Below are 902,981 nucleotides of genomic sequence, written 5' to 3' on the forward strand. Positions count from 1 at the left end.
TTGCACGCCAGCACATATTGAAAGGTGCCGACAGTAACGAGCGGGAACAGTAATCGGCGTGACTTACCCTTCAAGAGTCGAGGGTACTGCTGCCATTTCGTGATCGGCACCATCGCGTAGACATATCCGGACAGCAGCGTGAACAGCGGCATGCGAATATCGGCCAACGCCAAATAGGAATAGTGCCAAACCGAATGGTCTCCGACGCGTAGACCTTGATTGCCGACGCCGATGACGTGTCCGGCCACCATAAGGATCACGGCGATCCCGCGGAGCGCCTGAATTGACGTGTCCTGCTTGCGGGTCGGTGAGCGACCCGCTTCCGCCACGATGTGAGACATCAGGCTCCGATCGGGTAACGCCTCAACCAATAGAGCAAGCGACTGCGAGCAATCACTTTAGGCCGCGGTGGTAAGCCTTACGCTGTAATTGGTGAACCCTGCGTTACATTCACAGCCGATGCCCATGTGAGACCGTCACGGCGAAGATCGAAATCCCTGTGCGGCAACGGATCCGGTCGGTGGCGCATTACCGGGTCAGGGCTTGGGCGCGGATTCGTCGAGGCGGGCGTGCAGGCGGTCCCTGACCTGGTCTGGGGTGTAGGCCCGGCGCTTGCGTTCCGATCGCACGATGACGACACCGGTCGCCGCGACACCCGCCGCTCCGGCCAAGCCGAGTACTTTCCACCAGCGCATACGCCTAGGCTAGTCGCCGTGCCACGCGAAGTTGTCTCGAGTATCGGTCTTGACGAAGCGGTGGAGCTCACCCGGACCGGTGATCTCTGGCTGTTCCGTGGACATTCCGGCGCCGACCGCGCGATCCGGGGGCTGACCAACAGCCCGGTCAACCACGTCGGCATGGCCATCGTCGTCGACGATCTCCCGGCCTTGATCTGGCACGCCGAACTGGGCAAGGCCCTGCCCGACATCTGGTCGGGCACCCATCACCGCGGCGCCCAGCTGCACGATCTGCGCGCGGCCGTGCTGCGCTGGTCCGACGTCTACGGTCAGCAAGCCTGGCTGCGGCAACTGGACCGGCCGGTCACCCGCGAGATGGAGGACGCCGCCCTGCGCATGGTGGCGCGCCTGGACGGCATGCCGTTCCCTTCCACCAGCGCCCTGGCGGGTCGCTGGCTGCGCGGCCGCGTCCCGCTGCCGGCCGGACCGCGCACCCGCGCAGCCGACCCCAACCTGGAGAACGCGTACTGCGCGGAGATCGTCGCCATGACCTACCAGGCCATGGGCCTGCTGCCACACAAACGCCCGAACCGCTACGACCCCGGCAGCTTCTGGAGCGGCGACAAGCTGCACCTGGAAGGCGACCACCGCCTCGGCGGGGAGATCGCGGTCGACATCCCCGCCCATTAACACCTCGAAGATCCGGCCGCGCAAGCGCTTTCGAGCCCGTGACCGCAGCACTCGTTCGAATCGGCGGAGGCGTACCAGCCGGGAGTGCCCATCGGGTTCGCTGGCGCTGCAGCATTGTCGCCACCTGAGGTCGTCGGAGTCTCCGCCGTCGTGCACCGACGCCACATCCGGATGGTCGAGCCGGTTTCGCGGGCTTCCAACCCGGGGCGACCCGCACGTCAGCGTGTCGGCGCGGGACCGGACCGGGGAAGGAGAAGCGGTGTCGGCGGGCAGGGGCGAAATCGGCGGCGGCGGTAGGCCATACTTACGCGGTGCGGGAGAGAGTGTTGGTCAGGTGGAGTGCGCTGACCGGAGGCGGGAAGCAGGGCGGGGAATCGGGTGGGGAAACCGTTTACACGACATCCAGGCCGCGTGCGTTGCTGACCGCGGCGGCGTCGGGCTTGTTCGTCTTGATCGGGCTGCGGATGGCGCTGACGGGTGAGGCGAGCGCGATCTTCGTCGGCGCGCTGGCGGTGTTCTTCTTCGCGGCGGTAGGCGTGATCATGGTGAAGCAGCTGTTCCGGCGCACGCCGGAGTTGATCATCACCGATTCGGGTTTCACGCACCGCCGGCTGGGCGCGATCGACTGGAGCGAGGTCGAGGGCGTGGGCATCGCGCATATCGGCGGGCACCCGTTCGTCGACGTGCTGCTGCGGGATCCGGCCGCCTATCTGGCTCGCGCCTCGCGGCGGACCCGCCTGCTGGGGCGCACGAATCACGGCTTCGGGTACAGCCCGGCGGTGTTCTCGACGCAGACGCTGCCGGTCTCGGCGAACGAGGTGCTCGCCGCGATGCGCCGTCATTCCCCGACGCTCGAGCTGCGATCCGGCTCGACCGGGTAGCCGCGCGGTTCAGAGCCCGAGGTGTCGGGCGACGATCGCCAGCTGGTCGGCGAAGCGCTCGAGGAATTCGGGGGAGCGGGGGTCGGCGCCGCAGGTGGATTCGATGATGTGGGGCAGCGTGGTCGGCGCCATGGCCATGGCCATCAGCATGACCAGCAGGTAGGACGGATCCACCTCGGCCGGTAGCGCGCCGGATTTCTGCAGGGTTCGCAGTTCTTCGATCGTTTCGGCGAACTGGTTTGCGGGGGCAGGGGTTTCGGCGCCGGTGTATTCGAGGCCGCCCCAGGCGAGCAGCCGCACCCCGTCGGGGTTGTGCAGCGCTTCCAGCGCGTAGCGCCGCAATTGTTCATGCATGGGAGTGCCCGCGGGCGCGAGGTCGCCGCGGCGCTGCTGCCATTGTTCCGAGATGGCCTGGTAGAGGCCCTCTTTGCCGTCGAAGTAGTACGAGATCAGCTGGACGTTGACCCCGGCGCGGGCCGCGATCGCGCTGATCCGGGCGCCGGCGTAGCCGTGTGCGCCGAACTCCTTCATGGCCGCGTCCAGGATCAGCGCGCGCGTGCGTTCGGGGTCGCGCCGGCGCTCCTGCGGCTTGGGTGACCTGCGGGGGTTCTGGGCGGGCATGGGGCGATCATACAATCGCCTGGCAGTTTCAAATGTTTACTTGATAAGTTCAATCGGATGATTGACAAGGGTCGCGGGTGCGGCACATCATGGGGATACGTAGCTGCGAGTACTTGATCGAAATCGTCTAGGAGATCGAAATGTCCGACAGCACAAGGGTTCTCATTGCCGGAGGCGGCGTCGGCGGGCTGGCGCTCGCGCAGGCGCTGCATCGCGCGGGGGTGGAGGTCGCGGTCTACGAGCAGGACCCCACGCCGCGCACCCGCAACCAGGGCTACCGCATCCATATCGACCCGAACGGCAATGTCGCACTGGGTGAATGCGTCGGCCCGCAGGTGTTCGAGGTGCTGCGCCGCACCAGCAGCATCAGCGGGGATCGGGTGACCACGGTCGATACCGGGCTGCGGCGGGTGTCGGTGCAGGAATTCCCCGGCATACCGGACGAGATGATCACCGCCGTGGACCGGAACGCCTTCCGGCAGGGGCTGCTCACCGGCTTGGACGAGGTCGTACGGTTCGGGCAGACGGTGAGCGGGTATCGGATCACCGACTCGGGCCGGGTTCGAGTCGAGTTCGCCGAGGGCGGCGGCGACGAAGGCGATCTGCTGGTCGGTGCCGACGGTGTCGGATCGATCATTCGCCGTCGACTGCTGCCCGATGCGGTGGTGAACGACTTCGGGCTGCGCTGCATCTACGGGCGGATGACCCTCACCCGCGCCCTGGAACCCGAGGACTTCGAGCGCGGCCTGTGCTGGGTGGCCGGGGGCAGCAGCTGCGGGGCCGCGTTCGGTCCGGTCCGCTTCCGCACCCCGGTGGAGGGGCGGCCCGACTACCTGATGGTCACCCTCGTCGCCACCCCGCAACGCCTCGGGGTCCCTGACGACGTGTTGTTCCGCATGTCCTCGGAGGAGCTGTGGAAGTTGTCCTCCGACATTGTCTCCAACTGGCACAGCGGGATTCGCGATATCTACGCGAATTCCGATATCGACGCGTTCTTCCCGATCACGTTCCGGATCAGCGAACCGGTGCCGGCGTGGGAGGCGGGCCCGGTGACGCTGCTCGGCGACGCGATTCACGCGATGCCGCCCACCGCCGGTGCGGGCGCGAACACCGCGCTGGCCGACGCTGCCACCCTCGCCCGTGAAATCATCTCCGCCACAGCGGGATTGCAATCACTGACCGCGGCGGTAGGCGCCTACCAAGCGGTCATGCTCCCGCGCGGTGAGCAGGCCGTCGACAACTCGCGTCGCATGGCCGCCCAGATGCTCGCCGACTGATCGGAACGAGCGCGAGCACGCTGACCGGCCGCGCGTGAACGCTCGCAGGTGGCCGCCTCAGCCGAGCAGGCGGATGAGCCAGGCGGCGGTGATCACGGTGGTGACGCCACCCAGGCGGGTGGAGATCTGGGCGAAGGGCATGAGGTTCATGCGGTTGGCCGCGGACAGGATCGCGACGTCGCCGGTGCCGCCCAGGCCACTGTGGCAGACGGTGACCAGGGCGGCGTCGACCGGGTACATGGCGAGGGTGCGACCCACCAGGAAGCCGGTGGCGGCCATGGCGAGAACCACCGCGGCGCAGGCGATCACGTAGCCGGGAGACAGGACTCCCACGACATTGTTCAGCGGCAGGTAGACCATGCCGAGGCCGATCATGGTGGGGTAGATGAAATGCCGGGAGATGATCGCGTAGACCGCGCGGGCGTCGGACTCGACGGCGGGCGGGAAGACACCGGCCAGCTTGCACAGCACCGACAGGATGATGACCAGCACCGGCGCGGGCAGGTGGATCAGCTTCTCCAGCAGGGTGGCGAAGACGAACAGGCCGGTGATGGTCAGCACCCCGAGCGCGTAGTTCGGCTCCCGGCCGGGCACGGGGTCCGGATCGGGTTGCCGGACAACGGGATCGAACTGACCCACCACGGCATGGCGGGCCTCGCGGACCAGCTGACCGCCGCCGTCGAGATGCGGGCTGCGTTCGCCGAGGCGGCGCAGTGCGCCCGCGGTCACGATGGCGACGATATTGCCGATGATCGCGGCCGGAATCAGTTCCGCCACATAGCTTCCCGGCTCCCCGCCGAGGGCCGAGGCGTAGGCCGAGGAGAGCGGGATCACGCCCTCGCCGATACCACCGCCCAGGATGGGCACCACGATGTAGAACAGCGCGCGGTGGAAGTCGTAGCCGAAGGCCATCGCGGTGCCCAGGCCGACCGCGACCGCCGCCACCGTGCCGGCCAGCAGCGGCGGGAAGATCCGGATCAGGCCGCCCACCATGAGTTTGCGGCTCATGCCCAGAATGCTGCCGACCACCAGGGTGGCGATCACGAAGTAGAGGAAGTTCGCCTGCTTCATCAGCGAGGTGGCGGCCTTGACCGTGGTGGCGTCGAACGCCTTGGTGTACACCAGGATCGAGGGAACCATGAGGCACACCAGCGCCCCGCCGCCGATCCTGGAGACGATCGGCAGCCGATTACCCAGCGGGCCCAGCAGCATGCCCAGCCCGACGATCACCGCCAGGCCGCCGATCATGTTCTCCGGTATCGCCCGGAAGCGGCCCGCCACCAGGACCAGGGCGGTCAGCGCGACCGGCACCAGCAGGGGCACACCGTCGAGCACCGGCAGCGGGTACGCGCGCCGGATCTTGTCCGTGGAACTCATGGCGGCTCACCGGATTTCCAGTGCGGCGCGCACGGCCTTGCCCAGCGATTCGGTGGTGCCGGTACCGCCCATATCGGGGGTGAGCGTGTCGTGGCCGTCGGCCAGCACGGCCTCGATCGCGGCCAGCACCGCCGCGGCCGCCGCGGGCTCGCCCAGATGGTCCAGCATCATCGCGGCACTCCAGATCTGGCCGATGGGATTGGCGATGCCGCGGCCCGCGATATCGGGGGCCGAGCCGTGCACCGGCTCGAACAGACTGGGAAACCGGCGTTCCGGGTTGATGTTTCCGCTCGGCGCGATGCCGATGGTGCCGGTGCAGGCCGGGCCCAGGTCGCTGAGAATATCGCCGAACAGATTGCTGGCCACCACCACGTCGAACCGGTCGGGGTGCAGGACGAAATTCGCGGTCAGAATATCGATGTGGTATTTGTCCACGGTCACATCCGGATAGTGCGCCGCCATGGCGGTCACCCGCTCGTCCCAGTAGGGCATCGAGATGGAAATGCCATTGCTCTTGGTCGCCGAGGTGAGGCGTCCGCGCGGTCGGCGCTGCGCGAGTTCGAAGGCGTAGCGCAGAATTCGATCGACGCCGGTGCGCGTCATGACGGTCTCCTGCAGCACGGTTTCGCGGTCGGTGCCCTCGAAGATCCGGCCGCCGATGCTCGAGTATTCGCCCTCGGTGTTCTCGCGCACGACGTAGAAGTCGATCTCGCCGGGGGAGCGGCCCGCGAGCGGGCTGGAAACCCCGGGCAGCAGGCGCACCGGGCGCAGGCTCACATACTGGTCGAAGTGGCGGCGGAATTGCAGCAGGCTGCCCCACAGCGATACGTGATCGGGCACCGTCTCGGGCCAGCCGACCGCGCCGAAGAAGATGGCGTCGAAGGATTTCAATTCCTCGAACCAGCCGTCGGGCAGCATTTTCCCGTGGGCGCTGTAATAGTCGGCGCTCGCGTAATCGAAGTATTCGAGCTCGAGTGCGAAGCCGAATCCCGCGGCGGCCGCGCGCAATACGCGAATGCCCTCCGGAACCACTTCCTTCCCGATGCCGTCGCCGGGAATCACCGCGATTCGGTGTGTCGTCCCCATCTGTGCGGATCTCCTTACTGCCGAACCCGATTCATTGTTGTCGGCTGGATCACAACGGTAGGCTCGGACAACTCACCGGCGATAGCGCGAAAGACGCAAGAGACTCTTTCCGGCCGGGCAACAATGACGGGAGAAACGCGTGCGCGGCGGACTCGGCGACGACATCCTCTTCTTCGACATCGTCGCCCGCTCGCGCAGCCTCACCGAGGCCGCCCGCGAATTCGGGGTCTCGGTGTCGGCGGTCAGCAAGCGCCTGGCACAACTGGAGGCCCGGCTGGGCGTGCCCCTCGTCCAGCGCACCACCCGCCGCTTCACCCTCACCCCCGAGGGCGACCGCTACGCCGCGGGCGCGGCCCGCCTGGCCGCCGAACTCGAGGCGCTCGAGGACTCCATCGCCGAACAGCATGCCGACCTGCGCGGCCGCCTGCACGTGCGCTCCACCATCGGCCTGGGCCGCGCCCACATCGCCGACCTGGTCGCCGAATTCGCCGCCCGCCACCCCCTGGTCCAGATCGACCTCGAATTGTCTTCCGCCCCACTGAATATCGCGGGCACCGGCTTCGACCTCGACATCCACGTCGGCGCCCTCCCCGACTCCCGGCTCACCGCCACCAGACTGTGCCGCAACCAGCGAATCGTCTGTGCCACACCGGAATACATCCGCCGACACGGCACCCCCGCCACCCCGTCCGACCTGGAAGACCACAACTGCATCGTGCTGCGCGAGAACGAGAGCGACTACGCCCTCTGGCGATTCCTGGCCCCGGACGGCCGCGAGATCGCGACCCGCGTGGCAGGCGACCTGGTCAGCAATGACGGCGATGTGATCACCCGCTGGTGCCTGGAAAGCCGCGGCCTGATCATGCGCTCCCGCTGGCAGGTCGCGCCGCTGCTCGCCGACGGCTCCCTGATCCACATCCTCCCGGACCTGGCGACTCCCGCCGCCGACATCTACGCCGCCTACTCCGCGAGCCCCGCACTACCCCGCCGCACCCGCGCCCTGCTCGACCATCTCCGCCGCGGTCTGCAGGCTCGAATCCCCGACTGCTGACCGCGAATTCGGGTGTCTCGCGCTCGCGGCGAGGCGTCAACCGGCTCGGGCCGCCGACGCGTGATGCGTCGGCGGCCCGAGCGAAGCCGATCCGAGGTGAATCAGGATCCGAGCTGAATCAGGATCCGAGGTGGATCAGTAGGTGTAGAAGCCGCGGCCGGTCTTGCGGCCGAGGTAGCCCGCGTCGACCATGCGGCGCAGCAGTACCGGCGGGGCGTACTGCGGCTCGCCGAATTCGGCGTAGAGGGATTCGGCGACGGCGAGGGTGACGTCGAGGCCGACGGTGTCGGTCAGGCGCAGCGGGCCCATGGGGTGGGCGCAGCCGGAGACCATGCCCTCGTCGATGTCCTCGGCGGAGGCGAAACCGGTCTCGAACATGCGAATCGCGTTGCACAGGTAGGGGATCAGCAGGGCGTTGACGATGAAGCCGGCCTGGTCCTTGGACTCGATGGTGCGCTTGCCCAGGACCTCGCGGGCGTAGGCGGTCACCTGGTCGACGACCTTGCGGTCGGTCTTGAGGGTCACCACGATCTCGACCAGCGGCAGCACCGGGACGGGGTTGAAGAAGTGGACGCCCACCACGCGCTCCGGGCGGGCGGTGGCGTTGGCCAGCCGGATGACCGGAATCGAGGAGGTGTTGGTGGCCAGGATCGCGTCGGGGGAGACGATCGAGTCCAGCTTGGTGAAGAAGTCCGTCTTGAGCGACTCGATCTCCGGGGCGGCCTCGATGACCAGCTCACGGTCGGCGAAATCGTCGATCGACGTGGTGAGGGTGATCCGGGCACGGGCCTCGTCCGCGGCCGCCTGCTCGAGCCGGCCGGACTTCACCGCGCGGGCGAGGGACTTCTCGATCCGCTCGACCGCGGCGTCGGCGGCCTGCGCATCGCGCTCGAGCACCAGAACCGACCCGCCCGCCCGGGCGGCCACCTCGGCAATACCCGCACCCATGGTGCCGCCACCGATCACGCCGATGCGTTCCACTTCTTCTCCTTGCGTCGTCCAGCCGTTTTGTCCGGTCGGGGACATTACCGGGCTGCCCGGACCGCACCGCCACCCCGGTGGCCGGGGTGAGGACGATCACCTGTGATGGGGCGTGGCGACCTGCAGTAGACCACCCGGTCCAGGAGCAGCCCTACAACCGTTGAGCGTCAGGCGGATTCGGCGCGCAGGCCCGCGAGGGTGACGTCGATCATCCGCTCGGCGGCTTCGGGGACGGTCTCGCAGGCCACGCCGATCCCGTGGCCGAAACGCATCAGGTCGCTGGGTTCGATGTCGGGGCGGACCGCCCCGGCGTTCTGCGCGGCCGTCAGGAGCAGGGAGGTGGCGTCGGTGATCGAGGCGCGGCACAGGGCGAAGGTGGGGGAGTTGCGGTCCATGCCCGCCTTGAGTGTCGTGGCGAGGACCCGGTTCGCGATCACCCACGCCACGTAGTCACGCAGCCAGAATTCGTAGGCCGTTGCGGGAGTGTGGGTTTCGAGCAGTTCGCGGGCGTGCTCGCTGAGTTGCTCGATATTGGACCGGTAGACGGCCTCGATCAGCACCTCGCGATTGGGGAAGTGGCGGTAGAGGGTGCCGATGCCGACGCCCGCGCGCCGGGCGATCTCCTCGAGGGCCACATCGGGGCCCAGTTCGGCGAAGGCGGCCTGGGCGGTGGCCATGATCCGCTCGTAGTTGCGCCGCGCGTCGGCGCGCAGCGGTTTCCCCGTCGACGGTGCTTCCACGAACCCTCCACTAGAAAACGGATGGACCCTCCGGATAGTCTTGCGCAAATGGAGGAACCCTCCATATGATAACTCCATCGGAAACGGAGGCTTCCTCCGTTTGATTCCTTTCGATGGAGCATTCCTTGTCGACCTCTCTCACCGACGATGTGACCGCGGACGTCCGCGTCCCCGCATCGGCCAGAGCTCAACGACTTCGGTCGGGCATCGTGCTGGCCACGCTGCTGACCTGCCAGATGATGATCGTCCTGGATATCACCGTGATGAACGTGGCGCTGCCGCGCATCCAAACCGACCTGCACTTCAGCTCCACCGGGCTGTCCTGGGTGATGAACTCCTACAGCCTGGTCTTCGGCGGACTCCTGCTGCTCGGCGGCCGGGCCGGGGACCTGTTCGGCCGCCGCAACCTGTTCATCGCGGGCGCGGCCCTGTTCACCGTGGCCTCGCTCGCGGGCGGATTGGCCCAGTCGGCCGGGTGGCTGCTCGCCGCGCGCGTCGTGCAGGGCATCGGCGGGGCCATGGCCGCGCCCAATACCCTCGCCCTGCTGACCACCACCTTCCCCGAACCCAAGGCTCGCATGCGGGTGCTCGCCCTGTTCTCCGGCATGTCGAGCGCCGGTTTCGCCATCGGCCTGATCGTCGGCGGCCTGCTGACCGAATGGCTGGGCTGGCGCTCGGTCATGTTCATCAACGTGCCCTTCGGGCTGGTGGTCGTGGTGCTGGCGATCCTGAACCTGAGTGCCGCGCAACGGGAACCGGCGCACCTGGACCTGCCCGGCGCGCTCACCGCCACCAGCGGCGTCGCCGCCCTGGTCTACGGATTCATCAGCGCCGCCTCCGACGGCTGGGGCAGTGCCACCACCGATATCGCCCTCGCGGCCGGCGTCGGCCTGCTCGTGGCCTTCCTGGTCATCGAATCCCGTGCGTCGCAACCGTTGCTGCCGCTGCGGTTGTTCACCGACCGCAATCGCGCCACCGCGTACGCCAATATGTTCCTGGTGCCGATGGCGGGCATGTCGATGTTCTTCTTCCTCACCCAATTCCTGCAGAACGTGCTCGGATTGAGCGCGCTGGCAACAGGTTTCGCCTTCCTGCCGACCGCGCTGCTGATGTTCACCATGATCCGGCTGATCCCGCGGCTGCTCACCCGCTTCGGTCCGCGGCCGGTGACGGTGACCGGGGCGGCCTCGATGGTGGCCGGGCTGGTCCTGCTGACCCGGCTCACCCCCGACAGCGGCTACTTCCCGCTGCTGTTCATCGCCATGGTGCTGATGGGATGCGGTATCGGACTGTCGGTCTCGCCGCTGAGCGTGATCATCATGTCGAATGTCGAACCGCACGAGGCGGGTGCGGCCGGTGGTGCGCTGCAGACCCTGCAGCAGACCGGTGCCGCACTGGGATTGGCGGTCATGGTCACCATCTTCGGCACCGCGGCGCGCGGTGCGGGCGGGTCGGCGCAGCACGCCCTGGTCAGCGGCATGACCACCGCGTTCGCGGCGGGTGCGGGCATCGCCGCGTTGACACTGGCGGTCGCGCTCAGTTTCCGGGCGCTGTCCTCCGACTGATTTGCCCGTGCGGCGACTCACCCGCGCCGGCCGCGAATGTGGCAGCATTGCTATTCGGTTGCTGAGCCGGACATTCGGGACCGGCGACCGGAGGGAGCTGGTGCGGGTGACCGGACGATCCGATGCGGTGGGGGAGCCGCCGACCATCGAAGCGCCGAGTTTCGGGCGGACGCTGCGGCGGCTGCGCGACGATCGTGGCGTCTCGCGGGAACAGCTGGCGTACACGGCCGGGGTGAGCGCCAGCTACGTGACCCACCTGGAGAAGGGCGATCGCGTCAATCCGGCCGCGGCCGTGGTCGAAGCACTGGTGCGCGGCCTGGATCGGGTCCGGCCGCTGACGCTGGCCGATCGGCGGCAGGTGTTCGACCTGGCCGGGCTCGGACTGCCCGGGGATCCGACGGTGCCGAATCTGCGGGCGGCCATCACCGCCGAGCAACGCCACGCGCTGTTCCTGTTCCAGCCGCACCTGGCCGCCTACGTCGACTACCTCGGAAACCTGCTGGAGGCCAACGACGCCTGGGATGCCGCACTGCCCGGGCTGCGTCAGGACGGCAATATGTTCCGCTGGATGTTCGGCAACGAGCTCGCCCGCCGCTACCAGGTCGACTGGGAGACCGAAGCGCGCAAATACGTCCGGTGGCTGCGGACCACGGCCGGCCGGCTCGCCGAGGACCCCGGCATCCTCGGGCTGGTCGACGAGCTGAGCGGGCACCCGGACTTCCGCCGCCTCTGGGCCGAGGACGGCGTGGACTTCCCGTCCTCGGCCCGGACCCTGCGACTGCGCGATCCGCAATCCGGGCGCGTCCGCGAATTCCAGATGCAGACCGCCGGACTCAACTGCACGGCCTTCCCGCACCACATCGCCGTAATCCTCGGCTTGGAGCTGTGATCGCGGTGCGCGACAGCGCTTTCCGGCGGTCGAGTCCTACGGATCGAGGTTCGCCCGGCCCGCCAACGGCCGCCCGCCGATCGGCCGATGGCTCGGTCAGGCGTGAACGGGAGCGTCGATCGTCCTCTCCCGCAAGGAGTCCCGGCGGGCGGCCAGCAGCAACAGGACGACCGCGAGCACCATCAGCGGCCAGGGCGTGGGCAGCAGGATGATCGCGTCGAGCAGCGCCAGGACGCCCAGGATCCAGGCGATGAAGGTCGGCGGCGTGATGCCGCGCCGGTCCATCCACAGAATGATCAATCCGATCACCAGCATCGGCGGGCCGAAGATTTCGATGCTGAACCAGAATGCCGCGCCGGCCTGGCTCATCGGCGTGAAGTTGTGGGTCGCCTCGTGCCAGAGGCCGCCGCTGAACCAGGTCCCGGCGTGGCGGGCGGCCTTGTCGAATGTGAGTGCGGCGGTGGTGTGCGCGACACCGAAGAAGACCATGAGCCAGCCTGCGATCTTGACCATCTGAACGCGCCCCCTTCAAGGGTTGTGCAGTAATGTATAACCCGAGGATAAGCTGGTTATACAGCTCTGTACAACAGGCTCTGGACGAGACGGAGGACACATGGGCGCGCTGCGCACGCCACGGGAGAAATGGGTCGAAGCGGGGCTGGCGGCACTGGCGGAGGGCGGCGTCGACGCGGTGCGCGTCGACGTCCTGGCCAAGGCGCTCGGCGTGACCCGCGGCGGGTTCTACGGCTACTTCGCCGATCGCGGCGCGCTGCTCGAGGAGATGCTCGACACCTGGGAGCGCGAGGCCGTCGACGAGGTCCTCGAACGCGTCGAGCGGGAAGGCGGTGACGCGCTGGACAAAATGCGCCTCGCCGGGCGGCTCACCTTCGAGGACGAGCGGCTGTGGCCCATCGACCTGGCGGTGCGGGCCTGGGCGCGGCGCGATCCGGCCGTCGCCGAACGCCTTCGCCGCGTGGACAACCGGCGCATGCAGCTCTCGCGCGAGGCGATCGGCACCTTCTGCACCGACCCCGACGAGATCGAGGCGCGCAGCCTGCTCGCCTTCTGCATGGCCGTCGGCACCCATTTCCTGGCCGCCGACCACCCCGGCCGCACCCGCGAGCAGGTCATGGCCCGGGCCAGCGGGCTGATCTTCGATCGGGTCCACGAGGATCCCGCCGCTCGATAGCGTCCCGCTCGACGGGCGTGTCGCGTGCGTCCGGCGACCGCACCGGCCACCATCATGGAAGCCACTCAGCCACCGGAGGTTCCATGAGCGAACACGAAGTGAAGATGATCATCCTGTCCACCGACGACCTGGACGAATCCATCCGTTTCTACAGCGACACGCTGGGGATGCCGCTGAAGTTCCGCGACGGAACCCATTTCGCGGCGCTCGACGGCGGGCCGATCACCCTCGCACTGGCGACCGCGGTCGACCACCCCATCCACGGTCAGGTCGTGGTCGGCATCAAGACCGCCGATGTCGACGCCGCGGCCAAGGCCGTCGAGGCCAGCGGCGGCGGCATTGTGAAGGGCCCCTACGACGATGCCCACGAGCGTCGCGCCGTCGTCTACGACAACAAGGGCAACGGCCTGGTGTTCTACAGCCCGCTCGCGCGCTGAGCGGTCACCTGCGCAGGCCGATGAAGATCTGGATGCGGCCCGGGTAAGTGGTGCTCGGCACGCGGAACAGCTGACCCACGATGGCCATCGAGCGCCCGGCCCCGTCGCGCAATCGGATGATGGGCCGTTCGCGCTCGTAGCGGGCGGTGGTCGTGGACCACAGTTCCCGGAACAGCGGATAGCGGCCCAGTTCGGCGAGCAGTTCCTCGGCCCAGCTCGGGTTGGCGTGCTCGCCGGTGAAGCCGTGCAGCCACTGCACCGCGATGCGGACCTCGCGATCCCATTCGACCAGCGCGTCCTTGGCCGCGGGATCGGTGAGCATCCAGCGCAGCAGGTTGCCGTTCTCACGCAGGCCCGGAAAGCCCTGGGCGAAGCTCGAATTGCAGTACAGGATGTTCAGGCGGGTGTCGACGTAGGCGGCCAGGTGCGGCTCGTACAGTTCCAGCGCGCGCGGGATGTCGCGGCCGAGGTCGGCGCGCAGGTCCTCCATATCGGGGAGTTCGGTATCGGGCAGGCCCGCCAGGTCGAAGAGCAGGCGGCGTTCACCGGGCGCGAGTTCGGACAGCCGCTCGAGGCACCGGGCCAGGGCTTCGATGATCTCGCGGGTGGGGTGGGCGCGGTCGCCCTTCTCCAGGCTTGTCACATAGCTCGCGCTCACCCCGGCGTTGAAGGCCAGCCGCTCGCGCGAGACGCCGCGCTCCTCGCGTAGTCGCCGCAGCACCGACCCGAACGACGGGGGTTGTGGCAGGTCGTCTTTCGGCGATTTCCCTCCCGCGCCGAAGACCACGGCCGCCGCCTCTCGATGCCCCGGACCGGCCGGTCGCCGGTCCCTCCTCCAAGGCTCATCCCACCTTAGTGGCAATTCGGCCGCAACTTGCCTGTGTCAAGTCACAGCAAGGCACCGCAGGTGGGCCAGGCGCCGGGGCCCTGCGCGCGCAGCACGCGCTCGGCGACGCGGATCTGTTCTTCGCGGGAGGCGAGGTGCGGTAATCCGTTGCCGCCGTTGGCGCGCCAGGTCGAGGACGTGAATTGCAGTCCGCCGTAAAGGCCGTTGCCGGCGTCCAGGGACCAGTCGCCGCCGGATTCGCACTGCGCCACCGAATCCCAGTCGTGGCCGGGCAGGGCGTGGGCGGGTGCGCCGAGTACCGGGCCGGCCAGCGCGGCGGCCGCGAGAGAGATGACCATGCAGCGTCTTCGATCGGCCATTCGGATCCTCCGGATACGCGTGACTCGAACCGCATTCAGCTTGGGCAAATCTCTGGCTATGTTACGCGCGTGGTGTGGGCCGGGGCGTCAAGCCGAGGAAATTCGGGAGGTCAGCCCGGTGCGTCCCCGGCGTCGTCGAGTCCGCAGGGCGACGAGCAGACCTATTTGCAGCGCACGGGGATAGACCAGGAATTCGGTGGCCCGCCGATGGGCGGTGCGGATCGCTGTGGCCACGCGCGTCCTCCGTTCGGGTCGGAATGCCTGACTCGGGACGAAACGCTCTGATAGTAATCGTTCAGCAAATACGCATTCGCGCCGAGCCGCCCTCAGCGGCCCTCGGATCGGTCGCCCCGCAGCGTGGTGACGACACCGGTCACGGTCGCGACCGGCTTGCCGTCGGCGCGCGTGATGTCGCAGTGGTAGTGGGTGATGGTGCGTCCCGCATGCGTGGGATACGAGGTGGCGCGCAGCGTGTCGCGCCAGACCGGGCGTAGGAACACCGCACGCAGGTCGATGCTGGTGAACGATTCGCCGGGACCGACCACCGTGGAGTCGACTCGCCGCCGACCACGGCATCGCGGTGGCCACCGCGACCCGGCTGTTCGCCGAACTCAAACGGGCCGGGCTGGATCTCGTTGTGCGAGCGATGTTCTCGCCGGGCGACGTGATCGCCGTCGACGAGCTCACCTACCCGGGATTCAAACTTCTGGCCCGAGCCCACGACCTCGAACTCGCGCCCATCCCCGCCCGCGCGGACGGGCCCGACCTGGACCGGCTCGCGCGGATCTGCGCCGAACGCCCTGTGCGCGCGGTCTATACGATGCCGACCCTGCACAATCCGCTCGGCTGGGTTCTCGACGACGCCCGTCGGCGCGCGCTCGTTTCCCTTGCCCGCCGGCATGATCTGCGTCCCATCGCCCATCCGCGCTCGTTCTTCGCGTGGCTGCTCGTGGATCCGGATCAGCGCATGGACCGGGTCGCCGCGGAGCTGTCGCGGCGCGGCATCCGCGTGTGCACGGCGGCGGATTTCGCCACCACCGCGCACGTCCCGCACGGACTGCGGATCGCACTGGGATCGACTGCGCCGGAAGAACTTCCGGCCGTCCTCGCCGAGCTGCGGGCCGCCCTCGGCAGGGTGCCGCTGTGAAGGTCAGGGTCGGATGACGGTGACCAGGTTGATCAGGGACTGCTGCTGTACGCCCTCGGCCGGGATCTGCCCGAGTTCGCTCAGGTAGTCGGGCAGATAGACCCGCTCGCCGGTCCAGCCGCGGTCGCCGAACCAGACGGTGGCGTCGGTGCGCGGGTCGTTGTAGATCATTCGCACCCAGCCGGATCCGGAGTCGTCGCCCTGGCTCATGGCCGCGACCGCCTCGGCGGGCAGCGGATCCATCTGCTCGATGGCGACCCGGCTGCCGGGCGCGCTCAAGGTGTCGATGGCGTCGAAGAGCTGTTCCTGCGCGGCGGGCGTCAGGTAGATCAGCAGTCCCTCGACCAGCCACGCGGTCGGCGCGTCCGCGTCGAATCCGCTGTCGCGCAGGGCCTTCGGCCAATCCTCGCGCAGGTCGACCGCGACCTCGTGGCGCTCGGCGACGGGCTTGTGCCCGGCCGCGGCCAGGGTTTCGCGCTTGAACTCGAGCACCTGCGGGCGATCCAGTTCGTAGACCGCGGTGCCGTCGGGCCACGGCAGCCGGTAGGCGCGCGAGTCCAGCCCGGCGGCCAGGATGACGACCTGCCGGATACCCGCCTGCGCCGCCGCGGCCATGAAGTCGTCGAAGTAGCGGGTCCGCCCGATCTGATGCTGCTGAAACTGGGCCCCGAATTCGGGTGTCGCCAGCGGATGCTCGGGCGCGCGGCCCTCGAGCAGATCGACCCACTCCGGGCCGGCCGCCCGCACGAAGATCTCGGCGAACGGGTCCTGCGCGGGCGCGCCCGGCGCGCGCCCACCGAGCGTGCGGGCCGCCGCCACGAACAAGGCGGTGGATCCGACACTGGTGTTGATGTCCCAGGAATCTCCATCGGTACGCATGATCGCCAACGTACCGACGGCCTCGGCCGCGAGCATTCCCGCACGCTCCGAGGCCGAAAATCCTCCATGAATCACGCGAACGTCGGTGATTTGCTCCGTCTCATCGCGGGCGGTGGACCTGGAACAGGCTCCGGCGGCGCCGGATTCGGGAACGGTGCGGGCGGCTCGGGCACCGGCGGGCCCGGGGACGGGAAGGGCGTAGGCGGTTGCGGAGCGGGCACGGGCTCGGACGGACGCACCGGCGGGCTGGGCTCGGGCGGTTCCACCGGTGGAACCGTCGCTGTGAACGGTGACGGGAATTCCATGGCTTACCTCCTGGCGACGATCTACCCCCGTGGCCGTCTCTCTAACGGGGTGGGCGGGCCGCCGCCGGTCCGGCGAGCGGGACGGGGGTGAGGCAGGGAATCGCGGTGTGGCACGGTGGTTGCCGTGAACGCGGCATTCGACCTGCTCGGGGAGCATATTCTCTGGACCGACGCCATCGGCAACGTGCTGTCGCTGGCGGTGATGTGGCTGGCCATGCGGAAGACCATGTGGACCTGGCCTGTTCAGCTGGCGGGCGCGCTGCTGTTGCTGGCCGCCTCGATCCACGCCCATGTACCCGGCAATGCACTCAAGCAGGTGCTGTTCATCGGGCTCGCGGGGTATGGATGGGTGGCCTGGAGTCGCGGCACCCGCGATCACCACGAGCTGATGGTGCGGCCCGCGTCCCGGCGTGAACGTCTGATCCTGTTGTCGATCCTGGCGATCGGCACCGCGGCGGTGGCCGAGGCGTTCGCACACCTGCCCTGGCTGCACATCGCCTGGTCGCCGTGGGCCAACGCCTACGTCTTCGTCGGCAGCGCCATCGCGACCTTCGCCCAGAGCCGCGCGCTGACCGACTTCTGGATCATCTGGATGCTCGTCGATCTGGTCGGCGTTCCGCTGGCCGTGAAATCCGGGCTGTACGCCTCGGGCGCGGTCTACGGCGTGTTCTTCGTGCTGGTGCTGGTGGGCTTCCTGCGCTGGCGCGGCGAATACCGTGCGCGCCGAGCGCAACTGACCGGACTGCCCGCATAACACGGGCGGCGTGTCGGCAAACGAGCCGCGCCGGTGGCACGCCGAAGTCGGGGGGTTGGCGCGGGATATCCGCCAACTTGTGGCAACCTTTCCGGTGCTTTCAGCGAAGGTCGGTATTGCGGATCGAGGAGCGGTGTATGGCGAAGATGGGTAGGCGGAAGCGGTCTCGGCTGATCACGCAGGGGCTGATGACTTCCGGGAAGAAGCAGGGCGAGGCCGCGGCGGCGACCTCGGCGCCGGTGGCGAAGCCGGTCGAGGCGAAGGCAGCCCCGCCGAAGGTAGAGGCCCCGAAGGCAGAGGCCCCGAAGGTAGAGGCTCCGAAGGCGGCGGAGGTCGCCGCGCCGAAGTCGGCCGGGGAGCCCGATATCCAGGCTCTGGCGGACCGCGTCAAGGCGCGGCGCAAGGAGAACGGTTGGACGCAGGCCGATGTGGCCAAGAAGGGCGGCCCGTCCGCGGGCGCCATCAGCCAGATCGAGCGCTGCCTGATGGAGACCCCGGCCGAGGATGTGCTGGCCAAGCTGGACGCCGCGCTGGAATGGCCGTCGGGTACCGCCGACGGGATTCTGCGCGGAGCCGACCTGGTCGGCGCCGGCAAGTAGCGGCAACAGAAAGGCCCCGACCGTTCTCCGGTCGGGGCCTTCGCTGTGCGTGGCGCGTGGTTACGTGTGCGCCGCACCGTCGATGCGGATCTCGGTGCCGCTGATGAAGCGGCCGTCGTCGGAGACCAGCATGGCGATGACGCCCGCCACGTTCTCCGGTCCGGCCAGTTCCTCCGGATTGTCCTGGGGCAGAACAGCGATCAGCCGACCCAGGAACGACCAGTCGCAATCCTGCGGCAGGTAGCCGAGGGTGGCGTCGGTGATGCCCGACTTGATCCCGCCCGGGGCGACACTGACCGCGCGCAGGCCCTGCTTGCCGTATTCGAGTGCGAGCGTATGGGTCAGCGATTGGATGCCGCCCTTGCTCGCCGAGTACGCCGCCATGTACGGGTGCGCGAAGCTGGCCGAGGTGGAGCTGAAGTTCACCACGGTGCTGCGCGGATTGGCGAGCAGCGCGGGCAGTGCCTCCCGGATCACCAGGAAGGTGCCGGTGAGGTTGACATTGATGATCTGGTTCCACAGATCCAGCGACGTCTCGTGGGTGTGGCCCGCACGCAGGATGCCGGCCGCGTTGACCACCGCGTCCAGTCCGCCCAGCGATTCGACGGCGGTCTTCACTCCGGCGATCACGTCGGCCTCCATGCCGATGTTCATCTCCAAGGTGGTGAACCGGTCGCCGGTGCCCGCTTCGGCGGCCTGCTTGCGGGTCAGTTCCAGGCCCTCGACATTGACGTCGGCGCCGACGACGGTCGCGCCCTCGGACAGCAGTCGGAGAACGGTGGCCTGGCCGATGCCGGAACCGGCTCCGGTGACCAGAATGCGGCGCTGCTCGAGACGGTTCATGGATCACTTCCTGATCGGTGGAACTGCTTTCTGACACGATATGCCATAAATGGCACTCCGCGCCATAAATAGTTTCGGCCCCCGCTAGAGTGCCTCCATGACCAGCGACCACGCCCGCACCGGACGCCCCGCGCTCAGCGCGGCCCGCCGCGCGGCCACCCGCCGCGAGGTCGCGCTGGCCGCGGCCCACCTGTTCATCGAGAACGGTTACGGCACAACCACCGTCGAGGACATCGCGGCCGCCGCGGGCATGGGCCTGCGCACCTTCTACCGCTACTTCGCGGGCAAGGAGGACGTGCTCGCGCCCCTGCTGGCCATCGGCACCCAGGCGTGGGCCGACGAATTGGCCGCCTGCGCACCCGATCTCCCGCTGCGTGAGGCCCTGAGCGTCTCCTACCGCACCGCCACCACCCGCACGCTCACCGCCGAGGCCATCCCCGAATCCCGTCTGCGCCCGCTGGTCCGCGCCGCCACCCAGCTCCCCGCCCTGCGCGCCACCTGGCTGCGAGTCCAACAGGACTGCGAAGCCCAGCTCATCCCGATCATCGCCGCCCGCACGTCCCGCTCCGCCGACGATCTGGACGTGGCGCTCACCGCCGCCATGGCCAACGCCGCGGTCCGTCTCGCCACCGAACTCTGGGCGGCCACCGACGAACCGGGCTCCGCCGCGGATGTCGTCGACACCTGCCTGTCGCGGTTGTCCGCCCACACCCTGCTGTAGCCGATTCAGGCGCGGGCGGAACCGCGCTGCCAGTCGGGCCAGGGGATGGTCCAGTCGCCGTTCTGCCAGATGTCGAGGGGGTCGCCGCCGGTGTTGCGGACCTCGACCACATCGCCGGGGATGACGAAGTCGTAGAACCAGGCGGCGTCGGCGGGGGAGATGTTGAGGCAGCCGTGGGAGACGTCGGTATTGCCCTGCGCCCAGACCGATTCGGCCAGTTCGTGGACGTAGATGCCGTCGTGGCTGATGCGGACGGCCTTGTTGATGCTGGTGCGGTAGCCGAGGCGGGAATTGGTGGGCAGGCCGTAGCTGGCGGAGTCCATGATGACCGGGTCCTTGCGGTCGAGCACGGTGTAGACGCCGGGGCGGGTCCAGAACGACAGCACGCGGCCGCCGACGGTCGCGGTGCCGCCCATGCCCATGGAGGTGGGCATGGTGCGCACCAGGTTTCCGTTGTCGTAGACCTCGATCATCTTGGTGTCGTCGTCGGCGATGGCGACGTGGGCCGGACCGATGGTCACCGAGACCCGTTGGTCGCGTTGGCCGTACGCGCCGTCACCGAGCGGGATGCCGAAAAGGTTGGCGGCGACGGTGATCCGGGTGCCCGGCGCGTGGTAGCGCTCGGGCCGCCAGTGCGCGTTCTTGTCGTCGAGCCAGTACCACGAGCCTTTGGTTGCGGGTTCGGTGACGACTTGCAGGCAGGGTTCGGCCGCGGCCCGGTCGACGGGTTCGTCGAAGTGTGCGACGAGGACGAAACCGACTCCGTACGTGTCGTTTTCGGTCAGGTCCTCCAGGTTCGCCGAGCGCAGGGAGACGTCGACGAGGCGATCGGGCTGGACCGTGGTGCAGGTCGTGGTGGCGGTGACATCGCCGGTCTCGCCGTGCGCCACGGCTTTCGCGGTGTAGGTGTGGCCGTAGCCGAGGGGTTCGGAGCTGGTCCAGGTGTGCTGATCGGGTGTGGTCGCGCCGGGTAGCGCGCGGCCGGTCTCATCGATCCATTCGACCGAGGTCAGGGTGCCGTTCGCGACGGTGACGACGGCCGGGGCGCGGGCCCCGATCTCGGCCGGGCCGGGTGCGGGGTCGAATCGGATCACCGCGGGTCGGGGTGGTTTCGCCGGTTGCCCCGGGGTGCGGCTGCCGCATGCGGTTACGGCCAGCCCGCCCACTCCGGCGATTCCGAGCAGTAGCTCACGACGTCGCAATCCCATCGCGTGTCTCCCTTCGCCGGGCCGTGACCCTCAGCGTGGGTCGCGCCCCGGCTCGCGGCGCGCCGACGGGCCGCGTCTGAACCGATCCGTCGTCCAACCGACACCATTCCTCGACCAAGATCGGGACGCGGGTGTCAGTCGGAGTAGGTCGGCCAGTTCGACAGCGTCTGATGCAAGGCGTCGACAATGTGCGGCCAGGAATCTCCCGGCGCGCGCGAGTGCGCGAACCCGCCCGCACTCTCGAGCGTCGCGAACCCGTGAAACGTGCTGCGCAACAGCCGCGCCGCATCGAGCCCCTCGGGCTCGGCGAGCCCGTACCCGCGCAGAATCGCCGCGGTCAACTCGATGCTGCGCACCAGCGCCGGTTCCCCCGCCACCTCCGCGGGATCCATCCGTATCTGCGTGGCCGCATACCGCTCCGGAAACTCCAGCACATACTCGCGGTACGCCCCCGCGAACGCCACCAGCGCGTCCTTTCCCGCCCGTCCCGCCACCGCGGCCCCGATCCGATCGTTCAACTCCGCACTCGCCAGCAACGCCACCCGCACCCGCAGATCGTGCAAATTCCGCACGTGCACATACAAACTCGGATCCTTCACCCCGAACCGCCGCGCCACCGCCGACAAGGTCACCTTCTCGAACCCGATCTCATCGGCAAGCTCGGCCGCCCCCTGAACCACCCGCTCAGTGCTCAACCCGACCCGAGGCGACACCCCACCACTCCTTCCTCCATCGACCCAGCCAGAACCTAAGCATCATAGGTTCAAGATATGAGCCGACCCCTCAACCCTCAGCAGCGCTCAGCACACGGCGTTGCCAATCCAGTGCCGAGCCTGGGGATCGAGTGCCATCTGAATGATGGCGGAGACGGTGTTGACGACGGTTGAACTTGCGGTATGTGAAGTACGCCATGGCTACTGGGGCTGAACGTGCATCAAGGCAGCGGAATTGGTGGAAAACCGCGTTCCGGCGGCGAATTGTGCACGAATAGGCCCATCACGCCGAACTCTGGCGGATCGGTGCGCTGGCCGGAGTGGTCCGGCGCTGGCTACGGCCGGTTTCGGCGGGTGCGTACACTGGCGCGGTTGGTTGGGTGTGGAGAGTGGGTGGAGGAGTTGGGGTCGGCGCGACGGGAGCGGATTCTCGATGCGGCGCGGGAAGTTGTTGTGCGGGAGGGGTTTGCGGGGGCCAGTGTGCAGGCGATCGCGCTGGAGGCGGGGGTTACGCGGCCTACCCTTTATGGGGAGTTCGGGGATCGGGGGGTGATCTTCGCGGAGTTGCTCGATCGCGAGGAGGCGACGGTGATGGGGCTGGTGGCGGCGGGGATGCCCGAAATGCCGCTGGGCGTGGATCCGTTGGAGTTCGCGGGGGAGCTCGCCGATGTGTACCTGGAGATGGTGTCGTGTGCGCCGCGGAGTTGGCAGTTCGTGCTGATGCCGTCGGAGGGGGCGCCGCCGGGGACGTTCGAGCGGGTGCAGCGGGGGAAGGCCGCGATTCGGAAACGCAGTGCGGTGCTCATCGCGCAGGCGGCTCGGGCTCGGGGGCGGGAGGTGGATGCCGAGCTGTTGAGTCATGCGGCGTTGGCCGTCGGGGAGACGGCCGCGCGGCTGGTGCTCGAGGCGGGAGAGGCGGGGGAGCGGGCCGAGGTGGCGCGGACGCTGCGGTGGCTGGCGCGTCGGGTCATCGCCGGAACGAACGGTGAGACCGGGATTCAGAACACTCCGCCGCCCGCGCCGATGTTCTGACCGGTGATCCAGCGCGCGTCCGGGCTCGCCAGGAAGGCGGCGACATCGGCGATGTCGCCGGGCGTGCCGATACGGCCGAACGGGGACATGTCGGCGGCCACCTCCCGGTCGCGCGCCGGCAGCAGGTCGGTGTCGGTGAAGCCGGGCGAGAGCGCGTTGACGGTGATGCCGCGCGGGCCGAGCTCACGCGACAGCACGCGAACGAACTGTTCGATCGCACCCTTGCTGCCGAGGTAGAGCGATGTCTCGGTGAAGAACATCTTGGTGCCTCCGGTCGAGGTGACCACGATCCGGCCGCCGTCGCGCATGCGCAGCGCGGCTTCCTTCAAGGTGAAGAACACACTCTTGACGTTGGCGGCGAAGAGATGGTCGAAGTCGCCCTCGGTGCAGTCCACCAAGGGTTTGACGATGGCGTCCGCGGCATTGGCCACGACGATGTCGATCGATCCGAATTCGTGTTCCGCACGGTCGAACAGGTGGGTCACATTGGCCGGGACCGACAGATCGGCCCTGACCGCGATGGCCTTTCCGCCGCCCGCCTCGATCTGCTCGACGACCTCGCCCGCCGGTCCGTCGTTCTTCAGATAGCTCACCACGACCGCGGCTCCGCGCTCGGCCAGGCGCACCGCGACGGCGCGTCCGATACCGCGGGAACTGCCGGTGACGACCGCGACCCTGCCCGAGAGATTGCCCGTCATCCTTCGACGGTATCGCATCGAAAGCCCTGAGGAGACGGGCTTTTCGGGGCCACCGGCCCGCTTCATCCTGGGCCGCAAGTACACTCGCGTGGTGTACGCCGCACCGGCCAAACGACGCTACGCCAAACGACTCTCACCCGCGGACCGGCGCGAACAACTGCTCGACGCCGCCATGCGCATCGTCGCCGACGCCGGGTTCGGTGAGGTCAGCATTGCCGCGGTCGCCGAGCGGGCCGATGTCACGCGACCGGTCGTCTACGACTGCTTCGGCAGCCGGGACGAGTTGCTGGATCAGCTCATTCGGCGCGAGACCGGCCGGATGGGTGCGGCGGTGGCGCGGGCCATGGCGGAGCTGACCGATCCCGGCGGGCGTGACCGGGCGAGCATGCTGCGGGCCGCGCTGGAGCGTTTCCTCGCCGAGGTGCGGGCCGTGCCGGACAGCTGGCGGCTGGTCTATTTCCCGATCGACGGGGTGCCTCCGGCCTTGCGTGAACGGGTCGCGCGCTCCCGGGACGATCTGCGAATCCCCTTGCGGCAGGCCCTGAGCGAATGGCTGGCCGACCATCCCGCCGCCGCGGCGCAGGTGAATCTCGACGTGCTGGTGCGCCTGGTGCAGGGACTGATCCAGACCGGCGCGCGGCTGGTGCTCGACGACCCGGAGCGGTTCGACAGCGCCCGCGTGCTCACCCTGGTCGACTATCTCTTCACCGACCAGGCTGAGCGACACGAAAACGGCTGAGCGAGACGAAAACGGCTGAGCGAGACGAAAACGGCTGAGCGACAGGCCGAGTCTCAGGCGCCGGGGAATCCGGGCGGCAGCGGAGCGAAGGCGGCCATGAACTTCGGGCCGGGCGGCAGACCCCGCAGCACCGCGCTGGTCCAGGCCACCGCGGGCAGCCACCCGGTGACCGCGTTGGTGACGTGCTCGGGCACCGGCACCGTGTAGAAGCGCAGGTCCGCGCCCCGATCCCAGTAGGACTGGACGGTCGGCAGCACGACCTCGGCGGGCGGGATCAGCTCGTCCCACAAGCCGTGCCACCACAGGATCGGGGTGTCGGGGATGTAGTGGCCGAGGCTGTTGTCCTGCAACACCTTCACCACCTCCGGCGAGGACTGCAGCGACTTGCCCGGCTGGAAGTAGTCGCTGATCGGCCGCCACATGCCGGTGAGCGCGGCGGTGGCGTAGCAGCGGTGCTGCATGTCCGCGACGATCTGCTGCCCCTCGGGAGTGAGCAGGTCCGCGGCGTCGAACACGTCCGGGTATTCGCGTGAGAGCGAGACGAATCCGAGCCACATGGTGAAGTTGCTGATCCCGGTGATGCCCGGCTCGTGCTTGGTGGCGTAGTCGGCCTGCTCCAGCAGGTTGCCGGGCGTACCGCCGATGGTGGTGCCGAGCAGGCGCACATCGGGGGCGTAGGTGGCGCGCAGCTCGGCGGCGCGAATCGAGCCCGACCCGCCGCCGGAGTACCCGTAGAGCGCGATCCCGGAATCCGAAAGCCCCAGTCCCGGATCGTTCTTCATGGCCCGCAGGCTGTCGAGAACCATCTTGCCCTCGGCGTAGGTGTTGAACGTGTTGAACTTGCCGTCGAAGTCGGGCACGTTGATCGCGAAGCCCTGCATCAGCCAATAGATGGCCAGCGTCGACTCCTTCATGGTCCCGACCTGCAGCGTGTGCGACGGATTGCACGAGGAGTCGGTGGAGTCGATGGCCTCCTGGAACGACATCACCGGCCGCGCGCTGCCCTGCCACGGAATCCCCGGCACGATCACGGTGGTCGCGGTGACGATCGGATTGCCGTGCACATCCTCGGACCGGAACAGCAACTGCTTGGTGTACACCGGAATCGGCAGCCCCAGCAGCCGGGTCTGCACCTCACGGCTGCGCACGATCTGTCCCGGCGCATACGACTCCAGATCCGCCGGATCGTCGTACCAGGGATCCTGATCCGGCACCGGAATCGGCAACGCCTGATAAACCTGCGGCTCACTCGGCAACTGCGGCAACTGATTCTGATCCGGCGGAAACACCGGCGGGAACCCCGCATCCGCCTGCGCCACCCCGGTCCCCATCGCCACGCACGCGGCCGCCAACGCCAGCGTCATCCGCCTCCGGGACTTGCCCATGACTCCTCCGAATCACCGATGATCCGTGCGGCCGCCCTCACACGCGCACCGCATCCATGTTCCAGCTCACAGGAAACCGCTGCTCAGCACTACTGACAGGAGGCTGAGCCGCGGTGGTTCCATTTTGTGCAGGTGCACAGGGCGGTGGTGGTCAACTGCCGTGGCAGTACGGGTGATACGGCAGGCTGGGCAGATACTGCTTCCAGAGGTCCTCGGTCCAGAACGTGCCGGTGACCTCGCAGATGCGGTCGATGGCGTGCTGAGTGTCGAGGTCCCAGAGGGCGAAGGTGCCATCGGCTGTCAGGGCGGCCAAGAGGTTGTCGCCGGGGGCGAGGGTAGAGCCGTCGGCGTATCCGCTCGTGGGCGTGAGCGTCGCGAGCTCGGAGGGATGGTCGCGATCGGTGAAGTCCCACAGTCTCAGGACGTTGTCGAAGCCGAGGACGAACAGGGTACGGGAGTCCAGGGTGAAGAAGGCTCCCCCGGGTGCAGGCAGTTTCGTCGCGATCGGGTGGCCGAGCCGTCGTGGTGCGCGCGGATCGCTGATATCCCACGGCTGCATGGTTCCATTGGCGGACACCACCATGGTGCGCATGTCGGGTGCGAAGGTGATCGGGTTCTTGTCGGACGCGCGAGTACGCATCAGCTCGGCGACCTGGCTCGGGTGCGACCGATCTGCGAGGCTCCACAGTGTCGTCACCGATTCCGCATTGTCGCCCGTACCGGAGGTCACGGTCTCGATCATCGTCTTGCTGTCGGGGCCGAAGTCGAACTGCGCGTTGTCCGGCAACTGGATCGGGCCACCGAGGGCAGCCGGCCGAAGTGGGTCCGTGAGGTCCCACAACTGCACCGAATGGTGTTCGTCGACGGTGGAGACTGTGCGGAAATCATCGCTTATGGACCAGAGGCGCAAGGACTTCGGGCCGGGGAAGGTCCAGGCGCCCCGCGAATGCGGGGCGGCCGGATCGGACAGATCGACCGTGGTCATGGTGCTGTGCGCCATGTCCAACTCGAGCAACGTGCTGCCGTCGGGCGCCAGCAGGGTCGAGTCGGTACCCGGATCCGTGTTGTATTCGGTGATCAATTCGGGTGCCTGCGGATTTCGCACATTCCAGAGTGCGGTCGACCGTGGAGAAGCGGACCCGATCGCCAGCTCGGTGCCGTTCGCCTCGAACCTGGAGACATCCTTCGAGCCCGGCCTGGTCGGGGTGAGCGCGGGCGGCAGCGACCAGGTGTGGAGGTCGCCGGTGGACGCTCCGGCGATCAGGCCGCGGCCGTCGCCGGTAAAGGCCAGCGCGCGCGGGCTCGGGTAGCACGTGAATCGGTCTTCCGGGGCATCGCCGAGTTTGAAGCGGCAGGTTGCGGGGCTCACGGCCAGACCGTCGACCAGCACGGTCGGGTCGGCGGGATCGGTCACGTTCAAGACGGTCACCGCCTTGCCGACCGCGGCGGCGAGACTGTGTCCGTCGGGTGCGAAGTCCAGCGCGGACAGTCCGCCGTGGTCGATCTCCCGGCCCGAGGCGAGCCGCGGATGCGCTGGATCGGCGATGTCCCACAGCTGCACGATGGCGTGTGAGCCCGACTCCGGGGTCATGCCGACGGCCAGTAATGCGCTGTCCGGGCGGAACGAGAGGTCCTGAATACCGCCCGTCACAGCGGATTCCGCGGTCGTGGCGAATCCCGGTGCCAGCGGAGTGGGCGCGCCGGGATCCGCGACATTCCACAGCTCGACGGAGTCGAGCGGTGTCGTGCCCTTCCGTTCGAGCCGATCGATCCGGGCGAGCAGGCGCCCGTCGGGACTGAAATGCAGTGCGCCGAATCCCGCCGATCCGTGCAGCTCGCGGGTGGCTCGCTGGATCGGTGCGGTGGGATTGCTCACGTCCCACAGCGTCAGCCGGTCCCAGGTCATCGTCGCGAGGGTGCGGCCGTCCGGACCGAATGCCAATCCGAGCTGACCCGAATCGGTTGGTAGCTGTGCGATCTGGCGAGGGCTGGCGGCATTCGATGTGTCCCACAGCGTGACAATGGGTTTCGGGGGAGTCTGGACATGCGAGACGACGCTCGCGGCGGGTGCGGTGGCCAGCAGTCGGGCGGTGGGATCGACAGCCACCTCACCGATGTCGCTGAGCTGCTGGCCGAGCTGTCGCGGATGCTTCGGGTCGATGGTGTCCCATACTCGCAGGTCGCCGTCGAGATCCAGCGAGACAAGCGTCCGAGCGGCCGGCCGGTACGCGATCCGGGTGATCGACTCGGTATGGCCGGGAGTGACCGACAACAGTGGAGTTGCCTGGGACTGCAGCAATCTGGAGCGCACCGTCGGATCGCCGGGCCGGAGCCGCCACGCGATGAGGTTCAGCTGGGCGGCCAGTGACGGGTCCGAGCGTTGCGCGCGGTCGGCCGCGAGCAGTATTGCGGCGAACTCGTTGTCGGCGCGCCGCTGATCGGAGAGCCGGATCTGGGCGTACAGGCCGATACCGAGCACGAGCAGACCGACGCCGAGTAGGGCGAGAACCGCACGGAGGCGACGGGATCGGCGTCGGCTGGTGCCGGCGAGGCCCACGGAGCGGGCGAGGAACTCCTGGGCCAGCGGCCCGACCGGTGGCGGATCGGCGTGCTCGCGCGCGTTCTGTAGGCGGTTGCCCCGATAGAGCAGCGACGGATCCCGGTCCTGGGCCACCCATTCCGCGGCGTCGGTCTCGATGCGCTGGCGGATGAGATACCCGACGCGGTCCTCGTCGATCCAATCGCGCAGGCGGGGCCAGGCGGTGAGGACGATCTCGTGGGTGAGGGTGACCGCGTCGGCGTCGAGGGTGACCAGGCGGGTGCGGGAGAGCAGTTCCAGGGCGGCGGTGGCGTTCTCGTGGTCGCCGGTGCGGGCGAGGAGTTCGTCTCGGGGCACTGTCCGCCGGGTGTCGCGGGCATCCTGGCTGACCGTGACGAGCCCGAGCAGCATGGTCCGTGCCGCCGTCTGCTGGTCGGAAGAGAGTTCGTTCCAGGCGTATTCGGCGGTCTCGGCGACCGAGCCGACCACGCCGCCCGCTTGCCGGTAGCCCGCGATGGTGAGGCGGCGGCCCTCGCGGTGCTGCCAGGTGGCGGCCATGACGTGCGAGAGCATGGGCAGCGCACCGGGATCGTAGGTGCCGCGATCGTGATGGTCTCCGGCACCGCACAATTCGGTGGTGATCAGCTCTTCGAGTCCCGGCTCGAGATCCAGGCCGACGGCCCGGGCCGGGCCCGAAACAGCTTGCGACAGTTCGTCCATCCGCAAAGGGCCGAGCAGGTAGCCGCGGTGTTCCAGGGCGTCCTGCAGGATCAGGTAGTTCAGGCAGTGGGCGTAGAAGTCGGCGCGCAGCGCGATCACCACCGCGATCGGGTCGTCGGTGCGCCGGGCACAGGCGTCGAGAGCCTTCAGGAACAGTTCCCGCTCGTGTTCCTGGTCGCAGACGGTGAACAGTTCCTCGAACTGGTCCACGATCACCAAGCGTCGTGGACCGTCGGCGCGCGCGGCCAGTGCGTCCTCCGCGAGGGACGGGTGCGCGCCCGGCGTCAGCGTCGTGATCTCCCAGTCCGTCAGCTCGGGCCCTAATCCCGCTGCCAGCAGCGAGGATTTGCCCGCACCCGATGCGCCGACGAGGGCGATGATCCCCGCCGCCGAGCGCACCATGGCCGCGATCTCACCGACCGCGCGCGTCCGTCCGAAGAACAGCGTGCGATGCTCGGGCCCGTAGGCGCGCAGGCCCTGGTACGGGCAGGCGGCCTCGGTGTCCTCCTGCGGATTCCAGCTGGTCGCCTCTTGCCAGATCCGTTGCCACTCCGCGGGATCGGCGAGGGGACGTGGTGCCGGGGCGCCGGTCTTGCGGGCCAGCTCGGCCAGGGTCAGCACCACCGGCAGCAGGGATTCGAAGCGGGCCGGGACATTTCGTCCCGCCTTCCAGTCGCTGATGCGCTGCGCCGAGGCTCCGCCCGGCCGGGTGCCGCGGGCGGCCCGCATCCGCTCCTCGGCCGCGTTGGCGACCCGCCGCAGGGTCGGATTCCCGGCCGCGGCATACAGTTCGGTGAACCGCTGCGCGAAAGCGGCGCGCGGTGAGCGCGGTGGGTCGGCCCCGATGTCCCCAGCGACCACGACTTCCCCCGTACCCCGTTCGATCCGCGTCTGTTCGCGGTCAATCTAGTTGCCGCGGACCAAGATTGCCGAATCCAACTGGGCACCGGGCCGGTCGGGGCGGGTGCGAATCCTTGGTTATGGCCTGCCACATCGCGAAACGGCCTACTAAATCGGGGTGTATGTAACTGTTTCAACAGGAATGCGGAACGCCAGCTATTGCTGGGTACATCCAGCGCAAGCCGGGCGCGACCCGGAGGTTTGAAGTATAGAAAGTTACGACTATGCGTAGAGCAACGGCGCTCTTCGCCGCATTACTGTTGGCTATCCTCTTTTCCACCATGACACACCTGACGGCCCCGAAAGCCAATGCCGATGACTGCACCGGTGATTGGGCGATCGGCATCGGCGGGCTCGGCGACAACACCTCGTCGTCCTTCTCCGCCTTTGTGAATCAGCCTGTCGGTTACAACTCCGCCGACCCGATGTCGGGGTTGAACGAAGTCGACCGGCTGTTCTGGCAACACCGAAATGACTGCCCCGGCGACCACATTCGGATCATCGGGCACAGCGAGGGCGCGGGAATCGTGCACGCCTGGGTCACCGCACACCAGGATGTCGACAACGCGAACGCCATTCTGCTGTCCGATCCCAAGCGGGACGCGGGCCCCGGCGGCCCGGGCCTGGCGTCGACTCCCGGCAGCGGGATCATCGGCTACCCACTGGCGGGTGTCGACGACTGGTTCGGCGGCTTCCCGGTTCTGACGGTGTGCAATTCCGACGACCAGATCTGCGACACCAATGCCGGCTGGTGGGGTTACCTCTTCGGGGGAGCGCATACTCGTTACGATTTCAACGTCTGGGACTATGGCGACTGGGATTCCGGCGTCTGGTACCGGTAAACGAATGATTCGAAGGGGATCAGTAGCCGAAAGGCTCTGGTCCCCTTTGGCTGAACCCGTGCCCCAGCGACGTGCAGATCGCCGAACCATTCCAGGTGATCTGACACGTCGCACCGGCATGTGTGACGGAGAACTGCGGATCGTGTCCGCTCACCTGGGTCAGGGCGGCCAGACCCGGATTGCCACCCGGCAGCGTGTGGCTGCCGTTGGAATTCCACTCCGGATGCGCGGGCAGCGCGGTCGAATCGATGACTATGGCAGGAACATTCGGGAACGGCACCTGCACGCCCGTGTACAACACATTCATGGTCGCCGGGGCCGCGAGATCGCATCCCACCGCGCCGTTGTCTCCGATCGAGCAGTTCCATTCGCCGAGCGCGAAATACAGACTGTCACCGACCTGAACGGGACCGCCTGGGCCGTCGGCGTGCGCGCCGCCCGCTCCGACCAGACCGGCAACAATCCCGAGCATTCCCCCGCAAACCCATGCGGTAGCAGCTTTCAGAGTCTTGGACACGGCATCTCCCTGATGCGCAAAGTGAGTTATCGGGCCGAAGGCAGCCACAGAGAAAACGTTACGCTTTACGACGCAAAGAGGGCAGTTCTGTCGAGGGGGCTAACACAATTTTCGCTGCGTCAGACCTTCAGCCCGTTGCGGGTGACGTAAAAGATGTGGAAGGAAATCAGGAACGCCAGGACGACCAGCCATTGCAGGGTGGTGGCGAGCGGGACCGCGTCCAGCGGAAGGGAATAGGCGAGAGTAATCCGGATGACCGCGTCGAGGGTGAAGCCCGCACCCCAGACCGCGGTCATCACCCGCAAATGATGGCGGAACCGGGAATCGTTGTCCCAGCGCGCATCCCATTCCCGATAACCGGCCTCACCGATTTTCACGGTGACGATAGTGCGGGCGAGACTGCGCATCATCGGCCGCCGGGTGAACAGCGTCGCCAGGATCCACAGGCCGACCGCGCCGAAGAGCCAGCTGTCGCGCACGAGCAGTGTGCGCGGGTCGCCGGTGACCAGGGAGACCGCGGTGCCGACCACGATCATGGTGAGGGTGAACAGGGCGACGGCGTCCACGCGGCGGTGGCGGCGGGCGTCGTAGGCGAGGAACGGCAGGGTGATCAGGGCCGGAGCGATCAGGGCGGCCCAAGGATTGACACCGGCCGCGCGCAATGCGTAATACGCCGCGATCGGCAGGACCAGTTCCACGATCACCTGGCGCGCGGTGTGTCTGCGCAGTGCGGCGCGTTTCTGCGCCTCGGTGCGATCGGCCGGTGCGGGGGATTCGGAGGCGATCGGGTGCGCCATTGTCATGCGTCCTTCCGGGTGGCGCGGTCGAAAATCTCGGCCAGTTCGCGGGCGGTGGCGGCGGCGTCGAATTCGGGATCGACGGCCGCCCGGGCAATGGCGGCGTCGAGTGCGCCGCGAATGGCCATCACCATGACGGCCGGATCGAAATCGCGAAATACACCGTCGCGCTGTCCCGCTCGCAAGATGTCGGCCTGGGCGGCGGCGTTCGAGCCCAATTGGTCCAGCAGGCCGAACAGGTGCGGATCGTCGGTGCCGGCATTGGCGGCGATATTCGACAGCGCCCGCATGTGTTTCGGATATTCGTCGACCAGGGCCAGATTCGCGGCGAAGAACGCGAGCATCCGCCCTCGGTAACCGGATTCGGTGTCGAGCTTGCCGACGATGAATTCGGCGGCGGTGGCCATGATGCGGGTGACGACCTCGCGGATCAGATCGCCCTTGCCCTGGAAGTGGTAGGAGATCATGCCGGTGCTGGAGAGCCCGGCCTGCTTGGCGATCTTGGCGAAGGAGGCATTGGCGTAGCCCTGGTCGGCGATGACCTCGACGGCCGCGTCCACGATCTGCGCGCGGCGGGCGTTCTCGGTGAAGGTCCGCTCCGAAGCTTGCTTGCTTGAGTTGACTCTTGCTTGCATGAGCAAAACCGTACGCGGATTTGCTCAACCGAGCAAGAGTTTCGCGGCCCGCGGATAAGCCAAAAGTGTTAGCCGAGCGTGTGCCGTCGTCTGATGGCCGGGCCCGCCGAACACGGGAGGGTCGAAGCCGACACGGTGGCGCAGCGGGCGTCACCCACCGGCGAGAGGTGAACCCAATGATCCAGGCACGAGGGCTCGGCAAGCGCTACGGCGACGTCCCGGCGGTCGACAACCTGTCCTTCGATGTCCGGCCGGGCGTGGTGACCGGATTCCTGGGCCCCAACGGCGCGGGCAAGTCCACCACCATGCGGCTCATGCTCGGGCTCGACCACGGCAGCGGCCGCACCCTGTTCGACGGGCAGACCTACGCCGAACTGGCCGACCCGCTGCGCTCGGTGGGCGTCATGCTGGACGCTCGCGCGGTCCACCCCAAGCGCACCGCGATCGGGCACCTGCGAATGATCGCGGCCGGGGCCGGAATCCACGAGGACCGCGTCGACGCGGTCCTCGGCATGGTCGGGCTCGCCGATGTGGCCGGAAAGCGGGCGGGCGGATTCAGCCTCGGCATGCAGCAGCGGCTCGGGCTCGCGGCGGCACTGCTCGGCGACCCGGCCACGCTGATCCTGGACGAGCCCGCCAACGGGCTGGACCCGGAGGGCGTGCGCTGGCTGCGCGAACTGCTCAAGGGGCTCGCGCGCCAAGGCCGCACCGTCTTCGTGTCCTCGCATCTGCTCAACGAGATGGCGCACCTGGCGGATTCGCTCATCGTCATCGGCGCGGGCCGGCTGCTGGCGGCCGAATCGGTGGCCGAATTCGTGGGCCGCAATTCCGCCGCCCGCATCGTGGCCCGCACCGACCGGCCCGAGGCACTGGCGGAGATGCTGAGCCGCAATGGCTTCCAGGTCCGGGTCGAGGCCGATGGCGCGGTCGTCATCGAGGGCGACGACCGCCAGCGCGTCGCGGTACTCGCCATGCAGGCGGGCCTGCTGGTCACCGAACTGACCCGGGCCAGCACCAGCCTCGAAGACGCCTTCTTCCACGCCACCGCCGACGCCGCCCAGTACCGCGGCCACGCCGCCGCCTGAAACCACCCGACCTGGGCCACACCGCGCCGCCCGCCTGAAATCGGCTGATCTGGCTGTGCGGCTCCGCCTGAAATCGGCTGATCTGGCTGTGCGGCTCCGCCTGAAATCGGCTGATCTGGCTGTGCGGCTCCGCCTGAAATCGGCTGATCTGGCTGTGCGGCTCCGCCTGAAACCGGCCGATCTGGCTGTGCGGCTCCGCCTCGGATGGGTCTCTCGGCGTTGTGCTGGCCGGGACCATCCGCAGCTGCCTGAACGGGTCCGCGCTGCGCCACCCACTTGAAAGGAATTCCCTTCGTGTTCAACGCTATTCGCTATGAGTTGACCCGCCTGGTCACCGTGCGCTCCACGTGGGTGCTGCTGGCGGCCGGCCTCGTCCTGCAGGGCCTCATCGCCTATCTGTCCGCGAGTCGCGACTACGCCACGCCCGCCGAACAATTCGCGGCCTCTGTGCACGGCCTGCCGCTGATCCTGGCCGCCCTGTTCGGAACCGCGGTCGCCGTCAACGCCTTCGGCCACGAATACCGCTACGGCACCATCACGACCACCATGCTCACGCTGCGCCGTCCAGGCCGGGTGATGGCGGCCAAGGCACTGACCGTCGGCGCGCTCATGGCGGTCTACGGACTCGGTCTGGTCGGTGTCACGGTGCTCGTCCAGGGTGTGATCTCGCGGCTGCCCGGTGAACCCTCGCATCTCGCATACGCTTTCGTCGGTGTCCCGGTGTACGTGCTGCTGGCCGGGCTGGTGGGCCTCGGCGTCGCGGCGCTGACCCGCAATGCGACCGTGTCCATGGTGGCGGCCATCGGCTTCCCGACCGTGGTGGAGACCGGTGCGGTGCTTGCCGGTGCGAACGCGAAGCTGATGCCGTTCCTGTCGGCCGGTCAGTCGGTGCAGCCCGGGTCCGGCAATCCGGTGCTGCTGATGCTGCCGCTGCTCGCCCTCGCCGTCGGTTTGCTGTCCGCCGGTGTCGTGCTGCTCGCGCGCCGTGACGTGTGACGCCGACGCGGCGACTAGGGTTGCCGGAGTGAGCAGGACGCGACGGATCGCCAGGCTGGTCCTCGATGTCGTGCTCGCCGCGGTCTTCGGTCTGATCGCCTTCGACGAGGTGCGCACCTCGTCGATCGGCCTGCTGCCCGCTGCGGCGGGACCGGTCGTGGCGATCGCGGCCGGTGTCGCTCTGTTGGTGCGGCGATACCGGCCACTGCCGGTGCTGGCGGCGACGCTGCTCGCCATGATGCTGGTCGGTGCGGCGGCCCCGGTGCTGCCCGCGATGTACACCGTCGCCCGCCGCTACGGCAATCGCCGCACGACCTGGTTGTCGGTGCCGGCCGCGCTGATCGTGCTGGCGGTGCCGTGGGGCGCGGGCACCTATCCGGCCCTGTTCTTCAGCCGCGCCGGGCTGATGGCCCTGGTGCTCGCGGTGCCGCTGCTGCTGGGACTGTGGACCGCCCAGCGCGCGGAAACCCTGGCCGCCCTGCGGGAACGCGCCGAGCAGGCCGAACGGGAACGCGACCTGCGCGCCGCCGCGGCCGTGGAAGCCGAGCGCCTGCGCATCGCCGGGGAACTGCACGACATCGTGGCGCACCGGATTTCACAGATCACCGTGCTGGCCGGAGCCCTGGAGGTCTCCGCCGACGGCAAGCCCGCCGAGATCGCGGGCACCATCCGCACCACCGGCGCTCGCGCCCTGGCCGAGATGCGGGAACTGCTCGGCATCCTGCGGGAACCGGCGGACGCGCTGGCGCAACGGAATTCGACCGATCGCGAACTGCTGCGCCCCGCCCCCGACCTGGGGGCGATCCCCGAACTGGTCTCCGACGCCGTGGAGGCCGGACAACAGGTGGACCTGACGATGCCCGATCCGCTGCCCGAGGTGTCCGGCCCGGTCGGCCGCGCCGCGTACCGGATCGTGCAGGAGGCGTTGACCAATGCCGCCAAACACGCCGCCGGAGCCGAGGTGCGCGCGGCGCTGGCCGTGGTCGGCGGCGTCCTCGACATCGATGTGCGCAACGGCCACGGCGACCACACCCCGCTGGCCGCCCAGGGTTCGGGTTTCGGCCTGCTGGGCATGCGTAAGCGGGTCGAACTCGCCGGTGGCAGTCTGCATTCCGGGCCGCTGGCCGGCGGCGGCTATGTGGTGCACGCGACGTTCCCGCTCGCCGAGCCGGAACCGGTGGACGAATGAGACTGTGGTGAGGGAGGTTTCGTGATCCGGGTGGTGCTGCTCGACGACGAGGAGCTGGTGCGCTCCGGCATAGCCATGATCCTGGAGGCCGGTGGCGGCATCGAGGTCGTGGCGCAGGACGCCGACGGCCGTGGCGTTGTCGGGCTCGTGCACAAGCATCGCCCCGATGTGGTGGTCACCGACATCCGCATGCCACACGTGGACGGCCTCGAGGTGACCCGGCGGGTGCGCGCGCTGCCGGACCCGCCCGCCGTGGTGGTGCTGACCACCTTCGGACTCGACGAATATGTCTACGCCGCACTGGAATCCGGGGCGGCCGGGTTTCTGCTCAAGGACACTCCGCCCCGGGAGCTGGCCCGCGCCGTCGAGGTGGTGGCCGCGGGCGACGCGATCCTCGCGCCCGCCATCACCAAACGCATGCTCACCGCCTTCACCCAGGGGCCCGGCTCCCAGCAGCCCGACGCCCTGGCCCGCCTCGACCAGCTCACCGAGCGCGAACGCGAGGTGGCACTGGCCGTGGCGACCGGCGCGGGCAACGCCGAAATCGCCCGCACCCTCCACATGAGCGAGTCCACGGTGAAGGTCCACATCAGCCGCATCATCGCCAAGCTCGGTCTCGAGAACCGCACCCAGATAGCAATCCTGGTACTCCGCGCCGGCCTGGCCTGACCCCACCCCTCGAAAATTGTTGATGATCAATGCATTCGCGCAATGTTCGCCGGTCGTCTGGCGCATACTTGTGGCGATCCGGAGACGCCACACCGAGGAGTCAGCGATGTCCAAATCCGACTACCCCAGCTCAGTGCCGGTCGGGGTGGACACTTCTCGCGCCAGCATCGCACGGGTCTACGATGCATTCCTCAACGGAAAAGACAATTTCGAGGTCGATCGTGAGGTTCTCGCTCGGGTGCAGCAGGCCGCACCACAGGCCACCGACCTGGCGTGGGCCAATCGTGACTTCCTGATCCGAGTGTGCCGATTCTTGGCTCGTTCTGCGGGGATCGATCAGTTCCTGGATCTTGGATCGGGGTTGCCGACGGCGGAGAACACACATCAGGTGGTGCAGCGGATCAACTCCGATGCCCGGGTGATGTATCTGGACAACGATCCCATGGTCCTCGCGCACGGTCGGGCGCTCCTGGCCGAAAACGACAAGGCCCTGATCGGGACCGCCGATATCTTCCAGCCGCTGGAAGTGCTCGAGAACGAATCCGTGCTCGAGCATTTGGATTTCACCCGTCCGCTGGCGCTGCTGCAGGTCGGAACCCTGCACCACTACCTCGGCGATGACTCGGCCAAGTTGATGCAGACCTACATCGATGCCCTGCCCGCCGGATCATTCGTGGCCATCTCGCACTTCTTCGATCCTCAGGACCCACAAAAGCCCGAGCTCAGCGAATTGGCGGCGAAAATGGAGGAGAAGTTCATCCACAGCCCGATGGGCAGCGGTCGTTTCCGCACCCGCGACGAAATCCAGGCCATGTTCGGCGATCTGGAGATGGTCGAGCCCGGATTGGTGCTGTGTGACGACTGGTGGCAAGACGGGCCGCGCCTGCAGAATCTCAGCCCGGTCCGCGAGTGCATAGTCGGCGGCGTCGGTCACAAACGGTAGTTTCGTGAAACGCCCGCGGCGTCTCGTAATGCATGCCCGCCGGCGGGCCGATCGCGGTGGCCGGCCGTGCGCACCGGGAAGATGGCGAACAGTGTCGCCGCGACGATCGCGAAGAGCACCCAGCCGGTAACACCGCCGGCGCTGAGCAGGGAGTGCGGCTGCCGGCCGGAGGCTGCGAACACACTGATCGAACCCATGGTCGCGTTCGATGCCGCGTGGGCCACCGCGGACGGCCAGACACTGCCCGACCAGAGTCGAAGCCAGCCGAGGATGCAGCCGACGGTCACACAGAATCCGATGAAGGCGACGACCGCCCACGCCCCGAGCTCCGGATAGTTGTAGCCGAGCAATGTCAACGGGGCGTGCCACAGCGCCCAGATGACACCGGTGGTGATCACTCCCGCGAAGATCCCGAATCGGTTGACGAGTTGTGGCATCAGCCATCCGCGCCAGCCTATTTCCTCGCCGAGCGTCAGCGGAATGTTGACCAGGATCGCTGTGGTCAGGTCGGCGACGAGCAGGGCGGCCATCCACCCTGCGTTGTAGTAGCTGAAGTCGAACTCGAACAGCCCGAATGCCGCCGCCAGGCCGAATGCGCCCCACACTAATGCGATCATGCCCAGCCAGGCTCCGATGATCGACCACAGGACCCGGGCCGGTTTGTCTCCCAATCGGAGTCCGACCTGAGAGACCAGCTCCGACAATGAGATTCGGCGAGAGCCGGCGACCGCCAGTACCCCCAGCGTCGGCGTGAGCATCATCAACCCCGCGCCGGTCCTCAGCCAATGCGACCGCAGCCCCTGACCATCGAGCCACGGCCCCACCCCGAGCACCCATGCCAGTCCGAAGGCCGTCACGATGAAAACTATGAAATCACCACGCCGAGCGATCATTACGATTCCCCTCCCGTCTCGGCTCGTTGACCCCGCGGTCCGGCCGCACTGGCAGAGCCGATCCAGCAACAGTGACCGCCCACGATTCCCACCGCAACTGAAATACTGAAAACCTCCGCCGCTGTAGCGGTTGTCGAACGGGCGCGTGATGTCGGCAACCTTGTCGACGCGGTATGTGGCTCGCGGTCTTGATGTGATATCGGAGCCCGACTCGAACGCCCCGGTCGGCTCGAGCGCGTATACCCGCAAGCCCCGACCTGTGCCAGATCCTGAAGGTAGAGGCCGTGAGCGAGTAGCGAACCTCCACCCGCCGCGCGAAGCGTATGCGTGACGGGGAATCCGTATCCAGAGTCGCTTCGGCGACGCTATCCGGTTCGGAATTGGATGGGGTTCCACTCGATGGTGAGGGCGCCGCGGGCGAAGCGGGCGAGGTCGGCGGTGATGAGGTCGCGGAGGCGGTCCAGGGCGGTGGTGTCGGGTGCGTCGAGGCGAATGACGAGGGTGTTGGTCGTCGCGGTCAGGGTGCACGTTCCCCATGGGTCGAAGTGGGCGACGGTGCGGTCGTCGGTGCCTTCCACGCGCAGCTGAACAGTGTTGGGGGAGTGCTGGTTTCCGGCGTGTGCGCGGAGTCGGCGGCCGCGGGGGGAGGCCATGGCCTCGGCGTGGGTGCGGAACTGGCGCAGGTAGCGGGCGGGCCGGTCGGTGGGGATCCGGGCTTCGAGCGTGGGCATCGACGTCAGCTTCGGGTGAACACGGCGAGCCAGGCCGCGACCGCGGTGGGGCTCGGGTTGATGTCGAGGGTCGCCGGTTCGAGCGAATTCAGGTGCCAGTCGTCGGCCGGGAAGGCGGATTCGATCTCGGCGCGGGTGAGCCGGTGCGGACCCCAGGTGCCCGGCTGGCGATCGCTGAAGCCGAGCAGGAAATAGCGGCCACCCGGGCGAACGATCGTGGTGAGGCCGTCGACCAGCGCGACGCGGTCCTCACCGTCGAAGAGATGGAACAGGCCGCAGTCCAGCACCGTGTCGAAGTCCTCGCCGAGCGTGCCCAGCTCGAGGGCGTTGTGGCGGACGAAGGTCGCCTGCAATCCCCGCTCGGCGGCCTTCTCCCGGGCCGTCCCGAGGGCCTGCGCGGATTGGTCGATGCCGGTGGCGTCGAGCCCGAGGCCCGCGGCGAGCAGGGCGTGTTCGCCTGTGCCGCAACCGAGATCGAGGACCCGGCCGCGCAGCGCCCCGGCCGCGGCAAGGGCGGCGAAGGCGGGCTGCGGGCGGTCGATGTCCCACGGCGGTTTGGTCGCGTACAGGGTGTCGGGCGCGTTGGGATCGCGGTATCCGGGATGCGGGTTGTGGCCTGGTGTCGTCATACCTTCGAATTTATCGAGACATTGTGTCTATGGTCAAGCGTCAGTGTCTACAGGTCGGTCAGTATGTATGGTTGTCTGGTGCCGAAGCTGTGGAACGAAACGATCGACGCCCATCGCCGCGAGGTCCGCGACGCGATCCTGGACGCCACCGCCGCACTGGCTTTCGAGCAGGGACTGCGCGGGGTCACCATGTCCCAGGTCGCCGAGCGGGCCGGCATCGGGCGCGCGACGCTCTACAAGTACTTCTCCGACGTCGAGACCATCCTGCGCACCTGGCACGCCCGCCGCATCGACGCCCACCTCGGCGAACTCGTGCGGGCCCGCGACGGCGAGGGCAGCCCCGGTCGCCGACTCGACGCCGTGCTCACCGCCTACGCCCACATCGCCCAGCAGACCGGCGGCCACGACCGCGAATTGGTGACCTTCCTGCACCCCGACGAACACATCGTCAACGCGCAGAACCAACTTCGCGCCCTGATCCGCGACCTCATCGAAGAAGGCGCCGCCGCAGGCGAACTCCGCGCCGACGTCCCCCCGCAAGAGCTCGCCGCCTACTGCCTGCACGCCCTGTCCGCGGCCTCGGAGTCGACCTCCGAAGCCGCCGTCGACCGCCTGATCGCGCTCACCGCATCGGCCCTGCGCGCCTGACGTTTTCCTCGGGGCCGGTCGTCCGACCGCGGGCCCCGACCGACTGATCAGTTTCCGCGTTGCGCTGCGGGTCGGGGCGGGGGCGCGCACACTGGGCTCCTGGCAAACGCCGTGTGAGGGCGGCGTTTTCACTCGGGAGTTCTCATGACCGCAACCCAGCCCCGACCCGATGATGACGAACGGCGGCTCGCCGAACTCGGGTACAAACAGGAATTGGCGCGATCCTGGTCCGGATTCTCCAATTTCGCCATCAGTTTCACGATTGTGTCGATTCTGACCGGTGGATTGGCGAGTTATGGGATCGGCCTGCAGAACGGCGGACCCATCACCATGGCGTGGGGCTGGCCGCTGGTGTCGGTGATGGTGCTGTTCGTCGGATTGGCGATGGCCGAATTGGCCTCGGCCTATCCGACGTCGGGCGGGCTGTACTGGTGGGCGTCGGAGCTGGGCGGGCCGGTGTGGGGCTGGTTCACCGGCTGGTTCAATCTGATCGGGCAGATCGCGGTGACCGCGGCCATCGATTACGGCGCGGCGGTTTTCACCACCGTGGTGCTCGATGTCATCGGTGTCGGCATCGGCACCGACCGCAATGCCATCTTCCTGGTGTTCGCCGGAATCATCGTGCTGCACGCGGTATTGAATGTGATCGGGCCGCACCTGTCGGCGGTCATCAACAATGTGTCGGCGTGGTGGCACGTGGGTGGTGTCGCGGTCTTCGTGCTGGTGCTGGGATTCGGTGCGCACCATCATCAGAGCGTCGGATTCGTGTTCACCAAGACCGTGGACAATTCCGCGATCGGATTCGGCGGGGTGGCGGTGAGTTTCCTGCTCGGGTTGCTGCACGCGCAATACACCTTCACCGGATACGACGCGTCGGCGCACATGTCGGAGGAGACCCACGATGCCTCGCGAACGGCGGCCAAGGGGATCATCAACACCATCGTGGTCTCGGCGATCGCGGGTTACCTGCTGATCATGGCGGTGACCTTCGCGATTCCCAGTCTCGACGACTCGCTGGATCCGACGAAGAACAGCGGCTACCCGGTCATCTACATCCTGCAGAACTCGCTGAATTCGTTCTGGTCCGGTCTGCTGCTGATCATCGCCGCGATGGCCCAATTGTTCTGCGGCTACGCCTCGGTGACGGCGGCCTCCCGGATGCTGTTCGCCTTCGCGCGTGACCGCGCGGTGCCGGGATCGAAATTCTGGGCGCGGCTCTCGGCGCGCAAGGTGCCGGTGCACGCGGTGCTGTTCGTCTCGGTGTTCGCGTTCATCCTGCTGATCCCCTCGATGCTGGTGCCCGAGGCGAACGCGCCGACGGCGTACGCCGCGGCCACCTCGGTGGCGACCATCGGCCTGTACATCGCCTACGGCATCCCGATCCTGCTGCGGTTGCGGCACGGGGAGCGATTCCAGACCGGCCCTTGGCAATTGGGCCGCTGGTATCTGCCGGTCGGGGTGATCTCGCTGGTCTGGATCGTGATCATCAGCGTGCTGTTCATCCTGCCGACCGACGACCACGGGTACCCGTGGGTGGACGGATTCACCTGGAACGCGGTCAATTACGCGCCGCTCACCCTGGTCGGCGTGGTCGGGGCCATCGCCGTCTGGTGGTTCGTGTCGGCCCGCCGCTGGTTCACCGGGCCCAAGCGGACGGTCGAGGAACCGGCGGGCACCGAAGCCCCCGCCGGTTCCTGACGGCTACAGCGGGGTCACGTACGCCCCGGAGATGCCGCCGTCGACCAGGAACTGCGAGGCGGTGATGAAGGAGGAATCGTCGCTGGCGAGAAAGGCCACGGCGGCGGCGATCTCCTCCGGTTCGGCGAAGCGTCCGGTGGGGATGTGCACGAGCCGGCGCGCGGCGCGCTCGGGATCCTTGGCGAACAGTTCCTGCAGCAGGGGAGTGTTGACCGGTCCCGGGCACAGCGCGTTGACGCGAATGCCCTGGCGCGCGAACTGGACTCCGAGTTCGCGGCTCATCGACAGCACGCCGCCCTTGGAGGCGGTGTAGGAGATCTGCGAGGTGGCCGCGCCCATGACGGCGACGAAGGACGCGGTATTGATGACCGAGCCCTTGCCGCGCACCAGCATGTGCTCGATGGCGTACTTGCTGCACAGGTACACCGAGGTCAGGTTGACCTCCTGCACCCGCTTCCACGCCTCGAGGCCGGTGGTGAGGATCGAATCGTCCTCCGGCGGTGAGATTCCCGCGTTGTTGAAGGCGATGTCGAGGCCGCCGTAGGTGTCCACGGCGGTCTGGAACATCGACCGCACCTGGTCCTCGTCGGTGACGTCCACCTTCACGTACAGGCCGCCGACCTCGGCCGCGGCGGCCTGCCCGGAGGTCGCGTCGATATCGGCGACGACGACCTTCGCGCCCTCGGCGGCGAAGCGCCGGACGGTGGCCAGGCCGATGCCGCTGCCGCCGCCGGTGACCACCGCGACTCGATCCTGTAAGCGCTGCAACGTATCTCCTTCTGATCGGATTGAGGGTCTCATTCGGTGGCGAGGAAGACGTTCTTGGTCTCGGTGAAGGCGCGCGCCGCGTCGGGCCCGAGCTCGCGGCCCAGCCCGGACTGCTTGAAGCCGCCGAACGGGGTCCAATACCGCACCGAGGAATGCGAATTCACCGACAGGTTCCCGGCTTCGACGCCGCGCGCCACCCGCAGGGCGCGACCGACATCGGAGGTCCAGATGGACCCCGACAGCCCGTATTCGGTGTCGTTGGCCAGCCGCAGGGCCTCGGCCTCGTCGTCGAACGGCTGCACCGTCACGACCGGCCCGAACACCTCCTCGGTCAGCACCCGGTCCTCGGGGCCCGAGGGCAGCACAACCGTTGGCGGGAACCAGAATCCGGGGCCGTCGGGGCGGGCGCCGGTGAAGGCGACCTTGGTCGAGGGCTCCAGGAATCCGGCGACCCGGTCGCGGTGGGCCGCGGAGATGAGCGGGCCCATCTCGGTGGTGGCGTCGGACGGATCGCCCACCACGACGCCCTGCACGGCCGGTTCCAGCAGTTCCAGGAAACGGTCGAAAACACCGCGCTGCACCAGGATCCGGGACCGAGCGCAGCAGTCCTGCCCGGCATTGTCGAACACGCCGTAGGGTGCGGTGGCCGCGGCGCGCTCGATATCCGCGTCGGCGAACACGATATTGGCGCTCTTGCCGCCCAATTCGAGGGTCACCCGCTTCACCTGCTCGGCGCACCCGGCCATGATCTGCTTGCCGACCTCGGTGGAGCCGGTGAACACCACCTTGCGCACCGCCGGATGGGTGACGAAGCGCGCCCCGACCACCGAGCCCTTGCCCGGGACCACCTGGAAGACGTGCTCGGGCAGCCCGGCTTCCAGGGCGAGCTCGCCGAGCCGGATGGCGGTCAGCGGGGTCAGTTCCGCGGGCTTGAGCACCACGGTGTTCCCGGCGGCCAGCGCGGGCCCGAAGCCCCAGGCCGCGATGGGCATGGGGAAGTTCCACGGCACGATGAGCCCGACCACGCCCAGCGGTTCGCAGAAGGTGATGTCGACACCCCCGGCCACCGGAATCTGGCTGCCCAGCAGGCGTTCCGGCATCCCGGCGCTGAAGTGCAGGACATCGCGGACATTGCCCGCCTCCCAGCGGGCATTGCCGATGGTGTGCCCGGCATTGCTCACCTCGAGCCGGGCCAGCTGCTCGATCTCGGCGTCGACGGCCTCGGCGAAGCGCCGCAGCAGCCGCGCCCGATCACCGGGGGCGACCGCGCGCCAGCTCTCGAACGCCCGCTGCGCCCGCGCGATGGCGGCGTCGGTGGCGGCCGCGTCGGCCAGATCGATGGTGGCCACCGTCTGCTCGGTGGCGGGGTTGACGACCTCGGTGGTTGTCACCGGTTGCGCTCCTTTCCGTACTGTGCCGCGTGTTCGACGAGCGCCCGCATGAGGCGGGTGTCGGTCGTGTTCTCCTCCGGATGCCATTGCACGCCCAGCAGGAAAGGGCCGCTGCGGGTCTCGGCGGCCTCGATGATGCCGTCGGGGGCGTGCGCCGACGCGGTGAGCTCGGGGGCCAGGGCGTCGATGGCCTGATGGTGATGGCAGTGCGCCTTCACCTCCGGTCCCACGATCGCGGCCACCTGGCTGCCGGGGACCGTGGTGGCGGTCGTGACCGTGAAGACGCCGGGCTCGCGGGAGTGGTCGGTGTGCCCGACGGTGTCCGGAACATGCTGCAGCAGTGTGCCGCCCAGCGCTACGTTCACCAGTTGCAGTCCCCGGCAGATCGCCAGCACCGGTAGGCCCGCCTGCCGCGCCAGCGTGAAGAGCCCGAACTCGGATTCGTCGCGGTCGGGGCGCAGGCCGCGGGTGGCCGGATGGGCGGGCGCGCCGTAGCGGGCGGGGTCGAGGTCGGCCCCGCCGGTGAGCACCAGGCCGTCGAGCCGCTCGACGAGCTCGGGGCGCGGTGTTCCGATGGGCGGCAACAGGACCGGGATGCCGCCCGCCCGCTCGGTCAGCTCGACGTAGGTGCGCGAGAGCACCGCGGCATCGACGTCCCAATGGCCGAAGCGGGTGCGTTCGGAGTAGGTGGGCAGGCCGATGATCGGCCGCCCGGCGGAGCCGGAGTTGGACCGGGGTCCGGTGTCAGAGTCGTTCGAAGCCACGGACCCGCTCCCAGTCGGTGACGGCCGCGTCGTAGGCGTCGAGTTCGACCTGCGCGGCATTGCGGTAGTGCCGCACGACCTCCGGGCCCAGCGCCTTCTGCGCGACCTTGGACTCGCCGAAGAGCTGGGCGGCCTCGCGCAGGGTGTGGGGCACGCGCGGGCGGTGCGAACGGTAGGCGTTGCCGTGGAATTCGGGTTCCAGCGGGAGCTGCTGGTCGATGCCGTGCAGTCCGGCGGCGATCACCGCGGCGACGGCCAGGTAGGGGTTCACGTCCCCGCCCGGGATCCGGTTCTCCAATCGCAGCGACGGCCCGTGCCCGACGACGCGCAGCGAGCAGGTGCGGTTGTCGCGTCCCCAGGCCAGCGTGGTCGGCGCGAAGCTGCCCGCCTGAAAGCGTTTGTAGGAGTTGATGTTCGGGGCCAGCATGTAGGTCAGCTCGCGCAGGCTGTCCAGCTGTCCGGCGATGAAGTGCCGGAACACCGCCGAGGAGCCGTCCCCGTCGGCGAACACCGGCTCGCCCGCCGCATCGCGCAGGCTGAGATGGATGTGGCAGGAATTGCCTTCCCGCTCATTGTATTTCGCCATGAAGGTGATGCTGCGCCCCTCCTGCGCGGCGATCTCCTTGGCTCCGGTCTTGTAGATGCTGTGGTTGTCGCAGGTGACCAGCGCCTCGTCGTAGCGGAAGGCGATCTCATGCTGACCCGGATTGCATTCGCCCTTCGCGGACTCGACATACATTCCCGCGCCGGACATCTCGGTGCGGATGCGCCGCAGCAGCGGCTCGATCCGGCTGGTGCCCAGCATCGAATAGTCGACGTTGTACTGATTGGCCGGCGTCAGATCCCGATACCCGCTCCGGAACGCGGCCTCGTAGGTGTCGTCGAAGACCAGGAACTCGAGTTCGGTTCCCACGTAGGCGTAGAGCCCGTGCTCGGCGAGCCGATCCAGCTGCGCCCGCAACACCTGCCTGGGCGAGGCGGTGACCGGCACCCCCTGTTTCCCGTGCGGATCCACCTGCTCCACGTCGCACAGCACCATCGCGGTCCCCGGCCACCACGGCACCAGCCGCAGCGTCGCCAGATCCGGTCGCAGCACGAAATCCCCGTACCCGGTCTCCCACGACGACATCTCGTACCCGTCGACCGTGGTCATCTCCACGTCGACGGCCAGCAGATAGTTACAGGCCTCCGTCGCCTGATCCAGCACCTCCTCCACGAAATACCGTGCCGAACAACGCTTCCCCTGCAACCGCCCCTGCATATCGGTCATGGCCACCAAGACGGTGTCCACCGCCCCCGCCTCGACCTGCTCCACCAACTCCGCCACAGTCAGCATCCCGGCCCGCATCTCGACCCCTCTCGACGTCAACACGCCCACGCTATTCGACCCCGCCCCCCATCCGTGCCCGAATAGCCCAGGAGATCATCCGCGTGTTTCCGCGGCGCGGCCGATACGGTGGGGATGTATCGCCGACCCCTCGATCGAGATCGCGCACGGTTTCGGCGGATCACCCAGGAGGCTCTCGTGTCGCATGCTCCGGCTTCAGCGGTATATCTGGTCACCGGGATCCAGGCTGCCGGGAAATCGACTGTGGCGCAGGCGCTTGCGGAGCGGCTGCCGCGGTCCGCGCATGTGCGGGGAGATGTGTTCCGGCGGTTTGTGGTGGGTGGGCGCGAGGACATGTCGCCCGATCCCTCGGCGGAGGCGCTCGAGCAGTTGCGGTTGCGGCACCGGATGGCGGCGCGGGCGGCCGACGACTATGTGAGGGAGGGGTTCACCGCGGTGATTCAGGATGTGGTGTTGGGGGAGATGTTGCCGTACTTCGTCGGCCGGATTCGTACCGACCCGCTGTATGTCGTGGTGCTGGCGCCGCGGCCGGAGGTGGTGGAGCGGCGGGAGGCGGGGCGGGCCAAGAACGCCTACGGGATCTTCACCGTGGCGGACCTCGATACGGGATTACGCGAGAGCACGCCTCGGCTCGGGTTGTGGCTCGACAATTCGGATCTGACGGTCGAGGAGACCGTGGACGCGATCTTGGAGCGGGCCGAGCCGATCGTGCGGTGAGTGCCGGGAGGTGCACGCCGTGCCGGGCACGGCGTGCGCTTCCTCGGAGAGCCGGATCAGCTGCAGGCGGGGGAGGTCTGGTTGCCCAGGGAGAGCATCTGGCAGATCCAGTCCTTCTGGACCTTCCACTTGCCGTCTTCGGCGACGAAGGGGACGACGGCCTTCTGCGGCTGGCCGCCGCTGAGGGCGAATTCCGCGTCGGCGGTGAGGGTGCCGTTGCCCAGGTCGGTCACGTTGGTGACGGTGACCGTGGCGTTGGACTGCTTGTAGAAGTCGGTCAGGCGCTGCGGCAGGGTCGGGTCGGCGGAGACGCCCTGGAAGAACTCGAGCTTCTGCTCATTGGGGGTATTGGGGTCGACGCCGACCTGGAATTTCGCATTGAGGTCCGCCGCGGTCGGGACGGGCGGGTAGTTGTTGCTCTGTGCCGCGACGGTCTTGGAGGTGGTCGTCTTGGAAGGCTTGGCAGCTCCCGGCTTGTCCCCGCTGCCACACGCGGACAACCCCAGCGCGCTCACGACGGCCAGCGAGGCGATCGCGACGCGTCCGATCTTCTGATACTTGTTCACGACCGGGGACGCTACTGGTCCGTCGCCCGGAAGTCAGGTCCGGATGTCTGCCGCACGATCTTTCGGCGCGGTTCCTCACACTCGCCACAGCATGCTCTTAATGTTGCCGAACGTTGCCTGGTGATGCGATCTTGTCATAGCCCCTGGTATCGAATCCGCCTCGCCCGGCGCAATTTTGAACAGATTGCGCTTCACTCACATCGGGGTCGGGGCCGATGCGACAGGAAGGCCCGCCCCTACATCCTGGGTGCGCTGAACGCCTGAGCCGGACAAGCGGATTCGCGGTGTGGCATCGGTCATAGTCGGGCGGTGTCACAAACCGCGGCCCGGCGGCACCTCATGGTCGTCCCATTCGCAACGAAGGAGCACGACATCATGGAACCCCGTCTGGATCTGTTCGCCACCGAGTTCGGCGCGAAGCTCGTCAAGCGCTTCGGCAATCTCGGCGCGCTCATGAGCCAGTCCACCGTCCCGCACGCGACCCTGGAGCTGATGAGCCTGCGCGCCAGCCAGATCAACGGCTGCGGCTTCTGCGTCGACATGCACACCAAGGAACTGGTCGCCGCCGGCGAACCCGCCGTCCGCGTCAACCTGACGGCGACCTGGCGCGAATCGACCGTCTTCACCGAGGCCGAACAGGCCGCCCTCGCCTTCACCGAGGAGGGCACCCGCCTGGCCGACGCGTACCAGGGCGTCTCCGACGACACCTGGGCACTGGTGCGCAAGCACTTCGACGACGACCAGATCGCCGCCCTGGTCGCGGAGGTCGCCCTGATCAACGCCGCCAATCGGATGGCGGTGATCCTGCATCAGAAGGGCGGCTCCTACGAGGTCGGCGCGTTGGCCGCCGCCACCGACCCCGCCGCCGCGAACTGACCTCGGGCACAGGTCATTCGACCCAGGCCGGCAGCGCCTCTCGCGCTGCCAGCCAGGCTTCGGGCACGCCGCGCGCGCCGATCCCGGTGCGCGCGGCCACGATTCCGCCGACGATCGCGGCGGTGGTATCGGCGTCACCGCCCGCCTCGACGCAGGCGGTGATCGCGCCGGGATAGTCGTCGAGGAACGTCGCGGCCGCCCACAGCGTGAACGGCACCGTGTCCTGCGCGCTGACCTGTGCCCCGTTGCCGAGCTCGTACGCGGCTTCGGCCACCGGGCGACCCAGCAGCGCACGTGCCCGCCGGATCCCGGCCGCGGTCCGCCCATCGATCAGATACGGCTCGACCGCGTCCAGCAATTCCGCGGGCGCGCACCGTCTTCCACGGCTGCCCGCCGCGTGGCTCGCCGCCACCGCGACCGCCATGGCCCCGATGATCGCCTCCGGATGGCGGTGTGTCACCTCCGCGCTCGACGCCGCGTGCGCGGCGGCCCGGTCCGGCTCCCCGGCGAAATACGCCCCCAGGGGCGCGACCCGCATGGCCGCGCCGTTGCCCCACGAGCCGACCCCGCCGAATCCAGCGGCGGCGGCCTCGGCCCACGGCTGTCCGTCCCGAATCCGGTGCAGCACAACGACGGTGCCGCCGCCGTAACCGCGATAGGGTTCGCAGCGTCGCGCGAAGAGGTCCGCGAGCCGATCGCGGTCGATGTGGCCGTGGTCGCGGATCTCGGTGTAGACCGAGCAGGCCATCTCGGTGTCGTCGGTCCATTCCCACGGACCGGTGGGTGGTTTTCCGGCGAGCAGATCGGGGACGGATCTGCCCGGTACGAAGAATTGAGCTCCCAGCGCGTCCCCGACGGACAGGCCCTCGAGGCTGTCCCGCGCGATATCGATAGGTAGAGGCATACGGCCGTCATCCTGACAAGGTGACCCGATCGACGCAACCATGATCGCCCCGTCGTGGTCGTGGCTGCGCGAAGATGTCTGTACCTGCTGCAAGACTCGCTTCCATGAGATGGGCGGTGGCCGAGACGGGTGAGGGTGGTGCACGGCTGTGCCCGCTGGGGCCGGACGGGCAGCCCGCGGGACCAGTGCTCGAGGAGCCCTCGCTGGCTGCGGCGGTGCGGTCGCGGCCGGAGGTCGAGCGCTGGGTGTGGCGGTCGACCGCGGGGATCTACCGCCGCCTGCTCGCGGACGGTGTGCGAGTGGACCGCTGCTACGACGTGGAGGCGGCGGAGGCACTGCTCATCGGGCACGAGGAGGGGCAGTCCGGGCAGCCGCGGTCGCTGGCGGCCGCATGGGCGCGGCTGCACCGGTTGCCGGTTCCGCCGGACGCTCCGCTGCGGGCGGCCGATACCGAGCCGGTGCTGTTCGAATCGGGCCCGGTGCCGCTGCCGTCCGGTGCGGACGAATTCACCGCGCTGCTCGAGGTTTACCAAGGGCAGCTCGCCCGTACCGCCCGCGCCGAATTTCCCGACCGGATGCGGATGCTGCTGGCGGGGGAGTCCGCGGGCATGCTGGTGGCCGCGGAGATGTCGCGCGCGGGGATTCCCTGGCGGGCGGACCTGCACCGGGAATTGCTCGATTCGGTGCTGGGGGAACGCATGTCGGGTGGGGGCGAACCGCGGCGGATGGCCGAGCTCGCCGACGAGGTCTCGCGGGCGTTCGGGATGCGGGTGCGCCCGGATTTGCCCAACGACATTGTCAAAGCCTTCGCCCGGGTCGGAATCCTGTTGTCCTCCACCAGGAAATGGGAGTTGCAGGAGATCGATCATCCGGCGGTCGCGCCGTTGCTGGCGTACAAGTCCCTCTACCGCCTCTACACCGCCCACGGCTGGTCGTGGATCGAGCAGTGGGTCCACGAGGGCCGGTTCCGGCCCGAATATCTGCCCGGCGGCACCGTGAGCGGCCGGTGGACCACCAACGGCGGTGGCGCGCTGCAGATTCCGAAGCTCGTGCGCCGCGCCATCCGCGCCGACCCGGGCTGGCGGCTGGTGGTCGCCGACGCCGATCAGATGGAACCGCGGGTGCTGGCGGCGATCTCGCGCGATCCGGGCCTGATGGAGGTGGCCGGGCGGGGCGAGGATCTCTACGCCGACCTGGCGGCCCGCGCCTTCGGCGGCGACCGCGCCCAGGCGAAGATCGCCATGCTGGGCGCGATCTACGGCCAGACCTCCGGCGACGCCCTCACCCACATGGCCGAGCTGCGCCGCCGCTACCCGGCCGCGGTCGCCTACGTCGACGACGCGGCCAACGCGGGGGAGGAGGGCCGTCTGGTCCGCACCTGGTTCGGCCGCACCTGCCCACCGGCGGGCAGCTTCGACCAAATCGACGGCGAGGACGGATCTTCCGGCTACGGCAACACTCCCCGTGCGCGGGCTCGTGGTCGCTTCACCCGCAATTTCGTGGTCCAGGGCAGCGCCGCCGACTGGACGCTGCTGGTCCTCGCGGGCCTGCGCGCCGCCCTGCATCGCGGTGGCCTGCGCGCCGAACTGGTCTTCTTCCAGCACGACGAGGTGATCGTGCACTGCCCCGAGGAGGAAGCCGAAGCCGTCGCCGCGGCCATCGCGACCGCCGCGGACAACGCGGGCCGCCTGGCCTTCGGCCCGACCCCGGTCCGCTTCCCCCTCACGACCGCGATCGTCGAGTGCTACGCGGACGCGAAATAGCGGACTCGCGCGTCCCGGTACGGTGGCGGGAGTGAATTTCATCCAAGGGGGATCGGTGATCGATCAACGTCCACTGTCGGGCTGGGGCCGCACCGCATCATCGGTGGCGCAGGTCCTTTCGACACCCGATCTCGACACGGTCGCCAAGGCCGTCGGCACGGCGGGTGCGCGCGGGGTCATCGCCCGCGGCTTGGGCCGCAGCTACGGCGATCCCGCCCAGAACGGCGGCGGCCTGGTCATCGACATGACCGCCTTCCACCGCATCCACAGCGTGGATCCCGACTCCGGAATCGTCGACGCCGACGCCGGCGTCAGCCTCGACGCCCTGATGAAAGCCGTACTGCCCCAGGGCCTGTGGGTCCCGGTCCTGCCCGGCACCCGCCAGGTCACCGTCGGCGGGGCGATCGCCTCCGACATCCACGGCAAGAATCACCACTCGCACGGCAGCTTCGGCAATCACGTGGTCTCGCTGGATCTGCTCACCGCCGACGGCGCGGTGCGCACCCTCACCCCGGAAGGCGCGGAATCGGAGCTGTTCTGGGCCACCGTCGGCGGCATGGGCCTGACCGGCGTCATCGTGCGCGCCCGAGTCCGTATGAAGCACACCGAAACCGCGTATTTCATCGTCGACAACGACCGCACCGACAGCCTCGACGAAACCATGGAACTGCTCACCGGCGGCTCCGACGACGGCTACGAGTACTCCATGTCGGTCCCCGACACCGTCAGCACCGACGGCCGCCTCGGCCGTGCGGGCTTCAGCCGCGGCTCCCTCGCCACCCTGGACCAACTGCCCCCGAAGCTGCGCCGCGATCCGCTGAAATTCGATGCGCCACAACTGCTCACGGTGCCCGACATCTTCCCCAACGGCATGGTCAACGCCTTCACCATCCGGCTGGCCGCCGAGGCCACCCACCGCATCTACCCCAAGCGGGCCCGCGGCCGCATCCAGAACCTGACGCAGTTCTACCACCCGCTGGATCTGCTCGGAGAGTGGAACCGCGCCTACGGCCGCCGCGGCTTCCTGCAGTATCAGTTCTCCATGCCCTACGGCGCGGAACGCCAACTGGCCGCGACGGTCCGGCGGATCGCGCACTCCGGCCACCGCTCGTTCCTCAACGTCTTCAAGCGCATGGGCGCGAGCAACCCCGCGCCGCTGTCGTGGCCCCACCCCGGCTTCATGCTCAGCCTGGACTTCCCGCTCACCCCCGGCCTCGGCGACTTCTGCGCCGAACTGGACCAGCGAGTCCTCGACGCGGGCGGCCGCCTCTACTTCGCCAAGGACTCCCGCACCACTCCCGACATGATCCGAGCCATGTACCCCCGCCTCGACGAATGGCGCGCCATCCGCGACGCCGCCGACCCGGAGCGCGTCTTCGCCTCCGACCTCTCCCGCCGCCTCCGCCTCACGGCCTGAACAAGATCAGGGAGCTCCCGCCGTGGAATTCTGTCCGAATTCCGGCGGTGCGAGCTCCCTGATCTTGATCGTTGGAGGCTAGGCGGGCTGGAGGGCCGGAGTGGGGCGGCGGGTGCGGCGCCAGGCGTAGGTCAGGAAGATGATCAGGCCGATGAGGGGGATGCTGCTCACCGCCCAGCTGATGCCCAGCGGGGGACCGGGCTGCTTCAGGACGGTGAGGTTCGGGAGCTCGCCGACGCCGTGGCCCTGCGGGCCGTCGATGGCGAAGCGGAAGGTCCAGGCGCCCTGCTGATCCAGCGAGCGCACGTCCAGGCCCCAGTCCTCGCGTTTGCGGGGATGGCGGGACAGGGGCTCCTCGCGGCGGATCTTGCCGTTGGGCTGGACTTCGGTGAGGGTGCCGGACTTGTCGTCGATGCCGCCGTCGGGGATGAACGTGAAGTCCAGCGATTGCATTGCCCGCAAGGGCCATTCGCTGAAGCCGATGGTCAGCGAGTAGGGCCCGGCCTGCACGTGTTCGGTGTGGACGATATTGACCGGCTGGTAGGCCGAGGCGGTGCCCGCGGCCGTCATGGACAGCGCGAAGACCGTGAGAATCGTTGCGGCGGCGGCGAATAGTCGCTTGATCATGCGAGGGCCTCCTGGCCGGGCGCGGTCAGCCGGAGCATGCCGCCGAAGCGCCAGCCCAGGAATCCGCCGAGTGCGCCGAGTAGGGCGGCGGCGACGGTGGTGGCGATGATGACCGCCGCCCGGGAGATGTGGGCGTCGTAGATGATGATGTTCTGAATCGGGTTGAAGCCCGCGATGATCGCGCCACCCACCGCACCCGCGAGAGCGGGCAGCAGCCGGGCGACGCCGTCACGGCCGCTGCGGCGCAGCAGCAGATCGACCACGATCCCGACCGGGATCAGCACGAACGGGATCAGCGCCGGCGTGGACGGAATGCCCCGAATGTGTTCGCGCATGGGCAATCCCACGAAGTCGGCGTAGGCGCGGGCCGCCCACGGCGCGAACCACCAGAACACAGCCTGCGTCGCCGACCCGAACACGGCGGTGATGGTCGCGCCCCAGCGGGTGAATCCCGCACCCGCGATGAGCATCAGGATCACCATGAACGCGGTGACCACCACCGTCCAGCGCACGGTCCCGCCGCTGAGCCGCTGCACCGCGAGCGCGGTCACCGTGGAGTTGGTGACCAGGTGCGCCAGCGCGAACAGCGCGCCGATGCGGCCCCAGGTGTGCGCCCGCGCCGCCGCGAACACGATGACCGTGCCCACCGAGATCACGGTGCTGGACAGGAACAGGCCGATGTGCGGCGGCGAGTCGATGATGGCGTCGAATCCGTAGAGGCTGTGCCACCACAGATCCCACAGCCCGTACAGCAGGAACGAGGCCGCGCCGAGCGAGGCGACCATGTACCCGAGCGGCGCGGTGAAGGTCCGCCCGAACACATTGATGCCCGGCCCGCCCAGTTCACCGTTCACGCGCCGCCCGGCCCGTCCGGCCGCCGAGGTGACGAGAATGACTGTCAGACCGGTGAATCCGGCCACCGCCGCGCTGGCGTAGATGAACAGGTGCGGCAGGGTGAAGAAGGTGTCGGGCCCGACATCGGAGTGCCACTGGATATCCCAGGTGGATCCGATGGAGAAGGTGATGCTGGCCGCGAACAGGATCGCCGCGGGTAGCCAGGGTCGGATGGTGATGGGCGCGGACGCCTCGGCGGTGCCGACGCTCCCACCGGCGGTGAGGTCCATGTGCTGCTCCCGAATTCAGTTGGCCTGGACGGAGAAGGTGGCGCTGCCGGATCCCGGTGCGCCGGACAGTTTGACGGCGATCTCCCACTGCCCCGGCATGGGAAGGTTCACCGTCGCCCGGTAGTGCCCGGGCGTGACGGCCGTGGCGGTGCTCGGCGGCAACGCGTGACCCATCTGCGGCATGGCCGGTTCCACCGAAACCCGGTCCGGTGTCGCGGAATCGCCGCGCTGATCGGTGATGTCGAGATCGACGGTATTGTCGCCGGTCCGCGGCGAATCGACCTTCAACTGCACCAGGTAGGGCCCGGCGGCACTGCGCGCCACCGGCTTCGAACTGCTCGACGGCCACAGCCACCAGGTGAGCAGGGCGGCCGCCAGCAGCACCGCGGCCACGAGTATCCCTCGGCGCGCGGTCATTGCGGAGCCCCCGCTCGGACGTCCACGGTGGCGGGCACGGTCATGACGGAGTACCCCCGTTCGGCTTGCGCCCAGACCAGATACCGGCCGGGCTGCGGAAAAGTGAAGGTGAAGGCCACATTCGGCCCGTAGGCGGCGACGGTCTCGTCCGGCGGCTGCGCGCCCACCGCGGGCAGCGGCATCATGGCGTGCGCGTGCGCCCACACCGGGACGCCCGCCGCGGCCGCGCCGGTCGGCACCCCGTCGGGCAGCGGCCCGACCGCGATGAGGTGACCCAGCATTCCCAGCCACGGCTGCAGGTCCGCGGACCCGCCGAAGGCCGCGGTGAGCGTGGTCGGTTCGCCCGCGACCGCCTCGGTGGCGGTGAGCGTGCCCCCGCCGGTGCCGGGATCGGCCGCGCCCGAACCGGATCCGCCGTCGACCCGCACCGACGACCGCAGCAGCTGCACGCCACCGCCGCGCCGTGCGATCTCGGCGGCGACGGCGTAATCGCCGGACTCGTTCAGCCCCAGCTCGACTCGATATTCGCCCGGCGCGACCCGGATCGGATGCCGATGCCAGAACCGCCCGGACGGCCCGACCACCATCAGGTGCAGGAACGCGTCGTCGGTGACCAGCAGATCGTCCACCGGCCTGCCCGTGGCCGAATCGGTCAGCGCCAGCCGAAGTTCCGTGCTCTGCCCCGCCTGCGCCGTACGCACCGCCAGATTCACCGGCGGCCGCGAGTAGTTCGTCGTCAGCGGCAGATCCCGCTCCGGATACGGATTCCCGATATTGCCCGAGGTGGGGTCGAGCAGACTCCCCGCCGGGCGCGGCTGCGGCGCGCTACCCGACAGCACCGCCCCCGTGGTCCCCACGGTGAGCGCCGCGATCAACGCCCCCACCGGAATCAGCGTCGGCCATCCCCGCTTGGAGATCACCGCGGTCCCCAACGCGACCAGTAGCAGCACGCCCGCCGCGAAGAATCCCCCGTAAGCGGCCCGCTCCCAGGGCGTCACCACCCGGGCCGAGACCAGGAACGGAATCCGAGCCGTCCGCTGCCCGTCCGACACCGCCAGCTCCCACGGCCCCGCATGGTCGACATGCAATGTGGCCGAATACGGTCCGGGTTGGCTGCCGAGTTCCACGGTTCCCGAAGAGGTCTCCCCGCCCTGATCCGCCGGTGTCGCGGTCAACGTCAACGTTCCCGGAGCGGTCCCCACATGGGTGACCACATCCACCCGCAACGCTCCCGGCTCGGCCCGCCGCACGATCACGGTCAGCTCTCGAGCCCCCAGCGACTGCGCCACGGTGAGATCACCCCCGCTCGCCGCCCCATCGGCCCGGGCCTGCGGGGCGGTCATCGACAGAAGTCCCAGCAATGAAGCGCAGAGCATCCCCACCACCAGGCATGCGCCGCGCAGGCGAACGATCAACGGCGGCTGCACTGTTCCGAACCTACCGAAAACTCGTTCCCGACAAATCCCACCCACGGGGGATCCCTACTCGGGGTCCGGTCAGGGTAGGGTCCCCCACCTCCACCCCTGGGTCAGGGTGCCGACAGTTGCTCCCGCAGCCAGGTCGGGCCGACCGTCGTCGCGCCCAACGGCTCCACGCGGGAACGTAATCCGCGGTCGGCGGTCACCACCGTCACCGAGCCCGTGTTCGATGTCCTCGCCAGTTCGGCCGCGGTCACCTCGACGATCGTGTCGTCGCCGGACCCTTCGGCGAGCACCACCCGCACGCCCTCGTATTCGGTTCCGTCGGCAGCGCCCTTGGCCGCGCCTTCGAGCACCACGACCACCGAATCTCCCTCCGGAAGCCGCCCTTGTAGCCCGGCCAATTCCCCGAGCAACCGTCGCGCCGCCCCGGCCCGGTCCCGCCACCACCCATCCGGCCGCGACCCGACCACGTTCGCCGCGTCCACCACGATCACCCGATCGACCCCGTCCATGCCCCCAGTCTCCCCCTGCTACCGAGTGGCACAGTCCGGCGGGGTTACGCCCGTTTCATCCCGAAAAATGTGCCACTCGACTGCTTGGGTCAGAGGTCCAGTTCGACGTCGGTCAAGGGGTAGGCGACGCAGGAGTGGGTGTAGGCGGAGGCTCGGTCCGATAGGCGGAGTTTGGCTTCGGTGGCGGTGTGAACCTCGCCCTCGAGCACTCGGATGCGGCAGAGGCTGCATTCGCCTGAGCGGCAGGCGGCTTCGGGGCGGATGTCGTGGTCTTCGAGGGCGTCGAGGAGGGGTTTGTCTCGTCGGGTGCGGAAGACGGTGTCGCGGAAGGTGACCGTCACCTCCTCGGAGGGGTCGGCGGTGTTCGGCCAGTGCGGTTGGGCGGTGGGGTCGGTAGGTGCGCCGTTGGCCTCGAAGCGGATTCGCTTGCGGGGGTGCGCGAGCGAGGTCAGTTGGCCGAGGGCGTACGGGTACAGGGCCTGGGGGCCGCAGATGTAGACCATGCGGTTGTCCAGGGGGCCGAGGAGGTCGGTGAGGGTGTCGGCGTCGAGGAAGCCGGTGCGTCCGGTCCATGCGGGGGACGGGTCGGCGATGACGTGGTCGACGGTGATGCCCGGGTGGCGGGCCGCGAGGCTGTCGAGTTCGTCGCGGAAGAGGATGTCGGCATCGTCGCGAGAGCCGTAGACCAGATGGAATTCGCGGTCGAGTCCGTGGTCGGCGATGTCGCGCAGCATGCTCATCGCGGGTGCGACGCCCGAACCGCCTGCCAGGAAGACCACGCGATCGCCGTGGAAGAGCGGATTGTGGTGGAAGGTGCCCATCGGGCCGGTCGTGGTGAGCACCTGTCCGGCTTCCACGCTGTCGATGAGCAGATTGCTGATGCGCCCGTTGGGGACTCGGCGCACGGTCAGGTCGTAGTGATCGAGGGTGGCCGGACTCGAGGAGATGGCGAACGGGCGGCTGGTCCCGTCGACGAACAGATTCACGTACTGGCCCGCGAGAAACGGTGGCAGCCCGGCTCCGTCGCGGCGGCGCAGCCGGAACGTCCTGGCGGAAGGCGTTTCCTCGACCACGGCCTCGACACGTAGCGAGAGCCGCTTCGGGTGATAGGCATCGACGATGGCCCGGGTCTCGGCGGCGTGGTCGCGGGTCTCGGGAATCCGGGCGTCGATCTCGGCGAGAATGCCTGCCGCACCGTCGAATCGGGTGGCAAGGGGATGTCGTTTCACGATGTGCTCCGTTCAGGCGGCCGTGGTGCGCAGCAGGCGGCGCGCGACGCGGGCCCCCGCTTCGAGGGTGGGCTGGAATCCGCCCATGCCGGACCAGGAACCGGCGACATGCAGTCCGGGGACATGGGTTTCGCGCTCGCTGTTGCGGAACAGCCAGCCTTCGGTGGCGTCCTGGTCGTAGCCGTAGATGGAACCGCCGGGATGGCCCAGATACCGCATCATGGTCAAAGGCGTTGCGACATCGACCTCTTCGATGGCGTCGCGAATCCCGGGCGTGACCGTCTCGCACAGATCCAGCAGCGTCTGCGCGAAGGCGAACTTGGTGCGCGCGTACTCCGGCGGCGCGACATCGCGCCAGATGTCCGCGTACTGCAAGGTCATCAGGCTGACATGGGTCGTCCCCGCGGGCGCGAACCCGATCGGCGCGACATCATAGGAGCTGACGCAGATTCCACGGGCGGGCTCGAACGACTTCCACGCACGGTAGGTGCGATCGTCGTCGGTGTCGCGGTTGACGAAGGTGGTGCTGGCGGTGAACCCCAGCTCGGCGGGCGTGGCGTCCAAGCCCATGTGCAGGACGAACCCGGACACCCCGATTCGCCTGGTGGCCAGGTCATTTCGTACCGCGCCGGGAATCTCGATCCCCTCGAGCATGCCGTAGGTGGTCGGCAGCGACGCGTTCGACACCACATCGGGCGCGGTCACCTCGGACCCGTCCTCGAGCCGCACTCCGATCACCCGGCCGCTCTCGGTGAGAATCCGCTCGACGCCGGTATTGAATCGAACCTCTCCGCCCGCCCGCAGGAACGAGTCGAGCACCGCCCCCGACATGGCCTGCGATCCGCCGCGCACATGCCACGGCTTGAACTCGAGGTACGCGAACAGCGTCAACGCCAGGTCCTGGAACCGCAGCTCCGACGGCGGTTGTCCGAGATAGGTCCAGTACATCCCGAGCACGACCTTGATCCGCTCGTCCTCGAAGAACTCGTCCAGCACGTCGCGCGTCGGCCGCAGCCCGTAGCGGAACAGCAGCGGATCGATCTGCTCGCCCGGCATCCCGCGCATGGCCGCGATCTGCCAGAACGTCACCTGTTTGACCAGTTCGAAGAACCGCGCGACCCGATCCCGATTCCCCGGGAACTCGGTGTCGAACATCTCGACGGCCGCATCCCAGTCGGCCGGGACGGTCACGTCCACGACACCGGGCACCACGGCCCGGTACAGGTCGTGCTCCTGCACGAATTCCAGCTGATCCGCGATCCCCAGCTGCTGGAAGAGCCCCTCGCGCAACGAGATCGGCTGCCCCGTGACCCCGACCCCGGACAGCTGGTGCAGCGCCACCTCGAACTCGAATCGTCCACGCCGAAACGAGGTTCCGCACCCGCCGGGCACATTGTGCCGCTCCACCAGCAACGTCCGCGTACCGGCCCGCTGCAGGGTCGCGGCGGCGGTCAATCCGGCATTGCCCGCGCCGATGACGATGGCGTCGTAGTCGTACATGCCCACCTCAAATAGTCAATTAATTGAGTAGATAGTTCATACGGTAGACCGGCTGGAATCGTCAGTCCACTAGAAACTGGACAATAAATTTAATAATCATCAAAGGTGGTAGCCTGAGCGGATGGCGCTACGGAACGCGGTATTGGCGACCCTGCTCGAGGGTGAGGCCTCGGGCTATGACCTGGCCAAGGGCTTCGACGCCTCGGTCGCCAACTTCTGGCCCGCCACCCCGCAGCAGCTCTACAAGGAACTCGAGCGGCTGGCCGCCGAGGGCCTCATCGAGACGCGGGTGGTCGAGCAGGAGCGCCGCCCCAACAAGCGCCTGCACTCCATCACCCCCGCCGGCCGCGCCGCCCTGCACGCCTTCATCGCCGAACCCGCCAAACCGACCGCCATCCGCGACGAGCTGATGGTGAAGGTGCAAGCCATGGACACCTCCGACGCCCCCGCGATCCGCGCCGCCATCGAGGCGAAACTGGAGTGGTCGAAGGCGAAGCTGGCCCGCTACGAACGGCTGCGCACCCGCCTGCTCGACGGCCACAGCGAACACGCCTACCTCACCGAGTCCGACCGCATCGGCCCCTATCTGAGCCTGCTGCGCGGAATCGCCCTCGAACAAGAGAACATTCGCTGGGCCGAGTTCGCCCTCCCGGTCCTCGACCGGCGCATCGCGGCGAGTTGATACGGTTGCCGCCTGGCAAGTCCGCAGAACGATAGGCAGTGATCAGCGTTGGCGTCCGAACCGATGGCAGGGGAGAGCGAATCCCGTCGCGCCGCCCCGCGCACCAAACGGGGGGAGCGCACCCGTACCGCCCTGATCGCGGCCGCCCGGGAGGTGTTCGAGCGCGACGGTTACCTCGACGCGAAGATCGCTGATATCTCCAAGACCGCGGGGATGGCCTCGGGGTCGTTCTACACCTACTTCGACAGCAAGGACGAGATCTTCGCCGCGCTGGTCGAACAGGTCTCCGAGGAGATGCTGCACCCGCATGTGCGCGAACGCAGCGGCATCACCGATCCGCGCGCCCTCATCGAGGCCGCCCATCGCGATTATCTGTTGTCCTACAAGCGCAATGCCCGCCTGATGGCGCTGTTCGAGCAGGTCGCCCACATCGACGAGAACTTCCGCCGCCTGCGCGTGGAGCGCGGGAAAGCCTTCGCGCAGCGCAATGCCCGCATGATCCGCGACCTGCAGGCCACCGGCCGCGCCAGCGCCGAGCTGGACCCCATGATCACCGCGCACGCCCTGTCGGGCATGGTGAGCCGCATGGCGAACCTGGTTTTCGTTCAGAACCAGCGGATTCCGTTCGAGAAGCTGGTCACCACCCTGACCGAGCTGTGGGTCAACGCTTTGCAGCTCAAAGCCGAGTAGCGAAGTCGATCAGCGCGGCATTGACCTCGGCGGGCCGCTGCTGCTGAATCCAGTGCCCCGCGCCCTCGAGGATGATCGATCCGCGCAGGTCGCTGAGCAGCTCCGGCATCTTCTGCAGGGGCGTGAACCGGATGACGGGGTCGGTGGATCCGGCGATGAACAGTGACGGCTGCCCGATCTTCACGCCCTCGAGGTGGGCGGTCCGCTCCCAGGTGCGGTCGAGGTTGCGGTAGTAGTTGAGCCCGCCGGTGAACCCGGTCTCGGTGAAAGTCTCTACGTAGTAATCGAATTCGGGCTCGCTCAGCCATTCCGGCAGCGGTGGTTCGGGACTGCTGGTGTCGAGGAAGTTCTGCTTGCTGAGGATGTCGTCCTGCAGCAGCGTGCGGCGCACGTCGGCGTCGAGCACCCGATCCGCGACGCCCGGTTCCTGGAACCAGATCATGTAGAAGTCCTCGCCCAGCCGCGCCCGCATGATCTGCGTCGGCGGTCCCGACGAGCGCGGGGTGGCGGGCACGCTCAGCCCCGCGACCGCGCGCACCCGCTCCGGATACTCGCGGGCCAGATGCCACACCACCGACGCGCCCCAGTCGTGGCCGACGAAGATCGCGTCCTCGAGCCCGTAGGCGTCGAGCAGCCCGACCAGATCCGCGCACACCGTGAGCATGTCGTACCCGGCGGGTCCCGCGGGCCGCGAACTCCCGCCGTATCCGCGCATATCCGGTGTCAGCGTGCGGAATCCGGCGTCGGCCAGCGCGAAAACCTGATGCCGCCAGGAGAATCCGAGCTCGGGAAAACCGTGGCAGAACACCACCGGCGCACCGGTCCCGTGTTCGACCACCCGCAACTCGATTCCATTGGCCGCGACCCGGCGCTCGTCCAGCCGCCGCCATCGCCCCACCAGTTCCGCTGCCTGCATCGGTTTCTCACCTCGTGACCGGGTTGGTTGACGCCGGACGGACCGTCAACTTGAATCCGACGTAGGTTTCATATTCCATCAGCCGGTCCATCCGATCCAGCCCGAGGTGGCGAATTCGGTTGCCGGCCCGGGCTCGGAGGGAGCTCACGTGCAGGTCGCGGGTAAGAACGCCATCGTCACCGGCGGAGGGGGCGGCATCGGCGGCGCGATCGCCGCGCGACTGGTGCGCGCCGGCGCGCGGGTCGTGGTCGCCGACCTGGACGCGGACGCGGCCGCCATGGTGGTGGCGGGCCTGGAGTCCGACGCCCCGGGCGAGGCCGTCGCGGTCGGGGCCGACGTCTCGGACCCGGCCCGCATCGCCGAGCTCATCGCCCGCTGCGAGGGCGAATTCGGTCCCGTCGATCTGTATTTCGCCAATGCGGGCGTGATCGGCCCGGTCGGGCTCGGCGAGGAGCAGGACTGGGCGCTCACCCTCGACGTGAACCTCAATGCGCACATTCGCGCGGCCCGCCTGCTGGTTCCCGGCTGGCTGGAGCGCGGGGAGGGCTACTTCATCGGCACCGCCTCGGCGGCGGGCCTGCTCACCCAGATCGGTTCGGCCGCATACTCGGTCACCAAGCACGCGGCGGTCGGGTTCGCGGAATGGCTGTCGGTGACCTACGGCGACCGCGGCATTCGCGTCAGCTGCCTGTGCCCGATGGGTGTGGAGACCCCGCTGCTGCGCGCGGGCGAGAACTCCGGGGACGCACTGGGTATGGCCGCCACCCGCGCGGTCACCTCGGCGGGCGCGGTGCTGACCCCCGACGAGTGCGCCGAGCTGGTGATGGCGGCGGTCGACGACGAGCGATTCCTCATCCTGCCCCACCCGGAGGTGCTGGATATGTACCGTCGCAAGGGTGCCGACTACGACCGCTGGCTGGCGGGCATGCGGCACTACCAGGCGCGCCTGCTCGAGCAGGCCGACGGCCACTGAGCAGCGGGGAGACACATGAGCGACGACCAGCGGGCCGACCTACCCGGCCTGGACCTCGAGCGACTTGCCGTGTGGCTGGCCGAGACCCGGCCCGGCCTGGTGAACGGGCCTCTGGCAGGCAGGCTGATCGCGGGTGGAAAGTCGAATCTGACCTACGAGATCAGTGACGGCAGCCGGTCCTGGATCGTGCGGCGGCCGCCGCTGGGCCACGTGCTCGCCACCGCCCACGACATGGCCCGGGAGCACCGCGTCATCAGCGCCCTGGCCGCCACCGCCGTTCCCGTGCCCGCCACCTACGCGCTGTGCGAGGACCCCGAAATCATCGGCGCGCCTTTCTATGTCATGGAGCGCGTCCTCGGCACGCCGTATCGCACCTCGGCCGAACTGGTCGCGCTGGGCAGCGATCGCACCCGCGTCATCGCCACCGGCCTGATCGACACCCTCGCCGCCCTGCACACCGTCGACCCCGTCGCGGTCGGGCTGCAGGACTTCGGCCGCCCCGACGGCTTCCTCGAGCGTCAGGTTCGCCGCTGGAAGAAGCAGCTCGACGCCTCCTACAGCCGCGACCTGCCCGCCGCGGACGAACTGCACGAGCTGCTGACCAAACACCTTCCCGCGCAATCGCCCACCGGCATCGTGCACGGCGACTACCGCCTCGACAATGTCCTCGTCGACGACGCCGACCGGGTCGCGGCCGTCATCGACTGGGAGATGGCCACTCTCGGCGATCCGCTCACCGATATCGGCCTGCTGCTGGTCTATCAGCGGATGAGCGATTCCGGTCTGCTGGGTGTCAGCGATGTCGCGCTCGCCCCCGGCTATCCGAGCGAATCCGAAGTGCTGGAGCGATATTCGGTCAGCTCCGGCCGGGACCTGTCCGATGTCGGCTTCTATGTCGCGCTGGCGTCGTTCAAGCTGGCCGTGATCAGCGAGGGCATCTACTTCCGGTTCAGCCACGGCCAGACCGTCGGCTCGGGTTTCGAGCATTTCGGCGAGGGCGTCGACCCCTTGCTGCGGGCGGGTCTCGCCGCCCTCCAAAGTTGAATCCGGCGTCAAGTTCACGTACGGTCCGAACGGATCACCAGCCACCGTCAGGAGTTTCGATGTTCGAGCTGTCGGAGCGGGCCAGCCGCTACCGGGACGACCTGCTCGCCTTCATGGACGAGCACATCTACCCCGCCGAGGCGGTGTACGAGGCGCAGATGGCCGAGTCCGGCGACCCGCACTTCCAGCCGCCGGTCGTGGAGGAGCTCAAGACCGAGGCCAAGAAGCGGGGCCTGTGGAATCTCTTCCACCCGCATCCCGAATGGGGTCCGGGCCTGACCAACCTCGAATACGCGCCGCTGGCCGAGATCATGGGCCGCAGTGCGCATCTGGCTCCCGAGGCCACCAACTGCAGCGCCCCCGACACCGGGAACATGGAGGTGCTGACGCTGTTCGGCACCGAGGAGCACAAGCGGGAATGGCTGGCCCCGCTGCTGGCCGGTGACATCCGCTCGGCCTTCGCCATGACCGAGCCCGCGGTCGCCAGCTCCGACGCCACCAATATCCAGCTGCGCATGGAGCCCGACGGCGACGACTACGTGCTCAACGGCCGCAAATGGTGGACTTCCAATGCGCTGCACAAGAACTGCAAGGTGCTCATCGTCATGGGCAAGACCGATCCGACCGCTGCGGTGCACCGCCAGCAGTCCATGATGGTCGTCCCCATCGACGCCCCCGGCGTCACCGTCCAGCGCGGCCTGCCGGTCTTCGGCTACCAGGACCGCGAGGGCCACGCCGAGGTGACCTTCGAGAACGTGCGCGTCCCCAAGACCGCCCTGCTGGCGGGCGAGGGCGACGGTTTCATGATCAGCCAGGCCCGCCTCGGCCCCGGCCGCATCCACCACTGCATGCGCTCCATCGGCATGGCCGAACGCGCCCTGGACCTCATGATCGACCGCGCCCAATCCCGCCTGACCTTCGGTGAGCCCGTGGCGAATCGGGCCAACATCCAGGACTGGATCGCCGAGGCCCGCATCGAGATCGACATGGCCCGCCTGCTGACTTTGCGGGCCGCGTACCTGATGGACACGGTCGGCAACAAGGCCGCGCGCACCGAGATCGCCGCCATCAAGGTCGCGGCCCCGAACGTGGCGCTGAAGGTCGTCGACCGCGCCATCCAAGTCCACGGCGGCGCCGGCGTCTCCGACGACTTCCCCCTCGCCAGCATGTACGCCCACCTCCGCACCCTCCGCCTCGCCGACGGCCCCGACGAGGTCCACAAACGCTCCATCGCCCAATGGGAACTCCGCCGCCGAGACCCCAACTGGGGAAAGAAGAAGAGCTGAGCCACAACGCGCCTTGGTTGTCAGGGTTAGGTGGCTGTCAACGTGAGTTCGGCTAGGGCGTGGGTGAGCCAGGAGTGGCGGAGGGTGTAGGAGTTGCGGGGGCGGGGGGCGTTGAGGGTGGGGTATTTGTGGAGGACTGCTCTGGTGGCGTGGATGGTTTGTAGTTCGGCCAGTGTTGCGCCTAGGCAGCGGTGGCGGCCGTGGCCGAAGGTGAGGGCGGGGCGGGTTTTGCCTGCCGGGTCGAGGTGGGCTGAGCGGATGGAGGCGAAAACTGTGTGGCCGCGGGGGATTTGGACGCCGTTGATCTCGAGGTCGGTGAGGGGGAAGCGGCGGACGGCGTAGTTCATGGGGGAGTTGGCGCGGATTCGGGTGCGGATGAAGGCGGCGAATTCTGTTGGGCGGTCGAGTAATTCGCGGGCCTGGGGCTGGTGGTCGCGGACCACGTCGTCGAGGACCGCGGAGGTGAGGCTGATGGTGTTCTCGAAGCCGCCGACGATGGTGATGAACGCCAGGCTCATGAGCTCGTCCTCGGTGAGGCGGTCGTCGCCGTCGCGGGCGGCGATCCACGCCGAGAGCAGGTCCTGGCCGGGGTCGCGGCGCTTGGCGGCGATCGCGTTGCCGATCAGTCCCAGCAGGGTTCGCATCGAAGTGCGCAAGGCCTCGGGCTCGTGCGAATCGTCGGCGCGCAGCAGCGGCGCGGACGCGGCCCGGAAATCGCCGAGCTGATCGGGGGACAGACCCAGCAGTGTGCCGGTGACGCGCACCGGCAACGGCTCGCACAGCCCGTCCATGAAATCGACCTCGCCGGTGGCGGGCAGTTGCGCGACGAGTTCGGTCACGGTGTCCAGGATCACCTTCTCCTGGGCCGGATACTGCGGGGGCGCAAAGGCTTCGGCGGCGAGCTTGCGAATGCGGCGATGGTGCTCGCCGTCCATGTTGAGCAGGTTGGCGTCCAGGGCGGGCGGCAGGCTGTTGCCTTTGTATCCGGTGGTGCTGTCGGCCTTGGCGGCGGAGACGTTCGGGTCGGCGAGCAGCCGTCGTACCGCGTCGTAGCCGGTGATCACCCACGCCGGTGAGCCGTCGGGCAATTCGGCCTGATGCACGCCGTCCCCGCGGGTGCGCAGCTCCTCGTGCAAGGCGTCGACATCATGGATTCCTGTGGTGAACGGACAACGCTCCGGTGCCATACCGCCAGTCTGCCAAAGATCAGCGGCACGGCTCCGCCCATGCCGAGCGCGACGACAGCGCCGCGTCAGTCCGGCGTCAGCCCGGTGTCAGCGCGGCTGGCGACAGTACAACCATGAACAGCGCAGCACTCGCCACCGCCGGTCCGCGGAACGCCTTCGGGGACGAAATGATCCTCGCCGCCGCCGATCTGGCGTTCGACGGCTACTCGAGGCTGCGCGCTCAGGCATTCGGCCGCGTCACGGGATTCCTGCGCGGCGATCACGCACTCGCCCAGCTCATCCGCTTCGCCCTGGTCGGCGGCCTCAGCAATATCGCCTACGCCCTGCTGTTCGTCGCCATGATCGGAATCGGACCGCTGATCGCCAATATCGCGGGCTCGATCCTGAGCACGGTCATCGCGAACGAACTGCACCGGCGGCTCACCTTCCGCGCGGCCGGCCGGGTCGGCTGGTTCACCGCGCAGTGGGAGGGCGGCGGGCTGGCCGTGATCGGCCTGGGGGTCAGCACGGCCGCGCTGGCCGGACTCGACTTCTTCGCACCCGGCCTGGGCGCGATGGTCGAGGCGGGCGCTGTGATCGCCATCATGGCGGCCGTCGGCGGACTGCGCTTCCTGGCCTTGCGCGGCTTCGTCTTCTGAGCACCGGGCACCCGGGTTTCAGGGTCGGGTTCCGGGCATTCCCCGATGCGGGGCGCGGCCCCCGGCGGCAAGGATGAAAACAGACAGTGGTCGACATGAGGAGGAGCCATGACCACGGGTGAATACGGCTACGCCCCCTTCGCGGGACCGATCGTCGGGGTGACCCCGGCCGGGATCGGCGTTCGCGCCGCGGCCCGCTTCATCGACTGGATCGTCGCCGGAATCGTCGGCGGCATCCTGTTCTGGATCTTCGACCTGCCGGGCTGGGCCTCGATCCTGCCGGGCGCGGGATTCGCGTTCCTGTACTTCGTCTGCTTCGAGGTGCTGACCGGCGCGACACCGGGCAAGAAACTGCTCGGCTTGCACGTCAACGGTTCCGGGGGTGCGCCCAAGCCGAGTCTCGCCGATTCGGCCAAGCGCAATGCCTACATGCTGCTCAACCTGATTCCCTGGGTCGGCGGCCTGCTGTGGTTCTGCGCGGCCGTGGCGATCGCGGTCACCGTGAGCGCGAGCTCGACGAAGCAGGGCTGGCATGACGATTTCGCGGACGGCACGCAGGTAGTGAAGCTCTGAGGTCGGGAGGCGCGAGAGCGCCGAATGGGCCTGAACGTGCACTTCGACAGGACAATTGGCGGGAAGCCGCCGTCCGGCGAGGATTTGTGCACGATCAGGCCCATTCGCGGTTCGAGCCGAATCGCCCTGGAGAGCGGGTGATTCGGGCCACCGGCATACTGTGTCCATGCGAAGGCGATCGAGCTGGGGTCGGTCGATCAGCGGGCGGACGGGAATCGTGTGCGGGGCGGTGCTCGTCCTGTCCGGGTGCGGACACGGACCGGACGCGCCCGATGCGGGGGCGATCCTCCAGCGGAACGCGCCCGCCGGTGCGGAACTGTTGCTGGAGTCCAATGATCGGTACTACTCCGATCTGCGGGCCACCCTGCCGTCGGTGACCGAGCCGCGGGTGCGGGCCAACCTCGAACGGCTGCTGCGGACTCCGGTGGCGGAGTGGCTGACCCGGGACCTGGAGGTGACGGCGGGGACCGTTCAGCAGGACATCGCGCGGGCGCAATCCGCCGGATCGATTCCGATGTTCGTCGCGTACAACATCCCCGGGCGGGACCTGCACGGCGAATCCGGTGGGGGACAGGCCGGGGCGGACGCGTACCGGCAGTGGATCCAGGGTGTCAGCGACGCGATCGGGGCGAATCCGGCGATCGTGATCCTCGAGCCGGACGCCCTCGCCCACGCGACCGAGATGAACGATACCGACCGCGCGGCTCGGCTGGCGCTGCTGAGTTTCGCCTACGGTCAACTGCGGCAACACAATCCGGCGACGGCCGTCTACCTGGACGTGGGCAACAGCACCTGGGTGGACCCGGGCCGGGTCGCCGAGCTGCTGCACACCATCAGCCCGGATCAGCCGGTGGCGGGAATCTCCCTGAACGTGGCCAACCGGCGGCCCGAGGCCGAGATCCGTTCGTACGCCACACGAATCGAGCAGGCATACGGACATCAGCTGTTCGTCATGATCGACAGCTCGGTCAACGGCGCGCCCAACACCGCGCAGCTGGCCGACTGGTGTAATCCGCAGGGGCAGCGGGTCGGAACGCTGCCCAGCACCCGCTTCGACCCCGGCGCCATGATCGAGCACGCGTTCATCAAGACGCCGGGACAGTCCGACGGCCGCTGCGGCACCAGCGAACAGCCCGCCGGCGAATTCGACCGCCAGTTGCTGCTCGACCAGCTGTCCTAGCCCAGATGGACCCATTTCGCGACACCGGGCACCCCGGCCGCATCGACCGCGAACAGCATGTAATAGCCCGACGGCGCGATGGCCGAATTGTCCGGAACCGCTACGGACAGACCGGAATCCGTGCGCGTCACCGGTAGATCGATCACCTTCTCATTGGTGTCGGTCACATGCGTGATCGCCGCCGGAGCGATCAACCGCATGTATTTGATATCGGCCGCCGCCGGAACCTCGGCCAGCGTCGAGCCGACCGTGTACTCGAAATTCTCACCGCGCCGGATCTCGGTGGGCCCGCCGGTGATCACCGGCCGCGCCACCGTCCCGCCGTCCGGCTTGTACAGGTAAGGCGGCGTATAGATTTCGATGCGCCGCTCGAACTTGCCCGGCAGCGTGTTCTTCTTGTCCGCGAACAGCGGATTGGACCCCTCGGTCATGATCTGCCCGGACGGCAGCAGCACCGCCGTCGAGTGATAGTCGCGCCCGACGGTCGGATCGGCCATCGGATGCAGCCCGCCCTGCTGATCCAGCAGGAACGCGGCCAGAATGTCGCTGGACCCGCGCCCGCGATAGTCGTGGGCGCCATTGGTGATGAACACATCCCCGCTGGGCAGCGGCACCAGATTCGGGTAGCGCGTGCCCTGCGGCAGCACCGCCAGCGGCTCGAACCTCGGCTGCGCCGCTTTCAGATCCACGATATCGATGCGCCCGGTCGACAGGTCCGAATCACCCACGCCGCCACCGCCGACCACCAGCAGCCGCTGATCCTGCACCGGCCCCAGCCACGTCGAGGACCCGGTCTCGAGCATGTTCGGATCGCGTATCCCCGGCAACGGCTGGAAGGAATTGTCGGCCAGATTCCACAGGCCCGGATCCCGATGCTCCTCGGCCGGACCCCACCCGGTGGTCGGGCCGCTGAAGAACAGCAGATCCGGCGACGCGGTCTGGAACACCGCCGGATAGGTGGGCAGGATGCGCCGCAGATCGTCGCGCTCCACCCAGGCGCGAGTCGCCGGATCGTAGATCTCGGTCTGCCCGTCCAGGATTCGCCCCGAACCGTCCAGTCCCGAGGTGACCATCACCTTCCCGTCGGCCAGCCGGGTCAGCGTCGGATACCAGCGGGCGTAGTTCATATTGCCGACGGCCTCATAGGTTTCCGTCCACGGATTGAACAGATACGAGGCGTCGATGCCCTGATATTCCTTCTTCTTCAACGCCATCTCCGGCGCGAAACCGTACAGGTTCTGCTGCGCCGCGAAACTCAGCCCGCCGATCATGTAGTGGTCGTTGTGATCCCACACGCCGTCGGTCCCGGTGGCGTCGGCGGAGACGTACACATTCCGGTCGGTCGCCGACACCTTGTAGGTGACCGGATCCTTGGCGGCCGGCGGCACGGTGATATCGCGATCGGAGCGATACACCTTCCCGCTGTCCTTGCCCGTGAAGGTCGTTCCCTTGGGTACGACACCGGGATGATCGGGGTCCTCGTTGCGGATCGTCATGTATCCGCCCGCGTGCGTGAGATTCTCCGGCAGCACCTCGTAGCTGCCGGTCCCGCCCGCGATGAGAATCGTGCCGTCGGCCAGATAGGCGTGATCGGAACAGAACAGATCCACCGGCGTGTCGATGCGCTTGGCGGTCCGCGTCTCCGGATCGAAGATCAGCGAGTTGTAGATGCCCTTGTCGGAATTGTGGTGATCGTTGCCGCTGCCCGCGATGAGCAGCACCTTGCCGGTCGGCAGCACGATCGAATGAATGATGTTGGCGTCGATGTCCTTCGGCAGCGTCACGACTTCCCACTTGCCGTACTTCGCCTTGTAGTCATCGGAATTGATGAGCCGATTGTGCTGGAACCGGTGATACAGCGCGGCCACCGTCGCGGTGGTCGCGATGGCGAGGGTGCCGACCACCACGGCCGTCACCACCCAGCGCACGAAACGGGTCGGCGTCTGCTTCAGCACGCCCGCTCCTCCTCGGGCGCCTCGAGCATCTCGAATTCCGTTGCCGCACGGGATCTGCGGCGTCGGGTCCAGGCCACGAACAGCGGATTGAGCTGCCACACCAGCAGTGGCGCGGCCGAGATCAACGCCCCGAACAGCGGCCACATGAGAGTGGCCGGGGCCGCCCATCCGCGCAGCGTGGTGAGCACCGTGACGGCGATATAGAAGAGCAGCCACATCAGATTGAGCCGGAAGGTGAACCAGCCGTCACCGCGGCTCTTCGCGCCCTTGGGCGTCACGTCGAAACCGACCGGTCGCCGGAAGAGGCATTTGAGCAGCGAATTCGCATAGACCGGTGCGGTGATGACGCTCATGAACATGCCGTAGACGCCCCAGGAATTGGTCGTCTCGTACGGGCTCACATTGTGCCGCCGCGCCCAGGTGTAGAGCGTCATCTGGCTCACCGACGCCCAGCCGTAGAACAGGAACCAGCTGGCGGGCGACACCACCGCGCCGCTGACCCCGTACCAGCTGAAGATCGCCACATTGGCCGCGCCCAGCAGCCAGACCGTCCCCATCACCGGATAGAACGCCATCAACAGCAGGTAGTGCACGATCCGGGCCGGCGTGCGCCACATGCGCAGCAGCTGCACCACGAACGGACCGAACAGCATGTGCTCCATGGCCCCGCGGGACCAGCGATTCTGCTGCTTGTAGAAATCACCCCACGACGCGGGGCCCTCGCCGTGGGCCAGCAGATCCGGGGTGTACACGCCCTTCCAATGGCGGCCGGTGTCCGGATTGCGTTGCGGCAGAATGGCGAAACTGGTCGCCATGTCTTCGGTGATGGACGGCTGGATGCCGCCGATGGCGGCGAGCACGTCCCTGCGAATGGCGTAACTGGTGCCCACCAGCATGGGCGCGCCGTGCGCGTTGGCCGCGGTCTGGATCAGGCTGTGGAACACGAACTGCTGGCTCTCGGCCAGTTTCGCCACCACATTGTCCTCGGCGTTCGCATACGCCTGCGGCCCGGCCACATACGCCACGTCCGGATCGTTGAAGTAGCCGAGCATCCGTTCCCCGAATTCGGGCATCGGCTCGTGATCGGGATCCAGGCCCATGACCACGTCGTACTCCGGCAGGTCCGGGTCGGTGCGGATCATGTCCAGCCCGGCATTGATGTTGCCGAATTTGGTACGGGTCTCGAAAGGGCCCTTCTTCTGGTGGTATTCGTCCTTGCCGCCGCGGCTCAGATAACGCACCCGATTGCCCGGGCGGCGGTCGATGGCGGCCACCAGCTTGCGCACGGTGTCGGGCTGCTGCGGATCGCCCTCGTCGAGGACATACACGTCGAAGACGCCCGGATGCCGGTGCCGGATACCCTTGGCCGCGACCAGGGTTCGCTCCAGCACGGCGAGGTCCTCGCTGGTGGGTACGAAGGTGATCAGCAATGCGACCTTCAGTCCCGCGTGGGCGCGGATCGGAATCGGTTTGCGGGCCAGCGAAGTCGTCAGTGACATGGCCAGGACCAGCGCGAACCGGATCGCCTCGACGGTGACGACCAGCGTCACCATGATGATGGCGATGGTCCCGAACTGCTCGTACTTCTCTTGCGCCCCTAGGCCGTTGTCGATCAGCCACAGCACATACCCACCGCCCAGTCCGGTCGAGATGACCGAGAGCGCGATGGTCAGCAGCCGTCGTCGCCGACGTTCCAGATGCCGGAGCGACACGGCGTCGCCGACACCGTCGAGAATCTCACCCGTGACCGTCGCCCTGGCATGCCGCGCGGCGTCCAGAGTCTGTGCACTGTAAGATGTTTCGGTATCGTCCGGGTCGGGCCGACGTGAACCACCGGTCCACGGAAATGCCACGGACAGCACAGTATCCCCCCAGCTGAAGCGATCCCCACACGTACACTCGCTCAACGCCGAACGCTTCTGCCAGAGATTATCAGAGCACGGTCGGTCGTGCGGTTGTATCAGGTTGGGCTGCAACGCGTTACGAGTTACCGAACGGTTAATTTCCTGTAGCCGGCCACGCTGCCGACGCACACGCCCGGATATTCGCTGTCGCCCGTCATTCCGTTTCACTATCATCCCTGCCATCGAGCGCAGGGGGATGTGATGGGCGGCGAGGCGTCGCGCCGGTACGTGGTGAGCATGTTCTCCTATCCGTCCGGCGATCTGCACATGGGTCACGCCGAGGTCTTCGCGATCAGCGACGCCATGGCGCGATTCGCGCGCATGCGCGGGCACGACACGCTGTTCCCGGTCGGCTGGGACTCCTTCGGGCTGCCCGCCGAGAACGCCGCGCGCAAGCGCGGTCTGGATCCGCGCGAGTGGACCTACGCCAATATCGCGACCCAGGCCGATTCCTTCCGGCGGATGGGGATCTCGTTCGACTGGCACACCCGCTTGCACACCAGCGACCCCGAGTACTACCGCTGGAACCAATGGCTGTTCCTGCGGCTGTACGAGCGCGGGCTGGCCTATCGCGCCGACGCCGAGGTGAACTGGTGTCCGCAGGATCGGACCGTGCTGGCCAATGAACAGGTGGTGCACGGGCGCTGCGAACGGTGCGGCGCGGCGGTGGAGCGGCGGGACCTGACCCAGTGGTTCTTCCGGATTACCGACTACGCCGATCGGCTGCTGGACGACATGGCCGGGCTGCGCGACGGGTGGCCGTCGGAAGTGCTGGCCATGCAACGCAATTGGATCGGCCGCACCGAGAGCGTGGACGACGCGGGCCGGACCATGGTCGCCTACCGCCTGCACGACTGGCTGATCTCCCGTCAAAGATACTGGGGCACACCGATTCCCATCATCCACTGTGGAGGCTGCGGCGCGGTGCCGGTCCCCGACGACCAGCTGCCGGTCCGCCTGCCCGACTCCGGGTACCGGCTGAGTCCCGGCGACAGCGGATCCCCGCTGGCGAGCGCCGAGGACTGGGTCGCCGTGCCGTGCCCGCGCTGCGGCGCACCCGCGCGCCGCGACACCGACACCATGGACACCTTCGTCGACTCGTCCTGGTACTTCCTGCGCTACCCGAATCCGCACTACACCGACGGCCCCTTCGACCCGGAGGCGCTGGCCCGCTGGCTGCCGGTCGACGAGTACATCGGCGGGCGCGAGCACGCCACCGCCCACCTGCTGTACGCCCGCTTCATCACCAAGGCCCTGTACGACGCGGGGCTGGTCCCGTTCACCGAACCGTTCACCCGCCTGACCACGCAGGGGCAGGTGCTGATGGGCGGCAAGGCGATGAGCAAGAGCCTGGGCAACCTGGTCGACCTGCGCGACCAGATCGAGCGGCACGGGCCCGACGCCGTGCGGATCGCCATGCTGTTCGCCGGACCGGTCGAGGCCGACGTCGACTGGGCCGACGTCTCGGCGCGCGGCGCGGAGCGGTGGCTGGCGCGAGTCGCGCGCCTGGCCGCCGAAACGGGCTCCGGGGTCGCGAATTCCGACCCGGCGGGGGAGGCGGCGACCCGCCGCGAGGTGCACGACACCATCGCCCGCGCCACCGCGCTGATGGAGGCCAAACGCTTCAATGTCGTCATCGCCCAACTGATGCGACTGACGACCATCCTGCGCCGCGCCGCCGAATCCGAGTCCGGCGGAACGAGTCCGGCGGTCCGAGACGGCGTCGACGCGCTGGTGCGCATGATGTCCTGCGTTGCGCCGGAGACCGCCGCCGTCGCGTGGCACCACCTGGGCCACACCTCGCCGGTCGCCGACGCCGCATGGCCTGTCGACTCAGGGGAACGACAAGATATACCGGTCGTGTGATCCGGCGGTATTGGCCGGGACCCGCCGGGCTTGCCTAGGCTCGATGCCGTGACCACATCCAAGATCGTTCTCGTCACCGGAGCCGGAACCGGCCTGGGCCGTGCCATCACCCACGCGCTGACCGCCGCCGGGCATCGGGTCGTCGTTGTCGGACGCACCGTCGCCACGCTGGACGAAGCGGTCGCTTCGGCGCCGGGACCCGGTGGCGCGGAGCCGTTCCAGGCCGATGTCACCGATCCCGCGGCGGTGGACGCGCTCTTCGCGTGGATCGTCGAGCGCTTCGGCCGCCTGGACGTGCTGCTCAACAATGCCGGAATCTTCGGTCCCAGCAAGCCGATCGACGAGGTGGCGGTGGAGGACTGGAAGCAGGTCATCGATATCAACCTGACCGGTTCGTTCCTGTGCGCGCAGGCCGCGTTCCGGCAGATGCGGACCCAGGACCCGCAGGGCGGGCGGATCATCAACAACGGCTCCATCTCCGCGCACACGCCCCGCCCGCACACCGTCGCCTACGCGGCCAGCAAGCACGCCATCACCGGCCTCACCAAGGCGCTGTCCCTCGAGGGGCGCGCGCACAATATCGCCGCCGGTCAGATCGATATCGGCAATGCCGCAACCGAACTCACCGCCGGCATCGCGGCGGGGTCGCTGCAGGCCGACGGCAGCATCCGCCCCGAACCCACCATCGACGCCGCCGACGTGGCCCGCCTCATCGCCCAGCAGGTCGAGCTGCCGCTGAGCACCAACGTCCCGTTCCTGACGGTCATGGCCAACGCCATGCCCTACATCGGGCGCGGCTGACCGCCAGCGGCTTGTGATAGCCAAGGGCATGCGATCGGACGCGACGAAATGCTCATGCGGTGCGGTGAGTCCGTGCGAACCCGTCTGGCACCGGGCGCTCGCCGAGGAACAGGGCGATCCGGCGATGTACGCCTGGCACACGCCGCTGGTGCTGACCTATCTGCTGCAGCATCCCCAGCAGCCCGCCGCGCGCGAGCAGTACCTCGACAGCCAGTTCCGGCTGCTGCAGCTCTACGTCGAGCACGGGCTGGACGCGCTCAACCGGTTCGGCAGCGTCCAGCGCAGGAGAAACGCTCACCAGGGCAAGGACTTCGCCTACGACACCGAGGCGCTCGCCGATTACCACCCGCTACCCGGGCACACTCCGGCCCGCTTCGCGCGCTCGATCCACGACCTGTGCGACGCGGACGGCCGATTCGTCGGCGACGGCCACGCGGCCTACGGCGTCCGCGTGCACGAGTGGGCGCGGGCGACCGTCGCCGCCTACCTCACCGGGCTCAGCGACTGAGCACGGTCTCCTCGGTCATGTGCGAGAGCTTCTCCGGATTGCGCACCGAGTAGAGGCCGGTGATCAGGCCGTCGTCGATGCGGACCGCCATCACCGTGTCCACCTCGTCGCCGTCGCGGAAGGCGAGGGCCGGGTGGCCGTTGACGACGATCGGCTGCAGGGTCAGCTTCGAGCGGAAGACGTTCCAGCCCTTCGCGAGCAGACGCGCCACCTGCTTCGCGCCGGTGACCGGCCGCGGCAGCGCCTGCTTGATGCCGCCGCCGTCGCCCAGGGCCACCACGTCCGGTGCCATGAGATCCAGCAGCCCCTGCAGGTCGCCGGTCTCGAGCGCGCGCTGGAACGCCGCCAGCACGCCGCGGGTCTCGGCGGCCGACACGGTCCCGCGCGGGCGGCGCGCCGCGATATGCGAGCGCGCCCGATGCGCGATCTGCCGCACGGCCGCCGGCGTCTTCTCCACCGCCTCCGCGATCTCGTCATAGGGCAGATCGAAGACCTCCCGCAGCACGAACACCGCCCGCTCGGTCGGCGTCAGCGTCTCCATCACCAGCAGCATCGCCATCGAAACACTCTCCGCCAGCTCGACATCCTCGGCCACATCCGGCGTGGTCAACAACGGTTCGGGCAGCCACTGCCCCACATACGACTCCCGCCGCCGCCCGAGCGTCCGCAACCGCCCCAACGCCTGCCGCGTGGTCATCCGCACCAGATAGGCCCGCTGATCGATCACCGTCTCCAGATCCACCCCCACCCACCGCAGCCACGTCTCCTGCAACACATCCTCGGCGTCCGCCGCCGACCCCAGCATCTCGTAGGCGACGGTGAACAACAGATTCCGATGTGCGACGAACGCCTCGGTAGCGGCCGTGGTCATGAACGACTCCTGTCCTCATTCGAGCATGTACCCACAAGACACCGCCGCCGCCCATCCTGTGACACTCGAACAAACGTTCTACTCGAGGTAGGGTACCGCCCCATGCCGGAACTCTCACGCCGCGACTGGGCGACGATGAACCTCAAAGAGGTCCAACGCCAACTCCTCAAGGCTGCGTCCTTCGGCAAGTCCCTCTCCCCGGAACAATTGGAGAACGCCGCGGCCAAGATCGCCGAGGGTCTCCGCATCTTCCTCGAGGAAACCGACCACCTCGACTAGTCGGGGATCGGTTCGGCGGGTGCGATTTCCGGAGTGGGGCGGGGAGTGCGCAGGAAGGAACACGAGAGGCAGACCAGGCCGAAGAAGAGGTAGCCGAGGGCCACCTTCGGGGCGGCGGCCCAGGCTACTTCGGGGGCGTGGATGAGGCCGATCCAGGCGAGGGCGGCGCCGGCGGCGGAGGCCAGTGCGGCTGCGCGGAAACGCTTTTCGAGGACGAAGGTGACCATGGTGCCGAGGATCAGGCCCGCGAGGACCGCGCCGTCGCCGAGGGTTTTCAGGCCGTCGTAGACGACTCCGGCCTGACCGAGGGCGCCGACGCCGACCTTGTCGGCGGTGGTGCCGGCGGCGCTGAGGGCGTTGTCGATCTGGCCGGTGCCCCATTGGGCGAGGTTGGGGAGTAGGGCGGCTACTACGGCGACCGCGTGCAGGCGGGGGACGGCTTGGAAGGCTTGGGCGCCGATCAGCAGGCCGATGTAGAGCAGGATGGGGACGATGGCGGGGATCGGGAGCAGGGTGGCGAGGACGCCGAAAAGGCCCAGCAGGCACATCAATCCGATGATCGCGCCGCTGGCCAGGGAGTAGGCGGTGCGGCCGCCGGCGTCCTTCCAGCCGGGGTGGCCGATGTAGACCGCGGGCGGGAACGGGGAACCGAAACCGGAGCCGATGATCGCGCCGAATCCGTCGGCGAGCAGGACGCTGCGCAGGTTGTAGTTGTCGCCCGCCGCGGCGGCGCTCTCCACATTGCTCATCGCCTCGGTGAAGTTGTAGACGCCCAAGGGAATCGCGGTGGCCAGCAGCGGGCCCAGGTGCGAGAGGCCGTCGAAGAGCAGGTGCAGGCGCAGATTCGGCAATCCGAGGGCGATGTCGTGGGCGGCCTTGGAGACATCGGGCACCGACATGTAGCCGCCGATCCAGCCGATGGCCGTACCCACGAGCAGGGCGACCAGTCCGACGGGCACATTGCCCGGCAGCCGCACATCGGTGAAGAAGCCGATGAGGATGATGGCCAGCACCGGCAGCCCGATCCAGGCGGCCTCCCACATCTGGGCGGCGGGCCGCATGGCGATGAAGGTGATGGAGATGCCCGCGAGGGTGCCCAGCATGGCCGCGCGCGGGGTGATGCGGCGGATGTAGGGGCCCACGAACGCGCCGATCATGACGATCACGCCGATCATGAACGCCCAGGCCAGACCCGCCGACCAGGCTCGCATCGGGTCATTGGTCTTCAGGTAGATCGGCAGCATGACCACGAACACCACGATGAACATGTGCGGCACGCTCGGTCCGTACGGCAGCGCCGTCACCGTGGCCCGCCCCTCGCGCCAGGCCAGCCGCCGCGCCAGCGTCATGTAGTAGAGATTGCCCAGCACCAGCGCGACCCCCAGCGCGGGCAGCACGGTCCCCAGCACGTCATGGCTCGGGATCTTCACCACCGCGATCGAGAGCGTGGTGAGGGTCAGGACATTGACGAGAATATTGAACGCGAGGCCGAAGAAGGCATTGGTGTCGCCGCGGGTCCACCACGGCAGCGACAGCGGTGTGGCAGAACCGGTTTCACCGGGCTGCTTGGTTTCGACGGACATGGGTCTTCCTGTTCACTGGGCCGGGCTGGGGGAGACGGCGGAATCGAGGGCGGCGCGCACGGCGGCCGAATCGGCGACCCAGCCGAAGATGCCGCCCTGGGCGGCGATCATGGCCAGGCCGACGCGCTGGAACTCGGGGAAATACGAACCGACGCAATCGGAGACGACCAGGCACTCGTAGCCGCGGTCGTTGGCCTCGCGCACCGTGGTGTGCACGCACACCTCGGTGGTGACCCCGGTGACCAGCAGTGAGCGGATTCCCCTGTGCGTCAGCACGTCCGACAGTTCGGTGGCGTAGAACGCGCCCTTGCCGGGCTTGTCGATCACCACCTCCCCGTCGAGGGGCGCGAGCTCGTCGACGATGTCGTGGCCGTATTCGCCCCGCACCAGGATCCGGCCGAACCGGCCCGGGTCGCCGATGCGCTGGGAGGGGTTGCCGCGCAACAGTTTCGCGGGCGGGCAGTCCGAGAGATCGGGCAGGTGGCCCTCCCGGGTATGGATGACGGGGATCCCGGCCGCGCGGGCGGTGGCCAGCAGCCCGGCCAGCGGCTCGATGACGGTGCGCAGCAGGGCCACATCGTTGCCGAGGCTCTCGCCGAAACCGCCGGGTAGCAGGAAATCGCGCTGCATGTCGATGACCAGCAGCGCCAGGGTGCTCGGATCGAAGCTGAAATCACCCGGTAGCGCCGGGATATGGTGGACAGCCGTCATTGTCGTTCCTTCTGTGCGAGCCGGATTTCCGCGTGCGCCCCGGCCTGGCGCGGCTCGTCGAGGATGCGGGCGGCCGCCGCGAGCACGGTGTCGTCGGCAAGGGCAGGGCCCAACACCATGACTGCGAGCGGACGGCCGTCCGCGGCGGTGCCCATGGGCACCGAGATCGCCGTGAGGTCCAGCAGATTCCCGAAATGGGTGTAGTGGCCCAGCACGGTATTGGTCGCGATCGGGTCCGCGAGCACCTGGTCGACGGTGAAGGTGGTGCCGATGGTCGGCACCACGATCACGTCGATCTCGCTCCACAGCCGTGCCACCGTCGCGCGCAACTCCTGCAGGCGCTGCTGCGCCCGGAACACGTCGACCGCGGTGAAACGGAAACCGCCGGTGAGGATTTCCCGGATCACCGGCAGGATCGAGTCGGGATGCTCGGTCAGGAAGGTCTCGAACTCCACCAGCCGCTCGGCCACCCAGGGGCCCTGATAGAGCAGTTCGCCCGCGGCCAGGAAGGGTTCGAGGGTGGTGGGCACGCAGTCGAATCCGAGCCGCCCCAGCCGATCCCGCGCCGCCAGGTGGGCGGCACGGAACCCGTCGTCGCCGAAGAACTCCAGCTCGTGCACGCCGGGCAGGCCGACCCGCAGCCGGGTGCCGGGGCGGCGCGGCCCGCGCGCCCGGCTCCACGGATCGTCCGGGTCGACGCCGGCGACGACCTCGAACACCCGGTCCAGATCCTCGACCGTGGTGGCCATCAGGGTCACGCAGTCCAGCGACTTGCACGCCGGGACCAGCCCGACCGCGCTGATCAGCCCGCGCGAGGGCTTCCAGCCCAGAATCCCGTTGAGCGCGGCCGGAACCCGGCCCGACCCGGCGGTATCGGTGGCCACACAGAACGGCACCTCGCCCAGCGCCACCGCCCGCGCCGACCCGGAACTGGAGCCGCCGCAGATCAACTCACCGCCGAATACGCTGCGCGGAATCGGATACGGGGTGCGGGTGCCGTTCAGCCCGGTCGCGAACTGATCCAGATTCGTCTTGCCGACGAACAGCGCGCCCGCGTCCAGCAGGCGCTGCACGACGGGCGCGGTTTCGGTTGCGGTGTAGGCGAAGTCGGGACAGGCCAGGGTGGTCGGCCAGCCCGCGACATCGAGGGAATCCTTCACCCCGAACGGCACCCCGTACAGCGGTAAGGTGCGTGCCCCGGGCCGCCGCTCGATCTCGGCCGCGTCGGCCAGCAGTCGCTCGCGCGGCACCGGGGTGATCCAGGTGCCGTCCGCGCCGCGCGCCGCGATGGCGTCGGCCACGCGGGCGGCGGTCTGCGTGGGCGAACCGCTGCCGCTCTCGTGCGAGGCCAGAATCTCCGAGACCGTGGGACCGGGGTTTCGCATCTGTCGATTGTCGACAAAACGTGTGAAATCGGTGGTCTCGCAATGTATCCGCTGTGTTATCGGATCTCGGGCTACCGGAAGTCCAGATCCAGGTAGGCCAGCTCACCGTGCCGCGACAGCGCCTCGCACGCGACGGCGGCGTCCCCGGATTCCAGCGCGCTCAACAGTTCGGCATGCCGCCGGATACCGTTGCGCCGCTGCGTGATGCGCGCCTCGGCGCGCAGATTGCGGGCCATCGGCAACTGCAGTTTCAGCAGGATCGGCGCGTAGGCCAGGTTCAGCTGATGGTTGCCCGCCAGCCCCACGATCGCGGCATGGAAGCGTCGATGGGCATTGTCACGTTCGAAGAGGTCCCCGGCCGCATCGGCCGCCCGCATCTCCTCGAGCGCCGCCCGCACCTCGTGCAGCGGATCACCCTGCGCCGGAAGCGGGAACGCGCTCTCGATGGCGTGCCGCTCGAGCACTCGCCGCAATTCGAACAGCTGCAGAATGTCGGTCTCCGACCAGACCGTCACCCGGAACCCACGCCGCGGCAGGTGTTCGATCAACCCCTCCTGCGCCAGCAGCCGCAACGCCTCCCGCACCGGCGCGCGGCTGGTCCCCAGCCGCGCGCACAGCGCCTCCTCGCCGATCCGCTCCCCGGGCTCGAACTCCCCGCTCAACACCTCGGCCCGCACCTGCCGCGTCGCCATCTCCACCAGGCTCAACGGCAGCACCACCCCATCCGTCATCGGCTCCACCATGATTCGAGACTAGGCCGACCGCTCCGCGGCGGCCCGTCGCCGCGATCAGTCGCCGGTGGCGGCGGGTTCGTCGAGTCCGGCGACGAGGTCGAGGGCCTGGGCCAGATTGGCCAGTTTCGCGTCGAGGGTGTCGCCCGCCGGGTAGAGGCGGACGGTGTCCACGCCGACGTCGCTCCAGGTTCGGAGCCGGCGCTTCACCATGTCCGCGGTACCGATCAGGGTGGTGGCGAGCACCATGTCGTCGGTGACGAGGGCGGTCGCGCCCTCGCGGTCACCGGACTGCCAGCGTTCGCGGATCTCCTCGGTGACGTCGGCCCAGCCCTGGCGGGCGTAGGCGGCGTTGTAGAAGTTGGTCGAGGCGGTGCCCATGCCGCCGATGCTGAAGGCCAGCTCCAGTTTTCGGCCCGCGATGTGGCGGGTGACCGCTTCCTCGTCGTCGAAGATCGCGACCTCCGCGCCCTGGCAGACGTCGATGTCGGCGCGGGTGCGGCCCGCGGATTTCAGGCCCGCGTCGAGGTGGTCGAAGTAGGCGTCGGAACCCTCGGGGACGAAGCTGGTGCCGAGCCAGCCGTCGGCCAGTTGTCCGGTGAGCTCCAGCATCCTGGGGGACATGCTGGCGATGTAGATGGGGATGTCGGGGTTGGCGGGCATGGACAAGCGCATCGGTTTGCTGTTGCCGTCCAACGGGATTCGGATGGCGTCGCCCTGGAAGGAGATTTTCTCCCCGGACCAGGCCCGTCGGATCACGGTGATCGTCTCCCGCATGCGGGTCAGGGCGCGTGCGAACGGGACGCCGTGCAGGCCCTCCATCACCTGGGGACCCGAGGCGCCCAAACCGAGGAGGAATCGGCCCCCCGAGAGATCGGCCAGGGTGAGCGCCGCTTGTGCGATGGCGACCGGGGAGCGGGTGCCGAGCTGGATGATGCCGGAGCCCAACAGGATTCGCTCGGTGCGCGCGGCGAGGTAGCCCAGCGCCGAAGGGGCGTCGGACCCCCACGCCTCGGCGACCCAGCACAGATCCAGGCCCATGGTCTCGGCCTCGCGGACGAAGGCGACGACCTGCTGGGTGTCACGGGAGAACTCGACGGTGGTGGCGGTGCGCATCAGCGGACACCTGCCTCGGCGCGGCGCTTGATCTCGGCGACCACGTGCCGCATGGCCGACTCGAACTCGCGCATGCGCACGAAGACGATCTTCTCTTCCTTCTCGGGCATGGCGTCGATGGCCTTGCTGAGCCCGGACCGCCCGGGACCCATGCGAACCCACTGCCGCAGCGTGGTGCCGCCGTTCTCGGCTTCGAGAGTGAAACGCCAGGTGGCGGTGGGGGTTTCGGGATCGTTGACCGCCCAGGCGAAGACGGACGGCGGATTCCATTCCACGACATGGGAAGTCGTGGACCATTCACCGAGTGCCTCGTGTCGGCTGGTGCCGACGAACGTAGCGCCTACGCCGGGTGGCGTGTCGGGCGAAACCCAGTGCGCCGCTTGAAGTTCCTGGCTCAACTCGGGCATCAGGCCGATGTCGGAGACGAGCTCCCACACCGCCTCCGGGGCGGCGTCGATCCAGATCTCCGCCTGCGCCGTCGGCCCGTCGGCGTACTTCGCGCCGGTCCACTCCATGCGTCACCTCGCTGTGAATGTCGCTGCTCGCAAGGATGGTTACATAAATAGACTAAGCAGGTCAACGCCAAGTTTTACTTGGCTTCCTGCCGGGCGAACCGGGCCTGGATATCGGGCCGCGCGCGCAACCGCTCGGGATAGCCGGGACCCATGCGCAGCCGTGACTCCTCGATCGGCACCGGCTGATCGCAGTGCTCGCACACCACCTTGAGCTGGGTGTCGTGACCGCACGCGGTGTGGTTGAGCACCACCGGCGGCCCGTCCTCGTCGGCCAGCCAGCGGTCACCCCAGCGCGACATCACCAGCAGCACGTCCCAGAAGTCGCGCCCCTTCTCGGTGAGCACGTACTCGTACCAGACGGGTTCGGAGTGATACGGCCGCTTTTCGAGCAATCCCTCCTCCACCAGCCGCCGCAGCCGGTCGCTGAGGGTATTGCGCGCGATCCCCAGCTCCTGCTGGAACTCGTCGAATCGCCGCACCCCGTAGAACGCCTCGCGCAGCACCAGTGGAGTCCACCAGTCCCCGAGCAGATCCATGGTCCGGGCCACCGAACAGGGCCACCCGGCGAAGGACGTACGCTTCATCCCCCGAGAATACTGGTCGGCTCACCCGGCCCGGTGCTGCCGAATCAATTCGGCCGCCATGGCCTTCGCGCGCCGCGCCGCGTGCCGATCGCCCTCCGCGGCGGCCACGATCGAGCCTTTCATCAGGATGTGCCAGCTGCGCGCGAAATTGTCGATATCCGACAGCCCCGCGCGTTCGGCGCGGGCCGAGACGATATCGCGAATGGTCTGCAGATGTTCGATGCCCGCCCGCCCGAGCGGATGGTCCGCGCCCATTTCCAGCAGCACATTGATGAACAGGCAGGCGTTGAAATCGGCTGCGGCGAACCATTCGTCGAAGACATCGAAAATCGCCAGCAACTGTTCCTCGGGCGTGGTCCCGCGCAGCCGCGACTGTTCCTCGATGAGCCCGAAGGTCCACAGCCGCTCACGGCGGTCGAGCACCACCGCTACCAGCTCGTCCAATGTCGGAAAGTGCTCGTACAGAGTGGATTTCGAGACTCCCGCGCGGTCGGCGATCATGTCGGCGGTCACCGCGCGCACCCCTGTGCAGGTATAGAGCTCGTACGCGGCGCGAACGAGCCGGTCACGAATTCCGACAACCGTGTTCGGGGTGGTCGTCATCTCTGAATTCTAGTCGCCCGACCGCCCTTCAGAGCGAACATGCGAGTGCGGAAGTACCGGTGGAATGGACGAATTCGCGGTCGCCATAGACGACGGCATCGGAATTCCATGCCGCGCCCAGACCGGTCACGAAGTCGCGGACCAGTGTCATATCGCCGCGATCGGCCACCAGGATGAGCGAACCGTCCTGGGTGACCGATCCGCCACCGAGTTTGTCGCGCACCACGGGATCGGCGATGAGAGCGTCGTGGAAACGGGCGCGGTCGATACCCGGCACGGTGACGGTGAACCCATTGGCGCGCGAGTCCTCGCCCGGCAGGTATTCGAACGTCAGCACCGATTCCTGGTTGTCGCGCACCCGGATGTCGTCGGCCACCCAGCACAGATTCTTGAAATCGGTGCAGGCCAACTGGAATCGGCGGGAGCGCTCATAGGTGGTGGTGCCCGAGTCCGAAGACCAGAACACCCCGTCGAGCAGTTGCGACCCGACCGGCAACGCGAGTTCGGTGAGCGCGGTCGCGTTCACTTCCAGCTCGAACAGCGACAACTGATCCGACAGTCGCGGATCGGCGGGATCGGTGATGGTGGCGGTGTTGTTGGTGGCGAACATTTCCGCCGTGGGCTGGGTCGGATTCCCGGGAACGCACGACGCCGGGCCGTACGCCCGCGCGGGCGTGGCGGCCGGACCGATGGCGACGGCACCCGAGATCACGAGGGCAGCGGCCAGAGCAGCGGTGATGCGGACGGTGATCATCTCTCCAAGTCTGGACCTCGCGCGTGCGGACCGGAACCCCATCGCGTCCTGTGACCTGCGCCGCGATCCTTGACTGAAAATTCAGTCAGGATTATCGTCTGCGGTGCCCGCTTCGGGGTCGTCATGTGCGGACGGCCGCTCTACCTGCGGCTTTATCGGTTTCAGCGCGCCGCCGAGGGAAACGCCGCGCCGGGCCACCCACACGAGGAGACATCGAGATGGAACGACGCGGATTCGTGCGATCGGGGATATTGACCATGGGCGGGCTGCTGCTCGCGGGCTGCGACGGGCCGATCTCGTCGTGGTTCAGCGGCGACTCGAGCGCGTCCAAGCCCGCCGACGGCCGCGACTGGGTGATGCCCGATGAGGGCGCGCCGCACAAGCGCACCTGGATGGCCTTCGGTGCGAGCGAGGCCATCTGGGGCAAGCAGCTGCTGCCGCAGGTCCGTCAGAACCTGGCCCTGATCGCCGCCACCATCGCCCGCTTCGAGCCGGTGTCCATGCTGGTGCGCCAGGACGAGATCGACATGGCGCGCACTCTGCTCGGCGGCGCGAACGTCGAACTCATCGCCGCCGACCTCGACGATCTGTGGATGCGCGACACCGGTCCGGTCTTCGTGAAGGGCAACGGCACCAAGGCCGGCGTGGACTTCAACTTCAACGGCTGGGGCGGCAAGCAGCAGCACAAACGGGACGCCGAGGTCGCCACCTTCGTCGACGGCCGCGCCGGGGTCGAGACCGTGCACACCGATCTGGTGCTCGAGGGCGGCGGCATCGAGGTGGACGGTGAGGGCACCGCGATCATCACCGAATCCTGTGTGCTGAACAACAATCGGAACCGGGGCTGGAAGAAGCCCGACGTGGAGGCCGAACTGCGCCATCTGCTCGGCATCGAGAAGGTGATCTGGCTGCCGGGCATCGCCGGGCACGACATCACCGACGGCCACACCGACTTCTACGCCCGCTTCGCCGGACCGGGCGTGGTGGTCGCCGGGCTCGACAACAACGAGGAGTCCTTCGACTACGACGTGACCCGCCGCCATCTCGACCTCCTGCACAATGCCACCGACGCGAAGGGTCGGCCGCTGCGGATCGAAACCCTCGAAGCGCCTTCGGAATTGCGCTACAAGGGCGCGGGCGACGACTTCGCGGCCGGATACATCAACTTCTACGTTTGCAACGGCGGCGTCATCGCCCCCGAATTCGGCGACCCCGAAACCGATTCGGCCGCACAGGCCACCCTGCAGCGCCTGTTCCCCGGCCGCCAGGTCGTGCAGATCAATATCGACGCCATCGCGGCGGGTGGTGGCGGCATCCACTGCACCACGCAACAAGAACCTGTCGACTGACCCTTGTGCCGGACACCCCTAAAGTGAGGAATCGTGTCAGATCGTCGAATCCAGATCCTGGAAGCCGCCGTCCGAGTCATCGGACAGGACGGAGTCCGCGGGCTGCGGGTCGACAAGCTGGCCGCCGCCGCGGGGGTGTCCACCGCGCTCATCTACTACCACTTCAGGGATCGCGCGGGCATCCTGCGAGCTGCCTTGGAGCACATCAATCATCGGGCCGAGGCGTATACCGACCGGGCCTTCGCCGACCTCGACGATCCGCGCGCGCAGGTCGAGAAGATGCTGCTGCTGGAGATCCAGGACGCCGACGAGGTGCGTGAGAACAGCGTCGCCTGGGGAGAACTGCGCGCCAGCGCGGTGTTCGATTCCGCACTGCGCGAACCACTTCGGTCCAACACCGACTCGTGGAACTCGGATGTGGAGACGCTGATCCTGCACGGTCAGGAAACCGGTTCCATCCCAATGGATCTCGACGCCTCCGCGGTAGCCGAACGCCTCACGGCCCTGGTCGAGGGCTTGAGCGAACGCTGGCACAGCGGTTCGCTCACCCTGGACCGGGCCCGGCGGCTGCTCACCGGCGCGATCGCCGCCGAACTCGGTGCGCGCTAGCGGGTTTCGCTCAGATCTGCTCGCCCTGCTCGCGACGGCGGTCCACCTCGCGCTGGCGTTCGGCCTCCTGCCGCCGCGCCTCGGCCCGCTGCGATTCGGCGCGCTCGCGCAACCCGCGCAGGAACTCCTCGTCGGCCGCCGGATCCTGGGCGACATAGCGCCCGGGCCGGTCGTATTCGCCGTAGCGGGTGTTCGACTGCGGCCGACCCTCGTGGACCGGGCGGCCCAGGATCAGCCACAGCAGCCCGCCCAGCGTGGGCAGGAAGATGACGATCACCAGCCACAGACCCTTGGGCAGGTGGCGAATGCCGCCCTCGGGCGAGGTGATGATGTCGATCAGGCAGAACACCCACAGGCCCAGCGTGAGCAGTCCGACAGCCGCGTACGGCATCGCATTTCTCCTAGTACAGATCGGGTCGAGCATTCGACCCGGAATCCCCTCCACGGCCGGAAACGGCCTGCTCGGGGACTATACCGAAGAACCTGCGATCACCACTGCGCGCTCGGCCTCAGACCTTCTTCACCACGCTCGACTTCAGCTGCATCGCGCCGATCCCGTCCACCTTGCAATCGATATCGTGATCCCCGACACCCTGCACCAGGCGGATATTGCGAACCTTGGTGCCCGCCTTGATCCCGGTCGGGCTGCCCTTCACCTTGAGGGACTTGATCACGGTCACGGTGTCGCCGTCGGCGAGCACGTTGCCGACCGCGTCGCGGATCACGCCGTCGTCGGCGGCCGCGTCGGCGGCCTCGAGGGTCCACTCATGGGCGCACTCGGGGCAGGTCAGCAATCCGCCCACCTCGTAGGTGTATTCGCTGGCGCAGGCGGGGCACGGCGGCAGGGTGTCGGTCACGTCTGGTCCTTACTGCTTCAGGAAGTCGATGATGGTGCGGTTGACCTCATCGGGCTGTTCGAGATAGCCGTAGTGCCCGCACTTCTCGATCTCGACGAAGCGCGCACCCGGAATCGCGTCCGCCACCTCGCGGCCGAAAACCGGTGGCAGCATGCGATCGTCGGCGAATCCGACGACCAGGCTGGGCACGGTGATGCGGGCGTAGTCGGCAAGACGGTTGCGGGAGCGGTCCATTCGCATCTGGGCGAGCACACCCGGCGCGGGCTCCGCGCTCGCCGAGTACTCGAAGATGTCGAGCCACTGCTGGGCCTGATCGTCGGCCTCGAGGGTGGCGGGGGACAGGTTCAGCATGGCCTTGATGGCGGCCGCGTACTCCGGCGGCAGCTTGATGCCCTGCGTCGCCAGCGCCTGCTCACCCTTGCTCAGCGTGGCGGCGAGGGGATGCGGCCGCCCGGTGGTGGCCAGCATGACCGCCTTGCGCACCAGATCCGGCCGCGCCAGCGCGAGCTCCTGGGTGACCCGCGCGCCCAGCGAGGTGCCCACCACATAGGCCGGGCCGCCGAGCGATTCGATGAGCGCCGCGGTGTCGGCCACCAGGTCCTCGATGCGCATGCCGTGCGCGCTCTCCTCCGAGGGCGCGATGCCGCGATTGTCGAAGGTGGCGACCCGGAACCCGGCCTTCACCAGCGCCGGAACCTGATACGTCCGCCACACCCGCCCCGGGCTGCCGGTACCCATGACCAGCACGACCAGGGGTCCGTTGCCGGTGACGTCGTAGTTGAGGCGAATGCCGTTCAGCGTGGCGATGGGCACGTGGGGTCTCTCTGTCGCGCGGTTCGAGGAACGACCGAACGTACCATGTGTGCGAAATTTACTTGTTTCATTGTTTCGCAAACAGTGGAACAGGGCGCGCGTATCTGCTAAACCTTCAAGCCGTGGGTGACGTACTCGTGAGGGTTGCACTTCCCACCGTCCGAAGCGGGCGGTGACAGCCATGGGCTGGTTGCGCACCATGCTGCGGATCGGCCGGGTGGCCGAGGCCGCGCCGGAACCGCCGCCCGCGGCGAAAACCCCTGCGGCGCTGCGGGGTTCACTGCAGCTGCGGCATGTGGACGTGGGCTCGTGCAATGGGTGCGAGATCGAGATCTCCGGTGCGTTCGGGCCGGTGTACGACGCCGAGCGCTACGGCGCGCGGCTGGTCGCCTCGCCCCGGCACGCCGACGGGCTGCTGGTCACCGGCGTGGTGACCCGCAATATGGCCGAGGCGCTGCGGCGCACCCACACCGCGACGCCCACGCCGAACGTGGTGATCGCCTGTGGCGACTGCGCTTTGCACAAGGGCCTTTTCGCCGATGCGTACGGCGTGGTCGGGGCGGTGCGCGACCTGGTCGACGTGGACGTGGAGATCCCCGGCTGCCCGCCCCCGCCGGAAGCGATCGTGGCCGCGCTGCGCTCGGTGACCGGCCGATGACGGCCACCGTGGCGCGACACGCGAAACCCGCCGACACACCGTTGCGGGACAGCGCTTTCGGTCCCGTCCTGTCCGGGATCGCGACCACGCTGGTGGGTGTCGCCGGAGTGACCGCCGGGCTGATCGGGGTGTTCGGAGCACCGCGTTCACTGTCGGTGGGCTGGCTGCTGCCGTTGTCGGGGGTGTACCTGCATCTGGACCGGCTCGGCGGATTCTTCCTCGCGCTCACCGGCGCGGTCGCGATTCCGGTGGGCGCCTACGTGATCGGCTACGCCCGGCGCGAGCACCTGGGCCCGGTGCCGCTCGCCGTGCTGCCGATCTTCGTCGCCGCCATGCTGGTGGTGCCCGCGGCCGGATCGGTGACCACCTTCCTGCTGGCCTGGGAATCCATGGCGATCGCCTCGCTGGTGCTGGTCTTCGCCGAACACCACCGCCGCTCGGCCCGCACGGCCGGAGTCTTCTACGCGGTCATGACACAGCTGGGATTCGCCGCGATCCTGGCCGGGCTGCTGGTGGCGAGCGCCGCGGCGGGCGGCGCGGACGAGTTCGCGGGCCTGTCCGCGGTGCCGCAGGGCACCCGGGCGGCCGTATTCGTGCTCACCGTGGCCGGATTCGGGTCCAAGGCCGGTCTCGTGCCGCTGCACGCCTGGCTGCCGCGTGCCCATCCCGAAGCGCCCAGCCCGGTCTCGGCACTGATGAGCGCCGCCATGGTGAACCTCGGCGTCTACGGCATCGTGCGCTTCGATCTGCAACTGCTCGGCCCCGGCCCGCGCTGGTGGGGTCTGACCCTGCTGATCATCGGCGGCATCACGGCCGTCTACGGGGTGCTGCAGGCGTCGGTGGCCGCCGATCTCAAACGGCTGCTGGCCTTCTCGACCACCGAGAACATGGGCCTGGTGACGCTGGCATTGGGCGCGGCGACGCTGCTGGGCGCGGCCGGATCCACCGCCGCGGCCACCGTCGCCATGGCGGCCGCGCTGCTGCACCTGATGGCCCACGCCGCCTTCAAGAGCCTCGGATTCCTGTGCGCCGGCTCGGTCCTGGCCGCCACGGGACTGCGCGACCTGGATCGCCTCGGCGGCCTCGCCCGCCGCATGCCCGCCACCACGACACTGTTCGGCATCGCCGCGCTGGGTGCGTCGGGACTGCCGCTGGGCGCGGGATTCGTCAGCGAATGGCTGCTGGTGCAATCCCTGATCCACACCGGTGCGCAACGTGATCCGGTGGTGACGCTGGCCGCGCCGCTGGCGGTGGGCGCGGTCGCGCTGACCGCCGGGCTGGGCGTGGCGGCCATGGTGAAGGCGTTCGGGGTCGGCTTCCTGGCCCGCCCGCGTTCCGAGCACGCCGCCGAGGCACGCGAGGCGACGCCGTCGATGATCACCGGAATGGCCTTGTGCGCGTGTGTGTGCGCGGTGCTGGCGGTGGTCCCCATGGTGGCCGGACCGGCCCTGGAGCGAGTCCTCGGGGAGCTGCCGGTCTCGGCCGCCCGCGACTTCGCCGGTCTGGGCTGGATGGTCCGACTGCCTGGAATGTCGGGATCCATCTCGCCCGGAGTCCTCGCGCTCACGCTGGCCCTCGCGGTGGCCGCCGTCGCCACGGCGACCACCCTGCGCGCCCGCCGCAATCCCGCCACCGCGACCCTGCCGCTGTGGGCCTGCGGCGCGGACCAGCCCAGCGCCCGGATGCAATACACCGCAACCTCTTTCGCCGAGCCCCTGGAACGGGTCTTCGACGACGTGCTGCGCCCCGACACCGATATCGAGATCACCCCGCTGGCCGAATCCCGATACCTGGTCGAGAAGGTCGCCTACCGCGCCCGCCACACCGACACCGTCGAAACCCGGCTCTACCGGCCGGTCGTGCGCGCGGTGCGAACGGCCGCGGTCGCGGTGGCGCGCGCCCACAACGGCAGCGTCCACCTCTATCTCGCCTACGGCGCGCTGGGCGTGCTGATCGTGCTGGTGGTGTCGCGATGACCGCGCTGTCCTACCTCGCGGGCGCGGCCCAGATCGGCGGCGTCATGGCCGGAGCCCCGCTGGTGGCGGGCGTCATGCGGCAGGTGCGGGCCCGCGCCGAGGGCCGAGCGGGCGCGGGCGTCACCCAGCCGTGGCGCGACCTGCGCAAGCAGTTCGGCAAACAGTCCATCATCCCGACCGGCACCACCGTCGTCTTCGCCTGCGCCCCACTGGTTCTCGCGGGCACCACACTGGTGATCGCCGCCGTCGCACCGCTGGTCGCGACCGGGTCGCCGCTGGACGGGGCGGCCGATCTGTTCGCCGTGGTGGGCCTGCTGTTCCTCGGCACGGTCGCGCTGACCCTGGCCGGGCTCGACACCGGCACCGCCTTCGGCGGCATGGGGGCCAGCCGGGAGACCGTCATCGCCGCCCTGGTCGAGCCGACCATCCTGCTGTCGGTGTTCGCCCTCTCGATTCCGGGCGGATCCTCGAATCTCGGTGCGCTGGTGCGCAATACCATCGATCATCCCGGCCGGGTGGCGACCCTGAGCGCGGTGCTGGCCGCGGCCGCGCTGGTGATCGTCATCATCGCCGAGACCGGCCGGCTGCCGGTGGACAATCCGTCCACGCACCTGGAGCTGACCATGGTGCACGAGGCCATGATCCTCGAATACGCCGGTCCGCGACTGGCGCTCATCGAATGGGCCGCCGCCATGCGGCTGACCGTGCTGCTGGCCCTGCTGGCGAATCTGTTCCTGCCCTGGGGCATCGCGGGCGGCGCGCCCGGGGTCGCGGCGGTCGGCCTCGGCGTGCTGGCCATCGCCGCGAAGGTGGTGGTGCTCGCGGTGGCCCTGGCCTTCGCCGAGGTGTTCATCGCCAAGCTGCGGCTCTTCCGCGTCCCCGAACTGCTCGCCGGTTCGTTCCTGCTGGCGCTGCTGGCGGTGACCGCGGCCAACTTCTTCACCGCACGAGGGGGAGCATGACCGCCAACGGCTATGCCAGCCTGCTCGATTTCGCCGCCGGGGCCATGGTGCTGGCCGCGGTCTTCGTGGTCTGGCGGCGCGACCTGCGCGCCATCACCTGGCTGCTGGGGGTGCAAGGCGCGGCGTTGGCGGTGATCCCGCTCGCGGAGGGCGTCCAGCACCGCGACCTGCCGCTGCTGGTGGTCGGCGGCATCGTGCTCGGCCTGCGCGCGGGAGTCCTGCCGTGGCTGCTGGGCCGGGCCGTCGGCGCGGAACGCGGCGAATACCGTGAGGCCACACCGCTGGTGAACACCGCGGCCTCGCTGCTGATCGCGGCCGCGCTCACCGTGGTGGCATTCGCGGTGACCCGGCCGCTGGTCAACCTGCAACCCGGACCCGAGACCGCCGCCGTGCCCGCGGCCTTCGCCGTCATCCTCATCGCCCTGTTCGTCATGGCCACCCGCCGCCACGCCGTCTCCCAGGCGGCCGGATTCCTGATGCTGGACAACGGAATCGCCGCGACCGCCTTCCTGCTCACCGCGGGCGTTCCGCTCATCGTCGAACTCGGGGTGTCCCTGGACGTGTTCTTCGCGGTGATGGTGATCGGAATCCTCACCGGCCGCCTGCGCCGCACCTTCGGCGGGGCCGATCTCGACCAACTGCGGGAGTTGCACGAATGACCGCGACCATCGTGTCCGCCATGCTCGCGCCCGTCGCCGCCGCGATCGCCGGGGCCCTGGGCGGATGGCGGCGTGCCACAGCGCTTCTCACCGTCGCCGCCGCGCTGGCCGTCCTGGGGTGCGCGATCGCCCTCGGTATCGGGCTGCACGGCCGCGAGCTGGTCCTGGTCGACGGACTGCTGCGGGCCGACGCGCTGTCGGTGACCATGCTGAGCGTCATCGGCGTCGTCGGCACCCTCGCCACCTGGGCCGGAATCGGTTACATCGACGCCGAACTGGCCCACGGCCACACCGACGCGAAAGCGGCTCGCGCCTACGCGGCCCTGGTGCCCACATTCCTGGCGGCCATGGTGGTCGCGGTGTGCGCCAACAACATCGGCGTGATCTGGACCGCCGTCGAGGCCACCACCGTCGCCACCGCCTTCCTGGTCGGCCACCGCCGCACCAAGGCGGCGCTGGAGGCGACCTGGAAATACGTGGTGATCTGCTCGGTCGGCATCGTGGTCGCCTTCCTGGGCACCGTGCTGCTGTACTTCGCGGCCCGGCACGCGGGCGCGCCCACCGAGCATGCCCTGGACCTGGATGTATTACTCACCCGCGCAACGCATCTCGATCCGGCCGTCACCCGCCTGGCAGCCGGGCTGCTGCTCATCGGCTACTGCGCCAAGGTCGGGCTCGCGCCCTTCCACACCTGGCTCGCCGACGCCCACAGCCAGGCCCCGGCCCCGGTGTCGGCGCTCATGAGCGGGGTGCTGCTCGCGGTCGCGTTCTCGGTGGTGTTGCGGGTCAAGGCCGTTGCCGACCCGGCCATCGGAACCACCTACCTGCGCGCCGGTCTGCTCACCCTGGGCCTGCTCACCCTGGCCATCGCGGCGCTGCTGCTCACGGTCACCCGCGACGTCAAACGCATGCTCGCCTATTCGTCCATGGAGAACATGGGACTGGTCGCGGTCGCCGCGGCCGCCGGGACCCGCCTGGCCATCGCCGCGCTGCTGCTGCACGTGCTGGCCCACGGCGTCGGCAAGACCGTGCTGTTCCTGTCCACCGGTCCGCTGCAGGCCGCCCACGACTCCACCGCCATCTCCTCGATCACCGCGGTGGCGGCCCGATCCCGGGTGCTGGGAACGGCTTTCGCCCTCGGCATGGTGGCGCTGCTCGGACTGCCGCCCTTCGCCCTGTTCGCCAGCGAACTGGCCATCGCCCGCTCGCTCGCCGACGCCCGATTGGCGTGGGCGCTCGGTGCGGCGCTGCTGCTGATCGCCATCGCCTTCGCCGCCCTGGTCCGCAACAGCAGCCGAATCCTGTTGGGGCCCGCGCCCTCCGGCGCACCCGCCATCGCCGTGCCCGCGACCCTCGCCACCGCGCTCGCGGTCGGCGTCGCCGCGGCCCTGGCGCTCGGTGTCACCGCCGGACCGCTCACCGACCTGTTCACCACCGCCGCACAGCAGGTGGCCGCCCGATGAACCGGACCCGCCGCCTGGTCGCCGTCGACGACCTCACCGACGCCGCCGAGGAGCTGCTCGGCGCGGGCTACCGGCTGGCCCTGGTGGCCGCCCATGACGACGGCCGCCCGCCGCTGCGCGTGGTCCACCTGTTCCTGGCCGGACGCCCCGACCGCCGCGTCGAACTGGAATGCCTGCTGCCCGTGCACGATCCGGTGCTGCCGTCGCTGGCCTACATGTCCTTTCCCGCCGGACGGTTCGAACGCGAGATGCGCGACCTGTACGGGATCGGATTGCGCGGGCATCCCCGGCCGCGCCGCCTGGTGCGGCACGCGCACTGGCCCGAGGACTGGCACCCCATGCGCGCCGACGCGCCGACCACCCCACCCGAATTCGGCGGCTCCGGGGAGCTGCGCTTCCTCACCGTCGGCGGCGAGGGCGTCTACGAGATCCCCGTCGGCCCGGTGCACGCCGGGTTGATCGAGCCCGGGCACTTCCGGTTCTCGGTGGTGGGGGAGACCGTGGTGCGGCTCAAGGCCAGGCTCTGGTACGTCCACCGCGGCATCGAACGGCTCTTCCACGGCCGATCGGCCACCGGCGCAACCGAACTGGCCGAGCGGGTCAGCGGCGACAGCTCGGCCGCGCACGCGCTGGCCCACTGCCTGGCGGTCGAAGAGGCGTGCGGTGCAACCGTTCCCGAGGACGCACAGCGGCTGCGTGCCCTGCTGGTGGAGCTCGAGCGGCTCTACAACCATGCCGCCGACCTGGGCGCGCTGGCCAACGACGTGGGCTTCGGACTGGCCAACGCGCATGCGCTGCGGCTGCGCGAGGAACTCCTGCGGATCAATGCCGAGGTCACCGGACATCGATTGCTGCGCGGCGCGATCCGCCCCGGCGGAGTGACCCTGCGGCGACTGCCCGACCCCGCCCGGCTGGCGTCCCTCGCGGCCGACCTGGCCGAGCTGACCACCCTGACCCTCGGCAACGGCATCATCTACGACCGCTTCGCGGGCACCGGTGTGCTGGCCGCCGACGACGCCCGGGCGCTGGGCTGCCTGGGTTGTCCGGCGCGCGCGAGCGGTCTGGTCACCGACGCCCGCCTGGACCATCCCGTCGTCGAGCTGCCGATCGAGGAGATCCGCGCCGAGACCGGCGACGTGCTCGCCCGCTACACGGTCCGGCGCGACGAGTTCGCGGCCTCGGTCGCACTGGTCACCGAGATCGTCGTGAACCACCGTGGCCGAACGGAATTCACCGGCGACCTCGACACCGGTCCGCGCGTCGGCAGCGGTGTCGGCATCGTCGAGGGCTGGCGCGGCACCATCGTGCACCGCGTGGAGATCGACGACGCCGGCCGCCTCACCCGCGCCAAGATCGTCGACCCGTCGTGGTTCAACTGGCCTGCCCTCCCGGTGGCCATGAGCGAGACGATCGTGCCCGACTTCCCCTTGGTCAACAAGAGCTTCAACCTGTCCTACGCGGGAAATGATCTGTAACCCGGTCCGGCGATGATTGTCCTGCTTGCTAAACTCTGCAACTGTGCCAGGAATGCAACGGCCGCTGTATCAAATGAAGGCGGACTTCTTCAAGACGCTGGGTCATCCGGTCCGCATCCGCGTCCTCGAACTGCTCAGCCAGCGTGACCACGCCGTCTCCGAGATGCTCGTGGAGATCGGCGTCGAGGCCGCCAACCTGTCCCAGCAGTTGTCGATTCTGCGCCGCGCCGGACTGGTCACCGCCCGCCGCGAAGGGCTCTCGGTCACCTACGAACTGACCTCGCCGCAGGTCGCCGAACTGCTGGCGGTCGCCCGGGTCATCCTCACCGGTGTCGTCACCGGCCAGGCCGAGGCCCTCGAACAACCCGCCTAGCCGACCCCCGTTCGATTCGAACAGGGGGTCGCCGACCTCGCTGATTTCCTGTTTTCTAAACTACATACCTAGTTGTTTCGTGAAGAAAGGTTCGCCGTGCCCGAACGTATCTCCGCGGTCGCCACCGCACCGGCTCCGACCGACCATTCCGGCATCCTGACCTGGGTCGAGGAGATCGCCGAGTTGACCGCGCCCGAGCGCGTCGTCTTCTGCGACGGGTCTCGCGAGGAGTGGGATCGGCTCACCGGGGAACTGGTGGCCAAGGGGACCTTCGTGCCGCTGGCGGCCAAGCCCAACTCGTTCTGGTGCGTGTCGGATCCCGACGACGTGGCGCGCGTGGAGGACCGGACCTTCATCTGCTCGGAGCACGAGAGCGATGCCGGACCGACCAACAACTGGGTGGACCCGGTCGACATGCGCACGGTCATGACCGAGCACTACCGGGGCGCGATGGCCGGGCGGACCATGTACGTGATCGCCTACTGCATGGGACCGCTGGACGCCGGCGAGCCGAAATACGGTGTGCAGATCACCGATTCGGAATACGTCGCGGTGTCGATGCAGATCATGACCCGCTCCGGCGCGCAGGTGTGGGAGAAGCTCACGCAGGGAACGGAGTTCGTGAAATGCCTGCACTCGGTGGGGATGCCGCTGACCGATGGACACGCCGATGTGGCGTGGCCCTGCGACAAGACGAAGTACATCGCGCACTTTCCCGAGTCCCGCACGATCTGGAGCTACGGGTCCGGCTACGGCGGCAACGCCTTGCTCGGCAAGAAGTGCTTCGCGCTGCGCATCGCCTCGGTGCTGGGCCGCGACGAGGGCTGGCTGGCCGAGCACATGCTCATCCTGAAACTGACCTCGCCGCAGGGTAGGACGCACTACATCGCCGCGGCGTTCCCGTCCTCGTGCGGCAAGACCAACCTGGCCATGCTCGAGCCCACGCTGCCCGGCTGGAAGGCCGAGACCGTCGGCGACGACATCGCCTGGATGCGTTTCGGGGCCGACGGGCGGCTCTACGCGGTCAACCCGGAGGCCGGATTCTTCGGCGTCGCACCGGGAACCGGCGCGAAGACCAACCCCAATGCCATCGCCACCATCGAGGCGGGCAACTCCATCTTCACCAACACCGCCCGCACCGACAACGGCGACGCCTGGTGGGAGGGCCTGACCGAGCAGCCCCCGGCCCACCTCGTCGACTGGCACGGCGAAGACTGGACGCCTGCGTCCGGAACCGCTGCCGCGCACCCGAACTCGCGCTACTGCACCCCGATCGAGCAGTGCCCGTCGGTCGCACCCGAATGGAACGACCCGCGCGGCGTGCCGATCTCGGCGATCTTCTTCGGCGGGCGCCGGGCCACCACCATCCCGCTGGTCGCCGAGTCCTTCGACTGGGCGCACGGCGTGTTCACCGCGTCGGTGCTGTCCTCGGAGACCACCGCGGCCGCCGCGGGCAAGGTCGGCGTCGTGCGCCGCGACCCGATGGCCATGCTCCCGTTCCTGGGCTACCACGTGGGCGACTACTTCGCGCACTGGCTGGCCATGGGCGCGCGCGAGGGCGCGCAGCTGCCGAAGATCTTCCAGGTCAACTGGTTCCGCCGCAGCGCCGACGGCAAGTTCCTGTGGCCCGGCTTCGGCGACAACGTGCGCGTGCTGAAGTGGGCCCTCGAACGCCTCGAGGGGACCGCCGAGGCGGTCCGCACCCCGATCGGTTTCGTCCCGACCTCGGAGGCCCTCGATCTCGACGGACTGGGCGCGGGGTATCGCGGCCTCATCGACGCGGCCCTGGACGTGGACGTCGACGAATGGGTGCGCGAGCTCGAGTCGATCGACGAGTGGTACGCCACCATCGGTGGCAACCGCCTGCCCGACGCCCTGCGCGCCGAGCTCGCCGCCCTGAAAATGCGTCTGGCCGAGGCGCTCTGACCGTGGCATCACTACTACCGTCCAGATCCGACTGGGCGCCGGTGAAACGTGCCCCGGGCGCGGATCTGCTCGCCGGACTCGTCGTCGCGCTGGTGGCGCTGCCGCTGGCGCTGGGCTTCGGCATCAGCTCCGGTCTCGGCGCGGCGGCCGGACTGGCCACGGCCGTGGTCGCGGGCGCGATCGCCGCGGTGTTCGGCGGCTCCCGATTCCAGGTGACCGGGCCGACCGGGGCCATGACGGTGGTACTGGTGCCGATCTTCCATCAGCACGGAGCGAGCGGGGTGCTGGCCGTGGGGCTGCTGGCCGGGCTCGTGCTGGTGGTGCTCGCGGTCGCCGGGGTCGGGCGCGCGGTGCGCTACATGCCCGCCCCGGTGATCGAGGGTTTCACCGCGGGCATCGCGGTGGTCATCGCGCTGCAACAGTTTCCGTCCGCGCTGGGCGTCGCGCACGCGCACGGCGAGAAGGTGTGGCAGTCGGCGTTCGACGCGGTGCGGCAGTTCGCCGCGCACCCCGACTGGGTGTCCATCGCCACCGCGTTGGCGGTCGCGGCGGTCCTGCTGATCGGCGGCCGCTACCTGCCGAAGCTGCCGTTCGCGCTGCTGGCCGTCGTGCTCGCGACGCTGGCGGCCAAGCTGTTCCACCTCGACCTGGCGCTCATCGGGACCATCCCGTCCGGATTGCAGGCTCCCACACTGGATTTCCTGCACCTCGACCAGCTCGGCTCGCTGCTCGCCCCCGCGTTGGCGGTCGCTGCGCTGGCGGCCTTGGAATCACTGCTGTCGGCCACCGCGGCCGACTCCATGGCGGTGGGCACCCGCCACAACCCCGACCGCGAGCTGTTCGGTCAGGGCCTGGCCAATATCGCCGCGCCACTGTTCGGCGGCGTGCCCGCGACCGGGGCCATCGCGCGCACCGCGGTCAATGTGCGCTCCGGCGCGCGGACCCGGCTGGCCGCGCTGATCCACGCGGTGGTGCTGGCCGCCATCATCTACCTCGCCTCGAGCCTGGTCGCCTGGATTCCCTTGGCCGCCTTGGCCGGAGTGCTGCTGGCCACCACCGTGCGCATGGTGGAGACCGCCTCGCTGGCCGCCATCGCCCGCGCCTCGAAGGGGGACGCCGCGATCATGGCCATCACCTTCGTGGTGACCGTCGCCATGGATCTGGTGACCGCCGTCGCCGTCGGCGTCGGTATCGCGGTCGTGCTGGCCTTGCGTTCGGTGGCCAAAGAGGCGCGGCTGCACCAGATTCCGCTCGACGACGCCGACCATCTGGCCGAGGAGCACGATCTGCTGCACGACCACATCGTGGCCTACCGCCTCGACGGCCCGCTGTTCTTCGCCGCCGCGCACCGGTTCCTGCTGGAACTGGCCGAGCTGTCGGATGTGCGCGTGGTCATCCTGCGCATGTCGCATCTGACCGCCCTCGACACCACCGGCGCGCTCACTCTCAAGGACGCCATCGGCAAGCTCGAGCACCGCGGCATCACCGTGCTCATCTCGGGCCTGCGCGAGGACCACCGGCGTCGCCTGGCCGCGATCGGCGCGCTACCCGCCGACGGCGCGGGCCACCTGTTCGAGCACACCCCCGACGCGATCGCCGTCGCCCGCGAACTCGTCGCCAGCCCCGTCGAAAGCAGCCACCGATGAGCGAGCCCACCACCCCGAATCTCTTTCAGCGCCTGCGTTATATCGCCGGCGGCAAGCTCCCGGCGTCGATGTCGCAATGGGTGATCGACGACCTCACCGGCCCGGGCGCGGCGCGGCGCTACATGCTGCGCGTCCTGATCCCGATCATCCCGCCGCTGTGCCTGTTCCTGCTCATTCCCGGCCCGCTGTGGATGGGGCTGGCCATGATGGCACTGCTGTACCTGCCCCTGATCTACTTCACGGCCGCCCTCATGTACGTCTTCCGCCGCGCCCGCCTGGCCAAGCACGGCCTCGACCCGGCCCTGGCCGACCACCGCGAACGCGAGCGGGCCGCGTCCGCGCGCGAGGTCTACGAACGCGCGCACGGACGCGGGACACCGCCGGGCGGGGCGTAGCGTTCATTCCGGGTGCGCGCGGATCACCGCTTCGAGTCGAGCGTGCGATTGCCCTGGTAGAGGGTCGTTCTCGATTGCGCCCGGAGGTCGCCGGCGAATATACGGAGTTGCATGCGTTTGCCGATTGCGTGCAGGGCGCCGGGATCGACGCCGTTGTCGCCCAGTTGGTAGGCGGCTTGTTCGGCCTCGGGATCCTGCAATTCGCCGGCCTTGACCGCGTCGGCGAGATCCCCGGCGATGCCGTTGGCGAAGATGTTCGAAATCGACTCGATCCACTCGTCGGTGGGCCCTTCGTCGTAGTCTTTCAGGCTCTGCGGGTTAAGCAATAGCGAATCAAGCAGGGGCAGTGGGTATTGCGGCGTGAGGCGGGGGAGGGCGGCTCAGCTCAGGCGGGCCGGGATCATCTTGTGCGCGGCCGAGATTTGCTGGGCCTCGGGGGTGAACCTGTAGTCCACCAGCGCTTTCGCCGCCGCCGCGCACCGTCATGCCGTTGGCGAACAGCGCGTCGAACATGGCCCAGGTGCGGTCCTTGCCCCATGCGCTGACCATGGCGGCGAGCAGGTCACGCGCGGTTCCGGATTCGCGCGGATCGGGGGTTCAGTGGAAGAGCTTGAGCAGGTTCACGATCAACCGGTCCACGCCGTAGACGAACGGCGCGGCCACCCAGATCCAGGAGAAGACCAGCAGCGGAATGCGCCGCGACGCGGGAACGGGCTCGGTCATGGCAGTGTCTCCTCCTGCACGGTCTCCTCCTGCACGCGATGGTATTTCGCCGCGACCGGCCGGATCAGCTCATTGGCCAGGAATCCGACGCACAGCAGGGCGATCATGATGGCGAACGAGGTGCCGTAGAGCGCGGACCCGGACTTGCCGTGGCGCGCACCGGAATCGGCGATGGCGTTGACGATCAGCGGCCCGGCCACGCCCGCCACCGACCACGCGGTCAGCAGCCGACCGTGAATGGCCCCGACCTGATAGGTCCCGAACAGATCCTTCAAATAGGCCGGGATGGTGGCGAATCCGCCGCCGTAGAACGACAGGATGAGCATCGCGCCGAGGATGAACACCGGTTTGGAATCCCGCCCGACCGACCACACCAGCACATACGCCAGCGCCCCGGCCCCGAGATAGATCCGGTACATGTTCTTGCGGCCGATCACGTCCGAGAGCGAGGACCAGCCGATGCGCCCGCTCATGTTCGCCGCCGAGAGCACCGCCACGAAACCGGCCGCCGCGGTGGCGGTCACGGGCGTCGAGCTGTGCTTGAAGAAGTCCACCACCATGGGCGCGGCCTTCTCCAGAATCCCGATGCCCGCGGTCACGTTGAAGCACAACACGATCCACAGCAGCCAGAACTGCGGTGTGCGCAGGGCGTCCTTCGCCGCCACATCGTTGTCGCTGATCAGCCTGGCGCGGGTCGCCGGGGGAGTCCAGCCCGCGGGCCGCCAGCCCGGCGGCGGCACCCGCACCAGCAGCGGGCCCAGCGACATGAACACCGCGTACACCAGGCCCATCACCAGGAACGTCTCCGCGATGCCGGCCTTGTCCTTGCCGAAGTCCGCGAGCATCTCGGTGCTCCACGGCGACGCGATCAGCGCCCCGCCGCCGAACCCCATGATCGCGAAACCCGTTGCCATGCCGGGCCGGTCGGGGAACCACTTGATCAGGGTCGACACCGGCGAGATGTAGCCGATGCCGAGCCCGATCCCGCCGACGAACCCGTAGCCGAGCACGATCAGCCAGTACTGGCCCACGGCCGCGCCCAGCGCGGAGATGAGCAGCCCCGAGCAGAAACAGCTCAGCGCCACGCTCATCGCCCACCGTGGCCCCCGCAGCTCGACCTGCGTCCCGCCGAATGCGGCCGAGAGGCCGAGCATGACGATGGCCAGCTGGAACGGCAGCGCGCTGCCGGTTCCGGAGATGTGCATGGCCTTCTCGAGCGGCGGCTTGAACACGCTCCAGGCATAGGCCTGCCCGATGGCCAGGTGAATGGACAGGGCGGCGGGCGGATCCAGCCAGCGGCTCCAGCCGGGCGGGGCGACGACTTTCGAATATCCGAGTTTCGAATTGCCAGGAACGCCGGGGTCGGCAACTGCGGTCATGCGCATCTCCACGTCGAGCTTGTGGTGATCGTAGGGGCGATGTCCGGTTTGCGAGGGTGGTTCCGGCGCAATGCGATTGACCGGTCGGTTTTCTGAAGGTTTGCGCCCGGCGGTGAGCTGTGTCACAGTTTGGTAGCGGTTCGCCTCAATTGCCGCAAACGCTTTTCATTTCCTTTGCATCGTCTTTACGATTATCCGCGGTCTGCCAAGCGTCGTGGTTCTCCCTCGCCTCGCCCGCCGCTGCCTCTCGATGCCAGTACATGTTGACCGATGAACCGGGCGGCGCCGCCGTGCCGGCGAAGGAGAGATATGTCCACCGACACCGATCAGCCTCCACGGACGTCGCTTCCGGGCCTTTCGGCCCTGGTCCGCCACGATCTACCCGCCTCGTTCGTCGTCTTTCTCGTCTCCCTGCCGCTGTCCATCGGCATCGCCGTCGCCGTGGGCGCACCGGTGGCCGCCGGGCTCATCGCCGCCGTGGTGGGCGGCGTGGTCGCCGGACTCCTGGGCGGATCCACCCTGCAGGTCAGCGGGCCCACCGCCTCGCTGACCGTGGTGGTCGCCGAATCCATCAACCAATTCGGCTGGCCCGCCACCTGTTTCATCACCATCCTGGCCGGGCTGCTGCAGATTCTGTTCGGGCTCAGCCGGATAGCGCGCGGGGTGCTGGCCATCGCCCCGGTCGTGGTGCACGCCATGCTCGCCGGGATCGGCATCGTCATCGCGCTCCAGCAGGTGCACGTGATGATGGGCGGCGACACCCTCACCTCCTCCTGGGACGCGATCGTCGCCCTGCCGCACCAGCTGGCCTCCGTGCACGCCGGTGACCTGTGCATCGGACTGGTCGTCATCGCCATCCTGGTCGGCTGGCGGCGGCTGCCCGAACCCGCGCGCCGGGTGCCCGCGCCGCTGGTGGCCGTCGTGGCGGCGACCCTGCTGGCGCGGGTGCTGCCGGTGCGGGTCGAGCGCATCACCCTCAACGGCTCACTGCTGAACGAACTGCACCTGCCGCAAGTGCCGCACGGCGGCTGGGCCACGGTGGCGCTGATGGCGGTCACCATCGCGCTCATCGCCAGCGTGGAGACCCTACTATCGGCCGTCGCGGTGGACCGGATGCGCCAGAACTCCGCGCGCCGAACGGATCTGGATCGCGAACTGCTCGGGCAGGGCGCGGCCAACATGGTCTCGGGGCTGATCGGCGGGCTGCCGGTGGCGGCGGTCATCGTGCGCAGCATCACCAATGTCCAAGCGGGCGCGCGCACCAAGGCCGCGACCATGCTGCACGGGCTGTGGATCCTGCTGTTCTCGGTGGCGCTGGTCGATGTGGTGCGCTCGATTCCCAAGGCGGCGCTGGCCGGACTGCTCATCGTGATCGGCATCCAGCTGATCAAGCTCGCGCACATCCGCCGCGCCCAGCGCACCGGCGACCTGGCCGTCTACGCCGCGACGGTGTTCGTGGTGGTGTTCTGGAATCTGTTGCTGGGCATGCTGGTCGGGCTCGCGCTGGCCTTCGCGCTGCTGCTGTGGCGGGTGGTGCGGGTGGCCGTGACCGCGGGGGAGACCGAGGACGGGCGCTGGCGCATCACCGTCGACGGCAGCTTCACCTTCCTGGCCCTGCCCAAGCTCACCGCCCAGCTGCACCGGGTGCCCGCGGGCGCGGACGTGGTCGTCGAGATGACCGTCGACTTCATGGACCACGCCGCCTACGACGCCCTGCAGGACTGGGTGGAGCAGCACCGGAGTGAAGGCGGCACAGTCGAATTCATCGAGGTCGGCGCGGTGCGCATGGCCGACGCCGCCGACGGTCCGGCCGCGCGCGGGCATTCGCGTCATCTGCTCGACGAGGCGATCGGCCCGTGGCGGCGCACCGCCAACGACGGGGACCGCATCGTCGCCGGGGTGGCGGCGTATCACCGCAGTCACGCGCACTTCATGCGGCCCCACCTGGGTGTGCTGCGCGACGGTCAGGAACCCGACTCGCTTTTCGTCACGTGCGCCGACTCGCGCATCGTGCCCAACGTCATCACCAACAGCGGTCCCGGCGACCTGTTCACCGTCCGCAATGTGGGCAACCTGATTCCGCGGGACGCGCAGGACTCGTCGATGGAGGCGGCGCTGATCTACGCCCTCGACAAGCTGGATATCCGCTCGGTGGTGGTGTGCGGGCACTCCGGGTGCGGTGCGATGGGCGCGCTGCACAGTGAACTGGTCACCGGCTCCCAGCTCGACGACTGGCTCGCGCACGCCCGGCCCAGTCTCGAGCGGTTCCGGCTCGGGCATCCGGTCGCCGCGGCGGCCGCGGCGGCGGGCTTCGGCACGGTCGATCAGCTGGGCATGGTGAATGTCGCGGTGCAGCTCGAGACGCTGTACGCGCATCCGGTGGTCCGGCGCGGCGTCGAAGAGCGCGGAGTGGTGTTGTCGGGGCTGTTCTTCGATATCGCGACCGCCCGCGTGGTGGAGGTCACGGTGGACGGCATCGGTGAGATCGACGGCGTGGGGCGGGTGGCCCAACCCGCTTGACGACCGGGTCGGCAGGGGCTCGACAGGGGTGTGAATCCGAAAAGGTTCACACCCCTTTAACTTTGGAGAGCATATTTCTCAGGCTTTGCTAAGTCTTTACTCTTAGCCTTACCTGTGCTCGTCCGGTGAGTCTGCGGCCAAAGCCGTCCGCAGCCTTTATTTCGATGCCCCTGTACATGCTCGCTAGGAGCGATATGTCTCGCGACACCGATTCACCGCCAGGCAGAACCGCCGGCAGATTCGACAATCTGCTGCGTCACGATCTTCCTGCATCCCTTGTCGTCTTCCTCGTCGCCTTGCCGCTCTCGCTCGGCATCGCGGTCGCCTCCGGCGCACCCATCGCCGCCGGACTCATCGCCGCCGTCGTCGGCGGTGTGGTGGTCGGCCTGCTCGGCGGTTCGCCGCTGCAGGTCAGCGGTCCGGCCGCGGGCCTGACCGTGGTGGTGGCCACCACCATCAGCGAATTCGGCTGGAAAACAGCCTGTTTCATCACCGTCCTGGCCGGGCTGCTGCAGATCCTGTTCGGGCTCAGCCGCATTGCCCGGGCGGCCCTGGCCATCGCGCCGGTGGTGGTGCACGCCATGCTCGCGGGCATCGGCATCACCATCGCGCTGCAGCAGCTGCACGTGCTGCTGGGCGGGTCCAGCCACAGTTCGGCCTGGCAGAACCTCATCCAGCTGCCCGGTGAGCTGGGCAACCTGCACGGCGACGACTTCCTGGTCGGGCTCGTCGTCATCGCCATCATGCTGAGCTGGAAGTACGTGCCCGGAGCACTGAGGGTGCTCCCGGGCCCGCTGGTCGCGATCGTCGTCGCCACCGTGCTCTCGCTCGTACTGCCCGGCGAACCCGAGCGAATCGTGTTGAGCGGCTCGCTGTTCGACGCCATCGGACTGCCGTCGCTGCCGTCCGGCGACTGGGGCGCGGTCGTGCTCGCGGCACTGACCATCGCCCTGATCGCCAGCGTGGAGAGCCTGCTGTCGGCGGTTTCCGTCGACAAGATGCACACCGGGCCGCGCACCAACTTCGACCGTGAGCTGGTCGGGCAGGGTGCGGCCAATATGGTCTCCGGTGCGCTCGGCGGCCTGCCGGTCACCGGCGTCATCGTGCGCAGTGCGACCAATGTGCAGGCCGGAGCGCGCAGCCGCGCCTCGGCGCTGCTGCACGGCGTCTGGATCCTGGTGTTCTCGGTCGCGTTGGTCGGTGTGGTGCAGCAGATTCCGAAATCGGCGTTGGCCGGTCTGCTCATCGTGGTCGGCATCCAGCTGGTCAAGATCGCGCACATCACCTTGGCCCGGCGCACCGGTGACCTGATGGTGTACCTGGTGACCGTGCTCGGCGTGGTGTTCCTGAACCTGCTCGAGGGCGTGATCATCGGTCTGGCACTGGCTTTCGGGCTGCTGCTGTGGCGGGTCGTGCGGGTCACCGTGACCGCCTCGGAGGTGGTCGGCACCGATCGCTGGCTGGTCACCATCGACGGCACCTGCACCTTCCTGGCGCTGCCGAAGCTCTCGGCCGAACTGTCGAAGGTGCCCACCGGCACCGACGTGCTGGTCGAGATGAGCGTCGACTTCCTCGACCACGCCGGCTACGAGGCCATCCACGACTGGTCGCGCCAGCACGAGAGCACCGGCGGCACAGTCGAATTCGTGGAGCTGGGCACCGCGCACATGGCCCACGCCCTGACCGGCCCGCCGGTCCGGGGCCGCGCCCGCACGCTGCTCGACGACGCGCTGCGCCCGTGGCGGGAAGGGGAGGGCAACCCCATCAAGAACGGTGTGGCCGCCTTCCACCGCCGCAACGCCCACGTGGTGCGCCCGCACCTGGACGAGCTGCGCGACACCCAGAACCCGCACTCGCTCTTCCTGACCTGTGCGGACTCGCGGATCGTGCCGAACGTCATCACCCACAGCGGTCCCGGCGACCTGTTCACCATCCGCAATGTCGGCAACCTGGTGGTCCCCGGCGGCCGCGACAGCTCGATCGAGGCGGCGCTGGCCTTCGCCATCGACGAACTGCAGGTCGACAATGTCGTGGTCTGCGGCCACTCGGCCTGCGGTGCCATGAAGGCGCTGGTGGCGGGCGGTCCGACCGGGCCGGGTCTGGGCAACTGGCTGGTCCACGGCCGCCCCAGCCTGGACCGCTTCCACTCCGGCGATCCGGTCGCCGCCGCGGCGGCCCGAGCCGGATTCGGTGTGGCGGACCAGCTTTCGATCGTGAACGTGGCAGTCCAGGTGGAAACCCTGCGACAGCACCCGGTGGTGCGCCGCGCCATGATCGAACGCGGCCTGAAGGTGTCGGGCCTGTTCTTCGACATCGGCCCGGCCCGCGTCCTGGAGGTCACCGCCTCCGGCATCGCCGAGATCGATGCTCCCGAACTGGCGGCCCTGGCTCCGACCCACTAGGAAGATCGAACAGCACACCGGCGCGGGCATCCCGACAGGGACCCGCGCCGGTGTCATCGGCGATGGAGGGGCGGCCGGAGGTGGGCGGTCAGCACCCAGGCCACCCCCGCCCAGGCGAGTGAGAACGGCAGCACGGCAAGGAAATCCAGCGGTTGCCGCAGGACCGCCACCACCAGGAACACCGCCGACAGCGAGACCAGCCCGAGCGCGCCGCGCCGATGGATGCGCCCGGCCCGCGCGAACCGCCGCGAACCCCGCGCCATCGCATCCAGCCGCAACGCCGCACCCAGCTGAGCCACCGCGTACCCGCCCAGCAGCAGCGTCTCGACCGCCGGACTCATGCGGCAGCCCCGCGGACGCGACCGGCCGAAAACCGGCCGCGGACACAACGAATCACCCGAACCTCCGCGCTCACTGGGGATGCACACCGGCCGCAGGCCGCAGGCAGAACCGACCGGTTCGAGTGCAAGGCTAAGCCCGACAAGCCGCCCACACCCGCAACGACGCGCCTCTGACCTGGCGGTTTCCCGCGCGCACGACCGCTCGCCCCGGTCGGGCGACGAGCATGCGTCGACATATGCGGCGGTCGATGTCCGAGTCGGTGCGTCCTGGGGCTGTGCCGGTGTCTGCCCGCCGGAAGTGTCCGCCGGGTCCGAGAGTGGGCGCGGAATCCGGTTCGACCGCGCACGCTGTAGCCATCCGGTCAGTCGACCTCGGCGCGACACGGGTTCCTGACCAGGTGATTCGCGCGCGATTCGGGCGAACGGGCGCGCCTGCCCCGCCGAATCCCGGACCGGGCATACGCTTGGCCGGCTGCCCAGGGGAACGGCCCACCACTGCGCGAAAACGTGCCATTGTGGTGGAACCACGCATGACACCGCGGTGGAACCACGCATGACACCGCGGTGGAAGCACACCAAACCGTCGTGTAACCACGTTGGGTAGTAATCACCGATGAGTCGCCCCTGATCGGAGTCGGATGGAAATGGTTGCGCAGACCCCAATTTCGCAATCCCTGGTGCCGGGCACCGAGCTGCTGCGCCCGCAATGGCTCGCCGAACGGATCGCCGACATGGGGATCTCGTGGGGAACTGCCAACTCGCGGGTGTCGGGCACGCTGTGGTGGTGCATGGCGGCCTCGTCGCTGGTCGACCCGATCGTGGCGGCCGTGGCCAGCGGACGGCCCGCGTTCGATCCCGCCCTCGAACATCTCACCCTCGAGATCCGGCCGGACGGTGGCGTGGAACGCGTGGTCCCGGAACCGCACGGATACGCCGTGGCGCTGGATGTGGTGAACGTCGCGACCGCCGAGGGCGCGGATTCCACGGCGGCGGAGCCGAATTGCGCTCACCCGGAACCGCATTCCGCCGAATGCTGCGTCACGACGCCGATCGGCCACGCCCTGCGCCATATGCTGTCCCGGGTCATCCCCGTCGTCGCCGAGGTCTCCGGCGCGGGCGTGCCCTCGCTGTGGGCCATCGTCGCCGACGCCATCGGCAACCGCGCCCTCGACATCGGCGCGGCCGAGGCCGGCGCCCGCCTGGCCCGCGATGTCGCGGGCCGCCTGCCCGTCCCGCGCTTCCAGGACATCGGCGGCCGCACCTTCGTCCGCCGCATCTCCTGCTGCCTGGTCTTCGAGGTCCCCGGCTGCGACATGTGCACCAGCTGCCCCAAACGCCCGGCCCCCGAGCGCGAGACGCTGCTCGCCGAACTCGCCGCCCGCAGGTGACGGCCCGGCGGCCGGGCCGTCGGTCTCGCCACCGCCGCCGCGCGGTCGTCGACATCTGCGGCTCCGAGATGTGCACCAGGTGCCCGAAACGACCGGCACGCGACCGCGAAGCGTGTTGCGCCGAGCTCGCTGCCCGCGGCTGAGGGTTGATGCCGACGCTCTACCCGGCCCGAGATCGCTGTACCCGAGTGGCCGGGAGGTGGAAGCCGCGCCCAAACAGGCTGCACCGCAAGGGAAGCGTCGGCGATGGGCGTTTGCGGGTCGGTGCCGCCGTGGATGAGTGGTTCGAACGTCGCGTCGAGGTGGGGTGTGCGCTGGTCGGGCCAGATCCGGATCCGTTGGCGGGTGTGGCTGTCGGCGTGATCCGATACCGGCGACGGCGTGGATTCGTGCAGGTCAGACCGGTGGGACGGCAGGGTCCGGCAGGGTGGCGGCGCGGCGGGGTCGGTCCATCGGCGCGGGGTTGCGGGCGTGCCGATAGAGTGGTGCCCGCCGGGGCTTTGTGTTTCGTGACCGGCCACGATCGCGGGGAGAACCTTCCTCGCACCAGACCTGGCGGGACCTCTCGCCTATGACGATGCCAAGGAGTGCGCAGCCGTGACCACCTCAGCCCAGCAGACCCCAGTCGCCCGCGTCCGGGTTCCGGCTGGGACTACCGCCGGGGCCGCGGTGCGCGAGGCGGACCTGCCGAGCAAGGGGCCGGGCGCGGTCATCGTGGTGCGCGACGCCGCGGGTGACCTGAAGGATCTGTCGTGGATCCCCGAGCTGGACACCGAGGTCGAGGCCATCACCGCCGATTCCGCGGACGGGCGCAATGTGATCCGGCACTCGGCCGCGCACGTGCTCGCGCAGGCGGTGCAGCAGGAGTTCCCCGACGCCAAGCTCGGCATCGGCCCGTACATCAAGGACGGCTTCTACTACGACTTCCAGGTGGAGCGGCCGTTCACGCCGGAGGATCTGACCAAGCTCGAATCCCGGATGAAGAAGATCATCAAAGGCGCGCAGCGGTTTTCGCGCCGGGTGGTCGAGGTCGAGGAGGCCCGGGTCGAGCTGGCCAAGGAGCCGTTCAAGCTCGAGCTGATCTCCGACAAGTCGGGCATCGACGATCCGGAGGTCATGGAGGTCGGCGGCAAAGAGCTGACCATCTACGACAACCTGGACCCGCGCACCGGCGAGCTGATCTGGGCCGACCTGTGCCGTGGCCCGCACCTGCCGACCACCAAGTACATTCCGGCGTTCAAGCTGACCCGGTCGAGTGCCGCCTACTGGCGTGGTGATCAGTCGCGTGAGGATCTGCAGCGCATCTACGGCACCGCGTGGGAATCCACCGAGGCCCAGGACGAGTACCTGCACCTGCTCGAAGAGGCCGAGAAGCGCGACCACCGCAAGCTCGGCCTGGAACTGGACCTGTTCTCCTTCCCGGATGAGCTGGGCTCGGGCCTGCCGGTGTTCCACCCCAAGGGCGGCATCATCCGCAAGGAGCTCGAGGACTACTCGCGCCGCCGCCACATCGCCGCGGGCTACGAGTTCGTCAACACCCCGCACATCACCAAGGGGCACCTGTTCGAGGTCTCCGGCCACCTGGACTGGTACCGCGACGGCATGTTCCCGGCCATGCATCTGGACGCCGAACTCAACGAGGACGGCTCGGTGCGCAAGCCCGGCCAGGACTACTACGTCAAGCCGATGAACTGCCCGATGCACAACCTGATCTTCCGGTCGCGCGGGCGCTCCTACCGCGAACTGCCGTTGCGCATGTTCGAATTCGGCTCGGTCTACCGCTACGAGAAGTCCGGTGTCGTCCACGGCCTGACCCGCGTGCGCGGTATGACGCAGGACGACGCGCACATCTACTGCACCAAGGAGCAGATGCACGCGGAGCTCACCTCCACGCTGCAATTCGTGCTGAGCCTGCTGCGCGACTACGGCCTCGACGACTTCTACCTGGAGCTCTCCACCAAGGACCCGAAGAAGTTCGTGGGCTCCGACGAGCTGTGGGAGGAGGCCACCGAGACACTGCGCAAGGTGGCCACCGACTCCGGTCTGGAGCTGGTCCCGGATCCGGGCGGCGCGGCCTTCTACGGCCCGAAGATCTCGGTGCAGGCCAAGGACGCGCTGGGCCGCACCTGGCAGATGTCGACCATCCAGCTCGACTTCAACCTGCCGGAACGTTTCGAGCTCGAATACACCGGTTCCGACGGGCAGAAGCACCGCCCCGTCATGATCCACCGCGCGCTCTTCGGCTCGATCGAGCGCTTCTTCGGCGTGCTCACCGAGCACTACGCGGGCGCGTTCCCGGCCTGGCTCTCGCCGGTCCAGGTCGTCGGCATCCCGGTCGCCGAAGCCTTCGCCGAGCACCTCGACGTCGTCATCGAAGCCCTGCGCGACAACAACATTCGCGCCGAGGTCGACCGCAGCGACGACCGCATGCAGAAGAAGATCTTCAACCAGACCGCCCAGAAGATCCCCTTCCAGCTGCTCGCCGGTGCCCGCGATGTGGAGAACAACGCGGTCAGCTTCCGCTTCCGCGACGGCACCCAGGTCAACGGCGTGCCCGTGGCCGACGCGGTCGCCACCATCACCGACTGGATTCAGCGGCGCGAGAACGCATCTCCGACCGCGGAGGGCTTCGAAATCCGCAAAGGCGATCAATGAGTGAACCGACCGCGCCCCGGCCCGAACAGATCGTGGACACCGGGGCCGGGGATCCGGACCGCCTGCAGCGGCTGTGGACCCCGCACCGCATGTCCTATATCACCGGCGATGTCGAGGAACCCAAGACGCCCAAGAAGACCGGGCACCCCTTCACCGACATCCCCGAGATGTCGGACGAGGACGGCCTGATCATCGCGCGCGGGCAGTGGGTGTACGCGGTGCTGAACCTGTACCCGTACAACCCCGGCCACACCATGGTCGTGCCGTACCGCCGGGTCGCCAACCTGGAGGACCTCACGCCGGACGAGAGCGCCGAGTTGATGGCGTTCACCCAGCAGGCGATTCGCGTCATGAAGCAGGTGTCGCGGCCCGAAGGGTTCAACGTGGGCCTGAACCTCGGCGGCGTCGCCGGCGGTTCACTCGCCGATCACCTGCATCAACATATCGTGCCGCGCTGGAGTGGAGACGCTAATTTCATTACCGTCGTCGGCGGAGTGAAGGTGATGCCGCAGCTGCTGCGCGAAACGCGGGCGCTGCTGGCACGGGCGTGGAAGGAAGCCGACTAGGCATGTGCGAGTCAGGCCCGGAGGCGGTAGCGGAGCGTAACCACGGAGGGCCCTTGCACATGCCTCATGGTTACAGCAGGTGCGAGTCAGGCCCGGAGGCGGTAGCGGAGCGTAACCACGGAGGGCCCTTGCACATGCCTCATGGTTACAGCATGAGCCGGGGACACAGCACGAAAGGACAACGGGTAGCGTGCTGAGCTTCTTCGGTCGCGAGACGTTCGCCAAAGCGACTGCCCCGCTGGGCAAGGCGCTGGTGAGCACGGGGCTGACGCCGGACGCCATGACGCTGATCGGCACCACCGCCTCGATCGCCGCGGCGGTGACGCTGTTCCCCAGCGGTCACCTGTTCTGGGGCACCATGGTGATCTGGCTGTTCGTCATGTTCGACATGCTGGACGGGGCCATGGCGCGCGCCCGCGGCGGCGGCACGAAATACGGCGCGGTGCTGGACGCCAGCTGTGACCGGGTGGCCGACGGGGCCATCTTCGCGGGACTGGCCTGGTGGGCGGTGTACCACGAGAACTCCGAGCACCTGTTCGTGGCGACGCTGGTGGTGCTGGTGACCTCGCAGGTGATCAGCTATGTGAAGGCGCGGGCCGAGGCCAGCGGGCTGTCCGCCGACGGCGGCCTCATCGAGCGTCCGGATCGGCTGATCATCGTGCTGGTGGGCGCCGGATTCACCGGCATCGGCGGCTATTACGGCATCGAGTGGCTGTCGTACGCCGTGTACGCCGCCATGTACATCCTCGCGGTGCTGAGCATCATCACCGTCTTCCAACGGGTTCTGGCGGTACGCAATTCGCCGAGCGCCCGCGACATTCTCGCCCCCGCGGCGAAGGCCCCGGAGGAACCGCAGCGGTGACCACCGATTTCACGTCCGCGATGACCGACAAGGCGTACGCGGCCGGTTGGCGTGTCGTGCGCGCGCTGCCGGAAGGCTTGGTGCGCAAGGGATTCGACGCGGGCGGCACCTTCGCGGCCCGGCGCGCGAACAAGCAGGCGCACCGGGGGCAGCCGAACATGTTGCGGCGCAACCTCGCCCGCGTGCTCGGCACGACTCCCGACGCGGTGCCCGACAGCCTGACCGAGGCCGGCATGCGGTCCTACGCCCGCTACTGGCGCGAGGCGTTCCGGCTGCCGTCCATGGACCATGCGGCCCTGGGCCGGAACCTGCACGTGGACGGCACCGAGCACCTCGACGCGGCGCTGGCACAGGGCAAGGGCGTGCTGCTGGTGCTGCCGCACTCGGGCAACTGGGATATGGCCGGGGTCTGGCTGGTGCAGAACTACGGCCAGTTCGCCACGGTCGCCGAGCGTTTGAAGCCGGAGTCGCTGTTCGAGCGCTTCGTCGAATTCCGGGAGAGCCTCGGCTTCGAGGTGTTCCCGCTGACCGGCGGTGAGCAACCCCCGTTCCCGCAGCTCGCGGATCGCCTGCGCGACAACAAGGTCGTGTGCCTGATGGGCGAGCGCGACATCACCGGCAAGGGTGTGCCGGTCACCATGTTCGGCGAACGCACCTGGGTGCCCGCGGGCGCGGCCAAACTCGCCGCCGACACCGGTGCCGCGCTGCTGCCCGTGCACTGCTGGTTCACCGAGGATGCCGACGGTACCGAGGGCTGGGGTATGGCGGTCTTCCCGCCCATCGACGTCTCCCAGGGCATCGCCCCGGCAACCCAAGCGCTGGCAGACGTGTTCGCCGCCAACATCGCCGCCCATCCCGCCGACTGGCACATGTTGCAGCCCATGTGGAAAAGTGATCTGTCGCAGGCCCGATTGGAGCGGATCGCGGCCGCGCAACAGGCACTGGGGTATCGGGAGCCGGTGGGCGACACCGGAACCGAGGGGTCGGCACGGGGAACAGGTGCGCTATGAGGATCGGCATGGTCTGCCCGTACTCGTTCGACGTTCCGGGCGGGGTGCAGGCGCACGTCGTGGAGTTGGCGCAGGTGCTCATCGAACGCGGGCACAAGGTGAGCGTGCTCGCGCCCGCCGCCGACGACACGCCGCTGCCGGATTTCGTGGTGTCGGCCGGTAAGGCCGTCGCGATTCCCTACAACGGCTCGGTGGCGCGACTGTCCTTCGGGCCCACCGCCTATACCCGCATCCGCCGCTGGATCGCCGAGAACGACTTCGACGTCCTGCACATCCACGAGCCCAACGCGCCCAGCCTGTCCATGCTGGCGTTGAAGATCGCGGAGGGGCCGATCGTGGCCACCTTCCACACCTCGACCACGAAGTCGCTGGTGCTCAGCACTTTTCAGGGCGTGCTGCGGCCCTACCACGAGAAGATCAGCGGCCGGATCGCGGTGAGCGAGCTGGCGCGCCGCTGGCAGGTGGAGGCGCTCGGCGGGGATGCCGTCGAAATCCCCAACGGCGTCGACGTTCCGGCGTTCGCGCACGCGCCGCTGCTGGACGGCTATCCGCGCGCGGGCAAGTCGGTGCTGTTCCTGGGTCGCTTCGACGAGCCGCGCAAGGGTATGGAGGTGCTGCTCGGCGCGCTGCCGGAACTGGTGCGCCGCCACCCTGATCTCGAGGTGATGATCGTCGGCCGCGGTGACGAGGACCGGCTGCGCCGCGAGGCGGGGGAGAACGCGCGTCACCTGCGGTTCCTGGGGCAGGTCACCGATGCCGAGAAGGCGTCGGCCATGCGCAGCGCCGATGTCTATGTCGCCCCCAATCTGGGCGGCGAGAGCTTCGGCATCGTGCTGGTCGAGGCCATGGCCGCCGGAACCGCCGTGGTGGCCAGCGATCTCGACGCCTTCCGCCGCGTGCTGCGCGACGGCACGGCGGGCATGCTGGTTCCGGTCGGCGACTCCGACCGCCTGGCCGTGGCGATCTCCACCATGCTCACCGACGACGACGTCCGCGAGAACTTCGTCCGGACGGCGAATCAGGTTGTCGGCGAATACGACTGGCCGGTCGTGGCCGAGCAGATCCTGCGCGTGTACGAGACCGTCACCGTCGGCGACGTCCGCGTCAGGACCGCCGGATGATCACTTTCTCCGCGACCTCCATCCTGGTCCTCACCCTCATCGCGGCACTGCTCATCACCGCCGCGGTCTGGGCCTACACCACCGCGAATCGCCTGGACCGCCTGCACGTCCGCACCGACCAGGCCCGCCACGCCCTGGATGCGGCGCTGGCTCGCCGCGCGGTCGTGGCCCGCTCGGTCGCCACGACCCTGGCCGGTCTCTACGATCCCGCCCTGGTCGAACAGGCCCGCCGCCTCACCGCCCTGGCCGACCGCGCCGAACGCTCCAACTGGCGCGACCGCGAAACCGTCGAAAACCAGCTCGCCGCGGCCTTGTCCGCGGTCGACATCGCCCTGCTGCCCCCGCAGCTGGTGGCGGAACTGGCCGATGCCGAGGCCCGGGTGCTGATCGCCCGCCGCTTCCACAACGACGCCGTCCGCGACACCCTGGCGCTGCGCACCCGCCGCCTGGTCCGCTGGGTCCACCTGGCCGGTACCGCCCCCTTGCCGACCTACTTCGAGATCGCTGAACGCGTAACCGCCGCGGCTTCAACGGGTCTGGACGTCGACACCGTCCGCACCTCCGCGCGCGTGGTCCTCGTCGACGAGAACGACCGTGTCCTGCTCCTGCAGGGCGTCGACCCCAAGGGCCCCGACGTCCCCTTCTGGTTCACCATCGGTGGCGGCGTCAACCCCGGCGAAACCCTGCGCGAAGCCGCGATCCGCGAACTCTACGAGGAGACCGGCTACGCCGCCGACTCCTCCGCCCTGCGCGGCCCCCTCTGGCGCCGAGTGGCCGTCTTCCCCTTCAACGGCGAACTCATCCGCTCCGAAGAACTCTTCTTCGCCCTCCGCGCCAAGAACTTCGAAGTCAACCCCGCCAACCTCGACTACGTCGAACGCCGCGCCATCACCGCCAACAAATGGTGCACCCCCACCGACATAGCCCACCTCGACCACTCCGGCGAAACCGTCTACCCCTACCACCTCGACCAACTCCTCCCCGAAGCCATCTCGGCCGCCGACGCCCCCACCGACCCCGAAGTCCGCTCCATCCGCTGACCCGGGCCGTCGAACGCAGGTCCGGTGGGTGGGATGGGGTTGGGAAAGCTCGTATTTCGGACCGGGTGGGCGGTTACGGTGGGGTGATCAATGGTGATCTGTGGCAAGGATTTACGGCATGAAGTTGATGTATGCGTTGTGGGGGGACGGGCTGGGGGAGCGGCTGCGGGGGGAGGAGTTGCGCAAGGAGTTGGCGGGGGTGGGGGCCACGGCCCTGCAGGTCAATGTGCGGGATGCGGAGGTGGAGGCCGCGCAGGTCAGGCACAGCACGTATGAGACGCCGATCGCGGCGATCGTGAGTGTGTGGACCGAAGGGGGCCATGAGGCGGTCACGGCGGTTTTGCGAGGTGTCGCGGAGGACGTGAACGGGTGGATCGTCGACGAGCGTCGGCCGATCGTGCCGCCGGAGGTCGAGGACGGGGTGCGGACCGATGCGCTGGCGAATGTGGCCGTGCTGCGGATCCCCGAGGAATTGACGCGGGAGGAGTGGCTGCATCGGTGGCATGTGCTGCACACGCCGATCGCCATCGAGACGCAGGACACCTTCGGGTACGTGCAGAACACGGTCAGCGAGGCGATCACGCCGGGTAAGCGGGTGGACGCGTTCGTCGAGGAGCTGTTCCATATGGAGGCGATGACCAGTGCGCATGCCTTCTACGGCAGTGGCGGTGATGATGCCGAACTGCAGCGCCGGGTCACCGAGTTGATGGAGAGCGTGGTCCGGTTCGGAGCCCATCTGAATCTGGACTTGGTGCCGACGAGCCGGTACGTCTACACACTGGCCTGATCGATAGCTGCGCAAACTTTCCCGTGATCCTGCGCGCATTCTCCGCTAGGGTCCTGGGAAGGTTTGCCGCGCAACGGAATCGGCAGACCTAGTGTGGAAGGTGGAAGGTTTTTCGTGTCTTACCTGCTCTATGACTTTCTCGAGCCGTTGATGGGCCCGGCCGCAGCCGAGTATTGGGCGACGATTTTCGTCGTCGGGCCGCTGTAGGTAGCGAACCGGTAACCCCGGGGCTGTGACGCCCGTCATCCGGTGTGGGGGCGGGCAGTCCAGTCGTGTCGGACTGGCTATCAAGTGGCCTGAATGGGCGGCCTAGAATCGACTCTGTTCGATTGCCCAGTGCTGCGTTCGATTCAATGACTCGATTGGCCCACATGACCCAGGAGTTTGCCGTGACCACGCCCGACACCACCCCGACCATCGGTACCGCCCGCGTCAAGCGCGGCATGGCCGAGATGCTGAAGGGCGGTGTGATCATGGATGTCGTCACGCCGGAGCAGGCGAAGATCGCCGAGGATGCCGGTGCGGTCGCGGTCATGGCGCTCGAGCGGGTTCCGGCCGATATCCGCGCCCAGGGTGGCGTGTCCCGCATGTCGGATCCGGACATGATCGACGGCATCATCAACGCCGTCTCCATTCCGGTCATGGCCAAGGCCCGTATCGGTCACTTCGTCGAGGCGCAGATCCTGCAGTCGCTCGGTGTCGACTACATCGACGAGTCCGAGGTGCTGACCCCGGCCGACTACGCCAACCACATCGACAAGTTCGCCTTCACCGTGCCGTTCGTGTGTGGCGCGACCAACCTGGGCGAGGCGCTGCGCCGGATCACCGAGGGCGCGGCCATGATCCGCTCCAAGGGTGAGGCCGGCACCGGCGACGTCTCCAACGCCACCACCCACATGCGCACCATCCGCGCCGAGATCCGCCGCCTGACCTCGCTGTCCAAGGACGAGCTGTACGTGGCCGCCAAGGAACTGCAGGCTCCCTACGAGCTGGTGTGCGAGGTCGCCGAGACCGGCAAGCTGCCCGTGGTCATGTTCACCGCCGGTGGCATCGCCACCCCCGCCGACGCCGCCATGATGATGCAGCTCGGCGCCGAGGGCGTCTTCGTCGGCTCGGGCATCTTCAAGTCCGGCAACCCGGCCGAGCGCGCCGCCGCCATCGTCAAGGCCACCACCTTCCACGACGACCCCGACGTGCTGGCCAAGGTCTCCCGCGGCCTGGGTGAGGCCATGGTCGGCATCAACGTCGAGGAGATCCCGCAGCCCCACCGTCTCGCCGAGCGCGGCTGGTAATCAACTCCGGCACAGCCTGATTCGAGAGCCGCCGGGTGGTCCATCGGACCGCCCGGCGGTTTTTCATTGTGGGCGAGGGACTTTCGGCCCTATTGGGGTTGCCGGACGGGTGCTAGGCGTCAAGGAGTGCATACGCGGCGCGCGGGTGACGCGCGGGTGATCGACTAGGCGCCCATACCACCGGCTACCTGCGTGCATACCGTCCAGCAAACTCAGCTAATTATTTCTGACTGTACTGCGGCAAATTTACTACCTGGTGCTTTCTCGTTAGTGTTCGGCTCAGTCACCGGTGAGCAGTCATACATCGCCTTTCTGGCAAGGAGCCCGCATGCTGGAAATCGACCATTTCACCTATGGTTGGCTCACTCCCGTCCTGGCCTACGTCATGTCCGTCACCGGCTCGTTGCTGGCACTGCGGTGCATGGTGCGGGCGCGGAGTCAGCACGGGCACGGAGGCTGGATCGTGACCGGGGCCATCGCGCTGGGCGGCACCGGGATCTGGGTCATGCATTTCATCGCGATGCTCGGATTCTCGGTGCAGGACACCACGATTCGCTACAACGTGCCCATCACGCTGTTCAGCGCGGCCATCGCCATGGGGGTGGTGTGGCTGGGGTTGTACATCGTCGTGCACCAGCACGGTGAGGCGTTCGCGTTGATCACCGGCGGCACCATCACCGGACTCGGGGTGGGCGCCATGCACTACGCGGGCATGTACGCGATGAAGACCGACGCCAGCGTGCAATACGATCCGTGGATCGTGCTGCTGTCCATCGTGATCGCGGTCGTCGCCGCCATCGCGGCCCTGTGGTTCGCGCTGCACGTGAGCGGCATCATCGCCACCGTGAGCGCGGCTCTCATCATGGGAGTGGCGGTGTGCGGCATGCACTACACGGGCATGTTCGCCATGAGCGCCCACGTGTCCGGGCACATGCACGCGCCCTCGGGCGCGCAGGCCGGGCAGCTGCTGACCCCGTTGATCATCGCCGTCAGCATGGCCACCATGCTCATGCTCTTCCAGGTCGGCATCACCGAGATCGACGAGCCCGACCTCAGCCGCATCCGCGGCCAGTACGCCAGCCGCTTCTGGCCCGCCCGCCGCTCCGACGGCAAGCCCCGTGACGACGAATTCCCCACGGACTCCTACGATTCCCGTCACCGGCAATGGTGACCGGTTGCGCGGCTCACGACTCTTCTGTCACGGAATAGCCCCGGATCAGCGGCAGGTACACGGTGTCGATGATGTCCACCAGGACCTCGTCCGGGACGGTCGGTGCGCCACGCGTGACGAACTCGTTGCGCAACAGGTCGATCGGCGTGGTGGCGACCCGGGGGTGCACCGCGGCGGCCGGGGCCTCACCGCGCGCCACTCCGCGCTCGAGCAGGGTCACCCAGGGTCGTACGCCCGCATCGCCGGACTGTTCCCGCAGCTGAGCCAGCAGTTCCGGCTCGGTGGACAGTTGCGAGAGCAGGCTGCGCAGGATCTCGCCCAGCGGTGACGCGAGGTGGGAGTTGGCCCGGCGCAACAACTCCAGTGCGTCTTCGCGCAGACTGCCCGTCTCCGGCAGTTCGAGCGCGCCCGATGCCAGCTGCCGATACGCCGCGACGCCCAGTGCCGCCCGATTGGGCCACCGCCGGTAGATGGCGTTCTTGTTGGTTCCCGCGCGCTTGGCGACGGAGTCCATCGTCATCCCCGGATACCCGGACTCGAGCAGTTCGTCCACGGCCGCGCGCAGGATGGCCTGTTCCAGTGCCGGCCCGCGACGCCTGGTCTGGGGTGCTGTCGATTCGCTCATAACGGTACTGAGCGTACCTTGCGAGAACGTGGTGAGTGCCGCTATGGTCGCCAATAGGGTACGGAAAGTACCGTAAATCAAGGAGGTGGCCGATGAGAGCGATCGGCGTTTGCTACGACACCGGCTTCGTGAACCGCGGCAACAGCACGCACGAACCGTTCGAGACCGGCAGGGTCCGCGAGGACATGCGAGTCATCCGGGAGGTGCTGCACTGCGACGCTGTCCGCATCACCGGCGGCTATCCGGACCGGTTGAAACTGGCCGCATCCGAAGCCGCCGCAGCGGGATTGGAGGTTTGGCTCTGTCCATTCCTCAACGACGTGACCGAGGAGGAGGTGCTGGCCGTCGTCGCCGACTGCGCCGAACACGCTGAGCGACTGCGGAACAGCGGCGCGACGGTGGTGTTGGCCGTCGGCTCCGAGCTGACCATGTTCGTGCGTGGCTACCTTCCCGGCGACACCTTCGAGGACCGCGCCGCCGCCCTGCGCACACCGGCCGGTCAGGCCGCACTGGCGGTGGTCCCGGCCCGCGTCAACGATCTGCTCGCCCGCGCCGCGCGCACGGCCCGAGAACGCTTCGGCGGCAAGCTGACCTACTGCGGCCTGCCGTTCGAGCAGGTCGACTGGGAGCCCTTCGACATTCTCGCCACCGATGCCGGATACCGCGGCGCGGACCTCGCCCCCGGCTACCGCGACGCCATGCGCGCCTTCGTCGAACAGGGCGCACGTCTGGAAAAGCCCGTAGCCATAACCGAATTCGGCTGCCCGACCTTCCGGGGTGGCGCGGACGCGGGCCCGCACGGCTTCGACATCATCGACTGGGATCCCGACACCGCCCGCCCCGCAGGCTTGAACGGCTCCTATCAGCGCGACGAACCCGCCCAAGCGAAACTGGTCGCCGAGCTACTCGACATCCTCGACGCCGAGGGCGTGGACGCCGCCTTCTGCTACTGCTTCGCCCGCTATGACCTGCCACACGACGACGACCCGAGCGTCGATCTGGATCTGGCCAGCCCCGGTGTGGTGAAAGTCCTGACCGGCGAAGACGGTTCGCTGACCTGGGAGCCCAAACTGGCCTTCCGGGCGCTGGCCGACCGCGCGACGCGCTGAGCAGCGGTCAGCCGCGGACGGCGGGCCGGTCCGGGTGATCCCAGGCCACCAGCATGTCGGGTTCTTCGACCTGTTCACGCTGGTACTCCAGCACGCCCTCGGCAGTGAACAGCCGGGCCGCGTCCGTGCGGCGGCGCAGCGCGCCCGCCGACATGCGCAGGGCGACGGTCAGATCGAAGTCCAGGCCGCGTCCGAGCAGCATCGGACCGGCGATGAACAGGACCGTCCCGTCGGCGGCGTCCCGAATCCGGGCGCGGGCCGAACGGTCGGCGGATTCGTCCCACAGCGCCGGCAGGTATCGCCCGCTGTCCCGGAGTGGTTTGAGCACTTCGCGATTCAAGGCCGCGTAGTCGAACCACCCCGTGCGGTAGGTGAATTCGCTGTCGCGGTCGTATTCCAGCCGCACCGAGGCGGGCCGGACGAAATCGTGCAGCGAGATGACCTCGGCCGGTCGGCCCTGCGCGCGAAGTCGTTCGGCGACCCCGCGTGCGACCGCGACCGGATCGGCCGCGTCCGCGCCGTCGACGGCGATCACCGCGAATCCCGGTAACCGCCCGGCTCGCTCGGTGATCAGGTCGAGGAGGCCGTCCGGGGTGATCGCGGTGAAATCGGGCACGAGACCATCATGGTCGAGGTCTCGTGCCCGCCCGCGGACCGGGTCAGCGATATTCGGCCAGCCGCGGCCGCACACCCACCAGGATCAGCACCGCGAACAGCACGGCCGCGCCATAGGGCAGCCAGTTGGTCCAGCCGGACAAGTCGCTCTCGCCCTTGGTGATCGCGGCGTCGAAGGCGTGCTGGTTGATGTCGATCGTCTGCACCAGCGCCTTGTCGTAGGCATCGAAGTGATCGTTGGACGCCCCGGTGTCGAGGGTGATGGCCGCTCGCAGATCCGAGCCCGCCAGCCCGCGCAGGGAGTGGTCGTCTCGCTGGTAGACCTGGTAGGCGGTCAGGGTCTGCTGGGCGACCTGTCCCTCACCGGCGAAGGTGATGTTGCGCAGTTCCTGGCCGAGGAAGGAATCGGCGCTGATCGCCTGTCCGATGTCGGATTTGTGGGCTGCCATCGCTTGGTCGAGACTGGCGGAGTAATCGCCGACCCCGTGCGCTTGCACCCCGGCCAGCCGCTGCGACTTGTCGAGGTAACTCTTCTCGTACCCGGCCGCGTGCTCGGGGTCGAGCAGGTACCGGCTCTCGTCGGCATTGGCGTCGTAGCTGACGGCGCGCGCCTGCCGCAGCGCCAGCAGTGAGTCGAAGGCGTCCTGCTTGGCGACCGTGAGCTGCTGTGCCGCCGACGTATTCGCGACGAACCCGCCCAGCAGCAGACCCGCCGCCAGCACCGTCGTGACGGCCAGCGCCGGATTGACCCGCCGTCGCAACACCACGCGCAACATCACCTGCAGCCCGATGAGCACGGCGAGCAAGACCAGTCCGAGCACGACGATGCGCATCCGCGCCGCGACCGTGGTGTCCCTGCTGTCGCGGTAAGCCTGGCTCAGCACACCGCTGTTGGTGTCGGCGAGCTGCTGCGCCCGCGACAGCAGATCGGGCACCATCCCGGTGGCGGACCGATACGCCTCGAGCGTCCGCGCCGACGGCTGCCCGGCGGGTCGGGGGTCGAGGTCGCTGAGCTGGAAGGTGTCGGCGGCCAGCGCCTGGTACTGCCCGAACTTGTCGAGCAGCTCCCGGATCTGGCGTGACGCATCGTCATTGGTGGCGATCGTCATCGCCTGCTGCAGATCGGCGTCGGCCTGCACCCGGCGCTGCTCATAGGTGGTCTGCGCGGTCGTGCGCACCGCCGCCAGCGTCGAATCGTTCCCGGCCAGCAGCACATTCGACAGGTTGGCGTCCATATCGGCCAGCGCGAAGTACAGGTCCTCGGTGGCGGTCACGGTCGGTGCGGTGTGATGGCCGATGACGTCGATGCCGTGGCGCGCCGAGCGGGCGTCGGCGGCCATGACCAGCGCGGTGATCACCGTCAGCACCACCGCGAGGATCGCGAGGTAGCGAATCCAGGCAGGGGTGTCGGCGCGGCCGGGCAGCGCGGTCCGCACCTGGTGCAGCGTGGTTCGTGCCTGCTGGAGCGTCGTCGTCATGATGCGTTGTCCTGCTCGAGGGTGAGTGTGGTCCACGCGCCCAGGTGGATGCGGTCGCCGGCGTGCACCGGCACCGTCTCGCCTCGCGGGATGGGATCGACGGCGGCATTGAGCCGGGTGCCGTTGGTGGAGCCGAGATCGAGGACGGCCCAGCCGTTCCCGGGTTGCGCGAGCAGTAGTACGTGCAGGTGCGAGATGCCCGGATCCTGCGGCGGACCGGTGAGATCGATCTCGGGATCGATGCCCTTGGAGGCGCTGTGGCGGCCGACCCGGATCTGTGTCCCGCGCAAGGAGAAGACGCGCTCGGGACAATACGCCGGGAACTCGACGTCGTCGTCCTCGCTGCGCATGGTGTCGAAGTACTCGCGGTCCGCGAAAACGGTTGCGGTCCAAGCGGTCTTCACCGGCGTCGCGACCACCGTCGGGTCGGGCACCGCCGCCCGGGTCGGCGCGGACCCCGCCACGAAGTCGTAACTGCACCCCTCGCAGAACCGTCCGGTCTGCGGCTCCCCGCACACCGGGCAGGGCGTCCCCGCGGGTTCCGGTGTGGCCGCGGGCGCCGGGCTCGCCCCCATGAGCAGCCCGCACACATCGCAGTAGTCGTCGGCCGCCGATTCGTGTCCGGCCGGGCAGGTCAGCATGCCGCTCACCGCTTGTGCACGCGAGAAGTCTTGGTGGACCGCGTGTCCAGCGTCATCTCGTCGGCCTTGCGCACCGCCGACTTCAGACGCACCGTCCCGGTCCGGGCGTCGAGCACATCCACGACGCCTTCGAGCAGCTTGGCGGTGTCCTGGTTCCCCGACGCCGCCGCGATCTGCACCGCCCGCCCCAATTTCTTGGTGGCGGTATCGAGATCGCCGTCGCGCCGCGCGGCCAACCCCTCCTGGATGACCCCGGCGAGCTCGGCCTGCCCGGTGTAGTGCGCCACCTCCGGGCTGATCTTGCTGGACTGCGCCACGTCATCGGTCCACACGGCCTTGACCATGCCCTGCCCGAGCACCTCGCCGCCCAGCACCAGGCTGACCCGCCCGGCGAGCATCACATCGCCCACGCCACCGGCCGCGACCTCGATACAGATGTGATAGTCGCGGCTCTCCGCGCCACCCCACGAGCCCGTCGGGTATTCGCCCACCTGCGCACCGGTCTCGGTACGCCGCCCGCTCAGATCCAGCAGCTCGGGCGCGACCTGTTTGACGAACTTCACGTTCGCCCCGCGCGGCGTCCACAACCGCAGCGACACATCGGCGACCGACTTGCCCATGGCCGCGGTGGTCATGGCCTGGAAGTCGGCCACCAGATCCTTGGGATCGGCCACGATATCGCAGGTGCCGAGCAGCGCGGTGGACACCTTGCGCAGCTCCGCGATCTCCCAGTCGGTGCCCACCCCGCGGCAGTCACACAGGAAAACGCCCTGGCTGGAAAGGATTTCGGCATCCAGCTGCTGCGGCGTCTCGTGTTCGTCGCGCCCGTCGGTGAGCAGGATGGCGTGCCGCAGCCCGTCCCGGTTCCCGAACAGCTGCCGGGCCAGCCGCAGCCAGTTGCCGATGGCGGTGCCGCCGCCCGCGCGCAGATTCTGCACGGCGGCAATGGCATTGGCCTTGTTGCCAGGCGTCGCGGTGATCAGCGTCGGCGTGACCGGGTACACCATGCGCGCCACGTCGGTGCCCGCCACCACGGCGAACTCGACGCCGTCGCGCACCGCCGAAATGGCTGCCGCCGTGGCGTTCTTGGCCGCGGCCAGCTTGCCGTAGCTGTGATCCATGCTGCCCGAGCAGTCGACGATGATCACCTCGGCCGCCCCGCCGTGCGCGGGCATCGCGCCGCCGCCGGTGGCGGTCACCGTGACGACCGCGTTGACGCGGGTCGCGCCCGCGGGCAGGTACTCGTTCTGGAAGGTTTCGATCCGGAAACCCAAGGGGTCGTTCATGATCAGTTGTTCCTCGAGGTAGCAGGGAACGAAGTAGCAGGGAACGAGGTAGCGGGAAACGGCGCGACGGCGACAGTGATGTTGTCGCCGCCGCCCGCGGCGTTCGCCAGATCGGCCAGCTGGTGGGCGGTGGCGAGGGGAGCGGTCCGGGCCTGCGGCAGCGCGAGCTCGGTGAGAGCGTCGGCGCCGGGGAAGTAGTTCCACAGGCCGTCGCTGCACACCAGTACCGCGCCCGGCCCGTCCGGAACGAACGTGCGGACATGGGGTTCGATGCCGACCGCGTCCGCCCCCAGCCAGGCGGTGAGCGTGTGCGCGTCCGGCATGGACATGGCGGTGGCCTCGTCCACACCGAGCTCTACCAGGCCCGCGGCCACCGAATCGTCGGTGCTCAGCTTACGCGGCGGGGTCGCGTCCGGGGCATCGGTCAGCCAGTAGGCGCGACTGTCGCCGATCGACCCGACGGTGACCGAGCTCGCCGTCACGACCGCCGAGACGATGGTGCACGACGGCGTACGGTCACCGCTGTCGCCCAGTGCCGCAACGGCATCCGCCGCCGCCCCGATCGCCAGAATGGTCGCGGCTTCCGCACCCAGCCCCGCGCTCAGCTCGGCCGTCAGCCGCTCGGCCGCGGTCGAGGCGGCGCGCGCCGCGGCGTCGTCGGCATGATCGGAGCTCGAAACCCCGTCGCACACCACGACGATCCGGATCCCGGACCCCTCCAGCACGCGCACTGCCATCGCGTCCTCGTTGTGCGCGTGCCGTTTCCCGCGATCGGTCACCGCGGCGACCGTCCCCAGATCGATGTCACGCCGGTCCGGCGCCGGGCCGGGCGGCGGCGCCTCACCCGTCAGCGACGCACCGCAGTCCTCACAGAAGCGGTCGCCGTCGGCGAATTCCGCACCGCATACCGGGCACACGCCGGTCTCCTCCGTTATGGCCGTCATCGCGCTTCCCATACCCCTCATACCCAACTCACCGGCCGGATCGCATTGGCCCGGTTCACCAGATCCCGTCGCGCGAGCTTGTCCGAGGACAGCCGCGCCAGTTCTCGATACTGCGATTCCAGCGCCCGTCGCAGGTCGCGATCGGCGAAGGGATGCCCGAGCACGGTCGCGCCCGGCTCGCCCGGAGACACCGCGGTCAGGCCGCGCGCCGCGTCGAGCACCTCGATACTGCGCCACGCCTTGTGTTCCGGATCCAGCGCCAGCGCCTCGAGCCGGTTGCCCGCGGCCACCAGATACCGTCCCGAACCGCCCGCCAGCTGCGCGCCGAACGCGGCGAGCTGCGCGGCGGTGTGATGGCTGGAGCTGGCCGGGACCGAATCGGCGGCGCTGATCGCACCGTCGATATCCCGCTCCTGCAGGCGGGTGCGGGCCAATCCGAAAGCGGCGCTGGGATATCCGTGGTCGGTCCGCCACACCTGGAAGTAGAGCCGCGAGGCCGCGTCGTGGTCACCCGCGCACTCCCGCGCGGCCGCCAGCGCCAGTTTGGTCGCCGCCTCGCCGGGCAGCATGCCGTAGACGGTGTCGAACGCGTCCCGCGCGGCCGTGAAGTTCCCGCCCGCCAGCGCGGCGAGCCCCCGATACCAGGTGATCCGCCAGTCGGCGTCCTCGGATTCCTCCCATGCCGCCAATTCGCCCAGCGCCGTGGCGATGTCACCGGCCTCGATCCGGGCGCGGATCAATGCCAGGGTCACCTCCGGCGAGGAGACCGGCGCGGCCTGCAACGCGGCCACCAGTTGGCGGGGATCCCCGATCGAGGTGGTCGCCAGGAATCCGGCCGCCGGGTCGGTGGGGTCGACCATCGGCACCGGCAGCGCCGCGGCGATGACCCCCGGGGCCGGAATCGCCGGCCACTGTTCCGGGTCCGCCCCGAAAACCTTCCGCTCCCCGCTGAACACGCTCGACAGCGCCGGTCGCGGCTGCCCGTCCTGGGCGGCCACCACCTCGCGCAGTACGCCGATGATCTGCTCGGCCATCTCCGACGCGGATCCGAACCGCTCGTTCGGATCGGCGGCGGTCGCGCGCTCCAGCAGCCGCCGGAACGACGGGAACTGCGCCAGCAGCGGCACTTCCGTGGCGGGCGGCAGCGTGTAGCGGTAGGTGCCGCGGTAATCGAAGTTGAAGGTGAGCACCGCCAGCGTGCGCGCCACGGTGAACAGATCCGACTCCACCGACGCGCCTTGGTCTTCCAGCTCCGGCGCGCAGTAGCCGTCGGTCTTGAATCCGGCGCTCTCCTCGTCGTCCATGTGCCGGACCGCGCCCAGGTCGATGAGCTTGAGCTGCTCCTCGGTCTGAATCATGTTGTCGGGCTTGAAATCGCAGTACAGCAGGCTCTGACTGTGCAGGTAGCCCATGGCGGGCAGGATCTCGAGTATGTAGGCCAGACCCTGGGCCAGCGGCATCGGCTGCAGGCCGCCCATCGCATCTCGCTGGGAGCGTAGCTCTTTCAGCGACGCGCCGCCGACGTACTCCATGACGATGTAGCCGATGGGCTCGTTGGTGCGCGGGTCCGGGTGCTTGACGAAGTTGAAGATCTTGACGATGTTCGGGTGCTCCACCGTCGCCAGGAACTGGCGTTCGGCCACGGCCGCGGCCATGGCGTCGGCGTCACCGGTGTCCAGCAGGCCCTTGAGCACCACCCAGCGGTCGCTCACATTGCGGTCGCGCGCCAGATAGATCCAGCCCAGGCCGCCGTGCGCCAGACAGCCCAGCACCTCGTACTGGGCGGCCACCAGATCCCCGGCCGCCAGTTTGGGGGTGAAGGAATAGGCGGTGCCGCAGTTGCGGCAGAAGCCCTCGGTGCGGCCGGGCACGCCCTCGCGGCCGCGGCCCACCCGCTGGCCGCAGTTGCTGCAGAAACGCTCGTGCTCCGGCACCTGCGGATCGGCCATCACCGCGGTGGACGGATCCCGGTACGGCACTTGCGGAATCGACACCAGGCCCGCGCCCAACCGGCCACGACTGGATCGCGCCGTACGGGTCGACCGGGACGAGGAGCGACTCGATCCGCGCCGGCTCTGCCGCGCCGAGCCCGCGCGGGAGGAACCGGCGAGCGTCCCCGAATGCGCGACCGCAGCCGAGGCGCCGTTGGTCGTGGGAGGGGCCTGCGTCGTGGCCGGGGCCAGCCCGCATTCGTCGCAGAACCCGTCCAGGATGGTGCCGCCGCAATCGGGCCGCGTGCAAGTGCTCATCGTGATGCCGTCTTCTCGGTGATCGCCTGCTGATACTCGGTCACCGCGCGGGTGGCGGCGGCGAGATCGCAAGGGGAGGAATGTAAGAGGTCGTGGGCTCGGCGATAGTGCGCGTCGACCACAGGGTCCTCGCTCAGTCGCAGCCGCGCGGCCTTGACGCGGTAGGCGTCGACGCGGCCGCGTAGTTCGTCGCGGCGATCGAGCAGCGCCTGGGCGTTGTCGCGCGCGGTGTCGGCGCTCGCGCGGGCGCGCTCGACATCACGGGTGAACGCGACCACGTCGTCATTGATCCGCGTCCAGTGCCGGTCCGTGCCGGAGTGCAACCGGCCGAGCCGATCCCGCAGCGGCGCGAGCGGTTCCATGGGAGTGGGGGAGAAGCCCAGGATCTTCGCGCCGGTGATGGCGGCGGCGGTGTGCGCGGCCCGCTCGGCGGTCTCGGTCTCGGCCACCGCCGCGGCGAGACCGTTCAGCCGCTCCGTCACGGTGGCGCGCCGACCCGCCAGTTCCCGCAGTTTCAGATGCACGTCGTCGATATCGCGATTCAAGACCGCGGGGTCATCATTGTCGGTGTGTCGTTCGGCGAGGCTGAGTGGATCCGACATGGCCAGCGTCCGTTCGCTATTCAACCGGCCCTCGATCTCGTCCAGCCGCGCCAGCAGCGGATGCGCGATCGCGGCCAGGTCCAGCTCACCCGCGAGCCGCCGCGCCTCCGCCAGCCGCGCGCCGGCCCGATCCACCCCCGGCAACAGCGTCGAGGACACCGCGTCCGCCGCCGCCGCGACCTGCGCCACCTCGCGATAGGCCGCCGTCATCTCCGCCACCAGCTGCGCCAGCGTCATCGACCGCCGCACCGCCGCGGGACCCAGCAGATCGCGTTCACCCAGCGGAATCGCCTGCGGGGCAAGCACAACCGAGGGCCCGGCCAGCAACGCCGTCAGCTCGGTCAACTCCGTCTGCCCCGGCCGCGCCCGCCGCGTCCGCACCGCGTGCGCCCTCCCGACCACATCCTCGAACAGCCGGAACTGTGCCCACATGGCATCCAGCCGGGCCCGCGCCGACGCCCAGCGCGCCGCACTGATCCCCGTCAACGGCACCTTGTCGAGGAACCGCACACCCGGATGTTCCTCCAGCTCCGCGAGATTCGCGGAGATCTCACCATGGTCGGCGTCGAGCCGGGCCAAGGCCTGATCGACCTCGGCGATTGCCAACACTGGCATTCCCCCCGTTTGCGTATGGACAACCTCTTCGGGCGTGAGCCCGTCAGCACATGCTGCCACCGCAGAGCGTAAGCAAACCGTAAGGATTTCAGGTGTTCCAGGCCACAGCTCTGGCGGGTTCGCAGACGATGTGCTGTCGGTCTAGCGTCGTGCGCCGGTGATCTCGGCGAGTGCCCGCGCGTACCAGCGGAAGAGCCGAATGGGCGGCAGGGCGGCCGCATCCAGCTCTGTCCAGCATTCCGCGACCGCCGCGCGGGCCGTCGCACCGATCCACGGCCGGGGCAGCAACTCGGGCGGCAGCAGGGGATCCGGCTCGAGGGCGCGGTCGAATTCCGCGGCCAGAACCAGAGCGAGCGTGAGCCGCGCGGTCGCGTCGGCGGACGGCAGCGCCGAGAGCACGCGCTCGGCCGTGCCGAGCAGTCGTTCATGTCCGGCCGCGAGCCGATCCAGCGGCCACAGCCGGGCCGCCAGCTCCGAGCTCTCGGTGCTTCCACCGATCGACAACTCCGTACTGGCCAGCGTGGTGAGCTGCCCCCCGATCCCGAGTTCGCCCGCCGTTGCCCGAAGCTGGTCCTCCCAGCCGTGCGCCGACACGTACAGCCCGCCCTGAATCGCCACGCCCCCGAGCCCGACGATGGTGTCCCGCATGGCATCCCGCGCCGCCCGATTCGCCTCGGGCACCGCGAACGCCGCGAGATGCCACACCCCGTCCCACGGCGCGAGCCCCCGATCCTGCGCGTACATCAGTCGCAGGTACTCGATCTCGGGCGTGAGCACCGCCCGCGTCTCCGCCGTGGCGCGCAGCACCGCCCTGCGCCCGCGCCCCTCGTGCGTGAACTGCCCCTCGGCCACCAGCCTCTTGATACACAGCCGCACCTGCTGATCGCTCATGCCCAGCGCCGCCGCGACATCGTAGAGCTCCGCGGCGTCGATGGTGGCGTCCTCGCGGATCATGCTCTCCACCAGCGTCCGCGTCGGAATCTCCGTCCCGTCGTCCAGCACCGGCACTCCTCACTCGCGCTCTAGCCCATCGGTTCCCGTTCGAGCACCACCGGCGAACCGACACTGCCCAATTCGCGACCCAGGTCGGCGAAGAACCGCCGCGGATCGATGACCGCCTCCGGCGGATGCACCCCGGCCCGGCGGGCCGTGCCGTCGATGACCTGGGACATGCCCAGCGCCAGCGGGATCCCGGTGGCCCGCGCCATATCGCCGAAAAGCGTACCGGCCGGGCCACCGTCGATGACCGACCGGTTCAGATGCGCCAGCACCCGGCACTCCCGCCGCGCCCGTACCCCCGACAGCGCCGCGAAGAACGGCGGCAGCGTGCCCGGTCGATATCCCGGCGCAGCACTTCGAGATAGGCCAGCGTCCACGGCGTCACCACCATGAGATTGGCCGCATCCCCGACCGGTTTCAGGCTGCGCTGCAAGGTGCTCGGTTTCGGAGACATTGACATTGATGTCGTGCCCGCCCAGCGCGAGCATCGTCGGAATCCGCATCTGAGCAACGGTTTCGGAGCTGTCGGCGAGATAGTTCCGCATGGCGAACCCCCACCGATCCGCGCTCATGGGCGGGGAATCCGTGGTGGTTGTGCGATATCGGTCGTAACTCGCACCCTCGCGCAGCAGCGTGAGATCGTTCGCCCGCCGCTGCAATTCCGCGGTCACCTCGGCGTCGGGAGCATTGCGCTCCCGCAGCTCGATCCGCAGGTTGTACTCACCCTGCCGCAGCCAATTGATCGCCGGCCCCGCGAGAATCATGAACCGCAACTCCGGATGCCGGGCCGCCACCTCTGGCAGCACCCACCCGGCCTGGCTGATGCCCCACAGCCCGATGCGGCTCGCGTCGATCTCGGATCGCCCCCGCGCCCAGCTCAACGCCGCCTCGGTCTCGACCGCCCGATCGTGCATGCTCTGTGCGAGCCAATTGCCCTGTGCGCCATTGACTCCCGGCTTGTCCCAGGCCAGCGACGCGTAGCCGGCCCGAGCGAACGCTTCCCAGATCGGCTGGTAGAACCCGTCGCGGTCGGCGGTGGCCGGACCGTCGCCGTGCACGAAAACCACCAGCCCGAACGGCCCGTCACCCCGCTTGGGCAGAGCCAATGTCCCCTGCAACGGCTGCGCCGCACCGGTGATCGTGACCCGCTCCTCGCGAATCGCGAAGTCCTGCGCCACGATCACCCATCCGCCGATCGACAGCACAAGGGCGGCAACACAACTCGCGGCGATCACGGCCCGGCGCTTCCAACTCATGAAACTATCGTATCAAACACGTCCGTTGCGTAAACGATAGATTTGGTCCGGTTGTTAGCCTGAGCGCGACCAACGCGAAGGGACTGGTGCATGGCGACGATCGAAGAGGCGCTTGAAATAGAGCAACTCGAACGCGACATCTTCCGCGGTGCGTCCACCAAGACGCAGCTGCCGCGCACCTTCGGCGGGCAGGTGGCCGGGCAGGCGCTGGTGGCGGCGGTGCGGACGGTGGATCCGCACTATCAGGTGCATTCGCTGCACGGGTACTTCCTGCGGCCCGGGAATCCGGAGCAGCCGACGGTGTACCTGGTCGACCGCATTCGCGAGGGCCGGTCCTTCTGCACCCGGCGGGTGACCGGCGTGCAGAACGGTGAGGCCATCTTCACCATGTCGGCCTCCTTCCACGTCGGCGACGAAGGGCCCGTGCATCAGGACGTGATGCCCACGGTGCCGCCGCCGCTGGAGCTGCCCGACGCCAAGGAGTCCATGAGCCCGGAACGCCTGTGGGCCATGCGCGAATGGGAGCACTGGGACATCCGCACCATTCCGCAGGACGACGTGGACCGTCGCGAGGGCACCATCGCCCAGCAGCAGGTGTGGTTCCGCTACCGGCACGCGCTGCCCGACGATCCGCTGTTCCACGTGTGCACGCTCGCCTACATGAGCGATATGACGCTGCTCGGCTCGTCGAAGGTCATCCACCCCGACGAGCCCACCCAGAACGCCTCGCTCGATCACGCCATGTGGTTCCTGCGCCCGTTCCGCGCCGACGACTGGCTGCTCTACGACCAGCAGTCGCCCAGCGCCGGAGCCGGCCGCGCCCTGACCGGCGGCCGCATCTGGAACCAGGCGGGGGAACTGGTCGCGGTGGTCATGCAGGAGGGCCTGACGCGTACCTTCCGCGACCCGCAGGCGGCGTCCTACCCGCCCGGAACCGCCTGAGCCTCAAGCGATCTGCACCCGCAGGTGGCAGACCACCGTGTCGGGCATCTTGCGCAGCACCCGCTCCAGCTCGTCGCTGCGGTGGCTGGGCAGCACGTGATTCCATCCCGCGGGCGGCTCGACCTCGGCGATCACCACCACCTTGCGCCGCCCAGCGAAGTTGTCGCGCACGTAGCGCGCCACCGGCCCGCCGACGGTCGAATCGCCGTCCTCGAGCAGCAGCAGGCGCACGTCGGGATGCCACGCCTCCCATTCCTTGGTGAACACGGTGATGTTCTCCCCGGGCAGGCACACGTGCAGCGCGGTCACGTCGCGGCCCAGTGACATGGCCGCGCTGAGCGCCTCCCGGCTCAGCTCCGACACCTCCGAAACCGGCACCACGATGGCGGTTTCGGTGGCCTTCGGCTCGGCGGGCACGCACCCGATGCCCCGGCAGCCGTCGATACGGCCGTAGATCTTGCGAATGCGTTCCATCGCCAGCACCAGCAGCGGCAGGACCAGCACGATCAGCCACGCGCCCGCGGCGAACTTCATGGAGGTGGTGACGACCAGCGCCACGAAGGTCAGCACCGCGCCGACACCGTTGAGCGCGATCCGCCAGCGCCAGCCCGGCACCCGCTCGGCCAGCCAGTGCCGCACCATGCCGGCCTGCGCGATGGTGAAGCCCACGAACACCCCGATGGCGAACAGCGGCACCAGCGCGTTCATATTGCCCTCGGAGGCGATCAGCAGCACCGCCGCCGAAAGACCAAGGGCCAGAACGCCGAACCGATACACCTGCCGCGGAGAGGTCACCGCGAACCGGTGCGGCAGGCAGTTGTCGTCGGCGAGGATCTTCGTCAGCGTGGGCAGCCCGCCGTAGGAGGTGTTGGCCGCCAGCGCCAAGAGGATGACGGTCGCGAATTGCACGATGTAGTAACCGATTCCGTGTCCCAGCGCGGCCTCGGTGAGCTGGGAGAGCACGGTGGTCCCGTCGAGCGGCCGGATCGAGAACTTCTCGATGAGGGTGGCCAGCCCGATCAGCATGACGCCCAGCAGCACGCCCAGCGCCACCTCCGCCCGCTGCGCCCGGCGCACCTTGGGCGAACTGAAGCTGGGTACCGCGTTGGCGATCGCCTCGACACCGGTCAGCGCCGCGCAGCCGCTGGAGAAAGCCTTGAGCAGCAACAGGATTCCGATGGTGCGCGCGTTCTCGGATACGGCAGCGCCGGTGGCCACGGCGGCCGGTTCGCTGCGCAGCAGACCCGCGACGACGACCACCAGGATGCCCGCCACGAACACCACGGTCGGGGCCATGAACGCGCGGGCGCTCTCCCGGATGCCGTAGAGGTTCAACGCCGTGATCCCGACCAGCACGGCCAGGCAGATCCAGACGGTGTAGCCGAACAGCGCCGGGAACGCCGAGGTCAGCGCCGCCACGCCCGCGGCGATGGACACCGCCACATTGAGCACGTAATCCACGATGAGCGAGGCCGCGGCCACCAGGCTGGTCCGATGCCCGAGCCGTTCCTTGGCCACCGCGTACGCGCCGCCGCCATTGGGGAAGGCGGCGATGACCTGCCGGTAGGAGGCGATGAGCACCGCGAGCAGCACCACGATGGCCAGGGTGACCGGCAGGGTGAACCCGAGCCCGGCGGTGCCCGCCGCCGCCAGCACCAGCACGATGGCCTCGGGACCGTAGGCGACCGAGGCCATGGCATCGAGCGAGAGCCCGGCCAGCCCGGTCGCGACGGTCAGCCCGTGCCGGGGCGGCGGCGCGTCGACTCCGCCACGCGGCCCGGGCGAGGTTTGCGGAAGCAAATCAGTCACAAGCCGCAGTGTTCACCTCGTGCCCGAAATGGACACTAGTCCTAACGAAACCCTGACAGCCCGGGTGAGCAGGGCCACAACGACCCGCGAACGTATGCTCGACGGCGTGAAACCGACAATTGGCGTGCTGGCCCTGCAGGGAGACGTGCGCGAACATGTGCACGCGCTCGAAGCTTGCGGAGCGACCGCGGTGCCCGTGCGCCGCGAATCCGAGCTCTCGGCCATTGACGGTTTGGTGATTCCCGGCGGCGAATCCACCGCCATCAGCAAACTGCTGGAAGTCTTCGACCTGCTCGAACCGCTGAAGCAGAAGCTGCGCGACGGCCTGCCCGCCTACGGCTCCTGCGCGGGCATGATCCTGCTCGCGAGCGAGGTCCTCGACACGCGACCGGATATGAAGCCCCTGCACGGCATCGACATGACGGTGCGCCGCAACGCCTTCGGCCGGCAGGTCGATTCCTTCGAAGCCGACGTCGAATTCCAGGGCCTGAACGACGGCCCGGTCCGCGCCGTCTTCATCCGCGCCCCCTGGGTCGAGAAGGCGGGCGCGGGCGTCGAAGTCCTGGCCACCGTCCCCTCCGGCCCCGCCGCCGGACGCATCGTCGCCGTCCGCCAGGGCAACGTCATCGCCACCTCCTTCCATCCGGAGGTAACCGGCGATCTGCGCGTCCACAAGCTGTTCGTCGACACCGCGGTGCGTCCGCGCGCCGGTGTCTGACGTACTCTCGAATGTCGGACACCATTCAGCCCCCTGAAACGAGGAAGTAGGGAATGAGCGGCCACTCCAAATGGGCCACCACCAAGCACAAGAAGGCCGGGATCGACGCGAAGCGCGGCAAGCTCTTCGCCAAGTTGATCAAGAACATCGAGGTGGCGGCCCGCACCGGTGGTAGTGACCCGGACGGCAACCCGACTCTGTACGACGCCATCCAGAAGGCGAAGAAGTCGTCGGTGCCGAACGACAACATCGAGCGCGCCCGCAAGCGCGGCGGTGGCGAAGAGGCCGGCGGCGCCGAATACCAGACCATCATGTACGAGGGCTACGGCCCCAGTGGTGTCGCCCTGCTGATCGAGTGCCTCACCGACAACCGCAACCGCGCGGCCGGCGAGGTGCGCCTGGCGGTCACCCGCAACGGCGGCAATATGGCCGATGTCGGTTCGGTGTCGTACCTGTTCTCCCGCAAGGGCATCGTGACCCTGGACAAGGCCGGGCAGTCCGAGGACGACATCCTCATGGTCGTGCTCGACGCCGGCGCCGAAGAGGTCAACGATCTCGGCGAGGAGTGGGAGATCATCTCCGAGCCCGGCGACATGATCGCGGTCCGCACCGCGGTGCAGCAGGCCGGTCTGGACTACAACTCCGCCGAGTCCGGCTTCCAGCCGTCGATGACCGTCTCCGCCGACGCCGACCTGGCCCGCAAGGTGTTCAAGCTCGTCGACGCGCTCGAGGACAGCGACGACGTGCAGAACGTCTACACCAACCTCGACGTGAGCGACGAGGTGCTGGCCGAGCTGGACGCGTAGCAGGCCGACTTCGACGCGGGCCGCCTCCCGGAACGGGAGGCGGCCCGCGTCGTATCCTCTGCCCGCGTCGCGAATCATCCTTCCGGCACAGCGAATTCGGGGTTTTCCCCGATGCGCCCGAAACCTCCTGTGCGACAGGCTGTATCCCGGGTCGGGTCAGAACTAGCCAGGAGTTGATTCACGCATGGCAACCCGGTTGCTGATCGGCCTGAGCGCCGCCGCCCTGATCACCGCCGCGCTCGCCCCGGCCGCCTTCGCCCAGGATCTGGCCGAGGGAGTCTCGTGCAGCGACCACAGCTGCCGCAACGACACCGACGACATCTACCGCGTCCAGATCCGGGTGCAGTGCTCGGGTTTCGGCGGCACCTACGAGACGCCGGTCTGGGTGAACAGTCATACCACCCAAGAAGTGCAGGTCGGATGCAACGGCCGGACGGTGCCCGGTGCGACGCATCCCGGATCTCCCACGATGGGCCCGGACGGCAAATGGGATTACAACACTCCGATGGTGACCGACCCGCCCACCTATGAACCCAGCTACGTCACGGGCATCGACTATCTCAGCGCCGCGGTCGACAACAGCAGCCGCCGTCTCGCTGGGTAATATCCTGGGCTCATGCCCGAATTGATTGCCGTGCGAGGCGATATCACCGAGCAGCACGTGGATGCCGTGGTGAACGCGGCCAATTCCTCCCTGCTCGGTGGCGGGGGAGTGGACGGCGCGATCCACCGCAAGGGCGGCCCCGAGATCCTGGCCGCCTGCCGCGCCCTGCGCGCCTCGCAGTACGGTCGCGGCCTCCGTACGGGCCAGGCGGTCGCCACCACCGCCGGAAACCTCCCCGCGCAGTGGGTGATCCACACCGTCGGCCCGGTCTGGTCGGCCACCGAGGACCGCTCCGATCTGCTGGCCTCCTGCTTCCGCGAATCCCTGCGCGTGGCCGACGAACTCGGCGCACGCACCGTGGCCTTCCCCGCCATCTCCACCGGCGTCTACGGCTGGCCCATGGACGACGGCGCGCGCATCGCGGTCGACACCGTGCGCGACACCGAAACCCAGGTCGAGCAGGTGCGATTCGTCCTCTTCGCCGAGGACGCGCTCCGTATCTTCGCCGCCACGCTGGCCGCGCCTCATCCTTCCTGACACAGCGAATTCGGGGTTTGCCCTGATGTGCGCGAAACCTCCTGTGCGACAGGCTGTATCCCGGGTCGGGGCAGAACTAGCCAGGAGTTGATTCACGCATGGCAAATCGGTTGCTGATCGGCCTGAGCGCTGCCGCGCTGATCACCGCGGGTGCGGGCGCGCTGGCCCCGGCGGCATTCGCCAAGGACCTCGCCGACGGGGTGTCCTGCAGCGGCAGCACCTGCCGCAACGACAACGACGACGCCTACCGCGTGCGGATCCGGGTGTCCTGCATGAACTTCATCGACGGCTACGACTCGTCGGTCTGGGTCGCCGCGCACTCCACGGCGCGGGTACCGGCCGACTGCCCCGGCCATTGGAAGCAGGGACCGTCGCGACTCGGCACTCCCAAGATGGATTCCGACGGCAACTGGAGCAGCCCCACCTGGGAAAACGGTCCCGACGAATTCGAGCCCGGCTTCGTGACCGATATCGAATATCTCAGCGCCACAGTCGACAACAATCGCCCGGCCCCCGCGCCCAGCGGCAGCGGTTCCTGATTTCCCACCCGGCCCGCCCCGTGTCGATGGACAATGTCGCCGCGAGGTTCCGTTAGACTCTCGAACAGTTGTTCGTTCACGGTGAGAGGGGTTTCGGTGCGGGTGATGGGCGTCGACCCCGGGCTCACCCGGTGTGGCCTCAGCGTCGTCGACGGCAGCATGGGCCGCAAGGTCACCATGGTGCAGGTCGACGTGGTGCGCACCCCGCCGGAAATGGATCTGGCGCAACGACTCCTGCTCGTCGCCGACGGCGCGGAAGCGTGGATGGACACCCACGAGCCGGAAGTCGTGGCCATCGAACGGGTCTTCTCCCAGCACAATGTGCGCACCGCGATGGCCACCGCGCAGGCGGGCGGCGTGATCGCCCTCGCCGCCGCGCGCCGCGGCATCCCGGTCCACTTCCACACCCCCTCACAGGTGAAGGCGGCCGTCACCGGCAACGGTTCCGCCGACAAGGCGCAAGTGACCGCCATGGTGACCCGTATCCTCGGCCTGGCCGTCGCACCCAAACCCGCCGACGCCGCCGACGCGCTCGCCCTGGCCATCTGCCACTGCTGGCGCGCCCCCATGCTCGACCGCATGGCGAAGGCGGAGGCGATGGCCGCGGCGCAACAGCGTCTGTACGAGGAACGACTTGCCCAGCAACGGAAGGCGGTAATTCGGTGATCGCGTCGGTACGCGGCGAGGTGCTCGAGATCGGACTCGACCATGTGGTGATCGAGGCCGCCGGAGTCGGCTACCGCCTCAACGCCACCCCCGCCACGCTAGCCGGGTTGACCCGCGGCGAGGACGCCCGGCTCTACACGACGATGATCGTGCGCGAAGACTCGATGACCTTGTTCGGCTTCGCCGACACCGAGGCCCGCGAACTGTTCGTCCTGCTGCAGACGGTGTCGGGCGTCGGCCCCAAACTGGCGATGGCCGTCCTGGCGGTCCTCGAACCCGAGGCCCTGCGCAAGGCCCTCGCCGAATCGAACGTGGCCGCCCTGACCCGGGTCCCCGGCGTCGGCAAGCGCGGCGCCGAGCGCATGGTCGTCGAACTGCGCGACAAGGTGAATCTGGTTCCCGTGCAGTCCGGTCCGGCGGGCACCCCCGCCCCGATGGCGACCCCCGTGCGCGAGCAGGTGGTGGACGCCCTCATCGGTCTCGGCTTCCCCGCCCGCCAGGCCGAAGGCGCGGTCGACGCGGTCCTCGCCGACGACCCGGCCCTCGGCACCTCGCAAGCCCTGCGCACGGCCCTGGGTCTGCTCGGCAAGAATCGATAGGCCGCCATGACAGACGATTTCGACGATTTCACCGACAACACCGAATCCGCCGTCACCGCGAGCTACCTGCAATCCGACGGCGAGATCGAGGCCAGCCTGCGCCCGAAGTCCCTCGACGACTTCATCGGCCAGCCCCGGGTCCGCGAACAGCTGGCCCTGGTCCTGCGCGGCGCGAAACTGCGCGGCGGCACCCCCGACCACGTACTGCTCTCCGGCCCACCGGGATTGGGCAAGACGAGCATGGCCATGATCATCGCCGGTGAACTCGGCACCGCCCTGCGCCTGACGTCGGGCCCCGCCCTGGAACGCGCCGGAGACCTGGCCGCCATGCTCAGCAACCTGGTCGAAGGCGACGTCCTGTTCATCGACGAGATCCACCGCATGGCCCGCCCGGCGGAGGAAATGCTGTACCTGGCCATGGAGGATTTCCGAGTCGACGTGGTCGTCGGCAAAGGCCCCGGCGCAACCTCGATCCCGCTCGATATCGCCCCATTCACCCTGGTAGGAGCCACAACCCGGTCAGGCGCCCTGACCGGACCGCTGCGTGACCGCTTCGGCTTCACCGGCCACATGGACTTCTACGAGCCGGACGAGCTGAAACTCATCCTGGAACGCTCCGCCCGAATCCTGGGCGTCCGCCTGGAATCCGACGCCGCCGCCGAAATCGCGGGCCGCTCCCGGGGCACGCCCCGCATCGCCAACCGCCTGCTCCGCCGAGTCCGCGACTACGCCGAGGTGAAGGCCGACGGCATCGTCACCCCCGAGATCGCCCACGCCGCATTGGCCGTCTACGACGTGGACGTCCTCGGCCTGGACCGTCTCGACCGTGCGGTACTCGGCGCCCTGATCCGCAGCTTCAACGGCGGCCCGGTCGGCGTCTCCACCCTCGCCGTGGCCGTGGGTGAAGAAGCCGCCACCGTCGAGGAAGTCTGCGAACCCTTCCTGGTCCGAGCGGGTTTGGTGGCCCGCACTCCCCGCGGCCGCGTCGCGACCGCAGCCGCGTGGGAGCACCTGGGCCTGGTCCCGCCCCCCGACCTGGTCTTCGGATCCATCGAAGTCCGCCCGCGCGAACCACAATTGGACCTGTTCGAGCCGTAGACGTTCCTCAGTCGACGGTGAGCACCAGCTTGCCGACGGTACGGCCGGTGTCGCCCAGCGCATGCGCCTTGGCGGCATCGGCCAGCGGGAACGTTCCGGCGACGGTCGGCCGCAGCGTGCCGGACTCCGCCATTTCGCGCAACGCGTCCATCCCCGCGTGATCGGCCTCGACCAGCAGCGACACCCCGCGCACACCGAGTCCGTCTGCGGCGGCACGCAACTCGTCGCCCTTACCGCCGCGGATCGCGACCACGATGCCGCCGGGCCGCAGCGTGTTCAGCGAACGGATGGCGTGGGCTTCATCGATCGGGTCGAGCACCATGTCGATGTCGCGGATGGTTTCGGTGACGTCGACAGCGTGGTAGTCGACCGCTTCATCGACACCGATCGACCGCAGGAAATCATGATTCGGCGCGCTCGCCGTGCCGATGACATACGCGCCCCGCGCCTTCGCGATCTGCACCGCGAAGTGTCCGACCCCGCCCGCCGCCGCATGAATCAGTACCCGCTGTCCTGCTTGCACATTCGCGGTATCGACGATGGCCTGATAGGCGGTGAGCGCGGCCAGCGGGATGGCGGCCGCCTCGACATGCCCGAGGTTGGCGGGCTTACGAGCGAACGCCCGCGCGGTGACGGTGACATACTCCGCGGCCGCGCCATGCCCGTGCGGGTAGGGCAGCATGCCGAAGACCTCGTCACCCGGCTGGAACAGCGTGACACCGACACCGGTGGCGACCACCTCACCGGAGACGTCCCAGCCGAGCACGAACGGCGGCGCCGGCAGGAACAGTCCCCGCAACGCCCGATGCTTCCAATCGGTCGGGTTGAGTGCGGTGGCGTGCACGCGCACCAGAATCTCGCTCGGACCCGGCTGCGGCACCGGCAGTTCCACCGCGTGCAGCACCTCCGGCCCGCCGAGCACGTCCTGGCCGATGGCGTTCATGGTGGTGGGAATGGTGATGTCCTTCTCGCTCATGCCTCTCAGCTTGCCGCCCGCACCTCCACCGGAAAATGGCATGATCGCCATTATTCGATAGGATCGTGCCATGCAGTGCGAGGACAAGCCCGACTCGATGACAACCCCGCCCCACCGGGTGGTGGTGCTCGCCCTCGACGGCGTCTACCCCTTCGAACTGGGCATCCCGAACCGCGTCTTCGGCACCGCCGACGGCCGATACGAAGTGATCACCTGCTCCCTCGACGGCACCCCCGTCCGCAGCAACTCCGACTTCGACATCGCCGTCGCCCACGACGCAAGCGTGCTGAAAACCGCCGACACCGTGGTCATTCCGCCCTGCGATGTGCTCCCCATCCTCGAAAACGGCCTCCCGCAGGCCGTTTCGGAAGCCCTCGCCCTCATCCGCCCCGGCGTCCGCCTGGTCTCCATCTGCACGGGCGCGATCGTGGTGGCCGCCGCCGGTCTACTCGACGACCGCCCCGCCACCACCCACTGGAACTTCGCCGACCGCTTCCGCCGCACCTTCCCGAAGATCCACGTAGACCCGAACGTCCTCTACGTCGACGACGGCGACATCCTCACCTCCGCAGGCGCCACCGCCGGAGTAGACCTCTGCCTCCACCTCATCCGCACCGACCATGGCAGCGAAGTCGCCAACATGGTCGCCCGCCGCTGCGTGGTCCCGCCATGGCGAGAGGGCGGCCAAGCCCAATTCATCGAACAACCCGTGCCGCCGCCGACCGCCGCAGGCACCGCCGACGCCCGGCAATGGGCCCTGGAAAACCTCCACCAACCGCTGAGCATGTCCGACCTGGCAGACCAGGCCCGCATGAGCGGCCGCACCTTCGCCCGCCGATTCCGGGACGAGGTGGGAATGAGCCCCGGACGCTGGCTGATCCAGCAACGCGTCTTCCGCGCGCGTGAACTGCTGGAAACGACGGAGCTTTCGGTGGACCGGATCGCGGGTGAAGTCGGTTTCGCTACCGGCACATCGCTTCGGCAGCATCTCCAGGAAGCAATCGGGGTCGCACCGCTGGCCTATCGGCGAACCTTCCGGTCCGGATAAACAGACAAAGACAAAGGCGAAAATGCCTCGGTGTGTCGGGGGTTCGGGCCTGGTCGTGTCGGACGGGGAGGGTGTTTGGGGTTTTTATCTTTGGTTTTTGTCTCGAGAAGGTGATCCGTGCAGTCCGTGGGCCGGTAGGCGAGGTGACGGCTCCCAACCCGGCGTCAGCCCAAGTCCGGTAGGGCAGGCGAGGCGACCACACTTCAGGTACCTCCGATCGAGGCGCAATCCCATTGCTGGACCATGCACCCTGGCAGTCTTCCCCCGTGTTACCTGGCCTTGAGCGTGTGAATCACATGTTGTGCCGAGCCTGCCGAACCTCCCCGCGCCCGTCGTGCCGCCCGCCGTGCCCCGCGTCGCTGCGCGGGCGTGCTGTAGACGTGCAACATCTCGGTCATCTCGTTCTCCGCCTCCCCGGGATCCCACACCGATCCATGCGGTTCGGCATCCGGGACTCCGCCAGCGGTAACCGGTGCCACGAACCGAGTCGGGAACAAGAACGCCACACCTTCGGGCTGGGTGGTAACCGATTGCCCAGTCGGCGTGACCCATTCGACCTCCCGATTCGGGTGGTGCAGGACGCGCCATTGATTGCGGTGGTTTTCGGCGTGGGTCTTGAGCCGGTGATGGCGACGACACCGCGCCCCGAGGTTGTCCTCGGTGGTGTGCCCACCGGAGAGGGGGTCGTTGTGATCGAAGCGGTCCTGATGGTCGAGATCGGTGGCTGCGGCGGGGATCTGGCAGCCCGGGGCCCGGCACGTCCCGTCGAGCGCACGCACGCGCGCGGCGACGCGGGCTCCCGGCCGGTACCGCAATTCCGTTTCCGCAGATGGGGTGTCGGTTGAGCTGGTTTGGCCGGGTATTCTCCGGTCGGGGATGCCCTTCGCGCTCACCTGGTCTGGTGTGTGGTGTGCCGGGAAGCGCAGCGCGAGCCCGGCGTCGGCACAAGCAGCGTGCGGTTCCGTGGCGGGCACGGTCATCTGAGCGGTGGTGGTGTCGGTGATGAGGTCGAAGCGGGCGTAGCGCGCGAGTTGACGGGCCAGGTCGGCGTCGATCGCGCCGAATCCGGCCAGCAGGGCTGGGTTGTCACGCAGCCCGGCCAAGGTCTCGGCTGAGACACCCACCTGCACAAGTGCTTTGCGCGGGGCCGGGGTGGTCGCGTCGATCTCGGCCCGCGGGCAATCGGACCGACCGCACTGGCAGGTGAGGCGGCCGGTGCCGTCGGCGAGGGCGACCAGGGCGTCGGCGCGCCGTTGGGCAGTGGTGCGTGGATCCGAACCGCACACCTGCGTCGAGGCCATCTCCCGCAACCGCTCGTAGAGGGTCTGCCCACCGGCGGCGGGCAGCACCGCGTCCACGACCGCGGTCCCGTTGTCGGCAGCGGTCACACTCACGTACCGGTCGGCCTCAGCGCCCTTGCGGCGCACCGCTTCACCCTCCGGATCGGTCTCGAGCAGCCAACGGCGTGCGGTGCGCCTGATCCGCGCCGGATCGGCCTGCTCGGCATAGGCGGCGACCTTGGTCTCCAACCCCGCCAACACGTCTTCGGACACGTTGGTCAGGGTCTGGCTGATCGCACGCGCCTGAGCCAGGTCGATGCGCCCGGCCGCGAAGGCCTCGCGAGTGGCGGGGTAGCGATTGTCGAGCCCGAGTCCCAGATTGATCGCCAGATCGGCCGCACGCTGAGACATCTTCAACGCGATCCCGATCTCGGTGGCCGTGTCCTCGCCCGCGTAGAGGTACCCGACACCGAGATCGAGCTGCTGGGCACGGCGCAGCTGGTACAGCTGCGTCATCAACGCGATCTCTTCGGCCTGCAGCGCAGCTATCTGTGAGTGCACCACGCGAAGCTGTTCGACCACCGTGCGGTCGAAGAAGGCTTCAACAGGGATTTCACTCATGAAATCGATCATAGTTTCGAATCAAGCGACACGACAGCACGATCAACACAACATGCCGTGTAAATACTTGGCTACCAACTATTTTCGATCTGGGCGAGCGTTGGCAGCCGTGACGCCCCGACGGCCGCTTCTTCCGGTGTCGATGCCATTGGCCGCTCCCGATCGAATCGACTGGGTCGCTTCGACGATGAGCCGTCAGCGTCGCGAGCCGCTGATCTCGCGGACCTCGCGCAGGTGCTGTTCCATGGCCGCCGCCGCGCCCGCGCCGTCGTGAACCGCCACCGCCTCGTAGATCCGATGATGGCCCGCCAGCGAGAGACGGCGGCCGTGCCGGGAACGATGCGACAGGGTGCGGGTGCGCCGCGTCCACTCGGTGGTCATGGTGCACAGCGTCACCAGCAGCGGGTTCTGGGCGGCGTGCGCGAGCAGGGTGTGGAATTCGATGTCCAGACGCAGGGATTCGGCGGGGGAGAGGCTTTCGTTGCAGCGGGTCAGCACCTCGTCCAGCGACAGCAGATTCGACTCCACCGCCCGCAGCGCCGCCAACTGGGCGATCCGCGGTTCGACCAGATCGCGTAATTCGAGGGCGTAACCGAGCTCGGTCTCCACCCCGCCCAGTCCCTCGGCGAGGGACCCCGCGTGCCGTCCGGGTTCGGTGACCGTGCTGCCCCGCCCCTGCCGCCGTTCGATGAGCTTCTTGGACTCCAGCTCGAACATGGCCTGCCGCAACGAGGAGCGCGAGACGTTCATGTTCGCCGCCAGCTCGCGTTCCGGCGGCAGCCGATCCCCGGCGCGCAACTCGCCGCTGGTGATCAACCCCTCCAGGTGTGCCGCGACCTCCGAGCTGACGCTGTGTACGCGTCGGCGCAGCGGCGGAATCGATGCCGTCATCGCCCCAACTCTAAATCCATTCGTATGCAGGTCATTTCACGGAAGTAAAACGGCAGTTACGTTCGGTTTCACGCCCCGCCACCACCCGTTCGCCTGGCTTATGGTCGGCACATCGGATGGTCCGACCAATTGCGGTCGGGTAGGAGAGGTAGAGAGCGTGACGTCGATCGTGCGGGGATTCGCCCCGGCGTTTCCGGTGCTGCAACCGAGCGAGGGAATCGGCGGCGAGGCCGTCTACCTCCCCGCCGACCCCGCGGCGGTGCTGTGGGGACGCCTGCCCCGGGTGGGTGACCGCCCCATCGCGACCATCGAGCCCGGGCGCAGCGTCGTCGTCGACACCGTCAGCCACGAGGGCATTCTCGCCGACCAGGGCTCCGACCCCCGCGCCTATTTCGGCCGTCACGGCGTCGACGGCGACCAGGTGCTGGCGGACGCGATCGAGGTGGCGGCCACACGCCGCCGCGACTCACTGGCCGGACCGCACATCGTCACCGGCCCCATCGCGGTCACCGGTGCCGACCCCGGAGACCTGCTGGCCATCCGCATCGACGAACTGACGATGCGCGCGCCCTACGGTGTGATCTCCACCCGGCACGCGCGCGGCGTACTGGCCCACCGGAGCGGATTCGACGGCGACTACGGGCAGTTCTGTGCCGTGGAAGCCCGCGACGGCCGGTGGTTCGGGACCATGCCCATGCACTCGGATCCATTGCGGCAGGCCAGTTTTCCGCTGAATCCGTTCCTGGGCATCATCGGCGTCGCCACCGACACCGACACCCGCGTGTCCTCGGTCCCGCCCGGCCTGCACGGCGGCAATATCGACATCCGCCGCCTCACCGCGGGCGCGACCCTGTTCCTGCCGGTGCAAGTGCCCGAGGCACTCTTCTACGTCGGTGACCCGCATTTCGCACAGGGCAATGGCGAGGTGGCCCTGACCGCGCTGGAAGCACCCCTGCGTGCGCGGCTCACCGTGGACGTGATTCCGCGAGCCCAGGTGAGCGCCGGTTTGGGCCGCCCCGTCGGCCCGTTCGCCGCCTCGCACGGCCTCCTCATCCCGACCGGCCTGGACGAGGATTTGAACAAGGCCCTGGAAGTCTGTGTCCGCAATGCGGTCGAGCTGGTGGTCTCCCTGTTCGACGCCGATCCGCAGCAGGCATACCTCTACCTCAGCGCCGCAGCGGATTTCAATATCTCGCAGGCCGTGGACCAGGTGCGCGGCGTGCACGGTGAGGTCCGGGTCGCCGACTTCGCCCATCGAGCCGCCACCGAGCTGGCCAGGCGCGTCCTCGAGCGGGCCTGATGACGGCGGCGAGGGAGGTCCCGTGCGGTTCAGTGGAATTCGACGCGCGAGTATGGCGTGAGCACGGCACGCCGCTGGTTTCCCCCGCGGGGGAGGGGATCCTGTCCGGGCACACCGTCGCGGTGAAGGATCTCTACGCCGTCGCCGGATTCCCCCTCAGCGCGGGCGTTCCGGAGTTTCTGGGCTCGCCGCAGCCCAGCCACGCGGCCGTGGTGTCGCGGTTGCTCGCGGCAGGAGCCGAGATCACCGGAATCGCGCACACCGACGAGTTCGCCTACAGCATCACCGGAGGCAACGGGCGTTACGGCATGCCCGTGAACCCGGCCGCGCCGCAGCGGATTCCAGGCGGATCCTCCAGCGGTTCGGCGGTCGCGGTAGCGGGCGGCGAGGTCACCATCGGCCTGGGCACGGACACGGCGGGATCCATCCGGGTACCGGCCGCGTATCAAGGGCTGTGGGGCATCCGCACGACGCACGGATGTCTGTCGAAAGCCGGGGTCGTGCCGCTGGCCGAGTCGTTCGACACCGTGGGCTGGCTGACCCGTGATGCCCGGACCATGGCGGCGGTAGCCGAATGCCTGCTTCCGGCAACAAGATCGCAGGAACCACAACTGGTCGTCGATCCCGATATCTGCGCGGTCGCGGACGACGACCTGGCCGCCGCGACGCTCGCAGCCGCCCATCGGATGGGCGCGATCGACACGACAGTGAACGCCGATCTGGAATCCTGGTTCACCGCGTTCCGGACCGTGCAGGGCTTCGAAGCCTGGGCGAACCACGGCAAGTGGATCACCGAACACCCGAACGCGCTGGAACCCGAAGTGGCGCAGCGGTTTCAACTCGCTTCGACGGTCACCCGCGATCGAGTCGGGGAGGCTCGCGAGGTGCTTCGCCTGGCCGCTGAACAGCTCCACTCGATACTGGACGACCGAGTTCTCGTACTGCCGAGCACGGCCACGCTACCCCCGCCCAGAACCGCCCCACCCGAGACCCTGGAATCCGGGCGCACGCGGACATTGCACCTGACGTGTCTGGCCGCCATCGCAGGCGCGCCCGCGATCAGCATCCCGCAACCGTCGATCAATGGACTCCCGAACGGCATCTGCCTGATCGGTGCGCCGCGAACAGACCGTTCGCTAATCGATCTCGCGAACAGAATCGGGTAACTCGGGCTTCTACGCCGGGAGGTCGTCACGGTTCGAGCCTCGAGGAGGCTGGAACCGAGCGCGGGCTCAGTTCCTGAGTCCGGACCGTCCGGGCAACCAGCCGCCCACTCTTGAACACATAGTTCCGATCGGGTCGATCGAGAAGAACCCCACCGACGCTCAGCGTCGACAACACCACCAGATCCGCCACCGCCCCGACCCTCAGGCCATAGCGATCCGAGATCCCGATGGCCCGAGCCGCCTGCTCGGTCGCCATCCCGAGAACCCGCCGCAGATCCTCCGCACCGGACAGATGCGAAGTCTGGGCCAGGAACAACCCCACATCCAGCATGTCGGCATTCCCGAAGGGCGTGAACGCATTCCGCACATTGTTGGACGAGTAGGCAGTCGTGATCCCCGCCTCCCACAACTCGCGAATCGGCGCGATCCCCCGACGCACGTTCAAGGCGTCGCCCCGCCCACCCAAATGCATATCGGTCGCAGGCAACGGAACAACCGAAACGCCCGCAGCCGCCAGATGCTCCAGCGTCCGCGCTCGCTCAGCCGGTGTCTGCCCGGCAAGCGAGGTCATATGGCCGAGCGTCACCCGCCCACAACGCCCGGACCGCTCAGTGACCTTGGCGATGTAATCGGCCATCGCATAACGCGGATCCGCAGCATCATCAGCGAAATCGGCATGGATATCGAGCGGAACATCGAACTCGGCGGCCATCTCGAAAATGAGATCGACATGACGGTGGCAGTCCTCGACACTGCGCTCGTTATACGCGCACCCACCCAGCACATCCGCCCCCGCGTACAACGCCTCCCGCAGCAGATCGATCGTCCCGGGCGCCTGCAGAATCCCTTCCTGCGGAAAGGCCACGATCTGCAACTCCAGCCGATCCCGATACTCCTCACGCAGATCGAGCAGCGCCGTCACACCCCGCAGCCCCACGATCGGATCCACATCCGGATGCGCCCGAATCACGGTGGTGCCGTTGCCGATCGCCATATCGAGCACCCGCCGCGCGCGGTCCCGAATGGCGGCGACGGTGAATCCGCGCTTGAGTTCCGCGGTCACCGAGATGGCCCCGGCCAGCGTGCCGTCCGGATTCGATTTCTCGGCATCGAGCAGCGCCTTGTCCACGTGCAGGTGGGACTCGATCAGCCCGGGAATGACGACCCGTCCGGCACAGTCGATCTCGTCGAGACCCCGGCAGTTCAGTCCCGGCCCGATGGCGGTGATGACGCCGTCGTCGACCGCGATGTCGACCAGTTCCGCGTCATCGGCGATACGAGCCGCCCGCAACACCAGATCCACCGGATCCGTCATGGCTACCTCCCCGAAACGAAGTGACCCGCTTTGTATACGAGTCCCGTGTTTCGTCGCGGGGCGGCAATTGCTGCGCCGGTGTTACGAAGCGCGCGGGGCCGAACCCGCCTGTCCCGCATCGCTTCCGGCGCGCTGCCGGAACCGGTAGGCCGAGGCCGCCTGCGCGATGTGAGCGCTGACCAGCGCCGCGGCCCGCTCCGGATCTCCCGCCTCGAGCGCCGCGCAGATCAGCTCGTGCTCACGCCAGGAATCGCCCGCCCGGCGCGGCAGCTCGACCGAGTAGACCCAGGCGATCTTCCAGCTCAACTGCATGATCAGCTGCGAGAGCAGCGTGCTGCCCGAGGCTTCGGCGAGCACTTCGTGGAAGCGGCTGTTCAGCCGCGCCAGTTCGTCGAGTCGTCCCGCGCGCACCGCGTCCTGGCCGAGCGCGGTGAGTTCCTTGAGCCGCCCGAGCTGTTCGGGAGTCCGCCGCGCCGCGGCCCGCGACGCGCACAACGGTTCCAGCCGTGCCCGGATCTCGAGCAGGTCGGCGGCCTCCTCCTCGGTCAGCGCGGCCACGAACACTCCCGCATAGGGCCGTGACGAGGCGAAACCCTCGGCCTCGAGGGTGCGCAGCGCCTCGCGCACGGGCACCCGGGAGACCCCGTAGCTCTCCGCGAGCGCGTCCTCGGTCAACCGCTGTCCGGGGAGATACGCGCCGCGGATGATGTCGTCACGAATAGCGCGGCACAGCTGTTGCGGTGTCATGCGGCCGGCGGTGCTGGTCACGGCATCCTCATCTGACGATCGGTGAAACGGCGGTTTGCATACGATCCATCGTGGCCTCGCCCGACGGGATCCCGCAAATCGGCCGCACCGGCGGGTATGGCTGCGTCACAGTGTTTTCGGCTCGCTGGGCAGCGGATGTTTGTATACGATGCGCCGATCATGAACGATCTCTTGCTGACCGGCGGCCGCCCCTGGGCCCCGGGCAACCCGGTGCTCCCCGCCGACATCCTGGTCCGGGACGGCCGGATCGCGGCCATCGGACCGGACCTGCGCGCCGAGGGCGTGGAATCGGTGGATCTGGCCGGAGCTCTGGTGCTTCCGGGCCTGGTCGACGCGCACTGCCACCTCGACAAGACCATGTACGGCGGCCCGTGGGTGCCCAATACCGGCGGGCGCACCCTGGCCGGGCGCATCGCCAATGGCGAGGGCCGCCGCGACGAACTCGGCCTGCCCAGCGCCGACTACGCCTCGAACCTGCTGGCGGCCATGGTGTCCGGTGGCACCGCGCACGTGCGCAGCCATATCGACATCGACCCCGAGGTGGGTTTACGCGGCGTCGAGGCGGTGCGCGCGGCCGCCGCCCGGCACGCCGACCGGGTGGACGTGCAACTGGTGGCCTTCCCGCAGGGCGGGCTGCTGACCCGGCCGGGGACCGCCAAACTCCTCGAAGCCGCGCTGGCCGAAGGCGTGGAGAACATCGGCGGGCTGGATCCCGCGGGCTACGACGGGGATCCGGCCGGTCAGCTGGACCTGCTGTTCGGTCTCGCCGAGAAGTACGGCGCGGGAATCGACATCCATCTCCACGACCGCGGCGCGCTGGGGGCGTGGCAGTACGAGCTGATCGTGGCCCGCACCAAGGCCACCGGGCTCGCCGGTCGCGTGACCATCAGCCATGCCTACGCCATGGGTGAGCTGCCCGCCGACGATCAGCGACGGATCGCCGAAAGCCTGGCCGAGGCGGGCGTTTCCATGGTCACCTGCGCGGTCGGCGACGCGCCGGTGGTGCCGGTCCGGGTGATGGAGGCCGCGGGCGCGCGACTGGCGCTGGGCAACGACGGCATCCGCGACCTGTGGACGCCCTACGGCGATGGCGACATGCTGCGCCGGATCATGCAGGTGGCCTTCCGGGATCGGCTGGTGGCGGATCCGGAGATCGAACTGGCGCTGATCGCCGGAACCTACGGCGGCGCGGCGGTACTGGGAGTGAGCGACTACGGCCTCGCGGTCGGATCGGCCGCCGACCTGTTCGCGGTGCAGGCCGAAACCCCCGCTTCCGCAGTGGTTTCCGTGCCCGCGCGAGCGCTCGTGGTCAAACGCGGGCACGTGGTCGCCCGGGACGGCCGTCTACTCGCCGACTGATCGTATACGAAACAAGCGTGTAATCGCATGGACCGCAACCGGCAATGAGCCGCCGATACAACTGTGACCATGCGTACCACCCCCTTATCCACCGCCAAAGGTCAAGGCCCGGACGGTAATACGACCGCCGCCGAGCGCGGCAATGTATACACCGATCCGGCCCTGGGCTTTCACCAGGTCGGCCTCACCTTCCAGAACGGCACGCATGCGCTCGACGGCATCGACATCGCGATCGGCCCGGGAGAATTCGTCTCCCTGGTCGGACCGTCGGGTTGCGGCAAGTCCACCCTGCTGCGTTTGGCCGCCGGATTCGAAAAAGCCACCACCGGAACGATTTCCGTCGCCACCACCAAGCTCGGCTACGTCTTCCAGGAGGCGACCCTGCTGCCGTGGCGGTCGGTGCTGCGCAATGTCGAACTGCCCGCCGAACTCGCGGGCACCGACAAGGCGACCCGCCGCGCGGCCGCCCGGGCAGCCCTCGAGCTGGTCGGCCTGTCGGGCTTCGAGAACCACAAGCCCGCACAGCTTTCCGGCGGCATGCGCATGCGCGCCTCCATCGCCCGGGCACTGACCGGAGCGCCGGAGCTGTTCCTGTTCGACGAGCCGTTCGGCGCGCTCGACGAGATCACCCGGCAACGCCTGAACGAAGAGGTCAGCGGGCTGTATCGGCGAGAGGGCTTCACCGGGGTGTTCGTCACCCATTCGGTGGCCGAGGCGGTGTTCATGTCCACCCGGGTGATCGTGCTGACCGGCCGGCCCGGCCGGGTGGCCGCCGATATCGCGGTGCCGCTGGAGTTTCCGCGCCGTCCCGAGTCGCGCTACACCCCCGAGTTCGGTGCCATCGCCGCCGAGGTGTCGGCGGCCCTGCACGAGGCCGAACGCGGCCTGACGCAGCACCGGGGGAGGGCCGCATGACCGCCGCGACCGCCGGCACCGCCCCGGCAGCCCAGAACGTGGCCGCTGTGCCGGAAGCGGCCACTCCCTCACCCGGGCCGCGGAAATTCCGCTGGCCCTTCGCCATCGCGCCCATCCGGGTCATCGCCCCGGTGCTGGTATTCGTGCTGGTGATGGCCGCGTGGTCGCTCGCGAGCCACGTCCTGATCCCCGCGGAGTCGCGGTTCCTGCTGCCGCCGCCGGAATCGGTGGTGTCCAAGGGCCTGCTCAACGCCGCCACTCGCACCGAGATCCTCACGGCACTGTGGTCGACGGTGCAGATCGCGCTGGTCGGGCTGGCCATCGCCATCGTGGCGGGCGTCGGGTTCGCGGTCGTCATGAGCCAGGCGAAGTGGGCCGAGTACTCGCTCTACCCGTATGCGGTGATCCTGCAGACGATTCCGGTGCTGGCGGTGGTGCCGCTGTTCGGGTTCTGGTTCGGCTACGAGTTCTCCAGCCGCGTCATCGTCTGCGTCATGGTGTCGCTGTTCCCGGTCATCACCAATACGCTGTTCGGCCTGAAGTCCGTGCAGCCCGCCGAGCACGACCTGTTCACCCTGCACGGTGCGGGCCGCTGGCAGCGGCTGCTGAAACTGCAACTGCCCGCGGCCCTTCCGGCCATGATCTCCGGCTTCAAGATCTCGGCGGGCATGGCCGTGATCGGGTCCATCGTCGCGGACTTCTTCTTCCGCCAGGGCGATCCCGGCATCGGCCGCATGATCGACGTCTACCGGCAGCGGCTGGCCACCGAGGAACTGCTCACCGCACTGCTGCTGTCCTCACTGGTGGGTCTGATCCTGTTCTGGATCTTCGACTTCCTGGCCGGTCGCGTGGATCGCGCGCACGGCAAGCGCGCCGGCGAGTAACCGAATCTTCTTTTCCCGCTCTCTGTTTCAACCCATTTAGGAATGCTCGTGAACAAACGTGTCCTCGCCGCTGCCGCCGTCGTCGGCAGTGTCCTGCTCACCGCCGCCTGCGGTGGCGGCGCCACCGCGCCCAAGCCCACCGGGCAGGGCGCGCTGGCCGGGGTCTGTCCCGCCACCGTGGTCATCCAGACCGATTGGTACGCCACGCCGGAGCGTGCGGCGGCCTATCAGCTCGTCGGACCCAACGGCACCGTGGACGTCAAGAAGGGCGCCTACTCCGGCCCGCTCGGCGACACCGGCGTGAATGTCGAAGTGCGCCTGGGCGGTCCGTTCCTCGGCGGCCAGCCGGTACCCGCGCAGATGTACCAGGACAACTCCATCACCCTGGGCCTGGTGCCCACCGACGAGCAGGTCCGTGCCAAGGCCAAGTTCCCGCTCACCGGCGTGTTCGCCTCCTTGGACAAGAACCCGCAGATCGTCATGTGGGACCCGGCCACCTACACGGTGAACTCGTGGAAGGACATCCCGGCCACCAACGCCCCGATCCTGTACTCCGAGGGCAAGATCTACATGGACTACCTGATCGCCAACGGGTACGTGAAAAAGGAACAGGCCGACGCCTCCTACGACGGCACCCCGAGCCGATTCGTCGCCGAGCACGGGCGGGTCATGCAGCAGGCGTACGTGTCCAACGAGCCGTACCGCTGGGAACACGACGTCAAGGGCTGGCAGAAGCCCACCGGCCACCTGCTGGTCGCCGACGCCGGCTACGAGAGCTACCCGCACGCCTGGTCGGTCCGCAGCGGCGAGCTCGACAAGCTCCGCCCCTGCCTGCAGAAACTCGTGCCCATGCTGCAGCAGGCCGAGATCGACTACGTCACCGATCCCGACCCCACCAACCAGGCCCTGCTGCGCATCGCCCAGACCATCCCCGACGGCCCGCCCATCAGCGCCGCCGGCAACGCCGACTCGGTGAAGACGCAGCTGAAGGAGAAGATCGTCGCCAACGGTACCGGCAACACCCTCGGCGGTTTCGACACCGACCGCGTCAACCGCGCCATCGCCCAGGTGACCCCGCTGCTGCGCGCCAAGGGCCAGCAGGTCCCCGACAACCTGACCGCCGCGGACCTGGTCACCAACGAGTTCATCGACCCCTCAAAGGGTCTCAAGCAGCAGGGTTAGGCGGGGAGCCATGTCGAATCACGAGTACGAGCACGAACCGGTCCCGGCGCGGGACCGCCGCGGCCTGCTCTCGGTGGCCGCGGTCTGGGCCGGATTCCCGATGTGCCTGGGCAATGCGGTCTTCGGCGGGCTGATCGTCTACAGCCAGGGCATGGGCCGCGGGCTGGCGGCGATCGTGCTGGGCAATTTGCTGCTGTTCGGTTACATCGGCACGCTGAGCTGGATCGGCGGTCAGACCGGCCGCAACTTCTCGCTGCAGGCGCGGCGCGCGTTCGGCGACCGCGGGCGCGCCGCGGTGGTCGGCTTCCTGGCCACCGTCGTGATCGGCTGGTTCTCCTACCAGGTCGGCTTGACCGGCACCACGCTCGAGGGCATGTACGGATGGAATCCGCTGTGGGGCGGGCTGATCGGCGGAGCGTTCTTCGTCCTGCTCACCCTCGCGGGCATCCGGGCGCTGTCGGTGATCGGCCTCATCGGCACCCCGCTGTTCCTGATCATGGCCGGGCTCGCCCTGTATTACGGCCTGGGGCAAGGGCATTCGCTGTCGAGCGCCTTCGGCTACCAGGGCGGCGGCGGGCCGCTCGGGTTCTGGGCGTGCGTGAGCATCGTGGTCGGCGGCTTCGCCGACTCCGGCACCATGACCGCCGACTTCACCCGCTGGGCCCGCGACGGCCGCGCGGGCGTGCTCGCCGCGGCCTCGGCCTTCCCCTTCGCCAACTCCATCGCCTTCCTGATCGGCGGCCTGGTGGTGGCGATCGGCGGGGCGAGCGACCCGGCGGACAACGGCGGGGCGTTCCTGGGCCTGCTCGCCGGGCACGGGGCGCTCGTCACCGGACTGTCGGTGCTGTTCGTCTTCGCGAACCTGGGATCGGTTGCGGCGCACTGCCTCTACAACGGGGCCGTGGGCTGGGCCGGGATCACGCCGCTGCGCATGCGGCCGCTCGCGGTGGCGCTGGGCGCGATCGGCACCGTGGTGGCGCTCACCGGAGTGTGGGCACACATCACCAACTGGCTGGTGCTGCTGGGTGTGGTGGTGCCGCCCATCGGCGCGGTCCTCATCGTCGACTACGTCCTGACCCGCCGTGGCGCGGTGAGCGCGGCGGTGCGGCCGATCGCGTTCGCGGCGTGGGGAATCGGAGCGCTGGCCGCCGGGATCGCGCACTACCGGCTGCCGGGTTCGGTGGACGCGGTCATCGGGTTCGCCACCGCGGCCGCGGTGCAGACCGGAATCACGGTGGCGCTCCCGCGAAGGGTTTCCGAGCCCGCCGTCGCCGTGGCCACCGTGAGCGGGTGAGGGCACCGGGTGAATTCCGCTGAGCGCGACGAACTCTGCTTCCTTCCCGCCACCGAACTGACCGCGCGGATCCGATCCCGGGAGCTGTCACCGGTCGAGATCACCGACGCCGTGCTGGATCGGATGCGGGAGGTGGATCCGCTGCTGGGGGCCTTCTGCACGCCCACACCCGACCTGGCCCGGCGGCGGGCGCGCCGCCTCGCCGACGATCTGGTGCGCGGCATCGATCCGGGACCGCTCGGCGGCGTGCCGCTGGGGATCAAGGACCTGTTGTCCACCAAGGGGATTCGCACCACCTCCGGATCCTGGTTCTACCGCGACCATGTACCGGAAGAGGACGACATCGTCGTCGAGCGCGTCCTCGCGGCGGGCGCGATCTGCTTGGGCAAGACCAACACCTCCGAATTCGGTTACAGCGCGACCGGTCTGAACCCGCTGTTCCCCGCCACCCGCAATCCCTGGGACACCGCGCTGAGCCCCGGCGGGTCCAGCGCGGGCTCGGCGGCCGCCGTCGCGGCCGGGCTCGGGCCGATGGCGCTGGGCAGCGACGGCGGCTGCTCGGTGCGCGCGCCCGCCGCCCTGTGCGGACTGGTGGGCGTCAAACCCTCCATGGGCCGGGTGCCGGTCTATCCCGGCTGCCGTGACGAGCGGCTACCCGGAGTATCCGGCTGGGAGAGCATCGAACACATCGGCCCGATCACCCGCACCGTCGCCGACGCGGCCCTGCTGCTGTCGGTGCTGGCCGGTCCCGATCCCCGCGACCGGCACTCCATTCCCTCGGAGGTGGACTGGATCGGAGCCGCCCGCGAAGGAGCCGAGCGTCCCGGAACGGTGGCCGGACTCCGCGTGGGCCTGAGCCTGGATCTCGGTTATCTGCCCGTCGATCCACAAGTCCGCACGGTGGTGGAGCGGGCGGTGCGCGAGATCGTGGGGGAGCGGCTGGGCTGTCACGTCGAGCCGGTGGAACCCGGCTGGCCCGACCCGGCCGCCGCGTTCTCCGCGATCATCATGGCCGAAACCGATCTGACCGGCATGCGCGCCATGGCCGCCGCGCACGCCGATCGCATGTCCCCGCACCTGGTCGCCTGGCTGCATCAGCCTTGGAGCGCACAGGATTTCACCGACGCCAACATGACTCGCAAGGCCCTGGTCAACACCATGGCCCGGCTCATGCGCGACCACGACGTCCTCATCACACCCACCACCGCGGTCCCGGCCTTCCCCGCCGATCTGCACGGTCCCGACCGCATCGACGGCATACCGGTTTCCGACTCCGCCTGGATCGGCTTCAACTATCCGGCCAACCTCACCGGACAGCCCGCCATCAGCGTCCCGGCGGGCTGGACCGAGACCGGACTTCCGGTGGGGCTGCAGATCATCGGCCGCCATCTGGCCGACGAGACGGTCATCCGGCTGGCCGCCGCCATCGAGTGCGCCGCGCCCTGGGCGCATCGGAGACCGCCGCTGCGGCCGGTCAGCTCTGCGCAGGCGTCGCGGTGACCGCCGGCTCCTCCGCGGCGGCCGTCTCCGGCTGCGCCGCCGAATCGGTTGTGCCCCGGAAGAAGTCGAGGTAGACGCGGAAGGCCATGGCCAGGTAGGCGAGGGTCTTGGGGATCATGAGCAGGCCCAGGGCGGGAATTCGGCGGGCCCACAGGATGACCGGGAGATAGCAGGCGAAGGACGCGGCCATGGCGTCGGACAGGAAACGGAAGGTGCGGTCGCCGGTGCGGTCGGCCTCGCGGCGCATGAGGTACATCTCGCCCGCACCGACGGCCAGCAGCGGAACATTGCGGTCCACACCGTATCCGGCGGGGGTCTCGTCGCGATCCCAGTTGTTGAACGGTGTGGCCAGCAGGATCAGCCGGACGAACGACAGCCCGAGCAGCGTCCTGGTGAATCCGTCCCAGGAGCGCCGGAACCGCAACCGCCAGGCATCCAGGGACAGCACGTAGAACAGTGTGATCGTGATCGAGGTGGCCATCTCGCCGAGCCCGATCAGGCTCGCGCGCCGTCCCCGCCAGGTGAGATATCCCCGGCCCTCGCCCCGGGCCATCGACACCGCCCGCAGCGTCAGGTGCGCGGTGTCGCCGGTCGCCAGCAGGGTGAACGCCTCCTCGAAACGGGCGGCGGTCTGCCTCTGGTCCGCCGGGACACGGTCCCGGTTGCGTCGCATGGCGATCACCAGCGCCCAGATGATCGCCAGATAGGACAGGTTGAAGCCCAGTTCGAAACGTTTTCTCATGGCGATCAGTGTGTTGCCGGAGGGTGTCCGGAGGTCAGGGCCCAAGGTCCTCGCTCGCGGCCCATCGGATGGAAAATCCGCTCCGCCTTCGGGCGTCGGTCGCCGGGGCTAGTGCGGGGTCACTTCTGACTTCTCGAGCTGATGCGCGACGAGATCCAGAAACGCGTCGACCTCTTCGCGCTGATAGGCGGGTTCGCCGACGGGAGCCAGATGGAAGGTGATGTCCTGAATGTCCTTGGCGGTGAGCCCATTGGGCCCGTGGTGCGCGAGGGTCGCCGCCAGACGGTCGAGGAACGCCCCGACCTCCTCGGCCTGGTACCCCCGAAACCCGAAGGGCGGCGCGGAGAATCGGATCCGCAGCACATCGTCGTGGGTCAGGGTCTGGTCGGTCCGCCCGGCGGGCAGGCGGCCGCGCCCCCGGCGTAGGTATTCCAGCTCGATGCACACGTGGTCGAGGAAGTCGTCGACCTCCTCGATGTCGTACCCTCGCCGACCCGGCGGCGGCGCGTCGAATTCGACCAGCCGAATGTCGGCGATGCCGAGGTGATCCCGCCCGAGCATGGTCTCGGCGATGCGCGCGCAGAAGGAATCCACCTGCTCGGGGTGGTAGCCGAGATCTCCCGACGGCGCGTGGCCGAACCGGGTGCGGCGGACGTCGTCGGGGGTCACGACGGTCATTGTGCCAATGGCTTCATGTCCGAATTACCTCCGCCCCTTGCGGATCCGACCGCAACGGACAAACGGGTCCGTTTGTGAAGCCGGGCTCAGTGTTTGCGCACCCCGTCGATGAGCAGATGCCGGATGGCGTGACTGAGATCGTCCACCTGCTTCACATCCGGCGTGCGGATGCCGTGCAGGACGGCGGCCAGCAGCATCCCGGTCACCGCCCGCGCGGTATTGGCGGTGTCGAGATCCTCACGCAGATAACCCCGTTCGACCCCGTGCTCGAGATATCCGGCGGTCAGCGAGTCCGCGGTATCGAGCAGCCCGTACAACCGCATGGTCAGCTCGGCGTCGATGCCCGTCGCCTGGAACAGCAGCAACTGCGCCACCCGCTGATCCTCGAGGAAGATCCGGTTCAGCGCGTCGCCGATCCGATCCACCTGCGCCCGGTACTCCTCCAGGCTGTCCGCCGCGTCCGGCGCGTTGTCGGTCCCCAGCGACTCGATGATCCGCGCCGCCAGATCGTCGATGACGTGATCGATGATGTCGCGCTTGTTCTCGAAGTACCGGTAGAAGGTGCCGTGCCCGATGCCCAGCTCGCCGGCGATGTCCGCGATCCCGGTGCTGTGGTAGCCCTTCTCGGCGAAACACGCGAACGCGGTGTCGATGATCTCCTGCCGGAGCTCGGCCTTGCGCCGTTCGATTCTCGAGGATGGCTTCGTCACCAGGCCGATGATACTGTGATCACAAACGGAATGAGATGTCATTCCATGACATACGTATCACTTCTCGCAGGAGGTTCGGCGTGGCACCTCAGTACGACGCCATCGTGGTCGGTGCCGGATTCGGCGGAATGGGCGCGGGCATCGAGCTCGATCGGCTCGGCCTGAGCAACTTCGTCATCCTCGAACGCGAGGACGATCTGGGCGGCACCTGGCACGTGAACCACTACCCGGGCCTGGCCGTGGACATCGCCTCGGTCACCTACTCGTACTCCTTCGAGCCCAACCCGAACTGGTCGCGGCTGTTCGCGCCGGGCGCGGAACTGAAGAAGTACGCCGAGCACGTCGCCGACAAATACGACCTGCGCCGCCGCATGCGGTTCGACACCGTCGTCGGCGGGGCGCGCTGGGACGAGGAACAGCAGCACTGGGTCGTCTCCATCGAGAACGGCGAATCCCTCACCGCGCGGTATCTGATGGCCGCCACCGGCTTCCTGTCCCAGCCCTACACCCCGCCGTTCCCCGGCATCGACACCTTCGCGGGCAAGATCATCCACACCACCGCGTGGGAGAACGACTTCGACCTCACCGGCCGCAAGGCCGCCATCATCGGCACCGGCGCGACGGCCGTGCAGCTGATCCCCGAGGTCGCCAAGAAGGCCGCGGCGCTGACCGTCTTCCAGCGCACCCCGATCTGGGTGGTCCCGAAGGTCGACGCACCCATCCCGCCGGCCGTGCAGAGCCTGTTCGCACGAGTCCCCTTGACACAAAAGGCGGCCCGCATGGTGAACACCTCCATGCTGGAGGCGCTGATGGTCGTCGGCGTGCTGCACTTCAAGCAGGCCAAGCCGCTGAACAAGGCCGCGGGGCTGCTGGCGAAGGCGCATCTGCGGGCGTCGGTGCGCGACAAGGAGACTCGCAGGAAGCTCACCCCGCACTACGACTTCGGTTGCAAGCGGCCCACGTTCTCGAACCTGTACTTCAAGACGTTCAACGAGCCGCACGTGCGTCTCGAGACCAACTCCATCGACCACATCGAGGCCGACGGCATCGTCACCGCCGACGGCCACAAGACCGAGATCGACACCCTGATCCTGGCCACCGGCTTCAACCTGTGGGACGTCAACTTCCCGGCCATCGAGATCATCGGCCGCGACGGGCTCAACCTCGGAAAGTTCTGGCGCGACAACCGTTTCCAGGCCTACGAGGGCATCACCGTGCCGAAGTTCCCGAACTTCGTCTGCCTCAACAGCCCCTACTCCTACAGCGGCCTGTCCTACTTCACCACCATCGAGGCGCAGATGAAGCACATGGCGCGCCTGTTCGGTGAGATGTTCCGCCGCGGTGAGCAGGTCTTCGAGGTCACCGACAAGGCCAATGCCGAATTCCTGGACCGCGTCACCGACAAGCTGGGATCCTCGGTGTTCTACGGCGGTCAGTGCTCGACCGCGCGCAGCTACTACTTCAACCAGCACGGCGAGGCCGCGCTGCTGCGCCCGACCAGCACCCTGAACGCCCACCGGGAGGCGTCCAGCTTCCCGCTCGACGACTACACCTACGGGGTGCGGTCGGCCTGAGCGGGACTGCGCGGTCGACATGGTCGGCGGCCGACCGCGCAGCCGGAGCCACCCCGGACGGCGTCGATTGCAGGTCGGCGAGCGCTGTCTCAGGTAGAACTGGCAGACTGTGTGGGAAACGCACCCACCGACCACTTGACTAGGGACTGACTTCGACAATGGACCTTCTGCTGCCGCTGCTGCTGGTTGCTCTGCTCATCCCGATGTTCCTGGGCGTTCGTCGCCAGAAGCGCGAGATGGCCAAGGTGACGGACATGCAGAACGAACTGAAGGTCGGCGACCGGGTCGTCACCACGTCGGGTCTGTTCGGCACCATCGTCGAACTCGATGACGACTCCGTCGATCTGGAGATCGCCGAGGAGGTCGTCACCACCTGGCTGCGGCAGTCGATCCGCGAGGTGCGCAGCGACAAGGACGTCTCCGAGGACACCACCACCGAGGACACCACCACCGCGGAGACCCCGGCCGCGGAGGCCGTGTCCGACGACCATGTCGAGCCGGCCGCCGACGACGCGCCGAAGCTGACCAAGGACTGATCACCCATCCAGCGCCATCGGCCGCTCCGAGGAGCAGCGGCCCGGTGGCGCTGCGGTGTGTGTACCCACTCGATTTCGCCAACCCCGCCTAGGAGATAAGTACTGTGCCACCTTCTCAGGGAACGGCGCATCCGCTGCGCTTGCTCGGCGTCTACGCCGCGCTGGTGGCTTTGATGTTCGGCCTGATCTTCTTCACCGGCGACAAGAGCCACACCCCGAAGCTCGGCATCGATCTGCAGGGCGGTACCCGGGTCACCTTGACGGCCCGCACCCCGGACGGCAACAAGCCGAGCCAGGACAGCCTGAAGAAGGCCCAGGAAATCATCGACAAGCGCGTCAACGGTCTCGGCGTCGCCGGCTCGGAAGTCGTCATCGAGGGCGACAACCTGGTGATCACCGTGCCGGGCGACGATGGCGCGCAGGCCAAGTCGCTGGCGACCACCGCGAAGTTGTACGTGCGGCCCGTGGTGGGCCAGCAGGCGGCGGCGAAGGGCGGTCAGCAGCCCCCGGCCACGCCGCCGACCGACTCGGCCACTCCCGCGACGCCTCCGGCGACCACTCCCGCCGCGCCGACCAGTGAAGCGCCGACGACCACCGAGTCGCCCGCACCGCAGAACCGGGTGTTCCCGGCGCAGGCTCCGACCACGCCGACCCCGGCCCCCACGCCCGGCGGGCTGACCCCGCAGCAGCAGACCCAGCAGGAGATCAAGGCCGCGCAGGCGTTGCGCCAGAGCACCGATCCGACGGTGCAGCAGCAGGCCATGGCCACCCTCGACTGCTCGAAACCGGATCCGTTGCAGGGCAACGACGATCCGAACCTGCCGCTGGTCGCCTGCTCCTCCGACGGCAACTACGTGTACCTGCTGGACAAGAGCGCGCTCGACGGCCAGGAGATCAAGGACGCCAAGTCCGGATACGACCAGCGGGCCGGCTGGGTGGTCGACGTCGACTTCAAGTCCAGCGGCTCCGACACCTGGGGCAAGCTGACCACCCAGTACGTGAACAAGCAGCTCGCCTTCGTGCTCGACTCGAAGGTCGTCAGCGCTCCCCGCGTCGACGCCGGTGGACAGTACGGCGGCAACACCCAGATCTCGGGCAGCTTCAACTCCACGACCGCCAAGGAACTGGCCAACTCGCTGAAGTACGGCTCGCTGCCGCTGTCGTTCGCGACCTCCGAGGCCGAGACGGTGTCGGCGACCCTGGGCCTGTCCTCGCTGCACGCGGGCCTGATCGCGGGTGCGATCGGTCTGGTCGCGGTGCTGCTGTACTGCCTGCTCTACTACCGCATGCTCGGCTTCCTGGCCGGTTTCTCGCTGCTCGCGGCGGGTGTCGCGGTGTACACGCTGATCGTGTTGCTGGGCCGGTGGATCGGATTCACCCTCGACCTGGCCGGTATCGCCGGTCTGATCATCGGTATCGGTATGACGGCGGACTCGTTCGTGGTCTTCTTCGAACGCATCAAGGACCAGATGCGCGAGGGCCGCAGTTTCCGTTCGGCCGTGCCGCGCGGCTGGCAGCGCGCCCAGCGCACCAACCTCTCGGGTAAGACGGTGTCGCTCATCGCTTCCGCCGTCCTGTACATCCTGGCGGCCGGTCAGGTGAAGGGCTTCGCCTTCACCCTCGGTCTGACCACCGTGCTCGACGTCATCGTGCTGTACCTGGTGACCGCGCCGCTGATGATGCTGGTCTCGCGCTCGCCGTTCTGGGCGAAGCCGTCGGTGAACGGCCTCGGCGCTATTGCAGAGCTTGCCCAGGAACGCAAGGCCGCGGCCGGTGTCCTGGTGAAGGAGGCGTGATCATGGCCAAGTCCGCACCCATCGCGGTGGACCCCGACAACGAACTCGACTACGAGGACGGCGTTTCGGGCAAGAAGCACAGCCTGTTCGAGCGGTTGTACACCGGCACCGGCGGTTTCGAGATCGTCGGCAAGCGCAAGGTGTACTACGGCATCGCCGCGGTGCTCATCGCGATCGCCGCGCTGAGCATGGGGCTCAAGGGATTCACCCTCGGCATCGACTTCGCCGGCGGTTCCCGCATCCAGCTGCCCGCCGCCGCGGACGTCACCACCTCGAAGGTGGACGAGGTCTACCGGGCCACCCTGCACCACGACCCGGTGACCACCCAGAAGGCGGGTTCGGGTTCGTCGGCCACGATCCAGATCCGGTCGGACTCGCTGTCGACCGAGGACGCCGACAAACTGCAGACCGCGCTGTTCGACGCCTTCCACCCGAAGAATTCGAGCGGCCAAGCCGACCGCAATGCCATCAGCATCGCCCAGATCAGTGAGACCTGGGGCGGTCAGGTCACGCACAAGGCGCTGCTGGCGTTGGTGGTGTTCGTCGTCTTGACCATGATCTACATCGCGATCCGCTTCGAGCGCGACATGTCGATCGCGGCCATCGGCTCGCTGTTCTTCAACCTCGTCGTGACCGCGGGCATCTACTCGCTGGTCGGTTTCGAGGTGACGCCCGCCGCGGTCATCGGTCTGCTCACGATTCTGGGTTACGTGCTCTACGACAACGTGGTCGTCTTCGACAAGGTCGAGGAGAACACCCGCGGCGTGCTGCACCTGACCAAGCACACGTACGCGGAGAAGGCGAACCTGGCGGCCAACCAGACGCTGATGCGCTCGATCAACACCACCGTCATCGGCATCCTGCCGATCATCGGCATGCTGGTGATCGCGGTGTGGCTGCTGGGCGTGGGCACGCTCAAGGACCTGGCGCTGGTGCAGCTGGTCGGCATGATCGTGGGCGGCTACTCGTCGATCTTCTTCGCGGTGCCGGTGCTGGTGTCGATCAAGGAACGCTGGGGTCCGGTGGCCGCGCACACCAAGAAGGTGCTGGCCAAGCGGTCCGGCGCGGGCAAGGCGCGGGTCGGGGCCGCGGCCGCGGCGCGGGCGGGGTCGGCCAGCCGGCCCGTGGAACCGATGAGCTCCGGAGCGCCGCGACCCGGCGCTCGGCCGAGTGGGAAACGACAGAAGCGGCGGCACTGACGGCGGGGGGTTACGACGGTGAAGCAAGACCATAGGTTCGTGCGCCGGACCGCGGTAGCCCTGGTCTCGGGTGCGCTCGCCGCCGGCGCGCTGGCCGGTTGTTCGTCCAAGAACCAGGTGCCCTCCATCGGCTACGGCGTGGACGCGGTCATCGCCAGTTACAACGGCAGCAGCACCCTGGGCGCGAACAGCGGTGCGGCCGCGGTCTTCCCGCGGGTGCTGACCGGTTTCTTCTACACCGGCCCCGATGGGCAGCCGGTGGCCGACACCGATACCGGCACCGCCAAGGAGGTGCCGGGCGACGCCCAGACCATCCAGTACCGGCTCAGCGCGGAGGGGACCTACTCCGACGGAGTCGCCACCTCGTGTGACGATCTGGTGCTGACCTGGGCGGCGCGCAGCGGACGGTTCACCAAAGCCGGTCCGGGCGGGCCGGTTCCGCTGTTCGACGCGGCGAGCACCGACGGCTACCGCGATATCGAGCGGGTGGACTGCCAGCCCGGATCCAAGGACGCCACCGTGGTGTTCCGGCCGGGCAAGCACTATTCGGCGTGGAAGACGCTGTTCAACGCCGGTGATCTGATGCCCGCGCACGTGATCGCCACCCAGACCAAGATCCCGACCGTGGTGACGCCGGTGCAGACCGGCGACCAGCCGACGCTGGAGAAGATCGCCGACTTCTGGAACAACGGCTGGAAGCTCACCCCGGGCAAGCTGGACCTGACCGTGCTGCCCGCCTCGGGCCCGTACCGCATCGACTCCTTCAGCGACAAGGACGGTCTGGTGCTGGTGAAGAACGAGAAGTGGTGGGGCAATGCGCCCAGGACGCCGCGGATCGTGGTGTGGGACAGGCATTCCGACCTGAAGTCGAAGGTATCGGACTCCTCGGTCGGCGTGCTCGACGTCGGCGCGGGGTCGCTGGGCGATGTGAGCCTGGGCGGCTTCCACAAGCAGAACCTGCCGGGGCGCGGGGTAGAACAGCTGGTGCTGGGCACCGGCGGGGTGTTCGGGTCGGCGGACGCGCGGCGGGCCTTCGCGCTGTGCGTGCCGCGGCAGGCGCTGTTCGACAAGTTCGGGCACCCCGGTTACGACGTGAAGCTGGGGCTGGGCGCGGGCGTGCTGAATTCGCGTACCGTGCCGCAGGATTCGGTGTACTACCCGGCGATCGCGGGTGCCGGGGACAAGTACAAGGGCGGGGACGCCACGGCCTCGCAGGCCGCGGCGTCGTCCGGTCTGCAGAATCAGACGGTCCGCATCGGGTATGTGAAGCCCGATGAGCGGCGGTCGGCGATGGTCGCGGCCATCGCCGACGCGTGCAAGTCCGCGGGCATCACCGTGGTCGACGCGGGCGCACCGGATTTCGCCGCTTCGCAGCTCACCGAGGGCAAGGTCGACGCCGTGCTCGGTGGGACCGCGAGCATGCCGGGTCCCTCCGGCACGATCGCCGACACCGACGCCATCGCCTCGTTGCGTACCGGCGCGGGCCTGAATTTCGGCCGATTCGGCAACGGCCGCTACGATGCCATCGCGGATCAGCTTGCGGCCGAGGACAACTCGACCACCGTGCTGAACTTGCTGACCGAGCAGGAGAACCTGCTCTGGGGCGAGATGCCGTCGATTCCGCTGTTCGCCGGGCCCCGCACCATCGGGTTCGGCGACGGTATGGAGAACGGGATCGCCAATCCCTCGCGCGCGGGCGCGGGCTGGAACATGGATCGCTGGGTGCTGAAACGGTGAACGCCGTGGTGGCGTGGTGTATGAGGAGTGGGTGTAGATGAGCAAGCACGAGATGTTGGAGACAGCCGAAGTGGTGGGAGAACGGGCCGCCAAGGCCGAGGCCGCGGTTCAGCGGTTGACCCGCTGGCATGACGACTTCCCGACCCCGGGAGTGCGCTTCGCCGACCTCACGCCGGTGTTCGCCGACTCCGAGGGCTTCCGCTCGGTGCTGGACTGCTTCGCCGCCTGCGCCCCGGACGCCGATCTGGTGGCGGGCGTGGACGCGCGCGGCTTCCTGCTGGGCGCGGGCGTCGCGGCCATCCTCGGCACCGGCGTCATCGCGGTGCGCAAGGCCGGCAAGCTGCCGCCGCCGGTTCTTTCGCGGGAATACACCCTCGAATACGGTTCTGCCGCTTTGGAAATCCCCGCGGATGGTATCGATCTCGCCGGCCGCAGGGTGCTGCTGCTCGACGACGTGCTGGCCACCGGCGGCACGCTGGCCGCGGCCGCGGAGCTGTTCACCGCCGCCGGGGCCGAGGTGGCCGCGGCGGCGGTGGTGCTGGAACTGGGCTTCCTCGAAGGCCGTGAGCGCCAGGGGAATTACCCGGTGACCTCGATCGTGAAGCTCTGAGCTACTTGTTCGCGCCGATGGCCTGACCGATCAGGGCCTGCACGGCGGTCGGGAGGATCTCCCCGAGGGTCTGCCAGAAACGCGGTTCGGCCATGACGAAGGTCGGACTGCTGATGGTGCAGCCCTCGGGGGCGGTCACGCCGTCGAGACGATCGCGCAGCCAGTGGAAGGCGCCGGGCAGCTGCCCGGCGACCCCGGAGATGTGCTCGGCGAGCAGTTCCCGGTCGTAGACGACGCTGGGCGCGCCTTCGGCGCAGTACTTGTCGACCAGGCGGTCCACGCCCGCGTTCGGCAGGATCTCGTCGTATTGGGCGTGATAGATGTACACCGGCATGGACGGGGTGCGCCGGCCGAGGGAGTTCTCGGCGATGAAGCGCCGCACGGCGGGAGCGGCCAGCGGGTCGCCCTTGTAGCTGAGCGCTCCCAGGTAGTCGTAGAACGGCACCAGCGCCGTGCCCTCCGGATGGCACAGCAGTTGCTTGGAGGCGAGCAGCACCTGCGCTACCGGGTCGACGACGTTGTCCCGCAACATGTCCCGGACCTCGGGGTATTCGCCCGCGATCCCTGCGAAGACACCCATGATCAGGCCGGAGTAGAGGCCGCGGTTGTTGTGCCGCATGGCCTCGGGGTAGTCGGCGGCCGCGAGACCGCCCGCCGCGACGCCGACGATATTCAGTTCCGGCGCATAGTCTTTCGCGATCTCCGCGGCGAAGGACGAGGGCACGGTGCCGCCGGAGTAGCCCCACAGCGCTGCCGGGGTGCCCGCGCCGGAAAGCTGTGCGGGGGAGAAGCTTTCGGCGGCGCGGAGGCCGTCGAGGGTGGCCTGGGCATTGAGTTCGGAGGTGCCGTAGGAGGAATGCGGTCCCTCGTAGTCGGGTATCACCACCGTCCAGCCCTGGCCGACGCCCGCGGCGATGGGGATCATCGTCTCGGCGGCGTTGACGTAGTCGATGGGCAGTCCGCCGGACTGGATCACGTAGCTGGGCGCGCAGTACTGGGCGGCGCTGTCCTCGGCGATCTGATACGACAACAGTTTCCGGCCGCCCTCCGGTGCCGGGCCGCGCGGCACCAGGACCGTGGTGACCGTCGCGATGGCCTCGCCGAAGCTGTCGGTGGTGCGGTAGGACAGCTGCCAGGCATCGATGTTCAACTGCACCAGGCCGAAGAACGCCGGGTTGATGCGCCGCGCGCGCAGGATCTCGCCGGGCCGGGCCGCGGCGACCTGGCCCGCCGGGGGTGCGTAGAAGTTGTCGACCTCGGGCGGCAGGGTGATGGCCGCGGGCGGTTCCACGGCGATGTCTTCGCTCGGCTCGGCGTAGGCCGTGGCGTGGGTCGCCATCAGCAGTCCGGCGGCCGCGCCCGCGGCGAACAGTCGTCCCCATCCTTGACCGGTCATCGAATCTCTTTCGTAGCCACGACAATGTGGGCTAAACCGTCTCAGACATAGGGGGTCGCGGTCTGTGTGCGCGGACTCAGGGTTGAGCGGCCGAATTTGTTCGGATGACAGGATCCGCGACGGGTTCGCGGCTATTCGCCCTGTTGTAGTCATTCGCGGTGCGAACGGGTTCGGTCGTGGCCACAATGTGCCCGTGAGTACCGCACCCGATGATCCCGTCCCCGTGTCGGACTTCCTGGCCGCGCATCTGCCCGAGGCCGCCCGCGAGATGATGGCGGCGGTCGTGCGCAGCGTCCCCGACTATGAACAGCTGCCGCGCGAGCTGATCGAACAGGATCTGATCCATCGGGCCGAGGACAATCTGCGGCTGTTCGTGCGGCTGCTGGGCGAGGGTCGCGAACCGCGGCCCGCGGATCTGGACGGGATGATCGATGTCGCCGTGCGCCGGGCGCGCGAGGGCATTCCGCTCGACGCGGTGCTGTCGGTGTATCACCAGGGCGCGCTGGCGGCGTGGAATTTCATGGCGGCACAGGCGAATACGAGCGCCGAGCGGGAGGAGTTGTTGCGGGCGGTGCCGCAGTTGTTGCGGTATCTGGGCATCGTGATTCCCGGCGTGGCCGGGTCGTATCTGCACGAGCGGCAGGATCTGCACTGGGAACAGCGCGAGGCCAAACGCACGCTGGCGCAGGCGTTGTTGCAGGGCAAACCGGCCGAATTGCTGGCCGAGCGGTTCGGGATCGTGCTGGGCGGCTATCACGTGGTGGCGCTGCGCACCGCCGACGCGGCCGCCACGGTGGACGGGGTGCGGCCCGCCATGCGGGTGATCCACCGGGAGATCGACGCGCTCTCGCCCGCGGCGCTGACGGTGCTGGATCGAGCCGGAGGCTGGGTGCTGGTGCCGGTGGGCGAACCGGTCGCCCGGCTCGATGCCGCCGTGACCCGGATCGCGGCCGCCGCGGGTGGCCGGGTGATAGCTGGAACGGCCACCGCGGCAGCGGTTTCGGAGATACCGCTGCGGGCCGAGGAGGCGGGGGAGATCGCGCGCCTGGCACTCGGACTAGGTCGACCGACCGGTGTGTACCGCATGGCCGACCTCGCCCTGCAATACCAGTTCGCGCGTCCCGGACCCGCCCGCGCCTGGCTGCTCGGCCTGCTCGCCCCGCTGACCGAGCACCAGCACCTGATGGAAGCCCTGCGCGCCTATCTGGCCCACGACCACAATCGGGTCGCGGCCGCGGAGTCCCTGGTGGTGCACCGTAATACGCTGAACTATCGCCTGAACCGCATCGCCGCCCTGACCGGCTACGATCCCGGCCGCTCCGAGCACACGCCGCTGTTCGCCGCGGCGCTCACCGCGTTCGATCTGGCCGCCGCCGAGCTCTAGCGGGCAACGGCGCCCGCCCGCTAGCGGGCAACGACCCGGGCGATGAAGCCGGTCACGATCAGCCAGAACACCGCCGCCAGGCCGTAATTCAGAATGATGTCGAAATTCGGGCTGCCGGTGTGGAACAGCCCGGGGAAGAACAGAGCCAGTGGTTCGGCGAGCCCCTTGATGAAGAGGAAGAACTTGTTGGACTGATCCGCGTTGAGGATCAGCATCAGGATGTACACGCCCTCGATGAGGGCGAACAGCGCGCCGACGCCGCTGATGATGCGAGCGGCGTGGACTTCATTGCGGGCCACGTACGGCATAGGGGAGGGATGCCCGTTGTATGCCCTTTAAAACGGCTGGAACATTTGAAACGGCGTGTGCTGGTCCGTGAAACGGCGTGTCCGCCATGACATGATGTCCGGGTGATCACCGCGGCGGCCGGAAGCTTGCGGGCGTGAAGCCCAAACACATCGTCGGTGGGGTAGCCGGCCTCGTCCTCGCGCTGATGACCCTCGTACTGGTCGTCATTCTTCCCTCCACCGAGACCAGTTGCGGCCCGGGCACACCCAGCCTGCCGAACGCCACCTCGGCCCGCACCGAACCCAACTGCCCGTCCACCGGATCGCCGGTCGAGGCGGGGCTGCAGGAGGGCGCGCAGCGGGTGCTGCGCTGCACGGTGGCGCACTTCGGAATGATGGACATGCGCGGCGTCGTCGACGACGCGTCGCTGCCGGACCTGAAGGCCGGGCGCGCCGTGGAATTCATCGTCGGGTCGGACTCGGGCAAGGGCGATGCGATCGTGTCGTTCCTGCAGGAGAACGCCGCCGCCTTCCGCGTCGACTATCTGATCTGGAAGCAGCGCAGCTGGACTCCCGGTGCGGCGGGCGGCACCGAGTGGAAGCCCCTCGACGATCGCGGCGACGTGGCCAAGAACCATTTGGACCGCGTGCAGGTCACCATCAAGTCCGAGGCGACCGCCTCCGCTGTGCCCTCGGCGGTCGACGCCTCCATGGCGGCCATGCCGGGCACGGTGAACGAGGCGGGCAGTCTGACCGGAGCCGGACGGCATCAATATCCGCTGGCCGCAGGGGCGTTCACGGTGAGCGACGTGTTCGGGGCGCGCGGCGGTACGCACATGGGCGTCGACTTGGCGGCACCGGCGGGCACGCCCATCTACGCGGCCGCCGACGGTCTCGTGGTGGCCTCGGGCGCGGCTTCCGGCTTCGGCGACTGGGTGGTCATCGATTCCCTCGACGAGAGCGGCCATCGGTATTCGACGGTGTACGGCCACATGTACGAGAACGGCATCTTCGTGCACACCGGCGAAATCGTGCAGATGGGGCAGCACATCGCCGATGTGGGCAGCAATGGTGAATCCTCCGGGCCGCACCTGCATTTCGAGCTCGTACCGGGCGGACGGTTGACGGGCGGGCATCAGGTCGATCCCATGCCCTGGCTGGCGGGTGGATCGGTTCCCGCGCCGAGCGGCAGCGCACCGTACTGCGAGAACGGATTCGGTACCGCGGGCGGCAATCTCGCCTCCGGCAAGGTGCCGCCCGATCTCGAGATCTGGTATCGGCGGGCCGGGTCGCTGTGTCCCGAGATCAGCGCCTCGCTGCTGGCCGCGCAGGGTCAGGCGGAATCCGGCTTCCGGACCGATGCCGTCTCCCCGGACGGCGCGCAGGGCATCGCCCAGTTCATGCCCGGCACGGCCAAGGCCCTGGCCCCCGACGGGCAGCCCTACGTCATCGACGCGGACGGCAAAGGCTATGCCAGCGTGCTGGATCCGGCCGACGCGATCATCGGGCAGGGCCGCTACATGTGCGCCATCGCCAAGACCATCGAGGGCTGGATGAACGAGGGCAAGGTCTCCGGCGACCTGACCGCCCTCACCATCGCCGCCTACAACGCGGGTGAGGGCGCGGTGCTGGCCTCGGGCGGCATGCCCAATCAGATCGCGCGGCACTTCACCGAGACCCGGCCCTACGTCGCGCGGATCCTGGCCGCGGAACCGGGCTTCCGCAGCCTCGGCAGTGAGGGCCGATTCCAGGCCGACCAGAACTCCGACCTCGGACCGCAGATCGTGGCGGCCGGACAGCAGTGGCTCGGCACGCCTTACGTTTTCGGCGGCGGCGGTCCCGGTGGGCCGAGCGACGGCGGATTCGATGAGGCGGGCTTCACCGCGGCGGCGGTCTTCGCCGCCAGCGGGAGCACCATCAGCCTGCCGCGCACCGCGGAGCAGCAGTGGGAACAGGGCACCGATGTTCCGTTGATCAATGCCAAGGCCGGTGATCTGGTGTTCGGGTCCTTCGGTCCGCGCGGGCCCTCCGATGTCGGCATCTACACCGGCAGCGGTCGCATGCTGCACGCCGAATCCGGTGGCAAGGTCGCCGAGGTTCCGCTGTCGAACGGGATGAAGGCGCGCCGCATCAGCCGCTGAATCGGGGTTGGCCCGGGTATTCGGGACATGTACTATCCCTATTCATGTTGATGGGTGAAGGCGTCGAGTGGGGACTGCACTGCTGCCTGGTGTTGGCCTGGCTCGATGAGCACGCGCCCATCGCCACCGCTCGCCTGGCCGAGATGTACGAGCTGCCGCCGGAGTATCTGAAGAAGCGCCTGCAGCCGCTGGTGCGCGAGGGCATCCTCGAGTCCGTACCCGGCGCGCGCGGCGGCTATCGGCTCGGCCGCGCGCCCGAGCGCATCACGTTCATGGATGTGGTCGCCGCGATCGAGGGCCGCACCGGCGCGTTCCGCTGCACCGAGATCCGCAAACGCGGGGCCGGTGCGGCGGCGGCCGAGACCGAATTCGGCAAGGTGTGCGGTATCGCGAAGGTCATGGGTCGCGCGGATCTCGCCTGGCGGCGCGAGCTGGCGGGGGAGACCATCGCCGACCTGGTGGCCGACACCTCCGACAAGGCCGCCCAGCGCGCCCGGGACTTCTTCGAGCGTGTGAACGGCTGAACGACAGCGGTATTCGAGAAACCTACCCGGCCGTGCGGCCGGGTTTTTTGGAAGGAGATTCGGGATGGGAAATATCCCGATTGCTATCCGGTCGGCCGAGGCGTCGACCATCGACGCGCCGAACGGCTTGCGGCGCACACTGATTCTGGCGCTGGGGACCTTCGCCGTCGGCACCGATTCGTTCATCCTGGCCGGGTTCCTGCCCGATCTGGCCGAGTCGTCGAAGGTTTCGACCGCCACGGCCGGACTGGCGGTGACCGTGTTCGCCGGGGCGTACGCGCTCGGGTCGCCGGTGCTGGCGACGCTGACCGCGCGACTGCCGCGCCGGACCCTGCTGGTGACGGCGCTGCTGGTGCTGGCGCTCGCCAACCTGGGGTCGGCGCTGGCCCCGGCCTTCTGGGCGCTGCTGGCCGCGCGGATCGTGGCCGCGCTGGGCGCGGCGGCGTTCACGCCCAATGCGGGCGCGGCCGCCTCGGCGCTGGTCCGGCCCGAGGCGCGGGCGCGGGCGCTGGCGGTCGTGGTCGGCGGGCTGACCATCGCGACCGCGCTGGGCGTGCCGTTGGGTGATCTGCTGGGCCAGTGGCTGGGCTGGCGATCCGCGCTGACCGGCGTCGCGATCGTCTGCCTGCTGGCCGCGGCGGGCGTGGCGGCCTGGGTGCCCCCGCTGCCCGGCAATCCCTATGTGCCCCTGGGCACTCGGCTCGCGGTCCTGCGCAACCGCTCGGTCGCGACGGTGCTGCCGCTGACCGTGCTGGGAATGGGGGCCGCCTACACCGTCTACGCCTACGCCGTTCCGGCCTTGGGCGCGTTGGGAATCGGCGCGTCCTCGACCGCCTGGGTGCTGATGCTGTACGGAGTCGGGGCGGTCGCGGGCAACCTGTCGTCGGGCTTCGCGACCGATCGCTGGGGAGCCGCGCGGGTGCTGACCGCCGGATACATCGTCATGGCGGGCTCGCTGGGTGTGCTGGGCGCGCTGGCCGCCACCGACACGCGAGTGCCCGCCCTGGTCGGCGTGCTGGCCCTGGGCTGGGGCGCGGCCAGTTGGTGCCAGACCCCGCCGCAGCAGCATCGGCTCATCGCCGCCGCGCCGCAGGAATCGGGCCTGGTCGTCGCGCTGAACGCCTCGTGCATCTACTTCGGCATCGGGGCCGGATCGCTGCTGGGCGGCGCGACCATCGGCCACGGCGTCGCGGCCATGTACGCCTTGGCCGCGGTCCTGGCGGTGGTGGCGCTGTGCTACCTGCGGCTGACCTCCGCGTCCGCCCGCTGAGATCCGGCTCACGAAATATCTTCTTGCCCTGCGGGGTTGATCACGGTTACTGTAGTCGAGTTCTTTTCCCGTCCGATCGGAGACATGCACGTTGATCTTCTGAAGTGATCGCCGAGTGGCCCGCAACCGCGCGCCGCATTCGCTCACTTTCGGGAGGTACGCATGTCTATGCCTGTTATTTCCATTTCCGATCTCACCTTCGCGTGGCCCGATGGCACGCCGGTGTTCGACGGTCTCGACGCACAGCTCGGTCCGGGTCATATCGGCCTGGTCGGGAGCAACGGCGCCGGTAAATCGACCCTGTTTCGGCTGGTCACCGGGGAATTGCGCGCTTCGCGCGGCTCGGTGAGCGTGCCGGGGCGGTTCGGGTACCTGCGGCAGGATCTCGGGCTGGCCACCGGGCAGCGCGTGGATGAAGTGCTCGGGCTGGCCGGGATTCGGAAAGCCTTGCACCGCATCGAATCCGGGACGGGTAGTGAAGCCGACTTCGAGATCGTGGGCAGCGCCTGGGATATCGAGGAACGAGCGGTGGCGCTGCTGGGGCGGCTCGGATTGCATTACATCGCAAGCGATGTCGCGCAGTTGGATCGTCGGCTGGATACATTGTCCGGCGGCGAGACGGTGCTGCTCGGTCTGGTGGCCGAGCTGCTGCGTGAGCCCGACGTGCTGCTGCTCGACGAGCCGACCAACAATCTCGATCAGGTGGCGCGCGAGCGCCTCTATGAGGTTGTCGCGCAGTTCTCCGGCACCGTGCTGACCGTCAGCCACGACCGCGAGCTGCTCGATCGCGTGGACACCGTCGCCGAGTTGCGGCAGGGCGAGATCCGTTTGTTCGGCGGCAATTTCACCGAATACGAGCGGATCATCGAGGCCGAGCAGGAGGCCGCCCGGGCGGCGGTGCGCGACGCCCGCAGCGATATGCGCAAGCAGTCGCGGGAACTGGTCGAGGCGCGGATCAAACTCGATCGGCGGCTGCGCTACGGGCAGAAGATGTGGGATCAGAAACGTGAACCCAAGATCGTCATGGCCGAGCGCAAGCGGCAGGCGCAGGTGTCGGCGGGCAAGCTGCGCAACAACCACATCGGCAAGGTCGAGGAGGCCAGGGATCATCTCAGCGATATGCAGGAGCGGCTGCGCGACGATCGCGAGATCCGCGTCGACCTGCCCGCTACCCGGCTGTATCCGGGACAGGACGTGCTCGAGCTGAACGAGGTGCGGCTGGCCTGCGGGCCGACGGTGACGCTGAAAGTCAGCGGGCCCGAACGCATCGCGCTCACCGGGCGCAACGGCATCGGGAAAACGACGCTGCTGCACCGGATCCAGCAGGACGGCCCGCAGGTGCCGTGGCGCATGCTGCCGCAGCGGCTGGACGTTTTCGACGAGGAGAAGTCGGTCTTCGAGAATGTCGCGGCCACCGCGCCGCACGCCTCGGCCGAACGGATCCGGGCGCAGCTGGCCCGGTTCCTGTTCCGGGGTGGCGACGCGGACGTGCTCGCCGGGGCGCTCTCGGGCGGAGAGCGGTTGCGGGCGGCGCTGGCCATGCTGCTGCTGGCCGAGCCGGCGCCGAAGCTGCTGCTGCTCGACGAGCCGACCAACAACCTGGATCTGCCCAGCCTCGCGCATCTCACCGAGGCGCTGGCCGGCTTCCAGGGGGCGCTGATCGTGGTGAGCCACGACCCGCGTTTCCTCACCGATATCGGGGTGACCCGACGGCTGGAGCTGACCGGCGACGGGCTGGTGGAGTCTGCGGGTGAACAGTGAGCTGACCGGGTACAGTTCAACGCTCCGGGGCTGTTCCAACCGGCGGCGTGAGCTGTCCCGGTCGGTATCCGTTTCCAGGACTAAAGTGGATGATCTGGGTGGTTGAACGGTCCGATATGGTTTTCCGATCGAGGCCGCGAGCGGAGGTGGCATGACACAGCAAATGGAGCAGGCGAACTCGGGGCAAACGCCCGAGGGCGCTCGTGAATCGAACGTAGTCGCCACCCCGTCGGCCAATGGTCAGTCCGCCGCTCGCAGCACCACCGCCGTCCCCACCTCCGCCTCCCGTCGCGTCCGCGCGCGCCTGGCCCGCCGCATGACCGGGCAGCGCGGCATCGCCGCCGTCAAGCCGGTGCTCGAGCCCCTCGCCACCGTGCACCGCGAGCTGTACCCGAAGGCGAATCTCGCTCTGCTGCAACGGGCTTTCGACGTCGCCGACGAGAAGCACGCGCACCAGTTCCGCAAGTCCGGTGACCCCTACATCACCCATCCGCTCGCGGTCGCCAATATCCTGGCGGAGCTGGGCATGGACACCACCACGCTGGTGGCCGCGCTGCTGCACGACACCGTCGAGGACACCGGGTACTCCCTCGACGAGCTGACCGCCGAATTCGGCACCGAGGTCGCGCACCTGGTCGACGGCGTCACCAAGCTGGACAAGGTCAACCTGGGTGCGGCGGCCGAGGCCGAGACCATCCGCAAGATGATCATCGCCATGGCCCGCGACCCCCGCGTGCTGGTGATCAAGGTGGCCGACCGGCTGCACAACATGCGGACCATGCGCTTCCTGCCGCCGGAGAAGCAGGCCAAGAAGGCGCGCGAAACCCTCGAGGTGATCGCGCCGCTGGCCCACCGGCTCGGTATGGCGACCGTCAAGTGGGAGCTCGAGGACCTCGCGTTCGCGATCCTGCACCCCAAGAAGTACGACGAGATCGTGCGGCTGGTCGCCGACCGCGCGCCCTCGCGCGATACCTACCTGGCCAAGGTGCGCGCCGAGATCGTGAACACCCTGGCCGCCAGCCGGATCATCGCGGTCGTGGAAGGCCGTCCGAAGCACTACTGGTCGATCTATCAGAAGATGATCGTCAAGGGTAAGGACTTCGACGACATCCACGACCTGGTCGGCATCCGCATCCTCTGCGACGAGGTGCGCGACTGCTACGCGGCGGTCGGTGTCGTGCACTCGCTGTGGCAGCCCATGGCCGGGCGGTTCAAGGACTACATCGCCCAGCCGCGCTACGGCGTCTACCAGTCGCTGCACACCACCGTGGTCGGACCCGACGGCAAGCCCCTGGAAGTGCAGATCCGCACCCAGGACATGCACCGGACCGCCGAGTTCGGCATCGCCGCGCACTGGCGGTACAAGGAGACCAAGGGCAAGCACTCCCAGGACAACAACGAAGTCGACGACATGGCGTGGATGCGCCAGCTGCTCGACTGGCAGCGCGAGGCCGCGGACCCCGCGGAGTTCCTGGAGTCGTTGCGCTTCGACCTGAAGTCGCCGGAGATCTTCGTGTTCACCCCCAAGGGTGACGTGATCACGTTGCCGCAGAAGTCGACTCCCGTGGACTTCGCCTACGCGGTGCACACCGAGGTCGGGCACCGCTGCATCGGCGCGCGCGTCAACGGGCGACTGGTCGCGCTGGAACGGCAGCTGGAGAACGGTGAGGTCGTCGAGATCTTCACCTCCAAGGCGCAGAACGCCGGACCCTCGCGGGACTGGTCCAACTTCGTGGTGTCCCCGCGCGCCAAGGCCAAGATCCGGCAGTGGTTCGCCAAGGAACGCCGCGAGGAAGCGCTCGAGGCGGGCAAGGACGCGATCAGCAAGGAGGTCCGCCGCTCGGGCCTGCCGCTGCAGCGTCTGATGAGCGTCGACGCCATGAGCGCGCTCGCCCACGAGCTGCACTACACCGACATCTCCGCGCTGTACGCGGCCGTCGGCGAGAACCAGGTGTCGGCGCATCACGTGGTGCAGCGGCTCATGGCCCAGCTCGGCGGCGTCAGCGACGTCGAGAACGAACTGGCCGAGCGGTCCACGCCGTCCACGGTCCCGTCGCGGCAGCGCACGACCGGCGATGCGGGCGTGGAGATTCCGGGTGCGCCCGGCACGGTGTCCAAGCTCGCCAAGTGCTGCACCCCGGTGCCCGGCGACGAGATCATGGGCTTCGTGACCCGCGGCGGCGCGGTCAGCGTGCACCGCACCGACTGCACCAACGCGGATTCCCTGCGCGCCGAACCCGAACGCATCATCGAGGTCAAGTGGGCGCCGTCGCCGTCGTCGGTCTTCCTGGTCGCCATCCAGATCGAGGCGCTCGACCGGACGCGTCTGCTCTCGGACGTGACGAAGGTGCTCGCCGACGAGAAGGTCAACATCCTCTCGGCGGCGGTCACCACCTCCGGTGACCGGGTCGCCATCTCCAAGTTCACCTTCGAGATGGGCGACCCGAAGCACCTGGGTCACCTGCTCAACGTGGTCCGCAATGTGGAAGGCGTCTACGACGTCTACCGCGTGACCTCGGCGGCCTAGTCGGCGCGCAGCAGGGGCTGGGTCGAGCAGCGGAACGCGCCGCCGAAGAGGCGGGACACGGCGAAGTCGACATACTCGACGGCGATGCCGCGCGCTTCGAGTTCCTTGCCGACCCGGCCGAATTCCGGGTCGGTGACATAGGTTTCGGGGTTGATCGGCAGGCCGTTGGTGGCCATGGCGGCGGCCTCGTCCTCGGTGACCTCGATGCGGTCCCAGTCGCGCAGGCGGTGGGGGAGACCGTCGGCGTGTTCGCCAAGCACCCGGTCGTGGTCGAGCCGGCGTTCGACGAGTTCGAGCGCGGCTGCCAGCTGACCTTCGACGAGATGTCGCATCATGCTCATCGGCGGTGAACGACACGGCGGCGCGGCGGGGGAGGACGAGCACTAGCATTGGTTGCCGATGGATTGCTGAGTATCCGACGGTGACGGGAGGCCGACATGTCGGCGGGCAAGCGGGTCAGACTCGCCCTGGGCAGCGGCGGTGCCCGCGGGTACGCGCACATCGGGGTGATCGCCGAGCTCGAGGAGCGCGGCTACGAGATCGTCGGGGTAGCCGGATCGTCGATGGGGGCGCTGGTCGGCGGCCTGTTCGCGGCCGGGCGGCTGGACGAATTCACCTCCTGGGCAACCGCACTCGGGCAGTTCGAGGTGGCACGGCTGCTCGATCCGGCCTTCAGCGAGCCCGGGGTGATCCGGGCGGGCAAGGTACTAGACCGGATCCGGGAGATGCTCGGTGACCTGCGGATCGAGGATCTGCCGATCCCCTATGTGGCGGTCGCGACCGATATGACGGTCGGGCGCTCGGTCTGGTTCCGGTCGGGGGCGCTGGACGATGCGATCCGGGCGTCGATCTCGATCCCGGGCTTCATCACGCCGGTGCTCTCCGACGGCCACGTGCTGGTGGACGGGGGAGTCCTCGACCCGCTGCCGGTGGTGGCGACCATGACCTTCGGCCCCGCCGACCTGACCATCGGGGTGGACCTCTCGGGTGCGCCCGATCCGGCCTACGACCGGGCGCAGCCGCGGGCGAACTGGTTCACGCAGTGGTGGCGGGCGTCGGCGCAGCGGCGCGGACGGACACCGGTCGAGGAATCGGCGGAACCGCCCCTTCCGCTGAGCAGCGTGCGGGCCACCGACGTGGCGCAGCGGGCCATCGATCTCATGCTGGGGGCGATCACCCGTCAGCATCTGGCCGCCCACCCGCCGGACCTGGTGATCTCGGTGCCGCAGAACATGTGCGGCACCATGGATTTCCATCGCGCCGCCCCGATCATCGAACAGGGGCGGGCCCTGGCGAAGACCGCGCTGGACTCCCTGCCCGACTGACCGGTTCCCAGCGGCCCGAATGAATGGTTGCCAGCTGGTCGCAGGTAAGCTCGCCGCATGAAGTTCGAGAATGTCACCGTCACCAAGCGCGCCAACGTCTACTTCGATGGCAAGTGCGTCAGCCACAACATCGAACTGGCCGACGGCACCAGCAAGTCCGTCGGTGTCATCCTCCCCGCCACCCTGACCTTCAACACGGGCGCGCCGGAGATCATGGAGCTGCTCGAGGGCTCCTGCACTGTCACCCTCGCGGGCGAGTCCGAGGCCACCGCGTACAAGGGCGGCGAGTCCTTCTCCGTGCCGGGCGACTCCAGCTTCGTCATCGAGGTCATCGAGCCCGTCCACTACGTCTGCCACTTCGGCTGAGTTCCGATACCCTGCGGCCCGGTCCTCTCGAATGAGGCCGGGCCGCAGCCGTTTCCGCCACTCACGTGGTAGGCATGGGATATGACGACCCTGGGCGCGGTGTTCCGGCCGCAGAATCCACCGGAGCGGCTACGAGAGGTGGTGCGGGCCGCCGATGAGTCGGGGCTCGACGAATTGTGGCTGTGGGAGGACTGTTTCCTCGAAGGCGGGGTGTCCACGGCCGCCGCGGCGCTGGCCTGGAGCGAGCGGGTGCGGATCGGAGTCGGAGTGCTGCCGGTGCCGCTGCGCAATGTCGCGATCACCGCCATGGAAATCGCGACCCTGGAACGCATGTTCCCGGGGCGGGGGATCTGGGGTGTGGGGCACGGGGTTCAGGACTGGATGGGGCAGGTCGGGGCGCGAGCGGCCTCGCCGCTGACCTTGTTGCGCGAATACCTCGACGCGCTGCGCGGATTGCTGAACGGGCAGCGAATCACGGTGAAGGGCCGCTACATTCAGCTCGACGATGTCGCGCTGGACTGGCCGCCGGTGGCCGCGCCGCCGATCCTGGCCGCCGCGACCGGGCCGAAGACGCTGCGAGTGGTGGGGGAGTGTGCGGACGGGGTGATCCTCACCAATTCGACACCGGCCGACGGCATCCGCTCCGCCGCCGAGATCCTGCACGCCGCGCGGCCCGAAACGGTTGCGGCACAGCCCTTCCCGGTTGTGGTGTACCTGCTCGCCGCGACCGGTCCCGGTGCTGCCGAGCGGGTGGCGGCCGATCTGCGCGAGCAGGACCGCGACACCATTCCCGACCTGGGTGTCGCCGGTGACGCCCGCGTCATCGCCGACAAGGTGATGCACTGGGCGGAGGCCGGAGCGACCAGTGTGGTGCTCCAGCCCACTGCCGACGAGCCGGATCCGTCCGGCTTCGTGCGCTTCGTCGCCGAGCAGGTCCGGCCGTTGGTGCCCTGACCTAGCGCAGGTCGCGGAAGAACTCGCGGATGTCGCCGACCAGGATCTCGGGTTCCTCCATCGCCGCGAAGTGCCCGCCGCGATCCACGTCCACCCAGCGGGTGATGGTGTTGGACTGCTCGCAATAGCGGCGGATGCAGACGTCGTGGGCGAAGGCGATGACGGCGGTCGGGACACCGGAATTCACGCCCGGCACACCCCATTCCCCGGTGTGCGCGTAGCCGACGTAGGCCGCCGATCCGGCCGTGCCGGTCAGCCAGTAGAGCATGGCGGTGGTGAGCAGGCGATCGCGGTCGATGATCTTGTCGGGGACCACGTTTCGCGGGTGGGTCCACTCGCGGAACTTGTCCATGATCCAGGCCAGCTGTCCCACCGGGGAATCCACCAAGCCGTAGGCCAGCGTCTGCGGCCTGGTGGACTGGATCGCGATGTAGCCGAACTGTTCTCGCATGAAATCCGCGATCCGGCGCATGCGGTCGCGCTCCAGATCGGTCATCTCGTCGAGGTCGTCGACGGCCGACGGCGGCGGGAGGCTGGGGCCGCCGTTGACGTGGACGCCGATCACCCGCTCGGGTGCGTGGCGGGCGACCTCGGGACTCACCGCGCCGCCGATGTCACCGCCCTGCACGCCGTAACGCTCGTATCCCAGCCGGTTCATGAGTTCGGCCCAGACCCGGCCGATGCGCGCCCGGCTCCAGCCGGGTTCGCTCACCGGTCCGGAGAAGCCGAAACCCGGCAACGCGGGAATGACCAGATGGAAGGCGTCGGCCGGGTCGCCGCCGTGCGCGCCCGGATCGGTCAGCGGCCCGATGACATCCAGGAAGTCCGCGATCGAACCGGGCCAGCCGTGAGTCAGCAACAGCGGCACCGCATTCGGCTCGGCCGAGCGGATGTGCAGGAAGTGAATCCGCTGGCCCTCGATCTCGGTCAGGAACCCCGGGTAGCGGTTGAACTCGGCCTCGGCGGCCCGCCAGTCGTAGCCGGTGCGCCAGTACTCGACCAGCTCGCGCAGCCAGTGCACGGGGACGCCGGTGTCCCAGTCGTCGCCGGGCAGGGGTGCGGGCAGCCGGGCGGCGGTGAGGCGTGACCGCAGGTCATCGAGCTCGGCTTGCGGGATGTCGATGCGGAAGGGAGTGATCTGATCGCTCATGAGAACCACGGTATGAAGCGGCTAGGACAGCTACTGTCCTAGCTTGCGGGACAATCGAAGAATGTTGGAAACCTCGGCCCGGCTCCTGCGCCTGCTGTCGCTTTTGCAGACTCCCCGCGACTGGTCCGGCGCGGAGCTGGCCACACAGCTCGAGGTGGATGTGCGCACGGTGCGCCGCGATATCGACAAGCTGCGCACCCTCGGCTATCCCGTGCACGCCAGCGCGGGCGCGGCCGGGTACCGGCTGGGCGCGGGCGCGAAACTGCCGCCGCTGCTGCTCGACGACGAGGAGGCCATCGCGGTGGCCATGGGATTGCGGACCGCGGCCGGCGGCACCATCGCCGGGATCGAGGAGAGTTCGCTGCGCGCGCTGGGCAAGCTCGAGCAGGTGCTGCCCTCGCGGCTGCGGCATCGGGTGACCGCGTTGCAGGAGGCGACCGTGGCCGTGCCCGCGGGCGGTCCCCGGGTCGACCCGGACACCTTGACCGCCATCGCCGCCGCCATTCGCGACCGTCATCGGCTGCGCTTCGACTACCGCACTCACGAGGGCGAAACCTCCCGGCGCACAACCGAACCGCATCGCCTCGTGCACACCGGCCGCCGCTGGTATCTCACCGGCTGGGACGTCGACCGCGAGGATTGGCGCACCTACCGCGTGGATCGCCTCACCCCGCGCATCCCGACCGGCCCGCGCTTCACCCCGCGCGCGGCCCCCGACGCGGCCGAGTTCGTCTCGCACGGCGTGACCACCGCGCCCTACCGCTATCGGGCCCGGATCACCCTGCTGGCCTCCGCCGAGCGGGCCGCCGAGCGGATCGCGCCGACCGTGGGCGTGCTCGAGGCCGTCGACGCGGAAACCTGTGTGCTGCACACGGGTGCTGATTCTCTCGACGCGATCGCCTTCTACACGGCGGGTTTCGGTTTCGAGTTCCGTGTCATCGAGCCTGCGGAACTGGTTGCGCGCCTTCGGGAGCTGGCGGGGATGCTGGGGCGGGCGGCGGGCTGAGCGGCTCGTAGGCCGCCGGGTCGGTGCGGTACCTCTGCATCCCCGACCAGGATTCGGGAAGGTAGCGCAGGCGGCGCGGTGCGAGTTCCCAGGTGAGGCGCACCGCGCGGCGGAAGACCTCGAACGCGGCCTGATCCAGGCGCGTCCAGCGCCAGCCCAGCAGTTCCCGGGCCTCGGCGGGCATGGTGGCATTCGAGATCCAGACGCCGATCCCCATGACCGGGAACCGCGTCAGCCGCCACAGCGGTTCGGGAATGCCGGGCGGCGCGGGCACCTGCTGCCGATGTATGGCCGCGGCGAAGTCGGTGGTGGCATTGCGCCCCAGCACCTCTCGCCACATGTGCTCCCAATACCGCTCGTAGTTCTCGTGATCCCCGAACGCGGGCCGCTCGCTCATCCCGTACAGCCGCCACCAGCTCAACCCCTCGGCGATGAGCTGCCGCTTCTCGTCCTCGCCGAGCGGTGTCCCGAAGAATTCCTGGGTGGCGATGATGGATTCGTAGAACGTGACATGCGTCCACCAGAAGACTTCGGGATCGAGCGCGTGATACCGCTGCCCGTCGTCCGAGACCCCCTTGATCGGCTTGTGGAAGTCGCGCACGGTCGCCGCGTTCTCCACCGGCCGCGGCTCGTAGATCATGGCGTGAATCGGTTTGATGGACCGGTCGAACCGGTCCATGGGATCGCGGAAGAAGTTGGAATGCTCCTGCAGCGCGCGGTCCAGTACCGGATGCATGTTCTGCAGGGTCCCGGCCCTGCCCAGTATCAGCATCGACCGGATATCCCCGAAATGCTTCCAGGTCAACGACTTCGGTCCCAGCGGCGACGTGACGTCCCAACCGTCACCTTTGACGAATCGGCCCATTCCGCCGAACTCCCTCCCGTGCGAAACGATCTCACCCGAGGCTATCTGGCAAGACCTCCCGCCAGATCGACAATTGCGGACGACATGGGCCGTCCCGGATTTGGAATTCGAGGATGGCGGTGGCGCGGTGAGGGAGCGGCGATGACGATCGTTCTGGATCCGAGGCGATGGAACCGGATGAGCGGGCCGAGGCGCTGGCCAGGCCGATCTTCTTGCACATCTGGCCGACCCCGCACAACCTGGTCGGCCACGATCGTGTAGTCCACGCCCGGCACGGTGTCGCCGCCGTCGTTGAGACGGGTCAGCACGGGTGAACCGACCAATTGCTGAATTCCGGCGTGACCGAGGCTGGTGCCGTGATCGGTGGCACCGTAGGTGATCACATGGGCGACTTTGTGATCGGCTGGATTACTCGTATCGGCACCGCCGTTGAATTTCAGATATTGCCGGATGACGACACCGCCCTGGGAATGCCCGATCGTATCCACCTGTGCCGCGCCGGTGGTGGCCAGCACGCGATCCACGAGCGCCGCCAGTTGTGCGGCCGAGTCCTCGATGTAGCCGGTGGCCCCGGTGCCGGGTTGGACCAGCCCCGCGCCCGCGACATCCGCGCGTCCGTAATTGAAGGTGAAGACGCAGTAACCGGCCTTGGCCAGCTCGGGGCCCATATACGAATAGGCGCCGAAGGCGCCGGCCCAGGTGCCGTGGACGAGCACGACCGGACGGGGATGCGCCGCAACGGGTTTGCAGGACCAGTCGTTGTCTAACGGCCGGTATTGCCCGCCGGAATCTCGGGACCGGCTCAGCCCGCCAGGGCGGTGCGGGTGGCGGAACGGATTGCGGCGGTGACGGTTTCGGGCTCTTCCAGCATGACCAGGTGGCCGCACCCGCGCGCCTCGATGGCCAGGGTGGGGTTCAGGGTCGCGTTCAGGCGCGCGCCCGCGGCGGCGGACAGGACGCGATTCTCCAGCCCCCAGATGGTGGTGATGGGCGGGAAGTCCGCATCCGGCCGGAACTCGTCGAGCGCGGCCAGGGTCGACAGGTCGCGGGCGGTGGCGGCGGGCGCGAGCAGACGGCCGCGATCGCGCCAGCGGCGGTTCAGGTTGGCGAAGGCGGAGGCGTCCATATCGCGCCCGCGCGGGCCGAGCTGTTCGCGGACCACGTACTTCGCGACCAGGCCGGGCAGCCGGATCGCGCCCGCGACCGAATCGATCGGCAGGTGCGTGGCCAGGCGTGCGCCCAGGCCGGTGAGGGTGGGCCGCAGGGTGGCGGCGGTGAGGGGATTGCACAGCACCAGGGCACGCACCTGCTGCGGATTGCGGCGCGCGTAGAGCAGCGACGCGGCGCTGCCGAAGCAGTTGCCGACCATCGTCAGATTGGTGAGGGCGTGCGCGTCGATGAACTCCTCGACCATGCGCACATAGTTCTCGACCGTATACCCGCTGGTGGGGGAGTCGGAGTCGCCGTAACCGAACAGGTCCAGCGCGTACACGCTGTGGGTGGCCGCCAGCGAGCGGGTCTGATGCGCCCAGATGTGGCGATCGCCGCCGAGATTGTGCAGGAACAGAATCGGGTCACCCGACCCGGCGCGGTCGTACGTGACGGATACGCCGTGGTAGTCGAACTCCGGCATCGGGCGCTCTCCTCATTGAGTGCGATGTGTACTGCCCCATGCTAGCCGGTACCGCCAGTAACACAAGTTTGAGGAGAGTGCCCGAACGCTGGTCAGCGAGTGGATCCGGCGATCACCTCCCCGCTGCGGATCCAGGATTTCAGTTCGGTCATGCCGGTTTCGCGATCCATAACGGGCCGGTATCCGAAATCGCGGGTGGCGGCGGAGGTGTCATAGGTGCCCGAACGGGTCATGACCGCCACCGAGTAGCGCGACAGCGGGGGCGTCCAGTGCTCGGCGAGATACGGTACCCGCCTGAGGTTTTCGATGGCCGCGACCACCACCTCGACCAGCCGGGGATCGAGCTTGCGGCTCGGCCGGGCATAACCGAGGTCCTCGGCGACGTCGCCGAGGAAGCGCCAGACGTTCGTCTGCTCGGCATCGGCGACGAAATACGGCTTGCCGCCGACGTTCTCGCTGGTGGCGGCCAGGACCGCGGCTTCGACGATATTGTCGACGTGGCACAGCGAGGCATACACCTCGCGCCCGGACGACAGATCCGGCAGCGTGCCCGCGGCGGCCCGTTCCAGCAGCCGCACGATCGGCCCGGAGCGGTCGCCCGCTCCCCAGATGGCCCGCGGGCGCAGTGCGGTGGTGGTGAATTCGGCGGTATTCGCCTTCAGCACCAGCCGTTCCGCGGCGGCCTTGGTCTCGCAGTAGTAGTTGAGGTAGCGGCGCGGATACGGAACCGACTCGTCGATATCGATCTGGTCGCCGCCATCACGGTCCATGAGCGCGCTGGGACTCGAGATGAACACGAAACGCCGCGCTCCCGCGCCCCGGGCCGCGGCCAGCAGCCGGGCGGTGGCGGCGGTGTTCTCCGCCCAGAAGCGGGCGCGGGTGCCGCGCTCGTCCACGCGCGCGGCGCTGTGGAACACCACATCCACGCCGGCGGCGGCGCGGTCGAGGGATTCCGGATCACTCAGATCGCCGACGACCCGCTCGACCCGGTCGATGACCGGGTCGAGGTCGCGCAGATTGCTGGTGCGGCGCACCAGGATCGACACCTCGTAGTCGGTGTCCCGTACCAGGCGGCGCACCAGCGCTCCGCCCAGGAAGCCGGAGGCTCCCGTCACCATGGCCTTCACGATGCCCTTCCTGTCGCGGTGCCGCGGCGCCACCGGCTGGCCAGTTCGTCGGCGACCATGCGCACGACGACCTGGACCAGCGCGAGGGCTCTCATTTCTGTGCCGCCAGCTGCTTGTCCGCCCAGACCGTCAGCTTCTCGCGGCCGATCTTGGCGTTGTGGCGGATGTCCACCGGGAACCTCGGGTGGAACAGGAACTCGGTCACCGGCTTGGTGATCTCGAATTCGTCGCGGCGGCCGCGCAATTCGCGCTCCACCGCGTCCTTGTCGGCGCCCCGCTCGAGCTCCACGCACAGCACCGGCTGCTGTTCGCCCCGGGCGCCGACGCCCACCAGCGCGGTGCGGGCGACGCCCTCGACGGTATTGAAGACCTGCTCGACCTGCACGGTGAACATGGGCCCGTTGGCGGTGTCGAGGCGTTGACTCTTGCGGCCGCAGAACCGGATTCGCCCCGCGTCGTCGATCCAGGCGAGGTCGCCGGTGCGGTGCCAGGTCACCTCGCCGTCGGCGATCTTGCCGATCTTGTTGGCGGCCTTGGGCCAGAAGTACCGGGTACTGACGTTCGGGCCGGACACCACCAGCTCGCCGATGCCGCGCGAGGCCGCCAGGTCCGCGGCCCGGGCCTCGACATCCGACCATTCGGGCAGCGGATCATCGGTGACGGCGATGATGCGCGCCTGCACGTGCAGCGCCGGGCGGCCCACGCACACGCCCTGCCCGTGATGGGCCTGCTCCACGAGATCGCCCAGCAGTTCGCGGGATTCGATGGTGGCCATCGGCAGCGCCTCGGTGGCCCCGTAGCCGGAGTACACCTTGGCGTCCTCGGGCAGCGCCTGGCGCAGCGCGGCGATGCACCAGTCCGGGACCGGCGCGCCACCGGAATAGATGCTCTGAATGGTGTCGAGGTCCGCGCCGGATTCCTCGATGTGGTGCAGCAGCGGGATCAGCACCGCGGGCGAGGCGAACATGGTGCGCACCCCGAAGCGCCGCACCGCGTCCACCACGTGCGCGGGATCGGTCGCGCCGACCTTGGACGGGATCAACGGCGGTAGCACGCACCGGGATCCGAGCAGCAGCTCCAGAATGCCGGCCACCGGCGCGGTGATCAGCGAGGTGCCCGGGGCGACGTGCTCGCGCGCGTCGTCGACCTGATCGACCATGGCGCTGAGATTGCCGTGGGTGAGCACCACCGCCTTGGCGGGCCCGGTGCTGCCGGTGGTGTAGGCGATGAGCAGCGGCTCGTCGTCGGGCCCGGGCTCGCGCTCGGGCAGTGCGGAAGCCGGTGTGCGGCCCCAGCTTTCCAGGGTCGGGCCCTGCCACCAGGAGCGGCCGACGGTCACCGCCACCCGCACCTTGCGGAAGTAGGCGCGGAACACGATGCGCAGCGCCTGCGCCTCCGAGACGCCGACGAAGGCCTCCGCGTCGGCGGCCTGCAGGCAGCGCAGCATCTTGAACATGCCCATGCCGGGGTCGATCACGACCGGCACCGCGCCGATCTTGAACAGCCCGTACAGCACCGCGTAGAGCTCCGGTCCCGGCCGCACCAGCACGATGGTGCGCACGCCGCGGGCGACGCCGGCCTCGGTGAACCTCTCGGCGATGGTGTCCGACCACGCGTCGAGTTCGGCGTAGGTGAGCTGTCGATATTCGGGCACGCCGGCCCGATTCTTGCCGTCCGCATAGATCACCGCCTCCCGCTCGGGATGAGCGGCGACGATATCGCGGAAGCGATCGAGAGCGCGCCAATAAATGGTGGGCAAGGAATGCGACACACTTCCCCCAGAGAATTTGTCGAGGAATGCGAGGAATATCGGTGAGGTTACACGGGGTGCTGTCGAACCGCTAGCCGTGGCGATCCGTATTGACTTGATATACAACGTATTTAGTGTGTCCCGGGGTACCGACACGAGTTCCTCGTAACCCCCTACTCCACCCCTACGGGTGCGGGCCGGTGAACCGTTGCCTATCTGTGTCTTCCAGCGGATTCGAGGCCAAATACCGGTGGGCGCAGTGTGATTCGTGTGACCGGTGTGACTCTGGGCTACCGCTGGGTACGGTACCGTTTCACTCGGCATCGGGGCTACGGGATATCAGCGGGGCCGGCTCGGGGGACACCGAATTGCGGTCGCCGCAGCCAAATTCGACAGGACTCGTTCGGTCCAGAGAGTAGGGGGCCACATGCGTACACGTTTCGAATCGATCGGTGCGTACACACCCAGTACGATCCGCTCCACGGAAGACGTGATCGACGCCCTTTCCGTTCCCAGGGCATTGGACCTGGAACGAATTACCGGAATCAAGAATCGGCGCGTGCACGACAGCGATCCGGAGAATTACGAATCGTCGTTCGTGCTGGCGCGCAAGGCGATCGAGGACTGCCTCGAGCGCTCCGGCTACGAGGCCCGTGAGCTGGACGTGATCATCTCGGTGTCCATCACGCGCTTCACCGGACCCGGGCAGTTCTGCTACGCGCCGTCGTTCGCCGCACAGCTGGGCAATGTCATCGGCGCGACCAACGCGCTGCACTTCGACCTGTCCAACGCCTGCGCGGGCATGATCACCGGCGTGCTGGTGCTCGATCGGATGATCAAGGCCGGCGTGGTGCGCCGGGGCCTGGTGGTCAGCGGCGAGCAGATCACGCCCATCGCCGAGACCGCCACCCGCGAGATCTCCAAGCCCTACGACCCGCAGTTCGCGGCGCTCACCGTGGGCGACGCGGCGGTCGCGGTGGTCGTCGACGACCGCGGCAACGACGACGACGAGATCCACTACATCGAGCTCATGACCACCTCGGCCGGGGCCGAGCACTGCATCGGCCAGCCCTCGGACAAGACCACCGGCATCGCGATGTACACCGACAATCGCGCGCTGGCCAGCGAATCCCGCTTCCTGCAAGGGATTTCGCGGATGGCCGACTTCCTCCAGGAGAAGGGGCTGGCCTGGGAGAGTGAGAAGTACGACTACTGGATCCACCACCAGTTCAGTGGCCCGGCCATCGAATACATCAGCTCGCTCACCGAGCGGCACTTCGACACCCCGATGCCGCAGGCGCTCAATGTGTACGACGAGTACGGCAACACGGCGTCCACCTCGCACTTCCTGGTGCTGCGCGAACACCTCAAGCAGCAGAAGATCCCACGCGGCTCCAAGGTGCTGCTGATCCCCGAGGCGTCCGGCGTGGTGTCGGGGCATCTCGCCGCGACCATCACCCGGCTGGAGGCGTGAACATATGAGTACGGCAATCGTTTCGGCCGCGGTGTGCACCGACACCGATACCGGCAGCTACTTCGAGTTGGCGACGCGGGCCGGGCGGCAGGCGCTCGAGGCGGCCGAGGTGTCGCCCGAGCGGGTCGGCCTGGTGATCAACGCCGGTGTCTTCCGCGACAGCAATATCGCCGAACCCGCTGTGGCGGCGCTGATCCAGAAGCGTCTGGAAGTGGGCCTGGAGTACGAGACCGGGCGGGTGCCCGCGTTCTCGTTCGACCTGCTCAACGGTGCCACCGGGGTGGTGCACGCGCTCATGACCGCGCAGTGCTTCACCGGGCTCGGGGAAGTGGAGTACGCGCTGATCGTCGCCGGTGACACCCACCCGTCCACCGAGCGCGGGCGCGCGGACTTCCCCTACACCGCCGGCGGCGCGGCGATCCTGTTGCACGCCTCCGAGAGCGCGGGCGGATTCGGGCGCATCTACGCCGCCGAGACCCCGGGGGTGAAGGGGCCGACCGCCTGGGCCGACCTCGAGGCGGCGGGCACCGATGGTCGCAACGCGCTCACGGTGCGGCCGGAGATCGGTGATCCGCTGGCCCTGTCGGAATCGGTGCTGCGTGAATGCCTCGCCGGTGAGGGACTGCAAACCGGTGACTTCGCCACCGGCGCCGCGGTACTGCTCACGCCCGCCCCGGTCCCCGGATTCCGGGAACGGGTGGCGTACCACCTCGGCATTCCCTCTGCCGCCGTGGCGGGCATCGATCCCTTTGTCGGCGACCCGTATTCCGCCGGACCGGTGCACGCCTACCTGAGCGCGGCCTCCCAGGGCATGCTCGACGAGGCCCACACGGTGGTGTTCCTGGCCGCGGACGAGAATTCGGCGGCCTGCCTGGTGTACCGGCCGCGTGCTCTGGTCGCCGCTCAGGCCGCACCGTAGCCCAATCTGAAATACACTGTTCGGCAGTGAATTTCATCCGGTCAATGGTCGCCGGCGGGCAGTGTCGCGCCGCCGGTGACCACCGGAAATCGTTGTGCCCCGGCTGATCCTGGGCGTTCACGCGCCCTCGCTGCAATGATGCCGCTCCAGCACACTCGAGCTCGCCGTGCCACGCCTGTCAGTCGGGCGCATCCGATCGCTGAAAGGGATGTCAGATGGCGCGGTCGGTCGCTCGGGACCGAGAACACATGCCGGTGGGGGTCGGCGGGGGGATGGGATGTTCGGCGGCCACGCCGAGCCCGGCGGACGCGGCGCGGCTGCGGGTCGCGCAGGCGGTCGCGGTGCTCGACAGCACCGCCACGATCGCGCGGGTGGCGGCGCTGCTGGACGTGCGCGAGGAGGAAATCCGCACGCAGGTGGCGGAATTGGCCGACGCCGGACTGATCGTGGGGCAGTGCCGCGCGCATCCGGAGATGGCGGCGCGGGTGCTGGGCGAACTGCCCGCGGACCAGCGCCGGATACTGCACGCCGGGGCGGCCGAACTGCTGTGCCGCGAGGGTTTCGCGGCCGACGCGGTGGCCCGGCACCTGGTCGAGGCGGCGGAGGTGCGGGGCTCGTGGGCGGCGCAGGTCCTGCTCGAGGTCGCCGACGACGCCATCGACGCCGATGAACTCGACAGCGCGGGAACGCATTTGGAGCTGGCCTATCGAGCCAGCCGGCGCGCCGACGAGCGGGCCGCCATCGCGACCCGGCTGGTGGCGGTGGAATGGCGGATCAATCCGTCCAGCCGCACCCGCAATTTCGGTCGGCTCAAGGCGGCGCTGCGCACCGGGCGGGTGCCCTATCCCGACCTGCCGGCGACCGTGCTGCAGATGCTGTGGCACGGGTTCGTGCTGCACGTCGACCACGCGCTGGTCCGCTTGCGGCGCGGCGCGGACGGCGCGGGCGGGCTCGCGGACCGGCTCGAATTCCTCGGGGCCTGGCTGAAATACACGCACCCGGTGCAGGGGCAGCGGCACGAATGGCTCGCCACCGTGCGACCCGCTCTCGATTCCGTTCCGCTGGAACGGGATTCACCGCACCGCCAGGCCGCGGCGCTGCTCTCGGGACTGTGGGAGCAGCGCCCGCCCGCCGAGACCGCCGCGGCCGCGCAGCGGATCCTGGCCCAGCATCGGCTGACCCCGTCCACGGTCGAGGTGCTGGTCGCGGCCGTGGACTGCCTGCTGCACACCGATCGCCTGGACGCCGCCGACGCCTGGTGCACGTCCCTGCTGGCCGAGGCCACCGCGCGGCGCGCCCCGACCTGGCAGGCGCTGTTCGCCTCGGCGCGCGCGGAGACACTGCTGCGCAAGGGAAATCTGGTCGAGGCGGCCGGGCACGCCATGGTGGCGCTCAACCTGCTGCCCGCCGAACAGCTCGGGGTCTGGATCGGGCGGCCGGTCGCGGTACTGGTGCGGGCGCTCACCGCCCAGGGCCGCCACGCCGAGGCCGCCGCGCAACTGGAACGGCCGGTGCCGCGCGCCCTGTTCGAATCCCGTTTCGCGCTGGGCTATCTGCGCGCCTACGGCGAGCACTGCCGGGCCACCGGCCGGCCCGAGGAGGCGCTGCGGCACTTCCGCCGCTGCGGGCGGCTCATGGACGAGTGGGGCATGGACTTCGCCTGGCTCGCACCGTGGCGCAACGACCTGGCCGCGGCCAGCCTCGAGGCCGGACAGCAGTGGCAGGCCCAGACCTTCGCGACCCGCCACCTGGACGCGGTCGGCGGGGCCGAACAGCACTACACCGGGGCCGTGTCGCTGCGGCTGCTGGCCGCCACCAGCGATCCACTGCGGCGCGTGACCCTGCTGCGCCGGGCCGCGGCGCTGGCCCGCACCGGCGGCGACGAACTCGAATTGGCCACGGTGCTGGCCGATCTCGGCGACGCCTACCGGGCCTTGGGCGAGGCGGATCGGGCGCGGCCGCCGCTGCGGGAGGCGGCGCGGCTGGCCGAATCCTGCGGGTCGGAACCGTTGTTGGCGCGATTGCAGGTCGAGCCGGGGGCGGCCGCGGACGGCGGGACGCGCGACGGGGTCGGCGCCGGGGGCCATGAGCCGCTGAGCCCGGCCGAACGGCGGGTGGCCGAACTGGCCGCGGTGGGCAATCGCAACCGCGATATCGCCGAGGCGCTCAACATCACCACCAGCACCGTGGAGCAGCACCTGACCCGGGTGTATCGCAAGCTCGCGGTCGCGCGCCGCGGCGAATTGCGGTTCGCGCTGGCCAAGGTCGGGTAGCTCGGCGCGGCCGGACAACTCGAGATTGTCGGACAGGCTTTCGGTCGAAAGGGGATTGGCATGATCGCGCCTCGGTCCGGGGAACGACCGCCGCTGCCCGAGCAGGACCCGTTCTATCGGCGACCGCGCGGGCTCACCCGTGTCGCCCCCGGGACCGTCCTCCGGTCGCGGCCGGTGGAATTGGCGCTACTCGGGCGGATACCGCAGCGAATCACGGCCACCCAGTTGCTGTTTCGCAGCAACGACCTGCACGGGCGGGCCGAGGCCGCGGTCACCACGGTGCTGCTGCCCGCCGGGGCCGACCCCGCCGCCGCGCGACCGGTGGTGTCGTTCCAGTGCGCCATCGACGCCGTGGCCTCGAAATGCCTGCCCTCCTACGCGTTCCGGCGCGGCGCCCGGGCACTGGGGTCGATTCCGCAGTTCGAACTGGTGCTCATCGCGCAGGCGCTGACCCGCGGCTGGGCGGTGTCGGTGCCCGACCACGTCGGCACGGCCGGGCGGTTCGGCGCGCCCCGCGAGCCCGGCCACCGCACCCTCGACGGACTGCGCGCCACCCTGGGCTTCCTGGATCGCCCGATCGATTCGCCGGTGGCGCTGTGGGGCTACTCCGGCGGGGGACTGGCCACCACGTGGGCCGCCGAGCTCGCCGCCGCCTACGCTCCGGAGCTGAATATCCTCGCCGCCGTGCTGGGTTCGCCGGTCGGCGATCTGGAATCGACCTTCTTCCGGCTCAACGGCTCCACCTTCGGCGGGCTGGCCACCCTGTGCCTGGCGGGCCTGCGCCGCGCCTACCCGGCCCTGGACCGCAGCCTGCGCGAACACCTCGACACCGACTCCCTGGCCCTGCTCGACCGGGCCGAGACCAGCGCCACCATCCCATTGCTGTTGCGCAGCTTGCGTTTCCGCGTCGACGACCACGACGGTTCGGCCCTGGCCACCCTGCGCACCCGGCCCGAGGTGCGCGCGGTGCTGTCGGACCTCAACCCCGGCGAGTGCCCGCCGCGCTTCCCCGTCCTGGCCGTGCAGGGCGTGCACGATCTGATCATCCCGTGCGGCAATGTGGACCGCCTGGTCGACCGCTACCGCGCCGCCGGCGTCTCCGTCCACTACCGGCGCGACATCCTGGGCGGCCACGTCGGCCTCGGCCTGCTGGCCGCGCCGCTGTGTGGGGACTGGCTCGCCGACCGATTCGCCGAGCGCCCGCTGCCCGCGGGAACAACCCGGACCGTCCCGTCCGTGGCCTTCTCGCTCCCGGCGCTGCGCGGCTATCTCGGCCTGGCCGCCCTCCTGCTGCGCGCCGCCGCGGCGCGCCCCCTGCCCGCGCCCGCGACCCTCGATGAAGATCGAGCATCGATTCGCCCGAACCGTGCCGCCCTCGGCGACCTCGCTCCTACGGTGTAGTCCGTCGAAGGGATTGGCCATGACGGCAACCGACAAGATCCTCATCATCGGCGGCCTGCTGACGCTCACCTACGGGGCCCTCCTCGGCTACCCCATGACCGCCCTGCGCATGCGCACCGGCAACCCGCCCACCCCCCGCTACCTGACCGTCGCCCACGTCGGCGCGGTCATCCAGGGTGTCATCCTGCTGAGCCTGGTCTGGGCCGCCAACCTCTCCACCCTCTCCAGCGCCTGGAACATCACCGCCGCCTGGCTGCTGGTCCTCTCCGGCATCCTCATCGCCGCCAAGGACACCATCAACTGGCTCACCGGCATCAACGACGAATTCGCCGACAAGGCCCGCACCGCCCCCCTCGGCCTCGCCGGGGCCCTGACATTGGCGGTCGGCCTGGCCATCCTCATCGTCGGAGACCTGTCGGCCCTCTGAACCAGATGACTTCTTCGTCAGCGAGCTACAGGGTGTCGGCCTTGCTGAGCCAGCCGACGACGGCGCGGGTGACGAAGGGTGGGGCGAGGCGGTTGGCGAGGCTGGTCAGTTTGGTTTGGAGGCCCACCAGGACGTGGGGGCCGGTGAGGGGGCGGCGGGTGGTTGCGGTGTGCCACACGGATTCTGCGACGTCCTCGGGGGTGAGGTGGACGCCCAGGGTGGTGGCGGACTTCGAGCCGCGGCTGACCTCGGTCATCATGTCGGTGGCGACGAAGAGGGGGAGTAGGTCGCTGACGGTGATTCCGTAGTGGCGCCATTCGAGGTCGAGGGCCTCGGTGAGGCTGCGGACGGCGGCCTTGGTCGCGCCGTAGGTCGCCAGGCCGGGCTGGCCGTAAAGGGCTGAGGCGGAAGCCAGATTGATGACGCGGCTGCCCGGGGTGCGGCGCAGGTAGGGGAGGGCGGTGTGGCAGCCGTTGAGGACGCCTTTGATGTTGACGTCGATCAGGCGGTGCTGGCGGTCGAGGGGGATGTCGCCGAGTGCGCCCGAATAGAGGATGCCCGCGTTGTTGACCAGGAGGTCCAGGCGGCCGGTCGCGTCGAAGAACTCCTTCAGGGCCTGATCCCAGCCTGCGGGATCGGTGACATCGAAGGAACCGGTGACGGTGTGCCCGCCGATCGCGTCGGCGGTGGCGCGGACCGTATCGGCGTCGATGTCGTAGAGGCCGACCGTCCAGCCCTGCCGGGCGAAGCGGGTGGCGATGGCGCGGCCGATGCCGGCGGCGGCGCCGGTGACGAACACGGCCGGGCGGGAAGTGGTGGCGGGCTGGGACATCGGGGGCCTCTCGGATCGGGGCCGCCGCCGTCGGATCAGGCGGCGGTGCGGCCGGAACGTCCGGGTTCGATCATCGCACGGTGGAATTCGGCCGCGTCGCGAGCGGCGTCGCGGCCGTCGGCGAGCAGGCCCGCGCCCAGATGGATGAGGGTGTGCGGGGCGCTGGGACGGATCTGCAGGCGCAGCGGGACCCCCGCCGCGTCGGCGCGCCGGGCCACCGCGAGCGCGTCGGCGAGCAGCATCTCGCGGGAACCGACCTGCAGCAGAATCGGTGGCAGGCCGGTGAAGTCGTGGTTCACCACCGACCACGCCGGGTCGAGGACGCCGTCGACGGCGATGCCGCGGCGCACCACCATGTCCGGCCCGGCCGCGGGCAGCACCGCGTCGTCGCCCGCGTTCGGATGCGCCAGCCGCGCGGTGGAGTCGAAGTCGGCCCACGGCGAGGTGACCGAAAGGGCCACGGGCAGTGGCAGACCCAGCTCGCGCAGGGTCAGGGCCAGCCGCAGCGCGAGCCCGCCGCCCGCGGAATCGCCCGCGACGATGATCTGCCCGGGCGGGAAGCCCTCGGCCAGCAGATGCCGGTAGGCGGTCAGCGCGTCGTCGAGGCTCTCGTTGGGGTGGGCGTCGGGCAACTGCCGGTAGTCGACGGTCAGCACCGGCAGTTCGCTCAACGCGGCCATGCGCGCGGTGTGGCGGCGGTAGCTGTTGAGCCCGCCCGCGATGAACGCGCCGCCGTGGAAGTACAGGATCGCGGCCTCGCGGTCCACCCGGGGGTCCGGTGCCGGGGCGGTCCACAGCCATTCGGCGTCGAAGTGCTCGAATCGCTTCGGCTCGCGCCGCACCCCGCGCGGGGTGCCGAGCACGGCGGCGGGCTTCTCCGAGAGCCGGGTGGCGCGGAAGACCAGCTCGGCCGGGCGCGGACCCAGGTCGGCGACCCAGGCTCCGGCGCGCAGGAACGTCTGCAGCGTGGTGCGCAGAACCGGATGGGCGAGCCGGGTGCCGAGGCGCGCCGGGCGGATCGTCTCCACGATCACCGACGAGGCGGGTTCCGAGGTCAGCGGCGTCGATGCCACGGGCACTCCTGTCCGCGCCACGAAACCACGGGCGCTACGTCTGACAACGATGTCGATCGGCCCGAGGGCCGTTGATCATCTTGACCCGCATCGCGCGGATTGTCATGTCCGAGAACGAAATTCCCACGTCATTGACATATGCAGGTAAATACCTGCATAATTTGGGGCGTGCAATCCGAACCCGACATGGACGCGGTCTTCAAGGCGCTGGCCGACGGCACCCGCCGGCTGCTGCTGGACCGGCTGCGTGAGAACAACGGCCAGACCCTGCGCGAATTGTGCGAGCGGGTCGAGATGGCCCGGCAGTCGGTGACCCAGCACCTCGACATTCTCGAGAAGGCCGGACTCGTGACCGTGCTGCGCCGCGGTCGGGAGCGGGTGCACTACATCAATCCGACTCCGATTCACGACATCGAACAGCGCTGGATCTCCGTCTTCGACCGTCCCAGGCTCGACGTCCTGCGCGCCATCAAGAACCAGGCAGAGGAGTACGCCATGACCGCCACCGTCGCGAACTACGTCTACGTCACCTACATCCACGCCACCGCCGAGCAGGTCTGGAAGGCCCTCACCGACGCCGACCTGACCGCCCAGTACTGGGGCCACGAGAACATCTCGGACTGGAAGGAGGGTTCGGACTGGGAACACCGCCGCGCCGACGGCTCCGGCAAGGTCGACGTGGTCGGCAAGATCCTCGAGGTCGAGGAGCCGCGCCGGCTGGTCCTCACCTTCGAGGACTCCCCGCACGAGGACCGTTCCCCGTCGGTGGTGACCTTCTTGATCGAGCCCCACCAGGACATCGTCCGCCTCACCGTCACCCACGAGAATCTGCCGAACGAGGAAATGCTGCAGGGCATTTCGAGCGGCTGGCCCGCCGTGCTGGCCAATATGAAGTCCCTCCTCGAGACCGGCAAGGTGCTGCCGCAGGCGCCGTGGGAGATGTAGCGGACGGCCGCGGACGAGAAAGGCCCCGGAGCGAGGGGCACTCGCTCCGGGGCCATTTCGTTCTCCGTATTAATTACCGGGGCGCCATTTGATTACCGGGGCGCCATGCGGATCGCGCCGTCGAGGCGGATAACCTCACCGTTGAGCATCGGGTTCTCCACGATGTGGCGGACCAGAGCGGCGTACTCGGTCGGGTCGCCCAGGCGGGAGGGGTGGGGGACCTGGGCGCCGAGCGCGTCGATGGCCTGCTGCGGCAGGGTCGCGAACAGCGGGGTGTGGAACAGGCCCGGCGCGATGGTCATCACGCGGATCTTGTACGACGCCAGGTCGCGCGCGACCGGCAGGGTCAGGCCGACGATGCCGCCCTTGGAGGCCGAGTAGGCGGCCTGCCCGATCTGTCCGTCGAATGCCGCCACCGAAGCGGTGTTGACGATGACGCCGCGCTCGCCGTCGGCCTCCTCGGTCGCCGAGATGCGTTCGGCGGCCAGGCGGATGACGTTGAACGTTCCGATCAGATTAACGTTGATGATCTTCTTGAAGGCGTCCAGCGGGAACGCGCCCTGCTTGCCGACCGTCTTCACGGCATTGCCGATTCCCGCGCAGTTCACCGCGATTCGCAGCGTTCCCAGCGCCTGCGCGGCGTCCAGCGCGGCGGTCACATCCTCCTCGCTGGTCACGTCGCCGGGCGAGAACACCACGCGCTCACCGAGTTCCTCGGCGATGGCCTTGCCTTCGGACGAGGGAAGATCGAGGATAACGACCTTCGCGCCGGCCGAGTGCAGTTCACGCACGGTGGCCAGGCCGAGTCCCGAAGCGCCACCGGTCACTACCGCGGCGATGTCAGCAGTCTTCACAAAACCTCCAAAATTCTTGGTCTTGTTAATGTAGATTCTGCTCCATCGTCTGGGAAGACCGCCCCGTCGGCGTGGCGTTCACGTGATGGCGCGAACCCTGCTACTCGCACGCGCGCGCGGATTCAGAGGAGTGTCGTCCGGCGCGTCGAGTCGTTGGAATCCTGTTCATGCGAGAGAATTTCCGATCGGGACCGTTCTGCGGCCACCAGTGACAACAGACGACAACAGACCGTCCGCCACGACCGACCGCCGAGAGGGTCAGACGATGCCGAGCGACGTGCCCGTACCGGGAATGTTGAAGTCGTACAAAAAACAGTCGCGCTGGTACCCCGCTCTGGACCCTGATGACCGAACGTCCGCCCCCGAACAGCCCGAGAACGAACCGGCTTTCGACGACGAGGGGGGTCCGGCCCGCTTCCCGCACTACATCCAGGACGTCGAGCCCGAGCTCGACATCCCGCCCGTGCCCGAATCGGTGCTGCGGCGCAATCACTTCGACGGGGCCTGGTCGGATTGGGTGGGCGAGCGCGGCGAGACCGATTCCTACACACCGCCGGTGCGCTACCGCGGCAGCACAGTCGTCGAATTCCCCTCCGACAGTGACGAAACCGGCGCTGCCCGCTCCGATCGGGCCTCCGAACTGCTGGACGCTCTCGACGAGGAAAAACCGGCCCGGCCCGAGCCCAGCACGCGCCGACGCCTTTTCGCCTTCGGCTTCCTGATTGTTGCCATTGTTTTGCTAGCCATTGCCGGTGGGGTTGCTCTATATGTGCTGAATTCCCATGGCGGCACTGCGCAATCCACCGGCACACCTGAAGGCGGACCCGGTTCCGGCCCGATCGCCGTCGTGGCGGCGTACAACGAAATGACGGCCACCGCGATCATCGGCGACCATGGACCCGCCGTCAGCGTTCCGGCCGGATAACGAGGAGAGCGGAGACAATGGATCAGGACTGGAGCCGCTGGCTCGACGAGGTGCCCGAAGAGGGTGAATCGCCGGGCCGTGCCGCGCGTTCCAAGGCTCCGGTGGTGCGCTTGCGCAAGCGTCGCGGCGACGGCGGTGACGCCGGTCCCGCGCCGCGGCCGATCCTGGTGGTGGGTGGCTGCGGTGGCGCGGGCACCACCACCACGGCCCTCGGCATCGCGGGGGAGATGAGCGCCGCGGGCGCCCAAACCGTGGCCGTGGACGGCACTTTCGCGGGCAGCGATCTGGCGCTGCGCGGGGCCGACGAGCACCTGAGCCCGATCAGCCTGCAGGCCTGGCTCTACGGCCGCGGCGACGACGAGGCCGCGCCGCTCAAGGAATGCCTGTCCCGCGCGACCTCCGGAATCGGGCTGCTGTGGCGCGATCCCGCGCCCCTGCGCCGGCGCGCCACCTACCTCACCGTGGCCCGCGCGCTGGGCGAGACGAGCTACACCCCGGTGTACGACGGCGGCAACCCGATCGCCAGCCGTCACCTGCGCCCGCTGCTCGAGGACGCCGATATCGCACTGGTGCTGGCGATTCCGGCGCGCGTGGACGCGGCCAACCGGCTGCGCGTCACCCTCGAGTGGCTCGACGACCAGTTCGGCGGCCAGGGCGAGGGCCAGGGTGACGGGATTGTCGGCGATACCACGATTGTCGTGTCACATCAGTTGCCAGGCAGCGATTCTCGGATCGCTGAGCATTTGCGGGAGCATCTGGACGGCTGGGTCAACGAGATCGTCGAGATACCCTATGACCCACACCTCGCACGCGGAGAGTTGGTGCGGCACAGCAACCTGGCCGCCGAGACACGCCGCGCGTATCGCCGCCTGCTTGCTGGAGTGGCATCATGACCGCAGCCATGAAGGAACATCGACCCTCCGCCCGGAGCATCGATTCGGGGGCCGCCGGAGCGGCCGGTGTGGTGCCGCCGCCGGAATCACGACGCGCACCGATCTGGGACCGACCCGTACCCGGCGGCGGCCGCGCACCCCTGGTGTGGCTGCTCGGCGTGCACGGCGGCGCGGGCACGACGACCCTCGCGCATGTGCTTGCGCCCGCGGCGGATTCGTACCGCCGCTGGCCCGGCGTCTTCGACCGGGAATCCCCGTTCGTGGTGCTGGTGGCACGCGAGACGATTCCGGGCCTGACCCGCGCCCACGACCTGCTGCGCCAGCATCACGCCGGGCTCGCGGGCCCGAGCGAGGTGCTCGGCCTGATCACGGTGGCCGCGCGCCCGGGCCGGATTCCGGCCGAGATCCGCCGCTACCGCGATGTGGTCGGTTCGCTGGCCGGACAGGTGTGGCAGCTGCCCTGGCACGAGGAATGGACGCTCGTGGAGGCCGAGAAGCTGCCGGTGTGGTCACCGGGCGACCCGGTCCCGCAGCAACGTAAACGCAAATCCGATCCGCTGGAAGAGATTACGACGGAGGTGCGGGAGCTCGGTTCGAGCATCCTGGCCGCCGTACAGGACGCCATGGACGCCCCCCGCTCCACTGATCCGGAGGCGGACGAGTGATCATGAACGTCGAACCCGAAGTTGGTGCCGATATAGGCGAAAGTTTCGCTAGCAGTTCGCTTTTGGAGAAGGAAAGACAATGAGCATGCTATTGGCCGTACACGACGCGTACGGGCAGCTCCTCGCCCAGGTCGGGAACCCGACCCCGGAGGCGCCGCCCGCGTCGGACAAATTGCTGAAATTGGTTCGGTACTTCACCTGGTTCGTGCTGTTGTCGGGAGTCCTGGGCATCACCTACGCCGGTGGTCGCTTCGCCTGGGAGAAATGGACGGGAGGCGGTTTGGAGTCGCCGAAGATGGTGGCCGGGGCGATGATCGGAGGGATCATCGCCACGAGCGCGGGCACGATCATGAACGCTGTGATCACCTAATGTCCACGGCGGTGGCCATCCTGGCCTACAAGCAGATGCCGTCGGATGTGATCCGGCCGCTCATGCAGCTCATCGACTGGCTGCTGTGGTGCGTACTGCTGTTCTGCCTGGCCTGGATGATCCTGGCGGCGGGGCGGCTCTGGTACGCCTTCCGCGACGACCTGGCCGCCAACGACGCGACGCACGGGGTGGTGATGAGCCTGCTGGGCGCGATCATGGCGACCTCGGCCAGCGGAATCGCGCTGGCCCTGCTCCCGACCTGAGGGATACGGGCAGCTGAATTGTCCACTGTCACACACACTCTGGTAACCGACACCGTGGAGGCGAAGCGATGAGCGAGAAGGAGTCGCCCGAGCGCGACCGCGTCTCGTTCGGTGTCATCGCCTCGGCCGCCCTGGTCGCGGTGATCATCGTCGCCGGCCTGGTGGTCTACTTCGGCCACGGTTCGTCCAAGCCGAGCGCCAAGGACGACGGGACCGCCCCGGTGACCTCTTCGGAGACCGGCGTGACCGGATTCGCCTCGCCCGAGGTGGATCTGTTCGGCCGCCGCGTCGACATCCCCAACAACACCGACGGGCAACCGCTGCCGCAGGATCCGTCCAAGCAGCGCAAGACCACCGACACCGATTGGCTGACCGCCGCGCCCCAGGGTCTCGCCGACCCGCACGGCTGGCAGCGCGTCTACGGCGCGTCGGTGCCCTTCTCCACCTCCGACGGTCCCGCTCGCCTGGAAAACGGCCTGGCCGTCGGCTATTCGCACACCCCGCAGGGGGCCGCGCTGGCCTCCGCGCAGATCACCTACCGGCTCAATGCCCGCCCGGCCGACCGGGAGCTGTACGTGCGGCAGGTCCGCGTGCCCGCCGAGCAGCTCACCGCCTACGACCAGGCGCTGGCCGATCAGCGACTGCCGAAACAGCAGCCGGAGAAGGTGACCCGGTATCTGGTGGCGCCCGACGCCTTCCAGATCGAGAACTACGCCGACGACATGGCCATCGTGCGGCTGGCCGCGCGCGGGCCGGTGGTCGACAACCGGCAGCTGTGGGCGGCCGTGCGGCTGATCATGGTGTGGGACGCCGGCGACTGGCGGCTCAAGCCGTCCAGCTCGAAGACCGCACAAACCGAATACGTGGATTCGCTGGCGGGGTGGACCCGATGGTGACCACGGCGCACATATCGACAGACATGGCATCGCGACCCATCGAAAGGTGGACCACATGCTGAGGCGGCTCGTCACGATTCTCGCGGTCGTATTCACCGTCATGATCGCGACACCGACGGTGGCCTACGGCCAGACCTACGGGTACGACCAGGCCTGCAACGAATTACACGACTCCCTCGACGGTCTGGGCGTGCCGGGTCTGTCGCTGGGTGACGCCGCGTCGGCGGCCTGCAAGGCCAGCAATGTCGCGACCCATCCGGGCGATGCCGCCGCCACCGTGCGGGACAAGGCATGGGACTCCACCTTCGGCAAGGTGGTGGATTCACTGATGAACGGTCTGGGCGAGGCGTTGATCCTGGCGCTGACGTTCTGGATGAAGCTGCCCAACGACCGGGTCAGTGACGCGGGCACGTTGTTCACGAAGATCAACGACTATACGTATCAGGCGCAGATACTCCTCTTAATGGTGTCGGTGATCCTGACCGGTCTCAAACTCGCGCAGGCGAGACGGGGAGCCGCGGTCAGTGAGGCCACCGATTCGTTCTGGATGTTCGCGCGCGTGGTCTTCAGCTCCTGGATGCTCGGCGCGGTGATCGTGGCGGCCACCCAGGCCTCGGACAAGTTCTCCGAGTGGATCATCAACGACTCCACCGGCGGCAATGCCAAGGACATGGCCGAGCTGATGGTGAAAACCACCAAGCTGCAAGCCTTCTCGCCCGGTCTGGTGCTCATCATCGCCATCGTCGGCCTGCTCGGCGCGCTGGCCCAGATCGTGCTGGCCATCGTACGTCAGGGCATGCTCGTGGTGGCGGCGGGCGTGCTGCCGCTGGCGGCGGCCGGATCGGGCACCGGCATCGGCCGCTCCTCCTACAGCAAGCTGATCCGCTGGATTATCGCCTTCATGCTCTACAAGCCGGTCGCGGCGATCGTCTACATGATCGCCTTCACCACGGCCGGCGCGACCGATGCTCGTACCGGCACCACCACCCTGCCCGACGCCGACGAGGCCCAGCGCATGCTGGTCGCCATCGTGCTGCTGGGCAGCGTGGCGTTCGTGCTGCCCGCCCTCATGCGCCTGGCCACCGCCGGTGAGGTCGCCATCGTCGGTTCCGGCGGTTCGGGTCTGGCCGCCACCACCGGCACCCTGGTCGGTATCGCGGCGCTGGGCGCGGTCGGTTCGCGGGCGGTGGCCCCGCGCGCGGTCTCCGGTGCGCCCGGGTATGCCGGACGCGGCGGGCGGCCCGGCCGTCCGGGCGGACCGGGCGGACCCGGTGGCGGCGGGCTGCCCCGTCCGACACCGCAACCCAGGCCCGGCGGCGGTGGCGGCGCCGCCCCCAACGCCGCGAGTCCTGCCGCGCAAGGCGGCGGTGGCGCAGTACCGTCAGGCGCGTCCCGCGTGGCCAACCGTGTCGCCCAGGTCCGGGCCGCGACCGCCTCGCTCGGCAAGGCCGAGAACACCGCGGGTGACGTGGCCGGTGACCGCTGGGTCAACCGTTCACCCGACCTCGGCAGGAGCACCATTCCGCGATGACGATGACCGAGACCTACGAGCGCCGCTCGTACGGACTGTGGCAGAAGCCCCGCAGCGCCGGCCTTTTCGGCCTGCGCTGGGGCGAGACCGTGGTCGGCTTCGCCGTCGTGATCACCGCGCTGCTGACGGCGCTGGTGGCGGGCCCGAAACCCGCCGCCGTGGTGGCGGGCGTCGGCCTGGTCGTGATGGTTCCACTGGTATGGCGGACCGGGGGCCGCTCCGGCTACGAGAACGGATTGATGATGTTCCATTGGTTGCGTGGCCGTTCCAAGGGCGAGCACGTGTACCGGGGCGGGCGCTTCTCCCGGATTCCCGGCGGCGTCACCCGGCTGCCCGGGCTGATGGCCCCGTCGCGGCTCTACGAGGGCATCGACGCGGGCGGCTACAGCTTCGGCATGATCCACCTACCGCAATTCGCCCAGTACACAGTGGTTCTGCGGGCTTGGCCGCAGGGCCACGAGGCTGTCGACCAGCCGGTCATCGACCGCTGGGTCGGGGCGTGGGGCACCTTCCTGGCCTCGCTGGGCCAGACCTCCGACATCGTGGCGGTGGTGCCGGTCATCGACACCGTGCCCGAGACCGGAAACCGTTTGCTCACCGAGGTTTCCACCATCACCCGGCCCGAGGCCCCCGATCTGGCGCAGCAGGTCATGTACGAGCTGGCCACCGAACTGCCGCAGGAACGGGTGCAGCTGCTGCCGCGGGTGGCGATCACCTTCAAGGCGACAACCGCTGAGCGGCGCAAGAATCCGGCGGAGGAGGCGGTCGAGATCGGGCGTCGCCTGCCGGGTATCTGCGCGGCGCTGGCCGAGGCGGGCGTGCGCGCCCAGCCCATGGCCGCCGAGGAGATCATCTCCTTCATCCGCCGCAGCTACGACCCGGCCGCGCAGGCCGACCTCGAGGTGGCCGCGGGCGAACCCGGTGGGCACGGCCTGGATTGGGCCGACGCGGGCCCGGTCTCGCACGAGGAGCGCTGGGACCACTTCATCCACGACGGCGGCCGCTCGGTCACCTGGGAGATGGACACCGCCCCGGAGGGCGCGGTGGACGAGCGCGTGCTGCAGCGCCTGCTCGCCCCCAACCCGGAGGTGCCGCGCAAGCGCATCACCATCGTCTACCGCCCGCACTCGGCCGGCGACGCCGCCCAGATCGTGGACGACGACTACAAGAACGCCCTGGTGGCACAGCAATCCGAGCGCGGCGTCGTCTCCGCCGCCGCCACCCTGCGCGTGGGCGCCACCCAGCAGGCGCGCGAGGAACAGGCCCGCGGCCACGGCGTCACCCGCTTCGGCGCCCTGGTCACCATCACCGAACCCCTGCGCGGCGACCTGCCCCGCATCGAGGCGATCACCCGGGATCTCTCCACCCAGGCCCGCCTCAAGATCCGCCGCTGCTACCGCTACCAAGCGGCCGCGTTCGCGGCGTCCCTCGGCTGCGGGGTGATCCTCCCCGAACACGCCACCATTCCGAAAGCGCTTGCGGGGTAACCCATGCCACGTGACATCGATCCCTCGGTCCGCGACCGCGAAGCCGCCGCCCCCACCCGGCGCGGCTCCCGCCGCGACCCCGACCCCGACCGCCGCGACGACACGGAGTTCTACGCGCCGCCCCCCTCCCGGGTCATGCGCGACGAACACCGCCCGCGCCGCGGCACCCTCCCGGACCGCCGCATGCTCCGCCGCGACACCCCGATCGACTACTCCGCGGAGTTCGCCGAGCAGGCAGGTGAGACCGGGCAGCCGGGTGACGGCCGTGAGCAACGGCCCGAGATCGCGGCGTCCGCAGGGGAAACCGCACGCTCGGCGCGCGGCTCGGAGATGGGCAGGGAGTTCCCCCCGGGTGATGCGACCGAGGCCGCGCGCCGGGAGAACGCGACGTCCGATGAGCGATCCCTCTTCGCGTCGGCCGCGCCGGGAGAGCCGGTCGGCGGGCGCACGACACGCACCGCGCAGCAGTATGGTGCGGCATCCGGTGAACTCGAAGGCTATCGGTCCCAGGTCGATTCCGAGCGCACTGCTTCGGCTGAGCGCCAACAGGATTCGGCATCGTCGGGCGACGTGTCGCGCGCGGAGCGGGGTGCGCGTGCCGGCGGTCGGGAAACGGGTGCCGCGGCGACCGGGCAAAGTCCGGCCGCAGCCGCTGAACCGACCGGTCGGACTGGGAACGGGTCGGAGCGTGACGATTATGCCGTGCGGCAACGGAGTACGTCGGTCGCCGGGGCCGGTGTGCGGGAGGCGGACGGACACCAGGAACTGACCGATCGGGACTCGGCGCGGGAGGCCGCTGGTCACGCTGTGCGCCAGGGTGATTCACCATCGGGCCGACAGCGAGGAGAGCCTGGGGAGGCGGCGTCGAGTCGCGCGAGCTCGGAGGCCGCGCCGGCACCCGGCTCGGAGCGTGAAAAACCGACCGGTCGCGAATCGTCCGGGCAGACAAGCGCGGAGGCGGGAAGTTCACCGGTGCGCCGCAAGCGTCCGGCCCTGCCCGCGCTCGAACCGGCCGACGGCGCGGGCGAAGCGGGGACGCCGAGCTCTTTCACATCCGGATTGTCCGGCACGGCAGCCGGGTCGACCGGGCGTGAACTGGTTGTGCGCGAAGCCGATTCGGCCGCCGCGCTGCGTGCCTCGGCCGCGGGTCCGGTGGGTGAGCCGACCGCACGCGGTACCGAGCGGTCGGAACGTCCGCGGAACGGGCGATCCGGTCGCGACGGCGCGGTGGCGCGGTCGGGCGGAGTGCGGGAAGGGGAGGCGGACTCGCAGGAGCGCGGCCGCGCCCGTGGACCCGAACGAACCGAGGGGGATCGTATGGGGCGCAAGCGCAGTCGCGAGGCTACCGCTGACGAACCGGCCGAGCGGCGTGCGGACTCGTCCGAGCGTAGGCGCGAACGGGGTCGCCCGGACGGCGAACCCGGGCGCGCGGAGCGCGGCGCGGCAGAGCGGGAACCTCGGCGCGGCAAGGGATTCGAGGGACGGACCACGGACCCGGATCGGGTGCACCTGGGCGGGCGCTCCGGAGCGCCGGCGCGGACGCGTTCGGCGCGGCCCGAGGGCGAATCGGGGGAGCGGCCGGTGCGGAATCGGCCCGCGCGCGGGGAGCGGCCCGCCGGTACCGAGCGGGTGCGGGGGAGTGGGCGGAAGGGGAAGCGGGACAAGGTCGTCGAGCAGGCCGAGCGGGAGGCGGCGGCCAAACGGGCCGCGGCGCGCAAGGCGGCGGCCAAGCAGAAGCAGTCGGGGCCGAAGCTGCTCGACGATTCGACGCGGGCCAAGCTCGAGGTCACCGCGCGCGAGGGGAACGGGATCAAGGCGGCGTGGGCCACGTTCCGGCTGCACACCGATGATCTGCGGCGGCGGAATTTCGCGGCGCGCGCGGAGCGGATGGAGTACGGGAGCTTCGACGAATTCGACCGCACCACAGCGCAACTCACCGACCGCGGGTACATCGGCGCGGGCGGCGGGCGGATGAACGTGGTCGGGCGGCCGGTGGAGTACCGGGCCACCACCGCGCAGGTCGCGGGGTTGTGGCCGTGGTCGGTGGGCGCGGGCGCGCCGCTGATCGGCACGCCGCTGGGATCGCATCTGCACACGGGCGCGCCGGTGTGCTTCGACCCGATGAACTGGTTCATGCGGGGCAGCTTCATCACCGCGCCGAGCCTTTTCGTGCTGGGCCTCAACGGTTTCGGCAAGTCCTCGCTGGTGCGCCGCATCGTGCTCGGCGGTGTGGCGCAGGGCATCACGCCGCTGGTGCTGGCCGACGTCAAACCCGACTACCGCAAGCTGGTGGAACTGGTCGGCGGCCAGGTCATCGATCTGGGTTACGGGCACGGCAAACTCAATCCGCTGGCCGCCGGTGTGCTGGGCTCGATCGTGCCGATGCTGAGCGGGTTCCCCGAACTGCAGACCCAGGTGATGCAGGAAATGCGTGCTCGCCAGGTGACTCTGGTGGCCGGTCTGGTGGAGCTGGTGCGCGGGGCGCGGGTGCGCGACTTCGAGGAGACGCTCATCTCGACGGCACTGCGGATTCTCTACCGTGAGGGCAGCGCCTTCAGCCCGGAGCAGCCGCCCATCATCGAGGACCTCCTCGAAGTGGTGGTCGCGGGCGGCGACGAACTGCAACTCGATGCGGGAGCGGACAACCCGGACGAATACCACGAGGCCATCAAGGGGCTGCGCCGCTCGCTGCGCGCTCTGACCCAGGGCCCGTTCGGCGCGGTCTTCAACGGCCAGACCACGACGCCGATCGACACCAACGCCACCGCCGTCTGCATCGACGTCTCCCACATCCCCACCGGCGACAAGAAACTCAAGGCCGCCGTCATGCTGGCCTGCTGGGCCGACGGTTTCGCCTCCGTCGAGGCCGCGCACGTGCTCGCCGACGCGGATCTGGGCCCGCAGCGCTACTTCCAGGTGGTCATGGACGAGCTGTGGCAGGTGCTGGGCCTGGGCGACTTCATGGTCGACCGCGTCGACGAGCTCACCCGACTGCAGCGCGGCATCGCCACCTCGCTGATCATGATCAGCCACACCATCAAGGACCTGCAGGCGCTGGGCTCGGAGGCCGCCATCGCCAAGGCGCTCGGCTTCCTGGAACGCGCCCGCGCCAAGATCTTCGGCGCGCTCCCGGCCGAGGAGATCGCCCGCCTGGATTCCACCGTGCCCTTCACGTCCGCCGAGGAGGAGATGGTGACCAGTTGGTCCGCGCCGCAGGCGCTCACCGGCGAGGCGCTGAAACCGGGCCAGACCCGTCCGCCCGCGCCCGGCACCGGCAAGTTCCTGCTCAAGATCGGTGAGGACCGCCGGCCCGGAATCCCGTTCCACATGGAGTTCACGCCGTCCGAACGTGAGAGCGGAATCCACGACACCAACCAGCGTTTCAGCGAATTCACCGAGAGCACGGCGAGCCGCGGCTCGGATGAGGGGAGCGCCGCATGATGCCGCACCGGTCGTATCGAAGAGTCTCGCCGGAGGTCCGTCAGGCCGCCGTCGAACAGGTCATCGCCCTCACCGGCAAGCTGCGCTCGGAATCCGAGGCCTGCCGGGTGGTCGCCGACCAGATCGGCGTGCACACCAATTCGGTGCGCAACTGGGTGCGAGCCGCGGAGAGCCCCGGCCTGGAACGCATGGACGCTATCGCGTTGCGCCGCAAGGTCGCCCTGCTGCAGCAGCAGCTGGCGGCCGCGGCCGAGATGAACCGGTCGCTGGTGGAAACCCTCCACGACGCCAAGCGAGGCACATGAGCCGCGCGATCGTGCGCCACCGACTAGCCTGGAAGGGAGGCCCTTCGCAGGTGGTGATGGTTGTGCTGTCCGTGGCGATGCTGGCCACCGCGTGTGGCGGCGGCTCGACCAGTGGCGGATCGAAATCGACCGCCGCGCAACCACCCACGTCCACCACCCGGTTGCTCGAGGTTGCCCCGGCCCCCGACCCCACCACTCCCGACGGCGTGGCGGTCACGGCACTGCAGCAGATCTACACCTGGTACCCCGCCACCGAGTCCGAGGGAGACGCACTCCGCCGGGCCCGGAAGTACCTGGGTCCCAGCCTGATCCGTACACTGGATACCCCATCCACCAGCGTGGAAACGCCGAGACCGTCACTGCGCTGGACCGACTGGGCCAAGGCCGGCGCGCACGTCGAGGCATTCGCGTTCGCGTCCGGAGAGAAGGCCCCCGCGGGCACGGACCCGAACCGGCAGCAGTACAAGATCGGCATCGAGCAGACGGTCGTCTACCCGGACGGCAAGCGTGAGGCGCTACCCCCGGCCACGGTCGTCGCCACCGTCGTGCGCGGCGCTACCGGTGGCTGGTTGCTGGACGAGTTTCGTTGAGCGCTAACGACTTACAGGTCATCCCAGGAGGATAGAGATGGCGAAAGCACCGGTGAAGGACCCGGCGGACCCGGGCCCCGACACTCAACTGCACCTCATCTACGCGGGTTTCGCGATCTTCGGAACCCTGTGGGTGGCTGTCCAATTGGGCAACCTGCTCTCCAGCCCCCGCCAGCAGATGCCGATCAACCCGATCTCCATCGCGGTCAACATGGTCAAGGGCACACTGCGCTGGCCCGCCCCGGCGACCGTCATCGTGATCGCGATCGTGCTGGCCGCGCTCGCCTGGCAGCTGTGGAAGCGGCGGCAGAAGGCCAACGCGAGCAAGGGACGACTAGCGGTCGACGACAAGGCCGACCACATGGGCAGCGGCGACGCCATCAAGTCGCTCACCGCGGCCGGTGTGATGGAGAAGGCCGAGCAGATCGGCGTGCCGCTGGAGCGCGACGGATTCCGGGGCGCTCCCTACATTCCGGGTTCGCTGATGCGACCGGGTGACCCGATCGTGCCCGGCGTCCCGATCGGCGTCTCGGTGGCCGACGGTGTGACGCTCTACGGTTCCTACGAGGATCTGCACGTCGATATCTGGGGTCCTCGCCAGGGCAAGACCACCTCCCGGGTGATTCCCGCCATCCTCTCGGCGGTCGGGCCGGTCCTCGTGACCTCCAACAAGCGCGATGTCGTCGACGCCACCCGCGACGTGCGACAGCGAAAGGGCAGTCCCGTCTGGGTTTTCGACCCCCAGGGCGTCGCCGGTGAACCGCCGAGCTGGTTCTGGGATCCGCTGGCCTGGGTGAATCCGCGCCGGCCCGGCTACGACGCGCGCGCGGCGAGCCTGGCCGGGCACTTCGCCGACGGCGGCGATTACGTCCTGGGCTCGGACTCCAAGGGCGACACCTATTTCGATCAGGAGGCCGAGGAGCTGCTGGCCGCCCTGTTCCTGGCGGCGGCGGTGGCCGGGCGGTGGATCACCCAGGTCTGGGATTGGGTGACCAACCCGCTCGACACCGAACCGATCGAGATCCTGCGGCACACCGAAAGGTTCGACATCCCTTCGGAATTCCGGGGCGGATACCACTTCGTGGCCTCGGGTCTCGCCCAGCAGTACAACACCGACCCGCGCACCATCAGCGGCATCTTCGGCACCGCCAAGAAGATGATCAACAGCATCAAGCTGTCCAACATGCAGCCCTGGATCACCCCCGGCAGCGGTCCGCAGTTCGACGAAGAGGAATTCATCACCAGCAACGGCACCCTGTACTGCCTCTCGCTCGAAGGCCGCGGAACCGCCGGTCCGCTCGTGAGCGCCTTCATCGAGGCCGTGATCGATATCGCGATCCGCAAGGCGGCGCAGTCACCGCGCGGCAGGCTGCCCGTGCCACTGCTGGCGGTGCTGGACGAGGCCGCGAACGTGGTGCGCTGGAAGGATCTGCCCAGGCACTACAGCCACTTCGGGTCGCGGGGCATCGTGGTGATGACGGTGCTGCAGTCCTGGGCGCAGGGCGTGCGCTGCTGGGGCGCCGAGGGTATGGAGGCGCTGTGGGCCGCCTCGAACATCAAGGTGCTCGGCAGCGGCGTCGATGACGTCAGGTTCCTGCAGGAGCGCGTCGAGGCGATCGGCGAGTACGACAGCATCTCGTCGTCGGTCTCGGAATCCAAAGGCGGCAAGAGCTATTCGAGGTCGCTCGGCTCCTCGAAGACCTTCAATGTACACGGCCTGGCGACCCTGCCGCGCGGCCGCGCCATCGTGTTCTCCTCGGCCACACCGGCGGTGCTGGTCAAGTCCGTGCCCTGGTGGGAGGGCGACTTCTCCGATGCGGTCAGGGAATCGATCGAAGCCCACGAGCCGGCGCCGTACCGCAAGACCCGGATCGACGACCTGATCGGCGAGCGGGTGCCGTTCGAGAAGTCGACGCCGACATACGACGAATCCGGAACGATCGAGGAGGCTAAGCCGCTGTGACCGAACCGCAGCAACAACCCATGGTGTACGGCAGTGTGGTCGAGTTCGTGGAGAACTACCTCAGCCTCGTGTACCGGCGTCAGGTGACCGACATCAGCGATACCGTCTGGTGCCCGGAATGGTGGAAGCACGCCGAGGCGGTCGCGCGGCTGGACGCCATGTGGCGGGCCTGGGAACACTATCGCCACGACGGCAAGACCGGACTCAGCATCTGGTTCCTCGACCACGCCGACCCGCACATGGCGAAGCTGTTCGACCCCAAGGGTCCGTTCAAGTACTGCAGTGTGCGCAACGGGCACAAGGACATGCTGACACCGCTGCCGCTGAAGTCTCCCCAGCAGGGTCTGTTCAGCAATCCGTCACTGGGCGAATTCCCGCTCTGACGGAACGTGGCGGATCGGAATCCGATCCGCCACAGGCTGTTCCGGCGAACCGGAGTGACTAGCTGATGGTTCGTACAACGGGCTCGCGTTCGCGGGCCCGCGCATCCAACTCCCGTGCCCGTCGCTGCGCGACCGCCGCTTCCTGATCGCGCACCCGTGCCGCCTCGGCGGCCGACTGCGCCTGCCCGACCTCCAGAAGCATTCGCACGGAAGCCAACTCGGGCGAGATGCCCATGCGGTGCAGATGCTGTGCCAGAGCCTGGCGGCGTTCGACGGAATCGTGGCGGACCAGTCCCTTGCTCGCGGCGGCCTGGGTGGCAGCCATCCGGGTCGCCTCCGCCTGGGCCGCGAAGCGGTCTTTCTCCAGGGAGACACCCTTTTCGAGCGTGGGCTTCTCGATCATCCGAGCGAGTTCGAGATTGCGCGGGTCCTTCGCCTTGGCGTCCGCGGCCTCGCGCAGCACGAGTTGCCGTGCTTCCTTCTGCCGGGCCTCGGTCACCTTGACGCGGGCTTCCGCTTCCTTCTGGCCACGTTCCCGGGTTCGCAGCGCGACAAGTGTCGCCAGCTGCAACATTTGCCTCATCATCGCCGCTGTTTCGCGGCCGATGTCGTCGAGTTCCTCGGCCATTGCCTGCTCCCCGATGCTGCAGTGATCACTATGGATGGTGGTGCTTCGTCACGGACATCGCCCGAACGGTGGTTCGAAAGGCCATGTCCCGCCTGCAAACGTGGACACCGGGAGAACGTCTGGCGTCGCAGTGGCCCGGTGGGGGTTTCCCGGTGGGCTTTACTACGCCTTGGTACTCCGTTCTACGAGATTACCAGCGAAAACTCCGAAACCGCCGTACACGTGCGTCGCGATCCAGCATATATCGCACATTTCCGGCGTGGAGCGGAAAAATCAGGATTTTCTTTGGTTAGGGAACCCTTAGTCTGTAGGTTCGCCGGGACCGTTTCGAGACTTCAACCGGAAAAGGAACGGGCCCGGCGCGTCACGCGCCGGGCCCGAAAAACCATGCTGGTCAGTTGATTTGGACCGACTGGATGTTCACATCGGTGGCCGGCTTGCCGTCCTGACCGCCGCCCTGGACACCCGCCGCGGCGATCTTGTCGAGGGTGGCCAGGCCGTTGTCGTCGATCGTGCCGAAAATCGTGTACTGGGGCGGCAACTGGGAATCGCCGTAGACCAGGAAGAACTGGGAACCGTTGGTACCCGGTCCGGCATTGGCCATGGCCAGCACGCCGCGCTTGTAGGCGACCGGGAACTGGGCGGCCTGATCATTGGCGTCGTACTGGTCAGTCGGGTACTCGTTGTCGAACTCGTACCCGGGCCCGCCCATACCGCTGCCGGTCGGGTCGCCGCACTGCAGCACCTGCAGGCCCTTGCCGGTGGTGATGCGGTGGCAGGAGGTGTTGTCGAAGAACTTCTGCTTGGCCAGCGACTCGAAACTATTGACCGTACAGGGGGATTCACCCGGGTTCAGGGTCATGCTGATCGGACCCTGGCTGGTTGTCATCGTCGCCTTGACCTCACCGGCGGTGGAGATGTTGTCCGTACCGGGCGCGGACACCGGCTTGTCGGCCGGCTTCTGCGACGGGCGGTAGGTGCAGTTCACCTGTGCGGCCTTGGCCTTCGCGGCCGGCGGCGGCGCTCCGGTCAGCGAGGCGTCGGGCGTGGTCGACGCCGCGGCGCTGTTGCTGCTGTTGTCGTCGCCCTTGGTCAGGAAGTAGATGCCGACACCGGCCGCTACCGCGACCACGACGCCGAGAGCCGACGCGGCGATCGTGAGCTGCTTGCGCTTGCGCGCCCGCTGGGCCCGGTTCTCGAGTTGACGCTCCAGCTTCCGCTTCGCCGCAGCGCGTCGCTGTTCATTGCTCGGCACTAACTGTCCCTCCGTGAACGGTCGGTATCTGACTGTGTGTACAGATGGCGGCCGTCAGCCCAGCGGCCGCGGCAGACATTACCTGCATTCGCTGAGAAAAACCTACATATGCCAGTCGTCGATGGCGGCACCGGCGCCGACGCCGATGGCGCGGGGGAGGTAACCGGTTGGACTTGCCCAACGGCCGTGGTGAAAACTGAACAACGTGACCAAGACCAGCAGCTTCAGTGCCCCGAGGGGGGTCCCCGACTATCTGCCACCCACTTCCGCGGAGTTCGTCGCCGTCCGTGACGGCCTCGTAGCGGCCGCGCGACTGGCCGGATACGGGCATATCGAACTGCCGGTTTTCGAAGAGACCGCCCTGTTCGCGCGGGGTGTGGGCGAGTCCACCGACGTCGTCTCCAAGGAGATGTGGACCTTCGCCGACCGCAACGGTGAGAGCTTCACCCTGCGGCCCGAAGGCACCGCCGGTGTCATGCGCGCGGTCATCGAACACAACCTCGACCGGGGACAGCTGCCGGTCAAGCTCTGCTACGCGGGTCCGTTCTTCCGCTACGAGCGACCGCAGAAGGGTCGCTACCGGCAGCTGCAGCAGGTCGGCATCGAGGCCATCGGCATCGACGATCCGGCGCTGGACGCCGAGGTGATCGCCGTCGCCGACCGCGGCTTCCGCGGGCTCGGGCTCGACGGGTTCCGGCTCGAGATCACCTCGCTCGGTGACGAGACCTGCCGGCCGCAGTATCGGGAGCTGTTGCAGGAGTTCCTGTTCAAACTGCCCCTCGACGAGGAGACCAAGCGGCGGGCGCAGATCAACCCGCTGCGCGTGCTCGACGACAAGCGGCCCGAGGTCAAGGAGATGACCGCCGACGCGCCGCTCATGATCGACCACCTGTCCGAGTCCGCCAAGGCGCACTTCGAGCAGGTGCTCGGCCACCTCGACGCGCTGGGCGTGCCGTACGTGGTGAATCCGCGCATGGTGCGCGGGCTCGACTACTACACCAAGACCACCTTCGAATTCGTGCACGACGGGCTGGGCGCGCAGTCCGGCATCGGCGGCGGCGGGCGCTACGACGGGCTGATGGCCGAGCTGGGCGGGCAGCCGCTGTCGGGCATCGGCTTCGGTATCGGCGTGGACCGCACCGTGCTCGCGCTCGAGGCCGAGGGCAAGTCCGCGGTGGACGGTCCGCGTATCGAGGTGTTCGGGGTGCCGCTGGGCGATGTGGCCAAGCAGCGCCTGGTCGTCATCGCCGGTGAGCTGCGCAAGGCGGGGATCCGCACCGATCTGGCCTACGGCGGGCGCGGTATGAAGGGCGCGATGAAGGCGGCCGACAAGTCCGGGGCGCGGGTGGCCCTGGTGCTGGGCGACCGCGAGGTGGCCGAGGGGGAGATCGGCCTGAAGGATCTGAGCACCGGTGAACAGCGCCAGATTCCGCTCGACGAGGCGGTCGCTCAGGTCGCGGCCGTGCTTGCCGGAGAACGGGATTAACTGACCGGTCGGGTTCCGCCGGTGCGCCCGGCGGAACCCGACCGCGGCCCCTTTCCGGCCCGCACCGCGAATCCCTGCTTGGGTCGTGGCGATTCGGGGTATGGGGTAATGGCCTGCTGGTACCGTGCGGTGCGTCGCGCGGGGGTGGCGCGTGCCGCCGGTACGCGTGACTCATCGACTCCTGGACGAATGCGCTGCCTTGACTGAAGAATCCAAAGCCGGGCCCGCGGGCGAAGTCGGCCTCGACCTGATCGCGCCGGAACTGCTGGCTCCCGCGTTGCGCAAGCTCACCCTGGCCGCGCTCGGCGTGGGCATCGGTGTCGGGCTGCTGATGGCGCTGTTCGTGCACTGGCCCATCGCGCTGGCCGCCGGCCTCGTGCTCGGCGCGCCCACCGCGCTCTACGCCATGGCGGTGCGGCGGCGGCGGATCGCGGTGGCGGGCACCGTGATCCGGGCCCGCACCTGGCGCGGTGAACGCCGCATCGACCTGGCCGCCGCCACCGCCGTCGAGATCTTGATCTACCCCGGCCGGATCAGTCGCATCGTCTTGCGCGTCACCGCCGGCCCCGACACCCAGATCGTGCCCCTGGCCATCTACAGCGACTCCGGCAGCGGCCGCGAACTGCACATCCTGGGCCTGCGCAAACTCGCCGACGCCCTGGCGAGCTGCCCCCTGGCCGCCGCCCTGGCCATCTCCGATCTGCTGATCGGGCAGCTGCGCGCCGAGGCCCGCGACGCCAACGCCGAGGAGCGCCCGCTCTATCGCGCCGTCCGCATGGTCCGCATCCGCGACGAGGCCGCCCCGATCGTCCTGGCCGACTCCGATATCGCCGACCTGGCCCACTGACCGATTCGCCGGAAAGCGGCTGGAGCGGAGCCGATTCGGGTCCGGGCGGCGGTGTTGGCTTGCTCACCGGGCGCGGCGGGGCGGTGTGAGCCTGGTTAGGGTTGGGGCGAATACCGCCTTATCGCGAGGAGTTTCGCCGTGAGCAACACCGCGCCAGTGACCGTCACCGTGACCGGAGCCGCCGGGCAGATCGCCTACGGGTTGCTCTTCCGGATCGCCTCCGGGGCGATGCTGGGATCCCGGACGCCGGTGCGGTTGCGGCTGTTGGAGATTCCCGCCGCGGTCGGCTCGCTCGAGGGCGTGGCCATGGAGCTCGAGGACGGGGCGTTCCCGCTGCTGGCCGGGATCGATATCTCCGACGATCCGTGGGTGGGGTTCGACGGGGCGAACATCGCGATCCTGGTCGGGGCACGCCCGCGGACCGCGGGGATGGAACGGGCGGATCTGCTGGCCGCCAACGGGCCCATCTTCACCGATCAGGGGGCGGCCATCAATGCCAATGCGGCCGAGGACATTCGGGTGCTGGTGGTGGGGAATCCGGCCAATACCAACGCCTACATCACCATGAGCAACGCGCCCGACGTACCGGCCGGGCGGTTCACCGCGCTCACGCGGCTCGACCACAATCGCGCGATCGCGCAGGTGGCCAAGAAGACCGGGGCCGCGGCGGCCGACATCCACCGGATCGCGGTGTGGGGCAATCACTCCGCTTCGCAGTATCCGGATCTGGCGTACGCGACGGTCGCGGGTCGCGGGGCGCTCGAGGTGATCGGCGATCGTGCCTGGGTCACCGACGATTTCATTCCGACCGTGCAGCAGCGGGGGACCGCCATCATCAAGGCGCGCGGGGCGTCCTCGGCGGCGAGCGCGGCCAGCGCCGCCATCGACCACATTCACGACTGGGTGCTGGGCACCGCTCCGGGGGACTGGACCTCGATGGCGGTGCCGTCGGACGGGTCCTACGGTGTGCCCGAAGGGCTGATCAGCTCGTTCCCGGTGACCTGCGCCGACGGCGAGTACACCATCGTGCCGGATCTCGAGATCGACGACTTCGCCCGGGCCCGAATCGATCACAGCGTCGCGGAACTCGTGGCCGAGCGCGACGCCGTGATCGATCTGGGGTATGCCAAGCGGGCCTGACCTCGGCTGAGACGAGAAGTGTGCTCAGCTCAGCTTGCTGATCACGTTCTCGCCGTACCACTTGATCTTGACGATCTTCTCCTCGAGCGACTCCGTGTCGTGCTCCATGGCGTAGGAGTTGCGGAAGCCGACGATGAGGTCGGTGATGCCCTTCTCCTCGAGCCGCTTCACGCCGTCGGTGGTGTAACCGTCGCGGGAGACGGCATGGATCTCGAACTCGCCCGGATTGTCGCGCTCGCTGCGCAATTCGTTGATCCGGGCCAGGTACTTGTCGAGGTCCTCGCCCTTGCCGCCGGCGTGCATCCAGCCGTCGCACAGCCGCACCGCGCGTTTGAGAGCGGCGTCGCTGTGGCCGCCGAGCAGGATCGGCAGCGGCTCGGTCGGCGCAGGGGTGAGCTTGATCTTCGGGATGTCGTAGAACTCGCCGTGGTACTCGAAGTACTCGCCGGTGGACAGGCCGCGCACGATCTCGATGCATTCGTCGATGCGCTTGCCGCGCTTCTCGAAGGGGACGCCCATCATCTGGAAGTCCTCCGGCCACGGGCTGATGCCCACGCCCAGCGCGAAGCGGTTGTTGCTCAGGCGCGCAAGCGAACTGGCCTGCTTGGCCACCAGCACCGGCGGGCGGATGGGCAGCTTGAGCACGAACGGGGTCTGGCGCAGGGTGGTGGTGGCCGCGGCGATGGCGGCGGAGAGCACGAAGGTCTCGATGAACGGCTTGCCGTCCAGGAATTCGCGATTGCCGTCGGCGGTGTACGGGTACTTCGAGTCCGACTCGGCCGGGTAGGCGATGCTGTCGGCCACGGTGATGCTGTGGAACCCGGCGGCCTCGGCGGCCTGCGCGAGGGGGATGTAGTAATCCGGGTTGGTCATCGCCTCCGCGTAGGTGAAGCGCATCGATCGTCCTCTCGACAGTGAGCAGTGCGAAAACTAGAACAGATTCTAGTTCTGGAAGTGATGCTAGCCGCAGGCTCGCCGGAAAGCAGCCGGAACGCCGAACCGGCGCGGCCGGGAGTCGATTGCGCTGCGCGTGCTCAACAGTCGTATCCCGAGAACGGACCGCCCGGTCGTAGCCGTCCCGGTGGCTGAGATGCCGGTCCTGACGGGGTTGTCCGGATTCCTGGATCTTGTTCTAATCGCGGTATGACGATCGCCATCACCGGCTCCGGTTCCGGCATCGGCGCGGCCACCGCCGCCGCCCTGCGGGCCGCCGGGCACGACATCATCGGGATCGACCTGCGCAACGCCGACATCACCGTCGACCTGGCCGACGCGGCGGCGCGCGACGCGGCCGTCGGGGAGATCCTGCGGCGCTCCGGCGGTGCGCTGGACGCCGTGGTGCTGTGCGCGGGCGTCGGGCCGCAGGTGCCCGACCCGAACCTGGTGGTGGAGGTCAACTACCGGGCCACCGTCGCCCTGCTCGACGCACTGCTGCCGGCGCTGCAGAAAGGCGAAAACCCTGCGGCCGTGGTGGTTTCGTCGGTCGCCTCCACCCAGATCAAGTGGGAGGACAACCCGATCAACAAGGGCAACGAGGCCGAGGCCTTCGCCCAGGCCGGGGATTTCGCGGGCAGCTACGCCTACGCCTCGTCCAAGAACGCCGTCACCGTGGCCGTGCGCGAACGGGCCGCGGCCTGGGGCGCGGCGGGCGTGCGACTGAACACCGTCGCCCCGGGCAGCGTCGAAACCCCGCTGCTGCAGGCCGGTTTGGACGATCCGCGCTACGGTGAGGCCATCCGCAACTTCGTGGCCCCCATCGGCCGCAACGGCAAGCCCGAAGAGATCGCCTCACTCATCGTGTACCTGCTCGGCCCCCAGGCCGGTTTCATCCACGGCGCACAGTTCGTCATCGACGGCGGAATCGACGCGCAGACGCGGCCGACCGCGGTGTGATCCACCGCGGCGCAGCGATTTCGCGCCAGGAACGGTGGCCGAGCCCGCGGGGTGTACAGCCGCACATCGGCCTCCACTCGGCCGCGGTCGTCGGGGCAGCTACCCCGATGACCGCGGCCCTTCGCCTTCTTCCGGCGGCGCGGCCGACCGCGCGCGACACGACCGCATCCGATCTCGTGCCGATGGCCTCCGTGGCAATCGAAAGCGGCTGCGCCGCAAGGGGGCTGGGCCTGATCGGCCCAGGTTCGCCGTCGAGGTCCCGGTGCCCGCCGATGGCGCCGATCCGAAGGCGGCGAGTGGCGGGCGAGTTAGCTTTCGGCACCGGCGCTCTGGTTCCGGCGGGCCGTGCCTCGGTGTTCAGCGCCATCGTTGCACGTCCCTGACGCGGTGGAACCAGAGCCGGGTGGGAATCAGACCTGGTCGGAGTCGGTGTCTTCCTGAGTGTCCTCGGGCTGGCCGATGACTCCGGGGGCGAAGGTGCCCAGGTTGCCGGTGAGTTCGCTTTCCTGCAGCGGGCTTTGGTGCGGCTGGACCGTGCGGCCGTGCTGGCCGTCGGGTGCGCCGCCCTTGCCCGCGCCCGCCGCGGCGGGGGAGCCCATGAAGCCCGAACCGGCGGGACCGCCCATGGCGGCGATGCCGCCCGCACCGGCGCCGAACGGGTTGGCCGGAGTGGCCATCTTGCCGCCGGGGATCGAAGAGCCGGGGCCGCCGGGAGTCGAGGGCAGGCCGCCTCCGCCGCCGAGGCCGCCGCCTCCGGCGCCGCCACCACCGCCACCGCCACCACCGCCGACGCCGGCGGCCATGGTGTCCGGCGCGCCGCCCGCGGGATTGGTCTTGCTGGGATCGCCGGAGCCGGGAGTGCCTGCCTGCAAACCGCTTTCGAGCAGGCCCTTGGCCTGTTCGAGGATCGGCTGGCCGACGTTCTGGGCCAGTGACTGGGCGACCTCGGCGGGGTTCGGGCCGCCGCCCTGACCGAGTAGCTGGCCGATGACGCCCTGCACCTGGGCGGTATAGACGGACAGTTCGCCGTGGGTGGCGTTGACGACCGCGACGGCCTCGCCGAGGTGGCGGGTGGCCGAGGCGATCAGGGTGGTCTGGCCGACCGGGGTCAGGATGAGCGGGGCCATGGCGGTCGCCTCGGTGGCGAACGCCTGCGCGATGGCGGTGAGCTGGATATTGCCCTTCTGCACCACGGCCGCGGCCTGATTGGTGATCGCCGACAGGTCGAAGCCGCGCTGGGCGGTCTCCTGGCCGTGGTTCTCGGCCTGCTTGCCCGTCTCCTGGGCGCTCTGAGAAGCCTTGCCCTGCCACAGGGATTCGACGGTCTTGAGCGCGCCGCTGCCGACTTGGACCGCGGACTCGATGAACTTCGAACCCTGGCTCAGCAGGGTGGTCGGGTTGAAATTGCCCAGCACGCCGGTGCCGAAGCTCTGCAGCAGATCCAGGAACGGCTTGAACAGCGCGTCCAGTCCGGGGATGGCGGGCAGGGCCATGCCCTTCATGAGATCGCCGACCGGATCGGCGGGCAGGGGCGGCAGGATCGAGGCGGGGTTCGCGGCGGCGCGGGCCAGGGCGGCCTGGGCGGACACGAGCGCCGCGGGCACGCTGTCGAGTGCGGTCTGCGCGTTGGCCAGGACCGATTGAGCATCGCCGAGGGTGCCCTGCGCACCGGAGAGGACGCCGTGCGCGCCGTCGAGCGCGGGAGTCAGCGCGTCGGCGGGCTGGGGGCTGCCGCCTCCGGGAACTCCGCCGCTCAGGGGCGAACCGGTCTGCTCGAATTCCTTGCGCGAGAGCGCGAATTCCGGGGCCTGGAAGGGAGCGACATCCGCGGGCAGGGTGCCGAGTGCCAGGTCGGGGATCGGGCCGGGGGCGATCGTGGTCACGCTGTCCACTCCCATCGGGGCGGGGATCTGCTGGGGGAGCCCGATCACGCCGGAATCGAGGCTCATGCCTGCTCGTCGATCTGCCCGGAGAAATTGCCGAGGCCGCTCGCGAAGTCGGCATCGGTGGCGTCGTAGGTGGCCGCCGAGCCGAAGGCGGCCTGACCCAACTTGGCGAAGCGGCCCGAGAGGGCATTGATGTCGCGATCGTGCAGCAACTCCGCGACCGCGAAGCTGGCCAGGAAGTCCGCGCCGATGAGTCCGAACGCCGGCGTCATGGCCGCGACGTGAGACACCGTGTCGAGGCCGCCCTGGGCGGCGATGTCGGCGGAGACGCCGCTCTGGGCGGTCGCGAAGGCGCGGACCGCGCCGGTGTCGACCGAGAGATCGGCCATGTCAGTGCCCCCCAATCGTCGTGGACATGCGGATGCCGAATATATCCCATCGAGCGTCCAGCCCGGTGTGGCGTCGGTCCTATCGCCGCACTTCGCACCCTGGCCGGATCGCAATGCCACCGTTGTTGCAAATTAGAACAAGTTCTATATTCTCGTCTCCATGAAGGTCGCAGTCACCGGCGCTGCCGGGTTCCTTGGCACCAATTTGCTTCGCCTGCTTACGGATCGCGGTCACGAGGTGACGGCCATCGACCGCGTCGCCGGGACCGCTCAGTCCGGCGTCACCTGGGTCAACGGCGATGTGCTGGACCCGGCGTCCATGCGTTCGGCGCTCGACGGGGCCGAGGTGGTCTACCACCTGGTCGCGCTCATCACTCTCGCGCACAAGAACGATCTCGCCTGGCGGGTCAACACCGAGGGCGTGCGCGTGGTCGCCGACGCGGCGCGCGAGGTCGGCGTGCGGCGCATGGTGCACACCAGCTCGATTCACGCGTTCAACCAGTACAGCTGTGGCGGCACCATCAACGAGCGCTCGCCGCGGTCCATCGATCCGGACCTGCCGGTCTACGACCGCTCCAAGTGGCAGGGCGAGATCGAGCTGCGCAAGATCATCGACCAGGGTCTGGACGCGGTGATCTGCAACCCGACCGGTGTGTACGGACCGATCGACAACACCAACTCGCGCATCAACTGCACCCTGTGGGACGCCGCGCGCGGGCGGGTGCCGGTCATGATCAGCGGCGGCTTCGACCTGGTCGACGTGCGCGACGTGGCCCAGGGGCTGATCCTGGCGGGCGAGCGCGGCCGCACCGGTGAGAACTACCTGCTGGGCGGGCACTTCACCGACATGTTCCAGGCCACCCGCACCGCGGCCGAGGTCAACGGAAAGATGAAGCCCGCCTTCGCGATTCCGGCCAAGGTCATCAATGCCTGCATGCCGGTCATGGAGCCGGTCGCCAAGGCCTTCGGCAGCGACCGCATCTCCAAGGCGGCCATGGGTGCGCTGCTGGCCGCGCCGATCGTCGAGCACGCCAAGGCCACCGAGGAACTCGGCTACCGGCCGCGGCCCGCCGAGCAGACCATTCGGGATCTGGTCGCCTTCTACAACGGGCAGCCGATCGAGGTCGACACGCAGAAGATTGCTTGACAGTCGTTAGAACACATGTTCGACTGGGGTGGTGCGGTGGCAAAGGCAAACCCTGAACGCCGATGACGGCGCGCTCCCCGGGCTCGAACGTGCGGGCTTCGTACGCAGCGTACAGACGCCCGAGTTCGAGGGCATCACGTTTCACGAGGTGCTCTGCAAGAGCGCACTGAACCGGGTGCCCGACTCGAATCTGCCCTTCAGCTGGACCATCAACCCCATGCGCGGGTGCTCGCACGCGTGCCGCTACTGCTTCGCCCGCGGCTCGCACGAATACCTCGACCTCGACGCGGGAGCCGATTTCGACTCCCAGATCGTGGTCAAGACCAATGTGGTCCCGGTGCTGCGGCGCGAACTGCACAAGCGGTCGTGGCGCCGGGAATCGGTTGCGCTGGGCACGAATACCGATCCGTACCAGCGCGCCGAGGGGCGCTACCGGCTGATGCCGGGCATCATCAGCGCGCTCACCGAATCCGGCACCGGGTTCTCCATTCTCACCAAGGGCACACTGTTGCGGCGGGATCTGTCGCTGCTCACCTCCGCCGCCGGGCAGGTGCCGGTGCATCTCGCGGTGTCCATCGCGATTCTCGACGAGGACCTGCACAAGGGACTCGAACCCGGCACCCCCTCGCCGCGCGCGCGGCTGGAGTTGGTGCGGGCGCTGACCGAGGCCGGGTTCGCGGTGAATGTCATGGTGGCCCCGGTCATTCCGTACCTCACCGACTCGAACGCCCACCTGGACGAGCTCTTCGGCGCCATCGCCGAGGCGGGGGCCGCGGGCGTCACGGCGTTTCCCATGCACTTGCGCGGGTCCACGCGCGGATGGTTCCTCAACTGGCTGGCCGAAGCGCACCCGGCGCTGCTGCGGCGCTACCGGCAACTGTATGGTCGTGGAGCTTCGGTCACACCGGAGTATTCTGCGTGGCTACGCGGCCGAATCGAGCCGTTGCTGGAAAAACACCGTTTGAACCGCGAACGGCAGGCCGAACCCGAGGTCCGCGCCGCCGAATCGCACACGCCCGATACCCAGCTGGCGTTGTTCGCCTGACGCCGGTTCTTTGATCGAAACCATTGCGCTTCACGGGTGTGTCGCGAATATTGCGGAGTAGTTTGGCGTTGGTACCTCACACCTGACTAGGAAGTGATGCACGCGCATGGCTCAGTTCGAAGATTCCGTGCAGCATGACGACGGTCGGCCGGTTGCGCCCGAGAACGGTAGCGCCACCGGCAAATTGGCGGTCGAGAAACTGGAACGGGTCGTCATCCGATTCGCGGGCGACTCCGGGGACGGCATGCAGCTCACCGGTGACCGGTTCACCCACGAGGCGGCCGCATTCGGCAATGACCTTGCCACCCAACCGAACTTCCCCGCCGAGATCCGCGCACCTCAGGGCACCTTGCCCGGTGTGTCGTCGTTCCAGATCCAGATCGCGGACTACGACATCCTCACCGCGGGCGACCAGCCGGACGTACTGGTCGCCATGAATCCCGCTGCGCTGAAGGCGAATCTGGAGGATTTGGCCCGCGGGGCGACGGTGATCGTGAATACTGACGAATTCACCAAACGCAATCTGGCCAAGGTCGGCTATACCGCTGATCCGCTCACCGATGACACGCTGACCGATTTCGTGGTGCACCGGGTGCCCATGACTTCGCTGACCCTCGGTGCGACCGAACCGACCGGTGTGGGTAAAAAGGATGGGCAACGCGCGAAGAACATGTTCGCGCTCGGCTTGCTGTCGTGGATGTACGGGCGGCCCATCGGCGGCACCGAACAGTTCATGCGGGAGAAATTCGCCGCCACACCGGAAATCGCCGAAGCAAATATCCTCGCATTTCGGGCAGGCTGGAATTATGGCGAAACCACCGAGGCCTTCGCCAGCACCTACGAGATCGCTCCCGCGACGCTGCCGCCCGGCACCTACCGGCAGATCACCGGCAATACCGCGCTCGCCTACGGGATCGTCACCGCCGGGCAGCTGGCGGGACTGCCCGTGTTCCTGGGCACCTACCCGATCACCCCGGCCTCGGACATCCTGCACGAGCTGAGCAAGCACAAGAACTTCGGCGTCACCACCTTCCAGGCCGAGGACGAGATCGCGGGCATCGGCGCGGCGCTCGGCGCGTCCCTGGGCGGCGCGCTCGGGGTGACCAGTACGTCCGGTCCCGGCCTGGCGCTCAAGAGCGAGACCATCGGCCTCGCGGTCATGACCGAGCTGCCGCTGGTGATCATCGACGTGCAGCGCGGCGGGCCGTCCACCGGTCTGCCCACCAAGACCGAGCAGGCCGATCTGCTGCAGGCGCTCTACGGGCGCAACGGCGAATCGCCCGTGGCGGTCGTCGCGCCGCGCTCACCGGCCGACTGCTTCGACGCCGCGGTCGAGGCGGCGCGCATCGCGCTCACCTACCGCACACCGGTGCTGCTGCTGTCGGACGGCGCCATCGCCAACGGCTCGGAGCCGTGGGCGATTCCGCGGGTGTCCGAGCTGGCGCCGATCGATCCGGGCTTCGAACCCGCTGGGGCGGAGGGGGACTCGTTCCAGCCCTACGCCCGCGATCCGGAGACCCTGGCCCGGCCGCTGGCGCTGCCCGGCACCGTCGGCCGCGCCCACCGCATCGGCGGGCTCGAAAAGGCCGACGGCAGCGGCAATATCTCCTACGAACCGGCCAACCACGAACTGATGGTGCGGATCCGGCAGGCCAAGATCGACGGCATCGCGGTGCCCGACCTCGAGGTGGACGATCCCGGCGACCGCGCCGAACTGCTGCTCATCGGCTGGGGCAGCTCCTACGGGCCGATCGGCGAGGCGTGCCGGCGGGCGCGGCGGCGCGGGGTGCCGGTGGCGCAGGCGCACTTGCGGCATCTGAATCCGTTGCCCGCCAACCTCGGTGACGTGCTGGGCCGCTACCGCACCGTGGTGTGCCCGGAAATGAACGGCGGCCAGCTGGCCATGCTGCTGCGCGCCCGCTACCTGGTCGATGTGCAGCCGTGGACCAAGGTCGCCGGCACCGCTTTCCAGGCGCAGGAACTGGTCGGTGTCATCGACGCGGCCCTGGACGGTTCCATCGCGGAGATGGAGCAGGCCAAGGCCTTCGCCGCCCGCGCGCGGGCGACCTACCGCACTACAGGGGGTAAGTAATGACGATCCTCGAGAACCCGCTCGTGGGAACCGATCTCGGGCTCACCGGGCTGTCCGGCGTGCCCACCGCCGCCGGGCCGCAGAAGGCCAAGGACTACACCTCCGATCAGGAGGTGCGCTGGTGCCCGGGGTGCGGCGACTACGTCATCCTCGCCACCGTGCGCGGATTCCTCGCCGATCTCGGTCTCAAACGCGAGAACCTGATGTTCGTCTCGGGCATCGGCTGCTCGAGTCGTTTCCCGTATTACCTGGAGGCGTACGGGATTCACTCGATCCACGGTCGCGCCCCGGCGATCGCCACCGGCATGGCGGTGACCCGTCCCGACCTGTCGGTCTGGGTGGTGACCGGTGACGGCGACGCGCTGTCCATCGGCGGCAACCACCTGATCCACGCCCTGCGCCGCAATGTGAACATGACGATCCTGTTGTTCAACAACCGGATCTACGGTTTGACGAAGGGTCAATACTCACCGACCTCGGAGACCGGCAAGGTCACGAAGTCCACCCCGATGGGCTCGGTCGACCACCCGTTCAACACCTTGTCGGTGGCCCTCGGGGCCGAAGCCACCTTCGCCGCACGGGCCTTGGACTCCGACCGCGCCGGGCTGACCGAGGTGCTGCGCGCCGCCGCCGAGCACCGCGGCACCTCCTTCGTCGAGATCCTGCAGGACTGCCCGATCTTCAATGACGGCTCCTTCGACGCCCTGCGCCGCGAGAACGCCGAATCCCACCTCATCCGGCTGCGCCACGGCGAGCCGGTCCGCTTCGGTGCGGAAGGCGAATTCGCCGTGGTCCGTGACGGTTTCGGCCTGCGGGTGGCCCGCGCCGACAGCGTCGCCGAATCCGACATCGTCATCCACGACGCCTACACCGACCACCCCGAATACGCCTACGCCCTGTCACGCCTGTCCGACCAGGACCTGAGCCATGTGGTGACCGGCATCTTCCGCAGCGTCTCCCGCCCCACCTACGACGACGGCGTCCGAGCCCAGCTCGACACCGCCGCCGAACGCAAACCGGTGAGCGAGAATTCACTGCAGGACCTGCTCACCGGCCGTGAAACCTGGACGGTCGGCTGACTTTTCGCGGTTACGCCGGCACGAAGGCGTTCAGCAAGCGCTGGAACACATCGTCGAAGCGCTTGCGGGACGCCTTCTGCTCGTCGGAGAGCCCGTCGTTGATCTCCGGCCCGTACACGATCAGATGCACATCCTGATCGGGCGCCTGCGGCATGTAATCGATGATGGACGTGGCCTTGTCCGCGTCCTGCGGCAGGCCCATATCCACCGCCGCCAGCGCCTTGATATCCGCGATCGCCGCCCCCAGCACGTCGGCGGGCACCGTGCCGTTGACCGCCTGTGCCGAACTGTCGGCCCGCTTCACCGCGCGCCCATCCGACTGCACCTCCAACGCCGGACGCAGATCCGTCCGCGTCTGCCACCCCGCGGGAAACGCGGTCAGCGTGAGCAGCGCGATCGACGGCGCGGGCGCCGGATCCGCCGCCCCCAATCCGCCTGCGCCGCTGAGCATTGCCGCGACCATCCCGGTCGCCGCAGCCACCCGCCATCCCCGCCGCGCCAACTCCCGCCGACCGAAAAGTCCTGTCCCACCGGCTCTCTGCATCCCATTCCTCCGAATTCCCTTGCGGGCACCCACCCGCCGCCGCAGATTCTGCCGCCCACCCCCACCCCGCCCCGGGAGCCACGCCGCCGCCCAACCCCACCCCGCCGAGCATCACACCCACGAGGCAAGTCGCCCGCCTATCCACCGAGTGGCACAAATTCGAGGTGTTTCGCCCGTTTTGCCCGAAAGAATGTGCCACTCGACGACTGAAGGTGCGTGCCGGGCGTGAGTCGGGCAGTACGGCGGGAGGTCGTGGCTTTTCTCGCCTCGAGGGGGCTGGGACTGTAGGGCACGTGGCTGGGCCAGCCAGCCCCTCTCTGTGATCTATGCGTCTTTTGTCTTTTCTCTTTCGATCACGCGTCAGCGCAGGGCGGGCGGGTTGGACAGGTCGGCGGCGGAGAAGGTGTCGCAGGACTTGACCTGGCCGGTTTTGTAGCCGGTGAGGAACCACTTCTGGCGTTCGTCCGAGGAGCCGTGGGTCCAGGCTTCGGGGTTCACGCGGCCGGTGGCCGCCTTCTGGATGCGGTCGTCGCCGACCGCGGAGGCGGCGGACAGGGCGTCGCGGACGTCGTTGTCGGTCAACGGCTTCAGGAACGGGGTGCTCGAGCCGGGGGCGGGGAGCTTGTCGGCGTAGTAGGCCCAGACACCCGCGTAGCAGTCGGCCTGGAGTTCGGTGCGGACCGCCCCGGATTGGGGACCCTTGGGGTCGCGCTGGGCGCGGTTGATATCGCCGAGCAGGTTCTGGATGTGGTGACCGAACTCGTGGGCGACCACGTACTCCTGGGCGAGGGGACCGCCGCTGGAGCCGAAGCGGTCGACCAGCTCCTGGAAGAAGCTGGTGTCGATGTAGACGGTCTGGTCGGCGGGGCAGTAGAACGGGCCGACCGCGGAGGAGGCGCGACCGCAGCCGGTGTTCACCGCGCCGGAGAACAGGTTGAGCTTGGGGACCACGTATTTGCGGCTGGTCTGCTTGGGCAGCTCGGTGCCCCAGATGGCGTCGAGGCTCTGGGCGGTGAGGATGACCCGGCAGTCGACGTACTTGTTGGCGTCCGCGCCGGTCTTGCAGTGGGTCGGCAGCGTCGTGGCGTTCGAACCGGAGTTGGAGTCCGCGCCCGTGAACTGGCCGAGGATGCTGCCCGGATCTCCGCCGAAGATCAGCGCCGCGATCACCGCGATGATGCCGATCGCACCGCCGCCGAGAACCATTCCACCGCCCATGCCCGGTCCGCCACCACCGCCACTGGCCCGGTTGGGGTCGATTTGCAGGCCCTCGTTGAAGGTCATGGCTATCACTGTGACACGGGCGAGTCGATATCGGTTTCCACTCGCTGAACGTGTCTCTCTACGATGGGTCTGCACCCGGTCACATCTCACTGGTGCTACGAGTCCGTCGAAAGGAATCCCGTGCTGCGCACCCACTTGGCTGGTTCGCTGCGAAGCGAGCACGCCGGTCAGACCGTCACCCTCACCGGATGGGTGGCCCGGCGGCGAGACCACGGTGGCGTGATCTTCATCGATCTGCGCGATGCGTCGGGTGTTGCCCAGGCCGTCTTCCGTGAAGGCGAGCCGGCGGAGGCCGCCCACAAGCTGCGCAACGAGTTCGTCGTGAAGGTCACCGGAGTGGTCGAGAACCGACCGGCCGGCAGCGAGAACCCGAATCTGCCCACGGGCGCCATCGAGGTCAATGTGACCGAACTCGAGGTGCTCAACGAGGCCGCGCCGCTGCCCTTCCAGCTCGACGACGAGCCCGGCGAGGAAGCCCGCCTCAAGTACCGCTACCTGGACCTGCGCCGCGAGGGCCCGGCCCACGCGATCCGCCTGCGCTCCAAGGTGAACGCCGCGGCCCGCGACGTGCTCGCCAAGCATGCCTTCGTCGAGGTCGAGACCCCGACCATGACCCGCTCCACCCCCGAGGGCGCGCGCGACTTCCTGGTTCCGGCGCGTCTGCAGCCGGGCAAGTTCTACGCGCTGCCGCAGTCGCCGCAGCTGTTCAAGCAGCTGCTCATGGTCGGCGGCATCGAGCGCTACTACCAGATCGCGCGCTGCTACCGCGACGAGGACTTCCGCGCCGACCGCCAGCCCGAGTTCACCCAGCTCGACATCGAGATGAGCTTCGTCGAGCAGGAAGACGTCATCCTGCTGGCCGAGGACATCCTGGCCGCGCTGTGGAAGCTGGTCGGCTACGAGATCCCGACCCCGATCCCGCACATGACCTACGCGGAGTCGATGCGCCGCTACGGTTCCGACAAGCCGGACCTGCGGTTCGAGGTCGAGATCACCGAGATGATGGAGTACTTCAAGGACACGGAGTTCCGTGTCTTCCAGGCCCCCTACGTCGGTGCGGTCGTCATGCCGGGCGGGGCCTCGCAGCCGCGTCGCCAGTTCGACGCCTGGCAGGAGTGGGCCAAGCAGCGCGGCGCGAAGGGCCTGGCCTATATCACCTTCGGTGAGGACGGCACCCTCGGCGGCCCGGTCGCCAAGAACCTGACCGACGCCGAGCGCGAGGGCCTGGCCAAGCAGGTCGGCGCGAACCCGGGCGACTGCGTCTTCTTCGCCGCCGGCGAGCAGAAGTCCAGCCGCGCGCTGCTGGGCGCGGCCCGCGGTGAGATCGCCCGCCGCTGCGGCCTCATCGACGAGAACGCCTGGGCCTTCGTCTGGATCGTGGACGCCCCGATGTTCGAGCCCGCCGCCGACGCCACCGCCAGCGGTGATGTGGCGCTGGGTCATTCGGCCTGGACCGCGGTGCACCACGCGTTCACCTCGCCCAAGCCCGAGCACCTGGCCACCTTCGACACCGACCCGGGCGCGGCGCTGGCCTACGCCTACGACATCGTCTGCAACGGCAACGAGATCGGCGGCGGTTCGATCCGTATCCACCGCCGCGACGTGCAGGAGCGGGTGTTCAAGGTGATGGGCATCGGCGAGGAGGAGGCCCAGGACAAGTTCGGCTTCCTGCTCGACGCCTTCTCCTTCGGCGCCCCGCCCATGGGCGGCATCGCCTTCGGCTGGGACCGCATCACCGCGCTGCTGGCCGGCGTGGACTCGATCCGCGAGGTCATCGCCTTCCCGAAGTCGGGCGGCGGCGTCGACCCGCTGACCGACGCGCCGACCCCGATCACGCTGCAGCAGCGTCAGGAAGCCGGGCTCAACGCCAAGCTCGACGCGAACGGCAACCCGGTCAAGGAAGACGGCAAGTAGGGGATACGCCCGAAAAGCGCCGCGCCCCCGGTCTCGTGGAGACCGGGGGCGCAGCCGTTCGTCGTGGTATCAGACCGGAACGACCAGTCGGCCGGTCAGGGTGCGGTAGGCGTAGGTGGTCGCGATGGCGGTCACCGGACCGGCGATCAGCAGACCGAGTCCGCAGAACAGCACGCCGATCGTGGTGATGATGAGCACCGCCAGCGCCAGCAGCGTCACGTGCAGGGCGTTGGCGATCACCAGCCGGGCGCTGGAAACGATTGCGGCGACCGGATTCTGGTCCTGATCGATCACGAAGTGCAGCGCGAACATGCACAGCACGCCCACGATCACCGCCGGGAAGACGCACGCCATCGCGGCCACGAAGCAGGCCGCGAACACGATGAGCGCGGTGATGAGCACATTGCCGGCATTCACGAATCCGAAGAAGGCCGGGAAATCCGGCGGGGTGCCGTCGGTTTCGTAGAGCGCGCCGCGGATCATCGCCGCCTGCAGCAGCCACACCACCAGCGACACCACCGCGAACAGCAGGATGACCGCCGACAGTGACTGCACGTCAACGAGTCTCACCAGCAGTACGACCACCAGCCAGGCGATCAGGCCGATCAGCACCATGCCGACCCAGGGAATGGGATTGAGCCGGAAGCGATCCCAGCCGTAGGTCAGCGTGGCGCCGACATCGAGGCGTTCGCGCGGCGGGACGTACTGCTGTGTCGGGCCGGGTTGACCGGGCGGCGGACCCGAGGGCGGCGGCATCTGTCCCGGCGGGAAACCGCTGGGCGGAGGCGGATTGCCCGGCGGCATCGACCCGGGCGGCTGCTGCTGGGGCGGCAGGTTGCCGCCGTAGCCAGGAGGTGGCAGCGGCGCGCCCGACTGCGGGGTCAGTGGTGGCGGGGGCTCGACGGGTTCGCTGCCATACTGTGCGGCGCCGGGCCCTTCGAATTGCGGATATCCGGCCAGACCGGGCAACTGGTGCCGGCTGGGCGGCGGGCCGGACTCGGATGCGCCGGAATACGGTGCGGGCTCGGGGTTTTGATGCTGGCCGGTGTGCGGCGGATACTGTTCACCGCCCCCTGCGCCGGGACGGTCGCCGGAGGGGCCATACGGTGCTGAGGGCGGCGTGCCAGTCATGGTCGCAAGCCTTTCACATTTCCCGGTTTACGGTGTGGCGCACAGCAAGTGACCATGAGACAACTAGACCCTTCTGGTTGTGTCAAGCAACCAGCGCCGCGTGGGCAAACCCTTCACAAAGACACGCCGTCCGACGCGCGAAAGGTTGCGTAACCGCTCGCTGAAAGTGACCTGACGGGAGTAACTTGGGTTCCGATGACCGCACTATTGGCCGAACGCGCCGCCGAAGTCGTGTCCGCGGCACAACAGTTGCTCACAAAGCGAATGGGTGCTCCGGTAAAGCTGAGCGATCCGATGGAACTCAGCGGCAGTGGTAGGACGACGGTTCTCCGCGTCCGTGTTGCGGAGAACGCATTTTCACTACCGCGCACACTCATTGTGAAGCAGGTTGCGGGCGGGTCTGATCAGCGACGCACCGGTGGCATGGCCCCCGGTGTCGCCAGCATCGATTCCGCATTCCTGCGCGAGGCAGTGTCCTACCAATTCACCACCGCCCTCGGCCGTGACCATCGGCCCGGCGCCTACCTGCTCGGCTACAGCCTGCCCGAGCGCCTGCTCATTCTCAGCGACCTCGGCGAGAACACCTCGCTCACCGCGGTCCTGCAGTCGGGCGCCGAACCCGCCGGGCGCAATGCGCTCATGGCTTTCGCGCAGGCACTGGGCCGCATGCACGCCGCGACCGTGGGCCGCGAGGCCGACTTCGTCGCCCTGCTACGCCGGGTGGACGTGGTGCACCGGGTGGACGGCATCGCCCAGCAGGCCGAATCCGCGGTCGCCGAGGTGCCGATCATGCTGCAGCGGGAGATGGGCATCGAGGTGCCCGGCGAGATCGCCGAACGCATCGTGCGCGGCAACCGCCTGTTCTCGGCCGGCCGCTACCGCGCCTTCAGCCCCTCGGACCTGTGCCCCGACAACGTCATCCTCAATGACGAGGGCGCGCGCTTCCTCGACTACGAGTGGGGCGGGTTCCGCGACGCCACCCTCGACATCGCCTACGCCCTGGTCTCCTTCCCGGGCTGCCTGTGCGATTTCGAGCTGTCGCGCGAACGCGCCCGCCAGATGGTCGAAGCCTGGCGCTCCGAAGTGGTGGCCGTGTGGCCCGCCCTCGCCGACGACAACGTTCTCGCCGAACGCATCCTCGAGGCCCGCCTCATCTGGGTGTGGCTCTCGACCTACTGGTTCCTGCCCGCCGACCACGCCCGCATCGCCGCGGCCCGCGAGCACGGCCTGTCGATTCCGCGCTCGGCCGCGCTGATCAACCGCTGGGCCGCCCTCGCCGAGGACGCCCGCTGCACCGGCGACGACACCCTCGGCGACTTCGCCGAACACGTCTCGGCGACACTCGAAGAACACTGGGAGGAGTGATCCTCCGCGAGGTGCGGGCCGGAATCCGAGGGTGAGATTCCGGCCCGTGCCGCTGTGTGGCCGAATGTGTCGGGGCCGCTCGGTAGGGTCGTGGGCGTGAGTGATGGGCTGTTCGATGCGCCGGGCACGCAGGCCGTAGCCGACGAGTTCGAGGCGAGTGCTGCGCGCATCCCGAGTGGAGATGACCGGTTTGCGCCGCTGGCCGTGCGCATGCGTCCGCGCACCCTCGACGAGGTGATCGGGCAGCAGCATCTACTCGGGCCGGGGTCACCCCTACGCCGGTTGATCGAGGGGTCGGGGGCGGCGTCGGTGCTGCTGTACGGGCCGCCGGGAACCGGGAAGACCACGCTGGCCTCGCTGCTCTCGCGGGCGACCGGGCGGCGGTTCGAGGCGCTCTCGGCACTGTCGGCGGGCGTGAAGGAAGTCCGGGCGGTCATCGATCTGGCGCGGCGGCGACTCACCGCGGGTGAGCAGACCGTGCTGTTCATCGATGAGGTGCACCGGTTTTCGAAGACGCAGCAGGACGCGTTGCTGGCCGCGGTCGAGAACCGGATCGTGCTGCTGGTCGCGGCGACGACCGAGAATCCGTCGTTCTCGGTGGTCTCGCCGCTGCTGTCGCGATCGCTGGTGTTGCAGCTGCAATCGTTGTCCGAGGACGACATTCGCGCGGTGCTGAAGCGGGCCATCGAGGATCCACGGGGTTTGGCGGGGGAGTACAAGGTCACCGACGCGGCGCTCGATCACATCGTGCGGATCGCGGGCGGGGACGCGCGGCGCTCGCTGACTGCGCTGGAGGCGTCGGCGGAATCGTCGTTGGACGGCACCGTCGATGTGGAGCTGGTCGAGGCGAGTGTCGACAAGGCCGCGGTGCGCTACGACCGGGCCGGGGATCAGCACTACGACGTGATCAGCGCATTCATCAAGTCACTGCGCGGTTCCGACGTCGACGCCGCGCTCCACTATCTCGCGCGCATGATCAGTGCCGGTGAGGATCCGCGATTCATCGCCCGCCGCTTGATGATCCAGGCCAGCGAGGAAGTCGGCATGGCCGACCCGATGGCTTTGCAGACCGCGGTCGCCGCGGCCCAGGTGGTGCAGCTGGTCGGCATGCCCGAGGCGCAGCTGGCGTTGACACAGGCCACGATTCACATTGCCACCGCGCCGAAATCGGGTTCGGTGCCGAAGAGTCTGGGCGCCGCCATGGCGGATGTGCGCGCGGGCAAGGCGGGCGCGGTGCCCGCGCATCTGCGCGACGGCCACTACGCGGGCGCGGCGGCGCTGGGCAACGCGCAGGGCTACAAGTACCCGCACGATCATCCCGATGGTGTGCTGGCCCAGCAATATCCGCCGGACCAGCTGGTCGGCACCGACTACTACGTGCCGACCGACCACGGTTACGAACGCGAAGTCGGTCCCCGCGTCACCAAACTCCGCCGGATCGTCCGGGGCAAATAACGCCGCCTGCGCATTTGCGTCACGTGCCGAATTGCATTGCGTGCCAGAACGGGTTGTTCGGCGTAGCGCGAATGCGCCTGCAGCGCTGCTCAGTCCGCGAGCAGCCCGTTGTGGAAGGCGATCTTCTCGATCTCGCCGGGGGTGCCGCCCATGATGGCGCGCACGTTCTCAGTGATGAGTTCGACCGGCCAGTTCCACCAGGCGGCGCGCAGCAGCCGGGCCACATCGGCATCGGAGAAGCGCTGCTTCACCACCTGTGCCGGATTCCCGCCCACGATCGTGTACGGCGGCACGTCGGCGGTGACGACCGCGCCCGTGGCGATGATCGCCCCGTCGCCGATCCTCACGCCCGGCATGATCAGCGTGTTGTAGCCGAACCACACGTCGTTGCCGACCACGGTGTCGCCCTTGGACGGGATCGAGGTGATGATGTCCATCGTCTCCTCGGCCCAGGTGCCGCCGAAGATGGTGAAGGGGAACGTCGACACGCCCGAGGTGGCGTGGTTGGCGCCGGCCATGATGAAGCGGGTGCCGGTGGCGATGGCGCAGTATTTGCCGATGATGAGCTTCTCGGGCCCGAAGGCGTAGAGCACGTTCTCGGATTCGAAGGCCGTCGGCTTTTCCGGATCGTCGAAGTAGGTGTAGTCGCCGACCACGATGTTCGGCGAGGTCACATGCGGTTTCAGGAAGACCGTCCGAGGCGCGTGCGGCAGCGGGAATGGCTGGGATGGGTCCGGGATCACAGTCACCCCGGCGATGGTAGCTATCGCCCGGTGGTGGGTGGAAACGCCCTGGACCGCGACCGGTAGGCTGGATGGTTGTGCAGACCCACGAGATTCGACGGCGCTTCCTGGAGCATTTCGTAAAGGCCGGACATACCGAGGTGCCGAGCGCCTCACTGATCCTGGCCGACCCCAACCTGCTGTTCGTGAACGCGGGCATGGTCCAGTTCGTGCCGTATTTCCTCGGTCAGCAGACCCCGCCGTTCAACACCGCCACCAGCGTGCAGAAGTGCGTGCGCACCGGCGATATCGAGAATGTCGGCGTCACCACCCGCCACAACACCTTCTTCCAGATGGCGGGCAACTTCTCCTTCGGCGACTACTTCAAGCGCGGGGCCATGGAACTGGCCTGGTCGCTGCTCACCAATTCCGTCGAGGACGGCGGCTACGGCTTCGACCCGGAAAAGCTGTGGGTCACCGTCTATCTCGACGACGACGAGGCCGAGCAGATCTGGCGTGAGCTGGGCGTGCCGGACTCCCGCATCCAGCGCCGCGGCATGGCCGACAACTACTGGTCCATGGGCATCCCGGGCCCGTGCGGCCCGTGCTCGGAAATCTACTTCGACCGCGGACCCGAGTACGGCGTCGAGGGCGGCCCCGAGGCCGACGAGGACCGCTACCTCGAGATCTGGAACCTCGTGTTCATGCAGAACGAGCGGGGCGCCGGTCGCGGCAAGGACGACTTCGAGATCCTGGGCCCGCTGCCCAAGAAGAACATCGACACCGGCATGGGCGTCGAGCGTGTCGCGTTCCTGCTGCAGGGCGTCGACAACGTCTACGAGACCGACCTGCTGCGTCCGATCATCAACAAGGCCGAGGAGCTGACCGGCCGCTCCTACGGTGTCGAGCACGCCGACGATGTGCGCTTCCGCGTCATCGCCGACCATGCCCGCACCGCGGCCATGCTGATCGGCGACGGCGTGAACCCCGGCAACGACGGCCGTGGCTACGTGCTGCGTCGCCTGCTGCGCCGCATCGTGCGCTCGGCTCGCCTGCTGGGCGCGGAGAAGCCGGTGATGGGCGAGTTCATCAAGGTCGTCTCCGAGCTGATGGCCCCCTCCTACCCGGAGCTGGCCACCGACTTCAAGCGCATCGAGACCGTCGCGGTCGGTGAGGAAGCCGCGTTCCTCAAGACCCTCAACACCGGCACCAAGCTGTTCGACGAGACCGTCGACGAGGTGAAGGCCAAGGGCAGCAGCAAGATCAGCGGCTCGGACGCGTTCACCCTGCACGACACCTACGGCTTCCCGATCGACCTGACCCTGGAGATGGCCGCCGAGGCGGGCCTGCAGGTCGACGAGGACGGCTTCCGCTCGCTCATGGCCGAGCAGCGCAAGCGGGCCAAGGAGGACGCGCTCTCGCGCAAGCACGCGCACGCCGACCTCACCGTCTACAAGGAGTTCGTGGACCGCGGCGCGACCGAGTTCACCGGCTTCGACGAACTGTCCACCGAGGCAACGGTGCTGGCGCTGATCAAGGACGGCGTCCGGGTGCCGGTCGCGGAGGCCGGGCAGGACGTCGAGGTGATCCTGGACCGCAGCCCGCTCTACGCCGAGTCCGGTGGCCAGATCGCCGACCGCGGTTCGCTGATCTCCTCGCACGGCCTCAAGGTGAAGGTCAACGACGTGCAGAAGATCGCCAAGAAGGTGTGGGTGCACAAGTCCACCGTCGAGGCCGGTCAGCTCACCGAGGGCGACACCGTGCTCGCGCAGGTCGATCCGGCGTGGCGCAAGGGCGCGACCCAGGGCCACTCGGGCACCCACATGGTGCACGCCGCGCTGCGACAGGTGCTGGGCCCCAACGCCGTTCAGGCCGGTTCGCTCAACAAGCCGGGCTACCTGCGCTTCGACTTCAACTGGCAGGGCGCGCTGAGCGACCAGCAGAAGGCCGACATCGAGGCCGTCTCCAACGACGCGGTGGCCGACGACTTCCAGGTCAACACCTTCATCACCGATCTGCCCTCGGCCAAGAAGATGGGCGCGATGGCGCTGTTCGGCGAGAACTACGGCGACGAGGTGCGCGTCGTGGAGATCGGCGGACCGTTCTCCATGGAGCTCTGCGGTGGCACCCACGTGCAGTCCTCGGCGCAGATCGGCCCGATCACCGTGCTCGGCGAATCGTCGGTCGGTTCCGGCATCCGCCGCGTGGAAGCCTTCGTGGGCCTGGACTCCTACAAGTACCTGGCCAAGGAGCGCGCCCTGCTGGCCGGTGTCGCGTCCTCGCTGAAGGTGCCCTCCGAGGAGGTGCCGGGTCGTGTCGAGCAGCTGGTCGAGCGTCTGAAGGTCGCGGAGAAGGAACTCGAGAAGACCAAGATGGCGGCCGTGCTGTCTTCGGCCGGGACCTTCGCCGAGCAGGCTCAGCGTGTGGGCAAGGTGCTGCTGGTGGCGGCCGCGGCGCCGCAGGGCGTGGGCGCGGGTGATCTGCGCACGCTGGCCCAGGACATCAAGGGCCGCTTGGGTTCCGAGCCCGCCATCGTGGTGCTGCTCGGCAATGCCGACGGCAAGGTGCCCTTCGTGGCCGCGGTCACCAAGGCCGCGCAGGATCTGGGCATCAAGGCCGGGGATCTGGTGGCCTCGTTCGGTCCGTCCATCGCGGGTCGCGGCGGCGGTAAGCCGGAGCTGGCCCAGGGCGCGGGTACCGACCCGTCGGGCATCGAGGCGGGTCTGGCCGCGTTGCGTGCGCGGGTCGGCGAGCTCGCCGGATAAATGGGCTCCGACACATCCGACGCACCGGGTCCCGAACGCGGGACCCGGTCCACCACGGATGCCGGATTCGCCCGAATCCCGACCGAGGCCTCCGGGGTCTCGGCCGGGCGCGAATTCGCTTCCGAACGGCCCAGCGCCGAACGGGATCCGGGCCGGGGCCGCCGCCTCGGCATCGATGTGGGTTCGGTCCGCATCGGGGTCGCCTCGAGCGATCCCGACGGCCTGCTCGCCACCCCGGTCGAGACGGTGCCGCGTGCGAAGAAGGTCGCCCCCGGCACTCTCGCGTCCGATTTATCCAGAATTGCCGAACTTGTGCGGGAATACGAGGTCGTCGAGGTGATCGTCGGCCTGCCGCGCACATTGCGCGGGGAGAGCGGGTCTTCCGCTAAGCTGGCGGCCACCTTCGCGGGCCGTTTGCGGAGCCTGATCGCCCCGGTGCCGGTGCGACTTTCCGACGAACGTTTGACTACGGTGTCTGCTGCACGTGCGTTGCGAGACAGTGGAGTTCGCGCACGCGGGCAGCGGCAGGTGATCGATCAGGCCGCCGCCGTGTCGATCCTGCAAGGATGGTTGGACGAACGGAGTGCCCTATTGAAGCCGCGTGGTGAGGACGCATGACCGACCGCTGGACGCGGGCCGAGGAACGCTACCGGCAGAACGCCGAACGGCGTTACCGCCGCGACGATCTGGACTGGTCCGAAGCGGACGATTACGAGGACGACACCACCGTCATCCCCCGCTACGAGGATGAGGGCTACGACGACGCACACTACGAGGGCGACGAGTACGACGACGAGCCCCCGCTCGCGCCGGAACCGCCGCGCCGCAGCGCGCCGCAGCGTGCCGAGCGAGTCGGGCGCCGTGCGGCGGAGAAGCCGACGCGGGGCGGTTCCCGCTCCGGCGGTCGCGGCCAGCGGCCCAAGCGCTCCCGCATGGCCTCGCGAAAGGCGGCCGAGCGCAAGCGGCGTCGGCGCAATCTGTTCGTCATCGCGGGCGTGTTCGCCGTATTGTTCGTCGGCGCAGTCGGATTCGCGGGCTGGAAGTTTCTCGGCAAGCTGAACGGTCCCGAGGACTTCTCCGGTCCGCAGGGTCCGCTCGCGGTCATCCAGATCAAGTCGGGCGACACCTCGACCCAGATCGCGCAGACGATGGCCGACAAGGGCGTCGTCAAGAGCAGCGGAGCGTTCTACGAAGCGGCCGTGCGCAATACGAACATGAACTCCATCCAGCCCGGCTACTACGCCATCCCGAGCCACAGCAAGGGCTCCGAGGCGGTGACCGCGCTGTTCAGCAAGGATGCCCGGGTCGGCAATGTGGTCATCTCCGAGGGCCGCCAGCTGCACGACTCCAACGACGCCAGCACCAACGCGCGCAAGGACGGCATCTACCGCAAGATCGCCGACGCCAGCTGCGTCGGCACCGGCGCCGCCGCCAAATGCGTGACCTACGAACAGCTGGACCAGGCCGGGGCGGGTGACCCGGTCGCCCTGGGCGTCCCGGCGTGGGCGCTGGACCGCGTGAAGGCGGCGCCGGACCGCTCGCGCCAGCTCGAGGGTCTGATCGCCGGCGGCACCATGGATTTCGATCCCACCGCCAGCCCGCTGGACATCCTCAAGCAGCTGGTGTCCCTCAGCGCGCAGAGCTACGAGGCGAGCGGGCTGCTGCAGTCCGGGTCGGCCAACGGTCTCTCGCCCTACGACACGCTGATCGCGGCGTCGCTGGTGGAGCGGGAAGCGCTGCCGCAGGACATGTCCAAGGTGGCGCGGGTCATCGTGAACCGCCTGGCGGCCAAGCAGAAGCTGGAATTCGACTCGACGGTCAACTACACGCTGGCGCAGACCGAGGTCGCCACCACCGACTCCGACCGCAGCCGTCAGACCCCGTGGAACACCTACGCCATGGTCGGACTGCCCGCGACCCCGATCTCCGCGCCGTCGCTGGATGCCATGCGCGCGATGGAGAATCCCGCGCCGGGACCGTGGCTGTACTTCGTCACCGTCGACAAGCAGGGCACCACGTTGTTCACCGACGACTACAAGGAGCACCTGCGCAATATCGAAAAGGCCAGGCAGAGTGGAATCCTCGACAGTGGACGGTAAGCGCAGGGCGGCGGTGCTGGGTAGCCCGATCGCGCATTCGCGCTCACCGCAACTGCATCTGGCGGCCTACCGGGCGCTGGGCCTGGACTGGACCTACGAGCGCATCGAGTGCACCGGCGAGCAGCTGCCCGGGCTGGTGGACGGGCTCGGGCCGGAATGGGTCGGGCTGTCGGTGACCATGCCGGGCAAGGTCGCCGCGCTCGCCTACGCCGACGAGCGGACCGCACGCGCCGAGCTGGTCGGATCGGCGAACACCCTGGTGCGCACCGAGACCGGCTGGCGCGCCGACTGCACCGACGTGGACGGCGTGCGCGGCGCGCTGGAAGGCGCGGGCGTGAAAGAGATCGCGCGAGCCGTCGTGCTGGGCGCCGGCGGCACCGCCCGCCCGGCCCTGCTGGCGCTCGCGGATCTGGGCGCGCACACCGTCACCATCGTGGCCCGCGACCGCCGCCGCGCCGCCGACACCCTCGAATTGGCCGAGCAGCTGGGCATGTCGGCCGAGGTGCTCGATTTCGATCCCGAGGGGCTGCTGTTCGTCTGCTCCGATGTGGACGCCGTGGTCAGCACGGTGCCCGCCGAGGCCGCCGCGGCCGTGGCGGATTCGGTGGCGGTGGCCCCGGTCGTGCTGGACGCCATCTACAACCCCTGGCCGACCCCGCTCGCCGAAGCCGTTGCCCGCGCGGGCAATACCGTCGTGAGCGGTCTCGACATGCTGCTGAACCAGGCCTACGGTCAGGTCGAGCAGTTCACCGGCAAGCCCGCCCCGCGCGCGGAAATGGCCGCGGCGCTACAGGACTGATTCCGGGACCTCGGGCTCGAAGGACTGCCGGAAGGTGAAAGCGTAAGGCGTGGGACCGTTCTCGCGCAGATGGGCCAGGCGGCGCATGGCGTCGTCGAGGGTCGGCAGTTCGCCTTCCGGCAGCCACCACAGCACCGTGAACACCTCGCGCAGCGGGATGAACCATTCCCGGCGGCGGCGCACATAGTCCATGTGGCCGCTGCGATAGACGTAGTCGAACAAGGCTTCTCGCGATTCCCACACGCTCATGTTGACGAGCATGTCGGGGTCGCTGTCGTGTCGTAGCGAGGTGGCGTTGTTGGATTCGCCGTCGACCATGCGCCAGACGAAGCCGGGGGAGGAGTCGGCGACGGCGTTGATCTCGTCGAGGGCGGCGAAGAATTCGGCGACCCGGGGATCGCCTTCGGGGGCGACCATGCGCCCGATATTGAGCTGTGCGAGGTGCATGGCTCGACTATAACTAGTCGGTATTGGTTTTAGAAAAGGAAACGCAGCATCGACCGGGAGCCGGATCCATCCGCGCGGTCCAGCCCGCCGCCGCGGCCGGACCGGCCAGCAGGGCCAGATTCATGCCGCAGACCAGCGGCGGAAAGTCCACGGCGAGCTTGTGGAAGGGGCAATTGCGCAGCCGCAGGGTCTCGCCGTCCGGATACGGCTCGTAGCCCTGGTCGCGCAGCGCGTCGATGAGGTCGCGGCCCTCGAGCTGAGGTGCGTGCGCGGCCGCCGCCTGCTCGATCGCCTCCTCGAAGCCCTCGTGCTCGACCACCTCGGCGAGAATCGTTGCGACCGTGCGATAGTCGCGGGCCGGCAGGCTGACGGTGAACTCGGCCTCGGCGCGCCGATAGAACTTGGCGGGCCGTCCCGAACCCGGCCCGGTGCGTCCCTCCGGGCGGCGGAACACCGCGTCGAGCAGTCCGGCCTCGGTGAGCTTGTCCAGATGGAAGGCGGCCAGCGGTCGTTTGATCCCGACCGCCTCGGCCGCCTCGTCCCGGCTGACATCGTGATCGGCGGCCGCGACGTAGTCGTAGAGCCGCTTGCGAATCGGGTCCTGCAGTAGGGCGACGGCTTCGATGCTCACACCGCATTTCTAGCAGCGTGTCGGGCCCGGGTGTGTCCTGCGGCCCCGGTCCCGCTATGGTTCTGGAACAAGTTTCAATTCTTTGGGTTCGGCCGAACGGCCGCGCAGGTTAAGGTGATCGACATGAATGCGTGGGTGTTGCGCGCCGTGGGCTTGGGGGCGCTGACCGTTGTGCTGGAGACCCTGCTCGGCTTCGGCATGATGACCTGGCCGACCGCCGGTGCGTATATGCGGATCCTGTGCCTGATCGTGCTGGTCGGCGCGGTCATCGCCTGGGGCGTGCTGGACGGTCGCGCCGACCGCCGCGCCAATCCCGATCCCGAGCAGGGTGGCGATCTGACCATGCGCTGGCTCAAGGCCGCCCTCGCCGGTGGCGTCGGGGCCGGGCTGGTCGCCTGGATCCTCGACTTCATCCCCAAGTTCGACCTGGGCCACCAGGGACTGCTGTTCAACGTCACCTCGGGCGCGGCCTGGATCGTGCTGCTGATCTTCATTCCGGGCATGCTCGGGGTGGCCATCGGCCGCTTCCTGGTCGGGCGTGAGGGCAAGAAGAGCGCCCCCGCCGCCCCTTCGGCCCCCGCCCCCGCCAACGCCTGACACCCCGGATCTTCACCCCGCGCCGCACTGCTTGCGGCGCGGGGTTTTTCGTCTGCGGCCGTTCAGGTCCGAGTCGTCTCCTCGATCTCCTGAGCCCAGGCGCTGAGGCCCGCGATGAAGCCCTCCCGCTGGTCGGGGGTCAGTCGATTCATGGCGCGCAGGAGCACATCGCTACGGCGGTCGAGGAATTCGCCGAATTCGGCGTGCCGCTCGGGCGGCACCGACAGCAGGGTCCGGCGGTGATCGGCCGGATCGCTCTCGCGGCGTAGCCATCCCGCGCGGGTGAGTTCGCCGCTGAGCTGGCTGGTATTGGTCAGGCTCAGGTTCAACTGCCGCGCCACTTCGCCCACGCTCATCGGGCCGGACGACCACACGTGCGCCAGCACCGCGCCGTGTCGCGGACCCAGGCCCGCGGCCTCGAAGGCCTGCCGCATCCCCGCGGGCATGTCCTGTTTGGCGCGCCGCAGGAACGAGGAGATCAGCGGCACCACGGTCACCAATCGGTCCCGCAGCTCCGTATCGACCGGATGCGCTTGCGCCACTGTGCCTCCCATTCGTGCTTGACAGCTACCAGCATACAAGTTCAGACTTCTGAATTATTCAGATTCTAGAACTATTGAGAGGTGCCGATGAGCACTCGGACCTGGCAACTGGTGTTGCGCACGGCTACCACCCTGGTCACCCTCGACGTTTTCGCCCAGGCCATGTTCGCGGGCCGATTCATGGCGGGCAGCTACGACGCGCTCGACGCCCACGCGGTGAACGCGGCCGTGCTGTTCGTCGGAGTCGTGCTGCTGACACTGTGTTTCGCGGCCGCGTGGCGGTTCGCGGGCACGCCCGGACGGTTCGTCGGCATCGGTGCGGTGATCGCGGTGATCACGGGACTGCAGATCATGTTCGGCTACCGCATGGCGCTGGCCGTGCACATTCCGCTCGGGGTGGTGATAGTGGCCGGACTGCTGAACCTGACGGTGCGGAGCTGGAATCTCGTCGAGGCGTCGGTCGAGCCGACGGCCGCCGAGCAGATCGCGGCGGAGCCGACCGTGGAGGCGGGCCGATGAATTCGCGGATGTCGCGGCGCGCCATGCTGCGGACGGTGGCCGCGCTCGGCGTGGCCGGGGCGGCGGGCGCGTGGCAGCTGTCGGTGGATTCGCCCGCCGACCGGCTGCACCTGACCAGCGCGGCGCGGCTGCCGGAACCGTTCACCCTGCCATTGGCCGTGCCGCCCGTGCTCGCGCCCGAGCGGCGCGACGACGCCACCGACTACTACCGGATCGTGCAGCGGGTCGCGAATGCCAGTGTGCTGCCGGGCTATTCGACGCCGATCTGGGGTTACAACGGGATCTTCCCCGGGCCGACCGTGGTGTCGAATCGGGCCCGGCGCACGGTGGTCACGCATCGCAACGAGCTGCCGGTGCCCGCGGTCGTGCACCTGCACGGCGGGCACGTGCCCGAGGAATCGGACGGGTATCCGACGGATCTGCTGTATCCGGTGGGCGGCGGCATGGACGCCATGGGCGACACGATGGGACGTCCGGATCCCTCGGCGCACACCACGATCGGGGAACGCGACTACACCTATCCGGGCGGGCAGCCCGCGGCGACGCTCTGGTACCACGATCACCGGATGGATTTCACCGGGCCGTCGGTGTGGCGCGGACTGGCCGGATTCCATCTGGTGACCGACGATGCCGAGCAACGGCTGGGGCTGCCCTCGGGTGTGCGCGACATCCCGATCATGCTCGCCGACCGGGCATTCGACGCGCGCGGCGGGTTCGTGTACCCGGCGCTGGATCCGACCTCGACGCACACGCCCGGGGTGAGCGGGAAGTTCGGGCGCGGTGTGCTCGGTGACGTGGTGCTGGTCAACGGGGTGCCGTGGCCCGCGCATCGCGTCGACACGGCGCGCTACCGGCTGCGATTGCTCAATGCGTCCAATGCCCGGGTGTACCGCTTGCGCTTCGACCGCCGCGGCGGCTCACTGCCGATCGTGCAGATCGGATCCGACGGCGGATTGCTCGCGCGGCCACAGGAATTGACCGAGCTGACCATCGCACCCGGCGAACGCTACGACGTGGTCGCGGACTTCTCGGGGTGCGCGGTCGGCGAGCAGGTCACCGTCTACAACGACCTCGGTGCCGGAACCACCACGCGGGTCATGCGATTCGAGGTCGCCCAGCAGGTGACCGACACCGCGGTCGTCCCCGACCGGTTGACCGAATTCGAGACGCTCGAGCGCCGCACCGCGGTCGCCACGCGCCGCTTCGCCTTCCGGCAAGGCGATGCGGGCGGCATGCGCGGGTGGGTGATCAACGGCCACGCCTACGATCCGGTCACACCGATCGCGCGGCCCCGGTTGGGCGAGGTCGAGATCTGGCAGGTCTCCACCGATCTCGACCATCCGATTCACCTGCACCTCAACCAGTTCCAGGTGCTCTCGCGCAACGGCCGGGCGCCGCTGGCCGCCGACGGCGGGTGGAAGGACACCCTCTACCTCACCGCCACCGGCATGGCCGAGATCGCCGTCCGGTTCACCGACCACGCGGGGCGGTTCGTCATGCACTGCCACAACCTCGAACACGAGGACATGGCGATGATGGCGACCTTCACCACCACCGCCGGCATCGGCGCCTGACTAGAGCAGGATGGCTCCGCCGGTGGGGCCGTCCTCACGGGCGATGGCCGAGTACGCGGCCGCGAGCAGGCTCGGGTCCGGGCCCTCGAGGCGGCCCGGCTTGGCCAGACCGTCGAGCACCACGAAACGCAGGACGCCCGAACGGGTCTTCTTGTCGGTCTGCATGGAATCCATCAGCTGGCCCAGCGCGTCGGCGTCGTAGGTGGTGGGCAGGCCGATGCTCTCCAGAATGGCGCGGTGGCGTTCGGCGGTGGCGTCGTCGAGACGCCCTGCCAGCCGGCCCAACTCGGCCGCGAACACCAGGCCCACCGACACGGCCGCACCATGCCGCCAGCGGTAGCGCTCACGGCGCTCGATGGCATGGGCGAGAGTGTGGCCGTAGTTGAGGATCTCGCGCAGATCCGATTCCTTCAGATCCGCGGCCACCACATCGGCCTTGACCTGGATGGCGCGGCGGATGAGCTCGGGCAGCACGTCGCCGGTCGGGTCCAGCGCGGCCTGCGGGTCGCGCTCCACCAGCTCCAGGATCACCGGGTCGGCGATGAAACCGGCCTTGATGATCTCGGCCATGCCCGCCACGATCTCGTTGCGCGGCACCGTCTCCAGCGTGGCCAGGTCCACCATGACCGCCGCCGGCTCGTGGAAGCAGCCGACCAGGTTCTTGCCCGCCTCGGTGTTGATGCCGGTCTTGCCGCCGACCGCGGCATCCACCATCGCCAGCAGCGTCGTCGGCACGTGCACGATATCCACGCCGCGCATCCAGGTGGCCGCCACGAACCCGGCCAGATCGGTCGCCGCACCGCCGCCCAGGCTCACGATGACGTCCTTGCGCGTCAGCCCGATCCGCCCCAGCACCTCCCAGCAGAACCCCGCGACCTGCAGATCCTTACCGGCCTCCGCATCCGGAATCTCCACCCGATGCGCGTCGATCCCCTTGTCCACCAGCGCCTTCCGCACCACCTCGGCGGTCTCGGCCAGCGGCGGCTGATAGAAGATCGCAACGGTCCGCACCCCGGACCGCCCGGTCACCTGCTCGACCAGATCCCCCAACAGCCCGCGCCCGATGATCACCGGGTACGGGTCGGCCGTACGAACCTCGATGCGAGTCGGCTCGCTCATAGGACTCCTCCGTGAATGATCCCGCCCGACGGCGGAAAAGTAGCGAGTCCCCGGCGAGCGGGGACGCGATCGATCGAAAAGATGGTTGGTGACGCCGTGCCGATCACGAATCTCCTCCTGTCGCAGGGGGAGTGGCCGTTGGCGTGGAATCCGCGGTGCGGGTGGTCTCGTGCTCGCGGGCGCGTGCTCGGGCGCGGCGGGCCCGAGCACGACGGGAACGGCCGCTGCCGGGGGCCGCGACCGGTCCGGCGGGGCGGGCCGAGTCCGATTGCGCGGCCGCGCCGGTCCGCGGCTGCGGGGCTGCGGACCGGCCTGAATCCTGCTGTGCGGCAGCCGATCCCGACTCGAAACCGGTGCTGCCCGCGATGGCGTTCGCGGGCGCCCCGGCCGCACGGGACGCGCGACGGCGGCGTCCGCCTCCCGACAATGAACTGCCCGGGGCGTCGGAGCCGCTGGAGGCGGACCGGTCGCCTGGACCGGTCGTGGTGGTAGCCGTATCGCGGCCGGGGTCCGTCGACATCTCGACGGCCGATGTGGGCGAGCCCGTTTCGGTCGACCGGCCGCCTCTGCGGCGCGAGCGTCGGTTGCGGCGGGCGCGTTTGGGACCCTCGCCGGTATCGGCGGCCGGTGCGGGTGATTCCCGGTTCTCGGCGGGAGTGGCCGGATTCGGGTCGGCGGCAGTCGTGTTCGTGAGGGTGGCGGGCTGGGTCTCGGCCTTGCCGCGGCCGCCGCCGCGGCGGCGTTTGCGGCGGGCGCGGGAACGGGAGCTGCTGATGCCGGGTTCGACGGTGGTGGGTTCGGCGGTCGAATCCTCCGGGCGCGCAATGGGTTCGAGGCCGAGTTTGGCCAGGATCATGCGGACCACGCGGCCGGGGCTGCGGCCGTCGGTGCGGACGCGGACGGTCGCCACCTCGCGGTAGAGGGGGCGGCGGGTCTTCATCAGTTCGCGGTATTTGCGGGCGGGGTCGTCGCCGTTGAGGAGGGGACGGTTGGTGCTGGCACCCGTGCGGCGAAGCCCTTCGCCCACACTGATTTCCAGGTAGACGACGGTGCGGTCGCGCAGCAGGGCGCGGGTGGCGGCGGACAGCACGGAGCCGCCGCCGAGGGAGACCACGCCGTGGCCGGCCAGGACCGCGTCGCGGACGACCTCTTCCTCCATGCGGCGGAATTCCGGTTCGCCGTCTTCGGCGAAGATCTCCGGAATCGTGCGCCCGGCGCGTTCCTCGATACCGGCGTCGGTGTCGTAGAGGTCCACGCCGAGCTCGCGCGCCAGCTTGCGGCCGATGGTCGACTTGCCCGCGCCGGGCGGGCCGACCAGCACCAGATTCGGTGCGGGCCGGTCGTTCTCGTCGATATCGGGTTCGATGTCACCGGGCGCGGCCGTCGGCCCGGCCGCCGCTCCCGCCGCGGTCGGTTCCTGCTCGCCCGACACCGCGCCGTCGTCAGTGGTCACTGCCCGGCATTGCCCGGGATGTGCGGGCGAGCGTTGACGCGCTTCAGGTAGGCGTGGATGTTGTCGACGGTCTCGGGCAGCGAGTCGCCGCCGAACTTCTCCAGCACGGCCTGTGCCACGACCAGGGCCACCATGGCCTCGGCGACCACACCGGCGGCGGGGACCGCGCACACGTCCGAGCGCTGGTGGATGGCCACGGCCTCGTCACCGGAGGACATGTCGACCGTCGCCAGTGCCCGCGGCACCGTCGAAATCGGCTTCATGGCCGCCCGCACGCGCAACGCCTCGCCATTGGTCATGCCGCCCTCGAGCCCGCCGGCGCGGTTGGTCGAGCGCAGCACGCCGTCGGGGCCCGGCCGCATCTCGTCGTGGGCCTGGCTGCCGCGGCGGCGCGCGGTCTCGAAACCATCGCCGACCTCGACGCCCTTGATGGCCTGAATGCCCATGAGCGCGGCCGCCAGTCGCGAATCCAGGCGCGCCTCACCGGAAGTGAACGAGCCCAGCCCGACCGGCAGGCCCTCGATCACGACCTCGACCACACCGCCGAGGGTGTCGCCGTCCTTCTTGGCGGCCTCGATCTCGGCGATCATGGCGGCCTCGGCGTCCTTGTCGAACGCGCGCACCGGCGACTCGTCGATGGCGGCCAGATCCCCGGCGCTCGGCACGACTCCGGTGGTGTTGGCGGCGGTGCCGATGGAGACCACGTGCGAGATCACCTCGACACCGAGGGCCTGACGCAGGAAGTTCTTGGCGACCGTGCCCGCCGCGACGCGCGCCGCGGTCTCGCGGGCGCTGGCGCGCTCGAGCACATTGCGGGCGTCGTCGAAGCCGTACTTGAGCATGCCCGAGTAGTCGGCGTGCCCGGGCCGCGGGCGGGTCAGCGGCGCGTTGCGCGCCATATCCGCCAGCTCGGCCTCGTCCACCGGATCGGCGGACATGACCTGGGTCCACTTGGGCCACTCCGAGTTCGCCACCTCGATGGCGACCGGGCCGCCCATGGTGCGGCCGTGGCGCACGCCGCCGACCATGGTCACCACATCGGCCTCGAACTTCATCCGCGCGCCGCGCCCGTACCCGAGCCGCCGTCGGGCCAGCTCCGAGCCGACCTCGGCGGAGGTCACCTCGACACCGGCCACCATCCCCTCGAGGATGGTGACGAGAGCAGGACCATGGGATTCTCCGGCAGTTATCCAGCGCAACACGAGTTACATCTTTCCATGAGAGAAGGGGTGCTCGAACACACGGCCCACGCGCCGCCCGATGTCAGCGCCGCGCCAGCAACGCCACCACACTCGCCGCGCACATCGCGGGCCCGTGTGCGAGGGTCCCGATCCGGCTTTCCGCCCGCGTGTCTCGAATCCGCGGCGACCGCCTCAGAGAGTACCGATATCGCCCCAGGTCGTCCGGCTGTGAGCGCCGTGCGAGGTAGGTGCCGACCGCCGCGGCGGCGGTGAGCATCGGTGCGGCGAGAGCGGCCCAAGCCCAGGTCCGTGGCCCGGCGACGGCTGTCACCGCCCCTAGACCGAGCGCGAGTTTCACATCGCCCGCACCGAGACCGTGCGGGGCGCACAGGTGGACGGTGAGATAGGGCAGCGCCAGCAGCACTGCGCCGAGCAGCGCGAGTGTGGGCTTGCCGACGGCGAATCCGTAACCGAGGGCGGCGAGCGCACCGGGCACGGTCAAGGCGTTGGGCAGGCGTCGTGCGCGCAGATCGCAGGTGCTCAGGGCGAGACACCATGCGGTGAACAGGAGTACGGCCATCGGGTCCATGCCTCGAGGTTCCCGCGCTCGCGGGCGTCCCGGGGCGGCCGATCACGAAATGTGGACAACTACTTCGGTTGTGAACACCGTGGTTTCCGTAACCGGCCCTTTCACGTGTTGAGTGTCGGTGTTGCGGCGTGTCGGCGGTAACTTTGACCCATGTCTGCTGATCAGGATCCGGCCGAGCGACCGAACTACGCGCTGCGCAGGGCCAACCTGCGCAACCTGCTCGTAGAGAACCGCATTGATGCCCTGCTGGTCACGGACCTGATCAATATCCGGTACCTGACCGGCTTCACCGGTTCCAATGCCGCGCTGCTGGTGTACGCCTGGGATTCCAGCGAGGACCGCACCATCATCTGCACCGACGGCCGCTACATCACGCAGGTCGGGGTGCAGGTGCCGGATCTGCGAGCCGAGATCAACCGGGCCAGCGCCCGGCGCGTGGTGGAGATCGCGGGGGAATGGCAGACCGGCCGCGTCGGCTTCGAGAGCCACATCATGACCGTCGAACAGCATCGCGCCCTGTCGGCGCTGGCCACCGGCCTCGACCTGGTCGCGGTCTCGGGCCTGGTCGAACAGTTGCGCATGGTCAAGGACGCCTACGAGGTCGGCCGCCTGGCCGCGGCCTGCGATGCCGCCGACGCGGCGCTGGCCACCCTGCTCGAACGCGGCGGCATCCGCCCGGGCCGCACCGAGCGGCAGGTGGCCCGCGACCTGGAGTGGCTGATGTTCGAGAACGGCGCGGAGGCGGTCGCCTTCGAGACCATCGTGGCCGCGGGCGCGAATTCGGCTGTCCCGCATCACCGTCCGACCGAGGCGGTGCTGGCCACCGGCGATTTCGTGAAGCTCGACTTCGGCGCGGTGGTCGGCGGCTACCACTCGGACATGACCCGCACCTTCGTGCTCGGGCAGCCCTCGGACTGGCAGCGCGAGGTATACGACCTGGTCCACGCCGCACAGCAGGCGGGCCGCGAGGCACTGAAACCGGGCGTCTCCACCCGGGCGGTGGACGCGGCGTCGCGCTCGGTGATCGAGGCGGCCGGTCACGGCGAGCTGTTCGTCCACGGCCTCGGACACGGCGTCGGCCTGCAGATCCACGAAGCGCCCGGAATCGCCAAAACGGGCACGGGTACACTTCTCGATGGCGTGGCGGTGACCGTCGAGCCAGGTGTGTACTTCCCCGGCCGCGGTGGCGTCCGGATCGAGGACACGCTTGTGGTTCGCAAGGGGGGCCCGGAACTGCTCACCCGCACCAGCAAAGACCTGACCGTCGTCGACTGACGCGCGGTTGTATAACGACTAGTAGGAGATCCGAGGACAGTGGCGGACACCAGTGACTTCAAGAACGGCCTCGTGCTGAAGATCGACAATCAGCTGCAGCAGATCGTCGAGTTCCAGCATGTCAAGCCGGGCAAGGGTCCCGCCTTCGTGCGCACCAAGCTGAAGAACGTGGTCTCGGGCAAGGTCGTCGACAAGACCTTCAACGCCGGCGTCAAGGTCGAGACCGCGACCGTCGACCGCCGCGACATGACCTACCTCTACCACGACGGTGAGGACTTCATCTTCATGGACGGTGAGACCTACGACCAGGTCCACCTGAGCGAGGGCCTGCTGGGCCGCAACGCCGGCTTCCTGCTGGAGAACATGGCCGTCCAGATCGCCATGCACGAGGGTGAGGCGCTGTTCGTCGAACTCCCCGTCGCCATCGACGTCGTCGTCACCCACACCGAGCCGGGCCTGCAGGGCGACCGCTCCTCGGCCGGCACCAAGCCCGCCACCGTGGAGACCGGCGCCGAGGTGCAGGTGCCGCTGTTCATCAACCAGGGTGACAAGCTGCGCATCGACACCCGCGACGGCAGCTACATCAGCCGCGTCAACAACTGACGCGACGGATAATGTCTTCCGTGGCCGATCAATCGGACAAGAAGTCGTTCAAGAAGCTCGGCGCACGGCACAAGGCGCGCCGGCGTGCGGTGGATCTGCTGTTCGAGGCGGAGGCCCGCGATATCGATCCCGCGGATCTGCTCGCCGAGCGGGTCTCGCTGTCGGTGCGTGAGACCGACACCGTCGCGCCGGTGAACCCCTACACCCGGGTCCTGGTCGAAGGCGTCGCCGACGATCTGGACCGGGTGGACGGCACCATCGAGTCGTACCTCTCTCAGGACTGGACGCTGGGACGGCTGCCCGCCGTGGACCGCGCCATCCTGCGGGTCGCGGTGTGGGAGTTGTTCCACGCCAACGACGTTCCCCCGGTGGTGGCGGTGGACGAGGCGGTGGAGCTGGCCAAGGAGCTGTCCACCGACGATTCCCCGTCGTTCATCAACGGCGTGCTCGGCCAGGTGGTCCAGGTGGCCCCGCAGGTCCGTGCCGCAGCGGCCGCGACCCGCGCCACCGTCGTCCCCGCCGACGACGAGAAGTAGTTCGCGAGAAGTAGTTCAAAGGAGAGGCGCAGGGTGCGCAAATATCTGGTGATGGCCATGCGCACCCCGCGCTTCGACGACTCCGTCGTCATTCCGCACAAGGACTGGCTGGCGCAGGTCCGTGCGAACGGACAGCTGGTGGAGACCGGCAAATTCACCGACGGCAGCGGCGGCGCGTACGTGATCACCGCCGAGAACCTCGCCGCCGCACAGGATCTGGTCCACACCGATCCGATTCACACCACGGGCGCGTCGGAACTGACCGTCTACGAGTGGGAAATCACCGGCTGATCAACCGGTTTCGGTTCAGGCCGGGCCGGGCTGCAGCACGATCGCGCCCTTGGCGGCCCGATCGTCGAGCAATCGGTGTGCGTAGGCGGCCTTTTCGAGGGGCAGTACCCGGTCGATCAAAGGCGTGATCGAGCCCGACGCGGCCCGCTCCAGCGCCGCACCGCGCGCTTGCGCGACTCCGCCCAGCCAGGCGGGACCCGAGCAGCCGATGAACGTCAGACCCCGCATGATCAGATCCATCGGACCGATCTGCGCGGGCCCGGTCAGGAAGCCGTAGCCGAGCATCCGGCCGCGCAGCGGCGTCATGAGATCCAGCAGTGCGAGCGCGGATTCACCGCCGATCGAATCGAACACCACGTCCAGCGTTGCGCCGCCGAGGATTTCGCGCAGCTGATCGGTCCAGCCGGGGGAGTGGTGGTCCAGGACCGTGTCCGCCCCGAATTCACGGGCCTGCGCGGCCTTTTCGGGCCCGCCCGCGGTAGCGATGACCCGCGCCGCGCCGTACTCCTTGGCCAATTGCGTGAGATACGCCCCGACACCGGTCCCGGCGACCTCGATCAGCACGGTCTCGGTGCCGGTGAGCCCCGCGGTCCCGAGCAGCTGGATCGCCACCGAGGCGCTCATGGCCACGGCCGCCGCCTCGACCGTGCCCAGCGCGTCCGGAATCGGGGTCGCCGCGTCGGCCGGGACACAGATCTGTTCGGCGTAAGTGCCGAAACTATTGCTGCTCACCAACACTCGCTGCCCGATCAGCGAGCCGTCCACGCCGGCGCCGACTTCCGTGACGACGCCCGCGGCCTGGGTGCCGAACACGATCGGGAACTGCACCGGCAGCGGGAACGCGCCGGAACGCAGCATGGTCTCGGGGAAGATCGCCGGAATCGCCTCGGCTCGCAGCAGGATCTCACCGGCCTGCGGACGCGGCGCGGGCACCTCGCCCGCGACCAGGACGTCGGGTCCGCCGGTGGCGGTCAATAGGATTGCTTGCATTGAAACCTCATAAGTTGACTGACGGTCAAGTTGATATCCGCGAAGATATTGACCGCCGGTCAAGTTGTCAACGAAAGCGGTGATATGAACGCGCCCAAGGTCCGTGCCGACGCGGCCCGCAATCGCCAGGCAATCCTCGAGGCGGCCCGCAGGCTGTTCGCCGAGGAGGGGGCCGAGGCGGCCACCATGGACCGCATCGCCGCGGCGGCCGGAGTCGCCAAGGGCACGCTGTTCCACCGCTTCGGCAATCGGGCCGGCCTGCTCTACGAACTCGTCTCCGAAGGCGCGATCGCCCTGATGGAGGCGGTGAAGTCCGGCCCGCCCCCGCTCGGGCCCGGCGCTCCCGCCGCCGACCGCCTGCTCGCCTATTTCGACGCGATGGCCCGCCTGATCGCCGACGACATCGAACTCAACGTCGCCTACATGGCCCTGCCCCCGCACCCCCGCCGCGACGAATTCCACGCCTTCTGGGCCGCCCACATCGGCGCCCTGCTGCGCGAGGTCCGCCCCGACCTCGACGCGGATGTGGTCGGCGGCCTGCTACTGGCCCCCCTCGGCGGTGAACTGGTCCCCGCCATGGTCCGCGCCGGGCAGAAGGACCGCCTCCTCGAAGCCGTCCACCAACTCGTCGAGTCGGTCATCGGCTATCGGCCCGCGACGACCCACCCAGTGAGTGGCGACGGGTCCGCCGCGGCAGAATAGCCCGTCGAGAGCGCGCTCCCGCACGGATGAGTTTCGCCGTTCGCGCAACCGAAGCCGACCCTGCCCGCCGGCATCGGATGGTGGCGGGGCGGCCGGTAGTCAGAGGTTCTCGTCGTAGCCGGCCCGGGCGGCGAGCACGTCTTCGATATGGGTTTCCGCCCAGGATTTGATGGCCTGCATGACCGGCAGCAGGCTGCGGCCGAGTTCGGTGAGTTCGTAGTCGACTCGTACCGGCACCGAGGCGGTGACCGTGCGGCTGACCAGTCCGTCGCGTTCCATGCTGCGCAGGGTTTGGGTGAGCATCTTCTGGCTCACGCCGGTGACCTTGCGCGACAGGTCCGAGTAGCGGCGGGGGCCGTCGGCGAGGGCGTTGAGCAGCAGACTCACCCACTTGTCGCTGATGCGGTCGAGCAGATGGCGGGTGGGGCATTCCTGGATGTAGGCGTCGTATTCGCGGCGCGCGTCGGCTCGCTGCTGGGCCGCTGTCCTGGTCGCCATGGCTCTCCCTCGCGTGCGGTACGCACTCGAAGGTGCGTACTTCCCCGGGGAGAGTAACACTCCGTAGGTTTGCTGTGACAGCGGGAAGTGCTACAGCAGAGGAGATTTCACATGCGCGCCGTGGTTGTTCGGTCCTTCGGCGGTCCCGAGGTGCTGGAGGTGGCCGAGGTGCCCGTGCCGTCGGCGGGTCCGGGTCAGGTGCGGATCCGGGTCGCCGCGGCCGGGGTGAATCCGGTGGATCTGCACACCCGCTCGGGCGGGTTGGCGGCGGCGGGCCTCATGGTGGCCCGCGACGTGATCGGCCTCGGCTGGGACGTCGCCGGAACGATCGACGAGATAGGTTCCGGTGTCACGGAATTCGCGATCGGCGACGAGGTGTTCGGCCTGTCCGACCGCTTGGACGTGCCACTGGGTACGCACGCGGAGTACGTGGTCCTGGACGCGACGGCCGTAGCCCGCTCGCCGCGTGGGGTTTCCGCCGTCGAGGCGGCGTCCGTGCCGCTGAACGCGCTGACGGCCGCGCAGGCGATGGACGCGCTCGACCTGGCCCCGGGGCAGACGGTTCTGATCACGGGCGCGGCCGGAGCGGTGGGTGGTTTCGCGGTGGAACTGGCCGTGGCACAGGGACTTCGAGTGGTGGCGACGGCCGCGGCCGCCGACGAGCCCCTGGTCCGCAAGCTGGGTGCGGAGTTCTTCGTTCCGCGCGGCGCACGGCTGGGTGAGGCTGTCCGTGCCCTGGTGCCCGGCGGAGTGGACGGCGCGGTGGATGCCGCGTCCCTCGGAGCCGAGGCACTCGACGCGGTCCGTTCCGCGGGCGCGTTCGCCGCCGTCGTGGGCGGTGCCGAACCGGCGGGCCTGCGCGGAATCCGCGTCGCCAACACCTGGATTCGCGCCGACGGGCCCCGTCTGTCCGAACTCGCCGCCCTGATCGAGCAGGGCCGCCTGACCCCGCGTGTCGCCGAAACCCTCCCGTTGGCCGATGTCGCCGAAGCCCACGCCCGCCTGTCCGCCGGCGGCCTCCGCGGCCGGCTGATACTCCTCCCCTGATTCACCTCCGCCGAGTGGCACATCCCGGAGGTGAATTCGGGCAAATGCCCTCCAGCATGTGCCACTCGGCGAGTCAGGTGAAGGACCAGACGGCGGCGGGACGGCCGGTGGCCTTGACTCGGACGCGTTCGCCGGTGCGGTCGAGGCCGGGGATGGCGGCGAGGGTGCGGTTGAGATTGCCGGGGTCGGGCTTGGCGCCGTGGAGGGCGGTGGTCAGGCCGACCGCGCGGGTGGCGGTGAACTGGTCGCCGGTGAGGGCGCGGGTGAATGTGAGGTCTTTCCAGAGCATTTCGGCCAGGCGGGTGCGGGCGGCCGACACGATCTGGTTGTGGTCGAAGGCCAGGGGCGGGACGGTGTCGAAGGGGACCCAGGTGGCGGTGTCGCTGTCGTGGGGGCCGACGACGGCCCACATGGCGATGGACAGGGTCGGGCCGCGGGGGTCGCGGTTGGGCTCGTCGAAGGTGGCGACCTGGCCGACGGCGAGGATGGCGTCTTCGGGGACGCCGAGTTTGGTGTGGACGGCGCGGTGGGCGGCCTCGGCCAGGCGTTCGCCGAGGCCGAGCAGCACGCCAGGGAGGGCGAGCTCGCCCGCGAACGGGTCCCACCGCCGCGCGGCGATGCCGAGGGTGGCGGTGGGGTCGTCGGGCCCGTAGCGCAGGGCGATCACATCGATGGATACCGCGGATTGTTGCTCCACAAGTGGACAATCATGCCTGAGCGGGGATGCGGAGCGTGCGATCGGCTCGGTCGGGGCCGTGCGCGGTGAGCACGACGGGCACCCCGAGTTCGGCCTCCAGGTGCCCGGGCACGTCGGCGGGCAGATCGGCGAGCGCGGGCGTGGCGGCGGTGAGCAGGTCGGTGAGCCGCCGCTGGTGGTCGAGGTTCTGCCAGACTCCGGTCTCGACGCGATCCACGCAGCCGTCCGGCGTGAGATAGCCGGTGGCGGTGCGGATTTCGCCGACGGCGTCGAGGTGGTTGACCGCGAGCCCGTCGATGCCGTCGCACGCTTCGACCGCGTAGCGCAGCAGCAGCGGGTCGAGGTGCCCGAGCCGGAACGCGCCCTGGTATTCGCCGGTGCCGTTGTGCCGCTCCGGAATCGAGAGCGCGGGGTCCTCGGTGGGGAAGGGGCCCGCGCCGTGCCGGGTCATGTAGGCCCGGGTCACGCCGAGCACGTACCCGGGTGCTCCGATGCGGCCGAGCATGGCGCGCGCGTGGCGGGGTTCGACGGTCGACCAGGTCGTGTACGGGTGCAGTCCGCGCCATTCGTCGAGCAGCACGCCTTGCGCGCCTTCGAACACGAGCCGCCCGTGGCGGGCGAACCCGGCGAGCTGATCGCCGGGCAGGATCGCGACCGCCCGCGCGAACGCCGTGTACGCCTCGATCAGTTCGTCGATCGGTTCGTAACGGTGCCGCCCGCCCGCGAGCAGCGGTGCGTAGTGTTGCTCGAGCGCGATCAGCTTGCGCCGCAGCACATCCGGCCGCGCGCAGTCGGCGACGCGGGGTGCGTCGTGGTCGAGGGCGTAGCTCGCGGTCTCGCCGATGCCGATGCCGCACGAACCGTGCCGGGAAGTACCCCTCGTATCCTCCCGGCAGCGGTTGGCGGCCCCGTGGATCGGCGTGGTGAGCAGGGCCCGCTCGTCCACCCAGAGCAGGGACAGCGGATCGGCGACCCCGAGCGCGGCGAGGGCGCGCGCCTCGGCGGCCAGCGCCAGCGGTTCGACCAGCATGTGCCGCGACAGCAGGGTCGGCACCCGCGACAGAGTGCCGGACCCGAACTGCCGGAACGTGTGGTGGCGGCCGTGCGCGATCACATTGTGGGCGGCCTGCGCCCCGCCGTTGAACCGCACCACGGCGGCCACGTCGAGCCCGGCCGCCGGCGAGCACAGCCAGTCGACGGTGGCGCCCTTGCCGGCGTCGCCGAAGCCCAGGTCCACCACGATCAGGTGACGGTCGCCGAACATGAGGTGTCCCTTCGTCTCTCGGGATCTGTCAGAGATCCACGTCGTCCGTGCCGGTGGCGGCGGGCAGCGCGCCCACGCTGCGGCCGCGGCGGGCGCCGCCCAGCGGCGCGAGCGCCTTGCCGACCGCGTCGGCCTCGCCGGTCGACCCGATATCGCGCAGGTCGGCCAGCCCGGCCCCCAGATCGACCCGGTCCTCGTTGATTCCGATGGCCAGCGCGATGAGCTCGCACACCGCGGCCGGATCGTCGAGGCGCAGGAACCGCTCGCCCAGCAGCCCCTGCCAGTGCTCGGCGATCTCCGGATCCCGGTAGTAGCTGGACTGATTGGGCAGGATGTAGTGCACGTGCCAGCGGTCGGCCAGCTCGCGGTAGATCGAGTCGACCTTGATGTCGCTGCGCACGTCGTCGCCGATGACCTCGCGAATGTGCCTGGCGGTCAACCGCTTCTTGTTCAGCTCGTCGCCGACGACGAACAGGTACCCCTTGCGCCCGCGCTTCTCCCACGCGTCGGTGACGGTGTGCCGGGCGATGAAATACGCCGCCAGCTCATAGCTTTCGGACTTCTGCCCGCCTCCGCCGCCTTCGAGCAGGATCAGTCGCAGCTGCTCGTCCATCCGGTTGTCGGATTCGAACTGCCCGACCTGCAGGGGAACCCGGTCGCTGTCGGCGTCGCCGATGGCCCCGAACAGGATCTGCGGATCGTCGGCGTATCCCTTGCGCTGCAACAGCCCGTGCAGCTTGGCCAGCTTCTCCTGCATGATGCGCGGCACGCTGCCCATCGAGCCGGTCACGTCGAACAGCACCGCGATGGGCAGCGAGTTCCCGTGGTCGTCGGAGTCGCGCGACTCCCGCATGCCCACGCCCTTGGGATCCAGGGTGGGGTGCGCCTTCCACTGATCCCACGGCACCGACCGCATATCGGCGGTGTATCCGAAGTCGTCGAGTCCCTTCGCCGCGCGGAAGGTCCGCGCCGCGTCGTAGGCCCGATCGTCCCAGCTTCCGTAACCCATTGCTATCACTTACCTTTCGTGAGCTCGAAGGGCCGGAAGCGGCGCTTCCCGTAGAGCCGGTCGAGCAGGTCGTCGAATTCGCCGAGCAGGTCGGCGGCCTCGGGGCGCAGCCGGGGATCGGCTTGCAGGCACCCGGTGGCGTAGGTGCGCATCAGCGCGGGCGCGCGGTCGCCGAGCATGGTGAGCATGAGGCGATGCGCGAGATGGACGTCGGTGGCGGGGGAGACCGCGTCGCGGATCTCGGGCGGGTAGTCCAGCGACTTCAGTGTCGCCGCCGCCGGATTGCCCGGCCGGGTCGCGAAAGACCAGCCCGCCAGCACGATTCCGTGCTGACGCGGGTGCACCAGCACATTGGCCGGGCTGATGGCGGTGTGCACCCAGCCCGCGAGCCGGGCTCCGGCCAGGCAGCGCAGCAGGCGCCGATGCATCCAGGCGTAGTCGCGCGGGTCGAGGCCGCCGGGGTGGGCGGCCCGGATGTCGTCCATGGTCACGAACCCGTCGGTGAGGGCGGTGAGCACGTTCACGGTGCGGTGTTCGCCGGTCCCGGAGTCGAGATGGTCGACGGTGTCGACGAGTTCGGGAAAGTACGGTCGCAGCCATTCGTGTTCACCGGCCACGCTCGCGATGTCCCGCAAGGCATTTCGCTCCCCGGCCAGCAGCCGGTTGGCGGCCGCGCGGCGCGGGATCTTGACGACCCGGTCCGAGCCGCTGCGGTACACATCCGCGACCGACCCGGCGGCGTGCAGTGCGCCGACCGGGTAGCGCCCGTGCGCTCCGGTCACCTCGAAGGCGGCGTCGTCGAGCTCCAGCCAGCGCCGGTACAGCTCCGACAGGCGGGTGAACGCCGCCTCCGCGAGGCGCGCGTCGACGGCCTCGACCCGGTCGGGGTGAACGAGGGCGGCCATCCGGTGGTATCGGCGTCGCGCCGCCTGCCGGGTCGTGGAATCCGTTGCGGCGGAGCCGAAGAGGTCTTCGGGCCGCCGCGCCGCCCGGATGGTCTCCGCGGTCTCTCGCGCTGTGGTCATAGTTTTAGGCTAGACGACTAAAACGGGGGTCGCTAGTGGTTTATCGAACTTTTCGTTGATTAGACCAAAAGATGTCGTGTTCTGGCTGCGCTCGGCTGATATCGACATATTCGGCCATCTGGGCCGTCCTGTCGGGTCTGCTGTGCCCCTCTGATCCGAGGCTAGGGTGAGAGGGATTATCCAGCCGACTCTCATCGAGGAGATCATGATGGTTGCCGCAGATTCGGCGACGGATGGCACGGCGCGCCTGCGGGAGCTGATGGCTGCCGAGGTCACGGCCGCGCAGGCGTGGGAGCTGTTCGACAGCCTGCCCACGGTGCGGGTGGAGGAGATCACCACCGGCCGCTGGCGCGGTGCCGAGGTGGGGACCGGGCATCCGTGGGACGGCATGCTCGTCGAAACTGGCTGGTATGGAAAGCAATTCGACAGCGCCGACAGCGTGCAACCGCTGCTGTTCTCCGGGCCGGACGGGGACGTCTTCGCCGTCGACCCGCGCCGGGTGCCGCTGTTCCTCGCGGGCAAGGTGCCGGTCTCGGCCCTGCGCCCGGTGCGCCGCTCACTGGGCGTCCTGCGGCCGATGCTGCGCACGACCACGCCGCGCGCCCGGCTGCGGAATCTGGAGTTCCGGGGAAAGTCCAGTGCCGCAATGATCTACGACCATCTGCCCATCATCGACATCTTCCGGCGCGTCGACGCGGACACGCTGCTCGGTGTCATGGACATGCGCGGTCTGAACGAACCGTACTTCTTCGTGCTCTACCGCGACCGCTGACCCGTGCCGCGAAGCGTCTGTGCCCGAGCCGAACTCGGCCTACCATCGAAGGTGATGGTCTTCGGCTCGGGAGGTCCCGATGGAACGTACGACCTGTCTCATCGCCGGCGGCGGTCCGGCCGGAATGTTTCTGGGGCTCATGCTCGCCCGCGCGGGCATCGAGGTTACCGTGCTGGAGAAACACGGTGACTTCCTGCGCGACTTCCGCGGCGACACCGTGCACCCCACCACCCTGGACCTGATCGACGCGCTGGGGCTGCGCGAGGACTTCGCCAAGCTGCCGCAGCGGCGGCTCAACGATGTGCAGATCCCCATCGGCGGGCGGATGGTGCAGCTGGCGACCCTGGCCCGGATCCCGGGCCGGCACAAGTACATCGCCATGGTGCCGCAATGGGATCTGCTGGATCTGCTGGCCCGCGCCGGCGATGTCGAACCGAGCTTCCGGCTGCGCATGAACACCGAGGCGGTCGGCCTGGTCCACCAGGCCGGACGGGTCGTCGGGGTGCGCTACCGCGCGAAAGACGGTACCGAGGGCGAGATCCGCGCCGAGCTGACGGTGGCCTGCGACGGCCGCGCCTCGGTGCTGCGGGCGGCGGCGGGACTCGGGGTGCGGAACTGGCCGACTCCCTTCGACGCCTGGTGGTTCCGGATTCCGCGGCACGACACCGACCCGGCCGGTCTGATCCCGGTGGTCAGCGCCGATCGCGTGGTGGTCATGTTCGATCGCGGCGACTACTGGCAGAGCGCCACCCTCATCGCCAAGGGCAGCGACGCGGAACTGCGCGGGAGCCAGCCGGTGGGGGTCATCATGCGCGATCTGGCCGAGGTGGTGCCGTGGCTGGCCGACCGCACCGAGGCCCTGCGGAGCTGGGACGAGGTCAAACTCCTCGACGTCAAACTCGATCGCCTCGACCGCTGGTACACCGACGGCCTGCTGTGCATCGGCGACGCCGCGCACGCCATGTCCCCGGTCGGCGGTGTCGGCATCAACCTCGCCGTGCAGGACGCGGTCGCGGCCGCGCGCATTCTCGGCCCGAAGTTGCTGTCGCACAGCGTCACCACCGCCGACCTGGCCCGGGTCCAGCGTCAGCGCATCCTGCCCACCGCGGTGATCCAGGGCATGCAGCGCATCGCCCACGCCCGGGTCATCCGCCCGGCGGTGTCGGGGAAGCTGCCCGTCTCGAATGCCACGGAGACGCCGTTGGCCCTGCGAATCTTCCGGCGCATTCCGGTGATTCGCAGCCTGCCGGTCTTCCTGGTGGCGCGCGGCGTGATCCCCGAACGGGTACCCGATTTCGCGCGTCGCGCTTGAAAGCCATTGCGGGCGTGCCGCACCGGGGTGGGTGCGCGGCGCCCGGACCCCTCGTTACCGGACGCCGCGCGGACGGAACTGAATGCTGATCCGCGGCCCCACCGGCCGCTTGGTCTTGGGAATGGCGTGCTCCCAGGTCCGCTGGCACGACCCGCCCATGACGATGAGATCCCCGTGCCCGAGCGGATACCGCACGCTCGCCCCGCCCCCGCGCGGCCGCAACATCAGCGCCCGCGCCGCCCCCACGGACACGATGGCCACCATGGTGTCGTCGGTCGCGCCCCGCCCGAACGTATCCCCGTGCCAGGCGACGCTGTCGTTCCCATCGCGGTAGTAGCACAGCCCCGACGTCGTGAACGGCTCCCCGAGCTCCTCGGCGTAATGCGCGCTCAACGCGTCCCGCGCCTCGCCCAGCACCGGATCCGGCAGCTCCCGACCCTGCTCGTAAAAACAAAGCAGCCGAGGCACATCCACCATCCGGTCGTACATGGCCCGCCGATCCGCCCGCCACGGCACCCGCGCCACCAACCGCTCGAACACCTCGTCCGCCCCGCTCAACCACCCCGGCAGCACATCCACCCACGCCCCGTCCCCGAGCTCGGTGCGCCGAATCCCGTCCAGCCCACCGACCCCGACCTCCCCGAACCCATCGAGCAGCGATCCCTGCAGTGGTGTCGACATGCGCCCGAACCTACCACAAGATCGAACGTATGTTCGGTGGCGTCGATGGGTAATGATCTCCGTTGAAAGATGATCTTGGTTTGTTGAGCGTCTGTGTTGTGTGATCCCATTCCCGAGACCGGGCGGAGGCCGCTGACGATGACTGTTCCAGCCACTACGCAATACCGGGTGAACCTGTTCGACGAACTCGACGACGCGGTCCACGAGATCGCCGCCGGGCGAGCGGTGATCGTGGTCGATGACGAGCATCGCGAGAACGAGGGCGATCTGATCATGGCCGCCGAACACGCCACTCCCGAAATGCTGGGGTTCTTCATCCGCTACACCGGAGGCGTGGTGTGTGCGCCGATGCCGGCCGAACGCGCGGATGCGCTGGGGCTGCCGTTGATGACAGCGACGAACCAGGATTGCAAACAGACCGCGTTCACCGTCACCGTCGACGCGGTCGCGGACGTGGTATCCGGGATCAGCGCCGCAGATCGGGCCGCCACCCTGCGGGCGCTGGCGGACCCGGCCACCAACTCCGGTGATCTGCAACGGCCGGGCCATGTGTTCCCGCTGCGCGCGCACCCGCAGGGGCTGACCGCACGGCAGGGCCATACCGAGGCGGGCGTGGAGTTGATGCGGCTGGCCGGGCTGGCGCCGATCGCGGTGATCAGCGAGGTGTGTCACGACGACGGGTCGGTGATGCGAGTGCCCGCGCTGCGTGCCTTCGCCGATGCCCATGGGCTGAAACTGATTTCGATCGATCAACTCCTCGCCCGGCAGGGCGCGGCCCGGTCGACCGCGACCGTTCGGGCATGAGCGAACGCGTCGAGGCGGTCCTGTTCGATCTGGACGGCACCCTGGCCGCGACCATGAACCCGTGGGATCGCTGCTGGTCGGATTACGCGGCACGGCACGGCCATCGCTGGGGTGAAGCCGACCGTCACCGAACCCACGGTCACGGTGACTGGGCGGTCCACCTGGCCCGGGTATGCGGGATCGGACGGCCCGAGCAGGTGGTCGCCGACTGTGTCGATCTGATGCTCGAGCAGGTCGACACCGGGCAGATCGCCTTGTTGCCCGGTGCGGAGAAGCTGCTGGCCACCGCCGCCGAGCGGGTGCCGGCCGGTGTGGTGTCGGCGTCACCGCGCCGATTCGTGCATGCCGTCCTCGACCACTTCGACCTGCGCCGCTCGCTGCGGGTCGTGGTCACCCGCGAGGACCGGGCACAGACCAAACCGCATCCCGCGCCCTGGCTGCACGCGGCGAGCCTGTTGAGCGTAGACCCGCGATCGTGTGTCGCGGTGGAGGATTCGGCCGCGGGCATCCGTTCCGCGCACACCGCGGGAATGCGAGTGCTCGCGATCCCGAGCTGGGGTCCACCCCGGCATCCAGCCGAAGCCGACCTGGCCGCCCACCTGGCCGTCGACGCGCTCCAGGCCGACCGCTGGCTTCGCCGCACCCTGACCGAGATGAGCCCGGTCTAGAGCTCGACGACCGCCTGGCGAGTCCCGGTCCGGGCGATCTCGGCCCGCATTCGGAACCGGATTCGTGGAGTTCCCCTCGGCCGCGCGGATCGCTATCGGCCGGTAAGGGCTTCGACGACCGGGGCGAACCGGTCGGCGAAGTCGGCGCCGAAGATGAAGTAGGAGAAGCCCATTTCGTCGCGGCGGCGCTGAATCTCGTCGATCGCGGCCGCGGGGTCGTCCGGGAGGACGGTCATCGCGTCGGCGGCGTGGAGGGCGGCGGTGTCGGTGTCGGGGCGGGCCATGTGCGGGGCGACCGTGTCGCCGATGACCGGGACGGCGAGGGCGAGTTCGACGTCGGCTTTCGCGCGGAAATCGGTTGCCAGACGGGCGACTTCGGCACGGGGGTGCTCGCCCAGGACGAAGGTGACGATGTCGGCTGCTTCCGCGGCCAGGGCCTGGGCCTTCGGGCCGAGTACGGCCATTGCGACGGGGGTGTGGTGGTCGGGGCCGTCGAGTTCGCGCAGGGATCGGACGGTCTCGCGGATGTCGGCCAGGCGCTGGTGCGGTGGCGGGACAGCGGGCATGCGCTTGTCGCGGAGCTCGTCTTCGATTCCCGGTCTGCCGGTGCCGATTCCCATTTCGAAGCGGCCCTCGGTCAGCAGGGAGAGCGAGTGCGCCTCCCACGCGGTCAGCCAGGCCGGACGGAACGGGGACGCGTACACCCACGCGCCCACGCGCAGATCGGTGACGGCCGCGACGGTGGCCAGCATCGGTGCGGGAGCGGGCTGCGTCAGCGGGAAGTCCGGCACCAGCAGCGTCGAGTACCCGTGGTCGGCAATGCGGCGCGCCCGATCCCGCCACGTGGGCACATCGGTCATGAGCGGGGCAACGACCCCGAATCGAAACGGTCTCGTCATTCCTGGACTCCTTCTCCGTCGGTCTGTCCAGAGGTGTCGACGGAGAAGGAGTTCGAAAATCATCGGTCCTCAGGCCCGAACCTGATCATGCCGGTTCGCGAAGTCCAGGAACCGGGGGATCACCTGCTCCGGTATGGCCCACAGCATTTCATGGCCCACGCCGGGGTAGACGTCCACCACGGCTCCCCGGAGGTGATCGCGGGCCCGCTGCGCCCCGACCTGCGGATCATTGGCGACCGTGTCCGCGCCGAACAGCACCATCGTCGGCGCGGTGACGGCCGCCAGCTGCTCATCGGAGAGCGGTCGTTCCCACGGCATGGCGATGCGGAACTTGATCGCGCCGAGGATCATCGTCCAGATTTCCTCGCGGTGCCGCAGACCGGGGGTCAGCCACTCGGTGAACTTCTCCATGCGCTTGCGAGTCGGGATGATCCCGCCGACCAGGAACTTGAGCAGCACGCTCCACTTCGGTTTGGTGAACGTGGCCCCGCCGGGCTCGAGCATGGTCAGGCTCGCCAGCCGGTCCGAATGCCGCACCCCGACCAGCAGCGCCAGCCACGATCCCATCGAATACCCGGCCAGGTGCACACGTTCCGCGCCCAAGCCGTCGAACACCTCGATCAACCAGGCGACGATGTCGGCCTCGTCGCGAAGGGGCGCGGTCTGCTCGCTGCGTCCGGCCCAGCCCAGCGGGTCGATCGTGTACACCACCCGATCTCGCGACAGGTCCGCGATGACCGTCTCCCAGAACAATCCGTTGCCCGGCATGCCCGGCAACAGCACGATCGGTGTGCCGTACCCGGATCCGGATTCGCGCACCCGCGTGATCCCGTACGAGGTCTTGATATCGAGATCGGTCGACGGCACAGGCCATTGCGCGGCGACGACGTCATAGGCGCTCAGGTACTTCGCCTCGGCCTTGGCGCTGATGAAACGTCCGATCTTGTCGGCCATCCGGGCCTCCTCTTCCTCTTCGGTGCGGTGGTTCGGGTCGGTCTGTCAGTCGGCGCGCAGCAGTTCGGCCGGGTCGTGCATACGAGCGAAGCCCAGGATCCGGTCGAGTACGGCGTCCTTGTCGGGCCCTTGGAACAGCAGGCCGTGTGAGGCACCCGGGTAGATCTCCACCTCACAGGTCGGAATCTGTTGCAGCGCACGGGCGGGCCAGGCGCTCGGATCCGTTGACGCCCGCCATGAATGCCCGCCACGCGCCGTCGGAGTAGCCCATGACGTGGGCATGCGGCAGGTCGAGCGCCGCGAGCGTCTCGTCCAGCCATTTCCCGTAGTCGGCGCCGCCGGTGATGGGTGCGGTCTGCACGCTCAGCCCGGCCGCGCCGATGGTGTCGAGTGCGTAGACCGTCCGCTCGGCGGCGAGGCGCTCGATGATCGGGTGCCAGCACGCGCCATTGCCGTTCAAGGGGGGAATCAACACCAGCGGCGTTCCCTCGCCGCTGCCGCACTTGCGGACATGTGTTGTGCCATACGACGTTTCGACGTCGAACTCGGTGGACGGAATCGTCCACAGTGTCGACAGTGACGCGTAGGCCCTCATGTAGGCGTCCTCGGCCGTCTCGCTCTTCCATTGCCCGATCTGGGCCATCACGCCTCCCCGTCATCCTCGTTGATGGTATGAACGTATCATAAAAATGGTATCGGCGTACCATCAAAAACTTCCACCCCCAGGAGCCTCAGGAGAGCCGGTTCGCATGCCACGTTTGGTCGATCACGAGCAGCGGCGGCGGGAGATCACCACCGCCGCGCGCAAGGTCATTGCCACAGGCGGGCTGGACGCGGCCACGTTCCAGGCGGTGGCGGCGGAGGCCGGGATCTCGGTGCGGCTGATCCAGTACTACTTCGGCACCAAGCGGGATCTGATGCTGGCCACGCACAAGGCGGTCGTGGAGGACTGGGGGAAGGCGTTCGCGGCGGCGCTCGGCGGGCTGGCTCCGGACGCGACGCCGCGCGAGGTCGTCCGGGCCGTGTCGATCGGGCTGATCCCGCTCGATGATCAAGGGCACCAGGACAATCTGGTGTTCGCGGCGTTTCACGCGGCCAACCTGACCGGCAATACCGTCACCTCGGAGGAGATGATGGGAGCCCCGCGCTATCTGATCACCAGCTTCACCGAGCAGCTGCGGCGCGAACGCCCGGACGAATCAGACGCGCACGCAACCGAACTCGACGCCGAATTGATCGTGCTCACGGCCAGCGCCGTCAGTCAGGCGATCCTGGCCGGCGGGGCCACCCGGGAGCGGGCGGTCGAATTGCTCGACCACCTGCTCGACCGGGTGTTCACGCGAGAATGAGCTAGCGCTCCTGTTCGCCGACCTGGGCGCGGACGAAATCCACGACCGCGTCGGTGAATTCGTCATTGGCGTCGCTGGCCGCGGTGTGGGCGGCGGTGCCGATCTCGGCGTACTCGGCGTGCGGGACCAGAGCCCGGAAGGCGGCTACGCCCTCGTCGCTGACCACGTCGGAGAGCTTGCCGCGCACCAGCAGCACCGGGATGGTCAGCCCGCGGGCCGCGTTCTCGAGCAGTTCGGTCTGCACGTCGATCTCCTCGCCGCGGCCGTCGCCGCGCGGGGACAGCATGGCCGGATCCCAGTGCCAGTACCAGCGGCCGTCGGCCCGCTGCCGCAGATTGCGCTGCAGCCCTTCGGGATTGCGCGGGCGGCGGCGGTGGGGGAGGTATTCGGCGACCGCGTCGGCGGCCTCCTCGAGGCTGGCGAATCCCTCGGGGTTGCTGCCCAGGAAGTTGATGACGCGCTCGACGCCCTTGCGTTCGGGGCGCGGGACCACATCGACCAGCACCAGGCCCGTGATGAGCTCGCGGTCGGGGTGGGTGGTCGCGATGAGCCCGGTCAGGCCGCCCATGCTCGCGCCGACGATGAACGCCGGTTTGCCGAGTTGCCGCAGCACCGCCATCAGGTCCTCGACCATGGCGTCGCGGCGGTAGTTGCCCTCGGGATCCCAGGCGCTGTCGCCGTGCCCGCGCGCGTCGAGCAGGACCGCGTGCATTCCGGCCTTGGCCAGGGCCAGCCCGGAGTCCTTCCACGAGCCGCGGGTCTGCCCGCCGCCGTGCAGGAAGACGACCAGTGGCCCGTCCTCGGGTCCCCAGCTGTCCCCGGCGAGGACGATCCCGCCCTGGCCGCGAAAGCTCACCCGTGCGGGTTCGGTGAATTCAGCGTCATTGCTCACCCTCCGAGCATCGCACACGTCGGTTTACGGTGTATGAAGACTGGCCGGTAGCCAGGATCGGGGGTCCTCGTCGCGAGCGAAGGCCAGCGTCCGCACGGGGTAGGGGAAGGTGATGCCCTCCGCGCGGTAGCGCTTGTGCAGGGCCTTCATGAATTCGCTGATGAGCAGGTACTGATCCTCGTAGTGCCGGGTGCGCAGCACGACACGGAACTCGATGCCGGACTCGCCGAAGGTATGGAAACGCACGCGCGGATCCGCGCCCTTGAAACCCGCGTCGTGTTCCTTCATCACCTGGCGCGCGACCTCCATGGTCACGGCTTCGACGTGCTCGAGGTTGCTGTCGTAGCCGGTGGACACCTCGACCATGATCGCCATGTCCTGCTCGGGGCGGTGGAAGTTGGTGAGGATGCAGTCGGCGAACTTGCGGTTGGGCACGATGATGTAGTTGCCCGGGATGTCCTGGATGGTGGTGGTCCGCCAGTTCACGTCGCTGATCCAGCCCGCCTCACCGCTGTCGAGCTTCACGAAGTCGCCGGGCTGGACCGTCTTCGAGGCCAGAATATGCACGCCCGCAAAGAGATTCGCGAGCGTGCCCTCCAGCGCCAGGGCGATGGCCAGCGCGCCGATACCCAGGGCGCCCAGCAAGGGAGTGATCTGCACGCCCACCGAGTCGAGGGTGATGAGCACACCGAGCACGAAGACCACGATCCGGGTGACGGTGGAGAACAAGCTGACCGAACCGGACATGCCGGTAATGCGCCGGACCACCGTGGTCACCACTTCCGCCGCCAGCCGGGCCAGCGCGTAGGTGACGGCCAGCATGAACGCGGCCTCGAGGATCTGATGCACGGCCCGCGGTGAGAACGGCAGCCCGTTGGGCAGCGACAGCGCGATGAGCAGACCGGTCAGTGAGCACACCGGCATCGCGAGGTCGCGAGCCAGCCCGAAGCCCATCCGGTGCAGGGTGAGATTGCGTGCCGAGGTCTTGGCGGCGATCCGGTCCACCAGCCTGCGGGCGAGGATGCCGAGCAGCGGGCCGAGGACGGCGATGACCACGGTGAGCACCCAGATCAGCGGCTTGTTCATCCGAGCTCCTCCCAACGTCAGTGGTGGGGTGGAACAGCAGGCAGCCCTCGGATCATAGCGAGCGGTCGATGACCGACAGGAACAGGCACAACGAGGCCGCCACCAGCATGAACGCCGCCAGATGATGCAGTCCGGCCAGGCCCGAGCCGGGGGACAGGAACGCCCCGCCCGCGGCGGCCGCGGCGATCGCGCCGAAGTAGGAGAAGGTGCGCAGCAGTCCCGCCGACGAACCGATCCGGTCGGGCTCGGCCTGACGGTAGAGGGCGTTCTGATTGGCGAGATTGTTGAGCCCCTGCGGGATTCCGTTGAGGACGGCCGCCGCGATCAGCAGCCACAGCGCGGCCCCGGCGTGCAGGGTCAGCAGCAGGATCGTCATGATCACCTGGAAGGCGCCGCCGACCAGGAGTTTTCCGCGAATCGCCGCACGTCGTCCGGTGATCGCCGAGACGGTGATCGCGGTCAGCGACATGGGCAGCAGGATCAGGCCCGCGCCCGCGGCGCTCAGTCCCCGGCCCGCCTCCAGCCATTGGGTGAAACCGTAGAGGAAGCAGTAGCCGACCACGCAGGTCAGCAGATTGCGGGTGTAGGTGGCGATCAAGGGAAGGTTGCCGCCGAGCAGCCGGATGTCGAGAAATGGCCGCTCGGTACGCAATTCACGCCAGGCCAGGACGAGCCCGGCCGCGACCGCGAGCACCGGCAGATACCAGTGCGCCACTCGCGGATTCATCAGGAACAGCAGCGCGGTGATGAGCATCGCCGCGAACAGGCCGATGCCGGGCAGATCGAGGTCCGAGAGCCGACCGCGGTGGGGCGCGGCCGTTTTCGGGATCCGCCGCCATCCGATGATCAGGCACGCCGCGGCGAGCGGCAGGTTGACCGCGAAGGTCGCCCGCCATCCGCCCACGTGGATCAGCAGTCCGCCCAGGCTCGGACCGATCACCGCGATGGTCTGATTGGCGACGGCCAGCGCGGCGAGCACACCGGCCGGGCTGTCGCGTCCGGTGCGCTCGGATTCGCTGCGGATCAGGTACATCGACGCGGGATAGCCCGCGCAGGTGCCGAATCCGAGGATCACCCGGGCGAGGACGAGGACCCACAGCGCGGGGGCGAGCATGCCGAGCAGTCCCGCGAAGCCGGTGAGCGCGGCCCCGATCAGATACAGCGGTCGCGGACCGTGGAGGTCGATGAGCCTGCCCACCACCGGCTGCCCGATGGCGGTGGCCAGATACAGCGCCGACACCAGCCACGCGGTCTCGGCCGCGGGTGCGCCGAAGGCCACGCCGATCGGCACCAGCGAGACGGCGATGATGGACGAATTGATCGGGTTCAGAATCGAACTGGTGATCATCGGCACGAGCAGCCGGCGGTCGAATTCGTCGGGCCGCGCCGATCCGGTGCGCCGGTGCAGCGTGGAAATCATTGCGGCCCCAGTCTTTCCAGTAGATCCAGGGCTGCCAGCAGGGTTTGCCGCTCGCTCTCGGTGTATTGCCGTTCGAGGGCGGTGGTGAGCCATTCCTGTCCGGCCTGCGCCCGTCCGGCCATCAGTTCGCGGCCCGCGTCGCTGAGCGAGACGAGTTGCCGCCGACCGTCTTTCGGGTCGGGACGGCGGTCGATGAAGCCCCGCTCGGCGAGGATGCCGAGGTGGGTGGCGATGGCCTGTGGCCGGACCCGCTCGGCCGCGGCGATCTCGCTGGCGGTGGCGTCGCCCCGTTTCAACCGGCTCAGCACCGACAGCTGTGAGGGGGTCAGCTCCACATTGTCGGAGGCCTCCTGGAACCGGCGTCGCAACCGGCTGACCAGGACGCGGAGTTCGCGAGCGGCCTGGATCGAGGAGCCGGACAGGACCGTGGGTGCTTCGGGCATGGACTCCACAGTAGATGGACAATCCAGATTGCACAATTGAAATTGAACAACCTGGATTGTCTATTTGGACACCTCCGGCCGATCAGGCGGCCGGTGCGGGCTCGGCGTCGAGGTACTCCTCGCGGATCTGCTTCGGCCCGAACGGCCAGGTCCGCTCGACCCGCGCCCAGATCAGATAGGCCGCGATCCCCAGTACGGTCCAGGCCAGCGACCACTCGATCGGGTGCACGCCCGGATTCGCCTTGTCGGCGTATCCGTAGATGACCGCCCAGCCGATGGCCGCGACCACCGCGGGCAGCGGATACAGCAGCATCTTGTACGGCCGGGCCAGTCCCGGCTGGCGTCGCCGCAATACCGCCACGGCCGCGATCTGCGCGAACGCCTGGACGATGACCATCACCGTGGTGAGCAGTGAAATCAGCACCGCCAGTGGGGGATGCGTGGCCGAGGTGCCCACATGCCGGGCCAGCACGAACCCGGCCGCGGTGATCGCGCCCATCACGAGGAGTCCGAGCATCGGGAATTCGTGCTTGGGATGCAGCTTTCCGAACGACCGGAAGAACACGCCGTCACGAGCCGCGTCGAAGGGCACCCGCGAACCGCCGAGCAGTCCGGTGAACACCGAGGCGAAGGCGGTGATGAGGATCAGCACGGTCACGGTGTCGGCCGCGCCCTTGCCCATGGTCTTCTCCAGCACCGCGGACGCGACCGATTGCGAGGCGACGTTGTTGGAGTCGAGCATGTCGTGCCAGTCGATGACGCCCAGCACACCGATCTGCATGCCGAGGTAGATCACCATGACCGCGAGCACCGCGTAGATGATCGAGCGGGGGAGCACCCGGCCCGGATTCTTCAGCTCGGCACCGATGTACGCGGTGGTGTTGTAGCCGAGGTAGTCGTAGATGCCGATGGTGAGGCCCGAGGCGAAGCCCAGCCAGAAGCCGCCGCGCCCGAAATCGACCGCGTGATCGGGCCAGGTGAAGGCCATGCTCGGGTGGAAGTGGGTGAAGGCGGCCAGGATCACCGCCGCCACCGACACGATCATGACCGCCCACATGACGACGGTGATCCGGCCGACGGAATCGACGCGCCGCCACAGCAGCAGCACGACCAGCGCCACCACCGCGAGCCCGACGATGTCGCCCTGCGCCGTGGTCATCGACGGCCACAGGTAGGTCAGGTACTGCACCAGGCCCTGCACGCCGGTCGACATGATCAGCGGAATGAAAAGTATTGCGGTCCAGACGAACAGGAACGGCATGAGCCGCCCGGTCCGGTACTGGAACGCCTCGCGCAGGTACACGTAGGTGCCGCCCGCGCCGGGCATGGCCGCGCCGAGTTCGGCCCAGATGAGCCCGTCGGCCAGTGCCAGCACCGCGCCGGCGACGAAGCCGATGACGGCGTGCGGTCCGCCGAAGGCGGCGACCATGAGGGGGATGGTGACGAAGGGTCCGATGCCGACCATCTGGCTCATATTGATGGTCGTGGCCTGGAACAGGCCGATTCTTCGGGGAAGGGTGCGGGGGCCGGTCATGGCTGCCTCCGTGGCGCGTTCGGGAGGGCGTAAGGGTTTTGTAAAGTTAAATTCCTTTACTATCTGAGTCAAGAGGTCGGGCCGATTGTTTACAGTCGGACCGATGACACGCGAGGATCGGAGTGCGGTGGACGAACTCCCTTGGAACCGGCAGCGTTTGCGCAGCAACAACGAGTGGCTGCTGCTCGAGCAGTTGCGCACCGCCGGACCCAGCTCGCGCGCCCAGCTGGCCCGAGATACCGGGCTGTCGAAGCCGACCGTGTCGAGCGCCCTTGCCGCGCTGCAGCAGCACGGGCTGGTGCGTGAGGTCGGGACCGTCGCGCCCGAACGCGGCCGCACGGCCGTCGTGTACGAGCCCGACCCCACGGCGGGCTATGTGCTGGGCCTCGATGTCGGGCGCGCCTACCTGCGCACCGCCGTGGCGGACCTGTCCGGAAAGGTGTTGTCGCGCACCGACGTTCCCAACCGCGCCCGCACCGCCACCGCGCTCGCGCAGACCGCCGCGGAGGCGGTCCGCGAAACCCTCGGCGACGCGGGCGTTCCCGTCGACCGCGTGGTGCACACGGTGCTGGGCAGCCCCGGCGTCTTCGACCCGCAGGACGGCCGCATGCACTACGCCGTCAACCTGCCCGGCTGGGGCCGCGCGGGCCTGCTCGAGGAACTGCACGACGCTCTCGGCGTCTCGGAGCTGTCGGTGCACAATGACGCCAACCTCGCCGCCCTCGGCGAATACGCCCACGGCGGCGGGCGCGGCAGCCGCCTGTTCGTCTATGTCCTCATCGGCACCGGTCTCGGCGTCGGAATCGTCTCCCGCGGTGAGCTTTTCACCGGCGCGCACGGCGCGGCCGGTGAGGTCGGCTTCCTGCCTGCGGCTTTCGGCGACCCGGCCGCCGGGGCCTCCCGTCGCGGTGCGCTCGAGGAGGCCGTCACCGCCGACGCCGTCGTCCGCGCCGCCCGCGACCGCGGTATGACCGGGCGACTCACGGCCAAACGGGTTTTCGACGCCGCCCGCGCGGGCGATCCGGTGGCCGCCGATGTCGTTCGCCAGGAGGGCGAGCGCATCGCGCTGGTGGTGGCCGCCGTCACCGCCGTGCTCGACCCCGACGTCATCGTGGTCGGCGGTGGACTCGGCCGCAGCGCCGACCTGCTGCTCGAGCAGGTCCGCACCGCCCTGGCCCGCACCACCCCGCTGCGCCCCACCGTCCGCCCGAGCGAATTGGGTGATGACGCAGTGCTACTCGGTGCGATAGCCACCGCCTTGCGCACGGCCCGCCCCCAGGTCTTCGACCGGCGCACCCCGACCGCTCACTAGCCGACAACCCTGCGTCACGGCCGACGCGCGAACCGCCGCTATTGCGGATTCTGGGCGTGGATGGGTCCGATGCGGCTGGGTGGCCAGATCTTGAAGACCGCCTTGCCTCGGATGTCGGAGATCGGAACCGTTCCGGTGTACTGGTCTTCGACGTGGGCGCGGGAGTCGGCGGACCTGTTGCGGTTGTCGCCCATGACCCAGACATTGCCCGCGGGCACCGTGATCGGACCGAACTCGCGCCCCTGACCCGCACTGGTGGAATACGCGAGCCCCGGCTGATAGGCGATGGTGTATTGCGCGTAGGGCTCATCCAGGGGTTTGCCGTCGACCAGGACCCGCCCCTGCGCATCGCAGCACTGCACCGTCTGACCGCCGACAGCGATCACCCGCTTGACCAGATCGTTCTCGTCGGGCGGTTCGAGCCCGAAGAAGGCGAGGAAGTTCTCGACGCTCCGCAGCACCACGTTGTGCGATCGCTGCGAGGTCCAGTGCTGATCCCAGGACGAGCTGGGGCTCTTGAACACGATCACATCACCGGGCCGGGGATCGCCGAAGTCGTAGGTCAACTTCTCGACATAGATGCGGTCACCGGTGCACCCGGAGCAGCCGTGCAGCGTCGGTTCCATCGATTCCGAGGGAATGACATACGGGCGGCCCACGAACGTAACCAGCAGAGCCACAACAACTGCCGCGACCACGATGAGAATGGGCAGTTCCTGCCAGAGCGGCCGCTGCTTGCGCCGCGGCCGCGGCCGGCGACGCGTCTTCGCGGGCTTCCCGGCGGATTCGCCGGGTTCGTCCGCTGCCGCCGAGTTCGTGATGTCGTCCACGGTCCGAATCTAACGCCGATGCCTGTGAGTCTCGGGGCGACAGCCCTGTGGAAATGGCGTGTCCGGCAATCACTTCCTGTCAGGCCGGGATCGGGCCCTGCCGCAGTCCGGCGGCCGCGGCGATCAGGCGGGAGCGGGAGCGCTCCCGCGACTCGGCCTGCTGGGCCAGGCGATCCATCGCCTTGCGGTAGGTGTCGACTTCGTCCGGACGCCGTTCCAGGTGGGCCGCGCCGGTCGGCTGGGGCAGGTAGACGACATCGGGAAAGGTCCGCTCGGCGAATCGCAGCATGGTGAACGAGGTGCCCAGGGCCGCGCAACCGCCGGCGCGCAGCGGCAGGACCTGGATGATGACGTTCGGCCGGGCGGACAGTTCCAGCAGGTGTTCGAGTTGCCCGCGCAGCACGTGTGTCCCTCCGACGGGCCGGTACAGGACGGCTTCGTCGAGTACCGCCCACACGGTCGGTCCGCCGCACGGGTCGAGGAGTTCTCGTCGCTTGCGGCGCAGTTCGATTCGCCGCAGCTTCTCGGAACGACTCCAGTAGTCGAGCGCGATGATCGCCCGGGCGTAGTCGTCGGTTTGCAGCAGCTCCGGGACCAGATGACATTCGAAGGCTCTGACCAGCGTCGCCGTCTGCTCGAGCCCGAGATAGGCATCGGTGCGGGGCGGTGACGCCGAGCGGCGTCGGCAGGGCGGTCGCGTCGCGGCCGGGGTGAGTGAATCGGCCTCTGTCCGGGCGGCTTTCCACAATCGCCGCCACGCGCCGAGGTCGGACAACTCCCGCCGCGGCGTCGGGTCGGCCAATTCGACCAGGGTCAGGAGCACCGGCGCGAGGGATTCGAACCGCGCCGGCACGTTCCGCCCGGCCCGCCAGTCGCTGATCCGCTGGATCGACACGCTCTGGCAGGAGCCGCGGGCGCTGGTCGCCCGCATCCTGAGCGCTACCGCTCGGGCGACTCGATGCAAGGTCGGGTTACCGGCGACTTTCCACAATTCGCCCAGCTTGGCGACGAACAAGACCCTCGATCCGGTGTTGCCGGTGGCACCGGGCCGATTGTGTGAAAGGGCCTGTCCAGCAATCCTCCCCACGCGGAAATGGTATCGCCGATGCACTTGCAGATGCAAGGACACCAGCGTCAAAAATGTTGGTGCACTGCGTAATTGAGATCTTGATGAGTCATCCGAGAGCAACCGGTCCGGTTTCGTTGCGGGAGTGGTCGTTTCGGGTCCTACGATGGGTTATGCGGCTGACCGAGACGTTCGAATGGTCCGGACGGGCGATCGCCTGCGCGCGGGGCGGGACCGGGCCGGATGTGGTGTTCTGTCACGGCACGCCGTTCTCCTCTCGGGTCTGGTCGCGGTATGCCGACGCGTTCGCCGCGAAATACACCGTGCACCTGTGGGATATGCCGGGGTACGGGGAGTCGTCGAAACACGCCGGGCACCGGGTGGATTTCGGGACACAGGGCGCGGCGTTCGCGGCCTTGCTCGACCATTGGGGCCTGAGTCGACCCCATGTCATCGCACACGACTTCGGTGGAGCCGTGGCGCTGCGGGCCGCGCTCGGGCACGGGCGCGACTACGCCTCGCTCATGCTGGTGGATGTGGTGGCGATCCCACCCAGCGGTTCCCCGTTCTTCCGGTTCGTGCAACGGCATCCGGAGCTGCTCGGGGAGCTGCCCGGCTACATCCACGAGGCCGTCGTGCGCGCCTACATTCGAGGCGCGGCCCACGGTCGGCTCGAACCCGCGCAGCTCGACGAGCTCGTGGAGCCGTGGCTCGGCTCCGCAGGGCAATCGGCGTTCTATCGCCAGATCGCGCACTACGACGAGTCGTTCCTCGTCGACGACGAAGCCGAGCTGGGCTCGTTGCGGATGCCCACGCATGTCGTGTGGGGCGAGGACGACGCGTGGATCCCGATCGGCCTCGGCGAGCGGCTGGCGCGGCTGCTCCCGGATGCCGCGTTCACCTCCGTCGCCGACGCGGGCCACCTCATCCAGTACGACGCACCCGTGGCGCTGACCTCGATCCTCGCCGCCTGGCTCGAAACCCGAGCGGACCACCCGTCGTAATCCGGGACACCCTGGCGTGAACCGTGCCACAGCGGCCGACCAGGCGTATTGCTGCGGACTTGCTGGTGAATCGGGGTGCCGCGGGTTCGGGCCGGTCGGGGCGGGTGGCGGGCGGCGCGGCGCGGCGGGTTTCGGAGGGGGTGCGGGGTGAACGGCCCGTAAGCGCGCTGGTAGGGTGACCGCTCGAAAGACATCCTTTAACGGACCGTCCCGTGAGGCGGGGAAGGAGGTCGGCATGGCTGTGCCCGAAGACCGGGCGGCCAAGTCGGGCGCTGGTGAGTTCTCGCAGCGGCACGACCCGGAGCGGGTCCAGGCCGGACGCGAGCTGCTCTCCGATTCGGATGTCGGCCGGACCATCGCGCGCATGGCGCACCAGATCATCGAGAAGACGGCTCTGGACTCCGGCGACCCCAATGTTGCCCGCGTGGTGCTGATCGGAATCCCCACCCGCGGAACCACTCTCGCCCATCGCCTGGCGGGCCGGATCGAGGAATTCTCCGGCGTGCGCCCCGCGATCGGCTCCCTGGACATCACCCTCTACCGGGATGATCTGCGCTCCAAGCCGCACCGTCCGCTCGAGCGCACCTCGGTGCCCGAGGGCGGGATCGAGGACGCGCTGGTGGTGCTGGTCGACGACGTCCTGTTCTCCGGCCGCACCGTGCGCTCCGCCCTGGACGGGCTGCGCGATCTGGGTCGCCCGCGGGCGGTCCAGCTCGCGGTGCTCATCGATCGCGGCCATCGCGAACTCCCCATCCGTGCCGACTATGTCGGCAAGAACGTTCCCACCGCCCGCACCGAGGACATCTCGGTGCTGCTGCGCGAGCACGACGGCCGCGACGGTGTGTACCTGCGTCAGGAAGGCGACAACGAGTGAAGCACCTGCTGTCGGTCACCGACCTGGACCGGGACGCGGCCACGGGTTTGCTGGACGAGGCGGAGCGCTTCGAGCAGGCGCTGCTGGGCCGCGAGGTCAAGAAGCTGCCGACCCTGCGCGGCCGCACGGTCATGACAGTGTTCTTCGAGAACTCCACCCGCACCCGGGTCTCCTTCGAGGTCGCGGGCAAGTGGATGAGCGCCGACGTGATCAATGTGAGCGCGTCGAGTTCCTCTGTCTCCAAGGGCGAGTCACTGCGCGATACCGCGCTGACCCTGCACGCGGCGGGCGCGGACGCGCTCATCGTGCGCCACCCCGCCTCGGGCGCGGCGCATCAGATCGCGCGCTGGTTCGCCGAAATGGACGAGGCCGCAAGCGGTTACGCCGGTCCGGGCCCGTCGATCATCAATGCCGGTGACGGCATGCACGAGCACCCCACCCAGGCGCTGCTGGACGCGCTGACCCTGCGTCAGCGCCTCGGCGACCTCGAGGGCAAGCGGGTCGTGCTGGTCGGCGACATCCTGCACAGCCGGGTGGCGCGCTCGAATGCCTTCCTGCTCAGCACCCTCGGCGCCGAGGTGGTGCTGGTCGCGCCGCGCACCCTGCTGCCGATCGGCGTCGAGTCCTGGCCGGTGCGGATCTCGGATTCCCTGGACGCCGAGCTGCCGGGCGCGGACGCGATCATGATGCTGCGCGTGCAGGCCGAGCGCATGAACGGCGGGTTCTTCCCGTCGGCGCGCGAGTACTCGATCCGCTACGGGCTCAACGAGCGTCGGATGAAGATGCTCGACGAGAACGCGGTCGTGCTGCATCCGGGTCCGATGCTGCGCGGCATGGAGATCGGTTTCACCGTGGCCGACTCCCCGAAAGCGGCTGTGCTGCAACAGGTCAACAACGGTGTCCATATGCGCATGGCGGTGCTGTTCCGCCTGCTGGTCGGAACCGACGAGGTGGTCGCGTGATCGGGTCAGGCCCGGAGGCGGCCGCCTGCATAACCACGGAGGGCCCCCGATCGCGCGGAGAGGAGACAGCATGAGCGTCCTGATCAAGAATGTCCGTCTGTACGGCGAGGGTGAAGCGGTCGACGTGTTGCTCGCCGATGGCGAGATCCGCGAGATCGGGGCGGGCCTGACCGCCGACGACGCCGAGATCGTCGACGGCGCGGGTCAGTTCCTGCTGCCGGGCTTCATCGACATGCACACGCACCTGCGCGAGCCGGGCCGCGAGGACACCGAGACCATCGAATCCGGTTCCGCCGCAGCCGCTCTCGGTGGTTACACGGCGGTGTTCGCCATGGCCAACACCAGCCCGGTCGCCGACAACGCGGTCATCACCGACCACGTGTGGAAGCGCGGCCAGGAGGTCGGCCTGGTCGACGTGTACCCGGTGGGTGCGGTCACCGTGGGCCTCGAGGGCAAGCAGCTCGCCGAAATGGGCACCATGGCAGCCGGTCTCGGCGCGGTGCGCATGTTCTCCGACGACGGCATGTGCGTCTACGACCCGCTGATCATGCGCCGCGCACTGGAGTACGCGAACTCCCTCGGCGTGCTGATCGCCCAGCACGCGGAGGAGCCGCGCCTGACCAAGGGCGCTGTCGCGCACGAGGGTCCGACCGCGGCCCGCCTGGGCCTGGCCGGGTGGCCGCGCGCGGCCGAGGAGTCCATCGTGGCCCGTGACGCGCTGCTGGCCCGCGATGCCGGTGCGCGCGTGCACATCTGCCACGCCTCCACCGCGGGCACCGTCGAACTGCTGAAATGGGCCAAGGCGCAAGGTATTTCGATCACCGCCGAGGTCACCCCGCATCACCTGCTGCTCGACGACTCGCGTCTCGAGACCTACGACGCGGTGAACCGGGTGAACCCGCCGCTGCGCGAAGCCTCCGACGTGGCCGCCCTGCGGCAGGCCCTGGCCGAAGGCGTCATCGACTGCGTCGCCACCGACCATGCCCCGCACGCCGATCAGGACAAGTGCTGCGAGTTCGCGGCCGCCCGTCCCGGCATGCTGGGCCTGGAGACCGCGCTGTCGATCATCGTGAAGACGATGGTCGAGCCGGGACTGCTCGACTGGCGCGGCGTCGCCAAGGTGATGAGCGAGAACCCCGCACAGATCGTTGGCCTGGACGATCAGGGCCGCCCGCTCGCGGTCGGCGAGCCCGCGAACGTGGTGCTGATCGACCCGGCCGCCGAATGGACGGTGGAGGCGAAGGAACTCGCCTCGATCGCCCGCAACACGCCCTACCAGGCGATGACGCTGCCCGCGAAGGTGACCGCCACCTTCCTGCGCGGCAAGCTCACCGCCCGGGACGGCAAGATCGTCGCCGGTTAACGGCGGGTGGGGAACCGAGGAGGACCGTAATGGAACGCACGCTGCAGGTACTGGGATTTCTGGTGCTGTTCGTGCTGTGCCTGGGGCTCATGTACTGGGCCTGGACCGGGCGAGCCAAGAAGCAGGCGGGCGCGATCGGTGAACTGCCGGCGGTTCCCGCCGACTGCGGCGCGCAGCTGCTCGAGCCCACCACGGGGCTCTACCTCGGCAGCACCCTCGCCCCCAGCTGGATTCAGCGAATCACAGTGGGCGACCTGGGTTTCCGCGCCACGGCGGAACTCACTCGATTCGAGCGCGGCATTCTGCTGGAGCGGAATGGCGCGGCGACGATCTGGATTCCCCAGGAATCCATTACCGCGGTGCGCGCCGAGCGCGGGCACGCGGGCAAAGTGATGACCGAAGACGGTGTGCTGGTGATTCGCTGGACATTGCCGACCGGGACCGAGGTGGATACCGGTTTCCGCGGCGATGACAAGGCGGTTTACCCGGCATGGACCGGCGCTACGAAGACGGGAGACGAGGCATGAGCAGCAGTGATACTGCGGTGATGGTGCTCGAGGACGGCCGCGTGTTCCGCGGGACGACCTTCGGCGCTGTCGGACAGACCCTGGGCGAGGCGGTGTTCTGCACCGCGATGACCGGGTACCAGGAGACCCTGACCGACCCCAGCTACGACCGCCAGATCGTGGTGGCCACCGCGCCCCAGATCGGCAACACCGGCTGGAACGACGAGGACGACGAGTCCTCGAAGATCTGGGTCGCGGGCTACGCCGTGCGCGACCCCGCGCGCCGCGCCTCCAACTGGCGCGCGAACCGCACCCTGCAGGCCGAGCTGGAGAACCAGAACGTCGTCGGCATCGCGGGCATCGACACCCGGGCCCTGGTGCGGCACTTGCGCACTCGCGGCTCGATGAAGGCGGGCATCTTCTCGGGCGCGGAGCTCACCGAGTACGAGGACATGCTGGCCAAGGTCAACGGCCAGGAGTCCATGCTCGGCGCGGACCTCGCCGGTGAGGTCTCCACCAAGGAGATGTACACCGTCGACCCGGTCGGCGAGCACCGCTTCACCGTGGTCGCGGTCGACCTGGGCATCAAGTCCAACACCCCGCGCATGTTCGCCCAGCGCGGCATGCGGGTGCACGTGGTCCCGTCGAACGTCACCTTCGACCAGATCAAGGAACTGAACCCCAACGGTGTGTTCCTGTCCAACGGCCCGGGCGACCCGGCCACCCAGGACGCCATGGTGGCCCTGACCCAGCAGGTGCTGGGCGAGGACATTCCGCTGTTCGGCATCTGCTTCGGCAACCAGATCCTGGGCCGCGCCTTCGGGCGCAACACCTACAAGATGAAGTTCGGCCACCGCGGCATCAATGTGCCGGTCGTCGAACACCATTCGGGGCGCATCTCGATCACCGCGCAGAACCACGGCTTCGCCCTGGAGGGCGAGCGCGGCGAGGTCTTCGACACCCCGTTCGGCAAGGCCGAGGTCAGCCACGTGTGCGCCAACGACGGAGTCGTCGAGGGCGTGCAGCTGGTGAGCGGCCGCGCCTTCTCCGTGCAGTACCACCCCGAGGCCGCGGCCGGTCCCCACGACGCCGCCTACCTCTTCGATCGTTTCGCCATGCTGATGGAAGGTGCCTGATGCCACGCCGTACCGACCTCAACCACATCCTGGTGATCGGCTCGGGTCCGATCGTCATCGGCCAGGCTTGCGAGTTCGACTACTCGGGAACCCAGGCGTGTCGCGTCCTGCGGTCCGAGGGCCTGCGCGTGTCGCTGGTGAACTCCAACCCGGCGACCATCATGACCGACCCCGAGTTCGCGGACTCGACCTATGTCGAGCCGATCACCTGGGAATTCGTCGAGAAGGTCATCGCCAAGGAGCGCCCCGACGCCATCCTCGCCACCCTGGGCGGGCAGACCGCGCTCAATTGCGCTGTCGCCCTGCACGAGAACGGCATCCTGGAGAAGTACAACGTCGAGCTGATCGGCGCGGACTTCGAGGCCATCCAGCGTGGTGAGGACCGCCAGAAGTTCAAGGACATCGTCGCCAAGGTCGGCGGCGAATCCGCCCGCTCCAAGGTCTGCTACACCATGGCCGAGGTCCGCGAAACCGTTGCCGAACTGGGCTTCCCGGTCGTCGTGCGCCCCTCGTTCACCATGGGTGGCCTGGGCTCGGGCATGGCCTACAACGACGAGGACCTCGACCGCATCGCCGGCGGCGGCCTGGCCGCCTCGCCCACCGCGAACGTCCTCATCGAGGAATCCATCCTGGGCTGGAAGGAATTCGAGCTCGAGCTCATGCGTGACGGCAAGGACAATGTCGTCATCGTCTGCTCGATCGAGAACGTGGACCCGATGGGCGTGCACACCGGTGACTCGGTCACCGTCGCCCCGGCCATGACCCTCACCGACCGCGAATACCAGAAGATGCGCGATCTGGGCATCGCCATCCTGCGCGAGGTCGGCGTCGACACCGGCGGCTGCAACATCCAGTTCGCGGTGGACCCGCGCGACGGCCGCCTGATCGTCATCGAGATGAACCCGCGCGTCTCGCGTTCGTCCGCCTTGGCTTCCAAGGCAACGGGTTTCCCGATCGCCAAGATCGCCGCCAAGCTGGCCATCGGCTACACCCTCGACGAGATCCTCAACGACATCACCGGCGAGACCCCGGCCTGCTTCGAGCCGACCCTCGACTACGTGGTCGTGAAGGCTCCCCGCTTCGCGTTCGAGAAGTTCCCGGGTGCGGACCCGACGCTGACCACCACCATGAAGTCGGTCGGCGAGGCGATGTCGATGGGCCGCAACTTCTCCGAGGCGCTGGGCAAGGTGCTGCGCTCGCTCGAGACCAAGGCCGCGGGCTTCTGGACCCAGCCCGACGGCGACTGGACCGACGTGCAGGCCATCCTCGACGACCTGAAGGTCCCGACCGAGGGCCGCATCTACCAGGTGGAGCGCGCGCTGCGCCTGGGCGCGAGCATCGAGGACGTCGCCGCCGCTTCGGGTATCGATCCCTGGTTCGTCGCCGAGGTCGCCGGACTGGTGGAGCTGCGCCAGGAGATCCTGGACGCCCCCGTGCTGGACGAGGCGCTGCTGCGCAACGCCAAGCACTACGGCCTGTCCGATCGCCAGATCGCCGCGCTGCGACCGGAACTCGCCGGTGAGGGCGGAGTGCGCGAGCTGCGCCACCGCCTGGGCATCCGCCCGGTGTTCAAGACCGTCGACACCTGCGCCGCCGAGTTCGAGGCCAAGACCCCGTACCACTACTCGGCCTACGAGCTGGATCCCGCCGCGGAATCCGAAGTGGCGCCGCAGAAGGAACGCGAGAAGGTCATCATCCTGGGCTCGGGCCCGAACCGCATCGGCCAGGGCATCGAGTTCGACTACTCCTGTGTGCACGCCGCACAGACGTTGTCGGAGGCTGGGTTCGAGACCATCATGGTCAACTGCAACCCCGAGACCGTGTCGACCGACTACGACACCGCCGACCGCCTCTACTTCGAGCCGCTCACCTTCGAGGACGTGCTCGAGGTGTACCACGCCGAAACCGAGTCCGGCACCGTCGCGGGCGTCATCTGCCAGCTCGGCGGCCAGACCCCGCTGGGTCTCGCGCAACGCCTGACCGACGCGGGCGTGCCCGTGGTCGGCACCTCGGCGGCGGCCATCGACCTGGCCGAGGACCGTGGCGAGTTCGGCGATGTGCTTGTGGCGGCGGGTCTTCCGGCCCCCAAGTACGGCACCGCCACCACGTTCCCGCAGGCCAAGAAGATCGCCAACGAGATCGGCTACCCGGTGCTGGTGCGCCCGTCCTACGTGCTGGGCGGCCGCGGCATGGAGATCGTCTACGACGAGCAGTCCCTCGAGGACTACATCTCCCGCGCCACCGAGATCACCCCGGACCACCCGGTGCTGGTCGACCGGTTCCTGGAGGACGCCATCGAGATCGACGTCGACGCCCTGTGCGACGGCGAAGAGGTCTACCTGGGCGGCGTCATGGAGCACATCGAGGAAGCCGGTATCCACTCCGGTGACTCGGCGTGCGCCCTGCCCCCGATCACCCTGGGTCGCAGCGATATCGAAGCCGTGCGCCGCTCCACCGCCGCCCTGGCCAAGGGCATCGGCGTGAAGGGCCTGCTCAACGTGCAGTACGCGCTCAAGGACGACGTGCTCTACGTCCTCGAGGCCAACCCGCGCGCCAGCCGCACCGTGCCGTTCGTCTCCAAGGCCACCGCGGTGCCGCTCGCCAAGGCCGCGGCGCGAATCGCGTTGGGCGCCACCATCGCCGAGCTGCGCAAGGAAGGGCTGCTCCCGGCCGAGGGCGACGGCGGCTACGCGCCGATCGACGCGCCGGTCGCGGTCAAGGAAGCCGTCCTGCCCTTCCACCGCTTCCGCCGCCCCGACGGCAGCGGCATCGATTCGCTGCTCTCCCCGGAGATGAAGTCCACCGGCGAGGTCATGGGCATCGACGCCGACTTCGGCACCGCCTTCGCCAAGTCGCAGTCCGCCGCCTACGGTTCGCTGCCGACCGAGGGCACCGCCTTCGTCTCCATCGCCAACCGCGACAAGCGGGCCATGGTGTTCCCGGTCAAGCGCCTGCACGACCTGGGCTTCCGCATCCTCGCCACCGAGGGCACCGCGGAAATGCTGCGCCGCAACGGCATCCCGTGCGATCGGGTGCGCAAGCACTCCGACGACGCCACCGACCAGGCCAGCATCGTGGACATGATCAAGGACGGCGACGTCGACATCGTGTTCAACACCCCGTACGGCAACAACGGTCCCCGCGTGGACGGCTACGAGATCCGCACCGCCGCGGTGGGCGCGAACATCCCGTGCATCACCACCGTGCAGGGCGCGGCCGCGGCCGTGCAGGGCATCGAGGCCACCATTCGCGGCGGCATCGGCGTCCGGTCCCTGCAGGAACTGCACGCGGTGCTGCGCGGATGACCGCCCCCGGCGGGGCGCGAATGACCACCTTCGGTGTGCGGCTGCGGGACTCGATGCGCGAGCACGGCCCGCTGTGCGTCGGCATCGACCCGCATCCGCCGCTGCTGCGGGCCTGGGGCCTGAGCGAGGACGCGTCGGGCGTGGCGAAGTTCGCCGACGCCTGCGTGCGCGCCTTCGCGGGCCGGGTGGCGCTGGTCAAACCGCAGGTCGCGTTCTTCGAGACCTACGGTTCGGCCGGAATCCTGGTGCTGGAGGAGACGATCGCCGCGCTGCGCGAGGCGGGCACCCTGGTGCTGGCCGACGCCAAGCGCGGCGACATCGGCTCCACCATGGACGCCTACGCCCACGCCTGGCTCGGCAACGGACCCCTGGGCACCGACGCGGTCACGGTCTCCCCGTACCTCGGATTCGGCTCCCTCACACCGGCTCTGGACCTGGCCAAGGCCAATGACCGCGGCGTGTTCGTGCTGGCCGCCACCTCCAACCCGGAGGCGGTGGAACTGCAGAACATCACCGGCCCCGACGGCCGCACCATCGCCCAGCGCATGGTCGACAACGCGGCCGCCGCCAACGCCGGAGCCGAATTCGGTTCCGTCGGCGTGGTCATCGGCGCGACCCTGGACTCGGCCCCGGACCTGAGCAAGCTCAATGGCCCGATCCTCATGCCGGGCGTCGGCGCACAGGGCGGGGGAGCGGACTCCATCCGCAACCTGGTCCCCGCGAGCGACCTCGGCGCGGTGCTGCCGAACGTCTCCCGCGAGGTCCTCAAGGCCGGCCCCACGGTCTCCGCGCTGAAGGACAAGGTCGCCGAACTGGCCGCCGAATTCGCCTTCCTGCAAGGCTGATTTCCGTCACAGCGAACGCCTCGGGGCATCGGATCGGATCCGGTGCCCCGAGCCATTTCGGGACGCAGCCCTCGGACAAGAGATCCGACTCATCGAATCGCACATCCTGGAGGAGGCTGTCCGATTTCCCTTCCATGATGTGCGACTCGATGAATGGGGTGCGACAATTCCGGCCGACCAAGTAGTGAGGGGGCCGGAAACCGAGCTCGCGCACCCGAACCTGGCCACTGCTCGCTTGATCGAGGCCGTTCCCCAACCGGAGCGGGCTGGAACGTGCCGCCGGACGACTACAGTGGCGGCATGTCCAGCCCTGTGTCGCCCAATGGATTTCGCACTGCGCTCGTGCTCGGTGGCGGCGGTGCCGTCGGCATACTCTGGATGACCGGGCTAGCGGTCGGACTGCGCGAGTTGGGGATCGACCTGTCGCGGGCCGATCGATTCGTCGGCACCTCCGCCGGTGCGGTGGTCGCCGCCAACCTGGCCAACGAGGTCGACCTGGTGGCCCTGGTCGCGGCGCTGCCCACGGCCGATCCGGCCGCGCCGCCGGTCGACGGGTCGGGGCTGCAGCAGATCATCGCCACCGTGATGGCGGAGGGATCGAGCCTCACCGAGAGTCGCCGCCGCATCGGGGAGCTCGCGCTCGAGCGGAACGTCGGCGATCCCGCCGAGCACGTGGCACGGATGTCGCGCCAGCTCGGGTCCATCGGGTGGCCCGAGCGCGATCTCGTGATCACCTCGACCGACATCACCACCGGCGGCCTGCAGACCTGGTTCCCGGACGGAAAGGCCAGTCTCGGCGAGGCCGTCGCCGCGAGCACCGCGGTCCCGGGCATCTTCCCGCCCATCCCCATCGACGGCCGGTACTACATCGACGGCGGCATGATCTCGCCCATCAACGCCGGCCTCGCGGCGGGTGCGGAGCTGATCGTCGTGCTCGAGCCGCTGGCGGGGATGTTCCCGCACGCGCCGTCGGACAGCGAATTGGGCGAAGCCACGGTGATATTCGTGGCGCCCGACGACGAGGCGAGGGCGATCATCGGTCCCGATGTCTTCGACCGCGCCGCGCTGCGGCCCGCCTATGACGCCGGATGGCGCCAGGCCGTGCAGGTCGCCCCGCAGCTGCGCGAGATCTGGCCGGTCGCCTGAGTCGGAGGAATCCTCTCCGCTTCGCCGTTGTCGCGGATACAGTGGCAGCATGTCTGCCGCGGTGCCGCCCAATGGAATTCGTCACGCGCTCGTGCTCGGAGGGGGCGGCGCGGTCGGCCTGAGCTGGATGGCGGGTGTCGTCATCGGCCTGCGCGAGAACGGAGTCGATCCGGCCCGCGCCGAGCGGATCGTCGGGACCTCCGCCGGAGCCGTCGTCGGCGCGGCGCTGGCCGCCGAGGTCGACCTGAGCCTGCTGCTGCGGCGGCCCGCCACCGATACCGCCGACCTGCCGCCGATCGAGTTCGACCCCAACAGCTTCGGGGAGATCTTCGGGCTGCTGTCCACGCCCGGGCTGGATCCGGCCGAGGCCCGCCGACGGGCCGGGGCCCGGGCGCTCGAGCTGAACGTCGGCGATCCGGCCGCGCACATCGCCCGCATCGGCGCCTTCGTCGGCCACGCCGAATGGCCGCAACGCGATCTTCGGATCACGGCCATCGACCTCACCACCGGCGAACTCCAGGTCTGGACCCCCGATGGCAAGGCCACCCTGCCGGAAGCGCTGGCGTCGAGCACCTCGGTCCCGGGCGTCTTCCCGCCCATCCCGATCGAGGGCACCTACTACTTCGACGGCGGCATGCGCTCACCCATCAACGCCGACCTGGCCGCCGGGGCCGAACGCATGCTGATCATCGAACCCCTGGCCCACCTGTTCCCGCACAGCCCCTCCGACCGTGACCTCGGCGGCGCGGCAACGACTTTCATCGTCCCCGACGCCGGAGCCATCGCCGCCTACGGCCCCGATCTCTTCGCTGTCGCCGCTCTCGAACCCGCCTACGAGGCCGGTCTGCGGCAGGGCGCGGAGGCGGCCCCGGAGGTCAAGGACATCTGGCCGTCCGCCTGAGCTGTTGGCCGTCGGCTCGGAACCCGGTTGGTGGGCGCATGAATGGGCCTGAGCGTGCGGAACGGCAGTCGAGGTGTGCGAAACCTGCCATCGGACAGCGGTTTGTGCACGAACAGGCCCATTTCGCCGGCGAGCTGATCTCGGCACCAGCATTTGCCGGTCCGCGTAGGGTGGTCGGGTGCTGTCGCTCACCGAAATTCTCACCCTGGCCGGGGTGATCATCCTCGGCTCCATGTCGCCCGGCCCGGATTTCCTGATCGTGCTGCGGAATTCGGTGGTCTCGGGCCGCTACGCCGGAGTCGCCAGTGCGCTCGGCATCGCGGCCGGGGTGTTCGTCTGGGCGCTGGTCACCGCGATCGGTGTGGCCGGACTGCTGGCGGCCTCGGCCGAGGCGTACCTGGTGGTGAAGCTCATCGGCGCGATCTACCTGGCGTTCATCGGAATTCGCGCCCTGCTCGCCGCACGGCGCGGCGACTACCGGCCCGATCCGGACGCGGCCGCCAATCGTCGCAGCGGGTTCGTGGCGTTCCGGCAGGGCCTGTTCACCAACCTGCTGAATCCCAAGTGCGCGGTGTTTTTCATCGCCTTGGTGCCGCAGTTCCTGCCCGCGCATCCGTCCGTGTTCGGCACCCTGGAACTGGCGGCGGTGTGCACGGTCGCCAACCTGCTCTGGTTCGTCACCCTGGCCTTCGGTGTGGGGGCGCTGCGCCACGTGTTCACCCGCCGCCGGGTGCGCCGCGTGCTCGATGCCGCGATGGGCACCTTCATGGTCGGCCTGGGCCTGCGAATCGCCATGGAAAGCAGCTGATTCCACGTCGGAGCACCTGATCCGCCCCTTCCGCCGGGCACTACGCTGAACCGGACCGCTCGGTAGAAAGGTGGGATTTCTCATGTCCGACGCCGCCCTCGGCCTCGTCTCCTACGGCCAGACCCGCGTCCTGGTGGACGATTTCGCGCCCAGCTATCGCTTCTATCGCGATGTGCTCGGCCTGCCGCTCAAACACGAAACCCCCGGCGACGTCCCGGAATCCGACGACGGCCCCTACGCCTGCTTCAGCCTCGACGGCCGCGATCTGGCGCTGTTCACCCGCGCGTACCAGGACGCGGCCATCGGCGCCGAGCACCGCCCGCGTGACGGCGTCGACGGTGTCGTCGTGGTGCTGCGCGTCGCCGATGTCGACAAGGCCGTCGAGGTCGTGCGCGAGCGCGGCGCGCAGATCGTCGCCGAGCCCGTGGATCAGCCCGCGTGGGGCATGCGCGTCGCGCATCTGCGCGCCCCGGAGGGCACCCTGATCGAGTTCTGTCAGTACGACGACTGACCGCTCGTGTTCGCTCACCGCGAACGGATCGAACGCTTGTCCTGATTGCTTGTCTGGCAGCCGCCGCCCCTGCGTCGGTGAAACGTGTCGCGGGGCGGAGGTTTAAGCCGCGAGCGTGTCCGTCAGCCGCCCGAAACAGGCCGTCCCGTCGGCGATCCGGGGACGTCACAACCTTGCCTACCTGCGGCTGAACCATGCCGGAATTGTGTGTTTCATTACCGCCTCGACCGCCCTCGGTGATGCGCGACACGCGGTACCGATTCGAACGACACGCCGAGAAATCCAAGAAAAATCCAGGTCGCGAGATTACAGCTCGGTCACGGTTTCATCCGGGGCCAGTCCGGGCCTTCACACCCCCTGTCAAGTTTCCGAAAAAGCCCAGGCTGCAAGGATATTCGAGGCCGCCCCGAACCCGGCGCCGCAAGCGTTCCAAGACCATCCGCGAGGCCGCCCGTCCGCCCCGGTCGCGCGCCGAATCACGCGCTGACCTGGGGGGTGGGTTCGCAATCGGCAAGCGTCGTGGGTACGGTCGCTGAGACCACCGGGTTACCGGAGGTAGATCAAGCAATGAACGATGAGACGGAGGAACCGTGGCCCTTCCCCAGCTGACTGACGAGCAGCGCGCCGCTGCTTTGGAGAAGGCGGCTGCCGCTCGCCGCGCTCGGGCGGAGCTCAAGGAGCGCTTGAAGCGTGGTGGCACCGATCTGAAGACGGTCCTTGCGGACGCCGAGAAGGACGAAGTCCTCGGCAAGATGAAGGTTTCGGCGCTGCTCGAGGCCCTGCCGAAGGTTGGCAAGGTCAAGGCGGCCGAGATCATGAGCGAGCTCGAGATCGCTCCCACCCGCCGCCTGCGCGGACTGGGCGACCGGCAGCGTAAGGCGCTGCTGGCCCGGTTCGACTTCAGCGCCGAATAATCCGAGGGTGGTCGAACACACTCGGAAGGGTCGACTGGTAGTCCTGGTCGGCCCCTCGGCCGTCGGTAAGTCCACCGTCGTGCGCTGCGTGCGCGAACGACTGCCCGAATTGGTATTCAGTGTGTCGGCCACCACCCGGGCTCCGCGGCCCGGGGAGGTCGACGGCCAGGACTACCGATTCGTGACCCGAGAGAAGTTCGACGCCATGATCGAGGCGGGCGAACTACTCGAATGGGCCGACATCCATGGTGGACTGCAGCGGTCGGGCACCCCGGCCGCACCCGTGCGGGAAGCGCTCGCCACAGGACATCACGTCCTGATCGAGGTCGACCTCGAGGGCGCGCGCTCGATCCGCAAGACCATGCCGGAAGCCCTGCTGGTCTTCCTGGCCCCACCCAGCTGGGACGAGCTGGTGTCCCGGCTCACGAGTCGAGGGACGGAATCGCCCGAGGTCATCGAGCGTCGACTGCAGACCGCTCGCACCGAATTGGCCGCGTGTGACGAGTTCGACATCGTCATCGTGAACGACCACGTGACCAGCGCCTGTGAGCACTTGGTATCGTTGTTCGTTAGCACAAATTCGGGGTCCTAGACCGCGAAACGGCCGACCCGCTTCCTGTCTCGATCGATCAGACAGGCCGAAGGGTCGGCGTCCCCCTTTCCGAACAACCCCGCAGGAGCCTTCCTAGTGAGTACGGACATCAAGACCGTTCCCGCCTACGACACTCCGGTCGGCCTCACCAACCCGCCGATCGACGAACTGCTGGAGCGGACTTCGTCCAAGTACGCGCTGGTCATCTACGCGGCCAAGCGCGCCCGGCAGATCAACGATTACTACAACCAGCTCGGCGACGGCATCCTCGAATACGTCGGTCCGCTGGTCGAGCCGGGTCTGCAGGAGAAGCCGCTGTCGGTGGCCATGCGCGAGATCCACGCCGACCTGCTCGAGCACTCCGAAGGCGAGTAAAACCGCGGTGACCCGAGTCGTCGTCGGAGTCGGCGGCGGTATCGCTGCCTACAAGAGCTGCAACCTCGTGCGCCGGTTCACCGAGACCGGGCACGAGGTTCGTGTCATTCCCACCGAGTCGGCGCTGAACTTCGTCGGCAAGGCCACCTTCGAGGCGCTCTCCGGGCACCCCGTGCACACCGGCGTCTTCGCCGACGTGCCGGAGGTGCCGCACGTGCGTCTCGGCCAGGAGGCCGATCTGGTCGTCATCGCCCCCGCGACCGCGGACCTCATGGCCCGCGCCGCGCAGGGCCGCGCCGACGATCTGCTGACCGCGACGCTGCTGACCGCGCGCTGTCCGATCCTGTTCGCCCCGGCCATGCACACCGAGATGTGGGAGCACCCGGCCACCCGCGCGAACGTGGCGACGCTGCGCGCGCACGGCGCCGTGGTCATGGAACCCGCGTCGGGCCGGCTGACCGGAACCGACACCGGACCGGGCCGCCTGCCCGAGCCGGAGGAGATCTTCGGACTGGCCCGGCTGCTGCTCGAACGAGCCGACGCGCTGCCCCGCGACCTCGAGGGCCGCCGCATCGTCGTGTCCGCGGGCGGTACCCGCGAACTGCTGGATCCCGTTCGCTTCCTTGGCAATCGGAGCTCCGGCAAGCAGGGCTACGCACTCGCGCGCCTGGCCGCCCAGCGTGGCGCGCAGGTGACGCTGATCGCGGGCAATACCATCGGTCTGGACGCCCCGTCGGCTGTCGAGGTGGAGCACGTGACCACCGCCGAACAGCTCAAGGTGGCGGTCGACAAGCATGCGCTCGGCGCGGACGCGGTCATCATGGCCGCCGCGGTGGCGGACTTCCGTCCCGTGAACGTGGCGACCGCTAAGATCAAAAAGGGTGCGGGAGAACCGGATTCGATCGCGCTCACCAAGACACCGGATATCCTGGCCGGGTTGGTGCAATCGCGCCGCGACGGCCACCTACCGGGCACCGCGATCGTCGGCTTCGCCGCCGAGACCGGGGACGAGCACGCCGACGTGCTCACCCACGCCCGGGCCAAACTGGCCCGCAAGGGCTGCGACCTGCTGGTCGTGAATGCCGTCGGGGAGGGGAAGGCCTTCGAGGTCGACACCAACGACGGCTGGTTGCTCGGCGCCGACGGCACCGAGATCGCCTTGGACCACGGGTCCAAGGCCCTACTGGCTAGCCGGGTGCTGGACGCGCTCGGCCCCTTGCTCCGCTGAAGCCTCGGCACCGCAGGGTTCGGACGGTTCGCGGTCACTTGACCGCAACTGTCTGAGTCACAATGTGCTCGTCACGGTGGCGGCTCGCCCCTGTGACGAACATATTGGAATAACCTGAGACAAAGGGTTGTGCGATGCGGCGGAGACGCTACTGTCGCCACCCGATACGAGAAACCCGTTGAGGGAGAGGGAACAACTGTGCGCACGTCTGGCAGCCGCCTATTCACCAGTGAGTCGGTGACCGAAGGTCACCCCGACAAAATCTGTGATGCCATCAGCGATTCCATCCTCGACGCGTTGCTCGCGGCCGATCCGCGCAGCCGGGTCGCGGTGGAGACCCTGGTGACCACCGGTCAGGTGCACGTGGCCGGTGAGGTCACCACCTCGGCCTACGCCGACATCCCGACCATCGTTCGCGAGAAGGTCCTGGAGATCGGATACGACTCCTCCGCAAAGGGTTTCGACGGCGCCTCCTGTGGCGTCAACGTCGCCATCGGCGCGCAGTCGCCGGATATCGCCCAGGGCGTGGACACCTCGCACGAGGCCCGCGTCGGCGGCGAGGACGATGACATCGCGCGTCAGGGCGCGGGCGACCAGGGCCTGATGTTCGGCTACGCCACCGTCGAGACCCCCGAGCTCATGCCGCTGCCGATCTCGCTGGCGCACAAGCTGTCCCGGCGGCTGACCGAGGTCCGCAAGTCCGGCGTGCTGCCGTACCTGCGTCCCGACGGCAAGACCCAGGTCACCATCGAATACGACGGCTCGATCCCCAAGCGCCTCGACACCGTGGTCATCTCGACCCAGCACGCGGCCGACATCGACCTCGACAACCTGCTCACCCCGGACATCCGCGAGAAGGTCGTCGACTCGGTGCTGGCCGAGCTGCAGCTGCCGAACCCGTTGGACACCTCCAACGTTCGCCTGCTGGTCAACCCGACCGGCAAGTTCGTGCTCGGTGGCCCGATGGGTGACGCGGGCCTGACCGGCCGCAAGATCATCGTCGACACCTACGGCGGCATGGCCCGCCACGGCGGCGGCGCCTTCTCCGGCAAGGACCCGTCGAAGGTCGACCGCTCGGCCGCCTACGCCATGCGCTGGGTCGCCAAGAACGTCGTCGCCGCTGGCCTGGCCGAGCGCGTCGAGGTCCAGGTCGCCTACGCCATCGGCAAGGCCGCCCCCGTCGGCCTGTTCGTGGAGACCTTCGGCACCGAGCGGATCGACCCGCTCAAGATCTCCGACGCCATCGGTGAGGTCTTCGACCTGCGGCCCGGCGCGATCATCCGCGACCTGGACCTGCTGCGCCCGATCTACGCGCCGACCGCCGCCTACGGCCACTTCGGCCGCACGGACGTCGATCTGCCCTGGGAGCGCACCGACCGCGCGGAGAAGCTGCGCGCGGCCGCCGGGCTGTAATTGACCGGCACCCACCACAACTCGACGGGAGCGTCGGGCACGGAAAACCCTTCCGAGCCCGACGCTCCCGCCGTCGTTGGCATGGCAGGCTCCGGCGCTGTGGGCGCAACCCACCCCGCCGCCGTCATGACCCACCCCATCGCCCGGGTCCTTCCCCTGCTCGAACCCGCCCACCTGGACCGCGATTTCGACTACCTTGTCCCGCCCGAGCTGGACGAACTCGCCCAGCCCGGCGTCCGGGTCCGAGTCCGCTTCTCCGGCCGCCTCATCGACGGCTACCTCCTCGAACGCCTCGAAAAGTCCGACCACACCGGCAAACTCGTCCGCCTGGAACGAGTCGTCTCCGGGGAGCGCGTCCTCACCCCCGAAATCCTGAAACTCGTCGCCGCGGTAGCCTCCCGGTACGCAGGCACCCGCGCCGACGTCCTGCGCCTGGCAATCCCGCCGCGCCACGCCAAGGTCGAATCGGAGGACCTCGACAAGCCCGCCAAGCCGGTCAAGACCAAGCGCGCCGCCAAGAAGGCCACCCCGGATCCTGCCGCCGCCGACCCGGCCGAGTCGTCGTCCACGCCGGGATCGGCCGAAGGCGCTGCCGCGCGCATCGATCCGCACACCGACCATCCCGACCCGACCCGGGCACCCGCCGAGGCCGTGGAGGCACCGACTGAGAACGCGGAAGCCGAGAACCTGCCGACGGCGGACGCGCTCCCCGGGGCCGCAACCCTGCGCGCCGAAGCTGAGGACCTGACCGCAGACGACGACGTCCCGCCGCCGGACGCGACCCGCGATCCGGTGGATCCCGAAGCCGCGCAGCGGGGACCGGTCGGCAGCGTGATCGCTGCGGAGGTCGATCCGGTGGAGTCGGCGGAAGAGGCTGCCGCGCACCGTGACTCACGCAACGGTGAGCCGCAGGAGGCGCGGCTATCGAACGATTCCGCGAGCGGTGTTGCCGCTGAGGGGCGCGAACCGGGTGACCACAGCATCGACCGATTTTCGGCCTCCGACAGCGATAGCGCGCTCGATTGCGGGCTCTCGGCGGGGGACACTCGCACGGAGCCGAGTGTGGTGGCGAGCCGCGCCGAAACTGCTGCGGCGCAAACCGTCCACACGTCCGGCGGGGTGGAATCCACAAAGGCGGAGCGCACCGGTGCGGCGCGATCGGCGTCGTCACAGTCCATCGTGGAGGATTTTCCCGGGTGGGGGAGGTACGTGCACGGGCATTCGTTCCTGGGAGCACTCGAATCCGGGCGGGGGCCGCGGGCGGGGTGGCAGGCGTTGCCGGGGGAGGATTGGGCCAAGAGGCTGGCGGAGTTGGCCGCCGTGACCGTGCGGGGCGGGCGCGGTGCGGTGATCATGGTGCCGGATCAGCGGGATCTGGATCGGGTGCTGGCCGAATGTGTTGCGCTGGTGGGGGAGTCGGCGGTGGGGTTGGCGGCGGGGTTGGGGCCGTCGGCGCGGTATCGACGGTGGTTGTCGGTGTTGCGGGGGACGGCGCGGGTGGTGGTGGGGACTCGGAGTGCGGTGTTCTCGCCGGTGCAAGAGCTCGGGCTGATCGCTATCTGGGATGACGGGGACGATACGTTCGCCGAGCCGCGGTCGCCGTATCCGCATGCGCGGGAGGTGGCGATGTTGCGGGCGCACGAAACCGGGGCGGCGTTCGTGGCGGGCGGGTTCTCGCGGACGGCCGAAGTGCAGGCGATCGTGGAGTCGGGGTGGGCGCACGATCTGCTGGCGGATCGGAATGTGGTGCGCCACGCCATGCCTCGGATCACCGCGCCGGGGGATACCGACGCAGCGCTGGAGCGGGATCCCATCGCGCAGGCGATCCGCATTCCGGCGGTGGCCTTCGGGGAGGCGCGCAAGGCGCTCAAAGCCGGTGGGGCGGTGCTGGTTCAGGTGCCGCGGCGCGGATACATTCCGGCGCTGTCCTGCGCCAAGTGCCGGACCCCTGCCCGGTGCCGGCACTGCAACGGGCCCTTGGCGCTGCCGGACGGCTCGTCCGCGTCACGTGGCGTATTGCGCAGTGGGCGAGAAGGTGTCGCGGAGGCGCAGAGCCCGTCGTGCCGGTGGTGTGGAATCACCGAGGCCGCGTTCCGGTGTGGAGCCTGCGGATCGCGGGCCTTGCGGGCGGTCGTCATCGGCGCCGCGCGCACCGCGGAGGAGTTGGGGCGCGCGTTTCCCGGTGTGCCCGTGCGAGGTTCGGGCGGATCATCGATTCTCGACACGGTTCCCGAAGGCGCGCAGGTGGTCGTCTCGACCATCGGCGCCGAGCCCCGGGTGCCGGGCGGCTACGCGGTCGCCATGCTCCTCGACGGCTGGGCGCTCTTGGGCCGCGCCGACCTGCGGGCAGCCGAGGATGCCCTGCGGCGCTGGATGTCCGCGGCGGCGTTGGTGCGCCCCGACGGCCGGGTCATCGTCATGGCCGACGCCGGACTGCCGACAGTGCAGGCGCTGGTGCGCTGGGATCCGGTGTGGCACGCCGGTTTCGAACTCGACCAGCGCGCCGAAGTGCGGTTCCCGCCCGCCGTCCGCTTCGCCGCCATCGACGGCACGACGGACTCGATCGCCGAATTGCTCAGCGAGGCAAAGCTTCCCGACAGCGTCGAGATCCTGGGGCCGGTGCCCCTGCCGCCGGGCGCCCGAAAGCCCTTCTCCTCCGGTGATTCTCCCGCGGAGGTCGAGCGCATGATCCTGCGCGCCGACCGGGCCGCGGGCGCGGCGCTGTCCCGGGCCCTCGCCGCCGCCCAGGCGATCCGCAGCACCCACCGCTCCGATGCCCCGCTGCGCGTCCAGATCGACCCCGTCGACATCGGCTGAGCCGCGGGGTCCCCGGGCCTTCGCAGAGGGGACCTATGGCCCGTCGATCGGGGTCTTCGTCTTCGATACCAGGCGATCACGCCGGGGCATAGTCGCCGGTATGACCAAGAAATCCAAGGCCCTGTCCCGTGCCGACCAGATCGAGCGCAGGCTGCTCGGTGTGCCCTGCGATGTGTGGTGGTCCCGGCAGGACGCGGCCTACATCGCGTTCAGCCCCCAGTTCCCCGGCCTCCTCACCGCCGACCCCTGGTCCTCGCTGGGGGCGATCAACCGGCTCGAGGACGAGATCCGGCGGGTCCTGCAGACCGAGCCGGTCGCCGCCTGACCCGAGACCGCCTCGCCTGACCCGAGACCGCCTCAGTCGCCGACGATCTCGTCGCGCGGCAGCGCGGCCAAGGTGATCAGCGCGTTGAGGAATCCGCGGCGGTCGGCGGCCGGGAGCTTGCCCAGGAGCCGATCCTCCTGGGCCTGGATCTCGGCCTGTGCCGCGTCGCGGAGGCTGCGGCCCTCGGGTGTCAGGGCGAGCAGGCGGGCGCGGCGGTCGGCCGGGTCCGGCCGGCGTTCGATGAGCCCGCGCTCCTGCAGGTCGTCGAGCACGGCGATGATGCGGGTCTTGTCGGCCCCGATCTCCTGGGCCAGCACGCCCTGCCCGCGCGTCGTCGTCTCGTCCAGGCGCAGCAGCACGACATACGCCCACATGGTGAGCCCGTGTGCGGCGAGCACCGGTTGCTCCGCCGCCATGAGGGCGCGGCCCAGGGGGACGATCATCGCTGCCAAGTCCGGACGGTCTGTCATGCGGACAAGATTAGGCGGCGCGCCCGTGCGGCCTTTCGATCGTGTCGCCCGCGCGGGTCAGAATCGCGTCCGCCTCGAATTGTTCGGCGTGCCAGGAGTCGACGCCGATGCCGACCCGGCCGCGCCACGCCTTCACGATCTCGGTGTGCACGGGCCACCGCACGAACCGGCGCATGTCCCGCTCGGACTCCCACACCGAGATCGAGCCGCCCCGGAACTCCGACGGGCGACCCCACAGCCACAGCCCGACCGCACCCTGCATGACCGGCCAGGTTCGGCCCAGTTCCATTCCGGTCGTGTAGATCTCGCGCACGTCCTCCTCGGAGCCGGCGAGGAAGTCGGTGACGCTGACGAACACCGGGCCCGCATGACGATGGTGCGGGCCGGGATTCCAGGGCATCAGGACGGTGCCCTCGGAGAAAGAAGTAGTGTGCATAGGTAGACGATAAGCTAATGCATACTAAATCTTCAACGGTGATTTCACCGGAAGGCAGGCGCCACCCGGCTCGCCCACTGGGCGTAACCGGTTGCCGGACGGCCCAGTACGCGCTCGACATCCCCGCTGACCAGCTGCTCCTCGGGTGTCGGGGTGCCGAGGATGTCGAGGGTGTGATCGGCGACCGATTCCGGCATGAAGCGGAGCATGTTCTCGCGCGCCTGCTCCCGGGTGAGCTCCACGAACCGGATCGGCTCGCCGAGAACGGCTTCCAGTGCGGCTGCCTGCTGGCGCGGTGTCACCGATTCCGGGCCGGTGATCGTGTAGGTCTGCCGGTGGTGGCCGTCTCCGGTCAGGGCCGCGGCGGCCACGGCCGCGATATCGGCCGGATCCACCTGCGGCAGGCCGACATCCCCGAACGGCGCGGGAATCATGCGCTGGGCCTTCACCGGCTCGATCCAGGCGAAGGTATTGGTGAAGAACCCGCCCGGCCGCAGCACCGTCCACTCCAGATCCGAAGCCGCGAGGGCCTTCTCGAACTCCAGTGTGCGCGCGTACCCGTCACTGTCCGGCCGGGTCACCGCGCCCTGCGAGGACACGAACACCACGCGCCGAACGCCCGCCGCCGCAACGGTTTCCAGCTCCTCGGCGGGCGCGGGACCCTCGACCAGCTGCGGGCCGGTGATGAGCAGGAACAGCGCCGACGCGCCCGCCGCCGCCGCGCTGAGGCTCTCCGAGTTTCCGATATCGGCCCGGCGGTGCTCGACGCCCGCGGGCAGATCCACCGGCTTCTCGCCCCGCGACACCGCGACCACTTTCTCGCCCGCCGCCGCGAGCTCGCGCACCAGCGCACCGCCGACGTTTCCGGTCGCTCCGGTCACCACGATCATCTGTCTCACTCCTGAGTTAGTTGGCTGACTTAAAACGACCATAGAGGGCTCGACCGGGCGTTGTCTATAGTGAGTTGTATGACTAACTCAGTGTCTCGGGCATCGGGGAAGCGCGAGCGGCTCGCGGACGCGGCCGCCAAGGTCTTCCACGAGCAGGGCGTGGAGAAGACGACCATCGCCGATATCGCACGAGCCGCCGAGGTGCCGGTGGGCAATGTGTACTACTACTTCAAGACCAAGGACCAGCTGGTCCAGGCCGCGATCAGCGCGCACGCCCGCACCGCGCAGGAGATCATCGCCGCCCTCGAGCAGTTCGACGCCCCCGCCGAACGACTCAAGGCCCTGGTGCGCGGCTGGGTCGCCCAACGCGACCTGGCCGCCCGATTCGGCTGCCCCTCCGGCTCCCTCGCCACCGAACTCGACAAGCGCGCCGACGGCCTCGACCGCGAACTCGCCGACGTCATGCGCGGCCTGCTGGAGTGGATCGACGCCCAGTTCGCCGCCCTGGGCCGCGCCGACTCCCGCGAACTGGCCGTCGCCCTGCTCGCCGCCTACCAGGGAATCTCCCTGCTCACCAACACCTTCCGCGACCCGGCGATGATGGAGGCGGAAGGCGCCCGCCTGGAGCGCTGGATCGACTCACTCGTCCCGGCGACCTGAACCGCGGGTAAGTAGGCGGCGCGGGCTCATCCTTCGGCCCAGGCGGCATCGCGCTGTGGGCCGATTCGATTCCAGCAGGCCGTGGACCCGGTGCGGGATCGGATTCGGGCTCGGCCGGCTCGGCGGGGCCGAGCGCAATTCGGTTGGGGCGGTGGGGGTCCCGCTCCACCGCGCAGGCATTCGGGAAGCGGTCCCCTCGCTGTTCGCGTTTCCCGATGCCTGCTCATCGGGATGGGGTCAGGCGGGTTGGGACTGGGCGGGGCGGACGGTCCAGCGGCCCTCGTCGCGCAGGATGCGGACGGGGTGGTCGAAGCAGGCGGTGATGTGGGCGGTGGTGATGACCTCGTCGACGGGGCCGGCGGTGATGGCGTGGCCGTCGCGCAGGAGCATGGCGTGGGTGGTGCCGGGCGGGAGTTCCTCGAGATGGTGGGTGACCAGGACCGAGGCGAGGTCGGGGTGGGTGCGCTGGAGCAGGTCGAGGCGTTCCAGGAGTTGTTCGCGCCCGGCCAGATCCAGGCCGGTGGCCGGTTCGTCGAGCAGCAGCAGGCGGGGGCTCGGCATCAGGGCGCGGGCGATGAGGGCGCGGCCGCGCTGGCCCTGGGACAGGATCTGCCAGTCGGCGTCGCGGCGGTGCGACAGGCCCAGCAGGTCGATCAGGCGGTCGGCTTCGGCCAGTTCGGCCGCGGGCGGCTCGCGGCGGGGGACGAGGGCGGCGGTATTGGTCGCGCCGGTGAGGACCACCTCGTGCGCGGTCATCGGGCCGCTGGGGGTGTGGCGCGGATCGACGTGGCCGATGCCCGCGCGCAGGGCGCGCATGTCGACACGGCCCAGACGGCGGCCGAGCACCTCGACGCTGCCGCTGGTCGGATGCTCGAAGGCGCCGAGCATGCGCAGCAGGGTGGTCTTGCCCGCGCCGTTCGGGCCGAGCAGCGCCCAGTGCTCGCCGGCATGGACGGTGAGCGAAACCCCTTGGAGGATGGGGTTTCCGGCTCGCACCACCGTCACATCGTCCACGTTCAGCACCGGGTCCGTCATGCGCCCACCCTAGCAAATTCCTCAGACAAGTGGAGGAGTCGGGGTTCGCGGACCGGGTTGACCGTGCGCCGCCTGTGTAGGGTGGGCGGCATGGCGATCGACGCGGTGCTGTTCGACTTCTCCGGCACGGTTTTCCGATTCGAGGAGGCCGCATTCCACGACGCGCAACTCACCGACGGCGACGGGCGTCCACTCGACACCCATGAGATCGCCGAGATCATGCGGCGCTTGACCGCACCGGTCGGGCAGATCGTGCGATTCGACACCGAGGGTCAATACGCTTGGGAGAACCGGGATCTCGACCCGGCCCTGCACCGCCGCGCCTATCTCGAGGTGCTCGAGCAAACGGGTGTCCCGTCCGCGCAGGCGCTGCAGGTCTACGAACTGCTGCTCGATCCGGACGGGTGGACGCCCTACCCGGATACCGGCGAGGTGCTGCGCGCCCTGCACGAGTCGGGCGTGCGGGTCGGCATCGTCAGCAATATCGCCTTCGACATTCGCCCGGCGTTCGCCGACCGCGGGTGGCATCGATATATCGATGACTTCGCGCTGTCGTTCGAGGTCGGCGCGATCAAGCCCGATACGCGCATCTTCAAATCGGCTCTCGACAACCTCGGCGTGACTCCCGGGAACGCCCTCATGGTCGGTGACAGCGATGAAGCCGACGGGGGCGCTCGCGCTCTCGGTTGCGCGTTCGCCCTGGTGGATCCCCTGGCGACGGTCGATCGCCCGTCCGGGCTGCTGGAGGCCGTCCGCACGCACGGCCTGCTGACCATCTAAAGTCCAAACTGTTCGGTTTGTGTCACAGCTCACCCTTGTTGTGGATAGATTGTCGATATATCGTCGATAGCAACAAACACAACGACGAGCCTTGAAGGAGGCACGACCATGGAACACATGGACAACATCGAACGGGGCCGCGGCCCCTGGCGGCGACTGCGCGCCGAAGAGCAGCAGGGCCCCGAACATCCGCGGATGCGTCGCGGCGGACCTCGCGGTCCGCGTGGAGAATTCGGCGGGCGCGGCGACTTCGGTCCGCACCGTCACGGTCACGGCCACGGCCGGGGCTTCGGCCCGGACTTCGGTCCCGGTTTCGGACCCGGCGCTTTCGGTCCCGGCTTCGGTCGCGGACGCGGCCGGGGCGGACGCGGTCGGCGCGGTGACGTGCGGGCGGCCATCCTCCTGCTGCTGCAGGAGCGGCCCATGCACGGATACGAGCTGATCCAGCAGATCCGCGAGAAGAGCCAGGACGTCTGGCGGCCCAGCCCGGGCTCCATCTACCCCGCGCTCGCGCAGCTCGAGGACGAGGGCCTGGTCATCATCGAGAAGGTGTCGGGTCGAAAGACGGCCAAGCTCACCGAATCCGGCGTCGAGTACGTCGAGGCCAACAAGAGCGAGCTCGGCGATCCCTGGCAGGACGTCAAGGACGGCGTCGGCGATCAGGCGCTCGATCTGCGCGGCCTGGTCGGGCAGCTGATGGGCGCGGTCGCACAGGTCGCGGCGGTCGGCAATGCCGAGCAGGCGGCCAAGGCGGCCGAGGTGCTCACCGAAGCCCGCCGCTCGTTGTACCGCATCCTCGCCGAGGACGACACACCCGAAAAGTAATGGCCTCGAATCACCGCATGCCACCGGGACTTTCGGGCTGAAACCGGTCAAGATCGTGACATGGGACAACAGCGCCCCATGCGATCTTGTGACATGGGACAACAGAGGAACCGAACCCGCGGGCTCATCCGCCGCGTGGCACCGGTGGGGGTAATGGCGCTGGCGGCCGCCGTGATCGGCTCGGCCGCCACACCGACGGGGACATACGCGCAGGCCGAACCGCTGGCCGCCGTAGCGGTACTCAACGTACCGACGCAACAGGGGCCGCCCCAGACCGAACATCTGGCGGCGGCCCGCTATCTCAAGGAGCATCCGGACGCTGCGCCCCAGGGCGCCAACGACTTCGGATGCAAGCCGACCGCCCAACATCCGCGCCCGGTCGTGCTCGCCCACGGCACCGACTCCTCGGCCTACTCCGACTGGTCGGGCATCGCCCCGCTGCTGTCGCAGGCCGGGATCTGCGTGTTCGCGCTCAACTACGGCGGCAAGCCCGGCAAGGACAGCTACGGCACCGAGGACGTGTGGGAAAGCTCCGCGCAGATCGGGACTTTCGTCGATCAGGTGCTCGCCGCCACCGGAGCGACACAGGTCGATCTGGTCGGTTTCTCGCAGGGCGCGAGCGTGACCCGCTACTGGATCAACAAGCTGGGCGGCGCGCCCAAGGTCGGGCAGTGGATCGGGCTGGCCTCGCCCAGCTACGGCGGCGTCATGTACGGGCTGGTGCCGATCGCCGACGCGGTGCCCGGCATCTACACGCTCGTCGAGATGGGTTCGTCGCTCGCGGCGGTGCAGCAGGCGGCGGGCGCGCCGTTCATCCGGGATCTGAACGCGGGCGGTGACACCGTGCCGGGCGTGAAGTACACGACGGTCGGCAGCCGCGTCGACGAGATGATCCAGCCCAACACCAATATCGCGCTGCACGGCGCGGGCGCCACCAACATCGTCCTGCAGGACCTCTGCTCCGACGATCTGACCGGGCACTTCCACCTGGTCTACGACCCGTACGTGCAGCGGCTGGTGGTCAACCTGCTCGACCCCGAGCACGCGGTGACGCCGGCCTGCGTGCCGGTCGCGCTGGGCACCGGCATCAGCGACGTGATCCTCGCGGCGCACTCCTGACCGGTCGTGCGGAGTCCGGCCCGGTTGTGGGTTACGCCACGATTCGCGGCCGGACTCACCGCGCAGGTGCGGGATCGGGGCAGAAGCACGCTGCGGCGTCCGTAAAATGAGACGACCGTATTCGTTAGCCATCGGGAGCTGCCCGTGACCATCCAGCCTGTCCGCCTGTTCGGCGATCCGATCCTGCGCGCCCGCGCGGCGGAGGTCGAGACGTTCGATCGAGAGGTGCGCCAGCTGGTGACCGACCTCACCGACACCATGTACGAGAGCGGGGGCGTCGGTATGGCGGCGCCGCAGATCGGGGTCGGGCTACGGGTGTTCGTCTACGACACCGGCGACGCCAAGGGACATCTGATCAACCCTGTCTTCGAGGTGGAGGGCGCCGAGACCCAGACCGGGCCGGAGGGCTGCCTGTCGATTCCCGGTGTGCGCCACGACGTTACGCGGCCGATGACGGTGGTCGCGCGCGGCGTCGACGTGGACGGCAAGCCGGTCGAATTCCGGGCCGAGGGGCTGCTGGCGCGCTGCGTGCAGCACGAGACCGACCATCTCGACGGGGTGCTGTTCCTGCAGCGCCTCGACACCGATTCGCGCAAGGCCGCCATGCGGACCATTCGCGAATCCGGCTGGTTCACACAGGGAATCACGGTGCTGGCCGCCTCGGAAATCGGTGGCAGCCGCAGCCGGGAACGGAGCCGCTGATATGCGTCTGGTCTTCGCGGGAACCCCCGAACCGGCGGTGCCGTCGCTGCGGCGGCTCATCGAATCGAAGCGGCACGAGGTGGTCGGGGTGGTGACCCGGCCGGACGCGGTGGCCGGGCGCGGCCGCAAGGTCACCCGCTCGCCGATCGGACTGCTCGCCGATGAGCACGGGATTCCCGTGTTCACGCCCAAGCGGCCCTCCGAACCCGAATTCATCGAGCAGCTCACGGCATTGGCCCCCGACTGCTGCCCGGTGGTGGCCTACGGCGCGCTGCTGCCCGAGGCCGTTCTCGACATCCCCCGGTACGGGTGGATCAACCTGCACTTCTCGCTGCTGCCCGCCTGGCGTGGCGCGGCTCCCGTGCAGGCGGCGCTGCTCGCGGGTGACGAATACACCGGCGCGGCCACCTTCCGCATCGAGAAGGGCCTCGACACCGGCCCCGTGTTCGGCACCATGACCGAGAAGATCCAGATCACCGACACCGCGGGCACTCTGCTCGAGCGCCTCGCCGAGGCCGGTGCGCAGCTGCTGGAATCCACCCTCGACGGTGTGGAAGACGGCACGGTCCAGGCGGTTCCGCAGCCCCTCGACGGAATCTCCTACGCCCCCAAGGTTGATCCCGAGGCCGGCCACATCCGCTGGGATCAGCCCGCCCTCGCCATCGGCCGCCGCGTCCGCGCGGTCACCCCGGCCCCCGGCGCGTGGACCGAACTCGACGGCAAGCGCCTCAAACTCGGCCCCGTCGACCTGGTGGAGGAAACCCTCCCCGCCCGCACCGTCGACGTCCGCAAAACCGGCGTCTACGTGGGCACCGCCACCACCGCCGTCCGCCTCACCCAGGTCCAGCCCCCGGGCAAACGCATGATGCCCGCCCTGGACTGGGCCCGCGGCGCTCGCCTCGAGCCGGGCACGGTGTTCGAGTGACCCGCCCCGGCGACGACGCCACCCCTCCCCGCCGCCCCTTCCGCCGCTCCTCCGCCGCGGATTCGACCCCGCCCCAAGGTGATCAGGGCCGCGCGGGCGGCAAGCCCGGCGATGCACACGGCACCCGCGACGGAGACCAGCGCCGCGCAGGCTACGGCCGCGGCGATCGCCCTGCCGCCGACCGCAATTCCGGTTCGAACCGCTCCTCCGGCGGCCTCCGCGGCCGCGACGGATACGGATCCGGCGCGGACCGCGGACGAGACGACCGCAACTCGGGCGCGAAGCGCTCGTTCGGTGGCGGCCGCTCCTCCGGAGATCGCGACCGGTCGGCCGGTGACAACCGCAATGGCGGGTGGGACAACTCCCGCGGCGGCCGTAGCCGCGATGACCACACCTCCGGTGGACGCGATTCGGCGTCCGGCGGCAAACGCGGCTGGGACCGCGGCAGCGACGACAGGCGCGGCGGGTACGAGGGCGGCGGCCGTGATTCGGACGCGGGCCGTTCCACGAGCGGTGCCCGCGGGCGCGACGGGTACGGCTCGAGTGCCGGTGGTGGCCGCGGAACGGCGGCCGGGGGTGAGCGCAAGGGCTGGGACCGGCCGGGTGGCGGTCGTTCCGGCGATCGCCGCGAGGACGTGCGCGGTGGATCCTCCTTCGGCAAGCGTGATTCGGCCTCCGGTGCCGATCGCGGTGCTCGCCGGGACGAGGACCGGCGTGGCGGAGGCTCCGGCGCGGGCCGTGATGCGGACCGATCGGTCGATCGTGGTCGCTCGGGTGATCGGCCCGGTGCGGGAGGCCGGACCGCTTCGTTCGGCGGCTCGGCCGGGCGCGGCGGGAAATCCCAGGGCCGCCGCGGTGATTCATCTGCCGGTGGTCGAGACGATCAGCGGTCGGGTAGTGGCGAATCCGGGAGTGCCGCGGCTCGGCGGGCCGAGAAGGCCGGAGCCGATCCGGTGCGGATCGTGGCGCGGGATGTGTTGCGGGCCGTGCGGGAGCGGGATGCCTACGCGAATCTGGTGTTGCCGAAGTTGTTGCGGGAGCGGCAGATCAGTGGGCGGGACGCGGCGCTGGCGACCGAGTTGGCTTATGGCGCTTCGCGGTCGATGGGGTTGTTGGACGCCGTGATCGCCGATGGCGCGGGGCGGGCCGTGGACGAGATCGACGGGCCGTTGCTGGATGCGTTGCGGTTGGGGACGTATCAGTTGTTGCGGACTCGGATCGGGGCGCACGCGGCCGTCGATACGTCGGTGGCGTTGGTGCGGGCCGAATACGGGCAGGGGCGGGCCGGGTTCGTGAACGCGGTGCTGCGCCGGGTGGCCGAGCGGACGCCCGAGGAGTGGGTGGAGCGGCTGGCGCCGTCGGATCCGCTGGGGCACTTGGCGTTCGAGTACGCGCATCCGGTGTGGATCGCGCAGGCGTTCGCGGACGCGCTCGGAGCGAACGCCGGGGAGCTGCGCGACGTGCTCGAGGCCGATGACGCGCGGCCCGCCGTGCATCTGGTCGCGCGGCCGGGCGACATCACCGCCGAGGAACTGGCCTTGGTCACCGGTGGTGAGGAAGGCCGCTGGTCGCCCTACGCGGTGTATCTCGACGGCGGTGATCCGGCGAAGCTGGAACCGGTGCGCGAGGGCATGGCCGCGGTGCAGGACGAGGGCAGTCAGCTTGTCGCGCTGGCACTTACCCGGGCCCCGCTCGAGGGCGAGGACACCGGCCGCTGGCTCGACCTGTGCGCCGGGCCGGGCGGCAAGACCGCGCTGCTGGCCGCGCTCGCCGATATCGACGGCTTCCACGTCGACGCCGTCGAACCCGCCGAGCATCGCGCCGAACTGGTGCGCCAGGCCACCCGCGGCCTGCCGGTCGACATCCATGTGGCCGACGGCCGCGACAGCGGCTTGACCCCGGGCTTCGACCGGATCCTGGTCGACGCGCCCTGCACCGGTCTGGGCGCGCTGCGCCGCCGTCCGGAGGCCCGCTGGCGGCGTCAGCCCTCCGACGTCCGGGACCTGGTCATCCTGCAGCGTGAACTGCTCACCGCCGCATGGGATCTGGTCCGCCCCGGCGGCGTGGTGGTCTACTCGACCTGTTCCCCGCACCTGCCGGAAACGGTGTCCATCGTCGCCGACGTGGTCCGCCGCACCGGCGCCGAACAGCTCGACACCCGCGAATTGCTCCCGGGCGTCCCGGATCTCGGCGACGGCCCGGGCGCGCAGCTGTGGCCGCACCGCCACGGCACCGACGCCATGTTCCTGGCAGCTCTGCGTAAACCGCTTCAGCAGCAGTAGGACTCGGCGACGGCCCGGCGCGCCGCCATGGCACCGACGCGATTCTCTCGGCGGCGCCGTGCGAACTGCTTCAGCAGTAGGACCGGTGCGGCCCCGGCGATGCGTCGGGGCCGCACCGCGATCGGCCCGGCCCGGCGGCGAGAACCCGGAACGGGACCACGCTCGATCGTGGCGGCGGATAAGGTCGTCCGACTTTCCTCCGTGCTCGCCCCCCGGGTGTGCCGATGCCTCTCCTGGCGTCCGGTCGTGTCGATCACAAATGGCCGGGGACGTTGCGCTCGAGTTCGTCGAGCCAGGCGGCGGCCGAGGCGTCGCTGGGGGCGCGCCAGTCGCCGCGCGGGGAGAGCGAGCCGCCGGAGCCGACCTTCGGGGCGTTGGGGAGGGTCGAGCGTTTGAATTGGCTGGTTTGGATGAAGCGGCGCAGGAATTCGGCCAGCCAGTGCTTGATGGTCGGCAGGTCGTATTCATGGCGTTGGTCGGCGGGGACGAGGTCGGGCCAGCTGCCGCGGGTGGGGTCGGACCAGACATGGTGGGCCAGGTAGGCGATGCGGCTGGGGAGGTCGCCGAAGCGGAGCAGATGGTAGAGGTGGAAGTCCTGGAGCTCGTAGGGGCCGACGGTGGCTTCGGAGCTCTGGACGGGTTCGTCGCCGTCGCCGGGGACGAGTTCGGGGGAGATCTCGGTCGCCAGAATGGATTTCAGGACCTCGCCCGCCTCGGGGCCGAGGCCGTCGGTGTCGATGGTCCAGGCGACCAGGTATTTGATCAAGGTCTTGGGCACCGAGGCGTTCACGCTGTAGTGGGCCATGTGGTCGCCGACGCCGAAAGTGCACCAGCCCAGTGCCAGTTCGCTGAGGTCGCCGGTGCCGATGACCAGCGCGTTGTGCATGTTCGCGAGCCGGAACAGGTGTGAGGTGCGCTCGCCCGCCTGCACGTTCTCGTAGGTGACGTCGTACTGCGGAACCCCGTCGGCGGCGGGATGATTCAGATCCCGCAGCATCTGCATGGCCGAGGGCCGGATGTCGATCTCGTGCGCGGTCGCCCCGACCGCCCGCATGAGCCGGCGCGCATCCTCGAGGGTCCGGCTGCTGGTGGCGAATCCGGGCATGGTGTAGGCCAGCACATTCGAGCGCGGCAGCCCGAGCCGATCCATGGTCTCGGCCGCGACGATCAGCGCGACCGTGGAGTCCAGTCCGCCCGAGACGCCGATGACCACCCGCTGCGACCCGGTCGCCCGCAACCGCGTGCTGAGCCCCTCGACCTGGATGCGATGCACCTCGGCACAGCGCTCGTTGCGGCGGACCGGATCGGCGGGAACGTAAGGGAAGCGCGGGATCTCACGGCGCAGCGCCACCTTCCCGCCCGGTACCGGCAGCTCGACCTCGACGCGCCGGAACCGGGCCAGCCGCTCCCGATGGTCGTGCACGGTGTCGGCGAAACTGGTCGTGCGCAACCGGTCCGCGGCCAGCCGCCGCAGGTCGATGTCGGCGGTCACCACCTGCGGATGCTGGGCGAACCGTTCACCCTCGGCGAGCACATTGCCGTTCTCGCACACCAGCGCCTGCCCGTCCCAGGCCATATCGGTGGTCGACTCGCCGTGCCCGGCCGCGGAATACAGGTAGGCGGCCAGATACCGCGCCGAATGCGAGGTGCACAGCTCACGCCGATAATCGGCCTTGCCGATGACGATATTGCTGGCCGACAGGTTCACCAGCACGCTCGCCCCGGCCAGTGCGGCGAACCCGCTGGGCGGCAACGGCACCCAGCCGTCCTCGCAGATCTCGAGGTGAAAGGTGAACTCGGCCAGGTTCGTGGCGGTGAACAGCAGATCCGCCCCGAACGGCACCCGCTGCCCGGCGATCTCGATGTGGTCGTCGAGGGCTTCGCGCGCGGCCGCGAACTGCCGCTTCTCGTAGAACTCGCGATAGTTCGGCAGATAGCTCTTGGGCGCGGCCCCCAGCACCCGTCCCCGATGGATCGCGATGCCGCAGTTGAACAACCGCCCCTGCGCGCGCACGGGCGCACCCACCACCAGCACGGTATCGATGGCGGCGCTCTCGTCCACGACGCGTTGCAGCGCGTCCCCGACCGCCGAGTCCAGCGCGTCCTGATGGAACAGGTCGTCGGCGGTGTAACTGGACAGCCCGAGCTCGGGAAACACTGTCAGCACCGCGTGCTCGGCCGCGGCCCGGCGCGCCAGCAGCAGCGTCTGCTCGGCATTGAAGCCCGGATCCGCGACCCGCACCGGCGGCACCGCCACCGCGACCCGCGCGAAGCCGTGCCGATACAGCGAATCGAATGGCGGCTGTGGTGACACACCGACCCCTTTGCGTCCGGTCGAGGTGATCATGGTCTGACCGCAATCTACCTATTCCGGACCGCCCGGGGTGAGCGGCACCCCGGGCTCACTCCCGCGCCGACTGCTCCCGCAGGCGGGCAAGGGTTTTGGACAGGATGCGCGACACGTGCATCTGGGAGATCCCCATCTGCTGGGCGATCTGCGTCTGGGTCATGGATTCGAAGAACCGCATGGTCAGAATCTTGCGTTCGCGCTCGGGCAGCCCGGCCAGCAGCGGACGGATCGCCACGTACTCCTCGACCCGATCGAACTGCGACTCCTCCTCGCCGAGCGTGTCGAGCAGCGACGCCTCGGTGTCGCGGCCCACCGAGACGGCGTCGATGCTGCTGGGCTGGTAGGCGTTCCCGGCGATGACCGCCTGGGTGACCTCGTCGGCGTCGATGCCGAGTTCGGCGGCGATCTCCTTGGCGGTGGGGGAGCGGCCCAACCGCTGCGACAGCGCGTCGATGGCCGAGCCGATGCGCAGATGGGTTTCCTTGACCCGGCGCGGGACCCGCATGGCCCAGGTGTTGTCGCGGAAGTAGCGCCGCACCTCGCCCATGATGGTGGGCACCGCGAAGGACAGGAAGTTCGAGCCGCGCGAGATGTCGAAGCGGTCGACCGCGTGCACCAGCCCGACCCGGGCCACCTGGGTGAGGTCGTCGAAAGGCTCACCGCGCCCGCTGAATTTGCGGGCGATGTGGTCGGCCAGCGGGATGCAGCGGTTGATCAGCTCCGAGCGCAGCGCGGCGCGCCGCCCGGATTCCGGTGCGGCCGCGGCCAGTTGCTCGAACAGCGTGGCGACGTCGTCGTAGCCGGAGACGCTGCGCGCGACCTCTTCGGCTTCCTCGGCGTCGACGGTCTCCTCGGCGTCGTCGGCCTCGGTCTCGTCGAGTTCCGGTGTGTCCGCGACGGCCGCCGGGTCTTCGGGAGCTGCCGCCTCGGGCGGGGCGGGCTGGTTCGGGTCGGGGTTTGCTGCGAACACGTTGTCTCCGTCGGTCACTACGCTTTCCCCCGGACCCGCCGGAACTCCACGGCGGTCGGGTATCCGGGAAGCGCCGGATCGAAGGGTTCCTGGCCGGCGGTGACCTCGTCGGAGAGGGTCCGCAGCACGTGCCAGCCGAAGCTGCGCTGGTCCGGTAGCCCCTCGTTCGCGGCGGTGCCGCTGACCCGCACGATCAAATCGGACTCGCCGACGGTGAATCGGCACCGCAGTGTGGTGCCGGGCGCGGCCAGGGCGATCAGCGTGGACGCGGCCTCGTCGACGGCGAGCCGGATGTCGGCCACCTCGTCGAGGGTGAAATCGCTGAGCAGCACCAGGGTTTCGGCGAGTCCGCGCACGATGGGCAACTGGGAAACGGAGGCGGCGACGCCGATCTCGACCGGTGTGCCACGCAGCCCTTGTTCCGCCGAAATGTTGATCACCCTGTCAAGGCTACCCATTCCGACGCGCGGCAATCAGCCATTCACCGGACGTCGGCGTCATTGGTGGGTGCCGATACACTTCGCCCTGTGTGCACCTCTGCCTCCCCTTTCCAGCGGCCCGCGCCGATGATCGCGCCGTCCATCCTCTCCGCCGATTTCGCTCACCTCGCGGATGAGCTGAAGGCCATCGAGGGCGCGGACTGGGTGCACGTCGATGTCATGGACAACCACTTCGTGCCCAACCTGACGCTGGGTTTGCCGGTGGTGCAGAGCCTTTTGAAGGTGACCGACATTCCGATGGACTGCCACCTCATGATCGCGAACCCGGAGCGCTGGGCCCCGGGCTACGCCGAGGCGGGCGCCTACAACGTCACCTTCCACGCCGAGGCCACCGACAATCCGATCGCGGTGGCGCGCGATATTCGCGCCGCGGGCGCGAAGGCGGGCCTTTCGGTGAAGCCGAACACCCCGATCGAGCCCTACCTCGAGATCCTGCGCGAGTTCGACACCCTGCTGGTGATGAGCGTCGAACCCGGTTTCGGCGGACAGTCTTTCATCGCGAGCGTGCTGGACAAGGCCAAGCAGGTGCGCCGCCTGGTCGACGTCGGTGAGCTGCGCCTGGTGGTGGAGATCGACGGCGGCATCAATATGGACACCATCGAGCAGGCCGCCGAGGCGGGTGTGGACTGCTTCGTCGCGGGATCCGCGGTGTACGGCACCCCGGACCCGGCGGCGACGGTGGAAGCCTTGCGCCAGAAGGCGATCGCGATCGAGGCGGCCAGCGCGTAACGGACCGGTCGGTCAGCGCCGGAGCAGCGCCTCGATCACCGATTCCAGCGGCGGCACGGTGTCCATGGAATCGGGGGAGTGGATCCAGGTGCGGTATCCCGTCCGCTCGTCGTCGGCGGACGGGAGCACGACCTGCGCTCCCGAGCACGCGACGGTGGCGTAGAGCCGGAACAACGCGGCCGCCACGGATTTGCTGAGCGTCTCGGGCCGGGCCGGACCGGTGATGAAGGTCCAGCGCCGCGCGCGGGGATGATGCACGACCGGCCCGGCCAGATCGGCCTGCGTGAGTCGCTGCTGCACGCGTTCGCCGAGCTCGGCGGGCATGGTGATGGCGCCGTAACGGCTGCCTATCTCCAGCAGGATGTGGCGTGAGGTCGGATCGATCGATGCCGGCAGGTGAAATTCGCGCCGATACTGCACACAGCGAACTTCGAGTGTCGTATCGAGAAACGTGGTCACGCCGCACCCCCAACTGTGCCGAATGTGTTGTCTGCCACCTGGATCCGACCCGCGCGGGGTCAACCCTTCCTTGGTTCGTGTGGTTGCGATGATCGTCTCCGGCCTGGATCGGCCGATGGACGCCGGGACCGTTCTACGCTGAACTGCTCGGGAGAAGTTGAACTGTGGGAATCAGCTACATAACAATCTTGCGACCATTTTCGCTGGCGCGCAAGATTCTGGTGTAAGCGAGTCGTGAATTGGGTACTACCCAGCGTTGTCCCAGGTCAGACCATTCAGGCAACTGGCAAATTCCGATTTTTCAATTGGTGATTCCACCCAATTCGGACACTTTGCGGATCGCAAGTTGGCTTATGCCCGATTTCGTCTGTCGACAGGTATCCAACTCTCCAGTGAACAAGGCCGCATGTTGACCTTGACGCGACCTCGATAGGCTGAGGGGCAGTACCGGTCGCGCCGGGAATACCGCCTGTGGTGCGGGCTGTTGGCGCAAGCGGAGGACGCACAGGCGAACAGAGAGGTTCAGGCATGTTCACAGGCATCGTCGAGGAGCTGGGCGAGATCATCGCCACCGAACAGCTGGACGACTCGGCGCGACTCACCATTCGCGGCCCGCTGGTGACCTCCGATGCCGGACACGGGGATTCGATCGCCGTCAACGGCGTCTGCCTGACCGTCGTGGATCAGCAGGTCGAAGGCGACACCTTCACCGTCGACGTCATGGCCGAGACCCTCAACCGCTCCAGCATCGGCGGCCTGTCCACCGGCTCCCGCGTCAATCTCGAGCGCGCGGCCGCGGTCAACAGCCGCCTGGGCGGCCACATCGTGCAGGGCCACGTCGACGGCACCGGCACCATCGTCTCCCGCACCCCCTACGAGAACTGGGAGGTCGTGCGAATCTCGCTGCCCGACAGCATCGCTCGCTACGTCGTCGAGAAGGGTTCCATCACCGTCGACGGCATCTCGCTGACCGTCTCGGGCATCGGCATCGCCGGGGACGCCTACGCCGACGGCAGCAAGGACTGGTTCGAGGTCTCCCTCATCCCCACCACGCGTGAGCTCACCACCCTGGGCACCGCCCCGGTCGGCACCGTCGTGAATCTCGAAGTCGACATCATCGCCAAGTATGTGGAGCGTCTCGTACAGCGCGGCTGATCTTCGCGAGGCCGGGAGTCGGCGCAAAACGGGCACGACGGCTGGCCTACTGTAATGAGGCACCTAATTCGAGATGGAGCACAACAGACGTGACCAGGTTCGACACCATCGAGCGCGCAGTCGCCGACATCGCCGCCGGTAAGGCGGTCGTCGTCGTCGACGACGAGGGCCGGGAGAACGAGGGCGACCTCATCTTCGCGGCGGAGAAGGCGACCCCCGAGCTCGTGGCCTTCATGATCCGCTACACCTCCGGTTACATCTGTGTGCCGCTCACCGGGGAGGACTGCGACCGGCTGGGCCTGCCCCCGATGTACGCGGTCAACCAGGACAAGCACGGCACCGCCTACACCGTGGCCGTGGACGCCCGCGAGGGCATCACCACCGGCATCTCGGCCGCCGACCGCGCCACCACCATGCGCGTGCTCGCGAACCCGCAGTCCAAGTCCGATGACCTGACCCGCCCGGGCCACGTGGTTCCCTTGCGCGCCAAGGACGGTGGCGTGCTGCGCCGCCCCGGCCACACCGAGGCCGCGGTGGATCTGGCCCGCATGGCCGGGCTCAGCCCCGCCGGTGTCATCTGCGAGATCGTCTCCCAGAAGAACGAAGGCGATATGGCGCGCACCGACGAGCTGCGCGTGTTCGCCGACGAGCACGATCTGGCGCTGATCTCGATCGCGGACATGATCGCCTGGCGGCGCCGCAACGAGAAGCACGTCAAGCAGGTGGCGGAAGCCAAGCTGCCCACCGAGTTCGGTGATTTCCGGGCCATCGGCTACGAGAGCGAATACGACGACGCCGAGCATGTCGCCCTGGTCATGGGCGACATCGGCGACGGCAAGGACGTGCTCGTGCGCGTGCACTCCGAATGCCTGACCGGTGACGCGTTCGGCTCGCTGCGCTGCGACTGCGGCCCGCAGCTGGACGCCGCGCTGGCCATGATCGCCGAGCAGGGCCGCGGCGTGCTGCTCTACATGCGCGGCCACGAGGGCCGCGGCATCGGGCTGCTGCACAAGCTGCAGGCCTACCAGCTGCAGGACGGCGGCGCCGACACCGTCGACGCCAACCTGGAACTGGGCCTGCCCGCCGACGGCCGCGACTACGGTATCGGCGCGCAGATCCTGGTCGACCTGGGCATCACCTCGATGCGGCTGCTGACCAACAACCCCGACAAGCGCGCGGGCATCGAGGGGTACGGCCTGTCCATCAGCGAGCGCGTCGCCATGCCGGTGCGCGCCAACAAGCACAATCTGCGTTATCTGCGCACCAAGCGGGACCGGATGGGCCACGACCTCGTCGGCCTGGAAGACTTGGACCTCGGCGAAACCGCCAACTGAGTGCGCGACCTGACTACCGAGAGGGCGGATCAACGATGAGCGGTACCGGCGTACCGACTTTCGAGCTCGCCGATGCCAAGGACCTCAAAGTGGGGATCGTGGCGTCACGCTGGCACACCACCATCTGCGACGCGCTGGTCGCGAACGCGGAGAAGACCGCGCGCGAGGCCGGCGTCTCCGACATCACCGTGGTCCGGGTGGCCGGGGCCATGGAGCTGCCGGTGGTGGCCCAGGCGCTGGCTCGCACCCACGACGCGGTCGTCGCGCTGGGCGTCGTGATCCGCGGCGGCACACCGCATTTCGAGTACGTGTGCGACTCGGTGACCGCCGGGCTGACCCGGGTGTCCCTCGACGAGGGCACCCCGGTCACCAATGGCGTGCTCACCGTGAACACCGAGGAGCAGGCGCTCGACCGCGCGGGCCTGCCCGGCTCGGCGGAGAACAAGGGCGAGCAGGCGGCCGCGGCCGCCCTCGACGCCGCGCTCACCCTGCGCGAACTCACCCAGTCCGTCTAGTGGTGCCGCCCGCCGCGCAACCGAACCCCGAGGATCCCATGGCCGAGTCGAAGCCCGACACCGACGTGGCGGCGAACCCGTACACCGACGCGGGACGTGAACGGGCGCAAGCCGATTCCGTCGCCGGCGAATGGGACCTCGAGGTGCGCCCCCACCACGCCATCGTCACCGTACGGATCGTGGCGGCGGTGCTCGCCGCCATCTTCGTCTTCGGCGGCATTGTGCTGCGCCAGGGCTCGACCGGCGTGAACTTCCGGGTCTCCGATCAGATCGGCCTGGCCGCCTTCGGTCTCGTCCTCGCCGGTGCGGTGCTGACCCTCACCCGGCCCCGGGTCCGGGTCGGCAAGCGCGGGGTCATGGTGCGGAACATCGTGGGCGACAACGAGTTCGCGTGGAAGGACATCCGGGGCATCTCCTTCCCCGACAAGAAGTCCTGGGCCAGGCTCGAACTCGCCCATGACGAATACGTCCCGATGATGGCGATCCGCTCCAACGACAAGATGCGTGCGGCCGAGGCCATGGATCGCTTCCGGGAGCTGGGCGCGAAATACACTGGCGAGAGCCAGGGCTGAGCATCCGGCCCGGGGTTCAGGCTTCGGGAAGCGGTTCCCGGTCGGGTTCGACCCAACCCGTGCGCGCGGCCTCGCTCGCCAGCGTCGACGGCTGGTAGAACCGCATGAGCAGGCGTTTGTCGAACAGGCCGGGATTGCCGTCGGCGAAGACGTCGAAATCATCGACCGGTGCGTTCGCCAGATGATGAGCGATCAGCACGACCCACGCCCGGCTGACGGTCGTGTGGTATTTCTGCGGCACCCCGGCATAGCGGGCCGTACTCCGCAGGCCGTCGCTGACCATCGAGATGGTCTCGGGTAACCCGAAACGGCGCAGCGCCAGCCAGGTGACGTGCAGGTGTTCGCGATGACCGAAGCGGTCCGCGGTCGCCATGACCTCGGTCATCAGATCGTCGAAGGCGGTCATCACCCGGCCAGCGCTTTCAGGACCTGCCGTGCCTCGTCGACCGTTCGCGCCGGAAGGCCCTCCAGGAGACGGTTTTCCAGATCGGTCATCGCCCGCAGGACCTCGGTCGCGGCCGTGCTCCCCGCCGGGGTGAGCTCGATCAGCACGGCGCGTCGGTCGCCCTGCCGGATCCCCCGGGTGATGAGGCCCTTGCGTTCGAGCCGATCGAGCACCCCGGTGAGCGTCGTCGGCCGGATGCCGATCCCCGCGCCCAGTTGCGACACCGTGCGCCCGCGACCGTCGGCGAGGTTGGCCAGGGCATTGGCCTCCGACTCGGTCACGTCCAGATCGACCACCGCCGCGGACAGCTCCTGCAGGGTGGCGTGGGTCGCTCGTTGCAGCGTGAGCAGCAACGGCTCATTTACTACGGATTCGTACTTCACGAATCCAGATTATCCGAATCCGTAGTAAATGCAATGTGCTAGCGCGGGCTGCCGAGCACCGCCCCCTCGCGGCGCGGATCCGCGCCGCCGATCCAGCCGGAGCCGTCGCGGACCAGTGCCGACAGGCCGCTGGATTGCGGTGCGACCGAGACCTGATCGCCGTCCTGGCGGAGCCCCTGGACCAGCGGGTCGTGATCGCCCTTGTCGGCGGCGTTCACGGCGGGATGCTCACCGCCGAGATAGGTGGTGGGGGTGTTGGCCGCGCCGAAATCGATCATGGACACCGCCTGCTGCGGGTCCATGCCCCAATCCAGCACGCCGACCAGGGTTTTCACCACGAACTGGATGATGACCGCGCCGCCGGGGGAGCCGGTGACCATGGACAGCCGGCCGCGGGTGCCGTCGGGGTTGTGGTCGAAGACCAGGGTGGGGGCCATGGAGCTGCGGGGGCGCTTGCCGGGATCGATGCGGTTGGCGATGGGGACGCCGTCCTTGTCGAGCGGCTCGGCGGAGAAGTCGGTGAGCTGGTTGTTGAGGATGAAGCCGTCGACGAAATGGAAGGAGCCGAAGGCGGATTCGACCGTGGTGGTCATCGATGCCGCGTTGCCGTACTTGTCGACGATGGAGATGTGGCTGGTGCCGTGCTCGGGTTGCTGCGGGCCGGCGCCGACGGGAACCGGGCCGAAATCGCCGGGTTTGGCGGTGCCCAGGCTCTTGTGCGGGTCGATCAGGGCCGCGCGCTGCTTCAGGTAGTTCGGATCCAGCAGGGTCTGGGGTGAATTGCCCGGCAGCGGAATGAAATCCGAGTCGGCGATGTACTTGTCGCGGTCGGCGTAGGCCAGCCGTTCGGCCTCGGCGATGAGGTGCACGGCGTCGGCGGTGGGCTTGCCGCCGTCGCGGGCGGTATCGCTGTCGCCGGACAGGTCGGTCGGCTTCATCGAGGCCAGGTCGAAATTGGACAGGATCCCCAGCGCCGACTCGACCGTGATGCCGCCCGAGGACGGGTTGGGCATGCCGCAGATCTCGTGGGTGCGATAGGTCGAGCACACCGCGGTGCGCTTCTTGGCCTGGTAGGACCGCAGATCCGCGAGCGACATCAGGCCCGGGGTGCGCCCGGCGGAGGTGGTGGCCTGGGTGTCGATGATGTCGGCGGCGATCGCGCCGGTGTAGAAGGCGTTCGGGCCGTCGGTGGCGATGGCCGAGAGGGTTTTGACGAAGGCCGGATTGGTCAGCGTCGTGCCCGACTTCTTCGGACTGCCGTCCGGGTTGAGGAAGTACGCCCTGGCCGCGTCGTCGCGGGCCAGATCGGCCTTGGACTCACCGATCTGCTCCGACATCCGCGGGGAGATCTCGAAGCCCTGATCCGCCAGATTGATGGCCGGGGTGAACAGGTCCTTCCACGGCTGCTTGCCGTGTTCGGTGTGGGCCAGCTCCAGCATCCGCAGCACCCCGGGTACGCCGATGGAGCGGCCGCTGGCGCGCGCGTTCGGTTGCGGCACAGTGTGATCCGCGGCGCTGACGTAGCGCAGATAGTCCTCGGTGGCCGCCGCGGGGGCGGTCTCGCGGCCGTCGTAGGCGTCCACTGTCCTGGCATTCGCGTCGTAGTACATCAGGAACGCGCCGCCGCCGATGCCGGTGGCCTGCGGCTCCACCAGATTCAGCACCGTCTGCGCGACGATGAGCGCGTCCGCGGCGGTGCCGCCGTCGCGCAGTACCTTGCAAGCCGCTTCCGTCGCAACGGGATTGGCGGTGGAGACGGCGAAATCGCCGGTGCGCACCGGCTTCATGCCGGTGCGATACCCCGTCGCGATCTCGGGGTTCAGGGCCAGATTGGTGCTGGTGGGTCCGGCGGGAATACCGGAGGTGACCGGAGTTCCGTTGGCGGACACCGTGCATGACGCGGTGTGGTCCGTCGACGACGAACAGGCGGTCATCAGTCCGGCCAGGAGCAGTAGAGCGGCCGCGCCGCCCGTCGTTCGTCGCATGCGCCTCATGTGCGGACTCTATCGCCGCCGCGGCGCTCGGGCAGGGCTTTGACGGGGCCGAAAGGGGCGGGTTGTCCGGATGGTCCGTCGTCGCAGGTCATGGTGCGAATCCCAGCGGTTCCGCGGCTATCGCCGATAAATCACACCAATTGGTCGGTTGACCGGCTGCATTCGCGGAAAATTCCCCAGTTCGGAGCGCCAATGCGGCTCTCAGCAAACGGCAAGGTACCCTCAGGCTGCCTCACTTCACGATTGCGGAGGGTTAACCCGGCGAATGACCGAGATCCGGACTACTGCCACCAGCCTCAACGCCGAGGACAGCGGCTATCACAAAGCGCTGAAACCTCGGCAGTTGCAGATGATCGCCATTGGTGGTGCCATCGGCACCGGCCTGTTCCTGGGAGCGGGTGGGCGGCTGCACAATGCCGGACCATCGCTGTTCCTGGTGTATCTGGTCTGTGGCGTCTTCGTCTTCTTCATCCTGCGCGCGCTCGGGGAGTTGGTGCTGCACCGCCCGTCCTCGGGCTCGTTCGTCTCCTACGCGCGCGAATTCTTCGGTGAGAAGGCCGCATTCGTGGCCGGGTGGATGTACTTCCTGAACTGGTCCATGACCGGCATCGTCGACACCACCGCGGTCGCCACCTATCTGCACTACTGGGGACCCTTCCAGCCGGTGGCGCAATGGATTCTGGCGCTGGGCGCGCTGGTGATCGTGCTCGGCATCAACCTCGCCTCGGTGAAATGGTTCGGCGAGATGGAATTCTGGGCCGCCATGATCAAGGTGCTGGCCCTGGTCACCTTCCTGGTCGTCGGCACCATCTTCCTGGCCGGGCGCTTCGAGGTCGACGGCGCGAGCACCGGCTTGCGCATGGTCTCCGACGCGGGCGGCTGGTTCCCGACCGGCGTGCTGCCGCTGGTCACCGTCACCTCCGGTGTCGTGTTCGCCTATGCCGCAGTGGAAATGGTCGGCATCGCCGCGGGCGAGACCGAGAATCCGGCCAAGATCATGCCGCGCGCCATCAATTCGGTGATCGTGCGTATCGCGGTGTTCTACTGCGGCTCGGTGATTCTGCTGGCGCTGCTGCTGCCCTACGCCGATTACAAGGCCGGGGAAAGCCCGTTCGTCACCTTCTTCGGCAAACTCGGTGTCGCGCACATGGGCTCGATCATGAACTTCGTGGTGTTGACCGCCGCGCTGTCGAGTTTGAATGCCGGGCTCTATTCGACGGGCCGCATTCTGCGGTCGATGTCCATGAACGGCAGCGCGCCGAAATTCACCTCGCGAATGTCGAAAGCCGGTGTGCCCTACGGCGGCATCCTGCTCACCGCGGTGATCGCGCTGTTCGGTATCTGGCTGAATTACATCGTGCCGTCCAAGGCGTTCGAAATCGTGCTGAACGTCGCCTCGCTGGGCATTCTGGCGTCCTGGGCGACCATCGTGCTGTGCCAGTTGAAGCTGTATTACTGGTGGAAGCAGGGCCGGGCCGAGCGGCCGCATTTCCGGATGATCGGCGCGCCCTACACCGGCATCGCGACGCTGGCGTTCCTTTTCCTGGTGCTGGTCCTCATGGCATTCGACCGGCCGGTCGGTACTTGGACGGTGGCGAGCCTCATCATCATCGTGCCCGCCCTGGCCATCGGCTGGAAGTTCGCGAGCCCGCGGGTGCTGGCCATCGCCAAGATGCGCGAGGGCTACACCGGGGAATTCCCGGTGATTCCGCCGATCCCCATGGACGACAAGTAGTTTCCCGCTTCCGGGGGTACACTGGGAAACCGTCTCCGGACCTGGGCTTTTCAACGGCCGCACGTGAAATCACGTGCGGCCGTTATGTGTTCGAGATCACTGTTTGCCGTACTCACTATCGGCTGTGGCCATGGTCATAACTTCGCCATCGAGATTGTCCGGAATCCGAACGGTTGGTTAGCGTCAGGTTCAGCGCGTTCGCAGGGGGCGCGCGACCAGGGGTTACTCGATGAGGAGTGCTGTGAGTTCGCAATCGGCAGTTGCCGACGAGGTGGATATGACACCCGTAGCCGCGGAAAACGGTGTTCCGGCCACATTTTTCGAGCGGATGCTGGACGGATTGCGGGGGCTGCGCCGAAATGACGCCGAGATCGATGTGCCCGCCAAGGTCCGGGAAACGCAATTCGCCGCGCTGGGCGGGGCGGGACTGGCGGTGCTGCACAGCCTGCTGTCCCTCACCGGCGGCGTGACCTGTGTGGTCGGCAGTATCGGCCACTTCTTCGCCGCCTGGGTGACCGGCGTCGTCGCGCTGCTGTTCGGGCTGCGCTCGCGCTGGATCTGGGTGGCCGCGCTGGGCTTGGCCAGCCTGCAGATGTTCCTGGGTGTGTTCACCCTCGTCTCGGCCGAAATGCCCACGGGCATGGGGCCGTTCACCGTGCTCTTCGGTGTCATGGTCTCCGGCGTCGTGCTCGCGTTGCTGCTCCGCAAGGACTGCTACCGCTGGTTTGCTGCCGCTTGAGACGCATCGCCGCTCACCACCCGTACGGTCGTGCGGATGGTAAGCGGCAACTGATTTCGCGCCCGTATGGGTAACTCACCGGGTACGTCCTGAATCGGTTCGGCACCCAACCGCCGGCACGGATGCATGGCGGTCAACGGCACTCAGCCGCCCGCTAAAGTCCCGGGGAGGCGGCCCTGCCCAGGGCGCGTCCGGCATTGCGGCCGGAGAAGATACAGCCGCCCAGGAAGGTGCCTTCGAGGGCGTTGTAGCCGTGCACGCCACCACCGCCGAAACCGGCTACCTCACCCGCGGCGTACAGGCCGGGGAACGGCGTGCCGTCCGGGCGCATGACCTGGGAGTCCAGGTTGGTCTGCAAGCCGCCCAGGGTCTTTCGGGTGAGGATGTTCAGCCGCACGCCGATGAGCGGGCCGTGCGCGGGGTCGAGGATCTTGTGCGGGCTCGCCACCCGGACCTTGTCGCCCAGGAAGCGGCGGCCGTTGTTGATCGCCATGAGCTGGGCGTCCTTGCTGAACTTGTTCGTGACGTCGCGGTCGCGGGCCACGATCTGGCGCTCGATGTCGGCCAGATCCAGGTGCGGGCCGCGCGAGATCTTGTTCATGCCCGCGATCAGCTCGGCGAGGGTGTCGGCGACCACGAAGTCCACGCCGTGCTGTTTGAACGCCTCCACCGGCCCCGGCGCGCCCTTGGCCACGCGGCTCTTGAGCGCGAGTTTCAGGTCCTTGCCGGTGATGTCGGGGTTCTGCTCCGAGCCCGAGAGCGCGAATTCCTTCTCGATGATGGTCTGGTCGAGGATGAACCACGAGTAGTCGTAGCCGGTCGCCAGGATCTGCTTCATGGTGGCGTTGGTGTCGAAGCCCGGGAAAGCCGGTGCGGTCATGCGCTTTCCATTGGCGTCGAACCACAGCGAGGACGGGCCGGGAATGATGCGGATGGCGTGATCGGGCCAGATCGGATCCCAGTTGTGGATGCCCTCGGTGTAGTGCCACATGCGATCCCGGTTCACGATGCGCCCGCCCGCGGCCTCGGTGATGGCGAGCATGCGGCCGTCCACGTGGGCGGGCACGCCGGAGATCATGTGCTCGGGGCACGGTCCCAGCCGATCGGTCGGCCAGTTGCGGCGGATGAGTTCGTGATTGTGGCCGATCCCGCCGGAGGAGACGATCACCGCCTCGGCGCGAAGTTCGAACTCGCCCACGATGGTTCGTGAGGAGGCGACGCCCCGCGCTTCGTTCGAGGGTTCGAGCACGCTGCCGCGCACACCGGTCACCGCGTCGTTCTCGACGACCAGTTCGTCCACGCGGTGCCGGAACGCGAAGCGGACCTGCCCGCGCTTCTCGGCCTCGAGGACCGGTTCCAGGAACACCCGCACGACCTCGGGGCCCGTGCCCCAGGTGAGGTGGAAGCGCGGCACCGAATTCCCGTGCCCGTCGGCGCTCACCCCGCCGCGCTCGGCCCAGCCGACCACCGGGGTGACCCGCAGCCCGAGATCGTAGAGGTACTGGCGCTTCTCGGTGGCCGCGAATTCGACGTAGGCGCGCGCCCACTGCCGTGCCCAGTGGTCCTCGTCCTCACGGTCGAAGCCGGCCGACCCGAACCAGTCCTGCATGGCGAGCTCGAGGCTGTCCTTGACGCCGAGCCGCCGCTGCTCGGGGCTGTCGACGAAGAACAGTCCGCCCAGCGACCAGAACGCCTGCGCGCCGAGGTTGGCGCGGTTCTCCTGATCCAGGACGAGCACGCGGCGACCCGCCTTGACCAGCTCGTGGGTGGCGACGAGACCGGCCAGACCGGCGCCGACGACGATGACATCCGGGTTCTCGATCATGCCCATGTCCTTGCGCTAGAAGTTCGATACACAAATGTATCGAACGAGGTCGAAGCTGTACAGGTCGTCGGTACAGCGCTGTACCGAACCTGGTTGTCGGTGGGTCGTGGCATGGTTCGAGTGTGCCGACTTCCTCGCCCGGATCAATGACACTCGCGGCGGCGCGCCGCACCGCGCTCGCGGCCCAGGGGTTCGGGGCGGCGCGACCGGGCGGAACGGCCACGCGGCGCGCGGTCATGAAGGTGCTCGACAGCACGCGGCTGCTGCAACTGGACTCGGTGTCGGCGGTGGTGCGGGCGCACTACGCGCCGGTGTTCAGCCGGATCGGGGCCTACGACCAGAGCTTCTTGGACGAGGCGGCGTGGGCGCATACGGCTCGCCGGCCGCGGCGGCTGGTGGAGTACTGGGCGCACGAGGCCGCACTCATCCCCGTCGAGGACTGGTCGCTCATGCGGTGGCGGATGATCGACTACCGCCTGGGCCGGTGGCGAGGATTTCGGGAGGTCTTCGAACGCAATCCGATGCTGGCCGAGGACATTCTGGGCGTGGTCAAGGAGTTCGGGCCGAGCACCGCGGGGGAGATCGAGCGGCATCTGGAGCTGGATCGGCCGCGTACCAAGGACCATTGGGGCTGGAACCACAGCGACACCAAGATCGTGTGCGAGGCGCTGTTCTCGGCGGGGGAGCTCACGGTGCCCAAACGTGTTGGCTTCCAGCGCTATTACGACCTCACCGGAAACGTCATCCCGGCCGAGGTGCTGGCGCACGAGCCAAGCGAGGCCGACGCGATCCGGGAGCTGATCCGCCGCGCGGCCGCGGCCCACGGCATCGGCACCGAAACCGATCTGCGTGACTACTACCGGCTCAAGCGACAGCAGACCGAGCCCGCCATCGCGGATCTGCTCGCGTCGGGGGAGCTGGAGCAGGTGAGCGTCGAGGGCTGGGACAAGCCCGCGTATCTGCACGCCGAGGCGAGGACCCCGCGCCGGGTGACGGGTGCGGCGCTGCTGTGCCCGTTCGATCCGCTCATCTTCTTCCGCGATCGCACCGAGCGGCTCTTCGACTTCCACTACCGCATCGAGATCTACACGCCCGAACACAAACGCGTGCACGGGTATTACGTCTTCCCGTTCCTGCTCGACGGGGAACTGGTGGCGCGGGTCGACCTGCGGGCGGAACGCTCGACCGGGCGACTACTGGTCCCGGGAGCCTTCCTGGAGCCGGGCCGGGATGCCACCCGGGTCGCGGGCGCGCTGGCGGACGCCTTGCGGGAGATGGCCGACTGGCTCGAACTCGACACCGTGCAGGTCGGCGAAAAAGGCGATCTCGCACCGGAATTGCGGCGCGAGATCGCCTAGGTTTCGGCGTCGCCGGAACTGGGATTCAGGGCCGCCGGGTCAGAACGGCCCGTCGGTCCAGGCGTTGAGCACGATGCCGTTCTTGCCGTCGCCCTTGCACTCGATGGTCATGGGGATCAACGGCCGCGGCGAATCACCCACGATGTAGGTGGGGGACTGGTAGCCGCTGCCGACCTGACGGGTGCCCAGGCACTCCACCACGGCGGCGTACCAGGTGTCCGCGGGGCAGGTGAAGGTGGCGGTGTCGAGCGTCCGGTCGATGCGGCAGACCTGGTCGGCGTGGGCGGCCGGGGCCGCCGACAGCGAGATCAGACCGGCCGCGCCGATACCGAGTGCGGAACCGAGCGCGAGCGACCGGCGACGCGGGTGGAGATGGTGATGATCGGTCATCGAACAAACTCCCTCGTATACGGACAGATCAAAACGGTTCGGTCCATACTGACCGCGAGAACCGCTGGGCGGCCGAATCTTGCGCAGATCGGTTTCCGGCGTGGCGCGCCCACGCCACTCAGATCGCGACCGCCGGCTCCGGCGCGGGCAGCCCGGCGTAGACCGACACCGATCGGTTCTTGGATTCGGCCGACCCGGGCACGGACACCGCGACCAGCGCGGCGGCGGCCAGGCACACGGCCCCGGCGATGGCGAGCGAGCGGCGGCGCAGGCGCAGACGGATCATGGCGTCTTCCTCTCTGAACTGATCTTGCCGATACTTCGTCGCCGCGGCCCCCGCGGATGGCCGCCCGGTCGCGCGGCGGGTGTGTCGGAGGGCATGACTAACCTGGACGCGTGGCAGATCCCGCGACCTACCGGCCCGCCCCGGGCACCATTCCCGTCGAACCCGGCGTCTACAAGTTCCGGGACAAATTCGGGCAGGTCATCTATGTCGGTAAGGCGAAAAGCCTGCGGAGCCGCCTGAACTCGTACTTCGCGGACGTGGCCGGGCTGCACCCGCGCACCCGGCAGATGGTGACCACGGCGGCCGGCGTCGAGTGGACCGTGGTGTCCACCGAGGTGGAAGCGCTGCAGCTGGAATACAACTGGATCAAGGAATTCGATCCGCGCTTCAATGTCCGCTACCGCGACGACAAGTCGTATCCGGTGCTGGCGGTCAGCCTCGACGAGGAATACCCGCGGGTGTTCGTCTACCGGGGCGCCCGCAAGAAGGGCGTGCGCTACTTCGGCCCCTATGCCCACGCCTGGGCCATCCGCGAGACCCTGGATCTGCTGCTGCGCGTGTTCCCGGTGCGCACCTGCTCGGCGGGAGTCTTCAAGCGGCACAGCCAGATCGGGCGTCCCTGCCTGCTCGGCTACATCGACAAGTGCTCCGCGCCCTGCATCGGGCGGGTGAGCGCGGCCGAGCACCGCCGGATCGTGGAGGACTTCTGCGACTTCCTCGCGGGCAAGACCGATCGCCTGGTCAAACAGCTCGAACGCCGCATGCACGAGGCCGCCGACGAGCTCGACTTCGAACAGGCCGCCCGCCTGCGCGACGATGTGCAGGCACTCAAGCGCGCGCTCGAGAAGCAGGCGGTGGTGCTCGGCACGGGTACCGACGCCGATGTCATCAACTTCGCGGTGGACGAACTCGAGGTCGCCGTGCAGGTTTTCCACGTGCGCGATGGGCGGGTACGCGGTCAACGCGGCTGGGTCGTCGACAAATCCGGCGACGCTCTGGACCTGGAAGAGCCCGAGGCGACGATCGGGAATTCGGACGCGGGTTCGGAGAGTCCGGTCGCGGCGGCCACCGCGAGCGTCGAAGGCTCGGAGGCCGCGCGCGCCCCCGAGGATGTCGAGCAGGAGCCGGTGCGGGTCGGCGGTGAACTGGCCGCGCTGGTGGAACAGTTCCTCACCCAGTTCTACGGCGAGCAGACCGCCGTCGCGGCGCAGAGCGGCGACGAGCAGCCCGGCGCGGTGGTCCCGCGCGAGGTGCTGGTTCCGGCGCTGCCCAATGACCATGAGCAGGTGCAGAATTGGCTCTCGGCGCTGCGCGGGTCGGCGGTGCAGTTGCGGGTGCCGCAGCGCGGGGACAAGAAGGCCCTCGCCGAGACCGTGCAGCGCAATGCGCAGGAGGCCCTCGCGCAGCACAAGCTCAAGCGGGCCGGTGACCTGACCGCGCGGTCGGCCGCGCTGCAGGAGTTGCAGGACGCCCTGGATCTGGACAGCGCCCCGCTGCGGATCGAATGTGTGGACATCTCGCACGTACAGGGCACCGATGTGGTGGCCTCGCTGGTCGTCTTCGAGGACGGCCTGGCCCGCAAGTCCGAGTACCGGCACTACTCGATCAAGGAAGCCGCCGGTGACGGCCGCTCCGACGATGTCGGCTCCATCGCCGAGGTGACCCGCCGCCGCTTCGGCAAGCTCCGTCGCGAGCTCGACGCCGCAGAGGCAGCCGAGCTCGAATCAGGTTCGGCGGCAGGCGAATCCGATCTGCCGCCGGGCATCGACCCCAAGACCGGCAAGCCGCGCCGCTTCTCCTACCCGCCCAACCTCTACGTGGTCGACGGCGGTCAGCCCCAGGTCAACGCGGCCGCCGAGGTGCTCGACGAGCTGGGCATCACCGATGTCGCGGTGATCGGCCTGGCCAAGCGCCTGGAGGAGGTCTGGGTGCCGAACGAGCCGGATCCTGTGATCATGCCGCGCACCAGCGAGGCGCTGTATCTGCTGCAGCGCGTGCGCGACGAGGCCCACCGCTTCGCCATCACCTTCCACCGCTCCAAGCGTTCGCGGCGGATGACCGAATCGGTGCTGGATTCGGTGCCGGGGCTGGGCGCGGCCCGTAAGACCGCGCTGGTCCAGCACTTCGGGTCGGTGGCCAAGCTCAAGCAGGCTACGGTGGAGCAGATCATCGAGGTCCCGGGCATCGGCGCGGCCACCGCGAAGGCGGTGCTGGCCGCTCTGCAGGCCCAGTGAGGTCGCGCGGCGCGACACGTCTCATACCTCGTCGGGTGTGGCGTGATGTACCGCGCGCCGTGGCGCGTCGATCGGGACGCACCGGGTAGAGTGCGACACGCCGATAGGTAAAACTGCGACACGCCGTGTGTGCAGGTCGGGAGCAGAAATCACAGCTGTGTTGCGCTCCCGTCGTGTGCCTGCCGCGTTCGCGGGCATCGGTGCAGGATGATCGAGGGAACTCCAGACACGAACCGGTAGGACATGACGCGCGTCGAAGCCAGTACTGATACGGCCGAAAACAGCAAGACAACCGAGAGTGATTCCCAGCCGACCGCTCGCCGCGGGCGGTCCCTACCCGACTCCGCGCCGGTCGAGGTCGTCATCGTGACGGGCCTGTCCGGCGCCGGCCGCGGCACCGCCGCACGGGTGCTCGAGGATCTGGGCTACTACGTGGCCGACAACCTCCCACCCGAATTGATCGCTCGCATGGTCGATCTCGGCCGCAATGCCGAACCGCCCATCCGCAAACTCGCGCTCGTCATGGACGTGCGCAACCGCTTCTTCACCGGCAATCTCGCCGCGGTCGGCGAACAGCTACGGGCGGCGGGCGTGCGCACCCGCATCCTGTTCCTGGAAGCCTCCGACGATGTGCTGATCCGCCGCTTCGGTTTCGCGAGGCGACGCCATCCGCTGCAGTCCGAGAGCGCCGACGGCACCCTGACCGCCGGCATCGCCGCCGAACGCCAGCGCCTGGACCCGGTGAAAACCGCCGCCGACGTGGTCATCGACACCACGGCGCTGTCCATCCACCAGTTGCACCGCAAGCTCGAGGAGGTCTACGGCGGCGACACCGCCACCGTCCTGCAGTTGACCGTTCAGTCGTTCGGTTTCAAGTACGGAGTCCCGCTCGACGCCGACATGGTGTTCGATTTGCGTTTTCTGCCGAATCCACATTGGATTCCCGAACTCCGCGAAAAGACCGGACAGGATGCCCCGGTCAGCGAGTATGTGTTGTCGCGCCCCGGCGCTCAGGACTATCTGGGCACCGCGCGGCATCTCGTCGACCTGACGACCGAGGGTTACCGCCAAGAGGGGAAGCGATACATGACCGTGGCAGTGGGCTGCACCGGCGGGAAGCACCGCAGTGTGGCCGTAGCGGAGGCACTGGGCGACGCGCTGGGCGCGGAGAAAGCTCTGTCCGACGAGGACACCGGTGTCGTGGTGCGGGTGGTCCATCGAGATCTGGGGCGGGAATGAGTGAGACGAACTCCGGCCGCACCGCCAATCCGGCAATCGTGGCCCTCGGGGGCGGCCACGGCCTCTATTCGACGCTGACCGCCATCCGGCGGCTCACCCGCAAGATCACCGCGGTGGTGACGGTCGCCGACGACGGCGGCTCCTCGGGACGGCTACGCTCCGAGCTCGGCATGCTGCCCCCGGGCGATCTGCGAATGGCGTTGGCGGCCTTGGCCGAAGAGGCCGACGGCATCTGGGCGCGAACTTTGCAACATCGCTTCGGCGGCACCGGCGCGCTGGCCGGGCATTCGGTGGGCAATCTGATCCTGGCGGGCCTCACCGAGGAGCTCGGCGACCCCGTTGCCGCCCTCGACGAGGCCGGCAAGGTCCTGCGCATCACCGGCCGGGTACTACCGATGTCGCCGATCGCGCTGACCATCGAGGCGGATGTTTCTGGGCTGGAAGGCGATCCGCGTGTGAGCCGCTGCATCCGTGGTCAGGTCGCCGTGGCGACCACCCCGGGCAAGGTGCGCAGAGTGCGGCTGATCCCCTCGGATCCGCCCGCCTGCCCCGAGGCGACCTCGGCCATCGAGCACGCCGACGTGGTCGTGCTGGGCCCGGGCAGCTGGTTCACGAGCGTCATCCCGCATGTGCTGGTGCCCGAATTGCACGAAGCTCTGCTGCACACGCGGGCGCGGAAAGTGCTGGTGCTCAACCTCGCTGCCGAACCGGGCGAAACGGCCGGATTCTCCGCGGAGCGGCACCTGCATGTATTGTCCCAGCACGCACCGGATTTCACAGTCGACCATGTTTTGGTGGACTCCGGTTCCGTACCCGAGGGTAGGGAACGCGAACATCTGGCAAGAGCTGCCGAACAGCTGCGTGCGCGAGTAACCTTCGCTGATGTCGCCGAGGCGGGGACGGACCGGCACCACCCCGGAAAGCTTGCCGCCGCACTGGATCAGGTGATCCGGCAACCTCGGCCGGAATTGGCAGGGCTTCGAGTCGAAGGACGGCATATGGGCCAACGTGTGCGGTCCGGGTTGGGTGGAAAGGAGCGCGTCTCGTGGCGATGACAGCGGAAGTGAAGGACGAGCTGAGCCGACTCTCTGTATCACAGGTGAGTTCGCGCAAGGCCGAACTGTCCGCGCTACTGCGGTTCGCCGGTGGATTGCACATCGTCGGCGGTCGGGTGATCGTCGAAGCCGAGGTGGACATGGGTTCCATCGCGCGTCGGCTGCGTCGAGAAATCTTCGAGCTGTACGGCTACGGCTCGGACGTGCATGTCCTCGGCGCTGGCGGGCTCCGGAAAACCTCCCGGTATGTAGTGCGGGTTTCCAAGGAAGGCGAGGCGCTGGCGCGCCAGACCGGTTTACTCGATGTGCGCGGGCGCCCGGTACGTGGGCTGCCGGCCCAGGTGGTGGGCGGCAGCATCGGCGACGCCGAAGCCGCTTGGCGCGGCGCGTTTCTCGCGCACGGTTCGCTCACCGAACCGGGTCGCTCCTCGGCGCTGGAGGTGAGCTGCCCCGGGCCGGAGGCCGCGCTCGCCCTGGTCGGCGCGGCCCGGCGGATGGGCATCTCGGCCAAGGCGCGCGAGGTGCGCGGCACCGATCGAGTCGTGGTGCGCGACGGTGAGGCCATCGGCGCTCTGCTCACCCGCATGGGTGCGCAGGACACCCGGCTCACCTGGGAGGAGCGGCGCATGCGCCGCGAGGTCCGGGCGACCGCCAACCGGCTGGCCAACTTCGACGACGCGAACCTGCGTCGTTCGGCGCGGGCGGCGGTCGCGGCCGCGGCCCGGGTGGAGCGCGCGCTCGAAATACTGAGCGACGATGTGCCCGACCACTTGGCCGCCGCCGGCAAGCTGCGCGTGCTGCACCGGCAGGCGTCGCTCGAGGAGCTGGGCCAGCTGGCCGAGCCGCCCATGACGAAAGACGCTGTGGCGGGCCGGATTCGGCGGCTGCTGTCGATGGCGGACCGTCGTGCCAAGGAACTCGGGGTGCCCGATACCGAAAGCGCGGTCACCGCAGAGCTGCTCGAAGAGGCATGAATCACGCGCGCTGCCGCGTGAACTGATTTACAGTACTGAGTAATCCCGTTCGGAAGCGTCGCAACCCTTGTGGTGGCGGCGCTTCCGCCGTATGTGACGAAAGTGAACGTTCCGTAGTTCACCGTGGCGGGGGTGTGTCCGTGATGTTTCCGTTACAGGTCTAGGGTTAACAGCGCAACGGAAACGATCCGCAAAGCTGAGGAGCGAAAACGTGACTGTCCGGGTAGGGATCAACGGCTTCGGCCGCATCGGGCGCAACTTCTTCCGCGCCGTCGAGGCGCAGAAGGCCCTCGGCACCACTGATATCGAGATCGTGGCGGTCAACGACCTGACCGACAACAAGACCCTTGCCACCCTGCTGAAGTACGACTCCATCCTCGGTCGCCTGCCGCAGGACGTTTCCCTCGACGGCGACTACATCGTGGTCGGCGATCAGCGGATCCGCGCGCTGGAGATCAAGGAAGGCCCGTCGGCCCTGCCGTGGGGCGACCTGGGTGTCGACGTGGTCGTCGAGTCCACCGGTATCTTCACCTCCGCCGCCAAGGCCAAGGGCCACCTGGCCGCCGGCGCCAAGAAGGTCATCATCTCCGCGCCCGCCACCGATGAGGACATCACCATTGTGATGGGCGTGAACGACGACAAGTACGACGGCTCGCAGAACATCATCTCCAACGCCTCGTGCACCACCAACTGCCTGGGCCCGATCGCCAAGGTGCTCAACGACTCCTTCGGCATCGAGCGCGGTCTGATGACCACGGTCCACGCCTACACCCAGGACCAGAACCTGCAGGACGCGCCGCACAAGGACCTGCGTCGCGCCCGCGCCGCCGCGCTGAACATCGTGCCCACCGGCACCGGCGCCGCCAAGGCCATCGGCCTGGTGCTGCCCGAGCTGCTCGGCAAGCTCAACGGCTACGCGCTGCGCGTGCCGGTCCCGACCGGTTCGCTCACCGACCTGACCGTGGACCTGCGCAAGGCCGCCACCGTCGACGAGGTCAACGCCGCCATGAAGGCCGCCGCCGAGGGCCCGATGAAGGGCATCCTGAAGTACAACGTCGACCCGATCGTCTCCTCCGACATCGTGACCGACCCGCACTCGTCGATCTACGACGCGCCGCTGACCCAGGTCATCGACAACCAGGTCAAGGTCGCCTCCTGGTACGACAACGAGTGGGGCTACTCCAACCGCCTCGCCGACCTCATCGGCCTCGTCGGCAAGTCCCTCTAAGCGCCGATGACGATCAAGACACTCCAGGATCTGCTGAACGAGGGTGTCGAGGGTCGGGGCGTGCTCGTGCGCTCCGACCTGAACGTTCCCCTCGACAACGGCGTCATCACCGATCCGGGCCGCATCATCGCGTCCGCGCCGACCATCAAGGCGCTGGCCGAGGCCGGCGCGAAGGTCGTGGTGACCGCGCATCTGGGCCGCCCGAAGGGTGAGCCGGATCCGAAGTTCTCGCTCGCGCCGGTGGCCGCGCGCCTGGCCGAGGAGCTGGGCCGCAATGTCCAGCTGGCCGGTGACGTGGTGGGCTACGACGCGCTCTCGCGCTCGGAGGGCCTCACCGACGGCGACGTCATGCTGCTCGAGAACGTGCGCTTCGACGCGCGTGAGACCAGCAAGGACGACGCCGAGCGGACCAAGCTGGCCAAGGCCCTGGTCGAACTCGTCGGCGAGGACGGCGCTTTCGTGTCCGACGGCTTCGGCGTCGTGCACCGCAAGCAGGCGTCGGTCTACGACGTGGCCAAGCTGCTGCCGCACTACGCGGGTGGCCTGGTCGCCGCCGAGACCGAGGTGCTGAAGAAGCTCACCGAGAACCCGGAGCGCCCGTACGCGGTCGTGCTCGGCGGTTCCAAGGTCTCCGACAAGCTGGCGGTCATCGAGGCGCTCGCGCCGAAGGTCGACACGCTGGTCATCGGCGGCGGCATGTGCTTCACCTTCCTTGCCGCACAGGGCCTTTCGGTGGGCACCTCGCTGCTGCAGGAAGAGATGATCGAGACCTGCAAGGGCCTGCTGGACAAGTACGCCGACGTCATCCACCTGCCGGTGGACATCGTCGTCGCCGACAAGTTCGCCGCCGACGCGGAGTCGAAGACCGTGCCCGCCAACGAGATTCCCGACGGCTGGATGGGCCTGGACATCGGCCCCGACTCGGCCGCGCGTTTCGGCGCGCTGCTGACCGAGGCCAAGACCGTGTTCTGGAACGGCCCGATGGGTGTGTTCGAGTTCGAGAAGTTCTCGGCCGGCACCCGCGGTGTCGCCGAGGCCATCGCGGTCGCCACCTCCAAGGGCGCGTTCACGGTGGTCGGCGGCGGTGACTCGGCCGCGGCCGTGCGCACCCTGGGTCTGCCCGACGACGGTTTCTCGCACATCTCCACCGGCGGCGGCGCGTCGCTGGAATACCTGGAGGGCAAGGAACTTCCCGGCCTCGCTGTGCTTGAAGAAACACAGTTGGAGGGCTGAACCATGGCACGTAAGCCTTTGATCGCCGGCAACTGGAAGATGAACCTCAATCACCTCGAGGCCATCGCCCTGGTGCAGAAGATCGCATTCGCGTTGCCGGAGAAGTACTTCGACAAGGTCGACGTGACGGTGATCCCGCCGTTCGTGGATCTGCGCAGCGTGCAGACCCTCGTCGAGGGCGACCGTCTCCTGATCACCTACGGTGCCCAGGACGTGTCCACCCACGACGAGGGCGCCTACACCGGCGAGATCAGCGGTTCCATGCTCGCGAAGCTGGGCTGCTCGTTCGTCGTGGTCGGCCACTCCGAGCGGCGTCAGTACCACAATGAGGACGACGCCACGGTCCTGGCCAAGACCAAGCAGGCGCTCAAGTACGGCATCACCCCGATCGTCTGCATCGGTGAGGGCCTGGGTGTGCGTGAGACCCAGACCCATGTGGCCTACAACCTCGAGCAGCTGCGCGGCTCGCTCAAGGGCCTGACCGCCGAGGAGATCTCCAAGGTCGTCATCGCCTACGAGCCGGTCTGGGCCATCGGCACCGGCAAGGTCGCCACCCCGGCCGACGCGCAGGAAGTCTGCGGCGCCATCCGCAAGGAACTGGCCGAACTGGCCAACCCCGAAGTGGCCGCGGGCGTCCGCGTCCTCTACGGTGGCTCGGTCAACGCCAAGAACGTCGGCGAGCTGGTCGGCCAGACCGACATCGACGGCGCGCTGGTCGGCGGTGCCTCGCTCAAGGGTGACGAGTTCGCCACCCTGTCCGCGATCGCCGCGGGCGGACCGCTGCCGTAACGGTTTCGCGTTCTCGAAAGGGCCGGGCATCCCAGGGATGCCCGGCCCTTTTCGGCACAATGTCGATCATGAGCGACGACTGGAATACCAACATCATCAATGAGTTCCGGGCCAATGAGGGCCGGGTCGGCGGGCCTTTCGAGGGCGCTCCCATGATTCTGGTCCACCACCGTGGGCGCAAGAGCGGCAAGGAAGGGGTGACGCCCCTGATGTACCAGGCCGACGAGCAGGACCCGAGCCTGATGTACATCTTCGCCTCGGCGGCGGGCGCCCCGAACAATCCCGCCTGGTACTACAACCTCATCGATGCCGGAAAGACGACCGTCGAGGTCGGCACCGAGACCTTCCCGGTCACGATCACCGAGGTCACCGGGCCCGACCGCGATCGCATCTACGACACTCAGGCCACCCGCTACCCGGGTTTCGCGGGCTATGCCGAGAAGACCGCGGGCATTCGCACGATCCCGGTGCTGGCCCTGCGCCGCGCGTGAACACACCATAACCTGACATCGCCCTCCTTCTTGACAGTAACTCTCACATCGGGAGAAACTGTCGTCAAGACGAAGGAGGGCGAATGTCTTTGCGAGAGCGGCAACGCCGCCAGGTGCGCGACGAGATCCAGCGCGCGGCCTACGGGCTGTTCGCCGAGAAGGGTTTCGCGGAGGTCACCACCGAGCAGATCGCCGCGGCGGCCGGGGTGTCGGCCAGCACCTACTTCCGGCATGTGCGCAGCAAGGAAGACCTGCTGCTCGACCCGGTCCGCGAGGGCGGCGCGGGCATCGCGGCGCTGCTCGAGGAGCGCGAGGCCGCCGAGCCCGCGGATGTGGCTCTGGCGCAATCGATTCTGGCCCGCTCCACGACCTTGGCGGCGGCCGAGCTCGAAGGCTGGCGGGCGGCGTTCCGCACGGCGCCGCACCTGCTCGAACGGGTGGCGTTGATCACCGCCGAGCATCGAACGCGGCTGGTCGAGCTGGTGGGGGAGCGGATGGGGCGCGACCCGCGGGAGGACAGCACCCCGGGTTTGCTGGTACATCTCATGCTCGCTGCGGCGGAATTCGGTTACCTGCAATGGCTTCGGAATTCGGAGCATCCGGAGATGTCGCTGGCAGTGTGCGTGGAGGGTGCCCTCGACGCCGTGGTCGGCGAGCGTTGGCGTACAACAGAACACGAAGATTGAGGAATCATGCAGGACGACAGGGAAACTGCCGGGACGTTCGATCTGATCGTCGTGGGTTCGGGGGCGGCGGGGATGGCCGCGGCGCTCACGGCGTCCCACCACGGACTGTCGGCGGTCATCGTCGAGAAGGCCGCGCACTGGGGCGGGTCCACGGCGCGATCCGGTGGGGGCGTGTGGATTCCGGGCAACTCGGTGCTGCGGCGGGAAGCGCCCGCCGATGACCTCGAGGCGGCGCGGGTCTATCTGAAGGACATCATCGGGGCGGGTGTGGCTCCCGAGCGCATCGACACCTACCTCGATCGGGGCGCGGAGGCGTTCGACTTCCTCGTCGAGCATGCCGGGCTGCGGATGCAGTGGGTGCCAGGCTATTCCGACTATTACCCGGAAGCGCCGGGTGGTCGTTCGCACGGCCGGTCGGTCGAACCTGTGCCCTACGACGCCAGTGGGCTCGGGGCCGAATTGGCTTCGCTGGAGCCGGATTACGCGAAGGCCCCGAAGAATGTCGCGCTCACCCAGGCCGATTTCCGGCAGGTTCACCTGGGTCTGCGCAATCGGCGCGTCCCGCTGACGGTCATGGCGATCGTGGGCCGGTGGCTGTCGGCGACCGTGCGGCGTCGCCATGTGCTCGCCCGCGGTCAGGCTCTCAGCGCGATGCTGCGGGCGGCCCTGCTGTCGGCGAATGTGCCGCTGTGGCTGGACACTCCGCTGATCGAGCTGTGCACCGAGGACGGCCGGGTGACCGGTGCGGTGGTATCGCGTGACGGGCGTGAGCAGGTGATCACCGCGCGACGCGGCGTGGTCGTCGCGGCGGGCGGATTCGAGCACAACGAGGTGATGCGCAAGCAATTCCAGCGCCAGCCCATCGGCACCGACTGGACCGTCGGCGCGAAAGCCAATACCGGTGACGGGATCCGCGCGGGCCGGGCCGTCGGCGGCGCGGTCGAATTCATGGACGACGCCTGGTGGGGCCCGTCGATCCCGCTGCCCCGCGAGACCTGGTTCTGCCTGGCCGAGCGCAATCTGCCGGGCAGCGTCATCGTCAACGATCGCGGCGAGCGCTTCATGAACGAGTGCCTGCCCTACGTCGAGGCCACCCACCGCATGTACGGCGGCGAATTCGGCCAGGGCGACGGACCGGGCGAAAACCTGCCCGCCTGGCTGATTTTCGACCAGCGCTACCGCAACCGCTACCAGTTCGCGGGTGTCCCACCCCGTCAGCCGCTGCCCGGCCGGTGGTTCAAGTCCGGCGCGCTGACCCGAGCCGACTCGCTCCCCGAACTCGCCGAGAAGCTCGGCCTCCCGGTCGAGAAACTCGAGGCGACGGTTTCGCGCTTCAACGAATTCGCCCACGCGGGCAAGGATTCCGACTTCGGCCGCGGCGAGAGCGCGTACGACAACTACTACGGCGACCCCCGCAACAAGCCGAACCCGAATCTCGGTGCGCTGGAAACGGGTCCGTTCTACGCGGCGAAACTGGTCCCCGGCGACCTGGGTACCAAGGGCGGTCTGACCACCGACGTGGACGGCCGGGTCCTGCGCGAGGACGGCACGGCCATCGACGGCCTCTACGCCGCCGGTAACGCGAGCAGCCCCGTCATGGGCCACACCTACGCCGGCCCCGGCGCGACGATCGGCCCCGCCATCGTCTTCGGCTACCTGGCCGCCCGCCACGCCGCCGCCCACTAGATCGCCGAGCGGCGCATCCTGGAGGGGATTTGCCCGAAACAGCCTCCAGGATGTGCCATTCGACGAATCAGGCGAGGACCGCGCCGCCGTCCAAGGGGAGGATGGTGGCGGTGGCGTGGGGCTGGGTCAGGAAGAAGACGAATGCCTGGGCGATGTCGTCGACTTCGGCGATGCGGCGCAGGGGAGTGGCGGCGGCGGTGTCGGCGTAGAACTGTTCGCGCAGGTCCTCGGGGAAGTTCCACAGCGGTGACCGCACTACGCCGGGCATGACCGCGTTGACCCGGATCGGCGCGAGTTCGACCGCCAGCGCCCGGGTCAGCGCCTCGACCGCGCCGCAGACGCTCGAGGTGACCGACGAGCCCGGCACCGGACGCGGCCCGGCCGTCCCGGTGGTGAGGGTGATCGACCCGTCGGCCCGCAGGTGCGGCGCCGCCGCCTGCACCGCCGCGAGCACGCTGAAGTACCGCAGCTCGAAGAACTTTCGGGCGCTGTCGAGATCCAGGTCGGCCACCGGCGAGAGCAGCAGCGGCTCACCGGCGGTGTAGACGAGGTGGTCGATCGCGCCGAGTTCGCCGAACATCGCGCGAATCCGGTCGGCGTCGTTGAGATCGGCGACGATGCCGGTGGTGCCCGCCGGGAGCTCGGCCAGGGCCTTGTCGACATTGGCCCGGCGGCTGGAGACGACGGTGACCTTCGCGCCCTGGGCGGCGGTCGCGGCGGCCACCGCGTAGCCGATGCCGGAGGTGCCGCCGAGGATGACGATGCGCTGTCCGTCGAGAGACATTCGGGTGTTCCTTTCGGGGGAATGCTGTTCGCTGGTGCCCCTCTACCTTCGGTTTTCGCGTGGCTATCCGTCCAAGACCTATCCCGCCGCCTGTAATACCCTGGGGGTATGAGCGATGTGGATCTGCGCAAGCTGCGCTACTTCGTGGCGGTGGCCGAGCACCTGCATTTCGGCCGTGCCGCCGAGCAGCTGTTCATCGCGCAACCGGTGCTGTCGCGCCAGATCCGCGCCCTGGAGGAGGAACTCGGTGCGCAGCTGTTCGCGCGCGACCGGCGCGGGACGGCGTTGACGGCGGCCGGGCAACAGTTGCTGGTCGACGCCAAACCGCTGCTGGCCGCGGCGGATGCCTTGCGGCGCAGGGTGACTCGCGCGACGCGGGAAGAAGATGTCTTCACCGTCGGTTTCATGCCGGGTCTGATCGTGACCGCGGCCGTGCGCGCTCTCACCGAGCATCATCCGGGTCTCATCGTCGATCTCGTCCGCACCACCTGGGACGACCAGATCGAGGTGATTCACGACGGCCGCGTCGACGTGAGCGTGGTCCGGCTGCCCGTCGAACCCCGCGGCCTGATCCTGCGCCCGCTGTACACCGACCCGCGTGTGGTCGTGCTCCCGGCCGACCATCGCCTGGCGGCCAAGGACACCCTGGCCGTCGCGGATCTCGTCGACGAGCACCTGCTCCAGGACCCCGGGCTGGTCCCCGAATGGCACGCGCTGGCAGCCGAATCGCGGAAGGAGCGCCCGGACGTGCCGGTCTTCCGCAGCGTCGAGGAGAAGCTCGAGCATGTCGCGGCGGGCCGCGGCATCATTTTCCTGCCGCTGTCGGTCATGACGTTCTACACGCGCCCGGACATCGCGTATGTCCCGGTGCCCGATCTCGCGCCGAATCAGGTGAGCCTGGCGTGGTCGGCAGACCGTCCGGTACCACTCGCCGAGGAATTCGCAAACCTTGCAGCCCAGTGAATTTCGAGCGATATCGGCGAATCCGGGTTGAATCGGATTCGGACGACTAATCCCGCCGAAAGCGGTTACCTTCGATGTTGTGTTCGGCATCATCCGACCCTGCCGTCATCGGCTGGGCGAGGAACTCGGGCGGGCGTGGTTGGCGCAACTGTGCGGGCTGTGTCTCGCGCTGCGCGACGATCACGGCCAGAGCGCCCGCATGGCAACAAATTACGACGGGCTGATCGTTTCGGCCCTGGTGGAGGCGCAGTCCACGGCGTCGCCCACGCGTCGCGCGGCCGGGCCCTGCCCGCTGCGCGGCATGAAGCGCGCCGATGTCGCCACCGGTGACTGCGTGCGGCTGGCTGCCACCGTGTCACTGGTGCTGGCCGCGGCCAAAGTGCGCGACCATGTGGACGACGGCGACGGCATGGTCGGTACCGCCGGATTCCGTCCCGCCGCCCGGCGGCTGGCCCAGCGCTGGGCGCGGCAGGGCGAATCCTCCGGCGCCGGGCTGGGTTTCGACACCGGCGTACTCGTGACGGCGGTGGATCGCCAGGGCGAGATCGAGGCCGCGGCGGTGCTCGGCACCCCGCTGCTGGAGGTGACCGAACCGACCGAGACCGCCACGGCGGCCGCGTTCGGCCACACCGCGATCCTGGCGGGCCGCCCCGGCAATCAGCAGGCGCTGACCGAGGTCGGCCGATTGTTCGGCCGCATAGCGCATCTCGTGGACGCGGTCGAGGACCTCGGCGACGATCTGGCGCACGGCAAGTGGAACCCCTTGGCGGCCACGGGAACCGATGTCGCCGAGGCGCACCGGTTGTGCACCGACGCGCTGCTGGGCATCGAATTGGCCTTGGCCGAGGTGGAATTCACCGATGGCCGTCTGATCCACAAGCTACTGAAGCATGAGCTGGGGCGTTCGGTGACCCGGACGTTCGGCGCTCACGGGCCCGCGTGCTCGGCCCACGGCACGGTCACCAGACCGATGAGCCGCTGGCGTCGCCGCGGCCCCGACCCGTGGGGTCCGCCGCCGCCCGGATACGGTCCGCCGCCGGGTTACGGCCCGGGTCCCGGCTACTACGGGCCTGCGCCGCGCCGCCGCGGCATGGGCTGCCTGCCGTGCTGTGAGGGGTGCGTCTGCTGCGGCGAGGGCTGCTGCTGTTGTGAGGAAGGTTGTTGCTGCTGCGAGGAATCCTGCTGCGACTGCTGATCATTCGACGCGAGAGGCCGGGCGCCCGCGGTGCCCGGCCTCTCGCGTTCCCGGTGAACCCGCCCACTCCGGGCAGGCGGTTCAACGCCCCTACTTGCTCAACAGGGTCGCGGATCCGGTCTGCAGCAGGTTGGTGATGATGTTTCCGGCGCTGCCGCTGGTGGAGCCGCTGCTCGAGCCCGAGGAGCCCGAGGTCGTGGTGGTGGTCTGCAGGGTCCAGGTGCCGCAGCCGCTGGTGAAGAAGGCGACGTCACTGGACGCGATGGTGACGGTGGCGGTGCCGCCGGACGCTCCGCCCGCCTGGATGGTGACGCTGGGGGTGATGGACGACAGTCGCGCCCAGGCGCACACGGTCCCCGCGGTGGAGGTCGTGTAGGTTCCGGGCTGGATGTCGACGTTGACCTTGAAGGTCGAGTCGCCGCTGAAGGAGTTGGGCAGGGCGGCGTTCGCGGTTCCGGTGCTCGCCAGCAGGGCGGCGGCACCGAGGGCGAGACCATTGGCCCAGAGTGTCTTTCTCATGATGCTTCCTCAAGTATTTGAAACGAGAGCGTTTCGCAGGGTAGTGGCTGAGACGGGCCGCCGGGAGCGTTTTCGGTAACCCGGTATCGCGACTATCCGGACTTCGGATGCCGAGATCGGCCCGAGCGATCATGATGGCTTGTGTGGCAGGACAATTCGTTCCGATCCCGGATTGGTACTCACCGGACAACCAGGATTGCGGTATGGCCGTCGTCGACCTCGGCGGTGACGGCACCCTCGATGTCGTGGTGCTCATGGTCGACAATCCACCCGGTCAGAACACCGGCAACTACCGCGTCGGCCACGCCCTGGCGGCCGACGGCACGGTCCGCGAGTGGGGACCGTGGCTGCAGGTGCCCGACTGGTGGGGATGGGAGAACCAGGGCGCGGGCATCGCCCTCGCGGACCTGAACGGCAACGGGCGACCCGACATGGTGGTCTTCCTGGTCGACAACCCCGAAGGTCAGAACCAGGGCTACTACCGCATCGGCCGCGACCTCGCCCCCGACGGCACGGTGACCGGCGGATGGACCGACTGGCAACAGATTCCGGACTGGTACGGCTGGGAGAACCAGGGCGCGGACATCTGCCTGACCCGCCTCGACGGGCAGTGGGTGCTCGCGGTGATGACCGTCGACAATCCGGACGGCCAGAACAGCGGCCAGTTCCGGCTGGCCAAGGGCCTCGGCGCGGACGGCTCCGTGGCGGAATGGACGCCCTGGGTGGCGATTCCGGACTGGTGGGGCTGGGAGAACCAGGGCGCGGGCATGACCGTCGCGGACCTGGACGGCGACGGCCGGCCCGAGCTGATCGTGTTCACCATCGATCACCCGCAGAACGGGAACGGCGGGCTGTACACCATCGGCTGGGGCCTGGACGGGAGCGGGCACTGCGTGGACGGCTGGAGCCGCTGGTCGCACGTGCCGGACTGGGGATTCCGGGAGAACGAAGGCGCGGCCATCGGTGTGCTGCCCGCGGCGAGCGGCCTGCCGCAACTGGTGGTGTGCGCCATCGACCATCCGCAGGGCGGCAATGCGGGATATCTCCGCGTGCTGGATCTGGACACCGACCTGGCCACCGCCGCGACCCAAGGCGCCTGGCGCATCTTGGATTTCGGCACCGAGATCAACCCGGTGCACGCCGCGCTGCTGCACACCGGTGACGTGCTGTTCTTCGCCGGTTCCGGCAACGACCCGGATCGCCTGAACGCCCACGACTTCCGCACCCGCGTCTGGCATTACCCGAATCCCGGGCTCGACGCGCCCGCCACTCCCATCGACATGTTCTGCTCCGGCCAGGCGTTCCTGCCCGACGGGCGGTTGCTGGCCGCGGGCGGCACCGGACAGTACGACCCGTTCTTCGGGCTGCGCGACGCCCTGCTGTTCGACCCGGCATCGCTGACCTGGGAGCCTCAGCCCGATATGACCTTCGGGCGTTGGTATCCCACCCTCGCCGCACTGAAAACCGGTGCCGTGGTGGCGATCTCGGGCCTGGGCGCCGACGGGTTCCTGTCCGAGACGCCCGAGCTGTTCGATCCGGCCACGCTCACCTGGTCGCAGCTGCCGGTGCCCGGACCGATTCCGACCTACGCGCACCTGATCCTGCTCGCCGACGACCGGGTCTTCTACACCGGCGGCCAGTTCGGCACCGACAACGGCATGCGCCCCTCGATCTGGGACACCGCCACCGGCAAGGTCACCGAGGTCGCCGGGCTCTACAACCCGGAGTCCCGCAGTCAGTCCACGAGCGTGCTGCTGCCTCCGGCGCAGGCACAGCGGGTCATGCTCATCGGCGGCGGCACGGTCGACCCGCACGGTCCCGGCATGGCCTCGGCGGATACCCAGATCGTGGACCTGACCGCGGCCGCGCCCGCCTACCGGATGGGTCCGCCCATGGCCTACCCGCGCATGCACGTGTGCGCGGTCCTGCTGCCCGACCGCACGGTCCTGGTCGCGGGCGGCTCCGGCATGGAGGAGATGGCCGACTCGGTGCCGCCGACCGGCGAGATCTATGACCCGGTCGCGGGAACCTGGACACCGACCGCGCCGGAACGGGTTGCGCGCCTGTACCACTCGGTCGCGCTGCTCGCCCCGGACGGCAAGGTGGTCACGGCCGGATCCAACCCGCTGCGCAAGACCGAGGAACTGCGCATCGAGATATTCTGGCCGCCTTACCTTTTCAAAGGCGCGCGACCGGAGTTCGAAATGGTCTCCGGCACGGTCGAATACGGGGCGACGCTGTCGCTGACCACCACGGCCGCCGTCCGCGAGGTGAACCTCATGCACCCGACCTCGTGCACCCATTCCTGCGACAACAACCAGCGCCTGATCGACCTGCCGATCGCCTCGAACACCTCCGGCACGCTGACGGTGTCCATGCCCGACAATCCGGCCCTGGCCCCGCCCGGCTGGTACCTCGTGGTCGTGGTCGACACCGACGGCATCCCTTCTACCGGCCGCTGGCTGCGGCTCTCCCCGGCGTCCCCGTCCCCGGTCTGACGCCGAATGCGGCCTCGGGCAGGGTGGCGCGCACTACCGTGGAGCCATGACCGCGGAGTACCGGCACCTGCTCGTGAAGCGCGACGGCGACACCATCACCGTCACCATGAACCGCCCCGACCGCCGCAACGCACTGTCCGCCGACCACCTGACCGAACTGCTGGCCGCGTTCCGGTCGGCGGGGAGGACCGATGCCACCGGCATCGTGCTGGCCGCCGCCGGACCGGTCTTCAGCGCGGGCCACGATTTCGCCGACGTCGCCGCCCGCGACCTGCCCGGCGTGCGCGAGCTGCTCACCCTGTGCCAGCAGGTGATGACGACCCTCGAATCGCTCCCGCAGGTGGTGATCGCCCGCGTCCACGGCCTGGCCACCGCTGCGGGCTGTCAGCTGGTCGCCTCCTGCGATCTCGCCATTGCCGCCGAATCTGCCGGCTTCGCCCTGCCCGGCGGCAAGGGCGGCTGGTTCTGCCACACCCCGGCCGTCCCCGTCGCCCGCTCGATCGGCCGCAAACGGCTGATGGAACTGGCCCTCACCGGCGACGTCATCGACGCTCGCACGGCGGTCGACTGGGGCTTGATCAACTACGCGGTCCCCGACGCCGACCTCGACGACGCGGTCGCCGCCCTCATGGCTCGCGCCACCCGGGGCAGCCGCGCCAGCAAGGCCCTCGGCAAGCAAACCCTCTACGCCCAGCTCGACCGCCCCGAAGCCGAGGCTTACACCCTGGCCCGCGAAGTCATGGCCGCCGCCTCCCAATCGCCCGGCGCCCGTGAGGGAATGGCCGCGTTCCTCGAGAAGCGTCAGCCGGTCTGGCCCGACTAGTCCCACGAGCGGAATCCACCCCGTCTCCACCCCCGGGTGGTGGGTGGAGGCCGTCGCACACGCGACCGTAGAAGCATGAACTTGCAGAATGCGGTGGTCGAGGGTCTGGTCGCGGTGCTGGTCATCGGCTGGATCATGTTCCGGCAGACGCAGTGGCAGGCGCTGGACCTCACCCGGCTGTGGCGAGGGCCGATCATTCTCGGGGTGGTCGGGGGCCTGCAGATGAAATCCGTGCTCGCGGGCGGTGGCATCGGGGTGCTCGCGGTCGCGCTGCTCGCGCTGTCGGGGGTGCTGGCGGTGGGGGTCGGGCTGGTGATGGGCCTGCTGTCGCAGGTTCGCTCGACCGCGCAGGGGCTGGAGGCGCGGACCGGGTGGGCGGGGACGCTGCTGTGGTTCGTGCTGCTGGCGGTGCGCATCGGCGTGGATGTGGTGGCTCGGGCGTCCGGGGCCGCGGTGGTCACTTCGGTCGGCGCGATCCTGGTCGTGGTGGCGTTGAACCGGGCGGGTCGGGCGCTGGTGCTGGCCCGTCGTGCCGAGCGGGCGCTGGTGGGTGCGGCACACTGAGACCGATGTCGATTCTGGATCCCTCGTCGAGCCTGTCCAGGCTGCTGCGCCTGGTCGGGCTCGTCGCCGTGGTGTCCACCTCGTGGAACGCGGGGCTGCCGCACCGCCCGTGGGTGCTGGCCCTGGCGGCGCTGTCATGGCTGGGCTGGCTCGGCTGGTCGGTGGCACCGGAGCGGTCGGCGCTCGAGCGAATCAGCCTGTGCGCCATGGCCGTCGGCGGGGGACTCACCGTCGCCCAGGCGGGTGGGTCCGCGATCACCGCGCTGGCCACCATTTTCGTCACGATCAGCCTGGTGACCGAACCGGCGTGGTTCGGGCCGCTGCTGGCGGCGGTCACGGCCGCGCTCATGTGCGTGTCGGTGCTGCTGGACGGTGGCCGGTTCCGTCCGCTGATCGGCCTGCTGGTCGGTGCGGTGGTGATCGGACTGGCGGCCTGGAGCCGACGGCAGGCGCGCATGGTGTCCGAACGCAATCGGCTACTGGTGGAACAGAATCGGATCATTCGCGCCGAACGCGACCGCGCCGCGGCCCTGACCGAGCGTGGCCGCATCGCCCGCGACATCCACGACGTGCTGGCCCACACCCTGGGCGGACTGGTGCTCCAACTCGATGCCGCGGACGCCCTGCTGGAGGCGGGGGAGGTGGATCAGGCCGCCGCGCGCGTGAAGGCGTCGCACGCGCTGGCGGTGTCCGGGCTGGCCGACGCCCGCCGGGTGGTGGGAGCCCTGCGGTCCGAGCGCTTCGACACCGCCGCCGAACTGCGCCGCGTCGTCGACGAACATCGCAGCGCCGGCGGGGAATTGGCCGAACGCCTGGACATCGCGGTGAACCCGGCCGACGAGCAGGCGGCGGTGGCGCTCACCCGCGCGGTGCAGGAGGCGTTCACCAATGCCCGCAAACACGCTCCGGGACAGCCGGTTACGCTGACGGTCCGCGACAGCGACGGCCGGATCGAGTCCGTCATCTCGAATCCGCTCGCCGCGCATCGCATATCGCTCGGGGTCACCGGGTCCGGCGCCGGACTGCTCGGCATGCGCGAACGCATCGAAGCGGCGGGCGGCACCCTGGCCGCCGGGAAGGAGGACGGACGGTGGACGGTGCGAATCCTGCTGCCGCGGACGTGATCACGGTGGTCGTGGCCGACGACCAGACCACGGTCCGCGACGGGCTCACCACGGTGCTGTCGCTGCTGCCCGATATGCGGGTGGTGGGGGAGGCCCGCGACGGCGCGGAGGCGGTCGAGCTCGTCGGTCGCCTGGCACCGCGGGTCGTGCTGATGGATCTGCGCATGCCCGGCATCGACGGCGTGGCCGCCACCGCCTCGATCACCGCCCGCCACCCCGGGACCGCCGTCCTGGTGCTCACCACCTACGCCGACGACGCGTCCATCGCGGGCGCGTTGCGGGCCGGTGCGCGTGGTTATCTCACCAAGGACGCCGGGCGCGCCGAGATCGCGGCGGCCATCCGTTCGGTCGCCAGCGGGCACACCACCCTGGCCGCCGACGTGGGCCGCCGCCTGCTCTCCGCACTCGATGCCCCGCCCGAATCGCCGGTCGACCTCACCGACCGGGAGCGCGACGTGCTGCGGCTGATGGCCCAGGGGCGCAACAACTCCGAGATCGCCAAGGATCTGTTCATCGGGGTCAGCACGGTGAAGACGCACATCAATTCGCTGTTCGCCAAGCTCGGAGTGCGGGACCGCGGGCAGGCGATCGTCTACGCGCACCGCACCGGCCTGGCGCGCTGAGAGCACGGGCGCGCATCGATCCCGCTGGCGACACAGGTATCCAAGTCTGTAGATATTGCGATCTGAGCATGGAAACCGCTCGGTCGCCCGCTGCCGCGAATCCCGGCCCGAGGTCCCGTCGGCAGAAAAGCGCTAGGAGGAGGCCGCGACGCCGAAGCGCGCTCGGAAGGCGCTGCGATTGGCCGACACCGGGGAACGGTCCCAGATCGCGAAGACCACCCGGTCGAAGGCCGCGCCGCGGTTGCGCAGGGCCAGCTCGAAGGCTTCGGCGACCTCGGCCGGATCATTGCGGAACACTCCGCAGCCCCACGCGCCCAGCACGAGTTCGCGCACGCCGTGATGGGCGGCGACAGCCAGCACCCGGTCGGCGCGTTCGATCAGGACGTCGCGGACCGGGACGTCCCGCTGGGAACGGTCCGTCAGCGCACCGGCATTCGGGGCGGGGGAGGTCAGGAACGAGGCGGGGAAGGGGCGCGTGCTGAACGTCCCGTCGTCCTCGCGCACGACCGGCACATCGGGGGAGTAGATGACGCGATGGCTGTAGCGCAGGTCATCCGAGGCACGGTGGGCCGCATAGTAATCGGGGGCCTCGAGCAGGCAGGTGTACAGCAGGGCGCTGCGGCACAGGTCCTCTTCCTGTGCGCGGGCGCCGCGCAGGTAGCCGCCGCCGGGATTGCGCGCGGAGGCGAAATTCAGCACGGCGATGGCCGTTCCGCCGTCCGCGTGCAGTCGGCGGGCGGCTTGCACGCTGCCTTCACCGGTGACCTCGAGGACTCCGGTGAACGGTCCGCGCGCCGCGCCGTCAACCGTGTCCTTGGGGGTGTAGGAGACGGTCCCGGCGCGCGCGGCGGCCAGTGCGGCACTGATGTCGACGGCCGTCCCGTCCGCGGCGAGGTAGTGGCCGACCTCGGCGATGTGCTCGTTCTCCCGGGCGATTTGCTTTGGGCTGGTGCTCATTTCACAGACCATACGGATCGGTGCGGTCGACGGCACCCTATTTTTAGTAGCTACGACTATTTCCCGTTCGCGGTGTCCACACCGCTGCCGCTGTCACCCCCTCCGCCTACGATGTCGCCATGACCGGCTCCCAGCGCTTGCGGATCGTCCCGTCGCAGTTCGCGGTTGACCATCTGCCGAACTCCACCTTCCCCGAGGACGACGAATGGATCGCCCTGGTGCGCGCGCCGGAGGGCCTGACCGTCGTCCGGGAGGCGCCCGCCTGGGCCGAGGGTGAGACCTGGAAGGGCTTCTACGGCGTCGACGCGGGCGGCCTGAACACCCCGGGAACCCTTGCCGCGCTGGTCGGCCCGCTCGCCGAGTCGGCGATCCCGGTCTTCGTCGCCTCGACCTTCCACGCCGATCTGGTGCTGGTCCCCGCGCACCGACTGGAGGAGGCGTCGGCGGTGCTGAAGGATGCGGGCCATCGGCTGGCGGACTAGTCGCACGGGTCGTTGTGCCTGGTAAATCCCCATCGCAGTGTGTGATCGAGTCGGCTTGCGCCGACTGCCGCACGGGTGCAGGATAATACTGTCTACGTACGTAGAGCGTATGTTGAGGCGCGGCCCGAGTCGTGATGCTAGGAGGCGGCAGACGTGAGTGCGCGAGGCTTCGGCGATCTGGAAGCGGTCGTCATCGAACGCATCTGGGATCGTTCCGACAAGACGACGGTCCGCGAGCTGTTCGACGAACTGGCCGCCGAGCGTGACATCGCCTACACCACGGTCATGTCCACCATGGACAACCTGCATCGCAAGGGCTGGCTGGAACGCGAACGCGTCGGCAAGGCCTACCGCTACTGGCCGACCCTGAGCCGCGAGGAATACAGCGCGCGCCTCATGCGCGAGGCCCTGGGCAGCGGCGGCCGCTCGGATCTGGTGCTGGCGCATTTCGTCGAGCAGATGAGCGCCGAGGAATCCGAGGGCCTGCGCGCGGCTCTGCGCAAACTCACCCGCCCCAAGTCGCGCTAGGTCGCGCAGACCTCGATTCCGATCACGGCCGCGATGACGGCGGCGACCGGGATGGCGACGGCGGTGAGGGCGACCGCGCCGGCGGCGATGCGGGTGGGCAGGCGCGGCGGATCGGCCGGGGCGGACAGTCGCCGCACGCGCGGGAGCAGTGCGGCTTCGGCGGTCGCGGGCGGTGTCGGCAGCGCGGACAGGGTGAGCAGTGCCTGTAGGACGGTGGCGCGCCCGTGGATTCGGGCCGCGGCATCGTCGGCCAGCATCTCCAGCAGCCGTGCGACCTCGGAGGCGCCGACGGTGAACAGGTCGATGCGGGGGAGTACGGTCGCCAGGCCGCGGGTGAGGGTCAGCAGCAGGTGGTGGCGGCCGTCGAGGTGGGCGCGCTCGTGGGACAGGACCGCGTCGAGGTGGTGGTCCTCGAGGGCGGTCAGGACGCCGCGGCTGACGACGATCGTATGGGGTTTGCCCGCAACGCAATACGCGGCCGGGTGGTCGACATCGAGGACCACGGCGTCGAGTTCGGGGTGGTGGCGACCGGCCATGCGGGCCAGGCGGGCGTGTTCGAGGGTGTGGCGGCGGGCGCGCAGCAGGGTGCGGCCCAGGCGGATCGCGACGAGAGCGGCCGCGACGGAGGCCAATCCGGACAGTGCCAGCAGCCCGGTCTGCAGCGGACCGCCGTAGTCGCCGACGGCCGCGTCGTGCAGGTGCAGCAGGCAGCCGTCCATGAATCGGACCGGGAACAGGGAAATCCGGTGTGTCGCAAGGTCGATGATGAGAATCGCCAGCGTCACCGTCCATGCGAGCACGGTGGTGGCCATGGCGGCGAGCCAGGCGGCCACGGCCAGGCGCGGCGTGATGCCCTCGATGCTGAATCGGCGCAGCAGCCGGGGCGCGAGTACCGCGACGGCGAAACCGTAGAGCATCAGGCAGACGGCGACGCTCATGGCCGCATCCGCGCCGTCGCTGCTCGCATTCGAGCTCCTCCCTTGGCTTGGTCCTCGAGTCTAGAGGGCAAAACTGAGGGCAGGCTTACCACGTTGCTGCGTGTAGCGGTTCTACCAGCGTCGATGGCCGGTGCCGAGCGGTCGGACTGTGATGAAGATGTGAATTCGCGGGCACGCTTGCGCTGGGCTCCAAGATCGGGTATTACGTATCTACGTAGTTGATACGTAGATAAGCCGGGTGTCGTCCCCTCAACGACACCGGGACGCCGACCGGACCGGCGTCGAGGGTGGGTGAGGCCGGGCTCCGCGAGCAAACCCGGCCCCACCCGCCGTCACCGGGGCGCGGGCGCGGCCAGCAGGGCACGCGCCGCCGATTCGATCGCCGCCTCGTCCAGCAATACCGTCGAAGCCGCCGGGCCGAGCGGCACGAAACTGTCGGCACTGGTGACCCGGGCCAGCCGCCCGTCGAATCCGGCGTCGAGCAGTGCGGTGCACACGGCCTCGGAAACGCCTCCGCTGCGGCGGGTTTCGTCGGCGATCAGCACCCGCCCGGTGGCGCGGGCATTGTCGAGCAGATCCTCCAGCGGCAGCGGGGACAGCCAGCGCAGGTCCAGCACCCGGGCGTGGATGCCGTCCGCGGCCAGGCGTCGCGCCACCCGCAGGCTCATCGGCACGCCGTTGGCGAAGCTCACGATGGTCAGGTGCGCGCCGGTGCCGTGCACCCGGGCCCGGCCGATATCGGCATGGCGCACACCGGAAATCGGGGCCAGCCAGGCGCCGTCGCCGGCGCGGTACAGATCGCGCGTGTGATAAAGCGCGATCGGCTCGAGGAACACGCACACCCGCCCGTCCACCCGGGCCGCCGAGACGCAGGTGCGCAGCATGGCGGCCGCGTCGTCGGCCCGGGCGGGCGCGGCGATCACCAGGCCCGGGATATCCCGCAGCGCGGCAATGGAATTGTCATTGTGGAAGTGCCCGCCGAAGCCCTTCTGATAGGCCAGGCCCGCGATGCGCACCACCACGGGATTGCGGTAGCGGCCCCCGGAGAAGAACGACAGCGTCGCGGCCTCCCCGCGCAGCTGATCCTCGGCATTGTGCACGTAGGCCAGATATTGGATCTCCGGGATCGGCACGAACCCGGCCAGCGCGGCTCCGAGCGCGGTACCGAGCACGCTCTGCTCGTCGAGCAGAGTGTCGAAAACCCGTCGCACGCCGAAACTCTGCTGCAAGCCCTTGGTGACGCCGTAGACGCCGCCCTTGCGGCCCACGTCCTCACCGAAGACCAGCACGTCCGGATCGCGGGTGAGCAGCTGCGCGAGGGTCTGGTTCACGGCCTGGGCCAGGGTGAGTTGCTCGCCCGATCCGGCCGTCTCGCCGGAGTCCGAATCCGAGTGAACGGGAACGGTATTCGCGGAGCGCTTCGATCCGTTCGAGCCATTGCGGTCGCCCTCGGGGGTCGAACGCAGTGCGTCGGTGCGCACGACGGTGGGCCGGGCGGGCGCGAGCGGTGCGATCACCGCGGCGGCCGACGCCAGTTTCGGTTCGTTCCAGGCGCTTTCGGCGGCCTTGGCGACCTGCTCGGCGATCTCGTCGTAGCGTGCGTTGACCTCGGCGGGCGTGCGCACCCCGGTGGCGATGAGCAGCCGGGCGGTGGCGGTGACCGGGTCCCGGCGCAGATCGGCGGCGATCTCGGCGGGACGGCGGTAGGCCGATTCCACATCCGAACCGGCGTGGCCCAGCAGCCGGACCGTGCGCAGGCGCAGGAAGGCCGGTTTGCGGTGTGCGCGCACGTATTCCGCGGCGGCGCTCGCGGTGGCCAGCGCCGCGGACAGGTCCGCGCCGTCGGCGTCGAACCAGGCCAGCCCGGGCCGGGAGCCGTAAGCCTGCTCGATCCAGGTGCGCGGGGTGGGCACGCTGATGCCCAGACCGTTGTCCTCGCACACGAACAGGATCGGTATCGGCACGTTCTGGTGGGCGGTGTGCACGGCGGTATTGATGGCCCCGGCCGCGGTCGAATGATTGGCGGAGGCGTCGCCGAAGCTGCACACCACCACCGAGTCGGCAGGCCACTCGCTGCGCAGTCGCAGGTGCGCGGCCCGCTCGATGGCGAAGGCGAGCCCGACCGCGCGCGGCAGGTGTGAGGCGATGGTGGAGGTCTGCGGAATGACATGGGCGGGCTTGCTGCCGAAAACCTTGTGCCGCCCACCGGAAATCGGGTCCGCGGCCGCCGCCGCGACACCCAGCATGACATCGCGGATGGGATCCAGCCCGGGCACCTGCCGGGCGCGGTGCACGAAGAACGCCCCGGATCGGTAATGCAGCAGCGCCGGATCGGTCACCCGCAACGCCGCCGCGACCACGACATTGCCCTCGTGCCCCGAGGATCCGATGCTGTAGAACCCGTGTCCCTCCCGCGTCAGCCGTCGGGCCGCCAGATCCAGATGCCGCGAGGCGGCCTGCGCATCGAACAACTCGGCACAGCGCTGCCCCGTCAGCCCGGTGGCGTCGATCGCTTCCTGTAGCGGCCGAGGGGAACCCGGCGTCGTCGCGGCCACCTCCGCGCGAAACCACTGATCCAGCTCAGCTTCCCGGTCGTTGATGACGCCTCCCCATATGTCCCATATGTCGCGTACGCCGGACTCAGCGTAGAGCCGGAACCGCCCCGCGCACCGCAACATCCGATCCGTCGGCCAGTCCATCCAGCTTCGCCCGAATCGCCCGCCGCCAACACATTTTCCGCGAACTCAACCAATCGGTCGGAAATGCTCCGGGCGTTCGCGTCCGCGCTGAGGGTCGCGCCGACCGCCGAGACTCCGGTGGCGGGCCGGTGGCGGTGTCCCGATACTGGATCGGACAGATTCAACCCAACCGAAGGATCCAGTCGGCAATGACCTGGTCGAGACCGCAGATCACGATCGGTGACGAGCGGCGAATGCTCGAGAACATGCTCGATCGCAACCGCTCCGAATTGGTCAACACGCTGCGCGGCATGTCCGAAGACGACGCCCGCCGCCGCCTCGTCGCCTCGATGACCACCCCGATCGGGCTGCTGAAGCATGCCGCGGTCGCCCAGCGGATCTGGTTCCAGCAGGTCCTGGCGGGCCTGCCCGAGAGCGAATGCGACGGCGGCACCACACCGGGCGATGCCAGTTTCCTCGTCGCCGACGACGAGACCGTCGCCGACGTCATCGCCGAATTCGACCGCGGCAGCGACCGTGCCCGCGCGATCGCCGCCGAGTTCGACCTCGACGACATCCGGACCCATCCCCGCCTCGGCGAGGTGAGCCTGCGATTCATCTACCTGTTCCTGATCGAGGATTTCGCCCGCCACGCCGGCCACGGCGACATCCTGCGCGAGCAGATCGAACATCCCTGACCGCGGATCCAACCGAGCGGCAACGATTTTCGAGCAGTTACTCCGTGCGGAGTTTCAAGCCGGTGTTGTTGCCGGTGTTGCGGATGGTCAGTTCGTTGGAATCGATGGTGGCCTTGGTTTTTCCGTCGAGGGCCTGCAGGACCTGTCGTTCGACGTCCATGACCTGGGGGTCGCACATCATGCGGGTGGTGGCGATGGTGAAGGTGACGGTGTCGCCGTCGATCTGGGCGGTGCCGGTCATGGTGTTGCAGCCGGCGGTGCCGGAGACCTTGCCGTCGGGGGAGATGGTGAGGGCGGGGCGGACCTCGTCGAGGGTGGTCGAGCGGACCTCGGCGTCGGGGCGCAGCAGGGTGGTGACGATCCAGGGGGTGCCGGTGAGGGGCTTGTCGGGGTGAACGGCCTTGCGGTCGCGCAGGGTGACGGTGGAGCCGTTGCCCTTCAGGGTGAGAGTGTCGCCGACCAGGGTCCAGGTCGGCTGGGAGCGCAGCAGGCCGTCCTGCCAGCCGTCGGCGCCCGCGGTCTCGCCGGGGCAGGCCATCAGGGTGGCGGCCATCTCGCCGACCTGCAGCGTATTGCCCTGCAGGTCAACGGGTCCGGTGGCGGTGTTGCAGCCGGAGGTGGCGCTGATCCGGCCGTCGGCGAAGGTGAGGGTCAGTGGTCCGCCACCGGGGATCGCGGTGCCCGACACCGCGGTGGAGACGTAGGTGTGACCCATGAGCGCGGCGGCCGGGGTGCCGGACTCGCCGCCGCTGGAGGAGCATCCGGCGGCGACGGCGGCTAGCGCGAGCAGAACCCACACGCGAGTTGCTGGCATAGGCCCGATCGTACGGTGATTAGACGGGCATCCCGAGCGCCGACGCGAGGGTCTGGCCGATCGCGTTCACGAAGGCGCCGACCGCGCCGGGATCGAGAATGCCGGAGTAGACGTCGCGGTTGTGGCAGCCGCTGGGCGCGGGAATCCCGTTGAGCCGGTCATTGAGCCACAGCGCGGCGCTGGCCGTGTTCGAGACCGCCGCGATGCCGTGCTCGCTGAACAGGTCCCGGGTGTACTGCACGCGGGCGGCGGGATCCTGGCAGTAGATGTCGTAGGTGTTGTTCACCGCGTTGAGCGGCATCACCTCGTCGAAGGTGCCCTCGTAGATGTAGAGCGGCGCGGTCGGAGTGCCGCGGTGGCCGAGACTGATCTCGTCCAGCATCGGCTGCAGCTCCGGGGCCTGCATGGGGTCGCCGGGATAGTCGAACAACCCCTTGAGGTTCGCGAACGGGAAGGCCGCGAACTGCAGTGCCACGCACTGGTTCTCGTGGACCATCCGAACCGCCTTGCCCAGCGGGTTCATGTGCGCGTCGATGAACCGATCCAGCTGCGGATACTCCCGCGCCACCCCGAACAGCCCGCCCAGCACCGCGCCCGCGAAGCTCGAGGTGGCGTTGTTGTAGTCGATGGCGGTGCGGATGTCGGCCATCAGCCCGCCGGTCGCCGACCCGACCAGATTGATCTCCGGTGCGTAGCTGGGCTGTAGCTCGGCGGCGTGCGCGGTGGGGATCGCCCCGCCCGAATAGCCCCACAGGGTGACGCGGGTATCGGTGCCGGGCAGCCCCGCCGGATCGAAGTTCTCGGCCGCGCGGATCCCGTCGAGGGTGATGCGCCCGCCCAGCGGCCCCACCGCATACGCCGCGTTCGGGCCCTCGTGGTCGGGGATCACCACCGCGTGCCCGAGCTGCAGCATGGCCTGCACCTCGACGAACTCGGCCTCGATCACCGGGTTGAGCGGATTGGGCAGTGAACCCATCTGCAAGGTGTAGGAGGGCGCGCAGTTGACCGACAGCGAATCCTCGGCCATCTGGAACGACACCAGCCCGCGTTGCCCGCTCGGCGCGGGCCGGTGCGGAACCACCACGGTGGTCACCGCCGCGATCGGCTCGCCGCGAGTGTTGGTGCTGCGGAAAGACAGTTGCCAGGCCTGCGCGTTCAACGGCAGCAGCCACACATTGGCCAGATTGACCTGCCGGGCCGCGAGGATCTCCCCGGGCTGGGCCGCGGCCACCCGCGCCGGATCCGGTTGGTAGAAGCCGGGATCCAGATACGGGGGCGCGGGCGGTGTCGGGAAGGGCAGTGCCGGTTGCACCGGCACCGGGTCGGCTCCGGCCGTACCGGTCAGTGCCGGGCACACCGCCACGGTCAGCCCCGCCGCCACCGCGACACACGTCCGGGTGATCGCCCTGGTCCCCGCTGTCATATCGAACTCCTCCGTGCCGCTGCGGCGGCCGCGGGCCTCTTCCGAAGATAGAGAGCACATGTTTTCTAAGTTGCGTCTCAGACAATAAAGTGGGTGCGCGGAATGTGTCAACGGTCACGTCGGGCCGGATGTTTGCTGCGCGCCCGGTAACGGGCAGGATGGTCGGTCGTGAACGAAGTTTCCCGGCCGCGGCGCACACAACAGGAGCGCCGGGCGGCCACCGTGGCCAAACTGGTCGACGCGACCATCGCGGCCATCGGCGAAGTCGGCTACCAGCGCACCACCGTGCAGGAGATCTGCGGGCGGGCCGGGCTGTCGGCCGGGGCCATGTTCCGCCAGTTCGACACCCGCCTGGACCTGATCGTGCGCACCGCCGAGGAGGTGTTCGACCGCCAGCTCGTCGGCTACGCGGTTACCATGGAACAGCTTGGCGCGCAGGACAATCCCCTTGATGTTGCCCTGCGTTTCCTGCGCCGGGCCCAGCACTCCAATCTCACCCACGCGCTGCGCGAGATCTACCTGGCCGCCCGCTCCGACACCGAGCTACGCGAGCGCATCGCCCCGATCGCCGAGAACTACTACCGCCAGATCGTGGCCACCCTCGAGCGCACCGGCTTGCTCTCGGAGTTCCCTGAGCAGGTACGCGAACCGATGTTCTTCATGCTGCTGCACGTCTTCTCGGGCGAGGCCGTGGTGCGCGGGGTGTATCAGCGCCCCGATCTGGACGACTCGGTGCTGCGCCTGGTCGAGGACATGCTGGCTGTTTACTCCGCCCGCACCGCGACGCCCGCGCCGGAGGATTGACCACCCCGCCGCAGCGTTGACTTTGCCGTTACGTCAACTCTTAGCGTCATCGCCATGAGCGACACCACCCCGGCCATCGACCGGACCATCTACCCCATGCCCATGTTCGCCAACTTCCTGGTGCGCGATATCGCCGCCGCGACCGCCTTCTACGAGTCCGTCGGATTCGTCGCGCTGGCAACCATTGCCGGCCCCGACGGCACGCCCGCCGTCGTCCACCTGCGCCGGATGAAATACCAGGACCTGCTGCTGGTTCCGGGCGAAACCGCCACCGGCAGCACCACGGTCAGCTTCTCCGCCGGTGGCGAGGACCTGGCAGCACTCGCGAAAGCACTGCGCGAGAACGCCTTCCCGAACGCGGCGATCACCGGTCCGGCGGACACCCCCTGGTTCACGAGCGATGTCACCATCGACGATCCCGACGGCAACCGCATCATCCTCACCGCACCCCGCGAAGCCGAACTCGACCAGGCCAAGGAATGGGCGAAAACCTTCGAGGGAGACTGGGTGGGCAAGAACTGAGCGAATTCGGGAGGGTCGGGTGGAGTGGACGATTCAGCAGTTGGCCGACAGTGCCGGCGTCACCAGCCGCACGCTGCGCCACTATGACGAGATCGGGCTGCTCCCGCCCGCCCGGGTCGGGCACAACGGCTACCGCTTCTATGACGCCGAGTCCGTTGCCCGGCTGCAACGCATCCTGCTGTTGCGCGAACTGGGCCTGAGCCTGCCCGTCATCGCCGAGGTCCTCGACCGTGAGCGCGACGAACACAAGGCCCTGCACACCCATCTGCAACTCCTCGAGGCCGAACGCGCTCGCCTCGACGACCGCATCCGCGCCCTGCGCCACACCCTCGATGTCCCCGCCGCCTCCGACGGATCCTTGCAGATGATGCTCGAGGGCTTCAACGACCCCTACCGCGACGAGGTCATCGCGCGCTGGGGCGAACGTTCCTACACCGCGGCCAACGACTGGTGGCACGGGAAAACCCTGGCCCAGCAACGCGAATGGAAACGCGACCTCGACGACCTGATCGCGGCCTGGACCGACGCCTGGAAGGACGGTGTCACTCCCGAGTCCGGCCGCGGCCAGGCGCTGGCCGCCCGCCACGTCGACTGGCTGCGCGCCATCCCCGGCACCCCACTGTTCGACGGTGACCGTGAACGCTCCATCGCCATGATCACCGGCCTGGCCCGCATGTACGCCGAGGACGAGAACTACGCCTCCGCCTACGGCAGTCCCGATGCCGCCGCCTTCGTGCGCGATTCGCTCGAGGAGTACGTCCGCCGCGCCTTGTGACGCTCCGTCGAGCCGGGCGGTACACGTGGTTGCTGCCGTGGTGGCCGTGCCGGGCGCCTCGGCGCTGTCGGCCCGGCCAACTCGCCCCACGTCGTCGATCGGGCCTGATTCGGGTACTTCGGTACCAACCGCATACACTGTCGGCCATGCGGATGTTCCTGGATATCCTCCTCGTTATCACCAGCGTGCTGCTGGTGCTGCTGGTGCTGCTGCACCGCGCCAAGGGCGGAGGTCTGTCCAGCCTCTTCGGTGGTGGCGTGCAGTCGAGCCTGTCGGGCTCGACCGTCGTGGAGAAGAACCTCGATCGGATCACGATCTTCCTCGGCCTGATCTGGTTGATCTCGATTCTCGGCATCGGCCTCGAGATCAAGTTCTCTTAAACGCTCACACGTTCAACAGAAGTCGCCCGGGCACCAGTAGGTGCCCGGGCGATTCGTCGTGATGAGGCCGGGTAGTCCGGGCACCGAGCAGGTACGTGGCGATTCGTGGTGACGGGGCCACGTGGTCGGGCACTGGGCAGGTACGTGGCGATTCGTGGTGACGGGGCCACGTGGTCGGGCACTGGGCAGGTACGTGGCGATTCGTGGTGACGGGGCCACGTGGTCGGGCACCGGGCAGGTACGTGGCGATTCGTGGTGACGGGGCCACGTGGTCGGGCACCGGGCAAGTATGTGGCGAATCGTCGTGATGAGGCCATATGGTCGAGCGCCGGGTGAGCGCGTGGCGATTCGTCGTGATCGAGGCGCGGGTAGGCGGTTGGTCGTACTCAGGCCGGGTTGCGGTGTAGCGGTGAGAGATTGGCGAGGGCGGCGGTCAGGGCGCGGCGGGCGTCGGCGCGGCTGATGGGGGTGTCGTCGTCGAGGGCGGCCAGCTCGATGGTGAGGAAGTCGCGGATCAGGTCGGACATGCTCATGCCGCGGTGGTCGGCCTCGGCGCGGATGCGCTGGTCCATGGCGTAGGGCAGCCGGACCGTGCGCAGCACCGTGACCGGGGTGTCGGGGCCGGGCAACTCGGGCTCGGGGGCGTCCTCGTCGAAGGTCAGGTCGGCGAGGAATTCCCGGGCTTCGTCGGCGGTGTGCGGGTAGCCCCGGTCGGGATAGTCATTCATGATCGGCCTCCCATTGTTCGAACTGGGCGAGGAGCCGGCCGGTCACCGGCGTGACGCCGAGGACCTGCTGATCCCACTGCGACAGCGGACGCACCACCACCGCCAGCGGCCGCCCGCCGCCGGTGCGACCGATGATCATGAGGGCGGGCAGCCCGCCCGACCCGCGCACCGGTCGCGGCCAGCGTCGGCCGGGACCGGTCAGGACTCGCATGATGTCCTCGGGCGCGATGCCGAGTCGTGCCGCGACGTCCAGGGCCCACTCGGGAATCTCATATCCCACGGCCGCATAATACGATCGTAAAACAGCTGGTTGCCACCTGTCGACCAGCATCGGTGCGAATCGCGTGGATCGGGTGGATTGTGGCGATCCTGTGAAGGTCGGGCAACACGCGGCACAGACCGCCCGGTCCTGGGCATCATGAACGGATGGACCCGGTGAAGACGGTCGCGCCGAGCCTCGCGGGGGTGCTGGACCGAAACCTGCTGTGGATGGTCTGGAACAGCGTATTGGCGTGGATACCCGTGGCTCTGGCGCTGCTGCTGTTCCGCGGCGAGCGCGACGAGGAACGGCGACTACCCGTGTCGCCGGTGTGGTGGGGCGGGGTGGCGCTGCTGATGCTGTTCCTGCCCAACGCGCCCTATGTGCTGACCGATCTGGTGCACCTGCGCGATGACATCCGCGCCGCGGGCAACGGCCCGGTGGTCACCACGATCCTGCCGGTCTACGGCGTGTTCATCATCTCCGGATTCGTGGCCTACTACCTGGTGCTGGCCGAGCTGGACCGGTTCCTGACCGCGTGGGGCTTGGGCGCCTGGCGCTTTCCGGCGCGGCTCACGGTCCACCTGCTGTGCGCGATCGGCGTTTTCCTGGGCCGCTGGGTGCGCTTGAACAGCTGGGAGCCGGTGGTGCAGCCCGCCGGCACCCTCGATCGGATGCTGCTGGCCCTGAGCTGGAGCTGGGCGCCGGTGGTGATCACCGCCATGTTCGTGGCAACGGCGGTGGGGCACTTCGTGACCCGGGCGGTCATCGAGTCGGGGGTGGAGGCTGCGCGCAAGGGCGCTCGGCTGCTGCGAACCCGAAAGTTGGCCTAGCCGAGCGCCCCTCGGGACATCAGGCGATGCCGAGGCGTTCCGCGGCGAGCACGCGGATGGCCTTCTTGTCCGGCTTGCCGAGCCCGGTCAGCGGCAGTTCCTCGATCACCACGACGTGCTTGGGCACCTGCACCGAACCCTTGCGCTGCTTGACCGCGGCCTGGATCTCGGCGGTGACCACCTCGATCGCGGCCGCGTCGGCGGCGGTGTCGGGGTCGAGCACCAGCACCGCGGTGACGGCCTCGCCCCAATGCGCGTCGGGCACACCGACGACCGCGACGGTGAGCACCTTCGGGTGCTCGGAGACCACGTCTTCCACCTCGCGGGGGAACACGTTGAATCCACCGGTGACGACCATGTCCTTGGAGCGGCCGACGATGAACAGGAAGCCGTCCTCGTCCCGGCGGGCCAGGTCGCCGGTGCGCAGCCAGCCGTTCTTGAAGGTGTCGGCGGTGACCTCGGGCAGGTTCAGGTACCCGGCCGCCAAAAGCGGTCCGGACACGCAGATCTCGCCGACCTCACCCTGGGCGACCTCGTTGTCCTCGGCGTCGCGCAGCGTGACCCGCACCGCGGTCGAGGGACGCCCGCACGAGGTGAGCCGCTCCTTGTCGTGCTCGTCCTTGGCCAGGTAGCTGATCGCCATCGGCGCCTCGGACTGCCCGAAGTACTGCGCGAAGATCGGCCCGAAGCGATCGATGGCCTCCTGCAGCCGATTCGGGTCGATGGCGGCCGCGCCGTAGTACACCGTCTCGAGCGAGGACAGGTCCCGGGTCTTGGAATCCGGGTGATCCAGCAGCGCGTACAGCATCGACGGCACCAGCATGGTCGCCGAGATCTTGTGTTCCTCGATGGCGCGCAGCACTTCTCCGGCGTCGAAGCGCGGCAGCACCACGCACTGCCCGCCCAGCAGCACGGTCGGCAGGAAGAAGGCCGCGCCCGCGTGCGAGAGGGGAGTGCAGATCAGGAATTTGGGGTGGCGGGGCCATTCCCATTCCGAGAGCTGGATCTGGGTCATGGTGTTCATGGTCAGCGCGGTGCCGACCACACCCTTGGGCTTGCCGGTGGTGCCGCCGGTGTAGCTGATGGAGATGACATCCGAGGGCAGCAGCTCGACGGCCTTCACATCACGCGGCTCGTACTTGTCCGCGGCGGCGAGGATGTCGACGCCGACATCGGCCAGCGACTCGGGCACCGGGCCCAGCACCAGCACCTTGTTCAGCCCCGGCACCATGTCGACCAGGTCGCGGGCGCGCTGCACGAACGCGGGCACCGGGTCCAGGATGAGCGTCGAAATGCCCGCGTCGGCAAGCACATACGCGTGATCGTCGAGCCCGCCGATGGGGTGCAGGGCGGTGCGCCGCGATCCCACGATCTGGCCCGCGCCGATGGTGAACAGCACCTCGGGGCGGTTGAGCGCGAGCACACCGACCGGGGTGCCGGTGGTGACGCCGTGCTCGGCGAAGGCGTCGATGTAGCGGCTCATGCCGTCGAGAACCTCACCGCCGGTGAGGATGTGGTCGCCGAGGGTCAGCACCGGACGGTTCTTGTGCCGCTCGAGGCCCGCCACCAGGGCGTGCCCGTTGTGCACGGGCAGCCGCAGCATGGTCTCGGCATCGAATGTGGTCATGGATTCCTCCTCCATCGGAAGAGGGGGTTCGGGGGCCGAGCCCCCGAACCCCCTGGTGTCACAGGGTATTGGCCGCGTACAGGGTGACGACGACCGCGCCGCCGAGGCCGAGGTTGTGCGCCAGCGCGGTGCGCGCGCCCGCCACCTGGCGTTCGCCCGCGAGTCCGCGCAGCTGCCAGCTCAATTCGGTGCACTGGGCCAGGCCGGTCGCGCCGAGCGGGTGGCCCTTGGAGATCAGGCCGCCCGACGGGTTGACCACCCAGGTGCCGCCGTAGGTCGTCGCGCCCGACTCCACCAGCGCACCGGATTCGCCCTCGCCGCACAGGCCCAGCGCCTCGTAGGTGATGAGCTCGTTGATGGAGAAGCAGTCGTGCAGCTCGATCACGTCGACGTCGGCGACGCCGATTCCGGCGCGGGAGAACACCTTTCCGGCCGCCGCGCGGGTCATGGGCGCACCCACCACGTCGATCATGGAACCGGTGGAGAAGGCGTTGCCGTCGTCGGTGGCCAGCTCCTGGGCCAGGATCTCGATGGCCTGCCCCTCGAGTCCGTGGGCCTTGACGAACTCCTCGCTCACCACGACCGCGGCGGCCGCGCCGTCGGACATGGGCGAGCACTGCGAACGGGTCAGCGGGCCGTGCACCGGCTTGTCGCCGAGCACCTGCTCGAGGGTGTAGGCGTCCTGGAACTGAGCGAGGGGGTTCCGGGTGGAGTGCTGGTGGTTCTTGACCGCGACCGCCGCCAGCTGTTCGGCGGTGGTGCCGTAGCGCTTCATGTGCTCGATGGCGGCGTTGCCGAAGAACTGGGTGGTGATCGGGGCCGCGGAGAACTCGAAGTGCTCCTTGTTCACCTTCAGGTGGTGGTCGACGGTGGTGACCTTGGGCTTGGTGGCCGGACCGGCCATGGCCTCCTTGGTCATCTGCTCGAAGCCGACCGCCAGCGCGACATCGGTGATGCCCGCCGCGACCCATTCGCGGGCGAACATGAGCGCGGTCGAACCGGTCGCGCAGTTGTTGTTCACGTTCACGATCGGGATGCCGGTCAGGCCGATGTCGTAGAGCGCGCGCTGCCCGGCGGCCGAGGGCTGGAAGACGTAGCCGACCGCGGCCCGCTGCACCTGGTCGTAGGTGACGCCCGCGTCCTTCAGCGCGCCGTTGACGGCCTCGGCGACCATCTCCGGGTAGGTCCACTCGCGGGAACCGATCTTGACGAACGGCGTCATGTTCACGCCGACGACGAAAACGCGTCGCATAGGGTTGTCCACTCCTGTTCTTCGGGAACGTAATTCGTGTTGTCTAGTCGGCGCGCGGGACGCGGCCGTCGAGGTCGGTGAAGCCGTACGCCTCGGCGAGGTCGGCGACCTTCCAGGCTTTTCCGGTGCGCGCCAGGCGATCCGGGTCGGCGGCCAGCGCGACCACGGCGCGCCCGGCGAAGTGCGGGGTCTCGGCCAGGTCCAGATCGAAGGTGCCCTCGCCGGGCAGGGTGACCAGGCGGCGGCCCTGCGCGTCGGCCGGAACCAGTTGCAGCAGTTCGGTGTTCACGATGCCCGGCCAGATCGATATCGCGGTCGCGCCGGTACCCTCGAGGTCGTGAGCGAAGTCGGCGGTGAGCCGGTCCACGGCGGCCTTGCCGACACCGTAGACGGCATTGTGCATCTGGCGGGTCGCGCCGGGGGAGGACACGCTCACGATCAGGCCCTGCGACTCGATCAGCAGGGGAGCGGCGAAAACGCTTGCCACATAGTGGGATCGGACTCCGATGTCGAAGCCTTCGTCCCAGGCTTTGGGTGGCACGTCCCAGAATTTGCGCCCGATCCAGCGGGCCGAGGCGGGGGAGTTGTAGACGTTGTTCACCAGCACGTCCAGGCGGCCCTGTTCGTCGCGGACCTGAGCGAACAGCTTCTCCACCGCCGCGTCGTCGCGATGGTCGACCACCACCGGCACCCCGACACCGCCGAGTTCGGTGATCTCGGCGGCCGTGGCGGCCACGGTGCCCGGCAGGTGCCCGGGCGTGACGGTGCGCCCGGTGACGTACACGGTCGCTCCGGCCGCGCCCAGCTCCAGGGCGATGCCCTTGCCGATGCCGCGGCTGGCTCCGGTCACCACCGCGACCTTTCCGGCCAGAATCTTGGGTATTTCGCTCACGACCTCTGGACATTACCTTGAAATAGGAACGTGTTCTAGAAATTGGAGGCGGAGTGGAACTGACACATCGGACGATCGACACCGGGGAGGTCCGCATGCACGTCGCGGACACGGGCGAGGGCTACCCGGTCGTCTTCTGTCACGGGTTCCCGCACACCTGGTTCATGTGGCATCACCAACTCGACGCCCTGGCCGCCGCCGGGTACCGGGCCATCGCCCCCGACCTGCGCGGATACGGCCGCACCGACGCCCCCGAGGACCCCGCGGCCTACACCAACGAGGCCGTTATCGGCGACCTCATGGCCCTGCTCGACGACATCGGCGCGCGGCAGGCGGTCTTCGTCGGCCTCGACTTCGGCGCACAACTGGTGTGGGAACTGAGCCTGCGCCACCCCGACCGGGTCGCGGCCGCCATGGTCCTGAACAACCCGTTCGCCCCCCGTCCCCCGAAGGCCCCGTCCGCGTTCTGGACCCACGCGGCCGAACGCCACTTCCTGCACCTGTCCTACTTCCAGGAACCGGGCATCGCCGACGCCGAACTCGCCGCCGACCCCCGCGGCTTCCTGACCCGTGTCTACTATTCCCTCTCCGGCGACTACCACTACCTCGACACCTGGAAGAACCCGCCCGGCATCGGCTACCTCGACGCCCTCCCGCAGGCCCCCGCCCTGCCCTGGCCCTGGCTCTCCCAGACCGAATTCGACACCCTGGCCGCCGATTTCGAACGCACCGGCTTCACCGGCGGCCTCAACTGGTACCGCAACCTCGACCGCAACTGGGAACTCACCGCGGCATACGCCGACGCCAAGATCGAAGTCCCCACCTTCTTCCTCTACGGCGAAAACGACCCCGACATGGAAGGTTTCAGCGGCCGCGACCCCCTCGCCACCCTCCGCGCCAACGTCCCCGACCTCCGCGAGGTCGTCGAAATCCCCAAGGCGGGCCACCTCGTCCAACTCGAACGCCCCGACGCGGTGAACACCTTCCTGCTCGACGCCCTCAAGAGCCTCGAGCTCTCCTGAACCGGCGACACCGGATACGGGCTGCCGAATCACGAACGACGCCTTGGGCGTCGGCCGGCGCTTCGGCGGTCCGCGCCCGTCGAATCCTCTGTTCGATCGTCCAGTTTGGGTAGGGTCGGTGGGAAGTCGGGTTCACGAGGTCGATGGGAGGCCCGCTCATGGCTGCGCGAGTTCACGCTTTCACCGATGATGCGCTCGGCGAGCATGACGGCGTGGGGATCGCCGAGCTGATCCGGCGCGGGGAGTTGAGCGCCTCCGAGGTGGCCAAGGCGGCTCAGGAGCGGGCGGCGCGGGTGAATCCGGTGTTGAACGCGGTGGTGGTGGCGATGGATTCGCCGGTGGTGTCGGGGGATCGGGAGGCGCTGCTGTTCGGGGTGCCGACCTATGTCAAGGACAATACGGATCTGGCGGGGGTGCCCACCCAGCACGGGAGTGTGGCGTGGCGGGCGCGGCCCGCGAAGGCGAACGGGCCCTATGCGAAACAGTTGCTGAGCAGTGGGATGACCGTGCTGGGCAAGACGACGCTGCCCGAGTTCGGATTGAACGCGACCACGGAATTCGCGCTGGCGGAACCGACGCACAATCCCTGGGATCCGGAATTCTCCTCCGGCGCGTCCTCGGGCGGGTCGGCCGCACTGGTGGCAGCGGGAGTGGTGCCCATCGCGCACGGCAACGACGGGGGCGGCTCGATCCGGATTCCCGCGGCCTGTTGCGGGCTGGTCGGGTTGAAGCCGACGCGCGGGCGGCACATCGACGGTCCGCAGGCGCGGTCGATGCCGATCAATCTGGTGTCGGAAGGGGTGCTCACGCGCACGGTGCGTGATACCGCCACGTATTTCGCCGCGGCCGAACGGTTCTGGCGCAATCCGGGCCTGCCGCCGGTGGGGTTGGTGGAGGGTCCGGCGCAGCGGAGGCTGCGGATCGGGGTGCTCACCGAACCGATCACGGGTGCGCCGCTGGATCCGCAGATTCGCGCCGTGCTCGACGACACCGTCAAGCTGCTGGAGGGGCTCGGCCACGAGGTGCGGCCGATCGGGTATCCGGTGGACCGGGGCTTCGCCGAGGACTTCGCGACCTATTGGGCGATGCTGGCATACCTGTTGGGCCGCACCGGGAAACTGACCCTGGACCGGTCCTTCGACCCGTCGCGGCTGGACCCGTTCACCAAGGGCCTGGCCGCCCGCTTCCGCGGCTCGGCGCTGCGCTCGCCCGCGGTCCTGTACCGCCTCTCGCGCACCCGCCACGCCTACGCCGCCTCGTTCCGCGACGTCGAACTGGTGGTGTCCCCGGTGCTGGCCTCGCTGACGCCCCCGCTGGGCTACCTGAGCCCCGACCAGCCCTTCGACGAGGTCTTCGACCGCCTGCTGAACTATGTCACCTACACCCCGCTGGCGAATGTGACCGGCGCACCGGCACTTTCGCTGCCGCTGGGCTCCTCCGCCGAGGGCCTGCCGATCGGCGTGCTCTTCTCCGCCGCCCACGGCGACGAACGCACCCTGCTCGAACTGGCCTACGCCCTCGAAGCCGCCCGCCCCTTCCGCCGCATCCAGGACTAGCCGACGAGCATGCACCGCGGGAGGCGAACGCCGAGAAGCCATGTCCCGCAGTGCATGCGCGTGGGGATTACGAGATGTTCTTCAGGAAGCTGACCGTGTTGGCGTCGCCCGCCACCGCGATGTCGGGCTTGCCGTCCTTGTTGAAGTCGGCCACCACGGGGGTCTGCGGCTGAGTGGTGACGTCGTATTCGCCGGTCTTGGTGATGGTTCCGTCGCCGTTGCCGGTGAAGATGACGATCTTGGAGTTCAGGACCGCGGACATGGCCGCGTCCATGTGGCCGTCATGGTTGAAGTCGCCGACCGCGATGCTGTCGGGGCCCAGGCCGGACAGGTTGAGGCGATTGGTCTTCCTGAACCCGCCCTGACCGTCGGAGACCAGCAGCGTGGTGCTGAAGGAGAACGAGTCGGCGGTGACGATATCGTCGATGCCGTCGCCGTCGAAGTCGGCGGCGCGGATGTCCTCGGTGATCAGGCCGCTGGTGCTGGCGCCCTTGCGGGTGAAGCTGCCGTCGCCGTTGCCGAAGAACACCTCGACCTGTTGGGTCACATCGTTGTTGATCGCCATGTCGACCTTGCCGCCGGCGTGGAACTTGCCGAGGATGAAGGCGGCGGGCGTGCCCGCGATGGTCGTCACCGGACCCGTCTTCAAGGTGCCGTCACCATTGCCGAGCCAGGTCTGCACACCGGTGGGCAGCAGGCTCAGCACATCGGCCTTGCCGTCGCCGTTCACGTCGGCGACGAACAGTTCCTGCTGCGCGCCTTCGATGGTCGTGTAGGTCTGGCCCTTCTTGAAGGTCCCGTCGCCGTTGTTGAGGAACACTACGATCTGCGTCCACGACTGGGCGGCGATGTCGGGTTTGCCGTCGCCGTTGAGGTCGCCGATCGCGACCGCGCCGAACCCGGTGCCGACCGAGCCGACCCGGGTGCCCGGCGCGAAGGTGCCGTCGCCCTTGCCCTTCATGAGAATCGGCCCGTCGCCCTGGAAGTCGGCGGCCACGATATCGATGTTCCCGTCGCCGTCGAGGTCGGCGGCGGCCATACCGGAGGGGGCCGGACCCGGTCCCCACGACGGGAACGAGCCACCGGAGGGCGAATCGACCGCCGGTGCGAAGGCGATGGCCCCGGCCGCCCACGCCGCGCTGGGCAGCGTGAGCACGGCGGCCGAGGCGACGGCGGCGGTGACGAGGAGACGACGGAAAACGCGTGCTTGCATAGGTATTCCTGGGTCGCGGTGAGACCACCGAACGGTGGTGGCCACGGACTCTAGGACACCGCGAAACGGAAAAACCTGACCTCGGGCACAATTCGGCCGATTGCCGGAGGATCGCGGTCCCGGCTCGTGCACAGTGCATACCGTGATCCCGGGAAGCGCGGTGATCCGCGCATGACGGGTTCGTGATGGGCCCGGGCGTACGGTTCGAACCATGGACAAGCGTGCGATAGGGGTGGCGTTTCTGATCCTGCTCTCGGGTTGCGCGAGACCCGATGACGCACAGAGCCTTCCGGCCACCACCTCCCGTCAGCCGATCAAACCGATCATCTCCACCTTCGCCGACATTCCGGACGGCCCGGGATCGGAAGACCTGTTCATCTCCACCCTGCAGCGATCCGGAATCCGGTTCCAGGACCGGACGAAAACGGTCACGATGGGCCGGACGGTGTGCGCCTCACTGCAGACCAACACCCTCCTGGGCGCCACCGCCGACCCGCGCTCGCTGGACCACATCTCCGATCGGATCACCAAGGGCACCGAGTTCACCGGCGACCAGTCCCCGATCATCATCGGCGCGTCCATCGGCTCGTTCTGCCCGGAATTCGCCTACCTGGCGAACTAGACCGAGACCGGGCGAAGCGCTTCGGGCGTCAGGTCTTTCAGCGTCGGATACCCGTCCACCGCCATGATCAGATCCGCCTCGGCGAGCAGCGTGCGCAGCACGTGCACGATGCCGTCGGCCCCGCCCAGCGCCAGCCCGTACGCGTAGGGGCGGCCGATGCCGACCGCGCTCGCGCCCAGGGCGAGGGCCTTGACGATATCCGCGCCCGAACGGACACCCGAGTCGAACAGCACCGGCAGCCCGTCGGCGGCCGCCACCACCTCGGGCAGCATGTCCAGGGCCGGGAGCCCGCCATTGGCTTGGCGGCCACCGTGATTGGAGCAGTAGATGCCGTCCACGCCCAGATCCTTGGCGCGGCGGGCGTCCTCGGGATGGCAGATGCCCTTCACGATCAGCGGCAGCGTGGTCAGCGACCGCAGCCACGGCAGGTCGTCCCAGGTCAGCGGATTGCCGAAGACCTGAATCCATTTCAGGATGGCCGACTGCGGATCCTGCTCGGGGGACTGCGCCAGGCCCGCCCGGAACACCGGATCGGTGAAGTAGTTGGCCAGGCAGTGCCCGCGCAACTGCGGGAAGTTCCCGGTCGACAGATCCCGCGGCCGCCAGCCGGTGACCCAGGTGTCGAGGGTGACCACGATGCCCTTGTAGCCCGCCTGCTCCGCGCGCTCGACCAGGCTCGCCGCCAGTTCGCGATCGGTCGGGGTGTAGAGCTGGAAAAAGCCCGGCGTCTCACCGAATTCGGCCGCCACCTCTTCCATCGGATCCACCGTCAGCGTCGAGGCCACCATCGGCACGCCGGTCCGCGCGGCCGCCTTCGCCGTGGCCAGATCGCCGTGCCCGTCCTGCGCGCACAATCCGATCACGCCGACCGGAGCCATGAAAACCGGTGCGGGCCAGGTCATCCCGAACAGCTCCACCGACAGATCCCGCTGCTTGGCCCCCACGAACATGCGCGGAATCACGCCCCACCGGTCGAACGCGGCCACATTGGCGTTCTGCGTCCGCTCATCCCCGGCGCCGCCCGCCACATACGACCACACCGACGGCGGCATCGCGGCCTGCGCCCGCTCCGCCAACTCCGCGAAGCTCACCGGCATCGTCGGAACCACCCCGCGCAACCCGTTGAAGTAGATCTCGTTCTGAAAATCACCGAATGCCACGCGCAACCTCCTTGTTCACGCACCTGCTCGGAGCGCCGATCCTTCTTCGCCAGACCCTACCGGCCGGTAAGGAATGCGGCAGCGGCCCGATGACTTCGCACGAGAAATCAAGTAATGCTTCAAGCATTACCGGTATGCTGATCGGCATGGCTGAGAACAAGACCACGATCACGACGCGTCCGGCCACTCGGGATGAATTGCAGGCGCTAGCTAGGCCGAGCGAGTCGCTAGACGCGGTGATCAACCGGCTGATCGCCCATTACAAGTCGGCACAGAGCCGCAACCGGTTGGCCTGGGAGGCTCGCATCGCCGCTGATCGGCGGAATGCGAACGCGGTCGCGTGGGCCGAGCGGCAGGCGGATCGGCTCGAGGCGAGGCTGATACAACGACAGGCGGCGAAAGAGTGAGTCTTGGCTATGTTCTCGACGACACAATCATCCACGCGTATGCCTTCGGCGATCCGAATGTCTCGAACCTGATTGCCGTCCTTCATGGTCGAGATATCCGCGTTGCCGTCCCGATTCTGGCGCTGACCGCGGGCTTTGCGGGCCTATCTGACGATCAGCGTGCACAGGTCATTGGCATCGTCGAGAATCTCGAGTCCATTCAGATCGCGGTACTCGCCACGATCAACGACGCCGAGGAACTGGCCGATGTTTTCGCCGCCGCTGTCGAACCAATCGATATGCCAGCGGCCCACACGGTGGCCGTTGCACGCTATCTGGACTGGGAGATCATTACCGCCAACAAGTCGCGATGGGCCGAAGTCGAACAGCGACTGCCGTTTCCGGTGAGTATCGTCGAATTCGCTGACGACTGACTGAACGCGGGGCGGCGTGGTCACATTTTGCGTGACCACGCCGACCGCAGCCTTCCCTGCCATCGGCCACGATCCGATCCGCCTCCCGGAATCCCGCGCCGCAGTGAGCGGCACCCAACAACCTGATCCTCCAGGCCGGCCTGCATTCGGTCGCCGAGGTCACCCGATTCGAAAATCAGCTGGCCACAATGCATCCCGACCTGACCGTCACCGAACGCGCCATCACCCTGCGCCACGAAAAACTCCTCGGCCACATCCTCGACCGCCACGGCCGCTCACGAGCCACCGTCCCACCCGACATCTGGCAAGACTTCGAATCCCGCTAGCGCAACGAGCGCTCCCGATTCCTATTCCGCGACAAGGTCGATGGCATGGGTTTCCGGCGCCCACCAGGCGATCGCGGCGCTGGCCAGCATCAGCGCGACCACGTACCCGGCGAACAGTGACGCGTGGCCGGAGCTGCCGAGCCAGGTCTGCAAGTAGGGTGCGGTGCCGCCGAACGCCGCGGTGGCCACCGCGGCACCGAGACCGCTTCCGGTGGCGCGGATTCCGGCCGGGAACAGCTCGGCGTAGACCGCTGGAACGACGGCGGCGAAGGGGGCCAGGAACAGCATCGCCGGGAGCAGGGCGAGCGCCAGCTGCCAGGGACCGCGGGCGAGCAGCGTGGTCGCGGGGAAGACCACGGCCGCGGTGCCCAGGCTGGACAACAGCAACACCGGTCGTCGGCCGATACGGTCGGAGAGGATGCCGAACAGCGGCAGCAAGACGATCATGAACACCGAGGCCAGTACGCTGATCCACAGCACCTGTGCGGCCGGGATGCGGTGTGCGGCAACGGCTTGCGTGGGTGTGCCGATCACCCAGAGGTAGAACGCGACCGTGCCGCCGATGGTCAGCCCGAAGGCCCGCCCGCACGCCGCGCGCTGCTCCCACAGCCCCCGCCACAGTCGAACCCGGCTCGTGGCGGACGCCTGGGCGGCGCTTTCGGGCAGGCGTAGTCGCATCACGAGCGTGTAGATCCCCACGACCCCGCCCAGCACGAAGGGCACCCGCCAACCCCATGCGCTCATCTCGGGCTTGCTCAGCACGCCGGACAGCACGGCGCCCAGCATGGTCGCGGCCACGATTCCGCTCGTGCCCGAGACGTAGATGAAACTGGCCCATCGTCCTCGCCGTCGCGGCGGCGCGGCTTCCGCGAGATAGGTTTGCACAGCTGGCATTTCACCGCCGTGGCCGAGTCCCTGCGCGAGCCGCGCGACGACCAGCAGGCCCGGCGCCGCGATGCCGATCGACGCGTGGGTGGGAGCGATCCCGATCAGCAAGCTCCCGCCGGCCGCCAGGGCGATGGATCCGATCAGTGCCGCCCGCCGGCCCCGTCGATCCGAATACCAGCCGAATATCAGACTGCCGATCGGCCGCACGACGAATCCGACCGCGAACACGATCAGTGCCGAGAGCAACGCCAGGGTGCCGGTGCGTGCGGGGAAGAACGCGTGCGCGAAGAACGGTGAGAAGGTCCCGAAGATCGCCCAGTCGTACCATTCGAGCGCGTTCCCGCCGCCCGTGGAGAGCAGTGTGCGCCAGGCACGTGGGTGTTCTTGCGAACCGCGTGCGGCGGAAGGGGATTCGGGCAGCTGGACAATCTCGGTGGCGGTCGTCCGCAGGCCGGATTCGGTGGTGGGATTCGCTGCGCTGGTGGGCTGGGTGCGGCCGGGTTGGGCGGCCGAGGCGGTGGTGGACATGGCAGACCTCAAGCGGTGTGGGCGATGGGGTGATCGAGGGCGACGGTGCCGGTCGTGGCGAGTTTGCGGGCCGCGAGTTCGGCGTAGAGCAGAGCGCCGTCGGTGAGGACCGCGTCGTCGAAAACCGCGTACGGCGAGTGGTTGTCGTGAGCCTGCGTCGGATCGAGATCCGCGGGGCAGGCGCCGAGCAGGATCATCGCACCGGGAACGTGATCGAGCACGCGGCAGAAATCCTCTCCGGCACACAGCGGTTGGGGCAGATCGCGGTATCGGTGGGGGCCGTGCAAGTCGGCCGCCACCGCGGCGGCGAAGTCCGCTTCGGCGGGGGTGTTGGCGGTGACGTCGAGGTATTCGCGCACCTCCGGGTGGGCGGTCACCCCGTACGCGTGGGCGATCGAGCGGCACACGTCGCCGAAACCGGACCGCAGGGCGTCACGGGTGCGCACATCATGCCAGCGCAGGGTCCCGCGCAGTTCGGCGCGCTCGGCAAGGATGTTCGCCGCGGTGCCGGAATGGATTTCGCCGATGGTCAGCACCGCGGTCCCGGACGGATCGACGGTCCGCGTGAGCAGCCCCGGCAGCGCAGCGACCACGGCGGCCGCGGCCGGGAGCGGATCGCGGGCCAGATGCGGAGCCGACCCGTGACCGCCGCTGCCGTGCACGGTCACCGACAGCAGATCGGCCCCCGCCATGAGGGCCCCGCGGCGAGTGGTGAAGACCCCGTGCGGGAATCGCGCCGACATGACGTGAATCGCGAAGGCCGCCACCGGAAGTGATCCCGCCGCGTCCAGGACACCCTCGGCGATCATCTTCGCGGCGCCGTCCACCCCCTCCTCGCCGGGTTGGAACATGAAGATCACGTCGCCGCTCAACTCGTGCCGGCGGGCGCAGAGCAGGCGTGCGGCGCCGACCAGCATCGCGGTGTGCAGATCGTGCCCGCAGGCGTGCATCGCCCCGTTGTCCGAGGCATAGTCGAGTCCGGTGAGCTCGGTCAGCGGCAGGGCATCCATGTCGCCGCGCAGCAGCACGGCGGGACCGGGGCGCGCACCCCGCAGCACCGCCGTCACCGACCCGATCGCCCGCCCGCGGGTGACCTCGAGCGGCAGCCCGGCCAGCGCGTCCAGCACCCGCCGCCGCGTGCGCGGCAGCGCCAGACCCACCTCCGGGTCGGCATGCAATTCCCGCCGCAATCGGACCAGATCCCTGTGCAGCGCATGGGTTTCCGGCATCGTCCACATCAGCGCGTCCCTCCTGTCGTGCGAATTCGTGACAGGATGTCCAGACCTGCCGAAGAACTCGTGAATCCGCAGGATCTTCGAAAAATTGGTGCCTATATGCAGGAATCTGGAATCGTGCTGGACGAACTGGATCTGGCGCTGATCAACTGCCTGGAGATCGCACCGCGGGCCACCTGGCAGCGCCTCGGCGCGGTCCTCGACGTCGACCCCGTGACGGTGGCCCGGCGCTGGCAGCGGCTGAGCACGGCGCGCGCGGCCTGGGTCAGCGGCCGCGCCACCGGCCTACCCGACGCCTGCCTCGCCATCGTCCTGGTCAGCTGCGCCAACGGCGCCGTGAACGAGACCGCCCAACACCTGGCCCGCTGGCCGCACGTGCTCAGCGTCGAGCACATCAGCGGCGGTCACGACCTGTCGCTGCTGATCAACGTGCCCAGCCTGGTCGCCCTCTCCCGACTGCTGCTGGAATCCCTGTCCGCCGTCCCCGGCGTCGCCGCCACCAGCACCATGCTCGTGACGCGCGTCCACCGCATGGGCGACCAATGGCAACTCAACGTCCTCGACGCCGCGCAGCGCGCCCGCCTGATGGAGGGCATCCGCCCCTGGCCGGCCCGCCCGCCGGTCCCTCGTCCCCTCGACGCCACCGACCGCACCCTGATCCTGCGCCTGGGCCACGACGGCCGCACCCCGCTGTCCGACCTCGCGCACGAAACCGGCCTCACCGTCGGCACGATTCGCCGCCGCCTCGACGGCATGATCACCGGCGGCCGTCTCGTGCTCCGCTGCGACCTGGCCCTGTCGCTGTCGAGCTGGCCCGTGGGCATGTGGATCTGGGCCCGCGCCGACCCCAACGACCGCGCCACCGTCGAATCCCTCCTCGGCGTTCCCGGCGCCCGCGTCTGCCTGCGCGTCTCCGGTGGCGAGCCCAACCTCGCTATCGGCTTCTCCCTGCCCACCATCCACGAAGTCCCGCTCACCGAATCCCGCCTGGCCGCCGCGGCGCCCCGCCTCACCATCCTCGGCACCTCGATCGTCCTGCGCTTCCTCAAACGCATGGGCCGAGTCCTGGATTCATCCGGCCGCACCACCGAAACCATCCCCATGGACATCTGGTCCGACCCCGCCGTCGCAGGGTCGGAAACCGGGTGGGGCGGTCAGTAATTCGCGTTGAGGTAGTTCGCGGCGTGGGTGGTCCAGAGGACGTCGGTGCCGGGCAGGTTGTGGCCGGAGTAGAGGACGTGCTGACCATCGGGCCAAGGCGTCAGGTAGCCGAGGACGCCGCGAACCGCCGCCGTGTAGCGGTCGAGATTGGTGATGGGGTCCAGGAGGAGGAAATTCAGGAGTTCGTGGAAGATCACCGGGGTGAGATTGCCGATTCGTGCGCCCTCCACCAGGGAGAACGGTGAGATCGCGGTGTCGATGGCGCGGAGGGGCGAATCGGCGGGGGAGGAGGTGATGATGTCGTCGGGGTTGGCGTACTCACGGACGTCGATGCCGAGCGGCCACTTTCCGCGCTGCTTGTGCAATCCGTAAGTCGTCGGCGGGCACAGATTTCCGACCGATTGACCAGCCCGCCGCATCGGGTTGGCGATGTTCACCACGAACGCGATCTCCAAGGGTGAATCGTCGGTGTTGGTGTAGACCCCGGCGCGTACGCCTTCCAGAATCGTGCTCGCCACGATCCCGCCGAGCGAATAGCTCAGCAGCCCACACACATTCGGCGAATCCTGCAACGCCTCGACACCGGCGGCGACCCCCAATCGCACCGAAGTGTCCAGCGACGGCCCCCACGTGTTCGGGTCGGGCCCGATGGACGCGGGCCAATCCGGCTCGAACGTGGTGAATTTGTCGGTGTCCAGCAGTTTGGCGACGTCGTGCAGCATGCCCGCGGGTGTGCCATCGGAATTGCGCTGCTCCCCGGTGCCGCGCAAGGTGATGATGTCGATCATTTCTTCCCCTCCCACGCCGAGCCTTTCGGCGACTTCCCCGACGCTAAGGGCCTTCTACCAGCTAATCGTGAGTAGCCGACTACCCGTTTCCGGGACCGGGCGCTACCGTGCGACGTCCGAAGCGCGCCCCGGTGTGGCGTAGGACCAGCCACGCCACGACCAGGGTCGCCGCGAACAGCAGCATGCTCTGGGTGGCCTTGGCGGCATAGTCCACGCCGACGGGCAGCGGGGCGAGTATCCCCGCCAGGGCCCGGGCGATCAGCGCGCCGGCCGCGAGCGCGCCGATCTGCGCGGCGGTCCAGCGGGTTCGGTGTGACCAGTACCGGATCGCGAGGACCGCCGCGGCGAAGAGAGCGACGAGCAAGGCGACACCGAGCCAGGTCGCAGGCACGTTGTCGGTGGCGAAAAGCCAGAGCCCACCCGCGAGCACGAGCCACACCGCTGGCACGGGCTTGCCGTCACCGGTGGTGACCGGTCGGCCGAGGCGGGTGAACGCCAGCACGACCAGCACTATCACTCCCGCGGCGGCACCGGAGGTCTGTGCCGTCGACGCGTGATACCCCTCGAATCGAGCATCGGCCCGGACGAGCGCTGCCGCCCAGAACATGAGGGCCGCCACCACGACCATGCCCTTACCGCTCAGCAGCGGCCGGCCCCGGTAACGCGGCGCGAGCGCGTCGAGCACCCCCAACGGCGCACCGATACTGATCAGCACATGCGTGGAGACGTAGGACAGCGTGGCGAAGGCGCTGATGCCCAGCGGCCCGAGCATCGTCGCCCGCCGCACTTCGTCGAAATCGCCGACCCCCGAGTGCAGATCCCCGTAGAGCGTCAGATCGAGCAGCCCGGGCATGGCCAGCCCGAACGCGGCCGCCAGCAACAGGATCCCGCTCCAGCCGAGCCCGCGCCGCACCGCGACCTCCCGAATCAGCAGCGCGGCCCCGCCGTACAGCGGCCCGAGCACGACCAGCGCCGCGATCAGCGCCCCCGGCTTCCCGGTCTCCTCCATATACGCGGCAAGATATTCCGCGCAGACCGGCGCGCCGACGAACACGGCCACCACCGCGAGCAAGCGGCCGCGCCGCACCGACCATGACTTCATGAGCCCGATGATCCCCGCCGCCCCATGAGGATTCAGTGAGCGCGCCCACCGCCCACCCGTGTTCACTGGATCGCCGTCGCTTTGATCCGACCGCGCACACTCGCCACGGCGGAAGCGATGAGCCGGAGATTTCGGTGCGGGCACCCGCCATGCAGCCGGATCGCTGTCGCCACAACCGAACGCGCCCGCCGCCGAAGTCGACGTCGATCGTGTGGGCCGCCAGCGGCTATCGATCGTCGGCGACGACCGATCGTGACAGGACAACGGACGGGAAAAACGCGCAGGGGTCGCGATCGGCTCGATCGCGACCCCTCCGGTGTGCGGGCCGCTAGTGCGGGAGGTCCGCCGCGGCCGCCTCGTCGAGGAGCCAGGTGGTGGATTCACTGCCGATCGCACCCGCCGCCGGAACGTCCAGCGGGGACGCGCCGTTGAGCGCCGCGGCCACCGCTGCCGCCTTGGCCTCACCGGAGACGATGAGCACGACGTGGCGCGCCTTGCGAATCGCGGGCAGGGTCAAGGTGATCCGCACGGCGGGCGGTTTGGGGGAGTGGGTTTCGGCGACCACGAGTTCGTGTTCCTCACGCGTGGCGTCGGTGTGGGGGAACAGCGAATTGATGTGGCCCTCACCGCCCATGCCCAGCAGGTGCAGGTCGAACGCGCCGTGTTCGGCCAGGTAGGCGTGCACGGTGGCCGAGTACTCGCCCGCGGCCTCGAGCGGGTCCGGATAGTCGCCGCTGGAGGATTCGGTGGGGTGGACGCGGGCCGGGTCGACCGGGACATGGTCGAGCAGGGCTTCGCGCGCCTGGAGCTCGTTGCGCTCGGCGTCGCCCGTCGGGACGAAACGCTCGTCGCCCCAGAACACGTCGAGATTGGCCCAGTCGATGTCACCGGGGGCCTGCCGTACCAACTCCAGCAGCTTGATGCCGGTGCCGCCGCCGGTCAGCACGACCGACGCCGACCCGCGCAGCCGCTGTGCCTCCACCACCTCGGACACGAAGCGCGCGGCCGCGGCCATCACGAGTTCGTCGGTGCCGGAGAAGGTTTCGACGGCGGGCTTACTCATAGGTCACCCTTTCCAGTCCGGTGAGCGCCTCGGCGTAGATGTCGTCGGCGTCGAGGTGCCGCAACTCCTCGGCCAGGCAGTCCTTGGTCTCGCGGCGGGCGAGCGCGAAACGCTGGTCGGGTTCGCCGGTGCGGGTCAGGGTCGCGGTGCGTCCGTGCTGCGGGCGCGCGATCGAGATCGCCACCGAGGACCGGTGCATCTCCACCTTCAGCTCGCCGGTGCGCCGCACCACCGGGCAGTCCAGCCGCGCGGCCAGCCAGCCCGCCAGCATGTCCAGCGCCGGTTCTTCCTTCAGACCCGAGATCGTCACCGACTCAACGGGTTCGAACGGAGCCTCGTCCAGCGCCGCCGCCAGCAGCGCCCGCCAATAGGTGACCCGGCTCCACGCCAGATCGGTGTCGCCGGGCGCGTAGGACTGGCGACGGCCCTTGATGGTGGCCTGTGGATCCGGCGCGAAGGTGGCGTCGGTGATGCGGCGGGTCGCCAGGCGGCCCACCGAATCCTTGGACGGGAACTCCGGCGCGCCCCGCGGCCACCACGCCACCACGGGGGTGTCGGGCAGCAGGAACGGGATGACGACGCTGGACTCGTGGGGCACCAGATCCCCTTGCAGCCGAAGCACTATCACCTCGGCCGCCCCGGCGTCGCCGCCGACGCGGATCTGCGCGTCCAGGCGCGTCTGGGCCATGCGGTCACCGCGCGCCAGCACTATCACCCGGCACGGGTGCTCGCGGCTGGCGTCATTGGCGGCGTCGATGGCGTCCTCGGCCTCGGAGCTGTCCAGCGTGCACACCACCAGGGTGAGCACCCGCCCCATGGTCACCACGCCATTGGATTCGCGCAGCTGCACAAGGCGTTTCGACACCTCGCGGGTGTCGGTGTCGGGCATGTCGATGATCACGGTCGCCGCCATTCCCGCCCGCTGCGCGCGAGCATCTCGTCGGCGGAATCCGGACCCCAGCCGCCGGCCTCGTACGGATCGGGCTTGCCGGTCTCGGCCCAGTGCTCGAGCGCGGGATCGAGGATGCGCCAGGACAATTCGACTTCCTCGTTGACCGGGAACAGCGACGGCACCCCGAGCAGCACATCCAGGATGAGCCGCTCGTAGGCCTCGGGGGAGTCCTCGGTGAACGCCTCGCCGTAGCTGAAGTCCATGTTCACGTCGCGCACCTCCATCGACGACCCGGGCACCTTGGACCCGAATCGCATGGTGATGCCCTCGTCCGGCTGCACCCGGATGACCAGCGCGTTCTGTCCGAGTTCCTCGGTCATGGTCTGGTCGAAGGGCAGGTGCGGGGCGCGTTTGAACACGACCGCGATCTCGGTGACGCGGCGGCCCAGGCGTTTACCGGTCCGCAGATAGAACGGCACCCCCGCCCAGCGGCGGGTCTGCACGGCCAGGGTGATGGCGGCGTAGGTCTCGGTGCGGGAGTTGGGGTCGAAGCCCTCCTCCTGCAACAGACCCACGACCGGCTCACTGCCCTGCCAGCCCGCGGTGTACTGGCCGCGGGCGGTCGTCTCGTCCAGCGGCTCGACCAGTTTGGTGGCCGAGAGCACCTTGATCTTCTCGGTCTGCAGCGCCTTGGGCGTGAAGTTGATGGGTTCCTCCATCGCCGTCAACGCCAGCAGCTGCAACAGGTGGTTCTGGATGACATCGCGGGCCGCGCCGATGCCGTCGTAATAGCCTGCGCGCCCGCCCAACCCGATGTCCTCGGCCATGGTGATCTGCACGTGGTCGACATAGTTGGCGTTCCAGATGGGATCCCACAGCTGGTTGGCGAAGCGCAGCGCCATGATGTTCTGCACCGTCTCCTTGCCCAGGTAGTGGTCGATGCGGAACACCGACCGCTCCGGAAAGACCGTGTTCACCAAGGCGTTCAGATCCTGGGCGCTGGCCAGGTCGTGCCCGAACGGCTTCTCGATCACCACGCGCCGCCACGGATCCGGTTGCCCCGCAGGGGCGTCCGTGGCCTTGGCCAGCCCGTTCTTGGAGAGCTGCTCGAGCACGATCGGGAAGTCGGACGGCGGAATCGACAGGTAGAAGGCGGTATTGCCGCCCGTCCCGCGATCCCGGTCCAGATCCTTGAGGGTGGTGGCCAGCTTGTGGAAGGCCGCGTCGTCCTCGAAGGTGCCGTGGACGAAACGCAGACCCTCCTTCAGCTGCTGCCACACCTCGTCGCGGAACGGCGTCCGCGAGGAGGCCGTGACGGACTCGTGAACCAGGTTCGCGAAGTCCTCGTCGGTCCAGTCCCGGCGCGCGAACCCGACCAGCGAGAAGCCCGGGGGCAGCAGCCCCCGGTTCGCCAGGTCATAGATGGCCGGCAGCACTTTGCGCCGCGACAGGTCACCGGTTACGCCGAATATCACCACGTTGCACGGTCCAGCGATACGCGGAACCCGGCTGTCGCGCTCATCACGCAGCGGGTTGGGCGTTGCGACCGTCGTCGCCGCGCGAGCCACTGTCAGTTGCCTCCCGCCACCTGCAGCTTTTCGGTGGTGGCCACCAGCAGCTCCTGCCAGGAGGCGACGAACTTGTCGACGCCCTCGGTCTCGAGGACACCGAACACGTCGTTCAGGTCGATGCCGACCGAGACCAGCTGGTCGAAGATCGCCTGCGCCTCGGTGGCCTTGCCGACGGCCGCGTTCGGCACGATCTCGGCGTGGTCGGCGACCGCCTCGAGGGTCTTCTCCGGCAGCGTGTTCACCGTGTCGGGGGCGACCAGTTCGGTCACGTACATGACGTCGGAGTACTCGGGGTTCTTCACACCGGTCGACGCCCACAGCGCGCGCTGCTTGTTCGCGCCGCCGGCCGAGGCCAGCTTGGCGAACACGTCGGTGTGCTTGCCGCCGTCGAACACGTCCTGGTAGGCGGCATAGGCCAAGTGCGCGTTGGCGATTCCGGCCTTGCCGCGCAGTGCCAGGGCCTCGGGGGTGCCGATGGCTTCCAGGCGCTTGTCGATCTCGGTGTCCACGCGGGAGACGAAGAACGAGGCCACGGACTGGATCTTGGCGATGTCATGCCCGGCGGTGAGCGCGTTGCGCAGGCCGTCGAGGTAGGCGCCCATCACCGCGACGTAGCGCTGCACCGAGAAGATCAGCGTCACGTTCACGCTGATGCCCTCGGAGATCACCCGGGTGATGGCGGGCAGGCCCGCCTCGGTGGCCGGGATCTTGATGAACAGGTTGGGCCGGTCCACGATCTTCCACAGCTCGATGGCCTGGGCCACGGTGCCGTCGGTGTCGAAGGCCAGTCGCGGATCCACCTCGATGGACACCCGGCCGTCGACGCCCTTGGAGGCGGCGAAGACATCGGCGAACACGTCACAGGCGGCGCGCACGTCATCGGTGGTGATGGTGCGGATCGCGGAATCCACGTCGGCTCCGCGCGCGGCGAGCTCGTTGACCTGCTCGTCGTAGGCGTGGCCCTTGGAGAGCGCGCCCTGGAAGATGGTCGGGTTGGTGGTGACACCGACGACGTTGCGAGTGTCGATCAGGCCCTGCAGATTTCCGGACTTGATGCGATCACGCGACAGATCGTCCAGCCACACCGAAACCCCGGCGGCCGACAGGGCCGCGGTGTTCGTGTTCTGGGTCATGAGGTCTTATCCCTTCACCTTGGCAAGCGAGCGGGTGGCAGCGTCGACGACGGCGTCGGCGGTGATGCCGAATTCACGGAACAGGGTCTTGAAGTCGGCCGAGGCACCGAAGTGCTCGATGGACACGTTCTCACCGGCGTCACCGGTGAAGCGGTGCCACGGCATCGCGATGCCGGCCTCGACCGAGACGCGGGCCCGCACCGACGGCGGCAGGACCTCGTCGCGGTAGGACTGCTCCTGCGCGTCGAACCACTCCACACACGGCATGGACACCACGCGGGTGCCGATGCCCTGTGCCTCGAGCGTAGTACGCGCCGCGACCGCGAGCTGCAGTTCCGAACCGGTGGCGATGAGGATTACCTGCGGTGTGCCGGTGGAGGATTCGGCCAGGATGTAGCCGCCCTTGCGGACACCTTCGTAGCTGGTGCCCTCCTGGATCGGCAGGTCCTGGCGAGTCAGCGCCAGCGCGGACGGGCCGTCCTGGTGGGCGGGCTCGGAGACCAGGAAGTGCGAATGCCGTTCGGCGCTGTCACGTTCCAGGATGGTGCGCCAGGCGTAGGTGGTCTCGTTGGCGTCGCCGGGGCGGACCACGTTCAGGCCCGGGATCGCGCGCAGCGCGGCCAGGTGCTCGATCGGCTGGTGGGTCGGGCCGTCCTCGCCCAGGCCGATGGAGTCGTGGGTCCACACGTAGGTGACCGGGGTGCGCATGAGCGCGCCCAGGCGGACCGCGGGACGCATGTAGTCGGAGAACACCAGGAAGGTGCCACCGTAGGGACGGGTCGGTCCGTGCAGCGCGATGCCGTTGAGGATCGAGCCCATGGCGTGCTCACGCACACCGAAGTGCAGGGTCCGCCCGTACGGGTTGGCGCTCCAGTGGCTGGTGGAGATGGACTCCGGGCCGAACGACGGCGCACCCGACATGGTGGTGTTGTTGGACTCGGCCAGGTCGGCCGAACCGCCCCACAGCTCCGGCAGCACCGGGGCGAGCGCGTCGAGGACCTTGCCCGACGCCTTGCGGGTGGCCATGCCCTTCGGGTCCGGGGCGTGGACCGGCAGCGCCTCGGCCCAGCCGGCGGGCAGCGCACGCTGCTGCAAGCGGTCGAACAGCGCCTTGTTCTCGGGGTTGGCGGCGGCCCACGCGTCGAACTGCTCCTGCCAGGCCGCGCGCGCCGACTTGGCGCGATCGGCGACATTGCCGCGCGAGTGCGCGATGACCGCCGGGTCGACCTCGAAGTTCTTGTCCGGGTCGAAGCCCAGGATCTGCTTGGTGGCCGCCACCTCGTCCGCGCCCAGGGCCGCACCGTGCGCGGCGCCGGTGTTCATCTTCTTCGGGGCCGGGTAGCCGATGATGGTGCGCAGCAGGATGATCGACGGCTTGTCGGTCACCGACTGTGCCTCGGCGATGGCCGCCTCGATGCCGGTGACGTTCTCCCCGCCCTCCACGGTCTGCACGTGCCAGCCGTAGGCGCGGTACCGGGCGGCGGTGTCCTCGGTGAAGGCGATGCGGGTGTCGTCCTCGATGGAGATCTTGTTGTCGTCGTAGAAGACGATCAGGTTGCCCAGCTGCTGGGTGCCCGCCAGCGAGGACGCCTCGGAGGTGACGCCCTCCTCCATGTCGCCGTCGGAGGCGATCACGTAGATGAAGTGATCGAACGCGGACTTGCCCTGCGCGGCTTGCGGATCGAACAGACCGCGCTCGCGCCGGGAGGCCATCGACATGCCGACCGCGGAGGCCAGGCCCTGGCCCAGCGGGCCGGTGGTGATCTCGACGTGCTCGGTGTGGCGGTACTCCGGGTGGCCCGGGGTCAGTGAACCCCAGGTGCGCAGCGCTTCCAGGTCGCTCAGTTCGAGACCCATGCCCGCCAGGTACAGCTGGACGTACAGGGTCAGGCTGGAGTGTCCGCATGACAGCACGAAACGGTCGCGGCCCACCCACTCCGGGTCGGTCGGGTCGTGCCGCATGACGCGCTGAAACAGGGTGTACGCCAAGGGCGCCAGGCTCATCGCGGTGCCGGGGTGGCCGTTGCCGACCTTCTGCACCGCATCGGCGGCGAGGACCCGGGCCGTGTCGACGGCTCTGGTGTCCAGTTCGGTCCAGTCGGCGGGGTGGTTCGGCTGAGTGAGCGCGCGGATGTCGTCTGTGACTGACACGACCGAGGTTCTCCTGACGTTCTCGTCAACGATGCGGTTATGGGCGGCGGGGCGATTCGCTGCGTTCGATCCGTGATGCGCCGTGTGATTCAGGCACGTGGCGCACCGATCTACGTCCACCCTAAAGGTCGGCGTTTCGTCGGCAGACGGGAACCCGGATTCACCGGCGGATGTGTCGCTGGATAGAGCTCCCGCGCGTACCTGTTCGTGACTACCCGATGAACGCGTCGCGAACCGGTCTCACCGCGCGTCACGGGTGGACCTGGTCGGGAGCATGGTCGGCGTGGGTCTACCATGCTGTGTAGTAGTGGCCGCGCCGCACGAACTGTGTCCAGGGAACGGCAGAGCGCGCTGCTAGTTCCAGACCGGATCAGAAATGCACGGCGTGCGAGGAGAAACAGTGCGGATTGGGCAACAGCCGGGTGGCGCTCACGGCTCCTCCGGGGCAATGCTCGCCGACCGCGTCACGGGCAGCGGACCGGTGTCGGCGGCGACCAGGCGGGTGCTCGCCTACATCGCGCTCACCAAGCCCCGCGTCATCGAGTTGCTGCTCGTCGCAACGATTCCCACCATGCTGCTGGCCAGCCGCGGCCACGTTCACATCGGACTCATCCTGGCCACGCTGTTCGGCGGCTGGATGGGCGCGGCGAGCGCCAACACCCTGAACTGCGTCGCCGACGCCGATATCGACAAGGTGATGAAGCGGACCTCCAAGCGTCCGCTCGCCCGGGAGGCCGTGCCCACCCGCAACGCCTTCGTCTTCGGTGTGACGCTGGGGCTGGGTTCCTTCGCCTGGCTGTGGTGGCAGGCCAACCTGCTCTCGGGCGCGCTGGTCGTGGCGACCATCCTGTTCTACGTCTTCGTCTACACCCTCGGCCTCAAGCGCCGCACCTCCCAGAACGTGGTGTGGGGCGGCGCGGCCGGCTGCATGCCGGTGCTGGTCGGCTGGTCCGCCGAGACCGGCACCATCGGCTGGCCCTCGATCGTGCTGTTCCTGGTCATCTTCTTCTGGACGCCGCCGCACACCTGGGCGCTGGCCATGCGCTACAAGGAGGACTACAAGGCCGCGGGCGTCCCGATGCTCCCGGTCGTGGCCACCGAGCAGGTCGTGACCAAGCAGATCGTGCTCTACACCTGGGCCACCGTGCTGGCCACCTTCGCCCTGGTCCCCGCCGCGGGCGTCGTCTACGCCGCGACCGCCCTCGTCGCCGGCGCCTGGTTCCTGCTGATGGCCCACCAGCTGTATTCCGGTGTCCGCAAGGGCGAATCCGTCAAGCCCCTGCGACTGTTCCTGCAGTCCAACAACTATCTGGCCGTCGTCTTCTGCGGCCTGGCCGTCGACTCCGTCCTGGGCTGGCACACCGTGGGCCACACCCTCTTCGGCTGGGCCTGAGCCCCTGGCTTCGCCCCTCGCGCTGAGAGCTCCCTGATCTTGTTTGGGGGTGTGGGTTGGTCAGGGCTGGGTGTCGAGGACTTCGCGGAGTTTGGCGGCGAAGGGTTCGGGTTGGCCGGGGTAGCCGGAGTCGGGGCCGGTGAAGCCGCCGTGGTGGCTGGGGAAGACGACGGGGGTGGTGTCGAGGAGGGCGGCGGTGGCTTCGGAGGTGCGGGCGGTGAGGACGCCTGCGGACTCCTCGCCTACTCCGATGAGAATGCGGGTGGGCGCGGCTTTCAGGGCGGGGATGTCGGGGGTGTAGGAGGTGACGGCCGCGGAGGTGCCCGACAGCAACGGGTCGTCGCGGGTGCCGTCGTCCTCGCTGGGCATGCCGAACATGGCCGGATCCGCGGGCGGCTGCGCGAAATAGGCGTCGGTGAATTCACCCTTCCACGAGGTGAGGGCAATGAAGGCGGCCATGCCCGCGAAGGAACCCTTGGCCTGGTACGCCTCGCCGACCGCGGCATTGGCGCGGGCGGCGGCCGCGGCGTCGGGCAGGACCGGAATGATCGGCGGCTCGTGGGCGACCAGGGTGGCGAGATCGCCGGGGTGCGCGGCGACCAGCGCGAGCGCGGTGACCGCGCCGCCGCTGCTGGCGAACATGTCGACCGGGCCCACACCAAGGGCGGTGATCAGCGCGTGCACGTCCTCGGCCTGGACGGTGGGGGAGTTGTCGGTGCGGCCGTCCTTGCGCACGCTGCGGCCCAGCCCGCGCGGGTCGTAGGTGATGACCGTGCGATCCGGGAAATACGAAGCCAGCGTGTAGAACCCGGCCGCGGTCATGGGCTGGCCGATCATCAGCAGTGGGCGGTGCGCGCTGTCGGCGAGGGCGGGGCCCAGCAAGTCGTAGGCGAGGTCGACTTCGGGCGTTTCGAGGATGTGTTCGGTCATGATTCAGCAGACGGTACGGCGTCGCGAAATTCATCGGTGACACGCCGATCCCCGCGTGTCGGGGCTCGGGTCGGCGAAAGGCGCTCAGCGCGAGGCGTTCACGCGGCGCAGCGCTTCATGCGGAAAACCGAGGTCGATATCGCTGACTTCGGCCAGCCGGGCCTGATGCTTCGTGTCGAGCCGCACCTCGAGGGCGCCCAGATTGTCCTCGAGCTGTGCGAGCGTGCGCGCGCCGACCAGCGGTGACACCACCGCCGGATTGAGCAGGGTCCAGGCGAGCGCGACCTGGGAGGCGGTGACGCCGAGTTCGGCCGCGATCTCGGTGACCACATCGGTGATGTCGAGGCCGCGAGCGGTCAGGAACCCGTTGGCCGCCGCGACGGTCTTGCGATCCGAGGGCGGCCTCGACGACAGGGTGCCGGATCCGGATTCCAGGTCGGCGCGGCTGTACTTGCCGGTGAGCACGCCCGCCGCCAGCGGCGACCACGGCACCACGCCCAAGCCCATGGTCTCGGCCATCGGGATGAGGTCGCGTTCCACGGTGCGCTCGATCAGGTTGTACGGAATTTGCAGCGCGGCGAGCGGAGACCAGCCGCGCAGCTCGGTGATCGCCTGCATGCGCGACACCTGCCAGGCCGGAGTATCGGAGATGCCCAGGTAGAGCACCTTCCCCGAGCGCACCAGATCGTCCATCGCCCGCAGCACCTCCTCCACCGGTGTGCGCCCGTCCCAGATGTGGAGGTACAGCAGGTCGAGGTAATCGGTGCGCAGCCTGTCGAGGCTGCCCTCGACCGAGCGGATCATGCTCTTGCGGGAATTCCCACCGGAATTCGGGTCGCCGGGCCGGGTGGGCATCGAATACTTGGTGGCGATGACCAGCTGTTCACGCCGTGACCCCGCGAACTCGCCGAGCATCTGTTCGGCGGTCCCGCCGGTGTACGCGTTCGCGGTGTCGACGAAATTGCCGCCGCGCTCGAGGTAGGTGTCGAAGATGGCGCGGGAGGCATCGCGGTCCGCGCCCCAGCCCCAGTCGGTCCCGAAGGTCATGGTGCCCAGCGCGAGCGGTGACACGCGCAATCCCGAACGTCCGAGCGGGCGATAGGCGTCGAGCGTAGTGAAGGTCGTCATCGGCGTTCTCCCTGAGGATTTCGCGGCTCTTTCCCGAGTCTGGCCGGGTGATCGGCCCCGATCAAGGTCCGGCGGGCGGGTCGGTGTGGCAGCATCGGGAGGTCAGCTCGGCCGACAGACGGGTGAGCGGTGATGGCGGTATACGGGGTTCGGAACCTCGCGGCAGTGCTCGGCGCGGGCGGCGTCCTCGTCGCGATGACCGCCTGTGGTGGGTCGGCCGACGCCCCGACGCCCTCGAATACGCCGCCCCAGAACCGTGCAATCACCCTTGACGGCGCGGTGTACGGCACACCGATCTCGGTCGGTGACACCGTGATAGCCGCCACCGAGAACGACTCGGTCTATGCCGTGTCCGGCGACACCGTGCGCTGGCGAACGCATCTGGCCGAACCGGCACCCGGCTCGAGCCTCCCGTGCGGAGACATCGACCCGGTCGGGATCACCGGCGCACCCGCCGTGGACCCGGCGGCTCACCGCGTCTATGCCGTCGCGGAATCCGTTGGCGCACACAAGACTCTGTACGGCCTGGACGCCGATACCGGCGCGGTGACCCTGCGGGTCCCGGTCGACCCGCCCTTCGGCGATCCGCCCGCCTACCTGCAGCGCCCCGCCCTCACCTTCCGTGACGGGCATGTCTACGCGGCCTTCGGCGGAAACGACGGCGACTGCGGAACCTATACCGGAGCTGTTGCGGCCGTAGATGTTTCAACCAGCGCCGTAGCCTGGTACCGGGCCTCGGCGAGCGGTCGGGGCGGCATCTGGGCGCCCGGCACGGCGGCGGAAACCAATGGCCTGCTGTTCTATTCGGTCGGCAACGGCGACGCCGAACCGGGATCCGCCTACGACGGCACCGATTCCGTCATCGCCCTCACCCCCGATCTGCGCCGCACCGACTTCTTCGCCCCGACGTCCTGGGCGGAGGACAACGCGGCCGACCGCGATCTGGGCACCATGAATCCCGCGCTGGTCGGCGGACATCTGGTGATCGCCGGGAAGTTCGGCGACGGCTACGTCCTGGACCCCGCGCACCTGGGTGGAATCTCCTCCGTGACACCGGCTTTCACCGGCTGCCGGGCCTTCGGCGCCGCGGCGGTCGCCGGCGAGATCGCCTACCTGCCGTGTGCCAAGGGCACCATGGCGATTCGCGTCACCGCCACCGGCGCGACCACCGTGCTCTGGCACACCACCGCCCCGGCCGACGGCCCACCGGTGGTGGCCGCCGGTCGAGTCTGGGCGACCGACTGGCATGCGGGCACCCTGTACGCCCTCGACCCGGCGACCGGAAACGTCCTGGCCCAGTACGCGACCGGACCCCTCCCGCATTTCGCCGCCCCCGCGCTCGTGGACGGCGGCCTCGTGCTGGGCACGATGTCCGGCCTGCAACCGTTCCGGCTGCCCTAGCCCGGCACCGGGATTCGACGCGGGGTCACTGGCACGGCTGCAACGGGTAGCAGGCGGGCGGAATCGTGGTCGGCGGAATCGTCGGATCGGTGGTGTGGGTGGTCGTGGTCGTGTCGACCACCGCCGACCGATTCGGCTGCTGCCTGCTCGGTGTCGGCGTCGTTCCCGCCGTGCACGCGATGGCGATGACCAGAATGACCACCGCCAGCATCAGCCCGCCGAGGATCGGCAGTCCCTTGCGCCGCCGCGGCCGCTCGGCCGGGGTCGTCATGGGCCGCCCGGTCCACAACGGGAACCCCGGACTCGGCTGCTGTGATTGCTGGATCGGCTGAGTCGGCGCGAATCCGCCCGGCTGCGGACCGGACCCAGGCCCGGGGCCCGGTCCGGGAGCCCGCGGCGGCTGCCCGCCCGGCCCGGGGCCGGACTGCGACCGCCCCGGTATCGGGGTCGGCGGCGGCGGTGTGCCCCGGCCCGGCCCCTGCGGGTTCTGCGCCTGCGGTCCCTGCGGCAAACCGGTGACCGCCGCATAGGCGGCGGCCGCCGCGGCCGCCGACGTCGCCGCCGGGATCGCCGTCTTGGCGACCGAACCCGCGCTCCGGGACTGCCCGGAAGGACCTTGCGGCACAACGACGGGACGACCCTCGCCGCCCGCGGGGCCACTTTCGGGCCCGGGCTCGCCGGGCCCGCTCCCCGAAGCCGCGGGGGAGTACTGCGTGGGCACCGACGGCACCATCACCTCGGTGGTCCGGCTCGCCATCGGCAGCGGTGCGTCCCGCGCGGTCTCCGGTACCGGGAACCCCTCGGACACCAGATCGGAATAGCTTGCGGCGGCGGCGAACCCGAGCGCCCCCAGCGCCTGCCCGACCTGCGCGGCATCCCAGGAGGGCGGCGCGCCTTCGGCCAGGCTGGTGAAATACGCCCGCAGCGAGGACGGCCCGTCACCGATCAGCACGTCGATCCCGGCGGGCAGCGCGCCCTTGTCCAGCTTCACCCGGCTGCCCAGTTGCGGCACCAGCAGCACCAGCCCGCTGACCGGCACATGCTCGCGCCCCGGCGCGGACCGCAACTGCCCGGCCAGATCGACGGTCTGGCGTCGCACCCGTTCGAGCGGATCGGCGTCCCCGTCCAGTGGCGCGGGTTTGCCGTCGACCGTCCACGGCTGGTCCTGTGCGCACGACAGCGTTCCGGCCACCCGCTCGGTGAAGCCGTGCACGCCGACCACCACGCAGGTCTGCGGCGTCCACACCACCACGTCGGCGTCCTGGCACTGCACGACGGCGATGCCGGGCACGGCGTGCGGCCCGCTCCAGGATTTGAGCCAGTTCACGACGGTGCGCTCGGTGCTCGACAGCCGCGACGGGTCGTCGTTACGGACCTTCACCAACATCCCAGACCACCTCTGACCGATGCCTCTACCTGCCGGCCGCCCGAACCCGTCGCCGCGACCACCTTACGGGGTAGCGGCGCTCTCGCGTGGCCGAAAAAGTTCGGCCGGGGCGAATCGTCTTGCGCGGCAGCAAGATCATTCTGCACGTTTCGGTGCGCTGTCGCGCAGGCGGAGGGCTACTGGGCGGTCAGGTATCGATGGATCCGACATACCCGTCAGGCCGGACATGAATCCGCATGCCGTCGCAGGCGTCGTAGGCGCGGCGCGCATGGCCCTCGGCATCGACGAGTTCGCCCTCGCCGGACGCGAATTCCGGGGCGACCACGCGAACGATTCTGGTACCGGCCGGGATCGGAGCCTCGGTGCCGGGGCCGAATTGCAGCAGGGTGGCGTGTGGCCCGCTGAACAGCTCGAACAGCCGCACGGTCTTCCCGTTCGAATCGGTCAGCGGAGCATCCGGTGCGCGGTCACCGACTCGCAGCGCCGCCGCCGTATCGGCCGGATCCCGATAGCCGAGGTCGAGCTGATGGGTGCCTTCCCGGTCCATGGCGTCCGGATCGCCCTTGACGGTCTTGTCGAGCAGCGCGCTGCTCAATCCCAGGATCCGTGCCGCGACGCCGCGGCGCTCGGTCTCGTAGCTGTCCAGCAGCGCCTCGCTGGCCGCCCCGGGATCCCGTAGTGCCGCCTCGAGTTTCCACCCCAGGTTGTGGGCGTCCTGTATGCCCGTATTGAGGCCCTGTCCGCCGGTCGGCGGATGCACGTGCGCCGCGTCCCCGGCCAGGAACACCCGTCCGACCCGATACCGCTGTGCCAGACGCACATTCGGCCGCCAGACCGTCGACCAGGTGAGGTCGCTGAGCACGATGTCGTCGCGGCGCGAACGGCGGGTCACATGGTCCTGCAGCACGGCGAGCCCGGTGTCGGAATCCGCGCCCAATCCGGTGGCGAACTGGAACGTGCGGCCACCGGGCAAGGGCATCAACGCGATTCCGTCCATCGGCGACTCGGAATCGGCGAACCAGTAGCCCACCGAGTGATCGAGAACGTCGGCGCGGACATCGCCGAGCAGCATGCGGATCGACTCGTCGGTGGTGCCTTCGAAGGGAATGCCCAGCGCCTTGCGCACGGTGCTGCGCCCGCCGTCCGCGCCGACCAGGTACTCCACGCGCACGGTCTCGGTCACGCCCGCGTGCTCGAGGGTCGCGCTCACCCCGTCGGCGTCGGCGGCGAATTCGACCAGCGCCGTGCCCGATTCGACCCGCACCCCGAATTCGGCGAGCCGCTCACGCAGCACCCGCTCGGTGTCGGCCTGGGCGAGGACCCACGGATTCGGGTGCGGCACCGCGGGAGTGGGCTCGCGCCAGGCGCTCATGCGGCGTTCCATGACGAACTGCCCGTCCAGGTGCACCAGCAGCGGGGCCTGCGGCGCGCCCTGGGCGAGCACCGCGTCGAGCACGCCGAGGTCCTCGAACACTTCGAGGGTGCGCGGCTGGATGCCGTCCCCGCGCGAGCCGGCGAAGAACTCCTCGGCCTTGTCGACGATGCGGACCGCGAGGCCGCGACGCGCCAGATCGATGGCCAGGGTGAGCCCGGTCGGCCCGGCTCCCACGATGAGGACCTGCGGATTCATGGCAACTCCTAAACTGAATCAGAATTCACTGAATGTGGATTCAGTATTGGGGGTGGTACGTTCCGCTGTCAAGGAGGTGGACGGTGGCAGCACGCCGCAGTGAGAAATCGGCCGAGACCGAACACGCGCTCAAGGCCGCCGCCCGGCGACTGTTCGCCGAACGCGGCTACCTCAACACCAAGATCACCGACATCACCGCGGCCGCGGGCCGCGCGGCGGGCTCGTTCTACAACCACTTCGCGAGCAAGGAAGAACTGCTCCAGGCGCTGCTGAAAGACCTTGCCGACGAAAGCGATACCTCCAGCGAGGACCCCGCGCACAGCGCGGACTTCACCGACCCGGAGTCGGTGCGCTTCCACGTCGCGTCCTATTGGGCCTTCGCCCGCAAGAACTGGCCGGTCTTGCGCGCGGTGCAGCAGGCCGCCCTGGTCAATGACGACTTCGCCCGCATCGCAGCACGTTTCGGCACCGAGCAGCGCGACGAGGTCGCCGACCACCTCGACGGTTTCGCCCCCGCGGGCCTGCGCCTGCCCGGCCCGGCCGACGCGAGCCTGGCCATGATGTTCCTGTCGGCCTCAGGCCTGCTGCAGGCGGTCGAGGAGGGCGGCCTGACGCTCACCGACGCCGAGGCCGTGGACGCCCTCACCCGCTTCGTCTACCGCGGCTTGACCGGCCGCGATATCGACTAGCCGGAACGGCCATCGGCCGACCTGTCAATCCGGTGCCGCAGCGCCAATCCGCCGGAACCTGAAGGGGCGCGGCGGGTATGGGTATCGGTCGCACCATGTCGCCGGGACGCGGTGGGCCGACCCGGGATCTCGCGCGCGGAAGTGTCAGGGCACCAGCACGATCGAGCCTGTGGTCTTGCGACCTTCCAGATCCCGGTGGGCCTGTGCCGCGTCGGCGAGCGGGTAGCTGCCGCCGATGCGCAGGTGCAGCGTGCCGTCGGCGATGGCGTTCATGATGTCGTTTGCGCGCCACAGCAATTCGGCGCGATCGCGGGTGTAGTGGGCCAGCGTCGGCCGGGTCACGAACAGCGAGCCCAGCGGGTTGAGCCGTTGCAGATCGAACGGCGGCACCGGCCCGCTCGCGCCGCCGAACAGCGCCACCATGCCGCGGATGCGGGTCGACGCCAGGCTGGCCTCGAAGGTGGACGCACCGACGCCGTCATAAGCCGCGGCCACACCCACGCCGCCGGTGAGTTCCCGTACGCGCGCGGCGATATCGCCGTCGTAGCGCAGCACCTCCGACGCCCCGGCGTCGCGCGAGAGCTTCTCCTTGTCGTCGGTCGACACCGTGGTGATCACCCGCACCCCGCGCGACGACAGCAACTGCGTGAGGATCAGCCCCACTCCGCCCGCGCCCGCGTGCACCAGCACCGCCTCGCCCGGCTGCGGCTTGTAGATCGACTCGATCAGGTAGTGCGCCGTCATGCCCTGCAGCAGCGCCGACGCCGCGATCTCCGCGTTCACCCCGTCCGGCACCGGAATCGCCACGGCCGCAGGCACGATCACCTGCTCGGCATAACTCCCCGGCCCCGCCGCCCACGCAACCCGGTCCCCGACCTGGAAATCGGTGACATCCGCCCCGACCGCGGTGACCACGCCGCTACCCTCGGACCCCGGAATGTAGGGCACCGGCGTCGGATACCGCCCGGTCCGAATGTAGGTGTCGATGAAGTTGATTCCGGCCGCCTCGGTCCGCACCAGCAGCTGCCCGTCCCCGACCTGCGGGTCCGGCACCTCCACATATCGCAGGACCTCGGGACCGCCGTGCTCGGAAACCTGGATGGCGCGCATGGCTTCCAGTCTTACACCCGGCCCCTCGGTGTGGTGGCGGGCGGCTCACACAGTGTGAGTTGTGCCGTGGTTCATGGACGCTGAATTACCCGTGGGTAAACTGCAGCGCATGAGCGCTACTGCCGCCCCGGCATCCGAGAAAGTCTCGCCGTCCGTCGTGGATTCCGTGAAGGGGTTCGTCGCCGAGCACGGCGGTTCCGCCACCGCGGTGCTGCAGCCCATCGGCCGTATCGGTGTCCGCGTCACGCTGGTCGGTGCCGACGGTGTCCTCGGCGACCGCGTCGTGGGTTCGCTGGCCTCGGCCAAGGACCTGGTCGAGACCGTCGACGGGCTCACCGAGACCGAGGAGTGGGACCGCGAGCTCATCTCGAAGGTCACCCCCGCGAAGGGCCACTGGGCCAAGATGGCAGGCTGGGTGGCGAAGCAGAAGCGATTCCCCAAGGCGCGCAACGAGAAGTGACCGTGCCCGCGGCCGGCGGGGGCGGAAAGGACCGGATCGACGTGTCAGGGCGTGTGACCAAACAAGCGCAGCTCCGTTCGGCGCTGACCACCCTGTGCGCGAATCTGCGTCCCGGCGAGATGCTGCCCAGCGAACGCCAGTTGTGCGACGACTACCGCGTCAGCCGCATGACCGTGCGCGAGGTGCTGGGCCAGCTCGAATCCGAGGGCGTCATCACCCGCATCCCGGGCAAGGGCACCTTCGTGGCCGAGCGGGTCGCCCGCTCGCGCCTGCACATGGCCTCGTTCTCCGATGACATGCGCCGGCTGGGCCGCACCCCGAGCACGGTGGTGCTGCACACCGATATCGCCGTGCCGCCCCCGGCGACGGTGAACGCACTGGGCCTGGCCGCGAACGCGCAAGCCATCCACCTGGTCCGGCTGCGCCTGGCCGACGGGCTGCCGATGTCCATCGACGACGGCTGGTACCGCGCCGATCTGCTGCCCGACCTGCTCGATCGCGAGCTCACTCAGTCGCTGTACGCGCTGTTCGCCCGCGAATACGACTGCCCGATCGACCGCGCCGAGCAGAGCGTGCGCGCGGTGGCCGCCGACGAGCGCCACGCCGGCTGGCTGGGTACCGAAACCGGTTGTCCGCTCCTGGCTTTCGACCGCATCTCCTACTCGCGCGACCGCGCCGTCGAGCATGCGCAGTCCTGGTACCGCGCCGATCGCTACCAGGTGTACATGACCGTCTCGGCCGAGGACAGCTAGCCTCTGAAAACGATTGAGCCGCCGCCCGATTCGGGGCGGCGGCTCTATTCGTCTCGTGCGGCGGTCACATCGAGAACAGGACCGATCCCGTGGTGACCGGGCCGGTCAGCGCGTTCTGTGCCGAGCCGGGAGCGCTGTCCATGACCACGACCGGCACGGCCGCGCTCAGGCCCAGACGGCGAACGGCATTGGGGGAGAAGGTGATCAGCGGATCGCCGGCGTCGACCTGATCGCCCTCGGTGGCCTTCACCTCGAAAAGGTCCGGCTTGCCGACGGTGTCGATGCCGACGTGCAGCAGCACGCCGGTGCCGTCCGCGGTGACGATGACCGCGGCGTGCGGGTGCAGCTTCACGATGGATCCGGAGACCGGGGCGACCACGGTGGTGGCGTCGTCGGTGTCGAGGGGTTCGATGGCCACGCCCGCCCCGACCATCTCGGCGGAGAAGACCGGATCGGGAACCTCGGACATGGGCATGGCGCGGCCGTCCAGCGGCGCGAGAATCTCGGTGCTCATGGCGTTCAGAGCATGTCGTTGATGTCTTCGGCCAGGGCGTCGGCGGTCGGCCCGACCACGACCTGGACCGCGGCACCGGCCTTGACGACGCCGTGCGCGCCCGCGGCCTTCAGAGCCTTCTCGTCGACCTTGCTGACATCCTTGATTTCGCAGCGCAGCCGGGTGATGCAGCCTTCCACCTCGACGATGTTGTCCAGGCCACCCAGGCCAGCGACGATTTGATTCGCTTTCGACATGATTTCCTCCGAGCGTGTCGAGTAGACAAAACTGGTTATAACCAGTATATGTCTGGTTATAACCAGTCACGGTAACTGACGTTGAACAGTACGCGTGACTCCATTCACAGACTGAGGACCATCCCATGGCCGATGCCGTCGAGAGCTCTCGCAAGAAGCTCGATCTATCGGGACTGCAGAAGCTCGGCCGCAGCTTGATGCTGCCGATCGCCACGCTACCTGCCGCCGGACTGTTGCTGCGTCTAGGACAGGACGACATGCTCGGCCGCTGGTCGGCAATGAAGACCGTCGCCGACGTGCTCGCCGCCGCCGGCGGCGCGCTCATCGACAACCTGCCCCTACTGTTTGCCCTCGGTATCGCCATCGGCTGGGCCAAGAAGGCCGACGGATCCACCGCGCTCGCGGCCGTCGTCGGCTATCTGGCCTTCAATGGTGTCCTCAAGGCCATGTCGCCGGTCGTGCTCGCCGGCAAGGTCGACGCGAAAGGCGCTCAGGCACTGGTGAACTTCGGTGTCCTCGGCGGCATCGTCATCGGCCTGACCGCCGCCTGGCTGTGGCAGCGGTTCCATCGCACCCAGCTGCCCGACTACCTCGGCTTCTTCTCCGGCCGTCGCCTGGTGCCGATCCTGACCGCGTGCGCGGCCGTGGTGATCGGCGTGCTCATGTCGTTCATCTACCCGGCCTTCAACTCCGGGCTCACGTCGCTGGGCAACTTCGTCGCCGACCACTCGGTCGTCGGCGGCGGGATCTTCGGCTTCGCCAACCGCATGCTGCTGCCACTGGGCCTGCACCACATCATCAACTCGGTGGTCTGGTTCGTGCTGGGCGACTACACGAGCGGCGGCCAGACCTACCACGGCGACATCGCCATGTTCCTGCACGGCGACCCGCACGCGGGCACCTTCATGACGGGCTTCTTCCCGATCATGATGTTCGGCCTGCCCGCCGCGGCCCTCGCCATCTGGCGTCACGCCAAGCCGGAGAACCGCAAGATGATCGGCGGTATCATGCTGTCGACCGGTCTGACCGCGTTCCTGACCGGTATCACCGAGCCGCTGGAGTTCTCGTTCATCTTCGTGGCTTGGCCGCTGCTGCTGATCCACGCGATCTTCACGGGCACGTCGCTCGCGCTGACCAATGCGCTCGGTATCCACGACGGATTCACCTTCTCGGCCGGTGCCATCGACTACCTGCTCAACTTCGGCAAGGCGACGCATCCGCTGCTGCTCATCCCGGTCGGCCTCGGGTACGCCGCCCTGTACTACTTCACCTTCAGCTTCATCATCAAGCGCTGGAACCTGAAGACCCCCGGTCGCGAGGACGATGAGGCGGAAACCGAAAAGGAGAATGTCGCAGCATGATCACACGCACCGCAGTCGTTGCGTCCAAGACCGGCCTGCACGCCCGGCCCGCCGCCCTGTTCGCCAAGGCCGCCGGGGAAGCCGGTGTCCCGGTGCGGATCTCGGCCGAGGGCAAGGATCCCGTCGCCGCCAACAGCCTGCTGCAGGTGATGACCCTGGGCGCCAAGCAGGGTGACACCGTCACCCTGCACGCCGAGGACGGCGCCGAGGCGGCTCTCGATAAGCTGGTCGGAATGCTGGAGACAGATCTTGACGCGTGAGGTGCGTGGCGTCGCCGCCGCTCCCGGTATCGCGCTCGGTTCGGTGAAGTGGCTGGCGCCCGCGCCGGTCACCAGCCCGAACGACGCGCCCGGGAGCGACGTCGAGGCCGAAATCGCCCGCGCGGAAACCGCTTTCGAGACGGTCGCCGGTCGGTACTCGGCCCAGGCGCTGGACGCCGAGGGGCCGGCCGCGGACATTCTGTTCATGACCTCGGCGCTGGCCGCGGATCCGGCACTGCTGGATCAGGTGCGCGCCGAGATCCGGGGCGGGACGCCGACCGCGCACGCGGTCACCGAGGCGGTCGCGCACTTCGGGGCGCAACTGGCGGCGCTGGGCGGCATGATGGCCGAGCGGGCCTCGGACCTGAAGGATGTGGGCCAGCGGGTGGTGGCCGAGCTGCTCGGTGTCGAACCTCCCGGAATCCCGGACAGCGCAACGCCTTTCGTGCTCGCCGCGCACGATCTGGCCCCGGCCGACACCGCCACGCTGGATCCGGAGAAGGTGGTCGGCCTGCTGACCGTGGCGGGCGGACCCACCTCGCACACCGCGATTCTGGCCAAGGCGCTGGGGATTCCGGCGGTCGTGGCCGCCCCCGACGCGGTGCAGATCGCGGAGAACACCGAGATCGTCCTCGACGGCACGTCCGGTGTCGCCGAGATCGAACCGACTCCGGCACGTCGTGAGGAAGTGCTCGCTCTGCGCGCGCGGCAGGCGGACGCGCCGACCGGTCCGGGCCGCACCGCCGATGGGCACGCGGTGCCGCTGCTGGCGAATGTGGGCTCGGCGGCCGACGCGAAGCTCGCCGTCGCACTCGGCGCCGAAGGCGTCGGCCTGTTCCGGACCGAATTCCTGTTCTTGGACCGCAAATCGGCCCCCACGGTGGCCGAGCAGACGGCCCAGTACGCCGAGATCTTCCGCGTCATGGGCGACCGTCCCGTCACGGTCCGCACCCTGGACGCGGGCTCGGACAAGCCGCTGCCGTTCCTGAACCTGCCGGAGGAAGAGAATCCGGCGCTGGGAGTGCGGGGGCTGCGGTTGAGCAGCGTCGATGAGGGGACGCTGCTCGACCAGCTCACCGCGATCGAGACCGCCGCCAAGGAGACCGGCACCCCGGTCAAGGTCATGGCCCCGATGGTCGCCACCGTCGAGGAGACCGCGTACTTCGCCGCCCGCGCCGCCGACGCCGGGATCGAGACCCGCGGCATCATGATCGAAATCCCCGCCGCCGCACTGCGTTCGGAGCATCTGGGCGCGGAGGTGGACTTCTTCTCCATCGGCACCAACGACCTGTCGCAGTACCTGTTCGGCGCGGACCGCATGTCCTCCTCGCTGGCGGCGCTGCACAACCCGTGGCAGCCCGCGCTCGCGGCCGCCATCGCCATGGTGGTGGACGGGGCGAGCAAGCACGGCGTCAAGGTCGGGGTGTGCGGCGAATCCGCCTCCAACCCCGAATTCGCCTGTGTGCTGGTCGGTCTCGGTGTCGAGACGCTGTCCATGGCGCCGCGGTCGATCGCGGGCGTCCGCGCGCAACTCGCCGAGGTCACCCTCGAGCAATGCCGAGCGGCCGCGGCCGCGGCGCTGTCGGCGCGCACCGCGGAGGACGCCCTGGCCGCCGCACGAAAGGCATTGGGGCGAAATAAGTGAGGACCACCCTGCGCGGCCGGGTCGTCACCCTCACCGAGGCGGGCGAGCTCGCCGACGGGGTGGTGTCGTTCGACGGCCCGCGACTCGATTATGTCGGCCCGGCAGCGGGATTCGGCGGTGAGCTGCCCGAGGCGATCGGGCGGCCGCCGGTCATCCTGCCGGGGCTCATCGACGTGCACTGCCACGGCGGCGGCGGATACGGCTTCCCCGAGACCGATCACGAGGGGGTGGCGGCGGCCGCGAACTTCCATCGCGCGCACGGCACCACGACCCTGGTCGCCTCGCTGGTCTCGGCCACCGAAACCGAACTGCGTGACCGCATCGACGTGCTGGGCAAGGCCATCGACGCGGGCCTGCTGGCGGGCATCCACCTGGAAGGCCCGTTCATCAGCGAGCATCGGCGCGGCGCCCACGACCCGGACCGCATCCTGCCCGGTGACCCGGAGCTGCTGGAACGTCTGGTCGACTACGCGGGCGGCCGCATCGTGTCGGTGACCATCGCCCCGGAAACAGCCAACTTCGACGCCCTCGCGGACGTGCTCGCCGACGCGAATGTGATTCTCTCCCTGGGACACACCGTCGCCGACTACGACCGGTCCGTGCACGCCCTGCGTCGCGGGAGGCGCGTATCGATCACCCACCTGTTCAATGCCATGCCCGAACTGGCCCACCGCGACGCCAACTTCCTCACCGCCGCCATGGCCGCCGCCGGGCGCGGCGATGTGGTGGCCGAGGTGATCGGCGACGGCGTGCACCTGGCCGACGGCACCGTGCGCATGGTCTTCGACACCATCGGCCCCGACAACCTGGCCCTCATCACCGACGCCATGGCCGCCGCCGGGCAGCCCGACGGCCGCTACCAGCTCGGCAGCCTCGACGTCGTGGTGCAGGACGGCGTGTCGCGCATCTACGACCCGAACGGCGAGGGCCCCATCGCGGGCGGCACCGCCACGGCCTCGGATGTGCTGCGCCGCACCGTCTTCCACGCCGGCGTCGACCTGACCGCAGCGGCCACCGCCGCCTGCGCCACCCCGGCCCGCCTGCTGGGCATGGCCGACGAGATCGGCGCGTTGCATCCGGGTATGCGCGCCGACGTACTGGTCACCGACCACCACCTGAACCCGGTCGACGTGTACAAGGAGGGAGCCCAATGGAACTCGTGATCACCGACAACGCGGCCGAGGCCGGTGTACTGGCCGGCCGCATCATGGCCGACCACGTGCGCCGGGGTGCGCGCGCCATCGGGCTGGCCACGGGGTCCTCGCCGCTGGGGGCGTATCAGGAGCTCATCCGCCAGCACCGCGAGGAGGGGCTGAGTTTCGCGGGGGTGCAGGCGTTTCTGCTCGACGAGTACATCGGGCTGCCGCCGGGGCATCCGCAGTCCTACCGGCAGTTCATCCGTGACGAGTTCACCTCGCACGTGGACTTCAAGGATTCCGATGTGCACAGCCCCGACGGCAATGCCGCCGACATCCCCGCCGCCGCGGCCGAATACGAGCGGGAGATCGCCGAGAACGGGCCGGTTTCGGTGCAGATCCTGGGCATCGGGGCCAACGGCCACATCGGTTTCAACGAGCCGGGCTCGTCACTGCGCTCGCGGACACGGGTGAAGACGCTGACCCCGAAGACCCGCGAGGACAACGCCCGCTTCTTCGAGGACGACCTGGCTCAGGTGCCCACCCACGTGCTGACCCAGGGTCTCGGAACCATCAGCGACGCCGACCATCTGCTCATGATCGCCACCGGCGCGGGCAAGGCCGAGGCGGTCGCAGCCGCCGTGGAGGGCCCGGTCTCCGCGTTCTGCCCGGCGTCCATCCTGCAGATGCACCCCCATGTCACGGTCATCGTCGACCCGGACGCGGCGGCGAATCTGAAGGCGGTGGACTACTACCGGTTCGCGGTGGAGAACAAGCCCTCCTGGCAGAGCTTCTGAGCCGGACGAGGTTCGCGAGCCCTACGCGCCCTGCTGCAGTGCGGTGAACGGGGCCATGTCGAAGTAGTCGCGCCAGGCCGCGATGCGCCCGTCGCGCACTTCGAACACCCCGGTCACCGGCAGCTCGATCTGCTTGTCGCCCAGGCTGAATCGGTCGGTGCGCTCGTTCATCACGATAGTGCCGGTGACCGCCTGGTGGTGGATGTCGAAGTCGATGCCGCCGAAGGTGCCGATGAAGCCGCGCAGGAATTCCAGGATCGCGGCCCTTCCGACGAAGGGCTCCATGGGAATGTTGTGGTAGACGGCGTCCTCGGTGAAGAACTCGGCGATGGATTCCGGTGTGCCGGTGCGCCATTCGGCGCACAGCGCGGTGACGACCGCGGCGGGGGACAGGGTCGTGGGGTCGATGCTCACTGCGGTGGGAGACCTTTCCTGCGGTTGACCTGAACTGCTGCAGGCAAAGCTTTCCATCGGTCGTGCGCCTGTCAAGGCTGGTCTCGCGGTGAGACTTTCGAGCTCGACCGTCTCGCGGGTCTCAGGGTCTGAGCGTGCCGTCCAGCACCGTGCCGACCATGGCGCGTACCGCGTCGATCTCGGGTCGCGGCGAGGTCCGGTCCGCGTAGAGCAGGTGGGCCGAACCGATCAGGGTCGGGGCCAGGATGGTGGTGTCGACACCGGTTGCGATGCGCCCGATTCGGACCTCGGCGGCCAGATAGTCGCTGATGGCCGTCGTCGCCTCGCCCAGGATCGGCATCCCGACCGGACGGCGCCGCCGGAGTCGGGCGCGCAACTCGTCGCGGTAGATCACCAGGCTGACGATGGCGACCGCCACCGTCTCGAACAGGGCGTCGAGCGTCTCGGCGAGATTGTCGGTCACCGTGCCGTCCCCGGCCTTGTCCAGCAGTGCCGCACCCGAGCGCTCCACCCGGGCGATGCGATCCTCGACGAGTTCGGTCAGGAACTCGTCGAAGTCGGCGAAATGCCGGTGCAGCACGCCCTTCGCGCACCCCGCCTCGGTCGTGACCGCACGGCTGGTCAGGGCACTCGGCCCGTCCCGCAACAGAATCCGCTCGGCGGCGTCGAACAGCTGCGCGCGTACATCTCGGATGGCGACCCCGGTGGGCAACCCCGTACTCCTTCGCTGAGAGTGAACCCGACACCATTGCGGAGTGGGCGAGTGCCCACTTAGAGTGGGCGCATGGTCACTCTACCGTCTCCAGAGTCCGAATCCGCCGATCAGAGCCCACATCGGCACCGGGATGTCGCCGAGTCCTTCGGCGTCGACGCCGCCCGCTACGACCGCACCCGCCCGCCGTACCCCGCCGCCATGATCGACCGCATCCTGGCCGCCTCCCCGGGCAAGGACCTGCTGAACGTCGGCTGCGGCACCGGCATCGAGGCCCGACAGTTCCGTGACGCCGGATGCACGGTGCTCGCGGTCGAACCGGACGCACGCATGGCCGACTTCGCCCGCACCACCGGAATCGACGTCGAGATCGGCACTTTCGAACAGTGGGACCCCGCGGGCCGCACCTTCGACGCGATCATCTCCGGAACCGCCTGGCACTGGGTCGATCCCGTCGCAGGCGCGGCCGCCGCAGCCCGCGCGCTACGCCCACACGGCCGCCTGGCCGCCTTCTGGCACGTACCCCAGACCCCTCCGGAAGCCAGCGCCGCCTTCGCCGCGATCTACGGCAAATACCTCCCGGACTATCCGGCATCGCTGGTCGCCGACCGCCCCGCCCTCGAGCTCTACCAGTCGATCCTCACCAAGGCGTCCAACGGGATCCACGAGGCAGGCGGCTTCACCACCCCCGAACAATGGCAATTCGACTGGCAGCGCACCTACACCCGCGACGAATGGCTGGACCAGATCCCCACCCACGGCGCCCTGACCCAATGCTCCCCGGACATACTGGCAACCATCCTGAACGAAATCGGCACCGTCATCGACGACGACCTGGGCGGCAAGCTCCCGATCACCTACGCCACCGTCGTGGTCACCGCAACCCGCGAACCCAGCTGACCCGGTGCCCCCGCTGGCGCCGTCGAGTTCGTTCTCGTCATCGAGGACCCTCGATGCGCCCCTGCCGCGCCCGATCGTGCACGGGTCTTACCTGAATCCGAGCAAACCGGACGGGCGGGTAGGCGTGGAGTCAGCTGTTGCGAGTCATGGGAAGCGGGCAGGCGCGTGTAAGCGCGTGGGTCAGTTGATTCGGGATAGCTTGTGCGGGTTGGTGATCGAATAGATCGTCTGGATCCGTTCGCCTGCCGCATCCAGGTCCACGACCACGGCGGCGATCGGACTGTCGTCGGAGAACACCAGCACGCACGGGTCCTCGGCCACCCGGCGGTATCCGATCGTTAGGTGCCCGGCGGGCAGGTCGGCGGCCACGGCCATGAAGAGCGCGGCGACTCGTTCGTGGCCGTGCACCGGGGTGAGACTTCGGGCCGGGCCGACGCCGCCGCTGTCGGTCCACAGGGTCACATCGGGAGCGAGCACCTCCAGCATGGTGGCCAGGTCACCCCGCAGCGTGGCTTCGGCCAACCGCTTGCCGACGTTCGCCTGAATCTCCTTGTCGGTCCGAACGTCTCCGCTTCGTCCGCCGGGTCGGATTCTTTCGCCGACCTGAATTTCCTTGTCGGCTGGGGACTGCCTGTCGGCCCGGAATCGTGTGCCGGTCTCAATGTGCTTGTCGTGCAGACTGGGACGGCGGGCCTGAATGTGCTTGCGGGCGCGCGAGGCCAGCTGGCGGACGGCGGTGGGGGAGCGGTCGAGGATGGCTGCGATCTCGGGATGGCCGAAGCCGAAGACGTCGTGGAGCACGAAGACCGCGCGCTCCAGCGGCGTCAGGGTTTCGAGCACCACCAGGACGGCCATGGAGAGGGACTCCTTGCGCTCCACCAGGCCCGACACATCCTCGGTGACGGTGACCAGGGGTTCGGGCAGCCAAGGGCCGATATAGGTCTCGCGTCGGCGACCGATCTCGGCCCGCCGGGCCACCGCGTGGTTGGCGACCACCCGCACCAGGTAGGCGCGCGGATTGTCGACCGGGCGTGCGGCGGGATCGCGATGGCGGGCCGCCCACGCCAGCCAGGCTTCCTGGAGGACGTCCTCGGTGTCGGCGATGCTGCCCAACATGTTGTAGCCCACCGCGAACAGCAGCTCGCGATAGTCCAGGAATCGCGCGGTGACCTCGTCGGTGGCCGCATTCGCCGCCAGTCCCGTCATGATCAATCCCCCTTCTTCGACCGCCGCAGAGCCCTCGGTTGCGATCGCAGGGCTCTTCTGTCACCACCGCAGAGCCGCTCGCCCTCGAAACTGTGACATGGCGGCCCGGATCGTGGTCCGCGTCACCGAAACTCGCGCCGATGTCACTCGTCGCGCTCCGCACGCCTCTTCGATGGCATGACGACCACACCGTCCACCCCGGACCGCGCCCTGTTCATCCGCCACGACGAAGCCGAATACCTGCCCGGCCTGGGCGTGCACCTCTATGCCGACCACGATATGACCGGCGGAAAACTCAGCGCCAACCGTGCGACCCTCCCCGCCGGAACCGACGGCCCGCCACCGCATTTCCACACCACCTCCGCCGAACTCTTCTACCTGCTCGACGGCACGCTCCGCGTCCTGGCGGGCGAGCAGATCCACACCATGCACGCCGGTGATTTCCTCCTTGTCCCACCCACGATGGTCCACGCCTGGGCGGCCGCGCCGGACGCGGCGGCCGACGTGCTGATCGTCTTCACCCCCGGCATCGAACGCTTCGAATACTTCCGCATGGGTGAACGTCTCCGTCGCGGCGAGGGCGATCCCCTCGAAATCCTGCGCACCCAGCACAGATTCGACAACCACTTCGTCGACAGCCCGCTATGGCATGCGTCGCTCGCCGACGCGGCAGCGGGCGAAAGGCCCTCCCGGCATTGATAATGATCAGGTGACCGAGCGTGCAGCGAGTCGGACAGCGATCCTGGTCTGCCAGGGCCGTGCCGTGGCGGACGGGCGATTGGGGGTCGGGCGATTCTCCGACCCGGTCGCGACATCCCTGTTGACCGAGGAGGAACGCGCGCAGGTCGAGCGCGCGCGTGCGGGCGTGGTACCCAAGGGGTTCGGCGACCGTATCGCCTACGAATTCCTCGTCGCCACGGCCGAAGTGCTCGCCGCGCGCACGATCGCGATCGACGAGGCGGTGCGCGACACCGTCAATCCGCAGCTGGTGATTCTCGGTGCCGGGCTGGACGCCCGCGCCTGGCGCATGCCCGAATTGGCCGGTGTCTCGGCCTTCGAGGTGGATCATCCGGCCTCCCAGGCCGAGAAGCGCGAACGGCTCGGGGAACACGCCCCCGTGGCCGACGTGCATTTCGTCCCGGTGGATTTCGGCAAGGACTCCCTCGGGGCCGCTCTCACCGCGGCGGGCCATGACGAATCAGGGCCCACCACTTGGATCTGGGAGGGCGTCGTCAACTACCTGACGCCCGAGGAAGTCGCCGAGACCGTGACCGAGGTGGCCAAGCGCAGTGCGCCGGGCAGCCGTCTGATCGTCACCTATCCGACTCGGGACCTGCTGTACCGCTACGGCCTGAGGGCTTTCTCGGCCTTGCTGTCGGTGGCCGCCGGCGACAGCCCGCTGGCCGGCGAGCCGCAACGCTCCAGCTGGACTCCGGCGGCCATGGCCGCCCTGCTGTCCGAACACGGCTTCACCGTCACCTCCGACCGAGACCTGTACTCGATCGCTCTGGAGGCCGGTGTCGACGGCAAGCGCCGGGCCGGTCGCGTCGTCGTCGCGCATCGCGGCTGAGACCCGTTGGCGCAAGCGGATGTTCCGCTCACCGGGATGTCCGCCGGCGGCGAATTCGCGCATTCGATCATGTGCGACCATGTCGCCATGGCTGGTGGAACCCACATGTGGCCGGTGGTCGACCTGGCCGACCTGCTCGACGTACTGGACCTGACCGAGGTCGGGTCCGGCCGGTTCCGCGCCCGCAATGTCACCTCGACGATCGCGACGACCCTCGGCAGCCAGACCCTGGCGCAGGCGGTCGTCGCGGCCGAACGGACGGTGCCGCGCATGGCCGTCCAGTCCGTGCACGGTGTGTTCCCGCGCGGTGGCGACGCGGCCCGGGAGGTCGACGTGGACGTGGAGGTGGTGCAGTCGGGCCGGGCGCTGGCGACGGTGCAGGTGTCTTTCCGCCAGGACGATCGCGAACACGCCCGTGTGCTCACCATGCTGAGCGCCGTGGAACCGGACTTCCTCGCACACGGCACCGTCCCGCTCGACGACGTCCCCGGTCCGGAGGACTGCCAGGAACTGCCCTGCGCGCTATTGCCCTGGGAGGTGCGAACTCTCGGCGGCGCGGACGCGCTCGCCCTCGACCTCGCCGCCCCGCCGACCCTCGACATCTGGATGCGCTGCGACAAAGCCCCCGACCAGCCCGGCCTGGCCCGCGCCCTGCTCGCCCACGGCAGCGAGGGTTTCCTCGGCCCGGTCGCCCTGCGCCCGTATCCCCAGGACGAGATCACCCGCCGCGGCGGGCGCGGGATGTCGGCGATGCTCGCCCAAACCATCACCTTCCACCGCCCGTTCACCCTGCACGACTGGCTGCTCCTGCGCTGCGAAAGTCCCTTCGCAGGCAACGGCCGAATGTTCGCCCGAATCCGGATATTCACGCGGACAGGCGAACCCGTGGCCTCCGTCGACGCGCAAGGCCTCATGCGCAGCGCGAACTGATCGATCCTGCATGGCCTCGGCCGCCGCACGTCAGGAAATTCTTGCGGCCGCCGCCCGCCGATTCTCGTCCTCTTCCATCGGATCGGCCGCGATCCGCGCCAGCCGCTCTCGGGCCCGCGGGATCGACAGGTCGACGCGAGAGATCGCAATCTCTCGCGTCGAGGACTCGCAATCCGTGAGGCACTCGACTGCCCTGGTGCGAGTGAATTCCGCTGAGAGACAACCCAATGCCTCCGCACAGCGGATCCTGAGATAGGAGTACACCGTGGTGTCGAAAACCGTTTCGATGATCGGGATCGCGGGGCGGTAGGTCAGCCTACGCAATGCGGCGACCAACGTGCATTGGGAATACATATAGTCGTCGCCGCCGGTGTGTGCCGCGACGAGGTGTTCGAGCAGCCGTGGCGCGTCGGACTGCTCGCCGAGATCACCGAGAAGCGACAGAGCGGTATAGCCGGGTTCGCCCTCGAGGTCGGCGTGCACTTCGGCCCAGGTTCTGGCACGCGGAGAGCGCAACTTCCAGAGCTGGTTGCGCGCCGCGATCCTGGCTGTCCAGGGAACAGTTTCATCCGCGAGCAATTCCGGCTCGACATCGAGAAGCATCGTCTCCCATGCCTCAGCCGAGAGAGTCGCGGCGGCGACTGCCGGGACGTGCCGCATCTCCCCGGCCGCGGCCAGGACGCGTTCCCGTTCCGCGGTCTCTCGTTCCGTGCGAGTACGCATCGTCGGCTCGGGGTTCGGATGTCGTTCCGCCGCGTCGAGAATCCTGTCGAGTCGCGCACTGCCCGCCCGCCATTGCGGCCACGGCGACGCCGAGAGATCGACCCATCGGGCCTCCGAAAGCAGTTGCTCGTCATCGGCCACCTCGAGCACTTCGTGGAGCAGTCCGCGAGCTTCGACGTGCTCGGCGAACGGCAGCAGTGCGCCGAGCGCCAACGACAGATCCCGGCCGGTCCGCAGGTAATGCCGCAATTCCCCGACGCTCCCGTCGATGTCGGCCTGCGCCAGGTGTTCGAGCGTGCCCACGGCGAGCCATGCGTCGGAATCGCCGTGCGGATCGGCCGGTCGCGCATACGCTGCCCGAAACCGCTTCGGGTCCACGCTCAGTTCGGCGGCCAGGGTCGCGTACAGCCAGCTGCGGTCCTCGACCTGATGGTCCCAGCGTGGGTCGTGAACGATGCAGTCGAGTACATGCTTCGCGGCTTGTTCCCGCTGCGCCGACGCCAGGTCGTAGCAAGCCCCGCGTCCCCGCTGGATCAGCCCCGGCAATGAATCCGAGTCCGCCCACACCGGTTCCGTCATCGCGTCGTCGTTCCCATTCCGGCCGGAGTCACGCCGCGACCCTATGGGTCACGATTCCCGCGAGGCCACCGAATTTCGGAGGAAGGGCAGGACGAGGTCCAGGAACTCCTGCGGTGCCGAGGAGAACGGGAGATGGCCGGTCGGGAGGACATGGAGTTGGGAGTTGGGGATGAGAGCGTGGGCAAGTTTGCCGTAGCGGAGAGGGAGGATGGGGTCCCGGCTGCCCCAGACGATGAGGGTCGGGGCAGTGATCTCGGGTGCTCGAGCGGTGAGGTCGTAGCCGGGGTCGTTGAAGCTGTGCCAGAGAGCAGAGTACGTGGCGCGTCCGGTGTCGGTGGCGCCGAAGCGGATCGCACGCTCGATCACGGCATCATCGTGCGGGGACATGGGTTTCGTGTAGTTCCGGACGCTGCGGGGCAGCCAGTACCGTGCGACCGGTCCGGAGCCGTAGAGGTTGCAGTAGGCCCGGGTCAGCGGGGATTGCCGGACGAATCCGCCGGTGTTGACCAGAACCAGGCCCGCGACCCGCTCGGGATGGTCCAGGGCGAGCCGGGCTGCGGCGAACCCGCCCACCGAATTGCCCAGGAACACAGCCGAATCCAGCTCCAACGCGGCCACGAGTTCGACCAGCGCGTCGGCGAACCCCACCGCCGTGACGTTCGGATTCGGCTCGGACGCACCGTGTCCCGGCCAATCGACCGCGATCACCCGATGCTCGGCGGCCAGCGCCGGAACGATCGGATCGAAGTCGTGATGGTCGTGCAGATTCGCGTGCAGCAGGACCACCGCCGGACCCGCACCGGTGTCCTCGTAGGCCAGCTCCCCGGCCGTCGTGTGCATGGTGTGCATCCGCACTGCCCTCCCGTCGATCGAATTGACCGTATGGTCACTCACTGACCATCCGGTCGGTCATGTACTCTGACCATACGATCGGCCCGACGAGCATGCAAGGGTATGGATTCGATGAATCTGCGGGAGGATTCGGCCGCGCGCACCCGCGCCGCCCTGGTCGACAGTGGTCTGCGCCTGGCCGAAACCCTGGGCCTGGCCGGCGTCAGCGTGAACGTCCTGGTCGCCGAACTCGGCGTCTCGAAGGGCACCTTCTTCCACCACTTCGGCACCCGCGCCAACTACCTGTTGGCCCTCCATCGTGAATTCCACGACCGCCTGCAAGCCGACATCGAATCCGCCATCGCGAACCAACCCCCGGGCCGCGACCGCCTCCGCACCGGCTCCACCGCCTACCTTGACGCCTGCCTCCGCGACCGCGGCGTCAAAGCCCTCCTCCTCGAGGCCCGCGCCGACCCGTTGATCGCCGACGAAGTCACGGCCCGCAACACCTTGAACGCCGCCCTCATCGAACCCGACTTCGCAACCCTGGGCTGGCCCCACCCTTCCTCCGCTGCCCGCCTCTGGGTGGGCCTGGTCGCCGAGGCGGCCCTCCTCGAACTCCAATCCGCCCACGAACAACCCGCCGTCCGGGAAACCCTCTGGCAGTTCCTCACGGACCGAACAAGATCGGGGAGCTCTGACGGCGGGAATCCGGATAAAACCCCACAGTGAGAGCTCCCTGATCTTGGTTCGTGCGCTGGATCAGAGCCGGTAGTGCGAGGCGACCGCGTCCTGGCCGGTGTAATTGGGGCCGACGTGGGCGTCCGCTCCTGCATAGCGGAAGTCCCAGTGCGGGAGCGCATTACCGGTGCGGGCGATGCGATGGGTGCGGGGGTTGTATTCGAATCCGTTGTGGCGCAATGCGGAGGTCAGGCGTCGGCCGAGGGGTGATCCGTCGGCGGCGCGGAGTGCCGATGCGTCGAAATTCGCCGCCAGACGTCCGTCTGCTGTGAGCCAAGAGGACATACGGGCCAGGGCGGCCAGCTTGTCGCCAACGTAATGGAGGGCGTGGACGCTGGTGATGAGGTCGACGGGTTCGTCGGGTTGCCAGGTCAGGACCGAGCCGGTGACCAGCTCCACGTCATCACCGGGAGATCCGCCGAAGTAGCCGACGAGATCCAGCCCGACGATTCGAGCCTTGCCCGACAAGGCCGGTGCCGCCTCGAAAAGCGCATGGGCACTGCCGCATCCGATATCGAGCCATCGCTGTGGCCCGGGACGGGTGAGCAACCAGTCGACCGGGTCGAAGCCGAGTTCGCGGCGATAGGCCGGTAAACGGCGGTCGCGGTTCATGGCCGAATTCGCTACTACCGCAGTCTGTTCCAGGCTGGCGTCGTCGAGTAGCTCGGTCACGGGACCATTGTGCCGGAGCCCGGCTCCGGCGGCCGGGTTACGCGGTGACCGAGTCGACCGGTGTGGGCGACGAGGCGGGCAGCGGTTCGCGGGTGCGCAACGCTCCCCACAGGGCGGCGGTGGCGGCCGTGCAGGCGGCCGCGCCACCGACGTGGAAGGCCACCAGGACGGCCGGAACGTGCGTGAAGTACTGGACGATGCCGATCGCGGCTTGGCCGAGGACCAGGGCGATGACCACGACGAGACGGGTGTAGATCGTCTTGTTCATGCCGACCGCGGCCAGGCCGCAGGCGAGACCGACCAGCAGGGCCAGGTAGGCGACCAGCAGTTCGGCGTGCAAGTGGACCAGGGTCGTGATCTCGACCTGGAGACGTTCGACGGGCTTCGCGGCGCTCTTGTCGCCCGCGTGCGGGCCCGCGCCGGTGACCAGGGTGCCCGCGATCAGGGTCGCGGTGAGCGCCACACCGCACAGCGCGGTCAGCAGCCGCATCGGTTTGGGCACCTGCACCGTGTCGATGCCGTCGTCGGGCTGTCCGACCTTGACCCACAGCAGCGCGGCCAGCCACACCATCAACATGGACGCCAGCAGATGCACCGCGACCGTCCACCACAGCAGTCCGGCGCGCACGGTGATGCCGCCGATCACCGCCTGCAGCACGGTGCCGCCGGGCATGAGCCAGGCGTAGACGAGGACCTCGCGCCGCCGCCGCGCGCGGGTGACCGCGAGCACGATGGCCGCCGCCGCCAGGGTGACCACGAAAGTCAGCATGCGATTGCTGAATTCGACCACCTGGTGCAGCACCGGCACCTCGGCCACCGCGGTCGGCACGAAGCTGCCGGGGAAGCATTGCGGCCAGGTGGGGCAGCCCAGACCCGAGGCGGTGACCCGAACCACCGCACCGGTCACCGAGATTCCGGCCTGCGTCAGAACTACCAGGAAGGCGATGAGTCGCTGCACCCGCATCGAAGGCATCGGGAACAGATCGGCAAGTCGCTGGAAGGCGCGTGACAGCACGCGTCGATGGTAGCGGGGCGGTATTTCGCCCCGTCACCCGCCCTACTACAACGTGTCGTTAAACACCGTGAGCGTCAATCGAATTTGAAGAAGCGGGTCGCCAGCCACCCGGCCAGCCCACCCCAGCCCGCCAGCACCGCGAGCCCGTACCAGTCGACGCTGGTGCGCATCGCCTGCTCCAGGCACTCCGAGAGCGCCCCGGACGGAATGATCCGCGCGATCAGACTCACCGCGTGCGGCAGATCGTCGGACATGAACACCAGGCTCGCCGTCCCGAGCATGACGAACCACAGAATATTGGCCAACGCCAGCACGACCTCGGCCTTGAGCGTCCCGCCCAGCAGCAGTCCCAGCGCCGCGAAGGTAGCGGTCCCCAGCGCGATGACCACCGCGCCCAGTAGCAGCCCGGCCAGCGACGGCCGCCACCCGAGCGCGAAACCGATGGCCCCCAGCAGAACCGACTGCAGCACCACCACGATCAGCACCGCCGAGCACTTGCCCGCCACGATGCCCCATCGCGGCAACGGCGTCGCCCCGAGCCGCTTCAACGCCCCGTAGCGCCGATCGAACCCGACCGCGATGGCCTGCCCGGTGAACGCGGTCGACATGATCGCCACCATCATCACCGCCGGCACCACCCGGTCCACCCGATGCTCGCCCAGCCCGCTCACCGGCAGCAGCGACAATCCGATCAACAGCGTGATCGGGATGAACATGGTCAGCAGCAGCTGTTCCCCGTTGCGCAGCAACAGGATCAGCTCCATGCGCGTCTGCGCCGCCAGCATCTTGGCGCGCGTGGTCGGCTGCGGTGCGGGGGAGAAGGTGCCCGCCGCGAATCGGTTCACGGTCTCGCTCATCCGCGCAGCTCCCGCCCGGTCAGTTCGAGGAACACGTCTTCCAGCCGGCGCTGGTCGATGCGAATGTCGGTGGGCAGCACGTCGATACGCGCGCACCACGCGGTCATGGTGGCCAGCACCTGCGGGGTGATATCGCCCTGCAGCAGGTAGGAGCCGGGCGCGGTCTCGCGTGGCGTGAACCCTTCCGGCAGTGCGGCTTCCAGCAGAGTCAGGTCGAGCTTCGGCGGCGCGGTGAAGGCCAGCCGCCCCTCGGCCCCGTGCGAGGTGACCTCGGCGGGCGTGCCCTGGGCGACCACGCGCCCGTGGTCGATGATGACCAGCTGGTCGGCGAGCTGTTCGGCCTCGTCCATCATGTGCGTGGTGAGCAGCACGCTGACCCCGTCGCGGCGCAGCGCGTCGATGAGCTCCCACACCAGATGCCGTGCCTGCGCGTCCAATCCGGCGGTCGGCTCGTCCAGGAACACGATCTCGGGCCGCCCGACCAGCGCGCACGCCAACGCGAGCCGCTGCTGCTGACCGCCCGAGAGCCGCCGATAGGGCGTGCGCCGGGCGTCCTTGAGTCCGAGCGTGTCCAGCAGCCAGGCCGGATCGAGCGGATTCGCCGAGTACGACGCGACCAGATCCAGCATCTCCCCGGCCTTGGATCCCGGGTACGCCCCGCCGCCCTGCAGCATCACCCCGATGCGCGGTCGAAGCTGATCGGAATCGGCGATCGGGTCCAAGCCCAGCACCCGCACCCGCCCGGCGTCGGGCGCCACGAAGCCCTCGCACATTTCGGTGGTGGTGGTCTTGCCCGCCCCGTTGGGCCCGAGCAGCGCCAGCACCTGTGCGCGTTCGATATCGAAGCTGATGCCGTCGACCGCGGTGGTCTCGCCGTAGCGTTTCACGACGCCGTCGACACGTACGGCGGGTCCGGAAGCTGCGGTCACGAAGAGACACCGTAAGGCGTGGGCCGCTGTGACGGAGCCGACACCCCCGGCTGATTGCGCCACGGCAGCACATTTCGGGTGAAGAAGATGAACAGCAGTCCCACTATCACGGTGGCGATGGCGGATTCGACGATCTGGAAGACGTAGAAGTCCGCGCCGCGCGGCATCACCATCACCGACACCACGACCGAAAGCACCACGGCGGGCACCCGGAACGCGCGCGTATTGGCCCACGCGGCCAGCGGCACGATCGCCCACAGCAGATACCACGGCTGCACGACCGGGAACAGCAGCACGATCGCGCCGAGCGAAACGCCCAGCGCGCCGATCGCGTTCAAGCGTCCGGTCCAGGTCGCGATGAGCATGCGCAGCGTCACGAAACCGGCCGCGATCTCCGCGATGGGCCGGGTGATGTCGAGCAGGGCGGTGGTGTGGTCACCGAGCCCGAGCAGCACGCCGCCGAATCCGGTGATGATCCCGATGGCCGTCGGCAGCGAGAGGTAACTGCGCACAGTGGTGGCGGTGGCAATCGTATTGACCCAGCCGAAGCCCAGGCCGCTGGCGAAAGCCACGAACAGTGTGGTGGCCACGGCTATGGTGCCGAGCACGCCGCCGACGATCAGGAACGGTTTGAACCCGCGCCCCATTCGGCGTGCGGCGGCCATGCCGACGAATCCGAGGGCTACCAGTGAGGGCATCTTCACCGCTGACGACAACGTGATCACGACGGCGCCGAAAATCAGCAGCGCCCAAGCCCGTTGATCGAAACGCGGAGCGTCCTCGATGGCGCGCATGCAGAATTCGAGACCCGCCAGCATGAGTCCGATCATGAGCGCGTCATTGTGGACGCCGCCCACCAGATGGAACAGCACCAGTGGATTGGCCGCGCCCAGCCACAGCGCGCTCACTCCCGCGACACCGCAGCGCCGCGACAGCCGGGGCAGCGCCCACACCATCAGCGCCACGCCGGCCATGACCAGCGCCCGGTGCATCCACACCCCGAGAATGATGTTGTCGCCGGTGATCTGCGCGATGCCGCGTCCCATCCACAGGAACAACGGCCCGTAAGGTGCGGAAGTCTCCCGCCAGATGTTGGGCACATTGTTGGTGAGCACATTGCTGAGCCCCAGCCCGGCGACCGGTCCGACGGAGTACGGGTCCATGCCCCGGGCCGCGATCTCGCTCTGTGCCAGATACGAATACACGTCATTGCTGAACATGGGCGGCGCGACGCTGAGCGGAAGAATCCACAGCAGCAGTGTCCGGTCCATCTGTGAGCGGCTGAGCCGGTGGCGCGGATCCCCGCCCCACCCGCCGATGGCGAAGCGGCCCAGCAGAAGCCACGCCATGATCACCAGCACCGTGCCGATCATGCACATGGCCAGGGTCGAGGTGCCCGCGCGCGCGAAGAACCCGAGCACCCGCATGCCCGAGATCGGGTTCTGGTGCACCGGCTGCGCGCCGACGCCCAGCGCCGACACCGCCATGATCACGGCTCCGGTCGCGCCGAGCAGCCGGATCCGCATCAACTGCAGGGTTTCGTGGCGGTCCAGCCCGGGCCGGTCGGCGTCGACGCTGTGCAGGACGGCCACGGTGTGATCGGCGGCGGGGACGTCCAGGCCCAGGGCCCGGCGTCCGACTTCGATGACTCTGCGCCGCGCGCCTTCCACTACAGCCACATCTGCGAAGCCTAGTCCGGCGGCGGGCCGGTGACGCCCAGCGCATGGCCGGAACGCGGGTTCGGATGGGTGCCCATGGTTTGCCGTGGGGCACCTCGCTGTCGCATCGATACCCCCCGGTGTGGTTTCGATATACCCCAGGGAGTATGGAAAGAAGCCGGATGCGAAGTACGACAGTCGGCGTCCCCGACGCTTCTCCGATCACGACCGCCCCGGCGGTGCACTGGGCCGCTTCGGGTCCCTCATGGCCGATCGCGCCCGCTGTGGAGCGACTTCAACAAGGCCAACCACGACGCCATGGTGAAGGCCGAAATGTTCTTCCGGCCGGTCACTCTGGCGATCATGGTGCTGGCCTTCGGCTCGCTGGTGGCGGCCGGACTGCCGCTCCTGCTGACCCTCACCGGACTCGTCGCCTCGGCGGGCGGGCTGGTGTTGCTGAACCATGTCACGCTGATCTCGGTGTGGGCCATGAATTCCGCCATGATGTTCGCCCTGGCGCTCGGCATCGACTCCGCGCTGTTCGTGGTGTCGAGCTTCGGTGACGCCATTCGCGGCGGGACCTCACCGCGCACCGCGGTCGCCGTGACCATGGGCACCGCCGGCAAGGCCGTGCTGCTCTCGGGTCTGACCGTGCTGGTGAGTCTGTCGGCCGTGCTGGTCGTGCCCGCGCCCGCGGTGCGCACCATGGCCGTCGGCATCATGTTCGCGGTGGCGTTCGTGCTGCTGGCGACCCTGACCCTGCTGCCCGCCGTGCTGGGTGCGCTGGGCTCGAAGGTCGATGCGGGGCTCGCTCAGCTCCGGGCACTGTGATACCCCCAGGGGTATGATGGGGTCATCGGACTCGGGAAAGGAATCGCAATGATCGGTGACGACGAAGCCATCGCGCAGGTCCTCAACCGCCTGCGGCGGGCACACGGACAGCTCGCGGGCGTCATCTCCATGATCGAGCAGGGTCGTGACTGCAAGGACGTGGTCACCCAGCTCGCGGCGGTGTCGAAGGCTCTGGACCGGGCCGGATTCAAGATCGTCGCCACCGGTCTGCGCGACTGCCTGACCGGCGAGCAGGCCGAGAACTCCGAGCCGATGACCGTCGAGGAACTGGAAAAACTCTTCCTGACGCTGGCCTAGCGAACGGGATCGAAAGGAACACCCATGGCACTCGCGCTGTCGACCACCCTGCACACCGATTTCGCCGACGCGGTCGAACGAACCCGGAAAGCCCTGTCCGACCAGGGTTTCGGCGTGCTCACCGAGATCGACGTCACCGCCACGCTGCGGCAGAAGCTGGGCGCGGAGATGGAGGACTACCTCATCCTGGGCGCGTGCAATCCGCCGTTGGCGCACGCCGCCCTCGGCGTGGATCGCCAGATCGGGCTGCTGCTGCCGTGCAATGTCGTTGTGCGCAAGGATCCTTCGAACGACGACGCCGTCCTCGTGGAGGCCATGAATCCGGAGCTGATGGTGCAGGTGGCGGGTGATCCGGCGCTGAAAGAGGTGGCCGACACCGCCGCCGCCAAGCTGCGCGCGGCCATCGCGGCCCTCGGTTGATCCACTGCGCGAACACGATTCGCCCTGCCGCTGTCGGACCCCGCTCATACTCTGGATGAATGGTGTCCGATTCGAAACGGCGAATCGAGGTGGCCGCGGCCGGGTTGCTCGCCCGTCACGGCTATCACGGATTCGGGCTGAAGAAGTTGAGTGAGGCGGCGGGGCTGCCGTACGGGTCGATCTACCACCACTTTCCGGGCGGGAAGGAGGAGATCGCGGTATCGGCCATCACCGGCACCGGGGTGCTGGTGGGCCGCATGATCCGCCAGGCCCCGGGGGATGTCTTCGGCACGGCCGCAACCCTGTTCGACTTCATGGCCGCGAAGCTGGCCGAAACCGGCTGGACCGACGGCTGTCCGGTGGGCACGCCCGCGCTGGACGGCGGCAGTGATGTCGAATCCGTGCGCAGCGCTTGTGTATCGGCGTTCGATGCCATGGCGCACGGCTTCGCGGAAATGCTGACCGAGATGGGCATGGAGCCGGGGGAGGCGCATGCGCTGGCCACCACGGTGGTGGCGGCCTACGAGGGTGCGACCATTCTCGCCCGCGTCCGCCGCACCGATGAGCCGCTGCACACGGTCTCGACCGCCATGGCGCGCTTGATCCGCCTGAGTCTGGCGGAAGTCTCTGCCGCCGAAGCGAATTCACCCTAGGGAGGGTTGACTAGAAAGAACGTTCTAGCGAAGATCGATCAATGAAGCGACTCGTGCTCGACGCCCCCGATTCCCTGCACTGGGACGACATCGACGAACCCGTCCTCGATGCCCCCGACCAGGCCCTGGTCCGCCCGGTCGCGGTCGCGACCTGCGATATCGACCCGGCCGTCATCCAGGGCCGGTTCCCGCTGCAGGGCCCCTACGCCTTCGGTCACGAGGGCGTGGCCGAGGTGATCGCCGTCGGCGACGAGGTGACCACTGTCCGCCCGGGCGACAAGGTCGTCGTCCCCTTCCAGATCTCCTGCGGCGTCTGCGATTCCTGCCTGCGCGGCCGCACCGGCAACTGCACCACCGTCCCCTTCATGTCGTCCTACGGCCTGGGCCCGATGGGCGGGCTGAACTGGGGCGGTTTCTGGTCGGACCTGGTCCGGGTCCCGCACGCGGACGCCATGCTCGTCCCGCTGCCCGCCGGCGTGGACCCCGTCTCGGTGGCCAGCGCCAGCGACAATATCTCCGACGCCCACCGCACCGTCGCCCCGCACCTGGCGGACCGGCCGGGCGCGGAGGTGCTGGTGCTCGGCGGCCCGGCCGCACCCTCGATCGGGCTCTACGCCGCGGGCCTGGCGCTCGCGCTGGGCGCCGCGCGCGTCGTCTACCTCGACACCGACCCCGAAAGACTGGCCATCGCGGCCAGACTCGGCGCCGAACCGATCGAGGGCAAACCGACCGAACGAGTCGGTCGCTTCCCGATCACCGTCGAGGCCGCGGGCGGGGCCAAGGCCCTGGTCGCGGCCATTCGCGCCACCGCCAATGACGGCACCTGCACCAGCGTCAGCGTCCAGACCCAGGACGTCGCCCTGCCCATGCTCGAAATGTATTCGCGCTGTTGTACTTTCCACACCGGTCGCGCCCACGTGCGCCCCACCATTCCGCAGGTCCTCGACCTCGTCGCGACCGGCCGCTTCGATCCGAGCCTGGTCACCACCCGCACCGTGGCCTGGGAGGATTCCATCGACGCACTGCTCGAGGGACCGGTCAAACTCGTTGCTACGCGCTGAAGTCCGGGACCGCCAGCGGTAGTCGCGCCAGCGCCTCCGGTTCGGCGATCACCTCGATGCGGGTGATCCGCTCGCCCTCGATGGTGAACGCCATGACCGCCGGCGCTTCCCCGCGCGCCGCCACCAAGGCCCCCACGCGCCCGTCCACCAGCACGATGGTCGCGAACTCGGCACGGGCGGCGAACCCGGCGGCCAGGCGCGCCACGACCCGCGTACCTTGCGCGCTGACCGGAACCCGGCCGGGCGCGGCGACCCGATCGGCGGACACGGTGATGTCGGGGGCGAGCACACTGAGCACGGCCCCGATGTCCCCGGCCCGCACGGCCGCCAGGAACGCCCGCACGATTCGGTGTTCCCGCAAGGTGTCCGGCCCTACCTCGTCGACCTCTCCGATCACGCGATGGCGCGCCTTGCTGGCCAGCAGCCGGGCCGCGTTGGGCGACCGGTCCAGGATCTCGGCGATCTCGTAGAACGGCACCTCGAACATGTCGTGCAGCACGAACGCGACGCGCTCGGCGGGGTGCAGCCGGTGCAGCAGCACCAGCACCGCTCGTTCCATATCCTCGGTGAGCAGGGCCTGATCCTCCGGCCCGCCCACCGCGGGCACATACGGAAGCCCTTCGGGGACAGCGGTTCCCAGCGGGTACTCCCGCGTGACCCGCCGCGATCGCAGCCCGTCCAGGCAGATGCGGGACAGCGCGGTGGTGAGCCAGCCGTCGAGATTGCGTATGCCGTCGATATCCGCGCGGCTCAACCGCAACCACGTCTCCTGCACCGCGTCCTCGGCCTCGCCCGAGGCCCCGAGCATCCGGAAGGCCAGTGCGGTCAGCCTGCCGCGCCGCCGCTCGAAACGTTCCGCCGGGGAACCCGTGTCGTGGTCGGACATACTTCGCGCCTGCCGAACGTCACAGTGTCATGACTACACAATCCATCGTCACACGAATCGTTCCCGACCGCGCGGTCGTGTACCTGTACTGGACCACCACCATCCTGGTCGTGGCCGAGCTGGCGGTCGGGGGCTGGTGGGACGTCACCCGGATCTCCCTGGCCCGTGATGTCACCGTGCAGCTGGGCTACCCGACCTATTTCCTGGTCATCCTGGGCACCTGGAAGCTGCTCGGCGCGCTCGCACTGGTGGTTCCGCGCTTCCCGCTGGTGAAGGAATGGGCCTACGCCGGTGCGTTCTTCGTCTACACCGGGGCCATCGCCTCCCACCTGACCACCGGCTACGCCCGCCACGAAGTCCCGATCCTCACCGTCATGGCGCTGCTGACGGCCATCTCCTGGGCGACCCGCCCCGCCGACCGCCGCACCCACGCGCCGAACCCGGCCGCGGTGCGCTGATAGCTTGTGCGGCTGATCCTCCGCGAACATTCCCGCGTTTGCTCTCGACTCTCTCCGAGCTGGACGCCGAATTGCGGGCGCTGGGCGTGCCCGTGGTGATCCGCCGGGGCGCTATCGTGGACGAGGTCGCGCGGGTCATCGCCGAAATCGGTGCGAGTGCCGTCCATATCGCCGCGGATGTCAGCCGCTACAGCCGAATCCGCGAGCAGGGCCTGCGCGATCGGGCCCGCGCCCTCGGGCTGCCGCCTGGTCGTGCATCCCGCCGCGGTGACCATGATCGACCCGTCGGAGCTGCGCCCGGCCACCGGCCGCGACCATTTCTCGGTCTTCACACCGTATTTCCGCCGTCGGCTCGAAACGCCGCTGCGCCCCGAGGACTGGATGCCCGGCCGCGCTCGCCTGCTGGCCGCGAGCTTCCTCACCAAATCCCTCGGCGTGGACTGGCGGCTCGGCGCGAACCACTTCCTGACCTGGCTGGTCGACGGCGATATCGCCGACAACCAGATGAACTGGCAGTGGGCCGCGGGCACCGGCACCCGCCCCAACCGGGTGCTGAACCCGGTGTGTCAGGCCGAGCGTTTCGACCCCGATGGCGACCACGTGCGCCGCTGGCTGCCCGAACTCGCGCACCTGCCCGGCGGCCGGATCCATAAGCCGTGGCGCGCAATACCTCCCGTCCCCGGCTACCCGCCGCCGCTGGTCGAGTTCAACGGCATGTGAAGGCCGGGCCGCGTCGCGGTCTGGCAACAATGCGGCTGTTCCCTGCTCGGAGTGGGTTACGGTGCGACGGTCGGTCAGGCTCGGTCTCGGCAACTGCGCGCACCGCAACGGCGCCTCGGTGCTGGCCATCGCCTCGCACATCGGCTCCTGGCGGCACGGCACCATGGCCAACACGCTGCCGCATGCCATCGGCGCGCAGACGGCTTTCCCCGGGCGGCAGGTGATCTCGATGTCCGGCGACGGTGGCCTGGCCATGCTCATGGGTGAACTGCTCACCGTGTGGCGGCATCGCCTCCCGGTCAAGATCGTGGTCTTCAACAACTCCACCCTCGGCATGGTGAAGCTCGAGATGCTGGTCGAGGGCCTGCCCGACTAGGGCACCGACCAGGAACCGGTCGACTACGCGAGTATCGCCGTGGGCGTGGGCATTCCGTCGATGCAGGTCAGCGATCCCACGCAGGCGCGCGCCGGGCTGACCAAGGCGTTGGCCGAGCCCGGCCCGTTCCTGCTCGACGTGGTCACCGACCCGAACGCGCTGCCGCCCAGGATCGACGCCGCGCAGGTGAGGGGCTTCGCGCTGGCCGCGGGCAAGATCGTGCTGGCCGGCGGCGTCGGCCGCATGGTCGACATGGCCCGCAGCAACCTGCGTAATATCCCGCGCCCCTGACCCCGGCGGCAACCGTCCGGCATCGGTCTGGGAGAAATAGGGCATGGCTGTTCGACCGATCTTGATCGCCGGTGACCCCCGACTCTCCGCACCGGCCGTACCCGTCACCGAATTCGACGACGAGCTGGCCGCTTTCGTCGAGGACCTGTTCGAGACCAATACCGCGGCCCGGGGCGCGGGCCTGGCCGCCAACCAGATCGGCGACCCGCGTGCGATTTTCATCTACGACCTGATGACCGCCGAAGGCCGCCGACGCGGTTACGTGGTCAACCCGGTCATCGAGACCTCCGAGATCCCCGAAACCATGCCGGATCCCGACGACGACACCGAAGGCTGCCTGTCGGTGCCGGGGGAGTGGTTCCCCACCGGCCGCGCCGACTGGGCGCGCGTCACCGGCGTCGACATCCACAACGAGCCGGTCTCCGTCGAGGGCACCGGCTATCTGGCCCGCTGCCTGCAGCACGAGACCGATCATCTGCGCGGCCACCTGTACCTGGACCGCCTCATCGGGCGAAATCAGCGCGCCGCCAAGAAGATGATCAAGGCCAACGGCTGGACCGAACCCGGCCGCTCCTGGCTACCCGGCCAGGACGTCGATCCCTTTCACGGCTAGGTTCGCCACCACACCCAGAATCTGAAATGCAAGCACTTACAATTCGGGGCAGGTGATCTCGGGGCGCTCTCTCTACGGTGAGGCGGCAATCGGAACCCAGAGCTCGAGGGGCTGACATGCCGTTGCCGGTGATCGACGGAGCCGCGGCCGCGAATCCGGATGTGCCCCACCAGCGCTCGATTCCACTGGTCGCGGTGTGGCTGGTGGCGGTGCTGGGCGCACTGGCCGGGTTGCAGTGGCTGGGCATGGCGGTGAGGGACCCGCGGGCGATGCTGCACCTCGAGGATCTCGACGCCTACCGGATCGCGGGGAGCCGGGTGTTGCACGGCGTTTCGCTGTATGACACACCGCTGCATCCGAATACGCGCAGCGGCTGGGATTTCGTCTACACCCCGTTCGCCGCCTTGCTGTTCGTGCCGCTGACGGCGTTGCACGGTGCGGTGTTCACCGGGGTCGGCGGGCTCGCGAACTTCGCGATGCTCACCGGCGCGGTGGTCGCGGCCCTGTCGATCCTCGGCTACCGGCGCGACCGCCGCATGCTGATCCTGGGCCCGGCCGCCGCCGGTCTGCTGCTGTTCTGCGAGCCGATCCGTTCGACCATGGCCTTCGGGCAGATCAACATCCTGCTGTTGCTGCTGGTCCTGGCCGACACGGCGCTGCCGGACTCCGCGCGTGGCAAGGGAGTCCTCATCGGCATCGCCACCGGGATCAAGCTGACCCCGGCGTTCTTCATCCTGTACCTGGTGGTGACCGGGCGATTCCGTGCGGCTGCCACGGCATCCGGCACTCTGATCGCCACCATGGCGATCGGGCTGGCCGTGCTGCCGAAGGATTCGCTGGCCTTCTGGGGTGGCGTGTTCGCCGACTCCTCCCGCATCGGCGCACCCGACACCCCGTACAACGAATCCCTGCGCGGGCTGATCGCCCGCTCGCTCGGCTCGGGCGGCGGGGCGCAAGTGCTGTGGCTCGCCGCGGCCCTCGCCTTCGCCGCCGTCTGCCTGGTGCTGGCCCGCCGCCTGTCCGTCTCCGGTCGCGAACTTCCTGCCGTGATCCTGTGCGGTCTGACCGCCACCGTCGTGTCGCCGTTCAGCTGGATCCACCACTGGGTGTGGCTCGCGCCGCTCCTGATCTACTTGGCGCACTTGGCGATTCGCCACCGATCGCTCCCGATCGCCGCTGTCCTGCTCGCGGTCTTCCTCATCTGCGCGGGCGGCTTCTACAGGTTGTTCGGCGTGTACCGCGAGCACATCCTGGACTTCGAGAACCACGGCCTCGCGGAACTTCTCGTCCACAATGCCTATACCTGGCTCGTCCCGATGTTGTTCGGGGCCACCGTGATCGCCCTGCGCCGCGGGGCCCCGTCAGGAGAACGCCTCAGCGCGTGACGGATTCGCGCGCGGCCATCGCCGCTCCGGTCAGCTCGATCGAGCGCACCCGATCGTCGACGTTCTGGGCGTGATGCGCCGTGATCAGCTCGTCGGCCTGAATGTCGCCGGCGAAATCCTCCAGGTACGCAACGACTTCGGCGGGCGTGCCGACGGCGGTGTAGGTCGTCATCTTGCGCAGATGCCCGCCCTGCGGCGTGCTCAGGAAGGCGTCGATCTCCTCGTCGGAGAACTCCATCCCCTTGGCGCTGCGCTTGATGAAGGCCCGCGCCCGGTTCCGGTAGGCGACCGTCTTCTGTTCCTGGGCCGCGTCCTGGCTGTCCGCGGCGAACACATTCACCCCGGCGATCACGTACGGCTCGGCGAGCTGCTCCGAGGGCTGGAACCGGTCCCGGTACTCCCGCACCGCCTGGTGCAGGGCGTCGGGTGCGAAATGCGAGGCGAACGCGTACGGCAGCCCGAGGTGCGCGGCCAGCTGCGCCCCGAACAGCGACGACCCCAGAATGTAGAGCGGCACAATCCCTTCCGCGCGCGGCACGGCCTTGATGCCCGGAATCACCGAGTTCCCGGTCAGATACCCCTGCAACTCCAGCACATCCTGCGGGAACGTGTCCGCCGACGACGGATTGCGCCGCAACGCCCGCATCGTCTCCTGATCGCTGCCCGGCGCGCGCCCCAGCCCGAGGTCGATCCGCCCCGGATACAGCGACTCGAGGGTCCCGAACTGCTCGGCGATCACCAGCGGCGAGTGATTGGGCAGCATGATCCCGCCCGCGCCCAGCCGGATCGACTCGGTGTGCCCGGCCACGTATCCGATGAGCACGCTGGTCGCGCTGGACGCGATCGATCCCATGTTGTGGTGCTCGGCATACCAAACCCGCTCATACCCACTGCGTTCCGCCGCCTGTGCCAGCGCGACGCTGTTGTGGAAGCTGTCACGCGCGGTCTGACCCGGCGCGATGGCGGCGAGGTCGAGAAGGGACAGTGCGACGGGCATGCTGGCACCGGCTTTCCTGGATCGGCTGTCGTGGTCACGGGTGGGCGCTGTGACACCCACCCCCTATGACAATTCGATTGGCATCGAACTTATGCCCGGAACGCCACCGCGTTCTCCGCGGCCCAGTCCCGCACATCGCGTGCCGGCCGCCCGGTGAGCTCGGCGACGGTCGTGGTCACCAGGTCCGAGGGCGGCCGGAATTCGGCCATCGACAGCAGCGAGGCGATGAGCCGAGCGGGCAGTCCCGCCCGCGTCATCGACTCCCGCGCCACGTCCAGCGGCAGCGCCTCGAATCGCAGTGACCGGCCCAGCGCCTCGCCGATGGCCTGGACCTGATCGGCCCGGCCGACCACGCGCGGCCCGGTCACGAGATATGTGCGCCCGGTATGCGAGTGATCGGTGAGCAATTCGACCGCCACCGCCGCGATATCGCCCTCGTGCACCACCGCGGTCGGCGCAACCTCGGTCCCGCGCACCACGTCGCCCGCCCGGATCTGCCCGGCCCACCCCAGCGCGTTCGAGGCGATGGTGTCCGCCCGCAGCACGGTCCAGGGCACCCCGGACTCCGCGAGCAGCGCCTCCATCCCGGCATGCAGCTCGGGAATCAGATCCGATTGCGGCCCTTCGTCGTTCACCGTCGTCGACGACAGATAGACCACCCGCCGCGCGTGCCCGCCGAGCACCTTCAGCACCTCGGCCGCGCCCTCGGTCCCGTGGAACGGCCACACCAGGAACACGGATTCGACGCCGTCCGCGGCCGCCGCCAGCGACTCCGGCTCAGCCAGATCCCCGCGCACCACCTGCACCCCTTCGGGAAATTCCGAGCTCTCCGGATCTCGAGCCAGCGCTCTGGTCGGTACCCCCTTCGCGTTCAACTGGGCAACTACCTGTCGTCCGACGTTTCCCGTCGCACCCACCACGAGCACTGTGTTCACCCCGTCGAAAACCTGCACCGTACGAGCGGAATTTCCGAATATATCGTGGTCCAGCTCACACCCCATCGCATCGTCCCAGGTCGCGAAGATCAGGTCAGGGAACCCTTACTGGATCGCGGAATGGAATTCCGTCACACTTGTGTTGTGAAAACCGTGGGTTTGCGGAATGCGCAACAGACCGGGCACCAGAACGAGGGTGCCCGGTCCGTTGTGGCGTCCGGACCGGCGGGTGAGGGGCACACCCGGGAAGCCGTCATCAAGCTGCTGCTGGAGGAGGGCCCGATCACCGCGACCGCCATCGGTGAGCGGCTCGGCCTGAGCCCGGCGGGCGTGCGCCGGCACCTGGACGCACTCATCGAATCCGGTGAAGCGCGGGCCACCCGGTCCGCGCCCTGGCAGCAGAAGGGCCGCGGGCGTCCCGCCAAGCAGTTCCAGCTGACGGCCACCGGCCGGGGCAAGCTGGGGCACGCCTACGATGACCTCGCCGGAGCCGCCATGCGGCAGATCCGGGAGCTCGGCGGCGACGCGGCCATCACCGATTTCGCGCGCAAGCGGGTCCAGGCCATCGTGGCCGGGGTCGGTGAGCTCGCCGGGCACACCCCGGCCGAGACCGAGGCCAAGGCCGAGGAGATCGCGGAAGCGTTCACCGACGCCGGATTCGCGGCCTCGACCCGGAAAGTCGGTGCGGGCGTACAGATATGCCAGCATCACTGCCCGGTTTCGCACGTCGCCGAGGAATTCCCGGAGCTGTGCGCGGCCGAGCTCGAAGCCTTCCGAGAGATTCTCGGGACCCATGTGCAGCGCCTGGCGACCATCGCCAACGGCGACTGCGCCTGCACCACCCACGTTCCCCTCGTGGTACCCCCAGTTGCACAGCCCGCAACGACTTCTACACATGACTCCGGAAGGAGTGCCGAATGACGACGACCACCGACCAGGTGCAGCCGCTGACCCAGGAAGAGACCATCGCGTCCCTGGGTAAGTACGGGTACGGCTGGGCCGACAAGGATGTCGCCGGTGCCAGTGCCAAGCGCGGCCTGTCCGAGGAGGTCGTGCGCGACATCTCGGCCAAGAAGAGCGAGCCCGAATGGATGCTCGACTTCCGCCTCAAGGCGCTGCGCATCTTCGACAAGAAGCCCATGCCGAACTGGGGCTCCAACCTCGAGGGCATCGACTTCGACAACATCAAGTACTTCGTGCGCTCCTCGGAGAAGCAGGCCGCTTCCTGGGAAGAGCTGCCCGAGGACATCAAGAACACCTACGACAAGCTGGGCATCCCGGAGGCGGAGAAGCAGCGTCTGGTCGCCGGTGTCGCCGCGCAGTACGAGTCCGAGGTCGTCTACCACTCCATCCGTGAGGACCTGGAGAAGCAGGGCGTCATCTTCCTCGACACCGACACCGGTCTCAAGGAGCACCCCGAGCTGTTCCAGAAGTACTTCGGCTCGGTGATTCCGTCGGGTGACAACAAGTTCTCCGCGCTGAACTCCGCTGTGTGGTCGGGTGGTTCGTTCATCTACGTGCCGCCGGGCGTGCACGTGGACATCCCGCTGCAGGCGTACTTCCGCATCAACACCGAGAACATGGGTCAGTTCGAGCGGACGCTGATCATCGTCGACGAGGACGCCTACGTCCACTACGTCGAGGGCTGCACCGCGCCGATCTACTCCTCGGATTCGCTGCACTCCGCGGTGGTCGAGATCATCGTGAAGAAGGGCGGCCGCTGCCGCTACACCACGATCCAGAACTGGTCGAACAACGTCTACAACCTGGTGACCAAGCGCGCCAAGGCCGAGGCGGGCGCGACCATGGAATGGGTCGACGGCAATATCGGCTCCAAGGTCACCATGAAGTACCCGGCCGTGTGGATGACCGGTGAGCACGCCAAGGGCGAGGTGCTCTCCATCGCGTTCGCCGGTGAGGGCCAGCACCAGGACACCGGCGCGAAGATGCTGCACCTGGCGCCGCACACCTCCTCGAACATCATCTCCAAGTCGGTGGCGCGCGGCGGTGGCCGTGCCTCCTACCGTGGTCTGGTGCAGGTCAACAAGGGCGCGTACGCGTCCAAGTCGACCGTGAAATGTGATGCGCTGCTGGTGGATACGATCAGCCGGTCCGACACCTACCCCTACGTCGACATCCGCGAGGACGACGTGACCATGGGCCACGAGGCGACCGTCTCGAAGGTGTCCGAGGACCAGCTGTTCTACCTGATGAGCCGCGGTCTGACCGAGGACGAGGCCATGGCGATGGTGGTGCGCGGCTTCGTGGAGCCGATCGCCAAGGAGCTCCCGATGGAGTACGCCCTGGAGCTGAACCGCCTGATCGAACTGCAGATGGAAGGAGCCGTCGGCTGATGGCCGTCGAGAACGTTGCCACTTCGGCGGTGCCGAATGTCGCTGAAGCCGCTGAGGCTCGTACCCCTGCCCTGAACAAGGGTGAGGTTTTCGCGTCGTTCGACGTGAACGCCTTCGAGATTCCCTCGGGTCGTGACGAGGCGTGGCGCTTCACCCCGATGCGTCGCCTGAACGGCCTGCACGACGGCACCGCCGTGCGGGACGGGCAGGCCACCGTCGAGGTGAGCGCGCCCGCCGGCGTCACCGCCGAGACCGTGGACCGCACCGACGCCCGCCTGGGCGAGGGCGGCACCCCGACCGATCGTGTTGCCGCACAGGCGTACTCCGGTTTCGAGCAGGCGACCGTCGTGACGGTCGGCGCGGAAACCGAAGTGGCCGAGCCGATCACGGTGACCGTCACCGGTCCGGGTGTGGGCAAGACCGCCTACGGGCACCTGCAGATCCGCCTGGGCAATTTCGCCCGCGCCACCCTGGTCCTCGACCAGAAGGGCAGCGGAACCTACGCCGAGAACGTGGAATTCATCCTCGGTGACAGCGCCGCGCTGAACGTGATCGTCGTGCAGGACTGGGCCGAGGACGCCGTGCACGTCACCGCGCACCACGCCAAGCTGGGCCGCGACGCCACCCTGCGCCACACCAATGTCACCCTCGGCGGCGACGTGGTGCGGTTGACCGGCAATGTCCGCTACGCGGGTCCCGGCGGCGACGCCGAGCTGCTGGGCGTGTACTTCGCCGACGACGGCCAGTTCTTCGAGCAGCGTCTGCTGGTCGACCACTCGCAGCCCAACTGCAAGTCCAACGTGCAGTACAAGGGTGCGCTGCAGGGCGATCCGACCTCCGACAAGCCGGACACGCACACCGTGTGGGTCGGCGACGTGCTGATCCGCGCCGCGGCCGAGGGCACCGACACCTACGAGGTGAACCGCAACCTGGTGCTCACCGACGGCGCGCGCGCCGACTCGGTGCCGAACCTGGAGATCGAGACCGGCGAGATCGTCGGGGCCGGGCACGCCGCGGCCACCGGTCGTTTCGACGACGAGCAGCTGTTCTACCTGCGTTCGCGCGGCATCCCGGAGGAGGTCGCCCGCCGTCTCGTGGTGCGCGGCTTCTTCTTCGAGATCCTGCAGAAGATCACCGTCCCCGAGGTCCGGGAGCGGCTCGAGGCGGCCATCGAGGCCGAGCTCGCCGCTGTCGGAGTCTGATTGACGCTGTCGGCGTCTGACCACACTTCCCATCCCGCAAAGGAATCCGAAATCCGATGACCACCCTGGAAATCAAGGACCTGCACGTCGAGGTCGCCAACCCGGACGAGACCGGCGAGCCCATCAAGATCCTCAAGGGCGTGAACCTGACCATCAAGTCGGGCGAGACCCACGCGATCATGGGCCCCAACGGTTCCGGCAAGTCGACCCTGTCCTACGCCATCGCCGGCCACCCCAAGTACACCGTCACCAGTGGTTCCATCACCCTCGACGGTGAGGACGTGCTGGAGATGTCGGTCGACGAGCGCGCGCGTGCGGGCCTGTTCCTGGCCATGCAGTACCCGGTCGAGGTTCCGGGCGTCTCGGTTTCCAACTTCCTGCGCACCGCCGCCACCGCCATCCGCGGCGAGGCTCCCAAGCTGCGTACCTGGGTCAAGGAAGTCAAGGAGTCGATGGGCGAGCTGGAGATCGACTCCGCCTTCGGCGACCGTTCCGTCAACGAGGGTTTCTCCGGTGGTGAGAAGAAGCGCCAGGAGATCCTGCAGCTGAGCCTGCTCAAGCCGAAGATCGCCATCCTCGACGAGACCGACTCTGGCCTCGACGTCGACGCGCTGCGGATTGTTTCCGAGGGCGTCAACCGTTACAAGGAGCGGGAGAACGGCGGCATCCTGCTGATCACCCACTACACCCGCATCCTGCGCTACATCCAGCCGGACTTCGTGCACGTGTTCGTGGGCGGCAAGATCGTGGCCGAGGGCGGCCCCGAACTGGCCGAGGAACTCGACGCGAACGGCTACGTGCGCTTCACTTCTCCTGTAGGAGCCTAGATGACCAGCACCGTGGGGACTCTCGACGTCGCTCGGATCCGGGCCGACTTCCCGATCCTGAGCCGGACCGTGCGCGACGGAAAACCGTTGGCGTACTTGGATTCCGGTGCGACGTCGCAACGTCCTCTCCAGGTGCTCGACGCCGAGCGGAACTTCCTGCTCGAACACAACGCGGCCGTGCATCGCAGCGCGCACCAGCTCGCCGAGGAAGCCAATGAGGCTTACGAGGCGGCGCGCGCGGCGATCGCGGCGTTCGTCGGCGTCGGCGCGGACGAGATCGTGTACACCAAGAACGCGACCGAGTCGCTGAACCTGGTGGCCTACGCCTTCTCCGACGACCGATTCCCGCATCGCGTCGGGCCCGGGGACGAGATCGTCATCACCGAGCTCGAACATCACGCGAATCTCGTTCCGTGGCAGGAGCTCGCGCGCCGCACGGGCGCGACGCTGAAGTGGTACGGGATCACCGACGACGGGCGCATCGATCTCGACTCGCTCGAATTGTCCTCGGCCACCAAGGTTGTCGCCTTCACCCACCAGTCGAACGTGACCGGCGCGGTCGCCGACGTCGCCGAATTGGTGCGCCGCGCAAAGGCTGTCGGCGCGCTCGTGGTGCTCGACGCCTGCCAGTCGGTGCCGCACATGGGCGTGGACTTCAAAGAGCTGGGCGTCGACTTCGCCGCCTTCTCCGGCCACAAGATGCTGGGCCCCTCGGGTATCGGCGTTCTGTACGGCCGTCGCGCGTTGCTCGAGGACACCCCGCCGTTCATCACCGGCGGCTCCATGATCGAGACCGTGTACATGGATCACTCGACCTTCGCCGCGCCGCCGCAGCGGTTCGAGGCGGGCTCGATGATGATCTCGCAGGCCATCGGATTGGGCGCCGCGGTCGCGTATCTGAGTAACGTGGGTATGGAAGCCGTTGCTGCGCACGAGCACACGCTCGTCGGAGCCGCCCTGGAGGGCCTCGGCGCGATCGAGGGCGTGCGCATCATCGGCCCGACCGTGAACGAGAACCGCGGCGGCGCCGTGTCGTTCGTGGTGGACGGCATCCACGCCCACGATGTCGGCCAGATCCTCGACGACCAGGGTGTCGCCATCCGCGTCGGCCACCACTGCGCGTGGCCGCTGCACCGGCGCTTCGGTGTCGCCGCCACCGCGCGGGCCTCCTTCGCGCTGTACAACACCGTGGACGAGGTCGATCAGCTGGTGGCCGCGGTGCGGAAGGCCCAGAGCTTCTTCGGAGTTGCATAGATCATGCGCATGGAGCAGATGTACCAGGAAGTCATCCTGGACCATTACAAGCACCCGCACCACCGAGGGCTGCGCGAGCCTTTCGGCGCGGAAGTGCACCACGTCAACCCCACCTGCGGTGACGAGGTGACGCTGCGCGTGCACATCGACGACAACGGTGACGTCAAGGACGTGTCCTACGACGGCCAGGGTTGCTCGATCAGCCAGGCGTCCACCTCGGTGCTCACCGACCAGGTCATCGGCCTGCCGGTGCAGCAGGCGCTGAAGGTGGTCGAGGCGTTCGACGAGATGATCACTTCGCGCGGCACCCTCGAGGGCGACGAGGACGTGATCGGCGACGGCATCGCCTTCGCCGGCGTGTCGAAGTATCCCGCCCGCGTGAAGTGCGCGCTGCTGGGCTGGATGGCGTTCAAGGACGCCGTCGTGCGGATAGCCTCGGCGGAGGAAGCCAAGAAGACCATGGGCAACGGGGAGTAGAGATGAGCGAAACCGAGCAGCAGACCAAGGAACTCACCCCCGAGGAGATCCAGCACCTCGACGACATGGAGGAGGCGATGCGCGACGTCGTCGACCCCGAACTCGGCATCAACGTCGTCGACCTGGGCCTCGTCTACGGCATGACCTTCGAGGACGGCATCGCCAAACTCGACATGACCCTGACCTCCCCGGCCTGCCCCCTGACCGACGTCATCGAGGACCAGTCCCGCAACGCCCTGGTCCGCTCCGGCCTCGCCGAAGACCTCCAGATCAACTGGGTCTGGATGCCCCCGTGGGGCCCCGACAAGATCACCGACGACGGCCGCGAACAACTCCGCGCCCTCGGCTTCACGGTCTGATCCGCACGGCCGCAACGTCTTCGGTGGGGGCCGATCCGAAATGGATCGGCCCCCACCGCTGTCTCGTGCGATAGTCGGATCGGGAAGGAGTGATTCAGCGGGAGCGGTTCTCGCCGGATGAGTCCGACATTCGTATCGACACCTACTGTTCGCGCCGACCCGGGCAGGACTCGGCGGTGTATCTGACCCACCTGCCTACCGGAATCGCGGCGTGGAGCGGATCCGACGGCACCCAGGCTGGGAACAAGCTACAGGCACTGCGACTGTTGGCGGCTCGCATGAACGCGGTCGCCGAGGGGCGGTTCACCGCAGACCTGTGGACGCTGTAGACGGACCTGATTCAGCCGACGAGGCCGGTGTCGAGGGGGTAGCGGTCGGCGAGGGTGGTGCGGTCCTTGTAGTGGAAGTTGAGGACGAGGTCGTCTGCTACGCGGAACAATTCGTCGCGGCCCTCGATCACTTCGACCCAGTGCATGGGGAGGGCGGAGAGGCCGTGGATTGCGCCGATGAGGTTGCCTGCTACCGCGCCGGTGGAGTCGGAGTCGCCGGAGTGGTTGACCGCCAGCAGGAGTCCGGAGCGGATGTCGCCGGTGTGGTAGGTGTGCAGGGCGCAGTAGACGGCGATGGCGAGGCAGTCTTCGGCGCACCAACCGGCGCCGATCTGCTCGAGGCGTTCCGGGGTGGGAGAGCCGAGGTGTGCGATGGCGAGGGCGGCGGACAGTGCGGTGACGGTCTCGGCGCTGGAGGGCATGGGTGCGAGGCGGACGATGGTGTCGCGCACGGCGATCGGGAGGTCGACGCCCGCGATCACGGCGTCCATGATGACCGCGAACGCGCCGGCCGCGAGATACCCGGTCGGGTGGCCGTGGGTGAGCTGGGCGCAGCGCATCGCGGCGTAGAAGGCGCGGTCGGCGCCGAACCCGGCCAAGCCGAAGGGCGCGGAGCGCATGACGGTCCCGCACCCCTTCGAGTTCGGATTCACCGGGCCCGGCTCCCCGAACTCCAACGGCGGCACGAACTCTTCCGCCTGCCGCCGCAGCCCGGTCAGGCACGCATTCCCCGGAGCCCGCGTGGCGTAGAGGAATTGGTGGCCGCCGAGCCACCCGTCGACATCGGCGGCGGGTTTGTTCTGCTGCTGGGTGTCCCGCCACCGTAGATACGCCCGCCGCAGCACCGGCGCGGGATCGGCCCCGTCCGGGCACCGCAACAGGCCCTCGGCGGTGAACAGCGTCATCTGTGTGTCATCGGTGATCTGTTGCGGCGCATCCGGATTCGACATCGGAAGATATCCGGTCACACCCGCCGCACCGTATCGTCCCCGAATCTGCTCGAGCGACAGGAACTCGATCGGCCACCCCAGCGCGTCCCCGATCGCCCCGCCCAGCATCGCCCCGCGCACCCGGTCGAACAGCCGCTCGTAATCCTCCACGGCACCACCATATTCGGTGGACGATCACCGGCCCGAACAGGGAGACCGGCGTGGATGCGAGAGATTCACCCCGCCGGATGGCCGCATCGGCTCGGCACACTGCCCGGAGGACTACAACCGGTTGGAGCTCGAGGCCGCCGCCACCGGTGAACGCCGCACCGAGTCGGTCTCGATCTCCGCCACCCCGGCCGACAGCGGTGGCACGCGTGCCGGGGACGGCCGGTCGTACCGCGGAATGCGCCGCGCCTGGCCGTAGGATTCCCCGGTGACCTATGACGACTTCGACGGATTCGAACATCTGGACACCTCCACCCTGCCGGAGCGGCAGCAGCGGATTCTGTGCACCATCCGGGATTGGGTGCAGCGGCACGGGTATTCGCCGAGTTCGCGGGAGATCGGGGATGCGGTCGGGTTGAAGTCTGGTTCGTCTGTTTCGCGGCATTTGCGCGAGTTGGAGGAGCGCGGGTTTCTCAAGCGGAGTGAATCGGTCACCAGGCCGATGGACGTGCGGCTGTTCCTGAAGGCCGCCGCGCCGCAACGGCAGCAGGACGAGAACTCGGTCCCGGTGCCCGTGGTGGGTGATATCGCCGCGGGAACGCCGATCCTGGCCGAGCAGCACACCGACGACGTGCTGTCGCTCCCGCGCGAGCTGGTCGGCCGCGGAACCGTGTTCGGCCTGCGGGTTCGCGGCGATTCGATGGTCGACGCGGCCATCTGCGACGGCGATATCGTGGTGGTGCGCAAGCAGCAGGAGGCGCACACCGGCGAGATCGTGGCGGCCATGATCGAGGGCGAGGCGACGGTGAAGGTCTACCGGCGCAGCAACGGCCACGTCTACCTCGAACCCCGCAATCCGGCCTATCCCGTGATCGATGGCGACAAAGCCCAGGTGCTGGGTAAGGTCGTCTCGGTCATGCGGCGCGTGTAAGCGTCTGGCATGATGACGCCCGTTATCACCTTCCATCCCCGGGGAGTATCGAATGTCGTTGCTGCGCAAGGCCGGTGTCGGCCTCGCCGTTACGTCGATGGCCGCGATGGGCACCGTGGCCGCCGGAAATGCCTCCGCGGCGGACGCGGCGGATCCGGTCTTCATCGCCACCTCCGGTGACCTGTACGGCGCGTTGGCGCTGTCCAAGAGCACCGGAAATGTCGCCTATGCCGTGAACTACGGCAGTTGGGACGGCGCCGACGGCGCGGCCGTGGACAAGTGTGGTGGCGGCGACTGCGCGGTCGTCGTGCACTTCGCCAATGCCTGCGGTGCGGTCGCCCAAGGTGCCGACACCCGTTTCGGCTGGGCCTGGGCCCCGTCCAAGGTGGAGGCCGAGTCGGCCGCCATCAATGTGCTCGGCAAGAGCGCCCCGTCGTTTCCGGACACGGGTTCCGCCTCGACCCGGCAGGCCAAGGTAATCCTCTCGGCCTGCACCGACAACGCGAGCTGACGGTTCGCCGAGTGCTGTAGCACTACACCGAAACAGGACAGCGCCACACCGGATTCGTCCGGTGTGGCGCTGTTTTGTTTGCCCGGGTCCGTTTCCCAGCAACACACCCCGCCCGGCGGGGATGATTTCCGGGTGGACGACATCACCTACGAGGACACCCGGTTCGCCCTGCACGCCGCGGCCGAACTGCTGATCGCCGGTCCGCAGTACCGCCGGTTCGGCAGCATCCGCATGCGGATCGTGCTCGGCGGCTTCGCCGGAGTGAAATGGCCGGTGTCGGTGACGGGCACCGATCTGGTGTGGCCGCAGGGCCGGATCCGCCTGCACGGCACCTACAGTGACCTCGCCCTGGCCGCCGGTTTCCAGGCCGACTGCCCGCCCGAGGGGCTCTACTCCGATGGCACCCGCATGGATCCGGACGAGCCCTTCACCGTCGACGCCGATGCCGCCACCGCCGTGCACGACTGGTTCGCGGTGGGGGACACCGCATTACGCCGCTTCGCCGACGAACAACCGGTGCTGTGGCCGGAACACTTCGATCTGTCGGTCGCCATGGACGAGGTGAACTACGGTGTGTCGCCGGGGGATTGGGACAATCCTCAACCCTACGCCTATGTCGGACCGTGGACCCGCCGCCACGGTGAGTTCTGGAACGCCTCGTTCGGGGCCATGCGTCCGCGCGGCGAGGTGCCGACGGTCGAGAGCCTGCTGGAGTTCTTCCGCGAGGGGAGAGCCCGTGCCGCGCACGACGATTGAGCTCAGGGCAGGAGCACGGTGGTCGACAGGAGGTCGCCGTTCTCGGTGCCGAGGACCAGGAGCATGCGGTGGTCCCCGTAGCGGTAGGTACCTACCGAGGTGAGCGGCTCGCCGAAGGCCATTGTGCAACTGGTGTGCGTGACCGGATCGGCCCTCACGAGTTGCCCGCTGCCGGTGGCGATATAGAGGAACCCGTCCTGCCCGACCACCAGGTCGTCGGGCAGCAGCGGTGCCGCGAGCGGAGCGCGAGCGAGATCGACCGCCACGGTGGCCTGCGCGGGATCGGCGATCGGCAGGGCGACGACGCGCGCGGTCGGGCTCTCCAACAGGGTCACGTACAGGACGCCGCCGTCCGCGACGATGCCGTCCGCGCCGGACCCCAAGGCCGCGAGGGCGATTCGCGCGCGCTCGGTCCAGTCGGTGTCGAGGGTTCCGTCCGGGTGTATTCGTTCGACGGTGTTCGCGCTGGTGTCGGCGACAAAGAGGTCACCGTCGGCGTCGAAGGCGGCCCCATTGGCCTGCCCGAGGCCCGAGACGAAGACCTCGGGTTTCGGCACCGGGTCGCGGGGGTCGAATCGGACCACGCCGCCCTGCTTTGCGGCCCCGGCCAGCGGCGAATTCCCGAATGTCGCGTACAGCAGACCGTCCGGCGCGCGGCGCACCGCGCCCGGGCTGGTCACCGGCACGCTGGCCGCGGGGAACTGGCTGTCGCCGTGCCGTTCCACGACATCGCGGTAGGTCCGTGAGACCCAGACACCCGACAGGGGGTCCAGCAGCACGTTCTCCGACCAATCGAGCAGCGGCGTCTGGGCGGGATATGTGTTCCGGACCTCGACGGGGGAGCAGGAAACCGGGCTCGCCGCGGGGGTCTCGGGACTGTCCGCGGCGGCCGTACCGGTGAGCGCGGTGCCGAGGGTCAGGGCAACCGCCGCTCCGAGACCTAGGGCCCGCCGGTCCGCCCGTCTGTGATCCGATTGCGGCACAGCGGGTTCCGGTCGCGGATCCGGCATAGGGTGGTTCCCTTCGGCGGGCGATGATGAACCGGTAGCGTAACCGCCGGGTTCAGCCGGGCAATGCGGTATCGCCAGTGCTGTCGTGTTCGTCGGCGCTGTCGCCTTTCTCGGTGCCGCTGGGTTCGTGGGTGTTGCCGAGTTCGTTGTCGGTGTCGCGCACCCCCGTCAGGAATTCGACGACCGCTGCGGGCGACCGCAGCACGTACACCTCGGCGGTCGCCGCGTGCTCGCCGATCGCCGCCATGACCGGCGGCAGGCTGTGCTTGCGATAGCCGATCAGCCAGCGCCAGAACACCAGGTTCTCGCGGGAGCGGCGCACTGCCCGCCACGCGCACAGCCACAGTGGGAAGTCGAGCACGACAACGGTATCCGCGGCGCGCAGGCGCACCTCGAGCACGTCGTACGGGCCGAGATCGCCGTCCATGATCCACGCGGGTTCGCGGGTGAGCGCCTCCTGCACCGCGATCCACCGCACCTTCGACAGCGGGGTGAGATCGGGCGGCCAGAAGTGCTGGTCCAACTCGACCACCGGTATGCCGGTCGCGGCGCCCAGGTCCCGCGCGAAGGTCGACTTGCCCGCACCCCCGCGGCCCAGGACCACGATCTTTCTCATACCGGTCAGCCTCTCACGGCTGGTGGCGGGCGCGGTGGTTATGGGTGAGTCGATAGGCGTTCGGTCGAGTTGATCGCAAGCGCCGCTTCGACATTGTCGATTCCGGCGCGGACGCCGAGCCCGTAGCCGTCCTCGGCGAGGTCGGCGAGGCGGGCACGGGCGGCGTCGAGATGCTCTCGCGCGGTGTCGAAAGCCCCGAGGCGTCGGTAGTTGTCGGCCAGGTTGAGGTGTAGCGACGGATAGAATCCGCGCACGTTCAGGCCCGCGTGCATTGCCTGGGCGCGCTCGTCGGTGAGCGCCGCACAGGCGTCGAGGGCGCGAATGTCCCAGGTGAGGCCGTCGGCCGCATGCTCCTGCAGATCGGCCAGATAGTGCGCGAGCGAAACCCGGTGCAGCGGATCGCCGCCCGCGCCGATGCTCTCCCACAGCGCGGTCAGCCGCTCCCGCGCTGCCGCCGGATTGCCTTGGCGGCCAAGTATTACCGCATCGTTTATGGCGTTCATGGTTTCGTCGACGGCAGTCATGGCATCGACGGTAGACCGGGGGTCCGACAACCGGTGGCTAGCGGGCGGGCCGCCCGTGCCGCCCATCCCCGGCGATGCGGCCGCGCCGGATCAGATCGCGTTTGGTGCCGGGGCCGAGGGTGACCTGCTCGTCCTCACCGGCCACGGCCTCATCGGGATTGGGCCGCACGAACAGCGTCACGGTGGTGCCCTCGGTGAATCCGTTCTTGCGCATCATCCCGGCGGAGGCGGCGTTGTGCAGCTCCACATCGGTGACGATCCGGCGTGCGCCGTGCTTGAAGAGCAGGTCGCAGCAGGCGGTCATGAGCTTGCCCGCGACACCGCGGCCCTGCATGTCGGGGGACACGGCGATCCACTCCAGATACGCCCAGTCCTCCCGCAGCTCGAATTCCATGGAGGCCAGCACGAATCCGACCACTCGATCCGAATCCACCGCCACCCAGCAGGACTTGCCGGCACTGTCGAGGTGCTCGGCCACCGAGGTCAGCGACCACGAAGTGTAGGGCTTGGCGTGGGTGTCGAACACCTGGTAGCCCAGATCGATGACCTGACGCAGGTGCCCGAGGCCCATGGGGACGACGGCGATATCCGGTTGGATGGATATGTCGGATTCCATGCCCGACAGTTTGCCAGGTGGGTGCTGCCTACCCCGGGACCCTCCGGCCGACCACGCCCGGCGAGTGGCGTGGTATCACGCGCCCTTGCGTGTCTGCTTGGCCGGAGCCTTCTTCGCGGCCTTCTTGGCGGCGGGCTTCTTCTCGGCGGCCTTGGTCGCCTTGGTCGCCTTCGCCGGTGCCGCGGGCGCGGACCCGCCCTTGCGCCCGGAAGCCTCCAGGCTGCGCTGCAGCGCCGCGACCAGGTCCACGACCTCGGCGTCCATTTCCGGCGCGGCCGCCTCGGGCGCGCGGGTGACCTTGCTGCTGCCGCTGGCGATCGCCTCGTCGAGCAGTTTCTTCAGCTCGATCTGGTATTCGTCCACGTAGAGGCTGGGATCGAAATCATCGGACAGCGTGTCGACCAGCGTCTCCGCCATCTGCAATTCCTGCTTCTTGGGCTCGGCGACATCCTCGAGCTTGTCGAAGGCGACCGCCCGCACCTCGTCGGGCCACAGCAACGTCTGCAACACCAGCACCCCGTCGCGCACCCGCAACGCCCCCAGCCGCGTCTTCTGCCGCAACGTGAAATGCACCAGCGCCACCCGATCCACCCTCTCGAGCGTCTTCGCAAGCAGCACATAGGCTTTCGGCGTATTGGAATCGGGTTCCAGATAATAGCTCTTCTCGAAGAGCATCGGATCGATCTGCTCCGACGGCACGAATTGCAACACCGGAATCTCGTGCTTCTCCGCCGCCGGCAACTTCGCGAAATCCTCGTCGGTAAGAATCACCCGATCCCCATCCGGCGATTCATAAGCCCGATCGATATCGGAATACTGCACCGGCTGCCCATCCACCGTGCACAGCCGCTCATACCGAATCCGCCCCCCATCGGCGGCATGCACCTGATGAAACTTGATGTCATGGTCTTCGGTGGCGGTGTACACCTTCACAGGCACATTCACCAGCCCGAACGCGATGGAGCCCTTCCAAATGGACCGCATTGTCCGATGGTACTGCCGACGGCGTGTCGTGGTCGGTAACACGCCGCCGACCTGCGGTTTTCGGATGGCTGCTGGTTGTTGCGGGTGGCTGGCAGTAGTCGTCTGACGGCCCCCAGACGGCCCCGGTACGGCCCAGAAAATGGGTTGGACCCGCGGGAGTCCTGATTGCGGAAGGGCTCATACGCGAGACCGGGTGCGCCGATCGGGCTGACGCCGTAGTTCGCGTCGCAGGCCGTCAGACGCACGGTGTTGTTGCTCCGGTCGAATCCTGCTAGCAGGATCGCGCCGGAGGTGTCCCATTCAGCGCTGGTCGAGCTCGGGGACATCTCCGTCCAGAGTTGAACGACGGAATTCGCCTGGTCGCCGTTGGGAGTGCCCATCGCTGCCAAGATGTCCGCCTTGTCCTGACCCAAATTCAGGTTGCACCACGTCTCCAGCGGGCTCGCGTCCGCGTGTGCCGTGACGGTAGACGCCCCGGCCATGATCGCCAGCTGGACCGCGCCGATGACCGCGATGCGCTGCACATGCTTGTACGAATGGCGAATTGCCATGCCCCCCACCCTTCTTTCAGCGCTCGGGAACGTCGGCCTCGGCCGAGGGAAATACTGTCACGCGTCTACTGAGCTACTCCCTGATTGGTAACAGGTGTTACATTCCTGTCTGTGACTGAGGATCATCCGGTTGGTTTGCGGTGGCTGGTGCTGGTGGTGCGGGTACCGGCGGAGCCGTCGCGGCATCGGGTTGCGGTGTGGCGGGAGCTGCGCCGGGTCGGCGCTCTGCAGATCGGGCAGGGGGTGTGGATGGTGCCGGACGTTCCGGTGTTCGCCGAGGGCGTGACGCGGGTGATCGAGCTGGCTGAGCGTGGTGAGGGCGAGGTTCTGGTGCTCGATGCCACGGGCCGCTCCGACGCCGACGGGGCTCGGCTGGAGGGGTTGTTCACCGCCGAGCGAGCCGAGGAATGGACGGAGTTTCTGGCCGAGTGCGTCGGGTTCGATGCCGAGATCGACAAGGAAATCGCCAAGGGCAAGTTCACGATGGCCGAGCTCGAGGAAGAGGAGCAGAGCCTGGAGCGCCTACGCCGGTGGCATCGCGCCATCAAGTCCCGCGATGTGTTCGGCGCTCCCGCCGCAGTCGAGGCCGAGCAGCAGCTCGACCATTGCGCCGATCGATTGGCCGACTACACCGAGCGAGTGTTCCGAGCCCTGCACCAGATGTGACCACCGAACCGGAAAGAACGCCCATGAGCTTCGATACCCGAGTCTTCTACGACATCAACGACTTTGCGCGCGACACCCCATGGCTGCACCCGATCGTGTCCGGTTACGCCAACTACGGCGTAGTACTGTTCGCGGCCCTGCTGCTGGCCGGATGGTGGATCGCCCGCCGTGATGCGAACCCGGTCCGGATGGCGGCGGCGTTGTGGGCACCGCTGGGCATGCTCATCGCGTTGGCCGTCAATCAGCCGATCGCCGCCGCGGTCGATGAGACGCGCCCATGCAATGCGCTGCACGACATCGTGGTGCTGCATTGCAACACCGATGCTGGATTCCCCAGCGATCATGCGGTCATGGCCGGTGCGGTCACGGCTGGGACGTGGCTGGTGCACCGTCGCCTCGGCGCGCTCGCCGCCCTGGCCGCGCTGGTGATGGTGTTCGCTCGGGTGTACATCGGCGCTCACTACCCCCAGGACGTCCTCGCCGGGCTCGTGCTCGGGGCGGCCGTGAGCCTTGTCGGCTACCTCCTCGCGCGACCGCTGCTGCGATGGCTGCTCCGCGTCCTCGCGCGTAGTCCGTGGCGCATTCTGGTCACTGCGTCGACGACGGAACCCACTGCCGCGCAACACGGGTCGCAATGAATCTCGCGGCTGTCCGGGCGAATCCGACCCGAGCTCCGATGCTGCCGCTGTACGCCGCTGGATTCGTGACCGCGTTCGGCGCGCACAGCATTGCCGCGAGTCTGGCCGGATACACCGAGACCGAACACGCGAGCCTGCTCGCGTTGGGCCTGCTGTTGGCTGTCTACGACGGTGCCGAGGTACTGCTCAAACCCGTGTTCGGAGCTCTGGCCGACCGTGTCGGTGCACGCCCGGTCCTGCTCGGCGGATTGGCGGCATTCGCGCTCGCGTCGGGGGCATTCGTATTGGCGGGCAATCCCGGCCTGGTCGGGCTCGCGCGATTCGGGCAGGGCGCCGCGGCTGCCGCGTTCTCCCCGGCCGCCGGGGCGTTGGTGGCTCGGCTGACCCCGGCCACTGGACACGGTCGAGTGTTCGGCAGCTACGGAGCGTGGAAAGGCTTGGGCTACACGCTCGGTCCGCTGCTCGGCGGCGTACTTGTCGCCGTTGACGGCTACTCGTTGCTCTTCATCGCCCTCGCGGTATTGGCGGCGGTCGTGGCCATCTGGGCCGCGCTCGCCGTGCCCGCGGTCCCGGTGCTGCCGAAAACCCGTCAGACCGTGCTCGATCTGGCGCGCCGTCTCACCAGTGGTCCGTTCCTGCGCCCCACTGCGGCGCTCGCGGGAGCTACCGCAGCCCTGGCTGTCGGCGTGGGATTTCTGCCCGCCCTCGGCGCTCGCCACGGCTTGGGACCGCTCGTCACAGGTCTAGTCGTCTCGCTGCTCGCCGCCACGGCCGCACTGGTCCAACCACGCGCCGGTCGGGCCCGTGACGCCGGGTGGCTGCGTGATAGCACCGGCATGGCAGTCGGGCTGCTGCTGGCCGCGGTCGGGATCGCACTGGGCGCGGTCGTCTCTGGGATCGTGGGTATCGCGCTCGCCGCACTCGTCATCGGCACGGGCACCGGCTTGATCACCCCGTTGGGGTTCGCGCACCTCGCTTCCGCCAGTCCGCCCGAACGCCTCGGCCAAACCATGGGAGCCGCCGAGGTCGGCCGCGAACTCGGTGACGCCGGCGGCCCTCTGCTTGTCGGCGCGATTGCGGCTGCCGCCACTCTCGGCACCGGTCTTCTCACCCTCGCCGCGGTGCTCACTGTGCTCGCCTTGTCGATCACCCTCCTGCGTACGGTCGTCGGCCGTGCGCCAGCCCGGTAACCGAGTGGCCGTGCAGCACCGTCGTCCCCGCGGCCTTCGAGTCTGATGACCTTCGGCCCGAGCGACGTGTAGGTGCGCCTCGCGAGAATGGTGTACCGGCGTGATGGAAAGGGGAACGACCGTGACTACAGTGCTGTTCGGTGGGCTCATCGGGGTGGCCGCGGGCATATTGTCCGGGCTGATCGGCATCGGAGGTGGGGTGATCATCGTGCCGATCCTGATCCTGCTGGGTCTGACGGCGCACGAGGCCAGCGGCACGTCGCTGGCGGCGCTCTTGATGCCGGTGGGTTTGCTGGGGTGATCGAATACGCCCACCGGCATGAGATTCGCGCCGGTTATGCGGTTGGCATCGCGATCGGACTCACTCTGGGCACCGCGATCGGTGCGTACATCGCTGGCAGGTTGCCAGATCTCGCGCTCGAACGGTTCTTCGGTGTGGTGCTTGCGTTGCTGGCGATCAAATTCCTGGCGTTCCCGACAGTCGTGCACGATGCGGTGCACCGGCGGAACTGAGGCATCGGTGTCTGGGCGTCGGCCTGCGTGTGTCTGAAATCTGCTCGACTATCCTCTGATTCGGAGTCGCCGTGGTGAATCTTGCCTCATAGTCCTGTGTTTCGGATCATTGTTGCAATCGCGTAAGCCCGGGTGGTATGCGTGGTTCGCCGCCGGTCGCGGTGTAAAGAGCTGGTGCAGTGGGAAATTCGGGCATATGGTGCATCGGTTGGGGTGTCATCGATCCGGAGCGGTGCTTGTGCGAAACTCGTGCTGATGATCACCTACTTACAAGCTGCCGTCATCGGTGCCGTTCAGGGTGTCACCGAGTTGTTCCCGATCTCGAGCCTGGGGCACTCGGTGCTGGTCGCGGATTGGGTCGGAGGTAGCTGGAAGCAGGTGACCCTGGGTAGATCCGGTAGAGGCGCAACGTATCTGGCATTCGTTGTGGCGCTGCATGTGGCGACGGCGGTGGCGCTGCTGGGCTACTACTGGCGTGATTGGCTGGCTATTGTCGGCGGTTTCGTCTCGACGCTGCGGACCGGTCGGGTGGTGACCGTTCCGCAGCGCCTCGCATGGCTGATCGTTCTCGCCACCCTGCCCGTCGCGATTCTGGGTCCGCTGCTGGATCGGACGCTGCACGCGCTGTTCGACACCCCGATCGACACCAGCCTCTTCCTGACCTTGAACGGTGTCGTGCTCGTCGTCGGCGAGGGATTGCGCAGACGAAATGAACCGACACTGGCCGAATACGGTCGCCGGTTCGGCCGCCGTGAGGTCCATCGGTCCGTTCTTGACGGTGAACCGAGACTTCCGCGTCAGGTGGACCGCCCGTTGGCGGCACTCGGCGCCCTGGACGCCATCGGCATCGGCCTCGCCCAAGCGGGCGCACTGCTGACTGGATTCAGCCGTGCCGGGCTCACCATGGTCGGTGGTTTGTGGCGCGGTCTGGAGAACGAGCACGCGGCCAAATTCGCCTTCCTGCTTGCGACTCCGACGATCCTGGGCGCGGGGCTGGTCGAACTACCCGAACTCGCCGAACCGAGGATCGCTGCTATCCGCGGCCCCGTGCTGCTCGGAGCCGTCGTCTCCGGAACCTGCTCATGGCTGGCGGTGCGGTACCTGGAGCGCTATTTCCGGACTCGCACCCTGCTGCCGTTCGCGGCCTACTGCATCATCGCCGGCATCCTGTCGGTCATCCGATTCCTTTGAGGCAGACGCCATTTCGCCGCGCACGAGCCGCGGCATAACGAAAGAGTCCCTGTCCGAGGTTCAGATCGGACAGGGACTCGTGTCCCCCGCGAGACTCGCGGAAGTCGGCCGCCTACTGCTCAGGGGCGATCGACGGCTGGTTGATCGTGGTGAAGTACTGCGCGGCGGCCAGAATCGTGACCGGGGCGGTCGCGAACAGCTGACCGGCGAGGGTACCGAGGAAGCCGACGGCGGCCATGCCTGCGATGCAGCCGACGATGCCGGCGGGGAGAGCACCGAACATGGCGGTCAGGGCACCGGTGAGAGCCGCGCTGGTCGCACCGCCGATCACGCAGCCCAGGGCCGCGCCGCCGATACCGCCGACCAGGCTGCCGATGGTGCCACCGGTGGAAATGGTACTGGTCATGCGGTTCCGGGCGGCCTGCTCACGGTCGTAGTCGCCAGTTCTTCGAGCAACGATGACCTTCTTCGAGATTGTGTTACGAATCGAGCGAGTCTGTGACGAGCATGGCGTCGACCAGCGGTTTCTGTTCGACCATGGCGGGCTCCGGCGTCGCGGTGCCGAGGTTGTTCCCGCTCCTGCGTGGTCGTCGGTATGCCCATTGGAGGATGCCGAGTCCGGTCAAGCCGAGCAATGCGGTGGCAATGCCGATTTTCCAGCCGGGTGGCCGCCAGGTGATGACGAGTTCGCCATCGTGGGTTCCTGCCGGGATGTCCACTGCGACAAAGGTTCCGGCAACGGCCTTCACGTCAACGGGCTGTCCGTCGAGGGTGGCGCGATAGCCCGGCCAGGCGAGCCGCGCGAGCACCACACTGCCGCCGTCCGTGGCGCTGACGCGCAGGCGGCTGGTGACGCTGTCTCTGGATTCGGAAGTGGCGGTGGCATTTTCGGTAGCGGCGATGAGGCCGTCGCGCTGTGAGACCGGCCCGCCGTCGCGCTCGAGTACCCAGATGTAGTTCTCGTGCCCGTGGTAGTCGGCCCAATGCCAGCCCGCGGGTGCCGAGTGACCTCGGGCATCGGGGTATTGGGCGCGTTGCAGGACGACGCGGTCGACCTTCATCAGATCGACGAGGGCCTGGCCGGTCGAGGGCTCGGGGGAGAAGGCGCGGCGGTAGGCGTCGGGGCAGGTGCTTCCGTCCCAGCCCATGCACAGCAAGGCGCTGAATGCCGCGTGGCCGATGGGGGTATAGGCGTTGACGTAGCGAAGCTCCATGTTCTTGGCGTAGTTGCCGAACGCCAGCGATCCCCACGCGCCCTGGATGTTCATCTCCCGGGGCTGCACCAGGGCGCGGTCCGCCAATTGCAGTGTGACACCGCCGAAGTCAGGGAACGCGCCGGTCATCTCGGAGCGTCGTTCGGGGAAGTTGTACGACATCGGCGTCTGCGGTGCCCCATATACCTGGGCATAGGCGATCGGGAACATGGTCGCGAGGACGAACGCGCACACCGTGGCAGTGCCGTACCGGCGGGCCAGCCATACCGCCGCCGCTCCGAGTCCGGCGACCACTGCGCTCGCGAGCACATGCCAGACGAGCAGATGCGGTGCGGCGGAGAACGATCGGATGAACAACAGCCCGAGCAGTGCCGCGGCGACTGTGTACCGACGCCGTGAGAACGTGAAATCGCCATGGCGGCTGAGCAATACGCACGCCAGGATGAGCAGCGCGACCGCGACCATCGGCAGTACCCGGGCGGGCCAGCGCAAAGGGCCGATATAGCCGGGCCCGGCGGTCCACAGGAGCACGGCGAGCGCGAAGAACGCGGGTCCGCTGAGGGTGCGGGCGGACTTGGCCGCCGCGCGCCAGTCGATGAACGCGAGTGCCGGGATCAGGAACCACGCGATGTAGACCATCGGCAGCGGTTGGACGTATCCCCACCAGCCGTTGAATGCGGGAACGGTGCTCGGCAGGCTGGCGTTGAGCGACTCCGACCAGGGCACGTCGAGGAACGAATCGTTGTGTATCCGTTCGTTGCCGCGCCAGGTCACCGGTGAGGACAGCACGCTCGGAAGGTAGGTCATCAGTCCCGCGAGCAGCGCGCATATCGCGGTCGCCGCAAGCCTCATCGACGGTTGCCATCGCCGCTGGTGGACGACCTCGCCCGCGATGACGGCGGCGATCATGAGCCCGGATTCGACTGCGGGGAACACGTATTGGACCGAGATCGCCAGATACAAGTAGACGAAGACGGGGATGGGGCCGCCGCGACCACGTGTGTAGCGCACCGATGCCGCCCAGGCGTGCAGCATCCACGCCGTCCCGGCCAGTGAGGTCGCCCAGCTCGCCTCGTCGAAGAACAGGAACCAGCCGGACAAGGGGAAGGCCACCCCGGCCACGGCGGCCCACGGGGCGCGTGCACCGTAGGCGAGGCAGATGCGGAATACGCCGAGCGCGGCGAGGATCGAGTAGACCAGTTTCACCACGGTGACGTAGGCGGCGAGGTTGTCCACCGACGGCGCGATCAGGTCGACCAGCAGCTGGGGCGGGTTGTAGATGCCCGCCTCCTCCATGGTGTAGTTGCCCGACATCCACTCCCAGGGCACCAGGGCCGGGAAGCGACCCTCACGCAGTCGATGGCCGAGCGCAACCCAGAGCGGGCCGTACTGCGCTTCGGTGTCATCGGTGTAGAAGTGCCGGGAATTGGCGGCTAATACCGCGACGTATCCTGCGACGACTCCGAGGCCGGTGACCACACCCCAGAGATTCCGGTACGCGCGGGGCGCGAATGCTGTTCTGGCAATCACGAATTCGGGACCTTACCCGATCATGTCTCGGCGAAGAAGCCCGAGGCGGCTCGGGATGGGCGATGCGTATTTCCCGGGAATGCCGGGTTGCCCGAGTCCGGAACTCTGTAAGCCGGCGTTAGTGCGGCCGTCTCACGAAATTCGTCTCGAACCGAATGATCACATAGCCTGCTCGGCCGCAGGTGCGCAAATTACGGCTCCGGATACGATCGACCACAACCTGAGTGATGAAGGATGGAGCATGAGCGCGAGCCTGATGATCGTTGAGGACGACGACCGGGTCCGCGGTGTGTTACGCCTCGCCATGGAGGACGAAGGTTACGAAGTAACCGAGGCCGGGCAAGCGGAACAGGCGCTCGGGTACCTTCGCGAGCACGGTGCGCCCGACGTCATGATCGTGGACCTGATGCTCGGCGGCATGGACGGATTCGCCTGTATCCGCGAGGTTCGCCGCCACCACGATGTTCCGATCATCGTCGTCAGCGCGCGTGACGACACGCACGACGTGGTCGCGGCGCTCGAGGTCGGCGCCGACGACTACGTGACCAAGCCTTTCGAGATCAAGGAGATCACCGCGCGCATGCGGGCGCTGCGCCGACGGGCCGGGCTGGCTGCCGCGCGTGAGGACGCGAAGCCCGGTGATGAGATCTGCGCCGCCGATGAGGTGGTGCTGGACGCCGATCCGCAGGCGCCACTGATTCTTTCGCCGGAGAAGGGCACGGTCCGGCGCGGTCGCGAGCGGCTCCACCTCACGATCACCGAGTTCCGCCTGTTGTGTGAGCTGGCGGCGGACCCGGGCCACGTGTTGAGCAGGGGGACACTGCTGGAACGGGTCTGGGATCGAGGCTTCTTCGGAGACGAACGCATCGTCGACGTTCATGTGCGCCGTCTGCGCACCAAGATCGAACGGGACCCGTCGAATCCGCGCATCGTCGTGACCGTGCGCAGCCTCGGTTACCGGATCGATGCGCCGCGCTGAACTCCGCGAGTTCCTGCTTCGACGCTGGCCGCAAAGCCTGCGTGGCCGCGTAATTCTCGCCTTCACGGTGAGCTCGGGCCTGGTGGCGCTGGTACTGGCGCTGTCGGTGTACTCCATCGGCCACAGTTATATGGAGAACCAGCGCATGCATTCGGCGAACCGCCTGGCCCGCGCGTACAGCGAGACCCTGCGGCCGCTGTCGGTCCGGTTGGGTACCGAGACCGCGTTGGACGCGATCGACCCGCCCGACGGCACGATCCTGCTGGTACGCCATGACACCGATTGGTACAGCACCGATTCGGCGCTCGGCGCCGCGCAGTTGTTGCCTCCCGATCTGATCGACGACCCCGTCGCCGGAACGGAACGGGTCACGGTCGCCGAGCGTCCATACTTCCGGGTCGGTGTGCGCCTGGGGCAAGGCGGTGACTTGATGTACGAGTTCAGCCCCGTCATCGAACTCGAATCGAACCTGCGAAGGCTGCGCCAGCTGCTCATCGCCAGTGCGCTGGTCGCGACGATGGTGGGAGCCGGTCTGGGCGTATGGGCGAGTCGCAGAGTGCTCAGCCCCCTGCATCAGGTCTCCGGAACCGCGGCGCGCATCGCGTCCGGGGAACTCGGGCTGCGATTGGTGCGCTCACGCGACCGCGACCTCAGCACCACCATCGACGCATTCAACGCCATGGTGGACTCGCTGCAGAAGCGCATCGAGCGGGAGCGCCGCCTGGTGGGCGATGTCAGCCACGAACTGCGGACACCCCTGACGACGCTGATGACCAGTGTCGAGGTGATGAACCGGCACGCCGACGAGCTGCCGCCGCGCTCACGCCGGGCGCTCGACTTCCTCAGCGCCGAACTGGAGCATCTGCGCCGACTGCTCGATGACATGTTGGAGCTGGCCCGCCTGGAGGCCGGGGTGCATCGCGGGGACACCGAACTGCTGTCCGCAGGCGAACTGATGACACACACCCTGGCAGGGCGCGCCTATGCGCCGGAGCTGCTGAGCATTTCGGCCGAAGTCACTATTCGAGGCCGGAAACTCGAGCTGGAAAGAGCGGTCGGGAACCTGCTCGACAACGCGGACCGCCACGGCGGCGGCGTGGTGGGGGTGAGCGTCGCACGGGATGAGTCGGACGTCGTGATCACCGTCGACGATGCCGGTCCCGGTGTCCCGCCCGCCGAGCGGGAACGCATCTTCGAACGCTTCGCGACGGCGCCGACCGTCCGCGGTTCGGATGCCGGCAGTGGTATCGGGCTGGCGCTGGTCACCGAAACGGTCGCCGCCCACGGCGGCAGAGTCGAATACCAGGATCGTCCGGGCGGAGGAGCGCGCTTCACGATTCGATTGCCGCGCATAGCTTCAGGCGTTGCTTGATGCGCAGCCGTCGATAATCGCGACGATTATTTGGTCGTCAGGGAAGAAGCCGGGCTCCGGCCGCAATTTTCGTCACACGATTGCAAGAATCGTCATAATCGTAATATTTCGATCGTTCGGGCAGCGGTCGTAATGTTCACCGCCGCGTCATCCGAGTGAGTGTTCGTGGCAACCGGGCGACTCTAATTTCGCTCCGGCGAAACAATCCCTGGAGGAATCGATGAATTTCAAGCGCGGCAGCGCTCTGCTCGGCGTCCTGGCCGCTGCGGGCGCCTTGACCCTCAGCGCGTGCGGCAGTGACAACAACACCGTCTCGGGTCCTTCGGGGAGCTCAGTGGCGAAGATGGACGTCGGCTGCGGCGGCAAGAAGTCGCTCAAGGCCAGCGGTTCCTCCGCGCAGAAGAACGCGATGGACCGCTTCATGGCCGCCTACGAGCAGAACTGTGACGGCTATCGGCTGGACTACACCTCCAGCGGCTCCGGCGCGGGAGTGAACGAATTCAGCGGTGGCCAAACCGATTTCGGCGGCTCGGACTCCCCCTTGGACCCGAAGAAGGGGGAGACCGACAAGGCCTCCAAGCGCTGCGGAGCGCCCGCGTGGGACCTGCCGACCGTGTTCGGTCCGATCGCGATCACCTTCAACCTCGGTGATGTCAAGGACCTGGTGCTCGACGGCCCGACCGCGGCCAAGATCTTCAACGGCACCATCAAGAAGTGGGACGACCCGGCGATCAAGGCCCTGAACGCGGGCACGAACCTGCCCGCGGACGACATCCACGTGATCTTCCGCAGTGACGAATCGGGCACGTCCGACAACTTCCAGCTCTACCTCGACGCCGCCTCCAACGGCGCGTGGGGCAAGGGCGCCGGCAAGACCTTCGCAGGCGGTGTCGGCGAGGGCGCCAAGGGCAACGAGGGCACCTCGGCCGCGATCAAGGCTTCGAAGGGCACGATCACCTACAACGAATGGTCCTTCGCCAAGGCGCAGAACCTGAACATGGCCAAGATCGTCACCTCGGCGGGCCCGACTCCGGTCGCGCTGACCGTGGACTCGGCGCAGAAGGCCGTCGCGGGCGTGAAGGTCAAAGGCGAGGGCAACGATCTGGTGCTCGACACCAGCTCGTTCTACAAGCCCACCACCGCGGGCGCCTACCCGATCATGCTCGCCACCTACGAGCTGGTCTGCTCGAAGTACAGCGACACCGACACCGCCAAGGCCGTCAAGGCGTTCATGACCTCGGCGATCGGCAACGGCCAGAACGGTCTCGACGAAAATGGCTACATCCCGATCCCGGATGCGTTCAAGACCAAGCTGACCGCCGCGATCAACGCCATCTCCTGAGTCACCATCGGTAGATCGGCGTGCATGCGTGCCTGAGGCTCTGCCCGGCCTCAGGCACGCATGGCCTCAGCCGCTGCATGTCCGGGTGCGAGGTTCAGTGCCCCCAGCGTGGGCCGCAGGTGCCGAACAGGTGGCGATGCGGTCGCCGTAGTGTCACCGGGGCAACGGTCCGCGATTCATTCGGGCGTGTGCGAGTGAAAGATGGTCGACCGTGGGGAATGAGCTGATGATTCTGGCCTATCTGCCGAGCCCGGCACGTGGAGTGTGGTGGCTCGGGCCCTTCCCGATCCGCGCGTACGCGCTGTGCATCATCACAGGGATCGTCGTGGCCATCTGGCTGACCCGCCGCCGCTGGGCCGCGCGGGGCGGCGATCCGGAGGACATCCTCGATATCGCGCTCTGGGTGGTCCCGTTCGGTGTCATCGGGGGTCGCCTCTACCACGTGATCACCGATCCTGAACTGTATTTCGGGCCAGGTCGTGACCCGGTGAAGGCGTTCGCCATCTGGGACGGCGGGCTCGGGATCTGGGGTGCGGTCGTGCTCGGCGGCATCGGGGCCTGGATCGCCTGCCGCCGGCGGGGGATCGATGTGTGGGACCTCGGCGACGCGATCGCGCCCGGACTCGCCTTGGCACAGGCCATCGGCCGATGGGGCAACTACTTCAACCAGGAACTGTTCGGCGGCCCAAGCGGATTGCCCTGGGCCTTGCGTATCGACGAAGCGCATCGACCGGCCGACACCGCCTCGATCGCCCTGTACCACCCGACGTTCCTTTACGAATCCCTGTGGGACATCGGCGTCGCGGTGTTCTTGTTGTGGATCGACAAGCGCCGCAAGCTTTCCCGAGGCCGACTCTGCGCGATCTACGTGGCCGCGTACACCGTCGGCCGCGCCGGAGTGGAAGCATTGCGGGTCGACCACGCGAACCATTTCCTGGGCCTGCGGCTCAACGACTGGACCGCACTGATCGTGTTCCTCGTTGCTCTGGCCTTTCTGCTGCGCCCCTCGCAGAAGCGGCGACCTGCCGAGGACACTGCTGCCGGGGAGCAGCTTTCGCCCGTCGAGACCGAATCGCACTGAATTCGACCCAATTGTCCGAATGTCGGGCGTGTCGCACGTCCGGGTCTCCCATCCGTCCGCGATGTCGTTGGCAGGCAACCGATTTCGACACCCGATGAGGCGCCCATCAGCGCCACGCCGGGTTTGCCGGTACCAACTCGGAAGCGCTACGTTGCGTGGCGTAATACCCGTTTTCATCAAGGTGCGCCTGCTCTACCTGGTTTCCATCGTGATCGCCGCGCTGTGGCGATCGTCGCGGCCGTGCACGGCCGTGTCATTCGGAGTGGCCGACAGAAGAGGTGAACATGCAGAACTACGCGCAGAACCTCGGAACGATCGGATACGACATGTTGTCGATCGGGCAAGGGATGGTCTCGATGCTCTCCGACCTCATGAGCATGGGAGGCACCGGTGGCACCGGTGCCGGTCAGTATCCGCTCAACTGATCGATAACCGCTGGCCCGGGTGCATGTCGAAGCCATCGGCATGCACCGCCCGCCGCCGTGGTCGGAGAACAAACGGTTAACTTCTGTTAGAGAACAAGTTCTGTCCGATGAATCGCGAGCACGCTGTCTCTGACCGTCACCTCAACGAGAAGTTGTTCTGTTTTAGAATATACTTGCGTTGTTGGTATGTGCTCGGAGGTTTCTGGTGTTCGTGGAGTCGGCTCGTCCTCGGATCGTTCGTGAGCATCCGAACGCCGGCTGGTTCGCGGTCGGAGCGGTGTGTCTGGGTGCGTTCATGGGCCAGCTCGACGCCAGCATCGTGACCTTGACCTTCCCTGCGGTGCAGCGGGAATTCGGGATGTCGTTGGCCGGGGTGCAGTGGGTGTCGTTGGCGTACTTGCTCACCGTCGTCGGTTTGGTCGTCTCGGCGGGGCGGGTGGCGGATGCGGTGGGCCGCAAATTCGTCTATCTCCAGGGCTTCGTGGTGTTCACCCTGGCTTCGGCGGCGTGCGCGCTCGCGCCCGGACTGGGATGGCTGATCGGGTTCCGGGTGGTCCAGGCCGTGGGCGCGGCAATGCTGCAGGCCAACAGCGTGGCGCTGGTGGTGACCAGTGTGCCGCCGCAACGGATGCGGGCCGCACTCGGCGTGCAGGCCGGGGCGCAGGCGCTGGGGTTGGCGTTGGGACCGGCCCTCGGCGGCATGCTGGTGGCCTCGGCCGGTTGGCGCTGGGTCTACGGGGTCAACGTTCCGATCGGGTTGCTGGCGTTGGCGATCGGCCGCTACCTGTTGCCCCGGACCCGCGAACGCAATGCTATGGAGCAATTCGACTGGCGCGGACTACTTTTGATGATCGGCAGCACGACCGGTGCGCTGGTCGCGGTGTCGGCTGTCTCGGGTTTGCCGCTCCCGGCGTGGGCCGCGATAACGGCGATGGTTCTCGCAGCGGCGTGTGCGACCGGTGCGGTCCGATGGGCGCGGCGCGCCCCTGAACCGCTCGTCGATCCGGCGCTACTGCGACCGCCGACGGTATCGGCCGGTCTGATCGGGGCGTTCGCGGCCTACCTGGTGCTGTTCGGCCCGCTGGCGCTGTTCCCGCAACTGCGCGGCGCGACACCGGCTACGACCGGTCTGGTGCTGACCGCATTGCCGGCAGGCTTCGCGGTCGCCGCCGTTGTCGGGACGCGGCTGCTCCCACGTCATTGGGGCGGTCGCCGCCGCGAACGACTGGGAGCAGTCGTCGTGATGACAGCACTTGCCGCGCTTGTCATTTCACCCGCTGCGCCATGGTGGTCCTTCGCCTGCCTCGGCGTGCTCGGTCTAGGGCTCGGGGTGTTCATTCCCAGCAACAACGCGGGCATCATGAGCGCCATCCCCTCGGGACGATCGGGAACCAGTGGCGGGCTGGTGAATATGAGCCGCGGGCTGGGAACCGCCGGTGGCGTCGCCGTGGTCACCTTGGCACTGCATCTGGGCAGGCACGCCGAAAGCGCGTCGGCCGCACCACGGATCGCCCTGCTGGGGCTGCTCGCCTTCGCGGTCCTGGCTGCGGGGACCACCTTCGTGCACGGTAGGGCAGAATTCCAGGGATCATCCGAGCGTGAGGAGTCGTCGATGACCGCATCCGCCGCCGGACCGCTACCCGCGTTGGTAGCGCGACCGGACGAGAGCGCGCTCGCGGAGGCCATCGCCTGCCTGCGACGCGCCATGCGGCGCGCCGCCCGCGCCACCGATCCGGCCAATACCCTCTCGGTCGCCCAACTGGAGTTGCTCTCCTGTGTGTCCGAGCATCCCGGGATCAGGCCGGGGCAGCTGGCCCGCCAGTTGCGCCTGGCTCCGAACTCGGTCACCACGCTGGTCAACGGTCTGGTCGGACAAGACATGATCGTTCGCGGTTCGGGGGAAGCAGGGGAGGATCGCCGCGCGGTCACCTTGACCTTGACCGCGGCCGGGCACGAAGCGGTGCGCTCGTGGCAGGCCACCAACACCGATATTCTGCGGGCCGCCTTGGCGGACCTGCACCCCGGATGGCAGCACTTGCTCGGTGCCGCTATGCCTGCGCTCGAGGAGCTGACCCGGGCGATCGACACCCGGGCCGACTCGCCTGCGCAGTCGAGTTCGCCCGCGCACGCCTGAGTCTCCGGATCCTTCGCGGTCGCGGCGGGTCATCGTCAAATTCTGCCCGAGCGGACAATCCGACCGGTAGGCTCGCGATGTCGATTACTTCGCATTTGTCTGTGCGGCGGAATGATTGCCGCTGATCGGGATGGTTGAGTACCGGGTTTGTCGAGGACTCCGGAGGAACCGTGCTCGGTGTGGTGCTCGCGTCGACCATGTGGGGTTTGTCGTCGGTCTTCATGAAAGTGGCGCTACCGGGCATGCCGCCCTTCGGGGTCGCGTTCGCTCGGGTGCTGCTGTCCGGATTGGTCCTCGCGCCGGCCGCGGTGCTGCGCGCACGCGGCAAGCCCGCGCCTGAAATACCGGTATCCGGTGGGCGGGAGCGTACGCATCTGGCCGTCCTGGCGCTGACCACGGTGGCACTGCCGTTCTGCCTGACCGCTTGGGCGCAGCAACACGTCGAAGCGTCCCTGTCGGCCGTGCTGCACGCAACGGTCCCACTGTGGACCCTCGGCTTCGCGGTCCTCATGCTCGGCCAGCGGCCCGGCGGGCGGCAACTCGGGGCCGTCGCGGTCGGGCTGCTCGGCGTCGCCGTGCTCGCGGGCCTCGGCTCGCACGGCCTGACCGGCTGCTCATGGGGTGGCTGCCTGGCCGTGCTCGCCGCGTCCGCCTGCTACGGGTTCGGCTGGACATATATGCGCCGCAACCTGTCTCACCGCCAGCCGCTGTATATCGCGGCCGTGATCCAGGTCGGCGCGATCCTGGTGCTGGCACCGCTGGCGGCCGCTACCACCGATACCGGGCATGTGGAACTGACCCCGGTACGCATCGCGAGCCTGCTAGCGCTCGGCGTGATCAGTACTGCTGGAGCGGAATTGCTGAACTACCGCAATGTTGCCCGGCTGGGCCCCACCACCGCCGCCCTGACCGCGTACCTGATTCCGGTCGTGGGCATCTCTGCGGGCATTTTCATCCTCGACGAGCCGCTGACCGCGCGACTGCTGATCGGTGCTGCGATCGTGCTCGGCTCGGTGGGACTCGCGGTGCAGCGGCATCAGGAGCGGCAACCGTCAGTGAATTGATCTCCGAGAACCAGCGGACGGCCGCGTTCAGGCGAGCTCCGAGGTGTCTTCGGTCAAATCGGATTCGCTGGTCACTTGGTTGCACTGTCATCGCCAGCCCTTCGTCGATTGCTGGACGGAGCCGATGGCCGTTGGGGTATCGAGAGTTCTGTCGAGCAGTGGCGGATTGCCCCCGCCCACCGCGCAGCGGAGGTGCAGCCTCAGCGCAGGCGTGACAAGGGCTTTCGGGCCACTGTGACTCATGCCAGGGCGAGGAACAGTTTCTCGAGCTTCTTGGTGTCGACGCTGTCCGGGCCCTCGTGCGTCAAGCAGTGCTGCAGGCCGGTGGCCACGAGTGCGTAGCCGCTGCGGCTGATCGCCTTGTTGACCGCGGCGAGCTGAGTGAGGATGTCCTCGCATTCCGCGCCGTCCTCCATCATGCGAATGACCGAGGCCAGGTGTCCGTGCGCCCGCTTCATCCGGGTGATCACGGCCTTCATTTCGTCGTGCTCGAGTTGCATCGCTCTTCTCCTTCGCTGGACGACGCCGGGCCGACGCTGCGAGAACCCTATCGGTCACCCGCGTGGCGCGGTCTGCGTCACTACCCAATGTACATCCCCCTGGGGGGATGCTACCGTCGTGATCTCATCCCCCCGGGGGGATGCAACCATCGAGAGGAGGCACCGCGTGGCGCAGCAAGTCAGCGAGACCGAGGAACCGACGCATGTGTCAGCATTCCGGCCCGGTCCCTTGGGGCGATTGGGCATCTGGGTGATCGAGCACCGCCGGCTGGTCGCCGCGGTGTGGGTGCTGGTGGTCGTCGTGCTGGGGGCGTTCGCGCCGTTCGTGGAGAAGAACCTGTCCGGCGCGGGCTGGCAGGCCGACGGATCGCAGTCGGTCGCGGTGCGCAATCTGGCGCAGGAACACTTCGGCGGCAATGCCAGTCACGCCATTCAGGTGGTCGTGCATAGCACCGACGGCACCCTCGACAGCGGTGACGGTCCAGCGGTCCTCTCCGAGGTGACCGCCGTCCTGAAGGGGGAACCGAGGCTGGCGGAGGTGATTCCGCCCATGCCCGGCGCGAGCCTGTCCCAAGACCACAAGACCGCCGTCGTCCTCGCGGGCGCCGGTGTCGACACCAACGAAATGGTGCGCGTGGCAACCGATCTGAAGGGCAAGCTGCAGGCGTTGTCGACGCCGACGGTGCGGGTGAACCCGACCGGATCCTCACTGCTGTGGTCCGATTTCAACGACGCCAACTTGAAGGCGATGATGAAGTCGGAGATGTTCTCCTGGCCGGTGACCATGGCGATCCTGGTGCTCGCCTTCGGCGCGCTGGTCGCCGCCGGTCTGCCGTTGCTGCTGACCCTGGCCGGGCTGGTGGCCTCGGCGGGATCGCTGGTGCTGATCAATCACTTTGTGCCGGTGTCGATCTGGGCGATGAACTTCGCGATGATGTTCTCCTTGGCCCTGGGCATCGACTATGCGCTGTTCCTGGTGGTCCGATACCGCGCCGCACGGATGGGACAGCACGAATCGGGTCGCGAGGCGGTCGCCGAGACCATGGACACCGCGGGCAAGGCGGTGCTGCTGTCGGGCGCGACCGTGCTGGTGTCGCTGTCCGCGGTGATGCTGGTGCCGTCACCGTCGTTCCGCTCGATGGCCGGTGGCATCATGCTCTCGGTCCTGTTCGTCCTCGCCGCCACGCTGACCCTGCTGCCGGTGGTGCTGTTCAAACTCGACGACAAGATCAATCGGCTGTCGCTGCCCTGGGTTCACGCCGGCGAACATCGCTCGCCCGCGTTCGCGAAATGGGGTGAGCGCCTGTGGCGTCGGCCGTTGGTGTGGGGCCTGGGCGCACTGGTCGTGCTGATCGCGCTGGCGGTGCCGATCGTCGGTTTGAAGACCGCGATGCCCTCGATCAAGGTGCTGCCCGCGGACTCGAGCGCCCGCATCGGCTACAACCAGGTGCAGGCCGCCTTCGGTGACGGCGCGCCCGGCATGCTCCAGATCGTCACTCGCGCAGGCGATGCCGACGCCGCCGGTCGCGTGCTGGCCGCCGATCCGGGTATCGCCGCCGCGTTGCCGCCCGCGTCGCCCGCGGACGGCAGCGACTACCGGCTGATTCAAGCCGTCCCGAAGGTCGACCCCTCCGATCCGGCGCTCGCCGCCACCGTGGACCGGCTCCGCGCCGACCTACCGTCGTCCGCGCGGGTCGGTGGCGCGGCCGTGGAGAACATCGACCTGGCCGACCAGTTGCACCGTTCCACCCCGCTGGTCATCGGTGTGGTCATGGTGCTCGGCTTCGCGCTGCTGCTGGTCGCGTTGCAGGCCCCGCTCATCTCGCTGCTGGGCACCCTGGCCAGTCTGCTGTCCACGGCCGCGGCGTTCGGTGTGGCCCGGCTGGTGTTCCAGAACGGTATCGGCTCGGGCTTGCTGGGCTTCGAGCATCAGGGCTTCCTCGACGCGTGGGCGCCGGTGTTCTTCTTCGCGATGATCTTCGCGATCGCCATGGACTACACCGTCTTCCTGCTGGCCTCGGCCAAGGAGCACTGGGAGAAGTCCGGCGACCCCCGCGAAGCCATGATCGGCGCCGTCGCGCATTCCGGGCGGGTGATCTTCGCAGCCGGCGGGGTTATGGTGGCGGTGTTCTTCACCTTCGCGTTGTCGGGACCGTTGCCGCCCAAGGAAATGGGCGTCATCCTCGGCGTCGCCGTTCTGCTCGACGCCTTCCTCGTCCGGCTGGTCCTGCTGCCGGTCATGCTGCGCCTGGCGGGCCGCGCCGCCTGGGCCACGCCCGCGTGGCTGCGCCGAATCCTGCCGAATATCACCTTCTCGCACGGCTGAACCGAAAGGGTAGACCGATGACATCGACCGACGAGACCACGCATTCCTCCCGCCACGGCAAGGAGGTGCTGCGCGAGCTGTCTCCCCAGCATCGCGAGCTGCGTCGCGCGATTCCCGAGGTGTACAAGGGATTCGGCGAACTCAGCAAGGCGGCCTTCGAGCCGGGCGCCCTCGACCGCAGGACCAAGGAGCTGATCGCTTTCGCGATCGGCGTGGTCGAGGGCTGTGACGGCTGCATCGCCTCGCACGGGCAGGCCGCCGCCCGCGCCGGCGCCACCCGGCAGGAAGCCGCCGAGGCCATCGGCGTCACCTTCCTCATGCACGGCGGACCCGCCACCATCCACGGCGCCCGCGCCTACGAGGCGTTCTGCGAATTCGCCGATGCCGTCGATGCGGGCGACACCAAGTCCTGATCACCGACCGTAAAGGAGTTCATTCATGTGCCGAGCCGCCCGCTGCCGAACCTGCGGCCTCACCACCTGGTCCGGTTGTGGCCAGCACATCGCTCAGGTCCGGGCGACGGTCCCGGCCGACCGATGGTGCTCTGGCCATCCCGATGCCGAGCGCGGCGGCTGGCTGCGCCGCATTCTCGGAAGGTAGGAATGCGATGTCGCGACTGAACATCGATCGAGCCGTGCTCGCCGTGGCCGGAACCGTCACCCTGCTCGGCGTCGTGCTGGCGGTAGCGGTCTCGCCCTGGTTCCTGCTGCTCACCGCCTTCGCGGGAGTCAATCAGCTCCAGGCCAGCCTCACCGGATTCTGTCCGGCCGCCATTCTCCTACGCAGACTTGGCGTTCCACGAGGCTGCGCGTTCGAGTAACCGCCGTCGCCACCACCCCCTGCCCGTACCGGGCAGGGGGTTTTCTCGTTTCGGAGCGGGTCCTCGGCGCGATAGTGGCGATTGTCACCGGGTATACCCCCTAGGGTATTTGCATACCCCCGGGGGTATGTGTCACCCTGGAGGCATCGCAGGTGAAAGGACCTGCCATCGAAGGACAGAGCAGTGATTCTCGAGCAGTACTACATCGAATGCCTTTCCCACGCCTCCTATTTGATCGGCGACCCGCGCAGCGGCCGTGCCGTGGTGGTGGATCCACGCCGTGACATCACCGACTACCTCGACGACGCCCGGCGTTTCGGGCTGACCATCGAAGGCGTCGTCAACACCCACTTCCACGCCGACTTCGTCTCCGGCCACCTCGAGCTGCTCGACGCGACCGGCGCCTGGATCGGCTTCGGCGCCGACGCCGAAACCGACTACCCGATCCGGCGGCTCGCGCACGGTGAGCGGGTGAGCCTGGGCGACGTCGACCTCGAGGTGCTGGCGACGCCCGGGCACACCTGGGAGTCGATCAGCCTGCTCGTTCGCGAGCGTGCCGACGCCGAACCGGTGGCGGTGCTCACCGGAGATTCGCTGTTCATCGGCGACGTCGGCCGCCCCGATCTGGTGAATCTCGGCCCCGGCAGCAGCACCGATCTGGCACGCGCGATGTACCACTCGATCCACCAGGTGCTGCTCACCTTGCCGGACACGGTGACAGTGCTGCCCGCGCACGGCGCCGGATCCTCGTGCGGCAAGAACCTGTCCACGGAGCTGAGCTCCACCATCGGCGAACAACGCCGCACCAATCCGTCGGTGCAGCCGATGAGCGAGGACGCGTTCGTCGCGCTGATCACCACCGACCAGCCGGCGGCGCCGGGCTACTTCTATGTCGATGCGGCGCTGAACAAGTCGCTGCATCCGGTGCTGGACCCGAATCGGCGTATCCCGGAGTTGACCATCGAGCAGCTGCGCGCCGAACTCGCCGCGGCGACCCGGGTGATCGACGCTCGCGCACCCGAGGACTTCGCCGTCGCGCATCTGCGGGGTTCGGTCAACGTGGGGTTCGACGGACGTTTCGCCGAGACCGGCGGCATCGTCGCCGATATCGGTGACCGCCTGGCCCTGATCGCCTACCCCGGCGACGAACAGGCTGCCGCCCTGCGGCTTTCGCGCATCGGCTCGGACGCGGTGATCGGATACTTCACCGTCGACGCCGCTACCGGCTTCCCCGCCGAACTGGCGGACCTGGTGCGGACCGCGCCGCGCACCGACGCCGCCGAGCTCGACCGGCTCGTCGCCGACAACGCGGTCGCCCTGATCGACATCCGAAACCCCGCCGAGCACGAATCCGGTGTCATCCCCGCCGCGATCTCGATCCCTTTGGCGCAGTTGCGGTCTCGCCTCGACGAACTGCCGATCGATCGCCCGATCATCGTGCATTGTGCGGGTGGCTGGCGCTCCAGCGTCGCCGCCTCGATGCTGCGGGCCGAGGGCTTCGATCGCGTCAGCGATCTGCGCGGCGGCTACCGAGCATGGGCAGAACGGCGAACCGTGGCGTGAGGACGTATCCGAGAGTGCCCGCCCGGAGGCGGCCATGACCATTCTGATGGCGCTCGCGCTGGGCGCCGGAATCGGGATCCTGCTCGGCCTGCTCGGCGGCGGAGGTTCGATCCTGGCGGTTCCGGGATTGGTCTACGGGCTGCGGATCCCGCTCGCGCACGCGGTGCCGATGTCGCTGCTGGTCGTCGGCATCGCCGCACTCTTCGGCAGCATCGGCCGGATTCGCAACCACCAGGTGCAATGGCGAGTGGCGGCGGTCTTCGCGGCCACCGGATTACCGGCCGCGTTCGCCGGCAGCGCGGTCAACCGGCTCCTGCCTCCGGCAGTCACCCTCGGCGGTTTCGCGGTGCTGATGGTCGTGGCCGGGCTGCGGATGCTGTCGAAATCGCAGCGCACCGGCGGCGCCTGCCGCACCGAGGGAAATGCGCTCGACTGGCGTCGATGCGTGTCGCGCGCGGTGCCGATCGGACTGGGCGTCGGGTTCCTGACCGGTCTGTTCGGGGTCGGCGGCGGATTCCTGATCATTCCGGCGCTGGTACTGATGCTCGGCCTGGACATGATCACGGCGATCGGCACCTCGCTGGTCATCGTGGTCGCCAACTCCGCGTCCGGGATGTTCGCCTACCTCGGCAATCTCAGCCTCGACTGGCGTCTCGCCACCGCGTTCACCGCTGCCGCGATCATCGGCTCGCTGGCCGCGGGTCGTTTCGGCGCGACGATCGACACCCGTCGGCTGCGAACCTGGTTCGCCTACCTCGTCTTCGCGGTCGCGGCCTTCGTCCTGGCCAAAGTCCTGTTCCTCCACTGAATCCCAAGTATCGAAGAAAGGAAAACCCATGTGTCAACGAGTCACCTGCCGCCGCTGCGGCAAACCCACCTATGAGGGCTGCGGCAACCATGTCGAGCAAGTCCTGGGCAATGTCCCTGTCGCGCAACGCTGTTCATGCACCGAAACGGCGCTGCCGGATCGCCACAGGCTGTTCGGCCGCCGTTGAACCAACCTGGACCGGCTCGAACGTGGGCATGCCCCCTAGGGTATGCCCACACGCAGGAGGAAGAAGGAGATTCCCATGATCGGCAACGAAGAGAGCATCACGCTGGTGCTCAATCGGCTGCGACGCGCCCACGGGCAGCTGGCAGGCGTGATCGCCATGATCGAGCAAGGGCGTGACTGCAAGGATGTCGTCACACAACTCGCAGCCGTCTCACGAGCTCTGGACCGTGCCGGCTTCAAGATTGTCGCCGCGGGATTGCGGGAGTGCGTCGATGGAGCTGCCGACGGAGCGGATCCGATGACGGTGGACGAGTTGGAGAAGCTATTCCTCGCGCTCGCCTGACGTGTGCTCGAACAGTCGACCGGTATCCGGGGCGGCACTACCGTCATTATCGAAAATAGTTGACGGTCAACGAGGTTCGCGAACTACGAGTGCCGCCATCGGGTCGGTCAGTGCGGTGAGGGCGGGGATTCCGGCGGGTTCGGTGGCGAGGGTGGGGATGACGGCATAACGCTGGGTGCGCTGGGTGACTTGGCTGATCGGGGCGAGTTCGGCGTTGGCGCGGCGCTGCAGCAGTGGGTCGCTGGGTGCGGCGGCGGTGAGGCTGTTGTTGATGATCCAGGCCCACGGGTGGATTCCGGCTCGTTCGAGATCTGTTTGCAGGTCGAGGGCTTCGAGGACCGGGGTGGTTTCGGGCAGGGTGATCAGCAGGACCTTGGTCGCGGCGGGGTTCTGCAGTCGCATCAGCGGGGTGGTGAACCGGAGGCCCGGCGCGAGTTGCCGCACGATGTCGCGGTGGTAGGAGCCGGTGGCGTCGAGCAGCAGCAGGGTGTGGCCGGTCGGGGCGGTGTCGATGACGACGAAGCGGCGCCGGGACTCGGCGATCACATGCGAGAAGGCTTGGAAGACAGCGACTTCGTCGGTGCACGGGGAGAGCAGGTCTTCGGCGAGCGCGGCGCGGCCGGCGGCGTCGAGGGTGGCTCCCTTGGTGGCCATCACGCGGGCGCGATAGTCCTCGACCGCCTGGGCCGGGTCGATGCGCGACAGGTGCAGGTGCTCGAGGCTGCCGCCGAGAGTCTCGGCGAGATTGGCGGCGGGGTCGGTGGTCGACAGGTGCACATCGTGACCACGGCGCGCGAGGGCCACCGCGACCGCGGCGGCGACGGTCGTCTTCCCGACTCCGCCTTTGCCCATACACATGATCAGGCACGGACCCTCGTCCTCGATGTCGTCGATCAGCTGCGCCAACGTTGCATGCACAGCGGCATTCGATGCGGTGGTGGTGGTGGCTTGTGACGGCGAGGTGGGGTCGAACAAAGTGGTCAGGGCGTCGATGCCGACGATATTGGCCGGTTTGAGTTCGATGAGGTCGCGTGGGAGGACCGCGACGGTATCGGGCATGGCTGCGAGCGCGGCGCGTTCACGGCGGTGGACGGCGGCGGCGAGCGGGTCGGTGGTTTGGACTGTGTCGGGGAGGACGCCGTTGACGACGACGTACTGGTTGTTCATGCCGATGGCGGCGAGTTCTGTTCGGGTGCGGGCGACTTCGGCCAGCGCCGAGCGGGAGGGCCGGGCGACCAGGATGACTCGGGTGCGGTCCGGGTCGGCGAGCGTGGTGACCGCTGCGGCGTAGACGGCCTTGTGCTTGTCCAGCCCCGACAGTGGCCCCAGACAGGTGGCATCGCCGCCGCCGGTGAGGAATTGGCTCCAGTTCCCGGGCAGTTGCAGCAGGCGGATGGTGTGCCCGGTGGGTGCGGTGTCGAACAGGACATGGTCGTAGCCGCCGGTGTCGTCGGTGAGCAGCATGGTGAACTCGTTGAACGAGGCGATCTCGGTGGTGCACGAACCCGACAATTGTTCGGCCACCGCCGCGAGATCGGTGTCGGGGACAGTGCCGCGCAGCGGCGCGATGATCCGTTCCCGGTAGGCCTGCACGGCCTGCTCGGGGTCGATCTCGAGAGCCCACAAACCGTCCACTCCGGGAATCGCGGTGACGGTGTTACCGATCGCCAGCCCGAACACCTGCCCTACGTTCGATGCCGGATCGGTGGAGACCAGCAGCACCCGCTTGCCCGCGCGCGCCAGCTTCACCGCCGCCGCACAGGCGATCGAGGTCTTGCCGACACCGCCCTTGCCTGTGAAGAACAAGAACCGCGGAGCCTCGGTGAGGAACTTCATGACGGCCATCGACTCCAACACCTCTCGATCACGCACCACAGACAACGGACTCGATCTCGACCCACCTCCATCCGACCGCACCGGCCCACCACGCGGGCAGAGCCGAACGTCACCGATAGCCGGGTCGAACAGTGACGGCCCCACGGCGTGCGGCAGGTCGTTTCAGATGCGGCATTGGGGTCCATGACGAGGCAGTCGGACGCTGAGCTGAGTGCACCTGCCGGGTGAGCGCATCGCATTCGGCGGCGGGTCTGTTGCCCATGCTGAATGATCTGCGCTGCTGGTGCCGATGCAGGTCCACAGGATATGACCCGATTCCAGCGGTGTACTCGGACCACAGTGCAGTAGCGTGCGGGCCTTTGCCCGCACGGCAACCAAACTGGCCTTCCGGGTGCCGTTCTCGGTTGGCCAGCGCGGGATGCGGCAAGAGGGGGAGGGGCCGCACGAGTTTGATCATGGGCCTAAACGTGCACTGAGGCATCGGAATTGGTGGAAAGCTGCCGTCTGACGGCGAATTGTGCACGAATAGGCGCACTGCTGCGAACTCGGGCAATGCAGGACGTTCTACCGTGGCCGCGAGCCATGCGCTCTGCGGATCGTGTCTGGCTTCGGTGAGTTGTCCATGACGGGCCATCGTGAGGGATGAGTACTTCCACCGACCTGGATGTCTCCTTCGCTGGTGATGATCTCGTCCTGCGACTTGCGTCGCTCGCCTACCTGGCACGGTTCTCCGTCGTCTCGTGTGTTCATAGTCGGCGGTCGGCGCAGTGGGCGCAGGCGTCGGAGAGCTCCCTGATGGCGAGGCGGTCGGCGGCTTCCTCAGGGGACGCCTGCATGTGAACGCTCCCGGGATCCCCTCCCGGCTGGGATGGTGCGTGTGGGTGTAATCCAATTCGAGGGAAGCCTTTTCGTAGTGACGCACATCATGAACTTTATTTACGAAATATATTTTGCAGCTCTTTTGGTGGTTACCGGCGAGTTCGCTTCCGCTCAATTGCGGGCATAGCGGTACCGCACATATCCTGTAGTCGCGATCCGGTGCGGGGGCGCAATCATTTCGGCGATATCCGCCGACGGGGATGAACAAGAGGAAGGTTGTCTGTGTTTGCAGTGAATTCGAAGGCGGAGCTTCGATGACCACCTATACCGGATTGTCCCCCGAACTGGCGCGATCGTGGTGGCTGCTGTCGGCGACCTCGGACAACACCGGCCGCATGGCGGGTACCCGCGCCGACGTCGCTGTGATCGACCTCGAGGATGGTGTGGCTCCGCAGCGGAAGGCCTTCGCGCGCACCGTGGCCCGTGGGATTCTCGAGCAGGGTCCGGCCTGGATCCGCATCAACGACGTCCGCTCGCCGTACTGGCGCGACGATGTCGAGGCGCTCGGCGAACTGTCCCAGCTGTCGGGTGTCATGATCGCGAAGGTCGACTCGGCGACCGATATCGAGCTGGTCTCCGCCGCGCTTCCCGCGCCGGTGCCGCTGGTCGCGTTCATCGAGACGGCCGTGGCCTTGGAAGCGGCGCGGGAGATCGCCGATCATCCCCGGGTCTGCCGCCTCGCCCTGGGCAGTGGCGATCTGCGCATGGATCTGGGGGCGGAGCCCGGATCGGCGATTCTCGATTACGCGCGGTCGCGGTTGGTCGTCGCCAGCCGGGCCGCGGGCCTGCCGGGACCCATCGATGGCCCGTCGATCGTGAACGACGAGGGCCTCGTGCAACGGGAGACCGCCTCGGCGCGTTCGCTGGGCATGACCGGCCGACTCTGCCTCGACCCGGCGCACGCCGCCCTCATCAATACCGTCCTCAGCCCGACCGTCGACGACATCGCGGCGGCGCGAGCGACCATCGCCCAGCTCGGTTCGGACGGAGCCAACGCGACCAAGGGCAGCGACATCCCGCGTTTGCGCCGTGCACACCGCACCATCGACCTCGCCTCCCGGTTCGATCTGATCTAGGGTTCCGGGTCGAGAAGGATCGAAAGGACCGTGCCCGGCCGAACTGTGCCTTCGCTGGTGCGGATTCCTTTGTCGGCCGGGGCGAATGGGCCGATCCGTTTCCGATATTGATGGTCGTCGGGGTGACTTCTGACGATCGGGACATCGAACGCCGTGATCGGCGGGAGAAGCCGCGAGCTCATGCGGCCGCAGGAATCCCGGCCTGCTCCGGTAGGAATCGAGCTGGACGCGTCGAGTTGCCGGGGTTCGCCGCGGGCGACGTGGCCATTTGGTGTAGCGAATTCAGCTGTGCCGCATGAGCGTCCCCGGCCGCGACACCTGCGAAGGTCAGCAAGAAGGCGGAATGAGAGACCGGCTATCCGGACTCTAGGGCCGAGGAGATGGACCGGATTGTCCGATCCTACTTCGGACGGCGTGTCCTGGTCGACAACACACTGCCGACCTGGGGTTTCAGGCCGCTGGAGGAACTGCCTACGGGACACATCTCCACTGTGATCAAGTGTTGGGTTAACGTGCAGACAACAATTTGTGACCTGGCGTGCAGTCGGACCGACAAAGTGTGCCTTCCGGCCGGAAGCGACTATCCAGCACAGGGTTTCGCTCGTAATGTCGCGGGTGGGTTTCGAGGCTTGTCTCAGCAACCGCAACCGCTGGTGTCGTTCCAGGGCTATTGGGCGGCACTCATGCTTCGGGACCCCGGGAATCGCCCGCCCTTGCGATTTCCGTATCGGCGCTTTCCCAGCCATGGAAGCGGCCGAGTGTGAGAACGCCCGACGGCCGGCGGGAACCCTGAAATACCTTGCCATCCCGCCGGTCCGGGGACTCATCAGTGGGACACTCAGTGCCTGAGTCGGCCGTGTCGGGCGCCGAAATTCTGGATCAGGGCATCCAGTTCGGTGCGTGGCCGCGAGAACGTCGAGTCGGTCCTCGATATTTGAGGAGTTCCTCGCGAAGAACGAGCTGGACGTCGTCGGTGAGTGGTGAGCGATCGGCGGGGCTTCTAGCCGGCGTTGCGGTGGGTGTCGACCACGGCGCGCAGATCTTGGTCCGCGAGTGTGGGATCGGATAGCAGTGCTGTGCGGGCCGCGGCCAGGACCGGCTGGTCGAGGGTGCTCAGGGCCAGGTCCACATCCTTGACCGCCAGTCGGACCGGGAAGAGAGCGGTGTCGGAGGTGGCGCGGGCGTACAGGCCGCCCAGGGGGCCGGTGGCCATCACCCGATCGACGAGTTCGGTTGGCAGGCCGAGCTTTCCGGCGAGCGCGTAAGCTTCGCCCACCACGGTCACTCCCGCGATGATCGCGCTGATCATCACGCTCTTGAGCGCTGCCCCGGCCCCGGTCGGACCGGCGGGGACAACCGTCCCCAGGATCTCCAGTACCGGGGACACACCGGAAATATCACCACCGGCGAAGATGATCAGCTCGCCGGTTCCGGCGCGATCGACACTGCCCATGACCGGTGCGTCGACCAGCGCGGGCACCTGCTTGGCGATGTCGGCGGTGGCTTTCGGGCCGATGCTCGACATGTCGATGAGCGTGGTCTCGGGGCCGAGGTGGTCGGCGATCTGGTCGATGACATCCCGCACGGCCGCGGGATCCGACAGCATGGTGATGACGATGTCCGCACCCTGAACCGCTTCGATGACCGATGAGGCGGCCCGGTCGCCGAACGGCTTCGCCCGCTCGGGTGTGCGGTTCCAGACGGTGACGTCGATCCCGTTGTCCAGCAACCGTTTTGCCATCGGTGCGCCCATGCCGCCCAGTCCAATGAAAGCAATCATGTCGCAACGATAACCGCATCCCAGGCATGCGACTATTGAGCATTTTGCGTAGTTCCTATGCGTGTTTAGCATGTCTGGAGTGGACACCACATGGCTGACGACCTTCGTCGAAGTGGCCCGCACCGGGTCGTTCACGGCGGCCGCCGAGACACTGCGATTCACCCAATCGGCGATCTCCCGGCAGGTCTCCGCGCTGGAAGACGAGCTGGGTGCGCGCCTGTTCGACAGGTTGCCGCGCGGGGTGCGGTTGACCGAGAACGGCCGCAGCCTGCTCGGCCACGCCGAGGCCGTACTCGACCGGCTGGCCATAGCCCGCCAAGACCTTGCCGCCCTGCGCAATCTGGCCGCGGGCAGTGTTCGCCTCGGGTCGTTCTCCTCCGCCAACGCGGTTCTCGTGCCTCGTGCGCTGGCGCGATTCCGTGCCGCGCACCCGGGCGTGCACGCGACCCATCACGAGGGCATGACCGCGCAACTTCTCGCCCGGTTGACGGCGGGCGAGATAGATATCGCGGTGATCAGCCTGTCCGCCGGCGAGCGCCCCGAGGGGGTCGACCTGTACAAGATCACCACCGATCACTTGTGGATCGCGCTGCCCGAAGGTCATCGGCTGGCCGGGCGGAAGCGGTTGCGGCTGGCCGACCTCGACGGCGAAACCTGGATCGCCGGACGGCCCCGGGCCGCGGACACGCTGGCCGGGTCGGCCGGGGAGCCCCCGGCAATCGGCATCGTCGTTCAGGAATGGATCGCCAAACTCGGTTTCGTCGAGGCCGGGCTGGGCGTGACCCTCGTGCCGTCCATTTCGGTCGCCGCGATGCCCCGCGGCGTCGTGGCCGTGCCGCTGCGCTCGGGAGAGATCGCGCCGCGGATCGTGTGCGCGGCCACCGCGGAGCATACGACCTTGTCCGCTTCGGTTCGGGCACTGCTGAATTGCCTCACCGACTGTGCCACCGAGTTGAAGTGAGCGGGTCGAATCGACGCCGACCGCGCAGTTGTCGGTGGAGGCGTTCAGGGTGCGCAGGTCAGCGCTGTCGCTGCCCACCCGATGCCGGAGCCCGGTAAGCGGCGAGGAAGACCTCGACCCCGGCGTCGGCGTATCGGTCGAGTTCGGCTGCGCTGAACTCGGTGTCACGTTCAGCACCGGCGTGATCAACCAGATCTACGTCCCCGCCAAATAACAACCGGCACAGCCGAACCCGCGGTTGCCGGCCGCTAACGGATGGGCGTCGGATCGCCGCTCACGGTGGTCTTGGTATCGAAGCGCATGATCGTGCGGTCCGGGAGGGTGCTCGGGGTCCAGTCGGGCAGGTGGGGGTCGCCGGTGCGGATGAAGTCGATCCAGGCCGCGTGCACGGTGTCGGCGAGGCCGTCGAAATCCACGCCCGCCAGGAACGGCGAATTCGACCAGTTGGCCGGGTTGGCGAAGGTGAAGGGCAGGTCCAGGCAGTGAGTCGCGCCGAGCCTGCCGTCGTGGGCCGGAGTGCGGTAGTCGAACTGGTAGGCCCACACCGGACGGCCCGCGGCGGCGCTGGCGTCGACCAGATTCATGGCCGGGACGCGGAAGAGGTCATCGCCGATGAGCTCGATCAGCAACTCACGCGGCCCGGCGTCCGGGTGGGCGGCGGCGTAGGCGTCGTAGGCGTCGCGGGCCCGGTCGCCGAAGGTGCCGGTGAAGCGCGTCAGGGCCTGGTCGGTGGTGATCGCCGTGTACATCGGGTGGAAGGCGAACCCGAAGGTTGCCTCGTTGGCGGTCCAGCCGATCAGGATGTCCTTGTCGGTGACGTCGACGAGGGCCTCGGCGGGATGCCTGCTCATGGTCACGCCGTCGAGCACCGGCAGGTATGGGGTCGGCCAGTATCCGAAACGCATGGAGGCACCGGCCATTTCGGGGAGGGAGGCGATCAGGCGTTCCGGCGGCAGCCCGCGCAACTCGTCGATGCTGCCGACCCCCGCGACACGCAGCTGCTGCTCGGTGCGGGCGAGAGCGGCGGCGCGGTCGGGGAGTTCGAGGCCGAGAGGCGGGCTCTGCAGGATCATTCGGCGGAAGAGCGGGGCGGCGTCGGGGTGGCAGGCGAGCGCGGCGGTGGAGAACGCTCCGCCGGACTGGCCCGCGACCGTCACCTGATCCGGATCGCCCCCGAAGGCGGCGATGTTGTCGTGGACCCAGCGCAGTGCCGTCAGCTGATCGGTGAGCCAATAGTTGCCCGCGCCCGCGCCGGTGTAGAGGTATCCGAGCGCGCCGAGCCGGTAGTTGATCGTGACCACGACGAGGTCGCCGTCACGGGCGAAGGTGTCGCCCGCGTAGTAGGGGAGTGAGCCGGAACCGCTGAGGAAGCCGCCGCCGTGGATCCAGATCAGGACCGGGCGCGCACCGTCCAATGCGGGAGTCCAGATATTGAGGGTGAGGCAGTCCTCGTCGAAGGGCGGTTCGCCGTGCCGGCCGAGGATGGGGTCCGGGGCGGGGGCGTACGGCTGCGGTGCGCTGGGTCCGGCGCCGGAGGCGTCCCGGATGGTTCCGGCCCAGCCGGGGTGAGGACGGGCGGGCTGCCACCGCAGCGGTCCCACGGGCGGGGTCGCGTACGGGATGCCGCGGAAGACCGCGAGTCCGTCCTCCCAGGTGCCGCGTAGCGCGTGTGCTTCCGGTTCGGCGATCGGCCTCATCCCGTGCGTCCCTTCGTGATCCGTGTTCCGGCGCCAACGGTATTGCATATTTCTGACGGTCGTCAATTGCTGGAGAGTGCGCGATCGGCCCGGGTCGACGGGTGCGACCCGGGCCCGCGACCGTCATGCGCGGCGGTATCCCTCGAGGCTGGCGTCCTCGATATCGGGCAGGTTGACCACGATGTTGTCCGGCGTGCGGCAGGTCAGCCACACCAGCTTGTCGGTCGTGCTCATATTGACCTCGACGTGCGGCATGTAGGGCGGCACGAAGACGAAGTCCCCCTCGCTCATATCGAGGTATTCGCGATAGTTCTCGCCGTAGTAGATGCGACCCACGCCGCTGAGCACATAGCCGCCGGTCTCGGCCTCGCCGTGGTGGTGGGGCAGGGAGCGGTAGCCCGGTTCGTTGGTGACCTTGCCGTACCAGATCCTGGTAGCGGGCGTGTGCTGCGGGCTGACGCCCGACATGCGCACCGCACCGCCGGATTGCGCGGTGCCGGAGTACTCCTCGCCGAGCCGCGTGACGACCGGGACGACGCGGGTGCCGGTGGTGTCATTGGTCATGTGCTTTCACCTTCCAGTGATTTCGGTGTGTGATGCGGTGATTCGGTTGCGCAGCAGGCCGATTCCCTCGATCTCGGTCTCCACGACGTCGCCGGGGCGCAGGAAGCGCGGGGGATCGGCGGCGATGCCGACGCCGCCCGGGGTTCCCGTCAGCACGACATCGCCCGGCCGCAGCACGGTGAACCCGGAGATGTAGGACAGCAGCGTCGCCGGATCGAAGACGAGATCGTCGGTCGAGCCGACCTGCTCCTCGACGCCGTTGACCCGGCAGCTGATGCGCAGGCCCGCGGCGGGGTCGGCCTCGTCGGGGGTGACGAGTTCCGGGCCGAGCGGGGTGGTGGCGTCGAAAGCCTTGCCCTGCAACCACTGCGGGGTGCGGCGTTGCCAGGCGCGGACGGAGAAGTCGTTGGCGACGGTGTAGCCGGCGATGGCGGACAGCGCGGTCTCGCGATCGGCGCGCGAGAGCACGTCGCCGACCACGATCGCCAGTTCCGCCTCCCAGTCCAGCAGCGCCGACTCGGCCGCGCCGGGCAAGGTGATGTCGGCGTCCCACGCGGTGAGGGTGTCGGCGAATTTCGCGAAGAGGGTGGGGAACTGTGGTGCGGCCCTGCCCATTTCGGCGATGTGGGCGCGATAGTTGTGGCCGCAGCACACGATCTTCGCCGGTGTCGTCACCACCGGTGCGGATCCGGTGGGCGAGGTGGGATGCGTTGTCGCGTCCGCGGTCGAGCGCCAATCCGGTGTGGCGAGCAGGACGCCGACATCCGGGGCGTCGGTCGGCGACCACCGCGCACCGCGATGGATCTCCGCGCGAGTGCCGCCGTCGTCGGTGCGGACTGTTCGCAAGCGCATCTGAGCACTCCAAAGGGGGTCGGCCGGTTGCGTCCGGATCGGATGAACGCAAACCGGACATTGCGTATTGCGTTCTATTGACGAGAGTCAGACTAGCAACATACTCTCGGGTGGGCCAGGGGTTCTCGAAGCGACTCCGGCACGACCCGATCCGGGTCCGAGAGGAAGGGCTGTCATGTCCGTCGAACGCATCAACCCACCCGAGCTGGCGAAGCCCTCGGGGTTCGCGCACGCCACGCGGTATCGAGAGATCGTGCACCTGGCCGGTCAGACGGCCCTCGACGCGGACGGGAAGATCGTCCCGGGCGGGATCGTGGCACAGTTCCGGCAGTCGTTGTCGAATGTCCTGACCGCGCTCGATGCCGCCGGTGGGGAGCCTCGGAATCTGCTCAGCGTCACCATCTACCTGGTCGACATCCCCGACTACCAGGCCAACGGCAAGGAGATCGGCCGCATCTGGCGTGAACTGGCCGGTACCGAGTACCCGGCCATGGCCGGTATCGGTGTGACCGCGCTGTGGCAGCCCGAGGCCCTGGTCGAGATCCAGGCCGTCGCCGCGCTCGATATCTGACGACAGCATCACGATCGTCGCGATTTCGCAATATTGTCTGAAACTGTTCAACCCCGGTCTTTCGAAAGGGCCGACCCGATGCTCTCTCCCTCAGCGCATATCGACACCTTCTGCCGGGACAATCTGCCGCCGCAGGAGCAGTGGCCGGAGTTCGTCTTCGACCTGCCGAGCCTCGACTACCCCGACCGTCTCAACTGCGCGACCGCACTGCTGGATTCGGCCGTCGCCACCCACGGGCGGTCGCGGCCCTGTATCCACACCGACAGCGCCACCTGGACCTACGGTGACCTGCTGGACCGCGCGAATCAGATCGCCAACGTCCTGACCACGGAATTCGGCCTGGTGCCGGGCAATCGGGTGCTGCTGCGCGGCCCCAACAGCCCATGGACGGTCGCGTGCTGGTTCGGCATCGTCAAGGCGGGCGGGGTGGTGGTGACGACCATGCCCATGCTGCGCGCCCCCGAACTGTCGAAGCTGATCACCCTGACCCGTCCGCGCCTGGCCCTGTGCGACAGCCGGCTGCTCGACGAGCTCGCGGCCGCCGACGCGGAGCTCACCGTCGTGCCGTTCGGCGGGACCGCCGCCGACGATCTGACCGTGCGGGCCGCGAACGCCTCGGCCTCCTTCGCCGACGTGCCGACCGCCGCCGACGACATCGTGATGCTGGCACCCACCTCGGGCACGACCGGGGCGCCGAAGGCGACGATGCAGTTCCACCGCGATGTGCTGGCCAATGCCGACACCTTCTCGGCGCGAGTGCTGCGGCCGGGGCCCGGCGACGTGTTCACCGGAACTCCGCCCCTGGGGTTCACCTTCGGTCTCGGGGCGCTGGTCGTGTTCCCGATCCGGGTCGGCGCGTCGGTCGTGCTGCTGGAGCGCACCGATCTGGAGACCCTCGTCGAGGCCATCGAGAAGTTCTCGGCGACAGTGCTTTTCACCGCTCCGACCGCCTACAAGGCCCTGATCAAACGGGATGACCTGCACCGGCTGGGCACGCTGCGCCGATGCGTGTCAGCGGGCGAGCACCTGCCCGAGGCGGTGTACCACGGGTTCCGGGAGCGGACCGGGCTGCGGCTGATCAACGGGATCGGCGCCACCGAGATGCTGCACATCTTCATTTCCGCGGCGGACGATGACATCCGGCCCGGCGCGACGGGCCGTGCGGTGCCGGGCTTCCATGCGCAGGTCCAGGATGACGAGGGCAATCCGGTTCCCGACGGGACCCCGGGCAGGCTCGCGGTCAAGGGACCGACCGGTTGCCGCTACCTGGCCGACGCCCGCCAGCTCGACTATGTGCGCAACGGCTGGAATCTCACCGGCGACTCCTACAGCCGCGACGCGGACGGCTACTTCTGGTACCAGGGCCGCAGCGACGACATGATCATCTCGGCCGGGTACAACATCGCCGGACCGGAGGTCGAGGCCATCCTGGATCTGCACCCGGACGTGCTCGAGAGCGCGGTGATCGGGATACCCGATCCGGATCGCGGCACGATCGTGCACGCGGCGATCGTGTTGCGGCCCGGCGTCTCCGGCGATGCCGACAAGGTCCGCCAATTGCAGGAGTTCGTCAAACATACTGCGGCGCCGTACAAATACCCGCGCAGCATCGAATTCGTGGAGGCGCTGCCACGCAACGCGACCGGCAAGCTGCAGCGGTTCAAGGTTCGTCAACGCTGGGGCGTGACGCGTTGACCGGCGTGGTGATCGAGCGGGTGGTCGACTGGCAGGACACCGATGCCGCCGGTCACTACCACCACAGCACGATCATCCGGTGGGTGGAGGCCGCCGAGGCGGCCCTGCTGGAACGGTATGGCCTGCGCTGGCTGTTCGGAACCATCCCCAGGGTTCACTACGAGGTCGACTACCTGGAGCGACTCTGGTTCGGCGACCGCGCGGCGATCGAGCTCTCGATCGCCGAGCTGGGCCGTACTTCGGTGCGCTACGAGTTCGTCGTCACCAGAATCTCTGCTCCACAACAGCATTCGACCGATCAGCCGGCCGTGGCGGCGCGCGGTGCGCTGATCGCGGTCCATGCCGGTGCCGGCGCCGAGCCGTGGCCCGCCGAGGTCACCGCGGCGCTGGCCGGGGCGAAGGCGCGGGATGCCCCGGCCGCGCCCGCCCACTGACCGATTCCGACTTCCCGACTGTGAGGCCCCCATGCGTATTGCAGTGATCGGCGGCGGACCCGCGGGTCTGTACTTCTCCGCCCTGATGAAACAGCTGGACCCGACCCACGAGATCACCATCTGGGAGCGCAACGCCCCCGACGACACCTTCGGTTTCGGCGTGGTGTTCTCCGACGAGACCCTGGGCGGCATCGAGCACGCGGACGAACACATCTACCGCGCGATGAGCGAGCGGTTCGCCCGCTGGAGCGATATCGACATCACCTACCGCGACGAGGTGCGCACCTCCGGCGGACAGGGATTCGCCGCTATGAGCCGGAAGGACCTGCTGCACATCCTGCAGCGACGCTGCCTGGAGCTGGGGGTGACGATCAACTTCCGCGCCCAGGCGCCGGATGTGGTGGCCCTCAGCGTCACTCACGACCTGGTGCTGGCCGCCGACGGCATCAACTCCGCCGTGCGCGCCCGCTTCGCCGACGTCTTCGGTCCCAGCCTGGACCGCCGGGACAACAAGTACATGTGGCTGGGCACCGACCGGGTGTTCGAGGCGTTCGAGTTCTTCGTCAAGCACACCCCGCACGGGATCATGCAGGTGCACGCGTATCCGTTCAGCGCCGAGCAGAGCACCTTCATCGTCGAGATGCACGAATCGGTGTGGCGGGAAGCGGGTTTCGCCGAATACGCGGACCGGGACTTCGCGCCCGGCGAGAACGACGAGAAGTCCATCGCCCTGCTGTCGGACATCTTCGCCGACGAGCTGGACGGTCATGCCGTGCAGGCCAACAACTCCCGCTGGATCAACTTCACCACCGTCCGCAATGCCCGCTGGCGGCACGACAATATCGTGCTCCTCGGCGACGCCGCGCACACCGCGCACTTCTCGATCGGCTCCGGCACCAAGCTGGCGATGGAGGACGCCCTCGCCCTGGCGGCGTGCCTGCACGAAAACGACACGGTGGCAACCGGACTCGAAGCCTACGAGGGCGAGCGGCGGCCGGTCGTGGAGTCGGTGCAGCGGGCTGCGCAGGCCAGCCTGGAATGGTTCGAATCGATCGCCCAGTACACCGATCAGCACCCGGACCAGTTCGCCTTCAACCTGCTCACCCGCAGCCGCCGCATCACCTACGACAACCTGCGGCTGCGCGATGACGACTTCGTCGACACCATCGACGGCTGGTACCTCTCGGCGCAGGACGCCGCAGACGAGGGCGACTCCGCGCGGCCGCCCATGTTCTATCCGTTGCGACTCAAGGGCGTGACGCTGCCGAACCGGATCCTGGTCTCGCCCATGGACATGTACTCGGCGGTCGACGGCGTCCCGACCGACTTCCATCTGGTCCATCTCGGCAGCAAGGCCCTCGGCGGCGCCGGGCTGGTGATGACCGAGATGGTGTGCGTCTCACCGGAAGGCCGCATCACGCCGGGCTGCGCCGGGCTCTACACCGCCGAGCAGGAACGGGCGTGGGGCCGGATCGTGGACTTTGTGCACACCGGAACGAACTCGAAAATCGGTGTCCAGCTGGGCCATTCGGGGCGCAAGGGCGCCACCAAGGTGATGTGGGAGGGTATCGACGACCCGCTCGAGGAGGGCGGCTGGGAAACCGTGGGGCCCTCGGCCGTCCCCTACGGGCCCGAAAGCCGTACCCCCAGGGAGATCACCCGCGCGGAGATGGACGAGATCACCGCGCAGTTCGCCGACGCGGCGCGGGCGGCGGCGCGAGCGGGGTTCGATCTGCTCGAATTGCATTGCGCCCACGGATATCTGCTGTCGTCGTTCCTGTCACCGCTGGCCAACCTGCGCACCGACGAATACGGGGGATCGCTGCCCAACCGGCTGCGCTTCCCGCTGCGGGTCTTCGACGCGATCAAGGCGGCGTGGCCCGCGGATCGCCCACTGTCGGTACGCATTTCGGCCACCGACTGGGCCGACGGCGGCACGACGATCGAGGACGCCGTCGCCATCGCCCGCGCCTTCGCCGAACACGGCGCCGACGTCCTGCACGTCTCGTCCGGGCAGGTCGTCCGGCACGAGAAACCGGCCTTCGGCCGCAGCTACCAGACCCCCTTCGCGGACCGGATCCGCCAGGAAGTCGGTGTGCCGTACGGGGTTCGGGTGATCGCGGTGGGTGCGATCTCCTCCTACGACGACGTCAACTCGGTGCTGCTGGCCGGACGCGCCGATCTGGTCGCGCTCGGTCGGGCCCACCTGTGGGATCCGCAGTGGACGCTGCACGCCGCCGTCGAGCAGGGGTATCGAGGCGAGGCCGCCGAATGGCCCGCGCCGTTCCGTGCGGGCAACCGCAAACCGCCCACCGGCCGCACCGACGGGCCGCCGCCGCGACTGCACCTGGTCCGTGCGGCCGGGACCGCGGTGACCGCCCGGCGACGCTGGCAGCCGACGCGGGCCGTCGCGAGCTGATTCACGCCGAATCCCTTGACTCCTCACCCGATTGGATGACTCGATGACGACCCGGACCCTGCCGACATCGGCGATCTTCACCGCGGCCGCCGCGCTCACCCCGGCCGAGCCGATGCACTTCGACCTCGCCTTCGACGCGACCACCCAGCCGTGCCCGTGGCCCAAGGCATACGGCGGCGACCTGGTCGCCCAGGCCGCGGTGGCGGCCATGCGGTCGGTGACCTACGGCAAGACGCTGGCCTCGATGCACAGCTACTTCCTGCGACCCGCCGACATCGGCGCCACCATCCGCTACGAGGTCGAGCTGCTGCGCGACGGGCGCGGCTACAGCACGCGGCAGATCCGCGCGTATCAGAACGGGAAGCCGGTCTACGTGTGCCTGGCCAGCTTCGCCGCCGGTGAGCCGGGCGGACACTTCCGCGCCGAACCCGACCGGATCTATCCGGAGCCCGAGGACCTGCCCAGCGCGGCGGAGTACCTCGCCGACCGCACCGGCGGGTCGATGACGGACGAGTCCAAGGCGTACTGGTCCGCGGGGCGCAGCTTCGACATGCGCCACGTGCCCGGCCCGGTGTACCTGAACATCGACGGCGATCCCGTACCGCACCAAGCGGTTTGGGTGAAACCCTTCGACGCGTTGCGCGCGGTCGACGGGCTGACCGAGGCCCAGCGCGACCTCGCGGCCCTGGCCTACGTCTGCGATTACACGATCCTCGAACCCGTCCTGCGCGTCCTGGGCAACCCCTGGGCCGAGCCCGGACTGGTCACGGCCAGCCTCGACCACGCCATGTGGTTCCACCGCCCGGTGGTCTTCGACGACTGGCTGCTCTACGCCCAAGAGGCGGCGGCAGCCGAGTCCGGGCGCGGTCTCGGCGTCGGGCGCTTCTTCACTCGCGACCGTCGTCACGTGGCGACGGTGCTGCAAGAAGGCATGATTCGACCGGCCTGACCCTGTTCCCGTCCGAATTTGGCTTCGCCGCCCGGAGGTCACGTATGGTGCGGATATGACGGCAGATACTCCAGCGACTCCCGGCGGCCGGGACGCTCGCCTGGCGCACTTGATCGTCACGATCTTCGGGCTGTGCGCCCGCGCCGAGGGCAACTGGCTGCCGACCGCGTCGGTGGTCGCCCTGATGGCCGATCTCGGCGCGGAACCGCAGGCGGTCCGATCCTCGATCTCGCGTCTCAAGCGGCGGGGAGTGCTGCTCAGCGCCCATCATCGCAAGACGTCCGGCTACTCCCTGTCCGAGCCGACGCTCGAAGCCCTCGCCGAGGGCGATGTCCGAATCTTCCAGCACGCCAGGGCATCCGAGGAGGACGGCTGGGTGCTGGTGGTGTTCTCGGTGCCGGAGACCGAGCGCGACAAGCGCTACGCGCTGCGGTCGAATCTGACCCGGCTCGGGTTCGGCACCGCCTCGCCGGGTGTCTGGATCGCACCCGGAACCCTCGCCCGCGAAGCCCGGCAGACCCTCGAGCGCCGCGGCCTGTCGGAATACGTGGACATCTTCACCGGCGACCACGTCGCCTTCGGTGATCTGCGCGCGAAGATCCCGCAATGGTGGAATCTGGACGAACTCACCGACCTCTACACCGATTTCCTCCAGCACTACCGGCCGATGCTCTATCGCGCCACCGTCGGCAAGCCGACCCCGCGGGAAGCCTTCGAGATCTACATCCCCATGCTCACCGAATGGCGGCGCCTGCCTTACCGCGACCCGGGCTTGCCGCTGTCGCTGCTCCCGCGCGCCTGGAACGGCGAAGCGGCCGGGAAACTCTTCGAAGAGCTGAACGACATCCTGGCCCCGCTCGCCCACAAGCACGCGCTCACGGTCATCCACGGTGATCGCACGCGTGGCGCAACGCCCCGCGAATCCACGCAGTGATCCTCGTAAGCCGATTCTGAAACTCGTCGGTCTCGCCGAATACCCCGACAGCGGAGTCGATCTCGGTCAGCGGCCGAGCCGGGTTCCGATGCGGGTGATCAGATCGGCGGTGCGGAAGGGTTTGGGGAGGTAGTCGCAGGCGCCCGCGGTCAGTGCCAGGTCGATGATGGCGGGCTCGGTTTCGGCGGTCACGATCATGACCGGGGCCGAGGAGGTTTGGCACAGTCGCAGGCAGACGTCGATGCCGGACAGGTCGGGGAGCAGGATGTCCAGCAGGATCAGGTCAGGATGCCACTGCGGGGTGAGGGTCAGGGCCTGGGCTCCCGAGCCGGCGTGCAGGGCGTCGTAGCCTGCGGCCGCCAGCACGAGCAGGGCCATCTCGGCGGTCGTCGCGTGTCGCTCGACGACGAGAACTCTGGAGGCCGGCGCGGGGTGGGACGGCGGGATCGGCGGCTGCGGAGCACGCGTGATCGAGAGCTGGTGAGTGTTCATGGGTTACCCCTATCGACCGGATCCCCCGACCCGTGGTGTCGTCCCGGTTTCAGCGTCCTCCCGCAGGTCAACCAAAGGACCGACTGGTTGGTGCGCTTGGACCGGGCCCCGAGGCTAAACCCGACAGCAATCACTCGGCAATTGAAATGGAAGAATTCTCCGAATACGTCGGCCACTGTTCACCGGCCGGAGACCGTTCCGAGACCTCAGGGTCTGGACGTGACCACATCGCGATCAGCCGACCGTCACCGAGAACCCGGCCGATGCCGCCCTGCTTCAACCTGAAGAGCAGCCGGTGGAGGGTGTGGTTTCCGCCGACTGGCGGGTAGTTCCGGGATCGGGGGAAATCTACCGTCGTGACGTGGAGGCGTCCGAGCGTATTTCTGTCGACCCGGTAGCGTCGTGTCCGGCCGGGCACACGACGAGCAAATCGGGATATGACAGTGAAGCGGGTCTTTTCGTGATTCGAGTGGTCATCGTCGACGACGAGGCGTTGGTGCGGTCCGGGTTCGAATTGATCCTGGGGACAGCGCCCGACGTCGATGTGGTGGGGACGAGTTCCGGTGGGGGTGCGGCCGCACTGATCGCCGAGCGGCTGCCGGATGTGGTGTTGCTGGATATCCGTATGCCCGATGTGGACGGTCTCACCGTGCTGCGGCAGATTCGGGCGATGGCCGAGCCGCCGGTGGTCGCGATGCTGACCACCTTCGATACCGACGAATATGTCGTCACGGCGCTGCGTTCCGGGGCTGCGGGCTTCCTGCTCAAGGACACCGAACCCGAACAGCTGGCGCAACTGGTGCGCACGCTGGCCGCGGGGGGAGTGGTGTTGTCGCCGAAGGCGGCCACGTCGCTGCTGCACGCGGACAACGAATTGGGCCGGATGGCGGCCACCGATGCCGAGGTGGCGCGGGTGCGTGCGTTGACCGAGCGGGAACGCGACGTGCTCGTACCGCTGGCCGAGGGACTGTCCAACGCCGAAATCGGTCAGCGCCTGTTCCTCAGCGTCGGAACCGTCAAGGACCATGTCAGCGCGATCCTGACCAAGCTGCGCGTGGGCAGCCGGGTGCAGGCCGCGTTGGTGGCCCAGCGTGCCGGGCTGCTCGCCGAGCGGAACCGGGATCGATGACCTCGCTGCGCCCGCCGCCGTGGGTGATCGACGTGGCGTTCGTGGTGCTCGCGGCGCTGGATGCCTGGCTCGCGAGTTATCCCACGGAGACCGAAGACGTGGTCATGGCCGTGATCGCCTGTGCCGCACTGTTTTTCCGGCGCAGGTGGCCCCTGGCGGTGTTCGTCCTGACCTTGCCGGCGGCGGCGCTCACCGATTTGGTGGTCGCGCCCGCAGTCGCCCTCTACACGGTGGCCAAGCTCTCCGCGGATCGCAGGGTGCCGGTGGTGTGCGCCATCGTGACTGCCGTGTCCGCGGCGATCACGTTTCCGTTCATGGAGCAGGTTTCGCGCGCCGACGCGGTGGTGTCGGGCGCGTATGTGGTGGCGTGGGCCGCCGCGCCGGTGCTGTTCGGTCAATTGGTGCGTGCCCGTGACGAACTCGCGCAGCGGCTGGTCGAGATCGAGCAGGCGCGTGATCACGAACGGCGACTGCACGCGCAGGCGGTGCTGGCGCGCGAACGCGCGCAGATCGGGCGGGAGATGCACGATGTGGTCTCCCATCAGGTCAGTCTGATCGCGGTGCGGGCCGGAGCGTTGATGGTCGCGGCGCCCGACACCGATACGAAGGAAGCGGCCCGCACGATCCGGGGATTGAGCGTCACCACCCTGGAGGAGCTGCGGCACCTGGTGACCCTGTTGCGGGCATCCGGCGGCCGCAGCACCGAACTCACGCCCCAACCGACCCTGGCCGACCTGCGCGCCCTCGTCGATTCGAGCGGTATCGCGGTGGAACTCGACGGCAGCCTGCCCGCCGATATCACCGGCGCGGCCCAGCGCGCGATCTACCGGACGGTCCAGGAAGCCCTGACCAACGTCCGCAAGCATGCTCCGGGAGCCACGGCCGATATCCGCCTGTGGTCCACCGCCCAGACTCTGGGTGTGAGCATCACGAATACGCCATCCACTCGGAGCGCGCTTCCGCTGCCCGGGTCGGGACATGGTCTGGTCGGGCTGGCCGAGCGAGCGGAACTGTTGCAGGGCCAGTTGCTCAGCGGTCGCACCGCCGACGGTGGATTCCGGGTCGAGCTGCGGGTGCCGCGGTCCTGAATTCCGGCGGCTCCCGTTCCCGCCATCGAGCGGGGTTCGACCAGCCACTCGGCGGATGTCCCCGGCGGCGGTGACCGCGCAGAATTCTCGATGAGGATCGATCGAGGAGATTCGAATCCATCACGGGCGCAACGAATCCACCGGGCGATGCCACCCACGAAGGGAAGGCTCCTCATCGGTCCGGAATGCCACCGCTATCAGGTGCGGTGACATTCCGCGTCCCCGCACGGGGACGCCCAAGTCGACGGGCACTCGCGGACGTCCCCTCACCGCGGGTGCCCGTCACGACCCGGCCACACCGGCCGGATGGCGGGGTGTCCCCCTCGAACGGCTGGAGCCTGCCCTCCGGGTGGCTGCGTATTCGCTGTGAGCGTGGGAAATACCGATTTCGTCATTACCGTCGGGGGAATGAGGAATTCGCCGCCGCGTTTCGCGCGGCTTCGGCTGCTGTGGTCGTTCGTCGCGCCGCATCGTCGCGTGCTCGGAATCGGTGTGGTGCTCGGATTGCTGAGTGCCGCAGCGGGTCTGGCCACGCCCATGATCACCAAGTGGGTGCTCGACGCGATCGGGTCCGGTGCGTCCATGTCGGCCCCGGTGGCGACGTTGCTCGCGCTGACGATCTTCAGCGCCTCGGTACTGTGCCTGGAATGGATCCTGCTCGGGACCGTGGGGGAGCGGGTCGTGCTGACCGCCCGGAAATCGCTGGTGCGCAGATACTTTCAGGCCACGATACCGTCGTTGCGCTCCCGTCCGGTGGGTGAGCTGGTCACCCGGGTCACCTCCGACACGGTGTTGTTGCACGAGGCCGCCTCCTCGAGTCTGATCGGGTTGATCAACGGCGTGGTCATGGTGGTCGGCACTCTGGTGTTGATGGCGGTGCTCGATGCGGCCTTGTTCGGCGCCACGGTCGCGGCGGTCGCCGTCGTGGGTGTGCTGTTCTTGGCGACGATGCCGGGGGTGGCCGCCGAACGTCAGCGTGCGCAGCAGCGGCTCGGATCGGTCGGCGGGGCCCTGGAAGGGGCGCTGCACGCGATCCGCACGGTCAAGGCCGGTCGCGCCGAACAGCGCCAGGCCGATCGCATCCTCGCCGACGCCGAGGCTTCGACCGGGCACGCGATCCGGGCGGTCCGCCGTGAGGCCGTCGCGTTCGGAATCACCTGGGCGGGTGTGGATGCCGCGATCGTGGCGATCCTCGCACTGGGCGCCTGGCGGGTCGGTCACGGTTCGCTGGCGCTGTCGAGCCTGATCGCATTCCTGCTCTACGCCTTCGCGTTGATCGAGCCGGTCACCGGGCTCGGCCAGCACGTGCTGACCCTGCAGCGCGGGATTGCCGCGGCCGGGCGCATCCGGGAGGTCGAGCGGCTCGAGCTCGAAACCGCCTCCGTGGCGGTCGAACCCGATCCGGTGAGTGCCGCCGCCGCGCCGATCCTGGAAATGCGTGGCGTCACAGCCGATTACGGCAACGGCGGTCCCGCGGTGCGTGAGATCGACCTGGTGATCCCCCGTCGTGGCCATGTCGCGATCGTGGGACCGTCCGGTTCCGGCAAGACCACCTTGCTGTCGCTGATCCTGCGCTTCCTCGAACCATGCCAGGGCACACTGCATCTGGACGGGCGGCCCTACCCCGACCTCGGCTACGGCGGCGTGCGCCGACGGCTGGCCTACGTGGAACAGGACACCCCGGTGGTTCCGGGAACCATCCGCGAGAACCTGCTCTTCTCGCGCCCCGGCGCCTCGGAAGAGCAACTGGCGGAGGTGATTCGCGCGACGATGCTCGAGGACGTGGTCGCCGCCCAGGAACACGGTCTGGACACCCCGTTGAGCTCGTCGTCGATCTCGAGCGGCCAACGGCAGCGCATCGCGGTCGCCCGCGCGCTGCTCGCCGCGCCGGATGTCCTGCTGCTCGATGAGGCGACCGCGCACGCGGATGCCCTCACCGAGAACGCCATCCACGACTGCGTGCGAGCGCGGGCCCGGGACGGCGCGGTCATCACCGTCGCCCATCGGCTCTCGACCGTCGTCGACGCCGATCGGATCGTCGTGCTCGAGGACGGTCGTATCCGTGCACAGGGCACGCATTCGGAATTGCTGGAAGGCGACGAGCTGTACCGGGAACTGGTGAGCGCCTTGCGGATCGAGGAAGGGGGCGTCGTGTCGCGCTGATCGGGATCAGCGGCGAGCATCCGTGCGAGGGAGGAGGATCACGGATACTCGCCGCCGCCGGTGGCTGCGCTGGGCCACCGGGTCGGTCACCGCCGGATTCGTCTCAGCCGATGCTGAACGGCTGACCCCACAGGGTCACCACGGAATTGACGGTGGCGGTCGAGACCTTCACCCGGACGAAGGCGCGGGCCTGGGCGTACCCGGCGCAGCCGCTGACCCCGAGGGTGGAGTCGGCCCAGGTGACGCTGCCGTGCGTACCGCTGAACTTGTTGCGGGTGTTGTGCGAATCCTTGCCGAAGTCGTCGGCTTCCTCGAGATCGAGCAGATACATGGCCCTGGCCTGCCCCGGGCCGAGGGACAGGGTGCCCCCGGCCCGGCCCCCGACATTGGGCTTCTTGCCCTCCCAGTCGCTCGAGGCGTCGACGCCGCCGTTCACGCCGCCGCCGTTGAGGGTGACCTGGCAGCCGACGACGTATCCGGGATAGATCTTGCCGCCGTTGGCATTCGGGCCCGACAGCTCGACCTGCGCCGAGGCCGAGACCCAGGCGTTGCGGTGCACCGGGGTGGCGCCCATGGACGGGCTGATGGTGGCGGACTCGCCCGCCAGGCGGACGGTGACCACGGTGCCGTCGGAGAGGGTCTGGGTGATGTCGCCGCCGGGCAGCGGCACGAAGGTGTCGGCGTGGGCGGGGGCCGCGGAGCACAGCCCCAGCGTCGCGGTCGCCGCGAGGCCGGTGGCCAGGCCCGCGACAGTGCTGCGTTTGATCATCGGAACTTCCCTGGGTTTGCGAACGATATTGCGCGAGTGGGTGATCGGAGAACGACCGGCGGTTCAGCCGATGCTGAACGGCTGCCCGTAGAGGGTGGTCTTGGAGTAGTCGTTGCCGACGATCTCGACCACGGCGTACGAGCGTGCCTGCGCATAACCCGCGCAGCCCTGGACCTGCAGCTCGGCATCGCGGTACTGGATCGAGTACGCGCCCGGTTTCGAGATGTCCTTACCCTCGATGCCGACGAAGCCCACCTGCCCGGGCCCGAGTTTGATGCCGAGGGAGCCGCCGACCCCCGCGCTGTTGAGGCTGACATTGCCCGAGACACCGGCGGAGATCGCGTCCTCGCCGATGCTGACCTGGCAGCCGACGATATAGCCGGCGCTGATGCGCGAAACGCCGTGCGTGGAGGAGTTGTTGGAGCCGGGGGCGTTGCGGGGACCGTTGTTCGGTCCGGGCGTGCCCGCCGGGGTCGCCGTGACCTCCGCGGTCACGGTCGCCGACAACCAGGCCACCCGCCCGGCGCCGTTCGCCGCGAGCGACGGCGAGACCACCGCGTGCTCACCGCTACGGGTGAGCTTCACACCGGGGCCGAGCCGTTCCCCGTCCGGCAGCGACACGAACGCGTCGGCCTGCGCCGCACCGGCGGACGACAGACCCATTGCCACGGCGGCCGCGGCAGTGAGCCCGGCAGCTCGCAGACCGCGGTTGCCCGCACGAAAACTATTCATTTCTACCCTCATCGAGATGCTGAGACGGTGCGACGACTGCGCACCGGGGACGAATCACCGCCCGTCAAAGGTGTTGTCGGAGCTGTGATTCGCTGCGAGCGTAGGTCCGCTCTCAGCGGAACGGATATCCGCCGAGCGGCCGGAACAATCCGTCTTTCGGCGGATTTCACCGCGGCTGGAAGGTAGGGATGGACCGGCCGGACGCCGGATACCCGAGAGGGGATCCCCTGGCGACGCTGAACGGATGACGAGAACCGGATGGCCGGCGGCCTGCGCTCTGGCACTGGGTGGAATCGGCTACTCGTCCTGGGTGCTCGAGGGGGTTCTGAATACCGGTGTGGACCCGGTGAATTCGTTCCTGAGCGAGCTCTACGCCGAGGGTAAGCCGCATCGCGACCTCTTCGCGACGACGGAGCAGATCACCGGCCTGCTGGTGGTCGTCGCCGCGGTCTGCGGACTCGCGGGCAGGCCGCGGCGTTCGCGCACCACGATCGGCTGGGTGGCGCTGCTGTGTTTCGGCGCCGCCACCATCGCCGATGCGCTGGTTCCGCTGGGCGGCTGTCGCGGTGCGCGATCGTGCACGGCGAGCAGGGGACTGTTTCCGCAGTTGTATCAGCCCCACGCCCTGACGAGCACGCTCGCGGTGACCTCGATCGCGCTCGCCGTCCTCGTCTTCACCGCGTCGGCGTGGCGGAATCGACGCTGGCCCTTGGTGCGGACAGCGGGCCTGGTCGTCCTGTCCGCGGGCGTCGCGGCGACGCTGTGGATGCTGGTGGGCGACAACCTGCCCGGGCATCACGCCCTCGGCATCGCCCAGCGCGCCCAGGTGGGTTCGATCTCCCTGTGGCTGCTCCTCTTCGCCGCCGCGCTGGCCCGGGAGAACCGAACCGTCACCAGGACTCGGCGTCGTCGAAGCCGTCGAACCCCGACGGCTCGTGTGCCTCGGCCGCCGCGTGCGAACCTGCGGAGGCGGAGTGGGATTCGTCCCCGCCGAAGGCAGAGCTGAGTCCCTGGAACAGCAGTGCGCCGCCCGCGACACCGACCGCGGCGGAGGCCGCGGTGGCGAGGAACCCGCCCCCGCCGAGCCCGCGGCCACCGGATTGGGGCGTGGCGGCCCCGAATCCGGCGGGTGCTCCGGGCTGAGCCGGAGCGGGTTGTGCGGGCTTTCCGAACAGGTTGGCCAGGAAGCCGCCCGAGGGACGTTCGCCCGGTCCTGCTGGGCGAGCCGACCGTTCATCTCGCTGATCTGAGCCTGGGCTTGTTGCAGCGCCTGCTCCTGGAGGATCACGGCCTGCGTCAGCACATAGAGGGCGTCGGGCTGTGATCCGATGGGTCGCTGGATGGCCTCGGCGGCCTGCGGGTCCTTGGCCACCGGCGGTGCGGTACGAATCCGCTCGGCGAGAGCGCCGATGAGGCGCTGTTCGGTGTGGTCCATACGGTCTCCGATCCGTGAGAAGCGATGCTGGAGACCAACGTATGAAGACCCGGTCGCGGCGACCATCCGCCGGCAGTCCGGAACCGGTCCGCCGAGTGGCTGTTTCGAGCTGGGTGTCAGATCGCCGGGGCGCTACGGGCGCGGCGGATGTGGTCGCGGTACCAGTGGTAGCTGGCGCGCGGGGTGCGGCGTTGCGTGACGTAGTCCACGTGGACCAGACCGAATCGCGGGCCGTAACCGTGGGCCCATTCGAAGTTGTCCAGCAAGGACCAGCAGAAGTATCCGCGCAGGTCGACCCCGGCGCGGACGGCGGCCTCGATGTGGCTGTGCAGGAACGTGATTCGGTCCTGGTCGTCGAACTCCCCGGCCGGACCGAGGGTGTCGGGATACACGCATCCGTTCTCTGTCACGTACACCGGCGGCAGGTTCGGGTACTCGTGCCGGAGCGTCAGAAGGGCTCCGGTCAGCCCGTGGGGCTCGACCGGCCAGCCCATGCCGGTGCGCGGAATATCGTGCGGTGGTGTGGTTTCCACCCCGATGTCGGCGATCGTCCGCCGCCGGGGATCGTGCTCGGCGTGTGGGGCGGCGGCGACGTGCAGGCGGTAGTAGTAATTGACGCCCAGGAAATGCAGTGGCTGCGCGATCACCGACAGGTCGCCGTCGTGGCGGAAGGAGAAGTCCGAGACGCCGTGGAAGATTCGCTCCAGCTCCGCCGGATAGCGCTGCGCGAACAGCGGATCGGTGAATTGGGTGCGCAGCACGGTGTCCTGGCGGCGGGCGGCGGCTCGATCGGCGTCGGCCGGGGTAGCCGGGACCACCGGCGATTGGTTCAGGACGATGCCGAATCGGTGTGTCGGACGGGCGGATTCGCGCATCGTCCGCACCGCCAGCCCGTGTCCGAGCAGCAGGTGGTGTGCGGCCGCCAGCGCGCCGTGGCCCTCCCGCGCGCCGGGCGCGTGCCGCCCCTGCCCGTATCCGGCGATCGCGCACGGGTACGGCTCGTTCAACGTGGTCCAGAAGTCCACCGCGGCACCGAGTTCGGCGTGTACCAGGGCGGCGTACTCGGCGAAGCGGTGTGCGGTGTCGCGCACCCGCCAGCCGCCGCGGTCCTCGAGCGGCTGGGGCAGATCCCAGTGATAGAGGGTCAGGAACGGTTCGATTCCGTGGGCGCGGAGCCGGTCGATCAGCCGCCGGTAGAAGTCGAGCCCACGCTGGTTCGCCCGGCCGCGGCCCTCGGGCTGGATGCGCGGCCAGGCCACCGAGAACCGGTAGGCGTCCACGCCGAGCCCGGCCAGCAGATCGACGTCTTCCGCCCAGCGGTGATAGTGGTCGGCCGCCGGTTCACCGGTGTCGCCTCCGGCGATGGTGCCGGGTCTCGATGCGAAGGTGTCCCAGATCGACGGTCCGCGACCGTCGGCACGGGTGGCGCCTTCGATCTGGAATGCGGAAGTGGCTACGCCCCAACGGAAATCAGGTCGGATGGCGTCGCTGAGCATGATTCTCCTGTGCGGGTGGGAAGGCCGCTCACCCCGGTGCGCGCGCGGTGCTCGCGCGGACGGTCAGCACGGGTGGGAGCAGCGTGCGCTCCGGCACCGATCGGCCGGCGAGCAGCTCGATCAGCAGGTCCACGGCGCGCTCGCCGACCTCGGCGGCGGGGATGGCCACATTGGTGACCGGGACGATGGGGTGTTCGGCGACGTCGTGCGGGCAGAGGGCGACCACCGACAGGTCTTCGGGGATGCGGCGGCCGCGGGCCGCGAACGCCGCCATCAACGGCTCCAGGATCGGCTCGTTGTGCACCACCAGACCGGTGGGGGCGCCATCCTCGGCCAGGAGCCGATCGACGAGCCGCTGGGCGGCCTCGACGGTCGGGGCGCACGGTATGACCTGCGCCGTCATGCCGTGCTCGCGGGCCGCGGCCTGGAAACCGTCGGAAACCCTTTGCGCGAAGGCGGTTTCGCGGGCGTAGACCTCCGGCGGCGAGCCGACCATGGCGATGCGCCGGTGCCCGAGTCCGGCCAGATGGTCGGCACAGACCGCCCCGGCGGCGCGGAAGTCCAGGTCGATGCAGGTCAGTCCGGCCGGGTCGGCGGGCACACCGATGAGCACGCTGGGCAGGTCGATCGAGCGCAGGATCGGCAGGCGCGCATCGTGCAGTTGCACGTCCATGACGATGAGACCGTCGACGATCGCCCCGTCGACCACGCGGCGCAACCCCTGCTCGCCCTCCTCCTGGGTGAGCAGCAGCAGGTCGTAGTCGTGGCGGCGCGCCGCGGTCGCGGCGGCGACGGCGAACTGCATGACCACGGGCACACCGACATTGGCGTGCAACGGGATCATCAGCGCCAGGATGTTGGTCCGGTTGCTGGCCAGCGCCCGCGCTCCGGCGTGCGGACGGTAACCCAGTTCCCGGATCGCCTGCTCCACGCGTTCGCGGGTGCTCGGGGAGATCACACGCTTGCCGCTCAGGACATAGGACACCGTGCTGGGCGCGACCCCGGCTCGACGGGCCACGTCGGCGATTTTGACCACACGGCTCCCCGTTCTCGGCGCTGACGTCGCAGTTTATCTCGCGCGCGGCCGCGCTCACCGCAACCCCCGCACGATCACCGTGGGACCCGTCGCGGAGAGCAGCAGTCCCAGCGGATCGCGTTGTACTGTGCCACCGGATATCTCGTCCGCGCCGCCGCAACCGACCAGGAGCACTCGCCACTCACCGCGTGGTCCGTTCACCCGTACCTCGTCGCCCACGCGAACGGTGCGGAATTCCACCGCGTCCGACCCCGCCGGGATAGAGGTGACGACCTCGGCGTCGTCGCGGAGCCGGTAGCAGCGCAGTGTCACGCCCTCGGCGTGGTCGTAGTCGGGCCGATCGGTCACCGCGCCCACGGGTACGACCGCGCCGGGCCGCACCAGCAACGGCAGGCTGTGCACGTCGTGGGACTCGTGGATCCATCGGCCGCCGACCACCGGTTCACCGGTCAGGTATCGGGTCCAGATGCCTTGCGGCAGATAGTAGGAGACCGTGCCGTCGGCGCTGAACACGGGCGCGACCAGTAGGTCCGGGCCGAGCATGTACTGGCGGTCGAGGTGGGCGCAGGCCGGATCGTGCGGGAATTCCAGCATCATGGCCCGCATCATCGGCCACCCGAGCGTGTGCGCCTGTTCGGCGACCGCGGCCAGGTAGGGCATCAGGGCCAGTTTGAGTCCGGTGAACGAGCGCAGCACCTCCACCGATTCCTCGTCGAAAGCCCAGGGCACGCGGACGGATTCGCTGCCGTGCAGGCGGCTGTGGCTCGACAGCAGGCCGAAGGCGATCCAGCGTTTGAACAGTTCCGGATCCGGGGTGCCCTCGAAGCCGCCGATATCGTGGCTCCAGTACCCGAAACCCGACAGGCCCAGGGAGAGTCCGCCGCGCAGGCTCTCGGCCATGGCGGGAAAGCTCGATTCGCAGTCGCCGCCCCAGTGCACGGGGAACTGCTGGCCACCGGCGGTGGCGCTGCGCGCGAACACCACCGCCTGCCCCTCGCCGCGGCGTTTGCGCAACAGCTCGAAGACCGTCCGGTTGTAGAGCTGGGCGTAGTAGTTGTGCATTCGATGCGGGTCGGAGCCGTCGTGGTAGACGACATCGGTGGGAATCCGCTCACCGAAATCGGTCTTGAAGCAGTCCACGCCCATGTCCAGCAGCGCCGACAGCTTGTCCGTATACCATTGTCGCGCAGCCGGATTGGTGAAGTCGACCACTGCGAGCCCCGGCTGCCACAGATCCCACTGCCACACCGATCCGTCGGCGCGCCGCAGCAGATATCCGTGCGCGCGGCCCTCCTCGAACAGCGGGGATCGCTGCCCGACGTAGGGGTTGATCCACAGGCAGATCCGCAGCCCCCGTGCCGCGAGGCGGCGCAGCATGGCGGTCGGATCCGGGAAAACCCGGCTGTCCCAGGTGAAGTCGCACCAGTTGTATTCGCGCATCCAGAAGCAGTCGAAGTGGAACACGCTCAGCGGCAGTTCGTGCTCGGTCATCCCGTCGAGGAAGGCGGTGACGGTCTCCTCGTCGTAGGGGGTGGTGAACGAGGTCGACAGCCACAGTCCGAAGGACCAGGCGGGCAGCCGCGCCGGTCGTCCGGTGAGGGCGGTGTACTTGCTCAGGATCTGCTTGGGCGTGGGCCCGTAGACGATCAGATACTCCAATTCCTCTCCGGGGACGCTGAATTGGAGGCGCGAGACCGCCTCCGAGGCGACCTCGAACGAGACGTGCCCGGGATGGTTGACGAAGACGCCGTATCCGGCGTCGGTCAGCGCGAACGGAACGTTCTTGTACGCCTGCTCACTGGCGGTGCCGCCGTCGGCGTTCCAGATGTCGACGCTCTGGCCGTTCTTCACCAGCGGCCCGAATCGCTCACCCAGCCCGTACACCTGGGTCCCCACGCCCAGGTCGAGTTGTTCGCGCAAGTGCCGTCCCTCGGGAGTATCGAGCATCGCCATGGCCTTGGTGCCGCTGGCGGTCAGGACCCGGCCCTCGGCCTCGAAGACCATTCGCCAGTCGTCGCGGTCGAAGCGCACGGTCAGCGCACCGGAGGTCAGCGCGGGCGCGTCGGCGTCGATCCGCGCCTCGCCCGCGGCGTCCAGTTCGAACCGCGGGCCGCGATCGGTGCCACCGCGGAAATGCGTGATGCGCACACTGATCACATCGTCGAGCGGTGCGGAACAGGTGAGCGTCAGCAGCGGACCCTTCAGCAGATCGCCGCGTTTGCGAATCGGCGTCACCGGCGCGTAGACGGTCAATTCGCCGTCCGCGCAGTCGATGTCGTACACCTCGGCGGGATAGTCGGCGTGCACGCCCGGCCGCATCAGCCAGTAGCCGTCGGTGAATTTCATCTACTTCAGTGCTCCTACGGTGAGGCCCCGGGACAGGGTGCGCTGGAAGATCAGGAAGAACGCGACGGCGGGCAGCAGGCCCAGCAGCGCCGAGGCACTGGTCATGGTGGCGTCCATGGTCTTCTCGCCCTGCACCACCGCCAGCGCCACCGGTACCGTCTGATTGGCGCTCGACACCAGCATGACCATGGGGATGAACAGTTCGTTCCAGGTCCAGATGAAGAAGAACACGAACAACACCAGCAGTGTCGGGCGGCTGATCGGCACCACCACCCGCCACAGCGTCGCCCAGCGCCCCGCGCCGTCGATCTCGGCGGCCTCCACCAGCTCTCGGGGGAAGCTGGACAGCACCGAGGTGAAAAGGTATGTGCCGAAGGCGCTTTGGATGACGCCGAAGGCGATGATCACCGCCCACGGACTGTCGTAGAGGTTCAGTGCCTTGGCCGCGTAGTACAGCGGATAGATCAGGCCCTCCTGCGGCACGGTGTTGGCGATCAGGAATGCCGCGACGATCCAGGCGCGGCCCCGCACGCGCCCGATCCCCAGCGCGTACGCGTTCAGGATCGAGAGCACCACCGCGGCCACCGCGACGGTCGCGCTGATCAGCAGACTGTTCAGCAGGACATGCCCGAAATCCACGCGGTCCCAGAAGGTGCTGAGACCGCCGGTGTACAGGCTGTGCGGCAGTCCGAGCGGGCCGTCGGTGGCGTATTCCTCCGGCGTCTTGAACGCGTTGATCACCACGATGCCGAACGGCAGCAGCATCATCACCGCGAGCGCCGCGAGCACCGCCAGCAGCAGCCAGCGCGAGAGGTCGCGACGCCGACGCGGGGCCGATGCCGTCGCGGCGGTGTTCCGCGGCTTCGTATCGACCACGGTCATGCCTGCTCACCTCGCTGCTGCACCCGCATGAAGCCGACCGTCAGCGCCAGGATCAGCAGCACCAGCACGGTCGAGATCGCCGAGCCGTACCCGACATCGAGCTTCTCGAAGTACTCCACGTAGGAGTAGTAGGACGGCACATTGGTCGCCCCGCCCGGACCGCCGCGGGTCAGCACATAGATCGGCGCGAACACCTTCAGCGAGGCGATGCTGCAGGTCAGCAGGACCACGGCGATCTCGGGTCGCAGCTGCGGCACGGTGATGTGCCAGAGCTTGCGCAGCCAGCTCGCACCGTCGAGGTCCGCCGCCTCGTAGAGCGCCGGGTCCACCCGCTGCAGGCCCGACATGAATATCACCAGCGGATAGCCCAATTGGAACCACACCAGTACCCCCATCACCGACCACAGTGCCCAGTTCGGGTCGCCGAGCCAGTCTCGGCCCAGCCCGCCCAGTCCGATCGCGGTCAGCGCGGAGTCCAATGCGCCGCCGGTGGTCCCCGACATCAGGATCCAGCTCCAGACGATGCCGACGACGGCCATGGGCAGGACCTGCGGCAGGTAGATGCACGCGCGCAGGATGCTCGCGGTGCGCGGCCCGAAGCGGCGGCTGATGACCTCGCCGATTCCGAACGCCAGCACCAGACCGAGGGCGGTCGGGACGAGCGCCATCGCGACCAGCAGGCCGACATTGTGTTCGAAGGCAGACCAGAAATCGGTGTCGCCCAGCAGTTTCGAGTAGTTGTCCAGCCCGGTCCAACGCACCGGCGAGACACCGTCCCAATCGGTGAACGAGATCGCGATGTTCGCCACGAAGGGCACACCGATCACCACCGCCGACAGCAGCGCGCCCGGTAGCAGGAACGGGAGATACGCCCGCGTTCGGACTTGTGTCATGGGGTACAACGCCTTTCGGGAAGACGGCCCGATCGGGGCCGCGCGTGATCAGCGCTTCGGGATGCCGGAGTCGTAGGCCTTCTGCAGATCCGACTGCACCTGGTCAGCCGACGCGCTGCCGCTGAGCAGCTTCTGCACCTGCGTGGAGAGCACGTCGTAGAAACCCGCGGCGGGCCAGTCCGGGTAGTAGGCGAGGCCGTCCGCGGCGCTCAGACCGGTGAACGTGCTGATCAGCTGCTGTGACTTCGGATCGGTGATCGCGGCCGGATCGGCCGCGATCGGCACGCCGCCGTTGTTGCCCAGCAGGTTCTGGACCTGCTTGCGCATGGTGAAATCGATGAATTCGGTGGCCAGTTCGCTGTGCTTGGACTTCTTCGGCACCACCCACAGGTTTCCGCCCGAGCCGGGAATCAGCTTGCTGCCCGGGAACAGGAACGTCCCCCAGTCGAAGGTGATCTCCTTCTGGAACCGCCCGAACCACCAGCTGCCGGACAGGATCATCGGGAACTTCTTCTGTTCGAACGCGTTTCCGGCGTCCTCGGCCTTCAGCCCCGCGGAATCCTTGGCGATGTAGCCCTTCTTCACCCAGTCCGTGAAGGTGTTGACGGCGTAACTCCAGATCGGGTCGTGGAAATCGACCTTGCCGGTGTAGCGCTGGTAGGCGTCCACCCAGGCGCGGTCGGCCTTGGTCAGGGCCAGCTGGTAGAGGTACTCGTGCCCGACGTACTCCGACCCGGCGTTCGCGAACGGTGTGATGCCCTTGGCCACGAACGCGTCCATCGCCCGGACCAATTCGTCGAAGGTGGTCGGCACGGGGATGTTGTTCTGCGCGAACAGGTCTTTGTTGTAGTAGACCATGGCGAATTCGCCGTAGTCCGAGATGCCGTACCAGTTGCCCGAACCCATGACACCGGCCGTGTCGTAGCGTCCGGTCACGGCCAGTGGCCCGGTCAGCGACTTGTCCCACCCGTACTTCTGCACGGCGGGGGTCAGGTCCGTGAGCAACCCCTTGTGCGCCAGCAGCCCGGCGCTGGCATTGCTCTTGTTGTACTCCATCACATCCGGGGCGTCGGCGGAGTTGAGGATCATCGGCGCGGTCTTCTGGACCTGTTCGAAACTCTTGGACTCGAAGCGGACCGTGATCTCCGGATGCGCGGCCTGGAAGTCCTTGATCGCCTGGTCCCACGCCAAACCCATTGCGCTGTTGGCCGCTTCGTAGTGCCAGATCCGCAGCACCTTGTCGTTGGACGATGATCCGCTGCACGCGGTGAGGGCCAGCACGCCGGCGAGGAGTACGGCCAGCGCGGCCAGGGCCTTGTTCATGAGTGAACCCTTCGCAGAGTTGCGAGAATGTGTCTATCGAAGCGCTTCGACACAAGCTAGCATCGGAGTGACTCGGACCACAATGACGAAACTTCCACCGGCTCAACGGCGGTCGAGTCCGGCTGATCGGCGGGGTGGAAACCGCGACCTGCCGGACGGCCGCTCCTCGATCCCGTTCGCCACCCTGGCCGGGTTCTCGCTGATGCTGATCGCCGGACGCCGACGGCCCGAGACCGGTCGGGCGGCTCGGCAGGCCAAGGCGCGGATCGTAACCTCCGCCGCTCGATGTTGAGTAACTCGCAGCGTCAGTTGACGGATGCCGCAGGCGTTCTCGCCGATCGAGACTCGATTCAGGCGATCGCGCCGTGCTGAGCATCAGGAGGAGTTCATGAAATCAAGTCGGGCCGTACGGAACTCGCCTCGATATGGGAGGCATGTCGCGATTACCGGACTGGCGGCCCTCGGTGTGACGGTCGCGATGGCGAATCCGGCCGCCGCCTCACCCGCCGATGGCGTCACCGGCACGATTCTCGGTCAGACCAGCATCGGCGGCACCGACTACATTCTCCGCGAAATCACCATCGCGCCGGGCGGATCCACGGGCTGGCATTTCCACGACGGCTTCGTCTACGGCGTGGTACGCAGCGGTGTCCTTTCGCACTACAAAGCCGACTGCGCCCTCGACGGCGTCTACCACGCGGGCGAGTCGCTGGTCGAAAACGCCAGCCCCGATTACGTTCACATCGGTCGGAACTCGGGATCCGAGCCCCTGGTGCTGGACGTGCTCTACACCCTGCCGTCCCACAGTCCGCTGTCGGAGGACGCACCTGCCCCCGAATGCGCGCAATAAGAACAGTCGCTGCGCCGGGGCGAAACCAACTGACGCCGGGCCTTGCCCGGCTCGATACGGAGTGATCAGTCATGCCCGAAACCACGACCGTTCCAGAGCTGCCGCCCACCGCGGTGATGATGCAGATCCTGGCCGGTTTCCAGACGTCCCAAGCAGCTTATGTGGTGGCGAAGCTGGGGATTGCCACCATTCTCGACCAGGAAGGCCCGAAGCCGGTCGCCGAGCTCGCGCGGCGTACGGGAGCGCAGCCCGAGGCGCTGCGCCGCCTGATCCGGACGCTCGCGCCGCTCGGGTTGTTCGCCACCGATGACGATCGTGTCGGCATCACGCCGTTGGGCGCGACGTTGTCGGAGACGCACACGCGGTCGCTCTACGACATGGCGTGCATGTGGATGGAGACCCACTACCTTCCGTTCAGTGAGCTGCTGGACGGCGTGCGCAGCGGAAAGCCCGCGGCCGAGAAATACTACGGTCAGCCGATTTTGACCTGGCTGGCCGCCGATCCGGAGCGGGCGGCGCAATTCACCAGGGCGATGGCCGAAGTGACGTCGAGCCTGCGCACCGGCATGTTCGACGACTATCGCCTCCCGGCGGGCAGAACCGTGGCCGATATCGGCGGCGGTGACGGCAGCGTGCTCGTCGAATTGCTGACACGCAGCGAATCCGACCGGCAGGGCATCGTTTTCGATCAGCCCAACGTCACGCCCGAAGCCGAGAAGGCCATCGCGGCCGCGGGCCTGGCCGAGCGTGTCGAGGTCGTCGCCGGCGACTTCTTCGCCGAGGTGCCGACCGCCGACATCTACGTCCTCGGCTACATCCTGCACGACTGGGACGACGCGTCGAGCCGCCGCATCCTGGCCTCCATCGCCGCCGCGGCGTCGCCGGGAGCACGGCTTCTCGTCATCGAGGGCATGGTGCCCGCCGGCGACACGCCGCACCTGACCAAGGCGATCGATCTGACGATGCTGGGGATGGTCACCGGAAAGGAACGCGGCGAGCAGGAATACCGCGAACTGCTCGACGGCGCGGGCTTCACGGTCGACCGGATCGTGGCCACGCCGAGCCCCTTCTCGATTCTCGAAGCCACGCTGCGCTGAGACAATCTGAAAGGCATTGCGCACCACGCGGATGGCGGGTGCCGTTCCTGCTCAGCGCGGTGCCGACGCTGGTGACGCTACTGGTGTGCGCAACCCTGCCGGAGGCGCCGGAGTTCGAAACCCGAAGGGACGAAGACGATCTGGCCCGCCGCCCGTGGCTACAGGTATGGCGGTCGGCGTGGCGGCGGATCGTGATCGTGGCCGCCACCAACACCGGACTGACCATGATGACGTTCACCCTCATCACCTTCGTGCTGTCCTACGGACTCGACACACTGCACATCGCCCAACCCGTCCTGCAACGCGCGACACTGCCCGCCCAGATCCTGCTGCTGCCCTCCGCTCTGCTCGGCGGTGGCCTGGGTTCCGCTGGTCGAACCGCACTCGTGCACTGGTCCGGCGGAGCCTCGTCGCTCGTCGCCCGGTACCTGATGACGGGCGGTTTGATCAGGATCGCCGGCGTCCTCGCCGTGCATGGGGTGCGAAGCGCGAGCTCAGCCAGCTCATCCGGAGCCGGTCGCGGCTTCGGTGATGGCGTCGACGAAGGCGGGCAGATCGCTCGGGTTGCGGGAAGTGATCAATGGCCAGTTGTTCTCGTCGCTGCGGACGGCCGCGTCGTCGACCCACCATCCGCCGGCATTGGCGATGTCGGTGCGGAGCGACGGGTAGGAGGTGAGTGTCTTGCCCGGGATCACCCCGGCGTCGACCAGTAGCCAGGGGCCGTGGCAGATGGCCGCGATGGGTACACCGGTGGTGGTGAGCGCGCGCACCAGGGCGCACGCGTGTGGGTCGGTGCGTAGCCGGTCCGCGTTGACGGTGCCGCCGGGGATGACGAGGACGTCGATCTCGGCGGTGTCGAGGCCGTCGAGGGTGGTGTCCGGGTCGATGGTCTCGGCCGGCTCGAGGTCGTGCCGATAGGTTTGCACGGGTTCGGATTTCACCGCGGCGTGCACGACTCGCGCGCCGCGCTCACGCAGTCGGTCGCGGGGGACAACGAGTTCGTCGTGCTCCACGCCGGTGTTGCCGGTGATGATCACGACCTGGATTCCGTCGAGTTGTCCTGGCATGTCGGCTCCTGTCGGTGATGCCTCGTCGCGGGGCGATGACTGTCGCCACAGCCTGCGAATGCCCGGCGAAGCGCGGCCGAAACCGGCGTTGCCGACGGCTTCCTGGTCCAGGTGTCGGTATCGGATCGCTCGCGAGGGGGCAGGATGGGTTCGGCGTCTTCGGGTCGGCCCTGTTCGATGCGGCGCGCGCGGGCGAGTTCGGCGTCGAATTGTGCGCCCAGCAGAATCGCGAGGTTGGTCAGCCACAGCCAGACCAAGAAGACCACCGCGCCGGCGAGTGAGCCGTACACCTTGTTGTAGCTGCCGAAGAAGCCGACGTAGAGAGTGAATCCGGCGGAGGCGGCAATCCAGATGAGCACCGCCAGAGCGCTTCCGGGAGTGAGCCATCGGAATCCGTATTGGCGTGCGTTCGGCGCGGCCCAGTAGAGCAGGGCGATCACCAGGGCCACCAGGACGATCAGCACGGGCCACTTGCCGATCTCCCAGGTCGTGACCGCACCGGATCCCCATCCCAGCCAGCGGCCGGCCCGTCCGGCCAGCGAGCCGGTGAACGTGATGCCGATGGCGCAGACCGCGATGATGCCGACCATGAGCGCGGTGAGCCCCACACGTAGGGGCAGTGTCTTCCAGATCGGCCGGCCCTCGGGCGTGCGGTAGATCGAATTCGCCGCTCTGATAAAGGCTCCGAGGTAGCCCGACGCCGTCCACAGTGCCACGCCGAGACCCGCGATGGCCACACCGCCCGACAGCGAGCGTGAGCTCTGGAGTTGCCGGATCGCGTTCACCAGGAGATCGGTGCCGCTGCCGGGCCCGATCGAGCGGACGGTGTCGATCAACGACTGGGTCGCCGCAGGACCGAGCAGCCCGAGTAGAGCGGTCACGACGATCAACGCCGGAAATATCGACAGCACACTGTAATAGGTCAACGCCGCAGCCCAATCGGTCAGGTTGTTGGCGTTGGAGTTCGCGGCGGATCGCCGCAGCACACCCCACCAGGAATGGCGGCTCAGGTCCGTGGGTTCGGTGGGAGACTCTTCGGCCTCGAGGTCTTTCGTATTCAATGGCAGCCGTCGCAGGATTCACTGGCCTGGGCGGGGTACGTCGCCGCGCCGGGCATCGGTCTTGTGTTGTCGGTCCTTCCACTGCCTACCCCGCGGGCTTCCATGGAAACGACTCACCGTGCGTGGGCTGTCGAGCGTGACAAGGGGCCGGTCGAGTTCTCACGCCCCGGCCAGTGATTGGAGTCCGAGGGTGGCGGCGGTGGGGGTGAGGGAGTAGAGGTCGGGGGTGGGAGTGTCGGTGAGGAAGTTGTTCGTCCAATCGGTTGCCAGGTCTCGGACGGCGGCGACATTCGCCGATTGGGGGATCCCGCAGAACAATTCGCCGACCAGGTCGGAGCTGTCGCCTTCGGCGTCGGTGTGCTCGCCGGTGGGGAGGCGGACACCGACGAAGGGGCGGTGCAGGAGGGTTTGCAGGGCGGCGGTGCCGGATCCCAGGGCATTGCACAGCGAGGGCGGGCCGGAGATGGTGAGGATGGGCAGGCCGGTCGGGTCGAGGTCGGTGAGCGCGACGTCGGTGTTGTTGCCCAGGAACGACTTCACCGGATCGAGCAGGACCAGGCCGCGGACCCGCGGCCAGATGGCGGGCGCGGTGGTGTGCAGCCGGTGCGCGACGTACTCGACGGCCTCCGCGCCCGCGGAGTGGCCCAGAAACACGAATCGCCGGGGAAGTTCGGGGGCGGTGCGTCCCGCGCGGGCGGCCGCGGCGGCCAGGCTCCGGGTGAGTGCGCCGGACGGATCGTCCGCGGTGGCGAACAACCGGGCCACCTGGTCGAGGAAGGCGGTGTTGTCGCCGAGGTTCTGCAGGGTGCAGCCATCGAGGTTGAGGAACGGCAGGCTGGGCGCGAAGACCAGATAGCCTGCGGCGGCGAGGGATTCCGACAGGGCGGCGACGTTCTCGCTCGCGCGAGCGAAGCCGTGCTGCACCCAGACCAACCCGCGTGGCGCGCCCGCCGGCAGGTACCAGTCGACGGTCTGACGCAGGGTCGAGGTCGCGCACGGTAGGTCGATCGTGCCGGGCAGGACCGGCGATTCGGCTGCGGCGGGGCAGATTCCGGCGACGGCGGCGGTACACGCGGCGGCCAGGACGGTCAGTGTAGAACCCCGAAGGCTCATCGTGACTCCAATGGGGAGGGCACGCTGTTTCCCTTGGCGGAATAGCGTTTCTTTCAGTGCTCCCAGTGACCATAGTTGCTTCGCTGCCGTGCACGATCGTTTTGGGACAACTGCTGGACGCAGCCACTGTATCGAGGTTATGTTTCGTTGAGAGAAACAATGTTTCACTTGGAATCGCGTGCGGCGGAGGCTCCGCAGTGAGGAGACGCCCCGGTGAGATCGGCGCTCTACGTCCCCGGTAACCGTCCCGAACTGTTCGACAAGGCGCTGGCCGGTCCGGCCGATGTCGTGCTGCTCGACCTCGAGGACGCGGTTCCCCTGGGAGACAAGGATTCCGCGCGCGCCGAGATCGCCGGGTGGCTGCGCACCGTCCCGGCGGCGCGCCCGCGCATCTGGGTGCGGGTCAACGTCGAGGACGTCGAGGCCGATCTGCGCGCGGTGGCGTTACCGGCCGTGGCCGCGGTCTGCCTGGCGAAAACCGAGTCGCCCCAGCAGGTCCGCGCCGCCTCCGCGATCCTGGACGCCTGCGAGCCGGGTCCGGCGCGGATCGAGATCTGCCCGCTGCTCGAGAGCGCGGCCGCGATTCTGGACGCTCGTGCCATCGCCGCCGGGCCGCGGGTAGCCCGCCTGCAGATCGGTGAGGCGGATCTGTGCGCGGACACCGGCATCGATCCGGGGGCCGATCGCGCCGAATTGCTCGCGGTCCGGACCCAGGTCGTATTGGCGTGCGCCGCAGCGGGAATCGCGCCGCCGCTGGGCCCGGTGAGCACCGACTTCCGCGACCTGGGGGCGCTGCGCACCTCGACCGAGGCGCTGGCCCGGCTCGGCTTCCGGGGTCGCGCCTGTGTGCATCCGGCCCAACTGCCCGTGGTGAACGCCGTCTTCACCCCCACCGCGGCCGAGCTTGCCCGTGCCCGGGAACTGTTGTCCCGCTTCGATTCCGCGTCCGGCGGCATCGTGCTCGACGACCGGGGACGCATGGTGGATCAGGCCGTCGTGCGCCGAGCTCGGCGACTGCTCGCCGATGCCCACGGCGAGTGAGGCGGATCGGCCACCCCCGCGGCGCGTCCCCGGGGTGGGCCCGGCGGCTCGCCCGCGATGTTCCCGCGTATCGCTCTCAATGCTCCCGTAGCAGTCGGCCCGCGCCCGCGACCCGGTCGTCGATGCCGTGCTCGCGCAGCGCGTGCCACAACGTGGCGGCATTGATCGCGACGACCGGCTTGCCGAGTTCAACTTCGAGTTCGTCGGCGAGGGCGACGAAGGACAGATTGGTGCCCACCTGGACGATCGCCTGGACGTCGGGCGAATCGAGGGCGGCCACGACCGCACGCAGCCGCTCGGGCCCGACCTTGGCGATGTCCATCGCGGTCGGGCAGCGCAGTCCGGTGACGGCGGCGACGTCGAACCCGGCCTCGGTGAAGAACCTGCCCACCTCCCGGTCGGCGATGGGCTGGTACGGGGAGAACACCGCGATGCGGCGGCAGCCCAGCTCGTGCAGCGCCGCACGGCACGAGCTCGCGCCCGTGGTGACCGGCAGGCCGGTCCGGTCGCGCAGGCGCTGTTCGAAGGCGGCGTTGCCGTCGACGCCGCCCCAGAAGGTTTCGGCGGACATGCCCATGACCATGCGGTCCGGTTCGGCGGTCAGGGCGTCGCGGACCGCGGTGTCGATCGAGGCGCGGATCTGGACCAGCAGGGCCTGGAAGTCCGCGTCGTCGCCCATCGCGGGATCGGGGATGTACATGGATCCGGCTCGGTAGGCGATGCCGGGCAGTCCCGCGCGCCAATAGTCGTGCTCGACAACGGTATTGGTGCTGGGAACGATCACGCCGAAGACGGCGCGGGTCCCTACGGCATTGGTCATCGTCTTCCTCTTGATAGCGGGGTGCGCTGACGTCGGGTGGTCAGTGGGAGTCGATCGCGGTGCGGGACAACGCATCCGAGACGGCGCGATGGGCCCGGTCGCGATCGGCGGGCCGGTCGAGCAACAGGGCGTCCACCAGCAGCGGCGCGACGATGGCCATTGCCGTCTCCTCGATCGAGGTCGCCTCGCCGACGCCCGCCGCGCGCACCGCCGCGTGGAAGGGGGCGAGCAGGTCGGCGACATAGCGGTGCCGCAGTTCCGCGCAGGCCGGATCGGCGGCCGAGGCGGTCACCAGGGCGCGCAGGAATGCCGCGACGGGCTTGTCGCGCAGGCGATCACACAGTGAGTCGACTTCCGCGTGCAGATCGGCCACGGCGTCGCCGGTCGGCTCGGGGGACGGGTGGGGCGCCACGGCGATCAGGGCCGCGAGGAAGTCTCTCGGGGTCGGCCAGTGCCGATAGATGGTGGTGCGCGCGACGCCGGTAATGCCGTGCAGCCGTTGCGGAGTCAGCGCCGCCGCGCCCTCGGTGAGGATCAACTCCAGCGCGGCGGTCAGCACGATCTCTTCGGTCTCGGCGGCGGGTCCGGCCGGGCGTCCTGGTCTGCTCACGGATTAAACGATACATCTTGTTTTGGTTATTGATAAGCACTACATTTTGTATCGGAAAGTTCGCGTCCCGCAGGAGGATTCATGCGCCCCCATGTCGAACTCATCGATGAAAAAGACCTCATCTGGCATGTCGCCGAGTTCACCCACGCCGAAGGCACCGCCGAGCAACGCAATCTGAGCTACGACGAGGAGGACGGCTCGGCCTCGTTGAAAGTCCGCTTCACCAGCGACTGGTCCCGACCGGCGGGCGTGCACACCGCCGAGACCGAATGGTTCGTGCTCGCGGGCGAGATCACCGTCGGCGACACCGTACTCGGGCCCGAGGGGTTCTGGATGGCCCCCGCGGGCGTGTGGACCCCGCCCCTGCGAGTGGCGGCCGGTACCGAGATCCTGCTGTTCCGCGAACGGGGCGGCTGGGAGTTCGAACCCGCCGGCGCCGACCGCGAATTCGTCCGTCCCGACCAGAAACTCGTCGTCCACGACTCCGCCGCCATGCCGTGGGTCGACGTCAAGGACGGCAGCCCCATGCGCTTCGACCTCGGCGGCACCCCTGTCCCGGGCCTCTACATCAAGCTGCTGCACCGCGACGAGAAGACCGGCTTCTACACGCGCCTGATCAAGGCCAAGCCCGGCTGGCGCGAAATGCCGCTGGCCCACCACCCGTGCAGCGAGGAGGCGTACTGTCTCGACGGCGGCTTCGAATACAACTTCGGCTCCATGTGGCCGGGCGCGTACTTCTGGCGGCCGCCGTTCATCCGCCACGGCGACTTCACCGCCGACGCCGAACGCGGCTGCACCTGGATCGTCCGCTCCGACGCCGACCTCGTCGACTGGTACACCGACAACGCCAAGGTCGTCATGACCGGCGACCCCACCAATTGGGGCGAAGGCTTCCCGAACACCGCCGCACCCCGCTTCATCACCCCGGTCCGCTCCAAATCCATTGGGGAATGGGCGGATCCGACACACCAGTAGTTCCGGGCGGCGGCGCAACGCCCCGTCTCGGCCGACCACGGCTCGCGTCGGCCGGGACGGGGCTGCCGTGGCGTCGGCCAGCCGCCACGGGCCGACACAGCGCGGGTGCCGCGACGGGCCGACGCAGCGCGGGTGCCGCGACGGGCCGACGCAGCGCGGGTGCCGCGACGGGCCGACGCAGCGCGGGTGCCGCGACGGGCCGACACGGCGCGGGTGCCGCGACGGGCCGACCGGACGCGAGTTGCTGTCGAGGGCGTGCCGATCGGCGGTCGTGGGGATCGAACCTCGCCGCGCGGGCTCAGTGGTCGCGCAGCAGGCTGCCCGCGCCCTCGACGCGGTCGGTGATGCCGTTGTCGCGCAATGCCATCCACCAGGTGGCGGCGTTGATGGCCAGCACCGGTTTGCCGAGCCAGCGTTCGGCCTCGTCGGCCAGGCCGACCATGGACAGGTTGGTGCCGCACTGGACCAGGGCGTCGATGCCGTCGTCGTCGACCTCGAGCAGCGCGGCCCGTAATTCGGCCGCGGTGACGTGGGCGATGGAAACCGCGGTGGGGCAGCGCAGGCCGCGGATAGCCTTGACCTCGAAGCCGAGCTCGCCGAAGAAGCGGACCACGTTCTCGTCGCCGACCGGCTGGTACGGGGTGACCACGCCGATGCGCGCGGCTCCGTACAGCTCCAGCCCGCGGCGGCAGGCTTCCGCGCCGGTGGCCACCTCCAGTCCGGTGGCGTCCTGGATCTGGCGTACGAAACGCTGGTTGCCTTCGACTCCGCCCCAGAAGGTTTCGGCCGACATGCCCATGACCATGTAGTCGGGTTCGCAGGTCAGCACCCGTTCGCAGGTGGCGGACAGTTCGGCACGGATCTGCTCGAGCAGCCGGTCCATGCCCGCGTCGTCGCTCATGTTCTGGTCGCGAATGTGGATGCGCCCGAAGTGGGCGGTCACCCCGGGCACGCCCATGCGGGCGAAATCGGGTTCCACGACGGTATTGGTGGAGGGCGCGAGCACGCCGAACTTGGCGCGCCAGCCCAGCACGTCGGGCATGGAATCTCCTGTCGGTCAGTCGGATTCGGGGGAAGCGAACAGATCGCGGCGGCGGAACGGGGCGGCGGCGAAGCGGCGCATCACCTTGCCGGGTGTCAGCCAGGCCACGCGTGCGCCGTTGCGGGTGTCGGTGACCGCCCGCCGCGCCAGCCACGGGGTGACGGTCTCGACGCGGTCGGCCAGAATGTTGAACACCTTGCGCGCCTTGGCGAGTTCGGCGTCGTCGCCGTAACCGTGGGTGAGCAGGTCGGTCACCACCATGCCGGGACTGAGCAGCCCGACCGACACCCCGGCGGGCATCTCCTTGGCCAGCCCCTCGGTGAGATAGGTGACCGCGCGTTTGGTGGCCCCGTACCCGGTCAGGCCCGCCACCGAGCGGCCGTCGCTGCCGAGCCCCTCCATGTTCCACACGTGCCCGCCACCGGCTGCGGCCATGCCCGCGATGGCCACCGCGCAGCCATTGGCGACACCGATCAGATTGGTGTCCACCACTTTCCGCAATTCCGCCGCCGACAGCGACCAGAGCGGGGTGCGGGCATGGGAGACGCCCGCGTTGTTGATCCACACGTCCACGCCGCCGAACTCGTGCACCGCGGCGTCCCACAGCTCGCGCACCTGGTCGCGGTCGGTGATGTCGGCGGCCACGACCAGCGCGGGCCCGTCCAGTTCGGCGCGCACCTGCTCGATGCGCTCGATATCGGTGCCGCACACCGCCACCCGATGCCCGTCCGCCAGCAGTGCCCGCGCCATCCCCAGCCCGATGCCGCGGGTGCCGCCGGTGATGACGACCGTGCGCGCGCCCGCGCTCATTCGCGCTCCAGGACGCCGTGCACGACCACCGTCAGCCGATTGCGCTCGAACAGCTGATACACCACGGCCATTCGCGACCCCGGCCCCATCCCCGGTTCGGCGTCGAGCATGAATTCGCGTCCCACCAGCCGCCGCCCGTCGGTCTGGTGCAGGCGCACGAAATGGGCGCGGCCGTAAGCCTGCCCATTGCCCCAGATGTCGGGGCCTTCGTGGAACGAGCGCGCTCCGTCGCGGCGCACGGTGGTCCGCACGTCGGATTCGAGCACCCCGGACATGGTCAGGTGATGTTCGGCCGTCAGCAGTCCGAGCGGGTCGACGGTCAGCGACATCCGGGTCTTGCCGATGTCGACCTGATCGGCGGTCCATACCTCGAGGTCGCCGGTGAAACGGCTCTCGTCCTTGGTGGGCAGGGTGAATGTCACCGCACCGCAGCGGGTTTCGGTGGCGACGCGCTCGTCGACGAGTGCGGGATCGCGGGTGTACACACCGTCGAACACCCCGACCACGGCCGGTCCCTGATACAGCACCGACGAGTACGCCTGTGTGTCGCCGAGGGTCTGGTTCCAGGTGTCGAGCGAGACCTGCCATCCGGGCCCGTAATAGTGCGCGTCCACGAATCCGCCGTAGGGCTGCCCGGACCCGTAGAAGTCCGGCCCCGTGTAGATTCGGTCCCCGTCGCGATCGAGCACGCCGAACGCGAACGGCGCACCGAGCGCGAACCGCCCGGCCAGCTTCCCACCGCCGCTCAGCCCGCCGTCCATGACATAGGTGATGTCCCCGTTCGCGAAGACCGACGAGCGGCGAATGTCCTCGAATCCGAGCCACACGCCCTCGGCGTCGAACAGGGAGGGCCGTCCCACCCACTCCCCGGCGATGCGTTCCTGGAACACACTGGGTTTCGCCTGCACGCTCATGCTTCCAGCTCCCCGCGGACGCGTTCGGACTGTTCGCTGCCCAGCAGCCGGGTGACCTGTTCCCACACGGGATCGATCCGGGGGCTGAACAGGTTCGCCCGATTGACGCGGTCGCGTGCCGCCAGATCGGTGTCCACCGCGGGAACGCCCTTGTCCACCAGCGCGAGCCAGTGCCGCAGGTACGCGTCCACGGTGCCGCCCAGCTCGCCGAAGGCGGACTCGTCGGCCCGGCACACCAGCATCCACGGTGACATCAGCGCCCGCTGCCGCGGCCCGATCGCCGCCGCCGACACCCCCTCGAGCTGCCAGGCCGCGTCCAGCAGCGGCGTCAACGGCAGGTAGGCGGCGTCGAGATAGTCCAGGTGCACGGCCAGGTCCGCGCGCGGGATCAGATCCAGGTGCATGGCGTAGTACTCGCCGCCGTACACCGAGTCCAGGGTGAAATGCGGTACGGCCGAATCGCTTCCGGTGAACGCGAAGATCATGTGGCTGTCCAGCCCGATGGGCGGCACCACCAGATCGACGGTGACCACCTTGTCGATGGGGCCACCGCGCAGCACACGCAGCCTGCCCACCGGATCCGGTGCCATCGCGCTGGTCAACGCCACGTCCTCGGCGACGGTCGAACCCAGTGTGCTGGAGAGGGTGTCGAGGGTGCGCTCACTGAGCGCTGCCGGCAGGGTCATGCGGTTGTCCTCCATTGCGGGCCTTGTGCACCCAGGCGCTGGCCAGTTCGGGATTGTCGCGGCGCGCGGGCGAGGCGATGACGGTGGCGGTGCGTCGTGGCGCGTCGCCGGTGATGACGTCGTCGCCGCCGACCCACCAGCCCTGCTTGATCAGCTGGGTGCGCCGGCGGCGGTAGGCGACCTGCAAGGCGTCGCTGCGCACGTGCAGCTCGTCGGACAGGTCGAACGGAAGCAGTTCCGGCCGTTGGGATTCCACCACCGGACGGTCCTGCAACAGGATCTTCTCGATGCGCTTGCGGGTATTGGCGTCGGCCCAGCCGCCGGTGAAGAAATTGCGAAAGCCGAGAATCTTCACCAGCGTGCGGTCCTGCGACAGCGGAATGTTGAAGTCGTAGAGCAGCAGGTCACCGATGGGCAGCCGCACATGCAGCTTCACGATATTGGGCAGATACCAGGCGTTGGTGACGGTCACGTACTCCGGCCGGGGTTTGCCCCGGAACAGCAGCCCCCACAATCCCTTCGGTGGCGGCGGACTCAGCTCGATATCGGCCTCGGCCGACCAGTCCGTCTGCTGCACTCGGAAATCCGGGATCTCGGGCTTGTCGGGATTGCCGAAGGCGGTGCCGTGCACGAACGGGGTGTGCGAGGCGTCGACCACGTTCTCGAAGGTGCGTTCGTAGTTGGCGTCCACCACCATCTCGTATTCGACCGCGCGGAACGCCGGATCGTCCCATTCGGGAATCTCCGGGATGGGCGGCCGTTCGGCCTCGGGCAGGTCGCCGAGGAAGGCCCACACCATGCCGTAGCGCTCCAGCGTCGGATACGCGTCCACCCGTGCCTTACGCGGGATGCTGCGCTCGGGGGAGTTCGCCGGGATGCGCACGCACACCCCGTCGGCGTCGTACTGCCAGCCGTGATACGGGCACGTGATGCAGTCGCCGTTGACCTTGCCCATCGACAGCGCGCCGCCGCGGTGCACACACAGATCCGACAGGCAGGTCACCGCACCGGACGCGGTGCGGTAGAGCACGAAATCCTGGCCGAGACAGGTCACCTTGCGCGGTTCGCGGCCGACGCGGCCGGAGAATTCGACGGCGTACCAGAAGTTCTTGAGCACTGCGATCTCCTCAGCGCCGCTTCAGCAGCATGCCGTCGTCGAAGCCCGCCAGTTCGTCCCGGGCGGTGTGCGAATCCCGCAGGTGGGTGTGCAGGAACAGCGTGGTGAGGTGGGCGAATCGAGCGCGGGCGTCGGTATTGCCGGGACCGTCCAGGAAGGCGCGCGCGGCGGTCGGGTCGGCGTCGGCGATGGCGAAGTGGTTGGCCCCGGGCACCACCGCGAGCAGATGCTCGCCGTCGGGCAGCGCCTCGGTGAACGTGCGCTGCACCGGATCCGGCCGGTCCTCGCCCTCGCCGTAGCGGTCGGCGCTGCCCCGGATGACGCCGTCGTCGGTGCCCACACCCAGCAGCACCGGGCAGTTCACCTGCGCGGGCAGTACGGTGCCCGGATCCCAGCCCAGCATGGTCGCGACCATGGTGTGCGCACCCCACGCGAAAACCGCCCGCACCGAAGGGAAATAGCGCGCCGACTGCAGCACCACGGTGCCCCCGGCCGAGTGACCGCCGAGCGCGACCCGGTCCAGGTCCAGGCTCCCGCGCAGCGGTTCGAGCGTGTCGAGTTCGGCCAGCCCCGCCAGTACCGCGGGAATGGTCGGGCAGGTGGGCCGGGTGCCGTAGGCGTCGGGCCGCGCGGCCGCCAGGTCGACGCCGGGCGTGAGCCCGCGCTGCCCGCCGAACAGGTCCGCCACCCGGTCGAAAGTGACCACCACGAAACCGGATTCGGCGATCTCGGTGGCGAAACGCCGGTAGGCGTCCTGGGCGACATTGACCCCGGACAGGAACACCACCACCGGGTAGGGCGCACCGGCCGGATCGGGTGCGAAGACGCCCGTGAGCCGCTCGGCGTCGTCGCCCGAGGCGACGGCGGGGTAGTAGACCTTGAGATGTGCGGTGTCGAAGGGCGGTTCGCCGTCGGTGCGCACCGACCACCACAGGGAACGAATCAGGCTCATCGGGTCACCCCACCGGTCGCGGCAGCACGCGGTCGCCGCCCCACAGCGCGCGCACCAGGCGCGCGGTGAGTTCGGGCCCGAACATGCGCTCGCCCATGACGTTCGCCGGATCGCGCTCGGCGATATTGCGGCGGACGCGCAGATCGCGGGCGGCCAGCTCGGCGCGCTCGGGCTCGGGGACGGTGTCGGCGTCGTCCACCCAGCCCAGCCACTGCTCGACCTTCGCGGTCAGCAGCTCGGCGACGGTGTCGAGATTGGGCCGGGTCGGCGGGAACGAGTAGCAGTAGGCGGTGGGGGACAGGCTGGCGCGGATGAATCCGGTGCGGCTGGTGAACCAGGTGAAGTCCGGATGGTCCTGTTTGAAGGTCAGCCACGCGGCGTCGGCGTCGGCGTAATAGCGGTCGTAGTAGTCGCCGTCGCCGACCAGATCGCCGCGCGGCACCCCGTCCACGTAGAACCAGCCCTCCGGCCACAGCAGCAGCGCCGAACCCAGGTGTGGCACCCGCACCTGCGGCCCCAGCCAGGCGGTGAGATGCATGTTGACGAAACCGCTTGCGGGATCACCGATCCAGGAGTGCACCAGCCAGTCGATCTCCGGACCGGTGTAGGCGGCCAGGCTGCCGGACGGACCGCCCTCGCCGCCGTAGGAGTCCAGGTCGGCGGTCGACGGATCGCGAGTGAGTTCGAACCGCGCCTCGATGCGCGCCTTCAGCCGCGCCAGCAGCGCCTGCCATTCCCGAAAGGTTTCGGTGACGTCGGTTCGGGGGTTCTCGTCGACCATCTGCTCGACGTGCTGGAGGGTTTCCTTCATGGCAGCTCCGGTTCTGTTGTGGCGGTGACGGATTCGCGGGTGAGGGCGGCCGTGGCGGCGGGCGGTCGCCCCGCCACCAGATCGGTGCCCCGCGAGACTCGGCGGTTGATCGCCTGCGCCGGGCGGACGGTGGCGATCAGGCGGTCCGCGCCCGGCGGCGCCGCGCTCACCTCCGGATGACTGATGACACCGGTGAACGGGCCCTGCCAGGGCGTCCAGAGGGTGAAGTCGGGGCTGAGCGCGTAGACCGCGGCGGCGAGCCCGCCGGCCGGATCCAGGCCCGCGGCAACGATGTTCAGCCGATTCTCCGCCGCGCGTTCGGGCAGGCCGAGCCGGTGCTCCCAGGGCTCGGCGGGTGTGTGCGCGACGGCCACGACATCGGCGTCGGCGAGGGCGGCCAGCCGGAAGGTCTCCGGGAACAGCGCGTCGTCGCCGATCACCAGCGCCAGCCGCGCCCACGGCGTCTCGAAGACCTCGAGCCGGGATCCGAGCTCGGTGAGCCAGGGATAGCGGCGGGTGCGATGCAGCTGGGCCTGCCGGCCGCGCACGCCCTCGCTGTTGACCAGCAGTCCCACATGTGAACCCCCGGATCCGACGGTCAGCACCGCGTACGCGCGCGAACCCCGCAGCGCCGCGACCACCGCGGTGACCGCCAGGGGCTGCGAGAGGGATTCGGGCACCACGATCAATTGCGCACCGGCCGCGGCGGTCTCGGCGATGAGATCGGTATCGGGCAGCGTCACCGCGACCCGCTGGCTCTGGGCCGCCGCGGCGGTGCGCACGGGGCTCGCCGCGGTCAGCAACGGGCTGTAGAGCCGGGGACGGCGGGCGGCGAGCAGATCGGTGCCGTCGGGCCGGTGTTTGTCGTCGGCGCGCCGAATGTCGATATCCGCCACCACCAGGGCCTCGCCGCTCGGGGGAGCCTTGGCCACGGTGGTGCCGTCCGGGGCCACGATCTGGCTCTCGCCCGCCCCGTGCAGCCGATCGGCCGGCACGCCCAATTTCGCGGCGATGGCGGGCAATTGGTCCTCCGGCAGCAGCGGGCCGACCTTGTTGGCGGCGATCACCCACACCTTGTTCTCCGCGGCGCGCACCGGAATGTGCAGGCTCGCTTCATCGGTGGCGAAGGAGTTGAGGCTGTTGAGCAGCACTTGCGCGCCGCGCACCGCGAGCGAGCGCGGCACCTCACAGATCACGCCCTCCATGCAGGCGTAGAGGCCGAGGCGGCCCAGCGGGGTGTCGACGACCTCGGAATCGGTGTCGCCGCGGTCGAGATGGTCGTTTTCCGCGCCCATGAGGATCTGCTTGTCGGATTCGCCGAGCAGGCTGCCGTCGGGTCCGTAGAGCAGGCTGGTCGCGGTGGTGCGGCCCTCGGCGCGGGCCAGAGTGACCCCGATCTTCACATACATGCGGTGCCGGGCGGCGCGCTCGGCGACGGCGGTGAGGAAGGAATCCCCGAGCCGGCAGGCCATTCGCCGCGCGTGAGACCGGTCGGTGTACCACGATAGGTGGTTACAGAACTCGGGCAGCACCAGCAGTTCGGCGCCGTCGGACGCCGCGGCGTCGATCATGCGCACGCAGGTCTCGAGATTGGCCGCGACATCGGTGCCGGCGGCGAGCTGGGCGGCGGCGACTCGCGTCATGAACGCGCACCTCCTGATCCTCAGCGTTTCGTAGATCGAAACACTGTTTCCGTTTCCGATTCTGTACCGGCCGCCGGAATCTGTCCAGTGGGCGGCGAAGATTTCCCGCCGAGGCGCGGCGGTGTGCCAAAAGTGGCTGTTTCCAGGCGGTTACGTGCTCGTTCGCGCTTGACACCCATCGTCGGCGACGGTTCAATATGGCAACTGCGAAACCGTGTTTCCTTCTGCGAAACAGGTGTGGAGGTGAGGCGCGTGGGACGACTGCTCCTGCTGATCGCCACCGCGGCGGCCGGTCCCGCCGCCGGAATCGAGATCGCGTTGCTGTGCAAACCGCTCGGCGGCGCCACCGGAATGCCCGGTGCGGTCGTCGGCTACATCGGGCTCACCGCACTGGTGCTCGGCTGCGCGGTGATCCTGCCCGCGCACCGGTGGCGGCTGTTGTCCTCCGTACGGCGCGGCGGGCTCGCGGCGCTGGTCGCGGGCGCGGGACTGGTTGCCGCCGGGCTGATCTCGACCATGTGGGGCCTCACCGCCGGTGTCCTCGTGGCCGGGTCGGCGGCCGGGCCGCTGCTGGTGGCGACACTGGCCGAGGCGAGTGTGCGCGGCTTCCATGCGGCCATGTCGGCGGGCGCGCTCGCCGGAGCGGTCGGCGCGACGGCATTCTTCGAACGGCCGGGCCTCGCCTTGGCCATCGCGGGCGGGATCGCTGCGGTGGCGGGATCGGCTGCGTCTGTATCGAATCCGGTCTCCAGCGCCGGATTCGATGGCGGGCTGCGAGCCGGCGCGCGGCGGCTGCGCCGATCGCTGATCCATTACGGTGCAATCGGTTTCGTCGCGGGCGGTACGGTGCTGCCCGCCTTGCATCTGCTGCTGTTCCGGTGGAATGTGCTCGATGTCGATCAACCCGCACGGCTCGCCCTCGCCATGACGGCGGCCTGCGGTGCGGCGCTGGTCGGCGACCTGCTGGTGAGCGCGCCCGCGGCGTGGCTGATCCTCGCGGCGGGAGGTCCGGTGCTGGTCGCCACCGCGCCCGGCGCATGGCAGGCCACGACCGGGGTGGCGGTCGCTGTCGCGGCGGCGGTGGGTGCGATGGCGGCCACCGATTCGACTGCACGCCGATCCATTCCGGTCGACGAGCGGTGGACCGCCGCCGCGCTGACCGGGCTCGCGCTCGCGCTGGGCGCGGGGTCCGGTCTGAGTGCCGCCGCCGGCGCCGGTCGACTCTGGGGAACCGGGTTCGCGCTGACGATGCTCGCCATCCCGGTGCTGGCGGCCGCCTTGACCGCCACGCGTCTGGTGACTGCGCGCCCGGGCGCTTCGCACCGGCCCGCGACCGGTGCCACCGGGGCGGCGGATCGGCGTGCGCCCGAACAGTTCTCGACGGAAGGAGGCACCCGATGATCCACGCCTGGACGCGTGGCCGTGCCGCTCTCGCACTGGCCGCCGCACTGGCCGGTCCGGCCGCGTTCGCCGCGGCCGATCCCGGCGCACCCGCCGCGCTGCACCTCAGCGCGACCACGGACCTGGCCGAGGGGCAGCGAGTCACGGTGAGCGGCAGCGGCTTTCAACCCGGGCTGGCGGCCGTGGCGGTGGGTCTGTGCAAGCAGGGGTTCACCAACGGTCTGAAGGACTGCGACCTCGACGGCGGCGCGACCTTCGTCAATATCGACGGGGAGGGCGGTTTCAAGACCCTCACCCTCACGCTGCACGCGCGGTTCAAGGAAATCGACTGCACCCGTCAGCAATGCGTGGTGGCCGCCGCACCGCTGCCCGGCACCGAACCGGCGGCGGTCATCCAGGCCAATTCGGCCGCGGTGACCATGTCGTTCGCCGGCGCGCGGCTCCCACCGGCGGCCACGCCGCCCCCGCCCACCTCCGCGACGGTGGCGTCCACCGATACCCGGGGCCCCTCCACGGCGCTGTGGTCGGTGACCGCGGGACTGCTGGTCATCGTCGCCGCAATCGCCTTCGCCGATCGGCGCAGGCAGCAAGAAAGGTAAGGAACACCATGTTTCGATACGGAACTCGAGGGGGCGCGGTGCTCACCGGCCTGACCGCCCTCGCCCTGTTCGGCGGCGCCACCAGCGCGCAGGCGGCCTCCGTGGACGTGAGTCAGACCTGGGGCGTCTCGGCCGGGCAGACCATCAGCGTCTCGGTGAGCGGACTCGCGCCGAACCTGGCGTCGGTGGCGGTCGGCCAGTGCAAGGCGCAGATCTCCGGTCCGTCGGATTGCAACCTGGGCGGCTCACTCCTGGGAACCGCGGACGCACAAGGCAATTGGTCGGGCGGCGGCATCACCCTGGTGTCCTCGATCGGCGACGTGGACTGCACCGCGGCCGCGGGCGCGTGCACCATCTCGGTCACCAGCCTGACCGATCCGAACAACATCCTGGCCTCGGTGCCGCTCAGCTTCGGATGACGCACCCATGAGACGCGACATCCTCCGTGGTGTGGCGGGCGCGGCGGTCACGGCCGCCGCGCTGCTGGCCACCGCCCCGTCCGCCACCGCCGCGCCCGCGCTGCACCCGACACCCGCCGGTGAGGTCAGCGTCGGCGAGGTGATCACCATCGCCCTCGACGGCCTGCCCGCCAACCTGCCCAGTGTGGCCATCGGCCAATGCAAACCGGCCGTCACCAGCCCGTCGGACTGCCAGCTGGACCGCTCCCTGCTCGGCAACGCCGACGCCCAGGGCGTCTGGCAGCCCGGCCAACGCGGCCGCACCATCGTGCTCACCGCCTCGGTCGGCGGCATCGACTGCACGTCCGCGCCGGGTGCGTGCACCCTCGCGGTCACCAGCCTCACCAATCCCACCGCGATAATCACCTCGGTGCCCCTGACCTTCGGCGGCGCCCCGACCACGCAACCCGCTGCCCAGCAGTCCAATTCGAGCGATTCGCACCTCGCCGAGATCGTCACCGGGGTGGTCGTGGTGGTGCTGCTCGCGGCCGCGCTGGCCTACCTGTTGCTGCGCGTGAGGTCTCGGCGCGAATAGGGCGGCGAAAGCCCTCGGCGTGATGGCGCATTTGGCCGGTCCGCTGGACCGGCCATTTGTGCTGCGCGGCAGCATAATTCGCCACAGGAAAATGTTACGCAATGTTGTTTCAGACTGTTGACTTGCTGGAGAGCGAGTCGCCTAATGATCCCTCAGAAACGAAACATCGTTTCTCGATGAGGAACAAAGGAAGTCTCTTGATCATTCGACGCTTGCTGGCGGCCACGGTTTCGGCCGTCTTCGCCGTCTCCGCCTATGTCGCTTCGTCAGTACCGATGGCCAACGCCGACAGTGCCGTCGGATTCGTCGCGAACACCGTCGACATCCGCTGCGCCTTCACCACGTTGCACCAGAGCAGCAACTGGTACTTCCCGTCCGGCACGCCCAAGGCGCTGGTCTGGTTGCAGCACGGTTTCGCCAGTGCCAACGATTCGGTCGACGACACCGCCCGCAAATTCGCCGCCCAGGGCTTCCTGGTCTTCGCGCCGACCCTGCCCACCGCGAACTTCTTCGGCTGCACTCTCGAAAATCTCGGCAACAACACCGATTTCCTGCACAATGTGGCCGATCTGTTCGGCAAGTCCGGCGACCTCGGCGACAAACTCGGTCGGAGTTTCACCGACGCCCGCGGCAAAGCGGGCCGCACCGACGTGGCGCTGCCGACCGCCTGGGTCTTCGCCGCGCACTCCGCCGGTGGCGAGGCGGTGCCGTACGTGACCCAGGAGCTGCGCGCGGACTATCCGAGCGCCTTCGCCAACCTGCGCGGGGAAATCCTCTACGACCCGGTGAAGAGCTTCATCGGCAACAACCTGAGCACCGCGCTCAACCACCTGGACAACACCACCCTGCCGATCCTGGGCATCACCGCCCCGCCCTACGCCTGCAACCGCGACGGCGCCGGCACCCAGGTGATGATCGACCAGTTGCACCGGCCGTTCCTGGGCGTCCGGCTCACCTCCGGCGCCCACATCGACGTCGAGGGCGCGAGCGCACCCACACCGGACAAGGTGGCCTGCGGCACGCCGCAAGCCAAGAACGTCGATGCCCTGCAACATCTCTCGGTCGGCTGGGCCGGAGACTTCGTGGCCGGTACCAAGACCCCGGACCTCTACCCCGGGGGCAGCTACTACCAGGGATTGATCTCGGCGGGCACGATCACGACGCTGCCCTGATCGGCGACCGCGATCCGCTCCGAGCGGGAAGGTGCGGGACCGTGCGTGAGTGCGGCCCCGCACCGAATCGCGCTCCCCGGCGTGAGAGATGATGCCGCCCGGACCGTTTCGGTACGGCCACGATCGATCTCGCCGTTTTCGAACCGGTGCGGTGAAGGTCTGGCTTACGTCCCGTCCGGGCTCCGAGGCGGCCGGTCAACGCGCAACGGTGGCGACGAGGGTGGTGCGGCCGTCGATGGCGGTCAGATAGGGCTCGGTCATCCGCATCCGAGTGCCGCGGTGCTCCAATTCGAAGGCGCCGGATTTCAGGACGTTGCGTACCCAGTCGCTGTGGTCGCCGTAGTTGACCGCCACGTGCAGCTCATCGCCGTGCCATGTGGTGCCGACCGGGGTCCGGAACCGGCGACCGGATCGGCGACCGGTGTGAATCACGTTGGCGTATCCGGGAACGCGGGCGGTCGCGAAGCGGACGGCGGGGTTGGTCACGTACCGGTTGTATCTCGCCAACGTGCGCATGACGCGGGTACGCATGAACACACGATAGTCCGTGGAGCCGCTCGGTTCGGCCGAGCGGATTCAGATTCCGGTGGCTGCGGGGTAGGCGCGCGCGGGCAGGCCCGGACCACCGGGGCGGAAGGCGGCGGGGGAGTGGGTGACCGTGGTCTGGATGTATTCGCGCAGGCCGTCTTCGGCGTATTCGCGACCGTAGCCGCTGCGCTTCATCCCGCCGAACGGGGCGTGCAGGGACATCCCGGTGCGGTTGTGGGTGTTGATGAAGGTGAACCCGGCTTCCAGCTGGGCGGCGAACGCGAAGGCGCGGTCCTCGTCGGCGGACCAGACCGACGCGCCGAGGCCCAGGTCGGAATCGTTGGCGCGGGAGAGGACTTCGGCCTCGTCGCAGTAGGTGAGCAGGGGTACTGCCGGTCCGAACTGCTCGGTGCTGACCAGCGGTGCGTCGTCGGCCAGTCCGCAGGCGAGAATCGGGTCGACGAAATAGCCCTCCCTTTCAGGGCTGTCCGCCAGGGTGATGATCCGCCCGCCGCGGGCGGCGGCATCGGAGATCAACGCGGTGACCCGGTCGGCGGCCGCGCGGCTGACCACCGGTCCCATGGTCACCGCCTCGTCCAAAGGGTCTCCGACCCGCAGAATGCGCTGCGCCGCGGCCAGATACGCGTCGAGGAACTCTTCGCCGCGTCGTCGGGGGACGTAGAGACGTTTGGCCGCCATGCACACCTGCCCGGAGGTGGCGAAGGAGGCCAGTACCAAACGCTCGTAATCGTCGGGGGTGAGCGCGAAGTCGTCGAGGAACACCGCCGGGTCGTTGCCGCCGAGTTCGAGGACCAGCGGTTTGAGCGCCTGTCCGGCGGCCGCGGCGATCGCGCGCCCGGCCGCGTCGCCGCCGGTGAACGCGATCTTGCCGACGCGCGGATCGGCGATCAACGCCTGCACCAGCTCGGGGCCGCCGTGCACGACGGTGCTCTCGGGCAGCAGTTGCGCGACCCGGGTCACCGTGAGCGGGGCGAGCGGAGAGGGCTTGAGCAGCACCGTGTTTCCCGCGGCCAGTGCGGGACCGAGCTTGAGGATCGAGAGAATGATCGGGGCGTTCCAGGGCGTGATGGCCGCGACGACGCCGTACGGGCGCGGTGTCACGGTCAGCCGCCCCAGGCGGTCGTCGATCTCGGTGGGCGCGAACACCGTCTCCGCCCGATCGCAGAGCCAGCGCAGATACACCGCGGCGAACGAGATCTCACCGCGGCAGTCGACGACCGGTTTACCGGTCTCGCGGGCCAGCAGCTCGCCCAGCTCGCCGACGTCGGCGTCCATCCTGTCCGCGGCGGCCCGCAGCGGCTCGAGCCGGGCGGACAGCGGTGCACGCGACCACTCCCGGAAACGTCGATCCGCTTCCCGTGCGATGACTTCCACCGCCTCGGGCGGAGTGATCGGCACCGAGCCGACCAGTTCGCGTGGGCGGGCCGGATTCTCGCGGTGGACTCTCATGCGGTGGCCTCGAGCGAATCCATCAGGCAGGCGCGCCGCAGGTGGGCGCGCGCCGCGACCGGATCGGCCGCCAGCTCCCGCAGCTGCCGCCGGTACTCCGCGTCGTGCCGGTGCAGCCGTGACCAATTGGCGCGGCTGGTGCGCTGCACATGCTCGACCGCGACGGTCCGGCGTTGCCGGGCGGCCCGGTCCAGCACCGTGTCCGGCGCGCCGCCGAGCACGTCGGCCAGCGCGGAGGCCATCCGGACCGCGTCGTGGATGCCGCTGTTCATGCCGAGCCCGCCGAGCGGATTGTTCACGTGCGCGGCATCACCCATGAGCAGCACCCGGCCGACGCGGAACCGGGAGGTCACCCGCTCGTGCACCCGATACAGACTGGCGTGCGCGATGCGCCAGGGGCGGCCCAGATCGGCGACTCCGGTCAAACGGCCGGGCAGCCTGTGCAATTCGTGCGCGTCGGAGGTGCCGTCGGGGGTGGGCAGCAGCACCCGCCAATGGTCGGGGGTGCGCAGCAGCACCAGCCACTCGTGCGGATCGAACACGTAGTTGATGGGCGCGATTCCGGGCAGCGCCGCGGTGAGGTCCTCTTCGACCGAGGCGACCAGGAATCGTTCCGGATAGGTGCTGCCCTCGAAATCCGCCGAGATCCCCTGCCGCACCGCCGAATGCGCGCCATCCGCGCCGAGGAGATAGTCGCAGTCCACCGGCCCGCGCGAGGTGGCGACCCGCACCCCGCGCGCATCGGCCGAAACCCCTTGCACCGCATGCGAGAACCGCACCTGGACCCCGTCGGGCAGCGCGTCCAGCAGAATCGGGGTGAGCTTGCTCTGCTCGCACTGCACCCGGTACGGGAACGCGGTATCCCCGGCCAGGACACCCAGGTCGAGGGTGGCGATGGCGTCGCCGCCGCGTTCTCGATACTGGAAAGTCGAGGCCACCAAGCCTTTTCGCAATAGCGCGTCCGCCACGTCCAGCTCCCGCAGCATATCCAGGGTGGGCGGGTGAAAGGTCGAGGCCCGGGATTCGGCCGCCAGCCCCGGACCCTGCTCCAGGACGGTGACATCGATGCCCCGCCGTGCCAGCATCAGCGCGGCGGTGAGCCCGACCGGTCCCGCGCCCGCGATCGCGACGGTGCTCATGAGGTGTGCAGGGCGAATCGCCCCTCGACGCCGACCACCCGGGCTCCGGTGAAGAACCGCAGCGTCTCGGCGGTGCCCTCCTCGCCGAGCCCGGATACACCCCACGCCGGGCGCGGGGTCATGAGATCGAGGCTCATCACCGATGAACCGTTGACCTTCACCTCGCCCGCGCGAATCCGGCGCGCCACCGCCAGCGCGAACTCGGTATCCGCCCCGCACACATAGGCTTCCAGCCCGTAGGGCCCGGCATTGGCCAGCCGCGCCACATCCTCGACGCTGTCGTAGGTGACGACACCGGCGACCGGACCGAACACTTCCTCGCCGAGATCCTCGGCGAGCAGCGCGGGGGCGAGGTAGTTGCCGCGGTCCGGTGGCGTCCCGTAGGTCCGGTGCGCACGCCCCTCCAGCGCCGCGCGCACCCCGCGAGCGTGCCGGGAGTGCACCAGCGGACCCAGTTCCGTCGCTCGCTCCATGGGCGGGCCCATGCGCAGCGCCTCGAGCCGTTTGCCGATCGCCTCGGTCACTTCGCTCGCGCGCGTGGCGGGCACGATCAACCGCCCCAGCGCCCGGCACCACTGCCCGTTGAGGGTGGTGAGCAGTTCCGCGCCCATCCGCGCCGCGGTGTCGAGATCGGCGTCGGGCAGCACGATCAGCGGGTTGTTCCCGCCCAATTCGAGCTGGCAGGGCCGCAACAGGGGCGCGGACACGGTGGCGATCTCGCGGCCGCCCGGCACGCCGCCGGTGAAGGACACCGCCTTGATACGGGGATCGGCCACCAGCCGCGCCCCGGTGGCGGCGTCGCCGTGCACGAGCTGGAACATGCCCGCCGGAACGTGCTCGGCGATCACCTCGGCCAGAACGACCGCGCTGTAGGGCGTCAGCTCGCTGACCTTGAGGATCACCGGGCAGCCCGCCGCCAGCGCATTGGCCACCTTGTGCGCGGCCATCGGGGCGGGCGCGTTCCATGGCACCAGGCACAGCGCGGGACCCAACGGCAGCCGATGCACCTCGACCGGGCCGCGGTCGGCCCGCAGCGCGCCGCCGCGAATCTGGTCCGCGGCCAACCGAAACGAGCCCGGCACGATCGCGGCGAGCAGTTCGGTCTGACGCAGCGGGACGCCGGTGGCGAACGCGTCGAGTTCGGCGAGGCGATCCAGCCGCGCCTCCAACCCGGCGGCGATGGCGTCGAGGGCGTCGGCGTCGATACGCCCGGAGGCGGCGTCGGCCGCCCCCAGGGCGCGTTCGAGGACCTCGGGCGCGGACGCCCGGGCCCGGCCGATCTCCTCGCCAGTGGCCGGATCCTCCAGTGCCAGAACGAGATCCACGGCGGGTGCGCCCCATTCGCCGTCGACCAGATCGCGAATCTCCGGCAGCCCGATACTCATCGCGCGGCCTCCGCCGGCGCGGTGGCGAACAGGTCGTTGGCCCGCGCCTCGGTGACGATGCGCGCCACCTCCAGCATGCCGCGCTCGGCCGGGAAGGTCATGACCAGGCCCATGGCCAGATCGCGCAGCGCCCGCCCGGTGACCCCGTGCATGGACGCCGCAGAGGTGCCGCCCGCCTTGAGCGCGCCGAGCGCCACCTGGAAGCACGCCTCGGTGACCGCGCCCTTGCCCAACCGCCACTGCGCGAACACCTCCTGCTTGGATTTGACCGGCACCTCGGCGGTTTCGATCGCCAGCTGGTATCGCAGCCACAGATAGGCGGTGTGCAGGCTGCGCGTCATCTCTCCGAACAGCAGCTGATGCACCGGCGACGATGCGATCGGTTCTCCGGTGTCGGCGAAGCGTTTCGTCGTGGTGGCGGTGAGGATCTCGTCGTAGACCCGCTGGGCGCATCCGGTGTAGACCGCGGCGATGGCGAGCTGGTTGCCGACGAAGCTGCCCCGGCTCATGGTCAGCATCTTGGTGAAGGCGCCCGGCACGCCGAGGGCTTCGTCGTCGGGAACGAACACGTCCGCGAGCCGGATGCCGTTGTTGGCGGTGGCCCGCATGCCCAGGCCGTCCCAGGGGGCCCGGGTGCTCACCCCCGCGGCGTCGCGCGGGACGAAGAAGGTGGCCAGCCCCTCGGCGGTCTCGTGACCCTCGAGCCTGGCGGAGGTCAGATAGTAGTCGGCGACGCCGGTCGCGCAGCCGAAAGACTTCTCGCCGTTGAGAATCCACCCGCCGTCGACCTTGCGCGCGGTGGTGGCGATGGTGATATTGGCTCCGGAGGTCTTCACCGATTCCGAGGCGAAGTTGGCCAGCCACACCCCCTCGCCCATGCGCGTGAGCACCTTCTCGGCGAAGGCCCGCACCACCGGAATCTCGGCGTCGTCGAACAATCCGGCGTCGATGGCCTCGAGCGGCAGCAGTCCGCGTGAGGCGCTGGTGTTGTGGAAGAAATAGGCCAGCGCGGTGGACGGGCAGGCGGTGCCCATGGCATAGGTGGCGGCGGCCAGATCGCGCAGCGTGCCGCCCAGGCCGCCGAACTTCTCCGGCACCACCAGGCCCAGCAGCCCGGCGTCACGCAGCAGCGCGACATGCGCGGCGGGGAAAGTGGCGGTGACGTCGGCCTGCTCGGCGGCGGCGCGCAGGGCTGGCAGCACAGAGTCGACGCGTTCGGCGCGTTCGAGTTCCGCCGGTGTCATGTCTTCGACGAGTCGTTGTCCGATCATCGGGCGATCCCCTCGTGATAGGTGCGGTCGTGATAGATGAGCGGGGCGGCCGGGCGCGGCATGGCGGCGTCGCGGACCAGCCCCAGCACGATGGTGTGATCCCCGGCCGGATAGCACGCGGCCACAACGCAATCCAGCCAGGCGACGGCGTCGGCGAGCACCGCGGCGCCGGTGCTCGCGGTGGCCCAGTCGCCCAGCGCGAAGCGGTCGCCGAGGGCGGGTCCGGCGAAGCGGCGGCCCACCTCCCGATGGTCGCTGCCGAGCATGTTGACCGCGAAAACCCCACTGTGCCGGATCATCCGGCAGGTCGCTCCGCTGGATGTCACGCACACCGAGACGAGCGGGGGATCCAGCGCCACACTGGTGAACGAGCTGGCGGTCATGCCGTGGCGGCCGCCGTCCGCGGTGCGCGTGGTGACCACGACGACCCCGGTCGCCCACTGCGCCATCACCGTCCGGAGATCCTGCGATTCCATCTCTACTCCGTTTCGGTAGTGGAAACGCTGTTACGCACAAGGTAACGCTAGGCGGTCGGTGGCGCAACCGACGCCCGGGCGATCGTGTTTCCCATGGGGAAATCGCACCTCTACACTGGCCGCGTGCCCGATACCGAAACCGACAGCCAGAGCCGGTCCATCGCCGCGGTCGAACGCGCCATGGACGTCCTGCTGCTCTTCGGCCGCAGCGGCCGGCCCGATCTCGGCGTCACCGAGATCGCCAATGAGCTCGGCATCACCAAAGCCGCTGTGCACCGCATACTTACGGCGTTGCGCAGCCGCGATCTCATCACCCTGGAACCGACCACGCGTCGCTACGCGCTCGGGCACGCGGCCATGGCACTGGGCCGCGCGTATCTGGCGCGCACCGATCTGCGGGTGATGGCGGGCCCGGAACTGCGCCGGCTGGCCAGCCTCACCGGGGAAACCGCGACCCTGTCCATTCGGCGCGGCGACACGCGCATGTACGTGGACCAGGTGGTGCCGGATCAGGAGCTGCGCATGGAAGTGGCGCTCGGGCAGCCCTATCCGCTGCACGCCGGCAGCTCCTCCAAGGCGATCCTGGCCTACCTGCGCAAGGAGGAGATCGACGAATACCTGCGGCGGCACGAGCTGACCGCGTTCACCGACGCTACCGTCACCTCGCAGCGCAAGCTGCGGACGGAGCTGAATGCGATTCGCGCCCGCGGTTATGCGGTGTCGCTGGGGGAGCGTCAGGTAGGGGCCGCCTCGATCGCCGCGCCCGTGCTCGACCACGACGGTGGCGTGGTGGCGGCGATCAGCGTGTGCGGGCCGCTGTCGCGGTTCGAACCGCACATCGACGATTACGTGCCGATGCTGCTCAAGGCCTCCGGTGCGCTCTCGACCCAACTCGGTTACGCCGGTCAGTGACTCGACGGCCGGGCCGGTGCCGCGCGTGCCTCACAGGTGCGCGCCCGGTTTGAACACCCCCAGCGCCGCGGCGGCGAGCACGCTGCCCCAGATGACCCACACGTAGGGCAGGCAGCCGTTCACGCTGCGGCGCAGTATGGTCTCGGCGTCGGTGCCCGAGCCTCCGGCCAGCATGCGACCGAAGGCGGGGCCGAAGGGGCGCAAGGTGATTCGAATGCCGAGACCGGCTGCGATGGCGGCGCAGTACAGCAGGATCTTGCCCCCGAGCCAGCGCGGATCGGTGGTGACACCGAACGGTTCGCGCGCGCACAGCGTGTAGACGCCCGCGGCGGTCATGCCCGCGATCACCGCCGCGCGCAGCGCCAGATCGGCCCGATGGACGGCGGCGATGCGCCCGTGGGTGCGGTGCGTGATCACTGTGAGCGTCAGCCACACCGCCGCGAGCGCCCACACCAGCGCGATCGACCACCAGGGAAACAGATCGATGCCCAGAAGGCGTGCGCCGTGCGGGGACTCGGCCATGAGCGTCACGCCGCTGGGCAGGAACAGTACCAGGCAGACCTTCGGCCCGAGGTCGAGGCCGCTCATGATGGCCAGCGCGGTCGCGCGCGCGGGCGGGGTGAGTGTCGGGTCGATGACGAAGCGGCTGGAGTAGAACACCCCGAGATCGCCGCCCAGCCAGCACACGAACAGGACCAGGTGCAGCAGGATCCACCAACCGTAGTGATGCGCGCCCATAGATTTCCTCACGAAGGTCTTGTGGCTCGGCGGAGCGCCGCGAGGGCGGCGTCCAGATCGATGACGTCGGCGTACTTGGCGTCGAGGTCCAGCAGATTCGCCTCGTGCAGGCGCGGATCGCGGTCGCCGCAGGCATCGGCGACCACGAGCGGCCGAAAGCCGTGCTGCAGTGCGTCGGTGGCGGAGGCGCGCACGCAGCCGCTGGTGGTGAGACCGGTGACCAGCACGGTGTCCACGCCGAGAACGGTGAGCGTCGCGGCGAGCGAGGTGCCGTGGAAGGCGCTGGCGTACTGCTTGACGACCACCACCTCGCCGGGTGCGGGGGCGGGCTCGGCGAGGAAATCGCCGAGCGGGTTCCCTTCCTCGAACACGCTGAGGGCGGGGACCTTCCGGCGGAACAGCCCACCCTCGGCGCTGCCGGGCCGATAGCCGACCCGGGTGAAGACGACCGGGCTGCCGGCCGTCCGGGCCCGTGCGACGAGGGTCGCCGTCGCACGGACCGCGGCCTCGACGGGGGCGCGCAGCGGGGAGCCGTCGGTGAGATAGGCCGCGCACACGTCGATCACCAGGACGGCGGGCCGCTCGCCCATACCCAGGCGTCCCGAAAACCCGTGGCGGCGATAGTCATCGGCCAGATCGGACATGGCGGACTCCTCAGACGATGCCGTCGGCCGCGAGTGCGGTCAGCCGGTCCGGGCCCACCCCGAGCAGCCGCCCGTAGACCTCGGCATTGTGCTCACCCAGTTCGGGGCCGAGATGCCGGACGCTGCCCGGTGTTTCGCTGAGCTTGGGGAAGACGTTCTGCATCGGGACCTCACCGAGCTCGGGATGGGCCAGCCGCACGATGGCCGCGCGGGCGGCGAAGTGCGGATCGGCGAACATGTCGCGGGCGGTGTAGATGCGGCCCGCGGGCACGCCTTCGGCGTGCAGCAGTTCGAGCAGTTCGGCGGCGGGCCGGGCGGCGGTCCAGGCGGTGACGATGGCGTCGAGTTCGGCCATGTGCTCGCCGCGGGCGGAATGGGTCGCGAAATGCTCGGCGCTCATCAGTTGGGGCTGTCCCATGGCCTTGGCCAGCCGGGCGAAGACGGTGTCCTGGTTGGCGGCGATGAGGATCAGCTCGCCGCCCGCGGTCGGGTAGACATTGCTGGGGGAGACGTTGGGCAGCACCGGGCCGGTGCGTTCGCGCTGGTAGCCGGTGACACCCCATTCGGGCAGCAGCGATTCCATCATGGCCAGCACCGCCTCGTAGATGGCCGAGTCCACGATCTGGCCGCGGCCCGTGCGCCCGCGATGATGCACGGCGGCGAGGGTGCCGATGGTGGCGAACACCGCGGCCAGCGAATCACCCAGGGAGATACCGGTTCTGGCGGGCGGGTGGTCGGGATCGCCGGTGGTGTAGCGAATTCCGCCCATGGCCTCACCGATGGAACCGAACCCCGCGCGCGGGGCGTAGGGGCCGTACTGGCCGTAGCCGGTGACGCGGGTCAGGATCAGGCCCGGATTGAGTGCGCGCAGGGTCTCGTAGTCCAGGCCCCAGCGTTCCAGGGTGCCGGGGCGGAAGTTCTCCACCACGATGTCGGCGCGGGCGATGAGATCGCGTGCGAGGGCCTGCCCCTCGGCGGTGCGCAGGTTGCAGGTGACCGATTTCTTGTTGCGCGCCACCACCGGCCACCACAGCGACTTGCCGTACGGCTTCTCGCGGCCCCACTCGCGCATGGGATCGCCCTGCCCCGGTGACTCGAGTTTGATCACCTCGGCGCCGAAGTCGCCGAGCAGCTGCCCGCAGAACGGGCCCGCCAGCAGCTGCCCCATCTCGATCACCCGCAGATCGGCCAGCGGGCCCGGCGCGGGGGTGGTGTTCTCGGACATTCGGCGACTCCGTCCTGTCACGGCCGCGGACGCCGGACTCGTTCCCGGGCTCCGCAAGAATGGATACAATGTATCCCGTAGCGAAACGGCTAGCAAGATCGTGATCGATCCGGTCGCGGGCTCGCCGAACGCGTTGGCACTACGGAGGATTCGTGGACATCACCCTGGTCGAAGTCGCGCCCCGCGACGGGCTGCAGAACGAGAAGCGGGCCATCGCGACCGCCGACAAGATCGAGCTCATCCATCGCGCGGCGGCCGCGGGAGCGCGCCGCATCGAAGCGGTCAGCTTCGTGCACCCCGATCTGGTGCCGCAGCTGGCCGACGCCGAAGCCGTACTGGCCGGAGTGCGCGGGAGTGATGAGATCTCCTATGCCGGACTGGTTTTCAACGATCGCGGCCTGGACCGGGCGGTGGCCGCGGGCGTGCACGAGATCAATGTGGTGGTCGTGGCCACCGACACCTTCAGCCGGCGCAACCAGGGCTGCGATATCGAGGAGGCCGTCGCGCGCTGGGAACGGCTCGCCGAGCGCGCACAACAAGCCGGGCTGTGGCGCACCGTCACCCTCGCCGCCGCCTTCGGCTGCCCGTTCGAAGGCGAGGTGCCCGAAGCCCGGGTGCGCGAGCTCATCGCGCGGGTCGCCGAGGCCGGGCCGCAGGAGATCGCGCTGGCCGATACCATCGGTGCCGGGACCCCCGACCGGGTGCGCCGCCTGGTGACCGCGCTGACCGAACTGGCCCCGGAGGCGTTGCCGCGCTGCCACTTCCACAACACCCGCAATACCGGCTACGCCAATGCGGTCGCCGCGCTCGAGGCGGGCGTCCGCGTCCTGGACACCAGCATCGGCGGCATCGGCGGTTGCCCGTTCGCCCCGGCCGCGACCGGCAATATCGCCACCGAGGACCTGCTCTACACCCTCGACCGCATGGGGATCACAACCGGCGTGGACATCGCGTCGACGATCGACACGGCGCGATGGCTGGGCGAGGTGCTGGGCGCACCCGTGCCCGCCCTGCTCGGGCGCGCGGGAGTCTTCCCGGATATCGCAGTGGCGCAAGCACATCGGTGATGATCGCGCCTGCGTGGCGCTCGTCGATACGCCGCTCGTCGGCGGGCGTGACATGGCGGCTCCCGACTCGCCTTCTCGGAAGCCGCCACGGCGATTCGCGAATCCGGTGCCGGGTGGGCTGGGCTACGTCCTGACCATCGCTGCCGCCCACGGGAACGCGAGCCTGGCCCCATGCCGACTGCGGCGGAACTCTCGGCGTCAGTCCGAGCTGTCGGAGCCTGCCAGGGGGTCGGGACGGCGTGCCCGCAGCGTCCGGAGGGGGTGGAGCAGTTGCTCGAGATCCGGGGCGGTGGCCAGGTCGTAGGTGATGGCGCTGAGGGTGTTCGCCGTCGCGGTGGTCAGGATCCCGGCGGTGTTGAGACGGAACTTGAGTGCGAGTTCGTCTGCGGACAAGGGGTTTCCGGGGCCACCGCGGTTTGCCTCGACCCGCTCGGTCAGGGTGCGGCCGTCGTGCAGGTGGGCGGTGAGGACGGCGGGGAACTGGCGGGGAAAGATCTCGTCGCTGCGTGGATCGGGGGCGCACCGGACGCGGGCGGCCAGGGCCAGGCGGCGTGGGTCGCGGGCGGCGGCATCGGTGAAATCCTCGTGGAAGACGCCCAGACCGCCGCCGCCGATCAAGGCGGCGGCCACCGTGTACGGGCCGGAGAACACGGCGTGATATCCGGATTCGGGGCGCGCCTTCAGCTCGGGCGGGAAGCCGATGGTGCGCAGGGCCGCGGCGGGTGCGCCCAGCTCGAGCGACTCGATGTCGTCGGGGCGCACGCCCCGGGCGCGCAGGCGCAGGGCCGCGTCGATGCCCGCGTGGGTGAAATGGTTGCAGGGGTAGGGCTTGAAGCAGACCTCGCGCACCTCCCAGTGTTCGCCGAGACCGGTCACGAGGGCGGCGAGATCGGCCTCCTCGCCGCAGAAGGCGCGCAGCAGTCCGAACCGTCCCTCGAAAACCGTCGGCGGACCGGTGAGCCCGGCGCGAGCGAGCCCGGCCGCGACCACGGCGGCGTGGGCGGCCCAGCCGCAATGGACGCGCTTGACGGTGCCGCCGGTCCGATTGGCTTCCAGCAGGCCCGAACCCATGCTGGCGGCGATGCCCATGGCGTGCGCGATGCCGGTGGCGTCCAGGCCGGACAACATGGCCGTCGCGGCGGCCCCGCCGACCGCGCCGCAGATGGCGGTGGCGTGCAGTCCCCGTTCGAAGAAGATCGAATTCCCGAGGGCGGCATCGTATCCGGCGAGTCCGGCGCGCACGGTGATCTCCACCCCGACCGCTATCGCGTCCAGCAGCGCCGCGCCGCTCGCGCCGCGCTGTTCGGCGACCGCGAGTGCGGCGGGCACCACGGCCGCCGACGGGTGCAGCACCGACAACAGGTGGGTGTCGTCGAAATCCAAGGCGTGCGCGAGGGTGCCGCCGAGCAATGCGGCGCTCGGCGCGGGCAGCCCGCCCGCCAGGCCGAGGGCGGTGGCATCGTCGCGGCCGCCCCATTCGGCGATCACGGTGCGCACGGCCGTGGCGGGCGGGGAATCCAAGGCGGCCAGGCTGTTTCCGAGCACGTCGAGCACCCGGCGGGCGGCATCGAGGCGCAGCGTGGAACCCACGCCGTCGCTCCGGGCGTCCGCGGCGAATTCGGCCAGTCGCGTGACTATGGTCTGCTCGCTCATCGGCTCACCGCCGCGAGCGGGCGCACCGGGGAGCCGGTGCCGCCGACGATGCGTAACGGCGCGAGCAGGAAAGCGAATTCGACCAGTCCGCTGTCGGCGAGCGCCTCGAGCGCGAGGTGCTCGAGGATGTAGATGCCGGACTCGACGAGCAGCACCCGATGCACCGGTAGTACCGCGTGCCCGGCTCTCGGCGGGATGCACTCGTAGGCGGTGGTGTCCGACCCGGTGGCGACGATGCCGCGGGCCGCCAGCCAGCGGGCGGCCTCGAGACCCACCCCCGGCACGCCGGACGCAACGCCCAGGTAGGCGTCGCGATCCCCGAACAGCCGCGACCATCCGGTGCGCACGAGCGCCACATCGCCCGAACCGGGTTGCGTCCCGGCGTGTTTCACGGCGGCTCGCAGATCCTCGACGGTGATCTCGTAGCCGCCGGGCAGCGTGTCGACCCCGTGCACGCGGGCCACATCCAGCAGCACCCCGCGGCGCAGCAGGCCCGGCAGGTGTTCGGCGCCGTGCTCATGGAACACCCCGCCGCGCTGCGCGCGATCGGCCGCGACGCCGCCGTGCAGGAGGCCCTCGTGACTGACATGGCTGAGCGCGTCGATATGAGTGCCGACATGCCCGCCGGTCACGATGAGCTCGTTGGCGGCCGAACCGCCGTCGGAGCGCACCATGTCGCCGTGGCGGCGGATCAAGGTCATCCGGAAGCCGGGATGGTTGGGCGAGCAGGGCATGCCGGTGAAGAACGGCTGGCCCAGCTCGATCAACTCGACTCCGCCGGAGATGGCTTCCAGCAGTGGATTTCGCGCGGTCATCGGACCACTCCCGTCGCGCGCAGCCGCGTCAGTTCCGGATCGTCGACGCCGTAGGCGGCCAGCACCTCGGCGGTGTGCGCGCCCAGCGGGGGCCCGCTCCAGCGGATGCCGCCGGGTGTGTCCGAGAGCCGGAACAGGATGTTCTGCATACGGATCGGGCCCAGTTCGTCGTCGGGCACGGTGACGATCGATTCGAGTGCGCGGAACTGCGGATCGTCCACGATGTCGGCGGCGGTGTAGACCGGTGCGATCGCGGCCTCGGCCTGCTCGAAGGCGCGCACCACCTCGGCGGTGGGCCGTCGCGCGATCCAGGAGCCGACCGCGGCGTCGAGCTCGTCGGCGTGCGCGGCGCGGCCGGCCCCGGTGGCGAACCAGGGCGCGCCGAGGAATTCGGGCCGCCCCACCAGCCGCAGCACGCGTTCGGCGATGGATTGCGCGCTGGTGGAGACCGCGACCCAACCGTCGTCGGCGGTGCGATAGATATTGCGCGGGGCGTTGTTGCCGGAACGATTGCCGGTGCGGCGCGGCACCTCGCCGAGCTGGTCGTAGGCGAGGATGTGGGGCCCCAGCAGCGTCAACAGGGGCTCGACGATGGCCAGATCGATCTGCTGTCCGTGGCCGTCGCGGTCGCGGGCGCGCAGCGCGGTCAGGACCGCGAAAGCGGTGGTGAGCGCGGCGATTCCGTCGGCCAGGCCGAACGGCGGCAGCGTGGGCGGGCCGTCGGGTTCGCCGGTCATGGCCGCGAAACCGCTCATGGCCTCGGCCAGCGTGCCGAACCCGGGCCGGTGCGCATAGGGACCGAATTGCCCGAAACCGGTCACCCGGGCCAGCACCAGGCGCGGATTGTGCTGCCGCAGTGTGGAATATCCGAGCCCCCACCGTTCCAGGGTGCCCGGCCGGAAGTTCTCGATCACCACATCGGCGTCGGCGGCCATGCGGCGGAACAACTCCTGGCCGTCCGGGGTGCCCAGGTGCAGGGTGACCGACTTCTTGCCGCGCCCCAGCATCTTCCACCACAGGCCCACCCCGTCGCGGGCCGCTCCGTGGCCGCGCACCGGATCCCCGCTCGGATGCTCGATCTTGATCACCTCCGCGCCGAAGTCGGCCAGCATGGTGGCGGCCAGTGGGCCCGCGAACAGTGTCGCCGCGTCGATGACCCGGATTCCCGAGAGTGGACCGGCCATTTCTGAACTCCTAACCTCGCCAGTGTGTTTCGTAGTGCGAAACATCGACGATGGTGCAGACGTTGACTACCTGGGAATCCTACTGCCATGATCGGCATACCGGTAAAGATGTTTCGCACAAGGAAACTGGAGTCAGTCGTGGCGGAGATCGATCTGCTGATCCGGAACGCTCGTGTCGTCCGCCCGGGGGCGCCGGACGCCGTCGAGCCGGACCACCTCGACATCGCGATCACCGGGGGCGTGATCAGTGCTGTCGCACCGGGGATTTCGGCGGCCTCGGCGAGCGAGGTGGTCGACGCGCAGGGGCGGCTGGCCTTCCCGGGCGTGGTCGACGCACATCAGCACTGGGGGATCTACTCGGAGCTGTCCGACGACACCGTCACCGAGAGCCGCGCGTGTGCGCAAGGGGGTGTCACCACCTCGGTGAGCTATCTGCGCACCGGCCGTTACTATCTCAACCGTGGCGGCTCCTACCGGGACTTCGTGCCCGAAGTGCTGAGCCGCATGGCCGGGCGCTCCTACGTCGACCACGCCATCCACCTCGCGCCCATGACACGCGAGCACATCGACGAAATCCCGTACCTGATCGAGGAATTCGGCATCACCTCGTTCAAGATCTTCATGTTCTACGGTGGTCACGGACTGCACGGCCGCGCGGGCGATCAGGCGGAGTTCTTGATGATCCCGCCGGAGGAACGCTACGACCTGGCGCATTTCGAATTCGTCATGCGCGGACTGCGGCGGGCGCGCGAGCGCTTCGGGGACGCCATCACGCTGTCGCTGCACTGCGAGACCGCCGAGATCATGGCCGCGTACACCGAACTCGTGGAACGCGAAGGCACACTCACCGGACTGCGCGCCTACAGCGCCTCGCGTCCACCGCATTCGGAAGGACTGGCGGTCACGACCGCCTCGTATCTGGCGCACGAAACCGGCTTCCCCGCCATCAACCTGCTGCACCTGTCCTCGGCCAAGGCCGTGGACGCGGCGCTGCGCATGGCAAAAGCGTTCCCGCATATCGATTTCCGGCGTGAGGTCACGATCGGGCACCTGCTCGCCGACGTCGATTCCGCACCCGGCATCGGCGGCAAGGTGAATCCGCCGTTGCGGGAGCGCGCCGACGTCGAAGCCCTGTGGCGGCATGTGCTGGCCGGTGAGATCGACTGGGTGGTCAGCGATCACGCCTGCTGCCGCGACGAGCAGAAGTTCGGCACCGACCGCGAGGACGTCTTCCTCGCCAAGTCCGGGTTCGGGGGCGCCGAATACGTGCTGCCGGGCCTGGTCGGCGAGGGTGTGAAACGCGGGCTCAGCCCGCAGCGCATCGCCCGGCTGACATCCTGGAATCCGGCCCGTCGCTACGGTCTCACCGGCAAGGGCGACATCGCGGTCGGCTTCGACGCCGATATCGCCCTGGTCGACACCGGGGCGAGCTGGACCGTGCGGGCCGCCGATTCCGAATCCGCCCAAGAGTACACGCCCTTCGAGGGCTTCGAGATGACGGCGCGGGTCGACACCGTCTTCCTGCGCGGCCACCGCATCCTCGCCCACGGCCGCGTCCAGGGTGAACCACGCGGGCGCTACCTGCGCCGAGGCTGAGGGTGCGGCCCGGCCACCCGTGCGCCGATCCTGAGCTCAGATCGGGATGCCCAGGGCGGAGGCGAGGGTCTGGCCGATGGCGTTGGCGAAGAATTGGATCGAGCCCGGGTCGAGTAGGCCGGTGTAGACGTCGCGGTTGTGGCAGCCGGCGGGGGCTTCGACGCCGTTGAGGCGGTCGTTGAGCCACATTGCGGCGGTGCCGGTGGTGGAGATGTCGGCGACGACGTGTTCGCTGAAGATGTCGCGGGTGTAGTAGACGCGGGCGTTCTCGTCGCGGCAGTAGGTGTCGTAGAGGTTGTTCACGGAATTGGTGGGCATGGCCTCGTCGAAGGGGGATTCGAAAAGGAAGACAGGCGATTTCGGGGTGCCGCGGTGGCCGAGGGTCAGTTGGTCGAGCACGCCTTGCATGTCGGGTGCTTGCATGGGGTCGCCGGGATAGTCGAACAGGCCCTTGAGGTTGAGGAACGGGAAAGCCGCGCCTTGTAGTGCGACGCACTGGTTTTCGTGCACCAGGCGGATGGCCTTGCCGCGGGGCGTCAGGTGCTGGTCCAGGAACCGGTCGACCTCGGGGTATTCGCGTGCCACGCCCAGCAGGCCGCCGTAGACCAAGCCATCGACGAGGGAAGTGCCGTTGTCGTAGTCGATCGCCGCGCGGACATCGGTCATGAGCCCGCCCGCGGCCGTGCCGACCAGGTTGACCTCCGGCGCGTATTCCGGTTGCAGTTCCGCGGCGTGGGCGGTGGGGATCGCGCCGCCCGAATAACCCCACATGGTCACGCGGGTGTCGGTGCCGGGCAAGCCCGCCGGTTCGAAGCGTTCCGCGGCGCGGATGCCGTCGAGGGTGATCCGGCCGCCGAGCGGGCCGACCGCGTAGGACGCGTTGGGGCCCTGGTGATCGGGCATGACGACCGCGTGGCCCAGTTGCAGCATGGCCTGCACCTGCACGAATTCCGCGGAGATGACCGGATTCATCGGATTCGGCAGCGAGCCCATCTGCAGTGTGTACGACGGCGCGCAGTTGATCGACAGGGAGTCCTCGGCGAATTGGAACGACAACAGCCCGCGCTGCCCGCTCGGGGGTTGGCGATGCGGCACGACCACGGTCGCCACTGCGGCGATCGGCTCACCACGGGTATTGGTGCTGCGGTACGACAGCTGCCATGCGTTGACGTTCAACGGAATCAGCCAGAAGTTGGCGAGGTTCACCTGCCGCGCCGCCAGGATCTCCCCGGGTTCGGCCGCCGCGACCCGCGTCGAATCAGGTTGGTAGAACGCCGGATCCAGATACGGCGGCGCGGGCGGTATCGGAAAGGGGAGTGCCGGGGCAACGGGAACCGGATCGGCGCCCGCGGCGGGGCAGACGGCGAGGGCCAGTGTCGCGGCGGTAAGGGCAAGGGACATGCGGAAACTACTGGCGGCCATGGGAACTCCTCATCGAATCCTGAGCGCGCAGAGCACATTTCATATCTGGAGAGCGAGTGCTCTCTATCTATGGACTCTAGGCTCGGAGTCGAAGGTGTGTCAACGGTCACGTCTGAAGTGTCACAGACAGTCGTCGTCGACCCTGATTCGTGACGATGGGCGCAGGGGATCGGGGGGATGCTCGGGTCAGCGGGCTCGCAACGTGGCCGCGTAGCTGAGGAGCATGTCGAGGGTGATCTCGAGCATGCGGTCCTGGATGTCGGTTCGCGGATAGGCGACGCGGGTCAGGGCTTCGCCGGAGAACTGGTGCAGCACAATGAAAGTCAGCGGTTCCCGGACGTGCTCCGGGAACTGGTTCAGTGCGCCGGTCTGCTCGACGTGCTCGGTCAGGGCGCTGTAGTAGCGGCTCACCGCGGGTTCGATCCGGGTGCGCAGGTCGGCGTCGTGCAGCGTCGCCATATAGATCTGGCGCAGCGCGTGGGTCAGCGGCGTGCTCATCGCCACGCGCAGGAACCTCAACGACGCCTCCAGTGAGTTCTCGTCGTCGGCGAGATGGTCGATGACCTGATGGAATTGCGCGAGCAGCCGCGTCAAGATCTCCTCGGAGGCCGCCGCGATCAGCTCCGAGCGGCTTCCGAACTGTTTGAACAATGCCCCGTTGGAAAGCTCTGCCCGCGTGCAGATCTCGCGGAGTGAGGTGCGGTCGACCCCGACCGCGCAGATCGACTCGATCGTCGCGTCGACCAAACGGGCCACGGTCGCCTCGCGCCGCTGCTGCATGGTCCGGCGTGGAACGGTCCGTTCGGTCGCGTCACCCATGTGACCATCGTGCCGGGAACCCGCGCGGAAGAATCATCGAGGGGTGACCGCCCGGGTTCTACGTGCTCGTTGGTCGGCGGTTGGGGATCGCCGCGGCGGTGCGCAGGCGGGTGAACTCGGCGGCGAGTTGGGTTGGCGGGTAGTGGGCGTTGAGGCCGCTCGGGTTGGGGAGGACCCAGAGGCGGGTCGCGCCGATCCGGAGTTGCTGTGGTCCGATGGTGGCGTCCGGCTGTTGATAGCCGATGCGGAATGGCGACCATGGCGGTCTACCGGTATGTCTCCGATCGGCCGACCGGTGGTGCCCCGGCCATCCCGGGAACGAAGGTCAGGGCTGGCTGAGCCGGATCCTCGGACGATAGGAAAACCTTTGCCGCACATGAACATCGACAAAGCCGTCCTGGTCCTCGCCGGAACCCTGAGCCTGCTCAGTATCCTGCTCGCGGTGACGATCTCGCCCTGGTTCCTACTGCTCACGGCCTTCGTCGGCGCCAACCAACTCCAGGCCGCCGTCACCGGATTCTGCCCCGCCGCCGCGATTCTGCGCAGACTCCACGTACCCGCGGGCCCGGCATTCGAGTAGCCCGGCACGCCGCTCGACGGGTTGTCCGGCGGTGATCGCTTTGGTCCCCGCGTCTCGGGTCCTCGGGCTCTGGGCCGTGGTGCGCTCTTGGCGCAGGCTGAACCCCACGGTTCGGTGAACGAGGGAGCTGCCATGGCGATGCCCGCGTCTGTTCCGGTGTCCGGGGTCACGCGGCCCGCTGCGGCACCGGTGGTCGAGGTGGAGAACCTGGCCAAACGGTTCGGCGAAGTGGACGCGGTTCGAGGGATCAGCTTTTCGGTCCGCCCGGGGGAGACCTTCGGGTTCCTCGGCCCCAATGGCGCGGGCAAGTCGACCACCATCAATATGCTGTGCACGCTGGCCCGGCCGAGTTCGGGACGGGCTCGGGTCGCCGGATACGACACCGTGACGCAGGCCGCGTTGGTGCGCAAGCGCATCGGGCTGGTGTTCCAGGATTCGACGCTCGACACCTATCTGACCGCGAGCGAGAATCTGCGCTTCCACGCCGAGCTGTACGGCCTGGATCGACGCGAATACCGCGGGCGGGTGCGGCAATTGCTCGAGATGGTTGAGCTGTGGGATCGGCGGGACGATCTGGTGCGCACCTTCTCCGGCGGCATGCGCAGGCGATTGGAGATCGCGCGGGGACTGCTGCACTCGCCGAAAGTGCTGTTCCTCGACGAGCCGACCATCGGCTTGGATCCGCAGACCCGCCTGCACATCTGGTCCTATATCGAGCAGCTGCGGGTGGCCGAGGGCATCACGATCTTCCTGACCACCCACCATCTCGACGAGGCCGAGAACTGCGACCGCATCGCGATCATCGACCACGGGGAACTGATCGTCGACGACACGCCGCAGGTGCTCAAGGGGCGCATCGGCAAGGACCGCGTCTCACTGCACACCGTCGACGACACGGCGGCCGCTGCCGCGCTGAACGAGCGATTCGGCCTGGCGGCCACCAGGATCCCGGAGGGGTTGACCGTGCAGGTGGCCGACGGCGAGGAATTCGTCCCGGCTCTGGTCACCGACCTGGGCGTCCGGGTGCTCATGGTGCGGGTCGAGCGGCCCAGCCTCGACGACGTGTTCCTGGCGTACACCGGTCGCACCATCCGCGACAGCGACGCGCACGTGACCAGCGATATGGGACGGATGTGGCGGCGATGACGACCACCGGCATCTCGACGGGCACCGTGACCACGGGCTGGCCCCTGGAGCTGCGCGGGATCCGGGTGGTGTGGGAGCGTGAGCTGATCCGGTTCGCGCGCAACCGGTTACGCATCCTCACCTCGCTGGCCCAGCCGGTGCTGTTCCTGTTCGTCCTGGGCACCGGATTGACCCGGCTCACCACGGCCACACCGGGTTTCGACTTCCGGACCTTCATGTTCCCCGGCATCGTCGCCATGACGGTGATGTTCACCTCGATCTTCTCGGCCATGTCGATCGTGTGGGATCGCGAGTTCGGTTTCCTGCGCGAAATGCTGGTCGCACCGTGCAGCCGGGCCTCGCTGCTGATCGGAAAGGTGCTGGGCGGCACCACCGTCGCGACCGTTCAGGGCCTGCTGATGCTCGCCTTCGCCGGTGCGGTGCGGGTGCCGTATTCGCCGCGCCTGCTGCTGGGCCTGGTCGGCATCATGGTGCTGACCGCGATCATGATCACCTCCATCGGCGTCCTGCTGGCCAGCGCCATCACACAGATGGAGGCGTTCCAGGCTGTGCTGCAGTTCGTGGCGATGCCGATGTTCTTCCTGTCGGGCGCGATGTTCCCGTCCTCGGGGCTGCCCACCTGGCTGGCGGTACTCACGAAGATCGATCCGCTCACCTACGCCGTCGATCCCATGCGCCGCATGGTCTTCCATCACGTCACCGTCCCCGCCGAGGTGGCGGGCCGACTCACTCCGGGCATCAGCTGGGGCTCGGTGGCTCTCGGCACCGGGACCGAGTTGCTGATCATCGCCGTGGTGGCGGCCGCGGCTCTGGCCGGGGCCATCGCCCGGTTCTCCCGCACCGAATGAGGCCGCGGCTCGGGCGGGCTCGGTCAGCGATGGGAGGAGGTCAGCGTCCAATGGAGGGGTGTCGATCGGACCTCGGTGATGGTTTGGCCGCGGCGGCGGCGGAACAAGGTGCGCAGGGTGCCCGCATTCTGGTAGCCCACCCGTCCGGCGACCGCCTCGACGGTGAGGTCCGTCGTCTGTAGCAGTGTGGTGGCGCGCTGGAGGCGGATCTCGTTGACGAAATCGCCCGGCGACATACCCAGTTCGGCCTGGGCCGCGCGTTGCAGGCTGCGGGCCGTCACCCCGAGGGCGCGGGCGGCGTCGACGATCTGGAACGGTTCGGCGAGGTGGTCTCGCACCCAGCATTCGAAGTTCGCGATGAGCGAATCGCCCCGGGCGATCACGCCGGGAATCGCCGCGGCGCGTTGATTGCGCCGATCGCCGGCGAGCAGATAGCGGGACGCCTCGAAGGCCAGTTCCGGAGTGCGTCTCGCGACGAGTGACAGCGCCAGGTCCAGATGCGCCAGCACCGCGCCTGCGGTGGTGACCTGTGTTCCGGCGCAGAGTGTTTCGGCGTCGTGGAGATCGACTCTGGGGTAGCGGCGGCGGAACGCGGGGGCCAGCCACCAGCTGGTCGTGGCGACCGTGCCGTCGAGCGCACCGGCCTCGGCGAGATAGAAGGTTCCGGTGCACGCGGCCGCCAGATGGACGCCCGCCGCGTGGGTCGCCGAAATGTAGTGCAGCAGTGGCGTTGTGGCGGGATCGTCGAGGCTGCGGACGAGCGTGTCCGCATCGAGGGCCGAATTCGCGGGAACGATCAACAGTTCCGTGTCGACCTCGGCCTCGGCGAGGGGGCTGGTCGCGATCTCGTAGCCGTTGCCCGATCGGACACTGACCTGCGCGGAGATCAGATGGACGTGCCACGGCTCGATGACCGAATCGGCGTCGCGGAGGAGGCTGTTGCAGACCTTGAACACTTCCAGCACCGAGGCGAGCCCGAGATCTCCGACACCATCGGCGAGTAGAACCGCAACATCCATGTCGCAAACGGTACTAGATATGTCGTTTCAGACACTCCTCTGCGGCGAGGGGGCGAAATAGGCTGCGTTTCACGGTGGTCGGGGTCTTGCCGCTAGGAGGAGAAGTGATGCTCGATGCGTACGGCGACCCGCTCATCAACCGCGTGGTGTGGCTGCTGCACGAGGACCCCGCGCGCGCCTGGACCGTGAAGTCCCTGGCGGCCGAGGTCCACATCTCCCGGGCGGCGTTCGCCCGCCGATTCACCGCCCTGACCGGTCGGCCGCCGATGGCCTTCCTCGCCGCCGTACGCCTCGCGCGCGCCGCCGACTTGCTGCACGATCCGGACCGGATCACCCTGGAGCGCATCGCCGATCGGGTCGGCTACGCCAGCGCCTTCACCCTCAGCGTGGCCTTCAAACGCCGCTACGGTGTTTCACCCCGCGATTTCCGAGCGGCGCGCGGCGCCCGGTCAGGCGACGCGGCGGTCGGGTTCGCTGCGGTAGCGGGCATGGTCACCGTCGATGCGCAGCAGCTGCCACAGGCGACGGGTCACCGGGTTCATCAGACCCAGATCCGAGGCGAGGGAACGCATGTCGCCGAAGTATCCGGCCAAGGTCTTCGAGCCCTCGGGTGAGCGCCAGAAGGCTTCCTTGATGACCTCGCGGGGAATGTCGAAAGTGCGCGCGAACTCCGGTGGCGGGGCCATGATCTCGCCCGCCAGCCAGCGCATGGCGAGGGGGAAGGCGATGCCGCAGACATTGCGGTAGAGCGGGTTCATCGCCGGGACGTGTTCCTTCAGGAACTCGTTGGCGAAGGAGATGTGGCGCGCCTCTTCGGCGATATGGATCTCCATGCACCGCACGACCGCGGGCGGCAGGTGGGCTCCGTTGCGGATGACCGCCTTCTGATAGTGGTCGATCGGTTCCTCGCCGCCCAGGATGCCGATGAACAGGATGGCCCAGGCGTAGCCGCCCGCCACGCCGATGAACGGGGACAGGGTGCGGAAGATCGGGCGCATTCCCGGGACGTCCACGCCGATGCGGTTCACCAGCTCCTGGAACATCTGGATGTGATTGCACTCCTCGGTCATCTCGTGGAGGCAGTAGCGGAACTCCGGAGAGCCGTTGGGCAACCGCATGATGTATTGCATCATCCCGCGGATCAGGATGCTCTCGAATGCCGCGCCGACCTTGATGGCATTGGCGATGCGCCACCGCCCGATCTCGATCTGCCTCTCCAGCGGCTGCGCCCGATACCACGCGGTCGCCCCGAGCGGATCGATCTCGGGTGCCAGCACCCACCGCGGATCCTTTGGATCGATCCGGAACTCCGGTGCGTCCCAATCGATATCGAGGTACGGGTCGAAGTTCCTGTGCACCGATCCTTCGGACAGGGTGCGCAGGAAATCCGCGTACTCCCGTTCGGCCGGAACCGTCTTCGCTGTCGTCAGAGCCACCATTGCCTCCTCGTCTCCCCGCGCCTGTGCGGTGCGACACACTCCAAAGTAAGTGATAACCAGAGTTACACACAAGGGGTTGTCGGTCGCGAATGTCAATGTGCACAGCCGGAGTCGCCGGAATTCTGCGGATTACCGATAGAAGTGGAGGTCGGGCCCCGATAGCTTCGTGTCGACCATGCCGTCCACCAGCGAGAGGATCACATCAGCCGTGGAGATTTCGGGCTCGGCCGCCATTGTCACCGGAGGTGCGTCCGGTCTGGGTGCGGCCACCGCCAAGCGCTTCGCCGACCTGGGCGCGACCGTGTTCGGCCTGGATCTGGCTCAGTCCATCGAGCGCGCGGGCGACAGCGTCCCCGCCGGTGTCACCCTCATCCCGACCGACGTCACCAGCGGTGACGAGGTGGCCGCCGCGGTCGCCAAGGTCGTGGAATCCGGTGTGCCGCTGCGCATCGTCGTCAACTGCGCCGGTGTCGGCTGGGCGGGACGCATCCTGTCCAAGAATGGCCCGCACGACCTCGAGCTGTTCCGCATCGTGATGACGGTCAATCTGCTGGGCACGTTCAATGTGATGCGCCTGGCCGCCGACGCGATCGCCAAGACCGAGCCGGTCGACGAGTACGGCCAGCGTGGCGTCATCATCAACACCGCGTCGGTCGCGGCGTTCGAGGGTCAGATCGGCCAGATCGCCTACTCCGCCTCCAAGGGCGGCGTCACGGGCATGACCGTTCCGGCCGCGCGTGACCTGGCGCAGTTCGGTATTCGCGTGAACACCATCGCCCCCGGCACCGTCGACACCCCGATGCTCGCCCACGTCACGGAGGAGTACCGCAAGAGCCTCGAAGCCGGAATCCCGTTCCCGTCGCGCCTGGGCCGCCCGGACGAGTACGCGCAGCTGGCCCAGTACATCACCGAGCACGACTACTTGAATGGCGAGACCATCCGCATGGACGGCGCGCTGCGCATGGCGCCGCGATGAATTCTGCTGCCGCGCTCCGTCTTACCTGATGAACGGCGCGACACGAGCGCCACACCAAGGAGGAGGCGCGTCATGTCGATCCGGAAGCCGCTGCAGCGAGCCCGGCACCTGCATCGAAAGCTGGTGCAAGCCCATCGCGACCAGTTCGCGGAAACCGCGGTCCTGCACCATCGGCGAGTGGTGCAGGACGCGTGGCGCGGGGCTCGCTGAGAATGGAAGTTCGGCCGATGTCGCATTGACGCCAATATTCTTTCACTGATATCGCCACGGGGCGGCACGCAATATGTATGCGTGCCGCTTTCGTATCGCATTGAACGGCAGCGAAATTTCTCGCGGGCTCTGAATGATGTTGTGCGACAGCGTATGTGGATGGCCTGGGCGATCGATTGTGGACTGCGCCTCTTTCAGATATTCCCGGTGTGTGATATCAGTTCTATTGCTAGCCAAAGGGGCCCGGTTCGATCATTCGTAGAGTTTCAATTGCGCAAAGGCGATCAACCTTGACCAGAGAAGCAACGACAACCAGATGGCTATCGGCTGCGGTGGGCGCGTGTGCCGTTTCACTCGGCATTGCCGCCGTCTGTACGGGCCCGGGTGCCACCGCCTCGGCCGCGGTGGCGGGCGGCGGGTTCGCCGCCTATGTCGACACCTCGCTGTACCCGGCATTCGACCTCCTGACCTCGGCAAAGGCCACCGGTGCGACCGAATACAATCTCGCGTTCGTCACCGACGGCGGGTCCTGTTCGCCGAAATGGGGAGGAATCGCCGATATAGGACAAAATTCCACGGCTGCGCAGATTTCCGATTTCCGGAAGGCGGGCGGCGATGTCCGAATCTCCTTCGGTGGGCAGACCGGCAGCGAACTCGCGACAACGTGTTCCTCGGAATCCGCGCTGCAATCGGCTTACGAGGCGGTGATCACCCAATTCCGAGCCACCAAGCTCGATTTCGATATCGAGGGCGGCGCCATCGCCAACGCCGCGGCCAACACCATGCGCGCGCAGGCTCTTTCCGCATTGCAGAAAGCGCACCCGGGCCTGGAGATCTCGTTCACCCTGCCGGTGATGCCGACCGGCCTCACCGCCGACGGCACCAACCTGCTCGCGAACGCCGAGAGCAAGGGCGTCGACGTCACCGCGGTGAATATCATGGCCATGGATTACGGTTCGTCGTTCTCCGGCGACATGGGCGATTACGCCATCCAGGCCGCCACCGCCTCCGAGGCTCAGGTCGCTCAGGCGCTCGGCGTCTCGGATGCCTGGAACAGGGTCGCGGTGACCCCGATGATCGGCGTCAATGACGTACAGGGCGAGACGTTCACCCTCGCCGACGCCGCGAAGCTGGCCGATTTCGCGAAATCCAAGGGCCTGGCCTGGGTCTCGATGTGGTCGGCGACCCGCGACAAGCCATGCCCGAACGGCGGCGCGTACGCGGATCCCACCTGCTCGGGAATAGCTCAGCAGGACAACGCGTTCCAACACGCTTTCGCCGGCCTGGGCGGTTCCACGCCACCGACGACGACCGCGCCCACCACCACGGCGCCGGTGACGACCACGGTGCCGGTCACGACCACGGCGCCGGTCACGACCACTCCGCCTCCGACCACGACCCCGCCGACGAAGACCGTCGCCCCGTCCACGACCACCGCCGCCCCGCCCACCTCGAGCACCAAGCCGTCCGTCCAGGCGTGGCAGGTCGGTGCCACCTACAAGATCGGCGACACCGTCACCTACGACGGCAGCACCTACCGCTGCCTCCAGGCGCACACCGTCGACGATCCGACCTGGACCCCGAGCAACACCCCGGCCCTGTGGGAGAAGGTGTAGTCCCCGGTCTCGGCGGACGGAACCCGCCGCGTCGGTGCGCAAGCACACCGGGCTGGATCCCCGAACACGCGGTCCTGCACCACCCGCCGGGTGGTGCAGGACCGCGTGGCGCGGCAGCACCACCACATGCTGTCCGGGGTGTGGACCGGTTCTGGGGCGCGGCGGAACCGGCCGCTCATGCGGCGGTGGCGTGATGATCGAATTGGTGCGAGCCGAGGACTGTATCGCCTGCGGCAAATGCGTCGATGTCTGCCCGACCGACGTGGTCGACCGGACGGACAGCGGAATCCCGCTCATCGCAAGGCAATCCGACCGCCAGACCTGCTTCGTGTGTGAGGCGTACTGCCCTGCCGACGCCCTGTATGTCGCCCCCAAGTCCACCCCGATCCGGGACCGGGAGGCCATCGCGGAGGCGCACATCGGCCGCTACCGTGAGCAATTGGGCTGGGGGAAGGGGCGCAAGCCGGGCAGCCTGCTCGCGATCGGCCCGATTCTTCCGCACGGCGGGCCGCCGCCGCGCGTGACCGAACTCGCGCACCCGGCCCGATAGAACTCGGCCACCGATAGCTATCTGCTATCAGGGGCTGCGGTTCTGTGGCAGCTGAGTCGTTGATCAAATCGCGTGAAGCTGTGATTGGCGTCGCGGCCGACGCGGCCCCGTCCGAATCAGCGCAGGGCCAGGGCGAGGAAGAAATCGACGCGGTCTTCCAGGCGGGACAGGTCGCGGTTGGTGAGTTCCTCGATGCGCTGGATGCGGTAGCGCAGCGTATTCACGTGCAGGTGCAGCAGATCCGCGCACTTGGTCCACGATCCCGAGACCTCCAGGAAGGTCTCCAGGGTGTGGACGAGGTCGGCGCGGTTGTCCTGGTCGTAGACGCGCAGGGGGTCCAGGAGGCGGACGCGGAACATGCGGCGGACCTCGTCGGGGACGCTGGCCAGCAGGAGCATGTGGGTGGCCAGTTCGTCGTGGCGGACGACGCTGGTGGGCTGCTGGCGTTCGGCGGCCATGCGGCGGGCGTAGCGGGCCTCCTCGACCGCGCCGCGCAGGCCCTCGCCGTCGACCGCGCCGCTGATGCCGACGGATAGTCGGCTCTGCTGCAGGCCGGGTTCCAGCGCTTCGATGGCGCGGTGGATGTGGTCGTCGAGGGCCTGTTCGTCGCCGAGGGCGACCAGCAGGATGACTTCCCCGTCGACCACGCCGATGGCCGGGCCGCGACCGGAGAGGATCTCGCGCAGGACCGCGCGCAGCTCGCCGGGGCGGACCGCGCCCGAGTCGGCGGTGGCGGCCACCGCGAGGTAGCGGTCGGACAGGCCCAGGCCGGTGAGTTCCAAGCGGGAGATGATGTCGGCGGGTTTGGCGTCGGACATGATCAGTTCGATCAGTTCCTGGGCCAGTCGCCCTTCGGCGCTCTGCCGGTCGTCCTGGCGGGCCTTCTCCAGCGACACGACCGCGGCCAGCTCACCGATGAGCGCCCGGCGCTCCTCGGGCCAGTCCTTGTAGTCGCTCTCGAAGACCAGGAACCAGTCCGCGATGCGCGAGGTGCCGTCCGCGTCCACCGCGAACAGCGAGTACCGGACCTGGCTGTGGGAAAGCACATGCGGCAGCCGCTTCGCGCCCAGGAAGGCCGATCGCACCTGTTCGGGCAGGTCGCGGGTGGGCCCGGCGACCACGCGGCCGAGCGAGGACACCACCCAGCAGCGGGTGCCGAGCGTGCGATGCACCAGATCCAGGACCGAGTCGAGCCCGCCGCCGGACACCAGCTGCCGGTGCCGGTCCAGGATCGCGCTGAGGTCCGCGGCCCGTCCGGAGGACAGTCGCCGGTTGATCTGCTCGGTGACCGTGGCGAAGGCGATGTGCTCCTCGACCTCGAAGAGCGGGATTCGGTGTTTCTTACAAGCGTCGATCAGATCCGCAGGTGATTCGCCGAAAAGCGCGCTGCCGGCGGCCAGGGCCGCGACCTTCGCCTTCGCGATGTTGCTGACGAATTGCTCGCTGTCCTCGGGTTTGGTGCGCCATTGCAGGCCGGTAAGGACAAACTCACCGCCGGAGAGGTATCGGCTGGGATCTAGCATGTCGGTAGTTACTACCCAGCGTACGAAACGGTCCAGCTCGTCCTCTCCGGTGACGAGCCGTAGGCCCAGGTCGTTCATGGTCAGCAGGGAACGTAACCGCATTTGTCCGAGGCTAACAGTCGGTGACGTCCTGGTTACCGAACTTGGATGTAACTACAAACGAGCCCCTGTGAACCAGGCCACAGATTCGGATGTCTCGTCCTTTCGAGCACGCCCGTCGGCCGGGTTAGGTGGTGGAAACACGCCAATGACGGTTTGGAGGTCGGATGTCGAGTCGCCTGGAATGGCTCGGTTCGCTGTCCCTGGAAGAGGCCGAGGCGCAGCTGCTGACCTGCAATGCGTCCCGGGCCTGGGCCAGGAAGATGGTCGCGAACCGCCCCTACGCCGACGAATCGAGTCTGATCGCCGCCGCGGTGACCGGTGTGACCGAGCTGCCGTGGGCCGATATCCAGGAGGCGCTCGACGCGCACCCCCGCATCGGGGAGCGCACCGCCGCCAAGCATCAGTCCGAGCAGGAAGCCAAGTGGTCGGCCGACGAGCAGTCCGGCGCGACCGACGCCGACGCCCAGGTCAAGGCCGATCTTGCGGCCGCTAACGTGGCCTACGAGGAACACTTCGGCCATGTCTTCCTGATCCGCGCCGCGGGTCGCAGCGCCGCCGAGATGCTGTCGGAACTTCAGATCCGACTGGGCAATTCGGTTCCGGACGAGCAGCTGGTCGTGCGCCGCGAACTGGCCGACATCACCGGGCTGCGTGTCCGGAAGCTGCTGGACTGTCGGTAAGAGGACTGCACGTGACGAAGCTCGTTATCGAAAACGCTTACATCGCACCGGTTGTCGGTGACGAGATCCCCAACGGCTATCTGATCGTCGGCGACGACGGCCGGATCGAAGCTCTCGGCGCGGGACCGGCGCCGACGGTGGTGGGTGCTGAACGCCTCTCCGGCACCGGCTGCCTGGTGACCCCGGGCCTGGTGAATACCCACCACCACCTCTACCAGTGGGCCACCCAGGGCCTGTTCCAGGACGCCACCCTGTTCGAGTGGCTGACCGGGCTGTACCGCCTGTGGGCGACCATGGACGCCGAGATCGTGCACGGCGCGGCCACGGCGGGCCTGGGCTGGCTGGCGCTGACCGGCACCACCACCTCCACCGATCACCACTACATCTTCCCCAAGGGGCGTGGCGATCTGTTCGAGGCGGAGGTGCGCGCGGCGCGCGAGATCGGCCTGCGCTTCCACCCCTGCCGCGGTTCCATGGACCGCGGGCAGTCGCACGGCGGCCTGCCGCCGGACGAGGTGGTGGAGAACCGCGACGAGATCCTCTCCAGCACAGAGGAAATCATCCGCACCTACCACGACCCGTCGTTCGATTCGATGCTGCGCGTGGCCGTCGCCCCCTGCTCGCCGTTCTCGGTGTCGGAGGGTCTGATGGTCGAATCCGCCGCGCTGGCCCGCGCGCACGGCGTCCGCCTGCACACCCACCTCGCCGAGACCCTCGACGAGGAAGAGCACTGCATCGAGCAGATGGGCTGCACGCCTGTCGAATACATGGAGAAGCTGGGCTGGCTCGGCGACGACGTGTGGTTCGCGCACGCGGTTCACCTGCACGACAAGGATATTGCGGCTTTCGCGCGGACCGGCACCGGTTCGGCGCACTGCCCGACGTCGAATGCCCGTCTGGGCGCGGGGATCGCGCGGGTCACCGACCTGCTCGCGGCCGGCGCTCCGGTCGGCCTGGGCGTGGACGGCGCGGCCTCGGCCGAGCTGACCTCGATGGCCGGGGAGATGCGCCAGGCGCTGCTGTTCCAGCGCGCCGTGCGCGGACCCCGGGCGTTCACCGCCCGGCAGGCGCTCGAGGTCGGCACCCTGGGCGGTGCGCGAAACCTGGGCCGCCACAACGAGATCGGCTCGCTCGAGGTCGGAAAGCTGGCCGACATCGCGGTCTGGAAGGTGGACGGTTTCCGTGCCGCCCTCGAGGACCCGGTGTGCGCGCTGGTGTTCGGCCCGCAGCCCCCGCTCGCTCGTCTGCTCGTCGGTGGCAACACCGTCGTGGAGAACGACGAGCTCGAGACCATGCCGCACGACGCGGTCGCACAGGCCGGCGTCGACGCCAGCAGGCGAATCATGCGACAGGAGAACCGATGACGTTCTGGTAGAACCCATAATCCTCGATCCACCCGCATTGCCGGAGAACCACCCACGCTCTCCTCGAACACCTGCGATCGCCGCAGCGATTCGCGATGCCTGCCGCACGCGGGGCGGCACCGGGACCATCACCCTTGCTCCCGGCAGTCCGGACGACAGCATCCGGAAAAGTTGATTAACAGGGGCAAGTCCGTGTTCAGCGGTAAGGACCCCACAACAAGCATCACCGAATCCGAGGCCCGGGAACCCCAGCCCCCGCGCCAAAGGTCGGCTACGCCCATAGGAGGGCAGCCATGACCCAGACTCAGTCACCGATCACCACATCGGAAACGACGCGGAGTTCCGCGCTCGAGAAGTTCTTCGGACTCTCCGAGCGCAAGACCACCCTATCCCGCGAAATCCGCGGCGGCATCACGACATTCGTCGCTATGGCGTATGTCATATTGCTCGTGCCGCTGATCCTCGGCGGCGTCGCCGACGCGCACGGGGACAAGCTGAGCATCGCTCAGCTCACCACCACGACCGCCTTCTCGGCCGGTCTGACCACCGTCCTCATGGGCCTGGTCGGCAATGTGCCCCTCGCATTGGCCGCCGGCCTCGGTCTGGTACCCGTCGTCGCCTTCCAGGCGGCACCGCACATGACCTGGCCGCAGGCCATGGGCCTGGTGGTGCTGATGGGCATCGTGATCGTGATCCTCGCGGCCACCGGCCTGCGGACCATGATCATCAATGCCATCCCGCTGGCCATGAAGAACGCCATCGGCGTCGGCATCGGCATGTTCATCGCCATGATCGGCCTGGCGTCCTCGGGCGTGGTCGGCAAGGGCGCGGGTACCCCGGTGACGCTGGGCGTGGACGGGCACCTGTCGGGTTGGCCCACCGTTATTTTCGCGGTCGGCCTGCTGGTCATGCTGGCGCTGTTCATTCGCAAGGTGCCCGGCGCGATCCTGATCTCCATCGCGATCGCGACCGTGCTGGCCATCGTCGTGAACTCCATCGCGAAGATCGACCCCAAGCAGTGGGGCACTGTCGTGCCCGAGAAGCCCAAGTCGCTGTTCGCCACCCCCGACTTCGGTCTGTTCGGCCACATCGACCTGTTCGGCGGCTTCGCCACCGCGGGTGCGATCACCGCCACCACCGTGCTGTTCACCCTGGTGCTGACCGGCTTCTTCGATGCCATGGGAACGGTTTTCGGCGTCTGTGACGAGGCCGGCCTGGTCGACGAGAAGGGTCAGGTGCCCGGCATGGGCAAGATCCTGACCGTCGACGGTGTCGCCCAGATCCTGGGTGGTCTGTCCGGTGGCGCGGGTTCCACGGTGTACGTCGAGTCCGCGACGGGCGTCGGTGAGGGTGCCCGTACCGGTCTGGCCAGCGTGGTCTCCGGCGGATTGTTCTGTGCCGCCATCTTCTTCACCCCGATCGCGGCCGTGGTCCCGATCCAGGCCGCCGCTCCCGCCCTGGTGCTGGTCGGCGCGCTGATGATGACCCAGGCCCGCAAGATCGACTGGAACGATCTCGAGGTCGCCATCCCGGCGTTCATCACGATCGTGCTCATGCCGTTCACCTACTCGATCACCAACGGCGTCGGCGCGGGCCTGATCGCCTACACCGTGATCAAGCTGGCTCGCGGCAAGTTCCGTGAGATCCACTGGCTGGTGGCCGTGGTGAGCCTGGTGTTCGTCGCCTACTTCGGTATCGACGGCATCGAAATGGCGCTGGGGCACTAGTCATGCGCGACATCGCGGCTCAGCTGCTCGAATGGCACGAGGCGGGTATGGATTACGCGCTCGCCTCGGTCATCGGGGCCGGTGGCTCCGCTCCGCGTCCGATCGGCTCGGCCCTGGCCGTGGCCGCGGACGGCACCGTCATCGGAAATATCTCCGGCGGCGTGGTGGAGGAGTCGGTCGCCGAGCTGTGCCGCGAGTCGCTGCGTACGGGCCGATTCGCGCGGGAGAGCTTCGGCTACAGCGATTCCGACGCCTTCGAGGTCGGATCGTCCTGCGGCGGAACGATTCAGGTGTTCGTCCAGTCGGTGACCGAGGCCAATCGCGATGCGGTGGACAAGGTCCTGCGAGCTGAGGGGGAGGCCGTGGCACTGGTCCGCGACCTCGACAGCGGCGCCGTCATGGCGCTGGGCACCTGGTGGAGCGCCGGAGCCGAACTCGACGAACAGGTGGTGGCGCAGGCTCAGGCCATGCTCGACGCCGGACAGACCGCGGTGAGGGCCGTGGACTGCGGTGTCGACGCCGCGCCGGATGGACCCTCCGCCATCTCCACCGTTTTCGTCGAATGCCATGTGCCGGCGCCGCGTCTGATCGTTTTCGGGGCGATCGACCTCGCGGCCGCGGTAGTGCGAATCGGCAAATTCCTCGGCCATCACGTCACCGTGTGCGACCCGCGGGCGGCCTCCGCCACCCGCGATCGTTTCCCGGAGGCCGACGAGATCGTCGCGGAAATGCCCCACCTGTATTTGGCGCGGACCCGGGTCGACGCCCGGACCGCGCTGTGTGTACTCACTCACGACGCCAAACTCGATGTGCCGCTACTGGAGGTGGCGCTTCGCCTGCCGGTGGCGTACGTGGGTGCGATGGGCTCCCGGCGCACGCACGAGGATCGTCTCCAGCGACTTCGTGCCGTCGGGATGAGCGCAGCCGAACTGGCGCGGCTGCGCTCGCCCATCGGGCTCGATCTCAGCGGGCACACCCTGGAGGAGACCGCGGTCTCCATCGCCGCCGAGATCGTGGCGGTCCGCCGCGGGGGAACCGGGTTGCCGCTCGGCGCCTACGGCGGGCTCCTGCACCGCGACGTGATCGCGGTACCGGAGGTGACCGTGCCGGACTATCCGGACGGCTTGTACGTCACCCTCTGATCCTGACTCTTCCGACCGAACAAGGAACTACAGCAATGCCTTTGATCTTCCTGAACGGGGGTGCCATGCGCGGCGGACCCCTGAACTACCTCCTCGAGGGCGCGTCCTTCGCCGGGGAGGCCAAGACCGCGGCGCAGTACCGGTTCTATTCGGTCGGCGACCGGTTCCCGGGCCTGCACCCGGTGGCCTACGGCGGCGTGCCCATCGCCGGCGAGCTCTACGACGTGCCGATGGAGGTGCTGCGCAATCGGCTGCTGCCCTCCAAGTCGCCGGACCTGGAACTGGGTGTGATTGCCTTGGACGACAACCGCTCGGTGTTCTCCATGATGCTGCGCCGCCCGGCCCTGTCCGACCCGCAGCTCGTCGACATCACCGATTTCGGTAGCTGGCAGAGCTACAAGGAGGAAATCGCACGATGAAGTACACCGCCGAGGGCGCGCCCCGGAAGTTCGACGCGCACTGCTCGATCCTGTTCACCGATCTGCCGCTGCTGGAACGTCCGGCGGCGGCGAAGGCGGCGGGGTTCGAGGCGGTCGAATTCTGGTGGCCCTTCGGCGAGAACCCGGTGCCGGGGGACAAGGAGGTGGACGCGTTCATCTCCGCCGTCTCCGATGCCGGGGTTCAGCTGGTCGGGCTGAACTTCATCGATCTGGTTCCCGCGGGGCGGGGGCTGGTGTCCGTGCCCGGGCGGGAGAGCGAGTTCCGGGACAATATCGACGTTGCGGTCGGGATCAGCGAGCGGCTCGGATGCCGCTCGCTGAATGCGTTGTACGGCAACCGGATTCCCGGCGTGGATCCGGTGCGGCAGGACGAGCTGGCGCTGGAGAACCTGCGGCTGGCGGCTCGCGCCGCGGCGCGCGTCGACGCGCAGGTCGTGCTCGAAGCGCTCAATTCCATTGAATCGCCGGACTATCCGATCGTCTCGGCCGCCTACGCGGCGGCGGTGATCGACGAGGTCGGCGAACCCAATCTCCGATTCCTCTGCGACCTCTACCATCTCGCCCGCATGGGTGAGGACCTGCTCGGCGTGATCGAGAAGTACGCCGCCTACATCGGGCACGTGCAGATCGCCGACGCCCCCGAGCGCAGCCGGCCCGGTACCGGCACCCTCGACTTCGAAAGCCTGTTCGCCGCTCTCGACGCCGTCGGCTACGACGGCTGGATCGGCCTGGAATACAAGGACCCCGAACACGATTGGAGTTGGATCGCGTGAGCAGCATCGGATTCATCGGCCTCGGCATCATGGGTGGGCCGATGGCCGGGCACCTGGTCGCCGCGGGCCACGAGGTGACCGGGTACAACCGGTCGCCGGGCGCGCTGGAGAAGCTGAAGGCCGCCGGTGGAGCCGCGGCCGGAAGCGTCGCGGCGGCCGTGGCCGGGCGGGACATCGTGATCACGATGCTGCCGCAGGACGAGCAGGTCGTCGAGGTGTTCTCCGAGATCCTCGAGCACGCGAAACCCGGTGCGCTCTATATCGATTTCTCCACCGTGACCCCGAAGACGTCCGAGTGGACCGGCGCGGAGGGCGCGAAGCGGGGACTGCGGGTCCTCGACGCGCCGGTGAGCGGCGGTGAGCCGGGGGCGATCAATGCGGCGCTGTCGATCATGGTGGGTGGGTCCGAAGCGGATTTCGAGGCCGCGAAGCCGGTGTTCGCCGCTGTCGGAAAAACATACGAACTGGTTGGGCCCAATGGCTCGGGTCAGGTCGTGAAAGCCGCCAACCAGCTCATCGTCGGCGGCACCTACGCCCTGGTCGCCGAGGCGATCGTGCTCATGGAGAGCCTCGGCGCGGACGCCGCCAAGGGTCTCGACGTGCTCGCAGGTGGCCTCGCGGGCAGCAAGATCCTCGAACTCAAGCGTAAATCCATGCTGGAGCGCGACTTCCGACCCGGCTTCCGCATCGACCTGCACCACAAGGACATGGGCATCATCACCCAGGCCGCCCGCGACGCCGAAGTGACCATCCCCATGGGCGCACTCACCGCCCAGCTCATCGCCGCCGCCCGCGCCATGGGCCACGGCTCACTCGACCACTCGGCCCTGCAGCTCGTCGCCGAAGCGCTCTCGGGCAAGGCGAACTCGTGAACGGCATGATGACCCGGCCCCCGCATTGGCTGGACCGGCACGAGCACGGCCACCGCGGCTGGCCCGCCGGCTGGGTGGTCGACCGCTACACGGTGCAGCTGCCCGTGGTGGAGATGGCCTCGGCCGGTGGTGGATCCACGGAGGCCGCCGCCCCGAGACCCGAATGCGACGAGGCACGCCGCGACTCCGGAATCGATGAGGTGCGGGGAGACTCCGACTCGACAGGACTCACACGATGAGCTGCCCGGGCCCGGCTCGCAGCGGTGAACATCGGTTCAGCGCGCCGCGCGGGCGCGGGGGCCATGGCGACGCGGTCGGAATCAGCGAGGGCGCACGATGATCCCGCCGCGGGGCGGAGTGCGGAAGGGATGGCAGGAGGGCCATGTGGTCGTGGCTCCGGACAAGTTCCGGGGTTCATTGACCGCGCCGGAAGTGGCCGCGCATCTGGCGGCCGGGCTGCGGGCGGCACGACCGGATGTGCCGGTGGTGACGGTGCCCGTCGCGGACGGCGGGGAGGGGACGGTGGCCGCGCTGGTGGCGTCCGGGTATTCCGGACTGCAGACGAATGTTACCGGGCCGGTGGGGAATCCGGTCGTCGCTTCGTTCGCCATGCGCAGTGATCAGACCGCCGTGATCGAGCTCGCGGAGGCGTCGGGGTTGCGGCGGTTGCCCGGGCGGGCGAGCGCCACCACCGCGATGACCGCTACGAGTGTGGGGACAGGGCAGCTCATTCGGACCGCGGTGATGCGCGGGGCTCGGCGTGTGGTGCTCGGTTTGGGCGGTAGTGCGTGCACCGATGGGGGAGCGGGCATGCTGACCGCGCTCGGGGCGAAGCTGCTCGACGGGTACGGGCGGCCGTTGCCGCCCGGTGGCGCGGCCCTGCGGCGACTGGCCCGTATCGACACCAGTGAGATGTTGCGAGTGCCGGTCGTGGTGGCCTCCGATGTGGACAACCCGCTGCTCGGGCAGCGCGGCGCCGCACAGATTTTCGGCCCGCAGAAGGGGGCCGGGCCGCGCGAGATCGAGGCCCTCGAAGCCGGGCTGGCGCGGTTCTCCGAGATCGCCCGGCGCGAGCTCGGGGTCGACGAGGCCGATGCCCGCGGGGCGGGCGCGGCCGGTGGCGTGGGCTTCGCGGCGCTCGCCTTCCTCGGCGCGGCGGTGCGGCCCGGGATCGAAATCATCCTGGAGCAACTGGATTTCGCGCGGGTGCTGGCCGGAGCCCGCCTGGTCATCACCGGTGAAGGCTCCCTCGACGAGCAGACCCTCAACGGCAAGGCCCCCGTCGGCGTCGCCCGCGAAGCGTGGCGCGCCGAAGTGCCCGTCATCGCGGTCTCCGGCCGCCGCACCATCGACCGGGACCTGTTGCGCCGCTTCGGCATCGACAACGCCTACGCCCTCACCGACATCGAACCCGACCCGCACATGTGCATCTCGCACGCCGGTCCGCTCCTCGAACAGCTGGCCCACAGCCTCGCGGTCGTCCACCTGGACCGCCCGCTGACCCGAACCACCTGACGAGCCTCGACCACCCGCTGGGGCTGACCACCCCACGTCCCCGAGCCGGGAGCCGCTGACCGATGAGGGGTCGGCGGCTCCCGCGCTCAATACATCAACGCCTGACCCATCACCACCGCGTAAACCGCAGCCTCCCAAGGATCCGCCTCGACCCCACCGAGAATCTCGTCCAGTATCGGCGCACTCACCAGGCTGCCCGTCCCGTAATGCCCACTCGCCCTGGCACTGGCGATAACCGTGTAGATCACGACCGCCAACACCTCCGACCGAGGTGCGAGCACATAACCACCCGCACTCTCATGCACACGCAATCGCTCCTCCACGGCGTCGATCACGTCTCGCAACACACGGATCTCGACCCGGCACATGTCGTCCATGTCAGATCCTCCAGGGCGGCCTGGGCGCCCGCTTCCCGATCCGAACCAGATACGTCTTCGCCTGCAACTTGGCCGCACACACGGTAATCGGACAATCCGCATGCTCCCGCAAGGCCCGTAACGCCTCACCCTCAGTCATCACCGCCCGGGCATCGTGCCCGGTCGCTGGAAGCCCGAACATCGTTGGAACCTCCCGTCATTCGGGGATTGCTGACACCACCAGCAGACCACCAGCACGCCGGTGCGACATGCAAAACTGGGATCCCAGACGAAGTTGGTTCAAATCCCCACGACTCGACCCGAATTCGCGGTACAACGGACCCATCTATCGGCCCAGCTTGATTCGAGTTCGCAGACAGAGGACTGGAACGATGACTAGCGAGGATGATCAAGACGCACCTGCCTCAACGCTGCCGAGACGACAGCTCGGACGCTTCCTTCGGGAAGAACGCGAAAAGAACGGCTTGACCATCGATGCGGCCGCCCGTCTTGTAGACCTGTCAAAATCGGCGCTTCAACGGCTGGAAGCCGGTCGTAATCAACGCATCCGAAAACAGGACATTCGAGCGCTGTGTGAGACCTACGGCGTGAAAGCCTCGGATACCGCGCAGGCCGTAAACCTGGGCGAGCAAGCCAAGGTCAAGAGCTGGTACCACGCCTACGGTGGCCTGTTCAATGACGAGTTCAATATGTACGTCGGCTTGGAAGCCTCAGCACGCCAACAGATCGTGTATCACGAGCAGGTCCCGGGCCTCTTACAAACTCGGGAGTACGCGCGAGTCTTGATCAGCGACTTCTATCGGGACAGCCCCTTGGACGACATCGAACGTCGAGTCGAGCTACGCATGAGACGGCAGATACTCGTCACCCGCAAAGCCGACCCGTTGAAACTGGAAGTGCTACTGCACGAGTCGGCTTTGCATCGGCTCATCGGTAGCCGGCGGTTGATGGCAGACCAGCTCCGGCGGTTGTCCGAGGTCGGGAAGTTGCCCAATGTCACTATCCGGATAAGTCCCTACGAAGCCGGAATGACGTGGGGCATCTTGCATGGTCAGTTTGTTCTCCTGGGCTTCGGCACCGATGCGATGGGGCGCGAGATCGAACCCCCGATCGTCTTCCTCGAGGGCGGCCCGAGCAGTGACGTGTACCTGGAGAAGGCCGCCGAAGTGCGACGCTACGATGAGTTGGCGAGTGCGATTCGCCAAACCGCCCTCGGCGAGAACGAAACACGAGACCTGATGAGGCGGGTCGCGAAGGAGTTCGACCGTGACCACTGATCTATCGGATGCCAACTGGTTCAAAAGCAGCTACAGCGAATCAGGCGGCAACTGTGTAGAGGTGGCCTTCCTCGGCGACGGAAGTGTCGCAATCCGCGACTCCAAGACCCCCACCGCCCCGGCCCTCATCTTCACCTCCGCCGAGTGGGCCACCTTCACCACCGCCATCACCACCAACACCCTCTGACCTTCCGCCGGGTGGCCCACCAGCGAGGTGATTTGCCCGATTACCCCCACGCCCGCCGAGTGGGCCACCTTCACCACCGGCATCCTCTGACCAGTCGCTGAATGGCGCACCAGCGAGGGGATTTGTCTGGGTTGCCCTCGGTGGTGTGCCGCTCGGCGGGTGGTTAGGGGGTTAGGGCTTTGTCGATCAGGGTGGGGTGGATGGGTGTTCGCCAGGGCTCGGGGTTGGAGCCGATGAGGATTTCGTCGAGGAGGGGGGCTTGGGCGATGCTGCCTGAGCCGTGGTGGCCGGAGGCTCGGGCGCTGGCTATTACCGCGCAGATGACGGTGGCGTAGATCTCGGAGCGGGGGGCGGGGGCGGGGGTGCCGGTGATTTCCATGTGGCGCAGGCGATCTTCTACGGCATCGATGATCTCGCGGACTGCGCGGATTTCGACATCATTTAGGCCATCCACCTCAGGACCCCCTGGGTGCGGGTCGGTGGTGGGATGGTGGAAGGGCGAACATCGGTGGAACCTCCCCTGATTCGGTTTCACGATCGGTACCAGCACACCATCAGCGACGAAATCAGACCGGTGGTTTCGGAGAATTCGGCGGGATCAGTTGGGGATTTCACGGTGTTGGATCAGGTCGAGAGCGTAGGCGGGCCACCAGACTCCGGCGGTCGGCTGGCCGGGGGCGCAGGGGCCGTCGGATTCGCCGGGGCGTTTGATCCACAGGTAGGCGTCCGCGTGGGGGGTGTTCGTGATGGTGGTGGGTGGCAGGCCGAGGCCCCGCTGCCAGGGGTTGCACCAGCTGCGGGGGCCGTCGGGAGGTGGGCCGGCGCCGTTGCGGGAGGTGTCGACGAGGTAGTGGCCGAAGCCGAGTCGGGCGGTGACCTGGTCGCCGTAAGCGCGTTCGTCGTCGGTGCGGTGGAAGTTGGAGACATTGAGGGTGAATCCCCTTGCGCGCTCGATGTGTACGGCGCGGAGTCGCCGGGCCAGCTCTTCGGCGGGCAGCCAGTTGGAGTTCCCGCCGTCCACGTAGACCGCGACCCGGGGTTCACTGGTGAAGCGGTCGACGGCATAGGCGAGCAGGCGGATGCGTTCGGCGGACTGCTCCGGGGTCAGGCAGGTGGCGTTGGCCAGGGCGTCGGGCTCGATGATCACGACGGTGTGCCGGCGGCCGATGCCCGCGGCGAAATGGTCTATCCAGCGCCGGTAGGCGTCGGCGTCGCTCACGCCGCCGCCGGGGACGTTTCCGCAGTCGCGGTGCGGGATGGCGTAGGCCACCAGGACGGTCAGCGCCGGTCCGGCCGCGGTCAGGTAGTCGTCGACGGCGGTGGTGAGTTGCTCGGGCGGGGTGGCGGAGTCGAACCAGCGAGCGGTCGGCTCGACCGCGATCGCGCGCAACGGCTCCTGGCCCGGTTCCCGCGCGGCGACCGCCGCCTGCGACTGGGGATCCACGTACAGCGCGTACCCGTCGAACGGATTCCCTTGCGCGGCTGGCGGATCAGGGACGGCGAAGAGGAAGGCCAGCAGGAGCAGGCCGACGATTCCTTTGCCGCGCATGTGCACCTCAACCGGGTCCGTCGAGCCCTCGCCGATGATGCTGCTGCACTCTACCGATCACAGAGAGCTCCGGGTCGTCCTTCGGGCCGGGAGCGCGACGGCGGAGGCCAGTGTGCCGCGAGTTCGCCACGGGAGCGCCGCGAAGAGTTTCGCCATGGCCGTGGCGGTGCCGGACAGGTTCTCGCGTTCGGAGAGGTAGGCGCGCTGGGCGGCGGGCGGCAGCATGAAGAAGGCGTCGAAGAACAGCGGCAGGTCGCTGTGTGGCAGGGCCAGCAGGGCGCGTAATCCGGCCTGGCGCAGCAGATGTACGACGCGGGCCGAGCCGGGCCAGATCGAATCACCGGCCACGACGGAGTCCGCCAGCCGCAGGGCGGCCGCGACGCTGTATCCGGTGGCGGGGTGGGTGAACGCGCCCGCGGCGCCGAACGCGGCGGCCTTCGGCGTGCCGCCGTGGACCGGGAAGCGGACCCGCTCGACGGGCTCGTCACCGGTGAGAGGGATTGCGCGGGAACGCAATCGGTGGAGCAGGCGTTCGCGCAGCACCGGCAGGTCCAGGGCCGGGCGGCCCGCCAGGCAGGTCTCCTCGAGCAGCATCCGTTCGTCGTCGAGCGGCACGGCGTACAGAAACGAGGGGGGCGCACCGGGTTCGGCCCCGTTGTCGTCTCGCCAGTCCATGAAATAGGTGTCCGGTTCCGGCCAATGCGCGCGTTCGACGATCAGTCCGAACGCGGTCTGCTCGGCGAGACCGGGGGAGCGGGCCACGCCGCGTGCGTCGATGACCCGGCCCGCCGGGAGCACCTGCCCGGAGCCGAGACGGACCGAGGGGAGATCGAGTCCGTGGGTGGTGTGCCGGGCCGGGCGGTCGATCCGGGTCACGTGATCTTGGACCAGTCGCGCGGCGGTGAGATCGAGTGAATCCCGGAGCGCGGGAGTGTCGAGAACCGTGTAGCGGCGATCGAGTTCGATGCGGCGGTCGGTCCAGGCGACCGGGCGCTCGATCGTCACGGCCACGGCCTCCGGCGCGAGCCATTCGGGCAGCTCATCGGCCCAGGCCGCATAGGTGGCCGTCCATACGCGGTGCGGGTGCGGATCGACGACGGTGACCGCCAGCCCGTGTGCCAGCGCACGGTGCGCGAGGGCGCGCCCCGCGGGCCCCGCGCCGCAGATGAGCAGATCGTCGGTCACCCCGTGATTGGATCATGACGTGTGACCCGCATACGCTTCGGGAATGTATGCCGAGCCGGGGAGGGCTCGGGCAGGCCGCGAAAGGTGATCTAGATGACGTATCCACCCGGCGGGTTCGGTGGCGATCCGAATGCCCATGGGCAGCAGCCGCAGGATCCGAATCCGGCATGGTGGGACCAGCCGCAGTCGACGGGTGGTGAACAGCCCGCCGAGGGGCAGGGCTGGCAGCCGACGCAGTTGAACATGGCTGTGCAGCAAGCACATCCGCAGCAGGGCTTCCCGCAGGACCCGGGTTACGGGCAGCAGCCCGGCTATCCGCAGGACGGCGGGTTCGGGCAGCCGCAGGGGTACGCGCAGGCTCCCGGGTACGCCCCGCAGCCGGGCTATCCGCAGCAGCCGGGGTTTCCGCCCCAGCAGCCGCCGAAGTCGAAGGCCGGACTGATCGTCGGCGTGATCGCCGCCGTGGTCGTGGTGCTGGCGGTCGCGGTGGGCGCGATCGTGCTCGTGTCCAAGAAGGACGACTCCTCGCAGGCCGCCGCCACCTCCACCACGAGTGTGACGACCTCGGACTCAGCGCCCACCACCACCCGGGGGAGCGCGCCGACCACGAGCAAGGCCGCCGCGCCCGGCGGAAAGAAGTTCAGCTACACCGAATACGGCAAGGACTGGAACTTCAAGTTCGGTGACGTCGCCCTGCAGGCGACCTACGTCTCCGGACGCGACTTCGACAGCTGCGCACCGGTCGAGGCCAACGGCAAGCTGACCGGCCTCGGCTGCACGGCCGCCTCGGAGATGGCGTGGAAGTCCGAGAACGGCGGGCTCATGCTGACCCAGCTGGTGCTCACCATGTCGGACGAGACGAAGGCATCCGCGGCCGTGGACCAGTTCGAGGACGACGACGTGGTGTTGCCGAGCGGCAGCTACATCGCCGATTTCGACACCGGCAAGTGGATGGACGGCAACCAGGGCAAGTTCCTGGTCATCACCGAGGTCACCACGACCGCGGAGGTCGACGAGCCGACCGCGAGCAAGTACCTCAAGTACCGCCACAAGGACACCATCGGCGCGCTCATGTTCCGCTGAGCGACCGCCTCGCCCGGCACCGAATCACGGTGCCGGGCGCGGAGTTCCGGCTCAGATGCCGCCGGTGGCGAGCAGTCCGCCGTCGACCCGCACGGTGGTGCCGGTGATCCACGCGGACTCGCTGGAGGACAGGAATCCGATCAGCGCGGCCACATCCTCGGGCGACCCGAGCCGCTTCATCGGATACACCCCCGCGGCCGCCTCCTCGTCCGCCGAGTACAGCGCGTCCGCGAACTTCGTCTTGATCACGCCCGGCGCGACCGCGTTCACCCGGATCTTCGGTCCCAGCTGCCAGGCCAGTTCCTCGGTGAGCCGGATCAGCGCCGCCTTGGACGCCCCGTAGGCGGCGATCACCCCGGTGGACCGCAGCCCGGCGACGCTGGCCACATTGACCACCGCGCCGCCGTGCTCACCCATCCACGCCTTGTACGCCTCCTGGACATATCCCAGCGCCGCAACGACATTCACGTCGAAGATCTTGCGCACGGCCTCCAGATCGGCCTCCATCAGCGACCCGTACACCGGATTGATCCCGGTGTTGTTCACGAGCACGTCCAGCGACCCGAACTGCTCGACCGCCGTGGCCACCTGCAACGCCCGAGCCTCCGCGTCCCCGGAGTTCCCGGCAACCGCGACCACCTTCCCCGGATGCCCCAGCCCCCGCAGCCGCTCCGCCGCCTCTTCGAGCGGCTCCGGCTTCCGCGCCGAGATCACCACATTGGCCCCCCGCCCGAGCAGCTCCGCCGCCACCGCGAACCCGATACCCCGGCTGGCCCCGGTAACCAGCGCACTCTTGCCGAACAAGTCATCACTCATATGACGGCACGTTACGTCAGTCCCTTGATCTGGGCGAATTCGCTCCTGATAAAGGGTTCACGCAGTCGCAGTATGCCCCGGGAATGTCCTGTCATGCCGGATGGGTGGGTCGCCATGTGGAGATTTCGGGCAGGTCGAATCGTGTTACGAGCTCGGCGTCGGCGAAGACGACGATGCGTGCGATTCTTCCTCCAATCAGAGTCAGGGTGCATATGCCGTATGCGTGATAGAGCTCGTCTGCGCCGTGCTGGTATATCGCCAGGGCCGGGGATTCGTTGGCCCGGGTTGGGACCAGGTGCCACAGTCCTGGAGCGGTGAGGATCATGTTGCCCATGAAGCCGCAGACCGCGTCGCGGCCGGTGAACCAGGTTGGAATCGGCGGCATTTCGAGTTCGACGTCGGCGCGCAACAGCGTGGTGAGTCCTGCGATGTCGGCGTGTTCGAATGCCGTGACATAGCGGTCGAGCAGGGCCTGCAGCTGGGGTTCTGCCGGCTCACCCAGGTCGGCCTCGATCGGGCCGATCGACGCGAGTTGTGTGCGGGCGCGTCGCAGTGCGCTGTTGACCGCCGTCGTGCTGGTATCCAGCATGAGGGCTACCTCGCTGGCCGGCCAGCCCAGGACGTCTCGCAGCACGAGAACCGCCCGCTGCCTGGCCGACAGGTGCTGCAGCGCGGCGATGAACGCCAGTCGGATCGTGCCGCGAAGGCTGACGACGGTGGCGGGGTCGCCGGTGGTGGCGTGCAGGATTGTGTCCGGGGCGGGTTGCAGCCAGGCGATCCTGGGCTCGGCTTCGGCAAGGGGAACGTCCGCGAATTCGGAGGGCGCGCGCAACCCGGAGGGGAGCGGGCGTCGCCGGCGGGTCTGCAGCGCGGTCAGGCACGCGGAGGTTGCGATCTTGTACAGCCAGGTGCGTACCGAGGCGCGACCTTCGAATCGGTCGAAGTATCGCCATGCGCGTATATAGGTGTCTTGGACCAGGTCTTCGGCTTCGTCGATCGAGCCGAGCATCCGGTAGCAGTAGGCGAGCAACTCGGTGCGATAGCCGCTGGTGAGCTGCTCGAAGTCGCCGACTTCATGGGCTGCGTTCATGACATTCCTTCGTTCTGTTCGAGCACACGCGTTCTGTTCGAACACACGGCGGCGGCTCGGCCACGCCGGGCGTGTCCCCGCGCGGCCGAGCCGGTCACCGCGGTGATCACACACTCTTCGGCAACTCGGCGAATTGCTTCTCGAGTGCCTTGGTGACACCGGTACGCCAGCCCTCGGCCAACTGCTCCGACACCGGGTCAGGGAAGATGTCGTCGTCACCGGCTTCCACCCCGTCGAAGATCGCCGCCGCGACGGACTCCGCGGACGCCATGGGCAGCGGGATGGTGAGATCGGCGTTCATCTCGGTGTCCACCGGCCCGGGAAGGACCGCGTGAACAGCCACCCCGGCATCGGCCAGGTACATTCGCTGAGCCTGGGTCATCGAGAGTGCGGCTGCTTTGGAGATCGAGTAAGAGGGACTGAACGGCGTGGGCGCGATGCTGGCGAGCGAATGAATGTTGACGATCGCCGCACCGCGAGGCAGCAACGGCAGAAACGCTTGTATCACAGCGCGGGGACCGAAGAGGTTGACCGCAAGCTGCTGTTCCAATACCGCCTGATCGCCGAGATCGTCGAATGCCGTCACGCCCGCGTTATTGATAAGAATGTCGAGCGATTCGACTTGCTCGACGGCCTGTTGAATCAGCGATGAATCGGTCACATCCAAGGTCAACGGGGTAACACGATCATCCGGATGCGTCAGAGGTTTCCGTGTCCCTACATACACGCGCCGCGCGCCGCGCTTCAAGGCTTCGCTGACCAAGGCCCGTCCGATGCCCCGACCTCCTCCGGTCACCAGTATCGCGCTGTCTGCAATCTTCGTCATTTGACGTGCTCTCCTGAGCTAGTGGCTCGTTATCCGTCGGTCGACCGCGTCCGTGGTCCCACTTCCGCACAGCCCTGCCTGCTGTCCTATGCAGCAGCTGCCCGTCGGAGTGTCAGGACCGACGAGATATAGACAATCGGCGGCGCCAGAACTCGTCGCGACACCAACGGGAGTCGAGTTCGCGTGGCGACCTGATCGCGGACACGCGGGCCACATGGGAGATCGGACCGAACGGTGCGCCGTCGCGGCGACGAGTCCGACGGTGCTGGTTTGTCTACATAGCGAGAGGCAACGCAGGCAGGACCGGCGCCTCGGCGCTGCCTGGGCCGGGTCCGCGAGGTGGAGGCAACTATTCATGGGCAAGACGTATGTCGTCTGCGGTGCGAGCGGCCGTGTCGGGTTACTAGTGGCGCAACACTTGCTGGCGCAGGGCCATCGGGTGCGTGCGGTGACGCGGGACCCGAGCAGACTCGATTGGCTCGCCGCACAGGGCGCACAGGTGTGCGGGGGCTCGATCCAGGATCCAGGTTTCCTGACCGAGGTTATGCGTGGTGCCGATGCGGCATTCGTGCTCACGCCTGTCGACACCACCCAGCAGGATGTCAATCGCGTGCAGCGGCGGGTGATCGACGCTACGACTACCGGGATCCGAGAGTCCGGTGTCGGCCATGTCGTGTTGCTGAGCAGTTGGGGCGCCGAGCTTGCCGAACCAGTCGGTGGCATCATCGCCTGCCATTGGTTCGAAGAGAAGTTGAACACGATCGACGGACTGAACGTCGTCCATTTGCGGCCGGTCTGGTTCATGGAGAATTTCCTGTGGAACATCGGTCTGATCAAGACCGCGGGCATCAATGGCTCCGTGGTCGCGCCGCACACTTCGTTTCCGATGATCGCGACCCCCGATATCGCGTCCGTCGCTGCGGATTATCTGGGTTCGCTGTCGTTCGAGGGCCGCAGTGTGCGGTACCTGAACGGCGCACGGGACTACACCCTCGTGGAGGCCACCCGGATACTGGGCGCGGCCATCGATCGCCCCGGCCTCCGGTACTCCCGCATGCCGCAGGTGGTGCTCGAGAAGGGAATGGTCGACTCGGGTGGATTGACGCCGGGCGCAGCGGAATTCGTGACCGAGATCGGTCTCGGAATCAGTTCGCGACTCGTCCACGCTGAACCCCGCTCGGCGGCCAACACCACACCGACCACCCTGGAGACCTTCGCTGGAGAAGTCTTCGCGCCCGCCTACCACGCCGCGCCGGACGCGCCCCTGCGCGCCCGAGTTGGCGGCGCCGCCCTGCGCGCAATGCTCACCGCCATCGGACGACGCCCCGTGTAAACGCCGAAGGACGCACGAGGATCCTGGCGGCTACCGAGGGCCTGGGCGATCTCGCCCGAAGTGAGCAGCGCAGGGCGAACGGAAGCTCGACGTCGGCGACGGTGCCATCCTGAAGACCAGCGGATCCATTATCGAAGTGCTGGTGGGCAACTCGGACTTCCGCGTAACCGGTTACTCCCGGCATGCGATCTCCGACGACGTTCTCGCCGGGCTTGCCAAGGCAGCGGCTGCATCACAGGTGGACGGGGTCAGGGTTCGATGGTGACCTTGATGGCCTCGCCGCGCTCCACGATGCCGAAGGCGTCCAGCGCCTCGGCCAGCGGCAGGCGGTGGGTGATGAGGTCCTTGACCGGCACCCGGCCGGTGGCGATGTAGTCGAGTGCGCGCCGATTGTGTTCGGGCGCTGAGCCGTTGGCGCCGTGGATGTGCAGCTGGCGGTAGTGCACCACGTTGGAGTCGCAGGTGATGGTGGGATCGGTTTTGGGCAGGCCGCCGAAGAAGGAGATGCGGCCGTTGCGGGCGGCCATGGCGATGGCCTGCTCCTGGGTGACGTTGGCGGCGGTGGCGGTGATGATGACGTCGGCGCCGCGGCCGCCGGTCAGCTCCAGGACCCGTTGCACGGCATCGACTTCGGCGGCATTGATCACCTCGTCGGGCTGGACGGCGTGGGCCGACAGCTTCAGCCGGTCGGCATTGACGTCGATGAGATAGACCGGGCCGCAGCGGTGCACACCGCGTGCGATGCGCGTGTGCATGCAGCCGATCGGGCCCGCGCCGAAGATCACGACGGTGTCGCCCGCCTCGATCCCCAGCAGTTCCTGGGCATTGATCGCGCAGGCGAACGGTTCGGCCGCCGACGCCTCGTCGTAGCCGACATTGTCGGGAATCCGGTTGAGGCCGTTCACCTTCAGCACTTGACTCGGCACGATCATGTATTCGGCGAAGCCGCCGTCGTACTGGTAGCCGATCGAGGTCTGATTGCGGCACACCGCCATCCAGCCTTTGCGGCACTCGTGGCATTCCCCGCACGGGACCGCGGCGATCACCTGCGCGCGGTCGCCGACGCGCCAGTCGCCGCCGTAGCGTTCGTTCACCGCCGCGCCGACTTCCACGATCTCCCCGGCGATCTCGTGCCCGAGGGTGCGCGGCGGGGTGAGGTTCTGATGCCCGTTGTGGCGGATCTTGACGTCGGTGCCGCAGGTCGAACAGTTGCGCACCCGTAGCTTGATCTCGTCCGGGGCGCAGTCGGGTTCGGCGATCTCCTCGAGCCGGATGTCCTCGGGTGCGTAGTAGCGCAACGCCTTCATGGGTCTTCCTTCCGCATTTCTGGCAGGGGCCGTGCCCCTCCGCCTCACCGTAGCGCCAATCGGGCGCAAAGCCACAGGTTTTCGTGCCCATTTATGCCCGATTGCTTGCGGTCGTGCCCGATTCTGCGGTCTACTACTTCAGGAGATGTGGCCCGAGTCACATAGTCTTCGATATTGTTCAGAGGAAGTAAGTCAAGATGTCTATCTCCCCACCGGAGCCTCGCCTCGGCACGCGGGTACACGTGCAGCGGGTCGGTTCATTCCTGTCGAACATGGTCATGCCGAACATCGGCGCGTTCATCGCCTGGGGCCTGCTCACCGCACTGTTCATCGAGAAGGGCTGGATCACCTCCCTGACCGGCGATCTGTTCGGCAAGCACAGCTGGGTCGCGCACATCGGCGGGTGGGGCGACTACGCGCACGGCGGCATCGTCGGCCCGACCATCACCTACCTGCTGCCCATCCTGATCGGATACACCGGCGGCAGAATCGTTTACGACACTCGCGGCGCGGTGGTCGGCGCGATCGCCACCATGGGCGTCATCGCCGGCACCGATGTGCCGATGTTCCTGGGCGCGATGATCATGGGACCGGTCGCCGGCTGGGTCATCAAACGGCTGGACGGGTTGTGGGAGGGCAGGATTCGCCCCGGCTTCGAGATGCTGGTCGACAACTTCTCGGCGGGTATCGCGGGTGCGGTCCTGGCCACCGGCGGATTCTTCGGTGTGGGACCGGTGGTTTCGGCGTTCAGCCGGGCGGCCGGCAATGTGGTGAACTTCCTCGTCGATCACGGGCTGCTGCCGCTCACCTCGATCTTCATCGAGCCCGCCAAGGTGCTGTTCCTCAACAACGCGGTCAACCACGGCGTGCTGACTCCGCTGGGCACCACCCAGGCCGCCCAGAACGGCAAGTCGATTCTGTTTCTGCTGGAGGCGAATCCGGGTCCGGGCCTGGGTCTGCTGATCGCGTTCTGGATGTTCGGCAAGGGCATGGCCAAGAGTTCGGCGCCCGGCGCGGCCATCATCCACTTCATCGGCGGCATCCACGAGGTCTACTTCCCGTATGTGCTGATGAAGCCGAAGCTGATCCTGGCCGCCATCGCGGGCGGCATGGTCGGCGTCTTCGTCAATGTGGTGTTCGGGTCGGGCCTGCGCGCGCCCGCCGCGCCCGGGTCGATCATCTCGGTCTACGCGCAGACGGCCAGCGGCAGCTATATCGGGGTCACGCTGTCGGTATTGGGTGCCGCCGGGGTGTCGTTCCTGGTCGCCGCCGTGCTGTTGAAGACCGACAAGTCCTCGGGCGAACTGGATCTGGCGCAGGCCACCGCCACCATGGAGTCCATGAAGGGCAAGCGGTCGGTCGCCGCCGCGGCACTGCTCGGGGCACCCGGCGGGTCCGCGGCCGTCCCGGCCATCTCCCGCATCGTCTTCGCCTGCGACGCGGGCATGGGCTCCTCGGCGATGGGGGCGTCGGTGCTGCGCAAGAAGATTCGCGATGCGGGATTCGGCGAGGTCACTGTGGTCAACAAGGCCATCTCGAACCTCACCGACACCTATGACCTGGTGGTCAGCCACCGGGATCTGACCGACCGGGCGCGCACGAAAACCCCGTCGGCCCTGCATGTCTCGGTCGAGGACTTCATGAACAGCCCGCAGTACGGCGAGATCGTGGCGCTGCTGACCCGCACCGACGATCCAGTCCCGGAACCCGATGCGGCGGCGCCGGAACCGAGCACCGATGTGCTGCCGCTGGATTCGATCGTGCTGGCGGGCGCGGCGGACACCAGTGCCGACGCCATCACGGAGGCGGGTGAGCTGCTGCTCGCCGCGGGCGCGGTGGACCGGTCCTATATTCCGGCCATGCACGAGCGGGAGCGCCTGACCACCACCTATATGGGCAATGGGCTCGCGATCCCGCACGGCACCAATGAGGCCAAGTCCAGCATCCACCGGGCGGGGCTGTCGGTGGTGCGCTACGCCCGGCCCATCGACTGGCACGGCAAGCCCGTCGAATTCGTCATCGGCATCGCCGGGGCCGGGGACGACCACCTCGCGCTGCTCAACCGGATCGCCCAGGTGTTCATCGACGAGGAACAGGTGCGGCGCCTGCAAGCGGCGAGCACGCAAGCCGAGATCAAACAGGTGCTCGACGCCCGGGCCTGATGGCGAGGCGGACCGTGGTCACGTATGAGGGGACCACGGTCCGCAATGATGTTCAGACACAAGCCAACATATTCGAACACCGGATCGGAGGATCGGCATGTACGTCGAGGAGCGGCAGCAGGCCATCGCCACCCTGGTCGGGCAGCTCGGCCGGGTGTCGGTCACCGAGCTGGCCGAGCGCTTCGACGTCACCGCCGAAACCGTGCGCCGTGACTTGGCGGCGCTCGATCGCATGGGCCTGGTGCGGCGGGTACACGGCGGCGCGATGCCCGCCGGCGCGCTGACCGCGCTGGAGCTGGGCACCACCGAACGCGAGCACAGCCGCTCCCCGGAAAAGGATCGAATCGCCAAGGCGGCTTTGGAGTTCCTGCCACCCTCGGGCGGCAGCGTGCTGTTCGACGCGGGCACCACCACCGGCCGGGTGGCCGCACTGCTGCCCGCCGACCGGGAACTGGTCACCGTCACCAACTCGCTGCCCATCGCGACCCGGCTGTCCGGGCATCCGGGGGCGCAGGTGCATCTGCTCGGCGGGCGGGTGCGCGGATTGACCCAGGCCGCCGTCGGACCGCAGACGCTGCGCGCACTCGGCGAGCTGCGCGTGGATGTCGCCTTCATCGGCACCAACGCCCTGACCGTCGGCCACGGGCTGTCCACGCCCGACACCGACGAAGGCGCGGTGAAACACGCCATGATCGCTACCGCGCACCGGGTGGTGGTGGTCACCGACTCCAGCAAGCTCGGGCGGGAGGACTTCGTCCGCTTCGCCACTCTCGACGACATCGACGTGCTGGTCACCGACAGCGACGTGCCCGCACCGGTGCGAAACGAGCTGGAACAGTTCGGAACCGACGTGGTGATCGCATGAGCGTGACCCTGACCGCCGATCCGGGCATCGACCGCACGGCCCGGTTCGGGGAGTGTGGCGCGATCAGTCCACCAGAGCTCGTGCGCGCGGCTCGGGCACTCCCAGCAGGAGCAAGCTGGTGATCGTCGCCGCGCGGGCGTCGAGGGTTTGATCGGAGCGGCCCTCGTCCGCGATGGCGAATACCGCGGCGTAGGCCATCTGGCCGAGAAGGCCCGCCGGCAGGTGTCGCCCGAATGCCCCGATGTCCTGGCCTCGTCGCACGAGGTCGGCAAGGATCTCGTCGACCGGTCGCAGCAGGGCGTGGATCTCCGCGCCGTGCTCGCCGCGCCGAAGCGCCAGCAGTACCCGGTACCGGTGCGCCAACGGCCACAGGTGGGCGACGAAATCGACCCATACCGCCTCGACCTCGCCGTTGGACGCGTTGATTTCGGTGAGCACGGCGACGATCTCGTCCACCGCTCGTCGCGCGAGGGTTCGAACGAGGTCGGCGCGGGTGGGGAAGTGGCCGTAGACCGTGCGGCGGACCACGCCCGCCGCGGAGGCGATGTCGCCCATGCCGGCGTCCGGGTTCCGACCCAGGACCTCGAGCGCGACATCGAGGATGAGACTCCGCGTGTCGTTCATGGAGCGTGCCCGGGCGGATTCGATCTGCACCACCCGACCATCATTGCACACGGGTGTGCAACGGCGTAGATTTGCACACCAGTGTGCAATGCACACCGGTGTGCAGCAAGAGTTCAGGAGAACACGCCAATGGCCGCATCGACGCCCGCACCCTCGCCCCTCGTCCGTCCCTTCACCGTCGCGATCCCCGACTCCGAGGTCGAGGACTTGAAGCAGCGACTGGCCAGAACACGATGGCCGGATCCGGAGACCGTCCCCGACTGGTCCCAAGGCGTCCGCCTGGAGAACGCCAAAGCGCTGATCGACTATTGGCAGCGCGAGTACGACTGGCGTCGATTCGAGTCGGAGCTCAATCGTTTCCCGCACTTCCTGACCACGATCGATGGACTGGAGATCCACTTCATCCATGTCCGATCCGAGAATCCGAATGCGATGCCGCTGCTGCTGACGCACGGATGGCCGGGCTCGATCGTCGAATTCCTGAAACTGATCGGTCCGCTGACCGACCCGGCGGCGTTCGGCGGAAACGTCGAGGACTCCTTCGACGTGGTCATCCCGTCGCTGCCCGGATTCGGGTTCTCCGAGAAGCCGACCGAGCCGGGGTGGACCGTCTCCCGCATCGCGCACGCGTGGGTGGAACTCATGAAGCGTCTCGGCTACGAGAACTGGGCGGCTCAAGGCGGTGACTGGGGTGCCGTCGTCACCACCGCCCTCGGCGCCATGCGGCCCGAGGGGCTGCTCGGAGTTCACTTGAACACCCAATACGTTTATCCCGCACAGATACCCGACCGGCTCTCGTCCGACGAGCGGCACGCGGTCGACACCCTCGCCCTCTACACCGGTGATCTCGGTGGATCCAATCACCTTCAGGCCACCAAACCCGAGACCGTGGGATTCGCGCTGGCGGACTCTCCGGCGGGCCAAGCGGTTTGGATCTACGAGAAGTTCCAATCCAAGACCGACAATCACGGGCTCGCCGAGGACGCTCTCGGCACCGATGACATGCTCGACACGATTTCGCTCTACTGGTTCACCAACAGCGCCGCCTCCTCCGGCCGCATCTACTGGGAGAACAAGTCGGCCAGCCTCGCCGGGCCCGAACTCACCCTGCCGGTCGCGGTGACGGTGTTCCCCCGCGATATCCCGCACCCCCCGCGAAGCTGGATCGAAGCCACCTACGCCGACCTCATCCACTACGGCGAGGCCGACCGCGGCGGACATTTCGCAGCCCTCGAGCAACCCGAAATCCTGATCAGCGAAATCCGTGCCGGCCTCCGAAGTCTTCGCTCCGATCGTGACCCTCGTGGCCTCCCGCCACGACCCTTCGGCTGAACGCCGTCTCTGCACATCCTCATCCCGGTGACGGCGTGCTTTACGTACTTCCCGAGGGCAAACCCATGCCGGGTCATCTCGGTCCGAAGGTGTCGCGGGCCAGGAGGGTGGTCTTGGCGGTGATGCCCAGTGCCGCCAGGGCGGCGGTGGGCATCACCGCAGGCCGAAGCTCTGCAGAACGCGGCGCGGCATTCGGACGCCGCGCGCTGCACGGTCACCGCTGCCGTGGAAGCCGACGCGCTGCGGCTCGTAATCGCCGACGACGGCACCGGATTCGACGGTGAGGCGCGGCGGGGACTCGGGCTGCGGAACATGGCCGAGCGGGCCGAGGAGATCGGTGGGCTCGCGAACTCCGGCAACGACATCCGGACCTGGCCGTCCTCATCCTGTCCATGGCCGACGACGAGCACACCGCCGCGACCGCACTGTCCGTCGTTGTCTGTGCCGGGAAATCCTGGCCATTCGAGATTTCAGCCGCCTGACAACGGCTCGGGAACCGACTCGACCAGCAGGGCGTGGTCGTGGGTATTCTCGCGGCGGTCTCAGCGATGGGAGTCGTCGGAATCGGGACGGCCGCAGCCGATCCCGCACCCCACGACGCGGTGTTGCGCACCGATCCGGTCTGGCAGGCATGGGGCGATGTCATGGACTGGCACACCGGCCATTGCCTGTAGCCGCACCCGAAGAAGCCTTCATCGTCGTCGCCCGCGCACTGCGCGGGGTCAGGCTTCCCCGCCTTCGTCGCGCCAGGAGAGGAGGGACGAGGGGCGGTGGTCGGGGCGCCAGGGGAGGGTGGCGGCCACGACGACGGCGGCGAGGATGAGGGTGGCGACGGTGACATAGGAGGCGGCGTGGACGCCGTCCATGGTGGCGACTTTCATTGCGTGGACGAGACTTTCCTTCGCCGTGGCGGCGAGCGGGTTGACGGGGGTGCGCGAGATTTCCAGGACGCTGATGGGGGTGTCGCGGGCGAGGTCCTTCTGGGCGGCGGTCATGAGCCGGTCGGGGACGGCGTCGATACGGGTTCCGACGCGGGCGGCGTAGATCGAGGTGACGACCGAACCCAGTACCGCGACACCGAGCGCGCCGCCGACCTCGCGGGTGGTGTCGTTGACCGCCGATCCCGCGCCCGCCTCGCGCAGCGGGACCGAGCCCATGATCGAGTCGGTCGCCGGACCCTGCACGATCGCGAAACCCAGGCCCATCAGGATCATCGAACCCAGCACCGGCCCGACGTAGGGGGTGTCGACGGTGATCCGCCCGGCGATGTACATCGCCGCGGCCAGCATCAGCAGGCCGGACACCAGCATGACCGTGGTGCCGACTCGCTGCGCCAGCACGGTCGAGATCGGTGCGCCGAGCGCGACCGCGGCGGCGAAAGGCAGTGAGTGGACCCCGAATTCGAGGGGTGAGAGTTCCTTGACGCCCTGGAAGTACTGGGTGATCAGGAACAGGAATCCGAAGACGCTGAAGTACGACAGCGTGATCGCCAGCGACGGCACCGCGAAGCGGCGGATGGTGAACAGCCGCATGTTCAGCACCGGGGCGGGAACGCGCAATTCCCAGGCCACGAAGGCGGTCAGGGCGAGGATCGAGATCGCGTACGCGGCAAGGCTTTCGGTCGACAACCAGCCGTGCTTCGGCGCCTCGATGATCGACCACACCAACAGCGTCACCCCCACCAGTGACAGCGAGAGACCCGTGCGATCGAGCCGATCGACATGTCCGGCACGCGATTCCGGCACGGTCGCCAGCACGGCCACGATGGCGATCACCGCGATCGGCACGTTGATCCAGAACACCGAATGCCAGGAGAAGCGTTCGAGCAGCCAGCCGCCGGTGACGGGTCCGATCGCGATGGCGATGCCCGCCATGGCGGTCCACAACGCGATGCCCGCGGCCCGCTCGCGCGGTCCGGTGGCGATATTGGTGATCAGCGCCAGCGTCGCCGGGAAGACCACCGCCGCGAACACACCCATCCCCGCGCGCGCCGCGATGACCTGCCCGATCTCCGTCGACATCGCACCGAGCGCCGACATCACCGCGACCCCGGCCAACCCGATGATCATCAGCCGTCGCCGCCCATACCGATCACCGAGGTGCCCCATCGCCAGCAGCAACCCCGCGAAGGCCAGCGTGTAGGCATCCACGACCCACTGCAACCCGGCCATATCGGCCCGCAACTGCACCGCCATCTCCGGCAGCGCCACGTTGACCAGCGTGTTGTCGAGCACCACGAGCAGCTCGGCCAGGCAGATGGCAATGATCGCGGCCGTTTTCGCATGCCGCGACAGCCCCGCCGAGCTCGCCATCGTCGCTGACGTCGTCACCTGACCACCTCCTGGGTATACCGATCGGTTTACTATTGGTGACGATAGCCCTCCGCGGATTGCCTGTACATAGCTGAGTCGAAGTCGTCGTGAGGGCGTTGGAGGCCGATCGGCAGACCGGGTATGCCGATGCAACTCCGGCGACATGAACGGGCCGCTCGAAAGAAACGAAAATACGGACCGTATGGTCTATTAAATATTGCACCGAGTGGTCGGATGTCTCGTTTGGGATGCGTATAAATTGCTGACGCGATTCCGTCTGTGGAAAACTCGCTTCCGAAACGCGATCCGACCCTAGACTGCATGGTCAGTCGGGGGTTTTCCGGTCTTTCACACAGCGAGGTTGTAGTAGCATGATTTATCTCATCTGGCAATTTCTGGCGGGTCTCGGAATTCTTCCGCCGTGGCCCAACTGACCCTTCTCTATCGTCGGAAATACACCCGCACACCGACCTTAATTTCCGGTTGACCTTTTTATCCATCAGGTGTGCGCATCATCAGGGGCGGCGCGGTGAGGGAAGGATCTTCGTTGGAGGGACCCCTCTCCGATCGATTCGGGGACTATCGACTGGAGCGTCGTCTCGGCGCGGGCGGTATGGGCGAGGTCTGGCTCGCCTACGACCCGCGCCAGAACCGAGCTGCCGCGCTGAAGGTGCTTCCGGCCGCGTTGTCGCGAGATGCCCTATACCGCAGGAGGTTCGAACGCGAAGCGGCTGCCGCCGCCAGTGTTCACAATCCGCATGTGGTCGCCATCCACGCGCATGGTGAGCTCGACGGGCGGCTCTACATCGACATGGAGATGGTCGACGGCACCGATCTCGCGACGCGTTTGCGGCAGGGGCCGCTGGCGGTTTCCGAAGCGGTCAGGGTCGTCGCGCAGATCGCGGAGGCTCTCGACGCGGTACATGCTGCCGGGCTCGTTCATCGCGACATCAAGCCATCCAACATCGTGATCGACGAGAAAGGTCTGGTCCATGTAATCGATTTCGGCATCGCCTGGCGTGAGGATCAAACCAATCTCACCGCCACCGGCGCGCCTGTGGGTACCTGGGCCTACATGGCTCCGGAACGGTTCTCGGGCACCGTGTCCCGGCTGGCGGATGTGTATTCGCTTGCTTGCGTGCTGTACGAATGCCTCACCGCGCGCCGTCCGTTCGGCGACACCGACCCGGCCCGGCAGATGCGCTCTCATCTGACGGTTCCACCACCGCGAGCCCGCCGATTCGTTCGCTCGGTCCCGCGGGCGCTCGACGATGTCATCGCGCGAGGCATGGCGAAAGATCCGGCCGAACGCCATCGAAGTGCGGGAGCGCTGGCGGACGCCGCCGGTCTAGCGGTCCACCCGCGGGGCGTTCGGGCAGGGCTTATCGCCGGAGCCGTCGTGCTTGTCGTCGCGGCGTCCGTGGCAACGGTTCACGTGCTTTCGACAACCGACGATTCCCGCGGTCCGGGAGCCGCGCCGAGTCAATCGCGAACCGGGACAACCACACCCGAATCGAAGCCGGCGTTCACCGTGGAGGCGACGATAGGTGTGAACCACGAGCCTCGCGGGATCGCCGTCGACTCCGGGACCGGCTCGGCCTACGTCGTAGGGATGGATTCGGTCGCCGTCGTGGATACGCGCCGACGCACCCTCGTTCAAACGATCCCGATCTCCGGGCGTCCACGCGATGTGGCCGTCGACGACACGGCGGGTAAGGCGTTCGTCGGCGACCTCGACGGCGGCGTCGATGTGGTGGACACCCGCACCGACACCGTGGTCACCAAGGTTGCCACCGGCCGCTATACGGTCGGCGTCGCGTCGGGTGCGCAGCGGGCCTACGTCACCGACCTGGGCAACGGCACGGTCGGCGTGATCGACGCAGCCACGAACGTGTTGTCGGGCACGGTGGCCGGCATCGACTCACCTCTGGGAATCGCCGCGTACCCACCAGGCAACACCGTGTACGTGACAAACCAACACCAGCGCACGGTGTCGGTGATCGATATCCGTACGAACGCGGTCACCGCGACGATTCCCGTTGGGGCCGAGCCGATCGCGATTGCCGTCGACGCGTCGAAAGGGGTCGCGTATGCCGTCAACTACTCGTCGGAATCAGTGTCGGTGATTGACGTCAGGACGAACACCGTGACCGCCACCATCAGGGTCGGATACGCCCCGCAAGCAGTGGCGGTCGATATGGTGACCGGCTTCGTCTACGTCGCCCAATATCAAACGGTGACCGTCATCGATTCATTCGACAACACCCGCATCGCCTCGGTGCCGGTCGGCAAATCCTCCGCGGGTCCCGGGATCGCGGTCGACCAGGCGACGCACGACGTACTGGTCACCAACGCCGATGACGATACCGTGTCCCTCATCTCGTCAAAACGCCGATGACTCAACATATTTCGTTCGGCCACTACACTCTCGAACGCCTGCTCGGTGAGGGTGGAATGGGACAGGTATGGGCGGCATTCGACAACCGGACGCGGCGCCGCGTGGCCGTGAAGGTGATGCCCGCGAATCTCGCACGCGATAACGAGTACCGGACGCGGTTCCTCCGGGAAGCGGAGGCGACGGCGAGCTTGCAGGAACCGCATGTGGTTCCGATCCACAGCTTCGGTGAAATCGCGGGCCAGCTCTACATCGACATGGCGTTGATCGTCGGTGACGATGTCGGCACCACGCTGCGGCAAACCGGCCCGATGATGCCCGCCGACGCGATCGGCGTCATCGAACAGACCGCGGCCGCGTTGGACGCCGCGCACGCGATCGGTCTCGTGCATCGCGATGTGAAGCCTTCGAACATCGTTGTTCACGCAACCGGGTTCGTGTACCTGATCGATTTCGGCATCGCATGGCGACAGGATCAGTCGACGCTGACCGAGACGGGCGGTGCGGTCGGAACCTGGGCCTATATGGCGCCGGAGCGGTTCGAGGGCGAGCTGTCCGCACGCGTCGACATCTATTCCCTGGCTTGTGTCCTGTACGAATGTCTCACGGGTAGTAAGCCTTTCGTGCAGTCCGAACCCGGACAGCTCATGGTTGCGCACCTCTATCAGGAACCGCCTCGGGCCAGTGCCGCGAATCCGGGCATACCGTCGGCCCTCGACGATGTCATCGCCCGAGGCATGGCAAAACAGCCCGGTGACCGCTACGAGACCGCCGGTGCGCTGGCCGCTGCCGCACGCGCTGCGGTACAGGCACCCGGGCGCCTGGCGGTCACCGAAGTGGCTCCACCGCGACCGGTCCATACGTCCACACCGCCGAGTGACGCTCGCGCACATCGACCGCGCCGGAGTCTGCGAAAGGCGACAGTCGCGGCCATCTCGGCCGTCGTGCTCGTGAGCGCGGCGACAGCGATCGGCGTAGCAGCCATGAACAGTGGGAAGTCAAGTCTCCGAAATTCTCCCGCGGAGGCGACGGCGCCGCCGGATCCGCCGGGCTCGGTGCTGGCGACGATCGCGACCGGAGCAGGAGCGAACAGCGTCGCGATCGATCCCGCCGGAGTCGCGTACGTGTCCAACGGAACCGACGGTTCGGTCGCCGTCCTCGATACCGACAAGCGGGCCTTGCTGACAACGACGAATGTCGAAGCGGGGCCGATCAGTCTCGCGATCGACACATCAACACGGTCGGTGTACGTCGCGAACGCGCGCAGCGGCAGTCTGTCGGTCATCGACACCGTGAGCCGGACCGTCCGTGCGACAGTCGAACTCGACGTCATCGCCTTGACAACGGTCATCGATCCGGAAGCGAAGATCGTGTACTCGACGACGCACGGCGATGGCGACAAGATCTACGCCGTCGGTACCGCGGACAACAAGATACGCACGTCCACACCGATCGAGTGCGGCGCCGCGTTCCCATTCGGGCTGGCGGTCGACCCGGAGCTCGGGATCGCGCTCGCAACGTGTGCGAATGACGTGGTCACGATCGACACCAGGACGATGGCGGTGACCGGTCGCATATCCACGGGTCCTCGGCCGTTCGGGATCGTCGCCGATGCCAAGCGTCACCTCGCCTACGTGGCCAACCGCGACGCCGGGAGCGTCCAGGTGATCGACATCCGTTCCGGCACAGTGACGGCCACGGTGAAGGTCGGCCGCGACGCGGCCCTACTGGCGCTGGACACCGCGTCGAACACGGCCTATGTGTCGAACCGGGACGACCACACCATCTCGATGATCGACACCACCTCGAACACGGTCGTCGCGACCGTCGATGTCGGCGGCAAGCCGCAGGGCATCGCCGTCGAACCGCGCACACACAATGTGTACGTGGCCGATTCGGACCGAGGGGCGGTCATCGTGCTCGCCGGACGGCGGTAGCTACTCGTTGCGGGCGAGGATCGCGGTGGTGTCGGCGGTGCGGTCGATGACGGCGCGGGCGAGGTCGACCATGCGGGTGTTGGTGTCGCGGGCGTAGGTGCGCAGGGCGTTGAATGCCGAGTCCATGCCGATGCGGGCTTCTTCGGCGAGCATGCCTTTGGCCTGTTCGATGACGATGCGGCTGTTGAGGGCGGCTTGCAGTTGGGCTGAGACCGAGAGGGTGTCGGCCAGGACCCGCGCGTGCAGGATGCCGATGGTCGCGACGTCGGCGAGGGCCTGGGCGAGAGCGATATCGCGGTCGGAGAGGCGGTCGGGGCGGTCGACGGCGAACAGGTTGACGACCCCGACGCGTTGTGCGCGCAGCCGCATCGGCAGGGCGTACACCGAACCCCAGCCCTCGGCGTGGGCGCGATCGGTGAAGGCGGGCCAGCGATCCCGGGCCTCGGCCAGCGCGCGGATCAAGATCGGCTCGGCGCTTTCGAAGGCGCTCACGCCGGGCCCGACCTCGGCCTGAAGCTGGAACAGCTCGAGCAGCCGGGTTTCCTCGCTGTTGGTCGCCAGGACCTGCAAACGGTCGCGATGGTCGGCGAGCATCACAGACGCGGCGTCGATCGGCAGCAGGTCCACGACCACCTCGACCAGTTCCTGGGCCATATCGACGGGGTCGTAGCCCTCGACCAGCGAGTCGGCCATCCGGACCAGCGCCTGGATCAATACGCGTTCACGATGCGGCATGGTCAGCCACCCTTCGCCGAAATCACGGCCGTGCCCGGCCGGGTTCAATGGTGCCGTCGGGTTCGAACCTGATTCGGCGCGAGACGATGTCGGCGGCGAGCTGGCCGATCGGGTGACCCTCGGTCATGGCGTGGGCGACCAGCCGGGCGTACGCGGTGGCGATGTCGACGCCCAGTTGCACCGCCACCATGCCGGTGGCCTGATGGATCTCGCGGGTGGAGGCCGCCACCTCCCACCACGGTCCCAATCCGTTTCCGTTGCCGGACAACCGGATACCGCCGGACGGCACCGGTTGGGCCGCGCGCACCGCCGCGAGCAGCACGACGGTGATCACATCCGCGATCTGGACCGCCGCCGCGAACGATTCGCGATCCAGCAGCGCGGGACGGTCGGTGTACAGGTCCAGGGTTCCGACCCGGATCGCGCCCTGGTGCAGCGGGAAGACGAACACGCCGCCACCGCGGGCGCCGAACCCGGAAGCCGCCAGCAGCGGCCATTTGCCCCCGGCGAGCGCGGCGCCGAAATCGGGCACCAGCACGGGCGCGTCGGTCCGATAGGACTGCGGGCCGGGTCCCTCACCCGCGGCCACCTGCGCCTGGGCCCAGTCGCACGCGATCGGATCCGAGGCCCCCAGCATCTCCCAGGCACGATCGCCGGTGAAGACCATGATCGCCGCGCGGCCCACCGGCAACAGCCGGGTGCAGATGGTGGTCAACAGGTTCGCGCCCCGCGGGCCGTCGGGTTCGGCTTCGGCGCGCCGTACCTCCGCCATGAATCGCACCCCGACCGGATCCATCTCGGTCATCGGCTCTCCCGCAGCGCCGTCTCGAGGTCGTCGACGACGACCCAGTCACCGTAGGTCGCCGCTCCCGAACCCGGATCGCGCCGGACCGGTGCGAGCAGCCGCGCCGGGGTGGGCTGCTCACCCGCGGCGGTGTCCGCCTCGCGAGTGGCCAGCAGGAAGTACCGCCCGCTCGCGGTGAGCGCGTCGTCGAGATGAAGGCACATCTGGGCGGCCGCCAGGTCCAGATCCGCGGCCAGGACGACGCCGCCGTCAGCCGCCACGTCATCGCCGGCGACCACCGCCGAGACCGTCCACACTCGAAAGCGGGATGCCCGCTCACCGACCGGTCCGGTCCAGGCCCATCCGATTCCCGTCCACGCCATGGCCATTCACCGTCCACTACCGGCGTCGTAGCGTGGAAACGGGATCGAACCGGAAGGACTGGCAGGGTGGTCGATCGTCCCGCGCGCGCCGCCGAAAATCTGGGGGGAGACAACAGGCCGACCAGGGGCCGGAGACGGCGTCGCTGTCCTGGAGGTGGATCCCGCACTCGTTCGGAATCCGTACACCATCAATTCTATTCATCGCTCGCCCGGCGCAGAAGTCTGTGGTCGGAAACCCCATCGTCGGGCTCGGCGCGCCACATCGGCAGATCCGAAGGTAATCCGATGCCAGGGACCTAAGTAGTCGGGTACGCGCTCCGGCGGATTCTGAATCCGTTCGGTGTCAGTGGATTTCGCCGATGATCAGGTACTCTGGGTGGGGTTGCCGTTCGAGCGTGCCTCAATTCCGCAGTCCCCATGGGGAACTGCGCGAGTTCGTGACGGATCATGGGTTCGCGGGTTAGCGTCCACGTATGGGTGGTGGGCCGAAGGACACATGGGGGCTGGGGACCGATCAGACACTGCTGCATCGGTTCGTGATCGCACAACTGACGGCGGCGGGGCTCGATCGTGGTCGGCTGATCCGGGAGTGTGGGGTGCCGGAGTGGACCTTGAGCGGTCCGGGGGTGCATGTGCCGAGTGCCACGTTCGGGCGGTTGTGGGAGATCGCGGCCCGGTGGCTGGACGATCCGGAGGTGGGGCTGCGGGTGGGGAGCCGGTACGAGCTCAAAGCGACCGGGCTGTACGACTATTTGTTCTCCACCGCGCCCACGGTCGGTGCGGGCCTGGCGACCTGCGGACCCTACGTCAGCGCGGTCACCACCAACCACCGGTTCACCTTCGTCGAGGGGGCGGGTGGGGAGTCCACGTTGTTTCTGGACATGGTCGACGGTGAGGGGCGTGCCCGCGAGCTGACGCACGCGTGGGGATTGTCCGCCGTGCTCGGGCGGGCGCGGCGGGTCGTCGATGCTCCGCTGAACCCCATCCGGGTGTCGTTGCGGCAGCGGGCGCCCCGCGATCTCGAAACCTATCGGGAGGTATTTCCCGGCGCGATCATCGATTTCGGGATGCCCACCGATTCGATGACCTTTCGAGCAGCCGACCTCGCATTACCGCTGGTCACCGCGGACCCGGCACTGGCCGAGGTATTGAAACCACTGGCCGAGGCACTGCCGCCGCCCCCTCCGCTGGAGACGGCGTGGCCGGAACGGGTGGCCGTCGCGATAGCGGAAGGCATGGACAGCGGCGAGATTTCGCTGGAGCGGATAGCTCGACGCCTGCTGGTCAGCCCCCGCACGCTGCAACGCAGGCTCGCCGAGGTCGGAACCACCTTCCGCAACGAAGTGGACCGGGCCCGCCACGCCCGGCTCGTGGAGGCTGCGGCCACCGGCCCCTTGAGCCGATCCCAGCAAGCCCGATTGCTCGGCTACACCGATGCCGGCTCGGCCCGCAGAACGGGCCTGCGGTGGGCGGTCGCCGCATCGATGCACCTTGGGCCGCACGAGGTTTAGGCATCGGCGGTGTCGTACGGTCCCGCCGCGGTTCCGGAATTACCGCGCGATATCCGCCAGCCAGTTGTGCAGCCACGCGGTGGCGGTGGTGCCATTGGCGTCGACGACGTAGGCGGGATAGGACTGGTGCACGCCCGAGGACAGGAACTCCTGCACCTGGCGGCCCCACTGCTGGCTGGACGGATCATCCTGCGGGGCCGACAGTATGGACTGCCAGCCGGGGATGAGCGCCTCGCCGAGAATGGAGTTCAGCGTCGCGGCGTAATTGGGGATCTGCAGGGGATCGGGCGCGGACAGCTGGGTGGCGAATCCCGCGAAGCGGCCGGCGAGGTCATCGGTGGGCACCGAGCAGTACAAGTCCCCTGCCGCGCAGATGGTTCGAACCACCGGGCTTACCCACCCGAACCCGCCGGGTCGAGCGCCCGCCGCGCCCGCCCCCGGCACGGGCGGGCCGACCAGCGCGTCGGCGGGGGAGCGCCGAGGATCGGACAGCAGCCCGACGGCGACGAGCCGGTCAGGCGGAATCACTCCGTGCCCGGTCCCGATCTCGGCGGCCACATCCCCGGCCACATTCGCCCCCTGGCTGTACCCGATCAGAGCGAAACGCGTTGCGCCGCAGCGTGCCGCGAGGTCGGCGATGGTGCCACGAGTGTTGTTGACGCCCTCGCGCTCGGACCGCCCGTAGACCTCGCCCTCCCAGGGCAGCGCCGTCGCCGCGTAGCTCACGTACTCCGTTCGCACGGAGCCCGGTAGCCCGCGCGTCACCATCGACAACATGCCCTGGCGCGGATCGTCGTCGGAGGTCTCCCAGGTACCGGGGACCGCGATGACGCTCAGCGCCGGGCAATCCGCGGGCGCCGCCGCGGCCTGCGGCGTCCCGATACCCCACAGCCCGGCGGCCAGCACCTCCGCGGCCAGTGCCGCCATCACGGTCGCCGCTCGTGACCACCGGGTTCTCGGAAGGGACACCGCCCTACCTCCTGCTCTCTGATTTCGACCGTTCCCCGGCGCCCAAGCTATCAAAGGAACCGGTTGGTACGCACCGTGCCCGATCTGGCACGGACCCGGCTACAGGCGCGCCGGGGCCGCGATCCCGAGCAGGTCCAGGCCGTGGGCGAGGGTGCGGGCGGTGAGGCGGCACAGGGCGATTCGGTTGGTGCGGGCGGGTTCCGGGGCAGTCAGGACCGGACAGGTGTCGTAGAAGGTGGTGAAGGTGCGTGCGAGATCGTAGAGATAGGTTGCGAGGCGGTGTGGTTCGAGGGTCGCGGCGACATCGGCGAGGACGGCGGCGAAGTCGTCGAGGGCGAGCAGAAGCGCACGCTCTGCCGGCTCGACAGGTGCGGCGGTGTCGACCCGGGCATGGTCGGGCTCGCCCGCCTTGCGCAGGATCGAGTGGATGCGAGCGTGCGCGTATTGCAGATAGACGCCGGTGTTTCCGTTGAACGCGGTCATCCGGGCCGGGTCGAACATGTAGTCCTTGACGCGGCTGGTGGACAGGTCCGCGTATTTGACCGCGCCGATCCCGGCTCGTTCCGCGATGGCGTCGAGTTCGGCCGCGGGGAGGTCCGGATTCTTCTCGGCCACCACCGCTCGCGCGGCGGCGACCGCGTCGTCGAGCAGGTCCATCAAGCGGACCGTGCCACCGGCGCGGGTTTTGAACGGCTTGCCGTCGGGGCCCAGGATGGTGCCGTAGGCGACATGGTCGACGGTGATGGCGTCGGTGAGCCAGCCTGCGCGCCGCGCGGTTTCGAAGATCAGCCGGAAGTGCAGCGACTGCCGGGAGTCGGTGACGTAGAGCAGCCGGTCGGCGCGCAGGGTCGCGATCCGGTAGCGGATGGTGGCCAGGTCGGTGCTGTCGTAGCCGTAGCCGCCGTCGCTCTTGCGGACCATGAGCGCTGCGGGAGCGTCGTCGGGGCCGGTGACCTGTTCGGACAGCACGACGACCGCGCCGTCGCTGGGCACGGCCACGCCCTTGCCGAGCAGTTCGGCGGTGGTCTCGGCGAGCATCGGGTTGTAGAACGACTCACCGGCGTAGTCGTCGGGGGTGAGCAGTACCCCGAGCCGGTCGTAGATCGCGCCGAACGCCTTCTCCGATTCCGCGACGATCTCGCGCCAGCGGGCCACCGTCGCCGGATCACCGGCTTGCAGCGCGACCACCCGGGCCCGGGCGCGATCGGCGAATCCGGGGTCGGCGTCGAAGCGTGCCCGGGCCGCCTTGTACAGGCCGTCCAGCGCCGAAACCGCCGAATCGGCACCGAGATCGTCTGCGTGCCAAGGCTGTTCGGGATTCTCGTCGATGAACTGGATCAGCATGCCGAACTGGGTGCCCCAGTCGCCGAGATGATTGGCGCGCACGACCTCCGCGCCGAGGAACCCGAACACCCGGGCCAGACCGTCGCCGATGATCGTGGTGCGCAGATGCCCCACGTGCATCTCCTTGGCGACATTGGGCGCGGAGTAGTCGATGACGATCCGCTGACCGTGCTCGGGACACCCGACACCGAGCCGCGCGTCGCCCAGCCGTGCGGCCAATTGCGTCCACAACGCCGCGTCGGTCACCGTGATGTTGAGAAAACCGGGCCCCGAGGGCCGTACCTCCGCGACAGCCGGGTCAGCGATCACTCCGGTGAGCTCGGCGGCCAGTCGATTCGGCGCCTCCCCGCTCCGCTTGGCCAGCGGCAGTGCGGCATTGGACTGGAAATCCGCCCGTTCCGATCGGCGCACCACCGGATCCGCTCCCGCGAACTCGGGACGAACTCGTCCGATCGCCTCCGACACCGCGGTGGCGACGGTAGCGAGCAGCGGAGCAACGGCGGCAGTACTCACCTCGAGATCCTTTCGATCGGACGCGGGTTCACAGATAACCCAGTATCCCAGTGCGGGCCAGTCATTTTCCTGCGGGCGAGGCCGGAGTCGGGGCTGTCGGGAAGCGGCCACGCGATGAAACGTGCCTCGGTCCAATGCGTTTTGCATTTTGTCGGAATCGAGTGGAATCAACAGGGGGTAACGGGACCGGCCGACACCGCCATCCCGCGCCATATTTCGTAATTCGTTAGGAATAAACCTGTCCCCGCGTTTCGCGGTTGCCGCCCGAGTGGCAACGCGGGCAGGCTGGTTGGCGTTGTGCAGCTTGACACTCGATGTTTCGCCTCAAACGACGAGGAGGAGACTGTGATGAGTTTCGATTTGTACCGTGATGAACCGGCTTCTTCCGAACGACCTTTGCACATTGTGATGGTGGCCCCACCGTATTTCGATATTCCACCGCGCGGATACGGCGGTGTGGAGGCGATTGTCGCCAGTCTTTCCGATGAACTGGTCGAGCAGGGTCATCGGGTGACGTTGATCGGAGCCGGGCGTGACGGTACGGCGGCCGAATTCGTGCGGGTCTGGGACGACGTGCTGACCGAACGGCTCGGCGAGATCTACCCGGAAGTGGTGCACGCCATGAAGGTTCGCGCGGTCATCGAGGACCTGGCCGCCAACGACCACATCGACATCGTGCACGACCACACCTTCGCCGGACCGTCGAACGCGCCCTTCTACCGGCTGCTCGGCATTCCGACCGTGGTCACCGTGCACGGCCCGGTCGAGGGCGATATGCGCGAGTACTACCACGCCTTCGACGACGGTGTGGGCCTGGTCGCGATCAGCGATCGCCAGCGCGCGCTCGCGCCGGAACTGCCCTGGATCGGACGGGTGCACAACGCGATCGATCCCGAGGACTGGCCCTTCCGCACCGAGAAGAAGGATTACGCGCTGTTCCTGGGCCGATACGCCGACTACAAGGGCCCCGACCGCGCGCTGGACGCGGCGCACGCGGCGGGAATCCGCCTGATCCTGGCCGGAAAATGCAATGAGCCACCCGAACACGCCTACTTCGACGAGCACATCCGGCCCCGGCTCACCGACAACGACTGTGTGTTCGGCGAGGCCGACGCCATCGCCAAACGCGAATTGCTCGCCGCCGCACGCTGTTTGCTGTTCCCCATCTCCTGGGAGGAGCCGTTCGGCATCGTGATGATCGAGGCCATGGTGTGCGGCACCCCGGTGGTGGCCCTGCGCGGCGGCGCGGTCGAGGAGGTGATCGAGCACGGCGTGACCGGATTCATCTGCGACCACCCCGCCGAACTGCCCGACGCCATCGCGCGCGCCGGCGAGCTGGATCCGCATGCCTGCCGCGAGCGGGTGGTGAAACGCTTCTCGCTGGACAAACTCGGCAGTGGCTACGCCGAGGTTTACCGGCACGCGATCGTGGTAGCCGAGGCACGGGCGCGGATGCGCGGCTGGCGCGGCGCCATCTCGTTGCCCACGTCGGTGCCGGATCTGCTGCCCGGCGCTACGGAAACCGAGAACGCCGTGGGCGCACGGCCATGAGTGACGTGGTGTTCAATGCCGGACAGCCGGTGCCGGTCGATGCGAGCGGAGGAATCGTGACGCTGGTGGAATCGAGCACGTTCTGCCTGTCCGATCACCGCGGTGATATTCACGACGGCACCTCACAGGGTCTGTTCTATCGTGACGCGCGGGTGCTGTCGCGCTGGGAGCTGCGCCTGGACGACCATGCGCCCGAACCGCTTTCGGTCACCACGCCCGAGGCCTTCCGTGCCCGCTTCATCCTGCGCAAGCCACCGCGGCCGGGCGTGGCCGACTCCACGGTGCTGGTGGTGCGGCGGCGCATGATCGGCGACGGCATGCGCGAGATCATCATGATCGACAACCTCGGTGACGAGGACACCGCCATGACGGTGACGCTGCACGCCGAATCCGACTTCGCCGATCTGTTCGCGGTGAAGTCGGGCACGGTCGCCGCCGGTACCGGTGAGGTCCGGGCCGACGCCGGGCAACTGCATCTGTCCGACCGGGCGGACGGCGGGCGCGGGCTCATCATTCGCGCCGACGGTGCGCCCCTGGCCCTGCCGGGCACCTTGAGCTGGCGGATCGTGGTGCCCGGCCGGACCCGCTGGCAGACCACGGTCTACTGCCAGCCCGTCCTCGGGCATCGCGCGGTCGAGATGAGCCTCGGCGACGACCAGCAGGACAGCCCGATCGTCCGGATGAAGCGGTGGCGAGCCAGCGCTACCACCCTCACCACCGGCGATCGCAACCTGACCGCGATTCTGCAGCGCACCGAGAGCGATCTCGGTGCGCTGCGGATCGACGATTCGGCGCGCGGCGGGCCGGCCTATGTGGCCGCGGGCGCGCCCTGGTTCATGGCGTTGTTCGGGCGCGACAGCCTGCTCACCTCGTGGATGGCGTTGCCGTTGGATTCGGATCTGGCCCTGGGCACCCTGCGTCAGCTCGCGCGGCTGCAGGGCGTCAAGGAGGATCCGGTCACCGAGGAGGAGCCGGGCCGCATCATGCACGAGATGCGGCACGGCCCCGGCGGCGATCAGGTGCTCGGCGGTTCCGTGTACTACGGAACCGCCGACGCCACACCGCTTTTCGTCATGCTGCTGGCCGAGTGCTGGCGTTGGGGAGCCGACCGGCGGGCGATCGAGGCCCTGCTGCCCGCCGCCGACGCGGCCCTGTCGTGGATCGACCGCTACGGCGACACCGACGGCGACGGATTTGTCGAATACCGCCGCAAGACCGATCGGGGCTTGGCGAATCAGGGCTGGAAGGACAGCTGGGACGCGATCAACTTCGCCGACGGGCGGCTGGCGGATCCGCCGATCGCGCTGTGCGAGGTCCAGGGTTACGTCTACGCCGCCAAGCTGGGCCGCGCCGACATGGCCGAGGCGTTCGGCGACCCCGATACCGCCCACCGGCTGCGGGCCGAGGCGCAGACCCTGCGGCGCAAATTCGACGAATCCTTCTGGATCCCCGAATCCGGGTGGTACGCAATCGGTTTGGACGGACAGAAGAACAGGATCGACGCGCTGTCCAGCAATGCCGCCCAGTGCCTGTGGACCGGCATCGTCGGTGACGACCGCGCCCGCGCGCTCATCGAGCACCTGGGCGACGCGTCCATGGACAGCGGTTTCGGCCTGCGCACCCTGGCCTCCAGCATGGGCCGCTACAACCCCATGAGCTACCACGACGGTTCGATCTGGCCGCACGACACCGCCCTCGCGGTCGCCGGGCTGATGCGCTACCAGCACATCCCCGGCGCCATCGAACTCGCCGAGCGGCTGGCCGGTGGCCTGCTGGAGGCGATTCTCGCCTTCGGCGGCCGCCCGCCCGAACTGTTCTGCGGCTTCGCCCGCACCGCACTGCCCACCCCGGTGCCCTACCCGACCTCGTGTTCGCCGCAGGCGTGGGCCAGCGCCGCGCCCCTGCTGTTGTTGCGTGCGTTCCTGGGCCTCGAGCCCGACGTTCCGCACCGCACCCTGACGGTGTCGCCGCGGCTGCCCGAACGCATCGGCCGGGTGCGCCTGGCCGACCTGCGCCTGGGCGACGCGACCGTCACGATCCAGGCCGAGACCACCACGGTGAAGGTGGAAGGGCTACCTGCCGACTGGGAGCTGCGCCAGACCTGACACCATGGTGGGCTGTCAAATCCGATGGTCATTCGATCGCCAGAGAGAGGAACACTCCGTGTGCCAACCCGTCCCGTGTGAGACCTGCGGTAAGACGACCTGGTCCGGCTGCGGCGAGCACATCGCCGAGGTGAAGGCCGTCGTCCCCGCCGAGCAGTGGTGCGACGGTCACCAGGACCGCTAGCAGGCTCAGCCGCTCCTTCGGTCGGATGGGCGTAGTGCGCTACCGAATTGCGCGCGACGCCGCGGAAAACCGGCAATAATGGACAGACCGGGCGCGATCCGCTGGTTGTGGGAACTCAATCCTGTTGTCTCCGAACGGCGGGCGAGAACTCGCGGATTCCGCCGACCGAAGGAGTTGAGCCCCATGTTGTTCGACCGTGCAGTACTTCCTGACTTCTATATGCCCTACCGTCCAGAAGGTGTGAATCCGCGCGTCGCGGCCGCCGAGGCAATGATGTGGCGGTGGCTGGAGAGCTGGGATCTGGTCCCCTCGGAGTCCGCCCGCCGTCGTGTCATGGCGACCCGCCCGGCCGACATGTACGCCCTCTGGTGCCCCGAGGTGGGAGTCGAAACTCTCGGATTACTATCCCAATTCGCGGCATGGGCGTTTATCGTCGACGATCAGTTCGATATAGAACTGCCCGATCCGAAGCGCTGCCTGGAAACGATAGGGCGATTAGAGGTCGGTTTTCAGGCGACCGGAATGACGACCGGTGTGCTGGCCGGCAGTCTCCGGGACCTGTGGCGCAGGCTGTGTTACGGCCGCTCGCAGCCGTGGCGCAACGGCGTCCGCGCCGAAATGCAGGAATGGCTCTGGAGTTACTACACCGAGAGCATCCGGACGGTGACCGGTGAACTGCCGACCCTGGACGAGTACCGAACGCACCGGCAGGTTTCCGTAGGAATCTACATGCTGCTCGATCTCAGTGAGATCGCCTACGGTTTCGAACTGCCCGACCCGATCCGCCGGCTTCCGGCGCTGAAGTCGTTGCGCGCCGCCGTGACCGACCACATGGGGTTGATCAACGATATTCATTCACTGCAGGCGGATGAGGCGGTTGGATACAAGTACAACGCCGTCCTGCTCGCCGAACACTATGGTGTGCACCCCAGGACCGATGCCATCGAGGCCGTGAACGACATGCTGACGGACGGAATTCAGCGTATTCATCGGCTGGAGGGCAGCCTCATGCGGGAATTGGATGTCCTCGGGGTCACCGAACAAGAGCGCGAGGACACGATTCACACGCTCGGTGACTATCGCCGATACCTGCGCGCCAATTTCGATTTCCACTATCGGGCGCCGCGATACACCAGCCCGCCGGCCGAGGCGCTCGAACACGGGGGACTGCTGACCTAGCGTGGGACGTGGATTCGTTCAACGCCGGTCGGCGATCAGGCCGCGCGGTGTGGCCTGGGCGCGGAATTCTCCCGGGGTCATACCGGTTTCGATCTGGAAGGCCCGATAGAAGTGGCGGTCGGAGGAGAATCCCGACGCGGTGGCGATCGAATTCAGCGGCCGGGTGGGTTCGGACCGAATACGTTTCTTGGCGTATTCGATTCGCATGCGACGGATGAGCGCGCCCGGCCCGCCGAGCCCTTCGCTCATCCGATACAGGGTGCGCCGCGAGACCAGGCAGGCGCGGGCGATCTCGTCGACGGTGAGGTCCGGATCGGTGAAACGATTACGCAGGTAGGCCATCATTTGCTGGCGGGTGTAGAGCGAATTCGCCGGTGCCGGTGACTCTTTGCCGACCGCGAGCAGCACCGCCGAGGCCAGCATTCCGGTGGTCTGACCGTCGAAGGCGACGCTCGCGCGTTCGGCTTCGACGGCGGTCAGGGTCGCCATATCCTGAAAGAACCGGGTGACCACACCCATCGCGCCGTCGGTGGGAATCGGTATCGCGAGCGGAATCTCGTCGCGGGTCAGGCCGGCGTAGTCGAGAATCGGCTGCAGGGGCGCACGCAGCATGGTCGACATGGCATTGTCGGTGGTGCGGCTGAGCAATGGGAATCCGCTGTCATAGAAGGCGATCGAGCCCGCGACGGATTCCGCCGTGCGGCCTTCCTGCTCGGTCCAATTGGTTCCCTCCATCACGATATTCGCGAGGAGGAACTCGCCCTGCGAGCGGGCCACCATCTTCGGCGACCGGTTCACCTGTTGTGCGCTGGCTCGCATGAGCGCGACCGAGACGCGATCGAATTGCGCGCTCGTAATCTTGCCCCGCCAATGCCCTTGATGCAGCGGCGATATCGCGGAGGGCACGATGGCGTCGGCCATCAGAGCCTCCCACTGCTCGAAGGCGTCACGAGGTGGCAGGGTCGAGGACGAGCGCACCTCGACCGTAATCGCGGCGGTTTGCTCCACGGTGGCATCCTCCCACCGGGCTCGGTTTCCGGGTAGAGCTTCGCGCGAACATCTCGACGGTTCCGGCAATCCATCGGTATCCGCCGCGGCCTTTGGATGAAGACTGTTCGGTCGGTCCGTAATCCGACACATCGCCCCTGGTCGCGTAGCATCGCGAACGACCCGTATCGGCCGGAATCCGGTGCGGTGGAACTCGATCGGGAGCTGGCAAGGGAGCTGATGGGCAAGGATTGGGTGCGCGAGGCGGAGTCGCTGGTGGACGAGGTCCTCGCACCGCGGGCGGGGGAGGTGGATCGCACCGGCGTGATTCCGTCCTCGCACTTCGAGGCGCTCGCTCGGCGCGGGTTCTACGGGTTTCCGTTATCGGAGGGAATGTCGCCGCAGTTGCTGATCGACACCGCCGCGACCGTGATCAGCGGTTGTCTGGCAACGGGCTTCGTGTGGGCGCAGCACCTGGGCGCGTTGCGGTCGCTGCTGGCCAGTGACAATGAGGGCCTGCGCGGCCGGTACCTGGCCGACATGCTGTCGGGTGGCTACCGTTGCGGCGTCTCCTACGCCGGCGCGCGCACCGAGCCGACGGTATTCGCCGAACCCGTCGACGGCGGTTATGTCCTCGGCGGAGCGACGCCGTTCGTGACCGGTTGGGGCTACATCGACGCCGTGGCAGTGGCCGCGCGGGCGGACACGGGCGCGTCGGCCGCCGTGGCGACCCTGCTGGTCCCGGTGCGCGAGCCGGAAAATATTGCCGCCGAACGACTTCCGTTGATCGCCGCGGACGCGAGCGCCACCGTGCGGCTGGCCTTCACCGATACCTTCGTCGCGAGCGACCGGGTGCTGTCGGTCAAGCCGGTGGACGACGGTCCGGCGGGCGGGGTCGCGTTGAGCGACTGGGTGAACGGCGGGCTGGCGCTGGGCGTGCTGATGCGTTGCGTGCGGCACCTGAAGGAGTGCGGGGCCGATGCGGGTCCGCACCTCGCGCACCTGGAGGCGCTGCGTGAACGCTACGGCCGGGTGGTCGGGGATCTGGACGCCACGCATGCGGTGCGGGCCGAGATCGCGCACGCGGCGGTCAACGCGGCCGCGGCGGGCGTGGTGGCGACCGGCAGCCGTTCGGTCATCGCCCGCACCACCGCCGAGCGACTCGTGCGCGAGGCGACCTTCGCCCTGGTGGCGACCACCCGTGATCCCATCAAGGCCGCGCTGTCGCGGGCGTTCGAACCGAGCGGGCAACCCGTCGGCCACTGAGCGGTCTCCGGGACCTTTGCCCCTGGTCGGCAGGTCGGTGCGGTGGTGATATCGGAGGGGACGGCTATCACGACACCCGAGGAGCGGAGGTTGCCCATGAAAGGATCCCGTCTCGACGACTCGGCGCGGACCATGGTGAACCTGTCCCGGGCCGAGTCCCTGCGTCTGCTGGCCGGTGTGCCCTTCGGCCGGGTGGTCTTCACTCGCGACGCGTTGCCCGCCATCCGCCCGGTCAACCACTACGTCGACGACGGCGTCGTGATCGTGCGCACCCGGCTCAGCTCGCGGCTCACCTCGGCGGTACACGCCGAATCCGAGGTCGTGGTCGCCTACGAGGCCGACGACATCGATCGGGAGAACCGCCTGGGCTGGTCGGTCGTGGTGACCGGGATCGCGCGCACGGTCACCGACCCGGAGCTGATCGCCCGCTACGACGAGCTGGTCCGGCCCTGGATCGACGGCGTCATGGACTCGATCGTCGCCATCGAACCCACCCTGGTGACCGGGGTGCGGCTGCTCGAGCGCGATGCCCTGGCGCCCGAGGCCGATTGAGCCCGGCCCGATCGCTCCCGGTTCGACGTCGAGCGTCCTGGACACGTCGTGCGAGGATGTTCTAGGACTGCTGTCCTAGTCGACATTGGATCGGGAGGTGTGGTGGCTCGCGATACGCGAACACGCATGATTCGCCAGGCGGCGCTGCTGTTCCGTGCCCGCGGCTACGCGGCCACGGGCTTCCGCGAGATCGTCGAACAGGCCGGCACCCACCGCGGCGTCATCTACCACCACTTCCCGCGCGGCAAGACCGAACTCGCCGAGGAGGTCGTGCGCCTCGTCGACGGCGCGGTCGGCCCCGCCATCGAGGCGGTGTGCTCGAACCAGGACCCCGTCTCCGCCATGCGCGCCATCCTGGCCGGGGTGAAGATGATCATGACCGGCGGCGAGCACCCACCCGGCTGCGCCGTCGCCGCGGTGGCCCTCGGCGCGGGACCCGACGACGCCGAATTGCTCACCGCCGCAAGCGATGTCTTCCGCCGCTGGCAGGACTCCTACCGAGAATGCCTGCTCCGCAACGGAATCCCCGACCCCGACGCCACCGACCTGGCCACCCTGCTGATCGCCGGGCTGGAGGGCGCACTGGTGCTGTGCCGCACCGAGGGCACCACCGAACCCCTCGATCGCGTCGCCGCCGGACTCGAGCGCGCACTGCGCTGAGGCGGCCCCGAGGCTGCCGCTAGGTGGCGACCGCCGGGCCGAGTGCGGGGGCGGTCGTATCGACGACGGCGAGCAACTCCCGACGGCGGCGGTACCCGACGGCGTACTGACCGAGGGCGACCGCGAGGGCCAGCACGCCGATGGTCAGCAGGGACAGCACGGCCGGGATCGTGCGCAGCACCGGGAGCAGGGCCAGTGCGGCGGCGGCGCCGGTGAGGTTGGACCAGCGGACCGGCTGGCCCAGGCCCCGCCACATGGCCGCTATGGCAACGCAATACAACGCGAACCCGGCCACGAGACTCGCCGCCCACACCGGTTCGAGCGGACGGCCGAGCAGTCCGGCGTCGGTGGTGTAGATCTCGTGGCCGACGGTGCGCATGGCCAGCGCGATCAGCAGCATGCCCGCGACGACGAGCAGGTGCAGCATGGAGTAGACGACCACCGCGATGCGAATGCGTTCCGGGCCGTGCGCGTGTTCGAGCCGGTGTTTGGCATAGCGGGACAACAGGTCGAAATAGAACCACCACAGCACGATGATCATGAATGTGGTGGTGGCGATGAGGATGATCTGGCTCGGGCCCACCGGTTCGCCGAGCATGCCGAAAGCCATGCGGCCCAGCGAGATTTCCAATCCGGCGGTGACCAGGAAGCCGAATCGCTCGGCGAATCGTTCGGCCGAGTGGATCTGCCAGCCCCGGCAGTACACGATGGTCGCGGCGATCTCGACGGCCAGCGCGAGGACCCACAGCAGGTTCTGCGCGCCCGGCGCGCAGTAGGCCGATACCGCGATCAGTGTCGCGGTGCCCGCCGCGGCCGTGACCACGAGGGCGGCGCGGCGGCGATGGGCGGGCCCCCGGGCGACCAGCACCAGCACCGCCGAACCGAGCCGGATCATCAGGTAGCTGACGATGAAGATCACCGCGCGCGACTGCAATCCGCTGCCGGTGAAGGCCAGTGGCAGCGACAGGCCGAGCAGAGTGAGCGACAGCAGCGCCAGGAAGTAGACGCTGCGGAAGACGCCGACATCGGCGCGCAGGGTGTTGGCCGCCCAGCAGTAGCTTACCCAGCAGCCCCAGACGATCGCCAGGATCAGCAGGCCGTGCAGGAATCCGTGTGCGCTCGGTTCGCGCAGGATCAACGTGTCGACCTGGGAGAAGGTGAACGCCTTCATGACGTCGTAGAACATCTCGATGCCGGTGATGGTGGCCACCGGTCCCGCGGGCGCCACGGTGGTGGCGTACGCCCGGATCTGTTGCAGCACAGTGCTCATGGCTCAAGCCACCGCCGGTCGGGCGGCGGGGACCGGCTGCGCTGTGCCGCGCAGGTCGGCGTAGCGGGTCTGGTCCCACCACAACAGGGCGATGCCGAACGCCACCACCGTCGCCGCCACCGCCAGCACCGGAGCCCCGACCAGTGGCGGGATCGCCACCGGGCAGGCGAGGGCCAGTACAAGGCGGGCCGGATCGAATCGCCGGGTCACCAGGAAGAAGAACACCGCCTGACAGGCGAAGACCAGCGCGAGCCCGGCGAGCATCCGCTCGAGGTTCCCGGTGTCCACGGTCCCCGCCACGCCTTCGTCCGACAGCACCGCGAACTCGTCCTGCAGATTCACCGCCAGCACTAGGACGCCTCCGATCATGAACGCGTGCACGAAGTGGTATCCGCCGATGCACAGCGCCAGCTTCTGCCCCAGGGTGAGTTTCTCCGAATCGGGCGCCAGCACCGAAATCGCTTGTGGGAACAGCAGATCACCATAGGAACGCCACAGCAGATACATGATGAGCACCGCCGTGACCAGGAACACCAGCAGCGAGGCGCTGATCGTCTTGGCCTGCGCGATGATGTCGAGGAACTCCAGGCATTGGCTGAGTGACACCAGATAGGCCACCTTCATGCGGGTGCAGAAGATCTGCGTCGAATGGATCTGCCAGCCCTCCACCAGCCCGAAGTGGAAGCGGGCCTGCGTATTCGGGCACGCGGTGAGGCAGACACCGCCGATGTCGACGAGCGCCGCGCCGAGCAGCAATGCGACCTGGGTCATGCCGGTCGTGCCCAGTGAGGCGAACATCAGGCCGTAACCGATGAACGCGCCGACGGTCAGGCACACCAGATTGCCGCGCAGCCGGGGCGCGCCGAAGGCCAGCATCCAGCACAGCGCGACGCCGATCGACCGCGCCGCGATGAGCGCGATGACGAAGACGGTGGGTCCGTCGTAGCCGCCCGGCCGGTCCATGAACGCTTCGGGCGCGACCAGCGCCAGTTGCACGAAAACCGCTGTGGCGACCAGGGTTCCGATCTTCATCCGGATCTCGTCGGAGGGCAGGTAGCAGGCGATGGTGACCATCTGGTTCCACGGCCACCACAGCAGCAACAGCAGTGCGACCGTCCGGGCGATGCCCAGCAGGCTGGAGTCGTGCTGCATGAGTCTGCCGACCTGACTCAGGGCGAGCACGAACACGATGTCGAAGAGCAGCTCGATCGGCCGCGACCGGTCGGTGGCGGTCAGGCGCGGCACATACGCAAACGGCCTCCAGTGGGACACGGGGCGCGAGCCTACCCAGGAGCCGGGGTCATCTCCGGCGCGACACGAGCACGTTTCGGGACCGGTTCGATCGAGTCGAAATCGGTTCGCTGAAATGTTGCGAGAGTTAGCATCAGGTGCTCGAAATCTGTTCGACCGCGACACATTTCCGAACGGAAAGGATCTGGCGATGAACAAGCATGTGCTTTGCACGGTTTTGATCGGCGGTCTCGCGGTATTCGGGGCGGGCTGCGGATCGCACAACGACAAGAACGCGGCCGACAGCAGAAAGCTGACCATCGGGGTGAAGTACGACCAGCCCGGACTGGGTGTGAAGGCCGCCGATGGGACCATGCACGGTTTCGATATCGACGTGGCGCGCTATGTCGCCGGACAGCTCGGTGTCGACGCTGACCACATCACCTGGAAGGAAGCGCGGTCGGAGGATCGGGAGAAGCTGATCCAAAGCGGTGCGGTTGATTTCGTGGTCGCCAGCTACACCATCAATGCCGATCGGAAGAAGCAGGTCTCCTTCGCCGGCCCGTATTTCGTTGCGGGACAGGACCTGCTGGTGCCCAAGGGTAATACGGATATCACCAGGGCCGAGGATCTGAACGGCAAGAATGTCTGCACCGCAAAGGGATCCACGTCGGTGCAGACCGCCCAGAACCAGTTCGCGGCCGAGATGCGCATCGACCTCGAGGACACCTATTCCGCCTGCGTGGACAAGCTGCTGGCCGGGCAGGTGGATGCCGTCACGACCGACGATGTGATCCTCGCGGGGTTCGCCGCCCAGCATCCGGATCAGCTGAAGGTGGTCGGTCACCGCTTCACCCAGGAACGCTACGGAATCGGGCTGAAGAAGGACGACGCGCAGCTGCAGCAGCAGCTCACCGCGGCGGTCACGACGATGATCAAGGACGGCACCTGGAAGAAGGACGCTGACACCGAGTTCGCCGCTTCGGGATTCAAGGTGCCCGAGCCGCCGGAGGTGTTCGGCGTGGTCGACGTCGCACCGAGTGCGGCGAGCCGCCCACTGGACCCCGATCTCGTCAGCTACCTCGAAACGTTCCAGCGTGTGGTGGAGGACCCCAGCGACCCCAGTGCGATGAAACAGCTGGATCTGGTGTGCGATTCGTTCAAAGACCAGTTCACCAAGATCGTCCAGCAGTTGAATCCCTACCTGGACACGAATATCGGATCGGAGATCAACGGCGTCCGCCGGCAGTTCCAGGTGCTGGGCACCACCCAGACCGCGCCCGACAAAGCGACCGTCACCGCGCACAGCACCTTCGTCGGTGTGCCGGTGAAGTACCGCAGCTATATCCACGACGTGGACTGGAAGGGTGATCTCGTCAAGGAGAACGGACAGTGGAAGCTCTGCGGTCTGCAGGGCGATATGCAAGACAGCTGAAAGATAGCTGAAGCGCCGTGAGGAATCCGGGGAGATTGTCGTGATGGATGGCATGACCGGCATCGGAAACGGTCCGGACCCGGAAACCTCGTTCCCGCAGTGCCCGAGGGTCGATCGGTATGAGCGGCTCGTCCGCGTCGGCGAGCAGTACCAGCGATCCCTCGGGCGCCGGGTCCGGCGCGGGCGGCATGTCGAATCGATGCAGATCGAGGCTGACCCGAACATCCCAGCAGGCTCGCGCGGCGATCTCGGCGTCGATATCCGCGGGCGTCCAGCGCGGATGACGCGCGGCGAGCAGCGCCGGATCCGTCTCGGTGAATTCGGCGAAAGCGTTGGGCGACAGTGGTCGTGGACTGCCCATGACACTCCAGTACGGCTCGGCGTAGACCGCGTGCCGGGGCCGCAGGAGCGGCAGCGCCAGGGCGAGCACGGCCGCGCCCAGGCAGTGGCCGACGGCCAGGTCCACCTGCTCGGGGAGATTCTCCACCAGGTCATCGGCGAGGGCACGGGGACTGTAATAACCGCGCGGGCTCTGGCCGTGCCCGCGCAGATCCACCGCGATTACGCGGAAACCCCTGTCCGCCAAGGCGGGACCGACCCGATGCCAGGTTCGTGAGTCGGTGCCGCCCCCGTGTATCAGAGCGGCCACCGTATCCCCGGTGCCCCACGTCCGCCGGAACAGCCTCATCGCGTTGAACCCGCCGACTCCCGCATGCGCAGCATCAGCCGCCGCGCGAGATCGGTCACGGTCGACGACGCGACCTCGAGAAGTGGGACGTCACAATCGAACTGGCGGCGAATCGCGACCGTGACCTCGGTCGCCATCAGCGAGTCCACGCCGAGCTCGTCCAGCCGCCGTGACGGCTGCACACGATCGGGGGTCGTCTGCAGTATCCGGGCGATCAACCCGGCCACCGCCGCCTGTGCGGATTCGGCCGCTTGCTCGTCCGGCGCCTGCGCGATCAACTGCGACAGGCGCCGCTCCTCGCCGTCTCGTACCGGCGTGGCCGACAGCATCCCGGCGAATCGGGGTCGGCTCACCAGCGGGAACATGGCCGCCAATCGCCCCCAGTCCGGCGTCTGCGCGGTGACCACCGCGGCACCGCTGTCCAGCAGGCCGCCCATGGCGGCCACCGAGGTGGCCGCATCACAGACGCCGAACCCGAGTCCTGCCAGCGAGTCGCTGAGATCATTTCGTGCCACGTGCCCGAAATCGGAGATGGCGCCCCACAACACCGCCAGCCCGGGCAGTCCGGCCTGTCGGCGGGCATGCACCACCGCTTCCTCGTACGCGTTGGCGGCGACATAGCCGGACTGGTTCCGGTTGGCCACCGTATGGACGAAGGAGGAGAAGTTCACGAAGAAATCCAGTTGCCGATCGCGTGTCAGCTCGTCGAGGATCCGGGCCCCGTCCATCTTGGCCGCCAGCACGGCGCGCAGCCGGTCGTCGGTGTACTCGACGGTGGGCGAGTCATCGAAAAGCGCTGCGGCATGGATGATTCCGCGCACGGGATGACCATCCGACTCCAATGTGGACAGGAGTGTGCGCACCTGCCGGGCATCGGTCACGTCGACCGCGTGCGCGGTGGCCCGTGCCCCGCGGGCGTCGAGCTCGGCGAGCAGTTGCGCCGCCCCCGGCGTCGCCGCGCCCCGACGGCCGACCAGGGCGAGGGTACGAGCGCCGTGATCGACGAGCCAGCGGGCGCTCTCCGCGCCCAGTCCGCTCGTCCCGCCGGTGACCACATAGGCGGCCTCCGGATCGAAGGCCGGGACGGACGCGCGCTTGCCCACCGACGAGGGCGGCGGGTCCAGACTGATCACGATCTTGCCCACGTGCTGGGAATGCTGCAGTGCCCGAAACGCTTCCACTGCCCGGTCCGCGGGGTAGACGCTGTGCGGCAGTGGGCGGTACATCCCGGTCCGCACCGCCTCGACCACCTCCGGAAGGCAGGCGTCGTTCTCATGCCTGTTCACCGACTGGTCGTGGATGTCCACCGCGGCGACGAGCAGTGACCGCGGTACGGCGACCGCCGACCCGCCCGCGTGCAGCTGCGGATCGATCGGTCCCAGTTCGATGAACCGGCCCGCGGGCCGCAGCAGTTCCATGCTGCGGGTCACCGCCTCGCCGGTCAGTGAGTTCAACACCACGTCCACCTGCCCCACGGCCGCGCGTATCCGATCGGCGAAACGCAGGTCGCGCGAGTCGAATACGTGATCCACACCGAGCATCCGCAGCAGATCCCGTTTGACGGGAGTGCCCGCGGTCGCGACCACCGTCGCTCCGATCCGCTGGGCGTAGTGCAGGGCGGCCAGGCCGACGCCGCTGGTCGCCGCGTGGATGAGGACGGTCTCACCGGGCTCGAGCCGCGCCAGGTCGTGCAGTGCGCGGTGCACGGTCACGGAGACGACCGGCAGCGTCGCGGCCTGGGTGAAAGTCATGCCGTCGGGTATGAGCCCCACCAGATCCGCTCGGGTGACCACGCGAGAAGCGCCCGCGCCGAGGGTGATCGCGAAGACGCGGTCTCCCGGCCGCACGGTCGTGACGCCCTCGCCGACCTCGCAGACGACCCCGGCGCAGTCGAAACACACCGGATGGTCATCCACGCCGGGCTGTGGTTCGGTGCGCCCGAGCGCCTGCATGACGTCGCGATTGTTGAGTGCCACGGCGGCGACCTCGATCACCACCTCGCCCGGGCCCGGGCGCACGTCCGGCATCTCCGTCCACGAAATGCGATAGGACGGCCCCGGATTCGCGACCCTCAGGGCATAGCGAGCGACGTCGGTCCCGGGCACGGTAGAGCGCGGCAACCGCCGATGCCGCGGTACGAATCGGCCGTGCGCGGTCAGGACGATCTCATCCTCCTCACCCGGATCCAGCAATTCGGCCATGAGCCGGTCCAGGGGACGCCGAGTACGATCCAGCGACACCGCCCGCAACGTGATCCCGGGCTGTTCGGTCACCAGCACCCGGGTCATCGCCCACACCGCCGCGTCGACGGGATGCTCGGCGGCCTCGGGAGCGCCGAACATGCCGGAGGGACGAGTGACCAGCCAGAGGTTCGGCGAATAGCCGCCCCGGATGACGGCGGTGGCGATGGCGCGCAGTACAGCGGCGCGCCCCAATGTCGCGTCGACATCGCCGGACATCTCCGAACCGCCCAGCAGCAGCACGATATTCGGGCCATCGTCGCCGCCGGTCCCGGCGAGCGCGGCCGACCAGTCGGAGTCGTCGGCGGCCAGGGGGATACGGGTACCGCCTCCGGGCAGCCGCTCACACAGTTCGTCGGCCAGGGACGCGTCGGCCGGTTCCGCGGCCACCAGCCAGTCGGCCGCCGCCACCGGCCCGCCGACGGCAAGCGGATCGCCGATCGCCTCCGAGCCCGGATGACGCGCCACCAGAACCGAATTCAGCACCGGATCCAGTCCGTCCCCGAAGACCGCCACCTCGGTGAACCCGCTGTCGGCGAGTACCTTCTCCCACTGCGGGACCGCCAGCAGCGGCGAACGTGTGCGCAACTCGGAATCGGTGAAACCCCAGAAGCTTTCGAGTACACCGAAGCACACGGCCGCTGTCGCGGTGTCGTGGATCTCCACCGCGATGAGGTCACCGCCGTCGGCCAGCAGCTCCCCGACGCCCCGCAGCGCGGCGCGGACATCGGCCGCGGCGTGCAGTACGTAGCCACCCACCACCACGTCGAATTCGCCCGCCGCGAAGCCCTGCTCGAGTGGCGAGCGGTCCAGGTCGAGCAGGCGGTATTCGACGAAATCGTAGTCCTGGAAGCGAGTCTCGGCCTTCGGCAGGAACCACTGCGAGACATCCGTGAAGACGTAGCGCGTGCGATCTGCGGGCAGCAACGGGAGGAGTTGGGAGGTGACCATACCGGTACCGCCGCCGACCTCGAGGATCCGCAGCGGGCGATCGGCGGGCCAGCGCTCGACCAGTTCCCGCACCACCGCGGTCGCCCGGCGCAGATTGTCGACGTTCGCCGGCCCGGTGCTGTATGTCCGCTCGACGAAGTGCGCGTCGGCTTCGGAGAAGATCAGTTCGACCGCGTCCAGTTCGCCGCGCAGCACTTCGGGTATGCGGGCGGCGACCCGGCCGAATACCAGTGGCACCGTGGTGACCTCGGGAAAGTCCGCGACCAGGGCGCGGAACAACGCGTCCGGCGCCGCCGTGCCGTGCACCCGCCAGCGCTCGCCCGCACCGTCGCCGACCCGCTCCAGCAGGCCCCCGTCGTGCGCGAGCGCGATCAGCACGTCCACCATCGCCGCGTATTTGGCGTCGGCCCCGGCGGCGATGATGTCGGCCGCGGTGAATTCCACGTCTCCGGGGACGAATTCGGCGAGTGTCCGCGCCGCGAGGTGGGCGTGGAACACCCCGGTTCGGGCGAGTTGATCGGCATATGCCCGGCGGTCGCGGGTGGCCGCGTCGCCCAGCCGCTCGGCCGCCGCGGCGACCAGGCTCCCGCAGCCGGGCAGTGGGTAGCCGCCCGTGCGTTCTCCGATGCGCGGAGCCGCGCGCAGCACGGTGACATCGTGCTGCAGCGGCACCGTCACGGACCGCTGAAAGCGCAGGCGCACACCGGTCATCGCAATGGACACCGTGCCGTCGACGTCGGCGATGGTGATATCGGCGGCGGGTTGCAGACTCGCCGGATCGGTCAGTCGCACCACGATCAGACCCGCGGCGGCAGGACGGCGCCACACCTTGACCGCGTCGAAACCCGAGGGGAGATACAGGCGATCGTTCGCCAGCAACGGCATCACCGCCTGCAGTGCGGCGTCCAGCACCATGGGATGTGCGACGAAATCGGCGTCCGGGTAAGGCGCGTCGTATTCGGCCACCAGTTCGCCATCACCGATCCGCAGCGTGCGCAGCACCCGGAATGCCGGACCGTAAACCAGCCCCACGGCCTGCATCGCCGTGTAGAACTCCTCATGCTCCCAACGGTTTTCGTCCGCGAGCGCATCGGGTTTCACCGGGGCGGGTGGTGCGTCCACGAGGCTGCGGACGACGCCGCGGGCGTTGACCTGCCAGTTGCCCGCCCCGGAACGGCTCGCGACGACCACCGCGCCGTCGTCCTCGTTCACCGATGCCTGGGTGCGCACATCCATGGCCGGGTCGTCCCAGGGCAGCGTCAGCGCGCGCAGGTCCCCGAAGCCCACGAGCTCGACCGGGGCGTCGAGAACGGTGTTCCCCGCAGCCACAGCCATCTCGACGTAGGCGGCGGCGGGCATGACGACGGCGGAATCCACTCGATGATCGGCCAACCATGGCAGCCGGTGCGGCTCGACATCCAGCCGCCAGGTCGGCTGGGCGAGGTCGGCGCGTTCGCCGAGCAGCGGGTGCTCGTCGCGGCCGTCACCGACGCGACGCGACCACCACTGCGGCTCGCCGTGCCAATGCCTTTCGCGTTGCCAGGGATAGGCCGGGAGATTCGCCACCGCTCCTGGGCGCGGGAACCAACGGTTCCAGTCCACGGCTCCACCGGCCGCGATGACCGTGGCCGCTGCCGTCCGGATCCGGCTCGGTGAATCATCGGACCGGGTCATGGTGGGCACGATGGCCGTCGGCCGGTCAGCGCCGAGCTTGCGCAGATAGCCGCCCAGCACCGGGTGCGGCCCGATCTCGACGAAGACATCGAACTCCTGGGCGGCCAGCGCATCGATCGCCGGGGCGAAGAGCACCGGTTCGCGAACATTGCGCCACCAGTACGCGGCATCCGCTTCCGTACCGCGCAACGGGCCCGCCGTCACCGTGGACAGCATGGGGATCACCGGGTCGACAGCACGCAGACCGGCCAGCCGCCCCCGCAGGATCGGCTCGATCGGATCCATGGCGGCGCTGTGGAACGCGTAGTCCAGACCCAGCATGCGGAAGAACACGTCTCGGCGGGCCAGCTCCGCGCCGACCTCCTCGAGCGCCCACGGCGCACCGGCCAACGTCACATCGGATTCGCTGTTCACTCCGGCGATTTCGAGATGCTCGCGATAGTCGGCGAGGACCCGCTCGGCCTCGGCGAATCCCAGCCCGGCGGCGGCCATGCGCCCTCGCCCCGCGGTGATCGCCTGCGCCGCACTGCGTTCGGCGATGACTCGGCACGCGGTCGCCAGATCGAAGACACCCGCGGTGTAGGCGGCCGCGACCTCGCCCACGCTGTGTCCCACGACCGCGGACGGTCGCACGCCCAACTCGTCCAGCATTCGCACCGATCCGACCTGTACCGCGAACAGCAGGGGCTGTGCCACCTCGGTGAGCGACAGACGCGACCGCTCGGCCGATGCCCTCAGTTCAGTGGTGATCGACCAACCCAGCAATGGCTCGCAGATCCCGTCGATCTCCTCGATCGCCGCCGCGAAAACGATGCTCTCTCGCAGCAGTGCGGCGCCCATGCCGTGCCATTGGGAGCCGTTGCCGGAGAACACGAACGCGGTCTTGCCCGACCGCACCGCAGACACCGGCTCGGCGGCACGCAACTGTTCGGCCGCCGAGACGGGCGAGTCGGCGAGCACCGCGGCTCGATAACCGTGCTGTCCACGTCGACGGCACGCGGTGTACGCCAGGTCGTAGAACTCGTCCGGCGACGCCCCCGCCAGCCGATCGGCGCCGCGCCGAGCCGCTTCGCGGGCAGCGACATCGGACCGCGCCGACACCACGTAGGGCAACAGACCCGAACCGCCGCCGATCGGTCCGGCGCTCGTCCCTGCGCGGACGGCTGTGTCGGGGGCGGCGATGATCACGTGGGCGTTCGCGCCACCCATGCCGAACGAGTTCACGCCGACGATCCGGCGGCCGTCCGGCATCGGTTGGACGGTGCGTGCGGGTGCCAAGCCCAGACCCTCGAAGTCGATCGCCGGGTTCAAATGCTCGGCGTGCAGCGACGGGGCGATCCGGCCGTGTCGAATCATGAGAATTCCCTTCAGAATTCCCGCGATCCCCGCCGCCGCCTCCAGATGTCCGATATTGGTCTTCACCGAACCGATCGGCAGCGGGGCACCGGTGCGTGGGCGGCCCAGGGCGCGGCCGATCGCCTCACATTCGACCGGATCGCCCGCGGGGGTACCGGTACCGTGCGCCTCGAAGTAGGTGAGGTCGTTCGCCTCGACTCCGGCCCGCTCGTACACCTCCCGCAGCAATGCGGCCTGCGCGTCCACGCCGGGGTGCGCGAGTCCCCGCGTGCGGCCGTCGCAGTTGGTGCGGCTGCCCAGGATCACCGCGTATACGCGATCGTCATCGGCCAGCGCGTCGGCGAGGCGCTTGAGCACCAGGACACCTCCGCCCTCGGCTCGCGCATAGCCGTCGGCCTCCGCGGAGAAGGCGCGACTACGCCCTCCGATCCCCAAAGCGCCTGCTTTGCAGGCCAATACATACTCATGCGGATTGACCAGCGCGTTCACCGCGCCGGCCAGTGCCAGGCGGCTGCGCCCCAGCTGGAGGCTCTCACAGGCCAGGTGCACCGCCACCAGCGCCGAGGAACACGCCGTGTCGACCATGACACTGGGGCCGCGCAGATCCAGGAAGTAGGACACGCGGTTGGGTGCGGCGGTACCCAGGGTGCCGAGCATGGTCGTCGTGTCGACGGAGGCGAGGTCACGGGTCTGCAGGCCGCCGTAGCCACGCTCGAAAAGACCGACGTACACACCGGTGTCCGTGCCTGCCAGCGTTGCCGGGTCGATCCCGGCGTCGTCGATGGCATCGACGGCCATTTCCAGCAGAAGTCGATGCTGCGGATCGAGTCTGGCCGCCTCGCGGGGCGAGACGCCGAAATACTCCGCATCCCAGCTCGCGATGTCCTCGAGAAAGCCACCGGCGAACGTGTAGCTCTTACCGGACCGGCGCGGATCGGGCGAGTAGAACGACTCCCGGTCGAACCGATCGGCAGGCGCCTCGGCGACCAGATCGCGTTCCTCGATCAGCGCCGACCACAGCTTATCGAGAGTGTCGATGCCGCCGGGAAGCCGGCACCCGGCCCCCACGATGGCGATGGCGTTCTGCGGCAGCGGGGAATGCGTATCCACGGGATTACCTCCACCGAATGAGAGACCGGACGCAAGGTTGTGACCGCAAGATTGCTGAAGCAATGGGAGTTCCGAGAAGAGCGATCAAATTGCCAGATCAGGCACTGCATTGTCATGGTAGAACAGTGATGCCAGCTGGTTGCGCTATTCATTCGATCTCAGGTGGTTACGCCTTGGGAAAGATCGCTTGTCCAGTTCCGGGTCCGAACAGGACGGCCTCCATCAGGCGGATCACCCACTGGCGCTGGCATATTCGTTCGGTGTCGCCGAAGACGCGACCGTAGTCGACCACCAGGCCGAGGGCGGCGTGGACGAGGATCTGGCCCTCGATCGGGGTGAGTTCGGGGCGCACGCGGACCAGCAGGGCCGCCCACTCGGACACGACCAGTCGCTGAACTACGCGAAGGGTGGCGCGTTCGTCGTCGGGGACGTGGCCGAATTCGGCGAAGTAGACGTAGATCAGCTCGCGTTCGTCGAAGGCGCCCGCTACGTACATGTCGATGAGCTTGGCCAAAGCTTCGGCGGCGCTGGAGGATTCGGCCAGGGTGGGGCCGATGACGGCCGACATGCGGTCCGCGGCCCGGCGGAAGACGGCGTTGAGCAGATCGCCCTTGCCGCGGTAGAAGCGGTAGACGGCCGAGGCCGAGGGCAGGCCCGCGGCGGCGGCGATGTCCTCCATGCTGACATTCGGGTAGCCGCGTTCGTAGAAGAGCCGGACCGCTCGGTGCAGCAGCAGTTCGTGTTTGAGCCTCGGGGGTATCTCCACGGCACGCGGTGCGGGCGCGGGCCGCGCCGGTGCCGGGAGGTCGGCTTCGATCAATGCCCAGCAGGCCGAATGCAGCAGCGCGGCCAAGGGTTTCGCGGCCAACGTGACCCGGTGGTCGCCGAGCCCGCTCACCGCGCTGAAGACGCCGACGGCCTTGACCCGGCGTTCGCGCTCGGACAGCTCCGGCCGGGCCGCGCCGATCAGCTCGCTCAACTCGGTGAGCGCCGTGGCGAAATGCCCGTCCACCGTGAGCTTGTCGGGCTCGTCGAGGTAGCGGTGCTCCCAGCGGGCCAGTCCGACGGTGGCGCGATTGACGACGGTCTCGGCGATGATGCCGTCGATGGCGTAGCCGAGGCGGCGCGGCGCGGGCCAGTCGGCCGCCACCTCGGGCAGACTCACCGCGGCCACCGTCACCTCGCTCAGCCGTAGCAGCTCACCGGCGAAGAGCGCGTATTTGCTCGGATAGTGCCGGTAGAGCGCGGTCGAGCTGATGCCGAGCCGGGTCGCGATGTCCTCCATGCTGACCCGGTGATAGCCCAGCGCCGCGAATTCGGCCGCCGATACCGCCGCGATCTGGGCCCGCCGGTTCTTGGGGCGTCGGCGCACCGCCCGCGCTCCTGATTCGGGCGCGGGCGTGCCTGCCGGGTTCACTGCTGCGGCTGCTGCGCCAGCGGCGAATTCACCTTGTTCACCAACCAGCGATCACCGGAGCGCTCCAACCGCATCACCATCGACAGCTGACCGGGGGCGGGCTTGCCTTGGGTGCCCAGGCTGGTGATGGTCTGCCCGATCACCACGATGGCCTCCGCCGAATTCCGGTCCGCATTGCGCACCGCGCACTGCACGTCGGTGGCCTTCGACACCACCTGCCCCTGCGACAGCACCTCCCGCAAATCCTTGCTGGTGGAATCGAATTGCTTACGCCAGTCACCGGTCGCACCGTCCATGACCGCCGAGAAATAGGCATCGAGATTCTTGGCGTCATAGGTCGCCAGCACCGGCGCGTACCGGCACGCCGCGGCCCGCGCCTGCTCCTGAGCGGCCAGCAGATCCTTGTCATGCGAATCGCGCTGGTAGAAGACAATGCCCGCCCCGGCCGAGGCGACGAGCGCGATCACCGCCGCCGCCCGCAGCGCGATCCGCCCGCGCTTCCCCAGCGCCGGAGTCGCCCCACCCCGCGCCAACGATTTCCGCACGCGCGCAACCACACTGGATGATCCGCTGGGCCGGGTCGGCGAGGGCTCGTCCTCGGCCTCGCCACCCGCTGCCGCGGACGCCGGGTTCCCGGCATCGGTCGCTTCCGATTCTTCGGTCCCGCTCACGACTGTGTTCCCGGCGGTGCCGGTGGCCACGACCTCGACGGCGTCGATGGCCGAGTCGGCGTTGACAGCATCGGTCTCGGCCGGGACCGGCTGGATCTCGTTGTTGCTCATGGGAAGTCTCCTGGGCTGGTCGGGGCGAGTTACCGGGGGATGGGCTGGGACAGTTCGTTGCCGGTGGCCCCCGGCGGGGTGGTGGCTCCGTTGTCGGGCACGTCGGGGCGGGGGGCGTTGGCCGAGCCGCGGATCTGGAGGGCCGGGTTGGAGGTGACGCAATAGTTGTAGAGGCGGATGCGGGTGTCGGTCTGGATGTCGGTGGGTACCACGGGGATGGTGTCGTAGTCGCAGCTGGGGCGGGGCCAGGGGTCGACGAGGGTGTTGTAGGCGCCGTCGTGGGCGGGGATGCCGAGGGCCTCGGAGCCCGCGCGCAGGGCCGGGAAGAGGGCGGCGATGGCGGGGGCGCGCAGTTTGGCGGCCTTGGTGACGGCCACGAAGTTGGTCACCAGATTGGTGATGGGGTCCTGGGTTTCGGTGAGGAAGCCGTTGAGGGTCGCCAGCTGGCCGGGGCCCTGTTGCAGGAGTTTGCGCAGTTCCTGGTCGGCGGAGGCGAACTGGTCGAACAGCACGCCGCCGGCCTTGGTGAGGGTGCCCAGGTCGGGCTGGGCGTGCTGGGTGGTGTCGGCGATGACCTCGAGGTTCTCGATGAGCTGCCGGGTCTGGGGGAGCAGTCCGTCGAGTCCGCTCATGGCGCGGCTGAGGCCGGAGATCATGTCGCGCAGGCGATCCGGGCCACCGGCGAGGGCCTTGTCGAGTTCGTCGATGATCACGTTCAGCCGGTCGGGGTTCATGCCGCCGATGAGGTCGCTGAGGTTGGCGAACACCGACTGGATCTGCACCGGAACCCCGGTGTGCGCCCGCTCCACCAGCGCGCCGTCGCGCAGGTAGGGCCCGGTGTCGGAGTCGGGCCGGAAGTCCAGGTACTGCTCCCCGGCCGCGGAGAGCCGTCCGACCGCGACGGTGCCGCCGACGGGAATGTGTGCGCTGTCGTCGATTTCGGTGACGGCGGCGACACCGTCCCCGGCGGCGTGGACGTCGGTGACCTTGCCGACCCGGCTGCCCCGGAAGGTGACGTCGTTGCCGGGCAGCAGCCCGCCGGAGGAACTCAACTCGACGGTCACCGAATAGGTGTGCGGAATCGGGTTGAACCGCAACACATATCCGCCGATGTATCCCGACCCGAGGATCAGCACCACGATCAGCCCGAGGTTCGCGATCGCGATGCGGTGGCGGACCACCCAGTGCCACAGTGGCGGATTCATCGATCCCCTCCCTGCTCGGGCTGGGTGTCCGGTTGCCGGGGCGGGCTGGTGACCCGCCCGAACACCTTCTCCAGCACCTGCGCCAGGCTTCCGATGAACTGCCCGACATCCCCGAGTTCGGGCCAGCGGCTGCCGCTGGGATCGGTGAGGGCGCCGACGCTCAGATACGACACGGTCGCCGCCACCGCCAGCGCGGGCCCGCGCAGGCTGGCCATGAGCGACGGATAGATCTGATGCAGCCCGTCCAGCGCTCCCGTCAGCTGATCGCTCTGCGCGAAGCCGGACATGAGCGCCTGAATGCTGGTGAACAGCCCGACGAAATCGCCACCGGTGGTGTCGGCGAAGTCGCCGAGCGCGTCGGTGGTGGTGGCGACCTTGGCCAGCAGGTCCACGATCTGCTGATTGTTCTCGGTCAGCAGCGCGATGAGTCCGGGGAATGTGTCGGCGGCCTGCCCGAGTTGGGCCTTGCGCCGCGCCAATTCGCCCGAGAGCGAGTTCATTCCGCCCAGCACCTGGTCGATATCGCCGGTGCGCGCGTTGAGCGCCGAGATGGCGGCGGTCATCTCGGTGATCAGATGCGACAGCTCCGGCGCGCGCCCGGCGAACATGGAGTTCATCTCGCCGGTGATCTTGGCGGCCTGATTGATGCCGCCGCCGTTGAGCAGCAGCGAGATCGACATCATGAGCTGCTCCACCGACGCCCCCGCCGCGGTGTGGTCGAGGCCGATGCTGTCGCCGTCGCGCAGCGGCTCCCCGGCCTCCTGTGCCGAGGGCAGGGTCATGGCCACGAACATGTCGCCGAGCGGAGTGCCCTGGCGCAGTTCGACGGTGGTGCCCTTGGGCAGCCGGATGTCCTGGCGGATGAGCATCTGCACGTCGGCGAGGAAATTCGTCGTCTTGATCCTGGTGACCACCCCGATATCGGTGCCGCCGATCTTGACGTGCGCGTGGTCGGGCAGGTTGAGGGCGTCGGCGAAGGCCGCGTGCACGGTGTATCCGGGCGCGCCCAGACCGGGTTTGGGCATGGGCAGGGTGTCCACGGTGACCGCGCAGCCGGTGGCGGCCAGTAGGGTCGTCGCGGTGAGCAGGCCGCCCAGAGTCGTTGTGCGTAGTCTCATTTCAGGTTCGCGATTCCCAGGAGTGCGGCGGTGAGGCCGAAGTCGGGGCCGAAGTCCTGTACCTTGCCGGTGCGGCAGCCGTCCAGCCGCAGCTGGATGCGCTGGCAGAAGGTCGACAGGATCTCGCTGTCGAGCAGCGACTTGTCGAGCAGGCCGTGCAGGCGCAGGGCCTGGTCCTCCTTGCTGGTGGCATTGGCGAGGTTCTGGAACATGAGCGGGCCCACGTCGACGATCTCGGTGAGGCCGCGGGCATTGGCGCGCATCTGGTCGGTGATGCCGACGAAGCGGGTCAGCGCGCCGGCCAGCTGATCCTTGTTCTGCCCCACCAGGGTCGAGGTGTTGGTGACGAAGTCGTCGAGCTGCTTCAGCACCGCGTCGATGCCCGGGGCCTGCTCGCCCATGAGGTTCACCAGGTCGGTCAGGCGTCCGCTGAAATCGCGCACGGTCTGGTCGTTGGCGGCGATGACCTGGGTGATGTCATTGAGTTTGATGATGGTGTTGGAGATCTGGTCCTTGTTGGCGAAGGTGACCTCGAACGCCGAGGACAGCTGATCGAGGGTCTCGCGCAGCTTGTCGCCATTGCCGTTGAGCAGCGGGAACAGGACGCGGCTGGCCATCGGCCCGGTCTGGTTGTCGCCCTTCAGTGCCTCGCCGAGCTGGGAGAAGGTGGCGAGGATGCGGTCGAGTTCGACGGGAACCCTGGTGTGCTCCAAGGGGATATAGGCACCGTCGGACAGCGTGGGACCGTCTCCGGTATAGGCCGGAGTCAACTCCACGTGACGATTCGTGATCAGCTGTGGATTCACCAGCGCCGCAAAGGCATCGGCGGGAATCTTGACATCGCGGTCCACCGACATGGTGACCTGGACGTAACTGCCCTTGGGCGTGACGGTTTCGACGGTGCCGACCGGAACGCCCAGCACGGCAACGTCATTGCCCGCGTAGAGCCCCGCGACGTTCTCGAAGTCCGCCGTGATCTTCATCCGCGCCCCGAGGTAGTCCTTCGGCAGCGAGACGAGCGAGTCGGGCAGCAGTCCGCACGCGGAAGTGAGCAGTACCGCGGCGCAGACCGCGGCGAATTTGGATCGTCTGCGTAATGGCATCACTTGCACCCCTGCACGGCCTGCGCGAAACACAGCCAGTTGTCCGGAAACAGCCACGGCGCGTACACGTTTCCGTACGGGCCGTCGCCGAGCACATTGTTGAACTGTCGCAAGGTCACCGGCATGGTCTGATACAGCAGGTCGAGGTTGCCCTTGTTCTTTTGGAGGCCCTCGGACATGGTGTTCAGGTCGGTGATGAGCGGGGCGAGCTGGTTGTTGTTCTCGAGCCCCATCTGCTGCAGCAGGCCCGATAGCGACGCCACATTGTCGAGCAGCTGTTTCAGCAGGGTCTGCCGCTGTTGCACGGCGCTGCCGATGGCCTCACCCCGAGTCAGCAGGAGCAGCACGCTGTTCTGATTGTCCGAGGCCAGCTGCGAGACGGTGTCCATGCTCTTCAGCAGCGTGTCCACCTCGTCGCGGCGATCATTGATCACCTTGGCCAGCGCGCCCACGCTGTCGAGCGCCTGCACGGTCAGCTCCGGTGAGTTGCCCATCTGCTGGTCCACCAGATCCAGGGCTCGGCGCAGCTTCTGCGGGTCCAGCTTCTCGATGCGCTCGAAGGAGTTCTTGTACCGCGGATCCTGAATGACCTTGCCCAGGTTGTAGGGCACCGAGGTGTGATCGAGCTCGATCCGATCCCCGGCCAGCGCCTTACCCTTTCCCGGGGTGAGGTCCACGTGCAGGCGGCCGAGGATGGTCGACATCTTGATCGCGGCGCGCGCCTCGTCGCTGAGCGTGACGTCGCTGTGCACCCGCATGTCGACGAGCACCTTGCCGTTGTCCAGCTTGACCGCGCTGACCTGCCCGACCTCGATGCCCGAGACGTCGACGGTCGCGCCGGGCCGCAACCCGGCCGCCTGGACGAACTCGGCGTGAATCGTCTTGTCGCCCAACTGGGCCCGCTCGAGCACGCTGGAGCCGACCAGCAGCAGCACCACGAACGCCGAGGCGAACAAGCCCAGCCGCAGGTAGCGGTTGGCGAGAAAGCCGGGCCAGCGGATCGCGCGCCCGCGCGGGATGCGAAGTCGCCGCGTCATCGGCACACCTCCGAATGGGATCGGCCACCGATCTGGTTGAACAGGCCCGGCGGGAGCAGCACACCCCACAGCGACACGTCCAGGCTGCACAGGTACGCGTTGCCGTACGCGCCGTAACTGCTGAAACGCGCGACGCCATTGAGGATGTCGGGCAGTTCGACGGCCGCCTTGTCCAGCGACGCGCCATTGAGCAGCAGCAGCGCGACACCCGCGGAGGCGTCGGTCTGCGCCCGCGCCGCACCGGGTTTCACCTGGGCGATGATGTTCACCAGCGAATCGGTCGCCGTCGCAACGCGTTCCACCGACGACTTCAGCGTGCCGCCCTGCGCGTAGAGCGCGTCGGTGAGCGCCCGCGCCTGGGTGATCAGCGTTTCGAGCTCGTTGCTGCGATGGGCCAGGCCCGAGATCACACTGCTCAGGTTGCCGACCACCTGACCGAGGATCTCGTCGCGCTGCCCGAAGGTGCCCGCCAGCTGCGCGGCCTGGGTCACCAGCGCACTCAGCGACACCCCGTTGCCCTGCAGGGCCTGAATCAAGGTCTCCGACAACGAGTTCACCTGATCCGGTTGCAGCACGCTGAACAGCGGCTCGAAACCCGACAGCAGCGAGGAGACGTCGAAGGACGGCTCGGTCCGCTCGATCGGGATCTGATCGCCGGAGCGCAGCACCTGCCCGGCGTCCTTGCCCGGAATCAGCGCGATATAGCGCTGTCCGATCAGGTTCTGGTAGCGCACCAGCGCCTTGGTCGTGGTGGTCGGGTGCTGGTCGTCCTCGATGCGGAAGTCGACGCGGGCCCGGTAGTCCTCGGCGAAGGCGATCTTGTCCACCCGCCCGACCCGCACACCCGCCATGCGAATGTCGTCGCCGACGCGCAGGCCGAGCACATCGGAGAACACGGCCGAATAGCTGTGCGTGCCACCGGGAACCGAACGCTGCAGGGTCGACCAGATGGTGTAGGTCAGCACCACCGCGACGACCGCGAAAAGGCTGAAGCCGGCCAAGGCTTTTCCGGATTTCACGAAGCACCTCCGCTGTTCGCCGGAACCAGGGAACCGCCCGCGAGGATCGGCGTGAGCAGCACCGTCTCGGCCGCGGTGGGGGTGTGGCCGACCAGTGCCGCGATCGCCTCGGCACCGCGCAGCCCGCTCTGCTGCGTCGCAGAAGCGGGTGGTGTGGTCTCCGAGTAGGACGCCGGCGCGGTAAGCCCGGGAATCGCGGGCAGGCCGGGGATTTGCGGAAGACCCGGGACAGCGGGCAGGCCCGGCTGCCCGGGATCGACCGGCTGCGTGCCATCGGCGGGGACCGGTCCCGCCGCGTCGAGCCGCTTGGGCATGAGCTGCTGTGGAAACTCCTGTGCCGGAGCGGCTTCCGGCACCGTCGACCCGCCGCAGCGCGGACCGGCCAGCGCGCCGTAGTGCGGGCAGTCCTTCGCGGTGTACTGCTGGAACGGGGTGAAGGTCACGTCCATCTTCCACACCATCTGCTTCTTCGGCCCGAAGCTGAACGTGGTCTGCAACCGCTGCAGGGCCGTGTTCAGATTGGCGATGGCGTACGGGATGGCCTGCGGGTCCTGGGCCAGGCTGCCGAAGAGCTGGTTCAGGCCCGAGACCAGGAACTTGCCGGAGTCGGGATTGCGGGCGAAGAGCCCGTTCACGGTGTCGACCGCGGTGCCGCCGCTGGTGAGCAGGTCCATGAGCGCGGAGCGCTGTTCGGTGAGCGTGCGCGCGGTGGTGACCGACTTGGCCAGTGTCCCCACCAGATCCGGGGCCGACTCGCTCAGCGCGGTGGCCGCGCGCCCCAGATTGCCGAGCAGATCGCCGATGCCGTCGATGCCGCGGACCTCGGTGATCCAGTGGTCGAGCCGCTCGACCGTGGAACCCGGCACCCGGGAAGAGGGATCGAGGGCGGCCGACAGTGTGGACAGCACCCGCCCCAGCTTCTCCGGTTGAATCTTGTCGAGCACGGTGCGCAGCACATTGAGCGTGGTCTGCAACTGCACGGTCGCGGAGCTGGTGTCCTCGGGAATGGTCGCGCCCGCGCGCAGCCCGTCCCCGGTGGGTGTGGTGTCGACCAGTTCGATCGCGGTCACCCCGAAGATATTGTTGGGAATCACGCGCGCCGCCACCGTCGCCGGAATCGTGCCCGCCACTTGCGGTTCGAGCGCGATCGCGGCCCGCTGTCGCTCACCCTTGGCGACCACCGCCACGTCCTCGACGCGGCCCACGACCATGCCGCGGAACTTCACGTCGGCGTGCGCGGGCAGCCCGTCACCGGTGCTGGTGAGGACCGCGGTGACCGCCATCTTGTCCTCGAAGCGGCCGGTGTAGCGCAGCGCCAGCAGGTACACCAGCAGCGCCACGGTCGCGATCAGGGCGAGTCCGGCCAGCGTGAGCTGCCGGGCCGTGGGGCCCCGCCCGCTGGGATCGAGAATCATCGAAACACCTATCCCGAGATGCGGAAGCCGGGGTCGATGCCCCAGATCGCAAGGGTCAGAAAGAGATTGACGAAGACCATGACGACGATGACCATCTTGATGGCGCGTCCGGCCGCCACCCCGACGCCCTCGGGCCCGCCGGTGGCGACGTAGCCGTAGTAGCACTGGATGAACGTCGAGAGCATCACGAAGACCATGACCTTGAGCAGCGACCAGAACACGTCCGGTCCCAGCAGGAACTGGAAGAAGTAGTGGTCGTAGGTGCCCGCGGTGGTGCCGCCCAGCAACAGCACCGACAGTTTGGTCGCCAGATACGCCGTGGCCAGGCCGACGCTGTAGAGCGGGATGATGGTCAGGGTGGAGGCGATCATGCGGGTGCTGATCAGATACGGAAGTGGCCGGATGGCAATGGATTCCAGCGCGTCGATCTCCTCGGAGATGCGCATGGAGCCGAGCTGCGCGGTGAACCGGCAGCCCGCCTGAATGGCGAAGGCCAGGGTCGCGATGATGGGCGCGAGCTCACGCGTCGTGGCGAAACCGGAGATGGCCCCGGTGAGCGGGGACATGGTCAGCAGATTCAGCGCCGTGAACGACTCCATGCCGACGGTGATGCCGCCGAAGCCGCACAGCGCGACGACCACGCCGATGGTGCCGCCGCCGACCACCAGTGAGCCGTTGCCCCAGCCGACATCGGCGGTCAGGCGCAGCACCTCCCGGCGATAGTGCCTGAGCACGAACGGAATCGCGATCAGAGCCTGAAAGAACGTGATGACCTGATGGCCGAGACGCTGATTGGCCCGGTACGGGACGGAGACCACGTTCGTGGCCATCCGCACCGGGCGCAGCGCCGGGGGAGTGTAGGTACTGCCCATCTCACACCACCTTCGACGGCAGCAGCGTGTTGTAGAGCTGGGTGAGCGCGATATTGGTGGCGAACAGCATGAGCGCCGAGCTCACCACCGCCGAGTTCACCGCATTGGCGACCCCGCCCGGCCCGCCGTGCGCGTGCAGTCCGATATCGCAGGCGATGACCGCGGTCAGCAGTCCGAAGATGGCCGCCTTGAGGACGGCGATCACCAGATCATTTGCCACCGCGAAGGAGGCGAACGAGCCGATGAACGAGCCCGGCGTGCCCGACTGGGCGTAGACATTGAACATGTAAGCCGTTGCGAAGCCGACGAAGACGATGAATCCGCACAGCAGCATGCTCACCAGCACCGCCGCCGCCAGCCGGGGCGCGACCAACCGGCGGACCGGGTCCACGCCCATCACCATCATGGCGTCGATCTCCTCGCGGATGGTCCGGGAGCCGAGGTCGGCGGTGATGGCCGAGCCGACCGCGCCCGCGATCATGAGCGAGGTGACCAGCGGCGCGCCCTGGCGGATGATGCCGAGCCCCGCCACCGCGCCGATGAACGTCGTCGCGCCGACCTGGTTCACGAGTGCGCCGACCTGAATCGACACCACCACCGCGATCGGAATGGCCACCAGCACGGTCGGCGCGGCCGACACGCTCGTCATGAAGGCGCACTGCTTGATGAACTCGCGATACGGGAAGCGGCGCTGGAGGATCGAGACGAACAGCTGCCGCAGGGCATCGCGACCCAGATCGACCTGCCGGCCGAGGGTTTCCAGTGACCGCTGCGGATGCCGCTGCCACAACCCGCGCAGGCTCCGGCCGATCCGGTCGAGCTCCGAGGATTCCAGTTCCGCTGTGGCGGGCGACTTCTCGAGTGTCGTCATCAGGCCATCCCCGCCAGATGGTGCTGCAATGCCACCAGCCCGACGCCGAGGACTGCGAAACCCGCTGCCACGGTGCACAACACGGCCACCCACAGCCCGAAGCGCAGCACTGGATTGACCTTCATACGCCCACCGAGGATCTTGATCCCGATTACCAGGATGTCGATGAGCCAGACCAGAGCCATCATCTACGTCATGCACACATTCGAGAAGGTGAGCACCGGCCAGCACACGATGGATCCCAGGAACGAGACGATCACGTCGATGCCGTGCAGCTGCTTCAAATGCGAGGTGTGCGTGAGGGTCCACACGACCCCGATCAACCCGTAGGGAATCCCGAGAATGATGAGCGTGCCGAGGAACTCGGACACCTTCATCTCGTAGCTGAGTATGCGATCCAAGCGTTTCAGCATGTCGCGAATTCCTTTCCCCGCCCGGCCGTGCCTCTGTGCACGGCGGTCGCCGCGACGTATGTTACTCACTATTCTCGCGAGTGGAAGCGATTCTGGCGATCTTTTCTGCGGGGTAAAGCCGTGCAGTATCGCTGGTAATCCTCAACCCGTGTTGCTTGCGCAGACGTTAAGTTAGTATCCGTTCATTGATTGGAACGCCCGAAGGGGGATCTCATGACCATTGCGGCAGCGCAGCCGTCCGGCGCGCCCACCCTGACCCTCGAGCAGACGCGCATCCACATCCCCGGCGTGCACCGCCCCGACGGCAAGCGGCCGCCGAAACTCGAAGACGCACTGGACTTCTGGCAGTTCTCGGGGGCCGCGGCGAACGTCGCCATGCAGATGGCGCGGCCGGGCGTCGGGTACGGGGTGGCCGACAGCCGGGTGGAGTCCGGGGCGCTCATGGTGCATCCGTGGAAACGGTTGCGCACCACCGCTTCCTACCTCGCGGTCGCCATTCTCGGCACGCCCGAGGAGAAGGTCGCCTTCCGGGAAGCGGTCAATGTGGCGCATCGGCAGGTGAAATCCGAACCGGGCGCGGCCGTGCGCTACAACGCCTTCGACCGCAACCTGCAGCTGTGGGTGGCCGCCTGCCTCTACATCGGTTTCGAGGACTCCTACCAGCTGCTCAACGGCAAGATGAATGCCGAACAGGCGCAAGCTTTCTACTCCACCGCCGCCCCACTGGGCACCACCTTGCAGGTCACCGACGAGATGTGGCCCGCCACCCGCGCCGAGTTCGACGAGTACTGGCTGCTGGCCTGCGAGCAGGTCGCCGCCGACGAGAAGATTCGCGCCTTCATCGACGACCTCCTGCACCTGCGCATGATCCACTGGTACCTACGGGTCCTCTTCGGCGGCCTCCTGCGCTTCCTCACCGTCGGCTACCTGCCGCCCCACTTCCGCGAACAACTCGGCGTCCAATGGACCCCGTCCGACCAACGCCGCTTCGAACACCTCTTCCTGTTCGTGGGATTCGTGAACCGCTTCATCCCCAGATTCATTCGCAATGCCGGAACCCGCTCCATGATGGCCGACGTGCGCCGCCGCTTGAAGAAGCACAAGGCGCTGATCTGAGAACGAAGCCGTTCCTCATGCGGTGTGCGGCTGGGACAGGTCGTAGACGGTGGTGCCGCCGACCGTGACCGCGGTGAAGTTCGCCTTCACCCAGGCGCTGATCTGGGAGCCAGTCGAATCCGAGCCGCCGCCCGGGCCGAAACCGCCGCCGTCGATGAAGTAGCGGACCTGGCAGGTGGAGACGTAGTACTGGAACTGTCGCAGCGTAGGGGAGCTGTCGCCGCCGGCGAAACCGCCGATGGCCATGACCGACTTGCCGGAGTTCAGAGCCAGGCCCGCGGCCGAACCCGAGCCGACGGTGGCGGCCGCCCAGCGACCATTGGTCTGCTCCAGCAAGGACACCAGGTCGGCATTGCTCGAGGACGAGGAGTCCGGGCCGTGACCGCCGTCCGTCGCGGGGGCTTCGTCGGGCGTAGTGGTCGGGATCCCCTCGGGCGCTTGGTCGGACGTGCCGGTCGGGGGCGTGGGTCGCTCACCGGTCGGTTGGTTGGACGCGCCGCCCCCCGGGCCCGCGCCACCCGGAATGCCGAAGCTCTGGCTGGTCGGGCCGGAGAGTGGGTTGCCGCCAGCGTGTGACCGACCTGCCGTTGCCACCGCCCAGGCGCCGGTGCCGCCGAGGCCGAACAGCGCGCCCGACAGGATCAGTACCGCGGCACAGCGGCGGGAACCGCGGGTACCGGCGATCACGGCCAGTGCCACCGGGATCGAGCCGATGAGGACCGTCCAGCGCAGCCACGGCGTCCAGTCCGGGGTGCGGTTCAGTAGCGCGAACGACCACGCGCCCGTGACCGCCGCCATCACCGCCAAGGTCAGGCGGGCGGCGGGATGGCTTGCGCGCGACCATAGTTCACGCACGGATAGGGCCACCAGCGCGGCGATGGCCGGAGCCAGCGCGACGGTGTAGTACGGGTGCACGGTGCCGCTCATGTAAGAGAAGGTCACCGCGGTGACCAGCAGCCAGCCGCCCCACAGCACGAAGGCCGCGCGGGTTCGGTCGGTGCGGGGTGCGCGGCGTGTGAGCCAGAGGCCAGCGAGCAAGCCGATGAGTGCGGCAGGCAATAGCCATGAGATCTCGCCGCCCATCTCGGAGCCGAAAAGGCGCGTGAGGCCGGGCGATCCGCTGAAGCCCGCGAAACCGTGCATGCCTTCAGGCGCGTCGCCGCCGCTCGGGCCGCCGCCACCCATATTGCCGCTGCCGCCGAAGATCCGGCCGAGGCCGTTGTAGCCGACCGCCAGCTGCCACAGGCTGTTGTCGGTCGAGCCGCCGATGTACGGCCGGGAATCCGCGGGCCACAACTCGACCACGGCGATGTACCACCCCGCCGACACCACCACCGCCACCGAAGCGAGTACCAGTGCCGAGATCCGCTGCCGCAGTGGGCTGTTCGCGGCGATCAAGAACGCGAGACCCAACCCGGGCAGGATCAGGAACGCCTGCATCATCTTGGTGAGGAAGCCGAACCCGACCGCCACGCCCGCGAGCGCCAGCCACCCGGTCGGTGCGGACCACAGCCGCCCGCCGTCGGCCTGGATCGCGCGCACCGTGCAGTAGGCGGCGGCCACGAGCAGCAACACCAGCAGTGCGTCCGGGTTGTCGAACCGGAAGATCAACACCGCCACCGGCGTCAGCGCGGCGACCGCACCCGCCACCAGTCCGGCGCCGGGGCCGCTCAACCGTCGCACGGTGGCCGCGAGCAGGCCGACCGACGCGACACCCATGAGCGCCTGCGGCAACAGCACCGACCACTGGCTGAACCCGAGCACCCGGCCCGACAGGCCCATCACCCACATCGCGGCGGGCGGCTTGTCCACGGTGATCGCATTACCGGCGTCGAACGACCCGAACAGCAACGCATTCCAACTCTGCGACCCGGCCTGCGCTGCCGCCGAGTAGTACTCGTTCGCCCACCCGGACGCGGTGAGATCCCACAAATACAGCACGGCCGTCGCCGCCAGTAGCGCGAGCATTCCCGGCCGCGCCCACCGAGGTTGGGTTCTCGGTCCGAAAAACGCTCTCGCGAACCATGTTTCGCCATCATCCGGGTCGCGCCGCCGATGCGTCGCCACCTCCGCCCGTGGCACCGTCGAAGTCATCGCTTCGTCCCCTTCGCTTCCCCGCGATCCGGTAGTCGGCGCGGTCATTGCCAGCGATCCTGGCCGCCACGGCTCGGGGGAACGTAGCGCGAGCCTGGGAACCAGCTGGCAATCATGGGCGGACGTCCTGGGAGCCACCTGTGCGTCGACTGTGCGCCGGATATCCGCCGCGGAACCCGCGCCGAGCCATCATCGCGGGTCCTGTCGGCGATAGGCGCCGGGCGCGATCCCGTACTCCCGCTTGAACGCCTTGGCGAACGCGAATTCCGAGTCGTAGCCCACCTGCCGGGCGACGGCCGCGAGCGGCGCGCGGTCGCGGCGCAGCAGGCGGGCGGCCGTGATCATCCGCCAGCGGGTGAGGTAGGCGAGCGGAGATTCGCCGACCAATCTCCGGAACCGGCGGGTGAATGTGGCTCGCGCCATACCGATCTCGTCGGCCAGGCGATCGATGGTCCACGGTTCGGCGGGCGCGGCGTGCATCCGGTGCAGGGTGTGTCCGATGGCCGGATCGGTCATCGCCGCGGTCCAGCCCGTGGCGTTGTCCTCGTGCCAGGCTCGAAGGATGTAGACCAGCAGCGCGTCCACCAGCGCCGCGACGATGGCATCGCTGCCCGGTTCACGCGTTTCGATCTCGGTGCTGAGCAGTTCCACGGCTGCGGCCAGGCGATCTCTCCGCGGCCCGGACAGCCGAATGACATCGGGCAGCGTGGCCAGCAGTGGGTGCCGCACGCCTCGTTCGAGTCGATAAGCACCCGACAGCACAACGGCTTCCGCGCCGTCACCGCCGACGGTCACGCTGTCGACGCGGTGGTCGACGACCAGATCCAGCGGCGCGGCGTCACGGGAATCCGCAAGTGTGTGCACCACTCCGCCGGGCACCAGGACGACGTCCCCGGCCTGCAACGGAACCGGCCCGGCGCCGTCGCGGAGGAGCAGACATTCGCCGCGCACGACGACATGAAAGCCGAAGCCACGCCGTCCGCCGAATCGTAGTCCCCAGGGCGCTCGGGCCCGGATGTGCACGGACAGTGCTGGTGCCGTCGTCAACGCGGCCACCGCGTCGCTCAGGACATCGCTTTCCATTGTGCCCCTTGTTTGATCCGATCGAACATGCTTCCGGCACATTCGACCATGGTTCGGATCATCGGCTCCCCATAACGTCAGTGCTGCACAGCAATTCGCAAGTACCCGACCAAAGGGAGACCACCATGTCCAACACTCCAACCGTCATCGTCACCGGCTCCGCGAGCGGCATCGGCCGCGCCGTCGCCGAGCGACTCGGCTCGCAGGGAGCCGCGGTCGTCGTCAACTACCGCTCCAATGCCGCCGCAGCCGAGCAGGTCGTCGCCATCATCCGCGCCGCAGGCGGCGACGCGACGGCCGTGGCGGCCGATGTCACTGTGCCCGAACAGGTTCAGCGACTGTTCGACGTCGCACGGGACCGCTACGGCGACCCGGCCGTGGTGGTCCACAGCGCGGCCGTCACCCATTTCACTCCGCTCGCCCAGGCCACCGACGCCGACTACGACCGGGTATTCGACGCAAACACCAGAGCCACCTTCGCGACCCTGCGCGCGGCTGCCCGGCACGTGACCGATGACGGCCGGATCATCGTCATCTCCAGCGGGGCCGCGATCCTCCCACGCCCGACCGCGGGCTTGTACGCCGCGAGCAAGGCCGCCGGAGACCAACTCGTCCGGGTGCTGGCCACCGAACTGGCACCCCGCCGAATCACCGTCAACAGCGTCCGCCCCGGCCCGACCCGCACCGAAACCGTCGCGGCAACACTGCGAGACGACCAACTCTCCGCTATCACCGCCGACATCCCTCTCGGCCGCCTCGCCGAACCCGCCGAAATCGCCGACGTGGTCGCCTTCCTCGCCTCCGACGCCGCCCGCTGGATAACCGGTCAAACCCTCCATGCCAGCGGCGGCATGTTCTGACCCGCCCACTCGAGGGTGACTCTCGAGTTGGCCAGAGGTTCGTCGCCTACCGTCCCGGAGGGATCGGGGACATACGGATCTCGGCGCGGGAGTTGCGGGATGCGGGGAAGGTGGGCTGGGCTGTGTTCAGGTGGGGTTCGTGAGCGATCTGGCGGCTACCGGGCGGGCCATCGGGGACGGTGCCCGCGCGGCAGGCGGCCGGAGTGGCGGGGTGGGGCGATTGCGGCGGTGGACGTTGCGGACTCGGCTGCTGGTGGCGGTGCTGGTGATCACGGTGGCCGGACTGAGCGGGTTCGGGGTGTTGAGTCTGTCGATGTTGGGGCGGTCGGAGTTGGCGCGCATCGATGGGCAGTTGAATTCGGTGGCGGGGGATATGGCGCAGGAGAGTCATCCGCCTCCGCCGCCGCGGACCACCTCGCCGGTGTCGGGGTTGCCTTCGACGTTTCAGATCTTGTTCTTCGATGTGTCCGGGAAGCAGGTGGGGCAGATCGGGGTGGGGGCCACCGATCTGGCGCTACCGGCGATGGACAGGGCGTCGGTGGGGGCGCGCGGGAGCGGGATCTTCGATGTGAAGGACTCGCACGGGACGCCGTGGCGGGTCCGGACCGTCGTGCAGCCGCCGAACGAGGCGCAGCCGCAAGGGGGTACGGCGGCCGTGGTGATGCCGCTGGACGGGTACTACGCGACCGCGCGCGAATTGCGCACGATCGAGCTGGTCGCCGGGGCCGGGCTGGTGCTGGTGCTGGCGGGGGTCGCGGCGTGGCTGGTGCGGGTCGGGTTGCGGCCGCTGTCGCGGATCGAGCACACCGCCGAGGCCATCGCGGCGGGGGATCTGAGCCGGCGCGTCGATTACACCGATACGCATACCGAGGTGGGGCGGTTGGGGACGGCGTTCAACGTGATGCTCGAGCGGTTGTCGACGACCATGCGGCAGCTGGGGGAATCCGAGTCGCGGATGCGGCTTTTCGTGGCGGACGCCTCGCACGAGCTGCGCACCCCGCTGACCTCGATTCGGGGCTACGCGGAGCTGTACCGGCTCGGCGGCGGGGCCGATCCCGAGCGGGTCGCCATGATGATGCGCCGCATCGAGGACGAGGCCGCTCGGATGGGCGTGCTCGTGGACGACCTGTTGCTGCTGGCGCGGCTGGACGAGCAGCGGCCGCTGGATCTCGCCGAGGTCGATCTCGCCACCGTCGTCGCCGAGGTGGTGCTCGATGCCCGGGTGCGGCAGCCCGAACGCGTTGTGCGGCTGAGTCTTCCGGACGGTCCGAGCCGGGTGGTCGGCGACGAGCACCGGCTGCGGCAGGTGCTGACGAACCTGGTGGGCAACGCGCTGACGCACACGCCCGCCGAGACGGAAATCGCGGTGCGCATCGCCTCCGGGCCGGTGCCGTCGGATTCGGAGACCGTCGCCGCGGCCGGTGTCGAGCTGCCCGCGGGCCCCGCGGCGATCGTCGAGGTGTGCGACAACGGCCCGGGGATTCCGTTGGAGAAGGCCCAGCACGTCTTCGACCGCTTCTATCGCGTCGACGAATCACGTTCACGCACAGGCGGTTCCGGTCTCGGGCTGGCCATCGTGGCGGCCGTGCTCACCGCGCACGGAGCCCGGATTCAGCTGCTCACCGCGCCGGGCTCGGGCACCGTCTTCCGGATCGTCTTCCCGGTCTGACCGACTCACAGGAAGCGCACAGCTCACGCCGAGCTTGCGCGGTGGTTGCCGAAAGCAGGATGACCAGCATGGATGATGTCAGGTTCGGGCTGCGAGAGCGCATAGGGTGTCGCTTGTGACCGATCGCACCGCGCCGGACGCGGCGACCGTTCTGGTGGTCGACGACGAGCCCTACATCGTGGACCTGCTCTGCTCCGCGCTGCGGATGAGCGGCTTCGAGGTGTCGGGGGCCGACAGCGGGCGGGCCGCGCTCGAGGCGGCCACCCGCCGTCCGCCGGACGTGATCGTGCTCGATGTCATGCTGCCGGACCTGGACGGCTTCACCGTCGCCAGGCGGTTGCGGGCGCAGGGCAGCGAGATTCCCGTGCTGTTCCTGACCGCCCGCGACGCGGTCGAGGATCGGATCGCCGGGCTGAGCGCCGGCGGCGATGACTACGTGAGCAAACCCTTCAGCCTCGAAGAGGTGGTATTGCGGCTGCACGCGATCCTGCGGCGCACCAAAGCCTCCGACGAGGACACCCCCAACCGGCTGCGCTTCGCCGACCTGGATCTCGACGCCGACACCCACCTGGTGCATCGCGCGGGCGAGCAGATCTGGCTCTCGGCCACCGAATTCAAGCTATTGCACTATTTGATGCTCAATGCGGGAAAAGTGGTCAGCAAACGCCAGATTCTCGACCGGGTGTGGCAGGCCGAAGAAGGGCGCGCCGACCGGGTGGTGGAGACATTCGTCAGTCAACTCCGGCGCAAAATCGATACCGGGCATGCGCCGCTCATCCATACCGTTCGCGGTGTCGGCTACACCATTCGGGAATCCGGCTAGATCATTGCGGAGAGGCAATCGCGAGAATTCCCGAGTTTCAGGCACGTTGCGCGCTTCGCGCGCTCGGGTTGTTCGCCTGTCGGATCGGGCAGAGCTGCGACGATGCCCGGCACGGGCGTGGAATGCCGCACTCATGAATAGTCCGGAACAGGGGGTGTGCTGAAGTTCCTCGAAATTGTTGATCGGACCGGCCGTAAATGTCGGATCGTGCCGGTCGAGAACAATTGGGAAGCGCTGTCGGATACCGTGATCGGGGCGGCGCCGGCGAAAACCCCTGCGAGGTACGAATATTCGGCGAAGCAGGCGCACGCATCCGTGCATTCGCAAGATCCCCAGCGCCGGACCGTATTCGGCTCGCGCCCGCGACGGCCGCGAAGCATCGGCGGGTATGTTTGAGGAGTTCCCTTCTCGTCCGTGACCTCCTGCGAGCTACCGTGACCGAGGAATCGCTCGGCGCGCTCCGCAAGCGCGCCCTGATGGCGTTGTGGCAGATGATCCGCCTGGTCGACGAGGATGCCGACGGCATGCTCACCGGGTCGGCGTACGCGACGGCGACGGTGGTCGCGCGGCTGGGGCAGATGCCCGGGCTGCTGCCGGAATCGCTGGCGCGCCTGGGCTCGAACGCGTTGGCGCGCACCCAGAATCGCGACGGCAGCTGGGGCAGCCCGCACGCTCCGGACCGATACCGGGTGCTGCCGACACTGGCGGTCGTCGGCGCGCTGCCGGGCCGGTCCGCCGCCGCACCGGCCGAGCGGAGCCGGATGCGCGAGGCGCTGCGGCGAGGGAGTGAGTTCCTGTTCTCCGATCCGGAAGTCCTTGCGCCGGACCGACTGCCCAGTCTGGAGGGGATCGACCACACGGTTCCGGTTCTGCTGGAACGGCTCACGCAAGCGCCCGAGTTCGACGGAGACCGGTTCGGCGCGGCGGCGCGACGGGCCCGAACGGCCCAGCGGGCCAATGCCGAACACAGCGCCCGGATACGGGCGCGGGTCATCGGCGGTGATCGGCAGGCGCGGCGGGAGTTCCCGTTGGAGCTGCTCGACGAGCCGCCCCGCGGCTGGTGCGCCGGCACGGCCGTGCGCGGTGGCGCGGTGTGGTGCTCCCCGGCGCTGACGGCCACCGCCGTGGCGTGGCACGGCGCCGAATTGCCCGGCGCCGAACGATATCTGCGGCGGGAAGGCGTGCGTCGCCAGGGTCTGTGGCCGGTTCTCGCTCCGGCCGCGAACTTCGAACGGGTCACCGCCGCAGCACTGTTCGTCCGGCTGGGCTTCCCGCTGCCGCACGGTGTCACCGCATCCCTGTGCGCATCGGTACGTGCGGCGCTCGGCGCGGACGGGATGCCCTTCGCCCCCGGCCTGCCGCCGGACCCCGAGAACACCGCGCTGGCCGTGTTCGTCCTCAACTCCTGGGACGACGCGGTGGATTCCGGCTGTCTGCTGGCCTTTCCCGCGGTGTCCGCCCCGATGGCCGCCGCCCATGTGCTCGAGGCATTGACGACGATCCCGTGCGTCACCGATGACGATGCGGCCCACGCGCATCGGGTCGCGACCGTGCGCACGCTGGTCGAAACCCAAGACCCGGACGGTCATTGGGACGACCGCTCGGTCGCTTCTCCCTGCGTGCCGACCGCCGCCGCGGCCATGGCGCTGGCGCGCGCCATCGAATCGGAGTTCTGCGCCGATGCCCTGCTGGCGGTCTCGCGTGCCATCGCATGGTTACTGGCGAACCAGCGCGCGGACGGTTCTTGGGGTTTATGGCATTCAACTACGGAAGAAACCGCGTACGCGGTCCACGCATTGGGAATCTGCGCGAGTCCGGCCGTCGAACGGATGGTGGCCGCCGCGCTTCGGCGAGCCCACATCTTTCTTGCCGATTCCTTCGACAGTGCTGCGAGCGATTCCGTGCGAACGCCACTGTGGCACTACAAAGATCTGGGTTCGCCGGTGCGTATCGAACGTCTGCATACATTGACAGCGCTGCTGATGAGCGGTTCGCCCGTTGCGTGAGGTTACCGTTGTGCACTTCGCCCCGAAGCGAATAGGGATCTCGTTCGAAACGTGGTTGCTGGAGGATATGTGGTGGGAAGATAAGCCCCGTGGAGCAAGCCGTACACGGCGCTGTCGAGATCTCATCGTCCTCGACCCTTTCGCCCCGTCAGGCGTTCGAGCAGTGGGAAGCCCTGATGTCGGACGCGGTCGCACCGACGGCGATCGAGCCATTGCGCCAAGGTCACTGGCACGGGCAAATCGCCTCGACGCAATTCGACGGATTCGCCGTCACGCGGATGCAGGCGAGCGCGCAACGGGCATTGCGGACAAAAAAGATGGTGGCGCAGTCCACGGGCGACTTCCTGCTGGTGAATATCGTGCTGGAAGGGACGAATTGGACAGAGCAGGGCGGGCGCGTGGCCGAATGCAAGCCCGGCTCCATCACCTTCTTCGACTACGGCCAGCCGCTCGAGAGCCGCACCACCGACAATTGCCTGTCCACCCTCGTGCGCGCGCCGATGCAACTGGTCCTCGAACATTCCGGGCTCACCCGTGACCAACTGCCCACCGCCACCCCCGCTCCCGCCACCGGCGCGCTCGGCGTGGTCACCAACTTCTTCCGCGGCCTGGCCGAACTCTCGCCCGAGGAGATCTCGCAGGCGGTGACGGTCTTCGGCACCGACGCGGCGGGCATGATGGCCTCGGCGCTGCTGCTGGCCACCGGCGAAACCTCGCCCGCCCCTTCCGATTCCCTCTACACCCGCCAGCAGGTGCTGTCCTACATCCGCAAGAACTTCACCAACCCCGACCTCACCGTCGACGAGATAGCCCACGCCTGCCTCATCTCCCGCCGTACCCTCTACCGCGTCTGCGAGGGCTTCGGCGAACCCGGCGCCATCGTCCGCCGCACCCGCATCGCCCACGCCCGCCGCCTCATCCGCGCCGACCCCTCCCGCTCCCTGGCCGCGGTCGCCGCCGCGGCCGGCTTCTCCACCGACCGCCACTTCTACCGCGCCTTCCGCGAGGAGACCGGCATCACCCCAGGCCAATTCCGCGACCAGATCGGCCCGAACGGCCGTGCCCACTAGATCCCGTCTGCGTGCGTGCCGAACAGTGCCGTTCCGGTGTGATCGGCAGTGGGCAGTTCATCCAGGGCAGCGGCGATGCGGCGCTCCTCCCACTGGAAATGGGATTCGAGGATCGCGGACAGCCCCGCGATCTCGCCGCGAACCGCCGCGAGGTTCTCGGCGGTGACATCGGCGAGCAGGGCGGTCATCCTGGTCAGGATGTCGGAGACCAGTAGGTGGTCGGCGCTCAGCTCGGTGAGCACGGGGGCCAGTTCCGGGAAGCGCTGAGCCAGAACGGGAAAGGCCGTCACGTCCTCGTTCGTGTGATGGTTCGTCAGCGCGCGGCAAAAGGCCAGGCAATGGCCGCGCAGTTCGCGAAGCGGGCGGACGGTGCCGCCCTCTCGATGCTCATCGAGTTCGCGAACCACACGCTTCAGTTCCCCGCGCAGCCAGTTATGGGTGTCGATGAGTTCGCGACCGAGAGCTCGGACGCGAGTGTTGTCGGTGGAGATGGGCCATCTCGTTTCACAGGAGTCGGTGGCGCGCCGCCGCCGGTGAGATGTACAGGCGCGCGAAAACCGGAAAGTGTTGTGGGAGCAGCAGATACGCGCCGACCGAACCGGCGCGAAACCCATATCAGCAGGGCAGGAATCGTGGACCCATGGCTGCCTCCTGGAATACGGTGCCTCCATCCCGCCCGCCGTCCACCTGGCGTCGAAACGCGACACGAACCGCATCCTACCCAGTCTTTCAATTGGGTGTGGTGAGGCGATCGTCGTGATAGCAGATTTCTATTGCCGGGTCCGGGTCCCGTGTTGTGGTCCGGCGGCGTTTCGTTGGCGGCGATAGTCTCGAGGGTATGACGCAAGGGGAGGCCGCGGAGCGGCTGGAGCGGGAGTTCGGTGCGGTGCTGGATGGCACCACCATCGAGCGGATGCTCGACAGCTCCTATGCCAGTCTCGCGGCGGCGGGGACGGACTCGGCGCGGCTGCCGGAGTATGCGGAGCGGTTCGCGCGGGAGCGGCTGACCGCGTTGGCGCGGGCCGAGGGGCGGGTGGTTCGGAATGGGCCGACGGTGTTGTTCGTGTGCACGCACAATGCGGGGCGATCGCAGATGGCGCTGGGGTTCTTCAACCGGCTGGCCGGGGATCGGGCGGCGGGGTGGTCGTGCGGGTCGAAGCCGGGGGCTGCGGTGAATCCGCTGGTGGTGGCGGCGATGGCGGAGCGGGGAGTGGATATCGCCGAAGAATTTCCGAAGCCGTGGAGCGATGAGCTCATGCGGGCCGCGGACGTGATCATCGATATGGGTTGCGGGGACACCGATCCGATCATCGCCGGGCACCGGTTCGAGCAGTGGCCGCTGCCGGATCCCGCGGGAGAGGAGATCGAGGAGGTCCGCGCGATTCGCGACGCTATCGAGACGCGGGTTCGCCGCCTGGTTGCCGCACTCGGGATCGGTGGTTAGCCCACGCTGTTTCCGGGGCCGCTGACCTCCCGCGTTTAGGATGGTCGGCATGCTGGAGGTCAGACAGCTGAAGATTTTCCGGGCAGTGGCGCGGACCGGTTCGTACTCCGCCGCCGCCCGGCATCTCGGCTACACCCAACCCGCGATCAGTCAGCAGATCAAAGCCATGGAGCGACAGCTCGGCACCGCGCTGGTGACCCGCTCGGGACATCAACTCCAGCTCACCGAGGCCGGTGAAGCGCTCTGCCGGCACGCCGCGACCGTCCTCGGCAGCCTCGACGCCGCCGAAGCCGAGATCCGCGCGCTCACCGAATTGAGAGCGGGCAAGGTGCGATTGGCCACCTTCCCGAGCGCCTGCGCCATGCTGGTGCCCAAGACCATCGCCCGCAGCCAGGCTGCCGAACCGAATCTGAAGATCGCGCTGGCCGAGGCCGAGCCGCCGGAATCGGTGGCCATGCTGCGGGCGGGCGAATGCGAGATCGCCCTCACCTTCGACTACCCGAGCGGCAAGGTGCCCGACAGCGAAAGTTCTTGCGACGCGGGCAGTCCGGACCTCTCCGAGCTGAGCGTGTGGCCGCTGTTCACCGATCGGCTGCGAGTACTGCTGCCGCCGGGGCATCACCTGGCGGGCGAAGGTCGCCTGACGGCCGTGCATCTGTCGGAGCTGGCGAAGGAGAAATGGATCGCGGGCTGCCCGCAGTGCCGCGGTCACCTCGTCGACGTCTGTGCGGACGCCGGATTCCATCCCGACATCGTCTTCGCCACCGAGAACCTCGGCGCCGTCGTCGGTTTGGTCGCCGAAGGACTGGGTGTGGCGCTGGCCACCGAGCTGGCCCTGTCCGGCATCCCGGCCATGGGGTCGGTGCGGTCGGTGCCGGTCGAACCCGCCATGGAACGCCGCATCCTCGCGGTCACCCTCCCCAAACTGGAGAAGGTGCCCGCGGTGCGCTCGGTGATCGATGAACTGCGGGCGACCGTCCCGTTCGTGGAGACGGCCGTCACAGCCTGACAATTGTGTCTCGCGCGACACCCGATTTCCTGTCCGACCATTATCGATAGTTTCACCCCCTATTACGAATGGTTGGGGTTTATTCGCCCAGGTCAGTGCACAAAAACGGTTTGCTCGACTAGCGTTGGAGGCGCAAACAGGAACCGACATAGAGGTTGGAGCCATGGCACTGGCAATCGATTCGAAAACAACGCACGCGGTCGTCACCGACGATGCTCCGCCCGGCGGCTGTTGGCGAACCGCTGTCTCCGCCGCGGGCCCGGTCATGCTCGGATACCTGCCCGTCTCTTTCGCTTTCGGCGTGCTCGCCCCCACCTTCGGGGTCCCGGCCTGGGCGGCCATCGCCATGTCGGCCTTCGTGTTCGCGGGCTCCTCGCAATTCGCGGCACTCGGTCCGCTACAGGCCGGAATTTCGCCGATCTCCATTGTTTTCACCACTTTTCTGGTGAATTTGCGGCACGCGCTGTATTCGCTCACCGAGGCGCCGAATGTGGCCGGGTGGACGCGGCGCGACAAGATGGGTTTCGCCTGGCAGCTCACCGATGAGGCGTTCGCGGTGCATTCCACCGAATTCGCCAAACGACACCGGTCGGCCGCCGAATGCCGCGCCTTCAACTTCCTCATCCACTTCGCGTGGGCGGGCTCGACCGCCCTGGGCTGCGTGGCCGCCGAACTGATCCCCGACAGCAAGGCACTCGGCCTGGACTTCGCCCAGACCGCCATGTTCCTCGCGCTGCTGGCGATGATGGTCAAGGGCAGCCGGGAACTGCTGGTCGCGGTGCTGGCGGGCGGGCTCGCGGTCGTGCTGACCGTGGCCGGACTGCCGCTGTGGGCGGTCGTGGTGCCCACCGTCATCGGCGCCACCGTCGGGCTCATGCTCGAGCGCCGGGCGGCCGGTCGTGACACCGCGAGTGACGAGGACGTCCCTGCGATCGCCGAGGAGAGCCTGTCATGAGCACCACCACGCTGATCTGCGTCCTGGTCGGCATGACCGCCGTGACCTACGGAATCCGTTCCCTGCCTTTGCTGCTCGCCGATCGCTTCACCATCTCCGACTCGGTCCTGCACTGGATGGCCTACATTCCGCCCGCCGTGCTCGCCGCCCTGATTGCGCCCTCGGTGTTCGTCCCGAACGCCGAAACCCATGCCCTGAACCTGGATTGGGCCAACCCCCTGTTGCTCACCGCCTTGCCGACGCTGCTCGTCGCGTGGCGGACCAAGAACATGTACGCCACCGTCGGCACCGGTGTCGTCGTCCTCGCCCTGCTCCGCTTGGCGGGCCTCAACTAGCCCGCCCCGGGCCCTACCGAAGGAATCGAGATGACCACCTACATCCCCGGCACCACGCTCGTCGACGAGACCGACATCAACCGCTACGACCCCGAATACCGCACCTGGCTGCGCGAGGCCGTGCGCAAGGTACAGGCCGACGGCAACCGCTCCGCCGACACCCACCTGCTGACCATTCCGCTGCCCACCGAATGGGGTATCGACCTCTACCTCAAGGACGAATCCACCCATCCCACCGGCTCTCTCAAGCACCGGCTGGCGCGCTCGCTGTTCCTCTACGCGCTGTGCAACGGCTGGCTGCGCCCGGGCCGCCCGGTCATCGAGGCGTCCAGCGGCTCCACCGCGGTGTCGGAGGCGTACTTCGCCAAGCTGATCGGCGTCCCGTTCATCGCGGTCATGGCGCGCTCGACCGTGCAGGCCAAGATCGACCTGATCGAATTCCAGGGCGGCACCTGCCATCTCGTCGACAACCCCACCGAGGTGTACGAGGTGGCGGCCCAGCTCGCCAAGGAGACCGGCGGGCACTACATGGACCAGTTCACCTACGCCGAACGCGCCACCGACTGGCGCGGCAACAACAATATCGCCGAGTCGATCTTCCGCCAGCTCGAACAGGAGCGTTACCCCGAGCCCAGCTGGATCGTCGCCACCGCCGGCACCGGCGGCACCTCGGCCACCCTGGCCCGCTACGTCCACTACACCCAGCGCGACACCGGCATCTGCGTCGCAGACCCGGAGAACTCCACCTTCCTCGACGGCTGGCAGACCCTGGATCGGAATGTCACCTCCGACAAGGGATCCCGCATCGAGGGCATCGGCCGCCAGCGCGTGGAACCCAGCTTCATGCCGCACGCCATCGACCGCATGATGCGCGTCCCCGACGCCGCCAGCGTCGCCACCGTCCACCTGCTCGAGCGCATCCTCGGCCGCCGCTGCGGCGGCTCCACCGGCACCGGCGTCTGGGCCGCCTTCCAGGTCATCTCCGACATGCTCGCCAAGGGCGAAAAGGGCAGCGTCGTCACCCTGCTCTGCGACCCGGGCGAACGCTACCTCGACAAGTACTACTCCGACGCCTGGTTGGCCAAGGAAGGGATCGATCCGGCGCCGTATTCCCAACGGCTGGAGCACTTTTTGCTCACCGGTGACCTATCCCGCTGATTCCCACGAGTTCCCGGAGTTTCCTGGGAATTCGCAGATTCCGAGGCGGAAAGTTGGAGGCACACGTGGAGGTCGGTTCCCACGAGTTCTCGGCAGCGGAAGCGTGACAGCCGCCAACTGATTCCCTCGGAGTGGGCCCGAGTCCATGCCATCGTGGCACGGACTCGGGCCCACTGCTTTCCGGGGCGGAGCGAATCCGGACACGGCGTGTTGCCGATCCGACACTCCACAGCTCGGCGACGCGCTGAAACTCGCCGCCCGGGACGAGAAATAGGGAGGATCAGCAGCATGAGTCTCTACGGCGACCCGGTCACAACGGAGGATGGCGATGACGTAACCGTCGAATCGCACACCGATATAAGGGGACGCATGACCATCGAGGAGTTCATCGAGGCCCGGATCGCGGAAGACGAGCGCGTCGCCCGCAAGGCCGGCGAGCAACCCGGACCGATCTGGGATCACGCTCTGCGCGAGTCGTACCCCGGCATCTACACCCATGAGATCGACTGCGAGGAAGAGGTTTTCGCGCGCGTGGACTACGAGCCGACGGCCGACCACATAGTCTCTCATGACCCGGCGCGTGTGCTACGGCAGTGCGCGGCGATGCGCTCTGCGCTGGAGACGTTCGAGACCTTCGGAGAGGCCGCCGAGCTGCCGACGATCGGATGGATCGGGCTGCGAAACGGGGTTATCCGCTCGCTGGCCGCCATCTGGTCCGATCACCCTGATTACCGCGACGATTGGAAACAAGCAGATGAGCGAGCTGTGGGAGTGGAGCAAACCTGCACGGACCTATGAGGTTCGGCCGGACGGGCGCGCGCAACTGCGCGTGTTCCTGTCGGTCGGCGACCAGGCCCAGGCCGTGACCCCATGGCACAGCCACAAGAACCCGATGCTGCTGTCTGTAGCCGAGATTGCCCGCGACTGCGACCTGCCCGAGATCGAGGTCGTCGGCCGTGAATACACCGCAGCTGGCGACGAGAACGGACTGCGTGAATTCCAGCTCGTCCACGACCCCCGATTGTGAGCAGCTGCCTGATTCGCCTGGCACACCGCATCTACCTGCCGAAGGTCACCGAATATGCCACCGGCAGAGTGATTGCGGATTTCGCGGTGGAGTATCGGCGCATGGTCGAGGCGGGAGTGGAGTTCGTGACCGCGCCGCGAACCGAACCCTACGGTCGCGTCGCGGTCTTTCTCGATATCGCCGGGAACCGGTGGGACCTGCTCGGCCCGGCGGGGGAGTGACACGCGGCCCGATATCCGAAATGGGCCTATCGGTGGCTATGGGCCCCTGCCGCAGGGTCTTTGGGCGGTGATGAAAGGTTGCTGATCGGGGCATGCTCGTGGGGCCCGATCGGAGTATTCGAAGGAATCGTTCGCAGCGGCGGAGGAGGTGGTCGATCGAGCGGATCCGAGACATGTGGTGACCCTTGCCCCCGTGCGCGCACCCCCGATGTCATGTGATGACGGCGCGGCGGGGGCATTCCCGTGCCGGGGTATCAGGGGCGTGCAGGGGCGTCAGGGGAGCGGGGCGGTCCAGTGGACGTGGGTGCCGCCGCCCGCGCCGGGGGAGATGTCGAACGTGCCGCCGCGGCGGCGGGCGCGGACCTCGAGGTTGGCCAGACCGCTGCGGCGGGAGGAGCTTTCGTCGAGGCCGGCGCCGTTGTCGATGACCTCGACGCTGACATCGTCGGCGACGCTCAGATCGATGGAGATGCTGTCGGCGCCGGCGTGGCGCACCACATTGCTGAGGGCTTCGCGCAGCACCGCCTCGACATCGTCGGCCAGCGACAGCGGCAGCACCGAGAGCGGACCGGAGACGTGCACGGTGGTGCGGAGTTTCGTCTCGGCCGTCATCTCCGCGACCAGATCATGCAGGCCCTGATGCAGCGGGACCTGGCCGATGGCGGGGCCGTGCAGGTCGAAGATGGATTGCCGGATGTCCTGCACGATCGATTGGAGATCATCGAGACTCTGGTACAGCCGATCCCGGATCTCCGGCGAGCGAATGCGTTGCGCGGTGCCCTGCACGGCCAAGCCGGTCGCGAACAGGCGCTGGATCACCCGGTCGTGCAGATTGCGGGCGATCCGGTCGCGCTCCGACAGCACATCGAGCTCGCGCATGCGGAACTGGTTGTCGGCCAAGCGCAAGGCCAGCGCCGCCTGGCCCGCGAAGACCGTCATCATGGCGATGGCGGACGCGTCGAAATCGGGCTCGCCCGGGGCGCGCAGCACACAGAGCACGCCCAGCATGGATTGGCGCGCCCGCAACGGCAGCAGCAGCACCGGGCCGAACTCGGTGTGCAACTCCGGAAACGGGTTGAGCGCCAAGCCCTCGGTGACCATGCACTCGGCGGTGCGGAAGACGGTGCCGGTGTGCGAGCCCTCGATCGGAATGCGGCGCGAGAGCAGCGCGGAGGACGGCACGCCCGCGCCCGCCGACACGATCAGCTCGGTGACCGCGTTGTCGGAGAGCTCCAGATCCTCGGGCAGCGCCACGAACGTGCACACCGAATCGGTCAGCGTGAGAGCCCGATCGGCGATCAGTTCGATCACCTCCGCCGGGTCGCCGCCGCCCAGCAGCTCGGTCGCCACATCGCGGATCGACTCCAGCCACAACTGCCGCAACTGCGATTGCGCGTAGAGCCGCGAATTCGCCACGGCGATACCGGCCGCCGCCGCCAGCGCCCGCACCACCACCTCGTCGTCCTCGGTGAACTCGTGGCCGTTGACCTTCTCGGTGAGATACAGGCTGCCGAACACCTCGTCGCGCACCTTCACCGGGACGCCCAGGAAACTGTGCATGGGCGGGTGATGCGCGGGAAACCCGATCGAGGCCGGATGGTTCGAGAGATCCTTCAGGCGCAGCGGTTTCGGCTCCTCGATGAGCAGGCCCAGCACCCCGCAGCCGTGCGGCAGGTCGCCGATCAGCACCCGGGTGCGGTCGTCGATGCCCTCGTAGACGAACTCGGAGAGATTGTCGCCGCTGCTGCGGGTCTCGCGCACGCCCAGCGCACCGTAGCGAGCGTCGACCAGTTCGATGGCGGTGTGCACGATGGTGCGCAGCGTCTCGTCCAGATCCAGGCCCGAGGTGATCACCAGCATGGCGTCGATGAGCCGGTCCATCCGATCGTGGACATCGACGACCTGCGCGATGCGGTCCTGCACCTCGGCCAGGAGTTCACGCAGCCGCCATTGGGACAGGGCCTCGACCATCGGCGTTCTGTCACCGGAACGGGGCATTGGACCGCCCGACATGCGGGGGATTCTTCCACTCCGAGGATTTCACGCGCGACCAAAGCGCAAACATCCCAAGAGGTTCGGAACCGGCCGCCCCGGATGCAACCGCGCGCGCGAAATAACGAATTCTCGTGATGTGGGGGCCCGGGCTCTACCGGAAGTATTCATCTCATGAGCAGCACAGAGATCCGCACCTCCCGCCCCCACCGTCCTCGTCACCGGCGCTACCGGCGCTGTCGGCCGCCACCTGGTGAGCACGCTCCTCGCCAGCCGGGCCGCGGTGCGCGCTCTGACCCGTAAACCCGAGAACGCGAACCTGCCCGAGGCGGTGGAGGTCGTCGCGGGTGACCTCGCCGACCCGTCGACCCTCGGCCCCAACGTGTTCCAGGACGTCGACCGTGCCTTCGTCTTCCCCGCCCGGGGCGTCGAGGTGTTCATGGACGCGGCCGTCGCCGCGGGCGTGCGGCGCTTCACGGTCCTGTCCTCGCTCGCCACGGCCAGGGACTTCCCTCTCGACCATCCGCGAGCCGATCATGAAGATGCTGCTCGACTACTGGAGCGACACCCTCACCACCCCCGACCGTGTTCGCCCGGTCACCAGCGTCACCGGCAAGCCCGGCCGCACCCTGGTCGAGTGGGTCACCGACCATCGCGCCGACTTCACGGCGTGAGATCCCCGAGAAGACGGCCCGGCCACCAGCCGGGTCGTCTCCCGCTCGGGACTCAACGCGGTGGTTCGGCCATCTGCCCGGCGGTGTCGAGGTGCTGGGCGGTCAGTTCCGGCAGCGGGCAACCCCGGCGGCTGGTCGCGGCGATATCGCCCCGGCCCTCCGCGCTCCACAGCGGCGGATAGATCGCCAATCCCTGGTCGGGCGGCAGGTTTTCGGTTTCGGCGGCCCATCCGTCCCAGCGCAGGTCGGCGTAGAAATCCTCGAGACCGCCCCGCAGGACCCAGTCGACGAAGCTGGAATGCCCACCGCCCAGCGGTTGCCAGGCCAAAGTGTCGGGACCGAAATAGCAAATGCCTCCGGGGTTTCCGGGCAGCGCACCCCCGTTGATTGCGAACATGCCGCCGAGCACATCCACCGCCACCACCAGCGCCCCCGGTGATTCGCGCCCGGGTTCGGGGTCGGCCATCCGATTCATGGTCGCCACATCCGGCAGGTCGCCGTGCCCACCGCCGAGAATCCGCAACCAGCCGTGATCGACCACGAGGCCACCGGTATTGAGCACCAGCCCGCCGAGCACCGATCGTGCGGTCACCTGCAATCGGTACAGCGCGTCCCGGGCGCGAGCGGGCGTGGCGGGCAAGACCTCGACCGGAATCGCGCTGTCGGAGATCTTGCCCGCCAACTCGGGCCACGCGGGATCATCGGTATCGATGAGTTCGTCGATGTTTCGAACGGTCACGGTGACGATCGTCGCACAGCGCGCCGGTTCGCCCGATCGCGCCCGCACTGGAGAAGCCGCGAGATGATCTCGGCGCGTTGATCTTTCACCCGACGACCGCGCATGCGGTCAGTGTTCGTCGTAGTGCCCGTCGTGCTGGGCGTGATCATGTGCGCATTCATCGATTCGAGCGGGCGCGCGGTGCCGGTTTCGTCGAGCGCGGAAATTCGGTGGTGGGATCGGCGCTCGGATGGACAGACTGCGGCGATGGCAGCGAGGGGAACGGCCGGGCGGGCGGTTCGGGCGCGGGCGATCGGGTGGAGTCTCACCTCGTGGGTGTTGTTCGCCGGTTCCGGTCCGTTGGCCAAGGGCGTCATGGCGGCGGGCTGGTCCCCGGCGCAGGTGACCTCGGCGCGGATCGCGGTCGCCGCGATGCTGCTCGTGACGGTGGTCGCGGTGCTGCGGCCGCGGGCGCTGCGGTTCGGTCGCGGTGAGGTGGGGCTGCTGCTCGGGTACGGGCTGCTCGGCGTCGCCGGCGTACAGGTGTTGTTCTTCGTTGCGGTGGACCGGATTCCGGTCGGGGTCGCGATGGTGCTGGTGAATCTCGCGCCCGCGCTGGTCGCGCTGTGGGTGCGGACGGTGCGGCGCACTCGGTTGCCGGGGACGGTGTGGCTGGGGATCGGCGCGGCGGCGGGCGGATCGACCCTGGTCGCCCAGATCTGGCAGGGCACGCGAGTGGACCTGTTCGGTATCGCCGCCGGTCTGGGCTCGGCCCTCTGCTCGGCCGGATTCTTCCTGCTCGGTGAACACGGTGCGCGCAAACACGATCCGGCGGGATTGACCGCGATCGCCTTGGCCCTCGGCATGATTGCCGCGATGGCCCTCGCTCCGCCGTGGACACTGTCCCGCTCACTGCTCACGGCTCCGGTCGCGCTTCACGGCGCACGGATTCCGGCGTGGTCGGTGCTGCTGGTCCTCGCTGTGCTGGGCACGGTGGTGCCCTACCTGGCCGGACTGCATGCCATGCGGTACCTGTCCTCGGCGTCGGCCAGCGTGCTGGCCGTGGTGGAACCGCTCGTTGCCGCCGCCTTGGCATGGCTGTTGTTCGGCCAGTCGCTCGGGCCCGGCCAGCTGGCCGGGGCGGTGATCATGCTGACCGGTGCGCTGCTGGTGCAGGTGACGATGCCCTCAGGGCGTGAGGGGCTTTCGACGCGGGGTGATGACCCGCTGGCTGATCCGCCATCCGTCATCGGTTCGGATGATGGTGTCCGCGTAGGTGACGCTGCCGGTGGTGCCGTCGGTATTGACGGCCAGACCCTTCGATAGCGCCTCGGCGGAGTCGGCGCCGGTGGGGGAGACCACGATATTGGTGACGTGATGGGCGAGCGGGTTGTTGTCACCCAACTGGAGTGCCATGTCGCGCAAGGCGTCTCGGCCGGTGACCACGCCCGCTCCGAACGCGGTCAGGTCGTAGCTGACGGTGTCTGTGAACACCTCGTCGAAGCGTGCGAAGTCACCGGCATCGCTGAGATGTCCGTGCAGCGCCAGCAATTCGTGAATGGCGAGGCGGTCGGCTGGAGAGATCGGCATGGCCTCGAGTCTCGCCCGGGCGGTGACGTGACGCCAGTTCTTTTGCGGCCGGTCAGGCCAAGCGCAGCGCGGCGGCGGTGAGGCGCCAGAGGCGTTCGGCGGCAACGTCGACGGTGGGGCGGGGATCGGCCCGGAGTTGCTGGCCGATGCCGTGCCGGAGGCCGCCGATGACGAAGGCGCCGGCACTGTCGGGGTCGAGGTCGGCGGGTATCTCGCCGGTGGCCTGACCGCGGCGGATATTGGTCGCGGCGGCGTCGGCGAGATTACGGATGTAGTTGGCCTCGACCTCAGTGAGGCCCGGGTCGGGGGCCACCCGGTTGACGAGCAGGGCCGCCAGGGGATGGTCGAAGTGGTAGGCGACGAAGCGGTGGGTGCGTTCATGTTCGCGGGTGGCCCAGTCGCCGTCGGCGGGGAGGCGGTCGTCGGCGGTGGCGCGGCTGAGGCCCTCGTAGAAGTCGTCCCAGATCGCCGCGAGCAGACCGACTTTGGAGCCGAAGTGGTGGTAGAGCGCGCCGGTGCTCAGGCCGGTGCGGCGGGTGAGGGCGCTGAGCTCGAGGGTGCCGCCGGCATGGACCAACTCGTCGCGGGCGGCGTCGAGGAGTTGTTGACGTCCGAGGGGTGCGCGTGCCACTGTCGAACAATAACAGAACTCAGTTATGTAAAGGATGCCGGGGATGAGCGGAAAAGTGACGTCGCTGCGCGATCTGGATGGCGACCTGGCGGGGACGTATCGGCGCACCGAGAGCAGCGGTGCGGGAGTGGATGCCGCGGTGGTCGACGCGGATCTGGCGGCGGTGCTGCGGGACGGGTACGTGATCCTGCGCGATCTGCTCTCGCCCGCCGAGCTGGACGCCATCCGCGCAGACGTGGGGCCGCTGCTGGATCTCAAGGGGCGCAACAACTTCGAGGGACATTCGACGCAGCGGATCTACAGCGTGCTGAACAAGACCCGCACCTGTGACCGGATCGCCGATCATCCGCGCGTGCTGGCGCTGCTGGATCGGCTGTTCCTGCCGAACTACCTGCTGTCGATGCTGCAGGTGATCAATATCCTGCCCGGCGAGGACGCGCAGATGCTGCACACCGACGACGGGTTCTATCCGCTGCCGAGGCCGCGAAAGGCGTTGGGGGCGGCCACCATCTGGGCCATCGACGACTTCACCGCCGAGAACGGGGCGACCGATGTCGTTCCCGGCAGCCATCTCTGGGGTGATCGCCTGCCGGACGAATCCGCGCATCGTGAACCGGTGGTAATGCCCGCCGGTAGCTGCGTATTCTTCGTCGGCACGCTATGGCACGGCGGTGGCGCGAATCGTTCGCCGAATTCCCGCCTGGCCCTGACCGCTCAATACTGCGAACCGTGGCTTCGCCCGCAAGAGGCTTTCACGCTGTCGATGACGCGCGATACGGTCCGCGCGGTGTCGGAGGATATTCGCCGCATGCTGGGCTACAGCATTCATCCGCCCTTCATCGGGCAGGTCGACGGCATGCACCCGAAACGTCTGCTCGAACCCGGTGCTCAGCCCCTGTAGTGCTCAGTTGACGAGTTCATGGGCGAGCTCGACGGCGGCCTTCATATCCGGCGCGTACCCCACGCGCCAATTGAGCCGATCGATCGGAGTGACCGACACCTTGTATCGATCCTCGACATGCTCGAACTTGACGATGGCCCGCTCGCTCAATGGCGCATGAGTCTTCATGACATCCTCTCCTGACCCTGTAAAAGCGTCCGAGACGTAAGAAGAAATACCGAAACCAATAAAGCGGGCAGCTGCTTGCTCTCAATTAACTGTACGAGCGACCAGCTTCAGGAGATATGGGCAATTGTCCCATTCTTTCCCCACCCCCGCACTCGGGCGCGCCGATCCCACGACCAGCGACACAACAGCGACGCGCCGACAGTCATCCGCAACGACCCGACGCCGCGCCCGTCTCCCGGTCGGTTCCGATCCGCGCGACGCGACCGGAGTCGGGCAGCACTCGACCTGGGTTTGCGAGAGCCCTGATCCGACGTGCCGCGGATCAATCTCTGATTGCCCGGCGAGACTTCGCCGAGCCGGGCTGTCGCTGTCAGCCGTTGTGACGTGCCGCGGATCGGATTCTGGGGCCGAGTGGCTGGTGGGTTGTGGCGGTCGGCCATCGCGGCGTCGGCGGGGCTACCCGCCACGACGGGAGCGCCCGGCCAGGCCGCTGGGCGTTGTTACGCGGTGCCGTGCCCGAAACACGCGTGTCGCCCGGCCGATGACCGGGCGACACGTCGTATTTCAGTTGGTTGCCGTGCTGCCGCTTCGTCAGTTGGCGCGACGGCGGCGAGGTCCGCCGCCGGTGCGGGAGAATCCGGCCAGGCCGCCGGTGCTACCTGCGGGGGCCGCGCCGCGACCGCCTTGGCGCGCGGAGTTCAGTCCGCCGCGCTCGCTGTGGCGCGCGGCCTTGCCGGTCGAACCGCCGGTGCGTGCGCCGCGCTGCCCGCCTTCGAAATCGCGTGCGCCGCTTTCGCGCTCACCGCGGCGGCCGGGTGTACGGGTGCCGGAGGCGTTGTCGAAGCGGCTGCCGCGCTGGTCGGACTCCGCCGAGCGGTCCGCGCGACGAGGGCGACCGGCCGTGCCGCCGTCGGAGCGGGCGCCGGGCTGGTAGCTCTCGCTGCCCTGCCCCGAACGGCGTCCGGGCCGACCGGCGGTGGCCGCCTCGCTCTTTCGCGAGCCTGCCCAGTCGGTGGTCCGCGCCTCCGTCTCGCGCACCGGACCGCGCCGCCGGCCGCGCGGCGCCGTGCTGCCCTCGCTGCCACGCGGCGTGCTCGGACGCTGCGCGTGTCGCACCGACTTCGCGGCCGGTGCGGCCTTCGCGACGGCACCGGTCTTGGCCCGGTGGGGAGTCGCCGTGTCCGAGAGTGGGACCAGCGGCGCGACATCGCCGATGAGGTCGGTGACCGCGGGGGAGTTGGCCGTGACCGCTTGCGGGGTGACGGTGATCTTGGCCTTGCGCATCAGGACCGCGAGGTCGTTGCGCTGGTCGGGAAGGACCAGCGTGATGACGTCGCCGGCGTTTCCGGCGCGCGCGGTGCGGCCGGAGCGGTGCAGGTAGGCCTTGTGTTCGGCGGGCGGGTCGACGTGGACGACGAGTTCGACGCCGTCGACGTGGACGCCGCGGGCGGCGACGTCGGTGGCGACCAGGACCTTGGCGTCGCCGGAGGCGAAGGTGGCCAGGTTGCGGTCGCGGGCGGGCTGGGAGAGGTTGCCGTGCAGGTCGACGGCCGGGATGCCCGCGGTGGTGAGCTGCTTGGCCAGCTTGCGGGCCTGATGCTTGGTGCGGGTGAACAGGATTCGGCGTTCGGAGCCCGAGGCCAGCCGGTGCACGACCGCGCGCTTGGCGTCGTTGGTGGAGACCTCGAACACATGGTGGGTCATGGCCGCCACGGGCGAGTTCGCCTCGTCCACAGAGTGTTTCACCGCGTCGGGCAGGAACCGGTTGACGAGCTTGTTCACGCCGTTGTCGAGGGTGGCCGAGAACAGCAGGCGCTGACCGGATTCCGGGGTGGCGGCCAGGATGCGGGTGACGCCGGGCAGGAAGCCGAGGTCGGCCATGTGGTCGGCCTCGTCGATGATGGTGATCTCGACATCGTCGAGGCTGATCAGGCCCTGCTTCATGAGGTCTTCGAGGCGGCCCGGGCAGGCGATGACGATGTCCACGCCGCGCTTGAGAGCCTGCACCTGGCGGTGCTGGGAGACGCCGCCGAAGATGGTCGTCACCGACATCCGGAAGGCGGCCGCGAGGGGCTCGAGGGTGGCCGCGATCTGGGTCGCCAGCTCGCGGGTCGGGGCCAGTACCAGCCCGCGCGGGCGGTGGGCGGCGCTGCGCGCGGTGTGCGCGCCGAGGCGATCCACCATGGGGATGGAGAAGGCGAGGGTCTTGCCGCTGCCGGTCTTGCCGCGTCCGAGCACATTCCGCCCGGCCAGTGAATCGGGCAGGGTGTCGGCCTGGATCGGGAAGGGTTCGGTGATGCCGGCGGCATCGAGTGCGCGGACCAGCGGCTCGCGCACGCCGAGCCCGGCGAAGGAGGTCGGGGCGTTGTTCATCTGTATTGCAGTGCCTTTCAGGGCATCGGGGGTGCCCGAGCCGTGCTGCGGACCGTTGTCCGCGCCGGGGGCACAGGGGGGTGGCGAGATTGCCGTTGGGCAAAATCGATCGCCGTAAGGAAAGCTTGCCGCGCAGTGGGGGCTGCTCAGGAGTGGTAGCGATCTACGACGCTCGATGTGACCGTGTCACATCCATGATCAACTTCAGTGTTCGCTGGAAGTCTACCCGGTCGACAAATCCGCTTCGTACGCGGGGAGGGTCGGCAGCGCGGGCAGTGGCCGCGCATACAGCCAGGCGTCCCAGAGCGGCTGCAGTGGAACGGGGTTGTAGTGCCCGGCCAGATCGGTGAAGTCGCCGGTGGTGACCGAGGCGTGCCGGTAGCGGGCGGTCCAGGTGCGCAGCAGGTCGAAGAAGGCCGCTTCACCGATGGTCAGCCGCAGCGCGTGCAGGGTGAGCGCGCCGCGCTTGTAGACCCGGTCGTCGAACATGAGCTCGGGCCCCGGGTCGGCGAGCAGCAGATCCTGCGGCAGCCGCGTCAGATTCCGGTGCGCATTGCGGGCCAGCTGGTCGGCGCTCGGCCCGCCCGAGGCTTCCGACCAGATCCATTCGGCGTAACAGGCGAAGCCCTCGTGTAGCCAGATGTCGCGCCACTGCCGGATGGTGAGGCTGTTGCCGAACCACTGGTGCGCTAGCTCGTGCGCCACCAGGCGCTCCTCGCCGCGCCGCCCATCGCAATGGTTCGCGCCGAAGACCGAGATGCCTTGGGCCTCAATGGGAATCTCGAGATCGTCGTCGGTGACGACCACCGTGTACGCCTCGAACGGGTAGGGCCCGAACTTTTCGGTGAAGGCCGCCATCATCTGCGGCTGCCGCGCGAAATCGTGCTCGAACGCGGTGCGCAGCCGCGCCGGGATGACGGCCTGCATCGGCACCGAGCCGCGCGGCGCGTCCACCCGCTGCTTGCGGTACTGGCCGATCTGAATGGTGGCCAGGTAGCTGGCCATGGGTTCGGGCTGCTCGTAGACCCAGGTGGTCTGGCTGGCCTTGGTCAGCTTGCGCATCAAGGTGCCGTTGGCCAGCGCGTAGTACGGGGAGTCCGTGGTGATCGAAATGCGGTAGCTGGCCTTGGAACTGGGATGGTCGTCACACGGGAACCAGGAGGCCGCGCCATTGGGCTGGCTGGCCACCAGCGCGCCGTCGGTGAGCTCCTCCCACCCGACCTCGCCCCACGGCCCGCGCACCGGTTTGGGCGGACCCGCGTAGTTCACGGTCAGCACGAGCGCCCCGCCCGCCGGGATCTTCTGCCGCGGCGTGATCACCAGCTTGCCGCGCTGATGCAGGTACTTGGCGGGCTTGACCCCGTTGACCAACACCTTCGACACCGACAACGACTGGGACAGGTCCAACGCGAATCGATCTCGCACCCCGGTGGTCACCGCGGTGATCTCCGCGGTCCCCGACAGCCGGTTGCTCGACATCTTGTAGACCAGCTCCAGCTCGTAGCGCGAGACCCGATACCCGCGGTTTCCGTTCTGCGGCAGGTAATCATCGATGGGTTCGTCCAGGCGCAGCGGCATCAGCGCCCTCCACCCCAGGGCGCGATCGGGTTGCCCCACCAGCGGGTGGACGGCGGCACGCTGTCGCCGCGCATGACCAGTGAGGCCGGGCCGATGGTCGCGCCCGCGCCGATGGCCGAGGCGGGCAGGGCCACGCAGTGCGGTCCCAGCGTCGCGCCCGCGCCCAGGGTCACGGTGTCCATGGCCATGATCCGATCGTGGAACAGGTGCGTCTGTACGACGCAGCCGCGTTCCACTGTCGCGCCGTCACCGAGTGTCACCAGGTCAGCCTCCGGAAGCCAATAAGATTCGCACCATACCCCGCGGCCGATCTTCGCGCCGAGTCCGCGCAACCAGAGATTCAGCACGGGCGTACCCGTCGCGGCGCGTGCGAACCAGGGTGCCGCGACGTGCTCGACGAAGGTGTCGGCGACCTCGTTGCGCCACACGAACGAGCTCCACAGCGGGTGTTCCTCGTTCCGAATCCGGCCCACCAGCAGCCATTTCGCGATCACCGAGCAGGCTCCGGCGACCGCGCCCGCGGTGATCAGCACCAGCCCGCTCAACAGTGCGGCGGGCACGTGGCCGAGGGTGCGGGCCAGCCAGGCCAGCGCGAACAGCACCCCGAGGCCGATGGCGAAGGTCACGAAAACCGGGATCAATCGGCAGGTCTCGACCACCGCGCGGGCCACGCGCAGGCGCAGCGGCGGATCGAAGGTGCGTGCGGTGTCGGCGGTTTCGGCGGCCCGGCGCAACCGGATCGGCGGGCTGCCCAGCCACGAGGATCCGGCCTTGGCCTTGGACGGTGCGGCCGAGAGCACCGCGACCAGACCGTTCTTGGGCACCCGCCGCCCGGGCGCGGTCATGCCGGAGTTGCCGAGGAAGGCTCGTTTGCCGACCTTGGCCTCGCCGATGCGCAGCCAGCCGCCGCCCAATTCGTAACTGGCGACCATGGTGTCGTCGGCCAGGAACGCGCCGTCGGCGACCACGGTGAACTTCGGGAGCAGCAGGACCGTCGAAATCTCCACGCGCTTGCCGACCTTCGCGCCGAGCAGGCGCAGCCATATCGGCGTCAGCAGGCTGGCGTAGAGCGGAAACAGGAAGGTGCGCGCGGAATCCAGCAGCCGCTCGGTGGCCCAGGCCTGCCACCCCTGGCGGCTGCGCACCGGATGGTGACCCTCGGTCAGCCCGATGCTCAACAGTCGCACCGCCGCGATGGTGACCACCGCGTACACGCCGAGCACCAGCAGCATCGCTACCGGCAGGATGGCGAAGGCGCGGCCGAGACCGGCTGCCAGCGTCTGCGTGTCGCGAATCCACCAGGCGATCAGCAGGCCGCCGGTGGCCAGCGACAGGATCGGCACCGCGGCCAGCACCATGGAGGTGATGCCGAAGATCCCCACCCAGTGCGAGGCCCGCGCGGGGGTCTCCCCGGGCCAGCGGTGCTGGGCCTTACCGACTTTCACCGCGGGCGAGCCCGCCCATTCCTGTTCGGCCTTCACCTTGCCCGCGACCGCGGAGCCGGGTGCGATCTCGGCGTTGCGGCCGATCCTGGTGCCGGGCAGCAGCATCGAGCGCGCGCCCACCACCGCACCGGGACCGATCTGGATGGGGCCGATGTGCACGACGTCGCCGTCGATCCAGAAGCCGGACAGGTCCACCTCGGGCTCGACGCTGCAGCCGTCGCCGAGTTCGAGCATGCCGGTGACCGGCGGCAGCGTGTGCAGGTCCACGCCGCGCCCGACCCGCGCGCCCAGGGCCCGCGCGAAGGGCACCATCCACGGTGCGCCGGAGAGGTTCTCGGCCCCGCTGGCCTCGGACAGGCGCATGGCCGTCCACAGTCGCAGGTGCACCTGCCCGCCGCGCGGATAGGTGCCCGGTTTCACCGTGCGCAACAGCAACCGGGAACCGATCACGCACAGCGCCATTCGGCCCGGCGGGGAGATGAACAGCAGGAACGCCACCAGCATCCACCACCACGACAGGTGCGGCAGCCACGGCAGCGATCCCGACCAGGCCGCGATATTGCCGACGATGGCCAGCCAGGTCAGCCACTGCAGGCCGGTGAGGGTGGTCAGCGGGATGGTGGCGAGCACCTGGAACAGCTGCGCGGCCAACGGAACCGGGCGCACGTGCCGCTGCTCGACCTCGGCGACCGGCGCGGAACTGTCGAGGAAGGCCGCGAGCGCACCCAGGCGCGGATGGTCGTAGAGGTCGGCGACGGCGACGCGCGGATGCCGCTCCCGCAGCGCCGCGACCAGCTGGGCCGCCGCCAGCGAGCCGCCGCCCACATCGAAGAAGTCGGCGTTCGGGTCCGAGACCTCCGCGCCCAGAATCGAATCCCACAGTCCCGCGACCCACTGCTCGGTCTCGGTGAGCCCGCTCTCGGTGGTGGCGGGCGCGGCCTTGGGCAGCGGCCACGGCAGCGCGTTGCGGTCCACCTTGCCCGAGGTGCGGGTGGGCAGTTCGGCGACCACGGCCAGGCGCGGCACCAGCGGGGCCGGAAGCTGTTCGGCGAGAATGGTTCTCGCCGCGCTCAGATCGTAGCCGGCGTCGGGGCCGGTGAGGTAGCCGACCAGGATCTTGTTGCCCGCCTTGGTGCTGCGGATCGCGGCCGCCGCGCCCGTGACGCCCGGTAGATGCTGGAGCGCGTTGTCGATCTCGCCGAGTTCGATGCGGCGGCCGCCCAGCTTGATCTGGTCGTCGGCGCGGCCCAGGAAGACCAGGCCCTCGCGGTCGTTGCGGACCAGATCGCCACTGCGGTAGGCACGTTCCCAGCCGACCGATTCCAGCGGCGCGTACTTCTCGGCGTCCTTGGCCGGATCCAGATAGCGGGCCAGGCCGACGCCGCCGATCACGAGTTCACCGGATTCACCCTCGCCCACCGGGTTTCCGGCGGCGTCGATCACGGTGAGGTCCCAGCCGTCCAGCGGCAGGCCGATGCGGATGGGGAAGCCGCCGTCGAGCAGGGCGGCGCACGCCACCACCGTGGCCTCGGTGGGCCCGTAGGTGTTCCACACCTCGCGGTCGGAATCCTGGTTGCCCGCGAGCTTCTCGGCCAGCTCGGGTGGCACGGCCTCGCCGCCGAAGATGAGCAGCCGCACCGGTTCCAGCGCCTCCGCGGGCCAGGTGGCGGCCAGCGTCGGCACCGTCGACACGATACTGATCTCGCGGCGCACCAGCCACGGGCCCAGATCCGCGCCGGTGCGCACCAGCGCGCGTGGGGCGGGCACCAGGCAGGCGCCGTGCCGCCAGGCCAGCCACATCTCCTCGCAGGAGGCGTCGAAGGCGACCGAAAGCCCGGCCAGCACGCGGTCGCCGGGAGCGATCGGAGCGTCCTGGAGGAACAGGCGCGCCTCGGCGTCGACGAAGGCGGCGGCGTTGCGGTGGGTCACCGCAACGCCTTTCGGGGTTCCGGTGGAACCGGAGGTGAAGATGATCCAGGCATCGTCGGCGGGGGTGGGCTCGGCGGTGCCGGGGGAAGCGCCGGATTCCCTTGTCACGTCCGTCGATTCGATGCCCACCCCGGTGACGATGGCCGAGACCGCCGCCTCCCCGAACACCAGCCGCGCGCGCTCGTCGGGATCGTCGGCATCCACCGGGACGTAGGCCGCCCCGGCGTGCAGCACCGCGAGAATCGTGACGTAGAGCCCCCGCGTGCCCGAGGGCATGCGCACCCCGACCCGATCGCCCGCCCGCACCCCGGCCGCGGCCAGGCGCTCGACCCCGCGCGCGATCTCCTCGCGCAGTTCGGCGTAGGTGAGGACCACGTCACCGTCGTCCAGGGCGGGTGCGTCGGGGTGGGCCGCGGCGGTGGCGGCGAGAACATCCACCAGCGTGCGGGCCGGGGGAGCCAGCGCGGCCCGCAGCATGGGGTTGGCGTCGACCTCGGTGGCGGTATCGGCCTGCGATTGCGGCATCAGTTCGTGCACACCTCTCGTGGAACCATCCTTCAACGTTGGTTGTTTCACACGAGAGTTACCGGCAGGCAAACTCCGTGGCGGACATCAGTCCACGGTACCGGTACGTCCTGGTTGTCTGATGTTCACCTGGGGCTATTTGCGGAACTGGGACATGAACTGCCAGATCACCTCGGCCGCGTCGAACTGATGGGAGACCTTGCCGACCACCAGTTGCGGCAGGTACTGGGACCCGCCGGGCCAGGTGTGGCCGCCCTCGGCAATCGAATAGAGCTGTACCTTCGAGCCGTTCGCGCAGTCGGAGGACTGGATCGTGACCGTGGTGCCGTCGTCGGTGCGCTGGGGGAGTTGGGTGCTGGTCGCGGCGTCGCAGCCGTCCTTCTCGCGCCACAGCTGCTGGGTGGCGTCGACCGAGAGGACGGGGCTCGAGCCCGCGCCGTGGTGACCGGAGGTGACGCGCACGACGCCGCCGTCATAGGGGACGATCGGGTCGGCGGTGCCGTGGATCTCCAGGACCGGCAGGGGATGGGTTGGGGTGCAGGCGGATACGTCGGCCTGCGGCAGCGGGCCCGAGACCGGGGCGATGGCGGCGAGCTTGTCCGACAGCTTGCAGCCGAGGTCCTCGGTGAACATGCCGCCGTTGGACATTCCGGTCGCGTAGACCCGCGACGGGTCGACGGAGTCGTTGGCGATCAGACGGTCGATCACGGCCGCAACGAATCCCACGTCGTCGATGTTCGCGGCACTGGCGTTGGTGTCGTCGCCACGGCCGTCGTTCCAGGACTTCTCGTAGCCATTGGGGTAGACGGCGATGAAACCGTCGGCGTCGGAGAGCTTGTCGAAGCCGAAGAAGGAGGCCGAGTTCTGGGCGGTGCCCCCGCCGCCGTGGAAGGCGAGCACGGCGGGCAGCAGGCCCTGGGGGTGGTTGGCGGGATAGTGGACGATGTATTGCCGTTGCAGCCCACCGTATTCGAGGGTGACGGTGGTGTCGTCGGCGGCGCGGGCCAGCGGGTGCCCACACCCGGCGGCCATGAACACGGTGGACAGTGCGATCGCGGCGGCGATTCTCGGTGCGTACACGCGAGTGATCGTAGAGAGCTCAGCTGAAGCTGGGCTGAAGCTTCGAATCAGCTGTGAGCCCGGATCGCGGCCAGCGCCGCGGCCGCGACTTCGTTTGGGGGAGGACCGATTTCGATGCTGACGATATGCTCGTCGGGGCCGGGGGATTCGAGGGTCTCCAACTGGGAGTCCAGCAGGCCCGGCGGCATGAAGTGGTCCATGCGCGCGGTGAGACGGCGCTGCAGATCCTCGCGCGAACCGGTCAGGTGCAGGAACGTCAGCACCGCCTCGGGGTGCCCGATCATGCTGCGGCGCAGGATGTCCCGATAGGAGCGTTTGAGGGCCGAGCAGGTGACCAGCGCCGAACGGCCCGCCGCCACCTCCTCGGACATCCACTCCGCGATCGCCTCCAGCCACGGCTCGCGGTCGGCGTCGGTGAGGGCGTGCCCCGCGTGCATCTTCGCGATATTGGCGGGCGGGTGCAGGTCGTCGCCCTCGAGCAGATCCCAGCCCAGGGTGCTCACCAGCATGCCCGCCACCGTGGATTTGCCGGAACCGGAGACGCCCATCAGGACGACGATGTGCGGTCGCGGAGTGGATTCCATCAGTCCTCCTAGATGACCGCGCTCAGGGCGAGCACGCCCGCCAGACCGGCCAGGGAGATCACGCATTCCATGACGCTCCACGACTTCAGGGTCTGCACGACATCGAGGCCGAGGTACTCCTTGACCATCCAGAATCCGGCGTCGTTGACGTGCGAGAGGAACAGCGAACCCGAGCCGATGGCAAGAACCATGAGCGAGACGTGCGAATTGCTCAGTCCGGCGGCCACGGGAGCCAGAATGCCCGAGGCGGTCACCGTGGCGACCGTCGCCGAACCGGTCGCGACCCGGATGAGCGCGGCCACGAACCAGGCCAGCAACAGCACCGGCAGGCTGGAGTCGCGGATCGCGTCGGCGATCGTGTTGGCGATGCCGGTATCGACCAGCACCTGCTTGAAGCCGCCGCCCGCGCCGACGATCAGCAGAATGCCCGCGATCGGCGGCAGGGCGCTGTTCATGGTGGCGGACAGCGCATCCCGGGTCATGCGGCCGCCGCGGCCGAGCACCAGCATGCCGACGATCAGGGCGATGCCCAGCGCGACGACCGGGGTGCCCAGCACATCGAGGAACTTCTTGACCATGGATCCCGACTTGGGGGACACCACGTCGAAGACGGCGCTGCCGAGCATGAGCGCCACCGGTAGCAGGATGGTGGCCAGGGTGGCGGTGAAGCTCGGGCGCGGGCCCCGCTGCTTGTCTTCGTCCTCGTCGGTCGAGAACAGCTCCGGCACCGGCACATTCACCCAGCGGGCGGCCAGCTTGCCGAACAGCGGTCCGGCCAGGATCACCGTCGGCACCGCGACCAGCACGCCCAGGCCCAGCGTGAGACCCAGATCGGCCTTGAGCGCCGCCACCGCCACCAGCGGGCCCGGATGCGGCGGCACCAGGCCGTGCATGGCCGACAGGCCGGCCAGCGCGGGAATCGCCACCGCCAGCAAGGGCAGTCGCGAGCGGTGCGCGACCAGCAGGATGACCGGGATCAGCAGCACCACGCCGATCTCGAAGAACATGGGCAGGCCGATGATCGCGCCGACCAGGCCCATCACCCACGGCAGGGCCCGCGCTCCGGCCCGGCGGACCAGCGTGTCGACCACCTGATCCGCGCCGCCGGAATCGGCGAGCAGCTTGCCGAACATGGCGCCGAAACCGATGAGGATGCCGACGCTGCCCATGGTCGAGCCGAAGCCCTTGACGAAGGAGGCCACGGTGTCGGCCGCGCCCAGCTTCGCGATCAGGCCGACGGTCACCGCACCGATGGCCAGGGCCAGGAACGGATGCAGCTTCAACCAGGTGATCAGGCCGACGATGAGGGCGATCCCGATGAGGGCCGCGGTGATGAGTTGCGCGCTACCGGCGTGATGGGTGGCCGCGTCGGCCAGGTTCGCGGCCGCGAGAGGTTCGAGATTGTGCATGACGCTTCTTCGAGTCGAGGTGGAGTGATCCAGAACACAGAGACCTAATATGGAGGACTATATCAAGACTTGGAGCGAATATGTATGACGTATTCGAGTTCGGATGCCGATAGGTATGCCTGGGATGTGTGAAACTGAAGCCATGGTCGACAGCGCCGAATCACTGCCCCTGCACGAGTCGGTGCTGGAACGACTCGGGGCCGACATCACCTCCGGTGTCATCGCACCCGGCGCGCGCATCTCCTCCGACGAGATCGCCACCCGCTTCGAGGTCTCCCGCACGGTGGCCCGCGAAGTCGTGCGGGTGCTGGAATCGCTCGGCATGGTCAGCACGCGCCGCCGCGCCGGGATCACCGTGCTCGATCCCGGGCAGTGGCATGCGCTGGACCCCAAGCTGATCCGCTGGCAGCTCGCCGGCCCGAACCGCTTCGCCCAGCTGGCCTGGCTGGCCGAATTGCGTTCCGGCACCGAACCGCTCGCCGCCGGGCTGGCCGCGACCCACGCCACTCCCGAGCAATGCGCCTCGTTGACCGCCGCCGTCATGGGCATGTCGGCCACGTCCCGCGCCGCGAACACCGCCGCCTACCTCGACCACGACGTCACCTTCCACGCGACCCTGCTGGCCGCCTCGGGCAACCCGCTGCTCGCGGTGTTCGCGCCGATCGTGCGCGAAGTGCTGACGGGCAGAACCGAACACGAACTGATGCCCGCCCAGGCCAACCCGCAGGCCCTTCAACTGCACGCCGCGGTGGCCGCCGCCGTCCAGGCCGGTGACTCCGCGGCGGCCGAGGCCGCCATGCGCGAGATCGTCACCGAATCGGCGTCCGCTATCGCGTGCTTGCAGCCGCCCGCCGCGAAATCGCCTGCCGTGCCGGGCTGATCAGGGCACGACCAGATACCACTCGGCCCATGGGCCTTGCAGCGGCCAGCTGTTGGCGAACAGTTTGGCCAAGCCCATCCCGACCCACAGGTCCACGGTCTGGGTCTGACCCACCGTCGAGGTGTGCACGTAGACGTCGCGTGACCCGCCGCCCGCGGATCCGAGCCACCCCAGCACGATGTGATTGCCGCACGGCCCACCGAGATACCCCAGCGGCGTCACATACGCGGTCACATGCCCGGGCATTCCGTGCGCGGCCTCGAGTCCGACCGCGATCTGTCCCGCACAGAAATTCGCGTCCCCGAACGTGAAAACCGTTGTCCCGAACGGCGCCCACTGCGGCAGCCAATCCGCGCGCGCGGGTTGCGCGCTCACCCCACAAATCCCCGCGGTGATCCCCAGCACCGCCACCAGCCCCGTAAGAATCCGTCGCACCGTCCCCATCGGATGTCCTTCCGCTGCCGCTATCCGGCCGAAAGCAACTCCCGACGTCCTCGCCCCATCGCGTGCTGGGAGCCGTCCCAATTTCAAGCCTATCGAATTGTCAAGGGGCCCACCGCCGGTACGAGGCGATGTGCGGCCATCTGACCAGCGCGGGGAGTGCTGCGGGGACGGTGGCGGATTAGGTCGCGAGGTGGTCGGCGGAGCCCGGTATTGTCTGCGGGGGCAGGTGGATCGGGAGGATTTGGTTGGTTGAGCAGCTCCGGCCGGGAGTGATCTTCGCCGGGTATCAGATCGAGCGGTTGCTCGGTACCGGTGGGACAGGTGAGGTGTACCTGGCCCACGATCGGGACCTACCCAGATTCGTCGCATTGAAGCTGCTCAACAGTGTGGCGGGCGACGACGGGGAGAGCCGACAGCGGTTTCTGCGCGAGGCCAATATCATTGCCCGCCTCTCGCATCCCAATATCGTCACCATCTATGCCCGGGGCGAGGAACAGGGGCGGCAGTGGCTGGCCATGGCCTATGTCGACGGCTCCGATCTCGCCGCCGAACTGCTCACCGGACCGCTCGAGCCGCAACGCGCCGCTGCCATCACCGCCGACGTGGCCCGCGCGCTCGACTACGCCCATGACGCGGGCGTGCTGCACCGCGACGTCAAGCCCGCCAATATCCTGCTCACCGCGCAGCCGCGAGAATGGGCGCTGCTCAGCGACTTCGGCATCGCGCAGTCGAGCAACGAGGTCCGCGGCATCACCGAGAACGGTGAGGTGATGGCGAGCTTCCAGTACACCGCGCCCGAACGCTTCCACGGCGAGGCCCGCGTCGACCGCCGCGCCGACGTGTATTCGCTGGGCTGCACCCTGTTCGCCATGCTCACCGGCGCACCGCCCTACGCCGACGCGGATCTGCCGCGCCTGATCTACGGCCACGTGAGCGCACCGGTCCCGTCGGTGCGCGCGCTCAACCCGGCCCTGCCCGCCACGCTGGACTCGATCCTGGCGCGCGCCATGGCCAAGAACCCGCGCCATCGTTTCGCCACCTGTACCGAGCTGGCGACTTCGGTGACAGCGGCCCTCAACGCCTCCCGCCCACGCCCGGCCGCCCTGCCGCCGCGAGAAACGGGCAGGCACAGCGCGACTCCGGTCGCGGCATCCTGGAACCAGTCCCGCATCATCCTGATCTCCCTGGCCGTCGTGGTCTCGGTCGGCGCGGTAGCCGCCGCCATCGGCCTGCTCTCCTCCTTGATGGGCCCCAGCTCCCACTCGAGCGCCCTGCTCACCACCACCGCCCCTCGAGCCGTCCCGACCACCACCCCCACCTCGATCAGCACCTCCGCCGGCGTGGCCGCCGACGGCTGCCCGGTCCGCCGCACCCCGGACATGGTCTCCGGCACCGATTCCGGCAGCACCGCCACCGGCCCCGACGCCATCCTCGGCTTCCAATACGCCTACTACGTGCTCCGCTCCGGCACCGCCGCCCGCCAATTCGTCGCCGACGACTCCGGCAACGTAGCCGACGCCCCCAAAATCCAATCCGGCATCGACTCCGTCCCCCCGGGCACTCGGTATTGCGTCCAGGTCACCCGCCTCACCCCCACCGACAACGACCACTGGTCCGTGAAAATCACCCAACAACCCCCCGGCCAGCTCCCCGACGTCTTCACCCAAACCGTCACCACCCGCACCGCCGCCGACCACACCCTCATCACCTCCATCGACGACTAGAGATCAATCGCTGCGGACGTAGCGGCCACCGGACCAGCGCCATCGGTAGACCACGCGCTGGTCGTCCGTGCGGTGATCGGCCCGCTCGTTCGTGAAGCGCTCGGGCGCCGCATACGCGAGCGTCGCCGCCAACCCTGATTGGGTCACCGTGTCGTCGAGCGTGCGAGCGATCCCGAAGTCGGTGAGCACCGCCCGTTCCCCGGCCCGTGGATCGTGATCGATCAGCAGATTGGCGGGCTTCACATCACGATGCAGCACCCCGACCCCGTGCGCGTAATCCAGCGCGTGCGCGGCATCGGTGATCAAACGAACCGCCCGCTCGGCCGGCAACCCGTCCGGTTCATCCAGCAGCAGTCCGACCGCATCCCTGCCGTCGATGTGCCGCATCGACAACCACAAGGTCGAATCATCGGAACCGCTGCGGTCGTAGACGGCAAAGATATTCGGATGATCCAGTCTCGCGGCGAACGTGGCCTCCCGCTCGAACGCCCTGCGCGCCTTCGGATCCGCGGTGAATTTCTCATGGAGCACCTTCAACGCCACAACGCGCTCCAGACGCAGATGCTCGGCGAGATACACCGACCCCATCCCGCCCGACCCGATCGCCCGAACGATCCGATATCCCGCGAACTCCACCCCCGGCCGCAAGACCACGCCCGCTCCTTACCGGTCACACCATGGCTGCCCGACTCCCGGAAACGCCCGCCCTACCAGGACTGTAACCCCCGCCCCGCCCCTTGGCCCGCGAAATGATCCACGCGATCACCGGCTGGCGGCGGGCGGAATCGAGAGTCGATGGATCTGATTCGCGAGCCGGATGACATCGACGGGGAGGGTGGTGTCGACTCGGATAGTGGGGGTGAGACCAAGCGGTTCGCCCCGGGCCGCCCAGTCGTCCCAGTGGTCGGCGAGGCGTTGGCGATCATGGTAGAACGCGGGGCGGTGGCGGGAGGTGTAGCGGGAGCGGGCGGTTTCGGTGGGGACGTCACACCAGATTTCGACGGCGAGAGGGGCTTTGGTGGTCGTGAGGCCGGTGCGGGCGAAGGTGAGGTCACGGGGCTTGAACCACCAGGAGTCGATGATGACGTTGGCGGGGGAGGCTGCCGCGAGCTCCCAGACGACGTTCATGGCGATGGAGCCGAGGGCGGGGATCGAGGCGGCGTCGGTGACACAGGTGGCCAGGGCTTCCTTCACCGTGTCCTTCGAGAGGAACTCGGCGGGCAGCGCTTCGGCGAGCGCGCGGGCGAGGGTGGATTTGCCCGCGCCGGGAAGTCCGTTGACCAGCACCAGGATTCCGTCCATTGGATGATCATGGCCGAGGGGGATCGGTGGGGCGTGGGAGAGAGGGCGTTTCACAAAGGGGGTGGGTGGGTAAGGGGGCTGCTAGGGTGCCAAGCGGTGGCTCGATCGGGATGATTCGGTCGGGACGGTGAAAAGTGTTCGTCGATACGGAGTTTCGGGCTTGGATACTGCAAGGTCTTGGGGCGGGGTCTCGGGGGCGGCGGACGGGTGTCCGGTGCGCGGGGGAGCGCATTCGCGGGGGGAGCAGGATCGGATTCTGTTGGGGACCGAGGAATTCGCGGCGGATCCGCACCGGGCGTATCGGGAGATGCGCAGGGTGCACGGGTCGATGGTGCCGATCGAGTTGTCGCCGGGGGTGCCCGCGACGCTGGTGGTGAACTATCGGACCGCCCTGCGGATTCTCAATGATCCCGAGCACTTTCCGGCCGACCCGCGGGTGTGGCAGGAAGGGATTCCGGAGGATTCGCCGGTCAAGCCGATGATGCAGTGGTATCCGAACGCGCTGCGCAATGCGGGGGCGGAGCACACCCGGTATCGGCAGGCTTACACCGCCGCTATCGACGGGATCGATTTGCACGCCGTGCATTCCACCGTCGAACGGATCTCGGGACCGCTCATCGCGACGCTCGAGGCCGAGGGCGCCGCGGATCTGGTGTCGCAGTACGCGCTGCCGCTGGTGTTCGAGGTGCTCAACCAATTGGTGGGCTGCTCAGCCGATATCGGCCAGCGGGTCGCCACCGGCATGGCGGCATTGTTCGACACCGTGAACGCGGCGTGGGGCATGCAGACCCTCGGCGAGGCGCTGCTCGAACTCATCGCGCTGCGGCGCACCGAGCCGGGCGACGACGTGACCTCCCGCATGGCCCACCACGAGGCCGAGCTCAACGACGAGGAGATGCTGTACCAGCTGGTCAGCTTCTACGGCGCGGGCATCGAACCCATGCAGAACCTGATCTCCAACACCCTGCTGCTGATGCTCACCGACGACCGTTTCGGCGGAGACATGCTGGGCGGCAGCCTCTCCACCCGCGACGCCCTCGACGAGGTCCTCTTCAACGACCCGCCGATGGCCAACTTCGCCATCAGCTACCCGCGTCAGCCCATCCTCATCGACACCACCTGGCTGCCGGCCCACCAGCCGGTCATGATCAGCCTGGCCGCCTGCAACAACGATCCCGAGATCGCGGGCGGTGACCGCACCGGCAATCGCTCGCACCTGGCCTGGAGCGCGGGCCCGCACGCCTGCCCCGCCCGCTCGGTCGCGTACCTGGTCGCGCAGACCGCCATCGACCAGCTGCTCGACGCGGTGCCGGACCTGAAGCTGGCTGTCGAGAAGTCCGAAATCTCCTGGCGTCCAGGCCCGTTCCACCGCGCCATGGTGGCACTGCCGGTCGAATTCCCGTTGAGTCCCGCGCTGCGCGCGGTATAAGGAGCGCTACATGTCCCACAGCCCGATCGTGCTGGATGTCACCGGCACCGACATCCAGGGCGAATCCGAACGGATTCGCGCACAGGGCTCCGTCACGCTGGTCGAACTGCCCGGCGGTGTGCAGGCGTGGTCGGTCACCGACCAGGCCGTGCTCAAGAGTCTGCTGGCCGACGTCCGCGTATCCAAGGACCCGCGCCAGCACTGGGCGGCATTCATGAACGGCGAGATCACCGAGGCGTGGCCGCTGCTGCCGTGGGTCATCGCCGAGAACATGTTCACCGCTTACGGTTCCGACCACCGCCGCCTGCGCAAGCTGGTGTCCCCGGCGTTCACCAACCGCCGCACCACCGCCATGCGCGAGCGCATCGAGGCCATTGTCGCCGAACTGCTCGACGAGCTGGCCGCGCTCCCGGCCGGTTCGCAGGTGGACCTGCGCTCGCTGTTCGCCTACCCGGTGCCGATCAATGTGATCTCCAGCCTGATGGGTGTGCCCGAGCATCTCGACGCCGCCATCCACAAGTGCGTGGACGGCTTCTTCGACGGTTCGCTGACCGCCGAGGAGTCGATGGCCAACTACCTCGAAATGGCCGAGCGCATCGGCGAACTCGTCGCCTACCGCCGCGACAATCCGGGCGATGACATCACCTCCGCCATGATCGCGGCCCGCGACGACGAGGACGGCTCGCGGCTGAGCGAGGCCGAGCTGGTCGCGACCCTCATGCTCGTCATCAACGCCGGGCACGAGACCACCGTCAACCTGCTCGGCCAGGCCGTGGTCGCGCTGCTTACCCACCCGGAGCAACTGGCCGACGTGATCGCCGAGCGGGCGTCGTGGAGCGATGTCATCGAGGAGACCCTGCGCTACCAGGCCCCGGTCGCTCACCTGCCGCTGCGATATGCGGTGGAGGACATCGAAATCGACGGTCACACCATCCCCAAGGGCGAGGCGATCCTGGCCTCCTACGCGGGCGCGAGCCGCGACCCGAAGATCCACGGGGAGACCACCGACGCGTTCGACATCCACCGCGACACCAAGGACCAGCACGTGGCCTTCGGGCACGGCGCACACCACTGCCTGGGTGCGCCGCTGGCCCGGATGGAGGCGGCGATCGCGCTGCCCGCGCTGTTCGAACGGTTCCCGAACATCCGGTTGGCCATGGACGCAAGCGAATTGACGCCGCTGGGCAGCTTCATCTCCAACGGGCACACCGCGCTGCCGGTGTTCCTGGCGGCCGAGTAGTGGCCGGGGCGCGGGCCGATACCGGCCCGCGCCATTTGTTCAGCTCGTGACGAGTGGCGGGCGCACGGTGCCGAATCCGGTTGCCTGCTCGAAGGTATGACCCACTTCCAGCACCATCCGGTCGGCTCGATGCGGTCCGACGATCTGCAACCCCACCGGCATCCACGCGGTGGTGAACCCGCCGGGCACCGACAGCGCCGGACAGCCGGTGGCGCTGACGAAATACGCCGACCGCATCCAATCCAGATAGCTGTGCATCGGCTCGCCCGCCACCTCGCGCGGAAACTCCAGCTCCACATCGAACGGCGGCACCTGGCTCACCGGCAGCAGCAGAATGTCGTAGCGCTCGAAGAACTCCCGCACTCGGTGGAACAGATTCGTGTGCAGCACTTCGGCTTCGGCGATATCGCTGCCCGTGAGCTTCAACCCCTCCTCGATGTTCCAGACCAGCGAGGGCTTCAGCTGATCCCGGTGCGCCAGTAGGGGACCGAACGTGCTCGCGAACTGCCAGGCCCGCAGGGTGCGGAAGACCTCCTCGGCCCCCGACAGGTCCGGGCAGTCCACGCTCACCACCGCTCCGAGGTCGGAGAACACCCGCACCGACGGTTCGAGCACCTCCCGTACCCCGCGATCGACCGGCACCGTCCCGCCCAGATCCGGCGACCATGCCACCCGCAATCCGCGCAGATCCCGATCCAGCGCTCCCGTGAACACCGACCCGGGTTCCGCAATCGCGATGGGGCTGCGTGGATCCGGTCCCGCCAGCACCGACAACAGCAGCGCCGCATCCGCCACCGTCCGCGCCATCGGGCCCTGCACCGCCAGCGTCGACCAGGCCAGCGGCCGCGGCCACGTCGGCACCCGCCCCGGTGACGGCCGGAACCCGACCACATTGCAGAACGAGGCCGGATTGCGCAGCGACCCACCCATATCGCTGCCCTCGGCCAGCGGCACCATGCCGCACGCCAGGGCCGCCGCCGCGCCGCCGCTGCTGCCGCCCGCGGACTTGCCCGGGTCGTAGGGATTGCGGGTGGCCCCGAACACCGGATTCACCGTGTGCGATCCGGCCGCGAACTCCGGCACATTGGTCTTCCCTAGCGTGATCACCCCCGCCGCCTTCAGCCGCTCGATCACCAGCTCGTCCCGCTCCGGCACATTCTCGGCCAGCAGCGGACTGCCGTAGGTGGTGCGGATACCGGCGGTGTCGTGGGTGTCCTTGTGCGCCATCGGAATCCCGTGCAACGGCCCGGGCTCCGCCCCGCTCGCGAACCGCTTGTCCGCGGCCGCCGCCGCATCGAGCGCTTGCTCGGCGACCAGGGTGGCGATCGCGTTGACCTTGGGATCGAGCCGCTGGATCCGGTCGAGATGGGCTCGCACCACCTCGACCGCCGAGAGCTGTCCCGCGCGCAGCCATCCGGCCAGTTCCCGCGCCGACGCATAACACAGATCGGAATCCACAGGCGCTCCTCATCATTCGGACGCCCATCCATAGTCCTCCGACTCGGGTCCGCCCGCGACCTCGGACGCGGCCGGTCGCGTGACTCGCCGGGAGACGCGGTTCTCCCACGTGATCGGCCCCGGTGGCAGGACCATGGAGGTCTGCGGCGCGATCGCGGCCGCATGGCTTTTCGGTGTTTCAGATTTCCCGGTGTGTTCACGAAACGAACCCAGGAGGAGCGAAACCCATGGTCACCAGTCGACTATCGCGGCGTACGGCGGGCGCCGCCGCGGCGTTCACGGCATTGATCGCGACCGGGCTGCTCGCCGCGGCACCCGCGCTCGCGGAGAACACGATCACCGTCGACTCGGCCGGGCCGTCGGTCGTCGGGATCACCTACACATGTGAATCGGGGGCGGGCGTCGCGAGCATCGACGCGATGGTCGGCGACCCGAACGCGGAGGGCCCGGCCGCCACCGGCAGTCAGAAATCGGTCACCTGCGACGGCTCCCAGCACACCGCGACCATCGCGCTGACCCCGGTCTCCGGGCAGACGCCGCTGGCTTCCGGTGCGCCCGTACAGGTTCGGGTCGCCCTGGTCGACGCGAGCGAGACCGTCGTCTCCGGTACCGCGAAGCTGCTCACCCTGAGCTGAATCGCCGGTGCGCAATCTGTCCTCTGGGCGACAGCCCGCCGAAACCTGCCGTTAGAGGGCAGCTGTCAGACTCGCCGCCGCGCGCTCGACATCCAAGAGGTCGGGCGGCGGACGGCGCGAGCCGTCGCAAGCCCCGGCCGCTCGATCCCCGGATCGGCGGTCTTGCAGAACCAGGACCCCGGACGTGCGAATCCGCTCGATCATGAGCAGCGTGGCAGTGCTGGCAGCGGTGGCACTGGTCGCGCTGTCCTCTTCCCCCTTCGACCTGCCCGCCACCGCCGAACCGGATGTGCCGGCCCCGGCCGACGAGCCGACTTCGCCTGTCGCACCAGATGGTTCGACCATCGTGGACGGGCATGCGATCGATGCCCGGCATCTGGAACTCACCGTGCACTCCGCCGCCATGAACGCCGACTTCCCCGTCGACGTGCAGCGGCCCGCCGACACCTCCGCACCGCGCCCGGTGCTCTACCTGCTCAGCGGCGGCAGCGGCGGCAAGGGCGCGGCCTCCTGGGACCACCGCACCGACGCCTTCGGCTTCCTGGCCGACAAGCAGGTCAACGTGGTGCAGCCGATCGGCGGCGCGGCCTCCTACTATGCCGACTGGCGGGATCCGGACCCGCGGCTGGGCGTGATGAAATGGACCACCTACCTCACCGAGGAGCTGCCCCCGCTCCTCGACGCCGCCCTCGACGCCAATGGCGTGAACGGCCTTGTGGGCGTGTCGATGTCGGGCACTTCGGTGCTGCAGCTGCCCATCGCGAAACCGGGGCTGTATCGCTCGGTGGCGGCCTACAGCGGTTGCGCCCGCATCGCCGATCCGATCGGCCAGGCCTTCGTCCACCTCACGGTCGCCTTCGGCGGCGGCAATGCCGACAATATGTACGGCCCGCCCGGCGACCCGATGTGGGCGGCCAACGATCCCTACCTGCATGCCGACGCGTTGCGCGGGCTGGATCTGTATCTGTCCAGCGGCAACGGCCTGCCCGGCCCCCACGACAAGGTGAGCGACCGCCATTTCGCCGGTGCCACCGACAATCTCGCGAACCAGATCCTGGTGGGCGGCATCCTCGAGGCGGCCACGGATCAGTGCACCCGCGAGATGGGGGAGCGGCTCAGCGTTCTGGGCATTCCGGCCACGATCGAATTGCACCCCTACGGAACGCATTCCTGGGGTTACTGGGATGACGAACTGCCCGCGTCGTGGCCGGTGCTGGCCCACGGGCTCGGCCTCTAGGGCGCTTCGGGCGGCAACTGTTCGATGGCCCAGCGTGCCCACTCGCGGTTCATGGCGGTGATGCGCTCGCCGTATTCCAGTGCGATACGGCCGTACACCGACAGGTTGCTGTCGTCCCAGTCGATCGCCTTCTCGAGCTCGGTCAGCTCCTCGTGTGCTCGATTCGCTCCCTCCTCCATCTCGGCGAGATAGCCGAGGGCGGTCGCGCGGGGCACCACGCCCAGGAAGAAGATCCGCAGCAGCGCCTCGTTGCGTACCGCGGGCTTGGGCTTCGTGGTGGTCAGCCAGGTGCGCAGATCCTCGAGACCGGCGGCGGTGAGGGTGTATTCCTTGCGTCCGCGCGGGCCCTGGTCGCTGACCTCGAGCAGCCCGGCTTCCGCGAGTTTGGTGAGCTCGGTATAGATCTGGCTCTGCGTCGCGGGCCAGACATTGGCCAGCGAATCCTTGAACGTCCGCAGCAGGTCGTAACCGCTGGCGGGTCCGTCGGACAGCAGTCCGAGCAAGGCGTACCGGAGACTCATGCCGATCACCTTACATTCCAGTCTTGACATGTCGTAACTGGAGGCTCAGGCTTGGACGTGTCAAAACTGGAATGTCGTGCCGCCGAGGAGTTCTCGCCGTGTCCTACCTGCGCACCTTCGCCCCCTGGATCGTCTACGCCGTGATTCCGTCGCAGTACTGGCAGTGGTCGGCGCTGATTTCGGTCGCCGTGGCCGCCGGGCTGATCTGGCAGCAGCGCCGGGCCGGGCGCGGTCTCGACTCGCTGATCCTCGATCTCGGGTCGGCGGTGTTCTTCGCGGCCGTCGCGGTGGTGGCCTTCGCCGATCCGAATAGCGCGGTGCACGCCTACATGCCCGCCATCTCCTCGGGGGTGCTGGCGGTCATCGCGGGCGTCTCGCTGCTGATCCGGGTGCCGTTCACGCTGCCGATCGCCAAAGAAACCACGCCGCAGGAGTTCTGGGATCAGCCGCTGTTCATCCGGACGGCATACGTGCTCACCTCGGTGTGGACGGCGAGCTTCGTGATCGGCTGTCTCGCGCTGACGGTGCTCGCGCACGGGGCGACCGGGGCGCGGGTGGGCGTGCAGGTGCTGGCGTTCGTCGTTCCCGCCGTCTTCACCCTCCGCTATGTCGCCTACATCCAGGGCAAGGCGCGGGCCGCCCTCGGCGAGCTCGCGGAGTGAATCTCCTTCGCAATATCTCTCGAAGTCAGGAATCGATCATGGCCATTCCGTACCTCACCGGCAACTACGCGCCCGTCCTCGAGGAGGTCACCGAATTCGAACTGTCCACTACCGGAACGATTCCCGGGGAATTGAGCGGCTGGTACCTGCGCAACGGCCCCAACCCGCACGCCGCGAATTCCCGGCACTGGTTCGCCGGTGACGGCATGGTGCACGGGGTGCGCATCGAGGGCGGACGCGCGGTGTCGTATCGCAACCGGTGGGTGCGCACCACCACCTTCACCGACGGGGCGGGTGGCATCGACGCGCAGGGCAATCGGGACTACACCGCGGGCGTGGCGAATACGCACGTCATCCGGCACGCCGGGCGCACCCTCGCACTCGTCGAATCCTCGTTCCCGTACGAGATCACCTGCGAGCTGGACACTCTCGGCCCGCACGACTTCGACGGCAAGCTCACCACCGCCATGACCGCGCACCCGAAGACCTGCCCGACCACCGGCGAGCTGCACTTCTTCGGCTACGACTTCCGCGAGCCCTACCTGACCTATCACCGCGCCGACGCGGCGGGCAATCTCGAGATCAGCCGCCCCATCGACGTTCCGGCCGCGACCATGCACCACGATTTCGTCCTCAGCGCCGAACACGTCGTCTTCATGGACCTGCCGGTGCTTTTCGATCTGCCGAGCGCGATGGCGGGCGGCGGCCTGCCCTTCCGATGGAACGACGACTACCAGGCTCGGCTGGGCGTGCTGCGCCGCGACGACCCGCACGGCGCGGTGCGCTGGTTCGATATCGACCCCTGCTACGTCTTCCACACCTTCAACGCCTACGACGAGCCGGGCCGCCTCATCGTGCACGTCATGCGGCATCCGAGCATGTGGCGCAAGGACTCCCAGGACTTCGACGAGACCGCCACCCTGTGGCGCTGGACCATCGACCTGAACGCCGGCACCGTCCGCGAAGAACAACTCGACGACCGCGCCGCCGAGTTCCCCCGCATCGACGACCGTCTGGCCGGTCTCGACGCCCGCTTCGGCCACGCCACCGCCGCCCACGACGACACCGGCGCACTCCTGCGCTACGACCTGCACACCGGCGTAGGCGTCGCCCACGATTTCGGCCCCGGCCGCAGACCCGACGAAGCCTGCTTCGCCCCCGCCGACGAAACCCCCGGCGGCGAAGGCTATCTCATGACCTACGTCTACGACGCCGCCGAAAACCGCAGCGACCTGGTCATCCTCTCCACCGAAGACCTGACCGCCGCCCCCATGGCCACCATCCACCTACCACGCCGAGTCCCCTTCGGCTTCCACGGCAACTGGCTACCCGACCACTGATCGGTGCGCTCGAGCGGGCTACCGGTCCGCGGTCAGGTATGCCGGCAGGTGCGCGTGACTGTTGGAGATGAGGCTGGGCAGGACCGGTAGCTGCTCGGGCGCGACAGCCAGACGCGGCGCTCAGGCTCCATCGGCGCCGGTGGATGGCAGGTCGCGGAGCGGTGGCGCATACCAACGCGCGTATGTCTCCTCGGGATGCACGGTGATCACATCAATTTGCTGTATCAGTGCCTCAGGTACCTTCCCACCCTCGAAGTGCTCGGGGCTGGGAACAATGACGGCTTCGGCATCGAGTCGGGTAGTTTGCGCCCGCAGTCGGGCCAGCGGCGGCCGTCTCGATACAGGGTCGTAGACGACCATGTCCGCGAAGTCGTAGCCGAGTCGAGCAGCCAGCCTCCGGATTTGCGACTCGTCCCAGAGCTGGCCAATGCCAGACACATCGGTTCGCAGATATCCGAGAGCCGTTGGTTTGTATCGCATACCTGACGTTAAGAGGCAGGTGAGCCCGGCACAAAGCTTGTTGCGAAATGTTGCGGATACCTCTCGAAGAGGCGAAAGGCTCGGCTCAACACCGATAAACTCGCAACACAGAGCAACTCGAACGCAGGGGGAATCATGCGTATCAGCTTCGTCGCCAAAGATCCGGGCTCGAACCCCACCGGTTCGCCGACGCTCTACCGCACCGACCGCGACTCGTGGGTGGTACAAGGCTGGACGGTCACCGATCCCGAAGTGCTTGCGGAGATGGACATTCCAGCGGGAGAGTCCTGCGTCGAGATTCCCGACAGACTGGTGCCGTTCTTCAGGGGAAACAGTGGCTTCGATCACCGATGACGAGTTCGAGCGGCTACTGCTCGCCTTCGAACGCGAGGCGGTTCACTTGGAGACTCGCGACGCGTACGGGACGGCGGTCGAACTCCCTCACATGGCGCAATGGGCCGCAGGGGAATTCGACGATCTCGAGTGGTTGCAGGACTGGTGCTCGGTAGTGCGCGATCACCGCGAGGCGGGCCGCTCGGTGCGACGCGCCCGAATCGTATCCGAGCCGTTGAGCGACTATCAGCGGTGGTCCTACAGCATCGCCTCGCCGATGGTCGAGGCCGGCGAGGATATTCGATGGGTACCGCGCCGCTCGGTGTCGTCACTCTGCCTGCCGGGCAATGATTTCTACCTGTTCGACGATCAACTCGTGGTCTTCCTGCACTATGCGGGTAACGGCACGGGAACAGAGAAAGTCACATCGACCGACCCACACGACATCCGTTTGTGCCGTCGAGCATTCGATTCAGTGTGGCCATTGGCGATACCGCACAGTGGCTACGAACCCTTCTAGTGCGGCACAAGCCGCCCGCCGAGCGCTCGGCGGGCGGCTCCGCGACCTTCGCAAATCCGCCGATCTGACGATCCGACAACTCGGCCAGGCGACCGGGCAGCACTACACCCGTGTGTCGAAGATAGAGAATGGTATTCAGTCGCCGACCGAGCGCGACATCCGGATATGGTGCCGGGCGTGCGCCGCCGACGCCGAGGTTCCGGACCTGATCGCAAGTCTTCGGGTCGTCGATTCGGCTTACGTCGAGTTTCGACGCGACAGTCGTGCCGGGATGAAGCGCGTTCTCGGTCCTCACACGTTGCAGCGCTATCAGCAGACGAGTGTGTTTCGCATATACGAGCACAACGTGATTCCCGGACTATTCCAGACTGCCGAGTACGCGGCAGCGATGTTGGGATTCTGGATTCGCTTCCTCGGTACATCGAACGACATCGAGGATGCCGTGGCGGTCCGTATGGAACGGCAGCGGATCGTCCAACGAGGTGGCAAGCGCTTCGTCGTCGTCCTCGAAGAGCAAGCCTTGCGTACCTGGTTCGGCACCGCGGAGGTCCAGGCGGGACAGTTGGGCCGACTCCTCGAAATCATGTCCCTGCCCAATGTTTCGCTGGGCATCATTCCTCTGATGATCGAGCGTCCGGGCGTGCCGTCGGCAGGTTTCTGGATCTTCGATGACGACCTGGTCGCCCTGGAAACGCCGACGGCGAGTATCCAAGTCACCCAACCATCCGAACGTCACCTCTATGCGCGGATGTTCGAAACGCTGAAAGGCTCTGCCGTGTACGGCAAACAGGCGCGTGCTCTCATCATTCAGGTGCTGGCCGAGTTGGATCCCTGAGTTTCCGTTCTCCCGACTTCGCGCCAACCAGGTGCCACTTGTTTCTCGGCGGGATCAGTTGGTGCGGATGGTGAGGCCGGGGTTTTCGGAGAGGACGGTTTCGATCGGCTGGGAGGTGAGGATGTCGGAGGGGGTGCACTGGTGGTTTTTGCTGGTGCCGGCGCTCAGGAGGCCCAGGGCCTTGGTGCCGGTGATTACCGAGCCGCCGCTGTCGCCCTGGACGCTGCAGGTTTTGACGGTGAAGAAGCCCTCTACCTTGACCTTGCGGTCGGTGTTCGGGAGGCCGCCCTCGTTGAAGGATTGGCCGACCATGTCGACTGTGCCGCAGGTGTATCCGGTGATGGCGCCGGATTTGCAGGCGGGCATGTCGACTACAGGGGTGGCGGTGCCGTCGATGGCGATCGTGCCGGAGGTCGCGGCGGCGATGGGTTCGGTTGCGCTGTTGGAAGTTGAGCGGCCGGTGCTGCTGCCGGTGGAGGCGCGGTCGGCGCTGCCGCTCGATCCGCCGCCCGGCGGGGAATCGGGGGCGGGAGAGGGTTTGGCGCCGGGCTTGTCGGAGGGGCCGCCGACGACCAGGTTGTTGTGGAATCGGGCGGCCTGGTCGGCGTTGATCCGCAGGATCGAGTAGTCGCGCGGACCGAAGGCGGAGGCGGAGAAGGCTCCCAGTTCGTCGCCGAGCTCGCCGGGTACGTAGTCGTAGATCTTGTGCGGCTCAGTGGTTTTCGACGCCGGATCGACCAGGTTGTTGGGGTCGCAGTGGCCCGCGGAGATGGCGAACGCGTGTTCCTTGTCGCCTTCCTTGGTGGCGTTGAAACCCAGTGAGCATTTGCCGTAATGGGTTGCGTCGAAGGAGATCTCGTATGCCTGGCCGCCCTTGAAATCTTCGCCGGGCGCGGCGAGCGTGATCGGCACCCCCGGATCCATTCCCGGACCGGTCTGCGGTTCGTCGGACGCGATCAGTTCGACCGCCCCCAGCTCGCTCGGTACCTGCGCGCCACCGCTGGTGTAGAGCACCACCTTGTTGCGCCGGACATCGACCGCGTCCCCGATGAAGGCGTTCGCCGACTCGTGCGGCTGCCCCTCGATCCATCGCCGGACCGCGGCGCGCTGCTGCTGCAGGGCCGCGGCGCTGGTTCCGACCTTCACGACCTCGAATCCGGCCTGACGGGCGGCATTGGCGGCGGTGTCGAATCCGGTGCCGTCGGTGAGGGAGACCAGCGCGCGCCCGCCGTCCATTCGTACCCCGGCGAAGACCATCGGATACGCGGCGCGCGCGAGCTTCTCGAACTGGGCGAGCTGCTGCGCGACATCCGCGCGCCTCAGATACTCCGCCATGTCGATGTGCAGATCTCGCCGCACCGCGGTCTCCAGATCGGTCACGACCGCGCCCCCGCCCGAATCCTCGGGTACCGCGCTCGATACCGGCATGACGGCGGTCAGCATCGCTGTACAGCACGCGAGCACCGGAACAACAGTGGCCCGAATCCTTTGCCGCATCCGGCAAACTTACAGCTACCGCAGTGGTTTTCCCGGGACCTCCACAGCCGGACTTTCGCTCCCGGCAGCGAACCAGCGGTCTACCTGGGCCGGAACCGACGGCGGAGGACACCTTCACGAGGGCCGCCACTGGACAGTGTGGGTGTCCTGGGCCACGTCTGGCCCCGCACCCCGGGTCGGTCTTGTACGGTCCTGGCGGCGAACATGCTGAGCGATCACCATGGGCGACAACCCAGCGAGCTCCGAACCGACGCAGACCGGTCCGGAGCTCGCTGGCATATCGGAGCCTCAACGCAGGACGGTGCCGCTTTCCGCGCTCAGCAGCGGCAGTTCCGCGCGGGTCGGCGCGCCCTCCCAATCGCCGTGGGAGGCGACCGCGAACGCGCCCGTCGTGACGGCGCGATCGAGACGGGCGGGCAGCTCGGCGTCGTCGAGCAGGGCGGAGAGGTACCCGGCGACGAAGGCGTCACCGGCCCCGACCGGGTCGACCACGCGGACCGTGCGGGCGGGCCGGTGCAGTTCGCCGGTCGCGGTGTGGACCCGGGCCCCGCCCGCGCCGAGCTTGACCACCACCTCGCGAATCCCCAGATCCAGCAAGGGCTTGACCTGATCCGCGAGTTCGGACCCGGCCGAGGCCGGTGCCGCCAGCGGCAATTCGTCATCGGAGGCGATCAGCACGTCGACATACGGAGCCCACGACCGCATCACCTCACCCGCGACCGCCGAATCCCACAGGCGGGAACGGTAATTCACGTCCAGGCAGACCTGGACACCAGCCTCGCGAGCCAGCCGCAGGGCCCGATCCGCCGCGGCGCGGGGCGCGGGACCGAGCGCGGGTGTGATGCCGGTCAGGTGCAGCAGACGCGGCGAAGCGGCCGCGAAGGCCCGCTCGATCGCCTCGGGGCTCAGCCGCGACCCCGCCGAGCCGGCGCGGTAGTAGTGCACGCGGGTCAGATCGGGCAGGCGCGGCTCGAACAGCATCAGCCCGGTGGGCGCGCCCGGATCGACGGTGGCGGCGCCGAGGTCGACGCCCTCGGCGCGCAGGGTGCGCAACACCAGCTGCCCGGCCTCGTCGTCACCGACCGCGCCGGCCCAGCGCACCGGATGGCCGAGACGGGTCAGGCCGATCGCCACATTGCTCTCGGCCCCGGCGATCGAGATATCCAGGCTGCCACCGAGTTTGAGCGGTCCGCTGCCGCGCAACGCGATCATGGTCTCGCCGAAGGTGAGGACATCGTTCACGCGATCGCCTCCCGGAACCGGGCCGCGCGCCTGCGCAGTTCGCCCAGGTCACCCCCGTCGGCGGCATCACCGACGATGGGGGATCCCACCCCGACCGCGGTCGCGCCCAGCCGCAGGTAGTTCGCGGCCGCCTCGGCGTCCACGCCGCCGACCGGCACCAGCGGCAGCTCGGGGAACGGCCCGCGCAGCGCCTTGAAGTAGTCGGGTCCGCCGATGGAAGCGGGGAAGAGCTTGACGGCGGTGACCCCGGCCGCCCGCGCGGCCACGATCTCGGTCGGGGTGATCGCACCCCCCAGCACCGGCAGACCCAGCCGGACCGATTCCTCCACGCCCGCACCCAGACCCGGCGTCACCACGAAGTTCGCCCCCGCCTCGACGGCCCGGCGGGCGTCCTCGGCGGTGAGCACGGTGCCCGCGCCCAGCCACGCGTCCGGGCCGAGTTCGGCACGGGCCCTGCGGATCACCTCGAGCGCGCCGACCCCGGTCAGCGAAACCTCGACCAGCGGAACGCCTTCGGCCACCAGCGTGGTGACGGTGCGCAGGGAGGCGTCGGCGTCCTTGCCGCGAATGATGGCGACCAGGCGTTCCCGGCGCAGATCCTCGAGAAAATTCATTGCGCTACAACCTTCTTCGATAGTCGGCTCACCATTCGGCGAACGAGCCGTCGGTGTGACGCCACACCGGATTGCGCCACGCGTGCCCGGTGGCGTCGGCCTTGCGGACGGCGGTCTCGTCCACCTCCACACCCAAACCCGGCCGGTCGGTGCGTACCAGGTGCCCCTCCTGGAACCGGAACGGCTCCGGATCGGCCACGTAGTCCAGCACTTCCGCGCCCTGGTTGTAGTGGATGCCGATGGACTGCTCCTGGATCAGGAAATTCGGTGTGGTGAAGCCGACCTGCAGGCTCGACGCCAACGCCACCGGGCCCAGCGGGCAGTGCGGCGCGAGCTGCGCGCCGTACACCTCCGCCAGCGCCGCGATCCGGCGCAGCTCGGAAATGCCGCCCGCATGCGAGATGTCGGGCTGCAGGATCGCCACCCCGGACTGCAACGGCGCCAGGAACTCCCGCCGCGAATACAGCCGCTCGCCCAGCGCGATCGGGATATTGGAGGCGTTGACCAGATCGCCCATCACGTCCATGTGCTCGGAGAGCACCGGCTCCTCGACGAACATCGGGGCGTACTCGGCCAGCAGCGGCAGCAGCCGCCGCGCGTTGGCGGGGGAGACGCGGCCGTGGAAGTCCAGGCCGAAATCCCGGTCGTCGCCGAGGGTTTCGCGCGCGGTCTGCGCGCGGCCCAGCACATCGCGGACCTCGGCACGGGTGGCGACCGGCGACATCCGGCCGCAGCCGTTCATCTTCACGGCGGTGAAACCGGCCTCGATCTGCGCGGTCAGCGCCTCGCGGATCTCGCTGGGCTCATCGCCGCCCACCCAGGCGTAGGCGCGGACGCGGTCGCGCACCGGACCGCCGAGCAACTGGTACACCGGCACGTCGAGGTGCTTGCCCTTGATGTCCCACAGCGCCTGATCGAGCCCGGCGACCGCACTCGACAACACCGGACCGCCCCGATAGAAACCGCCCTTGGTCATGACCTGCCAGTGGTCCTCGATGCGCAGCGGATCGGTGCCGAGCAGGTATTCGGCGAGCACGTCGACCGCGGCGCGCACCGGTTCGGCGCGGCCCTCGACGACCGGTTCACCCCAGCCGACGATGCCGGCGTCGGTCTCCACGCGCACGAACATCCAGCGCGGGGGAGCCAGGAAGGTTTCGATTCGGGTGATTCTCATGGCCGGTCCTCGGGTCGAAGCTGTTGGGAGAGTTCGGGCTCGGGCAGATTCGCGAGCGCGTCGTCGCGCGCCGCCATGTCGAGCAGGAAGTTCACGGCCCGCCGCGCGGCCTCGGGATCGCGGGCCCGCACGGCCTCGGCGACGGCCGCGTGCAGGGGCACGGAATCGTCGAATTCGCCGGAGTGGACATGCATGTCGCGCTGTATCAGGCCCGGAATGATCAGGTGATGCAGCTGGCCGAAGAACCGGTTGTGGGAGGCGTCGAGCAGCGCGGTGTGAAAGTCCGCGTCGGCCTTGACCAGTGGCATCACCTCGGTGCCCGCGGCGGTCATCGCCGCGAGGGCGGCGTCGAGGGCGGCGAGGTCCTCGTCGGTGCGGTGCTCGGCGGCCAGCGCCGCGCTGGCCGGTTCGATGGCGCGGCGCAGCGCGCGCAGTTCGGTGTAGAACCCGTCGGTCACGCCCGCTCCGAGCTGCCAGCGCAGCACATCGGCGTCGAGCAGGTTCCACTGCTCGCGCGGCCGGACCACGGTCCCGCGCTTCTGCTTGGCCGCGACCAGCCCCTTGGCGGTGAGCACCTTGAGCGCCTCCCGCACCACGGTCTGACTCACGTCCAGCTCCGCGGTGGCAGCTGGCAAATCGATGGCTTCCGACTCGGGAAAGGTCCCATCGAAGATCCGCGTGGCCAACCACTCCACGGCATAGCCATGGGTCCCGCGTCCGGAATACCTCGAGCCGAGCAACCTGGAGGTACCCGAGCTGGGCTTCGTCATGGAATGCCTCCGCTGGTGTCCCGTATTGGATGGGTGTGCGCCGGTGTCGATCCTGGTGGCGACGGTTCATGGTAGAGGATTTTCAGGTATTTTATGAATTAATCTCTGATGGATAGCTATTCGATCTCGCCGAACTGGTAGCCGCGCGGCCGGTCGGTCTGGTGCCGGGAGCAAGGTCGCCGAGGCAGGGACTTTCGGCCCTACGGCGGGGTGCGGCGGCGGCCGAAGGTGTAGGGGTGCGCCTGATCGAGCGATCGACTCGTCGCCGTGTGCTGGTCACCGTGCGCGGTGTGGTGCAGGGTGTGGGCTTTCGGCCCTTCGTGTATCGGCTGGCCCGGGAACTCGGGCTGAGCGGGGATGTGCGCAATGCGGGTGGCAGCGTCGTCATCCGGATCGCGGGCAGCGCTGGGGAACTCACCGAATTCGTGGCGCGACTGCGGGAGTCGGCGCCGGTGGCGGCGCGCGTGGAGCAGGTGGAGGTTGTGCCGCTGGACTCGCGGATCGCCCTGGACCCGGGGTTCACGGTGGTGGCCAGCACCGCAGAGGATCGGGGAACACCGCGGGTGCCAACCGATCTGGCGACGTGTGCGGCGTGCCTTCGCGAGCTGTTCGATCCGGGCGATCGGCGCTACCGGTATCCCTTTCTCAACTGCACCGACTGCGGACCGCGGGCGACGGTCATCGACGCGCTGCCCTACGACCGGGAACGCACCACAATGCGGATCTTCCCGATGTGCCCGGATTGTCGAAGGGAGTATCGGGATCCGGCGGATCGGCGGTTCCACGCAGAGCCGACCACCTGTCCCGCATGCGGGCCGCGGCTGGCCTGGTCGGCCGAGCCGGAGAACTCCGGCGTTACCGGTGATGCCGCGCTCCTGGCGGCCTGCGCGACCGTGGTGTCCGGTGGCATCGTCGCCGTGAAGGGCATCGGCGGCTATCAGCTGATCTGCGACGCCGCGGCGGGGGAGACGGTGGCCCGGCTGCGGAAAACCAAACCGCGGCCGACGAAACCGCTGGCGGTCATGGCGCCCGACCTCGAGGCCGCCCGTGCGCTCGGCACGATCGACGAAGCGACCGCGACGCTGCTCGGGTCGGCTGCCGCGCCGATCGTGCTGATACCTCGCCGCGTGGACGCCCCGATCGCCGACGACGTCGCACCCGGGGTCGGATCGATCGGCGTGTTCCTGCCCTACAGCCCGCTGCATCATCTGCTGCTCGCCGAACTGCGGCGGCCGCTGGTGGTCACCAGCGGCAATCGCAGCGGTGCGCCGACCGTCATCGACGATCCAACTCCGTTGCGTCCCATCGTGGACGGCGTCCTCGCCCATGATCGGCCGATCCGGGCGCGCTATGACGATTCGGTGGTGCGCGTCATGGCCGGACGGACGCTGTCCGTGCGCCGCGCCCGCGGCTACGCGCCCGCGGCCCTACCGCTGCCGGTATCCGCCGCCGCGCCCGTGCTCGCGGTCGGCGCGCAGTTGAAACACACGCTGGCCGTCGCGGATTCGGATTCGGCGACCCTCGGACCCCATATCGGCGATCTCGCCGACGCCGAAACGCTCACGGCGTTCGAGGCTTCCGCGGCCGACCTGTGCCGATTGCTGGCGGTACAGCCGGAATTCGTCGCACACGACCGTCATCCCGCCTATCTGTCCACCCGGTACGCCCAGCGGTGGCCCGCGCATCGCCGCATCGCCGTCCAGCATCATCACGCCCACGTCGCCGCGACCGCCGCCGAGCACGGGATCACCGGGCCGTTCATCGGAATCGCCTTGGACGGACTGGGATTCGGTGATGACGGCACCTTCTGGGGTGGTGAGGTGCTGCTGGCGGACTACACCGGCTACCGCCGGTTCGGCCGCTTCGCCACCGCCCCGATGCCGGGCGGCGAGGCCGCGATCCGCCGCCCGGCGCGCATGGCGCTCGGATACCTGTTCGGCGCAGAGCGATTCGGGGTCGAACCCGAGCCGCCCGAGCCGGAGTTGCTGCACCGGATGGGCGAGCGGGAGGTCGCGGTCCTCCGCGCCATGATCGCGCGGCGGGTGAACTGCCCGCGCGCCTCGAGCGCCGGACGGCTGTTCGACGCCGTCGCGTCCCTGCTCGGCCTGTGCGACGACAACGGTTACGAGGGTGAGGCCGCCGCCCGGCTCGAGGCCGCCGCGACCGGGCATCCGGCGCGCGAACCGCTGCGCTGGGCACTGCATCGCCGCGCCGGACTGCTGGTCTACGACCCGGTCCCGACCCTGCGCCACCTCCTGGAGTCGACGGGCGACCACGCCGTCGGCGCGCTCGCGGCCCGCTTCCACCGCACCATCGCCGAGGTGGTGGTCGCGCTGGCCGCCGAAGCCGCCGCCGACAGCGGCACCGACACCGTCTGCCTGGGCGGCGGCGTCTTCCAGAACGCCCTGCTGACCACGCTCGTCCTCGACGGCCTCGCCGCAGCGGACCTCAACGCTTTCGCCGGAGAGCGGATTCCGATGAACGACGGCGGAATCAGCTACGGCCAGGCCGTGATCGCCGCCGCCCGCACGAACAGGAGTTGACCGATGTGCCTCGGAGTTCCCGGCCGCATCGTGACCGTCACCGACGACGGTCCGCTGCGCATGGCCACCATCGATTTCGACGGCGTCCGCCGAACCGTCTGCCTGGCCTATGTTCCCGACGCCGACCCCGGTGACTACGTCATCGTGCACGTCGGCTTCGCCATCAGCCGGGTCGACGAGATCGAGGCCGCCAAGACCCTCGCGGTGCTGCGGGCGATCCCCGACGCACTGGCCACCGAACTCGGACCGGAGGTTCAGACCCGATGAAGTACCTCGACGAATACCGGGATCCGATCCTGGCGCGCCGGCTGCTCGGCGAACTGCGGGCCGTCGCCACCCGGCCCTGGGCGATCATGGAGGTCTGCGGCGGGCAGACCCACACCCTGGTGCGGCAGGGGATCGACGACGTGCTGCCCGCCGGCATCCGGATGATCCACGGACCCGGCTGCCCGGTGTGCGTCACACCGCTGGAGATGATCGACCAGGCGGTGACGCTGGCCGCCCGGCCGGAGGTGATCTTCACCAGTTACGGTGACATGCTGCGGGTTCCGGGCAGCACCGGCGATCTGCTGGGCGTGAAGGCGCGCGGCGGCGATGTGCGCGTGGTGTACTCGCCGCTGGACGCGGTCACCATCGCCCGCGAGAACCCGGACCGCGAGGTCGTCTTCTTCGCCGTCGGCTTCGAGACCACCGCACCCGCCAACGCCATGGCGGTGCTGCACGCCGCCACCACCGGGGTCACGAATTTCAGCGTGCTGGTCAGCCATGTACTGGTGCCCCCGGCCATCGGCGCGATCCTCGACGCCCCGGACAACCAGGTGCAGGGCTTCCTGGCCGCCGGGCACGTGTGCGCGGTGATGGGCTGGACCGAATACGAGCCGATCGTCGAGAAATACCGGGTGCCCATCGTGGTCACCGGCTTCGAACCCCTCGACCTGCTCGAAGGCATCCTCATGACGGTGCGCCAACTCGAAAGCGGGCGAGCCGAACTGGAGAACCAGTACGTGCGCGCGGTCCGGCGCTCGGGCAATACCGAGGCTCAGGACGCCATCCGGCGCGTATTCCGGGTCACCGAACGCAATTGGCGCGGCATCGGCCCGATTCCCGACAGCGGACTCGTGCTCACCCCCGAATTCGCCTGGCACGACGCCCAACAGCGCTTCGGACTCGGTGCCGCCGCGGCGTCGACGGAGAACGCCGACTGCATCGCCGGGGACATCCTGCGCGGCACCGCGTTGCCCACCGCCTGCCCCGCCTACGCGACCCGCTGCACGCCCCGGCATCCGCTGGGCGCTCCCATGGTGTCCTCGGAGGGCACCTGCGCCGCCTTCTACACCGCGGGCCGCATGCCGATCGCGCTGGAGGTGCTGCGATGACCACCATTGATCCGCTCCGCGCCGATTGCGCAGTGCCGCACCGGGAATCCGACCGCGTCCTGCTCGGCCACGGCTCCGGCGGCCAGCTGATGGCCGAGCTCATCGACGAGGTGATCGTCGCCGAACTCGGCGAGACCGCGCCACTGCAGGACGCGGCTGTGGTCGATATCGCGGGCACCGGGGTGGTGTTCAGCACTGACAGCTTCGTGGTCACGCCACGCTTCTTCCCCGGCGGCGATATCGGCGCGCTCGCGGTGCACGGCACCGTCAACGACCTCGCCATGCGCGGCGCCCGCCCGGTGGCGCTGGCGCTGGCCTACGTCCTGGAGGAGGGGCTGCCCGTCGAGGAACTGCGGGCCATCACCGCCTCGGTCGCGAAATCGGCCGCCGCCTGCGGAATCCGGATCGTCACCGGCGACACGAAGGTGGTCGGGCGCGGCGCCGCCGACGGCATCTACATCACGACCACCGGCATCGGCGCGCGCCTGCCCGGCGCCGACCCCGACGCCACCCGCGGGCGGCCCGGGGACGTGATCCTGGTATCCGGGCCGATCGGCGCGCACGGGATGGCGATCCTGTGCGCCCGCGGCGGGCTCGGGCTGGAGGGCGAGATCCGTTCCGACACCGCGCCCCTGCACGAGCTGGTGGCCGCGATGATCGCCGCCTGCGGTCCGGATGTGCACGCGCTGCGCGACCCCACCCGCGGCGGATTGGCCAGCGCCCTCAACGAACTCGCGGCGGCCTCGGGGGTCGGCGTGGAGATCGAGGAGGCGGCGGTGCCGGTGCCGACGGCGGTCGCCGCCACCTGCGAACTGCTGGGCCTGGATCCATTGCACGTGGCCAATGAGGGCTGCCTGGTCGCGTTCGTCGCGCCGGAGGCGGCCGAGCGCGCGCTGGCCGCCATGCGCTCGGCGCCCGGTGGCGCGGGCGCGACGGTGATCGGCCGGGTGACCGACGGCCCCGCCGGGCGGGTCACCGCACGCACCCTGATGGGGGCGGGCCGGATCGTGGACATGCTGATCGGAGAACAGCTTCCGCGCATCTGCTGACCGGGCGGGTTCGGGCCCATCGGCCCGGAACCGGGGACCTTCGATGCTGCCCGCGGTCCACGGGCCGGACCAGACTCGAAACGGACGACCGTGTGAGAAACGGAGGTTCGGCATGACGATCGGCGACGCCGCGGTGATCGACCGCGCCGGTCTGGACCGGCTCGTGCGCGTACTGCGGGCACAGGGCTATCGGGTCATCGGCCCGCAAATGCGGGACAACGCCATCGTGCTGGACGAACTCGACGACCGCGTCCGGCTGCCCGCCGGCTGGGGTGTGCACACCGAACCGGGCCGCTACCGGCTGCACCGCCGCGAGGACGAGGCGGTCTTCGCGCATTCGGCCGGGCCCGGCTCCTGGAAACAGTTCCTGCACCCGCCGCACCGCAAGATCGCGGCGATCGACGCGAACCTGAATCTGGAACCGGCCGAGGAGATTCCGGCCCGCACCGCCTTCCTGGGCGTGCGCGGCTGCGATATGGCCGCCATCGCCACCCTCGGCCGGGTGCTCGGCGGCGGCGCGCATCCCGATCCGGGGTTCGCCGCCCGGCGCGCCGGGCTGTTCCTGATCGCGGTGAACTGCACCGAACCCGGGGGCGTGTGCTTCTGCGCGTCGATGGGCACCGGGCCGGGAGTCTCGGCCGGATACGATCTCGCGCTCACCGAACGCATCGACGACCTCGGTCACCGATTTCTGGTCGATGTGGGCAGCGAGGCGGGGGACCAGATCCTGTCCTCGCTGATCGCCGAACCGGCGGCCGAGAGCGATATCGCCACGGCACGAGCCGAAGTGGCCGCGGCCGCGGGGCGAATGGGCCGTGCCATGCCGAATGTCGATGTGCGCGAGGTGATTCGCGACTCCCGGGAATCCCCGCACTGGGCCGATGTCGCCAGCCGCTGCCTGACCTGCGCCAACTGCACCATGGTGTGCCCCACCTGCTTCTGCACCACCACCGAGGACGTCACCGACCTCACCGGCGACCACGCCGAACGCTGGGAACACTGGGCCTCCTGCTTCGAACTGGACTTCTCCTACCTGCACGGCGGCAGCGTGCGCCAATCGGGCGAGAGCCGATACCGCCAGTGGCTCAGCCACAAACTCGGCACCTGGCACGACCAGTTCGGCAGCTCCGGCTGCGTGGGCTGCGGACGCTGCATCGCCTGGTGCCCCGCTGGCATCGACCTGACGGCCGAGGTGACCCGGCTCGCCGACCTGCTCGAAGGAGCCGACCGTGATCAGCCCTGACGAACTGGCCGCCTTCGCCCCGCTGGCCTCCCTCGACCGCGCGAAACTGACCACCCTCGCCGCGGCGGGGCGTGACGTCGAGTATCCGGCCGGGCGGCGGCTGATCGTGGAAGGCCAACGGGCCGACCGGTGCTGGCTCATCCGGTCGGGACGGGTGCTGCTCGATGCCCACGTGCCCGGCCGCGACGACGTCGTGGTGCAATCCCTCGGGCCCGGGGATCTGCTCGGCTGGTCGTGGCTGGTTCCGCCCTACCGCTGGCATTTCGGCGCGGTCACCGCCGGACCGGTGCGGGCCATCGAATTCGACTCGGCCCGGCTGACCGAATTCGCCACCGCCGACCCGGCTTTCGGCCACGCCCTGACCCTGCTGCTGTTCGAGGCGCTGCTGGAACGCCTGCAGGCGACGCGGGCGCGGCTGCTCGATCTGTATCGCAATCCGGGCGAAACCTGCACCGCCGCACCGATCCGCCTCGGCGAGCCCGGAGCCGGGCGATGACCAGCGGAGCCGGCCTGCGCGCCGCGACGGACCCGGACACCATGCTTCCGTACCGGGTGAGCGAGCGCATCACCCAGACCCGCGACACCGTGACACTGCTGCTCACCCCCGTCGACGCTGCCGCGCAACGCTTTCGGGCCGGGCAGTTCATGATGCTGTACCGCTTCGGGGTCGGCGAGGTCGCCATCTCCATCAGCGGCAGTCCATGCGCGACCGGCGAGGTCCTCGAGCACACCATCCGATCGGTGGGCGCGGTCAGCGCGGCCCTGCACGACGCACCGGTCGGCGCGGCGATCGGGGTGCGCGGGCCGTTCGGAACCGGCTGGGATCTCGATTCCGCCACCGGTCGCGATCTGGTGATCGTCGGCGGGGGAGTCGGGTTCGCTCCGCTGCGGCCGGTCGTGCTCGAGGCTCTCGCGCGGCGCACCGAATACCGCAAGATCGTGCTCATCACCGGCGCCCGCACACCCGAGGACATCCTGTTCCGCTCCGACCAGCGGACGTGGCGGCGTGGCGGCCTGCTCGAAGTGCACCAGACCGTCGACCATCCCGCGCCCGGCTGGACCGGCGCCATCGGCTTCGTCACCGAACCGCTGGCCAAACTGGTCGTCGACCCGCAGAACACGACCGCCTTCCTGTGCGGTCCCGAGCCGATGATGCGGTTCTGCGCGAACACCCTGCTGCGCAAAGGCATACCGGCCACCGACATCCGGGTCTCGCTGGAGCGCAATATGCAATGCGGCGTCGCCCGGTGCGGGCACTGCCAGCTCGGACCGCTGCTGGTCTGCCGCGACGGACCCGTGGTGGATTACGGCGTCGCGGAACCACTGCTGTCGATCCGGGAGCTGTGATGGCCACTCCGACACTCGCGGTCTGGAAATTCACCTCCTGCGACGGCTGCCAGCTCACCCTGCTCGACTGCGAGGACGAGCTGCTCACCCTCGCCGGGCGGGTCCGCATCGCCCACTTCACCGAGGCGAGCAGCGCGGTCGAACCCGGACCCTACGACATCTCCCTGGTCGAGGGGTCGATCACCACGCCCGAGGAACTGCGCCGGATCACCGAGATCCGCGAACAGTCACGGATTCTCGTCACCATCGGCGCCTGCGCCTGCCACGGCGGCATCCAGGCCCTGCGGAATTTCGCCGACGTCAGCGAGTTCGCGGCAGTGGTTTACGCCAGCCCGCAATACATTTCGACACTGGACACCGCCACCCCGATCGCGGCGCACGTCACGGTCGATTACGAGCTGCGCGGCTGCCCGATCGACCGCCGCCAGCTGCTCGACACTCTGTGCGCCCTGCTGTCGGGGCGCGCACCGGACCTGCCGGACACCAGCGTGTGCACCGAATGCAAGCGGCGCGGCACCACCTGCGTCACCGTCGCCGACGGCATACCGTGCCTCGGACCCGTCACCCACGCCGGATGCGGGGCGCTGTGCCCGGCCTATCACCGGGGCTGCTTCGGGTGCTTCGGACCCATGACCAAGCCCAATATCGGTGCGCTGCTGCCGATTCTCAGCGTGAACGGCATGTCGACCACCGATATCGACCGGGTATTCGCCACCTTCGCGGTGGGCGCGCCCGCCTTCGCCGAGAGGAACCGGGATGAGCCATCGCAGTAGGCAGCTGCGCGTCAGTTCACTGGCCAGGGTGGAAGGCGAAGGGGCGCTGCGGGTCCTGGTGACCGACGGCCGGGTCGAACGCGCCGAACTGAACATCTACGAGCCGCCGCGCTTCTTCGAAGCGTTCCTGCGCGGGCGGGCCTACACCGAACCGCCCGACATCACCGCCCGCATCTGCGGCATCTGCCCGGTGGCGTACCAGACCAGCGCGTGCAACGCGCTCGAGCAGCTGTGCGAGGTCGAACTGGATCCGGAGCTGGCGGCGCTGCGGCGGCTGCTGTACTGCGGCGAATGGATCTCGAGTCACGCCTTGCACATTCATCTGCTGCACATTCCGGACTTCCTCGGCTACTCGGACGCCATCAGCCTGGCGCGTGATCACCGCGAACTCGTCGAGCAGGGGCTGGCCATGAAGAAGGCGGGCAACACCCTGCTCGAACTCATCGGCGGGCGCGCGATCCACCCGATCAACGTGCGCGTCGGCGGCTTCTACTCGACACCGAGCCGCGCCGCCCTCGCACCGGTCGCCGAACAACTGCGCGCCGCCTTGGAATACGCGGTCGACACCGCGCACTGGGCGGCCGAATTCGAATTTCCGGAGCTGGAACTCGACCATGATCTGCTGGCCGCCACCACGCCCGGCCGGTACGCCATCGAACAGGGCACTGTGCACACCAGCACCGGCATGAACTTTCCCGCCGCGGAATTCAGTGCCCACGTCGTCGAGGAACAGGTGCCGCACTCGACCGCCCTGCACGCGCGGCTCGACGGCAAGCGCTACCTGACCGGGCCGCTGGCGCGATACAGCTTGAATTCGGGGTCGCTCTCGCCGCTGGCCCGCGCGGTCGCCGCCGATATCGGGCTCGGCGCGGAATGCCGGAATCCGTTCCGCAGCATCCTGGTTCGCTCGGTCGAGGCGGTGTACGCCATCGACGAGGCCTTGCGGATCATCGCCGAGTACGAGCCTCCGCCGCGTCCGGCGGTGCCCTGCACGCCGCGCGCCGGCGTCGGGCACGGCGTCAGCGAGGCGCCGCGCGGACTGCTCTATCACCGCTACGAGGTGGACGACACCGGCACCGTTCGCGCGGCCACCATCATCCCGCCGACCTCGCAGAACCAGGCCGCCATCGAGGACGATCTGCGCCGCGTGGTGTCGGAGAATCTCGAACTCGACGATGCGGCGCTGACCACGCTGTGCGAGCGCACCATCCGCAATTACGACCCGTGCATCTCCTGCTCGGCTCATTTCCTCGAACTCGACCTGGTGCGGCGATGAGCGGGCGTGCCGTCGTGATCGGCGTCGGCAACGAATACCGCCACGACGACGGCATCGGGCCGCTCATCGCGGCGCAGTTCGACAAGCTGTCCCTGCCCGGGGTGTCCGTGGCGTTGTGCGACGGCGAACCCACGGGTCTGCTCGATATCTGGGCGGACACGGACCTGGCGATCGTCGTGGACGCCGTCCTGTGTGAACCGTCGACCCCCGGACGCATCTGGCGCACCACCATCGACGCGCTGCGCGGCGTCACCCACGCCGCGAGCTCCCACGCGCTCGGCATCCCGGACGCGCTGCCGCTGGGCAGGGTGCTCGGGCGGCTGCCCGCCGAACTGGTCGTGATCGCCGTCGAAGCCCAGTGCCTGGACCTCGGGGTGGGTTTATCCGACCCGGTCGCCGCCGCTGTTCCCGACATCGTGGCCGCCATCCGCGCCGAACTGGATCGCGTCCGGGACCAAAGCCCTTCCCCGGACGGGCTCCCGGGGCCCGGGGACCGGTGACGATCGCCCGCAGCCGCGGACCGTCCCCTCGCCGTACCGTGGAGTCGGTGCCATGCCGGGCACCGAAAAACGTTGGACCGGAATGGAGATCGCCATGGCAAACCAAACCGGCAGTGATCCGCATCTGCTCGCCTCGGCCACCGTGGTGGTCGGCGTCGACGGAACGCCCGGGGCGGACACGGCGCTGCGCTGGGCGGCGCACTACGCGGCCCGGCATCGACGGGCACTGTCGATCGTGCTCGGAATCGACCTGCTCGGCGTCACCGGTGTGCTCGGACCCTACGAGTCGGGATCGCCCGCGGTGCGGGAAGCCATGCGGAAACGCGGGCGCAAGCTGCTCGCCGACGCGCAGCAGACCGCGCGATCACTCGAACCCGGACTGCGCATCGCGACCCGCCTGTCCATGGAGAAGGGCAGCAACCTGCTGGTGGAACTGAGCGCCGCGGCGTTCGCGGTCGTGCTCGGCGTCAACCGGCACGCCGGGGCACTACGGCACGCGGGATCCACCTTGTTCGCGGTGACCGCGCACGCACAATCCCCGGTGATCGTGGTCCGCCCCGACCCCGACGGCACCATTCCCGAGGTCGGCCCCGTGGTCGTCGGCGTCGACGGCAGCCCCGTCAGCGAGGCCGCGATCGCCGCGGCCTTCGCCGAAGCCTCCGAACGCCGAGCCGAACTGGTCGCCGTCCACATCTGGAGCGACTGGGACTTCGGCGAATTCCTCGGCGAACCTTCACCGGTGCAACAACCCGGAGTGGAAACCGTCGAGGAGGCCATCCTCGCCGAACGCCTGGCCGGATACCGGGAAAAGTACCCCGACGTCCCGGTGTCCCACCGCATCTACATGTCCAACCCCGCCGACGAACTCTGGGAATGGTCGAAGATGGCCCAACTGATCGTGGTCGGCAACCGCGGCCGCGGCGGCTTCCTCGGCATGCTCCTCGGCTCCACCGCACACTCCCTGGTCCAGAACGCCCAGTGCCCCATCATGATCGTCCACCCGGCCCCCACTTCGTGAGGTGGCAGAGGTGCCGGCATAGACAGCCGATCGCTGAAACGCGCGCTCGGTGCTGGGCTGAGCGGTAGATTGCTCGAATATGGCTGAGCAGCCGAAGAATCCACACGATGCTTACTTTCGGCATGTCATGTCGGAGGCAACGGCTGCGGCGGGCGAGTTGCGAACTGTCCTACCGGAAACCGCTGCCGCACACGTGGATTGGGACGGCATGGAAATGCAATCGTGCAGTTTCGTGCCGAAGGAGCTGCGGTCGCGCTACACCGACGTGCTGTATCGGACCCGTTGGGATGGTCGAGACGCCTTCGTGTTCATGCTGATCGAGCATCAGAGCAGCACTGATGAGTTGATGGCGTTCCGGATGCTCGAGTACACAGTGGCGATCTGGAACCGCTACCTGCGGCGCCACCCGCATGCGCGGCGGCTGCCGGTGGTGATTCCAGTGGTTGTGCACTGCGATCCACGCGGGCATCGCTGGACCGCGCCGACCGAGTTGTCCGACCTGCTCGATGTCGACCCGGGCGTACGGTCGGCGCTGGGTGAGTGTCTGCCGCGGCTGCGGTTCCTGCTGGACGATCTGGGCGCGGTCGATGTGGCGGCCCTGCGGGCGCGGAAGCTGAGCGTAATAGCGAAAGTACTGTTCATCTCGTTGAAGATCGGTCCCGGCAATGCCCGGTTGGGACATGATCTGTTGCCGCTCGAGGGTGAATTGCGTTTGTTGGTATGAGTCGGATTTTGGCCCCAGTCAGCACGTCATGCAGACCGTAGACATCAACATCTCAAACGAACGATTCGCTGAGGCGTTGAAGGTCGCGAAAACCATGCCCAACCGCGGAATCGGCCTGGCACCCGTCGCGCAGGGTCGGCATCTGGTCGACAAGGCCGCCGCCGCAGTCCAACTGGGCCAATACCAACTTGCCCTCGATATGTTGCTGACCGCGGAGCGCATTGTCGGGAAGGAATGGGTCCGCTACCAGACCCTGCTCCGGACAGTGGTCAGCGTGCTTCTCCAACATGACAGGCGAAGCACACTGAGGGAGTTTGCTCACCGTGTGGGCGTGTCAGTTTGATCGCTATACCCTGAAGTCGCACCAGTACGTCGAGTGGACTGCGCAACAAACAGGCAGTGGTTGCACTCGTAAGACGCCGGATAGCCCTCGTGCGGGCCATGCTGCGTGATGGCACTGACCGAATCAGCCACTGCGAGACCTCCACTCTGCCGATCCGCTGTGCGGATCTGGTCGGTCGAACAAGTCGTAGCAGTCAGGTAATGTTCGACGCACTGCTGTTAGCGGGAAGTTTCCTGTTCAGGGGGTTGCTTTGACTGAGGTTGGGGATGGCGTGGCGGTTTTGCGGTCGGAGATTGCTGCGTTCTATGCCGGATTCGGCCAGCCCGATTTGCTGCGCCGCGCCTACGACGATGCTGTATTGGTGATTCCTTTGGCCGAGGGCGACGACGTCTACACCTCGCGAGTCCTTGGAATCGATTGGATCTGCGCCTTCACCAGCATCGAGGAGTACGCGCGCTACATGGTTGCTCGTGGAGTGCTGGAAGATCAGGAATACCGCTACCAGCGTTTGCTCGGAGCGAGGTTGACGGCATGGGCGGCAGCACGACCCGAACCAACGGGGGTATCGGTTGACTGTGTGGGGACGCAGCCGGTGGCGTTCCCACCTGAGCTGGCGGACGAAGCTGAAGAGGGGGCGAAGGTATGACCGAGGAGTTGAAGGTCGAGCCGGCGGTGCTCACGCAGGCCGCGAACGGGATCAACTCGATCATCGGGAGTCTGTCGGATCTGGGGATCAAGGAGACCGGCGCGTCGGGGCGGGGGTTCGCTCTGCTGGCGTTGTCGCCGTTGCAGGCGGGGAAGGCGTCGGTGCAGTCGACGTTCGAGACCTTCTGCAATCGGTGGTCGTGGGGTGTGCGCTCGCTGGTGCAGTCGGCCAACAGCATGGCGCAGTCGGTCGGGTTGGCGGCGGGTCGCTATCAGATGATGGATGAGCAGGCCAAGAACACGATCAAAGAGGTGTATTCCCAGCTGTTCTCCAATCCGCACCTGACGAAGGACCAGATCGACAAGCGGTCGTTGTCGGAGACGTTGTCCGACAACCCGTTCAACGCGCTCGCACATCCGGACTACAGCGCCAAGTCGTTTCAAGGCATGTCCGCCAAGATGCAGCTCGACGCCCAGGTAATCCAGACGGTCGGGCCGCAGGCCATGGCCAATGTCGCTACGCTGGGCAATCCCACCACCATCGTGACCACGACGCCCGGTACGACCGCACCAGGCTGGAACACGGGTGCACTGCAGCAGGCGGCGCAGATCTTGACTCCCGAAACCGGTGGGGCGAGCGGCGGCAAGGTGGGCCAGTAGGTGGGAATAGGGGACTGGCTCAACAACGTTGGGGACGCGGTCGAGAACGCCGTCGACGAGGTGGAGACCAAAGCCGGCTCGGTCATCGACCGCGGCGCGCACACGGTCGCGGACTTCGCTCGTGACCACGGCGCGGGCGGGGTCGCCGATGCGATCGATGAGATCGGTGATCAGATCTCCAACGCGTTGGGCGGGGAGATCGTCGAGAAGGAACTCGGCCAGACCAAGGACAAGACCGAGCTGATCCATGGTGAGCCGTCTGCCATTCACGATGTCTCGGGCAAGCTGAAGTCGATGTCGACCTCGATCGAGTCGACCGGCGACGCATTGCGCACGATCGATGTCGCGGATTGGACGGGAAAGGCCGCCACCGCGTTTCACACCGAGTTCGACAAGCAGCCCAAGATGTGGTGGACCGCCGGGGATGCGTTCGTCAAAGCGGCTGCGCACCTGGACAGCTGGTATTGGGCGGTGATGACTGCGCAAGCGAAAGCCCAAGAGGCGATCGATAAGTGGGAGGCCGCTGAGAAGGAAGAGAAGTCGAAGAAGTCGGCGTGGAATGGCTTGTCGGACAAGGAGAAGAAGGCCACTCCTCTGGTTGATACGTGGACCTCGATGCGTGAGGAGGCACGTGCGATTCTGAAGAATGCCCGTTCGCAGCGCGACAGCATCGCCTCTCAGGTCGTGAGTGGACTGCAGACCGAAACCCAAGAGGCCCCGAACGAGCCGCCGTTGTCGCAGCGGCTGAGCGCGGATCTCAGCGATCTGAAGGACGTCTACGACTACGGCAAGCTCAGCTTCGGCAGCGGATTGCTGACCTCGTTCTCCTCGATCGTTCAGTTCGCGCGCTCGACGAACATCACCGACCCGTACAACATCTCGCATCCGGCCGAATACTTCTCGAGCATGGCCGATCTGGGCACCGGGCTGGTGACCGCGGCCGCGGATCCGGGCGCGGTGGTCGATTCCGTGCTCTCTGACGCGCGGAAGAACCCATTCGAAACCGGCGGCGCGATCACCGGCAACATCATCCTCACCGTCATGACCGGCGGCGCGGGCACCGCACCCAAGGTCGCCGCAGAGACAGTGGAAGAGGCCACCAACGCCGTCCGCCTCACCGAAGTCACCACTAACGTCCTCAAGGACGCTCCCGCCGGGGTACCCAAGGGGTTGCCGCATGTCGAGACTCCCGCGGTGCCCGGTCGGGCGGCCCCAGCGGTCGAGCGGCCCGTCGAACCCTCTGCCGGATCGGGAAATCCAGCGGCGACCAAGCCGAATGGAGCTCAGCCGGGCGCTTCCGCGCCGCAGTCGCCAGGTGCGGGCGTACCAAAGCCGGACACAACCGGTCCCGCGCCAGCCGCGGCACCAGAAAGTGGGCCGGTGGCCGCTCCGCATCCGGACGGGACTGCGCCGCAACCACATCCGTCAGATGATCACCCCGGCGCCACGGAACCGGCAACCCCTCCGAGCCACCCCGATACGCCGACACACCCCGATGGCGCTACCACGCAACCCAACCCATCCGCAGAGCCCAAACCAGTCGAAGCGAACCACGATCCGTCCTCAGCCGGTCCGCACGCCGACCGCCCCGGACAACCGGGACTAGCGACCGACCAGCCAGGGCAGCCTGGCCTCGCGACCGACCGTGCGGCCAACGAAGAATCCCCCTCGGCACCACACACCGAACCGAATTCTCCAGCACCGCATAGCGAGGTGCCCGACAAAGGACATTCTCCCGCCGTTGATGATCAGCAGCCCCCGGCTGAGCACGATCCGTCTCATCGTGGAGATCCCGACGGGACGCATTCCGGCGGGCACGACCCCCAGCCGCAACACGAAACGCCATCAAACGAACACCAGCCCGAACCGGCGCCTCACGGGCAGCATCCCGGATTGGAAGATCACGCCGGTGCTGACCGACAGGCCCCGGACCACGCTCGCAGTGTTCATCCCGAGGACACCAGCGGGCTGAAGGACAAAACCTGCACCGAGGATCCGGTCGACATCGCCACCGGCGCTTTCCTGCTCCCGGAAACCGACGTCGACTTGGCTGGCGTTCTTGGGCTGGTACTGCGGCGCACCCACCGCTCCAGCTACGGATTCGGCCGCTGGTTCGGCCCTTCCTGGTCGGCGACGCTCGATACGCGTGTCATCGTCGACAAGGAAGGCATCACCTTCATCAGCGAAGACGGCGTCCTGCTCGCGTTTCCGCACGCCGACATCGGGATACCGGTGCAACCGATGGCAGGAGATCTTGGCTGGACCCTGACCCGTACCGAGGCTGGTAGCTACCAGGTGCGCGATCTGCAACGAGAACTGGTGTGGCACTTCGCGCCAGAATCTGGCCTCTCAGGTTTGGATGCCCGGTTGGGCAATCTTGCAGTGTCCGCAATCACCGACCGTCACCACAACCGCGTCCGATTCCATTATGACCATGAAGGCGTTCCTGTCGCGGTTTCGCACTCCGGCGGTTACCGAGTCGCCATCGAGAGCGCCGCAGGTCGAATCACCGGTTTGACCGTCGTCGACTCGGACGGCATCGGATCCGAGATACGCACGCGGGTGCGGGAATTCGCCTATAGCAGCGGGAATCTGGTCGCGGTGACCAATGCGACCGGTGCGACCACGCGATACACCTACGACACCCAGAATCGCATGTTGTCGTGGACCGACTCCAACGACAACAGCATGACCAACACATACGACGAGGCCGGACGCGTTGTGCGCCAACGGGGTACCGGTGGAGTGTTGAGCTGCGATCTTCAGTATGCGGACTTTCCCGATGGCACAGGTAGTTTGACCACGATCACTAGCTCCGTGGGTGCCGTGACGACACGCGGCTTCGACCGTGACCTGAGACTCCGTGATGTGGTAGACCCCGTCGGCGGGCATACTCATATCGACTACAACACAGCGCGAAATCCGCTGAAAGTTGTTGCCCCCGACGGTGCCACCACCACCTATGCCTATACCGATGACGGAGAGGTGGCTGGGGTCACGAGACCCGACGGTGCGACCATCGGCATCGATTACGAGTCCCGCAATCGGCCGACTGCTGTCGCCGAGCCCGACGGAAGTGTGCACCGTCAGGAATGGGACGAATCTGGAAACCTGCGTGCCGCCATCGACGCTGCCGGCACGCGAACAGAGTTCAACCACCACCCCAACGGTGCGATTGCTTCCGTTCTCGGACCTACTGGGGCGCGAACCGTTATCGAGGTCAACGGTGCCGGTCTGCCGGTGGCGATGACCGACCCTTCCGGCGCCGTAACCCGTATCGTCCGGGATGGCTCAGGTCGTCCTGTCGAAGTTGCTGATCCATTAGGGTCGGTAACCCGATTCGAATGGGCTGCAGACGGAAAACTGTTGCGCCGCACTGACCCCGACGGCAACGCCGAGTCTTGGCTCTGGGACGGCGAAGGTAACCTTCTAGGGCACACGGATCGCGCCGGAGCGGTTACCCGGCTCACCTACAGTGCATTCGATTTGCTCGAATCCCGCACTGACCCCGATGGATCAGTGACCCGCTACACCTGGGACACCGAGCGTCGACTCACCAGCGTCACAAATTCGCTGGGACAAATCTGGAGCTACGAATACGACATCGCGGGACGGCTGGTCGCCGAGACTGACTACAACGGTACGACCACCAGGTACACCCACGATCGTGCCGGTCGCGTCACGACTATCACGCCATCGGGCGGAACGACACGCCATCGGGCCTACGACGTCCTCGGGCGCGTCACCGAGATCTCCGCCGACAGCGGCGAATGGCTGCGCTACCGCCACGACGCCGCCGGGCGGGTACTCACCGCGACCTCCGGTCTCGGTACCGAGAAGATCCACTCCCTCGAATTCGCCTACAGCCCAACAGGACAACTGGTCGCCCAACAATTGGACGACCAGCCCGCGATGCGATTCGAACACGATGCCCTCGGTCACCGAACCCGTCGCACGACACCAACTGGTGGGGTGACAACCTGGCAGTGGGATTTCGCCGGTCGCGTCCGTGAACTCTCCAGCGACGGCCATCACATTGCCTTCGACTACGATCCGGCCAGCCAGATGATCGGTTGGCGGATTGGCGAAGTCGCGGTCCATCACACCCTGTCCGCTATCGGACGCACTGTCACCCAGACCGTGACCGGGTTCCCGAGCTCCTCACTGAATCTCGACTCACAATCTGAGATTCGTCCGGTCCCACACCCTATCCGGCGCGACAACTACGAGTATCGCCCCGACGGTTACCTCCGCAGCCACAGCCTTATCCGTCCGAATCAACCTACCGCTCAACACGATTACACCCTGGACCCGGCTGGCCGGGTCACCGCCATCATCGCGAACACCACTCTGGTCGAGTCGTACACCTACGACGCACTCAGCAATATCACCAGTTCAACCACCATCGCTGAATCGTCCGCGCCGACCGACAACCACACAACACCAACGGCTGTCGCCGTAGACGACCGCGGACACCAGGAAGCGGTGCGGGGCGATGGCCATCGCAAGTACCGCAACAACCTGCTAATTCAGGACGGGCGCACCAGGTACCGCTACGACAAGGCCGGACGGCTGATCCGCAGGAGTCGAGCCCGACTCTCACGCAAGCCGGAAGTCTGGCACTACAGCTACAATAGCTTCGATCAACTCACGGATCTCACGACGCCCGACGGTCAGCATTGGCACTACACCTACGATGCCCTCGGCCGTCGGATCTCCAAACAGCATGTCGACAGCGACGGCACCGTTCATGAGCGCGTGGACTACCTCTGGGACGGCACTCATGTCATCGAACAGACAACATCGGGCTCGTCGACACGCTGGCAGTACCGACCGGGCACCGACAACCCCATCGCTCAGACCACAGCTGGCGAATCCGTCGACTCCGAGTTCTACGCGATCATCACCGATCTCGTCGGAACTCCGGTCGAACTCGTAAACCCTGACACCACACAGATCGTCGGTGAAGCTACCTCGGACCTGTGGGGCGAAACCACCTGGCAGGGCGAAGCCGCTACAGCGCTGCGCTTCCCCGGACAGATCCACGACCCCGAGAGCGGGCTCCACTACAACCTGAATCGCTACTACGACCCTGCTACCGGTCGCTACCTCACACAGGACCCACTTGGACTGACGCCGGCACCCAACCCCAACACCTATCCGCACAACCCCACAGCGTGGGTCGACCCGCTTGGCCTGTGCCCCGGCGAGGTACGCGACACCTACCGCGGCGATTCTCAGAACAGCCCCGGCGGCCGCCATGGTCCCAGTGTGAGCATCGACCAGGTGAAGATGGAACTGGGTCGGGCAGGCATGCCCGTCAACCAATACGACATCGTTCACGTTCCAACAATTCGAACCCCAGACGGGATAGCCTACGGAAACAGTCCACACATCGCCGGTATCCCGGATTTGGGCCCACGCGGGCTTCCTAAGATCGAAATTTCGGATATTGGATTGCGAAATATGGATGAAGCGGTTGCCACTATCTTCCATGAAATATACCACCACAAACACTTCAAGTTGACGCTGAACTCCGGAAATACGTGGGGCGGCTCCGAAGCGTCTGCGGAAGATTTTGGTCAACGCATGCTTTCCGAATTTCAGAAACGGAGAAACAAATGACAACTCGGTGTGCAGCATGAGGGAATACGACTCCACTCAGGTGGAAGAACTACTCTCAGGTCCACGATTCACTGAGGACCCAACTGAACGAACCTGCCCAGCCTGCGGAAACCGGGCTGTGCGCACGTACATGTACCGGAATGTTGGCACGCATCGCACAACGCGCATTACCTACTCGTGGTGTGCGGTTTGCCGACGATTCAAAGGATGGACCGGCCCGGATCTCGGTGACCTGACATTCTCGGATCCACTCGGATCGCTTTCTGCGGCGGATCGGCGCGAAATGGAGAAGGACTTCGACCGCTTTTTTGAAACTCTCGACAAACTTTGGGATGCTGGAGAGCTTCCGCAACAGTTTGATCGGAAACCCAGCTGAGGAGAAACATGGCGGCACTGGCCAGGGAAGAACTAATTGAACTCGTTACCCGACTGTACGAAGGTCAAGGTGACGAAACTGAGCAAGATGCATGGCTGCAGACGCTCAAAGACTCGGTAGCCGACCCCCGGATCAGCGACTACATCTTCTGGGACAACTCGAACCCCCGACTGACGCCGGAACAGATCGTTGACAAGGCGCTGGCGTACCGGCTGATTGCACTCGGCGGTCCAGAATAGGTCGCGTTGCCGACGGGAGACAGGGTTGGTGAAGCTGTTGCATCGACACGTCATTCCGAGTCTTTCGGAGACCAAGCCGACTTCTCGGCCGTTCCGAAACATGTTGCTGTAGGGTATTTTTCGGCTTTCACGGTGATTTTTGCGGCGGCTGCGGTGATCGGATCAATCCGCAACAGGGCACTCAGCGCCGAGAGGTGTGCCGTCACCGCTTGAAGGAGAGCCGGAAGTTCGGTCCGTACGGCGGTGCCCGCCTGCGAGGAGCAGGCGGTCCATTGAAACACTTCAAGGACGCGTCCAGTCGCTGCGATCAGGTCGCACAGCGCACGTATTAAGGCGCGAGGATCGACGCTGTCGTCGCTGTTGCTGCGGTCTGCCAAGCGCGTGATGGTGGTGGGTATGGCGGTGACGTCGTGCAGTCGAAGCAGGTAGAGGACGACGTCACCGATCTCTTCGGCGAGATTGGGGTCACCGATAGCACGAACTGGTTCGGGGCAATCGACGAGTCGGCCGACCGCCTCAGCAAGCTCACCGACCTCACCACCCAGCGCCATGGCCAGGTTCTTGGGGGTGTGGAACTGCTCCCAGTTCCGGTCGCGCGCAAACTTGCGCTGAGCCGCCACAAGAACCTCAACACCATCCATGTCTTGAGGCGGTACCTGCCTAAGCATCACTGCCTATCGCCATAACCCTGCACGACCACCGCGGGTGATGCGTACTACCGGACGATCCATGAGGCTGACAAGCCCCGGACGGATGCGGACGCGATCAAGCTTGCGAAGGAGATGGGGCATCTCTCGATCGAGGAGGCCGGGAGGCCGTCTTATCTGGCGGACTACCTGGACGACGTCGCAGACGTAGCGCCGGCTGCTGCTCAGATGCAGTACGTCGTGCTGTCGGGCACATTCACCATGCTGACGCTGCAAGGCCATTTCGATGTCAGCCTCATGGCACCGGTCCCGCGGCCTGAACGGGGACCAGGGGACCAGCGGGCGTTGTCGCCGAGTCAGCGAGGCCAGTTCTACGACCTCATCGTCTCCCGGCAGCTGAAATCCGGGTATTTCCGGGTGCTGGTATTGACGATGCTGGGCACGGGGATTCGTCCCGGAGAAGCACTCGCAGTCAGATGGGACGACATCGCCGGGCTGGAGGATTCATCTGTCGAGAACGCCATCATGCATGTGAGTGGCACTGTCGTGAAGCTCCGTCTCTACGGAACAAGGACCTTCCGGCAGAACAAGCGCAAGCATCGAAAGGAAGGCTTCGGGTACTACATCGCGTTGCCCCGGTGGCTCACCGCGGAGCTGCGCGAGTGGAAGTCTCACTGCTCTCCGACGTCGGACGAACTGCCGGTCTTCATGTCGAACCGCGGAAGTGTGATCGCACCGTGCACAGCGCACCGTGTGCTCAGCCGTGTCCGTGGTGGGACAGAGCTGTCGTGGGTGAAGTTCGGCAACCTTCGGGACACTGTCGCGACGCACGTGGCGGGCACGACCGGTGACGCCCGGCGGGCGAGCGCGTAGTTGGGGCACTTGGACGGCGCTGGAATCGCTACCCGGCACTACATCGACCCGGCTGGATATGTGCACGTTGTCGTGGATAACGCCGAGGTGCTGGAGGGCCTCGTCCCAACCAAAGTTGGAGCAAAGTTGGAGTTTGGAGGACAAATCGACCTCGACCATGCCCCTGACCTCGGGGTCTCCGGCGAATGAGATAAAATCGGTGGTTCATGTGTGTCGTGACGGCGCACAATCGGTCAGTTAACTATCCGCAGCCGCTGTACCCCGAGGAGACGCTTGTGATCACCGCGACCGACCTGGAGGTCCGGGCCGGAGTCCGCACCCTGCTGACGGCGCCGGGGTCGGCGCTGCGGGTGCAGGCCGGTGATCGGATCGGGCTGGTGGGCCGCAATGGCGCGGGGAAGACCACGACGCTGCGGATTCTTGCCGGTGAGGGGGAACCTTACGCGGGCAAGGTCATTCGTTCGGGTGAAATCGGTTATTTGCCGCAGGATCCGAAGGAAGGCAACCTCGACATCCTCGCCAAGGACCGGGTGCTGTCGGCGCGCGGGCTCGACTCGCTGCTGCGCGAGATGGAGAAGCAGCAGGCGCTCATGGCCGAGGTGGCCGATGAGAAGGAGCGCGACAAGGCGATCCGCAAGTACGGGCGGCTCGAGGAGCGGTTCTCCTCGCTCGGCGGATACGTCGCCGAGAGCGAGGCCGCGCGGATCTGCAACAGCCTGGCCCTGCCCGACCGGGTGCTGAACCAGCAGCTGAAGACCCTCTCCGGTGGTCAGCGCCGTCGAATCGAATTGGCGCGCATCCTGTTCAGCGCCTCCGACGGCAGCGGCGGCAAGTCCGACACCACGCTGCTGCTCGACGAGCCCACCAACCACCTCGACGCCGACTCCATCAACTGGCTGCGCGGGTTCCTGCAGAACCACGACGGCGGTCTCATCGTCATCTCCCACGACGTCGATCTGCTCAATGACGTGGTCAACAAGGTGTGGTTCCTGGACGCGGTGCGCGGTGAGGCCGACATCTACAACATGGGCTGGAAGAAGTACCTCGACGCCCGCGCCACCGACGAGCAGCGCCGCGTGCGCGAGCGCGCCAATGCCGAGAAGAAGGCGTCCGCGCTCAAGCAGCAGGCCGCCAAGCTCGGCGCCAAGGCCACCAAAGCCGCTGCGGCACACCAGATGGTGAAGCGTGCCGAGCGCATGTTGAACGAGGTCGACGACATTCGCGTGGCCGACAAGGTGGCGCGCATCAAGTTCCCGGAGCCCGCCCCTTGCGGCAAGACGCCGCTGATGGCCACCAACCTGACCAAGCTCTACGGGTCGCTCGAGATCTTCACCGGCGTGAACCTGGCCATCGACAAGGGCAGCCGCGTGGTGATCCTGGGCCTCAACGGCGCCGGTAAGACCACCATGCTGCGTCTGCTCGCCGGTGTGGAGACCCTGACCGCGGGCCAGATCGATCCGGGCCGCGGCCTGAAGATCGGCTACTTCGCCCAGGAGCACGACACCCTCGACGATCAGGCCACGGTGTGGGAGAACATCCGCCACGCCGCCCCCGACGCGGGTGAACAGGACCTGCGCGGCCTGCTGGGCGCGTTCATGTTCTCCGGCCCCCAGCTCGACCAGCCCGCCGGCACCCTCTCCGGCGGTGAGAAGACCCGCCTGGCCCTGGCCGGTCTGGTCTCGTCGGCCGCCAACGTGCTGCTGCTCGACGAGCCCACCAACAACCTCGACCCGGTCTCCCGCGAGCAGGTCCTCGACGCGCTGCGCAGCTACGCGGGCGCGGTCGTCCTGGTCACCCACGATCCGGGCGCGGCCGAGGCCCTCAACCCCGAGCGCGTCATCATGCTCCCCGACGGCACCGAGGACCACTGGTCGCAGGACTACCTGGAGCTCATCCAGCTGGCGTGAGATCGCCGCCCCCGCATGGGTGCTGACCACTGGCCGTCGCAAACACCAAGCGCCGGAGCGGCATCGGAACCGGGTCACCGGTCCCTCCGCTCCGGCGTTGCCATTCCGGCCGCGGGCCTCCACGGGTCCGGATGCGCTGATCCGCGTGGCAGGAAGTCCGCCGGTGCGAGTGCCGATCGGCTTCGGCAAGGTCCGCGCCGCGGGTGACCGACAGACCAACTGACCGGAATGTCTGATGAATCAGGCGTCGCCGTAGACGAACGATCATGACGGGCCGGTCGCGCCCGCTGCGGGTGCCGGAGCCCTGACGAAGGCTGTACACCGCCTGGAAGGGCCTGTCGTTCAGCAGAATTCGCGCACCCGCCCTGGCGCGCCGGTGACACTTCCGACCAGCGAGAATCCCCCATTTCTGCCCGCGATTCGGGCATTTCGCCACATTCGGCACAGAAAGCGGTGACTCGGATCACACTGATTCGTTGATCACACGGGAACAAGTCTCTAACCTGGAATGAGGCGCCCACGGCGACTCGGAGGATAGCCATGAGTGACAGGCCCGCACAGGGTAAAGCCGTATTGGGTAAAGGCACGCGCGTCACCGGGAAATCCCGCGATCGCTTGCAATCCCAGCTCAAGAAGCAGTACGAGGCCGGAGCCAGTATCCGGTCGCTGGCCCGGGAAACGGGCCGCTCGTACGGCTTCATCCACAACGTGCTGGTGGAGTCGCATGTGCAACTCCGCAGCCGGGGCGGCGCGAACCGCCGCAAGGCCGCCAAGGCCGGCAAGTAGCGTCTTCTCCGTTCGGGAAGGGGTTGCCCTCCCGTCGGGAACGGATTGCTGGGTCTCGACCGGCGAAAGCCGGTCGACGACTTGCGATTCGGGACGCCTTGCGGTGGTCGGGGATGACCTGGCGCAATCCCGGGGACGACTCGGGATGGCGCGCGGCCTGCCCGTGACGGCACGTGGAACTTACGGGATCACGGTCCCGTCGCCGAGCACCAGCAGATTTGCGAGGCTCTGGAAAATCGGCAGACCGGTCTTGATTTCCAGATAGGCGAACTGCCCCTGGGGGTTCACCTCCAGGAAGTAGAACTCGCCGTCGAGGCCCACGCGCAGATCGAGCACGCCGAAAGCCAGCCCCAGCGCGCCCATGAGCGTGGTGAGCGACTTGCTCACCGAGGCGGGCAGCCGGTCGGCCGTGAAGGCCACCGAGGTGTCCAGGCGCGAATCCACCCGTCCCACACCGGCTTGCGAGTCGATGCGCACCACCCACTCGATGCCGTCCACCCAGACGATGCGCAGATCGCTCTCGGCGTGGATGTAGTCCTGAAAGACGGTGGGGGAGTTGCGGATCGTGCTGAGCCGGTCGAAGTCCGCCGCGGTGAACAGCCGGGTCTCGGTGAACGCCCCGCGGCCGGTGCCGATGCGTTTGTAAACCACTGGGCCGGGCCGGGATTCGATGAAGGCGCGCGCCTCCTCCGGATCATTGGTGACCACGGTCTCCGGGACCGCGAAACCGGCGCGATAGGCCGTCTCCAACTGCACGAGCTTGCGCCCGGCGGTGCGGTCGGCCCCCGGGTCGTTGACCCACATGGCCGGCACCGACCACAGCAGCCCCTGGAGGAAGCTGTCGCATTCGGCGCGGCGATAGGTGTCGTCCTCCTCGGTCAGACCGGCCGGCACGGCGCAGGGGTGCGGTCGCCGCCACCACACGGAGGTGACATCGTCGAGGCCCAGGATGTGCGACAGGCTGCGGTAGGAGCCGTCGGCACCCAGCCGGAAAGTGCCGTTCTCACGTGGAAAGTCGCGCATGTCGAGGCGAATCGGGGTGTGCCCGTGGTGTTTCCGCAGCGTGGCTGCGAGGGCGTCACCGTGGAGGTCCTCGGCCTCGGTGACGATGAGCACCGAACCCATGGTGCGGGCGGCCATCCGCGCCCCCGTCAGTCCAGGCTGTCGCAGGCTATGCCGTCGTCGCTGCCGTGGTGCGAGCGGGTCTGGCAGCAGGTCATGGTGGCCCCGCCGACACCGGGCGCGGCGGCGAGATCCAGTCCGCGCGCCCAGATTTCGGTCTCCCGGCGCAGTTCGTCATCGCCGCGGGCCGGGCTGAGCTCGGGCGCGAGGGTGAGCGGGCGGTCGGTGAGCTCGACGCGGCGGCGCTGGGTGAAATCGGCGGTGGCCCCGGACCGTACGCGCACCAGCACCGGACGGCCCTCGCAGCCGCCCTGTGCCACGGCGGTATCCCAGCGCGAGATGTCGAGGACATCGGCGCGGTGGAAGGTCCAGGTGCCGTCGCCGACCCGCACGCTGATACTTCGCTCGGTGGCTGCGACAAGATAGCCGGGTAGCGGTGGCGAGGTGCTGGCGAGTGCCGTCGATCCGGTTCGGTGCAGGGCGCCGGTCATGCTGAGCTCCGATCTGCTCGGGATTTGCTGCGGGGCCGAGCGTGATCTGAATCATATCCCGCGTCGCGTCGGAATCGGTCCGCAACGAAAGATTTCAGCTACCCCGGCAAACTCCGCCGGGGTTTCGGAAACCGTTTTCGCCGAAGAAATTTCGCTGATCAACCGAGACCGGGTCGGGGCGGCGGCTTTCGCTCAGAGACCCAGCACGTCCGGCGACTCGGCAATGGCCCGCAGTGCGGCACCGGGATCCGCAACCAGTTTGCGGGCCTGTAGATCGAGAATGCCGGACACGACCTCGATCTGCGCCGATATCGTCCCGTCCAGTTTCACCAGTTGCTGGTGCATCTTGAAGACCTTGCCGCCGGTCCATTCGAATTCGCAGGTCACCGAGATCTCGTCGCCCAGATGCAATTCGCGCTGGTACTTGACGGTCTGTTCCAGCACTACCGGGCCGATGCCCGCGGCCACCATCTTCTCGCCCGGCAGACCGCTCGCGCGCAGCAGTTCCCAGCGGGCGTGCTCGGCGTATTGCAGATATACGGCTTGATTGAGATGCCCGTTGATATCGAGCTCGTATCCGCGAACGGTGACCGGGACGGAAAAGACCATGCAACTTCCAACCCGGCCCGCGACGGCGATCATTCCGCATTTTCAGTGGTCTGCGGCACACAGGTCCGCGACTGCGGGGCTATCGCCAATCCGAGTCGTGGTGGAGGGTTCGTGAGACAGGTTGCCATGCCACCCTCGATGATCACTGCGTAACCGCCAGATTGGCCATCATGGCCATGTCCTCGTGCTCGAGATTGTGGCAGTGCAGCATGAAGCGGCCGGTGTAGCCGGTGAAGCGGATCGCGAGCTCGAGCGCCTGCCCGGCGGGCAGGTGGACCGTGTCCTTCCAGCCGCGATCGGACGGCAGGGGCTCGCGGCCGTTGCGGGACAACACCTGGAAGGGGTTCAGGTGTACGTGAACCGGGTGATTGAAGTTGGCGGTGAGGCGCCAGATCTCCCATTCGCCGAGCCGGACGGTCAGGTCCGTGCGGTCCGGGTCGAAGGGGCGGTCGTCGATGAGCCAGCCCTTCGCCTCGGAGTCGCCGGACATTCCTGTCATTTGCGGCATTTCGCCCATGTGGAAGTGGAGGTCGCGGCGGCGGACCGCGGACTTCGGATCGAAACGCTCGATCCGAGCCAGGTGATCGGGGATTCGCGAGGTGTCGGGTTCGGTGCGGGTGACGCGCAGGCGCAGCACCTCCACCGTGCGACCCTCGCCGAGGTCGTTCACCACGGTGACCTCATCGCCGGGCCGGTAGCCGGTCAGGTCGACGATGGTGTCGACGCGCTCACCCGGGGCCATGTCGAGCGCGTCGAGATGCTGTGGCGCGTCGAGCAGTCCGCCATCGGAGCCGATCTGCACGAATCCCGGTGCGGTCCGGTGCGGGCCGTCGAACCGCAGCCGGTACACGCGGGCATTGGAGCCATTGAGCCAGCGCAGCCGATACCGCACCGAGGCGACGTCGTAGCGCGGCCACGGCACACCGTTGACCAGCACCACATCGCCCTGCACGCCCTGCATGTAGTCGCCGGTGACGCCGGGGGAGTGCTGCGCGGTGGGGTCGACGGCCGGGTAGACGAGCTGACCGGCGGCGTCGAAAGCCCGGTCGCACAACAACAGCGGCAGATCACGCTCCCCTGACGGCAGACCGAGGCCGTCCTCTTCCTCGTCACCGATGAGATGGAATCCGGCCAGCCCGCGCCACACCGACGGACCGCTGAAGTCCATGCGGTGATCGTGATACCAGAGCGTGGCGGCGGCCTGCTGGTGGGGATAGGTGTACAGCCGCTCCTGCGACGGGTGCACGTAATCGGTTGGGTAACCATCGGATTCAGCGGGAGTGTGACCGCCGTGCAGGTGCGCCACGGTCGGCACCGCGAGCTCGTTGCGATGCGTGACCAGGGCCGGGCGGCCGCTCCGGGCACGGATGGTCGGTCCGGGGAATTCGCCGTTGTATCCCCAGATTTCGGTGCGATATCCCGGCAGGATCTCGCGAACCGCCCGCCGCTGCACGATCCGATAGTGATCCCCGGCCGCATCCACCCGCTCCGGAGCCAGCGTCGAGGGGACGGCTCCCGGCAGGATGAACGGTTCCGGGAGCCGGGCGGCACTGCGGATCGTCGCACCGAGGGTCCGCGGACCCGAGAGCTGCCAGGTGATTCCGGCCCCGGTGGCCGCGATGGCTCCCACGCCGAGAGCTGCTGTTCGCAGGAGTCGGCGACGCGGAATCATCGACTCCGATCGCAAGCGGTGCCGGCTCGCGCCGGTTGGTTGCGGCGCAGTGTCGATGCCGAGGCTCTCGCCCGAGCCGACGCGGCCCCGCTCGCCGAGCCCTTCGGCCACCGGGGACTGTGGCGTGACCGGCGGCACCGGCGTCGAGTTGGGTCGTCGTGTGCCGAATGTGAAGGGTCTCACTGTGCTTCGGCTCCCGAGGTCGTTGCGGGCGCGGAGGTCGATCGGGACGGGAATTCCGGCTCGCGGGAATCGGCTTCGCGCCAGGCCCAGCGGGTGACCAGGATGAGCGACGCGATGATTCCGACGCCCAGCGGCACATGCAATTCGAGGTAGTCGAGCTGGGCGAGCCAGGCTTGCAGCCCCTCGGTGGCGACGAGTGCGAGCACTGCGGCGGCGGGCCACCACGGCCCGCGCTCGCGTCGGCTGCGCACGGCGACCACGGCGAGCAAGGTAACCGTCAGGGCGGCAAGGACGCTCGTGTTGGCGGCGTGCAATCCGAGCGCGTCGAAATTCCCGGCGAGGAACCGTCCGGCCAGCGCCGCCTGGATCAGAGCATCGGCGGCGGTGAGTGTCGCGACCGTGCGCACGGCCACCCGGAGTGCGCGACCGGTGGTCGGCTTCGTTTCGGATCGGCGCGCAATCCGCGTGGATCGGCGCGGATTGCGCGGTGCCAGTACGGCATTCATTGTTCGTCCCCCTGCTGACTCGGTTCGCTCAGGCGCGGTTGGCGTTGCGCTCGGCCCACCACCGCGGCTCGTCGATGAAGTGGTTGTCGAAGTCCTCCTGCGCGGCCTGGATATCGGCGGGCGTGGCCTGGCCCTGCGCGAGCCGCTCGAGGAAGCGGAAGTAGCCGTGCCGTTCGACGCCCGGGGTCAGGGCGATGAGGATGCGCGCCGTGCTCTCCGGCGCGGCGCCGAAGGCGTGCGGCATGAACTTCGGCACCACGATCGCGCCGCCCGCGCCGACGGTGGCCATCTTGTCCCCGGCCCACACCTGCAGCTCGCCGTCGGCGACGTAGAACAGCTCGTCGGAGAGCGTGTGGTAGTGCGGCGTCGCGCCGTCCGCGCCCTTGCCCAGGGTGACCTCGATGGTGCTGCTCGACCCGCCGGCCTCGTTGGAGTCGATGAGCAGACGCACCGACGCGGTCGCGGTCGCGAGGACCTCGGCGTCCTGGGGCTGACGGATGGCGGCGGCGCGGGAGGTGGTGTTCATGGCTGGCTCCGAACTGTTCGGCGGTTGATAATTCGCTACCGAACTATATGCCATCGAATAGAGTGCTGTCCATGGGCGAGAAGAAGTTCGACGCGGTGGACGCGATCCAGGAGCAGTGGCGGCGGGAGCGGCCGGACCTCGACGGCGACGCCATGGCCATGCTGTCGCGGCTCGGGAGGCTGCTGGTAGTGGCGACCCAGAAGGTCGAATCGGTCTTCGTCGCACACGGTTTGCAGAGCGGGGAGTTCGATGTGCTTGCGACGCTGCGCCGTTCGGGTGAGCCCTACGAACTCACGCCGTCGGGCCTCGCGGACACGCTGATGATGTCCCGCGCTGGGATGACCGGCCGCCTCGACCGCCTCGAACGCGCGGGCCTGGTCCGCCGCATCGCCGACCCCGGCGACCGCCGCTCGATCAAGGTCGGACTCACCGACCGCGGTCTCGAATTGGTCGATGTCGTCGCCACCGAGCACTTCGAGAACGAAACCCGCATGCTCTCGGTCCTCTCCGCCCAGGATCGCGCGCACCTCGACCGCATCACGCGCCTGCTCCAAGCCCACCTCACGCAGGCCGACTGACCCTCGGCCGCCGAAAATGGCTGGTACCCAACCGCGTCCCGCGACTACCGTCCTCCCGCGTGACCCCGAAGTTCGAGATCAGGGCAGACCATGACCGGGACACGATCGTGGTCTACCAGGCCTACGCACCCGCGATCGCCGACGCGGCGGTAGCGGCCCAACGCTTCGTCCCGCCCTTCTCGACCCACCGCATGACCTGGATCAAACCCTCGTTCCGGTGGCTCATGCACCGCAGCAACTGGGCGCGCAAACCCGGCCAGGAACGAATCCTCGCCGTCCGCATCACCCGCGCGGGCTGGGAGGAAGCCCTCGCCCAGGCGGTCCTCACCAGTCCCGAACGCCGCGTCTACACCGGAAACGACCAGTGGCGCACGCTGTTCGCCCACGCCGTAGTCCACGTCCAATGGGACCCCGAATACTCCTTGCGTGGCGCGAAACTCGATCACCGCAGCCTTCAGGTCGGCCTGTCCCGCCACATCATCGAGCAGTATGTCGCCGACTGGACCGTGGACATCCGCGACCTCACCCCAACCGTCCACCGCATGCACGGCCACCTGCGCTCGGGCCACGCCGACCGCGCCCGCGCCCTGCTGCCTCCGGAGAAGCCGTACCCGCTGGCCGCCGATGTCGCGCAGCGGATCGGGGTCACGGCGGTCTGAGGGCGGCCGACGATCAGATCGGCGGGTCGGTCTCGGGTCGGCCGTGCGCGATCTCGTGGAACGCGCGACGCAGGACCGCCGAAATCCGCTGGGGGGAGGCGTCGTTCAAGCCGTCGAGATGGAGCAGGTGGCGGCCGATTACGACGCCGAGCGTGACCGCGCCCAGCAGTCCGGCCCGCAGGTCGGCGTCATCCTGGACCAGATGGTCCGCTGCCTGCCGTTGCTGCGCGACCATCGCCGCACGCACCTCGCCGGCGGCGTCGGGATTGGTGAGCATCGATCGGATCGCCGCCAGCGCGTTCACCGGCTCCTCCTCGAGCTTCGCGACGAGCGCCCCGAGGAGCAGCTCCGCGGTCTGCGTGGGTGATCCTTCGATCGTCTGCAGGTCGCCGACCACCGCGACCCGGGCGAACAGCTCCGCTTTCGAGCCGAAGTAGCGCATCACCAGTCCCGGGTCGGTCGCCGCCGCGGTGGCGATCGCGCGAATCGTGGTGCGTTCGTAGCCCGCTTCGGCGAACAGCCGCCCGGCCGCTTCGAGGATGCGCGCCTCGGTATTGCGGCGTTGCTGAGCGCGTGTGGTGGCCGGATCCATTGATTCAGTCTACGAACGTTGACTCGATCCGTGGCGCGGGCGTACCTTCGGTCTACAGCTGTTGACTGAAAATTGTGAGGTTCTCCATGTGGTTCACCCTGCTGTTCGCCACTCTCGCAGGCGTTATGGGTACCAACGCCCTGCCCCATTTCGTGAAAGGCCTACTCGGCGAAGAGTTTCCGAACGTCCTGGGCAACTCGCCCCTCCGCAATGCGCTGGCGGGCTGGCTGGGCCTGGTTCTCGCCGCTGGCTTCGCCGCAGTATCCGACCTACCCGCCCACCCCTGGCCGGGGGCCGTCGCCCTGAGCGTGGGAGCACTGGCCATGACCGTCTTCCACGGCCGCCGCGGCGCCTATCGGCTGAATGACGCACTGCGCCTGCCCAATCCGGCCTGACGCTAGAGTTCCGGCATGCCCGAAAAGATCCTCCGCAACACCTTCACCGTCCCCGCTCCCGTGGAGGCGGTGTTCGACCACCTGAGTCGGCCCGAGAACTACATCGGCCTGTCGCCGTTGGTGGTGGCCGTCGAGGACGTCCAGGACGGTTCGTATGTGGCGGTCGAACGGTTTCGGTTCCTCGGCCTGAAGTACGACAACCGGATTCGCGTGTCCCTGCTGGGAACACCGGGCAAGGCCGTGTGGGGTGAGGTCAACAGTCCCGGCGGCGTCCACATGGCCTACCGCTTCGACCTCACCACCACCCCCGGAGGCACCCGCGTAGACGACGAACTCCGTCTCCGAACCCCCTTCGGCCTCATGGCTTTCGCCTCCGGCCAGGCCCGCAAGGTCCAACTCGCCCGCGGCATCATCCTGACCGAGCGCCTCACCCGGTCCTGAGCAAAGGGTGTCGTCGGTGAGGTTCGCGGATCGCCGGGTAGCTACTCCCGGCGGCGGACCGAGGCTTCTACGAGGTCGAGGACGGCTTCGAGGTTGTCGTTGGCGTGGCCGGAGGCGATGCGGGCGATGAGGCCGTCGAGGACGAGGTCGAGGTAGCCGAGGATGACTTCGGTGGGGACGTCTTCGCGGAGGGCGCCTGCGGCCTTGCGGCGTTCGAGGCGGGCGACGGTGGCGGCGGTGAGCTCGGTGGAGCGTTCTTCCCAGTTGGCGCGGAATTCGGGGTCGTTGCGCAGGCGGCGGGCGATTTCGAGGCGGGTGCCGAGCCAGTCGAAATCCTCTGGGCGCGCGAGCATGTCGCGCATGACCTGGATGAGGCCCTGGGTGGCGGCGACTTCGGCCATGCGGCCCGCGTCCTCCTGGGCCAGCGCCAGGAAGAGGGCGTCCTTGTCGCGGAAGTGGTGGAAGATCGCGCCCCGTGACAGGCCGGTGGCTTCTTCGAGGCGACGCACGGTCGCGCCCTCGTAGCCGAACTCCGCGAAGCAGCGGCGTGCTCCGTCGAGGATCTGGCTGCGCCGGGCGGCGAGGTGGTCGTCACTGACCTTGGGCACTGGACTCCTCCGAAACGTGTTGTGCGGGTTCTCCTTGATGATCTTGCGACCAAATCGGAGAACCCGCACGAGCGACGAGCGAAGCGGCCCCGGACGGGGCCGCGTGGTAGGCGGTGAAAGCCACCGCCTACCACCACGACTCGGCTTCGAAACAGCCCTTCGAAGACCGAGGCGCTGCGGTTACTAGCCGCGGATCATGTTGCGCAGCACGTACTGCAGGATGCCGCCGTTGCGGTAGTAGTCCGCCTCACCGGGGGTGTCGATGCGGACGACCGCGTCGAAGACGACCTTCTCGCCGTTCTCCTTGGTGGCGGTGACCTTCATGGTCTTCGGAGTCACACCCTCGTTCAGCTTGGTGATGCCCTCGATGTCGAAGGTCTCGGTGCCGTCCAGGCCCAGCGACGCGGCCGACTGGCCGGCCGGGAACTGCAGCGGCACAACGCCCATGCCGATCAGGTTCGAGCGGTGGATGCGCTCGAACGACTCGGTGATGACGGCCTTGACGCCCAGCAGACGGGTGCCCTTGGCGGCCCAGTCACGCGAGGAACCCGAGCCGTACTCCTTGCCGCCCAGCACGACCAGCGGGATGCCCGCGGCCTGGTAGTTCTGCGAGGCGTCGTAGATGAAGGCCTGCGGGCCACCGGGCTGGGTGAAGTCGCGGGTGTAACCGCCCGAGACGTCGTCCAGCAGTTGGTTGCGCAGCCGGATGTTGGCGAAGGTGCCGCGGATCATCACCTCGTGGTTACCACGACGCGAGCCCAGCGAGTTGTAGTCCTTGCGCGCAACGCCATTGGCGTCGAGGTACTGCGCGGCCGGGGTGCCCGGCTTGATCGGACCGGCGGGGGAGATGTGGTCGGTGGTGACCGAGTCGCCCAGCAGCGCCAGCACGCGCGCGCCCTTGATGTCCTCGACCGGGGCCGGCTCCATCGACATGCCGTCGAAGTAGGGGGCCTTGCGGACGTAGGTGGACTTCTCGTCCCAGGCGAAGGTGTCGCCCTCGGGGGTGTTCAGACCCTGCCAGCGCTGGTCACCGTCGAACACGGTGGCGTAGGACTTGGTGAACATGTCCCGGCTGATCGCCGACTTGATGGTGTCGTCGATCTCCTGCGCCGACGGCCAGATGTCCTTCAGGAAGACGTCGTTGCCGTTCTGGTCCTTGCCCAGGGCGTCGGTCTCGAAGTCGAAGTCCATGGTGCCCGCGAGCGCGTACGCGATGACCAGCGGCGGGGAGGCCAGGTAGTTCATCTTGACGTCGGGGGAGATACGGCCTTCGAAGTTGCGGTTGCCCGAGAGCACCGCGGTGACCGACAGGTCGTTGTCGTTGATCGCGGCCGAGATCTGCTCCGGCAGCGGACCGGTGTTGCCGATGCAGGTGGTGCAGCCGAAGCCACCCACGTAGAAGCCCAGCTTCTCCAGGTACGGCCAGAGACCGGCCTTCTCGTAGTAGTCGGCGACGACCTGCGAGCCCGGGGCCATGTTGGTCTTGACCCACGGCTTGGACGCGAGGCCCTTCTCGACGGCGTTGCGGGCCAGCAGGGCCGCGCCGATCATGACCGACGGGTTGGAGGTGTTGGTGCAGGAGGTGATGCCCGCGACCACGACGGCGCCGTGATCCAGGACGAAGTCACCGCGCTCGGGGTCCGAAACCTTGATCGGCTTCGACGGGCGACCGGAGTTGCCGTTGGCGGCGGTCGGCAGGGCCGCACCGTCGGTGGCGGTGCCGGAGGCGACCGGGTCGCTGGCCGGGAAGGACTCCTCGAGAGCCTCGTCCAGCGCGGTGTGCGGCACCGGGTCGTTGGTGTAGGTGCGGATGTCCTGGCGGAACTGGGTCTTGCTGTCCGACAGCAGGATCCGGTCCTGCGGGCGCTTCGGGCCGGCGATGGACGGCACCACGGTGCTCAGGTCCAGCTCCAGGTACTCCGAGTACGCGGGCTCGTTGTCGGCGTCGTGCCACAGGCCCTGCTCCTTGGCGTACGCCTCGACGAGCGCGAGCTGCTCGTCGCTGCGGCCGGTGAGGCGCAGGTAGTTGATGGTCTCCTCGTCGATCGGGAAGATCGCTGCGGTGGAGCCGAATTCGGGCGACATGTTGCCCAGGGTGGCGCGGTTCGCGAGGGGCACCTCGGCGACGCCCTTGCCGTAGAACTCGACGAACTTGCCGACCACACCGTGCTTGCGCAGCATGTCGGTGACGGTGAGCACGACGTCGGTGGCGGTCACGCCCGGCTTGATCTCACCGGTCAGCTTGAAGCCGACGACGCGCGGGATCAGCATGGAGACCGGCTGGCCCAGCATGGCGGCCTCGGCCTCGATGCCGCCGACGCCCCAGCCCAGCACGCCCAGGCCGTTGACCATGGTGGTGTGCGAGTCGGTGCCGACGCAGGTGTCGGGGTAGGCCTGGCCGTTGCGGACCATGACGGTGGGGGCCAGATACTCGATGTTGACCTGGTGCACGATGCCGACGCCCGGCGGGACGACCTTGAAGTCGTCGAACGCGCCCTGGCCCCAGCGCAGGAACTGGTAGCGCTCGCCGTTCCGCTCGTACTCGAGGTCGACGTTGCGCTCGAGGGCGTCGGCGGTGCCGAACACGTCGAGGATGACCGAGTGGTCGATGACCATGTCGGCGGGGGAGAGCGGGTTGACCTTGTTCGGGTCGCCGCCGAGGGTGGTGACGGCCTCACGCATGGTGGCCAGGTCGACGATGCAGGGCACGCCGGTGAAGTCCTGCATGATCACGCGGGCCGGGGTGAACTGGATCTCGGTGTCGGGCTCGGCCGACGGATCCCAGGCCGCGAGGGCGCGGATCTGGTCGGCGGTGATGTTCGCGCCGTCCTCGGTGCGAAGCAGGTTCTCCGCGAGGACCTTCAGGGCGTAGGGCAGCTTCTCGGTGCCGGGCACGGCCGCGAGACGGAAGATCTCATACGAGTTGCTTCCGACCTCGAGGGTGCCCTTGGCGCCGAAGGTATCGATACTCGTCACGTTCAGCTCCACTCGTCTGTGAATGGGAGGGCCACCGGCGGGGCTGTGCCGATGGCTCGTCGAGGCGCAAGCCCCGTCCGTTTGCCGACTCTAACAGTACGCTTGTCCTGTGAGCACATCGGGGGAGTGTTATCGGGGCCGCTCGCGTGCCGCAGTGAGGTGATATGACACGTCGTCCCGTACTCTGCGTTCGTGACCGTCTCGCGTACCTCGGTTTTCACGCCCATGAAGGCGGAACTACCGCCGAACACCGACCTGAAGGCAATCATCGCCGATCTCGCCGATGATCATGTCGCCGCCCCCGCCGGACGCGACAAGCAGGGGCTGATCGACATCGCCGCTGACGCGCGCGAGCGCGGCATTCAGCTCGACATCATTGTCGTGCAGGGCAATCCGGGGATCGAGGCGAACCTGCGCGATCTCGCCAACGAGGTCGGCAAGATCGAGCACGGGACCGTGGTGGTCTTCAGCGACGACTGGGTCGGCACCTACAGCGACCAATTCACGCGCGGGCATCTGGAGTGGGCCGAGGACAAGGCCAAGTACCGGGGGCCCGATCACACCACCGAGGCTGCGCGGGTTTTCGTGGATCGGCTCGAGCAGCCGGAGACGGTGTCGTGGACGGTGATCACGCTGGTGATCCTGGGCGTGCTGATCGCGACGATCGGCGGGCTGTACCTGGTGAAGGTGCGGCGTGCGCAGGGTCGGGCGGGTGAGCGGACCCCGGTCTAGGTGGTCCGGCCGTCGAGAGGCGGTGTCTCCCTCGGGGGGTTCGGGTTCGTCCCGGGCCCCTTTTTTTGCTGCCCTCCGCCTGACCGGTATCTGACATACCGTCCAGTTCGTCTGCGGCGCGCCGAAACCGTACCGCGTGTCGTGTGTTGTGGCGTGTGGTGATTGTGGGATTTACCTGCAAATACTTGGCTACTAACGAATTACATCGCTGTCATTGTGGCGTGCCTGAGCGGCGTACTCCCTGACTTGCCGTACGGTTTCGCGATGGCACGGTTGGGGATGTTGTGCCGGATGGGACTCCAGGGAGGTGCGATGAGACGACCGGCGAAGCTGCAGCGGCGCTGGATGCGGGTCGCTACGGAGTTGCTCGTAGCGCTCATCGTGTTCGCCGTGGGCATGGCCGCCGGCCACGCCGTCCCGCCGCCGCCCCCGAATCCGAGCGACTCCGATATCAATGCCGCCGGCGCGCAGGTCGACGCCGGAGTGGGCGAGGTCGGCGCGCTCATCAATCAGGTCGCCGCGGCCGAACAGCAACTGCAGCAACTCGACGACGCTGTCGCCACCCGCCGCGAGGCCGTCAACAAGGCCCTGGTCGACCTGCAGATCGCCCGCGACGCCGCCGACACCGCCGCCCGCGCGGTCACCCAGTGCCAGCGGGACCTGACCGACGCGGGCACGAAAGTCGATGGCGCGCACCGGGAATTCGACAAGTACGTAGCCCAGGTGTACATGCGCCCCGGCTCCACCTCGCTGGTCAACTACCTGGCCGCCCCCAGTGCCGAGATCGCGCTCAACCGCGCTCAGGTGCTGACAATTGCCTCGAAGAACCAGCAGGCCGTCGTCGACGGCCTGCGTCACGCCCAGATCGACCAGGCCAACAAGACCTCCGCCGCCAAACAGGCCCAGCAGGCCGCCGACGCCGCCGCGGCCGACGCCGCCGCCAAGAAGACCCAGGCCCAGAACGCGGTAGCCGCCGCCCAAGCCGACCTGGACCAGGAGAACGTCCGCCGCAACGACCTTGTCGGCCAGCGTGATTCGGCCCAGCAGCGCCTCGACGCGGCGCGCGCCAACGTCGCGGGACTGCAGGGCCAGCGCGACGCCTTCGTGGCCTGGGACCAGCAGCGCAAAGCCGAGGAGGCCGCCGCGCACGCCGCGGCCGTGGCCGCCGCGGCCCGAGTAGCGGGCGACCGCGCTTCCGCCGACCGCGCCGACCAGGTGGGCCAGGGCCACCGCCCCCACACCCTTCAGGACACCTCCCCGCCGCGCCGCTCCATGCCCCCGGTGGTCCGCCCGAACGGTTCGAGCGCCGACCTCGTCAACACCGTCGTGGACCGAGCCATGTCCCAACTCGGCGTCGAATACGCCTGGGGCGGCGGCGACGAGGACGGCCCCACCCTCGGCATCCGAGACGGCGGCACCGCCGACAGCTACGGCGACTACAACAAAACCGGCTTCGACTGCTCCGGCCTCATGATCTACGCCTTCGCCGGCGTCGGCGTCTCCCTCCCGCACTACTCCGGCTACCAATACACCATGGGCACAAGGGTCCCCGTCTCCCAACGAGCCCGAGGCGACATGCTCTTCTGGGGCCCCGGCGGCAGCCAACACGTAGCCCTCTACATAGGCAACAACAAAATGGTCGAAGCCCCCCAATCCGGCGACGTAGTGCGCGTCTCCACCGTCCGCGAAGACGGCATCATGCCCTACGCCATCCGAATCATCTCCTGACCCGCCCCGAGGTTGTGGCACCGTCGTTGTCGTGGATCCGAGGGTGAGCGGCGTATCGGATGTGCGGAACCAACTCGCGGATGACTGGTATGCGCCCGGTGCGTGAAATCCTCCACACACCCGACGACATGCTCGTGGTGTGGTGGGAGGCGGTGCCGACAGTTCGGTTCGAGGCGGAGGTCATGGCGGATCTGCGCCGCCGATCGCCCGCCTACCTGCCCTGGCTGGCCGAAAACCCTTATCTGCCGGACGATGTGGTCGCCGAGTCCGGCATCAGGGTCTGATATTCGTTGGAATGTCTTCCAGTGCTGGTGTTTTCGCTGTCTCGGCTAGTTCGAGGATGTGGGTGCGGAGGAGTTTGTGGGCTGGGTCGGTGTCGCGGCGTGGGTGCCAGAGCAGGCTTACGCGTAGGGGTTTGAGGGGCAGTGGGAGTGGGTGGAGGGTGAGGCCGAGGGGTGTTGCGAGGGTGCGGGCCAATGGGGTGGGGGCGATGGTGAGTAGGTCGGTGTCGGCTGTCAGGTGTAGGGCGGTGGTGAAATCGGGGGTGGTGGCGGCTGTTTCGCGGTGGAGGCCGTGGTTCTCGAGCAGGCGGTCGGTGGCGGTGCGGAGGCGGCCGCGGCGGGACACCACGACGTGGGGGAAGGCGGCGAGGCGGGGCGGGGTTACCGGCTCGGACGTCAGGGGGTGGCCGGTGCGGACGGCGACGGTGTAGGGGACGCGCATCAGGCCCTCCGCGCGGAGGTCGTTGTGGGCGGAGGCGTTCACGACGATCGCGACATCGGCTGTGCCCTCGCGTAACTCGGCATCGGCGGCTGTGCCGCGGCTGTCGGCGAGGAAGCGTACCTGGGCGGCGGGGTTCTGCTCGCGCAGTCGCGTGATCAGTTGTGTGCCGTAGGCGGCGATCAGGTCGTGTGGTGCCAGAACCGTGAAGGGGCGGCTCAGTGCATCCGGTTCGCGGGGTTCGAGAATGCCTTCGGCTGCCGCGACGAGTGCGCGGACTCGCGGTCGCAGGGCGATCGCCTGTGCGGTGGGTTCCATGCCGCGTCGGGTGCGCACCAGTAGGGGATCGTCGAACGAGGTGCGCAGGCGGCCTAGGGCCCGGCTGACCGCGGGCACCGAGAGGTTCAGTTGTCGCGCGGCGGCGGTGACACTGCCCTCCTCGAGCACGGCGTCGAGCACCACGAGGAGGTTGAGATCCAGGGAGGTGACTTTCACTTCGCGAAAGTAACAGTTGCTGGATTTTCACTTGTGACAATAGTTGGGGCAGACCTACGTTCGGATCCATGACGACCGATCGAGATCCGAAAACGCTTGTCGCACTGGGTAGCAACGCGCTCGCCGAGGCCGGGCACGGCGATATGGTGTGGGGGCACCTGGCCGTCCGCGATCCTGGTGGCCGCGGTGTTTGGATGAAATCGTCCGGCTGGGGACTGGAGGAGATCACTCCCGAGCGGGTGCTGTTGGTCTCGTGGACCGGGGAGTTGCTCGAGGGCGAGGGGCGCGTCCATCTCGAGTATCCGATCCACACCGAGATCATGCGGGCCCGGGCCGATGTGCAGGTCAGTGTGCACACGCATTCCGCGGCGGTGAACGCTTTCAGCGCGCTCGGCACGCCGTTGCGGGCGCTCAGTCATGACGCGGTCGTTTTCGCTGAGCACGGTCTGCCACGGTTCGCCGCTACCGCCAATCTGATTCGCACTCCTGAACTGGGCCGAGCGCTCGCCGCGGATCTCGGCGTCGCCCGCGCCTGCCTGATGCCCGAGCACGGCTTCGCCGCGGTGGGCACGGATATCGCGCATGCCGTGATGTACGCGGTTCTGCTCGAGCGTGCTTGCCGAGTGCAGCTCACCGCGGCGGCGGCCGGAGAATTGCGGCATTGGACCGAGTACGAGGAGTGTTTGGAGAAGGATGCGGTGGTTTGGCCCGACAGCCAGATCGACGCCGGATGGCGTTACTGGTGTCGGCGGGTCGCGGCGCGGCCATCGCTCGGTGCGTGAAAGGTAGTGCATGCCATGGCAGTTCGGAAGGATTCAATGGTGGTCGACGACCGGGGAGTGCCGGTCGAGCGGCGTCGGATCGGCACGGTCGTGGTCATGGGGGCGTTCTGGGCGACGATGGCCGGGACGACCGTACCCACGCCCTTGTACCCGCGCTACGAGCACGACTTCGGGTTCGGTGCGCTGGCCGTGACCGTGATCTTCGGGGTGTACGCATTGGCGGTCGTTGCCGGGCTGCTCACCCTCGGCGGGCTCTCCGACCGGCTCGGCCGCCGGCCCATAGTCGCCGTGGCGTTGATTCTCGCGATCCTCGCTTCGGCGGTGTTCCTGCTGGCAGGGAATCTTGCCGAACTTCTGATCGGGCGGGTGCTGTCGGGTCTGGCCGCCGCGCTCATGACCGGCGCGGCCACCGCCCAGCTGGCGGAACTGGCCGCGCCGGGCGGCCACACGCGTGCCGGGCGGTTGGCGCTGGGCGCGAATATGGGCGGTCTGGCCTCCGGGCCGCTGCTCGCGGGAGTGCTCGGCGAGTACGCGCCCTGGCCGCTGCGGCTGAGCTGGTGGGTGATCGGCGTCCTGCTGCTGATCGCGCTGACCGCGCTGGTCATCGTCCCGGAAACACGGAAAGCGCCGGGCGACACCGCGAATCGTGCCCCGGCCACTCGGCGGCCCAGCGTGCCGGCCGAGATCCGGGGGCCGTTCTGGCGTGCCGCACTGCTGGCCGGGTCGGGATTCGCGGTGCTCGGCGTGCTGACCGCCGTCACCGGCCTGTTCCTGGCCCAGGTCGCGCACATTCACAGCCTTCTCGCGACCTGTTCGATCGTCACGGTGGCGTTCGTGGCCATCGGATCGGGCCAGTTGCTGGCGGGCAGGGTGGAGCGTGTGGCCTCGCTGGTGTCCGGCGCGGGTCTGCTCGTCGGCGCGGCCCTGATCGCTACGGCGATGGCCACGGCCGCCTATTCGCCACTGCTGTGCGCCGCGATGGTGACCGGCCTGGCCACCGGCATCGCCATCGGCCACGGCATCACGCTGATCAATACGCGGACCCCCGCCGCCACCCGGGGTGGCACCGTCTCGGCCTTCTTCGCGGTCCTCTATATCCTCCTGGCCCTGCCCGCGATCGGTGTCGGCTCGCTCGTCGGCACCCTCGGATTACGCACCGCCGGTAGCGTTTTCGCCGCGGCCGTCGCGGTGCTGGTCATCGCCGTCGTGGCCGGCTCCCGCACCGGCCGGCCGGAGACGCGGGGCTGAATCGGATCGGGGGACGCCGCCTGCCGGATCACGGTGTCGCGGTGGCGGTTTCGGTTGCACCGAGGCGGTCGGTGAGGGCGTCGAGGGTGCCTTCGCGGTGTTGGTTGTGGAGGGCGATCAGGCGGGGGAGGTCGGCCGATTCGAGGGCGGTGATGATCGCGTCGTGTTCGGCGACTATGCGGCTGATCGTGTTGGGGTCGGTGGCGTAGATGGCGCGGTAGATGTTGGTCAGGCGCCAGAGGCGGCGGAGTTCTTCGACGTAGAGGTCCAGGCCGGACTGGGCGAAGAGGGTGAAGTGGAATTCGGCGTTGAGGCGGCGGACCGCGCCGAGGTCGTGGCGGGCGGCGGCGTCGGCGATGGCGGTGTTGAGCTCGCGTAGGCGGGTGAGGGCCGCGGGGGCGATATCGGTGGTGCCGCAGAGGATTTCGTTTTCGATCAGGCGGCGCAGGCGGTAGGCCTGGTCGAGTTCGGCGGAGCTCAGTTCGCGGGCGCAGAAGCCGACGTTGCGGCGGTAGGTGAGCAGGCCGTCGGAGGCGAGCATGCGGAGGGCCTCGCGGATCGGCTGGCGGCTGAGGCCGAGTTGGTCGGCGAGGGTTTCCTGGCGGATCGGTTGTCCGGGGCGGAGATCGCCTGAGGCGATCGATTCGTAGACGGCGTCGATCGCGGTCTGCACCGCGCCGGTCGCGGTGTCGCTGTCCCGGGACCCGGCTGACATGGCATCCATAAGCCGCAGTCTAGCAATTGGATCCAATCTGTTGACTCAGGGTGGAAATCGTTCTTACGATTGGATCCAATTTCGAAGAGGAGATGTCATGACGACCAACGAGACCGCCATCGATGTCCGGGTTGAGGACCACATCGGCTGGATCGTGCTCAATCGGATCGAGAAGAAGAACGCCTTCACGCTCGAGATGCTGGAGCGCTGGGCGCGGGCCTTGCGGGAATTCGAGGACGACGAGCGGGTCCGGGTGGTGGTGGTCCGGGGCGCGGGGGACGCGTTCTGCGCCGGAGCCGATATCGACGGCTTGGCCGCGGCCGAACCGACTCCGCTGGAATCCCGCCGTCTGATGACCCACGTGCACCGGGTGGCGCGCGCGGTGGAGGATCTGAACAAACCGCTCATCGCCGGAGTCAACGGGGTGGCCGTCGGTGCGGGGATGGATATGGCCCTCATGTGCGACTACCGGATCGCGGCCGAGCGTGCCCGCCTGTCGGAGGGCTATGTCCGGGTCGGTCTGGTCCCCGGGGACGGCGGCTGTTACTACCTGCCCCGCCTGATCGGGACCTCGAAGGCATTGCGGCTGTTGTGGACCGGCGAATTCGTCTCCGCGGCACAGGCGCTGGCGTGGGGGATCGTCGATGAAGTGTGCCCGGACGCCGAGTTCGACGCCCGGCTGACCGCCTTCGCCACTCAGCTGGCCGCGCAACCGCCGGTGGCGGTCGAACTGATCAAACGCGCGGTGCGGCAGGCGGTTCCGGGCGATCCGCGGACCGCGCTGGACCTGATCGCCTCCCATCAGGCGGTGGTGCAGTCCACCGCCGATTCTCGGGAGGCCATGGCCGCGTTCCGCGAACGCCGCACACCGCGTTTCGAGGGGAAGTGACCGCGATGGACACGCACGAAACAGAACTCCGCCAGCGGGTGCGGGACCTGTGCGCCACTTGGGATTACACGCCGCGCTGCGATTCCTGGGCGGGTGGCTTCGAGCCGGAGTTCAGCCGGGAACTGGCGCGCCGCGGCCTGCTCGCCCGCACCTGGCCCAAGCATCTCGGCGGTGCGGAGGACAGCAATGTCGCCCGGCTGGCGATCACCGAGGAGCTGCTGCGCGCCGGTGCCCCGGTGTCGGCCCACTGGGTGGGCGAACGGCAGATCGGCCCGGAGCTGATCCGGCTCGGCACACCCGAGCTGCAGGAGGAGTTCTGTCCCCGATTGGCCAGCGCGGAGTACGTTTTCGCGCTCGGCATGTCCGAGCCGGACGCGGGCTCGGATCTGGCCGCGGTCCGCACCACCGCGGTGCGCGACGGTGACGGCTGGCGTCTGACCGGCCGCAAGATCTGGACCAGCGGCGCTCACCGCGCCACGCACCTGTACGTGCTCGCGCGCACCGCCCGCACCGACGACAAGCACGCCGGTCTCACCGAATTCATCGTCGAGCGCACCGCGCCCGGGGTCACCGTACGGCCGATCATCGGCATGGACGGCGAACACCACTTCAACGAGGTGACCTTCGACGAGGTCTTCACGCCGGACCGCTGGGTGATCGGGCAGGTCGGCGACGGCTGGTCGCAGGTGGTCGGGCAGCTCTCGTTCGAACGCGGTGGGCCCGAACGGTTCCTGTCGATGTATCCGCTGCTGAAGGCGGTCCTGGACGCCGACGGCCTGCTCGGTGCCGAGGACGCCCGGCGATTGCGCTCGCTGCTGGCCCGGCTGATGGTCCTGCGCACCTGGGCGCGCGAAACCGCGCTGGCGTTGGACGCGGGCCGCAGCCCGATCGTCGAGGCCGCGACCAGTAAGTACCTGGGCAACCGGTTCGAGCTGGACTGCATCGAATTCGTGCGCGGGCTGCTGCCGCGCTGCGACGCCGACATCCATCGCATGTACTCGCAAGCCGTGCTCGCCGGACCGAAATCGGGAATCCGCGGCGGCGCCGCACCGGTCATGCTGTCGATCATTGCCAAGGGGGCCAAGTGAATTACGAGTACACCGGGATCGCGGCCGAGCTGTACGCGGCGGTCACCGAGGCCGTGGCCGCGTGGGATCGGCCGGAACCCGGCATCGACGTCTCCCGCACCGGAACGTTCGCGGCGCACTGGGCGATCGCCGCGGAACTGGGCTGGACCACGGTCCTCGACGAGGCGGCGGGCGCCGGTGAAGACATGCCCGAACTCCTGGCGGCGGCGGGCGCGGCGGTGTCCGCGCTCGCACGTGCCGGAATGAAACTGCCGCTGCGGCAGACCCTGCTGGCCCGCTGGTCCGCTCGATCCGAGTTCGATTCGGGCGCGGTCGCGGTCCTGGCCGACGGCACCGGCGTCTGGGAGCCGATCGCAGAGGTGAGGGTCAGTGTCGCAGGGGAACCCGTGACGCGGATACCGGGGCGGCCCGAGCATCTCGATCTCGCGGGACGCCCCCTCGCCGCCCCGGTGCCGCAGCCGATCCCGCTTCCTGCCGACCTCGCGATGGTGTCGGATTACCTACTGCTGCACGAGATCACGGGTGCGGTCGACGGCGCGATCGAGTTGACCCGGGCCTATGTGGATCAACGAATCCAGTTCGGACGTCCCCTGAGTGCCATCCCGGCCGTCAAGACGACGCTCGGTGAGCTGTCGGTGGCCCAGGCGGAATTGCACGCCGCGTTGCGTGAAGTCGACCGCCGTCCGCCCGGGACAGACACCTCCGAGCGACTCGCCTTCGCGCTCTCGGCCGCCCGCGATATCGCCTCCAGCACAGCGGGATTCGTGGCTTCGACCGCGCATCAACTGCACGGCGCGATGGGCATCACCGCCGAGTCCGGCCTGCATCACCGCACCACACTGCTGTGGGCGGACCGCGACGAACGCGCAGGCGAGGACATGATGGTGCCCGGCGAAGCCGAACTCTGGGACCTCACCACTCCGAACCCCGCGCGCTGACCGCGGTGCCACCTGACCGAGAGGACTGAATTGTCCACGCCATCGACATCATCGGGCCCGCTGACGGGCCTGCGCATCCTGGACCTGACCCATGTCGTCATGGGCCCGTACGCCACGCAACTGCTCGCCGACCAGGGCGCGGAGGTGATCGTGCTGGAGTCGCCGCGCGGCGACACGAACCGCATGATGGGCGCCGGACCGCATCCGCAGCTGTCGGGTACGAGTCTGAACCTGATGCGCAACAAGCGATCCGTCACCCTCGACCTCGCCGCCGAAGACGGGCAGGAAACGGTGCGCCGCCTGGTCGCCACCTGCGATGTGGTCGTGAGCAGTCTGCGCCCGCGCACGGTCGAACGCCTCGGCCTGGACTACGCGACGCTCACCGCTGTGCGGCCGGACCTCGTCTACTGCCAGGCCCAAGGCTGGCCGTTGGACGGCCCGCACGCCGACGACCCGGCCTACGACGACGTCATCCAGGCCGCCACCGGCATCGCCGACATCATGGACCGCACCTACGGATCCCCGGCCCTGGTTCCGACGATCCTGGCCGACAAGGTCTGCGGCGTGTTCATCGCCCAGGCGATCACCGCGGCCCTGCTGCACCGCGAACGCACCGGCGAGGGCCAGTTCGTGGAGGTCCCGATGACCACCGCGATGAGCGCCTTCCTGCTGGTCGAGCATGGCGCGGGCGCGATTCCCGAACCCCCGTCCGACGTACCCGGCTACCGCCGCATCCTCTCGCCGGAACGCCGCCCGTGCCCGACCGTGGACGGCTGGGTCCACCTGCTGCCGTACCAGCCCGACCATTACGCCCGCCTCTTCGCCGCCGTGGGCCGCACCGATCTGCTGGATGACCCGCGGTACGCCGACCGCCGCGCCGCCATCGCGAACTCCGACACCCTCTATCGCGACGTCCGCGAGGTAGTCGCGGCGTACACCACCGCGGAGATCCTCGAAATCTGTGCGGCGCAGGGCATTCCCGCCACCCACGTGGCCACGCTGTCCGAACTGGTCGACGCCCTGCCCCTGGGCACCCACCCGGTCGCGGGCGGCTACCGCGTGATCCCGCACCCGATCCGCTTCTCCCGCACCCCCGCCGACCTCCGTCTCCCCGCCCCGCTGATCGGCGCCGACACCGAAACGGTGCTCGCCGAACTGAGCGGCCTCGGGCCCGAAGTCCTGGGCGAGGTGGGACCGTCGCCTCTTGGGATGTGATCGGCTGAAGCGGAATCCTTGATGGTTACTACGTTCTGGGTCGGCATCCGTGTGCGAAGGACTCAGTGGTCGGAGGATGGGTGAGATGACGTCGATGCAAGCGTGGCAGGTGACGAAACCGGGGCCGATCGACAGCGGCCCGATGGTTTCGGTGCGCGTGGACGTGCCAGAGGCCGGGGCGGGCGAGCTGCTGGTCCGCGTGCTGGCCTGCGGGGTGTGCCGGACGGATCTGCATGTGGCCGAGGGGGATCTGGAGGTGCACCGCGACAGTGTGGTGCCCGGCCACGAGGTGGTCGGGGTGGTGACGGCGCTCGGGCCGGGGGCCGGGACCGAATTCGCGGTGGGGGATCGGGTGGGGATCCCGTGGTTGCGGCATACGTGTGGAGAGTGCCGGTATTGCCGTCGGGGTGCGGAGAATCTGTGCCCGCGTTCGCGCTACACCGGATGGGACGCCGACGGCGGGTACGCCGAATTCGCGGTGGTACCGGCCGCATTCGCGTTGCCGCTGCCGACGGGATACACCGATGCCGAGCTGGCTCCGCTGCTCTGCGCCGGGATCATCGGCTATCGGGCGCTGCGACGGGCCGCGCTTCCGGCCGGTGGCCGGCTGGGAATCTACGGATTCGGCGGCAGTGCCCATCTGGCCGCCCAGGTGGCGCTGGCCGAGGGCGCCGAAGTCCATGTGATGACCCGCGATGCGGAGGCTCGGCGACTGGCGCTCGACCTCGGTGCGGCCTCCGCGCAGGGGGCCGCGGATCCGCCGCCGGTGCCACTGGATTCGGCCATACTCTTCGCGCCGGTCGGAGATCTGGTGCTGCCGGCGCTGGCGGCGCTCGATCGCGGCGGTGTGCTGTCCATCGCGGGCATCCACCTCTCCGATATCCCGCCGCTCAACTACGACGAGCATCTGTTCCAGGAGCGCGAACTCCGCTCGGTCACCGCGAACACGCGCACCGACGCCCGGGAGTTCCTGGCCTTCGCCGATCGCCATCGGCTCGAGGTCACCGTGCACCCGTATCCGCTCACGGAAGCGGACCGGGCGCTGTCGGATCTGGCGCACGGACGATTCGCCGGTGCGGCGGTCCTGGTGCCGTAACCGGGTATACCCCGCCGCGGCCGGAGGGCCCGGACCGCGGTGACATTGTTCTCTGGGATCGGCGATGAGCACGCGAGATGCTCGGTGCACAAGCCGAATCAGGAGATGCCATGGCAGACAACGCCGATCCCACAACAGGTTTCGATCCGGCCCACGGTTCCGAGAACGGGATCGTGGTCGGCGCGGACGGGTCCGAGATCGCCTACCAGGCGGTCGCCTGGGCGGCCGCCGAGGCGGACAGGCGGGGCTGGCCGCTGCACATCGTCACCTCGTACGCGAGCCCGGTCGGCCGCGGCGACACGCCCCTGACCGCCGAGGACATGGCCGAGGTGCGGTCGCAGGGACAGCAGGTGCTGGCCGACGCCGTGCGCATGGCCCGGCACACGGTGCCGGGCGACAATCTGCGGGTTTCGACCGAGCTCATCTTCGACATGATCACCACCGCGTTGATCGACCGTTCGCGGCAGGCGCGGTTGATCGTGGTGGGAAACCGGGGCCTGGGGGCGCTGCGGCGGGCCGTACTCGGTTCGGTGAGCACCGCGCTGGCCCGGCACGCGCACTGCCCGGTGGCGATCGTCCACGGGGTTTCGGAGACCGAGGCCGCCGCCATGGCGAAACCCGTCGTGGTCGGGGTGGACGGTTCGCCCAACAGCGTGCCCGCCATCGAGATGGCCTTCGAGGAGGCGTCGCTGCGCAAGGTCGATCTGATCGCCGTGCACGCGTGGAGCGATGCCAGCGGTTTCGATCTGCCGGTGATGGGCTGGGACGCCATTCACCGCAACGAGGACGTGCTGCTGGAGTCCGCGCTCGCCGACTACACGGAGCGTTTCCCGGATGTGGTGGTGCGGCGCGTGGTCGCGCTCGATACGCCGGTGCGCGCCCTGCTCGAGCAGGCCGACACCGCGCAGCTCGTGGTGGTCGGCAGTCACGGTCGCGGCGGCTTCTCCGGCGTGGTGCTGGGCTCGGTGAGCACGGCGCTGCTGCATATGGCGCAGTGTCCCGTGCTCGTGGTCCGTCGGCCGTCGCAAACCCGGGCCGAAGACCCCGCTGGACAGTGACTTTCGGCCGTCACCCGCGCCCGCCGTACGGGCCATGCTGAGAGCACGAAATCCGAGGAAGGACACGTGATGTCGAATCATCCCGACCATGACACCGTCCGCGCCGCGCTGGCGCTGGCGGTGCGCGCGCCGTCGGTGCACAACACCCAGCCCTGGCTGTGGCGGGTCGGTGACACCACGGTGCAGCTGTACGCCGACGACAGCCGCCGGCTGCCCCACACCGACCCCGATTCCCGGGAGCTGGTGGTGAGTTGCGGTGCGGCGCTGCACCATCTGTGTGTGGCCATGCGGGCCTTCGGCTGGGACACGATCGTGCGCCGGTTCCCGAATCCCGCGGAGCCGCGGCATCTGGCCTCGGTGGAGTTCCGTCCGGGCGAGCCGAATACGGATGCGATGCGGCTCGCGCGCGCGATCTCGCAGCGGCGCAGTGACCGCCGCCGGTTCACCTCCTGGGAGGTACCCGCCGGGCAGGTGTCCGCGGTGATGTCCGCGGGCGCCGGGACGCCGGGAGTACAGGTTCGCGAGGTCGACGCGACCGGCGAACATGCCCGGCTGTTGCAGGCTTTCGTCGACGCGTCGACCATCCACCGCGACGATCCCGCCTACAGCGCCGAACTCGCGGCCTGGAGCGGGCATCACGCCAGCCCGCAGGGCGTGCCCGCCCGCAATGCGGTGGCGGCGACGGACCCGACCGTGCGGTCCTTCGGTGATCCGCGCCTGCCCGAGGCCGTCGTGCACGACACCGAGGAATCGGCGCGAATGCTGATGGTGTGCACCGCCTCCGACGATCTGCGCAGCTGGCTGCGGGCCGGAGAAATCGCCAGCGCCGTGTTGCTCGAGGCGACCGTGCGCGGCCTGGCCAGCTGCGTGCTCAGCGAGCCGCTCGAGGTGACCGGTGTGCGCAGCCGAATCCGGCGAGACCTGCTCGGCGACTTCGGCTATCCGCAGCTGATCATCCGCATGGGCTGGGCCGCGACCAGCGCCGAGCCGGTGCCCGCCACACCCAGGCTGCCGTTGACGGACGTCGTGCGTCCGCTCGAACCCCTGGACGTATCGCCCACCCGATCCTGACCCGGCGGTGGCTGGAAATCGTCTCCGACACGGTCCGGCACGTCTCGACCGCCATCCGCTCTCACGATGTTACTGTGCGACGTCTTCATAGCCCATCGCCGCGGATCTCACGGCGCGCTATGGGCTTTCGGGTATTCGACCGACGCTTCCACTGCCGTCCGAGCCTGATCGTCGTGCGCGGGAGCGGAATCCAGGGCGATTCGAGAGAGGGTTCGGACAGGGAATGGGCGGTAGGCGATTCGGTGTCGTCGCGTCGGCTCTGACGGTGTGGCTTTCCTCGGCCGCACCCGCGATGGCCGACGAATGGTGGCCGGTGGGGATCCTTCCGGGGCCGGTGAGCTGCGCGGCGCTGGCGCTGCCCGGTCGCGCCGGGGCCTGGCCGCTGCCGATGCATTTCCCGAATGTCGGCATCGGGCTGTTCACCATGCCGTTCGCCCCGCCGGAGGTGGCGGCCCGGCTGCCGCAGCGCATCGATCTGCGGACCGCGGACGGCGGATTCAACGAGGCGTGGCAGTACGCCGTGCTCGACCACAACCTCTACATCAAGGCGGTCGACGGCGAATCGGGCTGGCGCATCCCACCGGTGCCGGACTGCCTGCGCGGCCGCATCTCCGGGATCTCGGTGGACCGCAGCCGACTGGCGGCCCTGGGGTTGGACGGGCACATCTACACGCTGGAGTCGGCCGACGAAACCCCGGAACTGTGGTGGTGGACAGGGCGGTTCGGGTCGCCGGTCTGGCTGGACCCCTCCGGGCAGCGGGTGCGCCCGGAGTCGCGGGCGTGGAGTTTCTCCTGGCTGGACCCGGAGTACGTGCAGTTGGTGCCGTTCCGTCAGCAGGGATTCTGGACCGATACCGCCGGGCACGACCAGCCGGTCGGCGGCGCGGGGGTCACCAACGTGTTCGTGCTCTCGCCCGAGGGCAATCGGATCACCATGCTCGATCCCTGGCTGCCGGGCAGCGATCCGCTGCATCCGGGTGATCCGGTGTTCGCCGACGACTACAGCTTCGAGATGCCCGGCCCGCTCAATGGCCGATTCCGCGCCGTGAATCTCAGCTCGTCGGGGTCGACCACCTTCGTGACCAACGAATACGGCGACATGTACACGCGGCTGTGGGATTTCGACATCTCCGGGGCCGACACCATCTTCTTCTCCTACTCCTACGACGACCAGGACGCGACCGAGACCGCTCCCAACAACTTCGAGGCGTTCGTCTCCCGCTATCCCGATATCCGCCCGTTCACCTGGCAGTACACCCATATTCAGCTGCCCGCGCCCGGCTGGGAGCGGCAGCCGAAGGTGCCCGGTGAGATCACCTCGACCATCAGCATCCACACCACCGGGGGCCGGTCCGCCGACCGCGAACTGCGGGTCGAGGGCCGTGACGGTGACCGAACCGGCTACTGGCACAAGCCGATCGATCCCGCGGCCGAGTGGGCCTTCACCGCCAACGACCGCCCGCTCACCGCCGACCTGCTCGACAATCGCGCCTCGGACTCCTCGGCCCTGACCCTGGCGCCCCCGACCGGCGTGAATTTCGGCTACCGCGACGCCGACGGCTGGACCCTCACCATCCGCGATTTCGACTACGCGGCCGACGAGATCCCCATGCGCGTGTGTGCCGCCGACGGCAGCTGCGCCGAGGTGAGCTGCTATCTGGCCAACCTGCCCCGCACCGGCTGGCAGCCCGAGGGCCTGTCCGAAAAACCGCGCGGCTACCACGGATTCGTGCTCGCCGGTGCGGAGACCTGGGACTCCGTGCCCGCGTCGCTGCGCCCGATCATGGAGCAGCTCACCGGCTCGGGCCGCCTGCGCAACGTCACCCTCGAGGTCACCGCCGACGAGCTCGTCATCCGCGGTGGCGAAGGCAGGCCGTTGACGATGTCGCGCTTCTGACCGGGACCCGGATCGAGGGTGATCAGGGTCGGGAAGGACGGCCCGGCGGGCGGTGACATTGGTCTCTGGAGCGGTGGTGCGCGGCGCGGGATGCTCAGTGCACTGCCGATTCAGCCGACGTCCCGCCGGGGCGACGAGAGGAACCACGACCATGACCGAACATGTTGCAGCGCAACGGGATCCCAATCCGCCCATTATCGTCGCGGTCGACGGCTCGGCCGTGTCGTATCAGGCCGTGGCGTGGGCGACGCTGGATGCCGCGCGGCACGGGTGCAAGCTGCGCATCGTGACCTCGGTGTGTGCGCCCGTGGGGCCGCCGCCGACGGCGGTGCTGACCGGCGAGGAGATTTCCTGGCTCGAGCTGGAAGGGGAGCGGATCGTGGGGGAGGCGACGCGGATCGCCTCGGAGACGCTGACCGGGGAAGGGGTGGAGACCTCGACGGAGGTGACCACCGAGCCGATCATCGCGTATCTCACCGCGCAGTCGCGCGGGGCTCGCATGATCGTGCTGGGCAGCCGGGGACTCGGTGCGCTGGGACGCGGGTTGCTGGGGTCGGTCACCACCGCCGTGAGCCATCACGCGCAGTGTCCGGTCGCCGTCATTCATACGACGGCGGCGGCGGATCCGGTGTCGGCGCGACAGCCGGTGCTGGTCGGCGTGGACGGTACCGAGAACAGCCTGCCGGCACTGGAGATGGCGTTCGAGGAGGCCTCGCTGCGCAAGACCGGTCTGACCGCGGTGCACGCGTGGACCGATATCACCGGGCCCTACCTGCCGATGTCGGGCTGGGAAACCGTCGAGGAGCAGGAGCGGGCGACCTTCGGTGAGGAGATGGCCGGATTCGCCGAGCGGTATCCCGATGTCGCCGTGCGGCGAATCCTGGTGAAGGACCGTCCGGTTCGGACACTGCTCGAGGAATCGCAACACGCCCAGCTGCTCATCGTGGGCAGCCACGGCCGCGGTGGCTTCACCGGAATGCTGCTGGGCTCCACCAGCAATGCCCTGCTGCACAGCGTCGACTGCCCGATCGTCATCGTGCGTGGACGCTGACCCCTGGGTTCAGCGCAACGGCACGCCCCAGCGCAGCAAGGTCCCGGGACCGTCGGGATTACCGCCGAACGCGAAGGTGCCGCCCAGGTCCTCGGCCCGGCGGGTCAGGTTCTGCAGGCCGCTGGGGGTGATGTTCTCGGGGATACCGTCTCCGTCGTCGGAGATCAGCAGCGTCAGATCGTCGGAGACGTCGACGGTCACCGTGATCGTGTCGGCGCGGGAGTGCCGCACCGCGTTGGACACCGCTTCGCGCACAACGGCTTCGGCGTTGTCGGCGAGATCGGCCGCGACCACCGACAGCGGTCCGGTGATCCGCAGCGAGGTCCGCAGCCCGGTGTCGGCCGTGTGCTTGCGAATCACCTCCTCGATCCGCTGACGCAACCGGGTGCTGCTGCCCGCCCCGCCGTGCAGGTCGAAGATGGAGGTGCGGATCTCCTGCACCACGTCCTGCAGATCATTGATCACATCCGAGAGCCGTTCGCGCACTTCGGCCGAGCGGGCGCGGGCCACGGTGCCCTGCAGGCTCAACCCGGCCGCGAACAGGCGCTGGATGACGTGATCGTGCAGATCGCGGGCGATACGGTCACGATCGGTGAGCACGTCCAGCTCGCGCATGCGCTGCTGGGCCTCGGCCAGCTGGATGGCCAGGGCGGCCTGATCGGTGAAAGCGCCTGCCAGCTCCTGCAATTCGTCGGTGAACGGGAGCCCGCCGACCGGGCGGACCATGACCAGCACCCCGAACGTGGAGTCCTGTGCGTTGAGCGGAACGATCAGCGCCGGACCGGCCTGGAGGTCGATATCGAGTCCGAGATCGTCGCCGTCGCCCGGGCACAGCGGCTTGCCCTGGCGGAACACCTCGCCGATCGCGGTCCCCGCGGTGCGCGCTATTCCGTTGTGCCCCTTCCCGTCCGGGCCCGAGCACTGGCTGATCCGCAGTCCCTCGACGTCGTCGAGGTCGCCGTCGGGTTCGTCGTCGACCGCCAGGAACGCCCACTTCGAATCGGTGAGCGTGCGCGCGTGCACGACGACGTGCGCGAGCACCTCGTCCGGATCGGTCCCGGCGAGGAATTCGGTGGCGATGTCGCGGGTGGCTTCGATCCACGCCTGACGGGTACGGCTGGACTGGTACAGCCGCGCGTTGTCGATCGCGGTGCCCGCGGCCGCGGCCAGCGCCTGCACGATCACCTCGTCGTCCTCGTTGAACAGCTGCCCGCCGGACTTCTCGGTGAGGTACAGGTTGCCGAAGATCTCGTCGCGGATCCGCACGGGCACACCGAGGAAGGTGCGCATCGGCGGATGGTGGTCGGGAAAGCCCACCGACGCCGGGTGATCGGCGAGGTTCTCCATGCGAATCGGCTTGGGCTGGCTGATGAGCAGTCCGAGCACCCCGCGTCCCTCGGGCAGATCACCGATCTTTGCCCGGGTCTCCTCGTCGATGCCCTCGTAGATGAACTGCTCGAGCCCGTCCTCACCGCGCACGCCGAGTGCGCCGTAGCGGGCGTCCACGAGGCTGATGGCGGTGTGCACGATAGTGCGCAGGGTCTGGTCGAGGTCGAGGCCGGAGGTCACCGCCAGCATTGCCTCGACCAAGCCGTCCATGCGGTCGCGGGCGTCGATGATCTGTTCGACGCGGTCCTTGACTTCGGTGAGCAGTTCCCGCAACCGAAGCTGGGAGAGCGTGTCACGTACCGAGTAAGAGCCGTCCGTGGGCTCAGAGGTCATCTCGATGGTCCTGTGTGTCTGAGGCGTGTGCGCACCAATTGTCTCGTAACACGCCCCAGTCTAGGCGGCTGATCGCTACCGATCGTGCAGGCCGACCACAGGAGTACGGATCACCGATCGGTTTGCCGTGACAGGGCGTTGTCGATCAGCACGCGCCGTTCGGCCGCGCCCACCGCGCGCCGGGTGCGCTCGACCGCGTCCGGCGACACCGACACCGACGTGATTCCCGCCCGCACCAGGTGCTCGACGAACTCGGGATTGGTCGACGGCGCTTGACCGCACAGCGAGGACGTGATGCCCAGGCGTCGCGCGGTGCCGACGATCCGTTCGATGGCGTCGAGCACCGCCGCGTCGGATTCGTCGAACAGTTCGGCGCACTCCTCGGAATCGCGGTCGACGCCGAGCATGAGCTGGGTCAGATCGTTGCTGCCGATGGAGATTCCGTCGATGCCCAGCTCGACGTATTCGGGGAGCCGGTACACGACCGAGGGCACCTCGGCCATGATCCAGCGGTGCAGTCCCCGCTGCCGTCCGAGCGGACTGGCGTCCACGATCTCGAGGCACCGTTCCAGCTCCCAGCGGGTGCGCACGAACGGAATCATCAAGTGCACGTTCGGAGTCCGCTCGCGCACCCGCGCCAGCGCGGCCAGCTCGAGCCGGAACATCTCCGGTTGGCGCACGTACCGGTAGCAGCCGCGGAACCCGATCATCGGATTGTGCTCGCGGGGCTCGTAGTGGCTGCCGCCCTCGAGGGCCCGGAACTCGTTGCTGCGCATATCGCTGGCCCGGTAGACGACCGGTCGCGGTGCGAACGCGGAGCTGATCCGGTGGATGGAATCGGTCATGCTCTGGACGAACTTCTCGTCCTCACCGCGCGCGATGAGATCGCGAGGATGCCGTCCGCCCAGCGCCTGGGTGAGCAGGACCTCCGCGCGCAGCAGGCCGACACCGTCCACGTCGGAGCTCGCGACGCGCTCGGCGGCCTCGGGCAGCGCGAGATTCACGTAGACGCGGGTCGCGGTCGCCGCGGGCGCGGGCGCGGCGGACACCGGGCGCGGTATGGCCGTGGTCGAGGCCGGGAGCGGATTTCCGGCGTACACCTGGCCCGTGGAGCCGTCGACGGTGACCGGCCGGCCGGTGACGAGCTGGGAGGTGGCGGTGCGCGCGCCGACGATGCACGGTATGCCGAGTTCGCGGGCCACGATGGCGGCGTGGCAGGTCATGCCGCCGCTGTCGGTGACCACGCCCGCGGCGCGCGACAGGGTCGGCAGCCAGTCCGGGTTGGTCATGGGCGCGACCAGGATCTCGCCGTCGCCCAGGGCCGAGCCGTCCGCGGGCGTCAGCAGGACGCGGACCGGTCCGGTGGCGCGGCCGGGCGCGGCGGCCAGACCGCGCACCAGCACGCGGCCCTCGACGGTGTGCGCGATGGGCGGTTTCGCGTCGGCGTCGCTGGGCAGCATGGTGATCGGACGGGCCTGCACCAGCCACAGCTGTTCGTCGTCGAAGGCCCATTCGACATCCTGCGGGCGGCCGTGATGCGCCTGCACCTCGAGTGCGAGGCGGGCCACCGCGAGGGCTTCGTCGTCGGTGAGCGCGGGCGCTTCGGCCTCGGACTCGGACAGTTCGATGCGCTTGTCGCCGTCGGGGCCGGCGACGATGGCGAAGTGCTGGCGGCCGATCTGCTTGCTGAGCAGGGTCGGCCCGGCGGCTTCGAGCACGTAGGTGTCGGGGGTGACCGCGCCGGAGACGACCACCTCGCCCTGGCCGCGCGCGGCATCGATGACGACCCGGTCGTGCGAACCGGTGGCGGGGTCGGCGGTGAAGGCCACGCCCGAGGCGCGGGCGGTGACCATGCGCTGCACCACGACGGCCATCACCGGGTTGTCGTGCATGCCGCGCCGCGCCCGGTAGGTCAGCCCGCGCGGGGTGAACAGCGAGGCCCAGCAGTCCGACAGCGCGGTGATGAGCTGGTCGTCGCCGTGAATATTGGTGTGCGAGACGTTCATCCCCGCGAACGAGGCCGTCGCGCCGTCCTCGCCGACCGCCGAGGAGCGCACGGCCACGATGGCCGTCGCGCCGAGCTCGCGGTAGGCCGACAGCACGGCGTCGCGGACTCCCTCCGGGATCGCGGTGGCGTGCACGAGTTCCCGCATCCGGCGGCACAATTCCTCGAGCTGACCGGCTTCGGTGCGATCTGTGCCCTGCGCCGCGGCGAGCCCGCGCGCGAAGAGCTCGTCGAGCTCGGCCGCGTGCGCTCCGGCGCGGATGACCTCCTCGTAGGCGGACTTCAGCACGACGAACCCCGGCGGCACCGGCAGTTTGGCCGCGACCAGCTCGCCGAGGTTGGCGCCCTTGCCGCCGGCGCGGTCGGCGTCGGTCAGGCGCAGCTCATCGAAGGCGGCGACGTAGTCACCCATGATTACTCCAGTTCTCTTTTCGACCCGGGCAGCAGGAGCAGCAACAGGATCGGGATGGCGAGGATGAACAAGGCGGACAGCATCGCCAGCGGCGACGCGCCGCTGAGTTCGAGGCCGACGACCGCGAACGGGAGCGCGACGACGAACAGGGGTGCGTGGCGGATGGTCACTATCGCCCCTCGGGAGTCTCGAAAATGCCTGCCGCGCTGAGGATGCCGCTGAAATCTGCGCCGAGCAGGATGCGCCGCAGCGGAGCGGGGAGCTGTGCCAGCACGTGGTCGAGCGTGCCGGGGGAGAGGAGCTGGGCCAGCGCGTCGGTGACCGCGGCCGCCGATTGCCCCGCCTGGTCGACGGGCACGTTCGCGATGTGGGCGAACTGGTGCAGGAACGACTGCGGATCGTGCGGCACCGGAACACGTCCCGGGGTCCAGCCCTCGTAGTAGACGCCGCGCAGCAGGGTGGGCAGCTGGGCGCTCAGGTGGGCGGCCGCGCCGATATCGAGGCGGTCGCGGGTGGTGTGCAGCCACGCGCGCAGCAGGTGCATCGCGGTCATCGGGTCGTCGGTGCCGAGGCGGTCGGCGACGGTGCGCAGCCAGATGCGGCTGGTGTGGATCGCCGGGCCGAACGGGTCGGTGTGCTGGCTCATCGGCGTGGCCTTTCTCGGAAAGCGGGCGATCAGGGATGCGTCGGGGTGGCCTGCGGGGCGGGCAGTTTCAGGGCGTGCGCGATGGAGTCGGTCCAGGCCGTGATGGCGGGCCAGTCGCGGAGGTCGCCGTAGCGGGTGCCGCCCACGAGGCGGTAGACGGTGCGCGCGGACAGTGAGACGCCGGCGCGCTCGTAGTGGCCCGCGAAGGCGTGGAAGTCACGCGGGGTGATCGAATCACGCACCGCGGCGATCTTTTTCGGAACGGCGCGGCCCATGCGGCGGCCGATCGGGCCGACGAGGGCGGGTCCGAGGCCGACGCTGAACAGCCACACCGGGTGTGCATGCAGATTGGTGGCGTGCGTGCGGACGAACTCGTCCATCTCGGGCAGCAGCGCTCGATTGTGCACGGCGCTACCGAGAATCACGGCGTCGAAGTAGCTGAGTTCGGGTGCGTGCTCGGTGTCGGCGACCTCGACGGTCGCGCCGCGGGCCGCGAGCGAGGCGCCGATGAAATCGGCGATCTCACGCGTGGATCCCTGTGCGGTGGCGTAGATGACGGCGATGTGAGTGGCGGTGGTTTCCATGTATCGAGCCTGATCGTGTGGCCGGAATTCGGTGAGAGGACTCGTACCCGCTCTGACCGGGACCATGGTCCCCGGCGATTTCAGCCGGCGGCCGCGGCGGGATGGGTGAGATCCGACAGTGCCGCCGCGAGCATGCGACGGGCCTCCGCCGCGACGGGGGCGAGCTCGGGCCGGGCCATGACGTGCACGAGCAGGTCGGGGTCGGCGGCCTCGACGACCACTCCGGTCTCGTCGGCGCGCACCACGACATTGCACGGCAGCAGCAGCCCCGCCTCCCGGTCGGCGTCCAGCGCCCGGCCCGCGAGTTGCGGATTGCAGGCGCCGAGGATCACGTACTCCTCGATGTGCTCACCGGCCCGCTCGCGCAGCGCGGCCTGCAGGTCGAACTCGGTGACGACGCCGAAGCCGTGCTCCCGCAACGCATTCCGGGTGGCCTCGACGGCCTCGTCGAAACCGGTGTCGAGATGGACCGCGATCGAGGGCGCCGGGGCGACGGGGATGCGGATCTCGGTGATGAGCAGACGGGGATCGCTGACCTCGTCGGGGCCGATGAGGTAGGCCTCGGTCGGCGGGCCGATCGGACGATAACCCTCCTGCCGCAACCACTCTCGCAGCGCGCGATAGCCGGCGTCGATCTCGGCGTAGCTGCCGCGATGGCAGGTGCGCGCCACCAGCGACTGGGGCTGGATGACCAGCTCCGCACCGGAACTCGGGCCCAGCGCGGGCGCGGCTTCGATCGGGAGCCCGAAGTCGACGACGATGGATTCCTCGCTGGGCAGCTCCCGGTGAAAGGTGATCGTCGGGGCGCCGCTGGCGACCAATCCGGCCTTCTCGGCCACTTCCGCCAGCCGATCCATCCCGCTGACAATGCCGTCGCTCAACAGGTCCGGGCGGATCTCCAACGGTATGCGCAGAACCGCCTGCGGTGCCGTCTCGCAGACGTTCACCCGGTATTCCATCGCGCTGCCTCCTCCTGGTTGTTCGTGGCTTCCAGCCTGCGGGTCCCGCCGGGCCGGACACAGAGGAGAAGGTCACGCCGGTTCGGGAAACAAGTGCACGACCGGCGGTGACGTTCGCTGGGCGGGACCAAGGTCCCAAGATCGCCCGACCATGGTGAGGACGAAGGGCAGGGCCAAGACCCCCGCCATCGCCGACCTTCGCCGCTGGGTGACGCCGGTCACCGCGCGCAGAATCTAGGTATCGGCTCGAACTCGGGGGCTGGAAGTTCAAGGGCGACAATGGCGTCGTCCGAGCGAGTGGCCCCGCCACAACGGCGTGGCGGCGGTACCCGCGACGAACAGAACTCCGGCCCACCCCGCGCCCAGGACCCATCCGGCAACGATGTCGCTGGGGTAGTGGACGCCGAGATAGACGCGGGAAAACCCCACTGCGGCAATGAGAACGAACGCGGTCGTCCACGCGATGGCGCGAATCCACCGCCGCTTCGGGCCCTCGCGGGTGATCAGCCACACCGACACCAGGGCCACGGCCGCGACACCCGCGGCGTGCCCGGAGGGAAACGACGAGCCGTTCGCGGCGATCGCCCGCTCCGGCAGGGGTGGCCGGGGTCGTTCCACGGCCAGCTTCACCGTCACCACCATCATCAGGTAGCCGCCGAAGGCGAACGCGCCCAGCACGACCGGTGCGAGTGACCGCCCGCGCACCATCACGACCACCATCGCCGCCGCTGTCAGTGCGGCCAGCACGGGCGGATTACCCACCTCGGTCAGTGCGCGCATGACGGTGGTCAGCACCGGTTCGCGATGCTCGGCACACCATCTCGACACCGGGAGATCCCACGCGGTGACGCCGTCACCGTCGAGGACATTGTCCAGAATCTTGGCGAACACCACCGCGAGCGCGCAGACCATCCCCGCTCCGAGCGCCACCACCAGCAGCGGCACCCTGCTCTCGGCGAAAAGCCTTCGCGCCCGGCGGTATTCGTCACGCAGGGGCGTGCTCACCGTCGTTCGTCCGTGGCGAGGGCGAAATAGTTCTCCTCCTCCTGCACGAAATGCAGGCGCAGGACGGCATGCAATCCGTACAGGCAGGCGAGCAGATCGTCGATCTGGTCGGGGTCCAGACCGCCTCGCGCGTGGACGAGTTCGAGGTGGGTGCCGATGCGGGTGGTGAGCCGCTGGATCTCGCCGTGCGCACGGCTCATGGTGGCCGTCGCCTCGGAGCCGCCGAGCGGTCCGGCCAGGGCGGGGTAGAGTTGGGTCTCCTCGGCCCGTTCGTGCGGCAGCAGATCCTCGACCAGGAAACGGTACAGGGCCTCCAGCGCGGCCGGCGCGTCCTCGGAGCGGTCGGCGACGCGGTCGGCGACGGTGCGCAGCGAGGCGATCGTGTCGCGCAGGGTCTCGTGTTCGGCGGCGAAGCGGCGCAGCAGGTCCTCGGTATCGGGCGGAAGGCCCGGCCGGGCGGCCGGATTGCCGCGCAATGCCCGCAGCGCATTGAGGATCACGGCGACATCGATGGCCTCCTGCAACAGCGCGCCCGCCGCGGGCGGCAGCCGGCCCGCGGCCGCGACGACCATGGCCAGCAGCGACAGCGCCATGCCCACGGTCGCGCTCTGCACGGCGATGCGCCGCGACCAGCGGGCGATGTCCATGGCGTCGGCCAGCCGGTCGAGCCGGTCGGTAGTGAGCACGATGTCGGCGGCCTCGGAGGACGCGGTGGATCCGCGCGCGCCCATGGCGACCCCGACCGTCGCGGCGGCGAGGGCCGGGGCGTCGTTGATGCCGTCGCCGACCATCACCGTGACCGGCCCGGCGCTCTCGCGGCGCACGGCCGCCACCTTGTCGCCCGGACTCTGTTCGGCGCACACCTCGTCGAGGCCCAGCACGGTCGCCACCTCGCGGGCGGGTTCGGGGCGATCGCCGGTGAGCATGACCAGTCGGTCGAATCCCGCCTCGCGCAGGCGGCGCAGCGTGCGAGGCGCGTCGCGCCGCAACGGATCTCGCAGCAGGACCGCGCCGAGCGGCTTGTCGTCGACGGTGATCCAGGCGACCGCCGCGGAGTCCAGTCGCGCCCGATTCAACACCGGCCGCGCCCATTCCGGCGTTGCGGCGTCCTCGGGCAGCTTGCCCACCCGCACCCGATGCCCGCCGACCTCGCCGGTGACCCCGGACCCGGCCTGCTCGGAAACCGCTGTGGCGACGTCGAGTTCGAGTCCACGCGCCAGGGCCTCGGTCACGATGGCCTGGGCCAGGACGTGGGGCGAGAACTGGTCGATCGAGGCGGCCAGCCGCAGCAGGCGTGCCGGATCGGCTCCCGGTGCGGCGGCGACCTCGGTGACGACGGGCCGCCCGGCGGTGACGGTGCCGGTCTTGTCCATGACCAGAGTGGTTGCGCGCCCGAGGTTCTCCAGCGCGCCGCCGTCGCGCATCACGACACCCATCCGGGAGGCGCGTGAGAGCCCCGACACGATGGCCACGGGCGCGGCGAGCAGCAGCGGACACGGGGTGGCCACCACCAGCACCGCCACCGCGCGCACCAATGAACCGCTGATCCAGTAGGCGATCGCGGCGACGGCCAGGGTCAGCGGCAGGAACCACGCGGCGTAGCGGTCGGCCAGCCGGACGGTCGGCGCGGTGGCGGCCCCCGCCTCCCGTGCCATCCGGACGATTCCCGCGTAGGTGCTCTCGTCGGCGGTGGCGGTGGCGCGCATCTCGAACATGGCGCCGACATCGATCACTCCGCTGCGCACCGGTTCCCCGGCCCGGCGCTCGACCTGCAGCGGCTCCCCGGTCAGCGCCGATTCATCGAGCACCGCAACGGCACTGGTGATTCTGCCGTCGGTCGGCACCACCTCGCCGGTGGCGATCACCAGAATGTCCCCGACGGCGATCTCGTCGAGATCCACCAGTTGCACGGTCTCCCCGCACCGCCGGCGCGCCGTGCGCGGCGCTCGCTCCAGCAGCGCCCGCAGGTCCCGCGCGGCTCGCCGCTCGGCGGCGGCGTCGAGCGCGTGCCCGCCGCTGAGCATGACCGCGATCAGCGCGCCCGCCAGATATTCGTGCACCCACAGCGTGCCCGCCAGCGACAACACCGCGATGAGGTCCACACCGACCCGTCCGCGCCGCAGTGCCGAGATCACCCACCACACCGCGGGAATCATGGCGATCACGGTCCCCGCCGCCCACGCAGCGTCGGCCACCGTCGCCAGACCGGCGAGCCAGGCCGCGCCGCCGACCACGAGCGGTACGAACGTACCGGTCAGCAGGGCCGCGCCCCGGACCCCGCCGAGCCGATCCCACCGGCCTCCGCGCGTCGGTTTCGCGGGCTCCCGAGCGGGTCGAGTGGACACCATGGCCGTGGTCCTTCCTGCCGGAGTGGGTCTGCGAAAAGTCCATCGCAGCCGCTGCGCGGTCGACAGGGGCGCAGTCCCCGAACACGAATGCCTTTCGGCCCCGGGCACTGTCGTGCGGATCGAGCGGGCCGCGTCGATGTGAACCGCGTCTCACCGGAGCGGCTCGAGGGTGTCCGAAGGAAGTCCGGGACGGGACCTTCGGCCCTGTGCGTAGGCCGGGGGTTGATGCTGACATGGAACGGGGGTATGCGGGTCAGGGGATCGGTGCGAAAGGGTTGTCAGTTCATGCGTTTGTTCCAGGCTCTACCGGTCCGAGTGCGGTCCTGGGCGGTCTCCGGCCCGATCGCGCGCCGACAGAGAGAAGTGGTCGCATGAGCGGGCTGTCGGAGCACACGTTCATTCCCCGGTCCACCGAGGCCCTGAGTCGCGAGGAATCGTTACGGCTGCTGGCGAGCGTGCCCTTCGGGCGGGTGATCTTCACCCGTGACGCCCTGCCGGCGGTGCGGCCGGTCAACCATCTGGTCGACGCGGGCGAAATCGTCGTGGTGCGCACCCGGCTCACCTCGCGGCTGACCTCGACGGTCCGGTCGGACTCCAATGTCGTCGTGGCCTACGAGGCCGACGACATCGACCCGATCGAACAGCTGGGCTGGTCGGTGGTGGTGACGGGCATTGCCCGAACGGTCACCGATCCGGAGCGCATCGCGCGCTATGAACAGCGATTGCGGCCCTGGGTCGACGGGGCGATGGATTCGATCGTCGCCATCGAGCCGACCCTGGTGACCGGGTTGCGGCTCGTGGCGAAGAAGGCGGGCTAGCGGCGGCGTCGCCGTGTCAGGCGTACGGGTCGTCGATCTCCCAGTCAGCGTCCGCGGGGTCGCCGTCGGTGTCGGGTGTGCCGGTTCCGGATTCCGGATCGGGAAAACGAAGTCGGGCAACGATTTTGATGTGATCTCCGGGTCCGGAGCGGGTGATCTTCAGTGCGCCCCGCAGCTTGTCGGGGAGGGCCAGGGTTCCGGCGTCGCCGTCGCTGCCGTAGGTGATCACCCCGCCGGCGTCGAGTTCGTCTGCGAGAGCGCGCAATTGGTCGGCGAGTTCGACGCGGTCGAGGATGCGGTGTGCTTCGTAGATCTTGTGATGTGTCATGGTTAGAAGCACACCGCACCCGCGTCGGTGTCTCTAGGGGCCAAATGCCTGTGCTGGATGCGCGGAGGTCCCCGGTGCCGGATGGCCCGTGGTGGCGAAACGCGCTGCGCGGCGGCGCAGTCGGTGGTCTGGGCGGCGGTCGCGGGCGGCGGGGATGGTCGGGGGTGTGCGGAAGAACCAGTGTTTGGCGGCCTCGGCCAGGGCGAGATAGACGACGATCATGACGAGCAGCGCGACGAAGAAGCCGCCCGGCAGGGGCCGGAAGCCGAGAGCGCCGGCCAGCGGTGTCGCGGGCAGCAGTGCGCCCACGCCGACGGCGGCGAGGGCGGCGGTGAGCATGGTGACGCTGGGATGGCTGCGGAAGAAGGGGGTCCGGCGGGTGCGGATGACGAACAGCACCAGGGTCTGGGTGGCCAGCGATTCGACGAACCAGCCGGTGTGGAAGAGGGCTTCGCCCGCATGGAAGACCCACAGCATGATGCCGAAGGTCGCGAAGTCGAAGATCGAGCTGATAGGGCCGAACACCAGCATGAACCGCTGGATCAGCCGGATGTCCCAGCGGGCCGGGCGGGCCAGCTGCTCCTCGTCGACGGTGTCGGTGGGGATGGCGAGCTGGCTGGCGTCGTAGAGCAGATTGTTGAGCAGGATCTGGGAGGGCAGCATCGGCAGGAACGGCAGGAAGGTCGACGCCCCGGCGGCGCTGAACATGTTCCCGAAGTTGCTCGAGGTGCCCATCAAGACGTACTTCATGGTGTTGGCGAACACGCGGCGGCCCTGGGTGACTCCGTCGGCGAGCACCTGTAAGTCCTTCTCCAACAACACCACATCGGCCGCGTCCTTGGCGACGTCGGTGGCGGCGTCGACGGAGATGCCGACATCGGCGGCATGCAGGGCCAGCGCGTCGTTGACGCCGTCGCCCAGGTAGGCGACATCCACTCCCAGCGAGCGCTGGGCCCGCACGATCCGGGCCTTCTGCTCCGGATCGACCCGGGCGAAAATGGTTGTGTCGGACAGTTTCTGGGCCAGCTCGGCGTCCGAGAGCCGGGCCACCTCGGCACCGGAGAGGCTCTGGCCCACCCGCAGGCCCAGCTGCTCGCACACCCGCGCGGCCACGGTCGGATGATCGCCGGTGATGACCTTGACGGTGACGCCGAGGGCGTCGAGGCGGCTGATGGCCTGGCGCGCGGAGGATTTCGGCGGATCGAGGAAGACGAGAAATCCGGCCAGGCGCAGGCCCGCTTCGTCGGAGGGGCCGAGCGCGGTCTGTCCGGGGGCGGAGCGGACCGCGACGGCGACCACCCGGTGCCCGGCCGCGAATTCGGCGTCGAGGGCTCGTCGCGCCGCCTCCGGGACGCTCTCGCAGCACGCGAGCACGGACTCGGGGGCGCCCTTCGTGATGACCAGCCGCCCGCCGCGAGGCGTGTCGACGAGGACCGACACCATCCGCCGCGCATGGTCGAACGGCAGGGTGGCCAGCCGCGCGTACTGCGCGATCGATTCCTGTGGCGCGAGGGGCGCGGCCCACAAGGCGGTGTCGAGGGCGTCACCGCCGGTCAGGCGCCCGTTCTGGACGACGCCGTCGGTGCAGATCATGCCCAGCGTGGCGACGCGGCTGTCGGCTCCGGCATCGGTGGCCACCGCCCGCATGAACTCGATCCGGCCCTCGGTCAGCGTCCCGGTCTTGTCGGTGAAGAGCACCTCGATATCGCCGAGATCCTCGATGCAGACGAGTCTTTTCACCAGCACCTTGCGTTGCGCCAGCAGCCGTGAACCGGCCGCCAGGCTGGTCGAGACCACCGCGGGCAGCAGCTGCGGCGAGATGCCCACCGCGATGGCCAGCGAGAACATCAGCGCGTCCAGCAGCGGCCGGTGCAGCACCAGGTTCACCGCGAAGATGCCGATCGTCAGCACGGCGGCCACCCGGACCAGCAGCATGGAGAAGCGGCGCAGCCCGACCTGGAATTCGGTCTCGGGCTCGCGCCGCGCCAAACCGACCGCGATGCGCCCGAATTCGGTGTCACCGCCGGTCGCGATCACCACGCCGCGCCCGGTTCCGGCGGCGACCACGGTGCCCATGAGCGCGCAGGGGGCCAGCTCGGCGACCGCACTGCCCTCCGGCACCGGCTCCACCGACTTGCGAACCGCCTCGGCCTCTCCGGTGAGCACGGACTCATCACACTGCAGGCCGGTGACCGACAGCAATCGCAGATCCGCGGGCACCAGTTCACCGGGCCGCAGTTCGACGATGTCGCCGGGGACCAGGTCGGCGAGGTCCACCGAACGGGCTCGTCCGTCCCTCGTCACCACGACCCGGTGCCGGATGCGCTCGTGCAGTGCCTCGGCGGCCTGCTCGGCGCGAAACTCGTTGATCGTGCCCAGCCCCACCGACATCACCACGATCACGCCGATGACGATGGCGTCGGTGCGCTCACCGAGGAAGAACGACACCGCCGCGGTCACCGCGAGCAACAGCAGCAGCGGTGAGCGCAGCTGACGCGCCGCCACCGGCCCGAGCCGCGCGTGATGGGTCCGAATGGCATTGGGCCCGAACGTGCGTGCCCGGCGCTCGTGCTCGGCCTCGGCCAGCCCGCCGACGTCGGAGGCCAGGTTCGCTAGGACGGAGTCGGCGGTCCGCGCCGCGGCGGCCACGGCGGGGACGGCGTGAACCGGCTGGGGCGGAACGTGATCCGTGCGGGCGCTCGAGCGCGCGTGAACTGGCATGTAGTCGAGGGTTCCGTGGGACGTGTCGTGGCGGTAGAGGAGGTCCGCATGCGGGCCCGGGACCAAAGACCTTGTAGCCGAGGACTTGCCGCAGCTGTATTGCGGCGTCGGAGCGGCGCAGACTTTCGAGGGTCGGCCCCCGGGTTGCGGGGCGATTCCGGCAGCGGTAGGGCCAGGCGCATCCTGCACCGGATCATGGTGTGTGCCCGCTGATCACGCCTTCGCCGCGAAACGTGTCCCTTCGTGGTCACGGAAGGCGATCACGCGCACGCCGATTCGGGCGTCGTGGGCCCGGCGTGATAGCTGCTGGATCGCCTTCGACCCCGGGGGTCGGCTTGCGGGGGATCCAGCCGGTCGGTCCTGTCCGCGTGGGCGCGCAGGAACACGCTCGCCGTGCCCGGACGGCTGTCCGGGCACGGCGAGCGCATGGCGTTCCGGGTTACTGCGGGTGCGGGTGGTCGGCGCGCAGCTTGGTCGCGTACACCGCCGCCTGGGTCCGGCGCTCCATGCCCAGCTTGGCCAGCAGCCGGGAGACGTAGTTCTTGACGGTCTTCTCCGCCAGGAACATCCGCTCGGCGATCTGCCGGTTGGTCAGCCCGTCGCCGAGCAGGTCCAGGAGCTTGCGCTCCTGGTCGGTCAGCCCGGCGAGCGGACCGTCGGACTGGGTGCTGCGGCGCAGGCGGTCCATGAGCGCGGCCGCGGCCCGGTTGTCCAGCAGCGAGCGGCCCGCGCCGACCTCCTTGATGGCCTTGGCCAGCTCCATGCCCTTGATGTCCTTGACCACGTAGCCGCTGGCCCCGGCCAGAATGGCGTCCATCATGGCCTGCTCATCGGTGAACGAGGTGAGGATGAGGCAGCGCAGCGTGTCCACCCGCGAGAGCAGGTCCCGGCACAGTTCGATGCCGTTGCCGTCGGGCAGGCGGACATCGAGGACCGCGACATCCGGCTGCAGCGCCGGGATCCGGGCCAGGGCGGTGGCGGCGTCGGAGGCCTCGCCGATGACGCTCAGTTCCGGGTCGCTCTCGAGCAGATCGACGAGTCCCCGGCGGACTATCTCGTGGTCGTCAACCAGAAATACCTTGATCATGTGCCGGTTCCCATCCTTCGTGGCTGTGTGGTCAACGATAGTTCGCTGCGCGCATTCTGGGCGATGACCGAAAGTCATTCGGTCACCGGGGTGGTCGGGCCGGAGACCTCCAGGATCTGCTCGAGCGGCAGCCTGGGGGTTCGCGTCGGATTGCGGTCGGAATCGGGAACGGTCCCGACCCGGATCAGGACCTGGGGTTGCTCGTCCCGGTCGGTGAGCGCGCGGATGACCGCCCGGCTCTGCGGTAGTTCGGTGACATGGGTGAGCGGGCAGGTCGCGTAGCCCGCGACCGTGCACTCGAGCAGTATGGTCGACAGCGCCTCGCCGCAGCGCAGCAGTTCTCTCGAGCTCGGCCCACTGGACACGACGAGCACCACGGACTCGTCCTCGGCGATGTCGGTCCGGCGCGGTTCGCCCGCGACGGTGGGCAACGCCCGGCCCACATCGACCCGGCCACGCTCCTCGGCGGAGATCCGCGCCGCTGGCGGAATGCCCGTGGCGGCCAGCGAATGACCTGCCCACCAATGCAATTCGGCCTGATAAGCGGAATCGTAGCGGCGCACCCCGGCGGTGAGCCGCGAGGCCCGGGCGAGCTCGGCGCGGGCCTCGCGGGGCAGCACGGTGACCACGGCGTCGAACGGATCGACCATCACCTGCAGCAGGGGTTCGAAATCGTGCCAGCCGGCCGGCGCGCCGAACGGCAGCCGGTCGGTATAGCGAACGGTGATGGCCGCGGCCTGTTCCCGCTCGGCGTCGGTCACGATCGGCGCGGGTTCGAACTCGACCGTGGCCAGCTCCTCGTGCCGGGTGGGATTGGGGAAGTACACGACCCGGGTCCGCCATCCCGCGGCGGCCAGCGCCGAACGTAGGTGCCCCAGGGCGATTCCACAGCTGAGCAACAGCTGCCGACTCGAGTGATCGGTCGCGGGCAACATCCGCGACCGCACCGAGAACAGGTGCAGCGCCGAGCCGTCGAAGACCCAGCGCCACGGTTGGCTGTTGTGCAGGGAGGGCGCGCGACCGGCCAGGCGAACGGCGGGCCCGATCGTGTCCATGCCGGGTATTTGGTCCATGGACCCACGCTAGGGCGCGGTGAGCGCCACCACAGGGGCCGTTGGTCCCTTCCGGGGTGCTACAGGACCCTTGGCCCGGAATCCGACTCCCACCAGGCTGGATACGTGGACCTGAGCACAATGACCGCGCCGCTGCTCGACTCGCGGCGCCACGACGCGGTGATCTTCGATATGGACGGCGTGGTGACCGACAGCGCCACCGTCCACGCGGCGGCCTGGAAGGAGATGTTCGACGACTTCCTGGCGCATCGCACGGCGCTGCCCGGCGAGGACCTGTCGCCCTTCACCACCGAGGACTACCTGCGCTGGGTGGACGGCGAACCCCGCTACCGGGGTGTCAGCGATTTCCTTGCCGCGCGGGGAATCTCGCTACCGGCCGGTGATCCCGCCGACGCCGACGACGCGGGCACGATCTGTGCGCTGGGCAACCGCAAGGATCACCTGTTCCTGGAACGCCTTGCCCGCGACGGCGTTCCGGCCTTCGAATCCACCGTGGCCCTGGTGCGCCGCCTGCAGGCGGCGGGAATCGGCGTCGCGGTGTTCTCCGCCAGCCGCAACTGCGCACAGGTGCTGCGCGCGGCCGGGATCGGCGATCTGTTCGCGGTGCGGGTGGACGGGATCGTCGCGGAGGAACTCGGATTGGCGGGCAAACCCGATCCGGCGATGCTGCTGGAGGCGGCTCGCCGCCTCGGCGCGCAGCCCGAGCGGACGGTGGTGGTCGAGGACGCCGAGGCCGGGGTGGCGGCCGGTCGGGCGGGCGGCTTCGGTCTGGTGATCGGCGTCGATCGGGGCGGGCACGGCGACCGGCTGGCCGCCCGCGGGGCCGATGTGGTCGTCCCGGATCTGGACCGGGTGCGCCTGCGCGACGGCTTCCGGCGGATGTCGGAGGTGCCGGATGCCACGGCGGCCCGGCTCGGGGATCTGCTCGACACCGGGAAAACCTCGGTGCTGCTCGATTTCGACGGCACCCTCTCGGCCATCGTGCCCGATCCGGCCGCCGCGACCCTGGTGCCCGGCGGGGCCGCGGCCCTGGCGCGGCTGGCCTCGCGCTGCCCGGTCGCCATCGTGAGCGGTCGCGAACTGGCGGACCTGCGTGAGCGGGTGGACGTGGAGGGCCTGTGGTACGCCGGGTGCCACGGCTTCGAGCTGCTCGCTCCCGATGGCACGACCTATGTCCACGACGCGGCCCCCGGCGCCGAGGCCGACCTCGCGGCCGCGGCCGGCGAACTGACGACATCCCTCGCCGCGATCGACGGAATACTGGTGGAGCACAAGCGCTTCGCGGTCGCCGTGCACTATCGGCGGGTCGCGCCGGACCGGGCCGGTGCGGTGATCGCCGCGGTGCACGAGCAAGCCCACCGGCGCCGGCTGCGGGTGACCGGCGGGCGGAAGGTGGTGGAACTGCGCCCGGATGTCGACTGGGACAAGGGAACCGCGGTCGACTGGATTCTCGGGCACCTGATCACCCCGACGATGCCGGTCTACCTGGGTGACGATCTCACCGACGAGGATGCCTTCGACGCGGTGGAATCCGACGGCGTCTCGGTGGTGGTGCGCCACGACGAGAACGGCGATCGGCGCACCGCCGCGCGTTTCGCACTGAACGGGCCCGAGGGCGTGCGCACGTTCCTCGACGACCTGGCCGGGCTGCTCGCCGCCGAATCGGAAGGGGCCGTGTCGAATTCGTGGATCTACACGTTCGAGGGATACGACCCGGCGCACGAGCGGCTGCGGGAGGCGCTGTGCACGGTCGGTAACGGCTATCTGGCCACCCGAGGGGCCGCGCCGGAGACCGTGGCCGGGGAGCGGCACTACCCGGGTACGTATGTGGCGGGCGTCTACAACCGGCTCTTCGACGAGATCTCCGGGCGCACGGTCGACAACGAGAGCCTGGTGAACCTGCCCAACTGGCTGCCGATCACCTTCCGCATCGGCGACGTCGACTGGTTCGACATCGACGCCGTCGAATTGCTGTCCTACCGGCAGGAATTCGATATGCGGCACGCGGTGCTGGTGCGTACCTTCCGTTTCCGCGACACCACCGGCCGCATCACCGCGGTGCGGCAACGCCGGTTCGCGGCCATGCACGCGCCGCACCTGTGCGCGCTCGAGGTCGCGGTGACGGCCGAGAACTGGGCGGGCACCGTGGTTTTCCGCTCCCTGGTGGACGGTGCGGTTCGGAACTCGGGTGTCGCGCGATACCGTGACCTGTCCGGCGTGCACCTCGAGCAGGTCGGCACCCGGGAACTGTCGGCGGAATCGGTGCTGATGGTGGTGCGCACCGGCCAGTCGCGCATTCCGGTGGCCACGGCAGCCCGCGGGACCCTGCACCGTGACGGCGTGAAGCTGTGCCCGGCCACCGAACTCGTCGAGTCGGCGGGCGCGATCGGGCACGATCACGGCGTCGCGCTCGCCGAGGGCGACACGGTCGTGCTGGAGAAGATCGCGGCAGTGGTCACCGGCCGCGATCATGCCGTCTCGGCTCCCGACGACGAGGCCGTGCGCTGTCTGCGGTCCGCCGGCGGGTTCGCCGAGCTGCTCGAAAGCCACACCGCCGCTTGGGAACACCTCTGGGATCTGTTGCGCATCGACTTCGGCGACGGTGACCACGCCACGCGGGTGATCCGCCTGCACCTGCTGCACCTGGTGCAGACCCTGTCGCCGCACACCGCCGATCTGGACGTCGGGGTGCCCGCGCGCGGACTGCACGGCGAGGCGTATCGCGGGCACGTCTTCTGGGACGAGCTGTTCGTCTACCCGGTACTCAACCCGCGCTTTCCCCGCCTCGCGCGCGGCCTGCTGCGCTACCGATACCGGCGCTTGCCCGAGGCCCGCCGGGCCGCGGTCGCGGCCGGTCTGGCCGGGGCGATGTTTCCGTGGCAGTCGGGTTCCGACGGCCGCGAGGAAAGCCAGCTGATGCACCTGAATCCGCTGTCGGGACACTGGAATCCGGATCCGAGCCCGCGCGCGCACCACATCGGCAGCGCCGTCGCCTACAACGTCTGGCAGTACTACCAGGCGACCGGCGACATCGAATTCCTCACCGACTACGGGGCCGAGCTGATGGTGGAGATCGCCCGCTACTGGGCCGCCATGGCCGAATACGAGCCGCGCCACGATCGATTCCACCTGCGCGGGGTCATCGGGCCCGACGAATTCCACACCGGCTCGCCCAGCGCACCCGGGACCGGCATCGACGACAACGCCTACACCAATGTGATGGCGGTGTGGACGCTGCTGCGCGCCCGCGAGGCCCTCGATCGGCTCACTCCGCGGGTGCGCGCGGAACTGCTGGAGTCGCTGCGGGTTTCGCCCGCAGAACTCGCGCGCTGGGAGCATGTCGGCCGGCGCATGTTCGTGCCCTTCCACGACGGTGTGATCAGCCAGTTCGACGGGTACGAGCAGCTGGCCGAACTGGACTGGGCAGGCTATCGGCTGCGCTACGGCGATATCCAGCGCCTGGATCGCATCCTCGAGGCGGAAGGCGATGACGTCAACCGCTATCGGGCCGCCAAGCAGGCCGACGTGCTGATGCTGTTCTACCTGTTCTCGGCCGACGAATTGCGCGAGGTGCTCGGCCGTCTGGGCTATGAACTGCCCGGCGAGACGATTCCGCGCACCATCGACTACTACTTGGCGCGGACCTCGCACGGGTCCACCCTCAGCGCCCTGGTGCACGCCTGGGTGCTGGCCCGGGCCCATCGGGCGCAGGCCATGGACTTCTTCGGGCGGGTGCTCGACGCGGATGTCACCGACATTCAGGGCGGGACCACCGAGGAGGGAATTCACCTGGGCGCCATGGCCGGCAGCATCGATCTGATCCAGCGGTGCTTCACCGGTATGGAGATCCGGTCCGACCGCCTGATCTTCAACCCGTGCTGGCCGCAGGAGCTGGGGGAGTTGCGCTACTCGATCATCTACCGGGGTCACCGGCTCGCACTGCGGATCAGCGCCTCGGAGTTGGAGATCGCCGCCGAGCCGGGCGGCGCGGACCCGGTCGAGATCCACTACGACGGGTTCACCGAGATGCTGGCGGCCGGGGGCACGCTGCGCATGCCGTTGCGGGCCGATCGATCCACCGTGGAAGCCGATCAGGACCGCAATTGACCGACGCCCCAGCGCACCAGGCCGACCGCGACCGCCAGGTATTCGGCGAACGCGAGATAGACCAGGACCGCGCCGTACATCTGGGCCCAGGTGAAGAGGAAGTCGGTGGCCGCGGGAACCGCGACCACCATGGCCGCGCCGAGTGTCAGCGCCACGGTCGCCACGGTGTGTGTGGTTGCGGGAGATTCCATGGCAGCAAGCCTTGTCGGGCGGCGCGGCGCTGAGCAGAGCCGATGTTCCCGATCCCGGTGGGACCAATGGCGGCCGAAGATCCTCTCGCCCGGGCCCGAAACGGTCACCGAGGTCTTTGGTCCTCGCTCCGAGGACGATCGCCCGCAGTCGGGGCCGAGGCCGCGTTCCTACCGTGAGAGGACGGGCCCGAATCGGGCGCAGACGCTTTCACCACATTCCAGGAGCCCACCATGACTGAGCAGGAATTCGACGATCCGCACCGGCTGGCCTCGGCGGCGGTGGTGGTCGGCGTGGACGGTTCGGAAGGATCGACTCGCGCCGTGCACTGGGCCGCGAACTACGCCGCCGACCGGCAGCGGCGGTTGCACCTCGTGCACGGGATGGACCTGGCGGCGATCAGTCGCGGTGTGGGGACCTACGCCGTGGCGACCCAGCCGATCGTCGACACCGTGAAGGCCAACGGCATTGCGGTGCTGGCGCGGGCGCGGCTGGCCGCAGGTGACTACGAGCCGCAGTTGTCGGTCACCTCCTGGGCATCACCGGATTCCGCCGCGCACGCGCTGATCGCCTCCAGCGCGACCGCTTTCGCCGTGGTGATCGGCGCGGTCGGCGAGGCCGGGACGCTCTCGCACCTGGGCTCGACGCTGTTCGCGGTGGCCAGCCACGCGCGCGGCCCGGTGATCGTGGTGCGGCCGGACCCGAACGCGGGCAACGCGGTCCGGGGCTCCGGACCGGTCGTGGTCGGCGTGGACGGCAGCCGGGTCAGCGAGGCGGCCCTGGCCGCGGCGTTCGCGGAGGCTTCCGAACGCCGGTCGGGTCTGGTGGCCGTGCACGCGTGGAGCGATTGGGACACCGGGCAATTCGCCGGCGAGGTGGTGCCGGTGACGCGCGGCGATCTCGAGGGCGTCGAGTCGGCGGTGCTGGCCGAGCGGCTGGCGGGCTGGCAGGAGAAGTACCCCGACGTCGAGGTGACCCGTGACGTCTGCGCGGCCGGACCCGCGGAGCGGTTGCGCGAACTGTCCGAGACCGCGCAGCTGGTCGTGGTCGGCAATCGCGGCCGCGGCGGGTTCCTCGGCCTGTTGCTCGGGTCCACCACGCACTCGCTGATCCAGCACGCGCACTGCCCGGTCATGGTCGTGCACGCCGAGGCCGAGGAGCCGAAATGACCAGGACGATGCCCGGTTCGCGGACCGGAATCCGCGATGACCTGGTCGATCTGGACGCGTGGTGGCGGGCCGCGAACTATCTGGCGGCCGGACAGATCTACCTGCTGGACAATCCGCTGCTGAGTGAGAAGCTGCGGCCCGAACACATCAAGCAGCGGCTGATCGGGCACTGGGGAACCGTGCCCGGGGTGACCCTGACCTACGCCCACCTGAACCGGGCCATCATGCGCACCGGGCAGGAGATGCTGTTCGTGCTCGGTCCCGGCCACGGTGCGGCGGCGCTCACCGCCGCGACCTGGCTCGAGGGCACCTACTCGCTGCGGCATCCCGAGGTCGGCCAGAACCTGGCCGGAATGCGGGAGCTGTTCCGGCAGTTCTCGTTCCCGGGCGGCGTCCCCAGCCATGCCGCACCGCATCTGCCGGGCTCCATCCACGAGGGCGGCGAACTGGGCTACTCGCTCGCCCACGCCACCGGTGCGGCCCTGGACAACCCGAACCTGGTGGTGGCCTGCATGATCGGTGACGGCGAGGCCGAAACCGGGCCGCTGTCCACCAGCTGGCACGGGTCGATGTTCCTGGACCGCATCACCGACGGCACCGTGCTGCCCATCCTGCACCTCAATGGCTACAAGATCGCGAATCCGACGCTGCTGGCGCGGATGTCGCGCGCCGAACTCGACGCCATGCTCACCGCGCAGGGCTGGGAGCCGATGTATGTCGAGGGCGACAATCCCGCGCAGGTACACGACCGCTACGCGAACGTCATGGACGAGGCGCTCGAACGCATCCGCGAGATCCGCGACCACGCCGAGCACGGGCTCGGGCCGCGCGACCCCTGCCGCCCGATGATCGTGCTGGCGACCCCGAAGGGCTGGACCGGCCCGTTGATGGTGGACGGCGTGCGGGTCGAGGGCACCTTCCGGTCCCACCAGGTGCCGCTGACCGGTGTGCGGGAGAACCCGGAACACCTTGCGCAACTGGAGGACTGGCTGCGGTCCTATCGACCCGAGGAGCTCTTCGACGACGAAGGGCACCCCGTGGACCGGATCGCGCGCCTGCATCCCGAACACCTGCGCATGAGCGCCAATCGCGCCGCGCACGGCCACGACAGCGTGGATCTGCGCCTGCCGTGCCCGACCGACTACGCGATCGGATTCGCCTCGCCCGGAACCGAAGTCGCGGAGGCGACCCGCGTGCTGGGCGGCTACCTGCGTGACGCGTTGGTCGAGAATCCCCGCAATCTGCTGTTCTTCTCCCCGGACGAGCACACCTCGAACCGCTTGGACGCGGTGCTCGAGGTGACCGGCCGGCGGTGGCGGGAGCGCCGCATCGCGGGCGACGATCGGCTGACCCCCGACGGCCGGGTCTTCGAGGTGCTGTCGGAACACCTGTGCCAGGGCTGGCTCGAGGGCTACCTGCTCACCGGACGCCACGGCGTGTTCTCCACCTACGAGGCCTTCGCCCACATCGTCGACTCGATGGTGGTGCAGCACGCCAAATGGCTGCACATGGCGGCCGAATTCCCTTGGCGGGAACCGATTCCCAGCCTCAACTATCTGATCACCTCGCACGTGTGGCGCCAGGACCACAATGGCGCGTCCCATCAGGACCCCGGCTTCATCGACCACGTGCTGAGCAAACGGCCCGAGGTCAGTCGGGTGTACCTGCCGCCGGACGCCAACTGCCTGCTGCACGTCTTCGACCACTGCCTGCGCAGCCGCGGCCGGGTCAATGTCGTGGTCGCCGGGAAACAGCCCGCGCTGCAGTACCTCGACGACGACGCGGCGCGGGTGCACTGCGAGCGAGGTCTGGGCGTGTGGCAGTGGGCGAGTTCGGATTCCGGGCGGCCCGCCGAAGTCGTGCTGGCCTGCGCGGGCGACGTCCCCACCCAGGAGACCCTCGCGGCGGTGACGCTGCTGCGGGAACTGGTGCCGGACTTGGCCGTTCGGGTCGTCAACGTCGTAGATCTGGCGCGATTGTTCCCGCCGGACCGTCACCCGCACGGCATCTCCGACGAGGAATACCGCGGCGTGTTCACCGATGCCCCCGTGGTCTTCGCCTTCCACGGCTACCCCTGGCTCATCCACCGCATCGCCTACCGTCGGCCCGGCCACGACAATATGCACGTCCACGGTTTCACCGACAACGGCACCACCACAACGCCTTTCAGCATGTGCGCGATGAACGGGATCGATCGCTTCAGCCTGGCGGCCGCCGCCCTGGCCGAGGTACCGCGACTGGCGGACCGGCGCGACGCGCTCGTCGGCGACCTCACCGCGCGCCGAGAGGCCGCCGAGGCGTACGCGCGCCGTCACGGCATCGACGCACCGGAGGTCGCGGACTGGTCGTTCCGCTGAGATCAGTGGCGCAGGAACGCGTCGAACTCGGGCGCGGTGTCCGGCGGCAGCAGCGTGGCCAGATCGGCACGCAGGGTCGGGATCTCGGTGTGGAGGGCGGCGCGGGCGTGGGGTTCGAATGCGATCGTGCCCAGCGGCCCGCGCAACTGCCTGCTCCAGTACGCGGCCGCGGCGGCCGTCGGCACCCTGGTGAACAGGACGGCCAGCGCCCGCGGCGTGGTGGTGACGCCGCGCTCGCGCAAGCCGAGAAAGCCGCTGCGGACGGCCCGCGCCAGCGTGCGCAATGCCGCGTGATCCTGGGCGAGGGTCGTTGCGGAGAAGCCGGCGCGTTCCAGCGCCGCGCATATCGCGACCACGAACACCGCGTGGGTCGCCAGCCAGTCGTCCATTCGGCCGGTGGTGGCGACCGTGAATCCCGCGTGCCGCAAGGACTCCGCGATCGCGTTCTCCTGTCCGCCACGCCGTTCCAGCGTCGTCGGCTGCTGCCGGATCTGGAGATAGTCGACGCCGCCATCGGGCCGCAGACGCCCGCCGACGCCGGGGAACCCGGCGAGCATCCGTTCCCCGCCCAGCCGTGCGCGCAACCCTGACAGTCCGAGCGGGTAGTTGCACAACGTGACGACCTGCTCGAATTCGATGCACGACAGCTGTTCCGGAACGGAATCGATCTGGTCGCGCCGGACCGCCACCAGCACGGTGTCGTAGCGGCCCTCAGGAGCCTCGACCACCGTCACCGGTACCTCCAGCGACGCACCGGGGGAGTGCAAGGTGAGGTCGTGGCCCGCCAGCAGACTCAGTGTCCGGCCTCGCGCCAGCAGGTGCACCTCGGCACCGGTCGCGGCGAGCCGCCCGGCGTAGACGCGTCCGATCACCCCCGCGCCGATGACCAGTGTTCGCATCGCCTCACCACATTCCGTGCCCGGTATCGGCGCGAAGCGTCACTGGAAATGCTCGCTCCGATTCCGCGAGGCTACCCGCCGCGCAGGGCAGTCGACGACCGGCGCGGCGGGCAGCACTCGGGGGTGCGGGGCATCCGGCTGTGGAGGGGTGGATGCCCGCGTTCCGGCTCGCGGAGCCAATGGCCGGTTCCTGCACGGTAATCGGTCCCGATGCCCGAGAATCGACTGCGCGTGCACGGATCCGGTTCGAACGTGCACAGCTGTCGTCGTGGCGATCACGCCGTCGCAGTACCGGAGGTGGGACGTGGGGACCCTGCTCGATACCGATGACATGCCTGCGCAGGACAGGCTCGCGGCCATCACGGAGGCGGTCCATGCCGCCGCGGCCCCGCACCATGTCATCGCCGAACCCGGGCAGCCGATTCGGGCGCGCTTCGAGGCCTGGGATTTCGGGGGCGCCGGGATCTACCGGATCGTGCGGTCGTCGGGTATCCGGATGGTGCGCACCGCGCCCCAGATCCGGCGCGGACCGTCGCCCGCCTTCGTCGTGGCGCTGCGTGAGCGCGGCGTCGCCTACCGCAACTGCGGCGAGGTCCAGGACCGGATCGAGCCGGGACAGTTGTTCGCGGTCGATATGAACGCGCCCTTCGATATCGGCTGGCGGCGCACGGGCGCGCACACCGCGCTCATGGTTCCGCTGGACGCACTGGCCATGTCGGCGGAAACCGTTCGCCGCGGTGTCGGGAACCTGCCCGCCAGTCCGCTGTACTCGGTGATGTCGGGATTCATCGCCTCCATGGTGGCGAGCGCGGACGAACTCGGGGCGGACGCGGCCGGACGCGAAATCGCCGCCGCCTGTACGGAAATGGTGCGTGCGCTGCTGGCGTCGGCCGTCGGGAAGGGCGCGGCCGACGGCGGTGCGATCCCCGCGGAGCTCCTGCTGACCCAGATCCGCGAGTACATCCGCGCCAATCTCGCCGATCCCGAGCTCGGCGCGGAATCGATCGCCCGCGCCCACAGCATCTCCCTGCGCCAGCTGTACAAGCTGTGCGCGAGCGCCGGCGTCAGCCTCGAACAGTCGATCATCGCGAATCGCCTGGAGCGGGTACGTGCCGAGCTGTCGAGTCCCGCCCACAGTCACCTGTCCATCGCGTCGGTGGCGGGGCGCTGGGGTTTTCGCGATCCCTCACACTTCGCCCGCCGCTTTCGTGCCGCGTACGGCATCACCCCGCGGGAGTGGCGGCAGGCGTCGGGGACGGGCGCGCGCTGAGATCCGGCGAGTCGAGGACATTGGGCGCCGCGGCGGGGTCTTCGGGCCCTGCCCGGCCGTCGTTCGCCGTGTGATCGTCGAATGCGTACGGGAAGAACCGTGATTCGAGGAGTTGAGTTCGATGGACATGAACAACATGGATATGTCGTCGCCGCTGATGCAGATGTGCCACACGATCATGATGTGGCTGCACCAGCAGGGCATCATGCCCCCGATGACGATGTGATCGCATCCCACCCGCAGTCTGCCGGATCCGGGCATCACATGATGGTGAGGATGTCCGCGATCGGGCGGCGCGGCGTGGGCGGGGGCAGGGGAGCGTCGTCGGACGGGACGGAGCCGATCCGGATCAGCGCTTGCGGCAGGCCGGGGCCGCCGAGCAGCTTCGCGAGGAGTTCCCGGCCCTCGGGCAGTTCGGTGATATTGGTGAGCGGGCAGGTGGCCAGGCCGGCGGCGGTGCATTCGAGCAGGACCGCCGAGAGCGCCTCGCCGATGCGGAGCCACTGGTCGACCGAGTCCCGCACCGCGCTGAGGACTACCAGGCGGGCACGGTCGGTGAGATGTCCGCGGCGCGTGGAGCGCGGGCCGCTGGGGAAAAAGCGGCCGACGCCGACTCTGGCCATCTCCGCTTCCGAGGCCAGCGCGGTCCGCGGTACGCCCTCGCGGGCTTCGGAATTCCCGGTCCACGAATGCAATTCGAGGCCGTAGAACATGTCGTGGCCGCGCACGGCGGCGTACTCGCGCGACAGCGCCGCCAGCCGGGGCCGGGCGGATTCGGCCAGCACGTCGAACTGCACGTACTGCGCCGCGGCCGCCGCGCGCAGCCTCGGCACGATGTCCTGCCAGCCGTCGGGTTCGAGCAGGGCCAGCCGGTCCGTGCGGCGGCGCCCGATCGCGCGCGCCTGCGCCCGGATGTCCCGCGCGGGATCGGGCCACGGCCGGAATTCGATCTCGGCCAGGTGATCCGGCCGCCGCGCGTCGGGCACCCGGACCGTATCGGTGTGCCACCCGCGATCGGCGAAAACCGTTCGGACGTGGTGCAGCATCGCGCCGCAGCTGATCACCAGCTGGCGGCCGAGCGGATCGGCCGCGGGCAGCAGCCGCTCCGCGTCGGCGTAGAGGTCGAGGCGGCGGCCGTCGAACCGCCAGCGCCACGGTTGGGTGTTGTGCACCGACGGCGCGCGGGCCGCCAGTTCGATCGCCGCAGCGACCGTCGCCGGATCGGGTGCCGGTCGACCCCTTGCCTCGTCATCGACGCTCATCCCGTCAGTGTCCGGCCGCGCGGAAGCGCTGCCTACGGCCGTTCCTAGTGCGCCGCAGAGTATTTGGTCATCTCACTTGCGACCGGTCGACTCTGCCCCGCCCACACGTGCCCGCGCGAGGCTCGTGGCGGAAGGGAGTACTCATGACCACCGCCCGCGATAGCGTGCACTGATGGCGCGCGGCGCGGAGCGGTGGCTGCCGGGACTCGCGCAGTTCCGGGGCTACCGCCCGGCCCGGCTGCGGACCGACGCGGCGGCGGGCGTGACCGTGGCCGCCTATCTGATTCCGCAGGTGATGGCCTACGCGACCGTGGCGGGTCTGGCCCCGATCGCGGGCCTGTGGGCGGCGATCGGACCCCTGGCGGTGTACGTGGTGCTCGGCACCTCGCGGCAGCTGTCGGTGGGCCCGGAATCGACCACCGCGCTGATGACGGCGGTGGCGTTGGCCCCGTTGGCCTCCGGCGACCCGGCGCGCTACGCGGCCCTGGCGGCGGCGCTGGCGCTGCTGGTCGGGGCCTGCGGTGTGGTGGGCGCGGTGGCGCGGCTGGGCGTGCTGGCCGATCTGCTGTCGAAGCCGGTCCTCGTCGGCTATCTGGCCGGGACCGCCGCCATCATGATCATCGGTCAGCTCGGGCGGATCGCCAGGGTGCCCATGGAAGGGGAGGAGATCCCCGATCAGCTGCGATCGTTCGCGGCGCACATCCACCAAGTGCACGGGCCGACGCTGCTGCTGGCCGCCGCGACGCTGGCCGTGCTGGTCCTGGCGGGATGGAAGGCGCCGCGGGTGCCGGGGCCGCTGATCGCGGTGCTGGGCGCGACGGTGGTGACGGTGGTGTTCTCCTTGCGGGAGCACGGGATTCGGGTGGTGGGCGCGATTCCCTCGGGGCTGCCCGCACCGGGCGTGCCGCACGTCGCGGCGGGGGATCTGACCGCGTTGTTGCTGCCCGCCCTCGGCGTCGCCCTGGTCGGGTACTCCGACATGGTGCTGACCGCGCGGGCCTTCGCGGCACGCCACGGTGACACCGTCGACGCGAACCGGGAACTGCTGGCGTTGGGCGTCAACAATCTGACCGCCGGTGTGTCGCAGGGTTTTCCGGTCAGCTGCAGCGGCAGCCGCACCACGCTCGCCGACGCCGCGGGCGCGCGCACCCAGCTCTATTCGGCGGTCGCGCTGGTGACGGTGCTGGGCGTGGTGTTCTGGGCGCGGCCGATCCTGGCCGCGTTCCCGACGGCGGCGCTGGGCGCGCTGGTGGTCTACGCCGCACTGCGGCTGATCGATCTACCGGAGTTCGCCCGGCTGGCGCGTTTCCGCCGCAGCGAGCTGGTGCTGGCGCTGTGCACGGCGGCGGCGGTGCTCGCGGTCGGCGTGCTCTACGGCATCCTGCTCGCGATCGGCCTGTCGATCCTGGATCTGCTGCGCCGGGTCGCCCGCGCGCACGACGCGATCCTGGGCTTCGTGCCCGGCCTGGCCGGCATGCACGACGTCGACGACTATCCGGAGGCGAAACCCGTTCCAGGACTGGTGATCTACCGCTATGACGCGCCCCTGTGCTTCGCCAATGCCGAGGACTTCCGCCGCCGCGCGCTGGCCGCGGTCGACTCGTTCACCTCGAACGACGAGCCGGTGCGCTGGTTCGTGCTCAGCTCCGAGGCCAACGTCGAGGTCGATCTCACCGCCCTGGACGCGGTCGAACAGCTGCGGGCCGAATTGACGGCGCGGGGAACGGTCTTCGCCATGGCCCGGGTGAAACAGGACCTGCTGAGGGCGCTCGGCGCGGCCGGACTGGTCGAGCGGATCGGCGCCGACCGGCTGTTCCCGACCCTGCGCACCGCGGTCGCGGCCTATCGGCGGGAGGTCGGCGACCTCGGACCGGGAGATCTGTGACCTTCGGCCGTGACCCCGCCCGCGGTCGGCGCGACATGCTGGGTGAACGCCGGCAGGCGAGCACCACACACAGTCGAAGATCAGGTATCGGTCATGACCGAATTGCAGCCGCTGGACGCGGGATTCATCGAACTCGAGGATTCGGACCGGCACATCAGCCTCGGCATCGCCGCGGTGGCGATCCTGTCCGGGACGCCGCCCTCGCACGCGGAGTTCGAGGCGGTGCTGGCCGACAGAGTCGCCGCGAACGATCGGCTGCGCCAGCGCGTCCGCCGCGCTCCCCTGGACCTGACCGTCCCGGTGTGGGAGTCCGACCCGAATTTCGATCTGGCCCACCATATTCGATGGAGTGCGCTGCCCGAACCGGCCGACGAGGCGGAGCTGCGGGAGTTCATCGCCACCGAACTGGTCGAGCGCCTCGACCGTGACCATCCGCTGTGGGAATGCGTGGTCGTGGAGCGGGTCGCGGGCCGGGGCTGGGCCCTGATCGTCAAGGCCCACCACAGCCTCGTCGACGGCATCTCCGGCGTGTCCCTCTTCGAGAGCCTGTGCGACGCACACGAAGTCGCGCAGCCGCCCGCAGGTGAGCGCGCCGACGGCGCGGCTCGTCCCAAGAACTGGTTCGACTGGGCGGTCACGGGCCTGCGGCTGCCGATCGACGTGCCCCGGTACGCGCTGGGCATGGCCCGCAGCCTCGCGCCGGTCGCCGCCGCGTTGGTCTCCGCGCCGACCGCCTCCTCGCTCAACGGCCCGATCGGCAGGCAGCGCCGCTACGTGATCGCGCGCGCCTCGCTGGCCGAGATCCGCGAGATCGGCCGGGGATTCGACGCGACGGTCAACGACGTGGTGCTGGCCGCGGTGACCTCGGCCTACCGCGCCGTGCTGCTGGGCCGCGGCGAGGACCCCACCGGCAATTCCGTGCGCATCCTGGTGCCGGTGTCGATGCGCGCCGCGGATGCGAAAAAGGCGTTCGACAACCGGGTTTCGGCGGTGCTGTCGCTGCTGCCGCTGCACCTCGAGGATCCGGTCGAGCGGCTGCGGACCATTCACGAACGGATGCTCCGGCACAAGTCCAGTGGCGCGGCGCAGTCGGAGAAGTCGCTGCTGGCGCTGGCGGGCCGAGTGCCGTTCGCGCCGGTGGCCTGGTCGCTGCGGCTGTGGACGCGGCTGCCGCAGCGGGGCGTGACGGCCGTGGCGACCAATGTGCCCGGCCCGCGCGGAACCCTGACCATGCTCGGCCGGGAAGTACTGGAACTGCTGCCCGCCATCCCCATCGCCATGCGCCTGCGCACCGGGATCGCGATCCTCAGCTACGGCGATCAGCTCACCTTCGGCATCACCGGTGACTACGACTCCACCCCGGATCTCGAGGTGATCGCCGACGGAATCCACACCGCTGTCGCGGAATTGCTGGCGGCGGCCCGGGAGCGGCAGCCGATCGTGAAGTCATCGAGATGAACTGGAGGTACATCATGAACAGCTACGGGATCACAGTGTCAGGAGAGACGTCGTGAACGCCGCCGCCGGGATCGGCCTCGTGGCGGCGATCGTGGTGATCATCGTCGCGGCGACGTCCATTCGGGTGGTATTCCAATTCCAGCGTGGCGTGCTGTTCCGGCTCGGACGGGTCGTGGCGGTCCGCGAGCCGGGGCTGAACTTCATCATTCCGGTCATCGACCAGATGAAGAAGGTGTCGATGCGGATCATCACCATGCCGATCCAGTCGCAGGGCATCATCACCCGCGACAATGTCAGCGTCGACATCTCGGCCGTCGCCTACTTCCGGGTGGTCGACGCCCGCAAGTCGGTGGTCGCGATCGAGAACGTGCACGCCGCCATCGACCAGATCGCGCAGACCACGCTGCGCAAGGTGGTGGGCCAGCACACCCTCGATCAGGCGCTGGCCGAAACCGACGCCATCAACGCCGATATCCGCCAGATCCTCGACACCACCACCCTGGAATGGGGCGTGGAGGTCACGCTGGTGGAGCTCAAGGACATCCAGCTGCCCGACAGCATGAAGCGGGCGATGGCGCGCCAGGCCGAGGCCGAACGCGAGAAGCGGGCGAAGATCATTGCCGCCGAAGGCGAATCGCTGGCCGCCGCCGCGCTCGGCGAGGCCTCCGACACCATGATGGCCCACCCGCTGGCCCTGCAGCTGCGCAACCTGCAGACCCTGGTGGAGCTGGGCGTGGACAAGAACACCACCGTCGTGTTCCCCGCGCCGCTGATGAGCGCCATCAGCGACATCAGCGGGTTCTTCGCCCGCGAATCCGCCGCCGCGTCGGCGCAGGCCCCGCAGACGCCTTCGAACGGGTCTGCCGCCGTGCTCGACGGGCCCGCGGTCCTCGCCTCGGGGACGACGCGATGAGCACCGGATACGAGACCCCAGGATTCGGCGCTTCGGCGGTGCTGATGGCCTTGCGCCTGCCGACCGGTCTCGGGCGCACGGTCGGGGAACTGCGCTATACCGCACGGAATTCGGGGCGGCACATCGCGTTTCCCGTGATGTTCGTCAAAGCCGGGGACCGGGTGATCATCCGGGTCGGGAAGTCGGCCACGAAGGTGTGGTGGCGCAACTTCCGCTCGCCGCATCCGGCGTCGATCCGGGTCGGCGGCCACTGGCTGTCGGGCCCGGCGCGCACGGTGTGGCCGGGAACGGTGGAATTCGAAGAGGCGCACGCGCTCTACGAACGGGCGCATCCACGGTTCCCGGTGTTCCCGGAGGATCCCTATGTGGTCATCGACGCGGAGCCCGGCTCGGCCTGAGGCGGGCGCGAGGTACGCCGGGTGCGAATGTCATCGCATCCGGTTACCTTGGCATCTGCCGGACATGGCCCGCGATGCGCGACGCTTTCCTTCTGACAGCGGCAGTTTTCGAGCCGTGGGAGAGTGCCGCGGCGGCTGCCGGAACGGGCATGATCATGACCGAATTGAGACCGCTGGACGCGGGATTCATGGATATGGAAGACGCCGACCGGCACATCAGCATGGGCATCGGCGCGGTGGCGATCATCGAGGGCAGCCCTCCGACGCGGGACGGTTTCCGCGCGGGGCTCGATCGGGGTCTGGGCCTGCACGGGCGGTTGCGCCAGCGGGTGCGCCGGGTCCCGTGGGATCTGGTGGCGCCGATCTGGGAGGACGACCCGAATTTCGATCTGGCGCACCACATTCGATGGACGGCGCTACCCGAACCCGGTGACGAGCGGGCGCTGCGTGAGCTGGTCGCCGGCGAACTCGCCGAGCCGTTCGACCGGGACCACCCGCTGTGGGACGTCGTGGTGGTCGAGGGGCTGCGCGACGGCCGCTGGGCGATGATCGTGCGGGCCCATCACAGCATGGTCGACGGCATCTCGGGCATCACCCTGTTCGAGAGCTTCTGCGATCCGGTCGACGCCGTGCCGCATGCGGCGCTCGAAAAGCATTCCCGCGGAGGAACACTGGCGGCGCTCACCCGCGCGGTCGGACTGCCGTTCGCGGTGCCCGGGTTCGTCGTCGGCGCGCTGCGCACGCTGGCCCCGGTGGTGTACTCCGCCGTCGCGCCCGCACCGGATTCGTCGCTGAACGGCCCGATCGGACGCCAGCGCCGCTATGTGGTGGCACGGACCAGCCTGACCGACGTCCGGGAGATCGCCACGGACTTCGGGATGACGGTCAACGATGTCGCGGTCGCCGCCATCGCCGCCGCCTACCGCCGGTTGCTGCTGGCCCGGGGCGAGCAGCCCGCGCCCGGGAAACTGCGCATCCTGGTTCCGGTGTCGATGCGCGCCGCGGATGCGAGATACGTTCCCGACAACCGTGTTTCGGCGATGATCGTGCGCCTGCCGATCGAGTTCGAGCAACCCCTCGAACGCCTCACCGCCGCACACGAACGCATCGCACGCCACCGGTCCCGAGGCGAGGCCGAAACCGAGAAATCACTGCTGGCCCTGGCCGACCGACTCCCGTTCGCCCTGGTGGCGGGCGTCTTCCGCACGGCGTCGCGGGTCCCGCAACGCGGTGTGGGCGCCCTGGCGACCAATATCCCCGGCCCCCGCCACTGGTTGACCCTCGGCGGCCGCAAGGTCCTCGAGATCTGGCCCGCCATCCCCATCGCCATGCGCGTGCGCACAACCGTCGCCATCCTCAGCTACGCCGACCAGCTGAACTTCGGCATCACCGGCGACTACGACACCACCCCCGACATCGACGAACTCGCCTCGGGGATCTCGACCGAGATCGCGGTGCTCCTGGCGCACGCCCGCGGCCGCGCACTGTAGCGCGGCGGCGGGGCCGCGTGCCGGCCGAAAGGACTCCCACGATGACGACGGCATCGACCTCGATGCTGCCGCTGCACGACGGCCGTCGGCTCGCCTATCTGAGGATGGGCCGAGCCGGCGGGCGACCGGTGCTGTTCTGTCACGGCACACCGGGTTCGCGGCTGTTCCGGCCACCCGAATCGATACCGGAAAGCCTGGGCGTCGATCTCGTGACCGCCGACCGCCCCGGCTACGGCGGGTCCGGTCCGCAACCGCACCGTCGGCTGCTGGATTGGCCGAACGACGCTGTGGCACTGGCCGATCGGCTCGGCTGGACGCGCTTCGCCGTCGCCGGGGTGTCCGGCGGCGGACCGCATGCGCTCGCCTGCGCGGTGCGCTACCCCGACCGCGTCGCCGCCGTCGGGCTCGTGAGCAGTGTCGCGCCGTTCTGGCCGGACGCCCTGGACGGCATGCTCGCCACGACCCGGCGCGGCTTCGAGTGGGCGCACCGGTCACCGGCGCTGCTGCGCTTCGGGGCCCTGCTGGCGGCGCGTCGCCCCGATCGGTTCGTGCGTGGACTCGGCAGTGAGCTGCCGGACTGTGATCGGCGGATCCTGGCCCGTCCGGAGATCGCCCGGATGGCCGCCGAGAACGCCCGGGCGGCCCTCACCGGCGACGCCATGGCGCGCGAAATGGTGCTGCTGCGCCGTGATTGGGAGTTCCGGCCTTCGGATGTCGTTGTCCCCGTGGAACTGTGGCACGGGGAGCTCGACCGCAATGTCCCGGTCGCGCACGGGCGACGGCTGGCGGCCGCCCTCCCGAACTGCCGAGCCACGTTCGTGCCGGACGCCGGGCACTACCTCATCCACGACATCTGGGCCGATGTGCTCGCGGCGGTGAGCCGCCACCTGGACGCTCCAGGCTCGCGGGATCCGTTGTGGCGGTGAGGTGTTCGGTCTACCGGTTGGTCACCGTCACCACCCCGGTGGTGGCGTTCCAGGTGATGGTGCCGTGCTGGAAGTCGCTGGCGCGGCCGCCGTCGATGTCGTGCTCGTCGCCGACCGGCAGGCCCAGGCTGCTCGAGGTGCCGCCGAGCTGGAGGTAGCGGGACAGGATGGCGCCGTGGACTTCGTGGGCGGCGGTGGCCGCGGACCAGTAGACGTTGCCGCCCTGGAACTGCGACGCCCGTCCTCCGGTCACGCCGACCTCGTCGGAGATCGGGTAGCCGAGAAATCCGCGCTCCCAACCGAGTTCGGACCACTTGTCGCGGATCGCGCCGTACACCAGGTCCGCTCCGCTGTTGGGGCTCCAGTAGATCGAGCCGCCTTCGAAGTGGTTGAAGCGGCCCTTGCCGTCGGGTGTGGTGGTCTCGTCGGTTTTCGGGTAGCCGAGGAAGGAGGTCACCGAGCCCAGCCCGAAGTATTTGCCGCCGATCGCGCCGTGAACTTCGAAGGCGCCGAGGTTGTTCCGCCAGTAGATGCGGCCGGCGTCGAACCACTGCACCGCGCTGGTTCCGGCGGCGGTGGCGGCCATCTCCCCGGAGCGGGGCGGGCCCAGCGCCGAGCGCTGTGCGCCGAGCGCGGCGTATTTCGCTCCGATCAGGCCCTGGGTGACGGCGTGATAGGGGTCGGTGAAGCCGTAGCCCATGCCGCGCAGGGTCGAGATGATCGACGGCAGCGCCGCGGTGTCGGTGGAATCGTTGCTCAGGTGCATCACGATCGTCGCGCCCGGCACCGTGTACTGACGTACCCGCGCGAGGATCGTGTCCAGGCTCGCGCCCTCGTAACCCGTTGTGTCGAAGGTCCAATCGAAGTTGACGTAATACCCGCGGGCCGCCAGATCACGATTGACGCTCGCGTCCTGATACCCGTCGCGGTACGGCGCGCGGAACCAGCCGCCGGAGGTGAACCCCAGCCGGTTGAACGCCGCCTCCGCCTGGTCCAGCTCCGACCACCGCTCGGACTGGGAGAGCCCGGAGAAGTAGGGATGGTCGTAGCTGTGGTTGATCAGCTTGTGCCCGGCCGCGAGCAGCGTCCGCGTCTGATCCGGATATTTCTCGACATAGCGGCCGGTGAGGGAGAAGGCGGCGGTGATCCCGTTGTCGCGCAGGATGCGCAGCACCTCGTCGGGATTGCCCGGGCTCCACCAATCCGCGTCGAAGGTGAGGGTGACGTTCTTGCTCGCGGTGTCGTAGGCGCGGGTGAACACCGTCGCCGACCCGGGGGCCGCGTCGGAGGCCGTGGCCCGCAACGGAACCGAGGCCACCACCAGGGCGGCCACCAGGGCCGCGAGTTTGCGGGTCGTCTTCATTTCAGTTGTCCTCGTGGCTGATGGTCGGTATCAGGCGGCGCCGGTGGCGGGCGTGAAAGTCAGTGCCTCACTGACGACTTCGCCGAACCGGGTCGGATCGGCCAGCAGCCAGCAGTGCCTGCCCTCGACGGTGATCGTGCGGATCTCCTCGTGGGCGGCGCGCAGGGTGTGGGTCGCGGCGGCCGGGATCACGTTGTCCTCGTTGCTCCAGACGATCGTGATCGGCAGCCCGCGCCTGCCCAGTTCGGCGAGTTCGGCCGTCAGATTCGCGGTCCGGACCAGCTTGGCCGCCCGCCAGAAGGCGCGCGGGTGGGTCAGCGCTGCCGGGACGCCGTCGCGGAGGATGACCGGCAGCACGCGGGTCAACTCGGGCACCGGCAGGACGTCGGCCTGCAGGTGCAGCCCCCAATCCCACAGCGGCCGCTGGGTCATCGCCACCAGCGTGCCGCGCCCGTTGACCCACGCCGACCCGCCGACGGAATTGACCAGGATCAGCCGGCCCACCAGATCCGGTGAGTCGTGAGCGGTCATGATGGCGACGCCGCCGCCGAACGAATGCCCGATGAGGGTGACCGGTTCGGTGATGCCCACGGACCGGATGAACGCGGCGACCCAGGCCGCGTAGCCCTGAATGCTGGTGCGGCTGGTGGGCAGTTCGCCGGTGCCGCCGAAGCCCGGCATCGTCGGCGCGTGGACGCGCATCCCACGGCGCGTGAGCTCCTCGAGCGCGATGCGATAGGTGCGATTCGCCAGCCCGAATCCGTGCAGCAGCACCACGTTGGGACCGGAGCCGCCGACCAGATAACGGCTGCGGACACCGTCGACCGTCGTTGTCCGCCACCGCAGCCCGTCCTCGGGCCGATCTCCGGTTTGCCCTGAGAGGTTCATGCTTCGACTGTGCACCGCCGGCCGTCGTCCGCCGAGAGGCCGAATGTCGTCTCTCGGCACTGAAAGGTCAACGACCGTGAGGACTTTCGACGACGGTATCGGGCCCTTACGGGCTGTGACCGTTCCTGGCGATAGAGCGTGAGACGCTATAACGTCGTGCGTACGAGGAGAGGGCACCCGTTGGCCGAACAGGCAGCGCAGACGCGTACCAGCCGGCGGTGGCTCCGTGGCCGAACTGCGAAGACCCTGCTCGTCCTGATGATCGTGCCGATGGTGACGGTCGTCGGCTACATCGGTTATGTGGCGGTCAGGCGGGGGCAGCAGATCACCCTGCCCGCCCCGACCGGTCCCTATGCGGTCGGCCGGACCACCGTCGACTGGACCGACGACACTCGTGCCGATCCGCTCGCTCCCCGGCCGGGCATGCCGCGGGAGCTGTCGGTGTGGCTGTGGTACCCGGCCGCACCCGATCCCGGTGCGGCGCCCGCGCCCTACGCCCCGGGCGCCTGGTCGGGGCTGCACGTGAGCGGTCTGCCCGGGCTGGGCGAGACCGGTTTCGACCACGTCCGGGTGCACGCTGTCGCCGACGCCCCCGTCGCCGTCGGCAGATTCCCCGTCGTGGTGCTCGAACCCGGGTTGGGTCTGGCCGCACCGCAATACACCACGCTCGCGGAGAATCTGGCCAGTCACGGGTACCTGGTCGCCGGGATCACCCCCACCTACAGCGCGAAACTGACAGTGCTCAACGGGCGGGCGGTGGCCGCGACATCCGCTGGTAATCCCCAGGATTCGGACACGGCCGCCATGCGTGCGGTCGACGATCGACTGGTCGGCGTCTGGGCGGCCGACGACCGCTTCGTCGCCACCGAGCTCGCCGGGCTGGACGCCACCGGGCGGTTCGCCGGGCACATCGACGCCGCCACCACCGTGTACCTCGGCCATTCCTTCGGCGGCGCGGCCGCACTGCAAGCGTGTCACGATGATGTGCGGTGCGTCGGGGCCGCGGACCTGGACGGCACCCAATTCGGGGACGTCGTCGGGTCGGGGCTCGCCAAGCCGATGATGTTGTTGGCCAGCCAGAGTTCGTGCGTCACCGGTATCTGTCGGCCGGGCAATGCCAGCGAGCAAGCCGCACACGATGCCGCCCACACCTTGCTCACGGCGAGCACCGGTCCCGTCTGGAGCTATCGGCTCAACGGGTCCGAGCACTTCAACTTCAGCGATTACGGCGCGTACTACCTGGCCCTGCCGCTACGGTCCGCGGTCGGGCTCGGATCGATCGACGGCGACGTGGCGCTGACCATCACCGACGCCTACCTGGTCGCGTTCGTCGACCAGGTGACCCGCGGCCAGGCCGAACCGCTGCTGGCGGGCGCGTCCTCGCCCTACTCTCAGGTCGAAGTGCAGCACACCGGATGACAATGCCCGGCGGCCGCCGATCCTGTCGGCACGGCCACCGGGCATCTCGTTCTGGGTCGGCGTGGGCGATGTCGCTCAGCGCTTCTGGCCGTCGGCCTTGTTCAGCGCTTCGCCCGCCTCGCGCACGATGCTGCGCAGGAACTCGTACTGCGCCGTGATGAGCTTGTCGGACAGTTCCAGGCCCGCTTCGATGAGGGACTTGCGCAGCGCGTGCAGGGCCGAGTCCTCGCGGATCGCTTCCCGGCGCTCACGAATCGCCTCGTCGACGGTGGTGATGAAGGCGTGCACGGCGGCGCTGGCGGCCCGCTGTCCGGCCTTGGCCGATTCGAGGACCTCGTCGGACAGACGGTCGGTCTGCTGGGACTCCTGCCGGGTGGGTGTGGTCATGGTCTTGCTCCTTGCGCGAGATCGGGCAACGGTCGCCGAGGGAGTCGGCACCGTGCATCAGCATGTCCGCGTCCACGCGGCGCCCCGTAGGGCCGATGGTCCCCATCCGGCCGTCGATTCGTCCTCTCTCGGGACCAAAGGCGCTGTGGCACAGCAAGATCAACGGCAGCGCGCGGGACCGTCGCCGGGCGTGCGATTGGGCCCGAAGGTTCGCGGTCCGGGGGACCTTCGCCCCTGCCGCTCAGGAGTTCGGTGCGGTCACAGTGAAGAAGGGGGAATCGCCCGCGGACGAATGGTTAAGGCGATGGGTTCACAGGACTCACATATGACTCAGTCGGACCTCTTCACATGGAGCATGGAGCAGGATCCGAATCTCCGATCGACGATCGTGACGGTGCTGGTGCTGGACCGCGAACCGGACTGGGATCGGCTGGTACGCATGATCGATCGAGGCACGCGAGCGGTGCCGAGGTTCCGGCACCGGTTGGTCGCGGCGCCCTGGGGGCTGACGCCGCCGCGGTGGATGCCCGATCCGGACTTCGACTTGTCCTGGCACGTGCGTCATCTCGCCCTGCCTGCCCCCGCGGATCTGTCCGCGGCGATCGAGTTCGCGCGCACCGAGGTCATGTCCGCGTTCGATCCGGCCCGGCCGCTGTGGCGGTTCACCGTGCTCGGCGGTCTGGAAGGGGGTGGGAGCGCCCTCGTGCTGAAGGTGCACCACAGCCTCACCGACGGCGTCGGCGGTATCGAGATCGCCGGTGAGATCCTCGATTTCACCCGGGAAGGGACCGAACACGGACAGGTTTCCGACACGGCCGGCTCGGGCGGGGGCGTGCTCGGCGATATCGTCGCGTGGAACTGGTCGGCGGGCGCGGACATGGTGCGTTCCGGGCTCGCGGCGATTCCGCAGCTGGCCCGCCGCGCGGTCACCAACCCCGTCGGCGCCGTCCGGGACGGCGCGATACTGGCCGAATCCCTGCTGAAGCTGGCCCGCCCGATCACCCGGACGCTGTCACCGCTGATGACCCAGCGCGGCCTGGGGCGGCAGCTGACGGTGCTCGACGTGCCGCTGGCGTCGCTGCAGCGCGGCGCGCACGCGGCGGGCTGCACGGTCAACGACGCCTTCCTGGCCTCGGTGCTGATCGGCCTGCGCATCTACCACCGCCGTCACGGACACCAGGTCGAACACCTGCGCGTGGCGATGCCGATCAGCCTGCGGCGGCCGGGCGACCCCATCGGCGGCAATCGGATCACGCTGGCGCGCTTCGCGGTTCCCGTCGAGATCACCGCCGCGGTCGAACTCATGCGCGCCCTGGACACCACCGTCGAGCGCTGGCGGCGCGAACCGGCCATCCCGCTGTCCAACGCCGTCGCGGCGACCTTCAACCGGCTGCCGGTCGGCCTGCTCACCCCCATGTTCAAACATGTCGACTTCATCGCCTCCGACGTCCCCGGCTCCCCGGTCGAGCTCTACATCGCGGGTGCGAAGGTCGAGCGGATCTACCCCTTCGGCCCCACCACCGGCACCGCCCTGAACATCACCCTGATCTCCCACGTCGGAACCTGTTACATCGGAATCAATTCCGACACCGCGGCGGTACCCGATCCGGCGCAGCTGACCGACTGCCTGGCGGCCGGCTTCCACGCGGTGGCCGCCCTCGACCCCGGTGAGGTCGAGCAGCCGGCACCGGCCGAACAGCATTCACCGACCTGACGGTTCCCGGCCATCGAGTGAGGAGGTAGTGCCATGCGAGCGCACGCGGGAGATTGGCTGATCGTCGAAGGACGTGCCGTCGGCGGTGCGGTTCGCCGCGGTCTCGTCGAGGAGGTGCGCGGAAAAGACGGTGCGCCGCCCTATCTCGTCCATTGGACCGACAACGGCCATCGGGCGCTGACCTTCCCGGGCCCCGACGCCTACGTGCTCAGCAGCGCGGAACTGCGTGCCCGCGAAGAGATCGCCGCGGCCCGATATTCCACGATGCAGCACACGCCGAACCACTCGGGCAACAAGTCGACGTGACCAGGGCCGCGGAAGAGGAAACACGATGAAGCACAAGACGGTCGCCGATGTCATGACCCGGGAGGTGGTCTCCGTGCGGACCGATGCGCCGTTCCGGGAGATCGTGGGCGCCCTCGCCGAGCACGGCGTCAGCGGCGCACCGGTCCTCGACGCGGGAGGGCGGGTGATCGGTGTGGTCAGCGAAGCGGACCTGCTCGGCAGGCCGACGCGGGCCGGGGGCCGGGGCCGGGAATCGGCATGGGATCGGTTGCTGCACAGGACCTTCGCGCACCGGACGCGGGCACGTACCGCGGCCGAGCTGATGAATTCCCCGGCGGTGACGCTGACGCCCGCCACCCGGCTGCCCGAGGCGGCCGCCACCCTCGCCCGGTACGGGGTGAAGCGTGCGCCGGTCGTCGACGAGAACGGCGAACCGGTCGGCATCGTCAGCCGCAAGGATCTGTTGAGGGTCTATCTGCGCACGGATGCCGAACTGGCCGAAGAGGTGCGGTCCGAGGTGCTGGACAAGGCGATGTGGCTGGTGCCGCAGGAGGTTTCGGTCACGGTGCGCGACGGGGTCGTCACCCTGCGCGGCACCGTCGAACGGCAGGGCATGGTCGATGTGATCACCGCGCTCACCGCGGCCGTCGACGGTGTCGTCGACGTGTGCAACGAGATCACCGCGAACACCGCCCGCGACCTCATGCACGTCGGCGTGCTCACCATCTCCGAACAGGACACGGTGACCGAAGCGGCCCACCGCATGCGGGATTCCGACATCGGCGCGCTGCCGGTCGTCGACGCCTACGGGGACGCGATCGGCATCGTCACCGATCGTGATCTGGTCGTGAGATGCGTTGCCGCGGGCGGTGATCCGGACCGGACGCCGGTCTCGACGGTGGCGACCCGCGACCTGCACACCGTCGCGGCCGACAGCGACCTCGCCGACGTCCTGCTGCTGATGCGCGACCATCGGATCCACCGGGTGCCGGTGTGCGAGAACAATCGGCTGGTCGGCATCATCACCGAAGCCGACCTGGCCCGTCACCTCGCGGAATCGGCCGCGGGCCAGCTGGTGCGAGGACTGTACGCACCATAGCGATCGCGGGTGCCCCGATTCAGGTCGGCCAGATTCACGGCGTCGGCCATGGCGGTGTAGCCGAGGTCGTTGGGATGCAGGTGGTCGCCGCTGTCGAAGGCGGGGGCCAGCCGTCGCGGGTTGCCGGGATCGGCGAGGGCGGCATCGAAGTCGATGACGGCGTCGTACTCGCCACTGGTACGCAGCCAGTGGTTGACGGTTCGGCGTTCGGCCTCGGCCTTGTCGGAGTAGAAGGGGCAGCCCTCGAAAGGGGGCAGCGTGGCGCCGAGCACGCGCACCCCGCGCGCACGGGCCTGGCGGATCAGCTCCCGGTGCGCGGCGATGAGCTGATCCGCGGTGACGCGTACGGGAGGTTCGCCGACGTCGGGGGATGCGCCGTCGAGCCCGATGTCGTTGGTGCCCTCCAGGACGATGACGGTGCCGACACCCGGCAGCTCGAGAGCGTCGCGGCGAAATCGCCGTGCGCCGCTCTCGCCGAGCCACGCGGAATCCACGACGAGGCGGTTACCGCTGATCCCGGCATTGAGCACCGCGTGCGGTATGCCCGCCGCGACGAGCCGCCGCGCCAGCTCATCGGGAAAGCGGTGGTCGGAGTTCGCGGTGGAGCCGAAACCGTCGACGATCGAGTCGCCGAAGACGACCACCGCGGCGGGCTGGGGGCGCACATTGGCGACCTCGATGCCGGACAGGTAGTACCAGGACTGCGAGGTCTCGGTGAACGCGGTGCCGACGGCGTCGGCGTGATGATCGCCGACCGCGCGGAACGTGGTCGCGAACGCCCGGGTGTGCTGCGTCGCGGCCCCGGCCGACCCGGCCAGATACATGCTGATGGTCAGCGACTCGAACGGTGAAATCCGTAGCGGCACCGAATCTGTGACGAGATCGACGCCCGCCGGGATCGTGAACGAGACCGAGGATCCGCAGGTCAGCGGCCGCAGTGTCGCGGGCCGGATCCCGGCGCCGGGAACGGTGCGCGCGATCGCCGCTACCTGCACGGGCAACGGTGCGGTGCCGTATCGGTTGCTCAGCCGAACTCGAACAGCACCTCCTCCCGAACCGACCCGCACCACTTGGCGCAGGGTGTGATGGGCGAATCCGGTTCCGTCCCAGCCGGATCCGGAGAAACGACGGGGTTGCTGCGGAACCGCCATCCAGGCTACCGACCAGATCGGCGCGGTCCGGGCGGGTATCGGCTGGAACATTCGAAACCATCTGGTCGGCAAAGGTGCTCGCTGGTTACATCGCGAATCATCCACGGCGACAGTCGAGTCCGCAGAAAAGCGACTGCCTTCGGATTCTATCCGAAGGCAGTCGCGCGGCAGTAGTTCCTCCGGCCCGGCCGGGAGGGGCGGTGTCGGCTACTCGTCGCCCTTGGTCGGTTGTGCCGGTTCGCAGCGCCGGGCGAGCTCGCTCATGCGGGCACGGTAGTCGTCCCGCGGAATCAGGCCCGTGAGGAGGGCGGTGAGCAGCGTGTTCTCGGCGTTGAGGGCGGTCCAGATTCGGGCCGGGTCGGCCCATTCGACACTCGGGTGGGCGTTCGCCGGGGATGCCGGATCGGCGGGGGAGGCGGGGGTCGGCTCGGGGCGATGCCGGGCCGCCCGGGTGCGCCGTGTCTCGTCCGCGCGTCCGGCGATGTTCCACCACAGCATCATCGGTACCGCCCAGGCCGCTATCGCTCCCAGGAAGAGGGCCGCTGTCGTCGGCACGTCAACTCGCCTCCTCGGCGTGGCATATCGAGGTTTCCAGGATTGAGGATCCGCTCCGCGGGCCGGGTTCGCCAGGGGCGGTGAGCACTGTCAGGGGGGTCCAATGTCGCTGCGGTTCAGGGCCTGTGACTCTGCTGGGGGATGCGACGGCGAGGTCATGGTGGGTTATGCGAAGGAAAGGGAGACTGTCATGACACCGCTTCGAGTCGTGTCCGGTAGCGCAAATCCGGGACTGGCCGCCGCGATCGCCGCCATGCTCGATATCGAGGCTCCCGGCGGCGAGCTGGAGCGTTTCCCGGACGGGGAGGTTCGCCCGGTGGTGGAGCACGTGGGCGGCAAGGATGTCTATGTCGTGCAGCCGACCTCGCCCCCGGTCAATGACAATCTCGTCGAACTGCTGCTGCTGCTGGACGCCTGCCGCAGGTCGCGGGCCGCCCGGGTGACCGCGGTGGTGCCCTACTTCGGCTACGCCCGGCAGAGCCGGCGCACGCGGGCCGGGCAGGCGCTGGGGCTGCGGGTGGTCGCGGAGGCCGTCGCGGGCGCGGGCGCGGATCGGCTCGTCGTCGTCGACCCGCACACGGCCGCACTGGAATCGGTGAGTCCGATACCCGTCGAGACCCTGACGGCGGTGCCGCTGCTGGCCGAGCGGATCAGCCCGGCGCACGGCGGCAACACCGTGGTGGTGGCGCCCGACGCCGGTGCGGCGAAGCTGGCCGAGCAGTACGCGGCTATCACCGGGGACACGGTCGCGCTGGTGCGCAAGCATCGTGACAGCGATACCAGCGCCACCGCGATCGAACTGCTCGGCGAGGTGCGCGGCCGCGCGGCGGTGATCGTCGACGACCTGATCTCCACGGCGGCGACTCTCGAAGCGGCGGTGGAGATCCTGCGGCACCGGGCGAGCGACATCGTCGTGGCCGCCTCCCACGGACCGCTGACCCCCGGCGCCGTCGAGCGGCTGCGCGGGCTCGGCGTGCGCCGGGTCCTGGTCACCGACACCATCGCCCACGACGCGGTCACGCCTCCGTTCGAAGTGTGCTCGGTGGTGCCCCTGCTGGCGTCGGCCATCGCGGACCTGCACAGCGGACAACCATTGCGCGAGCTGATCGCGCGCCCCTGAGGACCGCCCCCGACGCGGGGGCGGAATGCTCACGCGCACACGGCAACCGGGCAGGGTGCCCGGTGCAGCAGATCCCGGCTGGTCGATCCGAACAGCGCGGCCGTCGCGGTATTGCGGGCCCGGGTGCCGACCACCACCAGCTGAGAGTCGCGTGCCGCCTCGGCGAGCACGGTGGCGGGCACGCCGGGCGTCGCCATTTCGGTGACCCGCACCCCCGGATGCGCCTCGCGGTGCGCGGCCAGCGCCTCGGCCAGGACGGCGTGTTCGGTGGCGGTGCGGTCGACTCCCGGACCCACCGGTGCGATCCGGTTTCCCGGCCAGCAGTGCACCGCGGTGAGCGGCACCTCGAGGGCTTCGGCGAGCTCGAAACCCAATTCCACCGCGGCCGTGCTCAATGCGGTGCCGTCCACGCCCACCACGACCGGCTTCCGTCGCGGAATGCGCCGCCCCGCGGTGCCGCGCCACACCACCACCGGGCATCGCGCGTGCCGGGCGACCTCCATGGTCGTCGCCCCGACCAGCCTTCCGTCCCAAGCGGTCTGGGCCCCGATGACCAGGATCCGGGCGTGTGCGCTGAGCGCGATGAGTGCGGGCGCGGCGGCCTCGGGGGTGATCTCGGTGGTGACGGGCAACTCCGGCGTGCACGAACGGACCAGCGCGACAGCGTGTTCGGCGGTGCGCGCGGCGATCTCGTGCCAGCGCATCACCCGCGCCCCCGGCGGCCGGTGCCCGGGATCGCCGTCGGGGTGGGGGAACCGGGGTGCGCAGGCGATGACCAGCGGTGCGCGCACCGCCGCGGCGAGATAGGCCGCCCACCGGAGGGCATTGAGCGAGGTCGGCGAGCCGTCCACCCCGGCGACGACGGCGTTGCGGTCAGGGTGCGCGTCCATGATTCCTCTGTTCCCGGTGAATCCGTGTGAAGGCTGGTGCCTGTCCTCGAGGATGACGCCTCGGCGGCCCGTGCACACGATGCGAGAGACCCCGATCGAGGTGACGAAAGCCCACCGGATCGCGGTGTCGCCGGGACGGTTTCACAGTCCGGTGGGATAGGTCTCCGGTGTCGTGCCCGCCACCCAGGTGCTGTCGGGCATGAGCGGTTCGAGGGCAGTGGTCCGATCGATGTGGATGATGGCGTCGAAGCGATCGGCCGCACGCGTGTGGAAGTAGTGGCTCTGCCGTTCGGTGCCCGGCTGGTAGATCACGCCGATGGCGCGTTCCAGCCGGGGTGTGCGCAGGATGTCGACGGCCCGATCGGGCCGGTCGGTGCGCAGACAGAACGCCGGCATCCCGGTGTCGTGCAACAGTTCCTCGATGCTGCTGGGCAGCGGCGGGCGCACGGTCTTGCGTTCGGCTGTGCCGTCCCAGCGGCTGGCCGCGGTGACCGTCCCGCTCGCGGTGGTGAATCCGATGGTGCGGCAATCGTTTCCGTGACGTTCGCGCACCAGCTGCCCGAGCGAGAGCTGCCCGTCGGCCGCCATTTCGGTGGCGCGCGCGTCGCCGACGTGGGAGTTGTGCGCCCACACCACGATCCGCGCCGGAGCGCCGGGCCGCGAGAGATGGACGGACAGGGCGTCGAGGGTGTCGGCCATGTGCTCGTCGCGCAGATTCCACGAATCCACCCGGGGCCCGAACATGGTCCGGTAGTACGCCTCGGCATTGCGTACCGTCCACGCATTGCGCAGCGCGTCGAAATGCGCTTCGCCGTCGCCGGTTTCGATGAGGTCGGCGGCGCTGCGCTGCAGCTCGACCAGCTGCCGGACCACTTCGGCCTGGCAGGATTCCCCGCCGCCGAACGCGGCGGCGAACCCGTAGGCCTGGCCGTCCTCCTCGGAGACGCGGTCGAAGCAGGCGTAGCGGTTCGCGGCCCGGCGCGCCGCGGCCGGATCCACCTGCTCGAGATAGTCGATCACGCGCCCCATCGAGCGGTGCATGGAATACAGGTCCAGGCCGTAGAATCCGGCGCACGGCTGCTCGTCGCGGCGGCGCTGGTCATTGTGCAGCCGCAGCCATTCGACGAATTCGCGCACCACCGTATTGCGCCACATCCAGCCCGGGAAGCGCTCGAATCCGCTGAGCGCGTGCGTCGGTGAGCCGTCGGTGCCCAGGCCGCGGACATAGCGGTCGACCCGGTAGGCGTCGGGCCAGTCGGCCTCGCAGGCCACCCCGCTGAAGCCGCGATCGCTGATCAGCCAGCCGGTGATGGCGGCCCGCGCGGCATAGAATTCGGCCGTGCCGTGCGAGCTTTCGCCGATGAGTACGAATCGCGCGTCGCCGATCAGCTCGTCGAGCACGTGCTCGGGTGGGACGCCCGCGGGCGCTTCGATCGCGGCGGCGCGCAGCACGGCGACCGGATCGAGGGTGGGTCGGACCGCGCCGATCGTCGGGGTCGCGAGCAGCGTGCGCACCTCGTCGTCGGTGACCTGGGTGAAGTTCCAGAACGAGTCGCCGACGGCGCGGAACGGGGAAGGCATGGTGGCGCACACCATTTCGTCGACCAGCCCGCCGAATTCGCGGCAGGTGGACTCCGGCGCGGCCGGGACCGCGACCACGATGCGCTTGGGCTCCTCGGCGCGCAGCGCTTCGACCGCGGCCAGCATGCTCGCGCCCGTGGCCAGTCCGTCGTCGACCAGGATGACCGTCCGTCCGGCCACCTCGACCGGCGCGCGGCCGTCGCGGTAGGCGGTCTGGCGGCGGGTCAGCTCACGCGCCTCCGACCGTGCGATGGAACGCAATTGCTCCGAAGTCAGGTGCAAGGCGCGCACCATATCGTCGTTGACCACCACCCGGCCGTCGGAAGCCAGTGCGCCGATGGCGAATTCGGGATTTCCCGGTGCGCCCAGCTTGCGCACGATCAGGGTGTCCAGCGGGGCGCGCAACGCGGCCGCCACCTCCCAGGCGACGGGCACCCCGCCGCGCGCCAGGCCGAGCACGATCAGGTCTGGCTCGCCGCGATAGTGCTCGAGCAGCCGGCCCAGCACCCGACCGGCCTCACGGCGGTCGCGGAAGATCTGCGGCGATTCGTCGCGCAGGACGATTTGTTCGGATGTCATGGCTACTCCCGGTGCGAGGTGTCGAGGCCGGACGGCTTCAGCGTCCTCGCGCCCGCGTCTCGTCCGACAGAGCACTGCGGCCCGCAGCATCGGGGCCAACGTCCCGCCGCAACCCCCGGTCGAATCCGTCGATCGCAGGCCGAACCAGGGACATTGGGCGGCGCTCAGATGAGGAAGGTCCCTGTCCGGGGCGTCGCCGGGTGTCGACACTGGGGGCACACGCAGTTGAATCGGGGTGCCGAAATGAGGAGCCGCAAAACCACCTACGCCGTCGCGATCGCGGGTGTGCTCGTGCTCGCGGTGGCATTGACCGTCCTGAGCCTCGGATACGGGGCGTGGGGCCGATCGGGTGGAATGATGGGCACCCGCGACCCGGGCACGGCGATGGGCGCGCGGCTGCGCGATGCCCCCGGCCCTCGGGTGAGCGAGGAGGACGCCGCGCGCCTCGGCGCCCAGACTCCGGCCGACGCGACGGTGGATCGGGCAAGCAACAGCATCGTCTTCACCGGCACCGACGTGCGTCTGGTGGTCATGGCGAGCCCGGTGATGCCGGCCGAGGACTTCCGGATCGCGGGCCTGATCGACCCCACCGTTACCGTCCCCATGGGCGCTCACGTGAGCATGCAGGTCATCAACGCCGATGACGATATGGCGCACGGCCTGGTGATCAGCCGCAGCAAGTATCCGATGATGATGATGACGTCTCCGGCGTTCCGCGGGGCCGGAGTGTGGGCACTCGGTGACGCCGGCGCGGACGGAATGCACACGCAGACAGTGAATTTCACCGCCGACGCCTCCGGCACCTACCGGTACGTGTGTCCGGTGCCCGGTCATGCCGAGAAGGGCATGTCGGGTGCGTTCATCGTCGCGCCGAACGCATCCGGCCCCGCCGCCTAGCAGGAATCGAGCAGGGACCATGGGGGTCATCGAGGCGCATGCGGTGAGCAAGCGTTACCGCGGCACGCTCGCGCTGGATCGGCTGGAGCTCGACATCGCGCCGGGCGAGGTCTACGGATACCTGGGGCCCAATGGTGCGGGGAAGACGACCACGATCCGGCTGATGCTGGGTCTGCACCGGCCGACCTCGGGCACGATCCGGATCGGTGGCCGCGATGCGTGGTCCGAACCCGTGGCCGCGCACCGGGACTGCGCGTACGTCGCCTCCGAGGCGATCCTGTGGCCGGCGCTGACCGGCGCGGAGACCTTCGAGTATCTTGAGCACCTGCGCGGCGGCTGTGATCGCGTCTATCGGGAGTCGCTGATCGCGCGGTTCGACTTCGATCCGGACAAGAAGGTGCGCGCGCTCTCGAAAGGCAACCGCCAGAAGGTTCAGCTGATCGCGGCCTTCGCCACCCGCGCGGAGATCCTGATCCTCGACGAGCCCACCTCGGGACTGGACCCGTTGATGGAGGCGGCCTTCCGCGAGACCGTCGGCGAGGCGCGGGCCCGCGGGCAGACGGTGTTCCTGTCCTCGCACGTGCTCAGCGAGGTGGAGGCGCTGTGCGACCGCATCGGGATCCTGCGGGCGGGACGGCTCATCGACGAGGGCACGCTCGCGCAGCTGCGGCACCTGTCGGCGCGCACCGTCGAGGTGAACTTCGCCGAGCCCGATGTCGATCTCGCGGCGGTCGGTGCGCTGGCCGGGGTCGAGGTCGCCGAACTCGCCGATCACCATGCGGTGCTCCAGGTTCGGGGCCCGATGGGCCCGCTGCTGTCGGCGCTGACCCGGCTGCCCGTGACCACGATCGACAGCCGCGAGCCCAGCCTCGAGGAGATCTTCCTCGTGCACTACCACGGCGGACCGGACACGGGCAGCGCCCGCCCGCGAACCGGTGACCCGGAGCTACCGGGGGTGCCACGGTGACCGATCGGGCATGGCACGGAGTGACGGATCCGGCATGGCTGGGAGTGACGGATCGGGCAGGGCACGGCTTTGCGGTCATGGTGCGGGCGCGGTTGCGCGCCAATCGGATTTCGCTGGCGGTGATGACGGTCCTCATGGCCGTGTTCTGCGCGGCGTCACTGCAAACCTACGTGGTGGCGTTCCCCGCTGAGGCGACGCGCGCGGCGATGCTCGCGCCGCTGGTGAACAACGGGGCCTTGCGCGCGCTCTACGGCTACCCGTTCGACATCGGCGACCCGGCCGGATGGGTGGCCTGGCGCACCATGACCAGCGTCGGGCTGATCATGGCGGTGTGGGCGTCGATCATCACCGCGGGTGCGCTGCGCGGGGAAGAGGACGCGGGCCGCGGCGATCTGGTGCTGTCCGGCGCGCAGCCGCGCCGGCGATGGTTCGCCGCCGCGGTGACCGCGACGGTTCTGCAGGCCGGGGTGATCGGCGCGGTCTGCGTGAGCGCGCTGGCGGCCATCGGGATTCCGCAGCACCTGCTGACCCTCGCCAATGCGGGGGAGCTGGGGCTGCAACTCGTCGCGCCCGCCTGGTTCTTCGCGGCGGTGGCGGCGCTGACCTCCCAACTGACGGCGACGGTGCGCGGCGCGCGGCTGCTGGCCGCGAGCGTGGTGGTCGTCGCGTTCGTGGTGCGCGCCCCCGCGGACATCGGCGACGGCATTCCGTGGCTGCGCTGGGTGACGCCGCTGGGCTGGTTCGAGGAACTGCGGCCCCCGGCCGCGCCGTCGCTTCCGGCGCTCACGGTGATCCTGGCGGGAACCATCGTGCTGCTCGGTGTTTCGATGCTGATGCTGGGGCGACGGGATATCGGTCGCGGCCTGCTCGAGGTGCGCGAGAGCCGTTCCCCGCGTCGCCTGCTGCTGGGGTCGCCCGCCCGGGCCGCGCTGCGCGAGGAAGCGCCGCAGCTGGTGTTCTGGTTCGCCGGAACGGCTCTGTACGCGCTGCTGATGGGCAGCCTGGTCAAGACCATGCTCGACTTCCTGCGCCGCACACCGATGTACACCCAGTTCTTCGGCAGCAAGCTGGCTGTCGACAGCTTCGTCGCCCTGCTGTTCTCCCTCATCCAGCTGCTGGCGGCGCTGCTGGCGGTGACGGTCATCGTGGCCGCCCGGGCCGAGGAGGCCACCGGCCGCCTGGATCTCGTGCTGGCGATGCCGCGCTCGCGGTCCGCGTGGCTGTCGGGGCGCGCCCTGCTGGCGCTGGGATCGGCGGCGGCGCTGACAGCGGTTGCGGCGGTGTGCATCTGGTCCGGTGCGGCGTTCACCGGCCAGTCCCTGGCCCCCGGGGCGCTCGTCACCGCGGCCGCCAACAGTCTGCCCCTGCTCGCGGTGGTCATCGGCGCGGCCGCCCTCGCCCTGGCCGTGGTCCCGCGCGCGGTGAGCTTCGTCCACGCTCTCGTCGTGGCCGCCTACCTGTGGGACACCTTGGGCACCACGCTGAAACTCCCGGAATGGGCGCTGCGCCCGTCACCGTTCCATGCCCTGGCCCGAATCCCCGTGCAACCCTTCGCGCCCACCCCGGCCGCCACCGTGGCCGTCGTGGCCGCCGCACTGTTCACCGCGGCGCTGATCGTGTTCCGTCGCCGTGACCTGGCTGCTGCCTGACTTCGGCGGCAGCCTCGAAATTCCGTGTGCTTCAGCGTCGGTGATCGGTGGTCTCCGGGTGCGAGGAAACGGTGAAGATGTCGTCCACCGCACGCCGCGGAGTCCGCGGGCGCTGCTCGTCCTGCGGCGCGATGCCGACGCGGATCACTACCTGGGGCAGGATGCGGTGGGGGAGCAGGTCGGCGAGGGCGCGGCGGGCGGCGGGCAGTTCGGTGATGTGGGTGAGGGCGCAGGTCGCGAGTCCGCGGGCGGTGCATTCGAGCAGCACGGTCGACAGCGCCTCGCCGGCGTGCAGCCAGCGCAGCACGGAGTCGTCGTGGGTGCCCAGCACCACCAGCCGTGACGCGTCGGTGAGTCCGGCCCGGCGTCCGGTGTCCGGCACGGCGGGGAAGGCGCGGGCGACGCCGACCCGAGCGGTTTCGGCCTCCGATGTGAGGGCAGTGGCGGGGAGGCCCTCGTCGGCTTCGGGAATGCCGGTCCACCAGTCCAATTCGTCCCGGTACATGGGGTCGTAGCGGCGGGCGGCGGTGGCTTTGCGCGACAGTTCGACCAGGCACATGCGGCCGTTGCCGTTCAGGACGTCGAAGGCGACGTCGTGCGGGGCGACCAGGTGGCGCAGGACCGGTGCGAGCTCGCTCCAGCCGCCGGGTTCGCGCAGGGGAAGTCGATCGGTGTAGCGCAGTTCGATGGCCCGCGCCTGCGCCGCCGAGGCCGCCGGAGGATCGGGCCACGGGTGGAATCGGAGGGTGGCCAGGTGGTCGGGACGGTCCGGATCGGGTAGTCGCACGGCGTCGGTGCGCCAGCCGCGCGCGGCGAACGCGACGCGCATATGGTGCAGTGCGGCACCGCAACTCATCGCCCACTGGCGGCCGTGCGGGTCGGTGGCGTACAGCCGCAGGCCGTTGTCGCCGTAGAGGTGCAGGCGGGCGCCGTCGAACACCCACCGCCACGGTTGGGTGTTGTGCACCGACGGCGCGCGGGCCGCGAGCCGCACGGCCGCGCGCAGGGTCTCGTCGTCCGGGATCGTGAGGGCCGTGTCGTGTTCGCTGGTGGTCATACCGTGAGTCTGAGCAGCCGCGGACCGCACCGGTACCGTCCTTGCGCCCGCGCCGGAGGGCCGATGGTCACATTCGGTATGGCGCGGGCACTTGGGTACCCGTGGTGTGGGCCGATCGTCCCTGGTGCGCGACGCCTTGTCGGCGCACAGTGGTCATGCAGGCGTTCGGGGCTCTGGAGAGGTGCGCGGAACATGGAGAGCGACGGCGTTCGGACCGCACCCGAGGACACCGTGGCGAGCGCCGCTGCGGCGATGGATCGCGCCGGCGGCAGCCGATGGCGGATCACCGGCAATCCGTTGCGCCACGGCGTCTCCGATGTCACCGTCTACACGATCGGTTCCGGCGGTGTGGCCGCTCGCGGCATTCTCGAAGAGGCCGAGTGGATTTCGGGCCCGGAGGTACTGGTCGCAGGGGTCTACACCGGAGATGGTCCGGAGCAGGAACTGCTGGCCGCACCCGGTTGGACTCGGATCGAAACGACCTCGCCGCTGCCGGCCACCGAACGGTTCCTGGACCTGTCCGACGGCGTGCTCTACCGGTCGGACGCGGCGAGGGAATTTCGGAGCCTCCGATTCGCCTGTGCGGAACGGCCCGGTGTCCTGGCGATGCGGATCGAGGTGGCGGGGAACCGGCTGGCCGCCGCGCAACCGCTGCTGGTGACCGATACCGGCCAGACGACGTCCGTCACGGACCTCCCGCCGGTGACGTCGTTGCCCGGCGATGTCGAAACACACTGTGTACGGGTCGAATCCGAGTCGGGCGGGGCCGTCGTGGTCGCGGCCGCGCAGCGGCGCACACAGCATGGCGGCCTGGACCGCATCGCGGTCTACGTCGGCGACGACGCGGGGCGCACCGCCGCCGAGCGGGCGCGGTCCGCACTGGCCCGTGCGTGGGACCGGGGGATCGATCGACTGCTCGCCGATCACCGCGCGAGCTGGGCGCGGCGCTGGTCCATCGTCGGCATCGACCTGCCCGGCGATCCGGAAACCGAACTCGCCGTGCGCTTCGCGTTGTTCCAGCTGTGGTCGAACGCCGGCATGCACGGTGAGTCCGCGGTCGGGGCCCGGGGCATCTCGGGATCCGGGTATCGCGGCCACGTGTTCTGGGACGCCGATGCCTTCGTGCTGCCCGCCATGGTCAGCATCGATCCGGAGGCCGCCGAGGCGATGGTGGCCTACCGGCTGCGGCGGCTCGAACCCGCTCGGCAGCGGGCCCGCGAGCAGGGCTGCGGTGGCGCTCGCTTCCCCTGGGAGTCGGCCGCCGACGGCGTCGATGTCACGCCCCGCACCGGATTCCTCGGTGGCGCACCGGTTCCCATCCTGACCGGTACCCGCGAGGAGCACATCACCGCCGATGTCGCCTGGGGTGCGGACCATTACGCCGAATGGACCGGACGCACCGACTATCTCCGCACCACCGCACGCGATCTGGTGGTCGAGACCGCGCGGTACTGGGCAGCGCGCGTGCGGATCGACGCGCGCGGCCGGGCCCATCTCGACCAGATGATCGGACCCGATGAATACCACGAATCGGTCGACGACAACGCCTTCACCAATGTGATGGCGCGCTGGAACCTGCGCCGTGCCGCCCGCCTCCATCCCGAAAACCCCGGCGAGGAGCGCGAATTCACGGCCTGGCGCGACCTGGCCGAACGGCTCGTCGACCAGCTGGGCCCCGACGGCCGCTACGAACAGTTCAACGGATACTTCGGACTGGAACCGCTGCTGGCCGCCGAGCTCGGCCACCCTACCGTCGCCGCCGACGTGCTGCTCGGGCAGGCTCGCGTCGCCGGTTCCCAGCTGATCAAGCAACCCGATGTGCTGATGCTGCACCACCTCGTGCCCGAGGAGGTGGCCCCGGGATCGCTGATCCCCAACCTGGACTATTACGCGCCGCGCACCGTGCACGGTTCGTCGCTGTCGCCCGCGGTGATGGCGGCCCTGCTGGCGCGGGCGGGACGCGCGGACGCGGCACTGCCGATGCTGGGTCCGGCGCTGCGGCTGGACCTCGACGACCGCTCCGGCAACACCGCCTCGGGATTGCACCTGGCGACCATGGGCGGCGTGTGGCAGGCGATGCTCGCCGGATTCGCCGGGGTCCGGGTCCACGGCGGTGTGCTGAGCATTCGTCCCGTGCTCCCCGAACGATGGCCCGGACTCGGTTTGGCGTTCCGATGCCTGGGGCGCTGTGTGCGCGTTGACATCACCCGCGCGGGCGTCGCCCTGCGCGTCGACGGACCGCTGACGGTGGCGGTGGGAAATCGGCCGGCTCGGTCGGTGTCCGGCGAATCCTGGTGGCCCGCGAACGAGGAAGGGAAATCGTGAACGACATTCTGGTCCGTCCGTCGGAGCCCGCCCTGGCGGTCGCCGCGGCATTGGCGAAAGTGACCGGCGCACAGGTGGATTCCGTGCCCGCCGAGATCTCCGGCGCGGAATTCGCCCGCGCGCTCGAAGGTCCGGACGTCGCGCTGGGCGTGATGGCGCGCGCCCAGGGACCGTGGGAGATCGTGCAGCGCTCGCCCGTGCCCCTGGTGGTGGTCCCGCCCGAGACGGCCGCCGACTATGTCCTCGAGCGGGTGCTGGTGCCCTTGGACGGCACCGAGGAATCCGCGCACGCGATCGGGGAGACCGTGCGGCTGTTCTCCGCGGCGGGGATCGAGATCAGCGTGCTGCACGTGTTCGACGCGAACACCGCTCCCGCGCACTGGGATCAGGCCGCGCACGCCCGCTCGGCCTGGGAGAACGAATTCCGGGCCCGCGTGTGCGCCCCCTACCTGCCCTCGACGGTCAGCACGGTCACCCTGCGCAGCGGCGCGCCCGAGGAGAGCATCCTCGACAGCGCCGCCCGAGCCGACATGATCGTGCTGGGCTGGTCGCAACGACTGCTGCCCGGTCGCGCGCGGATCGTTCGCCACATCCTGGCCGAGGCGAAGGTGCCGGTCCTGCTGACACCGGTCCGTCACGGCTGAGAACACCGCTGCCGCAGCCTGTTCGGCCGCTCAGCGCGGCAGGGCCGCGCGCACGCTGCGGGCGATCCAGCCGCCGCCGGCGATCTCGGCCACCGCGGGCAGCCACTCGTGTGGCCGTGGCGGGGTGACCGTGGTGGTGAGCTGATCGAGCACGCTGCGCCGGCGCAGGGTGTCGGCGAGTTCGAGCACCATATCGGGCAGATCCAGGGCCAGGCCGAGGTAGTCGATGCGCTGTTCGGTCCACATGCCCCACAGATTGCGCGGTGTCGGCAGCAGCGCCAGCAGCAGCTGCGGCAGCAGCGGCCGGAACAGCACCGACAGGTCCAGATCGGGCCGGACCACTCGCGCCGAGGACTCCAGGGTGATCAACGCGCGGCACAGCAGCATGAGCTCACGCGGGAACACGATGCCGAAGGCGCCGCCCAGCCCCAGATCGCGCAGCAGCAATTGCGCGGCGGTCATCCCGGTTTCGGCCTCGTACCAGTCTTCGACGAGCTCGGCCACGGCGTCGCGGAACCCGTGCGGGTCCGCGCCCGGGCGCAAGGTGGACATGCGCAGCAGCGCGGTGCCGACCGCGTTGTAGTCGCCGCTGATGAGCGCCAGCAGCATCAGGCCCATGCGCCGCCGCTGCGCGCGATCGAGGCGTCCGAACATGCCGAAATCGAGCAGGCAGATCCGATTTCGCGGCAGCAGCAGAATATTGCCGGGATGCGGGTCGGCGTGGAAGAGCCCGTCGGTGAACAGCTGACGCACCATCCAGCTCGCGCCCGCGGCCAGCACGCGCTCCGGATCGATACCGGCGGCGATCAGTTCGTCCGCCGGAGCGGGCGGCATCCCGTCGATGAGATCGGTGGTCAGCACCCGGGACGTGCTCAGGCCGCGGTGCACCGCCGGGACGACCAGCCGCGCGTCCGGTGCGGCATTGCGCCGCACCTGCTCGGAAACCGTTGCCTCCCGGCGGAAGTCGAGTTCGCGGGAGGTGTAGGTGGTGAGCTCGTCGACGGCCTCGGTGGGGCGGAAGGCCATGGCTCCGGGCCGGTGGGCTTCCACCTTGGCCGCCGCCCAGCGCAGCAGCGCGAGATCGCGGGAGACCAGTTGGGCCACATCCGGGCGTTGCACCTTCACCGCCACGGCGCGGCCGTCACGCAGCACGGCGCGGTGTACCTGCGACAGCGAGGCAGCGGCGAAGGGCTCGGGTTCGAAATCGGCGAACAGGCGGTTCAAGGGTGCGCCCAGCTCGGATTCGACGATGCCGCGGGCGGTGGCGGCGTCGAACGGCAGCGCATGGGTGTGCAGTCGCTGTAGTGCCTGGGCGTAGGGCAGCGGCAGATAGTCGGGTCGCAGCGCCAGCATCTGCCCGGCCTTGACGAAGGTGGGGCCGAGCTGTTCGAGCACCTCCCGAATCCGGTCCGGCAGCGGTCTTTCCAGCGCGCGGTGATACTCGCATTGGCTGAACCCGGCCGCACAGTGCAGGCGGCAGCGCAGCGAACCGCATTCGCGCACCGCGAGAGCGTCGCTCAGCCACTGTGTTTCATTGGTCCACAGCACGCGGGTGATCTGCGATATCCGCGACGCTCGGGCACGGTAGCCGACGCGGGAGGTCATGGGCACCTCGGGTTCAGGGGACGGGCGCGTTCCAGAGCGGGAACCAGCGCTCGAGTTCGGGTTCGATGGGCAGTTCCGCGGACAGTGCCGCGCGGGCACGCAGTTCGAGCGTCGTGTCGCGGCGGTGGTCGTCGAGGGGCGCGAACGGGTAGAAGGTCCCGCGTTTGAACAGGTACACCAGTCCGAGTCGATGGCCGGGGCCGCCGTCGTCGCCGGTGAATCCGAGGACGGTGCACAGCAGCAGCGCTCCGAATCCGTTGTCGGACAGGGTGGTGTTGATCGCGTGCAGGGCGGTCACCAGCGCCGGGAGATCGGCGATCTCCTGGTGGCAGACGATCCAGGTGAAGCCGTACTCGTCGCGCGTGGTCCGGACGGTGATGTCCGCCTCCAGGTGCAGCAGCGCCAGGATGTCGTCGCGGGTGTGCCGCGCGCCGGCGCCCTCGGCGGCCCGGAAGCAGACCGCCCCGGTGCCGGTGGCGTGCACCGCGAGCGCGGCCTGCAGGGTGTAGGCCGCGGGCGGAACGGTGAACAGGACATCGAGATTGGGCGGTACCGGCCGGGTGCGGCCCAGGAGGGTGTCGAGGAATCCCATCGCTCACGCCTCGAGTTCGATGGCCAGCTCGGCGAGCTGGTCCAGGCGGCGTTCCAGGGTGGGGTGGGTGGACAGCAGCGCCGACAGGCCCGCGCCCGCGCCGAAGGCGGGCACCACGAAGAACGCGTTGAACGGCTGTTCGGCCCGCAGATCCCGGCTCGGAATGCGGGCGATGTCGCCGCTGATCGAGACCAGGGCCGAGGCCAGGTCGGAGGGGCGTCCGGTGAGGATCGCCCCGGCCCGGTCGGCGGCCAGTTCCCGGTAGCGCGACAGTGCCCGGATGAGCAGATAGCTGACGGCGTAGACCAGAGCCGAGACCGCCATCACCGCGAGCACGACGGGAAACCCTCCGCCGCCGCGCCGATCCCGGCCGCCGAACATCGACGAGTACATGGTGAACCGCGCGACCAGCCCGGCGAGCACGCCCAGGAACGACGCCGTGGTCATGACCACCACGTCGCGGTGTGCGACATGGGAAAGCTCGTGTGCGAGAACGCCGTCCAGCTCCTCCGGGGACAGCCGCCGCAGCAGTCCGGTGGTCACGCACACCACCGCCCGGCTCTGGCTGCGTCCGGTGGCGAAGGCATTGGGCATGTCCAGATCGGCGACGGCGACCCGCGGTGCGGGCATGTCCGCCAGCGCGCACAGCCGCTCCACGACGGCGTAGAGGCGGGGCTCCTCCTCGCGGGTGACGACGCGGGCGCGCAAGGCGTACAGCGCGATTCGGTCGGAGAACCAGAACTGCGCCCACACCAGCGCCCCCACGATGACCACGATGACGACCATGGACTTGATCAGCGCCACCAGCGCGGCGATGAACGCGACGTAGACCAGGCCGAGCAGGAACACCGTCAACGCCATGCGCGCGGTGAGCTCATGATCGGGTCGGAATCGGTTGCGCACGACTCACCCCGGAATGAGGCCGTCGCCGCGCAGCATCGCGCGCACGTCGGACGCGGGCGTGTCCGGGCCCGGCAGCACCAGATCCGAGGCGACCACCAACTCCGGGTTCAGCCGGACGCCGAATCCGCGCACGGCCGAGAGCAACTGGTCCAGGCTCAGCTCGTAGCCGCTCTCGTCGTCGGCCTCGAGGGCCAGCATGAGCTGGTCGTCGAGGTCGTTCAGATAGTCCAATCGGTCGTCGTCGAGGATGTACTGGTCCTCACCGAGGATTCGGATGATCATGACCGGCCCTCCCGGTTCGCCGCGTCGATGGCCTGCGGGCTGCCGACGGACGCCTTGAGCTTCGCGAGTTCGTCGTCGATGCCCCCGCCGCGGACGGCGTCGAGGGCGGCCTGGATGTCGTCGCGTCCCCCGGCGGGCGCGGTGGCGTCGTCGAGCACCCCGGCGGCGATGAGCTCGTCGAGCGCCTGCGCCCGCGAATTCATCTGTGCGGTCTTGTCTTCCGCGCGCTGCATGGCCAGCCCGACATCGCCCATCTCCTCGGAGATCCCGGTGACGGCCTCGCCGATCCGGCTCTGCGCCTCGGCCGCGGTGTAGGTGGCCTTGATCGTCTCCTTGCGGGTGCGGAAGGCTTCGACCTTCGCCTGCAGCCGCTCGGTGGCCGCGGTCAGCTTGGCCTCCTGGGCGGCGAGTTCGTCGTGCTGAGGCCGCAGCTGCTCGATCTGCTCCAGCGCCGCGGCGCGGCGGGTCAGCGCCTCGCGGGCCAGATCGTCGCGCCCCTGGCCGACGGCCTGTGCGGCCTGCTGCTGCAATCGGTCCGCCGATTGGCGTAACTGGCTGTCCTGCAATTCGATTCGCTTGCGACTGGTGGCCACGTCGGCGAGGCCGCGGCGCACCTGCGCGAGCATTTCCAGCTGGCGCTGGTAGGAATAGTCGAGTACCTCGCGCGGATCCTCACCGCGGTCGAGTAGCTTGTTGGCCTTGACCCGGAACAACAGGGCCAGGCGATGGGCGATGCTCACGTGTCCACTCCTCGGAGAGTCGGTCTTCCCACCGTCGCCGACCCGGATGCGCCGCGGTAGGGACCTTGGGGCCCGAACCCGGGGGTCCTCGGTCCGCTGTCGGCGGGATCCGCACCGTTACCGGTCGTGGAACCCGGAATCGCACGAGCGCAAGAGTATTTCGCACCTCACACGCGTCCGGCCCCAGCGTTCCGGCGGGTCGGATTGCTCTACTGGGGGATTTGTCCGGCGCGGTTTCCTGATGTTGGAAAAACCACCGAACCGCCGTAGCGAAGGAGACGCTGTGCGCATCGGATTGATCGCTCCCCCGTGGGTACCCGTACCGCCGCCCGCCTACGGCGGCACCGAGGCCGTCGTGGACAATCTGGCACGCGGGCTGAGCGCGCTCGGCCACGACGTGCGACTGTTCACCGTCGGAGAATCCACCTGCCCGGTTCCGAAGTCCTATCTCTACGAGCAGCCGTTCAGCCCGATCGGGGTGGCGGTGCCGGAGGCGGCGCACGTGCTGGCCGCCTACGAGGAGCTCTCCGACGTCGACATTATTCACGATCACACCGCCCTCGGCCCGCTGATCGGGCCGCGCCCGGACGGCCCGCCCGTGGTGAGCACCTGCCACGGGCCCTTCGACCCGATGAACGCCCGCAATATCGCCTCCTTCGCCGACCGGGTCACGGTGGTGGCGATCTCGCACGCGCAGAAGCGTTTCGGGGCGCCGATCCCCATCGCCTCGGTGATCCACCACGGCATCGACCTGGACACCTACCGCTACGGTCCCGGCGGCGGCGGGTATCTGATGTGGATCGGCCGGATGTGCGCGGCCAAGGGCGCCCACCGCGCGGTCGAGTTCGCCCGCGCCTCGGGACGGAAACTGGTGCTGGTCAGCAAGATCCGCGAAGCCGAGGAGCGCGAGTTCTACGAGAAGGAGGTGCGGCCGCTGCTGGGGCCCGACGATCCCGAGCCGCAGGAACTCGGCGTGCACGACCGGGTACGGCTGCTGCAGCGGGCCGACGCGCTGCTCAATCCGATCGACTGGCCCGAACCGTTCGGGCTGGTCATGGCCGAGGCCCTCGCCTGCGGCACCCCGGTGCTGGCATTCCCCAACGGCGCGGCCCCGGAGATCGTCGACCCCGGCCGCACCGGATTCCTGTGCGCCGACCGGGAATCCATGCTGGACGCCATCGAGGCCATCCCCACCCTCGATCGCCGCGTCTGCCGCGCCACGGCCGAACGCCGATTCAGCCTGGATCGCATGGCCCGTGACCATGTCGCCCTGTACCGGCGGGTGCTCGGCCGCACCGAGCCGCGTACCATGACGGCTGTGGGCACCGTGACCGGTGTGGCATGAACACCGAAACGCCACCGGCACAGCGCCGTTCGATGGTGGCCATCGTGATCGCCGTGGTCGCGGTGGTGCTGGCCGGGGCGGCGGTGATGTTCGCGGTCACCCGCGGTGATCATCACGGCTCCTCCACCGCGACGCCCTCGGTCGTGACATCGGTTCCCGGGCCGGGGGTCCCGTCCTCGACCGCGCCGGCCTCACCGTCCGCGTCCCCGACCTCCTCGGGGCCCGCGGACTTCGGCTACCAGCCGCTGTGGCCCTTCGGCAGCGTCGGGCAGGCGATCGCCTGGCAGCGGGAAGCCAATCCGGGCGGCCATCAGCCCTGGCACCTCGACGCCGGGATCATCGCGCAGATGTTCACCCAGCAGTACCTGGGCTTCACCGCGGTCAACAAGGTCGTGAAGGTCTCGACCCAGGGCGAACAGTCCTGGGTCAGTGTCGGATTCGACAACCCGAACGGTGTGGCCACGGTGGCGGCGGTGCTGCACCTGGTCCAGATCGGGGAGGGAGCGTCGATCGACAAGCCGTGGGAGGTGGTGGGCAGCCAGGACACCACGCTCACGGTGACGGCCCCGGCCTACGGCGCGACGGTGCGCAGCCCGGTCACGGTGGGCGGCACCATCACCGGCGTCGACGAGAGCCTGCACGTCCAGATCCGTGGGGGCGGCCAGGACCATGCGGTGGGTGAGGTGACCGGAATCCCGGCCGGGGGCACCTCGGCGCCCTGGACGGCGACGGTGCCCTTCACGGTCGGCTGCCCGGCCACGCTCACCATCGCGGTGTCCACGGGCGGCCACGTGGCCGACGTGGAACGCTTCGCGGTCACCGGGGTGCGCTGCTGAGCGCGATGGTTCGGGTCTCTCGTTCGAGGACCAAAGCCCCTCCAACAAGAGACCTGAACCTCTGGGAAGAAGACCCCGGAAACAGTGAAATCGATTGCGCCGGAACAACTGACTCCTGGAGGAGGAAGACATGAGCCTGATTCGTCGCCAGTCCGCCCTGGTGCCCGATTTCACCGAGCTGTGGAACGCCATGATGTCGCCCGCCGCACCGGTGTTCGGCACGCATCCGCTGCGGCTCGAGGATTCCATGGACGAGAAGCAGTACACCGTGCGCGCCGAGATCCCGGGCATCGACCCGGCCAAGGACGTGCAGGTCTCGGTGCATCAGGGCCAACTCACCATCAAGGCCGAGCGCACCGAGAAGCACGAGGAGAAGGGCCGCTCGGAGTTCAGCTACGGCTCCTTCGTCCGTACCGTGACGCTGCCGGCGGGCGCCCAGGAGGACGGGGTGCAGGCCAGTTACGCGAAAGGCATTCTGACCGTGTCCGTTCCGCTGGGTGAACCGCAGGAGCCGGTCCGCAACATCCAGGTGGAATCCGCGGAGTGATACCGACCTCGGCCCCGAATCACGATCGATCGCACCGTGATTCGGGGCCGGTCGCATGGACCGGGCGCGTCGAGCGCAGGTGCGCGATATAGATGGCGGCCTCCGTGCGCCGGCTCAGATCCAGTTTGCTCAGCACCCGCGAGACGTAGTTCTTGACCGTCTTCTCGGCCAGATACATGCGTTCGCCGATCTGGCGGTTGGTCAAGCCCTCGCCCAGTAGCTCGAGCAGCGTGCGCTCCTGATCGGTGAGCCGGGAGAGCGGATCGTGGCTGTTCTCGGCCCGCTGGCGCAGATGCCGCATCAGGGCGGCGGCGGCCCGGTTGTCGAGCAGCGATCCGCCCGCGGCGACCTCCTTGACCGCGGAGGTGAGCCGCAGACCCTGAATATCCTTGATCACGTAGCCCGATACGCCGGCGAGGACGGCGTCGAGCATGGCTTCCTCGTCGGTGAGCGAGGTCAGGATCAGACATCGAAGTTCCTCCCGGCCGGACAGCAGGTCTCGGCACAGTTCGATGCCGTTGCCGTCGGGCAGGCGCACATCGACGACCGCCACATCGGGGCGGAGCGCGGGAATCCGGGCCAGGGCCTGTGCCACGTTGCCCGCCTCGCCGACCACGAACAGCTCGGGATCGAGGGTCAAGACCTGTTTGAGGCCGCGTCGAGCGATCTCGTGATCGTCGACCAGAAACACGGAAACCACCACGGCCAGCTCCGAATCGCAGACGAAACAGCCCAGAGCCGCGCTTCGGGACTCGGGAGCAAGGTGAACCCAGTATAGATCCGGTTCGTTACGTAGACCTTGCCTGTGAACGTCGCTCCGCTGCACGGCGCTCGACGCGATTCCCCGCCCCCGGCGGACCCCCGGTGCGGAAATCCGGCGGTGGCGTCGAAAGACCTTGCGCCCCAGGACTTTGGATCCTGTCGACGGCTGCCACCGAGGCGGACTATCGGGATACGCCCGGAGTGGCGGACACGCGGACGGAGGACACCGTGACCACGAAATACGAGAGGCCCGGATTCGGGGCGGCGGCGCGACCGGAACACTCGGAGCGAGACTTTCGCCGAAGCTGGTTCAGCACCGTGACGGCGGGGGAGTTCCTCGGCTTTCTCGCACCGGCCGGCGCCGGTGCGCTCGCCGCACATGCGCATCCGGGGATCCTGGCGGCGGCGATGATCGGGGCGGGCGCCGTCGAGGGCGCGGTGCTCGGTCGCTTCCAAGCCGGTGTGCTGCGAACGCGGCTGTCCGGTCTGCGAATTCGCGACTGGACGGCGGTCACCTCGGCGGGCGCGGTGGTCGCCTGGATGGTGGGCGTGCTGCCCATGCTCTACGGCGAGCAGTTCGGCGCCTGGCCCACCTGGGCGCAGGTCCCGGTGGCCGTGGTCGCCTCCCTGGTGATCGTCCTTTCCCTCGGCGTCGCGCAGTGGACGGTGCTGCGCCGCTTCACCGATCGCGCGCGGCTGTGGGTGCTCGCCAGCGCCGCGGCGTGGATCGCGGGACTCGCCGCCTTCATGCTGGTCGCCCCGCCGCTGTGGCAGCCCGGCCAGCCGCCGGTCCTCGTCGGCGCCATCGGCGCGCTGGGGGGAGTGGCCATGGCCGCCGTCATGGCGTGGGTGACCGGAGCCTTCCTGACCCGAGTGCTCGCCGACGGGCACCTCATCACCACGAAATAGGAGAATGTCATGAACCCCGAACCCACCCTGCACCCCGACAATGTCGCGCTACCGCCGCCCCGCGTGACCGGATCGGTGCGGCTGCGCGGCGACCTGGACGAACCGCTCTCGCGCTGGCTGTGGCTGGTGAAATGGATTCTGGCCATACCGCATTACGTGGTGTTGTTCTTCCTCTGGATCGCCTTCTGGGTGGTCACGGTGGTGGCCTGGTTCGCGATCCTGTTCACCGAGCGCTACCCGCGGTCCCTGTTCGACTTCGCCGTGGGCGTGATGCGCTGGTCGTGGCGCGTGCAGTTCTACACCTACGCCGCGCTGGGCACCGACCGGTATCCGCCGTTCACGCTGCAGCAGACCGACTACCCCGCTGATCTGGAAGTCGACTACCCGCAGCAGCTCTCGCGCGGTCTGGTCCTGGTGAAGTGGTGGCTGCTGGCCGTTCCGCACTACCTGATCCTGGCCGCCCTGTTCAGCGGCGGCGTGGTCCTCGGTGGGAACTCCGGCGACAACAACGGCAGCACCACGATTCCGCTGATCGGCGTGCTCGTGTTGATCGCGGCCGTGGCGTTGTTGTTCACCGGCCGCTACCCGAAGGGGTTGTTCGGCTTCGCCATCGGCGTCAACCGCTGGTTCTATCGGGTCCTGGCCTACTCGGCCCTGCTGACCGACGAGTACCCGCCGTTCCGGCTGGATCAGGGACCGCGGGAACCGGCCGCGAACTGAGATCGCGGCCACCGTCAACCGAGGCGGGCCGAGATCTCCTTGGCCCACGCCTCGATCCGAGACCGATCACGGAAATCCCCGGCGTTCTTCTTGGCCATGGCCGAGGCCGGGAAGCCCCGGGCCGTGGCTTCGAGCCGCCCGCCGAACAGCGCGGTCCCGCGGGCGTCGACCCGATTCGCGCATTTGTGTACAGCCTTGGCGCCGAAGGCGTTTCCATCCGAACCGTCGTCGGTCGACGTGTCGAGCGGCCCGCTGGCGAACACCCAGACGGGCCGTTCGCGCAGCTGCCGGGCGAACCGCCGGGCGAACCGGCGGGCATCGCGGTGCCATCGGCCGGTATACAACGCCCCGCCCAGCACCACCGCCCCGAACCCTTCCAGCGAGTGCACCTCACGGGCCGCGCGCACCTGTGCCGGAACGTGGGCCGCCCGCAGCGATTCACCGATCCACTCGGCGATCTCCGCGGTACCACCGCGCTTGGAACCATAAACGACCAGAACAGGATCTCGACTCATGACCGCCTCCTCGAAACCGGGCACCTCCCATACCACTCCGACTCCGGCCGCGCTCACAGAGCACAAGGTCCCGAGTAACTCGGCGGGGTTCCGGCCGTGGCCGGAGGACCCGCGTCCGGTGGACGTGACGTTGCGCAGAATCACCGCGGAAACGGTGTACGAGGTGTGCGGACTCAGCGAGACGCTGTCGGGAGATCAGCGGAAACGGGTGGTCGACAACGGCACATCCATCGCCCAGGCGCATTTCGCCGACGCGGCATGGTTTCGCGCGATCTACCACGGCGACGAGCCCGTGGGCTTCCTCATGCTCGACCTGGCCATGGATTCCGGCCAGCCCGGAGTTTCGCTGTGGCGCTTCATGATCGCGGGACCGCATCAGGGGAGGGGGTACGGCCGGCGCGCGATCGAGATCGTGGCGGCGCACCTGAAGGCGCGCGGCACCACGGCGCTGTACGTGAGTTATCTACCGGGTCCGGGGAGCGCGGCCGGGTTCTATCGCTCCCTCGGATTCCGGCCCACCGGCCGCATCGTCGACGGTGAGACCGAGGCCGTCCTGGCCTGGTGAGGGTCAGGCCGGGGTGACGGCGGTCGGACGCCACCACGGTCGCGAGGAATCCTCGGCGAACGTGCCCGCGGCAGCGAACAACTCGTCCCTGCCCAGCCCGGGAATGACGTGGTAGCGGATCGATCCGGGGACGCTCACCAGGGCCAGGATCCCCCACAGGGCACGGGCATAGGACTCGGCGAGGGCGGGGGCATCCCATTCGTAGAGCCCGCGATAGGCGCCGCGCTGGTCGTGGGCGAGCCAGAGTTTGGTGATCAGGCCGGGGAATCCGGCGAAAAGGATGGTGTTGAGCAGGCTTTCGCGGCGGAACAGCGCATGGCCGCGACCGCGCACCCCGCGCAGGGTGAATTCGACCACCAGAATGCACGGGTCACGGCGGCTCGCCCCGGCGATCTCCGTCTCCCGGAAGACGGCGGCGGTCGTCCCGTCGGCGAAACCCAGCCGCAGACCGACATTGCCGCGCGGGATGTGGATGCGCCGGCGAGCCAGCAGCCCGACGGTGGCCGCGACACACCGTGCGACGGCGAGCGCGGCCTGTCCGACCGGAAGTGGAGATTGTTCGGATCGGTTGTCCATCATCTGAATTCGACTTTCGAGAGCTAAGGCAGTGACCGCTCCGGCGTGTCGGTGGTGCGGGCCGTGCGGCCGTGGGTGTCGGTCGCGGCATCGAGGGAGTCCGCGAAGGCGATCAGGTCGCGGACCTGGTCACCGTGCTGATGCAGGAAGTCCTCGCGGGCGCGGCCGCGGCGGAAGTAGATGAACGAGCGGCCGGTCTCGAGCTGCCAGGTGTACCAGAATAGATAGGGGATGGTGAGTACGAAATTGACTATGCCCCAGACGATCCAGACATTGTTGTTGAACCAGCCGTCCGAGGGCATCACCTTCGGGAAGATGTTGTAGATCGCGATGACGAGCATCAGCACCGGCAGGGTGTAGATGCGGGCCATGATGTAGAGCTCGGGGCGGCGCTTGACCAGCGGATAGATCTCGGCGACCGCGAGAATGCAGATGCTGGCGGCGAAATGCTCCTCCTTGGGCGGATAGCCGCCGAAGGTGAAGCACAGATTCCAGGTGGTGTAGAGGAAGTTCCACGCCATGGTCGTGTAGGCGACCAGTTCGGCATTGCGGCCGGGCAGCACTTCCCAGAAGCGTGGGCAGTAGGGAATGGTCAGGCACAGTCCCAGCCCGACCGCGGCGTTCCAGTAGTTGCCGATCTGGGCGTCGCGCAGGGTGGCCTCGGCGATATTGAGGAACAGGATCGCGTACGGGAACCACAGGAATCGCGGATTGCGCAGGATCTCCCACACCCGGCCGGGGCGCTGCTCGGCCACCGCGATCCGCATGGCGCCGACCAGGGTGAGCGGGATGAGCACCGAGAGGATCTTGGCCCAGGAGAACCAGTTGATCAGCCCGATATCGTGGCCGGGTCCCCAGATCCAGATCGGGAACGTCAGCAGCGACAGTCCCCACACCCACATCGCGGGTCGCGGATGTGTGCGCATGTAGTCGACGATGACCCACAGGATGGCGCAGAACGCCAGCATGGATACCGCCGTCACCCAGGTGAAGGCCGCCGGATTTCCGGACACCGCCTCCGAAGCCGCGCTGATCATGGTGAATACCGCCTTTCGCTGAAATCGGGTGGATCCGATCGGGTAACCGACGAGCAGGCTGATTCCGCCTCATCATGAACGGGCGCCACACCCGGACACCGGCGGCACGCCGGGGCCCGGTCGCGGTCAGTCCCCGAGCACCCGGGTCGGCCAGTTCGGGACATACGGGGTGTCGCTCGGCTGCTCGGGCAGGTCGACCACCGGTGCGGGCAGGGGCGGCACGGTGCGCTCGGCGCGCTCCTTGATGCCGCGCAGCATCTTGGCCTCCATGATCAAGCTGCCCGGCTCCATCACCAGCATGTAGAAGAAGCGTTGCAGCACACCGGCATCCGGGAGCGCAATGCGATTGCGGCTGATCAGGCGGGTGCCGTCGGCGGTCGGGCGCAGCGCGAACGCCCACACCCAATGGTGGTCGGTCGAGGCGAGGACCATGGCGTGCGGCCGATCCAGCGCGGCCACCCGCAGCGCGGGGCCCTTCTCACCCAGCGGCAGCACATCGTCCACCGCGAGCTGCTGGAACTGCGGCAGGATCTCGTGGGCGCTGTGCATGTCCAGGCCGAGCAGGTTCTCGATCCAGTCATAGGTGTAGGCGCCGCCCCGGCCCGAACCCATCTGCACCAGCCACGGCCAGATCTGCTCGGGTGTGGCGGCGACGGTGATGGCGCGTGTCGTGACCGTCCCGGCGTCGGGCAGCAGGCCGTCACCGGGCAGGGCCGCGCCCACCTCTTCGGCGGTGGCGCCCCAGGTGACGCATGCGTTCCGGGCGAAGAGCCGGTAGCCGGCCGCCAGCCCGGTGACCGCCGAGGTCAATCCGATCGCGATCGCCGACGATGTCCTCATGGGTGTGTTCCTCTCGATGGAAGCTCGATTCGATCCTCGGCCGTACGCCGGAATTCCCGCAGGGACCGAAGGCCCGACATCCGCCCTCTGAACAGGTGACTTTCGGCCGTCCCGCAGGTCGAGGCGGGAGCGGGATGCTGTGAGCGAACACCGGATTCGGATCGAACGGAGGAGACGGCATGACGGAGTTCGCGAACAGGAGCGCCATCGTCACCGGCGGAGCGCGGGGAATCGGCGCGGCCGTGGTCAAGGAACTGGTGAAGGCGGGCTTCGGCGTGGTCATCGCGGATCTGCTCGTCGACGACGGGACCAGGCTCGCGGAATCGCTTGCGCCGCACGCACGCTTCCAGATTCTCGACGTCACCGACGAGCGGGAGTGGGGGCTGGTGCTCGACGAGACCGAACGCGAGTTCGGCCCGCTCGGCGCGCTGGTGAACAATGCCGGAATCCTGGACTTCGGCACCGTGGAAACGGAGACGCCCGACCTGTTCCGCCACGTCCTCGATGTCAATCTGTACGGGCCGTGGCTGGGCATTCGCCTGGCCGCACCGCGCCTGCGCGCCGCCGGCGGCGGCACGATCGTCAATATCTCCTCGACCGCGGGCTTGATGGGCTACGCGGGCATCAGCGGCTATGTCGCCAGCAAGTGGGGGCTGCGCGGCCTGACCAAAGCCGCTGCGCTGGAACTGGGTTCCTCCGACATCCGGGTGTGCTCGGTGCACCCCGGGCCCATCCACACCGCGATGACCGCGGGCCTGGACGAGTCGATGGCCGCCACCCAGCCGCTGCCGCGGTTCGGCGAACCCGAAGAGGTCGCCGCGATGGTGCGCTTCCTCATCACCGAGGGAACCTTCTCGACCGGTTCGGAATTCGTCGTCGACGGCGGCGCGACCACCGGTCAGGCCGGGGTGCTGGAAACATCCGGCGCCGCCGGCGGCAATGGCGACAGGAACGAACTGGAGGTTTCGCCATGATGTATTGGTACGGCCACGATATGAGTGGCTGGGGATACGCCGGGATGGGCATCGCGATGCTGATCTTCTGGGTCCTGGTCATCGGCGGCATCGCCGTCGCGGTGAAGTTCGCGCTCTCCGATCGCGACACCACGCCGCGCTACGAGTCCCCGTCCCCGCAGGAACTGCTCGCCCAGCGCTTCGCGCGCGGCGAGATCGACGAGAACGAGTACACCAATCGCCTTGCCGCGCTGCGTGCTTCGGGCGCGCGGCAGTAGCCGGAGAGGAAGCCGATCATGACCGGTAATCCACCCGTCATCGTGGCGACCGACGGGTCGGTCGTATCCCACGCCGCCGTGGCGTGGGCTGCCGTGGACGCGGGTCTGCACGGCGCTCCGCTGGAGATCGTCACCTCGGTGGCGGTCCCCGGCGGGTGGGGGCCGGGCGCGATGCTGATCGACACCGACACCGACTACATGCGCCTGGAAGGCGAGCGCGTGGTGACCGACGCGAGCCGGGTGGCGCGCAACGCCGCAGTCGGCGATGCCGTCACCATCGATACGACAGTCACTTTCGAGCTGCCCATCCCGTACCTCATCGACCGGTCACGGCAGGCCCGCCTGCTGGTGGTGGGCAGTCGCGGGCACGGCGCGTTCGGACGCGCCCTGCTCGGCTCGGTGAGCACCGCGGTGACCCGGCACGCGCACTGCCCGGTCGCGGTGGTCCATTCGAACCCTGCGCTGGACCCGGTCTCGGCGGAGAAGCCGGTGCTGGTCGGCGTGGACGGGACCCCGAACAGCGTGCCCGCCCTCGAATTCGCTTTCGAGGAGGCTTCCCGCCGCAAGGTGGGCCTGGACGCCCTGCACGCCTGGAGCGACACCAGCGGCGCGGGCCTGCCCCTGTCCAACTGGGACCTGGTGCGCGAGCGGGAGACCGAGCTGCTGGCCGAACGTCTGGCCGGGTTCGGCGAACGTTACCCGGACGTCGCGGTGCGCCGAATCCTGGTGCGCCACCGCCCGATCCAGTCGCTGCTGGAGGCCACCGACAACGCGCAACTGCTCGTGGTCGGCAGTCACGGGCGCGGCGGCTTCGCCGGGATGCTGCTCGGCTCGACCAGCAATGCCCTGCTGCACAGCGTCGAGTGCCCGATGATCGTGGTGCCCAGCCGCTGAGACGCCGTTCAGCCGATGAGGTGAGCGGTGATCACCGGCGCGACCCGATCCACGAGGCTGTCGACCGATTCCGAGGCGATCGGTTCGACCTTCAGGATGTAGCGCAGGTAGGCGATGCCCAGCAGCTGCGCCATCGCCAGGTCGATGCGCAGCTCGGCATCGGGTCCGGGCAGCGCGGCGGCGACCAGCTGATAGAGCTGGTCCTGGATGAATTGCCGTGCGAGCGTGGCGGATTCCTCATGGGTGGCCGCGCCGCGCAGGATGGCCTCGAGGCGGCCGCGTGATTCGGGCTGATCCCAGAGCGTGAGGAAGACCCGGGCCAGCCGTGGCCCGATGCCGTCGAGTTCGCCGTCGACGATGCGGGCCGCGAGCTCGGCCGGGTCGAAGGGCCAGCCCATGGTGGCGCGGAACAGGCCCTCTTTGTTGCCGAAGTAGTGGCGGATCAGCGCGGGATCCACTCCGGCCGCGGTGGCGATATCGCGGACGGAGGTGCGGTCGTATCCGTTCTCGGCGAAGCGTTTTCGCGCGGTGTCGAGCAGGGTCGCGCGGGTGTCGGCGCTGCCGGGTCGGCGTCCTATCGGTGGCATGGTGCCGGAAACTCTACACTCGTTGACTTTCTGGTCGCGGCGGGGCTACCGTCGAATCAGATAATTCCACAAATGAGGAGTTTCTCCGATGCCCATGCCGCGCTGGCTCGCCCAGACCAACAAGTACGGCCTCAATCGGCTCACCCGCTTCCTCGCGCCCTGGCTGCCGGGCTGGGCCCTGGTCGTCCACCGCGGCCGTAAGTCCGGCCGCACCTTCCGAACCCCGCTGTGGGCCTTTCGCCGCGGCGACGACTTCGTCATCGCGCTGACCTACGGCAGCACCTCCGACTGGGTGCGCAATGTCGAGGCTGCGGGGTCGTTCGACCTCGTGCACCTCGGCCACCACCATCGGCTCACGAATCCCCATGTGTATCGCGACCCGAAGGCCGCCGATATGCCCCTGCCGATCCGCCTCATGCTGCGATACGTGCTCGCCGCCCCCGAGTTCCTGCGCGCGACGGTCGCGCCCGCCGTCCCGGAAGCAGCCTGAAGCCACCCCTACCGGACGAGCGAGGGCCCGGCATGCACGGTGCATGCCGGGCCCTCGCGGTGGCGGCTACGCGAATTGCGCGGTGGCGCGGCCGGATTCGGGATCGGGATCGAGTTCTTTTGCGGTGGTGAGGATCTCGTCGATGAGCGTATCGATGTGCTCGGTGCCGGTGCGGTGGTTGCAGATGCATGCCCGCAGGACCGTGTCGCCGTCGTAGTCGACGGTCGCCAGGTAGGCGCGCCCGCGGTTCTGCACCGCCTCGGCCAGCGCCACGTGTGAGGTGATGCCGTGGACGCGGAAGCACACGACCGGAAGCGGCCCGCAGGCCAGCAGATCCAGACGGGGATGCGCGGTGATGCGCTCGCGCAGATAGCCGGCCATCCGGTCGTAGTGTTCGAGCAGGGCGGCGACTCCGCTGCGACCGAGCTGGTGCAGCGTCGCCCACAGGGCCAGGGCACGGGTGCCGGGCCGGGTCAGCTCGAAGGTGTATTCCGACATCCACGGCAGGTTTTCGTCGCTGTCGAGGTAGGAAGCGCGGAACCCGAAGGCGGCGCGCAGTCGCTGCGGATCGGTGACCAGCGCCGCGCCGCAACCCACCGGGACCGACAGCGTCTTGTGCGGATCGACCGTCAGAGAATCGATCTCGGCGATCCCGTCGTAGGCGGGCGCCCATCCCGGCACCTGGACCCCGAGCCCGCCCCACGCCCCGTCGGCGTGATGCCACATGCCGTGCTCACGGCAGACGGCGGTGATCGGCGCGGGAGTGTCGATCGCGCCGGTGGGCGTGCTGCCCAGGTTCGACACCGCGCAGAACGGCAGCAGCCCGGCCGAGAGGTCGGCGCGCACCGCCGCCGCGAACGCGGCCACGTCCATGCGGCGGTCGGACGTGGTGGCGATGACCCGCACCCGTGAACGCGGAATGCCGATCACCGCGGCGGCCTTGGCGACCGACATGTGGGCCTGCGCGCCGCAGTAGACGACCAGACGACCGTGCGCCGCATCGTATTCGGGGCCGTCGAGGGCCTGACGGCGTTCCAGGAACCAGTGCCGCGCCGCCGCCAGGCACAGCAGATTCGCCATGGATCCACCGCTGGTGAGCACCCCGCCGGTGGTGTCGGCCATGCCCGCCAGCCGCGCCAGATCGGCGATCACCCCGCGTTCGAGGTCCATCAGCGCGTGCTCGCCCATCCCGCAGGTGGCATTGATCGCGGTGGCCAGCAGTTCGGCGATCACCCCGGCCGGTGACGGCGGGGAATTGATCCAGGCGAAGAACGCCGGATGCCCGTTGCCCGTCGGATAGGGCGCGAGCGACTCCTCGGCGAAATCGAGGATCGCGAACAGATCCCCGCCGTGCTCGGCCAGCCCGCCCGAGCCCAGCCGTCGACGCAGGGCCGAGGGCAGCCGCCGGGTCACCGGCCCCTGGTCCAGATTCGCGAGATACTCGGCCACCCACTGCGCACTCGACACCAATTCATCGCGGAAGGCCCGCGGATGCACCGCCAACACCGAATCACCCTCGGCCGCCGACCGTTGCGACCCTCGCCCCTCGAACCCCACCGAAGCCCCTGACACCATTGTCGTGCTCACACCCTCTATTCGGAGTTGCCTGCTCAGGACATCGGGATCGTAGGATCCGCAACCGTCACCGAGCGCTAGCGGCACGGGTTCCCCGGTAAAGATTTGATCTTGGTCATCCGATCGGGACGCCGGACGCCTCGGCTTCCGCCGCGATCCCGCCCGGCGGGCGGGATCAGTGGGCGGTCGGGGCGGAGTGGGTGGGCAGGCCGAGGGCGGAGCGGTCGCAGACCAGGGCGAGGTCGGTGGCGGTGACCAAGCCCGCGAGGCGGCCGGTGGTATCCACCACCGCGATGGCATCGAGGCTGGGGCGCAGGACGATTCGGGCGATGACGTCCGCGACGCGGGCGTCGGTGCCCGCGATCGCCGCGGGTGCGAGCGGGCGGGCCAGTTCCGCCAACGTCGTGCCCGCCTGGATCGGGGTGCGCGGGCGCAGCAGGTCGGCCCAGGCCAGCACGGCGTGGGGGCGGCCTTCGGCGTCGACGACGGGGAAGACCCGGTGCCGGGTGTGGACCAGGTTCGAGTGGAGCAGATCGTCCACGGTCCAGGTCGCGGCGACCGCGGCCGGGGACGGGGTCATGATCTCGCCGATCGTGGTGTCGCCCAGCCGATGTCGCAGCCCCGACAGCATCAGTTCGCTATTGGCGGCGGTGTAGAGGAACCAGCCGAGCAGGATCGCCCACAGTCCGCCGAAGGAGCCGCCGACGAGGACCTCGGCGAAACCGAGCAGCGCCAGGGCCACGCCCAGGAACTGGCCGATGCGGGCGGCGGTGGTTTCCGCGCGCAGCCGGTCACCGCTGCGCCGCCACAGCAGGGCCCGCACCACCCGGCCGCCGTCGAGGGGCGCGCCCGGCAGCATATTGAACACGGCGAGAACGATATTGACGGTGGCCAGCCAGACCAGGGTCGCGGTCACCGGGCCGCCGGGGGAGAACACCGAGGAGACGGCCGCCGCGCCGTAGGCGGCGGTCCCGAGCAGCAGGCTGGTGCCCGGCCCGACCAGGGCGACCCGCAGATCGGTGCGGGCGTCGCGCGGTTCGTCGGCGAGCTCGGAGGCCCCGCCCAGCAGCCACAGCACGATGCGCTCGACGTGAACCCCGTTGCGGGCGGCCACGATCGAATGCGCGAGCTCGTGCGCCAGCAGGCAGCCGATCAGCGCCAGCGCGCCGAGGATCGCCGCCACCCAGATGGTCGCGGTGCTCGCCGTCCCGCGCAGGTAGGTGGCCAGTATCCAGGTGAACAGCCCCACGGTGACCCCGGCCGACCAGTGCGCGGCGATACGGATGCCGGCGACGCGGCCGAGCGGGATGGTGGATCCAATCTGCATGATGTTCCTCGGATCAGTGCGCGGGGCCGGTGAGGCCCTCGGCGAGCAGGATGCGGTGGGCGCGTTGTGCGGCGGAAAACCCGTCGGCGCTGTCGAATTCGCCGGTAGCCGGGAATTCGAGGCCGTGCACCAGGGTCGCGACGGCCGCGGTGAGCGCGTTCAGGCGGCGTTCGAGATCCTCGGTCTGCGACAGCGGCGGTTCGGCGAGCAGCGTCGCACCGGCGGACACCTGCGTCAGGTCCGTGCCGAGCAGAATGAACCGCAGCTTGACCGGCAGCTGGGCGAACACGTGATCGATCTGGCCGGGTGAGAACAGATCGGCCATCGTGTCGGTGACCACGCCCGCCAGCCCGACGGCCTCCTCCGGTGTGACACCCGCCGCGTGGGAGAACTGGGCGAGGAACGAGGCCACATCGTGGCCGACCGGCACGTGGCCGGGCACCCAGCCCTCGTAGAACATGCCGCGCAGCAGTTCGGGCAGTTGAGCGCTGAGATGCGCGGCGGCATGGATGTTCAACCGGTCGCGCACGCTGTGCAGCCAGGCCCGCAGCGCGCGATGCGCGACGAAGCGGTCCTCGGTGTCGATGGCGGCGGCCACGGCCGCCAGCCATTCGTGGGCGGTGTGCACGCCGGGTGCGAACGGATCGGTGTGATGGCTCATCGGACACGGCCTTTCGGTATGTGAGCGAGCGATACGGGTACCGGCTCGAGCGTGCGCCCGGCGGGGCCGAACTGGGCAGAGGACTCCTGCCACGGCACCGGCGACGGAGGTCACTACGCCAATGGCCTTTACGCCCTGCCCCGGCCCGGGGTCCCGGTCGTTGACTGGATACGGGAGGTACCGATGAAAACCGCGAACCACCAGGACTCGCCGGTGCGGGAATCGATGCACTGGGAACCGATAGACAAGACGGCGCAAGAACGCGCCGAGGCCAATCTCACCGCCTACGACATGGCGTACCAGGGATTCGGCTGGGACGCCGCGCGCGCGGCCCTCGACGGGCTGCCGGGCGGGGGTGTGAACATCGCGCACGAGGCCGTCGACCGGCATCTGGGCACGCCGCTGGCAGACGTGCCCGCGCTGCGCTGGCTGGCCGCGGCGGGCGGTGTCACCACCGTGACCTATGCCGAACTCGCCACGCGCAGTAACAGATTCGCCAATGTGCTGCGCGATGCGGGTGTGCGACGCGGCGATCGGGTGTGCCTGCTGCTGGGCCGGACCCCGGAGCTGTTCGTGGCCTGCCTCGGGGCGTGGAAGGCCGGATGCGTCGTGGTGCCGCTGTTCTCGGCCTTCGGCCCGGAACCGGTGCGGCAGCGGCTCGAGATCTCCGGCGCGACCACCTTGATCACCACCGCGGACCAGTACCGGCGCAAGGTCGCCCCGAATCGCGCGGCGCTGCCCGCGCTGCGCCACGTGCTGCTCACCGATGTCGGACTCGACGATCCGCCGCTCGACGACACCGCCGCCCTGCCCCCGGCGATGGCGGCGGCCTCCGATGAATTCCCCATCGTGCGAACGGGTCCCGAGGACCCGGCCCTGCTGCACTTCACCAGCGGTACCACGGGCATGCCCAAGGGCGCGGTCCACGTGCACGGCGCGGTGCTCGCCCATCGGGTCAGCGCGCACTACGCCCTGGATCTGCGACCCGGCGACATCTTCTGGTGCACGGCCGATCCCGGCTGGGTCACCGGCATGACCTACGGCGTCATCGCGCCCCTGACCCTGGGCGTCACGCTGATCAGCGACGAGGCCGAGTTCGACGCCCGGCGCTGGTACGACATCCTCACCGCCGAACGGGTATCGGTCTGGTACACCGCACCCACCGCGCTGCGCATGCTCATGCGCCGCGGTGACGAGCTGCCCCCCGGCACGGATCTGTCCTGTCTGCGTTTCGTCGCCAGCGTGGGCGAACCGCTCAATCCCGAGGCCGTGGTCTGGGGCAAACGGGTGCTCGGCCATGCGGTGCACGACAATTGGTGGCAGACCGAGACCGGCGCGATCATGATCGCCAACCTGGCGGCCGAGCAGATCCGGCCCGGCTCCATGGGCCGCCCGCTGCCCGGGATCACGGCCACCATCCTGCGCCGCGGCCCGGACGGGCGCGCGGCGGTCCAGGACGGCGCGGTCGACTACGCCGCCGACGACGAGGTGGGCGAGCTCGCCCTGCGCGCCGGCTGGCCCTCGATGTTCCGCGGCTACTGGAACGAAACCGCGAAGTACGCGCGGGCTTTCGCCGACGGCTGGTATCTGAGCGGAGACCTCGCACGCCGCGATCGCGACGGATACTTCTGGTTCGTCGGCCGCGCCGACGACGTCATCAAATCCGCCGGGCACCTCATCGGGCCGTTCGAAGTCGAGAGCGTGCTGATGGCCCATCCCGCCGTCGCCGAGGCCGGAGTCATCGGCACACCGGATCCGGTGGCGGGCGAACTGGTCAAGGCATTCGTGCAACTGCGGCCCGGACACGAGCCCACCGAGGAGCTGCACGACGACATCATCGCCTTCGGCAGAAGGCAATTGGGCGCTGTCGCACCCAAACAGCTCGTGTTCACCGACGCCCTGCCGCACACCCGCAGCGGGAAGGTGATGCGCCGGCTGTTGAAGGCCCGCGACCGGGGCCTGCCCGAAGGTGACGTCTCGACCTTGGAGAACGCCGGTGACCACCGATAACGAGCACCTGACCAAGCCGGCGGCGCTGGAGCGAATCGAGTTGCTGCGGCAGATGATTCGCATCCGCCGGTTCGAGGAGCGCTGTGTGCGGCTCTACAGCGCCGAAGCCATTCGCGGCTTCCTGCACCTGTCGATCGGCGAGGAGGCGGTGGCAGCGGGCCTGCTGGGCGAGCTCGAACCCGGTGACGCCGTCGTCTCCACCTATCGCGAGCACGGGCACGCCTTGGCCAGGGGCGTCCCGATGAACGCCATCATGGCCGAAATGTACGGCCGCGCAACCGGATGCAGCCACGGCCGGGGCGGTTCGATGCACCTGTTCGACGGCGAGCGCCGCTTCTACGGCGGCAATGCCATCGTCGGCGGCGGGTTGCCGGTCGCGGTCGGGCTCGCGCTCGCGGACTCGCTGCGGGGCCGCGACGCGGTGACGGTGTGCCTGTTCGGCGACGGCGCGGTCGCCGAGGGCGAATTCCACGAATGCCTCAACCTGGCCGCGCTGTGGCGGTTGCCGGTGCTGTTCGCCTGTGAGAACAACCAGTTCGCCATGGGGACCGCACTCAAACGCGAACACGCGGTCACCGATCTGTCGCTGCGCGCCGCGAGTTACGGCCTCGCCTCCTGGCCGGTCGACGGCATGGACGCGGTCGCCGTCGCGGCGGCGGCGCGGCGGGCGCTGGAATCCATTCGCGGCGGGCGCGGTCCGTGCTTCCTGGAACTGCGCACCTACCGGTTCCGCGCGCACTCGATGTACGACGCCGACCGCTACCGCGACAAGGCCGAGATCGCGCAGTGGAAGGAGCGGGATCCGATTCCGCGGCTGTTCGCCGACCTGCGGGCCGCCGACGCGGTCGAACCCGACGCCCAGGTCAAGCTGGAAGCCGAGGTCGACGCCGAAATCGACGCCGCGGTCGCTTTCGCCGAAGCCGCACCGCTGGAACCGATCACCGACCTGACCCGCCACGTGTACGCGGAGACGAGATGACCACCTATCGCGACGCCATGCGGGAAGCCCTGCGCGAAGCCCTGAACCGTGACGACCGGGTCTTCCTGATGGGCGAGGACGTGGGCGCCTACGGCGGCTGCTTCGGCGTCAGCCGGGGCCTGCTCGACGAATTCGGGCCGGAGCGCATCCGGGACACCCCGCTGAGCGAATCGGCCTTCGTCGGGGCGGGCATCGGCGCGGCCATGGGCGGGCTGCGCCCGATCGTCGAGATCATGACCGTCAATTTCAGCCTGCTCGCCCTGGACCAGATCCTCAACAACGCTGCCACCCTGCGGCACATGTCCGGCGGTCAGCTCGGGGTGCCGCTGGTCATCCGGATGGCCACCGGCGCGGGACGCCAACTGGGAGCACAGCATTCGCACAGCCTCGAGGGGTTCTACGCGCACATCCCGGGCCTGCGGGTGCTCTCGCCCGCGACCGTGGCCGACGCGCGCGGCATGCTGTGGTCCGCACTGCAGGATCCCGACCCGGTGCTGATCTTCGAACCGATCGCGCTCTACAACACCGAGGGCGAACTGGCGGCCGACGCGGGCGCGGTCGATATCGACTCGGCCGCCATCCGCCGCGCCGGAACCGATGTCACCCTGGTCAGCTACGGCGGCGCGCTGCGGGTCGCCGAGGCCGCCGCCGACCAGCTGGCCGGTGAGGGCCTCGCCGCCGAGGTGATCGACCTGCGCACCCTGCGCCCCCTCGACGAGAAGACCGTGCTCGAGTCGATCGCGCGGACACACCGGCTGGTCGTCGTGGACGAAGGCTGGCGCAGCGTGGGCATCTCCGCCGAAATCGCGGCTCGCGCAGCGGAATACGGCTACTACGAGCTGGATGCGCCGATCGCGCGGGTGTGCACCGCCGAGGTTCCGATTCCCTACGCGCGTCAGCTCGAGGAAGCCGCGCTGCCGCAACCCGAAGCCGTCGTCGCCGCCGTGCGCAAGGCGGTGAGCTGACGTGCCCGAATTCCGGATGCCCTCGCTCGGCGCGGACATGACCGAGGGAACCCTGCTCGAATGGCGGGTCCGGCCGGGCGACGCCGTGCACCAGGGCGATGTGGTGGCCGAGGTCGACACCACCAAGGCGGCGATCGAGGTCGAATGCTTCGACGACGGCGTGATCGGGGAGATCCTCGTCCCCGAGGGCGCGACCGTCCCTGTCGGAACCCCGCTGGCGACCATCGAAACCGCCGCCACCTCCGGCCCTGATGGGTCGTCTCCTGCCGTGGCTGCTACCCCCGAGCCGGAGTCCGCTCCCGCGCCCCCTGTTGCTTCGGAGCGGCCGGTCACACCGGCCGCGCCGGTCGCCGCCGAACACGAGCAGGTCGAGCACGAGCACGACGGTCATGAATCCGCCTTCCGTGCAACGCCTCTCGTGCGCCGCCTCGCCGCCGAGGCCGGGATCGACCTGGCCACGGTGCACGGCTCGGCACCCGGCGGCCGGATCGTGCGGGCCGATGTCGACCGCGCGGTCGTCGAACGCCGCGACGGCCACCGCGCCCACGTGCGCGCCACCGGGTACGCGCGGCGGCTGGCGAGCGAGGCCGAGGTGGACCTGACCGGGATCGCGGGTACCGGCCCCGGGGGAGCGGTGCGCGCGGTCGACGTGCGCGCCGCCGCTTCTCAGCGTGGCGAGGCGCCGGCCGTCCAGCGGGAGTCCGCGCGCCCGGTTCCGGCCTCGCCCGAATCCGCGTCGGCCCCGATCCCTCCGGCTGCGCGGCAACCGCTTGCGCCCCAACATGATCCGGCGGAGGTGCGCAAGCTGATCGCCGCCGCGATGACCAGATCCAAACGCACCGTGCCGCACTACTACCTGTCGAGCACCATCGATATGACCGCGGCGCAGCGCTGGCTCACCGAGTACAACCGGCGCGTGCCGGTGACGGAGCGGATGCTGCCCGCCGCGCTGCTGCTGGCCGCCACCGCCCGCGCCGCGCGGGCGGTGCCGGAACTCAACGGACACTGGATCGACGACGAATTCCGTGCGGCCACCGCCGTTCACCTCGGTGTCGTGGTCTCCATGCGAGCGGGCGGCATCATCGTCCCGACCATCCCCGACGCCGATCGGCTGGCCTTGCCGGAGCTGATGGCGGCCATGCGCGGCGTGGCCGAGCGTGCCCGCGCCGTGCGGCTGCGCTCCTCCGACGCCACGCCCGCGACCATCACCGTCACGAATCTCGGTGACCTGGGCGTGGATTCGGTGTACGGCGTCATCGCCGCACCCCAGGTCGCCATCGTCGGCTTCGGCGCGGTGACCGAGCGCCCGTGCGCGGTGGACGGCCTGCTCGGTGTCCGCCCCCAGCTCACCGCCACGCTGTCCGCCGACCACCGCGCTACCGACGGCGCGATCGGCGCCCGCTTCCTGCACATCCTCGCCGACCTCCTGCAAACCCCAGAGGAGCTCTGAAAACCCATGGCTACCACCCTGTCCCGGGAACTCGCCGACGGACTCGTCCGCAGCGCCCTGCACGGCTTCGACACCCCGGATCGGCTCGCCGCCCTGCCCGGCGACGCCCTCCTGCGCGAGACCCTCGGTCTGGATTCGCTCGACTTCCTGACCTTCGTCGAACGCCTGTCCACCGGCGCGGACCGCCGGATCGAGGAATCGGATTACCCCCGCCTCACGACCGTCGAGAAGTGTGTCGACTTCCTGACCAGCTGATCCGGGCCATCGCCGTCGCGCGGCTGCCGCACCCGATTCCGTGAAGCCGGAGATCCGGTGCGGCAGCGGCGTGTTGTCACCGCGTCGCCGGGTGCCGACGGCGGACCACCCAGCGGCGCAACTCGTCGGCGCCCCAGACGATCAGCGGGAAGGGCGCGGTGAAGGCGAGCATGGCGGGAGTGAGCGCGGCGGTGCCCAGGAGGCTCTGCAGGGGCGGGAGATAGATGATGGCGCCGGTGAGCGCGAGCTCGAAGGCGATGCCCCACAACAGGAGCGGATTGGAGAAGACGCCGATCGAGCGTAACGCGGCACGGTCGGTGCGGGCGGCGAAGGCGGTGCCGATCTGACCGGTCACCATGCCGAGCAATGTCATGGTGGTGGCCTGCCGGTAGGCGTGATGCAGGGGCGTGCCGGGCCCGGTGGGCGCACCCGGATGCCAGCCCGCGCGCAGCAGCACGAAGAAGAATCCGGCCATGGCCGGCCCGGCGCACAGCAGCCCGAGAAACAGCCACGCGCGCAACAGCATCGGGACGCGGATGACCGGCTCGCCCCGCGGCCGCGGCGGCCGGTGCATGAGACCGGGCTCGGCGGGCTCGCGGCCGAGCGCCAGCGCGGGCAGGGTCTCGGTGCCGACGTCGAAGGACAGCAGCTGCAGCACCGTGAGCGGAAGCGGCACCGCGCCACCGGACAAGGCGAACACCAGGAACGGCACGACCTCGGGGGTGGCGTGGGCGAAGATGTAGAAGATGAACTTGCGGATATTGACATAGACGCGCCGCCCCGCCCGGATGGCCGCGGTGATCGTCGCGAAATTGTCGTCGGTGAGCACCATGGTCGCGGCCTCGCGGGCCACGTCGGTTCCCGAGCGTCCCATGGCGATCCCGATGTCGGCGCGCCGCAGGGCGGGCGCGTCGTTGACGCCGTCGCCGGTCATCGCCACCACATGACCGGTGGCCCGCAGCGCGTCGGCGATGCGCAGCTTCGCCTCCGGCGAGGACCTCGCGAAGATCAGATCGGCGTCGCCCGCGAGCAGCCGGTCGAGGTCGGGCTCGGACATGCGGTCGAGCTGGTCCCCGGTCACGATGACGGGCTCGCCGCGGGTGATGCCCACCTGGGCGGCCACGGCCGCGGCGGTGAGCCCGTGGTCACCGGTGATGACGATGATCCGGATTCCCGCCGTGTGGCAGGCGGCGACGGCCTCGGCGACCTCGGGGCGCGGCGGGTCCACCATCGCCACCACACCGAGCAGGGTCAGCCCGCGTTCGGCCTGCTCGGCACGGGCGGGATCGCGTTCTCCCGCACGCAGTTCGCGTTCGGCGACGGCCAGGACCCGCAGCCCCCGCCGGGCCAGCCCGTCGACCAGCTGATCGAGCTCGCGCCGGCGCGCATCGGTCAGCGCGGCGGGCCGTCCCTGCGCGTCGAGCTCGAGAACGCACAGGGGCAGAACGGATTCCGGCGCACCCTTGACGTGGACCAGGCGTTCACCCGACGCGCCCGAATCCAGGGTGGACATGCGCTTGCGGGCCGAGTCGAAATGGAAGAGACGGATTCGATGCCGGTCGCGCTCCGGCAAATCGATCGGAATGCCCAGCGCCGCAGCGGTGTCGAGGAGAGCGACCTCGGTCGGATCGCCGGTGGCGGGTCGGTCGGCGTCGTTGGGTCGCGCGTTGTTGCAGACGGCCATGGCCGCCGCCATCCGGGTCAGCGTCGCGTGCCCTTCGGGCGGCGGGTGCTCCGGGGCGAAGTCGAACCGCCCGGCCGCGGTGTGCGCCACCACGACTCGCATCCTGTTCTCGGTGAGCGTGCCGGTCTTGTCGGTGCAGATGACATCGGTGGAGCCGAGGGTCTCGACGGCGCTGAGCCGCTTCATCACCGCGCCGCGCCGCGCCATCTCCCGCACCCCCATGCCCAGCGCCAGGGTGATCACCGGGAGCAGCCCCTCGGGAACATTGCCCACCAGCAGGCCGACCGAGAACACCACGGCGTTCACGAACGAGAGGCCGGCGGCGAGGGTGGCCAGCGGAATGAAGGCCACCCCCAACGCCACCGAGACCCCGGCGATCAGCCAGGCCACCCGGCGCACCTGATGTTCGAGCGGACTCTCGTCGCGTTGCACCCGTTCCGACAGCGCGGCGATGCGCCCCAGCTCCGAGCGCATACCCGTCGCGTACACGACCGCGCGGGCCTCGCCCTCGGTGCACGTCGTCCCGCTGAACAACAGGTCGCGGGCGTGCAGCAGCGGCACGCCCGCGTCCACCAGTTCGGCGGCCCGGTAGACCGGCATGGATTCCCCGGTCAGGGCGGACAGGTCGACCTCGATGCCGCCGTCGAGCATGCGGGCGTCCGCGGAGATCCGGTCGCCCTCGGCGATCACGAGCACATCGCCGGGAACCAGTTCGGTGGCGGCGATCTCGGCGACCGACCCGTCGCGCAGCACCTTCGCCCGCGGCGGCAGGTAGGCGGCGAGCGCCTCCACCGCCCGCTCGGCGTGGCGTTCCTGCGCGAACGCGAATCCGGCGTTGATCACGATGACCGTCAGCACGGCGACGGCGACCGGCACGATACCCACCGCCCACGCCAAACCCGCGGCGGCCCAGAGCAATAACGCCAACGGATGGGTGAACTGGCGCACCAGCTCCCGCGGCCAGGTCCGTCCACCGCGGCGGCGCAGTTCGTTGGGGCCGACCTGCAGCAGCCGCCGCCGGGCTTCGCGGTCGGTCAGCCCGGAGCGGCCGGTGCGCAGGTCGCGCAGCAGCAGATCGACGCGTTCGGTCGGATCCGGGGCCGGGCGTGCGTCACCGTCGGACGCGGGATCGGCCGACGTGGTCGCCCGTGCCTCGGACGCCGTCGTCATCGGTGTACACCCTCGGGCTCGGGCGCGGCCCGCTCCGGGTTGTTCCAGGCTCGCAGGGCTCCGGCGACGGTCGCCGCGAGCGGTGCGGCGGTATCGAGGGTGGTGGCCGCGGGCCACGGGGAGACGTTGGTGGACAAGGCGATCGCGATGTCGGGGGTGGCCTCGGAATCGCCCGGGCGGCGGGTGCGGATCCGAGTGGCCGCCACCTGCCGCGGGCATTCACAGCGCAGCGTGACGAGGTCGCTGTAGGTGATTCCGGCCAGCGCTTCGGCGCGTGCGCGCTCGGCGGCGTCGAGCCAGGAGGCATCCAGAATCACCGAGACGCCCAGGGCCAGCCGCTGTCGCGCGAGCTCGAGCATTCGTGTGTACACCCGCGCCTTCGCCTCGGGAACGTAGGCACCGGCGTCGAGCACCCCGGCAGCCCCGGTGATCGCTCCCGCCGTGCGCAGCTGGGCCCGCACGGTATCGCTGGAGATGACCTCGGCTCCGGTCTCGCGCGCCAAAGCCGCTGCGACGGTCGACTTCCCGGTGCCGGGCAGCCCGCCGATCAGAGCCAGTCGCACCGCGCCCGATTCCAGGTGCCCCAGTGCGAGCCGCACGTGGCGGCGGGCGTGCTCGGCATACTCCGGTTCGCCCTGCGCGGCCCGGATGCGGTTGGTCTTGGCGCGAACCGTGGCCCGGTAGGCGAGGTAGTGGTGGCGCAGGGAAGCGGGCGGGGCGTCCTCGGCCGCCCGCAGGTAGTCGTCCAGGAATCCCTCGGAAAGGTCCGCACGGCCCCGGAATTCGAGATCCATGGCGAGGAAGGCGGCGTCGTCGAGGCCGTCGACGTAGCGCAGGGAGTCGTCGAAGTCGAGGCAGTCCAGGATCCGGAGGCCGTCGTCGAGCACGAAGATGTCCTCGGCTATCAGGTCGCCGTGGCCGTCGATGATCCTGCGGTCGGCGATGCGGTCGGCCAGCAGCGGCGCGCGGCCGTCGATGAAGCGCAGCGCGAGGTGCTCGATACGGGCGACGTGCGCCGGGTCGAGTTCGTCGGCGGGCTGGGATCGCAAGCCGTCCAGCAGGATTCGCCACCGCGACCGCAGCGCGTCGGGTTCTCCCGCCTGGTCGATGGTCCGGCCGCGGTCCGCATTGCGGTGGAATCGGTCCAGCATCAGGGCGAGCTCGGCGAGCCGGTCGCGCCCGATCGCGCCCTCGGCCACCAGCGTGCCGAGCCGCCGCGATTCCGGCATGCGCCGCATGACCAGGACCGTCTCGGAGGGACCGCCGACCGGATCGGTCAGCTCGGCCAGCCCGAGATAGACATCCGAGGCCCAGCGCCGGTTCAGGTCGAGCTCCCGCCGCAGCGCCCGCGTGCGCGCCTCGGGCGTGGAGAAGTCCAGGAAGTCGGTGACCACGGGCTTTTTCACCTTGTAGGCGCGATCCCCGAACAACACGACCATGCCGGAATGGGTCTCCCGCAATTCCGGCGAAAGGCCCTGCCGGACAGCGCTGTCGCGGGCTCGGCGGGCCATGGCGGTCATGGCCGGACCGCCTCGGCGGCAAGCGCCTCGGCGGGCGCGTCCGGGAGCACGAGCACCGGGCACGACGAATGGAACACCAGGTCCTGGGTCGGTCGCTCCAGATGTGCGGGTGCGAGCGCGTCGATGTGATGGGTGACCACGACCAGTTGCGCCGCGGCGCTGAAGCGTTCGATCGCGGTCCCCACATCGCCGACCACGGTCACCGGCCGGAACTCCACCGCGGGGAAGTCCCGCCCGCAGTATCGGATCTGCGCGTCGGACACCAGTGGCGTCATGCTCACCCACTCCGTCTCTCCGGACCACTCCCTGCCCGGCCAGACCCGCGCCACGATCAGATCCGTGTCGCGCTCGTCGGCCGCCCGGAATGCCGCCGCCAGTGCCGGTTTCGCCGACGCCCAGTCGGCGACCACCACCAGGACGCTGCCGCGCACCGCCGCCGCCGGGCGGATCAGCGCGACCGGGCACCGGGCTTCGCGAGTCACGGTGAGCGCGGTGGAGCCCAGCACCATATGGGAGAAGAACCCGATATCGGTGGAGCCGAGCACGATCAGTCCCGCCGACCGCGACAGCTCGACCAGGATCTGCTCGGGTTGCCCGCGCCGGACCTCGAGACCGACCTCGATCGGATCGTCCGCCGGATCGGAGCTCCCGGCGAGCACGGCCCGCCGCGCGTTCTCGAGGGCGACCGAGGCGGACCGATAGCGGCTGCCGCCGGGCCGGAACGCGGGTTTGTCGATGGCCGGCACGATCGCGAGCAGGCGCAGCGGAACCCGGCGGGCGGCCGCCTCGGCGGCGGCCCACTCGGCGGCGCGAATCGCCGCCCGCGAGCCGTCGATGCCGACGATGACCGGCCGCGCTCGGACCGGATCGGCCGGTCGGACCGCAGCGCGCGAGGTGGAGACCTTCGTATCCATGTCTTCAGCCTCGCGCGCGCACGCCCGGGCAAACAGAGGACTTCGGTCCCTGCGCAGACGACGACGGTCCCGCCGACCGGATACCCGATGCTCTACCGGCCGACCCCGGTCGGCGGGTGAAATCAGCTGCGTCGGAACGTCTTCCCGCCCGGCATTCCAGGAGGTAGCCGATGTCGATCGTGACGTTGACGATGAACCCGGCGATCGACATCGCCACCACCGCCGACCACGTGCAGCCCACCGACAAGACCCGCTGTGCCGCACCGAGATTCGATCCCGGCGGTGGTGGCATCAATGTCGCGCGCACCATCGCCGCGCTGGGCGAGGCGGTGACCGCGCTCTTTCCCGCGGGCGGCCCGTCGGGCAGCCTGCTCGAAGACCTGGTGCGCGACGCCGGGATCCCGATGCGCCCGATCCCCGTGGCCGGTCACACGCGTGAGAGCCTCGCGGTGACCGCCACCGACACCGGTGAGCAGTACCGCTTCGTGCTGCCGGGCCCGCGGCTGACCGCGCCCGATACCCATCGCTGCCTGGCCGAGATCGAGCGGGCCGCGCAGGATTGCCGGTATGTCGTCGCCAGCGGCAGTCTGCCGCCGGGAGTTCCGGTGTCCTTCTATCAGAGTCTCGCGGATCTGCTGGGCGACATGGGCGTCCGGCTGGTGCTCGATACCTCGGGACCCGCGCTGCGGGCCGTCCGCGGTGGCGTCCACCTGATCAAACCCAGCGTGCGCGAGCTCGCCGAATACGTCGGGCACCCACTGCCGGACCGGAGCTCCCGGGTGGCCGCCGCGCACACGCTCATCGAGCGGGGGATGAGCGAGATCGTCGTGGTGTCCCTGGGCGCGGAGGGGACGCTCGCGGTGACCCGCGACAGCGATCGGCTCTTCGCCGCGATGGAGGTACCGGTGCGCAGCGGCATCGGCGCCGGCGACGCCCAGGTCGGCGGGATCGTCGTGGGACTGGCCCGCGGCTACCCGCTCGACGCCGCCATCTGCCTGGGCATCGCCGCCGCGACCGCCGCCCTGGCGACGCCGGGCACCGGTCCGGGACGCCCGCAGCGGATCGCCGAACTGTTCCAACAGCTTTCACCCAGCCCGGACTCAGGTCTCGGGCCGTTCGCCCTACCCAGATGACGCGAAGGAAGACACCATGAAAGGCCGAATTCTGGTCGCCTACGCCACCCGCTACGGCACCACCAGGGAGATCGCGGCGGTCGTCGCCGCCGCGCTGCGCGAGTCGGGACTCGAAGTCGATTGCCGCGCCATGGACGATCTGCACTCGATCGACGACTACCGCGGCATCGTGCTGGGCGCGCCGTTCTACTACGGCCGCTGGCCGCGTGCGGCGCGACGCTTCCTCGACCGCTTCGGCCCGGTGCTCGCGCACCGCGATGTCGCCGTCTTCGCGACCGGCCGAATCGAACCGGATCGGCCCGAGGCCGAAAGCCGTTCGCAACTCGACGCGCTGCTCGAACGCTACCGCTGGCTCCAGCCCTTCGCCGTCGCGCTGTTCGGCGGTCGCTGGGACCCCGCCGCGCTGCGCGGGTTCGACCGCTGGATGCACAAACTGCCCGGCTCACCCCTGCACACGCTCACCGCTACCGATCTGCGGAATTGGGATGCCATCGGCGAGTGGGCCACGCACGTGGCCGCCGCCTTCCATGCCGGTGCCGCGCAACCGAAGCCGCCGGTCGCCGAGCCGACCCGGATCTCCCGGGCGGGCGCGGCGCTGTCGACCATCCGCAACTACATCGCCGACCAGCAGCCGCGACGCCCTTAGATCCGCGGTACCCGAGAATCGGGGGCCGACGGCCCGGACGGGCCATGACATTGGTCTCTGGGACGCGATCCGCGGCGGCGCGATGCTCGATACATCAACGCGACCAGGAGGAATCATGCCGGATACCCCGACATCCCCTATGGATTGGAGTGCGCGGCCGATCGTGGTCGCGGTGGATGGCTCCGCGACGTCCTACCAGGCGGTGGCCTGGGCGGCGGTCGAGGCCGAATTGCGCCGGTGGCCACTGCATATCGTGATCGCCTACGGCGTCGAGCCCGGCCACGCGCCGTGGACCGCCCGCGGCGTGGCCGAACACGCGGCCGTGCGGTCGGAGGCCATGCGCGTGCTGGCCGAGGCCGCGCGCATCGCCCATCACGCCGTGCCCGAGGACACCATCTCCGTCACCTGCGAGGCGGTCGGTGAGCTGGCGTTGCCGGCGCTGATCTCCCGTTCTCAGCAAGCCCGGATGATCGTGGTGGGCAACCGCGGTCGCGGTGCGATCCGCCGTGCGCTGCTCGGCTCGGTGAGCGTGGGGCTGGCGCGTCGCGCCCAGTGCCCGGTGGTCGTCGTGCAGGCGGAGCCCGATATCGAGCGATTCGCCGCGGACAAACCCGTGGTGGTCGGAGTGGACGGCACCGACAACAGCCTGCCCGCCGTGCGCATGGCCTTCGAAGAGGCGTCATCGCGCAAGGTGCCGCTGATCGCGGTGTACGCCTGGCGCGACACCAGCGGATTCGACCTGGAGGTGATCGGCTGGGACACCATCCGGGAGCGGGAGGACAAGATGGTGGCCGAGCGGCTCGCCGATCTGGGCGACGAGTATCCGGAGGTGACCGTCGAACGGCGCATCGCCTGTGACACCCCGGCCCGCGCCCTGCTCGACCATGCCGACGACGCACAGCTTCTCGTCGTCGGAACCCACGGCCGCGGCGGATTCGCGGGCATGGCGCTCGGCTCGGTCAGCACCGCGCTGCTGCACGCCGCGACCTGCCCGGTGCTCGTGGTGCGTTCGGCGGAGGTGGCGTCATGAAGTCGAATTCGTCTCTGGCCCTGCGTATCTGGCGCCTGCGTCCGTGGAGCATGAACCCGCTGATGCGCGGCTCCGATCGGTGCGAAGCGCTGCTGCGGACACTCGTCATGGTCGGACTGCTGCTCATGGTGCCGATATCGGGCGCGATCGGCAGCACCACCTACACCCGCAGCGCCGCGCAGATCCAGGCCGACCATGCCTCGAAGGTCCAGATTTCGGCGACCGCGGTCGCGGACGCCACCCAGCTCCCGTCCTCGGGCCCCTACCGCGATTCCGGCTATCGGGCGAGCGTGCGCTGGGTGCGCGGCGGCGTGGATTCCACCGCGATCGTCGACGTCGACAAGAACGTGAAAGCCGGTGCGGTGGTGCCGATCTGGGTGGGTACAGACGGCAAGCCGACCCGTGCGCCCGCCGGAGCGGACACCGCCGCCCTCGACGGGATCGGCATCGGCCTGATGGTGCTGCTGCTGTCCGGAACCTGCGCGATCGCCCTGCTCTGGGCGATGGAGGTGCTGCTGAGCGGCGTGCGCAACCTGCAATGGGAAATCGAGTGGCGGCGAGTGTCCCGCCCCATCGGAACCTGACCCGCGACCACTCCGAGGAGACCGACATGACCGAACAGACCGCCGCCCAACGCTCCCCGAACCCGCCGATCGTCGCCGCCGTCGACAGTTCGGCCCTGTCCTATCAGGCCGCGGCCTGGGCGGCCGCCGATGCCGCCCTGCACGCGTGCCCGCTGCGCATCGTCACCTCGATCGCCATCGGGGTCGGATTCGGGCCCGAACCGCTGCTCTCGGACGCCGATATCGACTTTCTGCGCCGCGACGGCGAGCGCATCGTGGCGGAGGCGGCCCGGGTCGCCAAGCTGTCGGCACCCGATGCGGCGCTGTCCATTTCGACCGAGGTGACGCTGGAGCCGATCATCCCGCATCTGCTCGAGCTGTCCCGGCAGGCCCGGACCGTCGTGGTCGGCAGCCGGGGCCGGGGCGCGCTGCGCCGCGGTCTGCTCGGCTCGGTCAGCACCGCGGTCGCCCAGCACGCGCACTGCCCGGTCGCCGTCATCCCGGCCGCCGCGGGCCTGGATCCGATCTCCTCGGAGCGGCCGGTGCTGGTGGGCGTCGACGGATCCCCGAACAGCGTGCCCGCCCTCGAGATCGCCTTCCAGGAAGCCTCGTTGCGCAAGGTCGGCCTGAAGGCCCTGCACGCGTGGAGCGACCTGAGCGCCTACCTGCAGCCGATCCCGGGCTGGGACACCGTGCGAAACGAGGAGTCCGAAGCGCTGGCCGAACGCCTGGCGGGCTTCGGCGAACGCTACCCCGACGTCACCGTCGACCGAATCCTGGTGCGGGACAACCCCGCCCGCGCCCTGCTCGACGAATCCGACGGCGCTCAGCTGGTGGTCGTGGGCAGCCACGGGCGTGGCGGCTTCACCGGCATGCTGCTGGGCTCCACCGCCAATGCCGTCCTGCACAGCGCCGATTGCCCGACGCTGATCGTCCGGGCCGGCTGAGCCGAGGAGTCCGAGAACATGCCGCCGATCATCGAGATGCGGAATCTGACCAAACTCTACGGCCGGGCTCCCGCGCTGGACGATGTCAGTCTCGACGTGCCGCCCGGGGTGGTGTTCGGGTATCTGGGTCCCAATGGCGCGGGCAAGACCACGACCATTCGCATGCTGGTCGGGCTCATGCGCCCGACCCGTGGGTCGGTGGCCGTCGCCGGCGCCGATCTCGTGCGCGAGCGGTCGGCGGCGCAGGCCCGCATCGGTTATCTCCCAGGGCAGTTCGTCGCCTACCAGGACCTCACGGCCGCGGAGTATCTGCGCTATCTCGCCCGGCTGCGCGGCGGCGTGGATCCCGTGTCGCTGGCTCGTCTGGTCGAGCGCATGGACCTGGACACCTCGGTGCGGATCGGCGCGATGTCGCACGGGAACCGGCAGAAGGTCGGGATCGTGCAGGCGTTCATGGCCGAACCGGACCTGCTGGTGCTCGACGAGCCGACGCAGGGACTGGATCCGCTGGTCCAGCGGGAATTCCTGGACATGCTGCGCGAAGTCCGCGACGCGGGCCGCACCGTCTTCCTGTCCTCGCACGTGCTCTCGGAGGTGCAGGCCGTGGCCGACACGGTCGCCATCCTGCGGCGCGGCAAGCTGGTCGAGGTGCGCTCGGTGGCGGAGCTGACCGCGCAGTCGCTGCGGCGGCTGGAACTCACTTTCGATGGGACACCGCCGGATTCGGGACTGCTGCGCGCGGTCGGCGGGGTCCGCTCGGTCGAGGCCGGTGATCACCTGCTGCGGGTCGAGGTCGACGGGTCGACGGCCGAGCTCCTCAAATTCGTCGCACCCTACGGGGTCAGCGACATCGTCAGCCACGAACCCGATCTCGAGGACGTCTTCCTCACCTACTACGGACAGGACCGCTGATGTTCGCCACCGTCTACCGCAAATGCCTGCGCGATCAACGCCGCGGGCTGCTCGGCTGGAGCATCGGCATCGTCGCGCTCGTGCTGCTGGAATCGGCGCTGTGGCCGTCGATCTCGAACATCTCGGGCCTGAAGCAGCTGCTGGAGAGCTATCCCGAATCGCTGCGCAAGCTGTTCGCGATCGACGAATTCACCAGCGGCACCGGGTTTCTCAATACCGAGCTGTACAGCATGATGCTGCCGATCCTGTTCCTGGTCTTCGCGATCTCGCGTGGGGCACGGGCGATCGCGGGAGAAGAGGAGAGCGGCACCCTCGAGGTGTTGCTGATCACCAGGGTGACACCCGTACGACTGCTCCTCGAGCAGAGCGCGGTCCTGATCACCGGGCTGACGGTGCTGGGAACGGTCCTGTTCGCCACGGTGGTCGCCTGCTCGGCGGTGTTCGGCATGCACGTCGGCCTCGGCGCCGCCGCCACCGGTTCGGTGGCGATGATCGCGCTGGCCGCGCCGTTCGGCGGCCTGGCGCTCGCGGTCGGGGCCGCCACCGGCCGCCGCCTGGTCGCGCTCGCCACCGCGAGCGTTGCCGCGGTGGGCGCGTACGTGCTCTACGCGGCCTCGAAGATCGTCGAGTCCGTGCGGCCCTGGGGTCCTTGGTCACCGTTCCAGCAGGCCCTGGCCGACGGCCCGATGGGCGCCGGGTTGCGGCTGGGGTATCTGTGGCTCGGCATGGTCGCCGCCGCGTTCGTGGTGGCGGCGCTCGCGGTATTCGACCGCCGTGACATCCGGGCGGTGTGAGCCCGCGGCGTTGGGCCCGGGGCGGGCGGTCTTAGGGCCCGGGACCCGATGACGATCGGCCGCAGTGTGAACACCCCCGTTTTCCATACCGTGAGAGTGGGCGGCGATCCGCCGTCCGGGAAACCGCATCGTCGGGAGAGGGCAATGAGCGATCAGGAATACGACGACCCGCACCGGCTGGTCTCCGCGGGAGTGGTTGTGGGAGTGGACGGTTCGCCGGGTTCGGAGATCGCCCTGCGCTGGGCGGCCGACCTCGCGGCGAGCCGCGACCGGGAACTGCAGCTGATCCACGGCCTGGACCTGGTGGGCACCAGCGCCGTCGTGGGTCCCTACGCGGTCGTGACCCCCGCGGTGATCGATGCCGTGCAGGAGAAGGGCCGGGCGGTGATCCGCCACGCCCGCGAGATCGTGCGGGCCGCGCACCCGGACCTGGTGGTGACCGCGCATCTGTACAACGATTCGGCCGCCGGGCTGCTGGTCGATCTCAGCGCGCAGGCCTACGCCGTGGTGCTGGGCGCGACCGGAAACGCCGGAACCCTGGCGCATCTGGGCTCGACGCTGCTGTCGGTCACCGCGCACGCCAAGGGCAATGTGGTCGTGGTGCGCCCGGATCCGCAGGCGGACAACACGGTTCGCGAAACGGGTCCAGTGGTGGTCGGCATCGATTGCGGCCCGGTCAGCGAACCCGCCATCGCGGCGGCCTTCGCCGAGGCGTCCGAGCGCGGGGCGGAACTGGTGGCCGTGCACATCTGGAGCGACTGGAGCGCGGGCATGTTCGCCGGGGAGCGTCCGATGCCGACACTCGACGACGCCGAGCAGGTGGAAGAGCTGGTGATGTCCGAGCGGCTGGCCGGGTGGCAGGAGAAGTACCCCGACGTCCACGTGGTCCGCCGCATCTACTTCACCTCGCCGGCGACACAACTGCAGCAGTGGTCCAAGCGCGCACAGCTGCTCGTGGTGGGCAACCGCGGCCGCGGTGGGTTCGTGGGGATGCTGCTCGGTTCGACCGCGCATTCGCTGGTGCAGCACGCGCACTGCCCGGTGATGGTCGTCCACGCGACCGAATGAGCGTCGGGCCGGGCGGATCACCGCCCGGCCCTTGCCGTTTCAGACCCGGGCGCGTTCGCGAGCCAGGGCGCGGTCGCGCTGTTCCTCGAAGCGGGGGATCTGCACGTGCTCGAGGTTGGACAGGTAATCGGCCAGCCGTTCCCGCGCCCGCTCGCCGCGCGGACCGAAATCGGTGCGGCCCATGACATTCCAGTGCCGCAGTACCGGCATCAGGACATCCTCGTAGTGCTGGCGCAGATCGTAGACGCCGTGTTTGGCCATCAGCACGCCGTTGCGGCGGAAGTTGGGCATCCCGACGCCGGGCATGCGGAAGTTCTCCACGATCAGGTCGATGGCCTCCATCGCCTGGTCCGGGACGAGCTCGAGGGCCGCGCCGCACAGGGTGCGGTAGAAGATCATGTGCAGGTTCTCGTCGAGGGCCAGCCGCTGCATGATGGCGTCGGCGACGGGATCGTCGCAGAACCTGGCGGTATTGCGGTGGCTGATCCGGGTCGCGAGCTCCTGGAAGCTGACATAGGCCACCGAGTACAGGAATCCGGCGTGGGCCGCGGCGGTGGCGGGGTCGACCGGCGCCGCGAAACCGGTTGTCATGTGCGCCATCCGGTCGTTCTCGAGAGCGACCGGGTCGACGCCGCGGGTCACGACCAGATAGTCGCGCAGCACGACGCTGTGCCGGTTCTCCTCGGCGGTCCAGCGCCCCACCCAGGTGCCCCAGGCGCCGTCGCGGGAGAAGTTCTCGGCGATCTCGCGGTGGTAGGAGGGCAGATTGTCCTCGGTCAGCAGGTTCGTGACCAGTGCGGCCTTGGCGACCTCGGAGAGCCTGGATTGTTCGGGATCCCAGTCGGTTCCGCCGAGCTGCGCGAAATTGCGGCCGTCGTCCCAGGGCACGTAGTCGTGCGGGTGCCAGTCCTTGAACACCGACAGATGCCGGTCCAGCGCCTGCCCGGCGACCGGTTCGAGTTCGACGAGGATCTCACGCTGGGTCAGCTCACGTGCCACGGAGGTGGTCCGCCTTCCTGTCCGATGAATGGGCCTAGCCCACCGTTGCGCGCGGCGCGGAGCGTGGACAGAGCCGAAAGTCCCCACCGGACAGGTACTTCGATCGTGACCTCAGCGGATGGTGAAGAAGTCGTGGATCGGACGGCGCGGGGTCGGGACCCACGGGTCGTTGTCGGGAGCCTTGCCGATCCGGATCACCAGCTGCGGCCGGTAGTTCGGATGGGTGAGTCCGGCCAGCGCCCTGCGCCCGCCGGGAAGTTCGGTGATGTGGGTGAGCGCGCAGGTGGACATCCCCTCCACGGTGCACTCGAGCAGTGCGACCGAGAGCGCCTCGCCGGTGCGCAGCCAGTCGGCCGGAGCGTCGCTCTCGGTGCTGAGCACGACCAGGCGGGCCCGGTCCTCGGTGGTCTCGGCGCGGCGCAGCGAGTGCTTCGCGGCCGGGAACGGGCGCCCGACGCTGACGCGGGCCGCCTCGGCATCGGAGAGCAAGGCCTCGGGCGGTACGCCTTCGGGCCCACCGGAATGACCTGTCCACCAGCCGATCTCGGCCTGATACATCATGTCGTGGCGGCGCAGGGCGGCGGCCTGCTCGGTGGCGGCGGCGAGGCGCGGGCGCACGTCATCGGCGAGCGCGTCCAGTTCGACGTAGTGCGGGGAGGTCAGCATGCGCAATCGATGCAACAGCTCGTCCCAGTGCTCCGGCGGTTCCATGGGCAGCCGGTCGGTGTGCCGGTTGTCCATCGCCGCCGCGCGCGAGTAGAGCCCGGGCGGCGGCGAATCCCAGGGCCGGAAACGGATTTCGGCCAGGTGCTCGGGCTCGGCCGGGTTCGGGAACCGGATCGTGTCGGTATGCCAGCCGCGTGCGCCCAGCGCGGTGCGCACATGCTGGAGCATCGCGCCGCAGCTGATGATCATCTGGCGGCCGTGCGGATCCATGGCGCTGAGCAGCCGGTCCGGGTCGCTGAACAGGTGCAGGACCTCGCCGTCGAGCACCCAGCGCCACGGCTGGGTGTTGTGCACCGAGGGTGCGCGCGAGGCCCGCCGCATCGCCTCCAACATGGTGTGGCGGTCGGGGATCGCGACGGAAGGAGAGTTCATGGCGGTCATGAATTCAGTGTTCGCGCCGACAAGATCATCGAGCAGGGCCCGATGTCCCGCCCGCCCGTGACCTTCGACAGCGATCACCCGACCAGCAACTCCACCGAGTCCGGCTCAGCCCAAGGTGCCCCGTGACGAGAGGTCTTTCGGCTCTGCTGCGCTGCCGGTCCGGGCGAGCAGCCTGTAGGCGTGATCATGACTCTTGGCGCCGCCCAGCCGGCGCGGACGATGGAGCCCCGCATGTTCGAGCAGACCGTGGATCGGCTGTGCCTCGAGTTCGGCGGCAGCGCGCCGCGCGACCACATCGAGTCGGTGCTGCGCCGGAGCCTGTCCGACCTGGCGGGCAGCCCCGTCGGCGCCCTCCCCGAACTCGGCGAACGCCTCGCCCGCCAACGCCTCTCGGACGCCTCGCCGGCCCCACACCCCGTCCCGGCGCTGGTCGTCGCCTGACGCACACAGCCCCTCGCTCGCGCGGCGCTCCCCGTCCGCGCCCGATCCCCCCGGGCCCGATTCCCCTGTGGGCCAGGGCCCAATGTCTCTACGCCCGCCCATGACCGCCCGTAGATCATCGGTGCATGCGAACCGACGAAGCCACTCAAATCCAGCTCGTCCAGGACAACCTGATCAGCCATCACCCCGAAGTCCCCGCCAGCGTCATCGCCGAAATGGTCGCCCACGCCCGTGAAGCCCTCACCGACGCCAGAATCCGCCACTTCGTCCCCCTCCTGATCGAACGCCGCGCCCGCATCGAACTGTCGATGTACCGAACCGCCGCGGCCCACTGACCACTGTGTGCCCGTGCGGGCGATCCGCGCGCAGATACGTCGTGCGCGACTATCGTCTATCTCACCGTGACTGCGAGGTGAATCGAATGTGGTCCATGCGGGCGTGGTGGGGTCTGGCGGGATTGGCGCTGGTGGCAGGGTGCTCGTCGTCGACGGGTCCGGCCACGACCGGCGGCCGATTGCCTTTGCACAGGGTCTCCGAGGTCGCGTTGACCGGCGGACCGTCCCGACTCGATTACGCGAGCCTGGATTCGGGCCGGGGTCTGATGTTCCTCGCGCACATGGGGGCGGGGCAGATCGTCGAGGTGGACGTCCGCGCGCACACCGTCGTGCGGACGATTCCGGATACCCCCGATGTGCACGGTGTGCTGGTCGTAGCGGACAAGCATCGTGTGTACGCGACGGTGACCGGTCGCGATCAGATCGTGGCTTTCGACGAGGACAGCGGCGCGGTGTCGTTCACCGCGGCGACCGGCGATTACCCCGACGGGCTGGCCTACGACCCGATCCGGAACGCGGTGTGGTCCACCAATGAGCGGGCGGGTACCGAGACGGTGGTCGACGCGGATACCGGAACCGTGCGCGGGACAGTCGCTTTGGGCGGTGAGGTGGGCAATGTCGTCTACGACGCGACAGCCGACCGGATGGTGGTGGCGGTACAGGGGCATGGCGAACTCGCCGTCGTCGCACCCGATTCGCTGGCGGTCACCGACCACATTCCGACGCCCGGGTGCTCCGGGCCGCACGGACAGGCACTCGATGCGAGTCAGCGGGTCATGTACGTCGGCTGCGAGGACAACGCCACCCTCGTGACCGTGGACCTCGCGAAACATGTTGTCACCGAGCACAACAGCGTCGGCGAGACGCCCGACGTGCTCGCCTACGATCCGGGCCCGCAGCGACTGTACGTGGCCACCGAGACCGGCTGGGTCAGCATCTTCGAGCGACACGGCGGGCACCTGAACCCCGCCGGGGCCGAGCATCTGGCCGACAGCGCCCACATCGTGGTCGTCGATCCCGCCGACCACCACAGCTACTTCCCGATCGCGACCGCGGACGGCGGGCCCGCGCTCTGGGAGTACGAACCCGCCGCGCAGGCAGGCGGGTGACCGGGTTCAGCGGAAGCACTCGCGCAGGGCCGCGGCTACCGGCGCGGGATCCTCGGGGTTGTGGTATTGGCCGGGCAACACGAGGGAATGGGCCCGGGGGAGTGTGGATTGGAGGAGTTCGACGCTTTTCGTGCCGTAGGAGTCGGTGAGTTCGCCGGACAGCAGAAGCGTCGGGAGGGTGATCGCGGACCACGGGGAGATGTCGGGGTCCATGGCGGTCAGGCATTCGAGGTCGGCGACGAGGCCAGGGGCTCGGAAGGCGAGACCGTCGGCGAGGGGGCGGAGATGTTCGTCGGGGATGACGGAATCCATGATGGCGGTGAAGAATTCGACGATCGCGTCCGCGGGCCGGTCGTCGGCGACGAGGGTGCGGATGGTGGCGAGGGTCGGGGCCAGTGGGGGACCGGCGAGAACAACCGGGGGTTCGTAGAGGGCCAGGCGGCGGACCATCGAGGGGTCCCGGTGCATGGCGTGCAGGGTGACCAGGCCGCCTGCCGAGTGGCCGAAGACGAAAGCGGGTTCGCCGAGGGTGGCGAGGACGGCGGCGAGATCGGTGGCCTGGGTGCTGAATCGGGCGGGGCGCGGGCCGTTTCCGCTGGGGCCGTAATCGCGGCGTTCGATCACGACGACGCGGTAGTCGGGGGCCAGCAGCTCGGCCAGGTCGTCATAGTTGCCGGTGGTGACGAGCGCGCCGTGAACGATCACCAGCGGCGGACCTTCCCCGCGAGTGTGGAAGACGATGCGGGTTCCGTCCGCCGAGGTGACAGTGTCGGTGCGTTGCGTCATACCGCGAGCTTGACAGTCGGCTCTTGCGTGGCGCTTGCGTCGGGCATCAGCTGCTGGAGGGCGGGAGCCCACCGTGAATGGTGTTGTGGGAAGCATCGATTCAGCAGGTCGAGCATGATGGCGGGCGCGGTCGAGGCTCCCGGCGATGCGCCGAGCAAGCCCGCGATGGTGCCGTCCGCGCCGGTGACGAGCTCGGTTCCCATGGTCAGCACGCCCAGGCGTCGCGGGTCGGGTTTGACGAGCTGGGCACGCTGTCCGGCCTGCACCAGATACCAGTCGGCAGGATCGGCCTCGGGGTAGAAGCGTTGCAGCTGAGCGAATTTGCGGCGATGGCTGGAGAGCAGTTCGCGGATCAGATAGCCGACCAGCGGCAGGTTCTGCAATCCGGCGGCGATCAAGGGCACGATGTTCGTCGGACGCAGGGTGGTGAACAGGTCGCTGAGCCTGCCGTGCTTGAGCAGCCGGGTACTGAAGGTCGCGTAGGGGCCGAACAGCAGCGACGCTTCGCCCTCGACGACGCGCTTGTCCATGTGCGGCACCGACATCGGGGGAGCGCCGACCGGGGCCTGGCTGTAGACCTTCGCCTCGTGGCGGGCCACGACCTCGGGGTTGTCGGTGCGCAGGAATTGCGCGCCGACGGGGAAGACCCCGTAGCCGCGCACCTCGGGAATGCGCGCCTTCTGCAACAGTTTCAGCGCGTACCCGCCCGCCCCGACGAACACGAAGCGGGCGCGAACGGTGAAGCGCTCCCGCGTGTTCCGGTCGCGGCCGGTGACCGTCCAGACGCCGTCGGCGTCGCGGCGCAACCCGGTCACCTCGCGGCCGGTGAGCACCTGGCCGCCGGCCGCGGTCATGCTGTCGACCAATTTGCCCGTGAGCGACCCGAAATCGACGTCTGTGCCCGCCTCGTACCGGGTGGCCGCGACCGGCTCGCCCGCGGCGCGACCCGCCATCAGCAGAGGAGCCCAGCCCGCGATCACGGCCGGGTCTTCGCTGTATTCCATGGCCGCGAACGCGGGCAATGCCCGCAGCGTCTCGAACCGCTGTCGCAGATACGCGACATCCCGCTCGCCGAACACCACATCCATATGCGGTGTCGCGGTGACGAAGTCGGTGTCGGCGAGCGCACCCCGGTCGGCGAGACCGGCCCAGAACCGTCGCGAGAGCGCGAACATGGACGCGATCTCCGCCGCTTTGCCCGGATCGGACGCGTCCGGCATGTAGTTGAGCTCGCAGAAACCCGAATGGCCCGTACCCGCGTTGTTCCACGGATCCGAACTCTCCGCCGCGACCCGGTCGAGCCGTTCGAGCAGCGCCATCGACCAATCGGGTTGCAGTGCGGCGATCAGTGCCCCGAGGGTGGCCGACATGATGCCGCCACCGATCAGGACGACATCGAGAATTTCCGTCCGTGCGGGGGATTCGTTGCTAGATGTATGGGATTCCATCGGATCGACCTCCTTGGCTCCTGATATCTGTCATCGTCACGCCGCACGGATTCATCCGTCCAATGTTCATTCCGTGCATTTATGATCCAAGTATGGATGAATTGTCCCCGTCCCAGGTGGAGGCGCTGATTCCGCTGCTCGCGGCCTTCGACGCGGCCGCGGAGGAGGGGCACATCACACGCGCGGCCCAGCGGCTCGGGGTGCCGCAGTCCTCGCTGAGCCGACGCTTGAAAGCGGTCGAGCAGGCGGTCGGAGTGAAGCTGTTCCAACCGGTCGGTCGCCGCGTGGCCCTGACCGCCGCCGGACAGGAACTCCATGACCGCACCCGCGGCCTGGTCCGAGCCCTCGGCGACGCCGTCGACCTCGTACGCAGCGACGCCGACCCGGACAGCGGCCTGGTCCGCTTCGGCTTCCCGTTCAGCCTGGGACCGGTCAGCATCCCCTCGCTACTGGCCGACTTCCACGCGGGCGCACCGCGAATCCGGCTGCACCTGGTGCAGGCCCACGGCACCGCCCTGGTCGACATGGTCCGCGAGGGCCGCCTGGACCTGGCCGTCAGCATCCCCGCCCCCGACGACCTGCCGACGATCATCCTGGGATTCCAGCGAATCCACCTCTACGTCGCGAGCAACCATCCGCTCGCCACCCGAACCGAAGTCGATCTCGCCGATCTCGCCGCCGAGCCGTTCATCGCCAACCCCCCGACCTACCACCTGCGCCGCCTCTTCGACTCCTGGTGCGCCACCGCCGGATTCACTCCGCAGGTCGGCTTCGAGATCACCGAATTCGAAACCCTGCGCGCCCTGGTGGCCCAGAACCTCGGCATCGCCGTCCTCCCCGCCCCCGAACTCCCGCACCCCGGCCTCACCCGCGTCGCCTTGACCGGCGAGCGCGAACGCAGCATCGGCCTGATCTCGGGTAACCACCGCCCCACCCCGGCCGTGGCCCGCCTGCGCGATCATGTTGCGTCCCACGCCATGTCCTACCTCGACCGGGCGCGGCTGTCGGCTCAGGAGTAGCTCGGGTCCGCGTCCTCGGACTCGACGTCGAGGACCTTGCCGGGGTTGAACAGCCCGAACGGGTCGAGGGCGCGTTTGACGGCCAGCATGAGGTCGACGCCCGAGCCGTGTTCCTCGCGCAGATACTTCTTCTTGGTCAAGCCGATGCCGTGCTCGCCGGTGGCGGTGCCGCCGACCTCGAGGGCGTGGCGCACCACGAGATCCGAGAACACCTGCGCGCCCGCGTATTCGTCCTCGTTGTAGGGGACGATGGTGTGCACGTTGCCGTCGCCGATGTGACCGGCGACGGTGATGTTCAGGCCCAGTTCGGTGCCCAGGCGGGTGGCGGTGTCGACCGCTGCGGCGATCCGCGAATAGGGGACCGCGGTGTCGGTGATGAGGAACTGGCGGCCGGGATTGGCGGCCTTGACGGCGAAATAGAGGTTGTGCCGATCCTCCCAGAGCGCGTGCCGGTCGCCATGGGTGCGGGCCGTCGTCACATCGATCGCGTTGTGCGCGTGCGCGATCCGTTGAATCTCCTGCTCGTTCGCGGTAACCGCGGCGGCCGAGCTGGATTCGATGTCCACGAACAGTGCCGGGGACTCCGCGTAGGCGGTTCCGCGGAAGGCGTTGATGGCCGCCATGCTCGGCGCGTCCACCAGTTCGAGGCGGCTCACCGGCAGCGCCAGCCCGAGCATCTCGACCGCGGTGTCCACCGCCTCGGCGACGGTGGGGAACGAGATCCGCAGCGAGTGAATCCATTCCGGGATCGGATGCAGCCGCACGGTCAGCTCGGTGATGAGCCCCAGGGTGCCCGCGGACCCGATGAGCAGATCCTTCAGGTCGTATCCGCTCGACGACTTCCGCACCGCCCGCCCGAGTCGGCTCACCGTGCCGTCGGCGAACACCGCTTGCAGCGCGAGCACATTGGCGCGCATCCCGCCGTAGCGGACCGTGGTGGTGCCGCTGGCATTGGTGGCCGCCATGCCCCCGAGCGACGCATCGGCGCCGGGATCCACCGTGAACTGCAATCCGTACTCGGCCGCGGCCGCATTGAGCTGGGTCCGGGTGACCCCGGGCTGCACGGTGGCGGTGAAGTCCTCGGGCGCGATCCCGAGGATCGTATTCGCCTGCGACAGATCCACGATCAGCTCGTCACCACGTGCGAGCAGATGCCCCTCGAGGCTGGTCCCCGCTCCGCGCGCGATGATCGGAGTCCCGTTCTCCCGCGCCCATTCGACGACGCTCACCACGTCCTCGACCCCGCTCGGATACACGACCCCTCGCGGCCGTCGCCCGGAACGCCCGGTTTCGTCGATCGTGTACTGGTCGAGGACCACCGGTCGAGTGTCGATCTCGAGCATGGGGTCCTCCGAGCTCTCAGGTGGCTACTGCCTGTAGTTCATGAGGATACGGCGAATCGAGGGGGTGACGGGCAGCTCGCCCGACAGGGGCACCCAGCGGTAGTCGGCGTAGTTGGTCACCCGCACCGGTCCCGCGTCGCCCACCTCGACCGCGAAATGCTCTCTGCGGACCGGTTTTCCGGCCCCGGAGAGGTAGTCGAAGCTGCCGAGGTGGCGCACGATGTCGACCACGCTCAACCCGGTCTCCTCGCGCACGGCGCGTACGACCGCACCGGCCAGCGACTCGCCGGGCCGCACGACCGTCCCGGGTAGGTGCAGCGGACTGCGGCCCTCCGCGTGCTCCTCGTGCTCGAGCATCAGCACCGCGTCATTGTGTTCGATCACCACTCCGACCCGTAGTGCCACTCCGTCCGCGGCCGCCCGCGCCCGAAGTTCTTCCATCACCGTCTCGCCTATCGATTGCCGGGGCGAAACCTCGAAATCCCACACTGCACACCACATCCCGTATCACCGGACACCGTCGACCGATACCGATAACGCTACCGGCGGAGAAACCGCCGAGGGCAGACACATCGGCAAGATTAGACGCATCTCCACCGAACCGATCCGCACTCCGGAAACTTTCTGGCCCCCGTGCGCCGCAGCGTCCGCAAAGGCTATCGGCAAGCCTGATAGCCTGCGGTTTCGTGGTTCCCTAGGTTTTCCGGGGCGGGCCCGAAAACCAAGCCCGAAGGAGTTGCCGGTGAAGGTTTTCCAGATCGGCGCCGCCGGCGGCATCGGACGCCGGCTGTCCATGCTGCTGACCGCGCGCGGTGACCACGTCACCGGCATGCACCGCAATCCCGAACAGGCCGACGTCATCGCCGCCACCGGCGCGACGCCGCTGGTCGGCGACCTCATCTCCGACACCGTCGAGCAACTGGCCGCGAAATTCCGCGGCCACGACGTCATCGTGTTCTCCGCCGGCGCCCACGGCACCGGCGTCGACCAGACCACCCTGATCGACGGCAAGGGCCTCGAGAAGGCCGCCGAGGCGGCCCGGCAAGCCGGTGTGTCACGGTTCGTCCTCGTATCGGTGTTCCCCGACGCGGGACGCGACCGCGAGACCACCCCCGGCTTCGAGCACTACATGCGCGTCAAGAAAACCGCCGACGTCTTCCTGGCCGGCACCGATCTCGACTGGCTCATCGTCCGCCCCGGAACCCTCCGCGACGAGCCCGGAAACGGCCTGGTCACAGCAGGATTGGCGATCGAATACGGCGACATCCGCCGCGACAACGTAGCCGCCTTCCTCGACGCCGCCCTCCGCCGCCCCGCCCTGAACCGCGTCATCATCGAACTCACCGACGGACCGACACCCGTCGAGGAAGCCGTCGACCGGCTGCTGGGCTGAACCATGCCCAGCGCAGGGCGGCGGCGCGGAGCGCGAAGGCGGTCAGGACCGTCGCGATTGTGGCGATGGTCAGCTCGAGATGTGGCTGGCACAGTAGGAAGACGCCCGCTGCGCCCAAAGCTGCTGTGACGTACCAGGATCCGATGCGTACCAGGGCGACCGGGTCGCCGAGCAGCAGGTCGCGTAGGACGCCGCCGCCGGTGCAGGCGAGAATGCCGACCAGTACCGCGCCGGTCGGGGAGAGGCCGGCCAGTTGGGCCTTGGTGATGCCGAGGACGAGGTACAGGCCCAGTGCCGCTGCGTCCGTGAGCGCGATCAGAGTCGCGGCGCGGACCAGCAAGTGCGCGAACATCATTCCGATGCCCGCTGCGGCCATGGCGGTGAGGAGGTAGCCGTCGCCGCGCAGTGCGGCGGGTGTGCGGGCGAGGGCGACATCGCGCAGCATGCTGCCGCCCAGGCCGGTCGCGATACCGATGACCATCACCCCGATCACGTCGATGCCCTCGGACGCCGCGCGGCGGGTAGCGGTGACCGCGCCGCCGAGCGCGCCGACGGCGACCGCCGAAAGGTCGAGACCGGTTGGGATGTGGAGCAGTCCGGTCACGGCCGGGCCGCGCGCGTGCTGGCGAAGATCCCGGAACGTTCGAGTTCGGTTCCGACGGTTACGGATTCGATCCATTCCGCGGTGGTCGCCACCGCCGCGAACCGGGACTGCATGACGACCAGTACCGCCTCGTGCAGCTGCTTGGCCTCGATCGATCCGGCCCTGTTGCCCAGGGCGAGCGTGCCCGTCGCATCGGAGAGGAATTCCACCGCCAGCCCCCGGTGCACCGCGTCGCGTGCGGTCGACTCGTCGCAGTTCTGGGTCATGTAGCCGCAGATCGCCACGGTGTCGACGCCGTGCTCGGCGAGCCACTCGCCCAATCCGGTGCCGGTGAAGCTCGACGGCAGCGTCTTCTCGATCAACAGATCGTGCGGCCGCTCGGTCACCGTCGGATGCAGCGCGAAACCCGCGCTGTCCCTGGCGAAGATCGGTGCGGACTCGGGTGCGGCCTGCTGAACCAGAATCACCGGTATTCCGGCCGCCGTCGCCGCGTCCATGGCCGCGGCGATATTCGCCAGGCTGATATCGAGCGGGGGATAGGCGATGGGCAGATTCCCGATCACGTACTCGTTCTGGACATCGATCACGATCAACGCGCGCTTCATGCGAATCAGCCTCGGCGTGCCCGCGCTCGCGGACCAGTGCCGCATTCGTCCCCGGTATCGCCCGAACCGAGGTTTGCCAGAACCCCCATAAGATGTCCGGTCGTGGAAGAGACCTCGCAGATCGGCGCATTCCTGCGCTCGCGCCGCGCCCGCCTGCGACCGGAGGACGTCGGGCTCACCGTCTACGGCACCCGTCGCCGTGTTCCGGGCCTGCGGCGCGAGGAACTCGCCCAACTGGCCGGTATCAGCGTCGACTATTACATCCGCTTCGAACGCGGCCGCCTCGACAATGTCTCCGACTCGGTCATCGACGCCGTTGCCAGGGCCCTGCGCCTGGACCCGGACGAGCACCGCCACCTGCACAATCTCGCGCACCCGCCCGCACACGACGTCCCGGACTCGCCGCGGATCCGTCCTGGCCTGCAGCAATTGGTGGCCGCGGTGGACCCCAACCCCGCCTACGTGGTCGGCCACCACACCAACATCCTGGCCTGGAACCGGGCCGCCGCAGCGATCTTCGATGTCGACTTCGCGGCGATCCCCGATGCCGAACGCACCTGGGCGCACCTGATCTTTCTCAACGACAGGGTCCGCCGCGTCACCGCCCCCACCTGGCCGGAGATGGCCCGCCGCGTCGTCACCTACCTGCGCCTGCGCGCCAGCGCCCGCCCCGACGACACCGCCCTGCACGCACTCGTCGCCACCATGACCGCGGCCAGCGACCAGTTCCGCTACATGTGGGAGACCCACGATGTCGCTGATATTTCGCACGGCCGCTACCACCTCGACCACCCGCGTGTCGGCGAACTCCACCTGGACTTCGAATTCCTGAATCTGCCCGCCGACCCGGGCGTGCGCGCCCTGGTCCTCTACAGCGCCGAACCCGGCACACCCTCGGCGGCGGCCCTGCGCGAACTCACGCACCGCGACGCCGATCCGGCCGGGAAATAGCTGAAACCCACATTTCAGAGCCGAAATTCGCGCGCCGATCGCAACCGGGTGCGGCAATTACGGCGGATACCTGGAATAGTTGGGTCCGAACGCACAGGACCAAGGCGAAAGCGGGGATGTTGGTGACTTCGACTGATGGTGTGAGCGGGGTAAGCACGGTGAAGGATGCGCCGCCCTCGGCTTCGAACACCCTCGAGCGCGATGTCCAGACCCTGGAAAAGGCGATCTACGAAGTCAAACGGGTGATCGTCGGTCAGGATCGACTGGTCGAGCGGCTGTTGGTCGGAGTACTCGCCAAGGGACACGTACTGCTGGAGGGCGTGCCGGGTATCGCCAAGACCCTGGCCGTGGAGACCTTCGCGAAGGTGGTGGGCGGCAGCTTCTCCCGCGTCCAGTTCACCCCCGACCTGGTGCCCACCGACCTCGTCGGTACCCGCATCTACCGGCAGGGCCGCGAGGAGTTCGACACCGAGCTGGGCCCGGTGGTCGCGAACTTCGTGCTCGCCGACGAGATCAACCGCGCGCCCGCCAAGGTGCAGTCCGCGCTGCTCGAGGTGATGGCCGAGCGGCACGTGTCCATCGGCGGCAAGACCTACCCGATGCCGAACCCGTTCCTGGTCATGGCGACCCAGAACCCGATCGAGTCGGAGGGCGTGTACCCGCTGCCCGAGGCGCAGCGCGACCGCTTCCTGTTCAAGGTCGTCGTGGACTACCCCTCGGTCGAGGAGGAGCGCGAGATCATCTACCGGATGGGCGTCACCCCGCCGGAGGCCAAGCGCATTCTCGACCCGGAGGAACTGGTCCGCCTGCAGGGCGTGGCCGCCAATACCTTCGTCCACCATGCGCTGGTCGACTACGTGGTCCGCGTGATCGCCGCGACCCGCAAGCCCGCCGACTTCGGCATGCAGGACGTGGCCGGGTGGATCTCCTACGGCGCCTCCCCGCGTGCCTCGCTGGGCATCATCGCCGCCGCCCGCGCGGTCGCGCTGATCCGCGGCCGCGACTATGTGGTCCCGCAGGACGTGGTCGAGGTGATCCCGGATGTGCTGCGCCACCGCTTGGTGCTGTCTTATGACGCCCTGGCCGACGAGGTCAGCCCCGACGACGTGATCAAGCGCGTGCTGCAGACCGTCGGCCTGCCGCAGGTCGCCGCCCAGGCCAACATGCCCGCCGGTGCGCCCGCCGCGCCGATGCCCGCCCCGGCTCAGCCGCCGGTGATGGGCCCGCACGGCGGCCAGCAGCAGATGGCTCCGGTCGGTGGTGTTCCGCAGCCGCCGCAGGGTATTCCGCAGCCCCCGAACGGTCATGCGCCGGGAGTCCCCGGTCAGCCGCAGGCGAAGTGAGGCCGGTCTCGGAATCGATTGCGCCCGTGACGATCTCACCCCCCAGCGACTCCACGCACGCCCCGCCCTCGTTCCGGCAGGGGCAGTTGACCGACCCCCGGTTGACCGCGGCGTTGAAGACGCTCGAACTCACCGTGCGCCGCCGCCTGGACGGCGTCCTGCACGGTGACCACCTGGGCCTGATCCCCGGACCCGGCTCCGAACCCGGCGACGCCCGCATGTACCAGCCGGGCGACGATGTGCGGCAGATGGATTGGTCGGTCACCGCCCGCACCACCCATCCGCACGTGCGCCAGATGATCGCCGACCGCGAACTCGAGACGTGGCTGGTCATCGACCTGTCCGCGAGTCTGGACTTCGGCACCGCGCTGTGCGAGAAGCGGGATCTGGTGGTCGCCGCGGCGGCCGCGGTCACGCATCTGACCAGCGGCGGCGGCAACCGCATCGGCGCGGTGGTGGCCAACGGCCAGCAGCTGATCCGCATTCCGGCCCGCAGCGGCCGGGTGCACGAGCAGTCCATGCTGCGCAAGATCGCCACCACCCCGCACGCGCCCGACGGCGTGCGCGGCGATCTGCAGGGCGCCATCGAGGCCCTGCGTCGTCCGCAGCGCAAACGCGGTCTGGCCGTGGTCATCTCCGACTTCCTCGGCGATATCGACTGGCAGCGTTCGCTGCGCGCCATCTCCGGCCGCCATGATCTGCTCGGCGTCGAGATCCTCGACCCGCGCGATCTGGAACTACCCGATGTCGGGGATGTGGTCCTGCACGACCCGGAGTCGGGCCGGACCCGTGAATTCAGTGTGACCCCCACGCTCCGTGCCGATTTCGCGCGCGCGGCGCAACGCCATCGCGAGCAGGTCGAGGGCGCGTTGCGCAGTTGCGGTGCGCCGGTGATGACCCTGCGCACCGATCGCGACTGGATCTCGGACGTGGTCCGATTCGTGTCCACCCGGCGCCACACCTTCGGCGCCCCGAATGCCGGACGGGTGCCGCGGCAGTGACTATTGGCGATTTGACCTTCAGCCTTTCGAATTTCACGCATGAGGCGTGGCTGGCCTTCCTGGTGGTGATCGGGCTCGCGGCACTGACCTACGTGCTGATGCAGCAGCGCCGCCGCAAGCACGTGCTGCGCTTCTCCAATATGGAGATGCTCGAGAAGGTGGCCCCGCGCCAGCCGCGCGCGTGGCGGCATGTGCCGGTGGCGATCACGCTGATCGGGCTGATCTTCCTGACCTTCGCCGCCGCCGGTCCGACCGCGGCCAAGAAGGTGCCGCGCAACCGTGCCACGGTGATCCTGGTGATCGACGTGTCGCTGTCGATGGAGGCGACCGACGTGCCGCCCAGTCGAATTCAGGTGGCCAAGAAGGCCGCCAAGGAATTCGCCGACAACCTCACCCCCGGTATCAACCTGGGTCTGGTCACCTTCGCCGGCACCGCCTCGGTGCAGGTGTCGCCGACCACCAACCGCGAAGCGGTGAAGGCGGCCATCGACAATATGAAGCTGGCCGAGCGCACCGCCACCGGTGAGGGCATTCTGACCGCGCTGCAATCCATCGACACCCTGGCCTCGGTGCTCGGTGGCGCGGAGAAGCCGCCGCCGGCCCAGATCGTGATGATGTCCGACGGTAAGCAGACCGTTCCGGACGACAAGGATGTCGAGAATCCCCGCCACGGCTTCACCGCCGCGCGTCTGGCGAAGGAGAAAGGCGTTCCGGTGTCGACGATTTCGTTCGGCACCACCTGGGGCACCGTCGAGATCCCGGATCAGGACGGCAAGGGCTCGCAGCGCGTGCGCGTCCCCGTCGACGACGACTCGCTGCGCGAGATCGCGAAACTGTCCGGCGGAGAGTTCTTCACGGCCTCCACGCTGGAGGAACTCAAGAATGTGTACGGCCATCTGGAAGAGCAGATCGGCTACGAGAAGACCATCGCGGACGCGTCCCGGCCGTGGGTGCTGGCGGGGTTGGTGGTGACCGCCATGGGGCTGGTCGCCGCGCTGCTCTATCGTCAGCGTCTGCCGTAAATCGGTACCGCGCGCCGAGTCCCGAACACGAACAGATAGGTTTCCCCTTATGTCGAACATCACATCCCGGTCGGTACTGGTGACCGGCGGTAACCGCGGCATCGGTCTCGCGGTCGCCCAGCGCCTGCTCGCCGACGGACACAAGGTCGCCGTGACGCATCGTGGGTCCGGCGTTCCCGAGGGTCTTTTCGGCGTGAAATGCGATGTGACCGATAGCGAATCGGTCGATCGCGCGTTCTCCGAGGTGGAGGCGCACCAGGGTCCGGTCGAGGTCGTCGTCGCCAACGCGGGCATCGTGGACAACACGCTGCTGATGCGCATGACCGAGGATTCGTTCTCCAAGGTCATCGACGCCAACCTCACCGGTGCGTGGCGAGTCGCCCAGCGCGCCAACCGCAATATGCTCAAGAACCGCTTCGGTCGCATCGTGTTCCTCGGCTCGGTCGTCGGCCAGATGGGCTCGCCCGCGCAGGTCAGCTACGCGGCCTCGAAGTCCGGTCTGATCGGTATGGCCCGCGCCATCACCCGCGAGGTCGGCAAGCGCAACATCACCGCGAACGTGGTGGCGCCCGGCCTGATCGACACGGACATGACCCGCGAGGACATGACCGAGGAGATGCGCAAGAACGTCCTCGAGTTCATCCCGGCGGGCCGCATCGGCCAGGCCGAGGACGTCGCGGCCGCGATCAGCTTCCTGGTCTCCGACGACGCCTCCTACATCTCCGGCGCGATCATCCCCGTCGACGGCGGAATGGGCATGGGCCACTGAGCCTTCCGCTCAGGCTCCACCCGATCGCCAAGCCCCCAGCATTCTGATAACGAGGAGAACCGACCACCCCATGGCTGGATTGCTCGACGGCAAAACCGTCCTCATCACCGGCATCATCACCGACTCGTCCATCGCCTTCCACGCGGCCGCGGTCGCGCAGGAGCAGGGCGCGAAGGTGATCATCACCGGCATCCCGGAGCGCCTGCGGCTCATCGACCGCATCGCCAAGCGCCTGCCGCAGGAGGTCCCCCCGGCCATCGGCCTGGACGTGACCAATGAGGAGAACCTCGCCGAGCTGGCCGACAAGGTCCGCGAGCTGGCCCCCGAGGGCATCGACGGTGTGCTGCACTCGATCGCGTTCGCGCCGCGCACCCTGATGGGCCCCGAGGCCCTGCCGTTCCTGGACGGTCCGGGCGCCGACGCCGCCAAGGCGTTCGAGATCTCGGCCTGGTCCTACGCCTCGCTGGCCCGCGCCGTGCTGCCGGTCATGAACGAGGGCGGCTCGATCGTGGGCATGGACTTCGATCCGCGCACCGCGATGCCGTACTACAACTGGATGGGTGTGGCCAAGGCCGCGCTCGAGTCGGTGAACCGGTACGTGGCGCGAGAGGTGGGCGAGGCCAAGAGGGTTCGCTCCAACCTGATCGCCGCGGGCCCGATCAAGACCCTCGCCGCCAAGGCTATCGCGGGCACCGCGACCGATGACGCCAAGCAGCTGAACATGCTCAACACCTACTGGGACGGCGCGTCCCCGATCGGCTGGGACGTCGACGACCCGACCGTGGTCGCCAAGTCCGTGGTCACCCTGCTGTCGGACTGGCTGCCGGGCACCACCGGATCGATCATCTACGTCGACGGCGGCGCCAGCCACAACACCTGGTTCCCGGCCGACGGCTTCGGCGCCAACTGATTCACGAGATATAAGGAGGAGAGCAGTGGCTGCGGAGCCCACGGCTCATGAAGTGGATGCCCTGCTACTGCTGTCCTTCGGCGGTCCCGAGCGCCCCGAGGACGTGATGCCGTTCCTGGAGAACGTCACTCGGGGCCGGGGGATCCCGCCCGAACGCCTCGCCGAGGTCGCGCAGCACTATCTGCACTTCGGCGGGGTGTCGCCGATCAACGCGCTCAACCTCGACATCATCAAGGCGATCGAGGCCGAATTCGCCTCGCGCGGTGTCGATCTGCCGGTGTACTTCGGCAACCGCAACTGGCATCCCATGGTCGAGGAGACCGTGGAGCGGATGCGCGCCGACGGGATCCGTTCGGCGCTGGTGTTCCCGACCTCGGCGTGGGGCGGCTACTCGGGCTGCCTGCAGTACCAGGAGGACATCACCCGCGCCCGGGCCGCCGTGACCGACGCGCCCGATCTGGTGAAGCTGCGCCAGTACTTCGATCACCCGCTGTTCATCGCCGCCTTCGCGGACAATATTCGCGCCGCGGTGGCCGAATTGCCCGCCGACAAGCAGGAATCCGCGCGCTTGGTCTTCACGGCGCACTCGATCCCGGTGTCGGCGGACGTGGCCTCCGGTCCGACCACCGAGGAACATCTCTACAGCCGCCAGGTCGCCGAGGCGGCCCGGCTGTGCGCCGCCGCAACCGGATTCGACGACTACGACCTGGTGTGGCAGTCGCGTTCGGGCCCGCCGCAGATCCCGTGGCTGGACCCCGACATCGTCGACCACCTCGACGCTCTCGCCGAGCAGGGTGTGGACGCGGTCGTGGTGTGCCCCGTCGGTTTCGTCTCCGACCACCTCGAGGTCATCTGGGATCTCGACAACGAGGCGAAAGACCGTGCGGCCGAACTGGGTATGGCCTTCGCGCGCGCGGCGACCCCCGGCCCCGACCCGCGCTTCGCGCAGCTGGTCGCCGAGCTGGTCGCCGAATACCGTTCCGCCGCAGCCCCGTCCCGCCTGAGCGACATGACGTCGCTGGGCTGCACCCGCAACGGCGCGCCCTGCGCCGTGGGCTGCTGCGCGCTGCCGCCACGCCGTCCCGAAGTCGCGCGAACCGCGAGCGAATTGTAGTGTCGCCCAGGTGACCAACCCCGCCCGCGCCACCCAGCAGCGACGTCAGCCCGCCTCGAGCAGCGCCCCCGCCCGCAAGAAGCGCACCTTCGGCCCGCCCGACATGTTCGTCTGGGCCCCCGTGCTGACCCTGTTCCTCACGGCCGGAATCGTCGGCACCATCGGCCAATCCATCGGCTTCGCCGCCGCCTTCGTCGGCATCGCCGTCCTCATGGTCGTCGCCGACATGTGGTTCAACCGCTGACGGTTTCGCGAGAACCGGTCGCAACCCGACCGGTTCGAATCAGCGGATAGCATCGCGGGGCACGTTCGACAGAGGGGGACCCATGACCACGCCCGACCAGCAGCCGAGTCCTGCGGATTCGCAGCCGACTTCGCCCGAAGCCGCGTCGATTCCCCCGCAGGCGCCGCCGATTCCGGTCGGCGCGCCGCCGGTTCCCGCTCCCGCCGCGCCGTATTTCCCGGCGCAACCCGGTTTCGCGCCCCAGTATCAGCCGCCGCAATATGTTCCGGCGTACCAGCCGCAGCAGCCGTTGCCCGCCCGTCGTTCGGCGGTCCCGCTCGTGATCGCGTGCATCGCAAGTATTCTCGCCGTGCTCGGTATCGCCGGGACGGTGACGGGATTCGTGCTGTACGCGGGCCAGCGGGACAAACCGTCGGCCGATGCGGACTCCAAGGCCGCGCAGGACGCCGCCTGCGATTTCATGACGAAGTTCGGGTCCTACGACTACACGAATTTCGACCGGAACAACGCGGCGCTTCTGGATGCCAGCACCGGCGGATTCAAGAAGACCTATTCCGACACCGCCGCCACCATGAAGAGCACCGTCGAGTCGCAGAAGGTCCGCAGCAAGGTTATCGAGAACCACTGTGGCGTGGTGTCGGTCGGCGACCACAAGGCACAGGTGCTCGTCGCGATGAAACAAACGGTGTCGAACAATGCGCAGCCCGATTCCGAGCCTCGAATCACGACGGTGACGGTCTCGCTGGAACAGCAATCCGATGACCGCTGGCTCGTGAGTGATGTGTCCATCGTGAGTTGACGGCCGCCATGGCCGAACCCCACGTCATTTCAGCACGTTCACCGCGCGGGCGATGACCAGGCTGACGGTGATGAGGGAGACCCCGGATTGCCCCATCATCAGGGTCTTGGCCCAGCGGGACATGGGCATCACGTCGGTGGGGCTGAATGCCGTTGCGTTGGTGAAGGACAGGTACAGGTAGTCCGGGAATTGCGGCTCCCATTCGGGGTCGGTGAGGTTCGGGTTCTGCATCTGCACCCAGAGGAAGTCGGGGTAGGGCTTGCGGGCGTGGGCGCGGGCGGCGGGGCCACCGCGGTCCAGTTCCCAGTACCAGAGCGCGAATACGAGCACATTGGTCAGCCAAATCGCGCCGCCGGAGCTGAGCAGCCCGGCCGGGTTGTCGCTGACCGTGCCGTTGAGTAGGCCCAGGACCAGGTGGTACACCGACCACACCAGGCCGAATCCCAGCACGGCCATCAGCAGCAGGCTGAACCGGCGCAGCCACATTTCCTCGTGATCGAGCCGGATCGGGCTGGCGACCATCAGGACGATGAGCAACAACAGCCCGATCCCCGGAACCAGCCACCGCGGCCCCGCCTCGAACTGCTTGGGCAGGAAGTACTGCACGACCAGGATTCCGATGATCGCCGCTGTTGCCGCCCACCGCGATTCCCCGGCCGTGCGCCGCGCCCACGCGGGCACCTGATCATCGTCGGTCTCGTTCCCAGGCGTGCTCACGCGAGTGAGTATGCCCGCTGAGGGGTCGCGGACCGCGCCACCCGGACCGGTGCGTCGATGGGCGTGAGACGAGGATCGTGAGCAGGGCAGCGCAGCCGGTGAGTGCGGCCGCCACGAGATAGATCGGGCGCGGGCCGGATCCGGAATCGGCGATGGCCCCGCCGAGCAGGCCCGCACCGGCCGCCGCGATCTGATACGCGGAGGCATTGACCGCCATGGACAGCGTCGGTGCGTCGGCGGCGGTCCGCATGACCCGGGCCTGCGTCCCTGGAACGACCGCGAATCCCAGTGCGCCGATCGCCACCACCGCCAGCGCGGCCGGTAGCGAATTGCGGGCCGGCAGCCAGGCTCCGGCGAGGGTGAGGGCGAGCAGACCGAGCAGCGTCGGCTGCCACAGCCGCGGATTCCGGTCATAGAGCGTGCCGCCCACGAGATTCCCCAGCGTCGCGCCGATTCCGTAGCCGAGCAACAGAATCGGCAGACCAGCCTGCGGGTAGGCGGCAACCTGGGTGAGCAGCGGCGCGAGGTAGATGTACACCATCAGGACCCCGATATTGCCGATCGCCGTGAGAGCCAGGGCCCGCAGCACCGGCCGACGGGAAAGCACTCGCAATTCGGCGAGCGCCGACCCGTGCGCCTCCTCGCTCGATGCGGGGATCCCCAGCGCCACCAGCCCCGCGCCGATGAGGCACACGACGCCGACCGTCGCGAAGGTCGTCCGCCAACCCCACTGGTGACCGATCGCGGTGCCCAGCGGCGCGCCCAGGATCATGGCCAGATTCATGCCGAACGCCAGCCTGGCTACCGCGGTCCCCGTTCGCCCCGGCGGCGCCGAGCGCACCGCGACCACGACCGCCTGAGCGAAGAACGTCGACGTGACCAGCGCGGTGACAACCCGAGCGGCGAGCAGCCAGTGCAAACCGGATGCACACGCCGACGCCAGATTTCCGATGCCCGCGACCGCGAGCAGGACGAGCATCAGGCGCTTGCGGTCCACCGCGGCCGTCGCGGCGGTGAGCAGCGGACCACCGACGATCATCCCCACGGCATAGGCGGTAACCACCAGCCCCGCGGAACCGACCGGAACCCCGAGATCCCCGGCCACCTCGGGCAGAATCCCCGCCACCACGAATTCCCCTGTGGTGACACCGAATACGCAGAACATCAAGACCACTGTCACGAACATGCCGGTACGCTAAAGGCTCACGTCAACGTGAGGGTCAAGTCGGCGACACGCGGGAGAGCCAGTGCAGATCGGTGAGCTGTCCCATCGCACCGGTGTCAGCGTGCGCGCCCTGCGCTACTACGAGGAGAAGGGCGCGCTGACGCCACGCCGCACGCCCGCGGGCTACCGGATCTTCGACGACGCCGCGATCGACACCGTCGCTCACATCCAGACCCTGCTCGCCGCGGGACTCGGCATGGACCTCATCGCCGACATCCTCGCCTGCGCCGCCGGCGATGGCCCGCTGTTGGACGGCTGCCGCGATCGCCTGCTGCGCGAGCGCGAACGAATGACCACCGATATCGATCGCATCCGTTCCGCACGATCCATGCTCGACCAGCTCCTCGATCCGGACGGCCCCGTCGTCCGGCCGGAGGCGCCGTCGCGTCCGGCCTAGGGTGGGAATTGATGACCGAAGTGTGACGCGGGGGTTCGGGAGGACTTTCCGCCGGAGTGGGCGGGTTGTAGCTGAGGCCGATAAAGGAGGTCATGTGACAAGGGAGTACAACCGGAATCCGGCGGCTCTGGCCGCGCTGTCGCCCGAGCAGTACCACGTCACGCAGGAGAACGGGACCGAGCGGGCGTTCACCGGGGAGTACTGGGACAACCATGAGCCCGGGATCTACGTGGACGTCGTCTCGGGTGAGCCGCTGTTCGCGTCGACGGACAAGTTCGAGAGCGGGTCGGGGTGGCCGAGCTTCACCAAGCCGATCGAGGCGTCGAATGTGCTGGAGAAGCGGGATCTGAGTCATCTGATGATTCGGACCGAGGTGCGTTCGACCCACGGTGACAGCCATCTCGGGCACGTCTTCCCCGACGGGCCACGCGAGGCGGGCGGGCTGCGGTACTGCATCAACTCCGCCGCACTCAGGTTCATTCACCTCGACGATCTCGAGGCCGAGGGTTACGGACAGTACAAGTCCCTGTTCACGAAGGAGGAAGCGTGACCGACACGCGCAAGGCGATTCTGGCCGGCGGATGTTTCTGGGGCATGCAGGATCTGATCCGGCGGCAGCCCGGAGTGGTTTCGACCCGGGTCGGTTACACCGGTGGCCGCAATGACCATCCGACCTACCGCAACCACCCCGGGCACGCGGAGGCCGTGGAGATCGAATACGACCCGGCGCTGACGGATTACCGTGCGCTGCTGGAGTTCTTCTTCCAGATCCACGATCCGAGCACCAAGGATCGGCAGGGCAACGACATCGGCACGAGCTACCGGTCGGCCATCTTCTATCTCGATGACGAGCAGAAGCGGGTCGCCGAGGACACCATCGCCGATGTGGACGCCTCGGGCCTGTGGCCGGGCAAGGTGGTCACCGAGGTGACCCCGGCGAGCGCGTTCTGGGATGCCGAGCCGGAGCATCAGGACTACCTGGTGCGCTACCCGAACGGCTACACCTGCCACTTCCCGCGTCCGGGCTGGAAGCTGCCCAAGCGCGAGACCGCGCAGTAGCTCCGGACCGCCGCGGTAGTCGGCGACCGCTGTGACGGCGGGTCTCCCCGGGTTCGTCCCGGGAAGACCCGCCGTTGCCATTGACCCGTCTGAAAGAAACTAGTTGCGAGGAAACTAGTCCTCTGGATACTATTGCTCTCGTGATCGCGAGGGCGATCGAACAGACTCGGAGGGCAGTAGTTGTGAGCATCGAGAAGGCGTTGATCATCGGCGGCGGCATCGCGGGACCGGTTGCGGCGCTGGCACTTCAGCGGGCGGGCATCGAATCGACGGTGTTCGAGGCATACGAGAGCGCGGCCACCGACGCGGGCGCGATGCTCACCGTCGCGCCCAACGGCCTTGCGGCACTGAGCATCATCGGCGCGGACAAGCTGGTTCAGTCGGCCGGGCACCCGCTGCACAGCATGGTGATGGAGACCGGCAAGGGCAAACAGCTCATGCGGGTGGACGCCCTGCCCGGGCTGCCGCCGAGCTGCACCATGCTGCGCGCGGACCTGTTCCGGGTGCTGCACGACCACGCACTCGCCAACGGCATCACCATCGAGCACGGCAAACGGCTGGTCGACATCGAGCAGACCGCGACCGGCGTTATGGCGCGCTTCGCCGACGGCACCACCGCCGAAGGCGACATCCTCATCGGCGCGGACGGCATCCACTCGACCGTCCGCACCCTCATCGACCCGCAGGCCCCCGGCCCCGAATACACCGGCCTGATGAGCTTCGGCTTCGGCGAATTCACCCCCGACGGAAGACTTTCCGACGGCGGCAAGGGTGATATCGAGGCCATGCACTTCGCCTTCGGCAAGCGCGCCTTTTACGGCTACTGGCGTCAGCCCGACGGCAAGCACGTCTTCTTCAGCAACTACCCGCAGGCCGAGCCCATGACCCTGGCCGAGGCCAGGGCCGTCCCCGCCGAGCAGTGGCTGGACAAGCTGCGCGCCGCCCACCTCGGCGACACCCCGGGCGAGCGGCTCTTCGCCGAGACCAGTGTGGACGAGATGATCGTCACCGGCCCGATGGAGCGAATGCCGCACGTGCCCAACTGGTTCCGCGGCCGCGTCGTCCTGCTCGGCGACGCCGTGCACGCCCCCTCCTCGAGTTCGGGTCAGGGCGCCTCACTGGCCATCGAATCCGCCATCGAGCTGGCCCGCTGCCTGCGCGACATCGCCGACCCGGCAGCGGCTTTCGCGGCCTACGAGCGCCTGCGCCGCCCGCGCGTCGAGGAGATCTCCGACAATGCCGCCAAGACCAACAACGGCAAGACCTCCGGCCCGATCGCCAAGACCCTGTTCGGCCTGATCATGCCGATCGCCACCCGCACCTTCCTGCAGCCGGAGAAGATGTTCGGCCCGGTCCACCGCTTCGTCATCGACTGGGATCAGCCGGTCGTTTAACGTTGTCGCCATGGGACTTTCGGCAGCCGAGGTCTTCGACGCCCTGGGCAAGGACTACGAGCAGGCGTTCGCGGGCCTCACCGCCCAGCGCGAGGAACTCGAATGGCTGCTCACCCAGCTACCGGAGTCGGGTCGGGTGCTCGATGTCGGTTGCGGGACGGGCCGGCCGACCGCCGAACTGCTCGCGGCGGCCGGGCACGACGTCACCGGCTGCGATGTCTCGCCGGGGATGATCGAGATCGCCCGCGCACAGGTGCCCGGAGCCCGATTCGAGGTCGCCGATCTGCGGACGCTGTCGTATCCGGACGGGACCTGGGATGCGGTGGTCGCGTTCTTTCCCCTGCTGCAGCTCACTCGCGCCGAGATCGACGCCGCGCTGCGGAAGTTCGCGCGGTGGCTGACGCCGCGGGGATGCTTCGTGTTCGCCACCGTGCCCGCCGATATCGAGGGCCTCGACATCGAATTCATGGGCCAGGCGGTCACTGTCAGCAGCTATCCGGTGGCGGAGTTCCGGCGGCTGTTCGACGAGGCGGGCCTGGACATCGTTCGGGAGCGGGTGATCGAGTTCCGGCCCGACCATCCCTCGGCCATCCCGGAACACGACCTGTTCGTGTCCGCGCGACGCTCAGCGCCGTAGCGAGCGGTACCCGGTCCACAGCAGCAGGCCCGCGCCCAGCACGACCAGAACGCCACCCGCGTAACTCCATTCGGAGTGCCCGGTCATCGGCGACCCGTGCAGCGAGCCGAGGCCCTGCACGATCCAGATCACTCCGACCACGCACAGCAGCGCGCCCAGTAGGGCTGAAACGATCCGCTTCATGACAACTCCTCAGCAGCCTGAGCTCAGCATAGGGCTTCGAAGACTGCCGTCGAGGTGGGTGGCGGGACTAGACTGTAGGCGGACCGAGCATCGATCTTCCGGCGACCATCAGCAAGGGTCCCGGATCCTGTGCCACGGTCACGAATCCGCCAGCAGAGCGCAATTGTGCGTGGAAGCCACGTCGGTCGGGGTGCCCCTTTCTGACGCCTTCCTGGCCGTGCCGAAAAAAGGTATGGCCATGACAAATTCCGAGAAAACACCCACACGACGCCGGCTGGCTCGATCTCTCGTACTGGGCTCACTCGTCCTGCTGCCGATCGGCTTCGCCGCACCCGTGCTGGCCGAGGTCACGGTGGTGGACAACGACGGCGGCTGGCGCAACGACAACGACGGCGGCTGGCGCCAGGACTGCGACCACACCGGCCAATTCCGTTGGCAGAACGACCGCGGGCAGTGGCGAATGGACGACTGCGACCACGATCGCGGCCACTGGGAGTGGCGCGACAACGACTGGCGCTGGCACCACGACCGTGACGATGCCCCGGCCCCGGCTCCGACACCCTGGTGGTGGAACCCCTTCGGCAGCTGGTGATACCGGCGCGGCCCTCCCGCGCGTCACAGGGTGCGCGGGAGGGCCGAACGCTGCCATTTGCATGGCCATCGGCGCGATTCCCGGTTGGTGCGGTCGCCGAAATTTGGACCGATTCGACATCGCCTGAGCATTTTTCCGCCCGAATACTCGAACGCGGCGATTCCGCAATGCCGTGAAACGGTCCGGAACCTTGGGGTTTCGGACTGCTTTCGTGTATGCGGCACTGTCGTTTTCGGGTGTGTTTCACATGTGTTACGGAGTGCATCGCGGGCGCGGACCGCTTGTTAACAGCGGTGGGTAAAACCCCAGGAGAACGATTGCTCCGCACCGATCGGAATCGGTGTCGGTGTTCTTCTGTTTCGAGATCGATGTATCGAAATAGGCTGTGCGCCAAAGCATTTGGATGAATCGGCCGAAGCTTTGGATGGTGAGGGGATGGCAATGCTCAAATGTTCCGGATGTAACCATCTCGAAACCTGATGGGCGTCAACTTGACTCATCGATGAGAAGTTCGCGCCGACCCCGCCGACTCCCTCGCTCATCGGTTCACGTAAAGACTTTCAGGAGACAATCATGTCCGAACTCATGCAGTCGGTGACCGCTGATATCGACAAGGCGATCGAGGAGAATATCGCCGCATCGCTGGCGGAAATACCGCATCCGGCGCTGGCCAAGGGCACCAATATCTATGGCGCCACCAAGATCTTTCCCGATTACCGGGCCGAGGCCGGTGAAACATATTTCACGTTGGTGCACGGTATCGCGCACGAGTCGTCGGTCAGCTTCGTCGCCGTGCTGCAGGCCACCCGGGCGCTGCGCAAAGGCTTCGAATCGGCCATCTACTTCTACGGTCCCGGCGCGATCAACTGCATTGCCACCCGCGGCTTTCCGACCACCGGCGACAGCGGTTTCCCCGGCGAGCAGAACATCAACGACGCGCTGAGCACCTTCATCAAGGAAGGCGGCCGGGTGTTCGCCTGCCGTTTCGGTCTCGCCCTGCACGGTGCGCGCGAGGAGGACCTGATCGAAGGCGTCATCCCCGCGCATCCGCTCGACGTGCAGGACGCGCTGATCCACTACGCCCGCAAGGGCGCCATCATCAATTCCACCTACCAGGTCTAGGCGGCCGTCATGACCGAGATAGCCACCCGAGTGGACCTGGCGCTGCTCGGTATTCGCGTCGAGGTTCCGGTGCGGCGCCGTTCGGGAGCCGGGCCCAGCGACGACGGTCATGTCCTGATCGGGGGAGCCGGCGCCGCCATCCCCCTTCGCTGGGACAGCCCCTACACGCTGCGCGGTGACCGGCTGCTGCTCGAAGGCACGGACCTGGGCGTCACGGTCGAACCGGTGCGGCGGCCGCATTTCTACGATCTGAGCACCGCGGACGGCGTGTCGTACGAGAAGATCGCCCGCCTGCACGGCAAGGACGTGCTGGCCACCACGGTGGTACAGACCTGCATCCGGTACGCGGAGGACCAGCGCTGCCGCTTCTGCGCCATCGAAGCGTCCCTGGAGGCGGGCGCCACCATCGCGGTCAAGCGGCCCGAGCAACTGGCCGAGGTCGCCGCGGCGGCGGTGCGGTTGGACGGGGTGCGGCAGATGGTGATGACCACCGGCACCTCCGCCGGAAAGGACCGTGGCGCACGACATCTGGCGCGCTGCGTCCGTGCCGTCAAACAGGCGGTGCCGCAGCTGCCGATCCAGGTGCAGTGCGAACCGCCCGGCGATCCGGCGGTGTTGTCGGAGTTGCGCGACGCCGGCGCCGACTCGATCGGCATCCATGTCGAATCCCTCGACGACCGGGTGCGGGCGCGCTGGATGCCGGGCAAATCGACGGTGCCGCTGAGCGAGTACCGCAGCGCGTGGCGCGAGGCGGTGCGCGTCTTCGGCCGCAACCAGGTCTCGACCTACCTGCTCGTCGGCCTCGGCGAGGATCCCGACGAATTGGTCTCCGGCGCCAAGGAACTGATCCGGATGGGGGTGTACCCGTTCATCGTGCCGTTCCGGCCACTGGCGGGCACCCTCGCCGTCGATGTCGACGGGGCGCTCGCGCCGGAGCCCGAGCGGTTGGAAGCCGTCACGCGCGCGGTCGCTGCCGAACTGCGCCGTGCCGGAATGCTCGGCGTCGCGCAGAAGGCGGGATGCGCGGCCTGCGGCGCGTGCAGCGTCCTGCAGAGCGCGGGAGGGTGAGATGACCGCATCGAAGACGACGGCCGGCTCGTGGACGGACGTACTGTCCGGAATCGTCACGCCCGCACCGGATTTCTGTGTCCTGTCCGGGTACCCGCGTCCGGCCCCGCCCGAGGACGGATTCGTGATCCGCCTGGCGGAGGGGGATGGGCTGTCCGCGTATCGCGCCCTGCGCCGGCAGAACTTCGTGGTCGAGCAGGGACTGTTCCAGGGCAGCGACCGCGACGATATCGACGACGATCCGCGTGCCCGGGTGCTCATCGCGTCCGCGCCCGACGGCACCCTGCTCGGCGGCGTCCGCCTCGCACCGGCCACCGCCGAGGACATCGGCTGGTGGACCGGCAGTCGCCTGGTCGTGGATTGCACCCGCCGCACCCGAGGGGTGGGGCAGGCGCTGGTCCGGGCGGCCTGCGCCTACGCCGAGACCGAGAATGTGCTGCGCTTCGAAGCCACCGTGCAGACTCGCTACGAAACGATGTTCACCGCACTGGGGTGGAGTCGTGTCGGCGCGACCCGTATCAATGGCGCACCGCACGTGTGGATGCGATGGCCGATCGATCGGATACAGCGGCTGGCCGAATCCACCAAGGCCGTCCTCGGCGAGGTGCTGCACCCGCTGGACGGGCAGTCGATGTCACTGGGCGGCAGCGGTTTTCGCGGCGACGACGCCGCACCCGTGCCCGGCGGGGACCTGTTGGCCGCCTGCGATGCGATCCTGCCGTCGATGGTCGAGCGCGACCCGGAGTGGGCGGGCTGGTGCGCGGCCCTGGTCAACCTCAACGACCTGGCGGCCATGGGCGCCGAACCCGTGGGAATGCTCGACGCCGTTGCGGCACCGACGCGTTCGGTGCTGACCCGGGTGCTGCGCGGACTGGCCCGGGCGAGTCATACCTGGGGTGTCCCGGTCCTGGGCGGCCACACTCAGCTCGGCGTCCCGGCCGCCCTGTCGGTGACCGCGTTGGGGCGCACGTCCCGCCCGGTCACCAGCGGCGGCGGCAAGGCGGGCGATCACCTGCGCCTGACGGCCGACCTCGGTGGGCAATGGCGACCGGGATATCAAGGAAGGCAATGGGATTCGTCCTCACGGCGATCGGGCGAGGAACTGCGCGCGCTGGGCCGCCTGGTGGCCGCTGCCGCACCCGCCGCGGCCAAGGACGTGAGCATGGCGGGCATCGCCGGTACCGCCGGCATGCTGGCCGAGGCCAGCGGCGTCGGTGTCGAGATCGACCTGGCGCGCCTGCCGCGCCCGGCCGCGGCCGATATGGCCGACTGGCTCACCTGTTTCCCGGGATTCGCGATGCTCACCGCCGACCGCCCGGGCGCGACGTCGCCCGCACCCGCCGACCCGGCCACCGCGGCGATCTGCGGCGTCCTGACCACTGAACCCGGCGTCCGGCTGCGCTGGCCGGACGGCGCCACCACCACCGTCGTGACGGGCGCCGTCACCGGATTGGGGAAATCATGAACGACCTGACCATCTCCGTGGCGGCCGCCGAATTCGGCCGTGACATGGAGTCCTGCTACCGCACCATCGGCGCACTCATCGAGACCGCCCGCGCCCGCGGCAGCCGGTTGCTCGTCCTGCCCGAAGCCTGCCTGGGCGGCTACCTGCCCAGCCTCGGCGGCGGCGACGAATCCGACGAGGCCCGCCGGCGCCGACTGCGCAGCCTGCCACCGGCGCTCGCGCTCGACGGGCCCGAATTGCGGCACATCGCCGCCATGGCCGGTGATCTCGTGGTCACGCTCGGATTCTGCGAATCCGACGGGGAGGTCCGCTACAACGCGGCGGTGACCCTGACCGGCGACGGGATCCTCGGCTCCTACCGCAAGGTCCACCAGCCGCTCGGCGAGAACCTCTGCTACGCGGCCGGTTCGGAATACCGGGCCTTCGACACGCCCGTCGGCCGGATGGGGATGCAGATCTGCTACGACAAGGCGTTCCCGGAGGCCGCGCGCGCCCTCGCGCTCGACGGCGCGCAGATCATCACCTCGCTGTCGGCCTGGCCGACCGCGCGCACCGGCGCCGCCGATCGCCTCGAAGACGACCGCTGGACACAGCGTTTCGACATCTTCGACCGGGCCCGTGCCGTGGAGAACCAGGTGGTGTGGGTCGCCTCCAACCAGGCCGGAACCTTCGGCTCCCTGCGCTTCGTGTGCAGCGCCAAGATCGTCGGCCCCGGCGGGGAGGTGCTCGCCACCACCGGCACCGCACCCGGATTGGCCACCGCGACAGTCGATGTCGACCACGCGCTGCAATTGGCCCGCGACGGGGGCATGTACAACCTTCGCGACCGTCGCCCGGAGCTCTACGAGAGCGTGGTCCGGCGCTACGGCGTCGTCGGCCAGCCCGACCTGCCGCAGACCCTGGCGGCCGGCCATGCCTGAGATGCATGTCGATGAGCCCGCCGTCGGTGGCCGCGGCGGACCCGGAAGGACAACAATGACCGAGCGTCTGGAACCCTCGTCCGCTGAACATCATGAGGTCGTCGTGATCGGCGGCGGTCAGGCCGGGCTGTCGATCAGCTGGCATCTGACCCGCCGGGGCATCGATCACGTGGTCCTCGAGCGCGACACCGTCGGCCACGAATGGCTCGATACCCGTTGGGACAACTTCACTCTCGTGACCCCGAACTGGCAGTGCGCGCTGCCGGGCTACCGCTACAACGGTTCGGATCCGGACGGCTTCATGCCGCGTGACGAGGTCTACGCGTGGTTGCGCGGCTACGCCGACACCTTCGATCCACCGGTGCGCGAGCATGTCGAGGTCACCGGCGTATCCCTCGCGGGCAGTGGCGGATTCACCGTCGACACCACCGCCGGGGCGCTGCACGCCGACCAGGTCGTGGTGGCTGTGGGCGGCTACCACACGCCGTTGATCCCGCGGTTCGCCGAGAAGCTCCCGGATTCGATACTGCAGTTGCATTCCGCGCGGTACCGCAATGCCGCCGATCTGCCCGAGGGTGCGGTCCTCGTGGTCGGCACGGGTCAGTCCGGAGCGCAGATCGCCGAGGATCTGCACTTGGCCGGGCGGCGTGTGCATCTCGCGGTCGGGAATGCTCCGCGCGTCGCGCGGTTCTATCGCGGCCGTGACTGCGTGGCGTGGCTACAGGACATGGGGCACTACGACATTCCCATCGAGGACCAACCGGGCGGGCTGGGCAAACGGGAGAACACCAACCACTACGTGACCGGCCGCGACGGCGGGCGGGACATCGATCTGCGGCAGTTCGCCCGCGAAGGAATGGCCCTCTACGGACGGATGGCTCACATCGACGGCAGCACAGCATATTTCGAGCCGTCGCTGGCGAGGTCCCTGGACGCCGCGGACGCGGTCGCCGACGGCATCAAGGACTCCATCGACGCCTACATCGCGCGGGAGAACATCAGCGCGCCGTCGGAATCGCGCTATGTCCCGGTATGGAGGCCCGAGCACGAGCCCACCGAGGTGGACCTCGAGGCGCAGGGCATCACGTCGGTGGTGTGGTCGGTCGGATTCCGGACCGACTATCGGTGGCTTCATGTCGGGGTCTTCGACGGGGAAGGCCACCCGTGCCACAACCGCGGTGTCACCGCCGTTCCGGGGCTGTATTTCCTGGGTCTGCCCTGGCTGCACACCTGGGGCTCGGGCCGGTTCGCGGCCATCGCCCGCGACGCCGAATATGTGGCGGAGCGGATCGCGATCGGCGACCGCGCGGTCGCGGTGGCCTAGGGGCCCCGGATGGCTGTCACTCGGATCGCCGCGGTCGCGGCGCATTTCGGAGCCGATATCGCGCGTGCGCTGGACAAGATCGCCGGGATCATCGAGCGGCTCGCTGACGACGGCGTCGATCTGCTCGTGCTGCCCGATGCCAGTCTCGGCGGCTACATCGGCGATCTGCGCAATCCCGATCCGGCCGCCGGGCCCGAGGCGATCGACGGTGACGGTCCCGAGATCCGGTTGCTGTCGCGGATGGCCGGGAGCATGACCGTCTGCGTCGGCTACGCGGAGCAGGCCGACGGAGTGCGGTACAACTCGGCGGTATGCCTGAGCGGAGACGGCGTGCTCGGCAGGCATCGCAAGGTGCATCAGCCCGCTGGAGAGCATCTCGCTTACGCTGCGGGGCAGGGCTTTTCCGCGTTCGACACCCCGGTCGGGCGGCTGGGCATGCTCATCGACTACGACAAGACCTTCCCCGAAGCCGCGCGGGTGCTCGCCCTCGACGGCGCGCACACGATCGCCGCGCTGTCGGCGTGGCCCGCCAGCGTGACCGATCGGGCGGCCCGGGTGCCCAACGACCGCCAATCCCGCCTGTTCGACCTCTACGATCAGGCGCGCGCGGCGGAAAACCAGATCGTGCTCGCCTCCTCCAATCAGACCGGCACCACCGGCAACCTCCGCTTTCTCGGCCAGGCCAAGATCGTCGGCCCCGGCGGCGACATCCTCGCCAAAACGTGGACCAAGGGCGGGCTCGCCGTCGCCGATATCGATATCGCGGCCGAGATCGAACGAGCTCGCCGCGTGCTCCACCACCTCGCCGAGCGCCGCACCGACACCTATCCGAACCTGCTGCACGACAAGGGCGTTCACTGATGAGGATCGCACTGCTGACCTACTCGACCAAACCGCGCGGGGGCGTCGTCCACACCCTCAACCTCGCCGAATCCCTGAGCCGGCTGGGCGCCACGGTCACCGTGTGGACGCTCGGGCGCGGGGGCGACAGCGAGTTCTTCCGTGACGTCGACCCCGCCGTCGAGATTCACGTGGTGCCTTTCGCCGCGGACTCCTCCGAACCTGTCGGTCGGCGGATCCTGCGCTCGATCGAGACGCTGCGCACCGCCTTCGTACCGGCCGACTACGACATCGTGCACGCCCAGGATTGCCTCAGCGCCAACGCCGTCGGGCGCTGCGTCCGAACCATCCACCATCTCGACAATTTCACCACTCCCGAACTGGCCCGCTGCCACGATCGAGCCATCACCGAGCCGTACGCCCACATCTGCGTATCCGCCGCCGTCGCCGACGAAGTGCGGCTCGGGTGGGGGATCACCCCCACCGTCATCCCCAACGGGGTCGAATACGAGCGTTTCTCGGCCGCCGCGACCACCGATCCCGCCGCTGTCGCGGCCCGATCCCTGTGGCGTAAGCGGCTCGGTCGCTATGTGCTCGCCGTCGGCGGCATCGAGCCCCGAAAAGGCAGCGCCGATCTGCTGGAGGCCTTCGCGCTGCTGGCTCGTGACCACCCCGACCTTCGGCTGGTGATAGCCGGTGGTGAGACGCTGTTCGACTACCGGGACTACCGAGCCCGATTCGACACCCGGGCAACAGAACTCGGTATCGACGTCACCGTACTCGGCACCGTCGGCCAGGCCGAACTTCCCTCGCTTGTCGCCGAGGCCACTGTGCTGCCCTTTCTCTCCACGAAGGAAGGATTCGGGCTCGCGGCCATGGAGGCCCTCGCCGCGGGAACCGCCGTCATCGCCCGAGACCTCCCCGTCCTCCGAGAGGTTTTCGGCGACACGGTCCGCTACGCCGATTCCGTCCCCACGATGGCGGCCGCTCTCGCCGAGTCGCTGCGTTCCCCCGGAAACGCGGACCCCGGACGAACCCTCGCCGCTGGATATCGTTGGGACAGAGCAGCACAATCCCACCTCGACTTCTACCACCGGCAAACGGCGGGCGCTCGAGGTCGCTGAACACGATCCTCGGCACGTGCACCCGCCGTAGTGCTCATGCCTGGAGTTCGGTGAGTGAGTCCGCGAGATGGCGTGCGAGCTCCCAGGGGTCGGGAATCGCGTCGGGGCAGGCGAGGATGCCGAAATCCAGGTGCCCGTCGTAGGACATGACGGTGATGTTCAGACCACCGGACAGTTCGGTGAGGACAGAGACAGGGTAGCTGGCGAGGACGCGGATTCCGTTGAGATACAACGGTATTTGCGGTCCGGGAACATTCGAGACCAGAAGGTTGACCAGCGGCAGCGCCGATGCGGCCGCGCGCAGGACGGTGCGAGTGGGCAGGCCGTGCAGCAGTGGTGTCAGGAGGGACGTCACCTCGCGTAGCAGGTCCGGTGGCTGGTCGCGGAAGCGCGCTTTGGCGGCCAGCAAGGCGTCGTGCACGATCTTGACCCGATGCCATGGATTGTCCTCGGCGACGGGCAGAACACCGAGCATGAGGGAGAACCGGTTGCCCGCGGTACCGAACTCCTCCGGGGTGCGCACCGAGACCGGCATCGCGGCCAATAGTGGCCGCTCGGTGGGAATGTCGTGGTCGATCATCCAACGGCGCAGAGCGGAGGTGCACAGAGCCATCACCACATCGTTGACCGTGCCGCCGATCTGGTTCTTGACGGCCTTGACCGCGTCGAGCGGCAAGGAGGTGTAGGCGAGGGTGCGTGCTGAGGTGATGGGCTCGTTGAACGGCACCTCGGAATGGAAGGCACGCAGATCGGTCCCGGCTCGGCGCAATGTCGGCAGCGTCCGCAGGACCGCGCGGACCCTTGTCGCCGGACGGGTGAACGCGTGCGGGACGCTGCGTGCGAGCATGTCCACAGTGGACGGGGTGCGCTCCCTCGGCACACGGTCCATCGACGAGATGACCGACATCGGTGTGGCGGTGGCATCCAGAATCGCTCCCATGATCTCGGCGGCGGACACGCCGTCGATAACCGCGTGATGCACCTTCGTGTACACGGCCTGACGTCCACCGGCCAGCCCGGTGACAAGGTGACATTCCCACAGTGGTCGAGACCGGTCGAGTGGCTGGGCATGCAGCCCTGCGACGCACTCGGCGAGTTGCCGATCGTCGACGCCGTCGGGCAGCACGACCTCGCGGACGTGATAGCCCAGGTCGACGTTCGCGCAATGTTCCCAGTAGGGCAGATCGAGTCCGAACGGCACGGTGCGGACCCGGCGGCGCAAGGGTGTGACCAGGCGTAACCGTTCGGCGAAGAGCCGCTGCAAAGCGGTCAGTGTCAGCGGTCCGCGAGGAGAGGCGGCGGAGTCGAGCAGAATGATCGCGCCGATATGCATCGGTGTCGCGGAGGTCTCGGTATCGAGCAGGTGGAGGTCCAGCGCATTCAATTGACGCGGCAGGTGGTCCGTGTGGTCCATGGATTCCTCCTGGATGGTGTGGAACCGGGACGGCGCCGCTGACGCAAGTGGTCCGTGGGGTGGGCTGTATCAAGGATCCCGTTGCGGGACAAATGATTCCGTGCATCGCGGCACGAAGCGCAACACGGTGTTCGCGTGAATCCGGTCGAACAAAGTGCGAACCTTCTCGGATCGAGTAGGTAGCGCAATTCTAATTTCGATCGAACGTTCGCGGACTTTGCTCGTTGTTACAGCTCGTAAATTGTGTGAAAAAACAAAAGTGGGTCACTTGTCCAGGAATTGCTCGTTTCCAGTTGAGCGTCGAAAGGCTCGACACCTCCTCCGGCTACCTGGATATCAGCCGTCGAGCGGACTCTGCGGCCGTGAGAAATCAGCCGTTCGCCAAGCTCCGCGCGATGACCAGGCGCTGGATCTGGTTGGTGCCCTCGAAGATCTGGGTGATCTTGGCTTCGCGCATGTAGCGCTCGACCGGGAAGTCCTGGGTGTAGCCGTAGCCGCCGAAGACCTGGACGGCGTCGGTGGTGACCTTCATGGCGGCGTCGGTGGCGGTGAGCTTGGCGACGCTGGCCTGACGGGAGTAGGGGAGACCGGCGTCGCGGCGGCGGGCGGCATCCAGATAGGTGGCGCGGGCGGCGTCCACGGCGGCGGCCATGTCGGCGAGGATGAAGCCCAGGCCCTGATGGTCGATGATGGGGCGGCCGAAGGCTTCACGCCCCTTGGCGTAGGCGACGGCGTCGTCGAGGGCGCGCTGGGCGATGCCGGTGGCGACGGCGGCGATGCCGAGGCGGCCGGAGTCCAAGGCGCTGAAGGCGATCGGAAGTCCCTGGCCGGGTGCACCGAGGAGCCGCTCGGCGGGCAGGAAGGCATCGTCGTAGGCGGCCGTGGTGGTCGGCACCGCGCGCAGGCCCATCTTCTCCTCGGGCTTGCCGAACGACAGACCTTCGGTGTCGGCGGGTACCAGGAAGCAGGAGATGCCGCGCGACCCCTCACCGGTCCGCGCGAACAGGGTGTAGTAATCGGCCTTGCCGCCGTTGGTGATCCACGCCTTCGTACCGGTGATCCGGTACCCGCCGTCGGCCTCGACGGCCCGGCACCGCAGCGCCGCCGCATCCGATCCGGCGTGCGCCTCCGACAGGCTGTACGCGCCGACCAGATTGCCCGACAACATGTCCGGCAGCCACCGCTGCTTCTGCTCGTCGGTCCCGTACGCGAACAGCGGATGGCACGACAGGCTGTGCACGCTGACCGCCACCGCGACCGCCGCCCACCGCGCGCCGAGCTCCTCGAGCACCTGCAGATAGACCTCGTAGGGCTGTCCGCCGCCGCCGAACTCCTCCGGATACGGCAGGCTCAACAGCCCCGCCGCGCCGAGCGCCCGGAACGCCTCGTCCGGATAGCGCTCCCGCTTCTCGTACTCCACGACATTCGGCTCGAGCACCTTGTCCGCGATATCGCGGGTGAGCTCGATGAGGTCGCGGGCTTCGGGCGTGGGCAGCAAGCGATCGACGGGCATGGCCGTCACATTACGACCGACACCCAATTACATGCAAGGCAGCACGCAATTTCGGTATGCGGCTATGCTGACCGGGTGGTATCCGGACTGCCCCCGAACAAACATCAGGAGAAGAGCCTCCGCACCCGCGCCCTGCTGCTGGACGCGGCCATCGACAGCCTGGCCGAGGTCGGATACGCCAGCGCGTCCATCGCGGATATCACCGCACGCGCCGGCGTCACCCGCGGCGCGCAGCTGCACCACTTCCACACCCGCCAGGAACTCTTCGCGCAGACCATCGAACATCTGACCCAACGCCAGCGCGAGGCACTGCAGCGGCGCGAGCGCGCACTGCCGGGGGAGTCCTCGCCCGGCGAGGCGCTCGTCGACCTGGTGACCGCCCCGTTCGCGGGCAAACTCGGCAAGGCCGCGGTCGAGCTGTACGTCGGCATCGCGAACGACCGCGACCTGCGCCGCAACATGCTCCGCGTCCAGCACGACCTGACCGAAGAACTCCTCGACGCCTGCGGCCGCTTCGTCGACGTCCCGCGTGACCGTCTCGAGGCCGCGTTCTGGCTCACCATCAACCTGGTCCGCGGCGCGACCCTGGACGAGATGGTCGGCCGGGATCGCTTGCGCCGCAAACAGGTTCTCGCTGATTGGGCACGTCTGGCCGACGGCATGCTGGCTGAGTGAAACGCGGACTTTCAACGTCGCGATAACCGACCGTTGAGTGGTTCGTGTGCGTCCGGCACCCTGGAGGATGTCGGGCATTACCTCGGGGGAGGGACGCCAGTATGGCGATCGATCGGCGAAACCTGTTGCGGGCGGCGGGACTCGGTGTCGGGTTGGCCGCGCTGGGGGCGGTGACGGGCTGTGCGCCCACTGGGACGGGTGCGGTGCCGACGACGGGGGCGACGACCGAAGCGCCTGCGGGGCAGGTGGATTGGGTGGCGTTGCGACAGCGGATGGCGGGTACGTTGAACCTGCCGTCCGATTCGGGGTATGGGACGGCGAAGCTGGCCTACAACCCGGTGTTCGACACGCGGCAGCCCGCGGCGGTCGCGCAGTGCGCCAATGCGTCCGATGTACAGGCGTGTGTCAGCGCGGCGGCGAGCGCGAGGATTCCGGTGGCGGCGCGCAGCGGTGGGCACAGTTACGCGGGATATTCGACGCCGGACAACGGGCTGGTCGTGGATCTGGGTGCGATGAGCGGTGTGGAGGTGAAGTCGGACGGGACCGCGGTCATCGGAGCGGGCACCCGGCTGATGGATGTGTACTCCGGTGTGGCGAAGGCGGGGCGTTGCCTGCCTGCCGGTTCCTGTCCGACGGTGGGGATCTCCGGGCTGACGCTGGGCGGCGGGGTCGGTGTGCTCGCCGGGAAGTATGGATTGACCTGCGACAACTTGGTTTCGGCGCAGGTGGTGACCGCTGACGGGACACTGCGGACCGCCTCGGCGACCTCCGAACCGGAGCTGCTCTGGGCGCTGCGCGGCGGCGGTGGCGGCAACTTCGGCATCGTCACCTCCTTCACCTTCCGGACCGTCGCCGCGCCGCAACTGGCGGTGTTCCAGGTTCGCTTCCCGGCAGGTTCGGTGACCGAGGTGCTCGGTGCGTGGCAGAGCTTCACCGCCTCGGCTCCCGACGAATTCTGGTCCACTCTCGGCATTTCCGCGGGAAGCCCGCCGACCTGCCGGATCAACGGCTGCTACGTCGGATCCGAGAACGACATGAACGCCATGCTCGACAAACTCGTCGCCGCCACCGGGACCAAACCGTCCAATAGATACTCCCTGTCCAAGGATTACCTCTCGGCCATGATGTATTTCGGTGGCTGCGCGAATTATTCGGTGGAGCAATGCCGGCCGAACTGGAACGGCGGAGGAGTGCTCGGCCGGGAATCGTTCACGGCGTCCTCGCGAGTGCTGACCAAACCGCTCGCCGACCCCAGCCGACTGACCGCATTGGTCACCGGACGCGAGGGCATGGATATTCTGCTCGACAGTCTTTCCGGCGCTCCCGCGCGAATCGGCGCGAAAGATACCGCTTTCGCCTATCGGGGCGCGCTGGCGACCGCCCAGATCTATGTCGGCGCCACCACGCCGGATGCGCGCGATGCGGTGAACGACGTACGCGACGGACTCGGAAGCCTGACCGGTAACACGGCCTTCGTCAACTACATCGATCCCGGCCTGTCCAATTGGGCGAGCGCCTATTACGGCGACAACGTGTCCCGCTTGCGCGCTGTCGCCCAGCGCTACGACCCCACGTGTGTCTTCTCCTTCGGCCAGTCGGCCTCGAAGGTCTGAGCGCCGGGCGCCGACAGGACGTCGGCAACCCTCGCGTAGACGCCCGGATATCCGGCGACCGCGATCCCGCGCGCCCACGACGTGATGCCCACCAGCTTCCCGTCGACGAGCAGCGGTCCGCCACTGTCGAATTCGCCGGTATCGGCCTGGGTCGAGCCCGCGCACACCATCTCCGAGGCGTCGAAGGCCCCCGGATAGGCGGCGGCGCAGTCGGTGTCGGCGACCATCGGCACGGTGGCTCGGCGCAGCGCGGTATTGACGTAGTCGCCGTCGGCGGTGCCGCCCCAGCCGAGCACGGTGGCGCTGGCGCCCGACGGCGCGGCGATCGGGACGGTCGGCCGCTGCTGTGGCTGCGCGAGAGTCAGGACGGCGAGGTCGTGATGGTAGACGTCCACGCCGTCGACGGAGTCGGTGTGGAAGTCCGGGTGGAGGCGAACCGCCTTGACCTGTACGGTCGTTCCCTCCCCGGAGTTCAGGTCGTCGCGGTCGAAGGTGACGGTCAGCGAGGGCAGGAACTGGGTGACCTGCACGCAGTGCGCGGCGGTGAGCACCTGATCGGGCGCGATGAGCACGCCGCCGCAGAACTGCCCGGAGGGCCGGGGCAGGAACAGCGGCGTCCCGACCGCAGCGAGCCAGGGCTGGTCGCGAGCGGCGACCTCGGTGCCGCCGACCACCGCATGCGCGGGGACGACCGAGGACAGGGCGCAGCCGATGAGCGCCGCGGTGAGCACCGCGACCCGGTGGGAGAACGACATCGGGCCATTCAATCAGAGAATGCGGCCACGTGACGGGGCCGAATGTGTCATACCCCGCGAGTACGGTCGCGCCCATGACGTCCTGGACCGAGTTCGCCACCGCCGCACCCCGTATCTCGACCGTCTTCACCCGCCGTCACGCCGCCACCGGCAACCTCTGCATGCTGGCCACGCTGCGCAAGGATGGCTTCCCGCGTATCAGCCCCCTCGAGCCGCGCATCTTCGAGGGGCAGCTGTGGGTGGTCGGCATGCCGGGCACCACCAAGTTCGCCGACCTGGCTCGTGACCCGCGCTTCTGCCTGCACACCGCGACCGTGGACACCCAGGTCACCGACGGCGACGTGAAGCTCTTCGGCACCGTGCACGACGTTCAGGACCCCGGCATCCAGCGCCGCTTCGCCGAGGACCTGTTCGCCGAGAGCGGCTTCGACCTGCGCGGCCGCAAGTTCGAACCGTTCTACGCGGCCGATATCACCGGTGCGTCCTCGGTGGAGATCGTCGACGGCCGCCTGGAGGTGACGATCTGGAAGCCCGGCCAGGTCGAGCGCGTGGTCGAGGTCTCCGATTCCGCGGAGCCCGCGACGACATAGCGTGCAACATTGCATCGAGTGCAAAGATGCCAACGGTGCAACTGTGCACGGCATGCTGAACAGAGGTGCATTTCAACGCTTTTCGAGCCGGCACGGGGGTGACGTGACGGATATCCATCCGCCGCAGGGCTATCGGGAGCATCCTTCCGCACTCGAGGGAGCGATGCTGTGGACGCGCGCGGGCGTGTCCACCACCGATCTGCCGGTCCTGCCCGACGGCAGTATGGATCTGCTCTGGATGGACGGCCGGCTCTCGGTGGCCGGGCCCGACACCCGCGCCTACCGCCCGCCCGCGGGCTTCGCGGGCCGGATCGCCGGAATTCGTTTCTTCCCCGGCACCGCCCCCGCCCTGCTGGGCGTCCCGGCTCACGAGTTGCGCAACGCCAGAGTCGATCTGGCCGACCTGTGGTCTCCCGCCATCCACCGCCGCGCCGAGGAACTCCTCGCACGGGCCTCGACTCCCGCCCTCGGCCTCGATGCGATCGCGTTGTGGCGTACGACCGAAACGAAACCGCCGGACCCGATATTGCGGTTCATCGTGAGTTCCCTCGGGTCCGGTGCCTCGGTATCGGCGACGGCCGAGGAATTGGGCACCGGCCCTCGCCGACTGCATCGAATGTCGCTGAACGCCTTCGGCTACGGCCCCAAGACATTGAGCCGAGTGCTGCGAATGCAGCGCGCTCTGGCCTTGGCTCGCACCGGAACCGGATTGGCGGAGGTCTCCGCGGTGATCGGGTATGCGGATCAGGCGCATTTGACCCGTGAGATACGGGAATTGACCGACCTGTCGCCAACCGAACTCCTGGCGAAGGCATGAATCACCCCAAGGGCGCGTACAGATCGACTCCGTTGCCATCGGGATCCAGAACGACCGCGTAACGCTGACCCCAGAATGCGTCGAACGGTTTCATTTCGCCCTGGTATCCGGCGGCCACCAATTCCTCGTACTTCGAATCGACCCCCTGCGGTGTGCCGCAGTCGCAGGCGAGCCCGATTCGCCCACCGCCCTTGGGCGCCACCCAATCCGGCCGGAAGCTGCGAATGGTGTCTTCGGTATCGAGCATCAGCTTGACGCCCCCGCCGAGGTCGGTATCCACATGAGGCTCGTTCTCGGCCCCCTCGGCGAACGCGAGCCCCAGGCGTCGGTAGAAGTTCAGCGCCGCGGCCATATCGGCGACAACGATTTCGATCACGTTCAGTCGAATGTTCATGTCTCGAACGGTAGGCCCGGCCCACCCCCGAGGTCTTGAAGAAATCGGACACGCCGCTCAGCGAGCGTGGACCGCCGCCAGCCGAGCCGCCCGGATCGCATTCCACAACGGCCGCAGCAACGCCTCCTGCGCCGCGACGGCCGTCGCCGAGGTCGGCGCCGAGGCCGGTTCGCGTTCTGCGACGGTGAGAATCGCCGCGACCTGATCCGCGGAGTCGAGGATCCGCCGCGCGCGGCGCGGCAGGGAGTCGGGGTATTTGTGCCGCAGATGCCCGGCCAGTTCCGCTTCGACGAGTTCGCGCGGCCCCACACCCCCGGACCCGAGCCGGGTGGTCTGCAACTGCTGCAGTGCGTCGGCGGCGTCCCGCACGGCCTCGCGCATGGTGTATTCGGCCTCGCCCAACGGCATCTCGGGTGCTTGGGCGACCGGTATGGGAGCCGAGTACACCCGCCACTGCAGGGCGTCGTCATCGGTCCACACCGGCACCAGCCCGGTCCCGACCGATCCGGGCGCGCCGATCAGCAGCCCCTCCTCGGCTTCGGTTGCGGCGGCCGCGAATTCGGTGCCCACCGGAATCCCGCGCACATCGCCCGGCACCGGCAGCACCAGCCGCACCTGGGCCTCGGGCCCGGTGAACGCCTCGCGAATCAGCTTGAGCAGCACCATGATCCCGGCACCCGCGACGGCTTCCGGCTCATCCTCGGACGCCCACGGCAACCCGGTCCGCCCACCCGTGACCGGGTCCCCGGCCGCCACCGTCTGCTGGGGAGCCCAGGCGCGCAACGCGTCCAGCACGTCGTCGGGGGCGCTGTGGCCGGCCAGCCAGGACCCGGCCCAGACCGTCAGCGATGCACTCGGGGAACTCATGCATTCGAGGATAACTGGAGGGCTACTCCTGCTCGGTGACGAAGTCGATCAGTCGTTCGACGGCTCCGATGAGCGGGGTTTCCAGATCGCGGTAGGAGTTGACCGCGTTGTAGACGCGTCGCCAGCCGTCCTGCGGTGTGCCCCAGCGAAGTCGCCGGCAGATGCCGGTTTTCCAGTCCTCGCCGCGCGGCACGTCGGGCCAGGCCGCGATGCCGACGGCCTTGGGGCGGACCGCCTGCCACACGTCGATATAGGGGTGTCCGGTGACGAGTACGTGCGCGCCCAGGCCCTGGGTCAGCCCGGTCTCCTTGGATCCGGTGACCAGATGGTCGACGAGGACCCCGACACGCCGGGTCGGGCCCGGTTGGAATTCCGCGAGTTTCGCGCCGAGATGATCCAAGCCCTCGAGTTGTTCGACGACCACGCCCTCGACGCGGAGATCGTGGCCCCACACCCGTTCGACCAGCGCCGCGTCGTGCACGCCCTCGACCCAGATGCGGCTCGCGCGCGCCACCCGCGCCTTCAGTCCTTCGACCCGGGTGGATCCGGACGCCGATCGGGTCGGCTGCACCGGTGCGGCGGCGGTGGGCTTGACCAGTGTCACCACTTCACCGTCGATCAGAAACGCGGCTTCCCGCAGCGCGAACAAGCGGACTCGTCCGTTGCGGTCCTCGAGCTTGACGAACTCGCCGTCGTAGCTGCGATCGAATCCCACTACGGCGCCGCAGAATCCGGTGGCCGCGTCCTCGGCGACGAGGTCGCGTTCGGCGGCGACCCGCGGTATCTCGCGTTTGCGAGTCCTCGCGTGGCCGGAATAGATATCGCCATAGCTGTCACGCCCGCTCACCCGATCGAAGGTACCGTCGCCGCACCGGATTTCGGTGGCGCGACGCGGCCAACGGCGGAGTTTGCGGCGGAGGTCACCTCCGCAAGGGTCCTTCGTCCGAGGTCACGCGGGGTGGTCGGTCGCATTCGATGACCTTGGTCCGCGGCGTATCACGCGTCGCGGCGGCGGGAACCGACTACTGTTGATGCTGTGGCCGCAATAGTTTGGCTGGTCGCGGGCATTCTGCTCGCGGCGGCCGAGATGCTCACGGGCAGTCTCGTGCTGATCATGCTGGGTGTCGCCGCGCTCGTCACCGCCGGCATCAGCGGGCTCACCGGATCCTCGGTGCTCGTGGATGCCGTGGTGTTCGGTGCGACGTCGATCGCCCTGCTGGTGCTGGTGCGCCCATTCCTGTTGCGGCGCTATGCGATTCCGCCTCCACATCAGACGGGGGTGGACGCGCTGCCGGGTAGGACCGCCAAGGTGCTCGAAACGGTCGACGAGCACGGTGGCCGGGTGAAACTGGGTGGCGAGGTGTGGAGCGCGCGTCCGTATGACGCGGCGGATTCCTACCCCGTCGGTTCGACCGTTTATGTCATGAGGATCGACGGCGCCCACGCCGTCGTCATGAAAGGGCCGTAATGGCTGTACTCATAGTCGCCATCGTTCTGATCCTGTTGATCGTGGTGGTGGTCTTCAAGTCGGTGGCCCTGGTGCCGCAGGCGGAGGCCGCCGTCATCGAACGGCTGGGCCGGTATTCGCGCACCGTGTCGGGACAGCTGACCTTCCTGGTGCCCTTCGCCGACCGGATCCGGGCCAAGGTGGATCTGCGCGAGCGGGTCGTGTCGTTCCCGCCGCAGCCGGTGATCACCCAGGACAACCTGACCGTGCAGATCGACTCGGTGGTCTACTTCCAGGTCACCAGCCCGCAGGCCGCGGTCTACGAGATCTCCAATTACATTGCCGCCGTGGAACAGTTGACCATCACCACGCTGCGCAACGTGGTCGGCGGCATGACGCTGGAGGAGACGCTGACCTCCCGCGATCAGATCAACAGCCAGCTGCGCGGCGTCCTCGACGAGGCCACCGGCCGCTGGGGCCTGCGCGTGTCGCGCGTCGAGTTGAAGGCCATCGATCCGCCCCCGTCGATCCAGGAGTCGATGGAGAAGCAGATGAAGGCCGACCGTGAGAAGCGCGCCATGATCCTCACCGCGGAAGGTCAGCGGGAAGCGTCGATCAAGACTGCCGAGGGCCAGAAGCAGGCGCAGATCCTCGCCGCCGAGGGCGGCAAGCAGTCCTCGATCCTGGCCGCCGAGGGCGAACGCCAGTCCCGCATCCTGCGCGCCCAGGGTGAACGCGCCGCCGCCTACTTGCAGGCCCAGGGCCAGGCCAAGGCGATCGAAAAGGTGTTCGCCGCCATCAAGAACGGCAAGCCCACCCCCGAACTGCTCGCCTACCAGTACATGCAGACCCTGCCCCAGGTGGCCAAGGGCGACGCCAACAAGGTGTGGCTGGTCCCCAGCGATTTCGGCAAGGCCCTGGAAGGCTTCGCCCGCGGTTTCGCCCAGAAGGGTGAGGACGGCGTCTTCCGCTACGAGCCCGCCGAGGACGGTGCCGCGGCCGAGGCCCCCGAGGACGACTCGGACGAGGTGGCCGCCTGGTTCGACACTGCGACCGACCCGGCCACCCAGCGCGCGGTCCGCGCCGCCGAGGCCGATGCCCGCGCCCCGGTCGAACCCCCCGCCGCCATTCCCCCGACCGGTGGCGGCACCCGCCCGCCACATCTGGAACAGCGCCCGCACCAGCCGCCCGCTCAGCCCCAATACCGTCAGGAGCCGCCCAACCAGGGCTGGCAGCAGAACCCGCCGCCCCCGCCGCGCCCCCTGGGTCACTGACGGAGAACGCAAGCGTGCGAGGCCCTCTCGACATCGGTCGAGAGGGCCTCGCCCGTATCCGGATCAGTTCCGTGTGCCGTCGAAGCGGTCGCCTGCGATGGAGCGGGCGGGTTCGCCGTCCACGCCGACCGTGATGCGGATGCCCGCGGGCAGGGCGTACAGATGCGGTGTGACCGTGTCCAGTCCCAGCCGTGCGAGCGCGGGCCGGGCCGGCGTCGCCAAGCCGTGCCCCACGCGGTAGCGATCGGTCGCCGGATCCTGTTCCAGCAGACCGGCGCGGACCAGGGCCTGGGCGAGCCGGTGCGTGGTGCTGACGGGCAATCCGGCCAGCTGCGCGAGATCGCTGAGTGACAGTTCGGGATCGTCGCCCTGGAAGCAATTGAGCACCTCTACCGCGTGTGCTCCGGAACGTGGTTCATCGGCCATGGACGCACTGTTCCGAAGGCTCTGACCAGGGGCAACGGTTGCGCGCAGCGCGATCCGAGCCGGTGGGACGGCCATTTTCGGTGGGGATCGTTTTGTATCGACTTTGTATTACGCGATCGGGGTCACCATTTTTGCGTGACGTCGGTCACAAATTCGGCCGTAAATTCCAGAAATGTCATTCGGCGACACTCCGAGGCAAGCTGCGAAAACTTCTAAAGTGCGCTCGATATCGTTTTGTCAACCGACCGTGATCGAGACGTGATTCAGCGTGATTGTTCCGTTACCGTCGCTCTCGGCTCGGAATCACCCGGGCCCTCGCTCGAATCGACGAACACCGGAACCCGTCCCGCGATTCGAGAGCAACCGATAACCCTGGGGACGGGGAACCGCAGCTCGCAGCGCGGGACGGTGGGCGCAGGCGAGGGAAATACTTTATGCATCGCAACCGGAAGCTCACCACCCGCATGCTCGCCGCCACCGCGGCCATCGGCGCGCTCGTGTCCGTCCCGTTCGCGCTGTCCACCGCGACCGCCTCGGCGGCCGGACACAACTGGGACGCCGTCGCCAGCTGCGAGAGCAGCGGTAACTGGGGCGCCAACACCGGCAACGGCTTCTACGGCGGCCTGCAGTTCACCCAGAGCACCTGGAACGCCTACGGCGGCTCGGGCAACGCCTCGAACGCCAGCCGCGAGGAGCAGATCCGCGTCGCGGAGAACGTGCTCGCCGGCCAGGGCGCGGGCGCCTGGCCCGTGTGCGGCGCGTACCTGTAATCAGGTTTCGCGTTACCCGTAACAGCACGATGGCCCTTGCCGCGAATTCGCGGCAAGGGCCATCGTCGTATTACCGATCTAGTTATGCGCCTCGTAGATGGCTTTCGCCAATTCGGTTTTGAGCGCTTGGAATTCAGGCGTGGCAGTCACGGCGAGATCCCGCACCCCGCCGTCGTCATCGCCCGGTAATTGGATGCGGCGATCCACGATGACGCGGCCGGGACGGGCGCTCATGACCAGCACCCGGGTCGACAGGAATACCGCCTCCTCGACCGAATGGGTCACGAACACAATCGTTTTGCCCGATTCACGCCACAGCCGCAGCAACTCCACCTGCAGCCGCTCGCGGGTCAGCTGATCCAGCGCGCCGAACGGCTCGTCCATGAGGATGATGCGCGGATCGTTGACCAGCACCCGCGCGATCTGCGCCCGCTGCTGCATGCCGCCGGACAGCTCGTAGGGCCGCTTGCCCGCGAACTCGCCGAGCCCGACCAGTTCGAGCATCCGCTCGGCGGCCGCGCGGCGCGTCTTCTTGTCCACACCACGACATTTCGGACCGAACTCGACATTGCCGCGCACCGACAGCCACGGGTACAGCGTCGGGGACTGGAAGACCACGCCGCGTTCGGGGCCGGGCCCGTCGACGCGGTCGTCGCCGACCAGCAGCGTGCCGGTGCTGGGTTCGAGGAAGCCTCCGAGCAGTTGCAGCAGCGTGGTCTTCCCGCAGCCGGAGGGACCGACGACGCTCACGAACTCCCGGGGCTCGATGACCAGATCGGTGGGGGAGAGCGCGACGGTGCTGCCGGTCGGGGTGTCGTAGGTCTTGGACACCTCGGTCAGCACCACCCGATCGCGCAGCCCGAGGGCCGCGGTCATTTCGCGCTCACCTTTTTCGCCGCGTCGCCGTACACCGCCGCGGCATACGCCTCCGGAGTCGCCGGGCCCTGAATCTCGCCCTGGCTCAGCAGGAAATCGGCCGAGGACTTCAGATCCGCGCCGAGCTGCTTGCCCAGATAGGCAGGTCCGGCCTGAGTGGCCGCGTCGAGGTAGCCGTACTCGCCGAGCTGCTTGCGGATATCGGTCACCGGCACGCCCAGCTGCGCGGAGATGCGGGTGGCGGCGGTGTCCGGCGAGTTGTTGATCAGGTTGACCGCCCAGTTCTGTGCGGCCGTCCATACCTCGAGGAACCGCGGATTGGCCGAGACGAAGTCGGCGCGTGCGCCTTCCAGGTCGTAGGTCGGCTTGCCGGTCTCGGCCGTCTCGGCGGCCGAGGTGACGACGTGCCCGTTCTTCAGCAGCTCCGACAGGCTGGGTTCCCAGATGAAGGCCGCGTCGATATCGCCGCCGCGCCAGGCCGCGGCGATGGCATCGGGCTGCAGGTTCACCAGATTCACGCCGCGCTCGATCCCGGCGGCGCTGAGCGCGGCGAGCAGACTGTAATGCGAGGTACTGGCGAACGGCACGGCAATTCGCTTGCCGCGCAACCCCGCCACCGTGGTGATCGCCGGATCCTTGACCGCCAGCGACTCGGCGGTACCGATCACGTCGTGGACCCACACCGCCTTCATCGCGATGTTCAAAGGCGCCGACACCGCCCGTGCGGCCGCGGCGCTGCCCAGCAGCCCGAGATCGAGCGAGTTCGCGCCGAAGGCCTGAATCACCGTCGCTCCCGAGGCGAACTTGCTCCAGGTGATCTTCGCCTTCGGCAAGCAGGTCTCCAACACCCCGGCGTCCTTGACCACCAGATCCCCGTTGGGGATGTCCTGGTAACCGAGTCGAACTGTGCCGGTGAAGCTTTCGTCCACCGCGACCGGGCAGGCGATCCTGTCGCCGGTGGCCCGGGACTGGTCGCCGCGTCCCGGAGACACACAGGCGGTCAGGCCCGCGCTGAGCAGTCCGGCGATGGTCAATGTCGCGAGAACGCGTTTCACGCTTTGCCTTTCCACGGCACGACCAGCGCGCCGATCCAACTGATGACCGCGTCGAGGGTGAGCGCGGTGAGACCGATGACGATGATGCAGGCCATGGTCAGCGGGGTGTTGAGTTGCTGACCGGACAGGAAGGCCAGGCCGCCGATGCCGGGAATGCCGTTGTTGAGTTCGGCCGCGACGACAGTGGTCCAGGCGAAGCCGATTGCGACCCGGATGCCGCCGATCACCTCGGGGGCGGTGGCGGGCAGCAGGACCCGGGTGATCACCTGGAGCCGGTTCGCCCCCAGGGATCGCGCGGCGTTGCTGCGGTCGGCCGAAACCTGTTGCGCGCCTGCGATGGTGGCGATCACGACCGGCGGGAAGGCGGCCAGGAACAGCAGCCAGACCTTGGCGGTGTCGCCGATGCCGAACCATACGATGAGCAGGCCGATGTAGCCCAGCGGCGGCAGGGTGCGCAGGAAGTTGAGATAGGGGCCGACGAGGGTCGCGAGCGTCTTCGAGGTGCCGAGGGCGAAACCCGTGACGGGACCGAGAACCACCGCCGCGCCCGCGCCCGCCGCGATACGTTGCAGACTGGCGAGCAGGTGCTCCCACAGGAAGTAGTTCTGCTCACCCGGCACCTCGCGCTGCACGCCCGGGGCGATCGGATGCCAGCTGTTGGCGCGCACGAACGCCTCCCACACCGCGTGCGGACTCGGCAGGAACTGCGGATCCACCAGTCTCGCGGCGGCGATCGCCGACCACAGGGCCACGAACAGGGCCAGTGACAGCACCCGCACCGCGATGCCGCGCCAGGGACCCGCGGGCAGCGCGACCCGAATCCGCTGTGCGGCACTGCCGCTCGCACGCCCGGCGGCGATGCTGATCATGCGGCCCGCCGGTGTGCGGGCTGCGCACGACCCGCGCTTCGCATGGCGTCGATGGTCACGTGCGGCGGCCGGGTCGCGGCGCCGATGATGGCGGCGATCGGTGGGGAACTCACGCGGATGCCTTCCTGTTCGAGTGGTGGGCCGGAGGTTTCGGGGACCAGGTCGAAACCGTCCGGTTCGATCCTGTCGAGGAGCCGGACCTGCGAACAGCGTCACGATCAGCGTGATTCTGAAGAACTGTGTCGTCGGTGAGGGTTGTGTGCTGTCGGTGAGATTCCGTCGTCCGGCCTTTGTCACCGCCGTACCGCGGGTACGGTGGAGATCGAGGAGGCCGATTCCGAGTAAAAATCGCATCGGTTGGGGATGGAATGACCACTCGCAGAACGATTTTGCGCGCCGGTGCGCTGCTTCCGGTGATCGCGGCCTGTGCGCCGTTCGGGAATGCCGGGCGGGCGGACACGGTGAAGATAGCGGTGCCCTGGGGCGGCACCGAACTCGGGGCGTTCCGGGCCATCCTCGCGAATCTGCGCGAATCGCACCAATTCCCGCACGACACCGCCGTCATGACGCTGGGCGACGATGTGGGCACCGTATTCGCGGCCGGGCGATTCGCACCCGATATCGTCGTACTGCCGCAAATCGGCCAGATATCGCGGCTGGCGCAGGACGGTCGCTTGTCCGCGCTGGACGAATCACTGTGGAGCGACGCCGACAACAAGCCGCGCTACGCCGATGGCTGGTGGCGGCTGCTCCACGTCGAGTCACAAGGAAATCGGCTCTACGGGCTGCCATTCAAAGCCACCTGCAAATCCCTGATCTGGTTCGATCGCACCCGATTCAACCGATTGAAGCTGCCATTCCCGGACCGCTGGCCACCGTGGCTGTGGCCCGCACTCATGACGCGGCTGGCCCAGAGCGGGGTGCGGCCCCTGGCGCTGGGTGGCGCGGACGGCTGGATGCTCACCGACTTCTTCGAGAACGTGCTGCTCGCCGAGTCCGCGGATGCCTATGGGAGCGTGGCGAATCCGAACGACTGGCGGCCCGAGGCGCGCCGCGCCGAACTCACCCGGGCACTGCGCACCCTCGCGGGCATCTGGGGATTCCCGAATGCCTTTCCCGGCAATATCGGCCGTGCGATGACCCAGCAGTTCCCCGACGCGGTGCGCGAGGTGTTCAGCAACGGTCACGCCGCCATGGTCGTGGCCCCCGATTTCGCCGAGCCGATCGTCCGCGGCTGCTTCGGCGACAATGACATCGGATTGAAGGAGACGGTCGGGATTTCCCTGTTCCCGAGCAACCTGCCACCCTTCGGGAAAAGCCCGGTCATCGGCGGCGGTGATGTCATGGTGCTGACCCGGTCGGCGAACGAGAATGCGCGGCAGCTGATCACGCTGCTCTCCCAGCGCGACATCGTGCGCGACTGGATTCGCGCGGGCGGCTTCATCGCCCCCGATTCGGGTATCACGCCGGGCTATTCGCCACTGCTGGACACGATGCTGGACCGATCCGGACCCAGGATTCGCGCCTGGAGCGAATTCGATCTGGCCGACCGGATCGGCTCCCGCGGCGGCGACAATCCGCTGTGGCGGGTGATCACCGCCTTTCTGACCGACCTCGACGATCCCGCGAAACGCGACACGGCGGCGGTCGAGAATGCCGTCGCGGCCATCTACGACCTGGAACGCGGCCGACATGGGTGAGACGAGCATGTATTCGGTGAATGCCAATGGGCTGCAACTGGAGTTGGCCACCCGGCGGTTGTCGGGTCCGCTGATTCCCGGTCGGCATCCGCATCTGCAAGTCGTGCTCACCAACGTCTTCCGCGCCCCGGCCTTCGTGCTGATGGCGCTGCTGCTGGTCGCTCCCGCGCTGTACACCATCGAACTCGGTGCGCGAACGCACCCGGGGCTGGCGATCGGATGCGGACTGCAGTTGCTCGGCGGCGGCGGACTGCTGTTCCTCGATCGGCACCGGCCGACCGCCGGAACTCACGGCCTGCTCAGGGTATTGGCGCTCGCCGCGCGGGTCCTGGCGGGCCTGCTCGCGCTCGCCTGCCTGGCCATCGGCTCGATGCTGGTGTGGCAGGGCCTGCCGCCCGGCAGCCGCAGCGCCTATCTGCACACCGCGGGCTGGGTGGTGCTCGCGGTGGTGCTGGTCGGAGTGGCGCTGCTGCTGGCCTGGCCCAGCAGACACATTCCCTGGCTGTGGTGGCCGTTCATCATCCCGTTCGGGGTCTCGGGGTTCACCGCGGGCATCGCCTTCCGGCTGATCCTCGAAACCTCGACGGGCGGACGATATTTCGATCACGTGGCCACGGATCGGCACGCGTTCGAGGCGGTCCTGGTCGCGGCCTTCGCCTGGACCTGGCTCGGGCTGCTGATCGGGCTGTTCCGCGCGGCCATCCTGGCGATCGAGGCCGACCCGGTGCGCGCGGGGGAGCTCTACCACGGCAGCGGCCGATTCCTGCTGACCCGCTTGTGGAAACAGGTGCGTCCGGTCGCGTTCATCGCCTTCCTGGTGGTCGCGGTGGCCGCCGCCCGCGTCTTCGACGCCGTGCTGGGCGCGGTGCCCCGATCCCTGCAACACGACGTCGGGACCGCGACCGTGGAATGGTGGCGGCTCACCACCGCGTGCGAGGCCGGTTCGTGCGGGGAGGCGGCCGCCTACGCGCTGCCGCTGACCGCGGCACTGGTGCTCGCGGCGCTCTTCGCGCAGGACCGGATCAATGCCCGCCGCCCGAGCGGCCCGGGACCGAGCCGGCTCGTGCGTTTCCCGGCGGGGGAGAACACCCGCTGGTGGCGGCGACTGGTCGTGCTGCCCGCCGTGGCCGTGGTGCTGTTGCCGCTGGCGGAGCTCGTGTATGTCGCCGTGCGCGGGACGGCGGGCTCGGAAAGCGCCGGGGTGCGGAACATTCTGGCGGATCCGGCACTGCGCGACGCCCTGCTGACCACGGTCGAGGTCGCGATCCCGGCGACCTTGATCGCGGTGACCTTCGCGCTCCCGGTGGCCCACTGGCTGGCGGCCTCACGGATCCGAATGCTGGTGCCGGGCCTGGTGATCCTGACGGTCATGCCCGCCCAGATGTACCTCGGATCGCTGCAGCAGGCCATCGGTTCGTTCGGCTGGTTCGGCACCCTGGTGCCGCTGGTGTTCACCCATGCCGCGGCCGGTCTGCCGATCTCGATCCTGGTGCTGCGCGGGGCGCTGCTCGCGCCCGCCTACACCCCGGCCGCCGACGCCCTGTACGGATTGGCGTCTCTGCGCACCATTCTCGGTCGCACCCTGACCGTGGTCGGACCCGCGATCGGCGCGGTGGCGGTCCTCGAGTTCATCCAGGTGTGGAACGACTTCTTCCTCGGCCTGCTGATCAGCGGCACCGGCGGGAGCCCGTGGTCCCTGCTGCTGTGGGGCGACACCCGCCAATTCACCGTGAACTCCGCGCAACTCGCGGGCGGCGCGCTCGTCTCGGCCGCGGTGCCGCTGGCCCTGCTGCTGATCACCTGGCGGCGCTGGCTGGTGCCCGGACTGACCGGGGGAGCCAGAATATGACGGCGGAGAACACCGCGAACCACACCGAGTCGACCGAGCTGGCGCGTGAGAGCCGCTCGCTCATGGCCACACCGAAATCGACGGTGTGGCAGATCCTTCTGGGCGCGCCCGCGACCCTGGGCCTCGGGTTGGTCGGCGTGCTGGGGACCAATCTGCTGACCGATTCGTTCAAGGCCAACCCGGTCGTGCAGCTGACGACGGTCGTGGTCGGATGGATCGCCTTGGTGCTCTTCGTGATCGGCCTGGTGCTCCGCTCGTATCGGTTCGTCCGCGCGCATGTCGAGTTGCCCAGCGCGGCGTCGCCGGAGTCACCGGAGCTGCCGAAGCCCGGCGGGCCATGGGCGGCGGCGCCCGAACCCGACCACCGGAGCGGGTTGCGCGACGTGTGGGCCGCGGCCGTCCTTCGCGACCTGCCGATGCGCACCTTCGAGCTGCCGGTGCTGCTCGATGTCCTGGCGGCGAGCGCGGCGGCCCGCATGCCGATCTCCCTCACCCCGGCCGACGAGGACATGCCTGCCGCGCCGAGGATTGTCGATCAGCTGGTGGGCGTCGGTGTGCTGGAGCTGTCCATCCCGGGTCGGTATCGAGTCGCCGCCGTGCCTCCGGAATCCGAAACTCCCCGCACCACGGGCACTCCCGAATGGCGTGCCGCGCTCGCCATGCTGCTGCGCCGCCACGCCGAACAGTCCGCCCGGTGGGCGCGAGCGCTGGATGTGCCGTCCACCGCGGCCACCGCGCGCCTGTGGTTCCAGGACGAGGAACCCCGCCTCGGCGCGCTGCTGGCGAGATGCGCGGAAATGCCCGGCCTGGAACAGGTCCGGGCCGTCGTACCCGACCTCGCCGCCATCGCCGACGCCCTGGACACGTGGTATGCCCGCACCGGCAAACCCGAGGACTATCGGGGACGCGGTCTCGCGGGTGAGCCGGTCACTGCCACGGGCCCGGCGGCGGCCATGATCACCATCGCCGAGACCACCGGCTCGGGCCTGGCCGGGACGCTGGCCGACATCCGGCAGAACGCCCCGGAGCGCGAACCGCTGCGCTACAGCCCGCGCACACTCTCACGCAGCCTGCGCGCCCGCGCCCTGCACCGGCGGGCGCTGAAGACCCTGGGCCCCGGCCAGACTCAGCTGGCGGACGCGGTCAATCTGCTCGAACAGGCGTGGTGGCTGCTGCCCCGCGAGGACGTCGCGGGAGAGGTCAGCGCCTTGGTGAACATGGCCATCGTGCACCTGCTGCAAGGCCGCTACACCGCGGCCCGGGATCGGCTGGAACTGGCGGAATCCATGGCCACCGGCAGCGACCCCGGCGGTCTGGCCCACGTCCACGAGATCGCGGGGGCGCTCGACTGGGCCTCGGGAGACCAGCCGCGCGCGATCTGGCGCTGGCAGACCGCGCTCGCCGAATGGCGTGCTCTGGCCGACGAACTCGGCACCGGCCGCTGCCTGCAACACCTCGGATCGGCCGTGGTCACCGAGCCCGGACTGGGTATCGCGCTGCTCGAATCGGAGGATCCGGCCACCGATTTCGACCTGCTGTTGCTGGCGGCAGGGTGGCTGGTCGAGGCGAAGCGGCTGAATCCGGGCCTGAATTACGTCGGGTCCCGCGCCGGGGAGCTGTTCGCGAAACTGAACGACGCGGCACCGCCGGGCACGAGGGTGCACGCGCTGCCCGGTCTTCAACGCTGGCCGCGTGCACCGCGGGATCAGCCGACCGGATCCACCTGAACCGGCAGCTCGACCGGTTGGGCCTGACGGCTGCGCCGCCACGCGGTACCCAGCGACACCGCCGCGGTGGTGAGCATGCCCATCACCACCAGGACCGCGACCAGCAGGGGAAATCCCCAGCTGTCCCGCCCGCCGCCCCGGTACCAGATCGCGATCGCGGCAACGACCGGACCGCTGGTGAGAAGCGCCGGCAAGAGCGAAAGAAAACCGATGGCCACGAGAATGTGAGTGGGCGGCGGCTGTCTGATCAATTCCAGCCAGGCGTTGAGATTCCTGTGGTCACCCGCTCGTGAAGCTGATTCGCTCAAGGCTTTCACACCTCCGGTGGTTGAATACGCGCTCCTACCTGTTCGATCGACCAGAAGATTAGAACACTAGATATTTCAAATCGGGGACATTTACCAAAAGGTGATGTCACCGCGCGTCGGATGCCGCCTCGACCTGGTCGACCGCCATCCGCGCGTCCACCGCCAGCCCGATCACGCCCACCGCCAAACAGGCTGCCGTAACGATCCATTGGGCCGCGGAAGTGCGATTGGTCAGCGCGTCGCCGAGCAGCACCGTGCCCACTGTGCCGGGAATGATGCCGATGAAAGTGGCGATCGAATACGGCATGAACCGAATGGAAGACAATGCCGCGCAATAATTCACGATCGAAAAAGGCGCGAACGCGATCAGCCGCAGCGAGCCGATGGACAGCCATCCGCGTCGCGCGAGGCGGGCGTCCACCGCCTGCACGGTGGGATGGGTCAGTCGTGCCCGCACCCGCTCGTGATCCAGTCGCCGCACCAGCCACAGCGCCAGGACCGCACTCACGGTCGTGGCCGTGATCGCCAGCGTCAGACCCTCCGCCGAACCGAACAGCATGCCCGCGCTGAGCGTGAAAATCGTGCGCGGGAACGGCGCGACGCAGACCAGCGCGTGCACCGCGAAGAACACCACCGGGAGCATCGGCCCTACCGAGTCCGCCCACTGCCGAATCTGCTGGGGTGCCGGGTGCGGCGCGAAGGCTGCGAGCGCGAACAGCAGCCCGCAAGCGATCAGCAGGAGCAGGTTTCGCGGTTGGCGAAGGCGGTTGAGCAGCGCGGACACTCGCTCTCGCGGTTCGCGCACGGTTGTTGGCACCGCGCCAGGTTACCCGCTGGTAGTGAGACTCCGGCGGCGGTTATCGAAAGGGTGCCGCTAGCATCAGGGGAAAGACCATGAATGCTCGTTAACCAAAGTGGTCGTTGAGCTGGGGGAATCCCGGTAAAAACGGCTACTCGGTCAGGGAGTGGAAGAAGGAAACAGCAGCTATGCCGATTGCTTCCGACTCGGGTACCGAACCGGTGCCCGAGTTTGCCGCCTGGCGCAAGGGTGTCGCCGGGGTGCTGGCCAAGGCCCGCAGGGTGGATGCGAGCGAACTGCCGGATGAGCCGGAGAAGCTGCTCGCGGTCACGACCTACGACGGCCTGACCGTCAACCCGCTCTACACGCGCCGTGACGAACTGCCCGAGCAGCCGCTGCCCGGGCAGTTCCCCTACGTGCGGGGCGGAGACGCCACCCGCGACGTGCACCGTGGCTGGTTCGTCAGCCAGCGCTTCGGCGGACCCGACGCCAAGGCGGTCAACGAGGACATTCTCTTCGCGCTGGAGAACGGTGTGAGTGCCGTGTGGCTGGGCGTGGCCGAGCGCGGCGTTCCCGTCGAAGGCATCGCCACCGCGCTGAAGGGTCTGCTGTTCGAGCTGGCCCCGCTCACCCTGGACGCGGGTCCGGCCGCCAACGAGGCTGCCGCCCAGGTGTTCTCGGTGCTCGACGGCTACGAGGCCCCCAACCGCAAGGACATTCGGGTCTCCCTGGGCGCGACCCCGCTCACGAGCCTGTTCGCCGGTTCCTCGGCCATCGACCTGGACGGTGCGGTCGCGCTGGCCCAGCAGGCGGTGGCCCGGACCGAGACCGTGCGTGCCATCACCGTGTGCGGCATCGCCTTCCACAACTCCGGCGCCTCCGACGCCCAGGAGCTGGGCGCGGCCGTCGCGGCGGGCCTGGAATACCTGCGCTCGCTCACCGACGCCGGCGCCGATATCGCGGATGCGCTGGGCCAGTTGGAGTTCCGCTTCGCGGCCACCGACGACCAGTTCGAGACCATCGCCAAGTTCCGTGCCGCCCGCAAGCTCTGGGCGCGCGTGGCGCAGGTGTGCGGCGCTCCCGCCTTCGGCAATGCCCCGCAGCAGGCCATGACCTCCGCGGCCATGATGAGCCAGCGGGATCCGTGGGTGAACATGCTGCGCACCACCCTGGCCGCGTTCGGCGCGGGCGTCGGCGGCGCGGACATCGTGACGGTGCTCCCGTTCGACGAATCCCTGCCCGCCGGGGAGCTCGAGGTCTCGAAGGCGTTCTCCGAGCGCATGGCTCGCAACACCCAGCTGCTGCTGCTCGAGGAATCCCACCTCGGCCACGTGCAGGACCCGGCCGCCGGTTCCTGGTACGTGGACGCGCTCACCGAGGAGCTCGCCGCCAAGGCGTGGGAGTTCATGCAGGAGATCGAGGCCGCGGGCGGCTACCTGGCCGCGCTGCAGGCGGGCCTGCTCGCCGAGCGCATCGCCGCCACCAAGGCGAAGCGCGATTCCGATGTGGCGCACCGCAAGACGGCGGTCACCGGCGTCAACGAGTTCCCGAACCTGGGCGAGAAGCCGCTGTCGGAGGAGGCTCGCGCCAAGAACGGCACCGCCCGCTACGGCGCTGCCTTCGAGGCGCTGCGCAACCGCTCCGACGCATACCTGGCCGTCAACGGGGTACGTCCCCGGGTGCGCCTGGTTCCGCTGGGTCCGGTGTCGGAGAACAATGTCCGTGTCACCTTCACCACCAACCTGCTGGCCTCCGGCGGCATCGAGGCGGTCACCGAGACCGGCCCGTCGATCGCCGTGCTGTGTGGCTCCGACACCCGCTACGGCACCGATGCCGCCGCGGCCGTGGCGGAACTGCGGGCGGGCGGGGTGACCACCGTGCTGCTGGCCGGACCGGAGAAGGCGGTCGCTGAGCTTTCCGGGGCGGATCGCCCGGATGGCTTCGTGACCGCGCGCATGGACGCGGTGGCGGCTCTGACCGGCCTGCTCGAAAAGCTGGGAGCCCCCGCATGAACGGTCAGGCCCGGAGGCGCCGCTCCACCACCCAGCGCTTGCGCAGCGTAACCACGCAGGGCCCCGGTCGTGCGGAGAGGACACAGCAATGAGCGATATCAAGCACCGGATCGGCAATTTCGCCGAAGTCCCGCTGATCGAGGGCGACACCGCCCCCGCCGCGGTCGACGCCGCCCAGGTCGACGCGTTCGTCGCCGAGGCCGCGACCGCCAATCACTATGCACCCGAACAGCTCACCTGGTCGACGCCGGAAGGCATCGAGGTGCCGCCGGTGTTCACCAAGGCCGACCGGGACGCCATCGTGGCCGAGGGCTACCCGCTCGACAGCGTGCCGGGTATCTCCCCGTTCGTGCGCGGGCCCTACCCGACCATGTACGTGAACCAGCCGTGGACGATCCGCCAGTACGCGGGCTTCTCCACCGCCGCCGACTCCAACGCCTTCTACCGCCGCAACCTGCAGGCGGGCCAGAAGGGCCTGTCGGTCGCCTTCGACCTGGCCACCCACCGCGGCTACGACTCCGATCACCCGCGCGTGACCGGTGACGTCGGCATGGCCGGTGTCGCCATCGACTCCATCCTGGATATGCGGGAGCTGTTCGATCACATTCCGCTGGACCAGGTTTCGGTGTCGATGACCATGAACGGCGCGGTGCTGCCCATCCTGGCCCTCTACGTCGTCGCCGCCGAGGAGCAGGGCGTCAAGCCCGAGCAGCTGGCCGGAACCATTCAGAACGACATTCTGAAGGAGTTCATGGTCCGCAACACCTACATCTACCCGCCCAAGCCCTCGATGCGGATCATCTCCGACATCTTCGCCTACACCTCCGCGAAGATGCCGAAGTTCAACTCGATCTCCATCTCCGGCTACCACATTCAGGAGGCCGGAGCCACGGCCGACCTGGAGCTGGCCTACACCCTCGCCGACGGCGTGGAGTACATCAAGGCCGGTCTGGACGCGGGCATGGAGGTCGACAAGTTCGCGCCGCGGCTGTCGTTCTTCTGGGCCATCGGCATGAACTTCTTCATGGAGGTCGCGAAACTCCGTGCGGGCCGCCTGCTCTGGAACGAGCTGGTCGCCAAGTTCGAGCCCAAGAACTCGAAGTCGCTCGCGCTGCGCACCCACTCGCAGACCTCGGGCTGGTCGCTGACCGCGCAGGACGTGTTCAACAATGTCGCGCGCACCTGCGTGGAGGCCATGGCCGCCACCCAGGGCCACACCCAGTCGCTGCACACGAATGCGTTGGACGAGGCGCTGGCCCTGCCGACGGACTTCTCCGCTCGCATCGCGCGTAACACCCAGCTGCTGATCCAGCAGGAGTCCAACACCACCCGTCCGGCCGACCCGTGGGGCGGCTCGTACTACGTGGAATGGCTGACCCACCAGCTGGCCGAGCGCGCCCGCGCCCACATCGCCGAGATCGAAGCGCACGGCGGTATGGCGCAAGCGATTTCGGAGGGCATCCCGAAGCTGCGCATCGAAGAGGCCGCGGCCCGCACCCAGGCCCGCATCGACACCGGCCAGCAGCCGGTGATCGGCGTGAACAAGTACCAGGTCGAGGAAGACACCCCGATCGAGGTCCTCAAGGTCGAGAACTCGCGGGTGCGCGCCGAGCAGAACGCCAAGCTGGAAAAGCTTCGCGCCGAACGCGATTCGGCCGAGGTCGAGAAGGCGTTGGCCGAACTGACCCGGGCCGCGGCCTCTTCGGAGGGCGGCATGGACAACAACCTGCTGGCGCTGGCAATCAACGCCGCCCGCGCCAAGGCGACCGTCGGCGAGATCTCCGACGCCCTGGAAAAGGTCTACGGCCGCCACCAGGCCGAAATCCGCACGCTCTCCGGCGTTTACCGTGAGGAGGCCGGCAAGGTGACCAACATCAGCAAGGCCATCGAGTTGGTCGAGGCGTTCGCCGAGGCCGAGGGCCGCCGCCCGCGCATCCTGATCGCCAAAATGGGTCAGGACGGCCACGACCGCGGCCAGAAGGTGATCGCCACCGCCTTCGCCGACCTCGGCATGGACGTGGATGTGGGCCCGCTGTTCCAGACCCCCGAAGAGGTGGCCCAGCAGGCGGCCGACAACGACGTGCACGTCGTCGGCGTCTCCTCGCTGGCCGCGGGCCACCTCACGCTGGTGCCCGCCCTGCGGCAGGCACTGGCCGATGTCGGCCGCCCCGACATCATGGTCACCGTCGGCGGCGTCATCCCGCCCGGCGACTACGACGAGCTGTACGAGGCGGGCGCGGCGGGCATCTTCGGCCCCGGCACCATCATCGCCGACGCCGCGATCGACCTGATCCAGAAGCTGGCCGCGCAGCTGGGCCACGAGATCGGCACCGGCGCAACGGAATGAGCGACGCCGCACGCGCGACCGAGGGTGGAGAGATCCACCCTCGGCTCGGCACCACCGCCGGGGTCGGCCGGTCCGGCCCCGGCACTCCGGCAGCCGCTCCGGCGGCGCGCCGGGTGATCGACGTCGACCAACTGGCCGCGCAGGTGCGGGCGGGGGAGCGGGCCGGGCTGGCCCGCGCCATCACCCTCGTCGAATCCACCCGCGCGGACCACCGGGACCTGGCGCAGCAGCTGCTGCTGAAGCTGACCCCCGAAACCGGCAAGGTGGTGTCCAATCGGGTTGGCATCACCGGTGTTCCGGGCGTCGGCAAGTCGACCTTCATCGACGCACTCGGCATGTATCTGATCGGTCAGGGCCACCGGGTGGCGGTGCTCGCCGTGGACCCGTCCTCGACGCGCACCGGCGGCTCGATCCTGGGCGACAAGACCCGTATGGCCCGGCTGTCGGTGGAGCGTGACGCCTTCATCCGCCCGTCCCCGACAGCGGGAACCCTCGGCGGCGTGGCGAAGGCGACCCGCGAAACCATCGTGCTGCTGGAAGCGGCAGGCTACGACGTGATCCTGGTGGAGACGGTCGGTGTCGGACAGTCCGAAGTGACCGTGGCCAACATGGTCGACGTCTTCTGCTTCCTGACCCTCGCCCGAACCGGCGACCAGTTGCAGGGCATCAAGAAGGGCGTCCTGGAACTGGCCGATCTGGTGGCCGTCAACAAGGCCGACGGCCGGCACGAGCTGGAGGCGAAGGCCGCCGCCCGCGAACTCCAGGGCGCGATGCGTTTGATCCACCCGCGCGAATCGCTCTGGCGGCCACCGGTTCTCACCATGTCCGGCCTGAACGGCGTCGGCCTCGACACGTTCTGGGACACGGTCCTCACCCACCGCCGGGTTCTCACCGAGGCGGGGGAGTTCGCCGAGAAGCGCCGCCGCCAGCAGGTCGACTGGACCTGGACCATGGTGCACGACAACCTGCTCCGCCGACTCACCGACAATCCCAACGTGAAGGCCCTGCGCGGCCAGATCGAGAAGCAGGTGCGCGACGGCTCCGTGACCCCGGCCCTCGCGGCCGAGGAAATCCTACGGGCCTTCGACCACCGGGACTGACACCGATGACTGTGCAGATCCGACCCGGCACCGAATCCGACGCGGAGGCGGTCGCCATGCTGCACACCGCCAGCTGGCGCACCGCCTACGCGCACATCATGCCGGGTTGGTACCTCAACGGATCCCTGGCCGACGACCACCGAAACCTGTGGCGCACCCGCCTCGCCGCCGAGGTCCCGGCGGGCAGCCTGTTCATCGCCGAATCCGACGGTGAAATGCGCGGCTTCGTCTATTTGGCAGCTCAACCGGACGGTCGGGTTCTGATCGACAACCTGCACGTCCAGCCGGACCACAAAGGCGGCGGGATCGGCGGGCAGCTGCTGCATTTCGGATTCGAGTGGGCGGGAGCCGAATACCCCGGTCATTCCGTGTACCTGGAAGTGCTGCAAGACAATACGGCGGCGATCGGGTTCTACAAGCGGCACGGCGGCCAGCCGGGCGAGGCTCGAATCGCACACTTCTCAGCGGGATTCGATGTCTACGATCTGGAAATCACCTGGTCACAGCCGTGAAGTGGCGGCGGCTGCAAGACCAAGAGATAAAAGACAAAAGACGCCTAGAGGAGGGAGAGGGGCTGGCCGGGTTGGGAGCCTCGGCTCGGTTCCAGCCCCCTCGAGGCTCGAACCGCGTTGACCTCCCGGGGCGGATGCCCGAGTTGCCCGGTTCCAGCCCCACCCGTGCGTCGAGTGGCAAATTTTTCCGGACTAACCAGACATAACCCCTCGATAATGCGCCACTCGATGCCCGGGAGGGCGTTTTGGGTCTTTTGTTGTTGAGTCTTTTGTCTTGAGAAGGTGATGCGTGCAGTCCGTGGGCCGGGAGGCGAGGTGACGGCTCCCAACCCGGCGTCAGCCCAGGTCCGGTAGGGCAGGCGAGGTGACCACACTTTCGGTGCATCCGATCGATACGCAATCGGGTTGCCGGTCATCCACTCTGGAAGTCTTCCCTCGAATTACCTGGCCTCACGCCGAGGAATCACCTGTGGGCGCGCGGCAGTACAACGGCCGTGCGGGGGTCACGCGGCGCGAGATCGGGGTCGGTTCCGTTCGCGAATTTTGGCCAGTGAGGTGGCCATCAACTCCCCGACGTGGTGGGCCTGGTTGACCTGCGGGGTGCGGGTGGGGTCGATGCTGGTTGGGGCGATCCAGCCGATGCGTCCGGCGTGTTCGGAATCCGGTGGCATGACCACCGTCTGCCATTTGGTCGGGCCTTCCCCGATCAGGGAGTGGCAGGAATCGCAGGCGAGGGTGAGGTTTTCGATGTCGGTGGGGCCGCCCTTGGCGAAGTCGGTGACATGGTGCACCTGGCACAGGGTGGCGGGGGCGGTGCAACCGGGGCGGGTGCAGCCACGTTCGGTCGCGATCAACGCCAGCCGTTGGGCCGGGTTGGCGAGTCGGTGCTTCTTGGCGTGGCCCAGGTGCAGGGGGCGGCCGTGGTGGTCGAAGACCAGCAGGTAGGGCTTGGCGTGCTGCGCCAAGACCAGGGCTTGTTCGAGTGGGACGGTTCCGCCGGTGGCGGTGGTCGCGACTCCGGCGGCGGCTTCGACCTCGGCCAGGCTCATGGTGATGATGGTGGAGACCGGCAGGCCGCGGTGCTGGCCGAGGTTGGCGGGTCCCATTTCCGGGCGCAGGAACGCCACGAGTGCGTCGTGCTGGCGTTGCGCGGTGGAGCGATTGTCACGACGCGCGGCGTCCTGGATCGCCTCGGCGGTGATTCCCTCACTGCACCACGGGCTTTCGGGGTCCGCGGGGTTGCACATGCCGGGCTGGGCCAGATCAGCGAAGATCGGATCCAGCAGTGCACGCGCGATCGGAGTCAACGACGCGGTGAGCGTGCTCATCCCGTCCACACCGGGCTTGCCCAGGGTGATCCCACGCCGAGCCTGCCGGTCCTCCTCGCGCACGAGAGTGCCGTCCGGGTCGAGGAGCGCCAGGATGCGATCCCCGGCGATGGGCAGCACGTTCGGGTTGGACTGGGTTGCCAAATGTGCGAGCTGGTATTCGGCATTGTCCTTGAGTACCGCATCGACCTTGCTCGGAATCCGCGCCATGATCTTGCCGATCGCGCGGGCATGGTCGGCGGAGACCAAGCCCTGTTCCTGTACCGCTGCCGTCCATGCCAACGTCGGTTCCAACAGCTGCCCCGCCGCTTGACGCACACCGAACAATTCGGCGGCCTGCACACGTGAACGGGCCTCGCCCAAGCTCAAATGCAAGAGCTGCTGCAGATATTGAGCAGAGTGATTCTTCCACCCAGCCTTCTCTGGCAGGCTGCGAGCATTCACTTGAGTCACGAATTTGTGATCGACCGCCGCGAAGCGCCGCCGGGTGTTTTCCATCCCTTGCATCGCATCGATGAGTGCCGCATCGGACATCGGGTCGAAGGAATTCTCGAGCAGTACGGAAGTGGCCCGCGCCAACATTTCGATCGCCTCAGCGATCGAAATGTTGGCGGAAACCCCTCCCTCGCTCATCCCCTCATTCTACGCCGACTGCACAGCGCAATTCGACGAATTATAAAGTGATGCAACGCATTTCAGAAACTTCGGACCTCAGACGCCCAGTGCCGAGGCGAACAACGGCCAGGAGTCGTGGACATCGTCCTGCCAATAGGGCCAGGCGTGAGTTCCATTGCGGTAGGCGACCTGTGCGGGAATTCCCAACGAACCCAGCCGTGAGACAAGGGAATCCGTGCAACTGCGCACGACCGACTCCATGAGTCCACCCACGGCCATGCGGTCGGTCAGCGCGCCCACATTGCCACCGGTCTCGGCGATGCTCTCGTGCAGGCCCGGTATGCCGTTTCCGGCCGAAATGTACAGCGCCACACCGCGCAGACGGTCGGCGTTGAGGACCGGGTCGTGGGCGTCCCAGGCCGGATTGTCGTCGGCTCCCCACATATTGGCGGCATTCGCGCCGAACAGACTCAATTCGGAGCGGACGTAGTTGCGGGCGACCGCGTCGGTCGTGCGGGGGCAGCCGCTGTAGGAGCCGACGGCCTGATACATGCCGGGTGCGTCGAGGGCGAGGTCCAGGGCCGAGGTGGCCGACATCGACGCCCCCGCGACCGCGTTGCGGCCGGTCATCTGGAACCGCGATTCCAGCAGTGGCGGGAGTTCGTGAATCAGGAAGGTGGACCATTTGTTCCGGCCCAGGGTTGGGTCGTCGGCCACCCAGTCGGTGTAGAAGCTGGCCCGGCCGCCGATCGGGGTGATGACGTTGACCGGTTTGTCGGCGAAGAACTGGGCCACGTCGGTGCGGGCGGTCCACGGGCCGCCCGATTCGCCGCCGTCGACCGCGTTGAGCAGATACAGGGCGGGCGCGGCGAAATCGGGGTGTGAAACCCATATCGGGATGGTCTTGTTCATCGCCGCCGAATACACCGTGACCTCGTACTGGCGGCCCCCGAGCGGGCGGACGTCGAGGATGGCGGAGTTGTCTCCGGGGTCGGCGGATGCGGCAGTGGGCGAAAGGGCAGCAAATGTGGCGATCAGGGCAAGGAGGGAGCGTGACAGCCGATGCATGAGTGGAGTATCCGCCCGTTGAGGCTCATTTTCCGGCATCACCGCGCGTGTTCGTCGGCGGAATGTGCCCGCAGGGCGGTGATCTCACCGGCCTCGGATTCGGCTACCCGCAGCTGTTCAGCTATTGACCAGCGGAGTTTGCGGGGCAGGTCGGGGGCCAGCTGGGTGAAGTAGGCGTAGAGCCAGTCGGATCGGGCGACGAGGAACGGGAAGTCGGTGCTCATCATCGATCGCAGGACCAGCATGGGCACCGGGGAGTCGAGGGGATGGAAGTCGCGGTCCCACAGGCCCGGAACGCCGCAGCCGGGGTAGAACTGGCCGAGCATCATGCCCTGTGAGACCACCTCTGTCTTGCGAGCGGCGTGGACCTCGTCGATCAGGTCGTAGCGGGTCAGTCCGGGGAATGCGGTGATCAGCGTCAGTCCGCGCGCCTCCGCCGGATTCTCCTGCCGCAGGCGGCGATACAGCTCGAACGCGTCGTCGATGATCAGGTTCATCTGCCCGATTCCCAATTCGTCGCCGCCGTCCGCGAGTCCGGCCCAGAACAGCTGCCGCGCCATGCTGTGCCGCACGAACGGGCACACCGGGCCGGGCCTGCCGAGATCCGGGTGCGGCCGCATCAGATGATCGTCCACCCAGCGCGTGAGGACTCCGGCCGTGTCACCCTGCCGCTCCCACAGCGCCGGATCCTCGTAGACGTTGAACCACCGTACAGCGGTCCGCGATCCGACCCTCATCGGCGGCCCTCGCGGTCCAGATGGGCGGCCAGGATCGGACCGATGACCGCGACGACATCGGCATTGGTGAGCTGTGCGTGGGTGGCGGGCACCGGGTGCTCGATGAGCGCGCCGGTGACGTAGGGCCGCCAGATCCCGGAGTCGACGGACTCGGTCATGCCGCGCGTGGCCGAGAAATACAGCAGGTCGCCGTCGAACACCGCCGGCCGGTATCGGGCCGAGAGCCGCACGCCGTCGACATAGCCGCGATGCAGCCGGGTCAGCTGTTCGGCGCTCAGGCCGGTGCCGAAAGAGGCTGCGGAGGCGGCCAATTCGGCGGCCGCCTGCTCGGCGGTCACCTCCGGCAGTTCGTCGCCGTCCTCGGGTTCGTCGCCGAGCAGGTGGGTGAGCAGATCCCGCATGCGCGGAGTGGGCGGTGGCGGCATGTCATCGGGGAACACGATGCTGTCCAGCATGGCCAGCGTCGCGACCCGCGCGCCCGCGGCCCGCAGCCGGACGGCGACAGCGTGCGCGATCTGCCCGCCCAGCGACCAACCCAGCAGGTGGTACGGCCCCTGTGGTTGTACGCGCAGGATCTCCTCGACATAGCCCGCGGCGAGGTCGTCGATGCTGGTCGCGGGCTGCGGATCGCCGCTGGGGGTCAGGGCCTGCAGCCCGTACACCGGACGATCGGGGACGTACCGTGCCAGACCCGCATAGCACCAGGCCAACGGCACCGCCGAATGCACGCAGAACAGGGGAGTGCCGGAATCGTTGCGGCGCAGGGTGAGTACCGCGTCCAGCGCGTCGTCGGTGGTGGCGCTGCCGTCGTGACTCTGCAGTCGCTGCGCGAGTTCGGCGACGGTGGGTGCGGTGTAGAGCCAGCGGACCGTCACCGGCAGCCCGGTGGCCGCCGACAACTCCGCCGAAACCGCCACACCGAGCAGGGAATTGCCGCCCAGCTCGAAGAAGTCGTCGTCGAGGCCGACCCGGTCGGTCTCGGTCGCGGCGGCGAACTGCTCGGCGACCAGACGCTGTAGGTCGCTCTCTGGGGCTCGGTAGGGGCGGTGCGCGGCGGGTGGCGGCGGGAGAGCGGTGCGATCGACCTTGCCGTGCGCGGTGATCGGGAGCCGATCCAATTCGACGAGCTGCGCGGGCACCAGCGCCGCGGGCAGCAGGGTGCGCAGCCGCCGGACCAGAGCGGTCGTATCCAGCCGAATGTCCTGTGCGGCAACGACGTAACCGATCAGCCTGGCCCCGGTCGGGGCCTCGTCCACGGTCACGACCGCCTGCGAGATCTCCGGCAGCACCGTGAGGGCGGCCGCCACTTCGCCGGCTTCCACTCGCCGCCCGCGCAAGGCCAGCTGGTCATCGGCGCGACCCAGGAAGACCATCTCCCCGCCGACCTCGGCCCGGACGAGATCCCCCGTGCGATAGAGCCTTTCGCCCGGGTGGAAAGGATCGGCGACGAATCGTTCGGCGGTGGCGGCGGGCCGGTGCCGGTAGCCCTGCGCCACCCCGGGACCGCCCAGATACAACTCGCCGTGACCACCGGGCGGCACCGGGCGCAGCCGGGCGTCGAGCACGAGCGCCCGCACTCCGGGCAGGGCCGGTCCGATCGTGACGGGTCGATCGGGGATCAGCGCGGCCGATTGTGTTGCCATGATCGTGGTTTCGGTAGGCCCGTACCCGTTGAACAGCCGCAGCGCTGAGGCCCAGCGCCGGACCAGATCGGCGGGGCACGCCTCCCCACCGACCACCGCTGCCCGCAGGGAGGGCACCTCGTCCGGGGCCAAGGTCGCCAATACGGCGGGAGTGGTCAGGAAATGGGTGATCTGTGCGCAGTTCAGCAGTTTCGTCAGATCGGCTCCGGCCACCACGCCGGTCGGCTCGACGATCAGCCGCGCTCCCGCCGCGAACGCGCCCAGCAACTCGAGCAGATGCGCGTCGAACGAGGGCGCATGCGCGTGCAGCACGTGCGAATCAGGCCGCACCCCATAGTGTTCGACGATGTAGTCGGTCAGCGACCCGAGCCCGCGATGGGTGACCACGACGCCCTTCGGCGTTCCGGTCGTACCCGAGGTGTAGATGAGATAGGCGGGATGCTCGGCCCGCAACGGACGCGTCCGCTCGGAGTCGAGCACCGCGCCCCCGGGCCGTTGCCCGACCCGCGCACCGAGGCCCGCGTCGTCGAGTTCGAGCCAGCGCGGCCCGTCGGGCAGGTCGGCGTGCACCGACGACACCGTGATCCCCATCCGCGCACCCGAATCCGCCGCGACCGTCTGCAGCCGCCGCGCCGGATCGGTGGGATCCACCGGCACGAACGCGGCTCCGGACTTGGCGATCGCCCACACCGCCAGCACCGACTCGGCCGAGCGCGGCACCGCGACCAGCACGAACTCCCCGGGTCCGGCACCGGATTCGATCAACTCGCGCGCCCACCGCGACGACACCTCGTCGAGTTCACGGTAGGTCCAGGTCCGGGTGCCGTCCCGAAGGGCGATTGCCGCGGGATCGACGAGCCCGCGAACCAGCGCGGTGCGCAGCAGATCCGGCAGGAGCCGATCCGCGGGCGCGGCGGAATCCTCTCGCGTCGCGCCCGGCAGGTCGATTCCGGGCACCCGCAGCTCGGGCTCGGCCAGGAACCGTTCGAGGTACTCCAGGAACCGCGCATGATGCCAGGCCAGCGTCTCGCGGCTGTACAACTGCGGATTCGCCTGCATGTCAATGGTGATCGTGCGCTCGTCCGGCCCCAGCTGATACCCGTTGACCAGTAGGTCCTCCACCGGCCCGAGCGACAGCAACCGCACCTCGGCGCTCAGCGGCCCCACCCGCGGCTGCTCGACGAATCGCAGCATGTTCACCACCGGCCCGAAACTGCCCCGCACCGTGAGGCTTTCCCCGGTGTCGCGCAGCATGTCCTCGTAGCGGTACCGCTGATGCCGCAGCGCCCCCACCACCTTGGCCCGCACCTGTTCGATCACCTGGCTGCCGGTGGCGTCGCGGATCCCGGTCAGCCGCAACGGCACCACGTTCGACACGGTCCCGGCCGAGCGCCGCAGCGCCGCCGTCGGGCGGGCGGGCACCGGCAGGGACAGCACGATCTCGTCGGATCCGGTCATCCCGGCCAGATAGCAGGCGAACGCCGCGATGGTCAGCTCGGGGAACGCGATTCCCGCGTCCAGCCGCAACTCTCGCAGCCTGCGGGCGGTCGATTCGGGCACCTCCGCGGCGATCCGATGCGGGCGCGGCGCGGGCGGCGCGGGTGCCGCGACCAGCCGCACGGGCTCACCCATGCCCGCCAGCTCCCCGGACCAGTACTCGCGATCGGTGCGGGCACGTGCGGAGGTGAGGTACTCGCGTTCGTCGTCCAGAATGTCGGCGACGGTCAGGAAGGACGGTTCGCTCTTGGTCGCGGCGGCCGAATCCAAAGTGGCACTGTACAACTCGGTCGTCCGCCGCAGCAGCGCCGCCGCCCCGAGCCCGTCCAGCACGATGTGGTGGCTGCGCAGGTAGAGCAGATGCCGCTGCGGCCCGAGCCGGTACACGGTCGCGACCGTCAGCGGGTCGGTGAGCAGATCCAGCGGCGAGCCCTGATCGCGGTCCATCAACTCCACCGCGGCTGCCAGGGGATCCGCACGGTCGGCGAGGTCCACGAACGGCGCGGGTGCGAAGCCGTCCGGATCGCGATACTGCCGCGGATACCCGTCCACCAGCCGGAACCGCAGCAGCGGCGACTCCAGCTCCCGCGCCGCCCGCGCCCCGCACTGCTGCAGCAACTCCCGCTCCAGCGCGCCGGTCAACTCCAGGTACATGGCCACGGTGTTCGGCACCGCCGGGAACAGCTGCTGGGCCACCCACCACCGCAATTGGGCCGCCGACAAGGGCAGGTCAGTGCAGACCGCCGTACCGCCCCCGCCATTGTCGGCCCGCGCCACCGCGTCTCCTCGCCTCCCGAACCGCCCGCCAGGTCTCGTTCGGTGGCAAACCTACGGCATCACACACCGGATCGGCCCGGAAGCAGGGCCGCCGGGCGTGGATTCGATGTGCTGGGGGACCGGGGTCGACCCGGCCGTATTTCAGATCATGGCGCGCAGCGGGCCCTCGGGCTCGACCCCCATGATCGTCAATGCCGTTGAGTGATACAGCGATCCGGGCGTATGGATCGCGTGCTGCAGTCCCACGTGCGCGTCCCGCCAGAACCGCTGCATGACATTGGCCCGCCGCACCGCATTGCCGCCCGAACGCGCGAAGATCTCGTCCACCGCCGACACCGCCCGCCACGCGCAGCGAACTTGATTGCGGCGCACCAGGGAACGATCCGCGAAGGTGATCTCCTTCCCGGCCTCGGACAGGTCGTAGAGGCGGCTGACCCCGTCGAGCAGCTGGGTGCGCGAGGCCGCGATGTCGGCGGCCGCCTCGGAGATGGCCGACAGCACGTACGGGTCGTCCTTGATCCGGGTGCCCATGGCCGTGACCCGGTCGCGCTGGTAGTCCAGGGGCGCGGCGAGCGCGCCCTCGGCGATGCCGACCACCGCCGCGGTGATGCCCAGCGGGAACATGGCCCAGAACGGCAGCTTGTACACGGTCTCGGTGCGCCCGGCCCGCTCGGCGGCGATCTCGCCCGCGGCGACGGCATCGAATTCGATGGTCCGATACGACGGAATGAACGAACCGTCGACGATGATGTCCTTGCTGCCGGTGCCCTGCAGCCCGATCACATCCCAGGAGTCGTCCACGATCGTGTAGTCCCGGCGTGGCAGCACGACGTGCAGAACCTTCGGCGGCATCACCGGATTGCCCTCGGCGTCGCCGAGCAGCGCGCCCAGGAAGATCCAGTCGCAGTGATCGGTACCCGAGGAGAACTGCCAGCGCCCGCGCAGCGTGAACCCGCCGTCGACCGGTGTGGCGACGCCCTGGGCCGCGTACGGCGAGGCGATCCAGGTGTCGGGGTTCTCGCCCCACACCTCGTTCTGCAGCCGCCGATCCATGAGCGCCATCTCCCACGGGTGCACCCCGCCCACACCGCACACCCACCCGGTCGATCCGCAGTATCCGGCCACCGCCATCACCGCCTCGGCGAAGTCCCGCGGATGCGCGGCGTACCCGCCGAAATCGGTCGGCTGCAGCAGCCGCATCACCCCGGCCTGCCGGATCAGCTTCACGCTTTCGTCGGAGAGCTTCCCGAGTCGCTCGGTCTCCTCGGCGGTCGCGGCCAGCTGCCCCGACAGCTCCTCGACCCGGTTCACTACCTCGTGCGTCATGGCAACTCCCACCGCTTCTAGAACGCGTTCTAGTTGAAGGTATCGCCGATGCGGCTGCCCGCGAGGAGAATTCCCGGTGATCGGTATGCGACCTTTCCGGGTGGCCGCCGGGGTGTGACGTACGAGACGGCCAATTAGATTGTGCACAATCTAATTGTTGGCTACTTTGTTGTACGTGACAGATGAGCAGGCGCTCGAGAACCAACTGTGCTTCGCGCTCTACGCGGCGTCGCGGGCGATGACGGCCATGTACCGGCCCAAGCTCGACGCGCTCGGCATCACCTATCCGCAGTACCTGGTCCTGCTGGCGCTGTGGCAGCGGGACGGGCGGACCGTCGGCGATCTGTGCTCGGCCCTGGAACTGGACTCGGGCACTCTCTCGCCGCTGCTCAAACGACTCGAAGCGGCCGGTTTCGTGGCGCGTCGCCGCTCCACGGCCGACGAACGACGGGTCGAGATCACCCTGACCGAGCGCGGACGCGAGTTGCGCTCGGCCGCATGCCACATCCCGGGGCGCTCGGCCGAGATCACCGGCATGTCCCTGGACGAACTGGCCGAACTCCGGACCACCTTGCGCCGGCTCACCGACGCGCTGACCACCCACACACGATCGAAGGAGAACCCCTCATGAGCGTGCTCTACACCGCGGAAGCCCTCGCGACCGGCGACGGCCGCAACGGCCACGTCCGCACCGACGACGGCAAGGTCGAATTCGACCTCTCGATCCCGAAGGAGATGGGCGGCAACGGGATCGGCACCAACCCCGAGCAGCTCTTCGCCGCCGGATACGCGGCCTGCTTCCACTCCGCGCTGCGCATGGTCGCCCGCACGGTCGAGGCGAATGTCGACGACTCGGCGGTGGGTGCGAAAGTGGGTATCGGCCCCAACGAGACCGGCGGGTTCGGCCTGAGTGTCACCCTCGAGGTGTCGCTGCCGCATCTGCCCCTGGACGAGGCGCGGGCGCTGGCCGACAAGGCGCACCAGGTGTGCCCGTACTCCAATGCCACGCGCGGCAATATCGAGGTCGACGTCATCGTGGTCGAGGACTGAGGAGGATGAGCATGCGTGCGGTAGTCATCGAACAGTTCGGCGAGCCCCAGGAAGTGCTGACCGCCGGTGAGCGGCCCGTGCCCGAGCCCGCGGCGGGGGAGGTGCGCATCGCCACCGCCCTGGCCCCGATCCACAATCACGACCTGGCCATCATTCGCGGCATCTACGGCTACCGGCCCGAGCTGCCCGCCGTCCCCGGCACCGAGGCGGTCGGCCGGATCGACGCCCTCGGACCCGGCGTGACCGGGCTGGAAGTCGGTCAGCGCGTGACCGTTTCGGGTGTGCAGGGCGCGTGGGCGGAATACTTCGTCGCCAAGGCGAGCGGTGTGGTGCCGGTCCCGGACTCGGTGTCCGACGCGACCGCGAGCCAGCTGCTGGCCATGCCGCTGAGCGCCCTGATGCTGCTCGAGGACCTGAATGTCGAAGCCGGGCAATGGATCACGATCAACGCCGCCAATGGCGCGGTGGGGCGGCTGCTGAACCTGCTCGCCCGGGCCCGCGGCGTGCACGTGCTCAACCTGGTGCGCAGCGCGGCCGCGGCGAAGTCCCTCGAGGAGATGGGCTTCGCGCCGGTCCTCGACACCGAATCCGAGGGCTGGCAGCAGCGGGTCACCGAGGTCACCGGCGGCGAGCCCATCGTGCGGGCCGTCGACCAGGTCAGCGGCAAGGCCGCCAACGATCTGCTGTCGGTGCTGGCGCCGCGCGGTGAACTCATCACCTTCGGCGCGCTCTCGGGCCAGCCCATGACGCTCAACCCCGGACCGCTGATCTTCAAACAGGCCGTCGTGAAGGGCTTCTGGGGTTCCAAGCGGGCCGAGGAGATCGGCGGCGACGAACGCCGCCGCCTCATCACCGAACTGGTCACCCTGGCCGCGCAGGGCGTGCTGGATCTGGCCGTCGAGGACACCTATCCGCTCGACGAGGCGGCCGCGGCCGCCGCGGCCAGCGAACGTCCGGGCCGCAACGCCAAGATCGCGCTGAGCGCGGCGGCGCTATCCGGCGAGTAGGACCGCGATCAACGTGATCGCGCCCGGCAGCCCCTGGGCGAACAGGATCCGCCGGCCGGCGGTGGCCGCGCCGTAGAGCCCGGCCACCACGACGCAGGCCGCGAAGAAGATCTTCGCGGCCTGCCCGACGGGGTCGGACGCGATCAGCGCCCAGATCAGGCCCGCGGCCAGAAAGCCGTTGTAGAGGCCCTGATTGGCGGCCATCACCTTGGTCGCCTCGGCGAACTCGGCCGTGTTCCCGAAGCTCGCGCGCACCCGCGGCGTGGTCCACAGGAACATCTCCATGACCATGATGTAGACGTGCAACGCGGCCAGCAATCCGACCAGGATCTCCGCGACCAACCGCATGACCGACCCGCCTTCCGTGAGGTTCCAATGCGGACCTCATCGTCGCAGACCCGAGATCGCCGGGACCGCGCGCACACGGTTGAGCTCGGAGTGTCGTTCCGGGCCCCGGGGTCCTCCGCCTTGGTCCCGATGAGCCGGGGGCGATCGTCCTCCGGGGACGGTGATTTCGGCCCTGGCCGCGCGGCCGCCGAACGCGTGACATGGGAGCATGACCACGACAACGCACACAGCGCACCCGTCGACCGCCGATTCGGTGCTGAAGATATCGGTGGGTCACCACGTTTCCGGCGCCGGCGCCGAGTATGTCCGCGAGAAGATCGGACCCGCGTTGGCTCATGCACCGGAACCGATCCTCTCGGCGCGCGTGCGCCTCACCGGGCACCGCGACCACGCCGTGCCGAAACCGATCGTGGCGCAGGCGAATATCAATATGGAGGGTCGGCCGGTCCGCGTGCAGGTCTCGGCCGCGACCACCCGGGAGGCCGTCGACCTGCTGGCCGCGCGGCTGAAAGCCCGGTTCGAACGGTTGTCCCGGCACTGGGAAGCGGTCCGCGGCGGCGGTCGCGGCGAGGTGCGCCCGCACGAATGGCACCATGGTGAGCCGCCGCGTGAACGACTGCCGTACTACCCGCGCCCGATCGAGGAGCGGCAGGTGTTGCGCCGCAAGTCCTATGCGCTGGCGGACGTGACCATCGACGAGGCGGCCTTCGACATGGACCTGATGGACTACGGATTCGAGCTGTTCACCGAGTCGGGCAGCGGAGTCGACAGTGTTCTCTATCGTCGCGGCAACGGGGACTACCGTTTGGCCCAGCTTTCCCCGAACCCCGAGGCGATCACGCCGGGTGCGGTGCGGCTCACGGTGAGCCCGCTCGGCGCGCCGGTGCTCGACGTCGAGGGCGCGATCACCCGGCTCGAGATGACCAAGTGGCCCTTCGTGTTCTTCCGCGAGGGCGAACAGGGGCGCGGCCGCGTGCTCTACCACCGCTACGACGGCCACTATGGACTGATCACGCCCGCCACATAGGGCGAACGCCACGACGGTGCCCTCGGATCCGGAGCGGATCCGAGGGCATCGTCGCATGCAGTGTGCCTGTCTCGATGTTCCGGGCCGTGGCGGCGGGACCAAAGTCCTGCCGGTCGATGCTGGGCGGCTCTGCCGCGGTCGCCGCGCTCGGCGCACAGTGAAGAGGCGCATGCCCGCGATGGCGGAATCGATTGTGCGACAATCATTGTGCGCTGGACCGCGCATCCGCCGCGGGTAGGTCCGGTCCGGCGCGTCGGGAGGTGGCCGTGATGCGGCGATACGACGACTATCTGCGCTGGATGTATCGGTCCGGGCGGCCGAATCTGTTCGCGCGCTTGCAGAATCGAGTGGGGGCGCTCCTGTTCGCCGCGGGCGTGTGGCCGCGGCGGGTGGCCGCGCTGGGGGTCCGCGGCCGTCGCAGCGGCCGGATGATCTGGTTTCCGGTGGTGCTCACCGAATTCGAGGGCCGGCGCTATCTGGTGTCCATGCTCGGCGAGCGGGTCAACTGGGTGCGCAATCTGCGTGCCGACCACGGGCGGGCCGTGTTGCGGCACGGACGGCGTGAGCAGGTACGGCTGCTGGAGGTCGCTCCGGAGCTGCGCGCGCCGATCCTGTGGGAGTACCTGCGTGTCGCGCCGGGCGCGCGCCCGCACATTCCGGTGGAACGCACCGCCGGACCGGCCGAGTACGAGAAGATCGCCGCCGAGTTCCCGGTGTTCCGGATCGAGACGGCCACCGCGGATTCCGCGCGCTAGCGGCTCTCACGAGTCATCGGTGGCCGCGTCCGGTATCCGGTTGTCGCGGTCCACGGCGCGGGCCACCCGTACGCGGTCCGCGCGCTCCTGCTCTTCCAGGGCGAATTCCAGTGTGGCCGCCGCGGTTCGAAGTGCCGGGATCCGGCGATGGCGCAGGCCGCGCAGGCGGATGCGGGTCGCGGCCAGCTCACGCTCCACCGCCCGCGCCGCCGCGGCGGCCGCGGCGTAGCGGACTCCCGCGGCGAGCGCGTCACGATGCGCGCCCCGGGCCGCGAGCAGGGTCGCGCTGCCGGTGACGGTGTTGCGGAAGTCCTGGGGCAGAACGCAATCCACCGAGTCCGGGAAACAGACCCCGGCCAGTGTCGTGGTGGTCACCTCGATACGGGCCGGGCCGGCGGTGGCGAGCCGGATCGCGCCCGTGCCGCCGAGCAGGGCGGCGCGGGCCTGGCGACGCACGGCCCGGCGATGGGCGGCCTCCCAGGCGAGCCGAGCTGTGTCGCGCTCGGCGGCCAGGCGTCGGCTCGCCTCGTCGAGGACCGAGAGCTTGCGATCCAGCAGCGCCGCACCGCGCTCGGCGACCGCGAGGCGTTCCCGCAGCCATTGACGGCCGGCGCGGCCGGGCGGAACTCGCATGGGCGGTGCCTCGATTCACTCGTGCTCGGATGCGCCGTAGCGGGCCTCGAGCAGCTCGTCGGGCAGCATGGTGAGCGCCCCGCGCGGCAGCCGGTCCAGGACCCGCCAGGCGCGTTCGAGCGAATCCTCCAGTGGCCGGGCCTGATCGGGCCGCTGCCCCATCAGCTCGGTGACGAACGCGTCCTCGGCCGCCAGGTGGGCGTGGTCGAGCTCGCCGAGCGCGTCGGGGCCGACCAGTTCGGCCAGCTCCCTGGCCTGCCGGGCGCGCGCGAGCACGGCCAGCAGTTGCGCCGCCACCGGGAGATGGTCGGCGCGGGTGCGTTGCGGCCCCGCGCCATTGCGCATCAGCCGCGACAGCGAGGACAGCGCGTCCATCGGCGGATACACCCCGCGCGCGGACAGATCAGGGGACAGGATCAGCTGGCCCTCGGTGATGTACCCGGTCAGATCCGGCACCGGGTGGGTGAGATCGCCGCCGGGCATGGTGAGCACCGGCACGATGGTGACCGAGCCCGGCTGTCCGACGATCCGGCCGCAGCGTTCGTAGAGAGAGGCGAGATCGCTGTAGAGATAACCCGGATAGGCGCGCCGCCCCGGCAATTCGCCGCGTGCCGCGGACACCTCGCGCAACGCGTCGGCGTAGTCGGTCATGTCGGTGAGCACGACCAGCACGTGCCGCCCGCCCTCGAAGGCCAGGTGCTCGGCGATGGTCAGCGCCAGCCGCGGGCTCAGCAGCCGCTCGATGACCGGGTCGTCGGCCAGGTTCAGCACCAGTGCGAGTTCGCCCGCCGCGGAACGCTCTTCGAGCGCCTCCCGGGCGTAGGCGGCGTCGGCGTGGGTGAGCCCCATGCCCGCGAAGACGACACAGAACGGCTCCCCGGCCGCGGTGGCCTGCGCGGCGATCTGGCAGGCCAGACGCAGATGCGGCAGGCCGGGCGCCGAGAACACCGGCAGCTTCTGCCCGCGCACCAGGGTGGCGAGCACATCCACCACCGACACCCCGGTGAGCACCGGATCGGCGGGCGGGTCACGGAACACCGGGTTCAGCGGCGAACCGTTGACGGGTTCGAGCCGTCCGGGCACCGGCGGGCCACCGTCGAGCGGCTCGCCGCGGCCGTTGCAGACCCGGCCCAGCCAGCCGTCGCCGACCGCGATACGCAGTGGGCCGCCGTCGAATTCGACCGTGGTGGCGGCGGGATCGACGGCGGCGGTGCCCTCCAGGACCTGCACCACGGCCAGATCGCCGTCGACCTCGAGCACCAGGCCGTGGCGAACCGTGCCGTCGTCGAAGTGGATTCGCACCGACTCGTCCCAGCCGACGGCCTCGACGCCGGACACGACGAGCAGCGGGCCGTGCACGTCACGCACATCGGTGTAGCGGATCCACGGTCGCACGGAGTTCATGACAGTTCCCCCAGTGCCCGCAGCATCCGGTCCCGCCGCTGTCCGGCCATGGCGGTGTCCTCGGGCCCCGACGCCTCGCGCGCCCGCACCAGCGGGCCGAAGTCCAGGCGTTCGATCCGCTCGGGTGCGACCCCGGCGGCGGCCAGTTCCCGGCAGCGCCGCACCACCGCCAGCACGGCATCGAGCAGGGCCGCGGTCTTGGCCATCGAACAGTGGGCGTCATTGTCGGACAAGGCGTTCTGCTGCAGGATCGCCTCGCGCAGCAGCCGCCCGGCCAGCACCACCATGCGCTGGTCGGCGGGCAGGGATTCGGCGCCGACGAGTTCGGTGAGCGCGCCGAGGCGGTCGGCCTCGGCCAGCAGTGTGGCGGCCTGCTCGCGGCGCGCACCCCAGTCCGGATCGCCGGCGGCGGCATATGCTGCCGCCACTACCTCGAGATCGCGGGAGAACGAGGCGGCCCAGGATACGGCGGGGTAGTGGCGGGCGTAGGCGAGCTCGCGGTCCAGCGACCAGCGGCAGCGAACGAAGCGTTCGGTATTCACCGTGACCGGTTCGGAGACATCGCCACCGGGCGGGGACACCGCGCCCACGATGGTGACCGACCCGGTCACGCCGCCCAGGGTGGTGACCGCGCCCGCCCGCTCGTAGAACGCGGCGAGCGCGGAGGCCAGATCGGCCGGATAGCCCTCCTCCGACGGGAGTGCTCCGGTGCGAGAGGCGAACTCGCGCAGCGCCTCCGCCCACCGGGAGGTCGAATCCGCCACCAGCACCACGTGATAGCCCATGTCGCGGAAGTGCTCGGCCACCGTGACGCCGGTGTAGACGCTGGCCTCGCGCGCCATCATCGGCATATTGGAGGTATTGGCGATGACGACGGTCCGATCGGCGAGGCGGCCGCCCGTGCGCGGATCGGGCAGGGCGGCCAATTCGGCGACGATCTCGGCCATTTCATTGCCGCGCTCGCCGCAACCCACGTAGACGATCACCTCGGCGTCACACCATTTGGCGATCTGCTGCAACAGCATGGTCTTGCCGGTGCCGAAACCGCCGGGCACGCTGACGCTGCCGCCGCGCAGCACCGGGAACAGCAGGTCCACCGCGCGCTGGCCGGTGTGCAGGGGTACCGCGGCGGCCGAGCGGTCGCGGCACGGGCGCGGAGTGCGGACCGGCCAGTGCGCGGTCAGTCCGATCGGGGTTCCGGCGACCGTGGCCACGGTGTGGTCCTTGTCGTAATCACCTTCGTGCGCAAGGGTTTCCAGCTGTCCTCGGATGCCCGGCGGGACGAGGATTCGGTAGTCGAGCGGGCCCGCGCCGGTCACCGAGCCGAGGACGGTTCCCGCATCGACAGTGGTACCGAGGGCGGCCGTGGGGTGGAAATGCCAGGCGCGCCCGTCGATGTCGCGGGATGCGCCGGGGTCCAGCCAGATCCCGGCGGTCGCGAGCGGGCGCAACAGCCCGTCGAAGACGCCGCCGAGCAGGCCCGGGGTCAGGTGCGCCGACAGCGGCCGCCGCAGCGGTGTCGCCGGATCGCCGCGGCCCAGGCCGCCGGTGTACTCGTATGCCTGCACGGAGACACGCTTTTCGCCGATCGCCACGATCTCGCCCGGCACCGCGGCCGGTCCGAGCGCCATCAGGTCGTTCATCGCCATGCCCGGGAACGCGTCCACCTCGACCAGTGGCCCGGCCACCCGCCGGATCCGGGTCGCGGGCGCGTTCATGACCACAGTCCCGCCAGCTCGGGCTCGACCGCCGCGAGCGCGTGGGCGGCGATCGTGTGCAGCCGCAGGTCGATTCGGCGGCCCCCGCACCGGGCGACGAATCCGCCGTCCGGGTCGTCGGCGATGATGGTGTCCGGGCCGAGAATCTCGATGGCCTTCGCGCGCAGGCGCGCCCGGGTGCGCGGCCAGTCCGGTTCGTCGCGCAGGGTCAGGATCGCGGCGGTGGATTCGTGACGCCACAGGTCGTAGGCGGCGCGCTGTGCCGCGAGGAGTCCGGCGCGCTCGGCGCGCGTGCGGCGGTGTTGTTCGGCGGCGAGTTGTGCGGCGGCACGGGCGGTTCCGGCCGCACGTGCCCGCTCGGCGAGGGTCGCCGCCTCGGCGCGGGCCCGGTCCATCGCGGCCTGAGCCTCGGCTCGCGCTGCGGCCACGGTGGCCTCGGCGTCGGCGGTGGCACGCCGCAGCAGGTTCGTGCCGAGCGGCGCCAACGCCGTCCGAACGCGGGTATCCGGGTCGTCGCGCCGGTGGCCGGAGGCGACGGGTGACGCGGGCGCGCAGGCTAGTTCGCTCACGACGGCATCACCGCCGTCAGCAGCGAGGTGGCGGCGAGTTCGGCGGTCAGGGACCGGGCGGCCGCGGCGGTGACGAGCACGGCCACGGCGTCGGAACCGATGTCCGCCCACGCCTTTCGCACGGCGGCGGGATCCTCGGCTTCGAGCACGGTCGCCCCGGCCAGGCGGTATCCGGCCACCTGGCTCGCCTCGCCGAGCACCACCACCGAACCCATCTCAGGCCTTCCCGATCAGCAGCACCGCCACGACCAGGCCGTAGATGGCGATGCCCTCGGCCAGGCCGACGATCACCATGGCCCGCCCGAACAGCTCGGGCCGTTCACTGAGCGCCGCCAGCGCGGCGGCTCCGGTATAGGCGACCGCGATGGCGGCGGCCAGCGACGAGGCCCCGACGGCAATGGCGGCCCCCAGCAGCGCCGCCCAGTTGCCGCCCGAACCGCCGCCGCTCGCCGCCAGCGGCTCCGCGCCCGCGGGGGCGGCGGACAGCAGCCACAAGATGATGGTCAGCATGATGAACCCTCCTGGGCCTCGATGCGGATTCGCCAGGGCACGAAGGGTTTCCCCGTGCCCGTGAACAGATGGGAGAACAGCTCGTAGAACTCGAGCCGCAACGCTTGTACGCCCGCGACCAGCGCCTCGAGCGCGAACGCGATGGCATTGCCGAGCACGAACACCGCAACCGCGAGCACCGGCCCGGCCACCCCGGCATGCGCCGCCGCCACCGTGCCCGACCAGACCACCCACCCCAATGCGCCATGCGTCATGCCGAACGCGGCCAGACGGGCGAACGACACCAGATTCGACCCCAGGCGCACCACCAGATCGAACACACCGATCCCGGCGGCGGTCGCCCCCACCGCGCCACCCCCGGATTCGGTGAAACTGCCGATGACCGAAAGGATCACGCCGACCGCCGCCACCGCGCCCCCGCCCCAGGCCAGCACATGCCACCGCAGCACCAGCCCCGCGCCGACCACCGCGAGCCCGAGAAACAATGCCGCCCCCGCGATCCCGGTCGCCGAGTACAGGGCCACCCGAGCACCGCCCTCGCGCCACCGGTTGACCGCCCCCACCGCGTGCGCCAATGCCAGCAGCGTCGCCCCCACCGCGACCCCCGCCCCGAGCAGCGGCAGCGGCGAGTCCAGCGGACTCAGCCACACCACCGGCAAAACGCCCGTAGGACCGAAGAATTCGCCATAGAGCACCCCGAAGAAGGTCGCCGCCGCACCCGCCCCGGCCACGAACGGCCACAGCGACGCGAACCGAGCCAGCCGGTGTACGCGCCGGGAAGCCAGCAGCGCCGCGGCGGCCATGACGAGCAGCCCGTGCCCGGCATCACCGAACATCATCCCGAACATGACCACATAGGCGATCCCCGCCGGAACGGTCGGATCGAGATCCCGATACGGCACCACCCCGTACACCCCGACCAGCGGCGCGAACGCCCGCCGCAGCGGCCGCCGCGCCGACAACAGCGTGGGCGGGTCCACCCCGGCCGGTGCGGGCAACGGCACCACCGCCGCCCCGACCGCCGCCAATCGTCCGGTGAGACCGGCCAATTCGGGCTCCGGACACCACCCTGCGACCGCGGCCGCACCACGATGCCGCACCGCGCTCGAGACCCGCGCCGCCAACTCGTCGGAATCGGTGACAGTAGTCCCCGAGGGCAAGCCGGTGGGCGGATCGTCGAGCTGCACGACCCCGGCCTCCGACGCCTCGATCAGCATGTCCCGCACCGCCTGCGACGGTGCGACCAGAGCGACCCGCCGCATCCGGACCGGTCCGAGCTCCTGCGAGAAGTTCATCGATGACCTCCCTCGAGCCCATCCGCCGCCCGCACCCACGCTCCATCGGCGGCGATCCCGCTCCTACGCCGGGTACGAACGTGCTCATCGGGCGAGTTCGTCGAGGTTCTCCGGGGCGAGGCCGCCCGCCGGACCTGCGAGACATCGGTGGAGACGAGCGTCGTGCGTCGAGTGCGGCCGGGTTCGCGATCATGCGACGAGTTCATCGAAGTCCTCCAACGCGAGCCCGTCCGTCGCCACCACTTGCAGTGCCGCCCGGACACGCCAGGCGTCGGCGGTGAGCAGGGCGACCGTGCCGACCACCGATGACGCGTCGAACCGGTGCTCGCGCAACAGCTCTCGGCCGTCCTGTTCCAGTTGCCGCCACCAGCCGAACTCCGCGCGCCACAGCGAGTCGGCGCTGTCGATGCCGGTCAGAACCCATCGAGCCGAGCGGGGGAGCGCGGCACGAAAGGCGGCCGGATCGGAGGCCGTCGCCACGGAGGGGCCGAGCAGCCGTGCGATCCGGTGGGCAGTGGGCGCTGGAAAGGGCCGTGCCTGCAGCAGTTGTCGCCGGGCGGTGAGCAGGGCGGCGAGGGCGAGGGCCCAGCGTCCGGCGTCGGGGACCGAGCCTGCTACCCGGGCCGCCCACCCGATCGCGACCCCGTCGGCGATATCCGCGACGTCGTCGGAACCGGGGTCGCCCCAGGGCGTACGGGCCAGCGCGGCCCGCAGTTCTCCCGGTGACCGCGCGTCGCGCACCCGGCTCCACGCGGTGGTGAGCGCGCCGAGTTGATACGGCGGAACGGATGGCGTCCCGGCCATACCGGCCGCGAGCCCGGCGATATCGGCGACCTCGAAAGCGCCTGCCAGCACCCGGATCAGGGCAACTCCGGCCCGCGGCTGCCAGCCTGCCAGGACCCGCAGCCGCCACACGGTTTCCTCACCGAGGGCGTGCTCGGTGTCGGCGAGGGTGGCCCCGACACGTATCCGACGCCGGTAGGAGCTCTCGGCCAAGCGTTGTTGTGCCGCGAGCAGGGATCCCGCAGTGGCGATCTCGCGCAGCTTCGCGGCATCGAGTCGGCGCACCAGCAGTCCGGTGGCCCGGACACTGCCCGCCACCCAGTCCGCGCTCACGACAGGCTCTTTCGGTCGGAGGCGCACAGTGCGTCCAGGTCGGCGCGGGCACGATCGGTGACGCGCCGCACGTACTCGGGCAGCCGCCGCTGGGCGCGATCGCCTACGGCCGCCGCGGCCGTCTGGTCCGCCGGATTCGGTGGCTCGGCCCGTGCCAGTTCCGCCGCCATGGTCTCGGCGGTCACGGATTCGGCTGCGGCGCGGGCATTGTCGACCAGAGCGTGGGCCTGCGCGTCGCCGTCGGCGCGAATCCGCTCGGCGCGTCGCTCGGCCTCGGCGCGCAGCCGGTCAGCTTCGTCCTGGATGGAGTCGAGGCGGCGCAGCACGGGCAGGAGTTCGGCCGATGCTTCGGCGGCCCGATCAGCGGGCACGCCGTGCGGGCCGGCGGGTCCGGGCGTGCCTGCCGGACGGAACCGATCGAGGAAGTCTCGCCACCGTGCCATGCCCTCGATCGTCGCGCCGCGTCCGGGGTGATCCGTAGGGGCGCAGGTCGGCGGCGGGCGTGCCTTTGGTCCCCAGGCGCGAAGAGGTCGGGGTGGTGTTCTAGCCGAGGGCGAACAGGCGTGCCGCGTTGTCGTGGCAGACCGCACGCAGCCACTCGTCGCCGAGGCCCAGGCGTTCCAGAGCGAACAGGGCGTGACCGTACGGATAGGGGATGTTCGGGAAATCGCTGCCGAACAGGATGCGGTCGCCGACGTCGCGCAGGCGGGGGAGTTCGGCGGCGGGGAAGGGGCCGGCGGCCGCGTCGAAGAAATCGGTGAAGCTCATGGTGGTGTCGAACAGCACGCCGTCGTAGGTGGCTGCGAGATCGAGGAAGCCGGTGTACTCGGGAGCGCCCAGGTGGGCGATCACCGGGCGCAGTCGCGGGAAGCGTTGCAGCAGGGTCGCCATCGGGCCGGGACCGGTGAATCTTCCGGCGGCGGGCCCGGATCCGCAGTGCATGACCACCGGGATGCCCGCGTCCTGGATCACGCCCCACACCTCGTCGAGCTGCGGATCGGCCGGGTGGTAGTCCCCGACCTGGATGTGCAGCTTGAAGATTCGCGTCCCACCCTCGATGGCCGCGCTCACGTAGGCGGGCGCGGAGGGCTCCGGATAGAAGGTGGAGGTGTGCAGGCAGTCCGGTGTGCGGGCCGCGAAGTCGGCCGACCAGTCGTTGAGCCAGGCCGCCATGTCCGGCTTGTGCGGGTAGACCATCGAGGTGAACGCGCGAACGCCGAAGCCGCGCAGCGTCTTCAGCCGCACCTGCTCCTCGTCACGGTAGGTGATCGGCCATTCCCGGCTGCCGATCAGCGGTCCGGCCGCGTCGAAATAGCCCCACACCTTGCGCAGCACCTGCTCGGGCATGAAATGCGTGTGGATGTCGATGATTCCGGGCAGCCCGAGGCGATCGCGGAAACCGGTGACGTAGTCGATGTCGTGCCCGCCGGTCACCGGTTCGCATCCTCCTCGAACGTCTTTCGCGCGTAGTCGCCGACCCGGCTGATCAGCCGCTCGAAGAACTGCTCGGGATCAGTGGCGACCACGATGTCCGCATTGGGTTCGCGCCCCCACATGCCCGCCCAGTCGGCGACGGTGGTGGCCCGGGTGATGGTGCCGAGCAGCTCCACGTCCACCGTCGCGGGCTTGGTGACGGCCAGGCTCGGGTCCAGCGCCACCGCCGCCGCGAACGGGTCGTGCATGTGCGCGAGATAGCCCTGGTCGTAGAGCTTGTGGAAGTCGAAGTAGAACCGGATCGCGTCGGTCAGGAAGCGCACCAGCGGATTGCTCGCCAGCGAACGGTTCTCGGGCGGGTCGTTCTCGGTCACCAGTTCCACCGGCGTGCTGGCGGCCCGTTCGGCCAGCAGTGCCAGGTGTTTCGGCTTCATCTCGATGGTCTCGGTGATGTCGAGCGCGCACACGATGGGCCGCCGGTCCGCGGGCGCGGCGGAGAAGGCGTCGAAGACCTCCTTGGCCGCTTCCGGATCGACGTGCACGTTCCACTCGTTGGTGGGGGTGGTGTTGCCGGGATGGTTGAACGCGCCGCCCATGATGACCAGGCGCTGGAGCAGTTGCGGCAGTTGCGGTTCCATCCGCAGCGCCAGTGCGAGATTGGTGAGCGGGCCGGTGCACAGGCCGACGATCTCGCCGGGATGCGCGCGGGCCAGGTCCACCCACAGCTGCGCCGCCGACCGGTCGGACAGGGTCCGGGTGGTCGGCGGCAGCTCGGCGTAGCCCACCCCCTGGGGTCCGTGCGTGTCCTCGGTGGTCCGCAGCGGCACCGCCAGCGGTTCCAGCGCGCCCTGGGCCACTTCCAGCTCCGGCGCGCGAACCAGATCCAGTAGCGCCAGATTGTTGGAGGCCACCTGCGGCGCGGGCACATTGCCCGCGCTGGAGGCGATTCCGACGATCTCGGCCTCGGGGGAGGAGAGCAGGTAGAGCAGGCCGAGGGAGTCATCGATGCCGGTGTCGTTGTCCATCAGGATCTTCTGCCGCACGGGTTCGAGGGTAGCGGGCACGATGCCGACGGCGGTGGCGGCATCGTGGTCCGGGGCGCCCACGGCGGTGCTCAGTAGGTCGGCAGGACGTAGTCGGCCGTGGCGGGGGCGAACATCTTCTTGGTCAGCGGCATCATCACCTTGGAGGTCATCAGCCGCCAGTTCACGCGGGCCATGGCGGTGCCGAACTTGCTGGTGGGCAGCATCATCTTGATGCCGCCGCCGGGCAGCTCCTTGGCCTTGTCCAGGAACGGGGTGACCAGCTCCTGGTAGCGGGCCTGCGCGCGGCCCAGATCGCCGGGGGTGGAGGCGATCTCGCCCGCCAGGATGTAGGCGCCCACGATTGCCATGGCCGTGCCCATGCCGGTCAGCGGGGAGCCGCAGTATCCGGCGTCGCCGAGCAGGGTGACCCGGCCCGAGGACAGTTCCGGCACGTCGATGCGGGCCAGCTGATCGAAGTAGAAGTCGGGCGTGGTGTCCATGGCCTCGAGAATGGTCGGGGCCTTCCAGCCCGCGCCGGTGAGCACTTCGCGGATCCGGGCCTGCTGCGCGACCGGATCCCGGCGCAGCGCCGGGTCGTAGTCCTGGCGCACGGTGATGATGGCCTTGGCGGTGGCCGGATCGCGATCGGGCCGAATCGCGAACTGGGCGCTGGGAATCGAGCATCCGGTCAGCCAGCCCTCCTCGGCGTCCTCGGGGGTGGGCATGCTGAAGAAGGCCATGTATCCGCCCAGGTGGGTGGCGAACTGCTCCTCGGGTCCGAAGACCAGGCGCCGGGTGGCCGAGTGCACGCCGTCGGCGGCGATGACCAGGTCGAAGCGCTCGGCGCCGCCGGAGGCGAAGGTGACGTTCGCGCCGGTGGCGTCCTGGTCGATGTGCTCGATCCAGTCGCCGTAGCGGTAGTCGAGCGGTCCGCCCTCCTCGGCGATGAGGTCGAGCAGCACCTGGTTGAGGTCGCCGCGCGAGATCTCGATCTCGGCGGCCGGGCCCTCGCCGTCGAACATGTCCACGTCGATGCGGGCGTAGGTCTTGCCGCTCTCGTCGACATAGGCCCAGCCGTGCTCGTGCACCCGCAGCTTGCGGATGCCGGGCATGAGGCCCATGCGCTCGGCGACCTCGCGGCTGGCGGTGCGCAGATCGACGGCCTGGCCACCGGGCCGGGGAGCGGTGGCCCGCTCGACGACGGTGGTGGAGATGCCGGCCCGAAGCAGTTGCAGGGCAACGGTGTTGCCGGCGATGCCGCCGCCGACGACGAGGATGCGGGGGGTGGGGGTGGTGGTCATTGGAACTCCCGGTGTGCGGTGAAGTACGTCCGTCTAAGACATATGTCTAACAGACTTTGACACGACTGTCTAGAACAAATGTCTAAGACGCTGGTAGGGTGGGGTTATGGGAAATCGAGAAGACCTGTTGGAAGGGGCACGGCAGGCCGTCCTGGAACGCGGACTGGCCAAGGTGACCGCCCGCGACATCGCCAAGGCGGCCGGGGTGAGCCTGGCCGCCATCGGCTACCACTTCGGGTCGAAGGATCAGTTGGTGACCGAGGCCATCACCATGGGCTACGGCACCCGCATCGGCGACGACATGGGGGCGGCCATCCGCGACGGCGCACAGGGCGGCTCGCTGTGGGACTCCCTGGCCGCCACCTGGAACGGCTTCGTCGAGGTGGTCCAGCGCAACCGCGACGGCCTGCTGCTCAGCACCGAGAACGGTATCCAGATCGCCCGCGACCCCGAACAGCAGGCCTTCATGACCCAGGCGAGCGCCGTGGCGCACAGCGAGATCGCGGCCGACATCCAACGCGCGCACCCGCAGTTGAGCGACGAGCAGGCCGCCGCGGTCGGGCAGCTGCTGTTCCTGCTCTTCCAGGGCTTGGCCGTGCAGAAGCTGATCGCACCCGACGCCGCACTGCTGGACGGTAATTCGCTGCAGGTCGCCGTCGCGGCGATGCGCGAGAAGTGAGTGGCCCTGCCGGGCGGGCGAACTCAGCCCGGCGGCACGTGCCGAAGCCGGGAGATGGCGATGACGGCCAGCAGCAGCGCGGCCCCCGCGGCAATGCCCGAGGTCAGATGCATCCCGGTGAGGAAGGCGTGCTTGGCCGCCTCGGCGACCGCGCTGCCCACCCGGCCGGGCAGGGTCTTGGCGACTTCCATTGCCGCGCCGAGCGTGTCCCGCGCCGCGTGGGCGTCGCCGTCGGGCAGCCCGTAGGGCAGGTTGGTAGTGAGCTGGCTGCGGTAGATGGCGATGCTGATGCTGCCCAGAATGGAGATCCCCAGCGCGCCACCGAATTCGGCCCCGGTCTCCGAGAGCCCGGAGGCCGCCCCGGCCTGCTCGGGCGGCGCGGTGCCGACGATGAGTTCGGTGGTGATCCCGAAAACCGGTGCCAGGCCGAAGGACACCAGCAGTGAGGCGGCGATGGTGAGCTCCACGCCGCCGGTGGCGGTGATCCGGGTGAGCAGCAACAGTCCCGCCGCGGCCATGGCCATGCCCGCGCCGATCATGTAGGCGGGCCGCATCACCTTCATGATGCGCGGCCCCAGCTGTGATCCGACCATGAACCCCAGCCCCGCCGGAATGGTCGCGACTCCGGCCCGCAGCGGCGACATGCCCAGCACCAGTTGGAAATACTGGCCCACGAACAGCGCGTACCCGAAGGCCACGAAGATGGCGACCATATTGATGGTCAGGGCGGTGCGGAAGCTGCCCAGGCGGAACAACCGCAGATCCAGCATCGGCTCGGGGGTATTGAGCTGGCGCTTGACGAAGACTCCGCCGATCCCGAGGCCGACCGCGAGTGCGGTCAGCGCGAGCGCGTGCGGGCCGTCCTGCGCGGCCTCCTTCATGCCGAACACCACCAGCAGCACCGCGGCGGTGCACAGTGCCGCGCTCACCAGATCCAGTCGTCCCGCGTCGGGATCGCGGAACTCGGGCAGCACCTTCGGGGCGAGGATGATCAGCAGCAGCATGACCGGCACGGCCAGCAGGAAAACCGAACCCCACCAGAAGTGTTCGAGCATGATCCCGCCGGCCAGCGGGCCGATGGAACCGCCCACCGAGTAGGAGCCCACCCACACGCCGACCGCGACCGAGCGCTGGGTGGGATCGCGAAACATGGTGAATATCAACGACAGTGTGGACGGGGCGAGGGTGGCCCCGGCCACGCCGAGCAGGGCCCGGCAACCGATCAGCACCGGGGCCGAGGGCGCGAAGGCGGCGATGACCGAGACCGCGGCGAAGGCGGCGGCGCCGACCATCAATAGTCGTCTGCGCCCGATCCGATCGCCGATGGTGCCCATGGTGAGCAGCAGCCCGGCCACCATGAAGCCGTAAACGTCGATGATCCAGAGCAATTGGGAACTGGTCGGGCGCAGGATCTCGCTGATCTGGGGGACCGCGAGGTGCAGGACGGTGAGGTCCATCGAATAGACCAGGCAGGCCAGCGCGAGCACCGCCAAACCGGCCCATTGCCTTCTCCCTACCGCGGTACCGGCTGCGTCGGCGGCGGTGAGCAAGGGAGCAGGTGTGTCCACGATGACGTCCTCCATCCGCATGTCGACATACGCGTCGACAATAGTGGTGTCGTTTTCAGGGTCTCATTTATTAACGCCACTTGGGGGACAAGTGCGGCGTGTCGAAAGACCTTAATTACGAGGCGAATTCGCCTAATTCGCGGATGTGCTTGCGGGTGTGCGTGCAGCGCGTTGTATACATTCGCGTTGGTCACGAACCGTCTGGTCGGACTTTCCACTCTGCCGTGTCCGAACCGTAATCCGGAGCGGGCCAACGGTAGTCCGAATACTCGCCCAGCGCGGGCCCCACGGTCGTCACCGCACCGTGCGTGCGGGCGAACCGAGCATCCGGTTCCGCGGCCGCAGGGTGTTCCGGCGTCCGGCCCGATGCCGTGAGCAGCCAGGATCCCGTACGCGCCAGAGCCACCCGGACATCGCGGCCGCGGCCGTCCCGCCGGCGGGCGCAGAGCGCGTCGAGAACGCCCGCGGCGAGCAGGTAGCCGCTAGCGTGGTCGAGCGCTTGTGCGGGCAGCGCGCCCACGGATGGTTCGTCGTGCGAATTATCCTGTGCTCCTTCGATGAGCGAAATTCCCGATGCGGCCTGCACGATGCTGTCGAATCCGCGTCGATCACCCCACGGGCCCGTTTCGCCCCATGCCGAAACTCGCCCGTGCACAATTCCCGGCCGAATTTCAGCGGGGCGTACTCCGAGGCGTTCCAATCTGCCCGGTCGGTAACCGGTGATGATTATGTCTGCATTGCTGATCAATTCGCGAAAAACGGGAAGACCGGTACGCAAATCGACTACAGTGGAGCGCTTCCCCTGACAGGTGTCCAGGAACTGCCAGCCGATTTCGGGCAGCAGCGGCGGATCGATGCGCAGCACATCCGCTCCGAGCAGGGCCAATGCGCGCGTCGCGACCGGCCCCGCGATCACCCGCGTCAGATCCAGCACCCGCACGCCACGCAGTGGGAGCAGCTGTGTTGCGGCAGTGGGCGATTCGACGGCACCGCGATCGTCACGCGCCTCGACGGCGACCAGCGGGCCCGAGGCCGCCGCCTCACCCTGCGGACTGTCCGCCCACTCCCGCTCGGCGCGGACCCGTACCGCGATGGCCTCGTGCTCGAGCGCGCGCTGTTCGATGTCGGCGGCGGCCAGCGACGCGACCCTGCCGGTGAACTCCGCGCGCGTGGCGTCGGCGGGCAATTCGACCGCGGCGAGCAGTCGAGCCCGATGGTGCGGATAGTTGGCGTGCGTGCGCACCCATGCGTCCGCAGTCCTGAAGAAGCCCGAGAATTCTGCGAAGATATCCGGCCGCTGCCCATGCGAGCGGAACAGGCGCTCACTCGAGAAGGCTGCGGTCACCCGGCCCGGCTCGATCGCACTGTGCGAGGGCGGCAGGGCGAGGGCCTCCCGCAGGCGGTCGGCCGCCGCCGCGAAGGCCGCGACCGCGCCGCCGGCCAGCGCCCAGACCGGCAGGGCCGCAGCCAGATTCGCGCCCGGATCCACCGGCGGCAGTGCGGAACCGGTGACCCCGATTCCGGCCTCGTAGTCGCGGACCAGCTCGTCATGGGTAGCCACGATCCGACTGTAATGCCGCGACCTGGTGCAACCGCCGTGGTGATTCTCACGGCATACTCGATCGGGTGACCGTCACCGACCTCACCACGACCGCCTGGCTGCGCGAGCTGAAGTCCGATCCCGATCCGAGCACCGCGCTGGTGTGCTTCCCGCCCGGCGGCGGCTCGATCACCGCCTACCGGGCGCTGGCCCGGGGATTCTCCTCGGGCACCACGGTATTCGGAGTGCAGTACCCTGGCCGCCTGGACCGGCTCGGCGACGAGCCCGTGCCGGTGCTGACCGAATTGGCCGACCAGGCCGCGGCGGATCTGCTGGCCTGGCCGAAATCCGTGCGCCTGGCCATCTTCGGGCACTCCATGGGCGCGACCGTCGCCTACGAGGCCGCCCGGCGGGTGGAGGCGGCCGGGCGCGAGGTGGCGCACCTGTTCGTGTCGGGCCGTCCCGCACCGGCTTTCGCCGAAACCCGGCTCTTACACGCGGGCCCCGACGAAGGGCTGATCGCCGATCTCGAACGCCTGTCCAACGATCCGGCGTCGGTGCAGATCCTGCGCGAGGAGCCGAGCCTGGCCGAGCTGGTGCTCCCGGCACTGCGCAGCGACTACCGCGCCGTGGAGACCTACCGCCACGAGCCGGGCGAGCCGCTGCGCACGGCGATCACCGCCTTGATCAGCTCCGAGGACCCGACCACCACCCCCGCGCAGGCGGAGGAGTGGCGCGCCTACAGCGCGGCCGGATTCGATCTGGCGACGTTCCCCGGCGGCCACTTCTACCTGGACCTGCCCGAAAACCTGTCCGCGATAGTCGCTTTGATCACCCGCACGCTGGCCGGGCCGGTGCCGGGGCGCTCGAACTGAGGACCCCGCGCCCGGGCGGGTAGCTTCCTCGCCCGGAACCCAATTCGTCGCGCTGGTTCAACCGCCGCGATCATCGGCGCTCCGACGTGCTTTCGCTTTCGGTGCCCGGGCCGTCGGGGATGAAGACGGTGCGCAGCAGGCGGCGCTTGCGGCCCGGAGCGGCGGTGTTCGCCAGCCGCGGCTCGACGATTCGGCGCAGGTCGGCGACGAAGTCGGCGAATTCGTCGTCGTCCAGCCACATCCCGAGCGTGCGGTAGCCGACTCCGTCTCGCACGTAATCGATTTCGCCGCGGTCGAGGTAGCGGTCGAAATCGGCCAGCACACCGGCGATGTAGGCCATGAAGGCGCGGCGGTGATCCTCCGGGCCCAGGGCGTCGAGCTGATCCGGGGTGACCTGTGCGGCGTCCAGGCGCAACCGGTAGGTGCGTTCGACGGTGCCGCGCACGCGGCGCTCGGTCACCACCTCGAGGACGCCGGCGTCGACCAGTCGCGCCATATGCCGGTAGAGGCTGCCCGGCGGCACATCGCCGAGTTCGGCGTTGAGTTCGCTCGTGGTGAGGGTCCGGTCGCCCAGGAACGCCTGGACGATGCGCAGCCGAACCGGATGGAGCAGAAGTTCGACGGAGTTCACCGCCTCGACACTAGCAGCGATTGCTCACCTGATTAATAATGTTCTCAGATCTGGTAACAATGGCCGGGTCGCTCGTGGAGAGGAACCGCGGTGTCCAACATTCCCGTAGCCGCACTCGTGCCACTGGCCGTGGTCGGGCTCGCCTTCGTCGGTTTCTGCTGGTACGACCTGTCTCGGTCGCGGGTGAAGTACCTGCCGAAATGGTTGTGGGCCATCGTCTGCCTGGTGAGCATTCCGCTGGGCGGAATCATCTATCTGGTGGTGGGCCGCGACGGTGTCACCGACCGTGAGTGAGCCGCTCATCGAGGTCGCCGACGTGTCGGTGCGCTTCGGCGAGTTCGTCGCCCTGGACGGGGTCGGATGGACCGTCGACGGTCCGGGCGTGGTCGGACTCATCGGGCTCAACGGCGCGGGCAAGACGACGCTGATCCGGACCGTGCTGGGTCTGCAGCGGGTCGCCGCGGGCTCGGTGCGGGTGCCCGTCGGCCTGGACGCTGTCGGATACTGTCCCGACACACCGGGTTTCGAGCCGTGGTTGTCGGCGCGCGAGGTGCTCGCGCAATCGATGGCCATCGGAGCGGTGCGCCCGGCAGGGGAGTGGACCATCGACTCCGCCCTGGCGGCCGTGGACCTCGAACGCCATGCCCACCGCCGGGCCGGCGGATTCTCCCGGGGCATGCTGCAGCGCTTGGGAATCGCGGCGGCGCTGGTCCGCGCGCCCGGGGTGCTCATCCTCGACGAACCCACCAGCGCACTCGATCCCGAAGGACGCGCGGCCGTGCTCTCGCTCATGCGGGAACTGGGCGGCCGGATGACAGTGGTGTTCTCCAGTCACCTGCTCGCCGACGTCGAGGACCTGGCCGATCGGCTGCTGGTGCTGCACCGCGGGCGGGCCGTCTTCGCGGGGGACACCACCGATTTCCTGGATCGCCACACCGGCTCGCCGACTCTGCGGATCACCATGACCGACGGCCGGATCATCGAATCCGAGCATTCGGAATGGGCACCCGCCCTGACCGACGCCGCCGCGCACAGCGGCGAGATCGATGACATCCGCATCACGCGTCCGACATTGACCGACGCGTTCTTCGCCGCGATCGGGGAGAAGCCGTGAACCGCACCGTATTCCGGGTCGAGTGGTACCGATGGCTCCGGACCCGCCGACTCGTCGCCCTGGTCGCGGCGTTCGTCCTGTTCGGGTTCGTCTCGCTGCTGGGCGCGAAATATCTTCCCGACCTGATCGGGCACTCGTCGGAAATCCAGCTGCTGAAGGTGCCCGACTGGCGAGACGGCTTGCAGCAGTACGTGAAGAACACCGGACTGCTGGTCGCGGCGGTGGCCATGATCCTGGCCGCGCAGGCGTGCGCGCTGCGCGACACCGATCCGATCGGCATCTTCTACTACAGTCGCGAGGTCTCCCCGGTGCGGCTGTTCCTGCCGCGAATCGCGGTCGCGGCCGGGGTGATCGGGGCCGCCGCACTGGCCGGGGCGGTCGTCGCGCTGTACGAGTGCTGGGCACTGTTCGGCCGGTATCCGCTGGGTCCGGCGGTGGGTTCGCTTGCGGTGCAGGCACTCGCGGTGATGCTGTTCGCGGTGTTCGCCGCGGGCCTCGCGGCGCGAACCCGTTCGGCCGGTATCGCCGCAGGGGTCACCGCCGGGATCTACATCTGCTGTCTGCTGTTCTCGGCGGTGCCGAAAGCCCAGCCGTACCTGCCGACGACCGCGCTGCAACCCGCCATCGACGCGGCAACCTGGTCCCTCGCCGACGCGGCGAAATCCCTTCTGGCACTGCTGATCCTCACCGCGCTCGCGCTCGCGGCCGCGTTGAGCGCACCGATCCGCACGATCAGGACCGCTGCGTAGCGGCCCGCCGCCTGCTCAACAGATAGAGCCCCACCCAGGACACCGCCACGCAGATCACCACGACTATCCGCACTTCTTCCAGCGCGCTGCGGGGATACAGCACCCCGGTGATGTAGTGATCGATGAACCCGCTCGACGGCAGACCGGCCTCACCCGCTCGATGGCGTGCCCAATTCTCCAGATCGGTCAGCGGGCACTCGAAACCGAACAAGACCGTGCTGAACCCCCACCCGAACGCCAGCAGATGCAGCCAGATCGTGCGCGGCCACCGCCACGCGATGAACCCGCCCACCACGACATAGGCCACGAACAAGAAGTGCACGACCGCGGTCACATCGGCGAGCAGCCGGTAGCCCATGAACCCAGGATAGGACTCCGCACCGCCGGTACGAGGGTGCTGCTCGCGGTCTTGAGGTTCACGCCGCGTGAACGTTTAGCGTCGAGGTGCCGGATGGACCGGCGTGGTTCCAGCGGGGATGACGAGTGGGTCGAGATCGGCCTCCTGCCCCCGGCGGGCGTCCGCAGCAACGGCTACCGCTTCTACGAGCAGTCGCAGCTCTTGCGCCTGCAGGAGATTCTGGCGCTGCGGGAACTGGACCTCGGACTCGACGGGATCGCCGCGATCCTCGACCGGCACACCGACCGATTGACCGCACTGCGCGAACACCACCCGCGACTGCTCCGTGAACGCGACCGAGTGGTGCACACCCTCGCCCGCACCATCGAGGAACTCCGCACACAGCAAGGAAAAACCGACATGCCCCAGATCAACCGACCGCGACACCCCAGCGCGAGGGATGAACCAAACGCATTGGACTCCTTGATCTTCCGAGGCTACCCTGGCTCCTCTGGCCTGCCGATGCGTCGCATCGAAACCGCTGGCATCAGATCGCACATGCGGAGGGACTGTGAAGGTCCTGTGTATCGGCCCACTCGAAAGCACCACACGCCGCGACGACGGCACACCCGCCTACCTGCTCCCCGCGGTCGTAGGCAACGAATACACCGTTCGAGCAATGGCATTGCTGAACAACACGCTTGGCGTGCTGCTCGTCGGAGAAGACGGCTGGCCCTCCTATTTCCCGCTCGACAGATTCGTCGTCACAGACTGGCAACTGCCTTCGGAATGGGAGTTCACCACCAGAACCGGCTTCATGAGCGCCGTATGGGGCTACCCGACACTCATCCGGGACCGCGACCATTTCGGCGCCCTTCGCAGCCGCCGAGAGTCCGCCCGCCGAATCTTCCTCGAGGAGTCGGGAGTGAGGGGTTTCGACGAAGAGGCCGACAGATTCATCGACTGACTCACCAACTTGGCGGGCCGTGAGGGATGCTATTTGCGAACCAGGTAGCGCAGGTGCAGGACGCCGGGGTCCTCGAGGGTGCGGATCAGGTCGAGTTCGATGTGCTCGGCGGGGAGGCCATCGAACAGCCGTCGGCCTTGGCCGAGTAGTACGGGCTGGAGCTGGATTTCGATCATGTCCAGTACACCGGCCTCGAGGGCCTGCTGACCGGTGTAGGCGCCGTGCATCATGACGTCCCGGCCGCCGGCGGCCTGTTTGGCCTGTTCCACGCAGGAAGCGATGCCTTCGGTGATGTATCGGACTCGCTCATAAGGGTTCTGGTCGGGTGCACGGTGGGTCGGCACGAAGATCGGCACTCCGTTGTGGTGATCGCCGCCCCAGTAACCGGCGAAGTCGGCGGTCCGCTTCCCGGTGATCACGGCACCGGTCGCCATGGCCTCGTCGAACACGAGTTGGCTGTTGGGGTGTTTGGGGCGGAAAGCCGCGGGTCCTTGCGCATCGGGCTCGGCGCCGCCGCCGAGCCAGTCCATCAGCCGCATCCCGTTGGTGCCCGCCGGGTTCTCGGCGTTGTCGTCGGGACCGGTGATGAACCCGTCGAGTGACATGGCCATGGTCAGAAAAACTCGTGACATTCGTCTGCCCGCCGATCGTCGAGTCGTCGGTAACACGCGGTGGCTGTGTGAAGCACGCTATCTCAGAGGACAGTTCGGGCGGATCGTGACGGCCAGTTGATCTTCTGTCGGGGTTTCGGCGGGGGTGCCGGTGTCATGCGGTGGTCGTGGTGCGGGCGCGGATCGCTTTGACCTCTCGGATGGTGAGCAGGAAGGGAATCGACAGGCCGATCAGGCGCACGGGCAGGCCGGCCGCGATGGCGAGATCGGCGATCCGGACGATGCCCAGTGCAATGGCAAGGCCGGCGAAAGCGATCCCCCAGATTCTGGTGATCACCATGTGTGTGCTGCGGAAATCCGAACTGTCCCAGGTGTTTTGCGGCACCTGTCGACGTGCGATGCCCATCGTGAACGGACGGCCCGCCGCCATGCTGCCGAACGCGATCAGCGCCAGCCACGTGAAGGACAGGACGTCGTTGGCTTTGATCAATCCCGAATGCGGTGCCAGGAAGCCGAGGCCGGAGAGAGCGAGCAGGAAAGCGGCACTGCCGAGGTCGAGGATCATCGCGTCCATCGGAGCGCCGCGGCGGTGGTTCAGCCCGAGCTGAACCACGGCGACGAAGAACCCGAGCAGAGCACCCCACCCCATCTTGTCGCTGGGGAACGGGATGATCACGATCCAGGGGAGGAAGCCGAGAACGAAGCTGTGGATTTTCATGATCCGACCTTCCGTCGGAGAGAACGTCACGCATTAATGCGTGTCTGCTTGCTATAAGCAACGGTAAGGGCTCGCCACAGCTAAAGCAAGCAATCTCGCTTTTGTTGCTAGAATCTGCGGTCATGAGCGACATCTCGCCACCGCGCCGCCGACCCGGCGGCCGCACCGCGCGCGTAGGCGCCGCGGTGCACGAGGCCGTACGAGCCCTCATCGAGGAACGCGGTCGCGACGGATTCACCGGTCGCGACGTCGCCGAACGCGCGGGCGTCAACGAGGCGACGATCTACCGCCGCTGGGGCACCCTGGACAACCTCGTGCTCGACGTGGCGGTGGCCGTTGCCAAGCTCAACCAGGAACAGCCCCTGCCCGACACAGGTTCCCTGCGCCGCGATCTGCTCCTCTGGGCGGAGCGGATGACCACCGAACTCGGTGCACCCGAAGGACTCTCACTCCTGCAAGCAGCCATCGCCGCCCGGGCGCACACCGCCACCGACTCCGACCGCGCCCGGCAGATCACCGACATCGCCGCAGCCCGCGCCGACCTGATCCAACAAATGCTCGACCGGGCCCGAACCCGCGGCGAGCACACCCCTACCCTCTCTAGGGTCCTCGACCGACTGGTCGCACCCCTATACCTACGCGCGATCTTCGGTTACGGCCGCACCGAACTCGACCTGGACGACATCCTCGACAACACCCTCGCCGAATAGAAGCCCGCTCTCCCGCGAAAGAAGCAGGGCAACCCCAATTCACGCCACTGGAGCGACATGTACGTGCAGTCGATCTCGGATCCTCACGCCCAGTTGGCTTTCCATGCAAATTGATCACGGGCCTGAACGTGCACTGAGGCACCCGAACTGGCAGAAATCCGCCTCCCAGCAGCGAAATGTGCACGAATAGGCCCACCGCACCAGCCCTCGGCTAACAGTGCCAGACGTTCACAAGCTCTCAGGCGACGTCTGAGCTGCCGCACTTTTCGGCATGGCCTCCCTCTCGGCCTGCCATCTTTTGGCTATCCGCT

General features: G+C 68.6%; 877 protein-coding genes and 12 pseudogenes (2 of these 889 cut by a window edge). 496 read left to right on the top strand and 393 right to left on the bottom strand.

Annotated elements, in window-relative coordinates:
• Together GPX89_RS44455 and GPX89_RS43785 are read right to left on the bottom strand one after the other, a co-directional pair.
• Positions 1-341, bottom strand: a pseudogene (locus tag GPX89_RS44455) (acyltransferase family protein); its annotated part reaches 628 nt to the left of the window's first position; the annotation flags it as partial.
• 195 nt (positions 342-536) lie between these two features.
• Positions 537-695: a hypothetical protein gene (locus GPX89_RS43785; protein ID WP_198347359.1), complete on the bottom strand. Its 159-nt coding sequence runs from the start codon at positions 693-695 to the stop codon at positions 537-539.
• Positions 696-713: 18 nt separating this feature from the next.
• On the opposite strand from GPX89_RS43785, the gene GPX89_RS10270 reads away from it, so the two are divergent.
• Together GPX89_RS10270 and GPX89_RS10275 are read left to right on the top strand one after the other, a co-directional pair.
• A complete protein-coding gene (locus tag GPX89_RS10270; RefSeq protein WP_328601679.1) occupies positions 714-1,367 on the top strand; it encodes a hypothetical protein in 654 nt (217 codons plus the stop codon).
• 323 nt (positions 1,368-1,690) lie between these two features.
• Positions 1,691-2,248: an STM3941 family protein gene (locus GPX89_RS10275; RefSeq protein WP_328601853.1), complete on the top strand. Its 558-nt coding sequence runs from the start codon at positions 1,691-1,693 to the stop codon at positions 2,246-2,248.
• A 9-nt stretch (positions 2,249-2,257) separates the two neighbouring features.
• On the opposite strand, the gene GPX89_RS10280 is transcribed toward GPX89_RS10275, so the two are convergent.
• A complete protein-coding gene (locus tag GPX89_RS10280; RefSeq protein WP_157387299.1) occupies positions 2,258-2,869 on the bottom strand; it encodes a TetR/AcrR family transcriptional regulator in 612 nt (203 codons plus the stop codon).
• A gap of 140 nt (positions 2,870-3,009) precedes the next feature.
• On the opposite strand from GPX89_RS10280, the gene GPX89_RS10285 reads away from it, so the two are divergent.
• A complete protein-coding gene (locus GPX89_RS10285) occupies positions 3,010-4,146 on the top strand; it encodes an FAD-dependent oxidoreductase (protein ID WP_157387300.1) in 1,137 nt (378 codons plus the stop codon).
• A gap of 57 nt (positions 4,147-4,203) precedes the next feature.
• Here the strand turns inward: GPX89_RS10285 and GPX89_RS10290 are convergent, their stop codons facing one another.
• Positions 4,204-5,523, bottom strand: coding sequence for a 2-hydroxycarboxylate transporter family protein (locus GPX89_RS10290; RefSeq protein ID WP_157387301.1), 1,320 nt, complete (start codon positions 5,521-5,523; stop codon positions 4,204-4,206).
• A 6-nt stretch (positions 5,524-5,529) separates the two neighbouring features.
• Positions 5,530-6,609 (bottom strand): tartrate dehydrogenase, encoded by a 1,080-nt coding sequence (locus GPX89_RS10295; protein ID WP_157387302.1) that lies wholly within the window; start codon positions 6,607-6,609, stop codon positions 5,530-5,532.
• A gap of 139 nt (positions 6,610-6,748) precedes the next feature.
• Between GPX89_RS10295 and GPX89_RS10300 the strand changes: the two genes are divergently transcribed.
• Positions 6,749-7,660, top strand: a complete 912-nt coding sequence (locus tag GPX89_RS10300; protein WP_328601680.1) for a LysR family transcriptional regulator — start codon at positions 6,749-6,751, stop codon at positions 7,658-7,660.
• Between the two features lie 135 nt (positions 7,661-7,795).
• On the opposite strand, the gene GPX89_RS10305 is transcribed toward GPX89_RS10300, so the two are convergent.
• Complete coding sequence (locus tag GPX89_RS10305) at positions 7,796-8,641, bottom strand: 3-hydroxybutyryl-CoA dehydrogenase (protein ID WP_328601681.1); 846 nt, start codon at positions 8,639-8,641, stop codon at positions 7,796-7,798.
• Positions 8,642-8,808: 167 nt separating this feature from the next.
• Complete coding sequence (locus GPX89_RS10310; RefSeq protein ID WP_328601682.1) at positions 8,809-9,381, bottom strand: TetR/AcrR family transcriptional regulator; 573 nt, start codon at positions 9,379-9,381, stop codon at positions 8,809-8,811.
• A 125-nt stretch (positions 9,382-9,506) separates the two neighbouring features.
• Between GPX89_RS10310 and GPX89_RS10315 the strand changes: the two genes are divergently transcribed.
• Together GPX89_RS10315 and GPX89_RS10320 are read left to right on the top strand one after the other, a co-directional pair.
• Complete coding sequence (locus tag GPX89_RS10315; RefSeq protein ID WP_235947041.1) at positions 9,507-10,946, top strand: MFS transporter; 1,440 nt, start codon at positions 9,507-9,509, stop codon at positions 10,944-10,946.
• 106 nt (positions 10,947-11,052) lie between these two features.
• The gene (locus GPX89_RS10320) at positions 11,053-11,835 is read left to right on the top strand and encodes a helix-turn-helix domain-containing protein (RefSeq protein ID WP_157387306.1); all 783 of its coding nucleotides are present in this window, start codon (positions 11,053-11,055) and stop codon (positions 11,833-11,835) included.
• Between the two features lie 96 nt (positions 11,836-11,931).
• Here the strand turns inward: GPX89_RS10320 and GPX89_RS10325 are convergent, their stop codons facing one another.
• Positions 11,932-12,348, bottom strand: a complete 417-nt coding sequence (locus GPX89_RS10325; RefSeq protein ID WP_157387307.1) for a DUF6463 family protein — start codon at positions 12,346-12,348, stop codon at positions 11,932-11,934.
• A gap of 100 nt (positions 12,349-12,448) precedes the next feature.
• Between GPX89_RS10325 and GPX89_RS10330 the strand changes: the two genes are divergently transcribed.
• Together GPX89_RS10330 and GPX89_RS10335 are read left to right on the top strand one after the other, a co-directional pair.
• Positions 12,449-13,024 (top strand): TetR/AcrR family transcriptional regulator, encoded by a 576-nt coding sequence (locus GPX89_RS10330; RefSeq protein ID WP_157387308.1) that lies wholly within the window; start codon positions 12,449-12,451, stop codon positions 13,022-13,024.
• 83 nt (positions 13,025-13,107) lie between these two features.
• Positions 13,108-13,461: a VOC family protein gene (locus GPX89_RS10335; protein ID WP_157387309.1), complete on the top strand. Its 354-nt coding sequence runs from the start codon at positions 13,108-13,110 to the stop codon at positions 13,459-13,461.
• A gap of 4 nt (positions 13,462-13,465) precedes the next feature.
• On the opposite strand, the gene GPX89_RS10340 is transcribed toward GPX89_RS10335, so the two are convergent.
• From GPX89_RS10340 to GPX89_RS10355, 4 genes are all read right to left on the bottom strand, one after another.
• A complete protein-coding gene (locus GPX89_RS10340; protein WP_157387310.1) occupies positions 13,466-14,248 on the bottom strand; it encodes a helix-turn-helix domain-containing protein in 783 nt (260 codons plus the stop codon).
• 101 nt (positions 14,249-14,349) lie between these two features.
• Complete coding sequence (locus tag GPX89_RS10345) at positions 14,350-14,646, bottom strand: transglycosylase family protein (protein ID WP_235947050.1); 297 nt, start codon at positions 14,644-14,646, stop codon at positions 14,350-14,352.
• Between the two features lie 108 nt (positions 14,647-14,754).
• The gene (locus GPX89_RS10350; protein ID WP_157387312.1) at positions 14,755-14,901 is read right to left on the bottom strand and encodes a hypothetical protein; all 147 of its coding nucleotides are present in this window, start codon (positions 14,899-14,901) and stop codon (positions 14,755-14,757) included.
• Positions 14,902-14,993: 92 nt separating this feature from the next.
• Positions 14,994-15,212: a PaaI family thioesterase gene (locus tag GPX89_RS10355; protein ID WP_407939371.1), complete on the bottom strand. Its 219-nt coding sequence runs from the start codon at positions 15,210-15,212 to the stop codon at positions 14,994-14,996.
• A gap of 35 nt (positions 15,213-15,247) precedes the next feature.
• On the opposite strand from GPX89_RS10355, the gene GPX89_RS10360 reads away from it, so the two are divergent.
• Positions 15,248-15,814: an aminotransferase class I/II-fold pyridoxal phosphate-dependent enzyme gene (locus GPX89_RS10360; RefSeq protein WP_328601683.1), complete on the top strand. Its 567-nt coding sequence runs from the start codon at positions 15,248-15,250 to the stop codon at positions 15,812-15,814.
• 3 nt (positions 15,815-15,817) lie between these two features.
• On the opposite strand, the gene GPX89_RS10365 is transcribed toward GPX89_RS10360, so the two are convergent.
• Complete coding sequence (locus GPX89_RS10365; RefSeq protein WP_157387313.1) at positions 15,818-16,693, bottom strand: SAM-dependent methyltransferase; 876 nt, start codon at positions 16,691-16,693, stop codon at positions 15,818-15,820.
• A gap of 429 nt (positions 16,694-17,122) precedes the next feature.
• Between GPX89_RS10365 and GPX89_RS10370 the strand changes: the two genes are divergently transcribed.
• Together GPX89_RS10370 and GPX89_RS45375 are read left to right on the top strand one after the other, a co-directional pair.
• On the top strand, positions 17,123-17,752 hold the full coding sequence (locus tag GPX89_RS10370) for a nicotinamide mononucleotide transporter family protein (protein WP_198347360.1): 630 nt from the start codon (positions 17,123-17,125) through the stop codon (positions 17,750-17,752).
• Between the two features lie 137 nt (positions 17,753-17,889).
• Complete coding sequence (locus GPX89_RS45375) at positions 17,890-18,351, top strand: helix-turn-helix domain-containing protein (RefSeq protein ID WP_157387314.1); 462 nt, start codon at positions 17,890-17,892, stop codon at positions 18,349-18,351.
• 60 nt (positions 18,352-18,411) lie between these two features.
• Here GPX89_RS45375 and GPX89_RS10380 read toward each other — a convergent pair whose 3' ends face one another.
• Complete coding sequence (locus GPX89_RS10380) at positions 18,412-19,194, bottom strand: SDR family NAD(P)-dependent oxidoreductase (RefSeq protein WP_157387315.1); 783 nt, start codon at positions 19,192-19,194, stop codon at positions 18,412-18,414.
• Between the two features lie 97 nt (positions 19,195-19,291).
• Between GPX89_RS10380 and GPX89_RS10385 the strand changes: the two genes are divergently transcribed.
• On the top strand, positions 19,292-19,915 hold the full coding sequence (locus GPX89_RS10385) for a TetR/AcrR family transcriptional regulator (RefSeq protein ID WP_157387316.1): 624 nt from the start codon (positions 19,292-19,294) through the stop codon (positions 19,913-19,915).
• Positions 19,916-19,920: 5 nt separating this feature from the next.
• Here the strand turns inward: GPX89_RS10385 and GPX89_RS10390 are convergent, their stop codons facing one another.
• The gene (locus GPX89_RS10390) at positions 19,921-21,123 is read right to left on the bottom strand and encodes a L,D-transpeptidase (protein WP_157387317.1); all 1,203 of its coding nucleotides are present in this window, start codon (positions 21,121-21,123) and stop codon (positions 19,921-19,923) included.
• Between the two features lie 134 nt (positions 21,124-21,257).
• Positions 21,258-21,836 (bottom strand): TetR/AcrR family transcriptional regulator, encoded by a 579-nt coding sequence (locus GPX89_RS10395; protein ID WP_328601684.1) that lies wholly within the window; start codon positions 21,834-21,836, stop codon positions 21,258-21,260.
• Between the two features lie 393 nt (positions 21,837-22,229).
• Between GPX89_RS10395 and GPX89_RS10400 the strand changes: the two genes are divergently transcribed.
• The gene (locus GPX89_RS10400) at positions 22,230-22,868 is read left to right on the top strand and encodes a TetR/AcrR family transcriptional regulator (protein ID WP_157387318.1); all 639 of its coding nucleotides are present in this window, start codon (positions 22,230-22,232) and stop codon (positions 22,866-22,868) included.
• On the opposite strand, the gene GPX89_RS10405 is transcribed toward GPX89_RS10400, so the two are convergent.
• Positions 22,835-23,566: an SDR family oxidoreductase gene (locus tag GPX89_RS10405; RefSeq protein WP_157387319.1), complete on the bottom strand. Its 732-nt coding sequence runs from the start codon at positions 23,564-23,566 to the stop codon at positions 22,835-22,837. The genes GPX89_RS10400 and GPX89_RS10405 overlap by 34 nt on opposite strands.
• A gap of 91 nt (positions 23,567-23,657) precedes the next feature.
• On the opposite strand from GPX89_RS10405, the gene GPX89_RS10410 reads away from it, so the two are divergent.
• Entirely contained in the window at positions 23,658-24,305 is a 648-nt protein-coding gene (locus GPX89_RS10410) for a TetR/AcrR family transcriptional regulator (RefSeq protein ID WP_157387320.1), read from the top strand.
• A gap of 53 nt (positions 24,306-24,358) precedes the next feature.
• Here GPX89_RS10410 and GPX89_RS10415 read toward each other — a convergent pair whose 3' ends face one another.
• Both GPX89_RS10415 and GPX89_RS10420 read right to left on the bottom strand, forming a co-directional pair.
• Positions 24,359-25,690, bottom strand: a complete 1,332-nt coding sequence (locus tag GPX89_RS10415) for a lipase family protein (protein ID WP_157387321.1) — start codon at positions 25,688-25,690, stop codon at positions 24,359-24,361.
• A gap of 151 nt (positions 25,691-25,841) precedes the next feature.
• Positions 25,842-29,810, bottom strand: a complete 3,969-nt coding sequence (locus GPX89_RS10420) for an nSTAND1 domain-containing NTPase (RefSeq protein WP_157387322.1) — start codon at positions 29,808-29,810, stop codon at positions 25,842-25,844.
• A gap of 320 nt (positions 29,811-30,130) precedes the next feature.
• Here GPX89_RS10420 and GPX89_RS10425 point away from each other — a divergent pair, with 320 nt between their 5' ends.
• Positions 30,131-30,691, top strand: coding sequence for a cutinase family protein (locus tag GPX89_RS10425; protein ID WP_157387323.1), 561 nt, complete (start codon positions 30,131-30,133; stop codon positions 30,689-30,691).
• Positions 30,692-30,710: 19 nt separating this feature from the next.
• Here the strand turns inward: GPX89_RS10425 and GPX89_RS10430 are convergent, their stop codons facing one another.
• From GPX89_RS10430 to GPX89_RS10440, 3 genes are all read right to left on the bottom strand, one after another.
• Complete coding sequence (locus GPX89_RS10430) at positions 30,711-31,256, bottom strand: hypothetical protein (RefSeq protein WP_157387324.1); 546 nt, start codon at positions 31,254-31,256, stop codon at positions 30,711-30,713.
• 71 nt (positions 31,257-31,327) lie between these two features.
• Positions 31,328-32,011, bottom strand: a complete 684-nt coding sequence (locus GPX89_RS10435) for a VC0807 family protein (RefSeq protein ID WP_157387325.1) — start codon at positions 32,009-32,011, stop codon at positions 31,328-31,330.
• Positions 32,008-32,640 (bottom strand): TetR/AcrR family transcriptional regulator, encoded by a 633-nt coding sequence (locus GPX89_RS10440; RefSeq protein WP_157387326.1) that lies wholly within the window; start codon positions 32,638-32,640, stop codon positions 32,008-32,010. Before GPX89_RS10440 ends, GPX89_RS10435 begins: the two co-directional genes overlap by 4 nt.
• Positions 32,641-32,816: 176 nt before the next feature.
• Here GPX89_RS10440 and GPX89_RS10445 point away from each other — a divergent pair, with 176 nt between their 5' ends.
• The 5 genes from GPX89_RS10445 (at position 32,817) to GPX89_RS10465 (ending at position 37,522) form a co-directional block, all read left to right on the top strand.
• Positions 32,817-33,725 (top strand): ATP-binding cassette domain-containing protein, encoded by a 909-nt coding sequence (locus GPX89_RS10445; protein ID WP_157387327.1) that lies wholly within the window; start codon positions 32,817-32,819, stop codon positions 33,723-33,725.
• Between the two features lie 294 nt (positions 33,726-34,019).
• On the top strand, positions 34,020-34,721 hold the full coding sequence (locus GPX89_RS10450; protein ID WP_157387328.1) for an ABC transporter permease: 702 nt from the start codon (positions 34,020-34,022) through the stop codon (positions 34,719-34,721).
• Between the two features lie 28 nt (positions 34,722-34,749).
• Entirely contained in the window at positions 34,750-35,910 is a 1,161-nt protein-coding gene (locus tag GPX89_RS10455; RefSeq protein WP_157387329.1) for a sensor histidine kinase, read from the top strand.
• Between the two features lie 21 nt (positions 35,911-35,931).
• Complete coding sequence (locus GPX89_RS10460) at positions 35,932-36,579, top strand: response regulator transcription factor (RefSeq protein ID WP_328601685.1); 648 nt, start codon at positions 35,932-35,934, stop codon at positions 36,577-36,579.
• Positions 36,580-36,685: 106 nt separating this feature from the next.
• Complete coding sequence (locus tag GPX89_RS10465) at positions 36,686-37,522, top strand: SAM-dependent methyltransferase (protein ID WP_157387330.1); 837 nt, start codon at positions 36,686-36,688, stop codon at positions 37,520-37,522.
• Here GPX89_RS10465 and GPX89_RS45830 read toward each other — a convergent pair.
• The 3 genes from GPX89_RS45830 to GPX89_RS10480 form a co-directional block, all read right to left on the bottom strand.
• The gene (locus tag GPX89_RS45830) at positions 37,510-38,379 is read right to left on the bottom strand and encodes a CPBP family intramembrane glutamic endopeptidase (RefSeq protein WP_157387331.1); all 870 of its coding nucleotides are present in this window, start codon (positions 38,377-38,379) and stop codon (positions 37,510-37,512) included. The genes GPX89_RS10465 and GPX89_RS45830 overlap by 13 nt on opposite strands.
• 401 nt (positions 38,380-38,780) lie before the next feature.
• Complete coding sequence (locus GPX89_RS10475; RefSeq protein WP_157387332.1) at positions 38,781-39,146, bottom strand: DUF2218 domain-containing protein; 366 nt, start codon at positions 39,144-39,146, stop codon at positions 38,781-38,783.
• Between the two features lie 5 nt (positions 39,147-39,151).
• Positions 39,152-39,775, bottom strand: coding sequence for a class I SAM-dependent methyltransferase (locus GPX89_RS10480; protein WP_157387333.1), 624 nt, complete (start codon positions 39,773-39,775; stop codon positions 39,152-39,154).
• 78 nt (positions 39,776-39,853) lie between these two features.
• Here GPX89_RS10480 and GPX89_RS10485 point away from each other — a divergent pair, with 78 nt between their 5' ends.
• Both GPX89_RS10485 and GPX89_RS10490 read left to right on the top strand, forming a co-directional pair.
• Entirely contained in the window at positions 39,854-40,423 is a 570-nt protein-coding gene (locus tag GPX89_RS10485; RefSeq protein ID WP_328601686.1) for a TetR/AcrR family transcriptional regulator, read from the top strand.
• A gap of 144 nt (positions 40,424-40,567) precedes the next feature.
• The gene (locus GPX89_RS10490; RefSeq protein WP_157387335.1) at positions 40,568-42,121 is read left to right on the top strand and encodes an amino acid permease; all 1,554 of its coding nucleotides are present in this window, start codon (positions 40,568-40,570) and stop codon (positions 42,119-42,121) included.
• A 3-nt stretch (positions 42,122-42,124) separates the two neighbouring features.
• Here the strand turns inward: GPX89_RS10490 and GPX89_RS10495 are convergent, their stop codons facing one another.
• From GPX89_RS10495 to GPX89_RS10510, 4 genes are read right to left on the bottom strand one after another with little or no spacing between them, the layout of a single operon-like run.
• Positions 42,125-42,922, bottom strand: coding sequence for a 3-oxoacyl-ACP reductase (locus GPX89_RS10495; RefSeq protein ID WP_157387336.1), 798 nt, complete (start codon positions 42,920-42,922; stop codon positions 42,125-42,127).
• A complete protein-coding gene (locus GPX89_RS10500) occupies positions 42,919-44,280 on the bottom strand; it encodes an aldehyde dehydrogenase family protein (RefSeq protein ID WP_328601687.1) in 1,362 nt (453 codons plus the stop codon). The genes GPX89_RS10495 and GPX89_RS10500 overlap by 4 nt, the downstream gene beginning before the upstream one ends.
• A complete protein-coding gene (locus GPX89_RS10505) occupies positions 44,277-45,044 on the bottom strand; it encodes a gamma-glutamyl-gamma-aminobutyrate hydrolase family protein (protein WP_328601688.1) in 768 nt (255 codons plus the stop codon). The genes GPX89_RS10500 and GPX89_RS10505 overlap by 4 nt, the downstream gene beginning before the upstream one ends.
• Positions 45,025-46,392 (bottom strand): glutamine synthetase family protein, encoded by a 1,368-nt coding sequence (locus GPX89_RS10510; RefSeq protein WP_157388092.1) that lies wholly within the window; start codon positions 46,390-46,392, stop codon positions 45,025-45,027. The genes GPX89_RS10505 and GPX89_RS10510 overlap by 20 nt, the downstream gene beginning before the upstream one ends.
• Before the next feature lie 177 nt (positions 46,393-46,569).
• On the opposite strand from GPX89_RS10510, the gene GPX89_RS10515 reads away from it, so the two are divergent.
• Positions 46,570-47,109 carry an AAA family ATPase gene (locus GPX89_RS10515; RefSeq protein ID WP_328601689.1) on the top strand — a complete coding sequence of 180 codons (540 nt, stop codon included), beginning with the start codon at positions 46,570-46,572 and terminating at the stop codon, positions 47,107-47,109.
• A 56-nt stretch (positions 47,110-47,165) separates the two neighbouring features.
• Here the strand turns inward: GPX89_RS10515 and GPX89_RS10520 are convergent, their stop codons facing one another.
• On the bottom strand, positions 47,166-47,675 hold the full coding sequence (locus GPX89_RS10520; protein ID WP_328601690.1) for a hypothetical protein: 510 nt from the start codon (positions 47,673-47,675) through the stop codon (positions 47,166-47,168).
• A 375-nt stretch (positions 47,676-48,050) separates the two neighbouring features.
• Between GPX89_RS10520 and GPX89_RS10525 the strand changes: the two genes are divergently transcribed.
• Positions 48,051-48,551 (top strand): carboxymuconolactone decarboxylase family protein, encoded by a 501-nt coding sequence (locus tag GPX89_RS10525; RefSeq protein WP_157387340.1) that lies wholly within the window; start codon positions 48,051-48,053, stop codon positions 48,549-48,551.
• 13 nt (positions 48,552-48,564) lie between these two features.
• Here the strand turns inward: GPX89_RS10525 and GPX89_RS10530 are convergent, their stop codons facing one another.
• Positions 48,565-49,455, bottom strand: a complete 891-nt coding sequence (locus GPX89_RS10530) for an ADP-ribosylglycohydrolase family protein (RefSeq protein WP_157387341.1) — start codon at positions 49,453-49,455, stop codon at positions 48,565-48,567.
• A 104-nt stretch (positions 49,456-49,559) separates the two neighbouring features.
• On the opposite strand from GPX89_RS10530, the gene GPX89_RS10535 reads away from it, so the two are divergent.
• Together GPX89_RS10535 and GPX89_RS10540 are read left to right on the top strand one after the other, a co-directional pair.
• Positions 49,560-51,218 (top strand): bifunctional 3'-5' exonuclease/DNA polymerase, encoded by a 1,659-nt coding sequence (locus GPX89_RS10535; RefSeq protein ID WP_157387342.1) that lies wholly within the window; start codon positions 49,560-49,562, stop codon positions 51,216-51,218.
• A 22-nt stretch (positions 51,219-51,240) separates the two neighbouring features.
• Positions 51,241-52,635: an FAD-binding protein gene (locus GPX89_RS10540; protein ID WP_407939372.1), complete on the top strand. Its 1,395-nt coding sequence runs from the start codon at positions 51,241-51,243 to the stop codon at positions 52,633-52,635.
• Between the two features lie 78 nt (positions 52,636-52,713).
• On the opposite strand, the gene GPX89_RS10545 is transcribed toward GPX89_RS10540, so the two are convergent.
• From GPX89_RS10545 to GPX89_RS10575, 7 genes are all read right to left on the bottom strand, one after another.
• On the bottom strand, positions 52,714-53,262 hold the full coding sequence (locus tag GPX89_RS10545) for a hypothetical protein (RefSeq protein WP_198347362.1): 549 nt from the start codon (positions 53,260-53,262) through the stop codon (positions 52,714-52,716).
• The gene (locus tag GPX89_RS10550) at positions 53,259-54,386 is read right to left on the bottom strand and encodes a hypothetical protein (RefSeq protein WP_157387343.1); all 1,128 of its coding nucleotides are present in this window, start codon (positions 54,384-54,386) and stop codon (positions 53,259-53,261) included. The genes GPX89_RS10545 and GPX89_RS10550 overlap by 4 nt, the downstream gene beginning before the upstream one ends.
• Positions 54,387-54,401: 15 nt before the next feature.
• Entirely contained in the window at positions 54,402-54,803 is a 402-nt protein-coding gene (locus tag GPX89_RS10555) for a FixH family protein (RefSeq protein WP_157387344.1), read from the bottom strand.
• On the bottom strand, positions 54,800-56,230 hold the full coding sequence (locus GPX89_RS10560; RefSeq protein WP_328601692.1) for a hypothetical protein: 1,431 nt from the start codon (positions 56,228-56,230) through the stop codon (positions 54,800-54,802). Before GPX89_RS10560 ends, GPX89_RS10555 begins: the two co-directional genes overlap by 4 nt.
• A gap of 101 nt (positions 56,231-56,331) precedes the next feature.
• The gene (locus tag GPX89_RS10565; RefSeq protein ID WP_157387345.1) at positions 56,332-56,736 is read right to left on the bottom strand and encodes an NYN domain-containing protein; all 405 of its coding nucleotides are present in this window, start codon (positions 56,734-56,736) and stop codon (positions 56,332-56,334) included.
• A gap of 89 nt (positions 56,737-56,825) precedes the next feature.
• Complete coding sequence (locus tag GPX89_RS45835; RefSeq protein ID WP_328601693.1) at positions 56,826-57,965, bottom strand: 2Fe-2S iron-sulfur cluster-binding protein; 1,140 nt, start codon at positions 57,963-57,965, stop codon at positions 56,826-56,828.
• 12 nt (positions 57,966-57,977) lie between these two features.
• Complete coding sequence (locus GPX89_RS10575) at positions 57,978-59,465, bottom strand: phytoene desaturase family protein (RefSeq protein WP_157387346.1); 1,488 nt, start codon at positions 59,463-59,465, stop codon at positions 57,978-57,980.
• A 121-nt stretch (positions 59,466-59,586) separates the two neighbouring features.
• Between GPX89_RS10575 and GPX89_RS10580 the strand changes: the two genes are divergently transcribed.
• Together GPX89_RS10580 and GPX89_RS10585 are read left to right on the top strand one after the other, a co-directional pair.
• Positions 59,587-60,147 (top strand): PadR family transcriptional regulator, encoded by a 561-nt coding sequence (locus tag GPX89_RS10580; protein WP_157387347.1) that lies wholly within the window; start codon positions 59,587-59,589, stop codon positions 60,145-60,147.
• Between the two features lie 63 nt (positions 60,148-60,210).
• Positions 60,211-60,837: a TetR/AcrR family transcriptional regulator gene (locus GPX89_RS10585; RefSeq protein ID WP_157387348.1), complete on the top strand. Its 627-nt coding sequence runs from the start codon at positions 60,211-60,213 to the stop codon at positions 60,835-60,837.
• Here GPX89_RS10585 and GPX89_RS10590 read toward each other — a convergent pair.
• The gene (locus GPX89_RS10590; RefSeq protein WP_157387349.1) at positions 60,824-61,753 is read right to left on the bottom strand and encodes an alpha/beta fold hydrolase; all 930 of its coding nucleotides are present in this window, start codon (positions 61,751-61,753) and stop codon (positions 60,824-60,826) included. The genes GPX89_RS10585 and GPX89_RS10590 overlap by 14 nt on opposite strands.
• Before the next feature lie 148 nt (positions 61,754-61,901).
• Between GPX89_RS10590 and GPX89_RS10595 the strand changes: the two genes are divergently transcribed.
• Genes GPX89_RS10595 through GPX89_RS10605 form a run of 3 tightly spaced genes read left to right on the top strand, consistent with a single transcriptional unit; the run spans position 61,902 to position 65,056 of the window.
• Positions 61,902-62,726: an SDR family NAD(P)-dependent oxidoreductase gene (locus tag GPX89_RS10595; protein WP_328601694.1), complete on the top strand. Its 825-nt coding sequence runs from the start codon at positions 61,902-61,904 to the stop codon at positions 62,724-62,726.
• Between the two features lie 15 nt (positions 62,727-62,741).
• Positions 62,742-63,770 carry a phosphotransferase family protein gene (locus GPX89_RS10600; protein WP_157387350.1) on the top strand — a complete coding sequence of 343 codons (1,029 nt, stop codon included), beginning with the start codon at positions 62,742-62,744 and terminating at the stop codon, positions 63,768-63,770.
• A gap of 59 nt (positions 63,771-63,829) precedes the next feature.
• On the top strand, positions 63,830-65,056 hold the full coding sequence (locus tag GPX89_RS10605) for an acyl-CoA dehydrogenase family protein (RefSeq protein ID WP_157387351.1): 1,227 nt from the start codon (positions 63,830-63,832) through the stop codon (positions 65,054-65,056).
• A gap of 26 nt (positions 65,057-65,082) precedes the next feature.
• Here the strand turns inward: GPX89_RS10605 and GPX89_RS10610 are convergent, their stop codons facing one another.
• Positions 65,083-66,243 (bottom strand): cytochrome P450 family protein, encoded by a 1,161-nt coding sequence (locus GPX89_RS10610; RefSeq protein WP_157387352.1) that lies wholly within the window; start codon positions 66,241-66,243, stop codon positions 65,083-65,085.
• A 113-nt stretch (positions 66,244-66,356) separates the two neighbouring features.
• Here GPX89_RS10610 and GPX89_RS10615 point away from each other — a divergent pair, with 113 nt between their 5' ends.
• From GPX89_RS10615 to GPX89_RS10625, 3 genes are all read left to right on the top strand, one after another.
• Positions 66,357-66,881 (top strand): GtrA family protein, encoded by a 525-nt coding sequence (locus tag GPX89_RS10615; RefSeq protein ID WP_235947054.1) that lies wholly within the window; start codon positions 66,357-66,359, stop codon positions 66,879-66,881.
• Positions 66,882-66,989: 108 nt separating this feature from the next.
• Positions 66,990-67,454: an RDD family protein gene (locus GPX89_RS10620; RefSeq protein ID WP_157387353.1), complete on the top strand. Its 465-nt coding sequence runs from the start codon at positions 66,990-66,992 to the stop codon at positions 67,452-67,454.
• A 166-nt stretch (positions 67,455-67,620) separates the two neighbouring features.
• Positions 67,621-68,634, top strand: coding sequence for a glycoside hydrolase family 6 protein (locus tag GPX89_RS10625; RefSeq protein WP_157387354.1), 1,014 nt, complete (start codon positions 67,621-67,623; stop codon positions 68,632-68,634).
• Here GPX89_RS10625 and glxA read toward each other — a convergent pair.
• Entirely contained in the window at positions 68,631-70,589 is a 1,959-nt protein-coding gene (gene glxA / locus GPX89_RS10630) for a radical copper oxidase GlxA (RefSeq protein WP_157387355.1), read from the bottom strand. The genes GPX89_RS10625 and glxA overlap by 4 nt on opposite strands.
• Positions 70,583-72,442, bottom strand: coding sequence for a glycosyltransferase (locus GPX89_RS10635; RefSeq protein WP_157387356.1), 1,860 nt, complete (start codon positions 72,440-72,442; stop codon positions 70,583-70,585). The genes glxA and GPX89_RS10635 overlap by 7 nt, the downstream gene beginning before the upstream one ends.
• 252 nt (positions 72,443-72,694) lie before the next feature.
• Here GPX89_RS10635 and GPX89_RS10640 point away from each other — a divergent pair, with 252 nt between their 5' ends.
• From GPX89_RS10640 to GPX89_RS10650, 3 genes are read left to right on the top strand one after another with little or no spacing between them, the layout of a single operon-like run.
• Positions 72,695-74,359 (top strand): leucine--tRNA ligase, encoded by a 1,665-nt coding sequence (locus tag GPX89_RS10640; RefSeq protein WP_157387357.1) that lies wholly within the window; start codon positions 72,695-72,697, stop codon positions 74,357-74,359.
• Between the two features lie 48 nt (positions 74,360-74,407).
• Positions 74,408-75,160 (top strand): SDR family oxidoreductase, encoded by a 753-nt coding sequence (locus GPX89_RS10645; RefSeq protein ID WP_328601695.1) that lies wholly within the window; start codon positions 74,408-74,410, stop codon positions 75,158-75,160.
• 28 nt (positions 75,161-75,188) lie between these two features.
• The gene (locus GPX89_RS10650) at positions 75,189-75,668 is read left to right on the top strand and encodes a DUF5946 family protein (RefSeq protein WP_235947057.1); all 480 of its coding nucleotides are present in this window, start codon (positions 75,189-75,191) and stop codon (positions 75,666-75,668) included.
• On the opposite strand, the gene GPX89_RS10655 is transcribed toward GPX89_RS10650, so the two are convergent.
• On the bottom strand, positions 75,658-76,539 hold the full coding sequence (locus GPX89_RS10655; RefSeq protein ID WP_157387360.1) for an RNA polymerase sigma-70 factor: 882 nt from the start codon (positions 76,537-76,539) through the stop codon (positions 75,658-75,660). The genes GPX89_RS10650 and GPX89_RS10655 overlap by 11 nt on opposite strands.
• A 102-nt stretch (positions 76,540-76,641) precedes the next feature.
• On the opposite strand from GPX89_RS10655, the gene GPX89_RS10660 reads away from it, so the two are divergent.
• Positions 76,642-76,818 carry a DUF6374 family protein gene (locus tag GPX89_RS10660; RefSeq protein ID WP_157387361.1) on the top strand — a complete coding sequence of 59 codons (177 nt, stop codon included), beginning with the start codon at positions 76,642-76,644 and terminating at the stop codon, positions 76,816-76,818.
• On the opposite strand, the gene GPX89_RS10665 is transcribed toward GPX89_RS10660, so the two are convergent.
• The 9 genes from GPX89_RS10665 to GPX89_RS10705 form a co-directional block, all read right to left on the bottom strand.
• The gene (locus GPX89_RS10665) at positions 76,815-78,401 is read right to left on the bottom strand and encodes a SulP family inorganic anion transporter (protein WP_157387362.1); all 1,587 of its coding nucleotides are present in this window, start codon (positions 78,399-78,401) and stop codon (positions 76,815-76,817) included. The genes GPX89_RS10660 and GPX89_RS10665 overlap by 4 nt on opposite strands.
• A gap of 12 nt (positions 78,402-78,413) precedes the next feature.
• A complete protein-coding gene (locus tag GPX89_RS10670) occupies positions 78,414-79,112 on the bottom strand; it encodes a cysteine hydrolase family protein (RefSeq protein ID WP_157387363.1) in 699 nt (232 codons plus the stop codon).
• A complete protein-coding gene (locus tag GPX89_RS10675) occupies positions 79,109-80,497 on the bottom strand; it encodes an allophanate hydrolase (RefSeq protein WP_157387364.1) in 1,389 nt (462 codons plus the stop codon). The genes GPX89_RS10670 and GPX89_RS10675 overlap by 4 nt, the downstream gene beginning before the upstream one ends.
• A 71-nt stretch (positions 80,498-80,568) precedes the next feature.
• A complete protein-coding gene (locus GPX89_RS10680) occupies positions 80,569-81,240 on the bottom strand; it encodes a GntR family transcriptional regulator (RefSeq protein ID WP_235947060.1) in 672 nt (223 codons plus the stop codon).
• A 45-nt stretch (positions 81,241-81,285) separates the two neighbouring features.
• On the bottom strand, positions 81,286-82,344 hold the full coding sequence (locus GPX89_RS10685) for an LLM class flavin-dependent oxidoreductase (protein ID WP_157387365.1): 1,059 nt from the start codon (positions 82,342-82,344) through the stop codon (positions 81,286-81,288).
• Entirely contained in the window at positions 82,344-82,859 is a 516-nt protein-coding gene (locus GPX89_RS10690; protein ID WP_157387366.1) for an SRPBCC family protein, read from the bottom strand. The genes GPX89_RS10685 and GPX89_RS10690 overlap by 1 nt, the downstream gene beginning before the upstream one ends.
• Positions 82,860-82,933: 74 nt before the next feature.
• Positions 82,934-83,443, bottom strand: coding sequence for a winged helix-turn-helix transcriptional regulator (locus GPX89_RS10695; RefSeq protein WP_157387367.1), 510 nt, complete (start codon positions 83,441-83,443; stop codon positions 82,934-82,936).
• A 21-nt stretch (positions 83,444-83,464) separates the two neighbouring features.
• Complete coding sequence (locus GPX89_RS10700) at positions 83,465-84,046, bottom strand: TetR/AcrR family transcriptional regulator (RefSeq protein WP_157387368.1); 582 nt, start codon at positions 84,044-84,046, stop codon at positions 83,465-83,467.
• Positions 84,047-84,074: 28 nt separating this feature from the next.
• The gene (locus tag GPX89_RS10705) at positions 84,075-84,800 is read right to left on the bottom strand and encodes a hypothetical protein (protein ID WP_157387369.1); all 726 of its coding nucleotides are present in this window, start codon (positions 84,798-84,800) and stop codon (positions 84,075-84,077) included.
• Between the two features lie 218 nt (positions 84,801-85,018).
• On the opposite strand from GPX89_RS10705, the gene GPX89_RS10710 reads away from it, so the two are divergent.
• A complete protein-coding gene (locus GPX89_RS10710) occupies positions 85,019-86,149 on the top strand; it encodes an agmatine deiminase family protein (RefSeq protein WP_157387370.1) in 1,131 nt (376 codons plus the stop codon).
• Between the two features lie 33 nt (positions 86,150-86,182).
• Positions 86,183-86,758, top strand: coding sequence for a TetR/AcrR family transcriptional regulator (locus GPX89_RS10715; RefSeq protein ID WP_328601696.1), 576 nt, complete (start codon positions 86,183-86,185; stop codon positions 86,756-86,758).
• A gap of 10 nt (positions 86,759-86,768) precedes the next feature.
• Here the strand turns inward: GPX89_RS10715 and GPX89_RS10720 are convergent, their stop codons facing one another.
• The 3 genes from GPX89_RS10720 to GPX89_RS10730 all read right to left on the bottom strand — a co-directional run bounded on the left by GPX89_RS10720 (position 86,769) and on the right by GPX89_RS10730 (position 88,428).
• Positions 86,769-87,149: a PLDc N-terminal domain-containing protein gene (locus GPX89_RS10720; protein WP_157387371.1), complete on the bottom strand. Its 381-nt coding sequence runs from the start codon at positions 87,147-87,149 to the stop codon at positions 86,769-86,771.
• A gap of 118 nt (positions 87,150-87,267) precedes the next feature.
• Complete coding sequence (locus GPX89_RS10725; protein ID WP_328601697.1) at positions 87,268-87,615, bottom strand: zinc ribbon domain-containing protein YjdM; 348 nt, start codon at positions 87,613-87,615, stop codon at positions 87,268-87,270.
• A gap of 9 nt (positions 87,616-87,624) precedes the next feature.
• Positions 87,625-88,428 carry an alpha/beta fold hydrolase gene (locus GPX89_RS10730; RefSeq protein ID WP_328601698.1) on the bottom strand — a complete coding sequence of 268 codons (804 nt, stop codon included), beginning with the start codon at positions 88,426-88,428 and terminating at the stop codon, positions 87,625-87,627.
• Between the two features lie 181 nt (positions 88,429-88,609).
• Between GPX89_RS10730 and GPX89_RS10735 the strand changes: the two genes are divergently transcribed.
• From GPX89_RS10735 to GPX89_RS10780, 10 genes are all read left to right on the top strand, one after another.
• Positions 88,610-89,086, top strand: coding sequence for an NADH-quinone oxidoreductase subunit B family protein (locus GPX89_RS10735; protein ID WP_157387372.1), 477 nt, complete (start codon positions 88,610-88,612; stop codon positions 89,084-89,086).
• Positions 89,083-91,062 carry a proton-conducting transporter transmembrane domain-containing protein gene (locus tag GPX89_RS10740; protein ID WP_157387373.1) on the top strand — a complete coding sequence of 660 codons (1,980 nt, stop codon included), beginning with the start codon at positions 89,083-89,085 and terminating at the stop codon, positions 91,060-91,062. Before GPX89_RS10735 ends, GPX89_RS10740 begins: the two co-directional genes overlap by 4 nt.
• A gap of 5 nt (positions 91,063-91,067) precedes the next feature.
• Positions 91,068-92,024: a respiratory chain complex I subunit 1 family protein gene (locus tag GPX89_RS10745; RefSeq protein WP_157388102.1), complete on the top strand. Its 957-nt coding sequence runs from the start codon at positions 91,068-91,070 to the stop codon at positions 92,022-92,024.
• A complete protein-coding gene (locus GPX89_RS10750; RefSeq protein ID WP_157387374.1) occupies positions 92,021-92,683 on the top strand; it encodes a hypothetical protein in 663 nt (220 codons plus the stop codon). The genes GPX89_RS10745 and GPX89_RS10750 overlap by 4 nt, the downstream gene beginning before the upstream one ends.
• On the top strand, positions 92,680-94,146 hold the full coding sequence (locus GPX89_RS10755; protein ID WP_157387375.1) for a proton-conducting transporter transmembrane domain-containing protein: 1,467 nt from the start codon (positions 92,680-92,682) through the stop codon (positions 94,144-94,146). Before GPX89_RS10750 ends, GPX89_RS10755 begins: the two co-directional genes overlap by 4 nt.
• Positions 94,143-95,621 carry a hydrogenase large subunit gene (locus GPX89_RS10760; protein ID WP_157387376.1) on the top strand — a complete coding sequence of 493 codons (1,479 nt, stop codon included), beginning with the start codon at positions 94,143-94,145 and terminating at the stop codon, positions 95,619-95,621. The genes GPX89_RS10755 and GPX89_RS10760 overlap by 4 nt, the downstream gene beginning before the upstream one ends.
• A 52-nt stretch (positions 95,622-95,673) precedes the next feature.
• Entirely contained in the window at positions 95,674-95,994 is a 321-nt protein-coding gene (locus GPX89_RS10765) for an ArsR/SmtB family transcription factor (RefSeq protein WP_157387377.1), read from the top strand.
• A gap of 96 nt (positions 95,995-96,090) precedes the next feature.
• A complete protein-coding gene (locus tag GPX89_RS10770) occupies positions 96,091-97,920 on the top strand; it encodes a phosphoenolpyruvate carboxykinase (GTP) (RefSeq protein ID WP_328601699.1) in 1,830 nt (609 codons plus the stop codon).
• A 41-nt stretch (positions 97,921-97,961) separates the two neighbouring features.
• Entirely contained in the window at positions 97,962-99,566 is a 1,605-nt protein-coding gene (locus GPX89_RS10775; protein WP_198347464.1) for a SulP family inorganic anion transporter, read from the top strand.
• The gene (locus GPX89_RS10780) at positions 99,563-99,961 is read left to right on the top strand and encodes a DUF5313 family protein (RefSeq protein ID WP_157387380.1); all 399 of its coding nucleotides are present in this window, start codon (positions 99,563-99,565) and stop codon (positions 99,959-99,961) included. Before GPX89_RS10775 ends, GPX89_RS10780 begins: the two co-directional genes overlap by 4 nt.
• Positions 99,962-99,984: 23 nt before the next feature.
• On the opposite strand, the gene GPX89_RS10785 is transcribed toward GPX89_RS10780, so the two are convergent.
• From GPX89_RS10785 to GPX89_RS10795, 3 genes are all read right to left on the bottom strand, one after another.
• A complete protein-coding gene (locus GPX89_RS10785; RefSeq protein WP_157387381.1) occupies positions 99,985-100,287 on the bottom strand; it encodes a hypothetical protein in 303 nt (100 codons plus the stop codon).
• Positions 100,288-100,558: 271 nt separating this feature from the next.
• Positions 100,559-100,684, bottom strand: a complete 126-nt coding sequence (locus tag GPX89_RS45385) for an MFS transporter small subunit (protein WP_268893291.1) — start codon at positions 100,682-100,684, stop codon at positions 100,559-100,561.
• The gene (locus GPX89_RS10795; protein WP_157387382.1) at positions 100,681-102,063 is read right to left on the bottom strand and encodes an L-lactate MFS transporter; all 1,383 of its coding nucleotides are present in this window, start codon (positions 102,061-102,063) and stop codon (positions 100,681-100,683) included. Before GPX89_RS10795 ends, GPX89_RS45385 begins: the two co-directional genes overlap by 4 nt.
• Before the next feature lie 309 nt (positions 102,064-102,372).
• Here GPX89_RS10795 and GPX89_RS10800 point away from each other — a divergent pair, with 309 nt between their 5' ends.
• Positions 102,373-104,583, top strand: coding sequence for a SulP family inorganic anion transporter (locus tag GPX89_RS10800; RefSeq protein WP_157387383.1), 2,211 nt, complete (start codon positions 102,373-102,375; stop codon positions 104,581-104,583).
• A 194-nt stretch (positions 104,584-104,777) separates the two neighbouring features.
• Entirely contained in the window at positions 104,778-106,985 is a 2,208-nt protein-coding gene (locus tag GPX89_RS10805; RefSeq protein WP_235947062.1) for a SulP family inorganic anion transporter, read from the top strand.
• A 53-nt stretch (positions 106,986-107,038) separates the two neighbouring features.
• Here GPX89_RS10805 and GPX89_RS10810 read toward each other — a convergent pair whose 3' ends face one another.
• Complete coding sequence (locus GPX89_RS10810; RefSeq protein WP_157387384.1) at positions 107,039-107,326, bottom strand: hypothetical protein; 288 nt, start codon at positions 107,324-107,326, stop codon at positions 107,039-107,041.
• A 644-nt stretch (positions 107,327-107,970) separates the two neighbouring features.
• On the opposite strand from GPX89_RS10810, the gene GPX89_RS10815 reads away from it, so the two are divergent.
• The 10 genes from GPX89_RS10815 to GPX89_RS10860 all read left to right on the top strand — a co-directional run bounded on the left by GPX89_RS10815 (position 107,971) and on the right by GPX89_RS10860 (position 119,218).
• Positions 107,971-108,714, top strand: a complete 744-nt coding sequence (locus GPX89_RS10815) for a (2Fe-2S)-binding protein (RefSeq protein ID WP_235947064.1) — start codon at positions 107,971-107,973, stop codon at positions 108,712-108,714.
• 597 nt (positions 108,715-109,311) lie between these two features.
• Positions 109,312-111,369, top strand: a complete 2,058-nt coding sequence (gene thrS / locus GPX89_RS10820; RefSeq protein ID WP_328601700.1) for a threonine--tRNA ligase — start codon at positions 109,312-109,314, stop codon at positions 111,367-111,369.
• On the top strand, positions 111,366-111,935 hold the full coding sequence (locus GPX89_RS10825; RefSeq protein ID WP_157387386.1) for an HIT family protein: 570 nt from the start codon (positions 111,366-111,368) through the stop codon (positions 111,933-111,935). Before thrS ends, GPX89_RS10825 begins: the two co-directional genes overlap by 4 nt.
• Before the next feature lie 190 nt (positions 111,936-112,125).
• Positions 112,126-112,797, top strand: coding sequence for a phosphatidylinositol phosphate synthase (pgsA, locus tag GPX89_RS10830; protein ID WP_328601701.1), 672 nt, complete (start codon positions 112,126-112,128; stop codon positions 112,795-112,797).
• 20 nt (positions 112,798-112,817) lie between these two features.
• The gene (locus tag GPX89_RS10835) at positions 112,818-113,807 is read left to right on the top strand and encodes a phosphatidylinositol mannoside acyltransferase (RefSeq protein ID WP_157388105.1); all 990 of its coding nucleotides are present in this window, start codon (positions 112,818-112,820) and stop codon (positions 113,805-113,807) included.
• The gene (locus GPX89_RS10840) at positions 113,804-114,928 is read left to right on the top strand and encodes a glycosyltransferase family 4 protein (protein WP_157387387.1); all 1,125 of its coding nucleotides are present in this window, start codon (positions 113,804-113,806) and stop codon (positions 114,926-114,928) included. The genes GPX89_RS10835 and GPX89_RS10840 overlap by 4 nt, the downstream gene beginning before the upstream one ends.
• Positions 114,928-115,968, top strand: a complete 1,041-nt coding sequence (locus tag GPX89_RS10845) for an NUDIX hydrolase (protein WP_328601855.1) — start codon at positions 114,928-114,930, stop codon at positions 115,966-115,968. Before GPX89_RS10840 ends, GPX89_RS10845 begins: the two co-directional genes overlap by 1 nt.
• Before the next feature lie 118 nt (positions 115,969-116,086).
• Complete coding sequence (locus tag GPX89_RS10850) at positions 116,087-116,755, top strand: hypothetical protein (protein ID WP_157387389.1); 669 nt, start codon at positions 116,087-116,089, stop codon at positions 116,753-116,755.
• Positions 116,756-117,144: 389 nt separating this feature from the next.
• Entirely contained in the window at positions 117,145-118,047 is a 903-nt protein-coding gene (gene pdxS, locus GPX89_RS10855; protein WP_033089600.1) for a pyridoxal 5'-phosphate synthase lyase subunit PdxS, read from the top strand.
• Positions 118,048-118,375: 328 nt separating this feature from the next.
• Entirely contained in the window at positions 118,376-119,218 is an 843-nt protein-coding gene (locus tag GPX89_RS10860; protein ID WP_157387390.1) for an MHYT domain-containing protein, read from the top strand.
• Positions 119,219-119,231: 13 nt separating this feature from the next.
• Here the strand turns inward: GPX89_RS10860 and GPX89_RS10865 are convergent, their stop codons facing one another.
• Positions 119,232-119,843: a TetR/AcrR family transcriptional regulator gene (locus tag GPX89_RS10865; RefSeq protein ID WP_157387391.1), complete on the bottom strand. Its 612-nt coding sequence runs from the start codon at positions 119,841-119,843 to the stop codon at positions 119,232-119,234.
• 92 nt (positions 119,844-119,935) lie between these two features.
• Here GPX89_RS10865 and GPX89_RS10870 point away from each other — a divergent pair, with 92 nt between their 5' ends.
• Complete coding sequence (locus tag GPX89_RS10870; protein WP_157387392.1) at positions 119,936-120,952, top strand: hypothetical protein; 1,017 nt, start codon at positions 119,936-119,938, stop codon at positions 120,950-120,952.
• Between the two features lie 7 nt (positions 120,953-120,959).
• On the opposite strand, the gene GPX89_RS10875 is transcribed toward GPX89_RS10870, so the two are convergent.
• From GPX89_RS10875 to GPX89_RS46220, 9 genes are all read right to left on the bottom strand, one after another.
• Entirely contained in the window at positions 120,960-121,568 is a 609-nt protein-coding gene (locus GPX89_RS10875) for a nucleoside/nucleotide kinase family protein (protein WP_328601702.1), read from the bottom strand.
• Positions 121,569-121,611: 43 nt separating this feature from the next.
• A complete protein-coding gene (locus tag GPX89_RS10880; protein WP_157387393.1) occupies positions 121,612-123,045 on the bottom strand; it encodes a hypothetical protein in 1,434 nt (477 codons plus the stop codon).
• Positions 123,042-123,686: an FHA domain-containing protein gene (locus tag GPX89_RS10885; protein ID WP_157387394.1), complete on the bottom strand. Its 645-nt coding sequence runs from the start codon at positions 123,684-123,686 to the stop codon at positions 123,042-123,044. Before GPX89_RS10885 ends, GPX89_RS10880 begins: the two co-directional genes overlap by 4 nt.
• Positions 123,687-123,691: 5 nt before the next feature.
• Positions 123,692-124,972 carry a vWA domain-containing protein gene (locus GPX89_RS10890; protein WP_157387395.1) on the bottom strand — a complete coding sequence of 427 codons (1,281 nt, stop codon included), beginning with the start codon at positions 124,970-124,972 and terminating at the stop codon, positions 123,692-123,694.
• A 2-nt stretch (positions 124,973-124,974) separates the two neighbouring features.
• Positions 124,975-125,916, bottom strand: coding sequence for a protein phosphatase 2C domain-containing protein (locus GPX89_RS10895; protein ID WP_157387396.1), 942 nt, complete (start codon positions 125,914-125,916; stop codon positions 124,975-124,977).
• A gap of 17 nt (positions 125,917-125,933) precedes the next feature.
• Positions 125,934-128,165 carry a serine/threonine-protein kinase gene (locus tag GPX89_RS10900; RefSeq protein ID WP_157387397.1) on the bottom strand — a complete coding sequence of 744 codons (2,232 nt, stop codon included), beginning with the start codon at positions 128,163-128,165 and terminating at the stop codon, positions 125,934-125,936.
• Positions 128,162-129,382 carry a hypothetical protein gene (locus GPX89_RS10905; protein WP_157387398.1) on the bottom strand — a complete coding sequence of 407 codons (1,221 nt, stop codon included), beginning with the start codon at positions 129,380-129,382 and terminating at the stop codon, positions 128,162-128,164. The genes GPX89_RS10900 and GPX89_RS10905 overlap by 4 nt, the downstream gene beginning before the upstream one ends.
• A gap of 141 nt (positions 129,383-129,523) precedes the next feature.
• A complete protein-coding gene (locus tag GPX89_RS10910) occupies positions 129,524-130,336 on the bottom strand; it encodes a PaaX family transcriptional regulator C-terminal domain-containing protein (protein WP_157388108.1) in 813 nt (270 codons plus the stop codon).
• Between the two features lie 68 nt (positions 130,337-130,404).
• Positions 130,405-131,637 (bottom strand): serine aminopeptidase domain-containing protein, encoded by a 1,233-nt coding sequence (locus tag GPX89_RS46220; RefSeq protein ID WP_157387399.1) that lies wholly within the window; start codon positions 131,635-131,637, stop codon positions 130,405-130,407.
• A 90-nt stretch (positions 131,638-131,727) separates the two neighbouring features.
• Between GPX89_RS46220 and GPX89_RS10920 the strand changes: the two genes are divergently transcribed.
• Complete coding sequence (locus GPX89_RS10920) at positions 131,728-132,579, top strand: acyl-CoA thioesterase (RefSeq protein WP_157387400.1); 852 nt, start codon at positions 131,728-131,730, stop codon at positions 132,577-132,579.
• Positions 132,580-132,582: 3 nt separating this feature from the next.
• On the opposite strand, the gene GPX89_RS10925 is transcribed toward GPX89_RS10920, so the two are convergent.
• A complete protein-coding gene (locus GPX89_RS10925) occupies positions 132,583-134,274 on the bottom strand; it encodes an APC family permease (RefSeq protein WP_157388109.1) in 1,692 nt (563 codons plus the stop codon).
• A gap of 208 nt (positions 134,275-134,482) precedes the next feature.
• On the opposite strand from GPX89_RS10925, the gene pdxT reads away from it, so the two are divergent.
• The 8 genes from pdxT to ruvB all read left to right on the top strand — a co-directional run bounded on the left by pdxT (position 134,483) and on the right by ruvB (position 139,955).
• Entirely contained in the window at positions 134,483-135,106 is a 624-nt protein-coding gene (gene pdxT, locus GPX89_RS10930; protein WP_157388110.1) for a pyridoxal 5'-phosphate synthase glutaminase subunit PdxT, read from the top strand.
• Positions 135,107-135,159: 53 nt separating this feature from the next.
• Entirely contained in the window at positions 135,160-135,912 is a 753-nt protein-coding gene (locus GPX89_RS10935; RefSeq protein ID WP_157387401.1) for a YebC/PmpR family DNA-binding transcriptional regulator, read from the top strand.
• A 184-nt stretch (positions 135,913-136,096) separates the two neighbouring features.
• Complete coding sequence (locus GPX89_RS10940) at positions 136,097-136,516, top strand: hypothetical protein (protein WP_157387402.1); 420 nt, start codon at positions 136,097-136,099, stop codon at positions 136,514-136,516.
• A gap of 12 nt (positions 136,517-136,528) precedes the next feature.
• A complete protein-coding gene (locus tag GPX89_RS10945; protein WP_157387403.1) occupies positions 136,529-137,053 on the top strand; it encodes an O-acetyl-ADP-ribose deacetylase in 525 nt (174 codons plus the stop codon).
• Between the two features lie 98 nt (positions 137,054-137,151).
• Positions 137,152-137,592 (top strand): hypothetical protein, encoded by a 441-nt coding sequence (locus tag GPX89_RS10950; protein ID WP_157387404.1) that lies wholly within the window; start codon positions 137,152-137,154, stop codon positions 137,590-137,592.
• Positions 137,593-137,688: 96 nt separating this feature from the next.
• Positions 137,689-138,258 carry a crossover junction endodeoxyribonuclease RuvC gene (gene ruvC, locus GPX89_RS10955; RefSeq protein WP_328601703.1) on the top strand — a complete coding sequence of 190 codons (570 nt, stop codon included), beginning with the start codon at positions 137,689-137,691 and terminating at the stop codon, positions 138,256-138,258.
• On the top strand, positions 138,255-138,857 hold the full coding sequence (gene ruvA, locus GPX89_RS10960) for a Holliday junction branch migration protein RuvA (protein ID WP_328601704.1): 603 nt from the start codon (positions 138,255-138,257) through the stop codon (positions 138,855-138,857). Before ruvC ends, ruvA begins: the two co-directional genes overlap by 4 nt.
• A 6-nt stretch (positions 138,858-138,863) precedes the next feature.
• On the top strand, positions 138,864-139,955 hold the full coding sequence (ruvB, locus tag GPX89_RS10965; RefSeq protein ID WP_157387406.1) for a Holliday junction branch migration DNA helicase RuvB: 1,092 nt from the start codon (positions 138,864-138,866) through the stop codon (positions 139,953-139,955).
• A gap of 7 nt (positions 139,956-139,962) precedes the next feature.
• On the opposite strand, the gene GPX89_RS10970 is transcribed toward ruvB, so the two are convergent.
• The gene (locus tag GPX89_RS10970; RefSeq protein WP_235947067.1) at positions 139,963-140,931 is read right to left on the bottom strand and encodes an NADP-dependent oxidoreductase; all 969 of its coding nucleotides are present in this window, start codon (positions 140,929-140,931) and stop codon (positions 139,963-139,965) included.
• 70 nt (positions 140,932-141,001) lie between these two features.
• On the opposite strand from GPX89_RS10970, the gene GPX89_RS10975 reads away from it, so the two are divergent.
• Positions 141,002-141,979: a GlxA family transcriptional regulator gene (locus tag GPX89_RS10975; RefSeq protein ID WP_235947069.1), complete on the top strand. Its 978-nt coding sequence runs from the start codon at positions 141,002-141,004 to the stop codon at positions 141,977-141,979.
• A 269-nt stretch (positions 141,980-142,248) separates the two neighbouring features.
• Here GPX89_RS10975 and GPX89_RS10980 read toward each other — a convergent pair whose 3' ends face one another.
• Together GPX89_RS10980 and GPX89_RS10985 are read right to left on the bottom strand one after the other, a co-directional pair.
• Positions 142,249-143,880, bottom strand: coding sequence for an HNH endonuclease signature motif containing protein (locus GPX89_RS10980; protein ID WP_198347363.1), 1,632 nt, complete (start codon positions 143,878-143,880; stop codon positions 142,249-142,251).
• Between the two features lie 195 nt (positions 143,881-144,075).
• Complete coding sequence (locus GPX89_RS10985) at positions 144,076-144,771, bottom strand: FadR/GntR family transcriptional regulator (protein ID WP_157387408.1); 696 nt, start codon at positions 144,769-144,771, stop codon at positions 144,076-144,078.
• 157 nt (positions 144,772-144,928) lie between these two features.
• Here GPX89_RS10985 and GPX89_RS10990 point away from each other — a divergent pair, with 157 nt between their 5' ends.
• Entirely contained in the window at positions 144,929-146,071 is a 1,143-nt protein-coding gene (locus GPX89_RS10990) for an acetamidase/formamidase family protein (protein WP_328601705.1), read from the top strand.
• Between the two features lie 32 nt (positions 146,072-146,103).
• The gene (locus GPX89_RS10995; protein WP_198347364.1) at positions 146,104-147,237 is read left to right on the top strand and encodes an amidase; all 1,134 of its coding nucleotides are present in this window, start codon (positions 146,104-146,106) and stop codon (positions 147,235-147,237) included.
• A gap of 25 nt (positions 147,238-147,262) precedes the next feature.
• Here the strand turns inward: GPX89_RS10995 and GPX89_RS11000 are convergent, their stop codons facing one another.
• A complete protein-coding gene (locus GPX89_RS11000) occupies positions 147,263-148,366 on the bottom strand; it encodes an amidohydrolase family protein (protein ID WP_328601706.1) in 1,104 nt (367 codons plus the stop codon).
• Here GPX89_RS11000 and GPX89_RS45850 point away from each other — a divergent pair, their 5' ends adjacent.
• Entirely contained in the window at positions 148,367-148,576 is a 210-nt protein-coding gene (locus GPX89_RS45850; RefSeq protein WP_328601707.1) for a hypothetical protein, read from the top strand.
• Between the two features lie 57 nt (positions 148,577-148,633).
• Here the strand turns inward: GPX89_RS45850 and GPX89_RS11005 are convergent, their stop codons facing one another.
• On the bottom strand, positions 148,634-149,320 hold the full coding sequence (locus GPX89_RS11005) for a GntR family transcriptional regulator (protein WP_198347365.1): 687 nt from the start codon (positions 149,318-149,320) through the stop codon (positions 148,634-148,636).
• Positions 149,321-149,479: 159 nt separating this feature from the next.
• Here GPX89_RS11005 and GPX89_RS11010 point away from each other — a divergent pair, with 159 nt between their 5' ends.
• The 6 genes from GPX89_RS11010 to GPX89_RS11035 all read left to right on the top strand — a co-directional run bounded on the left by GPX89_RS11010 (position 149,480) and on the right by GPX89_RS11035 (position 156,454).
• On the top strand, positions 149,480-150,679 hold the full coding sequence (locus GPX89_RS11010) for an amidohydrolase (RefSeq protein ID WP_157387412.1): 1,200 nt from the start codon (positions 149,480-149,482) through the stop codon (positions 150,677-150,679).
• Positions 150,680-150,748: 69 nt separating this feature from the next.
• Complete coding sequence (locus GPX89_RS11015) at positions 150,749-151,594, top strand: ABC transporter ATP-binding protein (RefSeq protein ID WP_157387413.1); 846 nt, start codon at positions 150,749-150,751, stop codon at positions 151,592-151,594.
• Positions 151,591-152,478, top strand: coding sequence for an ABC transporter permease (locus GPX89_RS11020; protein WP_157387414.1), 888 nt, complete (start codon positions 151,591-151,593; stop codon positions 152,476-152,478). The genes GPX89_RS11015 and GPX89_RS11020 overlap by 4 nt, the downstream gene beginning before the upstream one ends.
• 48 nt (positions 152,479-152,526) lie before the next feature.
• The gene (locus GPX89_RS11025) at positions 152,527-153,660 is read left to right on the top strand and encodes an ABC transporter substrate-binding protein (RefSeq protein ID WP_157387415.1); all 1,134 of its coding nucleotides are present in this window, start codon (positions 152,527-152,529) and stop codon (positions 153,658-153,660) included.
• A gap of 10 nt (positions 153,661-153,670) precedes the next feature.
• The gene (locus tag GPX89_RS11030; RefSeq protein ID WP_157387416.1) at positions 153,671-154,954 is read left to right on the top strand and encodes a purine-cytosine permease family protein; all 1,284 of its coding nucleotides are present in this window, start codon (positions 153,671-153,673) and stop codon (positions 154,952-154,954) included.
• A gap of 9 nt (positions 154,955-154,963) precedes the next feature.
• Complete coding sequence (locus GPX89_RS11035) at positions 154,964-156,454, top strand: amidase (protein ID WP_328601708.1); 1,491 nt, start codon at positions 154,964-154,966, stop codon at positions 156,452-156,454.
• On the opposite strand, the gene GPX89_RS11040 is transcribed toward GPX89_RS11035, so the two are convergent.
• The 3 genes from GPX89_RS11040 to GPX89_RS11050 form a co-directional block, all read right to left on the bottom strand.
• Positions 156,429-157,196: a hypothetical protein gene (locus tag GPX89_RS11040; RefSeq protein ID WP_157387417.1), complete on the bottom strand. Its 768-nt coding sequence runs from the start codon at positions 157,194-157,196 to the stop codon at positions 156,429-156,431. The two genes, GPX89_RS11035 and GPX89_RS11040, sit on opposite strands and share 26 nt — an antisense overlap.
• Before the next feature lie 108 nt (positions 157,197-157,304).
• Entirely contained in the window at positions 157,305-157,874 is a 570-nt protein-coding gene (locus GPX89_RS11045) for a DivIVA domain-containing protein (RefSeq protein WP_157387418.1), read from the bottom strand.
• 86 nt (positions 157,875-157,960) lie between these two features.
• A complete protein-coding gene (locus GPX89_RS11050) occupies positions 157,961-158,626 on the bottom strand; it encodes a TetR/AcrR family transcriptional regulator (protein WP_157387419.1) in 666 nt (221 codons plus the stop codon).
• 38 nt (positions 158,627-158,664) lie between these two features.
• On the opposite strand from GPX89_RS11050, the gene GPX89_RS11055 reads away from it, so the two are divergent.
• From GPX89_RS11055 to GPX89_RS11080, 6 genes are all read left to right on the top strand, one after another.
• Positions 158,665-160,158, top strand: coding sequence for a flavin-containing monooxygenase (locus GPX89_RS11055; RefSeq protein ID WP_328601709.1), 1,494 nt, complete (start codon positions 158,665-158,667; stop codon positions 160,156-160,158).
• A 158-nt stretch (positions 160,159-160,316) separates the two neighbouring features.
• Entirely contained in the window at positions 160,317-160,694 is a 378-nt protein-coding gene (yajC, locus tag GPX89_RS11060) for a preprotein translocase subunit YajC (protein WP_157387421.1), read from the top strand.
• Between the two features lie 104 nt (positions 160,695-160,798).
• Positions 160,799-162,490, top strand: a complete 1,692-nt coding sequence (secD, locus tag GPX89_RS11065; protein WP_328601710.1) for a protein translocase subunit SecD — start codon at positions 160,799-160,801, stop codon at positions 162,488-162,490.
• A gap of 2 nt (positions 162,491-162,492) precedes the next feature.
• Positions 162,493-163,689 (top strand): protein translocase subunit SecF, encoded by a 1,197-nt coding sequence (gene secF / locus GPX89_RS11070; protein ID WP_157387422.1) that lies wholly within the window; start codon positions 162,493-162,495, stop codon positions 163,687-163,689.
• Positions 163,690-163,728: 39 nt separating this feature from the next.
• Positions 163,729-165,426 carry an ABC transporter substrate-binding protein gene (locus GPX89_RS11075; RefSeq protein ID WP_328601711.1) on the top strand — a complete coding sequence of 566 codons (1,698 nt, stop codon included), beginning with the start codon at positions 163,729-163,731 and terminating at the stop codon, positions 165,424-165,426.
• A gap of 37 nt (positions 165,427-165,463) precedes the next feature.
• Positions 165,464-166,036, top strand: coding sequence for an adenine phosphoribosyltransferase (locus GPX89_RS11080; protein ID WP_157387423.1), 573 nt, complete (start codon positions 165,464-165,466; stop codon positions 166,034-166,036).
• Between the two features lies 1 nt (position 166,037).
• On the opposite strand, the gene GPX89_RS11085 is transcribed toward GPX89_RS11080, so the two are convergent.
• Positions 166,038-167,432 carry a lipase family protein gene (locus tag GPX89_RS11085; RefSeq protein WP_235947071.1) on the bottom strand — a complete coding sequence of 465 codons (1,395 nt, stop codon included), beginning with the start codon at positions 167,430-167,432 and terminating at the stop codon, positions 166,038-166,040.
• 193 nt (positions 167,433-167,625) lie between these two features.
• On the opposite strand from GPX89_RS11085, the gene GPX89_RS45855 reads away from it, so the two are divergent.
• A complete protein-coding gene (locus tag GPX89_RS45855; RefSeq protein ID WP_157387424.1) occupies positions 167,626-168,816 on the top strand; it encodes a PucR family transcriptional regulator in 1,191 nt (396 codons plus the stop codon).
• Positions 168,817-168,836: 20 nt separating this feature from the next.
• Here GPX89_RS45855 and GPX89_RS11095 read toward each other — a convergent pair whose 3' ends face one another.
• Complete coding sequence (locus tag GPX89_RS11095; protein ID WP_198347366.1) at positions 168,837-169,115, bottom strand: hypothetical protein; 279 nt, start codon at positions 169,113-169,115, stop codon at positions 168,837-168,839.
• Between the two features lie 143 nt (positions 169,116-169,258).
• Between GPX89_RS11095 and GPX89_RS11100 the strand changes: the two genes are divergently transcribed.
• The 5 genes from GPX89_RS11100 to GPX89_RS11120 all read left to right on the top strand — a co-directional run bounded on the left by GPX89_RS11100 (position 169,259) and on the right by GPX89_RS11120 (position 177,326).
• Positions 169,259-171,244: a peptidoglycan DD-metalloendopeptidase family protein gene (locus GPX89_RS11100; protein WP_328601712.1), complete on the top strand. Its 1,986-nt coding sequence runs from the start codon at positions 169,259-169,261 to the stop codon at positions 171,242-171,244.
• Positions 171,245-171,288: 44 nt separating this feature from the next.
• Complete coding sequence (locus tag GPX89_RS11105) at positions 171,289-171,768, top strand: RrF2 family transcriptional regulator (protein ID WP_157387426.1); 480 nt, start codon at positions 171,289-171,291, stop codon at positions 171,766-171,768.
• Positions 171,769-171,832: 64 nt separating this feature from the next.
• Positions 171,833-173,038, top strand: coding sequence for an MFS transporter (locus GPX89_RS11110; protein WP_157387427.1), 1,206 nt, complete (start codon positions 171,833-171,835; stop codon positions 173,036-173,038).
• Between the two features lie 162 nt (positions 173,039-173,200).
• The gene (locus GPX89_RS11115; protein ID WP_157387428.1) at positions 173,201-174,799 is read left to right on the top strand and encodes an ABC-F family ATP-binding cassette domain-containing protein; all 1,599 of its coding nucleotides are present in this window, start codon (positions 173,201-173,203) and stop codon (positions 174,797-174,799) included.
• A 151-nt stretch (positions 174,800-174,950) separates the two neighbouring features.
• Positions 174,951-177,326: a RelA/SpoT family protein gene (locus tag GPX89_RS11120; protein ID WP_157387429.1), complete on the top strand. Its 2,376-nt coding sequence runs from the start codon at positions 174,951-174,953 to the stop codon at positions 177,324-177,326.
• Here GPX89_RS11120 and GPX89_RS11125 read toward each other — a convergent pair.
• Complete coding sequence (locus GPX89_RS11125; protein ID WP_157387430.1) at positions 177,323-177,667, bottom strand: hypothetical protein; 345 nt, start codon at positions 177,665-177,667, stop codon at positions 177,323-177,325. The genes GPX89_RS11120 and GPX89_RS11125 overlap by 4 nt on opposite strands.
• A gap of 96 nt (positions 177,668-177,763) precedes the next feature.
• Between GPX89_RS11125 and GPX89_RS11130 the strand changes: the two genes are divergently transcribed.
• The 3 genes from GPX89_RS11130 to GPX89_RS11140 all read left to right on the top strand — a co-directional run bounded on the left by GPX89_RS11130 (position 177,764) and on the right by GPX89_RS11140 (position 179,971).
• A complete protein-coding gene (locus GPX89_RS11130) occupies positions 177,764-178,651 on the top strand; it encodes a patatin-like phospholipase family protein (RefSeq protein ID WP_157387431.1) in 888 nt (295 codons plus the stop codon).
• Between the two features lie 57 nt (positions 178,652-178,708).
• Entirely contained in the window at positions 178,709-179,017 is a 309-nt protein-coding gene (ppnP, locus tag GPX89_RS11135; protein WP_157387432.1) for a pyrimidine/purine nucleoside phosphorylase, read from the top strand.
• 81 nt (positions 179,018-179,098) lie between these two features.
• Entirely contained in the window at positions 179,099-179,971 is an 873-nt protein-coding gene (locus tag GPX89_RS11140) for an LLM class flavin-dependent oxidoreductase (RefSeq protein WP_157387433.1), read from the top strand.
• Between the two features lies 1 nt (position 179,972).
• Here GPX89_RS11140 and GPX89_RS11145 read toward each other — a convergent pair whose 3' ends face one another.
• On the bottom strand, positions 179,973-181,121 hold the full coding sequence (locus GPX89_RS11145) for an epoxide hydrolase family protein (RefSeq protein WP_157387434.1): 1,149 nt from the start codon (positions 181,119-181,121) through the stop codon (positions 179,973-179,975).
• Positions 181,122-181,182: 61 nt separating this feature from the next.
• On the opposite strand from GPX89_RS11145, the gene GPX89_RS11150 reads away from it, so the two are divergent.
• Complete coding sequence (locus tag GPX89_RS11150) at positions 181,183-182,127, top strand: helix-turn-helix transcriptional regulator (RefSeq protein WP_157387435.1); 945 nt, start codon at positions 181,183-181,185, stop codon at positions 182,125-182,127.
• On the opposite strand, the gene GPX89_RS11155 is transcribed toward GPX89_RS11150, so the two are convergent.
• From GPX89_RS11155 to GPX89_RS11175, 5 genes are all read right to left on the bottom strand, one after another.
• Complete coding sequence (locus tag GPX89_RS11155) at positions 182,057-182,992, bottom strand: oxygenase MpaB family protein (RefSeq protein WP_157387436.1); 936 nt, start codon at positions 182,990-182,992, stop codon at positions 182,057-182,059. The genes GPX89_RS11150 and GPX89_RS11155 overlap by 71 nt on opposite strands.
• A gap of 41 nt (positions 182,993-183,033) precedes the next feature.
• A complete protein-coding gene (locus GPX89_RS11160; protein WP_328601713.1) occupies positions 183,034-183,708 on the bottom strand; it encodes an esterase/lipase family protein in 675 nt (224 codons plus the stop codon).
• 86 nt (positions 183,709-183,794) lie between these two features.
• Positions 183,795-184,625 (bottom strand): alpha/beta fold hydrolase, encoded by an 831-nt coding sequence (locus GPX89_RS11165; RefSeq protein WP_157387437.1) that lies wholly within the window; start codon positions 184,623-184,625, stop codon positions 183,795-183,797.
• Positions 184,626-184,717: 92 nt separating this feature from the next.
• Complete coding sequence (locus GPX89_RS11170; RefSeq protein ID WP_157388121.1) at positions 184,718-185,743, bottom strand: NAD-dependent epimerase/dehydratase family protein; 1,026 nt, start codon at positions 185,741-185,743, stop codon at positions 184,718-184,720.
• Between the two features lie 100 nt (positions 185,744-185,843).
• Positions 185,844-187,511, bottom strand: a complete 1,668-nt coding sequence (locus GPX89_RS11175) for a fatty acid CoA ligase family protein (protein ID WP_235947073.1) — start codon at positions 187,509-187,511, stop codon at positions 185,844-185,846.
• A gap of 418 nt (positions 187,512-187,929) precedes the next feature.
• Between GPX89_RS11175 and GPX89_RS11180 the strand changes: the two genes are divergently transcribed.
• The 5 genes from GPX89_RS11180 to GPX89_RS11200 all read left to right on the top strand — a co-directional run bounded on the left by GPX89_RS11180 (position 187,930) and on the right by GPX89_RS11200 (position 193,996).
• Positions 187,930-188,976 (top strand): 3-oxoacyl-ACP synthase III family protein, encoded by a 1,047-nt coding sequence (locus GPX89_RS11180; RefSeq protein WP_157387439.1) that lies wholly within the window; start codon positions 187,930-187,932, stop codon positions 188,974-188,976.
• Between the two features lie 4 nt (positions 188,977-188,980).
• Complete coding sequence (locus GPX89_RS11185; RefSeq protein WP_157387440.1) at positions 188,981-189,895, top strand: hypothetical protein; 915 nt, start codon at positions 188,981-188,983, stop codon at positions 189,893-189,895.
• Positions 189,896-190,143: 248 nt separating this feature from the next.
• Positions 190,144-192,168, top strand: coding sequence for a helix-turn-helix transcriptional regulator (locus GPX89_RS45390; protein ID WP_157387441.1), 2,025 nt, complete (start codon positions 190,144-190,146; stop codon positions 192,166-192,168).
• Positions 192,169-192,228: 60 nt separating this feature from the next.
• Entirely contained in the window at positions 192,229-193,569 is a 1,341-nt protein-coding gene (locus GPX89_RS11195; protein WP_157387442.1) for a lipase family protein, read from the top strand.
• A gap of 19 nt (positions 193,570-193,588) precedes the next feature.
• Positions 193,589-193,996, top strand: a complete 408-nt coding sequence (locus tag GPX89_RS11200; RefSeq protein ID WP_157387443.1) for a hypothetical protein — start codon at positions 193,589-193,591, stop codon at positions 193,994-193,996.
• 25 nt (positions 193,997-194,021) lie between these two features.
• Here GPX89_RS11200 and GPX89_RS11205 read toward each other — a convergent pair whose 3' ends face one another.
• On the bottom strand, positions 194,022-194,828 hold the full coding sequence (locus tag GPX89_RS11205; RefSeq protein WP_157387444.1) for an SDR family oxidoreductase: 807 nt from the start codon (positions 194,826-194,828) through the stop codon (positions 194,022-194,024).
• A 35-nt stretch (positions 194,829-194,863) separates the two neighbouring features.
• The gene (locus GPX89_RS11210; protein WP_157387445.1) at positions 194,864-195,901 is read right to left on the bottom strand and encodes an alpha/beta hydrolase fold domain-containing protein; all 1,038 of its coding nucleotides are present in this window, start codon (positions 195,899-195,901) and stop codon (positions 194,864-194,866) included.
• A 186-nt stretch (positions 195,902-196,087) separates the two neighbouring features.
• Between GPX89_RS11210 and GPX89_RS11215 the strand changes: the two genes are divergently transcribed.
• Positions 196,088-196,846 (top strand): ArsR/SmtB family transcription factor, encoded by a 759-nt coding sequence (locus tag GPX89_RS11215; RefSeq protein WP_157388122.1) that lies wholly within the window; start codon positions 196,088-196,090, stop codon positions 196,844-196,846.
• Between the two features lie 92 nt (positions 196,847-196,938).
• On the opposite strand, the gene GPX89_RS11220 is transcribed toward GPX89_RS11215, so the two are convergent.
• Complete coding sequence (locus GPX89_RS11220) at positions 196,939-197,700, bottom strand: 3-hydroxyacyl-CoA dehydrogenase (protein WP_328601714.1); 762 nt, start codon at positions 197,698-197,700, stop codon at positions 196,939-196,941.
• A 265-nt stretch (positions 197,701-197,965) separates the two neighbouring features.
• Here GPX89_RS11220 and GPX89_RS11225 point away from each other — a divergent pair, with 265 nt between their 5' ends.
• The 13 genes from GPX89_RS11225 to GPX89_RS11285 all read left to right on the top strand — a co-directional run bounded on the left by GPX89_RS11225 (position 197,966) and on the right by GPX89_RS11285 (position 211,412).
• Positions 197,966-198,625 (top strand): hypothetical protein, encoded by a 660-nt coding sequence (locus GPX89_RS11225; RefSeq protein WP_157387446.1) that lies wholly within the window; start codon positions 197,966-197,968, stop codon positions 198,623-198,625.
• 17 nt (positions 198,626-198,642) lie between these two features.
• Positions 198,643-199,518 (top strand): MinD/ParA family ATP-binding protein, encoded by an 876-nt coding sequence (locus GPX89_RS11230; RefSeq protein ID WP_157387447.1) that lies wholly within the window; start codon positions 198,643-198,645, stop codon positions 199,516-199,518.
• A complete protein-coding gene (locus GPX89_RS11235) occupies positions 199,515-200,183 on the top strand; it encodes a hypothetical protein (protein ID WP_407939374.1) in 669 nt (222 codons plus the stop codon). The genes GPX89_RS11230 and GPX89_RS11235 overlap by 4 nt, the downstream gene beginning before the upstream one ends.
• A 79-nt stretch (positions 200,184-200,262) precedes the next feature.
• Complete coding sequence (locus tag GPX89_RS11240) at positions 200,263-200,553, top strand: hypothetical protein (protein ID WP_157387448.1); 291 nt, start codon at positions 200,263-200,265, stop codon at positions 200,551-200,553.
• Positions 200,553-200,816 (top strand): hypothetical protein, encoded by a 264-nt coding sequence (locus GPX89_RS11245; RefSeq protein ID WP_157387449.1) that lies wholly within the window; start codon positions 200,553-200,555, stop codon positions 200,814-200,816. The genes GPX89_RS11240 and GPX89_RS11245 overlap by 1 nt, the downstream gene beginning before the upstream one ends.
• 68 nt (positions 200,817-200,884) lie before the next feature.
• On the top strand, positions 200,885-201,712 hold the full coding sequence (locus GPX89_RS11250; RefSeq protein WP_157387450.1) for a hypothetical protein: 828 nt from the start codon (positions 200,885-200,887) through the stop codon (positions 201,710-201,712).
• 55 nt (positions 201,713-201,767) lie between these two features.
• Positions 201,768-203,243 carry a hypothetical protein gene (locus tag GPX89_RS11255; RefSeq protein ID WP_157387451.1) on the top strand — a complete coding sequence of 492 codons (1,476 nt, stop codon included), beginning with the start codon at positions 201,768-201,770 and terminating at the stop codon, positions 203,241-203,243.
• Complete coding sequence (locus GPX89_RS11260) at positions 203,240-204,730, top strand: SCO6880 family protein (protein ID WP_157387452.1); 1,491 nt, start codon at positions 203,240-203,242, stop codon at positions 204,728-204,730. Before GPX89_RS11255 ends, GPX89_RS11260 begins: the two co-directional genes overlap by 4 nt.
• Positions 204,731-204,733: 3 nt before the next feature.
• Entirely contained in the window at positions 204,734-208,171 is a 3,438-nt protein-coding gene (locus tag GPX89_RS44485; RefSeq protein WP_235947075.1) for a hypothetical protein, read from the top strand.
• A complete protein-coding gene (locus GPX89_RS11270) occupies positions 208,168-208,476 on the top strand; it encodes a transposase (protein ID WP_157387453.1) in 309 nt (102 codons plus the stop codon). Before GPX89_RS44485 ends, GPX89_RS11270 begins: the two co-directional genes overlap by 4 nt.
• Before the next feature lie 56 nt (positions 208,477-208,532).
• Positions 208,533-209,066, top strand: a complete 534-nt coding sequence (locus tag GPX89_RS11275; protein ID WP_157388126.1) for a hypothetical protein — start codon at positions 208,533-208,535, stop codon at positions 209,064-209,066.
• A gap of 37 nt (positions 209,067-209,103) precedes the next feature.
• Positions 209,104-211,029, top strand: coding sequence for a type IV secretory system conjugative DNA transfer family protein (locus GPX89_RS11280; RefSeq protein WP_157387454.1), 1,926 nt, complete (start codon positions 209,104-209,106; stop codon positions 211,027-211,029).
• Positions 211,026-211,412, top strand: coding sequence for a DUF4913 domain-containing protein (locus GPX89_RS11285; protein WP_328601715.1), 387 nt, complete (start codon positions 211,026-211,028; stop codon positions 211,410-211,412). The genes GPX89_RS11280 and GPX89_RS11285 overlap by 4 nt, the downstream gene beginning before the upstream one ends.
• Before the next feature lie 58 nt (positions 211,413-211,470).
• On the opposite strand, the gene GPX89_RS11290 is transcribed toward GPX89_RS11285, so the two are convergent.
• Both GPX89_RS11290 and GPX89_RS11295 read right to left on the bottom strand, forming a co-directional pair.
• A complete protein-coding gene (locus tag GPX89_RS11290; protein ID WP_157387455.1) occupies positions 211,471-212,040 on the bottom strand; it encodes a hypothetical protein in 570 nt (189 codons plus the stop codon).
• Positions 212,041-212,434: 394 nt separating this feature from the next.
• Positions 212,435-213,295: a peptidylprolyl isomerase gene (locus GPX89_RS11295; protein WP_328601716.1), complete on the bottom strand. Its 861-nt coding sequence runs from the start codon at positions 213,293-213,295 to the stop codon at positions 212,435-212,437.
• Positions 213,296-213,500: 205 nt separating this feature from the next.
• On the opposite strand from GPX89_RS11295, the gene hisS reads away from it, so the two are divergent.
• The 3 genes from hisS (at position 213,501) to GPX89_RS11310 (ending at position 216,768) form a co-directional block, all read left to right on the top strand.
• Positions 213,501-214,781 carry a histidine--tRNA ligase gene (gene hisS, locus GPX89_RS11300; RefSeq protein WP_328601717.1) on the top strand — a complete coding sequence of 427 codons (1,281 nt, stop codon included), beginning with the start codon at positions 213,501-213,503 and terminating at the stop codon, positions 214,779-214,781.
• A 199-nt stretch (positions 214,782-214,980) separates the two neighbouring features.
• Positions 214,981-215,628, top strand: coding sequence for a hypothetical protein (locus tag GPX89_RS11305; protein ID WP_157387456.1), 648 nt, complete (start codon positions 214,981-214,983; stop codon positions 215,626-215,628).
• A gap of 138 nt (positions 215,629-215,766) precedes the next feature.
• On the top strand, positions 215,767-216,768 hold the full coding sequence (locus GPX89_RS11310; RefSeq protein WP_328601718.1) for a malate dehydrogenase: 1,002 nt from the start codon (positions 215,767-215,769) through the stop codon (positions 216,766-216,768).
• Positions 216,769-216,792: 24 nt separating this feature from the next.
• Here the strand turns inward: GPX89_RS11310 and GPX89_RS11315 are convergent, their stop codons facing one another.
• Positions 216,793-217,665, bottom strand: coding sequence for a TIGR03619 family F420-dependent LLM class oxidoreductase (locus GPX89_RS11315; RefSeq protein WP_157387457.1), 873 nt, complete (start codon positions 217,663-217,665; stop codon positions 216,793-216,795).
• A 246-nt stretch (positions 217,666-217,911) separates the two neighbouring features.
• Here GPX89_RS11315 and GPX89_RS11320 point away from each other — a divergent pair, with 246 nt between their 5' ends.
• Positions 217,912-218,661, top strand: a complete 750-nt coding sequence (locus GPX89_RS11320; protein ID WP_157387458.1) for an SDR family oxidoreductase — start codon at positions 217,912-217,914, stop codon at positions 218,659-218,661.
• A 410-nt stretch (positions 218,662-219,071) separates the two neighbouring features.
• Here GPX89_RS11320 and GPX89_RS11325 read toward each other — a convergent pair whose 3' ends face one another.
• Positions 219,072-220,610: a hypothetical protein gene (locus GPX89_RS11325; protein ID WP_157387459.1), complete on the bottom strand. Its 1,539-nt coding sequence runs from the start codon at positions 220,608-220,610 to the stop codon at positions 219,072-219,074.
• Positions 220,607-220,936 carry a type VII secretion target gene (locus tag GPX89_RS11330; RefSeq protein ID WP_157387460.1) on the bottom strand — a complete coding sequence of 110 codons (330 nt, stop codon included), beginning with the start codon at positions 220,934-220,936 and terminating at the stop codon, positions 220,607-220,609. The genes GPX89_RS11325 and GPX89_RS11330 overlap by 4 nt, the downstream gene beginning before the upstream one ends.
• A gap of 160 nt (positions 220,937-221,096) precedes the next feature.
• On the opposite strand from GPX89_RS11330, the gene GPX89_RS11335 reads away from it, so the two are divergent.
• The 4 genes from GPX89_RS11335 (at position 221,097) to GPX89_RS11350 (ending at position 226,299) form a co-directional block, all read left to right on the top strand.
• Positions 221,097-222,083 (top strand): NAD-dependent epimerase/dehydratase family protein, encoded by a 987-nt coding sequence (locus tag GPX89_RS11335; RefSeq protein ID WP_157387461.1) that lies wholly within the window; start codon positions 221,097-221,099, stop codon positions 222,081-222,083.
• A 31-nt stretch (positions 222,084-222,114) separates the two neighbouring features.
• Positions 222,115-223,128 (top strand): Rv2578c family radical SAM protein, encoded by a 1,014-nt coding sequence (locus GPX89_RS11340; protein WP_328601719.1) that lies wholly within the window; start codon positions 222,115-222,117, stop codon positions 223,126-223,128.
• A 106-nt stretch (positions 223,129-223,234) separates the two neighbouring features.
• Positions 223,235-225,220 (top strand): 2-oxoacid:acceptor oxidoreductase subunit alpha, encoded by a 1,986-nt coding sequence (locus GPX89_RS11345; protein WP_235947077.1) that lies wholly within the window; start codon positions 223,235-223,237, stop codon positions 225,218-225,220.
• Positions 225,220-226,299: a 2-oxoacid:ferredoxin oxidoreductase subunit beta gene (locus GPX89_RS11350; RefSeq protein WP_157387462.1), complete on the top strand. Its 1,080-nt coding sequence runs from the start codon at positions 225,220-225,222 to the stop codon at positions 226,297-226,299. Before GPX89_RS11345 ends, GPX89_RS11350 begins: the two co-directional genes overlap by 1 nt.
• Positions 226,300-226,309: 10 nt before the next feature.
• Here the strand turns inward: GPX89_RS11350 and GPX89_RS11355 are convergent, their stop codons facing one another.
• Positions 226,310-226,780 carry a hypothetical protein gene (locus GPX89_RS11355; protein ID WP_157387463.1) on the bottom strand — a complete coding sequence of 157 codons (471 nt, stop codon included), beginning with the start codon at positions 226,778-226,780 and terminating at the stop codon, positions 226,310-226,312.
• Positions 226,781-227,203: 423 nt separating this feature from the next.
• Positions 227,204-228,127 carry a KPN_02809 family neutral zinc metallopeptidase gene (ypfJ, locus tag GPX89_RS11360; RefSeq protein ID WP_157387464.1) on the bottom strand — a complete coding sequence of 308 codons (924 nt, stop codon included), beginning with the start codon at positions 228,125-228,127 and terminating at the stop codon, positions 227,204-227,206.
• 120 nt (positions 228,128-228,247) lie between these two features.
• Here ypfJ and aspS point away from each other — a divergent pair, with 120 nt between their 5' ends.
• A complete protein-coding gene (aspS, locus tag GPX89_RS11365) occupies positions 228,248-230,041 on the top strand; it encodes an aspartate--tRNA ligase (protein ID WP_328601720.1) in 1,794 nt (597 codons plus the stop codon).
• A 69-nt stretch (positions 230,042-230,110) separates the two neighbouring features.
• On the opposite strand, the gene GPX89_RS11370 is transcribed toward aspS, so the two are convergent.
• A complete protein-coding gene (locus GPX89_RS11370; protein WP_157387466.1) occupies positions 230,111-231,172 on the bottom strand; it encodes a DUF2189 domain-containing protein in 1,062 nt (353 codons plus the stop codon).
• 195 nt (positions 231,173-231,367) lie between these two features.
• Here GPX89_RS11370 and GPX89_RS11375 point away from each other — a divergent pair, with 195 nt between their 5' ends.
• Together GPX89_RS11375 and GPX89_RS11380 are read left to right on the top strand one after the other, a co-directional pair.
• A complete protein-coding gene (locus GPX89_RS11375) occupies positions 231,368-232,537 on the top strand; it encodes a phosphotransferase family protein (protein ID WP_157387467.1) in 1,170 nt (389 codons plus the stop codon).
• Positions 232,538-232,633: 96 nt separating this feature from the next.
• The gene (locus GPX89_RS11380; RefSeq protein WP_407939375.1) at positions 232,634-233,992 is read left to right on the top strand and encodes a replication-associated recombination protein A; all 1,359 of its coding nucleotides are present in this window, start codon (positions 232,634-232,636) and stop codon (positions 233,990-233,992) included.
• An 89-nt stretch (positions 233,993-234,081) separates the two neighbouring features.
• Here the strand turns inward: GPX89_RS11380 and GPX89_RS11385 are convergent, their stop codons facing one another.
• Positions 234,082-234,741, bottom strand: a complete 660-nt coding sequence (locus GPX89_RS11385; RefSeq protein WP_328601721.1) for a CatB-related O-acetyltransferase — start codon at positions 234,739-234,741, stop codon at positions 234,082-234,084.
• A gap of 71 nt (positions 234,742-234,812) precedes the next feature.
• Between GPX89_RS11385 and alaS the strand changes: the two genes are divergently transcribed.
• Genes alaS through GPX89_RS11405 form a run of 4 tightly spaced genes read left to right on the top strand, consistent with a single transcriptional unit; the run spans position 234,813 to position 240,377 of the window.
• Positions 234,813-237,479: an alanine--tRNA ligase gene (gene alaS, locus GPX89_RS11390; RefSeq protein WP_328601722.1), complete on the top strand. Its 2,667-nt coding sequence runs from the start codon at positions 234,813-234,815 to the stop codon at positions 237,477-237,479.
• Positions 237,480-238,097, top strand: a complete 618-nt coding sequence (gene ruvX / locus GPX89_RS11395; RefSeq protein ID WP_157387469.1) for a Holliday junction resolvase RuvX — start codon at positions 237,480-237,482, stop codon at positions 238,095-238,097.
• The gene (locus tag GPX89_RS44490; protein WP_157387470.1) at positions 238,094-239,578 is read left to right on the top strand and encodes an endolytic transglycosylase MltG; all 1,485 of its coding nucleotides are present in this window, start codon (positions 238,094-238,096) and stop codon (positions 239,576-239,578) included. The genes ruvX and GPX89_RS44490 overlap by 4 nt, the downstream gene beginning before the upstream one ends.
• Positions 239,553-240,377: a shikimate dehydrogenase gene (locus GPX89_RS11405; protein ID WP_328601723.1), complete on the top strand. Its 825-nt coding sequence runs from the start codon at positions 239,553-239,555 to the stop codon at positions 240,375-240,377. Before GPX89_RS44490 ends, GPX89_RS11405 begins: the two co-directional genes overlap by 26 nt.
• On the opposite strand, the gene GPX89_RS11410 is transcribed toward GPX89_RS11405, so the two are convergent.
• Positions 240,366-240,824 (bottom strand): DUF3291 domain-containing protein, encoded by a 459-nt coding sequence (locus GPX89_RS11410; RefSeq protein WP_157387472.1) that lies wholly within the window; start codon positions 240,822-240,824, stop codon positions 240,366-240,368. The genes GPX89_RS11405 and GPX89_RS11410 overlap by 12 nt on opposite strands.
• A gap of 13 nt (positions 240,825-240,837) precedes the next feature.
• Entirely contained in the window at positions 240,838-241,455 is a 618-nt protein-coding gene (locus tag GPX89_RS11415; protein WP_235947079.1) for a helix-turn-helix transcriptional regulator, read from the bottom strand.
• A 123-nt stretch (positions 241,456-241,578) separates the two neighbouring features.
• Here GPX89_RS11415 and GPX89_RS11420 point away from each other — a divergent pair, with 123 nt between their 5' ends.
• Complete coding sequence (locus GPX89_RS11420; protein WP_157387473.1) at positions 241,579-242,052, top strand: B-4DMT family transporter; 474 nt, start codon at positions 241,579-241,581, stop codon at positions 242,050-242,052.
• A gap of 62 nt (positions 242,053-242,114) precedes the next feature.
• On the opposite strand, the gene GPX89_RS44495 is transcribed toward GPX89_RS11420, so the two are convergent.
• Positions 242,115-242,594 carry a MarR family winged helix-turn-helix transcriptional regulator gene (locus tag GPX89_RS44495; RefSeq protein ID WP_157387474.1) on the bottom strand — a complete coding sequence of 160 codons (480 nt, stop codon included), beginning with the start codon at positions 242,592-242,594 and terminating at the stop codon, positions 242,115-242,117.
• Between the two features lie 87 nt (positions 242,595-242,681).
• Between GPX89_RS44495 and GPX89_RS11430 the strand changes: the two genes are divergently transcribed.
• Positions 242,682-243,113 carry a hypothetical protein gene (locus tag GPX89_RS11430; protein ID WP_157387475.1) on the top strand — a complete coding sequence of 144 codons (432 nt, stop codon included), beginning with the start codon at positions 242,682-242,684 and terminating at the stop codon, positions 243,111-243,113.
• On the top strand, positions 243,110-244,687 hold the full coding sequence (locus tag GPX89_RS11435) for a multicopper oxidase family protein (protein ID WP_235947081.1): 1,578 nt from the start codon (positions 243,110-243,112) through the stop codon (positions 244,685-244,687). Before GPX89_RS11430 ends, GPX89_RS11435 begins: the two co-directional genes overlap by 4 nt.
• On the opposite strand, the gene aroB is transcribed toward GPX89_RS11435, so the two are convergent.
• The 4 genes and pseudogenes from aroB to GPX89_RS11455 form a co-directional block, all read right to left on the bottom strand.
• Positions 244,688-245,806: a 3-dehydroquinate synthase gene (gene aroB / locus GPX89_RS11440; protein WP_157387476.1), complete on the bottom strand. Its 1,119-nt coding sequence runs from the start codon at positions 245,804-245,806 to the stop codon at positions 244,688-244,690. It abuts the gene before it with no gap.
• 838 nt (positions 245,807-246,644) lie between these two features.
• A pseudogene (locus GPX89_RS44500) lies at positions 246,645-247,160 on the bottom strand (shikimate kinase); the annotation flags it as partial.
• Positions 247,161-247,255: 95 nt separating this feature from the next.
• Positions 247,256-248,461, bottom strand: coding sequence for a chorismate synthase (gene aroC / locus GPX89_RS11450; protein ID WP_328601724.1), 1,206 nt, complete (start codon positions 248,459-248,461; stop codon positions 247,256-247,258).
• Between the two features lie 61 nt (positions 248,462-248,522).
• Positions 248,523-249,029, bottom strand: coding sequence for a prepilin peptidase (locus GPX89_RS11455; RefSeq protein ID WP_157387477.1), 507 nt, complete (start codon positions 249,027-249,029; stop codon positions 248,523-248,525).
• Positions 249,030-249,179: 150 nt separating this feature from the next.
• On the opposite strand from GPX89_RS11455, the gene GPX89_RS11460 reads away from it, so the two are divergent.
• From GPX89_RS11460 to GPX89_RS11475, 4 genes are read left to right on the top strand one after another with little or no spacing between them, the layout of a single operon-like run.
• Positions 249,180-250,304 carry a M24 family metallopeptidase gene (locus tag GPX89_RS11460; RefSeq protein WP_157387478.1) on the top strand — a complete coding sequence of 375 codons (1,125 nt, stop codon included), beginning with the start codon at positions 249,180-249,182 and terminating at the stop codon, positions 250,302-250,304.
• A 39-nt stretch (positions 250,305-250,343) separates the two neighbouring features.
• Positions 250,344-250,907, top strand: a complete 564-nt coding sequence (efp, locus tag GPX89_RS11465) for an elongation factor P (RefSeq protein WP_328601725.1) — start codon at positions 250,344-250,346, stop codon at positions 250,905-250,907.
• 20 nt (positions 250,908-250,927) lie between these two features.
• The gene (gene nusB, locus GPX89_RS11470; protein ID WP_328601726.1) at positions 250,928-251,443 is read left to right on the top strand and encodes a transcription antitermination factor NusB; all 516 of its coding nucleotides are present in this window, start codon (positions 250,928-250,930) and stop codon (positions 251,441-251,443) included.
• A gap of 33 nt (positions 251,444-251,476) precedes the next feature.
• The gene (locus GPX89_RS11475) at positions 251,477-251,734 is read left to right on the top strand and encodes a YciI family protein (protein WP_328601727.1); all 258 of its coding nucleotides are present in this window, start codon (positions 251,477-251,479) and stop codon (positions 251,732-251,734) included.
• A gap of 15 nt (positions 251,735-251,749) precedes the next feature.
• Here GPX89_RS11475 and GPX89_RS11480 read toward each other — a convergent pair whose 3' ends face one another.
• A complete protein-coding gene (locus GPX89_RS11480) occupies positions 251,750-252,724 on the bottom strand; it encodes a quinone oxidoreductase family protein (protein WP_157387480.1) in 975 nt (324 codons plus the stop codon).
• Positions 252,725-252,808: 84 nt separating this feature from the next.
• On the opposite strand from GPX89_RS11480, the gene GPX89_RS11485 reads away from it, so the two are divergent.
• Positions 252,809-253,426 (top strand): TetR/AcrR family transcriptional regulator, encoded by a 618-nt coding sequence (locus GPX89_RS11485; protein WP_157387481.1) that lies wholly within the window; start codon positions 252,809-252,811, stop codon positions 253,424-253,426.
• A gap of 99 nt (positions 253,427-253,525) precedes the next feature.
• Here GPX89_RS11485 and GPX89_RS11490 read toward each other — a convergent pair whose 3' ends face one another.
• The gene (locus tag GPX89_RS11490) at positions 253,526-253,924 is read right to left on the bottom strand and encodes a winged helix-turn-helix transcriptional regulator (RefSeq protein WP_157387482.1); all 399 of its coding nucleotides are present in this window, start codon (positions 253,922-253,924) and stop codon (positions 253,526-253,528) included.
• A 111-nt stretch (positions 253,925-254,035) separates the two neighbouring features.
• Between GPX89_RS11490 and GPX89_RS11495 the strand changes: the two genes are divergently transcribed.
• Positions 254,036-254,971 (top strand): NADP-dependent oxidoreductase, encoded by a 936-nt coding sequence (locus tag GPX89_RS11495; protein WP_157387483.1) that lies wholly within the window; start codon positions 254,036-254,038, stop codon positions 254,969-254,971.
• A gap of 73 nt (positions 254,972-255,044) precedes the next feature.
• Here the strand turns inward: GPX89_RS11495 and GPX89_RS11500 are convergent, their stop codons facing one another.
• Genes GPX89_RS11500 through GPX89_RS11515 form a run of 4 tightly spaced genes read right to left on the bottom strand, consistent with a single transcriptional unit; the run spans position 255,045 to position 258,966 of the window.
• Positions 255,045-255,668 (bottom strand): NUDIX hydrolase, encoded by a 624-nt coding sequence (locus tag GPX89_RS11500; protein ID WP_328601728.1) that lies wholly within the window; start codon positions 255,666-255,668, stop codon positions 255,045-255,047.
• Between the two features lie 10 nt (positions 255,669-255,678).
• Positions 255,679-256,932, bottom strand: coding sequence for an adenylosuccinate synthetase (locus GPX89_RS11505; protein ID WP_157387484.1), 1,254 nt, complete (start codon positions 256,930-256,932; stop codon positions 255,679-255,681).
• 28 nt (positions 256,933-256,960) lie between these two features.
• Positions 256,961-257,941, bottom strand: coding sequence for a hypothetical protein (locus GPX89_RS11510; RefSeq protein WP_157387485.1), 981 nt, complete (start codon positions 257,939-257,941; stop codon positions 256,961-256,963).
• 5 nt (positions 257,942-257,946) lie between these two features.
• The gene (locus GPX89_RS11515; protein WP_157387486.1) at positions 257,947-258,966 is read right to left on the bottom strand and encodes a J domain-containing protein; all 1,020 of its coding nucleotides are present in this window, start codon (positions 258,964-258,966) and stop codon (positions 257,947-257,949) included.
• A gap of 208 nt (positions 258,967-259,174) precedes the next feature.
• Here GPX89_RS11515 and GPX89_RS11520 point away from each other — a divergent pair, with 208 nt between their 5' ends.
• The gene (locus GPX89_RS11520; RefSeq protein WP_328601729.1) at positions 259,175-259,738 is read left to right on the top strand and encodes a DUF4334 domain-containing protein; all 564 of its coding nucleotides are present in this window, start codon (positions 259,175-259,177) and stop codon (positions 259,736-259,738) included.
• 79 nt (positions 259,739-259,817) lie between these two features.
• Positions 259,818-261,050, top strand: a complete 1,233-nt coding sequence (locus tag GPX89_RS11525) for an FAD-dependent oxidoreductase (protein ID WP_157387487.1) — start codon at positions 259,818-259,820, stop codon at positions 261,048-261,050.
• A 54-nt stretch (positions 261,051-261,104) separates the two neighbouring features.
• Here the strand turns inward: GPX89_RS11525 and GPX89_RS11530 are convergent, their stop codons facing one another.
• Positions 261,105-261,731 carry an alpha-ketoglutarate-dependent dioxygenase AlkB gene (locus GPX89_RS11530; protein WP_157387488.1) on the bottom strand — a complete coding sequence of 209 codons (627 nt, stop codon included), beginning with the start codon at positions 261,729-261,731 and terminating at the stop codon, positions 261,105-261,107.
• A 138-nt stretch (positions 261,732-261,869) separates the two neighbouring features.
• On the opposite strand from GPX89_RS11530, the gene ribB reads away from it, so the two are divergent.
• Positions 261,870-262,535 (top strand): 3,4-dihydroxy-2-butanone-4-phosphate synthase, encoded by a 666-nt coding sequence (ribB, locus tag GPX89_RS11535; protein WP_157387489.1) that lies wholly within the window; start codon positions 261,870-261,872, stop codon positions 262,533-262,535.
• Positions 262,532-263,203: an HAD family hydrolase gene (locus GPX89_RS11540; RefSeq protein ID WP_157387490.1), complete on the top strand. Its 672-nt coding sequence runs from the start codon at positions 262,532-262,534 to the stop codon at positions 263,201-263,203. Before ribB ends, GPX89_RS11540 begins: the two co-directional genes overlap by 4 nt.
• A 92-nt stretch (positions 263,204-263,295) precedes the next feature.
• On the opposite strand, the gene GPX89_RS11545 is transcribed toward GPX89_RS11540, so the two are convergent.
• From GPX89_RS11545 to GPX89_RS11555, 4 genes are all read right to left on the bottom strand, one after another.
• On the bottom strand, positions 263,296-264,102 hold the full coding sequence (locus tag GPX89_RS11545; protein ID WP_157387491.1) for an LLM class flavin-dependent oxidoreductase: 807 nt from the start codon (positions 264,100-264,102) through the stop codon (positions 263,296-263,298).
• Between the two features lie 69 nt (positions 264,103-264,171).
• Entirely contained in the window at positions 264,172-265,056 is an 885-nt protein-coding gene (locus tag GPX89_RS11550) for an alpha/beta fold hydrolase (RefSeq protein ID WP_157387492.1), read from the bottom strand.
• Between the two features lie 45 nt (positions 265,057-265,101).
• Positions 265,102-265,227 (bottom strand): hypothetical protein, encoded by a 126-nt coding sequence (locus GPX89_RS45395; RefSeq protein WP_268893292.1) that lies wholly within the window; start codon positions 265,225-265,227, stop codon positions 265,102-265,104.
• 1 nt (position 265,228) lies between these two features.
• Positions 265,229-265,699 carry an alpha/beta fold hydrolase gene (locus GPX89_RS11555; RefSeq protein WP_157387493.1) on the bottom strand — a complete coding sequence of 157 codons (471 nt, stop codon included), beginning with the start codon at positions 265,697-265,699 and terminating at the stop codon, positions 265,229-265,231.
• A 106-nt stretch (positions 265,700-265,805) separates the two neighbouring features.
• Here GPX89_RS11555 and GPX89_RS11560 point away from each other — a divergent pair, with 106 nt between their 5' ends.
• Positions 265,806-266,405 (top strand): TetR/AcrR family transcriptional regulator, encoded by a 600-nt coding sequence (locus GPX89_RS11560; protein ID WP_157387494.1) that lies wholly within the window; start codon positions 265,806-265,808, stop codon positions 266,403-266,405.
• Between the two features lies 1 nt (position 266,406).
• Here GPX89_RS11560 and GPX89_RS11565 read toward each other — a convergent pair whose 3' ends face one another.
• The 5 genes from GPX89_RS11565 to GPX89_RS11585 form a co-directional block, all read right to left on the bottom strand.
• Entirely contained in the window at positions 266,407-267,297 is an 891-nt protein-coding gene (locus GPX89_RS11565; RefSeq protein ID WP_328601730.1) for an alpha/beta fold hydrolase, read from the bottom strand.
• A 24-nt stretch (positions 267,298-267,321) separates the two neighbouring features.
• Complete coding sequence (locus GPX89_RS11570) at positions 267,322-268,383, bottom strand: mechanosensitive ion channel family protein (RefSeq protein WP_157387495.1); 1,062 nt, start codon at positions 268,381-268,383, stop codon at positions 267,322-267,324.
• A 52-nt stretch (positions 268,384-268,435) separates the two neighbouring features.
• Entirely contained in the window at positions 268,436-269,803 is a 1,368-nt protein-coding gene (locus tag GPX89_RS11575; RefSeq protein ID WP_157387496.1) for an MFS transporter, read from the bottom strand.
• Positions 269,800-270,246 carry a MarR family winged helix-turn-helix transcriptional regulator gene (locus GPX89_RS11580; RefSeq protein WP_157387497.1) on the bottom strand — a complete coding sequence of 149 codons (447 nt, stop codon included), beginning with the start codon at positions 270,244-270,246 and terminating at the stop codon, positions 269,800-269,802. The genes GPX89_RS11575 and GPX89_RS11580 overlap by 4 nt, the downstream gene beginning before the upstream one ends.
• Positions 270,247-270,328: 82 nt before the next feature.
• Positions 270,329-271,780, bottom strand: coding sequence for an APC family permease (locus tag GPX89_RS11585; RefSeq protein WP_157387498.1), 1,452 nt, complete (start codon positions 271,778-271,780; stop codon positions 270,329-270,331).
• Positions 271,781-271,883: 103 nt separating this feature from the next.
• Here GPX89_RS11585 and GPX89_RS11590 point away from each other — a divergent pair, with 103 nt between their 5' ends.
• Complete coding sequence (locus GPX89_RS11590) at positions 271,884-273,092, top strand: ROK family transcriptional regulator (protein WP_157387499.1); 1,209 nt, start codon at positions 271,884-271,886, stop codon at positions 273,090-273,092.
• A gap of 38 nt (positions 273,093-273,130) precedes the next feature.
• On the opposite strand, the gene lepB is transcribed toward GPX89_RS11590, so the two are convergent.
• Together lepB and GPX89_RS11600 are read right to left on the bottom strand one after the other, a co-directional pair.
• Positions 273,131-273,922, bottom strand: coding sequence for a signal peptidase I (gene lepB / locus GPX89_RS11595; RefSeq protein ID WP_407939377.1), 792 nt, complete (start codon positions 273,920-273,922; stop codon positions 273,131-273,133).
• Between the two features lie 79 nt (positions 273,923-274,001).
• Positions 274,002-275,009: a DUF5753 domain-containing protein gene (locus GPX89_RS11600; RefSeq protein ID WP_157387500.1), complete on the bottom strand. Its 1,008-nt coding sequence runs from the start codon at positions 275,007-275,009 to the stop codon at positions 274,002-274,004.
• A 152-nt stretch (positions 275,010-275,161) separates the two neighbouring features.
• On the opposite strand from GPX89_RS11600, the gene GPX89_RS11605 reads away from it, so the two are divergent.
• The 19 genes from GPX89_RS11605 (at position 275,162) to GPX89_RS11700 (ending at position 296,013) form a co-directional block, all read left to right on the top strand.
• Positions 275,162-275,992 (top strand): alpha/beta fold hydrolase, encoded by an 831-nt coding sequence (locus GPX89_RS11605; protein WP_157387501.1) that lies wholly within the window; start codon positions 275,162-275,164, stop codon positions 275,990-275,992.
• 235 nt (positions 275,993-276,227) lie between these two features.
• Entirely contained in the window at positions 276,228-276,866 is a 639-nt protein-coding gene (gene pyrR, locus GPX89_RS11610; RefSeq protein ID WP_157387502.1) for a bifunctional pyr operon transcriptional regulator/uracil phosphoribosyltransferase PyrR, read from the top strand.
• On the top strand, positions 276,863-277,828 hold the full coding sequence (locus tag GPX89_RS11615; RefSeq protein ID WP_328601731.1) for an aspartate carbamoyltransferase catalytic subunit: 966 nt from the start codon (positions 276,863-276,865) through the stop codon (positions 277,826-277,828). Before pyrR ends, GPX89_RS11615 begins: the two co-directional genes overlap by 4 nt.
• Positions 277,829-277,898: 70 nt before the next feature.
• Complete coding sequence (locus tag GPX89_RS11620) at positions 277,899-279,191, top strand: dihydroorotase (protein ID WP_157387503.1); 1,293 nt, start codon at positions 277,899-277,901, stop codon at positions 279,189-279,191.
• Positions 279,192-279,220: 29 nt separating this feature from the next.
• Positions 279,221-279,718: a PH-like domain-containing protein gene (locus GPX89_RS11625; RefSeq protein WP_157387504.1), complete on the top strand. Its 498-nt coding sequence runs from the start codon at positions 279,221-279,223 to the stop codon at positions 279,716-279,718.
• A complete protein-coding gene (gene carA / locus GPX89_RS11630; protein WP_157387505.1) occupies positions 279,715-280,833 on the top strand; it encodes a glutamine-hydrolyzing carbamoyl-phosphate synthase small subunit in 1,119 nt (372 codons plus the stop codon). Before GPX89_RS11625 ends, carA begins: the two co-directional genes overlap by 4 nt.
• Positions 280,833-284,138 carry a carbamoyl-phosphate synthase large subunit gene (carB, locus tag GPX89_RS11635; protein WP_157387506.1) on the top strand — a complete coding sequence of 1,102 codons (3,306 nt, stop codon included), beginning with the start codon at positions 280,833-280,835 and terminating at the stop codon, positions 284,136-284,138. Before carA ends, carB begins: the two co-directional genes overlap by 1 nt.
• A gap of 20 nt (positions 284,139-284,158) precedes the next feature.
• On the top strand, positions 284,159-284,983 hold the full coding sequence (gene pyrF, locus GPX89_RS11640; protein ID WP_157388145.1) for an orotidine-5'-phosphate decarboxylase: 825 nt from the start codon (positions 284,159-284,161) through the stop codon (positions 284,981-284,983).
• 300 nt (positions 284,984-285,283) lie between these two features.
• A complete protein-coding gene (locus tag GPX89_RS11645) occupies positions 285,284-286,129 on the top strand; it encodes a patatin-like phospholipase family protein (RefSeq protein WP_157387507.1) in 846 nt (281 codons plus the stop codon).
• A 49-nt stretch (positions 286,130-286,178) separates the two neighbouring features.
• Positions 286,179-287,030 carry a patatin-like phospholipase family protein gene (locus GPX89_RS11650; protein WP_157387508.1) on the top strand — a complete coding sequence of 284 codons (852 nt, stop codon included), beginning with the start codon at positions 286,179-286,181 and terminating at the stop codon, positions 287,028-287,030.
• Positions 287,031-287,208: 178 nt separating this feature from the next.
• Positions 287,209-287,838 (top strand): LysE family translocator, encoded by a 630-nt coding sequence (locus tag GPX89_RS11655; RefSeq protein ID WP_328601732.1) that lies wholly within the window; start codon positions 287,209-287,211, stop codon positions 287,836-287,838.
• 82 nt (positions 287,839-287,920) lie between these two features.
• Positions 287,921-288,349 carry a VOC family protein gene (locus GPX89_RS11660; protein ID WP_157387509.1) on the top strand — a complete coding sequence of 143 codons (429 nt, stop codon included), beginning with the start codon at positions 287,921-287,923 and terminating at the stop codon, positions 288,347-288,349.
• 590 nt (positions 288,350-288,939) lie between these two features.
• Positions 288,940-289,263 carry an integration host factor, actinobacterial type gene (mihF, locus tag GPX89_RS11665; protein WP_033086940.1) on the top strand — a complete coding sequence of 108 codons (324 nt, stop codon included), beginning with the start codon at positions 288,940-288,942 and terminating at the stop codon, positions 289,261-289,263.
• 7 nt (positions 289,264-289,270) lie between these two features.
• Entirely contained in the window at positions 289,271-289,855 is a 585-nt protein-coding gene (gene gmk, locus GPX89_RS11670; RefSeq protein ID WP_328601733.1) for a guanylate kinase, read from the top strand.
• 96 nt (positions 289,856-289,951) lie between these two features.
• Positions 289,952-290,230, top strand: coding sequence for a DNA-directed RNA polymerase subunit omega (rpoZ, locus tag GPX89_RS11675; RefSeq protein WP_033086942.1), 279 nt, complete (start codon positions 289,952-289,954; stop codon positions 290,228-290,230).
• Positions 290,231-290,237: 7 nt separating this feature from the next.
• On the top strand, positions 290,238-291,458 hold the full coding sequence (gene coaBC / locus GPX89_RS11680; protein ID WP_328601734.1) for a bifunctional phosphopantothenoylcysteine decarboxylase/phosphopantothenate--cysteine ligase CoaBC: 1,221 nt from the start codon (positions 290,238-290,240) through the stop codon (positions 291,456-291,458).
• Positions 291,459-291,656: 198 nt separating this feature from the next.
• The gene (gene metK / locus GPX89_RS11685; protein WP_328601735.1) at positions 291,657-292,871 is read left to right on the top strand and encodes a methionine adenosyltransferase; all 1,215 of its coding nucleotides are present in this window, start codon (positions 291,657-291,659) and stop codon (positions 292,869-292,871) included.
• A gap of 81 nt (positions 292,872-292,952) precedes the next feature.
• Positions 292,953-295,688 (top strand): primosomal protein N', encoded by a 2,736-nt coding sequence (locus tag GPX89_RS11695; protein WP_456237924.1) that lies wholly within the window; start codon positions 292,953-292,955, stop codon positions 295,686-295,688.
• Positions 295,689-295,788: 100 nt separating this feature from the next.
• The gene (locus GPX89_RS11700) at positions 295,789-296,013 is read left to right on the top strand and encodes a hypothetical protein (protein WP_157387510.1); all 225 of its coding nucleotides are present in this window, start codon (positions 295,789-295,791) and stop codon (positions 296,011-296,013) included.
• Between the two features lie 32 nt (positions 296,014-296,045).
• Here GPX89_RS11700 and GPX89_RS11705 read toward each other — a convergent pair whose 3' ends face one another.
• From GPX89_RS11705 to GPX89_RS11715, 3 genes are read right to left on the bottom strand one after another with little or no spacing between them, the layout of a single operon-like run.
• Positions 296,046-296,483: a MarR family winged helix-turn-helix transcriptional regulator gene (locus GPX89_RS11705; protein ID WP_157387511.1), complete on the bottom strand. Its 438-nt coding sequence runs from the start codon at positions 296,481-296,483 to the stop codon at positions 296,046-296,048.
• A 10-nt stretch (positions 296,484-296,493) separates the two neighbouring features.
• The gene (locus GPX89_RS11710; protein WP_157387512.1) at positions 296,494-296,919 is read right to left on the bottom strand and encodes a hypothetical protein; all 426 of its coding nucleotides are present in this window, start codon (positions 296,917-296,919) and stop codon (positions 296,494-296,496) included.
• 44 nt (positions 296,920-296,963) lie between these two features.
• Positions 296,964-297,809, bottom strand: a complete 846-nt coding sequence (locus GPX89_RS11715; protein WP_157387513.1) for an NAD(P)H-binding protein — start codon at positions 297,807-297,809, stop codon at positions 296,964-296,966.
• A gap of 78 nt (positions 297,810-297,887) precedes the next feature.
• Here GPX89_RS11715 and GPX89_RS11720 point away from each other — a divergent pair, with 78 nt between their 5' ends.
• Positions 297,888-298,469: a TetR/AcrR family transcriptional regulator gene (locus tag GPX89_RS11720; protein WP_157387514.1), complete on the top strand. Its 582-nt coding sequence runs from the start codon at positions 297,888-297,890 to the stop codon at positions 298,467-298,469.
• Positions 298,470-298,706: 237 nt separating this feature from the next.
• Here GPX89_RS11720 and GPX89_RS11725 read toward each other — a convergent pair whose 3' ends face one another.
• On the bottom strand, positions 298,707-299,504 hold the full coding sequence (locus GPX89_RS11725; protein ID WP_157387515.1) for an ABC transporter ATP-binding protein: 798 nt from the start codon (positions 299,502-299,504) through the stop codon (positions 298,707-298,709).
• A gap of 90 nt (positions 299,505-299,594) precedes the next feature.
• Between GPX89_RS11725 and GPX89_RS11730 the strand changes: the two genes are divergently transcribed.
• The 6 genes from GPX89_RS11730 to GPX89_RS11755 all read left to right on the top strand — a co-directional run bounded on the left by GPX89_RS11730 (position 299,595) and on the right by GPX89_RS11755 (position 306,137).
• Positions 299,595-300,284 (top strand): HAD family hydrolase, encoded by a 690-nt coding sequence (locus GPX89_RS11730; protein ID WP_157387516.1) that lies wholly within the window; start codon positions 299,595-299,597, stop codon positions 300,282-300,284.
• A gap of 117 nt (positions 300,285-300,401) precedes the next feature.
• Positions 300,402-301,109: a PadR family transcriptional regulator gene (locus GPX89_RS11735; protein ID WP_407939395.1), complete on the top strand. Its 708-nt coding sequence runs from the start codon at positions 300,402-300,404 to the stop codon at positions 301,107-301,109.
• 153 nt (positions 301,110-301,262) lie between these two features.
• A complete protein-coding gene (locus GPX89_RS11740) occupies positions 301,263-302,228 on the top strand; it encodes an esterase/lipase family protein (RefSeq protein ID WP_235947083.1) in 966 nt (321 codons plus the stop codon).
• Between the two features lie 144 nt (positions 302,229-302,372).
• Positions 302,373-302,930 (top strand): peptide deformylase, encoded by a 558-nt coding sequence (def, locus tag GPX89_RS11745; protein ID WP_328601736.1) that lies wholly within the window; start codon positions 302,373-302,375, stop codon positions 302,928-302,930.
• A gap of 1 nt (position 302,931) precedes the next feature.
• A complete protein-coding gene (gene fmt, locus GPX89_RS11750) occupies positions 302,932-303,855 on the top strand; it encodes a methionyl-tRNA formyltransferase (protein ID WP_157387518.1) in 924 nt (307 codons plus the stop codon).
• Positions 303,856-304,817: 962 nt separating this feature from the next.
• A complete protein-coding gene (locus GPX89_RS11755; protein ID WP_407939396.1) occupies positions 304,818-306,137 on the top strand; it encodes an RsmB/NOP family class I SAM-dependent RNA methyltransferase in 1,320 nt (439 codons plus the stop codon).
• Positions 306,138-306,390: 253 nt separating this feature from the next.
• On the opposite strand, the gene GPX89_RS11760 is transcribed toward GPX89_RS11755, so the two are convergent.
• The 3 genes from GPX89_RS11760 to GPX89_RS11770 are packed head-to-tail and all read right to left on the bottom strand — an operon-like array spanning position 306,391 to position 309,897.
• Positions 306,391-308,484 (bottom strand): NAD(+) synthase, encoded by a 2,094-nt coding sequence (locus GPX89_RS11760; RefSeq protein ID WP_157387519.1) that lies wholly within the window; start codon positions 308,482-308,484, stop codon positions 306,391-306,393.
• A gap of 55 nt (positions 308,485-308,539) precedes the next feature.
• Positions 308,540-309,457, bottom strand: a complete 918-nt coding sequence (locus tag GPX89_RS11765) for a SigB/SigF/SigG family RNA polymerase sigma factor (RefSeq protein ID WP_328601737.1) — start codon at positions 309,455-309,457, stop codon at positions 308,540-308,542.
• A 17-nt stretch (positions 309,458-309,474) separates the two neighbouring features.
• On the bottom strand, positions 309,475-309,897 hold the full coding sequence (locus GPX89_RS11770) for an anti-sigma factor (RefSeq protein ID WP_328601738.1): 423 nt from the start codon (positions 309,895-309,897) through the stop codon (positions 309,475-309,477).
• A 126-nt stretch (positions 309,898-310,023) separates the two neighbouring features.
• Between GPX89_RS11770 and rpe the strand changes: the two genes are divergently transcribed.
• Complete coding sequence (gene rpe, locus GPX89_RS11775) at positions 310,024-310,686, top strand: ribulose-phosphate 3-epimerase (protein ID WP_157388151.1); 663 nt, start codon at positions 310,024-310,026, stop codon at positions 310,684-310,686.
• A gap of 12 nt (positions 310,687-310,698) precedes the next feature.
• Here the strand turns inward: rpe and GPX89_RS11780 are convergent, their stop codons facing one another.
• Positions 310,699-311,145 (bottom strand): hypothetical protein, encoded by a 447-nt coding sequence (locus GPX89_RS11780; protein ID WP_328601739.1) that lies wholly within the window; start codon positions 311,143-311,145, stop codon positions 310,699-310,701.
• Positions 311,146-311,673: 528 nt separating this feature from the next.
• Between GPX89_RS11780 and GPX89_RS11785 the strand changes: the two genes are divergently transcribed.
• The 4 genes from GPX89_RS11785 to GPX89_RS11800 all read left to right on the top strand — a co-directional run bounded on the left by GPX89_RS11785 (position 311,674) and on the right by GPX89_RS11800 (position 314,721).
• Positions 311,674-312,300, top strand: coding sequence for a riboflavin synthase (locus GPX89_RS11785; RefSeq protein ID WP_157387521.1), 627 nt, complete (start codon positions 311,674-311,676; stop codon positions 312,298-312,300).
• An 89-nt stretch (positions 312,301-312,389) separates the two neighbouring features.
• Positions 312,390-313,634 (top strand): bifunctional 3,4-dihydroxy-2-butanone-4-phosphate synthase/GTP cyclohydrolase II, encoded by a 1,245-nt coding sequence (locus tag GPX89_RS11790; protein WP_328601740.1) that lies wholly within the window; start codon positions 312,390-312,392, stop codon positions 313,632-313,634.
• Positions 313,635-313,669: 35 nt separating this feature from the next.
• Positions 313,670-314,149 (top strand): 6,7-dimethyl-8-ribityllumazine synthase, encoded by a 480-nt coding sequence (gene ribH / locus GPX89_RS11795; RefSeq protein WP_157387522.1) that lies wholly within the window; start codon positions 313,670-313,672, stop codon positions 314,147-314,149.
• 38 nt (positions 314,150-314,187) lie between these two features.
• Positions 314,188-314,721, top strand: coding sequence for a PH domain-containing protein (locus GPX89_RS11800; RefSeq protein ID WP_157387523.1), 534 nt, complete (start codon positions 314,188-314,190; stop codon positions 314,719-314,721).
• Positions 314,722-314,737: 16 nt separating this feature from the next.
• Here GPX89_RS11800 and GPX89_RS11805 read toward each other — a convergent pair whose 3' ends face one another.
• The 3 genes from GPX89_RS11805 to GPX89_RS11815 are packed head-to-tail and all read right to left on the bottom strand — an operon-like array spanning position 314,738 to position 317,543.
• Positions 314,738-315,127: a hypothetical protein gene (locus GPX89_RS11805; RefSeq protein ID WP_198347367.1), complete on the bottom strand. Its 390-nt coding sequence runs from the start codon at positions 315,125-315,127 to the stop codon at positions 314,738-314,740.
• Positions 315,127-315,549, bottom strand: coding sequence for a MarR family winged helix-turn-helix transcriptional regulator (locus tag GPX89_RS11810; RefSeq protein ID WP_328601741.1), 423 nt, complete (start codon positions 315,547-315,549; stop codon positions 315,127-315,129). The genes GPX89_RS11805 and GPX89_RS11810 overlap by 1 nt, the downstream gene beginning before the upstream one ends.
• A gap of 38 nt (positions 315,550-315,587) precedes the next feature.
• The gene (locus GPX89_RS11815; protein ID WP_157387524.1) at positions 315,588-317,543 is read right to left on the bottom strand and encodes a gamma-glutamyltransferase family protein; all 1,956 of its coding nucleotides are present in this window, start codon (positions 317,541-317,543) and stop codon (positions 315,588-315,590) included.
• A 265-nt stretch (positions 317,544-317,808) separates the two neighbouring features.
• Here GPX89_RS11815 and GPX89_RS11820 point away from each other — a divergent pair, with 265 nt between their 5' ends.
• Together GPX89_RS11820 and GPX89_RS11825 are read left to right on the top strand one after the other, a co-directional pair.
• Entirely contained in the window at positions 317,809-319,278 is a 1,470-nt protein-coding gene (locus GPX89_RS11820; RefSeq protein WP_157387525.1) for an amino acid permease, read from the top strand.
• Positions 319,279-319,519: 241 nt separating this feature from the next.
• Positions 319,520-320,017, top strand: coding sequence for a hypothetical protein (locus GPX89_RS11825; RefSeq protein ID WP_157387526.1), 498 nt, complete (start codon positions 319,520-319,522; stop codon positions 320,015-320,017).
• Between the two features lie 154 nt (positions 320,018-320,171).
• On the opposite strand, the gene GPX89_RS11830 is transcribed toward GPX89_RS11825, so the two are convergent.
• The gene (locus GPX89_RS11830) at positions 320,172-321,842 is read right to left on the bottom strand and encodes an FAD-binding dehydrogenase (protein WP_157387527.1); all 1,671 of its coding nucleotides are present in this window, start codon (positions 321,840-321,842) and stop codon (positions 320,172-320,174) included.
• Between the two features lie 146 nt (positions 321,843-321,988).
• On the opposite strand from GPX89_RS11830, the gene GPX89_RS11835 reads away from it, so the two are divergent.
• Entirely contained in the window at positions 321,989-323,200 is a 1,212-nt protein-coding gene (locus GPX89_RS11835) for a winged helix-turn-helix domain-containing protein (RefSeq protein ID WP_157387528.1), read from the top strand.
• Positions 323,201-323,239: 39 nt separating this feature from the next.
• Here the strand turns inward: GPX89_RS11835 and GPX89_RS11840 are convergent, their stop codons facing one another.
• Positions 323,240-323,590 carry a hypothetical protein gene (locus tag GPX89_RS11840; RefSeq protein WP_157387529.1) on the bottom strand — a complete coding sequence of 117 codons (351 nt, stop codon included), beginning with the start codon at positions 323,588-323,590 and terminating at the stop codon, positions 323,240-323,242.
• A gap of 118 nt (positions 323,591-323,708) precedes the next feature.
• Entirely contained in the window at positions 323,709-323,876 is a 168-nt protein-coding gene (locus GPX89_RS11845) for a hypothetical protein (protein ID WP_157387530.1), read from the bottom strand.
• A 110-nt stretch (positions 323,877-323,986) separates the two neighbouring features.
• Here GPX89_RS11845 and uvrC point away from each other — a divergent pair, with 110 nt between their 5' ends.
• The 10 genes from uvrC to kstD all read left to right on the top strand — a co-directional run bounded on the left by uvrC (position 323,987) and on the right by kstD (position 335,491).
• Positions 323,987-326,110, top strand: coding sequence for an excinuclease ABC subunit UvrC (gene uvrC / locus GPX89_RS43790; RefSeq protein ID WP_328601742.1), 2,124 nt, complete (start codon positions 323,987-323,989; stop codon positions 326,108-326,110).
• A gap of 243 nt (positions 326,111-326,353) precedes the next feature.
• Positions 326,354-327,349, top strand: a complete 996-nt coding sequence (gene rapZ, locus GPX89_RS11855) for an RNase adapter RapZ (protein ID WP_157387531.1) — start codon at positions 326,354-326,356, stop codon at positions 327,347-327,349.
• Positions 327,346-328,404: a gluconeogenesis factor YvcK family protein gene (locus tag GPX89_RS11860; RefSeq protein WP_157387532.1), complete on the top strand. Its 1,059-nt coding sequence runs from the start codon at positions 327,346-327,348 to the stop codon at positions 328,402-328,404. Before rapZ ends, GPX89_RS11860 begins: the two co-directional genes overlap by 4 nt.
• The gene (gene whiA, locus GPX89_RS11865; RefSeq protein ID WP_328601743.1) at positions 328,395-329,378 is read left to right on the top strand and encodes a DNA-binding protein WhiA; all 984 of its coding nucleotides are present in this window, start codon (positions 328,395-328,397) and stop codon (positions 329,376-329,378) included. Before GPX89_RS11860 ends, whiA begins: the two co-directional genes overlap by 10 nt.
• A 211-nt stretch (positions 329,379-329,589) precedes the next feature.
• On the top strand, positions 329,590-330,606 hold the full coding sequence (gene gap, locus GPX89_RS11870; protein WP_328601744.1) for a type I glyceraldehyde-3-phosphate dehydrogenase: 1,017 nt from the start codon (positions 329,590-329,592) through the stop codon (positions 330,604-330,606).
• 6 nt (positions 330,607-330,612) lie between these two features.
• The gene (locus tag GPX89_RS11875) at positions 330,613-331,839 is read left to right on the top strand and encodes a phosphoglycerate kinase (protein WP_157387534.1); all 1,227 of its coding nucleotides are present in this window, start codon (positions 330,613-330,615) and stop codon (positions 331,837-331,839) included.
• Between the two features lie 3 nt (positions 331,840-331,842).
• The gene (gene tpiA / locus GPX89_RS11880) at positions 331,843-332,628 is read left to right on the top strand and encodes a triose-phosphate isomerase (RefSeq protein ID WP_157387535.1); all 786 of its coding nucleotides are present in this window, start codon (positions 331,843-331,845) and stop codon (positions 332,626-332,628) included.
• Between the two features lie 59 nt (positions 332,629-332,687).
• Positions 332,688-333,119, top strand: coding sequence for a nitroreductase/quinone reductase family protein (locus tag GPX89_RS11885; protein WP_407939379.1), 432 nt, complete (start codon positions 332,688-332,690; stop codon positions 333,117-333,119).
• A gap of 83 nt (positions 333,120-333,202) precedes the next feature.
• Positions 333,203-333,805, top strand: coding sequence for a TetR/AcrR family transcriptional regulator (locus GPX89_RS11890; RefSeq protein WP_157387537.1), 603 nt, complete (start codon positions 333,203-333,205; stop codon positions 333,803-333,805).
• A gap of 6 nt (positions 333,806-333,811) precedes the next feature.
• Positions 333,812-335,491, top strand: a complete 1,680-nt coding sequence (gene kstD, locus GPX89_RS11895; protein WP_157387538.1) for a 3-oxosteroid 1-dehydrogenase — start codon at positions 333,812-333,814, stop codon at positions 335,489-335,491.
• A gap of 67 nt (positions 335,492-335,558) precedes the next feature.
• Here the strand turns inward: kstD and GPX89_RS11900 are convergent, their stop codons facing one another.
• The gene (locus GPX89_RS11900) at positions 335,559-336,275 is read right to left on the bottom strand and encodes an SDR family oxidoreductase (RefSeq protein WP_157387539.1); all 717 of its coding nucleotides are present in this window, start codon (positions 336,273-336,275) and stop codon (positions 335,559-335,561) included.
• 108 nt (positions 336,276-336,383) lie between these two features.
• Between GPX89_RS11900 and GPX89_RS11905 the strand changes: the two genes are divergently transcribed.
• Together GPX89_RS11905 and GPX89_RS11910 are read left to right on the top strand one after the other, a co-directional pair.
• On the top strand, positions 336,384-337,238 hold the full coding sequence (locus tag GPX89_RS11905) for a LysR family transcriptional regulator (protein ID WP_157387540.1): 855 nt from the start codon (positions 336,384-336,386) through the stop codon (positions 337,236-337,238).
• Positions 337,239-337,317: 79 nt separating this feature from the next.
• Complete coding sequence (locus GPX89_RS11910) at positions 337,318-338,433, top strand: DUF5685 family protein (RefSeq protein WP_328601745.1); 1,116 nt, start codon at positions 337,318-337,320, stop codon at positions 338,431-338,433.
• Between the two features lie 90 nt (positions 338,434-338,523).
• Here GPX89_RS11910 and GPX89_RS11915 read toward each other — a convergent pair whose 3' ends face one another.
• Entirely contained in the window at positions 338,524-338,952 is a 429-nt protein-coding gene (locus tag GPX89_RS11915) for a hypothetical protein (protein ID WP_157387541.1), read from the bottom strand.
• 143 nt (positions 338,953-339,095) lie between these two features.
• Here GPX89_RS11915 and GPX89_RS11920 point away from each other — a divergent pair, with 143 nt between their 5' ends.
• From GPX89_RS11920 to GPX89_RS11940, 5 genes are all read left to right on the top strand, one after another.
• Positions 339,096-341,450 (top strand): galactose oxidase-like domain-containing protein, encoded by a 2,355-nt coding sequence (locus GPX89_RS11920; protein ID WP_328601746.1) that lies wholly within the window; start codon positions 339,096-339,098, stop codon positions 341,448-341,450.
• Positions 341,451-341,496: 46 nt separating this feature from the next.
• Positions 341,497-342,273: an enoyl-CoA hydratase-related protein gene (locus GPX89_RS11925; RefSeq protein WP_157387542.1), complete on the top strand. Its 777-nt coding sequence runs from the start codon at positions 341,497-341,499 to the stop codon at positions 342,271-342,273.
• Positions 342,274-342,348: 75 nt separating this feature from the next.
• On the top strand, positions 342,349-342,837 hold the full coding sequence (locus GPX89_RS11930; protein WP_157387543.1) for a hypothetical protein: 489 nt from the start codon (positions 342,349-342,351) through the stop codon (positions 342,835-342,837).
• Between the two features lie 5 nt (positions 342,838-342,842).
• Positions 342,843-343,961 (top strand): sensor histidine kinase, encoded by a 1,119-nt coding sequence (locus GPX89_RS11935; RefSeq protein WP_157387544.1) that lies wholly within the window; start codon positions 342,843-342,845, stop codon positions 343,959-343,961.
• Positions 343,928-344,584 carry a response regulator transcription factor gene (locus GPX89_RS11940; protein ID WP_328601747.1) on the top strand — a complete coding sequence of 219 codons (657 nt, stop codon included), beginning with the start codon at positions 343,928-343,930 and terminating at the stop codon, positions 344,582-344,584. Before GPX89_RS11935 ends, GPX89_RS11940 begins: the two co-directional genes overlap by 34 nt.
• A 132-nt stretch (positions 344,585-344,716) precedes the next feature.
• Here the strand turns inward: GPX89_RS11940 and GPX89_RS11945 are convergent, their stop codons facing one another.
• The gene (locus GPX89_RS11945) at positions 344,717-345,541 is read right to left on the bottom strand and encodes a TIGR02452 family protein (RefSeq protein ID WP_157387545.1); all 825 of its coding nucleotides are present in this window, start codon (positions 345,539-345,541) and stop codon (positions 344,717-344,719) included.
• Positions 345,542-345,660: 119 nt separating this feature from the next.
• Between GPX89_RS11945 and GPX89_RS11950 the strand changes: the two genes are divergently transcribed.
• Both GPX89_RS11950 and GPX89_RS11955 read left to right on the top strand, forming a co-directional pair.
• On the top strand, positions 345,661-346,023 hold the full coding sequence (locus GPX89_RS11950; RefSeq protein ID WP_157387546.1) for an ACT domain-containing protein: 363 nt from the start codon (positions 345,661-345,663) through the stop codon (positions 346,021-346,023).
• 153 nt (positions 346,024-346,176) lie between these two features.
• Positions 346,177-346,551 carry a BlaI/MecI/CopY family transcriptional regulator gene (locus tag GPX89_RS11955; RefSeq protein WP_328601748.1) on the top strand — a complete coding sequence of 125 codons (375 nt, stop codon included), beginning with the start codon at positions 346,177-346,179 and terminating at the stop codon, positions 346,549-346,551.
• On the opposite strand, the gene GPX89_RS11960 is transcribed toward GPX89_RS11955, so the two are convergent.
• Entirely contained in the window at positions 346,548-347,489 is a 942-nt protein-coding gene (locus tag GPX89_RS11960; RefSeq protein ID WP_157387547.1) for a M56 family metallopeptidase, read from the bottom strand. The two genes, GPX89_RS11955 and GPX89_RS11960, sit on opposite strands and share 4 nt — an antisense overlap.
• 332 nt (positions 347,490-347,821) lie before the next feature.
• Positions 347,822-350,188, bottom strand: coding sequence for a thiamine pyrophosphate-dependent enzyme (locus GPX89_RS11965; RefSeq protein ID WP_235947084.1), 2,367 nt, complete (start codon positions 350,186-350,188; stop codon positions 347,822-347,824).
• Between the two features lie 188 nt (positions 350,189-350,376).
• Between GPX89_RS11965 and GPX89_RS11970 the strand changes: the two genes are divergently transcribed.
• Positions 350,377-350,865, top strand: coding sequence for a DinB family protein (locus GPX89_RS11970; protein ID WP_157387548.1), 489 nt, complete (start codon positions 350,377-350,379; stop codon positions 350,863-350,865).
• Positions 350,866-350,902: 37 nt separating this feature from the next.
• Here the strand turns inward: GPX89_RS11970 and GPX89_RS11975 are convergent, their stop codons facing one another.
• Together GPX89_RS11975 and GPX89_RS11980 are read right to left on the bottom strand one after the other, a co-directional pair.
• A complete protein-coding gene (locus tag GPX89_RS11975) occupies positions 350,903-351,679 on the bottom strand; it encodes an META domain-containing protein (RefSeq protein ID WP_157387549.1) in 777 nt (258 codons plus the stop codon).
• Between the two features lie 19 nt (positions 351,680-351,698).
• Positions 351,699-353,102, bottom strand: coding sequence for a lipase family protein (locus tag GPX89_RS11980; RefSeq protein ID WP_157387550.1), 1,404 nt, complete (start codon positions 353,100-353,102; stop codon positions 351,699-351,701).
• Positions 353,103-353,270: 168 nt separating this feature from the next.
• Here GPX89_RS11980 and GPX89_RS11985 point away from each other — a divergent pair, with 168 nt between their 5' ends.
• The 4 genes from GPX89_RS11985 (at position 353,271) to secG (ending at position 355,583) form a co-directional block, all read left to right on the top strand.
• On the top strand, positions 353,271-353,906 hold the full coding sequence (locus GPX89_RS11985) for a TetR/AcrR family transcriptional regulator (RefSeq protein WP_328601749.1): 636 nt from the start codon (positions 353,271-353,273) through the stop codon (positions 353,904-353,906).
• 54 nt (positions 353,907-353,960) lie between these two features.
• Positions 353,961-354,428: a VOC family protein gene (locus GPX89_RS11990; protein WP_157387551.1), complete on the top strand. Its 468-nt coding sequence runs from the start codon at positions 353,961-353,963 to the stop codon at positions 354,426-354,428.
• A gap of 19 nt (positions 354,429-354,447) precedes the next feature.
• Positions 354,448-355,203 carry a MerR family transcriptional regulator gene (locus GPX89_RS11995; RefSeq protein WP_198347368.1) on the top strand — a complete coding sequence of 252 codons (756 nt, stop codon included), beginning with the start codon at positions 354,448-354,450 and terminating at the stop codon, positions 355,201-355,203.
• Positions 355,204-355,349: 146 nt separating this feature from the next.
• Positions 355,350-355,583 (top strand): preprotein translocase subunit SecG, encoded by a 234-nt coding sequence (gene secG, locus GPX89_RS12000; RefSeq protein WP_040858416.1) that lies wholly within the window; start codon positions 355,350-355,352, stop codon positions 355,581-355,583.
• Positions 355,584-355,969: 386 nt separating this feature from the next.
• Here secG and GPX89_RS12005 read toward each other — a convergent pair whose 3' ends face one another.
• Together GPX89_RS12005 and GPX89_RS12010 are read right to left on the bottom strand one after the other, a co-directional pair.
• A complete protein-coding gene (locus GPX89_RS12005) occupies positions 355,970-356,311 on the bottom strand; it encodes a hypothetical protein (protein WP_157387553.1) in 342 nt (113 codons plus the stop codon).
• Positions 356,304-356,591 (bottom strand): hypothetical protein, encoded by a 288-nt coding sequence (locus GPX89_RS12010; protein WP_157387554.1) that lies wholly within the window; start codon positions 356,589-356,591, stop codon positions 356,304-356,306. The genes GPX89_RS12005 and GPX89_RS12010 overlap by 8 nt, the downstream gene beginning before the upstream one ends.
• A gap of 146 nt (positions 356,592-356,737) precedes the next feature.
• Here GPX89_RS12010 and GPX89_RS12015 point away from each other — a divergent pair, with 146 nt between their 5' ends.
• A complete protein-coding gene (locus GPX89_RS12015) occupies positions 356,738-357,403 on the top strand; it encodes a DUF1361 domain-containing protein (RefSeq protein WP_157387555.1) in 666 nt (221 codons plus the stop codon).
• 19 nt (positions 357,404-357,422) lie between these two features.
• On the opposite strand, the gene fadD8 is transcribed toward GPX89_RS12015, so the two are convergent.
• Genes fadD8 through GPX89_RS12030 form a run of 3 tightly spaced genes read right to left on the bottom strand, consistent with a single transcriptional unit; the run spans position 357,423 to position 361,174 of the window.
• Entirely contained in the window at positions 357,423-359,045 is a 1,623-nt protein-coding gene (gene fadD8, locus GPX89_RS12020) for a fatty-acid--CoA ligase FadD8 (RefSeq protein WP_407939380.1), read from the bottom strand.
• Between the two features lie 43 nt (positions 359,046-359,088).
• Positions 359,089-360,282 carry a thiolase C-terminal domain-containing protein gene (locus tag GPX89_RS12025; protein WP_157387557.1) on the bottom strand — a complete coding sequence of 398 codons (1,194 nt, stop codon included), beginning with the start codon at positions 360,280-360,282 and terminating at the stop codon, positions 359,089-359,091.
• Positions 360,283-360,325: 43 nt separating this feature from the next.
• Positions 360,326-361,174 carry an SDR family NAD(P)-dependent oxidoreductase gene (locus tag GPX89_RS12030; RefSeq protein ID WP_328601750.1) on the bottom strand — a complete coding sequence of 283 codons (849 nt, stop codon included), beginning with the start codon at positions 361,172-361,174 and terminating at the stop codon, positions 360,326-360,328.
• A 95-nt stretch (positions 361,175-361,269) separates the two neighbouring features.
• Here GPX89_RS12030 and GPX89_RS12035 point away from each other — a divergent pair, with 95 nt between their 5' ends.
• Both GPX89_RS12035 and GPX89_RS12040 read left to right on the top strand, forming a co-directional pair.
• A complete protein-coding gene (locus GPX89_RS12035) occupies positions 361,270-362,196 on the top strand; it encodes an alpha/beta fold hydrolase (RefSeq protein ID WP_157388163.1) in 927 nt (308 codons plus the stop codon).
• Between the two features lie 158 nt (positions 362,197-362,354).
• A complete protein-coding gene (locus tag GPX89_RS12040; protein WP_198347369.1) occupies positions 362,355-363,752 on the top strand; it encodes an amidase in 1,398 nt (465 codons plus the stop codon).
• A 67-nt stretch (positions 363,753-363,819) separates the two neighbouring features.
• Here the strand turns inward: GPX89_RS12040 and GPX89_RS12045 are convergent, their stop codons facing one another.
• The gene (locus GPX89_RS12045; RefSeq protein WP_198347370.1) at positions 363,820-364,965 is read right to left on the bottom strand and encodes an FG-GAP repeat domain-containing protein; all 1,146 of its coding nucleotides are present in this window, start codon (positions 364,963-364,965) and stop codon (positions 363,820-363,822) included.
• A 211-nt stretch (positions 364,966-365,176) separates the two neighbouring features.
• On the opposite strand from GPX89_RS12045, the gene GPX89_RS12050 reads away from it, so the two are divergent.
• The gene (locus GPX89_RS12050; protein WP_157387560.1) at positions 365,177-365,587 is read left to right on the top strand and encodes a DUF732 domain-containing protein; all 411 of its coding nucleotides are present in this window, start codon (positions 365,177-365,179) and stop codon (positions 365,585-365,587) included.
• On the opposite strand, the gene GPX89_RS12055 is transcribed toward GPX89_RS12050, so the two are convergent.
• Positions 365,584-366,747, bottom strand: coding sequence for a lactate 2-monooxygenase (locus GPX89_RS12055; protein ID WP_328601751.1), 1,164 nt, complete (start codon positions 366,745-366,747; stop codon positions 365,584-365,586). The genes GPX89_RS12050 and GPX89_RS12055 overlap by 4 nt on opposite strands.
• Here GPX89_RS12055 and GPX89_RS12060 point away from each other — a divergent pair.
• The 3 genes from GPX89_RS12060 to GPX89_RS12070 all read left to right on the top strand — a co-directional run bounded on the left by GPX89_RS12060 (position 366,741) and on the right by GPX89_RS12070 (position 367,893).
• Entirely contained in the window at positions 366,741-367,154 is a 414-nt protein-coding gene (locus tag GPX89_RS12060; RefSeq protein WP_157387562.1) for a hypothetical protein, read from the top strand. The genes GPX89_RS12055 and GPX89_RS12060 overlap by 7 nt on opposite strands.
• Positions 367,151-367,567, top strand: coding sequence for a hypothetical protein (locus GPX89_RS12065; protein WP_157387563.1), 417 nt, complete (start codon positions 367,151-367,153; stop codon positions 367,565-367,567). The genes GPX89_RS12060 and GPX89_RS12065 overlap by 4 nt, the downstream gene beginning before the upstream one ends.
• 188 nt (positions 367,568-367,755) lie before the next feature.
• Entirely contained in the window at positions 367,756-367,893 is a 138-nt protein-coding gene (locus tag GPX89_RS12070) for a hypothetical protein (RefSeq protein ID WP_157387564.1), read from the top strand.
• Between the two features lie 21 nt (positions 367,894-367,914).
• On the opposite strand, the gene GPX89_RS12075 is transcribed toward GPX89_RS12070, so the two are convergent.
• Complete coding sequence (locus tag GPX89_RS12075) at positions 367,915-369,309, bottom strand: MFS transporter (RefSeq protein WP_198347371.1); 1,395 nt, start codon at positions 369,307-369,309, stop codon at positions 367,915-367,917.
• Between the two features lie 8 nt (positions 369,310-369,317).
• The gene (locus tag GPX89_RS12080) at positions 369,318-370,538 is read right to left on the bottom strand and encodes a M20 metallopeptidase family protein (protein WP_235947087.1); all 1,221 of its coding nucleotides are present in this window, start codon (positions 370,536-370,538) and stop codon (positions 369,318-369,320) included.
• A 105-nt stretch (positions 370,539-370,643) separates the two neighbouring features.
• Here GPX89_RS12080 and GPX89_RS12085 point away from each other — a divergent pair, with 105 nt between their 5' ends.
• A complete protein-coding gene (locus tag GPX89_RS12085) occupies positions 370,644-371,705 on the top strand; it encodes an Lrp/AsnC family transcriptional regulator (protein WP_198347372.1) in 1,062 nt (353 codons plus the stop codon).
• On the opposite strand, the gene GPX89_RS12090 is transcribed toward GPX89_RS12085, so the two are convergent.
• From GPX89_RS12090 to tkt, 7 genes are all read right to left on the bottom strand, one after another.
• Entirely contained in the window at positions 371,699-372,493 is a 795-nt protein-coding gene (locus GPX89_RS12090) for a hypothetical protein (RefSeq protein ID WP_157387567.1), read from the bottom strand. The genes GPX89_RS12085 and GPX89_RS12090 overlap by 7 nt on opposite strands.
• Before the next feature lie 79 nt (positions 372,494-372,572).
• Complete coding sequence (locus GPX89_RS12095; RefSeq protein WP_157387568.1) at positions 372,573-373,595, bottom strand: hypothetical protein; 1,023 nt, start codon at positions 373,593-373,595, stop codon at positions 372,573-372,575.
• A 328-nt stretch (positions 373,596-373,923) separates the two neighbouring features.
• The gene (gene pgl, locus GPX89_RS12100) at positions 373,924-374,658 is read right to left on the bottom strand and encodes a 6-phosphogluconolactonase (protein ID WP_157387569.1); all 735 of its coding nucleotides are present in this window, start codon (positions 374,656-374,658) and stop codon (positions 373,924-373,926) included.
• Positions 374,651-375,559: a glucose-6-phosphate dehydrogenase assembly protein OpcA gene (gene opcA, locus GPX89_RS12105; RefSeq protein ID WP_328601858.1), complete on the bottom strand. Its 909-nt coding sequence runs from the start codon at positions 375,557-375,559 to the stop codon at positions 374,651-374,653. Before opcA ends, pgl begins: the two co-directional genes overlap by 8 nt.
• Complete coding sequence (zwf, locus tag GPX89_RS12110; protein ID WP_328601752.1) at positions 375,556-377,118, bottom strand: glucose-6-phosphate dehydrogenase; 1,563 nt, start codon at positions 377,116-377,118, stop codon at positions 375,556-375,558. The genes opcA and zwf overlap by 4 nt, the downstream gene beginning before the upstream one ends.
• Before the next feature lie 2 nt (positions 377,119-377,120).
• Complete coding sequence (gene tal, locus GPX89_RS12115; protein ID WP_157387571.1) at positions 377,121-378,254, bottom strand: transaldolase; 1,134 nt, start codon at positions 378,252-378,254, stop codon at positions 377,121-377,123.
• Positions 378,255-378,260: 6 nt separating this feature from the next.
• Entirely contained in the window at positions 378,261-380,405 is a 2,145-nt protein-coding gene (gene tkt, locus GPX89_RS12120) for a transketolase (protein WP_328601753.1), read from the bottom strand.
• 400 nt (positions 380,406-380,805) lie between these two features.
• Between tkt and GPX89_RS12125 the strand changes: the two genes are divergently transcribed.
• Entirely contained in the window at positions 380,806-381,798 is a 993-nt protein-coding gene (locus GPX89_RS12125) for a heme o synthase (protein WP_407939383.1), read from the top strand.
• 60 nt (positions 381,799-381,858) lie between these two features.
• On the opposite strand, the gene GPX89_RS12130 is transcribed toward GPX89_RS12125, so the two are convergent.
• A complete protein-coding gene (locus tag GPX89_RS12130; protein WP_157387573.1) occupies positions 381,859-382,728 on the bottom strand; it encodes an alpha/beta fold hydrolase in 870 nt (289 codons plus the stop codon).
• Between the two features lie 84 nt (positions 382,729-382,812).
• Complete coding sequence (locus tag GPX89_RS12135) at positions 382,813-383,856, bottom strand: aldo/keto reductase (protein WP_157387574.1); 1,044 nt, start codon at positions 383,854-383,856, stop codon at positions 382,813-382,815.
• 132 nt (positions 383,857-383,988) lie between these two features.
• Here GPX89_RS12135 and GPX89_RS12140 point away from each other — a divergent pair, with 132 nt between their 5' ends.
• Positions 383,989-385,257: an outer membrane protein assembly factor BamB family protein gene (locus GPX89_RS12140; protein ID WP_157387575.1), complete on the top strand. Its 1,269-nt coding sequence runs from the start codon at positions 383,989-383,991 to the stop codon at positions 385,255-385,257.
• A 25-nt stretch (positions 385,258-385,282) separates the two neighbouring features.
• Here GPX89_RS12140 and GPX89_RS45400 read toward each other — a convergent pair whose 3' ends face one another.
• Positions 385,283-386,644 carry a hypothetical protein gene (locus GPX89_RS45400; protein ID WP_157387576.1) on the bottom strand — a complete coding sequence of 454 codons (1,362 nt, stop codon included), beginning with the start codon at positions 386,642-386,644 and terminating at the stop codon, positions 385,283-385,285.
• A gap of 187 nt (positions 386,645-386,831) precedes the next feature.
• Positions 386,832-388,274 (bottom strand): FAD-dependent monooxygenase, encoded by a 1,443-nt coding sequence (locus GPX89_RS12150; protein ID WP_157387577.1) that lies wholly within the window; start codon positions 388,272-388,274, stop codon positions 386,832-386,834.
• Positions 388,275-388,357: 83 nt separating this feature from the next.
• On the opposite strand from GPX89_RS12150, the gene GPX89_RS12155 reads away from it, so the two are divergent.
• On the top strand, positions 388,358-388,963 hold the full coding sequence (locus GPX89_RS12155) for a TetR/AcrR family transcriptional regulator (RefSeq protein WP_328601754.1): 606 nt from the start codon (positions 388,358-388,360) through the stop codon (positions 388,961-388,963).
• Between the two features lie 144 nt (positions 388,964-389,107).
• Here the strand turns inward: GPX89_RS12155 and GPX89_RS12160 are convergent, their stop codons facing one another.
• Positions 389,108-390,073 (bottom strand): quinone oxidoreductase family protein, encoded by a 966-nt coding sequence (locus tag GPX89_RS12160; RefSeq protein WP_157387579.1) that lies wholly within the window; start codon positions 390,071-390,073, stop codon positions 389,108-389,110.
• Between the two features lie 109 nt (positions 390,074-390,182).
• Here GPX89_RS12160 and GPX89_RS12165 point away from each other — a divergent pair, with 109 nt between their 5' ends.
• Positions 390,183-390,533, top strand: coding sequence for a hypothetical protein (locus tag GPX89_RS12165; RefSeq protein WP_157387580.1), 351 nt, complete (start codon positions 390,183-390,185; stop codon positions 390,531-390,533).
• 41 nt (positions 390,534-390,574) lie between these two features.
• Positions 390,575-391,285: a GntR family transcriptional regulator gene (locus GPX89_RS12170; protein ID WP_328601755.1), complete on the top strand. Its 711-nt coding sequence runs from the start codon at positions 390,575-390,577 to the stop codon at positions 391,283-391,285.
• A gap of 64 nt (positions 391,286-391,349) precedes the next feature.
• Here the strand turns inward: GPX89_RS12170 and GPX89_RS12175 are convergent, their stop codons facing one another.
• Entirely contained in the window at positions 391,350-391,799 is a 450-nt protein-coding gene (locus GPX89_RS12175; protein ID WP_157387581.1) for a PTS sugar transporter subunit IIA, read from the bottom strand.
• A 5-nt stretch (positions 391,800-391,804) separates the two neighbouring features.
• Positions 391,805-392,035, bottom strand: coding sequence for a glucose PTS transporter subunit EIIB (locus GPX89_RS12180; RefSeq protein ID WP_157387582.1), 231 nt, complete (start codon positions 392,033-392,035; stop codon positions 391,805-391,807).
• 125 nt (positions 392,036-392,160) lie between these two features.
• Here GPX89_RS12180 and GPX89_RS12185 point away from each other — a divergent pair, with 125 nt between their 5' ends.
• Genes GPX89_RS12185 through nagB form a run of 5 tightly spaced genes read left to right on the top strand, consistent with a single transcriptional unit; the run spans position 392,161 to position 397,234 of the window.
• On the top strand, positions 392,161-393,396 hold the full coding sequence (locus tag GPX89_RS12185) for a PTS transporter subunit EIIC (protein WP_157387583.1): 1,236 nt from the start codon (positions 392,161-392,163) through the stop codon (positions 393,394-393,396).
• On the top strand, positions 393,393-393,656 hold the full coding sequence (locus tag GPX89_RS12190) for an HPr family phosphocarrier protein (RefSeq protein ID WP_157387584.1): 264 nt from the start codon (positions 393,393-393,395) through the stop codon (positions 393,654-393,656). The genes GPX89_RS12185 and GPX89_RS12190 overlap by 4 nt, the downstream gene beginning before the upstream one ends.
• Positions 393,646-395,301 carry a phosphoenolpyruvate--protein phosphotransferase gene (gene ptsP, locus GPX89_RS12195; RefSeq protein WP_157387585.1) on the top strand — a complete coding sequence of 552 codons (1,656 nt, stop codon included), beginning with the start codon at positions 393,646-393,648 and terminating at the stop codon, positions 395,299-395,301. The genes GPX89_RS12190 and ptsP overlap by 11 nt, the downstream gene beginning before the upstream one ends.
• On the top strand, positions 395,298-396,464 hold the full coding sequence (locus GPX89_RS12200) for an N-acetylglucosamine-6-phosphate deacetylase (protein WP_328601756.1): 1,167 nt from the start codon (positions 395,298-395,300) through the stop codon (positions 396,462-396,464). Before ptsP ends, GPX89_RS12200 begins: the two co-directional genes overlap by 4 nt.
• Positions 396,452-397,234 carry a glucosamine-6-phosphate deaminase gene (nagB, locus tag GPX89_RS12205; protein ID WP_157387586.1) on the top strand — a complete coding sequence of 261 codons (783 nt, stop codon included), beginning with the start codon at positions 396,452-396,454 and terminating at the stop codon, positions 397,232-397,234. The genes GPX89_RS12200 and nagB overlap by 13 nt, the downstream gene beginning before the upstream one ends.
• A 21-nt stretch (positions 397,235-397,255) precedes the next feature.
• Here nagB and GPX89_RS12210 read toward each other — a convergent pair whose 3' ends face one another.
• Positions 397,256-397,627, bottom strand: coding sequence for a limonene-1,2-epoxide hydrolase family protein (locus GPX89_RS12210; RefSeq protein WP_235947280.1), 372 nt, complete (start codon positions 397,625-397,627; stop codon positions 397,256-397,258).
• A 142-nt stretch (positions 397,628-397,769) separates the two neighbouring features.
• Positions 397,770-398,360: a TetR/AcrR family transcriptional regulator gene (locus GPX89_RS12215; protein ID WP_157387588.1), complete on the bottom strand. Its 591-nt coding sequence runs from the start codon at positions 398,358-398,360 to the stop codon at positions 397,770-397,772.
• A 72-nt stretch (positions 398,361-398,432) separates the two neighbouring features.
• On the opposite strand from GPX89_RS12215, the gene GPX89_RS12220 reads away from it, so the two are divergent.
• Entirely contained in the window at positions 398,433-399,260 is an 828-nt protein-coding gene (locus GPX89_RS12220; protein WP_157387589.1) for a class I SAM-dependent methyltransferase, read from the top strand.
• Positions 399,261-399,440: 180 nt separating this feature from the next.
• Here the strand turns inward: GPX89_RS12220 and GPX89_RS12225 are convergent, their stop codons facing one another.
• The gene (locus GPX89_RS12225) at positions 399,441-400,466 is read right to left on the bottom strand and encodes a sigma-70 family RNA polymerase sigma factor (RefSeq protein ID WP_157387590.1); all 1,026 of its coding nucleotides are present in this window, start codon (positions 400,464-400,466) and stop codon (positions 399,441-399,443) included.
• 177 nt (positions 400,467-400,643) lie between these two features.
• Here GPX89_RS12225 and GPX89_RS12230 point away from each other — a divergent pair, with 177 nt between their 5' ends.
• The 3 genes from GPX89_RS12230 to GPX89_RS12240 all read left to right on the top strand — a co-directional run bounded on the left by GPX89_RS12230 (position 400,644) and on the right by GPX89_RS12240 (position 402,966).
• Positions 400,644-401,165 (top strand): cupin domain-containing protein, encoded by a 522-nt coding sequence (locus tag GPX89_RS12230; protein WP_157387591.1) that lies wholly within the window; start codon positions 400,644-400,646, stop codon positions 401,163-401,165.
• Positions 401,166-401,175: 10 nt separating this feature from the next.
• Positions 401,176-402,036 carry a class I SAM-dependent methyltransferase gene (locus GPX89_RS12235; protein ID WP_198347373.1) on the top strand — a complete coding sequence of 287 codons (861 nt, stop codon included), beginning with the start codon at positions 401,176-401,178 and terminating at the stop codon, positions 402,034-402,036.
• An 87-nt stretch (positions 402,037-402,123) separates the two neighbouring features.
• Entirely contained in the window at positions 402,124-402,966 is an 843-nt protein-coding gene (locus GPX89_RS12240; protein WP_157387593.1) for an acyl-CoA thioesterase, read from the top strand.
• A gap of 30 nt (positions 402,967-402,996) precedes the next feature.
• Here GPX89_RS12240 and GPX89_RS12245 read toward each other — a convergent pair whose 3' ends face one another.
• Both GPX89_RS12245 and GPX89_RS12250 read right to left on the bottom strand, forming a co-directional pair.
• Positions 402,997-404,268, bottom strand: a complete 1,272-nt coding sequence (locus tag GPX89_RS12245) for a hypothetical protein (protein ID WP_157387594.1) — start codon at positions 404,266-404,268, stop codon at positions 402,997-402,999.
• Positions 404,269-404,316: 48 nt separating this feature from the next.
• Positions 404,317-405,162, bottom strand: a complete 846-nt coding sequence (locus tag GPX89_RS12250) for an alpha/beta fold hydrolase (RefSeq protein ID WP_328601757.1) — start codon at positions 405,160-405,162, stop codon at positions 404,317-404,319.
• Between the two features lie 60 nt (positions 405,163-405,222).
• Between GPX89_RS12250 and GPX89_RS12255 the strand changes: the two genes are divergently transcribed.
• Complete coding sequence (locus GPX89_RS12255) at positions 405,223-405,831, top strand: TetR/AcrR family transcriptional regulator (protein WP_235947089.1); 609 nt, start codon at positions 405,223-405,225, stop codon at positions 405,829-405,831.
• Positions 405,832-405,861: 30 nt separating this feature from the next.
• Here GPX89_RS12255 and GPX89_RS12260 read toward each other — a convergent pair whose 3' ends face one another.
• The 5 genes from GPX89_RS12260 to mptB all read right to left on the bottom strand — a co-directional run bounded on the left by GPX89_RS12260 (position 405,862) and on the right by mptB (position 410,992).
• Positions 405,862-406,512 (bottom strand): class I SAM-dependent methyltransferase, encoded by a 651-nt coding sequence (locus GPX89_RS12260; protein ID WP_198347374.1) that lies wholly within the window; start codon positions 406,510-406,512, stop codon positions 405,862-405,864.
• A gap of 37 nt (positions 406,513-406,549) precedes the next feature.
• A complete protein-coding gene (locus GPX89_RS12265; protein ID WP_328601758.1) occupies positions 406,550-407,527 on the bottom strand; it encodes a COX15/CtaA family protein in 978 nt (325 codons plus the stop codon).
• A 74-nt stretch (positions 407,528-407,601) separates the two neighbouring features.
• Complete coding sequence (locus tag GPX89_RS12270) at positions 407,602-408,384, bottom strand: ABC transporter permease (protein WP_157387595.1); 783 nt, start codon at positions 408,382-408,384, stop codon at positions 407,602-407,604.
• The gene (locus GPX89_RS12275; protein ID WP_328601759.1) at positions 408,381-409,313 is read right to left on the bottom strand and encodes an ABC transporter ATP-binding protein; all 933 of its coding nucleotides are present in this window, start codon (positions 409,311-409,313) and stop codon (positions 408,381-408,383) included. Before GPX89_RS12275 ends, GPX89_RS12270 begins: the two co-directional genes overlap by 4 nt.
• Positions 409,310-410,992 carry a polyprenol phosphomannose-dependent alpha 1,6 mannosyltransferase MptB gene (gene mptB / locus GPX89_RS12280; RefSeq protein ID WP_328601760.1) on the bottom strand — a complete coding sequence of 561 codons (1,683 nt, stop codon included), beginning with the start codon at positions 410,990-410,992 and terminating at the stop codon, positions 409,310-409,312. The genes GPX89_RS12275 and mptB overlap by 4 nt, the downstream gene beginning before the upstream one ends.
• Before the next feature lie 240 nt (positions 410,993-411,232).
• Between mptB and GPX89_RS12285 the strand changes: the two are divergent.
• The 5 genes and pseudogenes from GPX89_RS12285 to GPX89_RS12305 form a co-directional block, all read left to right on the top strand.
• Positions 411,233-411,778: pseudogene (locus tag GPX89_RS12285) on the top strand (MMPL family transporter); the annotation flags it as partial.
• A gap of 72 nt (positions 411,779-411,850) precedes the next feature.
• Positions 411,851-412,120: a metal-sensitive transcriptional regulator gene (locus tag GPX89_RS12290; RefSeq protein WP_157387596.1), complete on the top strand. Its 270-nt coding sequence runs from the start codon at positions 411,851-411,853 to the stop codon at positions 412,118-412,120.
• Positions 412,121-412,144: 24 nt separating this feature from the next.
• On the top strand, positions 412,145-412,540 hold the full coding sequence (locus GPX89_RS12295) for a DUF302 domain-containing protein (RefSeq protein ID WP_157387597.1): 396 nt from the start codon (positions 412,145-412,147) through the stop codon (positions 412,538-412,540).
• Positions 412,541-412,599: 59 nt separating this feature from the next.
• On the top strand, positions 412,600-413,193 hold the full coding sequence (locus GPX89_RS12300) for a TetR/AcrR family transcriptional regulator (RefSeq protein ID WP_157387598.1): 594 nt from the start codon (positions 412,600-412,602) through the stop codon (positions 413,191-413,193).
• A 41-nt stretch (positions 413,194-413,234) separates the two neighbouring features.
• A complete protein-coding gene (locus GPX89_RS12305; RefSeq protein WP_157387599.1) occupies positions 413,235-414,254 on the top strand; it encodes a zinc-dependent alcohol dehydrogenase in 1,020 nt (339 codons plus the stop codon).
• Here GPX89_RS12305 and GPX89_RS12310 read toward each other — a convergent pair.
• Positions 414,244-415,140, bottom strand: coding sequence for a sigma-70 family RNA polymerase sigma factor (locus GPX89_RS12310; protein WP_157387600.1), 897 nt, complete (start codon positions 415,138-415,140; stop codon positions 414,244-414,246). The genes GPX89_RS12305 and GPX89_RS12310 overlap by 11 nt on opposite strands.
• A 29-nt stretch (positions 415,141-415,169) precedes the next feature.
• On the opposite strand from GPX89_RS12310, the gene GPX89_RS12315 reads away from it, so the two are divergent.
• The 6 genes and pseudogenes from GPX89_RS12315 (at position 415,170) to GPX89_RS12335 (ending at position 418,983) form a co-directional block, all read left to right on the top strand.
• A complete protein-coding gene (locus GPX89_RS12315) occupies positions 415,170-415,598 on the top strand; it encodes a DoxX family protein (protein ID WP_157387601.1) in 429 nt (142 codons plus the stop codon).
• Positions 415,599-415,693: 95 nt separating this feature from the next.
• Positions 415,694-415,777 (top strand): annotated as a pseudogene (locus GPX89_RS44510) (hypothetical protein); the annotation flags it as partial.
• A gap of 202 nt (positions 415,778-415,979) precedes the next feature.
• Positions 415,980-416,318, top strand: coding sequence for an FAD-binding domain-containing protein (locus tag GPX89_RS44515; protein ID WP_235947281.1), 339 nt, complete (start codon positions 415,980-415,982; stop codon positions 416,316-416,318).
• A gap of 139 nt (positions 416,319-416,457) precedes the next feature.
• A pseudogene (locus tag GPX89_RS12325) lies at positions 416,458-416,985 on the top strand (thiamine pyrophosphate-dependent enzyme); the annotation flags it as partial.
• 43 nt (positions 416,986-417,028) lie between these two features.
• On the top strand, positions 417,029-417,598 hold the full coding sequence (locus GPX89_RS12330; RefSeq protein WP_157387602.1) for a peptide deformylase: 570 nt from the start codon (positions 417,029-417,031) through the stop codon (positions 417,596-417,598).
• A 116-nt stretch (positions 417,599-417,714) separates the two neighbouring features.
• Complete coding sequence (locus GPX89_RS12335) at positions 417,715-418,983, top strand: glycosyltransferase 87 family protein (protein ID WP_157387603.1); 1,269 nt, start codon at positions 417,715-417,717, stop codon at positions 418,981-418,983.
• Here GPX89_RS12335 and GPX89_RS12340 read toward each other — a convergent pair.
• Together GPX89_RS12340 and GPX89_RS12345 are read right to left on the bottom strand one after the other, a co-directional pair.
• Positions 418,973-419,980 (bottom strand): LLM class flavin-dependent oxidoreductase, encoded by a 1,008-nt coding sequence (locus tag GPX89_RS12340; RefSeq protein ID WP_157387604.1) that lies wholly within the window; start codon positions 419,978-419,980, stop codon positions 418,973-418,975. The two genes, GPX89_RS12335 and GPX89_RS12340, sit on opposite strands and share 11 nt — an antisense overlap.
• Positions 419,981-420,069: 89 nt before the next feature.
• Positions 420,070-420,981: an NAD(P)H-binding protein gene (locus GPX89_RS12345; protein WP_157387605.1), complete on the bottom strand. Its 912-nt coding sequence runs from the start codon at positions 420,979-420,981 to the stop codon at positions 420,070-420,072.
• Positions 420,982-421,035: 54 nt separating this feature from the next.
• Here GPX89_RS12345 and GPX89_RS12350 point away from each other — a divergent pair, with 54 nt between their 5' ends.
• From GPX89_RS12350 to GPX89_RS12385, 8 genes are all read left to right on the top strand, one after another.
• Positions 421,036-421,836 carry a helix-turn-helix transcriptional regulator gene (locus GPX89_RS12350; protein WP_157387606.1) on the top strand — a complete coding sequence of 267 codons (801 nt, stop codon included), beginning with the start codon at positions 421,036-421,038 and terminating at the stop codon, positions 421,834-421,836.
• The gene (sufB, locus tag GPX89_RS12355) at positions 421,833-423,269 is read left to right on the top strand and encodes a Fe-S cluster assembly protein SufB (protein ID WP_157387607.1); all 1,437 of its coding nucleotides are present in this window, start codon (positions 421,833-421,835) and stop codon (positions 423,267-423,269) included. The genes GPX89_RS12350 and sufB overlap by 4 nt, the downstream gene beginning before the upstream one ends.
• Positions 423,269-424,471 (top strand): Fe-S cluster assembly protein SufD, encoded by a 1,203-nt coding sequence (gene sufD, locus GPX89_RS12360; protein ID WP_157387608.1) that lies wholly within the window; start codon positions 423,269-423,271, stop codon positions 424,469-424,471. The genes sufB and sufD overlap by 1 nt, the downstream gene beginning before the upstream one ends.
• A gap of 56 nt (positions 424,472-424,527) precedes the next feature.
• Positions 424,528-425,298 (top strand): Fe-S cluster assembly ATPase SufC, encoded by a 771-nt coding sequence (sufC, locus tag GPX89_RS12365; protein WP_157387609.1) that lies wholly within the window; start codon positions 424,528-424,530, stop codon positions 425,296-425,298.
• Positions 425,299-426,552, top strand: coding sequence for a SufS family cysteine desulfurase (locus GPX89_RS12370; RefSeq protein ID WP_157387610.1), 1,254 nt, complete (start codon positions 425,299-425,301; stop codon positions 426,550-426,552). It abuts the gene before it with no gap.
• A gap of 3 nt (positions 426,553-426,555) precedes the next feature.
• Entirely contained in the window at positions 426,556-427,029 is a 474-nt protein-coding gene (gene sufU / locus GPX89_RS12375) for a Fe-S cluster assembly sulfur transfer protein SufU (RefSeq protein WP_033089168.1), read from the top strand.
• A gap of 2 nt (positions 427,030-427,031) precedes the next feature.
• Positions 427,032-427,388 (top strand): metal-sulfur cluster assembly factor, encoded by a 357-nt coding sequence (locus GPX89_RS12380; protein ID WP_157387611.1) that lies wholly within the window; start codon positions 427,032-427,034, stop codon positions 427,386-427,388.
• A gap of 89 nt (positions 427,389-427,477) precedes the next feature.
• Positions 427,478-427,717, top strand: coding sequence for a peptide chain release factor-like protein (locus GPX89_RS12385; protein ID WP_157387612.1), 240 nt, complete (start codon positions 427,478-427,480; stop codon positions 427,715-427,717).
• An 11-nt stretch (positions 427,718-427,728) separates the two neighbouring features.
• On the opposite strand, the gene GPX89_RS12390 is transcribed toward GPX89_RS12385, so the two are convergent.
• Entirely contained in the window at positions 427,729-428,817 is a 1,089-nt protein-coding gene (locus GPX89_RS12390; protein ID WP_328601761.1) for an ADP-ribosylglycohydrolase family protein, read from the bottom strand.
• A gap of 16 nt (positions 428,818-428,833) precedes the next feature.
• On the opposite strand from GPX89_RS12390, the gene GPX89_RS12395 reads away from it, so the two are divergent.
• From GPX89_RS12395 to GPX89_RS12410, 4 genes are all read left to right on the top strand, one after another.
• Positions 428,834-429,073 (top strand): hypothetical protein, encoded by a 240-nt coding sequence (locus tag GPX89_RS12395; RefSeq protein ID WP_157387613.1) that lies wholly within the window; start codon positions 428,834-428,836, stop codon positions 429,071-429,073.
• A 9-nt stretch (positions 429,074-429,082) separates the two neighbouring features.
• Entirely contained in the window at positions 429,083-429,745 is a 663-nt protein-coding gene (lexA, locus tag GPX89_RS12400; RefSeq protein WP_328601762.1) for a transcriptional repressor LexA, read from the top strand.
• A gap of 52 nt (positions 429,746-429,797) precedes the next feature.
• Positions 429,798-430,256: a DUF4189 domain-containing protein gene (locus tag GPX89_RS12405; protein ID WP_157387614.1), complete on the top strand. Its 459-nt coding sequence runs from the start codon at positions 429,798-429,800 to the stop codon at positions 430,254-430,256.
• 132 nt (positions 430,257-430,388) lie between these two features.
• The gene (locus tag GPX89_RS12410; RefSeq protein WP_328601763.1) at positions 430,389-431,012 is read left to right on the top strand and encodes a hypothetical protein; all 624 of its coding nucleotides are present in this window, start codon (positions 430,389-430,391) and stop codon (positions 431,010-431,012) included.
• A 2-nt stretch (positions 431,013-431,014) separates the two neighbouring features.
• Here the strand turns inward: GPX89_RS12410 and GPX89_RS12415 are convergent, their stop codons facing one another.
• The 6 genes from GPX89_RS12415 to GPX89_RS12440 all read right to left on the bottom strand — a co-directional run bounded on the left by GPX89_RS12415 (position 431,015) and on the right by GPX89_RS12440 (position 435,313).
• On the bottom strand, positions 431,015-432,022 hold the full coding sequence (locus GPX89_RS12415; RefSeq protein WP_157387616.1) for an SMP-30/gluconolactonase/LRE family protein: 1,008 nt from the start codon (positions 432,020-432,022) through the stop codon (positions 431,015-431,017).
• Positions 432,023-432,074: 52 nt separating this feature from the next.
• Positions 432,075-432,638, bottom strand: a complete 564-nt coding sequence (locus GPX89_RS12420) for a P-loop NTPase family protein (RefSeq protein ID WP_157387617.1) — start codon at positions 432,636-432,638, stop codon at positions 432,075-432,077.
• Positions 432,639-432,676: 38 nt separating this feature from the next.
• On the bottom strand, positions 432,677-433,162 hold the full coding sequence (locus tag GPX89_RS12425; RefSeq protein WP_157387618.1) for a hypothetical protein: 486 nt from the start codon (positions 433,160-433,162) through the stop codon (positions 432,677-432,679).
• A 37-nt stretch (positions 433,163-433,199) separates the two neighbouring features.
• Positions 433,200-433,778, bottom strand: coding sequence for a GNAT family N-acetyltransferase (locus tag GPX89_RS12430; protein ID WP_157387619.1), 579 nt, complete (start codon positions 433,776-433,778; stop codon positions 433,200-433,202).
• A 75-nt stretch (positions 433,779-433,853) separates the two neighbouring features.
• On the bottom strand, positions 433,854-434,762 hold the full coding sequence (gene ku / locus GPX89_RS12435; protein WP_157387620.1) for a non-homologous end joining protein Ku: 909 nt from the start codon (positions 434,760-434,762) through the stop codon (positions 433,854-433,856).
• Positions 434,720-435,313 carry a hypothetical protein gene (locus GPX89_RS12440; RefSeq protein WP_157387621.1) on the bottom strand — a complete coding sequence of 198 codons (594 nt, stop codon included), beginning with the start codon at positions 435,311-435,313 and terminating at the stop codon, positions 434,720-434,722. Before GPX89_RS12440 ends, ku begins: the two co-directional genes overlap by 43 nt.
• Positions 435,314-435,424: 111 nt before the next feature.
• On the opposite strand from GPX89_RS12440, the gene GPX89_RS12445 reads away from it, so the two are divergent.
• The 6 genes from GPX89_RS12445 to GPX89_RS12465 all read left to right on the top strand — a co-directional run bounded on the left by GPX89_RS12445 (position 435,425) and on the right by GPX89_RS12465 (position 439,511).
• Positions 435,425-435,979, top strand: a complete 555-nt coding sequence (locus tag GPX89_RS12445) for a Chromate resistance protein ChrB (RefSeq protein ID WP_328601764.1) — start codon at positions 435,425-435,427, stop codon at positions 435,977-435,979.
• A gap of 23 nt (positions 435,980-436,002) precedes the next feature.
• Entirely contained in the window at positions 436,003-436,617 is a 615-nt protein-coding gene (locus tag GPX89_RS12450) for a phosphatase PAP2 family protein (RefSeq protein ID WP_157387622.1), read from the top strand.
• On the top strand, positions 436,614-437,807 hold the full coding sequence (locus tag GPX89_RS12455; protein ID WP_157387623.1) for an MFS transporter: 1,194 nt from the start codon (positions 436,614-436,616) through the stop codon (positions 437,805-437,807). The genes GPX89_RS12450 and GPX89_RS12455 overlap by 4 nt, the downstream gene beginning before the upstream one ends.
• A gap of 121 nt (positions 437,808-437,928) precedes the next feature.
• Positions 437,929-438,108, top strand: coding sequence for a TSUP family transporter (locus tag GPX89_RS43795; protein WP_198347377.1), 180 nt, complete (start codon positions 437,929-437,931; stop codon positions 438,106-438,108).
• Positions 438,105-438,320 carry a sulfite exporter TauE/SafE family protein gene (locus GPX89_RS43800; RefSeq protein ID WP_198347378.1) on the top strand — a complete coding sequence of 72 codons (216 nt, stop codon included), beginning with the start codon at positions 438,105-438,107 and terminating at the stop codon, positions 438,318-438,320. Before GPX89_RS43795 ends, GPX89_RS43800 begins: the two co-directional genes overlap by 4 nt.
• Before the next feature lie 249 nt (positions 438,321-438,569).
• Positions 438,570-439,511: an undecaprenyl-diphosphate phosphatase gene (locus tag GPX89_RS12465; protein ID WP_328601859.1), complete on the top strand. Its 942-nt coding sequence runs from the start codon at positions 438,570-438,572 to the stop codon at positions 439,509-439,511.
• Between the two features lie 112 nt (positions 439,512-439,623).
• On the opposite strand, the gene GPX89_RS12470 is transcribed toward GPX89_RS12465, so the two are convergent.
• Positions 439,624-439,917, bottom strand: a complete 294-nt coding sequence (locus GPX89_RS12470; protein WP_198347379.1) for a hypothetical protein — start codon at positions 439,915-439,917, stop codon at positions 439,624-439,626.
• 73 nt (positions 439,918-439,990) lie between these two features.
• Entirely contained in the window at positions 439,991-442,255 is a 2,265-nt protein-coding gene (locus tag GPX89_RS12475) for a glycosyltransferase family protein (protein WP_328601765.1), read from the bottom strand.
• Positions 442,256-442,496: 241 nt separating this feature from the next.
• On the opposite strand from GPX89_RS12475, the gene GPX89_RS12480 reads away from it, so the two are divergent.
• The 7 genes from GPX89_RS12480 (at position 442,497) to GPX89_RS12510 (ending at position 450,652) form a co-directional block, all read left to right on the top strand.
• Positions 442,497-443,234: a response regulator transcription factor gene (locus tag GPX89_RS12480; protein WP_157388177.1), complete on the top strand. Its 738-nt coding sequence runs from the start codon at positions 442,497-442,499 to the stop codon at positions 443,232-443,234.
• Positions 443,221-444,606, top strand: coding sequence for a sensor histidine kinase (locus GPX89_RS12485; RefSeq protein ID WP_157387625.1), 1,386 nt, complete (start codon positions 443,221-443,223; stop codon positions 444,604-444,606). Before GPX89_RS12480 ends, GPX89_RS12485 begins: the two co-directional genes overlap by 14 nt.
• A gap of 220 nt (positions 444,607-444,826) precedes the next feature.
• A complete protein-coding gene (pstS, locus tag GPX89_RS12490) occupies positions 444,827-445,948 on the top strand; it encodes a phosphate ABC transporter substrate-binding protein PstS (protein WP_157387626.1) in 1,122 nt (373 codons plus the stop codon).
• Positions 445,949-446,159: 211 nt separating this feature from the next.
• Positions 446,160-447,029, top strand: a complete 870-nt coding sequence (gene lgt, locus GPX89_RS12495; protein ID WP_328601766.1) for a prolipoprotein diacylglyceryl transferase — start codon at positions 446,160-446,162, stop codon at positions 447,027-447,029.
• Between the two features lie 284 nt (positions 447,030-447,313).
• Complete coding sequence (locus GPX89_RS12500) at positions 447,314-447,454, top strand: hypothetical protein (protein WP_157387627.1); 141 nt, start codon at positions 447,314-447,316, stop codon at positions 447,452-447,454.
• A 277-nt stretch (positions 447,455-447,731) separates the two neighbouring features.
• The gene (locus GPX89_RS12505; RefSeq protein ID WP_328601860.1) at positions 447,732-449,588 is read left to right on the top strand and encodes an MFS transporter; all 1,857 of its coding nucleotides are present in this window, start codon (positions 447,732-447,734) and stop codon (positions 449,586-449,588) included.
• Positions 449,589-449,722: 134 nt separating this feature from the next.
• Positions 449,723-450,652, top strand: a complete 930-nt coding sequence (locus GPX89_RS12510) for a DMT family transporter (RefSeq protein WP_157387629.1) — start codon at positions 449,723-449,725, stop codon at positions 450,650-450,652.
• A 239-nt stretch (positions 450,653-450,891) separates the two neighbouring features.
• Here the strand turns inward: GPX89_RS12510 and GPX89_RS12515 are convergent, their stop codons facing one another.
• On the bottom strand, positions 450,892-451,152 hold the full coding sequence (locus GPX89_RS12515; protein ID WP_157387630.1) for a metal-sensitive transcriptional regulator: 261 nt from the start codon (positions 451,150-451,152) through the stop codon (positions 450,892-450,894).
• A 166-nt stretch (positions 451,153-451,318) separates the two neighbouring features.
• On the opposite strand from GPX89_RS12515, the gene GPX89_RS12520 reads away from it, so the two are divergent.
• The 6 genes from GPX89_RS12520 to GPX89_RS12545 all read left to right on the top strand — a co-directional run bounded on the left by GPX89_RS12520 (position 451,319) and on the right by GPX89_RS12545 (position 457,198).
• The gene (locus GPX89_RS12520) at positions 451,319-453,478 is read left to right on the top strand and encodes an MMPL family transporter (protein WP_328601767.1); all 2,160 of its coding nucleotides are present in this window, start codon (positions 451,319-451,321) and stop codon (positions 453,476-453,478) included.
• A 17-nt stretch (positions 453,479-453,495) separates the two neighbouring features.
• Entirely contained in the window at positions 453,496-453,891 is a 396-nt protein-coding gene (locus GPX89_RS12525) for a carboxymuconolactone decarboxylase family protein (protein ID WP_157387632.1), read from the top strand.
• A 194-nt stretch (positions 453,892-454,085) separates the two neighbouring features.
• Positions 454,086-454,298 carry a YgaP family membrane protein gene (locus GPX89_RS12530; RefSeq protein WP_198347381.1) on the top strand — a complete coding sequence of 71 codons (213 nt, stop codon included), beginning with the start codon at positions 454,086-454,088 and terminating at the stop codon, positions 454,296-454,298.
• Between the two features lie 183 nt (positions 454,299-454,481).
• A complete protein-coding gene (locus tag GPX89_RS12535; RefSeq protein ID WP_328601768.1) occupies positions 454,482-455,861 on the top strand; it encodes a rhodanese-like domain-containing protein in 1,380 nt (459 codons plus the stop codon).
• Positions 455,862-455,895: 34 nt separating this feature from the next.
• Entirely contained in the window at positions 455,896-456,669 is a 774-nt protein-coding gene (locus tag GPX89_RS12540) for a sulfite exporter TauE/SafE family protein (RefSeq protein ID WP_157387633.1), read from the top strand.
• Between the two features lie 262 nt (positions 456,670-456,931).
• Positions 456,932-457,198, top strand: coding sequence for a metal-sensitive transcriptional regulator (locus GPX89_RS12545; protein ID WP_157387634.1), 267 nt, complete (start codon positions 456,932-456,934; stop codon positions 457,196-457,198).
• A 66-nt stretch (positions 457,199-457,264) separates the two neighbouring features.
• Here GPX89_RS12545 and arsA read toward each other — a convergent pair whose 3' ends face one another.
• Complete coding sequence (gene arsA / locus GPX89_RS12550) at positions 457,265-459,043, bottom strand: arsenical pump-driving ATPase (protein ID WP_407939384.1); 1,779 nt, start codon at positions 459,041-459,043, stop codon at positions 457,265-457,267.
• Positions 459,044-460,167: 1,124 nt separating this feature from the next.
• On the opposite strand from arsA, the gene GPX89_RS12560 reads away from it, so the two are divergent.
• A complete protein-coding gene (locus GPX89_RS12560; RefSeq protein ID WP_157387635.1) occupies positions 460,168-460,989 on the top strand; it encodes an HpcH/HpaI aldolase/citrate lyase family protein in 822 nt (273 codons plus the stop codon).
• Positions 460,990-461,989: 1,000 nt separating this feature from the next.
• On the opposite strand, the gene GPX89_RS12565 is transcribed toward GPX89_RS12560, so the two are convergent.
• Positions 461,990-462,769: an NAD(P)-dependent oxidoreductase gene (locus tag GPX89_RS12565; RefSeq protein WP_157387636.1), complete on the bottom strand. Its 780-nt coding sequence runs from the start codon at positions 462,767-462,769 to the stop codon at positions 461,990-461,992.
• 79 nt (positions 462,770-462,848) lie between these two features.
• Here GPX89_RS12565 and GPX89_RS12570 point away from each other — a divergent pair, with 79 nt between their 5' ends.
• Complete coding sequence (locus tag GPX89_RS12570; protein WP_198347382.1) at positions 462,849-463,730, top strand: LysR family transcriptional regulator; 882 nt, start codon at positions 462,849-462,851, stop codon at positions 463,728-463,730.
• A gap of 49 nt (positions 463,731-463,779) precedes the next feature.
• On the top strand, positions 463,780-463,944 hold the full coding sequence (locus tag GPX89_RS12575) for a hypothetical protein (RefSeq protein ID WP_157387638.1): 165 nt from the start codon (positions 463,780-463,782) through the stop codon (positions 463,942-463,944).
• Between the two features lie 34 nt (positions 463,945-463,978).
• Here GPX89_RS12575 and GPX89_RS12580 read toward each other — a convergent pair whose 3' ends face one another.
• The 3 genes from GPX89_RS12580 to GPX89_RS12590 form a co-directional block, all read right to left on the bottom strand.
• Positions 463,979-465,427, bottom strand: a complete 1,449-nt coding sequence (locus GPX89_RS12580) for a carboxylesterase/lipase family protein (RefSeq protein ID WP_157387639.1) — start codon at positions 465,425-465,427, stop codon at positions 463,979-463,981.
• 123 nt (positions 465,428-465,550) lie between these two features.
• Positions 465,551-465,991: a cupin domain-containing protein gene (locus GPX89_RS12585; protein WP_157387640.1), complete on the bottom strand. Its 441-nt coding sequence runs from the start codon at positions 465,989-465,991 to the stop codon at positions 465,551-465,553.
• Between the two features lie 6 nt (positions 465,992-465,997).
• Positions 465,998-466,843, bottom strand: a complete 846-nt coding sequence (locus GPX89_RS12590; RefSeq protein ID WP_157387641.1) for a fumarylacetoacetate hydrolase family protein — start codon at positions 466,841-466,843, stop codon at positions 465,998-466,000.
• Positions 466,844-467,018: 175 nt separating this feature from the next.
• Between GPX89_RS12590 and GPX89_RS12595 the strand changes: the two genes are divergently transcribed.
• From GPX89_RS12595 to GPX89_RS12620, 6 genes are all read left to right on the top strand, one after another.
• Positions 467,019-467,414 carry a RidA family protein gene (locus GPX89_RS12595; RefSeq protein ID WP_157387642.1) on the top strand — a complete coding sequence of 132 codons (396 nt, stop codon included), beginning with the start codon at positions 467,019-467,021 and terminating at the stop codon, positions 467,412-467,414.
• Between the two features lie 78 nt (positions 467,415-467,492).
• Positions 467,493-469,109, top strand: coding sequence for an AMP-binding protein (locus GPX89_RS12600; RefSeq protein WP_157387643.1), 1,617 nt, complete (start codon positions 467,493-467,495; stop codon positions 469,107-469,109).
• 5 nt (positions 469,110-469,114) lie between these two features.
• Positions 469,115-469,543: an acyl-CoA thioesterase gene (locus GPX89_RS12605; protein WP_328601861.1), complete on the top strand. Its 429-nt coding sequence runs from the start codon at positions 469,115-469,117 to the stop codon at positions 469,541-469,543.
• 31 nt (positions 469,544-469,574) lie between these two features.
• On the top strand, positions 469,575-471,962 hold the full coding sequence (locus GPX89_RS12610; protein ID WP_157387644.1) for a bifunctional salicylyl-CoA 5-hydroxylase/oxidoreductase: 2,388 nt from the start codon (positions 469,575-469,577) through the stop codon (positions 471,960-471,962).
• A gap of 43 nt (positions 471,963-472,005) precedes the next feature.
• Positions 472,006-472,911, top strand: a complete 906-nt coding sequence (locus GPX89_RS12615) for an acyl-CoA thioesterase (protein ID WP_157387645.1) — start codon at positions 472,006-472,008, stop codon at positions 472,909-472,911.
• Positions 472,912-472,966: 55 nt separating this feature from the next.
• The gene (locus tag GPX89_RS12620; RefSeq protein ID WP_157387646.1) at positions 472,967-473,845 is read left to right on the top strand and encodes a PaaX family transcriptional regulator; all 879 of its coding nucleotides are present in this window, start codon (positions 472,967-472,969) and stop codon (positions 473,843-473,845) included.
• 66 nt (positions 473,846-473,911) lie between these two features.
• On the opposite strand, the gene GPX89_RS12625 is transcribed toward GPX89_RS12620, so the two are convergent.
• Complete coding sequence (locus tag GPX89_RS12625; RefSeq protein ID WP_157387647.1) at positions 473,912-474,337, bottom strand: response regulator; 426 nt, start codon at positions 474,335-474,337, stop codon at positions 473,912-473,914.
• Positions 474,338-474,806: 469 nt separating this feature from the next.
• Between GPX89_RS12625 and GPX89_RS12630 the strand changes: the two genes are divergently transcribed.
• The 3 genes from GPX89_RS12630 (at position 474,807) to GPX89_RS12640 (ending at position 478,717) form a co-directional block, all read left to right on the top strand.
• Positions 474,807-475,466: a response regulator transcription factor gene (locus GPX89_RS12630; RefSeq protein WP_328601769.1), complete on the top strand. Its 660-nt coding sequence runs from the start codon at positions 474,807-474,809 to the stop codon at positions 475,464-475,466.
• Positions 475,463-476,554: a sensor histidine kinase gene (locus GPX89_RS12635; RefSeq protein ID WP_157387648.1), complete on the top strand. Its 1,092-nt coding sequence runs from the start codon at positions 475,463-475,465 to the stop codon at positions 476,552-476,554. Before GPX89_RS12630 ends, GPX89_RS12635 begins: the two co-directional genes overlap by 4 nt.
• A gap of 408 nt (positions 476,555-476,962) precedes the next feature.
• Complete coding sequence (locus GPX89_RS12640; protein ID WP_157387649.1) at positions 476,963-478,717, top strand: ABC transporter ATP-binding protein; 1,755 nt, start codon at positions 476,963-476,965, stop codon at positions 478,715-478,717.
• 103 nt (positions 478,718-478,820) lie between these two features.
• On the opposite strand, the gene GPX89_RS12645 is transcribed toward GPX89_RS12640, so the two are convergent.
• Both GPX89_RS12645 and GPX89_RS12650 read right to left on the bottom strand, forming a co-directional pair.
• Positions 478,821-479,486: an MspA family porin gene (locus tag GPX89_RS12645; protein WP_157387650.1), complete on the bottom strand. Its 666-nt coding sequence runs from the start codon at positions 479,484-479,486 to the stop codon at positions 478,821-478,823.
• A 63-nt stretch (positions 479,487-479,549) separates the two neighbouring features.
• Positions 479,550-480,218 carry an MspA family porin gene (locus GPX89_RS12650; protein ID WP_157387651.1) on the bottom strand — a complete coding sequence of 223 codons (669 nt, stop codon included), beginning with the start codon at positions 480,216-480,218 and terminating at the stop codon, positions 479,550-479,552.
• Positions 480,219-480,462: 244 nt separating this feature from the next.
• On the opposite strand from GPX89_RS12650, the gene GPX89_RS12655 reads away from it, so the two are divergent.
• Positions 480,463-481,224 carry a DUF998 domain-containing protein gene (locus tag GPX89_RS12655; protein WP_157387652.1) on the top strand — a complete coding sequence of 254 codons (762 nt, stop codon included), beginning with the start codon at positions 480,463-480,465 and terminating at the stop codon, positions 481,222-481,224.
• Positions 481,225-481,413: 189 nt separating this feature from the next.
• On the opposite strand, the pseudogene GPX89_RS46225 reads toward GPX89_RS12655, so the two are convergent.
• The 7 genes and pseudogenes from GPX89_RS46225 to GPX89_RS12690 form a co-directional block, all read right to left on the bottom strand.
• A pseudogene (locus tag GPX89_RS46225) lies at positions 481,414-481,719 on the bottom strand (DUF2076 family protein); the annotation flags it as partial.
• A gap of 50 nt (positions 481,720-481,769) precedes the next feature.
• Complete coding sequence (locus GPX89_RS12665) at positions 481,770-483,149, bottom strand: GH1 family beta-glucosidase (protein WP_157387653.1); 1,380 nt, start codon at positions 483,147-483,149, stop codon at positions 481,770-481,772.
• A 28-nt stretch (positions 483,150-483,177) separates the two neighbouring features.
• The gene (locus GPX89_RS12670) at positions 483,178-484,167 is read right to left on the bottom strand and encodes a LacI family DNA-binding transcriptional regulator (RefSeq protein WP_328601770.1); all 990 of its coding nucleotides are present in this window, start codon (positions 484,165-484,167) and stop codon (positions 483,178-483,180) included.
• 72 nt (positions 484,168-484,239) lie between these two features.
• Positions 484,240-486,531, bottom strand: a complete 2,292-nt coding sequence (gene yicI / locus GPX89_RS12675; protein WP_157387654.1) for an alpha-xylosidase — start codon at positions 486,529-486,531, stop codon at positions 484,240-484,242.
• Positions 486,532-487,413: a carbohydrate ABC transporter permease gene (locus GPX89_RS12680; protein ID WP_157387655.1), complete on the bottom strand. Its 882-nt coding sequence runs from the start codon at positions 487,411-487,413 to the stop codon at positions 486,532-486,534.
• Positions 487,410-488,306: a carbohydrate ABC transporter permease gene (locus tag GPX89_RS12685; RefSeq protein WP_157387656.1), complete on the bottom strand. Its 897-nt coding sequence runs from the start codon at positions 488,304-488,306 to the stop codon at positions 487,410-487,412. Before GPX89_RS12685 ends, GPX89_RS12680 begins: the two co-directional genes overlap by 4 nt.
• 48 nt (positions 488,307-488,354) lie before the next feature.
• Positions 488,355-489,629, bottom strand: a complete 1,275-nt coding sequence (locus tag GPX89_RS12690; RefSeq protein ID WP_157387657.1) for an extracellular solute-binding protein — start codon at positions 489,627-489,629, stop codon at positions 488,355-488,357.
• A gap of 388 nt (positions 489,630-490,017) precedes the next feature.
• On the opposite strand from GPX89_RS12690, the gene GPX89_RS12695 reads away from it, so the two are divergent.
• Entirely contained in the window at positions 490,018-490,479 is a 462-nt protein-coding gene (locus tag GPX89_RS12695) for a cupin domain-containing protein (protein ID WP_235947093.1), read from the top strand.
• Between the two features lie 71 nt (positions 490,480-490,550).
• Positions 490,551-491,576, top strand: a complete 1,026-nt coding sequence (locus tag GPX89_RS12700; protein ID WP_157387658.1) for a methyltransferase — start codon at positions 490,551-490,553, stop codon at positions 491,574-491,576.
• 503 nt (positions 491,577-492,079) lie between these two features.
• Here the strand turns inward: GPX89_RS12700 and GPX89_RS12705 are convergent.
• The 3 genes from GPX89_RS12705 to GPX89_RS12715 form a co-directional block, all read right to left on the bottom strand.
• Positions 492,080-492,643 carry a type 1 glutamine amidotransferase domain-containing protein gene (locus GPX89_RS12705; RefSeq protein WP_157387659.1) on the bottom strand — a complete coding sequence of 188 codons (564 nt, stop codon included), beginning with the start codon at positions 492,641-492,643 and terminating at the stop codon, positions 492,080-492,082.
• A complete protein-coding gene (locus tag GPX89_RS12710; RefSeq protein ID WP_235947095.1) occupies positions 492,610-493,704 on the bottom strand; it encodes a YihY/virulence factor BrkB family protein in 1,095 nt (364 codons plus the stop codon). Before GPX89_RS12710 ends, GPX89_RS12705 begins: the two co-directional genes overlap by 34 nt.
• Before the next feature lie 159 nt (positions 493,705-493,863).
• Entirely contained in the window at positions 493,864-494,817 is a 954-nt protein-coding gene (locus tag GPX89_RS12715) for an alpha/beta hydrolase (RefSeq protein WP_157387660.1), read from the bottom strand.
• Between the two features lie 213 nt (positions 494,818-495,030).
• On the opposite strand from GPX89_RS12715, the gene GPX89_RS12720 reads away from it, so the two are divergent.
• Positions 495,031-495,858 carry an HpcH/HpaI aldolase/citrate lyase family protein gene (locus GPX89_RS12720; RefSeq protein WP_198347384.1) on the top strand — a complete coding sequence of 276 codons (828 nt, stop codon included), beginning with the start codon at positions 495,031-495,033 and terminating at the stop codon, positions 495,856-495,858.
• 76 nt (positions 495,859-495,934) lie between these two features.
• Here GPX89_RS12720 and GPX89_RS12725 read toward each other — a convergent pair whose 3' ends face one another.
• Both GPX89_RS12725 and GPX89_RS12730 read right to left on the bottom strand, forming a co-directional pair.
• The gene (locus GPX89_RS12725; protein ID WP_157387661.1) at positions 495,935-496,678 is read right to left on the bottom strand and encodes a maleate cis-trans isomerase family protein; all 744 of its coding nucleotides are present in this window, start codon (positions 496,676-496,678) and stop codon (positions 495,935-495,937) included.
• 40 nt (positions 496,679-496,718) lie between these two features.
• Entirely contained in the window at positions 496,719-497,288 is a 570-nt protein-coding gene (locus GPX89_RS12730) for a TetR/AcrR family transcriptional regulator (RefSeq protein ID WP_328601771.1), read from the bottom strand.
• 81 nt (positions 497,289-497,369) lie between these two features.
• Here GPX89_RS12730 and GPX89_RS12735 point away from each other — a divergent pair, with 81 nt between their 5' ends.
• Positions 497,370-498,263: a DUF4437 domain-containing protein gene (locus GPX89_RS12735; protein ID WP_157387662.1), complete on the top strand. Its 894-nt coding sequence runs from the start codon at positions 497,370-497,372 to the stop codon at positions 498,261-498,263.
• A gap of 298 nt (positions 498,264-498,561) precedes the next feature.
• Here the strand turns inward: GPX89_RS12735 and GPX89_RS12740 are convergent, their stop codons facing one another.
• The 8 genes from GPX89_RS12740 to GPX89_RS12775 are packed head-to-tail and all read right to left on the bottom strand — an operon-like array spanning position 498,562 to position 506,238.
• Entirely contained in the window at positions 498,562-499,305 is a 744-nt protein-coding gene (locus GPX89_RS12740; protein ID WP_157387663.1) for a maleate cis-trans isomerase family protein, read from the bottom strand.
• Positions 499,306-499,320: 15 nt separating this feature from the next.
• Complete coding sequence (locus tag GPX89_RS12745) at positions 499,321-500,115, bottom strand: SDR family oxidoreductase (protein ID WP_157387664.1); 795 nt, start codon at positions 500,113-500,115, stop codon at positions 499,321-499,323.
• Positions 500,112-501,029, bottom strand: coding sequence for a hypothetical protein (locus GPX89_RS12750; RefSeq protein ID WP_157387665.1), 918 nt, complete (start codon positions 501,027-501,029; stop codon positions 500,112-500,114). The genes GPX89_RS12745 and GPX89_RS12750 overlap by 4 nt, the downstream gene beginning before the upstream one ends.
• Positions 501,026-501,715: a hypothetical protein gene (locus GPX89_RS12755; protein ID WP_157387666.1), complete on the bottom strand. Its 690-nt coding sequence runs from the start codon at positions 501,713-501,715 to the stop codon at positions 501,026-501,028. The genes GPX89_RS12750 and GPX89_RS12755 overlap by 4 nt, the downstream gene beginning before the upstream one ends.
• Positions 501,690-502,832: an aromatic ring-hydroxylating dioxygenase subunit alpha gene (locus GPX89_RS45860; RefSeq protein ID WP_328601772.1), complete on the bottom strand. Its 1,143-nt coding sequence runs from the start codon at positions 502,830-502,832 to the stop codon at positions 501,690-501,692. Before GPX89_RS45860 ends, GPX89_RS12755 begins: the two co-directional genes overlap by 26 nt.
• A gap of 10 nt (positions 502,833-502,842) precedes the next feature.
• Positions 502,843-503,784, bottom strand: coding sequence for an alpha/beta hydrolase family protein (locus GPX89_RS12765; RefSeq protein WP_198347385.1), 942 nt, complete (start codon positions 503,782-503,784; stop codon positions 502,843-502,845).
• A 4-nt stretch (positions 503,785-503,788) separates the two neighbouring features.
• Positions 503,789-504,595 (bottom strand): oxidoreductase, encoded by an 807-nt coding sequence (locus tag GPX89_RS12770; RefSeq protein ID WP_157387667.1) that lies wholly within the window; start codon positions 504,593-504,595, stop codon positions 503,789-503,791.
• Positions 504,592-506,238 (bottom strand): nitrilase-related carbon-nitrogen hydrolase, encoded by a 1,647-nt coding sequence (locus GPX89_RS12775; protein ID WP_157387668.1) that lies wholly within the window; start codon positions 506,236-506,238, stop codon positions 504,592-504,594. Before GPX89_RS12775 ends, GPX89_RS12770 begins: the two co-directional genes overlap by 4 nt.
• A gap of 252 nt (positions 506,239-506,490) precedes the next feature.
• Here GPX89_RS12775 and GPX89_RS12780 point away from each other — a divergent pair, with 252 nt between their 5' ends.
• The 5 genes from GPX89_RS12780 to GPX89_RS12800 all read left to right on the top strand — a co-directional run bounded on the left by GPX89_RS12780 (position 506,491) and on the right by GPX89_RS12800 (position 510,403).
• Complete coding sequence (locus GPX89_RS12780) at positions 506,491-507,639, top strand: hypothetical protein (protein WP_157387669.1); 1,149 nt, start codon at positions 506,491-506,493, stop codon at positions 507,637-507,639.
• Positions 507,636-508,238, top strand: a complete 603-nt coding sequence (locus GPX89_RS12785; protein ID WP_157387670.1) for a neocarzinostatin apoprotein domain-containing protein — start codon at positions 507,636-507,638, stop codon at positions 508,236-508,238. Before GPX89_RS12780 ends, GPX89_RS12785 begins: the two co-directional genes overlap by 4 nt.
• A gap of 8 nt (positions 508,239-508,246) precedes the next feature.
• The gene (locus GPX89_RS12790; RefSeq protein ID WP_157387671.1) at positions 508,247-508,657 is read left to right on the top strand and encodes a neocarzinostatin apoprotein domain-containing protein; all 411 of its coding nucleotides are present in this window, start codon (positions 508,247-508,249) and stop codon (positions 508,655-508,657) included.
• 7 nt (positions 508,658-508,664) lie between these two features.
• Positions 508,665-509,231 (top strand): neocarzinostatin apoprotein domain-containing protein, encoded by a 567-nt coding sequence (locus tag GPX89_RS12795; RefSeq protein WP_157387672.1) that lies wholly within the window; start codon positions 508,665-508,667, stop codon positions 509,229-509,231.
• A gap of 197 nt (positions 509,232-509,428) precedes the next feature.
• Positions 509,429-510,403 carry an alpha/beta fold hydrolase gene (locus GPX89_RS12800; protein ID WP_157387673.1) on the top strand — a complete coding sequence of 325 codons (975 nt, stop codon included), beginning with the start codon at positions 509,429-509,431 and terminating at the stop codon, positions 510,401-510,403.
• Between the two features lie 195 nt (positions 510,404-510,598).
• Here the strand turns inward: GPX89_RS12800 and GPX89_RS12805 are convergent, their stop codons facing one another.
• The 6 genes from GPX89_RS12805 to GPX89_RS12830 are packed head-to-tail and all read right to left on the bottom strand — an operon-like array spanning position 510,599 to position 516,672.
• Entirely contained in the window at positions 510,599-510,934 is a 336-nt protein-coding gene (locus GPX89_RS12805) for a nitroreductase/quinone reductase family protein (RefSeq protein WP_157387674.1), read from the bottom strand.
• 45 nt (positions 510,935-510,979) lie between these two features.
• Entirely contained in the window at positions 510,980-512,401 is a 1,422-nt protein-coding gene (locus GPX89_RS12810) for an aldehyde dehydrogenase family protein (protein ID WP_157387675.1), read from the bottom strand.
• On the bottom strand, positions 512,398-513,540 hold the full coding sequence (locus GPX89_RS12815; protein ID WP_157387676.1) for an FAD-dependent oxidoreductase: 1,143 nt from the start codon (positions 513,538-513,540) through the stop codon (positions 512,398-512,400). The genes GPX89_RS12810 and GPX89_RS12815 overlap by 4 nt, the downstream gene beginning before the upstream one ends.
• Positions 513,537-514,925, bottom strand: coding sequence for an aldehyde dehydrogenase family protein (locus GPX89_RS12820; protein WP_157387677.1), 1,389 nt, complete (start codon positions 514,923-514,925; stop codon positions 513,537-513,539). Before GPX89_RS12820 ends, GPX89_RS12815 begins: the two co-directional genes overlap by 4 nt.
• On the bottom strand, positions 514,922-516,196 hold the full coding sequence (locus tag GPX89_RS12825; protein WP_235947097.1) for an acyl-CoA dehydrogenase family protein: 1,275 nt from the start codon (positions 516,194-516,196) through the stop codon (positions 514,922-514,924). Before GPX89_RS12825 ends, GPX89_RS12820 begins: the two co-directional genes overlap by 4 nt.
• Positions 516,193-516,672, bottom strand: coding sequence for a flavin reductase family protein (locus GPX89_RS12830; RefSeq protein ID WP_157387678.1), 480 nt, complete (start codon positions 516,670-516,672; stop codon positions 516,193-516,195). Before GPX89_RS12830 ends, GPX89_RS12825 begins: the two co-directional genes overlap by 4 nt.
• A 123-nt stretch (positions 516,673-516,795) precedes the next feature.
• Here GPX89_RS12830 and GPX89_RS12835 point away from each other — a divergent pair, with 123 nt between their 5' ends.
• Positions 516,796-517,584, top strand: coding sequence for an IclR family transcriptional regulator (locus GPX89_RS12835; protein ID WP_328601773.1), 789 nt, complete (start codon positions 516,796-516,798; stop codon positions 517,582-517,584).
• A 30-nt stretch (positions 517,585-517,614) separates the two neighbouring features.
• Here GPX89_RS12835 and GPX89_RS12840 read toward each other — a convergent pair whose 3' ends face one another.
• From GPX89_RS12840 to GPX89_RS12850, 3 genes are read right to left on the bottom strand one after another with little or no spacing between them, the layout of a single operon-like run.
• Entirely contained in the window at positions 517,615-518,322 is a 708-nt protein-coding gene (locus tag GPX89_RS12840) for a hypothetical protein (RefSeq protein ID WP_157387680.1), read from the bottom strand.
• Positions 518,323-518,330: 8 nt separating this feature from the next.
• A complete protein-coding gene (locus tag GPX89_RS12845) occupies positions 518,331-518,966 on the bottom strand; it encodes an isochorismatase family protein (protein ID WP_157387681.1) in 636 nt (211 codons plus the stop codon).
• 10 nt (positions 518,967-518,976) lie between these two features.
• Positions 518,977-520,191, bottom strand: coding sequence for a CaiB/BaiF CoA transferase family protein (locus GPX89_RS12850; RefSeq protein ID WP_157387682.1), 1,215 nt, complete (start codon positions 520,189-520,191; stop codon positions 518,977-518,979).
• A gap of 152 nt (positions 520,192-520,343) precedes the next feature.
• On the opposite strand from GPX89_RS12850, the gene GPX89_RS12855 reads away from it, so the two are divergent.
• On the top strand, positions 520,344-521,258 hold the full coding sequence (locus GPX89_RS12855) for a hydroxymethylglutaryl-CoA lyase (RefSeq protein ID WP_328601774.1): 915 nt from the start codon (positions 520,344-520,346) through the stop codon (positions 521,256-521,258).
• A 198-nt stretch (positions 521,259-521,456) separates the two neighbouring features.
• Here the strand turns inward: GPX89_RS12855 and GPX89_RS12860 are convergent, their stop codons facing one another.
• Genes GPX89_RS12860 through GPX89_RS12870 form a run of 3 tightly spaced genes read right to left on the bottom strand, consistent with a single transcriptional unit; the run spans position 521,457 to position 524,910 of the window.
• Positions 521,457-522,911 (bottom strand): MmgE/PrpD family protein, encoded by a 1,455-nt coding sequence (locus tag GPX89_RS12860; protein WP_157387683.1) that lies wholly within the window; start codon positions 522,909-522,911, stop codon positions 521,457-521,459.
• Positions 522,908-523,726, bottom strand: a complete 819-nt coding sequence (locus GPX89_RS12865; protein WP_157387684.1) for a cyclase family protein — start codon at positions 523,724-523,726, stop codon at positions 522,908-522,910. The genes GPX89_RS12860 and GPX89_RS12865 overlap by 4 nt, the downstream gene beginning before the upstream one ends.
• A complete protein-coding gene (locus tag GPX89_RS12870) occupies positions 523,723-524,910 on the bottom strand; it encodes a CaiB/BaiF CoA transferase family protein (RefSeq protein WP_157387685.1) in 1,188 nt (395 codons plus the stop codon). The genes GPX89_RS12865 and GPX89_RS12870 overlap by 4 nt, the downstream gene beginning before the upstream one ends.
• Positions 524,911-525,048: 138 nt before the next feature.
• On the opposite strand from GPX89_RS12870, the gene GPX89_RS12875 reads away from it, so the two are divergent.
• A complete protein-coding gene (locus tag GPX89_RS12875; RefSeq protein ID WP_328601775.1) occupies positions 525,049-526,506 on the top strand; it encodes a dihydroorotase in 1,458 nt (485 codons plus the stop codon).
• Positions 526,507-526,542: 36 nt separating this feature from the next.
• On the opposite strand, the gene GPX89_RS12880 is transcribed toward GPX89_RS12875, so the two are convergent.
• Together GPX89_RS12880 and GPX89_RS12885 are read right to left on the bottom strand one after the other, a co-directional pair.
• The gene (locus GPX89_RS12880) at positions 526,543-527,928 is read right to left on the bottom strand and encodes a lipase family protein (protein ID WP_157387687.1); all 1,386 of its coding nucleotides are present in this window, start codon (positions 527,926-527,928) and stop codon (positions 526,543-526,545) included.
• 186 nt (positions 527,929-528,114) lie between these two features.
• Entirely contained in the window at positions 528,115-528,747 is a 633-nt protein-coding gene (locus tag GPX89_RS12885; protein WP_157387688.1) for a TetR/AcrR family transcriptional regulator, read from the bottom strand.
• A gap of 376 nt (positions 528,748-529,123) precedes the next feature.
• Between GPX89_RS12885 and GPX89_RS12890 the strand changes: the two genes are divergently transcribed.
• The 3 genes from GPX89_RS12890 to GPX89_RS12900 all read left to right on the top strand — a co-directional run bounded on the left by GPX89_RS12890 (position 529,124) and on the right by GPX89_RS12900 (position 531,321).
• Positions 529,124-529,327, top strand: coding sequence for a YgaP family membrane protein (locus GPX89_RS12890; RefSeq protein ID WP_157387689.1), 204 nt, complete (start codon positions 529,124-529,126; stop codon positions 529,325-529,327).
• Positions 529,328-529,459: 132 nt separating this feature from the next.
• Positions 529,460-530,473 (top strand): ATP-binding cassette domain-containing protein, encoded by a 1,014-nt coding sequence (locus GPX89_RS12895; RefSeq protein WP_198347390.1) that lies wholly within the window; start codon positions 529,460-529,462, stop codon positions 530,471-530,473.
• A complete protein-coding gene (locus GPX89_RS12900; protein WP_157387690.1) occupies positions 530,470-531,321 on the top strand; it encodes an ABC transporter permease in 852 nt (283 codons plus the stop codon). Before GPX89_RS12895 ends, GPX89_RS12900 begins: the two co-directional genes overlap by 4 nt.
• A gap of 23 nt (positions 531,322-531,344) precedes the next feature.
• On the opposite strand, the gene GPX89_RS12905 is transcribed toward GPX89_RS12900, so the two are convergent.
• Positions 531,345-532,340: a GlxA family transcriptional regulator gene (locus GPX89_RS12905; RefSeq protein ID WP_157387691.1), complete on the bottom strand. Its 996-nt coding sequence runs from the start codon at positions 532,338-532,340 to the stop codon at positions 531,345-531,347.
• A 107-nt stretch (positions 532,341-532,447) separates the two neighbouring features.
• Between GPX89_RS12905 and GPX89_RS12910 the strand changes: the two are divergent.
• Positions 532,448-532,762 (top strand): annotated as a pseudogene (locus GPX89_RS12910) (helix-turn-helix transcriptional regulator); the annotation flags it as partial.
• 27 nt (positions 532,763-532,789) lie between these two features.
• Here GPX89_RS12910 and GPX89_RS12915 read toward each other — a convergent pair.
• On the bottom strand, positions 532,790-533,779 hold the full coding sequence (locus tag GPX89_RS12915; protein ID WP_157387692.1) for an AurF N-oxygenase family protein: 990 nt from the start codon (positions 533,777-533,779) through the stop codon (positions 532,790-532,792).
• Positions 533,780-533,987: 208 nt separating this feature from the next.
• Here GPX89_RS12915 and GPX89_RS12920 point away from each other — a divergent pair, with 208 nt between their 5' ends.
• The 4 genes from GPX89_RS12920 (at position 533,988) to GPX89_RS12935 (ending at position 537,131) form a co-directional block, all read left to right on the top strand.
• Positions 533,988-534,755, top strand: a complete 768-nt coding sequence (locus GPX89_RS12920; protein WP_328601776.1) for an SDR family NAD(P)-dependent oxidoreductase — start codon at positions 533,988-533,990, stop codon at positions 534,753-534,755.
• Positions 534,756-534,827: 72 nt separating this feature from the next.
• A complete protein-coding gene (locus GPX89_RS12925) occupies positions 534,828-534,965 on the top strand; it encodes a hypothetical protein (protein WP_157387693.1) in 138 nt (45 codons plus the stop codon).
• Between the two features lie 290 nt (positions 534,966-535,255).
• Positions 535,256-536,581, top strand: a complete 1,326-nt coding sequence (locus GPX89_RS12930) for a carbohydrate-binding protein (RefSeq protein ID WP_157387694.1) — start codon at positions 535,256-535,258, stop codon at positions 536,579-536,581.
• Positions 536,582-536,774: 193 nt separating this feature from the next.
• Positions 536,775-537,131: a 4Fe-4S dicluster domain-containing protein gene (locus tag GPX89_RS12935; protein ID WP_157387695.1), complete on the top strand. Its 357-nt coding sequence runs from the start codon at positions 536,775-536,777 to the stop codon at positions 537,129-537,131.
• A 116-nt stretch (positions 537,132-537,247) separates the two neighbouring features.
• On the opposite strand, the gene GPX89_RS12940 is transcribed toward GPX89_RS12935, so the two are convergent.
• Positions 537,248-538,756: a PucR family transcriptional regulator gene (locus GPX89_RS12940; protein ID WP_157387696.1), complete on the bottom strand. Its 1,509-nt coding sequence runs from the start codon at positions 538,754-538,756 to the stop codon at positions 537,248-537,250.
• Positions 538,757-538,920: 164 nt separating this feature from the next.
• Between GPX89_RS12940 and uraD the strand changes: the two genes are divergently transcribed.
• The 9 genes from uraD to GPX89_RS12985 all read left to right on the top strand — a co-directional run bounded on the left by uraD (position 538,921) and on the right by GPX89_RS12985 (position 547,269).
• Positions 538,921-539,436: a 2-oxo-4-hydroxy-4-carboxy-5-ureidoimidazoline decarboxylase gene (gene uraD, locus GPX89_RS12945; RefSeq protein ID WP_157387697.1), complete on the top strand. Its 516-nt coding sequence runs from the start codon at positions 538,921-538,923 to the stop codon at positions 539,434-539,436.
• A gap of 11 nt (positions 539,437-539,447) precedes the next feature.
• A complete protein-coding gene (locus GPX89_RS12950) occupies positions 539,448-540,800 on the top strand; it encodes an 8-oxoguanine deaminase (protein ID WP_328601777.1) in 1,353 nt (450 codons plus the stop codon).
• 293 nt (positions 540,801-541,093) lie between these two features.
• Positions 541,094-542,527, top strand: coding sequence for an NCS2 family permease (locus tag GPX89_RS12955; RefSeq protein ID WP_157387698.1), 1,434 nt, complete (start codon positions 541,094-541,096; stop codon positions 542,525-542,527).
• A 2-nt stretch (positions 542,528-542,529) separates the two neighbouring features.
• Complete coding sequence (locus tag GPX89_RS12960) at positions 542,530-543,669, top strand: XdhC family protein (protein ID WP_157387699.1); 1,140 nt, start codon at positions 542,530-542,532, stop codon at positions 543,667-543,669.
• A gap of 35 nt (positions 543,670-543,704) precedes the next feature.
• A complete protein-coding gene (locus tag GPX89_RS12965) occupies positions 543,705-544,088 on the top strand; it encodes an allophanate hydrolase-related protein (RefSeq protein WP_157387700.1) in 384 nt (127 codons plus the stop codon).
• Complete coding sequence (locus GPX89_RS12970; RefSeq protein WP_157387701.1) at positions 544,085-544,882, top strand: hydroxypyruvate isomerase family protein; 798 nt, start codon at positions 544,085-544,087, stop codon at positions 544,880-544,882. The genes GPX89_RS12965 and GPX89_RS12970 overlap by 4 nt, the downstream gene beginning before the upstream one ends.
• A complete protein-coding gene (locus GPX89_RS12975; RefSeq protein ID WP_328601778.1) occupies positions 544,879-545,754 on the top strand; it encodes an NAD(P)-dependent oxidoreductase in 876 nt (291 codons plus the stop codon). The genes GPX89_RS12970 and GPX89_RS12975 overlap by 4 nt, the downstream gene beginning before the upstream one ends.
• Positions 545,751-545,993 carry a hypothetical protein gene (locus tag GPX89_RS12980; protein ID WP_157387702.1) on the top strand — a complete coding sequence of 81 codons (243 nt, stop codon included), beginning with the start codon at positions 545,751-545,753 and terminating at the stop codon, positions 545,991-545,993. Before GPX89_RS12975 ends, GPX89_RS12980 begins: the two co-directional genes overlap by 4 nt.
• 145 nt (positions 545,994-546,138) lie before the next feature.
• Positions 546,139-547,269: a glycerate kinase gene (locus GPX89_RS12985; RefSeq protein WP_407939385.1), complete on the top strand. Its 1,131-nt coding sequence runs from the start codon at positions 546,139-546,141 to the stop codon at positions 547,267-547,269.
• Between the two features lie 86 nt (positions 547,270-547,355).
• Here the strand turns inward: GPX89_RS12985 and GPX89_RS12990 are convergent, their stop codons facing one another.
• The gene (locus GPX89_RS12990) at positions 547,356-547,646 is read right to left on the bottom strand and encodes a hypothetical protein (protein WP_157387704.1); all 291 of its coding nucleotides are present in this window, start codon (positions 547,644-547,646) and stop codon (positions 547,356-547,358) included.
• A gap of 371 nt (positions 547,647-548,017) precedes the next feature.
• Between GPX89_RS12990 and GPX89_RS12995 the strand changes: the two genes are divergently transcribed.
• Both GPX89_RS12995 and GPX89_RS13000 read left to right on the top strand, forming a co-directional pair.
• Entirely contained in the window at positions 548,018-548,923 is a 906-nt protein-coding gene (locus GPX89_RS12995) for a helix-turn-helix domain-containing protein (RefSeq protein ID WP_157387705.1), read from the top strand.
• Positions 548,913-549,110: a DUF397 domain-containing protein gene (locus tag GPX89_RS13000; RefSeq protein ID WP_328601779.1), complete on the top strand. Its 198-nt coding sequence runs from the start codon at positions 548,913-548,915 to the stop codon at positions 549,108-549,110. Before GPX89_RS12995 ends, GPX89_RS13000 begins: the two co-directional genes overlap by 11 nt.
• 163 nt (positions 549,111-549,273) lie before the next feature.
• Here the strand turns inward: GPX89_RS13000 and GPX89_RS13005 are convergent, their stop codons facing one another.
• The 3 genes from GPX89_RS13005 to GPX89_RS13015 form a co-directional block, all read right to left on the bottom strand.
• Positions 549,274-549,564 (bottom strand): hypothetical protein, encoded by a 291-nt coding sequence (locus tag GPX89_RS13005; protein ID WP_157387706.1) that lies wholly within the window; start codon positions 549,562-549,564, stop codon positions 549,274-549,276.
• 144 nt (positions 549,565-549,708) lie between these two features.
• Positions 549,709-550,659 carry a glycoside hydrolase family 6 protein gene (locus tag GPX89_RS13010; RefSeq protein ID WP_157387707.1) on the bottom strand — a complete coding sequence of 317 codons (951 nt, stop codon included), beginning with the start codon at positions 550,657-550,659 and terminating at the stop codon, positions 549,709-549,711.
• A 57-nt stretch (positions 550,660-550,716) separates the two neighbouring features.
• Positions 550,717-551,844 (bottom strand): lycopene cyclase family protein, encoded by a 1,128-nt coding sequence (locus GPX89_RS13015; RefSeq protein ID WP_328601780.1) that lies wholly within the window; start codon positions 551,842-551,844, stop codon positions 550,717-550,719.
• 93 nt (positions 551,845-551,937) lie between these two features.
• On the opposite strand from GPX89_RS13015, the gene GPX89_RS13020 reads away from it, so the two are divergent.
• Positions 551,938-552,927, top strand: a complete 990-nt coding sequence (locus GPX89_RS13020) for a hypothetical protein (RefSeq protein WP_157387708.1) — start codon at positions 551,938-551,940, stop codon at positions 552,925-552,927.
• A gap of 51 nt (positions 552,928-552,978) precedes the next feature.
• Here the strand turns inward: GPX89_RS13020 and GPX89_RS13025 are convergent, their stop codons facing one another.
• The 3 genes from GPX89_RS13025 to GPX89_RS13035 form a co-directional block, all read right to left on the bottom strand.
• Positions 552,979-553,743, bottom strand: a complete 765-nt coding sequence (locus GPX89_RS13025; RefSeq protein ID WP_157387709.1) for an SDR family oxidoreductase — start codon at positions 553,741-553,743, stop codon at positions 552,979-552,981.
• 91 nt (positions 553,744-553,834) lie between these two features.
• A complete protein-coding gene (locus GPX89_RS13030) occupies positions 553,835-555,052 on the bottom strand; it encodes a sigma-70 family RNA polymerase sigma factor (protein WP_328601781.1) in 1,218 nt (405 codons plus the stop codon).
• Positions 554,940-555,659, bottom strand: coding sequence for an SDR family NAD(P)-dependent oxidoreductase (locus tag GPX89_RS13035; protein ID WP_157387711.1), 720 nt, complete (start codon positions 555,657-555,659; stop codon positions 554,940-554,942). Before GPX89_RS13035 ends, GPX89_RS13030 begins: the two co-directional genes overlap by 113 nt.
• 355 nt (positions 555,660-556,014) lie before the next feature.
• On the opposite strand from GPX89_RS13035, the gene GPX89_RS45865 reads away from it, so the two are divergent.
• Positions 556,015-556,992 carry an NAD(P)H-binding protein gene (locus GPX89_RS45865; protein WP_157387712.1) on the top strand — a complete coding sequence of 326 codons (978 nt, stop codon included), beginning with the start codon at positions 556,015-556,017 and terminating at the stop codon, positions 556,990-556,992.
• A 248-nt stretch (positions 556,993-557,240) separates the two neighbouring features.
• Here the strand turns inward: GPX89_RS45865 and GPX89_RS13045 are convergent, their stop codons facing one another.
• Complete coding sequence (locus tag GPX89_RS13045) at positions 557,241-558,299, bottom strand: zinc-dependent dehydrogenase (RefSeq protein ID WP_157387713.1); 1,059 nt, start codon at positions 558,297-558,299, stop codon at positions 557,241-557,243.
• A gap of 197 nt (positions 558,300-558,496) precedes the next feature.
• Between GPX89_RS13045 and GPX89_RS13050 the strand changes: the two genes are divergently transcribed.
• Complete coding sequence (locus tag GPX89_RS13050; RefSeq protein ID WP_157387714.1) at positions 558,497-560,461, top strand: PTS mannitol transporter subunit IICBA; 1,965 nt, start codon at positions 558,497-558,499, stop codon at positions 560,459-560,461.
• A 97-nt stretch (positions 560,462-560,558) separates the two neighbouring features.
• Positions 560,559-561,326: a DeoR/GlpR family DNA-binding transcription regulator gene (locus tag GPX89_RS13055; RefSeq protein WP_157387715.1), complete on the top strand. Its 768-nt coding sequence runs from the start codon at positions 560,559-560,561 to the stop codon at positions 561,324-561,326.
• 63 nt (positions 561,327-561,389) lie between these two features.
• On the opposite strand, the gene GPX89_RS13060 is transcribed toward GPX89_RS13055, so the two are convergent.
• Positions 561,390-561,983 carry a TetR/AcrR family transcriptional regulator gene (locus GPX89_RS13060; protein WP_328601782.1) on the bottom strand — a complete coding sequence of 198 codons (594 nt, stop codon included), beginning with the start codon at positions 561,981-561,983 and terminating at the stop codon, positions 561,390-561,392.
• 96 nt (positions 561,984-562,079) lie between these two features.
• Here GPX89_RS13060 and GPX89_RS13065 point away from each other — a divergent pair, with 96 nt between their 5' ends.
• Both GPX89_RS13065 and GPX89_RS13070 read left to right on the top strand, forming a co-directional pair.
• A complete protein-coding gene (locus GPX89_RS13065) occupies positions 562,080-563,282 on the top strand; it encodes an epoxide hydrolase family protein (RefSeq protein WP_157387716.1) in 1,203 nt (400 codons plus the stop codon).
• 521 nt (positions 563,283-563,803) lie between these two features.
• Positions 563,804-563,956 (top strand): hypothetical protein, encoded by a 153-nt coding sequence (locus GPX89_RS13070; RefSeq protein ID WP_157387717.1) that lies wholly within the window; start codon positions 563,804-563,806, stop codon positions 563,954-563,956.
• A gap of 48 nt (positions 563,957-564,004) precedes the next feature.
• Here the strand turns inward: GPX89_RS13070 and GPX89_RS13075 are convergent, their stop codons facing one another.
• Positions 564,005-565,594 (bottom strand): MFS transporter, encoded by a 1,590-nt coding sequence (locus GPX89_RS13075; RefSeq protein WP_157388198.1) that lies wholly within the window; start codon positions 565,592-565,594, stop codon positions 564,005-564,007.
• A 529-nt stretch (positions 565,595-566,123) separates the two neighbouring features.
• Between GPX89_RS13075 and GPX89_RS13080 the strand changes: the two are divergent.
• Both GPX89_RS13080 and GPX89_RS13085 read left to right on the top strand, forming a co-directional pair.
• Positions 566,124-567,779 (top strand): annotated as a pseudogene (locus tag GPX89_RS13080) (serine/threonine-protein kinase); the annotation flags it as partial.
• Between the two features lie 209 nt (positions 567,780-567,988).
• The gene (locus tag GPX89_RS13085) at positions 567,989-569,926 is read left to right on the top strand and encodes a serine/threonine-protein kinase (protein WP_157387719.1); all 1,938 of its coding nucleotides are present in this window, start codon (positions 567,989-567,991) and stop codon (positions 569,924-569,926) included.
• Here GPX89_RS13085 and GPX89_RS13090 read toward each other — a convergent pair whose 3' ends face one another.
• From GPX89_RS13090 to GPX89_RS13100, 3 genes are read right to left on the bottom strand one after another with little or no spacing between them, the layout of a single operon-like run.
• Positions 569,927-570,661: a GAF and ANTAR domain-containing protein gene (locus GPX89_RS13090; RefSeq protein ID WP_157387720.1), complete on the bottom strand. Its 735-nt coding sequence runs from the start codon at positions 570,659-570,661 to the stop codon at positions 569,927-569,929.
• Between the two features lie 22 nt (positions 570,662-570,683).
• Complete coding sequence (locus GPX89_RS13095; protein WP_157387721.1) at positions 570,684-571,466, bottom strand: ANTAR domain-containing protein; 783 nt, start codon at positions 571,464-571,466, stop codon at positions 570,684-570,686.
• Entirely contained in the window at positions 571,463-571,828 is a 366-nt protein-coding gene (locus GPX89_RS13100) for a hypothetical protein (RefSeq protein WP_157387722.1), read from the bottom strand. Before GPX89_RS13100 ends, GPX89_RS13095 begins: the two co-directional genes overlap by 4 nt.
• A 473-nt stretch (positions 571,829-572,301) precedes the next feature.
• On the opposite strand from GPX89_RS13100, the gene GPX89_RS13105 reads away from it, so the two are divergent.
• On the top strand, positions 572,302-573,339 hold the full coding sequence (locus GPX89_RS13105; protein WP_235947103.1) for an AraC family transcriptional regulator: 1,038 nt from the start codon (positions 572,302-572,304) through the stop codon (positions 573,337-573,339).
• Between the two features lie 39 nt (positions 573,340-573,378).
• On the opposite strand, the gene GPX89_RS13110 is transcribed toward GPX89_RS13105, so the two are convergent.
• Positions 573,379-574,308, bottom strand: coding sequence for a cutinase family protein (locus tag GPX89_RS13110; protein ID WP_328601783.1), 930 nt, complete (start codon positions 574,306-574,308; stop codon positions 573,379-573,381).
• Between the two features lie 99 nt (positions 574,309-574,407).
• Positions 574,408-576,165, bottom strand: a complete 1,758-nt coding sequence (argS, locus tag GPX89_RS13115) for an arginine--tRNA ligase (RefSeq protein WP_328601784.1) — start codon at positions 576,163-576,165, stop codon at positions 574,408-574,410.
• Positions 576,166-576,513: 348 nt separating this feature from the next.
• Here argS and GPX89_RS13120 point away from each other — a divergent pair, with 348 nt between their 5' ends.
• The 4 genes from GPX89_RS13120 (at position 576,514) to GPX89_RS13135 (ending at position 581,184) form a co-directional block, all read left to right on the top strand.
• Positions 576,514-577,716 (top strand): glycosyltransferase family 4 protein, encoded by a 1,203-nt coding sequence (locus tag GPX89_RS13120; RefSeq protein WP_157387724.1) that lies wholly within the window; start codon positions 576,514-576,516, stop codon positions 577,714-577,716.
• Complete coding sequence (locus GPX89_RS13125) at positions 577,713-579,821, top strand: amylo-alpha-1,6-glucosidase (protein WP_157387725.1); 2,109 nt, start codon at positions 577,713-577,715, stop codon at positions 579,819-579,821. The genes GPX89_RS13120 and GPX89_RS13125 overlap by 4 nt, the downstream gene beginning before the upstream one ends.
• Before the next feature lie 58 nt (positions 579,822-579,879).
• Complete coding sequence (locus GPX89_RS45415) at positions 579,880-580,005, top strand: hypothetical protein (protein WP_328601785.1); 126 nt, start codon at positions 579,880-579,882, stop codon at positions 580,003-580,005.
• 183 nt (positions 580,006-580,188) lie between these two features.
• A complete protein-coding gene (locus tag GPX89_RS13135) occupies positions 580,189-581,184 on the top strand; it encodes a terpene synthase family protein (protein ID WP_157387727.1) in 996 nt (331 codons plus the stop codon).
• An 18-nt stretch (positions 581,185-581,202) separates the two neighbouring features.
• Here the strand turns inward: GPX89_RS13135 and GPX89_RS13140 are convergent, their stop codons facing one another.
• Complete coding sequence (locus GPX89_RS13140; RefSeq protein WP_198347391.1) at positions 581,203-582,192, bottom strand: helix-turn-helix transcriptional regulator; 990 nt, start codon at positions 582,190-582,192, stop codon at positions 581,203-581,205.
• A 96-nt stretch (positions 582,193-582,288) separates the two neighbouring features.
• On the opposite strand from GPX89_RS13140, the gene GPX89_RS13145 reads away from it, so the two are divergent.
• The 3 genes from GPX89_RS13145 to GPX89_RS13155 all read left to right on the top strand — a co-directional run bounded on the left by GPX89_RS13145 (position 582,289) and on the right by GPX89_RS13155 (position 584,649).
• On the top strand, positions 582,289-583,437 hold the full coding sequence (locus GPX89_RS13145) for an acyl-CoA dehydrogenase family protein (RefSeq protein ID WP_207710594.1): 1,149 nt from the start codon (positions 582,289-582,291) through the stop codon (positions 583,435-583,437).
• A 96-nt stretch (positions 583,438-583,533) separates the two neighbouring features.
• Positions 583,534-583,989 (top strand): pyridoxamine 5'-phosphate oxidase family protein, encoded by a 456-nt coding sequence (locus tag GPX89_RS13150; protein ID WP_157387730.1) that lies wholly within the window; start codon positions 583,534-583,536, stop codon positions 583,987-583,989.
• A 126-nt stretch (positions 583,990-584,115) separates the two neighbouring features.
• The gene (locus GPX89_RS13155) at positions 584,116-584,649 is read left to right on the top strand and encodes a TetR/AcrR family transcriptional regulator (RefSeq protein ID WP_157387731.1); all 534 of its coding nucleotides are present in this window, start codon (positions 584,116-584,118) and stop codon (positions 584,647-584,649) included.
• A gap of 19 nt (positions 584,650-584,668) precedes the next feature.
• Here GPX89_RS13155 and GPX89_RS13160 read toward each other — a convergent pair whose 3' ends face one another.
• Complete coding sequence (locus tag GPX89_RS13160) at positions 584,669-585,919, bottom strand: low temperature requirement protein A (protein ID WP_157387732.1); 1,251 nt, start codon at positions 585,917-585,919, stop codon at positions 584,669-584,671.
• 3 nt (positions 585,920-585,922) lie between these two features.
• Positions 585,923-587,191 (bottom strand): low temperature requirement protein A, encoded by a 1,269-nt coding sequence (locus GPX89_RS13165; protein ID WP_157387733.1) that lies wholly within the window; start codon positions 587,189-587,191, stop codon positions 585,923-585,925.
• A 169-nt stretch (positions 587,192-587,360) separates the two neighbouring features.
• On the opposite strand from GPX89_RS13165, the gene GPX89_RS13170 reads away from it, so the two are divergent.
• Positions 587,361-588,584: a glutamate ABC transporter substrate-binding protein gene (locus GPX89_RS13170; RefSeq protein WP_157387734.1), complete on the top strand. Its 1,224-nt coding sequence runs from the start codon at positions 587,361-587,363 to the stop codon at positions 588,582-588,584.
• On the opposite strand, the gene GPX89_RS13175 is transcribed toward GPX89_RS13170, so the two are convergent.
• The 14 genes from GPX89_RS13175 to GPX89_RS13240 form a co-directional block, all read right to left on the bottom strand.
• A complete protein-coding gene (locus tag GPX89_RS13175; RefSeq protein WP_198347392.1) occupies positions 588,526-589,233 on the bottom strand; it encodes an alpha/beta hydrolase in 708 nt (235 codons plus the stop codon). The genes GPX89_RS13170 and GPX89_RS13175 overlap by 59 nt on opposite strands.
• A 35-nt stretch (positions 589,234-589,268) precedes the next feature.
• Positions 589,269-596,603: a type I polyketide synthase gene (locus tag GPX89_RS13180; protein ID WP_198347393.1), complete on the bottom strand. Its 7,335-nt coding sequence runs from the start codon at positions 596,601-596,603 to the stop codon at positions 589,269-589,271.
• A 166-nt stretch (positions 596,604-596,769) separates the two neighbouring features.
• Positions 596,770-597,975: a TetR/AcrR family transcriptional regulator gene (locus GPX89_RS13185; protein ID WP_328601786.1), complete on the bottom strand. Its 1,206-nt coding sequence runs from the start codon at positions 597,973-597,975 to the stop codon at positions 596,770-596,772.
• Between the two features lie 41 nt (positions 597,976-598,016).
• Entirely contained in the window at positions 598,017-598,802 is a 786-nt protein-coding gene (locus GPX89_RS13190) for a hypothetical protein (protein WP_198347395.1), read from the bottom strand.
• A 29-nt stretch (positions 598,803-598,831) separates the two neighbouring features.
• A complete protein-coding gene (locus tag GPX89_RS13195) occupies positions 598,832-600,007 on the bottom strand; it encodes an MCE family protein (RefSeq protein WP_157387736.1) in 1,176 nt (391 codons plus the stop codon).
• Positions 600,004-601,125, bottom strand: a complete 1,122-nt coding sequence (locus GPX89_RS13200; RefSeq protein WP_157387737.1) for an MCE family protein — start codon at positions 601,123-601,125, stop codon at positions 600,004-600,006. Before GPX89_RS13200 ends, GPX89_RS13195 begins: the two co-directional genes overlap by 4 nt.
• Positions 601,122-602,228 (bottom strand): MCE family protein, encoded by a 1,107-nt coding sequence (locus GPX89_RS13205; protein ID WP_157387738.1) that lies wholly within the window; start codon positions 602,226-602,228, stop codon positions 601,122-601,124. The genes GPX89_RS13200 and GPX89_RS13205 overlap by 4 nt, the downstream gene beginning before the upstream one ends.
• The gene (locus GPX89_RS13210) at positions 602,228-603,265 is read right to left on the bottom strand and encodes an MlaD family protein (RefSeq protein ID WP_157387739.1); all 1,038 of its coding nucleotides are present in this window, start codon (positions 603,263-603,265) and stop codon (positions 602,228-602,230) included. Before GPX89_RS13210 ends, GPX89_RS13205 begins: the two co-directional genes overlap by 1 nt.
• The gene (locus GPX89_RS13215) at positions 603,262-604,284 is read right to left on the bottom strand and encodes an MlaD family protein (RefSeq protein WP_328601787.1); all 1,023 of its coding nucleotides are present in this window, start codon (positions 604,282-604,284) and stop codon (positions 603,262-603,264) included. Before GPX89_RS13215 ends, GPX89_RS13210 begins: the two co-directional genes overlap by 4 nt.
• Positions 604,281-605,699 (bottom strand): MlaD family protein, encoded by a 1,419-nt coding sequence (locus tag GPX89_RS13220; protein ID WP_157387740.1) that lies wholly within the window; start codon positions 605,697-605,699, stop codon positions 604,281-604,283. Before GPX89_RS13220 ends, GPX89_RS13215 begins: the two co-directional genes overlap by 4 nt.
• 8 nt (positions 605,700-605,707) lie before the next feature.
• A complete protein-coding gene (locus tag GPX89_RS13225) occupies positions 605,708-606,571 on the bottom strand; it encodes an ABC transporter permease (protein ID WP_157387741.1) in 864 nt (287 codons plus the stop codon).
• 1 nt (position 606,572) lies between these two features.
• Positions 606,573-607,442 carry an MlaE family ABC transporter permease gene (locus GPX89_RS13230; protein ID WP_235947108.1) on the bottom strand — a complete coding sequence of 290 codons (870 nt, stop codon included), beginning with the start codon at positions 607,440-607,442 and terminating at the stop codon, positions 606,573-606,575.
• Positions 607,442-607,630 carry a hypothetical protein gene (locus GPX89_RS13235; protein WP_157387742.1) on the bottom strand — a complete coding sequence of 63 codons (189 nt, stop codon included), beginning with the start codon at positions 607,628-607,630 and terminating at the stop codon, positions 607,442-607,444. The genes GPX89_RS13230 and GPX89_RS13235 overlap by 1 nt, the downstream gene beginning before the upstream one ends.
• Positions 607,631-607,855, bottom strand: a complete 225-nt coding sequence (locus tag GPX89_RS13240; protein WP_157387743.1) for a hypothetical protein — start codon at positions 607,853-607,855, stop codon at positions 607,631-607,633. It abuts the gene before it with no gap.
• Positions 607,856-608,068: 213 nt separating this feature from the next.
• Between GPX89_RS13240 and GPX89_RS13245 the strand changes: the two genes are divergently transcribed.
• On the top strand, positions 608,069-608,971 hold the full coding sequence (locus GPX89_RS13245) for an oxygenase MpaB family protein (RefSeq protein WP_157387744.1): 903 nt from the start codon (positions 608,069-608,071) through the stop codon (positions 608,969-608,971).
• Between the two features lie 15 nt (positions 608,972-608,986).
• On the opposite strand, the gene GPX89_RS13250 is transcribed toward GPX89_RS13245, so the two are convergent.
• Positions 608,987-610,939, bottom strand: coding sequence for a glycosyltransferase family 39 protein (locus tag GPX89_RS13250; protein ID WP_235947110.1), 1,953 nt, complete (start codon positions 610,937-610,939; stop codon positions 608,987-608,989).
• Positions 610,940-611,254: 315 nt separating this feature from the next.
• Entirely contained in the window at positions 611,255-612,148 is an 894-nt protein-coding gene (locus tag GPX89_RS13255) for an AraC family transcriptional regulator (RefSeq protein ID WP_157387746.1), read from the bottom strand.
• A 125-nt stretch (positions 612,149-612,273) separates the two neighbouring features.
• Here GPX89_RS13255 and GPX89_RS13260 point away from each other — a divergent pair, with 125 nt between their 5' ends.
• The 5 genes from GPX89_RS13260 to GPX89_RS13280 all read left to right on the top strand — a co-directional run bounded on the left by GPX89_RS13260 (position 612,274) and on the right by GPX89_RS13280 (position 618,576).
• The gene (locus GPX89_RS13260; protein WP_157387747.1) at positions 612,274-613,008 is read left to right on the top strand and encodes an SDR family NAD(P)-dependent oxidoreductase; all 735 of its coding nucleotides are present in this window, start codon (positions 612,274-612,276) and stop codon (positions 613,006-613,008) included.
• A gap of 139 nt (positions 613,009-613,147) precedes the next feature.
• Positions 613,148-614,677: a sensor histidine kinase gene (locus tag GPX89_RS13265; RefSeq protein ID WP_198347397.1), complete on the top strand. Its 1,530-nt coding sequence runs from the start codon at positions 613,148-613,150 to the stop codon at positions 614,675-614,677.
• Between the two features lie 115 nt (positions 614,678-614,792).
• Positions 614,793-615,500 (top strand): response regulator transcription factor, encoded by a 708-nt coding sequence (locus tag GPX89_RS13270; protein ID WP_328601788.1) that lies wholly within the window; start codon positions 614,793-614,795, stop codon positions 615,498-615,500.
• 434 nt (positions 615,501-615,934) lie between these two features.
• Positions 615,935-617,506: a prenyltransferase/squalene oxidase repeat-containing protein gene (locus tag GPX89_RS45870; RefSeq protein ID WP_157387748.1), complete on the top strand. Its 1,572-nt coding sequence runs from the start codon at positions 615,935-615,937 to the stop codon at positions 617,504-617,506.
• Between the two features lie 89 nt (positions 617,507-617,595).
• A complete protein-coding gene (locus GPX89_RS13280; RefSeq protein ID WP_157387749.1) occupies positions 617,596-618,576 on the top strand; it encodes an AraC family transcriptional regulator in 981 nt (326 codons plus the stop codon).
• Here GPX89_RS13280 and GPX89_RS13285 read toward each other — a convergent pair.
• Positions 618,573-619,292 (bottom strand): hemerythrin domain-containing protein, encoded by a 720-nt coding sequence (locus GPX89_RS13285; protein ID WP_328601789.1) that lies wholly within the window; start codon positions 619,290-619,292, stop codon positions 618,573-618,575. The two genes, GPX89_RS13280 and GPX89_RS13285, sit on opposite strands and share 4 nt — an antisense overlap.
• A gap of 122 nt (positions 619,293-619,414) precedes the next feature.
• On the opposite strand from GPX89_RS13285, the gene GPX89_RS13290 reads away from it, so the two are divergent.
• From GPX89_RS13290 to GPX89_RS43805, 8 genes are all read left to right on the top strand, one after another.
• Complete coding sequence (locus GPX89_RS13290; protein ID WP_157387751.1) at positions 619,415-620,020, top strand: arsenate reductase ArsC; 606 nt, start codon at positions 619,415-619,417, stop codon at positions 620,018-620,020.
• A gap of 49 nt (positions 620,021-620,069) precedes the next feature.
• Positions 620,070-621,029, top strand: a complete 960-nt coding sequence (locus GPX89_RS13295; RefSeq protein ID WP_157387752.1) for a LysR family transcriptional regulator — start codon at positions 620,070-620,072, stop codon at positions 621,027-621,029.
• A 163-nt stretch (positions 621,030-621,192) separates the two neighbouring features.
• The gene (locus GPX89_RS13300) at positions 621,193-621,984 is read left to right on the top strand and encodes an AzlC family ABC transporter permease (protein ID WP_157387753.1); all 792 of its coding nucleotides are present in this window, start codon (positions 621,193-621,195) and stop codon (positions 621,982-621,984) included.
• Entirely contained in the window at positions 621,981-622,319 is a 339-nt protein-coding gene (locus GPX89_RS13305; protein WP_157387754.1) for an AzlD domain-containing protein, read from the top strand. The genes GPX89_RS13300 and GPX89_RS13305 overlap by 4 nt, the downstream gene beginning before the upstream one ends.
• Before the next feature lie 30 nt (positions 622,320-622,349).
• Entirely contained in the window at positions 622,350-623,477 is a 1,128-nt protein-coding gene (locus tag GPX89_RS13310; protein ID WP_157387755.1) for a PLP-dependent cysteine synthase family protein, read from the top strand.
• Positions 623,478-623,765: 288 nt separating this feature from the next.
• Complete coding sequence (locus tag GPX89_RS13315; protein WP_157387756.1) at positions 623,766-624,275, top strand: DUF6221 family protein; 510 nt, start codon at positions 623,766-623,768, stop codon at positions 624,273-624,275.
• A complete protein-coding gene (locus GPX89_RS13320) occupies positions 624,232-624,504 on the top strand; it encodes a hypothetical protein (protein WP_157387757.1) in 273 nt (90 codons plus the stop codon). The genes GPX89_RS13315 and GPX89_RS13320 overlap by 44 nt, the downstream gene beginning before the upstream one ends.
• Complete coding sequence (locus tag GPX89_RS43805; protein WP_198347398.1) at positions 624,501-624,725, top strand: VOC family protein; 225 nt, start codon at positions 624,501-624,503, stop codon at positions 624,723-624,725. The genes GPX89_RS13320 and GPX89_RS43805 overlap by 4 nt, the downstream gene beginning before the upstream one ends.
• A gap of 273 nt (positions 624,726-624,998) precedes the next feature.
• Here the strand turns inward: GPX89_RS43805 and GPX89_RS13330 are convergent, their stop codons facing one another.
• Positions 624,999-626,696, bottom strand: a complete 1,698-nt coding sequence (locus GPX89_RS13330) for a sensor histidine kinase (RefSeq protein ID WP_198347399.1) — start codon at positions 626,694-626,696, stop codon at positions 624,999-625,001.
• 241 nt (positions 626,697-626,937) lie between these two features.
• On the opposite strand from GPX89_RS13330, the pseudogene GPX89_RS45420 reads away from it, so the two are divergent.
• Positions 626,938-627,219 (top strand): annotated as a pseudogene (locus GPX89_RS45420) (SDR family oxidoreductase); the annotation flags it as partial.
• 34 nt (positions 627,220-627,253) lie between these two features.
• The gene (locus GPX89_RS45425) at positions 627,254-627,391 is read left to right on the top strand and encodes a hypothetical protein (RefSeq protein WP_198347465.1); all 138 of its coding nucleotides are present in this window, start codon (positions 627,254-627,256) and stop codon (positions 627,389-627,391) included.
• A gap of 52 nt (positions 627,392-627,443) precedes the next feature.
• Here the strand turns inward: GPX89_RS45425 and GPX89_RS13340 are convergent, their stop codons facing one another.
• Complete coding sequence (locus tag GPX89_RS13340) at positions 627,444-628,130, bottom strand: DUF2625 family protein (RefSeq protein WP_157387759.1); 687 nt, start codon at positions 628,128-628,130, stop codon at positions 627,444-627,446.
• A 246-nt stretch (positions 628,131-628,376) separates the two neighbouring features.
• Between GPX89_RS13340 and GPX89_RS13345 the strand changes: the two are divergent.
• Positions 628,377-629,270 (top strand): annotated as a pseudogene (locus tag GPX89_RS13345) (EamA family transporter); the annotation flags it as partial.
• Positions 629,271-629,297: 27 nt separating this feature from the next.
• Here GPX89_RS13345 and GPX89_RS44550 read toward each other — a convergent pair.
• Both GPX89_RS44550 and GPX89_RS13355 read right to left on the bottom strand, forming a co-directional pair.
• A complete protein-coding gene (locus tag GPX89_RS44550) occupies positions 629,298-629,699 on the bottom strand; it encodes a nuclear transport factor 2 family protein (RefSeq protein ID WP_157387760.1) in 402 nt (133 codons plus the stop codon).
• Between the two features lie 52 nt (positions 629,700-629,751).
• Positions 629,752-630,330, bottom strand: coding sequence for a TetR/AcrR family transcriptional regulator (locus tag GPX89_RS13355; RefSeq protein ID WP_328601790.1), 579 nt, complete (start codon positions 630,328-630,330; stop codon positions 629,752-629,754).
• Positions 630,331-630,373: 43 nt separating this feature from the next.
• On the opposite strand from GPX89_RS13355, the gene GPX89_RS13360 reads away from it, so the two are divergent.
• Positions 630,374-631,231 (top strand): phytanoyl-CoA dioxygenase family protein, encoded by an 858-nt coding sequence (locus GPX89_RS13360; protein WP_157387761.1) that lies wholly within the window; start codon positions 630,374-630,376, stop codon positions 631,229-631,231.
• A gap of 3 nt (positions 631,232-631,234) precedes the next feature.
• Here the strand turns inward: GPX89_RS13360 and GPX89_RS13365 are convergent, their stop codons facing one another.
• The 7 genes from GPX89_RS13365 to GPX89_RS13395 form a co-directional block, all read right to left on the bottom strand.
• Positions 631,235-631,399, bottom strand: a complete 165-nt coding sequence (locus GPX89_RS13365) for a hypothetical protein (RefSeq protein WP_157387762.1) — start codon at positions 631,397-631,399, stop codon at positions 631,235-631,237.
• A 591-nt stretch (positions 631,400-631,990) separates the two neighbouring features.
• Entirely contained in the window at positions 631,991-633,772 is a 1,782-nt protein-coding gene (locus tag GPX89_RS13370) for a DEAD/DEAH box helicase (protein ID WP_157387763.1), read from the bottom strand.
• A gap of 222 nt (positions 633,773-633,994) precedes the next feature.
• A complete protein-coding gene (locus GPX89_RS13375; RefSeq protein ID WP_157387764.1) occupies positions 633,995-635,350 on the bottom strand; it encodes a M1 family metallopeptidase in 1,356 nt (451 codons plus the stop codon).
• Positions 635,350-639,249 (bottom strand): Pls/PosA family non-ribosomal peptide synthetase, encoded by a 3,900-nt coding sequence (locus GPX89_RS13380; protein ID WP_157387765.1) that lies wholly within the window; start codon positions 639,247-639,249, stop codon positions 635,350-635,352. Before GPX89_RS13380 ends, GPX89_RS13375 begins: the two co-directional genes overlap by 1 nt.
• A 135-nt stretch (positions 639,250-639,384) precedes the next feature.
• Positions 639,385-640,329 (bottom strand): extracellular catalytic domain type 1 short-chain-length polyhydroxyalkanoate depolymerase, encoded by a 945-nt coding sequence (locus GPX89_RS13385; RefSeq protein ID WP_328601791.1) that lies wholly within the window; start codon positions 640,327-640,329, stop codon positions 639,385-639,387.
• A gap of 47 nt (positions 640,330-640,376) precedes the next feature.
• The gene (locus tag GPX89_RS13390; RefSeq protein ID WP_157387766.1) at positions 640,377-640,913 is read right to left on the bottom strand and encodes a gluconokinase; all 537 of its coding nucleotides are present in this window, start codon (positions 640,911-640,913) and stop codon (positions 640,377-640,379) included.
• Between the two features lie 8 nt (positions 640,914-640,921).
• A complete protein-coding gene (locus tag GPX89_RS13395; protein WP_157387767.1) occupies positions 640,922-642,322 on the bottom strand; it encodes a GntP family permease in 1,401 nt (466 codons plus the stop codon).
• A gap of 124 nt (positions 642,323-642,446) precedes the next feature.
• Between GPX89_RS13395 and GPX89_RS13400 the strand changes: the two genes are divergently transcribed.
• The gene (locus tag GPX89_RS13400; protein WP_235947113.1) at positions 642,447-643,202 is read left to right on the top strand and encodes a FadR/GntR family transcriptional regulator; all 756 of its coding nucleotides are present in this window, start codon (positions 642,447-642,449) and stop codon (positions 643,200-643,202) included.
• Here GPX89_RS13400 and GPX89_RS13405 read toward each other — a convergent pair whose 3' ends face one another.
• Positions 643,203-643,646: a hypothetical protein gene (locus GPX89_RS13405; RefSeq protein ID WP_157387768.1), complete on the bottom strand. Its 444-nt coding sequence runs from the start codon at positions 643,644-643,646 to the stop codon at positions 643,203-643,205.
• Positions 643,647-643,891: 245 nt separating this feature from the next.
• Here GPX89_RS13405 and GPX89_RS13410 point away from each other — a divergent pair, with 245 nt between their 5' ends.
• Positions 643,892-645,370 carry a serine/threonine-protein kinase gene (locus GPX89_RS13410; protein ID WP_157387769.1) on the top strand — a complete coding sequence of 493 codons (1,479 nt, stop codon included), beginning with the start codon at positions 643,892-643,894 and terminating at the stop codon, positions 645,368-645,370.
• Between the two features lie 3 nt (positions 645,371-645,373).
• Here the strand turns inward: GPX89_RS13410 and GPX89_RS13415 are convergent, their stop codons facing one another.
• Both GPX89_RS13415 and GPX89_RS13420 read right to left on the bottom strand, forming a co-directional pair.
• Positions 645,374-646,024, bottom strand: a complete 651-nt coding sequence (locus tag GPX89_RS13415; RefSeq protein WP_157387770.1) for a serine/threonine-protein kinase — start codon at positions 646,022-646,024, stop codon at positions 645,374-645,376.
• 108 nt (positions 646,025-646,132) lie between these two features.
• Positions 646,133-646,672 (bottom strand): AAA family ATPase, encoded by a 540-nt coding sequence (locus tag GPX89_RS13420; RefSeq protein WP_157387771.1) that lies wholly within the window; start codon positions 646,670-646,672, stop codon positions 646,133-646,135.
• A 259-nt stretch (positions 646,673-646,931) separates the two neighbouring features.
• Here GPX89_RS13420 and GPX89_RS13425 point away from each other — a divergent pair, with 259 nt between their 5' ends.
• Positions 646,932-648,101, top strand: coding sequence for a cytochrome P450 family protein (locus GPX89_RS13425; protein ID WP_407939386.1), 1,170 nt, complete (start codon positions 646,932-646,934; stop codon positions 648,099-648,101).
• Positions 648,102-648,111: 10 nt separating this feature from the next.
• Positions 648,112-649,341 (top strand): cytochrome P450 family protein, encoded by a 1,230-nt coding sequence (locus GPX89_RS13430; RefSeq protein WP_157387773.1) that lies wholly within the window; start codon positions 648,112-648,114, stop codon positions 649,339-649,341.
• Between the two features lie 39 nt (positions 649,342-649,380).
• On the opposite strand, the gene GPX89_RS13435 is transcribed toward GPX89_RS13430, so the two are convergent.
• Positions 649,381-650,799, bottom strand: a complete 1,419-nt coding sequence (locus GPX89_RS13435) for an amidase (protein ID WP_328601792.1) — start codon at positions 650,797-650,799, stop codon at positions 649,381-649,383.
• A gap of 227 nt (positions 650,800-651,026) precedes the next feature.
• Between GPX89_RS13435 and GPX89_RS13440 the strand changes: the two genes are divergently transcribed.
• Both GPX89_RS13440 and GPX89_RS13445 read left to right on the top strand, forming a co-directional pair.
• Positions 651,027-651,434 carry a hypothetical protein gene (locus GPX89_RS13440; RefSeq protein WP_157387774.1) on the top strand — a complete coding sequence of 136 codons (408 nt, stop codon included), beginning with the start codon at positions 651,027-651,029 and terminating at the stop codon, positions 651,432-651,434.
• Between the two features lie 202 nt (positions 651,435-651,636).
• Positions 651,637-652,671, top strand: coding sequence for an alpha/beta hydrolase (locus GPX89_RS13445; RefSeq protein WP_157387775.1), 1,035 nt, complete (start codon positions 651,637-651,639; stop codon positions 652,669-652,671).
• Here the strand turns inward: GPX89_RS13445 and GPX89_RS13450 are convergent.
• Positions 652,668-653,192, bottom strand: a complete 525-nt coding sequence (locus GPX89_RS13450; RefSeq protein ID WP_157387776.1) for a PadR family transcriptional regulator — start codon at positions 653,190-653,192, stop codon at positions 652,668-652,670. The genes GPX89_RS13445 and GPX89_RS13450 overlap by 4 nt on opposite strands.
• A 98-nt stretch (positions 653,193-653,290) precedes the next feature.
• Between GPX89_RS13450 and GPX89_RS13455 the strand changes: the two genes are divergently transcribed.
• Complete coding sequence (locus GPX89_RS13455) at positions 653,291-653,854, top strand: hypothetical protein (RefSeq protein WP_198347402.1); 564 nt, start codon at positions 653,291-653,293, stop codon at positions 653,852-653,854.
• A 38-nt stretch (positions 653,855-653,892) separates the two neighbouring features.
• Positions 653,893-655,194 carry a carotenoid oxygenase family protein gene (locus tag GPX89_RS13460; protein ID WP_157387778.1) on the top strand — a complete coding sequence of 434 codons (1,302 nt, stop codon included), beginning with the start codon at positions 653,893-653,895 and terminating at the stop codon, positions 655,192-655,194.
• 120 nt (positions 655,195-655,314) lie between these two features.
• On the opposite strand, the gene GPX89_RS13465 is transcribed toward GPX89_RS13460, so the two are convergent.
• Positions 655,315-655,674, bottom strand: coding sequence for a hypothetical protein (locus GPX89_RS13465; RefSeq protein ID WP_157387779.1), 360 nt, complete (start codon positions 655,672-655,674; stop codon positions 655,315-655,317).
• A 135-nt stretch (positions 655,675-655,809) separates the two neighbouring features.
• Here GPX89_RS13465 and GPX89_RS13470 point away from each other — a divergent pair, with 135 nt between their 5' ends.
• The 3 genes from GPX89_RS13470 to GPX89_RS13480 are packed head-to-tail and all read left to right on the top strand — an operon-like array spanning position 655,810 to position 657,362.
• Positions 655,810-656,028 carry a hypothetical protein gene (locus GPX89_RS13470; protein ID WP_157387780.1) on the top strand — a complete coding sequence of 73 codons (219 nt, stop codon included), beginning with the start codon at positions 655,810-655,812 and terminating at the stop codon, positions 656,026-656,028.
• Positions 656,009-656,527 (top strand): DUF6879 family protein, encoded by a 519-nt coding sequence (locus tag GPX89_RS45875; protein ID WP_198347404.1) that lies wholly within the window; start codon positions 656,009-656,011, stop codon positions 656,525-656,527. Before GPX89_RS13470 ends, GPX89_RS45875 begins: the two co-directional genes overlap by 20 nt.
• Positions 656,508-657,362: a helix-turn-helix domain-containing protein gene (locus tag GPX89_RS13480; protein ID WP_198347405.1), complete on the top strand. Its 855-nt coding sequence runs from the start codon at positions 656,508-656,510 to the stop codon at positions 657,360-657,362. Before GPX89_RS45875 ends, GPX89_RS13480 begins: the two co-directional genes overlap by 20 nt.
• A 54-nt stretch (positions 657,363-657,416) precedes the next feature.
• Here GPX89_RS13480 and GPX89_RS13485 read toward each other — a convergent pair whose 3' ends face one another.
• The 5 genes from GPX89_RS13485 to GPX89_RS13505 form a co-directional block, all read right to left on the bottom strand.
• Positions 657,417-658,859: a S1 family peptidase gene (locus GPX89_RS13485; RefSeq protein ID WP_157387782.1), complete on the bottom strand. Its 1,443-nt coding sequence runs from the start codon at positions 658,857-658,859 to the stop codon at positions 657,417-657,419.
• A gap of 288 nt (positions 658,860-659,147) precedes the next feature.
• Positions 659,148-660,101: a sugar kinase gene (locus GPX89_RS13490; protein WP_328601793.1), complete on the bottom strand. Its 954-nt coding sequence runs from the start codon at positions 660,099-660,101 to the stop codon at positions 659,148-659,150.
• A complete protein-coding gene (locus tag GPX89_RS13495) occupies positions 660,098-660,715 on the bottom strand; it encodes a bifunctional 4-hydroxy-2-oxoglutarate aldolase/2-dehydro-3-deoxy-phosphogluconate aldolase (RefSeq protein WP_157387783.1) in 618 nt (205 codons plus the stop codon). Before GPX89_RS13495 ends, GPX89_RS13490 begins: the two co-directional genes overlap by 4 nt.
• 28 nt (positions 660,716-660,743) lie before the next feature.
• On the bottom strand, positions 660,744-661,889 hold the full coding sequence (dgoD, locus tag GPX89_RS13500) for a galactonate dehydratase (protein ID WP_157387784.1): 1,146 nt from the start codon (positions 661,887-661,889) through the stop codon (positions 660,744-660,746).
• Positions 661,886-662,659 (bottom strand): FadR/GntR family transcriptional regulator, encoded by a 774-nt coding sequence (locus tag GPX89_RS13505; protein ID WP_157387785.1) that lies wholly within the window; start codon positions 662,657-662,659, stop codon positions 661,886-661,888. Before GPX89_RS13505 ends, dgoD begins: the two co-directional genes overlap by 4 nt.
• Positions 662,660-662,895: 236 nt before the next feature.
• On the opposite strand from GPX89_RS13505, the gene hypF reads away from it, so the two are divergent.
• The 17 genes from hypF (at position 662,896) to GPX89_RS13590 (ending at position 682,396) form a co-directional block, all read left to right on the top strand.
• Positions 662,896-665,202: a carbamoyltransferase HypF gene (hypF, locus tag GPX89_RS13510; protein ID WP_198347407.1), complete on the top strand. Its 2,307-nt coding sequence runs from the start codon at positions 662,896-662,898 to the stop codon at positions 665,200-665,202.
• Positions 665,203-665,205: 3 nt separating this feature from the next.
• Complete coding sequence (locus GPX89_RS13515) at positions 665,206-665,469, top strand: HypC/HybG/HupF family hydrogenase formation chaperone (RefSeq protein WP_157387786.1); 264 nt, start codon at positions 665,206-665,208, stop codon at positions 665,467-665,469.
• Positions 665,466-666,578: a hydrogenase formation protein HypD gene (gene hypD / locus GPX89_RS13520; protein ID WP_157387787.1), complete on the top strand. Its 1,113-nt coding sequence runs from the start codon at positions 665,466-665,468 to the stop codon at positions 666,576-666,578. Before GPX89_RS13515 ends, hypD begins: the two co-directional genes overlap by 4 nt.
• The gene (hypE, locus tag GPX89_RS13525; RefSeq protein ID WP_157387788.1) at positions 666,575-667,627 is read left to right on the top strand and encodes a hydrogenase expression/formation protein HypE; all 1,053 of its coding nucleotides are present in this window, start codon (positions 666,575-666,577) and stop codon (positions 667,625-667,627) included. The genes hypD and hypE overlap by 4 nt, the downstream gene beginning before the upstream one ends.
• Before the next feature lie 112 nt (positions 667,628-667,739).
• Entirely contained in the window at positions 667,740-668,870 is a 1,131-nt protein-coding gene (locus tag GPX89_RS13530; RefSeq protein ID WP_157387789.1) for a 4Fe-4S dicluster domain-containing protein, read from the top strand.
• Positions 668,857-669,366 (top strand): cyclic nucleotide-binding domain-containing protein, encoded by a 510-nt coding sequence (locus tag GPX89_RS13535; protein WP_198347408.1) that lies wholly within the window; start codon positions 668,857-668,859, stop codon positions 669,364-669,366. Before GPX89_RS13530 ends, GPX89_RS13535 begins: the two co-directional genes overlap by 14 nt.
• Positions 669,363-670,217 carry an FAD/NAD(P)-binding protein gene (locus tag GPX89_RS13540; RefSeq protein ID WP_157387790.1) on the top strand — a complete coding sequence of 285 codons (855 nt, stop codon included), beginning with the start codon at positions 669,363-669,365 and terminating at the stop codon, positions 670,215-670,217. Before GPX89_RS13535 ends, GPX89_RS13540 begins: the two co-directional genes overlap by 4 nt.
• The gene (locus GPX89_RS13545) at positions 670,217-670,990 is read left to right on the top strand and encodes an NADH-quinone oxidoreductase subunit B family protein (RefSeq protein WP_157387791.1); all 774 of its coding nucleotides are present in this window, start codon (positions 670,217-670,219) and stop codon (positions 670,988-670,990) included. Before GPX89_RS13540 ends, GPX89_RS13545 begins: the two co-directional genes overlap by 1 nt.
• Positions 670,974-672,266, top strand: coding sequence for a Ni/Fe hydrogenase subunit alpha (locus tag GPX89_RS13550; RefSeq protein WP_157387792.1), 1,293 nt, complete (start codon positions 670,974-670,976; stop codon positions 672,264-672,266). The genes GPX89_RS13545 and GPX89_RS13550 overlap by 17 nt, the downstream gene beginning before the upstream one ends.
• On the top strand, positions 672,263-672,766 hold the full coding sequence (locus tag GPX89_RS13555) for a hydrogenase maturation protease (RefSeq protein WP_157387793.1): 504 nt from the start codon (positions 672,263-672,265) through the stop codon (positions 672,764-672,766). Before GPX89_RS13550 ends, GPX89_RS13555 begins: the two co-directional genes overlap by 4 nt.
• 94 nt (positions 672,767-672,860) lie before the next feature.
• Entirely contained in the window at positions 672,861-673,784 is a 924-nt protein-coding gene (locus tag GPX89_RS13560; protein ID WP_157387794.1) for a universal stress protein, read from the top strand.
• A 79-nt stretch (positions 673,785-673,863) separates the two neighbouring features.
• Positions 673,864-674,508 carry an Rpn family recombination-promoting nuclease/putative transposase gene (locus tag GPX89_RS13565; RefSeq protein WP_157387795.1) on the top strand — a complete coding sequence of 215 codons (645 nt, stop codon included), beginning with the start codon at positions 673,864-673,866 and terminating at the stop codon, positions 674,506-674,508.
• Positions 674,509-674,536: 28 nt separating this feature from the next.
• The gene (locus tag GPX89_RS13570) at positions 674,537-674,851 is read left to right on the top strand and encodes a hypothetical protein (RefSeq protein ID WP_157387796.1); all 315 of its coding nucleotides are present in this window, start codon (positions 674,537-674,539) and stop codon (positions 674,849-674,851) included.
• Between the two features lie 271 nt (positions 674,852-675,122).
• Positions 675,123-675,497, top strand: a complete 375-nt coding sequence (locus GPX89_RS13575; protein WP_157387797.1) for a hypothetical protein — start codon at positions 675,123-675,125, stop codon at positions 675,495-675,497.
• Positions 675,494-676,156: a hypothetical protein gene (locus GPX89_RS13580; protein WP_157387798.1), complete on the top strand. Its 663-nt coding sequence runs from the start codon at positions 675,494-675,496 to the stop codon at positions 676,154-676,156. The genes GPX89_RS13575 and GPX89_RS13580 overlap by 4 nt, the downstream gene beginning before the upstream one ends.
• Complete coding sequence (locus GPX89_RS13585) at positions 676,157-681,781, top strand: putative T7SS-secreted protein (protein ID WP_157387799.1); 5,625 nt, start codon at positions 676,157-676,159, stop codon at positions 681,779-681,781.
• Between the two features lie 384 nt (positions 681,782-682,165).
• Entirely contained in the window at positions 682,166-682,396 is a 231-nt protein-coding gene (locus GPX89_RS13590; RefSeq protein ID WP_198347410.1) for a bacteriocin immunity protein, read from the top strand.
• Positions 682,397-682,446: 50 nt separating this feature from the next.
• On the opposite strand, the gene GPX89_RS13595 is transcribed toward GPX89_RS13590, so the two are convergent.
• The gene (locus GPX89_RS13595; RefSeq protein WP_157387800.1) at positions 682,447-683,037 is read right to left on the bottom strand and encodes a MazG nucleotide pyrophosphohydrolase domain-containing protein; all 591 of its coding nucleotides are present in this window, start codon (positions 683,035-683,037) and stop codon (positions 682,447-682,449) included.
• 141 nt (positions 683,038-683,178) lie between these two features.
• Here GPX89_RS13595 and GPX89_RS13600 point away from each other — a divergent pair, with 141 nt between their 5' ends.
• The 3 genes from GPX89_RS13600 to GPX89_RS13610 all read left to right on the top strand — a co-directional run bounded on the left by GPX89_RS13600 (position 683,179) and on the right by GPX89_RS13610 (position 686,609).
• Positions 683,179-683,916 (top strand): site-specific integrase, encoded by a 738-nt coding sequence (locus GPX89_RS13600; protein ID WP_157387801.1) that lies wholly within the window; start codon positions 683,179-683,181, stop codon positions 683,914-683,916.
• A 275-nt stretch (positions 683,917-684,191) separates the two neighbouring features.
• Positions 684,192-685,823 carry an ABC-F family ATP-binding cassette domain-containing protein gene (locus tag GPX89_RS13605; RefSeq protein WP_328601794.1) on the top strand — a complete coding sequence of 544 codons (1,632 nt, stop codon included), beginning with the start codon at positions 684,192-684,194 and terminating at the stop codon, positions 685,821-685,823.
• Positions 685,824-686,363: 540 nt separating this feature from the next.
• Positions 686,364-686,609: a helix-turn-helix domain-containing protein gene (locus GPX89_RS13610; RefSeq protein WP_033087059.1), complete on the top strand. Its 246-nt coding sequence runs from the start codon at positions 686,364-686,366 to the stop codon at positions 686,607-686,609.
• 180 nt (positions 686,610-686,789) lie between these two features.
• Here GPX89_RS13610 and GPX89_RS13615 read toward each other — a convergent pair whose 3' ends face one another.
• The 6 genes from GPX89_RS13615 to GPX89_RS13640 form a co-directional block, all read right to left on the bottom strand.
• Complete coding sequence (locus tag GPX89_RS13615) at positions 686,790-687,749, bottom strand: MvdC/MvdD family ATP grasp protein (RefSeq protein WP_157387803.1); 960 nt, start codon at positions 687,747-687,749, stop codon at positions 686,790-686,792.
• An 11-nt stretch (positions 687,750-687,760) separates the two neighbouring features.
• The gene (locus tag GPX89_RS13620) at positions 687,761-688,222 is read right to left on the bottom strand and encodes a hypothetical protein (protein WP_157387804.1); all 462 of its coding nucleotides are present in this window, start codon (positions 688,220-688,222) and stop codon (positions 687,761-687,763) included.
• Between the two features lie 192 nt (positions 688,223-688,414).
• Complete coding sequence (locus GPX89_RS13625; RefSeq protein ID WP_157387805.1) at positions 688,415-688,831, bottom strand: acyl-CoA thioesterase; 417 nt, start codon at positions 688,829-688,831, stop codon at positions 688,415-688,417.
• 142 nt (positions 688,832-688,973) lie between these two features.
• Entirely contained in the window at positions 688,974-690,614 is a 1,641-nt protein-coding gene (locus GPX89_RS13630) for a multicopper oxidase family protein (RefSeq protein WP_328601795.1), read from the bottom strand.
• A gap of 68 nt (positions 690,615-690,682) precedes the next feature.
• A complete protein-coding gene (locus tag GPX89_RS13635; protein WP_157387806.1) occupies positions 690,683-691,192 on the bottom strand; it encodes a hypothetical protein in 510 nt (169 codons plus the stop codon).
• 28 nt (positions 691,193-691,220) lie between these two features.
• Positions 691,221-691,718 (bottom strand): cupin domain-containing protein, encoded by a 498-nt coding sequence (locus GPX89_RS13640; RefSeq protein WP_157387807.1) that lies wholly within the window; start codon positions 691,716-691,718, stop codon positions 691,221-691,223.
• A gap of 71 nt (positions 691,719-691,789) precedes the next feature.
• On the opposite strand from GPX89_RS13640, the gene GPX89_RS13645 reads away from it, so the two are divergent.
• On the top strand, positions 691,790-692,296 hold the full coding sequence (locus tag GPX89_RS13645) for a MarR family winged helix-turn-helix transcriptional regulator (RefSeq protein WP_198347412.1): 507 nt from the start codon (positions 691,790-691,792) through the stop codon (positions 692,294-692,296).
• 59 nt (positions 692,297-692,355) lie between these two features.
• Entirely contained in the window at positions 692,356-692,955 is a 600-nt protein-coding gene (locus tag GPX89_RS13650; protein ID WP_198347414.1) for a DUF4291 domain-containing protein, read from the top strand.
• 13 nt (positions 692,956-692,968) lie between these two features.
• Here the strand turns inward: GPX89_RS13650 and GPX89_RS13655 are convergent, their stop codons facing one another.
• On the bottom strand, positions 692,969-693,547 hold the full coding sequence (locus GPX89_RS13655) for a TetR family transcriptional regulator (protein ID WP_157387808.1): 579 nt from the start codon (positions 693,545-693,547) through the stop codon (positions 692,969-692,971).
• Positions 693,548-693,621: 74 nt separating this feature from the next.
• Between GPX89_RS13655 and GPX89_RS13660 the strand changes: the two genes are divergently transcribed.
• Positions 693,622-693,942 carry a hypothetical protein gene (locus GPX89_RS13660; protein ID WP_198347415.1) on the top strand — a complete coding sequence of 107 codons (321 nt, stop codon included), beginning with the start codon at positions 693,622-693,624 and terminating at the stop codon, positions 693,940-693,942.
• Positions 693,943-693,957: 15 nt separating this feature from the next.
• Positions 693,958-694,383, top strand: coding sequence for an SRPBCC family protein (locus tag GPX89_RS13665; protein WP_157387809.1), 426 nt, complete (start codon positions 693,958-693,960; stop codon positions 694,381-694,383).
• 41 nt (positions 694,384-694,424) lie between these two features.
• Here the strand turns inward: GPX89_RS13665 and GPX89_RS13670 are convergent, their stop codons facing one another.
• Both GPX89_RS13670 and GPX89_RS13675 read right to left on the bottom strand, forming a co-directional pair.
• Positions 694,425-694,991: a TetR/AcrR family transcriptional regulator gene (locus tag GPX89_RS13670; protein WP_328601796.1), complete on the bottom strand. Its 567-nt coding sequence runs from the start codon at positions 694,989-694,991 to the stop codon at positions 694,425-694,427.
• A 183-nt stretch (positions 694,992-695,174) separates the two neighbouring features.
• A complete protein-coding gene (locus GPX89_RS13675; protein WP_328601797.1) occupies positions 695,175-697,967 on the bottom strand; it encodes an aconitate hydratase in 2,793 nt (930 codons plus the stop codon).
• Positions 697,968-698,159: 192 nt separating this feature from the next.
• On the opposite strand from GPX89_RS13675, the gene GPX89_RS13680 reads away from it, so the two are divergent.
• The 3 genes from GPX89_RS13680 to GPX89_RS13690 all read left to right on the top strand — a co-directional run bounded on the left by GPX89_RS13680 (position 698,160) and on the right by GPX89_RS13690 (position 700,711).
• Complete coding sequence (locus GPX89_RS13680) at positions 698,160-698,699, top strand: Rv1476 family membrane protein (protein WP_328601798.1); 540 nt, start codon at positions 698,160-698,162, stop codon at positions 698,697-698,699.
• Positions 698,700-699,011: 312 nt separating this feature from the next.
• A complete protein-coding gene (locus GPX89_RS13685; protein ID WP_157387810.1) occupies positions 699,012-700,427 on the top strand; it encodes an NlpC/P60 family protein in 1,416 nt (471 codons plus the stop codon).
• A gap of 80 nt (positions 700,428-700,507) precedes the next feature.
• Positions 700,508-700,711 carry a hypothetical protein gene (locus GPX89_RS13690; RefSeq protein ID WP_157387811.1) on the top strand — a complete coding sequence of 68 codons (204 nt, stop codon included), beginning with the start codon at positions 700,508-700,510 and terminating at the stop codon, positions 700,709-700,711.
• Here the strand turns inward: GPX89_RS13690 and GPX89_RS13695 are convergent.
• Entirely contained in the window at positions 700,701-701,642 is a 942-nt protein-coding gene (locus tag GPX89_RS13695; protein WP_157387812.1) for a LysR family transcriptional regulator, read from the bottom strand. The two genes, GPX89_RS13690 and GPX89_RS13695, sit on opposite strands and share 11 nt — an antisense overlap.
• 68 nt (positions 701,643-701,710) lie before the next feature.
• Between GPX89_RS13695 and GPX89_RS13700 the strand changes: the two genes are divergently transcribed.
• Complete coding sequence (locus GPX89_RS13700; protein WP_157387813.1) at positions 701,711-702,424, top strand: class II aldolase/adducin family protein; 714 nt, start codon at positions 701,711-701,713, stop codon at positions 702,422-702,424.
• A 36-nt stretch (positions 702,425-702,460) separates the two neighbouring features.
• Positions 702,461-703,672, top strand: a complete 1,212-nt coding sequence (locus GPX89_RS13705) for an MFS transporter (protein ID WP_157387814.1) — start codon at positions 702,461-702,463, stop codon at positions 703,670-703,672.
• 28 nt (positions 703,673-703,700) lie between these two features.
• Here GPX89_RS13705 and GPX89_RS13710 read toward each other — a convergent pair whose 3' ends face one another.
• Positions 703,701-704,396 (bottom strand): GntR family transcriptional regulator, encoded by a 696-nt coding sequence (locus GPX89_RS13710; RefSeq protein WP_157387815.1) that lies wholly within the window; start codon positions 704,394-704,396, stop codon positions 703,701-703,703.
• A gap of 88 nt (positions 704,397-704,484) precedes the next feature.
• Between GPX89_RS13710 and GPX89_RS13715 the strand changes: the two genes are divergently transcribed.
• From GPX89_RS13715 to GPX89_RS13755, 9 genes are all read left to right on the top strand, one after another.
• A complete protein-coding gene (locus GPX89_RS13715; protein WP_157387816.1) occupies positions 704,485-705,276 on the top strand; it encodes an enoyl-CoA hydratase/isomerase family protein in 792 nt (263 codons plus the stop codon).
• 5 nt (positions 705,277-705,281) lie between these two features.
• Positions 705,282-706,364, top strand: a complete 1,083-nt coding sequence (locus tag GPX89_RS13720; RefSeq protein WP_157387817.1) for an acyl-CoA dehydrogenase family protein — start codon at positions 705,282-705,284, stop codon at positions 706,362-706,364.
• Positions 706,361-707,302, top strand: coding sequence for an acyl-CoA dehydrogenase family protein (locus GPX89_RS45880; protein ID WP_157387818.1), 942 nt, complete (start codon positions 706,361-706,363; stop codon positions 707,300-707,302). The genes GPX89_RS13720 and GPX89_RS45880 overlap by 4 nt, the downstream gene beginning before the upstream one ends.
• A 30-nt stretch (positions 707,303-707,332) precedes the next feature.
• Entirely contained in the window at positions 707,333-708,517 is a 1,185-nt protein-coding gene (locus GPX89_RS13730; RefSeq protein WP_157387819.1) for a CaiB/BaiF CoA transferase family protein, read from the top strand.
• Between the two features lie 94 nt (positions 708,518-708,611).
• Positions 708,612-709,613, top strand: coding sequence for a zinc-binding alcohol dehydrogenase family protein (locus tag GPX89_RS13735; protein ID WP_157388221.1), 1,002 nt, complete (start codon positions 708,612-708,614; stop codon positions 709,611-709,613).
• Positions 709,614-709,723: 110 nt separating this feature from the next.
• Positions 709,724-710,671 (top strand): universal stress protein, encoded by a 948-nt coding sequence (locus tag GPX89_RS13740; RefSeq protein WP_157387820.1) that lies wholly within the window; start codon positions 709,724-709,726, stop codon positions 710,669-710,671.
• Positions 710,672-710,740: 69 nt separating this feature from the next.
• Positions 710,741-711,742 (top strand): Acg family FMN-binding oxidoreductase, encoded by a 1,002-nt coding sequence (locus GPX89_RS13745; protein ID WP_157387821.1) that lies wholly within the window; start codon positions 710,741-710,743, stop codon positions 711,740-711,742.
• A 223-nt stretch (positions 711,743-711,965) separates the two neighbouring features.
• Complete coding sequence (locus GPX89_RS13750) at positions 711,966-713,639, top strand: hypothetical protein (protein ID WP_198347416.1); 1,674 nt, start codon at positions 711,966-711,968, stop codon at positions 713,637-713,639.
• A gap of 151 nt (positions 713,640-713,790) precedes the next feature.
• On the top strand, positions 713,791-714,690 hold the full coding sequence (locus GPX89_RS13755) for a universal stress protein (RefSeq protein ID WP_157387822.1): 900 nt from the start codon (positions 713,791-713,793) through the stop codon (positions 714,688-714,690).
• Between the two features lie 9 nt (positions 714,691-714,699).
• Here the strand turns inward: GPX89_RS13755 and GPX89_RS13760 are convergent, their stop codons facing one another.
• The 8 genes from GPX89_RS13760 to GPX89_RS13795 form a co-directional block, all read right to left on the bottom strand.
• Entirely contained in the window at positions 714,700-716,412 is a 1,713-nt protein-coding gene (locus tag GPX89_RS13760) for a GAF domain-containing sensor histidine kinase (RefSeq protein ID WP_157387823.1), read from the bottom strand.
• Between the two features lie 110 nt (positions 716,413-716,522).
• Entirely contained in the window at positions 716,523-718,829 is a 2,307-nt protein-coding gene (gene ppsA / locus GPX89_RS13765; RefSeq protein WP_157387824.1) for a phosphoenolpyruvate synthase, read from the bottom strand.
• A gap of 2 nt (positions 718,830-718,831) precedes the next feature.
• Positions 718,832-718,999 carry a hypothetical protein gene (locus GPX89_RS13770; RefSeq protein ID WP_157387825.1) on the bottom strand — a complete coding sequence of 56 codons (168 nt, stop codon included), beginning with the start codon at positions 718,997-718,999 and terminating at the stop codon, positions 718,832-718,834.
• Positions 718,999-719,475 (bottom strand): DUF2267 domain-containing protein, encoded by a 477-nt coding sequence (locus GPX89_RS13775; RefSeq protein WP_157387826.1) that lies wholly within the window; start codon positions 719,473-719,475, stop codon positions 718,999-719,001. The genes GPX89_RS13770 and GPX89_RS13775 overlap by 1 nt, the downstream gene beginning before the upstream one ends.
• 29 nt (positions 719,476-719,504) lie before the next feature.
• Positions 719,505-720,059: a flavodoxin domain-containing protein gene (locus GPX89_RS13780; RefSeq protein ID WP_157387827.1), complete on the bottom strand. Its 555-nt coding sequence runs from the start codon at positions 720,057-720,059 to the stop codon at positions 719,505-719,507.
• An 80-nt stretch (positions 720,060-720,139) separates the two neighbouring features.
• Positions 720,140-721,018, bottom strand: coding sequence for a DUF302 domain-containing protein (locus tag GPX89_RS45885; protein ID WP_198347418.1), 879 nt, complete (start codon positions 721,016-721,018; stop codon positions 720,140-720,142).
• 267 nt (positions 721,019-721,285) lie between these two features.
• Positions 721,286-722,023, bottom strand: coding sequence for a phosphatase PAP2 family protein (locus GPX89_RS45890; RefSeq protein WP_157387828.1), 738 nt, complete (start codon positions 722,021-722,023; stop codon positions 721,286-721,288).
• A complete protein-coding gene (locus GPX89_RS13795; protein ID WP_157387829.1) occupies positions 722,020-724,371 on the bottom strand; it encodes a heavy metal translocating P-type ATPase in 2,352 nt (783 codons plus the stop codon). The genes GPX89_RS45890 and GPX89_RS13795 overlap by 4 nt, the downstream gene beginning before the upstream one ends.
• A gap of 371 nt (positions 724,372-724,742) precedes the next feature.
• Between GPX89_RS13795 and GPX89_RS13800 the strand changes: the two genes are divergently transcribed.
• Positions 724,743-725,189: a pyridoxamine 5'-phosphate oxidase family protein gene (locus GPX89_RS13800; RefSeq protein ID WP_157387830.1), complete on the top strand. Its 447-nt coding sequence runs from the start codon at positions 724,743-724,745 to the stop codon at positions 725,187-725,189.
• Positions 725,190-725,205: 16 nt separating this feature from the next.
• On the opposite strand, the gene GPX89_RS13805 is transcribed toward GPX89_RS13800, so the two are convergent.
• From GPX89_RS13805 to GPX89_RS13820, 4 genes are all read right to left on the bottom strand, one after another.
• Positions 725,206-725,517 carry an amphi-Trp domain-containing protein gene (locus GPX89_RS13805; protein ID WP_157387831.1) on the bottom strand — a complete coding sequence of 104 codons (312 nt, stop codon included), beginning with the start codon at positions 725,515-725,517 and terminating at the stop codon, positions 725,206-725,208.
• A 33-nt stretch (positions 725,518-725,550) separates the two neighbouring features.
• Positions 725,551-728,238: a magnesium-translocating P-type ATPase gene (gene mgtA / locus GPX89_RS13810; RefSeq protein ID WP_157387832.1), complete on the bottom strand. Its 2,688-nt coding sequence runs from the start codon at positions 728,236-728,238 to the stop codon at positions 725,551-725,553.
• A 439-nt stretch (positions 728,239-728,677) separates the two neighbouring features.
• Entirely contained in the window at positions 728,678-729,325 is a 648-nt protein-coding gene (locus tag GPX89_RS13815) for a response regulator (protein WP_157387833.1), read from the bottom strand.
• A gap of 74 nt (positions 729,326-729,399) precedes the next feature.
• Positions 729,400-730,398 (bottom strand): Acg family FMN-binding oxidoreductase, encoded by a 999-nt coding sequence (locus GPX89_RS13820; RefSeq protein WP_157387834.1) that lies wholly within the window; start codon positions 730,396-730,398, stop codon positions 729,400-729,402.
• A 120-nt stretch (positions 730,399-730,518) separates the two neighbouring features.
• Here GPX89_RS13820 and otsB point away from each other — a divergent pair, with 120 nt between their 5' ends.
• Positions 730,519-734,505 carry a trehalose-phosphatase gene (gene otsB / locus GPX89_RS13825; RefSeq protein ID WP_157388223.1) on the top strand — a complete coding sequence of 1,329 codons (3,987 nt, stop codon included), beginning with the start codon at positions 730,519-730,521 and terminating at the stop codon, positions 734,503-734,505.
• Here otsB and GPX89_RS13830 read toward each other — a convergent pair.
• The gene (locus GPX89_RS13830) at positions 734,490-734,696 is read right to left on the bottom strand and encodes a hypothetical protein (RefSeq protein WP_157387835.1); all 207 of its coding nucleotides are present in this window, start codon (positions 734,694-734,696) and stop codon (positions 734,490-734,492) included. The two genes, otsB and GPX89_RS13830, sit on opposite strands and share 16 nt — an antisense overlap.
• Before the next feature lie 231 nt (positions 734,697-734,927).
• Between GPX89_RS13830 and GPX89_RS13835 the strand changes: the two genes are divergently transcribed.
• Both GPX89_RS13835 and GPX89_RS13840 read left to right on the top strand, forming a co-directional pair.
• Positions 734,928-735,863, top strand: a complete 936-nt coding sequence (locus tag GPX89_RS13835) for a universal stress protein (RefSeq protein ID WP_157387836.1) — start codon at positions 734,928-734,930, stop codon at positions 735,861-735,863.
• The gene (locus tag GPX89_RS13840; protein WP_157387837.1) at positions 735,860-738,220 is read left to right on the top strand and encodes a phosphoketolase family protein; all 2,361 of its coding nucleotides are present in this window, start codon (positions 735,860-735,862) and stop codon (positions 738,218-738,220) included. The genes GPX89_RS13835 and GPX89_RS13840 overlap by 4 nt, the downstream gene beginning before the upstream one ends.
• Positions 738,221-738,222: 2 nt before the next feature.
• Here GPX89_RS13840 and GPX89_RS13845 read toward each other — a convergent pair whose 3' ends face one another.
• Positions 738,223-739,119, bottom strand: a complete 897-nt coding sequence (locus tag GPX89_RS13845; protein WP_157387838.1) for a ketopantoate reductase family protein — start codon at positions 739,117-739,119, stop codon at positions 738,223-738,225.
• A 304-nt stretch (positions 739,120-739,423) separates the two neighbouring features.
• On the opposite strand from GPX89_RS13845, the gene GPX89_RS13850 reads away from it, so the two are divergent.
• Entirely contained in the window at positions 739,424-740,389 is a 966-nt protein-coding gene (locus tag GPX89_RS13850; protein WP_198347419.1) for a helix-turn-helix domain-containing protein, read from the top strand.
• 260 nt (positions 740,390-740,649) lie between these two features.
• Here the strand turns inward: GPX89_RS13850 and GPX89_RS13855 are convergent, their stop codons facing one another.
• The gene (locus GPX89_RS13855) at positions 740,650-741,651 is read right to left on the bottom strand and encodes an Acg family FMN-binding oxidoreductase (RefSeq protein WP_157387840.1); all 1,002 of its coding nucleotides are present in this window, start codon (positions 741,649-741,651) and stop codon (positions 740,650-740,652) included.
• Between the two features lie 172 nt (positions 741,652-741,823).
• On the opposite strand from GPX89_RS13855, the gene GPX89_RS13860 reads away from it, so the two are divergent.
• The 6 genes from GPX89_RS13860 to GPX89_RS13885 all read left to right on the top strand — a co-directional run bounded on the left by GPX89_RS13860 (position 741,824) and on the right by GPX89_RS13885 (position 748,721).
• Complete coding sequence (locus GPX89_RS13860; protein ID WP_157387841.1) at positions 741,824-743,536, top strand: SulP family inorganic anion transporter; 1,713 nt, start codon at positions 741,824-741,826, stop codon at positions 743,534-743,536.
• A 93-nt stretch (positions 743,537-743,629) separates the two neighbouring features.
• Positions 743,630-744,994: a wax ester/triacylglycerol synthase family O-acyltransferase gene (locus tag GPX89_RS13865; protein ID WP_157387842.1), complete on the top strand. Its 1,365-nt coding sequence runs from the start codon at positions 743,630-743,632 to the stop codon at positions 744,992-744,994.
• 52 nt (positions 744,995-745,046) lie between these two features.
• The gene (locus tag GPX89_RS13870) at positions 745,047-745,907 is read left to right on the top strand and encodes a slipin family protein (RefSeq protein WP_328601799.1); all 861 of its coding nucleotides are present in this window, start codon (positions 745,047-745,049) and stop codon (positions 745,905-745,907) included.
• Positions 745,904-746,305, top strand: coding sequence for a PNPOx family protein (locus GPX89_RS13875; protein WP_157387843.1), 402 nt, complete (start codon positions 745,904-745,906; stop codon positions 746,303-746,305). Before GPX89_RS13870 ends, GPX89_RS13875 begins: the two co-directional genes overlap by 4 nt.
• A gap of 155 nt (positions 746,306-746,460) precedes the next feature.
• A complete protein-coding gene (locus GPX89_RS13880; RefSeq protein WP_157387844.1) occupies positions 746,461-747,795 on the top strand; it encodes a wax ester/triacylglycerol synthase family O-acyltransferase in 1,335 nt (444 codons plus the stop codon).
• Positions 747,796-747,836: 41 nt separating this feature from the next.
• Entirely contained in the window at positions 747,837-748,721 is an 885-nt protein-coding gene (locus GPX89_RS13885) for an alpha/beta fold hydrolase (RefSeq protein ID WP_157387845.1), read from the top strand.
• Between the two features lie 10 nt (positions 748,722-748,731).
• Here GPX89_RS13885 and GPX89_RS13890 read toward each other — a convergent pair whose 3' ends face one another.
• Both GPX89_RS13890 and GPX89_RS13895 read right to left on the bottom strand, forming a co-directional pair.
• Positions 748,732-750,084 (bottom strand): polysaccharide deacetylase family protein, encoded by a 1,353-nt coding sequence (locus GPX89_RS13890; RefSeq protein ID WP_157387846.1) that lies wholly within the window; start codon positions 750,082-750,084, stop codon positions 748,732-748,734.
• Between the two features lie 30 nt (positions 750,085-750,114).
• On the bottom strand, positions 750,115-750,972 hold the full coding sequence (locus GPX89_RS13895) for an alpha/beta fold hydrolase (RefSeq protein WP_157387847.1): 858 nt from the start codon (positions 750,970-750,972) through the stop codon (positions 750,115-750,117).
• A 180-nt stretch (positions 750,973-751,152) separates the two neighbouring features.
• Between GPX89_RS13895 and GPX89_RS13900 the strand changes: the two genes are divergently transcribed.
• Entirely contained in the window at positions 751,153-752,391 is a 1,239-nt protein-coding gene (locus GPX89_RS13900) for an alpha/beta hydrolase (protein ID WP_198347421.1), read from the top strand.
• A gap of 75 nt (positions 752,392-752,466) precedes the next feature.
• Here GPX89_RS13900 and GPX89_RS13905 read toward each other — a convergent pair whose 3' ends face one another.
• Positions 752,467-752,778, bottom strand: coding sequence for a hypothetical protein (locus GPX89_RS13905; protein WP_157387848.1), 312 nt, complete (start codon positions 752,776-752,778; stop codon positions 752,467-752,469).
• A gap of 325 nt (positions 752,779-753,103) precedes the next feature.
• On the opposite strand from GPX89_RS13905, the gene GPX89_RS13910 reads away from it, so the two are divergent.
• The 3 genes from GPX89_RS13910 to GPX89_RS13920 are packed head-to-tail and all read left to right on the top strand — an operon-like array spanning position 753,104 to position 755,876.
• The gene (locus GPX89_RS13910; protein ID WP_157387849.1) at positions 753,104-754,492 is read left to right on the top strand and encodes a wax ester/triacylglycerol synthase domain-containing protein; all 1,389 of its coding nucleotides are present in this window, start codon (positions 753,104-753,106) and stop codon (positions 754,490-754,492) included.
• A gap of 33 nt (positions 754,493-754,525) precedes the next feature.
• Entirely contained in the window at positions 754,526-754,798 is a 273-nt protein-coding gene (locus GPX89_RS13915; protein WP_157387850.1) for a DUF1918 domain-containing protein, read from the top strand.
• Between the two features lie 25 nt (positions 754,799-754,823).
• The gene (locus GPX89_RS13920) at positions 754,824-755,876 is read left to right on the top strand and encodes a CBS domain-containing protein (protein WP_157387851.1); all 1,053 of its coding nucleotides are present in this window, start codon (positions 754,824-754,826) and stop codon (positions 755,874-755,876) included.
• Here the strand turns inward: GPX89_RS13920 and GPX89_RS13925 are convergent.
• Positions 755,822-757,078, bottom strand: a complete 1,257-nt coding sequence (locus tag GPX89_RS13925; RefSeq protein ID WP_157387852.1) for an SGNH/GDSL hydrolase family protein — start codon at positions 757,076-757,078, stop codon at positions 755,822-755,824. The genes GPX89_RS13920 and GPX89_RS13925 overlap by 55 nt on opposite strands.
• A 156-nt stretch (positions 757,079-757,234) precedes the next feature.
• Positions 757,235-757,582: a hypothetical protein gene (locus GPX89_RS13930; protein ID WP_157387853.1), complete on the bottom strand. Its 348-nt coding sequence runs from the start codon at positions 757,580-757,582 to the stop codon at positions 757,235-757,237.
• A gap of 190 nt (positions 757,583-757,772) precedes the next feature.
• On the opposite strand from GPX89_RS13930, the gene GPX89_RS13935 reads away from it, so the two are divergent.
• A complete protein-coding gene (locus GPX89_RS13935) occupies positions 757,773-758,702 on the top strand; it encodes a ribose-phosphate diphosphokinase (protein WP_157387854.1) in 930 nt (309 codons plus the stop codon).
• Positions 758,703-758,731: 29 nt separating this feature from the next.
• On the opposite strand, the gene GPX89_RS13940 is transcribed toward GPX89_RS13935, so the two are convergent.
• Both GPX89_RS13940 and GPX89_RS13945 read right to left on the bottom strand, forming a co-directional pair.
• Positions 758,732-759,592, bottom strand: coding sequence for a universal stress protein (locus GPX89_RS13940; RefSeq protein ID WP_157387855.1), 861 nt, complete (start codon positions 759,590-759,592; stop codon positions 758,732-758,734).
• A gap of 141 nt (positions 759,593-759,733) precedes the next feature.
• The gene (locus GPX89_RS13945; RefSeq protein WP_157387856.1) at positions 759,734-761,752 is read right to left on the bottom strand and encodes an erythromycin esterase family protein; all 2,019 of its coding nucleotides are present in this window, start codon (positions 761,750-761,752) and stop codon (positions 759,734-759,736) included.
• Positions 761,753-761,995: 243 nt separating this feature from the next.
• On the opposite strand from GPX89_RS13945, the gene GPX89_RS13950 reads away from it, so the two are divergent.
• From GPX89_RS13950 to GPX89_RS13960, 3 genes are read left to right on the top strand one after another with little or no spacing between them, the layout of a single operon-like run.
• Positions 761,996-762,649: a sulfocyanin-like copper-binding protein gene (locus tag GPX89_RS13950; protein ID WP_157387857.1), complete on the top strand. Its 654-nt coding sequence runs from the start codon at positions 761,996-761,998 to the stop codon at positions 762,647-762,649.
• A gap of 19 nt (positions 762,650-762,668) precedes the next feature.
• Positions 762,669-763,616, top strand: coding sequence for an ABC transporter ATP-binding protein (locus tag GPX89_RS13955; protein ID WP_157387858.1), 948 nt, complete (start codon positions 762,669-762,671; stop codon positions 763,614-763,616).
• A complete protein-coding gene (locus GPX89_RS13960; protein WP_157387859.1) occupies positions 763,613-765,265 on the top strand; it encodes a hypothetical protein in 1,653 nt (550 codons plus the stop codon). Before GPX89_RS13955 ends, GPX89_RS13960 begins: the two co-directional genes overlap by 4 nt.
• 31 nt (positions 765,266-765,296) lie before the next feature.
• Here GPX89_RS13960 and GPX89_RS13965 read toward each other — a convergent pair whose 3' ends face one another.
• Positions 765,297-766,322 (bottom strand): Acg family FMN-binding oxidoreductase, encoded by a 1,026-nt coding sequence (locus GPX89_RS13965; protein ID WP_157387860.1) that lies wholly within the window; start codon positions 766,320-766,322, stop codon positions 765,297-765,299.
• Between the two features lie 192 nt (positions 766,323-766,514).
• Here GPX89_RS13965 and GPX89_RS13970 point away from each other — a divergent pair, with 192 nt between their 5' ends.
• Both GPX89_RS13970 and GPX89_RS13975 read left to right on the top strand, forming a co-directional pair.
• Positions 766,515-768,647 carry a glycoside hydrolase family 65 protein gene (locus GPX89_RS13970; RefSeq protein WP_198347423.1) on the top strand — a complete coding sequence of 711 codons (2,133 nt, stop codon included), beginning with the start codon at positions 766,515-766,517 and terminating at the stop codon, positions 768,645-768,647.
• Positions 768,644-769,291 carry a universal stress protein gene (locus GPX89_RS13975; RefSeq protein WP_157387862.1) on the top strand — a complete coding sequence of 216 codons (648 nt, stop codon included), beginning with the start codon at positions 768,644-768,646 and terminating at the stop codon, positions 769,289-769,291. Before GPX89_RS13970 ends, GPX89_RS13975 begins: the two co-directional genes overlap by 4 nt.
• Before the next feature lie 30 nt (positions 769,292-769,321).
• Here GPX89_RS13975 and GPX89_RS13980 read toward each other — a convergent pair whose 3' ends face one another.
• From GPX89_RS13980 to GPX89_RS14000, 5 genes are read right to left on the bottom strand one after another with little or no spacing between them, the layout of a single operon-like run.
• On the bottom strand, positions 769,322-770,896 hold the full coding sequence (locus tag GPX89_RS13980; RefSeq protein WP_157387863.1) for an ABC1 kinase family protein: 1,575 nt from the start codon (positions 770,894-770,896) through the stop codon (positions 769,322-769,324).
• Positions 770,897-770,909: 13 nt separating this feature from the next.
• Positions 770,910-771,488 (bottom strand): PspA-associated protein PspAB, encoded by a 579-nt coding sequence (pspAB, locus tag GPX89_RS13985; RefSeq protein ID WP_157387864.1) that lies wholly within the window; start codon positions 771,486-771,488, stop codon positions 770,910-770,912.
• 3 nt (positions 771,489-771,491) lie between these two features.
• The gene (gene htpX, locus GPX89_RS13990) at positions 771,492-772,391 is read right to left on the bottom strand and encodes a zinc metalloprotease HtpX (protein WP_328601800.1); all 900 of its coding nucleotides are present in this window, start codon (positions 772,389-772,391) and stop codon (positions 771,492-771,494) included.
• A gap of 3 nt (positions 772,392-772,394) precedes the next feature.
• Positions 772,395-772,673, bottom strand: coding sequence for a PspA-associated protein PspAA (pspAA, locus tag GPX89_RS13995; RefSeq protein ID WP_157387865.1), 279 nt, complete (start codon positions 772,671-772,673; stop codon positions 772,395-772,397).
• A complete protein-coding gene (locus GPX89_RS14000) occupies positions 772,670-773,413 on the bottom strand; it encodes a PspA/IM30 family protein (RefSeq protein WP_328601801.1) in 744 nt (247 codons plus the stop codon). Before GPX89_RS14000 ends, pspAA begins: the two co-directional genes overlap by 4 nt.
• Positions 773,414-773,696: 283 nt before the next feature.
• Between GPX89_RS14000 and GPX89_RS14005 the strand changes: the two genes are divergently transcribed.
• From GPX89_RS14005 to GPX89_RS14015, 3 genes are all read left to right on the top strand, one after another.
• Entirely contained in the window at positions 773,697-774,758 is a 1,062-nt protein-coding gene (locus GPX89_RS14005) for a glycosyltransferase family 4 protein (RefSeq protein ID WP_198347425.1), read from the top strand.
• Positions 774,755-775,594: a Gmad2 immunoglobulin-like domain-containing protein gene (locus tag GPX89_RS14010; protein ID WP_235947116.1), complete on the top strand. Its 840-nt coding sequence runs from the start codon at positions 774,755-774,757 to the stop codon at positions 775,592-775,594. Before GPX89_RS14005 ends, GPX89_RS14010 begins: the two co-directional genes overlap by 4 nt.
• Before the next feature lie 130 nt (positions 775,595-775,724).
• On the top strand, positions 775,725-776,141 hold the full coding sequence (locus GPX89_RS14015) for an Hsp20/alpha crystallin family protein (protein WP_157387867.1): 417 nt from the start codon (positions 775,725-775,727) through the stop codon (positions 776,139-776,141).
• A gap of 19 nt (positions 776,142-776,160) precedes the next feature.
• On the opposite strand, the gene GPX89_RS14020 is transcribed toward GPX89_RS14015, so the two are convergent.
• Entirely contained in the window at positions 776,161-776,841 is a 681-nt protein-coding gene (locus GPX89_RS14020) for a response regulator transcription factor (protein WP_328601864.1), read from the bottom strand.
• Positions 776,842-777,131: 290 nt separating this feature from the next.
• Between GPX89_RS14020 and GPX89_RS14025 the strand changes: the two genes are divergently transcribed.
• Both GPX89_RS14025 and GPX89_RS14030 read left to right on the top strand, forming a co-directional pair.
• Positions 777,132-777,812, top strand: a complete 681-nt coding sequence (locus tag GPX89_RS14025; protein ID WP_157387868.1) for a hypothetical protein — start codon at positions 777,132-777,134, stop codon at positions 777,810-777,812.
• Positions 777,813-777,890: 78 nt separating this feature from the next.
• Positions 777,891-778,517, top strand: a pseudogene (locus GPX89_RS14030) (DUF4389 domain-containing protein); the annotation flags it as partial.
• A 29-nt stretch (positions 778,518-778,546) separates the two neighbouring features.
• Here the strand turns inward: GPX89_RS14030 and GPX89_RS14035 are convergent.
• The gene (locus GPX89_RS14035; RefSeq protein ID WP_157387870.1) at positions 778,547-779,047 is read right to left on the bottom strand and encodes a flavodoxin domain-containing protein; all 501 of its coding nucleotides are present in this window, start codon (positions 779,045-779,047) and stop codon (positions 778,547-778,549) included.
• Here GPX89_RS14035 and GPX89_RS14040 point away from each other — a divergent pair.
• Positions 779,046-779,612: a GNAT family N-acetyltransferase gene (locus GPX89_RS14040; RefSeq protein WP_157387871.1), complete on the top strand. Its 567-nt coding sequence runs from the start codon at positions 779,046-779,048 to the stop codon at positions 779,610-779,612. The two genes, GPX89_RS14035 and GPX89_RS14040, sit on opposite strands and share 2 nt — an antisense overlap.
• A 3-nt stretch (positions 779,613-779,615) precedes the next feature.
• On the opposite strand, the gene GPX89_RS14045 is transcribed toward GPX89_RS14040, so the two are convergent.
• The 3 genes from GPX89_RS14045 to GPX89_RS14055 all read right to left on the bottom strand — a co-directional run bounded on the left by GPX89_RS14045 (position 779,616) and on the right by GPX89_RS14055 (position 782,065).
• Entirely contained in the window at positions 779,616-780,188 is a 573-nt protein-coding gene (locus GPX89_RS14045) for a hypothetical protein (protein WP_157387872.1), read from the bottom strand.
• Positions 780,189-780,211: 23 nt separating this feature from the next.
• Positions 780,212-781,225: a hypothetical protein gene (locus GPX89_RS14050; RefSeq protein WP_198347426.1), complete on the bottom strand. Its 1,014-nt coding sequence runs from the start codon at positions 781,223-781,225 to the stop codon at positions 780,212-780,214.
• A gap of 126 nt (positions 781,226-781,351) precedes the next feature.
• Positions 781,352-782,065 (bottom strand): SRPBCC family protein, encoded by a 714-nt coding sequence (locus GPX89_RS14055; RefSeq protein ID WP_235947118.1) that lies wholly within the window; start codon positions 782,063-782,065, stop codon positions 781,352-781,354.
• Positions 782,066-782,244: 179 nt separating this feature from the next.
• On the opposite strand from GPX89_RS14055, the gene GPX89_RS14060 reads away from it, so the two are divergent.
• Genes GPX89_RS14060 through GPX89_RS14070 form a run of 3 tightly spaced genes read left to right on the top strand, consistent with a single transcriptional unit; the run spans position 782,245 to position 784,190 of the window.
• On the top strand, positions 782,245-783,039 hold the full coding sequence (locus GPX89_RS14060; RefSeq protein WP_157387873.1) for an SDR family oxidoreductase: 795 nt from the start codon (positions 782,245-782,247) through the stop codon (positions 783,037-783,039).
• 20 nt (positions 783,040-783,059) lie between these two features.
• Positions 783,060-783,296, top strand: a complete 237-nt coding sequence (locus GPX89_RS14065; RefSeq protein WP_235947120.1) for an SHOCT domain-containing protein — start codon at positions 783,060-783,062, stop codon at positions 783,294-783,296.
• A gap of 18 nt (positions 783,297-783,314) precedes the next feature.
• Positions 783,315-784,190 carry a universal stress protein gene (locus tag GPX89_RS14070; protein WP_157387875.1) on the top strand — a complete coding sequence of 292 codons (876 nt, stop codon included), beginning with the start codon at positions 783,315-783,317 and terminating at the stop codon, positions 784,188-784,190.
• Between the two features lie 8 nt (positions 784,191-784,198).
• Here the strand turns inward: GPX89_RS14070 and GPX89_RS14075 are convergent, their stop codons facing one another.
• Complete coding sequence (locus GPX89_RS14075; RefSeq protein ID WP_157387876.1) at positions 784,199-784,777, bottom strand: TetR/AcrR family transcriptional regulator; 579 nt, start codon at positions 784,775-784,777, stop codon at positions 784,199-784,201.
• A gap of 88 nt (positions 784,778-784,865) precedes the next feature.
• Here GPX89_RS14075 and GPX89_RS14080 point away from each other — a divergent pair, with 88 nt between their 5' ends.
• On the top strand, positions 784,866-785,267 hold the full coding sequence (locus GPX89_RS14080; protein WP_157387877.1) for a nitroreductase/quinone reductase family protein: 402 nt from the start codon (positions 784,866-784,868) through the stop codon (positions 785,265-785,267).
• A 66-nt stretch (positions 785,268-785,333) separates the two neighbouring features.
• Here GPX89_RS14080 and GPX89_RS14085 read toward each other — a convergent pair whose 3' ends face one another.
• The 3 genes from GPX89_RS14085 to GPX89_RS14095 all read right to left on the bottom strand — a co-directional run bounded on the left by GPX89_RS14085 (position 785,334) and on the right by GPX89_RS14095 (position 788,830).
• Entirely contained in the window at positions 785,334-786,773 is a 1,440-nt protein-coding gene (locus tag GPX89_RS14085; protein WP_198347427.1) for a pyridoxal phosphate-dependent decarboxylase family protein, read from the bottom strand.
• 244 nt (positions 786,774-787,017) lie between these two features.
• Positions 787,018-788,169 carry a site-2 protease family protein gene (locus tag GPX89_RS14090; protein ID WP_157387878.1) on the bottom strand — a complete coding sequence of 384 codons (1,152 nt, stop codon included), beginning with the start codon at positions 788,167-788,169 and terminating at the stop codon, positions 787,018-787,020.
• A 13-nt stretch (positions 788,170-788,182) separates the two neighbouring features.
• A complete protein-coding gene (locus GPX89_RS14095) occupies positions 788,183-788,830 on the bottom strand; it encodes a DUF2267 domain-containing protein (RefSeq protein WP_157387879.1) in 648 nt (215 codons plus the stop codon).
• 183 nt (positions 788,831-789,013) lie between these two features.
• On the opposite strand from GPX89_RS14095, the gene acsA reads away from it, so the two are divergent.
• From acsA to GPX89_RS14120, 5 genes are read left to right on the top strand one after another with little or no spacing between them, the layout of a single operon-like run.
• Positions 789,014-790,840 (top strand): acetate--CoA ligase, encoded by a 1,827-nt coding sequence (acsA, locus tag GPX89_RS14100; protein WP_198347428.1) that lies wholly within the window; start codon positions 789,014-789,016, stop codon positions 790,838-790,840.
• A gap of 52 nt (positions 790,841-790,892) precedes the next feature.
• A complete protein-coding gene (pdhA, locus tag GPX89_RS14105) occupies positions 790,893-791,819 on the top strand; it encodes a pyruvate dehydrogenase (acetyl-transferring) E1 component subunit alpha (RefSeq protein WP_198347457.1) in 927 nt (308 codons plus the stop codon).
• The gene (locus GPX89_RS14110; protein WP_157387880.1) at positions 791,816-792,784 is read left to right on the top strand and encodes an alpha-ketoacid dehydrogenase subunit beta; all 969 of its coding nucleotides are present in this window, start codon (positions 791,816-791,818) and stop codon (positions 792,782-792,784) included. Before pdhA ends, GPX89_RS14110 begins: the two co-directional genes overlap by 4 nt.
• A gap of 1 nt (position 792,785) precedes the next feature.
• Positions 792,786-794,234: a 2-oxo acid dehydrogenase subunit E2 gene (locus GPX89_RS14115; protein ID WP_328601802.1), complete on the top strand. Its 1,449-nt coding sequence runs from the start codon at positions 792,786-792,788 to the stop codon at positions 794,232-794,234.
• A gap of 6 nt (positions 794,235-794,240) precedes the next feature.
• Positions 794,241-794,489, top strand: coding sequence for an acyl carrier protein (locus GPX89_RS14120; RefSeq protein WP_157387881.1), 249 nt, complete (start codon positions 794,241-794,243; stop codon positions 794,487-794,489).
• Between the two features lie 76 nt (positions 794,490-794,565).
• Here GPX89_RS14120 and GPX89_RS14125 read toward each other — a convergent pair whose 3' ends face one another.
• The 3 genes from GPX89_RS14125 to GPX89_RS45430 are packed head-to-tail and all read right to left on the bottom strand — an operon-like array spanning position 794,566 to position 799,777.
• Positions 794,566-797,343, bottom strand: coding sequence for a cation-translocating P-type ATPase (locus GPX89_RS14125; RefSeq protein ID WP_157387882.1), 2,778 nt, complete (start codon positions 797,341-797,343; stop codon positions 794,566-794,568).
• Positions 797,340-798,863: a bifunctional aminoglycoside phosphotransferase/ATP-binding protein gene (locus tag GPX89_RS14130; protein WP_235947122.1), complete on the bottom strand. Its 1,524-nt coding sequence runs from the start codon at positions 798,861-798,863 to the stop codon at positions 797,340-797,342. Before GPX89_RS14130 ends, GPX89_RS14125 begins: the two co-directional genes overlap by 4 nt.
• Positions 798,860-799,777 (bottom strand): universal stress protein, encoded by a 918-nt coding sequence (locus tag GPX89_RS45430; protein WP_157387883.1) that lies wholly within the window; start codon positions 799,775-799,777, stop codon positions 798,860-798,862. The genes GPX89_RS14130 and GPX89_RS45430 overlap by 4 nt, the downstream gene beginning before the upstream one ends.
• Positions 799,778-799,947: 170 nt before the next feature.
• Between GPX89_RS45430 and GPX89_RS14140 the strand changes: the two genes are divergently transcribed.
• The 8 genes from GPX89_RS14140 to GPX89_RS14175 all read left to right on the top strand — a co-directional run bounded on the left by GPX89_RS14140 (position 799,948) and on the right by GPX89_RS14175 (position 806,870).
• On the top strand, positions 799,948-800,910 hold the full coding sequence (locus GPX89_RS14140; RefSeq protein WP_198347429.1) for a 1-phosphofructokinase family hexose kinase: 963 nt from the start codon (positions 799,948-799,950) through the stop codon (positions 800,908-800,910).
• Positions 800,911-800,926: 16 nt separating this feature from the next.
• Positions 800,927-801,556, top strand: a complete 630-nt coding sequence (locus tag GPX89_RS14145; protein WP_157387884.1) for a flavodoxin domain-containing protein — start codon at positions 800,927-800,929, stop codon at positions 801,554-801,556.
• Positions 801,557-801,671: 115 nt separating this feature from the next.
• Complete coding sequence (locus tag GPX89_RS14150) at positions 801,672-802,586, top strand: universal stress protein (protein WP_235947124.1); 915 nt, start codon at positions 801,672-801,674, stop codon at positions 802,584-802,586.
• The gene (locus GPX89_RS14155; RefSeq protein WP_157387885.1) at positions 802,583-803,170 is read left to right on the top strand and encodes an Rv1733c family protein; all 588 of its coding nucleotides are present in this window, start codon (positions 802,583-802,585) and stop codon (positions 803,168-803,170) included. The genes GPX89_RS14150 and GPX89_RS14155 overlap by 4 nt, the downstream gene beginning before the upstream one ends.
• Positions 803,171-803,196: 26 nt before the next feature.
• Complete coding sequence (locus GPX89_RS14160) at positions 803,197-804,096, top strand: universal stress protein (protein WP_157387886.1); 900 nt, start codon at positions 803,197-803,199, stop codon at positions 804,094-804,096.
• Between the two features lie 18 nt (positions 804,097-804,114).
• Positions 804,115-805,008, top strand: a complete 894-nt coding sequence (locus GPX89_RS14165; protein ID WP_235947126.1) for an ABC transporter ATP-binding protein — start codon at positions 804,115-804,117, stop codon at positions 805,006-805,008.
• Entirely contained in the window at positions 805,008-805,802 is a 795-nt protein-coding gene (locus tag GPX89_RS14170) for an ABC transporter permease (RefSeq protein WP_157387887.1), read from the top strand. The genes GPX89_RS14165 and GPX89_RS14170 overlap by 1 nt, the downstream gene beginning before the upstream one ends.
• 144 nt (positions 805,803-805,946) lie before the next feature.
• A complete protein-coding gene (locus GPX89_RS14175) occupies positions 805,947-806,870 on the top strand; it encodes a universal stress protein (RefSeq protein ID WP_157387888.1) in 924 nt (307 codons plus the stop codon).
• 39 nt (positions 806,871-806,909) lie between these two features.
• Here the strand turns inward: GPX89_RS14175 and GPX89_RS14180 are convergent, their stop codons facing one another.
• Positions 806,910-807,869 (bottom strand): acyl-ACP desaturase, encoded by a 960-nt coding sequence (locus GPX89_RS14180; RefSeq protein WP_328601803.1) that lies wholly within the window; start codon positions 807,867-807,869, stop codon positions 806,910-806,912.
• A gap of 111 nt (positions 807,870-807,980) precedes the next feature.
• Positions 807,981-808,976, bottom strand: a complete 996-nt coding sequence (locus tag GPX89_RS14185; protein ID WP_157387889.1) for an Acg family FMN-binding oxidoreductase — start codon at positions 808,974-808,976, stop codon at positions 807,981-807,983.
• Positions 808,977-809,207: 231 nt separating this feature from the next.
• Between GPX89_RS14185 and GPX89_RS14190 the strand changes: the two genes are divergently transcribed.
• The 3 genes from GPX89_RS14190 (at position 809,208) to GPX89_RS14200 (ending at position 810,861) form a co-directional block, all read left to right on the top strand.
• Entirely contained in the window at positions 809,208-809,417 is a 210-nt protein-coding gene (locus GPX89_RS14190) for a three-helix bundle dimerization domain-containing protein (protein ID WP_157387890.1), read from the top strand.
• A gap of 125 nt (positions 809,418-809,542) precedes the next feature.
• Positions 809,543-809,752 (top strand): three-helix bundle dimerization domain-containing protein, encoded by a 210-nt coding sequence (locus tag GPX89_RS14195; protein WP_157387891.1) that lies wholly within the window; start codon positions 809,543-809,545, stop codon positions 809,750-809,752.
• Positions 809,753-809,838: 86 nt separating this feature from the next.
• On the top strand, positions 809,839-810,861 hold the full coding sequence (locus tag GPX89_RS14200; protein WP_235947128.1) for a YncE family protein: 1,023 nt from the start codon (positions 809,839-809,841) through the stop codon (positions 810,859-810,861).
• 6 nt (positions 810,862-810,867) lie between these two features.
• Here the strand turns inward: GPX89_RS14200 and GPX89_RS14205 are convergent, their stop codons facing one another.
• Both GPX89_RS14205 and mqo read right to left on the bottom strand, forming a co-directional pair.
• Positions 810,868-811,647: an alpha/beta fold hydrolase gene (locus tag GPX89_RS14205; RefSeq protein ID WP_157387892.1), complete on the bottom strand. Its 780-nt coding sequence runs from the start codon at positions 811,645-811,647 to the stop codon at positions 810,868-810,870.
• Positions 811,644-813,095: a malate dehydrogenase (quinone) gene (mqo, locus tag GPX89_RS14210; RefSeq protein ID WP_157387893.1), complete on the bottom strand. Its 1,452-nt coding sequence runs from the start codon at positions 813,093-813,095 to the stop codon at positions 811,644-811,646. The genes GPX89_RS14205 and mqo overlap by 4 nt, the downstream gene beginning before the upstream one ends.
• A gap of 92 nt (positions 813,096-813,187) precedes the next feature.
• Here mqo and GPX89_RS14215 point away from each other — a divergent pair, with 92 nt between their 5' ends.
• Positions 813,188-814,114 (top strand): LysR family transcriptional regulator, encoded by a 927-nt coding sequence (locus tag GPX89_RS14215; RefSeq protein ID WP_198347430.1) that lies wholly within the window; start codon positions 813,188-813,190, stop codon positions 814,112-814,114.
• Here GPX89_RS14215 and GPX89_RS14220 read toward each other — a convergent pair.
• Together GPX89_RS14220 and GPX89_RS14225 are read right to left on the bottom strand one after the other, a co-directional pair.
• The gene (locus tag GPX89_RS14220; RefSeq protein WP_157387894.1) at positions 814,105-815,457 is read right to left on the bottom strand and encodes an FAD-binding oxidoreductase; all 1,353 of its coding nucleotides are present in this window, start codon (positions 815,455-815,457) and stop codon (positions 814,105-814,107) included. The genes GPX89_RS14215 and GPX89_RS14220 overlap by 10 nt on opposite strands.
• Before the next feature lie 24 nt (positions 815,458-815,481).
• Positions 815,482-815,898: an NUDIX hydrolase gene (locus GPX89_RS14225; protein ID WP_157387895.1), complete on the bottom strand. Its 417-nt coding sequence runs from the start codon at positions 815,896-815,898 to the stop codon at positions 815,482-815,484.
• Positions 815,899-816,199: 301 nt separating this feature from the next.
• Between GPX89_RS14225 and GPX89_RS14230 the strand changes: the two genes are divergently transcribed.
• Positions 816,200-816,850, top strand: coding sequence for an NAD(P)H-binding protein (locus GPX89_RS14230; RefSeq protein WP_328601804.1), 651 nt, complete (start codon positions 816,200-816,202; stop codon positions 816,848-816,850).
• On the opposite strand, the gene GPX89_RS14235 is transcribed toward GPX89_RS14230, so the two are convergent.
• Both GPX89_RS14235 and GPX89_RS14240 read right to left on the bottom strand, forming a co-directional pair.
• Positions 816,798-817,454 (bottom strand): trimeric intracellular cation channel family protein, encoded by a 657-nt coding sequence (locus GPX89_RS14235; RefSeq protein ID WP_198347431.1) that lies wholly within the window; start codon positions 817,452-817,454, stop codon positions 816,798-816,800. The genes GPX89_RS14230 and GPX89_RS14235 overlap by 53 nt on opposite strands.
• Complete coding sequence (locus GPX89_RS14240) at positions 817,451-818,059, bottom strand: cysteine hydrolase family protein (RefSeq protein WP_157387897.1); 609 nt, start codon at positions 818,057-818,059, stop codon at positions 817,451-817,453. Before GPX89_RS14240 ends, GPX89_RS14235 begins: the two co-directional genes overlap by 4 nt.
• A gap of 102 nt (positions 818,060-818,161) precedes the next feature.
• Between GPX89_RS14240 and GPX89_RS14245 the strand changes: the two genes are divergently transcribed.
• From GPX89_RS14245 to GPX89_RS14285, 9 genes are all read left to right on the top strand, one after another.
• Positions 818,162-819,010, top strand: coding sequence for a helix-turn-helix domain-containing protein (locus GPX89_RS14245; protein WP_328601805.1), 849 nt, complete (start codon positions 818,162-818,164; stop codon positions 819,008-819,010).
• Positions 819,011-819,126: 116 nt separating this feature from the next.
• A complete protein-coding gene (locus GPX89_RS14250) occupies positions 819,127-820,353 on the top strand; it encodes an AAA family ATPase (RefSeq protein WP_157387898.1) in 1,227 nt (408 codons plus the stop codon).
• A 26-nt stretch (positions 820,354-820,379) separates the two neighbouring features.
• Positions 820,380-821,354: a DUF58 domain-containing protein gene (locus GPX89_RS14255; protein ID WP_328601806.1), complete on the top strand. Its 975-nt coding sequence runs from the start codon at positions 820,380-820,382 to the stop codon at positions 821,352-821,354.
• An 11-nt stretch (positions 821,355-821,365) separates the two neighbouring features.
• Positions 821,366-822,376 carry a VWA domain-containing protein gene (locus tag GPX89_RS14260; RefSeq protein WP_157387899.1) on the top strand — a complete coding sequence of 337 codons (1,011 nt, stop codon included), beginning with the start codon at positions 821,366-821,368 and terminating at the stop codon, positions 822,374-822,376.
• Positions 822,377-822,425: 49 nt separating this feature from the next.
• Positions 822,426-823,145, top strand: a complete 720-nt coding sequence (fabG1, locus tag GPX89_RS14265) for a 3-oxoacyl-ACP reductase FabG1 (RefSeq protein WP_157387900.1) — start codon at positions 822,426-822,428, stop codon at positions 823,143-823,145.
• Positions 823,146-823,215: 70 nt separating this feature from the next.
• Positions 823,216-824,055 carry an NADH-dependent enoyl-ACP reductase InhA gene (gene inhA / locus GPX89_RS14270; RefSeq protein WP_157387901.1) on the top strand — a complete coding sequence of 280 codons (840 nt, stop codon included), beginning with the start codon at positions 823,216-823,218 and terminating at the stop codon, positions 824,053-824,055.
• A 106-nt stretch (positions 824,056-824,161) separates the two neighbouring features.
• Entirely contained in the window at positions 824,162-825,169 is a 1,008-nt protein-coding gene (locus GPX89_RS14275) for a ferrochelatase (protein ID WP_235947365.1), read from the top strand.
• A 10-nt stretch (positions 825,170-825,179) separates the two neighbouring features.
• The gene (locus GPX89_RS14280) at positions 825,180-825,413 is read left to right on the top strand and encodes a hypothetical protein (RefSeq protein WP_157387902.1); all 234 of its coding nucleotides are present in this window, start codon (positions 825,180-825,182) and stop codon (positions 825,411-825,413) included.
• A gap of 82 nt (positions 825,414-825,495) precedes the next feature.
• Positions 825,496-826,212 carry a hypothetical protein gene (locus GPX89_RS14285; protein ID WP_157387903.1) on the top strand — a complete coding sequence of 239 codons (717 nt, stop codon included), beginning with the start codon at positions 825,496-825,498 and terminating at the stop codon, positions 826,210-826,212.
• A 24-nt stretch (positions 826,213-826,236) separates the two neighbouring features.
• Here the strand turns inward: GPX89_RS14285 and GPX89_RS14290 are convergent, their stop codons facing one another.
• Positions 826,237-826,929 (bottom strand): hypothetical protein, encoded by a 693-nt coding sequence (locus GPX89_RS14290; protein ID WP_198347432.1) that lies wholly within the window; start codon positions 826,927-826,929, stop codon positions 826,237-826,239.
• Positions 826,898-828,115: an MFS transporter gene (locus GPX89_RS14295; RefSeq protein ID WP_157387904.1), complete on the bottom strand. Its 1,218-nt coding sequence runs from the start codon at positions 828,113-828,115 to the stop codon at positions 826,898-826,900. Before GPX89_RS14295 ends, GPX89_RS14290 begins: the two co-directional genes overlap by 32 nt.
• 61 nt (positions 828,116-828,176) lie before the next feature.
• Here GPX89_RS14295 and GPX89_RS14300 point away from each other — a divergent pair, with 61 nt between their 5' ends.
• The 5 genes from GPX89_RS14300 (at position 828,177) to GPX89_RS14320 (ending at position 831,641) form a co-directional block, all read left to right on the top strand.
• Entirely contained in the window at positions 828,177-828,551 is a 375-nt protein-coding gene (locus tag GPX89_RS14300; protein WP_328601808.1) for a MerR family transcriptional regulator, read from the top strand.
• Positions 828,552-828,645: 94 nt separating this feature from the next.
• On the top strand, positions 828,646-829,101 hold the full coding sequence (msrB, locus tag GPX89_RS14305; protein WP_328601809.1) for a peptide-methionine (R)-S-oxide reductase MsrB: 456 nt from the start codon (positions 828,646-828,648) through the stop codon (positions 829,099-829,101).
• Positions 829,098-829,610, top strand: a complete 513-nt coding sequence (msrA, locus tag GPX89_RS14310; protein WP_328601810.1) for a peptide-methionine (S)-S-oxide reductase MsrA — start codon at positions 829,098-829,100, stop codon at positions 829,608-829,610. The genes msrB and msrA overlap by 4 nt, the downstream gene beginning before the upstream one ends.
• A gap of 182 nt (positions 829,611-829,792) precedes the next feature.
• Positions 829,793-831,004: an FAD-dependent oxidoreductase gene (locus GPX89_RS14315; RefSeq protein ID WP_328601811.1), complete on the top strand. Its 1,212-nt coding sequence runs from the start codon at positions 829,793-829,795 to the stop codon at positions 831,002-831,004.
• Between the two features lie 10 nt (positions 831,005-831,014).
• Entirely contained in the window at positions 831,015-831,641 is a 627-nt protein-coding gene (locus GPX89_RS14320; protein WP_157387905.1) for a class I SAM-dependent methyltransferase, read from the top strand.
• Here GPX89_RS14320 and GPX89_RS14325 read toward each other — a convergent pair.
• Positions 831,630-831,824, bottom strand: coding sequence for a hypothetical protein (locus GPX89_RS14325; RefSeq protein ID WP_157387906.1), 195 nt, complete (start codon positions 831,822-831,824; stop codon positions 831,630-831,632). The two genes, GPX89_RS14320 and GPX89_RS14325, sit on opposite strands and share 12 nt — an antisense overlap.
• 238 nt (positions 831,825-832,062) lie before the next feature.
• Here GPX89_RS14325 and GPX89_RS14330 point away from each other — a divergent pair, with 238 nt between their 5' ends.
• The 8 genes from GPX89_RS14330 to GPX89_RS14365 all read left to right on the top strand — a co-directional run bounded on the left by GPX89_RS14330 (position 832,063) and on the right by GPX89_RS14365 (position 840,279).
• Positions 832,063-832,416 (top strand): hypothetical protein, encoded by a 354-nt coding sequence (locus GPX89_RS14330; RefSeq protein WP_157387907.1) that lies wholly within the window; start codon positions 832,063-832,065, stop codon positions 832,414-832,416.
• A gap of 573 nt (positions 832,417-832,989) precedes the next feature.
• Positions 832,990-833,538, top strand: coding sequence for an MSMEG_0572/Sll0783 family nitrogen starvation response protein (locus GPX89_RS14335; protein WP_407939390.1), 549 nt, complete (start codon positions 832,990-832,992; stop codon positions 833,536-833,538).
• A 9-nt stretch (positions 833,539-833,547) separates the two neighbouring features.
• Positions 833,548-834,606: an MSMEG_0568 family radical SAM protein gene (locus GPX89_RS14340; protein WP_157387908.1), complete on the top strand. Its 1,059-nt coding sequence runs from the start codon at positions 833,548-833,550 to the stop codon at positions 834,604-834,606.
• 1 nt (position 834,607) lies between these two features.
• Complete coding sequence (locus GPX89_RS14345) at positions 834,608-836,071, top strand: MSMEG_0567/sll0787 family protein (protein ID WP_157387909.1); 1,464 nt, start codon at positions 834,608-834,610, stop codon at positions 836,069-836,071.
• Complete coding sequence (locus GPX89_RS14350; RefSeq protein WP_157387910.1) at positions 836,068-836,991, top strand: carbon-nitrogen hydrolase family protein; 924 nt, start codon at positions 836,068-836,070, stop codon at positions 836,989-836,991. Before GPX89_RS14345 ends, GPX89_RS14350 begins: the two co-directional genes overlap by 4 nt.
• A 55-nt stretch (positions 836,992-837,046) precedes the next feature.
• The gene (locus tag GPX89_RS14355; protein ID WP_157387911.1) at positions 837,047-838,315 is read left to right on the top strand and encodes an MSMEG_0569 family flavin-dependent oxidoreductase; all 1,269 of its coding nucleotides are present in this window, start codon (positions 837,047-837,049) and stop codon (positions 838,313-838,315) included.
• A 9-nt stretch (positions 838,316-838,324) separates the two neighbouring features.
• Complete coding sequence (locus GPX89_RS14360; protein WP_157387912.1) at positions 838,325-839,176, top strand: carbon-nitrogen hydrolase family protein; 852 nt, start codon at positions 838,325-838,327, stop codon at positions 839,174-839,176.
• Positions 839,176-840,279, top strand: coding sequence for an MSMEG_0565 family glycosyltransferase (locus tag GPX89_RS14365; protein WP_157387913.1), 1,104 nt, complete (start codon positions 839,176-839,178; stop codon positions 840,277-840,279). Before GPX89_RS14360 ends, GPX89_RS14365 begins: the two co-directional genes overlap by 1 nt.
• A 34-nt stretch (positions 840,280-840,313) precedes the next feature.
• Here the strand turns inward: GPX89_RS14365 and GPX89_RS14370 are convergent, their stop codons facing one another.
• Together GPX89_RS14370 and GPX89_RS14375 are read right to left on the bottom strand one after the other, a co-directional pair.
• Positions 840,314-841,693 (bottom strand): WS/DGAT/MGAT family O-acyltransferase, encoded by a 1,380-nt coding sequence (locus GPX89_RS14370; RefSeq protein WP_157387914.1) that lies wholly within the window; start codon positions 841,691-841,693, stop codon positions 840,314-840,316.
• Positions 841,694-842,063: 370 nt separating this feature from the next.
• Positions 842,064-843,206, bottom strand: a complete 1,143-nt coding sequence (locus tag GPX89_RS14375; RefSeq protein ID WP_157387915.1) for an acyl-CoA dehydrogenase family protein — start codon at positions 843,204-843,206, stop codon at positions 842,064-842,066.
• A gap of 75 nt (positions 843,207-843,281) precedes the next feature.
• Between GPX89_RS14375 and GPX89_RS14380 the strand changes: the two genes are divergently transcribed.
• Complete coding sequence (locus GPX89_RS14380) at positions 843,282-843,881, top strand: TetR family transcriptional regulator (RefSeq protein WP_328601812.1); 600 nt, start codon at positions 843,282-843,284, stop codon at positions 843,879-843,881.
• A 101-nt stretch (positions 843,882-843,982) separates the two neighbouring features.
• Positions 843,983-845,494: an FAD-binding oxidoreductase gene (locus tag GPX89_RS14385; protein WP_157387916.1), complete on the top strand. Its 1,512-nt coding sequence runs from the start codon at positions 843,983-843,985 to the stop codon at positions 845,492-845,494.
• Here the strand turns inward: GPX89_RS14385 and GPX89_RS14390 are convergent.
• Complete coding sequence (locus GPX89_RS14390) at positions 845,443-846,249, bottom strand: S1 family peptidase (RefSeq protein WP_157387917.1); 807 nt, start codon at positions 846,247-846,249, stop codon at positions 845,443-845,445. The two genes, GPX89_RS14385 and GPX89_RS14390, sit on opposite strands and share 52 nt — an antisense overlap.
• 74 nt (positions 846,250-846,323) lie before the next feature.
• Between GPX89_RS14390 and GPX89_RS14395 the strand changes: the two genes are divergently transcribed.
• Both GPX89_RS14395 and GPX89_RS14400 read left to right on the top strand, forming a co-directional pair.
• Positions 846,324-846,839, top strand: a complete 516-nt coding sequence (locus GPX89_RS14395) for a pyridoxamine 5'-phosphate oxidase family protein (RefSeq protein ID WP_157387918.1) — start codon at positions 846,324-846,326, stop codon at positions 846,837-846,839.
• 103 nt (positions 846,840-846,942) lie between these two features.
• Entirely contained in the window at positions 846,943-847,656 is a 714-nt protein-coding gene (locus tag GPX89_RS14400) for a helix-turn-helix transcriptional regulator (protein WP_328601813.1), read from the top strand.
• Between the two features lies 1 nt (position 847,657).
• Here the strand turns inward: GPX89_RS14400 and GPX89_RS14405 are convergent, their stop codons facing one another.
• Genes GPX89_RS14405 through GPX89_RS14415 form a run of 3 tightly spaced genes read right to left on the bottom strand, consistent with a single transcriptional unit; the run spans position 847,658 to position 849,764 of the window.
• Positions 847,658-848,050, bottom strand: a complete 393-nt coding sequence (locus GPX89_RS14405) for a VOC family protein (protein WP_157387920.1) — start codon at positions 848,048-848,050, stop codon at positions 847,658-847,660.
• Between the two features lie 57 nt (positions 848,051-848,107).
• Positions 848,108-848,917 (bottom strand): hypothetical protein, encoded by an 810-nt coding sequence (locus GPX89_RS14410; protein WP_157387921.1) that lies wholly within the window; start codon positions 848,915-848,917, stop codon positions 848,108-848,110.
• Positions 848,918-848,939: 22 nt separating this feature from the next.
• Positions 848,940-849,764 (bottom strand): DUF3097 domain-containing protein, encoded by an 825-nt coding sequence (locus GPX89_RS14415; RefSeq protein WP_328601814.1) that lies wholly within the window; start codon positions 849,762-849,764, stop codon positions 848,940-848,942.
• Between the two features lie 189 nt (positions 849,765-849,953).
• Between GPX89_RS14415 and GPX89_RS14420 the strand changes: the two genes are divergently transcribed.
• Together GPX89_RS14420 and GPX89_RS14425 are read left to right on the top strand one after the other, a co-directional pair.
• Positions 849,954-850,385, top strand: coding sequence for an NfeD family protein (locus GPX89_RS14420; protein ID WP_328601815.1), 432 nt, complete (start codon positions 849,954-849,956; stop codon positions 850,383-850,385).
• Entirely contained in the window at positions 850,385-851,638 is a 1,254-nt protein-coding gene (locus tag GPX89_RS14425; protein WP_157387922.1) for an SPFH domain-containing protein, read from the top strand. Before GPX89_RS14420 ends, GPX89_RS14425 begins: the two co-directional genes overlap by 1 nt.
• A 63-nt stretch (positions 851,639-851,701) precedes the next feature.
• On the opposite strand, the gene GPX89_RS14430 is transcribed toward GPX89_RS14425, so the two are convergent.
• The gene (locus GPX89_RS14430) at positions 851,702-852,064 is read right to left on the bottom strand and encodes a helix-turn-helix domain-containing protein (RefSeq protein ID WP_157387923.1); all 363 of its coding nucleotides are present in this window, start codon (positions 852,062-852,064) and stop codon (positions 851,702-851,704) included.
• 434 nt (positions 852,065-852,498) lie between these two features.
• On the opposite strand from GPX89_RS14430, the gene GPX89_RS14435 reads away from it, so the two are divergent.
• Positions 852,499-852,834, top strand: a complete 336-nt coding sequence (locus GPX89_RS14435; protein ID WP_198347434.1) for a transglycosylase family protein — start codon at positions 852,499-852,501, stop codon at positions 852,832-852,834.
• A gap of 78 nt (positions 852,835-852,912) precedes the next feature.
• On the opposite strand, the gene GPX89_RS14440 is transcribed toward GPX89_RS14435, so the two are convergent.
• Genes GPX89_RS14440 through GPX89_RS14450 form a run of 3 tightly spaced genes read right to left on the bottom strand, consistent with a single transcriptional unit; the run spans position 852,913 to position 855,631 of the window.
• Positions 852,913-853,710, bottom strand: a complete 798-nt coding sequence (locus GPX89_RS14440; protein WP_157387924.1) for an ABC transporter ATP-binding protein — start codon at positions 853,708-853,710, stop codon at positions 852,913-852,915.
• The gene (locus GPX89_RS14445) at positions 853,707-854,765 is read right to left on the bottom strand and encodes a taurine ABC transporter substrate-binding protein (protein WP_328601816.1); all 1,059 of its coding nucleotides are present in this window, start codon (positions 854,763-854,765) and stop codon (positions 853,707-853,709) included. The genes GPX89_RS14440 and GPX89_RS14445 overlap by 4 nt, the downstream gene beginning before the upstream one ends.
• Positions 854,762-855,631, bottom strand: a complete 870-nt coding sequence (locus GPX89_RS14450; protein ID WP_407939397.1) for an ABC transporter permease — start codon at positions 855,629-855,631, stop codon at positions 854,762-854,764. Before GPX89_RS14450 ends, GPX89_RS14445 begins: the two co-directional genes overlap by 4 nt.
• A 371-nt stretch (positions 855,632-856,002) precedes the next feature.
• Here GPX89_RS14450 and GPX89_RS14455 point away from each other — a divergent pair, with 371 nt between their 5' ends.
• The 3 genes from GPX89_RS14455 to GPX89_RS14465 are packed head-to-tail and all read left to right on the top strand — an operon-like array spanning position 856,003 to position 860,910.
• Positions 856,003-857,334: an ABC transporter substrate-binding protein gene (locus GPX89_RS14455; RefSeq protein WP_157387926.1), complete on the top strand. Its 1,332-nt coding sequence runs from the start codon at positions 856,003-856,005 to the stop codon at positions 857,332-857,334.
• Positions 857,327-859,183 carry an ABC transporter permease family protein gene (locus tag GPX89_RS14460; RefSeq protein ID WP_157387927.1) on the top strand — a complete coding sequence of 619 codons (1,857 nt, stop codon included), beginning with the start codon at positions 857,327-857,329 and terminating at the stop codon, positions 859,181-859,183. The genes GPX89_RS14455 and GPX89_RS14460 overlap by 8 nt, the downstream gene beginning before the upstream one ends.
• Positions 859,180-860,910 (top strand): hypothetical protein, encoded by a 1,731-nt coding sequence (locus GPX89_RS14465; RefSeq protein ID WP_157387928.1) that lies wholly within the window; start codon positions 859,180-859,182, stop codon positions 860,908-860,910. The genes GPX89_RS14460 and GPX89_RS14465 overlap by 4 nt, the downstream gene beginning before the upstream one ends.
• On the opposite strand, the gene GPX89_RS14470 is transcribed toward GPX89_RS14465, so the two are convergent.
• Complete coding sequence (locus GPX89_RS14470) at positions 860,889-861,104, bottom strand: hypothetical protein (RefSeq protein ID WP_157387929.1); 216 nt, start codon at positions 861,102-861,104, stop codon at positions 860,889-860,891. The two genes, GPX89_RS14465 and GPX89_RS14470, sit on opposite strands and share 22 nt — an antisense overlap.
• A 220-nt stretch (positions 861,105-861,324) precedes the next feature.
• A complete protein-coding gene (locus GPX89_RS14475) occupies positions 861,325-862,035 on the bottom strand; it encodes a TVP38/TMEM64 family protein (RefSeq protein WP_328601817.1) in 711 nt (236 codons plus the stop codon).
• Positions 862,036-862,205: 170 nt separating this feature from the next.
• Between GPX89_RS14475 and GPX89_RS14480 the strand changes: the two genes are divergently transcribed.
• The 4 genes from GPX89_RS14480 (at position 862,206) to GPX89_RS14495 (ending at position 867,988) form a co-directional block, all read left to right on the top strand.
• Positions 862,206-864,029 carry a methylmalonyl-CoA mutase family protein gene (locus tag GPX89_RS14480; protein WP_157387930.1) on the top strand — a complete coding sequence of 608 codons (1,824 nt, stop codon included), beginning with the start codon at positions 862,206-862,208 and terminating at the stop codon, positions 864,027-864,029.
• Between the two features lie 88 nt (positions 864,030-864,117).
• Positions 864,118-866,376, top strand: coding sequence for a methylmalonyl-CoA mutase (gene scpA / locus GPX89_RS14485; RefSeq protein WP_157387931.1), 2,259 nt, complete (start codon positions 864,118-864,120; stop codon positions 866,374-866,376).
• Complete coding sequence (gene meaB / locus GPX89_RS14490; protein ID WP_157387932.1) at positions 866,373-867,476, top strand: methylmalonyl Co-A mutase-associated GTPase MeaB; 1,104 nt, start codon at positions 866,373-866,375, stop codon at positions 867,474-867,476. The genes scpA and meaB overlap by 4 nt, the downstream gene beginning before the upstream one ends.
• A 5-nt stretch (positions 867,477-867,481) precedes the next feature.
• The gene (locus GPX89_RS14495; protein ID WP_157387933.1) at positions 867,482-867,988 is read left to right on the top strand and encodes a GNAT family N-acetyltransferase; all 507 of its coding nucleotides are present in this window, start codon (positions 867,482-867,484) and stop codon (positions 867,986-867,988) included.
• A gap of 503 nt (positions 867,989-868,491) precedes the next feature.
• On the opposite strand, the gene GPX89_RS14500 is transcribed toward GPX89_RS14495, so the two are convergent.
• From GPX89_RS14500 to GPX89_RS14520, 5 genes are all read right to left on the bottom strand, one after another.
• Entirely contained in the window at positions 868,492-869,949 is a 1,458-nt protein-coding gene (locus GPX89_RS14500; RefSeq protein WP_157387934.1) for an HNH endonuclease signature motif containing protein, read from the bottom strand.
• 78 nt (positions 869,950-870,027) lie between these two features.
• Complete coding sequence (locus GPX89_RS14505) at positions 870,028-870,999, bottom strand: alpha/beta hydrolase (protein ID WP_157387935.1); 972 nt, start codon at positions 870,997-870,999, stop codon at positions 870,028-870,030.
• A gap of 38 nt (positions 871,000-871,037) precedes the next feature.
• Entirely contained in the window at positions 871,038-871,736 is a 699-nt protein-coding gene (locus GPX89_RS14510; RefSeq protein ID WP_157387936.1) for a DUF6875 domain-containing protein, read from the bottom strand.
• The gene (locus tag GPX89_RS14515) at positions 871,733-875,653 is read right to left on the bottom strand and encodes an amino acid adenylation domain-containing protein (RefSeq protein ID WP_328601818.1); all 3,921 of its coding nucleotides are present in this window, start codon (positions 875,651-875,653) and stop codon (positions 871,733-871,735) included. Before GPX89_RS14515 ends, GPX89_RS14510 begins: the two co-directional genes overlap by 4 nt.
• Before the next feature lie 141 nt (positions 875,654-875,794).
• Positions 875,795-876,979 carry an acyl-CoA dehydrogenase family protein gene (locus tag GPX89_RS14520; RefSeq protein WP_157387937.1) on the bottom strand — a complete coding sequence of 395 codons (1,185 nt, stop codon included), beginning with the start codon at positions 876,977-876,979 and terminating at the stop codon, positions 875,795-875,797.
• 175 nt (positions 876,980-877,154) lie between these two features.
• Between GPX89_RS14520 and GPX89_RS14525 the strand changes: the two genes are divergently transcribed.
• Genes GPX89_RS14525 through GPX89_RS14535 form a run of 3 tightly spaced genes read left to right on the top strand, consistent with a single transcriptional unit; the run spans position 877,155 to position 879,036 of the window.
• Positions 877,155-877,610 carry a MarR family winged helix-turn-helix transcriptional regulator gene (locus GPX89_RS14525; RefSeq protein ID WP_328601819.1) on the top strand — a complete coding sequence of 152 codons (456 nt, stop codon included), beginning with the start codon at positions 877,155-877,157 and terminating at the stop codon, positions 877,608-877,610.
• Positions 877,607-878,029, top strand: coding sequence for an organic hydroperoxide resistance protein (locus GPX89_RS14530; RefSeq protein ID WP_157387938.1), 423 nt, complete (start codon positions 877,607-877,609; stop codon positions 878,027-878,029). Before GPX89_RS14525 ends, GPX89_RS14530 begins: the two co-directional genes overlap by 4 nt.
• Positions 878,030-878,040: 11 nt before the next feature.
• The gene (locus GPX89_RS14535; protein ID WP_157387939.1) at positions 878,041-879,036 is read left to right on the top strand and encodes a zinc-binding dehydrogenase; all 996 of its coding nucleotides are present in this window, start codon (positions 878,041-878,043) and stop codon (positions 879,034-879,036) included.
• Here the strand turns inward: GPX89_RS14535 and GPX89_RS14540 are convergent.
• Positions 879,022-879,384, bottom strand: coding sequence for a DUF1304 domain-containing protein (locus tag GPX89_RS14540; protein ID WP_157387940.1), 363 nt, complete (start codon positions 879,382-879,384; stop codon positions 879,022-879,024). The genes GPX89_RS14535 and GPX89_RS14540 overlap by 15 nt on opposite strands.
• Positions 879,385-879,592: 208 nt before the next feature.
• Between GPX89_RS14540 and GPX89_RS14545 the strand changes: the two genes are divergently transcribed.
• Both GPX89_RS14545 and GPX89_RS14550 read left to right on the top strand, forming a co-directional pair.
• Positions 879,593-880,411 (top strand): sigma 54 modulation/S30EA ribosomal C-terminal domain-containing protein, encoded by an 819-nt coding sequence (locus GPX89_RS14545; RefSeq protein ID WP_157387941.1) that lies wholly within the window; start codon positions 879,593-879,595, stop codon positions 880,409-880,411.
• Between the two features lie 269 nt (positions 880,412-880,680).
• A complete protein-coding gene (locus GPX89_RS14550) occupies positions 880,681-881,166 on the top strand; it encodes a nitroreductase/quinone reductase family protein (RefSeq protein WP_157387942.1) in 486 nt (161 codons plus the stop codon).
• Positions 881,167-881,172: 6 nt separating this feature from the next.
• On the opposite strand, the gene GPX89_RS14555 is transcribed toward GPX89_RS14550, so the two are convergent.
• The 12 genes from GPX89_RS14555 to GPX89_RS14610 form a co-directional block, all read right to left on the bottom strand.
• On the bottom strand, positions 881,173-881,799 hold the full coding sequence (locus tag GPX89_RS14555; RefSeq protein WP_157387943.1) for a V-type ATP synthase subunit D: 627 nt from the start codon (positions 881,797-881,799) through the stop codon (positions 881,173-881,175).
• A gap of 15 nt (positions 881,800-881,814) precedes the next feature.
• Positions 881,815-883,203, bottom strand: coding sequence for a V-type ATP synthase subunit B (locus GPX89_RS14560; protein WP_157387944.1), 1,389 nt, complete (start codon positions 883,201-883,203; stop codon positions 881,815-881,817).
• Positions 883,200-884,921, bottom strand: a complete 1,722-nt coding sequence (locus tag GPX89_RS14565) for a V-type ATP synthase subunit A (protein ID WP_157387945.1) — start codon at positions 884,919-884,921, stop codon at positions 883,200-883,202. Before GPX89_RS14565 ends, GPX89_RS14560 begins: the two co-directional genes overlap by 4 nt.
• Positions 884,918-885,490, bottom strand: a complete 573-nt coding sequence (locus GPX89_RS14570; protein ID WP_157387946.1) for a hypothetical protein — start codon at positions 885,488-885,490, stop codon at positions 884,918-884,920. The genes GPX89_RS14565 and GPX89_RS14570 overlap by 4 nt, the downstream gene beginning before the upstream one ends.
• Positions 885,487-885,705: a hypothetical protein gene (locus GPX89_RS14575; RefSeq protein WP_157387947.1), complete on the bottom strand. Its 219-nt coding sequence runs from the start codon at positions 885,703-885,705 to the stop codon at positions 885,487-885,489. Before GPX89_RS14575 ends, GPX89_RS14570 begins: the two co-directional genes overlap by 4 nt.
• Position 885,706: 1 nt before the next feature.
• On the bottom strand, positions 885,707-886,000 hold the full coding sequence (locus tag GPX89_RS14580; protein WP_157387948.1) for an ATP synthase subunit C: 294 nt from the start codon (positions 885,998-886,000) through the stop codon (positions 885,707-885,709).
• A complete protein-coding gene (locus tag GPX89_RS14585) occupies positions 885,994-887,295 on the bottom strand; it encodes a V-type ATPase 116kDa subunit family protein (RefSeq protein WP_235947132.1) in 1,302 nt (433 codons plus the stop codon). The genes GPX89_RS14580 and GPX89_RS14585 overlap by 7 nt, the downstream gene beginning before the upstream one ends.
• Positions 887,296-887,484: 189 nt before the next feature.
• Positions 887,485-888,411: a hypothetical protein gene (locus GPX89_RS14590; protein ID WP_157387949.1), complete on the bottom strand. Its 927-nt coding sequence runs from the start codon at positions 888,409-888,411 to the stop codon at positions 887,485-887,487.
• Positions 888,408-888,854, bottom strand: coding sequence for a hypothetical protein (locus GPX89_RS14595; protein ID WP_157387950.1), 447 nt, complete (start codon positions 888,852-888,854; stop codon positions 888,408-888,410). The genes GPX89_RS14590 and GPX89_RS14595 overlap by 4 nt, the downstream gene beginning before the upstream one ends.
• 100 nt (positions 888,855-888,954) lie before the next feature.
• On the bottom strand, positions 888,955-889,845 hold the full coding sequence (locus tag GPX89_RS14600; RefSeq protein ID WP_328601820.1) for an amidohydrolase family protein: 891 nt from the start codon (positions 889,843-889,845) through the stop codon (positions 888,955-888,957).
• Positions 889,842-890,870, bottom strand: coding sequence for a nucleoside hydrolase (locus GPX89_RS14605; protein ID WP_157388258.1), 1,029 nt, complete (start codon positions 890,868-890,870; stop codon positions 889,842-889,844). Before GPX89_RS14605 ends, GPX89_RS14600 begins: the two co-directional genes overlap by 4 nt.
• 89 nt (positions 890,871-890,959) lie before the next feature.
• Positions 890,960-892,171: an FAD-dependent oxidoreductase gene (locus tag GPX89_RS14610; protein WP_157387951.1), complete on the bottom strand. Its 1,212-nt coding sequence runs from the start codon at positions 892,169-892,171 to the stop codon at positions 890,960-890,962.
• A 106-nt stretch (positions 892,172-892,277) separates the two neighbouring features.
• Here GPX89_RS14610 and GPX89_RS14615 point away from each other — a divergent pair, with 106 nt between their 5' ends.
• Positions 892,278-892,850: a TetR/AcrR family transcriptional regulator gene (locus GPX89_RS14615; protein WP_157387952.1), complete on the top strand. Its 573-nt coding sequence runs from the start codon at positions 892,278-892,280 to the stop codon at positions 892,848-892,850.
• A 23-nt stretch (positions 892,851-892,873) separates the two neighbouring features.
• Here the strand turns inward: GPX89_RS14615 and GPX89_RS14620 are convergent, their stop codons facing one another.
• Together GPX89_RS14620 and GPX89_RS14625 are read right to left on the bottom strand one after the other, a co-directional pair.
• The gene (locus GPX89_RS14620) at positions 892,874-894,433 is read right to left on the bottom strand and encodes an MFS transporter (protein ID WP_157388259.1); all 1,560 of its coding nucleotides are present in this window, start codon (positions 894,431-894,433) and stop codon (positions 892,874-892,876) included.
• Positions 894,434-894,608: 175 nt separating this feature from the next.
• A complete protein-coding gene (locus GPX89_RS14625; RefSeq protein ID WP_328601822.1) occupies positions 894,609-895,979 on the bottom strand; it encodes a CoA transferase in 1,371 nt (456 codons plus the stop codon).
• 65 nt (positions 895,980-896,044) lie between these two features.
• Here GPX89_RS14625 and GPX89_RS14630 point away from each other — a divergent pair, with 65 nt between their 5' ends.
• Entirely contained in the window at positions 896,045-896,833 is a 789-nt protein-coding gene (locus GPX89_RS14630; RefSeq protein ID WP_328601823.1) for a thioesterase II family protein, read from the top strand.
• Positions 896,834-896,903: 70 nt separating this feature from the next.
• Here the strand turns inward: GPX89_RS14630 and GPX89_RS14635 are convergent, their stop codons facing one another.
• Positions 896,904-897,464, bottom strand: coding sequence for a helix-turn-helix domain-containing protein (locus GPX89_RS14635; RefSeq protein ID WP_328601824.1), 561 nt, complete (start codon positions 897,462-897,464; stop codon positions 896,904-896,906).
• A gap of 90 nt (positions 897,465-897,554) precedes the next feature.
• Between GPX89_RS14635 and GPX89_RS14640 the strand changes: the two genes are divergently transcribed.
• Genes GPX89_RS14640 through GPX89_RS14650 form a run of 3 tightly spaced genes read left to right on the top strand, consistent with a single transcriptional unit; the run spans position 897,555 to position 899,327 of the window.
• On the top strand, positions 897,555-897,758 hold the full coding sequence (locus GPX89_RS14640; RefSeq protein ID WP_328601825.1) for a PLDc N-terminal domain-containing protein: 204 nt from the start codon (positions 897,555-897,557) through the stop codon (positions 897,756-897,758).
• Entirely contained in the window at positions 897,751-898,578 is an 828-nt protein-coding gene (locus GPX89_RS14645) for an ABC transporter ATP-binding protein (protein WP_157387953.1), read from the top strand. Before GPX89_RS14640 ends, GPX89_RS14645 begins: the two co-directional genes overlap by 8 nt.
• A complete protein-coding gene (locus GPX89_RS14650; protein WP_157387954.1) occupies positions 898,575-899,327 on the top strand; it encodes a hypothetical protein in 753 nt (250 codons plus the stop codon). The genes GPX89_RS14645 and GPX89_RS14650 overlap by 4 nt, the downstream gene beginning before the upstream one ends.
• Here the strand turns inward: GPX89_RS14650 and GPX89_RS14655 are convergent.
• Positions 899,311-899,685, bottom strand: a complete 375-nt coding sequence (locus tag GPX89_RS14655; RefSeq protein WP_157387955.1) for a DUF2784 domain-containing protein — start codon at positions 899,683-899,685, stop codon at positions 899,311-899,313. The two genes, GPX89_RS14650 and GPX89_RS14655, sit on opposite strands and share 17 nt — an antisense overlap.
• A 93-nt stretch (positions 899,686-899,778) precedes the next feature.
• Here GPX89_RS14655 and GPX89_RS46230 point away from each other — a divergent pair.
• Together GPX89_RS46230 and GPX89_RS44590 are read left to right on the top strand one after the other, a co-directional pair.
• A pseudogene (locus tag GPX89_RS46230) lies at positions 899,779-899,898 on the top strand (hypothetical protein); the annotation flags it as partial.
• Between the two features lie 445 nt (positions 899,899-900,343).
• Positions 900,344-900,631 carry a hypothetical protein gene (locus GPX89_RS44590; protein WP_235947138.1) on the top strand — a complete coding sequence of 96 codons (288 nt, stop codon included), beginning with the start codon at positions 900,344-900,346 and terminating at the stop codon, positions 900,629-900,631.
• 29 nt (positions 900,632-900,660) lie between these two features.
• Here GPX89_RS44590 and GPX89_RS14665 read toward each other — a convergent pair whose 3' ends face one another.
• Together GPX89_RS14665 and GPX89_RS14670 are read right to left on the bottom strand one after the other, a co-directional pair.
• Positions 900,661-901,263, bottom strand: a complete 603-nt coding sequence (locus GPX89_RS14665; RefSeq protein ID WP_157387957.1) for a dihydrofolate reductase family protein — start codon at positions 901,261-901,263, stop codon at positions 900,661-900,663.
• A gap of 133 nt (positions 901,264-901,396) precedes the next feature.
• Positions 901,397-901,960 (bottom strand): hypothetical protein, encoded by a 564-nt coding sequence (locus GPX89_RS14670; protein ID WP_157387958.1) that lies wholly within the window; start codon positions 901,958-901,960, stop codon positions 901,397-901,399.
• A 122-nt stretch (positions 901,961-902,082) separates the two neighbouring features.
• On the opposite strand from GPX89_RS14670, the gene GPX89_RS14675 reads away from it, so the two are divergent.
• Positions 902,083-902,670 carry a TetR/AcrR family transcriptional regulator gene (locus GPX89_RS14675; protein WP_157387959.1) on the top strand — a complete coding sequence of 196 codons (588 nt, stop codon included), beginning with the start codon at positions 902,083-902,085 and terminating at the stop codon, positions 902,668-902,670.
• A 228-nt stretch (positions 902,671-902,898) separates the two neighbouring features.
• Here GPX89_RS14675 and GPX89_RS14680 read toward each other — a convergent pair whose 3' ends face one another.
• On the bottom strand, positions 902,899-902,981 hold the 3' portion of the coding sequence (locus GPX89_RS14680; RefSeq protein WP_157387960.1) for a hypothetical protein. The gene runs 277 nt beyond the window's last position; only the last 83 of its 360 coding nucleotides appear in the window; its start codon lies off the right edge, out of view; its stop codon occupies positions 902,899-902,901.

This window comes from Nocardia terrae (genome assembly GCF_009760405.1).
Classification (GTDB): Bacteria; Actinomycetota; Actinomycetes; order Mycobacteriales; family Mycobacteriaceae; genus Nocardia; species Nocardia terrae.

Coding starts and splice junctions, on each gene's coding strand:
- otsB (WP_157388223.1), top strand. CDS start 730,519: ATGACCGCGCCGCTGCTCGACTCGCGGCGCCACGACGCGGTGATCTTC.
- GPX89_RS10530 (WP_157387341.1), bottom strand. CDS start 49,455: ATGCCTCTACCTATCGATATCGCGCGGGACAGCCTCGAGGGCCTGTCC.
- GPX89_RS12405 (WP_157387614.1), top strand. CDS start 429,798: ATGTCGTTGCTGCGCAAGGCCGGTGTCGGCCTCGCCGTTACGTCGATG.
- GPX89_RS11200 (WP_157387443.1), top strand. CDS start 193,589: ATGACGGCAACCGACAAGATCCTCATCATCGGCGGCCTGCTGACGCTC.
- GPX89_RS13160 (WP_157387732.1), bottom strand. CDS start 585,919: ATGAGCACTGTGCTGCAACAGATCCGGGCGTACGCCACCACCGTGGCG.
- GPX89_RS14110 (WP_157387880.1), top strand. CDS start 791,816: ATGACCACCTATCGCGACGCCATGCGGGAAGCCCTGCGCGAAGCCCTG.
- fadD8 (WP_407939380.1), bottom strand. CDS start 359,045: ATGGAGGAGGAATCCATGACCACATTCGATGCCGAGACCATGCTGCGG.
- GPX89_RS12805 (WP_157387674.1), bottom strand. CDS start 510,934: ATGCGTACCCGCGTCATGCGCACGTTGGCGAGATACAACCGGTACGTG.
- GPX89_RS14225 (WP_157387895.1), bottom strand. CDS start 815,898: ATGGAAGAACTTCGGGCGCGGGCGGCCGCGGACGGAGTGGCACTACGG.
- GPX89_RS11700 (WP_157387510.1), top strand. CDS start 295,789: ATGACCAAGAAATCCAAGGCCCTGTCCCGTGCCGACCAGATCGAGCGC.
- GPX89_RS44550 (WP_157387760.1), bottom strand. CDS start 629,699: ATGCCGATCTCTCCAGCCGACCGCCTCGCCATTCACGAATTGCTGGCG.
- GPX89_RS13515 (WP_157387786.1), top strand. CDS start 665,206: ATGTGCCTCGGAGTTCCCGGCCGCATCGTGACCGTCACCGACGACGGT.
- GPX89_RS13540 (WP_157387790.1), top strand. CDS start 669,363: ATGACCAGCGGAGCCGGCCTGCGCGCCGCGACGGACCCGGACACCATG.
- GPX89_RS10685 (WP_157387365.1), bottom strand. CDS start 82,344: ATGCGCACCGCCACCACCGTCGAGTTCTCCCGTGACACCCAGCAGGTC.
- GPX89_RS13395 (WP_157387767.1), bottom strand. CDS start 642,322: ATGCACAATCTCGAACCTCTCGCGGCCGCGAACCTGGCCGACGCGGCC.
- GPX89_RS14205 (WP_157387892.1), bottom strand. CDS start 811,647: ATGACGCAACGCACCGACACTGTCACCTCGGCGGACGGAACCCGCATC.
- GPX89_RS14330 (WP_157387907.1), top strand. CDS start 832,063: ATGACAAATTCCGAGAAAACACCCACACGACGCCGGCTGGCTCGATCT.
- GPX89_RS13095 (WP_157387721.1), bottom strand. CDS start 571,466: ATGACCGAGATGGATCCGGTCGGGGTGCGATTCATGGCGGAGGTACGG.
- GPX89_RS12795 (WP_157387672.1), top strand. CDS start 508,665: ATGAGACGCGACATCCTCCGTGGTGTGGCGGGCGCGGCGGTCACGGCC.
- GPX89_RS11105 (WP_157387426.1), top strand. CDS start 171,289: ATGTTGATGGGTGAAGGCGTCGAGTGGGGACTGCACTGCTGCCTGGTG.
- GPX89_RS13570 (WP_157387796.1), top strand. CDS start 674,537: ATGCAGACCGTAGACATCAACATCTCAAACGAACGATTCGCTGAGGCG.
- GPX89_RS13285 (WP_328601789.1), bottom strand. CDS start 619,292: ATGCGGTTCGTGTCGCGTTTCGACGCCAGGTGGACGGCGGGCGGGATG.
- GPX89_RS12785 (WP_157387670.1), top strand. CDS start 507,636: ATGATCCACGCCTGGACGCGTGGCCGTGCCGCTCTCGCACTGGCCGCC.
- GPX89_RS10565 (WP_157387345.1), bottom strand. CDS start 56,736: ATGGACGGGGTCGATCGGGTGATCGTGGTGGACGCGGCGAACGTGGTC.
- GPX89_RS13195 (WP_157387736.1), bottom strand. CDS start 600,007: ATGAATCCGCCACTGTGGCACTGGGTGGTCCGCCACCGCATCGCGATC.
- GPX89_RS12245 (WP_157387594.1), bottom strand. CDS start 404,268: ATGACGGAACCGGTGTGGGCGGACTCGGATTCATTGCCGGGGCTGATC.
- GPX89_RS13065 (WP_157387716.1), top strand. CDS start 562,080: ATGGCCGCATCGACGCCCGCACCCTCGCCCCTCGTCCGTCCCTTCACC.
- GPX89_RS10285 (WP_157387300.1), top strand. CDS start 3,010: ATGTCCGACAGCACAAGGGTTCTCATTGCCGGAGGCGGCGTCGGCGGG.
- GPX89_RS14665 (WP_157387957.1), bottom strand. CDS start 901,263: ATGTCACGAGTTTTTCTGACCATGGCCATGTCACTCGACGGGTTCATC.
- GPX89_RS12035 (WP_157388163.1), top strand. CDS start 361,270: ATGCACGTCGCGGACACGGGCGAGGGCTACCCGGTCGTCTTCTGTCAC.
- GPX89_RS13625 (WP_157387805.1), bottom strand. CDS start 688,831: ATGGTCTTTTCCGTCCCGGTCACCGTTCGCGGATACGAGCTCGATATC.
- GPX89_RS10975 (WP_235947069.1), top strand. CDS start 141,002: ATGCAGTGCGAGGACAAGCCCGACTCGATGACAACCCCGCCCCACCGG.
- GPX89_RS13950 (WP_157387857.1), top strand. CDS start 761,996: ATGAGGAGCCGCAAAACCACCTACGCCGTCGCGATCGCGGGTGTGCTC.
- GPX89_RS12350 (WP_157387606.1), top strand. CDS start 421,036: ATGGAATTCCGTCACACTTGTGTTGTGAAAACCGTGGGTTTGCGGAAT.
- GPX89_RS14350 (WP_157387910.1), top strand. CDS start 836,068: ATGAACGACCTGACCATCTCCGTGGCGGCCGCCGAATTCGGCCGTGAC.
- GPX89_RS10920 (WP_157387400.1), top strand. CDS start 131,728: ATGGCGACGATCGAAGAGGCGCTTGAAATAGAGCAACTCGAACGCGAC.
- GPX89_RS14505 (WP_157387935.1), bottom strand. CDS start 870,999: ATGCATCGGCTGTCACGCTCCCTCCTTGCCCTGATCGCCACATTTGCT.
- GPX89_RS12305 (WP_157387599.1), top strand. CDS start 413,235: ATGAAGCGACTCGTGCTCGACGCCCCCGATTCCCTGCACTGGGACGAC.
- GPX89_RS14185 (WP_157387889.1), bottom strand. CDS start 808,976: ATGACCGCCATGAACTCTCCTTCCGTCGCGATCCCCGACCGCCACACC.
- GPX89_RS12050 (WP_157387560.1), top strand. CDS start 365,177: ATGGACAAGCGTGCGATAGGGGTGGCGTTTCTGATCCTGCTCTCGGGT.
- GPX89_RS14145 (WP_157387884.1), top strand. CDS start 800,927: ATGAAAGGCCGAATTCTGGTCGCCTACGCCACCCGCTACGGCACCACC.
- GPX89_RS11195 (WP_157387442.1), top strand. CDS start 192,229: ATGATCGCGCCTCGGTCCGGGGAACGACCGCCGCTGCCCGAGCAGGAC.
- GPX89_RS13600 (WP_157387801.1), top strand. CDS start 683,179: ATGGGGCATCTCTCGATCGAGGAGGCCGGGAGGCCGTCTTATCTGGCG.
- GPX89_RS12135 (WP_157387574.1), bottom strand. CDS start 383,856: ATGACGACCTTCACTACGCTCGACGCCTATCGCCCGCTCGGACGTTCG.
- GPX89_RS11155 (WP_157387436.1), bottom strand. CDS start 182,992: ATGGGCCGATTCGTCAAAGGTGACGGTTGGGACGTCACGTCGCCGCTG.
- GPX89_RS14170 (WP_157387887.1), top strand. CDS start 805,008: ATGTTCGCCACCGTCTACCGCAAATGCCTGCGCGATCAACGCCGCGGG.
- GPX89_RS12970 (WP_157387701.1), top strand. CDS start 544,085: ATGAAGTACACCGCCGAGGGCGCGCCCCGGAAGTTCGACGCGCACTGC.
- GPX89_RS12810 (WP_157387675.1), bottom strand. CDS start 512,401: ATGAGAGTCCACCGCGAGAATCCGGCCCGCCCACGCGAACTGGTCGGC.
- GPX89_RS12530 (WP_198347381.1), top strand. CDS start 454,086: ATGTCGCGACTGAACATCGATCGAGCCGTGCTCGCCGTGGCCGGAACC.
- GPX89_RS12430 (WP_157387619.1), bottom strand. CDS start 433,778: ATGGAATCCGACATATCCATCCAACCGGATATCGCCGTCGTCCCCATG.
- GPX89_RS12990 (WP_157387704.1), bottom strand. CDS start 547,646: ATGGACGACATGTGCCGGGTCGAGATCCGTGTGTTGCGAGACGTGATC.
- GPX89_RS11875 (WP_157387534.1), top strand. CDS start 330,613: ATGACGATCAAGACACTCCAGGATCTGCTGAACGAGGGTGTCGAGGGT.
- GPX89_RS14500 (WP_157387934.1), bottom strand. CDS start 869,949: ATGAGCGAGGGAGGGGTTTCCGCCAACATTTCGATCGCTGAGGCGATC.
- GPX89_RS13555 (WP_157387793.1), top strand. CDS start 672,263: ATGAGCGGGCGTGCCGTCGTGATCGGCGTCGGCAACGAATACCGCCAC.
- GPX89_RS14370 (WP_157387914.1), bottom strand. CDS start 841,693: ATGGACCACACGGACCACCTGCCGCGTCAATTGAATGCGCTGGACCTC.
- nagB (WP_157387586.1), top strand. CDS start 396,452: ATGGAACTCGTGATCACCGACAACGCGGCCGAGGCCGGTGTACTGGCC.
- GPX89_RS14125 (WP_157387882.1), bottom strand. CDS start 797,343: ATGACGACGGCGTCCGAGGCACGGGCGACCACGTCGGCCGATCCCGCG.
- GPX89_RS12545 (WP_157387634.1), top strand. CDS start 456,932: ATGATCGGCAACGAAGAGAGCATCACGCTGGTGCTCAATCGGCTGCGA.
- GPX89_RS12180 (WP_157387582.1), bottom strand. CDS start 392,035: ATGTCGAAAGCGAATCAAATCGTCGCTGGCCTGGGTGGCCTGGACAAC.
- GPX89_RS11660 (WP_157387509.1), top strand. CDS start 287,921: ATGTCCGACGCCGCCCTCGGCCTCGTCTCCTACGGCCAGACCCGCGTC.
- GPX89_RS12310 (WP_157387600.1), bottom strand. CDS start 415,140: ATGTCCGACCACGACACGGGTTCCCCGGCGGAACGTTTCGAGCGGCGG.
- GPX89_RS12650 (WP_157387651.1), bottom strand. CDS start 480,218: ATGAATAGTTTTCGTGCGGGCAACCGCGGTCTGCGAGCTGCCGGGCTC.
- GPX89_RS11045 (WP_157387418.1), bottom strand. CDS start 157,874: ATGACCGTCGTGACCCCCGACGACGTCCGCCGCACCCGGTTCGGCCAC.
- GPX89_RS12865 (WP_157387684.1), bottom strand. CDS start 523,726: ATGACCGCGCGAAATCCACTGCTGGAAGCCATCTCCGGCGGAGTCGAG.
- GPX89_RS11485 (WP_157387481.1), top strand. CDS start 252,809: ATGAACGCGCCCAAGGTCCGTGCCGACGCGGCCCGCAATCGCCAGGCA.
- GPX89_RS13760 (WP_157387823.1), bottom strand. CDS start 716,412: ATGACCTCTGAGCCCACGGACGGCTCTTACTCGGTACGTGACACGCTC.
- ypfJ (WP_157387464.1), bottom strand. CDS start 228,127: ATGACCTTCAACGAGGGCCTGCAAATCGACCCCAACCGGGCCAGTGGC.
- pspAB (WP_157387864.1), bottom strand. CDS start 771,488: ATGGGATTCCTCGACACCCTCCTGGGCCGCACCCGGCCGGTACCGCCC.
- pdhA (WP_198347457.1), top strand. CDS start 790,893: ATGATTCGCATCCGCCGGTTCGAGGAGCGCTGTGTGCGGCTCTACAGC.
- meaB (WP_157387932.1), top strand. CDS start 866,373: ATGAGCGACGCCGCACGCGCGACCGAGGGTGGAGAGATCCACCCTCGG.
- GPX89_RS11240 (WP_157387448.1), top strand. CDS start 200,263: ATGAGCATGCTATTGGCCGTACACGACGCGTACGGGCAGCTCCTCGCC.
- GPX89_RS14455 (WP_157387926.1), top strand. CDS start 856,003: ATGACCACTCGCAGAACGATTTTGCGCGCCGGTGCGCTGCTTCCGGTG.
- GPX89_RS11990 (WP_157387551.1), top strand. CDS start 353,961: ATGAGCGACACCACCCCGGCCATCGACCGGACCATCTACCCCATGCCC.
- GPX89_RS13610 (WP_033087059.1), top strand. CDS start 686,364: ATGAGTGACAGGCCCGCACAGGGTAAAGCCGTATTGGGTAAAGGCACG.
- GPX89_RS13840 (WP_157387837.1), top strand. CDS start 735,860: ATGACCAGGACGATGCCCGGTTCGCGGACCGGAATCCGCGATGACCTG.
- GPX89_RS13225 (WP_157387741.1), bottom strand. CDS start 606,571: ATGGGCAGTACCTACACTCCCCCGGCGCTGCGCCCGGTGCGGATGGCC.
- GPX89_RS10865 (WP_157387391.1), bottom strand. CDS start 119,843: ATGAGCGAATCGACAGCACCCCAGACCAGGCGTCGCGGGCCGGCACTG.
- GPX89_RS12860 (WP_157387683.1), bottom strand. CDS start 522,911: ATGAGCGAGCAGACCATAGTCACGCGACTGGCCGAATTCGCCGCGGAC.
- GPX89_RS13550 (WP_157387792.1), top strand. CDS start 670,974: ATGAGCCATCGCAGTAGGCAGCTGCGCGTCAGTTCACTGGCCAGGGTG.
- GPX89_RS13580 (WP_157387798.1), top strand. CDS start 675,494: ATGACCGAGGAGTTGAAGGTCGAGCCGGCGGTGCTCACGCAGGCCGCG.
- tpiA (WP_157387535.1), top strand. CDS start 331,843: ATGGCACGTAAGCCTTTGATCGCCGGCAACTGGAAGATGAACCTCAAT.
- GPX89_RS11570 (WP_157387495.1), bottom strand. CDS start 268,383: ATGAACAAGCCGCTGATCTGGGTGCTCACCGTGGTCATCGCCGTCCTC.
- GPX89_RS10735 (WP_157387372.1), top strand. CDS start 88,610: ATGGGCTGGTTGCGCACCATGCTGCGGATCGGCCGGGTGGCCGAGGCC.
- pdxT (WP_157388110.1), top strand. CDS start 134,483: ATGCTCGACGGCGTGAAACCGACAATTGGCGTGCTGGCCCTGCAGGGA.
- GPX89_RS12825 (WP_235947097.1), bottom strand. CDS start 516,196: ATGATCGGACAACGACTCGTCGAAGACATGACACCGGCGGAACTCGAA.
- GPX89_RS11695 (WP_456237924.1), top strand. CDS start 292,953: ATGGCAGGCTCCGGCGCTGTGGGCGCAACCCACCCCGCCGCCGTCATG.
- GPX89_RS13145 (WP_207710594.1), top strand. CDS start 582,289: ATGAAGACTGTTCGGTCGGTCCGTAATCCGACACATCGCCCCTGGTCG.
- GPX89_RS13320 (WP_157387757.1), top strand. CDS start 624,232: ATGAGCGAGCTGTGGGAGTGGAGCAAACCTGCACGGACCTATGAGGTT.
- GPX89_RS11330 (WP_157387460.1), bottom strand. CDS start 220,936: ATGGCCGATCTCTCGGTCGACACCGGCGCGGTCCGCGCCTTCGCGACC.
- GPX89_RS11120 (WP_157387429.1), top strand. CDS start 174,951: ATGACACAGCAAATGGAGCAGGCGAACTCGGGGCAAACGCCCGAGGGC.
- GPX89_RS12415 (WP_157387616.1), bottom strand. CDS start 432,022: ATGCCGGATCCGCGACCGGAACCCGCTGTGCCGCAATCGGATCACAGA.
- carB (WP_157387506.1), top strand. CDS start 280,833: ATGCCACGCCGTACCGACCTCAACCACATCCTGGTGATCGGCTCGGGT.
- GPX89_RS14550 (WP_157387942.1), top strand. CDS start 880,681: ATGCGGCGATACGACGACTATCTGCGCTGGATGTATCGGTCCGGGCGG.
- GPX89_RS12450 (WP_157387622.1), top strand. CDS start 436,003: ATGAGCTTCGATACCCGAGTCTTCTACGACATCAACGACTTTGCGCGC.
- GPX89_RS10465 (WP_157387330.1), top strand. CDS start 36,686: ATGTCCAAATCCGACTACCCCAGCTCAGTGCCGGTCGGGGTGGACACT.
- dgoD (WP_157387784.1), bottom strand. CDS start 661,889: ATGAGAATCACCCGAATCGAAACCTTCCTGGCTCCCCCGCGCTGGATG.
- GPX89_RS10765 (WP_157387377.1), top strand. CDS start 95,674: ATGCAACGGCCGCTGTATCAAATGAAGGCGGACTTCTTCAAGACGCTG.
- GPX89_RS11560 (WP_157387494.1), top strand. CDS start 265,806: ATGCCACGTTTGGTCGATCACGAGCAGCGGCGGCGGGAGATCACCACC.
- GPX89_RS13715 (WP_157387816.1), top strand. CDS start 704,485: ATGACGACCAACGAGACCGCCATCGATGTCCGGGTTGAGGACCACATC.
- GPX89_RS13155 (WP_157387731.1), top strand. CDS start 584,116: ATGATTCGCCAGGCGGCGCTGCTGTTCCGTGCCCGCGGCTACGCGGCC.
- GPX89_RS10280 (WP_157387299.1), bottom strand. CDS start 2,869: ATGCCCGCCCAGAACCCCCGCAGGTCACCCAAGCCGCAGGAGCGCCGG.
- GPX89_RS13310 (WP_157387755.1), top strand. CDS start 622,350: ATGACCACCTACATCCCCGGCACCACGCTCGTCGACGAGACCGACATC.
- GPX89_RS12085 (WP_198347372.1), top strand. CDS start 370,644: ATGCAGGAATCTGGAATCGTGCTGGACGAACTGGATCTGGCGCTGATC.
- GPX89_RS10805 (WP_235947062.1), top strand. CDS start 104,778: ATGTCTCGCGACACCGATTCACCGCCAGGCAGAACCGCCGGCAGATTC.
- GPX89_RS10710 (WP_157387370.1), top strand. CDS start 85,019: ATGGAACGACGCGGATTCGTGCGATCGGGGATATTGACCATGGGCGGG.
- arsA (WP_407939384.1), bottom strand. CDS start 459,043: ATGGCCGTCATGAAGTTCCTCACCGAGGCTCCGCGGTTCTTGTTCTTC.
- GPX89_RS14540 (WP_157387940.1), bottom strand. CDS start 879,384: ATGCGGTTGGTCGCGGAGATCCTGGTCGGATTGCTGGCCGCGTTGCAC.
- GPX89_RS11520 (WP_328601729.1), top strand. CDS start 259,175: ATGGTTGCCGCAGATTCGGCGACGGATGGCACGGCGCGCCTGCGGGAG.
- GPX89_RS11460 (WP_157387478.1), top strand. CDS start 249,180: ATGTCTGCTGATCAGGATCCGGCCGAGCGACCGAACTACGCGCTGCGC.
- GPX89_RS14425 (WP_157387922.1), top strand. CDS start 850,385: ATGGCTGTACTCATAGTCGCCATCGTTCTGATCCTGTTGATCGTGGTG.
- GPX89_RS12540 (WP_157387633.1), top strand. CDS start 455,896: ATGACCATTCTGATGGCGCTCGCGCTGGGCGCCGGAATCGGGATCCTG.
- GPX89_RS13250 (WP_235947110.1), bottom strand. CDS start 610,939: ATGCTCGCGCTACTGGCGGCGACGGCCGTGCTGTATTTGTGGGATCTC.
- GPX89_RS11725 (WP_157387515.1), bottom strand. CDS start 299,504: ATGACGGACCCGGTGCTGAACGTGGACGATGTGACGGTGGTGCGAGCC.
- GPX89_RS10380 (WP_157387315.1), bottom strand. CDS start 19,194: ATGAACCGTCTCGAGCAGCGCCGCATTCTGGTCACCGGAGCCGGTTCC.
- GPX89_RS13755 (WP_157387822.1), top strand. CDS start 713,791: ATGACCGAACATGTTGCAGCGCAACGGGATCCCAATCCGCCCATTATC.
- GPX89_RS10760 (WP_157387376.1), top strand. CDS start 94,143: ATGAACCGGACCCGCCGCCTGGTCGCCGTCGACGACCTCACCGACGCC.
- GPX89_RS10385 (WP_157387316.1), top strand. CDS start 19,292: ATGACCAGCGACCACGCCCGCACCGGACGCCCCGCGCTCAGCGCGGCC.
- GPX89_RS14250 (WP_157387898.1), top strand. CDS start 819,127: ATGTTGGTGACTTCGACTGATGGTGTGAGCGGGGTAAGCACGGTGAAG.
- GPX89_RS11230 (WP_157387447.1), top strand. CDS start 198,643: ATGGATCAGGACTGGAGCCGCTGGCTCGACGAGGTGCCCGAAGAGGGT.
- GPX89_RS11020 (WP_157387414.1), top strand. CDS start 151,591: ATGACCGCCGCGACCGCCGGCACCGCCCCGGCAGCCCAGAACGTGGCC.
- GPX89_RS11040 (WP_157387417.1), bottom strand. CDS start 157,196: ATGAGAAAACGTTTCGAACTGGGCTTCAACCTGTCCTATCTGGCGATC.
- GPX89_RS10935 (WP_157387401.1), top strand. CDS start 135,160: ATGAGCGGCCACTCCAAATGGGCCACCACCAAGCACAAGAAGGCCGGG.
- GPX89_RS13200 (WP_157387737.1), bottom strand. CDS start 601,125: ATGAGACTACGCACAACGACTCTGGGCGGCCTGCTCACCGCGACGACC.
- GPX89_RS13880 (WP_157387844.1), top strand. CDS start 746,461: ATGACCGAATTGAGACCGCTGGACGCGGGATTCATGGATATGGAAGAC.
- GPX89_RS10800 (WP_157387383.1), top strand. CDS start 102,373: ATGTCCACCGACACCGATCAGCCTCCACGGACGTCGCTTCCGGGCCTT.
- GPX89_RS14220 (WP_157387894.1), bottom strand. CDS start 815,457: ATGCTCGAGATCGACACTCGACCGGTGGTCCTCGACCAGTACACGATC.
- GPX89_RS13865 (WP_157387842.1), top strand. CDS start 743,630: ATGACCGAATTGCAGCCGCTGGACGCGGGATTCATCGAACTCGAGGAT.
- GPX89_RS14050 (WP_198347426.1), bottom strand. CDS start 781,225: ATGATCAGCGCGGCTTCGGAGGCGGTGTCCGGAAATCCGGCGGCCTTC.
- rapZ (WP_157387531.1), top strand. CDS start 326,354: ATGACGCGCGTCGAAGCCAGTACTGATACGGCCGAAAACAGCAAGACA.
- GPX89_RS10860 (WP_157387390.1), top strand. CDS start 118,376: ATGCTGGAAATCGACCATTTCACCTATGGTTGGCTCACTCCCGTCCTG.
- GPX89_RS10425 (WP_157387323.1), top strand. CDS start 30,131: ATGACACACCTGACGGCCCCGAAAGCCAATGCCGATGACTGCACCGGT.
- GPX89_RS13290 (WP_157387751.1), top strand. CDS start 619,415: ATGACGCAAGGGGAGGCCGCGGAGCGGCTGGAGCGGGAGTTCGGTGCG.
- GPX89_RS11965 (WP_235947084.1), bottom strand. CDS start 350,188: ATGGACTGGCCGACGGATCGGATGTTGCGGTGCGCGGGGCGGTTCCGG.
- GPX89_RS14595 (WP_157387950.1), bottom strand. CDS start 888,854: ATGGCACGGTGGCGAGACTTCCTCGATCGGTTCCGTCCGGCAGGCACG.
- GPX89_RS12515 (WP_157387630.1), bottom strand. CDS start 451,152: ATGCAACTCGAGCACGACGAAATGAAGGCCGTGATCACCCGGATGAAG.
- GPX89_RS12240 (WP_157387593.1), top strand. CDS start 402,124: ATGGCTGGTGGAACCCACATGTGGCCGGTGGTCGACCTGGCCGACCTG.
- fabG1 (WP_157387900.1), top strand. CDS start 822,426: ATGTCGAACATCACATCCCGGTCGGTACTGGTGACCGGCGGTAACCGC.
- GPX89_RS14285 (WP_157387903.1), top strand. CDS start 825,496: ATGACCACGCCCGACCAGCAGCCGAGTCCTGCGGATTCGCAGCCGACT.
- GPX89_RS10885 (WP_157387394.1), bottom strand. CDS start 123,686: ATGCTGACCTGCCCGGCCGGACACGAATCGGCGGCCGACGACTACTGC.
- GPX89_RS11740 (WP_235947083.1), top strand. CDS start 301,263: ATGGCGCTGGCGGCCGCCGTGATCGGCTCGGCCGCCACACCGACGGGG.
- GPX89_RS12005 (WP_157387553.1), bottom strand. CDS start 356,311: ATGAATGACTATCCCGACCGGGGCTACCCGCACACCGCCGACGAAGCC.
- GPX89_RS12175 (WP_157387581.1), bottom strand. CDS start 391,799: ATGAGCACCGAGATTCTCGCGCCGCTGGACGGCCGCGCCATGCCCATG.
- GPX89_RS12635 (WP_157387648.1), top strand. CDS start 475,463: ATGACCTCGCTGCGCCCGCCGCCGTGGGTGATCGACGTGGCGTTCGTG.
- GPX89_RS13295 (WP_157387752.1), top strand. CDS start 620,070: ATGCTGGAGGTCAGACAGCTGAAGATTTTCCGGGCAGTGGCGCGGACC.
- GPX89_RS11785 (WP_157387521.1), top strand. CDS start 311,674: ATGTTCACAGGCATCGTCGAGGAGCTGGGCGAGATCATCGCCACCGAA.
- GPX89_RS10510 (WP_157388092.1), bottom strand. CDS start 46,392: ATGCGGGCCGGGATGCTGACTGTGGCGGAGTTGGTGGAGCAGGTCGAG.
- GPX89_RS11150 (WP_157387435.1), top strand. CDS start 181,183: ATGTTGGAAACCTCGGCCCGGCTCCTGCGCCTGCTGTCGCTTTTGCAG.
- GPX89_RS12725 (WP_157387661.1), bottom strand. CDS start 496,678: ATGACCAATGCCGTAGGGACCCGCGCCGTCTTCGGCGTGATCGTTCCC.
- GPX89_RS10585 (WP_157387348.1), top strand. CDS start 60,211: ATGGCAGGGGAGAGCGAATCCCGTCGCGCCGCCCCGCGCACCAAACGG.
- GPX89_RS14080 (WP_157387877.1), top strand. CDS start 784,866: ATGCCCATGCCGCGCTGGCTCGCCCAGACCAACAAGTACGGCCTCAAT.
- GPX89_RS13315 (WP_157387756.1), top strand. CDS start 623,766: ATGAGTCTCTACGGCGACCCGGTCACAACGGAGGATGGCGATGACGTA.
- GPX89_RS11525 (WP_157387487.1), top strand. CDS start 259,818: ATGGAACGTACGACCTGTCTCATCGCCGGCGGCGGTCCGGCCGGAATG.
- GPX89_RS10705 (WP_157387369.1), bottom strand. CDS start 84,800: ATGATCACCGTCCGCATCACCGCTGCTCTGGCCGCTGCCCTCGTGATC.
- GPX89_RS45385 (WP_268893291.1), bottom strand. CDS start 100,684: ATGACCGAGCCCGTTCCCGCGTCGCGGCGCATTCCGCTGCTGGTCTTC.
- GPX89_RS13485 (WP_157387782.1), bottom strand. CDS start 658,859: ATGCGGCAAAGGATTCGGGCCACTGTTGTTCCGGTGCTCGCGTGCTGT.
- GPX89_RS11950 (WP_157387546.1), top strand. CDS start 345,661: ATGACCGGCTCCCAGCGCTTGCGGATCGTCCCGTCGCAGTTCGCGGTT.
- GPX89_RS13330 (WP_198347399.1), bottom strand. CDS start 626,696: ATGGTCGAGGCCCTGTCCCAATGGCGGCTGCGTGAACTCCTGGCCGAG.
- GPX89_RS12820 (WP_157387677.1), bottom strand. CDS start 514,925: ATGAGTATCGGGCTGCCGGAGATTCGCGATCTGGTCGACGGCGAATGG.
- GPX89_RS10555 (WP_157387344.1), bottom strand. CDS start 54,803: ATGACCGCGCGCCGAGGGATACTCGTGGCCGCGGTGCTGCTGGCGGCC.
- GPX89_RS13595 (WP_157387800.1), bottom strand. CDS start 683,037: ATGGATGGTGTTGAGGTTCTTGTGGCGGCTCAGCGCAAGTTTGCGCGC.
- GPX89_RS10405 (WP_157387319.1), bottom strand. CDS start 23,566: ATGACGGGCAATCTCTCGGGCAGGGTCGCGGTCGTCACCGGCAGTTCC.
- GPX89_RS11030 (WP_157387416.1), top strand. CDS start 153,671: ATGTCGAATCACGAGTACGAGCACGAACCGGTCCCGGCGCGGGACCGC.
- GPX89_RS12345 (WP_157387605.1), bottom strand. CDS start 420,981: ATGGGGTGTGAGCTGGACCACGATATATTCGGAAATTCCGCTCGTACG.
- GPX89_RS10615 (WP_235947054.1), top strand. CDS start 66,357: ATGAACAGCGCAGCACTCGCCACCGCCGGTCCGCGGAACGCCTTCGGG.
- GPX89_RS13835 (WP_157387836.1), top strand. CDS start 734,928: ATGACTGAGCAGGAATTCGACGATCCGCACCGGCTGGCCTCGGCGGCG.
- GPX89_RS14580 (WP_157387948.1), bottom strand. CDS start 886,000: ATGCTGACCATCATCTTGTGGCTGCTGTCCGCCGCCCCCGCGGGCGCG.
- GPX89_RS11235 (WP_407939374.1), top strand. CDS start 199,515: ATGACCGCAGCCATGAAGGAACATCGACCCTCCGCCCGGAGCATCGAT.
- GPX89_RS12925 (WP_157387693.1), top strand. CDS start 534,828: ATGTCGATCCGGAAGCCGCTGCAGCGAGCCCGGCACCTGCATCGAAAG.
- GPX89_RS12905 (WP_157387691.1), bottom strand. CDS start 532,340: ATGGATGTTGCGGTTCTACTCGCCGATGGTGTCGGAGATCTCGGGCTC.
- GPX89_RS11245 (WP_157387449.1), top strand. CDS start 200,553: ATGTCCACGGCGGTGGCCATCCTGGCCTACAAGCAGATGCCGTCGGAT.
- mqo (WP_157387893.1), bottom strand. CDS start 813,095: ATGGAATCCCATACATCTAGCAACGAATCCCCCGCACGGACGGAAATT.
- GPX89_RS10365 (WP_157387313.1), bottom strand. CDS start 16,693: ATGCGTACCGATGGAGATTCCTGGGACATCAACACCAGTGTCGGATCC.
- GPX89_RS13430 (WP_157387773.1), top strand. CDS start 648,112: ATGTCCCACAGCCCGATCGTGCTGGATGTCACCGGCACCGACATCCAG.
- GPX89_RS13470 (WP_157387780.1), top strand. CDS start 655,810: ATGCGTATCAGCTTCGTCGCCAAAGATCCGGGCTCGAACCCCACCGGT.
- GPX89_RS13125 (WP_157387725.1), top strand. CDS start 577,713: ATGAGTGACGTGGTGTTCAATGCCGGACAGCCGGTGCCGGTCGATGCG.
- GPX89_RS11370 (WP_157387466.1), bottom strand. CDS start 231,172: ATGACTGGCACGCCGCCCTCAGCACCGTATGGCCCCTCCGGCGACCGT.
- GPX89_RS10610 (WP_157387352.1), bottom strand. CDS start 66,243: ATGGCACCGGAGCGTTGTCCGTTCACCACAGGAATCCATGATGTCGAC.
- GPX89_RS12150 (WP_157387577.1), bottom strand. CDS start 388,274: ATGAATCCGCAGGTCCTCATCGTGGGAGCCGGGCCGACCGGGCTCACC.
- GPX89_RS10755 (WP_157387375.1), top strand. CDS start 92,680: ATGACCGCGACCATCGTGTCCGCCATGCTCGCGCCCGTCGCCGCCGCG.
- GPX89_RS13055 (WP_157387715.1), top strand. CDS start 560,559: ATGTACGTCGAGGAGCGGCAGCAGGCCATCGCCACCCTGGTCGGGCAG.
- GPX89_RS12370 (WP_157387610.1), top strand. CDS start 425,299: ATGACCAGCACCGTGGGGACTCTCGACGTCGCTCGGATCCGGGCCGAC.
- GPX89_RS13970 (WP_198347423.1), top strand. CDS start 766,515: ATGGAGAGCGACGGCGTTCGGACCGCACCCGAGGACACCGTGGCGAGC.
- GPX89_RS12080 (WP_235947087.1), bottom strand. CDS start 370,538: ATGCCGGAAACCCATGCGCTGCACAGGGATCTGGTCCGATTGCGGCGG.
- GPX89_RS12610 (WP_157387644.1), top strand. CDS start 469,575: ATGCGTATTGCAGTGATCGGCGGCGGACCCGCGGGTCTGTACTTCTCC.
- GPX89_RS12580 (WP_157387639.1), bottom strand. CDS start 465,427: ATGAGGCCGATCGCCGAACCGGAAGCACACGCGCTACGCGGCACCTGG.
- GPX89_RS14040 (WP_157387871.1), top strand. CDS start 779,046: ATGACCGCCTCCTCGAAACCGGGCACCTCCCATACCACTCCGACTCCG.
- GPX89_RS13190 (WP_198347395.1), bottom strand. CDS start 598,802: ATGAGCAACAACGAGATCCAGCCGGTCCCGGCCGAGACCGATGCTGTC.
- GPX89_RS12095 (WP_157387568.1), bottom strand. CDS start 373,595: ATGAAGTCATGGTCGGTGCGGCGCGGCCGCTTGCTCGCGGTGGTGGCC.
- GPX89_RS14140 (WP_198347429.1), top strand. CDS start 799,948: ATGTCGATCGTGACGTTGACGATGAACCCGGCGATCGACATCGCCACC.
- GPX89_RS10535 (WP_157387342.1), top strand. CDS start 49,560: ATGAGATGGGCGGTGGCCGAGACGGGTGAGGGTGGTGCACGGCTGTGC.
- GPX89_RS13690 (WP_157387811.1), top strand. CDS start 700,508: ATGACTGGTATGCGCCCGGTGCGTGAAATCCTCCACACACCCGACGAC.
- GPX89_RS10445 (WP_157387327.1), top strand. CDS start 32,817: ATGATCCAGGCACGAGGGCTCGGCAAGCGCTACGGCGACGTCCCGGCG.
- GPX89_RS13805 (WP_157387831.1), bottom strand. CDS start 725,517: ATGACACATCACAAGATCTACGAAGCACACCGCATCCTCGACCGCGTC.
- GPX89_RS14155 (WP_157387885.1), top strand. CDS start 802,583: ATGAAGTCGAATTCGTCTCTGGCCCTGCGTATCTGGCGCCTGCGTCCG.
- pgl (WP_157387569.1), bottom strand. CDS start 374,658: ATGAGTAAGCCCGCCGTCGAAACCTTCTCCGGCACCGACGAACTCGTG.
- GPX89_RS11225 (WP_157387446.1), top strand. CDS start 197,966: ATGCCGAGCGACGTGCCCGTACCGGGAATGTTGAAGTCGTACAAAAAA.
- GPX89_RS12645 (WP_157387650.1), bottom strand. CDS start 479,486: ATGATCAAACGCAGCACTGTCGCGGGCCTGGCCACCGGCCTCGCGGCG.
- GPX89_RS13945 (WP_157387856.1), bottom strand. CDS start 761,752: ATGACATCCGAACAAATCGTCCTGCGCGACGAATCGCCGCAGATCTTC.
- GPX89_RS11430 (WP_157387475.1), top strand. CDS start 242,682: ATGAGCACTCGGACCTGGCAACTGGTGTTGCGCACGGCTACCACCCTG.
- GPX89_RS12315 (WP_157387601.1), top strand. CDS start 415,170: ATGACTACACAATCCATCGTCACACGAATCGTTCCCGACCGCGCGGTC.
- GPX89_RS13305 (WP_157387754.1), top strand. CDS start 621,981: ATGAGCACCACCACGCTGATCTGCGTCCTGGTCGGCATGACCGCCGTG.
- GPX89_RS10525 (WP_157387340.1), top strand. CDS start 48,051: ATGGAACCCCGTCTGGATCTGTTCGCCACCGAGTTCGGCGCGAAGCTC.
- GPX89_RS12565 (WP_157387636.1), bottom strand. CDS start 462,769: ATGATTGCTTTCATTGGACTGGGCGGCATGGGCGCACCGATGGCAAAA.
- GPX89_RS11580 (WP_157387497.1), bottom strand. CDS start 270,246: ATGCCCGAAGCACCCACGGTCCTGTCCGGCTCCTCGATCCAGGCCGCT.
- GPX89_RS11275 (WP_157388126.1), top strand. CDS start 208,533: ATGGTTGTGCTGTCCGTGGCGATGCTGGCCACCGCGTGTGGCGGCGGC.
- GPX89_RS10945 (WP_157387403.1), top strand. CDS start 136,529: ATGCCCGAATTGATTGCCGTGCGAGGCGATATCACCGAGCAGCACGTG.
- ruvB (WP_157387406.1), top strand. CDS start 138,864: ATGACAGACGATTTCGACGATTTCACCGACAACACCGAATCCGCCGTC.
- GPX89_RS13120 (WP_157387724.1), top strand. CDS start 576,514: ATGAGTTTCGATTTGTACCGTGATGAACCGGCTTCTTCCGAACGACCT.
- GPX89_RS13370 (WP_157387763.1), bottom strand. CDS start 633,772: ATGAACAACGCCCCGACCTCCTTCGCCGGGCTCGGCGTGCGCGAGCCG.
- GPX89_RS10985 (WP_157387408.1), bottom strand. CDS start 144,771: ATGACGGCATCGATTCCGCCGCTGCGCCGACGCGTACACAGCGTCAGC.
- GPX89_RS45400 (WP_157387576.1), bottom strand. CDS start 386,644: ATGTTGGTGAAGGTCCGTAACGACGACCCGTCGCGGCTGTCGAGCACC.
- GPX89_RS12880 (WP_157387687.1), bottom strand. CDS start 527,928: ATGGCCGCCAGTAGTTTCCGCATGTCCCTTGCCCTTACCGCCGCGACA.
- GPX89_RS11840 (WP_157387529.1), bottom strand. CDS start 323,590: ATGACCGATCATCACCATCTCCACCCGCGTCGCCGGTCGCTCGCGCTC.
- GPX89_RS11900 (WP_157387539.1), bottom strand. CDS start 336,275: ATGTCTCTCGACGGACAGCGCATCGTCATCCTCGGCGGCACCTCCGGC.
- sufU (WP_033089168.1), top strand. CDS start 426,556: ATGCGCATGGAGCAGATGTACCAGGAAGTCATCCTGGACCATTACAAG.
- GPX89_RS14560 (WP_157387944.1), bottom strand. CDS start 883,203: ATGAACTCCGTGCGACCGTGGATCCGCTACACCGATGTGCGTGACGTG.
- GPX89_RS13235 (WP_157387742.1), bottom strand. CDS start 607,630: ATGATGGCTCTGGTCTGGCTCATCGACATCCTGGTAATCGGGATCAAG.
- hypE (WP_157387788.1), top strand. CDS start 666,575: ATGACCACCATTGATCCGCTCCGCGCCGATTGCGCAGTGCCGCACCGG.
- GPX89_RS11930 (WP_157387543.1), top strand. CDS start 342,349: ATGAACTTGCAGAATGCGGTGGTCGAGGGTCTGGTCGCGGTGCTGGTC.
- GPX89_RS13775 (WP_157387826.1), bottom strand. CDS start 719,475: ATGAGCCAGCACACCGACCCGTTCGGCCCGGCGATCCACACCAGCCGC.
- GPX89_RS13700 (WP_157387813.1), top strand. CDS start 701,711: ATGACGACCGATCGAGATCCGAAAACGCTTGTCGCACTGGGTAGCAAC.
- GPX89_RS12595 (WP_157387642.1), top strand. CDS start 467,019: ATGTCCGTCGAACGCATCAACCCACCCGAGCTGGCGAAGCCCTCGGGG.
- GPX89_RS10750 (WP_157387374.1), top strand. CDS start 92,021: ATGACCGCCAACGGCTATGCCAGCCTGCTCGATTTCGCCGCCGGGGCC.
- GPX89_RS11325 (WP_157387459.1), bottom strand. CDS start 220,610: ATGAGCCTCGATTCCGGCGTGATCGGGCTCCCCCAGCAGATCCCCGCC.
- GPX89_RS11590 (WP_157387499.1), top strand. CDS start 271,884: ATGACACGCGAGGATCGGAGTGCGGTGGACGAACTCCCTTGGAACCGG.
- GPX89_RS12770 (WP_157387667.1), bottom strand. CDS start 504,595: ATGAAGGAAACCCTCCAGCACGTCGAGCAGATGGTCGACGAGAACCCC.
- GPX89_RS14575 (WP_157387947.1), bottom strand. CDS start 885,705: ATGGGTTCGGTGGTGGTGCTCGGCGAGGCGAGCCAGGTGGCCGGATAC.
- GPX89_RS12295 (WP_157387597.1), top strand. CDS start 412,145: ATGGCACTCGCGCTGTCGACCACCCTGCACACCGATTTCGCCGACGCG.
- GPX89_RS10900 (WP_157387397.1), bottom strand. CDS start 128,165: ATGAGCACTTGCACGCGGCCCGATTGCGGCGGCACCATCCTGGACGGG.
- GPX89_RS14075 (WP_157387876.1), bottom strand. CDS start 784,777: ATGCCACCGATAGGACGCCGACCCGGCAGCGCCGACACCCGCGCGACC.
- GPX89_RS43785 (WP_198347359.1), bottom strand. CDS start 695: ATGCGCTGGTGGAAAGTACTCGGCTTGGCCGGAGCGGCGGGTGTCGCG.
- GPX89_RS11510 (WP_157387485.1), bottom strand. CDS start 257,941: ATGGGTTACGGAAGCTGGGACGATCGGGCCTACGACGCGGCGCGGACC.
- tal (WP_157387571.1), bottom strand. CDS start 378,254: ATGACCCAGAACACGAACACCGCGGCCCTGTCGGCCGCCGGGGTTTCG.
- GPX89_RS12680 (WP_157387655.1), bottom strand. CDS start 487,413: ATGACCGTGGTCGATACGAAGCCGCGGAACACCGCCGCGACGGCATCG.
- hypD (WP_157387787.1), top strand. CDS start 665,466: ATGAAGTACCTCGACGAATACCGGGATCCGATCCTGGCGCGCCGGCTG.
- GPX89_RS10720 (WP_157387371.1), bottom strand. CDS start 87,149: ATGCCGTACGCGGCTGTCGGACTGCTCACGCTGGGCCTGTGGGTGTTC.
- GPX89_RS12335 (WP_157387603.1), top strand. CDS start 417,715: ATGCCGTTGCCGGTGATCGACGGAGCCGCGGCCGCGAATCCGGATGTG.
- GPX89_RS10840 (WP_157387387.1), top strand. CDS start 113,804: ATGAGGATCGGCATGGTCTGCCCGTACTCGTTCGACGTTCCGGGCGGG.
- GPX89_RS13495 (WP_157387783.1), bottom strand. CDS start 660,715: ATGAATTTTCTCGAGGATCTGCGCCGGGAACGCCTGGTCGCCATCATT.
- GPX89_RS13380 (WP_157387765.1), bottom strand. CDS start 639,249: ATGCCGCAATCGCAGGCCGATACCGCCACCGAGGTCGACGCCAACCCC.
- GPX89_RS14670 (WP_157387958.1), bottom strand. CDS start 901,960: ATGAAAATCCACAGCTTCGTTCTCGGCTTCCTCCCCTGGATCGTGATC.
- GPX89_RS45390 (WP_157387441.1), top strand. CDS start 190,144: ATGCCGGTGGGGGTCGGCGGGGGGATGGGATGTTCGGCGGCCACGCCG.
- GPX89_RS11820 (WP_157387525.1), top strand. CDS start 317,809: ATGACCGAGATCCGGACTACTGCCACCAGCCTCAACGCCGAGGACAGC.
- GPX89_RS10600 (WP_157387350.1), top strand. CDS start 62,742: ATGAGCGACGACCAGCGGGCCGACCTACCCGGCCTGGACCTCGAGCGA.
- GPX89_RS10695 (WP_157387367.1), bottom strand. CDS start 83,443: ATGAAGCGTACGTCCTTCGCCGGGTGGCCCTGTTCGGTGGCCCGGACC.
- pyrR (WP_157387502.1), top strand. CDS start 276,228: ATGGCTGTGCCCGAAGACCGGGCGGCCAAGTCGGGCGCTGGTGAGTTC.
- GPX89_RS10650 (WP_235947057.1), top strand. CDS start 75,189: ATGCGATCGGACGCGACGAAATGCTCATGCGGTGCGGTGAGTCCGTGC.
- GPX89_RS11085 (WP_235947071.1), bottom strand. CDS start 167,432: ATGACCGGTCAAGGATGGGGACGACTGTTCGCCGCGGGCGCGGCCGCC.
- GPX89_RS12955 (WP_157387698.1), top strand. CDS start 541,094: ATGACCCAGACTCAGTCACCGATCACCACATCGGAAACGACGCGGAGT.
- GPX89_RS10415 (WP_157387321.1), bottom strand. CDS start 25,690: ATGGGCAAGTCCCGGAGGCGGATGACGCTGGCGTTGGCGGCCGCGTGC.
- GPX89_RS10475 (WP_157387332.1), bottom strand. CDS start 39,146: ATGCCCACGCTCGAAGCCCGGATCCCCACCGACCGGCCCGCCCGCTAC.
- GPX89_RS10950 (WP_157387404.1), top strand. CDS start 137,152: ATGGCAAATCGGTTGCTGATCGGCCTGAGCGCTGCCGCGCTGATCACC.
- GPX89_RS14465 (WP_157387928.1), top strand. CDS start 859,180: ATGACGGCGGAGAACACCGCGAACCACACCGAGTCGACCGAGCTGGCG.
- GPX89_RS45375 (WP_157387314.1), top strand. CDS start 17,890: ATGGCGAAGATGGGTAGGCGGAAGCGGTCTCGGCTGATCACGCAGGGG.
- GPX89_RS11845 (WP_157387530.1), bottom strand. CDS start 323,876: ATGATCCGTCTGCGCCTGCGCCGCCGCTCGCTCGCCATCGCCGGGGCC.
- ribH (WP_157387522.1), top strand. CDS start 313,670: ATGAGCGGTACCGGCGTACCGACTTTCGAGCTCGCCGATGCCAAGGAC.
- GPX89_RS13255 (WP_157387746.1), bottom strand. CDS start 612,148: ATGGAAAGCGATGTCCTGAGCGACGCGGTGGCCGCGTTGACGACGGCA.
- GPX89_RS13230 (WP_235947108.1), bottom strand. CDS start 607,442: ATGACGACACTCGAGAAGTCGCCCGCCACAGCGGAACTGGAATCCTCG.
- GPX89_RS14565 (WP_157387945.1), bottom strand. CDS start 884,921: ATGAACGCGCCCGCGACCCGGATCCGGCGGGTGGCCGGGCCACTGGTC.
- GPX89_RS13655 (WP_157387808.1), bottom strand. CDS start 693,547: ATGGATCCGGCCACCACACGCGCTCAGCAACGCCGCAATACCGAGGCG.
- GPX89_RS14035 (WP_157387870.1), bottom strand. CDS start 779,047: ATGAGTCGAGATCCTGTTCTGGTCGTTTATGGTTCCAAGCGCGGTGGT.
- GPX89_RS14395 (WP_157387918.1), top strand. CDS start 846,324: ATGACGTCCTGGACCGAGTTCGCCACCGCCGCACCCCGTATCTCGACC.
- GPX89_RS11420 (WP_157387473.1), top strand. CDS start 241,579: ATGAATGCGTGGGTGTTGCGCGCCGTGGGCTTGGGGGCGCTGACCGTT.
- GPX89_RS12160 (WP_157387579.1), bottom strand. CDS start 390,073: ATGCGCGCCATCCAGGTTTCCGAGCACGGCGGTCCCGAGGTCCTGCGA.
- GPX89_RS11145 (WP_157387434.1), bottom strand. CDS start 181,121: ATGAGCGATCAGATCACTCCCTTCCGCATCGACATCCCGCAAGCCGAG.
- GPX89_RS11710 (WP_157387512.1), bottom strand. CDS start 296,919: ATGCACACTACTTCTTTCTCCGAGGGCACCGTCCTGATGCCCTGGAAT.
- GPX89_RS10835 (WP_157388105.1), top strand. CDS start 112,818: ATGACCGACAAGGCGTACGCGGCCGGTTGGCGTGTCGTGCGCGCGCTG.
- GPX89_RS12230 (WP_157387591.1), top strand. CDS start 400,644: ATGACGACCACACCGTCCACCCCGGACCGCGCCCTGTTCATCCGCCAC.
- GPX89_RS12745 (WP_157387664.1), bottom strand. CDS start 500,115: ATGAGCGCGGGCGCGCGCACGGTCGTCATCACCGGCGGCACCCGCGGC.
- GPX89_RS10700 (WP_157387368.1), bottom strand. CDS start 84,046: ATGACGACCACCCCGAACACGGTTGTCGGAATTCGTGACCGGCTCGTT.
- GPX89_RS10825 (WP_157387386.1), top strand. CDS start 111,366: ATGAGTGAACCGACCGCGCCCCGGCCCGAACAGATCGTGGACACCGGG.
- GPX89_RS12590 (WP_157387641.1), bottom strand. CDS start 466,843: ATGCGCTTGCGAACAGTCCGCACCGACGACGGCGGCACTCGCGCGGAG.
- GPX89_RS13750 (WP_198347416.1), top strand. CDS start 711,966: ATGGGCGGTAGGCGATTCGGTGTCGTCGCGTCGGCTCTGACGGTGTGG.
- GPX89_RS13445 (WP_157387775.1), top strand. CDS start 651,637: ATGAGCAGCGTGGCAGTGCTGGCAGCGGTGGCACTGGTCGCGCTGTCC.
- GPX89_RS11650 (WP_157387508.1), top strand. CDS start 286,179: ATGTCTGCCGCGGTGCCGCCCAATGGAATTCGTCACGCGCTCGTGCTC.
- GPX89_RS13800 (WP_157387830.1), top strand. CDS start 724,743: ATGAGCGGGCTGTCGGAGCACACGTTCATTCCCCGGTCCACCGAGGCC.
- GPX89_RS45865 (WP_157387712.1), top strand. CDS start 556,015: ATGGGCAAGACGTATGTCGTCTGCGGTGCGAGCGGCCGTGTCGGGTTA.
- GPX89_RS11115 (WP_157387428.1), top strand. CDS start 173,201: ATGTCTATGCCTGTTATTTCCATTTCCGATCTCACCTTCGCGTGGCCC.
- GPX89_RS10495 (WP_157387336.1), bottom strand. CDS start 42,922: ATGAGACCCTCAATCCGATCAGAAGGAGATACGTTGCAGCGCTTACAG.
- GPX89_RS10925 (WP_157388109.1), bottom strand. CDS start 134,274: ATGGCCTCGGTCGCCTACGGTCCCGAGGCCATCGTGCTGGTGCTGGCG.
- GPX89_RS10740 (WP_157387373.1), top strand. CDS start 89,083: ATGACGGCCACCGTGGCGCGACACGCGAAACCCGCCGACACACCGTTG.
- GPX89_RS14345 (WP_157387909.1), top strand. CDS start 834,608: ATGACCGCATCGAAGACGACGGCCGGCTCGTGGACGGACGTACTGTCC.
- GPX89_RS14460 (WP_157387927.1), top strand. CDS start 857,327: ATGGGTGAGACGAGCATGTATTCGGTGAATGCCAATGGGCTGCAACTG.
- GPX89_RS13460 (WP_157387778.1), top strand. CDS start 653,893: ATGGCCATTCCGTACCTCACCGGCAACTACGCGCCCGTCCTCGAGGAG.
- GPX89_RS10295 (WP_157387302.1), bottom strand. CDS start 6,609: ATGGGGACGACACACCGAATCGCGGTGATTCCCGGCGACGGCATCGGG.
- GPX89_RS10620 (WP_157387353.1), top strand. CDS start 66,990: ATGACCACGGGTGAATACGGCTACGCCCCCTTCGCGGGACCGATCGTC.
- GPX89_RS14495 (WP_157387933.1), top strand. CDS start 867,482: ATGACTGTGCAGATCCGACCCGGCACCGAATCCGACGCGGAGGCGGTC.
- GPX89_RS11735 (WP_407939395.1), top strand. CDS start 300,402: ATGGACAACATCGAACGGGGCCGCGGCCCCTGGCGGCGACTGCGCGCC.
- GPX89_RS11495 (WP_157387483.1), top strand. CDS start 254,036: ATGCGCGCCGTGGTTGTTCGGTCCTTCGGCGGTCCCGAGGTGCTGGAG.
- GPX89_RS12075 (WP_198347371.1), bottom strand. CDS start 369,309: ATGTCCACCACCGCCTCGGCCGCCCAACCCGGCCGCACCCAGCCCACC.
- GPX89_RS10910 (WP_157388108.1), bottom strand. CDS start 130,336: ATGATCCGCGAGGACGCCACCATCGACGCCGCGGAGCTCTACGATGTC.
- GPX89_RS13300 (WP_157387753.1), top strand. CDS start 621,193: ATGGCACTGGCAATCGATTCGAAAACAACGCACGCGGTCGTCACCGAC.
- GPX89_RS44515 (WP_235947281.1), top strand. CDS start 415,980: ATGCCCGGCCGCGCTCGCCTGCTGGCCGCGAGCTTCCTCACCAAATCC.
- secG (WP_040858416.1), top strand. CDS start 355,350: ATGCGGATGTTCCTGGATATCCTCCTCGTTATCACCAGCGTGCTGCTG.
- GPX89_RS10940 (WP_157387402.1), top strand. CDS start 136,097: ATGGCAACCCGGTTGCTGATCGGCCTGAGCGCCGCCGCCCTGATCACC.
- GPX89_RS14090 (WP_157387878.1), bottom strand. CDS start 788,169: ATGCAGATTGGATCCACCATCCCGCTCGGCCGCGTCGCCGGCATCCGT.
- kstD (WP_157387538.1), top strand. CDS start 333,812: ATGCAGGACGACAGGGAAACTGCCGGGACGTTCGATCTGATCGTCGTG.
- GPX89_RS13440 (WP_157387774.1), top strand. CDS start 651,027: ATGGTCACCAGTCGACTATCGCGGCGTACGGCGGGCGCCGCCGCGGCG.
- GPX89_RS13020 (WP_157387708.1), top strand. CDS start 551,938: ATGACGTATCCACCCGGCGGGTTCGGTGGCGATCCGAATGCCCATGGG.
- GPX89_RS11490 (WP_157387482.1), bottom strand. CDS start 253,924: ATGGCGACCAGGACAGCGGCCCAGCAGCGAGCCGACGCGCGCCGCGAA.
- GPX89_RS11335 (WP_157387461.1), top strand. CDS start 221,097: ATGAAGGTCGCAGTCACCGGCGCTGCCGGGTTCCTTGGCACCAATTTG.
- GPX89_RS10670 (WP_157387363.1), bottom strand. CDS start 79,112: ATGACGGCTGTCCACCATATCCCGGCGCTACCGGGTGATTTCAGCTTC.
- GPX89_RS12165 (WP_157387580.1), top strand. CDS start 390,183: ATGAGCGCTACTGCCGCCCCGGCATCCGAGAAAGTCTCGCCGTCCGTC.
- GPX89_RS13710 (WP_157387815.1), bottom strand. CDS start 704,396: ATGGATGCCATGTCAGCCGGGTCCCGGGACAGCGACACCGCGACCGGC.
- GPX89_RS12685 (WP_157387656.1), bottom strand. CDS start 488,306: ATGACACAAGTCCGAACGCGGGCGTATCTCCCGTTCCTGCTACCGGGC.
- GPX89_RS13245 (WP_157387744.1), top strand. CDS start 608,069: ATGACCATTGCGGCAGCGCAGCCGTCCGGCGCGCCCACCCTGACCCTC.
- GPX89_RS13465 (WP_157387779.1), bottom strand. CDS start 655,674: ATGCGATACAAACCAACGGCTCTCGGATATCTGCGAACCGATGTGTCT.
- GPX89_RS13855 (WP_157387840.1), bottom strand. CDS start 741,651: ATGAGCGTCGATGACGAGGCAAGGGGTCGACCGGCACCCGATCCGGCG.
- GPX89_RS11315 (WP_157387457.1), bottom strand. CDS start 217,665: ATGCGCTTCACCTACGCGGAGGCGATGACCAACCCGGATTACTACATC.
- GPX89_RS13260 (WP_157387747.1), top strand. CDS start 612,274: ATGTCCAACACTCCAACCGTCATCGTCACCGGCTCCGCGAGCGGCATC.
- GPX89_RS12300 (WP_157387598.1), top strand. CDS start 412,600: ATGGTGTCCGATTCGAAACGGCGAATCGAGGTGGCCGCGGCCGGGTTG.
- GPX89_RS12790 (WP_157387671.1), top strand. CDS start 508,247: ATGTTTCGATACGGAACTCGAGGGGGCGCGGTGCTCACCGGCCTGACC.
- GPX89_RS13925 (WP_157387852.1), bottom strand. CDS start 757,078: ATGTTCCAGCCGATACCCGCCCGGACCGCGCCGATCTGGTCGGTAGCC.
- GPX89_RS14120 (WP_157387881.1), top strand. CDS start 794,241: ATGGCTACCACCCTGTCCCGGGAACTCGCCGACGGACTCGTCCGCAGC.
- GPX89_RS10550 (WP_157387343.1), bottom strand. CDS start 54,386: ATGGACCTCACCGCCGGTGGGAGCGTCGGCACCGCCGAGGCGTCCGCG.
- GPX89_RS14620 (WP_157388259.1), bottom strand. CDS start 894,433: ATGGAGGACGTCATCGTGGACACACCTGCTCCCTTGCTCACCGCCGCC.
- GPX89_RS14340 (WP_157387908.1), top strand. CDS start 833,548: ATGACCGAGATAGCCACCCGAGTGGACCTGGCGCTGCTCGGTATTCGC.
- GPX89_RS45885 (WP_198347418.1), bottom strand. CDS start 721,018: ATGGAATACCGGGTGAACGTCTGCGAGACGGCACCGCAGGCGGTTCTG.
- GPX89_RS11645 (WP_157387507.1), top strand. CDS start 285,284: ATGTCCAGCCCTGTGTCGCCCAATGGATTTCGCACTGCGCTCGTGCTC.
- GPX89_RS13085 (WP_157387719.1), top strand. CDS start 567,989: ATGACTCAACATATTTCGTTCGGCCACTACACTCTCGAACGCCTGCTC.
- GPX89_RS11375 (WP_157387467.1), top strand. CDS start 231,368: ATGACCGCACTATTGGCCGAACGCGCCGCCGAAGTCGTGTCCGCGGCA.
- GPX89_RS10665 (WP_157387362.1), bottom strand. CDS start 78,401: ATGTCCGTCGAAACCAAGCAGCCCGGTGAAACCGGTTCTGCCACACCG.
- GPX89_RS14360 (WP_157387912.1), top strand. CDS start 838,325: ATGGCTGTCACTCGGATCGCCGCGGTCGCGGCGCATTTCGGAGCCGAT.
- GPX89_RS13025 (WP_157387709.1), bottom strand. CDS start 553,743: ATGAGTGATGACTTGTTCGGCAAGAGTGCGCTGGTTACCGGGGCCAGC.
- GPX89_RS11290 (WP_157387455.1), bottom strand. CDS start 212,040: ATGGCCGAGGAACTCGACGACATCGGCCGCGAAACAGCGGCGATGATG.
- yicI (WP_157387654.1), bottom strand. CDS start 486,531: ATGAAATTCACCGACGGCTACTGGCTGATGCGGCCGGGCGTGCACGCC.
- GPX89_RS13955 (WP_157387858.1), top strand. CDS start 762,669: ATGGGGGTCATCGAGGCGCATGCGGTGAGCAAGCGTTACCGCGGCACG.
- GPX89_RS13940 (WP_157387855.1), bottom strand. CDS start 759,592: ATGGACGCGCACCCTGACCGCAACGCCGTCGTCGCCGGGGTGGACGGC.
- GPX89_RS13035 (WP_157387711.1), bottom strand. CDS start 555,659: ATGACGAAGATTGCAGACAGCGCGATACTGGTGACCGGAGGAGGTCGG.
- GPX89_RS10980 (WP_198347363.1), bottom strand. CDS start 143,880: ATGAGTGAAATCCCTGTTGAAGCCTTCTTCGACCGCACGGTGGTCGAA.
- GPX89_RS11720 (WP_157387514.1), top strand. CDS start 297,888: ATGACTAACTCAGTGTCTCGGGCATCGGGGAAGCGCGAGCGGCTCGCG.
- GPX89_RS11455 (WP_157387477.1), bottom strand. CDS start 249,029: ATGGACCCGATGGCCGTACTCCTGTTCACCGCATGGTGTCTCGCCCTG.
- GPX89_RS14320 (WP_157387905.1), top strand. CDS start 831,015: ATGGGACTTTCGGCAGCCGAGGTCTTCGACGCCCTGGGCAAGGACTAC.
- GPX89_RS10815 (WP_235947064.1), top strand. CDS start 107,971: ATGGTTGCGCAGACCCCAATTTCGCAATCCCTGGTGCCGGGCACCGAG.
- GPX89_RS13450 (WP_157387776.1), bottom strand. CDS start 653,192: ATGAGTCTCCGGTACGCCTTGCTCGGACTGCTGTCCGACGGACCCGCC.
- GPX89_RS13640 (WP_157387807.1), bottom strand. CDS start 691,718: ATGAACACCACCTCCCGCGCCGCCGCCATCCGTCAGCCCCAGGACGCC.
- GPX89_RS10795 (WP_157387382.1), bottom strand. CDS start 102,063: ATGACCGCAGTTGCCGACCCCGGCGTTCCTGGCAATTCGAAACTCGGA.
- GPX89_RS14655 (WP_157387955.1), bottom strand. CDS start 899,685: ATGGGCTACCGGCTGCTCGCCGATGTGACCGCGGTCGTGCACTTCTTG.
- GPX89_RS12480 (WP_157388177.1), top strand. CDS start 442,497: ATGAGCGCGAGCCTGATGATCGTTGAGGACGACGACCGGGTCCGCGGT.
- GPX89_RS11080 (WP_157387423.1), top strand. CDS start 165,464: ATGAGCAAGCACGAGATGTTGGAGACAGCCGAAGTGGTGGGAGAACGG.
- GPX89_RS13045 (WP_157387713.1), bottom strand. CDS start 558,299: ATGAAGGCGTTGCGCTACTACGCACCCGAGGACATCCGGCTCGAGGAG.
- GPX89_RS10330 (WP_157387308.1), top strand. CDS start 12,449: ATGGGCGCGCTGCGCACGCCACGGGAGAAATGGGTCGAAGCGGGGCTG.
- GPX89_RS10810 (WP_157387384.1), bottom strand. CDS start 107,326: ATGAGTCCGGCGGTCGAGACGCTGCTGCTGGGCGGGTACGCGGTGGCT.
- GPX89_RS14440 (WP_157387924.1), bottom strand. CDS start 853,710: ATGACCGCGGCCCTCGGGCTGCGCGATCGGGTGGTGCTGACCGAGGTG.
- GPX89_RS13645 (WP_198347412.1), top strand. CDS start 691,790: ATGGGCGAGAAGAAGTTCGACGCGGTGGACGCGATCCAGGAGCAGTGG.
- GPX89_RS12740 (WP_157387663.1), bottom strand. CDS start 499,305: ATGCCCGACGTGCTGGGCTGGCGCGCCAAGTTCGGCGTGCTCGCGCCC.
- GPX89_RS12775 (WP_157387668.1), bottom strand. CDS start 506,238: ATGACGCGAGTCGCCGCCGCCCAGCTCGCCGCCGGCACCGATGTCGCG.
- GPX89_RS13685 (WP_157387810.1), top strand. CDS start 699,012: ATGAGACGACCGGCGAAGCTGCAGCGGCGCTGGATGCGGGTCGCTACG.
- GPX89_RS12640 (WP_157387649.1), top strand. CDS start 476,963: ATGAGGAATTCGCCGCCGCGTTTCGCGCGGCTTCGGCTGCTGTGGTCG.
- GPX89_RS12060 (WP_157387562.1), top strand. CDS start 366,741: ATGCCACGCGCAACCTCCTTGTTCACGCACCTGCTCGGAGCGCCGATC.
- ruvX (WP_157387469.1), top strand. CDS start 237,480: ATGGGCTCCGACACATCCGACGCACCGGGTCCCGAACGCGGGACCCGG.
- GPX89_RS13090 (WP_157387720.1), bottom strand. CDS start 570,661: ATGCCGCATCGTGAACGCGTATTGATCCAGGCGCTGGTCCGGATGGCC.
- GPX89_RS14150 (WP_235947124.1), top strand. CDS start 801,672: ATGCCGGATACCCCGACATCCCCTATGGATTGGAGTGCGCGGCCGATC.
- GPX89_RS13635 (WP_157387806.1), bottom strand. CDS start 691,192: ATGAATGCCGTACTGGCACCGCGCAATCCGCGCCGATCCACGCGGATT.
- GPX89_RS11925 (WP_157387542.1), top strand. CDS start 341,497: ATGACCGCGGAGTACCGGCACCTGCTCGTGAAGCGCGACGGCGACACC.
- GPX89_RS10680 (WP_235947060.1), bottom strand. CDS start 81,240: ATGGTGGAGCCGATGACGGATGGGGTGGTGCTGCCGTTGAGCCTGGTG.
- GPX89_RS12885 (WP_157387688.1), bottom strand. CDS start 528,747: ATGGGTGACGCGACCGAACGGACCGTTCCACGCCGGACCATGCAGCAG.
- GPX89_RS11280 (WP_157387454.1), top strand. CDS start 209,104: ATGGCGAAAGCACCGGTGAAGGACCCGGCGGACCCGGGCCCCGACACT.
- GPX89_RS12840 (WP_157387680.1), bottom strand. CDS start 518,322: ATGGGCGCGCATCACTACGGTTGGTGGATCCTGCTGCACCTGGTCCTG.
- GPX89_RS14535 (WP_157387939.1), top strand. CDS start 878,041: ATGCGTGCGGTAGTCATCGAACAGTTCGGCGAGCCCCAGGAAGTGCTG.
- GPX89_RS11350 (WP_157387462.1), top strand. CDS start 225,220: ATGACGATCCTCGAGAACCCGCTCGTGGGAACCGATCTCGGGCTCACC.
- GPX89_RS12900 (WP_157387690.1), top strand. CDS start 530,470: ATGACGACCACCGGCATCTCGACGGGCACCGTGACCACGGGCTGGCCC.
- secF (WP_157387422.1), top strand. CDS start 162,493: ATGGCCAAGTCCGCACCCATCGCGGTGGACCCCGACAACGAACTCGAC.
- GPX89_RS13720 (WP_157387817.1), top strand. CDS start 705,282: ATGGACACGCACGAAACAGAACTCCGCCAGCGGGTGCGGGACCTGTGC.
- GPX89_RS14480 (WP_157387930.1), top strand. CDS start 862,206: ATGCCGATTGCTTCCGACTCGGGTACCGAACCGGTGCCCGAGTTTGCC.
- GPX89_RS13360 (WP_157387761.1), top strand. CDS start 630,374: ATGAGCGGAAAAGTGACGTCGCTGCGCGATCTGGATGGCGACCTGGCG.
- GPX89_RS10690 (WP_157387366.1), bottom strand. CDS start 82,859: ATGGAGTGGACCGGCGCGAAGTACGCCGACGGGCCGACGGCGCAGGCG.
- GPX89_RS13105 (WP_235947103.1), top strand. CDS start 572,302: ATGGGTGGTGGGCCGAAGGACACATGGGGGCTGGGGACCGATCAGACA.
- GPX89_RS11545 (WP_157387491.1), bottom strand. CDS start 264,102: ATGACGAGACCGTTTCGATTCGGGGTCGTTGCCCCGCTCATGACCGAT.
- GPX89_RS14295 (WP_157387904.1), bottom strand. CDS start 828,115: ATGTTCGTGACAGTGGTCTTGATGTTCTGCGTATTCGGTGTCACCACA.
- GPX89_RS11585 (WP_157387498.1), bottom strand. CDS start 271,780: ATGACCGGCCCCCGCACCCTTCCCCGAAGAATCGGCCTGTTCCAGGCC.
- GPX89_RS10390 (WP_157387317.1), bottom strand. CDS start 21,123: ATGGGATTGCGACGTCGTGAGCTACTGCTCGGAATCGCCGGAGTGGGC.
- GPX89_RS13910 (WP_157387849.1), top strand. CDS start 753,104: ATGACTCAGTCGGACCTCTTCACATGGAGCATGGAGCAGGATCCGAAT.
- GPX89_RS13860 (WP_157387841.1), top strand. CDS start 741,824: ATGGCGCGCGGCGCGGAGCGGTGGCTGCCGGGACTCGCGCAGTTCCGG.
- GPX89_RS11205 (WP_157387444.1), bottom strand. CDS start 194,828: ATGTCCCAGCCCGCCACCACTTCCCGCCCGGCCGTGTTCGTCACCGGC.
- GPX89_RS12915 (WP_157387692.1), bottom strand. CDS start 533,779: ATGGTGGCTCTGACGACAGCGAAGACGGTTCCGGCCGAACGGGAGTAC.
- GPX89_RS10290 (WP_157387301.1), bottom strand. CDS start 5,523: ATGAGTTCCACGGACAAGATCCGGCGCGCGTACCCGCTGCCGGTGCTC.
- GPX89_RS12015 (WP_157387555.1), top strand. CDS start 356,738: ATGGACCCGGTGAAGACGGTCGCGCCGAGCCTCGCGGGGGTGCTGGAC.
- GPX89_RS13615 (WP_157387803.1), bottom strand. CDS start 687,749: ATGGCCGCCCGCACCATGGGTTCGGTGCTCATCGTCACCGAGGCCGAG.
- GPX89_RS14375 (WP_157387915.1), bottom strand. CDS start 843,206: ATGCCCGTCGATCGCTTGCTGCCCACGCCCGAAGCCCGCGACCTCATC.
- GPX89_RS11170 (WP_157388121.1), bottom strand. CDS start 185,743: ATGGTGACGGGAGCCTCCGGCTTCCTGGGCGGAGCGCTGGTGCGCCGC.
- GPX89_RS11180 (WP_157387439.1), top strand. CDS start 187,930: ATGCGTACACGTTTCGAATCGATCGGTGCGTACACACCCAGTACGATC.
- GPX89_RS13935 (WP_157387854.1), top strand. CDS start 757,773: ATGACACCGCTTCGAGTCGTGTCCGGTAGCGCAAATCCGGGACTGGCC.
- GPX89_RS12330 (WP_157387602.1), top strand. CDS start 417,029: ATGGCTGTTCGACCGATCTTGATCGCCGGTGACCCCCGACTCTCCGCA.
- GPX89_RS13820 (WP_157387834.1), bottom strand. CDS start 730,398: ATGGACCAAATACCCGGCATGGACACGATCGGGCCCGCCGTTCGCCTG.
- GPX89_RS13390 (WP_157387766.1), bottom strand. CDS start 640,913: ATGGAATCCACTCCGCGACCGCACATCGTCGTCCTGATGGGCGTCTCC.
- GPX89_RS13220 (WP_157387740.1), bottom strand. CDS start 605,699: ATGATTCTCGATCCCAGCGGGCGGGGCCCCACGGCCCGGCAGCTCACG.
- GPX89_RS13150 (WP_157387730.1), top strand. CDS start 583,534: ATGAAAGGATCCCGTCTCGACGACTCGGCGCGGACCATGGTGAACCTG.
- GPX89_RS11215 (WP_157388122.1), top strand. CDS start 196,088: ATGGACGCGGTCTTCAAGGCGCTGGCCGACGGCACCCGCCGGCTGCTG.
- GPX89_RS10625 (WP_157387354.1), top strand. CDS start 67,621: ATGCGAAGGCGATCGAGCTGGGGTCGGTCGATCAGCGGGCGGACGGGA.
- GPX89_RS11620 (WP_157387503.1), top strand. CDS start 277,899: ATGAGCGTCCTGATCAAGAATGTCCGTCTGTACGGCGAGGGTGAAGCG.
- GPX89_RS13905 (WP_157387848.1), bottom strand. CDS start 752,778: ATGACCACACCCACCCGGCAGGAGTCCCAGCAGACCGACCGTCTGTCC.
- GPX89_RS13400 (WP_235947113.1), top strand. CDS start 642,447: ATGTGTGAAACTGAAGCCATGGTCGACAGCGCCGAATCACTGCCCCTG.
- GPX89_RS13205 (WP_157387738.1), bottom strand. CDS start 602,228: ATGCCATTACGCAGACGATCCAAATTCGCCGCGGTCTGCGCCGCGGTA.
- GPX89_RS11860 (WP_157387532.1), top strand. CDS start 327,346: ATGAGTGAGACGAACTCCGGCCGCACCGCCAATCCGGCAATCGTGGCC.
- GPX89_RS11625 (WP_157387504.1), top strand. CDS start 279,221: ATGGAACGCACGCTGCAGGTACTGGGATTTCTGGTGCTGTTCGTGCTG.
- GPX89_RS44590 (WP_235947138.1), top strand. CDS start 900,344: ATGGCATTGCTGAACAACACGCTTGGCGTGCTGCTCGTCGGAGAAGAC.
- GPX89_RS14095 (WP_157387879.1), bottom strand. CDS start 788,830: ATGAGCCATCACACCGATCCGTTCGCACCCGGCGTGCACACCGCCCAC.
- GPX89_RS12890 (WP_157387689.1), top strand. CDS start 529,124: ATGAACATCGACAAAGCCGTCCTGGTCCTCGCCGGAACCCTGAGCCTG.
- GPX89_RS10545 (WP_198347362.1), bottom strand. CDS start 53,262: ATGATCAAGCGACTATTCGCCGCCGCCGCAACGATTCTCACGGTCTTC.
- GPX89_RS11505 (WP_157387484.1), bottom strand. CDS start 256,932: ATGTTCGGCGACCGTCACCTGATCGTGGTGGACCTGGGCTTCGGCGAC.
- GPX89_RS12960 (WP_157387699.1), top strand. CDS start 542,530: ATGCGCGACATCGCGGCTCAGCTGCTCGAATGGCACGAGGCGGGTATG.
- GPX89_RS11125 (WP_157387430.1), bottom strand. CDS start 177,667: ATGAGCATGATGCGACATCTCGTCGAAGGTCAGCTGGCAGCCGCGCTC.
- scpA (WP_157387931.1), top strand. CDS start 864,118: ATGAGCGATATCAAGCACCGGATCGGCAATTTCGCCGAAGTCCCGCTG.
- GPX89_RS11165 (WP_157387437.1), bottom strand. CDS start 184,625: ATGCCGGAGTTCGACTACCACGGCGTATCCGTCACGTACGACCGCGCC.
- ppnP (WP_157387432.1), top strand. CDS start 178,709: ATGAAGTTCGAGAATGTCACCGTCACCAAGCGCGCCAACGTCTACTTC.
- GPX89_RS12470 (WP_198347379.1), bottom strand. CDS start 439,917: ATGACCAGTACCATTTCCACCGGTGGCACCATCGGCAGCCTGGTCGGC.
- sufD (WP_157387608.1), top strand. CDS start 423,269: ATGGCCGTCGAGAACGTTGCCACTTCGGCGGTGCCGAATGTCGCTGAA.
- GPX89_RS13050 (WP_157387714.1), top strand. CDS start 558,497: ATGTCTATCTCCCCACCGGAGCCTCGCCTCGGCACGCGGGTACACGTG.
- GPX89_RS12525 (WP_157387632.1), top strand. CDS start 453,496: ATGACATCGACCGACGAGACCACGCATTCCTCCCGCCACGGCAAGGAG.
- GPX89_RS14195 (WP_157387891.1), top strand. CDS start 809,543: ATGCGAACCGACGAAGCCACTCAAATCCAGCTCGTCCAGGACAACCTG.
- GPX89_RS13875 (WP_157387843.1), top strand. CDS start 745,904: ATGAGCACCGGATACGAGACCCCAGGATTCGGCGCTTCGGCGGTGCTG.
- GPX89_RS14675 (WP_157387959.1), top strand. CDS start 902,083: ATGAGCGACATCTCGCCACCGCGCCGCCGACCCGGCGGCCGCACCGCG.
- GPX89_RS11945 (WP_157387545.1), bottom strand. CDS start 345,541: ATGAGCACCAGCCCAAAGCAAATCGCCCGGGAGAACGAGCACATCGCC.
- GPX89_RS10870 (WP_157387392.1), top strand. CDS start 119,936: ATGAGAGCGATCGGCGTTTGCTACGACACCGGCTTCGTGAACCGCGGC.
- GPX89_RS11515 (WP_157387486.1), bottom strand. CDS start 258,966: ATGACCACAGCGCGAGAGACCGCGGAGACCATCCGGGCGGCGCGGCGG.
- GPX89_RS13830 (WP_157387835.1), bottom strand. CDS start 734,696: ATGGAATCTCCCGCAACCACACACACCGTGGCGACCGTGGCGCTGACA.
- GPX89_RS13530 (WP_157387789.1), top strand. CDS start 667,740: ATGACGATCGGCGACGCCGCGGTGATCGACCGCGCCGGTCTGGACCGG.
- GPX89_RS13795 (WP_157387829.1), bottom strand. CDS start 724,371: ATGGTGTCCACTCGACCCGCTCGGGAGCCCGCGAAACCGACGCGCGGA.
- sufC (WP_157387609.1), top strand. CDS start 424,528: ATGACCACCCTGGAAATCAAGGACCTGCACGTCGAGGTCGCCAACCCG.
- GPX89_RS14545 (WP_157387941.1), top strand. CDS start 879,593: ATGACCACGACAACGCACACAGCGCACCCGTCGACCGCCGATTCGGTG.
- GPX89_RS12585 (WP_157387640.1), bottom strand. CDS start 465,991: ATGACCAATGACACCACCGGCACCCGCGTCGTCCCGGTCGTCACGCGG.
- GPX89_RS12130 (WP_157387573.1), bottom strand. CDS start 382,728: ATGACCGAACACATCCTCGAAACGCCCGAAGTCGACCTCGCCTACGAC.
- aroB (WP_157387476.1), bottom strand. CDS start 245,806: ATGAGCGAGCCGACTCGCATCGAGGTTCGTACGGCCGACCCGTACCCG.
- GPX89_RS10480 (WP_157387333.1), bottom strand. CDS start 39,775: ATGACGACACCAGGCCACAACCCGCATCCCGGATACCGCGATCCCAAC.
- GPX89_RS12625 (WP_157387647.1), bottom strand. CDS start 474,337: ATGAACACTCACCAGCTCTCGATCACGCGTGCTCCGCAGCCGCCGATC.
- carA (WP_157387505.1), top strand. CDS start 279,715: ATGAGCAGCAGTGATACTGCGGTGATGGTGCTCGAGGACGGCCGCGTG.
- GPX89_RS14160 (WP_157387886.1), top strand. CDS start 803,197: ATGACCGAACAGACCGCCGCCCAACGCTCCCCGAACCCGCCGATCGTC.
- GPX89_RS44490 (WP_157387470.1), top strand. CDS start 238,094: ATGACCGACCGCTGGACGCGGGCCGAGGAACGCTACCGGCAGAACGCC.
- inhA (WP_157387901.1), top strand. CDS start 823,216: ATGGCTGGATTGCTCGACGGCAAAACCGTCCTCATCACCGGCATCATC.
- GPX89_RS14015 (WP_157387867.1), top strand. CDS start 775,725: ATGAGCCTGATTCGTCGCCAGTCCGCCCTGGTGCCCGATTTCACCGAG.
- GPX89_RS12190 (WP_157387584.1), top strand. CDS start 393,393: ATGATCACACGCACCGCAGTCGTTGCGTCCAAGACCGGCCTGCACGCC.
- GPX89_RS11960 (WP_157387547.1), bottom strand. CDS start 347,489: ATGAGCGTCGCCGTCTGCCTGATGCTCTACGGTTTCGCCGTCGCGGTA.
- GPX89_RS11815 (WP_157387524.1), bottom strand. CDS start 317,543: ATGAGGCGCATGCGACGAACGACGGGCGGCGCGGCCGCTCTACTGCTC.
- GPX89_RS14585 (WP_235947132.1), bottom strand. CDS start 887,295: ATGAACTTCTCGCAGGAGCTCGGACCGGTCCGGATGCGGCGGGTCGCT.
- GPX89_RS11530 (WP_157387488.1), bottom strand. CDS start 261,731: ATGTCGACACCACTGCAGGGATCGCTGCTCGATGGGTTCGGGGAGGTC.
- GPX89_RS10335 (WP_157387309.1), top strand. CDS start 13,108: ATGAGCGAACACGAAGTGAAGATGATCATCCTGTCCACCGACGACCTG.
- GPX89_RS13100 (WP_157387722.1), bottom strand. CDS start 571,828: ATGGCGTGGACGGGAATCGGATGGGCCTGGACCGGACCGGTCGGTGAG.
- GPX89_RS11830 (WP_157387527.1), bottom strand. CDS start 321,842: ATGATCGAGAACCCGGATGTCATCGTCGTCGGCGCCGGTCTGGCCGGT.
- GPX89_RS11550 (WP_157387492.1), bottom strand. CDS start 265,056: ATGGCCGACAAGATCGGACGTTTCATCAGCGCCAAGGCCGAGGCGAAG.
- GPX89_RS12845 (WP_157387681.1), bottom strand. CDS start 518,966: ATGTCCGATCTGGCCGATGACTATCGCCGCCACGGGTTTTCGGGACGC.
- GPX89_RS10880 (WP_157387393.1), bottom strand. CDS start 123,045: ATGACGACGACGCTCCAGCAGGCACGAACCACGCTGCACCAGGTGCGG.
- GPX89_RS12765 (WP_198347385.1), bottom strand. CDS start 503,784: ATGAGCCTGATTCGTTCCCTGTGGTGGTCGGTGCGCACCGACGGCGAA.
- GPX89_RS14435 (WP_198347434.1), top strand. CDS start 852,499: ATGCATCGCAACCGGAAGCTCACCACCCGCATGCTCGCCGCCACCGCG.
- GPX89_RS11140 (WP_157387433.1), top strand. CDS start 179,099: ATGACGACCCTGGGCGCGGTGTTCCGGCCGCAGAATCCACCGGAGCGG.
- GPX89_RS12965 (WP_157387700.1), top strand. CDS start 543,705: ATGCCTTTGATCTTCCTGAACGGGGGTGCCATGCGCGGCGGACCCCTG.
- GPX89_RS12420 (WP_157387617.1), bottom strand. CDS start 432,638: ATGAGAAAGATCGTGGTCCTGGGCCGCGGGGGTGCGGGCAAGTCGACC.
- GPX89_RS14365 (WP_157387913.1), top strand. CDS start 839,176: ATGAGGATCGCACTGCTGACCTACTCGACCAAACCGCGCGGGGGCGTC.
- GPX89_RS14615 (WP_157387952.1), top strand. CDS start 892,278: ATGGGAAATCGAGAAGACCTGTTGGAAGGGGCACGGCAGGCCGTCCTG.
- GPX89_RS12940 (WP_157387696.1), bottom strand. CDS start 538,756: ATGCGGTTACGTTCCCTGCTGACCATGAACGACCTGGGCCTACGGCTC.
- GPX89_RS12340 (WP_157387604.1), bottom strand. CDS start 419,980: ATGCCCGTCGCACTGTCCCTTCTCGACCTCGCCGCCATCGCGCCGGGT.
- GPX89_RS10590 (WP_157387349.1), bottom strand. CDS start 61,753: ATGCAGGCAGCGGAACTGGTGGGGCGATGGCGGCGGCTGGACGAGCGC.
- GPX89_RS11270 (WP_157387453.1), top strand. CDS start 208,168: ATGATGCCGCACCGGTCGTATCGAAGAGTCTCGCCGGAGGTCCGTCAG.
- GPX89_RS12140 (WP_157387575.1), top strand. CDS start 383,989: ATGGCGGTATACGGGGTTCGGAACCTCGCGGCAGTGCTCGGCGCGGGC.
- GPX89_RS12255 (WP_235947089.1), top strand. CDS start 405,223: ATGGATTCGATGAATCTGCGGGAGGATTCGGCCGCGCGCACCCGCGCC.
- GPX89_RS11320 (WP_157387458.1), top strand. CDS start 217,912: ATGACGATCGCCATCACCGGCTCCGGTTCCGGCATCGGCGCGGCCACC.
- GPX89_RS12290 (WP_157387596.1), top strand. CDS start 411,851: ATGATCGGTGACGACGAAGCCATCGCGCAGGTCCTCAACCGCCTGCGG.
- GPX89_RS11480 (WP_157387480.1), bottom strand. CDS start 252,724: ATGCAAGCAATCCTATTGACCGCCACCGGCGGACCCGACGTCCTGGTC.
- GPX89_RS12870 (WP_157387685.1), bottom strand. CDS start 524,910: ATGGCCGGTCCACTCTCGGGAATCCGGGTCATCGACGCGGCGACACTG.
- GPX89_RS10660 (WP_157387361.1), top strand. CDS start 76,642: ATGCCGGAACTCTCACGCCGCGACTGGGCGACGATGAACCTCAAAGAG.
- GPX89_RS14065 (WP_235947120.1), top strand. CDS start 783,060: ATGAGTGGCTGGGGATACGCCGGGATGGGCATCGCGATGCTGATCTTC.
- GPX89_RS14530 (WP_157387938.1), top strand. CDS start 877,607: ATGAGCGTGCTCTACACCGCGGAAGCCCTCGCGACCGGCGACGGCCGC.
- sufB (WP_157387607.1), top strand. CDS start 421,833: ATGACGACGACCACCGACCAGGTGCAGCCGCTGACCCAGGAAGAGACC.
- GPX89_RS10575 (WP_157387346.1), bottom strand. CDS start 59,465: ATGTACGACTACGACGCCATCGTCATCGGCGCGGGCAATGCCGGATTG.
- GPX89_RS13735 (WP_157388221.1), top strand. CDS start 708,612: ATGCAAGCGTGGCAGGTGACGAAACCGGGGCCGATCGACAGCGGCCCG.
- pyrF (WP_157388145.1), top strand. CDS start 284,159: ATGACCACCTTCGGTGTGCGGCTGCGGGACTCGATGCGCGAGCACGGC.
- GPX89_RS13545 (WP_157387791.1), top strand. CDS start 670,217: ATGGCCACTCCGACACTCGCGGTCTGGAAATTCACCTCCTGCGACGGC.
- GPX89_RS13420 (WP_157387771.1), bottom strand. CDS start 646,672: ATGGACGGAATCCTGGTGCTGGTCAACGGACTTCCCGGCGCGGGCAAA.
- GPX89_RS13075 (WP_157388198.1), bottom strand. CDS start 565,594: ATGGCGAGCTCGGCGGGGCTGTCGCGGCATGCGAAAACGGCCGCGATC.
- GPX89_RS12380 (WP_157387611.1), top strand. CDS start 427,032: ATGAGCGAAACCGAGCAGCAGACCAAGGAACTCACCCCCGAGGAGATC.
- GPX89_RS12440 (WP_157387621.1), bottom strand. CDS start 435,313: ATGGCAATTCGCCATTCGTACAAGCATGTGCAGCGCATCGCGGTCATC.
- GPX89_RS11255 (WP_157387451.1), top strand. CDS start 201,768: ATGCTGAGGCGGCTCGTCACGATTCTCGCGGTCGTATTCACCGTCATG.
- GPX89_RS12935 (WP_157387695.1), top strand. CDS start 536,775: ATGATCGAATTGGTGCGAGCCGAGGACTGTATCGCCTGCGGCAAATGC.
- GPX89_RS14555 (WP_157387943.1), bottom strand. CDS start 881,799: ATGCGAGTTCCGCCCGGCCGCGCCGGCCGTCAATGGCTGCGGGAACGC.
- GPX89_RS14430 (WP_157387923.1), bottom strand. CDS start 852,064: ATGGCCGATGAACCACGTTCCGGAGCACACGCGGTAGAGGTGCTCAAT.
- GPX89_RS11605 (WP_157387501.1), top strand. CDS start 275,162: ATGCGGCTGACCGAGACGTTCGAATGGTCCGGACGGGCGATCGCCTGC.
- GPX89_RS11935 (WP_157387544.1), top strand. CDS start 342,843: ATGTCGATTCTGGATCCCTCGTCGAGCCTGTCCAGGCTGCTGCGCCTG.
- GPX89_RS13980 (WP_157387863.1), bottom strand. CDS start 770,896: ATGACCTCCCGCGTCGGCTACCGTGCCCGAGCGTCGCGGATATCGCAG.
- ku (WP_157387620.1), bottom strand. CDS start 434,762: ATGCGGTCCATTTGGAAGGGCTCCATCGCGTTCGGGCTGGTGAATGTG.
- GPX89_RS11800 (WP_157387523.1), top strand. CDS start 314,188: ATGGCCGAGTCGAAGCCCGACACCGACGTGGCGGCGAACCCGTACACC.
- GPX89_RS14190 (WP_157387890.1), top strand. CDS start 809,208: ATGTTCGAGCAGACCGTGGATCGGCTGTGCCTCGAGTTCGGCGGCAGC.
- GPX89_RS11435 (WP_235947081.1), top strand. CDS start 243,110: ATGAATTCGCGGATGTCGCGGCGCGCCATGCTGCGGACGGTGGCCGCG.
- GPX89_RS14215 (WP_198347430.1), top strand. CDS start 813,188: ATGGATGAATTGTCCCCGTCCCAGGTGGAGGCGCTGATTCCGCTGCTC.
- GPX89_RS10905 (WP_157387398.1), bottom strand. CDS start 129,382: ATGCCAGTGTTGGCAATCGCCGAGGTCGATCAGGCCTTGGCCCGGCTC.
- pspAA (WP_157387865.1), bottom strand. CDS start 772,673: ATGATCATCCGAATCCTCGGTGAGGACCAGTACATCCTCGACGACGAC.
- GPX89_RS10640 (WP_157387357.1), top strand. CDS start 72,695: ATGGGCGGCGAGGCGTCGCGCCGGTACGTGGTGAGCATGTTCTCCTAT.
- GPX89_RS11260 (WP_157387452.1), top strand. CDS start 203,240: ATGACGATGACCGAGACCTACGAGCGCCGCTCGTACGGACTGTGGCAG.
- GPX89_RS13210 (WP_157387739.1), bottom strand. CDS start 603,265: ATGACGCGGCGACTTCGCATCCCGCGCGGGCGCGCGATCCGCTGGCCC.
- GPX89_RS14520 (WP_157387937.1), bottom strand. CDS start 876,979: ATGACGCACGAGGTAGTGAACCGGGTCGAGGAGCTGTCGGGGCAGCTG.
- GPX89_RS12600 (WP_157387643.1), top strand. CDS start 467,493: ATGCTCTCTCCCTCAGCGCATATCGACACCTTCTGCCGGGACAATCTG.
- GPX89_RS10435 (WP_157387325.1), bottom strand. CDS start 32,011: ATGACAATGGCGCACCCGATCGCCTCCGAATCCCCCGCACCGGCCGAT.
- GPX89_RS13560 (WP_157387794.1), top strand. CDS start 672,861: ATGGCAAACCAAACCGGCAGTGATCCGCATCTGCTCGCCTCGGCCACC.
- GPX89_RS13505 (WP_157387785.1), bottom strand. CDS start 662,659: ATGACGAAGCCCAGCTCGGGTACCTCCAGGTTGCTCGGCTCGAGGTAT.
- GPX89_RS12895 (WP_198347390.1), top strand. CDS start 529,460: ATGGCGATGCCCGCGTCTGTTCCGGTGTCCGGGGTCACGCGGCCCGCT.
- GPX89_RS12715 (WP_157387660.1), bottom strand. CDS start 494,817: ATGAGCCTTCGGGGTTCTACACTGACCGTCCTGGCCGCCGCGTGTACC.
- GPX89_RS14275 (WP_235947365.1), top strand. CDS start 824,162: ATGCCGTTCCTGGAGAACGTCACTCGGGGCCGGGGGATCCCGCCCGAA.
- GPX89_RS12850 (WP_157387682.1), bottom strand. CDS start 520,191: ATGTCCGAGAACACCACCCCCGCGCCGGGCCCGCTGGCCGATCTGCGG.
- GPX89_RS13565 (WP_157387795.1), top strand. CDS start 673,864: ATGGCTGAGCAGCCGAAGAATCCACACGATGCTTACTTTCGGCATGTC.
- acsA (WP_198347428.1), top strand. CDS start 789,014: ATGAAAACCGCGAACCACCAGGACTCGCCGGTGCGGGAATCGATGCAC.
- GPX89_RS12270 (WP_157387595.1), bottom strand. CDS start 408,384: ATGAGCGAGACCGTGAACCGATTCGCGGCGGGCACCTTCTCCCCCGCA.
- GPX89_RS14060 (WP_157387873.1), top strand. CDS start 782,245: ATGACGGAGTTCGCGAACAGGAGCGCCATCGTCACCGGCGGAGCGCGG.
- GPX89_RS10490 (WP_157387335.1), top strand. CDS start 40,568: ATGACCGCAACCCAGCCCCGACCCGATGATGACGAACGGCGGCTCGCC.
- GPX89_RS13365 (WP_157387762.1), bottom strand. CDS start 631,399: ATGAAGACTCATGCGCCATTGAGCGAGCGGGCCATCGTCAAGTTCGAG.
- GPX89_RS44485 (WP_235947075.1), top strand. CDS start 204,734: ATGCCACGTGACATCGATCCCTCGGTCCGCGACCGCGAAGCCGCCGCC.
- GPX89_RS11915 (WP_157387541.1), bottom strand. CDS start 338,952: ATGAGAAAGACACTCTGGGCCAATGGTCTCGCCCTCGGTGCCGCCGCC.
- GPX89_RS13745 (WP_157387821.1), top strand. CDS start 710,741: ATGTCGAATCATCCCGACCATGACACCGTCCGCGCCGCGCTGGCGCTG.
- GPX89_RS12425 (WP_157387618.1), bottom strand. CDS start 433,162: ATGACTGCCGTCGACGAAACCATGAACGCCATAAACGATGCGGTAATA.
- GPX89_RS14055 (WP_235947118.1), bottom strand. CDS start 782,065: ATGAGGACATCGTCGGCGATCGCGATCGGATTGACCTCGGCGGTCACC.
- GPX89_RS10675 (WP_157387364.1), bottom strand. CDS start 80,497: ATGCGAAACCCCGGTCCCACGGTCTCGGAGATTCTGGCCTCGCACGAG.
- GPX89_RS11835 (WP_157387528.1), top strand. CDS start 321,989: ATGACACTCGCGGCGGCGCGCCGCACCGCGCTCGCGGCCCAGGGGTTC.
- GPX89_RS12045 (WP_198347370.1), bottom strand. CDS start 364,965: ATGCAAGCACGCGTTTTCCGTCGTCTCCTCGTCACCGCCGCCGTCGCC.
- GPX89_RS12620 (WP_157387646.1), top strand. CDS start 472,967: ATGACGGCAGATACTCCAGCGACTCCCGGCGGCCGGGACGCTCGCCTG.
- yajC (WP_157387421.1), top strand. CDS start 160,317: ATGGACCTTCTGCTGCCGCTGCTGCTGGTTGCTCTGCTCATCCCGATG.
- fmt (WP_157387518.1), top strand. CDS start 302,932: ATGCGTCTGGTCTTCGCGGGAACCCCCGAACCGGCGGTGCCGTCGCTG.
- GPX89_RS12735 (WP_157387662.1), top strand. CDS start 497,370: ATGCGCCCCCATGTCGAACTCATCGATGAAAAAGACCTCATCTGGCAT.
- GPX89_RS11705 (WP_157387511.1), bottom strand. CDS start 296,483: ATGACAGACCGTCCGGACTTGGCAGCGATGATCGTCCCCCTGGGCCGC.
- pstS (WP_157387626.1), top strand. CDS start 444,827: ATGAATTTCAAGCGCGGCAGCGCTCTGCTCGGCGTCCTGGCCGCTGCG.
- GPX89_RS10325 (WP_157387307.1), bottom strand. CDS start 12,348: ATGGTCAAGATCGCAGGCTGGCTCATGGTCTTCTTCGGTGTCGCGCAC.
- mgtA (WP_157387832.1), bottom strand. CDS start 728,238: ATGCCAGTTCACGCGCGCTCGAGCGCCCGCACGGATCACGTTCCGCCC.
- GPX89_RS11885 (WP_407939379.1), top strand. CDS start 332,688: ATGTCGATCATGAGCGACGACTGGAATACCAACATCATCAATGAGTTC.
- GPX89_RS13740 (WP_157387820.1), top strand. CDS start 709,724: ATGGCAGACAACGCCGATCCCACAACAGGTTTCGATCCGGCCCACGGT.
- GPX89_RS11250 (WP_157387450.1), top strand. CDS start 200,885: ATGAGCGAGAAGGAGTCGCCCGAGCGCGACCGCGTCTCGTTCGGTGTC.
- GPX89_RS13135 (WP_157387727.1), top strand. CDS start 580,189: ATGTTGTTCGACCGTGCAGTACTTCCTGACTTCTATATGCCCTACCGT.
- GPX89_RS14510 (WP_157387936.1), bottom strand. CDS start 871,736: ATGAGGGTCGGATCGCGGACCGCTGTACGGTGGTTCAACGTCTACGAG.
- GPX89_RS13890 (WP_157387846.1), bottom strand. CDS start 750,084: ATGAAGACGACCCGCAAACTCGCGGCCCTGGTGGCCGCCCTGGTGGTG.
- GPX89_RS13375 (WP_157387764.1), bottom strand. CDS start 635,350: ATGCCGCTGCGCCTGGACGAACCCATCGATGATTACCTGCCGCAGAAC.
- GPX89_RS14200 (WP_235947128.1), top strand. CDS start 809,839: ATGTGGTCCATGCGGGCGTGGTGGGGTCTGGCGGGATTGGCGCTGGTG.
- GPX89_RS11010 (WP_157387412.1), top strand. CDS start 149,480: ATGAACGATCTCTTGCTGACCGGCGGCCGCCCCTGGGCCCCGGGCAAC.
- GPX89_RS11575 (WP_157387496.1), bottom strand. CDS start 269,803: ATGATTTCCACGCTGCACCGGCGCACCGGATCGGCGCGGCCCGACGAA.
- GPX89_RS11410 (WP_157387472.1), bottom strand. CDS start 240,824: ATGCACCTCGCACAGCTCAATATCGGGCGCATGGTCGCCCCCGAAGGC.
- GPX89_RS10580 (WP_157387347.1), top strand. CDS start 59,587: ATGGCGCTACGGAACGCGGTATTGGCGACCCTGCTCGAGGGTGAGGCC.
- GPX89_RS11760 (WP_157387519.1), bottom strand. CDS start 308,484: ATGATCACCTCGACCGGACGCAAAGGGGTCGGTGTGTCACCACAGCCG.
- GPX89_RS12690 (WP_157387657.1), bottom strand. CDS start 489,629: ATGAACAAGGCCCTGGCCGCGCTGGCCGTACTCCTCGCCGGCGTGCTG.
- GPX89_RS14070 (WP_157387875.1), top strand. CDS start 783,315: ATGACCGGTAATCCACCCGTCATCGTGGCGACCGACGGGTCGGTCGTA.
- GPX89_RS11905 (WP_157387540.1), top strand. CDS start 336,384: ATGAGCGATGTGGATCTGCGCAAGCTGCGCTACTTCGTGGCGGTGGCC.
- GPX89_RS12750 (WP_157387665.1), bottom strand. CDS start 501,029: ATGAGCGTGCAGGCGAAACCCAGTGTGTTCCAGGAACGCATCGCCGGG.
- GPX89_RS10440 (WP_157387326.1), bottom strand. CDS start 32,640: ATGCAAGCAAGAGTCAACTCAAGCAAGCAAGCTTCGGAGCGGACCTTC.
- GPX89_RS11555 (WP_157387493.1), bottom strand. CDS start 265,699: ATGGCCCAGATCGGGCAATGGAAGAGCGAGACGGCCGAGGACGCCTAC.
- GPX89_RS12485 (WP_157387625.1), top strand. CDS start 443,221: ATGCGCCGCGCTGAACTCCGCGAGTTCCTGCTTCGACGCTGGCCGCAA.
- GPX89_RS14130 (WP_235947122.1), bottom strand. CDS start 798,863: ATGACCGCCATGGCCCGCCGAGCCCGCGACAGCGCTGTCCGGCAGGGC.
- GPX89_RS11345 (WP_235947077.1), top strand. CDS start 223,235: ATGGCTCAGTTCGAAGATTCCGTGCAGCATGACGACGGTCGGCCGGTT.
- GPX89_RS14045 (WP_157387872.1), bottom strand. CDS start 780,188: ATGGACAACCGATCCGAACAATCTCCACTTCCGGTCGGACAGGCCGCG.
- GPX89_RS45430 (WP_157387883.1), bottom strand. CDS start 799,777: ATGGATACGAAGGTCTCCACCTCGCGCGCTGCGGTCCGACCGGCCGAT.
- GPX89_RS13620 (WP_157387804.1), bottom strand. CDS start 688,222: ATGACCGGCGCCCTGCACCGAACCGGATCGACGGCACTCGCCAGCACC.
- GPX89_RS12500 (WP_157387627.1), top strand. CDS start 447,314: ATGCAGAACTACGCGCAGAACCTCGGAACGATCGGATACGACATGTTG.
- GPX89_RS12705 (WP_157387659.1), bottom strand. CDS start 492,643: ATGCCAGGACAACTCGACGGAATCCAGGTCGTGATCATCACCGGCAAC.
- GPX89_RS11970 (WP_157387548.1), top strand. CDS start 350,377: ATGACCTGGTCGAGACCGCAGATCACGATCGGTGACGAGCGGCGAATG.
- GPX89_RS10895 (WP_157387396.1), bottom strand. CDS start 125,916: ATGACGGCCATAACGGAGGAGACCGGCGTGTGCCCGGTATGCGGTGCG.
- GPX89_RS13405 (WP_157387768.1), bottom strand. CDS start 643,646: ATGGGGACGGTGCGACGGATTCTTACGGGGCTGGTGGCGGTGCTGGGG.
- GPX89_RS12655 (WP_157387652.1), top strand. CDS start 480,463: ATGACGAGAACCGGATGGCCGGCGGCCTGCGCTCTGGCACTGGGTGGA.
- GPX89_RS13780 (WP_157387827.1), bottom strand. CDS start 720,059: ATGGAAACCACCGCCACTCACATCGCCGTCATCTACGCCACCGCACAG.
- GPX89_RS13665 (WP_157387809.1), top strand. CDS start 693,958: ATGCCCGAAAAGATCCTCCGCAACACCTTCACCGTCCCCGCTCCCGTG.
- GPX89_RS12755 (WP_157387666.1), bottom strand. CDS start 501,715: ATGACCCTGCCGGCAGCGCTCAGTGAGCGCACCCTCGACACCCTCTCC.
- GPX89_RS13170 (WP_157387734.1), top strand. CDS start 587,361: ATGAACAAGCATGTGCTTTGCACGGTTTTGATCGGCGGTCTCGCGGTA.
- GPX89_RS14335 (WP_407939390.1), top strand. CDS start 832,990: ATGTCCGAACTCATGCAGTCGGTGACCGCTGATATCGACAAGGCGATC.
- GPX89_RS10780 (WP_157387380.1), top strand. CDS start 99,563: ATGAGCGAGCCCACCACCCCGAATCTCTTTCAGCGCCTGCGTTATATC.
- GPX89_RS14385 (WP_157387916.1), top strand. CDS start 843,983: ATGGCGATCGATCGGCGAAACCTGTTGCGGGCGGCGGGACTCGGTGTC.
- GPX89_RS14355 (WP_157387911.1), top strand. CDS start 837,047: ATGACCGAGCGTCTGGAACCCTCGTCCGCTGAACATCATGAGGTCGTC.
- GPX89_RS12025 (WP_157387557.1), bottom strand. CDS start 360,282: ATGCGACGCGTTTTCGTCGTCGGCGTGAACATGACGCCGTTCGTCAAG.
- GPX89_RS12695 (WP_235947093.1), top strand. CDS start 490,018: ATGAAATCAAGTCGGGCCGTACGGAACTCGCCTCGATATGGGAGGCAT.
- GPX89_RS12615 (WP_157387645.1), top strand. CDS start 472,006: ATGACGACCCGGACCCTGCCGACATCGGCGATCTTCACCGCGGCCGCC.
- GPX89_RS12225 (WP_157387590.1), bottom strand. CDS start 400,466: ATGACGGGACTGGCGGCGAATGCGGCCACCGACGAGGTCACCGCGCGA.
- GPX89_RS14410 (WP_157387921.1), bottom strand. CDS start 848,917: ATGAGTTCCCCGAGTGCATCGCTGACGGTCTGGGCCGGGTCCTGGCTG.
- GPX89_RS13885 (WP_157387845.1), top strand. CDS start 747,837: ATGACGACGGCATCGACCTCGATGCTGCCGCTGCACGACGGCCGTCGG.
- GPX89_RS12830 (WP_157387678.1), bottom strand. CDS start 516,672: ATGGAATCGCAGGATCTCCGGACGGTGATGGCGCAGTGGGCGACCGGG.
- GPX89_RS10890 (WP_157387395.1), bottom strand. CDS start 124,972: ATGAACGACCCCTTGGGTTTCCGGATCGAAACCTTCCAGAACGAGTAC.
- GPX89_RS12070 (WP_157387564.1), top strand. CDS start 367,756: ATGCATCCCGACCTGACCGTCACCGAACGCGCCATCACCCTGCGCCAC.
- GPX89_RS13895 (WP_157387847.1), bottom strand. CDS start 750,972: ATGAACCTCTCAGGGCAAACCGGAGATCGGCCCGAGGACGGGCTGCGG.
- GPX89_RS13705 (WP_157387814.1), top strand. CDS start 702,461: ATGGTGGTCGACGACCGGGGAGTGCCGGTCGAGCGGCGTCGGATCGGC.
- GPX89_RS11110 (WP_157387427.1), top strand. CDS start 171,833: ATGGGAAATATCCCGATTGCTATCCGGTCGGCCGAGGCGTCGACCATC.
- GPX89_RS10850 (WP_157387389.1), top strand. CDS start 116,087: ATGAAGTTGATGTATGCGTTGTGGGGGGACGGGCTGGGGGAGCGGCTG.
- GPX89_RS13845 (WP_157387838.1), bottom strand. CDS start 739,119: ATGCGAACACTGGTCATCGGCGCGGGGGTGATCGGACGCGTCTACGCC.
- GPX89_RS46220 (WP_157387399.1), bottom strand. CDS start 131,637: ATGAGTTGGAAGCGCCGGGCCGTGATCGCCGCGAGTTGTGTTGCCGCC.
- ribB (WP_157387489.1), top strand. CDS start 261,870: ATGACTGTTCCAGCCACTACGCAATACCGGGTGAACCTGTTCGACGAA.
- GPX89_RS14010 (WP_235947116.1), top strand. CDS start 774,755: ATGAACACCGAAACGCCACCGGCACAGCGCCGTTCGATGGTGGCCATC.
- GPX89_RS11890 (WP_157387537.1), top strand. CDS start 333,203: ATGTCTTTGCGAGAGCGGCAACGCCGCCAGGTGCGCGACGAGATCCAG.
- GPX89_RS12995 (WP_157387705.1), top strand. CDS start 548,018: ATGACTAGCGAGGATGATCAAGACGCACCTGCCTCAACGCTGCCGAGA.
- GPX89_RS13240 (WP_157387743.1), bottom strand. CDS start 607,855: ATGCTGAAACGCTTGGATCGCATACTCAGCTACGAGATGAAGGTGTCC.
- GPX89_RS13920 (WP_157387851.1), top strand. CDS start 754,824: ATGAAGCACAAGACGGTCGCCGATGTCATGACCCGGGAGGTGGTCTCC.
- GPX89_RS14240 (WP_157387897.1), bottom strand. CDS start 818,059: ATGAAGCGCGCGTTGATCGTGATCGATGTCCAGAACGAGTACGTGATC.
- ppsA (WP_157387824.1), bottom strand. CDS start 718,829: ATGGGTGACTACGTCGCCGCCTTCGATGAGCTGCGCCTGACCGACGCC.
- GPX89_RS12040 (WP_198347369.1), top strand. CDS start 362,355: ATGGCTGCGCGAGTTCACGCTTTCACCGATGATGCGCTCGGCGAGCAT.
- GPX89_RS11130 (WP_157387431.1), top strand. CDS start 177,764: ATGTCGGCGGGCAAGCGGGTCAGACTCGCCCTGGGCAGCGGCGGTGCC.
- GPX89_RS13815 (WP_157387833.1), bottom strand. CDS start 729,325: ATGATCAAGGTATTTCTGGTTGACGACCACGAGATAGTCCGCCGGGGA.
- GPX89_RS13915 (WP_157387850.1), top strand. CDS start 754,526: ATGCGAGCGCACGCGGGAGATTGGCTGATCGTCGAAGGACGTGCCGTC.
- GPX89_RS12220 (WP_157387589.1), top strand. CDS start 398,433: ATGGTCACTCTACCGTCTCCAGAGTCCGAATCCGCCGATCAGAGCCCA.
- GPX89_RS12700 (WP_157387658.1), top strand. CDS start 490,551: ATGCCCGAAACCACGACCGTTCCAGAGCTGCCGCCCACCGCGGTGATG.
- GPX89_RS13010 (WP_157387707.1), bottom strand. CDS start 550,659: ATGCGCGGCAAAGGAATCGTCGGCCTGCTCCTGCTGGCCTTCCTCTTC.
- GPX89_RS14390 (WP_157387917.1), bottom strand. CDS start 846,249: ATGTCGTTCTCCCACCGGGTCGCGGTGCTCACCGCGGCGCTCATCGGC.
- GPX89_RS11015 (WP_157387413.1), top strand. CDS start 150,749: ATGCGTACCACCCCCTTATCCACCGCCAAAGGTCAAGGCCCGGACGGT.
- GPX89_RS14175 (WP_157387888.1), top strand. CDS start 805,947: ATGAGCGATCAGGAATACGACGACCCGCACCGGCTGGTCTCCGCGGGA.
- GPX89_RS14610 (WP_157387951.1), bottom strand. CDS start 892,171: ATGACCACCACCCCCACCCCCCGCATCCTCGTCGTCGGCGGCGGCATC.
- GPX89_RS12185 (WP_157387583.1), top strand. CDS start 392,161: ATGGCCGATGCCGTCGAGAGCTCTCGCAAGAAGCTCGATCTATCGGGA.
- GPX89_RS10605 (WP_157387351.1), top strand. CDS start 63,830: ATGTTCGAGCTGTCGGAGCGGGCCAGCCGCTACCGGGACGACCTGCTC.
- GPX89_RS12815 (WP_157387676.1), bottom strand. CDS start 513,540: ATGAGCACCGTCGCGATCGCGGGCGCGGGACCGGTCGGGCTCACCGCC.
- GPX89_RS11715 (WP_157387513.1), bottom strand. CDS start 297,809: ATGATCGTGGTGACCGGAGCGACCGGAAACGTCGGCGGTGCGCTGGTG.
- GPX89_RS11050 (WP_157387419.1), bottom strand. CDS start 158,626: ATGACATCTCATTCCGTTTGTGATCACAGTATCATCGGCCTGGTGACG.
- GPX89_RS14165 (WP_235947126.1), top strand. CDS start 804,115: ATGCCGCCGATCATCGAGATGCGGAATCTGACCAAACTCTACGGCCGG.
- GPX89_RS14405 (WP_157387920.1), bottom strand. CDS start 848,050: ATGAACATTCGACTGAACGTGATCGAAATCGTTGTCGCCGATATGGCC.
- rpe (WP_157388151.1), top strand. CDS start 310,024: ATGATCGCGCCGTCCATCCTCTCCGCCGATTTCGCTCACCTCGCGGAT.
- GPX89_RS45425 (WP_198347465.1), top strand. CDS start 627,254: ATGAAGATGCTGCTCGACTACTGGAGCGACACCCTCACCACCCCCGAC.
- GPX89_RS11980 (WP_157387550.1), bottom strand. CDS start 353,102: ATGACAGCGGGGACCAGGGCGATCACCCGGACGTGTGTCGCGGTGGCG.
- GPX89_RS10655 (WP_157387360.1), bottom strand. CDS start 76,539: ATGACCACGGCCGCTACCGAGGCGTTCGTCGCACATCGGAATCTGTTG.
- GPX89_RS13590 (WP_198347410.1), top strand. CDS start 682,166: ATGGCGGCACTGGCCAGGGAAGAACTAATTGAACTCGTTACCCGACTG.
- GPX89_RS10345 (WP_235947050.1), bottom strand. CDS start 14,646: ATGGTCATCTCTCTCGCGGCCGCCGCGCTGGCCGGCCCGGTACTCGGC.
- GPX89_RS12090 (WP_157387567.1), bottom strand. CDS start 372,493: ATGATCGACATCATCACCTTGCGCGGCACCGGGGAGCAGCGCAATTCC.
- GPX89_RS11185 (WP_157387440.1), top strand. CDS start 188,981: ATGAGTACGGCAATCGTTTCGGCCGCGGTGTGCACCGACACCGATACC.
- GPX89_RS14605 (WP_157388258.1), bottom strand. CDS start 890,870: ATGGACAACGACACCGGCATCGATGACTCCCTCGGCCTGCTCTACCTG.
- GPX89_RS12455 (WP_157387623.1), top strand. CDS start 436,614: ATGAATCTCGCGGCTGTCCGGGCGAATCCGACCCGAGCTCCGATGCTG.
- GPX89_RS11730 (WP_157387516.1), top strand. CDS start 299,595: ATGGCGATCGACGCGGTGCTGTTCGACTTCTCCGGCACGGTTTTCCGA.
- GPX89_RS11805 (WP_198347367.1), bottom strand. CDS start 315,127: ATGACCGCCTTCGACGATCTGATGACCGAGGTCATGGCGACCGCGGAC.
- GPX89_RS10970 (WP_235947067.1), bottom strand. CDS start 140,931: ATGAGCGAGAAGGACATCACCATTCCCACCACCATGAACGCCATCGGC.
- GPX89_RS11540 (WP_157387490.1), top strand. CDS start 262,532: ATGAGCGAACGCGTCGAGGCGGTCCTGTTCGATCTGGACGGCACCCTG.
- GPX89_RS12560 (WP_157387635.1), top strand. CDS start 460,168: ATGACCACCTATACCGGATTGTCCCCCGAACTGGCGCGATCGTGGTGG.
- GPX89_RS12665 (WP_157387653.1), bottom strand. CDS start 483,149: ATGCTCAGCGACGCCATCCGACCTGATTTCCGTTGGGGCGTAGCCACT.
- GPX89_RS11975 (WP_157387549.1), bottom strand. CDS start 351,679: ATGCCAGCAACTCGCGTGTGGGTTCTGCTCGCGCTAGCCGCCGTCGCC.
- GPX89_RS14325 (WP_157387906.1), bottom strand. CDS start 831,824: ATGAAGCGGATCGTTTCAGCCCTACTGGGCGCGCTGCTGTGCGTGGTC.
- uraD (WP_157387697.1), top strand. CDS start 538,921: ATGTCGAGTCGCCTGGAATGGCTCGGTTCGCTGTCCCTGGAAGAGGCC.
- GPX89_RS13965 (WP_157387860.1), bottom strand. CDS start 766,322: ATGACCACCAGCGAACACGACACGGCCCTCACGATCCCGGACGACGAG.